Source organism: Pseudoclavibacter sp. VKM Ac-2888, assembly GCF_015351285.1.
GTDB lineage: Bacteria > Actinomycetota > Actinomycetes > Actinomycetales > Microbacteriaceae > Pseudoclavibacter.
Map to the genome: position 1 here is coordinate 704,498 of NZ_JADKSM010000001.1, position 900,986 is coordinate 1,605,483.

The following is a 900,986-nucleotide window of genomic DNA, read 5'->3' on the forward strand; positions in this document are numbered from 1 at the left end:
CAGGTCGCGGCGGTCGGCCGCGATGTGGGCGATGAGCAACCGCATCGTCTGCTCGTGCGGCGATCCGGCCCACGTTGCCTTGGCTGACTTGAATGCGCGCAGCCCCGCCTCCGAGGCCAGGAGGTGCGCGTTGAGATACCCCGCGTAGACGTCGTGGTCGAATCCTCGTGCCGTTGTCATGCCCTGCTCCTCTCGCTTGCCGTATCCCGATTGTCTCGTGGCTCGAGATTCGGGGCGCACAGGTCTTCCAGGTAGCCAGCGAAGCCGCCCGGCGTGCGTCCGCGTTGCCGTCCCGATGTCAGGACGGGTGAGCTAGCCGTCGAATGCACGGTGAAGCCGCACGCGCTGACCGCGGCGGCGAGGCCGGTGTCCTCGTGTTCCCGGATCGGAGGGAACCCACCGGCGGCGAGGTAGGCAGAGGCCCGGACGCCGAGGTTGGCACCGTGGATGTGCGGGTGCCCTTCGACGCTCGAGTAGTCCCGACGCCACCCGGCCTCGATGTGCGGAGCATCCGACTGGGGTTCGACGTTCACCGTCCCCAGCAGGAGGTCGATGCCTGCGTCGGCGAACTCGAGCTGTGTGAGCAGCCAGCCCCGCGGCACGGCGGAGTCGGCATCGGTGGAGGCGATCCACGTCGAGGTCGGGTCGACGGCTGTCGGGTCGCCCCCGGAGCTGAGGCTGAGGGCGGCCCTCACCCCCGCTCGTCTGGCTTCGCCGACAGAGCCGTGCAGGCCCTCGATCACGCGGATGCGCTCGTCCCGCTCGGAGGCTCGGGCCGCTATCCGCGCGCTCGCGTCGCGGCAGCTGTCGAGGACGAGGACAAGCTGCACCCGAACACCTGCGCTCGCGCAGCGGATCGAGTCCATCGCGACCGTCAACGCGGCGAGGCACTCGGCCAGCGTCTCCGCTTCGTCGCGGGCGGGCACCACGATCCGCAGATCGCGGATGGGGGTGCTCGAGCTCCCCGCACCGGTCGCCGGACCGCTCACCGGACTCGTCACCGTCATCCGGCCGCGCTCGCAGACTGCCCCGCACCAGAGGCTGCGGCCGAGGCGAAGCAGGAACCGCCACTCGGCGGCATCCCGTTCTCGTAGATGTCGATGAGGGTCTCGTCCTGCACGTAGGAGGCGAGGCTGCGCATGCCGAGTTGCGCTGCGAGGGCGTGCACTCGGTCGCCGTCGAGCGGCCAGCCGTCGATCGGACCACGCCAGTGGCAGAGGACGAGCACGCCGGTCGGCGAGAGGGCTCGGCGGGAGTTGGCGAGGAGCTCGCAGAGCTCGTCCTCCGCCAGGTAGTAGCCGGTCTCGGAGACGATGACGAGATCGAGCTGACCGGGTCCGAGACCGAGTCTGTCCCAGTCGTGCGGCAGGGTTGCCTTGGCCAGATCGACGCCCGTGAGATCGGCGAGTCTCGCCGCGGCGAGGCCGAGGGCGGTGGCACTCGCGTCGACGGCGAGCAGGTGATCGCACCGTTCAGCGAGCGCTGCGGTGCTCTCGCCGATGGAGCAGCCGATCTCGAGGGCGCGCCGGTACGTCTCGCCGGGCAGCATCCCGACCATGAGGGCGAGCTTGCGCCGCTCGTACCAGCTGGACCGAAGGTCCCAAGGGTCGTCCGCGTCTGCATGGACGCCATCGAACGTGTGACTCGCCGAGCCGGCGTCGCGCGTCGCGCTCGCCGTCACCCGGAAGACCTCGAAGCTCCTCGAGAAGTGCTCGACCTGGCTGGCCCCGAGCACCGTCTCATCGCCGATCTCGTCGGAGAGCGCGTGCAGCTGCGAGGCATGCGCGTCGAGGGCGGCCGCCTTGGCGTCGGTCTCACGCGGTGAGATCGGGAGCCGCATCCAGTGACGCCACTCGCTGTCGCGCGCGGGGTGTGCCCAGTGCCAGAACCAGATCGGGAACTCGAGGAGCAGCGCGCCGGACTCGGCGGCGGCCCGCGCGAGCGCGGCACCGACGGTGTCGTGGTCCGTGTGTCCGTCTCTCCGGTAGGGCGCGGCGATGACGACACGCTGTGCCGGCGAATCCCGGACCATCTTCGCTGCGGCGTCTGCGATGAGGTCGGTGGACTGCGAGAGCTGGCCGTCGCCGAGGCCGAGCTCGACCGACTCGATGGAGCCCGACTGGCCGCCGGTGGCCTCGGACCCCGCTGACGGACTCGTGCGAAGCCGTCTGAGTGCCTCGTGGAACTCTGCTCGTCGCAGCTCGGCGAGCGCCGGGGGCTCGACGCTCGGCGAAGCTGGGTGCGAGGCCTCGCCCCAGGTGCACAGCAGGACGCGCACGGCGGCTCCGGCCGCGAGTGCCCTGCGGATGAGGCCGGCGGCGCCGAGGCACTCGTCGTCGGGGTGCGCGGCTCCGACGATGAGCAGCGTCTCCGGGCCGAGGGCATCTTTCAGCGCGAGGGTCGGAAGGTGCTCGATACCGGCTTCCAGCCAGGCTGCCTCTGGTGTCCCCGTGTCCAGATGTGTGAACTCCACCGATGCGGCGCCGATCACGAGTCGTCCCCCGAGATCGATGGGGCTTCGGAGGAGCGGTGCAGCGCGGCCGCGAGCTGCTGCCCGTGCGCTGCGTCGTCGCGGGCTCCGTGATGCTGGCTGAGGTACATGGTGAGGTCGGCGACACGTCGTGCGTGCGTGGCGTCGAAGGCGAGGGGGCCAGGCCCCATGGCCTCTCCGCAGAGTGCCAGCAGGCGCCAGCAGGCGGAGGCGGTGTTCCCGCGCACCCGTTGGGCAAGAGCCCAGTCGGCGCTTCCCGCGTCGATGCGGTCGGCGGCGTCGTCGAGCTGGACCTGGACGCCGTGCAGCAGACGATCCGCCTCACCGAGCCAGGCGAGACCGAGCTGGTCCGGTTCCCTGCCGCCCACAGCGCGTTCGAGCGCACGCCCGAGGGCCACCGCTCCCCCGAACCACACGGCGGCGACCGCGATCCCACCCCAAGCGAACCCCGGACGCGAGGTGTACCAGTCGGCGACATCCCCCACGGCTCTCGCAGTCGCCGAGTGGAGATCGACCGGCCCGCTCGGCACTCCACGGAGGCCGGTCAAGGGTGCCCCGCCTTCACGCGGCACCACCGCCGCCTGCCGGAGGTCGACCACGAACATCCACTCCCCCGTCGAATCCGACGCGGTGACGAGTGCACGATCGAGTTTCGCTGCGAGCGAGCACCAGCGCTTGGTGCCGGTCAGCTCCGCGTCCGGAGCCTCGGCGACGCTGTGCGAGTCCGTTCCCGAAAGCCAGCGGACAGCCACCGGCGACGCAGAAGCGAAGACGCCCCAGGCTTCACCGCCTCCGGCTTCTGCCCCCGCCTGCGCGAGGATCGCAGCGGCGTCGAAGTGCGGCTCGACGACACGGGCGGCGGTGAGATCGATCGCAGCGATGCTCGACAGCAGATGCAGCAGCGAGCGAGTGCGACCGCGTCCAGGCACTGGGACAGGAGGGAGCTCGCGCAGGACGCCGAGCATCTGCGGGGCGTCCCCTGCGCACTCCTCGGCGGCCTCGAGGAGCCGGGCGCTGCCGTCCCAGAAGTCGGCGTCGACCCCGATCCTGCCAATGAACTCGAGCACCCTGTTCTCCCTCCAGCCATACCCAACGGCGGGACGCTGCACTCCCCGGTCCACAGCACGCTACGCACGCCGACCGTGAGGGCACAGGAGGGTTGACACCAGGTGAGCGACCCGATAATCATGCGCGCTCCCGAGTAGCGGCAGGCGCTCAGGCACGCGGAGGAAACTCCCACGGAGCGGACCGAGCCTTCCCGTAGCGTCGTGACCCTCATGACGCAGACTCCCCCCGGATTCCCCCTTCGCGACTACGCCGCCATCGGCGACGGGCGCACCATCGCCCTCGTCACGCCCGACGGGCGAGTCGACTGGCTGCCGCTGCCCAACCTCGACTCGCTCCCCGTCTTCGCGCGCCTCCTCGACGACAAGACCGGCGGGTACGTCGAGCTGACCCCCGCGGGCGACTTCACGTCCACGAGGCGCTACATCGAGCAGACCAACGTGCTCGAGACCACCTACACGAGCGCGAGCGGTGTGGCACTCGTCACCGACGCCATGGTCACGGGCGTCGCCGGGCGCCTGCCCTGGGCCGAGCTCGCCCGACGAATCGACGGCATCGAAGGCAGCGTCGAGTTCACCTGGCGCGTCGTACCCGGCACGATGCTCGGCACCAGATCCCCGTGGCTCGACCGCGTCGGTGAGCACACCATCATCCGCTGCGGTGAGCTCTCCCTCGCCGTCGTCGGCAGCGAGCACGGCCCCGAGAGCGCCGACCCACGCAGCGGAGCGGAGGAGGCCGAGCTCCGCGGCGGGTTCACGACCGCACCCGACTCGCGACACCTGCTGGTCCTGACCGCCACCGAGGGCGAGCCCCTCCGCGTTCCCGAGCCAGAGAACGTCGACAAGGGCATCGACCGAACCATCGAGAGCTGGCTGAGCTGGTCCGAGGAGTTCTCCTATGAAGGCCCATGGTCCAAGCAGGTGCAGCGCAGCGCGCTGGCGCTGAAGCTCCTCATCTACAGTCCCACGGGTGCTATCGCCGCGGCGGGGACGTCGTCGCTGCCCGAGAACCCGGCAGGCGGCAAGAATTGGGACTACCGGTTCGCCTGGATCCGCGACCTCGCCTACACCGCGCACGCCCTCGTCTGGTTCGGACTCAGAGAGGAGACGCACGCGGCCATCTCCTGGCTGCTGCGCACCATCCGCGAGCAGGGCCCGGACATCTACGTCATGTACTCGCTCAACGGCGAGACGTGCGCGGGCGTCGAGAAGTACGACGTCCCCGGGTGGCGCGGCAACGGCCCCGTCGTGACGGGAAACCCCGCGCAAGGGCAGCTGCAGCTCGGCATCTACGGCGACCTCATCGCCATCAGCCGCACCTACGTCGAAGACGGCAACCTCCTCGACGTCGAAACCGCACGACTCCTCGCCAAGGTGGCCGACAAGGCCTGCGACGACTGGCGCAAGCGAGACGCAGGAATGTGGGAACTCGGCGAAGAACAGCACTACACCTCCTCCAAGATGGGGTGCTGGCAAGCGCTCAACGACGCGATCGCGCTCGCGGAGGGCGCGCACATCGAAGGAGACGTCGACCGCTGGCGAGCGGAACGGGAGCGCATCCGAGCGTGGACGCTGGAGCACTGCTGGTCCGAGGAGCTCGCCAGCTACGTCATGCATCCCGGCTCGGATCGCCTCGACGCCTCCGTGCTGCTCCACGCGCCGAGCGGCTTCGATCGCGGTGAGCGCATGTCGTCCACCATCGACGCACTGAGCAGGGAACTCGGCCACGGCGCTCTCCTCTACCGGTACTCGGGAGTCGCCAGCGAAGAGCACACCTTCGTCGCCTGCGCCTTCTGGCGGGTCTCGGCGCTCGCCTGCGTCGGCCGTTCCTCGGAGGCGATCGCGGCAATGGACGAGCTCGTCGAGCAGACCAACGACGTCGGGCTGCTCGCCGAGATGATCGCCACAGGCGACGGTGCCTTCTGGGGCAACCTCCCGCAGGGACTCAGCCACCTCGCGCTCATCAACGCCGCCCTCCTGATCAGACAGCTCGCACCGGAAGAAGCCACAGATGACCAGTGAACCGACCGTCTTCCGCGAGCTGCGCTCGGTGCTCGTCGAGAGCATCTGGTGGGATGCTCGCACCTCCGAACTCGCCTGGGTCGACATCACGATGGGCACCTTCCATCGGGCGAGGCTCGACGGGGCTCGCGACGGCAGCGACGACCGAGTCTCCGCTCTCCCCGCCCCGGTCAGCGCCGTGCAGCCAGCCGCCGGGGGTGGCTTCGTGGCGTCGCTCCAGGACCGCATCGTCGTGCTCGGGCCGGACGGTGAGCTGCAGAAGACCATCGCCTCCGTCGTCCACTCCCACGGTGGCATCCGCTTCAACGAGGGCAAGGTCGACCCGTTCGGCCGCTTCGTCGTCGGGTCGATGAACACCACGTCGCCCGCGGCGGATGGAGCCCTGTACACCTTCGACGCCGACGGCACCGTCCGACTGCTTCTCGGTGGGTTCCACACGACGAACGGCCTCGAATGGAGCGACTCCGGCGACACGATCTTCGTGACCGACACGTCGACGCAGACCATCTACCGGGCGAGCTACGGCCCTGGCCCCGACGACCTCGGCGAGCTGGAGCCGTTCATCCACGGGCGCAACTCGGACGGGCTGGCCAGGGACGTCGACGGCTCGTTCTGGAACGGCATCTACGGGGCTGGACGCGTGGCGCACTGGGACGCCAGCGCATCGCCATTGGGTGACCTCACTCTTCCGGCGCCGAACGTCACGTCGGTCGCCTTCGGCGGCGACGGGCTCTCGACGCTGTTCGTCGGAACGGCGCGAGAGAACCTCACCGAGAGCGACCTCGTCGACGCACCCCTCAGCGGCTCGATCTTCGCCATCGAAGGCGTCGGTCACGGTCGCCCCGCCAACGTCTTCGGGGCATCCGCGAGCCCGCAGTGACCCCCTCATTCTTCTCTTCCCCACGCACGTCACTTCTCGAACCAAGACTGGAGACACGCACATGGATCTCGGCATCACCGGCAAGAAGGCACTCATCACCGGAGGGGACTCCGGCATCGGCTGGGAGACCGCCAGGCAGCTGCTCGACGAGGGCGCGATCGTCGTCCTGAGCGACAAGGACCCGGACGCACTCGCGGAGGCGGCCGCCAAGCTCGAGGCGCCGGACGGCAGGCTATTCGCGCACGCGGCCGATATCACCCGACTCGATGAGCTCGCCGAACTGCACGGCTTCGTGCAGGAGCACGTCGGCGACATCGACATCCTCGTGCAGTCCGCGGGGATCACCGGGGCGCAGGGGCTATTCCACGAGATCGACGACGAGGGATGGACGAAGACCGTCGAGATCGACCTGCTCGGTCCCGTCCGGCTCGTCCGGCAGTTCCTCCCCTCGCTCCGCAAGGGCGGTTGGGGCAGGATCGTGTTCCTCGCCTCCGAGGATGCGGTGCAGCCCTACGACGACGAGCTTCCCTACTGCGCGGCGAAGGCCGGCATCCTCGCGCTCTCCAAAGGACTCTCGCGCAGCTACGCGTCGGAGGGACTGCTCGTGAACGCGGTCTCCCCGGCCTTCATCTCGACGCCGATGACCGACGCGATGATGGAGAAGCGCGCCAAGGAGCTCGGCACGGACGTCGACGAGGCGATCGAGTCGTTCCTCGACGAGGAGCGACCGTACATGGAGCTGGGCCGCCGCGGCGAGCCGAGCGAGGTCGCCTCCGTCATCACCTTCCTCTGCTCAGACCGGGCCTCGTTCGTGAACGGCTCGAACTACCGGGTCGACTCGGGCTCGGTCGCGACGATCTAGCCGCCGCTCGGCGCCCGCACACCACGACAGACACCACGTACAGGAGACGAACATGGCAAATCAGTACACCTTCACCGACCCCACCAAGCTCTACAGCGAGATCACGCCGAACTCCGACGACCAGACCGAGCCGGGCCTCGACGCGAAGCTCCGTGACACGGCGGACCTGGGCGAGAGCACCTACGAGGGATCCGGGCGCCTCAAGGGGCGTCGCGCACTCGTGACCGGCGGTGACTCCGGCATCGGCGCCGCCACGGTCATCGCGTTCGCCCGCGAAGGCGCCGACGTAGCGCTCGCCTACCTGCCCGAGGAGCAGGAGGACGCCGACCGGATCACCGCCATCGCCCAGGACGCGGGCGTCAACGTGGTGCAGCTCCCCGGCGACCTGACCGACGACAAGTACGTGAAGGGCCTCGCGGATGCGGCGGTCGCGAAGCTCGGCGGACTCGACATCCTCGTCAACAACGCGGGCAAGCAGATCTTCAACGAAGACCTCACGACGCTCACGAGCGAGCAGTTCGACGAGACGTTCAAGGTCAACGTCTACGCGATGTTCGAGATCTCCAAGGCCGCGATCCCCCACCTCCCGCCGGGTTCGACGATCATCAACACGACGTCCATCCAGGCCTACTCGCCCGCGGCCATCCTCGTCGACTACGCGTCGACGAAGGCGACCATCAACGCCTTCACGAAGGCGCTCGCCCAGCAGCTCGCGCCCAAGGGCATCCGCGTGAACGCCGTCGCCCCCGGACCGATCTGGACGCCCCTGCAGGTCACAGACGGGCAGCCGCCGGAGAAGGTCGAGGAGTTCGGCGAGGACACGCCGCTCGGCCGCATGGGTCAGCCGGCTGAACTTGCACCCGCGTACGTCTTCCTCGCGTCGCCCGAGTCGAGCTATGTGCTCGGCGAGACACTGAACGTGAACGGCGGCATGCCGACACCGTAGGGCTCCCCTGTCCCACGGAAGCGGACGCCCGGGCCTCAGGCTCGGGCGTCCGCGCTCGTTTCCGGGGTCGCCTCCGGACCAGCCGTCGTCGGGCAGGTGATGGTCACGGTCGTTCCGGTCTCGTCCGTCTCGAAGCGGATACGGGCGTGCACCAGCGCTGCGCGCTGACGCATGGATGCAACCCCGAACGTGGTCGCCGCGAGCTGCTCGAGGGGCGCTGCGGCGCCGGTGCCGTCATCGGTGACCGTGAGCACCAGCGTGGAGGGCCGCCAGAGCACAACCACGTCGATGCGGCTCGCCCCTGCATGCCGCCGGGCGTTCCGGATCGCCTCGACGGCGATCGCGTGGAGCTCTTCGGCGGCTGGTGCCGATACCGCTCCCCTCGTCCCGATCTCCGTGACCTCGACGGGAGCCGCGCCCGCCAGCTCGTGCGCGGCGTAGTCCATGAGGGCATCCGGGAAGCCTGCGGGGGCGGGACGCTCCAGATCCCAGGCCATCGCCTCCACGAGGGCAGCGTCATCGCCGGCAAGCGAGGGCAGCACGGTCTCGCGAAGCTGGCGAGCCAGCCTGAGCTCGGCCACTCGCTGGACGCCGGAGAGCTGGGTGCGCAGCGTCTCGGCGTAGGCGAGCGCACCGGGGACGAACCTGCCGAAGACGCTCGCGTGCAGGACGAGCGCGACGGTCACGGTCGGCACAGGAAGGCGACCCGCGAAGACGGGGAGCGCGGTCTCGAACAGGAGGTTCGCCGAGACGAGGGGCTGCGCTGGGTGCAATCCCTGCGACAGGAGGACATCGGCGGTCGCCTGCATGAGGCCCAGATCCATCGCGGCGGGCGCTTGCAGGTGCCCGTAGTCGCGGAGACCGGCCAACCTCGTCCACGCCTCTGTGAGGATGCCGACGACGTGGGCTCGGAACACCGGATCAAGCTGCCCGTCCTCGACGGCGGCGTCGCCACGCTCGAGGAGCAGCGTCGTCGCGGTCTCGAGGACCTCATCGATGGCATCGGCCAACCCGGCTTCGGGCGAGTCGGGGGCTGCTTGGTCGCGAAGGAGGGAGTCGTCGGTCACGGTCCCGATCGTAGATGGGCCGGTCGCAGTCACGTGTCAGCCGCGCGGCCCTAGGCTGACGCAGGTGACGAGCACTCCGAAGACGACGACCGCGAGGGCGCCTGCCCCTGTCGCTGCGCTGCGGATCGCCGTCGGGCTCGGCATCATCGGGCTGCTCGGGTTCACCTACGCGGGCAGAATCGAGGTCGGCGACGACAACCCGTTCGACTTCTTCGGCTACTTCACAAATCAGACGAGCCTGTTCACGAGTCTGCTCCTCATCGCCGCTGGCGTCCTCGCTGTCCGCGGGCGCACGGCCCCAAATTGGCTCACCCTGCTGCGTGCGATCGCCACGAGCTGCATGATCATCGTCGGGGTGATCTACAACACCCTCGTCCCCGGAACTGGCTCCGCACCTCCCTGGGTCAGTGCCATCCTGCACGTGGTCTTCCCCGCCTACGTGGTCCTCGACTGGCTGCTCGTCGGAGATCGCCGCCCACTCCCGTGGCGTGGGCTCTGGCTCGTGCTCCCCTACCCGCTCCTGTGGATGCTCGTCGTGCTGCTGCGAGGCGCGACTGACGGGTGGGTGCCATACGGCTTCCTGCTGCCGGAGCGCGGCATTGCTCTCCTGGCGCTCCACGTCGTGGGCCTCCTCGTCGCCCTCATCGCGGCCGCGTCGCTCGTCTGGTGGGCCTCGCGATTCCGCGGCCTGCTCGGGGCGACAGTTCAGCAGCGAGTCACCTCCACGATCCGCCCACGGCTCTGAACTGCGGGCATCCGCTCGCTGACGTCAGCCGTTCGTCGAGGCCCCGCACGGTCGCACGAGCACGGTGGGCGAGCGGAAGACCGCGGTCGGTCAGAGCAGCCGAGCCACGGCGTCGGCCAACGCCTGGCCGAGACCCACAAGGCGCGTCCCGAACTGGATGCACTGCTCGAGGGTGCGCAGAGCGACGTCGGGGACGAACAGCCACAGGATTCCGAACGTGGCGGCGAGCGTGACGGCGGTGACAACCAGCAGGAAGCCGGCCGCCGCGAGGCGGGGATAGCGGAGCGATGAGGTCACGGTCGTCGGCTGCGTCCACCAGGGAGTCGCGCGGCGCGCGCTCGGCGAACGCTTCGCACGCGTCGCAGTCCGCGCGGAGGAGTTCTGCCGGCGGGGCGGCTGGCTCCGCTTCGCTGTCGTCGAGCCGACGCGCGGCGGGCGGGCATTCCCGCGACCTGCCCGCGTGGTCGTTCGGACGCGCTTCGCGCCGCTCGCTCCGGGGCTGCGACGCTTGTTCGACGACGGGCGGGCCACAGGCGCTCCTCCGTGTTGGGGAGCCATCAATCTATCCCCTCTGATCGGCCCGGACAGCTACGTTCAGGTCACGGTTCCCCGGTCGCGCAGGTGGCCCTGTCGTCGTCGTGCTGAGGCCCGGCGTGCACGGCTCTGCCAGTCCAGACCTGACCTGAGCCGCCACATGGGCAAGCGTTGCTCCCTTCCCAGATTGAGTTGTGCACAACTCACTTGTGTGCAATGCTTTATCCATGCCGGTAACCGACGAGATGATCTGCTTCTCCCTCTACGCCGCAAGCCGCGCCACGACGCAGGCCTACCGCAAGCTGCTCGAGCCAGTTGGCATCACGTATCCGCAGTACCTCGTGCTCGTGATCCTCTGGAACGACGGCGAGCAATCGGTGAGCTCCCTCGGGGAGCTCCTGCAGCTCGACTCCGGCACCCTCTCACCGCTCCTGAAGCGCATGGCGGATGCAGGACTCATCACCCGCGAACGACGTCGAGGTGACGAACGAGTCGTCGTGGTCGCACTCGCCGAGCGCGGCACCGCATTGCGCGGACAGCTCTCGCACATCCCGGCCCGCATCGCCGCGGGGACCGGCCTCGACAGCCAGGAATCGGCGGCGGCGCTCCTGCGCACGCTGCAGCACCTGACTGAGACCATGCAAACCACCGCCGCACAGGCGGAATCACAAGGAAAGAAGGACTAGCTGTGGACGTGCTCTACACCGCGGAAGCGCTCTCGACCGGCCAGGGACGAGACGGTCGCGTCGTCACGAGCGACGGCACCGTCGACCTCACGATGGCCATCCCCAAGGAGATGGGCGGGCCAGGCGGCGGCGCGAACCCCGAGCAGCTCTTCGCCGCGGGATACGCGGCCTGCTTCCACTCGGCGCTGCACGCCGTCGCCAGAGGCAAGAAGGTCGACGTTCGAGACTCAAGCGTTGGCGGCCGCGTGCACATCGGGCCGAACGGCGAAGGCGGATTCCAGCTCGCCGTGCTGCTGGAAGTCGTGATCCCGAACCTGGGACATGACGAAGCACAGGCACTCGCCGACGCCGCCCACCAGGTCTGCCCCTACTCGAACGCCACCCGCGGCAACATCGACGTCACGATCACAGTCTCGGAGGACTGAACATGCGCACCATCACCCACTCCACTTTCGGAGAACCCCAGGACGTCCTGACCGTCGAGGATCACGAGCTTCCGCAGCCCGGCCCCGGCGAGGTGCGCCTGCGCATCCTGCTCTCCCCCATCCACAACCACGACCTCTGGACCGTGCGTGGAACCTACGGCTTCAAGCCGGAGCTGCCGGCGCGGGCCGGAACCGAGGCCGTCGGCATCGTCGACGCGCTCGGCGCCGAGGTCGATTCGCTGGCTGTCGGTCAGCGGGTCGCCACTGGCGGGTCGTTCGGCGCTTGGGCCGAGTACGTGACCACCCCGGCTGCAGGCCTTGTCCCCGTGCCGGATTCCGTCCCGGACGAAGCGGCCGCGCAGCTCGTCGCGATGCCCTTCAGCGCCATCAGCCTGCTCGAGTCGCTTGGCCTCGAGCGCGGCGACTGGCTTGTGCAGAACGCCGCGAATGGCGCGGTCGGCCGCATGATCGCGCAGCTCGGAGCCGCGCGAGGCGTGAACGTCGTCGGCCTCGTGCGCCGCGATGAGGGCGTCGAGGAGCTGCGCGAGCAGGGCATCGAGCGCATCGTCGCGACCAGCTCCGAGGGCTGGCGGGACCGGGTCGCCGAGATCACGGGCGGCGCACCCATCAAGGTCGGCATCGAGTCGGTGGGCGGCAAGTCCGCCGGCGAGGTGCTCTCGCTCCTCGCCGAGAACGGCGAGCTCGTCGTCTTCGGCGCCATGGCGTCCCCCACGCTCGAGCTGTCCTCCGGTGACGTCATCTTCAAGCAGGCCACGGTGCGCGGATTCTGGGGCAGCAAGGTCAGCCAGTCCATCGACGCCGGCCTCAAGCAGCGCCTGTTCGGGGAGCTGCTCCAGCACCTCGGATCTGGTCAGCTGACGGTTCCTGTAGCCGAGGTGTTCCCATTCGAGCAGATCACGGATGCGGTCGAGGCGAGCCTCACCTCCGGCCGTGTCGGCAAGGTGCTGCTCCGCCCGTAGCTCCCGCCGAGCCCCTGCCCCGTCCCACGAAGTGTGGGGCGGGGGCTCTCGTCGTCCGGACGCAGCTTCACTCTCCGGACTCATTCAAACGACGCAGGCATGCTTGAGCCATGTCGAAACTCTCACAGCTCCTCGCACCGAAGCTCCCGCCGGGGATGAGCATCCCGGAGCCCCTCGAACGGGCCTGGACGTGGATGGAGGCTCAGGGGTGGGGGTTCGAGAACAAGCACGGCTACTTCCTGACTCCGTACGCCGGAACGGCAGAGCTCGGCATCACCTTCTCACCCACCGAGACGCTCACCGGCTGGTTCGAGCCAGGAGAGAACGGACACGACCGACTGTTCCCCCTCGGCCAGACCGACGGAACCGGAGGCTTCGCGGCGCTCTGGCGAGACCCTTCCGACGAGGTGCGCGTGGTCGTCCTCGGCTCCGAGGGCGAGCGACTCTTCGTCGCTGACGACGCCGTCGACTTCCTCCGCCTCCTGGCCATCGGCTACCTGGAGCTGAACAGCTACTCCATCGGCGAAGCACCCATCGACGAAGACGCCGAATCGGTGGCTGCCCTCGCAGAGTTCCGCGCCTGGGTCGAGCAGGAGTTCGATGTCTCCGTGCCACCGGAGTGGTCGGTCCGCGAGCCGGACCCCTTCGACGCCTGGGTCGGTGAGGTCAAGGGCGAGGAGCTGGAAGTCCCGGCCGGGGGTCCCGCACCGGAGCCGGACACCACCCCGTTCGTCCTGCCGTCCGTGGACATCGGTGCGGTCGTCTCGGCCTGCAGGAAGCTGCTCCACGAACCGCGTATCGACGGCATCCGCTTCCGTCGACTCGATGGACTGCGGCTGACGACCGCAGCCTGGGGGCACGAGCTGGAGATCATCACGGGGCGGGAGCCAACCGGGCTCGACGAAGAGACGACCCTCGCCAGCCTGATGAGTGACGTGCGGTCCGCGTTCATCGCGGCATGGGGCGCCCCGCGGGCTGAAGCGCCAGCGAAGGACTCCTGGGTGGCAAACAAGCTGGTGGTGACGTCGATCGAGCACGTCGACCTCTGGCCAGTGGGCGACGACCTGTTCGTGGCGTTGTTCACGAGCGCAACAGAGGGCATGCAGATCGCCGCGGTCGTCTCGGCGTCCGCGGTCGACGAGCCCGCGAACTACTGACGCCCGATGTCCGAGCTCACCTACGCGGAGGTCGGCGCAACCGCCGAGAAGAGGCTGCCGAGCGGCTACCACCACGTCCGCGAGTCGCTCGTCATCGGGCACGGGCGCGGCACGTTCGAGCGGGCAGCCGCCGAGCTGCTCGAAGGACAGGCGCAGCGCCGAGCAGGAGCCGAGGTTCAGCTCTCCGATGTCCCGCTTCGCGAGGGCACGCGCGTGGTCATGCGGTTGCGCATGGGGCCGCTACGGTTCCGAATCCCCTGCCTCGTCGTCTGGGCCGAGCGCACCTCGACTTCCTGTGGCTTCGCATATGGGACGCTGCCCGGGCATCCGGAACGAGGTGAGGAACGGTTCGAGGTCCGCTTGACCGAAACGGATGAGGTCGTGTTCAGCATCGTCGCGTTCTCGGCTCCGGGTCGCTGGTTCACGCGCATCGGCGGTCCGATCGCCCGGCGCGTGCAGACGGGGATGACTCGGCGGTACCTCGAGGCGCTGAGGAGTCGCCCGTGACAGCATGGGGAGATGTCACGCACTCCGAAGGCGCTCACCCTCGCTGGCGCTGCACTCCTGCTCGGAGCGACCTCCGCGTGTTCAGCCGCAGCATCCACCTACGCCGACCTCGACGAGGCCCCGCAAGCTGACAAGGTTGTACCCGCCGACCTCCCCGAGTACGCCCTGGATGAGTTCGACGCCGACAGCGTTCGATGGGTCGGAGACTACGCCGGTACCGACCTCTGGTTGAGCGCCGGATCCGACGACCTCGCGGTCTGCCTGCTCGCCTACGCGAACGCTGACGACTGGGTCGGCGGATGCGCTGGGCCCGGCGGCACGATGACGACAGGTACCGGAGGCGGACCCACGTTCTTCGTCGTCCCGGACGGGCACGATGCGCCGAGCCACGCGACCCAGGTCTCGAACAACGTCTACGCGGTCGGAGGCTGAGACGAGAAACGCGCATCTTGCCACCTGACGAAGCCCGGACTCCTGCGAGAACGGCTGGTCTCTCCGGTCGCGGCGTCAGCGGCCCTCACTGATCCTGCGGAATCCCCAAGCGCTCCCTCACCTCCGGAAGGTGCCACGGAGTGCTCGCGATCTCGTCACGCAGCGTCTTCCGTGGTCTCCCCTTGCGGTTGACGAGCACCTCGAGGTCGATCGTCGTCGACTCGGTGATCGCGTCGATGACAGCGCCCACCCCGGCAAGCGACGCCATCCCCGAGTCGATCATGACGAGCAGTGGCGGCCCCTGGCGTTTCGACACCGCATTCGGGTCGGCACCGCCCGCGATGAGTCGGCCGACGAGCACCGCTTCCCTGTCGAGGTCGTGCTCTCGGTTCGAGAAGAGCAGGTGCAAGGCGTTGAGCCCCGACCCGATCATGACCGCGGCATCCGCGCCGTCGTCGAGGAGCCGTTCCGCGATGCCGACACGGGCGAGCAGATCGGCATTCAGCATCGCTCGAAGGAGCGGAGTGTCGCCGGTAGACAACGCGAACTTCGCCTCGACGGGGGTGTAATCCGTGAGGAAGTCGGCGAGCGATTCCTCCTCGGCGCGGTGTGCTCGATTCGGCATGATCTTCTCCTGAGCTGTCGCTGCCCATACAGGTCCGTGCCACCTTAACGAAGGCCGGACGGCAAGGACTGAGGGTGAGCCGACGATTCTTGAGCGCAGACAGACCCCTCGCCATGATGTTCCAACTTCTCTAGGCTCAGAGCATGCGCCGAAGTCCAGGAGCGAGTTCTCGACGAAGCGCCGGAGCACGTCCTCAGCTCTTGATCGCGTTGCTCGCGGCAGCAGTTGTGCTGGCCGGATGCTCGTCGGTGGCGCCCCCTGAGAATCAGGAAACAGACTCCGCGCCTCCGCCACCGTCCTCGCTCGCTCCCGCGGCCGACTCCGCCGAGTGGGCTTCCGAGACCTTCGGAACATTCGATGAGTACACGTCGAGCGGCACCGGCGAGCTGCGCGTCGAGCTGCCCGCCGAGGTCTCCAAGGCCCGTTCCGGCATCATCGACGTCGCCTATGACGGCAGCGCACCCCTGACGCTGTGGTCCGAGGACTCCGAGGGTGCTCTCGGGATGATCCTGCTCGACACGAGCATCGAGGGCTATACAGCAGACCCGACTTCCTTCGCCGGCCAGACGATGTGGTGGGCAGCGAACGAGCCGCCCTCGGCACTGCTCGTCGACGCCGACGGAGCCTGGGAGGTCACCGTTCGCCCCATCGACTCTGCGCCCCAGCTCCCCGAATCCGGGACGGGGTACGGCGCGTATCTCTACGACGGTCCGGGCGGCGCGTTCACGGGCGTGAAGCCGGACACCGGGGTCGGCATGTCGATCACGGAGTACCGCTCGGGCGCAGACGGCACCGGCGGTGGAGAGACACCGTACGAGGCAGTCAGCGAGCAGCGCAGGGATGCCGACTTCCGAGGAGAGCTCGCGGCCGGTCCTTCACTGATCTTCGTCTCCCAGCGGGGCGAGTGGGAACTCGACCTGCCCTGATCAGGACCAGCGACGAGCCGTCGAGCGCCTTGCTGGGATACGCCGTAGATTCCGGGCCTGTGCGGACTTCGCTGCTCGGTGTCCATTTCTGGAGCGTGGACTGGTGGATCACAACGCCACTGCTGGCGCTTCGGGGTGTCTTGCTGGCGTCGCCCTCGAACTGGCGACCACAACCGTCGTCTGTGTCGTGCACAATCGTGGACTCCGACCTTCGTCGCGATGCCCGTGGCCATCGGACTGGGTGGTGTGCCGCTCTTCGTCATCACGAGGACCGGACTCACGCCGGCGCGACCGGCGACCTCGATGGAGGCAGCTACTGCCCTGTGCTCGCACTAATGGCGGACCTTGGAGGAGTTGCTAGCTCTCCTGCACCGCCGCTCGATCATCTGCGGTCAAGTGAGCGCTGGGATGAGCACGCCGGCGCTCAAACTCGCGGGGGCCACGTGGGCAGTATCGCCGATAGGTTTGGGACATGTTCGAGTTCGTGCTGTTTTGTCTCCCCGCGGCGATCTACTTATTCGTTCAGTCGCGCGGTGAGAATCGGACGCTCGCTGCCGCACGCCTGCAACTCGGACTAACGTGGGGGTCGGCGAACGGCTATGCGTGGGCAGGTCTCCTCCTCTTCCCGCTGCTCTTCGCGGGTTGGCTGGCGATTGTCTCGGTGCCAGCTGAGGTCGTTGATGCCCCTGGCGTGTCAGTTGCTCGTCTCACTTCCCTGGGAGTCGCGCTCAGCGTCGTACTGCGCGCTTTCGGCGAGGAGATTCTTTTCCGCGGTCTTCTCGGAGGCGTCCTCTCGCGTCGACTCGGCTTCCAGAAAGGAAACCTGTTGCAGTCCCTAGTGTTCGTCGTGCCGCACCTCGGGATCCTGCTGGTCGATATCCGCGCCTGGCCTGTTATCCCGGCCCAATTTGCGGCCGCTTGGATTCTTGGCTGGTTGCGTGAGAAGACGGGGACCTTCGTGCCCGGGGCACTTGTGCATGCAGCGGCAAACGTGTGCGCAGGATTGCTGTTGAGCTGACACCTGTGCGCAGTAGGCATAAGCCCTGAGAGCGGTGGTGTCGTCAAGTACGCACAGAAACATCCGTCCTCGCCCGAGGAAGAGCGAACTTCGCTGGCACAATCCTCCTCACGTGCTCGCCGCGGTCGACCTCGTGCTCTCTTTCCGCTCTCACGTTCCATCACATCGTCGTCCCCGACTCTGGGCCCCCTTGTTCCCTTCTGTGCGTTGGATGCTCCCCGGTTGAGGCAGAGGCCGTCCTCGTCGCTCATGCGTGTTCACTGCTCAACATCCACCAATCCGCGAAAAGGCCTGAGGATGCCGTAAGCGTGGGCTTTTCTTTCGTCCGCCAGACAAGCGCGAGTGACTTCTCAAGCAGGCCCAGTGTCTCGCTTGTTCTCGAGGCCGGCAGGACCAACGAATCTGACTCACCTTGCATTCGGAAAGCCCGTCTGGCCTGGACAGAGCTGCTGCACAAGGACGTCCGGATGCGCGCACAACGGCCCCACGCAGGCGCTCGAATGTGTTGCCGGAGGTCGGTCGGCGTCCGGCGGCACTACCCGAGGAACGCTTGGATGATGAGCGCGATCGCCGCGCCGAGGATGCACAGTCCGATGACCCCGCCAGCAGTCCAGAGCCCGATCAGGACAGACCTGCTCAGCCCCGGCTTCAGACCGAGCTCCTGCCCGATCACTCTGATGCGAGCCCGTTCCTCCTCGGGGCTGAACGCCACCTCGAACCCACCAGGCGCGACGCCGAGCTGGATCACGCGACCGTACTTGACCCGACCCGACTGGTACGACATCGAGAAGCCGAGTCGAGGGACCATTCCTGACACCCCGGCGCTCCAGCTGATCCGACGCAGGGTGTCGTTGATGCTGAACTTCCCCGCGCGCTCGTTCACTCGAACGTTGTACGTGATGCTGTCGCGAACGTCGTTGACCGCAAGGATGCTCACCCACCGGGCATCAGCGAGTGCGAAGCCGACGTCAAAGCCGCCTCGTACTCGGACGACCGCGAAGGGCTTGTCGGCAAGTTCGGCTTCGACGAGCCCCGCGAAACGTTCGGTGATGTGCACCGGCTCAGCATAGGCCTGACGGCGTCACCGCACGGGGCAGCGCTGGGGTCCGTCAGAGCGTGATGATGAGGACCGTGATGACGGTGACGAGCAGCACCGCGGCGATGCCGGCTCCGCATCCGATCGCTGCGATCGCCCCGTACCCGAGCCGCGAGACGCGCGCTCCGGACAGTCGTGCGGCATCGAGGAACTGCGGACCTCCGCCCACATTCCACGAGTTGGCAGCCGAGATCTGGTTCCGGAGGGCTCCGACGTCGGCTGCGGCTCCCGCAACCGGTCGGTCGAGGACGGCCGCGACGGCCCCGGCCGTGCTGTACCCGAGCGCGCGAATCACGGCATCGGGGTCAGCGAGGAGCAGGTACTGCCGTCCGCCGACGGAGAGGCGGATCTTCTGCGCGGTCGACCTGACGCTCACCTCTGGCGCTGGCGCACGAACCACGACCGTCCACCCGTCTGGCGTGAGTGCCCAGAGCGTCACCCAACCGTCGCTGACCTCCACGTTTCCTGGCACGTACCCGTTTCCTGCCGGGTTGACGAGGGCGCCGGAGAATGTGGCTCGAATGAACGGCATCTGAGAGGTCATGCCCACATGTTAGTTACTGGGCACTCACAGCTGACAGTGCCCCGCGGCGAGCGCACCACGGTTCTGCTCCCGTGAACACGGGCACACGATGAGGCGAGCGATGCCCGGTTGAGCCCCTCGTGGTGCTGTTCGACTGGAGGGAAGACCAGGACGCCAAGATGGTGGACCCAAACCTCAGCGTGTACTCCGTCGAGAGCATCGCCTCCCAGACAAGCACGTTCCGCGCGGAGCTGCAGCAGAGCATCGCCGATGCGCAGGCTCGCCAAGTGAATGCGAGCGGGTCTGTCAGCGAAGGCATCGTCGACGCGGCCGGGCGCAGCAAGATGACCACCGTGCATGAGCTCGCGCACGTGTTCCAGAAAGCAGACGACACGCGTTACACGGACGACAGCGGCGGCTATCAACCACTTCTCCTCCGGGGCCTGTTCCAGGGCAGCAAAGAAGTCATGGCCGACTGCTATGCCCTTACCTACTACAACGAATGGACCCTGAGCGATGGGGTTACTGAAAGCGCCTACGGGTACATCTGCGGCGACAGTGAGCGTCAGGCGATCCGCGACTGGGCAGCCAGCATGGACGCGCCCCTCGGGTAGCGGGTGTGCCGCCTGCTTGAGGCTTCACCTCACTCGGCGTGATCCGCTGGAGAGCCGAGCGCCACGAGTGCTCTCGAAACCAGCGCATTCTTCGCGCTCGCTGGCGAGCGCTCCGGTGCCGGTGAAGACTGCGGACCGCGAACGCCCCCGCGCTTCGCCTGGCAAGCGTGGGAGCTCACAAGCCTGCGCGGGGGCGTTCTGCTCGGGGAAGACGCTCCTCGAACCCCTGAAGGAACGCGGCTAGCGCACGTAGTACACGTCGCCCGCGCTGATGCGCACGTTGTTGCCTGTGTTCGTATCGACAGTTCCGGTTGGGGCTGTGATGCGGGCGCTGAGACCGCCCTGCTGCCGCTCGGCGCTAATGTCGGCGATATTGAACGCGATCTGGATCATGAACTCCGATCCCGATGGGATAGGGCGATTGATGGTGAAGACCCGATTCATTGACCCACCGCTGGATCCGGAAGGGCCAGAGAACGTCAATGCTCCACCCGTCATAGTGGAGCTGTTGATACCAAGTGCCGCGGTACCGGACTGGAATGCGGAAATGTCGATGTACGCGCCTGAGGCGGGGTACACGACAATCGAAATGGTGAGTGTCGACCCCGCTGGCATCGTTTCCGGACCGTTATTGCGAACGTAGATGCGCGTGTTATAGGCGCTGTTGTCCTGGTAGATAGCCGAATTTGCCGACGTGCCGGTCGCTTCATACCGCAAAGGAGACTGATCGTACGGTTGCGTCGTGCTGCCTCCCGAGCTCACACGCGTGACCGTCGGATCCACGCGAGGCTCACGGGATGCGGAGGCAAGCGGAGAGGAGATAGCCGAGACCAGGATCGGCACGGACCAAGCCCCTGCTGTCACGATGTTGCGCCGGGAGAGATGCGTGCCTGAAGGCTGGTGCGCGGTTTCACGTGGGTTCATGCGGGAAAAGTAACAACGCGGGGGGCGCAGAAGTGCTTTTCGGCGCTGAGATGCGGAATTTCGTCGGTTGCGTGCGTTTTTGTGTCGCCAGCGGTCCGCTCGGGTGCCTGTTCACGACACCGAACCGCACTGACATCAACTCACGCGCCTCTGTCTACAGCTCTTCGGTGACGCACTCGCTCGAAGTCCCCACGGAACGACAAAGAAGCGTGCGGGACATTTTGCGCAGAAAATCGTCGCTTATCCGCAGTCAGGAGATCACCCGTCGCATTCCCGCGCGGATCTCCCCAGGATGAGCAGCAGTTCCGAATGCGCACGTGCCGCTCTCACGCGAGCCGCGTCCCCCACGACTCGAGAAAAGCGAGAGAACACATGACAGGTGATGCAAAAGACCATGGCCGGCGCAGAATTCTGCGCGGGGCGGCATGGAGCCTCCCCGTGCTGGCAACAGCAACGGCAGTTCCAGTCGCGGCGGCATCGACGTGCACGACGGCCAGCCAGGTCTTCAGCACCGCCGGACAGCTGACCACCTTCACAGTGCCCGCTGGGGCGAGGTACGTCGATTTCGTTGTGCGGGGTGCCGGGGGCGGTGCGGGCTCCACCGTCGCTGGCGGCCAGGGGGCGAATTCCAGTGGGCGCATCACGCTGCCCACCAACGCCACTGTCGCGCAGCGTACCTTCGGGATCGTGGTCGGGCAGGGCGGCGAGGTGAAAACAGACGGCACCACGGCCGCCGGCGGAACTGGGTACGGCAGTGGGGGAAACTCGACGCCCGGCCCCCGCGACAACCCTGGTGGCCCTGCGGGTGCCGGTGGTGGCGGCAGCGCACTCCTGCTCGGAGCGCTCGGTGGAACTCCGCTCGTGGTCTCCGGCGGAGGAGGCGGTTCTGCCGTACGAGAGACCGTTCAAGGCTCGACGCAGCAGACGACCGTGTATCAGGCACCGGACGCGACGACTGGATTCAACTACGGGACAGCGAACGCCGGTAGCTCCGCCCCCAACGGACGTGTCGGCGCGGTCGGCAGCGTGAACTCCACCGCTCCGGGACTCGCGGTGAACCCTGCCACCGCCGCGGATGGCCCTGTCGGCGGCACGCGCGGTGGCACGGCCCAGTATCGGGTCGCCAATGGCAACTGGGGACCGCCGACCAGGGTCGAGGGGTCGAACGGTCAGAACTTCGGGCTTGGCTCCAACGGCGGCGGCAATGGCGGCAACGGTGCCGCCCGGTTGAACAACGGCGGGGGCTCCTTCGCCGCTTCCGCCGGTGGCGGGGGCGGCGGCTACGCAGGGGGCGGAGGCGGAGGAATGGTCGGGTCGCAGTTCACCGGCACCACCCGTCTCACCATCTCCACCGGCACTGGAGCCGCTGGCTCTTCGTACCGCGCGGCGACTGCCCTCGGCACTCCCATCAGCAACTACGTGCTTGCACCTTCCGGTCTCCTGTCGGGGGCCGCTCGTGGGCACGCGGGCTACATCTCACTGAGCTGGTGCGTCTGAGGAGGCAGGGCGAGCAACCGCACGCGACAGGGTCCGAAAACCTCCCGTCCAACATGGTGTGGTGCGCCCACGAGCCCGGTCTTGTGGGCAACCTCAGTCGGGGAGTTCGGCGAGTGCGCGTCGCAGGCCCCGAGCGGACGCGAACCCCGACCTCGAGGCGACGACCGATGCGGCGAGGGAGGGCTCCTGTTGCCAGATGCTGCGCGCGATGACCGCCCGGCTTCGTCTGATGGCGGAGACGACAGTGTCGCCTTCCTGGTTGTAGCGAACCTGCAGCTTGCGCGTCGAGACCTTGAACCGATCTGCGAGAGAGACGGGGGTGAGGCTGGCGTCAGCAGCATGCAGACGGATGTGCCTCAAGGAGGCCAGGTAGAGGTCGGGCTCCTGCAGGTGAGCCATGCGCGCCAGCAGGCCTCGGGCGAGGGTTGCGGCAGCGTGTTCAATCGTGTCCGCGGTCGCTTTGGACACTGGCGTGGGTGCCTGCGAGAGGCCGTAGCAGGCTGTGAAGACGAACGTGTTGAGCGTTGGGTCGACGAGCCGCGTGATGCCTTCCAAGGGAGAAGCAGAATCGCCGCGCCCGGCAACCGGCAAGTCGATGCTGAACAGGATGACCTCGGTCCGCTCACCCGCAGCGATGAGCTCGATGGTTGAGCTCCCCGGGGCGACGGCAGACACCTCCCCGCGGGCGAGCGGCACCGTCTGCCCGTCCAACCCGACGTGGACCTGACCGGCGTTCGCGAAGACGAACAATGTCCGCGACTCGATCGACGTTCCCATCCGGTGCACTTGGTAGCTCGATGCCGGGACGCTCGCCCACGCACAGATGAAGGATGGGCCTCGGAGCGCTGAGATGCTGTAGCTCTCGGCATGTTCCGTGTTGACCAGCGTGATGCCGGTGCTGTTGAGTAACGCGGCAAAGTGAACGCTGTCTTTGGATTCCCGAGCCTGGAGACGGGCATACCCGAGTGGGGATGATTGGGGCACGTGGAACTCGTTTCGCTCTCTTGTGCAGAGTCCAGCACGCGAGCAGATTCCTCAGGCCGCCCTGGCGCAGGATAGAACCTCGCTGTCGCGGGATCGACGGCCAAGGTCTCCACCCCAGACCGGCACTGGAAAGTGAATCACCAGGTGATGCGCGTTCCGTTGCTTCCCCCAGCTCGATCCGCAGGTGCTCCTCCATCCCCGAGCGCCACGGGTTACATCGGAAGCACGTTGAAAGCCTCGCGGTGTCGTGCACCCGGATGCGCGCGGCTTCCATCGATTCGCACCCCAGGACCTGTCTCTCAGCAACCTGCGAGGGCCCCGACTCTCACCGCCGAAGCGTGCGCGATCACCGGCAACCGACGTGCTCTTCTGCCAACCGCTCAGGGCTAGGTCTACTGCTCGTCCACCGGGTTCCTGGAGTCTCTGACGATCGCCCATCGGGTGATCCCGACTGCGAGGAAGAACGGCACGGCGCAGAGGGCGAAAACCAGGACCTTCATCCACCAGGCTTCGACGAGCGGCACGAGAAAGATGACTGCCAGCACGGAAACCAAAGCCACAGCACGGAATATCCCGGCGCGGCGCCCGTTCAAGAAGAGGCCCATTCCGTGGCGTTCCGGGACTCTCTCCCAGGCGTCGACTCCGGCCCTCCAGACGATGCCTGACGAGTCGGTACGCTCTGTCCCCACCGGCACTGAAGAGCGAAGTGGCAGGTCTGGGACCGCGTTCTCATCCCCCGCCTCGAGATCCATGCTTCGACGGTACAGGTCGGATGCCCGAAGCGAACGCGGGTGCGCCCATGAGTGTTCCCCCTCGGGGGCAATGGATATGTGTGCGCCGCTGTCACGGCCGGTCACGGGGTGTCCCAGAACTCGAGTCAGACTCCGGGCGAGTCCCCAGCGGAACGGGCAGAACTTCCCTGGCGACGGATCGCTGGGCGCCGATATGGTCGTGGCACCAAAACAGAGCGGAGTGAGGAGACACCATGGGTTCCACAACGAAGAAGATTGTCGGCGGGGTCGTTGGAGCGATCATGCTCGCCGCTGGCGCAGTCACCGCCGCGGCGCCCGCGCAGGCCGGAGTCGCATACGCCTACGTGACGGGCCCCTCGTTCCAGCTGTGCGAGCACTACGCCGACCGCTACATGGCCCGCCAGGGCGGCAACGGCTATGACGCCGCGTTCAGAACGACCTGCGCCAAGAGCGGCAATGTGTGGAAGTCCAAGGTCACGCTGTCCTATTAGTCGACAAGATCACGACCGCGCCGCTGCCTCTCATCTGTCGAGCCAGCGGCGCTCTCGTGTGGAGTACCCCGGGGCCCTGGTCGTCCGGGGCGCACTCTTCTGGGGCGTGAAGTCGATGTCAGGTTCCTTGACCGAAGACACGTTCCCGCTGGGAACCATCGCTGCGCTACGGAAGTCGACGGAAACGCAGATGGCCCTGACCAGGGATACGCAGTGGTGGGCCCTGCCGGGATCGAACCGACGACATCCACGGTGTAAACGTGGAAGCGACTGGTGAGCATCGGCAAGCGTCCGCTACTAAAGCGCTGGTCATGGCGACTTTCGCTGAGTCTGGGCGTGGTGGTTCACTCGCCCATTCTTGCCGATAATCACCCAGGGTTTCCGACCTCCACCGGAATCTCACCGGAACGTTCCGGCGCGGTGCTTCCCACGGTTCTCGCGATCAGTGGCCACAGTTTGCCGATGCTGTCTCTTCGCCGCACTCACCCGTCGACGGCTTGAGCGGCCCCGCATAGGGGTGCATGAGCACTCACGACCCGCACCCGTCCCTCATGGCCTGCATCGATCTGGAGACCACCGGTCTCGACGAACAGACCGGCCTCGTCCTCGAAGTCGCCGCCCGCGTCGTCACGAACGACCTCTCCCCCGTCGACGACGGGATCTCCCTCGTCATCGCCCAGCAGAGCCCCGGGGATTCGATCCTCCCCGTCTTCCCATGGCGGGACCGCATGAACGACTTCGTCGTGGACATGCACGCCAAGAGCGGCCTCATCGCCGACGTCGACCGAGCCAGCCTGCCCGTCGCAGACGTGGACGCGCGCATCGCCGCCTACCTCGAGTCGCACTCAGGCGAAGTTCCACTGCTCCTTGTCGGCAACTCAATCACCCTCGACCGCAACTTCCTGCGCGAGCACCTCCCGCTGACCTTCGCGAAGCTCCATCACCGCAGCGTCGACCTCACCAGCGTCGAGTTGTTCCTCGCCCGCTACAGCGGCCTCGACATCAAACGGGTCGCACCATCCACGGGCCACCGCGCGATGGACGACGTCAACGCGTGCCTGGCGACCGGTCGGAGCATCGGCGACACCATCCAGACCGTACTCACAGCGGCGGACCGCTCATGACACCGAGCGACACCCGTCCGAGCGAGGCCGCGACTCAAAGCTCCTCCACTCCCCCTGCCGCTGCTCCCCTGCCAGCGTCAGAGTCGAAGTACGTGGCCGTCCGCGTCGGCCCGCAGACCACATCCGACGGGTGCGTGCGCATCGACCGAGCGCCCCGTCCCGCGGCCCACCGGACGGGCACCGCAGACTGGAACCAGCCATGAACGACCCCTATCTCCTGAATGGTGAGCACCCCGCCGACCGCGTCCTCCAGCAGGTGCAGGGAGTGCCCGCGCAGCACGTTGCGAAGGTCCTCCACGTCCTCGCCGACCTCACGCACCAGAAGCACATGCTCAGCCCGGCAATTCTGACCCTCGGCTCGCCGGACGCGTTGAGCGAGGCGGACGTGTCGCGTCCGCACGCGCTCGGCCGGTACTTCCACGGCCTCGGCGACGAACTCGACCGGCACTCACCTCCGACCGAAAGGCGCTTCCGCATCCTCATCACGGGCTCCCGAGACTGGGCGGACCGAGAGCTCATCGCAGCCGCCATCGACCAGGCGTGCGCCCGTCTGAATGGCCGTGATCTACCCGTAGTCCTCGTCCACGGCGGATGCCCGACCGGAGCGGATCTCATCGCTGACGGGATTGCCTACGAGCGCGAGTGGGACGTGGAACGCCACGCCGCGCGATGGAAGCGCGACGGCGGCAAGCGAGCCGGTCCCGTCCGAAACCAGCGCATGGCTGCCCTCGGGGCGAACGTGTGCCTCGCATTCCCGCGTCCGGGATCCCGCGGCACCCAGTCCGCGATCGCGGCCGCGCAGAAGCACTGGATCCTCACCTACGTCACTACCGAAGCGGATGGCGTGAACTGGTGATCTAAGTCGATACGGCGTGTCGCTCTTGACTTACAGGCCCAGCGGGAGCCTGGACGTACAGTTGGACTGATCGAAGTTCCGTTCGATGGAGGGCTAGATGAAGTACTTCTTCTGTAATCTCTGTTCCAACTCCGCTGGCGTCACCGAAACTCGCAAGATCACCCCACACGACTTAGCACCGGACGTGCGCTGTCCAGCAACAGGCGGCTTCACGCCGGATCCGCTCTTCGACAGCGCGGAAGCAGCCATTGAAACCCAGGCGCGAGCCACTGCAACTCGCGCCGAGGCCACTGGATACGGTTCCGACGTGGACTTGTCCGAATTGGCCGAGACGCTCACACCCGAGCAGCGGGCACTCTTGGAGTTCCAGCCGTGGTCTCCCCCGGTGAAGCCAAGCGCAGACCTCCGGTTCGAGTACTTGCCACGACGACTCTTCCCCTCGAATCGTGAGTACCTCGCGCACTGCCGTGAAGTCATCGACTCGCGAAACTCACAACACGCTGCAGTCGTGGGTTCGGGGGCCCGAGTCGTCGTCAGCGGAACGAGCGTTCGGACCCTCTCAGGTGGTTTGCCGGGCCTAGGGCGTAGGCGGTAGATCTGAGCGTCTGGCGTTGACGCTTTCGACGTTTGAGGCGGGCAAGTCCGCCCGCCACACAGGCGGCCGAGGGCAACACCGCAACGGGAGGCAGCGCAGCATCGATCCTGCGCTGCCTCCCGTTGCGGTGCGGAGGTGGCTGGTCGAATTAGGCGTTCACCTCCGTCCCGGCCGGCGCGGTCAGGACGCCCGCGATCGCGGTGATGATGTTCTCGCGGTTGCCTTCCAGCCATGAGTCGACGACGTCTTCGCCGGCGGACTTGGACTTGGATGCGGACCAGGCCGTGTTCTCGGCGGTCGGGGTGGAGTACTTGATGAACTCGACCGTGGAGAGGACTGGTTCCTTGCCGACGGGCAGCTTGATCGTGCCGTCGTCGCTGCGCACGGCCGAGGCGAGGTGGGCGGTGGTCGCCTCGTCAGTGACGCGCTTGCGAGTCAGGACGAGCTCGGGCTTGTGCTCAAGGAGCAGCGCCATCGCCTCGTGGATGCGCTCGGCGTCGATCTCCTGATAGTCGTCGACGCTTTCGGCGTCGTTCTCCAGCGCCCAGCTCAGGTGGCCGGCAGCGTCGTCGATGGATGCCTTCGCGGTGCCCGGGGACTTGTACGAGAGGCCGCCGAGAGGCGTCTCGAGGGTGCTGGCTTCTTTGAGAGCCTTGTTGTACGCCGTCTTCGTCTTGTAGTCGGACTCGACGATGCGGGACCGGCGCAGGCGCATGGCCAGCAGCGCCTTGCTGCGGTCGGCCGCGATCGGGCCCTGGAGGAGCTTGACGAGCGTCTCCTGGACGGTGACGCGACGTGCCGCCTCCTGCCCCTCCTGAATGGCGATTTCGGTTGCGCGGGCGACCTCGATGGGGTTCGGTGCCGGCGCGGCGGTGACGGGAGTGGACTCTGTGGTGGCCGTAGCCTCTGCTGTGCTCATGGCAGGTCTATGCGGGGACCGCCAACCGAGCCACCCCGGAGACTCGCTGGATCGAGCCCTTGCCGAGCGGGTTCTCGAGAACGGGCGCGGACCAGTGCGGCGTGATGAGGTACTCGGCGCCGATCTTGCCGCGGTGCGCGGAGTGCGGAATCTCGAACCGGTCGATGCGATGGCCTCGGTAGAGCTCTGCGACATCTGGATGCTCGTCGTACGTCAGCGCCCACGGTGCCGGACACCGATCAAGCGCCGTCGCGAGCCGTCGGTGCAGGCCCGCGTCCATCCCCTCGGCATAGAGCCGGTTTCCAACGCCCACGTATGGCGGATCGGCGAACACGAACACCTCGTGCTCGATGCCGGACCCGGGCAACTCCTCGATCCGGGAGATGCCGTCGTGGCCCTGCAGGATGAGCCGGCGCGAGCGTCCGAGGCCCGCGATCACGCGCAGCCGGTCGGCGAGCCGGTCGGGGCGCGCAAACCGTGCGTTCCCGAGCCACTGCCCGGTCTGCGCTCTCCCGCCCATGGGGCCAACGTTGCCAAGCACCATGCCGGAACGAGAGCACCGGTTCAGCACGAACGCGGCATACCCGAGCTCGTCGACGGGAACGGACTCCCCTGCCAGCGATGCGGAGACGAGGTCGCGGCTGCGCCAGAACAGGTCGAGCGTCACCGTGGTCCGTTCGACGCGGTCGGCGAGGTCGTCGCTCTCGAGCGCGCACGTCCAGAACGCGTGCAGGGCGGGATTGAGCTCACACGCCCACACCTCAGGGACGCCGTGGTCGAGCAGCGCCGTTAGCGCAGCTCCTAGGCCCCCGCCGAACGGTTCGATCCAGACCTCGATGTCGAGCATGGACGGGCTCGAGAGCATCCGATCCGCGAGCCAGGACGTCATGCGGGCCTTGCCGCCGGGGTAGCGGAGCGGGCTGGCGTATCGGGTGGTCATGACCGTTCTATGCGGGGGTGAACAAGGTGACCGCGGGGCCCCGGCGCGTCCCCGCATAGGGAAGGAGTCAGCTCGTCCTAGCCTGGAAGGCACGCATGTCTCTCTCCTCCACTCTCCGCACAGCGACCGCCGGAGCGTTCCTCGCCCTCATCGCCTCTACCGCCGTCGCATCCCCCGCGTTGGCTGCACCCGTGGCGACGCAGGCTCCGATCACGCTGGACGTGGCGAAGAGCAACGTCGCGCCGCTGGTCGATGCTGGCTTCGCGTCCGAGGTGGACGGCGCCTGGTACGTGGACGGTGCCGCGGTTGCCGCGGCCGCTGAGGGGCTTCGGACGGTGAACTCGTCGCAGACGGGCTATGACCGCGACCTGTTCAAGCACTGGTCCGACCCGGACGGCAACGGATGCGACGCTCGCAACGACATGCTCCAGCGCGACCTCATCAACGTCGTCCTCCGCGACGGCAGCGACTGCATCGTCGAGCGCGGCACCCTCAACGACCCGTACACGGGCGAGGCGATCCCATTCACTCGCGGCGCCGCGACGTCGGGAGCTGTCCAGATTGACCACATCATCCCGCTCGCCGCCGCGTGGACCGGGGGTGCGAACGAGTGGGACGCAGCCAAGCGCGAGGCCTTCGCGAACGACCCGATGAACCTGCAGGCTGCCGAGGGCCGGGCCAACTCGGCCAAGGGCATGCGGCTCGCCTCTGAGTGGATGCCGACCAACACCGCCTTCCACTGCACGTACCTGGCCCAGATGACGAACGTCCTCAAGAAGTACGACCTCGCGATCACCCCCATCGACCAGGACGCGATCATCAATGGCGGCACCATCAACGGCGTCACGTTCGCCGGGGTGAGCTCGTGTGCCCTGCCGACGGGCGCGGTCGTGACTGCGCCATCGGCCACGCCCGTCGAGACGGTCGAGGTCACCGCGGCCCCGGAAGCCACGAACTCGACCGTGCCCGCCGGGACGGAGACGCCCGGGGCTGTGGCGCCCGCCGATGCGAGCGCCACCCAGGAGCCAGGAGCAGGCTCCCCCTCCCTTGCAACGACCGGTGCTTCCGCGCTGCCGTGGACGCTTGGGCTCGCCGGTGTCGCCCTCGCTGCTCTCGCCGCAGCTGTCCTCCAGCACCGCAGGAAGGCATAGACCGCCGGGCTCTCAGCCATCCCGAACCCCGCCATGCACCGAGCGTGGCGGGGTTCGTCGTCGTCCCCGCATAGGTGAGCACGCCCTCACCGATCGGAGCCCGCCATGACCGCAACCGCCCACACCATCCCCGCCGCAACGAGCATGATCCAGCTGGTCCCCGTCATCGAGCGCGGCCCCAGCCTCGACCGCGGGCACACCGAGTCGGTCCGAACGATGCGCGGCATCCTCGTCGGCCTCGCCATCGTGGTCCCGTTCTGGGGCGCCGTCATCGCAGGCGCGGCCCTTCTGCTGAGCTGACTCTCAGACGCACGACAAGCGGCCCCGGTGCACGTGCCTCGAGGCCGCTTCGTCGTGCGTGGACACTACTCGGTGGATGCGTCTTCCGTCGGCTGCGCGGCGACCGTGAACGAGCCGCCATCGGCGGGGTCGAAGACGAGGCCGTGCTCGGTGGCAAGGTCTTCCACCTCCTGCTGTGCCATGTGAGCTTCGACCGCGGCGCTCCCTCGAATTTCCCACACAGCTTCGACGGTCGACGCTCGGCGTTCCTGCGCCGACTGCCACTGGGCCACCTTGCCGTTCATCTCGTCACGGTCCTCTGGGTCGAGCTGGTCGAGAACGCGTCCGCGGTACTTGTCGAGGTGCTGGTGCGCGTAGCGCTGCTCTGACGGCAGGTCCTCGAACCCCGTGTCCCGGTGGATCGCGGCGGTCTTCACGGTCCAGTTGGACGGACTTGTGGATGCGGGGTTGAACACGTCGATCTTGGTCGACTCGAGCTCGTTCAGGTCGGCGTACCCGTACTCGCCGTCGCCTTGCCCGATGATGCGGGCGTAGCCGAACACCTGGCGGGTCTCGGGGTCGTATTCGCAGACCCAGTAGTCGTAGCCGGGGCCGGAGTAGTGGGCGACGAACTGCTTCCCGCCGAGCCCGGACCCCTGCCCTTCTGTGCCGTAGAGGCCGGGCCATTCGGCGGCGCTGGCCGGGACGAAGTCGTGATCGCGCACGTCCCGGTTCGTGCCAGGCCACGCGGCGGACGGGGCTGGGGCGGGTGGGGTGTGGTCCTGGAAGCCGAACTGGCCTCCCGCTGTGCCGTTGCCGCGGGCGGCTTCCCGGCGTGCTTCTGCTGCGGTCGTCATACCGAGCTACTCCTCTTATATGCGTGAAACTTCGGTCGGTTGTTCAGTGGGATCGGGCGGCGACGTTGTCGGGATGCCAGCGGTGCGCGCGCCATGCCTTCCGGTGCTCGGGCATCCTCGACAGCACCTGGTCGTGCCAGAGCTTCGGGAACAGCATCTGCAGTTCCGTCTTCTCGCCCATCTCGCACGTCGGCGCTCGGTCGCAGACCATGCATTCGCCGAGACCAAAGCCGCGGTTGGTGGCGAGGACAGAGACGTACATGCCAGTGAATCCGACAGCGAACAGCACGACGGGGACGCCCACGGCCGCGGTGACGCCGATCCAGAACGACGGCCAGTCCAGAGTTGCGATGAGCTCAGGCATCGAACAGGGTGACGCTGGTCGGGTCAGAGCTGGGACCCCACAGGGGCATCTTCCCGAACGTGCCGGTCGATGCCGGCAGGCCCTTCGAGGTGCGCTGCGGGTCGATCCCGTAGGTGGCGGCGTCGCGGGCGAGCTTCGACATCTGTCGCAGGTTCGCGTCGTTCGTCTTAGCGTTCAGGTCATGGAGCCCCTGCTCGGCGAACTCCACCAACTCATTGATCTCCTCGGTGTCGCCGCCGGTCGCGTAGTCGTAGATGACCTCGCCGTATCGGTCGAAGATGCGGTTGACAACGGTGTTCTCGTGCTCCTCCTCGAACGCGTCCACGTCGCGAGTGTGGATTTCCACGTGGCCCACCTGGTCGAGACGATAGTCGTCGGCGTAGGCGGCGAGGTCCTGCCGGAAGAGGTCGATGGTGGCGTGCGCTTGGGCGCGAGCTCCGTCCATCGCCTCGAAGTAGAGGTCCTTCGCCTTCTCGACGGAGAGGTCCGCCTGCGAGACGCCCAGCTGGTACTCGCGGTTGAAGTCCGCCGACATCGCCTGATGCTCCATTGCGGACAACGCGATCTCGGCGTGCTCACGCAGCCGGTCCCGGTCGGCCTCGAGGGTGGTGAGCCTGTTCAGCTCCGCCTTCGTGAGCTTCCGGCGCTTCTCGGCCGCGGCGTCTTTGATCTGCTCGATGTCGTCGTCGAGCTTCTCCACGAGGTCGACGTGGTCCTTGTCGAAGATCGCGTAGTCCTGGACTCGCACGACGTCCGGGTCTTCCACGAGCTCGTCGAACCGGCCGATGCGGTCGGCGAAGGTCACGTCCGCGCGGACGGCCGTCGGGAACAGCGCCAGGAGCTGCTTGCCGGCGTAGACCTTGCCGGTGGCGATGAGGTTGTCGCGAGCTTTCGTGTACGCCGCGATCTGCTCGTCCATCTGCTTCACCCGATCGACCGGCAGGAACGTGCCGGGTGTGGAGTGGGTCTGGTGGCCGAACTGGCCGGCGGATGCGACGCCGTTTCCTCGGGCGGCTTCGCGTCGAGCGGTTGCAGTCGTCATAGGTGTCGCCTCCGGAGTCGGGTGTTCGTCACCGGCACTGTGTGCGGCGACGACTCGATACCTCTTCTATGCGGGTGAAGGCGAATCGCGTCAGCCGCACGAATGTGGCCTTGACGAGGCGGCGACCTGGCCAAGACGATCCGGGGACGGCAGGCGCGAACCTCGCGGCTCGGGGTGTGCGTAAGCCGTTCGACTTATGCAACCGGCATCCGGGTCAACGGCGATCACGGGATTGCTCGACCCACGGTGTGCGTAAGACCTGTGCGTTGAGAGTCGCAGTCAAGGGGCTTCTTGAGTCACACTAGAGCGTGACTTCGCTCAAAATCGGGTACGCCCGCGTCTCAACCCTCGATCAAGACCTCACCGCGCAGACGGACGCACTCACTCGTCTCGGAGTCTCCGAGGACCGCATGTACCTCGATCACGGAATGACCGGAGCCAACCGATCGCGACCCGGCCTCGAGAAAGCTCTCGCCGTGTGTCGGTCGGGAGACGTGCTCGTGGTCACCAAGCTCGACCGCCTGGCAAGGTCTGTCAGAGATGCGAGCGACATCGTCGACGAGCTCATGGCCAAAGAGGTCACGCTGAGCATCGGCGGGGCCATCTACGATCCGACCGACCCGGTCGGCCGGCTCATGTTCAACGTGCTCTCCATGGTCGCCGAGTTCGAACGCGACCTGATCCGGCAGCGCACACGCGAGGGACTCGCCGTCGCGAAAGCGAAGGGCAGGCTCAAGGGAAAGCAGCCGAAGCTCTCCACGTCGAAACAGCGCCACCTGGTCGAACTCCACGGCGAGGGCCGCATGAGCATCGGCGAGATCGCTTCACTGTTTGACGTGTCGAGGGCTACGGTCTATCGCACCGTGAAGCGCGCGGACGCCGCATCAGTCACTACCGACGCCCAGGCCTAAGCCGCGCGCGGCACCACACCTGCGAGCGAACGGAGGGCGACGGCGCTGGCCTCGTTGACGTCGCGGATCCAGTTGGTGATGAACTGCAGGATGCTCGCGCGGTGCGCCGGGGTGAGGACACCACCGGGTCGGGACACGTCACCGTCGACGTGAATGCTGGAGTCGCTGCGGGAGGTGGCAGTGACGTGAAGGACGGGCGTGAAGCCCCACGCGGATTCCACGAACCGGGTGAGGTCGGTCGTGAGGAGCCTCGTGAGGGTGTCACCGGGGCTGGCGGTTGTTCGGGGTGTAGCGGCGGTGCGGGTCACGGGTGGCTCCTTCGGCCAGGGGTTGGTGTGTACCTCTTCTATGCGGGTGTGACGTCCGAACGTTCGGGTGCAGCCGTGAGGGAGGTGAGCGTCAACGCGTCCGGCCAGGTCAGGTCGGTCCCGGGGATGGGCTGGCCGGCGAGGTCCTCCGTCATCTCGCGGAACTCCTTGTCCTTGCGCCAGCGGCCCGCGAACTCGGCCACCACCTCGTCGGGGGTCTTGTCCTGCCTCGCGGCGATCGCGTCGACGAGTCGGCCGAAGTCGGCGCCGTGGCCTTCCGAGTGGGCGAGCATCTTCTGCCGGTGCTCGGTGCTGCAGTCGTCCTGGGCCGATATGTAGAGGACGGTACCGACGCTCCGCAGCTGCGACTTCGCTTCCGTCATCGCGGCCCGCTCGGTCTTGATCGTCTGCGGCCATCTCGATGCCCACGCGCCGACCTTGAGCGGCTCCCCGTCTGGGGTGGTGATGGCTTTCGCGGCGGCCGCGAGCTTCTTCTCGTCCCGCTCCTGCGTCTGCACCTGTCGGGCTTCACGGGCCTGGCGTTCCTCCGGGAGCTCCATCTTCGTCGGCCGGTCGACGGGCGCTGAGGGGAAGCAGACGGTGCAGGCACGGTCGCCGGCGTCCTCGACGAGCTCGGTTTCCGTCTTGTCGGAGTATTCCGGCAGCAGCTGGAACCGGGTCGTCGGGTAGCAGGTGGAGCAGCCGAGGGATGAGTGGACGTGCCCTTGCGGGACGACGAACGCGCGCGGCCACCGGCCTCGACGGGCGTGCTCCTCGTCGATCGCGTCGATCTGTGCGCGCATCGGTTCGATGATGGCGCGGGCGTCATTGACCTTGGCCTGGGCTCGCTCGAGCCGCTGGGCTCGGGTCATGCCATAGCGGAGGCGTTCGTCCGAGTGCTGGATGACGTCGACCTGGCGGAGGGCGAAGGCTCTGGCTTGCTCTGCAGTCGAGAGCTTGTCGAGCACATCGTTCAGCTCGGTGTCGACGTCGAATGGCGTCATGGCTTCGTAGGGGGACGCAGTCTCGAGATCCCCCGCCGGCGCAGAATGCTGCTGATGGCCGAACTGGCCGCCGATAGTGCCGTTGCCGCGGGCCTGCTCCCGTCGTGCTCGCGCGTCTGAGCTGAGCTGCGGCATCAGGCGCGTCCGTGCATTCGACGTGCGGCGGCAGTGCTCGTGGCGATGTCTTCGTCGAGGGCGAGCCGTTCGATGACGGCGGGAGGCGTGGACAGGTTGATGGCGACCGAGTGGCGCACGCGCGCGAGCGAGTGCTGACTCAGCGCGTCGGCATCGTCCTCGGTGAGCGTCACGTTGCTGGCCGCCGCGGCAAGCACGCGCGGGTCTTCATCGACGAGCAACCGCTCCCGCACCGCCTCCGGGAACGGCCGGTCGGCCCACGCGGCGACCTGGAATCGCTCGTCAGCGTCGGGGCTGGTGGCTCCCGCCTCGAGCACGTGGTCAGGGCAGGATCGGTGGGCGAGCACGTGCTTGCGGCGGAACGGGTCCTGGCTCGTCCACATGACCTCGGACGCGATCACGGGCAGGTCATCTCGGCGGGCAGCGGCGATGGTCATGGCCGCGGTCTCGTCGCTCTCGATGAGGTCGATGACGAGATCCTCGGGGGTGGCGGAGTTTTCGACGAGCGCCTGATTGATGTCGTCGTTGCCGAGCGCTGCGAGCTCGAGAATGCGCGCCCGCTCCTCAGTGGCGCCGGCCTCGTCACGGAGCTTGTCGATGACCTCGGCCGCGGTGTCGTAGCTGTCGACCTGGGTGGCGAACGCGGACTCGTTGAGCGCGGGCGCGGAGTGTCCCTGGAAGCCGAACTGTCCGGGCTGGGTGCCGTGGCCGCGGTGCTGCTCGCGGGCCTTGTCGGCGTCGAAGTTGGTCACGGAGGCTCCTGTCAACGGGTGTGGGGTGCTCTTCCCGCACTGTGTGCGGCGGAACTCGCAACCAGGCCGCCACCGCAGAAGTCGCGGTGACGGCCTGGTGATTGGGGTCGGCGGGTTAGGTGCCGGGAGCGATGTCGATGCCGAGATCCGCCGCGGTCTGCGTGAAGATCGGCGTCTGCCCACCAGCGGCGTCGGCCGTCTCGGACGCGGCGGCCTCGGCAACCACGGGCTCGGCCGCAGCTGTTTCGACGCTCGGCTCCGAGAACGACTCGACCTCGACCTCGACCTCAGCCACGTCTGCCGCCTCGACTTCCAGAGCGGGCGCCGTGGTGGCCTCGGTCTCGGCGGGTGCCGTCGCCTGCTCGGTGAGTGCGGGAGGCGCCCAGAAGCTCAGCTCCTCGTCGGGGTCGGTCGCGCCGGCGGGCGCGTACGCCGCGTCGTCCTGCGTGAGGTCCTCGGTCGGGGTCGCGGGGGCGTCGGTGGTCGTCATGCTGGCTCCTGTCGGCGTGGGGGTTGCGGTGGCCTGCGTGCGCTCGGTGACTCCGCTGGTGGGCGTCGTCTCCTGCAGCGAGGGGACCGCGGTCGGGGCGGGCACGAGCGGGATGACGACGCCATCGCCGGTCGTGTACGAGTCACCGCAGGGCACCCACGACGCGGAGCCTGCTCCCCCGGTGTTCACGACCGCGAAGTTGATCACGAGGCACGTGGACAGATCGAGCGGACCACCGTAGGGCTGGCCGGCGCCGGTCTGGTAGAGGATGTCGCGGTCGGCAGCGTTCTCCCACCACGTATTCGGGGCGGCCGTGCCAAGGCTCTCGAGCGGGCCCGCGTTCGTGCTCAGCCACGTCGCCTCGTTGGTAGGCACGACCTGGCCGGCGTGTGGGTCGGCGGGCATGGTGCCGAGGCTGAGCTCCACCGCCTGCTGGCCCCGCTTGAACGAGAAGTCGCCGGTGCCGACGAGGAAGCGGTCCGCGGGCAGCGCGGCCAGGCCGTTCTCCACGCGGATGGCGTTGTACTGCTCGATGAAGGCCGCGAGCATCTCCTGGGTCACGTCCGCCTCGTGCAGGCCCGGGATGACCGGGTTCTCCGGCGTCTCCGGGTCCGTCGGATCGGTCGGGTCAGTCGGATCGGTGGGAGTGGTACCGCCGCCACCGTCTCCCGAACCGGGGTTCGTGCCACCTCCTCCGCCAGGATTCGTGCCGCCACCGCCAGGGGTCTCTGGGGTGGTGCCACCGCCACCGGAGCCGCCGTCGCTCCCGCCGTCGCCATCCCCATCGCCACCACTGCCGCCGCCGCCGATGGGGTTCGTGATGACGCCGCCGACGGGCGGGGCGTAGTTGGGGAGCTCGGGCGAGGCGTCGACGCTCGTGTTGCCGTTCCCGTTCCCGCTGGGCGCGGGGGTGAGGGCGTTCGGGTTCACCACGACGTACGTGTCATCGTTGGTGCCGCTCGTGTTCGGCGAGGGAGAGGGCGAGGTGAGCGGTGGGGCGTCGCTGACCGCCTGGGGTGTGGTCGGTCGCGGGGTCGTCGGAGCCGTCGAGGAGGGCACGGACGAGTTCCCGGTCTTGGTCGGGTCGGGGGTGCCGTCGGCGACGTTGGACGTCGGCGAGCACGCGGCGAGCGCGATCAGCGCAACGGACCCGACACCGAGCGCGGTGACCGTCCGTCGCTGGCGGGTGAAGGTGGATGCGGACATGGGAGCCTTTCGCGAAGAGCGTGCGGGTGGTCGTCAACTCCTCCGGCGCAGAGTCGTTTCCCTTCCCTATGCGCGAGACGGCGTTCGACGCGGATCCTGGGTCCACTGAAGCCACGCGCTGAAGTCCGAGACCGGGATGCGCGCGACTTCCGTGTCCTGGTCGTTGAACGCGAGCACCCACTCGCCCGGAGCGGGAGTGACGCCCATCATCCAAGCGCGCACCGACATTTGCTCCCCGTCGAGGGTGACGATCAGCAGCTCCCGCTTGCCGGGCACCGTCGGGCCGATCTGCATGACCTGGCCGACGACACCGTTCGGGGCGTGCTCGTTCACGAACGCCGCCCACCTGCGAGCTGCCTCGTCGCGCCTCTCGATGCTGATGCGCGCGTGCCGGTACCCGAGGGCGTCCATGAGCCCGCCGACGGTGACGTTGCGCAGGAACAGCACCCCGTAGGTGGGCAGCGCGACGACGATCGGCATGAGCCACGGCTTCTCGGAGGACAGCGCGAAGAACTCCACGATCGGCGTCCACCCGAACCAGCTGAACAGCAGCATCAGCGCGAGCATCAGCACCGTCAGGACGGGAGTCGCGATCTGGAAGACCGACCAGCGCGGGGAGAACAGGGTCGGCAGTGCCAGGATCATCGCCCACACCGCCAGGAGCGTCGTCCGGCTCGAGACCACAGCGATGTCGGCCGGCCAGAACGCCCAGTGCCCGTGCAGTAGCGCGAACACTGGTGCCACGATCATCAGCACGTTGAGCACGATCGCTGCGACCCACCACCCGGATTTTCCTGGCCGCTGCTCTTTCGGGAGCCGCGTGGGCGAGTCCATCGGCCCCTCACAGCGCGTGAGATCGGGCCGCGGCGCAGCAGGGCGCGGCGGCATCGTGGTCGGCGCCGAAGGCTTGGACGACGTGCCTGGCTGAACCCGTTCGCGCGCCTGGCGCAGGTCCGCGTCGTAGAGGTAGCGAGAGTCGGGCCTCGAGAGCACGTCGAACGCTTCGGTGACCAGTGCCGCGCGGGCCGGGTCGTTGCCGCCAGTGTCCGGGTGGAGCTGACGGATGAGGCCTCGGAAGGCGCGCTTGATGTCGGCCTCGGACGCGTTCTCGTCGACGCCGAGCACCTCGTAGTGGGTGGCGGAGCCGGTCATGGTCGTATCTCGGCTCGTCGGACCTCGTCGGTGTCTTCATCGATCGGGAAGGACCAAGGGTCATTCACGAACTCGAGCGCTTGCGTGAAGCTGCCCGAGAAGAAGACATCGTCGTTGGACACGCGTCGATACGCGAACCGCATGTACTGGAGCGAGAGGGGCCCAGCGACCTGACCGCGCCGGGCCGCCTCGACTGGCAGGCTGGCGAACGACTCCGACAGCACCAGCTCGGTGTTCCCGCAGGTCTTGTAGGTGCAGCACTTCCGCGTCAGCTTCTTCGGGAGCATCTCCAGGTGCGGTTGCGGGATGATGACGCCCCAGTAGTCAGCCAGTTCCTCGTCGGTGCCGATGAGCTGGCGGACGCGGTTCTGGTGGGCAGGGTCGAATCGTGCAACAACGGCGTCGATCGCGCTCTCGGGCATCGCGGGGTCCTGTCTGGTCGGTGGGTGGTCGCCGGACTATGCGGGGATAAGCGTCCGGAACCGCTCCCGCGTCAGCTCGATGTGCTCCGCGCCCTGCTCGATCAGGAACGTCTCGTGACCCAGGCCCACTCGTTCCGCGGCTTCCGCGGTCGCGCCGGTGCCGGCGAACAGGTCGAGGATCTTCATGCCGGGGATCGGGCAGGCGAGCTTCACGAGCCACTCCATCACCGACACCGGCTTCACCGTGTGGTGCCGTACCCCATCCACCATCGGCCGTTCCCGCCCGGTCGCGCGTCCCGAGTAGTGGAACTGCGGGAAGTAGCGCGCGGAGCCGCGCTTCTGCGTCTCGAGCTCCGCGGCGGGGCATCCGTCCTCGCAGAGCACGCCTTCGATGCAGTCGGCCCCGTGGATGAGGAGCATGTTCGTTGGCCACCGGCCGCCCGGGTGGCTCAAGGAGGGCGCGGACCCGCGGGACATGTTCACGACGTCGCCGGCGACCGCTTTGCCCGGCGGACGGGAGCGGTCATCGTCGGTGGGGACGCGGCACGCGTCGATGCCGAGCCCGCCGACGCCGTGCTTGATGATGTTGTCGACCAGGTCTCCGTCGAGCGGTTTCCGGGCGACGAGGATCGGCTCGTAGGCCGGCTTCATGATGTTCTGCGCTCCCGCGAACGTCTCCGCGAGGTCCGGGCGTCCGCGCTTGGCGAGCAGCTCCTGCAGCTCCAGCCGCTTCGGGAACCCGTACGACTTCACCCACGCCACGATCCCGTCTCGCACTTCCCAGCCGGCGTCTTCGACCGCGGTGACCAGGCGATGGTGCGTGCGTGGGGCACCGAACGCGATGAGGTTCCCGCCCGGCTTCACCGTCCGCATCGCTTCCGCCCACAGGTCGACCGAGAACGCGATCCCTGTTGCATCCCACGACTGGTTCACCTGGCGGGCGAAGTCCACCTCGTACGGCGGGTCCGTGACGATCGCGTCGAACGTGTTGTCGGGTATAGCTCGAAGGGCGAGCTCCGAACGGGCGTGCAGGAGAGATGAATGGGCGGAGAGGCGCTCGGCGCTCGGAAAGGTCATGCCCTTTCTATGCGCGAGCGGGGTGGGTTCGGCTTCCGTCCGCTATGGTCAGTTCCCTGCGAGCACCAGTGGGAAGGATTGTGCCAGTGCCGATGTTCGACCCGTTGCGCGACGTTTGTGGGCTGTGCGAGACGCTTCCCTCAACGCCAACTGGCGAACATGTGTACCCAAAGTGGTTTCTCGGCGATCTCGACGCCAGCCATCGCCCACTCTTCCCATGGACCAACAACGGCGTGCCTCTCATACGGGAACGAGATCAGAAGCCTCTGCATCCACCTAAACGAGTGCGCGTGTTCTTCCCTGCCTGCCGCCCTTGCAACTCGGCTATGAACACGAACATCGAGGAGCCTGCAAAAGCAGCGATTCGTAGATTGCAGTCTCAGGGTTGGTCCGGATCGGCGACGGCCTCGGAGTGGCAGGCAATCGGAGTCTGGTTCGCCAAGACACTCCTACTCTCCCTCCACCCAAGCGCAAGATATTCCCTAGAACTCGTAGATCAGAAATGGGACCGACACTTGCCCTGGCAGCCGCCGGTGTCTTGGCTCTCGGCTGATCCGATCGCCATCCCCGACGACGTGTCCGTGTACCTGCACCGAGTGGACCTCGCGCAGAACCCAACCTTGGCCGCTCCGCGCCGATATTATGTTCCAGCCATTGCGGACCCCGATAACCCAGGTGAACGACAGATCGCCGCTCTCACCAAAAGTACCGACGGGATAGGCGTTTCCCTACTCGTTCATCCCGGGTGGGCAATGGACAACCCGATGGTCGGCGACAGCGAAGCAATCGATGCCCTTCGAGGTGGGGTCAGTCGTGACTTGGCTGCATTCCCACCTTTCGGCCCCGGATCCATTGGTTGGCTCGCAACATCCGCGCAACTGAAGCAGAGGAACAAGCTAGGAGCGCTCGAGCCTTGGAAACTCACGACGAACTTGTTCGCCCCGCTTCTCGAAAGAAATGACCTCGCGTCCTGGTGGCAGTTCCAGGTCTAGAGCGCGCAAGACGCAGCGGAATCGATGCCCGCATAGTGTCCCTGCGGCACCCTTCCTGCGGAGGCGAGGGTGCTGCCGCCCCTGCCCTCCTTACTCCGATTGCGAGCCCACCCCTTGACTCCCACCCCGTCCCGTCGCGCCTGGGTCACCGAACCCGGTGAATCACTCGTCGACGTCGCCTCTGCCCCCACGCACCCGTTCATCCTCATGACTCGCTTCGACGAGTTCCTCACCCAGAGCGGCCTCCCACCGGGCACGGTCGTCTCCCCCGACTCCATCGCGTTCACGCTCGCCCCTCGCTGGCCTGACGAGAAGGACTACGCCAAGATGCGCGGCGGCCTGCTCTGGCATCCGCTGTTCTGGCTCCCGCTCGAGGTCTCCCTCCCGTCCGTCTCCAAACACCCCGAAACGGGCGAGATGACGATGGAGTCCGTCGACGAGTTCGGCCTCCGCGTCGCGCTCGAGCTGGAAGCGTCCGGCCTCTACGACGCGGAGACCGGCACCTGGCTTGACGTCCTCAAGACCTTCACCGGCCTCGACGCGGACGACCCTGCCGTGCAGCAGCGCGTGCTCGCGTTCTTCGGCGGCGCCGAGGATGCGGAACTCGCCGGCATCGACCTCGACCCGATCCTCGCGACGGCAGAGGACGCGGCCGCGAACCCGAACTGGGCGTCCGATGTCGCGTCCGAACTCGCCGTCGACCACGCTCGCGTGCGCACCCTCCTGGGCCTTGTCGCGATCGAAGAGATCATCGAATCCGACGGCCGTGGGCTCGTCTCGCCCGGTGACGACTCTCCCGCCGAGCTGAAACTCCTCGCGAGGTCACTCGCGCCGGCCCTCGCCGCGATGCCGGTGCCGGACCCGATCACCGTCGAAGGTGGCGCCCAGGTGCCCGCCAACGACTACTTCCGCCAGACTGCCGACTACCTGGAGGAGCACGCCGACACAGGCGGCGTGGACTACCGCGGCGTCCTCGACGGCCTCCACCGGGTCATCGAGCTCGTCACCGCAGGTCTCGATGCCGAGCTCGAGCAGATCGCCGCCAAGCACCGGGAGGCCGACGCCGACAGCGAGTAGCCGTCCCGATCAACGGCCCCAGCGACGCTGTTTCGCTGGGGCCGTTGGCGTGCCCGCATAGACGGGGTGACCAGTCACCGCCGAACCAGAGGACGCACGACATGTGGCCTTTCCGCCGTCGCAGCACCACCACCGACGCATCTGACCCCGCCGAGACGTTCGCGCGCCCACCGGTGCCCGAGCCCGTCGATGATGACGTTGCCGAGGACTCGTTCTGGACTGAAAGCCCCGCGTCGCCACGCCACCCCGAGTACATCGACTTCGCGGACGCCGTCCCCGCGCGACACCCGGCCATGCCCCTCGCGACGATCCTCCTCGACCGGCCAGCACCGGCGTGTCGAGAGCTCCCGCCGACGGACCTCGACGCGGCCGTGCACGACATCCTCAACGACCTCGTGGGACCCGCCGGCCGGTATCGGTTGGTCCCCCGCACGCCCGGCGAGACCGACGGTGACGAGATCTTCACGAAGCTCATCGTGCAGAACGTCGCAGATCGCATCGGCGCCAGCATCGACGAAGCCTTCGAGCGGCAGGAGCTGGAAGCACCCACAGCACCGGTCATCGCGATCGAACCGCACCGAGCGAGGCGCGGATAGTCGGGCCGTTCAATCTAGACGCAGATTCAACAAAACTGAACGGACGTCTAGGTTGAACGCGCCCCGGGGCAGGACCTCCCCGTCATCGCCCGAGCTCAGCGGCGATCTGCGCGGACCGCAGCAGCGCGGCGGGGAAGTCCGACTGGCAGTGCAGGTGCCGCACGACCTAGCTGCCGCTGTGCCCCGCGAGGTGGCCGTCAGACGAAGTGCGCTTGAAGCACGCCGCCAGCTTCACCGTGGCGCCGCGGTGGGTTCGTGACGGGCGTCTGGCGAGACCACCGGGGAATCCGGGCCGACGCGAGTCATTCGCCGCCGGCTGCAGCGGTCGAAGCTGTGGGGCTGGCTTCACTCGGTGCGGGCTCGGGGGCTGCTGTTTCGGTTGGCTCGTCCGTTGCTGGTGGGGTGGGTTCAACGGTGGGTGGAGTGGGCGTGGACGGGCTGGGTGGCGTTGGGGCTTCGGGCGTCGTGGTTGTCGGCGAAGCGGGCGCGGCCGGAGCCGGTGCGCCGGGCGTGGGGGCTGCCGGAACGGGTGCCACTGGGGGCTGATATGTCGACGACCTCTCCGGTGTCCAGGAGTCGTCGATGGTGTTGTCGGTGGTGTCTGGAGCCCAGTCAGGGCTGTTGCCGAAGATGTCGACGGGTTTCCCGTCGGCGTACTTTTCCAAGAAGAGCTTGGGGTCCACGTGTGTTCCCGCGACCAGCACCTCCAGGTGCAGGTGTGGGCCAGTGGATGAGCCGGTGTTGCCGAGGAACCCAAGAAGTTGTCCGGGGGTGACGTTGTCGCCGATAGCGACCGAGGTTGAGTTTGCCGTCAGGTGCGCGTAGACGGACTGGACCTTCTGCCCGTCGATCTGGTGCTCGACCACGACGTGGGTGCCGAGCCCAGAGGCTGCGACCGGGACGACGTCGACCACCGTTCCGGCAGCGATGCTGCCGATGCGGGTGCCGGCGGGGCCTGCGAAGTCCAGGCCTCGGTGGTTCGTGGAGCATCCGTCGCACGGGGCTACTCGAGGGCCGAAACCGTCGGTGATCGTGACCGCCGTGAGATCGATCGGCCATTGAACTCCGGACGCCGTGGTGGACACGGCGATGGACGACGATGCGCGTTCCTCGAAGGCCCCGAGCGCTGCGGACGCGGGAACGGTGTACGTCTCCCCGGTGGTTGTCGAGGTGCCGTCGACGACGGGCGCGGCGAGATCGCTCTCCTGGAGTGTTCCTGAGATCGCGGCGCCGGCGACGGATGCTGCGAGAAGCACCCCGGCGGTGATCGAGAGCGCGGGGATGCTCATCATCCTGGAGCGCGCTCGTTCACGGCGACGCTGTTCGCGCCGACTGGACGGAACAGTGCCTTTGCTTCGAGCAATCCACAACGCCATGAAGATCTCCAGTGATCGAACGGTCTGCGCCGAGTGTAGAGAAGACAGGCGCGCGCGCATAGAGCGACTGGGTAATTGACGCGAAAGGGCGGATTTTTCGCTCACTTTCGGACCGATTTCCCCTGTCTGGTGCCGTTCTGCCCAAAAACGCTGTCGCTATCGCACTGCGCGCTTGCGTTCACGTCCGCGCGACCGTCGCGCTACGCCCGGCGCGGCCGTTGAGTACGGACGGCCGTATGTCGGCGTCAGTCCTCGGAGTGTTCGATGAGGTTTGCTCTGTCCAAAACCCAGCGGAGCATGTGCGAGCCGGCATCTTCTTGCCGGAGCTCCGTCGGCGTCCTCGTCACCGACAGCCAGAGGTCGTCTCCTTGGGCTCTGAGGCCGGAGTGGGGTTCGTCGAGCCTGGCCTCTATCGTGACGACCTCGTCGCCGCCGGTTCGGTACGTGCAGGATCCGGCGGAGGGAACAGCTTCTAGCTGACGCAGATTCAGTTCCTCGGCCACGTTGGCCGCGCTTCCGAACAGGCGTTCACACACCTTGACCGTGTCATCGGCCCCCGACTCGGTGAGTTCCTCGTAGGTCACGAGATTGCGTGCGACCTCGGCGGCCATGGTGGATGCTGGCCCTGTGGGCTTCTTTCGAGTGACCTGGTCAGAGCCCCCGCACGCAGTCAAGGACATCGTGACGAGGACGACGCCGCATGTGGCCACGACCACTTGCGGAGCGGACGCTCGACTCCACGGTGGCACGCCTCGCCACCGAGCACGCCTACTCGCTGCCTGCACGGGTGGCGCCCCCTCGGCCGGCGCGGAGGCCTTCCTCGTATCTCGCTTCTTCGCGGGCGCTGATGCCGCGAACCAGCATCAACCATTCTTCGTTCTCGACCTGTTCTCTCCACCATCGCCACCCGGCGTACCCCGTCGACATCACCAGAATGAAGACCGCGGCGAGGACCATCGAATTGGTGATGAAGCTCGAGGGAGCGTTAGCCCCAGCAACGGCGAATCCGAGGAGCAGCAGTACGATGCCGCACGCCGCCACCGTGGCGCCCGCAACTGCAGTTGTGAGCCAGGTTCCGACGAGTGAGATTGATCGAGGTTCCGCGGGGTAGCCCAGCGCAAGGTCTCGTCGTCGAGCTGCGCGCAGGTCGATGCTGTCGATGACCCGCGACGTCACCCAGATTCCGGTGAGCACCGGCGTCCCTGCGAGCAAGACCCACATCATGACCAAGGTTTGTCCGAGTAAGGCCAGCAGCGTTGTTGCGACGAACACGAGCGCTGCGCCGGCAAGCGTCCAGCTTCGCCATCGTTGTGTCCCACGCCGCCCGGGGAGTCGGGCGAGTCGTGCATGCGCGATGGATCCTGCGATGAAGATCCCGATGAAGATGGTGAGGCTGATGTATTCCATGCTCTGGCTTCTGTGCGGTCATAGCGGTTCAGGAGGCGGTGGGCTGGGCCGCGATGATGTTTCGGTGCAGACCGAGGAACCACAGGTCAGGTCCTCGCGTCTCGAGGACGTGCGCCTGACCTGTCTCCAACGTTCGATACACGCGCCCCGCGCTGCGGTGCCCGAGCAGGATGGCGTTCCCTACACGGAAGTCACCGCACTCTGCTGTCGTGACCGTTCGCAAGGTGACGTCTTCGACGCCCTCGCTCTCCCGTTTGCTGGTGATCGTGCGCGTCTTGGCTGGCGACGTCACCGCGAGCTGCAGCGTCAATGCAACCCCGAGCGCGGCTGCGGGTAGCGCGAGGCAGGCAGCGAGAGCCACTGTCGTTCGTGGTTGCCAGCGCGCACTCCCGCGACGAGTGCGCGTGTGTGGAGGCCGCGACTCACCGAGCGAAACGGATGCGTGATTCGGGGACCGGTGCAGGTCGGCTCGGGACGGCCCATTGGGCACGAAGGGTTTTCTGACGCTCGTCATATGCAGCAGCTCTCGATTGCGGATGCGCACGAACATCGGGGGCTGCTGCGCTCGGTTTAAGGGTGGGGTTGCGAAAGGTTCTCATCGTCCGCGCTGCCGCGCGCGCTGTGACACGCTGGACCTGGCCAAAATGGACGAAATGTGCACTTTTCCGAGAAATATCGGGAGGATGAGTTCACTTGCTGCTGCCACGAGCAACGAGGTCAACCGGACGCCTACCGGCCTGAGAAGGCTCGGAGCCCAAATTCGAGCCATCTCGGCGAGCGCCCCGCATATGCAGCGCATGACACGTCAAGCCCCTCGGAATCACTGCCCAGAGTCAAAGCGCGGTTGCATGCTCTCGTTTGAAGCGCACCTGCTCCGGACGCAAGCTTTCGCGTACCGCCACCACGGCCTGCCGCGTCAACGCCGGTGTCCGTCGTTCAGCCCCGAGGAGCAGCACCTCGGGCAGTGGTTGCGCACGGTCATTGCCAAGCGGCGCACCGGCTCATCCATACTGTCAGAATCGCAGTCGTGGCTCGTGCACGAGCTCATGACCGCACACCCGCAGCGGTGGGAACGCGTCCGACCGCCGGGTTGCGAAGGGCCTACGACCGATGATGGGCGGCTGTTGGTGATCCTGGGATTCGTCGCCCAGCACGGACGACTCCCGCGCCTCTTTGCCGATGCGCCTGACTGGTCGGAGCAGATCGCCGGCGACGCCCTGGCCGGACTCCGAACCCGAGCCCGCGGTAGCCGCCTGCGCGGCGAAGCGCCCGTGCCGACCCAGATCATCGCGACGTTGGACTACCTCTGCCCGGAGTGGCGAGGCCCGCGCGCACTGGAGCCGAAGCGGACGCTCGTGAAGCGCCCCCTTGCTGCTGCGTAGAGTGCAGACCGCGGCCTAGAGACGAGCAATAAGCTTCGAGTGACAGCGGGACGTCGGTCCCCCGAGGAGATGCGATGCGTTCGATACTGGGTTGGGTCCGCAGGGCAAAGAACTCTCAGTCCGCTTCCCCGGAGTTGCAGGGCACACCCGACTTGGCAGACCCTCGCCTGGCTGCCGCGATGATCGTGACGGTCCTGCGGTGGTCGGAGTGGTGCCACCGGCGTATTGACCGGTACGAGGCCGAAGGCGGCAATCGCGGGCGAACGAAGCACTCGATCGACATGACGCTGCCCCTCGACACGCGACTGGCCTACGACGTCAGCCAAAGAAGCGCAGTCCGGCCCAGTGACGTCAAGGGGTCCGTGATTGCGCCGCTGGCCCTCCTCGCCAAGGAACCGCTCCACGAGTTCGATGTGAGCCTGTCTGGCACCGGTTCCGTTCCCATGCTCACGCGATCCCAGAACGAGACGCTCGTGGTCGCGATGCTGGTTGAGGCCTATGGACGTGTGCTCGGAGACGAACCGCATCCGCTTCTTCGCGAGGCACTCGGGCACATTGTCGCCGGCACTGGCTCCGAGGCATGGCCTGTGGCCGTTGAACTCACTGAGCAAGGAACCTACAAGAATCACGCGCTCTTCGAGCCAAGCCGAATCGACACCAAGCTCCTCTACCTCACTCGTGATCTCGCTTCCGGTTTCCTCCTCTGCGTCCTTCTACCGAGCGACGCACTCGGCATCAGGTCGCTCGTGAAGCTCTCCCATCTCTGGCGTACGGACACACATCGTGCCGGCTGGTGGGCGAGGAATGTGGAATCGGTTCACGACTTCGAGCTGACCATGACAGCCGCAAGTGACGCTGAGTCCTACCACTTCGAGTTCATTGTCCCTAGAGGTGTCCACTGCCGCTATCTCGCGATCCCGGAGGGCGACGCCGCTGGCGATCGCCACCTCATGAAAGAAGCGCGCGACACCACCGTGCATCTGCACGCGAACTACGCGGAGCCACCAGGGCCCGCTCGAGTGGTGCTGACCAGCATTGGCAGCGCACCCCGGAGGATGGCATTTTGGTGGATCGTCGCCACAGCGATCCTCTGCTGGGTCCTCGTATCGTGGGCGAACTTCGAGCAGCTTGTGACCGGCGGCGGGAGCGGAGTCAGTCTCTTGCTCTCGCTCCCCGCGCTCCTCCTAGGCGTCGCTGCCGCGCGTTTCGGCCCAACTTTGGCAGACGCCCTGAACTGGCCATCTCGTCTAGCAGCGGGTGTGTGCGCTGGCCTCTTGTTCGCCGAAGCCGCGGGGCCCCTGATCATGCCCTCAGGACACGCGCTCTGGCTCTACTGGCTGAGCACAGCGGGGATCGCCACCGGTCTGCTCGGGGTGGCCGTGTTCCAAACGCTCTTCGCACGCCAACGCATGGCCTCGAAGTTGACGAATCTCGGACCGAAACGTAGATGATGCCAGCCTCGACGCATAGACTCCCCGCATAGGAGGTCTGCCATGGACAACGAACGAACCGTCAAGCACACCAACAACAACGTCAAGGGTTGGACCAAGAACCCCACGCGCGTGATCGGCATCGCCATCCAGCGCGAGGCACCAAAGCCCGACTCGAAAGTCGTCCGCTCAGAGGCGCTCTGGTCCAAGACCGGCAAGGCGTCGACCAAGCGCTACGTGTAGACAGATTGGCCACACCACTCCACCAACGGCCCAGCACATCGACGCTGAACGCGACGTGCTGGGCCGTTGGTGTCAGGGGTGGATAGCAGGACAGTGAGTGGGGTCTGAGAGAGATCAGGCACCCCGAGCGTCTCGACGAACCTCGTATTCTGCTGACCATGACGATCAGGATTCGCCAAGCGTTGCCGGGAGACATCAACGACGTGCGCTACGTCGGCACCATCGTCTGGCCATCCACCTACGGACCGGACAAGGGCGCCTCCTATGTGATGGCGGGGCTGGACAAGTTTTGGAGTTTTGAGGCAATCGCGTCCGCGATCCAAGCGGGCAACATCGACGTTGCGGAGTCGGAAGCCGGCGTCATCGGCATGGTTCACGTCGAGAACTTCGGCGACGATCTGGTGATGTGGAAGCTGTACGTCCTTCCGAACCAGCAGCGCAACGGAGTCGGGAGACATCTGGTTGGGATCGCGAAGGACCGCGCGCGCGTCCAGGGCAAGCGTCTCTTGACTGAATACGATTTGAGCAACGGACGCGTCCGCGACTTCTACCTGCGAGAGGGCTTCCGTGATGCTGACGCCCCGTGGCCCGGAGCTGGCACCGTCTGGCTTCGTTGGGATGCAGCTTCGAAGGCGCGGAACGACTGACCTTCTCCATGCCAACTCGCTGAAGCGGCCCAGGAGGGCCGCCTGATAGTCCCGCTGTGGAGCTGCGGCACCACGCCACCGGCCCCAGCACATCGACGCAGAACGCGACATGCTGGGGCCGGTGGTGAGAGGAGTGGTGGCCTGGGCGACGTTCTCGCGAGCGTCGAGCTGCTGGACTCGCTGTCGAGTCACTCCGAGGGTCTGCGCGGCCGCCTCGACGGGGCAACCAGCGTCGCGGAGACGGTGGACCGCATCGCGTCGAAGCGCCGAGGCACGATTGAGAATCGCCCGACTTTCCGCCTCAGCGTCGCCACCTTCACCGACAGCTTCGTGACCTCATCTGCGACCACGACGCGCACGTTGACGTCCCCCTCGGCGAGTTCGACACGAGCCACCCTGCAGCGAGCGCACGCGGACTTGGCGACGCCTTGGCGACGATCGCACGGCCGGCGGGGCCAGGTGAGGTGAGCATTCGGAATGCGGATTGTCCACCATCCACCGGTGTCGTGGGTCACAAAAACCTCCGCGCTTGGGATGGTGTGTGTGGTGGCCCGCATCCTGCACGGAGGTTTTCCTTTACGTCAGCCAGTCATAACATCCTGAGGCAATACACCTGGCGCGCTTGATTTCAGCGACACTGCGCCTCGGACGCTTCGCGGGGATCTTGCGCAGGATCCTCGCGCGCTGCGAGTCCCGGCTTGCGTTCATGTAGCCATCGATGCTCCAGCCGCAGTCCTCCGTGTTGAGGCAGCGGATCTGGGTGCGCTTCGTGCCGTGGCCGCTTGGGTTGAGCTGGCAGGCCGGGCACGCCTGCCCGTGAGCTCCATGGACTTCCTGTAGTTGCCCTCGGCCCCCGTGAAGTGGCCGGTGATCCAGCCCCGGATTTTCACGCGCTGCCCGAACTCGCCGAGAATGATGTTCCAGACGACGCTCACCATCTTGTTGGCGAGATCGTCGCTCTGGAGCACCTGCTCGTCGGCGAGGGCCTGCACGATGCGCGCGGCGACGTCGCCCCCGGAAGCGGGCCGGGCTGGGTACTGGGCCAGCGTCTCGTCGATCTTGCAATTGACCGATTCGTTGGCGGTCCAGGCGACCGCGACCGTAACGGCCAGGAGTCTGGTGGGCACAATGTGGGCGCTCCGCCTGGGCCTGATCGGGCGGGCGTCAGAACCGGGCTTGATCCTGGCAACGGTGGTGGTGGTCTGCTGTCGGCGGATCGAGATGAGAAGTGGAGTGGAGACCTCGAGACACAGGGCGCCCCGTATGGTTTCTCACCGGCAGGACGCGCAATAGCGGTTGTCCGTGCCGGCGGCTCGATGCGAGACGCTTCCTGGTCTAACCCGTGTGCTCGCTGACGCTCTTGATTCCTCCCCCAAAGCGGCTCCGTTGCTCGGTTGTCCCCGCTGTGCCACTGCCAGCGGCGCGCAACCCACCGTGACGTCCAATCATCGTGCCCAGATGCCTAACGTTGAAGTAACGATGCATTGCAAGACGTTTCAAACCGCGCTTACCCGAGTTTTTCCTGCGCGAGACCTCCGTCAGCGCTGAACAAATGTGCCACCGAGCACCCGGGACCGAACGGGTTGGATACGTTGAAATGAATGCAAGGTGACACCGAGAACGGAGATAGAGATGTTCGCTACACCGGAAAACGGATCCCTCAACACGAGTGAATTGGCCCAGTACCGACGACTTTCGACTCGACCTAAACTTGTCGTTCTATTCGCTGCTCTGCTGATTGCACTGTCGAGCGCCCTCTTCGCACCGCAACAGGCGCAAGCAGCTGAGACTGACTGGAACATTCGAACGACGTTTATTTCAGGCGGTGGTGACGATGTTCCCCTTCGCTGGGGACGCGCAGACACTCAGGGTCAGGTAGGCACCGGCTGGAATCACATGGTGTCTCGAGGCCATGCCAGCGAGGCGACGTACAACAGTTGGGTCGGGCACATCGAGTACGTTCTCGACACCTGCAACCCGAACTTCATCGCAGGCAAGGCCACCTGTGCCCGTCAGATGGAGGGCAACCCCGACTACCAGTACGTTGTGGTCTTCACTGACCGCGTCGACCCAGCAAGTGGAGACGGGCGACCTGTGGGCGTGGTGACCGCGTACCTGCAACAATTGAACTGTGGATGCTAACGACATGAACGACTTCAGAGAGCAAGTACGCCAGTTCGCCGAGAAGTTTGTCAGTGAAGGCGACAACGCCAGCCGCATGTCCGTCGAGCCCGACGGCAGGGTGGATGAATACGGGGCCTGGTTGAAACTGCGGGCTACACACAGGGGCGCTGAATACACCTTTGAACGTGTCGTTCGGTCAGCGGACGCAGGTCCTGATTCACCCAGTGCTGAATCAGAAGCAATCTTCCTGATTAGCGCATTCGAGGAAGAACTGGCAATGCTCCCGCCGCGTCCCAAGGACCCGACGGAGGGCGAAGCATCACCGAATACCGTCGCGCTGTGACGCACAGACGCCACTCCTCATGACTCTCGTGAGGGGTGGCTTCTGCGTTGACGGCGATCGCGAGAGCCTTTAGCGGTCAGAGGCTCACGTCAAGCCTCGGTCACTTCCGAGGACAGTGACAGCGGGCCCTTCGACCATGAGGGCTGGGAGTGCAGGGAAGACCTGAAGCGTCGCGTGGAACCCGTGACGACGACCACCTAGCAACGTATACCGATGTATAGCAAATTGCTATACATCGCTAGATTCATTTCCTTCCGGAACGCCTGGTACTCCTCAAGGGGCTTGGTGGGCATGTCGCGCTCCCAGTCGATGTGGCTCTGCGCGCGGCGTGCTACGTACCGGTCATAGTCAGCGCGTTTCTGGTCGGTGACCGCGTCGAGCCCGGACACTGGACGGGGATCACGTCGTCGGCAAGAACCAGGCTCCGCAATCCGCGCCCTCGTCGAACGCACCACCAGAACTATCCGTCTCCTCCACATCACCGTGGAGGATGGCAGTGTCACTCTCCACGCGGCGCCCAGGCAGAACATCTGCGATCTCGCTGCGACCGCGTTCCGGGCAATAAACTGGAACCAGGGCATCGAAATCTCCCGCACCGCACAATCGCGACAGGGGTCGACAGTGACGTGTTCTTCGCTGACGCGCACTCACCCGGTAGATGGGATCGAACGAGTAGACGAATAATCGCCTGCACCAGTACTTCACCCAAGGGAAGGGGCCTCAAAGCCCACCGTTGAGCGGCCTAGGACGAGCTCAATGAACTCTCACGACCCGTTTTCAACGGCTGCACACCAACCCAGCTCATCACCGAGCGACTAGCCTCGAACCAGAACCGAGCTTTGCAACGATGACGAGAACCTGCCACGGCCCCGGGGGGTGAATTTCGCTCACCCGGTGACAAGGGGTGCTGCGACGAAGTCACCAGGTCCGGGGACCCCACCGGCCCCTGCACGTCGACGCAGAACGCGACATGCTGGGGCCGGTGGTGGGAGGGGTGGCTAGCGGTCGAAGCAAGTGTCGACCTGAGGCCTCACGAGAGTGGGGCCTTCAGCGCATCTAGGCGTCCTAGGGTTAGGCGACCTCAGCCGCGGCTTCAGGGGCTTCCCACTGCCAGAGCACAGTCGCTCGGGTTCGAGGGTTCGCCGATTGCACGACATAGAAAGCCCGGACCGCGGGCAGTCCAGACCTGGATACTCTGCGTACATGGAGCATTCTGCAGGCGAAGTCGTGAAAAGAGTCTTTTCCTCTCTGGCGGACAGCCTCCTTGGCGCGCGGCCCGTGTTCATCGGATGGCTGATCCTGGCGGGCGTGGCTGCGGATTGTGTCGTGGCCGGCCTGTTGATGCAGCAGACCGGCCTGCAGGTGCTCGCAGGTGTCCTTGACTTTCTACACCTGCCGAGTTCCGCCGGGAACTTTGCCCGAGGCGTGGATGCTTGGGCGGCCTCCACGTTCGCCCATGAAGTTGGCCACATGTTCGCTTCGGTCGTCATCGTAATCTGCTGGGTCGTCATCTTAACCGGTCGCAGGTCCGGCAACCTGCCGCGGACGCCGAGTCCTGCGACGCTGTGGATCATGCTGTTCTTTCTGCAGAGCGCCGGCTTCTCATGGCCTGCAGGCTTCCTTGTCGTCGCTGCTGTCGCCTCCATCGCCGTCGTCTGCATTTGGCGCCGAAATGGGTACCCAATGGCGCTTCTGCTGCTCGAGCTGGTCGTCGTTCCGGTCTATCCCCTACTCATGACCGGGCCTCTGTTCCTGGACACCGAACGGAACGACATGAAGAAGCGTTCGCAGGCATGACGCATCCGATCGCCACGCAAGGCCTCAGGTCACCAAACGCGAGAGGTAGGCACCGGAGTAGTTGAAAACTCCTAGAGATCGCCGGGGACACGCCGAGGCTTCCGGATTCGAGGTTCGAACGCGACAGTTGCGTCTTGAGCATGCAGATACGGCCCCTTAGCCGAACGTTTCAAGGTACCGAACCCGATCACGTCGCGACCTGCAAGCTCGGCAACCGGAGGGTTCCCGAGCCGCCGCAGTGTCTTCGCGTCGATGAGCAGGCCGACCCCGTCCCTCGAACCGGCCAACGTCAGTCGAACGCCCTCGAACTCTGTAGTGTTCGCTCGCTGGATCGTTCCCCAGAGGATGTAGTCGCTCCCCCGCTTGTCCGGCTTGGGGTCTCCAGCGTGGTGGATGACACTCGCGGCCGTCACGATTCGCGAACCCAGTTCGAGCTCATCGTCCAGCCGGACTTCGCTTCCGCGCAGGTCACCCAAGAGCGTGCCGAACGACGTGGATCTCGGGGCCTCCGCTGCTCCTCCACCACCCTCAGCGCGGAGTCGAGCGGTCCTCGTGCCTGGATCCTTGTCGTGCGGGCGGCGACGCCCGTTCGGCCCAGATGACGGCGCCGAGAGTGTCATCCGCATCTTGCGAACTCGTCCGAGCGGCACCTGCCGCACCTGTCTGCCGGCATCACCCTCGCGATCGGTCGAGCGCTCAGACCCGTGGTCGCACCCAGGGCCATGGTGCGCTGCGAAGGCGGGGTGCTTCACCGTGCTGCTCATCGCGGTCACCCACGCCTTCGCCTCGCACGCCTCCCCATCCAGGAGATACCCAGGGCACCAGAGGTCGGGATAGGTGATGAGGCCTCGGAGCGCCTCGACGGAGACGCGCCGGCCGTCGGCGTTGATTGCTGAGTCCATGAAGCTGTTTAGATCAACGAGCGGACGCGCGGGTCCGGTCGTCAGGGCCATCAGATTCGACATCAGCGCCGAGCGGACGCCACCCGACGAACGCAAACTCGCTGCCGTGCATCTCCCCTCGGATCCGCCAACCATCCTCAGCGCTGCCGAAGAAGTCTTCGAACGAGAGAATTGATGTATCTGAGACATCTGCAGTGACTTCCACGGCGCCGAGCGCAGAAGCCTGTTCCCATGAGTGGATCGGGCTTCGAATCTCAGTCTCCTCAAAGCGCCTGAGCGAGCAGAAAAGCCGCGCTTCCGCGCGATCCCCGCTGGGCTTGCCACGAGGGTCGGCGATGAATGAGAACGTCTGACCGGCTGCAGCTGGCCGGACACACCACCAGACGTCGTCGGTCCCATACGCGTCGGGAATAGCCCTGAGAATCACAGCAATGGTGTCGAGGTCTTCGCGACTGGTGATCTCCCAGTCGAGGTCGAGTCCTCGAAGATCAATGTCGAACGTGTCCTCAGCGTCGTTCCGATAAGACGCAGACGCCGAAGCGCTGTCGAAGTACATCTGTACCTCGATCTTCCGTGGATCGCCGTCCAGGGTTCCATCGGCGCGAGCTTCGACGAGAGACCACAGAGCTTGTTCGTGGTCGATGTCGTCGAAAATCTCCTCGGCGATTCCACCATTAATCGCGACGCCCGATGCAGCTTCGGAGGATTCGTACGCGCGAGGGTGAGCAAAAGTTGGCTCGGTGTCTGCGGTGGCTTCTTCGAAAGGCTCATGGGGCTGCATGGCAGGAACCTATGCGCACCGCCACGCCGGCAGCAAGCGGGTTCCCTCAATTGTTTCTAGATGCTCCGTATTCGGGAGGAAAATCCGTGAAACTGCTCGCCAGTCAACAGCGATTAAGGCGACCGGGGCAGGAGACGTTTGCATCCATCGTGCGAGTTTGCAGACCCCTCCCGGTGTGTACGGCGCGAGCAGACGCTTACATTAGGAGGGCGACCACCGGCCCCAGCACATCGACGCAGGACACGACGCACCGGGGCCGTGGGCGGGAGCTATGGCTACTGGTCGAACGCAGCCTTAGACCACTCGCTGAGGCGATAGCGGCTTGCGAGCTCTCCGTAGTTGAGATGCTCTTTGTCCTGCGGCACTGGCATCGCCATCAGGTGATTCTTAAGACTGTCGTCTTCGAGGAGGCCTCGAAGACGAACCATCTGGAACACGCGCGCGTAGATGCGGGTCTTCAGAGGAGAGATAGACGCCCCTCCGGGCCAGCGTTCGGCCAGCTTCTTGGACGCGTACCGGTCGGCGTAGTCGTCCTTGCGAGTGTCAAGCTCGGCTTCGACCTCATCGGCAGACGCGGCGCGGAACCATGCAACCACATCGTCATCGTTCTCGAAGGCGAGAAGTCCCTCGCGGCGCAAACTCTGGTAGTCAAGGTTGCGCGCGGTCAAGTAGCAGGTGTTAACGCGGGCAAGCGTTTCGTCGTCGATCGGCTGCGTTGAAAAGAACGCGTGGAACTCGTCGAGCGACCCGTTGAATGCTTCGGGATCGGGGAAACGGAAGCTGCCGCGCGGGTCGCTTGGTGGGAATGACATCGGGATGACCTCCGCAGGTCGTTGGTGTGTTTGCTCACCAAACCTACCTAGGTCGTCGCGTGCGGACTCCCTCCGCGTCAGTGCCTCCCTGCCGCTTGCCGGCTGTGCCATCGACATGTCAGTCCTCACTCCTCGACGTTGAGCTCATTGGGCTGAGTCGTGCCCTGCTGATCGCCTGAGCCCGTCTTGTTCTTCTTGTTGTCCGTGTCCTGCTTCTGGGCGGCCGCGAACTTCGTCGCGACGCTTTCTGCGATGCGCTCCTCGGAGGCCTGAGTCTTCTCGGCCGCCTCGTCTCGGGCGGCGCGTTCAGCTTCCTTCGATTCCTTCCTTGCCGCCTCCTGCGCGTGCGCATCCCGGTACGCCTGGAGTCGGTCTGCCTGGTGCTCGCCCTTCCTGGTCCCGGCGAGGTAACCGCGGGACTTGCCGATGGCCTTGTGTGCGGCGAATGCGGCGATGGGTGCTGCGGCGAGTCCGCCGGTGAGGCCGATCGCTGCTGCTCCGGCTCCGACCTTCGCTGCGGTCTTCACGCGGCTCATCGTCTTCGGGTCGTTGTACGCCTTCACCGCTCCCGCTGCGATCTTGCGTGGTGCAGCCTTCGCTGCCGCGCGCATCCGGCCGGGGGCTGCGTTCCAGGCCGCTTTGGAGTCGGCGATCGCCTTCGTGCCTCGGGCTTTCGCGGCCGCGGTTGCCATGCGCGCTGGCGTGGAGTCGTTGCGGAGCTCCAGCAGTTGCGAGCGGGTGGCGGTGGCGAGGTTGATGCCTCGGCTAGCGGCAAGTGACTGGAACCGCTTCTCGCGTGCCGCCTCGAGTGCCGCTCCGACGCCCCTGCTGTGCTTGAGGACCATCTGGCCTTGCGCGTTCCGCGCGACACGCAACTGTTTCGCGTTGTGCTGCGCCGCCGCCAGGGTCCCCGTCTTCCCGCGCGCCAGCGCTGCGCCCGCCGCTGCTCGGTAGCCGCCGCCGTCTCGAATACCTCGGTGGCTGGAGAGGGCCTTGCGTCCGGCCGCGCCGATGCCTCGGCCGAGGAGGCCAGCGCCGGCGACGGCGGGGAGTACGGTTGCGCCGGCGAGGCCGCCCTTGCCGTCTGCCTTCGCGTGTCGGAGGGCCGCGACCTGCTCGGCAACGGTCCCCTGCGCTGCTGGCGCGCCGAGCGGTACGGTGACCGCCTCGCCGCCGACGCCTGCACCAGCACCAGCTGCCGCGCCACCCACTGCACCACCTGCGACTGCTCCTGCGCCGGCCGCGTCTCCTGCGGCCGCGTTGGCGAGCTTGGTGCGGCGCTTGCCGCCGCCCATCGCACCTTCGCGGGTGCTGGGTTCCTGTGGCGAGCCGAACTTCTGCAGCTGTTCTTTCGCTGCGCGGGTGAGTCGTCGTGAGCCGCCTTCGATGGGGTCGCCGTCGCCGCGGCCTATGCCGCCGAGCATGGATCCTGCGAGGCCGCCGCCTCCGGCTGCTGCGGCGTTGGCCCACAGCTGCCCGCCCTTGATGGACATGGGGCTGGGGAGGCGGAAGACCTTCTTGAAGATGAGGTTGAAGCCGATGAGCGCCATGGCGGGGGCGAGCCCCATCCACGCGAGTGCCCAGATGGAACCTCGGTCGAAGAGGCTCGCGCCGACCGACATGAGGAGGTTCGTGAAGATCACGATGAACGTGAGGATGAGGACGGCGCCGGCGGCAAATATCTGCGAGCCGATCATCTGGAACGTCGTTTGTTTGACCTTGTTCCAGCCGTTGGCGGTGAAGAGGCCAGCGATGAGGACGAGCATGAGCGCGAGAACGTAGAAGAGGCCGAGGAGCTTCGCGATGATCGTGCCGACGCAGACGATGCCGAGGGCGATGATCGTGGCGAGCGACCCGAGCAGGTAGATCAGCGCGGAGCCGGAGCCGCCGCCGCCGGTCCATCCGCCGTTGAGCGTGAGGAGGTAGTCGCGGATCGCTTGCACGTCCTCGGGGTTGCTTCCCTCGGCTGTTGCGGAGACGGCCTTTTCGATGCCTGCCGGGGTGCCGTCGACGTCGAAGATGTCGGGGATGTCTGCGGGGTCGCTGCCGTTGGTGCCGTTCCACCACTGCTCGCAGTCCGTCTGCTGAATCGCCTTGTCGTCCTTGGTGTACTCCTTCGCCCATGCCGGGTCGACGGTCCAGGTCGCGCCCCAGTCGGTGGTCTTGCACGCGGCCCAGGCGGTCATGCCGGCCATGCGGTTCGCGTTGTTGTCGAACGAGAGGAGGTTCATCGCTGCTGCGCCCTTGTCAGAGGTGCCGCCCTGCGGTCGGGTGACGCGGTTGAGCTCGGCGCCGTTGTACCCGTCCGCTCCCTTTTCGGCGACGGTGCGTCCGGCGTCCATGCGGGTGAGCTGGACCCCGATTGGGGTCGACGCGTTGGTTTCGAGCATGCGGCAGTAGACCTTGTCGGCATAGACGTTGGAGCCGAACTGGACGGTCTTGTATGACTCGAGCCCGGACGTCGACCAGAGGTCAGAGAGAAGGAAGCTGAGCTGGACGCGGCTCTGCGTCAGCTGGTTGGAGGAAGACCCGACCACTCGCGAGGCGTCTGCACGCATGCCCTGGACGTATTCCTCGCAGGTCATCTTGCCGAGGTCCACCGGTGCCTGGTTTCGCCATTCGAGGTCGGCGGAGTCGCGGACGAAGTCGCTCTGCACGATGCCGGCGAGCCCGGACGCGAGTGTGTTGATGCCGCTGTTGGTTGTTGAGATGACCCAGCCGGGCGAGAGCACCCCGGGCTTGTAGTCGTCGCCGGTGCCGGTGGATGCGGCGGCGCCGTTGCCTGCGATCCCGATGACGGCGAACAGGACGAGGACGCCGGCGACGCGTTTGATGCCGCCCTGGCCACCCATGCGGGTCGCGCGGACAGCGCTGAACACCGCGATGACGACCACGATGACGATGGCGATGATGCCGACCGGGCCGAGGGCGATCTTCGCGAGGCCTGCGGTGAAGCTGTCGAGCCCCGCGCCGAACCCGTTGATGGGCTCGAAAGCGAGCGCGAAGTCGTAGAGACCCTGGAGGAGCATCCACAGCACGGCGCCGCCTTGCATCATCCAGCTCGTGCCGGTCGAGCGGGACAGGTTCGTGATCATCGCGCCGATGTCGAAGGAGTTTGAGTTGTGCAGGGTTCCCGTCGCGTTGCCCCACTCACGCAGGAGCGAGTACGCGAAGTAGAAGTCGAGGTTGGGTTCAGCTTCGTCCGCCATCACCAGGATTCCGCCGTCTGGCCCGATCGCAACAGGGACGGACGCGATGGCGGCGGCCGCGGGGGTCGCGAAGAGCGCGAGGATGGCGACTGCGCCCGCCCAGGAGGCGAGGGTGCGGATGCGGGTGCGTGGCATGCGGGGTTCCTGGTTCTCAGTCGTCGAGGACGGCGGTCGCGGAGCGGCGTGGGGCAGTCGGGTCGGTCGGGGCCTTGTGCCCGCGCGGGGCCCGCCGCAGCGGGGCCTCGTCCGGTTCCGGCGTCTCCCCCGGCATGACGTAGCCCCCGCGCGGCTTCGTCGGGGCAGTTCGGTCGACGCCGATCACGGATGGGATGAAGTCGATGATTTCGGGGCGGACGAGCTCTTCCCCGTTGACGAGGATCCGGTTCGTACGCTTCGCCGCGCCTTGGCCGTTGCGCTGCAAGAGGATGTCGGTCAGGGTCCGGCCGCGCTTGGCACCGATCGACGCGTCGAGTGCCTTGAGTCGGGACACACGCAGCGCCTGCCGCTTGGTCGAGCGCATACCGATGAGGAAGAGCGTGACGGCAATGGCGAGGACGGGGATGATGAGGCCGGCGATGCCGAGGAACGCGATGCTGGGGAGCGCGACCGGGAGGGTCGCGCCGAGCACGATGAGCACCAGGTACGTGGTGCGTCGGTCGGTTTCGACGGTCATGAAGATCATGCGTCGCCCGCGGTTGCGTCTCTTCCCGGTGACCTCGGTGAGGTCGTACATCGCCGGCATCGTCGTCTAGCCGCCCATGTTCGCGGCGAACCAGGACAGTCCGCTCGAGATGAGGGTGAGCAGGCCTTGGACGATCGCGAGCACGAGCGGGACCAGGATCTGGAGGGCCGCGAAGAACAGGCCTGCGAGGAGCCCCATGACGGGGAACCCGCCTGCGCCTCCGGACCGACGCTTCCACAGCCAGGACACGATTACCCAGACAATGAGGCCGACGCCGAAGACGGTGGCGAACGTCAGGAGGCCCTGGCCGACGCCGCCGGAGAGGCTGATGAGGTTGTTCCAACCGCCGACGAGGCCGACGCCCATGAGCGGCGGGAGTGAGGCTCCGGCGAACGTCGACGGCGCGGTGCCGCCGGCGAGGACGAGGAGGGTGGATGCGAGCGCCATGTCTGGGCCTTTCGAATTCAGCGGGGTGGCGGTGCTGAGGTGTGAAGTTGGTTCCTCGCCCTATGCGCGAGCGAGCGAGGAACTCGAAGGAAGCGGTTACGAGGTCTCGGGAGTGGCTTCGGGTTCGGGCATGCGGGCGGTACCGAGCGCGGACGCGTAGAGGCGGTCGGCGTACTTCGGCTGGGCGATGAACGCGGACGCGATCGTGCGCAGCTCCCGCAGCGTCTTGGACTTGGTCCCACCGAAGGGGGCGTAGAACGCGTCCGTGGCGGCCTCCGACGCGGACCCGTCGTTGATGGCGAGCGCGAGTCCTGCCGCTCCCCCGTCGAACTGCTGGACGACGACGCCTGACGCCGTGGCCTCCTTGTGCGGCAGCGACTGCGCGGTCACCGTCGGCGCGCCCGTTTGCTCGGCGAGGGTGTTCCACGCGTTGTCGGGGGTGAGACCGAAGTCGGCGGCGACGGGCTTCTTGTGCCCAGCCTTGCGCTCGAGCAGCTCGTACCCGCCCTGTGCCGCTTCGAACTCCTCCACCTGGAGCAGCGGGTTCGTGTCCTGGGCAAAGGCCTGCGGCGCCGCGAACGCGCGCGCCTCCATGAGCTCGCCCATCTCGAACCCGACCCCGTCCGAGGAGGTGCCGACGAGCTGGTTCACGGACACGTTCGTCTGCCGCTTGTGGAACTCGAGCGTCGGCTTCTTGTCGCCGAACTCCTCCTCGCGGATGCGCATGGCTTCGCGGTTGCGTTCGCCGTTGTTCATCGACCGGCCGTGCAGCTCCTGGAACTTCACGTCCGACTGTTGGAGGAGCGCGGTCGCCTTGATGTCGCGGTGGTCGATCTTCTGCTCACCGAACATCACGTCCTGGCTGGAGCGCGGGATCATCTGCAGCAGCATCCCGCCGTGCTCGCGCAACGCCCGGTGCAGGTGCAGCGGCGTCCGGTTCTCCGGCTCACGCTTGAGCTGGTCCGTCCAGAGGCGGTTCGCGAAGTACACGAGTGCTTCCTGGGCGATGTCGTCGACGTCTTCCTTCGACCACTTCCGAGAGCCGGCACGCTTCATGACTGCGCCCTTGAACGTGTCCAGCACCTCCCGCATCTCCTCGGACGTGACCGACGGGTCGAACAGCGGGCCCGTGGGCGCCGAGTGCGGCTGATGCCCGAACTGGCCGGCCTGACTGACGCCGTTGCCCCGGTGCGCTTCACGCCTCGATGCGTGCGCGTCCTGTCGTACTGCTGCTGTTGCACCCATGGGTGGGGCCCTGCCTTCCCGCTCTGGTCCGTCTCGCAGGCACTGTGTGCGGCGAAAACGCGGACTCCGTCGGGACTTCTATGCGCGAACGGGGGCAGGACGGGGATCGGGGTGAGGAGCGGTGGCGGTGGGCATCCTCATTCAGGGCGGCCGCGAGCTCCTCCCCGCATAGATGGACCATGACAACCGCATCGCCGTCCACGCTCCGCCCCGCCCCGCACGTCCCCGCCTCGTACGTCCCGTCACCGATCGAGGACCTGGTGCGCGAGCACGGGTTCACGTCCGTCCCGACGCTCGCGTCCGCTGACGCCGACATCGGAGCGTTCGGGATACTCGCCGTCGAGCACGGCCCCGAGTCGACTCCTGGCCAGGTGGTGACGCTCGCTTCGGCTATCGCGCAGCACACGGGTATGGTCGCGAAGATCCGCATCCTCGACGGCGACCGCTCCCGCACCATCACGGCAACCCCGACGACCGTTCGGGAGCGCTGATGGCCGCGAAGAAGAAGGTTCTGCATCCCCGCCCGATCCTCGAACCGGGCGCCCGTGTCGTCGGCATCGACCTGTCGCTGAACAGCACTGGTGTCGCGGTGATCGGCCCAGACGGCACTTTCGAGCACGTCGGCACGGTCCTGGGGACAGCGCCGCACGCGGGCGACCTGGTGAAGCTCTACGCCCGTCTCGACGCGCTCTTGGACGGCATCGAAGCCCTCGTCGGCGGGTTCCGGACCAGCGACCTCGTCGTCATTGAAAAGGCCCTCAGCCACCACTCCGGCCCGTACGGGGAGATCCTCGCGAACTGGCACAACGTCGCTGGCAGTCTCACGCGCCGCGGCATCACTGTCATCCCCATCGCCCCCGGCACCCGCGCCGTGTACGGCTCCGGCGGGGGCAAGAGCGACAAGTCGCAGGTCGTGCTGCAGGTCGAGCGCCGCTTCCCCACCGCCCGGGTCGCGAACAACGACGAAGCTGACGCCGTGGTCCTCGCCGCCATCGGCCGCCACCTCGCCGGCTGCAGCATCGAACCGGCACCACTGCCGGCCACGCACCTGTCAGTGGACAAGCTGTTCGAGGCGCAATGAGAGCCAACCGCTCCGAGAATCGTGCCAGGTCATTGAATCCGTCCGATTGCATCTAGGCGGAAACGCTGGCTCTCAATAGCATCGGTTCGACATAGGCAATTCACAGACAAGGATGCTCGTGGGCAAAACAAAAATGCTGCTAGTTCCGACGGTCCTAGCGACTGTCCTGGTCGGAGGAATGCTGAGCGGTGCGTCGCTGGCGCCGACTCCGGCGGTCGCAGGTGAGCAAGAACTCGACATGACGAACCTGAAGATCGTCGAGAATCTGGACGAGCACGGGAGGTGCCTGTTCGATCACCAGGTGTACCCCGGTGGGGGTGTTGGATACAAGGACTCTTCCCTTCCCTACGACGACTTCGAAGAGGAGGGTGATCGCCTCCTCAACACGCTTCGAGCGGAAGTGCTGAGGAACAACTCCTCTTCAATCCTCGACGTGTTCTCGGATCCCGAAGCCGACGGACTGCGCGTCATCGTCGTCGGGGAGAGAAAAGCTGCGGCGGAGGGCAACACGGTCGACCAGCTACTGGCGAAATCTACGCCTGGGCAGCAAGCTCTTGACGGTCTGCGAAAAATGGGCGTTCGAGTTGACGTGGAACACACCGCTCAGCTCAGTCTCGAGTCCGCTTGCGAGGTTGAGGCGCGCGTGAAGTCCGCCGCCGAACAGCCCGAGACCCGATCAACGTTCTTCTACAGCGTGAACGCAGCAGAGGGACGATTGAAGGTTGTGGTTCCGAAGGGAAACACAGCATTCGCGGACACCATCACGAAGCAGGACGGCGACAAGGTTCTGCTCGAGTACGTCGATGGGGAGCTGGAACAAGCGTCACGCGGCAACGGAAATCCCCGCATGGCTGGGGCGTACATGAAGTCTTGGACCGGCAGCTGCAGCACAGCGTTCCGGGTGAACTCCAACAAGCTCATCACGAATCATCACTGTGACCGAGCGGGCGGCGCAAGTTGGGGTGCGTGGTACGGGTCCCAAGCAATGGGCTTCACGAGCCAGAACCTGTGGACCGCGAACGTCGACATCCAGCTCCTGCAGTCGGCGGGTTCGTATTCGGGACGGATGTATACCGGCCAAGGCGTTCTGTACGGCGATTCAAGCTCGTCCCTGCCCGCCTACGGAATCTACCCGACCTACCTACTCAAGCAGGGTGACAATCTCATCTTCTCAGGAGGCTTGACCGGACAAGCGAACGCGACCTACAACACGGACGTAGGATGCGCCTACCTCGCCGACAAAAACGGGAATCCCTGGTGGACATGTCAGATGTTCCGGACGGAACTGCCAGGGGGGATCGGCACCCAGGGCGACAGCGGAAGTCCATATGCCGCCTACGACCCGGCCAATGGGCGAGTCATTCCGGCAGGGATCCACACCGGCGGGCAGGGCGGGGATACCGCCTGGCACAATAACCACTCTGGCTTCGCCACGCATATGCTTGCAATTTCCTACCTCTACGGTGGCGCGAACATCGGTTGACCAAATCGGGTGGGCAGGGCGCTCCCTGCCCACCCGGCTGGGTTGTTGACAACCAGAAAGGAACGACAGTTGAGAACACCAGAGCTACCGCGTTCGCGCCGGATCCGCGCGGCTAGGTTCAGTATCGTCGCGATGACCACGGTTGCAGCGCTTGGCGGATGCGCTGCGACCTCCGGCGGCACTGCACTGCAACATGCGCCGGTCGAAGTGTCGGCGAAAGAGATCCAAGACAGCCCCGAGCTTCAGCAGATCTATGAGGCCATTCCGACCGACGGAACCCCCTACGCATATCGATCCCCAGATTCAGCGAGTTTCGAGATCGCACGCTATCCGACTGGTGGACAGTGTCCTTACGTCGTCGACACGGCAACGATCCAAGATGAACTCGTCCATGTTTCGTTCGCTGAACTTGACGCGGGCACACTCTGCACCTCGGACTTCAGCGTCGGAGTGGAAGGATTCGAGCTACCCACCGAAGTGATGCACCGGGCGATCACGGTCGAGATTCAGTACCCTAATCAGGAGGATTTCTACCTCTACGAGCTTCCTGCGACAAGCGAGTAGACAGTCCAACAGCCCGTCGCTGTAGCCGGTAGCCGCGCCGAGGGTCACTGTAGTCACGTCTTCAAGGGCGAAACTGTCCCCGTCGTCCGGGAAGAGATCTCAACGCAAGTTCGAACAGCAAGGCCAGGATCATGCCCTCTGCCGACATCACTTCGTCGAGGCGCGGTTCAGTGCAGGCAAGCAGCGCGTCGTCGTTTCTGAAAGACCTTCGCTGGTGCCCTTCCTCGCTGATCAGGAACCGCCAGAAACTCTGAACAGGTCCTGGCAGGCTGGCCAACGCCGATGCTTGAAGGGTGGTCCCAGCACATCCGATGGGGTGGCGGGAGGGGCCCTGGGGGCTTAGGAAACCGACTACACCGAGCAGGTTGGTGGAGACAGCCCTACGCTCCGGCCACCGGCTTGAGCCCGACGAACTGCATCCGGTTCTCGCCGTAGAAGCAGGACTGGAGCGCGAGCTCGCCCTGCAGGCCCACGAGCTCGTCGGTGGTGACCCAGTGCTTTTCGGTGTTGCGGACTTCCACGACTTCGTACGTGCCGGGGCGGCCGTCGATGGTGAGCTGCGTGCCGACGCTCCAGCCCAGGACGACGTCGCCGCCGCAGTTGTTGTGCGCGGCGTACACCGGCGGCACGTGCTCTGCGGACTGGTAGGAAACCATTTCGATGAAGGTGCCGTCGCACCAGTCGAGTTCGTCCTGCCCGCCCTGCACCCCGAGCGCCACGGACGGGAGCACTCCCTGGGCTTCCGAGACGGACGCGGACACGTCGTTGACGGCGCCGCGGACGTGCCCGTACCCCTGCTCGATCGTCTGCGGCGCGGTGAGCGCCAGGATGAGGATGCCGGCGCCGGCGACCATGGACGCGCCGCCGAGGACGTTGCCGATGATGCGGCGGACCTTGCGGCCGCTCGGAGCGGGCTTGCGGGCGTGACGGGGAAGCTGGTCGGTCTCGGCAGTGGTGGTCATCGGGGCCTCTCGGTGCGGGAGCCGACGGGAGTGTGGCCGGCTTCGGTCCTATGCGCGATCTGCTCTGAGCGCGCTTGTGAAGTGGTCGCGGATCTCGTCGAGCGGGATCAGTCCGGTGCCGTGCTCGCCTCGAGCTCGCACCCACGGTGGCCCACAGACCAGCGACAACGACTGCAGCTGCGCGCCGAACAGTGCCCCGTACTGGCGGACGACGCTGTCGACGATGACGGCTTCCTCGGCCGTGAGTCGTTCAGCGTTCCCGAACGGCCAGGCCGTCACGGAGTAGTCGCGGCGGTGGAGCTTGAACAGGTGGGAGCTGACAGGGCCCGTCGACCACGCGTGGTGCAGTTCCGGGAAGAGCGGCTCCCCGCGCAGGCCGAGGCTCCAGCCTTGCGCGAGGTAGACGAGCGCTTGCAGTTACGAGGTCGAGACTCGGCGTTCGAACCGGTCGATGGTCGCCGCTGCGACGTCGTGCACGCTGGCCATAGCCGCTCCTCTCGGGTTCGGCGGTCGCTCGTCCTATGCAGGGTCATCGACGGCGAACTTCGCCCGCGTGATCCTCGTGATGTGGTCGTCTCGGTAGATCTCGTGGTCGCTGACGGTCGCCCGCTCCATCTGGAACGTCGAGCCTGGTGTCGCGTCCATCAGCTCGACGGGCGGGTTCGACGCCTTCCAGGTGAGCAGGTGCCCGTCGTCGTCGATCATGCGGATGTACCAGTTCGGCTTCGGCCGGTAGCCGAACGAGCCCGGGACTTCGGTGACGCCGAGGACCTCCATGGTGCGTGGCGTGAGCTTGTCTTTCGGGTTGCCGACGAACTCCTGGCGGATGCGAGCTCTGGTGGCGTCCTTCGCGGCGCGCTGCGCGGCCCATTCGCGGTCGCGGCGGAAGCTGGCGATCGCGGAGGCGGCGAGGCCGACGTGCTTTGCGTTCACGTATCGGCGGCCGTCATCGCTGGTCTGGAACACGCTGCGGAGGTTCCGGAGGTACTCGTTGCCGGCATCCTCGGGGATGGTGCTCGCCCACGCGTAGACGTCGTCGACGAGCTGGCGTTCCTCGTCCGTGGCCGCGTCGTCGGCGCCGGTGCCGCGCTCGAGGGCATCTCGCACCGTGTCGGCGGTCGCGGGGACGCCCATCCATTTCGCGTCGGTGCGGGAGACGTAGTCGGCGCCGGAGTCGCTGGCGCGGATCGCGGCGAGCATCACGTCGCCGGCCGCGTGGAGCGACGCTGACGATGACTGCGCCCACTCCTCGTCGACGTCGATCTTCTCGAGCGGGTCCGCGTAGAGCGCGTTGAACCCAGCTGGCGAGTGGCCGAGGAACAGGTCCAGGCAGCTCGATCCGAGCTGCTGCTGCTCGCCCGTGGCCTCGTTCGTGACGGTGAACATCTTCGTGCGGTGCCGGTTGGAGCCGCAGTGCCCGCACGTGATCCCCTCGGGCGCGCGGCGGTCGCCGGACGCGTTGAACCGGGAGATGAACGCGCCAGACTCGGTCGCCTCGTGGGAGCCGTCGAAGCGCCACCCGTTCGCCGCGAAGTCCGGGCGTTCGAGCCTCACCTCGTGCATCTGGACCATGAAGCCGCGGTCGTCACGGACGAGCTTCGGCTCGCTCATGAGGGTGAACTCGCCGTCGATGCCGTGCCGATGCAGACGCCGGTTCGCGAGCTCAACCAGGTGGTGCGCTCGTTCCAGCGTCCCGTCGGTGAACAGGCCAACAGCCGTGTCGTCAGCGGCGTCGATGTCCTCCAGGTCCCGGTCGTCCGGGTCAGCCTCGAACGCGGCGGGCGCGGAGTGGGCCTGGTAGCCGAACTCCCCCGGCTGGGTGCCATGCCCGCGCGCTGCTTCGCGGCGCGGCACTGCGGCGGTCGTGATCATCGTCATGTCCGGCTCCTCTCGGTGTCGGTGGCTATGCGGGGACTGGGGCTACTCGAGGATGAACTCGCCGTCATCGCTGAGCGCGAGACCGAGCTCCCCGATCGTCGGGTTCAGCTCTCGGCTGAGGTGGTCGAGGCGAACAGCGATCTCCCGCGCGCGAGCGTCGGTGCCGATGCGCTGGCCGCCCACGAACCCGTCGCCGATCTGCCCGAGGTACCAGTCGCCGGCTGCGTCGCTGAGGTCGTAGTTGTACTTCGCCTCTGCTTCGCGCAGCAGCGGCTGTGCCTTGTCCCGAAACGCATCCCACTCCTCAGTGATCTTCTCCTTCGCCGCGTCGGAGAGCGTGTCCACGGTCGAGTCCTCTTAGATTGCGAAGTCGTTTGGGTCCATGTCACCCTCGTCGCGAGCGTGGGCGACACCATCGTCGATGAGCAGCTCCTGCACGTGGAACTCAGCGTCGTGGAGCTCATCCTCGTCGTACGAGTCCTGGCTGTGGTCCTCGTCCCAAGAAGCCGTCACCGCACCCGTGTCGTCACGGCGGAACTCGAACACCGGTTCGTCAGTGGTGCCGCCCAGCGCACTGACGCGGTCGGCGTAGAGCTGCCCGATCTCACCCTCGAAGTTGTCAAGGCCGAGACGCTCAGGGATGCTCGCGTCAGCGATGGCGGGGCTGTACCAGCGCGTGGCAACCGTCGTCTCCGTCACGCGCAGGCGGGGCGCGCCGTCCTCGCCCGTCTCGACGATGCCGCGCAGCGACTGGAACGTGGGTCCGTGCGCGCTCGTCATCGCCTCGTCGAGCCGGCCTGCGATTTCGTCCTGACGGGACTCGAGCTCGGCGGCGGGGTCTGCGAAGTCGGCGGGCGCGTTGTGCGCCTGGTGGCCGAATTGGCCGGCGTGGGCGACGCCGTTGCCGCGGGCGGACTCGCGGCGGGCATCAGTTGCTGCGTGGATGGTCATGGCGAAGGGCCCCTCTCGTTGGCTACCGGCACTGTGTGCGGGGGCGGCGAGGTGAAGCGACAGGGTCCGGCACTGCAGGTGGATTCTCTGATCATCGTGTGGACTGGGAGTCTCAACCCTGGTCTGTCGCTTGGGACAAGAAGAATGCTAGAAACGATGACATGCCGATCTATCCGGACGCACATGCCCTGGGGCGTATCGACGTCGTTGACCTCGCTGATACAGCGGCCCTGAGCCAAGACGTCACTCTCGACGTCGAGGCAGTGCAAGCCGCTTGGCCAGACTTTGAAAGAGGTTTCGACTCACTCCAGGGCCGCAGGATGATGGGCCTGGTATTCGGCGAAAGCGGCGTCTACCGCTTGGCGTCCGTCCGCCTAGAACGAGATAACGCCAACTCGTTCAAGCTTGACGAAACGACAATCCCAGGCGGCGCCTATCTTCGTCTCCGACTTCGTGGCCGTGCGCCGGGCATCTACGAGCAGATCTCGCCTGCTTTCGATGCACTCTTCGCTCTCGCAGACTACGACACCACCCGACCCCACATCGAGTACTACAAGCGAGAGGGTGAAGTGGACTGCCTCGTTCCGATTCTCCCCGTCTCAAGCGAGTAGACGAGAGCGCGGGCAAGGGAGGAGCCCCACCCGATCGACGACTGGGCCTCGTCGGGTCAGCTGTCCTGCCAGCTCGGCACGTCTGCATTACGTCAGCATCTGCCGTGACGCCGCCTCGACCTGTGCGAGGGCCTTTTCCGGCAGGTGGTAGCTCGTCAGCTCCCCGATGAGGCGCTGCGCGCGAGAGTACGCGTGGCGTCGTTCCAGGTCGGACGAGCCGGAGTTCTCGGCCATCGCGAGGAGCGTGCGGATCTCGGCGACCTTCTTGCGCTCCTCAGCCGGGATCCCCGCCTGGCCGAGTATCTTGGCGTGCCGGTAGGCGGCTTCCCAGGCGAGCGCGAAGTCGTCGACGGCTTGCGCGTATGGGTGCCATGCGGTGTTCGTGCGCTCGAGGTTCTCCTCGGGCATGCTCACCTCGGCGGAGGTGGCGGCGTTCATGGCGCGGAACATCGCCGCAGTCGTCGGCACGTTCACGTCGGTCAGGGCGGGGTAGCTGAACAGCATGTCCCAGTCCGTCTCGGCGTGCAGCACCTTCGCCTCGAGGGAGCGGTGGCGTTCCTTGAGCTTCGCCCACCTGCCTTCCGCTTCCGCACGGGCCTTCGCCAGGCGCCGCTGCTCCGCTCGGCGTTTCGCGAGCTCCCGACGCCCGAAACCGACCGCAAACCAGACGGCGGCGAGCACGAGGAGACCGAGCGGGATCAGCCACAACGTCTCGAGGTTCTCGACTCTCGGCAGCACGATCGGGTCGGACTCGACCGGTGGCGTCGGAGTGGCTGTCGGCGTCGCGGTGGCCGATGGCTTCGCGGTTGAGGTGGGCGCCGGTTCACCGCTGAGGGTTCGAAGCATCCGTGTGAGGGTGTTGAACAGGGTTGGAAGGAGCCACCCCATCAGCATCAGAACGATGCCGCAGATCGCCGAGAAACCACCACCGCCCCCGTACTCGCGGCGACTGACCCAGCGGAAGAGACCGACAGCCGTCACGAGCCCTCCCACGGCAACCATCAGGACGCTCGCGATCGTCAGTATCGGCGCCAGGGAGTCAGACATAGGAACGTCCTTTCATGGAGAAGACCGCAGGCCGGGTTCGGCCTGCGGTCTTCTATGCGGGGACGCTGATGCGGGCTAGAAGATCTCGTCCTCGTACGCCTGCCGTGCCGTCTGGAACTCGGGCGAGGCCACGTCGTACCGGGCGACGGCTGGGGCGGAACTGCCGAGTGCCTTGAACAGGGCTCCGTTCTCGTAGACGCGGCCGCACTTCGGGCACACGGCATGGTCGGCGTCCTCGGTCGACTGCTGGCGGTCCGGGTCGATCTTTCCGTCCGGGTCAGCATCCAGCCAGTAGCCGTCGCCGACGGCCGCGTTGCCGCACACGCACTCCTGGTCCTCGCCATCGTCGGAGATGGTGACTTCCCCGTCGAGGGGTTCCGAGGAGAGCGGGTACGCGTGGACCCCGGTCGTCGTCGTTCCCGGGTCGAAGTCGGCGGGCGGCGTGTGCGCCTGGTGGCCGAACTGGCCAGCGTGGGCGACCCCGTTGCCTCGTGCCTGCTCGCGCTGTGCGTCGCTGTGCTGCGTCATGCTCGGACCTCTCTCGGGGTGATGTCGATGGTGTACTCGCCAGGTTCGGACTCGTCGGCGGAGCGGAGGCCGCGGGGGTGGGAGTGGTGCGCGGAGAGGGTGGAAGCGAGGCCGTCGAGCGACTCCATCCTCCCGTACTCGTTCACGTCGATCACCTCGCCGTTCACGGTCACCGACTCGACGTCCATGAACGTGCCGTTGTCGTAGCTCGCTTCCCGCAGGTGGAACGCGGTCAATTCGGGGTCGACAGCTCGGGCGTAGCTGCGGAGGCTGTCGATGGTCGTGCGCTGCAGCTCCGCTTCCGCCTCGACCACGAGCTTGCCCCGGATCTCCACCCGCTGTCGCAGCAACGGCATCAGCTTCGACGGGTCGGTCGGGTCATCGAGCTTCGCGGGCACGTAGTCCGGGGCTGCCAGGAGCCCGCGTTCGCGAAGGTCCGCCGAGAAGTACCAGGTGGTGCCGCTGTCGAAGCTGAACTCGCGTCCGGTGTCGTCCACGTAGACGTCGGTGATGACCTGAGGGACGGCGAACTCGCCCCGCATGAGCTCGCGGTCCTCGTCATCCAGGTCCTCATCCGCACGCTCGATGTGGCCTTCGATGACCTGGCGCATGTCGACGCGGTCGCCCTCCCGGAGCGAGTCGATCGGGACGACCGTGCCGGTGGGCGTCGGCTCAGGCGCGGCATCGTCGGCGAACGCGCCCGGGGCGGTGTGTGCCTGGTGGCCGAACTGGCCGGCGTGGGCGACGCCGTTGCCGCGGGCGGACTCGCGGCGGGCATCAGAAATGTAAGTCATGGTCGGGTCTCCTCGTGGGTCACCTGGACTGTGTGCGGCTACTGCTCGTCGGAGTTCTTGACGAGGCGCTTGTAGTCCTGCTCCTGCTGCTCGCTGAACTTCGACCAGTCGATGACCGCGCGAGTGCCGCCGAGTCCGTCATCGACACGGGAGACAGCGCCTGGGACGCTGGCAATGCCGCTGCGCATCTTCGCGAGCTCGCGCGCGTGGACTTCGTGACGGTCCTCCCACCGGTCGTAGCGCGGCCACGCGTCGTAGACGAGGGCGGGCGGGCGTCGGTACTTCGTCTGGAACCCTGCGAGCGCCTCGCCCACTTCGAACGCGATCCCCTCGTCTGCGGTGCGGCTGCCGTCCTCGTAGGTGCGCCGCGATGCCTCGGCCGTGGCTTTCGCTTGGTCCCATTCGTCGAGGGTGAACACGGTGTCGCCGGTGATGAAACCGCGGTCGTCGACGGCGCGCGCGTACCTGGCCGATTCGAGCTGCACGCCCCAGGGTTGCGCGATCAGGACCGGCTCGTCGATGTGCCGGTGCACGATGCCGTCAACGATGATCCACCTGTCGGCTGCGTCCTGCTGCAGCGCCTCCAGGTGCTCTTCGTCGATCGAGGGAGGGTCGGACTCGTCCTGGCCCCAGCTGCGCTCTCGAACTCGGGAGTCGGCGAGCACGGCTTCCTCGAGGCTCTTCCCGGTGGATTCGATGAGGTTCCCGTCATGGATCAGGAGGGAGCGGGTCTTCCCGTGGCGGTCGGTGATCGTCGCCACCGCCGGCACGTCTGCCCGCTCGACGATCGGCACCTCCACGCTGAGGACACCGGGAGTCGAGTACGACTGCTCTTTCCGGTGCCTGGTACTGGGGAGGCCGAATCGACGCACCGACACGTCGATGGAGGTTGCGGCGATCGTGTCCGCGGGCGCCTCCTCCTGCCCCCACCAGTTGTTGTCGAACGCGCCTGGCGCCGAATGGGCTTGGTGCCCAAACTGGCCAGCCTGGGCGACGCCGTTACCGCGTGCCTGCTCGCGTCGTGCGTCGGTCTGGTTCGTCATGCTGGTCTGCTCCTGTGCTGGTCTGGTCGAAGTCGTGGTGCGGGTGCGCCCGGGTCAGCGCTTGCCCTCTGCGGAGTCCTGGACGAGGCGGTTGTAGTCGTCCTCCTGGTCGACGGAGAACAGGCTCCAGTCAACGCGGGCGCGGGTGCCGCCGAACCCGTCTGGAACGCGGGTGATGGCGCCGGGGATTTTCGCCATGCTCGCGCGCATCCGCTCGAGGTCCGCGGCGTACGCCTCCGGGGTTCGCTCCTCGGTGGGGCGGCGACGGCTTCGGTCGTAGTCGAGGGCCGGAGGCCTGCGGTACTCGGACTGGTACTCGTCCATCGCGGGTCCGAAGTCGAGGCGGATGCTGTGGTCGTACTCGTCCGGTTCGCGTTCGGCAGCTGCGACCGACACGGCCGTCTCGTATTCGTCGAGCCGGTACCGGTTCGGGTCGCGGAGGAACCCGCGAGCGTCGGAGCCTCTGCCGCTGATGCCGGAGTGGTCGTCGATGTTGACGACGCCGTTGAACACCCGCAGTGTCGGCTCGGGGATGGCTTCGTAGACGAGCCCGTCGATGACGACCCAGTCCCGGTCGATCTCGGCCTGGATCAGCGCGAAGTTGTCCTCGGGCAGCCATGGCCGCGGCTCCTGGGGCAGCCATGGCCTGGTGCGCACGCGGTCGTGCTTGGCGAGGGCTTCCGCGGGTGTGCGCCCGCGGGTCGTGAACAGGCGTCCGTTGTGGAGGACGATCTCTCGGCGCCCGTCGGGGTCGCCGGGGCGGGTGAGTGTCATCGCGCGGGGTGCATCCTCGGCGTCGATGACCGTGATGGTGACGTTGAGGATGCCCGGGACCTCGTAGCTCTGATCCTTCCGGTGCCGCGGAGTGGGACGCCCGTACATGCCCACGAGCACGTCGATCGACGCTTCCGCCGTGCGCGCCTCGGGGGCGTCTCCTGCACCTGCGTCAAACGCGGCAGGCGCGGAGCGGCTCTGGTGGCCGAACTGGCCGGCCTGGGCGACGCCGTTGCCGCGCGCTTGCTCGCGACGGGCGTCTGCGTGGTGGCTCATGGTGCTCCCTCGGGTGTCACAGGCACTGTGTGCGGCGGGGTCCGGAGCTACTGCCACCGGTTCATGCGGACGGTTGCCGTCTTGGGGGCGATCTCGGTCAGCCCGGAGTCGACGATCGTGATGGTGTGCGCGGGATCCGCGGAGAGCTCGTCGAGGTCGCCCATGCACACGGCCAGGTGCGGGTGCTCGCACCACGCGAGGAACGTGGCCTCGTCGATCGCACGGAGCTGGATGAGCCAGACCATGAGGGCGTGCGCGACCTGCGCCGCCGTCTTCCCGGTGGTCATGGCTACGTCGCGGCTGACGAGCATCTGCGGCTGACCGGTCTGCGCCGGCCCTCGCTCGGTTGGTCCATTGACGCGGAGCCCCTCCCCGTCTCGCTCGAGGTCCAGACCCGCCACGCGCAGCTGTCGGAGCCGCTTCGGGAAGTCGTCGTACGCCACCGGAGCGAACGCGTAGGCGGTCGCTCCCCCGACGGTGAAGGATCGGCTGGCAGGGTCGGCCGCGGAGAGCTCAGCAATGAACCGGGCGTCGGCGGGCTTCGAGATGCGCCGCACCGTCTTCGTGAAGGCGCGCGACAGCCACGTCCTCCACGGCTCGGCATCCAAATCAGCGTGCGCGGCTGCGAGGTTGGACGCGATTGCGACGGCGGCGATGGTCTCGAAGTGGGCGCCGGGCACGACGGCGATCGGCTGGACGAGGTTCGAGGCGGGAGCCTCGACAGGCTGAATGTCGGACATAGGCGAGCTCCTCAGATCGGTCGCTCTCCTATGCGGGGCTTTCCAGGTCAGTGCGCAGGTCGGTGCGACCATGGATGCGTGGCTCACACGACGAAGGCGATGATGTTGGCCGGTGCCGCGCTCCTCATCGGAGCTACGGCCGGGTGCTCCGAGCGCGTGTCCACGTACGCGGACCTCGAGAACGATGCGCCCGTCGACAAGCCCATCCCCCCTGATCTCGAGACCCAGGCCCTCGACGGGTTCGACACTGACTCCATCCGATGGGTCGGCGAATACAGCGGATCGCAGGTGTGGCTCGCTGCGGGCACTGGCGATTTTGAAGTGTGCCTCCTCCAGTACGCAGACGCTCAGGAGTGGAGTGGGTCCTGCAGCGGCGGCAACGGTATCTCGAGCTCGCGGATCGGCGACGGTCCCCAGTTCCAGGTCGTGCCAGACGGTCAGGAACCGCGCGAGGGGTCCGACAGAGTGTCCACCAACGTCTACGCGACCGGCGCCTGACCGGACCGTCACGACGACGCCCTCTCGCCGCAACAGTTGCGAGCGCGTACACGGGCACTCTTCTGGGCTCCCTTCGCGGCACAGGGTCCTCGACGCGAGTTGAGGCAACCGCCCTCGCCCGCGTACCGTCGAGGAGATGACGGCAGATCAGGCAACACTCACGGCGATCTGGTTCAGCATCGCCCTGCTCGGAGCGGGATACGCGCGCTCACGAAATCGCTCAGCGTGGACCTGGTTCCTGCTTACCCTCCTCACCGGGCCCATCGCGCTGTTCCTGCTGGTGGTGTGGCCCGCTCGCGAGCCCAAACCAGACGAGCGCCAGAATCAGCAACCGCGATCCCGCTAGACCACCGCCTCCCGCAGCCATTCGGTGACGTCGTCCCAGTCGCGGCCGACGAGCGCCATTGACGACTCGACGTCGCTCTTGTGGCGCGACGCGACGAGGCGTCGCCCTTCCCCGTACACGCGGTACTCGGCGCCGGATGGGGCGTGCACGGGTTTCTTCCGCCCCATGAATGAAGTCGTGCAGAGGCCTGCGGCGCGCGCGGACCGGTCGAGAATGGCGCCCATGTCGTACCGCTCGCCGGCGCCGCGGAGGATGGTCGCCCCTTCGTCGGTTGGGAGCTCCAGCATCGGCGCGAACACCTCGTTGAACTCCGCGATGATGTCGGCGGTCTTCCGCGGCGTCTGCTCTTCGACCGGCAGGAACCGCTCCCACTCCACCGTCGGGAGCCGCCAGCGTCCGCCGATGCCGCACACGACGACGTAGTTGCGCGGGATCAGGACGGCCTCGGCGTGCTTCGTGTTGGACCAGCGCAGCATTGACAGACGGGTCCCGTCGGGGCGGACGCCGGTGATGAGGCCGGGGTCGTTGACGAGCTCGTAGTCGTTGGCGACGAGGATCTGCTCGAGCAGGTTCATGGGCGGGGCCTTCCAGTCAGCGACAGGGGGCACAGCCGAGTGGCCGTACCCCCTGTTCTATGCGCTCGGCAGGCGCTATCTCTCTCGCCAGCCTTCCGGCAGCCGCACTGGCTTGTCTGAGTTCTCGGACTGGTAGACGAGCCCTTCGAACTCCGCCTCGCCGTCGTAGTCGAAACCGATGGACGGATCGTCGGGGTCGATCTCGACGTACTCGAAGCCGTCGAACGTTGTCCAGCGCTCCGCGATGTCGACGGCGCGGATCTCGCACTCTGCACCGGTGTAGGGGTCGATGAACGCCGCGTAGGACTCCTCGTCGTCCGGGTCGGCCGGGCGGAACCCCAACCGGGGGTACTCGGCGCTCTTGATGTCGTGCTCGAACCCTTGGTATGTCGCGTACCCCTCGGCAGGGTCGACCTCCAAGAGCTTCCTGAACGACTCCTGCGCCTTGTCGCCGGCGCCTTCCTTCGTGCCTTCGTGCGCGCGGGCCGCGTCGAGCTTCGCGAGCTCCTCCGACCAGTCGTTGGACTTGTCAGCTCGGAGCTTCTCGGCGAGCGCTTCCGCCCACGCGTTCACGCTCGTCGGCGCTTCGGCGGGTGCAGCGGTCGAGCCGGGGTCGAACGCGCCCGGTGCTGTGTGGGGCTGGTGGCCGAACTGGCCGGCCTGGCCGACGCCGTTGCCTCGTGCCTGTTCTCGGCGTGCGTCTGCAGCTGTGGTCATGCGTTGGGGTCCGTTTCGGTGTCGAGAGTGAGGGCGATGTCGAGCTGGTACGGGTGCTGCTCCAGGCCGTGGGCTGCGAAATCCACATACCCGGGCTTGCCTTCGTCAGGGACGCTGCGCCAGAGCCACTCGGGGTCATCACGGTCCATCTCCCCCAGGATCGCGTGCACCCCCGACGACATCTCCTCGAGGTCTGGACGGTCCTGCAGCTCGTCGAACTCGATGAAGCTGCCGTCGCGGAGCTCCAACGCTCCGAACCGGTATCGGGCGTCCTCGTCGTCGCGGTAGACGTGAACGGCTTTCGCGTCCGGCACCGTCATGCGCACGAGGCTCGCGGCGGTGACCGCGGCCTCACGTTCGAGGTCGTTGCGTCGCCGCCAGAACGCCTGGGATCGCTCGTACAGCTGCTGGCGGCGGTTCTCGATCGCGTCGTCGTCGGAACGGTCGAGCACTCGCGCTGGCGCGCGGTCCCGGTCGGTCGAGGCGTGGCCCGGGTGGAAGTCCCAACGCGCACTCTTGGACTCGTCCGTGTCGGCGAACGTCACGTATATCTCGCCGTCGTTGACTTCGACGGCGGAGACGGTGCGGGGGCCTCGTTGGAAGTTCCGCTCGAAGTCCTCGATCAGGTCGTCGTCTTCGGGGTTGCGTTCCAGGTACGCGGCCGCGAGCCGGGACATGTCGAGCTGGTCCCCGGCTTCGATGTCGAGCGGGTCGATGAGCTCGGTCATCACGGGCACTGGGATCGCGTGTGCGGGTTCCGCCTCGAACGTCCCGGGAGCTGTGTGGGCCTGGTGTCCAAACTGGCCGGCGTGGGCGACGCCGTTGCCTCGGGCGGCGTCCTGCTGGGCTTTCGCGGCTGCGCTGATCTGGGTGGTCATGGTCATGCTCCTTCGGGGAGGCCGTTGGTGCGGGCGGCGGTTTCGGCGGGTTCGTGGCGGATCCACTCGTACTTGCCGTCGGCTTCGGCTTGGTCGAACTCGCGGCCGCGCGCGTTGTTGAGCTCGATCGGGATGTGCGCTCGCCAGTGGTGTCCGTCGCGGTCGATCTTCACGAGGTGGTCGCCGCCCCGGAAGTACGCGGCTTTCTCGCGGTAGGTGACGCCGACGCCCGCGTGCCCGCGGTTGCTGGTCCATTCGTGGATGCCGGCGCGGACGTTCGGGTTCTCGGCGGTCTCGATGCGCCGGTCGATCTCCGCGCCGATGTACTCGGCCCCGAACGTGCCGGGGTCGGTCTCGTTCGCGAACCGGGCGTGTAGGTTCCACGCGGCCTGCCCGACGGTTTCGTCGGAGAGCTCCTCGTCGGGGATCCTCGCGGTCAGGGACAGGCTCAGGTTCGAGTCTCCGTCCTCCTGGTATTCGAAGTCGTCCACGTCCGCGTCGAACCAGTCGGAGTAGGCGTCGGCGATGAGCAGGTCGTGCTGTTGCAGCTGCTCGTGTGTGAACCGCTTGTCCCAGTTCGGGTTCTCGCTGTAGTCGAGGACGAGGGTGGAGTCCGTGTCGGCCGGGTCGTACTTCATGAGCGTCATCATCGATACGCGCTCGTCATCGAAGCCTCGCGCGTCATCGGTGAGGTCGATCTCCCGGTTCGCTCGAGCTTTCGAGAGGAGCCCGTCTCCGGGCTCGGCGATGGTGAGCGGGGCCGGGGCCGAGTGCTGCTGGTGCCCGAACTGGCCGCCGGTGGTGCCGTTGCCTCGGGATGCTTCGCGTCGCTGCGCGGCGTCGCTGCTGATGGTCATGCGTTGTCCAGTTCGTAGAGGCGGGCTTGGGCGCTGAGGGAGACGTCGTTGATGTTCAGGAGGTACGCGGCGCCGTGGTCCTCCTGCAGGTCTGCGTCGTCGCCGGTCTCGTCGATGTAGTCGATCCACTGCGGGCTCTCCCACGGCATCTCCCGCAGGCAGGACTCGAGCTGGTCGTCCCCGTCGACGCGGTCGGTGTCGACGGTGCCGTCCGTGCTCCGCACCCCGACGAGGGTGTACTCCCCCGTCATGTCGTTCGTGCCGACGAGGACTTCCTTCGCGTTCGGGTGGAGCTGGCGGGCCATGAACGCCGCCGTCGCGCCGACCTGGATCTGGTACCGGTCGGCCTGCTTCGCCAGCCGGAGGGATGCCTGGTCGACGGCCACCTTCGCCCGCTCCGCCCTGACCGTCTCCTCGCCGCGCTGGGCCTCATCGGCACGTCGGGCCGCGATGTAGGTGTTCAGTTCCGCACTGTCGGGAGTCGCCCCGACGGAGCACCGTTCGCCGATCGGCCACTTGGCGTAGCCGCACGCGACATACTCACCAGCGAAGGTCCCGGCTTCCTCGCCGTCCTCGTCATCGCGGAGCGCTTCGAGGGCCGAGATTGGCCAGGAGTCGAGGATGTCGCGGGTGTGCTCCGGAGCCATCTGCTCTTCGTCGCCATATCCCTGCACGGTGCCGCGTTCGTTGTAGTACGTCGCGCTTGCCCACACGCGTGGCGTCGGCGTCTCTGCCAGAGGCGCAGCCTCGGGGCTCGCGTCGAACGCGGCTGGCGCGGAGTGCTGCTGGTGGCCGAACTGGCCGGCCTGGCCGACGCCGTTGCCTCGCGCCTGCTCGCGGCGATCGTCTGCTGTGGACATGCGTGTCTACTCCTCTGGTCCGGGGTTCACCGGCACTGTGTGCGGCGATCGCGAGTACGGTTGTGGTCATGGCTGAGCTCACGTTCGACAACGCCCCCTGGTACGAGGTTGGCGGCGTGCGCTACATCGACGAGCGCGCCTTCGAGCAGCTCCTCGGCCCAGTGCTCGAGGACAACGCAGAGCTCCTAGCTCGCCTCGGCGATCGCTGACGGACTACTTCCGCTTCCGCCGCTGCTTCGCGATGAGCTCGTCGACCATCTGCTGGATGACGTCGGCGGCGCTCATGAGGTCGTCGTTGCTGTTGTCGAGCACGGCGATGTTGCTGTCCTGCTGGTAGACCGCGCCGAGGGTGTGGCCCTTCTTTTCGAGCGCCCGTTGGATGTGCTCGTCGAGGGTGCCGAGCGCGATGAGAGAGGTGGCGAGCACGTTCTCGGTCTGGCCGATCCGGTGTGCACGGTCCTCCGCCTGGCTCATGATCGCGGGCGTCCAGTCCTGCTCTGTGAAGAGCATGTCCTGGGCCCGCGTGAGCGTGATGCCGGCGTTCGCGACAGGAATGGATGCGAGCAGGATCGCAGTCGACCCCGCCTGGAAGTCGGCGACGACCTGGTCCTTGTCCTCGAACTTCGTGTCGGCGTCGATGACCGCGAACGGGCGTCCGTCTTTGGTAAAGCTCTCGCGGAGGGCGGCGCCGACGTCCTTGTGCCAGAACCAGACGATGAGCGGACGCGAGTGCAGGCCCTCCTCGTCGGGCGCGGTGTCGTGCAGTCGCACGTACTCGGCGGCGGCGTCGATCTTGGTGAGGCCCGCGGCGACACGGAGCTTTGAGACGAACCGGATCACGCCCTTCGAATACTCCGCCACCATGTCGTCCGTCGGGGCATCACCGGTCTCGGAGACGACCTTGTCGATCCACTCCTGGATCTTCTCGGCAATATCCTTGTGCGCCCGCCGGTACTCAGTGAGCGGCACCTCGAGAGCGACGGCGTTGCGGAACTTGCCGGGCAGCTGCTTGAGGACCTCCTCTTTCGCGCGGCGGACCCACACGTGAGCGCGCATCTGGTTGCCGAGGTCCTCGAGTGCCCCGCGGCGGGGTCGGAACCGGCCGAACGGGTCCTGCGTGCAGTAGCGTTTGAGGAACTCGTCCCGGCTCCCGAAGAGCGGGCCCAGCATGCCGACCATTTCCAGGAGCGCGGCGATCTCCGACGGCGAAGCGAACATGGGTGTTCCGGTCGACGGAATTGCGCGCTTGGAGGACGACGCGAGCTTGAGGGCGGCCGTACCGCGCTTCGAGCCGAGCGTCTTCGCCCGGTGCGCTTCGTCGTACACGAACAGGTCAGGCGACCATTCCCGGAGCTGCTCGACGAGCTCCGGTCTTGCGACAAGCGTGGAGTCCGGGACGATGACAATGCCCTTCTCAGGCAGGTCGAGGCGCTTGTCCCGCTTCATCTTCTTCGGGTTGACGACGAGCACCGTCCCGCCGTCCATCGCCCCGTTGACGAGGATCCCGACCTTGTCCGCCTCGGTCTTCCACGCACCAGTCACGACCGACGGGCAGGTGACGACCATTCGCTCAGCCCCGATCGCGGCGGCGACCGCGAGGCACTGGCTGGTCTTGCCCAAACCCGGCTGGTCCGCGAGGAGTCGGTGCCCGAGCGCGATGGAGAGCACGCCGAGCGCCTGGTACTCAAAGAGGTCCATGCCGAACCATTCGGGGATGAACGACAGCCACTCCTGCAGCGCTTCCTTGCCCCCGAGCGCGGCGTAGTCGGGTGCACTCCCCAGCGCGGCGGCGAACGCCTCGAACCCCGTGACCGGCAGCGGAGCCCGTGCTGCGAGGGATTTTTCGAGGGTGTCTGCTGGCCACACGACACCGGGCCGGAGGGTGCCGCGGACGGTCGCGTCCGTGTGCGGGAGCTCGTACCAGTCCTCGTCTTTGTTCCAGACGGCGCCCCAGCCGAGGAGGTCGCCGGCGAGGTCTTTGCCGAGGAGACGAGGACGCACCTGCAGGCCGAACCCGTCGGGTGCGTGGCGGGCCATGGGAGCGGTGAGGTCTTCGAGGGAGTAGCCGACGAGCGGCCCGTTCTGGGGGTAGTCGATCCAGAGGCCGAGCTTCGCGAGTTCCTCGCTGGGGCGTTCGGTGCCGAGCCCGGTGATCGTCCACGACCGGGTCGCGCGATCATATGCCCGCCCGGGCAGGCCTTTCACCCAGCCCTGGAAGGTGCGGCTGCCATCGAGCGGGAGGGGCGCGTCCAGGGGTGCGCGGAGGCGGAGTTCGGGCCGGGTGATCGACCCGGTCAGCTCGACCGTCCCGACTCGTGTGGACATCAGCGTCATGGTCACGCCGGGACTCCCGCGCCGATGCCGAGCTCAAGTTCGGGCTGGACGATCACCAGCGGGCCGGCCTCAGATGGCGCCTCTTCCCCCGCCGCAGCCTCCTCCCCCGCCGCAGCCTCCTCCCCCGCAGGCTCCGCGTCCGGTTCGGCCTTGGGCTTCGCTTTCGCGGTGAGCGGGGTCTTGATGGGCTTGCCTGTGCAGTCGCGGGTGAGGATGCACTTCGAGGGGGCCGCCTGCGCTTTCCCGTCTTGGGTGCGCCCGAGGAATGACACCTGGCCGCAGTCCGAGCACACCGCGACGATCCGCTGCGGGTCCACGGAGATGAGCGAGACGACGTTCAGGTTCCGGTCGAGGCACGCCTGCTGGTCGGGTGTGAGCCGCACCTTCGCGATCGCCTCAGCGTTGGAGACGAGGTGCTTCCAGGACCCGACCTTCGTGCCTTTGAGGATGAGGAACGCGATGTGGGTCGCGCGCACGACATCGGGAAGAGCGTCGTTGTCGCGGATCTCGATCGGCTTCGGGGGTTTTGCTGTTCTGGCCATGCCCTCCTATGCGGGAGGGTCAGCCTGCCGAGGATTCCTCTTCGTGCAGCGACACCTGGATACTGTCGCCATGCGGCTTGAGTGTGAAGAGAGCCCCGTTCTCGCTTGGCACCTTCTCAATTACTTCAGCGCCCAGGAACTCGTACCCGATGGTCCCCAACGCGATGCGCTGATCCCCAACCTCCGCGACCAGAGGGGACGTGAGAGTGAATGACCCAGTGGGTAGGACGACCGAGTGCGCCAATTCAATGTAGAAGCGCCCGTCCGGTGATACGGGCCTCGCATACGACTGACCGCTAAGTAAGCCGACCACAAACCTCCAGTGTGCAAGGTTGTCACCACTGATTGAAGAGAAATCTGGGGTCAGTACGCGGGCGTCCGTGCGCTTCTGAATCTCGACGAGCAGGTCCACCGCGTCCATCGTGACGTGCAGGGCCTGCGTCAAGTCCTCCGGCCAATCGACGCAAAGGTTCCGATCGAGGACGCCTCGGCCCTCGGGAGTGTGAGCGTGGCTGATCCTGCCTTCGTTGGGAGGGCGACAAACAGAGAGGAAACGAAGGCCGCGTTGGACGTCGAGCACGCCCTGTCCGGCGAAATCCCCTTGTCCGATGGCTCTGACTAGTGACCCCTCGGAGTGGTATCGATCCTCCAAGGTGAATGTCTTGTAACGCTCCTCCAAGAGAATCCTGACGCCCAAACCTCCCGACGACACGTCCCGACGTATCGCCTCGACCGAAGCAAGGACATCACCCTCAGGAGAAAGTACTTCGAGCCGAAGAGGGTCTCCGACCTCGCTCGTCGTTGGGGATAGTTGCAGACTGGCCCCTGTTAGCTCGGCCGATAGGCCGCCTGGCGCATCGAGTTTCCCCTGAAACGAACCGTGGGGGGATGTGAACGGTGCTCCGTAGCCTGCGAATGATTCAAGCGCCGCCTCGAGTTTTTCGTCTCCGGCTGGCACGACGATCTTTCCTTCGAGAGTCACCGGCCTGAGGTTCTGTGATTCTGCGCACCTCGCGATCACATGGACGGCGGTCCAGCTGGTGTTCGATGCATCGTCTGTCCGAGCTACCGTCATGATTAGGCCTGTTCTCGTCCCGAAGCGCTTCGGCAGAGGACCATGACCGGTTTCGTAGTCGTAGGCGTACAGGGGGTCGTCGTCCAAGACCCTACGAGCGTCTGCGAATCGCGTGGCGAGGTCCATCGGCGAAGGTGCATCCTCGAGATCCGAGTACTGAGATATCGTTCTGAATGCTCTGAGGATGGCGGTCTCCCCGTCGCCGAGGTAGTAGTCGATGACGGCGGGGTATTCCGCAGCGAGACCCTCGACGTAGTCGAGCCCGTGCCAGATGCGGGTGAGTCCAGGTTGCTCAGGCTCGAGGTCATCGAACCACGCGTACGTTTCGGGGGTGGGGTTCCAGGGGGTTACGAGCTTCCACTCCTCGACGTTGAGTCTGTCCCAGCGCGGCGTGCTTTTGAGAGTGGTGAACGAACTGTGAATTTCACTCTTCTGTTTACTCGTGAGCGGTTCGGCATACTTCTTCACTTGGTAGACCACGTCGCCCCCACCTGGAGCGGCACCTTTTTCGAGGATGTCGACACCGCCGTCACCGGTTGAAGGAGTGATCCGAATCGAGTTGGGCCGCTTTCGGTTTACGAGGAGCGCGACAACCGCTTCAACATCGCCACCCTCGAGCCTGGTCCAGGGGATTCGCTTCATGACAGCCAGTATGCGGGTTTGCCACCCTCAGGGTGTGAAGTCGATGTCTGGTTCCTCGACGGAAGTGGCTTTCCCGCTGAGGGCCATCGCTCCCCTGCTGAAGTCGACAGGGACGCAGATGGTCCAGTAGTTGTCACCGAAGCGGGTGGCGTCGTTGCTGGATCCGGTGGTCCAGTTGGCGGTGTAGTCGACGACGGTTTTGTAGCAGGCTTCGGTCATGAGGCCGGCTTCGTCTTCGGGTGGCGCGATCAGGGCGGGGTAGGTGACGTCGTGGACGGTGACGGTCGCCTTGTATCCGGAGTTGGAGATGCCGAGGTCGCTGCGCGCGAGGAGCGGGGCCACGGAGATCTGTTCAGGCGTGAAGTACGGCTCGAGGCGGGCTGCGCGGTCTTCGGTGGGTTCGGTGGAGTCGAACGTCACCCATTCGCGCAGCGCTGAGGTGAGCCACGCGTCGATGCTGGCTTGGTCGGTGCCGGAGAGAAGGTCGTTTTCGGCGGAGTGGTCGTGGTCGTGCCCGGCGTCTCCCCCGGCTTCGGGTTCGACGTGCTCGACGGGTTCCCGGTTCTCATCTACCGGGGCGGCAGTGTCGGTAACGGTCGCGACCGGGGTGGGTACGGCGGTGGGCGGGAGCTGGTTCGCGCTGATCGCCCAGGCGGCGACGGCGGAGATGGCGACGACGAGGACGATAGCGGCGCCGACGATGATGAGGCGGAGTCTGGTGGTGGTCATGGTCTGGTCCTATCCGCAGGTCTGTTTCGAGGAGATGCCGGAGATCTTGTACGCGCACAGGTCGAGCCCCATCCCTTTCAGCGTGGTCACGGGGTTCACCTTCTCTCCGGCTTGGTCGTAGGTTTCGAGGTGCAGATGTCCGCCGAAGCTGGACCCGGTGTCGCCGACGGTCCCGAGCTGCTGGCCGGCTTTGACCTTGTCGCCCACCTTCAGCGGGGACGGAGCGACCATGTGCCAGTAGGACGTGGAGACGCCGTTGTCGTGCTGCACGGTGACGTAGTTGCCGGCGCCTGAACCGTACGCGGATTCGGTGACGGTGCCCGCAGCGATTGCGAAGATCGAGGCGGACCCTTCGATGCCTTGGATGTCGACACCGCGGTGGAACGACGACCCGACGCAGCATCGGGGGCCGAAGAAGTCGGTGATCTGGTGGTACGGGTCGTCCAGCGACAGCGGGTACGCGACGCCGCCGGAGACCGCGCCGACGGACGTGCCAGACTCGGCGCACGCGACCCCGCCTTGGCTCTTGCCAGGGAGCGCGCCGTCGCCGCCAGCGCTGGGCGCCCCGGTGAGGTCGCCCGGGAGCGGGATGGCCGGTGAGGTCTTCTCGTACGCGTCCCAAAGCTTCTCGGCGAGCGGCTGCGCCTGGTTGTACTTGTCGTAATACTGGAGCGCGTACACCTGCACTTCGTGCGCGGCTTTCGCGAGCTCCATTCCTTGCCAGCCGGGCACCGCGCGGAGCACGGACAGGAACTTGCCCGTCGCCCAGGCGGGGGTCAGGCGCTGCTCGCGAGTGCCCCAGGAGTCCTGCTGCTGGTACAGGCCGATGGACGTGGTGGGGCTGCCGTCGGGGTTGAGCACTCCCCCGGTCTCGTAGTCGCCGTAGCCGATGTTGACGAGCGTCGACTCCTGGTAGGCGGTCGCGATCGCGACGATCCCGGCCCACCGGGTGTCGGCGGTCGGGAACATCGTCTTGGTCGCCCCGATGATCGCGCGCACGTTCGAGACCTGCTCGGAGGTGAGCCCGTTGACGTCGACCGTGCCGCTGCCGTCGCCGGATGCGGGCGCGGTGATGGACCCGGCTCCAGCGTCGCCGCAGGTGTTACCGATGGCGAGCGCCCACTCGCGAGCGGTCGTGAACGCCGTCTTGGCGGTCGCCTCGTCGAGGTGCCCGGGCGGTCCGGCACTGGGGGCGGCGGGCGGAGCTGTCGGCGCGGGTGCCTCGGTGGCTTCCGCGGTCGGCGTTGCCTCGGGCGACGTGGAATCAGCGGTCGGAGTCACATCAGGCGTGGCCTCGGCCGTCGGGGTCCCCAAGGGGGCTAGGGTTTCTGGCGCGTCCGCGGTTCCGTCTGGGCCATAGAGCGCGAGGAGGGCTGCGACGAATCCCTTCTCGGCGGTCTCCTGTCCGGCCTTGTCCACGTCGGAGTCGCCCAGCTTGAGGCGTCCGGTCTCGCCGTCGCGGACGGATCCGGCGATGAGTTCGCGGTCGTCGTCGTTGGGGATCTGCCGGATGAGCTCGGCGTCGAACGCGCGCGGGTCGAAGTCGACGTCGGGTTTCTCCCGCTCCATCCACAGCGTCAGCTGCCACGGCGTCGCTGACCCCTCCGAGGCGGCCCGGGCATCGCGGATCTCGGACGCTTCGGCGCCGGCGGCGGCCGCGGTGTCCTGGGACTGGCTGGACAGGGCCGCGGCGAAGGCGTTCACGGTCGCGGAGACGAGCGCTGCGGCGAGAAGCGTGATCGCGAGGGACATGATCGCGAGCATCGCGAGGATGCGCAGCATCGTGCGCTGCCCGGCCTTGTTGTCGACGAGCCCGACGGCAGCGCCTCCCGCGGCGCCGATGGCCGCTCCGACCCAGCCGCCCTTCGTCGCGCCTTGCAGCGCCCCGGACGCCGCGCCCTTGGCGAGGTTCTTGGTGGCGGCTTTCGCGTCGTCGCGAGCACCCGCCAGGCCGCTCCGAGTGGACGCGTTCGACTGGGGCCTCGTCGCGGCTTGCTTGAGGCGGTCCTTGCCTTTGGTGGCTGCGTCGGCGGCGAGCTTCTTCGCTCCCGTCGCGGCCGTCTTCTCTGCCCCAGCCTTTGCTGCCTGAGCACCTGCAGCCTTCCCTGCAGCCGCAGCGCCGCCCGCGGCTTTTCCGCCGACGGCTCCGGCGACGATGGAGGCCGCTTCCTTGCCGAGGCCTTTCGCGGTGGCCTTCGCGCGGTCGCCGGCGGACGGCTTGTCGGGGCCGGTGGGCGGGGTGTCTGGTGTGCTCATAATGGACCTCCAGATCGTCCTATGCGCGCGCGGTGGTTCAGCGGCCGAACCACTGGCCGGCGGAGACCAGCGACGGGTCGCTCATGTACTTGCGGCGGCGCATCTGGAGCCTCGCGGTCTGGAATCTCGACGGGATGCGCGCGGACTTGGAGCGGTTGTGAACACTGCACAGCGCGACGAAGTTGGCGGCGCTCGTCGCCCCGCCTTTGGAGTGCGGGAGCCAGTGGTCGCCGGCGTTCGCGGGCCGGGTGCAGCGCACGAACGGCAGCCACTCCCCTTCGCACCGGCCACCGGCCCGGTCGAATCCGGCACGGCGGTCGCGGTTGCCGTAAAGGCGCTGCGGGTCCCGAGCTTTGCTTCCACCGCCCTGTGGACCGGTGAGGGCCTTGACGACAAGCACGACGAGCACGAGCACGCCGATGACGAGCGCGGGCTGTTCGGTGGTGAGGATGGTCAGCTGATCGACGATGGACTGCACTAGCTGCATGAGGCACCTCCGGTGGAGTAGGACACGGATACGGACCCGTCTGCGCTGCCGGTCGCGGAGAACGACTGCCCGGGCTGGCCGAACGCGGTCACGGATGCGGACCCGGCGCCGGTCGCGGACTGCCCCGCAGCGCTCAGCTCGACCGTTCCGCCGCCGGACGCGGTGAACGTGATCGAGAACGCGGACGGCGCCTGGCAGGACACGGAGATCGACTGCGACGCTCGCTTGACGGTGGGTGCGGACGGGGCATTCACTGGTGCGGCGTCCGGGGTGGGCGCAGATTCAGGCGCTCCGGCCGGTGCGGGCGTTTGGACAACGTGGCCGTCTGCGGTGACGGCGCTGGCCTTGGTGAGCGCGTGCACGCGGAAGGCTTGATTGTGGCCGGAGAGCGTGGAGTTCGCCGTGATGAGCTTCGCTTCGCTCGAGCCCGAATCGTCGAGGAGCGCCTGGGCGGCGTCGCGGGCAGCCGAGAGCTCGTCGATCATCGCTTGGTCCGTGGCAGGGGCCGGGTACTGCGCGAGGAGCTGGTCGGCAAGGCGCACCTGTTCGGTGACGGCATCTCGTGCGGCTGAACTCGTCGGGGCCGGGTCCGAAGTCGTCGACGATGCCTGTGACGGTGATGCGTCGGTGACGCGGATCGTGGGCGCTGGTTCGACGGCCGTGGAGGTGGGCTCGGCGACCGGCGGGGAGGCCGGGGGTTGGGACAGGACGGTCGGGAGCGTGAGGCCGGCGACGACGATGCCGACCGTCACGGCGAGGGCACCGGCGATGGTGAGCATGCGGGTGCGGGGATGACGAAGGTGCCACGCCAACTCACCGGCTCGAGTTCGTTCGAGTCGGATCTTAGGTTGCTGGCGTGACACCGTCGGGGCCCTCTCACGGAGGTAGGGCTGAGAGCCACCAGGCGGGTGAACGTCTGGTGGCCCTCAGCGGTCAGGGGTTAGAACATGTCGCCGTCCGTAGCGCCGGGACCGAACGGGTTCGCGCCCGCTGCGGGGACGCCCGCGGGGACAGCCTGCTGCTGGGGAGCGGCCTGCTGCTGGACCGGCTGGCCCTGCTGCTGCGCGTACTGCTGGCCCTGGTCGTACGGCTGAGCCGGAGCCTGCTGCTGGACCGGCGGCTGCTGCATCTGCTGCGCGGGCGGGTTCTGGTACTGGCCGGGAGCCTGCTGCTGCGCCGGGGTGTACCCCTGTGCCTGGGCTGCCTGCGCCTGCTGCTGGACCCCGCCGCCCTGCTGGCCGTACTGCGCCTGGGCCTGCGCGTTCTGGTCCGGGCGAGCCGACTTGCGGAACTCGGTCGTGCCGAAACGGACGGAGGCCGCGAGGTGCTCGGCGGTGACTTCGAAGCTGGTGCGCTTGACGCCTTCCTTGTCGGTGTACTCGTTCTGCTCGAGCTTGCCGACGAGGATGACCTGCTGCCCCTTCTTGATGGACTGGGCGGCGTGCTCGCCGAGCTCGCGCCAGGCGGAGAAACGCACGAAGGTCGTCGGTCCGTCCTTGAATTCGTTGGTCTGCCTGTCGAAGACGCGGTCGTTGACGGCGACCGTGCCGTTCGCGACGGCGACGCCGTTCTGCGTGTATCGCAGCTCCAGGTCCGCGGTTGCGTTTCCGACGAATGTGACGAGGGGGTTCACCATGATGCTGTTCCTTTTGCTTGGTGCTGTGTGGGTTTCCGTGGCGGCGGAGGTGCTGCTGCGGACGGCGAGCCGAGGCTGCCTGGCTCCCTATGCGGGGAGTGGTTCTGGCGGTCGTGCGGTGGTGCCTGGTCTCCTATGCGGGGGCCGTTCTGGCGGGTGTTGCTTCGGTGCCTGGCGTCTCTATGCGGGCACTCGTGTTCGGCGCAGCTGCGACTGGAATGCGCGGGCGAGGGTGCGCACATCCAGGGCGCTGATCCCGAACGGCCGCTCGCTGGGACTGACCGTCGTGACACCGCTGACGGCGAGCGCGAGCGTGCGAGGCAACCAGGCGTACAACTGCGGGCGAGTGTCGCCGGTCCGGACGATCAGGTCGAGTCCGGGGGCGGCCCGTGTGGTGAGCTCTTCCGCGATGCCGAGGTCGATCGCGTCGAGGCCAGGGAAGATGCCGTCACCGAGCGGGTGATCGTTCACCGCGCCCGTCGGGCGGATGGACTGGGAGAACGACCAACGCTCGCGACCGTGCGCGTCCAACCCGACACCCGCCACCTCCCACGGATTCGGCGAGCCAGCGGCTTGCACGTCGAGGATGAGGTGGTGGATGCGGTCGGGCATGGGATGCGCTCCTGGGGGTGGAGGTGGAAGGGCGGTGTGCCCTCCCTATGCGCCCGCGTCCTCGTACCGGCCCTCGCGAGCTTTCGCGCGCGCCTTCTGCTCCCGCTGACGGGAGGAGAGCTTGCCGGTGACGGCCTCGAGGATCTGCGCGCGGTGGAACTTGATCGCGCGCGTGGGTGTCCGGTGCCCGCGGTGGCACTGGTGCAGGTCCGCGGTGTCCTCGTTCAGGAACCGGCGGCACTTCGGGCACTCGACCACATCGAAGCGGCGGCGTTTGCCCTTGATGAGGGTCATGTACGCGTGCCCTGGCGTGCTGGAGGTGAGCATCCGTTTCGCGACCTCCGCAGGCACCTTGTACCCGTACTGGCGGCCGGACAGGTTGAACGTCATCTCCGCCGAGTACTGGTTGTAGCCGACGCCTTCGATGAACGTCGACGCGTACTTCGGCGGGGACTGCTTCGTCCCGGCGGCGAAGAGTCGCTCCCGGCGCCGCTCGAGGAGGTCCTGCGTCTGCGCGAGCGCGAGCGACGGACGGCGGTCTTCGAGGATCGCCTGCACCGCCTCCGACACGTACTCGTTGCGGCCATCAGGCATGCGAACGCCCGACACGCTCCACGTGCCGTTGGGTCCAGGCGTGATCCGGACGTGCCCCATGACGGTGCCGGCGGGGGTGTTCGCTTCCACGGGCACGTCGAACGTGCGCCCGTTGAGCTCCTTCGCGTACTTTCGGATGCTCGTCGCGCTCGGCATCCGCAGCTGCACGCCCGCACCTTCGTACTTCATGCGGTGCGTGCGGCGGTTGCCGGAGAGCGCGCGGCCTTCGGTCATGCCGGGCGTGTAGTCGTCGGGCATGATGTCGTACCCGCCGCCCTTGACCTGCTCGGCGTGCGCGAACGAGTGCGCCCACCATTCCGGGCGGTGCTTCGTCGTCTCCGGGTCGAACGGGTCCGGCGTCGCCTGCGCTTCCGCGTACCCTTCCTCGCGGAGGAGGTCCGCGCGGCGCTGGATGGAGGCCTGGCTCTGCTCGCGCAGCTCCCGACGCTCATTCGCCTCGCGCTCCTCCTGCCGCAGCCGCTCCTCGAGCGCCGACTCCTGCTCAGGTGTGAGCGCGTCAGGGGCGGCCACGAACGCGTCAGGGCTGGGCGTGGAGTGCTGCTGGTAACCGAACTGGGAGGCGCCGGCGACGCCGTGGCCTCGCGCGGCCTCCCGTGCGAGGCGCTGCTGCTCGGAGAGCTTGTTCATGCGGTGGCTCCTTCCAGGAGCGTCGAATCGGCGGGTTCAGTGGCACTGTGTGCGGCGGGTTCGGCCTCAGGGGCATCGTCGGGGGTGGGCTCCTCGGGAGACGCGACGACGTACGCGACCACATCCCCCGTCCGGTCGTCCCGGATCGGGAACCCCTGCAGCTCGCTCACCCGCACCTCCCCCGCCGCGATCTGCGCGGCCAGGTCGAGGTCGATCGCGAACCCGGCGTTGCGCAGCCGCAACCGGACCATCGCCGAGCTGAGGTTCGCGTCGACCGCTACGACGGGGACGGCGGCGCCCGTGCGGACGTCGACGAGCGGGACGGTCGCATGCTCGGCGAGTTCAGCTTCGCGCGCGGCGACTTCGAGCTGCGCCTGCTGGAGCTGCTCCAACCGCGCGATCTCGGCCGCCTGGGCTGCGGCCTCGGATTCCGCGTCGGCGGCGGCCTCGGCGAGCACGTCCGGGTCTTCGGTGCTCGGGAACTGGATGCCCAGCTCCGGGGCGTCCGGGAGCGTGTAGGTGCCGTCGTCGGCGACCTGGATCTCCTCGAGGTAGGAGACGGTGAGCTCGCGCTGGATGGTCGTCGAGACTTCCCCGCTCTCGCGGTCTTCGATTTCTACCTCGCGGATAGACACTTTGCCGCGGGCGAGCACGAGCGCACCGGCCGGCGGCAGCCCCTGCGGGGATTCCAGGTGCTCTGCGAGCCGGTCGTTCCACATGACCCCGTTGATCCGCGCGGACGATCCTTCGAGCGTGAGCTGGGCGAGCTTCCCGCCGCGGTACGCCCGCGTCGACACTGATGCCAGGAGCGCGAGCGTGGAGATGCGGGCACCGTTCACGTCCGGCAGCGCCTGCACCGGCAGGAGCGACGCGCGGAACTGCTCCGGGTTCATCGTCCCCTCCGGCACCCACGAGCGGACCTCTGCCTGGTGGAGCACGAGGGGGTGCGTGCCGAAGCTGATGCCGATGCGGGCGCGCTGACGGATCGCGCGCTCCAGCGTCGACCACTCCAGGGCGGGGACCGGGAGGGCGGCGGTCGCGAGGGCACGGCTGACGACGTTGATGCCGAGCCGCGGCCCGTACTCGTCCATCGCGCCCGCTTCCACGAGCGCCTCCAGCATGCGCTTGCCGAGCGTCGCCCGGTTCGCGGTCGGATCGAACGCCCGGTAGATCGACGGTAGGTCCGGGAACGTGCCACCGTGCGCCTCCCGCGCCCGGATCAGCCCATACGCGTCCTCACCGGCATCTTTGACTTCCGCCAGCCCGAGGCGCACTGAGGGGCCCTCCGGCTGTGTGACGGCACCCGAGCGGTTCACGTCCGGCGGGAGCACTTCGATGCCCTCGTTCGCGAGGCCTTGCATGATGCGCACGCGCCGATCGACCTTGTCGACGGTCGCGAGCAGGGCGGCACCGTACGCGGCAGGCCAGTTCGCTTTCACGTACGCGGTGTCGAAGGTCGTCCGGGCGTACGCGTAGCTGTGGCTGGCGTTGAAGGCGTAGCTGGCGTTGACCTTGATGGCCTCCCAGAGGCGTTCTGCCGTTGCCACGCTGAACGCCGGTGAGATGATCTCGCCAGCCTCGTCGCGGTATTCCTGTGTGGCCCGCTGGACCCAGCTGAGACCGATCGCGTCCATCTCGGAAGCGATCTTCTTGCCGATTGCCTTGCGCAGTTTGGATCGCTCAGCCGCGTCGAACCCCGCGACGACGCGTCCCAGAGACATGATCTGTTCCTGCATGACCATCAAACCCTGTGTGGTGCCGAGAACCTCTCCAATCCACCGGGCCTCCTCGGGGTCGTCGGTGAGGTAGCCGTAGTCGATTGCCTCGAGTCCGTGCTTGCGCGCCCCGTAGTGCTGGTGCATGCCGACGCCCATAGGGCCGGGTCGGTAGAGAGCGAGGATGGCGGACAAGTCATCCCAGTTCTCTGGCTTGATGTCTTCGGACAGCGCGGTGATGCCGTCGGATTCGAGCTGGAAGACGCCGCTGGTCTTGCCTTCGCGCAGGAGTCGGTAGGTGGCGTCCACACGCGGGTCGCCCTTGGTATTCGGGTGCGGGATCTCGTCGTGCGCGAGTTCGATGCCCTCGAACTCGCGCAGGTACTCGAACGCTTTCGCGAGCCCGTCAAGGTTCGCGAGGCCGAGAATATCGATCTTGCACAGGCCCAGCGCTTCGACGTCGCGCCCGTCCCAAGCGGTGTAGCGCAGCCCGTCCTCGTTGACGCGCACCGGCACGAGCTCGGCCACTGGCACGTCGGAGACGAGGAACCCGCAGGCGTGGACGCCGAGGGTGGACACGAGGTCCTCGAACGCTTCGGCGAGCTCCACCACGCGAGCGGCGTCTTCCCCGCCGACAGCGACCGCGGAACGGAACGAATCGGCGTCGGCGCGTGCGGGGTCGCGGAGCTTCTCGAACGTGAGCGGCTTGCCGCCGTCGATCGGGACTTCCTTCGCGAGGGTGTCGCCGACTCGGGTGAGTTCCAACACGCGGGCAGCGTCCTTGATGGCCTTCTTGGTGCGGGCGAACCCGAACGTGCCGATGCGGGCGACGTACTCGTTGCCGTATTTCCTGCCGAGGTAGGCGAACACCTCGTCGCGTCGGGCCGCCTCGAAGTCGGAGTCGATGTCGGGCATGCCTTTGCGGCCAGGCTCGAGGAATCGCTCGAAGAGGAGGTTGTGCTCGAGCGGGTCGATGGTGACGATGCCGAGGCAGTACGAAATCAGCGAACCTGCCGCCGACCCCCGGCCTGGGCCGGTGAGGATGCCTTGCGAGCGGGCCCACGCCATCATGTCGGCGACGATGAGGAAGTAGTCGGTCATGCCCATCTGGGCGACGACGTTGAACTCCTCCTGGAGCCGCGCGCTCACTTCCGCTGGCCGGTCGGGGCCGTAGATGCGGGTGGCGCCCTCGTTGATGAGGCGCACAAAGTACGCGGTGGTGTCCGTTTCGCCGTCCGGGAGCGGGAACTTCGGGAGGCGGATCTTGGATTCGGGGAGCACGTCTCCCGAGGCGAGCGCTGCGATCTCGCCGGCGGTCGTGACGGCGTCCTGCCACCACTGCTCGGGGCGCTTGGCGCGCATCTCCTGCTCGGAGGCGAGGTGGAACCCGGCGCCGTGGAAGGCGTACTTGGGGTTCGCGAGGGTCGACTTCGATTGGTGCGCGAGCCACGCGGCGTGAGCAGTGTCTGCATCCGGGCGGACGTAGTGGGCGTCGTTGGTCGCGACCATGCGCACGCCGTACTCAGCGGCAAGTTCTGCAGCTTCCGGGAGCACGCGGGATTCAGCCTCGATGCCGTGCTCCATCACTTCGACGAACACGCGGTCGGTGCCGGCGATCTCAACGAGTCGGCGGAGGGTGTCGGATGCGCGGTCGCGGTCGCCGCGGGAGAGGGACCCGAGGAACGCGCCGCCGAGGCAGCCGGTGAGGATGACGAGGCCCTCGTGATGTGCGGCGAGCAGCTGCAGGTCGATGCGGGGCTTGCCCTGGTGCTTCGACAGCTCGGCGGCGTTGGAGAGCGCGAGGAGGTTCGACCAGCCGGTCTCGTTCGTCGCGATGAGGGTCAGGTGCTCGTGGAAGCGCTTCTTGAGCTTCCGGGGAGGCGCGAGGAAGGTGGCACGCAGGGAGGCGAGAGCAACCAGCGCGTCGTCCAGGGTGACTGGCTGGTCTTTGTTCTCCGCGTCTCGTGCTCCCTTTTGTGTCGAGGAGAGCTCCCGGAACGCTGCGCTGGTTTCGCTGAGCTGGGCGTAGCCAGCGAGGAGCTCGATCGAAATGTCTCCGTCGTCGGAGGCCAAGAGATCCTCGATCATGGCGACGAATTGGACCGCCTGGGCAAGCTCACCCTCGCTGAGCTGGTCGAGAGCGAGCGCATCGCACGTGCTCGCCTTCTCCCCCGTCCCGGACTTCCCGTCGCCTTCGTCCGCGGAGGAATCGTCGGCGGGGATCTCGATGTAGTCGCGGTCGAATCGGGACCCGACGGCCAAGTAACTCTCCAAGCCAGCGAGGACTTTGATGTTGTGCTTGCGTCCGGCCTCGGTCATCTTCCAGAGCCCCGCGAGGGTTCCGTGGTCGGTGACCGCGACAGCGTTCTGACCGATGGAAGCGAGGTAGTCGAACATGTCGTTGCTCGCCATCCCATCCAGGAGCGAGTACTCCGTGTGGACGTGCAGGTTCGCGAACGGGACCGGGGCGGCGGCGGTGCTGGTGTCGGTCATGCTCGTCCTATGCGGCCGAGCCGGTGTCGGCGCTGTCGGCGCCATCGCCGAAGAACGATTCCGCGTCGAGGATCGCGTCGAGCAGGACCGGGACGCCGGAGCCTCGGGAGCTCTTCGTCGTCTGGTCGGAGTTACCTGGCGATCGGAGGGTGGCCTGGACGGTCACCGTTCCTGGAGTCGCCCGCTTGACGAACAGGCTGGTTGCACCCTGGTCCCACATGTCTCGCCACCCGACGGCGGCTCCCATGCCTGGCTGGATGAGGGTTGGGTGGTGGCGCTTGGCCTCGCTGAACGCGTTGTCCCGATTGAGGAATGCCACGAGCTGAGACTGGCCATCCCTGTGGAGTTCGAGGAGGAACCCGATGCGCATGCCACGGGGAACCCAGGCACCGTCGGCGCCGCGGCTCGCGTCGAAGACCCAGCCGAGCCGTTCGTTGAGGCGGTTGTTCTCGACGCTGTTGGCAGGGAATGGCGGCATGCCCGCCTCGTCGGGGTTCGCGAGGTGGGCTTTGCCCGAGCCAAGCGTGTTGTCGAGCGCACGGAGGAGGAGCTTGCCTGGTGACGAGTTTCGACTGGCCTCAACAGCGTCCCCGAAGAGGGCGTAGATCTCTCTGGTGAGGGACGCGGGGCTGGTGGTGTTGAGCGCCTGCATGACGTCCTCGTCGGCACTGAGACCCGCCCAGTGTCCGAGGGTGTGCATGACGTCAAAGACCTGCGCGAACTCGGCCGCGTTCTCGCCCTGGCGAGTGGAGTCGGCGTGGGACATGCCGAGGCGAAGCATGTGCTCGGTCGCTGCTCTGCGCACGCTCTCGTAGACGTCGTCCGTCACGTGTTCGTGGATGCTGGGCCAGTCGAGCTTCGCGTAGTCCTCGTGCAGGTGCCAGAGACGGATCATGGCCGCAGACATGCGGGCCTGGGTGAGGTCGCTGGTGAAGAACGTCTTGAGCGCGCGCACCGCAGCCGGGTCGTCGCCGAATACGCCTCGGGCGCCGACTTCCAGCTGGAGGGTGCGCTGACGCACCGAGTCGATCTGGAACTCGTTCTCGCTGGTGATGATGAACTGCGCGCGCGGGTCGTTCGTCGCGCGCTGCACAAGCTCGGCGCTGCCGCGTCCCTTGCCTTGCCCGTTGAAGACGCTGCGGATGAAGTCGGAGAGTTTCTGCTCCTGGGCGACCGCGGTGCGGGCGTCGACGGCCGCGGCGAGGTCGTCGGCGACCCAGATTGGGGTCCGTGAGACGTTGAGCTCGGTCGCCACGAAGGTGTCGTTGGCACCGCCGGGGAGGGAAGCGCGCCACGCGTTCGCTACCTTCTGCCAGGCGCCCATGATGGCCATCGCGAGGTAGCTCTTGCCGGACTTGGGAGGTCCGAACAGGGACAGCGTGACGCTGGGGCGGGTGGGCAGGGTCGGGCGGAACATGGTCGCCCACGCGACGGCGCCGAACTTGCGGTGCGCGAAGGCTCCGGAGGCGAACCAGTGCGCGTACATGCTGCGCAGGTCGTCACGGACCTGCCGCTTGTAGTCCTCGATCGGCAGGTTCCGGTACGTGTCGACGACTCCGAACCGCGGGGCGGCGGCGAACGAGCCTGCTGTGACGCCCGGGAGAGTGGACTGCTCGTCAGTGGCACTGGGTCCGACTCTGACGTCTCCGGCGATGAAGACGGGGTGCCCGCTGGCGGTGGGGACGTACCCCATCGTCTCCCACGCGTCTTCGTGCACGATCTCGTCGCGGCGGTTGGATTTGATCGCTTTGAGGAACTTGCTGCCGAGGTCGCGGCGGAAGTCCGGATGGTTCGTGAGCTCCTGGGGGATGTCGACCTGCTTGCGGAAATGCCCGCTCGTCCAGTCGCCTGGGTTCGCGGCGAGCATCTCGCCGGGGCCTGTGGCCGTTGCGGTGAAGGTTTCCCCGTTCTCGACTCATTTGAACTCGACGGCCGCCTCCACTCGCACCGAGCGGCCATCCACGTCGGCGTCGATCGTGCCGGTCTGCTGCTCGGTCGAGGTCGGAACTCGAAGGGTCCGCACGGATTTGATGCGTCCGCCGATAGCGACGACCGGCTCCCAGTAGAACTCCTGCGTGATGGCGCTCTGCACGTACTCCTCGACGAAGGTGCCGTCTTCGGATACCCGGTAGTCGCCTTTCCGGTAGCCGGCATCTTCTGCGGCGACGGGGGAATCTGGAAGGATCTCGGCAACACAGGAGAGGGCGTCGTTCCAGCTGCCGACGCGGCTGAGGAAGTCGTCCATGCCGAGGCGCTCGCCGCCGACGTAGCCGACCGATTCCATGCGGAGCACCGCTTCTGGCCCGTCGAGGTCGATGAGTTTGGGGATGCCGTGCTTGCGTTCGATGAAGTCGTAGAGCTTCCGTGCCTGGTTCCACACGTTGCGGTTGCGGCGCACGTCGCCGTCGAAGGCGATGAGGCCGGTGCGGTTGTGGAAGACGATCTCCACGAGCCCTTCGACGTTGTTCCAGTTGCCGACGCCGATGAGGCCGATCACGAGGACCCGCTTCGCGCTCGGCACTCGGTCCAGGAGCGCGCGCAGCGCCAGCCGGTCCGTACGGCGGTCGCCGCTGGTCTGGGTCAGTTCCGCGTCGGTGACACCGGCACTGCGGAGGATCGCGGTGAGCGTGGAGTCGGCTTTCAGCGCTCCCTCGACGAAGAGGATCGTCGGCGCATCCATCAACCAGCTGTGCGGCACCGACGGCGACATGTCGAACGTCGATCGGCCGCTTTTCTCCAGCAGGTACTTGCGGGCTTTCCCGTTCTCGACCAGGGGCGTCAAGGGGCGGTACTGGAATTGGAGCGGCATGACGTCGACGCCCGCGGCGTTCACGTCCTGCAGGTCGTACCAGGGGATGACGAGCGTGTCCTCGCCTGTGGCTCCGCGCTCGAGCATGTCGGTCTGCTGCTTCGGTGGTCGCCCGCGTCCACTCTTGCGCATCTTCCGGACGCGCTTGAGGTCATCTTCGTCGACGACAGTGTCGTAGCCGCGGGCTGCCGCCACGAGCGGGGCGACGCCAGAGTCCGCGAGCTTGCGAGCACCGGAGCCTCGCGCGATGGCGTGGAAGTGCTCGGCCTCCCACGGAGTGAGGGGCTCGAGCTCGGAGAGGTTGGCGATGGGCGAGGGGTTCGTCATGGGGAACCTATGCGGGGGACGAGCGCGGTCGGTCCCTCGAGCAAGGGGTGCCCGCGACATTGCCCCGCCATCGCAGGCGACACGCCGTGCGTCGCTGGCAGGCGCGGCTCACGCCTCACCGCAGAATCGGCGACACGCCCGGCGATGCTCAGCTGCAGGCCCCATGGGCGTGTCGCGTGCTGGGATTTGCCTGTGAATCCAACAGTCGGCGCGGAACCCTGAAAACGGCGAAACATAGTTGGAACTTGGTCCCCGCGACGAGACCTAGGGCACGGATTCCTTTTTTGACCGGGACTTTCTCGGTCAAAACTTACCCTCCCGCCCAAACTAGCGATCCCGGAAATGTATACATAGAGGGATCAATAAAACAAAAAGGGAAATGAGACGAATTACCCTATAGATATATCTATCTATCTATAGATACCTTTTCCTTTAGCTAGTAGTAGTAGTAGTAAGGGTCTTCCTCTACTGCCGATTGGGCACTCGACCTAGGCGAGGTTCTAGGATCGCCTAGGAATCCCGGCTCTCACCTAGGTTTCGCCCAAAATCGGGCCTCAAAACCGGCACTTCGGCACCCGCAGCGGACCCCGCCAGCCCGACCCGACGACCACCCGAAATCGCCTCGGAAGCCCGGAACGGCGCGGATCGACGGAAAAATCACGACCGACCGCCGGGTTGCGCCGCCGGTCGGTCCGGGGTAACTTTTCGACAGCTGGGACCAGCCCACCGGTCTGTCGAGCCAGAGCCACGTCTCTGCCCGGACTCCGCCCCGCGCGCACCACCCACGCCCGCCGCGAGACACTCTCGCCGCGGGCGTTCGTCGTTTCCGTCCGGTCCCCGCATAGAGTGCGCATGACCGCCACTGCTCTTGCCCCTGTCTCCCACGCTCTCGGTGTCGTCGACGCCCCTCAGCTCGCCGACGCGCTCCGCGACCTGAACTTCGACGTCGTCGACGCAGCCGTGGAGACCCTCGAGCCGGAGCTCATGTCCGCCGCCACCTCTCGCGGCCCGTTCCGAGTCCTCGTCGCCGCCCCGCTCGGCGGCATCCCCGAACACCCTGCCGCGTTCCTCGCGCGCATCGTCAGCCAGGTCACGGTCGTCGTGCTCCACGCGACCGACGATGACCTCGCCGCGCACTCGCTCCCGGGCGCGCACAACCTCGTCCGCCCCGTCACCCTCGACCAGGTGCTGGCGATCCTCGGATACCAGCAGCTCGGCGATGCCCGCGGGGCCGTCCCGCTGGACGCGTATGTGCCGCCGGAGCCGGTCGCCATGCCGCTGCCGATGGCCCTGCCCCAGCCGCGGGCGCTGCCGACCCCAGCGCCCGCGGCGGCTCCAGGATTCGCGCTCCCCGCACCTGCGCCCGAGCTCGTCACTGCTCCTCCGGCGGCGCCGACCTTCGCTCCCCCTGCACCGGCCCCAACGCCATCTGCCCCCGTCTCGGCACATCCGTCCCCCGCTCCCGCCTCTGAGCCGCCTGCTGTACCTGCACCTGCACCTGCACCTGCCCCAGCGCCGGCGCCGGCTCCCGTGCGCGAGGACATCGGCGACGATCTCTTCACGTCCATCCCACCTGTCGTTACGCGGTCCCCGATGCACCCGGCTGGCGCGGAGGTGCCGCGGGAGACGCGGACGATCATCGTGTCCGCCGGCAAGGGCGGTGTGACGAAGACGACGCTGAGCCTGCTGCTCGCAGCTCTCGCATCCGAAGTGCTCGGCACGGATGCACGCGTGCTCTACATCGACGGGAACCGCGGCCAGGGCGACACGCAGGTCCTGCTCAAGGTGCCCGCCGGCGCGATCCCGACGGTGCACGACATGGCGCACACGCGTCCCGCCGATGTCGTCTCCACGCCGTCGCAGGTGAACGCCGCCCGCGGCATCCTCGGCAAGCACCGCCCGATCGGGTTCCACTACGTGCCCGCTCCCCCGCGCGGCTATGGCGGCGCGGACCGCACGCCCGCATCCTCGTATCGGGCGCTGCTGGACTGGGCGCAGGGGCGCTTCGACGTGGTCGTCATCGACACGCAGATGCTCGAAGACTCCCTCACGGACCTCGAACGCGACGTGTGGATCCCGGAGTACCAGCGCCGCGGCGCGTGGCTTGTGGCGCTCACCGACGAGTCCCGGATGGGCTTCAAGGGCCTGGAGCGCATCCTCGACGCGTACACGCACGGCTCCGACTCCAGCCGGGCCGTGTTCGTGAACGCGCTCCTCGCGCCAGAGACCGAGTTCACCGACGAGATCGAGCACCAGTGGCGAGCCGCTCTCGCGGGACGCGCGGACCACTTCGGCGGCACCACCGCGGAAGACCCGAGCTTCGAGGGCCTCCTGAACGCGGGCGCGTTCGACCCGCACCACCCCGCCGTCTACGCCACCGTCGCCAACCTGCTGCACCTCGCCACAGGCCGCGACGAGTTCGAGCTCCCCGACGACACCGAGACCGACGACGACTCCTCCGGCGCACGCGGCGGGCTGTTCCGGAAGCTGTTCGGCAGGCGGTAACCACACCGGGAACCGTGCGCTCGCGCATAGGTTCCCCATGCACCCCGCCGCCGCCACCGACGCTGACCCTGACGCCACCCCGGACGCCCGCACCCCCGTCGCGCATCTGCTCGCGCGCATGCGGATCGGCGCGGACCTCGCCCGACTGGGCCCGTCGGCGGGCTCGAGTGCAGCGGTCGCCATTCTCCCCAGCTTCGCGAGCATCGACGGCCATCCGTCCTGGGTGATCTGGGGCGGACCTGGAGAAGTGCGGTCCGTGGCCCCGGCTGGCACGCGCCTGACCTGGTCCGTGCGCGGCTCGTCGAGCTCACCCGTGCTGAGCGGTGCAGGCGAGCTCGACGAGCGCGGCGTGTGGACGCGAGAGCTGCCTCCGGGATGTGACCGTCCGCGGGCCTTTTCGCCGCACGCGCAGGCCCTCGCCTCGTTTGCGGCCGACGCGGCGGTGGCGCAGTGGGAGCTCGTCCAGCAGCTCGCACCGAACCTTGCCTCCCTTGCCCGCGCCTATACCGCCGCGCAGTTCGTCCTCCTCGACGCGGACCCGCTCGTGCGCCACCTGCGGTTCGGCATTTCCTGGCGCTCCGCCCCATCTCCGCTCGGGCGAGCTCTCGCCGAACTCGTCGCCACCGATGACCTTGCCCGCTCGGACGTCGACGCCGGAGTTCTGACCCTCGTCGGCGACCTCGTCCGGCGCCGCATCGACGAGGCCATTCACGACGTCGACTTGAGCTCGGTCCTCACCCGCGTCCGGGAGTCGCCGGCGCCGGCGCCGGCGCTGGCCGAGCTGATCCAGCTGTGGTCGATTGCGAACCCGACGCTGCAGGTGCGCCCCGAAGCGTTCGTCGCAGCCATCGGGCGTGCCACTGCGCTCCCGCCGTCCCTCGCCACCTCGCTTGCCGAAGACGCGGCGCGACACCCGCAGGTCGGGTGATCGCGCGTGGATGCCCTGCTCCTGAACGAGCGCAAGGACGAGATTCGTCAGCTCCGCGCCGCCGAGCTCACCCGTCTCGCCGACCGGACCTCCACCCTCGACGACCTCCTCGAGCGTGCCAGCACGCCAGAAGGTGAGCCGCTGCGTCGGTTGCGGATCCTTCAGGTGCTCGTCACCGCTGGGGTCGCGAACGCGGCCGCTGTTCGCGCGATCCGGCTGGCCGTCGATGAGGTCGAAGAGAGCGTCGATCGACCGACGTCGCTGACGCTCGCGTGGCTGATGGACGCCCGTTCCGGAGAACGCCGCCTCGACGCTCTCGGGGACGCCCTGAACGACCGCGAGGCTCCGCCCGAGCGCGGGTTCCCGTTCGCGGCTCCCTCTCGGGTGCGGCAATGACGGCGCGCACGAGGACGGTCCGGTCGCGTCCGGAGTTCGATGAACGCACCCTGTCTCGCCAGATCCTGCAGATCGCGCACACCACCACACCCGACGAACGGCGACGCCTCGCGGCCGCGGTTGCCGATCACGCGGTGCGCTCCGGGATCCTCAAGTCATGGACGGAAGTGTTCCTCGCGAAAGGCCAGGCGCTCGGAGCCAACGACGAGACGTCGGCGATCATGTCGAAACTAGATGTGCAGCAGATCGTCGCAGAGTCCCTCCTGACCCGCCTCATCGCAGTCACCCCTGCCGACTACGTGAAGGTGCAGAAGTGGTCCGGGTGGCTGTTCATGCGGGCCCGCGAGGCTGTCCGCGACAAGCGCGAGTCATCCGAGTACACGTACGCGTCCGGCATGGTGACGCTGCTGCGGCGCCGCAAGATCATCCAGACGATCACCGGTCAGCTCACGCGCGACCTCGGCCGGGAGCCGACCCCTGCGGAGGTGATCGCCGCGTGCGAACGGCGCGGCACCGACGCCTCCCGCCGACGCGCCGGGATCGCGCTCACCCTCGCCGACTTCGACGACGCCGCCGTCACACCGATGGCGGTCACCGCGGACGGTGGCGACCCCTTCGCCGAGCTCCCCTCTGCTGGCCAGACGCCGGAGGATGCCGCGCAGGAGTCCGAGAGCGACGCCAACGCTCGGAAGCTCGCAGGCAAGCTGCTGGAGCGTGCACTGGCGCTGGCAGGAGCCGCTGGTGCGCCCGTGCCAGCGGAGCTGGACACTGTCGGCGCCGCCTGGCTCGACCTAGTTCTCGAGGGGGTGCAGCAGCCGCGAACGGCGGACCTTGCCGAACGCACGGGGCTCGAGCGCCGACTGGTGGACCCGGCCTTGAAGCGGTGGCGGACGCTGCTCGTGCAGGCGCGGGCGCAGCTGACGCTCCCCGCGGCGTCGTAAACCCCTCTGCCGCCGCCACTGAGTGCCTTCCAGGTGCCCTGGTCGTCGTGCGTTCTAGACTCGTGGCAACTCGACAACGACGTGGGAGGCAGTCATGAAACTCAGGACCAAGCTCGGCGCCGCACTCTTCGCGGCCGCACTGGTGACCGGCGTCGGCGCCACCTCCGCTCAGGCCGCCTATCAGACGGGGCACCTCGTTCAAGGGCCGACCATGGCGGCATGCCAGACAAGCCTCAACAACGCGGTCAACACCTACACCAACGCCGGGAAGACGGTCACCCACATCTCAAAGTGCGTGCGGAATAGCGCGAATAAGTACACGGGCGCGGTCTTCGTACGGACGTACTGATCTCAGCCCACATCACAGCCCCGGTGTAGGAATGTACATTCGCACATTCCTACACCGGGGCTGTTGCTGTCCTGCCGGGCGCGCCCTAGAAGATCCGATCCTCGAACGGGTCGGGGAGGAAGAACCGGCCGTGGCGGTCCTCGGCGATGTCGTTCTCGTCGGTGCTGCGGGGTGAGAGGAATGTGTGTCCGTCGGCGACCCAGTAGATGGTGGTGCCGATGACGCCTTCGGTGAGGAGTTGCTGGCCGGCTTTGTCCCAGTCGATGAGGTTGAACGGCCAGTCGGTCATGTCGAGCACGGGCCGGTAGGTGCCGGGGATGTGGTCGAGGTTGTGGTGGACCTTGAACGCGATCGCGCGGGCGACGCCGGCGAGGGTGTCGTGCTTGCCGAGGTAGCGCAGCCACATCCCCGACAGCCATCCGCTGGTCGTGAGGTCGTTCGTCGCCGCTTCCACCTCGGGGAGCCGCTCGTACTTGAGGAGGTCATCGACGACCTGCTCGGTGATCGGCAGCGGCCCGTAGACCTTCTGCTGGTAGGCGAGGTGCTCGAGGAACGTCGATCCGGGACCTGGGATGGGCACGCCTCCGAGGTCCATCGTCGGCTCTGGCGGCAGGTGCGCGTCTTCGATGCCGTCGGGCGCGTAGTCGGGGGTGGGCGAGTGGAACGGTGCGTCGGTCATGGCTGGGCGGGGCTTTCGGTGTCGGCGACCGCGTTGGCGGCGGGCGGGTTGGCGGGTTCGAGGTTCCCGTCCGGGGTCATGAACGAGTAGCGCTGGCGGCCGGGCTTGTCCGAGTCTTCCACGACGGCGGGATCCTCGACAGAGATGGCCTGGGCTGTCGGCTCAGGAGCGTCGGCCTCTGCTGGCGTCGCCTCGACGATCGCCGCCTCGGCCTCCGGCGCCTGCTCCTCCGTCTCCTCGTCGCGGTGGCTGGCGGGCGTGAAGATGAGGCGGGTGATTTCTTCGGCGGAGAACAGCGCGGCGAGGGGTGCGCCGACGGCGATGAGCGCGCCGAACCAGGCCTCGCGCTGGGTGAAGTCCCACTCCCAGTAGCTCGCGGCGTGGGCGAAGTTGATGGCGACGCTGACGGCGGTGAACCCGCACAGCACGAGCATGGTGCGCACGACGCTTTCGCGACGCCAGCGGAGGATCGCGAGCGACAGCGTGTAGCCGAGGATCGCGCCGTCGATGAAGACCGGGGCGAGCCACTGCACGGCGCTGGGGATGCCCGTCCAGATCGCGGCTTCCGCGATCGCGGCGTAGGAGAACACGTAGGAGGCGCCCATGATCATGATGATGAGCAGGATCGCGAACGCGCCCACCCCGTACCGGTCGGGGCTGATGCGCGCGGCGCGCGGGACCTTCGGGGTCGTGACCGGTGCCGCCGTGGCGACGGGAGGCGTTTCGACCGTGGGGGTTGTCGTCTGTGGTGCAGGAGCTGCCTGCGGTTCGGGGGCGATGGTCTGCTGCTCGGACATGGCGATGGCCCTTTCCGGGGTCGGCTCGGCAATGCCTGGCGCGTATTGGGTGACGGCGTGGGGTGTGGCGATGGTGGTCATGAGGCGCTCCTGGTCGGGGCCTGCGCGCGCTGGCGGGCGGCGACTTCGGCGATCTTCGCGATGGTGGTGGGCAGCTCGTGCTGGACCCAGAGGGCAGCCATCGCGCGCAGGCCCGTCTCGGGCACGGCGGCGGCCGCGTCACTCAGCGGCACGGCCGCAGCACTGACGGGCGCGTTCACGACCTGGGCGATGAGCTCCTGCAGCACGATCTGGGATGCCGACGCCTGGGGCGCCGCGTTGTTCGGGACCGCCGCGGCGGCTGGTGCGGGGACGAACGCGTCCGGGGTGAGGGCGATGACCTCGCGCGGCGCGGGTGGTGCCGCGATCGGCCTCGGGACCTCGACGACGGGGCCGCTCGAGCTTTCGATGCCGCCTTGCCAGTCTTTCGCCCAGCCGAGCTCGGTCGCATCGAGGTGGTCCTTGGCGCGGGTGACGGCGACGTACGCGAGGCGCGCCTCTTCCCGGCGGATGGGCTTCGGGTTGCCATCGTCGTCGTGGCCGGGCTCGTAGAAGTCGTTGTGGATGCGCACGCGCGACCATTCCAGGCCCTTCGCGACGTGCGCGGTGGACACCGTCACGTCAGCGTCGTCAGGGTTCGCCGTGCAGGACTCGATGGCCTTGATGACGGTGCGCGCGGTGTACTGGTCGACGATCTTCACCAGCGGCTCAAGCTCTCGCAGTTCGCCGGACTCGACGAGGTTCTGCACCTCGCTCCAGCTCGCGAAGCTCGACAGGTCCCGGTGGTTCGTTTTGCCACGGTCCTGTAGTTGCTCGCACGCGGTGGCGAGCTCCAGCAGCGTCTTCGCTTGGTTCTGGCCGGCGACGTGGACCTTCTTACCTCGCTCCTGCTGCGTCATGATCGCGCGCAGGCTCCCACCGTTGGAACGGGCGAGGATCCCGTCGGGAGTGCCGCTCATGCGCCCGATCTGGCCGGACTTGCCGGGCAGTCCCGTCAGTCGCAGGCTCGCGTCGAGCCCGTCGAGCCACCAGTTGGCCTCGGTGGCGATGGTCTCCCCGAACCGGAACGACGTCGTCAGCTGGAGGATCTGCCCGCCGAACGCGTCCATGCTCATGGAGGCGCCACGCCAGCCATAGATCGCTTGCTCCCTGTCTCCCACCGCCACAATTTGCGTGTTCTGCTGGGCTTTCAGCGCCTGGATAATGACGGGGTTCGAGTCTTGCGCCTCGTCGAGGAAGATCGTGTCGTACGGCAGCTGCGGACTGGAGAGCGCCCACTGCTTGAGGTAGGTGTCGTGGGTGAAGGGGAGCTTGCCGTCGTTCCAGACGAGGTCTTCCCACGCGGCGATCGTGCACGTGTGCAGGTGAGCTTCGAGGAAGGCGCGGTCCTCTGTGACGATCAGGTCAGCCCACGCTGGCAGGGCCGGGGTGACCTCGATGATCTGGGTGACGCCGGAGTTGAGGAACTTGTTCAGCGTCTCGGTGACGAGCTTCGTCAGCTGCTCGCGCGAGAGGGTGCGGCTGGGCTTGTCGGCGCCGTCGACGAGGCGGACGGTCATGGCATCGTCGGTACCGTAGATCTTCGAGCGCTGCGCCCACGGCATCATGCGAGGTCCCGTGTTCATCCGCTCCTTGCGCGGCGCTCCATGGCTCGGGAAGGCGAGGGCGTGCATCGTCTTCGCGACCACGCGCGTGCCGGCAAACTTCTGCGCCGCGTCGGTGGCGATCGCACGGTTGTAGGCCAGGTAGAGGCTCCGGCGATGCTGGGTCGCGTCAGCGATGAAGGTGAGCGTCGCGGTCTTGCCGGTGCCCGCTCCCGCCTCGATGGTGAGGTTCTGGCCGGTAGCGGCGGCGGCGATGATGGCGGCCTGCTCTGGGGTGGGGGTTCGCGCGGACATGCGGCTCCTGAGATTCGACGGGTTCGGTCGCTCTCCCTATGCGGGCATGCTCCTGCGGGTCCGGCGCTTGAGGCTGCGCCGCTCCGACTCGTCGAGCCCGCCCCAGACGCCATCGTTGTGCCGTTCGGCAAGGGCGAGGGCCAGGCACTGCTCCCGCACGGGGCAGGGCCGGCACACGCGCTTCGCTTCGGCCCGCTGCGCCCTGCCTGCAGGGGTGGACGCCAGATCCTCGGGGAAGAACAGGTCCGGGTCAGCATCTCGGCAGGCGCGCAGATCACGCCAGTTCGACCCGTCCGCTCGGATGACTGGCGCGGACGGCGCTGGCAACCGAGCCGGGGCGGCAGCAGGTGCCGGAGATGCGCGGGTCGGCATCAGGATCGCCGTCATGCGCCGGTGGCAGGTACGAGGCGCAGGTCGGGGCGTCCGTGCTCGGCGGGTGACTGCTTCGCGCGTTCCGCGTCGGCCTGGCGTCGGTGCTCTTCTTCGTGGAGCCGGGCCCGGACCACCTGCACGTGCTCGTCGAGGGAAATGAGGAGGTGCGCGAGCTCCGTCGCGTCGTCGAGCTCCAGGCGCACCGGGTCGGCCCCGAACACGTCGATGACGGCGGACCCGCCGACGATCTTCGGGGTGCGGTCGATCTCGATGGTCACGGCCGCGCTCGAGCCGATGGCGGTCGTTCCGGCGAACTCGCGCAGGCTGCGGTCGGTTATCGCGCTCATGCGGCCGCTCCTGGGGTGAGGTCCTCGGATGCTCGGACCCACAGGACCAGTGTGGTGGCGACCATGAGTGCGTACCAGCTGAGGCTCGCGACGACGTCGCCGTGGACGAAGCCGGCACGGACGCCGAAGATCGCGGCACCGATCATGACCAGCGCGGCGAGTACAAATGTCGCTCGGTCCACGAGCCGGTCGAATGCTCGGCTGTTCGCGGCGGATGTCGTCAGGAGGCCCGTCAGGAGCGCGAAGGCGAGGATGGCGGTGAAGCCGATGTTGGCGCCGATCCATCCGTAGGCGAAGAGCGTCACCGCCTGGATGACGGCGGTTGCGAGGATCAGTGCTCGCACCGCTCCGGGAGCAATGCGGCGGAGGGCGTCCGGAGCGATCGGCGGGCGGAGAGCTGTGGGGAATCTCATGCCGACCCTATGCGCGGGATGCGCAGGTCCGCGCCCCGGTGACGGCACCGCCGGGAGCATCACCGGGGCGCGGACCTGCGACGAGCCAAGTGGTGGTGCGCCCCAGGACTGGCCCGTCCCGGCAGACGGTACACAGATCCGGCAAGGCTGTGGGGCAAATACGGCGAATCGCTGTCTTAGAGCGTCGGCGTCAGGTGCCGGGTCGAAGTCGGCGCAGGCCGCAGCGCGGCCGCGGGCGTGAGCGGGGCATCTTTGGCGTCGGCGATTTCCGTCAGGAGCCTATCGAGCGCATCTCGGAGATCCGTGACGTTGGAGAGGTCGATGACGAGCACGGGCGAGTCGGCGACGCGGATTTCCGCGATGCCCTCCTCACCGAAATGCGCATCCGTGGGAGTCGCGTCGACGCGGGCGTGAATGGACGCGTCGTCGGCGAACACCTGGATCGTGTGGGAAGGGACGGAAAGTGCGCGGACGTTCGACATGGGGCGGTGTTCTGAGGTTCTCCCCCTCGCGCCGGCGGCGCAGGTGGGCTCAGCGCACCTATGCGGGCGGGGAGAACGTGCGCCAGTCGTTCCAGCCGGGGAGGTGCTCATCCAGCCAGGCGCGCCTGGTGTCGTCGAGCGTGCCGTGCTGCGCGAGGACTCGGTTGCGTTGCATCCATTCCGCGTGCTGGCGTTCAGCAGCGTCGTCGCTGCGTCGCCGCGGAAGGCGTTCGTTCTGGCGCGTGAACGCGAGGTACTCGTTCGCGGAGGCCGTCCATTGCTGCGCACGCGTCGAGCTCCGCCCCTCTCGGGCACTCTCGGCTCGCCCGAGGCGTGCGTGTTCGACGCCGGCTGGAGAGATGCGCGGCTTCAGCTCCCCCGAGCGAAGCCGCTCATGGACGTCGATCAACGCCTGCTCCCCCGCTTCTTGGAACCTCGCCCATGCCTCTGTGCCCTGGGCCGCTTTCGCGGCGGCGGAACGGCGACGTTGCAGCTCCAGGCTCGAGAGCGGTTGCTTGCGGGCGAGGCCGTGCTTGTCCCGATATTCGTCGCTGGTCATGCCGTGGGTGTGCTTGAGGTGGTTGGGGAGCCATGCCAGGCGCTCTCCGCATTCGTGGCAGAGGATCGTGTGCTCATCTCGGTCCACTTCCCCGTAGATGCCGAAGCCGGATGGATCGATGCCCACTCTCGGTGTCATACGAACTCACCCTCGTCGTCGGTGCTTGCCCGCGCGTGTGCGCCGTCACGGTTGCGGACAACGGTAGACGCATCGGACGCTCGCGCATAGCCCCCGAATGGTGAGTTCTGCCCGGCATCAGACGGAGACGGTGGCGCCGAAGCTGTGGGAACGGACGAGCTGCTCCGCGGCGGTGAACGCGGCTTCTGCACTCTCGTACCAACGCGCTGTCGGAGCGATCTCGAGGTTGATGAAGTTGTCGTCAACGAAGGCCCCGTCCTCGTCGTACGCGGTCACGCCGAGACGCGCGTCGATCTCGTAGCGGCCGTCGCCGTTGTCGTACACATGGGCCGCGATGTCCTGCGAGAGCGCGCGAGTGCCCTCCAACGGCGCAAGCTCGCGCGACCTGGAGACGAATCCCAGCTGCCCTTCGGGACCTTCGGCGAGATGTCGGATCGGTTCGGTGACTTCGGCGAGCACGAACAGCCCGGTGATGGCATCGATGTGGGTTTCGAGGACGTGCGGGCGGTACTTGGGCGTGGTGAGCGTGGCCGACATGGTGGACTCCGATCGTGACGTGAGGGGCGATGCCTGGCTATGCGGGCTTCGCTTCTGCACTGTGTGCGGTGCCTGCCCGCATAGATCAGCCATGAACTTCCCACTGCTGTGCTGGGCCGCCCTCGTGGCCGGCGCCATCCTCCTCGTGTCCTCATCCATCGCGGGCGTCTTCAACGGCGCGAGTCTCATCGGCGTGCTGCTGGTCATCGGTCCCCTCCTGGTCCAGATTCCCTCCTCCGCCAACCAGGGCGGTGAGTGACGTGGAGCTTACGAACCACCACCGACGCGGAATGTCCGTTATCAGTGAATGGGGTTCCATCGTTGCCGAAACGCGACAAAACCTCGGATTTCATCTCGCGAGTGAGACAACCGCCGAGCCGTGCATGCGACATTCCGGTCACGACCGCCTCCGCCTCTACACGCGCGACGCGGTCCTGCAGCAGCTCCCCGACGAGGTTCCCGCCGGGTCTGTGCACACGCTCCGCGCGACGTTCACGAGGTCCCCAGTCACCCCGCCACTGTTCGGCGAACGAGGGCAGCTGCTCTGCGCGGGCCTCGACGTGCAGTTGCGCATCTTCGACCTCGACGGTGCGCCGGCTCGCGCGTCGTGGGAGGTGACCGAGCGCACGGTCCAGGGTCCGTCCGAGCATGAGACGGCAGCGATCGTCCTCGCCGGCGTCCTCGACGCCGCCCATGAGTTCCTGCGACGCAACCGCACGGCCCGCCTCGAGCTGCACCTGCCCGACCGGCTCCTGCGCATCTTCGGACCAGGCGACCTCGGCCGCCTCTCGCTGCTCGTCGCCGAAGACCTTGACCAGGTCACCGCGAATCTGCGCGCCGCCGCGGTCGCCCGCTGGCTGGATGAGCTGAAGACGCTCGGCTTCGAGCGACGCGCGGCCCTCCTCGCACAGGCGAAGACCAGCGCGGACCAGGTGCCCATCCCGCACCGCTCGGAAGTCACGTACGCCACGGACGCGTCCGTGCATCCGTGGCCGAGCCGGTACGGGAAGGCGCGAGCCGCGTGGGTGCGAGAGGACGGACGGTTCTTCGTCTCGCCGGCGCAGGGCACGATCAACGTCCTCGCCGTCGAGCTCCGCGCGATCCTCGCAGCGCTCACGCACGCCGCCACCCACGAACGCATCCGCGTGCTCACCGACAACCTCAACGCCGTGGAGCTGCTCACCCCCGGCAAACGCCAGAACACGGCCGAGCACCCGAAGGTCGTCACCACGGCGCTGGCCTCCATCCGGGAACGCCTCGACCAGTTCGAAGTGCGCCCGCTCATCGAGCATGTCCGAGGTCACTGCGGGCATCCGTTGAACGAAGCGGCCGACGGTCTCGCCCGCAACGCTCGCATGGCCGACAGCGCCGAGCTCCCCTTCGCGCTGGATCTCGTCTCCCGCGCCTGCACCGACTACGCGGACCTCCGCCGCGCCGCATCCCCGGATGCAGTCACCACGCCCGTTGTCGCGCGGGTGCCTCGTGCTCGGGTGCGGCAGCGCGTGGAGAAGGCGCTCGAGCTCCTCGAGAGCGCACGATAGCCGCACACGACAACGGCCCCCACGAAGTTCGTGGGGGCCGTTGCTCTGCGCAGGCTCAGTCCGGCTGGACGATCACCAGGCGCCGACCGGCGAACACTGGGGCAAGCACGTACGACGGCGTCCCGTTCGGGTGCTCACCCACCGGCGACTGTGCCCACAGTCCGTACCGGACCTTCTCGTGGCGGCGCTCGTGGTCATCGATCGGGTAGAAGACGGTGCCCACCTCGAGTGTCTCGAGGAACGCGTTCAGCCGGTCGGCGACGGAGAACTCCACCGTCTGGCACCGCTTCGCCTCGGCGAGCTCGTTCCCGTTGATGGGCGCCTCCGCACCTGTTGCGAGGACGTCGCCGACGGTGGACAGGTACGGGTTGATCCCAGTGGTCTGCACAAGCATGGTCATGCCGCCTTTCGATCTGCGGCGACCCGGATCGAGTGGCCGATGCTGAGGTGATTGGAGTGGAGCCGCTCGAATCCATCGAGCCGGTCCCCGAACGTCAGGAATGCCTCGCCGCCGACGTGCGCGTACTCGGTCACGACCGCATCGCCGCCGACCATGGCGTCATCGCCGCCGACCGCGGACCCGGTGAGATGTCCGTGCCCGAACCCTTGGAAGCGGTCGAACACGGATGCGCCGTCGTCGAGGCGGAAGTGCTCGGACAGGCGGACGTGGTTGTGGGTCTTCGCGTCTCCGGCCACGATCACGTCCCCGGAGAGGTCTCCCCCGGCGAGCTCCGCCTGGTCGGCCGCTCTGGCGCGGTCGCGGAGGCGCGTCGCGCCGTGCAGGTGCGCGCGGTCGAGGGCTCGGGAGTCGTCTTCCATGACGACGTTCCCGCGGACGGTGGCCGAGTGGCGGGCCTGGGCGCGGTGACGGAGGACGGCGTTGCCGTGCACTTCCGCGTCATCGAACACCCACGCGTCGTCTTGCAGCCGCAGGGTCCCGTCGGCAAGGTGGACGCTCTCCACCCACCCGCCGAAGTCGCCCGCGGAGACGTCGACTGCGGGGATGTCGCGCACGGCTCGGATGCGGCGCAGGCTCACGCGCCGCCCCTCGGGATTGCGGGAGGCGATCCGCGCCTCATCGGTCAGCTCGAACGAAGGCAGGTCGACGGGGCCTGCTGGGCTGTACCCGTCGAGCGTTCCGGCGCTGGCGGGGACGTATCTCAGGTTCCGGGATTCGACCGTCGCCATCACGCGACCGCCTTGAACAGCGACTCGTCAAGCATTTGCGCAGCGGTCGAGCTCCCGATCGCCGCGAACCCGCGAAGCAGGTCATCGCGGCTGGTGATCGTCGTCGGCACCTGGTCCGCACTGGCAGGAGGCCAGACAGACGGGGCGCGCAGGGAACGGCGTCGGTGGCGGGCGATGTCGGCGCCGGAGACAGGGCCGGCGACGGAGGTGGGCAGGGTGGCGGTGCTGGCCATAACGGCTCCTCGGAAGAGGGGTGAACAAGGTCACCGCCCCTATGCGGGGACCTTTCAGATCAAGGCTGGTCGAAGGCGGCCTGACTGTGCTCTTCCTGCAGGAGGCACAGGAGGCTGTTTATAGCGATCTCCACCGTGGTCGAGGAGAGCGACGCCGCGACTAGCAGTAGTGGTCGGGGAATCGACGCTCCTGCATTACGTCGCCGCTCTGAGGAGTGCTCCCGATCACGCTTTGCGTGGTCCGCGACGTCGTGTCGCAAATGGTCCGGGCTCGGCCGGTCAAGTACGGTCATTGCTAGATATTTGATGCAATCAGCGAGTGAGAGTGTTGCCATGGGGAACGAGCGAAGCACCGACCAGTTCGTACGCGACATGTTGCGTGAGATCGGCCACCCCAGACCATGGGAGCAGAGCTGCTCCGACGCCCCCGCGTACATCTACGAGGCCCTCGAAGGCGCATCTAAGTCCGATGGCTCCGGTCGAGGCAAGCCCGAGTTCGTCATTGAGGCCGGCGAATTCATCGTCGTGGTCGAGGACAAGGCGAGGTTCGAGGACTCTCTGATGCTCGATGACGAGGGCGGTGTCGCCCTCGACGCGCCGTCGAGGGTCAAGTTCGCGCTGAACGGTGCCGTGCACTATGCGAAGATCTTCGCTGAAAAGACCAACAAGAAGGTCTTCGCCGTGGGCGTCGCTGGCACAGAGAGCCACTACGACATGACCGTCGCGTACGTGGCGCCAAGGCTCGAGCCCAGGGTCTTGGATGGGCTGGAGACGCTCACACCGTTCGCGGCGGAGAACATCGACGAGTACTACCGCGTCGCCGTGCTCGGTGAGCTTCCTCGTGAGGAGCGTGAGGTCCGTGAGATCCGCAAGGTGGCGGCCAACCTCCACGAGGGCATGCGCAATTACGCCTCGCTGGAGAACGAGAACAAGGCGACGCTGGTCTCTGCGATCCTGCTGGCGCTCAAGTACCGACCCGAACTGCTCGACGACCTCTCCGGCGACCAGCGCAACGGATACCGGGACGGCGAGAAGGTCTACAACGCCGCGAAGGAGTTCTTGGAGAGCCCCGAGGCCGATCTCGGGCCGAAGCAGAAGATCGGGATCATGCTCGATCGTTTCTCCTTCATCAAGCGTCACGTGCTGCTGAATCAGCGGAACCGCGATCTTGGGAAGACACCGCTCCAGTACTTCACGGAGATCCTCGATCATGAGGTCTTCGAGGTCGTGTCGTCGCCCTCGCACTCAGCGTTTGACGTGCTGGGAAACTTCTACGGTGAGTTCGTGAAGTACGGCGGCTCCGACGGAAACTCGCTGGGCATCGTGCTCACGCCGCACCACGTCACGGACCTAATGGCCGAGCTGGTCGACGTGAACAGCGACGACGTGGTGCTCGATCCGACCGCAGGCTCTGGGGCATTCCTGATCGCTGCGATGCGCCGCATGTTCGCCGACGCGACTATGCGACACGGTGGTGACCCCATACGCCTCGCTGAACGCCTCGACGAGATTAAGAAGTTCCAGCTGCATGGCGTTGAGCTCCAAGACAAGCTCTTTGCAGTGGGGACGACGAACATGATCCTGCGCGGTGACGGTAAAGCGAACTTTCAGCGCAGGAGTTTCTTTGACTGCACGCGAGATGATTTCTTCCCGTACAACCCCGAGCGCCCCGGTCGCTTGGAGGGGTTCACCAAGGCGCTCATGAACCCTCCCTATTCGCAGTCGAAGGACAAGACGACCAGGCACCTGTCCGAGTTGTCCTTCATCGAGGGGGCGTTGTCCCAGCTGGAGACCCGAGGGCGTCTCGCGGCGATCGTCCCGCAATCGGCCATGGTCGGAAAGACCAAGGAGGACAAGGCGCTCAAAGCTAAGATCCTCAAGCACCACACGCTCGACGCCGTCCTAACGATGAACCCGGACACCTTCCACGGTGTGGGAACCCACGTCGTGGTCGTGCTTTTCACCGCGGGCGTTCCGCACCCTGACACTAAGAAGACGGCGTTCATCGATTTCAAGGACGATGGCTACAAGGTCCGTCAGCACGTCGGCCTGGTGGACGACGGGCGCGCCGCCGATCGGCGGAAACATCTGTTCGAGGTCATCCGGGACGGCGTGCCCGACGACACGTCGTTCGTGGTGCGCTCGGAGGTACTGGCCACCGACGAGTGGCAGCATAGCTACTTCTACTTCAACGACCAGCCGCCGGCCTACGAGGACTTCTACGCTACGGTGGCGGACTACGTCACCTGGCAGGTAGACATGCACACCCATGGACAGGGCGATCTCATCACGCCGGTGATGGAAAACATCGAGGCTGAGCATGAGGAAGGCATCGACGCATGAGTGCATACGACGACCTGACCTTTGCTCCGGTGCTGATCACTGATGTGTTCGACACGATGAGCGCGTCGTCCGCCTGGTTTGACAAGAATAAGCTCCGGAAGGGCCCCGGTTCGTATTCGTACGTGAGTAGGTCTGGCCTCTCGAACGGTTTCGAATCCGAGGTGGGGCGTCAAGACCTGGAGCCGAATGCTGGGAACGCTGTGACTATCGGTGTCGACACCCAGACCGTCTTCTACCAGCCTGCGCCGTTCTACACGTCCGTGAAGATCCAAGTTTTGCGACACGAGCTTCTCAACGAGGCGTCTGGGTTGGTACTGGTGTCATTGCTGCGGAGTCAGATGCGGAAGTTTGCATGGGGGAATGGTGCGTCCCTAGTGCGCCTGGCAGCGACGCGCATCATGGCTCCCGTGACAACTGATGACGACGGTGAGCAAGCTGTCGATTGGGTGGGCATGACGCGGCTAGGTGAAGAGCTGATGGCCCAGGCGATCACACGCACACACAGCGCTCGCACTTCTGGCGATGCCGACGCCAACGCGGGCCTCCCGAATCTGAGGTTTGCACCGATGTTCGTGATCGACGTGCCCGGTCGGCAGCGGGGCATCTTCCACGCCCACAAGGGGAAGCGCCTGATCACAGCACATCGCAAGCCTGGCCGAATGCCTTTCGTTGCTGGCTCACGGAAAAATAACAGTATCGCGGACCTCGCTGACATCCCCGCACTGTTTCCCGGTGGCTGGATTACGTTGATCTATAACGGCGACGGTGGCACCGGCCATGCCAAGTACCAGCCGATGTCGTTCAATGCATCCGACGATGTCACTGCGCTTGAGCCAGTTGCGGAGGGCGCCACTGAGGGAGCGCTCCTCATGCTGGTCACGATGCTTACGCAACAGTGTGTCCCGAAGTTCGGATTCGGATACAAGTTGACGCTCCATCGCCTTGGACGCCAGCGGATCATGGTTCCTGTCGTGACTGACGACTTTGGCGACGAGGTCATCGATTGGGAAAGCATGACCCTCTACGGGAAGGTTCTGCGGGCACGTGCAGAACGGCGGCTGTCCATGCCTACGACGGTGTCCGGGTGACTTATGAGTCGACCTCCAGGACAGGCCAAAGGTTTCGGGAAGAGTGTGCAGACGGCGCGACTTGAGCGCGGGTGGTCGCAGGAGGAACTGGCCGATAAAGCGGGAATGTCCCGTCCGACCGTGTCGCGGGTGGAACTCGGTCAAGAGCCGTCGATGCGCACGGCTCGCAAGCTTGCGACCGCGCTCGGTCTATCCGTCGAGATCGCCGGCGGAGATGAGGCATGACCAATTGCCGAGCGCAAACCCCCGGCTAAAGCCTGGGGTTTGCGCTCGGCAATTGGTCACCTGCGCCATGCGGGCACCGTCACGGGCGGCGCCGGGTCGGCACTCCGGGTCCCTCGCCAGTAGCTGGGGTTGGTGCGTCGCTGGAACCAGTCGTACCAATCGAGGAGCCCATCCGCGCGCCAGCGTTGGACGCCGCCGCCGTTGGGTTTGCTGCTGGTGAGGATGCCGGCGTCGACGAGGCGTTCGAGGTGGCGGTAGGTGCCGGAGCCGGTGCTTGTCTCGAAGAGCGCTTTGGCGCTGCGGCCGTCGAGGACGGGGCGGGTGAGGAGCGCGTCGAGGAGGGTGTGGACGCCGGAGTGGGCGCGGGTGCCGACGTGCTCGCCCCAGCTGGCGCGGAGGCTCGCGAACGCGTCGATGACCTCTTCGGCGCGCCAGATCGCTTCGGCGGTCGCTTCGGCGAGGACGGTGACGATCGGGTCGACGTCGCCTGCCCGGTAGGCGGTGAGCGCGTCGATGTAGGCCTGCTGGCGAGCGCGGAGGCCGACGCTGATGGGCACGATGACGTGCCTGGTCTGCCCGGCGCTGCGGAGGACAGTGTGGATGAGGGCGCGGCCGGTGCGCCCGTTGCCGTCGGTGAAGGGGTGGATGGTCTCGAACTGGGCGTGGGCGACGGCGGCTTTGGCGAGGGCGTCGTGGGTGCGGATGCTGGCAGTGTGCGCGGCGAGGTCGTCCATGAGCGCTGGCACTGACGTCCATGCTGGCGGCACGAATGCCGCGGTGCTCGGTCCGCCCCAGCCTGCGCCGATCCAGACCAGCTGCTGTCGAAGCTCGCCCGGCGTGTGGGCGATGTCGGAGGGGTCCATGAGCGCGCGGTGCACCTCGAGCGCGTGCACGGTCGCATCACTCCCCCGCGTCTGCTCGGCGACCTGGGCCGCGGCGAGGTTCCGTGCGATGGCCAGCGCGGCAGGGTCGGCGGTCCTCCCGATCAGCGCCTCGCCAAGGTGGACGGCCGGAGTCTGCAGCCCCTCCATCTGGGAGGACGCGCCCGCTTCGAGCACGCGCAGGACGTGGCCGGCGAACGGGTGCTCACGCATGCGCTCGTCGAAGCGGTGCATCGCGGCGGTCGCTTCGGCCACGACCTCGCGCGTCTCCGGCGTGAGCTCGAACGATCGGCCCTCGATGAACGGGACGACCGCCTGCTCGTAGGTGGCGGGCGTGCGGCCCGGACGAGGCTCCTCGTCCACGGTGGCCGTGGTGACGCTCGGCCATGAGGTCGGTGGAGTTCCGGCCAGAAGTCGCACTGCCGCTCGGGAACGCACCACTTCGGGGAGGTTGTGGGACGTTCCCGGCGATGGATTCTGAGTTGAAGTCACGACGACGCCCACTCAGACATCGCCTGCGCGCTCGAGAGCGACGGCTTGGCGGGGGCGAGCGTGGCGGTCATGGTTCAGCTATGCGGGCACGCGTCAGGCGCCGGGACCGGATGACCGCGCCTGCACGTGCAAGTGCAGCCGCTCGTCCCAGCGGGCACGGGAGTCGTCGCAGGAGTGGTCCCGCCATTCTGCATATGCGATCGCGTCGTCGGCGGTGACCGGCATCCCGTCGTCGCCGAACTCGATCACCGACTTCGGACGAGGCACGCGCCACAACACGTGAGCGGCGATGGCGACCAGCGCCAGCACAACCCCTTCCGGCACCTGAAAGACCGCGCGCAGTACCCCTGCCACCAGGGACGCGGCGAGTCCAGCCGCAATGAGCAGCAGCAGAGACGCGGGAGCCCCGCGTTCCGCGACGCCCCGGGCGCGGACAACGAAGATCGCGACCGTCAGCAGGATCCCGAACGTCAGCGTCCCACCCGACAGCGGCTCCCACCCGTCCTCGAGGATCGTTGTGATGGCCCGGAACGTCGTCGTCAGCGCAGCAACCTCCAGAGCGACTTCAGCGAAGTCGTGCACGGAGTACCGTCGCGTGCGAGGAAGGATGAGGCGCAGGTTCATTGCAGGCTCCGGATTCGGGAGTGTGGCTGGTCGCCGCTCCTATGCGGGAACGCTCGGCCCGGCCTCGCTACCATCCAGCCATGGCAGACACGAAGCAGACGAAATCGGTCGGTGAGCACTGGGTTGCGAGCGAGCTTGCGCGTCGGGGGTGGGCGCCGGCGTTCACCCGAGACGGGCTCGCACGAACGGACATCCTCGCGGTTCACGACTCCGAGGAGCGCCCGATGATCGAAGTGCAGGTCAAAGCCACGGTGAGTACCCCTGTCCGCGCGTCCTGGCCCCTCGGCGAGAAGGCGCAGCTCCCGCCGGCCAGCGAGCGAGAGTGGTTCGTCCTCTGCGTCATCAATCCGGACGTGACGGTGCCCGTTCGTGGCTTTGTGGTGCCGCGCGCCCACGTCGCAGCCGCGGCCTGGATCGCGCACATGTCCTGGCTCACGGACCCGGATGCGCCCGCAGGGAAGCGCAACGCGCCGGTTGAGCGTTCTCGGGTCTCGGCAACCACGTTTCAGGCCTACGAGGGGCGCTGGGATCTACTGGAGGAGACCGCTTACGAGGCGCCCGTGCTGCTGCCCACGAACTATAGAGATCTAGCGATCGAGCCTCGCGTTGGGTTACCTCCGAACCACCCATGGAAACGCGGCCTGCCGATCTGGTGACTAGCAAACAGCGCTGAGCCGCAGAGGGGAACTAGAGGGCTTCGCCGCCATTTACCCGGGGCGTTGGCGGGGCCCCAAACAGGCAAGTACCCTCCGAGTCTTAGGACAAGAAATCAGCCTAGAACCGTGAGTCTGTCCGACACCTGGTGCTCACGAATGGGTGCCCCGACGAACGCGGAGAGATTCAACTTGATACGCATGATCACTAGCGTCACCGAGATCGATATCTTTACCGCCGCGGACCTCCTGATCGCCGGGGTCGGGCTCATGGTGGCCCTAGCTGCCATCGTGCTGACTGTCGTGGAATTTCGAAACGCGCGACAGGAAGCTGCGCGGCACTCTGACCGTGCGATCCGGGCCGACTACCACGCGCTCCTTGAGCTCTACGGTCAGATGACGAGCAAGGACGCACTAGTCGCCCGGCAGACCCATGCATCTGGGTCGCCGTCAAAAACCCCCATGGAGTTTCAGTACTTGCGTGCGTTGCTGTACACGGTGAAGGCCAAGCACAACGCCTTCCTTCGGGCGCTGCGTGCGGATCTGACCGTAGTAGAACCTCAGGCTCAGTCGAAGGATGCCGAGCGGTTTGAGGCAAGCACCACAAGCGATCTGGACTGGCCACTCCTGGTGAGCAAAATCACCGAGGAAATCGAAGCGATTCGACGGCTACCCGGGCTGGAAGACGATGCAATATCCGCCCTTGACTCCATCAGCCGGTCCAGCGATCACTCGAAGTACCAGTGGCGGGACGAGCAAGCTCTGCTGGGCAAACATGGCGCAATCCAGAGAGTCGCACAGCACCTCGCTGCGGACAACCCCTCGATGGGGAGGAAGGAACTTGCGGAACTCCTCCGCAGGACTTTTCGGGTTCCGCTCCCTCTCGAGCGCTGGAAGGAAGCGAATATGTTCCTACGGGTAGATTCCGACGACGACGCGATCCGAGTCGTGAAGTCTCCTATTTGCAGCTTCGCTCTGGCGGGTGAACCCGGGCACTGGGTGGTTCGGCATACGCTCGGCTACTCCACGCCGCAAGGCAGCAACTACGCCGACGCCATTCAACTCCCCGCCATCGCCGCGTTGATGACGCAATACCCTCATCTGAAGCGTGTGCGCTAACTGACTTTCTGGGTTGAGAACAGCCTGCGCACGCACAACATCAAGGACGCGCGATATGCGGGTGGCGCGGTGGCTGTGCGTTTACGCACGACACCCCCGCGCGGTGGCGGGGGTGTCTGCAGGGCGGGGACAGTTGATGTGCTGTCTCGATCCGCACGGTAGCAACGATCGCGGCGCCTGTGGGACGAAAACGGCTAGCGCGTGCTTAGGGTGCGCCCGGATGCACAAAACCTCCGCGACCGTGCGGGGTCTCGCGGAGGTTTCGGCAAGGCGGGTAGCCGGGGCTGCCTGCAGGTTTGAGGATACGTGGTGGGTTAGCGGCGCGCTCGTGATGCCGCGCCGCGCAGCTCCCGATCGATGAGGACTGTGCCTTCCTCGCGGGTGTCGCCACGGATGCTGCTCATGCGACTGGCGAGCTTGTCGACGGCGGTATTCAACGGGTGCCGGTTGTCGCGAGCGTGCGCCTTCACCTTCCGCCAGAACACGGCGGCGGTGCGGGCCTGGAGGATGTCGATGATCTCGAAGATGAGGTCCACGTTCTTCTTCGTCGACCACACCGCCTCGCCCTGACGTCGCCAGTTGGGTCCCCACTCGGTCACGCACTTCTTCGCGTACTGCGAGTCGAACTCGATCGTGAGTGCGATGTCGGGGAACGCGAGCAGCACCTCCTTGATAGCGGTCAGCTCGGCGATGTTGTTCGTCGTCTTCCGGAATGAGCCGGCGCCGTAGCGGGCGGGCTCTCCCGGGGCTGGCTCTTCGGCGACCCATGCCCAGCCGCCGGGGCCGGGGTTCGGGTTGCATCCGCCGTCGGTGGCGACGGTGAGCACGGGCGGGATCCCGGTGGTCGTCGTGGTCATGCGGTGGGGTCCTGTTCGGTCGGAGTGGAGTTCGGGCGTGCGACGGCCTGCAGCCAGCGCTCGAACTTGGCTGTGTCGGCGACGATGATGCCGGTCTCCTCGTCGATGTAGAGGCGACGGTGGGTGTAGTTGTCGCGGTCCTCGTTGGCTTCGGGATCGTACTCGTAGATGAACGCTTCGACTTCCTCGTACCTTCGGGGCTCGTCCGCTGCCGTCGTCGAGCTCACGCTCCTGCCTCCTGTCCATTGAGTGCCGCTTCGGCACCGAGGCCGCTGTAGCCGGCGATGTCGACCCACGAGTCTCGGTGCGTGGGCGATCGGCCCAGGCGGACGAGCTTGAACGCGATCATGGCCTGTGCGACCTGCGCCGCGGAGACCGGGACACCGAGGATGATCTCCCAGTGCCGGCCGATAGCCGTGAACGAGTCGGTCGCGCTGCCGTACGCGGCCTGACGGGGCCCGGCGATGGTGGCGCGTGCTTCGTCCAGGATGCCGGCGCTGACGGGCTCGACTGGGTCGAAAAGGTTCGGTTCGACTGTGCCTGGCTCGAGCTGCAGTGATGGTGCGGTCGGGGCAGCATCGGCTCCGAACCATGCGGCTTCCATGGCGAGGTCCTGGCGGCGCGCGGTCACGTCCGCGTCATACCTGTCCCACCGCACGCTGAGCACTCCGTCGCTCCCCTCGCCGAGGACGCGTCCGGTGCTGTGGTACTGGTCGAGGTAGCCGCCTTGTTCGAGGGTCGATTCCCCGATGAACACGACGCGGCTGCCGGCGACGATGTGCTGCTGTCCGGCGAGGACGCCGATCTGATGGCGCAGGTCCTGGTTCTCGGCGACCCAGTCGGCGAGCGTGAACGGGGTGACCTCGGACGGGTCGACGCGGCAGTAGCCCGCTTCGGGGCGGTCCCATGCGACCGTGAAGCCGCGGTCGTCCGAGGACAACCCTGAGGGCCGATCGACCGTCCCGGCGTCGCCCGCGCGCATACGCGGGCGGTAGCCATAGAAGCGTTCGTTGGCTCGGACGCGTCCGCCCGGGACGAGCTCGGGCGTGGGCGCCGTCTCGGCGACGGGAGCGGATCTGGACGGTCTTGGCATGAGGTTCCTCCTGAGGGGTCAGTACTCCTATGCGGGGCTCTTCTGCTGCTCGGAGGGCCGACGTATGCTGACAGCATGGGGACACCGACTGCGGCCACGCTCGAGCGGCGAGCGCTGCTCAACGCGCGTCGTCCGGAGTTCTTACAGCTTCTGGCGCGGTATTCGGCGCGTGACCCGAAGCTGTTCGGGTCCACTGCACGGGGCACGGCCACCGCGGGGAGCGACATCGACATTCTGGTTCAGATGGAGCCCGCGGACGGCAATCTTCTCCTGCGCGCTTCCGGTCTGCTCGAGGAAGCGCGCGCCCTCTTCGGCCGGTCTGACATCGACATCCTCCCGGTGCAGCTGATGAAAGCCCCCGTCTCGGACGCCGCCCTGCGAGACGCGGTCGATCTGTGAGCAGGAGCACGGAAGATCGCGTCGCCGACATGCTCGCCGCGATCGACCGTTGCCAGCAGTACCTGCCGTGGTCGCACGACCAGGCTGACGCCCTCGAGCAGATGGCGTTTGACGCGATCTCGAGGAACCTGCAGATCCTCGGGGACGCCGCGAACGATCTGCCAGAAGAGTTCACGGCGTCGATCCCCGGCATTGCGTGGGCTGAGATTCGCGGGCTCCGGAACATCCTCGTGCACGAGTACTTCCGAGTTCAGCCGCAGGTCCTGTTCGACGTCGTTGAGCACCGGCTCCCAGACGTCGCCGCAGAACTTCGCCGCGCTACAGGCTCCTGAGTCGACGGCCGGTTACCGCCCCGGCGCCTCTCCGAGCGTGTCGCTGACGTGCATCCCGTCGCCGCGTCCGGAGATGAGCTCGAGGGTGCGGAGCTTGGAGAGCGCGTTCTTGAATCCGCCGGACGTCGGTGAGTAGTTGGTGGCCGCGGCGAGCTCGTCGTGGGTGAGGTTCTCCGGGAACACGTCGAGGAGAGCTTCGAGGATCGCGCGCTGCGCTTTGTCGGCCTTGCCGAGCCAGTAGTCGACGAGCGCTTGGCCGGCCGGGAGGGCGTCGTACTGGCCGGCGATCGCGTCGCGTCCGTCTGCGCTGATGACCATGGAGGTGCCGCCGCCGATGAGGAGCCCGGCGGTGCGGAGCTTGGAGAGCGCGTTCTTGTAACCGCCGGACTTGGACGAGTAGCCGCTGAGCATCGCGAGCTGGACGTGCGTAAGGGGACGGTCGTGGGTGGCGAGCACGCTAAGGATGGCTCGCTCCGCCTTGGACAGGCCCTCTGCAGCACCGTTGGGGTCTGGGTCGTGTTCGCGGACGCGCGGGGGCGGCTTCGGGCGGGAGGCGGGCTCCCGGCGGCTCGGCGGCACCGCTGCAGCTGCTCCCCCAGGGCCTCGGGCCGCGCTCACCGCCTGCGCGAGCGGTGCAACGGCTTCCTCGATCCGAGCGCGCACCTGATCAGCCTCCGCGAGCAGTCCAGCCAGCCGGTCGAGGTCACTCTCCGTCAGCGCCGGCACCGTCACGACTTCCGGGGCAACAGGCTCGGGCACGGCTGACTTGGCGGTCCGGAGTGCGGCTTCGAGGTCGCTGATGCGTTTCCGCATCCGGGTCGGGTCAGTCTCCTGGGCGCGTTCGACGGTCGCGGCGATCTGCGCGCCGAGCTTCGCGATGTCCACCTCGGCCATCGCAGCCGGGACGATGCGCCGCTCCCCCACCTTGGGCGTGGCGGAGGAGTCGAACGTAGTGCGGCGCCGGATGCGGACCCTTTCGAGCAATTCCAACCAGCCTGGCGACCACACCCAGGCGGTGCCGGTCGGGAGGGACGCGAGCGAGGCTTTCACTTCGCGGGCTTGCTCGTCGTCGGCGTTGAGGCGGATCCACTCGTCGATCGCGGCGACGTCGCGGGGCCCGGTCATGCCGAGCGCGATCAGGACTTCCGCCTGGGTGAGGACGTCTTTGTGGATGACGGCGGGGCGCTGCGTGACGAGCGTGCAGCCGAGGCCTCGCGCGCGTCCGCGACGCACGAAGTCCTCCATGGCGCCGAGGAGTCGTCGCCCTTCCGGTTGCGGCCGCTGCGGTGCGAACTCGTCCGCTTCGTCGAAGATCACGTGCAGCGGTTCCCGGTTCACGCGGTACAGCTGCTCTACGAAGTCGGCGGCGAACCGGCGCATGCCCGCTTTCGACAGGCGGGACAGGTCGAGGACCGCGGGCACGCGCAGCTGCATGAGCGCTTCGACGATGACCCTGCCGGCGGTGTCCTCGAGCGGCACGTCGGCATGGTCTCCGCCGAAGATCGTGACGGCGAGGCCGGGGCCCTTCCCGTCGGCGGAGGATCGCAGGCCCCACCAGACGCCGACGGTGTCGAGGACGATGACGGGCTGGCCCGCGCGGATGAGCTCTTCGGCGAGCACGACGGCAGTGGAAGTCTTGCCCTTGCCGCGCTTGCCGAGGATCGCGAACGTCTCGGTCACCGCGTCAAGCGGGAGCGTGGGGCCGCCGTCGGCGGAGATGGTGAGGTGCTGAGCGGTCATGCGGTGGCTCCGTTGGCTTCCGCCACGGCGTCGATGCAGCGCGGACGACAGGCTCGCGTGCATCTGCCCCGAAGCGGCGGGCGGACGCTCACGGACGCCACCCTTCGATGCCGGCTCGGATGACCGCCGCGGCGGCGAGCGGCTTGCCAGTTTGCACGTCGAAGTATCCGGCGCGCTCAAGGAAGTTCGCCAGCTGACGGGCGGTTGTGAGGTTGTGCTTGCCCACGGCCGTCGGGACCGGCGCGCGGAGCCCGGTGGCGACGTGGACGACGAAATAGGGATGCTCTGCAGGGCGAACGACGCTGGTACCCGCTTTGGCTAGCCGGTTGCTTGCGACGACAAACTGACCGTTGCCGGTGCGGTGAACCACGGGAAGTTCCACCTCGACGGTCGTGGCGAGGCGCACGGGAAAGGTTTCGAGGCCGATCTCCGGCTCCACGGCACGGTCAGAGGCGGTGTCTTTGGCGGTCATGATTCGTGTCCTCTCGGGAAGCTGGTGTGTCCCCGACCTATGCGGGCGGCACACCAGTCCCCCATCCACGGAGCACGCACATTCCGACGAGGCCGACGCCTCCGAGCCACAGCGTTTTTCCCGCGGAGACGGCCGCGCCCGTGGAAGGCAGCGAGAACGTTCCTCCGAAAGTCACGGGGCCATGATCATCGCGAGTACTCGATCAATGCCAAAGGCGCAGATGCTTGGTACGGCACGAGCCATTGCCGTGCGTTTACTGGCGAGGGTTGGGTCCGGGGCCCCCTGAAGCGAGGAGCGCCCGTCGCAACCTGCGAGTGCTACCGAAGCCTGAGCGTGCCGCGGCGTCAGCTCTACTCTCCCCCTGGGCAAGGCACTGCAGAGCGAGGCGGACTCGGGCTCGACGAAGGTTCGCGGAAGGCGTGTCCCCTGCCTCAGCAAACGCGCGGTTGAGTTGTGATCTCGAGACCCCTAGCGTCTGCGCGATCGTTGCGATCGTCGTCGTGGCGTCGCGTGCGGTCTCTTCGATCACGCGGATGGCGTCAGAGTGAAGTCGTCGGCAGGCTGGTTCGGGCGAGGTGACTTCGAGAAGATCAGTCTCGGAAGAGATGGCGACTATGAGTTCGCGCAGAGCGCGCTCGATTCGCACGAAGGTGGGAGCAGAAGGGTGGATCTTGGAGTTCAGCATTGCGTTGACTGTCGAGATCAGGATTGGTAGGTACCTGCTCGGTGAGGCTGCGTCGCTGACGAGGTTCGCACTGGTTCGCGCGAGTCGCGGAAAGAAGATCAGCAAGGTTGCGACCGCCTCGTCGCATCGCTTGCCGACGAGGTCCTCCGGGTTGACGATGAGGACGCGGCCGGGTTTGAGCTGTTCCTCGTGTCCAGCGATCGTGACCGTCATTTCCCCTTCGAGACATGCGAGGAAGATTTGCGAGCGCTCAGGCTCGAACCCCTCGGGCATGCGGTAAGTGAAGGCGGACTGCGTGTGCCAGTAGCGGGCGACCGCCAGCTCTCCGCTCTTGATGATGTCACCGAGCAGCGTGAATTCCTGCCGAGCCTCTGGGAGAGCGTCCCAACCCCACTGACGAGTCAACTCCATTGCCTCTGCACCCTTTGCCTGGATCGAGCGCACGACGACGTGGTCTGCCACGGCCCAGGGGGAAGGCGAGTCCCTGTCGGTGACATCGAGACACACCTGCCCTAAAGTGTGGGAGCGACGATGAGTGGATTCGAGTCGAGTGTGTTGCGCGGCCGTGATGTCCACCCCCGGCCTCTCACGCATTCGCGGATGAGGAGAATGCTCGCAGCATCCGTTTCTGACTCCCGAACCCAGACTGGACAGCGGCCTCATCACGGCTGAGACCACCCTCGAGAAGTTCCTGCGCGTGCCGGCACCGTATTCCCTGTATTACCAACCCTGGGCTCTCGCCGACGGCCGCGAAAGCACGGTGGAGCTGAGAGCGTGAGACGCCGAGACGGTGAGCAGCTGATGCCACATCGAAGCGAGGGTCTGGTGCCTCACACTCGAGCAGGTCGGTCGCCTGCTGGTAGAGACGAATCAAAGGGTCGGCGGAGAGGAGCGCTGGGTCGAGCGAGGCTGCTCGAGCCAGTTCCGCGATCGCGCGCTGCACGCGGAGAAACCCTGGGTCTGAGGGTCTGGCGACGGAGTTCAGCATGGAATGGGCTGCACTCGAGAGAACAGCGAAATATGGGCTTCGCGCCGGGCCACTCATCGGCTCCCGAAGCGCTCTGGCGTCGAATCCTTGGTGGATCACGAACATGCACGACACGTTCTGAGGACACGAGGCTCCCGTGAAGCTGTCGGGGGTCATCCGCAGGATGTGTCCGGGCGAGAGCAGGTCAGACCGATTCCCCGAGTGAAGGAGAAGTTCCCCTTCGACACCGGCGAGCAGCATGACTCGTTCTTTGCCCGCGAGCACAGTCGGGAGCTCAAAGGTGAATTCCGCCTGGTTGTGTGAGTAGCGGCAGACGACGAAGTCGTCGTTTTTGACGATGTCAGCGTGGAACTCGAACGCGTCGGGAGAAGAAGTTGCGTGCCAGCCGGAGGTTGCTAGGAAGTCGAAGGCTGACTGTCCGCGAAGGACCAAGCTGTGATGCGAGTAGACGCTCGCTGACTCGACGTGTTGTGTCATGCGGACATTCTGCACAACGGAAACTTGGCGTAGAACCAACAACTCCTATCCGTTGGCTAGCCAAAGACACAGCAAATCCGTCGAATCAGCAGAAACCTCGGAGAGCACGTGGACATTCGCCCGAGGAACCGGGTCAGGGATCACCCCGAGATTCACCCTGGCCTTGGCGTGTCCCGCGCGACGACACAAATCACCTCGGCGGATCAGCCGAAGGAAACGCTCACACGATACGTCGCGCGTTCGGATGCACGCGTCAGCGCCTGGACACAAGACGCTCCGTGCGGGGCCTCGTTGATGGCACTAAGCACAGCGCCTCTAGGACGCCCGGAACCGCCGCATACGAGTGTTCCCTGTCGGGATAGACCGCTGCCGAGTGGCGAACAACCAGCACAGTGGGGCGCCACGCTAACTCGGATTCGTGCGCCAGGCGCCGCTCTGACCCGGTCTGAGGCTGGGGGCTGCTGACACGACCTCGGAGCTTCAAGGGCACGCTCAGATTTGATCCAAGCGCTTCTGGAACTTGAGTTGCTGGAGCCGCTCAGCGACCACTTTGAGTCGGAGACTCTCCCAAAATGTCGCGAGCACCAAGGCGCCGTGGACCCCAGAAATAGCATCGCCTCGACCGCGCAGGCCCTCATGAGCCGGCGCAGTCCCCCGAGAAGCGCCCACGCAATCCCCCACAGAAGCAGCGCGCCCCATCTGCGTGCGCGTCCCACGGCGGCCCGCCCCTGACAGGAGTCCCTGATGTCACACCACCCCACTTCCCCGCAAGCCAAGAAACCCGTCTCGCGTCGCGCAGTTGTGACCGCAGCAGCCTGGACTGCCCCAGTCATCGCAACCGGAATCGCCGCGCCTTTCGCGGCGGCCTCCTGCGGATCCCCCGACTCGCGCGAGTTTGGACCGGGGACCTACGACCTCGCAATCCCGACCTGCGTCTCGTCGGTCACATTCGAAATCATCGGTGGCGGATCAGCCGCTGGCCAGGGATCGGCCGCACTCGCGGGAGCCCGCCTTACGGGCACGTTCGCACTTCCCAGCCGCGGGGTCACGTTGCGCTTGGTAGTCGGTGCAGCTGGAACCCGCAGCGCATCCGGGGGCGTGGGCGGTACCGGCTACGGCAACGGCGGTTCGACCCCCGCCCAAAGCCGAGGCGGCGTCGGCGGCGGAGGCGGCACCGCGATCCTCATCGGCACCACGCCCTACACCGTTGCGGGAGGGGCCGGCGGCGCCCACGTCGCGAACTGGCAGTCGAGCTCCACCGGAGACGGCTGGGGAGGAGAGGCGGTCCTCACGACCACCACCAATGGCGTGCCATTCGGCTCCGGCGCGGCAGGAGCGACACCTCAAAACGGCAACGGCCGGAGCCTCAACTACTTCGTGGCCTCGACCAACACCACGAACACACGTCCCGGTCTCGGCTCGCCCGGCCGAGCGGCGTCCGGCGCAACCGGCGGCGCAGGCGGAACCGGACAGGCCTACAACGCCAACGCCCCACAGATCGCCTTCTCATCACCGGTCAATGGCGGAAACGGCGGAAACCACGGCACGGGCAACGCCGGAGGCGGCAACGGCGGAGCGGGCAGTCTCGTAGCGGTGGCCGAGATCCAAGGCGTTTCCGGAGGCGGCGGAGGAGGCTACGCGGGAGGCGGCGGAGGTGGTGGCGTCGGCGCGACGGCGACCGCAACCAACCTGCGGGCAACACTGGTCACCGGAGGCGGCGCAGGATCCTCCTACTCAGGCGGCTCAAGGATCGCATTGACGTCGCAGGGAGCGGCCCCTTCCGGCGGGAACCAGGGGTTCATCCGCATCTCCTGGACCTAACCAGTCCCAATCTCTCGCCCTCATCCGAAGAGCAGGCAACCCGCCAGCCACGAGAACCTCAGGCGACCCTCCATGGGTGCCTGAAAACAAGCACGCGCTGCACCCTCCCAAGAAAGTTGGGGAACCTCTTGGTCGAAGGGTGCAGCGCGTTCTCACCTCGGACCGCAACACGTAGAGCCTCGACTGCGCCCCTCTTTCCCATCTGGCTGCCTTGACGTTGCACTCGCCGCGCGCGCATACGTGACTCGAACGCGTCGCTCCAGGAGCGCGGAGACCGGCTCCGAATCATGTGCACTCATCGATTTCGATCGCGGGGAAACTCCGCGGCCTTGCGGTTCCTGATGCCAAGCATCTGAGTTCGGTGACATTCGCGATTTGACGATGCAGCTGCCGAGTTCAGTGTCGTTGCACTGCAGGACGGTTTCCTGCATGTGGGGACGGCACTTGCTCCCAGCTAGAAGTGAGCCGAAGGATGTCAGCCTCGATTTCGACCTGGTTCAGCAGACTCACGTCGTCCGATTTGCTCGACACGATGCCATTCCTCAGCACCCTCATCGCCCACGGCGACCTGCCGACAAGCGTCGCCGTGGATTTCGCCCAGGTCTTCGCGAAGATTCAGGCGGCGGAGCTACGCGACTCCCCCGAAGCTGCTGATCCGATCAGGGGCGAGGAACGCGAGATCGTCGCGCACCTGCGCGAGTACCGGCACCTGCGCCGAGCCGTGGAGCGTGGCGAGGCTCCGGCGTCAGCGCTGGATGAAGCATGACTTCACACCGGTGCTCGGCCCCACCAAGCTTGTTGTGCCCCCTACTCGGCGGGTGTGGCCGCAACGATGCTCGGGACGAGGCTGAGGAACTCGATACGGTCGCCGCGGGTGTCGAATGTGTACGTCTGCCCGGTCTCGATGGAGCGGTAGAGGTCCCCGCGGGTCCCGGCTTCGACGAGGATCGGGTCGGCGATCCGGAAGCTCCCACACACGGCGGTGTCGATCCGCAGATGTTCGATCTGCTCGGGCCCATCAGTGGCGGACTTGGCGGTCACGGTGCAGGTCACGGCGTCGACGACAGGTAGCTGCTGACGGGCGCTGACAGTGAGCGCGGCAGCGGCCAGGAGTGAGACGGCAATCGCGGCTGCGGTGGTGATGGCGGTGGTTCGTTTCATGAGCAGGCCTTAACTTAGGGAAGCAATGGACCGGTACGGGGGGCGACACGATGAGTGGGACGGAATGAAACAAACTGGCGACAGTCATGCGCGATTCCCGTCACTTCCGCTCACAATTCCCCGGGGCATCTCGTGATGCACGGGGGAAGCTGGCTCACCAGGTCTCTAGCGACGACGTGGCCCAAGCCACGACCGCGCTGCAGGAGATCTGGCCCCCGGCTCGAGCCAGCACCAGGGCAGGCGAGAGTTCCGCCGACGTTGGCCACCGCTGCGGTCGCGGGCCAGTCGGATCGTTCTATGTCCATGCCGCATCTATGCGGGGCCCGATGCTTCCGGCCCCGCCCGCCTCGAGATCAGGCCGACGGGGCCGGAACAGGCCAGGCTGGTTCGGGCTACTTGATGGTGAAGTTCGTGCAGCCGAGGTTGGTCATGTTCGTGTCGGATTCGATCGCGACGGCGCACATGGAGTGCTTGCCCTTGGAGAATGCCGCGGCTGTCCAGAAGGCGTGCTTGCCGGGGACGCCGGAGAGATACGGCGACTCGCGGTTGGCGCTGGTCACGTGGTGCCATTTGCCGTCGACGAGGATCGCGACGGGGATCGACCGGCTGGGGGTGCTCGGCGCGTAGGACCATCCGGCGAACTGGTGCATGCCGTTGGCGGCTGGTGCGTCCATGACTCCACCGATGGGGGCTGCGGACTTCTTGACGGTGATGGTCTTGCACGGCGGGAGGCTGTCCTTGCCGGCGAGGATGTTCGCCCCGACGGTGCAGATCTGGTACTTGCCGGGGCTCAGCGTCTTGGACCAGGAGTAGCCGTGGTTGCCGGGGATTCCGTAGGCGTGCAGATTGGAGGAGCCCTGGTTCGCGAGGGTCGCGTTCCATCGGCCGTTGACGGTGATGCCCATGTAGATCGGGACGTACATGTCGCTCATGTCGAAGGCGTGGCCGGTGACGGTGAGCTGGTTGCCGGAGACCGAGATGTTGGCGGTCGCGTTGACATCAAAGCGCTGGACCGCCTGGGAGTGGGTGTAGCCGTCTCGGACGAACCGCTTGATGAGGTTGCCGACGACGGTGTTGCCGGACGCGTTCATGTGGGTGGTGTCGTTCGCGTCTTTCCAGAACGAGCGGGGCATGAGGCCGACGCTCATGGCGTCGCGGTCGGCCTGGCTGGGGGCGCGGCCTGCCTCGTAGATGGCGCCGTTGAACAGGTAGTCGGAGAGCGGCACGACCTTCTCGCCATAGGTCTTCGCGATCCAGGCATTGACGCTGTTGCGGTGGTTGTTGATGGGGTTCGAGTAGTCCCAGCGCGGCGAGAGCTGCATGACCACGTACTTCGCGCCGACGGCGTTGTTCTGGTTGACCATCTTCGAGATGACCTCCTTCACGCGCGCTTCATCTTCGACACCGTTCGCGCCGACCCAGATAACGCTCGTGGAACCGGGGGCGGGCTTGTCGAGAGAGTTGAGGTTCGTGCCCGCACCGACCCACTTGGCGGAGCCGGCCGAGTCGCGGGTGAACTTCCAATGCGTGCTCGTGTCAGCGAGGTCTGGGTAGTGGGTGAGCTCGCCCGTGATGCCGCCGATTTCGACGTCCATCTGCAGGCGGCCGAGGTACTTCGCTTCCATCGGAAGGCCCCAGACGCCGCCGATGTTGACGGAACCGGACGCGGGGATGAGGACGGTCTGCCCGAGCTGGGTCTGGTAGATGCCGGAGGTCACGCCGATGGAGACGGGGCCGACTGCGCCCATGGCGTGGTTCTTGACGGTCCAGCCGGGCATGTTGAGGAAGCCGCCGCCGCAGAGGTAGTCCGCCGAGGAGGAGCCGTAGCATTGCACCGTCTTGGGGCTGTACGGCAGCGCTGAGCGAGCTTCCGGGGCGGAGAACGTCTCGACGACGGGTTCGTCACTCGGGGCGGGCGCAGCGGACTCGCTCGGGGCCGTCGTCGCCTCCGGGGTCGGAGCAGCGGCAGTCGGCGCGGTGCTCACCTCGGCGGTGGTCGCGGGCGCGGCGACCTTGGAGGTGCTTTCCGGTGCCGCGGTCGGGGCCGAGTCGACCGTGGCGTTCGTGAGTGCGAGCGTGGAGGCGCAGTCCTCGGACGCTGTCGGGGTGGGCGTCGGAGCCGGGATTGCCGTAGCCGTCGCGGTGGCTGTCGGCGTAGGCGTAGGCGTAGGCGTAGGCGTCAGGGTAGCCGTCGCGGTCGGAGCGGCAGTGGGGGTGATCCTTGCCGTCCAGGTGGGCGTGGGCGTCGCGCAGGCATCGCCGCTCGGTGTTGGGGTGGGCGTCGGGGTGAGGGTGGCAGCGACGGCGGGGGTCATCGTCGTGCCGATCAGGGCTGTGCTCAGCACCAGGGCGGAGAGCAGGCGGCTTGCTGCGGTTCGCATCGGGGGTTCCGTTCGTTTCGTCTGGGGAGGCGGCACTGGGACTGTGTGCGGCTCGGTCGTCTCAGCTATGCGGGGGCGTGAAACGAGCAGTGGCCCGCACCTCGGAAGAGATGCGGGCCACTGGGTTCACCTGCTGGGACTAGTCCTGCGACTCAGCGCCCGTTGCCACGGATTCGCGGCGACGGTTGCGGCGGATGAAGAACGCAGCTCCGCCCAGGAGGGCGAGGATGCCAGCGCCGATCGCGGCGCCGAATCCAGCCTGCTCAGCGCCCGTGGTGGCGAGCGAGGAGCCGTTGGAAGCGGGCGCCGGCGGGACCGGGGCGGGCTTCGTGGGAACCTCGTCGTCGTCGTTGTCCTCGACAGGGCCGCGCGGGGTGTCGCCCGTGACCTTGCCGACGTTCACGAACTTGCCGGCGTCAACGTCCGCCTGCGTGATCGTGTACGGCTTCGACTGGGTCGAGGCGGATGCACCGACTTCGAGGGCTCCGACGTTGCCGCCGTCTACGAGCTCGACGCCCGCAGCTGCCAGCTTCTCGTCCGTGACGATGGCTTCCGTGATGGTCACGTTGCCGGTGTTCTTCACATCGAAGTCGAAGACGACCGTGTCGCCAGCATCCGTGACGCCGTTCTTGTTGGCGTCGACGACGGCCTCAGGCTTGTGCGACTTCTCGATGGAGATGCCGGGCGTGCCGTCGGTGGGAACCTCGTCGTCATCGTCGTCCGTAACCGGCCCCTTCGGGGTGTCACCGTCGACGACTGCGACGTTGTGGAACTGGCCTGCGTCCACGTCAGCCTGCGTGATCGTGTACGCCTCCGACTTGGTGGAGACCGTCTCGCCGACCTTGATGGTGCCGAGCTTGCCGCCGTCAACGAGCGCAACGTCGAAGCCGGCGAGGATCTCGTCGGTCACGACCGCGTCGGTGATGGTGACGGTGCCGGTGTTCTTCGCGTCGAAGTCGAACACGACCTGGTCGCCAGCATCGGTGACGCCGTTCTCGTTGACGTCGACGATTTCCTCAGGGACGTGCGACTTGACGAGCTCGATCGACGGCTTCTGGTCCGTGGGGACCTTGTCGTCGTCATCGTCATCGACAGGACCCTTGGGGGTGTCGCCCGTGACGATCGCGACGTTGGTGAAGCCACCGTTGTCGACGTCGGCCTGGGTGATCGTGTACGGCGCGGACTTGATCGTCGTGGACTGGCCTACGGCGATCGTGCCGAGCTTGCCGTCGCCCTCGAGGGTGACGCCCGCGTCAGCGAGCATCTTGTCGGTGATGACCGCGTTCTCGATCGTCAGGTGACCCGTGTTGGACGCCGTGAGGTCGAAGACGACCGTGTCACCCGCGTCGACGAGGCCATTCTTGTTGACATCGGTGATGTCCTCGGCGTCGTGCGACTTCTCGAGCTTGATGCCCGGGGTGCCGTTCGTGGGGACCTTGTCGTCGTCATCGTCATCGACTGGCCCCTTGGGGGTGTTGCCGGTGACGGTCGCGACGTTCAGGAACTGGCCCGCGTCGGTGTCGGCCTGCGTGATCGTGTACGGCTCCGACTTCGTCGATGCCGAAGCGCCCACAGCGAGCGTCTCGAGCTTGCCGCCGTTGACCAGCTTCACGCCTGCGGCCTCGAGCGTTGGGTCGGTGACGACGGGCTCCGTGATTGCGACGTTGCCGGTGTTCTTGGCGACGAAGTCGAACACGACGGTGTCGCCTGCGTCGGTGACGCCGTTGTTGTTGGCGTCGACGATGCTCGAGACCTTGTGGGACTTCACGAGGTTGATGCCGGGCTTGGCGTCGTTCGTGGGCACGCGGTCGTCGTCTTCGTCGGTGACGGGCCCCTTGGGGCTGGTTGCCTTGACGGTGGCGACGTTGTGGAAGAACCCGGCGTCGACGTCGGCCTGCGTGAGCGTGTACGGCTCGGACTTGACCGTGCCGGATGCGCCGACGGCGAGCGAGCCGAGCTTGCCCCCATTGACGAGGCCGACCCCTGCAGCGGACAGGTCCGCGTCGGTGACGACCGCGTTCGTGAGCGCCATGGTGCCGGTGTTCTGCGCCACGAACGTGAAGACAACCTGGTCGCCGGCGTTCGTGAAGCCGTCGCCGTTGACATCGATGATGTCAGCGTCGGTGTGGGACTTCACCAGCGAGATCGCCGGCGAGCAGTCCGCGAGCGTGCTCGCGAGGATGCGATCCGCGATGTCCTCGACCGAGATGACGTTCCCGATCGTGAAGCCAGGCTGCAGCTCCTGCATCGACTGCACGACGAGGTCAGGGTTCGCGGGGAACATCGTGTCGTCGAGTCCGCCACCGCCGACTGCGTTCGTGCGGACGAACGAGATCTGCAGCTCGATGCCCGCAGCGCGGATCTGGTCGGCGACGTCACCGGCGGCAGCAGCGGCCTGCGCCTTAATCGTGTCGTCGATCGAGTCCTTGATGTACTGACCGCTCGAGTTGGTGTACGCGTTCGCAACACCATCGGTGATGAACACGATCTTGTTCGCGCCCTGCGCCTGCGCGTTGGCGAACGCGTCCTGGAGACCCGCCTGCCAGTTCGTGGCGTTGGAGCCGCTGGCCGGCTCGCCCTTCTGATCGACCTGCCCAGTCGGGGTCGTCATGTAGTTGTAGGACGCCACCTGATCACGCAGCGCCTGAGCGCCCGCGGCAGAGTTCGCGTCCACACCGACGAGCGATGGCGCGGTCGGGAGCGGAGCCATGGACCCGAAGGAGCTCAGACCGATCGTGGTTGGGATGCCGGTGCCCTCGAACGTGTCGAAGACGTTGGAGATCTGCGCCTTCGTGTTATCGAAGTTCGCGGCGGAGAAGGACTGCGTGATGTCCTGCTCGATGACGGCGTTGATCGTGCACTGGTCGCCAGGTGCGGCGACTGCGGCAGGCGTCAGGAACGCAACGCTCGCCAGCGGCGCCGCGATCGCGAGTGCCGTGACGGCCGCGCCGATCTTGCGCTTACTCGGCCCCGAGCGGGCGCGAGGGGTGGACGTGATGGTCATGTGGTCCTTTCGGGACGGAACAGTGGAAGGCGGCGCAGCGCCGAAGCGAGTGCCAGTGCGACGTAGATCCCCGGCCTGAGCTGGGTGTCCTGCTCCCTATGCGCGAACTCGGCCGGAACCGTGAACTCGCTCTTGGGGGCTGCGTCGTGCTCCCTATGCGCGAACCCGGGATCGGACCGTGGCGTCGCGGCGTGGAAGCCGTGCACGTGCCCTATGCGTGAACTCGGCCGGAACCGTGAACTCGCCCTTGGGGCTAGGTGCACGTGCCCCTATGCGCGAACTCGGCCGGAACCGTGAACTCGCCGTGGAGCGCGTGCACATGCCCTATGCGCGAACTCGGCCGGAAACGACGAAACGCCCGCCGGGCTCTCTGTGCGAGAGAGCCCGGCGGGCGCTGAGCGTTCGACGTCAGTGCAGCGTTCGGTACTCGATCGGCACCTCGTGCGCCCAGCTGCGAGCCGCGGCGATGCCGGCTTCCATGCCGGGGCTGATGCCGAGGTCCGTGTAGACGACGAGCTTCGACGCGACGCCGGTCCAGGCGTGGCCTACGGCGATGCCCTTCGCTCGTTCGGCGGGGTCTGCGTCGTCGAGGATGCCCGGCTGCGTGTAGAGCAGATGGGAGGCGATCGGCGCTTCCCCGCGGTCGAGGCTGTCAGCGATGGCAGCTCTGGCGTAGGCGAGGTTCGAGTCGACATCGCCCGCGTGCGGGGACTCGAGGAGGATGACGAGGGTGGGGCGGGGTGCGGGGTCGGGCTCGGGCTCGGCGAGCTCAGCTCCACAGGTATGTGGATCTCGGCGTACTGGTTGGTCCGCTGGATCGGGGCGACTTCGAGAGCTTTGCGGTCACTGTCTGTCGATCCTCTCAACGCGACGAGGTCGTAACCGTCGGCGTGCAGCTCATGCCCGGGCATCGGTCGTCCGTTCGTCGGCGCGAGGAGAGTGGTGCCGGGCCGCGGCAGACGAACCGCGGGCCCGGCAACGAGCGCTGACGGTTCAGAAACCGGCCATCTCTGCCGGCTCGCCGCCATCCGTCCCAGCCCACGTACTTCTGCGTGCACGGCTTCCACAGGCACTAGTAGGGAGTTCCGGGGCGTCTCCGCCCGCTCGACAGCCGGTCTAAAAAAACGGCGCCACTGGATTCAGATTCACATCGTGACTAAGTTAGCCACCACAGACTGTGGAGGCCTGCATGCAAAATTATCTGCCTAACGACGCCGACGATGCCCTGGTCAGGGCGTGCCGAGACGTGTTCGAAAAAGGTGAGTCGCTGGGCCATGACACGACCCGAGGGTCGTCCAAGGAGCTCCTCGGCTATAGCACTGGAATGGCCAATCCGCTGGCGAGAATTGGCATCAAGGGACGTGCCCTCAACACGGTGGGCGCGATCGCGCGGTTCGTCTGGCTCATAGCCGGCTCCGACCGCCTAGAAGACATTGCGTACTACGAGAGTCGAGTCAGGAGCTTTTCGGACGACGAGCTGTCCGTGCCTGGCTCCTCCTACGGACGCCGCCTCTTCAACTCCTCGCCCGGGACGAATCAGATCGCCGGTGTGGTCGCAGAGCTCAGACGAGACCCAGACAGTAGGCGCGCTGCCGCTGTCGTGTGGCTCCCCGAAGACGCCGTCCGCGAATCTCGCGATATTCCTTGTACGTTCGGTTTGTTCTTCCATGTGCGGGGAGGCGGCCTCGTCATGACGACTGTGATGCGTTCAAACAACGCCGTCACTCTGTTGCCTTACAACTTTTTCGAGTTCTCGATGCTCGGCGAAATAGTTGCAACCGAGGTGGGGGTGCCGTTCCTGCGCTACGTTCACTGGGCAGCTTCGATGCATGTCTTCGACAAGATGGAGTCAGATCGCGCGAAAATTGCCGACACGGATGCGCCTGAATCAAAGACCATGCCCTCCATGCCGCCTGGGGACGCTATGGCAAGAGTCCAGAAACTCGCTGTCTTTGAGGCGAAGATCCGGAACGCTGCAATGGCTGAAGAATTGGCTCCGCTCGCGGCACAAGCTCGGGAGGAGCTCGGCGAATACTGGGTCGACCTCTTCGAAGTGCTGTACGCCTACGTTTTGGCTAAGCATGGCCTCCGTGACGAGGCGCGCGCCACCTGTCAGGGCCTCGCGCCTCACTTCCGATCCGGAGCTGAGGCGGTCATTGAGAAGGTACTAGGGCCAGACCCCGTAGCGGGCGATGACTTCGGCGACGCGCTTTTTGACCTCGAGGATCTCGATACTCTGAACCGGACTCCCACCGTCGCCGAGTCCGTCCAGCGCGCCGCGGACAGTTCTCGAGACTTCGATTGGTTGATCTCAATCCTGCGTGATGAACAGACAGCGGATGCGCCGGTGACCGTCGACGAGTTGCTCCAGGTACGTACGACCCTGGGGCATTTGGACTTCACACTCGCTGCTCGGGATGGTGCACAGTCTGAGATGACCCGCAACGCCGTGGTCGAAGTTCTGCGCGAATTGCGTCGGAGTAACTGATCCGTGTCGGACGCGCTCAGTGCATTCTCCGCATACTGGGGAGCCGAGACACCGGAACGCGCCGTCGCGCAGGCGGTGGAGGACACCATCAGCGCCTTTCGGCGCGTCACCCCCGTCGATCCTCGAGCTGTTGCTGACAAATTTGGAGCGACCGTCAAGATCATGCCCGGATCGCGAGACGCAGGAGGCAATCTGATCGACCACGGTTCCCTCGCTGTCAGGGAGAGCGCGTGGCATATCCGTGTCCCTAGCGAGTTGTCGAGTGAGCGGCGTCGGTTCTCCATCGCACACGAGATCGGTCACATCCTTCTCTTCTCGGCTGTAGCGGACAACCCGGAGCACGTGAGGGAGCTGCGCTCCGACGCACTCCATGCACGCGTAGAGCGACTGTGCAACACAGCTGCCGCACAGATCTTGATGCCGGCGCAGTCCTTCACCTTCGCCCTAGAGGAGCTGGGCGAGCTCTCACGAAGTTCCATAGACGAGCTCGCGAGGCGTTTCTGGGTCTCAAGGGAAGCAGCCATGCGACGAGTCACTGAGGTGCATCCGAACTGGGGAATCATGTTCTGGGAGCTGTCTCGTGACCATCCACGGGGGGTCGCTTGGCGGACATCAAAGACCCAGAACCGCGGCACCGCCACCTTCTTGCCTCCAGGACTCTCGTCGTCACGACTGCACCCAGACGTTGTCGAGATCGCCGCAACCGCAGGGGAAGCGTTCGCGGATGAGGTGCGTCCAGACATCCCGGGCATGACAGCGATGTACCATGTGTCAGCCTGGAAGGTCGAGGTTCGTCGAAACGAGCTCGTGGGCCTAGAACGGGCGACACCCACCCCGGATGAGGGGCGAATCTATGTTCTGTACCACACAAAGTCGCCGCGCGCATAGGAGCAACATGCGTATATACATTTCAGGCCCCCTACAAGGTTCGAACGATCTCCAGACAGCGCGCGGTTTCTACGAAGCACTCGCCGCTGTTGTCGAGGAGAGTGGCCACGAAGCCTACGTACCGCATCTCAGCACTGATCCGATCGCAGACGGAAACCTTTCTGCCGAGACAGTTTTCGCCACTGATGTGGCTGCGCTGAACGAGGCAGACGCGGTCATCGCTCATGTCGGGCTTCCGTCCACCGGAGTTGGCGCTGAGATCGTCTTGGCGTTGGCATCCAACCGTCGCGTACTCGGACTGAAGCGCGAAGGCGAGAGGGGTTCTCGTTTCGCAGAGGGCCTGATCACCGACGCGGGTGGTGTCGTTTGCACGTTCCATGGCGGCGCGGACTTGCGGTCGTCTCTCCGAAGCTGGCTCCAACGACCCACCGAGTGGTTTGGCGAACCAGATCAGATTCGATCTTTGCACAAGGCAGCAGTATGACCCCGAAGTACATCGTCGTTACTGGGAGTGTGGGGGCGGGCGCGACGACCCTTGCAGCACAGATCGCAGACACCTGGGAGGCTGAGACCCTCCTAGAGGGAGCCATAGAAGAGCTGAATCCCTTCTTTGGAGACGCCCAGTCGAACCCAAGCAGGTGGGTCTTTCAAAGCCAGGCGCATTTCTTAGCGGCATCAGCAAACAGGCATGATCTCCTTGGGGAGCTCATCGCGGCCACCACGGCACAAGTAGTGCTCGAGGATCGAACCCCTTTTGAACATCACGGCGCATACTCGAAGTCATATTTGGATCAAGGGGTTCTCAGCACCCGAGAGTTCGAACTGCTCCAGGAGATCGCCACTCGATTCGAGCGCGACTACCTCGTGCCGGACCTCCTGATCTATCGAGAGATGAGCCCGGCACAGATTGTTGGGAGAGTGGAGGAACGTAGCCGGCAGGGTGAGTCAACTGACGGCCAACGACTCCGGGCCATCCACGAGGCTTTCGAGCAGTTCGTCAGGGGGTGGACCCGATCCCCACTCCTTAGAGTGCCTCACCATGTAGATGTACTTTCCGGGGAAGGCTGTGAGTGGATCCGGGAACACGTTCGGCCTTATCTCGACCAGGCATGACTAGGGCCGGGACCCTTCTCGATGCGCTCCTCGAGATCCCACCGTCAATGTGCCTGGAGAACTTCTATCAGGACGAGAGCGACGCCCGCGGCGGGTTTTCTTCGACAGCTTCCAACCGCCGCGAAGCGCTGGCGCAACATCTCCAGGCCGCAGCCCATAGCGACTTCGTTCTCGTCGGAGAGGCGGCCGGTTGGCGAGGATGTCGTCAGTCAGGGATCCCCTTTACCTCTCCCTGCGATGTCGGACTTACCGGAACACGCGAAGCTTCCGCTTCAGTGGTGCAGTCAGCTCTGGCCTCGACCGGGCTGGCTCCTCGCGTCTTGCTCTGGAACGCACTCCCGCTGCACCCGCATCCAGCCCTTCAGTATCGGCAGAACCGGACCCCCACGGCAGCAGAAGTCCGGCTCGGACACAACGCGTTGCTGGCGGCTTTGACTCAACGTCGAGTGATATGCGTCGGCACCAAGGCGGCTCGGGCGGTCTCGGAAGTCACTCAATCCGTCGTCCCCGGAGTCTACGAAAAATTCGGCTCGGGTACGGTCGTTCAGCTTCGTCATCCAAGCTTTGGAGGAGCATCGCGCTTTCGCGCGGGGTTTGACCTCGTCGCCGAGGCTTGGGCGTAATCCCAATCGAAGTCAAGCACGAAATTGGAGCGCTACCCCCGGAACCGGCGAGATCTGGCGAGAGCTGGCCTTAGCCTCGGCGGCGACCCGGATGAGGTCGGTCGGACCGTTGCCAGACCCGGTCGTGCCGATGGTCTGAAGAATGGCCCCGGGCGCCCCGCGCTGGCCGAGAACCCTGCAATGGTCGCGTTCTTCGTCGCCGACCTTCTTGTGGTCGAGCAGGACTGCACCGCCGGCATGAGAACGGAAGGACACCGTCGGTCTCACAATATGCTTGGCGTCTGACTTTGCACGCCCGCGGCCGCTGCTGCTCCGGTGAGCGGCACCTCGCGGCTGGACGCGGCAGCAGGCAGGTCACCGGAGACTGTGTACGTCACTCCCCCACGACCGTCGGCAGCATCCGAGCTCGTGACGATCGGCACGCTCGACTGACCATCACCGCCCGCGGCCGCCCGAACACCGGCGGCCCCGAACGTCGCCCCGAGGACGAGCGCGACGGAGGTAACGGCGACCGCGACGGACGCGATCTTCTGCCGCTTCCAGCGTCGCTCATGCGCGCGGCGTCCGGCTCGGCTGGTCGGCGTCGGGGCGGGAGTGCTGGATGTGAGGGGTGTCACAGCGATAGTTCTCCAGTCAGGTGCGGTCGTACTGAGACGGACACCGCCCGACCTGGACCTCGCAGGGAACATCCGGTCGGGCGGGCGTATTCGTTCGTCCCGAGGTGCCTATGCGTGAAGCAGATGAGAGCGCTACAGAGACGAATCCGGTCTTCGGCAGCCTCAGGCGAGGGTCCGTATTGATGGCCGATTCCAGGGCCACTCAGACCTGCCATCCGTAGCCCGCACTAGAGCGAGGGCGACAACCCGCCCCCCCCCTGTCGCAAATCCAACGATCAAGACTCAGTAACGTCCCTTGTTCTGGAGCATGGTTTTGAGAATCTGACTGCCGCGAGATTCTGACACTCGCTCACTTGATCCGATGTCTCACGAGGGTCGTCGCGAAACCCTCGGATTTTGTATCCGGGTTCGCCTGTCAGATGGTCGTCGGTGTTCAGCGCGTGATCCGCGTGCTGAACCATGATCTAGCGGCTCCCGGCGGGATCGTTGCTGACCCTTGTCGCATGTACCCGTTTTGGGTATATTGCTGAACATGAAAGAGCTGAGCTTTTGGGTACTTACTTCACTCGCCGGTGGTCGGCAGCATGGGTACGGCATCTTGAGGGACGCGGAGCAGCTGAGTGGTGGGAGTGTAAAACTCAGCGTCACCTCCCTCTACGCATCGCTTGACCGTCTGGAACATACGGGGCAGATCCGGCGAGCTGGCGAGGAGACTGTCGACGGGCGAGCGCGCCGATACTTCGAGCTGACCGCGGAGGGGCGTGAATCCCTCCTGATTGAGACTCAGCGCCTTCAAGAGCGGGCGCGAACCGCGGAGCAGCGACTGGCGTCGTTGCAAAACATCAAGCTCAAACCAGGCCCGGTAGCGATGAGAGGTGCTGTCGCACTGTGAGTTACGAGAGCCTCCTCCGCTGGTACCCAAAAGCCTGGCGCGATGACAACGGTGCGGTGTACCTCGCAATACTCGAGGATGATGCGAAAGCTCGGGGGCGCTCTCGCCCCGGCTTTGGTGAGGCCTGGACGATCCGCCTGCACGGCCTCACCGAGCGCGCCACCTTCAAATTCGCATTCGTTTGCGCGGTTTTGGCCTTCCTGAGCTTCTCAGCCCCGATGGTGGCGACGATGCCGGAGCGACTGTCGGCAGGTGCTGTGTTCATTTCTGTCACCCCCGCACTGATCGCCGCCGTGCTCGTATCCCGCGTTTTGGCTACTGGGGCGTTTGCTCTTGCCGTGGTCGCCGCCCTGGTCCGTGCCCGGCGAATCTCGGCGTCGACGGCACTTCTCGCGGTGTCCGCGCTGCTGTTCTGTGCGGCGACCTACGGTGTCGATTTCGCTGTGGTGAACTTCATTGGCGATTCGCCAGGGCTGATCTTGGACGTGATTAGGGTCGGTGGGCCCGTCGCCGCTGCAATCGGCGTGGCGGTAGTCGTCAACGACATCCTCAACCGCTGGACTCCCTCTGCTCTCCGCTGGAGTATCTCGCTGGTTGCCGGGAGCCTCGTCGCCTTCCTCTGGTCAGTAGCTGTTTTGCAGCAATCGGCGGCACTCCCCCTGGCCGCCGTGGCTCTCTTGTGTGTGATGTTCACGCTCTTCGCCAACAGTCATGGTCGGTCCGCACAGAACCCCATAGCGATGTCTGGCGCTACCTCCAGTCATTCGCAACGTACCGCAATGCGTCGGTTCGCACGGGCGGCGACGTTCAGTGGCCTGGTTGGCGGGATTTGTCTCATCGCACACGACTTCAACCTCACCTGGGCGGACCCGTGGTCCGCGTCAGTGCTAGTCGTCGGGGCGTTGTCGCCCGTGCCGCTGGTCGTCACCGGCGGGATGCTCTGTCGGCCACTCGTTGGGGCAGTGATCCATGCGGCCAGCGTCCTGTGTTGGAGCGGCTTGGTGGTACTCAGTGCAGCGCTCGCTTCCGGACCAGGCATGACCACCGTTCAGCTCCTCCTGGCCTCGGTCTTGATGATGGCAGGAATTGCACTCCCGTTCGGTCGCCTCCTCCAGCGCGGTCGCTTCGTGAGTATCTGTGTTTCGCTCGGGCTCGGCGCTACGGCAGGCCTGTTGGTCGGCACGGGTGTTCAACAGGTGTTGCAGGTCGCCCCGTTCGTCTCTGCGGGGGCGGCGCTGTGGGCATTCGCATGGCTGCAACGCCAACGGGCCGAAACCAACGCGACACCGAGTAAGGCCGCGACCCTCGTCTAGTTCGGTGCGTGCACGAGTGCTGCCAACCTTTGCCCGGTGGCAGGCCGAGCGGGATCGCGCAAGAATGCCTTACGGAAGGGTCGAGGCGTTTCCCGCCCGAAGTATCATCTGTCGCAAGACCTCGCTGTCTTGAAACCTATGGGTTGTGAGACATCGACAGTGGTCCGCTCGCTCGCGAGGGTGTTTGCATCATGACGTCGCCCCTTCGCCTGACGAGCGAGTCTCGTCAGAGCTCGGTTCGACTTCGATTCATCCCATGAAGATCAGGACGGGAGTGTTCCCGTTACGACGAGGTCGCGGCCGCCGGCGACTCATCTGGACGCAGCAGCTCTCTGAGTCGGATGCGCGCGCGTTGGTAGCGACCGCGAGGGCGAGGGTCGCATGTATCTGCGCGCGTTGCATCTGGAACGGAGCCCGGGCTCGCGCACTCTCTTCATGGCTGTCGAAGTTGTCGTGGGCGAGCTTGCTGAGGCGGATCGCTTCGGCGTGGTGGTCGATGGTTTCGGACATGGTCACCTCCGGGATCGGTGGTGGTGGTCGTGTCAGTCAGCTATGCGGGCAGGCGCTCAGGCCTGCACGACTTCCCATGGATCGACGCGTCGGCAGACGACTTCACCGCCTCGGTACTCCGGGGCTTCCGCGCGGGCGGTCTCCTCCGTGTACGGCTCGTCTTCGAAGTCCTGGTTGATGAGTCGCCCGTCGTGCTGGCGGACGTTCCACTCGACCTCGCGGGGCTCGAGTGCGGGTGCGCCGGATCGGGCGGTAATGATGCCTTCGATCAGCAGGTCCCTCACGCGCGTCGCGACGGAGAACGACTGAGCCGCCGAAGCGATGGTGGAGCTGTGCTGCTCGTTGTCGCGGCGCAGGAGTGCGTCGGCGAGCTCTTCGGGGGGTCTGCGCTGCAGCTGTGTTGATGGTGGTCTCTTTCATGGTCGCCTCCGGCGTCGGGGGTGGTGTGATGCCCCAGCTATGCGGGGATCGGAACGGGGACCGGCAGGCAGGAGGTGTAGTGCGGCGACGTGTGCGCCGCGGTCAGTGGGCAGGCGCCGCACTGGAAGCCGCCACCGGGAACGATTGCGTGAACGGCGTGCCAGGAGGAGTCGCACGGGCGTCCGCAAACGGGCTCGTCCTCGTCGATGCGTTCGGCAGTGAGGTCGTGGCTGTCGAAGGTGAGCTTGCAGTCGGCGCACACGAACGAGTCGCCGTCGTGCTCGACGTCTCCGTGGCAGGCGCCGCAGCTCGGGTTCTGCCACTCAGCGCTCGGGAGCGCGCTCATGCGGTCAGCTCTGCGGTGCCTGGTGCCTGGTCGGATGGGGCGTCGAGGTCGCCGACGGGGCGTCTCCACTCGCCGGGGCCGTACCGTTCGACGAGGTGATGGTGCGCACTGTCATCGTCCCACTGCTGCGCTTCTTCTCGCGCCACCGGCCCGGAGATCCGGCCGTGGATGGTGCTGAGCACGCCGCACTCGACGGCTTCCGGGATGGCGGCTCGCGCGGCACGCACCTCGTCGATCAGGGACCGGGCGGTCCGGCCGGACAAGGCGACGGACCCGAACTGCCGCGCGAACGCGTCGAGTCGGTCAAGGTCGTCCGCGGGCGCCGGGCGGTCGAGGGTGGGCCGCTGCAGTCGTATTCGCAGCGCTTCGACAGGGTCGGCGTCATGGGCGATGCCGAACAGGTCCTGGATGTCGCGGATCACGGTGTCGGAGAACGGGGCGTGCCCTTCGGCGCGTTCGAGGCCTGCGTGGCTCGGGAGGGTGCTGGTGCCGGTCATCGGTGGGTCCAATCGGAGGCGGGCGTCGTCTGGGGCAACTCGGCGTGGGAGGCTTCGGTCGGTGCGGGGCTCAGAACGCCGTATCGCCGTCGTTTCCACAGCGGGTGCCGTCGAGCAGATTTTGCGCCCGCTCTCGAACTTCCAGTTCCTGCCGTTCGCGATCGGCACGTCGGGCGTCTCTAAAGCGCCGGGCGATGAGGTCGATTCCGGCACGCAGCACTTCGACTGGTTGCTCTTCCAAGGCGAACAGCTGGTCGCGGGACTCAGGGGTCAGGTCCCGCCAGACGAGGTAGATCTCGTCCCACGGAAGATCGATCCCGTCCAGCTTCGGCACCGGAAGAGTCAGATGCTCGCCCGCGAACGTGAACCCAACCGCGGCCCCAACGCCGATCCCGGCCACAAATCCGAGCACGCGGGCGGCTGCGCTGATCGGGTGTCCCCAGAGCCCTTCTGCGATGAAAGCGAACACGTCGGCGACGATGAAGGCTCCGGCGAGGAGGCAGGCAAGGCCGACAAGGACGCCCAGCCAGTAGCGGCGGCGTCTGATCGGGCGAACTCTCGCGAGTTCCACGGTGAGCTTGGCGAGCGCACTGCCGCGCACAACGACAACGGACTCGTCGGTGACCCGTTCGGGCTCGCCGCGACCAACCCGCTCTTGTCGTTCGGTTCGGATGCGGATGGCGGTGTCGGAGGCGTTGACGTCGTAGCGGTGGCGTCCGACAAACTCGGTGCGCGTTGGGGTGTGGTTCAGCATTCGTGGACTCCCGGTCGTGGGTCGTGGGACGGATGGTCAACACACCTATGCGGGGCCCGCGCGAGAAACCGCCCGCCTGGTCCAGGAGTCCTGGGCGCCGGGCGGGCGGTTTCGGTAGGGCTGAGGTCAGGCGGCGAGCTTGGCTTTCTCCTCGGCGGTGACGCGCGTGAGCTCGATCGGGTTGTTGCCGGTCCACAGCATGCCGGTGGCGTGGTCGATGACGATGGGCGCCTGCATGTGGCCGAGCGACTTGTAGTGCTCGCGCTCGTCGTCGGTGAGCATCCGGTACTCGAACGGGACGATGCCGTCGTTCTCGAGCTTGCGCTTGGTGGCGGTGCACTGAACGCACGATGCGGTGGCCAGGACGGTCAGGCGTGGCGCGGGGGCTGGGTCCAGGCCGGCGTCGGCTGGCACGTAGTCGGCGACGGACTGGACTTGCAGGTCACGCTCGAGGACGACGGGCGTGTACGCGCTGAGGTCGGCGGTGGCGGTTCCGGGGACGGTGATCATGGTCATGAGGTGCTGGCCTTTCGGTGGCGGTGGGGGTTGCTGAGATGTGGGGCGCGGCATCGGCAGTCGTCGGGGCCGTGGGTGCTCTATGCGCTGTGGCCGCTCGGGTGGGGATCCGCGTGCCCGCACTGTGTGCGGCACTCAATCACGGGCAAGCCTCAGTCGAGGTCGAGGAGGTGAAGCCCCGCGGTCTCGGGCGGCGGGGACTTTCGAGTGCCGGAGGTGCGGGCGACTCCCGGGGTACGGACGGTCCTCGCTGGCTGGCGTCCTCGGGAGGTCACGATCGCGATGAGGATGACGACGACGAGCGCGGCGACCGCGGCAACCCCGAGGGCGAGGACGACGTGGGTCATGACCGCCGTCATCATGCGATGGCTCCGATGATCGGCAGTTCCTGCTCGGGGGTGGAGTAGTGCACGTCGATGAGGCGGGGCGTGCCGTCCGCGTCGAAGCGCAGTTCGACGTCTCGGAGGTTCCAGCCCTTGCCGTCGTCGCGCTCGGACGGGACCCACGCGGTCGCGCGCCAGATGAGGCGCTCGTGCTTGGCCTTGCGGAACCGTCGGTGACGGCGGAGCGCCCCCAGCCCGCCGATGTCGCCGTAGCGCGCGGTTGCCCAGTCGGTGACTTCGAACGTGGTGCGCCGGCGTATGGGCGCGTCCATCCAGCGGTCATCCCCCATCTCGGCGGGGACCAGGGAGAGCCAGAGGTGGCACGCGGCGATGAACAGGGCTCCCGCGACGATCCCGGCGATGAGCTGCCAGAAGTTCAGGTCCCCCCGCTCCCCCGTCCATGGGAACAGGATGGCGGCGACGACGGTGGCGATGCTCGCGCGGACGATCGTGAAGCGGACCTCGTCGTACTCCAGCTCCTGCACGCTCGAAGGGGTGAAGGGCGCCGCGGCGACGTCGTCGGCGGGTGGTGAGGGCACGAGAACTCCTGCGGGGCCGATTGGTGGCGTCCTGGGCGGACGTCACTCGCGGTGCCCCTATGCGGCCCGGCTACGCGGACGCGCGCCCTTCTCTGGACCGCAGCGCCTCTCGGAGGGCCCGCATTGAGGAGAAACCGCTGGCGAGGGCAACGCTTCGGAGGTCGTCGGTGGAGGCGACGCTGTCCCCCAGCATCGCTTCGGCGAGGCGGAGGCGGGCGTCGCGCAGGTGCGCTGCGGGGGTCCGGTCGGTGCTCTCGAGGAGGCGGTGCACCTGGGAGCGGGAGAGCCCAACGAGCTCAGCGAGGTGCTGGACGGTGAAGGCAGGGTCGTGGGCGTGCTCGTCGATGAGGGCGAGGATCTCTTCCGCTCGGTTCGAGGGCGGCTGTGCGTCATCGTCGGCGCGGGCGAGGTCGGGGTCGGTGTCCACGTTGGAGATGGTCGCGGCGAGCAGCAGCTGTTCGATGCCGACCGACCAGTACCGGTACGGGGTAGTGCTTCGGCGCACGTGCCCGCGCAGCGCTGCGGTGACCGACGCGACGAGGGTGCGACGGTAGAACGGATCCGCTCGGTAGGAGTGCCCATGGATGAGCTGCGCCTCAGGGACGCCGTCGAACAGCGAGGACGGGACGCCGATGAGGAGCCGGGAGGAGGCTCGCTTTGTGCGCAGCTGCAGCCCGGTGTTGCCCGCGGAGTAGAAGTTTGCGCCGGCGGGTGCCGATCGGGTGTTCCCATCGGCGAGGAGGTCCATGGTCCCCTCCAGCACGAAGGACGCCACGGTGACGTTCTCGAACTCACTGCTGGGGATGATCTCCAACGTCGCGGGAGTGTGCCAGATGCGGCCGATGACGAAGGTGGGCGTCCACGCGAAGTCGGCGGTGAGACGGAGGTGCTGATGGCTGCGAGAGGTGAGCTTCCATCCGCGATCGGCGAGCCAGGTTTCGGCGTCGCGGCCGGTGAGGGACTGCTGCAGTTCGGTGCGCATGATGGGGGTTCCGGCGGGGTCAGAAAAGCAGTTGGCGGTGGAGGGGTGATGCGGCAGACCGGCCCGCATCCTTGGGGAAGCTAGACGAAGACCTTCTGAGAGATGGGCGTCGGCATCGGTTCGATCACGATGGGGCGAGCCGCGATCTCGGTGATGGATGGGACGGGCTGATGTTTCCGGCGGGCTCGGCGGAGGTGTGCGCCCGGGGTGAGCCCGGTGGATTGGAACGCGCGGTAGAGCTGAGCACGGGAGGTGCCCATGCGCTCCGCGAGGCGGCCGACCGACAGCTGCGGGTCGTGACCGTGGATCTCGATGAACAGGAGCGCGTCCGCGAGTAGCTCCCGTTGTGTTTCCGCTTCCTCCGCGGTGGGCACCTCGTCGCCGCCGTCGGTGTCGTTGATGGTGGCGGAGAACGCGGCAGCCAGAGCGAGCGATTCCATGCCGGCGGTCCAGTACCGGTACGAGTCGTCCGCGCGGCGAACGCGACCGCGGAGGGAAGCGAGGGCGGAGCTGATCATGGTCTCCCGGTAGAGGGCTTCGGCGCGGTACGGGCGGGCGGGGATCGTGAGCTCCTCCGGCATCCAGTGGTAGAGCGTCTCCGGGAGCCCGATCACAAGCCGGGAATGCGGTTCCGAGGAGGACATCTGCACCGGCAGGGTCCCGTCGACGAAGAAGTGCGACGGCGCTGACACACGGCGGGCATCGTTCGGTGTGACGAGCGTCACTGAACCTTCGAGGACGAAGGTGACGAACTTGAACTCGGCGCAGTCCTCCGGGAGCTCGATGGAGGTGACCGCGGCGGTGTGCCAGATGTGCTTGAGGATGAATTCAGGACTGCGAGCGGAGTCCGCCGTCATCCGGAAGTCGTCGCTGGAGCCGATCACTCGCCAGCCGTGGCCGCGCATCCATGCGACCGCGTCAGCACCGGTCAGCACCAGGTCCCGCTCGATCTGCACAGCCGCCTCCCTCGGTGGCCCCGGGTCTCAGGGGTTGATCAACGCTATGCCCGGACACAACGGGCAGAGCCCCGGGTCCACGACTTGAAACAGATTGGTGCGGGGTTGGGAACGATTCGTGCGCGTAATGGTCCTCCCGCGTCGTCCATGCCGCGTCGGGAAGGATTTTCGGCGTCAGCCCTGGTCGTGCTCGAGCAGGGCTCGGTCGGTCATGATCGCGAGGAACGAATGCTCGCGTGCGCAGTCGCAGCGCGCCTGGTCGTCGGGGTAGCCGATGGCGCCGTTGCAGGCCAGCGGGAACTCGTGGATACCGAGGCGGTGCCCGCAGGCGCAGACCCCTGAGACGGGGATGTGGACACCGAGCGCTCGCTCCACCGCGACCACGTCGGCGCTGGTTTCCACGCCCGCGTCGTCGTCGAGTCCAGTGACGACGAGTGTCCCCTGGATCATGTCGCCGCCGAGGATGCGTCCACCGATGAGAGTGAGCGCGCGATGGTTGATGGCGAGGCCCTCGTAGAAGCCTTCGGCGTGCACGTATCCCGAGGCTGAGTCACCGACAACGATGGCTTCGATGTCACCGCCGACGAGACGCTGGAACTGGCCGAGCGGGTCCCGCTGGGTGATGGTGACCGCGGCGATGTCACCCGTGGGCGGGATGACGACGACGGTGATCGGGTACGGCATGAGCGGGCCTTTCCTAAGAGCGTGTGTGCGGGAGACGCTCCGCTGAACCAGCTATGCGGGGCACACCCGGCACGGGCTCCTGATCCGGCTCCCTGACCCTTGCAATATCGCTGTCGTCAGCTCTGGATCGCGGCCGGTGGCACCAGCCTCGATGTCGCCTTTCTCGCCTGGGTAGGTCACGCGCTCACGCCCGTCGACTCCGCCCGGTCCGCGCTGAACCTGGCCGGTACGTGCGAGACGGACTTCGTCGCCGCAACCAACGGCGGGTCAGCGGAACGCATCCTGGCACTCTCGTGCGCACGCATCGGCTGACGCTCCGGGCGCGGTGGTTTTCCACAGATCCTTCCGCCTCGCCCCAGGCATCGACGCCGGCGCTTACGATCCGGGCATGGACGACGACGGAGAAGCGATCGGCTGGCCAGCATGCCCGGGCTGCCTCATCCTGCTCGCCATCAGCGAGCGACTGCACTGCACAGGATGCGGGCTCGTCGTCCTCTGAGCGGCCTACCGGCGAAGCGTCGTCCCCAGATGCTCCAGTTGCCTGGCATCACAGTCCCACGTGAAGATCGCCGAACCGTGCGACGCGGCCATCTGCCGCCCGTCCTGGCGAGGGATGCCGAATTTGAGCCGCCCCTGGACGAGCGTGACTGCATCAGCTGAGGCGAGCGCGGTGTGGAAGATGCGTGTGTCCGTGTGCGCAGGGATCAGCAGGGCGACGTGAGCCCCGGCGGTCGCCGCGCCAATGCACCGGTGGACCCAACGCTCCCGCGCCTTCGCGTACGGCGGGTTCACGAAGATGGCCTCAGCATCCCATGGCAGGGCCGCACCGTCGTCGGGAAGGCAGATGAAGCGTTCTGCACCGGTCGGGTTGTCGGGTTCCGTGCACGGGTCCAGTTCGATGGTGCCGCCGAGCGCGGCCCGGATCGGCTCGAGCGCGTACGCCGGCGTCAGGTGCACCTGGTTCGGGTGCGCATCCGGGCGGTAGCGGAGCGTGTTGCTGAAACGGGTCGATGCGGCCATCCGGCGGTTCCCCTCGAGCTCAGCGAGCGACGTGCGTCGTCGCCTGTTGGCTGAGCTATGCGGGAACCAGAGGAAGCACCGGACGAGACCTAGCTGTGGTGCATAGCATCCAGGTCGACAAAGACCAATTCGCGTCCCTGACCGCGGCGGCCTCGACCGCGCACCGGCTTGGGGGTCGATGATCTGGACTGCACCGTTCCTCGCGCTGGGGGTGCGACGTTCGCGAACGGACGACGACCGTACACGGCGACGAACGCATCGACGTGGTCGCCCTCCACGTCTTGCGAGTAGTCCCGGGGCGTCTCAACCCAGCAGACCTGCAGGGTGTCTGCCTCCGCGAGCTGCCAGATGGATCGGCCGCCGGAATGGTTCGCCCGGTTTGGCTTGAACCCGCCGAGACGGTCGCGCAGGCCACGCTCGGCTTTCCCGATGTAGAGCACCTCGGCGCCATCGATCCAGCGTCGCTCGAGGTCGCCGATGGCGTAGGCGCGCAGGAGACTCTCGTCCGAGAACAACGGCGGACGGACCGGGTCGGCGCGGAGCACGACGTAGATGCCCCGCCCCGGCGGCAGATCACGGCCATTGAGCCCGATCAGCGGAACGAACCCCTCGAACCCAGCGCGGACCAACGCATCGCGGGTCCAGGCATCCGGGAGAGGGAAATCCGTCCGGCGTTCGTCGGCCACCTCGACCTACTTGACCGTCTGGAACTGGATGAGTTCCCAACCTTCTGGCACCTGCGCTTCGAGCTCCGCGCGAACGTCCTCGTACTCGGCGGCTTCCGCCTCGAGCGTGCGTCGTTCAGTCGAGCGAATGATGCCAACCAGTTTCGTCATGATGCGGATCGTATGCGGGACAAGAGCACCGGCGGCAGAGGCATGCCGCTAAGCGCGCCTCCACCGCCGGTGCCTGCACTGGATTGACGTCTCGTTTCGGTACGACGCTCCACGCCGATCAGTTCAGCGCGAACCTCGCAGTCGCTCGAGCCATCGTCGCTAGGAACAGGTCGATCTCGTCGTCGGAGTGAGCACTGGTCACGCCGACACGCAGGCGCCCTTCGCCGAGGGGAACGTGCGGATACACAAACGTACCCGTGAAGACGCCCTCATCCATGAGCCAACGAGAGACTTCGACGGTCTGCTGCTCGTTCCCGAGCCTGATCGGAACGATGTGGCTCGTGGTTTCGATCAGGTCGAGCCCGAGGGAGCGGAGCCCCTGCGTGACTCTCGCGGTGTTCCGAGCCAGGTCGGAGCGCAGCCGCGGCCCGTCTTCCGCCAGGATGCGAAGCGATTCGAGAGAGGCGGCGGCAACGGCCGGAGCGACGCTTCTGGAGCTGGTGAATGACGGCGAGAGGTAGCGCATCCGCCGCTGCTGCTCCGCGCTGCAGAGGACGAAGCCGCCGACGCTACCGATCGCTTTGCTCATCGTGCCGACGACGACATCAACGTCTTCCAGAACACCGAACTCGTCGGCGACGCCGAGACCGTTGGGACCCATAGTTCCGAAGGAGTGAGCTTCATCAACGACCGTAATGGCGTCGTACGTTTTTGCGAGCTTGACGATCTCCGGAAGGGGTGCCACGTCACCGTCGGCGCTGTACAGGCCGTCTACGAGGATCACCCGGGAGGCCTTGTCCTGCGTCTTCTTGAGGATCGCTTCTAGCTTCGCGACGTTGTTGTGCGGGAACGTCCTGAGCTCCGCCTTCGACAGCCAGCTGCCCATGTACAGCGAGATGTGGGCGGTTCGGTCGCTGATGATGACGCTGTCCGGACCGGCAAGGGACGAGACCACAGCCTGGTTTGCCGCCATCCCCGACGGAAAGATGAGCGCAGCCTCAAAGGACCCCAGACTCTGGAGGTGCTCCTGGAGTTCGTTGTGCACCGCCGTCTTCCCGCAGAGCAGCTGCGCGCCGTAGGTGTTGGTTCCGAAGGCGGCGATGGCGTCGATTGACGCGCGCTTGAGACGGTCGTGCTGCGAGAGACCGAGGTAGTCGCAAGAGCCGAACATGAGCATGGTCCCGATGTTCGAGACGTCGACGGAGTTCCCGCGGTTTGCCTCGACGACCGGGAAGAACGGGGAGATGCCGCGGTCCTCCCACTCTGCGTACATCTCGAGCGGTTCCGTGGGTGCCTGTGTGGTCATGGTGTTCATTCGAGTTCCTTTCCGATGGCGTGCGCGAGGTGGGTGCGGTCGACCTTCCCGTTGGGCGTCCGCGGCAGTGTTTCCACGATGTGCAGCCGGTCGACGATCATGTAGGTGGGTAGGTGCGTTGCGGTGTGGCTTTTGAGTCCGAGAAGGGACACTCGGCGCCCGCCCTTAGGGACGACGACGGCCGTGAGACTTCGGTCAGTGCCTTCCCCGACGGCCAGGACCGCGACATCCTGGATCGCTTCGTGCAGGCCGAGGACCGCCTCGATGTCCCCGACTTCGACTCGATATCCGCGAATTTTCACGAGCCCATCGCTTCTTCCGACGTACTCGATTTCGCCCGCAACGCCGATTCGTCCGAAGTCGCCTGTCGCGTACGCGCCATCTTGCGGGGCCTGGCCCCAGTAGCCGACCATGACGCTTGGGCCGTTGACGACGATCTCCCCTTCGTCTGGTCCCGGCCGGAGCGTGACGTTGGCGCCGGAGGCCGGATACCCGATGGGGATCGGTGTGTTGCGCGTCAGGTCTGAGGCGGAGAGTTCGTAGCCAGTGCAGACGTTGGTTTCGGTTGGTCCGTACCAGTTCATCAGGCGCACACCGGCCCAAGTTTCGAGCAGCGCTTTCGCCCGTCCGAGCGGAAAAGGCTCCCCGGCAAAGATCATGACCCGAAGGTCGTCCGGAGCTCGCGCAATGAAGAGCCCGCCGTGATCGATCATCAGCATGAGGGCCGAGGGCACGGAGTACCAGACGGTGATCTGACGCTCGCGGATGAAGGCTGCCAACGCGGTCCCGTTGTTCGCTGCAGAAGACGGGATCAGGTCAACGGCGGCCCCAACTGCGAAGGCACCGTATAGGTCGAAGACGGAGAGGTCGAAGCTAAATTGAGCATGGCTCGACAGCCGATCATCAGAACCCACGCCGGCCTCGACGACGGCCCAGTCAACGAACGCTCGAGCATTCGTGTGGGAGATAGTCACGCCTTTGGGGACGCCCGTCGATCCCGAGGTAAACAGAATGTAGGCCGGGTCATCCGGTGAGATTGTCGGAGCCAGGGGCACCACATCTTGCTCGGAAGCCAGGAGCAAGTCGAGCGTCGAGCTGCCGAGTCGGGTGGCGAAACCGATCGGACCGTCAGTCACCACGAAGGAAGCCCTGGCAAGCTCGATGACCTGCTTCACCCGCGAGATCGGATTGCTCGGCGCCACGGGCACGTAGATAATCCCGAGGCGAAGCGCGGCCTGCATGAGTGCGACCGTGACCGCACTCTTCTCGGTCCACATGACCAGCCGGTCCTCGGCCTTGAGCCCGTGCCGAGTGAGTGCCGACATGAGGTGTTCCACAATCTCGTCAAGCTCTCCATAGGAGTAGGTCCGTGGGCCGTCGTGCACGGCTGGCGCCTTGGCGTCCTGCGAGAGACTGTCCAAGAAGTACTGCTGCAGGAGTGTGCTCATAATCCGAGCCCCGCGGCAACGAGGTCACGCTGGATGTTCGAGGTTCCGGAGAACACGGTGCTCGCGGATGCGTCTCGGAGTGCTCGCTCCACCTCAGCATCGCGCATGTACCCCAACCCACCGAACAGCTGCGACGCCATTCCGGCGGAAGCGACCGCTGACTCGGAGACCGCCAGCTTGGAGAGCGACGAGAAGAGTTCGGCGCCGTCCTCGTTGTCGATCCCCCACGAGGCTCGGTAGAGCAGCAGACGGGCGCTTTCGAGTCGAATCTTCATGTCGGCGATCTGGTGCTTCACGGCTTGGAATCCAGACAGGCGTTGTCCGAACTGGCGACGATTGCGCACGTGACCAACCGTGTGATTGAGGATCTTCTGCTGCAATCCGATGTAGATGCCGAAGAGGCAGGTCCGCTCCCACAACATCGACTGCTGGAAGATTCGTCCCCCCATGCCGGGGACACCTAGGACATGGGAGTCCGGCACGAACGAGTCGTCGAACTGCACCTCTGCTGCGGCGCAGCCTTCGAGGCCGCTCTTGACAAAGACCGGGCCCACGCTGGTCCCGAACGACTCTCTGGGTACGACGAAGGCTGTGCGTCCCAGTGACCCGGCGTTTGCGTCCGTCACGGCGTAGGTGACGAAAACGTCCGCGATTGGTGCGTTGGAGACGAACGACTTGACGCCGTTCAGCACGTATCCCCCATCGACGCGGGTTGCCGTCGTCTGCAAGGCGCCGACATCCGAACCGGCACCCGCTTCCGTGATCGCGTTTGCGCCGATGACGCGTCCTGCGGACATACCTGGGAGCAGCTCGGACCGGAGTTGCTCGCTGCCGTGATGCAAGACGGGCGTCACGCAAGCCAGGAGGTGCGCCGCACCGCCAAACACGAGTCCGAGGTTCGGGCTCGTCTCGCCTGCGGCTTCGTAGGCGCGAGCCGTTCCCTGCGCCGACCAGCCAGCGCCGCCGTACTCCTCCGGGATGCACCCACCAAGGAGCCCCATCTCCCCGAGTTGCCCCCAGCCGGCACGACTTGGGGAATCGTGCATCCCGTGCGTCGGGAGCTGGGATGCAGCTTCGCGGATTCCTTTGAGGAGGGTGAGTTCCTCGGTGCTCGTCGAGAAATCGACCATGCGTTTGCTCCGTTATTCCAGGTCCGAGGCCTACTTCGACGCCGGCACGGCGAGCAGGTTCTCGACCAGCGACGAGATGGCATTGATGTCGCGCATGTTTTCGGCGATGACGGCCTCGGCAGGGACGCGCACTCGGTACTCCGTCTCGATGAAGTTGACGAGCCTCGTCAGCTCGATGGACTTGAGCACACCCCACTCGAGCAGCGGCGTCTCGTGTGTCAACTCCTCATCTCCGTCCAAGAACTCGTCTTGGACGAGCTCGATGAGAGATGCCTGGATTGCGGACCGTGTTGCCTGTGTCATGACATTTCCTTTGTTCGGAGGGCTTGAATGGGTGTTGCTCGGGATGCGTCGTCTTCGGCCAGTCGGATGTCTAGGTCTTGGAGGGCCCGAACGGCGAGGTAGCAGACGTGTTCCGAAGTCAGATGCAGGCGGATGAGTTCGAGCGGTGGTCGTCCGCCCAAGCTCGCCTGCCGGTTTTCCTGCAGGATTGCGGGAGTGTTCAGTGCGATTCGAGACAGCGGCTCCGCCACGCCGATGCCCCAGGCCTTGGAAGCTGCTTCTCGCATGACCCACTCCTCAAGCGGATCTGCAGCGGAGTCGTCAAGGTCGAGGACTGCGGCGACACCGTCGGCCTGACGGCTGCATGACTCGACATCGATCCCGACGCTCGACGTTCGAGGACCCGCCGCGGCGACAGTGAGGTCACTGGCATGAGAAACCGATAGTGAAGCTTCCTGAGCCTCCAGGCGGCCATGCTCGTTCGAGCCGCACCCGGGGCATCGCCGTGTCACCGCCTCATGAGGTCGCCCGAGATCGCGCAAGCACGCACGAACGAGCTGCGCACCAGCTCCTCGTCGAGCCTGGACCCGCTCGGCGTACCCGGTCGGGTGCCCCTTGTTCTGGTCCCCCGCCGGCGGGCGGGTCTCAACTTCCCTGACTGCAAATCTCACGATGACGATCCCCCCGATCGAGCTCATGTGATGGGCCTACTCGCGTGTCTCGGTAACCGACGCGCTCCGCTGAGGCAGGGCTGCAAGTCCGGTCGCAAGAACGAGGGCAGTGGTGGCGATAATGCCCGTGAGCGTGATGCCGCCGAGATCGAACGTGAAGACCCCAAGCGCCGACCCAGTTGCTCCGCCCAGGAAAGTGATGGACATGTAGATGGTGTTTGTTCGCCCGGCCACGGTGGGAGCCCGGAGAATCCGAGTCTGGTTCGCAACCTGGGTGAGCTGATTCGCCAGAGTGACACCGAACATGGCCGCCAGAATGATGGGCACCTGGTTGGATCCAACAGCGATGGCGAGAGCGCTCACGCATCCGAGTAATGCGGCGGCCAGCAGGAATCGCGCCGGCCCCCACCGGTCGACGAAGCTGCCCGCCTGCTGCGTCAGCACAGCTGCGACGATCCCCACGAGCCCGACGAGTCCCGCCTGCGCAGTCGTCCATCCGACGACCTGCGTGAAGTGCAGAACTGTGACGACCCAGAGCGCGTTGAAGCCGCCGAAGACGAGGAACTGGATGCAGGCTGCGCGACGCAGTGCCGCGTCGGTCCGGATAATCGCCGGGAGGCTTGTGAGCAGCGCCCGATAGGACGCCTTCGTCGGCGGCCGAACGGAGTCGGGGACGCGCCAGCGAACCAAAAGGATGAGCACGAACATTAGGCCTGCAATCGCGAGGACGGCCGCACGCCACCCAAAGGCGTCACAGGTCCACGCAACCACGATGCGGCCGCCAAATACTCCGAACAGCAAAGCCCCAGTGAGGACCGCAGTGGTGCTTCCGGAGCGCCCCTCGGGACTGAGTCTGATCGCCAGCGGCAACAAAACTTGTGCGACGTTGCTGACCAGACCGGCGCAGAACAGCGCAATGGCGAGCTGCATCGGAGATTGCGCGAACGCGGCGATTCCGAGGAACGCCGCCGCGAGAAGGAGCTGAACCTGCGCCTGGCGCCGTGGACGGACGACGTCCGCCAGCGGCAGCAGCGCGACGATACCCACGGCGTAGCCAACCTGTGCCGAGGTGGCGATCCACCCGAGGCTTCCAGTGGACGTCGAGAACTCTTGAGCGACGACCGTCAGGATTGGCTGCGCGAGGTAACTGATTGTGACGGCGCCGGCAGATACGACCGCGAGCATCGCGAGGCTGAGCCCCCATGGCTGAGCAAGCGATGGCGTCGCTTCCTGGTGTAGCTCAGTCATCAGCGTCCCCCGCCTAGATTTGTTACTAACCGTTCAGTAACCCCGCCGCAAGACTAACCAGAGAAGATGGGTTCATGCAATACGACAAAGACGCGACTCGAGCTCGGATCTTCGCGGCCGCTGATGACGAGTTCGCACGCGACGGCATCAACGGCGCCAGAGTCGACAAAATCGCGGCACGAGCCGAGACGAGCAAGGCGCTCATCTACAACTACTTCGGCAACAAGGAGCAGCTGTTCGCGGAGGTCGTCACCGCACGACTCACCGATTTTGCCGAGTCGGTCGACATCGACCCACTCGATGTGCCTGCGTACTTCACCTCGGTCTTCGACTACCTCGTCGACCACCCGGACATCATCCGCTTCATGCAGCACGAAGCACTGCATTACCACCCGTCCGAAGCCCCGGGGTTCGAGATCCGACGCCAGCGCTACCACCTCCGCATCGAGGCGATTCGTGAAGCGCAACGCCTCGGCACCGTCGATCCCGAGATCGACCCCGAGGCCACGTATCTGCAGCTAATGGGCACCGTCAACTGGTACTTCGCCGCGCCACAGATCGCCGAGATGCTCGTGCCTAGCTCATCGGCGGAGAGTCTGCTCCGGTTCCGCACCTCGCTCGAACGAACAATACGTAAGGCCCTGGCCCCATAGCGCGCCGATCGCGCCTGCCAGCTTCGTCCAGACGCGGTCGGACGCAGACTGATGTGGGTGGAGGCGCAGGCGAGCCACTCCCTCGCAATGTCCAAGAATCCGCATACGAATTCGGACGGTCAGATTCGCTCCCCTGAGTAGCCTTGACGCGATAACGGACGGAGCTGCAACGCTGCCTCGACGTCGACAGTGACCGACCACGACCACGCCCCGTTCACCTCAGAAAGACCGCCGCCGTGGAACCCGACTTCATCGTCACCGTCATGATCCCGCTCTTCGCTCTCATCGGCGTCCTCGGGTGCATCACCGCCAACGCGCATGCCCGCACCAGACGGCATCTCGTGCGGACGTCATTCAACAGCGCGGGCAAGGCACGCGAGGTTCGGAAGCGAGCTCAAGCCCTGGCCGCCGAGCGCGCAGGAGTAATCCCCGACGACGAGCTCGATGAGCTCCATGACTCCGCCGAGCTCGAGGGGCTCTTCGACGACGCCGACCACCTCGACCGGGCGTCCGTCACCGCGGCCGACGTGTACGCCCATACTCCGAGCGCGAACATCACCACGCTGGTCTCCGCCGTGCTCTGGTTCGCCGCCGCGGCCTTCGCCGGCCGGCTCGCTTGGGACCAACACCAGGCCGCGACCGTCATCGACACGGGCGTCCTCAGCACAGGGGCGATCATCACTGCTGGCGGAGCTGTTGTGTACCTCGCTGTCGCGATCGCGTTCGCAGTCAGCTACCCGATGCTCTTGCACGATCGTGCGGTGCTCGCCGACCATTCGAGGTAGGCCTCGCTACGTCAGCGACCCGTCCGCATCAGGTGTGGGGCTACTCCTGCTTCCGCTCCGCTCGTCGATGTGACTAGCGACGATGAACTTCACCAACCAGATCGCCAAGATCATTGCCGCGAGCCACAACAGGCAAGGTCTGCCTGCGGCAATGAGCATGGCGAGCGCCAGCGGAGTAGCCGGGAGCGGGTCAGCAGCGGTGTCGCCCAGTTCGTAAGGCGACCGACTCCACCGATCTGCGCTCCCCAATGGACAGGACGGCCCAGTCTTGAGGATCCTCGTTCCTCGCATCCGATCGCAGGGCGAAAGGGACATGGAATCCGGATCGCCAGCGGTCTCGGCGGGGAGATAGCGATCACGTCGATTGCAGCGCCTCGGTTTTCGAGTGGGTCTAGTCGGCGATGGCTGGGAGTTCTTCGCCGGATTCGGTGTTGAGCAGGTGTGCTTTGTCGTCCACAAACACGAGCGTGACGTCGACCAACGAGACTCGTCCGTCCACGCTGAAGGTGACATCGTGGGCGGCGAAAACGGCACCAGCCGGACTGTCGGCCCGAGACACCGCACCAAATCCGTCCACGAGACCGTACGTTTCTGCCGCCCAGTCCGTCACCGTGGCAGTGACCTCCCCCGCTTTCGCGTTCTCAGCTCTCTCGTCCATGACGTTGATGTTGATGAAGAACAAGCTCGCACCTGCCACGATGCCGATGAGTCCAACGACGGCGGGTGCGAAGGAGTCCTCCGTCAGGGAGAAGGAGATGGTGAAGATCCCTGCCAAGATGAGCGCAACGCCGAGGATCGCGCCCATCGGGGTTCCAAACAGGATGTCACGGAACACCACGAAGAGATTCTCCGCTTCCAATCCCGACATCGAGGGAAAAACGGGCTCGGCTGGGACCAGTACATCGTCCCGGGTGAAGGTTGTCGCGAGGGTCGCGGTCGTGAACATGTGCTGCTCCAATGAGTACGTGGCCGGCTCGCTGAACACAGCGGGCCTCGGTGCTACGACACCTATGCGGGGACGCCAAGACGGGGGCATGAAAGTCGCGATCCGCGGTGTGCTCCGCGTCACTGCCAGCGTCTGGGCCGTCCACGTTCCGCCGCTCCATCTCGCAGTACCCGTCGACAGCAAGGACGCTGCTGTCACCGACGCGTTGCGAGCCTTCGCTGCTGCTGCTCCGAAACGGTCCCCGCGCAACATCGAATTGGACGTGCATCTCTCAGATGGGACGGCTGAAGTCGTCACCCGCCAGCGACACCGTAGTCTCCCCGACCAGCTGCGCAGACTGGACATGCTCGCCGACGAACTTGCCAAGCAGGAAGTCGAGATCCGCAGTCGCCTCGAGGCGCGGCGCGAGCAGGTCGACGAAGCGCTCCTCGCGTTCGGTGTAGCCCATGCTGGAGCCGGCACGGTACCCGAGGCGGACCTCATGCACCACATCTACTGGCAAGCGCCGCTCGTGCGCGCCGAGACGCTCGCTCGCGTCCTGCACGTGAACTCGGGGAGCCAGGCGCACGCTGAAGTCGACCCACGCACCTTGGCCCGCACATGCCCGAAGTGCCACACCGACCTGACAGGTCCAAGCGCGAACCCATCAGATCCAGCCCGACTCGATCAGCGCTTCCGCGATGGCTGCATGGCCCGAATCTGGAGCGAAGGCAAGGAACGCCCAGCAGAGTGATCAGCTCCGGAGCTCGCACGGGAAACGTACGAGCCAGAGCGATTCAACGCCGCGGTCCGAGACGGCATGGAAACCTCCGCGATCCACGTCGAATACCCGGGGCTGGGGGAACGTGGCAGGTCGACAACGCGCGAGTGGCTTCGGCGGAGAGTGACGGCGAGGCGACTGAGAGGCAGCCGCGGCTATGCGGAAGCACGAGCGTGCGCCAAGATCATGGGATGACCGAGCGCCTGCCCCTCTTCCGCGACCGCATCCGTGCGTTCGTCACGCCACCGCCGATCGTGAACGGCCCTCTCTGGAAGCGCGTCTGCATGCGGGTCTGGGTGCGCGCCTGGCGGATGATGGTGCTCGCTGTTCTTGCAATCGCAGCCATCGCACTGGGCTACCTCCTCCTCGCCGGGTTGCTAGTGGCAGCGCCCCAAGCCATCGTGACCGAGACCATCGGCGATAGATGCGCCAGGAACGGTCCGCTCGACTGCACCCGTGCCATCGCCGACGCACGGCAAGCTGTGCTCTTCTGCGTCGGTGGACTCATCGCAATCATCGGCCTCTACTTCACCTACCGACGTTGGATGCTTGAACATGAAAACACTCAAATTGCAGCTGACGAGGGTCGAGTGATCGAGCAGCGACACCGACGTGAGGGCGAGCAGCTAGAAATCGGGCGCATCACTGATGCCCTCAGTCTTCTCGACAGCGAGAATGAAGCCAAGCAAACGGCCGGCATCAGCCTTCTCACTGACTACGCGCTCCACACCCCGGAGACCCGACACGTGCAGGTCATCCTCGATGTCTTGAAGGCGTTCATCGAACGAGACCACCGTGTCGGGTGGAAAGAGTTGGCTGGAGAGCGAACAGACGAGCGCCTCGCCGTCTCACCAGAGGCAGCCGCCGCCCTGCGTGGACTGCTCCGCGCATCGTCGCAGCGACGCATGAACGTCGAGCTCAGAAACCTCACATTCCGTGAACTCGAGGCACCCAATACCGACTGGAGCTACGTGCAGTTGTACAGGGTCAATTTTTCCCGCTCGAACCTCAGCGAAGCGCGCTTCGGACCGGCAGCTGGAGGGCACTCACACGTTAAGTTCGAGACGACTGAGCTGGACCTGGCCGACTTCACTGACGCCCGTCTTCACCACGTTCAATTTTACCTGTCAGACCCGCTCAACGCCGGCTGGAAGCTAGGTCTGACTGGAGCAAAGTTCACTCGCGCGCGCATGCGAGTAGTGAGCTTTCACGGCGGATTCATCATGGAGCCCGATTTCGACGGTGCGAGCCTTCGCCAAGTCATTTTTACGGACAACTCCGGCGTCACGCCTAAGGCGTTCGTGGGGGCGGACCTGATGAACGTCACTTTCCCCGAGGACGGGCAAAACAGCCGACATGGTCTCGTTTCGAATCGCGGCACCTTCCCCATGCGTGGGCTCATCAGCCCGAAGCTCGTGACAGGCACCGTCGATCTCACCGAGGCAGCCGCCACCGACGGTGCCCAGCCGGTCCGCGATAGCGGCTCCCCCGCGGGCGATAGCCGCACTCCGGAACCAAACCCGACGGACGAGTCGCCTACTTAAGATCCCTCGGTCGCTGGCGCTCCCTCGGGGCGTTCTGCATCGTCCCGTTACGTTCTGTTTCTGTTCGCTGTCCGGGCTTCGCCCGTCCCGTCATGTTGCCTCCCGCATCGCCCTCTGTTGCTGCCGCGCGGGGCGCGGCCACCGTCTCTCCCCGGCCCGTCTCTGCACACTGTCACCCGTCTGCACTTCTGCCACCTATCCACATCTACATTCCTGCATCCCTACATGCCTGCGTTCCTGCATCCGCTGACCCCATGCAGGGTGTTCCGTCGTGCATCCCGGCTCGTGGCTGCGCCGCTCGTTCCTCGCGTCGCGGTCCTGTGGTTGCGCCGTTCTCACCAGTCGCCTTCTCGGGTCCCCCAGCGGCGTGACCTGCGGTCTCGCGCTTCGCCGTTTCCGTCGCCCATCCTGAACATCTCTCTGCTCTCCCCCGCCTGCAGTTTCACCCCCTCTGCCGCTGCGTCCTGGATCGTCTCGTCGCGGCTCGTTGCTGGATGCTTCGCGCTGCGTTGCAGCGGGCTCGTTCCTCGCCCGCGGTCCTGTGGCTGGGTGTTCGAGGCATGTGTCGTTTCGTAGGGTCCCGGGTGTCCACTTCGTGGCCACGCTTCGCCGCATGGTTCGGTGGTCTGGGAGGTGTCGTTGTCGGGGTGGTTGGCTTGGCTCCCGCGGGGTGGAGTCTGCGACGGAGGTGCCGGTTGTTCCCATCCCCGGCATGCACCCGCACTACCCGTCTGATTCGTCACACTTTCGACCCGATGCGGGACGTTTCGGGGTGGATGTCCGGATTGAGTCAGCGCCTGCGGCGCGATCCTGTGGTGGCGTCCCAGAAGCAGGCGAAAGAAGCGCGGACGGTGAAGCCAGGGACCGATGCCGAAGTGGCACTGATGAAGGTGGCTGGGACACCGACAGCATGCCGCACACAGTGCACGCAGGACGCCACGAAGCGCAGCAGCAGCGGAGAAGTGGCCGGGCTGTCGAAGCGCGGGACGTGGATGGTGGAGCAAGCGAGACCAAACACAACCACGCGCAGGGCCGAGGAACGAGGCCAAGACCCCGCGGCGACTGAGCGGACGAGGCACCGCCTCGGAAAGCCACGTGGCACCTGAACGCCCGAACGCCGCACTCGAAGACGCGCCAGCGGCTAAGACTGCAAGGCACCCGGAAAGACGCCCCAGCGGCTTACCGGCGCGAGAATCAGAACCCGAAAACTTGCAGGGTTGAGGAGACGAGCGGGGGCTGGAGCGGGATTCGGCACTTTTGACCGGGGATTCTCAGGGGAATATCCAGATCGATTTCTTGGCTGATTTGCCCGATATTTCTCGGCTGGGTTCGCTCCTCGCTCGGTCGTCGGGGGTTCGCGCATAGGACTCACTATGAGTGTGATTTCTGAGGTGTCCACGTACGAGTTGTTCAAGGCCGGCCCCCTGGAGCTGAACGCGCCGACGCTGCTGCAGAAGGCGAAGGCGTTCCAAACGCAGGCACCGGACGGCACGACGTTGATTCTGCTGCGCGATGAGGCTGGAGGCGCGCACTCGTACGTGTCGTTCCCAGCGTCGAAGCACGCGTCCGCGTCGATGGCGTTCAAGCTCGGGGACGCGGTCGCCGCTAAGGCGGTGTACGTCGAAGATGGGCTGTCGCTGGCGGACGTGGAGCAGGTGTCACAGCTGTCCGTGCAGAAGCTCCCGGATGTCGGTCAGTCGACGCAGGCGGGCGCGGAGTTCGGGACCGTCGTGCAGTCCATGGTCGGGTTCCTCGCTGCGGGCGAGTGGGTCGCGATTTCACTGCGTGCGCCGACGAAGTCCGAGCGCAAGAGCAACAAACTGTGGCTCGCGCATCGGGGCGTCGCCACGCATCACTCGTTCGAGACGGGCGCGGTCATTGCGTCGATCTACGCAGGGTCGTCAGATGCGATGCGAGCGGCTGATCTGGTGCGGCATCTCACGTCCACGCTGCCCGGGTTCGACGTCATCGCGGATGCACGGCGAGCGTCGAAGCTCGACGGGTCGATGCCGTTCGTGGTGACCGCGCTCGTAGGTGCTGCGACGGCGATCGGGATGCCGCTGCTGCTGCGTGAAGTACCGGCGCTCGGAACGGAAGTTCCGCAGCTGCTGGACGTGCCGTGGACGGTGCTCGGCGTGCTCGTCACGGTGGCCGCGATCGCGGCGTTGATCGGTCGTCTCCTCGGCCGGTTGCCGTCATCGTGGCGGACGTTGCAGCGCCTCCTCGGGCAAGGCTTGGCGCCGGAATCTCCGACGCTCATGGGGACGCCGAAGCGGCCAGCGAAAGAGTCGAGGACGCTGACGAAAGATAGCGAAGGGAACCCGGTGGAGAAAATCCGTCCGGAGTTCGCTGGCGAGTATCCCGTGCATCCGCACGCGGCGTTCCTGGGACCGCATCTGCCACTCGCGCTCGTCGCTCCGCACGCCGGTTCCGCCTTCTCCGGAGGCGCCACCGGCGACCGCATCGCGCCGGTCGAACTGCGTCGCAACATCGGCCCCGTGATCGGCTCTGACCGCGACGGCGCAGTGCATCTGAGCTCGGAAGATGCGTGGGCGGGAATGTTCGTCACCGGACTCGCCGGATCGGGCAAGTCACGACTGCTCGAAGCGCAATGGGGCTGGTTCCTCTCCAGCCGTCTGCAGTCGAAAGTCCGGCGCGCCATGATCGCATTCGACACCAAGGGCGACGGCGTCTCTGCGGCCGCGCACGCACGCTGGGCCACGAAGTTCGACGCCCCCGTGGAGGCTGTCAACATCGCCGACCGAAACGCGCTCGAGGGGATCGCGTTCTTCCCTGAACCGGGTGGGTTCGTCTCCGCGCACGACTACGCCCGCGACATCGTCGACACCCTCAAAGCGGTGTACGGCGTCGACTCCATCGGACCCCGCTCCTCGCCGTCGCTCATCGCAGTATTCGAGGCGGGATCGCTGCTGTCCCGTTCGGGAACCGGCACTGTTCCGGAGGTGTTCACAGAGGCACTCTCGCGCTACCGCGGACGCACCCCGTTCTGGTACGCGAACCTCCTCATCGGCAACGGCGACGACCAGGAAGCGAAAGAGATCGCCGGCCTCATCCAGGACGCAGCCGGGCGGCATCCGGAGCACGCCGAGCTCGTGTCCGCCGCCGACCATCTCGGGCCGACATACGGCGGTGGTGTGACGCCGTCGCAGCGCAAGAATCTGTTCGACGCTCCACGCTCGAAGGTGGAGCCGCTGATGACGCTCGAGCACTGGTGGGCACGCCCGAACCAACGCACTTGGGACGAGCTCCTGGAGGCCGACGCGAACGTCATCATCGACTTCGGACCGTCCGCATCCGGGCACTCGCTCGACGACCGCGCACGCGAGCAGATGGCGGCTCTTGCGATGCACACGATGTGGAAGGCGATCCGGCGCACGTGCATCGGCTGGGGCCTCGAAGACCGACGCGTCGCCGTATTCGAAGGCGAAGTCAAACACCTCGCCGCGCACTCCGGAGACGTCCTCTCCTGGTTCCGCAACGACGGCCGATCGTTCGGCGTCGAACCGTTCTTCGCGACCCAGTTCCCGGAGCAGCTCGAAGACACGGTCCGCAAGACGATGCTCGGCTACGGCACCCGCATCGTGCTCCGCCAGGAGGACGCGAGCGTGATCCGCGACCTCGTCGCCAGTCTCGTCATCGACGGGTCCTCATGGGAGCCGGAAGACGTCGCCAACCTCCCCAAATACACCGCCATCGTGAAGACCACCCTCGACAAGGAAGCCATGCGCGCGTTCACCCTCAAGATCCCCGACTTCGAAGCCATGAGCTTGGCCGAGTTCCGGAGCCTCCACCAGACCGACATGGGCCTCGCCGCATGAGCGCCATCCCCGTCGCCCACATCCCCTCGCGCACCCCCAACGCGAAGATGCGCGCGAGCGTCCGGCAAGACCCATTCACGAGCGGATTCTGGGACGTGGGAGCTGCCGCTGCGTGGTCCTCGATCGACCAGGCACGGCGCTCCGCCGCATCCGGGATCGGGCATGCCCCGAAGCGATTCCTCAGCGATCCCGCCGAAGCACTTGCTCGCGTCCACAAGTACGGCAAGCACTGGCAGAACACTCTCCGCGTCCTCGCAGCGCTGAACGCCTACCGGACTCTCACCACCCAGCAGCTCGCCTACCTCACCGGCATCGACAAGGTCCTCTCCAAAGAGGGCAATCTCATGCGCGACCTCTTCACCCTCGGACTCGTTGACATCGGCGCCTACCAGACGCCATTGCACGTACCGCAAGCGAGAGCCCGCATCGAGCTGTACCGGCCATCCCGGTCCTCCGCGTTCGAGGAACTCATCAAGCCGAAAATGACGTACCCCGAGTGGGCGACCACCACTGGCGCGCACCCGTGGTCCGCGTCATCGAGGTACGACCGGCACAACGTGCTCGTCGCCGAGATCATCGCCCGCGCGGCCGAGTTCCTCCCGATCGGCGCGGTCGTCGGAGAGCGGTTCGCGGACGTCGCCAACCTCGCCTACACGAGCATCGGCGACGAGCCGCCGCGAGGGCTGCAGCGCGCTGCAGATGCCGTCCTGCTCCGGGAAGACGGCGCGCGCCTCGCGATCGAGCTCACCGCCTCTACGGGCAAGAACCTCACCGAGAAGGTCGCGAAGTGGGTGCAACTCTTCGGCAACCGCAGATGGGACGACACAGGACTCCACGTCGTCTTCGTCGTCGCCGGCAACCCCGAGGCGGCCGAGAACCATCACTCCGCGGCAAGCGACCTCAGCCGAGTCCGCCGCGACATCAGTCGGGCGCTGCGTGATTGGCGAGCACCCGCGCATGATCCGGCGAAGTTCCGCATCTCCATCGTGCAGTGGCAGGACTGGTTCCCCGGTCCCGACCTCATCGACTCGTCGTTCCTGACCCTGCGGGCGCAGAGACCGACGGGGCAGAACGCGGACGACCCGTGGGAGAGCGTGGATCTGCTCGACCCACGCCAGGTGCCGACGCCTGCGAACGAGGACCTCCCTCGGAGTCTCGACATGCTCGCCGTCCAGCGCTTCCAGCCGTCGTGGCTCGCCGAGGGGCGCACGCCACCGAACCTTCACGAGATGCGGAAGGCCACGAGCCCGTTCCGGCGCCTCACGGTGAATAAGACGGTGACGAAGACCGGCCTGCCAGTCAAGCCGCGCTTCTACCCGGAAGGGATGGGCCCGCCTCAGCTGCCGATGCGGCTGCGCACGAAGCTGTCCGCGCCCTGATCGCGCATAGGAGGCTTACGCGTCCCCACCGATTGGAGCCTGTCCATGGCTGACCAGGATCGACAGCAAGAGATGGAAGAGCAGCTCGGCGCCATCCGCGACTTCTTCGCGTCCCCGCCCGGCTGGATCTTCGCCGGAGCTGTCGCGACCGCAGTGTTCATCGGCATCGTCCTAGCCGGCTTCCCGGGTGTGCTCGGCGTCGCGCTTGCCATCGGGATCGGCGTCACCGCGCTCGCTCTCGCGGTGACGATCACAGTCCTCTACCTGCGAAGGCGGGACTGAGCCGGCGCGAGCATCAGGCGCCACGAACGACGAAGCCCGCCACCGCAGAGATGCGAGTGGCGGGCTTTGTCGTTGAAGGAGCGCGCTACCGGTCCGCGGGCTTGCGACGCAGCAGAAGCATCGCAGCGCCAGCCAGCAGCACGAGCAATCCGACGCCGACCGCCAGCGCACCGCTGCTGTCTACGCCCGTCGTCGCGAGACCGCCCGAGGGTGCTGGGGTGTTCGAGGGTGCGGGAGCGATCGAAGCGGCGGATGCACTTGAGGCCGGAGGGACGGTCGCGGCTGATTCCGAAGAGGTCCTCGTCGGCTGAACCGTCGGTTCCATCGTGGGCTCCGCGGTCGGCTCAGTCGTGGGTTCCCTGGTCGGCTCGACCGTAGGTTCCGTTGTCGGCTCGACCGTAGGTTCCGTTGTCGGCTCGACCGTAGGTTCCGTTGTCGGCTCCGTCGTCGGCTCGACCGTCGGCTCCGTTGTCGGCTCCGTCGTCGGCTCGACCGTAGGTTCCGTTGTCGGCTCCGTCGTCGGCTCGACCGTCGGTTCCGTCGTCGGCTCGACCGTCGGTTCCGTCGTCGGCTCGACCGTCGGTTCCGTCGTCGGCTCGACCGTCGGTTCCGTCGTCGGCTCGACCGTCGGCTCCGTTGTCGGCTCGACCGTAGGTTCCACTCCCAGCACATAGATGTCAGGGAAGGTGGGTGTGCCACCCGTGATGAACTCGACTCGACCGTTATTCGACGCCTGGTCGTAGATGTTGACTGAGTACGGCTTGTAGACCCCACCTGGCCACGTACCACCATCAACCGTCGCTGTCGCAGTTCCGGACCAGCGGTCACCAGAACGGCTCGCGGGATCCCGGTTCGCGTCCCAACGAACCTGGAACAGCGATCCAGTCGGAGCCTGCAGATAGAAGATCGCGCTGCTGAGCTCATTCGCCTCACGCACCACCCAATCGAGACGAATCTCGTCGTCAGCACCCACACTCGCCGGAGACACCAGCTCCAGAGATTCCAGCACCGGAGCCGTCAAATCCGCGGCGTCGTTGTTGACTGTGATGTCAGGGAAGGTGGGTGTGCCACCCGTGATGAACTCGACTCGACCGTTATTCGACGCCTGGTCGTAGATGTTGACTGAGTACGGCTTGTAGACCCCACCTGGCCACGTACCACCATCAACCGTCGCTGTCGCAGTTCCGGACCAGCGGTCACCAGAACGGCTCGCGGGATCCCGGTTCGCGTCCCAACGAACCTGGAACAGCGATCCAGTCGGAGCCTGCAGATAGAAGATCGCGCTGCTGAGCTCATTCGCCTCACGCACCACCCAATCGAGACGAATCTCGTCGTCAGCACCCACACTCGCCGGAGACACCAGCTCCAGAGATTCCAGCACCGGAGCCGTCAAATCCGGATCGACTGGAATCGGTGCCGCGTTCGCGGTAGTGGCTACGACTCCTCCAAAGAGGAGCGCAACGATGAGCGCGCTGATGAGCGCGTAGAGCTTTTTCACTTGTTCTCCGGCGGTGGAGTGGACTGGGGTTCTCTCGACGTTATCGGCAAACGTTCAGGTTGACGAGGGTTTGCGGTCGAGTCGAATCCCCGGGGAAGCCACGGGAGAGCTCCCTTCTGCTTGGTTCCGCATAGGGAGGCCAGCGGGCACTCTGCCCGACTGGATCGGAGTGAGCCATGGGCAGCGTGTATGGCACCGCCGGCGGGAGCCTGGAGCAGGCCTCAACCGCGTCGTGGGCCGCGAACGAGCGCGTCGCGCAGATCGGCGCCGCCGGCGAACGGTCCCTTGCGCGCGTGTTGGAGGCGTGGGCGGTCCGCCCGGACGGGCCTGACGTGTTCCATGACGTGACGGTCCCGAACGGGCACGGCGCGAACATCGACCACGTCGTGGTCGGGTCGTCCGAGGTGCTGTTGATCGACGCGAAGGCGTGGCGGCCGGCGTTCTACTGGACGTACGGCGGTGTCACTCGTCGAGGGTTCGAGGCGTTCCCGTTCGGCGACAAGCGCACCCTCCCGAACGCGCTCGCCGCGCTCACGACCTTCCTGGAGCGTCGGGGCGCGCTGATGCCGTTCACGGTCCCGCTGATCGTGACCGTGCCGGCGAATACGCATCCGAAGTCAGCTCAGGTGTTCGCGTATCGGCCAATCGACGCTCGTGCTCGGACGCTCGAGTCGCTCGCTCGCTTCCCGCAGCTGGTGCTCCCGAACGGGCAGGCACCGCATCCGACGGCTGCCGCGTTCGCCGCCCTCACCCGCTGAGCCCAGCTTCCTCGCTTGACCCGTCCTCGAAAGGACTCCACCGCCTCATGCCTCCCGCCGCCAAGCGTCCACAGCAGTCGCCGCTCGCCGTCCCCATCGCCGTCGCCGCGGTGCCCGTCGGGATCGGGCTGACCTGGCTCGAGTACCCCGGGTTCCTCGCCGCCCTCGTGGTGGTGTTCATCGCGACGTTCAACACCGTCTCGCCGATGTACACGGGCCCGAAGCAGAACGGGGTGGAGACGCCCGCGAACGAGTACGAGAAACAGCTCGCCCGCCGCTACCGGGCCTGGCAGTCACTGCGCGGACATCTGCTCCTCTCCCCCGCGCTGTGGCCGGGCAAGCGCGTCGCGCTGCTCCCGATCGCAGCTCTCGCCTTGGCGGTCGCCGTCTGGTTCCTGCCGGTGCTCGGCTCCGGCCACGCGTTCGACCTCGGCGCTGGCGGCGCACCTCTCGTCGTGCCGGTCATCCCTGAGTCGTGGGAGGCGGGACTTCGCGCGGTGAACGCGTACGCGGTGATGGCGCTCGTCGTCGCGGGACTGGACACCCTGAATCGTGCCGCGGCGGAACGCGAGCCGCGCCCGTACGCCGGCGTGCTCGACCTCATCGACCGGGTGAAGACTTCCGTCCCCTCGCGGGTGGGCCTGATCGCCTGCCTGATCGTTCCGGCGTCGCTCGTGACCGTCGGCGTCCTCCAGCTCGAGGACGTGCCCGAGATCGCGCCGTGGCTTCCCTCGCCGACGGTCCAGGCGGTCGCGCTGGGCGTGGCCGCGAGTCTCGCGGTCGTCATCGGAGTCTTCTCGAAGCCGCTCATCGAAGCATGGCGCGAACGGTGCGAGGCGGCCGAGCGGTGGGCGGCGGTGTGGCCGGAGCTGAAAGAGTTCAAGCAGGCCGAGCCTCGCCTCGTCGACCATGCCGCGTACCCCGACATCGACCTGCAGGTGGACACCTTCGACGCGCCCTCCGCATACGGCACCGCAGGCATGTTCAAGCTCGGCGACGCCATCGGCCTGCAGCTCGCTGGTCACGGCCACTCCCGCGACCTCGCGATCCTCTCCACCCCGGAACTCGACCAGCAGGGGCAGCCGAAGCCGGGCACGCGTCACCCGCTGCGGTTCCGGGTCGCGTCGTGGCCGAAGGACCAGAAGCCGGACCTCGCCCGCCCCGACAGGTCCGCGGAGATCGCAGAGCTCGCCGTCGACTCGATCCTCTACTGGGCCGCGACCGCGAACAAGGCGACGCCGGACTTGTGGCCGCTCCTGTCCGGATTCGAGACCATCTCCACCGCCCCCGAAGGCGCCGAGCCCGTCGACGCCGACGCGAAGCCGGACCTGCTCATGGAGACCCCGGAAGCTGAGGAAGCGCCGGAGTACACCGTCGCCTACGCGTGCACGATCGCTGACGCGTCTGGGCTCGGGCACGCGGGAGCCGCCGCGAACCAGGTCTACAGCTCCGGGTTCGGCGAGCTCGTCGAAGCCCGCGCGGTCCCCGACCCATACGGCGCATCCACCCTCTACGTCGGCGCGCTCACCGCGGACTCGACGACGCTCCAGAACCCGGGCCTCTTGGATGACTTCGCCCGCATCGACGAGGAGGACCTGTGGTCTCGCCGTTGGGGTGACACAGTCCTCAGCGCCGGCATCGTCGGCGGCCAGAAGCCGCACACGGCGCTTGTCAAGCACAAGAAGGTCCACGAGTTCGTCAACCACAACCCGCACACCGGCTCCACGCGCCCGCCAAGGCCAATGTCGATCGAGGTGATGCCGTTCCAGGTGCTCCAAGGCGTCGACGTCGGCACGTTCCTGCGCACCAAGGTCGAGACGACGCTGACGACCGCGCTAGACTCGGCCCCGTTCGTGTACCTGATGGCGTGGAAGGCCGCAGGCTCCTCCCGGCAGGGTGAGCGCAACTCCGGGGCGTTCGCGGTCGCCTGGTCGAAAGACCCGATCGAGATGAACCCCGCCCGCCTCTACGCGAACCTCTCATCCAGCAAGAAGATCGCGACCGCGAAGGCCGAGACCAACCAGGTCGCGACGATCGTGCTCGGCGCGGGGCTCGCGAAGGCTTTCGAGGCGTCGAAGCTCGCCCGTCCCGAAGTAGTTCAGGTAGAAAACCTCACCGGCCCCGACACCGACTCCAGCATTTGGCGCGTGACGCTGCGCCTCTACGGAGGTGTGACCACCGATCAGGTGCGCAAGTCACTCGGCAGCATGAAGAGCCTGATCGGGTGCGACTGGATGCAGGTCACCGGCGCGCAGGACGGGTGCGTCATCGTCTACGGCGCCCGCCCGAACGCGCCCGATGTGCAGTTCTCCGGCCCTCGCGCCCGGTTGAACGAGGACTACTGCACCGCCATCGAGTGGGAGGCGGCGTTCGAGGCGACGAACCTCATCGGCACCGACGGGCTCGCCCCGAAGCTCCTGTCGCTGGAGCCGCTGCCCGGCAACGAGAAGGTGCAGCAGGCGACGTTCAAGATCCCGCTCGGCCGGTCCATCGACGACTTCCGCGAGCCGAAACGGCTCGGCACGCTCCGCTCCACCACCAGCAACAAGTTCATCGACGTCCAGCCGGCAGACACCCCCAGCGAGGTGCTGCTGCGCATCAGCCGGGAAGACCCGGTGCCGTTCCCCGCCCCCATCGACTGGGACGCCATGAACGACGGCGGCCTCGCAGTTCCTGTGGCATCCGGCGTCGACGGCGCCCCGGTTCGCTTCGACCTGGACCTGGACCCGCACCTGCTCGTGCTCGGCGGCACCGGTACCGGCAAATCGATCACCCTCGGCGTGCTCCTCACGGGGTTCCTGCTGCGCGGCTTCGACTGCTACCTCGCCGACCCCGTGAAGTTCGGCGCCGACTTCCAATTCGCCAAGTCCTGGATGAAGGCGGTCACCGGTGAGGTCCTCGAGACCAGCCGAATGCTCGACGAGCTCTACGCGGAAGTGCAGCGCCGGAAGCGGTTCAACGCGTCCCGCGGCGTCGGCTCCATCACCGACCTACCGGCAGCCGAGCGGCCGCGCCGCATCGTCATCTTCATCGACGAGTTCACCTCCCTCATGATGGCCGACCGCGTTCCCAAGGCGACGGACGGGATGACGCCGGAGATGCTGCAGGAGATCGCGGAACAGCAGGCGATCGCGAACGCGAAGCAGAACATCGGCGCCAAGGTCGGCCGCATCGCTCGTGAGGCCCGAAGCGCCGGCGTGCACCTGGTGCTCGCGACGCAGGAGCTCAAGAAGGACACCATGGACCAGATCCCGGGAGGCCGGGATCTGAAAGGCAACCTCGCCCGGCTCGTGCTCGGCAAGCTCTCCTTCGGCAGCCTCATGTCCGCGCTCAAGGACGCAACCGCCGCTCCCGACCTCGGGGAGGCCGCCGGCATGAAGGGGCGCGGCATGCTTGAGTCGAACCAGCAGGGGCCGACCAAGATCCTGCAGTCCTGGTACGGCACCGAAGGCTCCCACCTCTCCCACAACGCTGGCATGGTCGAGCAGCTCCGTGCACACGTCGACGAGATGACCGAGCAGATGGACCTCGCCGGGATGGTCGCGGCCGACGCCGCGACGACGAACACCGCCGGCGTCTTCGGACAGGTCCTCGACGACACCCCCGCCGACGTCATCGAACTCGTGGCTCCCGTCGAGGAGGTCGCCTTCGCCGGACCCGACCTCGCGTTCGACTTCGACGACGACAACGAGGACGAGGTGACCCCGGTGGACCCGCTGGCGCAGCAGGCTCCGGTCCTCACCCCTCCCGTCGGGTTCAACCCGTTCGACGTGCCCGAGGGGGATGCGGAGGACGACGAGCTCGAGGACGACGTTCTGCCGGAAGCAGTGCAGTCGGAGCCCGTGCAGGTGGCGCCGGTCCAGCGTCCGTTCGACCTGTTCTCGTCCGCCATCGACGCGATCGACGACGAGCCGGATGACACCGACTCGTACGATTCCGTCGAGCCCACCGCAGACGCCGCCTTCGAGGTGCACGCGCCGACGCTGTTCCTCGACGTCGACAACACCATCAGCCCGCTGTCGATCCCCGTCGGTGTATGGGATGACGCGGAGATTCTGCCGGACACTCCGCACGGCGCGGTCTGGGTCTCCCGGACGATGCTGCGCCGGCTCGGGCAGCTGCGGTGCGAGATCGTCTGGCTCACCGACTGGGACACCGACGCCGCGCCCACGTTCGACGCGCTGTTGGGCCGCGAGACGCGCACCCTCACCAAGCCCAACGCCGTCGACGGGTGGCGCAAGGCCGCCGCGCTCCTCACCGTCGAGATGACCGCGCAGGTGCCGCTCGCGTGGGCGGATGACCACCAGGAACGACATGACGAGGACGTGGAGCGAGTCCGTGACCGCTTCCCGGGCATCCATCTCGTCAGTCCGTCCCCGTGTCTCACTCCGGCCGATCTAGACGGTTTGGAGGCACTCTTCGGCACGGATGCGCCGGCAGCTGCTGCCGCCCCGGTGGCAGCGCCCTCCGCCGCGGCCTCAGAGCCTGCCGCGGACCTGTTCGCGCCGCCGGTGTACTCGAACGCGCCCGCGCCTGGTCACAATCCCCTGGTGACTGGTCTGTTCGACTGAGCGGCGATGATCGTCCGCTCGTGTCGCTCTGCGGCGCGAGCGGCGACGTCCGGGTACTCGGCCATGGCGTCCGGGTCCAGGAGCAGGCGGTCGATCTGCTGGTAGTGGCGTCCGATGCGCCAGCCGTGCGCGGTGAGCCATTCGAGCTTGGCAGCGCACATGTCGGGGTTCGCGCGCTCGTAGTCGAGCAGCGCCCGCGCCTTCGGTGACAGCATCCACGCAGATTAGACGATCGCCGAATCGAACGTCGTTGGGTTCGGCGTCATCGCGCGGACTTCGACACCGAGCGAGTCCAGGTGGACAACGCCTGTGCACAGCCGGTCGAGCAGTTCGGCCACCGTCTGGGCGGCGATAACCACTCGTGGCGGACGGAGGAGTTCGGGAAGCCCACCGATGCTCGTGGCTTCGTTGAGCTCGAGGAGGATCGCGCGGGCGGTGAGCATGTCCCGCAACGCGGCGATGGTGTCGGCGGACGCGTCGGCGTCGGTGCTGTCCCAAGTGAGATTGACAGGTTCAGGCGGGGCGAGCATGGTGGTGATGGTGGTTCCGGGTTCTGCTGGGCATGGTGAAGCCCCACCCGGCGAGCAGAGCGTGCCTGCGGAGGCCTCGTCGGGTGGGGCGGTCTGGGTGGACGGCGGTGCGGTAGGGTTACACCGGCTGTGCCTGCTGCACCATGTGGGCGGGGACGCCGTTGTTGGGGAGGTTCGCGAGCTGCGCCGCGTCGATGTCGGGTGCGTAGCCGTGCGGGTTGTGCAGGGGCGTGTTCCGCAGCTGCGCCCAGTTGCGGAGGTCGACCTGGTTGCCGCGATGCTCGGGCTTGACCTGGTACTCGGGGTTGCCGGCGTTGTACGCCGGATCGACGCCACGGTCCTCGAGGCCCGCGAGGACGCGGTACTTCATGTCACCGTCCTTGCTGGCAACCATGTTGACGGTGACGGCGACCTTGTGTCCGACGAGCGCGAGCGTCTGCTTCATGAGCTCGCTCACGGCTTCGCTCTTGGGCCCATCGAGGCGGTCGCTGCGCACGAGGTCCTGGCCGAGCTTGTTGTGCTTCGGGTGGACGCTCGTCTTGAGGATGACGATGCCGCGCTGGGACTTGAGGTCGCGGTCGACGTGGATGACGGTGCCGACGAACGTCTTCGTCTCGACGACCTTGGCCGCCTCGAAGTCGAGCGAGCGGACGATCCGGTCGATGTTGGAACCGGGCATGGTCGACTCGAGGATGCGCTTGATGGCGTCTCCCACGTGCTGGTCGGTGTAGTCGGCCCCGTGGCCCATGGCCGCGATGAGGTGCGCGGTGGGGAGCACGTCCATCTTGGTGCGCTCGTACAGTTCGATGATGGGTCCGGATTCGGACATGGCTGGTCTCCAAGGCTCAAGGGGTGTGGATCGGTGTTGGGTGACTATGCGGGCGTCGATGCCCGCGGCTCACAGCTCGGGCGTGCTCACGCGAACGGGCCACCCTTCTGCGCGGTTGCGGCGGTGCCGAGGGATTCCATGAGCAGCTCGACGCTGATTGCGTTGTCGTCCCAGACGGTCATCGCGGACTGCGCGAGGACCATCAGGTACGGGCCGTTGGTCTGGTACCAGACGTTCCACACCTCGGGGCCGGCGCCGACGGGCAAGGGGCGCTGTTCGAGGACGCTGCGCAGCAGGCCGCGGACGCGCGTGTTCGCGCCAGAGGACCAGCTCGTGGCGCTGGTGATGCCAGCCTCGGCCCGCTGGACCATGCGCGCGAACACGCGAGCCAGGGCGAGGATCTGCTCCTGCGTCGGGGCGGCCACACCGGCCTTGGTGAGCGACTCACCGGCAAGGCCCACGAGACCGAACACTCCGGTCGCGGCATACGAGTTGAGGTTGAGCAGAGGCACGCCCCCGGGGCCGTTCACGATCTCGTCGAACGGGCGACCTTCGGGTCGAGGCGTCATCTGCTGCTGAGGTGCCTGTGCCGGCATCTGCTGGGCGGCCTGCTGTGGGGCTGCGGTCATGGTCATGGCGTGGATCTCCTGGATCAGCGGTGCTGGTGGTGGTGAGGTCTCTATGCGGGCACGCTCCGCGGGTGCCGTCGCAGCCGCTTCTTCCGCTTCGTGGCGCTCTAGCGCGGCGAGCACCAGCGGCGGGACGACCGGGGCCGGCTTGAACTCCCGGGAGCCTGCGATGCCGAGCTGGTCGGGACTGAACTGCCCGCTAGCTGCAGCCACTGCCTTGCGTAGTGAGACCGCGTCTTTGAGCATCCAGGCGCGGCGTTTCTCCGTCAGCGCGACCCCGTTGCTGAGCTCGAGGGCGAACTTGTCGGCGTTCGTCCACTTCTTCGGCGACCCGATCTGCCCGACAGGGCAGGCGTTCACCAGTGGGCACCACGCGCACAGCGGGCCCGGGTTCGTCGTGAACTCGCGAGCCTCGACCGCGCGCTGCTGCGCTTGGTACTGATCGGTGAGCCACTGCACGGAGTCGTCAGTGGCTTCCACGCTCATGTCGACCTCGGTGCGCGCCCGAGCGCCCGTGTAGAGCAGCTGCCCACGTGTGGGGCGGATGCCGGTCTGCTTCTCGTAGCCGCGGCCGTAGATGCGGATCTGGTCGGCCTTCTCGTCGCGGTTCCCGAAGGCGGGGTTGAACTTCTCGTACTTGCCGGTCTTGTAGTCAGTGATCTCCACCTCTTCGCTCTCGCCCGTGACGAGCCGCTCGACTCGGTCGATGAAGCCGTTCAGGTTCAGGAACGTGTTCAGCGGGACCGCCTTGAACCGCCGCTCGACCTCGATGACGTTGACCTTGGTCGGGTCTTCAAGCTCGAGCACGCCGAGGGCGAAGTCCATGACTTTCAGCTCCTGCGTGATGCGCCCGTCCGGGTCGAGCTTCTCCTGGTCCGCTCGGAACTCGGGGCTGAGGAACACCTGACGCACGTGCGCTTCGAGCGCCTCCCGGGTGCGTTCAGCGGCGGGCACGTCCCGGTAGAAGGACTCGAGCGCGGCGTGCGCGTGGACGCCCAGCGGGGCCGCCTGGAGGGGGTCGTCCTCGCGGGGCACGACTTGAGAGGCGAGCCATTTCGCTTGGCACTGCGCGATCGCCTGACCTGCGGACACGGAAAACGCTCGACGGTTCAGCGACGCGGCAGTCTCATCCGAGGTGACGAGGAGACGCCCGTCAGTGGTCCATCGCAGCCCCGTCAGCGGGAGGGTCTTCTCCCGGTACGAGGAGGGGGCGGGCGGGGGCGTCTGGGCGAGTACGTGGGTGGTCACCCCAGCTCTATGCGGGTGCCTCTGTCAGGGCGTCGACGGGCGCCACGGCGGGGCCGTTTCGAGACCAGATTTGGGCTCGCGCGGGCACCTCAACTGGGAGTGCGACACGCCCGGGGAGGTTTTCCCGCAGGGGTTCGTTGGCGTGTCGGCTGCTGTGATTTGCCTGTGAATCCCGTCCTTGGCACGAAACCCCAAAAACGACGAAACATAGTTGGAACTAAATTCCCACCCCGCGGCCTAGTACACGGATATCACCTTTGACCTGGGTTTTCTCGGTCAAAACTTGCTCAGCCAGCCCAACTAGCGATCCCCGAAATATGTATATAGAGAGATCAATAAAAGAAAAAAGAGAAAAGAGGTAATTACCCTTTATATATATATATATATATTTCTTTAGCTAGTAGTAGTAGTAGTAAGGGGTTTCCCCTACTGCCGACTGGGAACTCGACCTAGGTGAGGCTCTAGGAGCGCCTAGGAATCCGGCCTCTCAACTATGTTTCGCCCAAAATCGAGCCTCGAAACCGGAATTTCGACGCCCGCAGCAGACCCCGTCAACCCGGCCCAACGACCACCCAAAATCGCCTCCGACGCCCGGAACGGCGCGGATCGGCAGAAAAATCACCACCGACCGCCGAGTTGTGCCGCCGGCCAGCCCGGGGTAACTTTTCGACAGCTGCGACCAGCCCACCGGTCTGTCGAGTCAGAGCCACGCCTCCGCCCGAACTCCGTCCGCGAGTCCCCGGGCCCGCACGCACCACCCACGCCCGCCGCGAGACACCCCTCGCCGCGGGCGTTCGTCGTTTCCGGGGACTTTGCGCATAGGCAGACCATGAGCTCCTGCCCCGCACCCTCCGCCCTCTCTTCGGCCCGTCGTGCTGTCTCCCGTTCGGGAGGTGGTGCCCGATGACCGACAACACCTCGTTTGGCTACAGCCCCGCCGTCGCCTTCGGCGCACCAGTCCCGTCCTCGGTTCAGCAGCTCCCGCCGCGCGAGCCGGACGCCACTAGGCCAGCCCCGCTGCCCGCGGCCCTGCCAGCGACGGAGACCGGCGACGAAACACCCACTCGCCGCTCTCGCCGCTCATCCACGCCTGCCGCGAAAGCTGCACGACCAGCCCCCGCGAAGCTGACCCGCGCGGTCGTCGGGAAGATCCTTGCGATCCACGCACAGGTGTCCACGCTGGACGACGGCGACCGGGAGCTGCTGGCGGGCCTGCTCGGTGGCGCCCGCTCCATCTCGAACGACGTCGCATCGCTGACCACGCAGCTGGCAGTGGAAGGCGGCGGCTCGAAGTCAACCGGGAAGATCGTCGAGACGCTGCAGGAGCTGCGCAGTATCGGCAGTGAGCTCGACCGGATCGAGCGCCTGTTCGGCCTCGACGATGCGCGCCGGCGACTGCTGTGGCGCGTGCTCGCCTCCCTCGGCCGCCTCGACGGCTCCCCCGCCGCCGGCGACGCGTTCGGGACTGCAAGGAAGATCGCGACCGCCGTTGCCGAACTCTCCGACTGGGACCTCGAGCGCATCGAGCGGCTCCGTCAGGCGACGAACGCGAAGTAGCCACCGCCATGCCCACCTGCACCCTCTGGCGGTACCTGCCCGGGAAACCGGGAGCGTCGACCCTACCCGGGAAGAGCGCCGAGTCGTGGCGCCCGTGCCGGGAGCCGGTATCCGCGGGCATCACCGGGTGCGCGGATTGCTTCGAGGCGCTCATCCAGCACCCGGACTCGCAGGTGCGCATCGCCGCCGCCACTCACCCCGACGTTCCCGCGGACGTGCTCGCGGTCCTCGCGCTCGACGGGGACCACAAGGTCGCGATCGCCGCGGCCGACGCCATCCACCAGCGCGCCATCACTTCCGACTCCACGTCCCCCTCCACCGCCGCACCCGCAGGAGCACTCCGCCCATGAGCCCCAAAGCCAAGCCCACCGCCGCGCCGACCCCGTTCGACGACGACTTCCCGATGGCCACGAACCGGCAAGCCCCGGCCGCCAAGAAGCGCGAGATGAGCCGCCGAGCCGCACGACGCTGGCTCATCGCGATCGGTGTCGGAGTCGTCGGGATCGCAGTTGTTGCCGGCGGGTCCCTGCTCCTGCAGCAGCGCGAGGAGCCCGCGCCCGTACTCTCCACCGACCTCGTCGATTCCGACGGCAAAGCCTTGGCGATGGCGAGCATCACGACGTGGCTCGGCCAGGACCCAGCTCCCGTGCCCGGTGGCGTGCTGCTGTCGTGGGACGGCGTCGACACCACGCCGGCGCCGACGGCGACTCCGGGCATGAGCGACCGCGAAGTGTCGGCGCTGCCCGGATACGCGGTCGAGCTTCACCACTTCACGATCCGCGACGGGCAGGGCTACCTGTACGAGGCGAGCGTGCAGGTGGAGTCCAACGAGCTGCTCGGCTCCCGCGTCGCCGGCCACCCGAGCCTGCTGCGTATCGCCCCCGACGCTCCCACCGGGGAAGCCTGGGGCCAGCACGTCGTCTGGCCCGGCTGGGAGACCGCCTCCGCGCCCGAACCGGTTGAGGAGGCGGTCCAGGCGTGGGCGGCCGCGTTCACCTCTGGCGATCCGAAGGCGCTGCGCCTCGTCGTCGGCGATCCCGACACCACCCACTCGTACATGCCCGTCGGCATCGCCCTCGGCGCGAGCGTCGAAATCGCCGAGTCCGCGCTCCCCATCCCGGCCGACGGCGAGGACGCACCGACCGACACGATGCTCGTCCGCGTCAACCTCAACGCCCTCCTCGGCGCGCAGGCCACCCCCGCACCTGGAGAGTCGAAGAAGTCCTCACTCATGACCTACGACCTGCTGGTCACGGGCGCGGACACCGGCAGCCCCCGCGTCGTGTCCTGGGGCGGCGCGGGCACCGGCACCTCCCTCGAGCCGTACTCCGTTGCCGTCACCGGCCGCGATGTCGGACCCGCGCAGGACGCCACGATCAGCGGCGAGACGCCCGCCCCGACGGCCGCTCCCGAAGCGACGACAGCGCCGGCCCCGACTCCCACGCCATAGCTCGTACCGACGCTTCCCGCACACTCTCGACAGACAGGACCCGATCGTGGCCTCCACCATCACCGGCAAAGACCCCCGCGACACCCCGACCGCGCCCCCGCTCAGCACCCGACACGGCAAACCCCTCCCGGACGGGCGCGTACCGGGCGTGGACGGGTCGGTGTGGCTGTGGCGGAAGGTGCCGCTCGGCGCGATGCGGGATGTGCGCACCGAGGAGGAGAAGGCGCGCCTCGGCGGCCGCGTCGACGCCGCCCTCCACGGCCTCGCCGGCCTTGCCCGGCAGCGCGGCGTGAACCGGCAGATGGTGAAGTCCAGCTACCGCCGGTTCAAGCTCCTCAGCCTCAACGTCCCCGCCTGGTTCGAGGCCCCCACAGGGCTGTCGACGAAAGCGCAGCTCGACGAGCAGTTCGAGAACGAGCTCGTCCCCCAGCGCCTCGTCATGTTCGGCGTGAAGCTCCTCGCCGACTCCGGCTTCCACGGCATCGGGTCCATCGTCGAAGACGTCACCACGTTCTTCACCACCATGGATGGGGCGCCGATGGCGGACTTCGAACGGGACGCGAAGCGCGTCGCCCGGGAACTCGCCCGCGCCGAGCTCGCTATCCCGGACGCGGAGGACTTCCTGTTCGCCGGCAACTGGTGGAACCACTCAATGGACCGCGCGTCCGCTCGCGCCGTGCCCACGCTCGCGCACGTCGACCACCAGCACTTCCTGCGCTCCCCGTCGCTGCGCCGAGCCGTTGACCGGCGCCTCGCGGAGACCGAGGAACGCGACTGCGACCAGTGGCCGCCGGAACTCGTGAACCACCCAGACATGGCCACCATCACCTTCGGCGCCGTCGAAGGGTACGACTACGACTTCGAGGGCACGAGCTCCCCATCGGCCGCGTGGGCGGTCGATCTGCTCGACGCCGGAACCCGCGCCATCACGGTGGAAGGGCTGGTGGAGCCCGCGAAGATCACGAAGCAGGAGATCCGCCGCCAGCGCCGCCAGATGTCCGGCGACCGCAAAGAGTTCGCGCACGCCGGCAAGGAAACCGGCGTCGAGATGCAGGACAAGGAAGACCTCACCGACGACCTCTACAAGCACTACAGCCGCGCCGGCGCTCCGCCCACCCTCGTCGACACGAGCGTCCTCGTCGCCCTCGACGGACGAGTCGACGACATCGACCTGCTCGCACCTCCATCGCTGCGCATCGACCCGATAACGAACCTGCAGGGCGCCGCCTGGCAGGAAATGATGATCTGCTCCTCCGTCCACGCGAACCCACACCTGCTCGACCTGCCCTCCTGGACGGTGTCCTACGCCGGCGCCTCCTCCATCCAGGCCGTCAGCGACTCGCCCCTCACCGCCGACGGGCGCAGCGTCGGCGCGCTCGCTGGGTTCACCGAGGACGACCACCAGCCCGCGTACCTCTCCAGCGACCCGCAGACCTCCGGCGACAACCTCCCCATCCGCCTCTTCGCCGCCTCCCCCGGCTCCGGGAAACTCCTTACCCTCGACACACTCCTGCCCACCCCCGACGGCGGCCGCGTCGCGCTGCGAGACGTGCGCGTCGGCACGCGCCTCCTCGGCCGCGACGGACACCCGTGCACCGTGACCGCCCACTCCGAAATTGAGAACGAGCCGGAGCTGTTCCGGATCACCCTTGACGACGGGCAGCACTTCGACGCCTGCGCCGACCACCAGTGGATCGTCACAGCCCCCGTCGAGGTGCTCCCCCGCTTCGCTGACCTCGAGTACGCCGTCGAGACAATCCGCGGCCTCTACGACTCGATCCCAACCACGTCCCCAATGACGCCGGAGGCGACGTTCTCGCTCTTCCAGCGCGTGTTCGGCGAGCGTTGCCCGTGGCCGACGCTCCAGATGATGCACCGCAGCGCTGCCCTGGTCCACCGGGACCTCTCCCAGCTGCACGACCGCGCGATCCTCGCCGTGCTCGCCACCCGCCTCCAGCACCTCCAGGACGCGATGAAGACGATCGACGCCGGCGAGCTCGTGCTCACCACCGGCGAGATGCTCGAGCTGGCACCGGCCGCCGACTGGCGCATCCGCGCGTCTGCTGCAACCCCGGACGCGCTCGCCCGCCTGAATGCGCTCGCCGGCCTGCACGTCTCCGCGCTCGACTCCGGCAGTGAGGCAAGCATCACCGTTCCGGCCGGAGCCGCCCCTGCACTCCTCGAGGCCGCCCGACGAGCAGGCCACGTTGCCGAGCTCGCATCCTCTGCGATGACGTCGACCGTCTCGTGGACGGTAGGCGCCTCCCACCACCGCATCGCGTCCATCGCCCCGATCGAGTCCCGCCCGGGGCGGTGCATCAGCGTCGACTCGCCTGACTCGAGCTACCTCATCGGCGACTACGTGCCCACCCACAACACGATGCTGCTGCTGTGGCTTGCCCAGCAGTGGCACCGCCAGGGCTCCCCGCAGCTGATCCTCGACCCGAAGCCCGAGAGCGACCACTCGGCGTTCATCCGCCGCGAAGGCGGCAAGAGCATCTCCTTCTCCGACCTCGAAGGCGCCGACGGCATCCTTGACCCGCTGCGGTTCTCCACGAACCTCGGCTCCGGCATCACCCTCGCCGCCGACATGATCACGCGCATGGCACCGTGGGGTGTGGGGCGCGGCGAGGAGTTTCAGACGGACGTGCTCGACGCGATCCGCCACGGCGTCGCCCAGGGCGCCCGCGCAACCGGGCAGGCGCTGCGCATCGCTGAACGCGACGGCGTCATCAGCGAGGCGATCACCGCGCCCATCCACAAGCTCGCCGCCTCGTCCCCGATGTTCCGCACCACGTTCGGGTACGGCAGCACGGAAGAGACGATCGACTTCGGCGCCGGCATGACGTACTTCTACGTCGGCAACGGCGCGTTCGAGCTCCCCGCGATGGCCGACACCGAACCCGCCGAACGCCACGCCTCACAGTCGGTACGCGCGTCCGCGAACGCCATCCGCATGCTCTCCCGCGCCGGCACCGTCGGACTCGCCCGCCGAGGCGCTGTGCTCCACTTCGACGAGGGCTGGGTGCTCGACAAGCTCGCCCCCGGAGAGCTGGAAGCCCAGGGCCGCCTCGCGCGCGAGCTCGGCGTGCTCATCCAGGTCTACACGCAGACCCCGTCAGGGCCGGTCGAGAACAAGACCGCGAAATACGTCGGCTCGGGCGCGATGGGCTACGTCGAAGACCCAGACGAGGCGATCGCCGCGATGAAAATGATGAAGTTCCGCGAGCCGCTCGATCAGCGCGTCCTCGACCGACTCGTCGCACCCCGCAACGACGCCGGCCAGTCCGACGGCATCAACCGGCAGTCGCTGCAGACGCTGTTCAAGAAGGATTCCCGCGAGGTCGTCCGCGGCAGCGTCTTCTACATCTCCGACGCGACCAGGCGCCTCGCCCCGGTCGAGGTGAAGCTCCCCGCCGCATTCCTCAAGCAGGTCTCCACCAACGCCAACGACCGTCGAGCCCGGGACGCCGCGGAAGCTGCGAGCAGCCCCTCCCCCGTGCCCGCATAGCGGTTGCGCCTCACCGAATGGTGTGCGCTAATTGGGTGCGGGCAAGGCATTCCCTGCCCGCACCACCGCCACCCTCGAAGGACGTCATGACTGTCACCGCCACCGCATCACCCTTGTCCGCACCTGAGAGCACCACTCGGGATGCTCACATCACTGCCTTGCCCGCACCTGAGAGTGCCACCCGACTCACAACCGTCAAGTCCTTGCCCGCACCTGTGCCAGTACCCACGATCGTGCACGCCTCCCCCGAAGTGCAGGAGTTCGCTGGTGAGCGCCTTGCCGACTTCCATGCCAACCCGGCCACCTTCGGTCGGATCGCGGCGTCTTGCTGCCCGGAAGCGGCTGCGTTCGCTCGTGCAGACCTCCTCGCCTCCGGCATCCCTCCGCTCGCGGATGCGGTGCTGCGCTCGACGTTCCAGCGGAAGTTTCCGGTGACGTGCGCGCGCATCCTCGCCGACCCGCAGGCGTTCACCGCAGGCCATCTCGTCGCCGCACTCCTGGACACCTGGCACGAAGTCGCCGTCGAGATGCTGCTGCGCTACGTGGTTCACGAGGGCGTGGAGACGCGCCACATCGACGCGGTCTGCCGGAATCTCGCGACCCACGCCCTCGACGCCTCCGGCGGTGTCGGGAGCGGCTACGTACCCGGGGAGCGCGAGACCGGCGACCTCGAAGCAGTCGAGCTGCCCGCGCACCCGGCGAGGTTCCACGCGACACTGCGCGTACGCCGCTACCTGGCGGAGATCCTCGCGAACCCTGTGCTCGGCATCCCGCACCGCATGACCGAGCTGGGCTTCCGGGACTACGCGGTCGCGTATCCCTCCATCGAGCATCTGTCGCACGACGAGGTGTTCCAGGAGACGAGCGTGGACCTGCGCCGCAAGGTGTTCTCCGACGCCATCGACGACGCCGAGCACCTGAGCTCCTACCTGCAGCTGCCGAAGATCGCGGCCGGCGCCAGCGCCGTCGGCTGGTTCAGGCAGACCGGCCGGGCCGTGGGGAAGTCGAAGACTCGAGACGCGATCAACCGACACGCGAAGCTCGTGTCTGCTGACTTCGCCCGTGACCTCGCAGCGAGCGAGGATCGCATCGGCGGCGTCTCCCGCGAGATCCTGCAGGACGAGTTCCTGCGCGAGCAGGCGATCGCGGACCGGGATGGCCTCGACACCGACTTCGAGCTCGACAGCCGGAACCCCGTCGGCGTACTCGTCGACGCGCTCGAATCCGCACGCGAGCTCGCCGGCGGCAACCGCCTGCGCAACAGCGCCATGCTCGTCCTCGCGGGTGCGAGCGTCTTTCGGAACACGTTCACCCTTCCTGAGCTGACGCTTCCCGCCGGCCAGGACGGGCTCGAGCGCGTCCGGGTCGCGATCGAGAACACCCCGGGAGAGGTGCACCGCTCTCTCAAGGCGTGGCACGACGCCCTCCGGGGTGCGAGCACTCGAGACCAGCGCGACATCGACCCGGCACTGGTGGAGCTGTGGCAGCACTACTCCGCGCTCGAGGCGGATGCACTCCTGGGCCGCGGCCCGCAGGTTGCGCTCATCCTCGCGCGCGCCGCCGTCGCGGTCCTCCCCACTCCGAAGACCGACTCCCGTCTCGCGTTCATCGCCAGCATCACCGCAGCCTCCACCGACCCAGCCTGGGCGAAAGTGGCCCCACGCATCGCGTCCGGGTTCACCGCTCGGTTCTGCAAGCGAACACCAGACGAGGAGTCCCAGGCTTGGCCCACGGCGCTGCGCCTCGCGCTCGACGCCGAAGACGCTCCCCTTGGCATCACCAGCGCCGACGTCGAGCGCAACCTGCGCGAACTCCACCTCCTCAGCCACCTGTCCACCCAGGAAGCCACGCAGCCGCTTCACGAGCTGCTTGCCCGCATCTGAGACTCGTACTCACCCCTCTCGAGAGCAGTTACCGCCACCCATGACCATGCAGCGCATGCCGATGACCGTCGGCCAGAAGTTCGACCCCACCAACCCGAAGCACGTCGACAAGGTCCTGTCCGCCATCGACCCTGCTCAGTACGGCACCGGGTGGAAGATCGAGCACTACGATCAGGCCGCCGGCAAGCTCTACGTCACCCGCCAGGACGCCGTCACCTCGGTCGAGGCCGGCACCAGGAAGGACGAGAAGGTCGCTCGCCTCGGCCCGGAGTACGGCCCTGGAGATGGGGAGAAGGCTGCGAAGCGCTTCGAGTCGATCCCTGACTTCGCCGGCTACGTGATGACGCACTACGACTCGTATCGAGCCATCGCGCACCTCACGAAGCTCTCCCCGGACGAGATCCGTTGCCGCGACGCGATCGCGATTGTGGTCGCTGCGAAGCCGTGGGAGGTGCAGGTCTCGAAGCGACGGGGCGGCGGCTTCCACGTTCGGCTCCCGAAGACGTACACCCCGTCGAAGCACGACGCGAAGTTGAACGAAGTCGTGACCACCGCGGTCGGCCTCCCGGGCTGGTACTCGAAGATCGACGTGCCGAACTTGTCGATGGAGATCATTCCGTCGAAGCCGCCGACCTTCCCCGGGATGGTGCCCTACCCGCTCGATCGAGTGCGGGAGCTCAACACCCAGGACCAGCTCCTCTACGGGTGGTCGCTCCCAGAGAACGGCGACGACCCCGGCGAGTACCTTTGGTTCGACTGGGGGGATGGCCCCCACGGACTCCTTCAAGGCACCACAAGCTCGGGCAAGACGGTCTCCATCAACGGGATCCTCACCGGTGCCCTCGCGGCAGGCATGGAGCTCGCGATTCTGGACACTCCAGCCAAGTCCGTGGACTTCATGTGGTGCCGGAAGTTCGTACGCCCAGGAGGCTGGGGTTGCGAGTCCTCGGGCCACGCGCTCGCCGTTCTCGACGGTATCTACCGGGAAGGCAACCGTCGAGCCGCGATCATCAAGGCCCACGGGGTGCAGAACATCACCCAGCTCCCGCCAGATGTTCGCCAGGGCATGCCCCGCATCCTCACGCTCGCCGACGAGGTCGCAGCTCTCATCCGCCCAGCCGAGGTCATCAAGGGTCTCGACAAGGAGGACCCGCGGTACCTCAAGCAGCAGGAAGAGGGCATGATCCGTGGTCTCACCAAGCTCCTTTTCCTCAAGCTCACCGCAGAGATGCGCTTCACCGGGCTCCACGTCCTCCTCAGCTCGCAGGTCATGTCGCAGAACACGGGCTTCCCGACCGAGCTGCGTGACAACTCCTCGAACCGGTGGCTCATGGGCCCAGGTGCCAACGACCGTCAGCGCAACATGGCGTTCAACAACCCGGACTCCGCCCCGAAGTTCTCCGACCACCCAACGCTCCTGCAGGACAAGAACGCCGTCCGCGGCACCGGCGTCGCCGAGCTCCCCGGCCAGCCGACCCGCATCTTCAAAGGCCTCTACGCGTCCACCGATGACCTGTCCCGGCGACTCGTCCAGCTCGGTGTTCCGACCTACCCGGAAGAGTTCTCCTCGCCGAGCTACCTCGAAGTGCAGCGAGCGATCCACGGAGACGACGTCGAGGTCAAGCGGAACCTGTCCGGGCCACCGCTCGCCAATGACCCCGACGCGGGTGCCCTGGACCAGAACGGGAACCGCCTCACGGGCGCCGCCGCCGCGGCCGCTGCGTCGAAGCGGCACGCGGGCGTCTGAGCTCGCGCGGATCGATGCGTTCCCCGCATAGGTCTCTAGACTGAGGGGTGCGCCCCGACTTCATCCACTCCTCGAGAGGTTCTTTCCCACCCATGACGACCCTGATTGTCGCGGCCAGCGCTACCCGCACCGAGTCTCCACGCAACGCCGATGGAGCTCTGTTCCGCTACGCGTACATCACCGAGCGGGAGACGGTCTATGCCGACACCGTGACGGAGCTGTGCTCCTACCTCATCCCCACCTACGACCAGCTGGTCGAAGCCGGCGATGACACGAGCATGCTCGACGCTCGCGTGGAGAACCTCGCCCACCGCATCGGCATCGCCCAGGCCATGAGCCTCGAGCAGGTGCTCCTGCAGCGCGAGGAAGCCCTCCCCGACGAGGTGATGACGGCCGTGCTGGAACCGAAGGACCGCACGCCCATCCACGTCGACGAGTGGCCACTCACCGACCTGCCGCTGCTCCTGCTCACAACCCAGTACGCGCCGTTCACGGCAGTCCCCCGCCCCCGCGGTGCCGCCGTGCACTTCTACGACCCCCGCACCGAGCGGACCTTCGTGCACGACACCGCGAAAATCTCCGGCTCACAGTTCCTGGTCCTCGACCGGGCATAGGCCCGCTCGAGACGTGCGGTCTGCCGCGGCGGGGCGGCTCTAGTCTGTTGCTCATGAACGATCGAGTGCACACGCGGGCGCCACGTCGCGCGATTCGCGGGGCTGCCGTCCTGATGCTGATCCAAGGCGTGCTCATGGAGGGCCTGCCGTTCCTCGCGCTCCCCGTGCTGCTGCTGGCGGGCGTGGACGCGAGTGTTCTCGCGCACGGATTGTCGTTCATCATCCCGGCCTTCAACGATCACCTCTTCCTGATGATGGCCATGAGCGGAGTCTTCGGCGCCATGCGCGTCGTTGGAGCGATTGGCTTGCTGCGGAACCGTCTATGGGGCTTCTGGTTCTCCGTGACGAGTTGCTCGGTGACGCTGATCCTCATGGTCTTCATGCTGCCCGCAGGCGTGGCCGATGGACTCCTCTCTGGATCAGCGCTCTTCCTGCTGTTCTTGGCCAAGTTCGGCGCAAAGCCCATCTACGCTCAGGACCAGTCCTAGTCCACGAGCACAGGAGTACCGCCATGGTCCAGAAGGCCATCACCACCATCGTCGATGACCTCGACGGCACCGAGCTCGCTGAAGACGCCGCCGAGACGGTTGCGTTCGCGCTCGATGGGAAGTCGTACGAGATTGACCTCTCGTACGCGAACGCCCGTGCCCTGCGCTCTGCGCTGCTGCCGTTTACGGACGCGGGCCGGAAGCTCGGTCGTGTGCCTGCCGCGAAGGCGGGTGCTTCGACGCGTCGCGGTGACCTGGCGGAGATCCGTGCGTGGGCCCGCTCGAACGGGCACAAGGTGTCCGACCGTGGCCGCATTCACGGGCACATCGTCGCTGCCTACGACGCCGCGCACGCCAGCTAACTCAGTCCCTCAGCTGGGTCCCCGCATAGAGGGGGCATGCCAGCTTCTGTCCTCCAGACCACCTCTTCCTCGCCTGCATCCGAGTCCGCGGAGCGCCCTCAGCTCTCGGAGCTCGAGTTCCTCGACACCTGCGTTGCGGAGGCGGTCGGTCCTGGAGCGACGGCTCGTCCCGGCCAGGCGCAGCTCGCCGCCGCGATCGCCGCGGCTCTCGCCGGCCGCGCGCACACCATCGGCAAAGCGCCAACGGGTGTCGGGAAGTCGATGCCGGGCCTCGGGATCCCCGCGTACCGGGCGGCGATGTTCGGGGAGCGTTCCGTCGTCTCCACCCAGTCGCTGACGCTCCAGGACCAGTACCTCAACAAGGACTGGCCCGCGATCCAGCGGGCCGCGTCCAAGCATCTCGGCGCTGAGCTCAAGGCGGCCTCGCTCAAGGGTGCGAACAACTACATCGATCCTCGCCGCATGGCCCACACGGCCGCGGTCATCCTCGACGACCCCGGCGTCTCGTTCGCGCACCTCAGCGCCCTCGCTGACACGATTCCGCGCCTCAAGAAGGCGAAGGCGGAGGACTACCGGGCACGTCTGGAGAAGGCGTTCGGCTCGCACGTCGATGCCGTCGCGGTGAAGAAGCTCCTCATCTGGGCGATCGGCAAGCAGTTGGATTTCGACGCTCCGGGCGACCGGCAGTCGTGCGACATCGTCCACTCCGATCGGGAGTGGTTCGCTGTCGCCGCCATGAGCGCGGAGGCGGTTGGCGATTCCGACAAGTGGGGGTTCGAGACGAAAGCCCAGGAAGCGAAGGTCCGAGCGTCCGAGGCGGACATCGTCATCGTCCACCACGTGCTCCTCGCGATCCAGGCGGCGAAGGGTTTGAACATCGTCATCGGCAACGCGACGATCGGCCGCATCGACCACCTCATCATCGACGAAGCCCACACGCTCCCCTCCGCGGTGCGCGACCAGGGCGCGTCCACATTCTCCGGCGCCAGCTTCCGCCGCGTCGAGAACGCCATCGCCGGCGTCATCGACCGCACCGACCGCGGGTTCCGCGCGTGGGCGAACGACGGCGAAGACCTCGCCCAGGCCACCGAACAGGCCCTGTCCCGCTTCACCGGCAAGCGCCTCACCGACCTCGACCACCCGCTGGGCGTGCTCGAGGAGTCCATCGAAGGGTGGATCGAGCAGGGCAAGAGCTTCCTCCCGTCCGGGCGTGGTGCGAAGAACCCGGCGACGATGATCGCGCAGGGCAGAGCTGACGCCGCGATCGCAGCTGTCCTCGACGCCCTCGCCAGCACCGGTGAGCACCGCGTCGGGCAGGCCCGGTGGGTCGAGTCCCCGGCCGCAGCGGAAGGTGAACGCAAGTCGTGGACGAGCATCGCCGCATCTCCCGTCTACGTGGGTGGGATGCTTCGCCGGCAGCTATGGTTGCGCGAGCTCGCCGAGATCGGCGATGAGTCGGTCAAGGAAGAGCATCTCACCGAGCTTCCTCCGCTGGATGCGGAGCTCGACCCGGAGCCGCGCCTCATGGTGCGCCTCGGCGTTGCCGCGATGTCGGCGACCATGAGCCCGCACTTCGGGTTCGAGGCGAAACTCGACTCCCCCGTCATCGCCTACGACTCGCCCTTCACGGAGCAGTACGCGGCGTCCTGCCTGCACGTGCCAGCAGCGTCCACGCCCGAGCTGATGGCCGAGCTCACCGACTCCCCCTACGGCAAGCCGCGCCTGTCACTGCTCAAGCACGTCTCCTGGGCCCGCGCGCACGCGCTGCGCATGGTCCAGGCCAACGGCGGTCGCGCGCTCCTGCTGACCGCGAAGTCGAAGGACGGGAAGGACCTCGCCGAGTTCCTCCGCGCACGCCTGAGCGTCGCCGTCTACTCGCAGTGGGACGGTGAGGCGGTCCCCGTCATCACCGCCAAGTGGAAGGCCGACGAGACGAGCGTGCTCGTCGGCACGAAGTCGCTCATGACGGGCGTCGACGCTCCCGGTGAGACGTGTTCGCTGGTGTGGATCGACCGCCCACCGCGCAAGCCCACAAACCCCGTGGACGACGCTCGCGTGGAGTCGCTGATCGAGCAGAACTTCTCCCGCTTCGACGCCATCCGCATGGTCTACGTCAGCGACGCCGCCCTCGAGTTGGAGCAGGCGGTTGGCCGCCTTATCCGAGGGATGCGGGATGGCGGGCTCGCGGTTATTTGCGACCCTCGATTGGCCAAGGGAACGCCCATCTCCTACTCGGAGCTGGATCGGCAGACGTACATGAACCCGTTCGCCAAGTTCGGTGTCCGCTTCGCTGGCATCGACCGCGCCGAGGCGTACCTGCACTACCGCCGCCAGCTCGTGCGAGCCGCCGCATGATGGGCGCGAACCACGCGATCACAGGCGCTGCCGCCTGGGTCGCCGTGACCAGCACTGCCACTGGAGCCCTCGGCCTGGTGCCGATGGAACCCGGAGAGATGCTCGTCGGAATGCTCGTCGCGGCAGGCGCCGCCCTCCTGCCCGACGCCGACCACCCGAACGCCACCATCGCCCACTCCGTCCCGCTCATCGGGTCCGCCGGTGCCAGCGCGGTCAGCGGCATGGTCGGAGGCCACAGACACGGCACCCACTCGCTCCTGTCCATCCCCGTCATCGCCCTCATCGCCTGGGTCCTGCAGTTCGGCACAGCTAGCGTCACCTGGTGGGAACGCCCGATCGCGTGGGCCCCGGCCATCGCCGTCACCGCCCTCGTCTGCTTCGCCTCGAAAGCGATGAAGCTCGTCGTCTCCTGGCCGAAAGCGTGGGTGGCGGGCGCGATGGTCGGCGCGCTCGTGCTCTTCTTCGCCCCCGAAGACCCGTTCTGGTTGCAGCTCGCGATCGTCCTCGGCTTCTGCATCCACCTCGCCGGCGACATGCTCACCGTCGGCGGGCTGCCCCTGCTGTGGCCATGGAACCCGAAGCCCCCGAAAGCGTGGCGGAAGACACCCATCCGGTACTTCTGGATGCCCAACGGCTACTTCGCACTCCCCGTGCTCGGCAAGACCGGCTCCATCCTCGAATGGATCCTCGGGGCCGCGGTGACGGCGTACCTCGCTTGGGTGCTGATCGGGTCGTTCAATGGATGAGGCTCGGGTCCCGATGTCAGTTGCTGGTGTTCGGGAGCTCAGCCAGCGCACGTCGCAAGACTTGAACGGAGGAGAATCCCGCCTTCGACGCGACCACGGAAGAGGAAAGCGACGGGTCCTGCTGCCAGAGCCCAACCGCCCTGCTCGCCGTCCGAGCAACCGAGTGCTCACATCCCTCGCCCACCGATCGCGCCGGTGGGGATGTTGTCAAGCATCCGAGCAAGATCCCCTTCGCTGAGGACGATGTCGGCTGCTGCGGCGTTTAGGCTAACTCGATCCGGGTGGCGGGCGCCTGGGATCGGGACGATGTACTCCTTTCGGGCGAGGATCCAAGCCAGAGAGAGTTCAGCGAGCGTGATCCCTTTGCTCTTGGCGAGCTCATTGAGCGCGACGACCATCCGCATGTTCGTCGCGAAGTTCTCCGGCGCCCACCACCCCACGGTTCGACGGAAATCGTCAAGCGCGTAGTCGTCTCGCTGACGGACAGCACCGCTCAGGAAACCCCTGGCCAACGGTGAGTAGGCGACGAGCCCGATGCCGGACGTGGGACGCGCGGCGATTGAGGCACTGTTGGAACCGTCCCGCAGCCGCGACGACTTCGCGGACCGCGTTGCCGCGCTCACCGAGCTTCGCGACATCCTCGGCGAGCAGTTCGGCTCCCGCGCGGTCGACCGCCTGAACAGTGCTAGGTGGCGACCCGACCTGGTGTACACCTCCTACGACGGCCGGCTGCGCCCCTCGCTGATGGACGAGTACCTTGCCCACCGCAACTAGCTAATTGACAGCGACGACGACACGTATTGGCTCGACGACAATACAGACGACCGTGCCGAGGAGACCGCGATGACCCTCGTCGGCGACGTGGACGAGTACCGCGACGCGATCGACAGTGGAGAAGCGTGGAGCGCGCTCACCACGTCCGAGTAGGACGGCCACCGCCTGTGGACGATCGACTGGGACGCCTCGGGCCCGGCCAGCCAGAGTGGAGTCACGCTCGTCCCACTCAACGCAGCAAACGCGTGCTCGTTGCTCGACCGCGAGCTCCCTGACCTACCACCGTCACCTCCTCTCGGGATTCTCTCGCTCATGAAGAGGGCCTGCTGGCGGAGGGATGAGACTCGTCGGGCGCCGGGCTACGTCACCGCGGTCGGAGTGGAAGTTCGATTGTGAAAACGGCACCTGGGCCGTCCGCGATAGCGAGAGTGCCCCCGTGGAGAGCCACGCTCGCGCTGGCGATGGAGAGCCCTAAGCCGCTCCCTTCGCTGCGGCCGCGAGCAGGATCTCCCTTGACGAAACGGTCGAAGATTCGGGCGCGCGTATCAGTTGGAATTCCCGGCCCGTCGTCCGCAACTGTCAGCCGCAGCCGGCTCCCGTCGACACGGCCGGTGACACTGATGGCGGCTCCCGGCGCATGACGAACCGCGTTGCCCACAAGATTCGCAAGCACCACGTCGAGCCGGCGCGGATCCACGACCACGCGGAGTCCTTCGGGCACATCCACGGCCACGCGCCCGGTCCAGTGCCGCAGAGCGAGGGTCCGGCCGACGAGCGCAGCGAGGTCAATCTCGTCGAGTCGCAGCTCGGCGGTACCGGCATCGAAGCGTGATACCTCGATGAGGTCCTCAACCAACCGCGCGAGATTGTTTGTTTCTTGAGCGACAAGCAGTGCTGCATCCGCAGTGTCGCCCTGAAGATTGGGGGCCTCAGCCTCCAGTACACCGACGACCGCGGTCATCGCGGCGAGCGGGGTACGGAGTTCGTGTGAAACATCCGCAGTGAAGCGACGTGAGCGTTCCTCGAGCAGCCGCAGCTGGTCGTGCTCGGCACGGAGGTCGCGCGACATGCCGTTGAAGGCTTTGGCCAGGTCACCCACTTCTCCGTGTTCTGCGGCGATCACCTGCGCGCCCAGCTCGCCCGTGGCAATCTGTTCGACCCCGGTACGCAAGCGCTCGATGGGGCGGACCAATCCGCCGGCGATGAGTAAGGCGACCGCGACCGCCGCGAGTACGGTCGGAACGGCTCCGGCGGCCGTTCCTCTGGCGATGCCGCCGATCACCGCCTCTTCTTCGGCGATCGGCGTCATGGAGTAGATGATGAGCCCGGAGGGGGTACCTTCGGCGAGGACCGGTAGGGCGACCGCAAGGTAGGGCTGTCCGTCAACGCGCACAAGTTGCGCGAGTGCTGTTGCGGCGGCGTTCGCCTCCTGTATCAGCTCAGCGGGCACGCGTTCAGTGTTGAGGCGCAGGTCGCCGAAGGAAGCGGACACTGGAGCGTTGATGCTCGGTGCCTGTTCCAGTCGGTCGATCAGCAGTCTGAGTTCACGCTCGTCCGGTGCGACCCGCAGATCGGGGACTAGGGCCTCCGTCTCTGTTCGCAGCGCCGACACGGCTGACTCCTCGGCCTGCTGCAGGACTGCGTCGCGCGAGCCGGCGATGGTTGTTCCTGCGGCGGTAGCGGCAGACGCCAGCGAGACGAGCACGAAAGCTAACACGAGTCGTGAACGGAGGGACGAGAGCAGTCGGGGTCTCACGAGGAGAACCGGTAGCCGAATCCGCGGACCGTGTGCAGATGTCGTGGAGTCCGCGGATCTGCCTCGATTTTGGCTCGCAGACGCGTCACGCACGCGTCCACGAGGCGCACCTCACCGTAGTAGCTCTGTTCCCACACCTGCTCGAGCAGCTCTTGTCTGCTGAAGGTGCGCTCCGGTCCGGCCGAGAGGAAAAGCAGCAGTCGCAGCTCGGACGGCGTGAGAGACAGCTCTTGTCCATCTCGCCGCACCCGAAGCGACGTGCGCTCGATCTCGAGGTCGCCATGCGTCTCAATTTCATGCAGGGTCCCGGGAGCGGGCATGGCACGGCGTAATACCGCGCGGATCCGCGCGTCGATTACCTCGGCCGAGGCGGGCTTAACGCAGTAGTCGTCGGCGCCAGCTTGGAAGCCGAGCACGATGTCGAGGTCGAGATCACGTGCTGAGAGGATCACCACCGGCAGAGTGCTCGTCACACGAATGCGTCGGCAAACCTCCAGACCGTTCAGGCCGGGGAGCATCAAGTCGAGCACCACAATGTCGGGCGGTGCCGCGGTGATTGATTCGAGCGCGTCCCAACCGTCACCGACGGCCTCAACATCGTGGCCGAGACGACCAAGTCCAATCGTGACCCCGCGGCGGACCGCGGGGTCGTCTTCGACGAGCAGCACACGACTCATAGTGAGCTCCTGTTCACGAAAAGGTAGCGAAGAGACATCAGCGCGAACCCGAAGACGCAATCACCACCGCGAAAGCATCGTCGCAGACAACCTCCAGCGGCTCGGCCAGGGGCGCGGAAGGTTCTATAAAAGCGACGATGACCTCATCCGCGGGACGTCCACCCGGAACTGCCGGGGAAGCCGCTGCCGTGCAAGCGATCTGCTGTGTGACCGCCGGATCGGTTTGTTCTAGATCGAGCGGCAGAACCACGTCAACGCGCCCCTCCGAACCGGTGAACAGGAGCGGGGAATAAGCGGGAGGTAGCGCCGACGTGATGCCTCGTGCTCGCTCTTCGTCGGTGGCTCCCTCGAGAAGCGCCTCCGCTGAGGCTTGGAGGAGGTCGTCGCTCGTCGGGGCGCGCCAAACTACCCAGGGACCGCCCGCTGTAGTGAGCACGACCGGGATCGTCGGGACTGTCTCTTCTGATCCGGGGAAGCCGGTAGCAGGCGCTCCTGCCGGAGAGATCTGCTCCCCCGCACATGCTGAAGCGATAACAACGATCAGTGTGGAAAGAACCAGGACCCCAACGGGGCTGCGGAGCGCTCTCACAGTGATTGAAGATCGACGGTGCCTGCCCCGAGGTCGGGGCGTGGGAGCGCCAACCAGATCAGCACGATCATCACTCCCGCGCCGACGAGTGCGATCGCGCCCGAGCGGCCTCGAGCCCATCGTGCCCCTGATTGAACCGGACGTTCGATGAACCGAGTTGACAGCCATCCCATCAGTATCGATCCCGCGATCACGACACTGGCGCGCAACCAGACTCCACTCTCCCCCGGCATCGCCGGCAGAAGGACGACCAGGGGCCAGTGCCATAAGTACACACTGTAGGACACTTTGCCTAGCCAGCGAGGCATGGCGCTCCCGATTGCGCGTGAGGCGCCGATGCGAGGATGAGCGGCGAGGATTGCGATCAGCGCGGAGGCCACAATCGAGTGCGCGAGGAATCCGCCGCGGTACAGCCAAAGCGCGTCCGTGCCATCGGCGACCAACCAGAGCACGAGCAGTGCGATCCCGAGTAACGTGCCGACCGCTGAGGCCCAGCCGCGATGCAACGACTCGGTGAGACGACGCACGGGATCCGTGGCTGCGAGAGCGCCGAGCAGGAGAGACGACGCGCGAGCGTCCGTGCCTTCGTAAGCCCGCGTCGTGTCGGTGACGGCGTACACCGCCATCAAGACCGCGGAAACGATCGTCGCCGCAACGATCAGGGCAATGAGGAGTCGATGCCCGCACGACAGGCGAGTCAGGAGCCCGAGGAGGATCGGCCAAACCAGATAGAACTGCCATTCAACCGCGATGCTCCACAGATGCGCGAAGACATGCACGTCCGTGATGTGCCCATAGCTGATCCCCGTCTCGATGAAGTGCCAATTCAGGAGTTGGACGAGCGCCCACGGGAGATCCTCGATCGCGTGGTGTCGGACAGCCGGAGTGGCCAACATCGCCACGACGATCGACACCACCCCTACGAGCGCGAGCAACGAGGGCAGCAGGCGCCGGCATCGCCGAGCGAGGAATGCCAGCACGTCGATTCGCCGAGTGGCGCGGGCCTCGCGCAGGAGCCCCGCGGTGATGACGAAGCCCGACAGCGTGAAGAACAGGTCCACTCCGAGGAATCCGCCTGGGAAGAGCGAGGTGTGAAACAGGAGCACAGCGAGTACAGCAACGCCGCGGAGGCCGTCCAGCTGGCCGAGGCGCGGCGCCAATGTTCTCGGGCTGACCAGGCTGCGTTCGCTCGTCAAGGTTTGTCCTGGCGTCAGAGGGATTGGGCCGAGTGAGGTCACGCTCCTGCCGCCGGGCAGTCCCAGTCGGCGAAGACGGGGTCACCGGTCCATGAGCCAGTTCCCCAGGACTCGACGGGGGCCGCGGGGACGCCGCCGGGTAGCGCTTCGTACTTGGTCGTCAGCCAGTTGGCGAATGCGAGCGCACCTTGCTGGCAATTGTGGGTCAAATCGCTCGAGCGGAGAGCCTTGGCGTCGGAGGGGTCGGTGCCCCACAGCTCGGCTGCGTCCAGGTAGACGACCTGTCCGTCGCTCGCACTGGCCACTGACTGGGCGGAGGCACCAAGTGTGGCAGTCGACGCGCTGTTCTCCAGGTACATCTCGTCTCCGATGGGAGGTGCCGAGATTATGACGAGGTCAGCACCGGCCTTCTCAACCTCGTTGGCCAACTTCTGCAAGCCCTGGACCTGTTGTTCGGGTGTGCCCCAGTCGTACATGGTGACCTGCCACATCACGGTGTCGGCTCCGGACTCCGCGATGCTCTTCTGCAGGTCCGGCCATATGCTCTGCACGAGTTCGCTCATCGGGGGCCCGGGATCGACGACCGCGCCGCCCCCGTCGGCAGCACCACTCTCGAAGCCCACGCCGGCTGCTTCGAAGGCGGCCTTGAGTGCGGGAGCTTCGGCGACGGCGGTCGAGTCACCGAGCCAAAGGACGGAATGGTCCGATGCGTCAGGGGACGCCTCGGGGGCACTGGTGGCGGTGCAACCGGAGAGGACGGCGACCGAGAGGACTGCGATACCAAGCAGGACCCCGCGGGCCCTGCCGCTGTGGGTCGTGCTGCGGAAGATGTTCTTTGTCATAACAATTACTTCACCAGCCGACCAGCGCCACCGAGCCTCCCGTCACACAACCGTCTCAGAACTAGAACGGAGCTGTGACGCTCGGACATGCGAGGCCGACCTGATCGCTCGAAACCTCTGGGCCCGTCTCGAGTCGACAGTCGAGGAGCGTGTCGGCTGCGAGTTCCATCTAGCAAGGTGCTCGGGAGGCGCAGCTGTGCTACTCAGGGGCGTTGGCTGGTTTGTCGCGACTCGCATTAGTCGAGGAAGTGGGCTGAGGAGCTCTCGGCAGACCACACTGCGCCCGGAGCCGCACCGCGACTCTCGGCAACCCCGCAACACGAATCATCAACCGAACATCGGGACCGCGTTCGTGCACACCACCATCAAGGATCACACCCGCATTGCGGACGCCGAGATCCACGAAGACGAGACAGCCGTCACCGGGATCGGAGTGCTGCGCCGGTCTACGTCAGGGTTTCGCGACCGAAGCGTGATCTATAAGCGGTCCTCTCCGACAATGGGTCCGCCTGTAGATCTCACGCCTGGCGAGACGTCTGCCGGGACCTCGAGATCAGGTCAAAAATGACGCGCCCCTGCCCGCCGCAGACGAACGGCAAGATCGAACGCCTCCACCGTCCCCTACACGGGGGGCAGCGCTCACGCCCGCCACTACCGAACGAGACCCCATGCCGCTCAGCGCTCCCTGCCTGACTCCACGCCTACAACCATCACCGGCTCCACACCAGCGTCGGGAAGAGCACACCCATTAGCAGACCAAGCAACCTGTTTGAGTAGTACAGCTCGGTAGCCGCCGAAACAACAGACTCCATTGAAGACGTCATGACGGCCTCTCTTAGGAATGCTCGTTACCTTCGGGCGCACTGACGGCGATCGAGGTCCACGCCCAGGTTGGGAGCCTGCACACGATCCCGGTGGAGGAGGCGGTCCCAACCCAGAGGGCGGTCTTTCTCTTTTCGAATGGGCCAGGCCCCACTGCAGCGTGCACGAGGTACGCACCGTTGAGCCGCGGCGCTGCCCGTGACCGGCCGTGAAACCAGGCTCGCTGGAATTTTCCATCGACATCGAGAACAACGCACCACGCGCCCCTGGGAAAGAGATGCGGTGTGGTCACGATTCGCACCACGATGGCGCCAACGTCGCGGGCATAGTCCGCCATCGCCATGCAGTAGGCCGCCCGAACGTCTTGACGAGCGAACCTTCCCCAGCGTGGAGCTCTTGGTGCGTGCTGCACGGGCGTCCTGTTCCTTCTGTCCCGGCTGTCTAGTAGTGGAGCTCTGGGCCGCCCCAGAGGTTGAGTGATGTGCGGAGGTCACGGACGATGTCGCTGAGGTCGCTCCCGCGTAACTCGGCGACCGCCGCAACCAAGCGTGATTGCAGGAGCACTGAGACTCCAATTGCGTCGGTGACGTCTACACGCTCGCCAGCGCTGTCGGGAATGTCAAGGTGCGCGATGACAAGCGCGAACGCTCGCGAGTTCTCTTCGGCGCTGACGGTGGCATCGAAGCAGACGAGCGCGTCGAGCATGGCGTGCCCGGCTCTGCAGGCCGGCGCAGGAATAGGCTCAAGACCTTCCGAGAACGCGACGTCTTTGTCGTTCATCCAGCTGTCCTTCGTCGGGGTGTTAGAGCCGTTGTCTTTCGGGTTCAGGTTGTGTCTCGTTGGGCCGAGGAGAGAGGAAGGTTGATGGCCCGCTGGTTTTCCAGCGGGCCATCGTGAACATTGGGAGTCCCCCGACTCCGCATGTTCAGTCTCTGTCGCCGATGTTTCCTGGATCTCCTTGCCGCGCTGTTGATGCGAAGCATGGGTGTGTCGAGGTGCTGGCCCAGCCCAGCGAACGGGCAGGACTGGGCCAGCCTTTGCATCGACCGACACTCCCCAGAGATCGGTCGGTGCTCAGTGCGCCAGTTCATTCCTGAGTTTCCCGAGGAGCGGACTGGCCACAACCCGGACACGTTGCGGCGTCTCGGGCGGCGTCTCACGAACCGCTTCCCCAGCGGGGATCGTGAGATCTTGCGGTGGGGCTGCGGTCTTCACCGACGGCCCACCAAGTGGGTACCCGCAACCCCGCACTGCTGAGGGGGGTGAGGTTGCGGGTACGTGAGAACAGCCAAGGACTCGTGGGCCTCAGCTGAAGATCGAAGTCCTGCGACGGACGACTACCTGACTAAACGTCGCTCGTCCGCAGGGAAGGCAGCAGGTGCGGTTGGCGAGGCTACGGCGTCGGCATGATGGGGACCACCGGCGACACGGCCGACAGCGCCGAACGACAATCGGATTCTCTCCGGGTCTGTTTGGAGAGGGCGTTCATAGGGGTGCTCGCATTCTGTAGATTCGCACAAGCCGCTCAACTCGCGTTTGTTCCACGCGCGATGAGTGGTGCCGTCGGGCTGTGATTTCCGCGTTGCGAGCCTGCCAGGTCGCGCTCGCCGATTCGATGGATCGGGCAAAAATGTCCGGAACTCGTCTACATTTCGTCCGAAAACTGCTGAGGAGTCGCGCGGGGAGGTGTGTTTGCGTGTTCGCCGCGTGACGTCCGATCACAGAACAACACTGCCTGTGCAACACGCGTTGCCTGGATCCGAGTCGGGCTGAACATTCGCGAGAGCAAGTGCAGCAGGCGGGCACCCCCTGTTCGGACTTCCCGGAGAGCGCCTGACTCGATGCGTGCACGTGCATATTAACCCCATAGGAGCCTCGAGCAGGTGTGGTCGCGCGAGCACGTGGACGTGGCTGTCCTCATGCCGGTGTCTTCCAAGGGATCTGAGGCCTCGCACTCCGCCAGTGGGTTACCACGAGGAACGGCCGGGTTGAAAGCGCGCCGCTTTCAGCAAGGCGCGTGGAAGGTGATGCCACTCAGCGCGAGTCCCGGTTGGCCGTCAAGCGTCGCTCCACCGTTCGGCGTCGGCCGGGAAAGGTTGATGTCGAATGTTGTGATCGGCCCAGTGAAGCTCACGCCAAGCGTGTATCGGCTGTCTTCGGTGTTCACGTTGGCTGTGGGGGGTCGCATGCGGTACCAGCCGAGTGTCGAGGGAGTGATACCGGTTCCCGAGGTGAGCACGGCGCCAACGGTAGGAATTCGGACATGCTCAACAGCGGACCCCGGGCCGTCGATGTCCCAGATCGTGAAACGGACATCGCTGACCGGCTCCGCGAAGCTCACCCTGTAGGTCGTGGTGTGTGCCGCGTCCGGAACGCTGGTGTTGCTTGAGCCTGTGCCAGTGTTCGCTGCGCCTAGATTGAGCTGTGTTCCGCCTACAGCAGCGAAAGTGGTGAAGTTCCCTACCGTGATTCGGTTCTGAGTTCCATCGAACGCACGAACCGCAAAGTTGACCATGCGTCCGCTCGCTGTGGGAGTGGACCCAGAGGCGTTGTACCGGTCGATCCGGGTAAAACTGGTGGCCCAGTCGATGCCACCCCTACCGCAAGGAGACGCTGCGGCGAGTGGCGAACTGGCCGCGAAGGCCACGATAGGCACAGACCACACTCCACCCACAAGCAGCTTCCGCCGGGCAGTGTTGATCACCGGCTCTGGACCAGGTGAGTGGCTGCCCGTTCCCGTGTTCATCTCGTGCAAGCGGTCTTTCCGATCGTGTCGTCTAAGTGTCTGTCGAGACTGGGTGGCTGCTTTCTCCGCTTTGACCACAGCAGAGTTGACCGAGCTGCGCATCACGCCGGCTCCCCCGGACCGGGGTGAAGTGCTCCGGAATACCGTGACAGCGCAAAGGGGCTGGGTCGCTTCTCCGGACGGGGAGAAGCGCCCCAGCCAGGCCGTCGACGGGTGATCCCCAGAACACCAGTCGACGGTTGGGCTCGGCTGCTTCACGACCCCCGTCGTGGGTCAGCCGAACGCCTAGTGGCGGCCCGCGTGTGCTGGGACTAGCAAGGGACAGTGAAGCTTGGGCCGGTGAGGCCGAGTCCCGTTGGGCCGTCTGTGTCGTACCCGCCCGTTGAAGTTGGGCGAGACATTTGAATGAGGAACGAACTGACTGGTCCGGTGATGACGTAGTCGATGGCGTAAGCGCGGCTCGTTGTCGCCCGGTTGGTTAGTGGCGTGTCCCCAGACCGGTAGTAGCCTGAACCGCTACTCACGAGGCCGCTTCCTGGCGTCGCGGTGGTCCCAGGAGTCTCGACGCGGACGTGTTCGACTTGGGCTGGGGCGCCGGTCGTGGAAACCGAAGCCCCATCGACATCCCACACCGTGAACCGGATGTTCGTGACGGGGCGGTCGAAACTCATGCGGTAGGTCGTGACGTAGGCGTTGTTCGGGACGAGTGGATTACTGGAACCGGTCCCGGTGTTCGAGCCCGACAGAGTGAGCATCGAACCGACGGACGTCGGCGCGACGGTGAAGTTCTGCGTCGTGACCACGTTTTGCGTGCCGTCCGTGCCTGTGAGGGTGTAGTTGACGGTTCCGCTGCCCACGACGGTCGATCCGGATGCGCTGTATCGGCTTTGCCGTGCGTAGTTATTGCTGAAGTCGACCTGCCCAGGTCCGCATGGCGTTCCGGAAGCCGCGGCCAAGGGAGCGGCCACACCCATGGCGACAACCGGGATTGTCCAGGCGGCGCCGGCAACGATGGTTCGGCGTGAGAGGCCTTCCTCGCCTGTGCGCGATGGGGGATTGTCGGTGTTGAGCTGATTCATGTGCGTCTCGTTTCGTAGAGATGTCTCCGGGACCATTCAGAGCCACCGCGTCGACTTGCCACGCTCGAGTCCGAATGAAGATCCGCGAAATACGGGCGGGCTCAATCTGCCGTAGTGAATGGCCAGTGCGCAGGTTTCCAAAGACAGTTTGCTGAAACTGGTCAATCTTCTGACCAGAAGTTTGCGCGACCTCCGGCATCACGTTGCCTAGCTCAGGATTGCTTCTCGCGAGACGCTCCATCCGTCTCAAACGGCGCAACGCGAGAGGTGAGGTCCCAGATGTCTATGGAAGATCAGGCTGCAGAGAGGTGTCGTAAATTCGGCTGGGCGGCCACGGAGGACGTGGATCGGTCGTTGGTCGCCGAGGCGGTGCAGGATGACCGCTACGGTGCGGGGCGAGCATGGTCTTCGCGCTCCAGCTACGAACTCACTCCAGCACCGGGGCGCATCTACCTCGTGTACATCGTCGAGGGAGGTTTCGATTTCACCATCGGTGGAGTCACGGCCGCAACGGAGCCGGGTCACCTCATCTTATTCGATGGCGCTGTCCCGACGCAGTCGCGGACGACGGCTGATACGGCGAGGTTCGTCTGGCATCTCAAACCCACCTTCCTCTCACCTCAGAGGGCCCGATTCGCCTTCCACGAGCCTCTGGTTTCGAACAACGCACCCATGAGGTCACTCACGTCCATGACGAACGCGATGCTGAACGCCCCGCTCTCCGGCAACTCGATGACACACTCGCATCTCGGGCTAGCGATCGAGCATTTGGTCGCCAGCGTGCTCAGCGAGACCGATGCTCACCGGATCGACAACGCGGCGCACCGAGATGGTCTGTTCGGGGCCGCGCAGCTCGTGATCGATGCCAATTTTCGAGATCCGGACTTCACTGTCGACCGGCTCATCAAGGATCTCGGGGTCAGCGCTCGCGGAGTCCATGTCGCGTTCGCAGACCTCGGGACGACCCCACGAAGGGAAATCGAGCGTCGTCGGTTGCAGGAGGTGGAACGGTTATCGGCGCAGGTCCTAACATCTGAGGAGGTTGTCGAGTTGGCTGGGTTCCCGAACATTCGGCGGTACAAGTACGCCCTGCGACAGGGAACCGTCTCCACACGGTCCCAGGTCGAAGAGACCGGCACGCACTGAAGCAGCTTTCTCGGGGCAGCCGCTCTCTTTGCTACCCACAGACATCACCGCCGCCGCTGCCATAGTCCGAGGCATCATCTTCCGGCTAGGAGGATGGCTAGACCTCGATCCAGCGACCGGAGTCTGAACCCCGAGAAGGTCCGGAGCAGCCTTAGGGTGCCAGGCAGTCGACCGCCACGAGACCAAGCGACCCTGCTGCGCGGACCGGGCGTCACTGTGCGTCTGACACGGGTCTGGTTCCTGGGCTTGCCGGTCTCGCCTCTGAGGAAACCACTCGATTGTGCAGAAACTCGTCGAAAAACGGACGAGAACGTGACAGTGGCACGGCGAGCAGGTTGGGGCAACTCAAGATGGCCTCGCGCCGGGGATGTTCGGTGTTTCAGCCTTGAGAGACGCGAAGGGTGCACCGTCCATGACCATGGGACCACAGGCCGGCGAGCACTGCGACGATTTCGGGTGGGCCCCGGTTGGAAATGTCGATCCTTCGCTCGTTGCGGAGGTCACACAGCACCTTCGTTACGGGATGGGACGAGCGTGGTCCACCTCAGCCAACTACGCTCTCACACGTGCGCCCCAGCGCATCTATCTCGTGCACACCGTCGAAGGTGGGTTCACCTTCACAGTTGACGGGGAGGCGCGAACAGCAGAAGCCGGGACGCTCATTCTCCTTCACGGAGAGGCCCCAACCACAGCCCAAACGACTGGGGAGACGGCGCGTTTCGTGTGGCACGTGACGCCTGCGTTCCTCCAACCAGCAAAGTCGAGATTTCGGTTCCACGAGCCCATCCCCGTGGCCAACGCTTCCATGCGCGCACTGATCTCAATGACGAACACGATCCTCAACACGGCGCCGCCTGAGGTGCCCACCGCACAAGCTCACTTGGGCATCGCACTTGAGCATCTGATCGCAGGCGCCCTAGACGAGTCTGGGACCCGAACCAGTGACGCCGACACCATGCACCGCGATGGTCTCTTTATGAACGCCCAACTCGTGATCGAGGCTCACTTCCGCGATGCTGGGTTCAGCATCGCTCGTCTCGCCCGCAGCCTCTCGGTGAGCGAACGAGCCGTGCACGCGGTATTCGCGGCTCTTGGCACAACGCCGCGTCGTGAGCTCGAGCGCCGACGGCTGAGCGAGGTCGAGCGTCTCTCAGCTCAAGCCTTGACGCGCAACCAAATTTTCGAACTCGCCGGTTTCAGCTCCCCTCGACAGTTCCGCGACGCCCACTCTCGCCATCGAACAAAACTCCCCCTCGACCAATAACCCACCGACATGCTGCATCCATCTCCTGCCAGCCCTCCCGATTTCGCCCCTCGAGTCAGAAGCCACCTTCTGCACGGAGGAGGCGGAAAAGCCTTTCAGGTCAGCGCGGATTGGATCCCCCAAGGCGCAATCGACCTCAAGTGCACTACTCAGCAAAGCACCTCCCGTCCTGGGTACGATTTATCGTTATGAGGGCCTCCCCCGAGCCAAATGAGCTGCATGAGCGGTTGCGAGCCTTCGGTTGGGTAGCCACGTCACCTGTGGACTCGCTCCGCATTGAAGGGGTGGGCAGCAGCGACTACCAGGTCGGCCGCGCATGGTCACCGGACGGCACTTACGAGTCACTTCCGACTCCAGAGAGCATGTACGTGTTGCTGACCATAGAGGGAGATGGCGTCGTAGCTCACGACGACCGCGTCGTGCCCTACGCTGAAAACCACATTGTCTTCCTTGACGGTGAGCTGCCAACCGATATTACACTCGCAAACTCGACGGCGCGATACCTCTGGCGCTTCGACAGCACGGTACTTCGGGTCCCCAAGGTGCGTGAACGAGTCGGAGAGCTCATCCCAGTGGGCCAGAGAATCTGGGGTCCTGCTGCCGCCCTCACGAATGGACTCATCGGGGCGGACCCACGATTGAGCGCTTCGATGCACGCGGGACGAGCGAGCGAGTACTTGCTTTCCGCGATCTTCGACAACCTGGCCCCAAGCACAGCGTCCCGGCGGGGCCCGAAATGGGTCTACCGCGACGCGATGGCCGTCATCGAGCTCAACAAGGACGACCCAGGGTTTACCTCCGGGCACATCCCCCGTGAGGTGGGCGTTCATGACCGAACAGTGCGCCGTGCCTTCACACTCATGGGCACGACCGCCCGCCGTGAACTTGAACGGCAACGGGTGCAGACCCTTCAGTCCAGGATGGGCAGCCGACACCTCACATCGCGTCAGTTCGCGCACCACGCGGAAGCGTCTGGCTTCGCGACCGTCCGGCAAGCCCGCGTAGCACTCCAGCGGAACCTCCAAGCCTGAAGCGCGCGGATCGGCAGGCACGTTCTGGGCCACCTTGGTAGCGGCGATGTGCGCTCAACGGAGCGCGGCGCGAGAACGGTCAGGACCGTAAGATCACGCCCGAGGGGAAGCATCCATGCGATCTGGCGGACTCTCGACGCTATACCCCCGTCGCCCGAGGGGGGCCGACTGGAACGAAGCGCAGAGCGCCCTCGCCTTTGCGAGGGGGGCCGTGGCGCGATAGGTGGCCACCGCCACGGCCCCGCGGGTCTCATCGCGCGGTTCCATGTCCCCCGACACTTTCCCGCCCGGAGGCCCTCAGCAAAACTAGACCCAAGCTCGAACACGCGCCAAGAAAGAAACTCAATCGTCAGAAACGAGCTCACGTCCACACCATTTTCCGCAGAATCACCTTCTATCCATGGATGGCAGGCCGTGGCGACGAGTCAATCCTGAGAATTGCCCCCCCCTAAGTGACCGTCCTCAACGCCGAGGATCGGTCCCTCAGCAGGAGGAGCGCACACCCCCTCTCTCGCTCGTGACATCTGTGCAGCTGGAACCCTGGAACCTCGCGAGGAGGTCAGGTTCGTTTGAACAGATCACATGGCAATGTGCAGAAATTCGTCCGAAAGTGTACGAATTCCGGACAGGAGGCAGTGACCACCCCTCCACCACCTCAACTCCATGTGAAGCTCTCGATCGTGGCCATGGGCCGCAACGGAGTAGCGCATCCGAGCGCTGATCCGGTCCGAGCACACCGGCTCGGTCAGTGCACGCCAACAGATTGAGACACGCATGAACGCCTCCCCTTTGAACCCCGCTGAAACAGCCGACGCGTCGCCATCGCGTCGCACCATCGTGGCCGGCGCTGCCTGGTCCATCCCCGTGGTCGCCATGGCCGCGGCAGCGCCCCTCGCCGCGGCATCCACGACTGTATGCCCCACACTGCCCGCGCTCAGCACCTGGACCCGCCAGTTCCCAGTCTCTGGAACCCCTGGACTCGGCTCCGCAGGCACTCGCAATGGTTCGCGTGGTGAGGAGCTCTTCGTCACCGCCGAGGCCGCCCCGGACACGGGCAACCTCGTCATTCGTTTTTCGACCACCATGAACGTCGTCGCGGGCCGGACGTACAACTTCAACTTCAGCTACGGGTCGAACTACGGAAACCTGCAGCAGGCCACCTCCACGCGAGCTGCCGTACGTCTGGACGTCGGTCCTGCCCCGACCACGCTATTCAACGGATCAAGCCGTGCGCTCGCCGGCAACACGACGATCCCGAACAACCCAAGCACGACGTACACGAACTACGGCAGTTCCAACCCGGCCTACACAGCAACAACAACCGGTTCGATCACTGTGGCATACGTGTTCGTGATGACAGCGACGAATACAACGACGGCTGCACGCACGGATGACATCGGCATCACCCGACCGATCATCACCTGCTCCTAGCAATCGGCGAGCAACCCGGCTCCTGGGCGCTCCCGTGGCTGTCACGGTGACCGTCGCTCACTAGGGGCCGTTACTCCACCGCGGACAATCGCGGTCCGCTCGCGAGAGCGGAACCGGGATACGAGACATGGGCAGCACGCACTTGTGGTGCACGGTCGTGTTGCCCATGGTTGTCCGGCTCGTTCCCTGACGGGGATTTCACGGGTACGAGCCGGATCTACCCCGTGGGCGGGGAACCTGGGGGTCCTTCGCCCACGGGCTGGCTGGGCCGTTGCTGCCGTCCGTGGCAGCGGCCCAGCCTCTTCACTTGGGCGGCCTCGAGCCGCCGCTCACGTTTTATGAAACGAGGCCCCACGTGGCGAACGCCCAACTCCTCAACGGAAACGACCAGTCGGTGCATTCCCCGGCTCGTCGAGACATATTGGCGGGCGCTGTGTGGGCGGTGCCGGTACTCGGGGCTGCCATAGCAGCTCCAGCCAGCGTCGCCTCCCCACTGTGCCCGACGCTGGCACCAGCCAGCGCCTGGGTGTGGCGGACTCCAGCGAGCGGAACACTCCGCACGAATAACAACGGCACGGCGACCGTGCGGACGGGCCCCAACGGAGCAGAGTTCTGGGTCACGCACGAAGCAGCCGCCGCCACGGGTGACGTGACAATCCGAGTCTCCACAACACTGAATGTCAGAGCCGGCCAGACGTACCGATTCCAGATCTCCTTTGGCTCGAACTACGGGAACCTGACCCAAGCGACCTCCACGAGGTCGACCGTGCGTCTCGATGTCGGACCGACGCCGAGCACGCTCTTTCGCGGATCCACGCGCCCCTTTACGGGCTTCACCACCATTCCGAACAACCCGGGCTACACGCACACCAACCGTGGCACCGCAGGCCCGACCTACACAGCGACCGCCACAGGAACAATCACAGTGGCCTACGTCTTCACCATGACCGCCACCACAGCTACGGCCCCGGCCGGCGACGACATTTCCATCACGCCTCCACAGATCATTTGCCTCTGACAGGCAACATCCTCGCGGCGCTGAAATCCACGTACCTGTTTCGTGTTCTGCCGGACCGCTGTGTTGCTTGCGGTCCACGTTCTGGAATCCGATCTCTTCCGCTGAACGGCGCTCTCTGACCATTCATGTCGACGGCGCCGGTACAGCATCGGTCGCTCCGGGCACCCGCTGAACGACTTGCTGCCGCTGATCTCAGCCAGCAGAATTCTCGGCTCGTGGTGAAGAACGGCGAGCATCCGGCTTGCGTGCTCGCGGGCCACTTACAGGAGATTGGAATCCTGCAGCCATTCGCTACCTGCTGCCGCTGACTACGCAAGCAGTAGACCAGTCATTCGCCACTGCCTGCGCCCAAGCCGCGAACGCCCGGTTGCGCGAGTGCAGTCCGCAGGACTGAGTTTCCCGGACCGCCAAGACGGTGAGTCCTCACCCCTGGGCGTGGGGTCAGCGCCATGGCGTCGGCGGCTACTTTCGTGAGGCGTTCGAGGGGTCCCGTCCCGAAGGCCGAGGACCAAATGGCAGCACCGACCATCAACACAAGCGTCAGGATCAGCCAGAATCTGTTCCCCTCCAGCAAATCCGTGTCGAGTCCGGAGGCGAGGACGATTGCGATCACGTGCAGCGCGTAGACGGTGAGCGGCATACTCCCGAGAGCAGCGACGGGAAGCAGAATGGGCCTTGCGAAGCGACCCAGGACGAGGCAGGCGCCGAGGACGGCCATCGCCAGCCCGCCTGAGCCCAGAATCTCGAGTGTCCCGCCCGAGTGTGGACCAGCTTTACCCATGGCGGCGAGTGCCTGACCCGGAATGTCCTGGCTGAGGAGTTGGTCGAGATAGGGAGCACCCGGGTTGGTATTCGCGCCGAATTCCATTGGGTTCGGAGTGCCTTCGGGGAAGCAGATCGAGATCTTGTCCGGGTAGACGTTGCAGGTGAGTGCCTGATTGGCGAGATCAGTGATCGGGACCGAAGCTCCTGTGCCACCACTCTCGGCAGTTGAGGTCTCACTTCTCGGCGCGTATGAGGACGAGTCTCCATTCTGGAGACTGATTGCGCTGGCAAGGCCGAAAGCTCCCGATGCCAAAGTGATGCCACCGATGAGTATCGTGCCAGCGGTTCTCAGCGAAGAGAGGTCGCAACGGCCTATCGCGAGTCCGGCCAGCATGAGTGCGAGCCAGACGGTGATTGGATAGGTACCGAACAATGCGAGGTCGAGCCCTGGCCCGGTGGCTTGGAGGCTCACGAGGCGCAGCGTTTCGAGCAGTGGCGGGCCGAGAATTGCCAGCCCACCAGCGAGCACAAAGAGCGAACGGGTCTGCAGCCGAAGGAACGGTATGACGGCGACAAACAAGAGGCCGTAGACGGCAAGGATCACGGCGATGCCGCTGTTCAAAAGCTCGAGGGCGACGCCGATGCTGAAGACGACAGCCGCGCGGCCGACGAGTTGGAGTCGGAACTTGGCGAGCTGGTTGGTGCTCGGTCGACTCGCGCCCCCGGTGAGCAGGGCGATTGAGACTCCTGCGATGAGCGCGAAGAGGATCGACGAATTGCCGTGCACGGCATCAGCCCACGTCTCGATTCTTGCCCAATCGAAGGTCTCCGTGACCCCAATGTGAGCACCAATCATGCCGACCACGGCGATGCCTCGGGCGACGTCGACGCCGACGATCCGCTTCTTCCGAGCCGAGCATGGTCTCGGGCGGTGACTGGCGTGTGAAGGTTCTCCAGCTGGTGCTCTGGCGATGCTGGTGTCGTGAGAAGTCATTGAGGCCGTTCAGTAGTGCGTCGGCAAGGAGCAGCGCAGGGATGTGGATTCGATGTGGTCGCCCCGAAGGGCTAACCCAGGCTTCGCTCGGGGCGTCGGAGGACACCTTGAAGCACGGGGCGGGTGGCCAGGAGTGCCGCACGAACGAGCAGAACACCGGCGACCAGGCAAATAGCGATCGCGATCAGCGACTCGGGAGCGAGCAAAAGAGAGAACCCCATGAGCGGGAGCGCGATGATCACCCCGAGGAGGGTTGAGCCGATGGTCACGAAGAGAAGAGGTGACACGACACCGTGAACGCGGGCACGATCCATGATGTTGATCGGTGTACCCAGACGGTCCAGGCTCACATAAAGATCCCGTCGGTCCAGTATTGCGGCCGCCTGCGCGACGCCGACGGCGCAAGCCACCATGATGAACGAGGCCGCAAGAGTCGTGATGATGCCGGTTCGAAAATCTGGGACGAAGGTCGGTCCGAGAACCCTGCCACTGAAGGTGCCAACGAGCGCGATACCGGATCCACCGATGACCGCGATGAAGCTGGTCATCGCCACTCCGCCGACGAGACGCCACGCGGTCCTGGGCGATTCTAGGATCGTGCGCGCAGCGAGCAACTGCGCTGCCGAACGCGCCCTCCTGAGTTGTCCACGCGCGAAGATGGAGATGCTCCACGGACCGACCACCCCGAGGACTGCGGTCGCACCCGAGAAGGCGATGACCAGGAATATGACCCCGGCTCCGTGACTACCAGCCAGAACAGCGAAGAATGCGACGAGGACCATGAAGCTCCCGAGAACCGGCCGCCAACGCGATGTTCGAGGCGCCGTTTGCTTTGTCCGAACCCCAAGCGGCGAGATGACGATCGGCCGCAGCCCGTTCAGGGCACTGCCTGCGGAGAGCGCGGCAACCCCGAGCAGGACAACAAGTATCCCCCAAGGCCCGGCCCAGAACACTTCCCCACCGAACGTTGCGCCGTGGAACGGGACCAACCCGAGAAGCGGGAGTGTGATCACGTGGAGGATGACGCCGAATGTCACGCCGATGAGTGCGAGCGTCGTCGCTTCGACCACGGTGATGGCCGTAATCGTCAGTGTCGTGGCTCCGAGGAGTCGCAGAGTTGCGAGGCGACTATCTCGACGCCGGGCGGAAAGACGCGCCGCAGCGCCACCCAGCGTGGCGAGCGGGATAGTGAGGAGCCCAACCATGATTGGGATAAAGTCGCGAAAGACGAGCGCGTATTCGTCGTCGGTGTTCCAGAAATGGCGCACAACGCCGGTGAGTGTCAGCAGGATGCCCGTCGTCACCGCAGAGGCAACAACCGGCAGGACCACAGTCGCCTTGCTGCCCGCCCCAGGGCGAGCGAGCATCCAGGCAATCGTGAAGATGGGAGCCTGTCGCCGCGCGCGTTGTTCCTCGCGTTTGGTACTCGTCCTCTTAGGTGGGAGTGTCTTCATCTCGCGTCCTCCTGGACTGTGGTCTGAGCTGAGTGGTTGTTGCTGCGTGGGCGGCGTCGCCGGCTTCGGTCCAGCGCTCACGAAGCCGAGACCTCGCTGATGAACGGTCCGACTCTCACCCGGATCGTTCTCGAGCCTTGAGCCGCGACTGACTCGTCCTGAGTGGCGACGCCAAGGAACCGTCACCTGCCTGCCGCACCTACGGCGCAAAAGGCCCAGGATTCTCTCTCTGTTCCTGCTCGGATCGTCTCCAAAGCCGCCGTCAAGTCCACAGTTGAGCCCGTCCGTGTGGTGCTAGTGCAGAGCTCATCCGAGCGGCCGATTTGGTAGACCTCTCCGAGTACGAGCCGTGGACCGAGATTCGCTCGAGAGACCGCGACCGATCGCCGCCAGTCTGCATCTCGCGGCGAGCTGAGTCTGGGCCCCCGCGGCATGACGCAGCTGGCTCTCTTGCCGTCGTTGCGCCTGCGCGAGGGCGTTTGCCCATTGACGACGAGAACTCGTCTGCCTCCGCCTCCGGCGAAGTGCACACTGGGTCACCGGTGAGCGCGAGCCCCGGCATCAGGCCACTGCGAGTGCCTCGGTTGGAGCGATTCTCGTCGCTCGCGCTGTCGGTGCCAGGGAGGCGATCACGGCCAGGACGACTGCGCCAAGGACGAGAAGGCCGAGTTGGGGCAGCGGGACGACGGGATAGATGGGTGACTCGACCTGGGAGCCGAAGAGAGAGACCACCCCTGCCCACCCAAAGAGTGTGCCGAAGACAACCCCAATCAGCAGACCGGCGGTCACCATCTGTGCAGCCTCCACCACGATCATGAGTCGCACTTGCGCTCCGGTGAAGCCGATCGCACGGAGGAGGCCGATCTCCCGGTGCCGTTGCACGGCCCCAAGGGCCAGGGCGTTGACCACCCCAATGGCTGCAATGACGGCGGAGAACGCGGACAGGCTGGTCGCGACGGTGCTGACGGTGCCTAGAATCTGCGCGGCTTGTTCCTCGGCTCCCGGCGGGAAAACGAACCCGGACTGCACCGGCCCCGTATAGGTAGCGAGCCCGACGGTGAACGTCATCAGCAGCGTTGCTCCGATTGCGAGCCCCATGGTGGCCCTGGAGGTGCGGCCCGGTGCGCGGAGGGCGTTGCGCCCAGAAAGCAAGACCGCGGGGTTGCGTGCCCCGACGTGCCCGAGGAGCGCCAGAATCGGCGGCACGTAGAGGGCCGCGCCGATCGTGACTCCGGTGAACGCGATGAATCCCCCGGCCATGGTGATGAGAACGGCGTAGGTCGACGTCTCTGAGATCATGACGCCCGTCGTGAGCACCGCGAGTCCAGCCACCAGGAGCAGCAGCGCGATGACGGTTCGAGCGAGACCGTCTCGAGCGTCCTCCTGGCGCTGCTCGACGCTTGAGGAGAGCGCTTCGAGTGGTTTGACATTCAGGATTGGCCGAGACCCGACGTGGAACGCAACCCAAGTTGTCAAAATGACCGCGGCTGCGGGGACCAGCAGCGTGACGGAAAGGATTGAGTAGGTTCCCTGCGGCAGCGTGCCATTGCTGCGGAGAATGGACACCGCGATGGAGCCGAGGCCGAGGGCGAGGGACATTCCGATGAGGGCGCCCACTCCCCCGACGAGCAGCCCGATACGCGCCATTTGGCGCCGCAGGGACTGCGAGGAGGCTCCGATGAGGCGTAGCAGGGCGATCTGCCGAGCACGCCCGGCGACGATGGTCGAGCAAGTATTAGCGGTCACGATGGCTGAGACGTAGAGCGCGAGCCCGAAGAACACGTAGCCGATCACGTTGAGGATCGCGCTAACGGTCGGAATATCACTCATCCCGATCGCTTCCAGGTAGCCCGTGAAGACAGAGGACGCGATCAGCATCATGGCACCGAAGAGAGCCCCGACGGCGGCGACGAGAATAGATGAGGTGTAGTCGCGAAAGGAATTCATGCGACTGGCTCCAAGGCCAGCATGGCGCGGCTGATCTCGTCCGAGCTGATATTCCCGCGGTCGGCGCGCACCTGCCCGTCACTGAGGAACACAATCCGGTCAGCGATTGCCGCGGCGGCGGGGTCGTGCGTGACCATGACCACGCTGTGCCCCAAATCGCGGGTGGTCTCCCGCAGGATCGCCAGAACGTCGTTGCTAGACCTGGTATCGAGGGCGCCAGTCGGTTCGTCCGCGAAAATCACGGCCGGTTTCCTTGCCAGCGCTCGTGCGATGGCGACGCGCTGCTGCTGGCCGCCAGAGAGCTGGCTGGGGCGATGACTCACCCGGGCACCGAGCCCAAGTCGATCGATGAGCGTTCTGATGCGATCGCGTTCTTCTCGGCTGGGCTTCCTCCCGTCCAAGATGATTGGGAGCTCGACGTTCTCAAGAATGTTGAGTGTCGGCACCAGATTGAAGGACTGAAACACAAACCCCACCCGCCGACGCCGAAGTTCCGTGAGCTGCTTGTCCCCGAGGCTCGTGATGTCGACGCCGTCGAGGATCACCGTTCCCTCCGTCGCGGAGTCGAGACCCGCTGCGACGTGCATGAGCGTCGATTTCCCGGAGCCGCTCGTACCCATGATCGCGGTGAACTCACCGGCTCCCACGTCGAGTGTGACCCCGCTCAAGGCGGTGACGTTCTGGCCGTATCGCTTCGACACGCCATCCAATCGGATGACGGCGTTCGGTGAGGTAGACATGTGGACTCCAAGGATTTTGGTTTTGAGCATGGCAAGGCCGCTCGTGCACGCATGGCAGCGGCCGTGGTGGATCGGTCGGAAGCGTCATCGGGGCGGGCCGACAGTCAGAGGCGGAGCAAACTCGGGAGACTGCTCCTTTGACGGCGGCCGCACCCTAAGAGATGCCGGGACGAGCCCAAGAGCGCACCCCATGGTCGTTGACTGCGCTGGCAGGTTGCGTGACGACGTCCATACAGAGCCTGTCGAAGAATGAAGCGACTGGAATCAGCCTGCGGATGTATGTGCGGAACGGATGTTTACTTCTCCGGGACGAATTCTCCACAAGAATGCAGTTCTAGGTCACGTACCAGACGGAAAACTGACGACTGCTGGCCGTGCGTTGTTACTCACGTCACCCGACTTCATTCCAAGCCGTACCCCGCCCGACACTCGGGATGAGAACTGCTGACCTAGTTGCCCTGTTCTGACGCGTTCACGGAGTCTCGGGCCAACGCCGTCAGGTACTCGAGGGCATCGAGGTGAGCGGCGAACGCCTGGCGTCCCTTGTCCGTCAGCGCGAGCCAGGTCCGTGAGCGTCGCCCGATGTGCCCCTTGCGGACCTTGGCGTAGGCCGCCTCCTCCAGCTGTGTTGCGGCTTTGGAGAGCGCAGAGAGGCTTGTGTCGGTTGCCTCTGCAATCACCTTGAACTCGGCCTCATCACATCCGGCCAGAAATGCGGCCACTTTCAAGCGCGGAAGACTGCTGAAGACCTCGTCCACGGACGGCAGGCGGGCACCGGTAGCGCCGTTCATCGCTTCATCCACACGAAAAGGCGATTGATGAGTTCGAAGGTGAAGGGGATAACGATCGCAGCCCATACCCAGATACCCGGATTAGGGCTGACCGTGAGGGCGAGCCCCCAGAGCGCCAGGGCCGATAGGAGGACAAAGGGTGTCACGAGCCAGTAGCGCACGGTCGCCCGTCGCCCGTCTTTCGGTACGACTCCATGCGCCCGCCACCGAGCGAGTACGAGCGGGAATGATGCTGCGTTGAGCGTCAGGACGACCACTCCGACGAATGGGACGAACCACCACACCACGACGCCGACAGTGACGATCGCGACCCCGAAAAGGTAGACGAGCGTGCTGAGTGTGGCATACCAGCGCGGGAGGCCGTGGATCCGTCGAGCCTGGTTGGTGATGTTCTCTGCAATCCGGAGGCTGTCGGCGTGGTCTGTTGGCGTTGTCATGATGTCAGTCTACCAACAACTTTCCATAAAGAAAGCTAGTGCGTACAAGAGACTGGACGACGGGCTGATCCAGCGACGCCGAGCTCCGTGGGCCCGTTGGTGCCGTAGGGCCGGTTCGGGTTGGACGCGACAGCTGAATCAGGTTTGAGCTGACTGGGCCAGCGATGACAAAGTCAATCGCGTGAGCGCGGTTCGTAGAGTCGCGGTCGGTGAGCGATGTGTTCGAAGAGTTGAGAGAGACTGGCTCGGGTCCGTCCCGCTCAGGCAGGAGTGATCGGCCAGTGCTTCTTCGTGGTGAAGTCCGGATCGGTGCGACGTCTATGAGCCTCGAACCCGGTCGACTGTTTCAGGTAGGCGGCGCGTTGGGCCTCATTCAGCGCTTCCCCGCGCAGGTCGCTGACGAGGGGGTGCCGCATCAGTAGGAGCGCGAGCTGTCCCGTGGCGACGGCGTCTGCGCGTGCGGTGTGCGCCTCGTCGAGGCGGACACCGTAGTGGCCGGTCACCGCCGAGAGCGTGCGCTTGCCTTTGCGGTACTTGTCCACGAACTTGTCGATGACGAACGGGTCGATCACGATCACCCCGTCCATGTTCAGGGGTGGCTTGCCGTGGCGGCGCAACTCACGGTCGAGGAGCGTGAAGTCGTAGGGCGCGTTGAACACAACCATGGGGATGCCTTGGCCAGCCGCTTCGGCGATGGACGCGGCGAGGAGTGTGACGGCGACGCCCGGATCGATGCCGTGTGCAGCGGCGTGCTCCGTGGTGATGCCGTGGACCTGGGTCGCACGTTCGGGGATCTCGATGCCGGGGTTGACGAGCAAGCCCATGTCGCCGTCGACGCTCACCCCACCCTCGCCATCATCGACGACGTCGCCGATAAACGCGGTAACGATACGTGCAGTCTCGGTGTCGATGCCGGTGGTCTCGAGGTCGAAAACGCGCACGCGGGTCAGTGGCGGGGTGGCGGTTGGAGTGGTGTCGGAAGTCATGGCAGTCCTATGCGGGTGAGGTAGTCGGTGAGGAAGTCGCCGACGAATGCCGCGGCCCCCGAGAGCATTCCGGAGGCCATCGACATTGCGGCGATCGCCACCACGACGACCACGGCAATCCAGAAGAGCAGGAAGCGGACGCGCGCCCGCTTGCGTCGCCGTGTCTCCCGGACTTCTCGGCTGCGGCGGTCCTCGTCGCCGTTCAAGAGCGTCTCGATCTGCGCGTCCCACCAGGCAGGGAACTCGGCGCCTCGGGCGGTGCCGGCGCGCATCAGGCGGCCACCAGTTCAGCTTCGGCAACCACCGCACGGTCGCTGGCCTGGGTTGCCTCTTCGAGCATGACCGCGTCGAGGTGCGCGAGGCGCTGGATGGCTTGCTCCAGCTGCGCGCGCTGTGGGAACCCGCTGGTCGAGGCGAGCGCCCGGCTCTTGGCCGCACGAGACCGCAACGCGTCCGCGTCGGCGCGCATGCGCGCACTCGTCTCTGGCGCTCCATCGGTGAGACGCTGGACCTGGTCGGTGAGCTCGGCGGCGACCGCCTTCATGCCCTGGCGGACGAGCTTGCGGGGCAGTTCGATCGTCGCGCCCAAGCGGATGCCGACCTCGAAGGTCACGTCGATGCGGGTCCGTTCGCGTTCGAGCTGGATGGTCGCGCGCGGCTCGGTGCCGATGCTGCTGCGGAAGTACGCGTCGCGGCGCTTGCGGTCGCAGACGCGGTCGGCGAGGTCGGCGATGATCGCTGTGGTGGCGTGCGCGGGCGATGATGCGATGGCGGCGCCTACCTGCTCCAGAGCGTCCGCGCGACGCTCCGCCTCGCCCGCATTCCGCTCGTCGGACTCGGCATCGCGGAGGAGCGTGTTGATGCTGCCGCGGTGGACGGACGCGAGCACGCGCAGGCGGGCGACTTCGGCGGAGACGTCGGCGTGCTCGACGAGGAGTGGGTTGCCGGTGGCGAGCGCCTTGACCTCGCTGTAGGACAGCACAGCGGGGCCGATGTCGACGGTCTCGTGCGTGTCGAACCCGGACGCGTAGAGGGGCGCGAACGCGCGGTGCTTGCGCTCGAGGGTCTGCCACATGAACGCGTCGAACGTGCCTTCCGTGACGTAGCGGTGCACGTTGACGGTGGAGTTTTGGTTGCCGGGGCGGATGCCGCGGCCGTCGCGCTGCTGGACCTCGGCGGCGAGCCAGGGCGCGTCGATGTGGTGGATGTCGGAGAGGCGCGTCTGGACGTTCGTGCCGATCCCGACCTTCGGGGTGGAGCCGAACAGGATGCGCACGCGTCCGTCGTTGCAGGCGGCGAACAGCGCGGCGCGGGCCTTGTCGTCGGTGGCCTCGTGCACGAACCGCATGTCGGCGGCCGGTACGCCTCGGTCGAGGAGCATGCGGCGCAGGCGTCCGTACGTCTGCGCGTCCTGAGGCTTCGGGGTGCCGAGGTCGCAGAGCACGAGCTGGAACGTGCCCGGGCGCTCACTCCCCGCGAACCGGATGCCGGCGCCGTCCGCGTGAGCCTTCGCGATCGTGTCGGCTGCCTCGCTCAGCTTGCCCGCTCCCCCGCTGATGCCGACCAGCGCCGGGTCGAGCGCGGCCTTGCGGCCCTCGTTGCAGATCACGAGCATGTTGTCGTCGCGGTCGCCGGTGCCGTTGCGGATCCCGTCAGCACGGTCGGCGAGCTCCGCCACGAAGGCGCGCATCTCGTCGCTGGGCTGGGAGACGTGCGTGTACTCGACTTTCTCGGGGCGAGGGAGCTCCAGCTGCTCGGAGGAAATGAGGTCGGCGACGCTGGAGAGCATGCGGCGCACGCCGGAGAGGTTCTTCGTGCCGACGGGGCGGTTCTGCAGGCGGAACCCGGACCCTTCCGGGGACACTTCGATGCCGGTCTCGAACCGGATGAACGTCATCGCCCACGCGACGAAGTCGAGGACGCCTGCCTGGGCGAGCACGTCGGGCTGCAGGTACCGCTGCCACACCCACGTCTCGGCGAGGGAGTTGGACCAGGGCGTGCCGGTGAGCAGCGACACGATCGGCTTGCCGGGGAAGCGGCTGGCAAGAACTTCGATCTTGAGGTGCAGGTCGGACGCGCGCTTGGACGAACCCAGGCTGACGCCGAAGCCGCGGGGCACGCTGGCCAGCCCGGCTCGTCGGTACATGTGCGCCTCGTCGATGAAGAAGTAGTCGACGCCGAGATGCTCGATGGTGAGCTGGTCCTCGTCGGCCACCTGGTGGCGCAGTTCCGCGAACCGGGCTCCAGCGGCCTTGAGCCGCTTGGCCGTGCGCTTCGCGGCCGCGCGCCCGGTGCCGGTGTCGCGGGCCTGGTCAGCGATCTCATACTTGCGGTCCTGCACCCAGCGGGCTTCCGCCTCCGGTGCAACGCCGATGCTCGTGAACGTCTGGTGCGTGACCATGACCGCGTCCCAGTCGCCGGTCGCGCAGCGCGCCACGAACGAGCGGCGACGGTCCTTGACCAGGTCGTCCTTGGACGCGATGAGGAAGCGGCCGGTTGGGAACGCCTGTCGAGCTTCGCGGGCGACCTGCTCGAGGAGGTGGTTGGGGACGACGATGAGCGGCTTCTGCGCGAGTCCGAACTGGCGGAGGGTACGTGCGGCCAGGATCATCGTCAGCGTCTTCCCGGCACCCATCGCATGCCCGATGAGGGTCCGCTCGGTCGACACGATCCGGTCGACGGCGTCGCGCTGGTGCGGCCACGGCGTGACCTCGGCGGCGAGCCCCGGGAAGGTGTAGCGGGAGCCGTCGAAGGTGCGCGGGACGATGGAGTTGAACCGGTCGTTGTAGGTGCGCAGCAGTCGCGTGGCGCGGGCTTCGTCTTCCCACACCCAGGTCGCGAAGCGCTCCTGGATGAGGCGCAGCTTCTCGGTCGCGGCGACCGTCTCGCGCACGTTCCGCATCTGGCGGATGTGCCCTTCGGCGTCGCGGACATCGTCGGTGATGACGGGGTTCGTGCCGGCGAGTCCGTGCATGAGCAGCTGGACGGGGTTGATGCGTCCCGTGCCGTAGGTGAGGCGCGTCTTCTGGTCGACCCACGCGGAGTGCGCGTTCGAGCCGAGCTCCCACATCGCCTCGTGCACGCTGTAGGTGAGCGACGCGACGGACGTGTTCAGCACCTCGCGGGCGAAGTCGTGGACGTCGGTGACCGCAAGCCAGGGGCTGCCGAGCTCGACGCGCACCTGCTCGGGGCCGAGGTCATCGGGGATGATCGCGGTGAGGGCGTCGATCTGCGGGCCGAAGGTGCCGGCATAGACCGTGTTCGCGGTGTTGGCGGCAATCGCGTCGGCGAGCTTCGTGCGCACGTTCCCGGAGAGGTAGTCGCGCGCGGCGACCGGTCGGTTCGTGGTGGGGTCGTCGAAGATCAGGTCGCCAAGCGCTTCCCGAGCCTCCGCAGCGTTACTCAGGCCCAGCAGATCCACGATGCGAATGAAGTCCACGCCTCGCCCTTCCCCGGCGCACACGGCGAGGGCTTCGGCGGCGTTCTCGACCCGCTCGACAGCGACCGGGCGGGTGTTCACGCGTCGGCTGAGGATCGGGGCGGGCGCATGCTCGCCGGTCTGCTGGTCGTAGTCTTCGACCGCCATCACGAGGTAGTAGTCGGGGTCGCGGCGGAACCCGCCGAGCGTCGGCCGACGCCACGACAGCGACGCCTCACCCGTCTCCGGGTCGGGCTTGCCTTCCACGAGCTGCCCGCGGTTCAGGGCGCCGTACTTCGCCACGTACGCGGCGTAGAGGGAGGCTGCAGTCGCCCGCAGCGGGGCCAGAACACTGTCCGGGGTGTCGAGGTCGGCTTCGGCGTCCACAAGAGCTCGGACGGCGTCGCGGAGGCGCACGAGCGCGATCAGTTCAGCGCCCTTCTTGGCGGGAATAAGCTCGCCGTCCTGCCACTGGTGGAGCACGTCGTCGACGAACTCGAACCGGCCGTCGGTGAGCGCATCCGCGGAGACCTGGAACAGGTCAGCGTCGTCCATGCCGGCGGCGATCTGCTGCGGCACGAGGGAGGTGGCCACTGCAGCAGATGCACGCTCGATGTCGGCGGCGTCGCCCGTGACGGTGATGGCGCTCTGTTGCCACCCGGTGAGGAAGTGTGTGCCGGCGAGGTGGTCGGGACGGTCGGTCCAGTACGCGGAGACCGTGTCTGGGCGCGCCCAGCGATCAGCGACCGTCTCGGTGACGGGGGTTCGCGGTGGTTCCGAAAAGACGCCGTTCCCGACTCGCTTAGGCGTCCACCCGAGCTCGTCCTCGCCGGCCGCGCGCTTGCGCAGGCAGAGGATGTCCGTGACGACGTCAGTTCCTGATTCCACGAACGCACCGGCGGGCAGGCGGAGGGCGGCGACAAGGTCGATCGTGCCGAACTCGGTGTCGCCGGTGAGTGCTTCGCGGGTCGCGTCGGAGTCGATCGTGTGGCGGCTGGTGACGACGATCGCGTATCCGCCGGGCCTGAGGGCCGCGAGGCCGCGCATGATCGCGTAGGAGTGGAGGTTCGGCATCGTCGGGTAGGCCGGGTCGAACGGGGCGGAGCGGGCGAAGGGGACGTTGCCGATCACGGCGTCGAACGCCTCGTCGGGCAGGAGTGTGTCCTGCAGGCCTGCAGCGCGAATGTCCGCGTCCGGGTGGAGCGCCTTCGCGATGGACGCGCTCAGCGGGTCGATCTCCACGCCCGTCCAGGCGATGTCGAGGTCGGCGGGCGCCCAGGACAGAAACCTTCCGGTGCCGCATCCGGGCTCAAGCACACGCCCACCGGTGAACCCGACGGCGCGCAGCAGGTCGAAGACGAGGTCTACGAGTGCGCGCGGTGTGTAGAAGCTGGTGTCCAGCTGCTCCGCGGCCTTGTCGAGAAGGGCGGCGTCGGGCACGAGCTCGTCGAGGTCGTCGCGCACCTGCCCCCACTGCTCGTCCGCACCTGCAGCGAACGCTGATGCGAGGCTCCCCCAGCCGGTCCAGGCCTCGAGTGCGTCGCGCTGCTCGGGAGTGCTCGCGGGTGCGCCGTCGAGGTCGCGGAGGGTGCGGAGGGCGGCAAGCGCGGTCTTGGCGGCAGCGGGAGTGGAGAGCGTCACGGTGTGTGTCCTTTCGTCTCCCGAGCTATGCGGGGACACCTCGGGGCGGTCGACATCCGGGGAATCAAGGCGACGCGACCACCGCATAGAATCCGCCAATGCCGAAGTCGAACGCCCCCCGCCGGAAAGCTGGCTGGTATCCGAATGCCGAGGGGCACACGCAGTGGTGGAACGGACGCGAATGGGGCCCCTTCGCACCCGGCTCTGAACGGGAGGCCGTCAGGTCCGCGCAAGCTGCATCAGGGCCGGTCCCGCAGAGCGGGGAGGGAGGGCGTGAACGGGACAATTTCCTCGTGGCCATCGGTGCGATTGTCGCGATCGCGATCCCGGTTGCCTTCGTCTGGTTCGTGTTCATCGACCCGCCGAAGTCAGAGCATGCTGCTCTGTGCCTGGATACTCTGCAGGCCGAGTTCGAGGGCAATTTCGAGAACGCGACCATCACCGAGGAGAGCGCTGGAGCCGTCGCTCGCGACGCCAGCGGCACCTTCGATGGCGGGACCTTCAAGTGCGGTATGGAAGAGACGCGGTCCGGAGTGCAGATGAACCAGTGGATCGTGTTCGGCAGCGATGGACTCCCCCTCCAGGCTGGGCCGAAAACAGCTAGCTGACACTCCTACCTACCCGGCGTCGACCGGTTCGTACTCGGTCACGAATCGACGCATGACCCTGGTCGGGATCGATCGGCTGAGGTTGCTCTGGCGTTCGGCTCGCGCGTGCGCTTCCGCTTCGGTGTAGCGACGACCTCGGCGGTTCGACCAGCCAGCTCCGGTGTCGAGGCGGTCGTATTCGCCGTCGAGGAACGTCTTCTCCTGGATCGCGAACTGCTCCGTAAAACGCCGGATGATGCCCGCGTCGAGGAGCGCGTCGGCGTACCGGGCGAGCACCTCCGCACAGTCGTCGCACTCGTCGATCGGGTCGGACGGCTCCCGCCCGCACTGCCCGCAGACAGCCCCTGCTCGGGCGAGCACGGCCATAGCTTCTGCGCGCGGCTCCGGCGTTGGCGTCACCTCGAAGAGCACCAGCGGCCCCCATTTGCGTTCGACGTACTCGCGAGGGAACGGCGCCGTTTCGGGCGTGTGCAGGAGCCCGTCGTCGCCGAGCGTCCACACATCCCCTTGCCGGTCGGTCCAGGACTCAGCCATGGTGCTCCTCCGCGCTGGTGTGCTCGCGAACCTTGTCGGCGATGATCCAGGCGTACGAGTCCGGGAACAGCCGCGTGGAGGCCTGCAGGGCAGTGATGATGCCGGCGACTATGTCGTCCAGCGGGTCGGGAGCGCGGTCGGGCGGCCGCGCGAGCGCGTCGCCGCGCTCGAGGTGTGCCCACTTGCCGGCGACGTACTCGGTCATGTCCGGGCGTTCGGGCGTCGCCTCAGCCACGGCGACCGCCGCGCGTGCGCACTCGATCCGCCACGACCCAGCCGAGCAACCGCGGCAGGTTCGCGGCAAGCACGAGCCCGAGGGAGAGAACCTCCCACCCGGGACGCTCAGCGATGGTCCACCGACGACGCGGGGACGATGGTTGCTCGTCAGCCACGACCGGCCTCCTCTCCCGTCTCAGGGCCGGCCTCCCCCTCCTCATTGGTATCGGCGGGCACGACGCGGACCCACGGGCCCACGGCGCGGGCGTAGACCTCGCCGCCGAGGGTATCCGCGACAAGCGCCGCAGTGCCGTAGTTCCAGTCCTCTTCGGTCGAGACGATCGTCTCGTTCGTCAGCGGGTCGACGCGGATCGCGGCGAAGTGGAGCTGCGGCTGCGGTTCGGTGTCGGTGGTTGCGTCAGGGGCTTTAGGGGTGCTCTCGTTGTCGCTCATGCCTTCACCTCTGCGCCGAGGCGGGCGGTGAGGTTCGCGCGGATGTCGCCGAGCATGTCTTCGAGTTGCTCGCTCGGCATCGTCGCGAAGGCGGGGACCGGGGAGAGCTCGGACGACTTGGACTCGCGAAGCTCCAGCTCCTGGACGAGCTCGGCTTCGGTGCGCTCGAGCGTCTCGTTGTCCATCAGTGTGTACGGGGTCGGTGCCATCATGGTGGTCCTCCAAGGTGTCGGGCCCGCGAGTGTCGTGCGGGGCGTCTGCACACCTATGCGGGCACCGATCCCGGCCCAGTCAGTCAGAGCGTCAGTCCGTCAGAGCGTCAGCATCTTCGGCCGCGGGGACTGCGCAACGGCAGCGCCCGCGGAGCCGTCGGCGAAAGACAGCGAGACTTCGACCTCCGGCGTCAGCTGGATCTCCGCCAGGTGCATGCCGTCCGCGAGGTGCTCGCAGAGGCCATAGAGGTCCCGGTGCAGCTCGGACTCGTCCAGGAGGACGTGCACGAAGATGCCGCTCTCACCCTGGTGGCCGAGGCTGTAGAGCTGTCGGAACTCGCCCGTCAGCAGGCGCCCTTCGCGGAGGAACTGGATGGTGCCGCCGAGGTGCTTCGGCATGAGCTCGTCCGCTCGAATCGCGGCGGGGCTGGACGTGCTGCGGAGGTCAAGTTTGCTCATGCCTGGCTATGCGGGAGCCCGCGCCGGCCGCGTGCAGAAATGTACAAAGGCAGGGACCTGTATTCGGACATTCCTAGCTCTGTACATCGCGCGAGCGGCCCCCGCATAGCCCGGCATGAACACCCCCTGCAGCATCAGCAACTGCCCTCAGGATTTCGCCTGGCACGCCCTCGCCTTCCGGGAGTTTCAGGACGAACACGGCAAGCCGCCAGTCCAGCGCCGCGCCGCCGGCGTCGGCCCACACGAGTTCCACATCGGGCAATGGTGGCGAGGCGTTCTCGACCTCATCCGCACGAGCGACCCGGACTCGCTCACCGACGAGTTCCTGACCACGGTCGCGGACCTGGCAGCGCACAAGCGCCCGCCGAGGCGTGTCCCTCGCCGACAGAAGATGTTCGCCAACGACCTCGAGCGCGCCCAGTTCATCATCGATTTCGCCGAGGAGTTCGGCAAGCTACCGCGCACCTTCGGCATCGAGCAGGACCCCGAGCGTCGCGCCGGTCAGACCCTCAACGTACTCCGCGTTCGCGCCCGCGGTTCCAGCGTCAAGAAGCTCCGCCCCATCGACGAAGAAGCGCTGGAGCTGTTCGCCGAGCACCTGCCCGAATGGCGCGGCCCCCTCGCCAACGCTCCCCGCCGGGACACCCGCGCGACCGTGCGGATGCTCGTCGCGGCGTAGCGCCGCACACAGTCCCGGTACGAGCACTCTGGAGGCCATCCGCATGTCCCACATCACCTCGGGCGCCGCCGCCCGCCGAGAGTCCGCGCGCGGGCACGGCACCAAGCCTGGCGAGTTCGGCTACCAAGCCCACTCCGCACCCGACGAGTCCGCGTTCGACGCTGGCCCGAACTGGGGCGAGGTGACGATCGCCGAGGGCGATGAAAGTCCCTGGGGCGAGGTACAGGACGTCGTGCACCATGACGTCGGCATCGCAGAGGTCGGCACCGCCAGCCACGGCGGCATCAAGCTCTCCCCTCAACGCAATCGGGCGATCCCGGAGCAGTGGCGACAGGACGGCGGCTGGTACGAGGAGGACGGGGATCACTACCTTGTGCGAGCGAGGTTCCCGGAGAGTTTCGTCCAAGGCGATGAGAGCCCGGACGACCTTCGCGAGCAGGCCGAGGAGCGAATCCGGAACTGGTTCCCCGACGAGTGGGAAGCCGTGACTGGCGAGACGCTCCAGCCCGGGCAGTCCACTGGGCGGGATGCGGAGCTCGAACGGAAGGCAAACGTCGACAACTTCGTGACGCACGGTGCCTGGGCAGCCGAAGACGGGATGGTGCGCGTCATCGCCCGCCGCGCCTCCACGGGTGAGGAGCGGCAGTTCCTGATGCCGAAGGCCGAGTACGACACCCGCACGGGCCTCTCCTACAACATCACCGACCCGTCCGCGTTCGAGGAATACTCCGTCGCGGATGCGCCACCCTCCCTCGCTCCCCCAGCCTCCGCCTGCACCTTCGACACCTGGAACTGCACCCCCGGCGCGAAGACGCGCGCAGAACGTGAGCTCGCGAAGCTCGTCCGCGACGAGGACGGCACGGTCTCGACGTTCGAGGAGTACCTCCGCCGCAGCGAGGTCCACGGCAAGACGGCCATGGTCGGCGACGACGGGCGGACGACCTACTACCTGACGCTTCCGAACTCCAGGGTGGCGCCGGTGTCGAAGGCCGTCTGGGACGCCAGCCTGGCACCAAGCGAGCTAACCCCCGAACGCGAGGCCGCGAACCGACTCCATGTGGCGCAGGCGAAGCTCGACAAGCTGGAGCGCGCACAGAACCGAGCACCGTTCGGGCGCACGACCACGGCAGAGCAGGAGCAGCTCCGCCAAGCCCGGCAGACCCGCGACGGCTACCAGGTCGCAGCCAGCGCAGCGCGCGAGGCCGCAAACGAGGTCCGCCGCAGCGAGCGGGAATCGATCAACGCTCACGTCACCCGATCCACGTACGCGGCCGAGCTCGCAGCGACCATGGCGCGCCTCGAGCGCACCGCTGACGGGCGGGTCTCCCCCGACAGCGACCCCGGCGCCCTGCACCGGTTCCAGCTCCTCACCGAGCACGGCGAGGCCAACGGCTACCTCCGCACCCCACCCACGACCGAAGGACGATGACCCATGACGATCAGCAACGACGCCCGCGACCGCCGAGAAGCCTCCCGAGGCAACGGCACCACCGGCGGCCAGTTCGGAAACCAGCAGCACACAGCCCCTAACCCGGGGCAGTTTGCCGTTGCTCCCCCGGCATCCACGCGAGCCGCAGAACATCGGTACGACGCTGCGATGGATCAGCTGCGCGCGCTCGACAACCTCGGGGAGATCGCGGATCCCGCCCGGAAGGCGGAGCTCACACGCGAGGCGATCGCCGCGGCCGCCGCCGTGCACTACCCGACCGCGGACCGGGTCGCGCTCACGTACGACAACGACGGAGGCAGCTACGCCCAGTTCGACCGGATCATGGACGCCAACGGCGACATCATCGCGCAAGGCCCCGAGTACGACATCGACGAGGACAGCCTCGAGTTCAACGCCAAGGTCGCCGACGCCACCAGCTACCACGGCATCCCGGTGGAAGGCACCTACGATCTGTCGTGGCCGGCCAGCGAGTACGACGACCGGAAGACGTTGCCGACGCGGGAGCAGGTCCAGCGCTTCGCCGCGAACCGCGCTCGAGCTGCGCGAGTCCGGGAGGCCGAGGACGCTGAGACCCGGGCCATGGCGGGCCGGGTCGTCAAGGATGCCCTGCCGACGGCCGCTCGAATCCACTTCTCCGAGGACGGGTTCATCCGCAGCGTCGAGGACTCCTCCGGCGCGGAGATCTGGGACGACCAGTCGGCGCAGCTGGAGAGCAACGTCGACCGACGGATGGTTGACGCCAACTCGCTCCTGCGCACATTCGAGTCCGATGGCCGCGAGGAGGAACGGGACCCCATGGAGCTCTGAGTACAAGCCAACGAAACGCCCACCGCGGGGACCTCGCGGTGGGCGCTTCGTTGTTCCCGGGCTAAGCGTTCCCGAGCATTTCAGGTGGAGTCTGGAGTGAAATCACCTCGGCCTCCTCGGCTCGCGCAGCGTTTGCGGCGGCGATCTTTGCGAGCGCCGCTTGATCGTTACTCGCGCTGAGGTAATGCGAGTAGATGCGGAGGGTGACGGCGGCGCTGCTGTGTCCGAGCCAAGCCGAGACCGTGGCAACATCAACGCCGTCGTTGAGCCAGTTTGTCGCGGCGGTGTGGCGAAGATCGTGGATTCGGTAACCGCGACCGGTCGTAGCCCAGATGGTCTCGCGCTTGAGGTTGCCCCCGTTGAGGTTGCCACCTCGTGGTGACGTGAAGGCTCGGTCCTCAGCAGACTTTCCCCGGGCGTTGCGATGGAACAGTTCGATCGCGCGCGGCACGAGGGGCACGAACCGGCGTTTGCGGCTTTTGGTGCTCTTGCGCTCGTATCCGTCGGATTCGCTGCTGACCACGCCGAGGCGGGGGTAAGGGAGGTCGCTGAGGGAACCAACGCGCAGATCCTTGAGCTCTCCCCAGCGGATGCCGGTGAGTGCGAGGAACTCGATCGCGTCGACGTAGTGAGACTCCATCGCTCTGAGGGCTTCGAGAATGCCCTTAAGCACCTCGGAGGGGATGGCTCGAGCGTCTTCGACCTCCGATCCGGAATCCGCCGGCAGTCGGCTCTCGAGCACAGGGTTCGTGCCGATGATGCCTTGCCGTTTGGCCCAGGTGAACGCGCTCGACAGGCTGTCGCGTAAGCGGCTCACGGTGCCACGTGCGAGGCCAGCTTTGATCTTGTCCGCGTAGAGGTTGTCGAGCTGTCCGGCGGTGACCGCGCTGATGGGCCACTTTCGGAGCTGCGCCGGCACGTGGTTGCGATAGTTCGCTTCGTCGGTGTCCCAGGTGTGCGGGTTGATGACTCCACGCATCTGCTCCACGTATCGGTCGAGAACCGTGCCGAGTGGTGCCTTGCCCGCTTGCGGGTCGACCCATTCGTTGGCCAGAAGTTTGCGCTGCTGTTCGTCTTCCCACGAGAGCGCGTCCTTCTTGAGGTCGAAGGTCTTCGATGCGACTTCCCTGCCCGCGTGGAACACGCGCGCCTGAAAGCGGCCGTTGGGTCGTTTCTTGATCATCGTGGGCCTCCGTGAATGGCCAAGCGCCGGCGTGGGCTGGTCACGCCGTCACGGCCAGCTGGTCAATCCACGCGTCCACTTCGGACACGCGGAACCGGTACTCCCGTCCGATCTTTCTCCGCGTCGGTCCTTCACCGCGCGCGAGGATCTTGTACATCGTGTTCTTCGGGGTGCTGGTGTAGACGCAGAGTTCGTCGAGCGAGATGAGGCGGTTCGCGAGGAGTGCCGGGTCGATCGTGACGGCAGTGGGCTGTCGGTGCATGTCAATGCTCATGGTGGCTCTATGCGCGAACTCACCCGAAGCGTGAAAATTCGTAGCCTGCGGTCGCGATCCACGCTTGAAATCGCTCGGCGTCGGTCGAGGTTCGCCGTTGCTGGTATGCAGCGTGGCGCGTCGGTGTTTCGCCGAAATTCGCTGACGGCAGATACCAGTGCCCGACCATCGCCGACATTTCCGATCTGCCGCGTCGAGTTCAGGTTGGCTCGAGGCCACCGGAATCTCACCGGAATTTGGCCGCTGTGTCGAGAGTCTGGGAGCGGGAGGCTCGGCACGAATGTGCCTCTGACCAGGGGTGGAGAGTGGTGGGCCCTGCCGGGATCGAACCGACGACATCCACGGTGTAAACGTGGCGCTCTACCAGCTGAGCTAAAGGCCCTCGGCGAGCAAGTGTAGCGCGGCCGCGTGGTCCGATCGAACGCGGGCCTCACCGGGGCGCGCGGATGCGGCAACCCGGTGGCTGCCGTCGGCCCTGACGAGGAATGAGCGTCGCATCGCGGTGCCAGCGGCCTCGTCGAACGCACCATACGCACGGGCAGCCGAACCGTGCGGCCAGAAGTCGCTGCAGCCGGTGAGGAGTGCATCTGCGCCGAGCTCAACGAGCCACGCTCGGAGCGCAGCTGAGCTGTCGGTCGAGACGACGAGCACCTCGGGAGCCTCGAGCGCGGAGCCCCACTCGGGCCGATTCCGGGCTTCACTCACCAGCTGGGCGAGGTCGGAGATCTCGTCGGCGCACACGGGCGTGAATGCCATGGGAACGAACACGACGAGCCGCGATGACGGTGCCGGCCCGGCCACCACGCCCATCCCACCCCGGTGGTCGACCAGAGAAATGGGCTCAAGCGGCGGCGCGAATTCGCTCACGATCAGGCCCTCTCCGACGGCGATGTTCGGTTGTGCGCGCTTCGACAAGGATTCACGCCAACCTGCGTGTGCATCGCACAAACCAAAGATAGGCTAGCCGGTGGACTGCGCGTCATAACCTGGCGCGCGCCATAGACGTGACGAACCCGGAACGAAATGAGGTCGACGGTGGCTGTTAACAACCAGGATCCGTACTCAGAGCATTACGTTGACAGCGACCCCGAGGAGACCGCCGAATGGCGCGAATCGCTCGATGCGGTCGTAGACGCGCAGGGACACCAGCGCGGACGAGACATCATGCTCAGCCTTCTTGAGCGGTCTCGGGAGCGCCACCTCGGCGTTCCCATGGTTCCAACCACCGATTACGTGAACTCGATTGCGCCCGAGGACGAGCCAGAGTTCCCAGGTGACGAGTCGCTGGAGCGCACCTACCGCTCATGGATCCGCTGGAACGCGGCCATGACGGTGCAGCGCGCCCAGCGCGAAGGGGTCGCCGTCGGCGGCCACATCTCCTCCTACGCCTCACAGGCGACCCTCTACGAAGTGGGTCTGAACCACTTCTTCAAGGGCTACGACCACGCGGATGGGCCCGACCAGGTCTTCTTCCAGGGGCACGCCTCCCCCGGCAACTACTCGCGCGCCTTCCTGCAGGGGCAGATCAGCGCCGAGCAGCTCGACGGCTTCCGCCAGGAGCAGTCCGCTGCCCCGCACGGCATGCCGTCGTACCCGCACCCCCGCCTCATGAAGGACTTCTGGCAGTTCCCGACTGTCTCGATGGGCATCGGGCCGCTCAACGCGATCTGGCAGGCACAGTTCAACAAGTACCTCACCAACCGCGGCATGAAGGACGCCTCCGGCTCGCACGTCTGGGCCTACCTCGGCGACGGCGAGATGGATGAGGTCGAGTCGCGCGGACAGCTGCAGGTCGCAGCCAACCAGAACCTCGACAACCTCACCTTCGTCGTCAACTGCAACCTGCAGCGCCTCGACGGCCCGGTTCGCGGCAATGGCAAGATCATCCAGGAGCTCGAGAGCTTCTTCCGCGGCGCCGGCTGGCACGTCATCAAGGTCGTCTGGGGTCGCGAGTGGGACTCGCTCCTCGAGCGCGACGACAAGGGCGCGCTGCGCACCCTGATGAACGAGACGCCCGATGGCGACTTCCAGACGTACAAGACCGAGTCGGGCGGATTCGTTCGCGAGAACTTCTTCGGACGCGACCCCGAGGCGCTCAAGCTCGTCGAGAACTACAGCGACGACGAGATCTGGGGCCTGAAGCGAGGCGGCCACGACTACCGCAAGGTCTACGCGGCGTACAAGGCGGCGACCGAGCACAAGGGACAGCCGACCGTCATCCTCGCGCACACCATCAAGGGCTACGGTCTCGGACCGCACTTCGAGGGCCGCAACGCGACGCACCAGATGAAGAAGCTCACGCTTCCCGACCTGAAGGCGTTCCGCGACCAGCTGCACATCCCGATCTCGGATGCAGCACTCGAGGCCGACGTCTACCAGCCCCCGTACTACAACCCGGGTCCCGACAACGAGGCGATCCAGTACATGCAGGAGCGTCGCCGTGAGCTCGGCGGGTTCGTGCCGGAGCGTCGCTCGAAGTTCACGCAGATCGCCGTGCCGGACGACAAGACCTACGCGTCTATCAAGAAGGGCTCCGGCACGCAGGAGATCGCTTCGACCATGGCGTTCGTCCGCCTCCTCAAGGACCTCATGCGGTCCAAGGACTTCGGGTCGCGCATCGTCCCGATCATCCCGGACGAGGCCCGCACCTTCGGCGTCGACGCGTTCTTCCCGACCGCGAAGATCTACAACCCGAACGGCCAGCACTACATGTCGGTCGACCGCGAGCTGCTCCTCGCCTACCGCGAGAGCGAGCAGGGGCAGATCAACCACGTCGGCATCAACGAGGCCGGCGCCATGGGCGCGTTCACGGCAGCCGGTTCGTCGTACTCGACGCACGGCGAGGCGATGATCCCGATCTACATGTACTACTCCATGTTCGGGTTCCAGCGCACCGCCGACGCCATGTGGGCGGCGGCAGACCAGCTCACGCGCGGCTTCCTCATCGGAGCCACGGCCGGGCGCACGACGCTCGCCGGCGAGGGCCTGCAGCACATGGACGGCCACTCGCCGATCATCGCAGCCACCAACCCGGCAGTCGTCACCTACGACCCCGCCTTCGCCTACGAGCTCGCACACATCATGCAAGCGGGTATCGAGCGGATGTACGGCCCGGATTCCCAGTCGGAGAACCCGAAGCAGGACCCGAACGTCATGTACTACCTCACGGTGTACAACGAGCCGATGGCTCAGCCAGCTGAGCCGGAGAACGTGGACGTCGAGGGCATCCTCAAGGGCATCTACTACCTCAAGGGAACCGAAGCGCAGGGACCGCGCGTCCAGCTGCTCGCCTCGGGTGTCGGTGTGCCGTGGATCCTCGAAGCGCAGGAGCTCCTGGAGAAGGACTGGGGTGTTGCGGCTGAAGTCTGGTCGGTCACGTCCTGGAACGAACTCCGTCGCGACGGCCTCCGTGCCGAGGAGTACAACTGGACGCACCCGAACGAGGAGCCCAAGGTTCCCTTCGTCACGGACAAGCTCCAGGCGTCGGAAGGCCCCGTCATCGCCGTGAGCGACTTCTCGCACGCGGTTCAGGACCAGATCCGTCCGTTCGTGAAGAACGACTTCACGACGCTCGGTGCCGACGACTTCGGCATCTCCGACACGCGTCCCGCCGCACGTCGGTACTACCTGATCGACAGCCACTCCGTCGTCGTTCGTGCTCTCGAGCGCCTCGCGACGCAGGGCAAGATCGACCGTTCGGTCGTGCAGGAGGCCATCGACAAGTACGACCTCCACAACCCGAAGGCCGGCACGAGCGGCAGCGCGGGCGGAGACGCCTAACAGCGCTCCTCCCCTGCTCGCCTCCTCACAGTTCGGAATCATGCCCGCTCCACGCACGAAGGAACAGACGCTCAACTGGCTGCGATCGATCTCGGGAGAGCTCTCGACCGCAACGGTGAAGCGCTTGGAAGACACCCTTCCCTGGTTCGGTGACATGCCCCCTGGGCGACGTAGTGCCGTAGGCCTCGTCGCCCAGTCGGGCATCTCATCCTTCATCGCCTGGTTCGAAGACCCGACTGCCACCCCATGGGTGGCGGCCGACGTGTTCGACTCGGCACCTCGAGAGCTCCTCCGCTCGGTGAGCCTGCAGCAGACGCTGCAGCTCATCCGGGTTGTCGTGGAGGTCGTTGAGGAGCGCACGAAGCTGACCGACGGCGACGTGCGTGAAGCGGTGCTGAAGTACTCGCGAGATATCGCGTTCGCCGCGGCCGACGTGTACGCACGCGCGGCCGAGGCCAGAGGCCTGTGGGATGCGCGCCTCGAGGCGCTCGTCGTCGACTCGATCCTCACCGGCGAGCACGACGACGAGCTCCCGAGCCGTATCGCCGCGCTCGGCTGGCACGGGCATGGCGAGGTCAGCGTGCTCGTCGGGACGACCCCGAGGATCCTCGAGGTCGACCAGATCCGCCGGACGGCGCGCCACAACAAGGTCGACCTCCTCGTCGGCGTGCAGGGAGGTCGGCTGGTGCTCGTCATCGGTCGAGCCCACCCCACCGGTGAAGGGGACGAAGGCGAGCAGGTGCCCTTCATGGAGATCGCCGAGCGGCTGGAGCCCAGCTTCGGCGACGGCCGCCTCGTCCTCGGCCCGCCCGTGCCGAGCGTGGTCGAGGCCTCTCGCAGCGCCCGCGCCGCGCTCGCCGGCTTCGCAGTGGCGGGTGCGTGGAGGAAGGCGCAGCGCCCCATGCTGGCCGACGAGCTCCTCCCAGAACGTGCCCTCGCGGGCGACCCGCTCGCACGGCAGACGCTCGTAGCGAGGGTCTTCAGGCCACTCGCCGATCACCAGAGCGACCTGCTGACGACGCTCTGGTGCTACCTCGACAACGGACGTTCGCTCGAGGCGACGGCCCGCGAGCTCTTCGTGCACCCCAACACGGTCCGCTACCGCCTCAAGCGCGTCAGCGAGGTCATCGGCTGGGACGCCACCGGACCGCGAGAGGCGCTCATCCTCCAGTGCGCGCTGATCCTCGGGAACATCGCCGAGCCGAAGCAGCCAGAACCCCGCCGCCAGTCGGGCGGAACCCCCGCAAGCAACGTGGCTCGACGCAGCCGCCGCACTTCGCACTAGAAAACCTCTAATGATCTTTCGAGTTCTTGGGACTGTTGCTACAGGGCTGAACGCTCAGGTGCTGTCATGATGGAATCCATGATTGTCGTCACCTGCCCAGGCCAGGGTTCCCAGACTCCAGGCTTCCTGCTCCCCTGGATCGAAGACACCAGGAACCGAGACACCCTCGAGCAGCTGTCTGCCTCGTCCGGCATCGACCTCGTGAAGCACGGCACGGAGTCTGACGCCGACACGATCCGCGACACCGCAGTCGCACAGCCCCTCATCGTCGCCGCCGGCATCCTCGCCTGGAACTCCCTCATGGAGATCCCCGGCGCGGCAGCGGCGATCGGTGGGGTCGCCGGCCACTCCGTCGGCGAGATCACGGCCGCCTACGCGGCGGGAATCTTCGACGCCGACACTGCGATGCGGTTCGTCGCGCGCCGTTCGCAGCTGATGGCACAGGACGCCGCCGCCACTCCCACCAGCATGAGCGCTGTTCTCGGCGGTGACGAGGACGTGGTTCTCGCACGCCTCGCGGAACTCGACCTCACCCCCGCCAACTTCAACGGCGGCGGACAGATCGTCGCGGCCGGCGCACCCGAGGCACTCGCGACACTCCGCAGCGAGCCCGCACCAGGAACACGCGTGATCCCGCTCAAGGTGGCAGGCGCCTTCCACACCCGCTACATGGAGCAGGCGCGCACGACGCTGGCCGCGGATGCTGAGCACTTCGAGGTCCGAGACCCCGTCCGCACGATCTGGTCGAACGAGACCGGCTCGGTCGTGACCGACGGAGTGGAGTTCCGTGCCGCCCTCATCCGGCAGCTCGCGCAGCCAGTGCGCTGGGACGCCTGCATGCGCTCCTTCGCCGACGCCGGAGTCACCTCGCTCATCGAGCTCGCCCCGGCCGGCACCCTGAGCGGACTCGCGAAGCGAGCACTCAAGGGAACCCCGACCCTCGCACTCTCCACTCCCGCAGACCTCGACGTGGCACGCGAACGCATCGCGGCCGACGCCTGAGCACACCGAACTGCCAAGAGCATCCTCGAGAGGACTCGCATGACCACAGCAACACCGACCCTTGTGCAGTCGACGGGCGCGCAGTACACGCGCATCCTCGCCATGGGCGCCGCCCGCGGCGAGCGCGTCGTCCCGAACTCGGAGATCATCGAGCCGATCAACTCGTCTGACGAGTGGATCCGCCAGCGCACGGGAGTCATCACCCGCGTCCGAGCGAACGAGGAGACGAGCGCGCTCGATCTCGCCGTCGACGCCTCACGCGAGGCCATCGAACGCTCGGGCATCGACCCGAGCCGCATCGGCGCCGTCATCGTCGCGACCATCAGCAACGAGATGCAGACCCCGTCGCTCGCTGCGCGCCTCGCCGACCTCGTCGGTGCGACGCCGGCTGCTGCCTACGACCTCAACGCCGCGTGCGCCGGCTACTGCTACGCCGTCGCGCAGGCGGATGCGCTGGTTCGCACTGGAGTCGCCGAGCATGTCCTGGTCGTCGGCACCGAGAAGCTGTCGGACCTCATCGACCCCACGGACCGCACGATCTCCTTCCTGCTCGGCGACGGCGCGGGGGCTGCGATCATCGGCCCGAGCGACGCTCCCGGCATCTCCAAGTCGATCCTCGGCTCCGATGGGTCCCGCTGGGAAGCCGTCTCCATGAACGCGAGCCTGCAGGACTACCGCCAGGGCGGCTCCGAGTGGCCGACACTCCGCCAAGACGGGCCGAGCGTCTTCCGCTGGGCCGTCTGGGACATGGCGAAGGTCGCGCGCCGCGCGCTGGAAGAGGCAGGCGTGACCGCCGATCAGCTCTCCGCGTTCATCCCGCACCAGGCGAACATGCGCATCGTCGACGAGTTCGCCAAGCAGCTCGCGCTGCCCGACCACGTCATCATCGCCCGTGACATCGCAACGACCGGCAACACATCGGCCGCTTCCGTGCCCCTCGCGACGCATCGCCTGCTCGAGGAGAACCCCGAGCTGTCGGGCGGACTCGCCCTCCAGATCGGCTTCGGCGCGGGCCTCGTGTACGGCGCCCAGGTCGTCGTCCTGCCCTAACGGGCCCCAGAAGTCACCGCACGCCTCCCCCACGCACCCCCGCCGACCAATACACTTGGCTCGGTCATTGACAATCAAGGAGAAACACCATGGCACTTACCAACGACGAAGTTCTCGCGGGACTCGCTGAGCTCGTAAACGACGAGACCGGAATCGCGGCTGACACGGTCACCGTTGAGAAGTCTTTCACCGACGACCTCGACATCGACTCGATCTCCATGATGACGATCGTCGTCAACGCTGAAGAGAAGTTCGACGTCAAGATCCCGGACGACGAGGTCGCAAACCTCAAGACCGTGGGCGACGCCGTCAACTTCATCGTCGCAGCGTCCTAAGGACGATCCCTCGCTTCGAGTGGGCGGCTTCTGCCGCCCACTCTTAGTGACTGTCTCACCTTCGCCCCAGTTCATTCAGGAGCAGTTGTCATGACCAAGAAAATCGTCGTCACCGGCATCGGTGCGACTTCCCCGCTGGGCGGCACCGCCCGCAGCACCTGGGAAGCGCTCCTCGCCGGTGAATCAGGAGCTCGCACACTCGAGGCCGAATGGGTCGCGAAGTACGAGATCCCCATCGAATTCGCCGCGACCGCAAAGGTCCCGGCAAGCGAGGTACTCCCCCGCCACGAGGCCAAGCGCCTCGACCCCTCAAGCCAGTTCGCGCTCATCGCGGGCCGTGAGGCCTTCGCCGATGCAGGCCTCACCGTCGGCGATATCCCCGCCGAACGCCTCCTCGTCGACTGGGCAACCGGCATCGGCGGAGTCTGGACGCTCCTCGACGCCTGGGACACGCTCCGCGAGAAGGGCCCGCGCCGGGTCATGCCGCTCACCGTTCCCATGCTCATGCCGAACGGCCCAGGAGCAGCGATCGGCATGGACATCAAGGCCCGCGCCGGTGTTCGCACGGTCGTCTCAGCATGCGCATCCAGCACGGAAGCCATTGCAGACGCCTACGAGCACCTCCAGCAGGGCCTCGCCGATGTCGTCGTCGCCGGTGGCTCCGAGGCGGCAATCCACCCGCTCCCTGTCGCCTCCTTCGCGGCGATGCAGGCCCTGTCGAAGCGCAACGACGACCCATCGCACGCGTCACGTCCCTACGACGTGAGCCGAGACGGCTTCGTCCTGGGCGAGGGTGCTGCGGCGCTCGTGCTCGAGACCGAGGAGCACGCGCTCGCGCGCGGTGCGCGCATCTACGCTGAGCTCATCGGCGGGGGCGTCACGGCGGATGCACACCACATCACGGCACCGGACCCAGAGGGCACCGGGGCGGCACGAGCGATCACCGCCGCACTGGGCCAGGCCGGTGTGTCCGTCGAGGACGTCACGCACATCAACGCACACGCCACCTCGACGCCCGTCGGCGACATCGCTGAGTTCAAGGCGCTGAAGTCGGTCTTCGGCGAGCACCTCGCCTCCATTCCCGTCTCCGCGACCAAGGCGTCCACAGGCCACCTGCTCGGCGGCGCGGGAGCCCTCGAGGCCATGTTCACCGTGCTTGCCCTCTCGGAGGGGACACTGCCCCCGACGATCAACCTCAACGAGCAGGACCCCGCGATCCACCTCGACGTCGTCACCGAGCCGCGTCCCTTCGACGCACCGGGCAAGGTCGCCATCTCGACCTCGTTCGGCTTCGGCGGGCACAACGCCGTCGTCGCGTTCCGCGGAGTGTAGATCCTCCCCCTCTGCCGGCCGCCTCGACGTCCGGCAGCAAGAACTGTGGCCCCTCAGGTGAGAACCTGAGGGGCCACAGTCTTGGAGTGTCGAGAACAGCTTCCGGTCCGCCTCTCAGCGGACCATCCGCTTGGCGGGCCTAGCCGACTCGGTGGTGCATCCACACGACGGGACTCTCGTCGCCGGCGATGCGGAAAGGCTCCAACTCGTCGTCCCAAGCCTGCCCAAGCGCGAGGCGCAGCTCGCGGTGGAGCTCGGAGGCGTTGCCGCCAGCGATCTCCATCGCGTACCGAACGCGATCTTCCGGAACCACGACGCCGCCAGAGGCATCCGTCTGGGCGTAGTAGATACCAAGCTCAGGCGTGTGCATCCAGCGACCGCCATCGACGCCAGGACGCGCGTCCTCGGTGACTTCGAAGCGAAGGTGGGCCCAGCCGCGCAGGTGCGACGCGATGGCCGCCCCAGCGCCAGGCTCGCCTTCCCAGGTGAACTCCGCACGCAACTGCCCTGGAATGACCGGTTGGTCGATCCAGGGAAGGTTGACGGCGTACCCGAGGGCGCGACCGACACCCCACTCGACGTGCTGGCAAAGCGCCTTAGGAGAGGAGTGCACGTAGAGCACCCCTCCTGCGTTCGGTGCAACCATGAGTTCTCCTCCATTCGTTTGGTGATTCGTCTTCCCCAACGATCACGTGATGAATGGATGCGAACTGCATCGTTTACCAGACGTCGACATTTCTGTCGTCACTTGAATTATGCCCGACGACGACGCCGAATGACAAGCCTGTCATTACTTTCGGCGCCGCCACCCAGGAGCGATCTCCTACACGGGGAGACGGACCAGTCCCAGCTCGGCCGAAGCCTGCAGGAACGCGTGCCTCGGCTGCACCCGGACGGTGTAGCCGAGCAGTCCAGGCTCGTCGATCGGAACGTCGACGACAAACGTCGATCCCCCCTCGTGGGCAGGCCGCATCTCGACGATCCGAGTACTCTGCAGCTCACCCTCGGCGTCGGGAGCACCCACGACGGCTTCGACGAGGACGTCGTCAGTACTCAGCCCGCCGAGTTCGACTCTTGCCGAGAGACGGACGCTCTCCCCCGCCTTCGGCTCGCGGTTCTCCGCGACCACGGACGCGACGCGGACGCCCGGCCAGGCCGCCCGCACGTCGCCGAGCCAAGTCGCGAACGAGCGTGTAGCGACGAGGTCGGAGGCAACGCGTGCCGAACCGCCCGCAGGCAGGTAGAGGTCGGTGACGTAGTCCCGCACCATGCGCTCGGCGGCGACCTTCGGGCCGACAACCGACACGGAACGGCGGACCTTCTCTACCCACTCGACAGGAAGGCCCCGCTCATCGCGCGCGTAGAACAGCGGCGCGATCTCGTGCTCGAGGATGTCGTAGAGCGCACCGGCCTCAAGAGCGTCACGCGTGCGCTCATCGACTCCGCTGGTGTCAGGAATCGTCCACCCGACAGCGTCGTCCGCCATCTCATCCCACCAGCCATCTGAGATCGAGAACGTCAGGCACCCGTTCATGACGGCCTTCATGCCCGAGGTGCCGGATGCCTCCTGTGGACGCACGGGGTTGTTCAGCCACACATCGCTGCCGGCCACGAGGTGCTTCGCGATCGTGACGTTGTAGTCGGGGAGGAACACGATGCGGTCGCGAACCCCCGCCTCATCGGCGAAGTTCACCAGCTCCTGCAAGAGCTGCTTGCCGCCCATATCGGCGGGATGCGCCTTGCCGGCGATGACGAACTGGACGGGACGATCGGGATTGTTGAGGATGCGGGCGAGCCGATCTCGGTCCTGCAGCATGAGGGTGAGGCGCTTGTAGGTCGAGACTCGACGAGCGAAGCCGATCGTGAGCCGCTCGGGATCCAGCACGTCTCGGATCCAGCCGAGTTCCGCGTCCTGTGCGCCTCGCGCCTGCCACGAGGCGCGAACTGATTCGCGGGCCCGTCTGACGAGCTCGGCCCGCAGCTCACCGCGGATGCGCCAGAGCTCCTCGGCGCCGACCGCCTCCGGGTGGTTCCACGTGCCGGACGTCGCGAGCTCGCGTCCGCCGTTCATGGCTTCGATGACCCGGAGCATCGACGGGCGGGTCCAGCTCGGGATGTGGACGCCGTTGGTGATCGAGCCGATCGGGACTTCCTCTGCGGCCACACCCGGGTACAGCTTGGCGAACATGCCTCGGGACACGACGCCATGCAGCTTCGCGACGCCGTTGGCGTACTGCGCGAGGCGAAGACCGAGGTGCGCCATGTTGTAGCGGCCAGGGTCGTCTTCGGCCCCGAGCTCCATGATGCGTGCCAGCGGAACGTCAGGCACCAGGGTCAGACCGCCGGACGAGCCGAGGTAGCGCTGCACGAGATGTGCGTCGAAGCGGTCGATGCCGGCGGGAACCGGCGTGTGCGTCGTGAAGACGGTGCTCGACCGCACTGCGGCGAGCGCGGTTTCGAACGTCTCGCCGCCAGCCATCAGCTGACCGATGCGCTCGACGCCCGAGAAGCCCGCGTGCCCCTCGTTGAGGTGGAAGACGGTCGGCTGCCGGCGTCCGTTGAGTTCCGCGTACGCCTGCACGGCTCGTACTCCGCCGACGCCGAGCACCAGCTCCTGCCGGATGCGGTGCTCGGCGTCTCCACCGTAGAGCCGATCCGTGATCGCGCGGAGATCCTCAGGGTTCTCCGGAAGGTTCGTGTCGAGGAGCAGTAGCGGCACAGTGCCGACCTGGGCCTCCCAGAGTGCGATCTCGAGGGTCCGCCCGTCCGGGAAGGCAAGAGAGACGCGGGACTGGGCACCCGACGCGTCCAACACGGGATCGACGGCGAGGTCCTTCGGCGGATGCTCCGCGTAAGCCTCCTGCTGCCATCCCTCGCGGGACAAGGTCTGCGAGAAGTACCCGTAGGTGTAGAGGAGGCCGACGCCGATGATCGGCGCCCCGAGGTCGCTTGCGCTCTTGAGATGGTCGCCCGCGAGCACACCGAGACCGCCGGAGTAGACGGGGAGCGACTCCGTGATCCCGAACTCCATCGAGAAGTAGGCAACGCTCGTCGCCTCGTCCGCGGTACCCCGCGTGTGCTTGTGGAACCAGCGGTCGCTGTCGAGGTAGGCCGAGAGATCCTCGGCTTCGTGACCGAGCCGCGCGACGAACTCGGGATCTGCCGCGAGCTCGGCGACGCGGGATGCCGGAAGTGAGCGAAGCATCACGATGGGATTGCGGCCGCACGCTCGCCACAGCTGCTCGTCGATGCCGGCGAAGAGCCGTTCGGCGCTCGAGCGCCAGGACCAGCGCAGATTCTTGGCGAGAGTGCGCAGCGGCGCGAGCTCAGGAGGGAGAACAGTGGATACGGACAGCGAGTCGTAGGCCTTCACGCGCTCCAGCGTAGCGCCGAAACACGGCGCCACCGCGTCGCCGAGATGAACGTCAGCGAACGGTGGAAGTTACCGACGCGATGAGCTCCCGCGCGGCGGCCGCACGGCCCTGGAGGTCCTGCCAGATCCAGGCTGCGGAGCGCGCATCAACCGGCACGAAGCTCGTGAGCGTTCCCGTCGGATTCGAAATGCGGACCTCGTATCCGCCGACGACGCGATCCTCCTTCACCAGCAGGAACAGGAGGCTGAAGATCGTCAGGACGAAGAACCCGGCGATCGCGACGATGATCGCCCACGTCGGGATGGCACGCTCGACGCGCGACATGTTCGTGACGAACACGGTCGAGCCCTCCGTCGGGAGGGAGCCGTACGGACCCGAGATGCGATCTCGGGACACCTCGAGCTCACCGAGGAAGACTCGGTCGAGGCCCTGGGGGCGTTCCGTGCTCGGCGCCTGGGCGAAGGCGTCGTGCTGGTCGAAGTTCGACGGCTGGTTCTCGATGGGCAGTGGGGTGCTGGTCATGATCGTCCCTTCAACGTCTCCGATCAGGCTACGCGGCGAGCCTGACGGAACGCGTCATCACCTGGACTGATCTTCGCGCGGGAGGTGCCGCAGCTCAGGCGCGAATCTGGCCGTCGCCCGTGACAACCCACTTCGTCGTCGTGAGCTCTTCGAGCCCCATCGGCCCGCGAGCGTGCAGCTTCTGGGTCGAGATGCCCAGCTCGGCGCCGAGCCCGAACTGGCCGCCATCCGTGAAGCGCGTCGACGCGTTCACGATGACGGCTGCGGCGTCGACCTCAGCGGTGAAGCGCTCTGCGGCCTGCAGCGAGCTCGTGACGATCGCCTCGGTGTGGCCGGTGCTGAACTCGCGGATGTGCACAAGCGCCTGATCGAAGTCGTCGACGACTCGCACTGCGATCTCGTAGTCGAGGTACTCCGTCGCCCAGTCATCGTGTGTCGCCTCGAGCACCTCGACGTCCCGAGGCGCCACGGCCCTCGTGCGGTCGTCGCCATGGATGCGGACCCCGCGCTCAGCAAGCGCCGCGAGGGCGCCGGGGAGAAACGCCTCTGCCGCATCCGAGTGCACCAGCAGGGTCTCTGCCGCGTTGCAGACGCCGACTCGGTGCGTCTTCGAGTTGATGAGGATCTCGAGCGCCATGTCGAGCTCGGCGGTGCTGTCGACGAAGACGTGGCAGTTGCCGACTCCCGTCTCGATGACGGGAACTCGAGACTCGCGGACGACGGTCTGGATGAGACCGGCACCGCCACGAGGGACGACGAGGTCGACGTGCCCGCGGGCTCGCATGAGTGCGCGGGCTCCGGGGCGGCCGTACTCGTCGATCGACTGCACGAGATCGGCGGGCAGCCCGTACGCATCCAGTGCCGACCGAAGCGTGCCGATGATGGCCGAGTTGGAGTGCTCGGCGGCGGATCCGCCGCGGAGGAGCACGGCGTTGCCGCTCTTCAGCGCGAGCCCGGCGACGTCGACGGTGACGTTGGGACGGGCCTCGTAGATGACACCGATGACCCCCATCGGAACACGCAGCTGTCGGAGTCGGAGCCCATTGGCCAGGGTCGATCCTCGGACGACTGCACCGACGGGGTCGGGCAGCGCCGCGACCTCGAGCAGGGAGTCGGCGATCGCTCGAATGCGGGACTCGTCCAGTGCGAGACGGTCGAGGAGACCTTCGGACATGCCCGAGACGCGCCCGCGCTCGAGGTCCTGCGCATTGCCGGCGAGGATCTCGGGCGTCGCACGCACGAGGGCCTCCGCGAGGGCGACGAGCGCCCCGTCCTTCTGCGCACGCGTCGATCGAGCCAGCACGCGCGATGCCGCCCGTGCCCGCCCGGCGAGCTCGATGATGGCGGTGCTCGCCAGCTCGTCCGCGTCGCCCTGGTCCGCCGTGTCCGCGCGCTCACCCTGCAAGATCGTCATGACAGAGCATTCTACGCCGCGAGCGGTCGCCCTCAGCCGACGCGGATCCCCTTCGGGCGCACGAGCACCAGGTCGTCGCGATGGATGACCTCGCGGTCGTACCCGGTCCCAAGCGACTCGCGCAGCGAACTCGACGACTGCCCGAGCATGTCGGGGATCTCGACGGCATCGAAGCCGCTGAGGCCTCGTGCGATGACGACGCCCTCCTTCGAGACCAGCTCGACCGGGTCGCCGGCGACGAACTCGCCCTCGACGCCCACGATTCCGGCAGCCAGCAGCGAGGCTCGCCCGCCGAGCACGGCGTCGACGGCGCCGTCGTCGAGCACGATCTTGCCCTGCACCCGCGCGGCGTGGGCGATCCAGAGGCGCTTGCGCGACGATCGCTTTCCGGTCGGGGCGAACCACGTGCCGACACGCTCCCCGTCAATGGCCGCGCGCGCGTTCTCCGCCTTCGTCAACACGACGGGCATGCCCGATCCCGTGGCGATGGAGACCGACTCGAGCTTGGTGAGCATGCCACCCGTTCCGACGTCGCTGCCCCTGCCGGAGACCTCGATGCCTTCAAGATCGCTCGGGCCAAGCACCTCGGAGATGCGCCGTGTGCCCTCGCGGCTGGGCGGGCCGTCGTACAGGCCGTCGACGTCCGTGAGCAGGACAAGCGCGTCGGCCCCGACGAGCTGGGCGACCAGCGCGGCGAGCCGGTCGTTGTCGCCGAAGCGGAGCTCATCGGTCACGACCGCGTCGTTCTCGTTCACGATCGGCACGACCGCGAGCCTGAACAGGCGCTCGAGCGATCGCTGCGCGTTCTTGTAGCGGGTGCGCCGCACGGTGTCCTCTGCCGTGAGCAGGATCTGCCCGACGGTGATGGCTCGATCCGCGAACGCCTCTGCGTACCGGGCCACGAGCATCCCCTGCCCGACGGAGGCGGCAGCCTGGGCAGTCGCCACGTCGCGCGGCCTCGATGGGAGACCGAGGGGCCCGATGCCGGCGGCGACCGCACCCGAGGTGACGAGGAGGGTCTGGAGTCCTTTGTCATGGCGATCCGCGATGACCTGCACGAGCGAGCGCAGGGCTTCGAGGTTCAGGTGCCCGTCGGCGCCCGTGAGCGATGAGGAGCCGATCTTGACCACGATGCGGTGGGCGGTCGCGAGCTGGGCACGGGCGGCTATCGGATGCATCCGTCTATTCTCTCCCGATCGCCGGAGCTTGCCGAATTCTGCCGCCGACTCGCGTCACATCGGCTCAGGGTGGCGCCGCGCTGCTGCGCGGCACCACCCTGCGTCAGCTTCCGGCGGGAGCCGCGGCGATTGCCGTCTTCTCGGCGGCCGCCTCGGCCTTGCGCTCCCTACGAGCCGCGCGCTTGGCAGCCCGTCGATCGTTCCGGCGCTCGACGCTGGAGTAGAGGACGGGGACCAGCACCAGCGTGAGCAGCGTCGAGCTGATCAGGCCGCCGATCACGACGATGGCGAGCGGCTTGGAGATGAACACGCCACCCCCGGTCAGGCCGAGCGACATCGGCACGAGCGCGAAGATCGTCGCCGCAGCGGTCATGAGGATCGGACGGAGGCGCAGCCTCGTCCCGTGCACGATCGCGTCGTGCACGCTCGAACCGCGCTCCCTGATGTGGTTGATGAGGTCGATGAGCACGATGGCGTTCGTGACCACGATCCCGATCAGCATGAGGAGTCCGATGAGCGACGGCAGGCCGAGCGGCGTATCCGTCAGCAGGAGCAGTGCCACCGCTCCCGTGGCGGCGAACGGCACCGAGACGAGCAGGATGAGCGGCTGCATCAGGCTGCGGAAGGTCGCGACCATGATGAGGAAGACGAGCACGATGGCGAGGAGCATCGCCATGCCGAGCTGCTGGAACGACTCGTCCTGGTCGGCGGACGCACCTCCGACGACGAACGTGACACCGGCGGGAAGCTCGAGACCGTCGGTCGCCGCGTAGACGGCCTGCGTGACGGTTCCCAACTGCCCCTCGGCCGGAGTGACCGAAACCGTGACCTGGCGCGCGCCGTCGTTGCGGGTGATCGCGCCAGGGGTCGCCTCCTCGCGGACCTCTGCGATGTCTCCGAGCCGGATGGGCGTCGCCTTCGTGTCGGCGAGCCCTTCCTGCCTGGCCTGCAGCTCCTTTGCCTCGAGCGACTGAGCCGCCATGTCCTCCTGAGCCTTGACGGCCGCGTCGACACCGGCGTTGGCCTGCTCGATGCCCGATTCTGCCTGCTCGATCGCTTCGGTCAGGGCGGCGATCTGCGCGTCCCGTTCCGCCTGCGCCGCCTGCTCCGGGGTCATGCTGGAGCCGGCGTCGGGAACCGCTGGGGTCAGCGGCGCCGTCTGCAGCGTCGCGAGCTGGGTCTGCAGCTCGCCGAGCTGCGCGGACACCGTGTCCCGAGCCTCGACGGCGTCGTCGACGGTCTCCTGCATCTGCTCGACCGCCTCAGCCTCCTGCTCCTCGGCCTTCGTCTCCTGTTCCTCCGTGAACGCGTCCGTCGCGTCCGTGATGGCGCGCTGCTGCTGCACCGCCGTCACGGGAAGCTGCATGAGGGCGAGCTGATCGAGGGCGACTGGCCCCTGCGTCGGCGCGATCACGATGTCGCGGTCGACGCCCTCGAGGCGCACCGTGCCCAGCGGGGTCCCGGTCAGCGCGGCGGAGACCGCCTGGCCGACGGTCGCCTGCGTGTAGCCGTAGCCTGCCGCCTTGCTGCGGTCGACGTCGACCATGACCACGTTGCCGCCCGTGCTGAGGTCGTTCGAGACCGCCGTCACGCCGGGGAGGTCCTTGACGGCATCGCCGAGCTGCGTGGCCGCCTGGCTCAGCGAGTCCGCGTCGTTGCCCTGGATTGCAAGTTGAACGTCCGATGCCAGAGCTGAGGAAGCCGCAGTGGTCACGGTCACCTCGCCGACATCGCTGAGCCCGCCGAAGTCCGAGCGCAGACTGTTGGCGACCGTCTCCGCATCCTGCCCCTCTGCGGGGATCACGGTGATCGAGGTGCTCTCTGCGTCACCGCCCCCGAATCCGCCAGCACCGCCGGCCCCGATGGAGCTCACGAACGTCTCGACGCTCCCCTTCGTGGCGAGGACGGCCTCGAGCTTCTCGGCGCCCGCCAAGCTCTCGTCGATGGTCGTGCCCTGCGGGAGCTTCTGCTCGACGAGGACCGTCTCATCACCCATGCTGCCGAGGAAGTCGCTACGGAGCGCGGTTGCGCCGATGCCGGTGAGCAGCAGCAGGGCGAGCGCGGCCGCGATCGTGCGGCGTGGGTGCCGCAGGGTCGCGTCGAGGATGGGCACGAAGGCTCGCTGCAGTCCGTCGTACGGCGATCCCTCCTCACCATCGCCCCGTGCCGCGACGACACCGGGGGCGGCGGTGGGGACCGGCAGCGCTGACTTCCCGCGCTGCTCCCGCTTCTCGTTCTTCGCCTCGAGCTTCGCCGACTGACGAGCCCAACGTCCCTCGGCTGCTTCCTCCTGGCGTGCGGTCCAGGCGGCCTGGGCTGCACGCACACGGACGAACCGCTCGCGCTTCATGGGCTTCGAGGGGCGACGCAGCATCCAGTACGCGAACACCGGGACGATCGTCAGCGCGACGACGAGGGACGCGACCAGCGCGATGGAGACCGTCACCGCGAACGGTCGGAAGAGCTGGCCGACGATGTCCCCGACGAACGCGATCGGGAGGAAGACCGCGACCGTCGTGAGCGTCGAGGCGGTGATGGCGCCAGCCACCTGACCGACGGAGCCCACGATCCCTTCGATCGTCAGGGCCCCGTCCCCCTGCCGACGCTTGATGTTCTCGATCACGACGATCGAGTCGTCCACGACTCGTCCGACCGCGATGGTGAGCGCTCCGAGGGTCAGGATGTTGAGCGAGTACTCCCCCACGTTCAGGCCCACCATCGTGATGAGCAGGGACATCGGGATCGAGATCGCCGCGACGATCGTCGACCGGAACGAGGCGAGGAACAGGAAGATGACGAGGACGGCGAAGATGAGGCCGAGCCCACCCTCGACCGAGAGGTCGTGGATCGACTGCTCGATGTACGGTGCCTGGTTCTCGATCTCCGTGAAGACGACGTTCGAGGGGAGTCCGGGTGTGACCTCTGCGAGCTTCTCCGTGACACCGTGCGCGACGGAGACTGTGCTCGCGTCGGACGCCTTCGTGACACTCAGCGTCAGGGTCTCCGCGCCGTTGACCCTGGAGATGGAGGTCGCGGGGATCTCCTTGATGTCGACATCCGCGAACTGCGAGAGCAGCACGGTCGAGTCCTCCGTCGTGAACGGGAGGGCGCGGATGGCATCCAGGGAGCTGAGCTGCGACCCGACCTGCACGGAGATCTCCCCGGTGCCGCTCGTGACGTCTCCAGCGGGGAGCACGATGCCAGCGGCAGTGAGCGTCGGCTCGATCGACGCGGTGTCGATCTTGAGCGCTTCGACGTCCGCCTGGCGGAGGCTGATCTCCACTCGCTCCTCGCGGGTGCCGGAGACTTCGACGTTCTGTACTCCGTCGACCTGCGAGAGAGCGGGCAGCACGGAGTCGGTGAGCGTCTTCGAGAGCGTCGCAGTGTCTGTGTCGGAGGATGCGCCGAGCGTCAGCACGGGGAGCGCGTCGAGCGAGAACGTGTTGAGCTCTGCCGTGGAGGACTCGGGGCGGAGCGACTTCGTCGACTCGACGGCGGATCGGAGCTCGGCCTCGACCTGCGTCTTGTCAGCGTCGAAGCTCCAGGAGACGACGATCTGGGCGAACCCCTCCGACGTCGTCGACGTCACGGACTGCACTTCCGAGACGCCACGGAGAGCGTTCTCGATGGGCTCGGTGACCTCGGTCACCATGACGTCGGGCGAGGCCCCGGTCAGTGTCGCCGTCACGAACCCCTGCGGGACCTCCACCGACGGCATGAGCTCCTGCTTGAGCTGCGCCGTCGAGATGATTCCGGCCGCCGCGATTGCAGCGGTCAGCAGTCCGATCAGAATTCGATACTTGAGACTCAGACGAGTGAGCACAGACACAGAGGGACCTTTCGACGCGACAGGGCGCCGGGTGACAACCCGACGCCCTCCCATACTGTCGACCGTGAAGATCCTCGGAATCACCCGAAAGGACTGGTTCCGGGAGTTTCATGCCCTACTCGAGACTGATCTTTGCCCGCAGAGCTGTCGTCTCGCGACGAGGTCGGCGCCCCGTCTCGATCACATGTTCACGACGACGCGACGTCGGCCGTTCGGCCCGGGTTCGCGAGTGTCACGCGGTGGACCGCCCACATCTCTCGAACGCGTTCGACGATGCTCCTGCCGTCGTTCAGATCCTGCATGAGCATCTGGATGCCGACCAGGTTCGCGAGCACCTGCCAGGCGGCCGCATCGACGTCGATGTCGTCGCGGAGCACCCCCGATTCCCGTGACGCCTGCAGCGCTTCCTTGGTCACTTCAAGCCAGGCGTCGAAGGGCCTCGGAAGCTCTTCCTCGATGAGCTCGCGCTCGCGCACCAGACGGATCGTGGCCCGCATGAGCGAATCGGACTGGAACCGCTCTGCGATCCGGATCATCAGTGACTCGAGCTCGTCGAGCGAGAGCCCGCGGTCGCGGGAGCGAGCGATCTCCGCATCCCACATCTCAGTCCAGGTCGCCGAGACGGCCTTGGCGAGGAGCGCCTTCGTCGGGAAGTGGAAGTAGACCGTTCCCTTGGTCATGCCGAGTCGGTCCGAGATATCACTGAGGACTGTGGCGGCATAGCCATTGGCCTCGAACTCGAGCGAAGCCGCTTCGAGCAGCGCCTGTCTCGTCTGCGCTCGCTGTTCAGCTCGCTTCATCATCCCCTGCTTTTCATGCATCCGAGGTCGGCTCCGACCCCGCTTCTGGGGCATCAGTCTAGACCTGCGCCCGTCGAGCCCGTCGCCCACCGCACGTGTGCGCGAATTCTGGATACAATCGACAGCGCTTGGGGCGGTAGCCAAGCTGGTTAAGGCATCCGGCTCATAACTGGACGATGCGTGGGTTCGAGTCCCACCCGCCCTACTCAGGTCTCGATTGCAGGCCACCTCGAGGCCCCCTCGTGGCACGATGGTCAGCATGATCGTTGCCTTCTCCGTCGCACCAAGCGGTACCCCGAGTCCAGACGCCCCTTCCCCGGAAGAGGGCGACGCGTCACTGCACAACGCGGTCGCCGCGGCGGTCGCCGTCGTGCGCGCCTCCGGCCTCCCGAATCGCACCGATTCGATGTTCACGACCATCGAGGGCGAGTGGGACGAGGTGTTCGCCGTCGTCAAGGCCGCAACAGAGGCAGTCGGGCAGTTCGGGAGCCGCGTCTCATTGGTCCTGAAGGCCGATATCCGCCCGGGCCACAGCGGCGAGCTCGACGGCAAGGTCGAGCGTCTGGAATCCGCGCTCGAAGCGCGTTCCGCACAGTCGAGCTAGGAGCCGTCAGCCGGCCGCGCGGATCTGCACCCCGGCGTCCGGTGCGTCGCCCGCGGCATCCGGCGCGCTGATCTGAGCCCAGACGTCGTCCAGCGAGACGCCGAGCACACCGGCTATCGCGGCGATCGTGGAGAACGCAGGCGTCGCGACTCGCCCTGACTCGATCTTCCTCAGCGTCTCGGGCGATACGCCCGCGTCGAGCGCCACGCGCAGCATGGCGCGGTCGCCTCGTGATCGTCGGAGGAGAAGACCGAGGCGTTCCCCTCGTTCGATCTCCTCGGGGCTGAGCGGGAGTCTGACCATGACCCGATACTAATCCGGTATATCTTTACCGGGATACTTATTGGCAGAGTCAGCACCTCCGGAAGGACGTCCCCCGATGATCGAGATCCTCAACGAGGCTGAAGTCGAGCGCGCCGCACGAACGGGCCGACTCGTCGGCACGATCCTGCAGGACCTGAAGGCTCGCGTCCGAGTCGGCACCGACCTGCTCGAGATCGACAGCTGGGCCAAGGCGATGATCCTCGACGCAGGCGCCACCTCCTGCTACGTCGACTATGAGCCGTCCTTCGGGCGTGGCCCATTCGGCCACTACATCTGCACCGCGGTGAACGATGCGGTCCTCCACGGCAAGCCGTACCACTACCGCCTCGCAGACGGCGACCTCCTGACGCTCGACCTCGCGATCATCACCGAGGGCATCGCCGCGGATGCCGCGATCAGCTTCATCGTCGGGTCCACCCGCGACCCTCGCGATGAAGCCCTCATCGAGACGACCGAGCGCGCACTCGAGGCCGCCATCGCCGTCGCGAGACCTGACGCCCGCATGGGCGACATCTCGCACGCGATCGGCTCGGTGCTCACGAGCGCGGGCTACGCGATCAACATGGAGTTCGGCGGGCACGGAATCGGCTCGACGATGCACCAGGACCCGCACGTCGCGAACGACGGCCGCCCCGGCCGCGGCGTTCGCCTCCGCGCAGGAATGCTGCTCGCGATCGAACCCTGGGTCATGGCCGACACTCGCACGCTCGTCACCGACGACGATGGCTGGACGCTTCGCAGCGCGACAGGATGCCGCACCGCGCACACCGAGCACACCATCGCGATCACGGCGAACGGGGCGCGCATCCTGACCCTGCCCGCGCAGCAAGAGGCCTCGGCGCCGGGAACGGCGTGAGGCAGGCGGGCGTCGAGGGAGAGCCTTCGCCCCGGGTCAGTCGAGCGAGTGGTCCTGCTCGTTGACGGAGTCGCGGGCGACGTCCTTGACCGAAGCTCCCCGGTAGAGGCGCTCGAAGAGTTCGAGCGTGCGGTCGATGTCGTGCATGCGCACGAGGTCGAGTCCGGCGCGACCCAGCTCTTCCCGCTCGGAGGAGGAGAGGGAGAGCACCTTCGAGAGCTTCTCCGCGAGGTCCCGCTTGTTGTTGGGCTCGAACAGGAAGCCGTTCTCGCCGTCGTGCACCAGGTGGGGCAGCGCCATCGCGTCGGCCGCGACGACCGGCAGCCCGGAGGCCATCGCCTCCATCGTCGCGATCGACTGCAGCTCGGCGATCGACGGCATGGCGAACACGGAGGCGCGCGTGTACATGCGGCGAAGCTCCTTGTCGCTCAGGTAGCCGTGGAAGGTCACCCGGTCGGCGAGCCCGAGCTGCTTCGCGAGCGACTGCAGGTTCTTCTTCTGGTCGCCGCCTCCCACGATGTCGAGGTGCACGTCGCCAGGGAGCAACGTGAGGGCACGCAGCAGCACATCGATCTTCTTCTCGCCGGTCACGCGACCGACGAAGAGGATGCGCTTCGCCTCACGCGGTGAGAAGTCGAAGGTGTAGTCGGAGGTTCGGATGCCGCACGAGATCGCGAGCACATCGGAGATGCCGCCGTTGGCCTCGAGGAAGTCCGCGGCGCGACGTGTTGGCGTCGTGATGGCCGTCGCACGTCCGAGGGTGGAACGCGCGTCCTTCCACCAGATGCTCGCGGCAAGCCCGCGCAGAGCCTGCGGCAGGAGCGAATGATCGACGAGGTTCTCGATCATGAGGTGATTCGTGCCGATGATCCGGATGCCGCGCTTCTCAGCCTCGATCGCGACACCGCGGCCGATGATCACAGCCGACTGGAAGTGCACGACGTCGGGGCGCACCTCGTCGACAACACGCTGCGACTCTGCGCGGATGTGCCACGGCGGCGCGTAACGCAGCCAGTCGTGTGCCCACCAGCGGTGCGAACGGAGACGGTGGGCGGTGATGTTCTGACCGTCGTACTGCTCGGTCCACGTTCCGTGACGCCTGCTGGCGGCAGGGACCATGACGTGCACGTCGTGCCCTCGCGCGGCCATCCCGGAGGCGAGGTGCTCCGTGAACTTGGCGGCACCGTTGACGTTGGGCGTGAAGGTGTCCCCCGCGATCAGGATCTTGAGCGGCCGCTCGCCATCTGCTGCGACGGCGGTGCTGCTTGGTGAACGACCTTCATTCGGCACGGGGTGGTGACCTCGATCTCATCTGGGCTCGCGACAGGTGGTGGTCGTCGCTCGCGGAATCTCACGTCATGGTACTGGCCGAGCGCTGAGGCGGAGCCGCAGCACACGCTGAAGCTCTGCTATTGGTCGATGGTGCGGGCGGGCCCGTGCTTCGAGGCGGCGCTGCGGCCCGGCGCCTCGATTCGCTGCTCGACTCGGTCCCCATCGTCGGACGGCGTGCCCGCAGCTCGGCCCTCGGCGTCGTGGCGGCGACCCTCGAGATCGAGTGCACCGCGCCCCTCCACTGCGCTCCGGCGCACCGCCTCGACCTCATCCTCGGTCTGCCCCCGCTCGAGCACGAAGACGCCCGTCACGGCGATGGCACCAGAGACGATGAACATCACGAAGGCGTACCACGGTGCAGCGCTCGCCTCGCCAAGCACGGCGATGGCGATGGCCACGGCGATGATCGGGTCGATGACCGTGAGTCCGGCGATGACCATGTCCGGCGGTCCCGAGGCGTAGGCGTTCTGGACGAAGTAGCCGCCGACGCCCGTCGCGACGAGCAGCGCGACGAGGCAGATGAGGGTGAGCCACTCGAAGTTGTCGTGCTGGATGCGGTTGATCGTGATCTTGGCCAGCGTCGCGACGAAGCCGTAGATGATGCCGGCGCCCAGCACGTAGATGAGGGCCTTGAAGCGCTTGCGGAGCAGGAAGAACGCCGTGCCGAAGACGACCACGACGATCGCGAGGAGGACGAGCACCGTCGAGACCTGCTCATCGGAGATCGCCCCCTCCTTCGCGAAGAGCGCCGCCACGGTGACAAACGCGCCGACGCCGATGATGCACAGCGCCACCGCGAAGATCTTCACGTTCGGGAGCCGCTGGCGGATCGCACGGGCGGTCAGGAGCGTCGTGAGCAGCAGGGAGACGACTCCGAGCGGCTGCACCACGATGATCGGCGAGAAGACGAACGAAGCGAGTTGCAAGACCACTGCGAGACCGAGCATCACGGTGCCGACGACCCAGGAGGGTCGACTCAGCAGCGCCAGGAGATGCTTCAGGTTGAGCCCGGCAGCACCACTCGTGCCGCTCGCCGCCTCGACCTTGCTGACACCGCGGTGCTGGTACATGGCGCCCAGCGACATGAAGACCGCGCCGACGAGCGCGAGGGGAATGCCGATCATCTGGACCGGGGAGAGCCCCGGAAGCACTGCCAGATCACTGAGGGGTGCGATGGTCATGATGGGCAATCCTATTGTGCGGCGCGCGTCGTGAAGGGATGTTGCCGCGAAGATACGCTGATGGGATGACAACTCTCCCAATTCGCATCTACGGCGAGCCAGTCCTCCACGAAGCCGCAGCCCCGGTCGACGAGATCACCGATGAGATCCGCCAGCTCGTCGCGGACATGTTCGAGACCATGGATGCGGCCCCCGGTGTCGGCCTCGCGGGCCCCCAGGTCGGCGTCGGCAAGCGCCTCTTCGTCTACTCCTACGAGGAGGCGGATGGCACGATGCGCCGTGGCGTGGCCATCAACCCCGAGTTGTACGTGACGCCGGCCGAGCCCGAGTCCCTGCTCGAGCTGGACGACGAGCTCGAATCGGAGGGGTGCCTCTCGTTCCCGGGCGAGCGCTACCCCCTCCGCAGGTCCGAGCGCGCGCTGCTGCGCGCCTCCGACCTGGACGGCTCGCAGTACGAGATCGAGGCAGAGGGCTGGTTCGCGCGCATCCTGCAGCACGAGTACGACCACCTCAACGGCATCATCTACGCCGACCGCCTCGAGCATCCCTGGTACAAGGATGCGTTCAAGGTCATGCGCAAGCGCAGCTGGGGCGGGCCGGGGAAGAGCTGGCTGCCAGGCGTGGACGACCTCGAGGGCTGAACCGCCCGGTCATTGTCGGTGGCTCCTGCGAGGGTTCCGACATGACCACAGCGCTTGACGACCCCATCGAGGTCGAACTCGTCGACGAGCTCCCATCCGTCTTCTGGTGGGAGCGCTTCGCCTACATCGTGCATGGCCTCCCACAGTCGTTCTACCGGCGGGTCCAGCAGCGTTGGTGGGCCGGCGAGGGCGACCCGTCGCGCCTCGACACCGAGTTCTGGCGGGTCAGCGCGAGTCGCGACGGGCACGGCGCAGACGCGTGCCTCTACGACCTGCGCAGAGACCCGGACGGCTGGCGGCTGGTGCTCCGATGGGAGTGAGCTCTGTGCCGCATGGTGCGGAGCCGCGCAGTTCAGGCGAGACGGACCCCCGCCTGCCAGACCGCCTGCGTCAGCTGCATCCCCGGTCTGTAGGCCAGGTGCGTGACCGAGGGGGCGTCGAGCACCTGGAGGTCTGCACGGAAGCCGGGCATGAGCCCTCCGATCGGCAGCTCCCCCTCGTGCCGACGCAGCGCGACGGCACCGCCCATCGTGGCCGACCAGACCGCCTCTTCGACGCTCAGATGCATCTGCAGCACCGCCGTGGCGACGCAGAAGGCCATGGACGTCGTGTACGAGGTTCCCGGGTTGCAGTTGCTCGCCAGCGCAACCGTCGCCCCGGCATCGATGAGGCTCCGAGCCGGCGGGAACGGCTGGCGAGTCGACAGGTCGCAGGCGGGAAGCAGCGTGGCCACGGTGCTCGACGCGGCGAGCCGATCGATGTCCTCGTTGTCCAGGAAATTGCAGTGGTCGACGCTCGCCGCCCCCAGCTCCACCGCCAGCCTCACCCCGGGGCCGGGACCGAGCTGATTGCCGTGGACCCGCAGTCCGAGACCGGAGTCGAGGCCGGCCTGCAGTACCGCCCTCGACTGCGCCTCGTCGAAAGCGCCTCGTTCGCAGAACACATCCATCCAGGCCACGTACGGACGAACCGCCTGCAGCATAGGGCCCGTCACGAGGGCCACGTAGTCGTCTGCGTCCCAGCCGTCCGGCACGACGTGCGCACCGAGGAACGTCACGTCCTGACCGAACTCCGCCGCAAGGCGCGCGGAGCGCTCCTCGGTCTCGACATCGAGGCCGTATCCCGTCTTGGTCTCGAGCCACGTGGTGCCATTGACGTTGGCGGTGCGGATGCGCTCGGCCATGAGCGAGCGCAGCTCGTCACCGCTCGCTGCGCGCGTGCGTTCGACGGACACCTTGATGCCACCCGCCGTGTACGTCTCCCCCGCCATCCGCGCCGCGAACTCCGTCGACCGGTCCCCCGCGAAGGCGAGGTGGGTGTGGGAATCGACCCACCCAGGCAGCACGGCTCGGCCACCCACGTCGAAGCTGCTGTCGGCCGCTGGCGCATCCACGTCCGCGCCGACCCACACCACCCGCTGGCCGTCGAGCACAAGCGCCGCGTCGTGCAGCACCCCGAGGTCCCCGTTGGTCGTGAGCTCGCCGATGTTCCTGAAGACCGTCGCGCTCATGTGCTGCTCCCTGCTGAGATTCCGTCGGCGCTGGATGATGGGTCCGCCGAGAGCACGGCGAGCTCGGCGGCCGCCTGCGCCATCCGCGCCGAGTCACTCTCGCGGTCATAGACGACCCGGCCCGCGACCACCGTGCGGAGCACGTCGCTCGACGTACCCGTGAGCACGAGCTGTGCGGGGTGCGAGCCCGCGGTCCGGACGGAGGCGGCGTCGACCTCGACGAGGTCGAACGGCCCGCCAAGCGTCGCGGGCGGGGCGAAGCCGAGCGACGCGTACCCGGCCGTCGTGCCGATCTCGGTGAGCTCACCGGGCGAGAACCGTCCCCTCGTCTGTGAGCGGAGCCGTTCGCCGGCCTCGAGGCCGCGCAGTTCGAGGAGGGGATCGACGACCGCGTTCTGGTCCGAGCCGACGGCCAGCCGGGCGCCGGCGGCGGCGAGCTCCGTGCCGGGGCCGATGCCGTCTCCGAGATCGGCTTCCGTGGTCGGGCAGAAGACAGCGTGCACCCTGGCTGCGCCGAGGAGCGCGATGTCGTGCTCGCTCAGGTGCGTCGCGTGGACGACGCTCAGGCGGCAGGTGAGCGCTCCGGCGTCGGCGAGCAGCTCGGTGGGCGTGCGCCCGTGGGCTGCCAGGCTCTGCTCGTTCTCCGCGACCTGCTCTGACAGGTGGACGTGCAGGGGAACGTCGTCCGGGAGAGCGCGGGTGATCTCTGCGATCGCGGCCGGCGGCACAGCCCGCACGGAGTGGAGGGCAGCGCCGAGCACAACCTGCGGATGATCGGCCCTGAGGCGTTCCCCGAGTGAGAACCACCGCGCGATCCACCGCGCTGCGTGGCCATCACCGAACCGACGCTGCTGCGCTGAGAGCCCCGTTCCTATCGAACCGGCAAGGTAGCACGTGTCGAGCAGGGTCAAGCGGATGCCAGCGGTCTCGGCGGCACGCGCGAGAGCCAGCTCCATGTCGTGGTCGGGGTAGGGCGTGCCGTCGGGCTGATGGTGGACATAGTGGAACTCGCCAACGGCTCCCCATCCGCTCGCCACCATCTCGGTGTAGCAGGCCGTGGCGACCCGCTCCAGCGATTCGGGCGTGAGCCGGCCCGCGATGGCGTACATCTTGTCCCGCCAGGACCAGAAGTTCCCGCCGTCTGCGTGCGTTCGCCCGCGGAGCAGGCGGTGGAAGACGTGCGAGTGCGCGTTGCCGAAGGCGGGGAAGACGGTGCCGAGGACCAGGTCGCCATCGGCGGCGGGCACCCCGAGCTGCTCTTCGACGACCTCCCCCGATTCGCAGCGGAGCCTGACAGCGCGCAGGACCTCATCACCGCGGACGAGGGTCTCGATCCAGACCCACTCCACGCTCATGGGCGGACCTCGCTGCGAGAGGACTCCTCGGTGATGGCGACCTCGAGGAGCGCGGTGCGCCGCTCGGTCATTCGCCCTCCCACATGGGCACCCGCAGCCCGCGTTCCCTCGCTACGTCGGCGGCGTGCTCGTAGCCAGCGTCCACGTGCCGCATGACGCCCGTGCCGGGGTCGTTGGTGAGCACGCGCTCGATCTTCTGCGCGGCGAGGTCGGTGCCGTCGGCCACGATGACCTGACCGGAGTGGATCGACCTGCCGATCCCGACGCCGCCGCCGTGGTGGAGGGAGACCCAGGTCGCTCCCGAGGCGGTGTTGAGGAGCGCGTTCAGGAGAGGCCAGTCCGCGATCGCGTCCGAACCGTCCTTCATCGACTCGGTCTCGCGGTACGGCGAGGCGACCGAGCCGGAATCGAGGTGGTCCCGGCCGATGACGATGGGCGCGGAGAGCTCGCCGGTGGCGACCATCTCGTTGAACTTGAGCCCGGCGAGGTGCCGCTCCTGGTAGCCGAGCCAGCAGATCCTGGCGGGAAGGCCCTCGAAGTGCACCTTCTGGCTCGCGGCCGTGACCCAGCGGTGCAGTCGCTCGTCGTCGGGGAACAGCTCGAGAATCGCTCGGTCGGTCGCGGCGATGTCAGCGGGGTCGCCGGAGAGCGCCACCCATCGGAAGGGTCCGCGCCCCTCCTCGAACTGCGGGCGGATGTGCGCTGGCACGAATCCCGGGAACTCGAAGGCTCGCTCGTTCCCGCCGAGCTTCGCCTCGGCCCGGATGGAGTTGCCGTAGTCGAAGACCTCGGCACCGGCATCCTGGAACCCGACCATGGCCTCGACCTGCTTGGCCATGGAGGCGCGGGCGCGCTCCGTAAAGCCGACCGGGTCGCGCTCTGCCTCGGCCTTCCACTCCTCGACGCTCACACCCTCGGGGAGGTAGGCGAGTGGGTCGTGCGCGCTCGTCTGGTCGGTGACCATGTCGATGGCGACGCCACGCTGAAGGAGCAGGGGGAAGATCGTCGCCGCGTTGCCGACCACACCGACGGAGCGAGGCTCGCGGGCCTCCTTCGCGGCAAGCACGCGCTCGATCGCGTCGTCGAGGTCGTGTGTCATCTCGTCGAGGTAGCCGTGCTCCACGCGGCGCTCGAGCCGGCTCGCGTCCACGTCGACGATGAGGACCACACCTTCGTTCATCGTGACGGCGAGCGGCTGCGCCCCGCCCATGCCACCCGCGCCACCCGTGAGCGTCAGGGTGCCCGCCAGCGTGCCGCCGAAGCGCTTCTCGGCGGCGGCCGCGAACGTCTCGTAGGTGCCCTGGAGGATGCCCTGCGTGCCGATGTAGATCCAGGAACCCGCCGTCATCTGGCCATACATCGTGAGGCCGGCAGCCTCGAGTCGTCGGAACTCGGGCCAGTTGGCCCAGTCCCCGACGAGGTTCGAGTTCGCGATGAGGACCCGAGGCGCCCACTCGTGGGTGCGGAAGACGCCGACCGGCTTGCCCGATTGGACGAGCAGCGTCTCGTCGTCCTCCAGAGTCGTGAGGGTGCGGACAATCGCGTCGTACGCCTCCCAGTTGCGCGCCGCCTTGCCCGTGCCGCCGTAGACGACCAGGCTCTCCGGGTGCTCGGCCACTTCCGGGTCGAGGTTGTTCATGAGCATGCGCAGCGGCGCCTCGGTCTGCCAGCTCTTCGCAGTGAGCTGCGACCCGCGTGGGGCCCTGATGTTCTCGTGTGCGTTCATGTGCGTGATCCCTTGGTGACCGGAAAGAGTTGAGGAAGGGGGACGAGTGCTGCCCGGGCCGGCTCAGGCAGGGCCGGGGCGCGCTGACGTGGTCGCGCTGAGTGAGTGCTCGATGCTGGCGGCCGCGCCGCTGAGGAGGGCGCCGTAGCGCTCGACCTTGCTCGGCGTGATGCGGTAGCTCGGAACCAGCACGCTGAGCGAGGCGATGACTCGCTCGTGGAGCACGACCGGGGCCGCAACCGCGGTGACGTCCTTCTCGACGCCGCTCTCGAGCGTGACGTAGCCGACGGCGGGCCTCTCACCACGAAGCACCCGTCCGGAAGCCGAGCCCTCGAGCGGAATAGTGCGTCCGACCCAGTTGGTGTGCCGCACCGACTGGGTGCCCTCATGGATGGCGATGTAGAGCGCCTGGTCCGCGTGACCGGGCACGCTGAGGTAGACCGACTCGCCGGTCGAATCGGCGATGTCGCGCATAGCCGGCGAGCAGAGCAGCACGAGGTTGTCGTTCGAGAGCGCTCGCGCCCCGAGCTGCACGATCCGGCTCCCGGCGTGGAAATCACCCGCTTCATCGCGGCTCACGAACCCCGAGGATTCGAGCGTGCGCAGCAGCCGGAGCGACGTACTGGGTGAGAGTTCCGCAAGGCGCGAGCTCTCGGCCAGGCTCAGGCTGCCGTGCTCGCAGACGATCGCGAGCAGGGAGAGTGCCCGTTCGACTGTTCGGGTCGAGGGTTCGGCCATCGTGCCTCCTTCATTGCAGGCAACCGTAGACGTGGATCGTTACTCGGATCGACCGCGCTTGTTTCCACCTAGTAAAACGGTTCTGCCACCAAATGGCAATGCACCCTTCAGTTCCGCGCGGCTGCTCGAACGACCGCGAACAGCCCGCGCACGCCGGAGATCGACGGTCTGACGCTTCCCTCGAGCACCACCGTGTCGAAGCGGGCGAGGACAAGCGGCCCGCAGATCAGCTCGCCGTCGAGAACGACGACTGCCACGGAATCGAGTGGCAGCTCACGAGCATCTCGGACCACGGCGACATCGAGAGCGGGAATCGCATCGGAGTACATGAGATTCAGCACCTGCGAGCTGCCAGCGACGGATGCCCCGACGACGTGCTGCGTGCCGGCGAACCGCGCCTGCTCCCCCGGGCCGAGCACCACCTCTCGGCCGTCGATCTCGAGACGCACCGCGTCGATCGCGAGCTGCACACGCTGAGCTTCCGGGATGAGCGAGAACTCGGCTCGCTGCTCGATCGTCGCGATACTCAGCGACCAGCCACCTCCGGCCGGCATGGCTCTGATGGTGCGAGTCACCCCCAGACAGTTCTGCCAGGGCGCGGGCTGGAGGTCGTCGTAGCGGATCACGTCGGCGGAGGTCATGCCCCCATTCTCCAGCCCCGCGACCGGGCCGAGAGAGGTCAGCCGCCCGTCGAGCTGCCGCTGCCGCCGCCGCCCTTCACCGTCGAGCCGAACCCGGACTTCCCCGTCGCCCCGAAACCGCTCTTCAATGGTGCCCTCGAGCCGACGGTCGCTCCCGCTGGGGCCTTCTGGGCGACGTCGGAGTGAGCGGAGGAGCCGGGGGCCGCAAACCCGCCGGAGGTGACGGGTGCCCACGAGCTCACGCGAGTGCTGTTCCAGCGGGAGGACGCGAAGAGCACCGGCCCCAGCCAGAGTGCGGAGCTGTAGTGGGTTCCGTAGCTACTGGACGACTCGCACAGCGACTCGGCGTCCCCCTCGACCTGCTCACCCTGCTGCTCGAGGAGCTGGATCTGCTCGTTCACATCGGCGAGGCAGTCCTCCTTCGACGTGTAGGTCGGGCGTTCCGCACCATCGGGCAGCACGTAGTTCTCGCCGTCGGCGCCTTCGACCACGACCCCATCATCTGGGACGGTGCTGCAGCCAGCGAGGAACATCATGGCGGCCGCGACTCCCATCGCTCCGACGGTCTTCGGCGTCGACGGGCGGGCGATTCCGGACAGGGTCACGCCACGGCTGCGGCGCAGCTTCGGTTCGTACGTCATGGTCGCTCCTCATGGTCGGTGATGTAGTGGGGCACGAACTCGGCGAGGTCGCCCGTGATGGGCCCACTGGTCTCCCGAACGTCGATACCGGCAGGCGTCTCACCCACGACCCAGGAACCCACGATGACCGTCTTGCCGTCGATGTTCGCGAGCGTGGCCCGCTCCTGGTACACGAAGCCCTCGGCGCCGTAGTCGCCGCCGTTCTCGGCCGTCTTGCGCCCCACGAGGTCGTACATCGTGACGTTGGCGCCCTCGCGTCCGAGCTTCGGCTTCTCGACGTACGCCCTGCCACGGAGTCGATCGGGAGTCGGGTAGGCCGCGAGCAGCAGCGGATGATCCGGGAAGAGTTCCCAGAGCACGACCAGGAGCTGCTTGTTGGAGAGCATCATCTTCCAGATCGGCTCGACCCAGGCGGTTGTCGCTCGCGTGGTCGGGAAGTACTGCGCGAACTCCTCACGCACCATCCACTCCCAGGGGTACAGCTTGAAGATGCGCTCGATGCGCTCCCCGTCGCCGTCGATGAAGCCGTGGGCGTCCTCATCGAACTGCACATCCTCCATGAAGATCTGCTTCACCTCGAAACCCGCGAGACGCGCGGTCTCCGCCATGTAGCCAACGGTGTCGGCGTCCTCGACGATGAGCTGCCCGTCGCCGCTATCGTGCAGCGACGCGAGATGGAGGCGCGCGCCCTGCGGGAGGAACCAGCGCTGCACTCGGAGATGCACCCACTGCTCCACGAGCAGCTCGTGCAGGAGGTTGAACTGGTCGGCGCCGTCGCCCCGTGTCTCGACGAGCCACTGCCATTGCGCGGCGGCGGACTCCACGAGCGACGTGGGCGTATCCGCGTTGAATTCGAGGAGCTTGATCGTGCCTGCAGCGTCGTACGCGAGGTCGAATCGTCCGTACACGGTGGGATCGTCCTCGTCCCAGGACTTCTCGACGAGGTCCCAGAGCTCGACCGGGATGCCGAACTCCGCGAAGCGACGATCGCGCACGATGCGCTCGCAGGCCTCCATGCAGAGCCGGAACAGCTCAGCCGTCGCCTCCTCGAACGCATCGATCTCGGCTCCTGAGAAGCCGTAGGCCGCTTCCTCCTGCCAGTACGGCCGCCCACCCTCGGACTCCATGTCGTAGAAGGTGAAGCCGATCGAGTCGAACCTCGCTCGCCAATCGGCGCGCGGAGCACTGTACGTGCGAATCACAGCTCGTCCATCCTCGGATCTCTCCACTCACCGGCTGAACTGCCGACGAGCATCCCCCAGCAACAGTAGGGCCAGGGGGTCGAGAATACCCGGAGAAATGGCGCTGAGAGGAGGCCGCGGCCTGGCCCTTCCAGGGCCGTGGCAGAGTTCCGTGCCTACGAACCCGTCGACGGGCCGGGTGCGGCCGACTCGGACTCCGCCGGCGGCGTCGGGGCCGCTGGCTCCTGCGACTGCGACGGAGCTGGGCTCGGAGACTCGGGCTCCTGGCTCGGCGACGTGGACGGCGGCGGCGTGGACGACTCGGTCTCCGTGGGAGACGGCGCCGGCGACGTCGTGTCCTTCGGGGGCGTCGAGGGCTGGGCGGGCTGCGCGGGCGTGTCAGGGACCTGGTCAGCCGGCGGCTTCGGCGTGTCCTCGCGCGGTTCCCAGTAGTCCTTCTCTGACGGATCGTTCGTCGGCGGGTTCCACGTCGGCGCCTCGCCGAAGATGTCCACGGCAGCCCCATCCGCGTACTTACTGAGGAACTTCTGCGGGTCGACGTGGGTTCCGTCGACGATGGTCTCGAGGTGCAGGTGCGGCCCGGTCGAGGCGCCGGTGTTGCCGAGCAGGCCCACGAGCTGTCCGGTCCTGACCTCGTCGCCGACCTTGACCGCTGGCGAACCTGCGACAAGGTGGGCGTACACGGAACGCACCTGCAGGCCGTCGATGCGGTGCTCGACGACGACGTGGGCTCCGAGGCCGCCGCTGTCGGTCGGAACGGACTCGATCACGATGCCGTTGGCGATGGTCCCGACCCGTGTGCCCTGGGGGCCGGCCATATCGAGGCCGCGGTGGTTCGAGGAGCATCCCGAGCACGGTGAGTTGCGTGGTCCGAAGCCGTCGCTGATTCGCACGAGGCTCATGTCGACGGGCCACTGGACGCCCGGTGCCACCGTGCCACCGGCGGATCCGGCACCGGTTCCCTGCACGACAGGAATGTCGCGGGTGCCGATGAGCTGCCCCGGAACGCTGCCGGAGACGGTGTAGGTGACTCCGTCGTGCTCCTTGGAGCTCACGACCGGCACCGTCGACTGGCCGTCGTCGACCGCACCCGTGACGGCAGCTGCGCCGATCGACGCGGCAGCGATGAGGCCGAGCGTCGCGGCGACGACGGGAACGGCGAGAAGCCTGGCGCGGCGGCGTTCTTTTGCTCTGCGCGCGCGCCGGCCCGGGACGTCGAGGTGGGTGTCTGACGTGGCGGTGGATGACTTCGGCAAGGAGTCTCCTGCAATTCTGCAATTGGTGCTTCACGGGCAACGTGTCCGAGTCTAAAGACCCTCGCGCGAATGCGGAAGTACTGATTCAGAGACTGGTGGCGTATCGCGCGCATTCCGGCACACTTTCGCGACAGTGCACGTTGCGATTCCCCTCAGATATCCAGAAGGCGCTCGCTGAACGGGGACACGAATTTCCGATCTGCATCCGCCTCGGAGACAAGGCGACGGAATGAGGGCAGGCGCGGATACAGTTCGTTGAATTCGTCGCGGCCGAGCGAGGTGAGCTTGCCCCAGTGGGGCCTCGCCTCGAACGGGCTGAGGCTGCGCTCGATGACGGACAGGAGCTCCAGGACGGGCGCCGCGAGCTTCTTCCACGTGAACGCCACGCAGAGCACGTCCTCACCCTGAGTCGGGCTGAGCCAGAGCTCATCCCCCGCCATCGTCCTGAGCTCGCAGACGTGCAGCAGCGGTTGCAGGCGAGCGGAATGCGCCCGGACCGCCTCGAGCGCGGCCGCCGCGTGCCGGAGCGGCACGAAGTGCTCACTCTGCAGCTCCGAGCCGACGCTCGGTGTGGAGGCGATCGGAAAGTGGGGAAGCCGATCCCACCAAGGTCCCACCGAGCCGTCCCGAGCGGTCACGCTTTCGGAGTCTGCCTCGCCCGGAAGGCGGGGCGATCCGAACAGATCATCCTCGACGTCGATGTCGTCCTCGTATTCTGGAATTCGGGACTTCACGAGCACCTCGCTGACGGCACCGTCGAAGGTCGTGAATGCGCTGACCGAATAGCCAGCCCGATGGACCTGATCAAGGTTCTCGAGATAGGTGCGCCAAGGCATTGGCCCGTAAGCGTCCTGTCGCATGCTGTAGCGCGGCTGGATATCCAAGGTGACCCGCGTGACTACCCCAAGCAGGCCGAGGTGGAGAACTGCGCCGAGGAATCCTTCGGAGCCCCGCTCGATGGTCCGGAGCGAACCGTCTGGACCGAGGATCTCGAGGGCGCGGACCGCCGTGCTGAGCGAGCCAAGGGCAGTCCCGGATCCGTGCGTCCCGGTGGCGACGGCTCCGCCGACGGAGATATGCGGCAGGGAACCGGCGTTGTGGAGCGCAGAGCCTGCCTCATCGAGCTGCGGCGCTACTCGTCCGTACGGGACTGCTGCGCTCATGACCGCCGTCCCCGCGAGCCCGTCGATGACAAGATCCGTGGGCACTTGCCGCAGGCTCACCAGCACACCACTGGTGTCCGCGACGTCGCTGAAGGAGTGTCTCGTACCGAGGGCATGCACACGACTGGCGCTCGCGATGATGCCCGCGGCCTCGCCGAACGAGGTCGGCTCCACGATCTCCCGAGCAGAGAAGCTCAGCGAGCGCGCCCAGTTCATCCGGTCCTGACTCGACCCGCCTCTGCTCATTCGCTGCACGCCCTCGTGTCGAGATGGTCTGACCCCACTAGAGGATCACGAGTTGCCCGGAAACGAAAGAACCCCAGCGCATGAAGCGCTGGGGTTCTGCTTGCTCCCTGAGATGGACTCGAACCATCAACCTGCCGGTTAACAGCCGGCTGCTCTGCCAATTGAGCTATCAGGGATTGGCAACTCGAAGAGACTAGCAACACCTTCGCCCGAATGCGAAATCGAGCCGCTGGCGTGTCGCGCGCACCCCGAGTCCGCCGTCTTCGAGCCCTCCTCAGTAGCCCCGAACCGGATCCGCGATGCCCACGAACCGGCCAGTGGACACGAACGCCTCCACGTTGCGGCGCACACGTTCCTGGAGCAGCGGCTGCACCATCTCGGGCGTATCCGCCGCGTGCGGCGTGATGATGAGACGCGGCGTGGTCCACAGCGGGTGCCCGTCCGGCAGCGGCTCGGGCGAGGTGACGTCGAGACCGGCCCCAGCGATCCAGGACTCCTCGAGCGCCACCTGGAGCGCGTCAGGGTCGACCAGAGGCCCCCTGGCGATGTTCACGAGCACCGCGGTCTCCTTCATGGCACGCAGGCGCTGCTCGTTGATGAGGCCGCGCGTCTCATCGGTCGCAGCCGCGGCCACGATGACGACGTCAGCGTCAGGCAGCACCTCATCGAGCCTGTCTGCAGTCACGGTGCGAGTGGAACCCTCAACCGGCAGGTCGCGAGCCCGGACGATCGTCGTCGTCACGCGGAATGGCTCGAGCAGGTCGAGGAGCTCGAGCGCGATGCCGCCAGCACCGATGATGACGACGTGCCTGCCGTACAGCGAGGTGCCCGTCTTCTTCTCCCACGTGCGCGCCGCAAGGCGCCGAGGGAACTCGCGCAGCAGGCCGAGCGTCAGCGCAAGCGCATGCTCCGCGACGGGCTCGGCGTACGCACCCTTCGCCGAGGTGAAGAGCACCCCACGCTCGGCGTGCGGCTTCAGCTTGGCCGCGAAATTGTCGATGCCGGCGAAGGGCAGCTGCACCCAGGTGACCTGCGGGTTCGCCTCGAGAGCGTCGATCAGCCCCTGCACCTTGGATGCGGACAGGTAGACGATCCCTCGCGTCTCCGGGCCGAGGTCCACGAGTCGTCCGCCGTTCGCGACGACCGCGTCAGCGAACGGGGCGGCATCGCCCTCGGGGAGCAGCGTCACTGCCCCGGATTCGGGGCGAGCATCCCCCTCGAGCAGGGTCGCCTCCTCAGCCAACCTCGCCGTGTGCTGAACCTGCGTGCTGCTCGCGCTCATCCGCTGCTACTCCTTCTCGGTGCCGTCTTCGTCAGTCTGAAAGCGGGCGAACTCCGCGCGCTGGGACACAAGCTGCTCGCGGGCGGTGCGCTGGGCATCCGCGCTTTGCTGCTCCACATCGGGGTCGCCGAACAGGCCATCCGCAACGAGATCCATCGCAGCGAGCGTCTCGCGCTCGACGAGCCCTGGCAGGGGCGTCAAGGCGTACTCGCGCGCCTCCCGCATGCGCTTCAGGTAGGCGTGATGCGGGTCGGCGAGGACCTCGTCGATGGTGCCGCGCGCAAGCACGAAGCCGCGGTCGAGCACCAGCACGTTCTTCGTCAGACGCTCGATCGCGCGGAGATCATGGCTGAGCAGGATCATCGTGCAGTTGCGGGCCACGTTGATGCGCTCGAGCAAGCTGAAGAGCGCCGGCCTCGCGATGATGTCGACGCCCTGCGCAGGCTCGTCGACGACAAGCACGCTCGGCTCCACGATGAGGGCCTGGGCGAACGCAACGCGCTGACGCTGGCCTCGCGACAGCTCGAACGGGAACTTGCCCAGCATGCCGAGCTCGAGGTCGACCGCGTCGATGAGCATGGCCGCAGCTCGCCCGAGACGCTTCCGGTCGAACGAGCGATCGCGCGAGAGGATGGGCTCCGCGATGTTCTCGGCCACCGTCAGGTCGTTGCGCAGCTGGTCGCCGGAGTCCTGCGCGAGGTAGCCGATGTCCAGATCGATGCGCCGGCGGTCGAGCCGCGACGGGTGGCGCAGGTCCATGCCGACGACCTCGAGCGTGCCGCCCGTGATGAACGGCCACTCCCCCTTGCCGGGGCGGCGACGGCCGGACAGGATGCGCCCCAGGGCCGACTTGCCGGACCCGGCCGTGCCCACGACGCCCAGGATCTCACCGGGCTCGAGCTCGAACGAGATGCCGCTGACGGCTTCATGCTTTCGATTCGACCCGTGCTCGATGTAGGAGATCGACAGGTCGTCGGCGACGACGGCCCGTTGATGATCTGCGCTCGTTGCCATGCCTGGTCTCCCCTTTTGTTCTCCGAACCCGCCGGAACACCCGTCGCTCGGCCTTCGAGCAACGAGCCCACCGTGCGAGCCTAGCCTTCGCGCAGCTCGCGCTTCTGATTCTCGATCGACATGAGCTGCTCGTTCAGCGACCGGAAGCGCTCCGGCTCCGCACGCCCATCCGTTCGCTGCAGCGCCCCCAGCAGCTCCGCCTTCCTCCGCAGGAGGTCGCGCTCCACCAGCGATGCGCTCAGCGACCGGACATACAGGTCGATCTGCTCGTCCTTGCTCCCCGCGGGAATCGACGCCATGGCAAGCTCGGTCACGAGCGTCGTGAACGCCTGCGGCACTTCCTCCCCGATCCGCGTGATCCACTCCATCGAGCCCAGGGAGTCTCGGGTCGCGACGATGCCATCGCGCACCGTCGAGAGCGACGCGTTCGTGAAGCCCGCCGCCATGACCTGCTGGAAGCGCTCGTCGGAGAGCCGCCTCGGATGCTGCAGCACCGCCATCAGAGTGTCGCGCTCGAGGCGAGTGACGGGATCGTTCGGCAGGTCGCTCATGCGCACCGCGCGCACTGCGCCGCCGCCGAAGTCGCTCGTGTCCGGCGGGAAGTCGTACCCCTCGCCGTCGGGGAACGGCGGCTCCTCCTCGAAGTGACCGGAGGACGGACCGCGTTGCCCGCCCGGTCGAGAGCGCTGGTCCGGCACACGAGCCGGAGCCCGAGTCGCCGCCTGCCCGCGCGGCGCGTTCTTGCTGGCGCCCCTCGCCGCACGCACGGCCTGCTCCACCTGCACGAGGTCGATCCCGAGCATTCCCGCGAGGCGCCTCGAGTAGCCGGGTCTCATCGCGGGGTCGCGGATGCCGGCGACCACGGGAGCCGCCTGCCGGAGGGCAGCGACCCTGCCCTCGACGGTGTCGAGATCGTGCCCGAGCAGCTGTTGCGAGATGACGAACTCGTACATCGGCATGGGATGGTCGATGAGCTCGCGAACGGCAGCATCACCCCGCGCGAGACGGAGATCGCAGGGGTCGAGCCCGTCGCGAGCCACGGCGACGAACGTCTGCGCCACGAAGCGCTGCTCCTCCGCGAACGCCCGCATCGCGGCCTTCTTGCCGGCCTCGTCTGGGTCGAAGGTGAAGATCACCTGTCCGCCGGCGGATTCATCGTCCATGATCCTGCGCAGCACTTTGATGTGGTCGACGCCGAACGAGGTTCCGCACGTGGCGACCGCCGTCTGGACACCCGCGAGATGAGCGGCCATGACGTCGGTGTACCCCTCGACCACGACAACCCGGCGCTGCTTGGCGATCTCGCGCTTCGCGACGTCGAGCCCGTAGAGGACCTGCGCCTTGTGGTAGATCGGGGACTCGGGGGTGTTGAGGTACTTGGGCCCCTTGTCGTCGTCATAGAGCTTTCGCGCCCCGAACCCCACGGTCTGACCAGAGGTGTCGCGGATGGGCCACATGACCCGGCCGCGGAAGCGGTCGTAGCTCGAGCCGCGTTCGTTGGTCGAGAGCAGCCCCGACTCCTTCAGCTCCGGCGTCGTGAAGCCGAGGCCCGCGAGGTGCTTCGACAGGGAGTCCCACCCCTGCGGCGCGTACCCGACACCGAACATGGCCGCGGCACTCGGATCGAACCCCCGCCCGCCCAGGAACTCTCGAGCCGCTTCCGCCCCGGGCGCCTGCAGCTGCTCGCGGTAGTAGGTCTCGGCGGCCGTGTGCGCCTGCAGCAGCCGGAGACGCTTCGAGTGGTCGGGTGCATGGCCGCCGTCCTCGTACGTGAGGGCGTACCCGAGGCGCCCCGCGAGGCGCTCGACGGCCTCGGAGAACGTGACGTGGTCCATCTTCTGCAGGAAGGTGAAGACGTCACCGGACTCCCCGCACCCGAAGCAGTGGTAGTAGCCGAGCTGCGGCCGCACGTGGAAGCTCGGCGTGCGCTCGTCGTGGAACGGGCAGAGCCCCTTCTTCGACCCGATCCCCGCGTTCTTGAGGGTGACATGGTCGCCGACGATCTCGGAGATGTCCGTGCGAGAGCGAACCTCCTCGATATCGCTCTTGCGGATCAGTGCCATGAAGCCACCCTAGACGGCACCTCCGACGCCGCAGCGAGCCGGTCGTGCCAGACGAGAGCGCCCTTGTCGGTGAGGTTCGCAACCTGGTCGACGACGACCCGCTTGCGTTCGGTGTCGTCACCGGCCGCCCGGAAATCGGCGGCGAACGCCGCGTCGAGGTGCTGGTCGCCGGTCTGCCAGAACATGTCCGACAGCTCGACCAAGATCTTCCGCTGGTGCTCGTAGATGGGCCGACGCGCATCCAGCGACATGACGAAGCCCGCGACGATGCCCTTGAGCAGCGCGATCTCGGCGCGGATCTCGCGTGGCACGACCAGCGAGGCGCGGTACCGGATGAGCGACTCCCCCGGCTGCGCGGCCCACGTGGCTGCCGTCGCGGCCTTCGCGAAGCGGCCGATGAGCTGCGACGTCAGGTTCTTGAGCCCCGCCTGCGCGACCCTCGACCCGTCGTACTCGCGCATCCAGTAGGGCTGCGCCTGCAGGCGAGTGAACGCCTCGTCGAGTTCCTCCTCGGAGAACTTTGACCCCGACCAGTCGGCGGCCGCGTACAGGATCGCCGGGCGGTTGGCGAGGTCGTCGAGTTCGGGGAGCGAGACGAACGACTCAACGATGGCGTCTTCGAGGTCGTGCACCGAGTAGGCGATGTCGTCGCTCAGGTCCATGACCTGGGCCTCGATGCTGGTTCGCCCCTCAGGCGCGCCCTGCCGCACCCAGTCGAAGACCGGGCGGTCGTCGGCGTACACACCGAACTTTCCCGTGCCGCGCTCCGCCCCAGCCTCCCGAGTCCACGGGTACTTGCAGCTCGCATCGAGGCTCGCCCGAGTGAGGTTTAGTCCGTAGTGCTGACCGTCGGGGCCGAACACCTTCGGCTCGAGGCGGGCGACGATGCGGAGGGTCTGGGCGTTGCCCTCGAACCCGCCGATGTCCTGTGCCCACTCGTTGAGCGCCTTCTCGCCGTTGTGCCCGAACGGCGGATGCCCGAGGTCGTGGGCCAGGCACGCCGTGTCCACGATGTCGGGATCGAGTTCGAGCGTGCCGGCGATCTCGCGTCCCACCTGCGCGACCTCGAGGGAGTGCGTCAGCCGGTTGCGTGCAGCGTCGATACCGGCCGTCGGCGAGAGCACCTGCGTCTTGGCCGCCAGCCTGCGCAGCGCGCTCGAGTGGACGAGCCGCGCCCGGTCCCTGGCGAACGTCGAACGTCGACGGTTCTCGTGGTGCTCGGGGAGGAAGCGCTCTCGATCGTGGTCGCCGTAAGGACTCCGGTCGATCGGCTCAGGGGGAAGCGTCACCCTCAGCCTCCCGAGTGGGACAGCTCGGCGGCGGAGATATTCGCCTTCTGGTCCTCGTTGAGCTCGCGAGACTCGAGCCAGCGGTCCGGCAGCGACGGCCGCTTGGGCGTTCCCGCTCGCCCGCGAGGGCCCTCGGCGTCCTGTCCAGGGTAGGCCTGGTCGCGATCGAGCTGAGCCAGAAGGCCGTCGAGCTCCTCGAGCGTCGACATGAGCGCGAGACCGGAGCGCACATCGGAACCCACCGGGTAGCCCTTCAGGTACCACGACATGTGCTTGCGCATCTCACGGCAGGCGCGGGCCTCTTCCTGGTGGAACTCCGCGAGGAGCTCGGTGTGTCGACGGATCGCGTCGCCCACCGCCCCGAGCGTCGGCTGGATGCGCGTCGAGTCGCCGCGGAAGGCAGCAGTGAGGTCGCCGAAGAGCCAGGGGCGCCCGAGGCAGCCGCGCCCGACCACGACGCCGTCGCATCCGGTCTGCTCCATCATCCGCAACGCGTCCTCGCCCGCCCAGATATCGCCGTTGCCCAGCACCGGGATGCTCGTGACGGTCTCCTTGAGCTTGCCGATGGCATCCCAGTCAGCCTGCCCCGAGTAGAACTGGGAGGCCGTGCGCCCGTGGAGTGCGACGGCTGCGACGCCAGCACCCTCCGCGATACGGCCGGCTTCCAGGTAGGTCAGGTGATCGTCGTCGATGCCCTTGCGCATCTTGATGGTGAGCGGGATGTCACCGGAGGCCTCCGCGGCCCCCTCGACGATGGCCCGGAAGAGGGAGGTCTTCCACGGCAGCGCGGCCCCGCCTCCACGCTTCGTGACCTTGGGAACCGGGCATCCGAAGTTGAGATCGATGTGGTCCGCTCGGTCCTCGGCCACGAGCATCGTGACGGCCTCGCGGACGGTCTTGGGGTCGACCCCGTAGAGCTGGATGCTCCTGACCTCTTCCGACTCGTGGTGCTCGATGAGGCGCATGGTCACCGGCGTCCGCTCGACGAGCGCGCGCGAGGTGATCATCTCCGAGACGTAGAGGCCCGCGCCGTACTCGCGACAGAGGCGCCGGAAGGCGGAATTCGTGATGCCAGCCATGGGCGCGAGCACAACTGGGACGTCGAGAACCAGGGGGCCGATGCGCAGCGGCTTCGAGTCGAGTGCAGTCAAGGTCATAACCGATCAATTCTCGCAGGTCGAGGCGACTTTCGCACGCCAGCCCCGACACGTTCGAACAGGAGCCCCTCGTCGCCTCAGAAGACGATCCTCAGCTCGGGAGCAGGCTCGAACTTCAGCTCCATCGGACCCGCCGCCGAGGTCGAGACATCGAAGACCAGATGGACGCGGGTGGAGGCGGATGGGAGGAGCTGCTTCTCCTCCGCGGGACCGGCAGGCAGGTCGGTGCCGTAGGCGGTGGTCTCGTGGTCTGCGATCGACGTCTGCCCCGCAGCGTCTTCGAGTTCGAAGACGTCCGGCGCGAGGGAGATCGACTCGCCGCTCCCATTGCGGAGATCGACGTCGACGACGCAGAACTGGCCGGCGGCGCTCGCGCTGCCGCCCCGCCAATCGTGCCGCGGCAGGCCGCACTGGATCTCGGTTGCCGACAGCTGCACACCACCGACGCTCACCGTGCCACGTGGGAGCAGCTCCGAGGCCTCGCCCCGCCACTCGGCGATCGCCGACGGTGCATCCAGCGTGGCGGCTCCCCGGTCGGTAGCCCGGGCCGAGATGAACACGTAGCTGAGCACGGCGAGCAGGACAAGCCCAGCCGCGATGGTCAGGAGCGCAGGCCGCAGCGAGCGACCCGCCCGCGTTCTCGCGGACGGGCGCTCGCTGGTTCCCACGACGTCCTGGTTCACTCGGGAGGCGCGATCAGGCTCCGAGCAGACGACCCGCGAGGTACGCCTCGAGCTGGTCCAGGGCGACTCGCTCCTGGGCCATCGAGTCGCGTTCGCGGACGGTCACGGCGTTGTCCTCGAGCGTGTCGAAGTCGACCGTCACGCAGAACGGCGTGCCGATCTCATCCTGGCGCCGGTACCGGCGGCCGATCTGGCCCGCGTCGTCGACGTCGATGTTCCAGTGCTTGCGGAGCTTGTCGCCCAGCTCGCGCGCGACGGGGCTGAGGCGTTCGTCACGGCTCAGCGGCAGCACCGCGACCTTGATGGGCGCGAGGCGAGGGTCGAGCCGCAGAACGGTGCGGATGTCGACGCCGCCCTTGGCGTTCGGCGCCTCCTCCTCGACGTAGGAGTCGACGAGGAACGCCATCATGGATCGCGTCAGGCCGAAGCTCGGCTCGATCACGAATGGCGTGTAGCGCTCTCCCGAGGCCTGATCGAAGTAGTTGAGGCCGGTGCCGGACGCGGTCGAGTGCGACGTGAGGTCGTAGTCCGTGCGGTTCGCCACCCCCATGAGCTCACCCCAGCCGGTTCCCTTGAAGCCGAACTGGTACTCGAAGTCGATCGTTCCGGCCGAGTAGTGCGCGCGCTCCTCCTTGGGAACGTCGAAGCGCCGCATGTTGTCGGGGTTCAGCCCGAGGTCCGTGAACCAGTTCCAGCAGGCCTCGACCCAGTCCTCGAACCACTTCTGCGCCTCATCCGGGTGCACGAAGAACTCGATCTCCATCTGCTCGAACTCACGCGTGCGGAAGATGAAGTTCCCTGGCGTGATCTCGTTGCGGAACGCCTTTCCGACCTGGCCGATGCCGAAGGGAGGCTTCTTCCTCGACGTGGTGAGCACGTTGTTGAAGTTCACGAAGATGCCCTGGGCGGTCTCGGGACGCATGTAGTGCAGTCCCGCCTCGTTGTCGACGGGACCGAGGTAGGTCTTCACGAGGCCGGAGAACAGCTGGGGTTCGGTCCACTGCCCCTTGGTCCCGCAGTCAGGGCAGACGATGTCGGACATGCCTTCCGGCGCGCGGTTCTTCTTCGCCTCGAACGCCTCGATGAGGTGGTCCTGGCGGTGGCGCTTGTGGCAGCTCAGGCACTCGACCAGCGGGTCGGTGAAGGTCGCGACGTGGCCGGATGCCTCCCAGACCGCCTTGGGCAGGATGATCGAGGAGTCGAGTCCCACCATGTCCGCGCGGCCGCGGACGAACGTCTGCCACCACTGCTTCTTGATGTTCTCCTTGAGTTCGACGCCAAGGGGGCCGTAGTCCCAAGAGGCGCGAGTGCCTCCGTAGATCTCGCCCGCTTGGAAGACGAAGCCCCGCCGCTTCGCGAGAGCGATGACCTTGTCGAGCGTGGTTTGCGCCATTGAGAGAAACTCCTGCTGAGGTGTCGAAGGCGAACCCAGGGTCGTGTCCGCCGCAAGTCGTCAGTCTAGTCAAGCGCCAGGCTCGTGAGCGGCTCCATGCCGGAAGGCCGTCCGCGAGGGGTTCTCCACAGATCCGCTTCTGCGGCACTGCGCCTGCTCGGAGGTCTGCAACGATGTCGCGAATCATCTGAACATTCGAATGGCGTTGTCCCCCAGGACGTCGCGCATCCGAAGGGCACCCTCTGTGACTCCCACATCAACGCTGACCAGCGCTGTCGACAAGAATCTGATCACCACGAGTGCTCTGCACGCCGGAGCCTGCGCTGTCGCCGCGCTCTTCAGCGGAGCCGGTCTGAGCTCCGCGCTGGCCCTCCTTCTCAGCGACCTCGCGCCGGGGAATCAGCCGAGCGCCTCGAACGCGGCGTCGGGATTCGAGCTGCTCTGGCAATTCGTCCTCCTGCTCACGGCGCTCCCTTTCTCAGGCCAGCTCAGACTGGGCGTGGAGTCAGTCGGCGGCTTCTCCCTGACCGGCGGCAGCGGCCTGACGCTCGGACTGTGGCCCCTCGCGTCGCTGGCGTTCGTCCTGGCAGTCAGCCTCGCGACTGCCTATGGCCTCGAGCGGCGCGGGGCGGATCGAGGCAGGCGCGGCAGGCTCGGAGCGGCCGCAGTCTCAAGCGGCACGTTCGCGGTCCTCCTCCTCTGCGTCGCAGCACCCGGCCTGCGTCTCGACACGCCGGGCGCGGCTGCCACCGTCACCGCGCTGAGCCCGGCACTCGCGCCTGTGGCGTTCACGTCGATCTTCCTGAGCGGATGGCTCGGTCGTTCTCTTGCCGCACGAGGCCGTCCTGGTCGAGCACCTCAGACGCCGCTGCCCGGCTCGCGGTCACGAGAGCTGCGGCTCCTCGGGGCGGAGCTCGGCATCTACACCGCGACGCTCGCAGTGGCCGGCTCGCTCCTCGGCATCATCGCGATGATCCTCGGCGTCGCACAGTCGGAGAGCCCGTTGACGTCGGTGCCGGTGCTCCTGGCCGCGGCACCGCACCTCGCCCTCACCACCCTGATCCTCGGGCACCTGGGGGCCATCGCCGTGAGCATCCCCTTCGGGCCGAGCACAGTCGCGTCGGTCTTCTCGCCTGAGCTCCCCTATGCGTGGCTCGCCCTCCTTCCGGTTGTCGCCGCGACGGTCGGGAGTGCCGTGCTCATCGGGGTCGGTCGGCCCGAGACACGCTTCCCGCAATGGTCGAGCCTCTGGCGCCTGCCTGCCGCAGCCCTGCTGGTCTGGACGATCCTCACGTCCATGCTCCTGCCGGTGGTGCTCACCGGATCGGCATCGGCACTCGGCTTCTCGCTCGGCGACCTCACGATCAGCGTCAGGCCCTCGTTCTGGACCCCCGCGCTCTTCGCGATCTGGGCGCTGGCAGTCGAGCTTCTCGCCTGGGCGCTGCCGCCTCGACTCAGGATCATCGCCCCGCGGCTCCATTCCCGTGCGGTCAGCCTGCTCGCGCGTCTCGACCGTGGGCGCGCGCCTGCTGCCGACGGATCGGAGACACGTCCGCCACTGATCGCCCAGCCCGCCGCATCCACCCCACCTGCGTGGACTGCTCGGCAGCTCGGGGCACCCGCGCGCCGGAGGCTGCGTCGCGCTGGCGCCGCCCTCGCCATCGCGGCGATCATCATCGCGGCAACCGCCACTGCGGTCACCGCAGTCAACGGCCACCGCGGCGCGATCGCGGAAGCCCGCCGCTACGTGCAGGCCATCGCCGACGGCAACGCGAGCCTGGCCGGCGAACTCGTCGACCCCAACATCGAGAGCGCTCAGCGACAGTATGTGAGCGACGAGATGCTCGCCGCCGCGACCGAGCGGATCACCGTCCTCGACATCGTCGAGCTCGAAGCCGCCACGACACCCGCCGCGGATGGCTGGCTGACTCCGTCGACGCCCGCAGCGGTGGGTTCAGGCCGCGAGACCAAGAACGTGCAGGTCACCTACAGGCTCGGCGGGACGACGGAGACGGCCGTGCTCGTCGCTGAACGCGTTGACAATGAGTTCCTGGTGCTCGAGCACTGGCGGATCCTCACACCCTTGGTCTTCGCCTCGGCCGTCGGCACGAGTCATGCCATGGACCTCACGATCGGCGCCGTCACGGTGACCCCCGACCCCGTCGACTCTCGAACCTGGGAAGGCAGTCAGCCGGTGAGCTGGGTGCAGTTCGACGCTTACCCGGCGATCTACCCCGTCACGGGAACGATCTCCGAGTTCTACTCCGCCTCGAACCAGCCGGTGCGTGTCGGCACCATCGCCGACGACCACGTCGCAAACCGCAACGTCGTCTACACGCCGACCGAGGCGTTGCAGTCCGCGGTGGAATCCGCGGTCACCGCCAAGATCGACGAGTGTGCCTCCTCGACGGCCGCGGCTCCCGTCGGATGCCCGTTCAGCACCTACGCCTCCGGCGCGAATCGAAGCGTGAACTGGAGCATCGCCACCTATCCGACCGTGACCGTCAGCGATACCTCCGACTCCTTCGAGATCGAGGGAGGTCTCGCCACGTACATCTCGGCAGGCGAGAGCGGGCGAACCACGAAAGGATCGGACACGATCTGGGAGCAGGGCACCTTCGCCATCGACGGGGAGAAGGTCACCGTCGAATTCCGCTGATCTCGCGGCGCGCCCGCCCCCGCCGTCTCAGCTGGCGTCGGTCGGGGCGGGGGCGTCGACGCGAGTCGGCGCATCCACGGCGCCACCGAACCTGCGCTCCCGGCCCGCGTAGCGCTCGATCGCCTCCCAGAGGTCGGTGCGAGAGAAATCCGGCCAGAGCGTGTTGAGGAAGCACATCTCCGCATAGGCAGCCTGCCAGAGCAGGAAGTTGCTCGTCCGCTGCTCACCGCTCGATCGCACGAAGAGGTCGACATCCGGCATCTCCGGGTCGTAGAGGTACTTGGCGATGGTCTGCTCCGTGACGCGCTCTGGTCGCAGCCTCCCCTCGCGAACCTCTTCGGCGATGCGCTTCACGGCGTCGGCGATCTCGAGGCGCCCTCCGTAGTTCACGCACATCGTGAGCGTCATCCGAGTGTTGTCCTTCGTCAGGTGCTCGGCAAGCTGCAGGTCCTTGATGACCGACTTCCACAGGCGCGGCTCCCGCCCAGCCCAGCGGATGCGCACCCCCCACTCGTTCAGCTGGTCGCGCTGCCGATGGAGGACATCGCGGTTGAAGCCCATGAGGAAGCGCACCTCCTCGGGTGAGCGCTTCCAGTTCTCCGTGGAGAACGCGTAGGCGCTGAGGTGCTTCACCCCGACCTGGAGGGCGCCCGCGACGACGTCGAGGAGGGCAGCTTCCCCGGCTCGGTGGCCCTCGATCCGCGGCAGACCGCGCTGGTTGGCCCAGCGGCCGTTGCCGTCCATGACAACCGCCACGTGCGAGGGGACCTCGGACGCCTCGAACGCCGGCGGATAGACACCCGTCCAGTCGACCGGCTTGAACGTCTGCGCCTGCCTGCTCCGGCTCATGCCGTCTCCTCCGTGCCGGGCTCCGCGCCCGGGTCGTTGTCTCCGTTGATTGCCCCGCCGCCCGCGCTGCTCAGAGCGACCGCGGTCGCCGGCTCCAGGCGTCCGAGCAGGCGGTCGTGTTCGAGGACCTGCATCGATCTGAGCTTCTTGTCGAGATAGTGCTGCGAGTAGGCCGAGACGATTCCACTGGCACGTGCCCTGGCCGAGACCTCGATGCCGTCGAGCATCGCCCAATCGCCGGACAGCAGCGCGCGCACCGCCTGCACCGTCGCCTCGTCCACTCGCACGATCCCCGCTGGAGTGCATCGTTGGCACACGACTCCCCCGAGCTGCACGCTGAATCGCTCGTGCGGCCCCGGGGCTCCGCACCTCGCGCAGTCATCGAGCGCGGGGGCCCAGCCGGCGAGCGAGAGCGAGCGGAGCAGGTACGAGTCGAGGATGTCCTGGGACGCCCTCGCGCCGAGGGTGAGCGCCCGCAGGGCCCCGATGACCAGCGTGTACTGCTGGGGCGACGGCTCAGCCTCCGCCACTCGCTCGGCGGCCTCCACGATGACGGAAGCGGCCGAATACCTGGAGTAGTCCTCGACCAGGTCCCGCCCGTACGCGGCGAGCGTCACAGCCTGCGTGACGGTGTCCAGGTTGCGACCCGCGTAGCACTGCACGTCCACGACCATGAACGGCTCGAGCCGAGCGCCGAACTTCGACGACGTCCGACGAACCCCGCGGGCCACAGCCCGCACCTTTCCGCGTTCCTTGCCGAGCAGTGTGACGATGCGGTCGGCTTCGCCGAGGCGCTGGGTTCGAAGGACAACCGCCTCGTCACGATAGGTGGGCATCAACCCAGTATGGCCCTCCGAGCAGCGAGAGCCGGGAACCACGCGTGACTCGGCTCAGCACGGCGCTGTGGGAGCATTGAGACCATGGATTCGCCCGCCACGACGCTCCCCCTCTGGCTGGACCTCACGGCCATCGCCATCGGCGCGATCACCGCGGCCATGGTCGCGGAGCAGTTCCGCGACAAGAAGCTCGACTGGCTCGGCGTCGTCATCATCGGCATCACCGTGGGTCTCGGCGGCGGCATCATCCGCGATCTCCTCCTCGGCATCCGTCCGGTGAGCATGGAGACGGAGTGGTTCCTCTTCACAGCTGGGGCGGCGGCACTCGGCGGGATGCTCCTGCAGCGACTGCTCAGACGCATGGACGGCCTGGTCTCGGTCCTCGACGCAGCGGCGCTCGGCTTCTTCTGCGCGGTCGGCACGCTCAAGGCCATGAACTTCGACCTCCCGATCCTGCCGACGCTGCTCGTGGGAACCGTGACCGCGGCCGGCGGAGGCGTGGTCCGCGACATGCTGCTCGGGATGCCGGTCGGCATCCTCTTCGTCGGCTCCCTCTACGCCGTGGCCGCGACGGCAGGCAGCGCAGCGTTCGTGCTGGCAGACGCGTTCGGCGTCTCCCAGATCATCGGCATCGTGATCTGCGTCGCGGTGACCTTCGCCGTGCGCATGGCCAGCGTCTGGTTCGGGCTCAGTCTGCCCGAGCAGATCGCGCTGAAGATGCCACGAATCCGGAGGTCGCCCCGGACGGGCAGGCCCGAGCGGGAGCTGCCCTTCACCGACCAGGAGATTCTCGAGGCGTCGGGCCTGCACGCCCCCGACACCCGACCGATCGACATCATCGAACAGAAACGGGCGAGCAACCCGAGCTCGGAGTGACCTCCGGCCGGGTGCCCGCCCGTTGAACGTGCCGGTTGCGCCTACGCGACCGTCGTCAGCTGAGCATCGAGCTCGGCTTCGGTCTCGCCGCGCAGCGCCCTGTTGACGCCGGACACGATGGCCTTGAGCGACGCCGTCGAGATGTCGCTGTCGATACCGACTCCCCAGAGGCGCACGCCCGCGACGTCCAGCTCGATGTAGGCCGCGGCGCGCGCGTCGCCACCCACGGACAGCGAGTGCTCGACGTAGTCGAGCAGCTCGACCTGCAGGCCCTGTTGCCCGAGCAGCTTCATGAAGGCGTCGAGCGGCCCGTTGCCCTGCGAGGCGTGCTCGGCCACTCCCGACCCGTCGCGCAGCGAGACGCTCAGGTCGACGGCTCCGTCGAGCGCTGAGCTCGTCGCCGTGCGGAACAGCTCGAAACGACCCCACTTGTGCTGCTCGCTCTCCGCGGGCAGGTACTCGTCGTTGAAGATTCGCCAGATGGCGTCGGTCGAGACCTCGCCGCCCTCTGAGTCGGTCTTGTTCTGCACGACCCCGGAGAACTCGATCTGCAGACGTCGCGGCAGGTCGAGGTTGTGGTGCTCCTTGAGCAGGTAGGCGACTCCGCCCTTGCCGGACTGGGAGTTCACGCGGATGACGGCTTCGTAGCTCCGGCCGAGGTCGCGAGGGTCGACGGGCAGGTACGGGACTTCCCACGTGAGCTCGTCGACGGACACGCCGAGCGCGTCGGCCTTCGCGGCCATGGCCTCGAAGCCCTTCTTGATCGCGTCCTGGTGCGAGCCCGAGAAGGCCGTGTAGACAAGGTCGCCACCCCAGGGGGCGCGCTCCCCGACGGGCAGCTGCGTGCAGTACTCGACCGTGCGGCGGATGCCGTCGATGTCGGAGAAGTCGATCTGCGGGTCGATGCCCTGGGTGAACATGTTCACGCCGAGCGTGACCAGGTCGACGTTGCCCGTGCGCTCGCCGTTTCCGAAGAGGCAGCCCTCGATGCGGTCGGCGCCGGCGAGGTAGCCGAGTTCGGCGGCGGCCACACCCGTGCCGCGGTCGTTGTGGGGATGCAGGGAGAGCACGACGCTCTCTCGCCGCGTCAGGTTGCGATGCATCCACTCGATCGAGTCCGCGTAGATGTTCGGTGTGGACATCTCGACGGTCGCCGGCAGGTTGATGATGACGGGACGTTCGGGGCTCGCGTCGAAGCCCTCGATGACCTGGTTGCAGATGTCGACCGCGAAGTCGAGCTCAGTGCCCGTGTAGCTCTCTGGCGAGTACTCGTAGTAGATCTTCGTGTCGGGAACGATCGCCTCGGCTTCACGGCACAGACGGACACCCTCGAGGGCGATGTCGATGATGCCCTGGCGGTCCTTGCGGAACACGACCTCGCGCTGCAGGACGCTCGTCGAGTTGTACAGGTGCACGATCGCCTGCTTCGCGCCCTTCAGCGACTCGAAGGTGCGGGTGATCAGGTGGCCACGCGCCTGCGTGAGCACCTGGATCGTCACGTCGTCAGGGATGACGTTCTCTTCGATCAGCGAGCGGACGAAGTCGAAGTCGGTCTGGCTGGCCGAGGGGAACCCGACCTCGATCTCCTTGTACCCCATGCGGACCAGGAGGTCGAAGAGCGCGCGCTTGCGCTCCGGGGACATCGGGTCGATGAGCGCCTGGTTCCCATCGCGCAGGTCGACGGCACACCAGCGCGGTGCGCGCTCGATGCGCTTGGAAGGCCAGGTACGGTCGGGCAGGTCGACGGCGATCTGCTCGTGGTGCGGGACGTAGCGGTGCGCTGGCATCGATGACGGCTGCTGCATGTTCTTCATTTTTAGCTCCGGATCACATCTTCTTGTCGTGCTAAGCCGACAGCAGACTCCGCGGCGAGGGGGCTTAGAGCGAAGCCTCGCCGCGGCAACGAAGAAGGAGGGTGCCGAACAGCATTGGCCCAGCGTAGCACCGAGGCACGGAGTTCACCCGCGCGGTCAGTTGAGGCCGTGCTCGTAGGCGAAGACGACCAGCTGCACCCGGTCGCGGAGCCCGAGCTTCGCGAGCACCCGCGAGATGTGCGTCTTCACAGTGGCCTCGCTCAAGAACTCCTGTCGGGCGATCTCCCCGTTCGACAAGCCGCGAGAGGCGAGCGCGAACATCTCGCGCTCGCGCTCGGTGAGCGTCGTGAACTGCTGCGGCACGGCGCGCGAAGCCGGAACGGCGGCCGAATAGCGCCTGATCAGGTCGGCGGTGGCCTGAGCGGCGAAGACCTCGGCACCTGTCGCCACGGTCCGGACCGCCGCGAGCAGGAACTCCGGATCGGCGTCCTTCAGCAGGAACCCGCTGGCGCCCGCCCCGACTGCCTTCGCGACCGCCTCGTCGAGGTCGAAGGTCGTGAGCACCAGGATGCGTGTTGACGACCCGCTCGCGACGATCTGCTTCGTCGACTCGAGGCCGTCCTGTCCCGGCATGCGCACATCCATGAGCATCACATCGGGCTTGAGCGCCTTCGCCAGCGAGACCGCCGCGACTCCGTCGCTCGCCTCGCCGATGAAGCGCATGTCCTCCTGGCTGTCGATGAGCATCCGGATTCCGCTGCGGAAGAGAGGCTGATCGTCGACGAGCGCGACGGTGATCTGGGAACTGGTCAAAATGTGTGCCTCTCGGTTGTGGAGCGAGTGCCGTCGCTGTCGAGCTCGGCCCCAGCGGCCCCCTGCGGCGAGGCTATGGGCAGCCAGGCGTGCACGCGAAACTGCGCACCAAGCCGTTCAGCCTGCACGTTACCGCCTGCGATGCCGACGCGCTCCGCCATGCCGACGAGTCCGTGCCCGCCCTCGCCTCTCGGGTGCGGGGGCTCCGCGACGGAGTTGAGGATCGTCGCCTCGAAGACCTGCCCCCAGCTCAGTCGCACGACGACGGGCCTCGCGGCATCGCCGTGCTTGAGCACGTTGGTCAACGACTCCTGCACCAAGCGGAACACAGCGCCCTGCGCCTGCGTCGTGAGGGTCCGAGGCTCGCCTCTCGTCTCCAGCTGCAGGTCGAGGCCGGCCGCGCGCATCCTGGAATACAGTGCGGGCAGTTCGTCGAGGCCAGGTTCCGGACCGGCCTCCTGGCTGTGCCGAAGCTGCCCGAGAAGGCCACGGACGTCGACGAGCGCGCTTCTGGCCGTCGAGGAGATCGTCCCGAGCGCCGCCTCCGCCGAGTCGGGGTTGCTCTTCATCGCGTACCGCGCGCCGTCGGCCTGGGCGACGACCACGGCCAGGGAGTGCGCGACCACGTCGTGCATGTCTCTCGCGATCTGCGTTCGCTCCTGTTCAGCGGCCAGCTGCTCCTGCGCTCGGATGCGCTCGAGCTCCACGATCGCCGCCCGGTTCTTGACCTCCTGGGCCCGCAGATGCGCGCGGCGAAGGAGCCCTGCCAGCCAGGCCACGACTCCAGCCCCGACGAAGAGCAGCCAGATCAACGCCGCAGCGAACAGGAACGCGTCGCGGCTGCCCTCGACGTTCGTGGCGATGGACTCCCAGGTGAAGCTCGTCGGATTCCAGTGCGGGATGAGCGCCACGATGATCGTCGGTGCCACGACGCCGTAGACGGCGGAGCTGATGACAAGGGCACGGCTGCCGTAGGCGACCGCGGCGTAGATGCTGAGGTAGATCGCGACATCCTGCGGATGCGGGCCGAACGCGAAGACCGACTTCAGCAGTGCCGCGAGCACGACGATCAGGAAGCTCGGCCATGGCGCGTAGCGCCGGATGATCATCGCGACCGTGAAGAGCACCCAGGACGGCAGGAGCAGCCAGGTCAGCGTCGTGCCGTCTCCGGCGTCGTAGTCGAGGGGCAGGCCGAACGTGAGCGCGAAGAGGAGGCCGAGGATGATGTCGGTCACCCACTGCAGCCAGGTCAGGCGGTAGGTGTGCGCCTTCCACAGCCCGCCGACTGCCGCGAAGAAGGACTCCCGCGGCTGTCCACCAGCCGCGAGAGCATCGACGGACCGCGGCTCAGAAGCCGAGGCGTCCGAGCTGCTTCGGGTCACGCTGCCACTCCTTCGCCACCTTCACGCGGATGGAGACGATGACACGCCCCTCGGTGATCTGCGAGATCTCACGCTGCGCCTGCTCGCGGATGCGCTTCAGCCGCTCGCCGCCGCGCCCGATGATGATGCCCTTCTGGCTGTCGCGCTCGACGACGATGTTGACGTACAGCTCGCGCGTGACGCCGTCGTCCCGCGTCACGATCTCCTCGACCGTGACCGCGATCGAGTGCGGGAGCTCGTCGTGCACACCCTCGAGCGCCGCCTCGCGAACGAGTTCCGCCGCACGCTGCTCGAACGACTCCTCGGTCTTCATGTCGCTCGGGTACAGGGGCTCGGACTCGGGGAGCAGCCCGAGGATGATGCCCGTGAGCGTGTCCAGCTGGATGTCCTCAGCTGCTGAGACGGGGATGATGTCATCCCATTCGCGGAGACCCTGGACGTCGACGAGGCGAGAGGCCAGGACGTCCCGGCTCACGGTCTCCGCCTTCGTCACGATGGCGATCTTGCGAGCCTTGGGGGCCTCATCCAGCTGCTCGTTGATGAAGCGATCGCCCGGGCCGACGGGCTCGTTGGCCGGCACGCAGAACCCGATGACATCCACTTCCGCGACCGTCGCGTGCACGACATCGTTGAGGCGCTCCCCCAGGAGCGTCCGCGGACGGTGCATGCCGGGGGTGTCGACGATGATGATCTGTCCGTCTTCGCGGTGGACGATGCCTCGCACGGCACGGCGAGTGGTCTGCGGCTTGTCGGAGATGATGGCGATCTTCTCGCCGACCAGCGCGTTCGTCAGAGTGGACTTGCCCACGTTCGGGCGACCGACGAAGGTCACGAATCCTGCTCGGTAGTTCGTCATGCTTCGATTCCTGACTCTTGAAGTGGTTCCAGGCGGCGCGCCAGGACAGTGAGAATGCGCTTGCGGGGTCCGACTCGCTCGGCGACGAGCTCGATGCCGTCGACCACCGCCCTGTCCCCTCGTTCGGGGATCTTGGACAGCGACTTCGCGAGCAGCCCGCCCACGGAGTCGACGTCGTCGAACTCGAGCTCGATGTCGAAGAGATCGCCGAGCTCCCCCGTCGCGAGGCGAGACGACACCCGGTATCGCCCATCGAGCAGCTTCCGCGGCTCGTCATTCGGTCGATCGTACTCGTCGCTGATCTCTCCCACGAGCTCCTCGATGAGATCCTCGAGGGTCACGAGGCCCGCTATGCCGCCGTACTCGTCGACAACCATGGCGAGGTGGGTCGCGGACGCCTGCATGCGGCGCAGCAGCAGGTCGGCGCGCAGCGACTCCGGGACGAAGTCGGCGGGCCGGGCGAGCTCGACCGCGGGGCTCGCCTCCGCCTCGTCCTGCAGCGAATGCCGCACCAGGTCCTTGAGGTAGAGGATCCCGAGGATGTCGTCGCTGTCCCGGCCGATGACCGGAGCACGGGAGATGCCGGTCTCGAGGAACTGCTCGAGCGCTTCCCGCACCCCGGCGTCGCCGTCGACCGTGACCATGTCCGTTCGAGCGACCATGACTTCCCGGACGAGCCGGTCGGAGAACTCGAAGACGGAGTGGATGAGCTCCCGGTCGCCGTGCTCGAGCACCTTGAGGTCTGCTGCCTCATCGACCATGTTGAGGAGCTCCTCCTCGCTCGAGACGGAGCCGAGGCGCTGCGGACGCCCAGGGGTCACGCGATCGCCGAGCACGACGAGCAGATCTGCGACCGGCCCGATCACGAGCCGGACTCCGCGCGCGATGGGGGCCGCGAAGGCCATCACCTGCTGGGGATGCGCCCGCGCGACGCTTCGCGGACTCGTGCCGGCGATGATGAACGAGACCAGGATCATGATGGCAACGGAGACGAGGAACGCCTGCCACCTGACGTCGAAGAGATCGGTCAGGATGAGCGTCACCAGGACCGCCGACATGCTCTCGAAGAGCACGCGTGCGAACGTCAGCGCGTTGCTGTGGGCACCGGGGTCGGCGGCGATCGCCTCGATCGAGCGCTTCGCGCGGCTCTCCGCGGCGAGGTGCTCGAGCTCCGGTTTGGAGAGACGCGCGATGACCGCTTCCGTCGCGGCGAGCAACCCGCTCATCGCTACCATCAGGACGATGGCGGCGACGAGCAGAGCCGCGGTCATCTGGCGCGCTTCCTCTCCTGAAGGTGGAAGCCGACGAGGAGATCGCGCTGGAGCCCGAACATCTGCTTCTCCTCCTCGGGCTCGGCATGGTCGAAGCCCAGCAGGTGCAGGACTCCGTGGGTCGTGAGCAGCAGGAGCTCGTCCATCATGCTGTGCCCGGCGGCCTTCGCCTGGTCGGTCGCGACCTGCGGGCAGAGCACGATGTCTCCGAGCAGTCCAGGAGGCGTCTGCCGATCGACGTTGCCTGGCCGAAGCTCGTCCATCGGGAAGCTGAGCACGTCGGTGGGGCCGGGTTCACCCATCCACTGCACGTGCAGCTCCTCCATGGGGCCGACCTCGACGAGCACGATCGCGAGCTCCGACTCGGCGTGCACGTGCAGCTGGTCGAGCGCGTACGCGGCGACGCGCTGCAGGGCGCCTTCGTCGACCTCGTAGCTGGCCTCGTTGTTGACCTCGATGCTCATCGGCTTGCGTTCCTGTCCTGGCGTCGGTGATCGTCCGCCTGCTTCTTCTGGTCGTACTCGGTGTAGGCGTCGACGATGCGGGCCACGAGGGTGTGCCTGACGACGTCGTCGCTCGTGAGGTGCGAGAAGTGCACCTCGTCGATGCCGCCGAGCACGTGGGTCACGAGCTTCAGTCCCGAGGCCCCCATGGGCAGGTCGAGCTGGGTGATGTCCCCCGTGACGACCATCTTCGATCCGAACCCGAGCCTCGTCAGGAACATCTTCATCTGCTCCGGCGTCGTGTTCTGCGCCTCGTCGAGCACCACGAAGGCGTCGTTGAGCGTGCGCCCGCGCATGTAGGCGAGCGGCGCGACCTCGATCGTCCCGCTCGCCATGAGCTTGACCACGACCTCCGGGTCGAGCATCTCGTTGAGCGCGTCGAAGAGCGGCCGCAGGTACGGGTCGATCTTGTCGTTGAGGGTCCCTGGCAGGTAGCCGAGGCGCTCGCCGGCTTCGACGGCCGGGCGAGTCAGGATGATCCGCGTGACCTCCTTGCGCTGCAGGGCCTGCACGGCCTTCGCCATCGCGAGGTAGGTCTTGCCCGTTCCGGCGGGCCCGATGCCGAAGACGATCGTGTTGTCGTCGATCGCATCCACGTACTGCTTCTGGCCGAGTGTCTTCGGGCGGATGACCTTGCCACGGGACTGCACGATGGACTGGCCGAGCACGTCCGTTGGGGTCTCCTCGCCACGGTCGATGAGCCGCTGGGAGCGCTCGACCTGAGCTGGCTCGAGGTCGACGCCGCTGCGCGCCATCTCAATGATCTCGCGCAGGAGCGCCTCGGCTGCGACGACGTCGTCTCGCTCGCCGCTGAAGGTGATCTCGTTCCCGCGCGCGAGCACGCGCACGCGGGGGTGCTCGCGCTCGACGGACTTGAGCAGCCGGTCGCCGGGCCCGAGGAGCCGCACCATGGCGACGCCTTCGACCGTGGTGGTCTGCTCCACGAAATCAGTCCAGGTGCCGGGCTCCCCGGGACCTTGGGACGGTGAACTGTCTTGACTAGGCAAGGGATCCTTCCGAGAGTCCTCCGCCGAGGACGTGGGCGTGTACGTGGAAGACGGTCTGACCTGCTGCCGCCCCCGAGTTGAAGATGAGCCGGAATTCGCTGTCGGTGTGCTGATCGGCGAGCCCCTGGGCGACCGCGATGACCTCGGCGAGCAGTGCCGGGTCGCCTGCCGCGAGCTGGGCGACGTTCGCGTACTCCTGGGTCTTGGGCACCACAAGAAGGTGCACGGGCGCCTTCGGGCTGATGTCCTTGAAGGCGATGATCCGCTCGGACTCGAACACGATGTCGGCTGGGATCTCGCGGTTGATGATGCGCGTGAAGATGGACGGCTCTGAACTCGACATGAGACCAGCCTACGACTCGGCACTCGCGCGGGACCGAGAGTCCCACGTGCCGCTCAGCGCCAGGATCGCCGCGATCGCGGCGGGAGCCGCACTCGAGGTTCGAAGAACGCCAGCGCCGAGGTGCACGCGCCTGGCGCCGGCAGCCTCGAAGGCCTCGAATTCGCTCTCGTCGATGCCGCCCTCTGGCCCGACGACGAGCGTCAGCCCGGAAGCGCCTGCCGGGACCTGCTCGACGAGGGCCTGGCGCAACGAGGTGTCGCCGAGCGGGTCGAGGACCAGCATCGGCGCGTGACCGGCGAGCGTTGCGACCTCACCCGTCGAGTGCAGCGGGGCCACATCCGGGACCCACGCGGCGAGGCTCTGCTTGCTGGCCTCCCTGGCGATGGATGCCCACCGCTCACGGCCCTTCTCGGCCTTCTGGTCCCAGCGGCTCACGCTGCGCTTCGCCTGCCACGGCACGAACGCCGCGGCTCCGAGCTCCGTCGCGACCTGCACGGCGAGGTCGTCTCGCCCGCCCTTCGCGAGTGCCTGGACAACCGTGACACGCGGAACCGACTGCGCCACTCGCCGCGCGGCGAGGACCGTGACGAGTGCGCGGTCGCGCTCAGTCAGAGCGAGCTCGCCGTCGACGACGAATCCGCGCCCGTCGCCGAGCTGCACACGTTCGCCCACTCGCATCCGCGCGACCGCCATGTGCTTGGCTTCCGCGCCGCGCACCTCGACGACGCCGCCGACGCGCAGCGCCTCGTCGAGGTCCTCAACGAGGTAGAGCCACGCCACGTCAGCGACCGAAACGGTCGCGGAGCTTCGAGAACATCCCCTGCTTCTCCCGCGCGAGGCGAGGGGCCTCGTGGCGATGACGGGCAGCGAACTCCTCGATCAGCTTGCGCGACCTGCCGTCGAGCTTCGCCGGGGTCACGACCTGGACGGCGATGTCGAGGTCGCCGCGATGCGTCGAGCGAAGCCGCGTGATGCCCCGACCTCGAACGGTCAGCACCTCACCCGACTGCACGCCCGCGGGGATCTGCAGGTCGACGTCGCCGTCGAGCGCACCGACCGTGGTCGAGGTACCCAGGATCGCGTCGGCCATCGACACCTCGACGACGCACTGGAGGTCATCGCCGTCTCGCGAGAAGACCTCGTGCGGGCGCACGCGGATCTCGAGGTAGAGGTCACCGTTCGCTCCCCCTGCTGGTCCGGCTTCGCCCCGACCGGGAAGGTGGATGCGCAGCCCGGAGTCCACACCGGACGGGATGTCGACCGGGATGCTCACGTTCGATCGGACGCGCCCCTGGCCGTGGCACGTGTCGCACGGGTGCTCGATGACCGTGCCGTAGCCGCGGCACTGCGCGCACGGCTGGTTCGTGACGACCATGCCGAGGATGGAGCGCACCTGTCGCTGCACGGACCCGGCCCCACCGCATGCCGAGCACGTCGTTGGCGAGGTCCCTGGCGCGCAGCAGGTGCCCTGGCAGTTCTCGCAGGCGATCGCCGTCGTGACCTCGAGGTCCCGGTGCGTGCCGAACATGACCTCGTCGAGGTCGAGTTCGACGCGCACGAGCGCGTCCTGGCCGCGTTCCGCGCGCGAGCGGGGTCCGCGGGAGCCCTGCTGGCCGAAGAAGGTCTCGAAGATGTCGCCGAAGCCACCGAAGGACTGCCCATCTGGGCCGCCCTGGTCGTACTGCCGGCGCCGCTCGGGGTCGATGAGCGTGTCGTAGGCGTGCGTGACGGACTTGAAGCGCTCCGCGGCATCTTCGGACGGGTTGACGTCCGGGTGCAGCTGGCGTGCCAGCTTGCGGTAGGCCTTCTTGATCTCGTCCTGGGACGCCTCACGGCTCACGCCGAGCACGTCGTAGTGGTCTGCCAAGAGTGGCGACTCCTTCTTTGCATCTGTGTGTGTCACGCCTGCGTTGTCAGGCGCCGGGTGCATCCGCCGAGTGATCTGGCGGTGTGGGTCAGTCGTCCGAGTGCTGCTCGTCGAGCACCCGTGACAGGTAACTCGCAACCACTCGAACGGCCTGGATATTCCTCGGGTAGTCCATTCTCGTCGGCCCGACGACGCCGAGACGCGCGTCGCTCCCGGAGCTGCGGTAGCCGCTCGTCAAGATAGCCGTCTCGCCGAGGCCCAGGTCGACGTTCTCCTGGCCGATGCTGACCGAGTAGGCCTCGGGGCTGGAGTGGAGCTCGTCGAGCAGCCGCAGGAGGACCACCTGCTCCTCGATGGCCTCGAGGACGGGCAGGATGCTCGAGGGGAAGTCACGTTCGGTCCGGGCGAGGTTCGCGGTGCCCGCCATGACGAGGCGCTCCTGGCGGTGCGCCAGGACGAGCTCGAGCAGGTTGGCGATGACGGGAGCGAAGAGCTCCGCGTCTCGCTCCCCCATGATGCCGCTGACATCCCTGAGCTCCGTGGAAGCGCGCGCGACCGTCTTCCCGACGAGGCGGCCGGCCAGCCGGTCCCGGAGCACATGCAGCTGCTCGACGCTCACCTCGGCACGCAGATGCCCGATGCGCTGCTCGACGCGGCCCGAGTCGGTGATGAGGACCGTGAGGACGCGCATGCTCGACAGCAGGACGAACTCGACGTGCTGGATGGCGGCGTTCGCGAGCGAGGGGTACTGTGCGATCGCGACGGAGTTGGTGAGCTGCGCCAGCAGTCGCACCGACCGTCCGAGCACCTCGTCGACGTCGTCGCTGCCCTCGATGAACGTCTCGATCGCCCGACGCTGCGCCCCGGAGAGCGGCCTGAACTCGGCGAGCCGGTCGACGAAGAGTCGGTAGCCCTTGTCGGTCGGGATGCGCCCGGAGGACGTGTGCGGGGCCACGATGAGCTCGGCGTCTTCGAGCTGTGCCATGTCGTTGCGGATGGTGGCCGCGGAGACGCCGAAATCGTGACGGTCTGCGATCGACTTGGAGCCCACCGGCTCACGACTCGTGACGTAGTCGGTGACGATGACGCGGAGCACCTGCATGCTTCTGTCTGAAACCACGATGCTCCTCCCTCGACGAGCTGCTGCGAGTCGGACTGGCACTCCGAACCTGAGACTGCCAATCCTACCGCTTTCCGCTCGCGCCACCAGCAGGATGCCAGGCCCTCGGAGGGCACGCGCAGTAGCGTGGGCGAAACCGACGAGAGGAACCCCGTGTCAGATCAGAACGCACCGACCCCGCCGCCAGGACACCAGGATCAGCCTCGGCAGCCGCCATACGACCGGCCGGGACCCTACGGGCAGGAGCCACCGTACGGGCAGCAGGCTCCCCACGGTCAGCAGGTCCCGTACGGACAGCAGGCTCCCTACGGGCACCCGCAGGGCGGGCAGTACCAGCAGTCGGGCCCGCAGAATGGGACAGAACCGCCCCTGACCCGAGACGGCGACCGCCTCGTCGGAACCTTCGATCACCTGCTCAACATCGTCGCCCCGGCAGTCGGGCCGCTCATCCTCTGGCTCGTCACACGGCGGAGAGGGCCTCTCGCCGACAGCGAGGGCCGCGAGGCGCTCAACTTCGGCATCACCGTTGCGATCGTGTACCTCGGCATCGGCGTCATCTCGCTGCTCTCGCTGATCGGCGGCCCACTGGCGCTGATCGTCCCGCTCCTCTACCCGCTGCTCTGGGTTGCCGTCGTCGTCTACGCCATTCTCGGTGCGGTCCAGGCGAACAAGGGTCTCCCCTACCGGTACCCGGTCACCTTCCGGTTCGTGAGCTGAGCCGGCTCAGGCGGCGATTCGGCGCACGATCGCGTCTGCCATGAGCCGCCCCCGGAGCGTCGGGACGAGCCTGCCCTTCAGCGCGGCCCTCCCGTCGACGAGCGACTCGGCGATGAGCTCGGCGACGACGCTGGAGTCGTCCAGCTCGGAGATCGCGAGGCCCTCCCGCAGACGCGAGCCGAGCATGATCCGCTCGAAGCGCTTCGTCTCCTCGTCGAGCACTTCGCGCCCCATGGCCGGGGTGATGCCCTCAGCAAGCCTCGATGCGTAGGCGCTCGGATGCTTGGCGTTCCACCAGCGCACACCACCCACGTGGCTGTGCGCGCCTGGCCCGAATCCCCACCAGTCCGCATCTCGCCAGTAGGAGAGGTTGTGGCGAGACGCGTGCTTGCCGTCGAGCGACCAGTTGCTGACCTCGTACCACTCGAACCCGGCCGCTGAGAGTCGCTCCTCTGCGAGCTCGTACATGTCGGCCTGCAGGTCGTCGTCCACAGCGGGCACCTCGCCGCGGCGGATCTGCCTGGCCAGCTTCGTGCCCTCCTCGATGATGAGCGCATACGCGCTCACGTGCAGCGGCTCCTGCGCCAGCGCCATGTCGAGCGATCGGCGCCAGTCGTCGATGGACTCGCCGGGAGTGCCGTAGATCAGGTCGAGGCTCGGCTCGAGCCCGACTCGCTTCGCTGCGGCGACCACGATAGGGATGCGTGCCGGATCGTGGGTGCGCTCGAGGACGCTGAGGACGTGCGGGACGGCGGACTGCATCCCGAAGCTGACTCGGGTCACTCCAGCAGCCCGGAGCTCGGCGAGCTCACGCTCGCCGACCGAGTCGGGGTTCGCCTCGACGGTGACCTCCGCGTCTGGGGCGAGGCCCCAGCGACTGCGCACTCCCTCGAGCATCGCCGCAAGGTCGCTGACGGGCAGGAGAGTCGGCGTTCCGCCACCGAAGAAGACGGTGGATACCTCGCGAGGGGCACCGCTCAGCACCCGCTCGGCGATCACCATCTCCTTCTCCACCTCGCCGGCATAGCTGGAACGCGAGACCCCTCCGAGTTCCTCCGCCGTGTAGGTGTTGAAGTCGCAGTAGCCGCATCGCACGCGGCAGAAGGGCACGTGGATGTAGACGCCGAAGTCTCGTGACTCGGCGCCGACCAGTGCCTGGCCGGGGAGCTCTCCGCTCGGCGGCACCGGCTCGCCGAGCGGCAGCGCGCTAGGCGCCAAGATGGCCGTTCGGCTGGGCCGTGTTCGGGGCGAGGTTCACGTGATGCACCCGCACAGCCTAGGCGCATTCAGGCGCGCGATCAGCCGAGCACGGCCCCGCGTTGCGCTCGCGCCCAACTGACACGACTACCTTCGAGGTCATGAGCACTCAGGCGACCTCCCCAAAGCACGTTCTCGTCTCCGGCGCATCCGGAATGATCGGCCACCGTCTCATCGAGGAACTGCACGCGCACGGCCACCGCGTCACGCGGCTCGTCAGGCGCGACCCGAAGGACGCCAGCGAGTTCCGGTGGAACCCCGCCCAGCGAACTCTGGACGCGAGGGTCCTCGACGGCGTGGATGCAGTCGTGAACCTCTCCGGGTCACCGCTCAGCAAGCTGCCGTGGACCTACAACGTGAAGAAGGAGATCCTTCGCTCCCGCGTCAACGCGACGCTCACGATCACCGGTGCTATGGCGGCCTCCTCCACGCCCCCGGCGCTCCTCATCAACGGTTCCGCGTCGGGCGCGTACGGCGACCGGCCGGGGCAGGTACTCGACGAGGACTCGGCACTGCCCGAGACCGACGAGTTCCTCCCGCGTGTCGTCGACCGCTGGGAGCGCGCGGCTCAGACAGCCCCGGAGGGCACCAGGGTCGTCCTCGCCCGCACCGGTCTCGTCCTGGGGCGCGGCGGTGTCCTGACCGTCCTGAAGACCCTGGCAAGCGTCGGGTTGCTCTCGCAGCTGGGTGACGGCACGCAGCACTGGCCGTGGGTGAGCCTGCGCGACGAAGTGCGCGCGCTCCGCTTCCTGCTCGAGTCCGACGACGCGCAGGGGCCCTACAACCTGGTCGGCCCCACACCCGCGACCGCCGACGAGATCCAGCAGCAGCTGGCCGACGAGCTCGGGCGCCCCTACAAGCTCAAGGCGCCATCGACGCTCATCGACCTCACCCTCCAGAAGGCGGGCCGTGAGCTGTTCCTCGCCGACCAGCAGATCCGCCCGAAGCGCCTGCTCGACGCGGGCTTCACCTTCAAGGATCGCACCGCGGGTCAGGCCGTCGAGCTGGCCCTCAAGTCGCCGGAGTTCGAGCCAGAGCCTGGCGCCGGGGTCTGACCCTTCGAGCCGGGCCGCTCACGCCCTGGCGCGAGCGGCCTTCTCGAGGCGGATGCCCTCGCGCAGAGAAGCCCTGGCTCGCTTTCGGTCCCCCGAGGCCGAGTACGCAAGACCGAGGCGCATCCACGTCCTCCAGTCTTCAGGAGCGGCCTCGACCTCGGACTTCCACCTCGGAAAGTCCTCGTCGGCCGCCTCACGGACGACGCGTCCGCTCGGTCGCTTGGGCAGGTCGTCCTCCGGCAGCTCGCCGGCGTCCGCCATACGTCCGAGCAGTCGTTCCGTCTGCATCCCGAAGAGCAGCTCACGGGCCACGAAGACGACCGCGAGGACCGGGAACACGATGAGTGCGGCACCCATCACCTTGGCGACGATATCGCCCGCGAACAGTGAGACCGCCATTCCCGAGACGAAGACGATGTAGAGCAGCAGGAGCAGGGTCACGGCGGCGACGCCGAGCTTCGTGGCCAGGTTGCTCTTCACGAGCGACCCGACAGTCCGTCGAGGCCGAGCACGCCGTCGAGCCCGACTGTCGTGCCCCGCGTCTCGACCGCATGCGTGATGGCGAGCTTGATGCCATGCACGTAGGCCTCCTGCGAGATCGTCTCGTGGCGAATCGTCAGCACTTCACCCTCTCCCCCGAAGATCACCTGCTGATCCGCCACGACTCCGCGCAACCGCAGACTGTGGATGGGCACGCCCGAGACGAGTTGCCCCCGAGCGTCCTGCTCGCTGCTCGGAGCGGAGAGTGGCCGTTCCCTCGAGGTCGCGATGCGCTCCGCGGTCCGTACAGCAGTCCCTGACGGCGAATCCACCTTCTTGTCATGGTGCGCTTCGACGATCTCGATCGATTCGAAGAAGCGCCCCGCGACGCTCGCAAGCGCGGTGCCGAGCACCGAGCCCAGAGAGAAGTTCGGGACGAAGACGACGGCACGCTCCGGAGGCACGAGGCCAGAGACGCCGGCGATCCGCTGCTCGTCCCAGCCGCTCGTGCCGACGACGACGTCGATGCCATGCTCGAGGGCGAAGGGAACCGCCGCCTCCGACGCCTCGAGCCGCGAGACGTCGATGAGCACGTCGGCGCCGAGCATCTCATCGAGTGAAGAAGAACTCGTCAGCCCCGCATGGAAGCGGAGCCCATCGGTCGTCTCGAGGATCCGTGTGATCAGTGTTCCCATGCGGCCAGAAGCGCCCAGCACGGCGACCTTTGTTTCCATGCCCACAAGCGTACGGCCATCGGCAGGCCGAGCAGACGACGCGGGAGGCTCCCGGCGGCAGGCCCGACAACCTCAGACGGCGATCGAGGTGCTGACTCCCGTGCGCAGTTCCGGCGTCAGGTGCGACAGGTCGTTGAAGAGCAGCAGCTCAGCCGGCTTCCTGGTCCGCACCCGGACCACCGTGAGACCGGTGTTCACCGAGTTGAGGCCGAGCCAGCGCCAGTCTGGGGCGTCGAGCACCCGGCGCACGAATTCGCCGATCACGAAGTTGTGGGTCACGAGCAGGGTGTGGCGGTCGTCGCGGCTCTTGCTGAAGAACGTGTCGTAGGCGTCGTTCATCTGCGCCATGCCGGCGTCGACGACCTCGTCACCGATGCCGCCGAAGAAGCTGTCGTACGTCGACGGCGCACCGTCCTGCCCCGTGGGGATGCAGTCGAACAGCAGCGTCGACTCGAGCGCGGCGGGACCGCTCGTGTACTGGTCGATCACCGCGCTCGTCTCGACAGCGCGATCCAGCGGCGACGTGTAGGACTCGCTGAGCGGGACGCCCGCGAGTCTGCGGCCGATCAGATGAGCCTGGGCCCGACCACGCTCCGACAGCGGGCCGTCGGTGATTCCGTGCTCGGCGTTCTCCTGCTCGCCATGCCTGACGAGGTAGAGGTAGTGCGACATCAGCGGCGCTCCAGTTCGGTCCTTGCTTCCGAGGAGAGCTTACCGACCGCAGACGCAACGAGCTCCCCACTGAACATGTCGGCCGCGACGGACTGCACCTCGTCGAGCGACACGGCTTCGACCCGCGAGAGCGCCGCCTCGAGGTCGTAGAAGCGACCCGTGTGGATCTCCGCGCGCCCGAGGCGAGACATGCGAGTGTCGGCGTCCTCGATCGCGAGAGCGGAGCCGCCGGCACTCGCGCTCTTCGCGTCGGCCAGCTCCGTCGCGGTGACCCCGTCCTGGACGAGCTTCTCCGCCTCCTGGCGCAGCACCCTGACCGTCTCCAGCACGTTGTCGGGAGCGCATCCCGCGTACATGCCCGTCACCCCCACATCGGAGTGGCTACCGCCGAACGAGTACACGGAGTAGGCGAGCCCGCGCTTCTCGCGGATCTCCTGGAAGAGGCGGGACGACATGCCACCACCGAAGATCCGATGCATGAGGCCGAATGCCTCCCTGCGCGGGTCGAGCTGCGTGATTCCCTGGCCACCGATGACCAGGGCCAGCTGCTCCAGCGGGCGCTCGATGGCCGAGAGCGGTCCTGTCGGCACCGCGGAGCCCGGCTCGAGCGTCGTGGCCCTGCGGGAGACGGGGACGGCGCGTGCGTCGAGGTCCCACCCGCCGGCTCGGAGGTTGCGCTCGAGCTGCTCGCGGACGACGTCGTGGTTGACGGCCCCCGCGATGGTCACGACGAGCTCCTCCGGACGGTAGTGCTGGCGGTACGAGCTCCACACGGCGTCGCGGTCAGCGGCCCTGATCGAGGCCGGCGTGCCGCCGATGGGCCTCGCGAGCGGATGCGCACCGAGGAGCGTCTCGTAGAACCGCTCCCAGACCACGTCGTTCGGGTCGTCGTCCGCCATCGCGAGCTCCTCGATGATGACGCCGCGCTCGATCTCGAACTCCGCGGCGTCGATCACACTCGAGGTGATCATGTCGCTCAGGACCTCGACGGCCATCGGGAGGTCGGCATCGCGGACCTTCGCGTGGTAGAGCGTGTGCTCCTTCGCGGTCTGCGCGTTCACCTCTCCACCGACGCGCTCGAAGGCCGCAGATACCTCGAAGGCGGACCGTGTCGGCGTGCCCTTGAAGAGCAGATGCTCGAGGAAGTGCGTGGAACCGTACTCATGCGGGAGCTCGTCCCGGGAGCCGACCGGCACCCACAGGCCGATGCTGGTGCTCGCCGCGCCGACGACTTCCTCGGTCAGGAGGCGCACCCCGCTCGGCAGCACCGAACGTCGGAAGAGACCGCCGTTCGACACTCGTGCTTCGATCTCGGGAAGGTCAAGTGGCAGTTCAATGGCATCGCGCATAACCAGTCAAGCCTAGAGCGTGTTGACCGTCCCGGCGTCAGCCGCGAGACAACTCCCAGCGGCTCGAGACCTCGCGAGACGCCAAAGGGCCCCGCGCACGGATGCGCGGGGCCCTTCAGAGCAGAGGTGGGCTGAGCTACTCAGCGCCTGCCTCGAGAGCGACGCCCTCTTCAGCAGCTGCCTCCTCGAGCACGGGTGCGAGCGACAGCTTGCCGCGGTCGTCGACCTTCGTGATCTCGACGAGGATCTTCTGGCCGACGCCGAGCACGTCTTCGACGTTCTCGACGCGCTTGCCACCGGCGAGCTTGCGCACCTCGGAGATGTGCAGCAGGCCGTCCTTGCCCGGGAGCAGGGAGACGAAGGCACCGAAGGATGCGATCTTGACGACCGTTCCCAGGTACTGCTCGCCGACCTCAGGGTTCGTCGGGTTCGCGATGGCGTTGACCGCTGCACGAGCGGCCTCGGCGGACGGACCGTCGACAGCGCCGATGTACACGGTGCCGTCGTCCTCGATGGAGATGTCGGCTCCGGTGTCGTCCTGGATCTGGTTGATGACCTTGCCCTTTGGCCCGATCACCTCGCCGATCTTGTCGATCGGAACGCGGACCGAGATGATGCGCGGTGCCGTGGCAGCGAGCTCGTCCGGCGTGTCGATGACGGCGTTGATGGCCTTGTCGAGGATCTGGATGCGAGCATCGCGAGCCTGCGTCAGGGCGCCATCGAGAACCGACGTCGGGATTCCGTCGAGCTTCGTGTCCAGCTGGATCGCCGTGACGAACTCCGCGGTACCGGCGACCTTGAAGTCCATGTCGCCGAGCGCGTCTTCTGCGCCGAGGATGTCGGTGAGCGCCGCGTAGCGCGTCTCGCCGTCGACCTCGTCGGACACGAGACCCATGGCGATGCCCGCGACAGGAGCGCGCAGCGGCACACCGGCGTTGAGCAGCGACAGGGTGGAGGCGCAGACGGAGCCCATCGACGTGGAGCCGTTGGAGCTGAGCGCTTCCGAGACCTGACGGATCGCGTAGGGGAACTCCTCGCGGCTCGGGAGAACCGGGACGATGGCGCGCTCGGCGAGGAAGCCGTGCCCGATCTCGCGACGCTTCGGCGAGCCGACTCGTCCGGTCTCACCCGTCGAGTACGGCGGGAAGTTGTAGTGGTGCAGGTAGCGCTTCGACGTGATCGGCGAGAGCGAGTCGATCTGCTGCTCGAGCTTGAGCATGTTCAGCGTGGTGACGCCGAGGATCTGCGTCTCGCCGCGCTGGAAGATCGCCGATCCGTGCACGCGTGGCACGACGTCGACCTCTGCATCGAGCTGACGGATGTCGGCGACGCCGCGACCGTCCATGCGCTTGCCCTCACGGAGGATGCGTCCGCGGACGACGTCCTTCGTGACGGTCTTGTAGGCGGCCGACACCTGACCGGCGACGGAGGCGTCGAGCTCTCCGCTTTCGATCTTCGCGGCAATCTGCTCCTTGACGCTGGCCTTGAGCGCGTCGTCAGCATCCTGGCGCTCGATCTTGCCGGCGATCTGGTACACGTCGACGAGTCCGTCGTGCGCGATGGCAGTGACCGCGTCGAGGGCCTCCTGCGTGTACGGGAGGAAGACCGGGTACTCGACGACGGGCTTCGCGGCCTGGTCTGCGAGCTCCTGCTGTGCCTTCACGAGCTGCGTGAGGAACGGCTTGGAAGCCTCGAGGCCCTGTGCGACAACAGCCTCGTCGGGCTTCTGCGCGCCGGCCTGGATGAGGCCCCACGCGTGCTCGGTGGCTTCGGCCTCGACCATCATGATGGCGATGTCCTCGGTGCCGTCGGCCTTCGTGACGAGACGGCCGGCGACCGTCAGGTCGAAGACGGCGTCGGCGAGCTGCTCGAACTTGGGGAACGCGACCCACTGGCCGTCGATGAGCGCGAGGCGGACACCGGCGATGGGGCCGGAGAACGGCACACCGCTGAGCTGCGAGGACAGCGAAGCCGCGTTGATCGCGAGGGCGTCGTAGAACTCACCAGGAGCGATCGAGAGCACCGTCACGACGACCTGGACCTCGTTGCGGAGGCCCTTGACGAACGAGGGGCGCAGCGGCCGGTCGATGAGGCGGCAGACCAGGATGGCCTCCGTCGACGGGCGTCCCTCACGACGGAAGAACGATCCGGGGATCTTGCCGGCGGCGTAGCTGCGCTCTTCGACATCGATCGTGAGCGGGAAGAAGTCGAAGTTCTCCTTCGGGTTCTTCGAGATGCTCGTTGCCGACAGCAGCATCGTCTCGTCGTCGAGGTAGGCGACGGCAGAGCCCTGCGCCTGCTGGGCGAGACGCCCTGCTTCGAAGCGGATCTTGCGCTGGCCGTGCTTGCCGTTGTCGAGAACGACTTCAGAGAACTTGATTTCGGGACCTTCCAAGAGGTCTCCTCCTTCTGCGTGTGTGCACGCGAAGGGCAAGCGCGACCGGGTCTTCCCGGGCTGATCGTCAGTAGAAGACCACTGCCGAATGAGCGCCTCTAGCGCATCGACAGGAACCCACCACCGAGGACCAGCTACTCGCCGCCCCGCGTGTCTTGAATGATTGCGCTGCTGACTCTACCAGCGGAGGGCGACGAGCAGCTGGAACCCGTGCGGCGAGTGCCGCACGGGCGCCCCTACTTCTTGCGAGACGGGCGAGGGAGCTCCTTCACGAGAGGGAACTCCCCCGTCGGCTTCTCCCCCTCGTCGTAGAGCTTGCTCGGCGACCCGACGATCTTCTTGTCAGCAGCGTGCGCGATGCTCTCGTCCTTCGAGGGGTAGTCGAACTGGGAGAGGACGTAGCGCATGGCCTCGAGCCTCGCCCGCTTCTTGTCGTTCGACTTGACCACCGTCCACGGCGATTCGGCGGTGTCCGTGTAGAAGAACATCGCCTCCTTGGCTTCGCTGTACTCGTCCCACTTGTCGAGAGACGCGAGGTCGGTCGGGCTCAGCTTCCACTGGCGCACCGGGTCGTCGCGACGGGCCGCGAAGCGCGCGAGCTGCTCCGCCCGACCGACCGAGAACCAGAATTTGATGATGGTCGTGCCGGAGTTGACGAGCATGCGCTCGAACTCGGGAGCGGAACGCGTGAATTCGAGGTACTCGGTCGGGGTGCAGTACCCCATGACGCGCTCGACGCCCGCACGGTTGTACCAGGAGCGATCCAGCAGGACGATCTCGCCTCCAGAGGGCAGATGCTCGACGTATCGCTGGAAGTACCACTGCGTCTGCTCCTTCTCCGTCGGCTTCTCGAGCGCGACGGTGCGAGCACCGCGAGGGTTCAGGTGCTCCATGAAGCGCTTGATCGCACCACCCTTGCCTGCCGCGTCCCGGCCCTCGAAGATGATGACGACCTTCTGTCCCGTCTCCTTGATCCAGGTCTGGAGCTTCAGGAGCTCGATCTGCAGCGCGCGCTTCTGCTTCTCGTACTCCTTGCGCGGCAGCTTGGCGTCGTAGGGGTAGCCGTGGCGCCAGGCCTCGCCAAGCGGGTCCTCGTCGCGCAGCTCGGCGAGTTCGTCCACCTCCGGGGTCATGTCCGGGATGCCCGCCCGGTTGAGGCGGTACGCGGCCTGAGAGCCTGCGCCCTGCTTCCGAGCGCGACTCGTCGAGGTGGAGTCCGATGCGCCGGCCTCCACGCGGGCGTCATTGCCCGATTCCGAGGCCTTCGTCTGACCCTTGGCGTCTGCGTGCGGCTTTGCTGGAGTTCGAGGGGCTGCCATGTCGCTCAGCCTAGCGCCGGGGCCTCCACGCCTGGGCCCCATGTGGACGACCAGGCGCCGCTGCACGCGAAAAGAGCCCCTGCCGACGGCAGGGGCTCTTCGCAGAAAGTGCTTAGCGGCGAAGGCCGAGTCGCTCGATGAGCGAACGGTAACGCGAGATGTCGACGTCGGCGAGGTAGCCGAGCAGACGACGACGCTGACCCACAAGCAGGAGGAGACCACGACGCGAGTGGTGGTCGTGCTTGTGCTCCTTGAGGTGCTCGGTGAGCTCCTTGATTCGCGTGGTGAGGATGGCAACCTGAACTTCAGGGGAACCAGTGTCACCCGGGTGCGTTGCGTACTCTTCGATGATGGCCTTCTTGCCCTCAGCGCTTAGTGCCATTGACAGACCCCCTTCTCTTTCGTTGCGCGGCGCTCGGCACACAATGTGCGAGCTCTCTTCATCCGCGGCCGTTTCACGGCAACCGAAAGAGCATAGCAGATCGCGAGGGGTCAGCTCACGCCCAGCAGGTCGATGATGAAGACCAGCGTCTTGCCGGAGAGCGGGTGCCCTCCGCCAGCGGCGCCGTAGGCGAGGTGCGGCGGGAGGACGAGCTTGCGGCGGCCGCCGACCTGCATGCCCGGGATGCCTTCCTGCCAGCCGCGCACAAGCGCCTTCAGCGGGAAGTTGACCGACTCGCCCCGGTTCCACGAGGAGTCGAACTCCTCGCCGGACTCGAACTCGACGCCGAGGTAGTGCACGTCGACCGTCGAGGACGGCTCCGCGACTGCCCCGTCGCCCACGATGATGTCCTCGATGACCAGCTCTGCTGGTGCCTCTCCACCCGGGAAGTCGACTTCTGGCTTGGTGCGATCAGTGTTTGTCATGCTCTACATCCAAGCGCCGGAGCCTGGACGAGTCCCGGATGACGCGCCGTGCGGCTGTGTCTGCGGCTGCATCTGCGGCTGTGCCTGTGCCTGGATCAGCTCGCCTCGGAGCTCTCCGAGATGCCGGAGCAGGAGCCGTTCGTCGAGCAGCTTGCTCGTGCGATTCGGGTCGAGGACGACCTGGTGCCGGACGCTCGCGAGACGCGTGGACTCGGTGATGAAGTCGCGCATGGCCTTGTCCGCGCGCTTCCCGGACCGGCGCGCCCAGGACCTCGCGCTCGATCGGCCGCGCATCGTGGAGAGCATCCTGATCTCGGCCTGCGAGTACCAGCCGACAGCGGCGTACTCGGACAGGCGCTCCACGATGATGCGGGCATCCTTCCGTCGCAGGAGGAGGATCGTCACGATCCAGGCGAGGAAGATCGGCACCATGATCAGCGCGAAGAACGCGATGAGCCCCAGGATGCCAGCAGACTGCTGCACGAGACCCGAGCCGACGTTCCAGAGCGCGTGAAGGGCCATCGCGGGGATGAGACCCAGTGCGAAGCCGCCGAGCGCCGAGCCCCAGCCACCGCGACGGGCGCCGATGCCCATTCCGATGCCGGTCAGCGAGACGCACATCGGGTGCAGCAGCGGCAGGGCAATGCCCCGGATGAAGTACTGGGCGACGAAGCCCCCGACCCCTGCTTCCTGCCACATCGAGGAGAAGTAGAGGATGTTCTCCGTGAACGCGAAGCCCGCGCCGAGCAGAGCTCCGTAGACGAGGCCGTCCGTCGGTCCGTTGAAGTGACGACGCGCGACTGCGTAGATGACGACGAGACCGAGGCCCTTCCAGATCTCCTCGCCGACGGGCGCCTCGACGGATGGGCCCCACCAGGCGGGCAGGGCTCCCGGAAGGAGGACCTCGCGGACCAGGCCCGTGAGCAGCGCGCCACCGACCGCGATGCCGCCTCCCCAGAACACGGCGCCGATGAGCAGGATGCGCGGCTCGGGCTCCCACCGGTCGATGAGCCACACGACCATCCACACGACGAAGAGCGGGACGAGCGCGGCGAGCACGCTGCCGAGGAGCACGACGTCGCTGCTGCCGAGATACGCGAGGAACAGGACGACGGCGATGATGAGCGCGGCCAGGCACATGACGACGATCGTCGTGATGCGCATCGCCAGCTCACCCTTCGTGGGGGCCTGCGGGAGGACGAACTGGGGGTCGATCTGGCGCTGACCGGCTGGTGCGCCCCAACGCCCGTCCGCGTGCATGGGTCCGGTCACGAGGTGGCCACCCTGGGTCCGGCCGCGCCGAAGGCCGCGAGCTGCGAACGGTGCTCCTTGACGCGGTCGAGCATGCGCTTCTCCACGACTCTCCGATTCGGGTCTCGCTTGTTGACCCTGGCGTGCTCGCGGGCGAAGGCGAGCCTCGACGCGTCCTGGACGAAGCCGCGCATCGCGCGGTCGGCCTCGGGGCTCACGGACTTGGCCCACGCGAACGCCTGCTCGCGCGCGCTCCAGTCCCCGATCATCGCGACCTCCGATGTCGTGAACCATCCGGCATCCGCGTACTCGCCCAGACGGTCGACGATGATGAGGCGGTCGCGGTCGTGCAGCTTGACGAGGAACCAGGCCAGCAGCAGGAAGATGGGCAGCTGCACGACGAGGTAGAAGATGAGCCAGCCGAACTGATTGCTCGGGTCGACTCCGAGCAGCGGGAGGATGAGCAGGCTTCCGCCGTTCCAGAAGGCATGAGCGAGGATCGCGATGACGAGCCCGCCGAGGCCCATGAGGATCGGCCGCCGCCAGCCGCCTCTGCGGGCTCCCCAGCCGATGGCCATGCCGGTGATGCCGGTGAAGAGTGCGTGCGCGAACGGCGAGAGGATGCCGCGCACGATGAACGTCGACGCGAAGCCCGAAGCCGATTCCGCGGCCTGGGAGAAGTAGATGATGTTCTCCGTGAAGGCGAAGCCTGCGCCGATGACGGCCGCGTAGCTGAAGCCGTCGAGCGGGCTGTCGAAGTGCCTCCGCGCGAAGATCAGGATGAGGAACAGGCCGACGGCCTTGATGGACTCCTCGGAGATCGGCGACTGGATCAGCACGGAGAACTTGCTCACGGCACCCTCGGTTGCCAGGTACGAGCGGGCGACATCGAGCATCATGCCGCCGGTGACGAGAGTCCCGACGACCGAGGCCCCTGCACCCCAGAACAGTCCGAAGGCGAGCAGGATCCGCGGCTCTGGCTCCCAGCGGTCGAGCCACCAGACAGCCGTGAGGACGAGCCCGAGGGGCACGAGAGCGGGTATCGCCATCGTGAGCGCGGCGAAGCGCAGCTCGCTGAAGAGCCAGGCGACGACCCCGACGGAGAGCAGCACCGCGAAGCCGAGCAGAAGCAGCCAGGTGAGCCTGCCCCGAGTCAGCCTTCTGCGCCGCTTCGGCGCGACTGACGTGGCACTGCTCATCGATGGTCCTCCGTGCATTGGGGTGGCTGCCCGAAGCAGAGACATTCGGGCCTCGCGGCGCGCACGGGTCTCCCCGCCTCGTCGGCTCGCTGCGGTCAGCATAGCCAAGCGGACGCGGGTCAGGCGAACGACCAGTCGTCCGGGCTCAGCGCACGGTAGATTAGGAGCATGATGCGTCTCGGATTTCTTCTCGGTGCCACTGTCGGCTTCATCGCTGGGATCAGCACGAGTCGAGTGCACGCGGAAGAGGTCGCGAAAGACATCGGCGGCAGGTCGAAGGCCTTCGCGGAGCGGATGACGGTGTCAGCTGAAGACCTGCGCCGCCGCAGCGATACCCAGCTGGAGGACATGCGTCGGCGCGTCGACGAGCAGCTCGACGAGATGCGCAAGCGCGTCGACGATGGTTTCGACGACGTCAAGCGTCGGGTCGAGGAAGAAGTCGAGAAGAGCATCGAGTCACAGGTGCAGACGCTGGTGCGAGCCGGTCAGGCCCGCGAAGATGTCCTCGAGACGTTCGAGGACGACGACGCAGACGCCATGTTCTCCCCCGGTGACACGAGCTCGCCACGCCATGCTGCCGTCGAGGGCGAGTCGACGCCGGAGCAGGACCCCGAAGGCAAGCGCCCCGAGTAGCTCGCTCTCGGTCGTGCGCTGCGGCTCACGCGGCCCCGACCGACAGCGCAGGGAACGAAACGGCCCCTCCGGTGCACTGCACCGGAGGGGCCGTTCTGCTGTGGTGACGCCCGCTACAGGCGGACGCCGGCAGCGTTAGGAGAAGTCACGCAGATCGGCTCGGTCGAGGCTGTCCTCGAGAGCCGTGGCCTGCGCCTGCGTGATGATCGGGATGGCGCTCGTGACGGCCTGGATGCCGGAGAGCCGCTCGGGCGAGAGGATGCTCGTGACTTCCTCCCGGCTCAGGAGCCCGCGTTCGACGACCAGGTCGGCGATGGTCGACTTGGTGGTGAGGGCCTCCTTGGCGAGCTTCGACGCCTCCGAGTAGCCGATGTAGGGCGTGAGGGCCGTGACCACGCCGACGGAGCTGGAGACGCGGGACGCGAGCAGCTCCTCGTTGGCGGTGATGCCGTCAATGCAGTTCACGCGCAGGGTACGCGCGGCGCGGCGGAGCCAGGCGGAGTTCTGCATGAGCGTGTGGAGCATGACGGGCTCGAACGCGTTGAGCTGCAGCTGCCCAGCCTCGGATGCCATGGAGACCGTGACATCCGCCCCCGCGATGACGAACGCGACCTGATTGACCGCCTCGGGGATGACCGGGTTGACCTTGCCGGGCATGATCGAGGAGCCAGCCTGGCGCGCCGGCAGATTGATCTCGCCGAGGCCAGCCTGTGGGCCGGAGGAGAGCAGCCGGAGGTCGTTGCAGATCTTCGACAGCTTCATCGCGGTGCGCTTGATGACGCTCGAGAGCGACATGAACACGCCGGTGTCGCTCGTGGCCTCGATGAGGTCGTGCGCCGTCTGCAGGTCGTTGTAGCCCGTGATCTTGCGGAGCTGGCGCATGACGGCGGACGCGTAGCTCGCCTCAGCCGTGATGCCGGTCCCGATCGCCGTCGCACCGAGGTTGAGCTCGAGCAGCAGCGGCAGCACGTCGCGGAGGCGCTGGATGTCCTCGCCGATGGTCGTGGAGAAGCCGCTGAACTCCTGGCCCAGCGTCATCGGCACGGCATCCTGGAGCTGCGTGCGGCCGATCTTCAGGATGTGCTTGAACTCGCTGCCCTTCACGCGGAACGCGTTCTGCAGCAGCGTGAACTCGTCGATGAGACGCTCGGTCGCGTGGACGAGCGCGACCTTGACCGCACTCGGGTACGTGTCGTTCGTGGACTGCGATCGGTTCACGTGGTCGTTCGGGGAGAGGAACTCGTAATCTCCGAACTCGCGACCGGCGAGCTCGAGCGCGCGGTTCGCGATGACCTCGTTGACATTCATGTTGGTGCTCGTCCCGGCACCGCCCTGGATCACGCCGACCACGAATTCCTCGTGCAGCTTGCCGTCGATGATGTCCTGGCACGCGCGATCGATGAGCCACGAGCGCTCCTGGTCGAGCACGCCGATCTCGAGGTTGGCGCGCGCTGCGGCCTGCTTGACCTGCGCGTAGGCGACGATGAAGTCCGGGTACACGCTGATCTGACGTCGACTGATCGAGAAGTTCTCCAGCGCGCGGGCGGTGTTCACACCCCAGTAGGCACCTGCGGGGATCCGCATCTCGCCGAGCGAGTCGCGTTCGACACGGAATTCCTGCGTTTCTGACATGACCTGATGGTCCTCCAACTTCGTCGTCTGAGTTTCCGCGCTGACCTCAGCCTACTGCCGACGCGCTCCTCGGATCGCCGCCTCGAGAAGACTCGCGAGCGCATCGACCTGGATGCTGTCAGCCGACAGCTCGCCAGCATCGATTCCCTCGAGGGCACGCAGGGCGAGGCCCTGCTTGTTGTCGATGAGCTCGGCGATGCGCGCGTCGATGGTCTGCGCCGCGACGATGCGCCACGCGGTGACCGGCTCTTCCTGGCCGATGCGGTGCACGCGGTCGATGGCCTGGGTCTGCTCCGCGGCAGTCCAGCTGAGCTCGGCGAGCACCACGTCGGACGCCGCCTGCAGGTTCAACCCGACTCCAGCGGCCAGGAGCGAGCAGACGACGACCTGCACGCTCGGGTCGTTCTGGAAGGCGTCGATCGCGGCCTGTCGCGCTGCCGGGGTCTGGTCGCCTCGGATGGAGACCGAGGAGATCTCGTTCTCCGCGAACGTCCGCTCCGCCGCATCCATGACCTCGATGTGCTTGGCGAAGAACACTACCTTGCCCGCAGAGCGAGCGATCTGGCCGGCGTACTCAGCCGCGAGCCGGGCCTTCGCCGCGCCGATGGTGCGGAGCATCGTGAAGATGCTGGCTCCCGTCGACGAGGCCTTCGACTCCTCGACCTCCTGGCGGGCGATCATGCGAACGCGATCCAGGTCGACGGCGCCGGGCTCGAGCCCGGCAGCGGCCGCCATCCGGCGGTACCGCTCGAGCAGACGCGAGACGAGCGCCGCCTCCGCTGCGCGAATGCTCCTGCCCTCATCCGAGTCGAGCTCGACGGGCATGTCCACGACGCGCTTCGCCGGAAGATCCGCGGCCACGTCGATCTTGCGCCTGCGGACGATCCCGAGATCGATGACCGCCTGCCGTGCCGCCGCCAGGAAGCCGGGATCGCTGGGCACGAGGCCCGTCTCGTCGAGACGGTCGAGCAGCAGCTGCGAGGGCCTGTCGCCTTCGAGCCAGCCGAGGAACTGCCAGATCGCCTTGAAGTCATCAACGTCGTTGATGAGCGGCGTTCCGGTGAGCGCCATGAGCAGCGGGTCGGCGCCGGGCACGCGAGCCCTGATGCTGTTCGCGAGCTGCATGACGAGCCGCGACCGCTGCGACTGCAGGTTCTTGATGAAGTGCGCCTCGTCGAGCACCATGCCCTTGAAGCCGAGCGACGTGAGCCAGCCGAGGTGGCGGTCGAGGATCTCGTAGTTGACCACGAAGACATCGGCGAAGGCGTCGATTCCCTGACCGTCTCCGGAGATGACCGTGACCCGACGGTTCGGGGTCCAGCGCTGGACCTCTCGCGCCCAGTTCGTCTTCACGACGTTCGGGACGACGCAGAGCAGCGGGTACGCCTCGGCGACCGACGCGGCGAGCAGCGCCTGCGCCGTCTTGCCGAGCCCGGGCTCGTCCGCGAGCAGGTAGGCCCGGTGCCCGTCGGCGACGCTCGCGAGCAGCCTCGCCTGGTGATCCATGAGCTCCTGGCCTGGAGGCGAGATGCGGTCCCAGCGGGGAGCAGGAGGCAGCTCCATCGAGGCCGCGTTCCCGCCTGCGCCCGTCTCGAACGCGCGGAGGAGCGGGCCGAGGAGCTCCCAGTTGGACAGTCTCGAGTAGTGCGGAGCTGTGGAGTTGACGCTCGTGAGCACTGGCGCCAGGAACGGGTTCGATCGGGTGCGCGCCTTGACGGAGCCGGGAAGGACCTGTCGCTGCGCGATCTCCGGCGGCAGCTTCTCGGCCTGGGCCTCGGGCTCTGGCTGCTCGTCGACCACCATCTCGATGCCACCGGCGAAGAGCATCTGCTTGCGCAGCGCCTTCGCTGCTTCGCTGACCGGAGCGCCGGGCTCGAGGAGGCTGATGAGCGAGGTGTCGCGCGCAGCGGTCTTGGCGAGGATCGAGGCGAGGCCGTCGAGGCGCTTGAGCGCCTCTGCACGGTCATGCTCGCTGAGCTCGCTGGTCTCCTTGGCCTTCGCGCGCTCCTCGCGCATCAGCAGCGCGATGACCTGGAACTTGGTGCGATTCGACGGCGAGACCTTGCCGCGCTGCGCCGAGGCCTCGACCTCCCGTGCCGCCTTCGCGAGCTGTGGGATGACGCCGGTGTTATCGACCGGCTTGCGGTTCCGCGGCGGCGTGTGAACGCCGGCGCGACCGCCGGCTTGGGCGCGTGTCCTACGAGACATGCCCCTCCTTATGCAACGTGGCAGGGATCGGGAAGTTGAGCCGGGCGGAGGTCGCAGCATCGGCGCCGAACGCGGCGACCGGCAGTGAGGCGGGCCTCGGCCCACTCGAGTGACGAGCTCCCGGATGTCATGCAGGTGACGAGGAGAGTTCAGATTCCCTCAGGCACCGGCGATCACAGTGTACGCCAGGCGACCCGCAGGTTTCGACTCGGGAACGACGTGTCGTTGCCCCGCACAGACTCCGCTCTGGTGCGATAATCGTCAGGTGCCTCAACGCCCCTTCCCAGATCCCGACCGGCCGTACTTCACGCCGTCGAAGCGGGTCGCAGGCGACTGGAGCGCTCACATCGCGACGACGCTCGACCGCACTGCAGCTCTCCTCGCCGGCCTGACCCCTGAGCAGTGGGACTCGCCGAGCAAGTGCGAGGGGTGGAGCGTCCGTGACGTCGCGGGGCACCTCACCTGGCGACTCGGCTCCCCCACCTCGACGCTCCTCCGCGACGCCTCCCGAGGCGTGCTGCGCAACGGGCTGCGCGTGGACTCCTACCTCGACGACGTCGCCAAGCGCGAGGGCTCGGCCCCGACCGACGAGCTCGTCGCTCGCATCCGTGCGATCGCCGCCGAGAAGGTGGTCTCGCCGAACCGTGCGGGAATCTCCGAGCTCACGGAAGCCGTCGTCCACACCTACGACATGACCGAGGCGCTTGGCCTGCGCATCCGTCTCAGCCCGCGGTCGACGAGCGCGGTCGCACTCGTCCGAACACGGGTTCCGCTGACCTCGGCGGCGTCGCTCGCCAAGCGCAACCGCCTCCGCGCCACGGACGCCCGCTGGCAGATCGGCGACAAGGGACCCGTGCTCGAGGCCACCGCCGCGCGCATCGTGCTGAGGCTCTTCGGTCGCGAGGTCACGCTCGACGAGCAGCCGAGTCAGACGACGTAGCTCCCGCCGAGCGTCTCGGCAGCTTCTTCGACGTCGAGGGCCATGCGGTCCTTCAGCGCTTCGATGCTGTCGAACTTCTCCATGCCTCGGATGCGTTCGACGAACTCGAGTTCTGCGACGAGTCCGTAGAGGTCGACGGTCTCGCCGATGAGGTGCGCCTCGACCTGCTTGCGAGGCACGCCGTCGAACGTGGGGTTGTTGCCGATGGAGATCGCGGCAGGGGCCTCGACGTCACCGCCGCGGAACCATCCCGCGTACACGCCGTCTGCGGGGATGAGCCCTTCGAGCTCCGGGGACAGGTTCGCCGTCGGGAACCCGAGCTCGCGGCCCCGCTTGGCGCCGTGCACGACCTCGCCGACAAGCGAGTGATGGTGGCCGAGCACCTCGGCGGCCCCACGGACGTCACCGAGGGCGAGCAGTTCCCGAACCCAGGTCGATGAGGCACGTCGCTCGAGGTGCGAGCGCTCGTCCTCGGCCATCTCGTCGTCGGCGATGACGATCTCGAATCCGCTCGTCGCGGCCAGCTCACGCAGGAGATCGACGTCTCCTGCGCCCTTGGCGCCGAAGCGGAAGTCCTTGCCCACGACGATGAGGCGCATGTGCAGGGCGCCGACGAGCAGCTCCCGCACGAACGCCTCGGGGCTCATCCCGGCCAGCTCGTCGTCGAACGGCAGCACGAGGGTCGCGCTGAGGCCCGTCTTCTCGAGGAGCTCGATCTTCTGCGAGAGCGACGTGATCGGCTCGGGCTCGACGCCGGGCTTGATGAGCGAGAGCGGATGCCGGTCGAAGGTGACCGCGACCGGCTCGATTCCGCGCGCGGAGGCCTCTTCGACGAGCCGCGAGAGCAGCCATCTGTGGCCCCGGTGGACGCCGTCGAACTTGCCGACCGTCACAGCGCTCGGCGTCGGCTCCGCTGGCAGCTCGGCCAGGTCAGTGAACAGCCGCACGTTCCCTCTTTCGTCTCGATCGTCCCGTCTCGAGCCATGCGATGCCGAGGATCGGGAGCACAAGAGGAATATACGCGTAGCCGACCCCGAAGGCCGACCAGACGGTATCGGAGGGGAACAGTTCCGGGTGGAACTCGGTGAGCGAGCCGACCACGAGCACGCCAACGAGCTCGAACACGATCGTGCACCACGCGACGAGGTTCCACGCCCGCCCGTGCCGCACGAGTGCGATGGTCGCGAGCAGGTAGACGAGGGCAGCCGCGGCTGACAGCGAGTAGGCGAGGGGCGCCTCGTCGAGCTTCGACAGCAGCTGGTAGGAGCTGCGTCCCATCGATGCGAGCGCCAGCACCGCGTAGACCACGACGAGCACACGACCGGCGCCGTGGGCGCCGCGATAGGCGTTCCCAGCAGCGTTCGATCCACGCCCGCGCATCACGACGCGAGTCCGATGAACGGGCTGGCGCCGATCCAGATCTGGTGCATGCGGAACACCATGACGCCGATCGTGAGCGCCGCGACGCCCAGGATGATGGTCGACCACTTCGTGCGCTCCACCAGCCCCCAGAAGACGGCGGCCGGGGGGATTATCACGGCCACGACCCAGTACATCCAGAATTCGAGCGCGTCGCCGACTGGCTCATTGCCGGCCGCAGGCGCGATGAGCGCCATCACGAACTGCACCACGAGCAGCAGCTCCACGAGTGCGACGGCGCCGACCGTGACGTCTCCCGGCTTGCGACCACTCGCACCGGCGATGAGGCACAGGATGCCGGCCCCCGCGCTCACGAGGCAGAGGACCCACGTGAACCACTCGATCACGAGCCGGTTCCCGTCGGCATGTTGAACTCCGTCTTGAGCACGCCGGCGGATGCCCTGGCGATGCCGATGAGGCTGCCCTCCGGGTCGATGGCCGCCAGCAGGCCGTCTCCGGTGCCGTCTGCCACCCGGAGCTTCTTGCCATTGCGAAGATCCGCGGCCTGCTGACCGGTCGCCTCGAGGGCCGGGAAGCGCCGGAGTGCGGCCGCCGCAGGACTCAGCAGTCGGAGCTCGAGGTCCTGGGCGTCCGGCGCGACCGCGTCGGAGATGCTGAAGTCACCCACGCGAGAGCGCCTGAGCGCGGTGAGGTGCGCCCCCGTGCCGAGTGCGTCGCCGAGATCCCGTGCGAGGGCGCGGATATAGGTGCCGGATGAGCAGGCGACCCGGACGTCGAGGTCGAGCACCGGCGTCTCTCCGGCAAGCCCACTCCGCGAGGCCAGCAGCTCGAGCTCGGAGATCGTCACAGCCCGCGCGGCCAGCTTGACCTCCTCGCCGTCGCGCACCCGCTTGTACGCGCGAACCCCGTCGACCTTGATGGCACTGACGGATGACGGGATCTGACTGATCGGGCCTCGCAGGGCGGCCATGGCCGCCTCGATGCGCTCCGGCGTCACCGCGGCAACCGCACCTCCCGGTGCCGTCGCGGTGAGCTCGCCTTCGGCATCCTCGGTATTCGTCGACACGCCGAGACGAACCGTGGCGAAGTACTCTTTGTCGTCGCCGACGAAGTAGGTGAGCAGGCGGGTCGCTCCCCCGACGCCGAGGATCATGAGTCCGGATGCCATGGGATCGAGCGTGCCCGCGTGGCCGACCTTCCGCGTGCCGAGCGCCCGCCTGGTCATCGCGACGAGCGTGTGGCTGGTCGGGCCCTGCGGCTTGTCGAGGAGGAGGATGCCGTTCGGGCCAGGAGGTGGAATCGTCATGTCCCCAACATTCTATGGTGCCCGTAGGCTCGTTCCCGGTCGTCGAGCGCGGTGACGACCGCAGGAAGCGACTGGTTCGGGACGGGCGAAGGAGAGAACGGGATGCGAGTGGCGGTCATCGGTGTCGGTGCTGTGGGCGGCACTCTGGCCCTCCTCCTGGACAGGGCGGGCCACGAGGTCGTCCTCACCTCGCGGCGGTCTCCGGTCGAGCCCGAGTCTGCCGAGCAGGCGCATGCACGCCGTCTCGTGCTCCGGGGCGCCTTCGGGAAGCTCAGCGCGACCTTCGAACAGGTCTCCGTTCTCCGCGGGGCATTCGACCTGGTGCTCGTCGCGGTCAAGGCGCAGGACACCAAGCACGCCGTCCAGCCCCACCTGTCGATGGTTGCGGCGACCACCACCGTGATCGTGCAGAACGGCCTCGACGGAGTGTCGACCCTCGAGCAGATGCTCTCCGTCGTGCCCGACGAACAGCGGTCGGGAATCGTCGTCGGGGGCCTCGCCACCTTCGCCGTCAACAGGCCGGCACCCGATGAGATCGAAGCCACCGCGACCGGAATGCTCATGCTCGGAGCGGCACCCCCCGAAGACACGCGAGAGCTGGCAGCGACCGCGCGATCACTCGAGACCGCGGTCCACTGCGTCGTCACCGGAGACCTGCGCTCGGCGCAGTGGAGCAAGCTGCTCATCAACCAGGTCAACGCGGTCCCGGCCGTGACCGGCGCCAGCGTGCAGGAGACCGGCCTGGACGGCGATCTGTCGGCGGTCCTCGCCGCGAGCATCGGCGAGCTGCTCGCCGTGGCCGCAGCCGAGGGTGCGCACCTCGAGGCCCTCGGGCCGCTCGACGAGACGCTGGCGACGCTCGCTGCTTCAGTGCCGAAGGATGCCGAGGCCACCATCGCGCGCAACACCCGGCTGGCCGTGGAGCTCACCGCTGCGTTCGGCGCGACCCCCAACTACGCGTCGACGCTGCAGAGCATCCGACGCGGCGAGGCCACGGAGATCGACGCGCTCAACGGTGCCGTCGTCTCCCACGGGGTCGCGCAGGGCGTCCCCACCCCGGTGAACGCAGCGCTCACCTCGCTGGTCCACGGGAGAGAGCAGGGCCAACCGAGCCTCTCCCCCGCCGAGCTGCGGAGGACTGTCCTGACGTCGACGGTCAACGACTGGTTCGCCCGAGAGCAGCGCGCCCTCGCGTGGCGGGCGCCGACGACCACCCCATGGGGAGTGCTCGTGAGCGAGACCATGCTGCAGCAGACGCAGGCCGCGCGCGTCGAACCCAAATGGCTCGACTTCATGGAGCGGTGGCCGACGCCGGGCGCGATGGCGGAAGCATCCGAGGCTGAGGTGCTGCGGTTCTGGGACCGTCTCGGCTACCCTCGGCGCGCGCTCTGGCTGCTCGCCTGCGCACGTGCCATCACGGCCGAGCACGCCGGCGTGGTGCCGAGCACACGGGACGCGCTCCTCGCCCTGCCGGGGGTTGGCCCGTACACGGCTTCCGCCGTCATGTCCTTCGCCCACGGCGTTCCAGAACCGGTCGTCGACACGAACGTCCGACGAGTGCTGTCCCGCGCCTTCCTCGGCGAAGAGACCCCGTGGGGTCCGTCGGCCGTCCGAGACGCGGCGGAGATGTTGGCAGTCTCCCCGAGCGAGACGCAGGCCGCGAACCTCTGGAACGCCGCATCGATGGAACTCGGCGCCCTCGTCTGCACGGCCAAGCGCCCCAACTGCGAGGTGTGCCCGATCGTCGCCACCTGCGCTTGGTTCGCGGCCGGGCGGCCACGCTCCAGCGCAGTCAAGAAGCGGCAGGCGAAGTTCGCTGGCTCGGACCGCGAGATGCGCGGCCTCGTCCTCAGAGAACTCAGGGCCATCCCCGGCGGCGTGGAGATCGAGTTCCTCCGCAGCCACCTCGCCCCGGGAGGGCTCGATGAAGCCCGCTTCGAACGCGCCATCTCCTCACTGCAGAACGACGGTCTGATCGTGCGCAGAGCTGAGGCGCAGATAGCGCTCGCCGGCGACTGATCGTCCAGTCGCCGGCGAGCGCCCAAGCTGCGGAGCCGAGGCTCAGGACTCCTCTGGCTCGTCCTTCTTCTCGTAGGGGTCGGCGTCGCCGGCGTAGCTCGCTGTCTTCGCCTGCTGCGCCGACGCCACATCACGCTCGTGTGCCTCGCGGAGCAACGCGGCGATGGCGTCGGCGTTCTCGGGGATCGCGTCTGGAACAAACTCCAGGCTCGGCGTCAGGCGAGAGGTGATGTTCTTGCCCACCTCCGTGCGCAGCATGCCCGTCGCGCTCCGGAGCGCCGCCGCGGTGTCGCGGCGTTCCTTCAGGTCGCCGTAGACGGTGTAGAAGATTGTTGCGTGCTGGAGGTCCCCAGTGACGCGGACGTCGGTGATCGTGACGAACCCGAGTCTCGGGTCCTTCACGCCGCGCTCGAGCGTCTTCGCGACGATGACCTTGATGCGGTCTGCGAGTCGCAGTGCCCGTGAATGATCGACCATGATGGCTACTTTCTCGTGTGCTGGTGCAGAGCGTCAAATGCGTCTGCGGTGTCGATACTGCTCAGCAGCTGAAGACGGGGCCCCGGCCAGTTGGCCAGGACCCCGCCCGCGAGTCCACGCTGAGACCAGCTCAGCGCAGCGACTCGGTCAAACAGCTAGACGCGAGGCTTCTCGACGAGCTCGGTCGTCTCGATCTCGTCACCGATCTGGATGTCGTTGTACTTGCCGAGGCCGATACCGCACTCGAAGTCCGTGCGGACCTCGGTGACGTCATCCTTGAATCGACGGAGCGAGTCGATCGCCAGGTTGTCCGCGATGACGATGCCGTCGCGGATGACGCGAGCCGTCGCGTTCCTGGTGATGGTTCCGCTGCGCACGATACATCCGGCGATGTTTCCGAACTTGGAGGAGCGGAACACCTCGCGGATCTCCGCGACACCCGACTGGACCTCTTCGAACTCGGGCTTGAGCATGCCCTTGAGCGAGTTCTCGATGTCCTCGAGTGCCCCGTAGATGACCGAGTAGAAGCGGACATCCACACCTTCACGAGCGGCGCGCTCGCGCGCCTTCGTGTCGGGGCGCACGTTGAAGCCGATGATAATGGCGTTGTCGACCGTGGCGAGGTTGACGTCGGACTCCGTGATGGCGCCGACACCGCGGTGGATGATGCGCAGCTGCACCGAGTCGTCCACATCGATCTTGAGCAGCGACTCCTCGAGTGCCTCGACGGCACCGGAGACGTCACCCTTGATGATGAGGTTGAGCGACTCGACCTTGCCCTCTTCGAGTGCACGGGTGAAGTCCTCGAGGCTGATGCGCTTGCGGGACTTCGCCAGGCTGGCGTTGCGCTCCACGGCTTCACGCTTCTCGGCGATCTGACGCGCGGTGCGGTCCTCTTCCGTGACGATGAAGGTGTCGCCTGCGCGAGGAACGCTCGAGAGGCCCTGCACCTGGACTGGGCGCGACGGCTCAGCTTCGGTGACGACCTGACCGTTCTCGTCGAGCATCGCCCGGACGCGACCGTAGGCCGTACCGGCCACGATCGGGTCTCCGACTCGGAGCGTTCCCGACTGGATGAGCACGGTCGCAACCGCACCGCGTCCCTTGTCGAGCTTCGCCTCGATCGCGATACCGCGCGCTTCCTTGTTGGGGTTTGCGCGCAGGTCGAGACCAGCATCTGCCGTCAGCAGGACTGCCTCGATGAGGCTGTCGATGTTGACGTTGTTGCGGGCCGAGACGTCGACGAACATCGTGTCGCCACCGAACTCCTCGGCGACGAGTCCGTACTCGGTCAGCTGTGCGCGGACCTTCGACGGGTTCGCGTCTTCCTTGTCGACCTTGTTCACTGCGACGACGATCGGCACGTTCGCGGCCTGGGCGTGGTTGAGCGCCTCGACCGTCTGCGGCATGATGCCGTCGTCCGCCGCGACCACGAGGATCGCGATGTCGGTGACCTGGGCACCACGGGCACGCATGGCCGTGAAGGCCTCGTGACCTGGCGTGTCGATGAACGTGATGGCGCGTTCGATGCCCTCATGCTCGTGCCAGACCTGGTAGGCACCGATGTGCTGCGTGATGCCGCCCGCTTCTCCGTCGACGACGTTCGCGTTGCGGATCGCGTCGAGGAGGCGCGTCTTTCCGTGGTCGACGTGACCCATGACGGTGACAACCGGCGGCCGGATCTCGAGGACGTCGTCGCCTTCGTCCTCGGCTTCCTGGTCGAGGTCGATCGAGAAGCCCTCGAGGAGCTCACGGTCTTCGTCTTCCGGGCTGACGATCTGGATGCGGTAGCCGAGTTCCTCACCGAGGACCTCGAACGTCGCCTCGTCGAGCGACTCCGTCGCCGTGGCCATCTCACCGAGGTGGAACAGCACGGTCACGAGGTCGCCGGGGCTGGCGTCGATCTTCTCAGCGAAGTCCGAGATGGAGGCGCCACGACGCAGACGGATCGGCGTGCTGCCGTCTCCGCGACGGACCTTGACGCCGCCGACGCTCGGGGCTTCCCGCATCTCGAATTCTGCGCGCTTCGTCCGCTTGGACTTGCGTGCCTTCGACTTTCCGCCACCGCGACCGAACGCACCAGCGGTCGAGCCGCGACCGCGGCCGCCACCTGGGCGACCGCCACCGCCACCTGGGCGTGGGGCGAAGCCGCCACCTGCACCGGGGGCGCCGCCTGGACGTCCACCGCCGGCGCCGCCGGCACCCGGACGGCCGCCTGGCCGACCTGCACCTGCTGGACGAGCTCCGGGGAGCACGCGGGGCTGGCCTGGGCGCGGAGCTGCCGGGCGGGGTCCGCCTGGGCTCGCCGGACGCGGTCCGCCTGCGCCACCGGGACGGGGTCCGCCGCCTGCTCCGCCACCTGGGCGCATGCCCTGGTTGGAAGCGAACGGGTTGTTGCCCGGACGCGATCGACCCATGCCCTGGCTCGACGCGAAGGGGTTGTTGCCCGGACGCGGTCCGGGACGGGGACCACGGGGACGCGGGATCGAGGGGCTTGCGCCACCATCTGCCTGCGCCGGCTTCGCATCGCCGGGGGCAGCGGGACGCTGCGCGCTCGGCTTCGCCTCACCAGCGTCAGCCGCGGGTGCGGCCGGAGCCGCAGGAGCAGGAGCAGCGGCCGGCGCGGCGGGAGCCGCCGGTGCCGGTGCGGGAGCTGGCTCAGGCTTGCGCTTGGGCCCGGGGGTCGGTGCCGACGAGCCTGCGGGAGCGGCCTTCTTGGCCGGCTCGGCGGGGGCTGCCGGTGCCGAGGGAGCGGACGGTCCTGGCTTGCTGCCCGGACGAACGCTTGACGGGGTCGCTCCGCCGGGACGCGGAGCGCCCGGCTTCGAAGCCGAGGGAGCAGCAGCCTGAGGCTGCGCGCCGCCGGCGGCGTTGGACTTCAGTGCCTCGCGAAGGCGACGGGCCACGGGGGGCTCGACGCTCGACGAAGCGCTCTTAACGAACTCGCCCATGTCCTGAAGAGTCTTGAGGGCGGTCTTGGAATCGACGCCCATCTCGCTGGCGATTTCGTGTACGCGTGGTTTTGCCACTTTTCTCCTGTCTGGGGCCCGCCCAGATAGGAGCGGACCATTAAAAAAGTCGGATGTGCCTCATCGTGAGTCACTCATGAGTTGTCCATGGTCCGATCAGCCTTTTCTCGTGGTCGGAGCAGTGCGTTCGCCCTGCTCCAATGTGCTCGCGTGCCTGCTGAGCGCCTCGGTGTCCACCTTGCCTGTCTTGAAGGCCCGCAGGAATGCGCGCCGCTCAATCGCCAGCTTGGTGCACTCCGCGGTCGGATGGATCCAGGCTCCGCGCCCGGGGAGACTCGCCGAGATATCGACTTCGAGACTTCCCTGACGAAGCACAACCCTGAGGAGCTGACTTCGTTCTGAGCGCGAACGGCATCCAACGCACGTTCGTACAGACGACATACTACCCCTCTGCGCGCGCTTCGTCTCCGTCTTCGAGGATCGAGTCGGGCTGGATATCGATTCTCGCCCCCGTGAGCTTGGCAGCGAGGCGCGCATTCTGCCCCTCCTTGCCGATCGCGAGCGACAGCTGGAAGTCGGGAACGAGGGCACGAACTGCCTTCGTGGCGCGGTCGATCACGAACGCGCTCGACACCTTGGCCGGGCTGAGGGCACTCGCCACGAACGTGGGCAGGTCCTCGGAGTAGTCGACGATGTCGATCTTCTCCTCGCCGAGCTCGTTGGTCACGGCACGGACGCGGGCACCGAGCTCGCCGATGCAGGCCCCCTTGGGGTTGATCCCCTCCTGGGTGGCGCGCACGGCGATCTTCGTGCGGTGTCCGGCCTCGCGCGCCAGCGAGACGATCTCGACGACGCCGCTCGCGATCTCGGGCACCTCGAGCGCGAACAGCTTGCGCACGAGTGACGGGTGGGTGCGAGAGACCGTGATCTGCGGCCCCTTGCTGCCGCGCTCGACCTTGGTCACGAAGACGCGGAGGCGACGCCCGTGGGAGTAGTCCTCACCGGGCACCTGCTCCTCAGGCGGCAGGATGGCCTCGACCGTTCCCAGGTCGACGTGGATCATGCGGGGGTTCGGACCCTGCTGGATCACGCCAGCGACGATGTCGCCCTCACGCCCCCGGAACTCGCCGAGGACCTTGTCGTCGCCGATGTCGCGGATGCGCTGGTTGATGACCTGCTTGGCAGCGAACGCGGCCACTCGACCGAAATCGTCGGCCGGAAGCTGCGCTTCTCCGATGATCTCGCCGTCGTCGTCCATCTCCGGCACGAAGACGTTGACCTCACCGCTCTTGCGGTCGAGGTGCACGCGGGTCGAGGCCGGCGGCACGTCCTGGCCGAGTTCCTGCGACACGTGCTTCTCGTACGCGGTCAGGATCGCCTGCTCGAGAATGCTGGCAAGCTCCTCGAATGGAATCTCACGCTCTCGCTCGAGAATCCTCAGGACAGCAAGGTCGATCTTCATGGCGCTCCCTCTATTCAGATGAAAGAACGAGTTTACCGCATGCTGGCGCACGGAGCTCCCCGTCGGGCACGCGGGATGGGGCGAGCGGAGGCCCCATCCCGCAGTGAGCTCAGTTGCCGCGCTTGGACAGCAGCAGTTCGAGCACGTCGTCCTTGGAGACCGCGTCGCGCTCGTTCGTCCGGCGGTTCCAGAGCTCGACCTGCCCGTCGACTGCGCCCTTGCCCGCGATGACGATCCACGGCACGCCGAGCAGCTCGGCGTCACCGAACTTCACGCCGGGCGAGACCTTCTTGCGATCGTCGTAGAGCACGTCGAGACCAGCGGCATCGAACGCGGCCGAGAGCTCCTCCGCCACGGCGAAGGGCTCCTCGTTGCGTCCCGTCGCGACGATCTGCACATCGAACGGAGCCACCTGCTCCGGCCAGATCAGGCCACGGTCGTCGTGGTTCGCCTCTGCGATGAGCGCGAGGTTGCGGGTCACTCCGATGCCATATGAGCCCATCGTCACGGTCGTGAGCTTGCCTTGCTCGTTGAGCACCTTGAGCCCGAGCGCCTCCGCGTACTTGCGGCCGAGCTGGAAGACGTGCCCGATCTCGGTGCCGCGTGCCGTCGTGATGGGGCCGCTGCCGTCGGGAGCCTGGTCGCCATCGCGCACCTCGGCTGCGCCGACCCGCGCGTCTGCCGTGAAGTCGCGCCCGACGACCAGCGAGTGCACGTGCTTGCCCGCGATGTTCGCGCCGGTGATCCAGGTCGATCCCTCGGCGACCGTCTCGTCGAGGAAGTAGGCGAGGCCCGTGCTCGACTCCTCGCCGAGCACCGGCCCCTGGGCAGCCCACGGGCCGATGTAGCCGCGAACGAGACCGGGGTGCTTCGCGAAGTCCTCGGCTGTCGCGGCTTCTACCTCGGCCGGCTGCAGTGCGGTCTCGAGGCGCTTGAGGTCGAGCTCTCGATCACCGGGGATGCCGACGACGACGACGTCTCGGGTGCCATCCGTGTTCAGGCGCGCGATGACGACGTTCTTGAGCGTGTCCGCGGCGGTCCAGTCGCGGCCGTCGACCTTCGGCACGGTCTCGTTCGCATGCGCGACGAGCGTCGCGATGGTCGGCGTATCCGGCGAGTCGAAGACCGTGGCAGGGCCGGCGGAGCCCGCATCGATCGGCGCAGGGGTCGGCGCCGTGTAGGCCTCGACGTTGGCCGCATACCCGCCAGGCGAGCGCACGAAGGTGTCCTCCCCGACGGGTGTCGGGTGCAGGAACTCCTCGCTGCGCGAGCCGCCCATGGCGCCAGCGTTGGCCGCGACGATGACGTACTCGAGGCCGAGGCGGTCGAAGATGCGCTCGTAGGCATCCCGCTGCGCCTGGTAGCTCACGTCCAGCCCGGCATCATCGATGTCGAACGAGTAGGCGTCCTTCATCGTGAACTCGCGGCCGCGCAGCAGGCCGGCGCGGGGCCGTGCCTCGTCGCGGTACTTGTCCTGGATCTGGTAGATCGCGAGGGGCAGATCCTTGTAGGACGAGTAGAGATCCTTGACCGCGAGGGTGAAGGCCTCCTCGTGGGTGGGCGCCAGCACGAGCGGTGCGCCCTTCCGGTCCTCGAGACGGAAGATGCCGTCGCCGAAGTCGTCGAGGCGCCCGGTGGCCTCGTAGAAGTCCGCGGGCAGGATCCCCGGGAAGTGGACCTCCTGGGCGCCGGCGGCTTCCATCTCCTCGCGGACGATCTGCTCGATGCGCCGCTTCACCTTCAGGCCGAGCGGCAGCCACGCGAAGACGCCAGGCGCCTGACGACGGATGTAGCCGGCGCGGACGAGGAGCCTGTGGCTTGCGACCTCGGCGTCGACGGGGTCTTCGCGGAGGGTGCGGACAAAGAGCTTGGAGAGGCGAGTAGTCACCCGGCCAATGCTAGTCGTGCACGAGGCAGTGCGCTGTCTCGTGGATCGGGGCCATGGCCACGCCGAAAGCGGCGCGGCCATGCCTCACCACGGCTTGTCGTACGACGAGTCGCCTTCGGTCTCGCCACGCTCCTGGTCGAGCTCATCCTGCCGATCCTGCTGGTTCTGCTCCAGCTTCTCCTCGAGCTCGGTCATCTCGGGCGACTGCGTCGACTCCGGGGGCTCCTCCCCCTCGTTCGGCTCCTGCGCCTCGGACTGCTCCTGCAGCTTCTGCTGGATGCGCTCGGTCGACTCGGTCGTCGGAGGCTCGAACTCGGTGGAGGCGCAGCTCGGGTCACGCGCATCGACGACGGCAAGCGCCTCCTGCCAGAGGGCGACGGCGCCGGCCTTGTCGTCTGCGGCAAGCCGCGCGTCGCCCAGGCGTTCGATCGTGATCGCGAGGTTGGCGCGGATCGGGCACTGCTGAGGCGGCTCGGCCATCGGGAGCGCTGTCTCGAGCTCGCTCCGAGCCTCATCGAGCAGCCCCAGTTGCAGCATCGAGGTGCCCGTGTTGTATGGGGCCTTCCAGCCCTCGAGGATGTTGACGAACTTCTGCTGCTGCGCCGAGTTCATGCTGCCCTCGTAGTCGCCCTCCGAGTAGAGGGATACCGTCCGATCAGCGATCACCGACATGCTGATGAGCTTCGTCGCGAACGCGGCCGCGAGGAGCGCGAACGGGATGCTGAACACGATGAAGCGTCGACGGCGCTTCACGGCTCTGGCCGCGTCCGGAACCGCAGATCGCGGTGTCCTGGTGCGTCGACTCATGCGGAACCTCCCCTTGCCCTGCTCAGTTCGATGAAGTGGCGAATGGACTCCCAGACGTCCCGAAGCAGCAGGAGGAACGCCGCTGCCGCGAGCATCCAGTAGACCTCGAACGCCGTCTCCGCGCTCCCGCCCGTCTGCGTCACCCGGCTGCTGTCGATATCGGCGGCCACGACCTCGGTACCCGGTTCGCGGATCTCGAGCGGCACCACGAGATCGTCGGCGATGGTCTGCAGAGCTGCCGGGTCGATGACCGAGAGCGCCTGCTGGCCCTGCGCATCCACGATGTAGCTCGGCTCGCCGGTGTCCAGCGTGCCTGCGGTCTCCTTCATCGGACCACCCGCCTCCGTCCCGTAGCCGAGGACCGCGCCCCCGGCGAGATACCCGGCAAGCCCTCGGAAGGACTCCGGCTCGGTGTCGGCGGTCTGCTCGCCGTCGCCCAGGTAGTAGACGATGCGTGCCCGCTCGGGTTCAGCCTCAGCCGCGGCCTTGAGGACGTCCTCGACCAGCGGCTCCGCGATCGAGATGGAGCTGCCACGCGAGTACTGCGTCACCTCAGGACGAAGCGTCTGCACAAGCGAGTCGAGGGCCGTCGTATCCGCGGTGAACGGCAGTCGCTGCACGGCGGCAGCATCGAAGGTGACCACCCCGAAGCGCGCGCCCTCGTGAGCCGCTGCGAGTGCCGAGATGTCCGCCTTCGCCCCGTCGAGCCTCGGCGCGCCGTCCCAGTCCTCAGCGACCATGCTCGCCGTCGTGTCGACGACGAACAGCACGTCCACGTCGCTCTCGAGGTTCGGCGCCGAGGCGCTCCCGATGCCCGGACGGAACGCCGCGAGCACGACGAGCGCGCACGCAGCGAGCCGGAGCGCCCAGTTGATTCGCCGACGTCGGTCTGCCGCCCGGACGAGCGCGAAGACGCAGAAGCCGAGCAGCGCCATGCCGAGCAGGACCAGGACAAACGCGGGGAGGATCGGATTCCAGGTCATAGTCGGAGCCTCCAGGCGAGCACGACGTAGATGGACGCGAACACCAGCATGAGCATGAGCCACACATTCGGCCGGTCAGTGATGAGCAGCTGGGGCTGACCGACCATGAGCGAGGTCTGCTCGCTCGTGATCTTGTCGACGATGCCGGACACGCTCGCAGGATCGGTGAGCTTGAAATAGCTCCCGTCCGCCTGCAGGACCGTCGTCCGGAACTGGTCCGCGAACGCGTCCTCGAACTGGTTCGCATCGAGCGCGTAGATCGTGATGCCACGCGCCTCGGTGTACTCCGCCGCCTCTGGGAACGAGACGAGCGGATCCCCGTTGACGGCGTTGTCCGTCGCGAAGATGATCGACCGCGACCTGCCGTCATCGGCCGCCGGATCGAACTCGCCGAAGGTCATGGCACAGGACGCGAGTCCGTCTCCCACGAGCGACGCGCCGGCCGCACTCTGCGTGCCCTGGGCGAACGAGTACTCGGCGTTGGACCCGCCCGAGGCGGACTCCATCTCATCGCGGACCTGCTGCAGCTGCGTCTCGACGAAGGCATAGTCATCGGTCAGGGGGAAGAGCTGGACCGCGGTTGCATCCCACAGCATGAGCGACATCCGCTCCCCGTCGAAGCCGGGGAGCATCTCGAGGTACCGGTCGAGGACCTCGACGTCGTACTCCACCATCGAGCCCGAGATGTCGAGGCAGAGCACGATGTCCCTGTTGAACTTCTCCGGGGACTCGACGCGCTGGTAGACCCAGCGGCCCGCTGCGACGCTCGTGACCGCCAGGAGGATCGCGAGCACGACACCGACCGCGGTCATGAGGCTCGAGTACCGAGCCACCGCGCGACGATAGGCGGGGAGCCTCGTGAGACGCCGGGAGTTCGCGACCGGGATCGCGTTGGCCTGCCCTTTCCTCCGCATCCTCCACCAGGCGAGACCCGCGACGATCGCCGCGGCGGCGATCAGGGAGAGACTCAGCCACCACATCGCTACCGCCATGTCGCGATCACCTCCCGTGCCGCCGCCACGCCGGCCTCAGCACCGCTCGGATCGTGCGCCCCGAAGACCATCGGGTAATACTGGCCGACGGTGTGGGAGACACCGCGCAGCTCCGTGCGCCTGAGGTCGGTGAGCGTCATCTTGTCTGCCGGCACGGTCGAGACAGCTGCGACGAAGCCGCGGACCAGCACGCTCAGCTCGGCGTGGGCTCGGCGGGGCGTGAGTTCCCCCGCTGCCGCCCTCGAAGCCACCTCGTCCACACGCTCCAGGTACTCCTGCTGCAGCGCGCGCACGGGAGGCCTGGCCGGCGGGAGCACTGGCGCGGCCTTGGGCGGCCGAGGACGCGTCAGGTACACGACGAGGAAGTAGTAGGCGACGATGGCCGCGAGGATCAGGAACCCGAGCACCAGCCAGAACTGGGCGTAGTCGATGACGGGGATGACGGTCCCCTCTGGCGGTTGCACATCAGCGGCGAACATTCGCCCTCGCTTTCAGGAGAGCCAGGAGAACCGGAGCGACCTGCTGCTCGCTCGCGACCTCGGCGTAGGAGACCGCGTTCGCCTCGAACGTCTGCTCCATCTCGATGGTGCGCTTCTGCTCCGCGTACTCGAATTCTCGCTCGAGCAGCCGGTCGCCGCCGAAGAGGCTCGGCATGGCCCAGTTGCCCTCGACGTCGAAGGCCAGCTCTCCGCGCCTCCCTCGGAGGTGCGGCTCGGCATCCGTGATCTGCAGCCAGACGATCTCGTGCTGCGCAGCAAGGCGACGGACGAGGGCCGCTCGCTCGTCGTCCCAGTCGAACTCGTCGGCGATGACGACGAGGAGCGCCCGATGACGAACCGTGAGGCGGACCCGCTCGAGGATGGCGTTCATATCGCTCGTGGCCGCCCCGAGGCCCACGCCGTCGTAGACCGCGTGCAGCATCCGCTCGAGGGCCGACGACGTGCTGCGGAACGGCAGCTGCCTGATGCCGTCAGAGCTGCCCGTGACGAGCCCCACCTCGTCGCCGTGCCGGATGGCGAGGTAGCCGAGGATGCCGAGGGCGGAGACGAGCACCTCGCGCTTCGGCTCGCCGCTCGCAGAGAGCGCGGCCATGTTGCGCCCGCCATCGACCGCGAAGAGCACCCGGTGCCGCCGCTCGGCGACGTAGCGCTTCACGAGCGGCTGACCGGTCCTCGCGCTCGCCTTCCAGTCGATGTCCTTGATCTCGTCACCCGGGACGTACTCCCGAAGGTCATCGAAGTCCATGCTCCGCCCACGCAGGTGCGACGAGTACTGACCATCGAGCATGTGCAGCACGCGCCGTCGCGCGTGCAGGAACATCTTCGACTTGACCTTCGAGAGGAGGGGTCGCTCGCTTGCCATGGTCACGGAGTGCGGACAGCCCCGAGCACGGCGTCGATGATCTGCTCGACGCGCACACCCGTGGCATCCGCCTCGAAGCCCAGGATGATGCGGTGGCGGAGGATGCGGTGCGCGAGCCTGCGCACGTCTTCTGGGACCACATGGTCGCGCCCCTGCAGCAGCGCGACGGCTCGCGCGCCCTTGGCGAAGTTGATCGAAGCCCGTGGCGAGGCGCCGACCTCGACGAGGCGTGCGAGCTCCGGTGCGATGTACTCGCCCGCGTGGCGCGTGACGTAGACGAGGCCGACGATGTACTCGGTGATCGCCTTGTCCACGTAGACGCGGGAGGTGAGGTCCTGCAGACGAGTGACGTCCTGCAGATCGACGGCGGCGGGCTCGCCGTGATCGAACACACCCTCGTCGATGCGCCTCAGGATCTCGGACTCCTCTGCCGGATTCGGGTACTCGAGCACGTCCTTGAGCATGAACCGGTCAAGCTGCGCCTCTGGCAGGACGTAGGTTCCCTCCTGCTCGATCGGGTTCTGCGTCGCGATCACGAGGAACGGGTCCGGCAGCGGGTAGAGCGTGCCGCCGATGGTCGTCTGTCGCTCCTGCATGGCCTCGAGCATGGCCGACTGGGTCTTGGCGCTCGAGCGATTGATCTCGTCGAGGAGCACGAAGTTCGCGTGGACGGGCCCGAGCTGCGTCGAGAAGCGGTGCTCCGCCGCGTCGTAGATCTGGGTGCCGACGATGTCGGACGGGAGCAGATCGGGGGTGCACTGGATGCGGCTGAAGGAACCGCGCACCGACTGCGCGAGCGTCTGCGCCGCCGTCGTCTTCGCGAGGCCGGGGACGGATTCCAGCAGGACGTGTCCGCCCGACATGAGCCCGACCAGCAGCGTCTCGCGGAGCTGCGTCTGCCCAACGACCTTGTGGGCGAAGGCCCGCGAGACGGCGCCGATGGACCTGCCCGCCTCCTGGAGCTCCTGCTGGCTGAGCTTGAGCTGCTGACCGCCGACAATCGTCACGGATCCTTCTTCCTGCGGCGGGGTCTGCCTGCCGACTCTTGTGATCTCGCCTCGTGCACTTCAGTGTTTTCCAAGGGAAAGCGTAATGATCTCGCCCGGCCCCCGCGTTCAGCTCTCCGGAGGCTACTCGAACAGCCGGATCGGATTGACGATGTCAACGTAGATGAACAGCGCGCTCATCGCCATGAGGCACCCCGCGATGACCAAGGTCACAGGCAGGAGCTTGGCGGTGTCGAATGGGCCGGGGTCTGGGCGTCCGAAGAGCTTCGCGAGGCGACGACGGATCCCGTCGATGAGCGCTGCGAGCACGTGGCCGCCGTCGAGCGGCGGCAACGGAACCAGGTTGATGACGCCGAGCGCGATGTTGACGGATGCGACCAGCTGCACGATCGTCGCGACCCTGTCCACGACCGGGATGCTCGTCTCGGCGGCCACCTCGCCCGTGATGCGGCCGACTCCGACGACGCTCATGGGCCCGTTCGGGTCTCGTTCGGCGCCGCCGAATCCGGCGTTCCACATCTCGACGATGCGCTCCGGCATGGTGATGAGGAAGTTCCCGACGGCGCGCACGTTCGCCTCTGCCATCGTGAACGCGTAGAGCGGCGACTGACGAGTGCGCTCCTGCGTTGGAGTGATGCCGACGAACCCGACCTCCTCGGTCACGTAGGAGCCATCCGCGGCTTCGACGCGCGCGCCCGTCAGCTCGTCCAGCTCGTAGACGGTGTTCACTCGGGGAGTGAGCTCGAGCTGCAGCTGCTCGCCGGCCCGCTCGACGCCCAGCGAGATCGACGCACCCGGACTCACTCGGATCGCGTCCTGCAGCACGTCCCAGCTGTCGGCAGGCACGCCGTCGACGCTCGTGATCGTGTCCCCGGGCATGAGCCCGGCCTCGAACGCTGGCGCGGGCGTCTCGCAGGGCTCGCCCTCGGCCGGCGCCACCGCACCGGCGGCGACGACGCACTCGTAGACCGAGCCGACCGTGGTCGACGGCTGGTAGAGACCGAACCCCGAGCACACGATCATGAACCCGAGGATCGCGATGACGAAGTTCATGGCGGGCCCGCCGACCATGATGACGATGCGCTTCCAGACGGGCAGAGACGCGTACGTGCGCCCCTCCTCCCCGGGTTCGACTCCCTCGGCGGAAGCCAGCCTGGCGTCGTCGATCATGCTCGACATGAACCCGGTGCCACCCGTGCGTGCGGCCTCGCCGGCCCTCGCTGGCGGGTACATGCCGATCATCGCGACGTAGCCGCCGAGCGGGATCGCCTTGACTCCATACTCCGTCTCGCCGCGTCGACGGGAGAACAGCGTCGGCCCGAAGCCGATCATGTACTGCGTGACCCGCACGCCGAAGCGCTTGGCTGGCACGAGATGGCCCACTTCGTGCAACGCGATCGACGCCGCGAGGCCGATGACTGCGGCCAGCACGCCGACGATGAAGAGCAAGACAGATTCCACGGAGGTCAAGCGTAGACCTGCTGAGCCGTCCTCTTGCTGTCGATCCGCCTTGGTCGCCGGGCCGGGGGCTGCCCTCGATGCGGGCCACGCACCCCGTAGGCTTGCCCGATCATGAGCCAAGCATCAACCCTGCCGGCTGAAGCCGCCGTCGAACTCGCCATCGTCACTCGATCAGGCTTCGTGGAATCCAGGCACATCGGAGCCGCGGTGGTCACGAATGCCGATGCGACGCTCCGGGCCGAGCTCGGCGACGGGCACCAGCCTGTGTTCCCTCGATCGACCCTCAAGCTGTTCCAGGCGCAGACTGCCCTGGCGCTCGGCGCGCAGCTGACGGATGAGCAGACGGCGATCGCATGCGGGAGCCACTCGGGCTCCCCGGCTCACGTCGCGCACGTGCGCGAGATCCTCCACGCCTCGGGCCTCGACGACCGCGCGCTCGCCTGTCCGGCTTCCTGGCCGAGAGACCGCGCCTCGAGGGACGCCCTCGTTCGAGCGGGCGAGGCATCGGCGGCCGTGTACATGGAGTGCAGCGGCAAGCACGCCGCCATGCTGGCTGCATGCGTGGCGCAGGGCTGGCCGGTCGAGGGCTACCTCGCCGCCGAGCATCCTCTGCAGCTCGCCATCAAGGACACGATCGAGCGGATGACCCGGGAACGCCCGAGCGCGGTGGGGATCGATGGCTGCGGCGCGCCGGTCTTCGCCGTGAGCCTCGTCGGGTTGGCGTCCGCCGCGAGCCGCCTCGCCACGTCGAGCGCAGCTTCTCCGTTCCCGCTGTTCAAGGCAGCCGCGTCGGTCTGGCGTTCGGTCCTCGCGAACGGCTGGCTCATCGAGGGCCACGAACGGCCGAACTCGATCGTCGTGTCGGAGTTGGGCGTCCTGGCGAAGTCCGGCGCCGAGGGTGTGCTCGTCATGGCCGCCCCCGACGGCACGGCAGTCGCCATGAAGATGCTCGACGGCTCAAACCGCGCCAGCACGCTCGTCGGCCTGCAGCTGCTCGTGGCGGCTGGGGCGGCCGATGTGACCCGTGTGCAGCAGCTGCTGCCGCGCCTCGGCCTCGAGGTCCTGGGTGGGGGCGTGCTCGTCGGCGAGATCATGGTGGGGTCGGCGGTCCCGACGAGTCTCTAGCCGGAGGGGCACTGGGCCCGTCCAGGCGTGCCTCTTCGTCAGTCCAGCGAATGCGGGTCATGTCACCGCTGCGACCTCGGAGGACGGCGCCCCGCCGGGCATCGAGGACCGGTGGCGGCAGCTGATCACCCCGCAGCAGCGTGCGATGCTCCCCCGTGCTCAGACCTGAGAGCAGGACCGGATGCTCCGCGGCCAGTCGCGACAGCAGCCCGAACTGCGCCTGCCACTCGTCGACGACCCCGAGCACGGCCCGCCTGTTCGCGGCATCCGCGTTCGGCGCCTGCATCGGTCCGGCGCCAGGTGCGCGGTCACCCAGCCAGGCGTCGAGAGTCGTGCAGGCGAAGCCCCGTGCCTCGAGGATGCGGCGAAGGGGCTCGATACGGCGCGCAGCAACCAGCAGGTTCTCCGTGTCGGACAGGGCAAGGGCATCTCGAGGGTCTCCTGCGTGGTCGGAGTGCCCTCGAAGTGCGCGGAGGGGTCGAGTCGAACGCGCGACCTGGCAGGGAAGACCGTGCCAGTTCGCTCGCCCCGGTCCGGCATGGCTGCGGTGATCTGAGGGCTCTCCCCCTGCCATGACGTAGGCGGCGCGATCGCCGCCGACCAGACGCAGCGTCTGAGCTGCGGCAGCCACCAGCGCCGAAGCGTGACCCGTTGCTCGGCTCGCGGTGAACACGACGGCGGGGTACCCGGTGGCTGAGCGGCGAAGGAGCAGCGTCAATCGCTCGGCGAAGGCGGAGCGATACGGCTCGTCGACCTGCGACAGGAACAGGTCGACGTCATCGGCGAGGAGCAGCCCGTGGCGAGACGTGAGCTCGGGGCTCCGGAGCTGGTCCCAAGCCGTCTCGGGATCAACGCTGAGCACGACGACAGCCGGGGATCCGGCGCCGAGCTCGGTCCGTGCTGTCTCGGCGAGCATCGCAAGGCATCCGGTCTTGCCCGTGCGCGGCCCGCCGATGACCAGCATCGCCCCGAGCTCCGGAGAGAAGACGGCGGTCGGCTGACGTCGGAGCTCCATGTCGTCCGCGATACCGAAAGCGAGACCCCGTCCGCTGGGTGCATCGAGGGTGCCGGACGCATCGAGGGTGCTGGGCTCTTCAAGTGCGCTGGCGGCGATCTCCGCCGGCAGGGCCGGGAGCCAGGGAGGCCGCGGGAGCGTCCCGCCGAGATGCGCCTCGCGCTCTGCGCAGGCTCGGATGCAGGCCGCGATCGTGTCCGGTGAGGATCGCTGCACCTGCACCCGTGCTGCCCCGTCTCCCGCCACGATGATCGCAACTCCAGGCGTCGATGCGGGGAGGTCGGCGGCGGCCCCGCTGCCGATGACGGCCGTGCTGTCGGCCTCGGCGATGACGCGCAGGCTGATGCGGATGCTGCAGTTCGCGAGCGTCGCGCCCCTGACCGCGGACGCTGGCTGCTGCGCGCAGAGGATGAGGTGGACGCCGAGGCTCCTCCCGCGCGCGGAGATGTCGGAGAACACCGCTTGGAGCTCGGCATCCGAGTCGACGAGCGCCTGGTACTCGTCGACGACGACGACGAGCCTGGCAAGGCTCGGCAGCTCGCCCACATGCTTCGCACCGGCAGCACGGAGAGCCCGCTCACGGAAGCGGATCTCGGCGCTCAGACTCGTTGCCGCCCGCCGCGCCTCGTGGTCGTCGAGGTCCGTGACCACGCCCACACAGTGCGGGAGGGCGGCGATCGGGTCGAAGGTCGCACCGCCCTTGAAGTCGAAGCAGAGCACCTGCACGTCACGAGTGGACCTCGTGGCCGTCATCGCGAGGACCCAGGTGACCAGCAGCTCGCTCTTGCCGGACCCGGTCGTCCCGCCGACAACGGCGTGGGGTCCGGCCGCGACGAGGTCGACCTGGAACGCCACACCGTTTCGGGTACCGATCTGCGCTGCCAGCGATGCGTGATGGGGCACCCTCCGGAGGCGAAGCGTCGAGGCTGCGGCGGCGGCATCACCGTCGGGGCCCTCGATCAGCTGGCCGGACTCGCACGGCGCTCTTCGCTGGGCGAAGGCGCGCAGCTCCTCGACGGTGACCAGCTCCGGTCGCACCGTCAGAGACTGACCGTCAGCGAGCTCCACGCTCGCCCGCGTCGGGCTCAGTATCCGGATGCGGACCTCGCGGCTCGGTGTGCGCGGACGCGGTGAGGGGCCAGAGGCACTGGCGCGGGGGTCGAAGTCGGTGCCGAAGTCGAGGAGCATCCCGGGGCCGTGATCCGCCGCGAGGACAGGGCGCCAGTCCCCTCGGAGCCCTCGGATCTCGCCGTTCAATGCCTCCCCAACCGCGCCGGCGCCGATGGCGACGCGGCCGGCGGCACGCTGGAGCAGCAGCGCGCGACTGACCGCGAGCATCAGGTGCGGGTTGCCGGTGAGCCTGACCCTCTCGCTGTCGGCTAGGACGGGAGCGTCCTCGAGGACGAGGAACGGCTCGAGGCGCGCGTGCGCCTCGTCGGGCAGCTCGCGGAGCTCTCCCTGGATCTTGAACCGGGCGCGCACACACCCGAAGCCCAGGTTCAGCTGGGACTCCCGGGCAGCTGATCCACCCGAGATGAGCGCCCGAGCCCCAGGCGCGGAACGATGGAGTTCTCGGAGGTCGTGCCGAGCGAGCACCCGGGCCTCCCGCACGCAGACATCGAGTTCGCTCTCGAAGACCGCCTGAGCTCGCCCGTGCTCTGCTCGCGACTGACGTCTCGACTCCGCATAGCTGGCCACCGCCATCACTGGCCCGAGAAAAGCGAAGGCCAGCATCACGGGCGAGGACAGCAGCGCCCAGAGGACAAGCGCGACGACAACCGGTGCAAGAGCCATGAGCGCTGGAAAGACAACCGTGCGTTCACCGGGGACGATGGTCGGCAGGTGGACGACTCCGTCTGCCGGGGCGGATCGGTCGGCTGGTGCAAATCGGTCGGCTGGCGTGGTGCCGACCAGTCCGCTAGCCCTCACGCCAGGCCGCAGACCCGCCTTCGGTCTCGGTCTCGGTCTCGGTCTCGGTCTCGGTGAGCCAATCATGGACATCCGAGAGCCATGGTGGCAGCACGCAGCGCTCGACAAGCCAGACGACGCTCGCGGCCACACGGTCATCAGGGCGTCGACCAAGAGCACGCCGAGCAAAGGCCGCCCCGGCGCTCGCACGGCCCGAAGCCCATTCGAGCCAGGCGATCCCAGCGAGCAGACCCGGTTCATCGTCGAGGTCCACGAGTGCGCCGAGCTCGCGGAGGCAGGCGACAGCGGTGCGAACTCGTTCGCGCGAGAACGAAGGCAGCTGTGGCCCTGTGCTCTCCCCCGGCAGCAGGCTGGCCCAGATCGGCGCCAGCGACAGGAGCTCGTCTCGATCACCGAAGGCGACCGTCGTCAGCAGGAGCTCCGACGTCCGACGCCCGCGCAGCATGCAGAGCAGCCCTGCGAGCTGCGCGTCGCTCAGTCCGGAACGGCCGACCGCGGGCGTGAGCGCCGCGAGCCATCCCTGGCGCATCCCGGAGAAGTCGTCCTCGCCCTCGTGCACCTGGGCGTGCCGTTCGTCGGCCTCAGCGAACGCCCTCCTCCGTGCGGCGGGGGCTGATGCGATATCGGCGTGGATCGCCGGCTCTGCCGCCTCACGCCACGCATCCTGAGCGCCGAGCGCCCTCGGCCCGACATCACAGCAATCAGGATCATCGCAGCCGTACACGCCCCAGGCGTCCAACGCTCTGCAAAGGCAGAGGACGACCTCGATGCCAGCCCGGTCCCCGAACTCGACAAGCGCCTCTGCCAGCTCCGAGTGCGGCGGCGTCGGACCGCTGCCGAACGGGAGGTTCGGGCTGAAGACGAAGACCACGCGCTCGATGTTGCTGAGATATGCCAGGTGCCCGATCACGGCACTCGCGTACGGTGCTGCGTTGACCGCACGCGAGTTCGACAGACTGGGCAGGTCGAATCGCAGAACCACACCCCCTCGTCGGCCGCTGAGCGGGATGGCGACGAGCGATCCGATGGGCGAGTATCCCAGGAGCTTGGGGACCGCGTCGAGGATCTGCTTGGGCGTGCTGAGTCGAATCCGTTCCATAGGCAGAAGCTAGGCGCACGCCAGTCTGCCGCGATCTCCGAGACATCAGGCTGTGGAGAACGTCCCGAGTCGAGGCGCGGGGACACCGGAGTGACAAGAGCACGCCACGTGGAACCGAATCCACGTGGCGTGCTCGCTCAGACGACTGCGTGCGTATCAGTGCTGGGGCGGGTTCTGCTGTCCGTACGGCTGCTGGTTGCCCGGGTTCTGGCCGAGGGGCGGCTGCTGGGTCGGGGCCTGACCGTAGGGCTGCTGCGCGGGCGGCTGACCGTACCCCTGCTGGGTCGGAGCCTGACCATATGGCTGCTGCGCGGGCGGCTGACCGTACCCCTGCTGGGTCGGAGCCTGACCATACGGCTGCTGGGCAGGAGCCTGACCATACCCCTGCTGAGCAGGAGCCTGACCGTATGGCTGCTGGACGGGAGCGCCCTGCTGCGGGTAGCCGACGGCACCCTGAGGCTGGCCGTAGGCCTGCGAGCCGAGGTTCATGAGCGCGGGGTTCCAGCGGGAGCTGTCGAACCCGACGATGGCGAACCAGACGATGGGCAGGAAGATGTAGAGGACGACCCACGCGCCGCCCTTGCCGAAGCCCTGTCCGATTCGGTACGCCGCGATGGCGAGCAGCACCACCAGGGCGATGTTCACACCGGGAATGAAACCGACGAGCACCCACCATCCGGGGAAGCCCGCTGCTTCGACGAAGGTCCACTGGTTGTAGACGGGGACCCAGGCCTTCCAAGCCTCGATGCCCATCTTCGTGAACACCTTCGACATCAGCCACGAGGAGAGGGCGTAGGCGCCGAGGAGAATGACGAAGTAGAGCAGGATTCCTAGCGCGCCGATTCCTGCTGCGGTCTGATCGCCGTAGGAGAAGATTTCCATGGAGGAGTCACTTTCTGATATTCAGTCGACGTCTGCGTCGCGTGCTCGATGTGCACGCGAGTCAGCGTAGGCAGACTTGGTACAAAGTAGCGGCGTTTCGAGCCCCTTGTCGATGGGGAGACCTCCCCGGGGCCCGCAACTGCTCGCTCTGGCGAGCGAGGCGTGTCACCGTCAGAGGCCCTCGGGCACGATCAGGCGAGCGCATCCGGGCTCGGTGGGTTCAAGATCCCAGCCGGCATCACGACAGAAGTCAGCGAGTTCGTGGGCATCCCGAATCGAGTCGGCTCGTTTCCCCTGATCGGCGGCGAGCATGATGAGACCGCGCGTGAAGAGGCCCTTGCCGCGTTTGTTGAAGTGGTTCAGCGAGCGAACCTCGCCGTCCGGAGTCCGGGAGACGACGTCGATGGTGACGTGTCGCTCGGCAGACTCCACCGGACCGAGCGCGGAGTAGGCCTTCGAGCGCAGATCGATCACGAGCCCCTCGTGCTCGGCGAGCGCCCGAGCTGTCACCTGGGCCCAACGATTCGCTGGGGCGACACCTCCGAGGCGCGACCCTGCGGACAGACGGTAGGCGGGGATGCCCTCTCCCCCGCCGACGAGCCCGAAGAGGGCCGAGTGAACGGCGACGTGGTGCGCGGCCCAGCCGAGCTGATGGTCACTCAGCGAGGAGGCGTCGAGGGCGTCGTACAGGACGCCCGTGTAGCGCAGCAGCGCGGTCATCCGGGGGCTGGAGCGCAGGCTGCGGTTGCGTTCCAGCTCCAGCGCGGCCTGCTTCTCCGAGATCTTCAACACCTTGCGGGCGGCATCCGCGTCGTGGGAGAGCTGCTGCAGCTCGCTGGCGGCGGCCTCTCGCACGTCCGAGAAGGTCGCGGCCCAGCTCAGTCCGCCTGCTTCCGGTGTCTGCACCAGATCGTCGCCGAACGCAGCGTTGCCGCCGTCCCGTTTGGTTTCGGACGGCGGCAACAGCAGCAGGAGACGTTCGGTCACTCCCCGGAGACGAGTTCAGCCTCGCCGGCGACGACCGTGACGACGTCGCTGTTCACCGAGAGGAACCCGCCCTCAGCGTCGGCGACGATCTTCGATCCGTCGGTGGTCGTGATGCGAACCTGGCCGGACCCCAGGGACGCGAGCATGGGCTCGTGGCCGGAGAGGATTCCGATCTCGCCTTCGGAGGTGCGAGCAACGACCATGGTCGCGCCGCCTTCCCAGACGAGCTTGGTTGCTTCGACGACCTTGACGGTCAGTTCGCCTTTGCCTGCCATGACTATGCGTTGTCCTTCTGCATCTGCGCCCACTTCTCCTCGACGTCGTTGATACCACCGACGTTGAAGAAGGCCTGCTCGGCGACGTGGTCGAAGTCACCCTTGGCGATGGCGTCGAACGACTCGATGGTCTCCTTGAGGGGAACCGTGGAGCCCTCGACACCGGTGAACTTCTTCGCCATGTAGGTGTTCTGCGAGAGGAACTGCTGGATGCGACGGGCGCGGGAGACGGTGATCTTGTCTTCCTCGGAGAGCTCGTCGACACCGAGGATCGCGATGATCTCCTGCAGTTCCTTGTTCTTCTGGAGGATCTGCTTGACCTCGGTCGCGACCCGGTAGTGGTCGGCGCCCAGGTAGCGCGGGTCGAGGATGCGGCTCGTCGAGGTGAGCGGGTCGATGGCCGGGTAGAGGCCCTTCGACGCGATCTCTCGCGAGAGCTCCGTCGTCGCGTCGAGGTGGGCGAACGTCGTCGCGGGAGCCGGGTCGGTGTAGTCGTCGGCAGGCACGTAGATCGCCTGCAGGGACGTGATCGAGTGGCCACGCGTCGACGTGATGCGCTCCTGGAGCACACCCATCTCGTCGGCGAGGTTCGGCTGGTAGCCGACGGCGGACGGCATGCGGCCGAGCAGCGTCGAGACCTCGGAACCCGCCTGCGTGAAGCGGAAGATGTTGTCGATGAAGAGGAGCACGTCCTGCTTCTGCACGTCACGGAAGTACTCAGCCATGGTGAGGGCCGAGAGGGCGACGCGGAGTCGCGTTCCCGGCGGCTCGTCCATCTGGCCGAACACAAGCGCGGTCTTGTCGAAGACGCCTGCTTCTTCCATCTCGTAGATGAGGTCGTTGCCCTCACGGGTGCGCTCGCCGACACCGGCGAAGACCGAGACGCCGCCGTGGTCCTGCGCGACTCGCTGGATCATCTCCTGGATGAGGACGGTCTTGCCGACGCCGGCTCCACCGAAGAGGCCGATCTTTCCACCCTGGACGTACGGGGTGAGGAGGTCGATGCTCTTGATGCCGGTCTCGAAGAGCTCGGTCTTGGACTCGAGCTGGTCGAAGGCCGGGGGCTCGCGGTGGATGGGCCAGCGCTCGGTGATCTCGTAGGGCTCTGAGAGCATCGTCTCGTTGAGCACTTCACCGGTGACGCTGAAGACCTTGCCCTTGGTGACGTCGCCGACGGGCACCGAGATCGGAGCTCCGGTGTCGCGAACTTCCTGGCCGCGGACGAGTCCGTCGGTGGGCTTGAGCGCGATGGCGCGGACGAGGTCGTCGCCCAGGTGCTGTGCGACCTCGAGCGTGAGCTTGAGCGACTGGTCGCCAAGGCTCACCTCGGTCTCGAGGGCGTGGTAGATGCCGGGGATGGCGTCATGCGGGAACTCGATGTCGACAACGGGACCCGTGACACGGGCGATCCGGCCGACACCGGCCGGAGCCGTCGTGTCTTCCCTGTCGGAGACGATGTGCGTCGTCATGTCTTGTCCTTTTCTTGCGTGTTCGCGCGGTTATGCGGTTGCGAGCGCGTCCGCGCCGCCCACGATCTCGGAAATCTGCTGCGTGATCTCTGCCTGGCGCGCGTTGTTCGCGAGCCTGGTGTAGTCGCGCACCAGGGTGTCTGCGTTGTCGGAAGCCGCGCTCATGGCGCGCTGGCGGGCAGCGTGCTCGGATGCGGCGGAGTGCAGCATGGCGTTGAAGAGGCGCGCCTGGATGTAGTCCGGAAGCAGTGCGTGAAGCACGGTCTCCGCATCCGGCTCGAACTCGTACAGCGGGAGCAGCGGGGCCTCGTCAGCTTCGGCGACGTCTTCGCTGTCGACGACCTCGAGCGGCAGGAGCCGGACGACGGTCGGCGTCTGCGTGACCATCGACTGGAACCGGTTGTAGACGTAGTGGATCTCCTCCACGCCACCCTCTTCGAACGGAATCGTGAACCGTTCGACGAGGGCTTCGCCCAGTTCCTTCGCGGTCTGGAAGACCGGAAGGTCGGTGGCACCCGTCCACTGCTTCTCGCTTGCACGCTTGCGGAAGGCGAAGTAGCCGACCGCCTTGCGCCCGACGAGGTAGTGGACAACTTCCTTGCCCTCGGCCTCGAGCGTGTTGGTGAGGCCCTCGGCCTCGCGCAGAACGCTCGAGGAGAAGGCTCCGTTGAGGCCTCGGTCGCTCGTGAAGACGACAACCGCGACGCGGCGGACCTCTTCGCGCTCGGTGACGAGGATGTGATCGATGTCCGTGTAGCTGGCGACTGCCGAGACTGCCTCGGTGATCGCCTGCGCGTACGGATTCGACTCGGCCATGCGTTTCCGCGCCTTGGTGATGCGCGAAGTGGCGATCAGCTCCATGGCGCGGGTGACCTTCTTCATCGTCTGGGCAGACTTGATCTTCTGCCGGTAGACCCGAAGTTGTGCTCCCATGCTTCTCCTGTGCTCGTCGTCGAAGTCGTCGAGGGCGCCTAGCGGCGCTTCTTGACGATCTTCTCCTGCTCGATCTCGTCAGCGGCGACCTGTTCGGCGCTAGCGACGAGCGGAGTTCCGTCGTTCTTGAGGTACGTCTTCGAGAAGCCGTCGACGCCTTCGGCCATGGCCTTCAGCGTGTCGTCCTCGAGCTTTCCGCTGTCGCGGAGGCGGGCGAGGACGTCGGTGTTGCGCTCGAGGTACTCGAGGAGCTCGTTCTCGAAGCGCAGGATCTCGTCGACCGGCACGAGATCGAGCTTGCCGTTCGTTCCAGCCCAGATCGCGACGACCTGCTGCTCGACGGGGTACGGCGAGTACTGCGGCTGCTTGAGGAGCTCAGTGAGGCGCGCTCCACGTTCGAGCTGACGGCGCGTCGTCGCGTCGAGGTCCGACGCGAACATCGCGAAGGCCTGCTGCGAGCGGTACTGCGCGAGCTCGAGCTTGAGCGTTCCCGAGACCTTCTTGATGTGCTTCTGCTGGGCGTCGCCACCGACTCGCGAGACCGAGATTCCGACGTCGACCGCTGGACGCTGGTTGGCGTTGAAGAGGTCGGACTGGAGGAAGATCTGGCCGTCCGTGATCGAGATCACGTTGGTCGGGATGTACGCCGAGACGTCGTTCGCCTTGGTCTCGATGATCGGAAGCCCGGTCATGGAGCCGGCACCCATCGCATCGGAGAGCTTGGCGCAACGCTCGAGGAGGCGGGAGTGCAGGTAGAACACGTCACCTGGGTAGGCCTCGCGTCCCGGCGGGCGGCGCAGGAGGAGCGACACGGCACGGTAGGCCTCAGCCTGCTTCGACAGGTCATCGAAGACGATCAGGACGTGCTTGCCCTCGTACATCCAGTGCTGGCCGATGGCCGAGCCCGTGTACGGGGCCAGGTACTTGAAGCCGGCGGGGTCCGAGGCGGGGGACGCCACGATCGTCGTGTACTCCATCGCGCCGGCGTCTTCCAGGGCGCCCTTGACGGAGGCGATGGTCGAGCCCTTCTGGCCGACGGCAACGTAGATGCAGCGAACCTGCTTGTTGACGTCTCCGGACTCCCAGTTGGCCTTCTGGTTGATGATCGCGTCGATCGCGATCGCCGTCTTGCCGGTCTGGCGGTCGCCGATGATGAGCTGACGCTGGCCACGGCCAACGGGGATCATCGCGTCGATGGCCTTGATGCCGGTCTCGAGCGGCTCGTGAACCGACTTGCGGTCCATGACGCCAGGCGCCTGGAGCTCCAGGGCGCGACGTCCGGACGTGGCGATCTCGCCGAGTCCGTCGATCGCGTTGCCGAGTGGGTCGACCACGCGGCCGAGGTAGCCCTCGCCGACGGGGACGGAGAGGACTTCGCCGGTGCGGCGGACTTCCATGCCTTCGACGATGCCCTGGAACTCGCCGAGGACGATGACGCCGATGCTGCTCTCGTCGAGGTTCTGTGCGAGACCGAGCGTTCCGTCTGCGAAGGTGATGAGCTCGTTGGCCATGACGCCAGGAAGACCCTCGACGTGCGCAATGCCGTCCGAGGCGTCAACCACGGTGCCGACCTCGGTCGCCGTGGCGCCTTCCGGACGGTATGAGGAAGCGAACTGCTGGAGAGCGTCGCGGATCTCATCCGGATTGATTGTGAGTTCTGACATGTTCTTCCCTTGTCGTCCGGGGCCTCGCCCCGAGAGTTTCAGTGCGTGAGGCTCAGGCGAGCTGCAGGCGGAGGTTGTTGAGTCGAGCGGCGACGCTGTCGTCGATCACGTCATCGCCAAGCTGCACGCGCAGGCCGCCGATGATCTTCGGGTCGATGATCGTCGTGACGGAGACGCGTCGGTTGAATCGACGTGTCAGACCGGCCTCGAGCTTCGCGAGCTGCTCGGGGGCGAGCGGACTTGCGACGGTGACCGTTGCGACGGAGCGACCTGCCTGGTCGGCGACCACTTCGCCTGCCCAGGTGAGGAGGCGACGAGTGCGGCGGCCGAGCGGGTTTCCCACGAGCTCTCGGAGGATCAGCAGGCTTGGCGCGCTGATCTTGCCCGCGAAGAGACGCTCGATGAGCTTCGCCTTCACGGCCGAGTCGCCGAGACGAGAGCCGAGGGTGAGCTCGAGCTCCGGGTTGGCGCTGATCGTGTCGGCGACCGTGGTGAGCTCGGCGGCGATAGCCGACTGCTCCCCTGCGGTCTGCGCCGTCGCACGGACTGCGAGTTCCTGCAGGCCGAGCGCGAACTCATGGTTGCTCGACCAGGTCTGGCTGACAGCATCCTGAAGGAGCTGCAGCGCGCGCGGGCTCAGGTGAGAGCCGAAGACCCTCACCGCGAGCTCGCGCCTGGCGCTGACGTCGGCGGCCGGGTTCGACAGTGCAACGAGGAGGTGCTGGTTGGCACCCGCAGCGTTGACCGCGGCGAACACCTGCTCAGCATCCTGCAGCTCTGCCTGGCCCCAGCCGTCGACGCTGTTCTTGAGGGCTGCCAGTGCGTGTCTGGTCGCGCTTCCCATCAGCTGTGCGTTCCTGCCTTCTGGTCGTTGTCGAGCTCGCTCAGGAACCGGTCGACGTAGGCCGTCGAGCGGTTGTCTTCGCGCAGGCTCTCCCCGACGACGCCGGAGGCGAGGTCGAGTGCAAGCGTGCCGACCTCGGCGCGGAGCGAGACGATCGCCGTCTGGCGCTCCGCCTCGATCTGAGCCTTGGCGGAGGCGGTCATGCGGTCGAGCTCAGCCTGCGTCTCGGCCTTCTTCTGGACCTTGATCTGATCTGCGTCGACTCGAGCCTGCTCGCGGATCTCCGCAGCTTCGGTTCGTGCCGCAGCGAGAAGCTTCTCGTTCTCGTCGCGCTTGGCAGCAGCCTCGGCCTGAGCGATCTCCGCCTTGCGGATGCCGCCCTCGATCTGCGCTTCGCGCTCGTCGAGCACCTTGCGGAGCGCCGGGATGGCGAACTTCCAGAAGAAGAATCCGAGCACAACGAAGACGACCGCCGACCAGACGATGTCATACGTAGCGGGAAGGAGGACGTTGCCCTCTTCCGCTGCGAGAGTCGACGTAACCGCCGACAGTGCGAAAGTGCTCATGTGCGGACCCGCTTACTGGAAGATGAAGAACGTTGCGACGCCGATGAAGGCGAGCAGCTCGGTGAAGGCGATACCGAGGAACATGGTGACCTGGAGGCGGCCAGCCATCTCGGGCTGACGTGCCATGGCCTCGACGGTCTTGCCGGCGACGATACCGATGCCGATGCCGGGGCCGATTGCAGAGAGGCCGTAGCCGACGGTAGCGATGTTGCCGGAGATCTCGGCGAGCGTGGTGGTTTCCACAGGGGTTTCCTTCCGTATGGGTGGTGAAGCAGGATGCTTCGCGTGAGTCAGGTGGGTCTTAGTGGCTCTTGGCAGCGGCCTGCTGGATGAAGACCGCGGTGAGGAGCGTGAACACGAAGGCCTGGAGGACCGCCGCGAGGATCTCGACGAGCGTCATCACGAAGCCGCCGAGGAGCGTGGGGATGCCGAACAGCATGTCGAGCGGGCCGCCTGGGCCCTGCATCGAGTAGGTGATGACGAAGAAGTTCGTCGCGCTGAACGTGAGGACGAGCAGCAGGTGGCCGACCATCATGTTGAGGAAGAGTCGCAGAGCGAGCGAGACCGGGCGCACGATGAAGATGTTGATGAACTCGATCGGCGTCAGCAGGATGTACATGGGCCACGGCACACCGCTCGGGAAGAGGGCGTTCTTGAAGAACGTGCCGGGGCCGGCTTCGCGGAAGCCCGCGTAGATGAAGGCGATGTACGAGACGACCGCCAGCACGAGCGGCATGCCGATGAGCGCGGTTCCGGCGATGTTCAGTCCGGGGATGATGCCCGTGATGTTCATCGCGAAGATGCCGAAGAACATCGCCGACAGCAGCGGCAGGTACTTGTGGCCGAGCTTCTCGCCGAGGATGCCGTCGGCGATCTGCGACTTCACGAAGCCGATGGCCATCTCGGCGAGGGACTGGCCCTTGCCCGGGATGACCTTCGGGCTGCGGAGGGCAAGCCAGAAGAGCAGCAGCAGGACGGCGATCGCGAGGAGTCGGACCAGGATGATGCGGTTCAGTTCGAACGGCGTGCCGGCGAACGCCACTGCCTCGAGGAAGAACTCGTGGTCAAGCGACGGCGGGTGGAAGATGCTGTTGTCCTCCGCGGCAGCGATGAAAACTGGCAGATTCAGGGCTGAGGCGAACAGAGCACTCTCCTGTCTCGGGGCGCAGCTGTCGTTGCTGCGCTTCGATGAGTTCGGGCGGGTGCACACACGGGAAGGACCCCTTCTCGGCGCACCTGGATCAGCCTATCAAGAAATCCCCAGGCAGAAGTGCAGTTCTGGCCTCCAGGCGGAACTTTTCTACTATTTGTCGTCGCCGGGCAGTCGAACGTCGCTGACGTTCCCCATGCGGCCGCGCACGACGCAGACGACATCGACGACCACGGTCGCGATCACGGCGACGACCAGGCACAGCCAGAGGGTGAAGAGGTGCACGATCGGCAGGTCCCTGATGAGGAACAGCGCGCCGAGGAAAACGATGAACTTGAGGATCCAGGCGCCGAGGATCGTCGCCATGAAGAAGATCTGATCGAGGTGCGAGGCGAGGATCACGGAGACGACCGTGATGCCGGTGAAGAGGAGCGTGATGGCAGCGGCGAAGAGCGCGCTCCAGAGTCCGTTGATGCCGACCGCGAGGAAGCCGATGGCGCCGCCGAGGACCGCGACGGCGATCGCGACGACGACGGACCACTTCAGGATGCTCTTGAAGATCGGCACAGAGGTGGGGGTCGTGGAGGAGTTCATGCGTCCATTCCGGATTCGGGTGCTGCTTTGAGCAGCGAGGCGTTTGCTTCAGCCAGCTCGTCGTGGGGGCTCTCTCCCGGCGCTTTCTGCGCCCGACGCTCGAGAGCCTTCCGTCGGCTGATCGGTGCCATGGTGGCGAGTGTGCAGGCGACGAAGCCGACGACGACGAAGCCGATGACGACGCCGATGGGGATCGAGATGAGATCGGCCGCGAATGCCATGAGCGCGCCAACGGACACGACCGCGGTCCAGGAGTAGAACACGACGACCGCCCATCGCTGGGAGTGGCCCATGTCGAGCAGCCTGTGGTGGAGATGCTTGCGGTCGGCCGTGAAGGGAGACTTGCCCGCCCTCATCCGCCGGAAGACGGCGAGAGAGAAGTCGAGCAGCGGGACGATCAGAACGGCGAACGGGATGATCATGGGCAGGAAGGCCGGCCAGAGCTCCGTCCGACTGATGGTCTGCGGGTCGACCTCGCCGGTCACGGCAACCGCGCTGGCAGCCATGAGGAGGCCGACGAGGAGCGCTCCCCCGTCCCCCATGAACATCTTGGAGGGGTACCAGTTCAGCACGAGGAAGCCGAGGCAGATGCCGATGACGATGGCGGAGAGCAGCGCCCCCATCGTGAAGCGGCCGGTCTGGCCCGCGAACTCGCTGAGCACGTAGCTGTAGACGAGGAAGACGCCGTTGGCGATGATCGCCACACCTGCCACGAGGCCATCGAGGCCATCGATGAAGTTCACCGCGTTCATGACGAGGACGACGGCGAGCACGGTGATGGCGATCGACATCCACTGCGAGCCGACCGTGATGCCGCCGATCGGCAGCGATGTGATGGCGACTCCCTGCCAGGCGAGGAGGATGGCTGCGAGGATCTGCCCCGCGAGCTTCGTCATCCAGTCCAGATCGATGAAGTCGTCGATGACCCCGATGAGGACGATGAGGGATGCGGCGCCGACGAGTGCCCAGATGCGCCCCGGCTGCTCGAAGACGAGGGAGAAGAAGGGGATCTGGGATGCCGCCGCCAGTGCGAGCAGCATGCCGACGAACATCGCGACACCGCCGAGGCGCGGCTTCGGGGTCGTGTGGACGTCGCGCTCGCGCACCGGCGGATACCACTCGAAGCGCATGGCGAGTCGCCAGACCACGTAGACGAGCACGAGCGTGACCAGCGCTGTGCCGACGACGAGGGCGAGATAGATCCGCACGCTAGGACTCGTGCCCCGCTGCCGGCTCTGCTCGCGAGCGGGTCTCCTCGGCAGGCTCGGCGTCCGGCGAGCTGAGCGCGACTGTCTCCCCGCTCGGGTCGCCCGCGGGTTCGACGGCGTCGACCGGCGCCAGCTTGTCGCCGAGCACCTCCTCGATGAGTGCCCGGGAGAGAGCCCCCTGCCGAACGATTCGCGCTGGCTCGCCCCGCGTGAGCGGCGTCGCATCCACGATCGTCGATGCCTCTCCCCCGGCAGGGCCGCCGTCGAGGAAGACTCCAACGGCATCCCCGAGCGCTGCCAGCGCTTCCTCTGCTGTCGTGGCCGCCGGCTCACCGTGCTTGTTCGCGCTCGAGACCGCGAGCGGCCCCGTCTCCTTCAGGAGTTCGCGAGCGAGCCTGCTGTCGGGGATGCGCAGGGCGACGGTGCCGTTCGTGTCGCCGAGGTCCCACTGCAGCGATCCACGGGCCTGCAGGATGACGGTCAACGGCCCTGGCGCGAAGCGCTCGAAGAGCTGACGGGCGAGGGGATGCACGTTCTCAGCGAGCGCGTCGAGCGTCTCGTGGTTCGCGACGAGCACCGGCGGCGGCGTCGCCCTGGTGCGCCCCTTGGCGTCGAGGAGACGCTGGACCGCTTGCGCCGAGAAGGCGTCTGCGGCTATGCCGTAGACCGTGTCGGTCGGCATGACGATGACCTCGCCGCTCGCGATGGCCGTGCGTGCCGCACGGACCGCTGCCAGGAGGTCGAGTGAGTCTGTGGTGGCGTAGATCTGTCCCATTCTTCGTCACATGATAGCCGGGCGGCCGGAGTCATCCTCGTTCGACGCGGAGCGGACGGCAGATGTGATGCGGTCACGGCCGGTGAGGTCTCTGGCGGTCGCTGCGCTGCGGAAGCCCGCGCTGCCGAAGATCTCGCGAATCTCTGCACCCTGAGTGTCCTCGTGCTCGACGACGAGGACGCCCTCTGGTCGGAGGGCACTGGCAGACCAGGTCGCGAGCTTCCGGATGAAGTCGAGGCCGTCCCGGCCCGAGTAGAGCGCCAGCTCGGGGTCGTGGTGCCAGACCTCCCTGCTCTCCGGGCGGTTCGCCGCCGGTACGTAGGGAGGGTTGGAGACCACGAGGTCGAGCGACCCCGACGGGAGCGCCGCGAACATGCGGGCGGCGTCCCCGAAGAACGTGGCCACCGCCCCCTCGCCATAGCTCGCGACGTTGGACCGCAGCCAGGGCCAGGCGGCACTGGATCGCTCGATCGCCGTCATCCTGATGCCTCCGTGGAGGCGAGCCACGCCGAGCGCGACGGCCCCGGTGCCGGAGCCGACGTCGACGCCCGTGAGCCCCGCCGGTGCCGGCCCTGCGCGGCCGAGGAGTTCGACCGCAGCCGTGACCAGCGATTCCGTCTCCGGGCGCGGGACAAACGCCCCGGGTCCCACCGCCAGCTCCATGTCGATGAACGGAGCCCGTCCGGTGACATGCTGGAGCGGTTCGCGACGCGCACGACGCGACGCCGCCTTCGTCACGGCCTGAGCGTCCCCCTCGGACACCTCGCGACCGAGAAGCGAACGCATCTGCACCTCGCCGCGGGGGACGCGCAGCACCGCTGCGAGGAGGATGTCCGTCTCGGTGCGTTCGTCCGCGATACCGGCCGCCTTCAGCTGTTCGCGAACCCGCTTCCGCAGCTCGTCCATGTGCAAGATCATGGGTAGAGTCTTCCGCACATCGACTCGCGGCGTCATCCACAGCATTCGCGAGGGAGATGATTGGGACGATTGCCGCGGGCGGACGCAGCCAGCGACTCCCACGAAGTTCACACAGCATCCCAGAAGGGCACGAAGTGACTGGAAAGATCTACAACGACATCACCGAGGTCGTCGGCCGCACCCCGCTCGTCAAGCTCGGCCGCATCAACGACACCGGCGCGAACATCCTCGCCAAGCTCGAGTTCTTCGGTCCTGGCTCCTCCGTCAAGGACCGCCTGGGCCTTGGCATCATCCGCGCAGCTGAGCAGAGTGGCGAGCTGCAGCCCGGTGGGACGATCGTCGAGGGCACGTCGGGCAACACGGGTATCGCGCTCGCCATGCTCGGCGCTTCCCGTGGCTACCGCGTCATCCTGGCGATGCCCGAGACCATGTCCATCGAGCGCCGCCAGCTCCTGAAGGCCTTCGGCGCGGAGCTCGTGCTCACGCCAGGCCCAGAGGGCATGCGCGGAGCCGTCGCACGCGCCAAGGAGATCGTCGCCGAGACGCCTGGCGCGATCCTCGCCCGACAGTTCGAGAACGAAGCCAACGTGCAGATCCACCGCGAGACGACGGCGGAGGAGATCTGGGCGGACACCGACGGCGAGGTCGACATCTTCGTCGCCGGTGTCGGCACGGGCGGCACCATCTCCGGTGTCGGGCAGGTGCTCAAGGAGCGCAAGCCCGACGTCAAGATCGTGGCCGTCGAGCCCAAGGACTCGCCGCTCCTCACGGAAGGCAAGGCCGGGCCGCACAAGATCCAGGGCCTCGGCGCGAACTTCGTTCCCGATGTGCTCGACCGTGACGTCATCGACGAGGTGCTCGACGCAACACTCGAGGACAGCATCCGCGTCTCCCGCGCACTGACCTCGACCGAGGGCATCTTCAGCGGCATCTCGAGCGGAGCGAACCTCTGGGCCGCTCTCGAGATCGGAAGGCGTCCGGAGAACGCAGGGAAGAACATCGTCGTCATCATCTGCGACACCGGCGAGCGCTACCTCTCGACGGTGCTCTTCGACGACCTGCGCGACTAGCGAGTGGCAACGGCAGCACCTCGTCGAACGCCGGCACCGCATGGTGTCGGCGTTTGGCGTCGGGTCAGGGAGGACATCGCGGCGACGCGGAAGAACGACCCGGCGGCCCGCTCGAAGCTCGAGATCGTCGTCAACTACTCGGGACTCCACGCCCTGTGGCTGCACCGCGCGGCCCACACGCTCTGGATGCGCCCTGGCACGAAACTGCTCGCGCGAACGCTGTCGCAGTTCAATCGCTTCGCGACCGGTGTCGAGATCCATCCCGGTGCCCGGATCGGCCGCAGAGTCGTGATCGACCACGGCATGGGCATCGTCATCGGCGAGACGGCGATCGTCGGGGACGATGTCCTCATCTACCACGGCGTCACGCTCGGAGGCACGTCGGGTCATCGCGTCAAGCGGCACCCCACGGTCGGAAGCCGCGTCCTGATCGGAGCCGGGGCGAAGCTCCTCGGCAACATCACGGTGGGCGACGACTCGCGAGTGGGTGCGAACGCGGTCGTCACGCGCGACGCACCGCCCAACTCCGTGCTGACGGGCGTTCCGGCGCGCATCCGCCAGCGGACCTCCGCCGAACAGGATCTGGTCGGATACTACGAGATCTAAAAGATCTCAAAGGTCTGACCCGAACCAGCGGGATGCATCGGCCTGTAGAGGTCTCAGCACTGCGGACGTCTCCGCGTTGCAGACAGAGAAACGGCGACCAGCAGATCTGCTGGTCGCCGTCTCGCGTTGCGGTGGTGCGTCTAGTCGTCGTTGCCGGAGAGCGCCGCGAGCCGGGCTTCCTCGTCGGCAGCGATGGCCGACTGGATGACCGGACCGAGGGCCCCGTTCATCACGTGGTCGAGGTTGTACGACTTGTACCCCGTCCGGTGATCCGCGATGCGGTTCTCCGGGAAGTTGTACGTGCGGATGCGCTCGGAGCGATCCATGGTGCGGATCTGGCCGGAGCGGGCTTCCGACTCAGCCGCGGCGATCTGCTCCTGCTGGTGAGCGAGCAGCCTCGCGAGCAGCACTCGCATGCCGGCGGCGCGGTTCTGGATCTGGCTCTTCTCGTTCTGCATCGACACGACGATGCCGGTCGGGATGTGCGTGATGCGCACCGCCGAGTCCGTCGTGTTCACCGACTGGCCGCCAGGGCCTGAGGAGCGGAAGACGTCGATCTTGAGGTCGTTCGGGCTGACCTCGATCTCCTCGGGCTCATCGACCTCGGGGAAGACGAGCACGCCCGTCGTCGAGGTGTGGATGCGGCCCTGCGACTCGGTCGCCGGCACCCGCTGGACGCGGTGCACGCCACCCTCGTACTTGAGGCTGGCCCACACACCGAGTGCCGGGTCGTTCGCATTGCCCTTGATGGCGACCTGGACGTCCTTGAAGCCGCCGAGGTCGCTCTCCGTCGAGGAGATGATCTCGGTCTTCCAGCCGCGCTGCTCCGCGTAGTGCGAGTACATGCGGAGGAGGTCGGCGGCGAAGAGCGCCGATTCCTCGCCGCCCTCACCGCCCTTGATCTCCATGATGACGTCGCGTCCATCGTCGGGGTCACGCGGGATGAGGAGGCGGCGGAGCTTCTCCTGCGCGACGCGCAGGTTCTCCTCCAGCACGGGAACCTCTTCCGCGAACGACTCGTCTTCCTTCGCGAGCTCTCGCGCCGCCTCGAGGTCGTCCTCGAGCTCGGCCCTCGAGGCGTCCGCCGCGAGGATCTGCGCGAGCTGCGCGTAGCGCCTGTTGACCTTCTTGGCGCGCGCCGGGTTGGCGTGCAGCTCGGGGTCGGCGAGCTGCTCCTGCAGGTCTTCGTGCTCGGCGCGAAGCTGCCGAACGGAGTCGGCCATCTCGTGTCTGGCCACGACTACGCCTTGGCTGCGCGGATGGGCTGCTTCGCGACGGAAGCGAGGAACTCTGCGTTGGTGGTCGTGCTGGCGACTCGTGCCAGGACGGCTTCGAGCGACAGGAGCGCGTTGCCTCCCGTGAGCCCACGGCGGATGCTCCAGGTCGCTTCGACTTCCTGCGGCGTGAGCAGCTGCTCCTCGCGGAGCGTCTGCGAGTGCGAGATGTCGATGGCCGGGAAGACGCGCTTGTCGGCGATGTCGCGCGAGAGGCGAAGCTCCATGTTCCCGGTTCCCGCGAACGACTCGAGGATGGTGTCCTCGGTCTTGGAGCCGGTGCCGATCATCGCCGTGGCGAGGATCGTGAGCGATCCGCCGTTCTCGACGTTCTTGGCGGAGCCGAAGAAGCGTCGAACGGGGGTGAGCGCGGATGCGTCGACGCCGCCGGGCAGGATGCGTCCGGATGCGGGTGCCGCGAGGTTGTAGGCGCGGCACAGCTGGGTGACGCCGTCGAGCAGCACGACGACGTCGTGGCCGAGCTCGACGAGGCGCTTGGCTCGCTCGATGGCGAGTTCCGCGACGGTCGTCTGGTCGTCGGCCGGGAGGTCGAAGGTGGCCGCGACGACCTCGCCCTGGATGGTGCGCTGCATGTGCGTCACCTCTTCGGGACGCTCGTCGATGAGGACGACCATAAGGTGCACGTCTGGGCTGTTCTTCGCGACGGCAGCTGCGACCTGCTCGAGGACGATCGACTTGCCCGACTTGGGCGGGGCGACGATGAGGCCGCGTGTGCCCTTGCCGATGGGCGCGAAGAGGTCCATGAGTCGAGTCGCGACGCGATCTTCGCTCGTCTCGAGACGGAGACGCTCCTGCGGGTAGAGCGCGGTCAGCGAGTCGAAGTCGGGACGCTGGCGCGGCTCCTCCGGCGACTGGCCGTTGATGGCGTCGAACCGGACGATCGCGTTGAACTTCTGGCGGCCGTGCTGGTTCTCGCCCTCGCGCGGCTGGCGGATGGCGCCGACGACGGCGTCGCCCTTGCGGAGCTGGTACTTCTTGACCTGCGCGAGCGACACGTAGACGTCGTTGGGTCCCGGGAGGTAGCCGCTGGTGCGGACGAAGGCGTAGTTGTCGAGGACGTCGAGGATGCCGGCGATGGGCAGGAGGACGTCGTCGGCTGCGATCTCCGGCTCGGTGTCCTCAGCGCCTCCGCGTCCGCGCTTGCGGTCGCGGTAGCGTCCGCCGCGGCTGCGGCGCTGCTCGTCGGTCTCGTCGTCGGACGGAGCGTCCTGGGCCTGCGGGGTCTCGGGACGGCCCTGCGCCTGCTCGCCGCCGCGTCCGCGAGAGCGTCCGCGCTGGCGGCGTCCGCCCTGCTGCTCGTCGTCCTGCGCGTCGCCGCTCTGCTCTGCTGGCGCCTCATCCTGCTTGGCGGCCGGCTCTGCATTGTCCGTGCCCTGCTCGTTGTCGGCTCCGCGACCACGGCGTCCGCGACCGCGGCCGCGCTTGCGCTGACCGGCGCGGCCCTGGTCCTCGTCGCGTGCGTCGTCCTGCTCTGAGGCTTCGCCGCGGGCGGGCGGGAGGACGAGGTCGTCGAGGGACAGCTCGGGGACGCTCGGGGCCGAGGACTGCTCGGCCTCGGAGACCTCGGATGCCGGCGCCTCGGTGCGGTCGTTCGCCGTGCGGTCGTCCTCGGTGACGGCCGGTGTCTCGTCGACGACGAAGGTCGGCGCTTCGGCCTCGGGGGCGGAAGGCTCGACGGGTGCCGAGTGCTCCTCAACCGCTTCGGCCGGAGCCTCTGCGGCGACCGCCTCGGGCTCGGCGCTCGAGCGTGCGGCCTCGATGGCCTCGATGAGTGCTCCCTTCCGCAGGCTGCGTGCGCCGCGGATCTGGAGTCCGGCGGCAAGCGCCTGGAGGTCGGCGACCTTCATCGAGGTGAGCGGGGCTTCCTGCCCCGCAGTTGGTGTTGTGTCAGTCATCTGCTGTGAGTCCTTACCTCTACCGCGTTCTGCGGTGTTCAGATCGAGCGAGCGGGACTTCTCACACACTCTGAACCACATCGACAGAAATCGAGGGGGGTGCGTACTCCGCTGCTCGGAGAGTTGAAGCTGTCGCGCTGTGCCTACACCGAGAGTGTGGCCGCGTCGCCCGACAGCACCTCAACTGTAGCACCGAGGAAATCAACGGCGGGCATGATGGCGTTCCACTTCGTCTGCGTGTTGGCCTCGGCGACGGCGGCCGCCTGCAGGCGCTGCTCGGGGCTGGAGCACAGCACGAGGACGCTCGGGCCCGCACCGGAGACCACGGCGGGCAGCCCCGCGGCGCGCAGCTCGGCGACGAGGCCGCTCGTGAAGGGCATGGCGGATGCGCGGTAGCTCTGGTGGAGCCGGTCCTCCGTCGCCTCGAAGAGCAGCTCCGGGCTCTGCACGAGTGCGGCGACGAGCAGCGCCGAGCGGGAGAGGTTGAAGATCGCGTCGGCATGGGGGACGCTCTCCGGCTGGAGGCTCCTGGCGAGCTTCGTCGACATCGTCTCCGTCGGGATGAGCACGATGGGCGATACGCCGCGGTGCACGAGCAGCTGCTTGGAGCGGGGGCCGTTCTCGCCCACCCAGGCGATCGTGAGGCTGCCGAAGAGGCAGGGCGCGACGTTGTCGGGGTGTCCCTCGAGCTCGGTGGCGAAGCGCAGCAGCGTGTCCGCGTCGACATCGACGTCGTTCGACACGAGCGCGGCAGCCGCCATGACGCCGGAGACGATGGCGGCGCCGGATGAGCCCATGCCTCGCCCGTGCGGGATCGTGTTGACGGCGCTGATGCGCAGCCCGGGCAGCTCGTAGCCCAGTCCGTTCAGCGTGTGCTCGATGGACTGCACCACGAGGTGCGAGGCGTCGCGGGGCACGCTGTCCGCTCCCACTCCCTGGACCTCGATCTCGAGCACGCCGCTCGGCGCGCTCTCGACGACAAGCGTGTCGTATACGGCAAGCGCGAGTCCGAGGGTGTCGAAGCCCGGACCGAGATTGGCGCTCGTCGCGGGGACCTTGACTTCGACGCGACGCGCCTGTTCGACCTGCTTCATGCTGCGACTCCTAGGCAGAGGACTGTTGCGATTGGATTGATATCGATGGGCATGACGGCCGACGGGGTGCCGTCGGCGGCGTCGAGCCGCCCTGCGTTAGAGCGCGCCCTCGACACGGAGCACCCCGGAGACCCGCCGTGATGCCTCGTGCTCGGCGAGCGCCTGCGCAAGCGCTGAGAGCGCTCGCTCGGTCGCCGAGTGCGTGCCGATGACGAGCGTGGCGCCCCGCTCGGCCTCGCCGGTCGATGGTGCGCCGGAACCAGCCGTCGCATCGCCCGAGTCGGCGCTGCGCTGCTCGAGCGTCGAGACGGAGACGCCGAAGTCACTGAAGACCTTCGCGATCTCGGCGAGCACGCCTGGACGGTCGTGCACCTCGAGGATGATCTGGTAGCGCGTGGTGATCTCGCCGACGTCGAGGACGGGCAGGTCGGCGTGCGTCGACTCGCCGAGGCCAGGGCCACCGTTGACGCGTCGACGGGCGGAGGAGACGAGGTCGCCGAGCACGGCGGACGCGGTCTCCACTCCCCCGGCGCCGGCGCCGTAGAACATGAGGTCGCCGGCTGCCTGCGCCTGCACGAAGACGGCGTTGTTGCCGCCGTGCACCGACGCGAGCGGGTGCTGCGCGTCGACGAGCGCGGGGTACACGCGCGCTGAGATGCCCTCGACTCCGTCGGCGGTCGTGACGCGCTCGCAGATCGCGAGGAGCTTCACGACGAAGCCCGCCGCCTTGGCGCGCTCGATCTGCTCGATCGTGATCTCGGTGATGCCCTCGCGGTGCACGAGCTCGACGGGGACCTCGGTGTGGAAGGCGATGGAGGCGAGGATCGCCGCCTTCTGCTGGGCGTCGTAGCCGCCGATGTCGGCCGTCGGGTCGGCTTCCGCGTAACCGAGGTCGGTGGCGATGCGCAGCGCTTCCTCGAGCGAGTCGCCGCGTGTGTGCATCCGGTCGAGGATGAAGTTGGTCGTGCCGTTCACGATGCCGAGGATGCGCTCGACCCGGTCGCCCGCGAGGCTGTCGCGCAGGGGGCGGATGATCGGGATGGCGCCGGCGACGGCGGCCTCGTAGGTGAGCTGAGCGCCGACGCGCCTTGCCTGGTCGAAGAGCTCGGGGCCATGCGCCGCGACGAGCGCCTTGTTCGCCGTCACGACGTCGGCACCCGTCGACAGCGCCAGGGAGATGAGGCCCTTCGCCGGGTCGATGCCGCCCATGAGCTCGATGACGATGTCGGAGCCGAGGATGAGCCGCTCCGCGTCGTCGGTGAAGAGCTCCTTCGGCAGATCCACGTCGCGCTTCGCATCGACGTTGCGGACGGCGATACCGGTCAGCAGCAGCGGAGCGCCGACACGAGCGGCGAGCTCGTCGGCGTTCTCGATCAGGATGCGGGCGACCTGCGACCCGACGGATCCCGCGCCGAGCAGGGCGACTCGGATGGGTCGGTTCTGGTTCATCGGTTCTCCTCGGTTACGGGCGCTCATCGGTCACGGCAGCTGGGAGTCCCGCGTCTCTGGCAAGCAGATCGGCCACGGACTCCGCACGGATCAGCGTGCGCGCCTCGCCGTCGCGAACCGCGACGACGGCCGGTCGGCCGATCATGTTGTAGTTGCTCGAGAGCGACCAGCAGTATGCGCCGGTCGCTGGCACGGCGACGAGGTCGCCAGGGGCGACATCGCTCGGAAGATAGTCTGCCAGAACGACGATGTCGCCGGACTCGCAGTGTTTTCCAACGACACGAACGAGCGCTGCGTCGGCCGCGGAGGCCCGCGAAGCCAGGCGAACGCTGTACTCGGCCTCGTAGAGGGCCGCCCTGACGTTGTCGCTCATGCCGCCGTCGACGGAGACGTAGAGTCGCTCGGCGCTGCCGCCCTCGTCGAGCGGGACTCGAACGGTCTTCGTCGTCCCGACCTCGTACAGGGCGGTCCCGGCGGGGCCGATGATGGTCCGCCCCGGTTCGAAGGCCATGTTCGGCACTGCGACGCCGAGCCTCGAGCAGGCCGCTGCCACGTGGGAAGCGATGTGGGAGGCCATCGTGCGAATGTCGGTGGGCGTCTCGCGCGGCAGGTAGGCGATGCCGTAGCCACCCCCGAGGTTCAGCTCCGGAACCGGTCCCCCTTCGAGGAGGCGAGCGTGGACTTCGACGAGGCGGTCGGCGGCCTCGCCGAACCCATCGGCGTCGAAGATCTGCGAGCCGATGTGCGAGTGCAGGCCGAGGAACTCCAGGGAATCGTGCTCGCGGATGCGCGCGACGAACGCATCCACCTCGTCGAGGGGGATGCCGAACTTCTGGTCCTCTCGGCTCGTGGCGAGGAACTCGTGTGTCGAGGCGTGCACACCGGAGTTGACGCGCAGCCTCACGGGCTGCCGAACGCCCGCGGCCAGGGCGGCCACCGCGACGCGGTCGAGCTCCTGGGAGCTGTCGAGCACGATCGCCCCGATACCGGCGGCGACGGCGATGCCGATCTCGCGCGTCGACTTGTTGTTGCCGTGGAAGCCGATGCGTGCGGGTGGTGCGCCCGCGGCGATCGCGAGGGCGAGCTCGCCTTCGCTGCAGACGTCGATGGCGCAGCCCGCCTCGAGCATCCAGCGGACGACGTCGGCGCTCAGGAACGCCTTGCCCGCGTAGTAGACCTTGGCGGTGACGCCGAGGGGCTCGAAGGCGTCGGCGAAGGCGGCGACGGTCTCCGCTGCACGCGCGCGGGCGTCGACCTCGTCGACGACGTAGAGCGGCGTCGCGAACCGCTCCGCAAGCGCTCGGACGTCCATGCCCGCGATCTCGATCGCGCCGTCAACTGCTCGGGCGGCGTTCATCGACCAGACGTGGGAGTCGAGCTCGTTGAGATCCGACGGAACATCGAGGTCGGCAGGCGCCAGGGGGCTGGCAGCCGTCTGGCGGGCGGCGTGGGGTTCGTGGAGAGCTTCAGGCACCAGAGCATGCTATCTGCTGGCCCCTCGCCGGAACAGGCGAGAGGCCCAAGCGCGCACGCGGCCGGACTACAGGCAGTCGGCCACCGCGGGCAGCTCGCTCAGCTGCGCGCCGTCGACCTTCCACGAGAACGAGATCGCGTCGCTGGAGACGGTCGCCTCGGTGACCTGCGCCTCGAGCTCCGAGTCCGCACAGGTCGGCACCTCGACCTTCTCGTTCGAGCCGAACGGGATGCTGGTCCCGAAGAGCGTCATGCTGCTGTCGCTCGTCACGAAGAGCTTGCCGTCCGTCGCCTCGTAGCCGAGCTCGGACTCGACCTTCACCTGCCACTCGCCGGTGCCGCTGATGGCCTCGATGTTGATCACGTTGTCGCCGTAGCTGATGGTCGTGTCGTAGGAGTCGGTGTTGATCTCGCTCTCCTCGCCCTGGAGCGCGGCAGGAACGCCGTCGAGGACGTCGGTCGAGACGACGAGATCGACCGTGGTCGAGTCCACGGGACCTTCGAGCGACGCGTCGATGCCCGTGAGGTCGATGCCCACGGTGATGTCGCCGTCGCCCTGCGACGTCATGGTGGCGTGCTCGATCTTGCCGGTGAGGAGCTGCGCGAGGACGCTGAAGCCATCCACCGTGACGGCGTACTCGCTCGGGGCCGCCGCCTCGCCGTAGTTGTCGATGACGATCTTCCCCGCCTGCTCCTCGAGTGCGCTCGTGACGTTCCCCCGGGCCACGGCCTCGCCCACGACGAGACCACCGGCGATCACGACGACACCGACGCCCGTCCAGAGCCACCATTGCGCGTACCAGGGCCGAGGCCTCTTGCCCTGCGGGGGCTGGCCGCCCTGCCACGGACCCGGCTGCTGACCGTGCGGCGGCTGACCGCCCGACTGCGCGTACTGCTGTGGGGCGCCGCCGTGCTGCGGCTGGCCGAACTGCTGCGGCCGCTGCTGCTGGCCGTAGCCCGGTCCTTGCGGCTGCTGCCCGTAGCCAGGTCCTTGCGGCTGCTGCCCGTAGCCAGGTCCTTGCGGCTGCTGCCCGTAGCCAGGCTGCTGCGAGGGCTGCGGGTACCCGGAGCCCTTGCCGTACGGGGGCTGCTGCTGGGGTGCTTGGCCGTGTCCGGGCTGCTGCGGCTGGCCGGGCTGCTGTCCGTACCCGGGCTGCGATGCCTGCTGACCGTATCCGGGATGCTGGCCCTGCCCCGGCTGCTGCCCGAAGCCCTGTCCGTTCGGCGGCATGCTCATCTCAGTTCTCCAGTTCTTCGGCGGCCGGCCGACGTCGCGCGGAGTGCGATCCGTCGAGCGCGTCGGGGCGGCCTCGTCGGCACGGACCCCATCGTCGCAGCTCGAAACTAGTCGCGACAGGTGGAGAACTCCCCGGAATCCGGGATCTCGGCAGAGAGTGCGATGTTCCTCGCCTCGACGCCGACCGTGAGCATCCCCTCCGCGATGCGCAGCTCGGACACGTGCAGACCGGCGGGGAGGTAGTCGGCGGTGCAGATCGGCACCGCGAACTCCGCGATGTCAGGGAGCGCCTGCGTGAGGGCCTGTCCAAAGGCCGTCCCTGACACCTCGACGTCCGTCGGATCGATGATCACCTCGCCATCGACGAGGCGCAGCTGCGCGTCGACGGTGAGCGTGCCCGTGAGGCCCAGGATGGAGACCGTCGACCGGTAGGACAGCTCGTCGTCGCCGAGTTCCAGCGACGCATCGGTTCCGGGGAGCGCGGCAACGCCCTCGAGGGTCGCTTCCGGCACGTTGAGCGTGCCCGTGAGCATCTCGGTCCGCATCCCGTCGAAGATGTGCACGCCGTACGCGTCCACGGTCGCCGCCAGGTTCAGGCCGTAGGCGGTGAGCTCATCCGCTGACACCGTGACGTGGCTCGCCCGACCGGTGGCGAGCTGCCACAGCGTCGAGAAGCCGTGCACGCGCGCGCTGACCTCACCGTCCACCCCGGGCGGGAGCGTGTCCTGCACCTGCTGGGCGATGCGATCCTGCGCGACGAGGCGAACCCCGACGTCGAGGCCGACGAGCAGCAGCAGGGCGCCGAGCAGCCAGAGCGAGGCCTTGACCCAGCTGCGTGCACGCGACGTCCGCAGGAGCTGGATGCGCTCCTCCGGCGGACCGAGCGCGGTCACGTCCGACTACATCCGCTCGGGAGCCGAGACGCCGAGCATGGTGAGTGCCGAGCGCAGGACCGTGCTCGTGGCGTCGTTCAGCCACAGGCGGGTGCGGTGGAGGTCGGTGATCTCGTCGTCCCCACGCGGGATGACACGGCAGCTGTCGTACCAGCGGTGGTAGAGGCCAGCGAGCTCCTCCGCGAAGCGCGCGACGCGATGCGGCTCACGCAGCTCGGCGGCGGCCGCGACGACGCGCGGGAAGTCCTGCAGCGCCCCGAGGAGCGCCGACTCGGACTCGTGGTCGAGCAGCGACGGCTCGAAGACCGAGCGGTCGATGCCGGACTCGGCGGCGTTGCGTCCGACCGCGCAGGTCCGGGCGTGCGCGTACTGCACGTAGTAGACGGGGTTGTCGTTGGTGCGCTGCGCGAGGACGTCGAGGTCGATGTCGAGCGTCGAGTTCGCCGAGGAGCGCACGAGCGCGTAGCGGCCCGCGTCGACGCCGACGGCGTCGACGAGGTCGTCGAGCGTCACGATCGTGCCGGCGCGCTTCGACATGCGCACGGGCTCGCCGTCCTTCACGAGATTCACCATCTGGCCGATGAGGATCTGCAGGTTGACGCCCGGCTGGTCGCCGAACGCCGCGACCATCGCCATCATGCGCGCGACGTAGCCGTGGTGGTCGGCGCCGAGCATGATGATGCACTGGTCGAAGCCACGCTCGCGCTTGTCGAGGTAGTAGCCGATATCGCCGGCCATGTAGGTCGGGCTGCCGTTGGATCGAACGACGACGCGGTCCTTGTCGTCGCCGAACTCGGTGGTGCGCAGCCACTGCGCACCGTCCTGCTCGAAGATCTGGCCCTGCTCGCGGAGGCGCTCGATGGCCCGCGAGACCGCACCGGACTCGTGCACCGAATCCTCGTGGAAGAACACGTCGAAGTCGACGCCGAAGTCGTGCAGCTTCTGCTTGATCTCGCCGAACATCTGCTCGACGCCCTTGGAGCGGAAGACCTCCTGCTGGGCCTCCCGGTCGAGCTCCGCGATGCCCTCACCGTAGGCCGCGGCAACCTGCCCGGCGATGTCGCTGATGTAGGCACCGCCGTAGCCGTCCTCCGGAGTGCCCTCGCCGAGGTACGCCGCGAGGAGCGACCGCGCGAAGCGGTCGATCTGCGCCCCGTGGTCGTTGAAGTAGTACTCGCGCGTCACGTCGGCACCTGCCGCCGTGAGGACGCGGGCGAGGGAGTCGCCGACGGCCGCCCAGCGGACACCGCCCATGTGGATGGGGCCCGTCGGGTTGGCGGAGACGAACTCGAGGTTGAGCTTCACCCCGGCGAGCGAGTCGCCATTGCCGTAGGCCGATCCGGCGTCGACGATCACCTTGGCGAGCGCGCCCGCCGTGGCCGTGTCGAGGGTGATGTTGATGAAGCCGGGTCCCGCGACATCTGCACTCGCCACCTGCGGGTCGAGGATCAGCTGCTCGACGATGCCGGTGGCCAGCTCACGCGGGTTGGTGCCGACGCGCTTCGCGAGGCGCATCGCGATGTTCGATGCCCAGTCGCCGTGGTCGCGGTTGCGCGGCCGTTCGAGAACGATGTCCGTCTCGGGGACGGTGATGCCCTCAGCGCCCTCGAGGGGCGCGAGCGCGGCGTTGACAGCGGTGGTGAGTGCCGTGACGAGAGCTGGAGAAGTCATAGGCCTCCCATCCTAGAGCCGCTCGAGGGCCGTCGGCGGCGCTTGCCCGCGCCACCGTCAACCCAGCTGCACCCGCTCGGTCCAGTCCTCGAGGATGACCTCGCTCGAGGTCGCGTCGACGTGCAGCTTGGACAGGCGGAGGTTCGCGATCGTGTTGCTCAGGAACGCCGTGTCCGCGGCATCCCGACCGCTCGCGATGCGCTGCATGAGGCGGCGCGGCGCGAGGTGCGTCGAGTCGACGACGTACCAGGCTCCGTCGACCAGCACCTCGACGACGGCGTGGAAGTCCATGGGCACGAGCCCCGGCGCGTACACGGAGACGAGGCGCGCCGGGAGGTCGTTGGCGCGCAGGAACGCGATCGTCAGGTGAGCGAAGTCGCGGCAGACGCCCTGGCGCTTCAGGAAGGTGTCGCGCGCACCGTCGGTCGGGGCGCTCGAGCCCGGCACGTAGCTGATGTTCCTGGAGACCCAGTCGACGACCGCGTCGACGAGCTCGAAGCCCTGCTTGCCGCGGAACATCGACCGCGCGGTCGGTCCGAGGAGGTCCGACTCCGCGTAGCGGGACGGACGGCGGAACTGGATGAGGTCCAGCTCCTCCGGCTCGTTCGGCTGCGCGCGGTCGAGCACCGTCGCGGAGTAGCGCATCTCGATGTGCTTCGCGGAGGTCGTCACGCGGTGCAGCCGGCACTCGGAGCGGTCGATGGATTCGATGACGTCGAGGGGCACGCCGTCACCCGTGATCGTGAACGACTCGCTCTCGAGGTTCGCCAGCGTGTGGGCAGCGATCGAGAACACGAGGTCGGCTTCCCCGTCGAGTTCGAGGTCAATGGCAGATTCGATCTTTCGCATCACCAGCGGATTGTGTCACGCTCCCGTGGCCATCCCCCACAGCCGCGCGTGGCGGCGAGCAGTGGCGTTCGGGCACCCTCGCGCCCTGTTAGTATTGGCTCCGCGTTGCTGAAAGCTCAGTTCCGCATCCGCCTCCGTAGCTCAGTGGATAGAGCACCGGTTTCCGGTACCGAAGGTCGCAGGTTCGACTCCTGTCGGGGGCACATCTCGATGTCTGGTGACATCGCAAGGGCCCGGCGCTGCTCAGCAGCGCCGGGCCCTTCCGCATCCGCAGCGCGCGGACGCTCCTGCTCACACGCTGGGATCCGCCCGCCGACGCGCAGCACGCGTGTCCGAGAGGACATTGACACTCTCGGCGCCCCACCGCTACGGTCGGCAGTACCTCGACGAGGGGAGGCAAGGATGCCCACCTACACGTATCGGTGCGAGAGCGCGCACCGCTTCGACGAGGTGCACACCATGCACTCGGTGCCGGAGAGATCCGTGTGTCCCGAGTGCGGGCAAGACGCGAGGCGCCGCCCGGCTGCCCCGCATCTCTCCGTCGCAGGCTCTTCCGCCTACGGCCTCATCGATGCCGCCTCGAGATCCGCGCATGAGCCGGACGTCGTGACCTCGCTCCCCGGAGCTCCTCGGAGACCCGGCGGCGGCATCACTCGCAACCCACTCCACGCGAAGCTGCCGCGACACTGACGTCGCGGGGCTCGCACCGACCGAGACTGCCGCCCCGCAAGGGACGGCGAATCGGTCACCGACGAAAAGGACCGAGCCATGCCCGACGTGCTGTTTCCACTCGACTCGACGAAGAAGTTCGAGGACCAGGAGAAGATCGGCCACAACAGGTGGCATCCGGAGATTCCGCCGGTCGCGACGGTGAAGCCCGGCGACGAGTTCCGTGTCGACTGCCGGGAGTGGTTCGACGGGGCGATCGTCAACGACGACTCCGCAGAGGACATCCTGAACGCGCCGCTGCTGACGGTGCACAAGCTGAGCGGGCCGTTCCGGATCGAGGGTGCGAAACCGGGCGACCTCCTCATCGTCGACATCCTCGACGTCGGCCCGATTCCCCAGGAGAAGGGGCCGCTCGCAGGCCAGGGGTGGGGCTACACGGGAATCTTCGCGAAGGAGAACGGCGGAGGGTTCCTCACCGATCAGTTCCCGGACGCCTACAAGGCGATCTGGGATTTCAGCGGCCAGACGGCGACGTCCCGTCACGTGCCAGGGGTGTCGTTCACCGGCCTCATCCACCCGGGCCTCATGGGGACGGCTCCGTCGGCGGAACTGCTGGCGAAGTGGAACGCGCGTGAGGGAAAGCTCATCGCGACCGACCCAGGCAGGGTGCCGCCGCTCGCGCTGCCGCCGGAGCCGCAGTTCGCCGTGCTCGGCTCGCTCCCGGATTCCGAGTTCGATCGTGTCGCCGGCGAGGCCGCCAGGACGGCTCCCCCGCGCGAGAACGGCGGCAACCAGGACATCAAGAACCTCTCGAAGGGCACCCGCATCTTCTACCCCGTCTTCGTCGACGGCGCGAACCTGTCGATGGGCGACCTGCACTTCTCTCAGGGCGATGGGGAGATCACCTTCTGCGGCGCCATCGAGATGGGCGGCTTCATGGATGTGCGCGTCGACCTGATCAAGGGAGGCATGGAGACGTACGGCGTCTCGGAGAACGCCATCTTCATGCCGGGCAATGTGGAGCCCAACTACAGCGAGTGGATCGCGTTCTCCGGCACGTCGGTCACGCTCGACGGGGAGCAGCGCTACCTCGACTCCCATCTGTCCTACCAGCGGGCGTGCCTGCACGCGATCGACTACCTCACGAAGTTCGGCTACGCACCGGAGCAGGCCTACCTGCTGCTCGGCTCGGCCCCCATCGAGGGTCGCCTCTCCGGCGTCGTCGACATCCCGAACTCGTGCTCCACCGTCTACCTCCCCACGGCGATCTTCGACTTCGACGTGCGCCCGTCGGCGAACGGCCCGCACCAGATCGACCCCGGCATGGGGGCGCCGAGGGCGGTCGCCTCCTAGTCGAGGGGTGAGGCCCGCGAGGCCGGCGGGTGGGCGCGTGTGGCGCGCCTGCCCGCTGGCCTCTACAATCTCGTGTGCCTTCCGAGACCCCAGACGAGACGCCCACGGCGACGCCAGAAGAGACCGACGGCGCGGAGTTCGCGCCAGAGCGCATCGCCGAGGCCGACCTCGCGACGACCCTGCGCGTGCTCGAGCAGCTCTCCGCCTACGACCGCGAGGACCCGGACTTCATCACGGTCCGTCGGGCGACGGCGCAGTTCTTCAAGGACGTGAAGCGCGTCGGGCGCGCCGCGAAGCGCCAGCGCATCGCCGACGCCGACAAGGCCGTCGTCGCCGCGACCGCCACGGGCGCACCGGACCGCATCGACGACGAGACCCGCGGCATCCCGATCTCAACGTCGACGACCGCCCCGACGGCCGGCGAGCTGCTCAAGCCACGCGCCTGCTATATCTGCAAGCAGCCGTACACGGTGGTCGACGCCTTCTACCACCAGCTCTGCCCAGAATGCGCCGCCTTCAGCCACTCGAAGCGCGATGCGCGCGCCGACCTGACCGGCAAGCGGGCCCTGCTCACGGGCGGTCGAGCGAAGATCGGGATGTACATCGCGCTGCGGCTGCTCCGCGACGGCGCCCACACGACGATCACGACGCGCTTCCCGCGCGACGCCGTCCGCCGGTTCTCGGCCCTGCCTGACTCGCCGGAGTGGATCGACCGGCTCAAGATCGTCGGCATCGACCTCCGTGATCCCGCACAGGTCATGGGCCTCGCCGACTCCGTCACGGCCGCTGGCCCGCTGGACATCCTCATCAACAATGCCGCCCAGACGGTGCGCCGCTCCCCCGGCTCCTACGCGCCGCTCGTCGAGGCGGAGCTCGCGCCGCTGCCGGACGGGCCGCTTCCCGAGCTCGTGACCTTCGGGCACACGAACGACGCGCACCCGCTCGCCCTGGCGGAGTCGGTCGCCGCGCACCCGATCCTGTCCTCGGCGGCGGGACGCACGGCCGAGGAGCTGACCGCAGACGCCATGGCTGCCGGCTCCTCGTCGCTCGAGCGGCTCGCGGCTGGCACCGCCATCGACGCGGGCGGCCTGCTCCCGGACGAGCTGCACATCAACTCGTGGACGCAGCACGTCGACGAGGTCGAGCCCCTCGAGATGCTCGAAGTGCAGCTCGCGAACATGACGGCACCGTTCCTGCTCGTGAGCAGGCTCCGTGGCGCGCTCAAGGCGTCATCGGCGCCCCGCACCTACATCGTCAACGTCTCCGCGATGGAGGGGGTCTTCGGACGCGGCTACAAGGGCCCGGGCCACCCCCACACGAACATGGCGAAGGCGGCCCTGAACATGCTCACGCGCACCAGCGCTCGGGAGATGTTCGAGAGCGACCGCATCCTCATGACCGCCGTCGACACCGGCTGGATCACGGACGAGCGGCCCCATTTCACGAAGATCCGCCTCGCCGAGGAGGGCTTCCACGCCCCCCTCGACCTCGTCGACGGTGCGGCCCGCGTCTACGACCCGATCGTGCGCGGCGAGTCGGGCGAGGATCTCTTCGGGGTCTTCCTCAAGGACTACAAGCCCGGCTCCTGGTAGCGGGAGGGCGAGCTCGCCGGATCAGAAGATCTGGCCGACGGGCTCGCGCTTCTCGCTCTGGAAGGCGTCTTCCGTGCGTCCTGCGGCCCAGTAGCCGGAGAGGGAGAGCTGCGAGCGCTCGACGCCACGGGCGGAGAAGATCTTCCTGAGTCGCTTCATCTGCTCGCGCTCGCCGTGTGCGAAGACCTGCACGAGCCCATCAGGGAAAGCCAGGTCCTCGACGGCTGCCGCGATCAGCTGCTGGTCGAACCCGCCATGCTCGCCTCGGTGGAGCCACTGGACGCTGACCCCCGTCGGGGCCGCGAGCTCGATGTGGTCCTCCTCCCCGGCTACCTCCACGAGGACCGCGCCCTTCGCGTCCTCGGGGAGCGCTTCGAGGGTTCGGGCGATCGCCGGGAGTGCGGACTCGTCACCGCAGATGAGATGCCAGTCGCTCTCGGGGAGCGGCGAGTAGGCACCGTGCGGTGTCGTGGCCACGATGACGTCGCCCGGCTTCGCGTCGCGAGCCCACGGGCCGGCGACACCTGCGTCGCCATGGACGACGAAGTCGACGGAGACCGTCCCGCTCGCGCGGTCGATCCCGCGAACCGTGTAGGTGCGCCGGACGGGGACCTGCTCGGTGGGAAGCGTCGCGCGGAGCTCTTGGAGATCGAACGGCAGCTCGAGCTCGCCGACGCCTCCGCCGAAGTGCAGCTTCAGGTAGGTGTCGGCGTGCTCGAGGTCGAAGTCGTCGAGGTCTGCCCCGAGGAAGTGGACCCGGACCAGCGAGCGACTGAGCCGCTCGGTGCGCTCCACACTCAGGCGGACGGTGGGTCCCCGCTTGCGGGGCTTCTGGGTAACGACGTCTGTCACGGTTATGGGCTCCTCGTTCGGGGTGAGTTAGGCCAGCCTAACAAGCCCTCCTGAGGCGCGCCTGTCGCTCAGCGCTGCGCGAGCCCCTCGGCGCCGGACTCTGTCTCGTAGCTGCCGAGCGCCTCCGCGAGCTGCTCGAGGAAGACATCCACCTCCTGGGCGGAGTAGCCGCGCTCGTAGACGCGGGACGTGAACTTGACGGCCTCGACCTCGTGGGACCTGACGATCTGCGCCTGCTCCCGCAGGCCCCTCTCGTACGCCTCGAGCGCGGCGGCGGCTTGGTCGAGGAACTGGTCGACCTCTCGGACGTCGTAGCATCCGTCGAACTTCAGCGCGTTGAAACGCTTGGTGCGTACATCTTCACTTCGCACGTTGAACCTCCGGTGTCTCATGTGAAAACCGGACAAGGAGTGCTTGTCCGGTGCGCGACAATTCTACGGAACTCCATGTGGAATCACACATCGACGCCGGATCGTCACCAAGCGCTCACCTGCGACAGGCGCTGTTCGCCGCCTGTTCACTCGTGGCGTCACCACGCGCACAACAATCACGTTCTTCACGGCTACACCCCGCTAGCGTTACGGAGAAGGCCGATGACCGGCCAGAAAGGGGTCTCCGTGCGTCGTGCGCTCGCTCTGCTCGGCATCGCTGCCGCAGCACTCCTCGGAACGAGTGCGCCAGCATCCGCCGAGGTCTCTCCGATCACTTCCTCCGGCTCCTCCACCGCCATAGCCCCGGCCGAGAGCCCCGGCTCGCCGCAGGGCCACATCTTCGACCCGAATGGGCTCGTCACCGGCGACACCTCCGATATCGAGCAGGCGATATCGACACTCGAGGCCGAGACCGACTACACGATGTACTTCGCGATCGTCGATCGCTTCTCCAACCCGAGCTCTGGGTTCGACTGGGCCAGCGAGTTCGCTTCGGCCAACGACCTCGGCTCCGAGGCCGTCATCCTGTACGTCGGTGTCGACCAGCTCGACTTCGGACTCAACACCGACAGCGCGTTCCCCCTGGGCGACGGTGCCCTGCGCGACATCGAGACGCAGTCGATCGCCCCGAACCTCGACTCCGGGCAGTACGGTCAGGCCGCTATCTCGGCGGCGGACTCGATCCGCCAGGAGCTCACCGGTACCGGCACGACCAGCGGCGGCGCGGGCGGCGGCGAACTCGTGACGGGTGCCGCCGTCGGCACGATCTTCCTCTTCGTTGGCGGGTTCATCGTCGTGGTCGCCCTGATCATCCTCTTCGTCGTGCTCAGCGCTCGGCGCAAGAAGAAGAAGGGCCAGCAGGCGACGGAGGCCGAGCAGAAGGCGCAACTCGAGCAGCTCGCGCAGCGCGCGGCCGGCGAGCTCGTCAGGGTCGACAACCTGGTGAACTCCGCCGACCAGGAGGTCAGCTTCGCCGAGGCGCAGTTCGGACCCGAGCCGGTTGCCGAGTACCGGGCAGCGGTGGCGGATGCCCGCGAGCAGCTGCGTCGTGCGTTCGGCGTCCAAGGCCAGTATCTCGACACCGAACCAGAGCCGCTGCCAGCCCAGATGCAGATGAACGAGGCCATCCTCGGTTTCGTGAACCTGGCAGAGCAGCGCGTCGCCGAACAGGCAGCGCGCTTCGAGAAGCTCCGGGACATGGAGCGCAACGCGCCAGAGCTGCTCAGGCAGGTCCGCGGCGAACTCGACCGACTCGAAGGACAGATGCAGGGCGCCGAGTCCCAGCTGACGGCGCTCCGCGCCCGCTACAGCCCGCAGGCGCTCTCCACGGTCGACGACTCGACCAGCCACGCTCGCGAGCTGCTTGCGCTCGCGCGCACCGAGACGCAGAACGCAGACAGCGGTCTCCGCGAAGGACGGACGGGGCCAGCCGCCGTCGATATCGGCGACGCGCAGCTCGCGCTCTCGCAGGTGACCTCGGTTCTGGGCTCCATCGGCGCCGCCGCCAGCGACCTCGAGAACGCGGAGCAGCTCATCCGCCAGGAGATCGGCGAGCTGGAGGCCGGTCTCGCGCGCAGCACCCAGCTCGTCCAACAGGCGTCGCTGCAGCCGGATGTCGCAGCAGCTGCCGCCGCGGCGCAGGCCACCGCCCAGGAGGCGATCGCCAGGGCCCGCTCCGGCAGCGCCTCGGCCGCAGATCCGCTCAGGACGCTCGGAGGCCTCAGGGAGGCGGACGAGGCCCTCGACGCAGCGATCGCGTCGCTCCTCCAGGAGCACGAGCGCCTGGCGGGGCTGCGCAGACAGCTCGACGTCGCCCTCGCCCAGGCTCGCTCCGCCGTCACGGGCGGACTCCAGTTCATCGACGCACGTCGAGGTGCCGTGGAGAGCGAGCCGCGTGCGCGAATCCAGCAGGCGGAGACCGAGCTCCGCACGGCGGAGCAGCTCGCGGCCACCCAGCCTGAAGAGGCGATGCAGCGCGCCAAGAGCGCCATCAGCCTCGCCGAGCGGGCCACAGAGCAGGCGAGAAGCCAGGTGCAGATGCAGCGCAGCGGCTACGAGCAGAGCTGGGGTGTGTCCTCGGGTTCGAACTCCAACAGCAGCTTCAACTCCGGACTCCTGGGCGGTATCCTCGGCGGTCTCATCAGCAACAGCGGCTCCTCCAGCCGAAGCTCCTGGGGCGGCGGCAGCTCGTGGGGCGGCGGCTCTGGCCGCCGATCGAGCGGCGGCTCGTCGGGCTTCCGCTCATCTGGCGGCTTCCGCTCCTCGGGAGGGGGCTTCCGCTCCTCGGGCGGCGGCAGAAGGCGCTGACGCGCACCCAGCGCGGAGACAGCGCTCCACGATCACTCCGACACATCACGGCCATTCATCACGGATCACCAGCGAAAAGGAAGCACTCGATGTCCAACAAGCAGTCCATCTTCGGACGAATCAGCCAGCTCGTCCGCGCGAACATCAACTCGCTCATCGACAACGCGGAAGACCCGCAGCTCATGATCGACCAGCTCATCCGCGACTTCAGCTCGAACATCAAGGAGGCGGAGGCGGCGATCGCGCAGACCATCGGCCAGCTCCGCATGCTCGAGGACGACTACCGGGAAGACGTCCAGGCCGCGTCCGAATGGGGCAACAAGGCCCTCGCCGCCAGCCGCAAGGCCGACGAGCTGCGCGCCGCCAACGACGAGGTCGACGCGCAGAAGTTCGACAACCTCGCGAAGGTGGCCCTGTCGCGCCAGATCGAGTCCGAGACGGAAGCTCGCACGGCCGAGCCGCAGATCCGCACCCAGACGCAGGTCGTCGAGCAGCTCAAGGGCGGCCTCGACGGCATGCGCGAGAAGCTCCGCCAGCTCGGCGCGAAGCGCGACCAGCTCGCCGCCCGCGCCAAGACGGCCGAGGCGCAGCAGAAGGTCAACGAGGCCCTCGGCAGCATCAACGTGATGGACCCGACCAGCGACCTGGGTCGCTTCGAGGAGAAGGTCCGCCGGCAGGAGGCGCTCGTGCGCGGCCAGCAGGAGCTGCAGACCTCGAGCCTCGACTCGCAGTTCAACCAGCTCGAGGACCTCGGCAAGCTGACCGAGGTCGAGGCCCGGCTTGCCGCACTCAAGCAGGGCCAGCGCGCACCTGCCGCCATCGACGCGCCGGAGCAGAGCTTCTAAGCCTCCGAGCGCACGCGTTCGCCGCTGGGACCCGTCTCACACGGTCGGGTCCCAGCGGCGTCCTCCTTTCCAGCCGCCAACGCACCAGCGAACGAAGGTCCTCACCCATGAACCTCTTGAAGAGCGTGTTCCTCGATTCGCCGCTGTCACGGCTCGGCTACCACGCGGCGACGGCGGTCGGGCTCGCGGTCGGCGTGCCGCTCTCCACGGGCCGAGTCGAGAACCATGACGGACTCATCGTCTGCAGTGGCCTGCCCAAGTGGGCGTTCCGCAGGGGCGGGACGTGCGTCGGCCGGGTCTACCTCACTCGCGACACCGTCGGCGAACGGGTGTTCCGCCACGAGCGCGTGCATGTCGAGCAGTGGAAGCGCTACGGCTTCCTGTTCCCGCCGCTCTACTGGCTCGCCGGCTTCGACCCGCTCAAGAACCGCTTCGAGATCGAGGCAGGACTCGAGGACGGCAACTACCTCCCGGCTCGCCGCCGCCCCGCATCGAAGAGCTGAGCGCCCTCAGGCCCGCGCCGCGCCATCCCAGGCGGGCGGGTACCTGCTCGGCCAATCGATCTCGCGCTCGAGCTGCAGAGACAGCCGGAGGAGCGTCGCCTCGTCGCCAGGCCGACCGATGGCCTGCACCCCCGCCGGCAGGCCGCTCGCGAAACCGACGGGCATGGTGATGGCAGGCAGACCGGTGACGTTCACGTAGGACGTGTACGGCGTGTACTGGCACTGCTGCTCGAAGTTCCGCTCCCCGTCGCCCGCGTCGAACCAGCCGAGCGGCCGAGGCGTCATCGCGAGCGTCGGTGTCAGGACGACGTCGACGTCCGAGTACTGGCTGATGATCGAGCGCTCGAACGCGGCGAGCGACGCGAGCGAGGCGGCCAGCTCCGCGGCGCCCTTCGTCCGTCCGACGCCGACGAGCCACCGGGTGAGGGGCTCCAGGGTCTCCAGCGCTGGCCCCTCCAGGGGGATCGTCGAGGCGCCGGCCTGCCACACCGTCCGGAACGCGTCGAAGTACTCGGGCGCGTCCGTCGGCGTGACGGGAACGAGCTCGTGTCCGAGTCGCGAGAGCTGCTCCTTGGCGGCCTCGAAGACCGCGGCGACGTCGTCGTCGAGCGCGATCTTGTACTCGGTGGACCACGGCGACCAGCGGTTGACGCCGATCCGCAGCTTCCGAAGAGGCACGTCAAGAGCGTCGAGGTAGGAACGCTCCCCCGCCGGTGCGGTGAGGGCGCTCCGGTTGGCCTGGCTGCCGTCCCCGCGCCGGGCGATCATCCCGTCGAGCAGGAGCGCGGCATCCGCCGTGCTCCTCGCGATGGGGCCCGAGACGGGCAGCCCCGCGAGGGAGCCGACGCCCGAGCCATCCGGTACCCGGCCCCGGCTCGGCTTGAGACCGACCAGACCGCAGGCCGAAGCCGGGATGCGGATGGACCCGCCACCGTCCGACCCCGGCGCGAACGGAAGCAGGCCAGCAGCGACAGCCGCCGCCGCGCCTCCCGAGGAGCCGCCGGCCCCGAGCCCGGCACCCCACGGGGTGACTGCTGGCGGGGCAACGGCGTTCTCGGTGTAGGCCGGGAGACCGAACTCGGGCGTGTTCGTCTTCCCCAGGCTGATGCCGCCGGCCGCGTCCATGGTCTCGACCAGCGGCGAGCTCTCCTGCGGCACGTAGCCGGCGAAGGCGCGCGAGCCGAAAGAGGTCGGCACGTCGGCGCGCGGTTCCAGATCCTTGTCAGCGAAGGGCATCCCCCAGAGCGGAGCCTCGTGCCGGTCTCCGCGGCGAGACGCGGACGAGGGTTCCCGCTCGAGCGCTCGAGCTCGCTCCAACGCGCGGTCCGCGGTCACGGTGATGAAGGCTCCGGATGCACCCCCATCCGCGTCCAGACGTGCCAGGTAGGCGCTCGTGAGCGCCACCGGCGAGAGCTCGCCGCTCGCGAGCAGCTGCCTCTGCCTGACGGCGCCGAGGGTGTGCAGCTCTTGACTCATGATGTGCCTCTCTGATGCTCGTGTCGGTGGCGCTCGGTCTGGCGCACCTAGAACAGGGGTGGCTGCGTGGCGCCCTGGGGCGTCTCGACGACCCGCCAGTCGACCGGATCGGCACCCTGCTGCCGCAGCAGTTCGTTGGCCCGCGAGAACGGACGGGAGCCGAAGAAGCCGCGGGAGGCGGAGAGCGGGCTGGGGTGCGCGCTCACGAGGGTCGGGGTCTCGCCGAGCAGCGGGGCGAGGGCCTGCGCGTCCTTGCCCCAGAGGATGGCGACGAGCGGACGCTGGCGGGCCACGAGGGCCTCGATCGCCAGATCCGTGACCGACTGCCAGCCGAACGCGCGGTGCGAGCCCGCCGCGCCGGCCCCGACCGTCAGGACACGGTTCAGGAGCAGGACTCCCTGCTCGCTCCACCGCGAGAGATCGCCGGTGGTGGCCGCTTCGATGCCCAGGTCGTCGTGCAGCTCCCGGTAGATGTTCGCGAGGCTTCGAGGGAGCGGCCGGACGTGGCGATCGGTCGCGAAGGACAGTCCGATGGGATGCCCGGGAGTCGGATACGGGTCCTGGCCCACGATCAGGACCCGGACGTCGTCGAGTGGGGCCTCGAATGCCCTGAGGATGTGCTCAGGAGCAGGCAGGAAGCCGCGGCCGGCATCCTCCTCCAGCTTCAGCCGCTCCGCGATCTCGTCCAGGCGGCCGGCAGCAGGCTCGAGCGCCCGAGCCCACCCCGGGTCGAGCCGATGCAGATCGCTGAGCCCGCGCAACTCCGTCATTCCGAGGCTCGGCTGGAGGAGACCGTGACGCCGCCCTCCCCCGCGGTCAGCTGCCAGACGCTCCCGGACCCGAGGATCTCCAGCGCGCCCTCTCCGACCTTGAGGACGGTGTCCTCGTCCACGGCGAGGATGCGCTCCGCGAGTCCCGCTTCGATGCTCGCCGCGCACAGCGCGACGAGACCCCACTGAGCGGCGTGCGCCTCGATGGTCAGATCGACCAGCCCGAGGCCAGCCTCGAACGTCACCTCGTCGAGTCCCTCGCCGGATTCCTCCGGGGCGACCGGCACGCCGCCGATGCGCCACCCGCCGATGATGGCCTCGTCCGCGGCGATGGCGGCGCCGGCCGAGTAGCCGAGGTAGGAGACGCCCTCTGCCACCAGGCGGCGGATGTCGGTCGCGAGCGGCGCCAGGGCGGCGAGGTACGCGGGGGTGTGGCCCCCGCAGACCAGGATGCCGTGGGCCGTCGAGAAGCTGGCGAGATCGATCTCGTCGAGCGGTTCACCGCTCGCCGTGCTCCGGGCGAGCACGGGAGTCGCCAGGACGCCAGGGTCGACCGATCGGAGTCGGTCCGCGAACCAGTCCGCGACGGGCTCGGGGTTCTCCCCGACCGCGATGACCGCGATGACGGGCGTCGCTCCGGCGGCGCGGCTTCGAGCCTCGTCCGCGAGCTGGGCGAGCGCGAGCTCGACCCCTGAACCGTCTCCGCCGCCTACCAGGAAGATGCTCACTCGCCGGCCTCCTTGCTGGCGCCCTTCATGACGAGGGGGCCGCGGTGCAGCTGGAACTGCTCCCGCTGCGCCACCGGACGCACGACGAGCTCGTCGACGTTGACGTGACCGGGAAGCTGGAGCGCCAGCTGGATCGTCGCCGCGATGTCCTCCGCGGTGAGCGGATGATCGACGCCCTCGTAGAGCTTGTCGGCCGAGGCCCCGTCGCCCCGCATCCGCTTGAGCGTGAACTCCTCCGTGTGCACCATCCCCGGCGCGATGTCGATGACCCGGATGGGCTCACCGCCGAGCTCGAGGCGCAGCACCCCGATCATCGCCGCCTCCGCGGCCTTCGTCGCGACGTAGCCGCCACCGCCCTGGTAGATGACGCGCCCGGCCGTGGAGGTGACCGTGACGATGTCCGCGTGTGGGAACTCGTCCGTGCTGCTCGCGGCGGATGCACGCAGCAGCGGCAGGAACGCCGTGATGACGCGCTTCGTGCCGAGGACGTTGAGCTCGAACATCAGCTGCCAGTCGGCGATGCTGCTCTCCTCGACGCTCTCGGTGCCGAACGCTCCCCCGGCGACGTTGACCAGGGCCTCGACCTCTCCGAGCCGGCTCGCGGTGTCTCGGAGCTCGGCCACGAAGGCGTCATCGGTGATGTCCCCCGCCAGCACCTCCGCGCCGGTCTCGGCGGCGAGCTCCTCGAGCCGGTCGGCACGGCGCGCAGTCGCGAGCACCACTCTGCCCTCTGCGCGCAACGACCTGACCGTCGACCGGCCGATCCCGCTGCTCGCTCCCGTCACTACGACAACACGCGTTCTCTGTTCTTCAGGCATGCCTCCATCGTGGCATGCGGCCGCGCGCCGCGCCTGGCACGCGTGACGATTTGTGTCCCGCTCCGTTGCCCGCGCCAGCGCCCACTGCCACACTCGGTGCCACCCGACTGTCCAGTCGGGTCGCGGCCGACACGGAGGCTACCCATGACCCAGAGCTTCGAGACCAGGCAGATCCACGCAGGCTCTGCCCCCGACCCCACGACCAACGCGGTCGTCACCCCGATCTACCAGACGACCTCGTACGTGTTCGATGACGCACAGCACGCGGCCGATCTCTTCTCGCTCTCGCGCGCCGGGAACATCTACACGCGCATCACGAACCCCACGACCGCGGTGCTCGAGGCGCGCATCGCCGACCTCGAAGGCGGCAGCGGGGCTCTCGCGCTCGCCTCCGGCCAGGCGGCAGAGACGTTCGCGATCCTGAACATCGCGGGGGCCGGCGACCACATCGTGTCCTCGACGTCCATCTACGGCGGCACGTTCAACCTCTTCAAGTACACGTTCGCGAAGCTCGGCATCGACGTCACCTTCGTCGAGGACCAGAACAACCCAGACGCCTGGCGGGCAGCGGCGAAGGACAACACGAAGCTGTTCTTCGGCGAGACGATCGGCAACCCGGCCGTCAACATCCTCGACATCGAGACGGTCGCCACGGTCGCCCACGAGGTCGGCGTGCCCCTCATCGTCGACAACACCATCGCCACCCCCTTCCTCATCCGGCCCTTCGAGCACGGGGCCGACATCGTCGTCCACTCCGCGACGAAGTTCCTCGGCGGCCACGGCGCCGTGATCGGCGGCGTCATCGTCGACGGCGGCACCTTCCCCTGGGATGAGCACAAGGACCGCTTCCCTGGCCTGTCCGAGCCCGACCCGAGCTACGACGGCCTCAGCTACACGGGTGCCCTCGGCAACGCCAACGCGTTCCACACCAAGGCCCGCGTGCAGCTGCTGCGCGACATCGGCGCATCCATCGCACCCGCTTCGTCCTGGCAGATCCTGCAGGGCGTCGAGACGCTGAGCCTCCGCATGGAGCGCCACGTCTCCAACGCGACCGCGATCGCGTCGTGGCTCCAGGGCCACGCCGAGGTGCAGAACGTCAACTACGCGGGCCTCGAGACGAGCCCCTGGAATGCCCTGGCGAAGCGCTACGCACCGAACGGCGCAGGTGCCATCCTGTCGTTCGAGCTCCGCGGCGGCGTCGAAGCTGGCCGCAAGCTCGTCGAGCGCGTGCAGCTCTTCAGCCACCTCGCAAACATCGGCGACGTGCGCAGCCTCATCGTCCACCCGCCGTCGACGACGCACTCGCAGCTCACCCCAGAGCAGCTCCTCGCATCCGGCATCAACCCCGGACTCGTGCGCCTCTCGGTCGGCCTCGAGAACGTCGACGACCTCATCGCGGACCTCTCGCAGGCCCTCGACTCGCTTCGCGCCTAGGCGCGGGGTAGCCGCTAGCCTGGCGCTGATGGACTGGACAGATCACGGCATCTCGCCGCCGAGCGGCAGAATTCCGAACGACGAATTGCGGGCGGTCTCGCTGAGGCCGCCCGCCTCGGGCGCGTGGCGCGACGGCGACGACGTCGGCCACCGCCAGTTCGCCTGGCTCGGGGCGTTCAGCCCCGAGCACGGCGGCGAGCTCCCGCTCATCCGGCTCGCCTACGAGACGTGGGGCACGCTCAACGCCGACCGCTCGAACGCGATCCTCGTGCTCCACGCGCTCACCGGCGACTCGCACGTGGAGGGGCCGCTCGGGCCCGGGCATCCGACCGCAGGCTGGTGGCCGGGCATCGTCGGTCCCGGGGCCCCTCTCGACACGGACCGCTACTTCGTGATCGCCCCCAACATGCTCGGCGGCTGCCAGGGCTCGACGGGACCCGCGAGCCTCGATGCTCGCGGGAACGCGTACGGATCCTCCTTCCCGGTGCTCACGATCCGCGACCAGGTGCGAGCGCAGGCGCTGCTCGCGGACGAACTCGGCATCGCCTCGTTCGCCGCCGTCATCGGCGGCTCCATGGGCGGCATGCACGCGCTCGAGTGGGGCATCATGTACCCCGACCGCACGCAGCGGCTCGTCGTGATGAGCGCACCTGCGGCGTCCGACGCGCAGACCATCGCGCAGAACACCCTGCAGATCGACGCCATCAGGCTCGATCCGAACTTCAACGGCGGCGACTACGCGGACGAGCCCGCCGGCTTCGGACCGCACCGCGGCCTCGCCCTCGCGCGGCGCCTCGCCATGCTCAACTACCGGTCGGGCACCGAGCTCGACGACCGCTTCGGACGCAGCTGGCAGTCCAACCTAAGCCCGGAGCAGGACGAAGGGCGCTACGCCGTCGAGTCCTACCTCGACTTCCACGGCAACCGCTTCACGCGTCGCTTCGACGCCAACAGCTACATCACGCTGCTGACGGCCATGAGCTCGCACAACGTCGGCCGCGACCGCGGAGGCCTCGATGCCGCGCTCGCGCGCGTCACCGCATCCACCATGGTCATCGGCATCTCGACGGACGTGCTCTTCCCGCCCGAGACGCAGCACCGCATCGCCGCGGGCGTGCAGAACAGCTACTCAGGCGACAGAGCCGTCACGATCAGGTCGAACTTCGGCCACGACGGGTTCCTGCTCGAGATCCACCACGTCGGCGACGCCATCCGCTCCATGCTCGCGAACGGCTGAGCTGGCGGGTGTGCGAGCCGCCGAGCTGCCGCTCGGAGCCGCGCGCACAGCTCGCCTGCTGCGCGGCCACATCGCCCAGAGCGCCCAGACGAGCAGCACGACCAGCAGCCCGTTGCGACCCGCGAGGAGCGCGACGCCGGCGGAGTGGGCATCGGTCACGAAGTTGTAGTTGCCTGGATAGATGATCTGCGTGAGCCAGGCGATGCAGAGGGCGATGCCGGCGGGCAGCGCGAAGCGCCTGACGTCGACGATGAGCCCGAACACGATGACCGGCGCGAGCCACGTGATGAACTGCGGCGAGCCGACCTTGTTGAAGACGATGAACGAGAGCACGAGCGCGAGCGACAAGGCCGGGAACAGGCGCGTGAACGGCATGCCACGACGCTTGGAGACAAGTGCGAGCAGCACCACGCCGAGCACGCCCACGCCAAGCACCGGCGTGAGCAGAGCGCTCACGAACTCCGTGCCGGGACCGTCGACCTGGAAGGTCAGGATCTCCATCGAGTAGTAGGCGTCGTAGCCAGGCACCTGCATCGACGCGAGCCACATCGGCACGGTCGCGGCGACCGCCTCGACCTGCAGCCCTCGCCCCGTCTGCTCGGTCACGAAGGAGAACACGTTCGACCCGCCACCGAGCGCGAGGGCCGGGATGAGCACGGCAGCGCACACGACGACGGCACCAGCAACGAGCCAGAGTCGGTGGCGCAGCACGATGAAGGCCGCCGCGAACACGGCAGCTGGCCAGATCTTGAGCCATGCGCCGAACGTGAGCAGGGCACCCGCGATCTCGGGACGACGCCGAAGCGCCAGCAGCGCGAGGATCGCGATCGGCACGCTCACCGCATCGATGCGGCCGAGCGCCACCGGTCCGAGCAGGGCCATGAGCACGAGCCACCACCAGGCGGCGATCTGCCGGAGCCTGGCGTCGCGAGACGAGGGGCGCCACAGCGTCAGCGCCGCGAACGCCACGGCGTTGCCGGCCGCGACCACCAGCAGCCAGCCCAGGCCGTAGTTCGCCTGCCCGCCGACCGCGTCCGCCACCAGCATCGGCAGGAGCGAGGGCAGCGGGTACACGAAGGTCGTATCGATGCCGGGCACCTGCCCCAGCTGGGCCTGGTCGACCCACCCGCGGTAGACCTGGAACACGTCTCCCATGGGGTTCGAGAGCGAGTAGAGGTTCACGAGGATCAGCACGTAATGGACGCCCGCGAAGGCAAGCCAGAGCGTCACGATCGAGAGAGGGCCCGGCCAGTGACGGGCGATCCACGACGAAGTCATGCGGGACAAGCTACCCCAGGTCAGGCGCGCAGCTTGGACGCCACGAGCGCTCCGACGAGGCGCGGCAACGCAGCGGTCGCGTCGCTCGCCCTGATCGGCGCACCAGGACCGAACCTCGTGAGCTCGTCGATCGGGGCAAGCAGCGCGGAAGCGGCCTCAGCGTTTCCCGCGTTCAGCTGCGACGCCAGCCAGCCGGCTCGCGCGTGCAGCCAGACAGCCGCTGCCGCGAGGTGCTGCGGCTCCGGCTGCTCGGCCACGTCTCGCTTCGAGGCGACGGCGCTCAGCGCACCCATGGCCCCGGCCAGCACATCACCGGTCCCCGCCGTGGCGAGCCAGGCTCCCGGCGCATCCACGACGATCGTCGGACCGTCCCCCGCGATGTAGGTGCGGTGCCCCTTGAGCACGAGCGTGCAGCCGAGACGATCCGTCACGAGGCGGACAGCCTGTTCCGGCTCCTTGATGACGTCTGTGGCATGCACCTCGGTGTCCTCGAGCTTCGTGATGAGGGCGGCGAGCTCGGCCGCATGGGGCGTCAGGATGCATCGGCGCACGTGGTGGCCTCCCAGCACGCGCTTGGCGATCTGCCCGAGCGCGCCGGAATCGGCGATGACCGTCGCGTCGAGCTCCCTAGCACGATCGAGCGCTTCCCGCGCCTCGCTGGTGCGCCGCACGTCCTTCGGATCCACTCCGGACCCGACGACGAGCGCATCGAACGACGCGAGATCGGCGACGACCTCCGGACTCTGCCATAGCACCGCCTTGGTCTCCGCCTCGCCCCCGGCGTAGCGCACCATCCCGATCCCGGTCGCGAGGGCGGCCCTCGTCCCCAGGACGGCGGCGCCCGGGTAGTGCGTGGAGCCCGTCACGAACGCCGTGACACCCCGGCGGTACTTGTGGTCGTCCTCGCGCGGCGCGAAGACGCTGGCCGCGGCATCCTGAGCATCGAATTCCCTCACCCGGCCATACTGGTCGCTCTTCGACGACACGCCAAGTCGCCACCGCGCTCCGGCGAGGAGACCGGCGATCAGTGGCGAGCAGTCGCGTCCCGGATCTCGCCGACGAGCTCCTCGATGATGTCCTCGAGGAAGAGCACGCCGAGCGTGTTGCCCTCTCGATCGAGGACCCTTGCCAGGTGGCTCCCAGTGCGCCGCATCGTGGCGAGCGCGTCCTCGAGGTCGGCCTCGTCGTGCATCGAGTCGAGCGAGCGGATGCGCTTGACCGGGATGGGCCGGTCGAACTCGTCCGGCTTGTCGAGGTCGAGCACGTCCTTCAGGTGCACGTAGCCGGAGAATTCACCTTCCTCGTCCAGGATGATGTAGCGCGAGTAGCCGTGCTCGGAGACCGCGCGCTGCAGCATCTCCGGCGTCGCCTCCGGCGGCAGCACCACGAGCTGCTCGCCCGCGATCGCGACCGCGGCGACCTTCTTCGCCGTGAACTCGAAGGTGTTCGAGAGCGTGCCGGCACGATCCATGAGTACACCCTCGCGCTTGGACTGCTCGACGATGCCCGCGACCTCGTCGAAGGTGAACGCACTCGTCGTCTCGGCCTTCGGCTCGACGCCGAACAGGCGCAGCGTCGTGTTCGCGATGCCGTTCAGCGCCCAGATGACCGGTGCGAACAGCCGCGAGAAGAACACGAGCGGCGGGGCGAGCAGGAGCGCCGCGCGGTCAGGCACCGAGAAGGAGATGTTCTTGGGGACCATCTCGCCGAGCACGACGTGCAGGTACGAGACGACGATGAGCGCGATGACGAACGCGATGGTCGAGATCATCTCCTCGCTGAGCCCCGTCGCGGAGAGCGGGATCTCGAGCAGGTGATGCAGCGCCGGCTCAGAGACGTTGAGGATCAGCAGCGAGCAGACGGTGATGCCGAGCTGGCTCGTCGCGAGCATGCCGGTCGCGTGCTCCATCGCGTAGAGCGTCTGCTGGGCGGCTTTGCTGCCGCGCTCGGCTCGGGGCTCGATCTGCGATCGCTTCGCGGAGATGACCGCGAACTCCGCGCCGACGAAGAAGGCGTTCGCGGCGAGGAGCACCACGAGCCAGGCGAGTCCAGACCAGTACTCAGCCACGGTTCTCCTTCTCGGCGTGCTTGTCGGCGAGGCGCTGCATGAGCGCCTCCCTCGACTCGTAGGACTCGTTCGGCGTGAACGCGACCCGATCGACCCGGCGACCCTCCATCCGCTCGACGCGGAACGTGCCGACGGGGACCTGCACCTCGTCGCCGACCGCGGGGATGCGCTCGAGCGCGTTCATCATGAAGCCAGCGACGGTCTCGAAGGGCCCGTCGTCGTCGAGCTCGATATTCAGGCGGTCCCGTACCTCATCCGGCCGGAGCATCCCGTCGAACGTCGTGCGGCCTTTGGCGCGCACGACGTCGAGATGCGCTCGGTCGTGCTCGTCGACGAGCTCGCCGACGATCTCCTCCACGAGATCCTCGAGAGTGACGACCCCGTTCGTGCCGCCGTACTCGTCGAGCACGACGGCGAGCTGGAAGCCGCCGGAGCGGAGCTCGGCGAGCAGAGCGTCGAGCCCCAGCGTCTCCGGCACGAGCAGCGCATCCGTCTTGATCGCGCCGACCGGCACGGAACGGCGGCGATCGAGCGGCAGCGAGACCGCATTCTTCAGGTGGGCGACGCCGACGATCTCGTCGATGTCCTCACCGGTCACCGGGAACCGGGAATGGCCCGTCGACTTCGCGAGGTCGATGAGGTCCTGGACCGGCGCGTCGACCGCGATGGACTGCACACGCGGCCTGGGCGTCATGACGTCCGCCGCGATGTGGTCGGAGAACCGCAGCGTGCGGCTCAAGAGCACCGCCCGCTCGCCCTCGAGCAGTCCGACGAGCGCGGAGCGGCGGACGAGGCTCGAGAGCTCCTCTGCCGTGCGGGCGCCGGAGAGCTCCTCCTTGGGCTCGATGCCGAGAGCCCGGATGAGGCCGTTGGCGCTTCCGTTGAGCACCGCGACGGCGGGGCGGAAGACGGTCGTGAACGCGACCTGCAGCGGGATGAGGAACTTCGCCGTCGCGCGCGGCACGGCCAGCGCGAAGTTCTTCGGGATCAGCTCCCCCATGACCATCGAGAGCCCCGTGGCGATCACGATCGCGAGCACGGCGCCGACGGGGCGCACGGCGTCCTCCGGCAGCCCAACGGCGCCGAGCGGCGACGAGAGCAGCGACGAGATGGCCGGCTCCATCGTGTAGCCCGTGAGGAGGGTCGTCAGCGTGATCCCGAGCTGCGCGCTCGAGAGGTGCGTCGACGTGTGCTTGAGCGCGTTGATGGTCGGGGTGAGGCGCTTCTCCCCGCGTTCCCGACGCTTCTCGAGGTCGTTGCGGTCGAGGTTGACGAGCGCGAACTCCGACCCGACGAAGACGCCGGTCCCCACCGTCAGGAGGACGCCGATGCCGAGCATGACCCACTCGTTCACGAACCCTCACCCCTCGATACGGGGATGGTTCGGGGATGCCGAGCCGGAGAGGAGGCGGCGCTCAACGCAGGCAGAGCTGCGGCGCGTGAGGGTGCGGATCGCGGAGGATGGTCATCGTCCATAGTTGCCACGAAGTATAGCGAAGACCACCCTCACGCGACCGCGACTACCAGGACACCGGGAGGGCCTTGCCCTCTTCGTAGCCGGCGGCAGACTGGATGCCGACCTTCGCGCGCTGGCGGAACTCGGGCAGCGAGTCGGCGCCCGCGTAGGTGAAGGACGAGCGAACGCCCGTCGTGATCATGTCGATCAGGTCATCGAGACCTGGACGCTTCGGGTCGAGCATGATCTTCGAGGACGAGATCCCTTCCGCGAAGAGCAGCTTGCGGGCGCGCTCGTAGGGCTCGAGGTCACCGAACCGAGCCTCGACGGCCTTGGTCGACGCCATGCCGAACGACTCCTTGAACCAGTTGCCCGACTCGTCCGTCCGCACCGTGCCAGGCGCTTCGACGGTGCCGGCGAACCACGAGCCGATCATGACGGCGGAGCCTCCCGCGGCGAGCGCGAGCGCGACGTCGCGCGGGTAGCGCACTCCCCCATCTGCCCATACGCGTGCCCCGAGCGCGTGCGCCGTCTCCGAGGTCTCCAGCACGGCCGAGAACTGCGGACGACCCACGGCCGTCATCATGCGGGTCGTGCACATCGCACCCGGTCCGACGCCGACCTTGATGATGCTCGCCCCGGCCGACACGAGGTCGTGGACTCCGCTTCCACTCACCACGTTCCCGGCGACGATGGGAACACCGAGCTCCGCGCCGCGGACCGCCTCGATCGCGCGCAGCATGCTCCCCTGGTGGCCGTGCGCCGTGTCGAGCACGAGGACGTCGGCACCGGCTTCCACGAGTGCCCGAGCGCGCTCGAGCGCGTTGCGCGACACGCCGACGGCGACCGCGACACGCAGGCGTCCCTGCGAATCGAGCGCAGGGCGGTAGATCGTGCTGCGGAGGGCACCGCCCGAGGTGACCGTCGCGACCTCGCCGGTCTCGGTCCGGACGGGGGCGAAGTTCGACCCGGTCTCGGCGAACGAGTTGAAGACCGCTCGCGAGTCGCGCGCGAGCGAGACGGGGATCTCGTCGACGAAGTGGTGACTGAGGTCGGCGAGCACGGCGTCGCTCGGGACACGCGCGAGGGTCGAGGCCTGCAGGACTCCCAGCACATCTCCGGTGGGCCCGAGCACCGAGACGCCGAAGCCGGCCACCGGCGGCACGAGCTCGAGCACGTCGCCGACCGTCGCCTCGCCCTTCGCCGTGAACGGAGTGTCCAGCACCGGATCCTGCGACTTCACCCAGCGGATGGCGGCTTGCAGCTCCTCCAGCGACATGTCCTGAGGAAGAACTCCGAGCCCGCCGCGGCGCGCTATGGCGGCTGCCATGCGGGGCCCGGTGACCGCGTTCATGTTCGAGGCGACCAGCGGAATCGTCATGCCGGTCCCGTCGTCCGGGGCGAGCGAGACGTTGAGTCTCGAACCCACGTCGGAACGACTCGGAATGAGGAACACATCGGAGTAGGTGAGCTCGTGGTGAGGGGCAGGACCAGAGAAGTGCATGGCCTCCAGATTACTTTGCGGAGCCCCCTCCTCACCCCACTTTCGCGCAGAGCGCTCGCCAAGGGCGTTAGGCTTGTCACTCGATGGGGTCGCCGCCCAGATTCGGCGCGTCCCGCATCACTAGACGAACGCGAGACGAACTCAGGTGGCGAGTCATTTGACCAGTGCGGGTACAGACGAAGCAAAGTCCGATTTCGGAGCCAATGACTGGCTCGTCGAGGAGATGTACGAAAAGTACGTCAAGGACCCGAAGAGCGTAGACGAGGCCTGGTGGCCGACGCTCGAGCAGTACGCGAAGCAGCAGGGCGCTGCTCCCGCGAAGACGGCGCCCGCGGCTCAGCCCGCCAAGGCGGCTCCGGCTCCCGCGGCTGAGGCGAAGAAGCCAGCGGCCGACGGTGAGGCTCGCAAGCAGGCGAAGACGACTGCCGCGGCCCCTCAGGAGAAGCTCATCCCAGCGGATGCACCCGCCGCTGACAAGGAGAAGGCCCCGTCGCGCGAGAACATCGTGTCGCCGCTCAAGGGCATGGCGAAGGCCATCGCCAAGAACATGGACATCTCCCTGCAGGTGCCGACGGCCACGAGCTACCGCGAGATCCCCGCGAAGCTCATGATCGACAACCGCATCGTGATCAACAACCACCTCCGGCGGACCCGCGGCGGCAAGGTCTCGTTCACGCACCTCATCGGCTGGGCGCTCGTGAAGGCGCTCATCAAGTTCCCCAGCATGAACGTCTACTACGACGAGATCGACGGCAAGCCATCCGCCATCGAGCCAGCGCACGTCAACCTCGGCATCGCGATCGACGTGCCGAAGCCGGACGGAACCCGCGCCCTGGTCGTGCCGAGCATCAAGCAGGCCGAGACCCTCAACTTCCGCGAGTTCCTCGGGGCGTACGAGGAGCTCATCAAGCGCGGACGCCAGAACAAGCTCAGCGGAGACGACTACGCGGGCACCACCATCTCGCTCACGAACCCGGGCGGCATGGGAACCCTCCAGTCCGTCCCGAGGCTCATGAAGGGGCAGGGCGCCATCATCGGTGCCGGCGCCCTCGACTACCCGGCCCCCTATCAGGGCATGGCGCAGCACGTCCTCGACGACCTCGCCATCTCGAAGCGCCTCACCATCTCGAGCACCTACGACCACCGGGTCATCCAGGGCGCCGGCTCCGGCGAGTTCCTCAAGATCGTGCACGAGCACCTCACGGGCAAGCACAACTTCTACGAGGAGATCTTCGCCTCGCTGCGCATCCCGTACAAGCCCGTCGTGTGGTCGCAGGACGTGCACGTCGACCTCGCCGCGTCCATCAACAAGACGGCGCGCGTGCAGCAGCTCATCAACATGTACCGCGTCCGCGGCCACATGATGGCGGACATCGACCCGCTGCAGTACGTGCAGCGCACGCACCCCGACCTCGAGATCGAGAATCACGGACTCACGTTCTGGGACCTCGAGCGCGAGTTCGTCGCGGACGGCTTCGGCGGCAGCCAGCGGATGCTCAAGCTCCGCGACATCCTCGGCATCCTGCGCGACTCCTACTGCCGCACGATCGGCATCGAGTACATGCACATCCAGGACCCGGAGCAGCGCGCCTGGTTCCAGGACGAGCTGGAGCACCCGTACACGAAGCCCACGCACGAAGAGCAGATGCGCATCCTCAACAAGCTCAACGAGGCTGAGGCGTTCGAGACCTTCCTGCAGACGAAGTACGTCGGCCAGAAGCGCTTCTCCCTCGAGGGATCCGAGTCGGTCATCTCGCTGCTCGACACGATCATCCAGGGTGCAGCGGAGGAGGACCTCGACGAGGTCGCCATCGGCATGGCCCACCGTGGTCGCCTCAACGTCCTCACGAACATCGCGGGGAAGACCTACGGGCAGATCTTCCGCGAGTTCGAGGGCGTGCAGTCCAGCTCCGGACGCGGCAACTCCGGCGACGTGAAGTACCACCTCGGCATCGAGGGAACCTTCACGGCGGCATCCGGCGCGACCATCCCCGTCTACCTCGCCGCCAACCCCTCGCACCTCGAGGCGGTGAACGGCGTGCTCGAGGGCATCGTGCGCGGCAAGATCGACCGCAAGTCCGACGGCCGCGACGCCGTGCTGCCGATCCTCATCCACGGTGACGCGGCGATGGCCGGCCAGGGTGTCGTCTACGAGACGATGCAGATGTCGCAGCTCCGCGCCTACCGCACGGGCGGCACGATCCACGTGAACATCAACAACCAGGTCGGCTTCACGACCACCCCGCGCGACGCCCGTTCGTCGATGTACTCGACCGACGTCGCGAAGGCCATCTCGGCTCCCGTCTTCCACGTGAACGGCGACGACCCCGAATCGGTTGCTCGCGTCGCCGAGCTCGCGTTCGCCTACCGCCAGCGCTTCAAGCGCGATGTCGTCATCGACCTCATCTCGTACCGTCGCCGTGGCCACAACGAGGGCGACGACCCGTCGATGACGCAGCCCCTCATGTACAACCTCATCGAGGCGAAGCGCTCCGTGCGCAAGCTCTACGCGGAAGCCCTCGTCGGCCGTGGCGACATCACGCAGGACGAGTTCGACGCGGCGCAGAAGGACTTCCACGACCGCCTCGAGCGCGCCTTCGCGGAGACCCACCAGGCGCAGACGCAGTCGACGCCCATCTCCGCGGCCGAGCTCTCGGCCGTCGGCTCTCGCGAGGAGAACCACCGCTCCGAGCCGGACTCGACCGCCGTCGCACGCGAGGTCGTCGAGATCATCGGCGACGCGCACGGGAACCCGCCAGAGGGTTTCTCGGTGCACACGAAGCTCAAGGCGGTGCTCTCCAAGCGTGAGCAGATGAGCCGAGACGGTGGCATCGACTGGGCATTCGGCGAGCTCCTCGCGCTCGGCTCGCTCCTCATGGAGGGCACGCCGGTGCGCATGTCGGGCCAGGACTCGCGCCGCGGCACGTTCGTGCAGCGCCACGCGCTCTTCCACGATCGCCTCAACGGCCAGAACTGGCTGCCGCTGTCGAACCTCAGCGACAACCAGGCACCGATCTCCATCTACGACTCGTTCCTCAGCGAGTACGCGGTGCTGGGCTTCGAGTACGGCTACTCGGTCGAGCGACCTGACGCGCTCGTGCTCTGGGAAGCGCAGTTCGGTGACTTCGTCAACGGCGCGCAGACCATCATCGACGAGTTCATCTCGGCGTCCGAGCAGAAGTGGAACCAGCGCTCGAGCGTCGTGCTGCTGCTCCCACACGGCTACGAGGGCCAGGGCCCCGACCACTCGTCGGCGCGCATCGAGCGCTTCCTGACGCTCGCCGCGGAAGAGAACATGACGGTCGCGATGCCGTCCACGCCGGCGTCGCACTTCCACCTGCTGCGCCGCCAGGCGTACGCGCGTCCCCGCAAGCCACTCGTGATCTTCACGCCGAAGTCGATGCTGCGTCTCCGCAGCGCCGTCTCGCCGGTCGAGGACTTCACGAACGGCTCGTTCCGCCCCGTCCTCGATGACGAGCGGATCACGGACAAGGCGGCTGTGCGCCGCGTCGTGCTGCACGCGGGCAAGCTGCACTACGACCTGCGTGCGGAGCTCGACAAGCGCGAGGACACGAGCGTCGCGCTCGTGCGTCTCGAGCAGTTCTACCCGATGCCAGGCGAAGAGATCAACCGCCTCCTCGCCGAGTACCCGAACGCGGAGATCGTCTACGCGCAGGACGAGCCGGAGAACCAGGGAGCGTGGCCGTTCATACGCACGCACCTCGCCCCCATGCTCGAAGGACGCACGATCCGAGCCGTCACACGACCGGAGTCCTCTGCACCTTCCGTGGGCACCATGAAGGCTCACCAGCGCCAGCAGGCCGAGCTCATCGAGGGCGTTCTCGCCGACTAGGCTTCGCGCCTCGTCTGCACGACGAAGACGCCCGCTCCGAGCAATCGGGCGGGCGTCTTCGTCGTGTGCGTGCGCGTGTGCGGCTAACGACCGGTCAGGAGCGCCACGGCGTCGTCGAGGTACGCGGCGAGCGCGCTCGAGCTGCCGGCGCCGAGACCCGCCTGGGCGCCGGGCACGGCACCCCAGTGCAGGACGACCTCGCCGCCGACGACCTCCAGCCCAGGGTGCGCGCCGGCCCCCAGGCCGTCGGAGAGCTGGATCGGCGTCGCCCCGTAGTTGACGGTCTCGCCCACCTCGAAACCCGAGCGCAGCGCGGCCAGCTGGACGCGTCGACGCTCGGCGGCGAGGGCTGACTGCTCGCTGTAGTGGTCGGGCTGCTTGGCGACGCGAATGACCGAACCGACCCGGTACAGCCCGCCTTGATCGTCGAGCAGCAGCTCGCGCAGCCGCCAGACGCTGGAGACACGTCGCATGACGGGCCCGCGACGGATCCCGAGCACCGGACGGCGCTCGACGAGCTCGCCGAGCGTCTCACGCCTGGCAGCCCGCGCGTCCAGTTCGGCTGCCACTTCGCCGACGCGCTCCGACAGAGCGCGCCAGGCGTGATCGTTCGGGTCTGCAGTCATCTGCCGCGCGGGCGTCTCGGTGCTGCTCGCCTCAGTTCGCGACGGGCGTGCCGTGCGAGCGCTGGATGCTGCGGAGCTGGTCGAGCACGTGCATCCGCAGTTCCTCCGGGGCGCGTTCCTTGCAGGCTCGCTGCACGACCTCCATGAGCGAACGATTCACGTGCAGCTCGCTCTCGCAGTCCTTGCAGTGCTCGAGGTGCTCGCGAATGTCGCTCGCATCCGTACTCGCGAGCTCGTTGCGCAGGTACTCCTCGAGGGCGTCCTTCGCTTTCTCGCAACCGCAATCGGTCATTTCTTGCTCCCTGTTTCCTGCTCGTCCCCGTCCAAGGGCGGAATGATGCCGTTCTCCCTCGCGTAGCCGGTGAGGCGATCGCGAAGCAGACGCCTGCCGCGGTGGAGCCGCGACATGACGGTGCCGACGGGGGTCTTCATGATGTCTGCGATCTCCTTGTAGGAGAAGCCCTCCACATCCGCGAGGAAGACCGCGAGGCGGAAGTCCTCCGGGATCGCCTGGAGGGCGTCCTTCACCGTCGAATCGGGAAGGTGGTCGATCGCCTCGGCCTCAGCCGACCGCGACGACGTCTGCGCGGTCGCCGACTCGGCGCCGCCCAGCTGCCAGTCCTCGAGGTCTTCCAACGCATTCGCGTACGGTTCCCGCTGCTTCTTGCGGTACGAGTTGATGAAGAGGTTCGTGAGGATGCGGTACAGCCACGCCTTGAGGTTCGTGCCCTGCTCGAAGCGAGCGAACGCGACGAAGGCCTTCACGAAGGTCTCCTGCACGAGATCCTGCGCATCCGCGGGGTTCCGAGTCATGCGCATGGCCGCCGCGTACAACTGGTCGATGTACTGCAGCGCCTGCTCCTCGAACAGCTGCCGGAGTTCGTCCTGGTCTGGGGTCGCCTGAGGCGACTTCTGCTCACTCATTACGCGTGAGTGTACTGCCGTGCGCCGCTCAGCGGCTTGACGCCTCGGCGGCGCGAGCGTTGTCGGCAAGGGCTGCCCTCCTCTTCGATGTCAGGTGGAAACGCATTTCCGGGTGGTGCGCGCGTGTGTGGCGGTATCGTTGTCAACCAATGGAGATCTTTGGCTATTCCGGACCACGCTTCGACCTGTACCGAGATGACGAGGGCAGCGAGCCGCTGACCCTCGGCGACGGTCCGTGGGCGGCTCCGACGGCGACTTCGCCGATCGACGCGCGCCTGCAGATCCCCGGGTCGAAGAGCCTCACGAATCGCGAGCTCGTGCTCTCGGCGCTTGCGGAGGGGCCCTCGAAGCTCCGGCACCCGCTCTGGGCCAGAGACACGGAGCTCATGATCGACGCGCTTCGGCAGCTCGGCACCCAGATCACCGAGGTGCCCGGCGACGGGCGGTTCGGGAACGATCTCGAGATCACGCCCGGTGAGCTCGAAGGCGGCGTCTCGATCGACTGCGGTCTCGCGGGCACGGTCATGCGGTTCGTTCCCCCGCTCGCATCCCTCGCGCTCGGCCCGGTGGCCTTCGACGGCGACGAGGCCGCACGCCGACGCCCGATGAAGGGCACGGTGGATGCGCTCAAGGCGCTCGGCGTGGAAGTGCGCGACGACGGCCGGGGCGGCCTGCCCTTCTCGCTGTACGGCACCGGCGAGGTCGCCGGCGGCGAGATCACGATCGACGCGGGAGCCTCCAGCCAGTTCGTCTCCGGGCTGCTCATGGCGGGCGCGCGCTTCACGGACGGACTCACGCTCATCCACTCCGGCGATCGGGTTCCGAGCCAGCCGCATATCGACATGACGCTGGCGGCGCTGCGCGAGCGCGGCGTCGACATCGACGACTCGACGCCAGGCGCCTGGCGGGCCGAGCCCGGCGCCATCGACGGACGCGAGCTGACGATCGAGCCGGACCTCTCCAACGCGGAGCCGTTCCTGATCGCCGCGATCGTCGCGGGCGGCAGCGTCTCGATCGAGGACTGGCCGGAGTCGACCACGCAGGTCGGTTCGCACCTCCAGCATCTCCTCCCCCTGTTCGGCGCGAACATCTCGGTCGAGGACGGCGTGCTCACCTGCACGGTCGAGCGCGGCATCGCCGAGGGAGCCGAGGTGCCCGGTGTCGACCTGGATCTCTCCGAGGCCGGTGAGCTCGCCCCGAACCTGGCAGCGCTGTGCGGGCTGTGCACGACCACGAGCCGCATCACGGGAATCGCGCACCTCCGCGGTCACGAGACCGACCGCGTCGCGGCCATCGCGGCGGAGCTGCGCGGCATCGGCTGCGAGGTCACAGAGCTCGAAGACGGACTCGAGATCGTTCCCGGAGCGCGCACGGCGCACGAATGGCGAAGCTACGAGGACCACCGCATGGCCACGTCGGGTGCCATCGTCGGTCTCGCCATCGCAGGGGTCACGGTCGACGATATCCACGCGACGAACAAGACGCTGCCCCAATTCGTGCAGCTCTGGCAGGACATGCTCGACCAGGGCACGCACAGCGACCCGGATGAGGGCGAGGACGACGGCAGCGTCGACCTCGCGGCCTTCGCCATCTGACCGTGTCCCGTTCACTCGGCGACGCGTTCGACGCCTACGGCGACTGGGACGAGGAGGACATCCGTGTCCGTCCGAACCCCAAGGCAAACAAGCCCAGGTCCAAGCAGCGCCCGAAGCACAGCGATGCGGTGACGGGGCGCGTCGTCACCGTCGACCGTGGCCGCTACACGGTGCTCCTCGACGAGGGGACGCCAGAGGAACGCACGGTCACCGCCGCGAAGGCGCGAGAGATCGGCCGCACGGCGATCGTGACGGGCGACCTCGTCGACCTCGTCGGCGACACGACCGGCGACACCGGCAGCCTCTCCCGCATCGTCCGCATCTGCGAGCGCAAGACGCTGCTCCGACGGAGCGCCGACGACACCGATCAGGTCGAGCGCGTCATCGTCGCGAACGCCGATCAGATGCTCATCGTGGCCGCGACGGCCCAGCCCGAGCCGCGGCCTCGACTCATCGACCGCTACCTCGTCGCTGCGCTCGACGCCGGCATCCAACCGCTCCTCGTGCTGACGAAGACCGACGTGGCGCCTGCGGACGAGCTCCGTGCGCTCGTCGAGCCCCTCGGCGTGAAGGTCTTCGAGTCGCGTCCCGGCGGTGAGCCCATCGAGGAGCTCCGCGCAGCCCTCACCGGGCACACGACCGTGGCCGTCGGCCACTCGGGCGTCGGCAAGTCGACCCTCGTCAACGCCCTGGTCCCCGGCACACTTCGCGAGACGGGTGTCGTGAACGCGGTCACCGGTCGTGGTCGGCACACGTCCTCCTCCACGCTCGCGGTCCGCGTCGAGGACTCGGACGGGCACACGGGCTGGATCATCGACACCCCGGGCGTCCGCTCCTTCGGCCTCGGACACGTGAACCGCGACAACGTGCTGGAGGGCTTCACCGAGCTCTCCGCGATCGCCGAGGAGTGCCCTCGAGGCTGCACGCACCGGGCCGACGCCCCGGACTGCGCGCTCGACGACGCCGTGCGTGACGGGGAGCTCGACGAGGCGGGAATCGCCAGGCTCGATTCCTTGCGACGCCTGTTCCTCTCCCTCGATCAGGCGGCGGACACCGCCTACTGATCACCGGGCTCGCCTAGGCTGAGCTGGTGGCCACCGAACTCCTGCATCCGCTCTCCTCCGATCTTCGCCTCGCGAGAGAGCTCGCCGACATCGCCGACGCGATCTCGATGAAGCACTTCAACTCTCGCTCGCTCGGGGTGTACGAGAAAGAGGACCGCACGCCGGTGACGGATGCGGACCGCGCTGTCGAGCAGGCGCTGCGCTCGCGTCTCGCGGAGACGCGTCCAAGCGACGCCATCCTGGGCGAGGAGTACGGCTCGCACGGCACCTCCCGCCGACAGTGGATCATCGATCCGATCGACGGCACGGCGAACTTCATGCGCGGCATCCCGATCTGGGCGACGCTCATCTCCCTCGTCATCGACGGCGTCCCCGAGGTGGGCGTCGTCTCGGCGCCTGGCCTCAACCGCCGGTGGTGGGGCGCGACAGGCCAGGGCGCGTATCTCGATGACGACCTCAGCGACAGCGACGTCGCGACGGACCGGCGCATCCAGGTGAGCGCCGTCGACGAGCTCGAACGCGCCTCCATCAGCTACAACAGCCTCAAGGGCTGGGACGAAGCGGGGCGTTCAGCGCAGCTGCTGGAGTTCAGCCGTGCCGTGTGGCGCACGCGCGCGGTCGGCGAGGTCTGGTCGTACATGCTGGTCGCCGAAGGCGCGATGGAGGTCGCCGGCGAGTTCGATCTCCAGCCGTACGACATGGCCGCGATCGTGCCGATCGTCGTGGAAGCCGGCGGCACGTTCACGAGCATGGATGGCGAGGAGGGGCCGTGGCACGGGAGCGCCCTCGCCACGAACGGGCTCCTGCACGAGCAGGCGCTCAAGGCGCTCGCCGCGCGCTGACCTCAGCCCGGGTCCCGGCCCGCGCGGGTCACTCCCCCGCTGGCTGGGCGCGCTGGCGTCTGCGGTGGCCGGCGAGGTCGATGATGGCGACCACGAGCGTGATGCAGGACAGCCCGATGACGACGATGAGCCCGCCCGCGACGGACGCCTTGTACGCCTCCTGGACCACGGGCGAGCTCGTGTCCGGGCCCGTTCCCGCGATTTGCAGTGCCGCGACGCCAGCGAAGAAGACGGAGCTGCCGATCGCGAGCCCCATCGCGTTCCCGAGGCGCTGACCGACCTGCGCGAACGAGCCTGCGATGCCGGCCTGCTCGACGGGAACGTGCAGCAGCATCCGCATCTGGTTCGCCCCCATGACGAGCCCCGCCCCCGCCCCGGAGATGATGAGGGCGGCGCTCACCAGGTACGGCGAGAGCTCCGGCTCAGCCAGTTGGGTGACGACGAGCACCACGGCGTAGCCCACCGCGAAGAGGGCGACGCCGACAGCGACGAGCGTCGCGCCGTGGTGGAACGTCCACTTGCCCGACACCGCGGCGACCACGGCGGACGTGAGGGCGTATGGCACCGAGACTGCTCCGACCAGCACGGCCGCATGTCCGAGTCCCTGCTGGAGGAACAGCGTCACGAGCAGGAAGCCGACCGGCATGGCCGCGAAGAAGAGCGTCGTGATGAGCACCCCGTACCGGTACGAGGGCGTACGGAAGAGCGCGAAGTCGACGACGGGGGTCTTGCCGAGACGGAGGTAGCGCCGTTCCCAGAGGATGAAGCCGACGAAGAGTGCGACCGCCGGTGCGATCAGCCACCACCGTGCGGGGTTGTCGGTGTCGCGTCCCGAGGTGAGGACGAAGGGCAGCATCGTCGTGAGCACGGCCAGGCCCAGGAGGGCGACGCCGAAGAGGTCGAGGGTCTGCCCCCGAGCCACCTCCTGCTTCGAGGGCAGGAGACGCCAGGCGAACGGGAGCACGATGAGAGCGAGCGGGACGTTCATCGCGAAGGTCCAGCGCCAGCCCGCCTCTTCCCCGAGGAGGCCGATGAGCAGCCCGCCGATGGTCGGCCCGAACGCCGTGCCGAGACCCACGATGGCGCCGAAGATGCCGAAGGCCCTGCCTCGCTCCTGCCCCGTGAAGAGCTGCTGGATGAGTCCGAGCACCTGGGGCATGAGGATGCCGGCCGCGAATCCCTGCAGGATGCGCCCGCCGATGAGCATCTCCGTCGTGACGCTCAGCGCGCACACGAGCGAGGCGAGTCCGAAGGCGACGAGGCCGATGAGGAACAGGCGCTTGCGGTTCCAGAGGTCGCCGAGCCTGCCCGAGGGGACGAGGAGGATGCCGAACGCGAGGACGTAGCCGGCCACGATGAGCTGCACGTCGGACGAGGCCGCCCCGAGGGTGTGCTCGATCGGCCCGAGGGTCACGTTGACCTTGGCGAGGTCCAGGATCGTGAGGACCGCGACCGCCGCGCACACGGCGAAGGCTGGCCAGCGCGATGCTTCCTGCGTGGATGGCGACGACGCGGACGACGGTGAGGTCGCATCGAGCTGTTCGTCTGACCGCTGCTTGGGGGAAGTCGCGTCTCGTGGCATATGGAGCACATGCTACGCCGCTCTCGGGAACCGCATGGGCCGCTTCGCCGGTCGGGGCCTCAGTGGTGATCTTCGGGAATGCGGCAATAGACTGGTCCAGTCGCGACTCCGGGAGCGGCATGGAGCTCTGGACCACGTACACCCCCACGAGGAGCAACGATGCGAACCGCCGCCGTACGAAGCGCCGCAGGCGCGTCCCTTGGGCTCAGCGCCCTCCTCCTGCTCAGCGGATGCACGCTGGTCACGACCCTCGCGGGTGGCGGCTCGGACCCGGTGGTGACGACGTCGTCCACCACAGAGGCGACGGAGTCGTCGACGACCACGCCGACGGAGAGCGAGACCGCCACACCAACGCCGACGGCGGTCGCAGGGACGATGACCGGCATCGAAGATCTTCAGGTGGGCGACTGCTTCGACCTCGAGTCCGGCGCCGACGACGCCGAGCTGTTCCCGAACTGCGACTCGCTGCACACCTTCGAGGCGTACCACACGGAAGACATGCAGGGTGGTGCTGACTTCCCGGGCGACGCCGCGGTGGATACGGCGCTCCAGGACATCTGTTCGGCCGCCTTCACCGGCTTCATCGGCGCCGAGCCCTTCCTGACGAGCTGGAACTACACGGGCATCGTGCCGAGCGCGGAGTCGTGGGGTGGCGGCGACCGCGAGGTCCTCTGCATCGTGACTCCCGTGGACGGCCAGCCGACGGCTGGCACTGCAGCGGGCTCAGCCAGCTAGCCTGGGAGCGTGGCTCACCGACTCCCCGCAACGCTCCTGACCGCGCTCCTCGCGGGAGCCGCGCTGACGGCCTGCACGGCTTCGCCAGATGCGCCCCGGATGGTGCCGATCACGGAGCTGTCTGCCGGTGACTGCTTCTCGTCGAATGCGGCGCAGACGGTCGCTACGATCGCTGGGTCCTGCGACACCCCGCATCTCTACCAGGTGCTGTCCATCACGCCCTCAGAGCTGGGCGAGGACTTCCCCGGCGAGGCGGCTCTGACGGCCGAGGCTGACGCACGGTGCGCCGCAGACTTCGCCGGGCTCGGCTCCGATGCCACGGCGGGGCTCACCGCCCTGCACCTCGTGCCGAGCGAGGCGAGCTGGGCCGAGGGAGACCGCGACCTCGCCTGCCTGGTCGCGAGCAGCGACGGCGAGGAGCTGACCGGCTCGCAGGTGCCAGCGGGGAGCTAGCTCCTCCGCTCGGTTGGTTGTGGACAAGCGCGGCTGGGTGTCGGAGGCTCCGGGTACCGTTCTCGACACAGCAGGTTCTCGATCAGTGCCGTTCGCGTCCGTCCCGGTTCGCGGAGATTGCAGGATTCCGCGTCCGGAGAGGAAAGACCCATGCCAGCATCCACCCAGCCGTCCGCAGTGCTCCCCTCGGCGAGTGCCTCGACAGAGCTCGTGATCGGCGAAGATGGGCTGGCCCGCCCGCCCTGGGCGAGCCAGGATCAGCTGCTGATGGACTACTACGACACGGAGTGGGGCATGCCGATCGCCGACGAGCGAGGCGTGTTCGAACGGCTCTGCATGGAGATCTTCCAATCCGGGCTCTCGTGGCGGCTCATCCTGCAGCGTCGTCCCCTTCTCCGCGCCGCGTTCAGCGGCTTCGACGTGGATGCCGTCGCCGAGTTCGGTGACGACGACCTCGAGCGGCTGATGCTCGACGCGGGTGTCATCCGCAACCGTCTGAAGATCTCGTCGATCATCAAGAACGCGCGCGCGACGATCGTCCTTCGCGAGAGCGAACCGTTGCACGAGCTGGTCTGGAGCGCGAAGCCGCAGGTGACGCCGAGGCCCACGACCGTTGCCGAGGTCCCGAGCAGCAGCGAGGAGTCGAGGTGGCTGACGAAGCAGCTCAAAGCGCGCGGCTTCAGCTTCGTCGGACCGACCAACCTCTTCGCGCTCATGGAAGCCATCGGCGTCGTGGACACGCACCTGGTCGGCAGCCACAGGCGAGGCAGCTCCGGGGTGTGGCCGGAGAGCTGAGCAGCGTCACCCGCAGAGACAACAGTGCCCCGGCTGCCGAGTCGATGACCTGGCAGTCGGGGCGTTGCTCATGACGTGGGTTTCGTGGAGATGGGGGGAATCGAACCCCCGTCCACAACTACGAAACCGCGGCTTCTCCGGGTGCAGTCTGTCTACTGTTCTACTTGGCTCCGATCATGGGGACAGACACCTTGATCGACGAGCCCAGTTCCAGTGCAAGTCCCGTGGTGCCCTGAAACACAACACCACAGCAAGTTCCCTTAATGACGCCAGCTACCGGAGCGGGAACTCCCCCGGGCTGACGGACTATCGGACTCGCTTAAGCAGCGAGGGCGAAGTCGGTGCGCTTAGCGTTAGCACCTATGTTTTGCGAGGGGCGTTTACGAGATAACCCCGCATCCTCGACCCGCTTCACGCCGATTCACCAGTCATGTCGAAACCGATCATCCCCGTGAGCCGAGTCTCCTCGGCGGCGTTCCACGTCATGAGCACTGTTGAGTTGCAGCTGCCAGAACAACTGGCAGCTCCTAAACATACGTCAAGTCGGCCGAGAAATCCACGTCCTGGGCTGCTCAGGGCAAGCCTGAAGGCGATTCCCGGGAGGACCAGTAACCTGAACCCCATGAGCGGCAATGACTTTGAAGGATTCGGGCGCCCGAATTGGCAGAAGCCCGAGAACGGCGACGAACACGCCCCGGAGTCTGGGGGCGAGTCTCAGGAGACGCAGGCGGGTGAACCACCGCAGCAGGACCTGCCAGAGGTGACCGAGCAGTCCGGGAACGCCGACGCGGCGTCCGGGCACGAAGGTTTCGGCGCGCACTTCGGCCGACCCGCTGAGCAGCAGCCCGACGCGCCTGCTCCGGATGCGACCGGGTACGAGGCCCCCGCGGCCCCCACTTGGTCGCAGTCCCCAGAGCAGGACGTGCCGTCTGCACCCGTGACCCCTGTCGCGGATTCCTCGCACGAAGAGACGGCCCCGCCCGAGCAGAACAGCACCGAGGTCCTCGGCTTCGGCGAAGGGAACCAGACGGCGGTTCTCGGACGCGGCGACAGCAACCAGACGGAGATCCTCGACTCGGGAGCGCCTGCCGCACCGAGCTGGGACCAGTCCCCCGCCCAGGATCAGGGGGCTTGGATCGACCAGGGCGCAGCGGCTCCCGGCGCAGCGTGGGACCAGCAGGCGTCAGCTCCCGCCTGGGGGCAGTCTGCCCCAGAGGCGCAGGACGCACCGACAACGCAGACACCAGCCTGGAACGCCCCCGCCGGCCAGGACGGCCAGGGGCAAGGCCCGGGTCAGGGCGGCTTCGACGCTCCAGCGTTCGGCGACCAGAACGTCCCGCCCGCCTACGGTGGCGCGAATGAGGCATCGACCTACGGCTCCACCGCGTCGGCCGCGGCAGCGCCCGCCTTCGGCGCGGCCTACGGCGCACAGCAGCAGGCCGGCGCGTGGAACGGCACGCCGGACAACCAGACCCCAGCCCCCTACGCGCCGGGTCAAGCACCCGGCCAGGCTGTCGGCGCGCCGGCGTTCGGCGACAACGGAGGCGGCGGCTTCCAGGGTGGCGGCCCCGGTGGCCCGAACGACTTCGGCAACGGCGCCCAGCGGAAGAAGCCCTGGTTCCGCAAGCCAGCCATCCTCATTCCGGCGATCATCGGAGTCGTTGTCCTCGTGGGCGCGGCCGTGGCGATCCCCGTGACCATCCACAACAACAACGTGAACCGCGGCGACGAGCTGGCGGCGGCGTTCCAGACCGATCTCGACGCGCACTACGCCGACTGGACGACCGAGAACCTCGACCTCGCCTCGAATGTCACGATCTCCGCATCGCTCGGCGAGAACACCGACTTCTTCTCGCAGTCCGCGGCACAGATGTCCGACTTCTCGACCCGCTGCGGAAACGTGGCGACAGCCGAGACGACCATCACCGACCTCGCGAGCTCGACCGTGCCCGCGCTTACGGTTGAAGAGGGCGCAGACGCCTCCGAGGCGTACAAGGAGGCGCAGACCGAGAGCGATGGGCTGAGTGAGCGACGCGACATCGTCGCGAACTTCGCCGACACGGCCAGTGCCGACGTCGCCGCCCTGCAGCAGTTCTGCGAGGCGTTCCCGAAGTACAACTCGATCTACAACACGTTCGGAACGCAGCTCGCGGCACTGTCCAGCACGGTCTTCACCATTCCGGACGGCCAGAACATCGACCTCGGGAACAACCTGTACTACCCGTGCAACGTGTCGACGGGCTGCCCCGACTACAGCGACCCGAACATCGGCACCAAGATCGCCGATTCCATCAAGTCGACCTACGTCGACTTCTACCGCGGGATCGCCGACCTAGCCGCGTCCGACTGCTTCCTCGACGAGCTCAGCGACGTGTGCACGAGCTACAGCACCGAATTCGGCAAGGCAGCGGATGCGGCGCAGGCGGCTTCCGACTCGTACCGCTCGGAGACGCTCAGCCTGACCGTCGGCGCAGTGCCCTTCGCGAACTCGGCCCCGCTGTTCACGGCGATGTTCGACTCGTTCGATGCGGCGGATGCGGCCGTGCAGACGGCTTGGTGGAGCGCTGATCCCTCCTCCAACGGGCAGAGCGATCGGGGCTGGCAGTCTCGCAGCCTGAAGACGCTCCTCTCGGCGCACGAGAGCTCGATCGCGACGCTCGTCGAGAGCGTGCGCTGACCTCCTGAAGCGCGGACAGCGATGCGGCCCCCGATCCAGTGGATCGGGGGCCGCATCGCTGTTGCCGCTCGTCGTTCGAGGAGCGCCGGGGGTCACTCCCCCATGTACTTGCGGGAGGCCACGGCCCTGTCGGCCTCCCGCTTGTCCTGACGCTCGCGGAGGGCGTGGCGCTTGTCGAACTCGCGCTTGCCCTTGGCGACGGCGAGTTCGACCTTGGCCCGGCCGTTCAGGAAGTACAGCGTGAGCGGGACGAGCGTGTACCCGCCCTCCTTGGTCTTCATCGCGAGCTTGCGGATCTGCTCCTTGTGCAGCAGGAGCTTGCGCTTGCGGCGCGGGGCGTGGTTGTTCCAGGTGCCCTCGAGGTACTCAGGGATGTGCACGGCGTCGAGCCACGCCTCACCGCGGTCGATGTACGCGTATCCATCGACGAGGGAAGCGCGCCCCTGACGCAGCGACTTCACCTCGGTCCCGTTGAGCACGATCCCCGCTTCGAGGGTGTCCTCGATCAGATAGTCGTGCCTGGCTCGACGGTTCGTCGCGACAGGCTTTGTCCCTTGCTCCTTTGGCATGGCCTCTTCCTCTCTCGACGGCAGACGATGGACAGCCCGCTATCTTACGACACGGGCTGTCCATCGGTCTACTCTGCGGGTTTCGTGCGGGTCAGACCTTGAGGTACTTGTTGATCGCGATGCGCGCCGATGCCCAGGCGAGCAGCACGCTCACCACGAGCAGCACGGGGAGCGCGAGCAGCGCCTCCGGGACTCCGATGAGGGAGACGAAGGGCAGCTGGCGTCCAAGGTAGCCCTGCACGAAGAAGTGGGCGATGGCGAGCGTCGCCCCCGACGCGAGGACTGCGCCGATGAGGGCGGCCACGATTCCCTCGAGGATGAACGGCGCCTGGATGTAGCGGTTCGAGGCGCCGACGAGACGCATGATGCCGATCTCGCGTCGGCGGCTGATGGCGGAGAGGCGGATCGTGGTTGCGATGAGCAGGGCGGCCGCGACGAGCATGACGACGGCGATGCCGATGGCGGAGAGGCTCGCGACGTTGAGCAGCTCGAAGATGCTCTCGAGGTACTGCCGCTGGTCGGTGACCGCTTCGACTCCGTCGTAACCCTCGAGCTGCTGGATGATGATGTCCGCCTGGTCGGGGTCGGTCAGCGTGATGAGGAAGCTCTCGGAGAGGTACTCGGGCTCGACGAAGGAGACGATCGGGTCGCCGGCGAACTGCTGCTGGAAGTTCGCGTAGGCCTGGTCCTGGTCCTCGAAGACGTACTCGTTGATGTACGGCGTGAGGACGGCACCCTGGAGGGCCGCTTCGACGGCCTCGCGCTGCGACTCGCTGGCCTGCCCACCGGCACAGTTTGGGGCGCTCGAGACGGAGGAGCAGAGGTCGACCGAGACCTGGGCGCGGTCGTACCAGAACGACTTCATGCTGCTGATCTGCTGCTGCATGAGGATTCCGGCGCCGACGAACGTCAGGGAGACGAAGGTGACGAGTACGACAGAGATGACCATGCTCGAGTTGCGGCGCAGTCCCTGCCACATCTCGGCGAATACGCGGCCGATCATTTGACGTCTCCAGTGTTCTTCGTGGTCGATTGGCCGGCGACGCGCGAGGCGATCGAGTCGGCGATGGATGTGGGTGCCTGAGATTCGACTGCGGCTTCGTCGTCCTGCTCGAGCTGGTTGGCGGCTGCCGTCTCGGCTTCGGTGAGGGGGACGATCCCGGGCTGGTAGACGCCGTCTGACTCGTCGCGCATGATGATGCCGCCGTCGAGCTCGATGACGCGTCGGCGTTCCTCGTCGACGATGGACACGTCGTGGGTGGCCATGACGACGGTCGTGCCGTTGGCGTTGATGCGCGCGAGGAGGCGCATGATGCCGCGGCTCGTGACGGGGTCGAGGTTTCCGGTCGGCTCGTCCGCGAGGAGGATGTCCGGCTTGTTGACGACGGCGCGCGCGATCGCGACTCGCTGCTGTTCACCGCCGGAGAGCTCGTGCGGGAACCGGTTGGCCTTGTCGCCGAGGCCGACGGTCTTGAGGACGTCGGGGACCGCCTTCGCGACGTGCCCACGCGACTTGCCGAGCGCTTCGAGCGCGTAGGCGACGTTCTCGAAGACGGTCTTCCCTGCGAGGAGGCGGAAGTCCTGGAACACCATGCCGATGCTGCGCCGGTAGTACGGCACCTTGCGGTTGGAGATGCGGCGCAGGTCCTGGCCGAGCACGTGCACCTGGCCTCGGCTGGGTGCGTCTTCTCGGAGGATGAGGCGGAGGACGCTGGACTTGCCGGAGCCCGAGGGGCCGACGAGGAACACGAACTCGCCGCGCAGCACCTCGAAGGTGATGTCGTCGAGTGCGGGGGCGGCGGTGCCAGGGTAGACCTTGGCGACGTTATCGAATCTGATCATGGCGCTAACAGGGTAGGCACCGGACTGGCGTCAGCCCGGCGCGACATGCAGAAGTGGTCAGACGCGATGGTCAGCGACCCGAGCTAGGCGGCGTCGGCCTCTCCGCGCTTGCGCCAGCGGATGCCGGCGGCGATGAAGGCGTCGATGTCGCCGTCGAAGACCTTGTCGGTGTTGCCGGTCTCGTGCTGGCTGCGGAGGTCCTTCACCATCTTGTAGGGGGCGAGGACGTAGGACCGCATCTGGTCTCCCCAGCTGGCGGTGATGTTGCCGGCGAGCTCCTTCTTCTGTGCGTTCTCCTCCTCGCGGCGGAGCAGGAGGAGGCGCGACTGGAGCACGCGGAGCGCGGCGGCGCGGTTCTGGATCTGGCTCTTCTCGTTCTGGCAGCTCACGACGATGCCGGTCGGCAGGTGCGTGATGCGCACGGCGGAGTCGGTCGTGTTGACGGACTGGCCACCGGGGCCGGACGAGCGGAACACATCCACGCGCATGTCGTTGTCCGGGATCTCGATCGACTCGGTCTGCTCGATGAGCGGCACCACCTCGACGGCGGCGAAGCTCGTCTCTCGGCTGCCTGCGGAGTTGAAGGGGCTCATGCGCACGAGGCGATGCGTGCCGGCCTCGACGGAGAGCGTGCCGAAGGCGTACGGGCTGTCGATCTCGATGGTGGCCGACTTGATGCCCGCCTGCTCTGCGTAGCTCGTGTCGAGGACGGAGACCTTGTAGCTGTGCTGCTCAGCCCAGCGGAGGTACATGCGAAGCAGCATCTCTGCGAAGTCGGAGGCGTCGACGCCGCCGGCGCCGGCGCGGATGGTGATGACGGCCGGGCGGGGGTCGAACTCGCCGTCGAGGAGGGTCTGCACTTCGAGGTTGCCGATGACCTTGGTGATCGACTTGAGCTCGGCTCGGGCTTCCTCAGCCGTGTCCTCGTCTTCCATCTCGACGGCCATCTGCGCGAGCACTTCGAGGTCGTCGAGGCGCTGCTCGATCTCGTCGAGACGCTTGAGGTCGGACTGGGCGTGGCTGAGGGCGGAGGTGACCTTCTGCGCGTTGTCCGTGTCGTTCCAGAGGTCGGGGACGGACGCTTCGGCCTCGAGCTCCACCACCTTCGCGCGGAGCTTGTCGGGGTTGAGCACGGCGCTGATGTCTCCGAAGGTGCTGCGCAGGGCAGTGATCTCCGAGGCGAGGTCAAGGTTGATCATGATCCCCCAAGACTAGCCGTCGGGGCTGGGCGGTGCTGGCCGGCGCGCATCGTGTCAGCTCAGCACGACTCTTGCGTCGCTGGAGACGGTGATCCGAAGTCCTGTCGGGAGGAGCGCGTGGGCGAGGGGTGGCGACCATGCGCCGGTGATGACGATGTGCGCGGTGACACCGTCGGGTGCAGTCGCGGAGTCCAGCGTGATGCTGTCGGCGCGCGCCGCGGAGAGGTCCTCGAGGGTCGCGAGGGCGCGGTCTTCCACGCGCGTCTGGCTGAGGACCGGTTGGAGTTCCCCGTCGCTGAAGACCACGTCGGCGGCGGAGAAGCTCTCGGAGGCGGAGAGCGCGACGGCGTCGGCGATCGTGAGGAGGCGCTTGCGCTCGATGGACAGCGAAGTGGCCGCGACGAGCACGTAGGCCGCGGTGAGCCCGATCATGAGGAAGACGAGGATGAGCGGGAGCACGCTGCCGCGCTCCCCGCGCGTCCATCGCAGGCCCGCTCGTGCTCGCGCGCGCATCCCGCTCACGTGGACAGGCCGAAGCGCGTGACGGCGAACGAGGAGGTCGCGCTCGTGGGGACCGAGATCGGCGTCGCCGAGTCGGTGAGGCTGGATGCGAACGGCAGCGGTACGGCGATCGTGACGGTGACCGCGAGCACCGAGCCGGGGGCGGTGCAGCTGGGGTCCGGGCCGCGGCACTCCACCGTCTGCTCGACGAGCTTCGCGTCGAATCCGTGGTCGGCGGTCGCAAGTGCGATCGTGGCCTCCGCAAGGGCCTGGGTGTCGGCTGCGGCGGGGTCCGCTGCGAGCAGTCTCGCCGCGTTGCGTGCCGCAGACTCGGCGGCGATGCTCGCACCCTGGAGCGAGGACAGCGTCAGCATGAGGTAGGCGAGCGGCACGATGAGCAGCGTGCCGAGCGTCAGGAATTCGAGGGAGGCCGAGCCCCGATCGTCACTCAGTCTCGAGCGTCTCGGTCGGCGCATGTCCGGTCACCTCCAGCGCGTCGGGGAGGCCGATCAGGCCGATCAGCGGCAGTGGTGAGCGCACGGTGACCGCGATGGTCGGTGATCCGTCGGTCTCGGTTGCCGTGGCCGTCACGTCCTGGGCGTAGCCGGCACCGATGGCGACCGTGATGAGGTCTGCCGCTCGGGTCTCCCCCGCTTCCAGGCCGCCTCCGAAGAGCCCGGCGTGCCTCGCGCCTTCCCCCGCGGCGTCCAGGAGCGTCGTGCGAACGTGCAGGGCGAAGCCCACCTGCAGGACGGTGAGCGTGAGGAGGAGGAGCATCGCCGACACCATGACCCATTCGGCGACTGCCGAACCGGTCTCGTCGCGCATCACGCCGCGTGGGTGGGGGCGGCTAGTTGAAGTCACTGACGCGGGTGATGGCGTTCTGGAAGACGTCGACGAGGAGGTCGCCGGCGACGGTCCAGAGGAGGATCACCAAACCGGCAGACATGATCGTCAGTGGTGCCTAAACCCTCCTACGAGGCGAGCTCGTTCCGCACCCGCTGCGAAGCGCTCTCCATGCGCTCGATGCGGCGCCGCTCCTTCGTGCCCGCCCTCGCATCGGCAGCGCGCTTGTGCCATGCAGCCAGACGCGGGAACTCCGCGATCGCCTCCGGCTTCGCGAGCACCACCGCGAGCGCTCGGTAGTACGAGGTTGGGGTGAGGCCGAGATCCAGCGCGCGGATACCGGCCTGCTTGTGGGCAGTGTGCCTGAGGTTCGCCGCCTCGAACTCGAGGACCCGGCGCTCTGTGTCGGTGAGCATGCCCCCACGCTACGACGAGCCACCGACATTGCGCGGGGAGGCGACTGTCGGTGGCCTGTGCGAGCATCCACGGCATGAACGAACCAGCCGTGCAGGTCACCGCCGAACTCGCCCTCGAGTCGCTGGCAATGCAGTGCGAGACGGTCCGCGAGCGGGTCGACTCGAAGTGGACGAAACGCATCGTCTGCTGGCGCCCTGTAGCCACGAGACCCGTCGACGGCATGTCCTGGCTCCTGTGGGGCGAGACGCCGCCACTGCAGGACGTCGACGGTGAGCTCGTACCGGCGCCAGCCACCGTCGACGGCGCCACGTACGAGCCGATCCTGCTCGAACCGCTCGAGGTGTTCGACGGCTGGCTCGAGATGCTGCAATGGGTGACCGAGGGCGGCGTGCGCGCCGAGGTGCGGCACGCCCTCGAGGTCGGAACCATGAGCGAGAAGGAATGGGCGATCTCCCACGGCAACGCGCAAATCCGCGGCACCATCACGCTTGAAGGCGACGCCCTCAGTGCGCAGCGCCTCACCTCCGAGCTCTCGGTCGCGCTGCTCCACATGGCCCAGCGAGCCACCCGCAAAAAAGGGTGGTGAACGCACGAAACCGCCCCCTCCCGCGAAGCGTCGTCCCGGGTGTCCGGGATCGCTTCAGCGAGAGGGGGCGTAGTCGTGCTCAAGGTCAGGCTGCGTGGCGACCCGTGCCAATGCGCTGCACAGCATCGCTGGTGCCGGTCGGCTTCCAGAAGCCGTAGTGCGTCGCGACCGCGATGACGAATGTGGGCAGGAAGAGGAACAGCCCCTGACCGACGTCGTACGCGGTGCCCGTCTGCGCGGCGTTCAGGATCTCCAGGAGCAGCGACGACACGAGGGCGAGGCCCGCGAGCAAGATCGACTTCGTGCCGGCGTGCGTCGCCTTCGTTGTGATGATGCCGACGACCACCGGAATGAGGACGCTCGTGGCGAGCTGCAGGAACAGTACCCACGAGAAGGTGAAGCTCAGCTGCGGAGCATCACCAGCAGCGACGACCGAGTCCGCGGCCGCGAGCGGCGCCAGCGCGATCGTCAGCAGGTAGAGCAGCGCGAAGGCCGCGAGCGCGAAGATGACGCGAGAGCGGCGGGTGGGGCGCGCTGCTGGTTCTGGGATGAGGCTCATGAGTTCTCCTTGGATGGGTTGAAGATGCCCCGGTTGCCGCGCATGAGCGCGTCTTCGAGGGCGGTGAGCGCGATGCTCTTGTCGCGGCCGGCGGGCACCAGGCGCTCGACGGCGGCGGCCGCGTGGACGACGGCCACGCGCAGCTCCTTCGACGCGGCCTTCTGCTCGTCGGTGGGAGGGCCTGCCGACACGGACGTCGGGAAGCGCTCTTCGATGGATGGGGATGCGTGGGACATGCGGTTACTCCTTCGAGAGTGGGCCCATATGCAGGGCCGAGGATGGGTAGGGCGGGATGTCTGAGGCAGGCACTCCGGCGTCGATCGCGATGCGCCGCACCTCCGACGCGTGCTCTTGAGAGATGCGGCGCGCGGTGCGCTCCTGGTCGCGGGCATGCTCGACACGGTCGAGAGCGGCCTCGGCGAGCGTGACCTTCGCTTCGGCGGCCTTGACCTGCTCGTGAGCTCGGTCGATCTCTCCCCGAAGAGCGGCATCCTTGCCGGTTAAGCGCGCCCAAATGCGCTTCCCGAACGCGAGGCCCGTGGAGGATGCGAGGAACGCGAAGATGCCCGCGACGATTGCCTTGGTGAGTTCAGTGTCCACTCGGCGCCTTCCGCCTGTGCCCGCGCGGGGCGTACGTGTGCTTGCGGATCGCGACCCAGCGGAACCAGTACGCAGACAGGGCAATGAAAATCACCGACAGCTGCGTGAGCCGAGACGCACCGGGCGGCGCTGAGGCGTGGAGACTACCGACGACGAACGCGTACACGAGGAGCCCGCCGACGGCAGCGATGGAGAGTGCGATCTTCTCGAGCCACATGTGCGGAGTGAACATCGTGCCGAGCCCAATGAGCCCGCCACCGATCATGCACGCCGCCCAGATCGTCGCGAGCGTCGACCCGATCGCCCCCTCGATAGTCGTCGGTGGGAAGGCGTACGTGACGACGCCCATGACGACCGTCGCCACGTACGCGAACAGCACGGGCTGCCATGTCGCGTCCGGGTCGGTGAGCACCTGCCAGACGCGGAGCACGTGGCGACGAGTCATCTCGGTCAGTCGATCTTCACGCCGAGCTTGGCGCCGATCTGGCGCAGGACTTCGACGATGCGATCCCGGACGATGTACGTACCGTTCGCCTTCCGCGCCGTCTCGGAAAGACGCGTGATCTGCGCCGACGGCATGGGCAGTGGCTCGGTGAATCCGGGGCCAGTGATGCCGCTGCGACGGTTGGCATCGGCGATGTCCTTGAGCTCGTCGGGGCCGATCCAGACGGCACCGCCGTCGAACGCGAAGACCTTGCCATCCTTGGTGTCGTTCTGCTGGTAGATACGCATTGTGTCCTCCCGGACGTGTAGGGGTGTTGATGGGGTTGCGGGCTTCGCCGGGGTGACGACGCCCTGGACGAACTTGATCCACGGGCCGAGATCCACCGAGGACGGGACAGTGCCGAGCGGCTCGCAATGCCAGCTCTCCGACGCGACGTTGAAGACGAGACCGACGAGCGCGCAGCCCTCAGCGCGAAGGCGCATGTCGCGGGCGGTCGGCGCGTTCGAGTCCCACGCGCGGCCTCGGTTGTGAGCGGAAGCGTTCGAGCCGTCCGGGCGCGGGATGATCGCCGACGGCGTCTCCCCGCGGTCCATGCGCCCGACCTGGAACCACTGGGTGGACATGCCGAGGGATGTCTTGCTGGCACTGGTCACGAACCGGTCGGGGCGTTCCGAGCCGGTTGGCCGGAAGCCCTCGCTGTGGCGCACGGACCCGCCTTGGCTGTCCACATACCAGACAGCCACCGCCACGCGGGCGGCCATGTCGAGTTCGAACAGTGCCGATGTGTCCTTCGCCTTGACGCCGTTCTCGACATGCTCGCCACAGCCCCAGACGCGGTACATGGGCTTGCCACCAACGAGTTCGAGGCCCATCAGATGATCCCCGCAGCGACGAGACGCTTAAGGTCTGGGCCGTCCACGGATTCCGGGGGCACGTTGTTGGACGCGCCCTCGAGGCGGCGGCGCCATCCGGCGACCATGTTCGCGAGGTCGACGCCGTACTGCCGCGCACCGTTGTAGGCACGGCCTGCCTCGACGATGTCGCCGGTGCCGCGCAGGTGTGAGGCGAAGATGCGAAGACCGAACCGGATATTGTCCTCCGCGAGCCAGAGCTTGAAGCCCTCGCGTTCGGCCTGGGGGAAGTAGCCGGGGTAGGTGATCTGCGCTGGGCCGACGCCGTTGCTGGTCTCGCCGTTCGCGACGCGCCTCGCGAAGTCGCGAAAGTTCTGCTCGGTCACTCGGTTGTCGGCGGGCTTGCCGAGGCCGATGCTCGAGAACACGCCACCTCGGTCGTGCCCGTAGATGTTCGCGCCATTCGATTCCTTCTGGATGATCGCGGCCGCGATCGCGACCTCGAGACCGACGGCCTTCGCCGCACGCACAATCGCCGCGGCGTTCTGCACCCCCTGGCCGGAGATGACTTCGACTGCTGTCGACATGGTGTGCCTCCTATGGGCATGAGAAAAGCCCCGCGCGGGTGCGCTAGGCGAGTGAGCGGTGCATAATGAGGCCACCCCGAAGTCAGGAGCTGCCGTGCTGCCGATCCACCGTCTGCTCCGATGGTTCATCGCGAGGCGCAACCGGCCCGAGGTGTGCGAGCACTGCGACAAGACGCTGGCCAGCAAGCGCGACCTGTGCACCCTCGAGTGTCAGCAAGCCTTCATGGACTCTCGCGCCTGGTAGGAGCGCCTACTTCAGGCTCGCCATCCAAGCAGCGACTGGTTGGGCCATGAGGATGTGCCCCTGATCATTCGGGTGGATACCGTCATCAGTGAGCGGCCCCTGGTCGACTCGGAACTTTCCACTGTTCCGAGCGGATTCGAGGTTATCGGCGATCTCGACGATGCCCTCCAGCGGGTGACCGGCCTGCCCCACACGGATCGAGCCTGAGCTCCCCGTCGATGCCGGGGTTCCACCGGAGATCGGGGCACCGTCTCGGAGCCAGTTGTTCCACGCGGGATGCACCACCGAGCGCGGGTCGAGGGTCTGACCAGCGAGCGTCGTCCACCCGTCCGTCGTCGACGTGTACGGCGTGGTCGTTGACTGCCACAGGCGAATGCCCCGGTTCACGGCCTTCACCTTGTTCCAGAACGCCAACGCATTGACGCGCGGCCCTCCCGGAACGGAAGCGTTCATCTCGTTCGTACCGATCTCGCAGAGCAGATGCACGAGCCCCGGGAAGCCGTTGTAGCGGGTGAAGACATCGTCGCTGACGTTGAAGCCCTCTCCCCCTCGACCGTAGAGGCGGCTCGGGACGTTCGCCGTCATGGCAGCACGCTCGAAGAACCCGCCGCTCATCGCGCCGATGCTCGCCCCCCAGAGGTGGTCACCAGTCGCCATCGCGATCGAGTCGCCGACCACGCCGAAGGAGACTTGCGTGGTCGGTGCGACGATCTCGAGCGGCAGAATCGGATACGTGCCGTACGACGGCGTCACCGTGCCGCCGTGCGCGAAGTTCACTCCCGCGGCGAACGCCTCGCCGCGTGGCTGCGAGAGCACCTCGTGCGCGGGGCCAGCGAACTGCCCCCCGGATGGGACCTGCATCGTCGTCCGCACGTAGAAGTCGCCCGCCGGGATGGTGAGATCCACGGCGTCACTGCGGACGTGCTTCTGGTATTGGATTGTCGCGTTCGTGAGGCCGCCGAAGAGCGCAGGCTTGAGCGTGCCGTCGAGCAGCTCGATGCCGGCCGTGACCGTCATGTCGTTCGAGACCGCCGCATTCGCGTAGCCGAGTCGCGCCCCGGTGATCTGCTGCGGCGCGGTGTGCCGAGTTCGGAAGGACACGAGCGTCGCGCCCCCGAAACCGCGAGGCTCGGTAGGAACCTTAGTTCTGATCGCCGCCTGCCTTAGCGGGGCCACGGGCGGACCGCTCGTCGGGCCGACCCATGCGCCGTTGATCGACACCTTCGGATTGGCCGGCACCCACGCTGATCCGTTGTGCACATTCCAGGTCACGCGAGCCCCGCAGCCTGCGCGTGGGCGAGCGCATCAGCTGGAGTCAACGCCTTGTCGTAGTACGCGGCGCCAGCGATCGTCACGTCGATGCCTGAGTTCGTGCCGTTGTAGCCGATGCCGAGCTCGTTGATGGAGACGTTCGTGGAGTTCACGACCGGCGCACCGACCTGCTGCCCGTTCGCAAACAGGCTGAGGTTTCCGCCGTTCTTGATCGCCATCATGTGCACGCGCTGTCCAACGACGGAGCCATCGGCGAGCACCGTTCCGCCGCCGTTGGCAATCGGGCGCGCGTTGAACAGTCCGACAGACAGTCCGGCTGCCGTGCTGCCGAACACTCGCCCCTGCCCCGACGTCACCGAGGGGACCGTCACGATGGCCTCGACGGTTGCCACGGTCCTTGCGGGCTTGGAGATGCCCGTGATGGTGACGCGCCCAGATGTTGAGGCCGTGATCTTCGCCGCTCGGACGCCGTCGCCGATGCCAGCAACGCCGAGTTGCACGCCCCCGGAGACGGCAACCGTCACCGCATCCGCGCCGAGATTGCGCGGAGCGGTCGTCCCCGCGACATCGTCGAGTGGGAGGTACACGGACGGGCCCGAAGCGAGGACAGCGTTCTTGTAGGCGTCCGAGGGGGCCGGCGTCGAACCCAGCCACGTGTAGGACCACTCGGAGGTGCCGTAGAGCACGAACGCCGATCCTGCGACGGCCCTGATCGTCACCGTGCGCGCATCGGAGACTGTGTAGGTGCCCGCCGCCTGAGTCGTGCCGTTCACCCGGTAGAAGACGCCCGACTGCGTCGGGATGGTGTAGCTCGTGATCGTGAACGTAGGGGCAGTCGGCGTGATGACGGTCTTCCCCTCAGAGGTGTCGATCCACACGACCGGCACGCCGTTGCGGGTGGTCTCCGTCGGTGCCACTGGCTGGGCAACAATCACAGCGCCGACCACGCCTGCAGCTCGCGCCGAGAACTGCGTGTCGAGCTGATTGACCTTCGTTACCTGGGCGTCGAATATGGTCTGCTGCTCGGCGTTGAGGCCACCCGTCAACCCCTGGATGCCGCGAACGTTGCCAACCACCTTGCCGACTTCGACGACGGCGCCGTTGACGACGCGGTCGATGACGAGGTTGTCGCCGACGATCCGATGGTTGATTGCCCCCGGGCCGAGGAGGTTCGCGAGGATGGGTCCGACAGTCATGCGAGCTCCTTAGTAGACAGGGCGAAGATCGCCCGTGATGGGGTGCAGCCACCAGCCTTTGAACCCGGCGGGCGGGGCGGTATCAGCTATCCACGTGGAAGACGGGGACATGTCCGCGTTGGGGAATGTGCCGAGTGACCCACCGGTGACCGGGACGCGAATCTCGACAGCGAGCACCTCCATCCACTGGAAGTTCCCGTCCGTATCGAAGATGCGGAAGCGAGGCGTGTAGTAGAGATCGTCGACCGCGTCGGTGGGATCGAGGTCGCCTGACCAGTTCTGGCCGAGGAGGACCATCTGGCGCGGCTTCCGCGACACGAGGCGAGCCCCGATGCGGTAGCTCCTAGAGGGCACCATCTCCAGCACGGGTCGCATGCTTGCAGGGAAGGCGCTGCCGCCGATGTCTGTGAGTGTGCCGTTGACTGCTACCACTGCGGTGGCCTCCTATGCTCCGTCGTTGAATGGGGGGCCACCGGGGCCACCGCCGTTGCGCGCCCACGATTCGAGTCTGCTGATCTTCAGCCCGATCATGTTGACGTCCGAGATGAGCGCGTTAATCGAGGCTTGGAAGTTGCTATTCGCGGTGCCCTGGCTCCCGACCGCCCCCTGAAGCGAAGAGATCGCTCCCTGAGCGCCCGACAACCCGGACTGGACGCCCGCCATCTGTGATTGCAGGGTGCCGATCTGCCCCGAGAATGCCGTCGCGTAGCCGCTCAGCACACCGATGCTGCCTGCCTGTGAGGAAAGTTCCGTACCGTGAGCGGACAACGTCGAACCGTGAGAGGCGAGCGTCGCCGCGTGCAGGTTCTTCTGCTCGTTCAGGTAGTTGATGCTGCCGAGCTGCGACGCGAGATCCGTCGTGTGCGTGGCCAGATTCGCCTTGTGGATCGCCGCGACCGCAGCAGCCGAGGTCACCGAACCGTCGTACTGGTAGCCAAGGCCGACCGTCTCACCGATCATCCCGACCGTGCCGACGAGGGCACCGTCCTTGATGATCTTGATGCCGCCCTCTTGGATTACGACGCTCCGGAGATCCTTGTTCCAGAGGGTCCAGAGCATCTCCCACGCTTTGTCCCACGTGTTCTGCGTGATGTACGCCTGAGCGGGCACAGAGCCTCCTAGCTGGGGAGCGGGGTCGCGTCGACGTCGACGAAGTCGGAGCCGGTTCGATACCTCACGCCGTTCACGTACCAGGTCGACAGCGGTGGCAGGCCCCGCGACTTCGCGGTGCGCAACACGAGGCGCGCCCCGGGGTCGAGGATCGGGTCGGTGCCGTCCCTGCGCAGCCGCACGCGGATCGGCAGGGACTGGGCCGGGTACTGGTGGGCGGTGAGGTAGGACAGGCCACGTTGGAACGCGAGAGGTTCGTTAGTCGCGTCGTCGGTGAGGACGTCGTCGAGGAAAAACCCGTCGTACCCTCCGCCGTTGTCGGCGAGGTCGCCCTCGACGATCTGCGCGATGAGTTTCCCCTCGCCGATCCCGTCCGCCTGCACGAGGACGCCCGTGGTCTGGTCCTCGCCGTCGCGTTCGAAGTCGCCAACCGATACGGGACAGTCGTGGGCGTCGAGGTCGAAGTCGAACGTCCCCTGATTAAGGAGCGGCGCTCCGATGCGGCGGTCGAAGAGGATCAGGCCCGGCTCGTCCCACGTCGGCTTGAGGTGCCAGTTTGGTCCCGCCGGCATTCGCTCGTAGCGCGTGAGCACGTGCTCGAGCTTCTGTGCCTTCGCGCGCTCGAGCACGTCCGAGAACCCGCCCCACTCGAACACGCCAGGAGTGAGGCGCAGGTCCCAACGCTCACGGCCGCGGTTCGCGCCGAGGTCGATCATGTGTGACACCGCGTGCCTGAGCGACACGTTGTTGAGCGTCACCGTCGACATCGGGGTGCCGTACTCGCCGATGTAGTGCGGGAGGCGCTTCGCGAAGTTGCTGCGCACCTCTTTGCACTGCACAACGTAGGACTCGATGTCTTCCACCCAGCGGGACTTCTTGATGAGCCCCACATACTCGATGCGCGACTCGGTGCCCTGCACCACGAAGCGTGAGTTCGGGGTGGTGAGGTCAAGGCCCTGCTCGTACGTGAAGTTCATGGCCGTGCGGCCGATGGGGAGCGTGAACGTGCCCGCGCCGACCTTCGAGAACGACTCCTCCGCGTTGCCCCCGTCGAGGGGGAACACTTCCTGCATGACCCGGTGCGTGGACGCGCGAGCGATCCAATGGCGTTCGTGGCCCACCCGTCACCCCCTGGCTAGTACGAGTCGGCGTACGTGATCGTCGCGGACGCGGAGCCCACGCCTGGATACTCGAGGCGCAGCTTCGACACCGTCGCTCGGGGAATCTGGAACGGGGAACCCGAGTGGACGGCGCCCCAGCGCACGGCCCCTCCCCAGCGCACCTGAGCGCGCTTGAAGTCGAGCGTGTGCGGAGAGGTGAGCGCCGCCCCGATGCGCCAATACCCGAGGGTCTCGTCGGTCGCGCTGAGTAACCGAATCGCATACCCGTTGGGCGTGGATGCGGCCGGAGTGACGACCATCGACGGCCACGCCGGCAGGGTTCCCGCGTTGTCGAGCTCCACCGTCTGACCGACAGGCACTGGCACGTTGCGGTGCTCGGCGCCGTAGCGGACCGCGTCAGAGACGAGGAACGACATGAGGACGTTCGCGCGCGGCTGGTAGTGCAACTGGTCGAACTCGACCTCGTCGAGCACCGCATCCACCCATCGCTGCTCGCCGGGCTTGTCGACGATGACGCGGCACTCCTCGCCAGAAGCGAGGAACGCTGTCACCCGCTCGTCGAGCCCATCGAGCTCGAACTGGGTCGCCATCGTCGCGGGGCCTTCGATGGTGATCTTCTGCCCCTCGCGGGAGCGACGCCCGAGGAAGTCGCCGTGCTGGAACGGGCGGGGCGTTGAATCCCCGCGCATTCGACGGCGGCTCCACCCGGTGAAGCCGCCGCTCTTGATACCGAGGCCATGCTTACTGCCCTCATACCGGTTGCCTGTGAAGAACGTAAGCACGGCGCCATCAGCGCGTGCGACGTGCACCGCGAAGTCGTTCATTTCCAAGGTGACGCCTCCGCTTCATCCCGCATCACTCGGCGCATCTCGTCGACCAGGTCACGCACGTCGAACTTCGTAGCCCCGTCGATCTGCCAGTTGTTGGTGAACTGGCGAGAGTCCGTCGCGTTCGTGCTCGCGTACGACGGCGACGAGTAGGACACGTTCGACTGCGACGCGACCTGCCCCCAACCGCCGTACGGGTCCCCGCCCAGCGCGAGGCCCTGGAAGGCTCCCCGCTGGATGAGCTCGCGCATCCGGTAGACCGCGTCCTGGCCGCCGAGCATGTCGACGTCGCGCGCCGTGAGGACGTGCTCGCCAGGGGCGAGCATGAACGGCATCGAGTCGACGCCTTTCGGTCCGGGCCCGTGGATGGCGCCACCAGCTGCCTTGCCCGTCATGGCGCCGTTGGAGCGGATCTCCTGCGTGCCCGACGCCGTGTTGGTGTAGATCGTGATGACACGGCCGTTGTTGTTGTTGATGAACGTGTCGATGGAGCCCTGCGCGCCGTCCGTGTTCGCACCGATCTGCGTGACGATGCTGCCCGGCACGGTGCCGAGCGCGAACACGTACTGGCCGATGCGGAGCCGAGCCTCGTCAGCGTTCTCGACGATCTCGGTCGCGACCTGGTCCGGGATGCCAACGAGCTGGTCCGCGTAGGCGCGAGCCTGCTCCTCGGAGAGCCCCATCTGCAGGCCGAGGTCGTAGACCTGATCCCACCCGGACTGCAGCGCGGCCTGCATCTGCTCCGCGCTGCCCGTGGTATTCCACAGGTCGGCGGCGTAGTCGCGAGTCGCCTGCCCGACGTCCATGAGCGACTGCATGGCGTTGCGCCCGCCCTCCGCTTGGAGGTTGAGCTTGCCCGTCATGCCGTCGACAAGGGTTTCCCCCTCGTCGAGCTGCTCGTTGAAGTCCTCGAGCCCTTCCCGCGCCTGGTCGACGGCGTCGAAGTAGTCCATCTCCGCACCGAGCGAGTCGTAGAGGATGCTGTTGTAGTTCGACAGCTCCTCAGCGAGGCCAGCTATCGCACCCGACGCGTCCTCGGCTTGTGATGCCTGCCCGGAGAGGGCTTCCGAGTAGTCGTCGACGACGGGCGTGCTCTGCTCAGTCGCGAATCGGGCCAGCTGCTGCTGCCCGGCGAGCGTCTCGAGGTCGCCGATCACGACGCCCTGCGCGTTCGCCTGCTCGAGCAGCGCGTCACGGTACGCGGGCATCTCACCCAGGAGGGTGGTCAGCTGCTCCGTGCTGCCGTCCGTCTCGTCCGCGAGGATCTTGAACTTCTCGGCCGCGACGAGCGGGTCGAGGTCGGCGAGCGCTTCGCCCATCTCCTTGAGTCGGCTCTTCGCGTCCCAGAACCCGGTGTCGAAGAACTCCCCGAACTTCCAGGGCTCGTCAGCCTGCGCGCGAATGTCGGTGAGTAGCTGCGGGAGGTCCGCGAGCTGCTTCATGCCCTGCTCGTCGAGGTAGCCCTCGAAGAGCTTCTGGTCGGCCTTCGCGACGGTCTGGAACAGCGTGGCCGCGTCGGTCGCGCCCTTGAGCTTGTTCTCTGCCTCTTCCGTGGAGAGCGACAGTGCCCGTGACGCGGCCTCCAGGCCCGCCACGGCGGCTGCTGCGGCCACGACGGCCACGGCTACCGGGCTGCTCAGCGCGGCGACGACAGCGGCGCGTGTGGCCGCTGCGGTGATGCCGAGCGAGACGAGCGCGGCCTGGGTGGCGGCGACCTGCGGGATGATGACCAGCGCGGACCCGCCGATGAGGAGGATGCCACCCGCCAGGGCCGTGGCCGTGAGGAATGCGCCCTGCATGGCCGGGTCCGCGTCACCGATCGCGTTAACCATCTCGGTAGCCGACTGCACGACCTGACGGAGTGGCCCCTGCGCGCTCGACCCGATACGGATCATGGCGGTTTCCCACGCGCCCGTCATCTCCTCGACGTCGCCGCCGAGGTTGTCGAGGCGCGCGGAGGCGACCTGGGCGGCGTAGCCGGAGTCGTCTACCTGGCTAATCCATCCGGCAATGCCCTCCTCGCCTTCGGCGTAGAGGACGTTCGCGGCGCGGATAGCGTCTTGGCCGAAGATGATCGCCATGGCCGCGTCACGAGCTGCCGGCGACAGGTCCTTCATCTTCGACTGCAGCTGACCGGCGAGGCCGGACATGCCGATGAACTCGCCGTTTGCGTTGCGTGTCTGGATGCCGAGCTCGGTGAGCATGTCGGCGGCCTCGCCCGATGGGTTCGTGAGGCGCATCAGCATGGTGCGGAAGCTCGTGCCGGCGTCGGAGCCGAGGAGGCCCGCGTTCGCGAAGGCGGTCAGCGAGCCGACCGTCTCCTCGACGGAGAGGCCCATCTGGGAGGCGACGAGGCCGGACTGGTTGAGGGCCTGGCCGAGGTCGCCCACGGAGCCCTGGGCCTTGCCAGCACCGGCTGCGAGGAGGTCGGCGACGTGCACTGCCTTGTCCCCGGCGAGCTTGAACTGCGACAGAGTCGTCGCGGTCTGCTCGGCTGCATCGGCCACGGACAGTTCACCGGCCGCGGCGAGGTCGAGGGCACCCGTGAGGGCTCCGCCGAGGATGTTCGACGTGGAGAGGCCCGCCTTGCCGAGCTCCTCGATGCCCGCTGCGGCTTCGGTGGCGGTGAAGACCGTCGACTGGCCCGCCTCGAGTGCGGCGTCCCGGAGGATGCCCATCTGCTCGGCGGGCGCCATCGTCGCGGACTGCACCGACGACATTGCCGACTCGAACTTCGAGGACGTCATGACCGCGGAGAGCGCGAACGCCGTCAGCGCAGCGCCGGCGACGGTCATCTGCGTGCCGACGTGCTGCATCGCCTGCTCTTGCGACATGAGGCGGTCGCCGAGCGCCGCCTGTGCCGCCTCGAGGTCTTCCGTGGCCTGCGCCGCCTGCTTCGCCTTCGCGAGGTAGTCGGCGTTGTTCATTCCGAGAGTGACGAGAACGCTCTTCACGGCACCCCCCTGTGTTGAGTTATCTGGGGACCTTGGTCACCTCGTAGATGAGGCCCGCGCGAGCGAACCGCTTGGCGTCCTCATCGAGGCTCTTGAGCGAGCCCGTGGTGAGTTCACGCTCGAACTCGGCTCTCGCGAGCTCGATCGCCTTCACGGCGTAGTTGGTGCGCGTGCTGACCTGCCACTCGAACGCGCCGTAGCCGTTCTGCGGGTCACCCTCTGGGTTGACCTCGTCAGCGAACAGGTGACCTCGTGGGGACGTCTGCGCCTGCTTGTCGCGGGCGGCGTGCATGAGGTCCAGATCCTCGCGCGAGAACTCCGGTTCGCCGGCTTCGGGTGCCCACCCCCAGAGGATGCGGGGTGAGCGGCCGAGGTCGATAGCAAGGAGAACGTCGCGGAACAGGCGAGGGTCTGCGTCTAGCCTTTTTTTGCCGCGGTGTATCCACCCGAGTAGACGACCTCGTTGACGCTGAACTGAGCGATGACGAGGGAGGTGAGGTCGCCGTAGCCGATGTTCGCGAACACGTTCTGCCACACCTTTGGGGTGGGCTTTTCCGCCTCCTCGCCGTCGACCTCGAGCGCAGAGATCTCGAGTGCGGCCTTCGTTGCCGCGTAGGCGTCGACGCCGTACCGGTGGTCCAGGACAGACCACTTGCTCTTGTCCTCTGGAAGCGGGTTGAGAGCCTTGACAGCCTGCCACTCGTGCGGCGGAAGCTCGACGACGCGGATGACCGCGAACTTGTCGCGGATCGACTCGATGAATTCCTCGAACTCGTGCTTTGCCGTGGTGTACGCCTGCAACGAGAAGCGGGGGTCGCCGTCGTACCCTTCCTGCGTGCTGAGCGCGTACTCTTCCTGCGCCTTGAGCATCTTGTTCGTGAGTCGCTTCTGCTCGCCGAGGAGTTCTCGGTCGAAGAGGACGTCAACGTCCTCGTATTCGCGGGTGGCTTCGTTGGCGTGGTCGTTGAGCTTGCTCATGAGTCTGATCTCCCATCAGTTCCCATCGGAGTGGTGCTCGGGGCGGGCGGATGGGATACGCCCGCCCCGAGGCTCTGGTGCCGCGCTACGCGGCCAGCGCGACCTGGTCCTTGAGGACCGGCTGCTGGTAGCCGTAGGTCACGACCTTCGTGCGCACGGAGTTCGTGTGCGGGGACTTGACCTTGCTCTTGACCTCGACGTTGTGGAAGTCCCACTTGTCGGTGGCGCTGATCGCCTGGTTGTGGGGCACGGCGTCTCGGACGGCGATGATGAACTCGGTGTCCTCGATGAGCAGCGGGTCCGCGACTGCCGCGGCGCTGCCGTAGACGATCGTCGACACGAGCGTGTCGGTGGCGAGGCCTCGCTCTTCGCGCTTCTGTGGGAACGTGAGGCGGTCGTCGGGGAGCATCTCGTAGCCGGGCGTGTAGACGAACCCGTCGGGCACGTGGCTGTAGGTGATGTCGACGGCGCCGGCGGCGTTCATCTCCGCGATCGTGGCCTTGCCGGTCGGCGAGAGGACAGCGCTGCGCGGGATGGCGAGGATGAGGAGGTTCCCGAGGCCCTTGACGGACTTTTCGGGAGGGGTGAGGGTGATCATGCGGCGCTACCTTTCGGTTTCGGGCCGCACGGGCGGCTCATCTTCGGACTCAGCGGGCGCTTCGTCCTCGGTCTGCGTGGGGGCGGGGAGTTCCGCGCCGAGCGTCGCGGCGCGCGCGAGCTCCTCGACGGTCGGGCCCTCGGTGATGGACTCACGTCGGGTGGACGGCGCGGCGTGCTTGCCCGCGTCGCCCTGGTAGGGCTTGAAGAATTGCGGGAGGTCGTCCAAGTACGAGGCCGGGACCTCGATCGGGCGGCCTCCCGGGCCTTCGGCGAGTGCGATGTCCTTGCTCATGGGAGCGTCTCCTAGCTGGGTTCTGAGGTGAATCGGTAGAGAGTGAGCACGACCCACACCGTGGGGCGCGCGTCGTCGTCGGGGAAGGTCTCGGTCGGCCCGCGTTCGATCTGCGAGCAGACGCGGCCCTCGAGTTCGAGTTCGATGCCGAACTTCATCGGCGGGGGCCGGAGGCGCGCGTCGACTTCCTCGGCATGCCACATGGCCTGCGCGAGATCGGTTCCGGTGCATCGCACGGCGAACAGCAGCTGCTCGGCCGAGTAGGGCCCCGTCATGCGTGTCTGCTCGTCCTCGGGTATGGCCGGGCTGATGAGCACGTGCGGGGCGGGTTTCTTGGTCCGTCCGATGTCGACACGGTCCGCGATCGCGCCGGTGGCGATGGCGGCCTTGAAGGCGGCGAGTTCGAGCTTCATCGGAGCAGGTCCTCGAGCGTTTGCGCAGCTGCGATCTCGATGCCGCGTACGAAGTCCTCTTCGTTCGCTTCGAGGGCGGTCTCGAGGTGCGCGAAGGGTGGGTTGTTGCGGGACCCATACTCGAAGAGGTTGCCGAGGGGGCCCTGCCGGCGTTCCTTGTCGGGGCCGATCTCCCAGGCGATGTCATTGACCCGGTCGATGGTTTCGTACCCGATCGCGTGCGGGTAGGCGCGCGCGGAGCCGCTCGTGAAGTCGCTCTGTGCGAGCGCCTTCGACTCGTCTTTAACGCGGCGGGCCGTGACGGTGCCGGCCTTCTTGAGGTTCACGCGTGACACCGCGTCGAAGTTCTCGAAGCTCGCGGCGAGCCGCTGCACCTGCGAGTTGTCGAAGGTGGACGTCACACGATCACCTCCGTGGTGCGGAACTTGCGAGCCGTGATCTGCGAGCCGCCATACGGCTCATTGATGCGGAACTTCCGACCGACGAGGCTGCCGTCGTAGACGGACGTCTCGACGGTGAACTCGTCGCCTGGTCGCACGTCGAGCACACTCGGCGGGAGATGCAGCACCGGGTCCGTGATGACCACGAGCCGGCCCTGACTGTCGCGAGCATCCGCCTCAGCCGTCGGCGCCTTCACACGAGCCGCACCGGCGTAGACCGTGACCAGGGCCTCCTCGTACAGGCCCGTCGCCTCGTTCCACACCTTGACGCCCTCGCGAGTGAGCGTCCCCGTCTCCGTGCGGAGCCGCTCCGCGTGCTTGCGTCCGCGACTCAGGAGACCTCGAACCGACATCGCCGCCCCCTACCAGCCCGGATACCACGGGATCGGCTGACCATCAGGCGTCGGCACCAAGCCCGACACCGTCGGCGCAGCACGACGCGTCGTCGACACCACGCCAAGGCCACCGTGCTTGCGCGCAGCGGTCAGCGCCTCGAGCGTGCGAACCTCCGTCGCCGTGAGATACGCGCCGGCCTCCTGGACCTTGAACGACTCCGAGTGGTCGTCGAGCGAGCCCTGAGTCAGCGCCTCACGGTTGTCGTAGATGCGCGACGCGCAGTAGATCGTGACCATCTCGACATCGTCGGGGCGGTTCGCGAGGAGCTTTCCGTCCTCATCGAGCCAGGTCTTGCCCGTCACGTTGCGGACGAGGACGGACGCCGCACGGAGACACCGAAGTGCCCGCTTGGCGTCCGCCTCCTCCGAGATTTCCTCCCCGATCCATTCGGCGAGGTCGGTGACCGTTGCGAGTGGAGTCGGGGAGGCCATTACTCCTCCACGCCGACGGAGACCGCGAACTTCGGCTCGAGCGTGGTCGCGCCAAAGAAGGTGTCGACGATCGACTGGTCCTCGAGCTGCAGGGGGTTGTAGTGCTGAATCCAGCGCAGCGCGAACCCACCGTCCGAGGCCGTGCCCGAGAACGCGGCACCCTTCGGCGGGGCCGAGGGGCGCGTCACGAAGGCGAACGCGTCCTTGTGGTAGGCGATGCCGAACGTCTCCGGGAGCGCCGGGTCTGCGACGATGTCGAAGCCGAACAGGCGACCGATGGTCGCGTTGCGCAGCGTCTCGGTCGTGCCCGACTCGTTCGCCTTCTGGAGCAGCTCGTCACTCAGCGCGGCGGCCTCACCCGCGGAGCCGACCGCGAACGTGCGACCCGTGGTCGGGACCTTGCGGTCGTTGAGGACGCGACGCATCTGGATGAGCACCTGACGGAAGTTGGAGCCATCCGGGAGGATGTCCGGGACGATCGCCTCTCCCACCGCAGCGTTGGCGATCGCCGTCATGCGGGCCACCAGGGGCACCGCGAGGCCATCGACGACCGACTCAGCCTGCGGCTTGAGGACCTGCTTCGTCATGTCCGTGAGACGGAACGTCGCGAAGTCGTCCGGCAGCCGAACCGCGTTGTAGATCTGGTCCTCGAGCGTGACCGGGACCCACTTCTGGTTCAGGTCGTTGAACTGGATGGCCTCGCGCGCATCGCGCTTGGCCTTGGTGTAGACCTTCGCCTCACCCGCCGTGATGGGGGCGAGAACGTTGACGGTCTGGCCACGGCCGGCGACGAACTCCGTGGAGAAGTCCTGACGCACCGTGCGGGGCAGGTTGCTGAGGTGGCGGATCCCGGCGATGGTCGCCTTCGCCGCCTCCTCAGGCTTGAACAGCAGATGTGCCATGCGGCACCTCCAAAGGATATGAAAGACGAAACGCGCCACCTCGTGGTGACGCGGGCGTGCGGTGGGAACTGGCTACTTGAAGACGTCCGCGGCGAACTTGTCGAGGTCGCCGACGACTGCATCGTCGGGGAGATCGTTGCCGCCGCCTCCCTTGAGCTTCACGTTGGGCTGGTTCGTCGGCGGCCGGCGACCCTGGGTGAGCTCGAGCAGCTGCTCGGCGTCCTCCAGGAGCGCTTCCTTCGTGTCGCCGACGAGGCGCTTGGCGAGGTTCGCGGGGAGCCCGGTGTCCAGAGCGACCTGCAGTCGAAGGTTCTCCGCCTCCAGGGCGGTGACCTTCTCGCTGCTGCCCTCGGAGTCCTTGGCCTTGGCCTCGGCTTCCTTGGCGCGCTTGCGGAGCGTGGCGGCTTCGGAGTTGAGCTTGCGGATCTTCTCCTGGACCTTGGACAGGTCGGCCGCTTCCGCGCCTTCCTGCTTGTCGCCCTTGGCGTCGTCGTTCTCGGTGCCGTCGGCCTGCTCCTGGCTGGCGTCCTGCTCCTCGATGTCGGCGTCGTCGTTGCCGGTGCTGTCGTTCTGGTTCTCGTTGCCTGTTTCCATGATGTGTTGCCCTCCCGGGGCGGTTCAGGGCGCCGCCAGGGCGCCGTTAGACCTCACCGTCGGTGATGAAGTCGAGATTCTTGTTGCGCACGACTGGGGAGTCCTTGAAGACCCCGTTCGCTCGCATCAGAGGCAGAATGTTCCTCTCCGTCCGCGGCAGGCCCAGCGCATCCACCTGAGCGGCGGCCCGCTGGTACTCGTCGATCGCGTACAGCTCGGACTCGTTCGGGATCCATGCCCCGTAGACGATCTCGGCGGTGCATCCGCAGTGCCCGTGGTAGCGCAGGCCTTCGCCTCCGCCGCGAGTCGGACGCATCACGTCCCCGGCCGTTGATGCCTGCGTCCCGTAGATCGGGCCCCGGGAGGCGAGCATCGCGCAGAACGTGCACGGGTTGCCGTCGGTGACTCGACGCCAGCCGACCGCACGCTGATCGGAGCGGGCAGTCTCATCGACCGTGCGGCGTCCTCCGGCCATCGTGGCGCGGCGGACGATGCCGCCGTACTTCGTGACGGCGGCCGCGTGCGCCTCGGGCCCGGTGAGGCCCTTGTTGATGAGTGCCTTCACCCGGTTCGGCCCGTTGATGAGGAGCATCGCTCGGACTTCCTCGGCGTCGAAGTCGGCGCCGGCCGGAATCACCGGCCGTCCGACCTCGGCGCGCTGGTACTCCTCGAGGTACGCCGCGGCCATCGCCACCGAGGCGTCGTGCTGACGCTCGGCGACGACGAGATTCGCGGCCATCCACATCGGGACGGATGCGTCGATGTCATCGACGTCGAGGCGAGGCCAGAGCGCCCGAGCGGCGACTTCCGCTTGGGCCCCGACTCGGATCTGCGCGAGGCGGTGCGCCTCGGTGAGTGCCCGCCCGTCAGCCGTTCGTGCCATTGGACTGCTCGATGAGCGTCCGCGCGAGCTGCTCGTCCGCGCTCGGGTGCTTCTCCCGATACTCGATCCAGGACTTCGCTTCCTCTGCGGTGACGGAGGGGATGCGATCCCAGAGCAGCTCGGGCGGGATCTTGAGCATCGTCGCGAGCTTGCCGAGCGCGTCTCCGGCCTGAGCCATGGACCGCGATTCGAGATCCGCCCAGGAGATGACGAGCGAGAAGTCGTTCGCGTCCCGCGAGCGCCCCTCGATGTGCGCGGCGAGGCGGAGCACCTGGGCGTGGGAGTCCCCGAAGCCAACCTTCCGCTCACCCGCCTTGAGGTCCAGCATGGAGCGGGCTTCGGCCAGGGTGTCAGCGCCCAAGTTCGCGAGGTTGCCGGTGAGGGCGTGCGCGGGCGTTTGGCTGATCGCGGCGAGGTCCATGATGTCGGATTCGTGGGCGGCGTTGAATCCCTCCATCGACGTTTCGTCGAGGGTGTCGAACTGGACGCCTTCACCGCCGGTGAGAATGTCCTCGTTGCTCAGCTTGAGCTTCTCCGCGGCGCGCTCTTCGTCGGTGAGGTCACCGAGGTCGAGCCCGGTGGCGGTGCGGACCTTCCACGAGTTGAAGTGCTGCACGGCGAGGCGGTCGTACACCGTCTTGTTGATGCGGCGGGCGTTCTTGATGAACGGTTCCACCTCGCCGACCGTGCGGGCCTCGAGGTCGATCGAGTTCGAGTAGCGGATGAGCGGGGCAACGCCGGCGCCGTGCTCCTCGCCCGTCACGTAGACGAGGCTCCCGTTCTGCTCTCGCACGAGGGTGTGCACGTAGACGTCGTCGGTGAGCGTGTACCCGTTGCTGCTGGTCTTCTTGAGGTAGTAGGCCGGGTAGTCGTCGACGATGGGGTCCGCGTAGACGGCGTAGACGTTGCGCGGCGAGTGGTTGCGGATGACCGCGCCCGTATCGCCGGGGAGCACCTCGGAGTACGCGTAGCCGAAGGTGAGCGCGGCGCGGTGTAGCGCGCGCTGCCGCGAGTGGCAGCGGTTGCGCTGCCACGGCAGCCAGATCTTCGAGATGTCCTCGACCTCGCTGGAACGGACGAGCTCCGCGACCAGCTGCTGCGCAACCGTCGTCACGACGAGACCCAGCCACGGCGAGTCCGCGATGTCCTTCAGCTCCCGGTGCTCCTTCGACGAGCGGACCGCGATGTCGTTCTCCGGCTTCCACCGCGACCACTCGTCGATCACATCGAGGCGGATCTTCTCCGTCTCGAAAGCCGGAAGCAGCACGTCCTGAGCGAGCTCCAACGTGCCGGAACCAGTCACCACAGCTGACCACCTCGCTTCTTCTTCGTGTTGAGGATGCGGCGACGCACCATGCGGGCGCCCACCATGCAGACAGCGAGGTCGATCTTGCGTTTCGATTCGCGGTGCTCTTTGCCGATGGACACGTACCCGGCGACCGGGTAGCGGCGAGCGTTGAGGATGTGCCGGCGCAAACGCGCGTCACCGTCGAAGGTGAACGCGCCGTCCTTCATCTCCTGCAGCGTCACGCCGACGGCCTCCGCGAACGCGACCGTGTTGGACCTGTCAGCCATGTCGAACATAACCGCGTGCCCAGTGCCGGTCTTGCGAGACCCAGACGCCCAGATGCGCAACCTCGTCTTGTAGAGGCGATGCCACTTGTCGAACAGCGGCATCCAGTAGGACGACGCCGACTCGTCCTCGAGCGAGTGCGACGGGTCCCCGAAGAACCCGACGACCCGGTAGGTCGAGAAGGTAGCTTCTACTGCTTCGTCGACCCGCTCGCGCGGCACGACCCAGCCGTCGCCGCGCTTCCCGGGAGGGCGCTGCCACATGTCGATCGTGAAGACGTGACCGTCCGACATGCGCACGCCCACGAGGCCGGTCGCGTCGTCCGACTTCGAGCAGTCGAGGAACATGACGATCTCTTCGCCCGGCTCCACGACCTTGTCGGGCGCCTTCAGCGGGTCGAGCTCGTCCGTGTCCGTCCACGCATCCTCGGCCGCGCGCACCTGGTTGTACCACTTGCGTCGCGACTCGGATGGCGTGTTCAGGGGGTTGGCGATCGACTTCGCGATTCGGCCGGCCGCGTCGAGCCAGATGGCGTCGCCGCGGACTGCTTTGACGACGTCGACGACGGAATCGACGGTAAGCGGAGCCTTCGGCGGGGCCTCGAGGGAGTCGTACATGAGGCCGTAGTCCACAAACTCGGGGCTCGAGCCCTGCGTGGATTCCCACGCCTCACGCGTGCGCTGGCCGACGGAGTCCTCGCCCGGCCGGTACGCGTTGCAGAGATCCAGCATGCGAGCAGGAGAGTCGACCTCGGCCTTCGCCGCGTTTCCCTCGATCGCGCCGGCCATGTCGTGCCCGGAGTTCGACGAGTTCCAGTTCTGCGTCTCGTTGCGCACGATCAGCGTCGGGCGGCCTCCCTCGATCGCCATCGGCGAGGAGGTGACCGCTTCGATCTGTCTGGTGTCGTTGAGACCCCACACGTTCCGCTTGCCGATCTGGATCCCATAGTGCGCCTGCGCTTCGCGCGACACCAGCGACGGGAACAGCTTCATCGTGTTCTGCGTCTGCGTGATCGACACCGCAACGATCTGCACCCACGCGGTCGGCTGCTCGCGCCCTACAGCGCGGTCACCGTCGAAGTGGTCGAAGACGACCTCGCCGAACATGGCCGCGATGGACAGGCACGCGGCGACGGGGTCCTTGCCCCAACCCTTCAGCCGCTGCAGCACGGCCGAGTGGTAGAGGAAGGTGCCCGTCTCGTCGACGGCGAAGTACCAGAGGATGAACCGGGTCTGCTCCGGGGTGAACTGCCACGGGTGACCCTTGCGGTCGCGGAGCCAGTGCCCACACCACGCGAGGATGCGCCAGCCCAGAGAGTGCTGCGGCAGCACCCATCCGTTCGACCACTGCCATGTCGGCCCGAGCTTGATGGGCTCCCACTGAAGATCGGCCGGCGGGAATGCCCGCTCGAGCTGACCCTCGTACCAGGTGATGATCTGCTGGAACTCGTCCTCGGCCGTCGTGAGCAGCGTCAGGCTGCTACGACGCCTGGCCATGTGCACCCCAGCGGGTCTGCGCTGCGTTGCGCTGCTGGTTGGCGGGCGAGGCGTCTGTGTCCGGGAGCTTCAGCCCGCGCAGGATGGTCGCGAGCGTCGCGCGGTGCTGGCGCAGCTCGCTGACGAGCGGGTGCGGGACGAGCTGGCCCATCGACCCCTTGACGGTGAGCGTCGCCGTCTTGAGTTCTTTCTCCATGCGGTCGATGAGGTCGACCTCGAAGCACGCGGCCTTGAGCACGACGAGCTCGTCCTGACGAAGCTCGTACGCCTCGAGGGTCTCTGTCCACAGTCGCTTGCCACCGACCTTGAGGCCGACAGGCTTGGGCGCGATCGTTCCCGCCATGGTGTGCCTCCTGGGCGCTCGAAGCGCCACCGGGGCGCGCCTACTTGCTCGGCACCACCAGAGGAGCCAGAGTCCGAGGCGCTGAACCATGCCGTTGCCCGGTCACCACGATGTAGCGACCGCGCGAGTACACCTCGACGTTGCGTCCGTCCCGGATCTTGCGGCCCGGTGCCTCCTCGAGGAGCCCGAAGACGTGCAAGCCAGTGCCCGAGACGCTGACCTCGACGTAGGTGCTTGGGTTCGCGTCGAGGATGCTCTGCGCCCAGGGGGCGACGACGTCGCCGTCGAGGCAGTGGTCGAGATCGATGCAGCCGATGCCGAGACCGAGGACGAATCCGACGCCAGATCCGGTCGTCGCGCTGGCCGCGGCAGCGTGCGACGACCACGTCGACGCGTCGGTGGAGGAGGCCGCGGAGCCATCGATACGCAGCGGCACCTTCGTCACCTTGCCGCGTCGCAGCACGGGTTTCCACCGCACCCAGCGGGGCTGCTCGGTGAGCTCGGCGGGGAGTTTTGCACGGTTTCTGTGGTGGTAGACGCGGCATTTCGTGGTGCAGAACTTGGCGTCGGCGCGGACGGTGACCATCGTGGTCCCGCATTCGGCGCAGCGCTTCGTCTCCATGCCCCGATTCTAGCACCTGTTACGGATAATCCCCGGAATCATGCGGAAGTTGCGGCACTCGTCGGGAACGTGCCCGCAGATGCGAGCACAGGATCTGCCAGCGACTTCGAGACCCGCGAGAGGGGTGAAACCGCCTCAGAATCGATCCTCGAGGCCCTCAGAAGGGGCCTGAAAAACACAGAGAAAGCGCATGCAGTTCGAGAATTGCTATCCGACGGTTGCCGGACTGTGGCCGGAGGGGGTACCCCCCTGGGTCCGGCGGAGCGAGTTCGGAGCGACCCTCGATCGGGTCGACGTCGACGAGCTCGAGCATCATCTTAGCCTGCCTGGATGCCCCTCAGCAGGCCTGCGACGCAGCGCTGCTGCCTCACGATTGCGGGCCGCAGTCTCACGCGCTGTCTTCGCCTTGTGGCAGGGCTCCGACAACCACTGCAGGTTCGCGAGTGAGTGGTCGTCGCCGGCCCTGACGTGATCCGCGTCCGACCCTCGACCGTCGCACTCGGCCACGTGCGCCGCAGCCTGGCACAGCCCGCGCGCCCTGGCCTTCACCTGGGCACGGACGACAGGCCAGTCTGCAGGCAGACGCGCACGCCTCGTACTGCCAGCCCAAGGCATGACTAGCCGAGGCCGAGGTACTTGTTCAGCTCAGCCGCCTGCTCCTTGTCCAGCGGCAGAGTGACAGTGAAGCTCAGGTGACTGGCGAAGGTGTTGGTGTACGCCAGGCCCTGCACGGCCACCTCGGGGTTCAGCCCGGTCACCTCGCGGGCGTACGCCTCGAGGCGCTCGGCGGTGTCGGCGCTCGCGGTGGTCTGGATGCTTGCAGTCACGGTGTGTCTCCTAGTTGTTGCCGGGGATGATGCACTCGTTGTCGTCTTCGTCCATGCCACACCGCCCAGCGTCGGGAAGCAATCGCGCTCTTATCGTGCCCGGGGCGCGTGACCGGATGCACACCCCATAGCTGTGGTTGCACGGTGAGGTGGAGGTGAGGCACCGGACATGCGAACGACCCCAGCCCTCGATGGGGTCCAGGGTCGTTCGACGAAATCCTCGATCAGGCCAGGTCGTGGCCCGTGCCTCGCTTGTAGATCTCTGCCGTCGACATGCTGCCGATGACTTCGCCGTTCTGTCGCTGCACGCGCACTTCGTCGATGCGCGGTCGCAGCCGGGCGCCGAGTTCGTCGTTGAAGGCAATCACAGTCCCGGGAAACGTGGCCAGGTTGTCGAACGGGGACAGATGTAACAGCACCTCGAGCGGCACGTTGTTGTGTGCCTCGTTGAGGTGGACCACCACGGCTCGCCCTTCGAGTGTGACCCGCTCGACGTGCTTGGCAAGCATGACGCCTGCCTCGGCCCGCTCAGTGAAATAGGTGGCGAACGCGTCTGTAACTTCGATGTCGCTGGCGATCTCGTCCATGACTTTCCTCGTTTCGATCAGGCGCTGGTAGAGGTCACCGTATATCGGACCGTGCTCTCTTTGCCTGCTCTAGCCCTCCGAGTCTGACAACGATTTGCGGTCGCTCACGGTGGTGATTCGGACCAGCTTTCTCATCAGCCAGATGCTGCGAACACCGTTTTCGATCAAGAGGAGAGCGCAGTACTGCATGAGGTACGTAGCGATCTTGGCGTCCCACACGGCATCAATAACCGCGGCAGCTCCTGCCACCAACATGGCCAGCATTCCCGCAGACACGACAGCTGTCCAGTTGCTACTGAGCGGAACACCCGCCTTCAAGCGGAAGCGAACGAATGTCAACGATCCAGCAGTGAGCCCAAACACAGAAACCACCCCGGCAAAGCCGGAGAGCAACGCAGCTGCTCCTAGCGCTCCCATTTGCACGGCCAGGCGGGTCTCGCTGAGTTCAGGAGCTATCCAGCCGTCGAAAGCCTCTGGAGCCAGTCGCGTGACCACCGCGTACTCGATGGCGATGGCGAAGGCGAAGATGAGATGGACAACCCACGGCTTCTCGGCCAGCACACGCACGGCGCAACCTCCTGAGTCACGAACTTGCTCTGAAACGACGGATGGCTTCGTCGAGGACCCTAAGGTACTCGGCATCACCGACATCGTCGGTCTTCACCTCAACCGCGTAGGCAACCTTGTCGCTGAAGAAGTTCACGACATCTCGGGTGATCTCGCCATCGTCGTCCATCTCGAGCAACGTGGCTTCCGCCTTGGCCTTCGTTCGCCCGTTCACGAAACCACTTGCGAGATCGAGCAACCGGCCGAATGCATTCGCGTCCTTGGCGTTCCCCATGCTCATGACGATGTCGATCCTCAGGGGGTAGCCCACTTCTTCCTGCAGCTCCGCTGCTGCCGCCTCGATCGTATTGCCGTCGGAGGCGGTGCCTTCGACGGAGACGACCACTCGACTTACGCCCACGGCTGCTTGCAGACGCTCGACCTGATCGGTCCTAGTATGCGGGCGGAGGACCGTCGTGATCCCTGGCTTTACCTTTGAGTAGGCATCGTTAAGCCACGCTTCTAGGGCGGTCGGATGCGCACCTGCGTACGACCGAACCACAGCCACAAAGTCCGTGCCTGAGATCGGCTTGAGACGAAGAGGCTCGAAAACGGCCTGGGTCTCTGCGTCGTCCGCCAACGGGGAGATTTCGACGGTGCCTCTTGTCCGGCGGTCGGGCCAGTCCAAACGATCCCGACCTCGCCCCAGGTAGACGTGACGATCCGAGACAGAGGCAGGCAAACGCAGTTGCCCCTCATACGTGATGCCCGCTGCATCGACGAAGATGTGGGTCCCGTACGCAAGCCCATCGCTGGGTGCGTGATGTTTGAAGATCCGGTCCCAGTAGGTCTTGGGCGGCGGTATCTCGATACCATGTTGGTCTATGAGCACGACGCGATAGATCCTGACAGTCTTTGAGGCCATTCTCATCCGTTCAACGCAAGGACTGACGGTCGTCAGCGACCGCACATTTCGGTCATCATTGCATTAAGAACAGTTCTCGAATTCCCCGGACATCTCGTCGAACGAGCGAGCCCCGGACCTGTCTTCAGGTCCGGGGCTTCAAGTTCGCGACTCTTCAGTCACGAATCGCACAGGTGCATCCTACCTGTTTTAGGCGGGCAAGGGTCCATTTCCGATGCCGAGTTTCATACGAGCCTCAGCAAGCCCCATCGCCTCACGAGCAGCACCGAGCTCCACCTGCCTGCCACGGCCCAGCGGACGCGACTCAAGCTCACCAGCAGCCACCCAACGACGCACCGTCGTCACGTCGACACCGAGCACCCTCGACACCTCCGCGAGCGCGAGCCATCGTTCAGGGGCGACGATCCCCTTGCAGCTGCGGCAGACGGCGGTGACCGCGTTGAGGTCTGCCCACACGTCCTGCTCGCCGCACACGGGACACTCACGAGGGCGCGCCGGCACGGGAGCCCGTTCGTCGAGAGGCCACATCGACAGAGGGCGCAGGAGATGCGCGTCAGCATGCTCCAGGAGCTCCCTCGCCTCATGCTGACCCCACGTCGCCGCCGACCCCGTCGACACCTCGATGACCGCCCACTGCGCCTCCACACGATGCACCAGCGTGTACGCCCACGCCTTCAGCACGTCGCCACCGTCCGGGGTGCCCTTCACTCCACGGGGACCCAACACCTTCCCGTCATCAGCACGACGCACCATGTGCTCCACCGACACCAACCCCGGACGCTGCCACTTCTCCGACAACACCCACAACCACGCGAACGTCGCATCGATCTGATCCATCGGAGCAATCCGACCAGGCGTCGACTGCACATCACGAGCCACCGGCTGACCATCCTCGAAGCGGCCCTTGATGACCAGGTGCGCGAGGTGCTGCATCAGGTCCGGAGCCTGCGGCAGGGCACGACGCACCGGGGCCAAGTCGACCCGCTCAGGAGCACCGAACGCACCCGCTACCTCAACCTCAGCCACGTGGCACCCCCGCTGCATGTGAGGCAACCGTCCTAGAAGCGAAGCCGACCCGATAACCCGATAGCCTGCGCAACGTGACGCCACCTGACCTCTCATCGATGAGCGCATCCGTCGCGGCGACGCTGGCACAGATTGTCCCCGTCCTGATGCTCACCCTCCTCTTCGAATCGAAGCTGCGCCCAGACCACGCCCGCGAGCTCTCACCACTCGCCGTGATCTTCGGCTTCATCGGCAACCTCGGGCTCGCTGCGCTCGCGATCATCACCGAGTTCTCCCTCCTCCTCAGTTCCAACAAGGGAGACACCGGCAGTGGCGCCGAGCCGCTCTGGCTAATGAGCGGGACCCTCTTCGTGCTAGTGGTGCTCCGCTGGGCCGCGACGAGCCTCGCGACGCGGGTCGTCATCAAGCCGATGACGGAGACCGCATTTCGTGGAGCACGCGGCGTGCTCCACGAAACCGCCGTCTTTGTCGTCGAAGGACTTATCAGTCCTGCGCAGATCCTCGCTAACTTAGTCGCGACGATTGTCGACACCGCCTGGGTCCTCCTCCTGGAGATGTCACGAGTCATGCGCTTGCTTGCGGTCACGCTCGCGCAGATATTTACGCAATTTCGCCGCCGATAGTAGCCTCGGTGCTCGATCTCAACCACGGGACACCTCCCGAACCTTGTCGACCTTGACCGTCCAGTAGCGACCTGGGCGCGCTGGACCCATCTGAGCGCACGCCTTGTTGACGGCGTCCTGCTTCGTGGCAGCGTTCGCCGTGACGGGCGTCGCCTGATCCCAGCGCGTGATGTAGTAGCCCTCGCGGTCAGCGGAGGCGACGCGCATCTCATACTCGAAGACGGGTCCGGAAGGTGTGGACTCCTGCTCAGCCACGACGGGCCTCCTCAGTGTCGCCCACGGCGAGCACGGGGCTGTCTGCTTCGTCGCCCTCTCCGAGCGGATGGGACGGCTCAGCGACACCGCTCGACTTGTCCGGGCGCAGAGCCTCGGCGACGCTCGCGACGTCGACCACCCCCTCCGCCAGCAGGCGCTCAGCGATGCGCACCGAGGTCGACGGCTCCATGCGCGGGTTGGCGCCCTTGACGATCCCGGCCACATGCGACCGCACCGACAGCCATTCGACGGCCGTCAGACGCTCCGCGGCACCCGTTGTTGACTTGCTCATGATTTTTCCCTTCGTAGAGCGGCCGAGCCGCTGACTTCCTCAGTAGTGCTCGACGCAGCGAGCAATGCCGCATACCGGACCGCAAACGACTCCGGCTTCGGCTCGACATGGCACTGACACCGACCCGCCTTCCCACAACCACCCACAGGCCCATGAGGCCCCAACCAGCAGCAGTTGCGATGACACGAACCCCGGATCCCCTCACGAGGCACCGGAGGCGGCGAATACGGACGAGAACGCATCAGCCGTTCGCCAACTCGAGGAGCACGTCCGCGTGGCACGGCTGATCGAGCGGACACCAGCACGCGAGGTCACGGCCAGCGAGCTCGGCACGAATCTTCGAGGGTGCGGGATATCCCTTCCAGCACTGCTCGAGTGCATGCCGGTAGCGTTCTACGGCGATGGTCCGTGCGGTCTCGATACCCGTCGACTGGGCGAGGAATACGCCGTCACCACGCACCACATCGAAGGGCCCCGACGCACGGACGAGGATCACTCGATAGGGGTTCCCCCACCCCGAGCCACGCCCGACGTACACCGCACCCGCCGGCATGCGCCAGCCCTTCGTGCGCTTCCGCTGGATGCGCTCAGGCACGATCGCCACCCACCAGCGAACGCCCGAAATGCCGAGCCACAGCACGACGCACAGGACGCCACCACAGCCCGCGAGCGCGGAGGAACGACCACACCTCGCCCAGTGCTTCGGCGCGGCCCGCAGCGTGCGCCGGAGCCACCTCAGCGCGGGCCTCAGCCAACGCGGCCAGCACGACCGACAGTTCCGTTTCAGCCCTCGCCGCGGCGTCCTGATAGTGGCGAGCGTGCATCTCCGCGAACGCGACCTGCGACGCCGGCACGTGATGCACCAGGGCCCCCATCTCCCGCACCTCAGCATCCGACAACGGCGTCCCCGCAACATTCGTCGACCGCCACACCTTCGACGACCTCTCGATCACCTCGTGATCCGGGTCCTCCGTCACGTAATAGCCAAGAGCATCCGGCAGCGCAGCATGCACCCGATACACCGAGTTCCCCTCGAACAGCGAGAACGGCCACCAATCACCCGACGCCGCCCGCAACACCATCTCGCCGCGACGACGAACCACCAGCAACGCGCACGCCTCCACGTCATGAGGCGGCTCACCAATGACCACCGACCACCCCTCGAACAGCTCCTCGAGGTCCACCCGCTCCAACACCGGACCGCTCACGGCTTCCTCACCGCCCGACGAGACGCACGCGACCCATGGATGACATCCAGAGCAGCACGAGACACCTTGTCGATCCCGGCGCCAAGCATCCCCGGCGCACGGTTCCCGTCCAAGGCAGCCGCCAACGCCAGAAGCTCGTCCTCCTCGAACGTCACCAACACCTGCGGAGCACGCAACGCATCTACCGGAACCTCGCCGCCCTCCGCGGGACTCTCCGTCTTGACCTTCACCATGTCTTCATTCCCTTCGTAGAGCGGCTAGGCCGCGGCAAGTTCTTGCGTGAGTGATTCGGCGACGGCCGCGAATAGATCGCGAGCCGCCGGCGGTGTGACAGCGTTGCCCGACTGCTTGACCTGCTCACGCTTGTTGCCCAGGAGCAAGTACTCGTCCGGGAACGCCATGCCGCGCTTGATCTCGTCCGGCTCGAGCATCCGGAACTCGCAGTCGTCGACATCGAGGGACGGGAGCTCGGCGTCGAGAAGCGCCGTCGTGGTGGCGGTCGTGGTCGTCGGTAGCGGCTCGGCAACGAGGCGTGCTCGATTCGAGTGGTTGTTCGTGACGACGAGCGCATGGTGGTTGCCTTCGGCACTCACCGTGTCGATGGTGCGGTCGATGGGCTTGGCGACGCCGTGATTCCGAAGCGGCACGAGCAGCCCGGTCTCGTTCCTCGTGGTCTGAGTGCGCAGCGCATCCGTTCCGATCGCCGCATCCTTCCCGGATCGCCCTTCGACGGGGATCAGAAGCGAGGCGTGCAGGCCACCCGCAACGAGCGTCGGCAACGCCTCATCAGCTCTGCTCGATCGCGTCGCGTCGGCGCCCGAGACGTGGTTGACGACAAGCGGCATGGCGACGAACTGCGACCCCGAGGCGGTGAACGCGCCGAACGTCTCGGTGGCGGGACGCGCCGGCGTCGTGTTGCCCTCGCCACGCACAAGCAGCGGCGGCACGGCGAGCCCGTGCTGAGCGGTCGTGGACTGCGTCTGCAACGGCTCGTCAGTCGGCCATGCGCGAAGGTAGGTGCCGGGCTTCCCTGATGCAGAGTCGTACGTGTTCCCCGCCGCAGCGACGACGATCGGCTTCCAGTGCTTCTCGATGCCCCGCTCGATACGGGCCCGCGTCTTCGCCGCGAGAGGCCGCTTGCGATCGCCAATGCGCTGACCCTTGATGGACCAGTCGATGATCGACGCAGCGGGAAGCCACGCCGGTTCGAGGACGACAGCACACCTCGGGCACCGGTACACGTACTGCGCGCGGTAACGGCCCCACGCTTCGGCCTTCTTGAACGCCTGCACAGCGCGCACCTCGCCGTGCTCCTGACAGACCGCGAGCGGGCGCGTCCACTTCGCGAGCTGCGGGGCACGGTTGCCGCGCTTCCAGAACACGCAGTACATGCGATCGCGGGACTGCGGGGCAGGGAGTCCAAGGCCCTGCGCATGCATGCTGTTCAGCCACACGATCTGATGCGTGTAGCCGAGGAGCTCCATCGCCTGCAGCCAGGCGGGAAACATGATCCACCGGAACGCGTCGACGACGTTCTCCACAATGATCGCCTCGTAGCGGTGGTGCTCGGCGAAGCGAGGCACGTCCCACATCGTGGCGCGGGAGCGGATCGCAGCCTCGTCGGGGAGCTTCTCGCCGAACACGTCGAGCTCCTCCTGAGCGCGCTGCCGCTTGATGCCCTTCGCCACGGAGTGGTTCGTGCACTCGGGCGACGCCCACAGGATGTCGGTGCGCGGGTAGCGGCGCGGGTCAACCTGCGAGATGTCGGCCGAGTCGTGATCGGTGGTGGGGTGGTTCGTCTGGTGCGTCTCGATCGCGAGGTTCCAGTGGTTCGCGGCCATGCGCACGGTGACGCCGGCGGCAACGGCTCCGGTGCTCGAGCCGCCAGCCCCGCAGAACAGGTCAGTGGTGGTGAGGGTCATGAGTCGATCGCTTTCGTCGAAATGCGCGGGTGTGGAGCGGCGGCAGTGCGGCTAGAAGGGCGGTTCATCGAAGTCGTTCCCCCCTGAGCCATCGGCCCACGTCTGCGGCTGCTGGCTGCCAGCCGGCGCCGAGCTCGGCGCCCCGAAGCCCCTCGACTGGCCACCTGAGTTGCCGCTGGTATATGAGCTGGCATCTTTTCCGCCACTTCCCCCGGTAGTCCTCGTGAGCTGTGCCGTGGCGTACCGGAGCGACGGGCCGATCTCCTCGATCTCCAGCTCGATCGACGTGCGCTTCTCGCCCTCCTTCGTCTCATACGAGCGCTGCTTGAGGCGACCCTGAGCGATGACCCGAGAGCCCTTCGACAGCGACGACGCCACGTGCTCAGCGAACTCACGCCACACCGACGCCCGGAGGAACAGCGCGGGACCGTCCTTCCACTCGTTCGACTGCCGATCGAAGACCTTCGGCGTCGACGCGATCGTGAAATTCGCCACCGCCAGCCCGTTCGCCGTGTACCGGAGTTCCGGATCCGCCGTCAGATTTCCGACGACGGTGATGATCGTTTCCCCAGCCATCAGCCGAGCTCCTTTCGAATGGCCTCAACCGCGAGCGCTGGGATCTTCACCCATGCGGCGATTTCGGCGGTCGTGAATTCGTTCGCCACCATGTGACGGACGTGGGTCATCTGGTCCGGGGACACGACGAACACCATCGGAGGGGCCGTACCCGCACCGATCAGCGTCCTCACGCCCGCCTCGACCGCCTCCGGGACCGTGATGCCCCTGTCGTGCGCCTCTGACGCGATACGCCCCCAGATGTCCTCCGGGAAGGCCACCGACCGAGTGCCCTTAGAACGGCGCGACGTCCGAGAAGTCATCATCGAAGTCATCAGGCGCCCCCTCCAGGTGAGAGTTGTCCCTGCCAGCGCGGCGCAGCTTCTCCCAGTGAGCGTTCGCCAGTCGAGCGGTGCCGCAATGCCTGCAGTCGTCTTTCGTTCCCGCGGGGTGAGCCGTGCAGAACGGTGGAGGAGGGAGCCTCACGCTCTCGCGCTCGCCACCCTCGAACTCGACCCGCCCCCGCTCCCGCTCTCCTAAGCCACGATTCGCGACACGATTCGCGAAGCCGCTCGCGAACGGAACCTCCGGGTACGACGACGGGTTCCGCCGATCCACCGTGCCCAGCAAGTCCGGGGCGATCTGAAACAACGACCGACCGTCCTCGTCCGCGTACAACAGCAGGAACCCGGACTCGTCGAGGTGCAACATCACCTCCTCGAGACGCTCCGCCGACACCGGATCGTTCGGCAACATCTCCCGAACCATCCGACGAGGCAACACCTCCCCGCGGCCGTGATCGTCCGCCCACGCCATCAGCGCCAACGCGAAGAACCGCATCCCCATCGGAACCGCCGTCACGCGCGGATCGCGGAAGAACGACGGCTTCACCGTCCTCTGCCTCCGCATCTGCATAAGGCTGCGTTCCCTTCAAAATCAAGTCGATAGCGCGGCCAATCTGGGCAGCGGACACGCGAACGCACTCCGACCAGCCATGACCGCGAGGCATGTACTCCCACGCGTCGACGTTGTCGACGAACGCGGGCTCGAAAACGCGACGCAGCTCAGCAAGCGCCGCACGCTCCCACACCGCCGGCGTCCGACGGAACGCGAAAAGGATGCGAGCACCGTGCTCGACGAGATCCGCGATCCGCGAACCCGAAGGCACCGCACGGCCCACCTTCAGCACGCCCGACTCCGGCCACCACGCGACGTACGTCGTCGCCAGGCCGGTCATGTCGACACCGCCACGAACCCGGTGCGCCGAGCTCCCGACACCTCGGAGGCCGTCAGGACCTCGTCGCCGTGCTCCATCCGCACCGTCACCGACTCGACCTGCCAGCGCACGACCGGATACCAGACCTCGTTCACCCGCCAGCGCACCTCATCGCACGCGCCAAATCGACCGATCAGGCCCGGGCCCGGCGCGACGACAGGCTCCGACTTCGAATCAGCCACAGTCCACTTCCTCTTCGTTCCGTCGGCGAAGAGCTCCCACTCCACGCCGTAGTTGTCTCTGAAGGTCACGGCCGCCGGGTCATCCCACGACGCGACCGAGAGGCCCTGGTCCTGGCCATCCCTCGAGTGCGCCAGACCGTGGCAGCCCGAGTGATTGCCGCCGAACATGCCACCTGCGCCACCGCACAGGTGCAGCAGGTTCTGGATGTCGTGCGTGCCACCGCGGCCCTTGTACTTGCGGTGATGCTTCTCCGTGGCCGGCGCCATGTGACAGGCCTCGCACTTCCCCCGCGAGCGCAGCCGGAGGAGCTTCACCGTCTTCGCCGGCACGTCGCCCGTCGCACGCTTCGGGGGCTTCGGGTACGCGTTCATGCGATGTCCCCGAGGTCGAAGCCCTGCGCGAGCGGCTTCGCGAAGCGGTGACGGATCAGCGGCAGATGCTCCGCGCCGAGCTCGATGCCGATCGTCTCGAACCCTTCGAGCACGGCAGCCTCGAGCGTCGTCCCGGAGCCCGCGAACGGGTCGAGCACGACGCCGCCCGGGGGCGTCACCAGACGGACAAGCCACCGCATGAGCGCCAGCGGCTTCACCGTGGCGTGCGCGACGCCATCGACCACCGGACGCTCTGAGCTCGGGGCCTTGGCCTCGTACTTGAACGTCGGGAAGAACCGCGACGCGCCGCCGCTGTCGCCGACTCGTGCGTTTTCGTCGCGGCTCGCGAAGTCGCCGAGGATGCCGTTCGTCTTCGGCGTGTTCCGCTTGCCGTTCCAGGAGCCCGACGTGAGCACACCCGTCTGCGCATCCAGCGCTTCGGCCTGCGACTCGTCGAGAACGACGTTCGTGGGCCAGCGTCCAGCGACGACGGACTCAGTACCAACCGAGGCCGTCACCGTCTCCCTGTACCCCTGGGCCACGCGCGAGACGCGCTGCAAGCTCGATGATCCGCCCGCCGTGTTCGTACGCTCCTCGGAGCCCACACGGCATGCAGCGACGTTCAACCCACCGGTTCCATGCGCCAGCACGTTCGCCGCGACGGTGCCGGCGAGCGGCTTACGAGCCACGACGACCGGCTCGAAGCCCGGTTTGAGCGCCGTGCCCCAACCTGACCATGTCGTTGCGGCATCGGATGCCGGGGCATCCCGGCGAATTTCGTTCCGGCTCGCGACACCTGGCGATCCAGCAGGCCGCCAGTTCGGGCTCGTCTGCACTCCCGTGGGTTCTCGCTCCGCCTCTTCCGCATACAGGTGCTGAAAGCGATCGCCGAGCTGCAGGAGCTCTCGCAGGATGACGTAGTCGCGGTACTTCGGCAGAGCCGGGGCAGCACCGTTGGTGAAGTACCGCGCCGACATCACATTCCCGAGCGCAGCATCCACATCCTTGACTCGAACTCCGAGCTCGCGCATCTGCCCACGGCACGCGTCGCGGAACTCTCCGTGATCCGGACGCGCAACGCCGCCAAGCTTGTCGATCGCCTTCGATACGTCGAGCGACTTCGGGAAGCCCGAGCCGTAGAGCCACGCGATCGAGTCCCGCAGCTCGAACCCTGAATCCTCGATCGCCACAGCCATGCGGTGCCAGGTGCGCGAGCCACCGAACGCGAGCAGATGCCCGCCCGGCTTGAGCACCCGCAGCGCCTCCGCCCACAGCTCCACGCTGTACGCGATGCCGGAAGAGTCCCACCCCTTGCCCATGAACCCGAGCTCATACGGCGGATCGGTCACGATCGCGTCGATCGAGGAGTCGGCGAAGCTCTTCATGACGACCTCGGATGCGCCGTGGTATAGCGTCACCGGACCGCTCTCGTAGTACGGCCTCATGACGCCACCCGCAGCTTCGGAGGCTCGATGTAGCGGTAGTCGAGCTCGACCCCCGCATCAAGCGCGGCCTGAATGCCAGCGCGCATCCCCGACGACATGCCCCGATCGAGGTACACCGCCACCAGCGACGAAGCCGGGATCCACGCATGCCCCGCCGCGATCCCCAGAGACCGTTCCTCGGGCACGTCGTCGCGCAGAATGCCGCGCTGAGTGTGCAACAGGTGCGACGCGATCGGCGCCTCACCCCGCATCAGCGAATCGCGCACCGCAGCACGCGCATAGTCGATGTTCGCCGCCACATCGCCAGCGAACGGCGACTCGACCACCACGAGCCGCGGCGCCTTGGTAGGCAAGAGAGAGTTCATGCTGTCGCCTCCAGGACGAGATGAGTATCGAGAACCGCGGCAGCGATCGCCTCCGCGAACGTCTCGAACGGAATAGGGAAGTCGTTCGACGGCCTGTAGTGCCATTTCTTCGGATGGTCGATGGCGGTGCAGAAGTCGCACTTGTAGACCCGCGGCCGCCTCACGACTCGCTCCACTTCGGCAACTCAGCCAGCTCGAGCGCCTGCTCAGGAGTCCGGCCGATGACCGCCTCATTCGGCGCGACACGAACCATCCACCTCGACGGAGCGATCTTCACCGGCTTACCCAGCGGCAGCTTCTGCCAGTACATCCCCGGCCGCTCACGCTCACGCTGCCGCCGCATCTCCCCACGAATCTGCGCCACCGCGAACACGAGGACAGCGACCACGAACAGCGCCAACAGGATCGAGAAACCATGCGCCAGAGAATCGACATACATCACGCCGCCACCCCCTCGCGCGCCGCCCGGAGATTCCGTTTGCGCTGATCCTCGTAATCCCGCTTCCACGACGAACACCGAGCACAACCGCAGCCCTCGCGATACGCCGTCTGCGCGGCCAAATCCGGGAACTCGCACGGGACGCCCTCGAGCGCCTCCGCAGCCCGAAAAATCCGGCACGACGAACACTCACGACTCTTCGCATACAGCGAGCCACGCCACTCCACACCGCACCGAGTGCACGTCTTCCACCCAGCAGACGCCGGCCGGTAATCACCCCGAGCACCACGAACCCGGACGGCGCCGATCGTCGCGGCGGTCATGCTGCGACCGCCAGAGCGTCGTGCTCGCCAAGCCACTGCAGGCACCCATCCCACAGTCGGCCGTAACCGCGAGGAGTGAGACGCGTCGAGACCTTCGTCTGCGGGCCCCGCGTCATCGTGTCGAACGTGTGCGCGTGCGGCTTCACCCACCCCGCCTCGATCGCGCGAGCCGTCGGCTGGTTGTTGCGGATCGAGTCGTTCCGGATGATGAGGCCCAGACGCGCTGCCTGGTCGAACACGTCCTGGTGCCGCACCTTGCGGCCGGGCATGTTCGCCGCGACGTGCACCTTCAAGTCGTTCGCGAGATCCCCGATCGTTCGAAGCCCTTCCGACTGCCGGAACGTGTCCGCCTGCGCCGCCCGTGGAGCGAGCACAGCGACCTCGGCGCGAGCAGCCCGCGCCTCCTCGACAGCCGCGGACGCCGCGGCAGCCAGCGCCGCGATCCCATCGAGTGACGCCACGTCGAACGCGGGAACCGAGTACGACCCCGTCCGACGAATGCTCGGCAGAACCTCCTCGAACACCCAACGCTCGAACAGCTGCGCGCTCGGCAGGCGGCTCGACACGATCAGACGCAGCACGTCCGCCTCAGTCAGCACACGCACGCCCTGTACGCCGCCTCCCGTCTGGAGGGGGTGGTAAACCGCCACCCCCTTGCAGTGCTGCTTCACCGAGTTCACCGTGTCGATGAATCCAAGCGCCGCCGCGACGTCGCGAGCCACGAACAGCACCTCGCCGTCCACGGTGACCGTGCGCACACGATGCGCGCCGAACTCGAACACCTCGAGGGCGCTCATGCCTGAGCCTCGAATGGGATCAGACCGAGCGCCTCGTTGACGCCGAAGCGCTCGATGCGCTCAGCGAGAGACAGCGGGGCATCCAGCGGGATGAGGCCGAGGGCTTCGTCGACACCGACCGAGTCGATGCGAAGCTGCAGCTCCTCAGGATGCGAGAGGACCGCGGCGCTCACGCTGCACGCTCCTGAGACTGCGTAGCCTCGGCGAGCTCGTCACGCTCTGCAAGGCGCGTGAGCGCCTCAGCCGCAAGCTGACCGAACCGCTTCCGCGCCGCTATGCCCGGCATGCCGTACTTCTCCACGCGCGACTCAGGCTTCGGCGCGGTAGTCTGTTGGGTGATGGACTGAGACATGGTTGGTGTCCTCTTCTGTCGCGGCCTCGCAGCTGGAACTGCGGGGCCTTTCCTATGCCGCGTCTTCTGCGCGCTGCGCAGGCTCTACCGGTCGCGCGATGTACGCACTGAGGGCGCCCATCGTGTTAGCCACGTACCGCGCCGTTACGTTGTCCGCCTTGCCGGTCTCGACCTGCGAGAGATAGCCAGGCGCACGCCCCGTCAACTGAGCGGCTTGCGCAAGCGTCAGACCGGCGAGTTCTCGGACAGCGCGAATGCTCTGCCCTGCTGCTCTAACCGCTTCGTTCTGCATGGGTAGGAATGTATCAGAGTTACCCACAGTTGTGGTCAACTTCCGGGGTGAAGTACCCAAGAACTAGTCAGGTATGGGTAACTCTGCTAGCCTGACACCCATGACAACGCGCCCCGATGGGAAAGAATCGCTTTCTGGTGTCCTGGACGTCGACACGATGACAGCGAAAGAGCGAGCGAACCTCGGCCCCGCCGTGAAAGAGCGCCGCATCGCGCAGAAGATGAGCCAAGAGACACTGGCCGAGATGGCCGGTATCAGCCGCAAGACACTCGGCACCTTTGAGCTCGGGAAGACAGCCCCTCAGACCGAGAAGCTGCGTGCCATCCTCGAAGCATTGGATGTTGCGCAGGTGAGCGACATCGAGCGCCAGTACGGCGAAGATGCGCGCGGCTTCATCGCAGCAGTCGTGCCGTTGTTCGAGCGACTTCCCCAGCACCTCAAGTCCGACGCGCAACAGGACATCGTCGTGCTCCTCGCCGGCAAGCTCCAACGTGCAGCGGGTGGCAACGTGACCCCGTTCCCCGTGGCAGCTGCTGACGACGTCGACGACTGGGAAGCCGAGGACGCAATGGGATACGCCGCCAAGAAGAAGTCCAGTGCGGACGAGCTCGACAACGACTCCGTGTAGCAATGTCGGTGGCCAGTGGGAGCATCCGGGCATGCTTCTCTTCCAGCTCGCCGAGCAGCTCGGCATCCTCGTCAGGTGGCGTCGCCATATGCCCGACGCCGGCCGCTGGTATCCGCACTCACGGAAGATCGCCCTCAACCTCAGCCTCGAGCAGAGAGAAGTCCCAAGCGTCCTCGGTCACGAACTCGGACACGCCGTGCACGGCCACGAGTGCCGTGACGATCCGACGCAAGAGGCACAAGCCGACGCTTGGGCAGCATCAGTGCTGCTCGACGCCGACGCCGTCGCCCGGTGCGCGCGGATCTGGCCCGAGAACCCCGAGTATTGGTGCGACGAACTCAACGTCACACCTGACGTCCTCCGCGCATGGATGCGCAACCCCGCGAACTACCGAGCTGCTGAACGCAAGCTCGCCGCATAGCAAGGAACACCGATGACCTCCCGCCACCTCAAGGCGGTCTCTTCTGCGACCGCGCAACCTCGTGCCGTCCTCTACCTGCGCCAATCCACGCACCGCGAAGAATCCATCAGCCTCGAGGTGCAAGAGTCCGCCGCGCGCGCTTACTGCAGCAAGCACGGATACGATGTCGTCGCCGTCGAAGCCGACCCCGGCATCTCAGGACGCACATGGAAACGCCCCGCCGTACAGCGCGTCATGAGCCTTATTGAGACACGCGAAGCGGACGTCATCGTGCTCTGGCGCTGGTCCCGACTCTCACGCTCTCGCCTCGACTGGGCCGTCGCCGCCGACCGATGCGACATGGCCGGCGGACGCATCGAGTCCGCCACCGAACCCAACGACCCATCCGCCGCCGGACGATTCGCCCGCGGGGTCATGACCGAACTCGCCGCCTTCGAATCCGAACGCATCGGCGAAGGATGGAAAGAGGCTCACGCCCGGCGAGTCGCCATGGGAGTACCCGCCAACGGCAAGCGTCGCTTCGGCTACGAATCCTCCCGCGAGACGGGGTTCACCCCACACCCGATCGAGGGGCCGATCCTCGCCGAGACCTACCGCCGCTACAACTCCGGCGAATCGCTCTACTCGCTCATCGAGTGGCTCCAAGCCGGACCAACCCGCACCCTCCGCGGCAATGCCTGGTCACAGACCACACTCCGACGAGTCCTCGACAGCGGCTTCGCCGCCGGATACTTCACCCGACACGAAGAGCTCCTGAAGGGTGCCCACGAGGCTCTCATCACGGAAGAGCAGTGGCAGCAGTACCTCGAAGCGCGCGAGCGCAGGAGAGGCCACGGCGGCGGTGAGCGATCCACCTACGCCCTGTCAGGGCTCGTGCGATGCGTCTGCGGCTCACGCATGCACGGCTCGCGAGAAACCAACAACAGGCCCCGCTACCGATGCGCCGCCGCGAAGGAACGACGCACCCATGAGGGCGGTTACGTCAGCGGCCCGCTCGTCGAGGCCGAAGTCCACGCATGGCTCATCGAACAAAATGACCAGTGGGTGCGACAAGCCACAGCCGCGAGCCTCAGCCAAGGCCCAGCAGTCCGCCCAGTCGCCGACCCAACATCACGAATCCGCGCAGATCTCGCGCGGCTTGACATCCGAATGGACACCCTCGTCGATCGCCTCCTCGACGGCATTCCGCAAGATGCCTTCGAGCGCGCCCGAGACCGCATAGAAAGTGAGCGAGCGGGACTCGAACGAGAACTCCGCACCGTGGGAGTCCGAGCACGGAAAGCGCCGGTGACGATCCTGCCTGCCCTCCTCGAACGGTGGGACGATCTCGGGCCCCGCGAGAAGCGCGAGCTCCTTGCGTCGGTCATCGACCACGTCCTCATCGGACCCGGCCGACCGCAGGCAAGCATTACGATCATCCCGCGCACTGATTCCTGACACGCAGAGGCTCAAGTTTCGCGAGATCCTCACAAGGACGCCGCGACGAGGGTTTAGACCACAATCACTATCGTGATGAGGACCCAACCGGGGACGTCGCCGCGTTCGGAGCTGGCTCGGTTTCGGAGTGCGTGCAGGAACTGCATGGTGTGCCTTTCGGGTGGCGGTCAGAAGCTCGTGCGGAGCACGAAGACGGCGGGGTAGAGGGCGAACAGGATGGTCGTGGGGAGGATGAGGAAGATGAGCGGAACGAGCATCTGCACTTCCTTCCGGCCAGCGGATTCCAGGAGGTCGCGTTTGCCGAGTTCCCGTGCGTCGCTCGCTTGCGCGCGGAGCACTTCGACGAGCGGCGCTCCACGTTCGAGTGCGGAGATCATGTGCTCGACGCAGCGGTCGAGCGGCAGGTAGCGGACGCCCCTGGTCATCTCGTGGAGCGCATCGGACAGCGAGACGCCGGTGTTGACGTGGTGGACGACTCGCGCGAACTCCTTCGCGAGCTCGCCGGTGCTCACGCTGGCGACGCGCTTCATGCTGTCGAAGATGCCCTCACCTGCCGAGAGGCTGAGGGAGAGGAACTCGACGACGGTGGGGAACTCGCTGGCGATGCGTCGGTGACGGCGCTGCGCGGCGCGGCCGAGGGCCCGGTCGCGGAGGAAGATGCCGACACAGCCGAGGAGGAGAGGCAGGAGGATCTGGGCGAGGACCGGGATTCCGCGGGTCGCGCCGAGCAAGAGGCCGACGCTCAGGCCCAGGCCAGCCGCAACGAGTCCCCAGGTGAGCTGTTCGGCTCGGAACCGTTCGAGCCTGGTCGTGGAGCCCGATTGGCGCAGCTGCGCGGTGATGCGGTCGCTGCCGCCGAGCACTTCATCGAGGAGGGCTCTGCCTCTCGCGGCGAATGGGGCGGCGAGCGTTCCGAGGATAGGGAGCGGGTCGCTCGCGGTCTTCTGCACGTCGGCTCGCGCCGCCGCCGAGATGTCCAAGAGGTGCGGGGCGAGACGCTCCGCGAGGTTCGGCTTGGAGAGGCGCGGGACGGCGGCGAGCAACGTCCAGAGGCCGATTCCGAGGCCAAGCCCGCAGAGCACGGCCCAGCCGAGTGTCTCGTTCATGCGAACCACCTGCGGTCGTCTTTGAGTTTCGCGATGCGGAGCATGAGCAGGTAGGCGGCCACGGTCACGCCCAGGCCGATGAGGATCACGATCGCGCCCTCGAGGCTGTTGAAGGCGCTCGCCGCCTCGGGCCTGGTTCCCAGCATGAGCAGGACGATCCAGGGTGCGGCCGAGCCGAGCTTGGCGGCGTTCATGACCCAGGACTGCTTGGCCTCGACTTCGTGGCGCACGGCCTGCTCTTCTCGCAGGTAGCTGCCGAGGCTCTTGAGCACCGTGGGGAGCTCCGATCCGCCGACGTCTCTGGACATGCGAAGCGTCTCGAGGATGCGGTCTGCGGTCGGGTCGGCGAGCCGCTCCTTCAGCTCGTCGAGAGCCACCCGGAAGCTGCCCGTCAGGCGGTACTGGCGGGTATAGGCGGCGAAGTCCTCCCGCAGCACCACCGGCCCCGATTCAGCCAGCCCCGCGACCCCCTCGGGCAGGGCCACCCCGGAACGGATGGACGCCACCAGGTGATCGACCACGTCCGGCCACACGAGCCGGTTCCGGTTTCGCCGCTGCACGGACCGCACCCGCACGATCGTGACCGGAGCCGCCGAGCCACCGACGAGAGCGATGAGGGCGACAGCGACCACCCCCGTGAGAGCGAGCGCCACGGCACCCAACGCGAGCCCGAGCGCGAAGGCAGCACCCGCGAACACGCCGATGGGCACCCGCTCGAACCCGGCCCGCCTGAGATCTGCCTCGAAGTCGGCAACCTTGGACAGGCGCCGGTCGCGTCGCTCGCTGCTCTGCGGCCACAGCCTCGCGCTCACGATGATGGAGACTCCCGCCCCCATCACCAGCGCCAGCAGAACGGTCACAGGGACCGCCGAAGGACACGCGCAGCATCCAAGCCGTGCGCCTCGAACTTCGCGGTTCGCGGCGGAGGGGATCCGGTCGATTCGAGTTGCGCGCGTCCACGGTTGAAGAGGGTGGCCGCCTCGATGACCTGACCGGTCACCGTTCCGGTCGGGGCGAGGATCTCCCCCACGTGTCGTGTTCCGGATGCGGTCATCTCGAGGTGCACGACGAGGTCGATGCAGCTGGCAACGGTGGGCACCACGAACGCGCTGTCGATGTTGCGTCCCGCGAGGAGCGGCAACGTGGAGAGCTTGACGAGCGCATCCCTCGCGGTGTTCGCGTGGATGCTGGAGATTCCGGGCATTCCGCTGTTGAGGGCGATCAGGAGGTCGAGGCTCTCCGCTTCCCGCACTTCGCCGACCACGAGCCAGTCGGGTCTCATGCGCAGGGCTTCCTTGATGAGGCGGCGCAACGTGATCTCACCGGTGCCCTCGAGGCTCGCCTGTCGGCATTGCAGCGCGACGACGTCGCGGGCGACGAGCTCGAGTTCGAAGGTCTCCTCGACGGTGACGATGCGTTCTTCGCTGCGCACCGAGGAGAGGAGCGCGTTGATCATGGTGGTCTTGCCGGTGTGGGTCGCGCCCGAGACGAGGATGTTGCAGCCAGCGAGGACCGCGAGCTGCAAGAACTCCGCCGCCTGCGCGGTCAGCGCCTCCCGCTCGACGAGGTGGGAGAGGTCTCGGATGCGGCGCGAGAACTTGCGGATATTCACGGACGGGTAGCGCCTGGTCACCTCGGGGACGGCCACGTGCAGCCGCTCGCCGTTCGGGAGCGAGGCATCCACGAACGGCGAGGACAGGTCGACTCGCCTGCCGCTCGACTGGAGCATCCGCTCGATGAGATCGCGCAGGTCAGTCTCCGGGACAATCGTGGACGTGAGCTCGGGCACGCCGCCGCGAGCAACGAAGACCCGGCTGGGTGCGTTGATCCAGATCTCCTCGATCTCCGGATCATCGAGGTAGGGCTGAAGCGCACCGAAGCCGGTCACCCGGGCCAGCACCTCACGCGTCGTGGACTCCTCATCGTGGACCAACGGCAGCGACGAGCCCAGCGCTTCCTCCGCGTACCCCCGCACCTCCTCGCGCGCGATGTCGGCGGCCCGCGCGCGATCGCCCCCGAGGTCGATGCCCTCCAACAGGACACGACGACGGATTCGGTCAGTGATAGTGCTTACCGCGATGCTCACGGCGACAGCATGCCCAAGACTCGAAAACGCCGCAGGAGTTATCCACAGGCCTTGCGCGTCGCGGCTTCTCGGCGCTGGAGCACCGCCATAGACTGGCCTCAGCACACGGGTTCGCTCGTGCTTGCGGGAGTGGTGAAATTGGCAGACACGCAGGATTTAGGTTCCTGTGCTTTCGAGCGTGCGGGTTCAAGTCCCGCCTTCCGCACTGTCCTTGTTCTTGGTTCCCTGCGTCCAGCTGCCCGCCTGCGTGCGAGAGCGACTCAGGCGCTTGAAGCTCCTCCGACTCGACAGTCTGTCTGTTCCGGCGCTCCCGACCAACGGGTACGGTTCCAGTATCAGCACTGAGAAGGAGCATCGACGATGACCGAATTCAACGAAGCAGACCTGCAGCAGAAAGCCAAAGATCACCTCTGGATGCACTTCTCGCGCCAGTCCGTGATGGAAGACGGCGCCGGGGTGCCGATCATCGTCAAGGGCGACGGGCACCACATCTGGGATTCGAAGGGCAACAAGTACTTCGACGGCCTCTCCGGCCTCTTCGTCGTCAACGCTGGCCACGGCCGCCAGCGCCTCGCCGAGACCGCCGCCAAGCAGGCCGCGGAGCTCGCGTTCTTCCCCATCTGGTCGTACGCCCACCCGAACGCCATCGAACTCGCCGACCGCCTCGCCGACTACGCGCCAGGCGACCTCAACCGCGTGTTCTTCTCCACGGGCGGCGGCGAAGCCGTCGAGACCGCCTTCAAGCTCGCCAAGTACTACTGGAAGCTGCAGGGACAGCCCACCAAGCACAAGGTCATCTCCCGCTCGGTGGCGTACCACGGCACGCCGCAGGGCGCCCTCGCCATCACGGGCATCCCCGCGATGAAGGCGATGTTCGAACCGCTCACCCCCGGCGGCTTCCGCGTGCCGAACACGAACTTCTACCGTGCGCCCGAGCACGGCGACAACCTCGTCGAGTTCGGCCAGTGGGCCGCGAACCGCGTCGAGGAGATGATCCTCTTCGAAGGACCAGAGACCGTCGCGGCGGTGTTCCTCGAGCCAGTCCAGAACTCCGGCGGCTGCTTCACGCCTCCCCCCGGCTACTTCCAGCGCGTGCGCGAGATCTGCACCAAGTACGACGTGCTGCTCGTCGCCGACGAGGTGATCACCGGATTCGGCCGCATCGGCGACATGTTCGCATCCACCACGTACGACATCCAGCCCGACATGATCACCTGCGCCAAGGGCATGACCAGCGGCTACTCCCCGATTGGCGCCACCATCGTGAGCGACCGCATCTACGAGCCGTTCAAGCACGGCCAGACGTCGTTCTCGCACGGCTACACCTTCGGCGGGCACCCCGTCTCCGCAGCCGTCGCCCTCGAGAACCTGAACATCTTCGAGGAAGAACGCCTGACGCAGAACGTCAAGGAGAACTCGCCGCACTTCCGCGCGGCTCTCGAGAAACTCCTCGACATCCCCATCGTCGGCGACGTCCGCGGCGACGGGTACTTCTTCGGCATCGAGCTCGTCAAGGACAAGGACACCCGAGAGACCTTCAACGACGAGGAATCCGAGCGCCTCCTGCGCGGCTTCCTCTCCAAGGCACTCTTCGACGCGGGCCTCTACTGCCGTGCCGACGACCGAGGCGACCCCGTCATCCAGCTCGCCCCGCCCCTCACCATCGGGCAGGCAGAATTCGACGAGATCGAGCAGACACTGCGCGGCGTGCTCACCGAGGCCAGCTCACTCCTCTAACGCGGTCGGCTCGGGGCTCCGCACGCGAAGTCTCGCGCCCGCTCCTCAGCCCCGGGATGGCTTTCACGCTTCCGGATGGGTTGCTTTCCATCCGGAAGCGAGGAACCCATCCCGAAGCCGTTCGCTGGGCGGAAAGACCACGGCCGTCGGCGGGGAGCTCAGCGCGTGATGCACGCGCGAGCCGGGCACGCGGACGCGGTCGCGTGATGGACCCGGGACGCGAAAAACTCAGCCCCGGGATGGCTTTCACGCTTCCGGATGGGTTGCTTTCCATCCGCAAGCGAGAAACCCATCCCGAAGCTGTTCGCGGGGCTACAGGCCGAGGGCCGCGCGCAGCTTCGGCGCGAGCGCGTCGAACGCGCGGCGGCGGTGGCTCGAGGCGTCCTTCTCGGCGTCCGTGAGGTCAGCGGCTGAGCCTTCGGCACCGTCGGGCTGGAAGATGGGGTCATAGCCGAAACCGTGGTCCCCGCTCCGCTGCTCGAGGATGCGGCCGGGCCACACGCCGAGCACGGCCTCGCCCAGCTCCTCGCCCGTCGCCGAGGCAGACGCCGGCACGACCAGCGCCGCCGCCGCGACGAACTGCGCCGCGCGGTTCGGATGCGACACGTCGCTCAGCTGCCACAGCAGCAGCTCGAGGTTCTCCTTCGCGTCCTTCGCGGGCCCCGACCAGCGGGCGGAGAAGATGCCGGGCGAGCCGCCGAGCACGTCCACCGAGATGCCCGAATCGTCGGCCAGCGCCGGGAGCCCCGTGTGCTCTGCCGCGGCGCGTGCCTTGAGGAGCGCGTTGCTCTCGAAGCTGAGACCGGTCTCGCGCGGCTCGGGGCCGTCGTAGGCGACGAGCTCGATGCCGTCGAGCTGCGCGCCCAGGATGCGTCGCAGCTCGATCAGCTTGTGCGCGTTGTGGGAGGCGAGGACAACCCGGACCGGCTCGCTCATGCCTTGAGCGCCTCGTTCTGCAGCTCCGTGAGCGTCGCCGTGCCCGCGAGGGCGATATCGAGGAGACGGTCGAGCTCCTCGCGGTCGAACGGCGCGCCCTCGGCGGTGCCCTGCACCTCGATGAGCTTGCCGTCGCCCGTCGCGACGACGTTCATGTCCGTGCCGGCGCGGACGTCCTCGACGTAGGCCAGGTCGAGCAGCGGGACGCCGTCGACGATGCCCACCGAGATCGCGGCAACCGAGCGCGTCAACACGTTCGCCTTCGCCGGCACGTGCTTGTTGGCCTTCGCCCACTCGATCGACTGGGCCAGCGCCACGTAGGCGCCCGTGATCGCGGCGGTGCGCGTGCCGCCGTCGGCCTGCAGCACGTCGCAGTCGATGACGATCGTGTTCTCGCCGAGCGCCGACATGTCGACGGCCGCGCGCAGCGAGCGGCCGACAAGGCGGGAGATCTCGTGCGTGCGCCCGCCGATCTTGCCCTTCACGGACTCACGGCTGTTGCGGTCGTTCGTGGCGCGCGGGAGCATCGCGTACTCGGCCGTGACCCAGCCCTTGCCCTGCCCCTTGAGCCAGCGTGGCACGCCGGGTGTGAACGAGGCGGTGCACAGCACCTTCGTCTTCCCGAACGAGATGAGGGCAGAGCCCTCGGCCTGCTCGCTCCAGCCCTTCTCGATCGTCACGGGGCGAAGCTGGTCGTGGGTGCGGCCGTCTGCGCGTGCTTCGGTCATTGGTCCCTCCAAGGGGTCGGATGCGGTGCTGGAAATCGGGGCGCGGCGCGTCAGGGGCGGCGCATCGACGGCGGCAGGTTGATGGCCTCCGTCATGAGTCGCTCCACGTGGCGCACGTCGGGGCCGAGGAAGCGACCGGCGAGGTTCACGAACGCCTCCGTGTTCTCGCCCGTCGCCCGGTAGGAGTACTGCGGGGCTCGCCCGCTGGCGTTGAGGAGGCCGTTCGAGGCGAGCACGCGGTACACGTCCTGCGCCGTCTCCACGTCGCTCGAGACGAGGCGGACGTCCGGGCCGAGCACGTAGCCGAGCACGCCCTTCAGGAACGGATAGTGCGTGCATCCGAGGACGACGGTGTCGACGCCGGCCGCCTTGATGGGCGCCAGATACTCCTCGGCGTGCTGCACCAGCTCTGGGCTCGTCGTGTCGCCTCGCTCCACGTACTCCACGAACAGCGGGCAGGCCTGCGAGAAGATCTCGAGGTGGGGGGCCGCCGCGAAAGCGTCGTCGTACGCACGTGACGAGAGGGTCGCCTCGGTGCAGAGCACCCCGATGCGGTTGTTGTGCGTCGCGCTCACGGCAGCTCGCACGGCCGGCGCGATGACCTCCACGACCGGCACGTCGTAGCGTTCACGCGCATCCCGCAGCACCGCGGCAGACGCGGTGTTGCAGGCGATGACGAGCATCTTGACGTCCTGCTCGACGAGCTCGTCGAGGACCGCGAGCGACAGACGCCTGACGTCGGCGATCGGCTTCGGGCCATACGGCGTGTGCTCGGTGTCTCCGACGTAGAGGAGCGACTCCCCCGGCAGCTGCGCCCGGATCTCCCTCGCGACCGTCAGCCCGCCGACACCAGAGTCAAATACGCCGATCGGTGCCTCGCTCATGAGTGCCGAGTCTACTCCCAGGCATCAGTTGGGGCGGATGCGCACGCCGAGCACCCTTGCGCGCCCCGCGGCTGCGCCTAGGCTGGGGCGGTGACTTCCGAACGGCCGTCTACCGGCTTCCTCACCGACCAGTACGAGTTCACGATGATCGATGCCGCGGTCAACGCCGGCACCGCCGATCGTGACAGCGTCTTCGAGCTCTTCGGGAGGCGCCTGCCGAGCGGGCGCCGCTACGGAGTCGTGGCGGGGGTCGGGCGCGCGCTCGAGCTGCTGCGCGACTTCCGCTTCGGGGACGCCGAGCTGGCGCACCTCCGCGAGCACTCGATCGTCTCCCCCAAGACCCTCGACTGGCTCGCGGACTACCGCTTCTCTGGCACCATCCGCGGCTACCGTGAGGGCGAGATCTACTTCCCCGGCTCCCCCATCCTCGAGGTTCGCTCGACCTTCGCCGAGGGCGTCATCCTCGAGACGCTCCTGCTGAGCATCTACAACTACGACTGCGCGGTCGCCTCCGCCGCCGCGCGCATGGTCTCCGTCGCCCGGGGCCGTCCGCTCGCCGAGATGGGCTCGCGCCGCACCGGTGAGCGCTCGGCGGTCGCGGCGGCCCGCGCCGCCTACATCGCCGGATTCAAGGCCACGAGCAACCTGGAGGCCGGACGCAGCTGGGGTGTGCCGACGATGGGAACCGCCGCGCACTCGTTCACCCTGCTGCACGACTCCGAGCGCGAGGCGTTCGCCTCGCAGGTCGCCACCCTCGGTGCCGGCACGACGCTGCTCGTCGACACGTACGACGTTCGCGAGGGCGTGCGCCTCGCGGTCGAGGTCGCCGGCCGAGAGCTGGGCGGCGTGCGCCTCGACTCCGGCGACCTGCCGACGCTCGTCGCGGAGGTGCGCGCGCAGCTCGACGAGCTCGGCAACACCGCGACCAGCATCACGGTCACGAACGACCTCGATGAGTTCGCCATCGCGGGACTCGGTGCGAGCCCCGTCGACTCGTTCGGCGTCGGCACGAGCGTCGTCACTGGCTCGGGCTCCGTCGCCTCCGGCATGGTCTACAAGCTCGTCGCCCGACGCGGCGAGGACGGCGAGTGGGTGTCGGTCGCCAAGCGTTCCACGGGCAAGGTCAGCGTGGGCGGCGAGAAGTTCCCCGTCCGCCGCCGCGACGAGCACGGGATCGCCGAGGCCGAGGTCGTCGGCATCGGCGCTCCCCCCGTCTCCGACAAGAGCGACCGCTCGCTGCTCGTCGACCTCGTCGTCGACGGTGTCATCAACGAGGAGTACACGGGCCAGGCTGGCGTGCAGAGCGCCCGAGAGCACCACCGCACCGCCATCGACGAGCTGCCGATCGGCGCGCTCCGCCTCCACGCGGGCGAGGCCGCCCTCCCGACGGTCTTCGTCGAGCAGGACGGCCGCGAGACCGTCTGGGTCTGACAGCCCCACCCGGCACCTCGACGCCGGACAGCACAACGGCCGCGAACCCATCTCGGGTTCGCGGCCGTCGCGCGTGCGGGTGAGCCTCGTGCATCCGGTGGATGCGCGGCTCAGCCCTTCATCTTGTCGTACACCGCCTTGCAGTTCGGGCAGACGGGGAAGCGGTCGGGGTTGCTGTTCGGCAGCCACTTCTTGCCGCACAGCGCGCGCACAGGCTTGCCCGTCACCGCCGACTCGAGGATCTTCTCCTTGCGCACGTAGTGCGAGAACTTGTCGTGATCGCCCGGGTCGTCGGTCTGCTCCTCGTTGAGGAGCTGCTCGAGCTCGCGATCCAGGATCGCCGTGCCGCCGCCGGTCTCGTCTGGCCCGCCGGGGCCCGTTGGGGTGCTGGAGAACGTCATGCCGATCATCTTAGAACGCAAACCGCGGGCCCTACCGGATGGCTACGCGCTCTGCGCGAACGCCATGATCTCGCTGGAGCGGCGCTCGAACTGCCTGGCGCCCGCGTTCAAGCCCACGACGAGGACGATGAGCCCCACCACGACCCCCCAGCCGAGGGCGATGAAGTTCCACCAGGACTCGCCGCCGTTGAGGGCGACGAGGCCCGCGTAGACGGAAGGGCCCATGAGGAGGATCGCGATGAAGCCGGTCGTGGGGTGCCAGAACACGCCGGATCCCCAAGACCGCACGGGCTGGCTGAACGGCGAGTCGCCCGGTCGCGCCACCGGATACGGGTGCAGCACGCTGCCGATGCTCGAGAAGCCCGTCGCCGCGAAGAGCAGGCCGAGCGACAGGCCGACGAGGGCGAGGATCGTGCCCCACTCGCCCACGATGAGCCAGGTCACGAGTGCGCCGAGAACGACGACCACCGTGCCGAAGACGAGCGTCGGGAGGGCGCGACCGAAGCGGTCGGAGAGCCCGGACATGCCGCTCGTCACGTGCATCCACACCGCAGAGCCGTCGAAGGCGAGGTCGTTGTGGAGGGTCCACCCGATGAAGAACGCCAGCAGCGGCAAGGGAAGCAGCGCCAGGTGCCGCGCCTCGACGCCGACGACCGCCAGCGGGATCAGGGCGAGCAGCGGGATGAGGATGATCGACACGTTGACGACGACGTACCGCGGATCGCGCATCCAGTACGTGACCGTCCGCGCCGCAACGACAAGCGCAGGCGAGCGGCCGAAGGCGCCGAACGCGCCGAGATCGACGAGCTCGGTCTCGTCGCCGCCGAGCGCAGCGGAGGCGACTCGGCCGGCGACGACCTGCCAGAGCACGAGCAGCACGACGAGCGTGACCGCACCGATGCCGAGCTGCCCGAAGGCGAGCTGCAGGTCTCCGCCTGTCGCACTCGCCGCTGCCGCCCACGGGGCCGCGATGGGAGAGAGCGAGAGCACCTCGAGCGCGGCGCTGACGGCTTCGTGCTCACCCAGCTGCCAGTCGACGGACACCGCGACGAACACGATGGGCGACGCGAGGAGCAGGAGCACGAGGACAAGCGCTGCGCGGGCGTCGCTCACGAGCCGCCTGGCCCGCAGGTCCTCACCGACGAGGCCAGCGAGGCGCGACAGCACGACGAGCGTCGCGAGGACCAGCGCGGCGCCGACGATGGCGACGAGCAGGCCTGTCGAGTCGCCGGTCCAGAGCAGGAGCCCTGCCAGCAGGACGATCGTGATCGCGAACGACGGCACGCTGACGAACGCCGTGCCGAGCGCCAGCCAGGCCGACCGCCGGGGCGAGAAGCCCATGACGGCGAGCGAGCGCGGATCGATCGCGGCGATCGGCGTCACGAAGACGCTCACGAGCCCGGTCGCGACGGTCACGAGCGAGCCAGCGATGATGGCCCCCTCGCGTTTCGCCTCGATGTCGGAGTCAAGCAGCGACAGGACCGCGAACAGGGCGAAGACGGCGGCGAGGATCGACAGCAGGAGCGTGCCGATCCATGCCCCCCGATGCTGCGAGTCGCGCCGAGCGCCGTTGCGGATCGACTGCAGCTTCAGTTGAAGGAGATGTCCAGCCAATCGAGCCCCTCCATCTGTGGCGTGCCGCGCACGAGGTCGCGGAAGCGTTCTTCGAGTGTGATGTTGCCGCGCACTTCGCTCACCGTGCCGGAAGCGAGGAGCTCGCCACGAACGATCACGGCGACGTGGTCGCAGACGCGCTGCACGAGGTCCATGCTGTGGCTCGAGAGCAGCACCGTTCCCCCGCGCTGCACGTACTCGAGCAGGATGTCGATGAGCTGCCCCGCCGACACCGGGTCGATCGTGTCGAACGGCTCGTCGAGCACCAGCAGCTCCGGCGAGTGGATGAGAGCGGCGGCGAGCGAGATCTTCTTCGTCATGCCCGCCGAGTAGTCGACGACGAGGCGGTTGGCGGCCGACTCGAGCTCGAAGGCGTGCACGAGCGACTCGGTTCGCGACCGCGAATCCGCGGGCGAGAGGCCGCGCAGGAGTCCCGAGTAGTAGAGGAGCTGTCCGCCCGTGAGCTGGTCGAAGAGACGCAGCCGGTCCGGGAGGATGCCGATGTGGGGATGCGCGGCCTTCGGGTTCTTCCACACGTCGAGGCCGAGCACCTCGACGGTGCCGCTCGTCGGCTTGAGCAGCCCCGTCGCCATCGACAGGGTCGTCGTCTTGCCGGCGCCGTTCGGTCCGACGATGCCCGTGAAGGAGCCACGACGGACCTCGAAGGTGACGTCGTTGACGGCGACGTCCGCGCCGAAGCGCTTCGTGAGGCCGGTGACGGACAGCACGGTGTCGCCGAGTTCACGCTCGGGCGCCTCGGTGACACGCGTGACGGGGGTCATCGTCGAGAGACCCTCTGCCGTCGCGGCACCCAGCACCGGGTTCCTGACGGCAGCGGGAAGGCCGGACTCCTGCGCCGCGGCCTCCTCCTCTGCGAGCGATGAAGCGGTCACGCTGTCGTCGACGACGATCGCCTCGACCATGATCGCCTGGGGTCGACTCGCGTCGCCCTCCGGTACGTCTGGGCTGGCAGCACTCTCGTTCACATCGTCGGCGGCGCCATCGCCGACGTCTGAGCTCTTCGAAGACATCGCTCAACCGTACCAACGATCCGGCGTGCCACGCCGCCCCTGCGACTCCAAGCTCCCCCCAGGCGTGTCCTCATACACTGCTCGCGTCGCCATGCGCTCCGCGCTCGGCCGTGCCATCACGAGGAGGTCCAGTGTCAGATTCCAGCACTCCGCGCGTCAACGAAGGTGCAGACGCGGCGAACTACGCCCCGTTGCCGCCGCGCGACGAGCAGCAGGCTGCGGCAGCCGGAGAGCAGGACAAGATCTGGCTCGACCGACTCATGGCCATCCAGCGCCCGATCGTGCTGCGGCAGATCCGCATCCTCCGCGGAAAGTACCCGGATGCGACCCCGAGCGAGCTCATCAAGAAGATCGAGCAGCAGTACCTCAACGCGACGACCGTGAGCGGGGGCGCAGCTGGCGCCGCCGCGATGGTGCCGGGCGTCGGCACGGCGGCATCCCTCGCCGTGACGGGTGTCGAGACCGCCGGCTTCCTCGAGATGACCTCCCTGTTCGGCCAGGCGGTCGCCGAGATCCACGGGCTCCCCATCTCCGACCCCGTGCGCGCGCGGACCCTCATCCAGTCCCTCATGCTCGGCAAGGCCAGCAAGAACCTCATCCAGCAGTTCGCGGGTCAGGCCTTCGGCAAGGGCCCGGCGAAGCAGGTGTTCTGGGGCGAGATCGTGACGAAGCGGCTCCCGCGGGCGATGGTCGGCGAGCTGTCCGGGCGCATCCAGTCGATGTTCCTCAAGCGCTTCGTCGTTCGCCAGTCGGCGAGCACGGTCGGGCGGCTCGTGCCGTTCGGTATCGGCGCCGTCATCGGGGGTGCCGGCAACCGGATACTCAGCAACGAGGTCGTGCGCACGTCCCGCGAGGCGTTCGGTGTGGCCCCCGCGAGCTTCCCCATCGAGCTGCACCCGCAGTTCGCCAGCTCCAAGCCGGACGACGGCGACGACCACAAGGCGCTGACGCGCGGGCCGTTCAGCTTCTTCCGGGTGCCCCTCGCGCTCACGCGGGGCAAGGGCAAGGAGACCGACGGGGTCTCCTAGGGAGTCCGCCTAGGCCGCTGCGTCGAGGGACACCTCGACCTCGATCACCTCGCCCTGGCGGACGACGGTGAGCGTGGCCACCTCCCCTGCCTCGTAGACGCGGACGTGCGCGATGAGGTCGTTGGCGTTCGACACGGGGACCGTGCCGATGTACGTGACGATGTCTCCCCTGCTGAGGCCCGCGATCGAGGCGGCGCCGTTCTCCACGACGCTGTCGACGTAGGCGCCCACGATGCTCTGGCTGCTCGTCGCGACGGTCGCCGCGTTGCGCACCGTCGCCCCCAGCGCGCCGTGCGACGGCGTCTGCCCGGCCGCGAGCTGCGCGGCGATCTGGACGGCGTAGTTCGCGGGCAGCGCGAAGCCGAGGCCGATGCTGCCGCTCGAGGCGGCCTGTCCCTGGCCACCGGACTTGGTGCCCGCGATCGCCACGTTGATGCCGATGACCTCGCCGTTCGCGTTCAGCATGGCACCGCCCGAGTTGCCCGGGTTGATGGCGGCGTCCGTCTGGATGACGGGAAGCTGGACGATGCTCTTGCCCGGATCGGTGGTGGAGCTGAGGGGCGAATCGGTGGCGGCGTTCTCGTCGACCGTCGGCGGGACCGCGGCCGACGCGATCTCGATGCTGCGGTTGACCGCGGACACCACACCCGTCGTCGCGGTGCCGGCGAGCCCGAGCGGAGCCCCGAGCACGATCGTGGACTGGCCGACCACGATCTGGTCGGAGTCGGCGAAGGAGGCGGGTTGGAGTCCGCTGGCGTCGGTCAGCCGCAGCACGGCGACGTCGGCGAGCACGTCCAAGCCGACCCGAGTGGTCGTGAAGACGCGGCCGTCGCTGGTGGTCGCCGTGATCTGCGCATCCGAGACCGTGCCGTCGAGCGTCACGACGTGGGCGTTGGTGATGACCAGGCCGTCGCCCGAGTAGATGACGCCAGACCCCGTCTCGGTGCGAGTCGGCGTCGAGACCGTGAGCGTGACCACGCTCGGGGCGGCCCCGACGATCGCCGCGCTGGCCTCTCCCGGCAGCGGGGCGGTCGGCTCGCTCGGGGAGCCGAGCGGCTGCGTGAGACGCTGGGCGTCCTGGTTGGGCTGGTTGAGCACATTCGCCGTGATGAGTGCCCCGCTCAGCCCGCCGACGACCGCCGCGACCACTGCGATGCCCGCGATGACGAGGAGGCCGGTGCGCCGGCTGACCACGGGCGCATCGTCGTGGATGGAGTGCAGGTGGGCCCCGGCTCGGTGGCGGCCGTGCTCCTCGGCCCGCGCAGCGCTCGACTGGGTCTGCGCGCTGTTCGCGTCGGCGCCCGCAGCGGGTGATGAGTCGAGCATGAGGATCCTGACGTTCTCTCGATGCGTCGGGGCGCATCCGTGGCGCAAGTCTAGGGAGCGAACGGAGCGATCGCTCTGGTTTCGGCGGCACGTCGCGGTTCGAGATTCGATCGTGACTCGGCCGGTGACAGACTGGATGCATGCGCAGAGACGGACCATGGCTCCGGGCGGCCCAGGGGGCCGGCCTCCTCTCCCCGAGCGGCGAACTGCAGGGCACGGTCTTCGGTGAGATGACCGAGCTCGCTCGCACCACCGGATCGGTGAATCTGGGGCAGGGCTTCCCGGACTACGCGGGACCACGGGAGCTGCTGGATGCGGCGATCGAGGCGATCGCGCGCGGCGAGAACCAGTACCCGCCGCCCCGGGGGACTGCAGATCTGCGCGCCGCGATCGCCGAGCACCAGCTGCGGTTCCGCGGCGTCGCGCTCGACCCCGACCGGGAAGTCCTCGTCACGGTCGGCGCCACCGAGGCACTCGCCGCGACGGTGCTCGGGCTCGTCGAGCCTGGCGAGGACATCGTGGTCCTCGAACCCCACTACGACGCGTATGGGGCGCTCGCTCGCCTCGCCGATGCCCGCCTCGTGACCGTCCCGCTCAGGTGGCCCGCGTTCCGGCCAGATCACGATGAGCTGCGGCGCGCGGTCTCCGACCGGACCCGCCTCATCATCGTCAACACGCCGCACAACCCGACGGGTGCCGTGCTCCCCCGCGAGACGCTCCAGCTCATCGTGGACCTCGCCGCGCGCCACGACGCGATCATCGTCACCGACGAGGTCTACGAGCACCTCGTCTTCGACGGAGCGCATGTCGCCATCGCCAGCCTCCCGGGGGCGGCGTCGCGCACGCTCAGCATCGGCTCGGCAGGCAAGACCTTCAGCGTGACCGGCTGGAAAGTCGGCTGGGTCACCGGGCCCGCCGCTCTCATCGAGGCGGTACTCGCGGTGAAGCAGTACCTCAGCTACGTCGGGAGCGGGCCGTTCCAGCCAGCCGTCGCTGTCGGGCTCAGACTCCCGGAGCGTCGTTTCGACGAGGAACGCCAGCGCCTCCGGGCCAAGCGCGACCTGCTCGTGACCGCGCTGCGCAGTCGCGGCCTGGAGACGGCGACTCCGGCATCCGGCTACTTCGCGATCGCCGACGCGGCGAGCATCGGGTACACGGATGCGACCGAGCTGTGCCGGCGGCTGCCGCGCGAGATCGGGGTGGTCGGCATCCCCGTCGCCGCGCTGTGCACCCCGGAGCGGCAGGGCGACTACCGCTCGCTGGTCCGCTTCGCGTTCTGCAAGAGCGACGAGGTGCTCGATGAGGGCATGCGCAGGCTCGACCGGCTGGGCGAGCTCAGCCGGTAGCGGCTCAGTCCGTCGGCGCTGCCTCGACCGGCACGACCCGGTACCTCCGGAGCTCGAGCGCCGGGTTCTGCTCGCGAACTGAGTCGAGCACCTCGAGCGACACCCAGCCGATGGAGAGCCCAGCCTCGATGCCCCCGCCCGCGATCGTCGCGCCCCTGGGGTCGATGACGGCGCTGTGACCGACGCCGATGGGGGCTGGATGGTCGGCCGCGGCGAAGTAGACCGTGTTCTCGATGGCGCGGGCCGCGAGCAGGGTCGTCCAGTGATGCTCCTTCAACGGTCCGCGCACCCATTCCGCGGGGATCGCGATGAGCTCGGCCCCCGCATCCACGAGGGTCCTCGAGACCTCGGGGAACCGAAGGTCGTAGCAGGTCTGCAACCCGACCCGGACGCCGCCGACCACGAACGTCTGCGGCGCGGCCGTATCGCCGGCCACGACCCAGTCGCTCTCCTTCGCCCCGAACGCGTCGTAGAGATGCACCTTGCGGTACTGGGCAACGACCTCGCCCGTGGCATCGACGGCGACCAGCGTGTTGGCGAAGCGCTGCGGGTCCTCCGACGTCGCCACGAGCCCCGCGACGATCGTCACGCCGTGCTCCGCAGCAAGCGAGCGCATGAGCGAGACGAAGGGCCCATCGAGGTCCTGCGCGTTCCGCACGAGCTCCGGCCCGAGCTCCGGCAGGAAGAAGCTCGCGTACTCGGGCACGACGACCAACTGGGCCCCGCGGTCCGCCGCGAGAGCGACGTTCTCGCGCAGCAGCCGCTCGTTCTCCGCGAGATCCGAGCCCGGGGCGTACTGGGCGACGGCGACGGCGAGCGGAGACCGCTTGGCCGAGGCGTCGTGTGCACTGGCGGTCGCATCGAGGGGGGCAGGCGCGTCGAGTGGCATGACGCGAGCCTACGTCGAGCGCCGGGACGCGGGAAACTCTTCACCAAGGTGTCATCCGCGACGCACCGGCCTCAGCTTGTCTGGGCGCTCGGTCACGAGTACCTTCATTCTGCGAGCGGTGCGCTCGCAGTCACGAGGAGTCGCCCCATGCCTACCTACGCCGTGCTCTTGAAATACGAGGTCGTCTCGGCGCTCGTCATCGAAGCCGAATCCGAAGACGAAGCGGCGAAGATCGCCAACGAGTTCGAGTCGGAGGCACACGACGCCGTCGAGGACACCGACGACGTCCGCGTCTCCTCCCGCCTGTGGGGCGACGGCACCCTCGAGGTGCAGTCCGCCTCCGACGACGAAGCCGCAGAAGACCTCCTCGACGAGTGGATCGACGAGATCGAGAGCGAGCTCGAGGACTCCGACGAGGACGACGACCTCGACGAGGTCGAAGCAGAGCTCGACCCGGCCGGCGATGACGAGGTCGACGACTTCGACATCACGTCCGACGACGAAGACAGCGCAGCCAAGAAGGCCTAGCCTCAGCTGCACATAAGAGGGGCCGGATGCATCGCATCCGGCCCCTCTTCTTCGCTTGAACGCGCGGTCCGCGGCCGGCCGCTGTCCAACTTCGGTGCGATATTCGGCCGATGGCGCCGGAACCGCGGCCTTCGACGCCGTTCTGCACTGATGTTGGACAGCCGAGCCCCGCTACACGCGGGCGATCGCCGAGATGTCCTCCTCGAACTCGCGCTCGACCTCACTCGACACGGTCGTTCGCGTCGAGGAGATGGCGGCGAGGAAGTCGTCGGTGGTGGGGCCGAGCGGCACCACGTCGCCGGAGTTACGCGCGGCGACGGCACGCTCGAGCGCGACCTGCGAGGCGCGGCGTGCCGCGAACTCGATGTCGGCGGGCGAGTATCCGCTCGTCTGCTCGACAAGCGCGGGGACGTCGACGGAGTCGCTCACCGACTCGGGCACGTACCGCTCCCAGATCGCGCGGCGCGCGGCGGCATCCGGCAGCCCGATGGGGATGACGTAGTCGAAGCGGCCGTGGCGAAGGAACGCCTGGTCGAGGGCGCGGATGAAGTTGGTGGCGCAGATGAGGAGTCGCCCTGGCTTCTCCCGGAAGGCTGGGATGATCTTCAGGAGCTCGTTGGTGACGCCCTGCGTGGGCGACGGCGGCTCCCCGCCTCGGTGCGACGCGATCTCCTCGACCTCGTCGATGAAGACGACGGCATGCTCGAGCGACTCGACCTGCTCGAACGTCTCGCGCAGCTCGCCGGCGAGGCCACGCGGCGACGCCGACAGGCGGGACGGGAAGACCTCGACGAACGGCCAGCCGAGACGGGAGGCGATGCCCTTCGCGAAGGTCGTCTTGCCCGTGCCCGGAGGGCCGAAGAGCACGATCGCGCGAGGCGGCACGACGCCGTACTCCTCGGCGAGGTCGGGGTCGCTGAGCGGCAGCACGAGTCGTCGCTCGAGCACGTCCTTCTCGTGCTGCATGCCGCCGATCGCGTCCCAGCGGTCGGAGGGCAGGATGCGGCCGCCGAGCTCGCGAAGGGCCACCATCTCCTGCTGCTTGACGCGGATCTCCCGTTCGAAGTAGCGCAGGTGGCGTTTGTCGGCGAACCCTGCCTTCGTGAGCGCCCCCACCTGCGTCTGCTCGTCAGGAACGAGGATCGTGAGCTTCTGCAGCCCGTGCTGCGCCATCCGCTGCTCGAGGGAGGCGAGCAGGGCCCCGCCGATTCCGCGGCGGCGCCATTCGTCGTCGGTCCCGAAGAACACGATCCAGCCCTGGTCGTGGGCCGCACGCGCAACCGCGACGCCGACGATCTTCTCGCCCGCGACCGCGACGACGGCGGTGTCCTTGCGGGTCGAGGCGATGACCTCGCTGAGGCCGTACACGGGCTCCGTGCCGGAGCGGCGGTGCTGCTCCCAGAGACGGAGCAGCGCGTCCATGTCCGTCGGCTGGAAATCGCGGATGCGCCAGGTGCTCATCGTGTCGCCTCCTGTCTGACTCCCGCGAGCGCGGCGAGTGCGCGGCGGTTGGCTTCCGGCGAGCCGATGGTGATGCGGATGCCTTCGCCGGGGAAGGCTCGGGCGAGCACGCCGGAGCGGGTGAGTGCGGCGTCGATGAGCTCGGTGTCGTCGCCGAGCCTGAGCCAGACGAAGTTCGCCTGGGATTCGCCCACGTTCCAGCCCTGGGCCCGGAGCTCCTCGGTGACGCGGGCGCGTTCGCTGACGATGTCGTCGATGCGCTCACCGAGCTCGGCTTCGGCGTCGAGGGAGGCGAGGGCGGCGGTCTGGGCGAGGGCGGAGACCGCGAAGGGCACGGAGACCTTGCGGAGGTTGGCTGCGACGTCTGCCTGGGCGACGGCGTAGCCGATGCGGAGTCCTGCGAGGCCGTAGGCCTTGGAGAAGGTGTGCAGGACGGCGACGTTGGGGAACTCCCGGTAGAGGTCGATGCCGATGGCGGTCTCCGCGTCGCGGTTGAAGTGCTCGTAGGCCTCGTCGATGACGACGAGCACGTCGCTGGGGACGCGCGTGATGAATGCACGGACCTCGGCGTGGGTGAGGGTCGCTCCCGTGGGGTTGTTGGGGTTGCAGACGAAGATGATCGCGGTGCGGTCGGTGATGGCGTCGACCATGGCGTCGAGGTCGTGGCGCTCGTCGGCGGTGAGGGGCACCTGCACCGGCGTCGCTCCTGCGCCGATCGCGATGATCGGGTACGCCTCGAAGCTGCGCCAGGCGAACATGACCTCGTCGCCTTGTCCCGCGCTGGCCTGGACGAGCTGTGTGGCCACCTCGACGGAGCCTGCTCCGAAGACGATGTTCTCGGGTTCGACGCCCTGGAGCGTCGCGACGCGCGAGGTGAGTTCCGGTGCCGCCATGGACGGGTAGAGGTGGATGCGCTCGAGCTCTTCGGCAACGGCGGCGCGCACGGAGGCGAGCGGCGGGAACGGGTTCTCGTTGGAGGAGAGCTTGACGACGTCGCTGGTGCTCGGCATGGCACCCTGCTTGTAGGCGGGGATGCTGTCGAGGGCGCTGCGCTGCTTGACCATGCACTGAGCGTACAGAGAATCCGAAGCTTGCAGCGCGCGCCGTGGGCGGCGCTGTCGTAGCGTTGGGCCATGTGCGGTCGCTATGTCACCCCAGCAGTCGAGCACGTCGAGGCGCTCTTCGATATCGAGGCCCTCGGCGCTGATCTGCCGGAGCCGTCGTTCAACACTCCCCCGACCGACCCGGTCCCCGTGGTGGTGGAGCCCGAGCCCAAGGGCGGTGGGGCCGCGGTTCGCCGCGTCGAGCGTGCGAGGTGGGGGCTGCTGCCGCCGTTCGCGAAGGATCCGAGCTTCTCGTCGAAGGCGTTCAATGCGCGCATCGAGACGGTGCTGGAGAAGCCGACGTTCCGTGGGCCGGTGAAGCAGCGGCGAGCGATCGTGCCCGCTGTCGGCTACTACGAGTGGCGCAAGAAGGCAGATGGCACGAAGTCCGGGTCGAAGACGCCGTTCTTCATCCACCCGGAGCACGACGACGAGCTCATCGCGTTCGCTGGCCTGTACTCCTGGTGGGCGGACCCCACGAAGCCCGGCGATGATCCGTCCAGGTGGCTGCTGACGACGACGATCCTGACGCGGGGGTCGACGGGTGAGCTGGCGAGCATCCACGACCGCATGCCGCTCATGCTGCCGCGCGCGCTCTGGGATGCGTGGCTCGACCAGTCGGTGGTGGGCACGCAGGGGCTGCTCGACGAGGCGAGCCAGGCGGGTGTCGAGCTGGCGTCGACGCTCGCCATGCACGAGGTCGGCCCCGAGGTGGGTCGGGTGTCGAGCACGGGGCCGCAGCTGATGGCCCCCGTCAGCACGCCGGGGTAGTCAGCGAGGAGTCAGGAGCCGGTGCCGCGGGCGGCTCGGCGCGCGGTGGACGCCGCGAGGTGGGTGCGCACTGCCGCTGCGGCAGCGACGGGGTCGGCGAGGCGGATGGCGTCGGCGACAGCCCGGTGCTCGGCGAGGACTGCGGCAGCCTCGGCCGCGTTGCGGTCCACGTCGGAGATGCGCGCGGGAGGCAGGATGATGGCGCGCGCGCCCATCCGGTCGAGGGCTGTCAGGAAGTAGCGGTTGCCGGACGCGGCCGCGATCGCACGGTGGAAGGCGAAGTCCGCGTCGACGGTCTCGCTCGGCAGGCTCGCCTTCGCGAGGGAGGCGAGGGCCGCGTCGATCTCGGCGATCTCCTGCGCTGACGGGGAGCGGGCCGCGAGCGCGGCGGCCTCGACCTCCACGGCGATTCGGAAGGCGTGGAGCTCTGCGCGCTCCGCTTCGGAGTGCGCGCCCAGCCAGTCGTCGCCCGTCGTCGCGACGGGAGGGGTGAGGGCGTAGCTTCCCGATCCCACACGCGTGCGCACGAGGCCGCGCGACTGCAGGCGGTGCAGCGCTTCGCGGACGACGCTCCGGCTCGCCCCGAACTCCTCGACGAGGCCGCCCTCGCTCGGCAGCCGGTCGCCGGGAGCGATGCTTCCCTCGACGATGCGGTCGGCCAGGACCTTGGCGATCTCCTCGGCGCGCGTCATGCTCATGCACACATCGTGCCATCCCTCGCCCGGGCATCGCGCGGGGCGGGCGGGGGCCTCGGGGAGGAAGCTCCTTGGGGCGCAGTCTGCGACGGTGCGCGTCCGACGCGCGTCAGTCAGCGCTGAGCCGCAGGGTCGGCACCCGGAGGATGCCGGAGCGCACCCCGTCCCGCCTTCGGCTCCCATCCTGCACTCGGAACCTGACGCCGTTCGCGGCTCGCGCCGCGGGGCTCGTCCCATCGATCGCCCGCGCCGCGGCCCCTCGCACCCCGAGCGAGGAGACCGTCACCGTGATCGTGTGGCGGCCCTCGGCGAGCCGCCCGAGCTGGACGGAGTATGGCGCCCGCCAGACGCTCCCCACGGGCAGACCGTCCACCTCGACGCTCGCAGCCGCGCCGACAGGCGGGTCAGCCGGGAGCGCGAAGGAGTTCTCCCGACGCTCGGCCCTGACCTCGGGCACGCTGGCGTCGCCGAAGTCGAGCGCAGCGGAGGCGGGGCGCTCGAGCTCCACCGTCGTCTCGTACGCCAGCTGCTCGTCGTCGTGGGGGACTTCCGGATCGTCCTCCCACGTGTGAGGCAGCGTGACGGGCCGACGTCCGCTGGATGTGCGCACGAACCAGTCGGCCGCGAGGGGCTCCTCGTGGCCGTGGCCCAGCACCGGGCCGGTCGTCTCCAGCTCGTCGACGCCCACCGGCCCCTCTCCCTGAGTCTGACCGACGAGCACGGCCTCATAGGAACCGAGGCGCACGGTGCGGTTGGCGTCGTCCCGCACCACCGCTCGTCTCCGCCCGGAGACGGCGTCCCACACGGTGAGCGTGCTGTCGTCGCAGGCTCTCAGCACGACGTTGGCCGAACGCTCCCCGGTGTTCACCAGCAGGGAGATGCGCGAGCCATCGAGCTGGCGGGTCGTGACCCCGACGGTGTCCGGTGCGCTCGTCGCGAGCGGCGGGACCATCCCGTGCACGGCGGCGCGGATCTCTGCCCGCCGCTCCTGGCCGCGGGACGCCGCGAGGTGGACCACGCGAACACCCGCCGACGACAGGAGCTGCGCCGCCGCGGCGGAGAGCGCGCAGCCCGCCGGCACGAGCAGCACCTCGAAGCGGTCGGCGCCGCCGACCTCGAGGAGCGCGTCGTCGACGAGGTCGTAGTCGAGGCCGGTGGTGCGCACCGCCGAGACGAACTCGTCGTCCACGTAGCGACGAGTCTGCCGCCACAGGTCGAACGGACGCTCCCCCTCGGCGCTCGCCAGCAGCTCGGCCACCGGATGGTATATGGCGACCTGCGCGGTCCGCTCGCCCAGCTGGAGGACGGCGCTCACGCGAGCGAGCCCAGAGAACAGCTCACGCGCGACCGGCCACCACGGGTTCCTCGAGTCGAGAGCACCGGACGCGTAGAACACCGGCTGTCCGTGACCGAGCGCTCCCCCGAGCGGCCAGCCGTGGCCGACGAGGAGGTTGACGCCACTCAGCAGATGCTCGTAGGCCTCTCCCAGCAGGTCGGCCGGCCCCGCCCGGAACGACGGTGAATGCACCCAGGTCCACGTCTCCGAGGACACGGGCGACCTGCCGTAGGCGCCGGCCGCGGAGACCGCCCACGCGTTCTTCGTCCATCGCCGCCATCCCCACCCCTCTCCCTCGATGAGATCCACGTCGCGATAGCTGCTCATGAGCATGGGCGGCTCCCCGTAGCACTGCGCGCGAAAGAGCAGGCCGTGTCCGTGCGCCCAGTCTCCGAACGCCTGCACGAAGTGCTCCTCGAACAGCTCCCTGAGCGTCGTCATGACGTCGGTGCGCACCCGAGCCGTGCCGTCGCCGTCGATCTCCAGCCGCCAGAGCTCCGGGAGCAGGTCGTAGCCCCGTCGAGCGAGGAACTCCCGGGGAAGCTCCGTCGTCCAATCGGACTCGTACACCTCGAAGCTGTCGCAGAACCCCGCGTGCACACGCGTGGCCCCCGCCGCGGCCAGGAGCGGCGTCGCGACCGCCTCCAGGTGCGCCTGCACGGCGACCGCCGAGTAGTGGTCGAGCACCAGCCCCTCAGCACCTCGGGGCGCGCGCTTCACGTTCTGGCCGGTGAGGCGAGAGACCGCGACCAGGAGAACTCTCGGCCCGCCGCCCAGGGCCGGGACGTGGATGCGCTCCCCGCATTCGGCGAGCACCCACTCGGCGGGCAGTTCCTGGATGGAGCCGGCGCCCACGTACGCGCTCACCAGCGCATCACCCTCGAACGAGGGCCGGAAGACGAGCTCGGTCGCGCCGGGTGCGAGCTCGATCCGCTCCCAGTGGAGCCCCCGAGCTGCCGTCGACGCGTCGACGTACGGCCCGCCGAACGGCCATCCCGCGCCGAGCGTGAGATCGAAGCGCAGCCCCCGCCGCCGCGCCCCTCGCGCGGCGAAGCCCACGAGCGAGAGGAACTCCGGATCGCCGAAACGCGGCCCGCCCTCGTCCACCGGGTACACGAACGCGAGCTCGACCCCGCCGATCCCAGCGGCCAGCATGGCGTCCAGGTCGGCGTCGATCGCCGCCTCGCTCACGTGCGTCGAGAACCACCACCAGCGCATGAGCGGTGCCGCGTCACCGGTCTCGCCCCGGAGCGCCTCCACGACCTCCTGCATCGTGCCGCTCATCCCCGCACCTGGAGGTGCGCGCGTTCGGCGGATGCGCTCTGCTCGGCGGCGGCCTCCGCCTCCTCCTGGTCGATGACGGTCGTGCGCTGGCGCGCGAACACCACGAAGGCGAGGACCACCGCGACGAGGCAGGAGCCCGCGAGGAACCCGAAGAGCGCCCCGGGCCCGGTCGCCAGGACGACCGGAGTGACGAGCACGAGCGCTGACGAGCCGAAGCGCGCGATGGCGATGATCGCGCCCTGCGCTGAGGAGCGCAGCAGCGTCGGGAACGACTCCTGGGTCCAGATCTTCATGATGCCCTCCCCAGCGAACACGGTGCCGATGAGCCACAGGAACATCATGATGTTCAGCGTCGACTCGGTCACGCCGAAGACGAGCGGAACGCACATGGCCGTGATCGTGCAGATCGCGCCTCCCACGAACCAGCTCATCCGCCACCGTGTCCCGACGACCCGCATGAACAGGAGGACGAGGATCGCGCCGAGGAACATGGTGATGAGCTTCACCGTCGAGTAGACCTGGACCGTGGAGTCGGCAACCTCCGTGTACATGTAGGCCCCGTACTGGCTCACCGTGTTCGAACCGAGGTTCATGAGCGTGTAGAAGACGGCGAGCACGATGAAGTACTTCGCGAAGGGCGCCCTGAGGAGCGTCTTCAGCGTGCTCCACCCGAGCGCCGCATCCGAGCGGCTCGTGGCACCCGCCTTCTCCGCCTCGCGCTGCTCGAGCCACAGCGTCGACTCCGGAACCGCGAACCTCGCGACGAGCGTCAGCAGGGTGACCACGAGGATGTGCCCGAACAGGATCTGCGCCCCGAGCTGGCCCATGCTGCCGACGATGGTCGCGAGCCCGAGCGCGACCATGCTGCCGATCTTCCAGAGGAAGTGGGTGAAGCCGATCATGCTGCTGCGCAGTCCGGACTTGGCCATCTCCGAGATCGTCGCGAGGGAGACCGGCAGGTCAGCGCCCGCGCCGAGCCCGACGAGGATCATGCCGGCGAGCAGCCCGGGGAACACCTCGACGAACACCAGCAGCGCCGAACCCGCGGCGATCATGACCATGGTCGCGATGAAGACCGCCTTGCGGCCGAGCAGATCGCCGAGGCGCCCGCCGAAGAGGGCGCCGATGGCAACCGAGAACGTGAGCGCCGAGGACAGCACCCCGATGGTCTCCGGGGTCAGGGCCAGGGTGTCCTTGAGGAGCACCAGGGCCGTCCCGCTCGAGGTCATCGCGGCGGCGTCGATATAGGACGCCATTCCCGAGATGAGTGCGATCCACCACATCTTGCGGGTGGACATTGGCTTCTTGGACATGTTCGAGGACCTCTCTGTCAGTATCGCCGACGACATCGTCGGCAAGCGCGCGGCTCAGGCCGCGCAGTCGAACTCATGGCCTCGACGACGCGCGCCGAGGAAGTGGTGGTGTCCGCTCAGGCGGTCAGGCGGTCAGACGGTCAGCGTGACGCTCTCGGTCGTCCAGGCGCGGGCCTGCTCGCTGAAGGTGAAGCCGAGCCCTGGGCGGTCGGGGACGAGCATCCGCCCGTCGCGCGTCTCGAGGCGCTCCTCGAAGAGGGGGTTGAGCCAGTCGAAGTGCTCGACCCACGGCTCACGCGGGTAGCACGCGGCGAGGTGCAGGTGGATCTCCATCGCGAAGTGCGGGGCGAGGTCGAGGCCCGCCTCGTCGGCGAGGGTCATGAGGCGCAGGAAGTTCGTGATCCCGCCGATGCGGGGCGCATCCGGCTGGATGATGTCGCAGGCCCTCGCGGCGATGAGCTGCCGGTGCTCGGCGACCGACGCGAGCATCTCCCCCGTCGCGATCGGGGTGTCGAGCGCGCGTGCGAGGTCGGCGTGCCCTTCGGCGTCGTAGGCGTCGAGTGGCTCCTCGATCCACGCGAGGTCGAGCTCCTCGAAGCGCCGCCCCATGCGCAGCGCGGTCGCGCGGTCCCACTGCTGGTTCGCGTCGACCATGAGCGGCACGCTCGCGCCGATGTGCTCGCGGACGGCGCGGACTCGGCGGAGGTCCTCGGCGGTGTCCGGCAGCCCGACCTTGACCTTGATCCCGCCGATGCCCTCCGCGATCGACTGCGTCGCACGCTCGCGGACCTCGTCGAGGGACGCGTTCAGGAACCCGCCTGACGTGTTGTACGTCCGGACCGAGTCCCGGTGCGCGCCGAGCAGCTTCGAGAGGGACAGGCCGGCCCGCTTCGCCTTGAGGTCGTAGAGCGCGATATCGAGTGCCGCGAGCGCCTGGGTCGCGACGCCGGAGCGGCCGACGGATGCTCCGGCCCAGAGCAGCTTCGAGTACAGCTTCTGGATGTCGTTCGGATCCTCGCCGAGCGCGGCCTCGGCGACCTCGCGGCCGTGGGCGTACTGGGCGGCGCCGCCGGCGCGCTTCGAGTAGCTGAAGCCGTGGCCGGAGAAGCCCTGCGCTGTCTGGATCTCGGCGATGAGGAAGACGACCTCCGTCATGGGCTTCTGCCTCCCCGTGAAGACCTTCGCGTCGGAGATCGGAGTGGCCAGCGGGAGGCGGAGCGTGGACAGCTCTATGGAGCGGATGGAGTCTGCCGAGCTGGTGGCGTCTGGGGTGTGAGTCATAGTCCTTCGTCCTTGAGGGTGACGTTCTTCCCGAAAGCTATCAGACAGATTTGGAATCTGTCTAGCTTGAACTCCCCACCTTCATCCTGTGACTGAGGCTTGCGGTTGCCACTGTCGGTGGTGCGATTTACGCTGGATACACGTTCGAATACAGATTCGAATAAGCGAAGGGGGAAACCATGCCGACCGTCATCGACGACACCATCGAGGTCGCCATCAGCGGCGACGGGCAGCCGACCTCCTTCGTGTGGCAGCGCTTCCTCTACACCGTCACCGGCCAGCCGCAGGCCTACTTCCGCAGACTCCCGCCGTGGTGGCACGGAGACTCCTCCCCCACTCGCATCGACCAGGAGCTGTGGCGCGTCACCGCCGTTCGAGACAGCCCCCGTGAACAGCACGGGGAACACCTGTACGACCTCTGTCGCGCCCCAGGCGGCTGGCGACTCGCCCTGAGCTGGGAGTGACGACGCGATGAGCTTCCCGCACCTGCACGTCTCGTCGGGCTTCAGCGCGCACTATGCGGTCTCCCCTCCCGAGGTGCTGGCCCAGGCAGCCGCCGAGCGAGACCTCGACACGCTCGCACTCACCGACCGCGACGGCATCTCCGGCGCGGTCAAGCACCTCCTCGCATGCCGGACCGCGAACCTTCGGGCTGTCCTCGGCAGCGAGCTCGCCGTGCACGACGAGCGAGGCGAGCCCCTCGGCCGGGTCGTCGTGCTCGCAGCCGGCGGTGACGGCGGTTCCGGGTACGCATCGCTCTGTCGGGCCGTCTCAGCCGCCCACGAGACCACCGCGAGCGCCGCCACGCGCATCCACGAGCCGAGCATCCCCCTCGCCCGCCTGGCCGAGCTCGCCTCCACCGACGAGGGGGCGACGAGACTCACCGTCCTGCTCGGCCCGACGAGCGACGTCGGCACGGCGGCCTCAGCTGCCCAGCTGGGTCTGGCCAGAGAGCGTCTGCGTGCTTGGCGACATGGGCTCCCCCGCGCCTCGCTCGTCGTCGAGATCGTCTGCCATCTCGCCGAGCCTGGCACCCCGGGGTCGGTCACGGTCGCGACGCGGATGCTGGGCCTCGCAACAGAATCCGGGCTGCGGGCAGTGCTCACCAACGCCGTGCGCTACGCCTCCCCCGAGGAGGCGGCGACGGTCGACATCGCCGATGCCGTGCGGGCGAGGCGTGCACTCGACGACATCGAGCTGGCCCCGACGGCCCAGGCCTGGCTCAAACCGGCGAACCTCATGCGGCAGGTCGCGCGCATGGTGGCAGATGCCGGCGGGCACGCAGCCTCGGCCGCCGATGACCTCCTCGCCCAGACGAGGCTGCTCGCCGAGAGCTGCGTCATCGACCCGGAGCGAGATGCGGGTGTCGGCACCCCGCGCATGCCGGAGGTCACCCGCTTCGGCATCCACGGCGACCCATTCGAGGTGCTCAGGGCGAAGGCGGAAGCCGCGATCCCCGCGCGCTACCCGGGTGCATCCGCCGCCCACGAGCGGGAGCTGCAGGACCGCCTCGCCCACGAGCTCAGGACGGTGCGGAAGCTGGGCTTCGCCCCCTACTTCCTCACCGTCTCGCACGTCGTCGAGCTCATCAAGGAGATGGGGGTCCGCGTGCAGGCCAGGGGTTCAGGTGTCGGATCGCTGCTCAACTACCTCCTGTACACGAGCCACGTCGAGCCCGTCTCCCTCGGGCTCATCTGGGAGCGCTTCCTCTCCGATGAGCGACGCACGCTCCCCGACATCGACCTCGATGTGGAGAGCGCAGAGCGCCACCGCGTCTACCACCGCATCTTCGACGAGTTCGGCGGGCAGCGGGTCACCCTCATGTCGATGGTCAACACCTACGGGTCGAGGGGCGCAGTCCGCGATGCGGGCCTCGCCCTCGGGCTCGCCGACGGCGAAGTCGACCGCATCGCCAAGGAGCTGTGGCGCTTCTCCGCGAAGCGCTTCAGGCAGGCCCTCGCCGAGAAGCCCGAGCTTCGCGAGTTCGCGGAGGAGGTGCGTCGCTCACGGCAGCTCGAGGTGCTCGTCGAGGCGACGGAGCGGCTCGACTCCCTGCCGAGGCACATCTCCGTGCACCCGTGCGGGGTCATCCTCTCCGACGTCTCGCTCCTCGACCGCACTCCCGTGCAGATGTCGGGGATCGGCCTGCCCATGAGCCAGTTCGACAAGCACGACATGGACCCGATGGGGCTCATCAAGCTCGACATCCTCGGGGTGCGCATGCAGAGCGCCATGGCCCACGCCGTGAAGGAGCTGAAGCGCACCCGCGGTGAGGAACTCGACCTCGATGCGCTTCCCCTCGACGACGAGGCGACCTACGAGACCATCCGCTCGACGAAGACCCTCGGCATCTTCCAGGTCGAGAGCCCGGGGCAGATGGAGCTCGTCGGCAAGCTGCAGCCAGAGGTGTTCAACGACCTCGTCATCGACATCTCCCTGTTCCGCCCTGGCCCCATGCAGAACAACATGCCCCTCCACTTCCTCAGGGCCCGCCACGGGGAGGTGATGCCCGACTACATCCATCCGAGGCTCAAGCCGATCCTGCTCGAGACGAAAGGCGTCGTCGTCTTCCACGAGCAGGTCATGCGCATCTTCGACGAGCTCACGGGGTGCGGCCTCGAGCTCGCCGACGTGTACCGACGCTGGCTCGCGAAGCCCGAGCTCGTGCCGCGCATCGAGGAGCTCGTGCGCGGCAGGGCCGCAGAGCGTGGGTTCCCGCCAGAGATCATCGATCGGTCATGGAAGGTGCTCGCCGGCTTCGGCAGCTTCGGCTTCGCGAAAGCCCACGGCGCTGCGTTCGCCCTGCCCACCTTCCAGAGCGCCTGGCTCAAGACCCATCGAGCCGCGCACTTCTGGGCGGGCCTCCTCACCCACGACCCCGGCATGTGGGGCAAGGACCTCATCATCGCCGAGGCGAGGCATCTGGGCATCCCGCTCCTCCCGATCGACGTGCAGCGTTCAGGGCTCGAGTACACGGTCGAGCCGCTCCCGGATGGACGCGACGGGGTTCGCATGTCCCTCGCGGATGTGCGCGGCATGTCATCGGCGGAACGCGACAGGGTCGCCGAGCACCAGCCGTTCGACTCGCTCGCCGACTTCCGCGCTCGTGTCCGACCACGCCGGAGCACGCTCGACTCCCTCGCCAGAGTGGGGGCGCTCGACGTGTTCATCGACTACGAGCCGCGCAGGCGGCACGAGCTGCTCGCGTTCATCCGCTCGCTCACGAGCACGCCGACGCGAGTACCGGAGCACCAGCAGGCGTTCGCGTTCCCCCTGCCCATCCCGGAGCTTCGCGGGGTGACCACCATGGACCTGCACGGGAAGACGCAGACCGACCTGGAGCTGCAGGAGCTCGGCCTCGGCGTGAGCCGGCACCAGATGGAGCGCTTCTTCCCGCTCTTCCGTCAGCTCGGAGTCACTCCAGCGAGCTCGCTCATGGACCTGCCAGGCGGCACCGACGTGCTCATCGCGGGGGTGCGGCGTGCCACGAACACCCCACCCATGCGTGGCGGACGGCGCACGGTGTTCGTCTCCCTCGACGACAGCACCGGACTCTCGCAGATCGTGTTCTTCCACGACGCGCAGGAGCGTGCAGGCAACCGGGTGTTCCGCACGCACTACATGCTGGCGCGGGGGAAGACTCGCCGGTCGGGCGCCAAGGGCATCTCCGTGACGGGCGACATGGCGTGGGACCTCCTCGAGGTCGCACAGCTCATGTCCGCATCCGGTGCCGCGGGAACCGCTCAGACGAGGTCGAGCGCCGTGGTCCTCGAGTCGTCCGAACGGGAGACCTCCGCCAGCCCGAGGCGCCTCGCGAGCGCGTAGGACGCCTCGTTCTCCAGGTCCATGACCGCGAGCACGCGCTTCACGCCGACATAGTCGCGCAGGTACTCGACCAGCGCATCCGCCGCCTCGGTGGCGAAGCCCTGTCCCGCGCATCCCGGGTGCATGATCCAGCCGAGCTCCGCAGAGCGGTGCTCGGGCTCGACGTCGCGCAGGTGCACCGACACGTCCCCGATGAGCTTGCCGTCGTGCTCGACGGCCAGGGCCATGAAGTCGCCCGTCTGCCAGAGACGCGTGTGCGTCGTGCGGCGGCTCAGGTGCTCGGTCGCCTCCGTCAGGTCGCGCTGCTTCCAGTGCAGGTAGCGGACGACCTCGGCGTCGGACACGATCTCGTGCCAGGCCTCCGCGTCACGCACGTCGTGGGGGCGGAGTACCAGGCGCTCCGTGAACAGCTGGGGCGCGTCGAACGGACGCTCGGTGCGGGGGCCGCGGAGGAAACGGGGACGGTGGAAGAGGCCACCCTGCAGGTCCTTCTTGACGCCCGGCGCACGGCTCCCGAGGTCGGGCTGCTGGATTCGCTGGAGTGTCATGCGTCGCAGATTACGAACTCCTCTCATGCCCCGCGTGAGAGAAGATTTGAGCTTCCTATGAGGAGCAGCGAACACCCCGCCACGACGCCGTTCCCATGACACGATGAAGGAATGCCCGATTCCGCCGCCGCTGACCCGATCATCGAGCCCGGTCGCCGTCGGGCGGTCCTCGCGCAGCTGCCCCGACTCCACCGCCCAGACGGCACCCCCATCCGCGTGCTGCTCGTCGACGACGAAGAGACCCTGACGAACCTCGTCAGCCTCGCCCTCTCCTACGAGGGGTGGCAGGTCGACGTCGCCAACAACGGCCGGGATGCGCTCGCGAAGTTCACCGCCGAGCGGCCGGACGTCGTCGTGCTCGACATCATGCTCCCGGACATCGACGGCCTCAGCATTCTCAGGAACCTCCGAGGTCAGGGACACGCCACACCGGTGCTCTTCCTCACCGCGAAGGACTCCATCGACGACCGCATCATCGGGCTCACCGCCGGCGGCGACGACTACATGACGAAGCCCTTCAGCCTCGAGGAGCTCGTCGCCCGACTGCGCGGCCTCATCCAGCGCGCCGGTGAGGCGGTCGCCGACGACGCCTCCCAGCTGCGGGTCGGCGACCTCTTCCTCGACGAGAGCAGCTACGAGGTGCGCCGCGGCAGCGACCCCGTCGCGCTCACCACCACCGAGTTCGAGCTGCTGCGCTACTTCATGCGCAACCCGAAGCGGGTCCTCAGCAGAGCCCAGATCCTCGACCGCGTCTGGAACTACGACTTCGCCGGCAAGGCGAGCATCGTCGACCTGTACGTGTCCTACCTGCGCAAGAAGATCGACGCCGGCCGCACCCCCATGATCCACACGGTGCGCGGCGTCGGCTACGTCATCAGGCCAGCAGAATGAGGCCGTGGACGCTGCGCGCGCGCATCATCGTCGGCGTCACCCTCGTCGTCGCCTTCGTGATGAGCGCGATCGGCATCATGAACGTCGTCACCCTCAACTCCGCCATCACGAGCGTCGTCAACACGCAGCTCGCCGCCTCCATGTCGGTGCTGGAGAACTCCGTCGACAAGTACCGCGTCGACGTCCCGGGCACGCATCCGCACCCCTCGAAGATGGGCGACTCGGCGGCGCCGAAGGTCAAGCCCCTCATCAACTTCGTCGGCCACGCGCCGGGCACCATCATCGCCCTCGCCCACGACGGCGAGATCATCGACTCCGCATCGTTCAGCGAGACCTCCGCGGTCGAATGCGACCAGACCATCAAGAACGAGCTCACGGCACTGGTCCAGTCGCCCGGCTTCGCGACCCAGCACTCGCTGCTCGAGACGATCAAGCTCGATGACGCCGCCGGCGACTTCCGCGTCATGATCCACGAGTGGGACGGCGACCCGAGCTACGCCCTCATCTCCGCCGTCTCCCTCGACACCGCCCGTGACGCGACCTTCAACCAGACCGTCCTCACGCTCGTGCTCTCCTCGCTCGGGATCGGCCTCATCGTCCTCCTCGTCGCGCTCGTCATGCGAGTCGCCATGCGTCCCCTGTCGCGCGTGGTCACGGCCGCCGAGAACGTCGCGCAGATGCCCCTCGCCTCTGGCGAGGTCGGCCTCCGCAGGGCCGTGAAGCTCGACGACATCGACCCCCGCACCGAGGTCGGCAAGGTGAGCGAGGCCCTCGACAAGCTCCTCGCGCACGTCGACGAGGCCTTCGCCGTGCGCACGGCGGCAGACCAGCGGATGCGTCGCTTCGTCACGGACGCGAGCCACGAGCTGCGGACGCCGCTCGCCGCGATCCAGGGGTACGCGGAGCTCACCCGGCAGGATTCGGCGTCGCTGCCCGACACCACCGAGCGGTCTCTCGCACGCATCGAGTCCGAGGCGACTCGCATGAGCTCGCTGGTCAACGACCTCCTCCTGCTCGCCCGCCTCGACGAGGGGCAGGACCTGCAGTTCGACACCGTCGACCTGTCCGAGCTCGTCATCAACGCCGTCAGCGACGCGCAGGCAAGCGACGCCGACCGCCACTGGAGTGCGACCGTGCCACCCAGCGAGGTCTCGGTGCTCGGCGACTGGGAGCGCCTCCACCAGATCGTCGTGAACCTGCTCTCCAACGCCAGCCTGCACACCCCGAAGGGCACGCACGTCAACGTCTCCGTGCGCTACGAGCTCGCGGCCGCGTCGGCGACGGGGCGCGAGGCGGTCCTCATCGTTCGCGACGACGGGCCGGGCATCCCCCAGACGCTCCGCGAGGATCTCTTCTCGCGGTTCGCCCGCGGCGACTCCGCCAGGACCCGCGCGTCCGGCAGCACTGGCCTCGGACTCGCGATCGTGAAGTCCATCGTCGAGGCGCACGGCGGACAGATCGCCGCCGAGTCCGAGGACGGAGCCGCCTTCATCGTGCGGATCCCCGCGGCCAAGGCCTGGGACTAGCCCGTAACCTCACGAGACACGGGAACTGCGCCCTCTCCGCTGCCTGGCGGCCTCGGCGGGTACGCGAGCGTGACCATCACCACGGAGATGATCATGAGCAGGAACCACGAGAGGAGCTTCGTGATCGACACGAGCTCCCAGCCGTGCTCCTGATTCGGGTACACCCACGCACCGACGAAGGTGCCGATGTTCTCGGCGAACCAGATGAACAGGGCGACGAGCAGGAACGCCACGAGCAACGGCATCCGGAGCGTCCTCCGGAACACGCGGAAGTGCATCCACGTGCGGCCCCACAGCACGGCCACGAACACCAGGAGCACGTACCGGAAGTCGTAGGCGTAGTGGTGCGTGAAGAAGTTCACGTAGATGGCCACGGCCGCGACCACGGTGAGCCAGATGCGCGGGTACCTGGAGAACCGCAGGTCGAAGAGCCGGTAGACGCGGCACATGTACGAGCCGACCGCCGCGTACATGAAGCCCGTGTAGAGCGGAACGGGGCCGATGTGCAGCACTCCCCCAGACGCGTAGCTCCACGAGCCGACGCTCGTCTTGAACAGCTCCATTCCCGTGCCGACGATGTGGAAGGCGAGGATGACCAGCAGCTCGCGGCCGGTCTCGAGCCTGGCCACGACCATGAAAATCTGGATTGCGACGGCGGCGATGACGAGGGCATCGTTGCGTGCCAGCAGCGCATCGTCCGGATACCAGAGTCTCGCGGCGATGATCACGACGAGCATGAGCGCCCCGAAGATGCACGCCCAGGCCTGCTTGAGCCCGAAGACCAGGAACTCGACGAGGCCGGCCCTGAGGCCGTGTGCGGGGGCACGCTCGAGGAGGCGCCCCGCGACGTCGTCGATGCGCTGCTCGAGGCTCGTGAATCTGGCCACCTGGAACCGCCGCTCTCCTCCAGCGCCAACGATCGGCGCACGTCGAATGGCCGACACTAGCGGCACCTGTCCGCGAGCCCGCTGAGGCTGGCCATGACGCCCGGGAACCGTCCGCGTCGACGGGGACAGGGAGAGGGGGAAGAGATCGATCCACAGAGACCGGGATTCCGGGCCGATCACTGGACGCCTCCTCGCGCGGTGGCGCGGAATGCGAAAGGCCCGCTTCCTCGAAAGGAAGCGGGCCTTGTGCCGCAGTTACATCTTGCTCTTTCGAGCAATCCCAACTTGTGCGAATCTGGTTGCGGGGGCAGGATTTGAACCTACGACCTCCGGGCTATGTGACGCCGCACCCGAGTTGCCCAGCATGACCGGTACTCATCCCAGGTCAGCCTGCAGTTTCGAACTGAATGAGCGGCAGTAGCGGGATCACTCAGGACCTACAAGGTTCGGAGCCTTTGCGTACTTTTGCGCGTCTTCTTGGGCTTGGAAATCCCTGCTTCAGCGTGGAGTTCTTGGGTTCGATTCCGAACGTCCGAAGGGTTCGTCGGGTCCGTGTAGTGCCTTGCTCGCACCTTTTCGGAGTTCCCGAACTGGGCGTCGGGGACTGACCCCAGGATGGTCGACATCGGATCGTTGCGGCGCTGATTGGCACGCTGCTCAGCAGCCTCTATGAACTTCGACTCTTCACGGCCGTAGGCGAAGCTCAGCCCGTGGTCGACGCTCAGTGGGCGGTTGATCGACCCGATCTTGATCTCGAGATCGATCGGAGGCCGTTCAGGCTGCCCGCCAGCCTGCGCACGGAGCACCAACGCTTGGATCTCCCCCATTTTGAGCGACTCGTGTCTCGGTCGATGTGCGGACATAGATCGCCCCGTTCGCGAGGCTGTGCTTCGTGTCCTGCTTGTCGCTGGGCTGGAACGCCTTGTGACACGGAAACATGGTCTGCCCTGGCTCAGGAGGCATCGCGACGACAACGAGCACTTCGCGGGTTGGATCCTCGCCAGCTGGCAACCGGAAGATCTCAGGCAAGGGGAATTGCTCGCCGACATACGGTCCCAGCGAGCGCAGCAGCTCGTGGTCCTCGATGCCCTTGGGTATCCCCGGAGCGCTGCCCTGCTGAGCGCCGATGACCATGACGGCATGTCCGTGGAAGAAGCGTGACGCAGACGTCGGTTCGCGATTCGCAGCACCGAGCAGGAACTTCGCTACTTTCGCTCGGCCCAACGGCTTGGTGAGGTCGACGTCGCTCTTGACTTCGAGATACCCCGTCTCTGCTTCATCGCCAAGCATCAAGATGCGCTCGAGGATCGCCATCCTCACGTCGCGGTGCAGGGGGTTCATGCTCGCGTTGAGCTCAGGAGGACCAGGCGCAGTCATGTGCTGATTCTGACAGCTAGACGAGCCCGACCGCGGCGCGCTGCAACGCAGAATCCTGCGGCGGCGGGGTGATGCTCTGAGAGAGTTGCTCTGCCGAACATCCGAGAGAAGAGAGCCCTCCCGGGCAGCAACGTGATCTGCGCCGAGAAGGCTTCGTCCACGATCGAGATGAACTACAAGTCGAGTCGCTCCGTCGGTACATCGTCCGGGTGCGCGAGCCGCTGTGTTGGTAGCTCACTCCAGTCCCCCGCGCCGCTCGGTGCAGCGAACGGGAGGCGTTCTGTCGCCTCGTCGAAGGGCAGCCGTTTTGTTGCTGCGTATGGTTCGCTGCAATCGGCAGATACGCCGCCGGCGAGCACCTTGTGACGAGAACATGCGAGAAAACCAGCCGTCCCGGCGCAGCAGAGATACTGCGCCGGGAGGGCTTTCCTGGGTATGTGTGCTCGGGGCACGGGGCGAAGCTAGCTCGCGGAGATGAAGGGCTTACCCCAGCAATCGACCAGCACCGCGACGGCACCAGCGGTGATCATGCCGGCGGCTGCAGCGGCTGCAGCGGCAGCAGGTCCGGCCGCGATCATGCCTCCCACAGCACCTGAGATGATGCCGGTCGTCATGGCCTTGCTGACGCACTGATCCCAGCTGCCTTCCCAACCCTCGACAGCGCGCTGATTGTCGGTGCGGCTACTGCTGCTTTCGGCGGATGACGCAGAAGGTTCTGGCGTGATGACGCGAACCTGGTTGTCCGACACGCGCTCAATCGTCAGGGCGTACGTACCGGCATCCGTGGTGACTTCGTTGGCAAGCGCTTGCAAGCCGCTGCCTGTCTGGAGCGTGAAGACGCCGTTCGACTCCGTGATGGAGCCGTCTGGGACGGTGATGAGCGCTGACGTCGACGACTCGTTCACGATCTCGAATCCATCCCCCTGGATGGTGTTCGTCGACTGGACCTGGGCTTGCTGCGTCGTTTGCGGACTTGCTGATGCGGCTGTCGCTCCGAAGATGGACACCGATGCGATGGCAAGACTTGCGAGGGCAGTCTTTGTGGTGGTCTTCAGCACGTCTATACCTCTTCTGTTTCCTCGATCACGTCCCTGGGCCGCAGTCGTTGCGTGACATATCGCACCAGTATTGCCAGCGGCAGAATAATGAAGACTGAGACCAGGACATTAAATGGTGGATCAAGCCGGTCGAAGATGAAGATAACGCTGACGATAAAGACAATCGCCACCAGGAGATAAGGCAACCAGCGCCGAATCATAGGCGTGCTCCAATCGTTGCGCCGTGCACCATTGCGGGGCACCTGGCTTCCGTGGCTGGTCTTCTCGACGTTATCGAGGATGGAACGGCGAGGTCAAATTCGCTCTCACGCGCCACTCGGGTTCTTTCTGAGCCTGACGCGGCCTGCGATCGCCATGTTGATGAACAGGAGAAGCCCCGACGCGGTGGACTTCTCCATCACACGTCGAGGTCGGGGCAAGCTTCCGCGAGTTGAGTCAGCGCACCTCACGTGCGTGGGATCGGAACCGAAGGCTGACGAGGTTGGCGCTGCCGTCAGCGTTGCTGGCCTCGACAGTGGCCGTCACGCCCGGCAGCAATCTGTAGTTGCAGTTCGGCTGCAGCTTGCCACGACCGAGACCACGGAGGAGCCGGCGCGAGCTCGCTACGACGGCGTATTCCTCGAGCAGCGATCCGCCCTCGCGAATCGCAGCCATGACAGCCCCGACAGCGGGGTATCCCCGACGCCACAGCTGAGGCGTCTTTGCGATGCGAGCAGCGCGGAGCCATTCTCGTCGAGATCCCGCGCTGATGAAGAGCTGAGTCTCATCGCTGTGGTGCGTGCGCGGCACGCTGTGCACGCGGCCCAGGACTGCGAACCCGATCTCGACCCGGACCGGGAGAGCCGCAGCCTCATGTGTCCCGGATGCCCCATTAGGTACAGTAGGCACAGCCAGCATCGACCCTCCGGCCGGTAGCTTCGTTCGATCAAAGACATCCGATGTACCCGTCATGGGCACCCCTCCTCGGTGTTGGTGTGCTTGCGCAGCGGTCCTTTTGTCCGGCGCGCACAGCGACGCGCGCCGCCCCCGACAGGCGCTGACCATGTTCTCGTCCACGCCGAACACGTTCTGATGTCGATACCGGACCGACGCGTGTCGTTTCAGCGTGTTGAAACAAATCTGTCGCGACAGTTTGGAGAGCAAGGCTCCTCGGTTGGCATTTCGCGATGCGCTGTTCTCTATCGGATCTTCGCGAAGACTGGTAGACACATTCCATGCGAAAGACTATTGCTATCTCCAGCGGTGCACTCCTTTTCGTCGTGCTCACTGCGTGCTCCGCGACGCCGACCGCGCCCCAACCCGCACCCACTTCCCCGGGTGACGCAGATAATGCAAGCTTGCTCTGGACAGCACCGGAAAAACTCGAAGCAATGGGAGCAGCTGAGGCAGCGGGCACGTTGGCCCAGGACGCAGCCGGTTGCTGGGGTCTGGACATTCCTGACTCCCCCGCGGGATTCTACGTGGCACAGTTTCCCTACGGAACGACGCTGAACTCTGCGGGCGATGGCATTGTCCTCTCCGACGGTCGTGACTTCTTGACTGGAGAGTTCATCAATGGCGGGGGTGGCTATCGTTCGGACCTTATCCCAGGGGATGTCCCCGGATTCCCGGAGAATTGCAGCCCAGAAGAAGTTGTCTTCATCGGTCAGATTGACGACTGATCTCAACTTTGCTCTTGTGGGCGCGCTTTCACGCCGATATCTTCCTGAGTATCAGCCGCACGTGCGGCTGATACTCGATTCGTTGACCGGGGGTTGACATTGGCTATTCATCGAAAAACATGGGTATCAAAGAGCATCTTGGCGGCCACGGGGTAGCGACGTTGCTACTCGCAGGGCTGCCATCGTTGCCAGCAAGCGCCGCGCCATCAGAAGCAGCGGATGAGAAGAACGTCGACATTGAGCCGATGGACACGACGAATCTCAAACTCGTTGAGGGCCTGGACACGCAGGGGGAATGCCTTTTCCGTTCGGGAGTTTATCCGGCAGGCGGCATCGGCTACAAGGACAGCTCGCTCCCCTACGACGAGTACGAGGCGAAGGACGCCGCGTTCCTGACGTTGCGTGCGCAAACTCTCCGTGCGCATCCAGATGACTTCATGGATCTGTACACGGAGCCTAACGGCGAGGGGCGCTTCGCTGGTGTTGTTGTTGCGACAGAGCGCTGGGCCGAGTCTCCGGATAACACACTCGCCGTGCTTGCCAAGGGTGATCCCAAGATCCAGGAAGCCCTCGACACATTGAGCGCCGAAGGTGTTCCTGTTCGTGTGGAGGCCAAGGCTGCGCCCAGCATGAACCAAGTCTGCACGATCCAAGATTCGTTCACCGACGTCCGTTCTGTGAGCGGCGAAACGGTCAACGTGGCCCTCATACCCGATCCCCTTGCCGGGCAGCTGCAGATCCTGGCGGGCGAAGACGACGCCGAGATCATCGGCCGCCACGCATCGCAGTTTGGGAAACTCGTCCGCATCGATATCGAGGGCCTCGGCGTCGAAGGAGCCGGTCGGTACAACGACTACCCCTCGTTCAATGGAGGCAACCGAACCAGCGGCTGCTCGAACGCGTTCCGGATCAACCAAACGGGATCTTTGACAGCAGACCACTGCCCACACGGCACGTATACGCACAACGGCTATTACATGGGAACGACGACGAGTTCACTTGTGTCGGCAAAGATCGACGCGATGGTGATCAAGGGCAGCTCGTACTCGCAGCGCGTCTGGGTCGGCGGTACAAACACCAGCAGCTCACTTCCCGCTTACGGCGTTTATCCCGCCAGTTCGCTCTCCACTGGTGCTCAGGTGCTTGTTTCTGGCCAGAAATCTGGCCAGGGCACCATCTCCTACCAGGGCATCCCATCAGCAGGCTGCTTGTACTACGACTCGGAGTGGTACTGACAGATCCAGCGCTTCTGGGCGCAGCCCGCGAACTTCATCAAGGGGGATAGCGGAGGACCTGTGGCCGCCTACGACCCCGCGAATGGTCGGCTCATACCTCTCGGCATCGTCGCTGCCGTTCCGGAAGGCCCTGACCTCATGAAAGTCGCGCACAGTGCGTACGTGACGAAGCTCGAATCTGCGACGTTCTTGTGGGGTGGCGCGAGCATCGGCTAGGACCTGACATTTCTGCACTTCGCACACGAAAAGAACCCCTCCCGAGACGCCGCGGCATGCTGTGACTCGGGAGGGGTTCTTGGTGGATATCTGAGCGGGGACAAGAAAAGAAGAAGCCCCGACATGCGGGTTATAGGACAGAACGTGTGTATGGGATCTCGATCTAGGCCCGCCGTTGCGGCGTGTCGAGGGGTGGCCTTAGTCCGAGACCCTTAGTCGTGGGAAACGACGCCAACTCCACGACTTGTTTGGTATGCGGGCAACGGCTCGTGAAGAACGGGAAGACTCCCGCGGGGACGCAGCGGTGGCGGTGCTTGAACTGCGGGTCGTCATCGGTCAGGAAGCGCGCTGACCTCGCTCGCCGCAACGAGCTTCGGGAGTTCCTGCAGTGGCTGCTCGGGAAGCACTCCCAAAACGAGCTCGGCGGGCCGAGCGCCGCCCGGCAACTGCGACGCCGGACCGCGTGGTGCTGGGAGATCGAGCCAACACTCGGCCCGGTCGAGACGACGCATCCGGTGGTGCTCGTTGATGGAATTTATGTCGGTTCGTGGTGTCCGCTGATCGCGGTCACCGAGGACTTGCAGGTGCTGGCATGGCAGTGGTGCGCCCGCGAGTCGGCGGCCGCTTGGACGGCGCTCTTGACGCGGATCCCCGCTCCTCTGGTGGTGGTCTGCGACGGCGGGGCCGGGTTCGCGTCGGCGGTTCGCGTCGGCTGGCCGGACACGAAGATCCAGCGCTGCATCTTTCACGTGCAGATGAATGTCCGTCGTCACCTCACGCTGCGCCCGAGAACCCATGCCGGCCGCGACTTGCTGAAGCTCCCCAGAGCGCTCTCCTGGGTCGTCGACGCGGACACCGCCGTCGCTTGGCAGCTGGGTTTGCAGGCCTGGTGGCAGCAGCACGGGCAACTCACGAAGCAACGCTCCACCGACGGGTGGAGCAAATGGTGGACCCACGACCGACTCCGCAAAGCGTGGCTGCTGCTGAGCCGCCTCTCCGGCAACGGGCATCTGTTCCCGTTCGTGTCCCACGGGAACGCGCGCACCACGAGCCCGCTCGAGGGCGGCATCAACAACGGCATCCGCACCACGTTGCGCAACCACCGCGGGATGAGCGAGGCCCACATGAAACGCGCCGCGGAATGGTTCCTCTACACGCGCGAGCTCACCACACGTTTTGTCCTATAAGCCTCAGTGGACGCCTCTTCGCGCGGTGGCGGGGAATGCGAAAGGCCCGCTTCCTCGAAAGGAAGCGGGCCTTGTGCCGCAGTTACATTTTGCTCTTTCGAGCAATCCCAGCTTGTGCGGATCTGGTTGCGGGGGCAGGATTTGAACCTACGACCTCCGGGTTATGAGCCCGGCGAGCTACCGAACTGCTCCACCCCGCGGCACAAGAGAAAACATTACCAGCGGTCCTAGCGTCGTGCAACTCAGACCCCCACTTCCCCGGAAAACCCGGCGTGTCGGGGGCATGAGGCCCCTGCCGCAGGCTCCTCCGCGGGCCGGCATCAGGGACAAATCTCCTCGATTTCGCGCGAATTCCCGCTGCGGAGTCCGCCATGAGACGCATCCCGGGCGCGTCGCGCCTCGAGCGAGGACCACGCGCTCGCGACGCAGCCCAACCCCGCATCCCAACCCGCCGCCGCCGCCCCGCGTCGTCTGCCCCACCACCGGGCAGAGAGTTGTGGCCTGAGGTCGTCAGGGGACTCCTGAACAGCTCTTGCCCACAACTTCAGCCTCGGGACGCCGGGGAGCGCGGGCACGCAGGCACGCAGGCACGCGGGCACGCGGGCACGTGAGCACGCGGGAGCACCAGCACGCGGGAGCGGGAGCGTGCGCAGGCGCGGACGTCCGGGCACGCAGACGCCAACGGGCGCCACCCTCGAGAGGGTGACGCCCGTCGGCGCGTGCAGCTCGGCGCCTACGTGGTCGGCGTCGGCTCCGGGGAATCGCTCGGCGTCACCGACGTGCCGGACACCTGGCTGTCCGCATCACGGGCACGGTTCAGCGCCTCGGTGAGCCGCTGGTCGGCCTCGGCGGCCGCAACGAGGTCGTTGTTCGCGTACGCGGCCGTCCGATCCTCGAGGGCCTTCTCAGCGTCCGCCAGCGCGGTCGAGAGCTGCTCCTGAGGAGTTCCCGTGCCGCCGCCCGAGGGCGGAGTCGTCGCGGTCGGTGCAGGCGTCGCGGTCGTGTCGTCAGGGACCGAGTCGACGGGCAGGTCGTCGGTAACCTCGACGCCGCCGTCACCGGCATCAGCACCGGCGTCGCCGCCGAAGAGCTCATCGAGCGCCTCGTCGAGCGTCGGCTGGAACGCGATCTTGTCGCCGAACGCGACGAGCACGCGCCTCAGCAGCGGGTAGCTGGTCTCACCGGTCGACTCGACGTAGACAGGCTGCACGTACAGGAACCCTTCGCCGACCGGCACCGTGAGGAGGTTTCCTCGCAGCACCTGCGTCTGACCGCCTCGCTCAAGCAGGTTCAGCTGGTTGGCGACCGTCTCGTTCGAGTTGAAGATGTTCTGCACCTGGCCAGGGCCATTGACGTTGTCGTTCTCGACTCGCAGCAGAGTTATCTTCCCGTATGTATCCGCGACGGTTCCGTCCGTGGATCCCGCGTTGGAGTTGGCGGCGAGATACCCCCTCAGCACGTTCCTCGACTGCGCGTTCGCGTTTGTCAACGGGATGTAGGTGGAGTAGATCGAGAACGCCGACTCCTGACCCGGGAGCTGCATCGTCAGGTAGTACGGAGGCTGTGACGCTTCTCCCCCGGTGGGGTTCTGCGGCAGCTGCCAGGCGTTCGTCTGGTTGTAGAACGTGCTCGCGTCGGTCACGTGGTACCTGGCGAACATCTCGCGCTGCACCTTGAACATGTCCGTGGGGTACCGGATGTGGCTGAGCAGCTCACCCGACATCTCCGACACGTTCTTGAGCGTCGACGGGAAGACCTTCTGCCACGTCTGCAGGATCGGGTCGGTCTCGTCGAACGCGTAGAGCGTGACGCTTCCGTCGTACGCGTCCACGGTCGCTTTCACCGAGTTGCGCATGTAGTTGATGACCTCTGGCGGCAGCGACGACGCTGGGGTGTCCGCGTCCTCGAGCAGGTTCTGCAGGCCGGCGAGCTCGGAGTATGGGTACTTGTTGCTCGTCGTGTAGCCGTCCACGATCCAGGTGAGGCGTCCGTCCACGACCGAGGGGTACGGATCGGAGTCGATCGTCAGGTACGGGGCAGCGGCCTGCACGCGCTCGGCAGGGTCGCGGTCGTAGAGGATCTGCGACTCGTCGTTGACGTACTCGGAGAGCAGGATCTGCTCGGACTGGAACTTGATCGCGTACACGAGGCGGTTGAAGAAGTTCCCGAGGTCGGGGCCGCCTTCACCGGTGAACGTGTTGTACGTCTGCGTTGCGCCGTCGGCGCCGGAGACGTGGTCGAACTCGGCGGGCTGGGAGCCTTCCGGGGCGCCGACGATGGAGTACTCGGGCGAGGACTGCCCGAAGTACACGCGCGGCTCGAAATCGCCGAGCGCGCCTTCGCTGGGCATGCCGCCCTCGATGAAGAGGGGCTGACCGTCGGGTCCACGCTGGTTGCCGTACGCCGTGACGAGGCCGTAGCCGTGCGTGTAGACGATGGTGTTGTTGACCCAGGACTGCGCGTCAGCGCCAAGACCGGCGATGTTGATGTCGCGGACGGAGCCGACGGCATCCTGAACCTGGCCGTCGATCTCGTAGCGGTCGACGTGGAGGCGGTCAGGGAACTGGTAGTACGCACGCTCCTGCTCGAACTGCGCGAAGGTCGGCGAGACGAGCGATGGGTCGAGGATGCGGATATTCGCCGTGGTGTCGGCGTCGTTCCGGAGCTGCCCCTGGCTGACCGTCGTCTCTGCGGCGTAGTTGATCTCCTCGATCTGATCGAGCCCATAGGCGCTTCGGGTCGCATCGATGTTGTTCTGGATATACGGGGTCTCGAGTGCCTGCTCGCTCGGTCCGACCTGGAACTGCTGGACGATCCACGGGTAGACCATGCCGACCACGAGGCCGACGATGACGAGCAGGGCCGTGCCGACGAGCGGCAGACGCCAGCGACCGATGGCCGCGGCGATGAAGAAGAGGACGGCCACGACGATCGCGGCTCCGGCCAGGATGCCCTGACCGGGGATGGTCGCGTTCGCCTCGGTGTAGAGCACACCCGTCCAGCGACCGGAGAGCGTGTTGAGCGCGGCGTATCGGTCGAGCCAGAAGCTGACCGCCTGCACGAGCATGTAGAGACCCGCGAGGATCGCGATGTGCGTGCGGGCGCTCTTGGAGATGACGACCTCGCGACCGGTCACGCGGATTCCGCCGTACAGGTACAGCGTTGCCGCGGTCAGGATCAGCGAGAGGAGCACGACGGCGCTCACGAACGCGACGACGCCTCGGAAGAACGGCAGCTGGAAGATGTAGAACGAGACGTCCAGGTTGAAGACCGGGTCGGTCTCGCCGAACGGAGTGGAGTTCATCCACATCAGCACGGTCTGCCAGGAGGCGATGAGCGCGACGCCGGCGAAGAGGCCGAAGATAGCGGGGACGAAGATCATCGCACCGCGACGGATCGGCTCGATGACCTGCTGGTAGCGGTCGAGCTGCTCGTTGAGCTTGGCGTAGACCGGACGCGCACGGTAGGCGATCTGCAGGTTCGCGTAGAGGGGAACGCCCATGCCGACGAGTCCGATGGCGAACATGATCGCCCCGGCACCCCACTCGGTGAGGAGGACCTCGAGGACGCCGAGCTGGTCGTACCAGAGCACGTCCGCGTATCGGCCAGCGAACCAGAAGAAGACGACGAGGAGCGCCACGACGATCAGCAGTGTGATCGTGAGCGGTCCCATCCGACGTCGGCTGGCGGGTTTCGGACTCTGGGGCTGTTGAGCTGCAGTGCTTGTCACGTCGTACCTGTCATTGCCTGGAGGGGCCGTTTGTTTTCCGAGAAAGGGGAACTAGAGGAGTTTATCTGGCAACTGCCTGGCAAAACTGAGACTGGCGTGGGTCATGAGCCGAGAACCGATTCGCAGGTGCGCAGCGCGCCGGTGTCTCCGCCGTCCCCAACCGTCTGGATGACCTGCTCCGCCTCGTTCAGCGAGGACACGGCGTAGACCGGGATGTCACCGGGGATGCCCCCGTCCAGGACGTCCTTGCAGTTGTCCGCTGGCGCGAGGAAGAGGTCGGCGCCGACCTCCACGGCGGCGTAGAGCTTCTGCGTGATGCCGCCGATGCTGCCGACCGTGCCATCGGGCGACATCGTGCCGGTGCCCGCGATGTGCAGGCCCTGTGTGAGGTCGCCGTCGACGAGCTTGTCGGACACGGCGAGCGCGAAGATGAGCCCCGCGCTCGGTCCGCCGACGTTGCCGAGTTCGATGTCGACATCGATCGGGAACTCGTGCTGGGTGGCGACCGTGACTCCGAGCAGCGGCCGCTCCTCCCCCTCGACGAGTCCCGGGCGTGGCGTGATCGAGAACGTCTTGCTCTCGCCGGCCCGATCCACGACGACGTCGACCGGTCCGAGACTGTCGAGGTCGCCCCCGGATGCCTCGGCCACGGCCGCTGGCAGGCCCTCCGTCGAGTCGACCGGGATCCCACTGACGGATTTGACGATGTCCCCGGGCTCGAGCATGCCCGCCGCAGCCCCGTCCTCCCCGACCGAGACGACCGCCAGCGCAGTTCCGACGTCGTACCCCTCGTTGATGAGCGCTGCGGCGATCGCATCGGCCTCAGAACCCTGCATGAGCGCGGCGTTCTGCGCATCGCGCTGCTCGCCGGTCTCCGCGTCGGCGTAGTACGCCTCGACGGGGAGGACGTCGTTGGATGGCGTGACAAGAGCGATGAAGACCTCGAACCAGTTGGGCAGGTTCTCCGGCCGGCCCCCGACATTCACGGTCATGACGTCGAGCTGCCCGTCAGACGGCTCGAACGTGTCGGCCCCGCCGATCGTGATGACCTCGACCTGCGTCGTGTCCTCCTGCGAGGCCTGCACCGTGCCGAGCGCGTCGAAGACGGGGCCGGGAGAGCGCACGACGTACGGCGCCGGACTGAAGCCGAGGGCGACGAGCAGGAGCATCCCGATGGAGAGGAAGACGAGTCCGACGCGCGCCCGCCTCGAGCCCTCCTCGCTGCGGCGGCGGTTCGCCTCGTGCGCCCTGGCAAACGCCTCTGACTGCTCGCGAACTCGGGCATCCCCCTCTGAGGAGGGTTCGGAGAAGAAGGTCACTGCGCTCGTTTCGATGTCCTGCGGCTATTGTTCGCCCGTGGCGCAAGGCACTCGGCGCATACGCAGTCACGGCGACCCTTCCTTGGAGGGGCCACGAGCTAGCGTAGATCCAAGCGCTGGGAGGTGCGGAATGAGTGATGCACAGGGACCGATTCCCGACGACGGATCCGAAGACGAGCTGCGCAAGCTGCTCCGCGAGCTGCTGAGCGGGCAGGGAGGCTTCGACCCCGCCAAGCTGGCGGGAGTCGCTGGGCTCCCGAACGACCCTGCCGCGGTGCAGGCGCTGCTGGCGCAGCTGCAGGCGGCCGTCGCGAACCCGGGCAACGGACTGGACTGGCAGGTCGCACGCGACCAGGCCCGTCGGGTCGCGCAGCCCAAGAACCGCGAGATCAGCTCCGAGGAGGCCGCCCGATTCGACCAGGCCTTCCGCGTCGCGCAGCTGTGGCTCAGCGAGGCGACCCAGCTCGGGGAGCTCAGCGAGTCGCCAGCGACGCTCACCCGACTCGAGTGGATCACCGGCTCCATCCAGTTCTGGACCTCGCTCTCCGAGCCCGTCGCGACGAGCATCGCCGACGCCCTCATGAACGTGCTCACCGAGCAGACCCCGCCGGAGATGGCGCAGCTGCTCGGCCAGTCGTCCTCGATGATGCGCGGCATAGGCGGCGCGATGTTCGCCGTGCAGCTCGGCCAGGTCGTCGGCAACCTCGCTGAGGAGGTCGTCGCCGGAGGCGACATCGGCGTGCCGGTGCTCGACCACAGCCGTCCCTCGCTCCTGCCGCAGAACATCGACGACTTCGCCGAGGGTCTCGACGTCGACCGCGAGCAGATCGAGCTCTACCTCGCCGTCCGCGAGACAGCCCACGCGAGGCTCTTCCAGCACGCCAAGTGGCTGCGCCTGCACCTCATCTCCTCGATCACGGAGTTCGCGAGAGGGGTGAGCATCGACGTCTCCCGTATGGAGGAGCTCGCGCAGACGCTCGACCCGAGCGACCCGGACGGGATCAGGGCTGCGCTCTCCGAGGGCGCCTTCATCCCGCCCCGCACGGAGCAGCAGGAGGCGGCACTCGCCCGCCTCGAGACCATGCTCGCCCTCATCGAGGGCTGGGTCGACGTCGTCACGGAAGACGCGACAGTGCGGCTGCCGAAGTCGGTCGCACTCGCGGAGACCGTGCGGCGCCGTCGCGCCGTCGGCGGCCCCGCCGAGCGCGCCTTCGCCTCGCTCGTCGGGCTCGAGCTCCGTCCACGCCGCCTCCGCGAGGCCGCCGCCATGTGGCGCGCAGTCTCGGAAGCGCACGGAGCGGCCGCCCGTGACGAGCTCTGGGCCCACTTCGACGCTCTCCCGACGAGCGAGGACATCGACCACCCCGAGGCACTCGTCACGAGGCTCGGATTCGGCGAGCTCCCCGCCGACGAGTACGACGAGGCGCTGACGAAGTTCCTCGACGACCCCTCGGCGTTCGGCGACGCACCGGAGGGTGGCGACACGCCAACGAGCTGATCTCGCGCCTCCGGCAGACCGCAGCCACCGGTCATGGCTGCGGTCCCGGTCCTGGCTCGGCCTCGGCCTCGTCCGACGTGGGCTGTGGAGAACTCCTGCGGGGCTTCGAGCGTTCCAGCAGGATCTCTGCATGGAACTGCGATTGCCACCTGGCGTGCCCCTCGTGTGGCGCTCCCCCACCGAGCTGCAACTGGGCGGCGTGAACGCTCGTGCGGTCATCCGCGACCCGAGCGCGGCCATCGAGCGGCTCATCGAGTCGCTGCGGAGCGGCGGCACGCTCGCGCAGTTCCATGAGCGGGGCGCACGACTCGGACTGAACGGCGACGAGATCGAGGCGTTGCTCGGGCGCGTGCGGGCGCTCCTCGAACCGGTACCCGTCTCGCCGCGCCGGAGGTCCGGGGCGGCCGCACCTCGCGGCAAGGCGCGACCACCCGTCATCCTCGTGCGCGGCACGATCGCCGGCGACGACCTCGCCGGGCACGTCGCGGCGCTCGGCTGCACGGTGCGAAGCGCGCGCGGCGATTACCAGCCCCCGAGACCCGCAGAGATCGGCCTCGTCGTCGACTGCGGAGACTACGTCCTCCCGCCTCGGCGGTACACGCCGCTCATGGCCTGGGATGTGCCGCACCTCGCCGTCGTCGCGGGCGACCTCGACGCGAGCATCGGTCCATTCGTCGTGCCCGGCCGCACCCCCTGCCAACGTTGCGAGGACCTGAACCGACTGGACGCCGATCGCGCCTGGGCTGCCATCGCCACCCAGCTCGCGCTAACGACGCGCGCCCAGCTCCCGCGCCTCACGAGGGAGGTCGTTCGCAGCCTGGTCGTCGACGCGGTGTCGTCGTGGCTTCGCGACGGAACCGCCTCGCGCTATTGCAGTCCGGAGGTCCTGACGATCGACTCGCTCACCGGCGAGGTCCGCCGAACGCCCCGTTCGTTCCACGACGAATGCGGGTGCCGAGCTCTGCCAGGAAGCGAGAAGCCGGCCGCTCCGCGTCGCGCCGACCGCCGTACTGCGCGTGCGTCAGACGCAGACGCTTCCGCGCGCGCGTGACGGCGACGTACAGGAGCCTGCGCTCCTCGTCGAGCTCATCCTGCGTCTCCGCGTACCAGATCGGCAGCAGCCCCTCGCTGACGCCGACGATGGTCACGCTGTCCCATTCGAGGCCCTTCGCGGCGTGGATGCTCGAGAGGGTCACCGCTCGCAGCTCCGGCTCGTACTGCATCTTCGCGCGCTGCTGCAGCTCCGCCGAGAACTCGGCGAGCTTCGTGCCGTGCGGCTGGGCGTCGGCGAGGCGGAGCAGCGCATCCCAGGAGTTCCAGCGGTCGCGCAGGGCGCCGGAATCGGCGGGAGGCTCGTGGGTCCAGCCAAGATCGCGGAGCACGTCGCTCACTACCTGGAACAACGGCCCCGTGGTCTCCTGCATGACGGCGGCACGCAGGGCGCTGAGCGCCTGGCGCACCTCGGGCTGGTCGAAGAAGCGCCGCTGGCCGATGGCCGAGTAGGCGATGCCCGAGTCCTGGAGAGCGCGCTCGATGGCCGCGGCCTGCACGTTCGTCCGGTACAGCACGGCGATGCTCTCGATGGGGATGCCGCCTCGCAGATCCTCGCCGATCCGGTGGACGACACCGCGAGCCTCGTCGTCGTCGTCGTGGAACTGCAGCACCTCGGGCAGGGGCTCGCGCCTGGGCGTCTCGGCCGCCGGCTCGAGCGTGAGCGCGTACGGCACATGCCTGGCGACCTCGTTCGCGACGCCGATGATGGCGGACGAGGAGCGGTAGTTGTCCTCGAGGCGCACGACCCGCGCATCCGGATACCGCTCAGGGAACCCCGTCAGGAAGGAACTCGAGGCGCCGGCGAACGAGTAGATCGTCTGGGCCGCGTCGCCGACGACGCACAGCTCACGACGCGCACCCAGCCACAGCTGCAGCAGCCGCTGCTGCAGCGGCGAGACGTCCTGGTACTCGTCCACGACGAAGAACCGGTACTGCTCGCGCACACGCTGCGTGACCCACGGTTCGAGCTCGAGCATGCCGACGGTGGCCAGCAGCACATCCTCGAAGTCCATCTGCCGACGCTCGTCCTTGATGTCCTCGTAGGCCTGCAGCAGGCCGAGAGCCGCGTCGTCGCTGACCCCCTTCGGCAGCGATCGCGACGACCGCAGCTGGATGGCGTACTCCTCGAGGGACAGCTCACGCACCTTGCGCCACTCGATCTCGGTCGCCATGTCGCGCACGCCGGCAGGATCGAGCCGCAGACCGATGCGCTCCGCGGACTCGGCGATGAGCCTGCCCTTGCCCTTGACGATGGCCGGGGCGGGGCCGCCGACCGTGTGCGGCCAGAAGAAGCCGAGCTGGCTGAGCGCCGCCGCATGGAAGGTGCGTGCCGCGACGCCGGACGCTCCCAGATCTCGGAGTCGCCCACGCAGCTCCCCCGCCGCCTTCGCCGTGAAGGTCAGGGCGAGCACCCGCGAGGGGTCGTACACCCCGGCGCGGATGCCGTACGCGATGCGGTGCGTGATCGTCCGCGTCTTGCCCGTCCCGGCCCCTGCCAGGATGCAGACGGGGCCGACAAGAGCGAGCGCCGCCTCCCGCTGGGCATCGTTGAGCGACGCCAGCAGGCTCACATCCGCCGTCGACGACTGCGCGAGGCTGTCCGCGTCAGTCGAGGTGACCACTGAGCCAGGCGTCGATGATCGCGCGAGCGATGGAGGTGGGACCGGGCAGGCGATCTTCGATGGCCCTGACCTCGTCCCGGGTGAACCACCCCAGCTCGACGATCTCGTCGTTGTCGGGCTCGACGGTGGCCGGATCCTGGTCCGGGTGGAGCTTCGCCGTGAAGCCGACCATGATGCTCGCGGGGAACGGCCAGGGCTGCGAGCCCAAGTACCTCGGCTCGACGACGTGCGCCCGCGCCTCCTCGTAGATCTCCCGCGCGACCGCGGCCTCGAACGACTCCCCCGGTTCGACGAAGCCCGCCAGGAGGGAGAAGCGGCGTGGGTTCCACCTGACGTTCGCGCCGAGCAGGATCCGATCTTCACGATCGAGCACCGCGGCGATGATGGCGGCATCCGTGCGGGGGAAGCTCACGTGCTTCTCACCCTCGGCCTGCCTGACCCAGCCGGCGAGCCCGGCGCTCGTGGCCGAGCCCGTGCGTGGCGAGAAGGCGTGCGAGTCGTGCCAGTTCGTAATGGCGAGAGCCTCGGTGAACAGTCCGCAGTGCACCGCCCCGAGATGAGCGGCGGTCTCCATGAGCCCGGCCCACAGTCGGGCATCCGGTTCGATCGCCGCCGCGAGTGCGTCGTCGACGCTGACCGAGACGACCGAGGTGCCGCGCGGCAGGTCTTCGTCGTCGGCGAGCGTCCTGCCCAGGTACACGGCGTCGGCGACAACCGGCGCGAGGAGCGTCGCGCGCTCGCTGGTCGCGGACAGCAGCTCGAGCTTGGGGCCGTCACCCGCCGACCGCATGAGCGCCTTGCCGCCGTTCAGGACGAGCACACGGGTGGCGCCGTCGGCGAAGAGCGACTGCACGAGGCCGGGTTCGCTGCGGCGCTCGTGGTCGCGATCGGTCTGCTGCTGGGCAAGAGGGAGACGAGACATGAAGTGATTCATAGGCGGATTCATCCTAGGTCGCCTCGAGGCCGTGCGGGCGTGGCACTCACTCAGGCTTCGCCGTGCCTCCTAACCTGGAGCCATGGCTGAGCTCTCGCTGGAACTCGCGGCACTTGCAGTGGCCGCTGTACCCGACCTCGATGTGGCTGCGGCCCTCGAGCACACGTTCGGGGCGCACGGTGACTTCGACGCCGCCCTGCTGACCCTCGCCGACGGCGAGACCGTCATCGCGCGCCGCCCGACCTCGTCGGCTGCGGCACAGGAGCAGCTCGCCGACGTCCGTGCGCTCGCCGTGCTGACGCCTGGGATGCGCAGCAGGCTCCCCTTCCAGGTCTCGGAAGTCCTCGGTCACCTCGCCGAGAAGCGCGAGCGCGTCGCGGTCTACACGTACCTTCGAGGCATTCCGGCCGACCGCGAGCCCCTCGAGCCCGGGACGCTGTTCCTCGTGAGCCTCGGGCGCGCCATCGCGTCCGTCCATTCCCTCCCCAAGGGGCCAGTCGAGGCTGCAGGGATGCCGACGCTCACCGCCTCGGAGGCCAGGCAGGCCGCCGCCCAGACGATCGCGCGAGCGAAGGAGACCGGGCGTCTGCCCGTCACTCTCGATCGCCGCTGGAGCGCGGCCATCGACGACGATTCGCTCTGGCAGTTCCAGCCGACGGTCATCCACGGGGCGCTCGGCCTGTCCTCGATCATCACCGACGGCAACCAGGTGAGGGGGGTGCTCGGCTGGAGCGACCTCCGCGTCGGTGACCCCGCTCGAGACCTGCACTGGATCTCGTCGCTGGACGGGGCGATCGCGAGGGGCATCCTCGACGAGTACACGGACGAGGCGCCGGGAACGGTGGACCGGCAGCTGCGGCAGCGGGCCCTCCTCTACGCGGAGCTGGAGCTCGCTCGCTGGCTGCTGCACGGGGTCGAGGCCGGTGACGCGGACATCATCTCGGACGCCGAGGGGATGCTCGACTCGCTCGTCGACCGCATCCACCGGGCCCCCGCGCAGCCGCTGGTGCACGAGACGCTGCCCGTGCTCGACATCGCCGAGGTGCAGGAGCTGCTCAAGGAAGCCGCCGGAAGGCGTCCGGCTCATCAGCCCGACGCGCACGACACCGGGAGCGGCGTGCTCCCCGGTCTGGTGCACGAGTCGCCGTCCGGTGCCCCGTCGGGAGTGCATCCCGATGACAGTCCGGACGTCGACGTGGATCACGCCGCCGAGGATGACCTCGACGACGACACCCCGCCGAACGACTTCATGCGGACGGACTCGCTGCGCTGAGGGCTGCCTCGGCTTCCGCCAGCAGCCGTTCGAGCTCTGCTCGCCCGGTGACCTCAGGGACTCGGATCTCCTCGCCCTCTCGGACGTAGACGAGCACGGCGTCGATGCGCTCGGGCGGCACCCCCGTGTGCTCGGAGTAGGCCAGCGTGTAGAGCGCGAGCTGCAGCTGGCGCTCCCAGCGTGCGCTGTCGCCGCTCGGAACCCTGCCCGTCTTCCAGTCGACGACCTCGATGCGTCCCTCGTGTTCGAAGACCGCGTCGATCTTGCAGACGACGGTCCGATCGCCGAGTCTGAACTCGATCGTCTGCTCCACGAGGACGGGGGTCCGGTGCGGCCATGGGGTCTCGAGGAACGCCTCCTGCAGGCGTTCGAGCTCAGCGAAGTCGGCGTTCGAGGCGTCGGCGAGGCTGTTCAGCGCGCCGTCTTCCGTGCCGAAGATCTCCGCCATGCCGAGGAGGTCCCCTCCCGCGTTGGGGGCCGCGTAGTGGGCCTCGACCCAGGCGTGGAACATGGTGCCGATGCGGGTCTGCCTGAAGGGCTTCTGCGGCATCGGCCGGCGCAGCTGAGCCGCGATCTCCGCCGGGTCGGTGACGAGATCCTTGAACTTCGATGCGGCGAAGCGCGCAGGGAGCTCGACGCTCATCACGGTGCTGCGCTCGGCGCGTTCGCGGAGCAGCAGCTCGATGCGCCTCGCGAGCGCTCCGCCTGGTGCGGCCTGGGTGTCCCGGGCGTGGGCGACGGCCTGTGCGAGCTCGGTCACCCGCTCGTGACGCTCCGGGCTGAAGGGGGCATGGGGCCAGGCCACGCTGTCGGCGGCGAGTGATGCCGGCGCCTCGTCGAGGGTGTTCTCCGGTGGGGTGTCGATGATGCCGGCTTCAGCCAGCTCGTCGACGAACACCGAGACCTTGCGGGCGGTCTTGTGGATGGCGCTCCAGTACGAGCCGGCGATGAGCAGCTCGTGCCGGGCGCGGGTGTAGGCGACGTAGGCGAGTCGGCGTTCCTCGTCGTCGTTGCGCTCCTTGATGCGCTCCTTGAGGTCGACCATCAGGTCGCCGAGTTCCTTCTGCGTCTCAGCGTCTCGCCACGGGAGCTCCGGACGGTCGTGCGCGTCGAGGAGGAGCTCGTAGGGGATGACGCCGCGTCGGATCCAGCCGAGCCCGTCTCTCGAGGTGCTCGGCATCTCCCCCTCCACGCTGCGGGGAACTGCGACGAAGTCCCATTCGAGCCCCTTGGAGCCGTGGATGCTCAGCAGCTGGACCACGCCGGGCTCGGCCTGCTCTTGCACCGGCGCGAGCGAGTCGTCGCCTGCGGCGATCTCCACCCAGTCGAGGAACGCGCCGAGGTCGGCATCCGGTTCGGCGGAGGAGAATGCGGCCGCCGCTTCGGCGAAGGCGTCGAGGTTGCCGACTCTTGCGATGTTGCCGGGGTTCGCGGTGACCTCGAGATCGAGGCCCATGAGCGCGATCGTGGCGTCGACGAAGCTCGTGATGGGGAGTCCTGAGTTCCGGCGGAGCTCGGCGATCAGCTCGCTGACGGCAGGGATGCGCTGTCGGGCGCCGGGGCTGAGACCGGCCAGCCAGGTGTCGGGCTCGGTTCGGCGAGCTTCCGAGGCGATCCGGGACGCGAGGAAGTCGAGGGCCTCCTGCAGGGGCACCTCGTCGTCGCCCGTCGCGAGCTCGCGTTTGCTTGCCCGCACCTCGTCAGCCAGAGACGCCATGGTGACGTCGCGGTTGGCGAGGCTGCGCGAGACGTCGTGGATCGCCTTGACGTCGGCGAGGCCGAACTGGAATCTCGCGCCGACGAGCAGGCGGATGAGCTCGTTGCCTGCGGTTGAGTCGTGCGCGACGCGCATGGCGCAGCGGAGGTCGACGACCTCCGGGGCCGAGAGCAGCCCGCCGAGGCCGATGACCCGGTTGGGCACGCCCGCGCGCGTCAGCGCGGCGGAGAAGAGCGGGAGGAGCTTCCGCGCGCGCAGGAGCACGGCGCCGGACGGCGGTCTGGCATCGACGTGGGTGTCGCCGTCGGCGTCGCCGTCGACGACGATCCGCTTTCGCATCCAGGTCGCGACGGCGGCCGCCTCGTCGTCGAGCGTCTCGGGGAAGGCAAGCGAGACCCGCCCCTCGCCTGCCCCTGGCCGGGTGCCGAGCTGCGTGACACCGGGGTCGCTGGCCTCCGGCAGCCGTGCGGCGACCTGGTTCGCCGAGTCGAGGATCCTGGCGTCGTTGCGCCAGGAGATCGAGAGCTGGAACGTGGGTTCCTCATCGGGCGGCACGATGCGAGACCTGAAGTCGCCATGGAATCGACGCATGTTGCCCGGGCTGGCTCCACGCCAGCCGTAGATGGACTGCTTGGGGTCGCCGACGGCGAGCACGGGGTGGTCGCCGAAGATCGTGCCGAGCAGACGCGTCTGGCCGACGCTCGTGTCCTGGTACTCGTCGAGGATGACGAAGCGGTGCCTGGCCCGCAGCTCCTCGACGACGGCCGGCGTGCTCGAGCAGATCTCTGCCGCGAAGGTGACCTGGTCGGAGAACTCGATGAGCCCCCGCTTGCGCTTCTCGAGCTGGTAGCGCTCAGCCAGCCCGACGAAGATCGGCAGCTCATCCAGGGTCGCCACGGCGTCGACCACCGGCTTCAACGGCGTGTTCGCCGTGCCCCGACCGGGGAGCTCGGCAACCCTCCGGAAGTCCTCGACGAAGGACTCGCAGGCCGCGGCAGAGAGTTGGTTGTCGCGCATCGCACGTGCGACGCCGAGAGCGAGCCTCGTGATGGCTCCGAGCTGCAGGTCGAGCGAGCTGAGCCTGGTGTCGTCGCTTGCCAGCACGACACTGCGCATGAGCGCGAAGGCGGTCATCTCGTCGACGATGCGGGCATCCGGCTCCTGCCCGATGAGCAGCGCGTTCTCGGAGAACACCCGGTTGGCGAACGAGTTGTAGGTCGAGACCTCCGGGGACGCGAACTCGTCTCCTCCGACGAGCCCCTCGCTGCGGAGCCGGGCGAGGGCGAGCTGCACGCGTTCGCGGAGTTCTCCTGCGGCCTTCCGAGTGAACGTGAGGCCGAGGATCTCGGTGGGATGCACGCCCTGCGCAGCGACGAGCCAGACGATGCGCTGCACCATGGTCTGCGTCTTGCCGCTTCCGGCACCTGCCATGACGAGGCTCGGAACCGGGGGCGCCTCGATGACGAGACGCTGCTCGGGCGTCGGCTCGAGCATGCGGGACGGATCGTTGTCGGCGAGCGCCAACGCGATGTCGCCGTGCGTGACGGCTCCCATGGGCCAGGTGTGCGTCATTCGGTGACCTCCGATGCGGCGTGCAGCGCGCACGCTCGTCCGCCACCGAACGAGCCGAGGCAGTGCGACTCGAGGTGGGCCTGGTAGTGGGCGTCTGCGAGCTCATCCGAGCTGGAGCCGGACCCGAGGGGCTCCGGGATGCCGATCATGCCGAGGGCGACCGAGCGGACTCGTTCGAAGAACTCGGCCGTGGCCTCGTCGTCGAACGGCTGCTGCGTGCGTTCGCTCCACTCGAGCTTCTTCGTGGGCTTCGCCAGGAAGACGAGCTTGGCCTCGTGCACCGGTGCCGCCGGAATCTGCGTTCCACGGTCGCTGCGCGGAGGGAGTTCGACGGCTTGGACAGGACGCTCGACGGGGTCGCTCACGGCGCCCGAGGTGAGCGCGATCTGGTACGCGGCGAGCTGCGCGTTGGACGACATGGAGTCGTTCGACGGCATGGATCTGCCGGTCTTGAAGTCGACGACGTCGACCGAGCCAGCCGCCGTGCTCTCGATGCGGTCGATCTTGCCGCGCAGGGTGATCTTGGCGGTGTCCTCGCCTTCGACCCGGACTTCGACGGAGAAGGCTCGCTCGGCGCCGAGGAGCGTCCCTCCCCCGAGCGAGACCCGGTGCAGGTAGGCGGAGAGGTTCCGCACGAGCTCGTCGACCTTGGCTCGAACGGCGGTCTCCTGCCAGGGGGCGTCGAAATCGCTCGACCGCAGCCTCGCCTGCGCGAATGCTGTGCGCGCTTCGAGGTCTGGGAACTCGAATTCGGCCGCAGCGTGCACGATGTTGCCGACGTTCATGCTCTCGCTTGTGCTCCCACCCCCGTGGGAGCTGACGAACCAGTTGACGCCGCAGTCCTCGAAGCTCTCGATATTGGATGGAGAGACGGGGATGTTCGCCTCTGGGTCGCTCGGGTCGTGCAGTGGCTTGCCCGTGGTGGACCCCGCGAGGCCGTACCACTCGGAGGGCGCCGCGCCGGGCACCCCCTCCTGCGCGAGCGTTGCGAGGCCAGCGGCCGCTGACCGGTCGACGCCTTCCAGCATCGCCGTGCGACGCAGCTCCCCCACGATCGCGCGGAGCGTCAGCGCGCCCTCGGCGGCGGTCTCGGCTGCCGCGGGGATTACTGGCCAGGTGCGGGGTGTGAGCAGGAAGAACGGGGAGGGCGCGCTGTCCTCGCTCTCCTCGGCCGTCAGGAGGAGCCACTCGGAGGACCTGGAGACGGCCTGCGCGAACATCCGTCGCTCGTCGTGCAGCACCTCGAGTCGACGGTCGACGAGGTCGCGGGTCGTGTCGATGCCCCGTTCGAGCTCCGCGAGCTGTCCGGCGCCGAGGAGTGAATCGCGAAGACGGAGGTTGGGCCAGACGCCGTCGGAGAGGCCTGCGACGACGACGACCCTGAACTCCCGCCCGAGCACAGCCGCCGGCGTGGTGACGGTCACCGTGCCACCGTGCGTGCGGCTCGCCAGCGAGTCCGCCGTGACCTCGCTTCCCGTCCACTGCTCGAGGAAGTCGCGGATGCTGGCGTCAGGCTGCCGCTCCACGAATCTCTTGCCGACGTCGAAGAGCGTGACGAGTGCGTCGAGGTGCGCGCTGAGCTGCTCGGCGCGGGGCCCGGAGCCGAGCGCCAGCTCGCGCCAGGACTTGGCGAGGCCGAGACGCTCCCACACGGCGAAGAGCACCTCGTCGGCTGCGATGCTGCGCTGCTGCCCGTTCGCGGCCGCGATCTCACCTGACACCGCACGCAGGAGGGCCCCCAGCTGCTGGAGGGCGCGCGTGGCGCTTCGGCCGGTTGCAGAACCGCCAGTCGCGAGTAGGCGCTCGAACGTCGCGGAGGCGGGGGCATCCGGGTCGGTCAGGAGGCGCAGCCCTGCGACGCGGGATACGGCTTCGACGAGGAGGTCGTCGGCCGGCCGGTTCCCACCGGCGGCGATCTCGTCGAGGCGCAGTGCGCGCCGGACCCGCCGCAGCTGCACGGGGTCGATCGCGAAGACCGGCGAGGCGGCGAGCTCCGAGATCGCCTCCGCCGTGAGCTCCTGAGCACCGCTGGCGATGGCGGCGAGTCGGACGACGGCCTGCACGGCGCGGTCGCTTGCCGCAGGGAGCGCCTGAGAGGAACTCGTGGGCACCTCGAGCTTCGCGAGCTGACGACGAAGCGACTCGATGCTCCCGCCTCGACGCGTGATGACGGCCATCTCGTCCCACGGCACGCCGTGCAGCAGGTGCAGTTCACGGAGGTAGTCGGCGATGCCCCGGCACTCGGCAGCGGACGATGGGGCCGAGAGACGAGCCACCGCCGGAGGGGCGGACTCCGGCGGCCCGCCGACTCGGGGTGTCTCGGCTGCCCGGTGCCGCAGCTCCCGCTGCACGCCGATGCCCTCGGTGACCCCCCGCACGAATGCACGGAGCTCGGCGCCGCCACGGTGGGCCGTGCCGAGCACGAGCCTCAGCGGCTCTTCGAGCGAGCCGCGTGTCTCTCCCCGCCAGTCGGCAGCCAGTTCGGGACGCGAACCGCGGAACCCTCCCGTGGTGATGTCGGGGTCGCCGAAGGCGACGACGCGCACCCCGCGCAGCGCGAAGGCGGCGAGCAGCCGCCTTCCCGACTCGGTGAACTCCTGGACGTCGTCGACGAGGAGCAGCTTGAGCTCAGAGAAGGCGTCGAGCCGCTCAGCCGCGTGGACGATGCTGACGGCCTCGAGCACGATGCCAGGCGTGTCGAACGCATTCGGCTTCGCCTGCGCGATGCTCTCGCGGAATTGGCGGGCCAAGGCCGATGCTCCCGACCACACGGGCCTCAGGTGCGCGAGTTCCTCGAGTCGCTCTGGGGTCACGTCGTACTCGGACATCGCCGCCAGGAGGTCGCGGACCTCTGCTCGGAAGCCGCGGAGGCCGATGGTCTCGACGCTGACGGGCGGCGCCCACTCGATGGGTGCCGCGTGCAGCTGCTCGTGGCCGGTCGCGGAACGCGCCTCGAGATCGCTCTGGATGAGCTCGGCGAGGATCGTGTCCTCATCGGCCCCCGTGAAGAGCTGCGGCGCCTGCAGGCCCTGCCTCGCGCGGTCCGCGCGCACGATCTCGAACGCGACGGACTCGGGCGTGCGCGCCATCGCCCCGGGAGTGCTGACCGAGAGCCGTTCGCCGATGACCTCCCGGAGCCGCGCGGCACTGCGGCGGTCTGGCGTCAGCGCGAGCACCTCCGCGGTGGAGAGCCCGTCCGAGAGAACTCGCTTCGCGAGCAGTTCGACGAGGGTCGTCGTCTTGCCGGAGCCCGGCGCGCCGACGACGCTGACATGCGAGCGCATCGAGGCCTCGAGCACAGCCCGCTGTGCGGCGTCAAGGGGCACGGCGTCGAATGCGGCGCTTGAAGTCATGCAGTCACGGTATCTCGGGCCACCGACATCGACGGTTGCGCACGGGATGTCACGGCGCGATGGGCGCGCTGTTGCGCCCACGGCGAAAGGCGCCGTCAATGTGCGCGCGCCAGGCAGGCTGCCGGTAGCCTTGCCAGACACCCGTTCGCATTCGAAAGGCGCCAAGTGGAAGTTCGCATCGGCATCAAGCACGCCCCACGAGAGCTCTCGTTCGAGACCGACCTCACCAAGGATGACTTCGAGCGCATCATCGAAGAGGCAGTCGCGAAGGACGCAGCGATCGTGAAGCTGCACGACTCGAAGTCACGCTCGTACCTCGTCTCCACCCAGAGCATCCTCTACGTGGAGCTCTCGGGCGACCAGGCCCGTCGCGTCGGCTTCATCGCCTAGCCTCGGCCATGGAACTCATGTTCGCGGGCCTCGCGGGGATCCTCCTCGGCATCGCCGTGCAGTTCGCGGCACCGCACCGATCGACGCGCGGCCCCGTGCTGCTCCCGGCGCTCGGCGGCATCGTCGCCCTCGTCGTCTGGCAGGCGCTGACGTGGCTCCAGGCCTCCGCCCCGTGGCTCGCCTACGACGGCGGCTGGATCTGGGTCATCACCCTCGCGGTCGCGGCGATCGCCACGGTGTCCGTCGGGTGGTCGCTCAGCAGCCGTCGCCAGCATGACGACGACGATCTCCTGCACCGGCTGAGCCACCTCGGCCGCGCGCAGAGCGCCTAGCCACGCGAGCGCACTCGACTCGAACACCCCGAAGGCCCCCGCCACTCGGAACGCTCATCGGAGCGGTCGAGGACGGGGGCCTTCGTCGTGGGCTGCGGGCGCGGCGATACCGCCGCGCGCTTCCTGGATCGCGGGCTCCTAGGCCGCGAGCCCGAGCGTGTTCATGCGGCGCGAGTGGCCGGCGTAGAGCACCGAGGCCAGCTTCTCGAGCTGCGCTTCCCCGTCGGGGATCAAGGCGTCTCCGCTCGAGCCGAGGGGAACGTCGAGCGCGAGCCGGATCGCGAGCACCGTGTCTCCGACGATGCGCCGTCCCCACATCGCCAGGCGGTCGCCGAGACCGTCCTCGAAGTGGATCGCTGCATCGATGACGGGAACCAGCTGGTCGCGCTCCTCGTCGGTGAGGAACACCGGCGCAAGCGCCGCCCGGTAGCTCTCGCCGCCGTACTCGGCGACCTCTCCGAAGAAGTCGCGGAAGAAGCCGGACGAGAGATGGCAGCTGAGGAGCCGCTGCGCCCAGTCGTGGCCGAGGACACGCTCTGGATAGCCGGCGAAGTGCGTGGCCGCATCGCCGATGCGCGCGATCGCGTCGGGAGCCGCGGCGGCTTCCGCCCCGCCCAGCAGGGCCCTGTGGCGTTCGAGCGCCGCGTTCGCCGCAGCGCCGATGTGCTGCTTGTTGGCAAGGGCGGGGGCTTCATTCACGATGGCAGAAAGCTCTTGGAAGAGGAGCAGCTCGAGGTAGGCTGCGCGCGCCACGAGCACGTCGGCGGGAACCAGCAGGTCGCCGAGCGACGTCGCTGGCCTCGGCGCGGATGCTGGGGCTGCGTCGTCCTGGGATCGGTCTCCGCCGCGCCTTCCGAATACTGGCTTCACACGCTCATCCTATGTGCCAGAGAAGTTCCCTTCGTCGCAGGTCCGTGCAGACCGTTTCCGGGCGAACAACGGATGCGCGGGCGTGCTGAGGACCGAATTCAAGGTATTCGCTAGACTGTGGCGATGCCGCGACCGCGGCCGTTCGGCGCCCTTCGACTTCCCGGGCGCATCCCACAATTGCAGACAGGGCGTTTCACTCGTGAAGTTCTCCGACCTTTCCATCGATGCCGACATCGTCTCGGCGCTCGAGGGACACGGCATCACCGAGCCGTTCCCCATTCAGGAGCAGACGATTCCTCTCGCGCTCAGCGGGCAGGACATCATCGGCCAGGCCAAGACGGGCACTGGCAAGACCTTCGGCTTCGGCCTCCCGCTCATCCAGCGACTCGGCCTCGACCCGGCTCACGGCGTCCAGGCGCTTGTCGTCGTGCCAACGCGCGAACTCGCCGTCCAGGTCTACGAAGACCTGCAGATCGCCGTCACCGGGCGCAGCACCACCGTCGTCCCGATCTACGGCGGCAAGGCCTACGAGGGCCAGATCGAGCAGCTCAAGGCCGGCGCTCAGATCGTCGTCGGCACGCCTGGCCGCCTCCTCGACCTCGCGCAGCAGCGCATGCTCAACCTCTCCAACGTGCGTGAGATGGTGCTCGACGAGGCCGACAAGATGCTCGACCTCGGCTTCCTCTCCGACATCGAGCGCCTCTTCGCGCAGACGCCGGCGACCCGCCACACCATGCTCTTCTCGGCGACGATGCCCGGCCCGATCGTCGCGCTGGCCCGTCGCTTCATGACGAAGCCGATCCACATCCGCGCGACTGACCCGGATGAGGGCATCACGCAGGCGAACATCGAGCACGTCATCTACCGCGCTCACCCGCTCGACAAGGACGAGATGATCGCCCGCATCCTGCAGGCCGAGGGTCGCGGCAAGACCGTCATCTTCACGCGCACCAAGCGCGCAGCTGCGAAGCTCATGGAGGAGCTCACCGACCGTGGGTTCAAGGCGGCAGCCGTGCACGGCGACCTCAACCAGGAGCAGCGCGAGCGTGCCATGGCCGCGTTCAAGGCCGGCAAGAAGGACGTGCTCATCGCGACCGACGTCGCAGCCCGCGGCATCGATGTCGACGATGTCTCGCACGTCATCAACCACACCATCCCGGAAGACGAGAAGGCCTACCTCCACCGAGTCGGTCGCACGGGGCGCGCCGGCAACACGGGCATCGCCGTGACCTTCATCGACTGGGACGACCTGCACAAGTGGGCGCTCATCTCGAAGGCACTAGAGCTCGGTGCAGAAGAGCCCGTCGAGACGTACTCGTCCTCGCCGCACTTCTACGCCGACATGCGCATCCCCGAGGGCACGAAGGGACGCATCGCTGCGCCGAAGCGCGAGGTGCAGTCGCCCGGCAGCCGTCACACCGGAGAACGCGGCGGAGAACGCAGCGGAGAACGCGGCGACCGTGGCTCCAGCTCACGAGGCTCCGCCGATCGTCCGGCGCGCTCGCGCTCGCGTCGCCGCAGCGACGACGCAGCTGCGGCTCCGGCCGAGACCGCACCGCGCACGGAGTCGACGGCCGCCGGCGAGCAGCCTGCTGGCGAGGCCGGGGCAGAGCGTCCGGCTCGGCGCCGTCGCCGCCGTCGTGGCGGGTCCGGCAGCGAGTCCGGCGCCCCGCGCCAGGAGTCGCAGGCCAGCGAGTAGCGTTCGAGGCACGAGACGCCAGACGGCGCCGAGCATCCGCTCGGCGCCGTCTGGCGTTTCGCGCGAAGGGTCGTCGGAGCCGGTCAGCGGGTGGCGGCCTCTACAGCCGCAGCCCCGCGCCGCGCACGGGTTCACTCCCCGTGGCCTGCTCGATGATGCGCCGCAGCTGCCCGAGCTCGGTCGTGTTCTCTCCGAGCCGGTTGGGCTTTCCGGTCCCGTGGTAGTCGCTGGAGCCGGTGACGATCAGATCGTGCCGAGCGGCGACCTCGAGGAGGATCGCTCTGCTCGCTGCGTCGTTCTCGCGGTGCCCGACCTCGAGGCCGCCGAGGCCCGCCTCGATCAGGCCCTCGAGGGTCTCCGTGTCCATGCCGCGCCTCCCCCTCGATCCCGGGTGCGCGAGGACGGGGACGCCGCCCGCTCGGCGAATGAGCTTGACCGCGTCGAAGGGGCTCGGGGCGTAGTGCGCCACGTAGTAGCCGCCGCGCCAGTGGAGGATCGTCTCGAAGGCGGCGACTCGGCTCTCGACGAGGCCCTTCGCGACCAGCGCGTCGGCGATGTGCGGCCGACCCACCGTCGCGCCAGGCTCCGTGACGGCGAGGACGTCGTCCCAGCTGAGGTCGTGGTCACCGCCGATCATCTGCACCATGCGCTCGGCTCGCGAGACACGCGACTCGCGGACCTGCTGCATCTCGGCGAGCATGACCTCGTCTGCGGGATCGATGAGGTAGCCGAGCACGTGCACGCTGGCGTGGTTGAGCTGCGAGGAGAATTCGATGCCCGGGATGAAGGTGATGCCCACGTCGAGCGCGGCGGCTCGGGCCTGCGCCCAGCCTGCCGTCGTGTCGTGGTCGGTGAGCGCGACGGCGTCGAGGCCGGCTCTCGCCGCCTGCCGGATGACCTCCCCTGGCGCCTCGGTCCCGTCGGAGACCACCGAGTGGGTGTGGAGGTCGATGCCTGGCTTGTCGAAGGTGGTCATGCTCCGATCAAAGCACAGGGCTCGGATGGGCAATCGCCATGCGCCTCCCAGCCTCCCCTGTCGACGCGGACTACGCTGGGGCGGTCATGCCGAGTACCTCACCACCACGCAGAAGATCCTCGATCGCCGGTTACCGGGCGGCGGGGCTCGTCCTCGGGCTCATCGCGCTCGCGGCGGCGGTCGTGCTCGGCTGGCCCCAGCTCCTGGACCTGCAGCGGTCGCCGCTCGTGGCCCAGGCGATCTCGTTCAGGCTTCCCGTGGCGATCGGCGCGACGGCGATCATGCTGCTGCTCCTCATCCCGGTCCTGGCTTCCCGCAAGGCACGTGCGGTGCTCGGGATGACGACCCTCGTCACCGCGATCTTCGTCGCGTCGACGGCGGCGGTGCTCGTCGACCGAGGTCTCGGCTCCCCCGTCGCGGGGAGCGATTCGCCGGAGAGCATCAACATCCTCAGCTGGAACACCCGCGGCGATGCGCCCGGATCCCCTTCGATCGCCGAGCTGGCCGTCGAGGTCGGCGCCGATGTCGTGGCGCTGCCCGAGACGACGGAGGAGCTCGGCGTGGAGATCGCGGCCCAGATGTCCGAGGCGGGTTCCCCGATGTGGGTGCACACGCACACGGTCGACGAGGACTACAAGGCGACCTCCACGACGCTGCTCATCTCCCCTGACCTCGGCGACTACGAGGTCGTGACCGATCGGGGCGACACGAGCACGCTGCCGACCGTCATCGCGGTGCCCGTGGATGGCGACGGGCCGACGATCATCGCGGCGCATCCGGTCTCCCCGACTCCCGGCAACATGAACGCGTGGAACGCCGACCTCGAGTGGCTCGCCCAGCAGTGCTCGAGCAACACGATCATGGCGGGCGACTTCAACTCGACCCTCGATCACCTCTCCGGCCTCGGGGTCGACGATTCGAGCCAGCTCAGTGCCTGCGCTGACGCAGCGCTCGCGACCGGCAATGGGTCCGTCGGCACGTGGACGGCAGGTGTGCCGCCGCTGCTGGGCGCGAACATCGACCGCGTCATGGCGACGAGCGAGTGGAGCGTCACGGGCTTCGAGGTCCTGCTCTCCCGTGACACGGCGGGCAGCGACCACCGTCCCGTCTTCGCGCAGCTGACACCGTCCTCCTCGGGCTGAGCCTGTCCGCTCTCGTGGTTCGGTCCTGCTGACCGCGCCACCCAGTTTTCCGCGCGAGAATGTGGGGGTGACTACTTCCGACCGCGCCAGCACACTGTCCGCCACAGCCTCCCCCGCCGTCGCTCCAGCGACCGATGAGGCTGCCGAGACCGCAGAAGGCGTCAAGCCCGGCGAAGCGCCAGCGAACGAGAACGAGAACCGCAGCACGACTCCGAAGAGCGACGCCTTCCGCGCGCAGATCATGCGCGGCTGGGCAGACCGAGACGAGCCCCTCCCGGAGGCTCGGGTCTCCGTCCCGACTGCTGCCGGCCACCGCGAGGCGATCTCGGCCCGGCACCGCGGGGCGCGACTCGTCGTGCCCGCCGGAAGCCTCAAGCAGCGCTCCAATGACACCGACTACCGCTTCCGCGCTCACTCGGCCTTCTCGCAGCTGACCGGATGGGGTTCCGACGCGGAGCCCGGGGCCGTCCTGGTCCTCGATCCGGTCGACGACGGGCACGAGGCCACGGTCTACTTCCGGGAGCGTGCCGGCCGCGACAGCGATGAGTTCTACGCGAACTCCGAGATCGGCGAGTTCTGGATCGGGCCGCGCCCGTCGCTCGCGCAGACCGCAGCCGACCTCGACGTCGCCGCCCGCGATCTCAGCGAGTTCTCTGAGCTCGGCCTCGTGACGGACGCCCGCACCCTGGTGCTTCGAGAGGCGGACCCGGACCTGACGGGGCGCGTCGACGAGGCTCGGCGCACCATGTCGCTGCCTGACGCCGAGTTCGACGCCCTGCTCGCAGAGGACGCGCTCCTCGCCCAGGACCTCAGCGAGCTGCGGCTCGTGAAGGACTCCTACGAGGTCGCTCAGATGCGCGAGGCCGTCGCCGCGACCGCGGCCGGGTTCGACGACATCGTCGGCTCCCTGGCGAGGGCAGCTCAGCACCCACGTGGTGAGCGCATCGTCGAAGGCGTCTTCCAGGCGAGAGCCCGCCTCGAGGGCAACGACGTGGGCTACGACACGATCGCCGCCTCGGGCAGCCACGCGTGCATCCTGCACTGGACGAAGAACTCGGGAGCCGTGAACGCGGGCGAGCTGATCCTGGTGGATGCAGGTGTCGAGGTCGACTCGCTCTTCACCGCGGACATCACCCGCACGATCCCCGTCGCTGGCCGCTTCTCCGAAGAGCAGCGCCTGGTCTACGAGATCGTGCTCGAGGCCGCTGACGCGGCGCTGGCGATCGTCCGCCCCGGCATCACCTTCCGCACCATCCACGACACCGCGATGGAGGTCATCGCGGCGCGCACGCAGGAACTGGGGATGCCGCTGGGCGTCGAGGGCAGCGACCCCGCAGAGCAGCTCTACCGCCGCTACATGGTGCACGGCACGAGCCACCACCTCGGCATCGACGTGCACGACTGCGCGAAGGCGCGGCGTGAGCTCTACCTGGACGGCGTGCTCGAGGCCGGCATGGTCTTCACGATCGAGCCGGGACTCTACCTGCAGCCAGACGACCTGACCGTGCCAGAGCAGCTCAGGGGCATCGGCGTGCGCATCGAGGACGACATCCTCGTGACCGCCGACGGAGCGGAGAACCTCTCGCGCGGCATCCCGCGCACCGTCGACGAGGTCGAGGCCTGGTTCGCGAGTCGCAACTCCGACTAGCTCAGGTCCGGGCCGCCCGGGTCAGGACTGCGCGCTCGGCCCGGAGCGGTCCTCCGCGGCCTGCTTGGCTCGCCGCTCGCGCTCGAGGCGTCGCATCTCCGCCTGCGCCTCCGAGTAGGTGCGACGGGGTGCCGCCGGCTCCTGCGCCTCGGGAGTCGGCGCCGCCTGACCGGCCGGTGCCGGCTCGGCACCGGGGGTGTGCGCGGCGGCGGGAGCCTGCTGAGGCACCTCAGGGGCGAGCGGTGCGGGACGTGCAGCGACGGCGGGCTCGCCTTGCGCCTGCTGGGCTGGCGTGACGCCGACGGCCCCCTGCGGCGTTCCGACGAGGCCACGCGCCTTCGCCGCGTGCTCAGGGGGAACGACGACGTCGAAGTGGGTCGCGACGACCTGCATGACCGACGTGAACTGCCTGCGCTGCGGGTTGAGCGCGTAGCCGATGACGCTCCAGATCACGGAGAAGCCGATCGCGACCGGGAGGATCGCGATGAGCGTCTCGAAGCCGACCCCCGGCGTGATGATGAGCACGAGGAGCCCGACGAAGAGGCCGAGCATCACGCCCGTGCCGACGGCGCCGAGCGCCGCCTTGCCGAACGACATTCGGCCCGTGACGCGCTCGACAGTGCGCAGGTGGCTGCCCAGGATGGAGACGGTCGAGACCGGGAAGTCCTGCTTCGCGAGGCCGTCCACGACGGCGCGAGCAGCCTCGTAGCTGTCGAGGCTGGCGATCACGTCTCCCTCGGGAACCTTCGGGAACCGGCTGCGGGCGCCACGTGTCGTCGTGCCTGGGGTTGTCATGCCGCCATTCTCTCAGCACGTGCCTTGGAATGGCGGCGGACCGGTCACATGTTCGCTGTTGGCTGGCGAGCCGCCCGCGGCGACTACCATTGGCCCGTGAGCGTCTCCAAGGTCTTTACAGCGCGTCTTTCCGCGTGCCCCGTCTTCGACGAAGACGGCGACCGGATCGGCAAGGTCCGCGATGTCATCGTCGAGTACCGCGCGGCACATTCTCCGCGCGTCAACGGGCTCGTCGTCGAGACGAAGAGCAAGCGCCTGATCTTCATCCCCATCCGCCAGGTGGAGTCGATCGGGTCAGGTCAGATCGTCGTGAGCGGCGAGATCGACTCGCGGCCCTTCGTGCAGCACGGGCAGGAGGTGCGTGTCCTCGCGGACCTCGCCGACCGCGCCGTCACGTTCAACGACGGCACGGCATCCGGGACCATCGAGGACGTGCAGATCGAGGAGGACGCGCAGGGGAACTGGAGCGTCGGCCAGCTCTTCGTGCGCCTGCCCCGCAAGAGCAAGCAGCTGTTCGGGACGGGGCCGACCCGTTTCGCGCCATGGGGAGAGGTCACTCCTGAGCTCACGATCGGCGAGCAGCAGGCGGCGACGCAGTTCCTGACCGCGCACTCGGACATGAAGCCGAGCGACTTCGCCACCGCGCTCCTCGACCTGCCGGATGCACGCCTCAAGGAGGTCGTCAGCATGCTGCCGGACGAGCGGCTGGCGGACGTGCTCGAGGAGATGCGCGAGTCCGACCAGGTCACGATCATCGAGTGGCTCGACGAGGAGCACGCGGCCGACGTGCTCGACCGCATGCAGCCAGACGACGCCGCCGACCTCGTCGCGAAGCTCGACGCGGTCAAGAGCGAGGCGCTCCTGCAGCGCATGGACCCGGAGGAGGCCGAAGAGGTTCGCATGCTCCTCGAGTTCGCCCCCGACACCGCCGGCGGCCTGATGACGACGGACCCGGTGATCCTGCCCGGCGACGCGACGGTCGCCGAGGCGCTGGTGCTCATCCGCCGCAAGGACCTCCCCGCGGCGCTCGCCACGAGCGTCTTCGTGACCCTCTCCCCCTACGAGCCGCCAACGGGGCGCTACCTGGGCCTCGTCCACTTCCAGCGGCTCCTCAGATATCCCCCGCACGAACGACTCGATACGATCCTGGACCGCGAGATGGAACCTGCGCCCACGACGATGCGTGACGCCGAGGTGGCGCGTGTCCTCGCGAGCTACGACCTCGTCGCACTTCCCGTCATCGACGACGCGCACCGCCTCGTCGGCGTCGTGACCATCGACGACGTCCTCGACCACCTCCTGCCGGAGGACTGGCGTCAGGTCGACGCCGAGGGCGAGGTCGTCCCCAGTCGCGTCTCCCAGCGCGTCGGCACCAAGCGTGTCGTCACCGCCCCAGCCAACTCTCCAGCCGCCCGGAGGACTCATGGCACGTCGTGAAGACGATCTCGAGCGCCCCAAGGTGAAGGGCCTGCATCTCCGACGCCCTCGGCCGAAGCCGCGGCGAGACTCCCGCGACCCGCGCGATTCGCGCGGGGATGACTCGGAGAACCGCGACCACGACCGGAGCGACGCATTCGGCCGGGGGATGGAGGCGTTCGCGCGTGCCATGGGCACGCCGGCCTTCCTCGTTGGCCTCTCGCTCTTCGTCGTGTTCTGGGTGGTGTGGAACTCGATGGCTCCCATCGAGCTGCGCTTCGACTCCGCTGACCTCGGCTTCATCGCCTTGACCCTCATGCTCTCGCTGCAGGCCTCGTACGCTGCCCCCATGCTGCTGCTCGCGCAGAACCGGCAGGACGACCGCGACCGGGTGCAGATCGCCCAGGACCGGCAGCGAGCGGAGCGCAACTCCGCCGACCTCGAGTACCTGGCGCGCGAGATCGTGGCCCTCCGAGTGCTCACGAAGGACCTGGCGTCGAAGGACTTCATCCGTGCCGAGCTGCGTGCCCTGCTGGAGGACATCGAGGACCTCGACGACCCAGACGAAGAGGGCTCCGAGACCATCTCGCGCGAGCAGCAGCGGGTGAGCGACTCGGCGAGGCGCCGCGCAGAGGCGATCCGAGACAGGAAGCGCGCAGCCAAGACGGCAGAAGAGTCGGTGTGAGCGACGTGACGACGGCCGACGGCATCTGGCGCGCGCTCGCTGCCGTCAACGACCCCGAGCTACGCCGACCGGTCACCGAGCTCGGGATGATCGAGCGCGTCGACGAGCGCCCAGACGGGTCCTTCGAGGTCGAGCTGCGGCTCACGATCGTCGGGTGCCCGGCGGCGCGTCAGATCGAGCGGGAGGTGCGCTCCGCGATCGAGTCGGTCGTCGACGACACCGGATACGATCTCGAGATCGGCGTCATGACGCGCGAGCAGCGGACGGCCCTCACGGAACGGCTGCGTGGCTCCCGCGCTGACCGCGTGCATCCCTTCGGTCGCGACTCGCTGACGCGCGTCATCGCCGTCACGAGCGGCAAGGGGGGCGTCGGCAAGTCCACGGTCACCGCGAACCTCGCCGCTGCCTTCGCACGGCGCGGCCTCAGCGTCGGCCTCATCGACGCCGACGTCCACGGCTACTCCATCCCCGGCCTCTTCGGACTGGGGCACGACGTGGCACCGACGCGCATCGGGGACATGATCGTGCCCCCTGAGTCGCACGGCGTGAAGCTCATCTCGATCGGCATGTTCCTCGGCGACGATGCTCAGGTCGTCGCGTGGCGCGGCCCGATGCTGCATCGCACGATCGAGCAGTTCCTCACCGACGTCTACTTCGGGGACCTCGACGTGCTGCTGCTCGACCTGCCCCCTGGCACCGGCGACATCGCGATCTCGCTCGGCCAGCTTCTCCCGAGCGCCGAGGTCGTCGTCGTCACGACTCCGCAGGCGGCTGCCGCCGACGTCGCCTGGCGCTCCGGGGCGCTGGCCAGGAAGACCGGGCAGCGGGTCGTCGGCGTCATCGAGACGATGTCGCCGTTCGCCTCGCCGGACGGGGGCCGGGTCGCGCTCTTCGGCGAAGGCGGAGGGCTGGCCGTCGCAGAGCGCCTCAGCGCGGAGGGCGACGCGGTCGCCTTGCTCGCCGAGGTGCCGGTGAGCCAGACGCTCCGCGAGTCTGGCGACGCCGGCACTCCCCTGCTGCGGGCCGAGCCGACGGAACCTGCAGGCGAGGCGCTCCAGCGCGCGGCGGACGCCCTGCTCGCTCAGCCTCGCGGACTCAGCGGTCGAAGGCTTCCGGTCTCGCTCGTCTAGGCTCCAGAGCTCGTCCGTCTCATGGTCGAGTGGCCGGTGCCTCGGCGTCTCGGATGGGACTCAGATCAGGTGGCTTCGGCGTCGAACGGCACGGGACCGACGATCGATGCGGACGGCTGTGCGCTCGAAGCCCAGCTCGGTCGCGAGGCGCTCCCGGGCGCGGCGGCGGCCGCGGCTGCGGCTGCTCCGGCTGCGAGAGTCGCGGCGCTCGCAGCGGCAGACGCAGAAGCGCCATTCACGGGGGCAGGCTGGGGCGCTGCGGGCTCATCCTCGGCGAGAAGCGCGTCGCGGATGATGCGGCGAGGGTCGTACTGGCGAGGATCGAGCTTGCGCCAGTCGACATCGGCGAAATCGTCGCCCATCTCCTCTTTCATGCGCGACTTCGCGTTCGTGGACGCGCCACGAAGCCACTTGACCGCATCAGCGAGACGCTCGGCAGCTTTCGGGAGCTTGTCGGGACCGATGATGAAGGCCGCGATAATGCCGATCAACAGCAACTTCTCAAACGTCAGCCCAAACACCGTCCCATCATAGGGTCTGCGATGCGCCGACACCTCACCCCGGGAGCCCAGAACCCGGATGCGGGAATCGGACTCCGGGACCTCGCCCGCCGCTAGTCTTGAAGAATGTCTGAACTGGAGCTCAGCTCGCGCTACATCAACGAGCGAATCGTGGACGATGCCCTCGTCCGGGATGCTCGTCAGCTGACGCTCGAGCTGGGACTGCCGCTCCCCTCTGCCGCAACCGCGGCTCACCTGACGTTCCTCGCGGCCGCGACGGGAGCCGCCACGATCATCGAGATCGGGACCGGCGCGGGGGTGCTCACGCACGCGGTCTGGCGCGGGGCGCCGAGCTCGACGATCACCTGCATCGACGCCGAGCCCGAGTACCTCGGGCACGCGCGGCGTCTGCTGATCTCGGCGGGGGCGCGTGGCGCGAGCCTCCGCTTCATCACGGGTCACCCACAGGACGTGCTGCCTCGGATGACCGAGGGCGGCTACGACCTGGTCGTCATCGGAGGCGACATCGCGCACATCGGCGCGCATCTGCAGCATGGGCTGCGCCTCATCCGCCCCGGCGGCACGATCGTCGCCCTCGGTGCGCTCAACGGCGGGAAGGTCGCTTCACCGGCCCGACGCGACGCGCTGACGAGTGGCCTGCGCGCCCTCTACTCCGAGTTCGATCTCCAGGAGGATCTGCGCCTGGCTCTGCTGCCGCTCGACGGTGGCATCCTCCAGCTCACGAAGCTGCGCTGAGCGCGGCACGCTGCACGCCAAGGCGCTGGATTCAGACACGAGGAACGAAGAAGAAGGGCGCCGACCATGGTGGTCGACGCCCTTCTCTCCGTGCGAATCGGCTATTCGCCGACGACTGCGCTCAGCGCGTCGCGAAGCTCGCGGGCCTCGTCGTCGTTGACGGACACCACGAGGCGCCCGCCACCCTCTAGGGGTACACGAACGATGATCAGCCGTGTTTCGCGGATGGCTTCCATAGGTCCGTCACCAGTACGCGGTTTCATCGCGGCCATAATTGCGCCTCCAAGATTTGTGCAGTGTCTCCCTAGTATCCCAAATTCGCGGACCGAGTGTGCATTCGGCCCTCCGGAATGCGCAAAGTCGTGGATCAAATTCGGTCCGACTTGCGAGGAAACGGCGAGGGGAACGGCCAGAACCGAGGTGTAGCGTCGAATTTCGTTGGCGTCGATGGCGCCTTCTGTCCTGGCCAGATGATCGAAAGGACCTCACGTGGCTGAATACACGCTTCCCGACCTCCCCTACGACTACGCGGCACTCGAGCCCCACATCTCGGCACGCATCATGGAGCTGCATCACGACAAGCACCACGCGACCTACGTGAAGGGCGCCAACACGGCACTCGAGCAGATCGCCGAGGCGCGCGACAGCGGCAACCTCGCGAACATCAACAAGCTCGAGAAGGATCTCGCCTTCAACCTGGGCGGACACGTCAACCACAGCGTCTTCTGGACCAACCTCTCGCCGGAAGGCGGGGAGCCCGCTGGTGGCATCAAGGATGCGATCGACGAGCAGTTCGGCGGTCTCGAGAAGTTCCAGGCGCAGTTCACCGCCGTGGCGCTCGGCGTGCAGGGCTCCGGCTGGGCCGTGCTCGGCTACGACCAGACGGGTGGCAACCTCACCACGTTCCAGCTCTTCGACCAGCAGGGCAACATCCCGTTCGGGGTCACCCCGCTGCTGCAGCTCGATGTGTGGGAGCACGCCTACTACCTCGACTACCAGAACGTTCGGGCCGACTACATCAAGGCCTTCTGGAACATCGTGAACTGGGAGAACGTGGGCCAGCGCCTCGACGCGGCACGCGGCTGACGCGACCCCAGCGCTCAGCACAGACGGCGATCGCCGCATCCGATGACGGATGCGGCGATCGCTGCGTGTGGGGGCCGGACCGGCTACGCGGGGGTCCAGTCGCCCTCCACGGTGTACCAGCAGACGTAGAGCCACAGGAGCTGCCCGACGAGCATGAGCACGACGACGCTCACCCGGTAGAGCGGCGACTTGGGGATCGCGACGGCGCCGAGGATCGGGAACATCGGCATGAGCAGCCGGAACGTGCTCGACTGCGGGAAGAACACGGCGAAGAGGTACGTGAAGTAGCTGAAGAGCCAGATGCGGATCTCGATGCCGAGCCTGCGCATGATCGGCAGCGCGATGGCGCCGACCACGACGATGACGAAGAGCACCACGATGATCGCCCCGATCGGCTGGCCGAACCAGAACGTCGAGCCGTGGAACCACCCCGTGAACGGCTCCAGCTCGATGGGCCCCGTGTAGTGGATGCGCCAGGCGAGCTCCGTGTCGATGTACGCGGATGGGACTCCGGTCACGGCCCAGGCGATGAGCAGCCAGCCGAAGCCCGCGACCGCGGAGAGCAGCCCGGCGGCAATGACCTTGATGACCTCAGGGCGTGGGAACGCCTCGCGACCCTTGGCGTGCATCCACCAGCGTGCGAGGAAGTAGAGCCCCAGCGTCATGGCCCACGCGAGCCCAGTCGGGCGTGTGAACGAGGCGAGCACGATGACGGGAAGCATGACCAGCCACTGGCGCTTGATGAGCAGGTACAGCAGCAGCGCGACGAAGAAGCTCTGCGCGCTCTCCGCATAGCCGAGCTGGAGCAGGGGGCTCGTCGGAGCGATGCAGAAGAGCAGCGTCGCGAACGCGGTGGTGCTCTTGTCGACCACAAGCGCGAGGGTCCGGTTGAAGACCCAGGCCGCCGCGAACCCGAACGCCGTCGCGACGAGCACGGACGCCACTTCCCACGGCAGCGTCGTCGCCACCATGAGCCCACGGACCAGGACCGGGTAGAGCGGCATGAAGGCCCACGCGTTCTCAGTGACCTGCCCCTCGTCGTTTCGGGGCAGCTCGCTCGAATAGCCGAACGGCCCACCGGTTCCGATGCGCTCGAACCAGGCCGAGTCCCACAGGTTGGAGAAGGTCCACAGGTCGGGTTTCGCCGGCGACTGCCAGGTCTCCTGCTGCTGGGATGCGAAGGCCAGCAGGAAGACGGTCGTCACGACCCGCGTTCCGAAGAAGATGATGGCGACCTGCGCCAGGGCCGGGAGGCGGCTCCAGTAGTACGAGAAGTACGTCGGCCTGGTGTCCGCGGCGATCGTGAACTCCTCGCGGCCCGTCCTCGCTAGCGTGAGGTCAGCCATGTCCGCAGCCCCTCCTCGACTCGCGTGATCTCGGAGAGGAGCACACGTTCGTCGTCGGCGTGCGCCTTGAGCGGGTCGCCAGGGCCGTAGTTCACCGCGGGGATGCCGAGCGCCGAGAACCTGGCCACGTCCGTCCACCCGTACTTGGGCTTCGCCTCTGCGCCGACCGCTTCGAGGAATCCGCGGGCCAGAGGGGCGTCGAGTCCCGGCCTGGCTGCGGGAGAGCGGTCGACGAAGTCGAGCTCGAAGTCACCGAACCACGCTCTCAGCTTCTCCTCGGCTTCATCGAGCGTCTTGTCCGGGGCGAAGCGGTAGTTGACGTGCACGACGCACTCGTCGGGGATCACGTTGCCGGCGACCCCGCCAGAGATGCGGACGGCATTGAGCCCTTCCCGGTACTCGAGGCCCTCGACGGGCACCGTAGCAGGCTCGAACGCCGCGAGCCGCTCGAGGATGGGCGCCGCCTTGTGGATGGCGTTCTCCCCCACCCACGCGCGTGCCGAGTGGGCGCGCTTCCCCCTGGTCCGGATGTCGACGCGGATGGTGCCGTTGCAGCCGCCCTCGACCTCGCCCTTCGTGGGTTCGCCCAGGATCGCGAAGTCGGCGGCCAGGAGCTCCGGCCGGGCATCCGCGAGCAGCCCCAGCCCGTTCAGCTCGGACGCGACCTCCTCGTTGTCGTACCAGATCCAGGTCACGTCGACGGCGGGCTCCACGAGCTCAGCTGCGAGCCTCAGCTGCACGGCAACGCCGGCCTTCATGTCGACCGTGCCGCGCCCCCAGAGGTACTCCCCAGACGGCGTATCCGGCACATCTGCCGCGGCCTGCTCGGGAGAGAGGACCTCGAGTCGCGTCGGGAGGTTCTCGTTGATCGGCACGGTGTCGATGTGCCCCGCGATCGCGACCCGCTGAGCGCGCCCGAGCGAGGTGCGCGCCACGATGGTGTTGCCGAGCCGCTGCACCTCGAGATGCGCGAACGGCGCCAGCGCGGCCTCGATGGCGTCGGCGATCGTCGCCTCGTCTCCGGAGACAGAGGGAATGTCACACAGCAGGCGCGTGAGCTCGGTGGAGGGTCGCGTCAGGTCGAGGGCGTCGCCACTCGCGAAGGAAGACATGGGTTCAAGCCTAAGTGCTCGGCAAGAGCACAGCGCGGTGCCCGCGCGGGCCCTTCCCTGGGTAGCCTGGAGCGCATGACCAACGATGCACCCACCTCCCACGACCAGCGGACAGCTTGGGGCGACGGCCTCGCCACGATCACGAACGACGGACAGGTGCTCGATGCCTGGTTCCCGACCCCCGCGCTCGGCCCGCTGCCAGAGGGCCGCGACCCGCACATCTCTCCCGCCAGCTTCGCGGCGCTCTCCTACGACGACGAGCGTCGCCAGGTGCAGGTCAGCCCGGTCACCGTAACGGTGCGGCTCGATGAGCCCGTCGAGAGCGTCGTCGACGCCTACCTCCGCCTGCACCTCCTGAGCCACCTCATCGTCGAGCCGAACAGCATCAACCTCGATGGCATCTTCGGCCACCTGCCGACCAACGCCTGGACCAACGTCGGCCCCATGCGACCCGACCTCGCCGCCTCGTCGCGCGCGATCCTCCAGCGCGAGGGCATCCAGGTCTACGCGATCGACAAGTTCCCACGCCTCCTCGACTACGTGATGCCGGCGGACGTGCGCATCGCCGACGGCGGACGGGTCCGTCTCGGCGCGCACCTGGCACCAGGCACGGTTGTCATGCACGAGGGCTTCGTGAACTTCAACGCTGGCACCCTCGGCCGCTCGATGGTGGAAGGGCGCGTCTCGCAGGGCGTGGTCCTCGGAGCAGGCAGCGACATCGGCGGCGGAGCGTCCATCATGGGCACGCTCTCCGGCGGCGGCAAGGAGCGCATCCGCATCGGCGAGCGCGCCCTGCTCGGCGCGAACTCCGGGATCGGCATCTCGCTGGGCGACGACTCGATCGTCGAGGCCGGCCTCTACGTGACCGCCGGAACCAAGGTCTCGCTCATCGGCCAGAGCGACCCCGATGGCCAGATCGGCGAGCCGCAGTCGGTCAAGGCGTCGGCGCTCTCCGGTGTGCCGAACCTGCTGTTCCGACGGAACTCGGTCAATGGCGCGGTCGAGGCCCTGGCGCGGACCGGGGCTGGCATCCAGCTCAACGACGCCCTGCACGCCTGACCCGAATGCCTTCGGACTGACCCTGTGGTCAGCAGCCCGGAGACAGAACAACACTCCCCGCTGGCCACCTGTCGTGCGGCTCGAGCGGGGAGTGTCTTGTTCGATCAGCGTAGAACCCGTGCCGTCGCAGCGGAACCCCTCACAGGGGATTCCAGGCTGCGGCGGCACGCGTCACCGGCGCGGGTCTGACGTCAGAGCAGCTGGAAGCCGCGGTTCTCCGGGTAGTGGCGCTCGGCCTCACCCGTGTAGAGCTGCTGCGGGCGCCCGATCTTGGTCTTGGCATCCGCGTTCGCCTCACGCCAGTGCGCGAGCCAGCCGGGGAGGCGCCCAATGGCGAACAGCACCGTGAACATTCGCGTCGGGAAGCCCATCGCCTTGTAGATGAGGCCCGTGTAGAAGTCGACGTTCGGATACAGGCTTCGCTCTTTGAAGTAGTCGTCGTTCAAGGCGACCTGCTCGAGCTGCGTCGCGAGCTCCAGAAGCGGGTCGTTGACGCCGAGCGCGGCGAGCACCTCGTCCGCGGACTCCTTGACGAGCTTCGCACGGGGGTCGTAGCTCTTGTACACCCGGTGGCCGAAGCCCATGAGGCGCACGCCGTCTTCCTTGTTCTTGACTCGCTCGACGAAGCGGTCGACGCCCTCGCCGGATTCCTGGATCTGCGCGAGCATCTTGAGGACGGCCTCGTTGGCGCCACCGTGCAGCGGGCCATTGAGGGCGCTGATGCCAGCGGAGATCGAGGAGTACATGTTCGCCTCGGTCGAGCCGACGAGACGCACGGTCGAGGTCGACGCGTTCTGCTCGTGGTCGGCGTGCAGGATGAGGAGGCGCTCGAGTGCCTTCGAGAGCACGGGGTTGACCTCGTAGGGCTCCGCGAGGTTGCCGAAGTTGAGCTTGAGGAAGTTGTCGACGAAGTCGAGCGAGTTGTCCGGGTACAGGAACGCCTGGCCGATGCTCTTCTTGTGCGCGTAGGCGGCGATGACCGGGATCTTCGCGAGGAGGCGGATGGTCGACTGCTCGACCATCTCGGGGTTGTGGACGTCGAGGGAATCCTCGTAGTACGTCGAAAGCGCGTTGACGGCGCTCGACAGCACGGACATCGGGTGCGCGTGCGGCGGCAGTGCCGTGAAGAAGCGCTTGAGGTCCTCGTGGAGGAGCGTGTGGTGGCGGATGCGGTCGGTGAAGTTCTCGTACTCCGACTCGGTCGGCAGCTGGCCGTAGAGCAGCAGGTACGCGACCTCGAGGAAGCTCGACTTGGAGGCGAGCTCCTCGATCGGATACCCGCGGTAGCGGAGGATGCCGTTGGCACCATCGATGTACGTGATCGCCGACTTGGTCGACGAGGTGTTGACGAAGCCCTGGTCGAGCGTGGTGTACCCGGTCTGCTTCATGAACGTCGAGATGTCGACCGCGTCAGCGCCTTCGGTAGCGCGCAGAACGGGGAACTCAGCTGTCCTGTCGCCGATCCTGAAGGTGGCTGAGTCCGCCTCATTCCGGTGGGCCTCAGCCTGCTTGTGCTGTTCAGTCACAGATCCTCCTCGAGCGGGTGGGGGATGCTCCCCGGCGAGCACGCAGAACGCGCAGTGTTCTCATAGCCTAATCGGTCGACCAGGTGACTATGCGAATCCACAATGAAACTCGCGATGTGCTGTTCGATACCTACTGAGCTTGCACGGAATGGTCAGGACTGGCCGCGATGAGGCGCCGCGCGGCCTCGTCGATGTGCGCATCCGTGGCCGTGAGGGAGACTCGGACGTGCCGCCCGCCGGCCTCGCCGTAGAAGACCCCGGGCCCCGCGATGATGCCGAGCCCTGCGAGCTCCTCGATCGTTGCCCAGGAGTCGTCGCCCTTGGTGCCCCACAGGTAGAGGCCCGCCTCGCTGTGCTCGATGCGCAGCCCCCACGCCTGGAGCGCGGGAAGGAGCACCTCTCGGCGACGGAGGTAGCGGTTGTACTGCTCGACGGCATGCTCGTCGTCGCCGAGCGCAGCCACGACGGCCGCCTGCACCGGGGCCGGGACGATGAGCCCCGCGTGCTTGCGTGCCGTGAGCAGGCGCGAGATGAGCTGCGCGTCACCCGCGACGTAGGCCGCCCGGTAGCCCGCCAGATTCGACCGCTTCGAGAGGGACGAGCACGCGAGGATGTTGCTGAGATCTCCACCCGTGACCCGCTCGTCGAGGATGCTCGGGATGCGCTCCCCCGACCAGTCCCCCCAGCCGAGTTCCGCGTAGCACTCGTCGTTGACGATGACGGCGCCCAGCTCGCGAGCACGGGCGACGGCTGCCGCGAGCTCCTCGACGCCGAGCACTCGGCCGTCGGGGTTGCCTGGGCTGTTGAGCCAGATGAGCTTCGTCGATTCCGGCCAGGCCGCGGGGTCGTCGCCCGCGAAGCCCTGGGCTCCGGCGAAGACCGCGCCGATCTCGTACGTCGGGTAGGCCCGGGCAGGGTAGACGACCGTGTCGCCCTCGCCGAGTCGCAGGAAGAAGGCCGTCGTCGCGACGAACTCCTTCGAGCCGACCGTGAGCATCGTGTTCGAGCGCAGCAGGCCGCTCACGCCACGGCACCGCGCGAACCAGGCGACGACGGCGTCCCTGGCTTCCGGTGTGCCGATCGTGGTCGGGTAGGAGTGCGCGTCGGCGTGCTGCCGCAGCGCCGCGCGAACGACCTCCGGCGTCGGGTCGACGGGAGAGCCGATCGAGAGGTCGAGGGCACCATCCGGGTGCGCGTTCGCCTGGTCGATGTAGGGCGCCAGCTGGTCCCAGGGGTAGTCAGGCAGCTCGCCGAGCGTCACGCGCCCTCTCCCTGCGGTTCGAGCGCCGCGATGACCGGGTGGTCATGGTGGATGACGCCGACCTTCGCCGCTCCCCCTGGCGAGCCGATCTCGGAGAAGAAGTCGACGTTCGCGGTGTAGTACTCGCTCCACTCCTCCGGCAGGTCGTCCTCGTAGTAGATGGCCTCGACGGGGCAGACGGGTTCGCAGGCACCGCAGTCGACGCACTCGTCGGGGTGGATGTAGAGCATCCGGTCGCCCTCGTAGATGCAGTCGACGGGGCACTCATCGATGCAGGCCCGGTCCTTCACGTCGACACAGGGAAGGGCGATGACGTAGGTCACTGAGGTGACTCCTCCTAGCTCGGTTGCGATCTCTCATCGTACTCGCCGCCGCCGGTCGCCGTTCGCGATCGGCGACTGGGCAGGGCCGGCCAGAACGCGCAGCCCGCCGCGACGAGGGACGCAAGCGCGAGCCACGCGAGGCCGACCACGTCGCCGACCACGACGACGCTCGAGCCCGGATTCCAGACGCCGAGGCCGACGACCGCGACGATGACCCCCACCGCGAACCCGGTGCTCATCCACCGGTCGACGAGGTACAGGCGCAGGCCGATGCCGAGGCAGAGGATGCAGGCGAGGCCGAGCACGATGCCCACCCAGAGCGTCGTCTCGAAGAGCTCGACGCGGCCACGGTGGAGGAACGTCGTCACGGTGCCGACGATGAGGCCGAAAAGCGCGTAGAGCAGCGCCCCGAGGATGCGTTCCCCGGTTCGCTGCTCTGCGGCAGGCTGTTCGATGACTTCCGTCATACGACCTTACTGTTCACGTGTTGCCGTGCGAGGGCGCACGCGCAACTACTGCTTCTTGGCGCGCGACGTGGCACGCGCACGCGCGTTGCCGTCGAGGAGCAGCTTGCGGATGCGGATCTTCTCGGGCGTGACCTCGACGCACTCGTCCTCGCGGGCGAACTCGAGGCACTCCTCGAGCGTGAGCTGACGAGAAGGCGTCATCGACTCGAACGTGTCCGCGTTGGCGGAACGCATGTTCGTGAGCTTCTTCTCCTTGGTCACGTTGACGTCCATGTCGTCGGCGCGCGAGTTCTCGCCGATGACCATGCCCTCGTAGACCTCTTCGGTCGGCTGCACGAAGAACGACATGCGCTCCTGCAGTGCCTGCATCGCGAACGGCGTCGCGACTCCGGCGCGGTCGGCGACGATCGAACCCGAGATGCGGGTCGTGATCTGGCCGGCCCACGGCTCGTAGCCGTGCGAGATGGCGTTCGCGATACCGGTTCCACGCGTGCTCGTCATGAACTCGCTGCGGAAGCCGATGAGGCCTCGCGACGGGATGATGAACTCCATGCGGACCCAGCCCGTGCCGTGGTTCGACATCGACTCCATGCGGCCCTTGCGCGCGGCGAGGAGCTGCGTGATGGCGCCGAGGTGCTCCTCCGGCGAGTCGATCGTGAGGTGCTCGAACGGCTCGTGGGTCTTGCCGTCGACGATCTTCGTGACCACCTGCGGCTTGCCGGCGGTGAGCTCGAAGCCCTCGCGGCGCATGTTCTCGATGAGGACAGAGAGCGCGAGCTCGCCACGGCCCTGGACTTCCCAGGCGTCCGGGCGTCCGATGTCGAGGACGCGGATCGAGACGTTGCCGATGAGCTCGCGGTCGAGGCGGTCCTTGACCATGCGCGAGGTGAGCTTGTGGCCCTTGACCTTGCCCATGATGGGCGAGGTGTTCGTGCCGATCGTCATCGAGATGGCGGGCTCGTCGACCGTGATGCCGGGAAGCGGACGGATGTCCTCCGGGTCGGCGATCGTCTCGCCGATCATGATCTCGGGGATGCCGGCGACGGCGACGATGTCACCGGGGCCAGCGGAGTCGGTGGGGACGCGGTCGAGCGCCTTCGTCTCGAGCAGCTCCGTGATGCGCACGTTGTGCACCGAGCCGTCGTTCTTCACCCAGGCCACGTTCTGGCCCTTCTTGAGCGTGCCGTTGAAGACGCGCAGCAGAGCGAGACGACCGAGGAACGGCGAGCTGTCCAGGTTCGTCACGTGCGCCTGCAGCGGCGCCTCCGGGTCGAAGGCCGGCGGCTGGATGTGCTTGAGGATCGTCTCGAAGAGCGGCTCGAGGTCGTCGTTGTCCGGCAGCTCGCCGTCGGCGGGCTGGTTGTGCGAAGCGGCACCAGCACGGCCCGAGGCGTAGAGGACGGGCAGGTCGAGGAGCGCGTCGATGTCGAGATCGGGCGCCTCATCGGCCATGTCGGAGGCGAGACCGAGGAGCAGGTCCTGGCTCTCGGCGACGACCTCGTCGATGCGCGCGTCCGGACGGTCGGTCTTGTTGACGCACAGGATGACCGGGAGGTTCGCGGCGAGCGCCTTGCGGAGCACGAAGCGGGTCTGCGGGAGGGGCCCCTCGGAGGCGTCGACGAGGAGGACGACACCGTCGACCATGGACAGTCCGCGCTCGACCTCGCCACCGAAGTCGGCGTGGCCAGGGGTGTCGATCACGTTGATCGTGATCGGGCCATCCGTGGCGTGCTTCCCCTTGTAGGAGATCGCCGTGTTCTTGGCGAGGATGGTGATGCCCTTTTCACGCTCGAGGTCGTTCGAGTCCATGACTCGGGCTTCGGTCGAGTTGCTGTCGTGCTCGCCAAACGAGCCCGTCTGCTTCAGCATGGCGTCGACGAGGGTCGTCTTGCCGTGGTCGACGTGCGCCACGATGGCGACGTTACGGAGTTCAGAACGGTGGGCGACAGGCACAGCAGTCATTCAAGGGTGCTTTCATTTGAGAAAAGGGCAGTTCATCCTACGTCACGGAGGACACGCCTCCCGACCAGCGTGAGATCGCCCCCACGCTGGCCGAAGTTTCTATCGAGTCACTGGCCGGATTCCCGCTCCTCCGCCTCGGCGCGCAGGATGTCCTCCTGCTGCGCCGAAGGAGCATCCGAGGCCACGATGTCGTCGCCGAGGACCTCGGCCGTGACCGCGCCCTCGGTTGCGCGCTTGAGCGCGGCCCGCTCGGCTCGGCGGATCGCCTGCTCGTCGGGGTCCGGCACCGGCACGGCGGCGACGAGGCGCTGCGTGTACGGGTCCTGCGGAGCACGGAGGATCTGGTCCGTCGGCCCCTGCTCCACGATCTTGCCGTGGTTCATGACGATGACCCGGTTCGCCAGCTGGTCGACGACGGCCAGGTCGTGCGTCACGAACAGCACGGCGAACTGCAGCCGCTGCTGGATCTCGACGAGCAGCTCGAGCACGCGCTTCTGCACCGACACGTCCAGGGCGGAGGTGGGCTCATCGGCGACGAGGAGCTTCGGCTCGAGCGCCAGGGCGCGGGCGATGCCGATGCGCTGACGCTGTCCGCCGGACAGCTCGTTCGGGTAGCGGTTGCGGAACGAGCGGGGAAGCTCGACCTGGTCGAGCAGCTCGCCGACTCGCGCCTCGATCTCCGCCTTCGTCAGCTTCTTCTCGAGGATGAGCGGCTCAGCGATCGACTGCCCGACGGGCCACCTCGGGTTGAGCGACGAGCCCGGGTCCTGGAAGACGATGCCGATATCGCGGCGCACCTTCGCGAGGTCGTGCCTCGAGACCCCGTTCAGCTCGACGCCGTTGAGCTTCATCGAGCCGGCGGCGACCGGCAGCAGCCCGACGACCGCGCGAGCGACCGTGGTCTTCCCCGATCCCGACTCTCCGACGACGCTCACGATCTCGCCCGGGTAGATCTCGAAGGTCGCGTCCTCGACGGCCTTGAACGCGGGGACGCGGCCCTGCTTCGGGTACTCGATATCGGCGTTCTGCACGACGAGCGCCGGCTCGCCCGTGAACTCGCGCGCATCCAGCCCGCTCGCCGCTCCGGTGCCCAGGTGCGGAACCGCGTCGAGCAGCGTCTTGGTGTAGGCGTGCTGCGGGTTCTTGAAGATCTCTCGCACGGTGCCGCGCTCGACGATCTCGCCGCCCTTCATCACGATGACGTTGTCGGCGATGTCGGCGACCACGCCCATGTCGTGCGTGATGATGACGATCGCCGAGTTGAGGCGCTCGTGCAGCGACCGCATGAGCTCGAGGATCTCGGCCTGGATCGTCACGTCGAGGGCCGTCGTCGGCTCATCCGCGATGAGGAGGTCAGGGTCGCAGCTGAGCGACTGCGCGATCATGGCGCGCTGCCGCTGCCCGCCGGACAGCTGGTGCGGGTACGAGTCGAACGCCTTCGCCGGGTTGGGCATCTCGACGAGACGCAGGAGCTCGAGCGCGCGCTCCCTGGCGGCGTTCGGCGTCATCGTTGGGTTGTGGATGCGCAGCGCCTCCGAGATCTGGAACCCGATCGTCAGCACCGGGTTGAGCGCCGTCATGGGCTCCTGGAAGATCACCGCGATGTCGTTGCCTCGAGCGCGGCGCAGCGTCGACTGCGGCGCCCCGATGAGCTCGGTGCCGTTGAGCTTCGCGCTGCCGGAGGTGCGCCCGTTCTTCGGGAGGAGGTCGAGGAGCGTCATGGACGACACGGACTTGCCGGAACCCGACTCGCCGACGATGGCGAGCACCTCGCCCGGCCGGACCACGTAGTTGATGTCCTTCGCGGCGGTGACCCAGTCGCCGCCGACCCAGAACTCGACACTCAGATCCTGGACCTCGAGGATCGGCGTCGCGTCGTCTTTGCGTGAAGTCGTGCTCATGAGCGTGCCTCCCGGTGGGCTGCGGTTGCAGCGCGTGCTGTCTGGGGTGTGGGCCGTGCGGCCTCTGCGAGAATGGGCGGGTGTCCGAGCGAACCGTTCTCCGCCCCCGTATGGGTCTTGTCGTCTACGGCGTCATCGCCGCGATGGCGCTCGTCGCCGTCATCTCCGTGATGATCACTCCGGGAGCCGAGCGGCACCTGCTCTCGGTGCTGCCGCTGCCCATCCTGGCCCTCGGCCTCGGATGGATCACCCTGGTGAGCCCGAGCGTCGTCTTCACGGACGATGCGCTCGAGGTGAACAACCCGCTCAAGAAGACGGTCGTGCCCTACGGGCAGATCGAGCTCGTCGAGACGACGCGCGGCTTCACCGTCACGACGCCGGAGGGCAAGGTCAGCGCGTGGGCTGCTCCCCCGCCCGACCGACTCAGCGCTGAGCGCATGGACCCGCGCGATCCGCTCCTGTGGAAGGACCCGCGCCGGCTCACGGACGAGTCCCAGAGCATCCGCACGAGCGCGGCCCCCGGAACCTACTCCGGCGACGCTGCCGTGAACCTCACGCATCGCCGGGCTCAGCAGCAGCGAGACGCTGGAACGCCGATCGGTCCGGTCGTGCGCACCCAGAACGTGCTGAACACGGTGGTGCTCATCACGACGGTGCTCGTGGTCGGCGCGATCATCGCCATCTAGCCCGGCGAGGACCAGGCGAGGGGCGCGCTCTGCGACGAGGCGCGTCACGCATCCGCCTTGCTCGCGTCACCCGTGCTCGTGTCGCCCTTGGTGGGGCGGCCGTCGCGCGAGGTGAGCGTGCGCCACATGCGCGACCAGGTGCCGTTGCCGGGGATCTTGCGCTGGCGCGGGTCGAACGCGTCGCGCAGTCCGTCGCCGATGAAGTTGATGCACAGCGCGATGGCGACGATGAAGGCGCCCGGAAACCAGAACAGCCACGGGCGAGTGGCGAACGCACCCTGGTATTCCTGCACGATCTGGCCGAGCGAGACGTCTGGCGGCTGGATGCCGAAGCCCAGGAACGACAGGTTGGCCTCGAGGATGATCGCCGCGCTCATGAGCAGGGTCGTGGAGACGATGACCACGCCGAGGGCGTTCGGCAGGATGTGGCGGAAGATGATGCGGCGCCCCGATGCACCGGCGACCCGAGCCGCGTCGACGAACTCGCGCTCTCGGAGCGTGAGGAACTCTCCGCGCACGAGGCGGGCGAGCGACATCCAGCCGACGAGACCCAGCACGACGGCGAGCGAGACGGCACCGTAGGCCCGGAGGACCTCGTTCTGGCCGGCGAGCTGGCCGAGGACGGCCGCGAAGACGAGCGTCGGGATGACGAGGAAGAGGTCGGTGACGCGCATGAGCACGTTGTCGACCCATCCGCGGTAGTAGCCCGCGATGCCGCCGACGATGATGCCGATGACCGCGGCGAGGATGCCGTAGATGAACATGACCGTGAGCGACTGCTGCGTTCCGCGCATGACGCGGGCGAAGATGTCGCGGCCGATCTCGTCCTGACCGAACGGGTGCGAGCCCCAGTCGAACAGGCTCACGAAGGTCGGGTTGCCGCCGTTCTCGATGGGGGCGATGGAGTTCCAGTCGTAGGCCCACCAGCCGGGGACCTGGATCTGCGTGAACTTGCCCTCGGAGAAGTCCCACCACGGCACGACGATGCCGACGGAGGTGAAGACGAGGAGCACGATGACCAGGAGGACGGCGGTCGAGACCATCGCACCCGTGTGGCGCACGAACCGGCGCCAGACGATCTGGCCCTGGCTCAGGCCGATGGTCTCTCGCTGCTCGATGGTCAGCTCGTCCCCGGGGCCGTGCGGCTGGGGTGAGGTGATCTCAGTGAAGTTCGGAGTCGTCATAGCTCAGCCCTCTCTCAGCTCAGGCGGATTCGCGGGTCGAGGACGGAGTACAGGATGTCGGCGATCAGGTTGAAGATCACCGTGAGGGCGGCGGTCACGAGGACGTAGCCCATGAGCGGGTTGAGGTCGACGTTGCGCAGCGACTCGGAGAAGATCGAGCCCATCGCCCTCCAGCCGAAGATCTGCTCGGTCACGATCGCGCCGGAGATGATGGCTCCGACGTCGGCCGCGACGATCGTGGTGATCGGGATGAGCGAGTTGCGCAGTGCGTGGCGCATGACCACCGTGCGCTCCGGCAGGCCCTTCGCGCGAGCAGTCCGCACGTAGTCCTGGTTCATGATCTCGAGCAGGCTCGAGCGGGAGTACCGGCTGTAGCTCGCGATGGAGATGACCATGATCGCGATGGTCGGCAGCAGGAGGTGCGTGAAGCCGTCGAGCATCTGCAGCCAGATGGACGGGTCGGAGCCGAGCTGCGGGCTGGATGCGCCGACCGTCGCGATCGGTCGCCCGCCGGTCTGGTCGTAGTAGCCGGACCAGGTCTGCATGACGCGGTCGATGACGAGCAGCAGCGAGACGACGAAGCCGACGATCGCCGCATTGCCTGCGACGTTGCGCTTGTCGAGGCCGCCGAAGAACTTGCCGGCGAAGTAGGCGATGGCGGTGAAGGCGACGATGAGGACGATCGGGAACCAGGCGCCGATCTCGTTCGTCATCGCGAACTGCAGCGGGTACCAGAGCGCTCCCCCGACGACCGCGACCGCACCGGTGACGATGAGGTTGCGGCGGTGCGAGAGGCCGACGGTCAGCGCCGCGGTGATGAGCACCGTCGCGAGCCCGAGGAAGATGATCAGCACCGTGCCGAGGCCCGGGTTCCGGAACCAGTCGAGCAGTTCCATCCCGAACAGGATCGCGATGCTGCCGGCGGTGCCGGCGCCGAACACGATGGCTCGCGTCTTTGCGGGCCCCCCGATGATCGACATGAAGATGAAGCCGATGACCACGCCGATGAGCAGCAGCATCGGTATCGGTATCTGCGGGGCCTGCAGGAAGTCGTTGAAGCCGATGGCCATGTACTGCTTCAGCAGCACGGCGACGAAGAAGATCGGCAGCGAGTACGTGAGGAACGACAGGAACGTCACCGTGTAGTCGTAGCCCGAGTACTGGCGCAGAGCGGTCGTCACGCCGACGGCGACGCCGATCACGACGGCGATGAGCGTCGCGGCGGTGACGAGCTGCAGGGTCTGACCGACCGCCGAGGCGATGAGCGGTCCAACGTCCTGGCCGACGATGTTGACGCCCATGGAGAAGTTGTTGCCGAGGAAGCCGAACAGTCCGTTCGGGTCATCGAAGGTCGGGATGAAGAACCCGAGGATGCCGCCGAGCCAGAGGAAGAAGCGGGCTGGGGCGGGCACATCCAGTTGCAGGAGCTCCACGCGCGCGGCGATGAGCTGCTCCTTGTTGGGAGCCGTGGACTCCAAGATGTCCGCGAGCGGGTCCTTCGAGATCGCGACGAGGTTGTACACGATGAAGAGCGCGCCAAGCAGGATGAAGATCGACACGAAGAGGCGTCGGAGGGTGAATCTCAGCACAGAGGTGTCCTGTTCTGGAGGAGGCATTCGGCCGGGGTGTGGCCGCGAACAGACGAGGCGGGAGTCCCGCAGTCGAGAAGACTACGGTACTCCCGCCGTCGCTTGGTCTGACCGCGCGGCGGTCAGCGCGTCGAGAGCTCGACGCTGGTGTGACTACTCAGCGGCTTCCACGGGTGCCCACTCCCAGGCGTTCCAGAAGTACTGCGGGGAGAGGAATCCGGGCTTGACGTTCGCAACCTGGTCGCTCCAGGCGACCACGCCGGGGAACTGGAAGATCGGCACGGACCAGGACTTGTCCATGATGATCTTCTCGGCGTCGACGAGCTTGCCCTGAGCCTCAGCCGGGTCGAGGGTGACCTCGACGTCCTTGAGGATCTGGTCCAGCTCGGGGTCGCTCCAGCCGTAGTAGTTGTTGATGCCGCCCGTGATGTAGTTCGGGGACGGCTCGCCGACACCGAGACCCTCGGACTGCCATCCGAAGAGGGCCGCGTCGTAGGCGTCGGTCTGCGTCGTGAGCACGGTGGACCAGTCCTCGGCGCTCGCGTCGACGATCGTGAAGCCGGCCTTCTCAGCCGAGGCCTTGATGAGCTGCAGCTCCTGCTGGCGGCGCGGGTTCGACGATGCCGTCATGAAGCGGACGGACGGGTTGGCAACGCCGGCCTGCGCGAGGAGGCCCTTGGCCTCTTCGATGGCCGCGTCGTCGCCCGAGTAGCGGTCGACGCCGCTGGCGGCGACGGAATCCTCGTAGCCGTCGGCTCCGGGGAGGAACACGAGCGAGTCGCGGGTGGTCGCATCCGGTGCGATCGGCGTGATGAGCTTCTCGACGATCTCCTGGCGCGGGATCGTGAGCAGGAAGGCCTCGCGGATCTGCTGGGCCTTGGCCTCGTCGCCGCCGTAGGTCGCGGGGTCGAAGACGCCGCCGTTGGCGACCTGGAGGTCGACGTGCTCGTAGGTTCCCTCGAGCGAGGACTCCCACTCGATGCCCTCGGTGGCCTCGAGCTGCTGCAGGAGGTCGGTCGTCGGCTGGCCGGAGACGATCTGGACTTCACCGTTCTGGAGCGCCTGCACCTGTGCCTGCGGGTCCGGGATGAAGCGGATCGTGATGGTCTCGTAGTGCGGCAGCGGGCCCCACGTGTAGTCCTCGCGGGCCGTGAGCGTCACGTACTGGTTCTCGACAAGATCCGTGATCGTGTACGGGCCGTTGGAGAGCGTCTTCTGCGGCTCCTCTGGCATCGAGGTGTAGTCGTAGCCCGTGCGGTACTCGGACGCGACCTTGCCGAGGAAGGCGGTGTCGTTGTCGTTGACGGCCGTGATGAAGGCATCCTTGGCGGCCTGCGCGTCGTCGTACTCGCCCGGGTAGGCGAGCTGGACGGTGCCGTGTGCCGAGATCGCCGTCGTGTCCGGCGCGAACATGGTCTTCCAGTCGGCGTACGGCTGGTCGTAGACGACCGTGAACGACTTGTTGTCGTCGGCCAGCGTCGGAACTGCCGATGCGAGATCGAGCTGGAGGCCGGGAGCCGGGTCGGTTCCCCAGTAGACGCCAGCGTCTGCGGCCGCGTCGATCGCGTCCTGGTTGGTGACGTTGCCCTCGTCGTCGTACTCGGCCTCTGGGACCTCGCCGGCGGAGCGGTGCGTCGTGTTGGCAGCCCAGGTGAGGAGCAGGTCGGCGCCGTCGAACGGCGTCCCGTCGCTCCAGGTCACCGCGTCGTTGACCGTGTACTTGATGGTGAGCGGGTCGCTCGAGACCTCTTCGACCGTGCCGAACTCGGTGTTCTCCACGAGCTCAGGGGTCGGGTCGTAGTCGATGAAGCCGTCCGACGTGACGTGGACGATGTTGGCGTTCGCCGCGGCGTTGTTGGCCGAGGTGTTGACGTTGAACGCGAAGAACGGATCGTTCCAGGCAACCGTGATGGCGGAGCCACCGACGATCTCCGGATCGCGGTTCGGGGCGGAGCAGCCAGCGAGCACCAACGCGCTTGTGGCGACAATTGCTCCCGTGGCGATAACTCGTGATGTCCTCATAGGACCTCCTTGGGGGAAACATGGGGGTGTGAGCGTCGAAGATCCACGGACTCTGTGAATTCTCGACAAATACCCGTTGAACCTACGCCCCCGCGCGCGCGCCCTCTTGCCAATTCAGAAGATTGTTACGCACACGAAACGGGTCTTGTTCATCTCACACAAGCCCGTCGGCGTTCGTAGACTGCCGACATGTCACATTCGCGCATTGACGTCACGGTCAGTGAAGGTCCCTCACTCCTGGACCGTTCCGCGCGCATCCGCACGCGGTGGGAGATCTGGATCGTCCTCGCGCTGGCGATCCTCCCGTCCAGCCTCTACGCCATCATCTCGCTCGCCGAGCGGGCCACCCGCGACACAGCCATCGCCGACCAGACCACCACGCTGAACGCCTCCCGCGACGCCAGGCCGCTCTTCGACGCGCTCCTGCAGCTCATGAGCGTCGCCACCGACCTCGTCCCCGTGGCGCTCGTTATCTGGCTGCTCTGGACACCCACGGTCTCCGGCTTCCGGAGGCTCGGTCTGGATGCGCGCCAGCCGGTCCGCGACGTGGGCCATGGTCTCCTGCTCGCCGCCTGCATCGGCGTCCCCGGAATCTTGTTCTACCTGGCGACGCGGGCCCTCGGCCTCACGCTCTCGGTCGAGGCGAGCGCCCAGGAGATCACCTGGTGGACCGTGATCCTGCTGCTGCTCGCCGCGCTGCGAGCGGCACTGCTCGAGGAGGTCGTCGTCGTCGGCTATCTCGTGACGAGACTGCGTGAACTCGGGTGGGCGACGTGGCAGATCATCGTCGCCTCTTCGCTGCTGCGCGGTTCCTACCACCTGTACCAGGGGCCGGGAATGGCCATCGGGAACGTGGCCATGGGCGCGCTGTTCTCGTGGTGGTTCCTGCGCAGGGGGCGCGTGGGCGGGCTCGTGGTCGCCCACTTCATCCTCGATGCCGTCTCGTTCCTCGGCTATCCCCTGGCGGCGGCACTCCTCCCCCAGCTCTTCACCTGAGCCCGCGGTTGAAGCGATTCGCAGGCATCCCCTGCGTCCCCTCGTCAGAGCACGAGGGGCATCACTGCATGAGGTTGACGTAGCGGAATGTCTGCTCGCCGTACTCCCAGACGACGTCGAACTTCTTCTTGGGCACGTCGAAGACGAGGTAGCCGGACTCCGTGCCGACCCCGTACTCGCGCTGCTCCACCGAGCCGTCCATGCAGTCCTCGGCGATGGAACCGCCGAGACGCGACTCGGAGTTCTGCTCGAGGAGCTGCAGGTCGTTCAACCCGAAGACGGGCCCGTAGCCCCCGCCGTCATGCTCTGCCCCCAACGCGCCGTAGCCTTCGACCTGCAGCTGGATGGCTACGTAGCTCCCCTTCGCCTTCGGCGCGTCCGCAGCGAGGCATTTCACGCCGAAGGAGACCCCCGTCACCGTGAAGCGGCCGACGGGCTCTCCGCTCGCGCCGAGGACGGTCGCCCACTGCCCACGGGTGAAGCGCAGCTCGCCGTCGACCGGCTTGGGGTTCTCGTTTTCGGCCACGCGCGGCGCCGCCACGACCTGCACGTTCACGGGGCTCGAAGTGGCCGTGGGAACCGGCGTCGCCCCCGGGGTGGCGATCACGTCGACCGCCTCAGCCGGGCCGGGAGAGGGCTCGGGCCACGCCGGCGAGCAGGCGGAGAGCAGCAGCAGGATGCCGAGCGCCCCGACCAGGAGGACGCCCCGACCCCGCCGGGACCGCCAGCGGTCGACGCGCCTCATGGACATCACTCAGATCTGGCCGAGGAGGCCGCGATCCTCGCCGCCAGCGGCGAGGCGAGCAGCTCCTCGAGCAGCACCAGACGACCACTCGCATCCGTCATCGGGACACGCCAGTTCGGGTACTCGTCGGCCGTGCCCGGCTGGTTCACGCCGCGGCGGTCACCGGCAAGATCGGAGACCCCGACCCCGAAGAGCTGCGCCGAGGAGGCCGCCAGGTACTCGTGGAGCGCGACGACGAGATCCTCGTTGGAGGGCTCCTCCCCCACCAGACCCGCCGACCGGAGGCGGTCCACGACCTTCGAGATCGTCTCGGTCTCCTCGGCCCTCGCCTCTTCGACGGAGCCCTCGAGGAGGCCGAGGCGCTCGCGAACGTCAAGGTGCTCGAGGGCCAGGAACCCGGCCGTCGGCGGTAGATCATGTGTCGTCACCGTCGCCAGGCAGGCGCGCCGGTAGTCCTCGGCGGCGAGTGGGACACCGTCCTCTTCCCATTCGAACCAGAGCACCGAGGCGCCGAGCATGCCCCGCTCGGCCAGTGCATCCCGAGCCTCGGGCGGCACCGTGCCGAGGTCCTCGCCGATCACGACGGCGCCGGCGCGCTCGGCCTCGAGCGCGAGGATGCCGAGCATGGCCTCCGCGTCGGTGCGCACGAAGCAGCCGTCCTTCGCGGTGTTCCCCTCCGGGATCCACCAGAGGCGGAAGAAGCCAAGGATGTGGTCGATGCGGACGGCGCCCGCGTTGCGGAAGACGGCGCGGAGCATGTCCCGGTACGGCGCGTAGCCGAGCTCGGCGAGCATGTCGGGGCGCCACGGCGGCTGGGACCAGTTCTGACCGAACTGGTTGTACTGGTCGGCAGGGACCCCGACCGTCACGCCACGGGCCATCGCCGCACCGAACGACCAGGCGTCAGCGCCACCGGCATGCACGCCGACGGGGAGGTCATGCACGACTCCCAGCGACATCCCGGCGGCTCTGGCCTCGGACTGCACCCTCCTCGCCTGCACCTCGAGGAGGCACTGGAGCCACACATGGAACTCGGTGTCCTCGGCGTGCGCGATGGCGAACGGGAGCACCTCGGCTCCGTTGGCCGTCGCCAGCTCGCGCGGCCACTCGCGGGAGTCGCGGCCGTGCACGCTCGAGATGGCGCAGAAGACGCCGAACCGCTCGAGTGGCTCACCCGAGGCTCGTCGGAAGTCCTCGAATTCGTCGTCGACCACGTTCGCCGACCGCCAGGCCTCGAAGAGCGCGCGCAGAGCGGGTTCCTTCAGCGCCCAGGCCTCGTCGCGGTCGATCGTGTCGATGCCGTTCCCGACGATGGCCGCGGCTGCGAGCCCCGAGAGGAGCTCGATCGTCGAGGCTGGGAGCGGCGTGCGCTCCGCGACGAAGACGGCAGCCCAGTCGATGTTGAGGATGAGGGGGTCGACGAACTGCCTCGAGGTCGGCAGGTACGGGGACGGCTCGAGTGGTGAGACCGGAGGGTTCGCGTTCAACGGGTTGACGAGCACGAAGTCGGCATCGCGCTCAGCTCCCCAGGCGGTCAGCACCGAGAGATCGCGGAGGTCGCCGATGCCCCAGGACGTGGAGGAGCGCAGCTGGTACAGCTGCGTGAACAGTCCCCAGGAGCGCTGCTCGGGCCATGGCGTGGTCGTCGGCACGACGATGAGCGTGCCCGAGTCCGCCTCCTCCACGGCGGCAGCTCCCTCGCCGACGCTGGCGGCGATCGAGTGCCAGCCCGTCGGCAGGTCGGTCGGCACGGCGAACGTGGCTCGCCCGACGAGCGCGCCGTCGATGCTGCGCGGGTCGACCCAGTTGTCGAGCTGCTCGAGCTGGCGGACGGTGCCATCCTCGAGCCGAACTTCTGCGGTGACGGCGCTGCCGTGCGGCACGTGGATGAAGACGCTCGCGGAACTCCCCGCGCGCACGGTCGTGCAGGCGGGCACCGTGCGCCGCCACGGACGCTCCTCGAAGGCGACGGTCGATGCGGCCACCTCGTCATCGGTGTCCGCCGACAGCCCGAGCGCATCGAGCACCGCCGCCAACGTCTCCGGCGACACCTGCTCCTTCTCGCCCCGCCAGCCCCAGTACTCGACTTCCAGGCCGGCGTTCGACGCGAGGTCGCGGATCGCCTCGATGTTGGTGATGCTCACGAGTATTCGACCTCAGTTTCGGTGACGGTGACGGTGCGCGGGGCGAGGGCCTGGTTGGCTGGTCCGGAGACGGGCTCGCCGGTCCTCGTGTCGTAGTGGCTCGAATGGCATGGACAGATGATGTGCTCCGCGGTGACCTGCGAGACCGGGCAGCCCTGATGCGTGCAGATCGAGCTGAAGGCGAAGAACTCGCCAGCCGCCGGCTGCGTGATGACGGTCTCGGTGGCTGCGACGATGGCCCCACCGCCCACGGGCACCTCGGTGAGCGGGATGGATCCGCTCGCCGCCGCAGCGGAACCGCCAGCGCCTTCGCTGTCTGGCCCTCCGCAGGCAGCGAGCAGCGCCGCCGTCGCGATTCCTCCGCCGACCGCCGCGCTTCCCCGTATGACCCCGCGTCGTGAAGGATCCTGTCGTTCGCTCACGGCTCCAGGCTAGTCGGCGACCGCCTCGGTCGAGCTGCGGCGCGCGCGGTCCGCGCACGGAGCACGGGCTTCGCGCAGCGCTACTCCTCGAGTTCGGTGCCCATGAGCTCGGGAAGGGTGAATGCCGCGGCGGCCGCGAGGAGGAAGGCCGCCGAGAACACGCTGAAGACGAGCACGCCTCCGCCGGCGGCCAGCATGACGGGGACAAGCAGCGGCGCGATGATCGACGCGATCCTGCCGAAGCCGGCCGCCGCCCCCGTTCCGGATGCCCGCAGTCTCGTCGGGTAGAGCTCGGGTCCGATCGCGTACAGGGCACCCCAGGCGCCGAGGTTGAAGAACGACAGGCACATTCCTGCGGCCAGGATGGTGCCTTCCGTGGTCGCGAAGCCGAACCAGAAGGCGGCCCCCGCCGAGCCGAGCAGGAAGATCGCGAGTGTCGCCCTCCTGCCGATCCGCTCGATGAGGAAGGCGGCTACGACGTAGCCAGGCAGCTGCGCGAGCGTGATGATCAACGTGAACTCGAACGACTTCACGAGCGTGAACCCCTGGCCGACCAGCAGGCTCGGGATCCAGATGAACGCGCCGTAGTAGCTGAGGTTGATGCAGAACCACACCGCCCAGAGCGCGGCCGTCCTGCGGCGCAGCGCGGGAGCCCACAGGTCACGCCACCGCGCCGGCCGCGCGCCGGACGCCGCACTCGCGCGCTCAGCGGCCTGCGCGCGGTCCGTGGCCTCGACGGCCGACGCTTCCGGCGCATCCACCCCCGCCGACTCCTCGAACTGCCGAACTGCGCGTTCGGCCTCCCCGTATCTGCCCTTGCTCTCCAGGAAGCGCACCGACTCCGGCAGCCCGAAGCGCACGACGACCGCGTAGATCGCGGGCAGCAGACCCGTCAGCAGCGCCCAGCGCCAGCCGTCGTCGGACAGCGGGATGATGAAGGCGCCGATGAGCGCGGCACCGATCCAGCCCACGGCCCAGAAGGCCTCGAGCAGCACGACGACTCGGCCGCGGATGCGCTTCGGCGCATACTCGCTCACGAGTGTGGACGCGACGGGGAGCTCGGCCCCGAGCCCGAGGCCGACGACGAAGCGGAGCACGATGAGCGCCGCCACCGACGCCGCGAGTGCCGAGGCTCCCGTCGCGAGGCCATAGATGAGCAGCGTGGCGGCGAAGACCTGACGCCGGCCGAGCTTGTCGGCCAGCAGACCGCCGAGGCTCGCCCCGATCGCCATCCCGACGAAACCGATGGACGCGATGAACGAGAGCGTCGTCGCGTCGAGACTCCACTGCACCGCGAGCGCGGCCATCACGAACGAGATGAGGCTCACGTCCATGGCGTCGAGCGCCCAGCCGATGCCGGAGCCGAAGAGCAGCTTCCGGTGCCTGCCCGTGAACGGGAGCCGGTCGAGGCGCTGGTTGCGCGTGAGGGGTACCTGCGGTGCTGCGGCGGCGGGGCTGTCTGCCGGGCGAGGCTCGGTCATGTGCGTATCCAAGGGTGCGGGAGTGGAGTGGACGCCTAACCGTGCCAGACGGGAAACGGCTCCACCAGTCCCCGTGCCGCAATCGGCAATGGAGCCAGGTGGAGCCGAGGTGCCGAGAGGTCACGCTCGGCGTTCCCCTGTGGGGGTTGGCGTCGGGTGGCTACGCCTCGGGCGCGGCCATGTGGAAGACCTCCCACAGGTGGCCGTCGAGGTCATCGAAGGCGGCGCCGTACATGCCGAACTCGTTGGCTTCCGCGGGACGGTGGATCTTCGCACCACCCGCCTCGGCCTTCGCCGCGATCTCGTCGACCTCCGCGTCGCTGCCGAGGAGCAGGGCTGTTGTGCTCTCGTGACGGTTGCCACCGAGGATCGCCTCTGCCCCCTCGGGGAGGAAGCCCTGGAAGCGCTCCGTCTGCAGCAGCATGATCGCCACCTGCTCGCTCACGACGATGCAGCTCGTGCTGTCATCGGAGAACATCGGATTCACGGTGAAGCCGAGGCCGACGTAGAAGTCGGTCGCCGCCTTGACATCGGCGACGGGGAAGTTCGGGAAGACCATGGACGCGCCCATGAGCGGCTCCTTTGCACGTGGATCATGTGATGACGGGATCTTGAGATGACGCGGTCCTCGTCGTCTCATGATCCTAGAAGGAAAATGCGGGATTCGGGCCTTGCGGTGGCCGGCTTCTCCGCTCAGCCGTCCGCGTCTGCCCCCGCTGCTGACGGACGCAGGATCTCGGCCGCGGTCGCCAGGTGCTCGGCCCGCTTCTCCGGCTCCATCCGGTCGAGGAGCGCGACGGTCATCTGGGTGCGAGGGTTCCTCGCGAACACCGCACGATGGTCGTCCACGAAGGCCCAGTAGAGGGCGTCCCACCGAGCAGTCCAGTCGCCAGCGGGCAGGTCGGACATCTTGCGCAGGTAGTTGCTGCCGGAGACGTACGGCTTGGTCGTGATGTCCGCGCCCGCCGCGAACTGGCTCATCGCGTAGACGTTCGGCACCATGACCCAGTCGTAGGCGTCGACGAACAGCTCCATGAACCAGCGGTAGACCTCGTCGGGGTGGATGCGCAGCAGCGACATGGCGTTGCCGAGCACCATGAGCCGCTCGATGTGGTGGGCGTAGCCGGTCTCGAGGACACGGGAGATGACGAGGTCGACCGGCTCGAGTCCTGTCGTGCCCTGCCACCAGCCGGGGGCCAGGCGCCCGTGATGCTCCAGGGCATTCGAGGTCCGCAGCTCTCGACCGCGAACCTGGTAGGTGGCCCGCATGTACTCGCGCCACCCGATGACCTGGCGGACGAAGCCCTCGAGGGAGGCGAGGGGTGTCTCCGTGTCGGCCGCATCGAGCGCGGCTTGGACGACTTGCCTCGGGTCCAGCAGGCCGATGTTCAGTGCCGGGGTCAGGAGCCCGTGGTTGAGGAAAGGATGCTCGCTCGAGATCGCATCCTCGTAGGGCCCGAAGTCGCGAAGCCGCTCCCGGACGAACTCCGCCAGGTGACGTTGGGCCTCGTCGGCGTCCGTCGGCCACACGAACGTCGTCGGGTCGCCAGGGGCATCGGGGAACTCGCTGCCGACCCACGCGATGGCCTCCTCGACGTCGGCGTTCCTAGGCTCGGCGCTGCCTGCCGCCAGCTCGTCCCCCAGGAGCGCGTCGAGGTCGAACGTCCCCTCCCGCTGCAGCACGGGATGCCCCTCGAAGCGCGCGACCTTCGGTGGCACATACCCGCGGGGCAGCTTCTTGCGGTTCTCGGCATCGAACGACCACCGCCCGCCGAGGGGCTCACCGTCCTCGTCGAGCAGGAGACCGAGTCGCCGTCGCTGCCAGGTGTAGAAGGCGTGCATGCGAGCATCGTTGCCCGAGAACCACGCGTCGATTTCGGCTCGCCCAGTGAGGAAGTTGGGCGACTCGAGCTCGTCGTCGCCGCTCCACGTGTAGCCACCAGCTTCGAGCGCGCCGAGGAGGTCGCGCTCGAGCCAGTCGTCGACCACGTCGAACCACGTGACCCGGCGAGGCGCCTCGCGGCGGATGAGCTCGGCCAGCTGCCGCTTGGAAGGCAGCTCCTTCCTGCTCTCGAGGTACTCGACGGCGAAGCCGTGCCCGGTGAGCCTCTTCGCGAACCGCGCAAGGGAGGCCCGGTGGAGGACCAGCTTGTGCGAGTGGAATCGGTACTGGCGGAAGAGGAGCTCGTGCTCGATCAGCACGAAGCGGGTGCCGACCGGCGCTGCGAGGTGCTCCTCGAAGAGCTGGTTCGGGAACACCAGGCGCAGACTGCCGCCCTTCCTGGCCGGCTCAGGCAAGGGACTCGGCGACTGCCGCTGCCGCTCGCTGGCCGGCGACGAGCGCCCCTTGGATCGACCCCGTCTCGCGGTGGTCCCCGGTCACGACGACCCGCTCCCCCAGGAGCTGTGGCCCGCGATCCCGCAGGGGTGGCAGCTGGACCGGGAGCGTGTGCGGGATGACGTGGTGCGTGATCACCTCCCAATCCGCGGTGGAGGTCTTGTACAGGCGTGCGAGATCACGGCGCACCTCCGCCTCGCTCGCCAGCCCGTCCAGGCGATCGAGCAGGGTCGTCGCCTGCACGAGGTGCGCTCCTGCTGGGGCGTAGGAGGGCGCGACCTCCGAGATGACGGCGGTGTTCCAGATGGGCCCAGCCGGTCCCCCGCCAGCACGCGAGGCGTCGAGCAGCAGGAAGGGCCCGGTTCGCGGCGTACCCGTCGCCCGGAACCACCAGGTCGTCAGCCCGTGGGTCTTCGGCGCCGTCTGGCCTGTCACCGCGGGCAGTTCGTCGGGCGCCACCGCGACGATCGCGGCGCGAGCCAGGATGGTGCCGCGGTCTGTGGTCACCCTCACCCCGCCAGACGTCTCCTCGACGTCGCGCGCAACGGTGCCGAGCCGCACGGGTTCGTGGAGCCCCGCGGCCATCTGTGCCGGCAGCGCGCGCATGCCGTCCTTGGGGAGTCCCGGCGCGCCAAGGGCGAAGTAGCGGACGAGCTGCTTGACGTAGGCGGCAGACGAGGTGCCGCTGCTGTCGGCGAGGACACCGGCGAGGAAGGTGTCGAGCAGGTCGGTGCGGAGGCGGCCGGTGAGCCCCGCATCGTCGAACGAGGCGCCGAGCTCCTGGTCGGTGCCCGCCTGCTCCGAGTCGGGTCTCAGCAGCGTCGGGCCGAGCCACCGGGCAAGCGCGAGGAGATCGGAGAGCGGGGTGTGCGCGCTCAGTAGGGTGGGCAGCGCGTGCTGAGGGTGGCGGATCGGATGCGCGAGCGTCGTCGCCTTCTCGCCCGATCGCACGATCGCCCCGACGCCGAAGCTCTGCAGGTCGAGCGCCCCCAGGTCGACGCACTCCCTGAGTGCCGGGTAGGCGGGGTTGAGCACCTGGAAGCCCCGGTCGCAGAGGAACCCGTCGATGGCCTCGGTGCGGACTCGTCCGCCGACCTCGTCGTGCGTCTCCAGGACGACCACGCTCTGTCCACGAGACTCGAGGCTCTGCGCTGCCCGAAGGCCGGCGAGTCCGGCTCCGATGATGACGACGTCCGTGTCCATAAAACTCCGTTCGATGGCGTAGTGCGTCATTGTCCGTGAGCAACCCGGGCCGCCCCTGAGCGCTTCAGGCACTTCAGGCGGTTCAGGCGCTTCGGGTTCCGTCAGGACTTCTGGCGCGTGCTGGACAAGAATGGCGGCATGGATGGAGCTGACACGCACGCGGAACGCCTGGAGGGCCTGCGGTTGCTCGCTGCAGGGCGTGTCGAGAGCAGCGCGGCCGCCCTCGAGACGCTGGTGCATGATCGTGCGTCGCTCAACGATGACGACGAGCACGACCCCGATGGGGCGCCCCTCTCGGCGGAGTGGTCGAGGCTCGCAGGCCAGTCCGACGCCGCGAAGTCGGAGCTCCGGCAGATCGAAGCAGCACTGCTGCGCATGGAAGCGGGCACCTACGGTGTCTGCGTGACGTGCGGCAGGCGGATCCCGGACCAGCGTCTGCGCGTGCGCCCGTTCGCCGAGCAGTGCGTCGCCTGCGCGGAGCGGTCGCTCCCGCGTCGCTGACCGAGGTCAGTAGGCGCTTCCGCGCTCTGTCCACCAGAGCCTGCAGGGCTGCGTCGACCCGCGACGAACGCCCAGGCAGGCTGGCAGGACCTGGGGCTCGCCCTCGCCGGCATCAGCGGCGTTCAGGAAGATCTCGCAGTCGCAGTAGGCGCCCATGCGGCCGAGTCGCTCGAGGAGCGCGGTTGCCCGCGGCGCCTGGCGCTCCTGGTACCACTTCGAGAACCGATGCGTTCCATCGCATCCGAACTCGTCGAGCTGGTCGGCGACGTAGCAGAGCACGCACTCCCCTGATCTCGGCGCAAGGAGCTCACCGGCGAGGCTCCGCACGAAGGACTCGGCTTCTCTATCAATTCGTTGATCTGTCATGCCGACAGTTTGGACCGGACCACCGACATTCTGACGGGCCACTCGCGGGGTGGTGTGCGGGACGGCGCTCAGGACTCCCGAGACGAGAGGACGCAGAATTCGTTGCCCTCTGGGTCGCGCAGCACGACCCACGTGGTGTCCTCCCCCTGCCCCACGTCAGCTCGGCTGGCCCCGCGGGCGAGCAGCGCGTCGACGTGCGCCACCTGGCTCTCGTGCAACGGGGCGGCGAGGTCGATGTGCAACCGGTTCTTCACCGTCCGCTCGTCCGCAACCGGCACGAAGACGAGTCCCGGCCCGACCTGCTCGAACGGCACCCCCGGGTTCTCCTCGTCGAGCCACTTGGGGATGACCGCGGCCTCGTTCTCGTCCTCGAAGCTCACCTGCCAGTCGAGCGTCTCCGCCCACCAGGCCGCGAGCGCACGGTGGTCGTGCGCGTCGACGACGGTCGAATACCAGCGAAGTCCCATGCGTGCCTCCTCAGACCGGCCCATCACGATCAGCCCATCCTGCTGGCCGGAGCTGGGTGCGAGCGGGATGCCGCGGGGCCTCGATGGCGGGTCCGAGCAGTTTCAGAGAAGCGCGCAGCCCCGATGGGTCGTACGTTGGTCCTGAACCACCGGTCAGGAACACGGAGAAGGAGCGCGCAATGGCGGAGAAGACGGCTGGACTGTCGAAGGACGAGCGGGACGCGGTCAAGCAGCGCGCCGCAGAGCTGCGCGCTGAGCAGAAGGCCGGGAAGAACCGCGCCGCGGGCGACGCCGCCATCCAGAAGGCCATCTCAGAGATGACGGACGAGGATCGAGTGCTCGCCGAGGGCGTCGATCGCATCGTGAAGGAGGTCGCCCCGCAGCTCATGCCGAAGACCTGGTACGGGTTTCCCGCCTACACCGACGCCGACGGCAAGGTCGTCGTGTTCTTCAAGGCGGCCTCGAAGTTCACGACGAGGTACGCGACGCTCGGGTTCGAGGAGGCAGCGCAGCTCGACGACGGCGACCTCTGGGTGACGTCGTTCGCGCTCATCAGCCTCACCCCCGAGACCGAGAAGACCATCGCGGACCACGTCCGCAAGGCCGCCGGCTGAGCTGAGCCCCTCGAGGAGAGATGACGGGCAGACCCCTGCCGGCCCGGTGCGGTCAGCGCTTGGCCGACCTCCGGTAGCGGATGTGCGTCGACAGGGGCGAGTGCAGCACCTCGACGGGTTCGTAGTCGAACACCTCGACGCCGTCGAACATCCGCTCGCCGGAGCCGAGCAGCACTGGCGCGACGTCGAGCGTGAGCTCGTCGACAACCCCCGCGTTGAGCGCCTGTCGAACGGTGGAAGCGCCGCCGGCGATGTCGACGCCCTTGCCTCCAGCGGCCTCGACGGCCCTGGCGTAGGCCGCGTCGAAGCCGCCCCTGACGAAGTGGAAGCTCGTGCCGCCCTGCATCTCGATGGGGTCGCGTGCGTGGTGCGTGAGCACGAAGACCGGCGCGTGGTACGGCGGCTCGTCACCCCACCACCCGCGCCAATCCTCATCCCACTCGCCGCGAACGGGACCGAACATGTTCCGCCCCATCACGTAGGCGCCGCGAGGTCGCATGAGCCAGCCGATCGCGAGCTCGTCGGCGTCCGTCGCCCGTGGGTCGCCGATGTGCCAGCCGTGCAGCTCGTGCCCTCTTCGGCCGAGCGGATGCTCCGCGCTCTGCTCGGGACCCGCGACGAAGCCGTCCAGGGAGATGGACATGTGGCAGGTGGTGTCGGACATCGAGAGTCCTTCCGTCGACGCGGGATCGGCCCGTGAACGCGACCCTACTCCCGGTCTCGTCGCCCTGTCACGCCCCGGAGCCCGCCGCGGCGATCAGCGTGTGCAGCGTGCTGCTGAGCAGCTCACCGTGCCGCTCGTCGAGCGTCTCGCCGGCTCGCAGCAGGCCGATGACGTACAGTCCGCTGATCGCTTCGGCACGCACGCGCTCGTCACGCACCTGCCCGAGCGAGCGCACCGCGTCGCTCGACACGTTCATGACGAGCCTCGGTCGCGTGGGCTGCGACGCCGGTGCGCTGAGAAGGTCCGCCCACGGGTCCGCTTCCGCGTCGGCATCGGTCGGTTGACCCCGGTACTGCTCGCTCGGTGCGGCGACGAACAGGGAAGGGGTGGATGCCGGGGCGAACTCCCGCAGGTCGAGATCGACCCCGAGCCGGTCGAGGACGATGCGCGCCTGCGGTTCGAATCCTCGAGCCGCAGCGTCGTCGTCACGCGGCTCCGGGAGCTCGTCGAGGAACGAGTGGGGGTCGAACGCCCGAACGCGCGCCGCGTGCCCACGACGCTCGCGCACCTTGCGCAGGATCTCGCTCCCGTACACGTAGGAGCCGTTCACCAGCAGCGCCTTCCTCGCGCGAAGCAGCGGCGCGAACGCCGTGAAGTCGGTCATCGAGGCGGTGTACTGCGCGTCGTCCGAGATGCGCAGGATCTGGGCGAGGGTCATCGTGCCCTCGCTGGTCTCCCATGGCACGTGGCCGATCACGAGGTCGAGCATGTCGTCGTCCCCCGCCGCCATCGCGAGGATGCCCTTCGCGTGCACGTCCATGAATCGGTCGAAGCCGACGGGATCGCGCAGCGCGAAGTGCTCGATGCCCTGCCGGAGCTGCGTGCCGATCTGCGCCTTCACCTCGCCGATCGCCGACGAGTCCTGGAGGGACTCGCGGGATGCGGTCAGGGGCAGGTCGCCGCCCTCGACGGCGAGCCGCACGAAGTAGGCCCAGTTCGGAGCGAGCTGCACGTTGTCATCGGCGACGAACATGCCGTGCGAGTAGACCGTGTCGCCGTGTCGGTTCCCGACCCGCCCCGGGCTGTCCGAGATGAAGGCGACGCCGACCACACCCGCGGTCGGGACGTCGACGGGGAGCACCGCGAGGGGCATGAACCCGAGCTCACGGCGACACCACTCGGCCGCCTCGAAGTCGGAGGTCCGCCACGGTGGCGTCCCGGTGCTAACGAGCTCTGGCGGCTGCCGGGGAGTCGTGCGCAGCGAGATCGGGAGCTCGAGCAGGCTGGCGAAGCGCTCGGCGAGCAGACGCACCCGCACCGGGTCGACCCATTCTCGGTCGTCGGCGCGAGCCTGAACGCGCACCTCGGTGCCCGCATCCGGCAACGGAGTCTCCGCGGGTGTGATCGTGAACGTGCCGTCCGAGCTCCCAACCCAGCTCATCGTCGGCGCGTCCGCCGAGCGCGCGCTGCGCGAGCGCACCTCGATGCGATCCGCGATCAGGAAGCAGGAGAGGAGGCCGATGCCGAACTGGCCGAGGTACTGTCGGCGCACTCGGGTGAAGTCGCTGCGCTTGCTCGACGCGCCGATGGTGGCGAGCACCGACCGCATCTCCTCCTCGGTCAGCCCGATGCCATGGTCGCGGACCAGCACGGCCCCACCGTCCTCGACCTCGACCGCGATCTCCTGGGGCGCGGTCGGATCGAGCTCGCTCCTGGCGACGACCGCGTCCCTGGCGTTCTGGATGAGCTCGCGGAGGTACACGCGCGGACTCGAGTACAGGTGATGGGACAGGATGTCGACGATGCCGCGCAGGTCGACGCGGAAGCTCTCCCCGCTCATGCGGACGCCCCGAGGGAAGCGTCGCCCGCGAACCATCTCTCGCGCACCCAGGTGCTCCAGCGGTCATCGCCGTTGCGGGCATCCAGCCGTCGGGTGATGTCGGCGGCGAGCGCACGGAGGTCCGGCCCTCGAGGGTCGTCGGGGGCCGTGGCGAGCAGGGCGCTGCCGCACGCGGCGAAGATCATCAGGTCGCTCGGCGACTCGTCGACGTCCGCCAGCAGCGCGTCGATGAGCGGCCCGAGCTCGACGCCGGGTGCGGCTATCCCCTCGAGCAGCACCCATCCGGGCAGCGGACCGAACGCGTCCACGTCGCCGTCGACACTCTCGAGGATGCGGGCCAGCTCGGCCGAGGCGGCGGCTCTGTTCCCTGACCGAGCATCCAGCCAGCACAGCCAGGCGGTCGCGGCGCGCACCTGCTCAGCGTCGCCGTCCGCGAGGATCCCTCTCGCGGTTGCCGCCGCGAACGCAGGCGCCGCGAACGCGGTGAGGCGCACGACTTCGAGGTCGACCGTGACCCGATCGAGCATTCGGCTCTCCGCTTCGAGCTGGGGTCCGAGTTGCTCGAGGGCGGCGCGCAGCGACGCTGTGTCGCCGCGGTGAGCGGCCACCTCCGCGCGTGCGAGGGTCAGGTGGGCGGTGGGTCCCCCGGTGACCGCTCGGAGGCGCACCTCTGCCTCGATGAGCTCCTCGATCTCCGGCCACGTGACGTCGGGCGCGGCGACCGCCTGGTCGACGGTCACGGCGAAGAAGCGCTCGCCGATGGCCGCGATGGAGTCCTCGATCGCGTCCGAGTCGTTCCGAAGCTCCACCTGGGCCGCGCGGAAGTCGCGCACGAGCGTGGCGATGTCGCCCTGCTGACCGGCGCGCAGGCCATGCAGCAGCGGCACGCAGTACCGAGTGGTGGCGCACTTCAGCTGCTCTGAGCGCGCGGAGAGCGAGGCCGCGAGGGCGTCGGCGTCCTCCGCGGTCTCGGCCGAGAGAAGGTCCATCGTGGCGCCGAGGTGCGCGACGTAGCGGTGCTTGATGGAGATGGGCGGCTCGTCCATGCTGACCGAGGCGGTGCGCGGCAGCCAGCCGGACGCGAGGATCGTCTCCGCGCGCTCTTCCACGTCACCCCAGACGTCCTCGTCATCGGCAGCCTCCGGTCGCGTCGGTGCGGGCAGGCCGGCCCACCAGAACTCGTCGAGCTCCCGCGAGTGCACGTCGGTTCCGCCGCGTCGGTCGAGCGAGGCGGCAGCCTCCTCGGCGAGCGCTCGCAGCAGCCCGCCCTCGTCCCCAGTCGGGTCGGCGAGGATGCGGTTGCGCGCCGTGGCGGCGGTGGCCTCCCAGTCGCTCCCGTCGAGGTGCAGGTTGCGGAGGGTGTGGTCCACGGCCTCGAGCGCGGCCTCCGGACGCTCCTCGAGGACTGGGATGAGGAACTCCGCGACCCCGTCCCGCGCGAGTCGGGTGGCCCCGATCCCGGCGAGGAGCTGGTCGGCGATGAGGTTCGCGTCGCTTCGACGGCCGGCGCGCACGTAGAAGAAGGCGAGCAGGATGAGGAGGGGCGTGGCGTTCTCCGCGTCGGAACGCGTGGCGTCGAGCTGGCCCGGGTCGATCTCGAGCATCCTCAGCCGCTGCTCGAGCGTCTCCGTCGCGCGCGGCAGATCGAAGCGCGCGACGAGCGGCAGCTCCATCTGGATGACGCCGGAGTCGTCCGGCCGCCACTCGACGCTGTTCTCGGATCGCCACCGTTGGATCCAGTCGAACGTCGCGTCGGCGTCTCCCCTGGCCGCGGAGACCACGGCGCGCGCCACGTAGACTCCCACGATGTCGGCACCGCGCTGTCGTATCTGCTGCTCGACGAGGTCGATGGCGCGGGCGATCTGCTCAAGCGACACCGCCGGGTCGTCGACGAGCGTCATGCTCGCGGTCGCGATGGAATTGAGCATGCGCCCGACGTTCTCGGGCGCGATGAGGTCGCCATGGCGGTGGATGACCTGCATGAGCCGCACGTACGCATCGAGCGCTCGGACCGCGAGTCCCGCCTTGACGAGGGTCGTGTACTGGCCGAAGCGGGCGCTCGCGATGAGGTGGGGGAACTCGGCGCGCTCGCAGTCCTCGATGAACTCGTCCCAGACCTCGAGCTTGCCCTCGTCCTCGGGAAGGTCCCAGATCGCGGAGCTGCGTTCGAACAGCGATTGGATGCGCTCGTGCTGCTCGGCGTCGAGCGTGGCGATCTCTGAGTACGCGATCATCTGGGCCTCCAGGCTGCGGTCTGCTTCCCGAGGTCACCGCACGCTTGGACGCTGGGGAAGGTGGCTGCCGGTCACCCTAGCGAATGCGCCTGCCCGAAATGGGCGTACTGTCAGGGCAGGAGCTGACTCTGGTTCCCCAATGATGGGATCCCATGTCGTCCGCCGTCGCCTCCACCCGTGCTCCGCTGCTCTCGCTCGGTGTCCTCGCCGACTCCTCGATGGAGAACGAACGCCGGCTCCCCCTCCACCCGCATCACCTCGATCGGATCGACGCGGACGTGCGGGCTCGCATGATCGTGGAGCGCGGCTACGGGGCCGACTTCCAGCTCGAGCGCGGCTACGTGGAATCGCGTGTCGGCAGGGTCGCCGAGCGAGCCGAGGTCCTCGCCTCCGCTGACGTGCTCCTGCTCCCCAAGCCGCAGGCTGCGGATGTCGCGGCGCTCGCACCAGGACGGGTGCTCTGGGGGTGGCCCCACTGCGTTCAGGACCCGGAGGTGACGCAGCTCGCCATCGACAGGAAGCTGACGCTGATCGCGTTCGAGGCGATGAACCACTGGACGCCGCAGGGTGACATGAGCCTGCATGTCTTCCACAAGAACAACGAGCTCGCCGGCTACTGCTCCGTCATCCACGCGCTCAGCCTCATCGGACTGACGGGCCTCTACGGCCCTCGCCTCAGGGCCGTGGTGATCGGCTTCGGTGCGACCGCTCGAGGCGCGGTGACGGCGCTCAACGCGCACGGCATCCACGACATCGAGGTGCTCACGCAGCGCGGCGCGGCGGCCGTGGGCTCCCCCATCCACAACGCACACATCACGCAGCTCAACACGGATGACGGGCCGACGCACCTGAGCACGGTCAGCACCGAGCAGGGCGATTGGCTGCTCCCCGACTTCCTGGCCACCTACGACATCGTCGTCAACTGCACCTTCCAGGATGTCGCCGCACCGTTGACCTACCTCCTCACGGAGAACCTCGCACGGTTCTCGACGGGGAGCCTCATCATCGACGTCTCCTGCGACGAGGGCATGGGGTTCGAGTGGGCACGGCCCACGACGTTCGAGCAGCCGATGTTCACGGTCGGGCAGGGCGTCAACTACTACGCCGTCGACCACAGCCCGTCCTACCTGTGGAACTCCGCCACCTGGGACATCAGCGAGGCCCTGCTCCCGTTCCTCCGCCCCGCTCTCGAAGGCCCGGAGGCGTGGGCTGAGAGTGCGACGCTCACCCGCGCGATCGAGATTCGGGACGGTGTGATCCAGAACCCGAGCATCCTGAGCTTCCAGGGGCGCGAGGCCGAGTACCCGCACCGCGTTGCCGCCGCCCAGGTGCCGCTCGCGTCCTGACGGAGCATGCCTGGAGTTTCCGTGACGTGCGAGCTGCGTCGTCACTCGGCAGGAAGCGAATCCCAGACTTCTCGCCATTTGGCGGCGAGGGTGTCGATCGTCTCGTGCGCGTTCAGCCCGCTGGGCTGCGGGACGACCCACAGGTCGACGTCCTCCGGCCAGCCCACGACGGTCCCCGTCTCCTGACGCCCGAGCTTCGACTTCGGCAGGCCGAACGCGGTGCGGAATGCGGTGATCCCGGCGACGGCGACGGCGTCGGGCCGCATCTCCTGCACGCGCTCGATGATTCGCTGCCCACCGTCGCGCAGCTCCGAGGGCGTCAGTTCGTCGGCACGCGCCGTGGCTCGGCCCACGAGGTTCGTGAGCGCGATGCCCCGCCGGAGCAGCTGCTGCTCGTCTGGCGCAGACAGGCCACGCGATGCGTGGACGGTGTGATCCGTGAAGCCGGCCCGGTGGAGCGATGGCCAGAATCGGTTGCCGGGTCGCGCGAAGGGGGCGTTGACCGCGGCCGTCCACAGTCCCGGGTTGACGCCCACGATGAGCAGACGAACCGTCGCGAGGTCGATGGGGAGGATGTCGTCCATGGCGTGCTCATCGGGCGTCTGGAACTGTGCCAGCTCGGCGGTCACGGGCTTGCGTCCGCCGAGTGGGGACGCGCGACGCTCCCTGGCCGGGACGTGCGAGGAATCCGGCGGTTCGATCTCGACTCCAGCTGCACGAGGCGGAGCTGGGAACGACCGCTTCACGCCATCCGAGGCATCCGGAGTCACTGGGACTGGCATCCAGCGTCGACTGCGTCACCGTGCGCAGAGACACCGATCGACAGATCCGTCATGCGACCTTCAACGGTGTGATCGCGGCGACCTTGTCGCGCAGAGCCCTGCGCTCGAGCCGCAACTCGTAGTTCGACTGCAGGTTCATCCAGAACTCCTCCGACGTCCCGAAGTACCGCGCCAGTCGGATCGCTGTGTCGGCGGTGATGCCGCGTTTGCCGTGCACGATCTCGTTGATCCGACGCGGAGGCACACCGATGGACACCGCGAGCTTGTTCTGCGTGATGCCGAACCCCTCGATGAAGTCCTCCATCAGGATCTCCCCTGGGTGGATCGGCTCGATCACACCCGCGTCAGTGGTAGTCGATGAGTTCGACATCTTCCGTCCCTCCCTCTCTCCAGACGAAGCAGATACGCCACTGGGAGTTCACACAGATACTGTGTTGACCGCGTCGATCGCCAGCCAGCTTCTCCAGGCGGTTCCCCGGAGGGATCCTCAGATCTTCCGCATCTTTCGCCGCATGGATCAGCTCGAGCTTCCTCAGGGTTGCTCGTTGGACCGCCCGATCGACGCCCTTGACATACTGCTCGCGCCAGATGCGCTCGGTCTCCTTGCTCCCGAACGATCTGATCACGAGGTCAGCGTATAACGCAGAGCGTCAATAACGCTAGACGTTAAAGCGGAACTCCACGACGTCGCCGTCCTGCATGACGTACTCCTTGCCCTCCATGCGGGCCTTGCCCTTGGCGCGAGCCTCGGCGGTGGAGCCGGTCTCGACAAGGTCGTCGAACGAGATGACCTCGGCCTTGATGAAGCCGCGCTCGAAGTCGGTGTGGATGACGCCGGCCGCCGCCGGTGCCTTCCAGCCCTTGCGGATCGTCCACGCGCGCGACTCCTTGGGGCCTGCGGTGAGGTAGGTCTGCAGCCCGAGCGTGTCGAAGCCGATGCGGGCGAGCTGGCTGAGGCCCGACTCGTCCTGACCGAGCGACGCGAGGAGCTCGGCGGCTTCCTCGGGGTCGAGGTCGATGAGCTCGGACTCGGTCTGCGCGTCGAGGAAGATCGCCTTCGCCGGAGCGACCAGCGCCGCGAGCTCAGCGAGCTTCTCCTCGCTGCTCAGCGCGGCCTCGTCGATGTTGAAGACGAAGATCATGGGCTTGGCCGTCAGCAGGCCGAGCTCCTTGATGGGCTCGAGGTCGATCTTGGTGGCCGAGAGGAGCGTGCCCTCGTCGAGCGCCGCCTTCGCCTCGCTCGCCGCCTCGAGCACAGAGGAGTCGAGGCGCTTCTGCTTGACCTCCTTCTCGAAGCGCGGGAGCGCCTTCTCGATGGTCTGCAGGTCGGCGAGGATCAGCTCGGTGTTGATCGTCTCCATGTCGCTCGCGGGCTCGACCTTGCCGTCGACGTGCACCACGTCGCCGTCCTCGAAGCCGCGCACGACCTGCACGATCGCGTCCGCCTCGCGAATGTTGGCGAGGAACTGGTTGCCGAGCCCCTCGCCCTCGCTCGCACCGCGCACGATGCCGGCGATGTCGACGAACGACACTGCGGCGGGCAGGATGCGCTCAGAGCCGAAGATCTCGGCGAGCACCTTCAGCCGTGCATCCGGCAGCTCGACGACCCCCACGTTGGGCTCGATCGTGGCGAACGGGTAGTTCGCCGCGAGAACCTGGTTCTTCGTGAGTGCGTTGAAAAGGGTCGATTTGCCGACGTTGGGCAGGCCGACGATGCCAAGAGTAAGAGCCACGAGCACCTATCGTACTTGCCCACCGGATGCGCCACACCCGATTCGACCGACGCCAGGTTCGTGCCACCATGAATGACGTGACCATCGACTTCACCGCGATCGACTTCGAGACCGCCAACGGCTCCCCGGCCTCAGCGTGCGCCGTCGGACTCGTCAAGGTGCGGGACGGTGCCGTCGTCGAGCGCGCCAGCTGGCTCATCCAGCCCCCGCAGCCCCACGACGCGTTCCTGCCCTTCAACGTCCAGCTGCACGGCATCAGCCGGGAGATGACCCGCAGTGCTCTGACCTGGGAGGAGCAGCTCCCCCGTCTCCTGGCCTTCGTCGGAGACGATGTGCTGGTCGCGCACAACGCGCGTTTCGACATCGGCGTGGCCGTCACGATCAGCCTTGCGACGAACACGACGCTTCCACCGCTCGCCTACTTCTGCTCGCTCCGACTCGCGAGACGCAGCTACGAGCTGCACTCCTACCGCCTCCCGGTGGCCGCGGAGGCGGCAGGCTTCACGACGCTCGTGCACCACGACCCCGTCTCCGATGCGGAGGCGAGCGCCGCCATCGTCGTCGACGTCTCACGAAGGCTGGGAGCTGTGGAACTCGCCGACGTGGGCGCGTCGACGGGCGTCGACATCGAGCGCATCGAGCTCAGCAGGGAGCGGGAACTCGCCGCGACACTCACCGCGGCGGCCACCTTCGCCTGAAATGTCGGAGGCACCTGCGAGGGTGGATGCATGGACCTTCTCCCGCTCGTCATCGGCCTCCTCCTCGGCCTCATCGTCGGTTTCGCGGTCGCCGCGTTGCGGGGAGCGAACCAGCGCCAACAGCTGGCGACCGAGCTCGCGGGTGCCAGCGCACGCGCCCTCGCTGCGAGCGAGGCACGCTCCACCGCCGAGCAGCATCTCGAGGAGGTGCTCGCACGGGAACGCTCGCAGCTCGAGGCGCGCCGCACGAAGGACGTCGGCGAACAGCAGGTGCTCACGGCGCTCGCCCCGGTGAACAAGCAGCTCGAACTCATGCGCCGCGCCGTCGCCGCCATCGAGGAGCAGCGCCTGCAGCAGCACGGCGAGCTCAGCGAGCAGCTCCGCAACCAGCACGAAGCAGACGAGCGCCTGCGGGCGACCACCGACTCGCTCGCCTCCGCGCTGCAGTCCAACCAAGCACGAGGCGTGTGGGGCGAGGCGCAGCTTCGCAACATCGTCGAGGCCTCCGGAATGATCGAGCGCGTCGACTTCGACACGCAGGTCACGCTCACCGGAGAGCAGGGCGCGGGGCGCCCGGACATGATCGTGCACCTGCCAGGGGGCAAGCACCTCGTCATCGACGCGAAGGCCCCGATGGCGAAGTATCTCGCCGCGAGCCAGCTCAGCGAACTCGGCGACCAAGAGGAAACCGCACGCCGGCGCAGCCTCATGGGCGACCACGCGAAGGCCCTCCGCTCACACGTCACCGCCCTCGCCGCGCGCGGCTACCCGAGCGCGGTGCCCGGATCCCCCGAACTGGTCATCGCATTCGTCCCCAGCGAGTCGGCGCTCTCGGCCGCGGTCGCCTCCGACCCGTCGCTCCTGGAAGACGCGATCCACCGCGGAGTCGCGGTCACGTCTCCCGTCTCCCTCTGGGCCACCCTCCGCGCCATCGCCTACGCCTGGCAGCAGGACGTGCTCGAAGACCAGGCCCACGAGATCTTCGAACTCAGCACCCAGCTCCACACGCGTCTCGGCACGCTGGCCACGCACATCGACAAGCTCGGCCGGTCGCTGGCTGGCGCCACCACCAGCTACAACGCGTTCCTGGGCTCCCTCGAGACGCGAGTCCTCCCCACCGCTCGAAAACTGGACGCCCTCAACATCGGCTCCCCCATCAGCACGCCGCGCCCCGTCGAGGAGCAGCTCCGCGGGCTCACCGCGCCCGAACTCACCGAGCATCGAGAAACACAGCCCGAGCTCACGGAGCGCTGACCCGACCCCTCGAACGGGCGAACTCCCGGAAGAACCGCACGCGAACGGCTCCTCTACGAGAAACGCTGCCAGCCCGATGCCGCGACGGTGAACGCCGGGAACATCAGACTGGCAGCGCTTTGGCGGCAGCTCCAGAAGACCTGCGTCAGCTGCCGACGGAGATCAGAGCCACTTGTCCGCGAGGTGCTCGGCCGTCACACGACGCACGGTGCCGGAGCGGGACCGGAGCACCACCGAGTCCGTGAAGATGCGGTTGCCGGACCGGCGAACCCCGGCGCACAGTCCACCGTCGGTCACACCCGTCGCCACGAAGTACGTGTTCTCCGTGCGGACCAGGTCGTCCTGCGTGAGCACGGCGTCCAGGTCGTGCCCGGCAGCGATCGCCCGCTCGCGCTCCTCGGCGTTGCGCGGGTACCAGCGGCCCTGCAGCACGCCGCCGAGCGCCTTGATGGCGCACGCCGTGATGATGCCCTCGGGAGTGCCGCCGATGCCGACGCACATGTCGATGCGACCAGTGCCTCGCGCAGCGTTGATGCCACCGGCGACGTCGCCGTCGAGCATGAGCTGCGTGCCAGCGCCCGCCGCGCGGATCTCGTTGATGAGCTCCTCGTGGCGCGGACGGTCGAGCACGGCGATGACCATGTCCTCGACCGGCTTGTTCTTCGCCTTGGAGAGGGCGCGGATGTTCTCGCCGATCGGGCGGGCCAGGTCGATGACGCCGACACCCTCGGGACCCGTGACGATCTTCTCCATGTAGAAGAGGTCCTTCGGGTTGTACATCGAGCCGCGGTCGGCCACGGCGATGACGCTCAGCGCGTTCTGCCGGCCAGCGGCCGTGAGGCTCGTGCCGTCGATCGGGTCGACGGCGATATCGCAGTCGGGGCCCTGCCCGTTGCCGACCTGCTCGCCGTTGAAGAGCATCGGGGCTTCGTCCTTCTCGCCCTCGCCGATGACGACGACGCCGGCGAAATCGACGGTCGAGAGGAACTTGCGCATGGCGTCGACCGCCGCACCGTCGGCGGCGTTCTTGTCACCTCGCCCGATGAACGGCGTCGCCCGGATGGCCGCAGCCTCGGTCGCACGCACCAACTCCATAGCGAGGTTGCGGTCGGGGTTCGCGAAGAGCTGCCCGTGCTCCGGAGTTGAAGTGGCGGAAGATGAGGTCACAAGGGTCCCTTTCGCTGGCGTTGTGGACGTTCTCGCCGAGCAATCACACGACACCATTGCTCCGCGCCATCCGGTTCTCAACCCTAGTACGAGCGCTCGGAGAAAGTCGGCGGCCCTGGCTAGACTTCAGTCGTAAGTTCCAAGCGCTGAAGGAGCACATATGCCCATCGCAACACCGGACCAGTACGCCGAGATGCTGAACCGAGCCAAGGAAGGCGGCTTCGCGTACCCAGCGATCAACGTCTCCAGCTCGTCGACGATCAACTCCGTCCTCCAGGGTCTCACCGAAGCCGGCTCAGACGGCATCCTCCAGGTCACCACGGGCGGTGCCGACTACTTCGCCGGCCAGTCCGTCAAGGCTCGCGCCTCCGGTGCGCTCGCCATGGCCGCATTCGCGCACGAGGTCGCGAAGAACTACCCGATCACGGTCGCGCTGCACACCGACCACTGCCCGAAGGACGCGCTCGACGGCTTCGTCTACCCGCTCCTCGAGGCATCCGCTGACCAGATCAAGCGCGGCGGCGAGCCGATCTTCCAGTCGCACATGTGGGACGGCTCGGCTGTGCCGCTCACGGAGAACCTCGAGATCGCGTCGAAGATCCTGAAGCTCACGCAGGCCAACAACCAGATCCTCGAAGTCGAGATCGGTGTCGTCGGCGGCGAAGAAGACGGCGTCGCGCACGAGATCAACGAGCACCTGTACACGACGCTCGACGACGCCATCGCGACCGTCGAGGCACTGGGCCTCGGCGACCGCGGCCGCTACATGGCCGCGCTCACCTTCGGCAATGTCCACGGCGTCTACAAGCCGGGCAACGTCAAGCTGCGCCCCGAGCTCCTCGCGGAGATCCAGGCAGGCCTCGCAGCCAAGTACGGCACCGGCGCCAAGCCGCTCGACCTCGTCTTCCACGGCGGCTCGGGATCGACCGACGAGGAGATCGCCGAGGCGGTCCGCAACGGCGTCATCAAGATGAACATCGACACCGACACGCAGTACGCGTTCAGCCGCTCCGTCGCCGACACCGTCCTGAAGAACTACGACGGCTTCCTCAAGATCGACGGCGAAGTGGGCAACAAGAAGGTCTACGACCCCCGCTCATGGGGCAAGAAGGCCGAGACCGCCATGGCGGCTCGCATCATCGAGGCCACCAAGCAGCTCGGCTCGTTCGGTCACTCGGCCGCGTGAGCGTGACGCCGGGATCCGAGCCGCAGGACTCGGTGCAGGAGGTAAAGCGGAAGAACGACCGCTTCCTCGGCATCGGGTTCCTCGTGCTCGGCCTCGTCGCCACAGTCCTGAACATGACGACGTTCACGGAGAACTCGTTGGCGGGCCAGATGGCCCTGCTCTACGAGGACTTCGGGATCAGCGGCTACGTGCGACCTGAGGGTCTCGGCTCCCTGTCCACCACCGCTGTCCTGGTACTGCCGGCGATCTACGCCCTCACGCTGTACCTGACGCTCGTCCGCTGGAAGGCCGGCAAGCGGGCGATGTGGATCCCGATCATCGGCGCCGTCGTCACCCTCATCACGATCTTCGGCTTCACGATCGCCGCGATCCTGATGCACGGTGAGCTGCTCGAGGCCATCTCGAGCGGCGCCCTGCCGACGCCGACGCCAACCTCCACGTAGGGCGTGGCGACAGCAGTCACGCTGACGTCACCACGTGCCTGCCCGGGCGAGCCACCTGGCCGCCCGGGCGGGCCGGGTTCTCCACAGCACTGAAGCATCGGCCGCCGCACGCGATATCCTCGATCTCGCATGCGGCGGCCGATGCTCTGTGCCAAGCAGCACGCTCCCTCCGCTACCGCAGCGGGAGACATCAGATTCGAGAAGAGGCACGTGGTCGTCATCCAGCCCCCGAAGTCAACGCCGGATGCGCCGTGGCCCGTCAGCGTCGTCTCAGAGCTCGTCCGCGACTGGATCGCACGCCTCGGGTCGGTCTGGATCGAGGGAGAGCTCACCGGCTGGAGCATCCGCGGTGGGCACGCCTACGGGAAGATCAAGGACCTCGACGCTGACGCAACCCTGTCGGTCACCGCTTGGCGCAGCGTCGTGCAGCGTCTCGACGGCGAGTTCAAGCAGGGTGACCGCGTCATCGCCAGCATCAAGCCCGACTTCTGGGTCAAGGGCGGCACGCTGTCGATGCAGGTCTCGGACCTCCGGCACGTCGGGCTCGGCGATCTTCTCGAGCGGCTCGAGCGACTCCGGAAGCAGCTGGCGGCAGAAGGCCTCTTCGCCGACGAGCGCAAGAAGCCCCTCCCCTTCCTGCCGGGCACCATCGGTCTCATCACGGGGCGCGAGTCCGACGCGGAGAAGGACGTGCGCCGCAACTCCGAGCTCCGCTGGCCAGCGGTGCAGTTCCGCACCATCCACACCCCCGTGCAGGGCGAGCGCACCGTTGCCGAGGTCTCGGCCGCGCTCCGCGAGCTCGACGCCGACCCCGAGGTCGACGTCATCATCGTCGCCCGAGGCGGCGGCGACTTCCAGCACCTGCTGCCGTTCAGCGACGAGAGCCTGGTGCGCCTCGTCGCGACGCTCTCCACGCCCGTCGTCAGCGCCATTGGCCACGAGGCCGACCGTCCGATCCTCGACGACATCGCCGACCTCCGCGCCTCCACTCCAACAGACGCCGCCAAGCGCGTCGTACCGGACGTCGCGGAGGAGCTCGCCGGCGTCCAGCAGGCCAGAGCCCGCATCCTGCAGCGCATCGTCGACCGTGTGCGCAGCGAGTCCAACGCCCTCGAGTCGCTCGTCTCACGGCCAGCGCTCGCCAACCCATCGTGGATCATCGACCAGCGCGGCGAGGAGCTCATGCGGGCCTCCCAGCGCGGCGAAGAGCTCATCACTCGGCGAATCGACCGCGAGCACGACCGGCTCGAGTCGCTGGCGAGGCACCTGCGGGGCCTCTCGCCGCAGGGCACGCTCGAGCGCGGCTACTCCATCGTCGAACGCGTCGACGGTGGTGCGAAGTCGCTCGTCACCGGATGGCAGGACGCCCCCGCGTCGACCGAGCTCCGCATCCGAACGGCCGATGGCCGCATCTCAGCCTCGTCGCTCGGCGGCGAGGCCATCATCACACCAGGCGCCCCGGACGGCGCAACGGAGGCGAACGTAGAATGACCACCATGCAGGAACAGACCGACATCGCCGAGCTCAGCTACGAGCAGGCACGCGACGAGCTCATCTCGGTCGTGAGCCAGCTCGAACAGGGCAGCGCCTCCCTCGAGGCGTCGCTCAAGCTCTGGGAGCGCGGCGAGCAGCTCGCCGCGCACTGCGAGTCCTGGCTCCTCGGTGCCAGGAAGCGCCTCGAGGCGGCACGTCGACGCGACGACGAAGCTCTGGACGAGGCCTGATGGCCAAGCAGAAGCAGCCACCGGTCGTCGCGGAACTCGGGCGGCCGGAGACCCCGGAGGAGACGTTCGCGCGCAAGGCCGAGTCTTCGCGGCTATACCGGAAGCGCAAGACGATCAACAACCTCGTCTACTCGCTCCTGGTGTCGCTTGGCCTCGTGCTGTTCATCGTGGCGATCGTGCCGCGCAACGACACTCCCGTGACCTTCGACGTCGATTTCGCGTCAGAGGCGCAGAGCGCGCAGGGCGACTTCGCCGCCCCGCTGGTCGTGCCTCAGGTTCCGGCGGACTGGACCGCGAACGAAGCCGAGATCCGCACAAGCGCCGACGGCGTCAGCGAGTGGTACATCGGCTTCCTGGTCGGCCCGAAGGGCGCACCCACCGAGTACGTCGGAGTCAGCCAGGGCATCGGCGTCAACCCCACCTGGCTGCTGGACGCGACGCGCGAGCGCACCCCGACGGGCACCGTGCAGGTCGGCGGCCTCGACTGGATCGAATACGACGCGACCGACCTCAGCCCGGAGGATGCAGGCAACCGGGCCTACATGCTCGTCCACGAGCAGGACGGCCAGGCCTACCTCGTCTACGGCAACAACTCCCCCGAGACGGTCACGAAGCTGGCAGAGCTGGTCGCGGCCGACCTCGACTGAGGCCAGGACTCGATAGGCTGGCTCGGACAGAGATCGGCTACCTGGAAAGGTCACACAACGTGGTGGAAAATCAAGACGAGTACCGCATCGAGCACGACACGATGGGCGAGGTCCGCGTTCCCAAGAACGCCCTCTACGCCGCGCAGACGCAGCGCGCAGTCGAGAACTTCCCCATCTCCGGTGCAGGTCTCGAGCCGGGCCAGATCGTCGCTCTCGCGCGCATCAAGCGCGCCGCCGCGATCGTCAACGCGAAGCTCGGAATCATCGAGCAGCCGGTGTCCGACGCGATCGTCGAGGCCGCTGAGCAGATCATCGACGGCAAGTACCTCGACCAGTTCCCGGTCGACGTCTACCAGACCGGGTCCGGCACCTCCTCGAACATGAACATCAACGAGGTCCTCGCGACACTCGCGACGCGCGGCCTCGGCGGCCCCGTCCACCCCAACGACCACGTCAACGCGTCGCAGTCGTCGAACGACGTCTTCCCGACCTCCGTGCACGTCGCCGTGACGGACGCGCTCCTCAACGACCTCATCCCGGGTCTCACGCACCTCGCCGAGGCCCTGGACCGCAAGGCGCAGCAGTGGGCATCCACCGTCAAGGCCGGGCGCACGCACCTCATGGACGCCACCCCGGTCACGCTGGGACAGGAGTTCGCGGGCTACGCCCGTCAGATCCGCCTCGGCATCGAGCGCGTGCAGTCGACCATCTCGCGCGTCGCTGAGGTCCCCCTCGGCGGCACCGCGACCGGCACCGGCATCAACACGCCTGCCGGCTTCTCTCAGCAGGTCATCGCCGAGCTCGCCGACAACGCGAAGCTCCCGCTCACCGAGGCCCTCGACCACTTCGAGGCTCAGGGCGCACGCGACGGCCTCGTCGAGGCCTCCGGCGCGCTGCGCACCATCGCGGTGAGCCTCATCAAGATCAACAACGACCTCCGCTGGATGGGCTCGGGCCCGAACACGGGACTCGGCGAGATCCAGATCCCCGACCTGCAGCCTGGCTCCTCGATCATGCCGGGCAAGGTGAACCCGGTCGTCCCGGAGGCCGTGCTCATGGTCGCCTCGCGCGTCATCGGCAACGACGCAGCCATCGTCTTCGGCGGAGCGTCCGGCTCGTTCGAGCTCAACGTGCAGATCCCGGTCATGGGAACCGCGCTCCTCGAGTCGATTCGCCTCCTCTCCAATGGCGTGCGTGTGCTCGCCGACAAGACCGTCGATGGCCTCGTCGCGAACGAGGAGCGTGCCCGCGCGCTCGCCGAGTCGTCGCCCTCGATCGTGACCCCGCTCAACCGCATCATCGGGTACGAGGCGGCAGCCAAGATCGCGAAGTACTCGGTTGCCAACAAGGTCACGGTGCGCCAGTCCGTCATCGACCTCGGCTACGTCGAGCGCGGCGACATCACGGAAGAGCAGCTCGACGAGAAGCTCGACGTGCTCAGCATGACCACGCCCAACCTGTAGGCGAAGAGCCGACAGCAGAAGGCCCGCCGGGAGAACCCGGCGGGCCTTCTGCGTCCCCAGAGGCCTGCGCCTCGACAGCACGAGCGCGAGCGCGAGCGCCGGCACTACCCGAACGGCACGGCGAGCCACAAGACGGGAAGCCAGTACCCGGCGAGCAGCGCCGGCCCGAACGCGATGCTGCGACGGCGATCCCGGGTCCGTGCCAGGACGACGACGCTCTGCACTCCCCCGATGAGGATCGCCAGCACGCCGAGGAGCACGGCGAGCGAGGGGTCGACGAGCGCCGCCGCCCAGCTGAGCACGGCCCCGAGCTTCACATCGCCCATGCCGAGGCCGCCGGTGAGCGCCAGGACGAGCAGGACGGCCCCTGCCGCGGCGCCGGTGGCGGCGGCGAGAAGATCCGGCGTTCCGTGCAGCGCCCAGTCGGCGACCCAGGCGATGAGGACCCCGAGCGCCCCGAGCGCGACGAGGCGATTCGGCAGCCGGTGCTCCCGGGCATCCACCGCCACGAGTCGTGGAGTAACCGCTGCGACGGCGAGCGCCGCCGGCAGGAGCTCCGGGTGCTGCGGGACCGCCGATGCCACGCCGATCACGAGCAGCGCCCCGACGCACAGCGCCGCTCCGGCGCGCGACCACCGTGACCGCGGGACCGGACCCTGCGCGTCCGAAGCACCGCGCAGGGGATCCGGCCCCGTCACAGTAAGGGGGTCGGCCTCCGCACGTTCTGCCATGCCCGGACACTAGTCAGATCTGGAGCCACCCGCAGAAGTTCCCCACAGGCCAGGTCGAGGCCCGACTCGGTGCAGCGCAACCGAGCCGGGCCCGCGTCCCCATCACACCTCGTAGTCGCCGAGCAGCTCCGTGACGAGCGCCGCGATGTCGCTGCGCTCGGACCGCGTGAGCGTCATGTGGGCGAAGAGCTTGTGTCCCTTCAAGGTCTCGATGACCGAGGCCACCCCATCGTGCCGGCCGACGCGCAGGTTGTCCCGCTGCGCCACATCATGGGTGAGCACCACGCGAGAGTTCTTGCCGATCCGAGAGAGCATCGTGAGCAGCACGTTCCGCTCGAGCGACTGCGCCTCGTCGACGATCACGAACGCGTCGTGCAGCGACCGGCCCCGGATGTGCGTCAGGGGCAGGATCTCGAGCATCCCCCGGTCCATGACCTCGTCGATGACGTTCTCCGACACGATCGCCGACAGGGCGTCGTAGACCGCCTGGCCCCACGGGTTCATCTTCTCGCCCTGATCGCCGGGCAGGAAGCCGAGCTCCTGCCCGCCGACGGCGAAGAGCGGTCGGAAGACCATGATCTTCCGGTGCAGCCCGCGCTCGAGCACCGACTCGAGCCCTGCGGCCAGGGCGAGGGCACTCTTCCCAGTGCCCGCGCGTCCGCCGAGGGAGACGATGCCGATCGAGGGGTCGAGCAGCAGGTCGATGGCGAGTCGCTGCTCCGCAGACCGCCCGTGCACGCCGAACACGTCCAAGTCGCCGCGGACGAGTCGGACGGCGCCCTTCCCCGACACGCGTCCGAGTGCTGATCCGCGGTCCGAGTGGATCACGAGGCTCGTGTTGATGGGCAGTTCGTCGACGGTGGCGGTCGCGACCGTCTCGTCCGTGTACAGCGTGTCGAGCTCGTCCGCGCCGAGGGATATCTCGGCGACCCCCGTGTAACCGGTGTCGCGGGCCAGCTCGGCTCGGTACTCCTCAGCTGCCAGGCCGATCGCCGAGGCTTTCACGCGCATCGGGAGGTCCTTGGACACCACCGTCACGGCGAGGCCCTCACTAGCGAGGTTCTGCGCGACGGCCAGGATGCGCGTGTCGTTGTCTCCCAGCTGCATTCCGCTGGGGAGGACGCTCATGTTCGAGTGGTTGAGCTCGACGCGCAGCGTGCCGCCTGCCTCCCCGATGGCGATGGGGAAATCGAGGCGCTCATGCTTGATGCGCAGCTCGTCGAGGAACCTGAGCGCCTGGCGGGCGAAGTACCCGATCTCCGGGTCGTGGCGCTTCTTCTCCAGCTCCGTGATCACGACCACGGGGATGACGACCGCGTGCTCCGCGAAGCGGAAGAGTGCCCTCGGATCGCTGAGCAGCACCGACGTGTCGAGCACGTAGGTGCGGGTCGAGATGGACGAGTCGGGAACCGCGACATGCACGGCGCCCCCTTCCTCGTTCTCGAGGTGGTCGGTGTTGCGCTGTGCGGGTATCACGGCAGTTCCGCTCCTTCGCCAAGCTCTCGCTCGTCGCTGGGTTACGTTCCGACCACAGGGGCACTCGGTAGGGGGAAACGAACTTCGGGAACCTGTGGCCGTTTCGATCAGGCACCGTACCTGATGGCATTAACGTACGACGGCGGAGACCACGCCACGCGCAGGCGAAAGTTAAATTTTGTGTCGTGTCTGGGAGCGTCGCGGCTACTGGCCGTAGCGTCGCTGGCGGGACGCGAAGTCGCGCAGCGCGCGGAGGAAATCGACCTCGCGCAGGTCGGGTCCCAGGGCCTCGACGAAGTAGAACTCGGAGTGCGCAGACTGCCACAGCATGAAGTCGCTGAGCCGCTGCTCACCGGAGGTGCGGATGACCAGGTCGGGGTCCGGCTGGCCGCCCGTGTAGAGGTGCTCGGCGATGAGGTCAGGCGTGAGGATGTCCGCGAGGGCCGCGACGTCGCCACCATCTGCCGCGTGTGCGCGCACGATCCTGCGCATCGCGTCGACGATCTCGCTGCGGCCTCCGTACCCGACCGCGAGGTTCACGTGCATGCCTCGACGCTGCGCCGTGTCGCGTTGCAGACGCTCGAGCGTCGCCCCGAGTCCGGAAGGGAGGTGCTCGGGAGATCCGGCGTGGTGCACCCGCCAGCGCGCGTTGTCGGCGATCTGCATCGCGAGCTTCTCGATGATGTCGATGAGCGCGTCGAGCTCTTCGCTGCTGCGGTTCTTGAGGTTGTCGTTCGACAGGAGGTAGAGGGTCACGACCTGGACGCCTTCCCGGTCGCACCAGGCGAGGAACTCCATCATCTTGGCGGCCCCCGCTGCATGCCCCTGGGCCGCATCCCGCAACCCGAGCTGCCTGGCCCAACGCCGGTTGCCGTCGATGATCATCGCGACGTGCTTCGGCTTGGGACGACCGTGCAGAGATCGGCGCAGTCGCCTCGTGTACAGCCCGTACAGGAAGCTCCGCAGGCTCGTGGGAATCATCGACATGGTTCGAACAACGTACCGGACCACGGGTCAGATGCACGTGCACGGGGCCGCGTAGAGTGCGAGGGTGGCTTCAGAACATCACGCGGATTCGGAACTCGACTCGGGCCAGGAGCCCGCCGTGCACTTGCCCCTGCTCGAAGCTCAATCAGGCGCGAGCGTCGCCGAGGCGAAGCCATCGTGGCGCGGCTGGGTGCACGCCGGCACGCTTCCCGTCTCGATCGCGGCGGGGATCGTGCTCATCGTGCTCGCCGAGGGCACGACCGCCAAGCTGGCCTGCGCGCTCTACGCGATCTGCTCCTGGCTGCTCTTCGGCATCTCCGCGCTCTACCACCGCTTCAACTGGAGCGAGAAGACGCGGGTCGCCCTCAAGCGGTTCGATCACGCGAACATCTTCCTGCTCATCTCTGGGACCTACGCACCCATAGCGCTGGTCGCGCTGCCGCCGGAGAAGGGGTGGCCGCTGTTCGCGATCGTCTGGGGCGCAGCGCTGCTTGGCATCTGCTTCCGCGTGTTCTGGATCGGCGCCCCGCGGTGGCTGTACGTCGCCCTGTACATCGCGCTCGGCTGGGCCGCCGTCGCCTACCTCGGCGACATCGCCGCGGTGAACGTGGCCACGGTGGTGCTCATCGTCGTCGGCGGCTTGTTCTACACGGCTGGCGCCGTCTTCTACGCGCTCAAACGCCCCAATTTCTGGCCGGGGCACTTCGGCTTCCACGAGCTGTTCCACGTGTTCACGGTGCTGGCGTTCCTCAGCCAGTGGACGGGCATCCTGCTGCTCTGCATCGACCCGCCGGTCTTCGCCTAGGGCTTGGCCGCCGGGGGTTCGTGGTCGGGCTCGCGATGCTCAGGCGCCACCTGCTCCTCGGGCTCCTGGCCGAGCTGAGGGCTCTCGGTGCCCTCGGCCACCGTGCCCTCCTTCGCTGCCATCTCGGCCTGCAGCTGTTCGCGGATACGAGCCCTCGCCTGCACCCGACTCGTGCGGCGGATGAGGTCCATCACCAGGAGGCCGGTCGCGACGGCCACGAAGATGAAGACGAAGAAGCCGAGCGGGCCCGGCGTCACGTCGTCTGGGTTGAAGGGCAGCTCCTCCCCAGGCGTCGGCGCCGTCGCCGCAAGCGACAGCACCCAGGACTGGGCGGAGGCGAGCAGCATCACTCGGAGGCCTCCGCAGCGCCCTGCTTGTCGTCGTTGCGTTCGTCGACGCCCGAGAACAGGTCGGTCTCTGGCGTCGGGGCATCCACTCGGGAGTCGACGAGCTCGAAGTCGTCGTACGGGTACGCCGCGGCCTCGATGTCGCGAGGAATCGCGAAGAACCCGCTGTCAGGCGCCACCTGGCTCGCGTGCGAGCGGAGCGCTGAGTCGCGGGCGTCGAAGAACTCGTCGATCTGGATCTGCGTCGTCACGTTGCTCGGCTTGTCTCGCATCCAGGCGAGCATCTGCTCGAGGCGCTCGAGCAGCGGCGACTCGGGGTCGAGCGCCTTGATGTGCTGCAGGAGGCTGTCTGCCCGCTTCCCGTTCATGGTGCGGTCGTAGTACAGCTTCGAGATGCGCCAAGGCGAGCCCAGCTCGGGGTGCGTTGCGAGGCCCGACTCCCGCCACACGCGCATCGAGATGTCGTGGGTGCGGATGTGGTCGGGGTGCGGGTAGCCGCCGTTCTCGTCGTACGTGACGAGCACGTGCGGGCGGAACTCCCTGACCAGGCGCAGCAGCGGACGCGCGGAGATGTCGAGGGGGATGCTCGCGAACGAGTTCAGCGGCAGCGATCCGTCCTCCGAGGCCATGCCGGAGTCGACGTACCCGAGCCAGCGGTGCTCGACGCCGAGGAACTCCTGGGCGGCAGCCATCTCGACGCGCCGGAGTCCCGCAAGGTCGCGCTGGGCGTGCGAGACGGACTCGAGACCCGGGTTGAGGATGTCGCCGGCCTCGCCTCCGGTGCAGCTCACCACCATGACCTCGGCGCCCTTGGCACGGTACGCGGCGTATGTCGCGGCGCCCTTGCTGGACTCGTCGTCGGGATGGGCGTGGACCGCCATCAGTCGAAGTGTCACTGGTCTCCTCGGGGAACGTTAACCTAGACAGAGAGCCTATCTCGCGCGGCCCGCACTTTCTGGCCGCGCCCGCCCTCAGTCGAGAGGAATCCACGTGTCAGCTGAACGCGAGACCCGCGCCGACACCGCCGCCACCTCAGCTGACCTCGTCGACCGCTACGGCGCCCGCGCGCCTCGCTCTGAGAAGAAGCCGGAGCGCTGGATCTGGATGGTCGTCGGCATCTTCGTCATCGCCGTCGTCGCTTTCTGGGCGACGACCACGGTCGGCCCCGTCTCCTCCTCGGCGATCCGAGCCGACACGGTGCGCTTCTCCATCGTCGACGACGCGAACGTGAGCTTCGACTACCGCATCACCGCCCCTGCCGGAACCGAGGCGACGTGCGCGATCGAGATCCGCGACGAGCAGCAGGCGGTCGTCGGCTGGGACATCGTCGACGTCCCCGCGACCGACGAGGCCTCGCAGGTCCTCAACGCGCAGGTGCGCACCACGAAGGCAGGAACCACGGCTTTGGTGAAGGAATGCTGGTTGCCGTAGAATGGCACCAGAGGCCCTGACTCGCGTCAGGGCTTTGGTCGTATCCGGCTGCACAAGGAGTTCCAGCATGGCTAACCCATCGGTGACCTGGCTCACCCAGGAGACGTATGACCGCCTCAAGGCGGAGCTCGACGAGCTCGCTGTGAACGGTCGTGAAGAGATCGCCAAGCGCATCGAAGAGGCGCGCGAAGACGGCGACCTCAAGGAGAACGCCGGCTACCACGCGGCGAAGGACGAGCAGGGCAAGATCGAAGCCCGCATCAACCAGCTCGAGACGATGCTGAAGAACTCCGAGGTCCGCGAAGCGCCAGAAGCGTCCGGCATCGTCGAGACGGGCACCGTCGTGACGGCGAAGATCGGCGGCAAGGAGCAGAAGTTCCTCCTCGGCAGCCGCGAGATGGCGTCTCAGACCCAGCTGCGCGTCTACTCGGGCGAGAGCCCACTCGGAGCCTCGATCCTCGGCCTCGCGATCGGCGCATCCACGAGCTACGAGGCGCCGAACGGCAACTCCATCGACGTCGAGATCACCGAGGTCGAGACCTTCCACCCGTAGCCGTTCGACGCGGCCACGCACTCTGACGCAGACGAAGAGGACCTCCCGCGGGAGGTCCTCTTCTCGTTCCTGCGAGGGTGCTCGCGATCAGGGAAGCGGGGACGCGTCCCTGCTCGTCCGCGGCTGGTAGCCGAGCGCACGCAGCGCATCCATCACCTGGTGGGAGTGCTCGGTGCCTCGAGTCTCGACCGACACCTCGAGCTCGACGTGGCTCACCTGCAGACCCTTGTTGTGGCGGGTGTGCAGCACCTCGACCACGTTCGCGTTCACCTCGCTGATGGTCTTCGCGATCAGCGCGAGCTGTCCGGGAACGTCCTGCAGCTCGATGACGAGCTTCAGGTAGCGGTCAGAGGCGGCGAGGCCGCGGCTCAGCACCTTCTCGAGCATGAGCGGGTCGATGTTGCCGCCGGACAGGATGGCGACCGTGGTGCCCGCGTCCTTGATCTTATCCGCGAGGATGGCAGCGACGGCAGTCGCACCTGCCGGCTCGGCCACGAGCTTGGCCCGCTCGACGAGGAGCAGGATGGCGCGCGAGATGTCGTCTTCCGAGACGGTGACGACCTCGTCGACGAGATTGCGGACCACCTCGAAGGTGATCTCGCCGGGCATGTCGACGGCGATGCCGTCGGCGATGGTCGGGCGAGCCTGGATCTTCACGGGGTAGCCGGCCTCGAGCGAGACGGGGAACGGCGCAGAGTTGGCCGCCTGCACGCCGATGATGCGGATGGGCCGCCCACGCTGCTCGCCGAGGAGCTTCGCCGCGACGCTGACGCCCGAGATGAGCCCGCCGCCGCCGATGGGCACGATGATCGTGTCGACGTCGGGCGCCTGCTCGAGGATGTCCAGCGCGAGGGTGGCCTGGCCCGTGATGATGTCGGCGTGGTCGTACGGGTGGATGAACTCGGCCCCGGTGTCGACGGCGAACTGCTTGGCCGCGACGAGCGCATCCGCCACGTTGACGCCGGTCAGGACGACCTCTGCACCGTAGCCGCGGGTCGCCTGCAGCTTCGGCAGCGGAACGCCGACCGGCATGAAGATCGTCGCCTTGATGCCGAGCTCGCGGGCCGCGAAAGCGACGCCCTGCGCGTGGTTGCCGGCCGAGGCGGCCACGACTCCACGCGAGCGCTGCTCCTCGCTCAGCCGCGAGAGGCGGTACGTCGCCCCGCGGATCTTGTACGAGCCCGTGCGCTGCATGTTCTCGCACTTGAGGAGCACAGGAGAGCCGAGCTTCTCGGACAGGAACCGGGCCGAGTCGATGGGGGTCTGGGAGATGACCTGCCGCACGATTTCACGTGCGGCGACGATCTGTTCCAGCGTGATGGTGGGAGCGGTCATACCGTGCTTGCCTTCTTCTCGCGCTTGGCCTTCTCGCGCTTGGATACGGGGGTTTGCGTGATCTTCGTCGGGTCGGGGTCATCGCGCCAAGTGCCACGCGAGATGAACTGGACCATGACCTTGCCTGCCGCGACGAGGGGGACGGCGAAGACGGCGCCGGCGATGCCGCCGAAGATGGTTCCTGCGCTCACCGACAACAGCACCGCGAGCGGGTGCAGTTTCACGGCGCTGCCCATGATGAGCGGCTGCAGGATGTGCGACTCGATCTGCATGACCGCGACGACGACGATGAGCATGATGAGCGCATTGAGGAAGCCGTTGTAGGCCAGCGCCACGGCGACGGCGATCGTGCCGGCCGAGATCGCGCCGATGTAGGGGACGAACGACGCGAGGAAGACGATCACGCCGATCGGCAACGCGAACGGCACCTGCAGGATGACGGCACCGAGGTAGATGCCGACGGCGTCGATGAGCGCGACGAGCACCTGGACGCGCACGTAGTGGCCGACCGAGATCCAGCCCCGCTGGCCAGCACCGTCGATGGCGGCGCGCGCCTTCTTGGGGAAGATCGACACGATGAAGAGCCAGATGCTGCGGCCGTCGAGGAGATAGAAGATCAGGGCGAAGGCGGTGACGAGCGTGCCGGCGAGGAAGGCGACGACATTGGAGCCGACCGAGACCGCCTGGGACGCGATGGAGTTCACGTTCGACTGCACCCAGCCGACGATCTCGCTGAGTCCCGCGTCGACTTGCTCCTCGGTGACATGCAGCGGGGAGTCTCTGAGGAACTGCAGCGCCAGCTGGTACTGAGCCTCGAGCTTGCCCAGGTCGAGGTTGAAGCCTTGCGCGAACTGGCTGACGACCAGGCTGATCAGCGTGCCGATCGCGACCAGCAGGACGATGAGCGACAGGATGAGCGCCGCCCACCTCGGGAGGCCGACACCCACGAGCCACTTCATGAGCGGTGCGAGCAGCGACGCCAGGAGCGCGGCCACGAGCAGCGGAATGACGAGGATCGAGGCCTGTGCGACGAGCCACCCGAGGGGAATCAGGGCCAGCAGGATGGCCACGGTGCGCCAGGCCCAGGCCGCGCCGATGCGCAGCCCCCGGGGCACGAGCTCGTCCTCGCTCTCGTTGCGGAGCGCTGGCGTGGGGTTCTGCGCCAGGGTGGAGCCGGTTCTCGGCGATGCCGCCTTGGCGGCAGTCTCGTCGAGGTCGCGTTCGGTCATAGGCTCAATACTAGGAGCGCCCGCGGACGCTGCGATGCCATTAGAACTGCACCCGAGGGGGCTGCGAGATGGCAGCCCGGTCGGCGACCTCGAAGAAGGTCCGCTGCTCGAAGTGGAGCGGGCCCGCGACGAGGTTGTTCGGGAACACCTTCACCTTGGTGTTGTACTCGCGCACTCCCCCGTTGTAGAAGCGACGCGACGCCTGGATGCGGTTCTCCACGTCGACGAGGTCGGACTGCAGCTGCAGGAACTCGCGGCTGGACTGGAGCTGCGGGTAGGCCTCTGCCGCGGCGAACACGCCGCGCAGCGAGCCCTGCACGAGGTTCTCGGCCGCGCTCACCTCTTCGGGCGTCGTCGCGCGCGAACTCGCGGCTCGAGCCTCCTCGAACGCCGCGAAGACCTTGTCCTCATGCGTCGCGAGGCCGCGCACACGCGTCTCGAGCTGCGGGAGTAGCTCCTCACGGGCCGCCAGTTGCGTCGTGATGTCGCTCCACGCTCCGTCGACGCGGGCGCTCAGGCGCTTGAGCGAGCGGTTGGTGGCGACGACGTAGACGACTACGGCGATGACGATGAGGAGCACGGCTCCGACGGCGATCCAGACTTCGAGCATGCCGGAATGGTAACCCGCCTCGACTGCGAGACGGCGGGGTCAGCCCACCGCTTGAGCGAATTCGCTGGATGCGGAGTCCGCGAGGTGCTGAAGATGCTGCGGGATGGGCATCCCGCGGCGTCGAGCAGCCTGTGCCCAGAGTCGACCGGCGCGGTAGGAGGAGCGGACGAGCGGGCCGGCGAGCACCCCGAGGAAGCCGATCTCCTCGGCCACGGCCTTGAGCGCGATGAACTCCTGCGGCTTGACCCACCGCGCCACGGGCAGGTGCCTTGGGCTCGGCCGGAGGTACTGCGTGAGCGTGATGATGTCGCAGCCCGCATCGTGAAGGTCGACGAGCGCCTGCTCGATCTCATCGCGCTCCTCCCCCATGCCGAGGATCAGGTTGGACTTCGTGACGAGCCCCGCGGCCCTGGCCTGCGTGAGGACGTCGAGCGAGCGCTCGTATCTGAAGGCGGGGCGGATGCGCTTGAAGATGCGAGGCACGGTCTCCACGTTGTGCGCGAACACCTCGGGCCTCGAGGAGAAGACCTCTCCGAGAAGCGCAGGGTTGCCGGAGAAGTCCGTCGCGAGGATCTCGACACCGGTCCCCGGGTTCTCGGCGTGGATGCGCCGGACCGTCTCCGCGTGCAGCCAGGCGCCCTCGTCCGGCAGGTCATCACGGGCGACTCCGGTCACGGTCGCGTAGCGCAGCCCCATGGTCGTGACGGACTCCGCCACCCTGCGCGGCTCGTCGGTGTCGTAGTCGGCAGGCTTGCCCGTATCGATCTGGCAGAAGTCGCAGCGACGGGTGCACTGCGAACCGCCGATGAGGAACGTGGCCTCCCTGTCCTCCCAGCATTCGTAGATGTTCGGGCAGCCTGCCTCCTGGCAGACGGTGTGCAGGCCGCCCGCCTTGACGAGCTCCGAGACCTGCCGGAACTCCGGCCCCATCTTCGCTCTCGTCTTGATCCACTCCGGCTTGCGCTCAATGGGTGTCTGGGCGTTCCGCGCCTCGACGCGGAGCAGCTTGCGGCCCTCGGGCTTGATCGTCACGCTGCGACTCCCGCGTCGACACCGAGGTGAGCGGTGAGTAGTTCGGCCGCTCTCGGAGCAACCTCCGCGGGGGTGATCGACCGCCCGAGCTCGGCACTCAGGGACGTGACTCCGGCGTCTGCGATGCCGCACGGCACGATGCGGCTGAAGGGCTCGAGGGAGTTGGAGCAGTTGAGCGCGAAGCCGTGCATCGTGCAGCCTTCGACGACACGGACCCCGATCGCGGCGATCTTGCGAGCACCGTGGTCGTCCTCGACCCACACGCCGGAACGGCCGTCGACCTGCACGCCCTCGACGCCGAACTCGGCGACGAGCTCGATGAGGGCCGCCTCGAGGCGACGGACGTGTGCGACGACGTCGATAGGCTCGGGCAGCTTGACGATCGGATAGCCGACGAGCTGGCCGGGCCCATGCCAGGTCAGCCGCCCTCCGCGGTCGACCTCGACGACGGGCGTGCCGTCGCTGGGCCGTTCGCTCCGCCTGGTGAGGCGCCCCGCCGTGTAGACGCTCGGGTGCTCGAGGAGGACAAGCGCGTCGCCCCGGTCTCCCCGAACGCGCTCGGCGTGCAGCCGCCGCTGGAGCGCGAGAGCCTCCGCGTAGTCGACCGTGGTGGGCTCGAATCCCGGCGTCAGCACATGCATCATGACGACAGTGTTGCATATTCTGTACGAAGTACAACAACTACTCGCCAACACGAGGGGCGCCGTCCTGGCCACCCCTCGCGCCGGCACGACCGACGCCGGTTACACCGCGATCTGCGCAGCAACCACCTTCAGCTTGTGGCGAGCCAGGGCCAGGTTGGCGCTCGTGCGATTGAGCACCAGATAGATGAACAGACCGCTCGACCCCTGCGAGTTGAGGACGTTGATGAGGTGGTACTGCGAACTCAGCGTGATCAGGATGTCGTCGATCTCATCGGCGATGCCGAGCTCGGACATCGTGCTGAGCTTCGCGCGCACGACGTTGGCGTTGCCCGCGGCGGCGATGCCGAGATCGAACGACGGATTGCCGCCCTGCGCCAGCGCCATGCCGCTTGCGTAGTCGACGATCGCGGCCCCCGTCGCGCCTTCGATGCTCAGCAGCTGGTTGATGGCCTCATCGAGTGAACTCATGTCTTGTCTCCCCCTTGTTTTTGTGTCGCCGCCTCATCGACCCCGGACCTGCAGGTCAGATGTCGTCCTGCACCATCGTCCCTGTCGAAGTGAATGAGGCATCCGACTCCCCCATGCCGACGAGACAACGATCTGCGAGCGGCGCACCGTACGCGAGCGGTCCTGCATGCTCACGGAGCGGCCGCCCCGTCACGTCGGCCGTCGTCCACACGGCAGGTAGATCCGGTTCCCTCATCCGATCGACCGGCGAGAAAGGTGTCTGCGCGTGAACATCAGGCCGACGTTGTACGTGTCGGCATCAGCTGCAGATAGCAGCCGAAACGACAGTAGCGCACACCCGAGCGGCGCTCTGGCCATGCAGAGCGCCGATCTCGTATAGATTCGAGTCGTCTGAGTTCGCGGATCTCCGCGAGGGGGCAGACACGCGGAGCTGTTTCGCTTTCGGAATCACGCTTCGCACATCTATCGAGGGGGAACGATGGAAACTCTTGTGCACCTGATCGGCGCAACGACTTCGTACGGCAACCGACAGGTGCTCCGGGCGGTCGACCTCACCCTGTATCGGGGGCAGATCGTCGGGCTCATCGGCGTCAACGGCGCAGGAAAGAGCACGCTCGTGAGCACACTCGTCGGACGCCAGCAGCTCGAGTCCGGAACCATGATTCTCGGCGAGGAGCCGTACGCGCCTGCCTCACTCGCGGAGGCGCAGGCCTGCGGCGTGGGAGTGATCACCCAGAACGCGGAGCCGCCGAGGGGCCTGACGGTCGCGCAGGCGCTCTTCCGCAACACCTATCGGGCCGATGAGTCGCACGAGGCGGTTCTCGAACGCGCACGGGAACTCGTCGAGCAGACCAGCACCGAACTCGATCTTCACGCGATGATCGATGAGCTCGACCGGGGTCGTCGCGCGCTCGTCGAGGTCGTTCGCATGCTCGCCGAGGAGGCGCAGCTCGTCGTGATCGACGAGGTGGCCGTCACGCTCGCGGACCACGAGATCGCGCTCCTGCACCGAGTGCTCCGGCAGCTCGCCTCGCAGGGCCGAAGCATCCTGTACATCACGCACCGCATGGACGAGGTGCAGTCGATCGTCGACCGCGTCCTCCTGCTCCGTGACGGCACGATCGCCATCGACACCCCCATCGGCGGGCTCAGCGCCGAGGAGCTCACGGTCATGCTCATCGGCGAGCTGCCGGACGCGGAAGCGAGCCTCGCGAGCTCCGGGGAGGATGCGCACCGTGCCGCGCTCGCCGCGTTCGGCGTCGGCGACGGGTGCCTCCTGCACGGCGTCGACCTCCACGTGCGGCCGGGCGAGGTCGTTGGCGTCACAGGGACGCACGACTCGGGCGTCCGTCAGCTCATCGAGATCCTCGGTGGCGCGACCCGCCCGCAGCAGGGCCACGTGGAACTGTTCGGGGAGCCTGTCGACCTGGCAGAGGCAGGCGTCGCCGAAGCTCACGGCGTGAGTTTCCTCGCGGACGCGGTTCCGGGGTTCGACGCCGACCGGAGCCTCATCCACGGCGTCGGCGCGACTGATGCGACCCTCGGCGCGGAGATCTCGCGGGCGAGGAAGATGATCGACCTCGTGCACCGACTGCGCATCAACACCGCGAGCATCCACACCGCGCTCGCTGAGCTCTCGGGCGGAGACCAGCAGAAAGCCGAGTTCATCCGTGCCGTCGAGCGCGGCGGCACGGTGCTCGTGCTCGCTCACCCGACGCAGGGCGTCGACGTCGGCGCACGTCGTGCCGTCTTCACCTTCCTCCACAGCCTCGCCGAGACCGGCACGGCGGTCGTGTTCCTGGGCACAGATCTCACCGAGCTGCTCAGGTGGAGCCACCGCGTCGTGGTGCTCGCCAACGGCAGGACCGCGCTCGAGGGACGCTCAGAGCTGCTCGACGAGGACATGATCGTGCATGCGATGCTCGGCGCCCAGCGCGTGGAACGTGTTGGGCGCCGAGCAGCCACGGCCACGTAGCAGGTTGGCTCGCCACCGAGACCGCGGCGCCCCGGTCCCGTCGAGCGGCCTAGAGCTCTCGAGAGAAGGCGGCCGCCCGCTCGACCTGCTCGGCGGTGATGCGCTCCCCCGTGTACTTCTCGAACTGCCGGGCCGCCTGCAGGGCGGCGACAGCGGCACCGGTGACCACGGGAACACCCTGCGCTCGTGCGAGCCTGATGAGTGGGGTCTCCGCCGGGAAGGCGACGACGTCGAACACGAGTGCTGCGGCGGCCACCTGCTCCTCGCTGAACGACAGCACGGCCTCGTCTGCCCCGGTCATGCCGAGGGGCGTGACATTGACCAGCACGAAGGCACCTGGCTCGGGGTCGGCGCTCTGCCACCGGTACCCGTACTTCTCTGCGAGGGCGGTGCCGGCGATCTCATTGCGCGCGACGACGGTCAGATCGCCGAAGCCGGCGTCCCGGAACGCCGCGACGACGGCCTTCGCCATGCCACCGGCACCGCGCACGACCACCGGCAGCGTCGAGCTGATGTCGTGCTCGGCGATGAGCTCGGCGATGGCCTCGTAGTCGGTGTTCGACGCGATGAGCCTGCCGCCGTCATTCACGATCGTGTTGACCGACTCGATAGCCAGGGCGGAAGGGTCGAGCTCGTCGACGAGCGCGATCACGGCTTCCTTGAAGGGCATCGAGACGGAGCATCCGCGGATGCCGAGCGCGGTGACACCGCGGATCGCGCCCTCGATGTCATCCGTCGTGAAGGCCTTGTAGATGAAGTTGAGACCGAGCTCCTCGTAGAGGTAGTTGTGGAACCGCGTCCCCAGGTTCGACGGCCGCGCGGCGAGCGAGATGCAGAGGGTCATGTCCTTGTTGAGAATCGGCATACGGCCAGTATCGCGGGTCGGCGCCGAGTGCGCCCCAGCAGCTGCCACACCACAGCGACCAGACGGGCAGGACGTCGAGGTGAGGGACGCGGCGGTTGCGAGCGAAGCTCGACGCGAGCCGGAGTCGTCTCTTGGTGCCCCACCAGGGACTCGAACCCTGACCTGGAAAGATTTTAAGTCTTCTGCCTCTGCCAATTGGGCTAGTGGGGCGTACACGTCGGGGCCGCCGCATCCGAAGATGTGACGGCCCCGACGAGGTCAGCTACTTGCTGTCGCCAGCAGGCGCCTTGGCCGCGCGCGCGGCGGGCTTCGGAGCAGCCGATCCCGCTTCAGCGGCGACCTTCTCGGTCACCGTCTTGCCGCTGGTGTCCGCCGCAGGCTTCTCGGTCGAGGCGGCAGCCTTGTCGCCGCCGTGCTCGCTCGAGGCGGGGAGCTTCTTCGGCGCATCCGCCTTGGCCTCGGGGGCTGCCGGGCGGGGACGCGAAGCGAACCGCTCGAAACCGGCGCGAGGCGTCTCGCGGGCGCTGAGCGAGACGAAGTCGCGGCCGAGCACGAAGTTGTTGATCCAGCCGGTGAGCACGCGGATCTTGCGCTCGACGGTCGGGATCGCCAGGTCGTGGTATCCGCGGTGGGCGAGCCAGGCGAGCACACCGGTCAGGGCGAAGGTGCCCGACTGGAATGCGCCGACGCCGATGCCGAGACCGGCAACCGCGCCCATGTTCTCGTGGTAGTAGTCCTTCGGCGTTCCGCCGCGGAGCGTCGCCACGAGGTTGGAGGCCATGAGCTTGCCCTGACGGACCGCGTGCTGGGCGTTCGGCACGCAGAAGCCGCCGACTCCACCACCGGAGAGGTCGGGGACCGCCGAGACGTCGCCGGCTGCCCAGGCGTCCTGGACGATGCCGTTGTCGCCCTCGACACGGAGGTCGGCGCGTGCCCGGAGGCGTCCGCGCTCGTCGACCGGGAGGTCGCTGTTGCTCTTGATGATCGGAGCTGCCATGACGCCGGCGGTCCAGACGATGACATCGGTGGGGAACTTGTCGCCAGCCGAGGTCTCGACGACGCCGTCGACCGCAGAGGTAACCTGCGTGTTGAGGTGCACGGTCGCGCCGCGCTCCGCGAGGTTCTTGATGACCCACAGTGCGGTGTCTTCCGACACCTCGGGCATGATGCGCCCGGCAGCCTCGATGAGGTGGAAGTGCACGTCGTCGAACTGCAGCGACGGGTAGTCCTCCAGCAGCGCGGTCGCGAGCGAGCGCATCTCGGCGAACGACTCGATGCCGGCGAAGCCACCGCCGACGACGACGAACGTGAGGAGGCGCGTGCGCTCCGGGCCCGGGGCCATGGTCGACGCCTTGTTGAAGTTGTCGATCATCGTGTCGCGGATCCACGTGGCCTCTTCGACCGTCTTCACGCCAATGGCGTTGTCGGCGATGCCGGGGATCGGGAAGGTGCGCGAGACGGCGCCGGCGGTGACCACGATGATGTCGTAGTTGACCGTGTACGGCTCGCCGATCTGGGGCGTGATGGTCGCCGTCTTCGTGGCGTGGTCGATGTTCGTGACCTCAGCCGTGATGACGCGCGAGCGCTTGAGGTGGCGACGCAGCGAGACGACTGCGTGACGCGGCTCGATGTTGCCGCTGATGACCTCTGGGAGGAATGGCTGGTACGTCATGTACGGCAGCGGATCGACGACTGTGACCTGGGCTTCGCCCGGGTTCAGCTGCTTCTCGAGCTGCCACGCCGTGTAGAAGCCGGCGTAGCCTCCGCCAACGATGAGAATCTTAGTCACGTACTTGTACTCCCTGCATGCGATGGTTGGGCGAGGAAAACCTTGTCAAGTCTACTCCTGCGCGTCACGGGCGAGTGCATCGCCCGGGTTCGCGCACACGCAGCGCTTCGGAGACCAGGTGGACAGCTCGAGCGCCCAGTCTCCGACGGGGTTCACGCCGGGCCCCGCGACCAGAGAATGGGCGGCCAGGGCGTGGAGGCACTTCACGCGCGTGGGCATGCCGCCAGCGGTGACACCGGCGATCTCCTCGACGACCTCGAGCGATTCGCGTTCGGCGAGGTAGCGCTCGTGCGCGGCCAGGTAGGCGGCACGGAACTCCTCGTCGTCGCTCAACCGCTGCTGCATCTCCGGCATGATCTGCTCCGCCTCGATCTGCGACATCGCGATGGTCGCGGCGGGATGAGACAGGTAGTAGAGCGTGGGGAACGGCGTGCCGTCGGGCAGCCGTGGGCGCGTGACGACGACCGTCGGGTTGCCGCAGACGCACCGGGCGCCGATCCCGACGACACCCCGCATGGGGCGGCCGAGCTGCTCCCCCATGACCTCGAGGTCGCGTTCGCTGGCTACTGAGTACTCGAGCATTGGTCGCTTTCGGTTCTGCGGGCGGATGCGCTGGAGTGACGATCCGCGGGGTTCGATGTGCTTCGTGGCGCTAGTCGCCCGGGGTGGGCGCGGGTGCCGGCGCGGTGCCGGCGGTCACCATCGACTCGACGAAGCTGTCGAGCCAGCTGGCCTGCGTCTCGTGGAGCTCGGTGCTGATGTTGCTCTGCTGCTGCTTGTTGGTGGCGGGCGGGTCGAGCACGAGGTAGCTCGTGTCGCCGGGCATGACGAACAAGAGGCGTCCGCGGGCCTGCGACTGGATGTAGGCGGGGTCGCTCCACCTGTCGCGTTCCGTGGCGATCTCATCCACGCTCTGCTGCGTCTCGGTCAGCTCGGCCTGCAGCTGCGCGACGTACTGCCGCTGCGCGATGTAGCGCTGCGCGGTGGGTGCCAGCACCGCGATGCCGAGGATCACGACGAGTGCCACGAGCACGGTCGCGCCGTTCGGGCGTACGGTCGGGATGCGACGCCGTTGTTTCGACGGCCCGCTCGACGACCCGCTGGACGACTGCTTGCGCGGCGACGACGACGACGGCTTGGAGCGGGACCTCGACTTCGAGGGCGAGGCCTTCGAGGGCGTGGACTTCGACGGGGTGGACTTCGACGAGCCCTTCGCCGCAGCCTTGGCTGGGGTGCCGCCCTTCGGAGTGGCGCTCCCGCTCGACTTCGCGTTCGCGTTCGGCCTCGACGGAGCGCGCGGCGTGGCCTTCGACTCGGCTCCCCCGCTCCGGCCCGAGCTCGACTTTCCCGTCGACTTCGCCATGCGCATCCCCCTCCCGTGTCGGCTTCCCATCATGCCGAACGGGCCGGGGACTTGCCCCGACCCGTTCGTGTGTCGCGCTGATCAGCGCGGCGGTGAGCCGCGTCGACCGACCCGAATCCCTATGCCTTGTGGCGGGGGAAGGCGCTGCGGCCTGCGTAGACGGCTGCGTCGCCGAGCTCTTCCTCGATGCGGAGGAGCTCGTTGTACTTCGCGACGCGGTCGGTGCGGGCAGGCGCACCCGTCTTGATCTGGCCGGAGTTCGTGGCGACCGCGAGGTGCGCGATCGTCGCATCCTCGGTCTCGCCCGAACGGTGCGACAGGATTGCCGTGTAGCCGGCGCGCTGCGCGAGCGAGACAGCGTCGAGCGTCTCGGTGAGCGTGCCGATCTGGTTGACCTTCACGAGGAGCGAGTTCGCTGCGCCCTCCGTGATGCCGCGCTGGAGGCGCTCCGGGTTGGTGACGAACAGGTCGTCGCCGACGATCTGCACCTTGGCGCCGATGGCGGCAGTGAGGGCCTGGTAGCCGGACCAGTCGTCCTCGTCCAGCGGGTCCTCGATCGTGACGATCGGGTAGTCGGCGACGAGCTTCTCGTAGAAGGACGTCATCTCCTCAGCCGAGACCTCAGCACCCTCGAAGTGGTACCTGCCGTCCTTGAAGAATTCGCTCGAGGCGACGTCCATGCCGAGCACGATGTCGGTGCCGAGCTCGTACTTCGTCGCGCCGATGGCCTCGACGATGAGGTCGAGTGCCGCACGCGTGTTGGGCAGGTCGGGGGCGAAGCCGCCCTCGTCGCCGAGACCCGTGGCGTAGCCCTTGGAGTGCAGGGTCTTCTTGAGCTGGTGGTACACCTCGGTGCCCCAGCGAAGCGCCTCGCTGAAGGTCTCTGCACCGATGGGGAGAATCATGAACTCCTGCACGTCGATGCCGTTGTCAGCGTGCGCGCCACCGTTGATGATGTTCATCATCGGCACGGGGAGCACGTGAGCGTTGGGGCCGCCGACGTAGCGGAAGAGCGGGAGGCCAGCCGAGTCGGCTGCTGCCTTCGCGACTGCGAGGCTCACGCCGAGGATGGCGTTCGCGCCGAGGCGCTTCTTGTTGGGGGTGCCGTCGAGCTCCTTGAGCTCCTCGTCGACGAGACGCTGGTCGCTGGCGTCGAAGAACTCGATGGCGGGGTCGATCTCGTCGATGACCGCCTCGACGGCCTTCTGGACGCCCTTGCCGAGGTAGCGGTCGGCGTCGCCGTCGCGCAGCTCGAAGGCTTCGAAGGCGCCGGTGGATGCGCCGGACGGCACAGCCGCGCGGCCGGTCGATCCGTCATCGAGCAGAACCTCGACCTCGACGGTTGGGTTGCCTCGGGAATCGAGGATCTCGCGGGCGTGGACGACGTCAATAAGGGCCACAGGATGCTCCTTGCGAATCAGTAGCGTACGGACCGCCAGAGACGCGGTCCTTCGTCAGTGTATCGGGGTCGGCGGAACGTGAGGAGGGCGCGGACGCGCTGACGTCACGAGGTGGGCGACGTGGGCTTGCGACCTCCGCCTCGCGGGGATCGTGCCGAGAAGCGCTCCCCCTCGTTCGGAGGTGCCAGGCTACGAGCCCTGGAGCGCCTCGAAGCTGAGCGTCTCGGGCGCGGCGACGTGCTCGTCGCGCACGTGGGCCACGTGCGTGAACCCCTGCTCGGCGAGCGAGGCAAGAAGGCCGCGCACGTTCTTGGGCTTCTTGGCGACGCGCACCCGCGACGCTCCGGAGCGCACGACCGCGCCCTTGACCTTCGCGATGTCAGCGACCGACGCTCGCTTGTCGAAGAGCAGCGCCACGGCACGCTCCTCGCCCGAGTCGGGCAGCTGCGCGAGGTCGACGATGCGCTCGAAGCCGATCGAGAACCCGCACGCCGGCACATCCTGACCGAGGAAACGGCCGATCATGCCGTCGTAGCGTCCGCCACCCCCGACCGAGGAGCCCGACTCCGGGTGCGCCGCCTCGAAGATCGTGCCCGTGTAGTAGCCCATGCCACGCACGAGGCTCGGGTCGAACACGAGCCGGATGGAGGCGCCCGCCGCGAAGGCCGCATCCGCGATCTCGACCATGCCCTCGACGACCTCGACGACGGCCGGGTCCTCCCGGAGCGCACCGGGCAGGCTCGTGAGCACGGTCGCGCGATCAAGACGGATGCCGGTCTCGAGCAGGGGCGCCCACGTGGCGAGCGCCGCCGCGAGCTGCAGCGCGGCCGTCGCGTTGAGCGTCGCGAGCTCAGCCGCCACTCCCTCTGGCCCGATCTTGTCGAGCTTGTCGATCGTGATGAGTGCGGCGCCGTGCTCGGATTCCGCGAATCCGCAGTGCACGAGCAGAGCGGTGAGCAGGCGCCGGTCGTTGACGCGGATCGTGCAGTTGTCGAGGCCGAGCTCGACAAGCGCGGCCGACGACGCCACCAGCAGCTCGACCTCGGCGAGCGCGCCCGGCTCGCCGATGATGTCGATGTCGCACTGCACGAACTGCCGGTAGCGACCCTTCTGCGGGCGCTCGGCGCGCCAGACCGGCGCCATCTGCAGGCTGCGGAACACCCCAGGCAGGGTTCCGCGGTGCGTGGCGACGAACCGCGCGAGCGGCACCGTCAGGTCGAAGCGCAGGCCCAGATCGCTCAGCGCGAGGGGGTCGCCGGCCTCGGCGGCAGCAGCAAGGGCCTCGCCGTCGAGCGCACGCTTCATGACGGCGAAGGACAGCTTCTCGTTATCGCCGCCGAGCCCCGAGTGCAGTCGCGCGGCGTCCTCGACGACCGGCGTCTCGATCTCATCGAAGCCGTGCCTCGTGTACACCTCGCGGATCGTCCCGAGGATGCGCTCGCGCCTGCGCTTGTCTGCCGGAAGGAAATCGCGCATGCCACGAGGCGGAGTGATCTGAGAAGCCATTGCACTATTCTCGCAGGATGATCGCATGCGACGGATTCGGGGGCGCCGCGTGACCGACCAGCTCCCCCTCATCGGTCCGGCTCAGGCCAGACGCATCGCGCTCGCGGCCCAGGGGTTCGGCGGGCGGAAGGCCGCGACCGAAGCCGGAACGCGGCAGCTGGGCTCGCTGCTCTCGCGCATCCACCTGCTGCAGATCGACTCCGTGAACGTGTGGGAGCGCAGCCACTACATGCCCGTCTTCTCTCGACTGGGCGGCTACGACAAGGCGGCGCTCGACCGTCTCGCGTCCGGTCGCCAACCGCGCCTCACGGAGTACTGGGCCCACGAGGCGGCGCTGCTCCCCGTCTCGTCACTGCCGCTCTTCGGGTGGCGGATGCGCGACAAAGAGGAACGAGACCGCCGCAAGAACGCAGAGTTCCTCGAGGGCCACGCGGCGACGATCGCGTGGCTGCGTGCCGAACTCCTCGAGCGAGGCCCGCTCGCCGCCAGCGAGTTCGAGCACGAGGCCAACAAGCGGCGCGGCTCCTGGTGGGAGTGGTCGGACGTCAAGATCGTGCTCGAGTACCTCTTCCGCTGGGGCGAGCTCGCATCAGCACCCCGGAAGGGCTTCGAGCGGCGCTACGCGCTACCGGAGCAGGTGCTGCCGCCCGAGGTGCTCGGCGCCGAGGTGAGCACGCGCGACGCGGTCCGTGCGCTCACCGGCATGGCCGCCGCCGCCCACGGCATCGGCACCACGGCCGACCTGGCCGACTACTTCCGCGTGCCGATGGCGCTCACGAAGACGGCGCTCGAAGAGCTCGCCGACTCCGGCGAGGTGCTGCCCGTGCGAGTCGCCGAGTGGGGCAAGGACGGTCAGTCGGGAACGGCGTGGCTGCATCGCGACGCGAGGCGGCCACGCGCGATGGACGCGGCAGCGCTCCTCTCGCCCTTCGACCCCGTCGTCTGGTTCCGACCGAGAGCCGAGCGGATGCACGACTTCCACTACCGCATCGAGATCTATACGCCCGCCGAGAAGCGCGTCTACGGCTACTACTCCCTGCCGATCCTGCTCGGCGACGCGGTGGTCGGCCGCGTCGACCTGAAGAACGACCGGCAGTCGCGCATCCTGCGCGTGCAATCGGCATGGAGCGAGGCGGATGCGCCCGCCGACATCGCCGAACGCACCGCCGTGCTGCTGCGCGATGCCGCCGCCTGGCAGCACCTCGACGACGTCGTCGTGGCCGACCGCGGCAATCTCGCCCGCGACCTGGGCGGCGCGCTCACGTCGACGAGCTGACGCAACGCCGCGGCCGGCCTTCCCGCCCGCCGGCCTGGTCGAACGCTGCCCGGCGATTCGCCCTCCAAGCCTTGCCCCAGAGGGGTATTCAACGGGCAGCGATCACGCAGTTCAGGCGTCTCGCGTTTCGGCTCCGGCTCCGGCTTCGGCTTCGGCTTCGGCTTCGGCTTCGGCTTCGGCTTCGGCCGAGCGGATGCGCGCCTCGAGTTCGCGGTTGGCGAGCCGCATCGCACGCTCGGCATCGAGCCCCCGTGCATCCGCGTCGCGCACGAGCGCCAGCAGCGTTCGCCCCAGCGCCAGTTCCTCGTCAGCCGCGCCCCCGGCGGCTGCGCCCTCCTCTCCCACCCCGGGTTTCGGGATGGCTTCCACGCTTCCGGATGGCTTGCTTTCCATCCCGAAGCGCTCAACCCATCCCGAATCGCTGGGCGAGGCGGCGGGCGAGACATCGGCCGCACCGAGCTGGCGCTCCTTGCCGAGCAGCTTCTGCGCGAGCGCAAGCGCCGACATCCCGCGGGGCACGCCGTCGAGCACGCTCGTGCGGTCGCGCTTCTCGATGGCCTTGGCCTCCTGCCAGAGGCGGATGATCTCGTCGATGTCGCGGGTGGGCGTCGGCCCGAAGACGTGCGGGTTCCGGCGCACGAGCTTGTCGGCCTGCTCACGAGCGACGTCCTCGAGCGTGAAGGCGCCCTGCGCCCGCTGGGCGGCGATGTCCGAGTGGAAGAGCACCTGGAAGAGCACGTCGCCGAGCTCCTCGCGGATGTCGGTGGGGTCGTCGCTCTCGAGCGCCTCGACGAGCTCCGCGGACTCCTCCGTGAGGTACTTCACGAGCGTTGCGTGGGTCTGCTCCTCGTACCAGGCGCATCCGGCGTCTCCGCGGAACGCCTCCACGACGCTGAGCAGCCGGAGCAGCTCGGGACGATCGCTCGCCTCCCCCACGGCTACTTGGCCTCCGTGTCACTGGGGACCTCGACGACCTCGTCCTCCACCTCGAAGATGGCCTTGAGGATGTTGCGCACCCAGATGAGCATCTCCTCGTCGCTCGGCGGGTTGCCGTCGCGCCCCTCGAGGATGGGGATCGCGAGCGAGCTCGTGGCCTCGACGATCTTCGAGCCCGGGTACATGCGGCGAAGGCGCATCTGCTTGGAGTCGCTCAGCTCGGCGGGTCCGATGCGCAGCGTCTTGCCGAACACGACGAGCTCGCCGAGGCCAGCCTTGACGGCGAGGCGGCGCAGCTTCGAGACCTCGATGAGGCGCTGCACCTCGATGGGCGGCTCGCCGTAGCGGTCCCGCAGCTCCTCGAGGACGAGCCCGATCTGGCCCGGCTTCGCGTTGGGGCTGGAGGCACTCGACAGCTTCTGGTAGGCCTCGAGGCGCAGTCGCTCACTCGCGACGTAGTCCTCGGGCACGCGGGCATCCACGGGGATCTCGAGCCGCAGCTCCGTCTGCCCCTCGGCGACCTCGCCGCGGAAGGTGTTGACGGCCTCGCCGATCATGCGCAGGTACAGATCGAAGCCGACGCCGGCGATGTGGCCGGACTGCTCGCCGCCGAGCAGGTTTCCCGCGCCGCGGATCTCGAGGTCCTTGAGGGCCACCTGCATGCCGGAGCCGAGCTCGTTGTTGGCCGCGATCGTCTCGAGGCGGTCGGTCGCGGTCTCCGTGAGCGGGCGCGTTCCGTCGTACAGCAGGTAGGCGTAGGCGCGCTCGCGTCCACGACCCACACGTCCGCGCAGCTGGTGCAGCTGGCTGAGCCCGTAGCGCTCGGCGTCGTCGATGATGAGCGTGTTCGCGTTGGCGATGTCGAGGCCGGTCTCGACGATCGTGGTCGAGACGAGCACGTCGAACTTGCGTTCCCAGAAGTCGACGATGATCTGCTCGAGCCGCGCTTCGCTGAGCTTGCCGTGCGCGACCGCGACCCGCGCTTCCGGCACCAGCTCGGCGATCTCCGCCGCCACCCGGTTGATGGATGCGGTGCGGTTGTGCACGTAGAACACCTGCCCCTCGCGCAGCAGCTCGCGGCGGATCGCGGCGGCGACCTGGCGCTCGGACTTGGCGCCCACGAACGTGAGGATCGGGTGCCGGTCTTCCGGTGGGGTCGCGAGGGTCGACATCTCGCGGATCCCCGTCACCGCCATCTCGAGCGTCCGAGGGATGGGCGTCGCGCTCATCGCGAGGATGTCGACGTTGGCCTTGAGCTTCTTGAGCGCGTCCTTGTGCTCGACGCCGAACCGCTGCTCCTCGTCGATGACGATGAGGCCGACGTCCTTGTACGCGATGGTGTCGGTGAGTAGGCGATGCGTTCCGATGACGATGTCGACGGAGCCGTCGGCGAGGCCGCGGATCGTCTCCTCCGACTCCTTCTTCGACTGGAACCGACTGAGGGGCTTGATGGTGACGGGGAAACCCGCCATCCGCTCCGAGAAGGTCTCGTGGTGCTGGCGGACGAGCAGCGTCGTCGGCACGAGGATGACGACCTGCTTGCCGTCCTGCACCGCCTTGAACGCGGCACGCACGGCGACCTCGGTCTTGCCGAAGCCCACGTCGCCCGAGACGAGGCGGTCCATGGGGATGGGTCGCTCCATGTCGCGCTTGATCTCGTCGACGGTCTGCAGCTGGTCGGGCGTCTCCACGAACGGGAACGCCTCCTCGAGCTCATGCTGCCAGGGTGTGTCGGGCCCGAACGCGTACCCCTTCGAGGCCATGCGGGTGCTGTAGAGCTTCACGAGCTCCACGGCGATGTCGCGCACGGCCTTGCGGGCCTTGCCCTTCGCGGCCGACCAGTCGGAGCCGCCCATCTTCGAGAGGGCGGGCGCCTCGCCGCCGACGTACTTCGTGAGCTGGTCGAGCTGCTCGGTCGGGATGAACAGCTTGTCACCCGGCTGGCCGCGTTTGGACGGCGCGTACTCGATGAGGAGGTACTCGCGCACGGTCTTGGGGGCGTTCCTGCCGCCCGCCTGGACCTCTCGCTGGCGCAGCTCGATGAACTTGCCGATGCCGTGCGTCTCGTGCACGACGAAGTCACCGGCTTTGAGCTGCAGCGGGTCGACGACCGAGTTGGCGCGTCGTCTGGCGAGCTTCTTCGGCTGGCGCGAGTCGTATCCGACGGCGCGTCCGAAGAAGTCGGTCTCGGTGACGAGCGCGAGCTTCTGGCCTGGCACCTGGACGCCCGTGGAGACGGGTGACTGGGTGAGGTAGGCGACGCCCGTCTCGAGCTCGTCGGGCAGCTCGTCGACGAGCCTCGCAGCATCGCCATGCTCGGAGAGCAGCTGGCTGGCACGCTCCACGAGGCCGGGCCCCTGGCTCGTGACGACGACGCGCCAGCCCTCCTTGAGGAGCGCCGAGACGTGCTCGATCGCGCCGTCGGCGTTGCCGGCGAAGCTGGGCACCGCGTCGCCCTCGATCTTCACGGCGAGGATCTCGCTCGCGTCGAGCTGCTCCTCCGGGATCTCCAGCGACTGGAACGGCGAGAGCGACCACCACGGCCGGGCACCGCGAGCGTCGCGGAGGCCGGAGACGCTGAGGAAGTCGCCGGAGCTGAGATCGATGGGGGCATCCGCACCGGCGGTCGCGGCACTCCAGGCGGCCTCGAGGAACTCGTGGTTCGTCTCGGAGAGGTGCACGGCGCGCGTTGCGACTCGTTCGGGTGAGAGCACCGCCATGGCGGCGTCCTCCGGCAGGTAGCTCGTGATCGGGACGAGCTCGCTCACGAGCGCAGGGGCGAGCGATTCCATGCCCTCGGAGGGGATGCCCTCGGCGATCTTCGCAAGCATCTGCTGCAGGTTCGGGAACTCGTGCTGCATCTCGCGTGCGCGCTGGCGCACGCTCTCGGTGAGCAGCAGCTCGCGCGCCGGGGTGATGAGCGCCTCGGTGACCTCGGACTCGAGCGAGCGCTGATCCGCGACCGAGAACACGCGGATCTCGTCGACCTCATCGCCGAAGAAGTCGATGCGGAGGGCGTGCGACGCATCCGGTGGGAACACGTCGAGGATCCCGCCGCGGACGGCGAACTCGCCTCGTCGCGTGACCATGTCGACCCGCGAGTAGGCGAGGTCGACGAGCTGCAGGGCGAGGCTCGAGAGGTCGTTGCCACGAGAGCCGCGCTCGAGGCGGATGGTCGTGGCCGCGTCGAGGCCGGGCAGGAGTGGCTGGAGGGCGGCGCGCACGGAGGCGAGCAGCACGAACGGCGCGGTGCGCTCCCCCGCCTTCCAGTCGGTGAGCTCGCGCATGGCGCGAAGTCGGCGGCCGGTGGTCTCGACGGAGGGGCTCAGCCGCTCATGCGGGAGCGTCTCCCACGCCGGGAACTCCGCGATGTGCGCATCCGGCACGAACGTCTGCAGGTCGGCACCGAACTGCTCGGTCTCACGGCTCGTCGCGGTGAGCACGAACAGCATCGGGGCGGCGCCGAGCTCGGTCTGGCGTGCGGCGAGGAGGTTCGCGATGAGCGGGGCCCTTGCCCCATCGACGAGCGAGAAGTCGGTGTCGCGACCGGCGCGCCCCATGGCGCGCTCGAAGGAAGGGGTGGACTGGATGGAGCGTACGAAGCCGTGCAGAGTCACTCGGGGAATTGTACGCGCCGAGGGGAAGATAGTTCCTACAGTCCCCAGGCTCTCTTCTGCGCTGAGAGCGAGCTACGCGAGTTCTGCCGATTCGAGCAGCACGGTGAACGGTCCGTCGTTGACGCTCGCGACCTTCATCATGGCGCCGAACTCACCTGTCTCCACGCGCACTCCACCGGCGCGGAGGTCCGAGACGAAGGCCTCGACCAGCGGCTCGGAATGCTCGCGACCGCTCGCGAGCGACCAGGACGGGCGCCGCCCCTTGCGCGCATCCCCGTACAGCGTGAACTGGCTGACGACGAGCAGCGGCGAGCCCGTATCGACGACGGACTTCTCGTCGTTCAGGATGCGCAGCCCGAGCAGCTTGCGGGCGAGCTTGGCCGCATCCACCGCGGTATCCGCGTGGGTCACGCCGACGAGGACGAGGAGCCCGGCCTCGTCGATGCGGCCGACCGTGCGATCGCCGACCGTGACGCTCGCCTCGGTGACGCGCTGGACGACGAGCTTCACGCGCCAGCTGCCGTGTGCACTCGAAGCTGCGCGGCTTGCATGCCCTCGAGCGCGATGAGCTCGACCGCGTCTGCCGCGTCGCCGACGAGGACGGGGAGCACGTCCCGCTCGCTGCCCGCGAAGTCCTTCAGCACGAAGTCCGCGGCGTCCTGACGTCCGGGCGGGCGCCCGATGCCGACGCGCACACGCAGGTACCCGGGATCGCCCAGCGCCGCGCTGATATCGCGCAGGCCGTTGTGACCGCCGTGGCCGCCGCCGACCTTGAGCTTCAACGTGTCGAAGGGCAGATCGAGCTCGTCGTGCACGACGACGACGTGGTCGACATCGACCCCGTAGTAGTCGACGAGCTGCGAGACGGGGCCACCCGAGGTGTTCATGTAGCCGTTCGACTTCGCCAGCACGAGCTTCGGGCCGCCGGGAGCCGTGCGCCCCTCCGCCACACGAGCGTTCGCCTTGGTGTGCCGCGAGAAGCTGGCCCCGATGCGCTTCGCGAGCTCATCCACGACGAACTGCCCGACGTTGTGACGGTTCTTCGCGTACTTCTCGCCGGGATTGCCGAGTCCGACGACGAGCCAGGTGTCTGCTGCCATGCTGCAAAGCCTTTCATGAGATGGGACGCGAAAGGCGGGCAGCCGAAGCCACCCGCCTTCCGACGATACGTCGAGTCAACGACGCCAGACGAGGAACTACTCGGCCGCGGCTGCTTCTTCCTCGGCGTCCTCGTCCTCGTCCTCGCCACGAGGCGTCTGGATCGAGACGAGAGCGACCTCTTCGGCGTCCTCAGCGAGGTCGACGAGAACGGTGCCCTCGGGGAGCTTGAGGTCTTCGCGGTGGATGAGCGTGCCATCCTCGAGGCCCTCGACCGAGACCTCGATGAAGCTCGGGATAGCCGTTGCGTCTGCAGCGACGAGGATCGTCGTCGCGTCCTGGACGGCGATCGTGCCCGGGAAGGGCTCGCCGATGAGGTGCAGCGGCACGTCGACCTCGACGCGCTCGCCCTTGCGGATGACCGCGAGGTCGAGGTGCTCGATGATCTGGCGCACCGGGTCGCGCTGGACGTCGCGGACGAGCGCGAGCTGCGTGTCACCCTCGATGTCGAGCTCGATGAGCGCGTTCGCCTTGCGGATGAGCAGCATCGTCTCGTGACCCGGGAGGGTCAGGTGGCGGGGCTCGGTGCCGTGGCCGTAGAGGACCGCGGGGATCTTGCCGGCGGCGCGGATCTTGCGCGCTGCACCCTTGCCGAACGATTCGCGCAGTTCGACACTGAGCTTGTTGGTCTCTGCCATGTTGTCTCCTTGATGGTGGTTCTCGACAGACTGAGGAAGCGTGTGGAGGCCCATTCAAGGACACATCACCGCGTCGATCACGGGCCTTACGGCCCCTCGCCGAAGTTCAGCCCCCCACTTTACGCCATGACGGGCGCCGCGTGGGGCCGTTCCTCGAAACCGCCGGAGCGAGCTGCTAAAAGCCAACCGCCTTGCGCCAGCCGTGGCGCCTGGCGCTGCTGACAGCAGCTCCTGCGCCCAGCATCGCGAACCCGAAGACGACGAGCTCGGCGGCGAGCAGCGAGACCGCCATGCCGGATGCCGGACCCGCGAACAGCTGGAACGTCGAGAGCTCCTCCTGCCAGAGGGGAGCCGCGACGAGCGCGGCCGTGATCTGCGCGTGCAGCAGGAAGCAGCCGAGCCCCGCGAGCACCGAAAGTGCCCCGGAGACGACCGAGCCCGTGCCGGACAGGCGCATCGTGAGGGCCATGAGGAAGAAGCCGACGGCCGCGAGCATCGTGACGAGCATCGTCCACACTGGCGAGACACCCACGCCGTCGCCGAGGAAGCTGCCCGCCGATGACGAGACGCCCGAGACGATGATCAGCACGGGGATGGCGCTGAACGCGACCACGCAGATCACGTAGAGCGGGACGGCGAGGAAGACCGAGCCGATGCGCGCCCACACGTTCGGGCTCGCCGACTCGCGGGCGCGGCCGCTTCGCGCCTCGCTGCCACGCGCATCCGCGAGACCGGACTGCTGACCGGCTCGCGGCGACCGAGCCGCTGCTGCCGGACGACCAGGTGCCGCGGGCGCGGACGCGGGAGCCGGCGGCGGAGCCTGCTGCGGGATGACGCGGGTCGACTCGTCGCTTCCCTCGTACAGGCTGGATGACGACGCCCGAGAGGTGGACGGCGTCGCGCGAGTCCGCGGCATCGCCGTCGTGGGCTGCTCATCGGTGATGGCGTCGCCGTCATCGTCTGGGCGCCCGAAATCATAGGCTCTCGTGCGGGCGTCATGGTCAGCCACTGGAGTATCTCCTGTCTTGGTGCTCGCGGTCACGCATGCAGCCAGCTATCGTCCTGGCTGTGTGCCGAATCCGGCGCCGTTTCGTCATGTTCTGAAATGGTTGCCTCGCTCGTGCCACAAGTCAGGGTACGACTGCCCGTCGTGCAATACCGTGGAGTGTCCCGTGCATCGCCCTGACGGGAGCTCGCATCCACTTTGAAAGAGACGCATCTATGACCACTGACGCTGCCCCCTCGATCTCCTCGGAAACCGGCTCGTCCCCAAGCGCGAACATCGGCGTCGTCGGCATGGCCGTCATGGGCTCCAACCTCGCACGCAACCTCGCGAGCCGCGAGGGCAACACCGTCGCCGTGTACAACCGCTCGCCCGAGCGCACCCGCACGCTCGTCGCGGAGCACCCCGAGGCCGGGTTCGTGCCCTCCGAGTCGGTCGCCGACTTCGCGGCTTCCCTCCAGAAGCCCCGCACGGCGATCATCATGGTGCAGGCGGGCGCCGGCACCGACGCGGTCATCAACCAGCTCGTCGAGGCGTTCGAGCCTGGCGACATCATCGTGGATGGCGGCAACGCCCTCTTCACCGACACCCGCCGCCGCGAGGCAGCCGTGCGCTCCACGGGCATCCACTTCGTGGGCTGCGGCATCTCCGGCGGCGAAGAGGGCGCCCTCAACGGCCCCTCCCTCATGCCGGGCGGCACCGTCGAGTCGTACGAGACCCTCGGCCCGATCCTGCGCACCATCGCCGCGGTCGCCGAGGGCGAGCCCTGCGTCACCCACGTCGGCACCGACGGCGCCGGCCACTTCGTGAAGATGATCCACAACGGCATCGAGTACGCCGACATGCAGCTCATCGCAGAGGCCTACGACCTCATCCGCCGCGGCACCGGAAAGTCTCCCGCCGAGATCGCCGAGATCTTCGCCGAGTGGAACAAGGGCGAGCTCGAGTCGTACCTCATCGAGATCACCGCAGAGGTGCTCCGCCAGGTCGACGCCGACACGCAGCTCCCGCTCGTGGACGTCATCCTCGACGCCGCCGGGGCCAAGGGCACCGGCGCCTGGACGGTGCAGACCGCGCTCGACCTCGGCGTGCCCGTCTCCGGCATCGCCGAAGCCGTGTTCGCCCGCTCCGTGTCCTCCAAGCTCGAGCAGCGCGCCGCATCCCGCACCCTCCCCGGCCCCGACGGCTTCCAGGTCGAAGACGCCGACGGCTTCGTCGAGGACGTGCGCCTCGCGCTCTACGCGTCGAAGATCATCGCCTACTCGCAGGGCTTCGACGCCATCATCGCCGGCGCCGAGCAGTACGGCTGGGACATCAAGAAGGGCGACATCGCCGCGATCTGGCGTGCAGGCTGCATCATCCGCGCCCGCTTCCTGAACCGCATCACCGAGGCCTACGCCGAGAACCCCGAGCTCGTCGCCCTCGTCACCGCACCGTTCTTCCGCGAGGCCGTCGACACCGCGCAGGCAGCATGGCGCCGCGTCGTCGTCCAGGCAGCGCAGGCCGGTATCCCCGCCCCCGCGTTCTCCTCGTCGCTGTCCTACTACGACGGACTGCGCGCCGAGCGCCTCCCCGCCGCCCTCATCCAGGGGCAGCGCGACTTCTTCGGCGCCCACACCTACAAGCGCGTCGACCGCGACGGCGTCTTCCACACCGACTGGTCCGGCGACCGCTCCGAGCACAACGCGTAGCGAGCTCGGCGAGCCGCGGAAGCAACGCGCGAGGCCCCGGTCTTCAGGCAACCGCCTGAGGGCCGGGGCCTCTCGCGTGCGCGGAGAGGCGCGGAGCTCCCCCGCTGGGCGGTGGCGGTGGCGGTGGGCTGAGAACAGCGCAGAAACCCGAGAAGAGTCAGCCAGAAGCAGGCTCCCGAACAAGGGAGGATGCATCTGGCTGACTCTCCCACCCGGGTGGGCGGGTCAGCCGGGTGAGCGGGTCAGCCGGGTGAGCGGGCAGCTCAGACCGCGGCGGGGGCCTTCGCCTCGGTCGCAGCGAGCTTGGCGGCCACCGCTCGAGGCGTACCGGTTCGTCCGTAGGTGAAGTACAGCGGCAGGCCGACGAAGAGCAGTCCGCCGACGAGGTTGCCGACGACCGTGGGGATCTCGTTCCAGATGAGGTAGTCCAGGAGCGTGAAGTCGGCGCCGAGGAGCAGGCCAGACGGGAACAGGAACATGTTCACGATGGAATGCTCGAAGCCCATGAAGAAGAACAGCATGATGGGCATCCACATGGCGATGACCTTGCCGGAGACGCTCTTGGAGATCATGGCGAGTGCAACTCCGGTCGCGACCATGGCGTTGCAGAGCACCGCACGGACGAACAGCGTGAGCATCCCGGAGGCACCGTGCTCGGCGTAGCCGACGGTTCGGCCTTCGCCGATGTGGCCGATGGCCTCGCCCACCGCGTTCGGGGGTGTCGCGAAGCCGTTCGTGACGACGATGGCCATGAGCACGGCGATCGTGAAGGCGCCGATGAAGTTGCCGACGAACACGAGGCCCCAGTTGCGGAGCACGCCCCGGAGGGTGACACCGGGCCGCTTGTCGAGCCAGGCGAGCGGGCCGAGCACGAAGACTCCCGTGAGGAGGTCGTAGCCCAGCAGGTACAGCATGATGAAGCCGACGGGGAAGAGCAGGGCGCCGAGGAGCGGGACGCCGGTCGTCACGCTGACGGTGACGGCGAAGGCCGCGGCGATGGTGAGGAAGGCGCCGCCCATCGTGGAGCGGATGATGGTGTCGCGGGTCGAGAGGAAGATCTTGCTCTCGCCGGCATCGATCATGGTGGTGACGAGGTCGTTCGGCTTGACGTAGGACACAGGTTCCCTTTCGCTCTGGCGGTGCTCTGTGGCCGTGTTCGGCCCGGTGTCCACACGCTATTCGCGTGCAGTTTCGGCCCCGTGGCTCGTGCGGTGCGTTCTGGTTTCCATTCCCTCTCGCCTCCGTCCGCGCGCTGTGAGAAGCGCCGTCAGACGAGCGCCGCCGTGGTGACGACGGCGTCGAACCGCTCGAGGATGATCTCCGCGATGCGGTCGTCCACGCCGAGGGGCGCCGCCACGATGTCGGCTCCCGCCTCCGACACCCGGTCGTGGAAAAAGCCAGGGGTGAGGAGGTAGCTGGCGATGCTGACGCTCGCGCCGGGTCGCTGGCGCCTGGCGATATCGACGGCGGCGGGCACGCGCGGGTCGAGGGCCGCGCCGTAGCCGAGGAGCGCATCCGCACCGCCGATGCCGTTGAACTGCTCGCGCAGCTCGTGGAAGCGGGGCACGGCGGCGGCGGCCGTGGAGCCCGCGACGGCAATGACGACTCCGTCTTCGGCACTGCCGCCAGCTTCGAGGAGACGCTCCCAGAGCAGCTGCGAGAGGCGCGCGTCGGGCCCGAGCGGGGCGGCCACGGAGGTGCCGGGGCGTGCGGCGACGGCTTCGGCGATGTCGACCTGCGTGTGGAATCCGACCGTGAGCAGCACGGGCACGACTACGACCTCGGCGTCCTCCGGCAGCCCCGCGAGCACCTCGACGAGGCTCGGCTGCTGGACGTCGACGAACGCTTCGACGACCTGCACGTCGGGCCGCAGCTGCTGGGCGCGCCGCAGCAGCTCACGGATGACGGCCTGCCCGTCGGTGTTGTCCGTCCCGTGGGATGCACCCACGAGGATCGTGGGACGCGGGGGCTGCTCGTTCATCTCCGTGCTCACTCTCTTGGCCTGGGATCAGCTCGTGCGGATGCGCAGTCGGTAGCCGCGCTTCACGACGGTCTGCACGATCGCTCGGTCGCCGAAGGATTCGCGGAGGCGGGCGACAGCGACGTCGGCCGCATGGGTGGTCGTCGGGCTGCCCGGCAGCCTGGCGAGGATCTGCTCCCTCGTGACGACACCGCCCGGGTTGCCGGCGAGGAGGCGCAGGACGCGCAGGGCACCCGGCGAGAGCTCGATGACGTCGTCGCCGATGACGGCGCAGCTGGAGCGGAGGAAGAGGCGTCCCGCTTCGGTCTCGATGCCTTCGGCAGCGCGCTGCGCGTAGTGCTCGATGAGCTCGCGGATGAGCGCGCCGAGCCGTCCGCGCTTCGGGACGACGGGTTCGATGCCGACCGAGCGGAGCGGGGCGGCAGTGATGGGGCCGACGGCGACGGTCACGAGCGACCCATCGCGGCAGCGCTGACGGATCCGGTCGAGCGCGCCGCCGCTCTTCTCGGCGTCGTCCGCGTCCGCGTCGCTGGAGAACGACTCGAGCCAGGCGGAGACGCCCGGCGCCGACGTGAACACGATCGCGTCGACCTCGCCGTCCGCCGCTTTGAAGGCCCACCGCGAGAGCAGCGCCGGGTCGGCGGGTGGCCCCCACCGGTACACGATGAGGCTCTCGACGTCGGCCCCCGCGGCGAAGAACTCCTCGTCGAGTCCGTCGGCTCCCGAGCCGTGGTGCTGCAGGGCGATGCGCGCGCCCTCGACGCCTTCTGCGAGCAGGAACTGGGCGAGCTCGGCGGAGGTCTCCGACTCGGCCACCCAGTCGGCGTTGAGCCCGGCCGCTTGGATCGCCCCGCGTGCCTTCGGCCCCCTCGCGACGATGCGCGCGTTTGAGAGCACTGCGACGAGGTCCTCCGCGAGCCCGTGCGCATCCGCTGCGTCGATCCACCCTCGGAAGCCGACGCCGGTGGTGGCGACGACGATGTCCGGAGGATTCGCGATGACGCGCTTCGTCGCGTCGAGCAGGTCGGCGTCGTCTTCGACGGCGGTCATGGTGAGCGAGGGCGAGTGGCGGATGATCGCCCCGCGTCGTTCAAGGGCGGTCGCGAGCTCACCGGAGCGGCGGTCGCTCGTCACGACGACGACGACGCCTGCCAGGTGCTGTTCCTGGGGAGGGCGGGTGCGTGCACCGCTCGCTGGTGGGAGGCTCATGCTGACAGTGCGTCCTGTTCCTGGAGCGAACGAGCGGCCTGCAGGAGGCCGAACTGGGCGACTTCGCCGATGACGATGATGGCGGGGTTGGCGACGCCGACGCTGCGCGCTGTGGCGTCGATCGTGCGGAGGCTGCCGCGCGTGACGCGCTGGCGGGGCGTGTGTCCGTTCTCGACGATGGCGACGGGCATGTCGTCTCGGACTCCGGCGTCGACGAGCTCGTCGCAGATGCGGCCGAGGGCGGAGACTCCCATGAGCACCACGAGGGTGCATGTGTCGCCCTTCACCGATCTGAGGAGTTCGGCTCCGAGTCGCTGGTGGCCGGTCACGACCTGGAATGAGTTGGCGACGCCGCGGTGCGTGACCGGGATGCCCGCGGCGGCCGGGACGGAGATGGCGCTGCTGATGCCGGGGACGACCTCGACGTCGATGCCCGCTTCGTTGCAGGCGAGCACCTCCTCGCCACCCCGCCCGTAGACGAAGGGGTCCCCGCCTTTGAGGCGCACGACGACGAGCCCCTGCTCGGCCTTCTCGACGAGGATGCGGTTGATCTCGTCCTGCGGCACGGGGTGGTGCTTGGGCTGCTTGCCCACGTCGATGATCTCGACGTCGGCGGGCAGCTCGGCGAGCACCGAGCGCGGCCCGAGGCGGTCGGTGACGACGACGTCGGCCTCCGCGAGGGCACGGCGGCCGCGGAGCGTCAAGAGGTCGGCGTCGCCGGGTCCCCCGCCGACGAGCACGACCCGCCCTGTGCCTGCACGGTGGCGGCGCAGGTCGATGTCCCCGGCGCGCAGGTTCTCGGCGAGCTGGTCGCAGATGAGGCGGCTGCGGCGCGGGTCGGCGCCCTGCTTCGAGACGACGCCGATCTCGACGGCCCCGGCGTCGGAGGTGGCGGGAGTCTTGGCGCTGCCGGCGGATGCGTCGCTCGCGTTCACGCACCAGACGCGTCGCTCGTTGGCCCATTCGGCGACGAGCAGGTCTGTGGTCTGGTCGCCGGTGGCGGTGTGGACGAACCAGGCACCGTCGAGGTGGTCTGCGCGGACGGGCTCGGCGAGCCAGGTGACGAGTCCGTCGGCGACGAGCCCGCCGATCGTGCCGCCGAGTTCGGGGGCGACGATCGTGACGGATGCGCCGGCCGTGACGAACTTCTGGGCGCGTCTCGCGGAGACGGCACCCGCGCCGACGATGACGACGTCGCGGCCGGTGAAGTCGAGTGCCATGAGCGTGCTCATCGTGTGCCTCCGAGGTCGACGAGCACGGTGCCGTGCTCGATGCGCACGGGGTAGGTGAGGAGGGTGCGCTCCTCTTTGCCGACGCTGTCGAGGCATTCGCCCGTGGCGAGGTCGAAGACCTGCTTGAACATGGGCGAGGCGACGGTGAGCCGTCCGCCGCGAGTGCCGACGAGGCCACGGCTCATGACCTGCGAGCCCGAGTACGGGTCGGATTGCTGCAGGGCGAACACCGACTCGTCGCCGAGGCGGAAGAGCGCGATCTGCGTTCCGTCGAGGATGGCGGCGACCCCACGTTCCGGGTGGAGGGCGCTCAGTGGGCAGACGGCGACCCACTGCGTCTGCGCGGCCGCGGCGTCGACCGTCTGCGTGTCGATGGCGATGCTCATCGTCGGACCTCCAAGGTCGTTCCTGCGATGACCGTGCCGGCGCTGCGGTCGGTGTCGTTTGCTGGGCGGAGCTGCCCTCGCTCTGGCACGTAGCCGAGCGAGGGGTCCGGCGTGGTGGGGGCGTTGACGAAGGAGACGAACCGCTCCATGACCTCGGGGTCGTTGAGCGCCTCCTGCCATTCGTCCTTGTAGTTGTCGACGTGGTTCGCGACCATGGCGTCGAGGTCCGCCGCGATGCCGAGGCTGTCCTCGAGGACGACGGCGCGGAGGGTGTCGATGCCGCCGTCGAGGTCCTCGATCCAGCGGGCCGTGCGCTGCATCCGGTCGGCGGTGCGGATGTAGTAGCCGATGAAGCGGTCGATGGCGGTGATGAGCTGCTCGTCGTCGAGGTCCTCGACGAGCAGCTCCGCGTGGCGTGGCGTGAAGCCGCCGTTGCCGCCGACGTACAGGTTCCAGCCCTTCTCCGTGGCGATGACACCCACGTCCTTCGCGCGCGCCTCGGCGCATTCGCGCGCGCATCCCGAGACGCCGAACTTCAGCTTGTGCGGCGAGCGGAGGCCGCGGAAGCGCAGTTCGAGGAAGATGGCCATGGCCACCGAGTCCTGCACGCCGTACCGGCACCAGGTGGAGCCGACGCACGACTTCACGTTGCGCAGCGCCTTGCCGTACGCCTGCCCTGACTCGAACCCGGCGTCGATGAGCTTCTTCCAGATCTCGGGCAGCTGCTCGATTCGTGCGCCGAAGAGGTCGATGCGCTGGCCGCCGGTGATCTTCGTGTAGAGGCCGTACTCCTTGGCGACGGCGCCGATCGCGATGAGCCCGTCCGGGGTGACCTCGCCGCCGGGGATGCGTGGGACGACCGAGTAGGTGCCGTCCTTCTGCATGTTCGCCATGACGTGGTCGTTGGTGTCCTGCAGGGCTGCCTGCTCGCCCTTGAGGATGTGCCCGTTGCCGAGGGACGCGAGGATCGAGGCGACGACCGGGCGGCAGATGTCGCACCCTCGGCCCCCGTTGCCGTGCCGCTCGAGGATGCCCGTGAAGGTGTGGAGGCCAGTGACGCGGACGGCATCGAAGAGCCCGGCGCGGGACATCGCGAAGTGCTCGCAGAGCGCGTTGCTCACCTCGACGCCGGTCTTCGCGAGCTCCGTGGAGAAGATCTTCTTCACGAGCGGCACGCAGGAGCCGCACGCGGTGCCCGCGTTGGTGCAGGCCTTGACGCCCGCGAGGTCGGTGCAGGCGTGGTCGGTGACGGCGCCGCGCACCGCGCCGACCGAGACGTTGTTGCAGGAGCAGACGGTGGCGTCGTCCGGCAGGTCGCCGCCGACCTCCGGCATGCCGTCGGCCGGCAGCAGGTACGCGGCCGGGTCGGTGCCGAGCTCGCGCCCGACCATCGGGCGCAGGGAGGTGTAGGCGGAGGCGTCGCCGACGAGCATGCCGCCGAGCAGCACCTTCCCGTCGTCGGACATGACGAGCTTCTTGTAGACGCCGCCGACCGGGTCGGCGTAGGTGACCTCGAGCGCGCCGGGCGACTCGGCGAAGGCGTCGCCGAAGCTCGCCACGTCGACACCCGTCAGCTTGAGCTTCGTCGAGAGATCGACTCCGGGGAAGGTCGCCGCTCCCCCGGTGAGGCGGTTCGCGACGACCTCGGCCATGGAGTATCCGGGGGCGACGAGCCCGAAGCACTCGCCGTCGATGGAGGCGACTTCGCCGATCGCGAAGATGTTGGCGACGGATGCTCGGCAGGCGTCGTCGACCTCGATGCCACCGCGAACGCCGAGCGCGAGCCCGGCGTCACGCGCGAGCTCGTCACGGGGCCGGATGCCGACGGCGAAGACGACGAGGTCGGCGAGCTCGGGTTCGCCGTTCGGGAAGTCGAGTCCCGCCGCGCGGCCCTCGGCGTCGAGGACGACGGCGCTGGCTCGTGAACCGGTGCGCACATCCACGCCGAGGTGCTCGATGAGGAGACGGAGGGCTTCGCCGCCACCCGCGTCGAGCTGGGCGGACATGAGGTGGCCGGACGATTGGACGACGGTGCACTCGGCGCCGAGGGCGACCATGGCGCCTGCGGCCTCGAGGCCGAGGAGTCCCCCGCCGACGACCGCGCCGCGGACGGTGCGGCCGAGTCGCTGTGACAACTCCGCAACCTCCGCCTTCAGCGCGACCACGTCGTGGACCGTGCGGTACACGTGCACGCCTGGCGCATCCACTCCCGCGATCGGGGGCTTCGCGGCGGCGGACCCGGTGGCGATGACGAGCTCGTCGTAGTCCTCGGTCGCGCCGAGGGAGGTGACGAGGGTGCGGGTCTCCGGGTGGATGCTCGTCACGGTCTCGGAGGTGCGGAGCGTCACGTTGGGGTGCGACCACATGAGCGGCCTGCCCAGCTCGAGGGCGGCTGGGGCGACGCCCGAGAAGGTGCTCGTGAGCTGCACCCGGTCGTAGGGTCGCCACGGCTCGTCGCCGATGACGGTGATCGCCCAGACCCCATCGGAGTCCTGCGATCGCAGCGACTCGATGAATCGGTGCGCGACCATGCCAGCGCCGATCACCACGACGTGGCGAGAGCGGGGCGCGGGGGCTGGCATGTCGTGAGCGTAGGTCTGCGATGTTTCGTCACCGTGCGGCGATTGTTTCGGGGTCATCACAGCTCGTCTCGGTGTGCTCGAGTGGGTGCGCGCATCGTGGCTCCTCCGTTGATGAACGGCGACGGGTGGTCGCTGACATGTCAGAGCGTAGAAACCGCATGTTTCACGAGGTGCGTGCTGCTGTTTCCCCGAGGCAACTTCCTTGGCACGTGCGCTCGCGGAGGGTGTGAGAAGTGAGAAACGGGAAACTGCGCTGGCGGTGCTGCTGGCGTCGGCGGCGCTGTTGGGCTTCAGCGCGCGTCGAAGCGGCGCCGGTAGCTCGACGGGGTGCTGCCGAACGCGGTCGCGAAGTTCTGGCGGAACGTGACCGGGCTCCCGAAGCCGCAGAGGGCGGCGATCTGGTCGATGGCGCGGTCGCTCGTCTCGAGCAGGCGGCGGGCTTCGTCGAGGCGACGCGACCTCACCCAAGCTGCGGGGGTCGCCCCCGTCGATTCTCGAAAGGCGCGCACGAACGACCGCTGGCTCAGGTGGGCGACGGTGGCGAGGCGGTCGACGCTGAGGTCATCCGCAAGGTGCTCGAGCACAAACGCGCACGTCGCAGCGATCGCTCCCCCTGAGGCCTCTGGCGGGACCGGGCGTTCGATGTACTGGGCTTGGTCGCCCTCGCGGTGGGGTGCCACGACCAGGTGACGGGCGACTCGGTTCGCGACCTCGGACCCCAGTCTGGTTCGCACGATATGAAGGCAGGCGTCGATGCCGGATGCGGTCCCCGCAGAGGTCATGACGTCGCCGTGGTCGAGGTACAGGGCGGCCGGTTGGACGTCGATGTCGGGGTGGCGCCCTGCGAGCTCTGCCGTGCTCGTCCAGTGGGTGACGGCACTGCGGCCGGCGAGGAGGCCCGCGTCGGCGAGGGCGTTCGCGCCGAGGCAGAGGCCGACGATGGGGATGCCGAGGTCGTGCTGGTCCCGCAGCATCCGGGTGAGGCCCGCTGCCGGGGGAACTCCGTCCTCGATCCAGGACGGGATGACGACGATGTCGGCGTCTGCGGCACTGCTGAGTCCTCGGATGCCGCCGATCGTGTACCCCTCGGCGGTTCGGATGGACCCTGGCTCGTCGGAGAAGAGGAACGTCTCCCAGGGCGCGGCGCCGCTGCGCGCGACCTCGTCGAAGACGAGGTGGGGCACCGAGAGGTGGAAGACCGTCGCGCCATTGAACGCGTACACGGCAATTCTCATGTCCCTGCCTCCTTTGGCGTGATTCCATCGTAGAGAGGTTTTTCTGCCAATAGCCTCCCTCGCAGCGAAGGCAGATGATGGATGCGGGCGACGCGCCGCCGCTCCAACCCACACCCCGCACCCCAAGAGGAGCGCAGATCATGACCTCCCCTCGCAGAGCACTTGTCCTCGTCGATGTCCAGCTGCAGTACTTCTCGGGGCCCCTCGAGATCCACCACCCGCCCCACGTTGATTCGCTTCCTCGCATCACGGCGACGATCGACGCCGCGGAGGCGGCGGGCATTCCGATCGCCGTCGTCCAGCACTCGTCCGGAGATCAGGCTCCCGTGTTCAACCCGACGATGCCGGAGTTCGCGCTGCACCCCGATGTCGAGGCACGACGGCGGCCCGCGTGGAAGGCGATCACGAAGCGCTTCAGCTCGGTCTTCGCCGAGACCGAGCTACTCGCCTGGCTGCGGGCGGCCGACATCGACACGGTGACGTTCGTCGGCTACATGACCAACAACTGCATCATCGCGTCTGCTGTGGCTGCTGAGGAACTCGGCATCGATGTTGAGGTGCTCTCCGACGCGACCGGCGCGATCAACCTCGCGAACAGCGCCGGCTTCGCGTCGGCGAAGACCGTGCACTCCACCCTGATGGCGCTCCTGCAGTCCAATCTCGCGGCGGTCGCGGCGAGCGGGGACTGGGCGGCGGCCGTCGAGGCGGGCCAGCCACTCCCGAAGGACGATCTGCCGACCTCGGCCGTGGCCGGTGTCGCGCGCTCGGCCCGTCAGGCTGGACAATAGTCAGGTGACGATCAGCACCACTTCTCGGCGGGCCGTGTTCCTCGACATCGACGGAACCCTGACGGACGGGCTCGGCAACGTGCCACCCTCAGCGGCGGCGGCCATCCACGCGGCCCAGTCCAGGGGTCACCTCGTCTTCCTCGCGACCGGCCGGAGCCCGCTCGAGATCGACCCCCGAGTGGAGGAGATCGGCTTCGACGGCATGGTCGCGGGCGCGGGCGCCTACGTGCAGCACGCGGGGACCTGGCTCGTGGACCTGCACCTGGACGAGGCGGACGCCCGCTCGCTGGCCGCGGAGCTGGATGATCTCGGCATCGACTACAGCCTGCAGGGGCGACACGGGATGCACACGACCGAGGGGCACCGTTCGCGCATGCGGCGCCTGCTCACGGGGTTCGGCTACACGGACATCGAGAACTCGGGCCTGCGGCACCACGTCGTCGACTCCGGCCCGATGAAGTTCGACCAGACCGCCAAGGTCGTGTTCAGCAGCGACGACGAGGCCTCCTTCGATCGAGTGCAGGCCCGACTCGGGAGCGCGTACGCGATCGTCGGCGGCACCATGCCGGGCCTCGGCAACGGCGGGGGCGAGATCTCGATGCGCGGCGTCCACAAGGCGGCGGCGATCGAGGCCCTGCTCCCCGTGCTCGGCCTCGGCATGGAGGACACGATCGCCGTCGGAGACAGCGGCAACGACCTCGAGATGCTGGTCGCGTGCGGCGTTGGCGTCGCGATGGGCAACGGGACCGCCGAGGCCAAGGCTGCCGCCGACCTCGTCACCGGGGCTGTGGACGAGGACGGACTCCACGCGGCGTTCGTGCGTCTCGGCCTCATCGAGGCGCACGCAGGCCGGTGAGCTCACCGGCGGTCGGCGACACCTCGTCGGACACGGCCTAGAGCCACTTCTTCCATTTGAAGACCGACCAGAGGACGACGCCGAGCGCTAGCATCCCGAAGAGCGCGAGCGGGTACCCCCATTCGGCCTCGAGCTCCGGCATGTTCGTGAAGTTCATGCCGTAGACCGTGCCGACGAGGCTCGGGGCGAAGAGGATCGCCGCCCAGCTGGTGATCTTCTTGATCTCCTCATTCTGGGCGATGCTCTGCTCGGAGAGCTTCTTCGTCTCCTCGCTCTGCGCGAGGCTAGCCTCCGAGAGTTCCCGCATGGCCTCGTTCTGCTGCTGCGTGACCAACGTGCTGTGCACGGTCAGGGCGTTCTCCAACAGCACGCGGAAGGAGTCGGCGCGCTCCGCGATGCGCAGCGAATGGTCGAGGACGTCTCGGTAGCGGGCGCGGAGCTCCTCGCTGGTGTTGTACTTCTCGGCGCCCCGCAGGAGCGCTTCGAGGATGGTTCGCAGCGGACTCGTCGCCCGCTGGAAGTTGATGACCTCGCCGAGGAGCTCGTAGATGCGGCGCGTGACGCGTTCGTCGCCCGCGAAGAGCTGATCCTCGATCTCGTCGATGTCGTTCTCGAGGCCGGCGGTCACGGGGGCGTATCCGTCGACGACCTGGTCGAGCACCGAGTAGAGGACAGCCTCGGGGCCGAGGCTCAGGAGGGCGGGACTCTGCTCCATCCGGTGCCGGACGTCTCCCAGCTCCGGGCGTGCCGCGTGCCTGACCGTGACGACGAACTCGGGGCCGACGAACAGGTGGATCTCGCCGAAGTGCACCGTCTCGGTGGCATCGACGTACCAGGCGGGTCGGAGCACCACGAAGAGGGTGCTGCCGTAGCGTTCGATCTTCGGCCGCTGGTGCCCGACCCGTGCATCCTCGACGGCGAGCGGATGCAGATCGAACTCCTTGGCGACCGCGTCGAGCTCCTCGTTGCTCGGCTGGAAGAGGCCGATCCAGGCCATGCCAGCGTGCTCACGCAGCTTCTCGAACGTCTCATCGAGCGTCACCGGGGTGAAGCAGCGACGCCCCTTCACGTAGATCCCATTGTCGATCAAGGCCATGGCTGCCCTCCTAGCACGTCGGATGTCGGTGGGGCTTCCACGGCAGCTGAGCGATCAGCCGCGGACCATGGTGCCGCCCCGCCGACTGACACTACTTCCTCGCACGTCGACAACCAGCCGCCGATGCATCCACCGGCAAGCGAGAACCCTCAGAGGGAACGCGCCAGCTGCCACTCCCGGAAGTCCTGCGCGATCTCGGCGGCGTGCGTGTGGTGGAGGTAGTGCTCCCCATCCACGGGAATGACCGTGCCGTCGCTGACCTCGGCGGCCTGCCGCTCGTGGAGGCCCATCCAGTCGCCGTTGTTCGCGTTGTCGGCCTCCACGAAGAGGAGGAGCGGCAGCTGCTCCGGGAAGCTCGTGCCGAGCGCGTTCCCGAAGTTGCTCCCGAAGTGGTCCATCTCGTCGAGGTAGGTCGGGCTGAGCGAGTTCCGGTTGCTGATGAGCGTGATCTGCTCGCGAGCTTCATCGGTGTAGACGGGCTCGTCGTAGCCGACTCCCCCGATGGCGGTGATGAGTCGCATGAGGCCGAGGTTCCTGACCGCTGCGAAGAGGCCCGTCGGGAACTCCTCGTCCATGCCCGGCTGACCGGGGACGCTGGTGTCGATCCCCACGAACGCCGTCACCTCGTCGGGGTAGCGCTCGGCGAACTCGAGCCCGTAGATGCCGGCGATGGAGTGGCCCATGAGGATGTAGCGATCGACGCCGAGCTCCTGCAGCGCCGCGTGCACCTCCGCGACGACGTTCTCCGTCGTGCGCTCACGATCCGTGCCATCGCTGAGCCCGTAGCCGAACGGCTCGACGACGATGACGCGGTGATCCCGCGCCAGGTCGTCGACCAGGGGCTGGAAGTCGAGGACCGGGGACGCCGTGCCGGAGCCGGGGAGCAGCACGATCGTGTCGGCGGCGTCGCCCGCGACGAGGACGTTCATCTGGCGACCGTCGACGTCGACCTTCTGCCCGTACTGCTCGATCCGGCCGCTCTCGATCCCAGACGCCACCGCGTGCACGAGCGTCGTCGACACCAACGCGAGCGCAACCACCGTGCATACCGCCGCAACCCCGAGCAGTGCCCTCTTCACGAACTTCTTCACGCACGCCTCTCCTGCGGCGCACCACGCGCCGACCAGATGAGTCTTCCGCTCGGACTGGCCGAGCGCATCGGCCGAAGGCCTGAGTTCTGGCCTTCAGCCGATGGCGTCCTCAGGCGTTGACCGACCGAGCGGCGACCGCGACGGCCTCTGCGACGGCGGCCGGGCTCGGCCACGGGAACGGGCGGGCTTTATGCACGGACGCAGGGTCAGCGTCGACGGCCGCGGCTGCTCGAGCTCCGCTTCGAGCGGGCACCGTGCTTGGACTTGCCGGACTTCTTGGACTTCGCGGTGTGCTTGGCGCGGGCGTCCGCCTGCTGCTGGCGCTTCTTCTTGGCGCTGCGCTTCTTGACGACGATTCCGAGCACGAAGGTGACGATTCGCAGGAACATGGGTGACTCGCTTTCGGGGTGTGTTAACTGGCGCGGCCTGGCCGCCGATCGGCGGCCAGGCCGGCTGAGGTGATGGGTTCCGAGGCCAGGCACCCGCTTGGAGGCGCGCTGGCTTGGTCCTGCGGGCTACTGCACGCGCGCTTCTGCGGGCTCTTCCTGGTTGTCGTCGCTCGGCAGGTGCACGTCGTTGATGGTGACGTTCACCTCGGTGACCTCGAGGCCGACGATCGACTCGACGGCGCGGATCACGTCGGCGCGGACGCCGTCTGCGACATCCTGCAGCGAGACCGGGTAATCGGCGACGATCGTGATGTCGACGGCGACCTGCTTCTCGCCGACCTCGACGCTCACGCCCTGGCTCTGGTCGCTCGCGTTGAGCGCATTGCGGATGGCGCCGATCGCGCGGGCCGCACCGCCACCGAGGTCGTAGACCCCACGGGCTTCGCGGGCAGCGATGCCGGCGACACGGGCGACGACGCTGTCGACGACGGTCGTCGTGCCGTGGGTGGAGGCGAGCTCCGTGCCCGCGTGGCCGGACGTCACGACGCTCTTCGAGGCCGCATCCGTCTTCGGCGTTGCCACGGTGCTGGGGGTGGCGGAAGCGTTGGGGGTGACGTTCGTCATGGGATGCTGTCCTTGGTTTCGAGCCCTGGTGCCGGTGCACCGCTGTGGGGCGTTACAAGGGAGACGTGGGCCACCGCCATTGCGTCACAAAGTTCTCGAGCCTCTCGGCGAACACTCAGGGAAAAGCTCAGCGCGCCCCGGCGTCCTCGCGGATGAAGTCGACGGCGCGCTCCGCAACCGTCATGACCGTGCCGACTGGGTTCAGCGCCGGGATCGTGGGGAAGACCGACGCGTCGGCGATGCGCAGGCCCTCGATGCCGTGCACGCGCAGCCTCGAGTCGACCACCGCGAGCGCATCCCCCGCCGCGCCCATCCGTGCCGTGCAGGACACGTGGTAGACGGTCTGGTGCGTCGCGCGGAGCACTTCGGAGAGCTCCTCGTCGGACACGACGTCGGGGCCGGGGAACACCTCCCGCACGAGGTGCGAGGCGAACGGCTCCTGCTGCGCGACTCGGCGCGCGAGCTTGGCGCCCTCGACGAGCATGGCCTCGTCGCGGCCGTCCGCATCGGTGAAGTACCCGTAGTCGATGGACGGGGCCTCGTCGGGCGACGGGGACGTAATCCACACGCGTCCGCGACTGCGCGGCTTCGCGACGTTCGGCGCGAGCGACACGTTGTTGGCCGGGATGTCCGCGCCGAACCGCTCGGCGTGCACCGTCCAGGAGTGGAGCGGGATGTGCGTCGAGATGTCGGGGACGGCGCTCTCTGGGTCGACGCGCACGACGTAGCCGGCATCCCAGCCCGTCGCGCACACCTCGGAGCGCTCGCCGCTCGCCTCCCAGACGACGAGGCCCTCCGCGTGATCCTGGAGGTTCTCGCCGACCCCGGCCAGGTCGAGGATGGGCTCAACGCCGGCAGCTCGCAGCACCTCGGCTGGGCCGATTCCGGATCGCTGCAGGAGCGCCGGGGTGTCGATGGCACCGCAGCTCAGGACGACCTCGCGCCGCGCCGTGATCTGGTGCGCTTCGCCGCGCTCGGGCCGCACGAGGACGCCCGTGACACGGCCGCCCTCGATGGTCAGTCGCTCGACGATGGAGCTCAGCACGACCGTCAGGTTCGGCCGGTCGAGGTTGTCGTGGAGGTAGGCGCGCGAGCTCGAGGCTCGGTCGTTGTTCTCCGGGTAGTAGCCGATCTCGAAGAAGCCAGCGCCCTCGACGAACTCCTCGGCATTCCACCGGCGTCGCTGCGGCAGGTCGAGCGCCGCGGCGGCGGAGGTCACCGCATCCTGGATGTACGGATTGCGGTCAGCATCCGCGACCGGAACCATCGGCGCAGCGATCCGGTCGAAGGCCCGGCTCACCTCCTCGTAGCCCCACCCCTCGACTCCCGCCGCCGCCCACTCCTCGAGGTCGCCGCGCAGGGGACGCCAGCTGATCATGGTGTTCGCGGTCGAGCAGCCTCCGAGGATGCGCAGCCTGGCCTGACGGATGAACGAGTTGCCGCGGGCCTGCGGCACGCTGCGGTAGTCGAGGTCGTATTCGCCCTCGAGCATCTCGGCCCAGCGACGGATGCTGCCGGCTCGCGGCTCGTCGACGTCGCTGGGCCCAGCCTCGATGAGCGCGACGGTGACGCTCGGGTCCTCGCTCAAGCGCGACGCGACGATGCTCCCCGCTGTTCCGCCGCCGACGACGACGTAGTCGAACAGCTGCTGGACTTCTGCGTTCACGTGCGACTCCGCTCGGTTGATGCCGGTCTGCGACTCGGGCTCGCTCCCAGCATCCGAGCTTCGACCGTGGCGACGCAAATACGAAAGCCTGAAGACGTGCATCGCTTTCCGTGATGCAAAGTCGCCTCAACATTCCTGAAACGAATGGGAAACGCCGGGGCTCCATCCTGGGCCCTCCAGTGGATGCCGCGCGATGAACGCCGCGATCCGCCACCGCGGCGCATCTCGCGAAGCGATGCGGCTGATCGCCAATCGCTATCCACCGAGGGCCGCCGCGCGGCTAGGTTCGAAGCACGCAACCGCACTCCTTCCGCCAGATCTGAGGCCAGGACTGCGACGCGGCAACGACGCCGACCCCTGGAGTTCGCCATGCCCGAAACACCCGCAACATCCGTGGTCCAATTCGAGACCAGACACATCCTTCCCATCCCCGAGAACGAGCGGACCGGATCCGTCTGGTCGCTCTTCGCGATCTGGGTCGGCATCAACATGCTGCCCCTCACCGTCGTCACCGGGGCACTCGCCAGCGGCGGATTCGGCCTCTCGATCGGCTGGAGCATCGTCGCCATCCTGACGGGCAACCTCATCGGCGCGTTCGGCGCGGCCCTCCACGCCTCCCAGGGCCCGCACCTCGGGATCCCGCAGATGCTCCAGGCCCGTGCGCAGTTCGGCTACCTGGGCGGCAGCCTCCTGGCGGCCATCGCGCTGCTCATGTTCCTCGGCTTCTTCGCGAGCATCCTCGTGGTCGCGAAGGACAGCCTCGTCGCCGTCTTCCCCTGGCTCCCCGGCTCGCTGACCATCCCCGTGCTGGCCGTCGTCGGCATCGTCATCGCGATCGTCGGCTACGACCTGCTGCAGAAGATCATGAAGGTGCTCTCGACCCTCATCGCGGTCGCCGTCATCGTCGCGATGGTCGGGCTGCTCATGAACCCGGCGGTCACCTCGCAGCGCGCCGAGGCCGGCTTCACGACGGAGGGCTTCTTCGGGATGCTCGCCATCGGCATCGTCTGGCAGCTGGCCTACGCTCCCTACGTCTCCGACTACTCCCGGTATCTCCCCAAGAAGACGGGCCCCGCGGCGGCCTTCTGGGCGACCTACCTCGGGCTCGTCCTGAGCAGCGTGTTCGTCATGGTCCTCGGCGTGCTGCTCGGCGCCGCCAACCCGGAGAACCCGCTCGGCGCGCTCGCCGAGCTGCTCGGTCCCGTCGGCATCGTCGTGCTGCTGATCTTCGGCCTGACCGCCGCCGTCATCAACGCCGCCGAGCTGTACTCGGGTGTGATGTGCGCGCTCACCGCTGCGCAGTCGAGCTTCAGCCGCATCACGATCACGAGCCGCACCCGAGTGACGGCGACGATCATCTGCGGCGTCATCGCCACGCTGGGCGCGATGGCCGGCGACTCCGACTTCATGGTCGTCTTCCAGGGCTTCGTCGCGCTCCTGCTCTACGTGCTCATCCCCTGGTCCGCCATCAACCTCGTCGACTACTTCATCGTCCGAAAGGGCGAGTACGCCGTCGATGAGCTCTTCCAGCGCGACGGCGGACGCTACGGTCGCTGGAACGCCGTCGGCCTCGGCACCTACGCGCTCGGCCTTCTCGCGCAGGCACCGTTCATGATCTCCGCGTTCTACACGGGCCCGCTCGCGGCTCCCCTCGGCAACGTGGATGTCGCGTGGATCGTCGGCTTCGTCGTCAGCGCGGTCGCCTACCTGGTGCTCGTCAAGGTGACGAAGCGGGACGATGGCGACCTCGTGAGCGTGCCCGTCGCGGTGGACTCCACCGCTCCAGGGGCCGTCGCCAAAAGCTAACCCCGCACGGAGAAGGACATCGGGCCCGGAGCGAGTGCACTCGCTCCTGGCCCGATTATCGGTGTCAGCGCCGCTTCTGGGTGTCAGCGCCGCTTCTCAGTGTTCGCCCCGACCCTCGGCGTCGGCCCCGGCTCTCGGCCCACACGCGAAGGTGCGCCACGCGGATCTCCGCGCGGCGCACCTTCGAGTCGTTCCTGGCCTACTCGGCGGGCATGCGGCCGTACCTGCGCTCCGCACTGTGCGAGCAGCAGGAGCCAGCCCCTCGTGTCGCCCAGTCGGGCACATCCAGCGCCGGGTTGCGGTCGAAGAAGCCGTACGGCTTCAGCTGGAGACGGTAGATGTCGACGGGCATGATCGGGAAGTCCTCCGGGCGCGGCAGGTGCGTGGGACCGAAGGAGTGCCAGACGACGATGTCTCCACCGTCGACGGACTCGGCATCGTCGACATATGCGGGAAGCCCCGCGCCGCCCGCGTGCTGGTTCGGGTACTTGCCGGCCGGCCAGCGCTCGTCCTCGTGGTACTTCGTGACCCACGTGTTGTGGGCGGCGAAGGTCGCTCGCTGGTAAACGCTCGAGTCGGGGTCGGCGAGCAGCGTCGGCCACCCTTCGCCGAGCAGCTCGTACTCGGTCGACTTGCCGATCGCGTTGCGGCGCGCGTTCGACCCGATGTGCCAGGTCCGTCGCACCGAGCGGTCGTCGTCGAAGCCGCCCTCGGTCTCGATCCGCTCGCGAGCCCACGTGAAGGCGTTGCCGTAGGGGTTCTGCTCCCCCATCGGGATGCGTCGCACCTCCGACCTGTCGACGTAGTTGTCCGGTCCGTCGACTTCCATGTCGAGTCGCGCGCAGAAGATGTGCTGGTGCACCGGCGCGAACAGCCCCGGCGCGATCTCCAGCCGGTGCGCCTCGGACGCCCCTGGCACTCCCGAGCCGTTGAACACGAGCCCGGTCGCCTTCGCCTCGACCTCGATGGTGCCGTCGAGGTACAGGTGCCAGTAGAAGCCGTAGTCGTAGTTGCCGACCGTGGCGATGTAGGAGATGACGAGGCGCCGCTGCCGACGCACATCCGTTCCGTAGCCGAACTCGGTGTGCTTGTAGAGGATCGACGCGTCCTCCTCGTGCATGCAGATCACCTGGGGCACGCGCATGGCGTGTCCGTGGTCGTCGTGGCTCATGCCGTCGAAGTAGTGGATGACGCCGAGGCAGTCGCAGCCGAGCGCAAGCGAGTTGGCGCTCTTGCCGAGGTAGTACTCGCCGGCGTCGAAGTAGCTGATCCAGTACCGGTTCCGGGAGGTGTCGCCGTAGGGCACGATCATCTCGGGAACGGAGCCGCGGTACATGATCGGCCGGCGCTCCTCGCCGTCGAGGAAGCTGAGCTGGTTGAGGACGAGCCCCTCCCGCGCGTTGAAGCCGACGCGGAACTGCCACCCCTCCCAGTCGACGAGGGAGCCGTCGACGGCGAAGCTCGGGCCTTCCGGCTGCGTGATCTCGATGGGCTTGAGCGTGGATCGCGCAGGCCCCACGTGCTCGTCGTCGTAGCGCCCTGAGGTCGCCGCGGTGACGACGTCGCCCTCGTCGAAGACGCTCACGACCTTCCCGGTCGTGAGGTCGATCGTCACGAGCAGGCCCTCGACGGGGTGCGCCCAGGCGACGTCGTCCGGGTGGTCGCGAAGGAAGGTGAGGGAGCGGATCATCCTTCGCCCGATCTCGTCCTCGTAGCCGAAGTAGCCGGGGGCCAGCGGGGAGCAGAACGCGTCTTCGATGCGATCCTCGAGGCCGCGGCGGCGCATCGCGGCCTGCCATTCCTCGCTCGACTTGGCGATCTCCATCGCGCGGTCGTACTCCTCGAAGAGGTAGGCGGGCTGCCCGTAGGGGAACTCCCCGCTTGCCACCACGTCACGGGATGCGATGACGCCGGCGTCCAGGTCGACGACGTATTCGGTGGAGACGCCCGTGTCCGTCTCGAGCACGACGTACTCGACGCGGCGGCGCAGCGGGCCGCCCTCGGTGAAGCCGCGGACGAACTCCTTGTCCGGCTCGACGGGCATGACGCTCGGGAACCGGCTCTGCTCGGTGAGGAGCCCTTCGGCCTCGAGGATGGAACGGCCGCGCTCGATCTCGGTGGCGGTGAGCGGGTCGAGCGGATGCCGGACCTCGTCGAGGTGCGACACCCGCTGACCCGTGGTGTGCAGGGGTTCTGTTGTGGTCATGAGCGCCTCCTCGCGCGGAACGACGGGGACTCTCCCCGTCGGAGATCGGAAGCACCACTCGACCGTTGCGCGGTCGGGGTGCGGCACGCGGTTCAGCCGTGCTGGAACCAGGTGGTCTTGAGGCCGACGTAGTTGTCGATCGCGTGGCGGGACAGGTCGCGCCCGAACCCGGACTCGCGGAAGCCGCCGAACGGCGTCGTGAGGCCGAGCGCGTCGACGGTGTTGACCGAGACGGTTCCTGCGACGAGCCGGTCGGCGACACGGTGCGCCCTGGCGAAGTTCGAGGTCCAGACCGAGGCCGCGAGGCCGTAGGCGGAGTCGTTCGCCTGGCGGACGGCGTCGTCCTCGTCGTCGAAGGCGATGATGGTGGCGACGGGCCCGAAGAGCTCGTCGACGACCAGCGGGTGCTTCGCGTCGAGGCCTGCCACCGCGGTGGGCGCGTAGAACGCCCGCGACGCTCCGCGCTCGATGCGCTCGCCGCCGAAGAGGATGTCGCCAGCGGAGCGTCCAGCATCCACGGCACGCTCGATGTCGTCCGTGTGGGACTCGTTCACGAGCGCGCCGCCGCCGGTCGACCAGTCGAGGGGATCCCCGGGAGCGTAGGAGCTGGCGGCGAGCTGGAAGGCGGAGATGAAGGCGTCGAGCACGGGGCGCTGCACGTAGATGCGGGAGTTCGCCGAGCACACCTCGCCCTGGTTGTAGAAGGCGCCGAAGGCCGCCTTCTCGGCGGCGAGCTCGACCGACTCGACGTCGGCGAACACGAGGTTCGCGCTCTTGCCGCCAGCTTCGAGCGAGAGGCGCTTCATGTTGCTCTCGCCGGACGCCACGAGCAGTCGCTTCGAGACCGCAGTGGATCCGGTGAAAGTCAGGGCGTCGACGCCACGGTGCCGTGCGAGGGCTTCGCCGACCACGCGGCCGGAGCCCGTGACGACGTTCAGGACACCGGCGGGCACCCCTGCCTCGACGGCGAGCTCCGCCAGCAGGAGCGCGGTCAGCGACGACTCGGAGGCCGGCTTCAGGACGACGCTGTTCCCGACCGCGAGCGCGGGCGCGATCTTCCAGCAGGCGATCTCCATGGGGTAGTTCCACGGCGTGATGGCGGCGACGACGCCGAGCGGCACGCGCGAGACGACGGCAGTCGAGCCAGGGGGCGTCGATGGCACCTCGTCGCCGAGCTTGTCGGCGAGTTCCGCGTACCAGCGGATGGTCGCGACGGACCCGGGAACATCCACGGTCATGGACTGCCCGATCGGCTTGCCCATGTCGAGGGTCTCGAGGAGGGCGAACTCCTCGGCGCGGAGCTCGACGAGGTCCGCCCAGCGCTGCATGATCAGGCCCCGGTCGGCGGCGGCGAGGCCGCTCCACGTGCCGGCCTCGAACGAGGCCCTGGCCGTCGCGACGGCTCGCTCGGTGTCCTGCGTGGTCCCGGCGGCGACTGCGGCGAACGCCTGGGCCGTCGCGGGGTTGATGCTGGAGACGACGGCGCCGTCCGACGCGTGGGCGCGGACGCCGTCGATGAAGAGGCGCCCATCTGGCGTGAGGGACTGGGCGCGGGCGTGCCAGTCGATCGAGGTGGGCTCTTCCATCTGCGTCTCCATTCGTCGGGGGCACTCGGGTCGTGCTCTGGAATGCTCAGCGGTGTCGTCGACCCGCGCGTGGCGGAGCGACATCGCTGTCGGTGGTGCATCCACACTGCGTCACGTCGGCACATCTACCAAGCACACGATTTCGATCTACTGCATCTGCATCTTCGATGCCGACGTTGTCGCAGGCAGGCTCACCCGGCGAGCGTCGCCACGAGCATCCAGGCCACCATCGTCGCGTTGACGGCGAACGACACCTGCCCGAGCCGCGGACCCATGGCGAGGTCTCGCCACAGCAGCCCGCGTGCCGTCAGCCAGGCGAACGCCGTCGCGGCGGCGATGAGGTGCGCGAGCTGCACGCTCCCCTGGCCCCCGTGGTGCGACGACGCCATGGTCGCCTCGCCGGCGTGGCCCGCGAGGAAGCCAGCCACGAGCAGCGCGAGCATGGCCAGCTCGTCCACGAGGGCCGGCAGGTGCTGGCCGTCCCTCCGGCATCGACGGGCGGTCGCCATGCAGAGCAGGTAGATCAGCACCGCTCCCCCGACGTGCAGCATCGGCTCGTGCGCACTCACGAGGCACGGGATCATCGCGACGAGCATGACCGCGTGGTGCACCCACCAGGAGGCTCCCGGTCGTTGCCCCTCGGTCCGCGGGAGGCCCCTCACCATGGTGCTCATGAGCGAGGCGGGGCGTCAGCCCTCGCCGAGGCCGTCCGAGCGGGACGCGGATGCTGCGGCGGACGCGACATCGATGACCGTCCAGGCGATCAGCACCGACGCATCCACCAGCGCACGCTCGGCGGCGGGCCCGACGCAGGCCGCTGCGAACTCCTTCTGGTGATTGGCGAAAGGCAGCGAGTCGACGCCGATGTACGGGTGGATCGCGGGGACGAGCTGCGAGACGTTGCCCATGTCGGTGGAGGCGCGGTTCATGCGACCTGCAGTCGACGGGTCGGCGAAGACCCGACCGCGGGCGATCGCGTTGGCCGTGTACGCCGCCAGCGCCTTCTCGTCGGTCCGGAACTCCGCGTATGGCTTGCTCTCCGGCTCGATGCGCAGCGTGCTGCCGCTCGCCAGCGCCCCCGCCTCGAAGCAGCGGTTCACGCGCTCCTCGAGCCGGTGCAGCTCCTCGAGCGTGTTGGCGCGCACGTACCAGCGCCCCTCCGTGTGCTCGGGGATCGCGTTCGGCGCGAACCCACCGACCGTCTGGATACCGTGCACGCGCGTGTCGGCGGGCAGCTGCTGTCGGAGCAGCCCGAGCGCGAGCTGCGCGATGAGGAACGCGTCGTTCGCGTTGACGCCCTCGTCCGGATACGCCGCGGCGTGCGCCGAAACCCCCTCGTAGGTGATGTGGCTGTGGGAGACCGCGAACGGCCTCGCCTCGGCGACGTCGACGGGGGCAGGATGCACCATGATCGCGAGGTCGAGGTCGGCGAACGCTCCGGCCTCGATGAGCTCGATCTTTCCTCCGCCGCCCTCTTCCGCGGGTGTCCCGTAGACGCGCACCGTCACGCCGAGCTCCTCGGCGAGCGGGAGGAGCGCGAGGCCCGCCCCGACTGCGGAGGCCGCGATCAGGTTGTGGCCGCACGCGTGCCCGAGCCCCGGGAGGGCGTCGTACTCGGCCATGATGCCGATCTTGAGCGGCCCCGTGCCGTACTCGGCGAGGATGGCCGTCGCGAAGCCGAGGTAGGCGCGCTGTACCGCGAAGCCCGCATCCTCCAGCGCCGTCGCGACCCACGCGGCAGCCTGGTGCTCCTGCCACGCGGTCTCCGGGTTGGCGTGCAGTCGCTCGGACAGCGCGATGAGCGACGGCGCCGCCTCCGAGACGCGCTCGTCTGCGCGGCGCTTGGCGTCCTCCACGGTGAGGTCACTCATCTCCGGGCACCCCATAGGAAGGAGCCGCAGTCGGGTCGATGCCGCGGGAGACGTAGTCGTCGCGCTGCGGCAGCCAGACCTCGAGGAGGTCGCCAAGCTCGGCGACGGGGTCGGCGTCCGTCCAGTCGATCCGAAGGTCGGTCACCCGCCAGCCGGCGGCCCGAACCACGGAGAGCCCCGCCGAGTGCACGGGCCCAGCTTCGCCGCCGGCCGCGATGGCCGCACGCAGCGCAGCGAGCAGCCGCTCCTCCAGCTCGCCCTCGGCACTGCTGAAGGCGGCCACCATGAGGTCTGGAATCGTGGCCGCTGCGAGCATGTTTCCGCCCGCGGCGACCCCCTGGCCCTGGCTGTCGCCGAAGATGCCGAGCGCCCGGCCGCCCGAGTAGACGGCAGACCTGCCAGCCGCATCCACGACCAGCAGCTGCCGGTACTCGATGTGCTCCGTCTGCGCGGTCACGGTGTCGATCGCCTCCGGAGCCGACGCGCCCGTGCGCAGCGCCTCGAGCAGGATCGGTCCGAGCCTCGGGTCGGTGACGTTCTGCGAGTTGACAGCACCGACGCCATCGGCGAGGTGCGCGCATCGCGCGGCCACAGCGGGCGACGACGAGCAGATCGCGGAGCCGAAGGCTCCCGTCTCGTCTCTGGCCACGATGGAGAAGGTCACTGGGCGTCCCCGTCCGCCGGCGTGCTGATGACAGCCGTCGCGTCGATCTCGACGAGCCACTCGGGGCGCGCGAGGGCGCTCACCACGATGCCGGTCGACACGGGATGCACACCCTTCAGCCACCGCCCCATGACGCGATAGACGGGTTCCCGGTAGCGCGGGTCGATGATGTAGACGGTCACCTTCACGATGTCGTCGAGCGACGAGCCTGCCTCGTCGAGCAGCATGGCGATGTTCGCCATCGCCTTCTCCGCCTGCGCCTCGACATCGCCGATCCCGACGGACTCGCGCGACTCCAGGTCCTGGCCGATCTGCCCGCGCAGGTAGACGACTCCGCCGGCCACGACCGCCTGACAGAGATCGTTGTCGAGGTTCTGCTCGGGATAGGTGACCTTCGTGTTGAAGGGGCGGATGCGGGTGTGCGTGGTCATCGCGAAGCTCCGATCGAGGCGGGGACGGGGGTGCTGCTGGTGCTCGGTTCCGCGCGGTAGTCGGCGTAGCCGCGCTGGATCATGATCTGGTCGGCGACGTAGCTCGCGTCGTGCCAGACGCCCCAGATGAAGCTCGAGCCGCGCCGGGACTGCCACGGCAGGCCGAGGAAGTAGATGCCGGGTTCCGTCGAGACGCCACGCTGCTGCTTGGGGCGACCGTGCTCGTCCACGGCCTCGACCGGCAGCCAGCTGTAGTCGACGGCGAAGCCGGTCGCCCAGATGATCGAGGTGATGCCTGCCTCAGCCAGGTCGAGCTGCGCGAGCGGATGCTCGACGCACTCCGGGATGGGACCGAAGACGCGCGCTTCCGGCTCCTCCGGGAGGTCCATCCCGTTGCGCTCGATGAACGCATCCGCCTCGTCGAGGACGGACAGGTAGTTGGCGTCGCCGTCGGCGATGTTCTTGGCCAGGTCCGGCCCGAAGCTGATGACCCCGCCCTCGCAGCTGTTCGTGCGACCGACGAGCGTGATGCCGCTCGCCGCGAGCGCACGGAAGTCGACCGTGTGCCCGCCTCTCGCGCCGCTGACGGCAATCGTCACGTGCTCCGCGCCGCGAGGCGGCGCCGAGGCCTCCCACTTGCCGAGCACGCCGAGCCACCAGACGAAGTCGCGATCCCGGTAGGCACGCGGCGGGCGGTCGTGGGGGCCGACGGAGAGGAAGACCTCCCGGCCGGAGCGGCGCAGCTCATCGGCGATCTGCACGCCGGAGGAGCCTGCGCCGACCACGAGGACCGCGCCGTCGGCCAGCTGCTCCGGGTTGCGGTACGCGCTCGAGTGGAGCTGCTCGATGCCGGTCTCGGCCGGCACGATCGCCGGGAACACGGGCCGCTGGAATGGTCCGGTGGCGGCCACGACGTAGCGCGCATCGATCTGGCCTTCGCTCGTCTGCACGTGGAAGCCGGGAACGCCTTCGCGCCTGCGCACCTCGGTGACCTCGACTCCGCAGCGGACCGGGGCGCCGAAGCGCTCCGCGTACTGCTCGAAGTAGTCGGCCATCTGGTCCTTGGTCGCGAACGCGTCAGGCGCGACGCCCTCGATCTCCATCGACGGGAACCGGTCGTGCCAGGCCGGCCCGTTGGCGACGAGCGAATCCCAGCGGCCCGTCCGCCACCGCTCGGCGACGCGCTCCCGCTCGATCACGAGGTGCGGCACCCCACGTCTCGTCAGGTGCTCGCTCATCGCGACTCCGGCCTGGCCGGCACCCACGACGAGCACTTCCGTCTCCTGGAACGACATACGAACCTCCATGCTGGCGAAGAAACTCGCTCGCGAGCCACACCCCGGCCGAAGCCGGAAGCACCTGATCGCTGGGCAGCCACGTCGTCCGCCCCGAGTGACTCCCACCAAACCCCACCGCGGAAGTGGCGGCAAATATGCGTTGCCGAGGCAGTCCATCGAATCTCTTGATGTGGGTCCGCCGTCGCCGGGAATGTCGGGGCACGAGGGCTTCTCGACCTTCCAGAACCGCATCAGAATTAGTGAACTTCAGCGTCGCTCACATCATCAGTCGAGATACCATCCGTGCATGGCAAGATCCAGCCGCTTCGACATGACCCTCACCCAGCTGCAGTACTTCGTCGCCGCCGCGACCAAGCAGTCGATGACCGAGGCATCCCTCGACCTGCACGTCGCGCAGTCGGCCGTCTCGACCGCCATCGCCCAGCTCGAGCGGTCGCTCGGCGTGCAGCTCTTCATCCGCCAGCGCAGCAAGGGACTTGCACTGACGGATGCGGGCACGCAGCTGCTCCGCGACGCGCAGCCGCTCCTCGCCCAGGTCGACGAGGTCGCCGACAACGTGCGCGGTCACCACACCTCCGTGCGCGGGACCCTGCGCCTCGCCTGCTTCGTCACGCTGGCCCCCTTCGTGCTCCCCAGGCTCATCTCCCGGGTCAAGGAGGAGCACCCCGAGCTGCAGATCGAGATCATCGAGGCCGATGTCGACGGCACGGTCGAGCTCCTCCTCAACGGCTCGGTGGAGGGGGCGATCGCCTACGACTTCGGGGCGGTGCACGACCTCACGTTCGACCACCTGTACGCGTCGCCGCCGCACATCATCCTGCCCGTCGACCATCACCTCGCGCAGCGGAAGCGGATCAAGCTGGCGGAGCTCGCCGAGGAGGACCTGATCCTCCTCGACATCGCCCACTCGCGCGACTACTTCCTCGGCATGCTGGCCGACGCGGGCGTGCACCCCGCCGTGCGCTACAGCTCGAGGAGCTACGAGACCGTTCGCTCGCTCGTCGCGCGCGGGCACGGGTTCTCGATCCTCAACCACCGCCCGGAGATGCCGCAGACCTACGACGGAGGCGAACTCGTCTCGGTGCCGATCGCCGAGAAGGTCGCGCCCCTCGACGTCTGCTTCGTGCGCCTCTCCGAAGTCAAGCCGAGCGCCAAGGTCCGTGTCATCGCGAAGCTCGCACGCGAGCTCTTCGGGACGACAGCCGACGCCAGCTGAAGCGAGCCCCGGCGTTCGGCCAGACGCTAGACGGAGCCATCCACGGCGAAGGGCTCGATCGCGGCGAGCTCGGCCTCGGTCAGCGCCGGCGCTTCCAGCGCGGCCACGTTCTGCTCGAGCTGCCCGACGCTCGACGCGCCGATGAGCGCGCTCGTCACCTGCGGGTGCCGGAGCACCCAGCTCAGCGCGAGCTGCGCCAGCGTCTGCCCGCGCCCCGCCGCGATGTCGTTCAGCGCGCGGGCCCGGGCGAGGTACTCGGCGTCGATTCCATCGGCAGACAGGAACCTGGACGTCGCGGCCCGCGAGGTCTCCGGCACGTCACCACCGAGGTAGCGGTCGGTGAGGAGCCCCTGCGCAAGCGGCGAGAACACGATCCCGCCGGCCCCGACCTCATCCAGCACGGGCAGCAGGCCCCGCTCGATGTGGCGGTCGAACATCGAGTACCTGGGCTGGTGGATGGTGAGCGGGATGCCGTGGCCCGCGAGGAGGCGCGCCGCCTCGCGCGTCTGGGCGGGGTCGTAGTTCGAGACGCCGACGTAGAGGGCCCGTCCGGAGTCGACCGCCGTGGCGAGTGCCCCCATCGTCTCCTCGAGCGGCGTCTCCGGGTCGAATCGGTGCGAGTAGAAGATGTCGACGTAGTCGAGGCCCAGGCGGCCGAGCGACTGGTCGAGCGAGGCGAGCACGCTCTTGCGTGACCCCCACTCTCCGTATGGCCCCGACCACATGGCGTAGCCCGCCTTCGAGGAGACGAGGATCTCGTCGCGGTGGGCGGCGAGGTCCTGCGCGAAGATCCGGCCGAAGTTCTCCTCGGCCGAGCCGGGCGGCGGGCCGTAGTTGTTCGCCAGGTCGAAATGGGTGATGCCGAGGTCGAACGCCCGGCGCAGGATCGCCCGCTGCGTCTCGAGGGGCCGCTCCCGCCCGAAGTTGTGCCAGAGGCCGAGGGAGAGCTCTGGGAGCTTCAGCCCGCTCCGTCCGGAACGGCTGTAGCGCATCCGCTCGTACCGGTCGGGGGCGGCCTCGTAGGCGGGGCGCGATTCGTCGGTCATGCACCGATTCAGCCACTTTCACTTTCGTAAGTCAATGGCGCGTCTGATTTACGATGACGTAAGCTCTCTCGGGTGAACACATCGACGTGGATGCCCGGCCCCCAGAAGATCCGCTTCGGCGGCGACTACAACCCCGAGCAGTGGCCTCGTGAAGTGTGGGACGAGGACATCCGCCTCATGCGCGACGCCGGCATCAACCTCGTCAGCATCGGCATCTTCTCGTGGGCCCTCATCGAGCCAGAGGAGGGCGTCTACGACTTCACGGTGCTCGACGAGATCATCGGGCTGCTCCACGCCGCCGGTATCGACGTCGACCTCGCGACGCCGACCGCCTCCCCGCCCGCCTGGTTCTACCGGAAGTATCCGCACACGAGGGCCGTCACTCGCGACGGCGTCCCCCTGGCCTTCGGCTCGCGCGGCATCGTCAGCCCAAGCTCCCCGGAATACCGCCTCGCGGCGACGGCCATCGCGGCGAAGCTCGCAGAACGCTACGCGCAGCACCCGGCAGTCGTGCTCTGGCACGTGCACAACGAGTACGGCGCCCCGATCACGGAGAGCTATGACGACGCCTCCGTCACCGCGTTCCGCGCCTGGCTGCAGGACCGCTACGCCACACTCGACACCCTCAACGCGGCCTGGGGCACGAACTTCTGGGGACAGCGCTACGGCTCCTGGGACGAGATCGACGCCCCTCGCACCTCGGGAACGGCGAGCAACCCCGCCCACCGCCTCGACTTCCATCGCTTCAGCTCGGCGGCGCTGCTCGAGTGCTTCAAGGCCGAACGCGACGTGATCCGCGAGCACGCCCCGCAGCCGATCACCACGAACTTCATGGCAGGCATCTGCCCGAGCGTCGACCTGTGGCAGTGGGCCGACGAGGTCGACATCGTCGCCAACGACCACTACCTCACCGCCGAGCAGGACGACAACCACATCCAGCTCTCACGCGCCGCCGACCTGACACGCTCACTCGCCCGAGGCAAGCCGTGGATCCTCATGGAGCACTCGACCTCCGCCGTGAACTGGCAGCCCCGCAACATCGCCAAGCGCCCGGGCGAGATGCGGCGCAACAGCCTCGCACACGCGGCCCGTGGCGCCGACGCGGTGCTGTTCTTCCAGGTGCGGGCAGGACAGAAGGGCGCAGAGAAGTTCCACTCCGCCCTCATCCCCCAGGCCGGCGAGGCATCGCGGAAGTGGCGCGAGTCCGTCGCGCTCGGAGCCGACCTGACCGCCCTCGCCCCGATCCTCGGGTCCCGAGTGCACGCTCGGGTCGCGATCGCCTGGGACTGGACCTCCTTCTGGGCGCAGGACCTCGACTGGCGGCCGTCCGTCGACCTCGACCACCGGGAACGGGTCGAAGCGTTCTACTCGGCACTCTGGCGCCGCGGCGTGACGGTCGACTTCGTCCACCCCGCCGCCGACGTCACCGGTTACGACGTCGTGTTCGCCCCCTCCCTGTACCTCATCGAGGACGACGCCGCCGCCAACCTCCGCGACTACGCCTCAGGAGGCGGCACGCTCGCCTTCTCCTACTTCTCCGGCATCGTCTCGAGCAACGACGACGTGCCGACCGGCCCATACCCGGGGCAGCTCCGCGACGTGCTCGGACTTGTCATCGAGGAGTTCCTCCCCCTGCGCGCCGGGGAGCGGACGACGCTCGCCGACGGATCGATAGGCCGTGTCTGGAGCGACGACATCGAGCTCCAGGGCGCACACAGCGTCACCGACTTCGCCGACGGGCCCGGCGCGGGCCGACCGGCGATCACCCGGAACAGCTTCGGAGAGGGCACCGCCTGGTACCTCTCCACCGCGCTCGACGGTGCAGACCTCGACGGGTTCGTCACGGCCGTACTCGACAGCGCCGACTCCCCATACTCACCGATCAGCGACCTCGAGACCGTCGTGCGCCACGGCGACGGCACCGACTACGTGTTCCAGATCAACCACGGGGCGCTGGATGCGGGCGCGGGCATCGCCGGGCACGACCTCCTCGCCGACAGGGCGGTGAGCTCCGACGACACCGTCCCGGGCGGGAGCGTCCGCGTCGTCGCCGTTCCGCGCGCCGACGACTGACGGGCGCACTCCGAAACGGTCAGGGTCTCGTCACGGCGCGCTGATAGGAACGAGTCATGACACCCCAGACGACGCCCGCGTTCGGCACGCCCCAGTTCGATGCGAGCTCGACGGCCCTCGACGTCGTCGAGGGTGTCGACCTCACCGGCAGGACCGCGCTCGTGACGGGCGCGAGCTCCGGCATCGGCGTCGAGACGGCCCGCGCGCTCGCCTCGGCGGGTGCGGCGGTGACGCTCGCCGTCCGCGACCTCGACGCCGGCGAGCGCACCGCGGCCGACATTCGCGCATCCACCGGCAACCCGGACGTGCGCGTCGAGCACCTGGACCTCGCCGACCTCGCGACCGTGCAGAGGCTCGCCCAGGCCTGGACCGGGCCCCTGCACCTGCTCGTGAACAACGCCGGCATCATGCACACCCCGGAGCTCAGAACCCCGGGCGGCTGGGAGCTGCAGTTCGCCGTCAACCACCTCGGGCACTTCGCGCTCGCCAATGCGCTGCTGCCCGCCCTCACCGAGGCGGGGAACGCGCGCGTCGTGGTCGTGAGCTCGAGCGGGCACGCCTCGAGCGGCATCCGCTTCGACGACCCCTTCTTCGTCGGGGACGACTACGACTCCGGGCTCGCCTACGGGCAGTCGAAGACCGCGAACGTGCTCTTCGCGCTCGAGGCGACGCGGCGCTGGGCCGACCGCGGCATCACGGCCGCGGCGCTCATGCCCGGAGGGATCTGGACGAACTTGCAGCGACACTGGGACCCCGAGGTGCTCGCCGACATGAAGCGACGCTTCCCGACCAAGACACCCGAGCAGGGCGCCGCGACGTCCGTGTACGTCGCAACCCGCGCCGAGCTCGGACCCGGCACGCCGGCCTACTACGAGGACTGCCACCCGGCGCAGCTGGTCGAGGAGGTCACCGACGGCGTGCACGGCGTCGTCCCGCACGCCGTCGACCCTGATGCCGCTCGCAGGCTCTGGGAGCTCTCGGAGTCACTCCTCGCGGACGAGGCCTCCAGGCCCCGCGAATGCTGACCGCGCTCCGAGAGCTGCTGGCTGAACCGGCACGGGAGTAGGCACGGAGGTGGGCGCGCGAGGTGGGCGCGCGCCCGTGATGGCACGGGTCGGGGCGTCGGCGGGTCGCGGGGCCTTCGTGAGCATTCCCATCGGGATCAGCTTCCGCCTCACTAAAATTTTGTGAACGCTATTTCACGTGCTCACAGGGCGGCTAATCGTACACAGCTACGAATATCAGCCAAGCTGAGTGCCTGCCGTTTCTGGAGATATCTCCCATGAGTGCCCGCATATGGCTTCGGGAGCCTGAAAAAGTTATGCACGACCCTCCCGACAATCGGACCGGTCCGGTAGACTAGGGTCCATGCAACAGCACCGCAGCAACGACGTGGCCGATCCGGGGTTCGACCCTTCGGACCCGGCTTCTGTCGCGGCTCGACGGTCCGAGATTCTCGCGATGGAGGAAGCAGCCGCGGCGATGCTCGCGGCCGGCGCCGCCCTGCAGCTGCGAGCCCACGTGGCCGCGTACGACTTCGGGCACGCCCTCGATGTCGCTGAGGGGTGCGCGGAATCGGCCATGCACGTGCGATCGATCGCGAACGAGGTCGGCCTGCTCGTGAAGCTCGCCGCCGGCACCGCCCAGGGACACCTCTCGTCAGCATCCGTGACGCTGCGCGAGTTCCCGGCCCTCGCCCTCGCGCTCGAGAGCAATCTCGTGACCCCCGCGCAGGTGCACAAGCTCGTCGAGACCGGCCTGAAGATCAACCACGACGACCCGGCCGAGCAGACCCACCGGCGGGGCGAGTTCGTCCAGCTCATGCTGGAACGCTGCCGCCGGGAGCCGCTCCCGCCGGCAGCGCTGCAGCACGCGGCCGAGCGCGTCGCGGAAGAGCTCACCGGGGAGTCCATCGACCAACGCCACGAACGCGCGAAGCAACGGCGCCGCGTGAGCGTCGAGGACCTCGGCGACGGCATGAGCATCCTGCGCGTGCTCATGAGCTCGTTCGTCGCGCACGCCATCCGCGACCGCGCACGCAAGCAGAGCAAAGCCATCATCAGAGCCCGCCCCAAGCCGGGCATGCAGACCCCCGAGAGCAGCGAGATCGGAGACGCGGCAGCGCTCGACGAGCGCACCCTCGACCAGGTCATGTCCGACGTCATCGCGGACCTGCTCCTCACCAGCGACCCCACCATCTCGAGCGCCGCGAAAGGCATTCAAGCCACCGTCCAGCTCAGCATCCCCATCACGACACTCCTCACCCACACCCACACCCACACCGACACCGGCGCGGACGGCAGCGGAGGCGGAGGCGGAGGCCCGACCGAAGCCGACAGAGATGGCCACCCTCGCCGCGCACCGGCGCTGCTCGAGGGCATGTCCCCCATGCCCATCGAAGACGCGAAACACCTCGCCGCGACCGCACCCGCCTTCATCCGCCTCCTCACCCACCCCATCACCGGAGCAATCCAAGCCGTCGACTCCTACACCCCCACCGCGGCCATGCGCGCCTTCCTAAAAGCCCGCGACATCCACTGCCGCTTCATCGGCTGCCGCCAACCCGCCACGAACTGCGAACTCGACCACACCATCGACCACCAATACGGCGGCGAAACCGCCATCTGGAACCTCAGCGACTTCTGCAAAAACCATCACATCGTCAAGCACCACACCGCCTGGACCGTCACCCAACTCGACGGCGGCACCCTCGAATGGACCACCCCAAGCGGAAAAACCTACACAGACCACCCCGAACCCCACGGCCCCACCTTCAGACCCACCGATCAACTCTTCAGACCAGCGGACGAGCACCCAGGGCCCAACTCGAGTGAGCGCTCGGCCCCTGAAGAAGACCCGCCGCCGCAGCTCGGCCCCGCCTCCAGCGCGCCACCGTTCTGACTCGGCGACGCGACCCCGGGCGACGCGACCCGCGGGCGACGCGCTGCCTCCACGAGGCGCGCTCGCAGAGGCGCGCTCGCAGAGGTGCGCCCTCGCTCGTGTGACGAGCGAGGGCGCACCCAAGTGGGAGTCGCGAGTCGCTCCGCGCTGCCCGCTCTCTCCTTCTTCCTACTTCACACTTCCCGCCGCCTACCGATGGTCGCCGATGGACTCCGGCTACCGAGCCCCGACTAGGCCGGACGACGCACCCACGCGGTCGTCTCGCCCGCCAAGTCTGTGCCGCTGTCGAGGTCGCTGCGCAGCAGCACCCCAGCGTCAGCGCCCAGGTCGAACGGCTCGGACCCGAAGTTCGTCACGATCTCCCAGCCGTTCGGGCGGGCGAAGCGAAGCACATCCGCTCTCCCGCTCGGCAGCCACTCGAGCTCCTCCCCGCTCTGCAGCTCGTGCCGCAGCGCGAGGGCCTTCCGGTAGAGCGCAAGCACCGAACCGGCGTCCTCTTCCTGGAGCTCGACGGCCGACGCGCCGAACCATCGGGGCTGGGGAAGGTGCGCATCCGCTTCCCCAAACCCGAACGATCGACCCTCGGCAACCCAAGGCAGAGGAACCCGGCACCCGTCGCGGCCGATGTCGACGCCGGGGTTGCGGAAGAAGGTGGGGTCCTGGCGGTCCGAGTCCGGGATGTCGGCGACCTCGTGGAGCCCGAGCTCCTCACCCTGGTACAGGTACGCAGAACCGGGCAGCCCGAGCGTGAACAGCGTCGCCGCGCGCGCCCGACGCAGCCCACCCTCCGCGTCGAGCACAGGGTGCTCGCCACCCGAGAGCAGCCACTCAGAGCCGTGCTTCACGACCGGGTGCCCCTTCTCGCTGCGCTCCGGATGCGGGAGTCCGTAGCGCGTCGCGTGACGCACCACGTCGTGGTTCGACAGCACCCACGTGGTCGACGACCCAGAGCGCTCGGCGAGCTCGAGGTTGTCGGTCACGATGCTCGAGAACTGGCGGGCATCGAAGTCGGCCTCGAGGAGATCGAAGTTGAAGGCCTGCCCGAGCCCCTCCGGGCTCGCGTAGCGCGGGCGGCGATCACGCTCGACCCAAGCCTCGGCGACGGCCGTCCGCGGTGGGTCGTACGAGTTGAAGACCTTGCGCCACTCGGCGTAGACCTCGTGCACGTCGTCGCGGTCGATGATGGGGTGATTGCCGTCGAAGGGCAACGCGTCGAGCACCGCCTTCGACGGCAGCTCGCCGCTGAGGTCCTTCGTCAGCATGTGGGCGACGTCGATGCGGAAGCCATCAACACCTCGGTCTGACCAGAACCGCAGGGTGTGCAGGAAATCGGCCCGCACCTCGGGGTTCGCCCAGTTGAAGTCGGGCTGCTCGACCGCGAAGTTGTGGAAGTACCACTGGCCGTCCTCGACACGATGCCAAGCCGGTCCGCCGAACACCGACTCCCAATCCGTGGGCGCCTCCGCCCCGTCCGGCCCATTGCCGTCACGGAAGATGTAGCGGTCGCGCTCCGGGGAGCCCGGCCCAGCGGCAAGAGCCGCCTGGAACCACTCGTGCTGGTCGGACGAGTGGTTCGGGACGATGTCCACGATCACGCGGATCCCGGCCCCGTGCAGGGCCGCGACCATGCGGTCGAAGTCCTCGAGCGTGCCCAGGCGGGGATCCACGTTGCGGTAGTCGGCAACGTCGTAGCCGCCGTCGGCGAGCTCAGACGGATAGAAGGGGCTGAGCCAGACGGCGTCGATGCCAAGCGCCTGCAGGTACGGCACCTTCGCGGTGATGCCCGGCAGGTCGCCGAGCCCGTCGCCGTTGGCGTCCGCGAAGCTGCGCGGATAGATCTGGTAGACCGCCGCCTGACGCCACCAGTTGGCGTCCTGCGGGCGGGCGCGGGTGAGGACGTCGGTCTCTGCGGAGAAGGTCGAGCTCATAGTTGGGTATTCCTCGGGTTGTTGGTGGTCTGTGGCTGAGAAAGGGTTCTGGGTTCAAGAGAGCTCGCGGTGGGCGCGAGATGCTCCTGTGGAAGCGCGTGCAGCGTCCGCGAAGCGGTCATCCCTTGACGGCGCCCTGCGTGACGCCCTCCATGACCCACCGCTGCGTGAACAGGTAGGCGATGAGCGCCGGCGCCATCGCCATCAGGTAGGAGGCGAAGGACACGCTGTAGTTGTTGCTGAACTGGGTCTGGAAGATCTTCTGCACCACGGGCAGGGTCTGCATCGCCGGGTCGGAGATGATGAGCGACGGCATCATGAAGTCGTTCCAGGAGGCGAGGAAGGCGAAGATGCCGACCGTCGCGCTCATCGGGGCGAGGAGCGGGAAGATGACCCGCCAGAACGTCTGCCACGTGCTGGCGCCGTCGATGCGGGCGCTCTCCTCGAGCTCGCCCGGGATCGACCTCAGGAACGCGGTGAAGAGCAGGATCGAGAAGCTGAGCTGGAACATGACGTGGAGGATGATGACGCCGACCGGGTTGTCGAGCCCGAAGAGTCCGCTCATCTGGATCTGCGGGAGGGCAACAGCCGGGAAGGGCAGGAACATCGCCGCCAGCAGGTAGTAGAAGGAGCCCCGGAAGAACCGGTTGTTCCAGTTGCGCGTGATGGCGTACGAGGCGAGAGCCGCGAGCAGGATGACGCCCGCGACGGTGCCCGCCGTGATGAACACGGAGACGCTGAACGCCTGCGGGAAGTTGGTGAGGTTCCAAGCCTCGACGAATCCGTCGAAGCTGAAGGGCGCAGGCAGCGCGAACACGTTGCCGCTGACGGCCTGAGAGGTGGTCTTGAAGGCGGTCACCACGGTCACGTAGAGCGGGATGAGCACGGTCACGGCGCAGAGGAGCAGGATGATCGTCGTCGACCATCGACCTCGTCCGCCACGGTTCCTGCTCGCCGGGGCCACTCGTGCGCGGCTGACGATGGGCTGTTGAAGTGCCATCAGAGTTGGTTCTTTCCCTGGGTGAGGCGGAGCTGGAGGAGGGAGATGACGACGACGAGGACGAAGAAGAACGTCGCGTTGGCCATCTGGTAGGCGTAGTCGCCGCCGCTGAAGCCGGTGAAGATCGTCATGGCGATGCTTCTGGTCGACGTGCCCGGGCCGCCGTCCGTGAGGCCGACGATGATGTCGTAGGCGTTGAGGAAGTTCTTGAAGCCGAGGATCACGTTGATGACGACGTAGCCGGCGACGAGCGGCAGCGTGATCTGCAGCATCTGCTGCCATTTCGAGGCCCCATCGAGGTCGGCCGCCTCGTAGACGTCGCCGGGAACCGCGAGGAGACCGGCGATGTAGATGAGCAGCGTGCCGGGGATCGCCTGCCAGGCCGTCACGATGACGATGCCGATCCACGCGAGGTTCGGGTTCGCGAGGATGCTCTCGGACAGCCACGGGATGTTCAAACTCTGCCCGAGCGCCGGCACCGCGTTGGAGAACAGGAAGTTGAACACGAACGCGATGACGATGCCCGAGATGACCATGGGGATCACGAACACGGTGCGCAGCGGAGCCTTGAGGCGGATGCGCGCGACGAGGCCGATCGCGAGGAGGAACGCGAGCACGTTGACGAGGATCACCGTGACGGCCGCGAAGCCCATCGTGAACCCGTAGCTCTGCCAGATGGCGGGGTCGCCGAACATGGCGATGTAGTTGGTGATGCCGACGAAGTTCCATTCGCCGAAGCCGATGGAGTTCGTGAAGCTGAAGAAGATGCCGATGACGGCGGGGATGGTGATGGCGATCGTGAAGAGCACGAGCGTCGGGACGAGGAAGAGGTAGTGGACGCGGTCGATGCGACGTGAGCTTCTCGGCCTGATCTTCTTGCCTTCGCGGGCGGCTTCCTCGGTGCGGATCGCCTCCGTGGTGGTTGCCTCGATGGTGGTCGACATTGGTGTCTCCGGTCCGGTTCTTGATCGAGTTGGGCTGGCCGTCATTGGCGCAGCGCGAGGCGGGCCCAGTCGGCGTCGAGCGTGCTGAGCGTCGAGTCGACGCTCGCTCCCCCGGTGACGAGTCCCTGCATGTAGTTCTCGGTGGGGATCGTCAGCGGGATCGCCTTCGACGGCCCCTGATAGAAGGCGGCGTTCTCGTAGTAGGGCTGGAGTTCGACGAGCCGCGGGTCGGTGACCGGGTCGGCGTCGACGGTCGTGCCGAAGCCGAGCTGGGCCGCGTTGTAGGCGTTGATGACCTCCGGCTGGAAGAGGTACTGGAGGAACTCGCGCGCTTCCTCCTTGTGCTTTGAGGCCTCCGGTATCCAGGCTGCGAGGTCGATGTTGACGCGCACCTCGCGGTCGTCGGCGTTCTCCGTCATCGGGAGGGGGAACATGCCGAGGTTCGCGTCCGGGTTGGTCTTGGCGATCTCGCCGAGCGCCCATGGACCCTGGAGGTACATGGCCGCCTTGCCCTCGGCGAAGGCCACGTTGCCGTCGCCGTAGCCCCGGCTGCCCGCATCCGCGTTCGTGTAGGTGCTGGCGAGCTCCGTCATCCGCGTGACCGGGTCGGTCATGGTCGACTCGAACGAGACGGGCGAGTCCGGTCCGACGTCGGTGCCGAGCTCGTTGAGCTCGTCGTAGAAGCCCGCGACGTCGATGGAGCCGCCCACCGTGTAGTCGAACCATCCCTGGCTCACCGTCCACGGGTCCTTGAAGGTGGCGTAGAACGGGTCGATGCCGGCCGACTTGAGCTGATCGCAGACCTCGATGAGCTCGCTGTAGGTGGTCGGCACCTCGAGGCCCTGCTCTTCGAAGATGTCCTTGTTGTAGATGACGGATGCGGCCATGACCGAGTAGGGCAGCACGCTCGTGCGCCCCGGGTAGCTGGCGTACTGGTCGACGAGGCCCTGGATCTCCGGGAGGATGCGGTCGGCCTCGGGCAGGTCGGACAGGTCTGAGAGCGCGCCGCGTTCCATGAAGCGGGCCATCTCCATGTTGTAGTTGAGGAGCCCCAGGTCCGGCGGGTTGCCGCGAAGGAACCCGGCCTGCAGGTTGGAGGAGGTGTCGAGGACGACTCGCACCTCGCTCTGCGAGGAGTTGTAGTCCTGGATGAGCTCTCGGAAGTACGGGATGGCTTCCGGCTTGCTCAGGAAGAAGCGCACCTCGGTGGGCCCAGTGCTGGTGCAGGCTGCGAGTCCTGAGCCGGCGAGCGCGATCACGAGCGCGGCGACAAGCGCACGCAGCAGGGCGCGGGGCCGGAAGCGTTTCGAAGGTGTTGGCACGTCGTTGTCCCTTGGGCTGAGCTGGCCGCTGCGGACGCTGACCAGACATTGAAACGAACACTAAATTTTGTGTCTAAATTTACTGCTGGAGGTAATGTAAACCCACGGCCAGCGAAAGGTCAACACCGTGTTCAGCCTTCCCAGCACCCCACCTCCCCTGAAGCGCGCCAACCTGCAGCTACTGCTCGAGTACGCCTGGAGCTGCGAGGCATTCACCGCGACGGATGCCATGAGCATCGGCCTCACGAGGTCGACCATCATCGACCTCCTTGACGAGCTCGCCGCGTGTGGGCTCGTCACCGAGCTCCCCAACTCGCGACAGGACGGCAGCTACCAGAAGGGGCGACCCGCGCGCCGCTTCGAGTTCGCGGCGGACGCAGGAGTCGTCGTCGGCGTCGACGCCGGACGCGAGCACCTGACGACGACGGTGTCGAACCTCCGTGGCTCGACGATCAGCACCGGCCAGGTCGAGGTCGACCCGGAGGCCGACTCCCCCGAGACGAGGCGGGACCTCCTGCGCCGGGTCGTCACCGACCAGCTCGGCGTGACCGGGCACTCCTTCGAGGAGGTCGCGGCGATCTGCATCGGCGTCCCAGCGCCCGTCGACGCGCGCGGCACCTCCCCCACGCACGTCGACAGGTTCTGGCAGCGCACCAACCCGGACTTCGTGACGGTCTTCGAGGAGCAGATCCCGATCATCCGCGTCGAGAACGACGCCCTGCTCGCCGCCGTCGCGGAGGGCAGCGTGGGTGGCGGCCTCGGGAGCAGCGACTTCGTGACCTTCCTGAGCGGCGAACGCTTCGGTGCGGGCATCGTCGTCGATGGGCGACTGCTCCGTGGCGCCCACGGCGGGGTCGGCGAGATGCTCGGCCTCGACCTCGTGGCCGGCGCGGGAGGCGTCGACGGCCTCGGGCTGCGCGCGGCGCGGCTCGCCAGGGCGGCCGTCGCCGACGGGAACGTGCTGCCCGGGAGCGCACTCCTGCGGGTGGGGCCGGAGCAGATCGACGGCAAGCTCGTGCTCGAAGCGGCCAGGGACGGAGACCCGGACGCTCGCCGGGTCGTCACGGAAGTCGGCGGAGTGCTGGCTCGCATCGTCGGCCTCGTCGCAAGCCTCTTCGACCCCGAGCGGGTCATCATCGCGGGAGGCGTCGCGCCGGGCGCCGACGGCATCATCGCGGCGGCCCGGGAGGAACTCCCCGCGCTCCTGCACCTGCCCGTGCCGCAACTCGTGCGCTCAGAGCTCGGCGCCGGTGTCGTGTCGATCGGCGCCGTGCAGCACGCCCTCAGCTCCGTGAGGGCCAGCATCCTGGACCTCTGAACGAGGAGCTCCCCGAACGAGGACTTCCTGAACACGGGCCGCCTGAGCGCGCAACACGCCCGCACGGAATGCGAGCGGGCGGTCCGCTGTTCGATCTGTGGGGCCGCGCATGAGCGGGTCCCGCGATCCGAAAGGCAGTCCCAGTGGACCTCTTCTCCCCCTTGACTCTCGGCGACATCGAGCTCGACAACCGCGTCGTCATGGCGCCCCTGACCCGCACCCGCGCAGACGCTGCAGGCGTGCCGGGTGAGCTCGTCGCGGAGCACTACGCGCAGCGCGCGAGCCTTGGCCTGATCATCACCGAGGGCACCTACCCGAGCGCCGAGTCGCGCGCCTACCCGGGCCAGCCCGGCATCGTCACCCCCGAACAGGCCGAGGGCTGGCGCCGTGTCGCCGAGGCCGTGCACGCCCGCGGCGGGCGCATCGTGATGCAGCTCATGAACGGCGGCCGCGTCTCGCACACCGAGATCACGGGCACCGACCGGATCGTCGCTCCGAGCGCCATCGCGATCGACGGCGAGGTGCGCACCCCGAACGGGAAGCTCCCCTACCCGGTTCCGCACGCACTCACGACGGCTGAGCTCGCCGAGGTCCGCGAGGAGTTCGTGGATGCCGCCAGGCGTGCAATCGAGGCCGGCCTCGACGGCGTCGAGATCCACGGCGCGAACGGCTACCTCCTGCACGAGTTCCTCTCGCCCGTATCGAACCAGCGCACCGACGAGTACGGCGGCTCGCCCGCGGCCCGCGCCCGGTTCGTCGTCGAGGTGACGGCAGCCGTCGCCGAGGCGATCGGCGCGGGACGCGTCGGCGTGCGTCTGTCACCCGCCCACAACATCCAGGACGTCGTCGAGACGGACGAAGCCGACGTGCGCGCGACCTACGACGCGGTAGCCGATGGCCTCGCCCCGCTCGGCCTCGCGTACCTGAGCGTGCTGCACGCCGACCCGGAAGGCGCGCTGGTGCAGGACCTGCGGGCCCGCTTCGGCGGCGCCTTCATCGCGAACAGCGGCTTCAGCAGCGTCACGACCCGCGAGGAGGCCCTCAACCTCGTCGGCCAGGGCAACGCGGATGCGGTGGCCGTCGGCCGCCTCGCGATCGCGAACCCCGACCTCGTCGAGCGCTGGCAGGGCGACCACCCCGAGAACGAGCCGAACCCGGCGACCTTCTACGGCGAAGGGGCGGTCGGCTACACCGACTACCCGCGGCTCTCCGCGTAACCCGCGCAGCCCAGCGAGGCGCGCGCCACCCTGCCAGAACGGCAGGACGGCAGGACGGCAGGACGGCAGCTCGCGCACGACGCCACCCGACTGATCTAGGGGTGGCGTCGTGCGCGGTTCGATCACGCACCGATGTCGTGCGTCGTTGCTCCACACCGCCATTGCGGATCTCCGCCCCCGTGCTAGCATGCGTTATACGATTAACTGATCCACGAGGAGGTGGGCAATGGCGAGACGCCCCAAGACGACGACGATGTCACAGGTGGCAGAGCACGCCGGTGTATCGCAGGCCACGGTGTCGCTGGTGCTCAACAACGTCGCGGGCTCCCGCGTCGCCGAAGCCACCAAGGAGCGCGTTCTGGAAGCGGTCCGCGAGCTCGACTACCGGACGAACGCCTTCGCGAAGACCCTGCGGAGCGGCGAGTCCGAGATGATCGGCTTCATCTCCGACGAAGTGGCCAGCTCCCCCTTCGCCGGCGGGCTCCTGAAAGGCGCACAGCGCCTCGCTTGGGAGAACGGCAACGTGATCCTGACCGTCGACACCTACAACGACGCTGGACTCGAGCAGGCCGCCGTCGAGATGATGCAGTCCTACCGAGTGCGCGGCGTCGTCTACGCCTCGATGTACCACCGGGTCCTCGATGTCCCCGAGGCACTCAGCGGAGTACCCACCGTCGTCGTCAACGCGCAGGACCGCGCCGGCCTCGTGCCGAGCGTGTTCCCCGACGAGGAGATGGGTGGCTACGCGGCAACGCGCCAGCTGCTCGACGCGGGCCACACGAAGCTGGCGATGATCAACATCCAGCCCCAGATCAGCGACCTGCCGGCCGGTATCGGACGCCTCGCCGGGTTCCGGCGAGCGCTCACCGAAGCTGGCCTCTCACCGAGGCCCGAGTGGATCCTCCCCGGCACCGGAATCGTCGAGGATGGCCTGCGACTCACGAAGGAGCTCATGGCGGGCGACGACCGACCGACGGCGATCTTCTGCGGCAACGACCGAACCGCCTGGGGCGCCTACCGCGCCCTCGAGGCCCTCGGCCTCAGCGTGCCAGACGACTGCTCCATCATCGGCTTCGACAACCACGAGATGCTCGCGCCCCACCTCGACCCCGGCCTGACCACGGTCGCCCTTCCCTACGAGCAGATGGCGCGGACCGCCATCGACCTGCTCCTCGAACCGACATCCTCCCCATCCCTTCACATCCCACTCGAGTGCACCGTCGTGACTCGCGGGTCTGTAGCAAAGGCCAAAGCATGACCACGAAGATCACCCTCCCGGCACGCAAACCACGGCAGTCCCGGCAGCCGCGCCGCCCGCGACGAGATTTCAGAACTGAAGTCCGCCGCGCCATGCGGAGCTGGCAGTTATACGTATTACTTCTCCCCGCACTCGCCTCGGTGCTGGTCTTCAAGTACTGGCCCATGTACGGCGCGCAGATCGCCTTCCGCAACTACAACCCGGCAGACGGATTCGCCGGGAGCCCCTGGGTGGGGCTCGAGCACTTCGAACGCTTCGTCACCTCGTTCCAGTTCGAGCGGCTCATCGCGAACACCCTGACGCTGAACGCACTCGGGCTGCTCATCGCGTTCCCCGTGCCGATCATCCTGGCGCTCATCGTCAACCAGCTGCAGAGCGAGCGCTTCAAGAAGTTCACGCAGACCGTCCTCTACTCGCCGTCGTTCATCTCGGTGGTGGTCGTCGTCGGCATGATCTACCTGCTCTTCTCGCCGAGATCCGGAATCGTCAACAACGCCATCACGGTGTTCGGCGGCGACCCCATCTTCTTCATGGGCTCGGCGGAGTGGTTCAGGCCCCTCTACATCGGCTCGGACATCTGGCAGAACGCGGGATTCTCGATGATCGTCTACCTCGCCGCCCTGACCGCCATCGACCCGTCGCTCCACGAAGCGGCGCGCGTCGACGGGGCCAACAAATGGCAGCGGATCCGGCACATCGACATCCCCGGGATCCTCCCCGTCATCACGATCCTCTTCATCCTCGCGATCGGGAACCTCTTCAACCTCGGCTTCGAGAAGGTCCTCCTCATGCAGACCGACCTCAACCTGCCGACCTCCGAGGTCATCCAGACCTACGTGTACCAAGCCGGCCTCAAGCAGGCCCAGTTCAGCTACTCGGCCGCCATCGGCCTCTTCAACTCCCTCATCAACATGGTGCTGCTCCTGACCTTCAACTGGGTCGCGAAGCGTGCAGGCCAGTCGACTCTCTGGTGATGAACATGACTTCAACGGCCTCACGCCCCCAATCCGATGCACCCGCGCCGCTCGACCACGGCGCGCGACCCCGGGTGGCTCCCCGCCCTGTGCCGCGCCGACGGGACCCCTGGCGCAAGCGCATGGCAGACCCGGTCTTCAACACCTTCGCGGTTGGGACCCTGCTGCTCGCCATCGCCGCCGTCCTGTACCCGCTGTACTTCATCGTGATCGCCTCCGTCAGCGAACCCGCCGAGATCCTCAACGGCAACGTTTGGCTGTGGCCCCAGGGGTTCACCCTCGAGGGCTACGCCAGGATCTTCGCGGACGCGGCCATCTGGCAGGGCTTTGGGAACTCCGTGCTCTACACGAGCGTCGGCACCCTCATCAGCGTCGTGTCGATCCTCTGCGGCGCGTACGCGCTCTCGCGGAAGGACCTGTACGGGCGCAAGGTCCTCATGCTCGTCTTCATCCTCACGATGTTCATCGACGGCGGGCTCATCGCCCGCTACCTCGTCGTGCGCGACCTCGGCATGCTGGACACGATCTGGGCTGTCGTGCTCCCCGGCGCGGTCGGCGTCTGGAACCTCATCATCGCGAGGGCCTTCTTCGAGAACAACGTCCCGAGCGAGCTCCGGGAAGCCGCTCAGATCGATGGAGCGAACGACTTCCGCTTCTTCTTCCAGATCGTGCTCCCGCTCTCGAAGCCCCTCATCTTCCTCATGATCATGATCCACCTCGTCGCGAACTGGAACGCCTTCTTCGACGCCCTCATCTACCTCGACGACGAGAGCAAGTACCCACTCCAGCTTGTCCTCCGAAACGTGCTCATCCAGTCGGAGGTCAACTCCGCAGGAGGCACGGGCGCAGTCGATTCCTACGCCGCCGCTCAGCGCCTGGGCGAGCTCATGAAGTACGGAATGATCGTCATCTCGAGCCTGCCGCTGCTCATCGTTCTGCCCTTCATGCAGAAGCACTTCACCAAGGGCGCCCTTCTCGGCGCCGTCAAGAGCTGAACAGCTCCTCATCCCACCATCGCTCGACAAGAAAGACAGAACGAACATGAAACAGCGACGTTTCGCGACCTCGATCGCCCTCGTGACCGTGAGCGGCCTCCTGCTGACCGGATGCACCGGCGGCAGCGGCGGCGGCGAGCTCACCGACCTCTCCTCCGACTACGGATTCAACGCCGAAGGGCTGCCCATCGTCACCGAGCCCCTGAGTCTCACGTTCGGCGGCACCAAGTCAGCGCTCGCCCCCGACTACGCCTCCATGGAACTCGTCCAGCAATGGGCAGCGGACACCAACATCACGATCGACTGGCGCAACCTGCCCGAGCAGGTCTACGCCGAGAAGAAGAACCTCATGCTGGCCGGAGACGAGCTCCCGGACGTGCTCTTCAACTCGGGCCTGAGCGACTCCGAGATCGTCCAGAACGGCTCGAACGGCACCCTCATCCCGCTCGAGGACCTCATCGCAGCGCACGCGCCCACCCTGTCCGGCATCCTCGACGCTCGACCTGACATCAGGGCCGCGCTCACCGCATCCGACGGGCACATCTACACGCTCCCCTCCGTCGAGGAGCTCGGCATCCTCCAGTACCCCAACTTCCTCTACATCAACAAGCAGTGGCTCGACACCCTGGGCCTCCCGATGCCGACCACGATCGACGAATACCAGGCTGCGCTCGAGGCGTTCAAGACACGCGACCCGAACGGCAACGGCAAGGCCGACGAGGTCCCACTTTCGTTCCGAACCGACTCCTTCGCCGCCAACCCCTCCGACCTCATCACCGCCCTCGGCGGCCAGCCGGAGAACAACGACCACCGCATCGTCCGCGACGGGACCGTGGAATTCACCGCCAACACGAGCGAGTACCGTGCCGGCGTCGAAGCGCTCGGCGAGTGGTACGCGGACGGGCTCATCGACCCCGAATCGTTCTCGCAGGACGACGTCGCCTACCTGTCCAAGGGCAAGGCGGAGACGCCGATCCTCGGGTCCTTCTTCTGGTGGGAGCTCGAAGAGATGGTCGGCGAGGACAAGAGCGGCGACTACGAGCTGGTCGGCGTCCTCGAGGGCACGAACGGCGAGCGCCTCGCGAGCGTCTCCAACAACCAGGAGATCAACCGCGGCGCCATGGCGCTCACCCGCGCCAACCAGTACCCGTCAGCGACCATCCGCTGGGCAGATCGCCTCTTCGACCCGGTCATGTCGGCCCAGACCAGCTGGGGACCCATCGGCGTGACGCTGGAAGAGGACGCAGCTGGCATCCTCGTGCAGATCCCCGCCCCGGAGGGCGAGTCCGAAGGCGAACGACGCCAGAAGGTCGCCCCGGGCGGCCCCAAGATCACGACAGCCGAGGACTTCGAGACGGTCGTCGCGCCAGAGCCCCGCGCGAAGCTGCGCCAGGACCTCGTGAACGAGAACTACGCGCCATACGCCGCCAACGAGGCGTACCCACCAGTGCTGCTGTCGAACGAGGAGCTCGACCAGACCGCCTTCGCGCTCACCGACATCAACAGCCTCGTGAAGGAGAAGTTCGCGAGCTGGGTCGTGAACGGGAACATCGACGCCGAATGGGAGAGCTACACGTCTCAGCTCGAGGGTCTCGGCGTCGCAGAGGTCACCGACATCTACCAGCAGGCCTACGACCGGTTCCAGCAAGGCGGCGAGTAGCCGAGGTGCGGCGGGACTCTCCCGGTCCCGCCGCCATCGCGCCTACCCCGTCCGAAGCGCAGAACCGCCCCGCACGAGCTGCCACCGGCAGAGATCAGCTGCCTGAGCTCACGTGCAAGAGATCTCCCGTGAGTGCTCACCCGTGAGTGCTCACCTTCAAGAACGGAACGCATCCATGACCATGACTCCCCCGACGACCACGGCCGTCACACCGCTGCGGCCATCCGCTCACTTCACGTCCCACACGTCCTGGCTGAACGACCCGAACGGACTCGTCTACCACCAGGGCGTCTACCACCTGTTCTTCCAGACGAACCCGTTCGGCAGCACCTGGGGCAACATCTCCTGGGGGCACGCCACGTCCACCGACCTCGTGTCCTGGACGGAGCAGGCCGTCGCGATTCCCGCAACCGACGAGGAGATGGCGTTCTCGGGAAGCGCCGTCGTCGACACCCGCAACACGGCCGGCTTCGCGAACGACGGCGAGACGGCCCTCGTCGCCATCTACACGAGCGCACGCCCACCCGTGGGAGAGAAGCCCGGCCTGCAGGCGCAGTCGCTCGCCTTCAGCACCGATGACGGCGCCACCTGGACGCGGTACGCGGGGAACCCGGTCCTCGACATCGGCTCGTCCGAGTTCCGAGACCCGAAGGTCTTCTGGCACGGCGGCGACGACGGCAACTGGGTCATGGTGGTGGTGGATGCGGTCGCCAGGAAGGTGCTGTTCTACACCTCGAACAACCTCATCGACTGGACGTTCGCGTCGGACTTCGGGCCCGCGCACGCGACGAGTGGGGTCTGGGAATGCCCCGACCTCTTCCCGCTCCGAGTCGAGGAGACCGGGGAGACGCGGTGGGTGCTGATCGTGAGCATGAACCCCGGAGCGCGGGCCGGCGGGTCCGGCACGCAGTACTTCGTCGGCGACTTCGACGGCACCACCTTCGTCGCCGAGCGCCTGACCGCCTCCGACGATCTTGAGGAGTACGACTGGCTCGACCACGGGCGGGACTACTACGCGGCCGTTTCCTTCGACAACGCCCCGGACAACCGCCGCCTCATGATCGGCTGGGCGAGCAACTGGGACTACGCCAACGAGACGCCGACCTCGCCGTGGCGCTCCGCGATGTCGCTCGTCCGCGAGATGAGGCTCGTCCGCTGTGCCGACGGCCGCCACCGGCTGGGCCAGGTTCCGGTCATCGGGGAAGGCCACGCGGGCATGACCATCTCGGAGCACACGATCGCCGTCGAGCCGGGTAGTCGGTCGACGATCGTGCTCGACAGCGATGGGGCTACCGACGAGCAGGTGCTGGTCCACTTCGATCGCGACGCGCACTCCGCCAGCCTCACCCTCGAGCGCGGGAGCAGCGGCATCGTGGACTTCCATCCCCGGTTCGCGGCCCCCAACCGAGTGCCGATCGGCGCGCACATCGCGTCACCCATCGACGTCAGGATCGTGGTGGACGCGACCGTCATCGAGATCTTCCTCGCCGACGGCACGCAGACGGTGACGGAGCAGATCTTCCCGAGTGTTCCGCTGAGCCGCGCACGAACACAGCAGTGAGCAGCGGCACGGATCTCGGATCACGTGGGACAGTTGGCCATGCGCATCGCCGACTTCCCCGTCCCTGATTCCGCCGCCGCCCGAGGCGCGCTCGAGCTGGCGCTCCAGTACCAGACGGCGTCGCTCACCGCCCACGCCGTCCGCTCGTGGCTGTGGGCGGAGGGCATCGCCGCGGTCGAGGGCCGAGCTTCCGTCGACCACGAGCTGCTCTACGTCGCAGCTCTCCTCCACGACATCGGGACGGTGACGGAGTACGACAACCACACCGTCTCCTACGAGCACGCGGGCGGGCACGTCGCCGTCGCCCTGACGGCCGGTGCGGGCTGGGCCGCGGAGCGTCGAGCGCGGGTCCTCGACGTGATTGTGCGCCACAACTGGACGAGCGTCGACCCACGATTGGATCTCGAGGGGTACCTGCTCGAACGCGCAACCGGCCTCGACATCACCGGGAGCAGGCCGGATGCCCTGCCGGAGGGATTCCTGCGGGAGGTCCTGGCAGCGCATCCGCGAGGCGCGATCGCCGCCGAGTTCGGTGCATGCGTGGCCGACCAGGCGGCGAGGAAGCCGACGACCTCCGCCCGCAGGCTCGTCGACGGCGGCCTCCTCCAGAAGCTCGCGGCGAACCCGCTCGAGCAGCTCGGGTAGTCGCTGAGTTCCGGCGGTTCCAGCGGCTCCACCGGGACTCATCCCCGTTCTCGTTCAGGTTCACTGCCACCGTCACTCGTAGCGCAGCGACTCCACCGGGTCGGCTCGTGCGGCTCGAGCCGCAGGCAGCGTCCCTGCCAGGAACGCGATGACCATGACGACGAGGATGACCACGCCGATCGAGACCGGGTCGAACGCGATGAGCGTCAGCCCCGGCAGGTCCGCCAGCAGCGTCGTCGCGAGCGAGGCACTGATGACCGTCCCGGCGACCACCGCGACGACCGCACCGATCGCGCTCCCCAGCAAGCCGATGAACGCCGCCTCGATGCTGAAGAGCGTGAACACGCGGCCGCTGCCCATCCCCATGGCCTTCATCAACCCGATCTCGCGAGTTCGCTCCTGCACGGACATCAGCAGCGTGTTGACGATGCCGAAGCTCGCAGCGAGGAGCGCGATCACCGCGAAGGCGTTCAGCACGAGCACGATCCCGTCGATCACCGTCTTGATCGTGCCGAGCTGATCGGCGACGGTGCTCCCGGTGTAGCCGGCATCCGAGAGCCGCTGCTTGAGGAGATCGATGTCGTCGCTGCTCGCATCCGGGCTGAACCAGACCGTGGCCTGTGCGTAGCGCTCCACCTGATCCGCAGGGATCCCGATGTTCTGCGTGGCGTAGAGCTGATCCGTGAGCGCGTCGTTCGGCACGAGCGCTGCCCCCGTCGGCGAGGCGATGCTCTCCTCGGCGACGCCGACGACAACCGCCTGGGTCTCGTGGGTGCCGCGGAGCGCATCCGTGCTGCCGATCGTCACGGTCTGGCCGACCGCCGCATCCGCGTCGGCGAAGCCGAGCGGTTCGACGTAGGACGTCGGCAGCAGCACCTGCAGCTCGCCGCTCGCATCATCGGGATCGGAGCCGGCCTGCAGCTGGACGGTCTGACCCTCCACGAGACTTCCCGCCCCCACCGCGAACCTCGTGCCAGCACCGGCCTGCACGAAGTCGACCGAGAGCGACTTCGTGGCCTGCACGTCGACGACACCCTCGATGCCCGCGAGCGACTCCAGGTCGGCGGGCAGGAGCGCGGTGACGGTCGACCCTGGAGGGCCTGCGCTCGCAACGGCGTCCGGGTTGTACTCGAGCGGGCCGGACTCGCCGCTGCCGAAGCCCGTCGCGTCGCTCGTCTTCGTCACCGTCAAGGTGTCCGCCGCCCCCACCCCGTTGACGGTGTCGTCGATGTAGGCGTTGATGCCCGTGCCGAGCCCATTCGTGAGCGTCAGCGTGAACGCTCCGACGAAGATCGCCAGGATCGTGAGGAGCAGGCGAGTCTTCGAGCGGAACGTGTTCGAGACGGCGGTGCCGATGAGGTCCATGGTTCTCATGCCGCCACCTGCGCAGAGTCTTCGACGATCAGGCCATCGCGGATCAGGATGCGGCGATCGCAGCGCGCCGCGAGGTCCTCATCGTGGGTGACGACGATCAAGGTGATGCCGTTCTCCCGGTTCAGACGGAACAGGATGTCCTCGACAACTCCGCCGGTGCCGGTGTCGAGATTGCCCGTCGGCTCATCCGCGAAGATGATCCTCGGATTGTTGACGAGCGCACGCGCGATCACGGTCCGCTGCTTCTGGCCGCCAGACAGGTTGAGGGCCTTGCTCCTCGCCTTGTCATCGAGCTCGAGCTGCTCGAGCGCCGCCAGCCCGCGCTTGCGCCGCTCGCCGCGCGGAACGCCGGCGATCTTCATGGGGAGCACCACGTTCTCGAGCACGGAGACGTTCGGGGTGAGGAAGAACTGCTGGAACACGAAGCCGAACGTCTTGTTCCTGGTTCGGTTGAGCCTCTTCCCCCGCAGCGTCCGGGTGTCGGTGCCCTCCAACTCCACGGTGCCCGAGGTCGGCACGTCCAAGAGCGCGAGCACGTGCATGAGGGTCGACTTCCCCGAGCCGCTCTTCCCGACGATGGCGAGGCTCTCCCCCTCGCGGATGTCGAAGCTCACGCCCTTCAGGGCTTCGAAGCGGTTCTGTCCCCGACCGTACGAGCGACGGACGTCGCGGACGGAGATGATCGGTGCTGGCATGCTGCCTCCTAGCTGGTGCCGAGGTCTCGACCCTCTGATGCTCGCGGCTCCCCGAGCGCCGCGCGTCCCCCGACCGCGGTCACCGAGTACTGCGGATGCGGTACAGCCGTGCTCTCGACGGGGAACGCGCGAGCAAGATGCGGCGGGCACACTTGGTCCATGCAGGAATCCCGCAGCACCGCGCCCGGCCAGGGCAGGCCGCACTCGCCGATGGCAGGCCGCCCCAGGACGCTCCCCCGAGCGCCATCCTGGGTCGTCGACGTGCTGGCTGCGCTCTTCATCGTCGGCGTCGCCGTCATGCCGTTCGGCGGGGATGAGTTTCGACCGAGCACACCCTTCGCGTTCGCGATGGTCCTGGCCCCGGCCGCCCTCCTGCCGTTCCGCCGCCGCTACCCGGTCACCGTGCTCGTCGCGACGCTCGTGATCTACGGAGCCACCGCACTGACCGGAACCCTCTCACCCGGCGTCGTCCTGGCCGCAGCGATGGCGATGTTCAGCGTCGCGACGCAGTCGACCCGCCGCAGGGCGGCCCTCACCGCGGCCCTCGCCGTCCTCGGCGTCGCCCTGCTCAGTCTGTTCGCAGCGCTCGGAAGCGTCTTCGATCCGCGTGCGATCCAGTTCGCGGTCACCATCGCCTTCGCCGCGGCCGCCGGAGACGCGACCCGCTCCCGGCGCGAGTACATCGTCGCGATCACCGAGCGAGCCGAACGCGCCGAGCAGACCCGCGAATCGGAGGCACGCCGTCGTGTCACCGAGGAGAGGCTTCGGATCGCGCGCGACCTGCACGACGCCGTCGCCCACCAGATCTCCGTCATCAGTCTGAACGCCGGGGTCGCCTCGAGCACCCTCCGGACCCGCCCCGAGCGAGCCGAGGACGCGCTCCTCACCATCCGAGGGGCTGCACGCTCAGTGCTCGCCGAGATCGGCGACCTGCTCACCGTGCTCCGCGCCGACGACACAGGCGACACATCCGCCGCCCCACAGCCTGGACTCGAACGGCTCGACGCCCTCGTCGAGTCGTTCGGCGAAGCAGGACTCCACGTCAAGGTGCGAGCTGAGGGCGAGCTGCAGCAGGTCACGGGCGCGACGAGCCTCGTCGCGTACCGCGTCATCCAGGAATCGCTGACGAACGCGCACAAGCACGGCGCCGAGAACCGCGCGCACGTTCTGCTTGCCCTCACGGAGACGGAGCTGCGCGTCATCGTCACGAACCCCGTGTCGGGCCCAGTCGCGGCGGCGGACTCGCCCCTTGCCACGGACGAGCCGGACGCCCGCGCGTCGGGCGGGCTTGGGCTCCTCGGCCTCCGCGAGCGGGTCGCCTCGGTGCGCGGCACCGTCACGACAGGCACAGCCGCGGGCGGCTACCGTGTGGCTGTGACCCTCCCCCGGCAGGACCGTCCGCACCTCGGCGCAGCCACCCACGGAGACCCCCGATGACCCGCGTGCTCGTCGTCGACGACCAGGCCCTCATCCGGCAGGCCGTCTCCGACATCCTGGGCCAGGAGCCCGGCATCGACGTCGTCGGCGAGGCACGAAACGGCAGGGAGGCCGTGGCGCTCGTCGCCACGCTGCGACCCGACGTCGTGCTGATGGACATCCGGATGCCGGAGCTCGACGGGATCGAGGCGACCGCCGCCATCTGCGGCGATCCGCGGAACACCGACGTGCGCGTGCTCATCCTGACCACCTTCGAAGAGGACGAGTACCTGCTGGCCGCCCTCCGCGCCGGAGCGAGCGGCTTCATCGGGAAAGGTGCAGAACCCGACGACATCGTCCGAGCCGTCCGCGCGGTCCACGCCGGCGACGCACTGCTCTCTCCGGCCGCGACCCGCAGCCTCATCACGAGATACGTGCTCCGCTCGCAGCCAACAGGCACCTCCGTCGTGCCGCAGCAACTCGAGCAGCTGACGGATCGCGAGCGCGAGGTGCTGCTCCTCGTCGCTCGCGGACACGCCAACGCCGAGATCGCCGAGCTGCTCTTCATCTCGCCGCACACGGCGAAGACGCACGTGAACCGCATCATGGCGAAGGTCCACGCCCACGACCGGGCGCAGCTGGTGATCATCGCCTACGAGAGCGGACTCTTATCGCCCGGAGGGCACTGAGACTCGTCTGGGGAGCACAGCGACTCACCGGAGAGCACGGAGAAGAGACGGTGCAGAGACCTGGCGGTGCCAGCACCGGGCGGGAGTCACAGCGCATCAGCAGAGAAAGCGCCGCACACGCAGACGCCCCGCCGGAACCGAGTGGTTCAGGCGGGGCGTGTGACGTGCGTGCGGCAACCCGTGGTGGCTAGGCGGCGCCGTCGAACATGGAGGTGACCGATCCGTCGGTGAAGACCTCGGTGATCGCGCGAGCGAGCGTCGGGGCGATCGGCAGGATCGTGAGCTTGTCGAAGCGCTTCTCGGGCGGCAACGGCAGCGTGTCGGTGACGACGACCTCGTCGATCGCATCCGAGCTCAGACGCTCGACGGCCGGGTGCGAGAACACGGCGTGCGTGGCCGCGACGACGACACCGATCGCACCGGCGGCCTTGAGCGCCTCGGCGGCCTTCACGATGGTTCCGCCCGTGTCGATCAGATCGTCGACGAGCAGGCAGACGCGACCCTTCACGTCACCCACGATCTCGTGCACGCTCACCTGGTTCGCGACCCTCGGGTCGCGGCGCTTGTGGATGATCGCCAGCGGCGCATCCAGCTGATCGCTCCACACGTCGGCGACGCGCACGCGCCCCATGTCCGGGGACACGACGGTGAGGGTCGCCGGGTCGAGCTTCTCGCGGAAGTGCTGCAGCAGCACCGGCATCGCGAAGAGGTGGTCGACGGGCCCGTCGAAGAAGCCCTGCACCTGCGGGGCGTGCAGGTCGACCGACATGATGCGGTCGGCGCCGGCCGCCTTGAAGAGGTCGGCGACGAGACGGGCCGAGATCGGCTCGCGACCGCGACCCTTCTTGTCCTGACGCGCGTACGGGTAGAACGGTGCGACGACCGTGATGCGCTTCGCCGACGCGCGCTTGAGCGCGTCCAGCATGATGAGCTGCTCCATGAGCCACTCGTTGATGGGCGGGCAGTGCGACTGGAGCACGAACACGTCGGCCCCTCGCATGCTCTCGCCGTAGCGAGCGTAGATCTCGCCGTTCGCGAAGGTGCGCGACTCGGTCTCTCCGAGCTCGATGCCCAGTTCTGCGGCGACTGCCTCGGCGAGCTCAGGATGAGCTCTGCCCGAGACGAGAACAAGTCGCTTCTCCGTGGAGGTGATGATGCCAGACACGCTGTACCGCCCGTTTCCTGTGCTTGCTCTGTTGTTACGCGTTCGGTGTGGAATCTGCAGCAGAGGCTGCCTCGGCGGCCTCTGCCGCGGCGGTGCCCGCTCGGTTCTTCAGCACCCACCCCTCAGCGTTGCGCTGAGGTGCGACGTTGATGGCGAGTGCACCAGCCGGAACGTCCTTGCGGACGACGGTCCCGGCCCCTGTGTAGGCTCCGTCGCCAATCCTAACCGGGGCGACGAAGACGTTGTGCGAGCCGGAGCGGACGTTGCTGCCCACCGTGGTGCGGTGCTTGTTCACCCCGTCGTAGTTGGCCGTGATCGTGCCAGCGCCGACGTTCGAGTCCCGACCCACCTCGGTGTCCCCGATGTAGGAGAGGTGCGGGACCTTCGAGCCGTCGCCGATCTGCGCGTTCTTCGTCTCCACGAACGTGCCGATCTTGCCTCCGACCCCCAGGATCGTGTTCGGCCGAAGGTACGCCCACGGGCCGACGGTCGCACCAGCGCCGATGACGCTGAGGGTCGCGTCGGTGCGCTTCACGACGGCGCCCTCGCCGACCTCGCAGTCGACGAGCGTCGTGTCCGGCCCGATGATGGCACCCTCGGCGACGGACGTCGCCCCGCGCAGCTGGGTTCCTGGGAGCAGCTCGACGTCTCGGCCGAGTGAGACGTTGCCCTCGATGACGGTCGTCGCCGGGTCGTGCACCGTGACACCCTCGAGCTGCCAGTGCCGGATCTGACGCGCGTTGTAGTAACGCTGCGCCTCCGCGAGCTGCACGCGGTCGTTGATGCCCTGCACGATCTCCGGGTCGGTGACGGCGATCGCCTCGATGCGCCCCGCATCCGCCTTGATGAGCTTCGCCGCGTCGGTGAGGTACTTCTCCCGCTGCGAGTTCGAGTCGTCGATTCGGCCGAGCACCTGACGCACCGTGCGGGCGTCGAACGCGTACACCCCTGCGTTGATCTCGGTGATGCGCAGCAGCTCCTCGCTCGCGTCCTTGTGCTCGACGATCTCGTCGAAGTCGCCGCCGGCGGAGCGCACGATGCGCCCGAAGCCCGCGGGCTCCTGCACGAAGGCGCTCAGCAGCGTGAGCTGGTTCTGCGCGCGACGGTGCTGCTCGATCATCCGCCCGATCGTGCCGGAGTCGAGCAGCGGCACGTCGCCGGAGAGCACGACGACGACGCCGTCGAAGTCAGCGGGAAGCGACTCGAGGCCGACCTCGAGGGCACGACCGGTGCCGGGGACCTCGTCCTGGTCGGCGAACTGCGTGTCGGGGGCCAGATCTTGGATCGCCGAGACGACACGGTCGCGATCGTGCCGGACCACCGTGACGGTGTGCGCGGGGCCAAGCTCGGCGGCCGTGTGCAGCACGTGCCCCACGAGCGGGATGCCACCGAGCCGGTGCAGCACCTTCGGGGTGCTCGAGCGCATCCGCGTGCCCTGGCCAGCCGCCAGGATGACGATTGCGAGTTCTCGATCGGTCACAGATCCTCCTCGTTGTGGGCGCCGTGATTCGAACGCCATCACGGTCCACGGTGGCATGCAGCACCCCCGCGCCGCTCCTCCCCCAGGATTCGAACCTGGACCTAACAGCTCCAAAGGCTGTCGTGCTGCCGTTACACCAAGGAGGAACGTGCCCGCTCACGCGCGCACTCGCCAATTGTGCCAGAACCCGAGAGACCGCGGGCAAGCGCCGCTGGTGCTGTGGAGGGGATTGGGCCAGACTGCGAAGCAGAAGACACAAGGAGGCGTCATGTCCGAAGCCCTGTCCATCGCGCGGCGATTCACCGACACCTACTCGGCAGCCGTCGCAGGTCGCGACAAAGCCGCCATCATGTCGCTCTACGCGCCCGACGTGCGCGTCTTCGACCTCTGGAGTACCTGGTCCCACGAGGGAGCTGACGCCTGGGGCACCTCACTCGACGCCTGGTTCGACTCCATCGAGTCGGGCACGCATGCGGCCACCTTCACCGATCTGCGGGCCTACGGAGACCACGACGTCGTGGTCGTCGAGAGCTTCGTCCGCTACTCCTGGCAGAGCCCCGAGGGCGAGCTCGAGTGGATGGACAACCGCCTCACCTGGGCGATCGTGCAGCACAGGGGCGACTGGGTGGTCGCGCACGAGCACACCTCAGCGCCCGTGGGCGCCGACGACGGCCTCGTCGTGACGAAGCGCGACGTGGACGCGCACCGCCCGAACTCCTAGGAACCGAGCGTTCCTCCGCGGCAGGGAGACCGCGCCGCGACGAGTCGGCGGACGCGCCGCGCCAGCGGAACGAAGGGCCCGCCCCTGGCTCGTCAACGTGCACTCGCGGGACTCGCCATAATGGGACGTATGGATGCCCCCAGACGTGCAGCTCACCAGCGTGACGTTCCGCGCGCGACGGTCGAGCTCAGCGGGGGCGGGCACGGCGAGGTCGGGCACGGCGGCCACGCCGCGCATCCGACCGACACGGTCGACACGATCGTGCGCGACTGGTCGCGGGAACGGCCCGACCTGGACGTCGACCCGCTGCGCATCTTCTCCCGCGTGAAGCGCATCGCGAAGCAGCTCGACGCGCTCCGCAAGGCCGCATTCGCTGAAACCGGACTTGAGCTGTGGGAGTTCGACGTCCTCTCGGCGCTGCGTCGCGCCGGGTCCCCGCACCGCCTCAGCCCCAAGCACCTGCTCGCGTCGAACCTCGTCTCGAGCGGCACCATGACGAACCGCATCGATCGCCTCGTCAGCCGGGGCCTCGTGACCCGCGAGGTCGACCCCAACGACGGCCGCGGCATCCTCGTCACCATGACCGCAAACGGGCGCGATCTCGTCGACCAGGCCCTCACTCGGCTCGTCGCCGCCGAGCGCGAACTGCTCGCCGAGCTCGACCTCGAGACGCGGGACGACCTCGCGACCGCCCTGCGCACCCTCTCGCTTCGGATGGACGACCCCGCTCACTGAGCGCCCACCGCCCTCGCTCGGAGGCCACCGGGCCTCCCCGGCCTTAAGCTGGTCTGATGGCCCATCTCCTCGGCGCGGAAGCGCTCCACCTCGAGTTCCCGACTCGAGTCGTCTTCGACAGCGTCTCCGTCGGCATCCAAGAGGGCGACCGCATCGGCATCGTCGGACGCAACGGCGACGGCAAGTCGACCCTGCTCAAGCTGCTCGCCGACCGCATCCAGCCCGATGGCGGCAAGGTCACACGGCGGCGGGGCGTGCGCGTCGGGATGCTCGATCAGGCCGACACCCTCGACCCGGAGCTCACCGTCAAGCAGGCCATCGTCGGCGACATGGACGACCACGACTGGGCTTCCGACGCGAAGATCCGCGATGTCGTGAACGGGCTCGCGGGCGACCTCGAATGGACCGACAAGATCGGCGACCTCTCCGGTGGCCAGCAGCGCCGCGTAGCCCTCGCGGCCCTGCTCATCGGCGACGACGACATCATCATGCTCGACGAGCCCACCAACCACCTCGACGTCGAGGGCATCGCCTGGCTCGCCAAGCACCTCAACGGCCGCTGGTCGAAGAACCAGGGCGGGCTCGTCGTCGTGACGCACGACCGGTGGTTCCTGGATGCTGTGTGCGAGACGACGTGGGAGGTGCACGACCGCGTTCTCGACCCGTTCGAGGGAGGCTACGCGGCGTACATCCTGCAGCGCGTCGAGCGCGACCGGCAGTCTGCCGCCATCGAGTCGAAGCGGCAGAACCTCATGCGGAAGGAGCTCGCGTGGTTGCGCCGCGGCGCCCCAGCCCGCACGGCGAAGCCGAAGTTCCGCATCGAGGCCGCGACGCAGCTCATCGAGGACGAACCTCCCGTGCGCAACCCCGTCGAGCTGTCGCAGCTCGCGACGGCGCGCCTCGGCAAGGACGTCGTCGACCTCCTCGACGTCGGCGTCACCTTCGGCGACAAGGAGGTGCTCCGCGACATCGAGTGGCGCATCGCACCTGGCGAGCGCACCGGCATCCTCGGCGTGAACGGGGCGGGCAAGTCGACGCTCCTCAACCTCGTCGCGGGCACCCTCGAGCCGACGAGCGGCAAGGTGAAGCGCGGCAAGACCGTCAAGATCGCGACCCTGTCGCAGCGTCTCGCCGAACTCGACGAGCACCAGAACGACCGCGTCCGCGAGGTCGTCGCGCGCCAGAAGTCGAGCTACGTGTCCGGCGGCAAGGAAATGACGCCGTCGCAGCTGCTCGAGCGCCTCGGCTTCACGACCACGCAGCTCCAGACCCCCGTGAAGGACCTCTCCGGTGGTCAGCGCAGGCGCCTCCAGCTGCTCCTCATCCTCCTCGACGAGCCGAACGTGCTCATCCTCGACGAGCCCACCAACGACCTCGACACCGACATGCTCGCCGCGATGGAAGACCTCCTCGACACGTGGCCGGGCACCCTCCTCGTCGTGTCGCACGACCGGTACCTGCTCGAACGCGTCACCGACCAGCAGTACGCCGTGTGGGACGGCGGCTTCCGCCACCTTCCCGGCGGCGTCGACCAGTACCTCGAGCTGCGCGCCAACAGCCTCAAAGGCTCAGCCCCCGCGACGCTCTCCAGCACGACGGATGCGACCGCCGGCGGTTCCTCGTCGGCTTCAGCCTCCAGCGCCTCCGGCCTCTCCATCGGCGGCGCCGACCGCCGCAGCGCCGAGAAAGAGGTGCAGGGCATCGCCCGCAAGATCCAGAAGATCGAGCAGTCCATGAAGAAGGTCGACGCCGAACTCGCCGCCCACGACCAGGGCGACTACGAGGGACTCGGCGCCATCACCGCCAAGCGGCAAGCTCTCGCGGCCGACATCGACGCGCTCGAGGAACGCTGGCTCGAGCTCTCCGAGATCCTCGAGGCGTAGCCTGAGCTCATGAAGGTCAGCGCGCCCCGCCTCCGTCTCACCTCGGCGGCGGCGCTGTGCGCCCTGGCGGTGGCATCGACCCTGGCGGCTTGCTCAACCGGGCCCGCCCAGAACGCCGGCGTGTTCATGGCACCGAGCCCCAACTTTGACCCGTACCCGAGCGACGGCAGCCCCGGGGTCGTGCCCTACTTCGAGTGGGTCGACGAGACGCACTTCACGATGAGCACCTGGAACAGTCGCGCGCAGTGCGGTTCGGGGGCGCCGACGGTCGTCGCAGCGTCGACGACCGAGCTGCACATCCACTACGCGATCACTGATCGGGATGCGGCGTGCGAAGCCTCGGAACGGACGCTTGCCTACGAGTTCGAGTTGCCGGAGGACGCGACCGGCCGCCCTCTGCAGATCACGGTCACGGCAGAGAACATGAAGCACGTCGACCACGGCACCCTCGAATGAGGGGACCGGACCTGGCAACGGGCGTCTCGGTCACGCCGCCCGCGGACTACGATCCTCTCGGCGCGGGCACCAACGAGGATGTGGCACCGAGCTTCGCCTGGGTCGCCGCGTCGAGGTTCCGACTCGACATGCTCAACAACCGGCCCCTGTGCGGCGCGGGAGACCCCGAACTGCTCGTCACCTCGGCGGGCGAGGTGCGCATCCACTTCCCCATCGTCGACCCGGACGCCATCTGCATCCTCATGCTCGCACCCGTCTCGTTCGAGTTCGAGCTGCCGGAGAGCGCGAGCAGTCGGCCGCTCACCATCACCGTCACCTACGAGGGCGGCCCGCAGGTCGACACGGCGACGCTGCACTGAGCACCCACCTCTGCGCACCCACCCATGCGCGACTCCCGCGTCAGGTCGCCTGCGCAAGAGTCACCCAGATGCACGTTGCGCTCGACGGGGAGATGCATCTCCCTGACGTTTGTGCGGACTCGGTCGGCTCGAGCTACGGAAGGGACTGCTAGTCGAGGGTGCGCTCGGCGTAGATGCGCATCGAGTCGCGCACGAACTCGGCGCCCGTGACATGGACGCGCGTGTAGTTCTTGGCGAAGCGCTCGTCGGCGACGTACATCTCGCCGAGGTTCGTGAACAGCTCGGCCGTTGGCGCCTTGCCCTGCCAGCTGTCGCTGATCCACGCGAATTGGCGGGCGGCGGCCGACTGCGCCTGATCGCTGTCCGGCCCGAGCCCCGCCGACTGGGCTGCGCTGAACGCATCCTGGATCCGCGTCTGCTCCTCCAGGAAGCCCTTCTTGCCGTCCTCGCCGAGGCCGCGCCACCACGCGTCGCTCTCGGCAGAGGCTTCGGCACCCCACCGCTCCTCGACCTCGCCTTTGTACTGCGTGTGGTCGAATCCGTCGAACATCTGCTCGGGCATGAGCTGTTCCTTTCCCTTGAGCGCGGCGAGCGTCGCACGCACCGATCCGATCTGCGTCGTGAGGCGGCCGCGCTCGTCGTGGAGCCAGCCGAGGTGCGTCTCGAGCGCAGCGACGTCGTCGGTGCGGCCGGCGAGGGCGTCTCCGATTGCGGTTAGGCCAACGCCCAGCTCGCGGAGGAGCAGGATGCGCTGCAACCGAACCAGCGCGCCCTCGTCGTAGTAGCGGTAGCCGTTGGCGCCCGTCCGGCTCGGCCGAAGCAGGCCGATGCTCTCGTAGTGCCGCAGCGTCCGCGAGGTCACCCCCGACCGCTTCGAGACCTCGCCGATCGACCATTCCATGGCGGGCGTCCTCTCGCTCAGATCGTGTGAGCGGCTCCCCCGTTCTCGGGAGATCCGAACCGCTCGAGAACGACTGTAGAAGTTGACGCTGCGTCAAGGTCAAGCGCGTGCACGAGATTGCCCGAGCCCCCGAACGGGTGCATCAAGCTCGTCAAGCCCGCCAAGCTCGCGTCAGGCGGACAGGAAGCCTCGGACGACGTGATCGAGGCCGCGCACCGTGAGGTCGATGGACTCGAGGTCGAGGCGCTCGTTCGCGGAGTGGAACCTGTTGCGGGCGACCGAGAAGGTCAGCTCGGAGCTGAGGATCCCGAACCCGAAGGCGTTCGCGCCGTGCAGCCGGTAGAAGCGCGCATCGGAGCCGCCGACACCGAGGATGGGGGCGGGCTTTGCTCCTGGCACGAACTCGGCGAGTGCCTCCTCGATCTGCCCGTAGAGGCGAGTCGTGGTGGGTGACTCGTTCGCCGCCGAGAACCACTCCCCCTCGACGTTCACGAGGCCCGGGAACTCGGCGGCCACCGCGGCGAGGTGTGCCTCGACGTCGTCCTCGGTCACGCCGGGCAGCACCCGGATGTCGAGCGAGATCGACCCGCTGTCCGGGATGACGTTGACCTTCGACCCGGCGTCGACGACGGTGACGGCGACGGTCGTGTGCGTCCAGGCGTGGACGAACGGGGCGAGCTCGCCGAGCTCGGGGTGCGCGCTGAGCTCGTCGATGGCCTCGTCGATGGTGTCCGGATGCGCGAGCCGCGTGCTCAGCTCGGCCGGCAGGTCGAGGGCTGCGAGCGTGTCGAGCCACTGCTCGCTGATGCGGGGCTTCGGCGCATTGGCCTGGAGGCGGTCGATGACCTTGGCGAGGGTGACGGCCGCGTTCGATCTGCCCCACGGGGCCGAGGCGTGCGCCGCGTCGCCGCGCACGACGATGCGCCGTGGGGCTGCCCCCTTCTCGCCGACGCCCACCGTGATGGCGGTGCTGCCGGTGCCGCCGAGGCGCGCGCCTCCCCACTCGGTGAGCACGTTGTCGGCGGCGATCGTGGCCCAGTCGTGCTCGGAGAACCAGCCGACCCCCGCCCGGCTGCCCTGCTCCTCGTCGGCGACGGCCGCGAACACGAGGTCGCCGGTGGGGGCGAAGCCGCTCGTCGCGAGGCGCTTGAAGATGACCGCGTAGGAGGCGGTGAGGAACAGCATGTCCACCGCACCGCGGCCCCAGACCTCGCCGTCGACGAGCTCGCCCGAATGCGGCGGATGCACCCAGTCGCTCGCCTTCACGGGAACGACGTCGGTGTGGCCGACGAGGGCCAGCGACTCCGCGGCAGGGTCACTGCCCGCGAGGCGTGCCACGACGGAGACACGACCGGGGAACGGCTCGACGCGCGCGAGCTCGACGCCGCTGCCGGCGAAGAACTCCTCGATGACCGCCGCGGCCCGCCACTCGTTGCCCGAGTCGAGAGCACCGTCGTTGACGGTCTCGGCGCGGATGAGCTGCTGCAGGAGGGTGACGGTCTCGTCGCGAAGCGAAGTCATTCCCCCATCCTCGGCGGAAGGGGGCCGAGGCGCGCGCCGGAGCGTTGCGCGGAGTAACGCGCCAGGCTGAACGAAGTCACGCGACCCCTCCTGTCACATCCCCCACCTTCACCGGGGCGCCCTGGCTCAGACGCTCGCGGGCGCCAGATCACCGACGACCGCGGGCAGACCGAGGTTCTCGCGCAGCGTCGTTCCCGGGTACTCGGTGCGGTAGGAGCCGCGCTCCTGGAGCGCCGGGATGAGCTGGTCGACGATGTCGTCGAGCCCCGAGGGCACGAGGTACGGGGTCAGGTTGATGCCCGTCACGGCTCCGCTTCGGGCCAGCTCGGTGAGCGTGTCGGCGACCTCGTCGACGCCGCCGACGAAGCCACGCTGTGAGGAGAGGTGGATGACGAATTCGCGGATCGACAGTCCGAGCGCCTCCGACTTCTCCCGCCACTGCTGCGCGAGCTCGAGCGCCTTCGCGTTCTGGAACGCGCTGCCGCGGGTGCCGTCGGTGACGGCCACCACCGGATCCTCCACCGGCAGCGGACCGTCCGGGTCCAGGTGGGAGAGGTCCTTGCCCCAGAACTGCTCGAGATAGCGAAGCGACGTCGAGGGCGAGATCTGATGCTCGCGCACCCAACGGGCCTTCTCCTCCGCCTCCTTGGGAGTTCCGGCGACGATGATCGTCGCGCCGGGGAAGAACGCGAGCTCGTCGCGTGCACGGCCGAACTTGGTGAGCCGCTCGCGCAGATCGGCGGCGAACACCGTCGCTCCCTCGAGCTCGGGGTGCGCGGAGAAGATGACGTCGGCGTGCTCGGCACCGAAATCGCGCCCCTGGCTGGAGTCGCCAGCCTGGAACAGCACGGGCCGCGACTGCGGGCTCTGCGGGAGGACCCGCTCGGAGACGAAGCGGATGAACTCACCATCGAAATCGACGCGGCCCCGGTTCGCCCACAGCTCCTTGGCTGCCCGCACGAACTCAGCCGCCCGGTCGTAGCGGTGCTCGTGCGCGAGGTGACCGCCGCGGCGGAAGTTCGCGCCGGTCCACGCGTTGTCGGTCGTGACGATGTTCCACGCCGCGCGCCCCTCGCTGAGGAGATCGAGGCTCGCGAGCCGGTAGGCCAGGTCGGCCGGCTCGTTGTAGGTCGTGTTCTGCGTGGCGACGAGGCCGATCTTCTCGGTGATGGGCGCGAGCGCGGCGAGCTGCGTGATGCCATCCGGTCGCCCGGCCACGTCGTTGTCGTGGATCTTGCCGAGATGCTCGCGCAGCCGCAGCCCCTCACCCAGGAAGAAGGCGGAGAAGAGTCCACGTTCGGCGGTCTGCGCGATGCGGCGGAACGACTCGAACTCGGTCTGCGATCCACTCTGCTCGCTCGACCAGATGGTCGTCGAGTTCACGCCCTGGAAGAAGACCCCGAACTGGATCTGGCCTGCGCCCGCCGCTCCCGAGGCAGGCCGCGTCGGACCTGTGCTGTGCTGTGTCATCGTCGTGATCCTTCGCGTTCAGAGGGCCTGGGCGGCGTAGCGGTTGGCGGGGTGCGCGAGCCCGAGAGCGTCGCGCAGATGCTCGCCGGCGCGCGGCGAGGTGAAGACGCCTGCGCGGCGAAGCGCTGGGAGCACGGCGCGGCCGAGCTCCTGCACATCCGCGCCGAAGTCGGCGGGCAGCAGGTGCACGCCGTTCGCGAACGACGCGACCTCGGTGATGAGCTCGACGAGACCGGCCGCGTCCCCGGAGTAGTGGATGCGACCCGCCGCGGGCGTGTCGGCCGCGGGCGCACCGGCCCGGTCGGCTGCGGGGCGTCCTGGCGCGTCGAGCGCGAACGAGACCTCGACGATCGTGCGGGCGATGCCCTGGGAGTCGGCCTGCCCGGCCGCGGCGCTCGCCTCGAGGACCGTACGCTCGCGGATGAGCGCGACGTCGACGAGCTCGGGCGCCGCCGAGCCGAACGGCGCGAAGGTCGGCAGCTGCCCCTGGTGCGGGCGCGGGATGATGGACGGGCCCTTCACGCTGAAGCGTGCGCCCTCGAAATCGGCGTAGTGGAGCTTGTCGCGGTCGAGGTAGCGGCCGGTCTCGACATCTCGGATGACGGCGTCGTCCTCCCAGGAGTCCCAGAGCCTGCCGAGCACTTCGATGGTGTCGTCGAGTTCGGTGCGGCGGGCCTCGGGCCCGTCGAGCGGAGGCCGGTCGAACGCGGCCGCTTCGATCTCGCTGCCGTCGACGTCGCCGATCCACCCTGCCCTGCCGTGCGACGCGTAGTCGAGCGTCGCGAGCTGCGTCGCAAGGTGGAACGGCTCGACCGCCGAGACCCGGATGAGCGGCACGAGGCCGGTCGCCCCGGAGAGCGGGGCGGCGAACGCGGCCTGCTCGATGGCGTCCAGCCGCGGAGCCGCCGCCCTGAGGTCGCGGAAGCCGATGTCCTCGAACGTGGCGATGGTCACGCCGAAGCGCTCGAGCGCGGCGATCGCCGCGCGGATTCGCTGTGGGCCGACGCCTTCGCTGCCCGCTTCGACGGCGATGGCAAACGGCGGGTTCTCGTGAGTCATGCCTCGAAGACTAGGAAGCGCACGTCGCCGGTTGGATGTCGACGCTTCACCTGCCGCCCCGGGAGGACTTCTGGCGCAACACTGGGTGCGGGCCTCGTGAAGTGAGGCGTACGGTACCCACCAACGAAGCAGCAGCCCGCCCCGCACTGGAGCGAACCGCACGACCCCGACCGTGGAAGGAGCATGAAGATGACACACACGACAACAGGCCTGAACTTCATGTGCCAGCAGCGCGTCGAGACTGGCAGGCCGGTCCTGCAATGAGCCTCGGGCTGCACACGTCGATCGGCAACGCCGTCCGTGTGACCACGACCCGAGCGGGCAGCGGCCGCGTCGAGTTCCACGCCATTCCCTTCGACGGCACACGAGTCGTCGCAAGCGCCGCGCTCTCCGGCCCCCTCGACGCCGTCGGCTCGGAGCTCGTGTTCGACGAGCTCTGGGTCGCCCCGGACGTGCGCGGAACCGGCATCGGGACCCGCGTGACGAGGGCCGCCATCACCTGGGCGGATCTGCACCTGGCTGCCGGAATCGACACCTACGTGCCGGAGGAGAACGTCGCCATGCAGCGCCTCCTGGAGCAGCTCGGCTTCGAGCGCCGGCCCGAGCTCGAGCACGGCGAGGAGAGCTGGACGCAGATCTTCGCGCTCACCCTCGAGCTCGCTGGCTAGCGGGCTCGTCAGCTGACCGGCTCGAGCGACGGCACCGGCCCGGCGCCCGACATCCCGATGACCACGAGCGCCGGTCGGCTGACCGCGTTCCCGGCCTCGTCCTCCCAGGTCAGGGCGAGGCGCGAGCGGTCGACGACACCGCCGGAACCCGCGAAGCTGGTCGTGCCGCCAGACGCGGCGATGTCGAACGAGGTGATCTCGCGGGTGCCAGCGACGACGAGCACGTCCACACCGGCATCTCGGACCCACCTGGCCGCGATCACGGGCAGCTGCGGTGCGCCGTTCACCGGTCTCGCGACGTCCCCCGCCCCGAGCACGACCGGGTCCTCGTCGCCGCGCACGGCGATGACCGCCGCCCAGAGGACCCCAGAGCCGCGGCCCTGGCTTTCCAGGTGGGAGACCGAGGCGAGCGCGAGCCGTTCACCGGATGGCAGCGGCTGATCGTCGAGGATGGATGCTCGCAGCCGGTACCCGCGCTGCTCGTCCCGGGCGGTGATGATGCCGCGCGAGAGCGCCGCGAAACGCGCGTTGCCGCGCTTGGGATCGGTGACCGCGCTCCAGTCCCGGTCGGCATCCTCGGTCTGCAGCATCGTCAGCCCCGAGCTGGGATGCACGTAGGCGAACCCCGCGTAGACGTCCGCCGCAGCCGTGCCTCCCGCGTCCGGGATGCGCAGCAGCGCCCTGGCAGACAGGAGGAGGAGCCCGTCGGAGGTCGGCGTCTCGCTCAGCGCGGGTGCCGTCTCCGTGGAGAAGGTCGCCGTCTCAAGCGACATGCCGCGCTGCATCCGCTCATGGAAGAGCAGCACGCCCCGCGCGACCGTGAACCCGCGCTCGTAGCGGCTCGTCGTGATGGAGGAGGCCCCGAGCATCGTGAACGCCGTTTCGTCGTCGCTGCCGGCACCGTCGAGCGGACGCGCAAGGGCCGCGACGGCGTTGTCGGAGCGGAGGATCACGAGGCGCGCCGAGAACGAGCTGCGGAGCCCCGGCACCGAACCGAGCGCAAGAGAGTCGACATCGCCGGCCCAGAGCAGCTCGATCACCTGTCCGTCCGGGATCTCGATGCCGTCACTCCCGCCCGTCACGTCGGCGCTGTCGGTCACGTCGTCCGCGCCTCCCTCCCGCCAGAGGTCGGCGGCGGCCACAAGCGCACGCTGGTCGTCGAGGTCGGCTCGGGGGCCCCGCGTGGGGTAGCCGGGCAGCGTCGACTCGCTCACGGCATCCGTCGGAGAGGTGTCCGACTCGTCCGTGAACGCGAGGACGACCCAGCCAGCGGCGAGGAGAAGAACGGTGACGATGGCGACGATCGTGATGGTGCGCGCACGACGCGGAGGCGCCCCAGGAACACGACGGGCTGCAGATGTGTCGCCCATGACCGCTCCCTCGACGCGCTGCGCGAGCACCGACCTCGTTGTGGTGCCCGAAGCTAGTCTGCCCCAGTCGGCTCGACGGTGCGCGCCGCATTCCCAGGCGTCCCCATCCGTTCCCAGGCGTTCCCTGATCCGATGGAGTCACGAGGGCCCGGGTGCCCCTCGCCGAGCTCAGTCTTCGGGAGTCCAGGCCTCCGCGAGCCGCACGTAGTCGTCGATGCCGACCGTCTCGCCGCGGGCGGTGGGGTCGATACCGGATGCCTCGAGCACAAGCGAGGTCGCAGCCGCGTTCTCGCCGAGCAACGGCGACAGCGCCTGGCGCAGCATCTTGCGGCGCTGACCGAACGCGGCATCCACGATGCGGAACACCTTGCGACGCAGCTCCTCCGAGCCGCGCGGCTCAGCACGTTCCGTGTACGAGATGAGGATGGAGTCGACGTTCGGCACCGGCCAGAACACCTTGCGGCCCACGAGGCCCGCACTCGACCACGTGCCGTACCAGGCGGCCTTCACGCTCGGCGAGCCGTACACCTTCGATCCGGGTCCGGCGACGATGCGCTCCCCCACCTCGGCCTGCACCATGACCACACCGCGCTGCAGCGACGGCAACCGCTCGAGGAGGTGCAGCAGCACGGGCACCGACACGTTGTACGGCAGGTTCGCGACGAGCGCGACCGGCTCGCCCGGCACCTCCTGAACCTGGAGGGCGTCGGAGACGATCACGTCGAGATGCGCGCCAGCCGCGTGCTCCTCCACCGTCTGCGGCAGGCGGGCGGCGAGGCGCTCGTCGATCTCGATAGCCGTGACACTCGCGCCCGTCTCGAGGAGACCGAGCGTGAGCGAGCCGAGGCCGGGCCCCACCTCGAGGATGTGCTCCCCCGAGCGGACCTTGGCGGTCTGCACGATGCGCCGCACCGTTCCCGGGTCGTGCACGAAGTTCTGTCCGAGCTTCTTCGTGGGCGTCACATCGAGCTCGGCGGCGAGCTCGCGGATCTCGTTGGCGCCGAGCAGGCTGACGCTCATGCGGTCTCTCTCTCGTCGGAGGTGAGGTCACCGGCGAGGGCGCCTTGGCCTGCTGCCTGGTGCCAGCTGCCGTAGACGGCCTCGGTGTTCGAGGCGACCTGGGCGCTCAGCGCATCCACCGCGACCCCCAGATGCTCGGCCATCGCCCGCAGGGTGACCGGGATGAGGTACGGCGCGTTGGGGCGGCCACGGAAGGGCACCGGCGTGAGGAACGGAGCATCCGTCTCCACGAGGATGCGCTCGATCGGCGTCACCGACAGCGCCTCCCGCAGGGACGCGGCGTTCTTGAACGTGACCGTGCCCGCGAACGAGAGGTACCAGCCCTCCGCCGCCGCGATGCGCGCCATGTCCGCGTCGCCGGAGAAGCAGTGGAAGACCGTGCGCTCCGGGGCACCGACCCGCTTGAGAGTCGAGATGACGTCGTCGTGCGCATCCCGGTCGTGGATCTGCATGGCGAGGCCGTGCTTCTTCGCGAGCCCGATGTGCCGCTCGAACGCCTCGACCTGCAGCAGCTGGTCGGCCTTCTCCGGCGTGCGGAAGTAGTCGAGCCCCGTCTCGCCGATGGCCCGCACCCGCGGCTCGGCCGCGAGGCGGTCGATCTCGGCGATCGCGTCCTCCAGGGTGCCAGCGGCGGCGAGCTCCGGCACGACGTTCGGATGCAGCGCGACCGCCGCCAGTACGCGCTCGTGCGTCGCCGCGACGCGCGCCGACCACCGGCTCGACGGCACGTCGTTGCCGACCTGCACGACCCCCTTGACACCCGCTGCGACTGCGGCGGCGAGGTGCTCGTCGAGCGTCAGGCGCTCGTCCTCCTCACCATCCTCGATCTCGAGGTGCGTGTGGTTGTCGTAGCAGGGCACGGCAAGCGCCTCGGGGTACGGCGGGTACGCCAGGATGCGCGTGTGCCCGGACTCGCTTGTCGCAGAGCGGCGGCGCAGCCTCTCGGCGTCACCCCGCGCCCCGGCGTCCTGGGCCCCGGCGTCGTGAGCTCCGGCGTCGTGCTGGGATTCGGTCACCGCTAGCGCTGGACTTCCTGCTCGATGCGCGGGAAGAGCGGCGGCAGCTCGCTCAACGGCCGCGAGCCAACAAGCGCGTAGGCGTTGTCGATGCGGGTCGAGGCGAGCTCGCCGTTGCCGCCGATCGCGAACCACAGCTTCTCGGCCGCGATCGGGACGAACGGGTTGAGCAGCACGGCCAGGTGGCCGAGGCAGCGGGTCGTGACCTCCAGCACCGCGGCGAGGCGCGCACGGCCCTCATCGCCCTGCTTGGAGAGCGCCCACGGCTCCTGCTCCGTGATGTACCCGTTGAGCGCATCCACCAGCCGCCAGATGTGCGCGAGAGCGCCATCGATGTCGAACGCCAGCATCGCCTCGTCGGCCTTCGCCGCGACCTCGGTCGCGAGGTCGATGATGACCTGCTCCGACTCCAGCATCGTGGACTGCTCCGGGACGACCCCGTCGAAGTACTTGTTCACCATCGCGATGACCCGCGACGCGAGGTTCCCGAACCCGTTCGCGAGCTCAGCCTGGTAGCGAGCCGACAGGTCCTCCCACGAGAACGAGCCGTCCTGCCCGAAGTGGATGGCGCGCAGGAAGTAGTAGCGGAACGCGTCGGAGCCGAAGACATCGGTGATCTCCGTCGGCGCGATGCCCGTCAGCTTCGACTTCGACATCTTCTCGCCGCCCACGAGCAGCCAGCCGTGCGCGAAGATGCCGGCCGGAACCTGCAGGCCGGCGGCCATGAGCATCGCCGGCCAGATGACGGCGTGGAAGCGCAGGATGTCCTTGCCGACGATGTGGTGCGCTGGCCAGAACTTCTCGAGCTCCGACTCGTCGTCGCCGTAGCCGATGGCCGTGATGTAGTTGAGGAGCGCATCGAACCACACGTAGACGACGTGCGACTCGTCCCACGGCACCTTCACGCCCCAGTCGAACGTGGTGCGCGAGATCGACAGGTCGCGGAGTCCCGAGCGCACGAACGAGATGACCTCGTTGCGCGCCGACGACGGCTGGATGAACTCCGGGTTCTCCTCGTAGAGCGCCAGCAGGCGGTCCTGGAACTCGCTGAGCTTGAAGAAGTAGTTCTGCTCCTGCAGCAGCTCGAGCGGCTTCGAGTGGATGGCGCAGACCTTCTCGCCCTCGTACTGGCCGGTGCCGGCGACGATCTCGGACTCCGGCTTGAACTCCTCGCAGCCCACGCAGTAGAGCGCCTCGAATTCGGCGTCGTAGATGAAGCCGGCGTCGTTGAGCTTCTGCAGGAAGCGCTGCACGCGAGTCTCGTGCCGCTCGTCCGTCGTGCGGATGAAGTCGTCGTTCGAGATGTTGAGCGTCTCGAGCATGGGCTTCCACGCCTCGTTGACGAGCTTGTCGGCCCACGCCTGCGGGGTGACGTTGTTCGCGAGCGCCGAGCGCATGATCTTCTGACCGTGCTCATCGGTGCCCGTGAGCAGCCACGTGGTGTCGCCACGCTGACGGTGCCACCTGGCGAGCGCGTCGACGGCGACCTCCGTGTACGCGTGACCGATGTGGGGGACGTCGTTGACGTAGAAGATCGGTGTCGTGATGTAGAACGATTCGCCGGAAGCCATGGGGATCATCCTATTGTCGGCCGAGCACTGTTACGACGCGAGGTGCCCAGGAGAGCCACCCCTGGCCCACTATTTCGCGAGCTGGCCCTGGTAGAGGTCTCGCTTGCTCATGCCCGTCTCGGAGGCGACCTGCGCGGCCGCGTCCTTCAGGCGCATCCCGCCCGCTACGAGCTCCGCGACCATCGCCTGGGCCCCAGCCTCGTCGACGACTGCGGGGGCCGCACCCTCCACGACGATCACGATCTCGCCGCGGACCCCTTGCTCCGCCCACGGCACCAGCTCAGCCGCGGTCCCCCGCCTGACCTCCTCGTAGAGCTTCGTGAGCTCACGGCAGACGGCGATGCGACGGTCGGCCGGCCAGATCGCGGCCATGTCGGCGAGCGTGCGCGCCAGGCGGTGCGGCGACTCGAACAGGACCACCGTGCGCGGCTCGCTCGAGAGCGAGCGCAGGAACGTCTCCCGCTCCCCGGCCTTGCGAGGCAGGAAGCCGTCGAACGTGAAGCGGTCGGTCGGCAGCCCCGAGATCGCGAGCGCCGTGATGACGGCGCTCGGCCCCGGCACGCTCGTCACCGTCACCCCCTCCTTCGCCGCGAGCGCCACGATCGGGTAGCCCGGGTCGGAGATTCCCGGCATACCGGCGTCGCTGACGAGCACCACATCGGCCTCGCGAGCCTGCTCGACGATGGTCTTCGCGAGCTCGTCCTCGTTGTGCTCGTGGAGGGCGACGAGCCGCGGGCGGTTCTCGACGCCCAGCATCCCGAGCAGCTTCGCCGTCGAACGGGTGTCCTCGCACGCCACGAGGGTGGCGTTCTTGAACGTGTCGATGAGGCGCGCCGAAGCGTCGCCGAGGTTCCCGATGGGGGTGCCGGCCAGGATGATCATGGCTGCGATCCTCCCACGCGCTCGCCCCGCGGCCCCCTACGATTGCTTGGGTGAGCGAGCAAGCAGACACGGGAACACCAGACGAGGCGGCCGAGTCGTCCCCGACGACGGCCCCCGCGACGGCGACGAGCGGCACGGTGACCGCATCCGCTGCCCCTGCCGCGCCGGCGGCGAAGGCCCCAGCGGCTCCGGTGGCGCGCGGCTCGGTGTTCGACGACCTCTGGGCGCGAGTCACGAGCACCCCCAGGCTGCGCGTGCGCACCGAGTGGATCCTCCTCGGCGTCGTCACCCTCCTCGCCGCCGTCCTCCGGTTCTGGAACCTCGGCGGCGCGCACTTCCTGATCTTCGACGAGACGTTCTACGTGAAAGACGCGTGGACCCTCCTCAACCTCGGCTACGAGGCGGAATGGCCCGAGAACCCGAACGACGCATTCAACGCAGGAGACCCGAACGGGTACACGACCGACCCGTCGTACGTCGTGCATCCGCCCCTCGGGAAGTACCTCATCGGGCTCGGGATGCTCGTGTTCGGTGCCGACAACCCCTTCGGATGGCGATTCGCCGTCGCCCTGCTCGGCACCCTGGCCGTGCCGCTCCTCTGGGTCATCGCCAAGAAGCTGTTCCGCTCGCCCGTGCTCGCCACGATCGGCGCCGGGATGCTCGCCATCGACGGGCACGCGATCGTCATGTCGCGCGTCGGGATCCTCGACGGCATCCTCATGTTCTTCGTGCTGCTCGCCTTCCTCTTCGTGCTCCTCGACCGCGAGGACCAGCAGCGCAAGCTGCGCACGAAGATCATGGCCTGGCGCGCGGAGGAGGGCCTCGACGGCGACCCGATTCCGACGAAGGCCACGACCACCTCGCGAGCGCCCGACGTGAAGCCCGTCGGACCCGACTGGGGGCCCCGCCTCTGGTGGCGGCCCTGGCTCATGGCGGCGGCCGTCACCCTCGGCGCCGCGTCGGCCGTGAAGTGGTCAGGCCTCTACTTCCTCGCCGCGTTCTGCGTCTACACGCTCGTCATCGACATGATCGAGCGGAAGCGGCTCGGCGTGACCTTCTGGGGCTCCGCCGCGATCCTCATGCAGGGCCCCGTGTCGTTCCTCCTGACCGTGCCGCTCGCAGCCCTCACCTACCTCGCGACCTGGACCCGCTGGCTCACCACCACGGGCGGCTTCTACCGCGGCTGGGCCGAGGAGGCGGGCAACGCGTGGACCGGACTGCTCTCGTGGGTGCCGCTGCCCCTGCAGAGCCTCTGGCACTACCAGGTCGAGGCGTACAACTTCCACCGCGGACTCAGCGCCGAGCATCCCTACCAGTCGGGGCCGCAGGAGTGGCCGTTCCTCATCCGCCCCACCGCGTTCAGCTACGTCTACTCGGAGGCGGGCGACGGCTCATCCTGCGACGTCGGACAGTGCGTCGAGGCGATCACGTCGATCTCGAACCCCATCATCTTCTGGTTCGGCACCGTGTCGATCCTGTTCCTCATCATCATGTGCTTCCTGCGCCCGAAATGGCAGTACTTCGCGATCCTCGTCGGCTACGGGGCCGGCTACTTCCCGTGGCTCGCCTACCTCGAGCGACAGGCCGTCTTCCACTTCTACGCGATCGCGTTCCTGCCGTTCATGATCCTCGCCTCCCTCGTGGTCATCCAGACCATCGCCGGCGACCGCGAGACCCCGCGCCCCTCCAGGACCATCGGCGTCTCCGCGGTCGGGGTGCTGCTCGTGATCATGGCGCTCGTCTCCGTGCTCTTCTGGCCCGTGTGGACCGGCCAGATGATCTCCACCTCCTACTGGTCGCTCACGCACTGGCTGCCCAGCTGGCGGTAGCCGCGCCGCGGCCGGCGCCCCGCGCGCGAATCCGCGCCCCCCGGAGCCCGCGCGCCCGAATCCGCGCCCCCGGAGCCCCGCGCGTACGCCCTAATACGCGTCCCCGCGCCGAATGGGTCACTTTGCCCCCATCGAACCGCGCAACACGGGCTCAAAGTGACCTCTTCACGAGGCGCGGCGACGCCGACCTGCGCAGGTTCCCGGCATGGCGCGCGTATCCCCCGCACGCGCCCCCGCGTCGAATGGGCCACTTTGCCCCCATCTGACCACGCAACACGGGCCCAAAATGACCTCCTCACGAGGCGCCGCGACGCCGCGACACGGCGACGCCGGGACGCCGGGACGCCGACGTGCATGGACTTCCCGCATGCTCGCGTGCATCCCCGCACACACGACCCCACGCCGAATGGGCCACTTTGCCCCCATCGAGCCGCGCAACATGGGCTCAAAGTGACCTCCTGAAGAGGCGCCGCGACGCCGGGACGCCGACGTGCATGGACTTCCCGCATGCGCGCGCGCATCCCCGCACACACGACCCCACGCCAAATGGGTCACTTTCCCCCCAACAGACCGCGCAACATGGGCTCAAAGTGACCTCTTCACGAGGGGCCCGACGCCAAAAACGGAAACGGAAGCGGCCGTCTGCGGAGGCGTCGGGCGGTGGGACGGTGGGCTGGGGGCGGCGGGCTGTGGAGAACTTCAGCGCGACGACGCCGACATACGTAGGTTTCCGGCATGGCCGCGCGCATCCCGATCCCCGAGGAGCTCAGAGACCGCGCGTTCAGCATCGCGGAGGGGAACGCCGCGGGTCTCACGAAGAAAGCCCTCGCCCGGCAGAGCCTCGCTCGGCCCTACCGCGGAGTGCGAGCGACGGAACCCGCACTGACCAGCAGGGAGCAGGTCCTCCGCTTCGGGCCGCGGCTCCGCGGTGGCCAGGCGCTGAGCGGGCCCTCCGCGCTGCGGGTCTACGGGCTGCCGGTACCGCGGCGCCACCGCTCGGAGACCGTCGACGTGCTTGCCAGGCAGTCGGCCTCGAGACCACGAGCGGCGGGCGTCCGTGCGCGGCGCATCCGGGATGACCTCTGGGAGGCCGACCTCATCGAGGGGGTCCGGGTGGTTCCCGTGCCGCTGCTCTTCACTCTTCTGGCGAGTTCGTTCAGCGAGACGGAGCTGGTCACGGTCGGCGACGCGATGATCAGCGACTTCGACCGCTACCCGGGGCGGGTTTCGTCCGGCTCGCTGACCCAGCTCACCTGCTTGGAGGACGCCGTAGAGCGTTGGGGCCGACTCCGTGGCTGCTCGGTGCTGCGCGGCGCCCTGCCGCGCCTTCGGGAGCACGTTGCCTCGCCACCGGAGAGCTGGCTTCGCTGCCTCATCGTGGACGCGGGCATCGAGGAACCCGCCGTCAACGCCGATATCCACGCGGGCGGACGCTTCCTGGCACGAGGCGACCTCGTCTTCCGAGCCCAGCGCGTCGTCGTGGAGTACGAGGGCGAAGTGCACCTGAGCCCCGCGCAGTTCCGGCGCGACATAACCCGCACGGAGGCGCTGATCGCGGCCGGATGGCGCGTCATCCGCGTCACCCACGCTGACCTGTTCCCCGACGCCGCCGCCTTCCTCGCGCGGTTGCGTGCGGCGCTGTCCCGGTAGCGCGGTAACCCGGTAGCGCGCAGCGCAGAGGCCCACTTGGGCCACTTTCACCCCGTTCGGAGCCGTCTGGAAGGGTGAAACTGACCCAAATGACCCAGGCGGAGCCGTCGGCAGGGCGAAAGTGACCTAACTAGCCCTGGCGGAGAAATCTGGAGGGGTGAAAGTGACCCAAACGGGCCAGGCGGAGCCGTCTGGAGGGGTGAAAGCGACCTACCTGGCCGCCGAGGGCGCTCAGCCGGAAGCGGCCAGCCGGGAGGCGGCCAGGGAATGCGCTCAGGGGATGAGGCGGTCGGCGCGGTAGCGCTCGAAGAGGTCGGCGAAGGCTTGGTCGGTCCGGCGGAAGCTGAGGAAGCCAGCGGAGCGGCTCTTGCCCATGTCGGTGACGACCTCCATCTCGCGTCCGAGGTCGGCGTCGGTGTGCCACCAGGATGCGAGCCGCGAGATGTCCGCCTCGACGAGTCCGTGCTCGGCCGCGATGGCCGGCCAGTGCTGCTCGAGCTGCGCCATCTGCTCCTCGAGGGGGCGCGCCTGCCCGTCGAACCCGACGACCTGCTCGGCGGGGACGCCGAGCATCTCGGCGAGGCGAGGCCACATCCACCGCCAACGGAAGATGTCCCCGTTGACGATGTTGAAGGCCTCGTTGCGGCCAGCTGGCTCCGTCGATGCCCACACCATCTGCTCGGCGAGGACCCCCGCGTCGGTCATGTCGGTGAGGCCGTTCCACTGCGCCGCACTGCCGGGGAACACGAAGGGCACGCCGAGGTGCTTCGCGATCGTGGCCTGCACGGCGATCGTCAGGCCCATGTTCATGGCGTTGCCGACGGCATGCCCGATGACGGTGTGAGATCGATGCACCGACCACGTGAACTGCTGGCGGGCTGCTGCTGCGAAGAGCTCGTCCTCCTGCGCGTAGTAGAAGTTCGGGGTGTCGAGCCGCTCGGACTCCTCACGGAACGGGGTGTCGGGCATCTCCCCCGCGGCGTAGGCCTCGAATGGGCCCAGGTAGTGCTTGAGTCCGGTGACCAGGGCGGCGTGCTCCACGGGGGCGTGGTCGAGCGCCGCGAGCAGGTCACGGACCATGGCGCCGTTCACTGCGATGTTCTCCGCCTCCGTCGCCTGTCGCTGCCACGCGGTGAAGAACACGTGCGTGGGGCGCTCCTCCGAGAGCGCAGCGCGCAGGCTCGCCGGGGCGCGCAGGTCGGCGGCGATGCCCCGCACGGCGCCGCTCGTCACGGCGCGGCGGGAGAGGGCGAGCACCTCCCAGCCGTCCTGGCTCAGGCGATCGACGAGGGCGGAGCCGGTGATCCCGGAGGCGCCCACAACAAGCGCGGTCCTCGGTGCGTTGGCGGTGCTGTTCGAGTTCGAGGTCATCAGGGGTGCAACGAGGCTCCCGCGATGGCTATTCCATGGCCGCGCGGTTCGGGATGCGCACCCCTGGCTGAGAATGGGGCGGTTCTACACTGGTTCGGTGAATGAACTCGCGTCTGCCCCTGACCCCAGCACGCTGCATCCGATCACGGGTCAGGAACGGGTCATCCTCCTGAAGCCGCTCATCACCAGCCCGCTCATCAGCGTCGGAAACTTCACGTACTACGACGACCCCGACGACCCCTCGGCGTTCGAGACGCGCAACGTGCTGCACCACTATGGGCCCGAGCGTCTGGTCATCGGGAAGTTCTGCGCCATCGCCTCCGGCGTGCGGTTCATCATGAACGGCGCCAACCATCGCATGTCTGGGCCATCCACGTATCCGTTCCCAATCATGGGCGGAGCCTGGGGGCAGCACGTCGACCTCGTCAGCGACCTGCCGAGCCGCGGCGACACGGTCGTCGGCAACGACGTCTGGATCGGCGGGGACGTCACCATCATGCCGGGGGTGCGCATCGGCGACGGAGCGATCATCTCCACTGGATCCGTCGTGACGAAGGATGTGCCCGACTACGGCATCGTGGGTGGCAACCCGGCGACGCTGATCCGTCGCCGCTTTGATGACGACGACGTCCGGACGCTCCTCGAGGTCGCCTGGTGGGACTGGCCCCTCGAGGCGGTCACGGAGCATGTCCGTGTCATCGCCGACGGTTCAGTGGCCGAACTCGCTTCGATCGCGGGCCGGTTGGCGTAGCCGCGGCGCGGCACGACCACGCCGTGCAGCGGCGGCGCTGCACGGCCCCGCTGCACAGCACAGCCGTGCCACAGTCCGCTTACGGGTAGGCGACGTAGAGGCGGTACATGCCTGCGAACGTGCCCGTCGTGTCCTGCGCGCAGGCGTTCGGCCCGATGTACACGTTCGATCCGGTACCGACGGAACCGCCGACGACGGCTCCCCACTTCGTCATGCACGCCGCCTGCGTCTCGAAGGCGTAGTAGGCCGAACCGGCGGCGCTGGCGGGGGTGGCGGCGAAGAGCGATCCCGCGAGCGCGCCGACCGCGGCGAGTCCGCTGAGCCCTGCGAATTTGCGAGTCTGTGAACGAGTCTTTGAGTTCGTCATCGTGCGAGGCTAGGACGCCTCCTTGAGCGAGCCATCCGAAGTCCCTCCGTATCCCGTGGGCGCAGGAGAAGCAGGAGGTCCAGCTCAACGCCCGTTGACGATCGCGACCACGATCCAGGAGACCGCGTGCAGTGCCAGTGCGGTCGCGACGACTCCCGGCGCAAGCCACGCGGGCACGCGGAATCCTCGACCCACGACGGCGGCAAGCCAGACGGACAGCACGATCAGCCCAGCCGCAACGGCTCCCATACCGAGCGCCATGGACAGCGCTTCCTGCCGGTACGGATTCGAAGGAAAAGACGGGTCTCGCTGAAGGAAATCCATCAGCTCCAACGAGGCGAGTCCCCCGATGTAGAAGAACAGGAAGTTGCTGACCACGACGATGGCCGCGACCGCGAACCACGCGCGCAGCGGGCCATCGGCCTCATCGAGAGGCTCTTGGCCCTCGCTGGAGGCACCGTCGCGCTGAGCGGTCTCGCTCACAGGAAGCCCCTCGGGAAGCGCATGCGACGAACCTAGCTCACGTCGGTCGGCTACGCGCTGACGTCCGCGACCTGGCGCAGCACGTTCGAGTCGAGTGCCGCGAGGGCGACGACCTTGTAGCCCTCCGACTCGAAGAAGATCGTCGCCCGGTCCTCTTCGACGCTGATGACCGTGCCTGCTCCCCACTCACGGTGCTCGACGGTTTCGTCGATGGCGAGCGGCGCATCCGCCGGCACGCTGTCTGCCTGCGCGTCCGACCTGTGCTCGCGCCGCTCGCAGCCGTCGCAGTTCCCGCACCATTCCGGCCCGTCGACCCCGAAGTAGTCGAGCAGCACGCGCCGGCGGCACTGCGTCTCCTCCGCGTAGGCGCGCATCATCGACAGTCGCGACTCGGCGATTCGCTCCCGCGCGGCGGATGCCTCCTTGACGGCATTCACCACGACATCGACTCGAGTCTTGCGCAGCGGATGCACGCCCCCGGCCGTCTCGACCAGTTCGGCATCCACGAGCTGGTTGACGAGCCTCGAGACCGTTCTTGCGGGCTGACCGACGGCCTCGGCAAGGTCCCGGATGCTCGCCCCTGGCGTGCGCGTGATGGCGCGCCACAGGGTGCGCAGTCCGGCCTTGTCCACCGAGCGCTTCGCAAAGAAGCGCCGCAGCGCGAGGTCCTCGACGCGGTAGTGCAGCACGGCCGTCGCGGGCTCGCCGTCCCGCCCCGCGCGGCCGACCTCCTGGTAGTAGGCGTCGAGCGACTCCGTCGTCGCCGCGTGCAGCACGAAGCGCACGTCACCCCGGTCGATGCCCATCCCGAACGCGGACGTCGCGACGACGACATCGAGCTCGCCGTGCCGCCACCGGTCCTGCACAGCTCGGCGTTCCGCGACCTTGAGGCCAGCGTGGTAGGCGGCGACCTCGCGCCCTTCCGCGGCGAGCTCGGCCGCATACGTCTCCGTCTCCCTGCGCGAGGCGACGTAGACGAGACCGGGGGCGGTCCAGCTGCGCGCTTCGTCGACGATCGCGGCCCGCTTGTCGTCCTCGCTCTCATGGCGCTGGACCGCGAGTCGGATCTCGGGTCGGTCGACGCCGTGCACCTGCACGTCCGGATCCCGCATCCGCAGCCGCTCGATGATGTCGGCCCGCACCGGCTTCGACGCCGTCGCGGTCATCGCGAGCAGCGGCGGGTCGCCGAGCGCTGATCGCACATCGCCGAGCCTCAGGTAGTCGGGCCGGAAATCGTGCCCCCACGAGGAGACGCAGTGCGCCTCATCAACGACGAGCAGAGACACGTCCTGCGCTGCGAGGCGGGCGACGTTGTCCTCGTTCGCCAGCTGCTCCGGTGCGAGGAGCACGTACAACGACCCGCCCGCGTCGATTCGATCCCAGGCTCGGGCCACCGCGGCAGCGCCCCGTGACGAGTTGATGGCGACGACGTCGGGGGCATCCGGGGCGGCCTCGATCGATGCGCGCTGGTCTGCCTGCAGGGCGATGAGCGGCGAGACGACGAGAACGAGGCCGCCGCGCGCAGCGCCCGCGACCTGGTAGACCGCTGACTTCCCGCCACCGGTCGCGAGCACGAGCAGCGTGTCGCGCCCAGCCGCCGCAGAGCGGATCCCGTCGCCTTGACCGGGGAGCAGCGACTCCCACCCGAACCGGTCCCGCGCGATGCGCTCGAGCGTGCGACGGGTTGGTGCGGAGGAACTCATGCACCGACGCTATCGCCGTCGAACTGGGTGAGGACTTCGCTTGACAGGCCTCTCAGCCCGTGGGCCGGGTACGAGGCGGTATGCCGTTCGCTGCCGCCTTGACCTTGCCCCTGGGGCATGGCCCAGGGTGGATGCATGACCACCTCACCTCACTCACGACTGACCGCCGGGGAGTTCCGTGCACTGACCGGCCTCTCCCCCAAAGCCCTCCGCATCTACGCGGAGCGGGGCCTTCTCACCCCGGACGATGTCGACCAGGCCACCGGCTACCGCACGTTCACGCACGACCAGCTGCGGGCCGGCCTCCGCCTGGACTTCCTCCGTCGATCTCACGTTCCACTCGCGGAGATCGGCGACGCCTCCTCGTTCTCCGTCGCCGACTGGCGCCTCAAGCTCTCCCTCCGCCGCAGCATGGAGGACTTCTACCTGGACCTCGCGGAGCACGTCGGCCAGCGCGATCTCGCGGTGTTCGTCCCAGAGCTCGTCGACGTTCCCGAGACGCATTGGGTCGCTGCCAGCGTGGAGCTCAGCGTTCCGAACGATCCAGAGGACACCCTCGAGACGTTCAGCGCACTCGCCGTCGACACCCCGGGGCTCGACCGCGTGCTCCTCGATATCCTCGACGAAGCCGGCGCAGAGGTCGAAGACGAGTCGTGGACCATGGCCGCCGCAGGCGAGAACGAATCGAGGATGCTCATCGCGCATCGCGTGGCCTCGCCCCTCGCGCCGCAGCAGCTGGGCCGCTGCCAGGACGAGCTCTCCTCGCGCACGAGCGGGAGCGCGCAACTCGTCACGGGAACCCTCCCCGAGCGTCAGGAGCTGACCTTCGCAGGGACGAGCGACGCGGACGACCCTGTCGCGGAAACCGGCGACGCCTACCTCCAGGTCGTCGCGTTCGCCCAACTCGCGAGTGAGCGCGACCTCACGCCGCTGCGGGCGCTCCCCCGCCGTCGCGTCGCGTCGCGCTCCATCTTCGATGGCCAGCCCCGTGATGTGTTCGACGTCGAGATCCCGCGGCGTGGCGGCCCCAGCACGCGGTGAAAGCGAGGGGATCGGCAGCCACCTGCGGTCTGCGGCTAGCCTCGAGCGATGGATGAAGAGCATGCCCTTCCCGGAGGCAATGCAGGCGGCGAAGTCGTGCGCATCGGCGACACCGTGCGCAAGCGATGGACCGCTGCCACACCCAGCGTCACCGCCTACGTGGATGCCCTGCGCCAGGCCGGCGTGGATGCACCGGCTCCGCTGGGGCGAGACTCGGCGGGTCGCCAGGTGCAGGAGTTCATCCCGGGGCACCTCGCGATGGCGGCTCAACCGCTGACGCACGCCGAGCTGCGCCGGGTTGGATCTCTGGTGCGTTCGATCCATGATGCAAGCGCGAGCCACGTGCCTGCCGCGGACGCGGTCTGGGAGTCGGCGATTCCAGCTCCGGGTCATGAACTCGTGTGCCACAACGACCTGGCGCCGTGGAACCTCGTCCTCGGCGAGAGGTGGGTCTTCATCGATTGGGACGCATCAGCTCCGAGCACGCGGCTCTGGGACCTGGCCTACGCGGCTCAGTCGTTCACCTTGAACGACCACCGTCAGCCACCCGACGTCGCGGCCCGCGCACTCGCCGCATTCGTCGACGGCTACGGCGCGGGTCCGGAAACGCGCGAACTCCTCCCGGCCGCGATGGGCGAGCGAGCCGAGGCCATGTGGGAGCTGCTCCACACGTCGAGCAGGACGGGGCACGAACCCTGGGCGTCCATGTTCCGCAACGGACACGGAGCACATTGGGATACCGCGACGCGCTACGTCAAGCAGCACCGCGACACGTGGGCGCGCGCGCTAACTCACTTGGGCTAGCAGTTCCAGCTCCGGGCCGACGGTGCACACGGAAGGCCCAGCGACATCTCATGGCAATTTCAATAAATTCATTCTTGCTTCCGCACTGCCTACCGAATTGAAACCCGCTCTTTGCCGGAGGGCGGACTCTGAGTTTTCTTTGCATCGCCCTGTGCATCCCAACCATCTACCCCAGGGAATACCTCACAGATCTAAGTCAGAAGCGAGTCACCCGGATCTCGATCGATGGCCCTAAGTAGCCGGAGCAGGCCCTCAAGGTCCTCCAGCGCGCTGTCCTCGATCGGGTCCTGCGAGAAGTGCATGAGATTGTTTCGAATTCCAGCAGTTATCTTCACGAGTTCCAGCACTCGACTGTGCTCAACACCACTCCACTGGAGCTTTAGCCAATCGGATTCATTCTCAAGCAAGTGTGGATATGCCCCCAGCGTGAGTTCTGATACCCGCTTGGCTCGTGCTGGTGAACTGGCAATCTCCTCATCCGTGAAGTGCGCCTGGACAGCTCGTCGAATGCGAAGCTCGATTTCTTCGACCAACATCAATGGCCGTCGGTCGCGGCCAAACTCAGCAGCAAGATCACTGAGGGTTACAATGCCCCCGATCTGGCCGTCCGCGCCCGACACGAAAACATATCCGTGTTGCTCAACGTACCGACGAATCTCAAGCACATTCTGCCGTGGGGAAACCATCGGCGGTGACACCACGCGAGCATCCCCTACCAACTCGGGCCTACGAGAGATACTCGCAACGGCTATTGACTCCCACGTGACCGCTCCGACTAGAGCTCCGTTATCAACGACGGCGAGTTGGGAATAGTTCTTCTCAAGCATATGAGTCTGCGCCACAGACAGAGGATCCGTGGGCGTGACAAATAGAGGAAGTAATGACGCAGAAGGAATCGCAGACACTCGATACCCGACGCGAATTTCACGAGGCGAAGCACCCCCTGAGCCACGAGCTTCTTCAACCAAGGCCCTCTTCCCGCCTGAAACGGGCAACACTGAGATGGTTATCTCGTCGTCAATAAGACCGTCATCGATCGGAATAGAGGTTTCTAACCCCATGGCGAGGAGCTTCGTCTCCAGAGCGTCAACAGTGCCCGCAGTCCGCCGCTGAAGCCCAGCCGCGTTCAGTAACTCCCGTATCGAAGTCGTCACCGGCACGATTGCAGGAAGTTCCTCGAGTGACGCAATTCGAGCGGATGCTTCGTGCGGCCCTGGATCCGGTTCTCCGTTTAGCATGCCATCCAACCTGTCAGCTGAATGGTTTCTCTCCAGTTCACAAATTGTGAGAAGCGCACCCATGGAGGCCAGGAGATCGTGATGTATCGAAGCTCTCTCGAGGTCTGGCATTACCCAGTCCACACGGCGAGTGTGTTGGAAGCCAGGATCGTTTTCGGCTAAAAACTCGTAACCGGACTCGATCCTCCCAAGGGCTATAACTTTGTCTTCACCCTTGCGTGGCATCGCTACGATGTCTCCAATCGCCATCTGGTTGATGAAGCGATCTAGCTGACCTGTCCAGTTGCCAACGAGAGCATTGCTTTCATCGGGATAAGTCGCTTCAATAGCCGCGCGTATGCCGCGCTTGGAATCTACGCCGGTCAGATCAGGCAGTTCTTCCCAACCCGCGATGGTACGACCGTCACCAAGGGCGTAGGCCTCGCGTTCCCCATCGCGACCTGCCCGGACCAACCATGCTCTCATGTGCAATTTCTAGCAGACTTCGCTCGTCTAAATATGCCCGGATACACACCCATCTCCCGCGCCCCGGGAGGAGAAAACACCACCCCGCCCCCATTGGCACTGGCCCGACTCAGTGACGACAAACGCTTGCGCGCCGCACCGCCCCCATGCGGCCCCGCACGACCGCGCCAACGAGGAGACGGCCGGCGCCCCTCTGGGGCACCGGCCGTCTCAAAACAGCTGCTGGAAGCTAGTTCACTTCGTTGGGGTGCGCCGCGACGCGTCCCTCTTCGCCGCGCTCGAGTGCCGTGATGGCGTCGTACTCGGCACCCGACAGCTCGAAGTCGAAGACCTGAGCGTTCTCGACCATGCGCTCACGCGACGTGGTCTTCGGGAAGACGATGTTGCCCTTCTGGAGGTGCCAGCGGATGACGACCTGCGCGGGCGTCTTGCCGTGTGCATCCGCTGCCGCCTTCACGGGCTCCAGCTCGAAGAGCGGGTACTTGGCCTGGCCAAGCGGTCCCCATGCTTCGGTCTTGATGTCTTCGGCCTGCAGGTAGGCGTCGAGCTCCGGCTGCTGGAAGATCGGGTGCTGCTCGATCTGGTTGACGACCGGCTTCACGCCGGTGGCCGAGATGATGTCGCGCAGGTGCGACTCGAAGAAGTTGCACACGCCGATCGACGTGGTCAGGCCGGCCTGCTGCAGCTCGACGAGCGCCTCCCAGCTCTCGACGAACTTGTTCTGCTTCGGCGTGGGCCAGTGGATGAGGTAGAGGTCGGCCTTCTCGAGGCCGAGGCGCTCGAGGCTGGCGTCGATCGCGGCGCGGGGCGTGTCCCGGCCCTGCTCGTCGTTCCAGAGCTTCGTGGTCACGTAGAGCTCGTCGCGCGGGATGCCGGACTTCGCGATGGCCCTGCCCACGCCCTCCTCGTTGCCGTAGATCTTGGCGGTGTCGATGTGGCGGTAGCCGACCTCGAGGGCGTCGGACACGATGCGCTCGGTCTCTGCCGGGTCGACCTTGAAGACGCCGAAGCCGAGCTGGGGAATGCTGGTGCCGTCGTTGAGGGAAACGTTGGGGATCTGCAATGCGGTCATCCCACTGTTCTAGCAAGCGGAACTGGTTCCGCGCTGACCGGACACGGCAATAGACTGTAATGCTCATGACTACGACTCCCCTCGAGATCTCCTACCCGCCGGAGCTGCCCGTCAGCCAGATGCGGGACGAGATCCGCGACGCCATCGCCGCCAACCAGGTGGTCATCGTCGCGGGCGAGACCGGGTCGGGCAAGACGACGCAGCTGCCGAAGATCTGCCTCGAGCTCGGCAGGCAGATGATCGGGCACACGCAGCCCCGACGCATCGCAGCGCGCACGATCGCGGAGCGGATCGCGGATGAGCTCGGCGGCGACATCGGCGGGCTCGTCGGCTACCAGGTGCGCTTCACCGACGAGGTGTCGGCCGAGACGCGCGTGAAGCTCATGACCGACGGCATCCTCCTCAACGAGATCCACCGCGACCGCCTGCTGCGCAAGTACGACACGATCATCATCGACGAGGCGCACGAGCGCAGCCTCAACATCGACTTCCTCCTCGGCTACCTGAAGACGCTCCTCCCGAAGCGGCCCGACCTGAAGGTCATCATCACGTCGGCGACGATCGACCCCGAGTCGTTCTCGAAGCACTTCAACGACGCCCCGATGATCGAGGTCTCCGGCCGCACGTTCCCCGTCGAAGTCCGCTACCGGCCGCTCGTCGCCGACGCTCCGCTCCCCGGAGAGGAGGACGAGGACGCGGCCCCGCAGACGCCGGAGCGCGACATGTTCGAGGGCATCGTGGATGCGCTCGACGAGCTCGATCGCGACCTGCCCGGCGACGTGCTCGTGTTCCTGTCCGGCGAGCAGGAGATCCGGGACGCGCAGGACGCGATCCGCGCCCACGTCGCGCGCGACGCTCGCCCGGAGTCGACCGAGGTCCTCCCGCTCTTCGGCCGCCTCTCCTCCGCGGAGCAGCACCGCGTGTTCGAGTCGAAGCGTCCGCCCGGGGTGCGCCGCCGCGTGGTGCTCGCGACGAACGTCGCAGAGACGAGCCTCACGGTGCCGGGCATCGTCGCCGTCATCGACACGGGGACGGCGCGCATCTCCCGCTACTCGACGCGAGCGAAGGTGCAGCGCCTCCCGATCGAGGCCATCTCGCAGGCGTCCGCGAAGCAGCGTTCGGGCCGCGCCGGCCGCACCTCCGCTGGCGTCGCCATCCGCCTCTACTCGGAGGCCGACTTCGATCGCCGCCCCGAGTTCACCGAACCCGAGATCCTCCGCACGAACCTCGCGAGCGTGCTCCTGCAGATGCTCGAGCTGGGCCTCGGGGCCCTCTCCGAGTTCCCGTTCCTGCAGCCGCCGGACGCGCGCGGCATCAAGGACGGCACCGATCTCCTCAGCGAGCTCGGGGCCGTGGAACCCGGCAAGGCCAGCCACGGGAAGGACAGCCAGCTGCGCCTCACGAAGACGGGCCGCAGCCTCGCCCGCCTCCCCATCGACCCCCGGTTCGGCCGCATGGTCATCGAGTCGAAGCAGCACGACGTGAGCCGCGAGATCCTCATCATCGTCGCCGGCATGACGGTGCAGGACATCCGTGAGCGTCCGCTCGAGAAACGACAGAAGGCCGACGAGCTGCACGCGCGGTTCCGCGACCCGTCCAGCGACTTCCTCACGCTCGTGAACCTGTGGAACTACCTCGAGGAGCAGAGCCACGAGCTCGGCTCGAGCGCGTTCCGTCGCAAGTGCCGCGACGAGTTCATCAACTTCGTCCGCTTCCGCGAGTGGCAGGACGTGTTCCGTCAGCTCCGCCAGCTCGCCGGCCCCATCGGCTTGAAGGTCCAGCGGCCAGCCGCCGGGCAGGTGCAGGAGCCCGGCGCCCTCGCCGACGCCATCCACCGCTCCATGCTCGCCGGGCTCCTCAGCCACATCGGCATCCGCGACGAGCTGAAGCGCGACTACGCGGGAGCGCGCGGCACCCGGTTCCAGATCTTCCCCGGTTCCGGGCTCGCGAAGGCGAAGAAGCAGCCGGATGTCGTCATGGCGGCCGAGCTCGTCGAAACGAGCCGCCTCTTCGCGCGCACCGTCGCGAAGATCGACCCAGCCTGGGCGGAGGTGCTCGCGGGCTCCCTCGCGAAGCGCAACCACTCCGACCCGCACTGGGAGAAGAAGCAGGGCTTCGCCGTCGCCATCGAGCGCGTGACCCTCTACGGTGTGCCCATCGTCCGCGGACGCACCGTGCAGTTCTCGAAGATCGACCCGGCCTGGTCGCGCGACCTGTTCATCCGCCATGCCCTCGTCGAGGGTGACTGGAACGGGCGCCACAGCTTCGACTCCAAGAACCGGGCGCTGCGCAAGAGCCTCGCCGACCTCGAGGAGCGCACCCGTTCGCGCGGCGCCTACACCGACGACGAGGACGCCGTCTTCGAGTTCTACGACGAACGCCTCCCCAGGGATGTCGTCTCGCAGTCCACGTTCGAGAAGTGGTGGCAGGGCGCGCAGCAGCAGACCCCGCAGCTGCTCACCATGACGAGGGCGGATGTGCTCGGCGAGGAGCACGCAGACCCCGACGAGCAGGGTGCTGGGTTCCCCACCGAGTGGAAGCAGGGCGACCAGCGCCTCCGCCTCCGGTACCGCTTCGACCCGGGTGCGCCCGACGACGGCGTGACGGTCAACATCCCGCTGCCCCTGCTGTCGCGCCTCGACGACCGCGGCTTCGACTGGCAGGTGCCCGGCATGCGCCGGGAGCTGGTCATCGCGCTCCTGAAGTCGTTGCCGAAGGCCACCCGACGCAACTTCGTGCCCTCCGCGGACTGGGCCGACAAGCTCCTCGGCGAACTCGGCGAGGCGAGGCCAGACCTCGGCCAGGAGGTTCCCGGGGACTTCGACGACGCGCTGCGGCAGATCATGCAGCGGCAGGCGGGCATCCGCTTCGACGTGAGCGAGTTCGACTGGAGCCGCGTCCCCTCGCACCTTCGGGTGCGTTTCCGAGTGCTCGACGACCGCGGCCGCGAGCTCGGCACGGGAGAGGACCTCAGGGCGCTGCAGGAGAAGCTCAAGAAGGCGTCGGAGGCGTCGGTGCTGCGCGCGACGCAGCAGGTCGCGGCGCCCGCCCGCCCCGGGAACGGGGTGCGCGAGGCCGGTTCGGTGCCCGCGCAGAGCGCGTCGACCGCGGAGCTCCGCTACGACCAGCACGGGCTCACCGAGTGGCCGCTCGACGAGATCCCCGAGCTCATCGACATCAAACGCAAGCACGGCGTCATCCGCGCCTACCCGTCGCTCGCCGTCGTCAAGGGGAGCATCGACCTGCGCCTCGTGACGACGCCAGAGGACCAGGCGCGCGAGCATCCCATCGGCGTCGCTGCCCTCCTCGTCGCGTCGGTGCCCTCCCCCGCGAGCTACGTGCAGGAGCACCTGACGGCGAAGGAGAAGCTGGCCCTCGCGACGAGCCCGTACCACTCGACGCCGGCGCTCTTCGGCGACATCGTCGCGGCCCTCGCCCAGGATGCGGTTGCCGCGTACAGCCAGGAGCACGGCGGGCCCGTGCGCACGCGGGCCGCGTTCGATGAGCTGCGCGAGACGTTCAACGCCACCCTGCTCGACCGCATGTTCGCGCAGACGAAGCTCGTCTCCGAGATCCTCGACCGCTTCCGCGAGGCCAACAAGGCGCTCAAGGCGGCGAATCACATCTCGGTGCTGCCGTCGCTCTCAGACGCCCGCTCGCAGCTGCAGGCGCTCGTCTACCCGGGCTTCGTGTCGAAGACCGGCGTCACGCGGCTTGCGCATCTCCCCCGCTACCTGCGGGCGCTCACCTACCGCCTGGAGCGGGTGCTCAGCCACTCCAGCATCGAGCGGGCCGGCCTCATGCAGGTGGAGCAGGCGACGGCCCTGTATACGGAGGCGGGCGGCACGTTCCCCGCGAACCGCTCCGCCCCGGCGTCCGTCGTCCAGGCGAGGTGGATGCTCGAGGAGTTCCGCGTGAGCCTCTTCGCGCAGCAGCTCGGCACGGCCGAGACGGTCTCGCTGAAGCGCATCCGCCAGGCCCTCGCGGAGAAGTAGCGCCGGGCGGGCGCGCCGCCTGGCACCTGGCAGCGCACCCCTGCGCTCTGCCGCATCGCCCCCGCCGCATCGCGCCCTGCTGAATCGCGCCCTGCTGCAATCCACCCCACCAAGCGCAAAAATCAGCCAGATGCGCGCTCCCGGTGGCGGGAGCGCGCATCTGGCTGATTCCTTGGACGCGAGCCGGGCTGCGCTGAGCCGGCCAGCCGTCGCTAGACGGCCGTGTAGCCGCCGTCGACGAGCACGTAGGAGCCCGTCATGAAGCTCGCCTTGTCGGAGAGCAGGTAGGTGGTGAGGTTCGCGACCTCTTCGGCCTTGCCGAGGCGCCCAAGCGGGTGCTTCGCGACGAGGGCTTCGAGCTGCTCCTCGCTGAGGTGCTTCTCGAGCAGCGGCGTGGAGATGTACCCGGGTCCGACGGCGTTGATCCGCAGCCCCTGGGGGCCGTACTCGGCAGCCGAGTTCTTCGTGATCCCGACAACCGCGTGCTTGGAGGCCGTGTAGGCGCCGCTGCCGATCGCCGCGACCGTTCCGTGGATGGAGGCCATGTTGACGATGGCTCCCTCCTCGGCGCCGGCCTCGAGGATCGCGGGGATCTGCGCGCGGAGCCCGTATAGCACTCCGTTGAGGTTGATGTTGATGACGCGGTCCCAGTCGTCGACCTCGACGTCAGCGGCGGGGGCCGCCTTGCCGCCGATTCCGGCGTTGTTCACGGCGTAGTTGAGCTTGCCGTAGGTGGCGACGGCGTGCTCGACCGTGCGGACGCTGTCCTCTGCGACGGCGGTGTTCGCCTCGAACGGCGAGGCGGTGCCGCCGGCTGCCTCGATCTCGGCGACCACTCGCTTCGCACCCTCGAGGTTGATGTCGGAGACGACCACCTGGACGCCGTTGGCGGCGAGCTCCTTCGAGATCGCTTCGCCGATTCCCGAACCGCCGCCGGTCACGATCGCGACTTTTCCTGCAAATGCCATGGTGCTGTTCCTCTCAGAGTGCGCGGCCGGTGGTCACCGGTTGCTCCTTCGAGTGTGCTCCCGCGCATCCACAATTGGCTGTGTTCTGGGTCAGCGAACAGGCGTAGCATTCACCTGTTCTGTATCCCTGACTGGCCCCACGGCCTCCCCCGCGTGCACGCCCGGCGGCTACTCGGCGTCGGCCAGCCAGACCGTCGTATCGGTCGTCAGGAGACCTGCGTCCTCGACGTGCGCCACCTCGCTGCGGGCGAGCACTCGGAGCCCCTCCGGCAGCGCAACCGGCTGAGCGCCGAAGTTGGTGATCACCGTGACGTCGCCGTTGCGGTACGCGAGCACCTCGTCGCCGAAGCCGTCGACCCACGCGAAGCGGGCATCCCCCATGCCGAGGTCGTGCTCGCGGCGCAGCGCCAGCAGGGAGCGGTACAGGTTCAGGGTCGAGGAGGGGTCGTGCACCTGCTCGCTGCGCGCGAGCTCCGCCCACAGCTCCGGCTGCGGAAGCCACGACTCTCCCGTCGCGCTGAAGCCGTAGCTGCCGCCATCGGCCTCCCACGGAATCGGCACCCGGCAGCCGTCGCGGCCGTACAGCTCACCCTCGGAGCGGATGAAGATCGGGTCCTGCCGGGCCTCGTCCGCGAGGTCGATGACGTCGGGCAGGCCGAGCTCCTCGCCCTGGTACAGGTAGCTGGAGCCCGGCAGCCCGAGCATGAGCGCCGTCGCGGCTCGTGCGCGCCGCTCGCCGACCACGGGGTCCGGCTGGCCGGGGGTCTTCGGGCCGACGCCGGCTCCGTGCGCGTTCGGCTCGGTCAGGGCGAGGCGGGTCGCGTGGCGCACCGTGTCGTGGTTCGAGAGCACCCAGGTGCTCGGCGCACCGGATGCGGCGAACGCGGCGAGCGACCGGGTCACGACCTCCTTCTGGCCGTCCGCATCCCACGGCGCGCGCAGGTAGGCGAAGTTGAAGGTCTGGTGCAGCTGGCCGGGGCGAACCCACTCGGCCATCTCCTCGACGCTCGGCAGCCACGCCTCGCCGCACAGCACGCGGTCGCCGTCGTACTCGGCAGCGAGGAGATGCCAGGCGCGGAAGATCTCGTGGACCGCCTCCTGGCCGAGGTACGGGGTGCGGGGGTCGCCGACGATGGGCAGGTCGCTCTCGACGGGGATGTAGTCCGGCAACCCGTCTTCCTTCGCGAGGCCGTGGGCCACGTCGATGCGGAAGCCGTCGACGCCGCGGTCGAGCCAGAAGCGCAGGATGTCCTCGAAATCCCGATGCACAACCGGGTTCGACCAGTCGAAGTCGGGCTGCGTGGAGTCGAACAGGTGCAGGTACCACTGGCCGGGCGTGCCGTCTGCTTCGGTGAGACGCGTCCATGCCGGCCCTCCGAAGAGCGACTGCCAGTTGTTCGGTGGCAGCTCGCCGTGCTCGCCCTTGCCCTCGCGGAACAGGTAGCGCGCACGCTCCGGGCTGCCGGGGCCGGCGGCGAGCGCGGCCTTGAACCAGGCGTGCTCCGACGAAGAGTGGTTGGGGACGATGTCGACGATGATGCGGATACCCCGCTCGTGGGCCGCCTCGAGCATCCGGTCGAACTCGTCGAGGGTGCCGAAGACGGGGTCGACGTCGCAGTAGTCGGCGACGTCGTAGCCGGCGTCGTTGAGGGGCGACGGGTAGAACGGGGAGAGCCAGATGGCGTCGATCCCGAGGTCGGCGAGGTCCGGGATGTGCGCCGTGACGCCAGCGAGGTCGCCGATGCCGTCGCCGCTCCCGTCTGCGAAGGAGCGCGGGTAGACCTGGTAGATGACGGCTGAGCGCCACCATTCGGATCCTGGGGTGGTGTCCTTGGCGAACTGGGCCTCTGTGGGTGCATCGTTGAGCGTCACCACGACAGGCTAGTGGATGCGGCGTGCCCCCTGTCCGCTGGACAGGGGGCACGTCGTCGTCGAGCGCCGGTGAGCGCGGTCGCTGTCAGATGTACAGCTAGAGGACCTTGCCGAGGAAGTCCTGCGTGCGCGGCTCCTTCGGGTTCCCGAAGAGCTCGTCGGGAGTGCCCGTCTCGACGATCTTGCCGTCGGCCATGAACACGACACGGTCGGCGACTTCGCGCGCGAAGCCCATCTCGTGGGTGACGAGGGCCATCGTCATGCCCGACTTGGCGAGGTCGCGGATGACCTGGAGCACTTCGCCCACCATCTCGGGGTCGAGGGCGCTCGTCGCCTCATCGAAGAGCATGATCTCCGGGTCCATGGCGAGCGCCCGGGCGATCGCCACGCGCTGCTTCTGGCCGCCGGACAGCTGCGAGGGGCGGCGGTCCATGAGGTGGTCGAGGCCCACTCGGCGCAGCAGCTCCTCGCCGCGCTTGTTGGCCGCATCCTTCGTGACGCCCTTGATCTCGCGGGGCGCCAGCGTCACGTTCTCGAGCACCGTCATGTGCGGGAAGAGGTTGAAGTGCTGGAACACCATGCCGATGCGCTGCCGAACCTTGTCGAGGTTCGTCTTCGGGGCGGTGATGTCGTCGTCGTCGACGAAGACATGCCCCTTCGTGACCTCTTCGAGGCGGTTCAGGCAGCGGAGCAGCGTCGACTTCCCGGAGCCGGACGGGCCGATGATCGCGATGACCTCGCCGTTCGCGATCTCGAGATCGATGCCCTTGAGCACCTCCACGGGTCCGAAGGACTTGTGCATCTCGACGACTCGCACGCGCGGCTGGCCGGAGTTGACCGCGTCGAAGCGACCGGTGAATGGCGTCTGCTCCACGGCTGATGCATCCGACGCTGAGTTGTTCACGTCACTCATTTGTTGAACCTCTTGTCGACGTAGTTGGAGAGGACCGTCAGCAGGTAGATGACGATGAAGTAGAGCACGCCGACGACGAGCCAGATCTCGAACGACCGGAAGGTCGAGGCGATGACGATGCGGCCCTGGTAGGTGAGCTCAGCGAAGCCGAGGACGGACAGCAGCGAGGTGTCCTTCAGCGTGATGATGAACTGGTTGATGAGCGACGGCGTCATGATCTTGAACGCCTGCGGCAGCACGACCCGGCGCATCGACTTGCCGCGGGTCAGGCCGAGCGAGCGCGCGGCTTCCATCTGGCCGGGGTCGACCGACTGGATGCCGGAGCGCACCGTCTCCGTGATGTACGCGCCGGCGTTGAGGCTCAGCGTGATCACACCGGCGGTGAGCGCGTCGAGCGAGATGCCCGTCACGGCTGGCACGCCGAAGTAGAAGAAGAACGCCTGCACCAGCACCGGGGTGCCTCGGAAGATGTTCACGTACGTGGAGGCGATGCCGCGAAGCAGCATGCTCTTCGAGATCTTCAGGAAGCCGAACGCGAGGCCCAGGATCATCGCGAAGACGAGCGACAGGGCGGTGGCGAGCAGCGTGTAGCCGAGGCCGACCATGAGCGACGGGAAGGCGGCGACGACGAGCTCGAAGAAGCCGAGCTGGCCCGACTCCTCCTCGCTGCCGAGGTAGCGGTCGCTGATCGTCGCGAGCACGCCCGTGTCCTCGGCGTTGGCGAGGCCAGCGTCGAAGAGCTCGAGGAGCTCGGGGTTCTGGCCCTTGAGGACCGCGAAGCCGTACTCGCCGCCCTCGATGGGGTCGGTCACGGTCATGAGGCCGTTGCCCTGCTGGATGCCGTACTGCAGCACCGGGAAGTCCTCGAAGAGCGCGACGGAGTTGCCCGTCTGCACCTCCGCGATCATGTCGGCGGTGTCGGAGAACGTGCGGATCGTGAAGCCGTACTCGGAGGACAGCTCCTCGGCGGTGGTTGCGCCGACCGTGCCGGTCTTGACGGCCACGTTCTTGCCGGCGAGGTCCTCGTAGCCGGTGATGCTGGTGTCGCCGTCCTTGACGGCCATCTGCACGCCCGAGGTGAAGTAGGGCTCCGAGAAGTCGAAGACCTGCTTGCGCTCGTCGGTGATGGTCATACCGGCGATGATGCCGTCCGCCTGGCCGGACTGCACGGCCTGGAGAGCGGCGTCGAAGCCCAGCGGCTTGATGTCGATCTCGAAGCCCTGGTTCGCGGCGATGGCGCGGATCAGGTCCATGTCGATGCCGAGGAGTTCGCCGTTCTGCTCGAACTCGAAGGGCGCGTAGGTGTTGTCCGTCGCGATGACGTACGAGCCCTTGTCCTTGGGGGTGTCGACGGCGAAGAGCGGGTTCTTGGGCAGCGTTCCGGGGCCGTCGTCCTCGATGACCTCGTTGCCGAGGGTGACGACGCCGCCGGAGATCTTGGTCGCATCCGGTGCGCCGTCTCCGAGGTACTCGTCGAGGATGCCCTGGTAGGTGCCGTTCTCGACGACGTTCTTGAGTCCGTCGTTGAAGGCCTCGCGGAGTTCCGCGTTCTGGCCCTTGTTGACGGCGAAGCCGTAGGAGGAGGCGCGCTCGGGCTCGGTGACCGTCTTGAGGTTGATCTCGCCGGTCTCGATGCCGTACTGGAGGATCGGGAAGTCGTCGAAGACTGCGACCGAGTTGCCGCTCGTGACGTCGTTGAACGCGTCGGACGCGTCCTGGAAGCCCGTGACGGTGAAGCCGATCTCCTTGCCGAGCGTCTCGGCGAAGGTGAAGCCCTCTGTGCCGTTCTTCGCGGCGACGGTCTTGCCCTCGAGGTCTTCGTAGCTGGTGACGTCGTTGTTGCTCTTGGCGACCGCCATCTGGATGCCGGAGTCGAAGTAGGGGTTCGAGAAGTCGAACGTGCCCTTCCGCTCATCGGTGATCGACATTCCGGCGATCATGCCGTCGACGGCGTTGGTCTGCACTGCCTGCAGCGCGCCGTCGAAGCCGAGCGACTTGATCTCGACGTTGAAGCCCTGATCTTCCGCGATGGCGTTGATCAGGTCCATGTCGATCCCGCGGAGCTCGCCGTCGATCTCGAACTCGAACGGCGCCCACGTGGTGTCGGTGGCGATCGTGTAGGTCTGTCCCTCGACCGCGCTCTTGCCGATCGTGGCCGCTTGCGCGGTTCCCGCGATGGCTCCACCGGTCAACAGCAGCAGCAGTGCGACCGCGATGACGGACAGGACTTGGTTTCGTGAGTCTGCGACTCGTTGCAGGAGTGAGGTGAGCGAAGTTCGCATCGTGCTCCTCGGCCAGGGCAGTTTCTGGAGGAGCGTTGGAACCTGGCGGTACCCGGCGCAGCCCCCGCTTCTGCCGGTCTGTCAGCAGCCGCAGATCGCAGCAACCGAATTGTGAGCGCAACGCTACCTGGCTGGGAGTCTGCTGTATGACACGATCCGCAGATCGTGTTCGCCTTGTGATGTTTTCGCGATGGCGTCTTGGGCCTCGAGGGCGCGGCGGGAAACGCCCTCGTGATTACGCTTGGCTGGGCCGGATCTGCGGCCGGGGACGGCGGAGGGCGGAACGATGCGGGACGAGAACGACGTCAGCTTGCTGTGCGAGCCGTATCTGGTGCTGCCCGACGCTTCGGGCGTGGAGGTCGCCTGGGTGACGGACGGGGAGGCTCGCGACTCCCGCCTCATCGTCGTGCCGATCGAGCTCGGCGAGCGTCTCGCGGAGCTGTCGGTCGAGGAGCTGAGGGACCCTGCGCTCGCGAGCTCGCTGCCGGGCGCTCAGGTGACGAGATCCGCTGGCGTCCGACTGTCCGCGATGGCGGAGGACCGCGAGAGCTTCCTCCCCGCCGGGCTCGAGGACCTCCGGAACGCACTCGAGACGGAGACGACGGTCATGCGTGAGGTGTGGCGCCAGTCGGCTCGAGCCTCGAGCCTCGGGCCTGGAGCCCGGAGTCGGCTGCGCGTATCGGGTCGTGAGCGGTGCCGCCGCTTCCCGGGTCGCACGCCTCTCCGCAGCTCCGCCCGCGGACGCCCCGCTCCTGCGTCTGCTGCTGACGAGCGACCACCAGCTCGGCGCTCCCGTCCCGGTAGCCATGCGGCATGCGAGCGAAGCCGCTGGCCCCTTCGACGCCGTGCTGTACGCGGGCGACTTCGTGAATGTCCCCGACCGCGCCTCGGAGTGGTTCGACGACGCTCGCGGCTCCGCGTTCTTCCCGTCCATGCGAGACATCCTGCCGAGCACGCCGATCTTCTCGGTGGTCGGCAACCACGAGGTCCAGGGCAGGCGAGAGCCTGGGCGGACGCTCTCGGAGTCCTTCGAGGGCGCATCGCCCGTGCGCGTGTCCGACGACGGTCTGAGCCTCTCGAACTACGAGACCCTGTTCCCCTCGCCGTCCGGCTCCCGCTTCTACGCGGTCACCTTCGGCGGGGTGCGCATCGTCGCCCTGAGCGCGACGCGGGTGTGGCGCTCCGACCGGGCCGACGACGACCCCGCCGCTCGCCTCGTGTCGAGCCGCTACCAGGAGGCCGCGCACGCGCTCGAGGATCCGCTGGCTCAGCGCTACGGGTCGCACATCGTCGACGACCTGCAGGCCGGGAGCCCGCAGTACGAGTGGCTGCGCCGCGAGCTCGCGAGCCCCGCCTTCACGGAGGCGAGGCTGCGCGTGGTCGTCATGCACGAGAGCCCGCACAGCATCGGCGTGAACGCGATGCCGCACTTCGCGCATCCCGTTCGCCTCGAGGAGCGCGACGGACTCGGTGAGCTGACCGGCGTGCGCTACGACTACCCGTCGGCCGAGAGCATCCTGCTGCGCGACATCGCACCGCTCTTCGAAGCTGCGCGCGTCGACCTCGTCATCGGCGGGCACTCGCACCTGTGGTCGAGGTTCGCCTCAGCGGCGGGCGTGCAGTACCTCGAGACGTCGCACGCTGGGAGCACACACGGGGCATTCGATCAGAGCAGCGGCCGCCGTCGAACGCGCCCGTCGTTCCGGTGGAACGCGCACGATGCAGTGGCGCAGGGTGACGCGGGCGGCCTCGACCCCATCGTTCCGACGCGTGCCCCTCGGCTCGGAGCGGCCGGCGAGCCACTCCCCTACGTCGCGGAGCCGGGGCTGAGCGTGTTCAGCGTGCTGACCGTGTCTGCAGGTGCAGGTGCAGGCGCAGGCGCAGGCGAGAAAGCGGATGCGGCTGCCGTCGTCGAGAGCTACCTGTACGACGCCCGGACCCCCGAGGTGCCGGCTCAGGTCTTCGATGCGTTCGGCGTCGGTGAGGCGTGAGCCGCTCGGTCGCGCGCGTTCCTGAGGAGCCTGGGGCCGACCGTCCAGAGGAGCACCACGAGCACGGCCACGGCTCCGCCTGCCCAGATTCCGGCGGTCGGCGAGACGACGAAGTCGAACACGAAGAGCACGATGCCCACGAAGAGCAGTGACGCTGCGATGAGGCAGAGGATGAGGATGACGCTGGCGGCGTGGACGAGCTGCGCTTTCGCCCCTTCGCCGAACAGGATGCGATGCAGCATGACGGGCGCGAGCGCGAGGAGCGTGACGAGGACGGCGAAGATGACGAGGCACAGGTAGAGCACGTGATCGAACGGCCCGAGCTCCGTGAAGCGCTGCTGGAACGGCAGCGTCAGCAGGAAACCGGCCATGATCTGCGTGCCGGTCTGCAGCACGCGGAACTCCTGCATAAGCTCGCTCCAGTTGCGGTCCGAGCGTTCGTTGGGGGTCTCGTCTCGTCCGTCATCGGACGTGGTGTCGACGTCGCTGTCGATCATGGCTTCTCCTGCGGTGTTGGGAGGCGTTCGCCCATCGCTCGTCCCGCCGGGTGCCCGGCACGCGACTCGTGGCGTGCCGGGCTCAGCGGTCAGGCGAGGTCGCTGATGCCGTCCTGGCGTCGGCGGTCCTGCGATCCCTCGTCGTCGACGGCGCCGTCGCCGGTCTCGAACTTCTCGTCGCGACGTTCCTGGCGGTGCTCTTCCTGATGCTCGTGCTCTTCGCGCAGCTCTTCGTTCTTGTCGTGTCCCATGGAGTCTCCTCGATCGTCTTCGGCGCATCGTTGCGCAGCCCGCGCGGCGGAGTGCCGCAGGCTGAGCGTAGCGCTCGGCGCTTGGATCGCGGCAGGAATTGGCTCCTACACACCAGGACGAGAATGCCCCTGACTCCGCACCGGGCAGGGCTGCCAAGGTCGAGGGCTGTGTTGTGGTCGTCACAACACAGCGGAAGCGACCAGAAGTCCGCTCCCGACCTTGCGGGCAGCGGTTTGCCCGCCGGGCGCGGAGCGCTGCTCGGCGGGGGGCGCCGGAGACGCCTCGAGGCGGTGCCCACCAGGAGTCCTGGTCGGCACCGCCTCGAGGGTGGCGCGTGGTGGAGAGAGCTGGGCTTAGAAGTCCCAGTCCTCGTCTTCGGTGTTGACGGCCTTGCCGATGACGTAGGAGGAGCCCGACCCGGAGAAGAAGTCGTGGTTCTCGTCGGCGTTCGGCGAGAGCGCCGACAGGATCGCCGGGTTCACGTCGGTGACGCTCGAGGGGAACATGGGCTCGTACCCGAGGTTCATGAGCGCCTTGTTGGCGTTGTAGTGCAGGAACTTCTTGACGTCCTCGGCGAGGCCGACTTCGTCGTACAGGTCGTGCGTGTACTGCACTTCGTTCTCGTAGAGCTCGAAGAGCAGCTCGAACGTGTAGTCCTTGAGCTCCTGGCGCTTGGCCTCGTCGACCAGCTCGAGGCCCTTCTGGTACTTGTAGCCGATGTAGTAGCCGTGCACTGCCTCGTCGCGGATGATGAGGCGGATGAGGTCGGCCGTGTTGGTGAGCTTGGCGTGGCTCGACCAGTACATGGGCAGGTAGAAGCCCGAGTAGAACAGGAACGACTCCAGCAGCGTCGACGCGATCTTCCGCTTGAGCGGGTCGTTGCCGTGGTAGTAGTTCATGACGATCTGCGCCTTGCGCTGCAGGTTCTCGTTCTCCGTCGACCAGCGGAACGCGTCGTCGATCTGCGGCGTGCTCGAGAGGGTCGAGAAGATCGACGAGTAGCTCTTGGCGTGCACCGACTCCATGAACGCGATGTTCGTGTAGACGGCCTCCTCGTGCGGCGTCAGCGAGTCGGGGATGAGGCTGACCGCGCCCACGGTTCCCTGGATCGTGTCGAGCAGGGTGAGCCCCGTGAAGACGCGCATGGTGAGCGTCTGCTCTGCAGGCGTGAGCGTGTTCCACGACTGCACGTCGTTCGACAGCGGCACCTTCTCGGGGAGCCAGAAGTTGTTGACGAGTCGGTTCCAGACCTCGACATCTTTCTCGTCTGGGATGCGGTTCCAGTTGATCGCCTGGACCTTCTCGAGAAGGTGGCTCGTCTCGGCCTGCGGGTTCATGTGCGTGGAGTTCTTTTCTGTCGCGTTCGTGCGGGAATGGTCGGGCAGCTCACCCGGAGGCAGGCCTCACTCGAAAGCAGGGCTGACTCGAAAGCAGGGAGGGGCCTACAGCATGCAGCTGACGCAGCCGTCGACCTCGGTGCCCTCGAGCGCGAGCTGGCGAAGACGAATGTAGTAGATCGTCTTGATGCCCTTCTTCCACGCGTAGATCTGCGCGCGGTTGATGTCGCGGGTCGTCGCCGTGTCCTTGAAGAAGAGCGTCAGCGACAGGCCCTGGTCGACGTGCTGCGTCGCCTCGGCGTAGGTGTCGATGATCTTCTCGTAGCCGATCTCGTAGGCGTCCTCGAAGTACTCGAGGTTGTCGTTCGAGAGGTAGGGCGCCGGGTAGTAGACGCGGCCGAGCTTGCCTTCCTTGCGGATCTCGATCTTGGACGCGATCGGGTGGATCGACGACGTCGAGTGGTTGATGTAGCTGATCGAACCGGTCGGCGGAACCGCCTGCAGGTTGCGGTTGTACATGCCGTGCTTCTGCACGAGCTCGCGCAGCTCGGCCCAGTCGGCCTGCGTCGGGATGTGCATGCCCTCGAAGAGCTCGCGGACGCGCTCCGTCTTGGGAGCCCACTCGACGTCGACGTACTTGTCGAAGAACTCGCCCGTCGCGTAGGTGGAGCGCTCGAAGCCCGCGAAGGACTTGCCACGCTCGGTCGCGATGAGGTTCGAGGCGCGGATCGCGTGGAACACGACCGTGTAGAAGTAGATGTTCGTGAAGTCGAGAGCCTCTTCGGAACCGTAGAAGATGCGCTCGCGGCCGAGGAAGCCGTGCAGGTTCATCTGGCCGAGGCCGATGGCGTGCGACTCGTCGTTGCCCTTCGCGATGGAGGGCACCGACGCGATGTGGCTCATGTCGCTGACGGCGGTGAGGCCGCGGATCGCGGTCTCGACGGCCGTCGCGAGGTTGCGCGAGTCCATGGCGGCGGCGATGTTCATCGACCCGAGGTTGCAGGAGATGTCGTTGCCGATGGTCTCGTAGCCGAGGTCGTCGGTGTACGTCGTCGGCGAGTTGACCTGGAGGATCTCCGAGCACAGGTTCGACATGTTGATGCGGCCCTCAATGGGGTTCGCACGGTTCACCGTGTCCTCGTACATGATGTACGGGTATCCGGACTCGAACTGGATCTCGGCAAGGGTCTGGAACAGCTGGCGTGCGCTGATCTTCGTCTTCTGGATGCGTGCGTCGTCGACCATCTCGTAGTACTTCTCCGTGACGGAGATGTCGCCGAACGGCTTGCCGTAGACGCGCTCGACGTCGTACGGGGAGAAGAGGTACATGTCTTCGCCGCGCTTGGCGAGGTCGAACGTGATGTCCGGGACGACGACGCCGAGCGACAGCGTCTTGATGCGGATCTTCTCGTCGGCGTTCTCGCGCTTGGTGTCGAGGAACCGCATGATGTCGGGGTGGTGCACGTTGAGGTACACGGCTCCAGCACCCTGACGCGCGCCGAGCTGGTTCGCGTAGGAGAAGGAGTCTTCCAGCAGCTTCATGATCGGGATGATTCCCGAGGACTGGTTCTGGATCTGCTTGATCGGCGCACCCGACTCGCGGATGTTCGACAGGTTGAAGGCGACGCCGCCTCCGCGCTTCGAGAGCTGCAGGGCGGAGTTGATGGAGCGGCCGATCGACTCCATGTTGTCCTCGATGCGGAGGAGGAAGCAGGAGACGAGCTCGCCTCGCTGCTTCTTGCCCGTGTTGAGGAACGTCGGGGTCGCGGGCTGGAAGCGCCCGGCGATCATCTCGTCGGCGAGCGACGTGGCGAGGGTCTCGTCGCCCTGCGCCAGGCCGAGCGCGACCATGAGCACGCGGTCCTCGAAGCGCTCGAGGTAGCGCTTGCCGTCGAACGTCTTGAGCGCGTACGAGGTGTAGAACTTGAAGGCGCCGAGGAAGGTCGGGAAGCGGAACTTCTTCGCGTAGAGGCGGTTGCGGAGCCCCTCGATGAAGGAGTGCGCGTACATCGCCAGGGTCTCGGGCTCGTAGTACTCGTTCTCGACGAGGTACTCGAGGCGCTCCTCCAGGTCGTGGAAGAACACCGTGTTCTGGTTGACGTGCTGGATGAAGTACTGGTGAGCGGCTTCGCGATCCTTGTCGAACTGGATCTGGCCGTTCTCGTCGTACAGGTTGAGCATCGCGTTGAGCGAGTGGTAGTCGAGCGTGTTCGCCGCGGTTGGTGCGTTCATCGTGATGACACTTGCGTCGTCGAGAGCGGTTGTTGCTGCCAAAACCTGTCCAATCCAGAGTTGACTGCGGCGACGTCGTCTGGCGTGCCGAAGAGTTCGAAGCGATACAGCGTTGGTACGCCGCACTTCGAGGAGATGATGTCGGCGGCGAGGCCGTAGCCTTTGCCGAAGTTCGTGTTTCCGCCGGCGATGACGCCGCGGAGGAGCTCGCGGTTGCGTGGCTCGTTGAGGAATCTGATGACCTGCTTGGGGACGGCCCCGCGCCCATCTCCCCCGCCGTAGGTGGGGAGGATGAGCACGTAGGGCTCGTCCGCGACAAGCTGGGGTTCGCTCGGGAAGAGCGGGATGCGGCTCGCTGGCCGGTCGAGCTTCTCGACGAAGCGGCGCGTGTTCTCGGAGACGCTCGAGAAGTAGATGAGCCCGGTCATGGGTGCAGTCCCTTCTTCATCCGCGTCATACCTTGATGCGCGTCATGAGTCGCGTTTCGAGATGCGAGCGCTCAGAGCGGTGAACGACGATCAGCGCAGTGAGCGTCGCCCGGTGCGACGGCTAGGCCGTTGCGAGAGCAGCCAGCTGGCTGATCTTGTCGGGGCGGAAGCCCGACCAGTGGTCGTCGCCCGCGATGACGACGGGAGCCTGCATGTAGCCGAGCTCCTTGACGGTCTGCAGCGCCTTCTCGTCTGCGGAGACGTCGAAGATCTCGTACTCGATGCCCTGCTTGTCGAGGGCACGGTAGGTGGCGGTGCACTGCACGCATGACGGCTTGCTGTAGACGGCGATTGCCATGGTTTTCTCCTGGTTCCTAAGTGCTTGGGGAGTGCTATTCGTGCAGTGTGTTGAAAGCGTCTCGCCCGGTCTCTCGCGGCCCTGCCGAAGCAGTCTCACGCGGTGCCAGGTGGATGAACCCCCGTTGTGTCGCAGTTTCCCGCGGCCACTACATCTTGTGCTCGATGAGGCTACCACCACTAGATAGGGTGTTACAACCGTGTAGTTCTCCACAAGTCCTCCACAGAAAATGCCCCAGTTTCCGGCGTTTCTCCACCGTTTTCCGGCGGTTGTGCACAGTCTGTCCCCAACCACCGACATTCCTCGTCCGAGGCGTACGATTGTCGGCGCTGTGACGAACTACGCGACTGTACTCAGAACCCCAGGCCTGACACGACTCCTGCTCTCGCAGCTCGTCGCCAGGTTCCCCGCCGGCATGCTCTCGCTCGCGATCCTCATGCACGTCGAGGACACCTACGACAACTTCACCTCCGCCGGCGTGGTCCTCGCCGCCCTGAGCATCGGCCAGGCGGTCTCGGGCCCGGTCGCCGGGCGCCTCATGACCGTCTGGGGCATGAGGCCCGTGCTGATCTTCACGATGATCGCGTGCTCGCTCTCGCTCACGGCGCTCGCGCTCTGGCCACCGGTGCTCTGGCAGGCGGCGATCCTCGCGGTGCTGGCTGGGCTCAGCATCCCTCCCGTCTCCCCCGCCGTCCGGACGATCTACCCCAAGGTCGTCACCGCATCGCAGCTGTCGCGCCTCTTCTCGCTCGACGCCTCCCTCCAGGAGGTCATCTGGGTGATCGGGCCCGTCGCCACGACCGCCGTCGCGTTCGCGATCTCGCCAGCAGCCGGCATCCTCGTCGGTGCCGGCATCACCCTCATCGGTGGCCTCTGGTTCGTGGCAGCCCCCGAGGTGGGCAAGGTGCGCATCCCGAAGTCGCGACGCAGAGCGGGGGCGGTGCTGCGCAACCCGGTCGTCGTCCTCATGTCCGTGACGGGCGCCCTCCTCGTCGGTGCCTGCGCCGCCATCGAGGCCGCCGTCGTGGCGGAGTTCGGCCACGAGCGCGCGGAGACCGGCATCCTGCTCGCCGTCTTCGCCGTGGGCTCCCTCGTCGGCGGCCTCGCCTTCGGGCACCTGCCGCTTGCGCCCCTCTCTCTCGCGCGCCGCATGGGGATCGTGTTCCTCGGCATCGGCCTCGCGCTGATCTCGACGAACCCGGTCTGGCTCGGCGCCGCATTCTTCGTGAGCGGCCTCGGCATCGCGCCCGTCTTCTCCGGCAGCTTCTCCGCGGTCTCCTCGAGCGTCCGCTTCAGCGAGAGCGCCGAGTCGTACGGCTGGATGGCGACGGGGCAGCTCATCGGCGCCGCGGCTGGGTCCGCGCTCGCCGGCATCGCGAACGACCTGGCTGGTTCCCTCGGCGGCTTCCTGGTGAGCGCCGCGTTCGCCCTCGCGGGCGCAGTCGTCGCCCTCCTCTGGCGCGGGCATATCCCGGACCTGCGTGGTGCCGACATCGCGCCGCGACCCGACACCGAGCCCATGAACGTCCTGAACGCCCCTTCCTGATGCCGCTCCCGGTGCTCAGAACGCCGACCGAAAGGCCCAGATGAACTCGCCGCTCACCCCCAGCTTGACCATGAACGACGGCATCCAGATCCCCCAACTCGGTCTCGGCGTCTACAAGGTCCCGGACCTCGAGGCGACCAGGGTCGTGGTGGATGCCATCGACCTGGGCTACCGACACCTCGACACGGCGGCGTTCTACGACAACGAGGCGGGCGTCGGCCGCGGCATCCGCGAGAGCGGGGCTCCCCGCGAGGAGCTCTTCGTGGCGACGAAGGTCTGGCACGACCGACACGGCTTCGAGGAGACGCTCACCTCCTTCGACGAGAGCCTCGAGAAGCTCGGCCTCGACTACGTCGACCTCTACCTCATCCACTGGCCTGCCCCGGCGCAGGGCAGGTACGTCGAGACTTGGCGAGCGCTCGAGCGGCTCCATGGCGAGGGGCGTGCCCGATCCATCGGCGTCTCGAACTTCAAAGGACACCACCTCGATCGCCTCGCGGCAGAGACCGAGACCGTGCCGGCCGTCAACCAGATCGAGCTGCATCCTCGCCTGCCGCAGGTCGAGACCCGCGCGTACAACCGAGCGCACGGCATCCTCACGGAGGCGTGGTCGCCGCTCGCACGGGGCACGCTGCTCGACGAGCCGGCGCTCCTCGCCCTGGCCGACAAGCACGGCAAGACGGTCGCCCAGGTCGTGCTGCGCTGGCAGCTGGACCTCGGCAACGTCGTCATCCCGAAGTCGGTGCACCGCGAGCGACTCGCCTCGAACCTCGAGGTCTTCGACTTCGCGCTCGACGCCGACGACCTCACCGTCATCGCCGCCCTCGAGTCCGGCGAACGCACCGGCAAGGACCCAGACCTGTTCTTCTGATCGCGCATCCGCAGTCGATCTCTGGGGGAACTCGGAGCACGCCGAGCGCCGCCAGGTGCTTGCATGACTCCTATGCGCACCACATTCCGGCGGCTCGGCGCCGCGACCGCCCTCGCCCTCAGTGCGCTCCTGCTCTCCGGATGCGCGAGCGGCATGTCCTCGACCGAGTCGCAGTCCGAATCGGCGCCGCAGGGCGTCGCGCAGGACTCCGCGGGTGCCCCGGAGGCGGCCGCTGGCGCCACGCAGGAGAATCGGGACGTGGTCACGACGGGCTACGTGGGGATCCAGACGGGCGACGTGCCCGGGGCCCGCACGCAGGTGGAGGCCCTCGTGGAAGCACGCGACGGGCGCATCGACGCCCGATCGGAGACGGGGGGCGACTCCATCTCAGCGCAGCTGACCGCGCGGGTGCCGGCAGCAGACTACGACGCGTTCATCACCGAGCTGCGCGAGGTCGGAGAGGTGGTCTCCGTCGAGACCTCCGCCGTCGACGTCACACTGCAGAAGACGGACATGTCCTCACGCGTCTCGACCCTCGAAGCGTCAGTGACCTCGCTGCGAGGGATGCTCTCCTCGGCCACGGAGGTCGACGACCTCCTCGCGATCGAGACGACGCTGACCGAGCGCACGAGCGAGCTGCAGAGCCTCCGCGCGCAGCTCGAGGTACTCGAGGAGAGCATCGCGTACTCGACCGTCTCCATCTCCATCTCGAGCGACGCCCCGTCTCCCGGGGAGGAGCCCGCTGGCTTCCTCGCGGGCCTGCAGGACGGCATGGCGGCACTGCTGCGCGGGTTCGCCTCATTCTGGACCGCGCTGGGCTTCGCGCTCCCCGGTCTCGCGCTCCTCGCCCTGCTCGGCGCCGCGGCCTGGGTCATCGTGCGCCTCAGCATGCGCTCCTCGGCTGCCCGAGCGGCCCGCCGGGCGGAGGCGTCGGCCGCTGCCGCCGCTGCCGCACAGCCGGCTTCCGCGGCACCGGACGCCGGAGGCCGCGTGCCCGCCGAGCCCGCCTCGTAGCGCCGATTCGGCCAGCGCACCGCTGCAATCGCTAGTCTTGTGCAGGTCGTTCGTGCGCACGTGGGCACGGATGGCCCGCCACATCCACGTTGACCGAGGAGCACAGCATGGCTGCCGACGACACGAACACCAAGTTCGACCCCGATTTCGAGCCGCGCGACGAGGACACCACGCGCATCGAGGCCGCGGGTGTCCCCGACGAGGACCTGGCTCCGGGCGACACGATCGGGGACCTCGCAGACGACCCCATCGAGCCGCCCCAGGACCCCGACGAAACCTCGGACTCACTCGCCGCCGGCACCGGCCACGTGAGCGGCGAGAGCAGCGCAGCCGCCCAGCTCAAGGCCCACGAGGCGAAGCTCACCCGCATCTTCCAGGCGACCGTCTTCGGACCGGGAGACGAGCGGATCGGCCGTGTCGGCCAGGTCTACCTCGACGACCAGACTCGCGACCCCAACTGGGTCACGGTGAAGACGGGCCTCTTCGGCACCAAGGAGTTCTTCATCCCGCTCGATGTCGCGGAACTGGACGAGAAGCGCATCCTCGTGCCCTACTCGAAGTCGCTCGTGACGAGCGCTCCCAGCACGGAGGTCGACCAGAACCTCAGCCCTGCCGAGGAGGACGCGCTGTACGTGCACTACGAGGTTCCGGGGCGCATGCCCGAGAACGGCACGGAAACGAGCCTCGTCGAGGATGGAAGCGAGCTCCGTCCTGGCAGCGCCCCCGTCATCATGGAGCAGAGCGGTGACGACTTCGGCGACGCCGACGAGGCGACGCGGACCGAGGACGCGCTGCTCGCCGAGACCGTCGCCGATTCCGCCTTCGACACCGAGGCCAGCATCGACGCCCACGAGACGGCGGCGCCCCTGCTCTCGGCCGACGACGACGACACTCGCCTCATCGCGACTGCGGAAGCCGCGGCGAGCGACGACGAGTTCGAGGCGCCGACGGTGACCGAGTGGGAGGAAGTCAGCTTCCAGCGGCCGAGCGACGAGCCGACCGACCCGACAAGCCCCGACCGGAACTAGGAGCCTCCGTGCCTCTCTTCGCCACGATCTACCACTACGCAGACGATTCAGCCGACACCCGCGACGAGCACCGCCCCGCGCACCGGGCCTGGCTCGGCGAGCAGAAGGACGCGGGCCTCCTGAAGGCCTCGGGCCCTTGGGCCGCTCCTCACTCGGGCGCGCTGCTCCTCTGGGAGAGCGACGACGAGGCGTCCCTGCGGGCGCTCCTCCCCGCCGACCCCTTCGCCGCAGTCGGCGTCATCCGCCAGACCGACGTCTACGAGTGGACACAGGTCTTCGGACCGTTCACCCCGTAGCTGACGAACTCCCCAGCACCTCGACGAAGCCGGTCGCCGCACTCGCGGCGGCCGGCTTCGTCACGAACTAGGCCTGCTCGTGGGTCTGCGCCGGCTCGGCGGAGCTGCTGGGTGCCGCTGCCCTTGGCTTCTCGAAGAACAGCACGACGACCGCTCCCACGAGGAAGGCGGCGATCGGCAGCAGCAGCGACTGCCCCAGGGCCGAGGAGAACCCCTCGGCGACCGCGGGCGGCAGCGCGCCGCTGCTCTGCTCTGCGGCATCCGCCGGCATGCCAGGCAGCTCGGCCGCGAGGCGCGAGCTGATGAGGGCGGCGATCGCGGCCGACCCGAGCACCGAGCCGACCTGGCGGGTCATGTTGTAGACGCCGGATCCCGCTCCCGCCAGTGCGGGAGGCAGGTTCCGCGTGGCGCTCGTCGCGAGCGGTGCCCAGAGGCCGGACATCCCGAGGCCGAGGAAGGCGGGTGGGATGAGCAGCTGCCAGAGCGGCGTGTCGGCCGTCATGAGCAGCGACATCCACCCGAGCGCGGCAGCCACGATGAGGAATCCCGCGAACGCGATCCAGCGGGGCTCGGTGCGGTCGGTGAGGCGGCCCACGAACGGCGCCATGACCCCGGACACGACGGCCATGGGAACCAGCATGAGCGCCGCCTGCGTCGGCTCGAGTGCGCGCGCCGTCTGGAAGTAGAACGCGATCGGGAGCGGCATGGAGACGATCGCGAGGCCCAGCACCGAGATGCCGAGGTTCGCGACCGTGAAGTTCCTGTCGCGGAAGAGCCCGAGCGGCAGGAGCGGCTCCTTGCGGTTGAAGCGCTGCCAGACGACGAAGCCGACGAGCACGACCACTCCGGAGACGATGAGTCCCCACACGGAGATGGGTCCGACGATCTGCCCCCAGTCGAACGTCTCGCCTTCCTGGATGCCGAACACGAGCAGGAAGAGGCCCACAGCGCTGAGCACCACGCCCAGCCAGTCGAACGAGTGCGCCTTGGTCTCGAGATCGGGCACGAGACGCCAGGCCAGGATGAACGCGACGACACCGACGGGCACGTTGACGAAGAAGATCCACTCCCAGCCGAGGCCGTCGACGAGGAACCCTCCGAGGATAGGGCCGACGAGGGTGGCGACTCCGGCGACCGCGCCCCAGAGCCCCATGGCGGCACCTCGCTTGTCCGGCGCGAAGATCCGAGTGATGACCGACATGGTCTGCGGGGTCATGAGGGCGGCGCCGAGGCCCTGCACGGCACGCGCCGCGATGAGCATCCCGATGTCACCCGAGAAGCCGCACCAGAGCGATGCGAGGGTGAAGACGACGAGGCCGATGAGGTAGATGCGCTTCGGGCCGAAGCGGTCGCCGAGGCGACCGGTGATGAGCAGCGGCACGGCGTAGCTGAGCAGGTACGCGCTGGTCACCCAGATGACGGCGGTGATGTCGGTCTGGAGATCCCTGAGGATGGCCGGGTTCGCGATGGAGACGATCGTCGAGTCGACCAGGATCATGAAGAAGCCGATGACGAGGGCCCAGAGGGCGGGCCAGGGGCGGGAGACTGTTTCCACGAGGGTGGATGCTACGCCCCTTGTCGGGCCGTTGCGCGCCACGCGAGGAATAGCCGGCGGGCGGGACGCGTTGTGCTCCCCGTACGCCCAGAGACAGGAGACGCATGCCAACCATCGACATCACCACCGAGACGTTCAAGGACACGGTTGCCTCCGAGGGCATCGTGCTCATCGACTTCTGGGCCGAATGGTGCGGCCCCTGCCGCCAGTTCGGTCCCATCTACTCCGCCGCTTCGGAGCGCCACGAGGACATCACGTTCGCGAAGGTCGACACAGAGAACAACCAGGAGCTGTCCGCCGGCCTGCAGATCACGTCGATCCCGACGCTGATGGCGTTCCGCGACGGCGTGCTGCTCTACCGCGAGGCCGGGGCCATGCCGCTCGCGGGGGTCGAGAAGCTCATCGAGGCCCTCGAGAACGTCGACATGGATCAGGTTCGCGCTGAGATCGCCGCGAAGTCGGGCGCTGCGCCCGCCAACGAGGCGCAGTAGGCCCAGAGCTTCTCCCCCAGCTCGGGGTCGTAGCTGCGCCAGTGCGAGGTGCCGATAACGGGCATTCCCCGCGTGAGGTGGGCGGGGACGATCGTCTCCCCGCCTGCCAGCTGCGGGTCGGTGACGGCCCTGAGCTGGCAGAGGGCACCCTCGTGCTTGCCTTGCGCCGCGAAGGCGAGGAGGCTGTCCAGGGTGCGCTTGCCGAGCGACGGTTCGTGGACGCCCGGGATCGTCAGGGTGAGACCGCCCGTCGAGTAGCCGGGATGCGCGACGAGGCTGCGCACGTGCCCGCCAGCGGCGCGCGCTCGACGGCCCCCCTCGATCGCGAGCACCTGCGTCGCGAGCTTCGACTGCGCGTAGGCGTTCCAGGACGTGTAGCCGCCGCGCAGCTGCACATCCTCGAGGTGTGCCCTCGTGAGCGCGGGCGCGATGCTGCCGAGCCACACGAGGGCGGCACCCTCACGGAGCGCGGCCCCCACTGAGAGGTGGCTCAGGAGGGCGAAGTGGCCGAGCGCGTTCGTGGCGAAGACCCGCTCGATGCCGTCGCTCGTCTCTTCCCGCTCGGTCGGCGGATGCACGACTCCGGCGTTGAGGACAAGACCGTCGAACCCGGACGCAGCTGACGACGGGTCGCCGATGAGTGTGGACGCCGCGCCGCGGATCGCCTCGAGCTCCGCGATATCGAAGGCGAGGGTCGTGACGAGCTCGGATCGTCCCATGGCTGCGGCCGCAGCCTCGAGCCTCGCGGCGCTTCGTCCCGTGATGACGACGTTCGCGCCCCGGGCAGCCAGGCTCTTCGCCGTGAAGAAGCCGAGCCCCGTCGACGCGCCCGTGATGAGGTAGCGCCTGCCGGAGAGGTCGTGGGGCCCGAACTCAGCTGCGGCGCTCACGCGTCGTCGCCTTCATCGAAGTGCTCGTACCGCGGCATGGTCCGCTCCTCTTGGCTGTGGCTGAGAGATCCTGCCTCAGCAGTCTAGGAGCGTCAGATCTCCAGAGCTGGGGAGGCCTGCAGGTCGTAGCCGAACGCGTAGAGATGTACGACGACTCCGGGGGCGACCTCCTTGGGCCCCTCCCGGTCGGTGAGGTGCACGAAGCCGAGCCGCTCGTACAGGCGGTGGGCGCCGAGCATCTCCGGGCCACTGTTCATGACGACCCGCGACGCTCCCCGATCCCGCCCGAGGGCGATGACGTGGCCCGCGAGCGTCTGTCCGATGCCGCGCCCGCGCGCCTCGGGGGCTACGGCGAGCATCCTGAAGTCGAGCTCGCCCTGCCTTGCGAGCTGCGAGATCCGCTGCCCTGGTCGTGGCGTCCAGACGGATCCGAGGATCGTTCCGGTCGCGATGTCCTCGGCAACCCAGACCTCGTCTTCGCTGGCTCGGCTCGCGGCGTCCCGCAGGTCCTCGGCGTAGCTCGCCGTGACCACGTAGTCGTTGCTGTACGCGCGCTCGGTGAGGCGCCCGACCAGCTCGACCTCGTCGTGCCGAACCAGGCGGAGGCGAACGCCTTCGGTCTGCGTGAGGTCGTAGCGGTAGGCGAGCTCGGCTCCGAACGTCTCATCGTCAGTGTCGCGCCCTTTGACCCGCGAGAAGCCGACTCGTTCCGCCAGCCGCCGCGCCTGCGAGTTCGAGACGCCGACATCGAGCACTGCCGCGCGGGCACCGCTCCGCCGGGCGAGGTCGAGAGCGGCGTGGACAAGCGCGTCTGCGACCCCCGCGCCGCGAGCTTCGGGGGCGACGGCGGTGAAGCGCAGCTCCGCCTCGTCACCGCGGGCGAGACGCGCCGGTTCGGTGCCGGCGCGCAGCAGCGTCGAGGTTCCAAGGATCTCGGGAGCGCCGTGCTCGGGTTCGTCCGTGACGGCGACGAGCACGGTCCCGGCTTCGCTGCGGGCGGCGACGCCGAGTTCGGCTGCCCGGCGGGACTCGCGCCAGCGCTCATTGCCGTGCCCGCCCGAGTCGAACGATCGAACCGTGAGTGCCCCGATGGCGGCGAATTCGTCCGCTCGGGCCTCTCGAACGGTGAAGGTGCCAGGGTTCGTGTTCGTGTGGGGATCGACGCTTGGTGCGACGCTCATAGACCATCCAATACTTCTCCGGGCAAGCCGCGCCCGCATGTGCAACTGTCCAGCATACGACGCCGGAGGCACACGCGCGGCGGCACGGGACCGCTCTGGAGTCAGCGCTCGTCGTCGTCAGGCGCGATGATGCGGTGCGAACCGGTCGCCGGATGCGCGGCCCTGGCCCGCACGGAGGCGAACTGGCTCTCGACGATGTCGGCGACGACGGCGATCGACTGCTCATCGAAGCGGTCGTGCTGCCCCTCGGCGACTTCCTGCGCGTCGACGTGGCGCAACCACGACGTGGTGGCGCTGACCGACGATGGTGTGTAGCCGTTCGTCTCGGCCACAGCACCGCCGAACAGGAACGCGACGGGAACACGGAGACCCGCGAGGGCGTCGCGTGAGGAGGAGCCATCGTCGTCGGCCAGCTGAGCGTCGCCGAGGCCGCCGTTGACGAGGACGAGGGCTCCGACACGTTCCGGGTGGGCGGCGGCGACCGCGACGGCGAGGTCCGCGCCCCTCTCCGTGCCGACGAGCACCGCTCGCTCGACGGAGAAGTGGTCCATCAGCTCGACGACCGCGTGCGCGGTCGTGTCTCTCGCCGCTCTCGAACGCTGCGGCCAGCCCAGATCGTCGATGGACGGCGCCAGGACGTGTGCATCCGGGAGGAGCCCGGCGAGCGTCTCGGCCGTGGCACCATGCGGCTCCCCGAGCAGCAGGAGATTGTCGTGCTTGCGTCCCTCTCTGGAGACGCGGACCAGCACTCCGACGCTGCCGCCGGTGAGGTCGACGCTGAGCCCTCTTGGCCGGATCGAATGCGGTTCCGCCTTGGCGGAGCCGAGTGGTCGCAGCGCGCGAACGGGAGCGTCTGCCTCGTCACCCGTCATGCGATCCACTCCTTCGCTGGCTCTCAATGCTACGCACCCTCGCTCCAGCGTAGACGCGGCACCGTGTGCACCGCGGACAGCGCACCTCTCGGATCCACCCACTGGCCCAGCTGCACCCCCGCGACTAAGGTAAACCTAACTTACGAAGGAGCGACCATGTCGAACATCACCACCACGCACGCCGCGAGCGGTCTCGTCAGGTCGCGCCTCGCGGCCAGAGAGCGCGTGAGCGAGCACGTCGTGCGCGTGACGCTGGAGGGCGATGACTTCGCCCGCTTCCAAGGCCTCGGCTTCGACCAGTGGTTCCGCCTGCTGCTCCCCCAGCAGGACGAGACCGTCTTCGATCGCGTGCACGACCGCATCGACTTCAAGGGCTACCTCAAATACCTGCTCATCTCGCAGTCCACGCGCCCCGCCATCCGCAACTACACCGTGCGCGAGTTCCGCCAAGCCCAACGACAGCTCGACATCGACGTGATCGTGCACGGCGACGCCGGCATCGCCGGCCCATGGGCTCGCGACGCACAGATCGGCGCACCCGTCGCGCTCATCGACCAGGGCTGCGGATTCGCGCCACCAGCATCCACCGACTGGCAGCTGCTGGTCGCCGACGAGACCGGGATGCCCGCGATCGTCGGCATCCTCCGCGACCTGCCGAGGACAGCCCGCGGGCACGCGATCGTGGAGATCCCATCTCAAGGGGACGCGCAGCCCGTGGAACTGCCTTCGGGATTCACGCTCGACTGGGTGACACGCCCGGACGGGGCTCGCCCTGGCCAGACGGCGCTGCAGGCAGCACGAGACACCCGACTCGAGGGCTCGACGCCCTACGCCTTCGCCGTCGGCGAGTCGCAGCTCGCGACCGGCGTCCGCCGACACCTGGTCAGAGACCTCGCCGTACCGAAGACCCAGGTGACCTTCGCCGGCTACTGGAAACTCGGCCGCAGCGAAGCCGCGCAGGCCTGACCGAACGGTGGAAATCGAGTGCGTGACCCCGCGTGACTTTTCCGCGAGAAAACACCTTCGATTGCGGGCGCGGAGCGTGATAGCGTTGGTTTCACGCGCTGAGCGTCGGGAAGCCGTCCAGTAGCACCGCAGTTAACACGGGTCGAGCGCGCGCCCCATCCGAATCGGAACTGCCCCCAGACAGCACCGAGCCCAAGAACTTATCCACCCCTAATCTTTGCTCTCCTACGGCGCCGTGGAAGAGCAGCCCGAATCGTCACAGATTCGGCAGCGCATTCCTGCGCGAAATAAACCGTGCCTAATAAGCACAGATCCGTTCGCGGATCACCCGCCCGAAGTACGGGCTGCATAACAATGAAGGAAGAAAAACATGGCAACTGGCATCGTGAAGTGGTTCAACGCAGACAAGGGCTACGGCTTCATCGCTCCGGACGACGGAACGCCCGACGTCTTCGCGCACCACTCCGCAATCGACGTCCAGGGTTTCCGCACGCTTGAAGAGAACCAGCGCGTGGAGTTCGATGTGACCCAGGGACCCAAGGGTCTCCAGGCCGAGAGCATCCGCCCGCTCTAAATACAGGCTCTCAGCGGTCCCCGTCCTCTGACGGGATGACCACGCACAACGAGTGCGACCTTCGGGTCGCACTCGTTTTGTCTGTCCCGGCGAGTGCATCCCGTTGACCACTCACCACGAATGACCCCGCGGTTCGCAAAGCAGAAGCCGACTTCACCTCGCCCGCAGCCTCCGATCTGTCAACGACGACGATCGCGGCGAACCCAGTGTGCCCCCTTGGTGAAGTGGGAGAGCAGAGCACTCGCCTCACCGACGCGGAATGGGCAGTTCCGTCTGCTCGCGCTGGCGGCTGGCGGCGCTTCTGGCTCCCGCCACCGAGGCCAGACACGATCCGCGTGAGGGCGGCATTCGTCGTTCACGGGGAGTCCTCCCCCGTGAGCCGAAGATCTGGTGTGTTCCAGGGTCGACTGGCAGGGAGGAAGGTATCCTTCTTGGGCGAGGCGCGGACCCCCGACCGCGAAATGCCTCGTTCACTACCAGCACCAGACCTCGAACGGAGCAACACTCCCTCCATGACCACTCCCCCCACGTGGCCTCATACCCCAGTCGTCCGCCCCAAGGACCGCAAGCAGCGCATCGAGTCCGCCGCCACTCAGGCATTCGCCCTGCGCGGCTACCACCAGGTGAGCATGAGCGACGTGGCAGCGTCGGTCGGCATCTCGGCCCCCGCCCTCTACCGTCACTTCGCGAACAAGTACGACCTCTTCAAGCACACGGCGTTCGGCATCGTCGACGCGGTCGAGACGGCCACCGACGACGCGGCAGAGAGCGCAGCGGTCATCGGCGCTCCCCCGGCCGAGCAGTCCTCTGCGCTGATCAGCGCGACGCTGGACAGCCTCATCAAGCGCCGCGGCACCGGAGAGATCATCCGCTGGGAGTCCCGCTACCTCGAGCCCGCCGACCGCGCGTCCGTCGACCAGCGCCTCGCCAAGGTCTACGGTCGCTTCTCGACAGTGCTCAAGGAACTGCGCCCGAACCTGCGTACCGAGGACGCCGCCTTGCAGAGTCGTGCGGCCTTCGCCGTGCTCGCGAGCGTCTCGATGCACCGCACCAGCATCTCGTCGGCCGCCGCCGACTACCTCCGTGCGGCTGCCCAGCGCGCCTTCGAGGCAGAGCTGCCCGAGATCGAGTCCTACGTCGCTCCCGCAGCGACCGGAATCCCTTCCACGGCGAAGCGCGAGCAGATCGTCGCCCGGTCCATCGAGCTCTTCTTCGCGCGCGGATACAACCTCGTGAGCATCGAGGAGATCGGCGGTGCCGTCGGTATCACCGCCTCCGGCGTGTACCGGCACTTCGAGAGCAAGAGCGGCATCCTCGCCGCTGCGTGCTCACGTGCCGCCGAGTACCTCGGCCAGGTGACCCGCGAGGTCTTCGCCGCCGTCGACAGCCACGAAGCCGCGCTCGATGGCCTGATCGACGCCTACGTGGAAGCCCAGCTCGCGCACCACCGGCTGCTGCAGGTCTACATCGCCGAGTCGACGAACCTCGGCGACGACGAGCGGGAGCGTCTCATCGCGCTCCAGCGCGACCACGTCGAGGAGTGGGCAGGACTCCTGCGCGCCGTGAAGCCGCAGTTCTCCGCCTCGGAAGCGCGCTGCGTCGCGCACGCCGGATTCCACGTCGTGGACTCCCTCGGGCGAGTGCTCGCCTGGCAGGACACGCCGAGCAACCGAGCGCGCGTCGCCCACATGCTCCGCGCGGTCCTCGACGTCTGACGTTCGAGCACACCACGAGCCGTGGCCCGCCCCGTCCAGGGTGCGGGCCACATTCGTCTCTCGACCCGGCACCTCAGACGACGGTGCGCCCCTCACCGGCCCCGGTCGCACCTGCAGACTCGGGACGGCCTGCCGCTCTGACCTGGTCCGCCAGCAGCTGTGCGCCGCTCGTGGTGAGAGCACGGCGCCACGGCAGCACACCCTCGATCTCGATCTGGATGGACATGCTCAGCACCGTTCGGATCACGACGATGAGTCCCAGGATGAGAGCGTCCTCAAGCGAGGGCTTCGACGTGATCGTGCGGACGAGGTCGGCGGCAACGAGCACCTCCAGTCCGAGCAGGATGCCAGCTCCGAGCGAGGTGCGGAGCGTCGCGAGGGCGACCTTGCCGCCCTTCCCTCGCACGAGCGCCACCACGGCGAGCACCACCGCGATGACGATGCCGATGACGATGGCCGACGCGCCTAGCGCCTCGACGACGACCGCGACGATCTCGAACACCTGGTCCATGGATTGCTGCATGCCTGCTCCTAGGAGGTCGGATCTGATCGGCGAGTGCGCCCCGCGAGAACGCCTGCGCATAGGAACGCCACGACTCCGGCGATCGGAACCACGATAAGCCCGACGCGGAGCGACGTCGCGTCGGCGAGCAGGCCGACGAGGGGCGGTGCGGCGAGGAAGCCGAGGCGCATGAGCCACGACACCAACGTGATGGCCGTGCCCGGCTTGAACCCTGGCAGCTCATCAGCCGCATGCAGGGCCGCGGGCACCAGCGTGGCAATTCCGAGACCAGCGGCCGCGAAGCCCGCGATCGTCCCCCCGACGCTCGGGAACAGCAGCGCGACGCCCATTCCGAGCGCGGTCACGAGGCCACCCGCCTGCGCGACCCGCCGCTCGCCGAAGCGATCGACGAGCCGGTCCCCGAGCATCCGCCCCACGAACTGCGCCCCGACGAGCGCGATGAAGCCGAAGGCCGCGAGCGCCTGCGGGGCCTCGAGCGAACCGGACAGGTAGAGCGCCGCCCAGGTGCTGCCCGAATCCTCGACGACCGAGCCCGCCACGGTGAGCAGCACGAGCGCGAGCAGCACCAGGTACTTCGCCGAACCGCCGCGAGCGGATGCCCCGGCCTTGACGACCCTGATCCCCGCCGTCGTGACCTCGACGTCGTCGTGCTCCGGGCCGGGGATCATCCACCGGTAGGCGAGGACCGCGACGAGCGTGAACAGGGCGCCGCTGACGCCGAGGTGCAGCGGGAGCGGCACCTGGAGCGCCACCGCGGCGGCTCCCATGAGGCCGCCGAGCACGGCCCCGATCGACCAGATCGCATGGAAGCCGTTGATGATGGAGCGCCCGAAGCGACGCTGGACCCGCAGCCCGTGCGAGTTCTGCGCCACGTCAGTGAGTGCATCCGCCGCCCCACCGAACGCGAAGGCGGCCGCCAGCAGCAGTCCGTTGGGGGCGAAGCTCGCGGCGAACAGTGCGACGCTCGTGATGGCCGTGCCGGCCACGGCGAGACGCGATGACCAGAAGCGACGGATGAGCGCTGCGGCCGCCAGCCCCGCGAGAAGGGCCCCGCTCGGGTAGGCGGCGACGACGAGCCCGAACTCGACGTTGCTCAGCGCGAGCTCGGCCTTCAGCCCCGGATAGCGTGGCAGCAGATTCGCGAAGAGCGCCCCGTTGGTGAGGAACATGGCCGCGACTGCGATGCGCGCGCGCCGGTCTACCCGGGAGGTCACTCCCCGACCGCGATGTCATGGTTCTTGCTGAGCATGCAGCAATCCAAGCACAGCGCGAGCAGTACTCGCGGCGCTGGCTCATTCCACCGTCTGCGAGGCGCGGGGCGCCGCGAGGGCCGCGAACCGCTGGCCGGTCCAGGTCACGGCCGCCTCCAGCGGGCCGCGCCGCTGCCACCAGAAGAAGACCGCACCGACAGCCAGGGCCCCCGCCACGTGGATCAGCCAGATCGGGGCGCTCGAGACGAGCCAGAACAGCTCGGGGGCCTCCGCGAGCCACCCTCCGCTGACGAGGGTCGTGTAGGTCACACCCGCGACGACCACATGCAGCGCGTAGATGGTGAGCGGTGTTGCCCCAGCGCCCAGCGCGGGTCCGAGCACGCGGATGGCCGTGTCGCCGAGTCGGAGGCAGACAGCCAGGCACAGGCCGATCGCGATGAGCGAGGTGCCGGCTGTGATAGCGAGATCGAACGTCGTTCCCGAGTGCGGCGCGGGTGAGGCGAGGAACCAGCTGCTCTCCGTCGGCGTGGTGCCGAACGCCGCCGAGTAGAAGAGCTCGGAGGCCTGCGCCCCCGTGCCTGTCGAGGCACCGATCGAGTTGAGGCCGCCGAAGGGGCCCGCCAGCAGCATGCTGATGCCGACTCCGACCAGCGCGAGGAGCGCGCCGACTGCCGTGAGTCCGAGGCTCAGCTGCAGGATCGTGCCTCGTTCTCGGGCCGCCAGCAGCATCCGCCCGACCACCATGCCGACGATCGCGTAGACCACCCAGGTGAGCACGGGGTAGGTACCCGTCACGAAGAGTCCGCGGAGCAGCTCGAGCGGATGTGCCAGGTCGAACCAGTTCGGCGTTCCGAGCTCAGAGCCCACGTTGAGCGGCGCCCGCAGCAGCATGGAGAGGAAGGGCCACAGGCCCGCCCACGCGGTCGCGACCATGAGCAGGGAGAGGTTCGAGAGCCGCAGCAGTGGGACGAGGAGCCAGAAGACGAGCCCGTAGTAGACGAGGATCACGGCGATCGGTGTGGGGACGAGACCCAGCGTCATGCCGATCAGCATGAGGGCGAGGCCGCGCCCGAAGACGTTGAGGGCCGCGGCGCCGAACGCTCGGCGCTCGCGCTGTCGCTGCGTCGTCAGCACGACCCCGATGCCTGCGAGCACGGCGAACAGGGCTGCGGCCTTGCCGCCGAGGAACGCGGCCAGCGCCGGCGTCGAACCGTCGGCGTTCGTGACCCAGACGTGGGTCGCCATCATGCCGATGAGCGCGAGGAACCTCGCAAGGTCCAGGCCGGAGATGCGTCCGCCGCGCCGAGAGCCCGCGCCGCCCCCGATCCGCCGGCGACCGAGAGAGGAGGTGGCCGGGTTGCCTGCGGGGTTCGGGGCGCTCACACCCTCACGCTACCGGCAGAGGGCACCGCGCCGCACACCGCAGACGGGTACGGGCCTCAGGCGCGGAGGATCTTCTCCATCGCCTTGCCCTTGGCCAGCTCGTCGACGAGCTTGTCGAGGTAGCGGATCTCCTGCATGAGGGGCTCCTCGATCTCCTCGACGCGGATGCCGCAGACGACCCCGGTGATGAGCGACCGCTTGGGCTGCATGAGCGGCGCATCGCGGAAGAACGCCTCGAAGTCGACGCGCGTCTCGATCGTGCCACCGAGCTGCTCTTCGCTGTAGCCGGTGAGCCAGCGGATGATCTCGTCGACCTCGGCCTTGGTGCGTCCTTTGCGCTCCGCCTTCGCCACGTAGTGGGGGTAGACGTCCGCGAACGCGGTTCCGTAGATGCGATGCCCGGCCATGTCAGCTCCTCCGTGTCGTCGCGATCCTACCGGCGTCACATGCCGTCACCCGGTGTCATCTCGGAAGAGCCGCCACCCTCCGCGAGTTGTCTCGAGCATGACAACTCTTGGAATCATCGGAGCAGGGAACATCGGCAGCCAGGTCGCGCGCAAGGCGATCGAGGCGGGCTACGACGTGGTCATCGGCAACTCGCGCGGACCGGAGACGCTCGCCGCGCTGGTGGCGGAGCTCGGACCGAATGCCCGCGCAGCGACCGCGCTCGACGTTGCGGAGGCCGCCGACGTCGCGGTCGTGACGGTGCCGCTGCACGCGTACCAGAGCATCCCCGTCGACGCCCTCGCCGGCAAGATCGTGCTCGACACCAACAACTACTACCCGCAGCGCGACGGCAGCATCGCCGAGCTCGACGATGAGTCGACCACAACTGCCGAGCTCCTCCAGGCGCACCTGCCCGGATCACGCGTCGTCAAGGCCTTCAACCACATCGCCGCGGCCGACATCACGGCCGACGCTCGCCCAGCGGGTTCCGATTCGCGTCGCGCGCTCGTCGCGGCGAGCGACAGCGACGAGGCGCTGGAGTTCGCGCGCGGTCTCTACGACCAGTTCGGGTTCGACACCGTTGCGCTCATCCCGCTCTCGGAGGGCTGGCGCATCCAGCGAGACACCCCGGGTTACGGAGCGAAGGCGTCCGAGGCGGAGCTGCGGGACCTGGTCGCGGCCGCCAAGCGGTATCGCGAGACCGCCTGAGCGCATCCGACCGGCGCTGGCCGTCCTGACTCGTGCACTCAGCCCGGCTCGCGCATCGCGCGTGCCGGAGCGGCCTCTGCTCCGCCTCGAGCCTGGGTGCCGACCTGGCGTGGTGCCGCGTAGCTGAGCCGCGCGATCTCCGCGCTGCCGTCCAGGTTGCAGGACTCGACGAGCACGGTCACCCCGGCGAGCACCCGAGTCGGCATCAGCGCCGGAATGCGCCCGTCCCCCAACGCGCGCAGGAGGCGGCGCGTCGCACGACGTACCGCATAGGTCTCCAGCAGCGAGCCGCCTTCCCTCAGGGCTGCCGCCACTGCCCGCACCGTCGGCGCCTCGATTCGATGCCCGACGAGTCCCTCACGGGTGGCACGCGCTGCGCCCTTCCATGCGCGCCGCGTCCCCGCGCCAAGAACCAACGTCCGAATGCCTCCCTGGTGACGAACGTCGAGCAGGGACAGCGGCGCAAGGACTCGCTGAAAACTGCAGCGCTGATCCACATCTTCCCCCTCGAACGATCAGAGACTAGCGAAGCGCAGCCGGGACGCAGCCGCGCTCCATCAGACCGGCGGTATTCGCGTCGAAAATGCACCAATTCGCAATGCTCTGGTCGTATTTGGGGTGGCATTCCCGGCAAGCGCGCCGTCGGCAGAGAGGACGATCCAAGAACCCCGACGGCTCGTGCTGGCCGCACGGGTCACCGCGGAGGTGGGTGCCCGAGGCACACCAACGCGGCAGCTCAAAGATCGGAACTCATGCCCACCCAGAACCACGTCCGCGGAGACCGGACAGCAGCAGACAAAGAAGCCCGCCGGAGACCGGCGGGCTTCTTGTGTCTGGTGGACCTAAGGAGATTCGAACTCCTGACCTCCTCGATGCGAACGAGGCGCGCTACCAACTGCGCCATAGGCCCTGACGAACGGAAACTCTACCACCAGGCGCCCGACACCGCCAATCTCGCGGGCGCCCGACGGTCGACCATGAGCACAGCGCCGACCAGCCATCACTCCTCGGCATCGCCAAAAGATGAGCTCGCAAGCGCAGAATTCCTGTACGCTTCTTGACTTCGCATGTAAGAGCGTTGGAACGGTCCGAGCATGTGTAGCATGTCAGATTATGCACACCGCCGGACCGCTGCCCACATGGCAACCTGACCCTCGCACCCTCGTGCTCAAACCAGATACCTCGCCTCCTGCGTCGCTGCTTCCCGCGGCGACAGCGGCGCCCCGGCAGGAATCCGGCCAGCCACTCGAGTGGGGACCTCACTCCCACCCCGTCAGCCAGCTCCTCTCCGTGCAACGTGGAGTCCTGAAGCTCATCGTCGAACGAAGCGCCTGGGTCGTGCCGCCGCACTTCGCCGTCTGGGTCCCGGCGGGCACACCCCACACGAGCCGCGCATCGGCGCAGTGCGAATTCCAGGCAACATTCTTCTCGGAGCGCGAATCGTACCTCCGACCGCGCGAAGCGTACGGGGTCACCGTCACACCCCTGCTCCACGAGCTCCTCACACGACTCGCGGCCGAGGGCATCTCGCAGGTGCAGCGTCGCAACATCGAACGAGTCCTGTTCGACAACCTCGACCCGGCCAGCCACGATCTCCGGGTCCGCATGCCTCGTGACCGGCGCATCGTCCCCATCGCGGATGCGCTCAGGGCACAACCGGGTGACCGCACGTCGCTCGAGGAGTGGGCCCTCTCCCTCGAGGTCAGCAGCAAAACGCTGGCGCGCATCTTCCAGAACGAGACGGGCGTCTCCTTCCACAGTTGGCGCCAGATGGTCCGAGTGCAGTCCGCGCTCGAGCAGCTCTCGAACGGGTCGAGCGTCGCCCTCGTGGCACGCTCGCTCGGCTACGCGCAGACGAGCACCTTCATCGATGCCTTCCGACGTGTCCTCGATGTCACGCCTGGCCACTACCGCGCGCGGGCCCTCACCGTCTGAGCGCCTTCCGGACGCGCGAAGCAGCGGAACCGCAGCGGCGGCTAGTCGCCGTTCGGGGCCGACGTGAAGTTGGGCCCACCGGTTGGCTTCGGCTCGGGCTTCGGATCCTTGGAGGGCTCAGGAGCGGACGTCTGCGAGGGTGCTGGCGCCTGAGTCAGCTGAGGCGCCTCCGTTGCGGGCGGCTGGGTCGCTGCGGAACTCGTCGGAGCTGGGGCGGCCGTCGTGGGCGCCGGTGGAACGTACGTCCTCCGGTTCCCGAAGTGCTCGGCGCGCGCGTCACCGACAACCTGGGGGATCTCGATGACGGCAGACACGAGCGCCGTGAGGTCCTGCCCGTCCGCATTCTCCCGAACGATCGCGATCAGCTCGGCCAGGCGCTCGTCGGTCTCGTACTCGGACTGGACGTATTCCTCGACCTGCGTCTCGGCGGCCGTCGCGACGCGCTGCGAGTATTCCGATACGAAGTACGGCACGGCCGCCTCCATCGTCGTGGCAGCACCGGCGGCATCATTCACGTTGATCTGCTCACGAGCTTCGGTCAGCATGTCGCCCATCTTCGTCTTCGACTCATCCGTGACGAGGCCGTTCGACATGACATAGGCGGGCTCGATGGCATCGACCTGCGCGCTGACCGCGAGCGTCTCGGCGCTCAGCACCACAACGGCTGGCTGGTCGGGAGCAGCGGTGGAGGCCGCGAGGGATTCCTTGCGGACCGTCGCGAAGGAGCCGATCGCAACGGGGATGACGACGACCACGACGAGGAGCGCGACCGCCGCGACGAACCAGCTCACGCGAGCAGCGGACGGCGCCGCCCGGAACCGTGCGAAGGGGCCGCCGAGCACCAGGCGCGCATTCGTCGCGCCAGTGCGGTCAAGCGTCTCGTCGCCCGCCGCGAAGATTCCGTTCGGCACATCGATCGATGCGTTGTCGGTCAGCGCGAAAGGATCGCCGTCTACTGGTGAAGCCATGATCCGACCACACTAGTGGATAGGGCGCGAAGCCCGGCGGCAACTAGCCGACGCGGCGGCGGCGCAGTGCTGCGTCGAGGTCGCCCATCCCGGGCTCGATCTCCTCGATGACTCCCATGCTCGCCCAGCGGCTCGGCCGCTTCTCGACGGGCGCGACGACGATCGGGTTCAGGACGACCTCGCTCAGCGCGGGCGACGACTGCGCGAGCCCCGCCCGGGTGGCAGCGGTCTGCGCAAGCGGCATGCCCTCCGTCGCAGCGGATGCGCGCGTCGAGAACGTCGCGATGCCCGGCTGCGCGTGTGCATCCCGGATCTTCTGCTCGGAGCGACGAGCAGCCTCGCGAAGCAGCTCGAGGTGGTTGACCTTCTCGACCTCGACGCCGCCACCGGGACCATCCGGCCCCGGACGACCGGAGGCGTCCCCCGTGTTCTCGACAGCTGTCAGCTCCTCGACTGGCTGGCGCTCGAGGTAGAGCGGCTTCGGCACGGGAACCGGAACCCAGCTCGCGAGCGGCTCAGCGTCATCCGCAGCCGCAATCGGCTGAATCTCGACGGTGGGCGCGTCGCTCACGGAGAAGTCGATCGTCGAGTCGGGGCGACGCTCAGCGCGCGGCACCCGTTGCGTGCCGCCCGCCGCGCGCACCGCGAGGCGCTGCGCGTTCGCGATGCGTGCCAGGCGCTGGAGGCCCGCGACTCCGGCGAGCACGGTCACGACGCCGGCGACGAGCACCCACCAGACGCCGATGCTCGAGCCGAGTGCGATTCCCACGCCGACAGCGATGAGACCGGCGAGCGTGAGCAGGGACGTGACGAGCCGGCCGCGACGCGTTGCGCGGGCGGCCCGCTGGCGGTCCTCGATGGAGCGTGGGACGGCGACCGTCGGAAGAGCACGCCGCGCGGCTTCGTCGCGTTCGCGTTCTGCGCGCTCTGCCTCAGCCTTCGCGCGCTTGATTCGTCGCTCCTGCTCGACGACGCTGCGACCGTCGGCGCGCACACGCGCCTGACCGAGCTCGCTCGTGTTCGCGAGCGAGTGGAGCGCCTGCTGCATCCGGATCGCGTTCTCCTCGGTTGCGAGGTAGTTGCGACGGCGCACCCACGTCGGCACGAAATAGGCGAGCCAGAGCGTCACCGCCAGGGCGAGGACGAGACTGCTGCCGAACTGCATGGCGTCAACATTAAGCGCGGACCGAGCCGCCGACCCCGATTGGTGCGGAGTGTCTGATTCGAGATTGTCGAAGTTCTTGCGACAACCGGCGAAGCAGGCGGATATCAACGCTCGCAGCGTCGCGGCGATTCAGACGAGGGGCTGCGCCGTCCGTTCCCAGTCAGCCTGAGGCACCTGCGCCTCGCGCTCGTCTGCGACACCCTCGCGCCAGCGCCGCAGCACGCCCTGAGGGACCTCCTCGCGGACGACGCCGAAGCAGAAATGGTCGCGCCAGTCGCCGTCGATATGGATGTAGCGGCGACGCAGGCCTTCGTACCTGAAGCCCAGCTTCTCGACGACCCGCAGGGACTTTGCGTTCTCCGGCCGGATGCACACCTCCATGCGGTGCAGGCCGAGGCCCTGCAGGCAGTGGTCGGTGGCCATCGCGGTGGCGATCGTCGCGAGCCCCTTGCCGGCGAACTCACGTGCGACCCAGTAGCCGAGAGTCGCGGATGACAGGGCCCCGTAGCTGATACCGGAGACCGTCAGCTGTCCGGCGAATCGACCCTCGTAGGTGATCACGAACGGCAGAGCCGTGTGCGCTGAGGCCTGGGACAGGAGCGAGCGGATACCACCCCGAACATCCCAGCGGCCACCGCCGCCCGGGCTCGTCGCCTCCCACGGCTGCAGCCACTCGCGGTTCGCGAGCAGCACGGACTCCAACTCCCGCGCGTCCCGGACCCTGATGGGACGCAGCGACACGGGGCCGTGCGTCAGCGTGGGGACGGATGCGCTCATAGAAAGCGGAGTCTACTCGCCGATCGAGGCGGCGAACTGCTTCAGCCACGGGCTGAGCGCGGGTCCGAGCTTCGGGTCGTCGACGGCGAGCTCGACGATCGCCTTGATGTAGTCGAGCTTGTTGCCCGTGTCGAAGCGCCGACCACGGTAGACGACACCGACCACTCCACCCAGCTCCTCGCGGTTCGCGGCGAGCACCTGCAGGGCGTCGGTCAGCTGGATCTCGCCCCCAGCGCCCGGCTTGGTCTGCTCGAGCACCCCGAAGACCTCAGGTCGCAGCAGGTAGCGGCCGATGACGGCGTAGTTCGACGGAGCGTCCTCGAGCGCGGGCTTCTCGACGAGCCCGGTGATCTGGATCGTGTCCGGCCCGGCCCCCGGGACGCCGTCTTCGACACTCGACGACGCGTCGTAGGCGGCGACGCCGTACGAGGAGATCATGGCCGGGTCGACTTCCTGGAGCGCGACGACGCTCGCGCCGGTCGCCTCGTGCACCTCGATCATGCGCGAGAGCAGCGATCCGCCCGCCATGATGTCGTCGCCGAGCAGCACGGCGAAGGGCTCGTGGCCGACGTGCTGGTGCGCACGCAGGACCGCGTGCCCCAGACCGAGCGGATCCCCCTGGCGCAGATAGTGGACATCGGCGAGATTCGTGGCCGCGCGGACGCGATCGAGCTTCTCCGTCTCCCCGCGCGCCTCGAGCAGCGCTTCGATCTCGGCGACACGATCGAAGTGGTTCTCGAGCGTCGTCTTGTTGCGCCCCGTGATCATGAGCACGTCCGACAGCCCCGCCTCGACGGCTTCCTCGACCACGTACTGGATGGCGGGACGGTCGACGACCGGGAGCATCTCCTTGGGAATGGCTTTCGTCGCGGGCAGGAACCTCGTCCCGAGGCCCGCAGCTGGAATAACGGCCTTAGTGATGCGCGAGGACATAGGCCGTATCGTATGGCCACCGAATGCCATCGCGAAACGCAGGTGCACGTGGCGCGTCATTGCGGCACGGGCTCCGGGTTCTCGGCCAAGCTCTCCCCAACCCGCGAGGGGTCGCTTCGCTAGGCTCGTTCCCATGTCGACCGATGCGAAGACCGAGAAACGAGCACTCCGCGCCGACACCAGACAGCGCCGCCGCAGCCACGGTGAACTGCTCCTGGCAGAGCATGGGGAGCAGATCTCCCTCCGCCTGCAGCAGCTCGTCGCCGAGCACGGCGCGACGCGCATCTCCTGCTACCTGTCGGGCGAATTCGAACCGAGCACGCGGCCCTTCCTCGCCTGGGCCGGTGCAGCTGACATCACCGTCCTGCTGCCCGTCACGCGGGAGGACGGACTCCTCGACTGGGTCGTCTCCGACGGGCAGTCTGAGCGCCCGCACGAGCTCGGATTCCCCGAGGCCACGGGCGATCTCCTCGGCCCCATCGCCCTCGGCGACGCCGACCTGCTCATCATCCCCGCCGCATCCGTCGACCGTGAAGGCTACCGGATGGGCTGGGGTCGCGGGTACTTCGACCGCACGCTCGGCTCCATGGCCGGCCGGCCGCCCGTCTACGCGGTGGTCTACGACGACGAGGTGCTCGAGGCTGTCCCTCGTGAGGTGCACGACGAGCGAGTGGATGGGGTCGTCACCCCGTCGGGAATCCGACGTTTCTGAAGCATCACCCCGCCGGCTCTCTCGCGCGATTATGCTGTTCTGGTCCCGAAAGCGAGATTATGCCTACCTACTCATACCGTTGCACCGAATGTGACAACGCCTTCGATATCCAGCAGGGGTTCGCTGACGCGAGCCTCACCGTCTGCGACAAGTGCGGAGGCAAGCTGCGCAAGGTCTTCGGTGCCGTCGGCGTCTCCTTCAAGGGATCCGGCTTCTACCGGACCGATTCCGCAGCCAGCGCGAAGAAGAGCTCGAGCTCTTCCTCCGCCTCGACTTCCGCGGAGGCGAAGCCCGCCGCGACCAAGAAGGAAGCGGCACCCGCCGCCGCCTCGAGCGGCAGCAGCTCCCCCGCCGCGTCCTGAACTGACACGACTCAGCACTCCAGCACCGAACGAAAGGGGGACCCCATGAAGGGATTCCGCGAATTCATCATGCGGGGCAATGTCATCGAGCTTGCCGTCGCCGTCATCATCGGCGCAGCGTTCACGAGCATCGTCAACGCCATCGTCGATGGCATCTTCAACCCGGTCATCGCCGCCCTGTTCAACGCGGACGACATCGCGGCCGCCACGGTCACGATCGGCACGGTGCCCATCGGCTTCGGCGCGGTCATCGCCGCGATCATCCAGTTCGTCCTGATCGCAGCGGTCGTGTACTTCGCGATCATCCTGCCGATCAACAAGCTCAACGACATGAGCTACCGCCTCATCCACGGCAAGCCGAAGCCTGCCGTCGAGGCCGCGGTCACCGAGAAGGACGTGCTCGAGGAGATCCGCGACCTTCTCAAGGCACAGCAGGAGGCACCCGCGAAGCTCCAGGGCGAGGGCCCCGAGACCCGCTCCTAGGTGAGACGCCGAGCTCGGCGCAGCAGCGCTGCCAGCTCGGACCACTCCGCAGGAACGCCGCCGGTCACCCGGCGGCGTTCCTGTCTCTGCATGCAGACGCTGCAAGTCGCATCCAGCCGTGATGCCGCCGCCAGCCCCCTGGCCACGTCGCCTCCTGCGCCGCTTCCAGCGCTGACGGTCGCTCGCTCAGGACGAGCGGAATGTCTCGCGGCCCCACACCCAGGAGAGACAGGCGATGGCGAGCATCATCGAGGAGATGATGATCGCCCAGGTGAAGCCGAACAGGTCGGCGATGACGCCGGCGACGATGGGGCCGAGGATGCTGCCGGCGTCCTGCGTCATCTGGTAGGTGGAGAGCACCTGGCCGCCGCTTCGGCCGTAGCCGATGATGTCGGAGATGACCGCCTGCTCGGCGGGCGCGGCCAATCCGGAACCGAGCCCGAGCACGAAGCTGAGGGCGAGCATCGTGACGATGTCGCCGGCGAACGCGGTGGCGAACATCGCGACCGCGGAGACGCCGAGTCCGACGAGAATGAAGGGCCTTCGCCCGATGCGGTCGGTCTTCCGGCCGGCGTACTGGAGCGAGATGACGTTCCCGACGGCGCCGACCGCGATGACGACGCCGATGACCCACGGTTCCTGGCTGATGCTCGTCGCGACGAACAGCGGGAGGATCGCGGTGCGGACCCCGAAGTTCGCCCATCCGTTGGCGAAGCCGAACACGAGGGACGCGCGATACGCGGAGTCCTGGAGCGCCTCGCGGAGCGACTTCGGCTCGAGCTTCTTGGCCGCGGGTGCACGGTCGTCGCCGGCGTCGTGCAGGCCGGCTTCCTCGGCGGTCTTCTTCGCCGTGATGCGGTGAGCGCGGCCCATCATGATGCCGACGATGGCCGCCGCGATCACGAGTGTTCCCGAGTAGACGAGGAACGGCACTCCGATGCCGAACTGCGCAAGCGCCCCGCCGACCGCCGGGCCCGCGATGTTCCCGACGAGGAAGATACCGCCCCAGAGGGCGGAGATTCGGCCGCGGATCTGCGGCGGGGAGTAGCGGGCGATCATGCCGGCCGCCGAGATCGTGAACATGACCGACCCGACGCCGCCGAGACCACGGAACACGAGCAGCTGCCAGTAGTCCTGCGCGAACGCGACGGCAGCGGTCGAGGCGGCCACGATCAGCAGGCCGGCGACGTAGATGCGCCGCTCCCCCAGCCGGTTGATGAGGGCTCCCGCTCCGGGCGCGAAGACGAGCCGCATGAAGGCGAACGCACTCACGACCACCGACACGAGGGTCGCGCCGACGCCGAAGCTCAACGCGTACTGCGGGAGGACGGGCACGATGAGCGCGAAGCCGATCGCGATGAAGAAGGTCGCGACGAGCAGGACCCAGATCTCCGCGGGGATGGGCGGTCGCGCGTCGTCGGCGCTCGAGACGATGGGGACCTGGCCGGTTGTCGGATGCTCGGGGTCGGAGCCGGGGACGGTCGGGTCGTTCGGCTCTATCGCCCGCTCAGCCATAGTGCGGCGGCTTGTCGGCGCGCAGTCGGTCGTCGTTGGGCCCGCGGGGGCTCTCCACGCGGTCGTCGGCGTAGCGGACGGGCGCGTCGCCCCACGCGGCGGGGGAATCCTCGCCGGCGAGCACGGCGGGCCCGCTCGAGCCGTCGGCCGATTGGGGGTTCGGGTCGCTGCCGGGTGGTGGTTCCGTGGTGACTCGGCGTCGCGGTTTCCGTGGTGCGGGCGTGCCGGGGTTCACGCTCAGCTCGCACCGCCTGGCTCGCCAGGGCGGCCGATCGCGATCTGCTGGTTCCCGTCCGGCAGCGTGACCGATTCGAGGTTCGCGCTGGATGCCGCACCGCTCGGCGCGGCACCGGAGGTGAGCTGACCGAGCTCTCCTTGCAGGGAACCGGCAGTGATAACCGCGGTCTCCGCCGGCAGCGGCACCTTGAGCGCCTTCGCGATGCGTCGTGCCACCGCTTCCGGATGCGCGAAGAGCTCGAACGAGTGCACTCGAAGGTAGTACCAGCCGAGGCGCTTGAGGAGCTCAGGGCGCAGACGCAGCGTCTCCCGCAGCGTCGCATCGGCCGAACCCGCGATCCTCAGGTCGAGGCCGTCGGTATCGATCGCGATGGCGCGGCCCTTGTAGGCCGCGGCGAGCGGGATGCGGCCGCGGTGGAACAGCTCGACCGTCATTCCGAACGACTCGAGGCGGTTCGCGAGGTCGAGCAGCATGGGCGGCGCCTCGACCTCGCGGTCGTCGACCTCGGTGCCGTCGTCGTCGGAAGCGGGCGTCTGCTCTGCTGCGCCCCGCTCAACGCCTGGGCCAGTGCCCGTGCCCGTGCCCGGTGCATCGCCGTTGGTCTCTGCCTCGCCGAGGATCTGCGCGAGTCCGAGCACTCCGCGGGACATGCGCGAAGGGTCGAGCTCGCCGGGGCGGATGCACGAGACGATGACCAGCGAGCGACGCGCCCTCGTCATGGCGACGGCAAGCGCGCGCTCGCCGAGCTCGGTGCCGAGCACTCCGAAGTTCGCGAGGACGCGCCCGTGGGGTGTGCGGCCGAAGCCGATGGAGAAGATCACGCGGTCCCGTGACTGCGCTGTGGCCAGCTCGATCGTGGTGACCGTGAACGGTTCCCCACGTGCTGCCGTGAAGAAGTCGGCGATGTCGCTCCGGCGCGAGGCGGCCGAGTAGACCGCCTGCTCGACCCGGCGGGCGTGCAGCGCGGAAGCCGTGACGACCATGAGCGATTCGCGGGGCCGGTGCACGGCGTGGTCGACGACGAGCTCCACGACGCGGCTGACCTCGCCGTCGGTGGATTCCACCCCTCCCGTGATCGGGTCAGGCAGGCCCGTGCCGTTCTCGACGAAGGAGAAGCTGAGGCTCGAGTGCCCGAGCAGGGTCCCCGCCCACGGCATGGAGCGGATGCGCCCCTTGTAGAAGCGCCTGTTGATGAGCTCCGCGAGGTCTTCTCCGCCGGCCCGATAGCTGCGCGTGAGCGCGTGCTCCGGCAGGAACTCCGCGAGCCGCGAGTACACGGACTCGCCGACGGCGTCCTCGTGGCGCAGTCCCCACGCGTCGGTGCTGTCCGCCGCCGGGCGGGTCACGGCGACCGTGAACGGCGTCGGGTACTGGGTGACGGGGTCGCCGAATGCGACGACCTGGTCGCCTCTGCGGATCGCGCCGATGCTCTCGGCGATCGACATGGTTCCAGCATCCACGAGCACAACCGTGTCGAAGTGGATGCGCTCGCTCACGAGCGGCACGTCGTACGGGGTGGTCAGCCACAGCTGGGCGATGCTCTTGGAGACGTCGCCGGCCTCGACGGCCAGCTTCGTGGAGGGAACGCCGGGACGGCGCAGGAGCTGGCGGAGCGCATCCGCCTGCTCGCTGTAGTCGACGATGGCGACCTTCCACGCTTCGGCGAGCTGCCAGGCGAGCTGGGCAGCCGAGTGGTCGGTGTGGGCCTGGTCGACGACTCGGAAGTCGCTCTCGAGGCGAGTCACGACTCGCGTGTTGGCGTTCAGGAGCGCCTTGTCGCGGTCGAGGAGATCTTCGAGCACCGACTGCCACCAAGCGAGCTCGAGCTCGTCGCCGAGCGCCTCAGCCTCGACGTGGCGTTCGGAGAGGTCCTCGAGCAGCGGCGTCAGGCCGAGGTTCTCGAGGCGCTCGATGATGGTGAGGCGCTCGACGAGGTTGTGCAGCACCTCGCTGTCGGCCGCGAGCTCCGTGATGCGGGCCGGGAGCTCGGCCAGCGGCAGCTCGCTGAGCGAGACGGCTCCGGCGTCGACGAGCGGCTCGTCGAGGAGGCGCAGCTTCTCCGCGACCTCGCGGTGGAACTTGCGCACGTCGGAGATGCCCGTCGGGACGGTCGGCGTAGAGCCGTCCGTGACGTAGCGGTGCCAGAGGATGCGCTGGCGCTGGGCGAGCTTGAGCGACTCGTGGAGGTCGTCCACGACGACGCCGGGCCGCACGTAGTCCTTCGCGAGCTGGCGCAGCTGGCGGCGGCGGGCCGACGTCAGGTCGCTGCCGTCGCGCTTCGGGTTCGTGGCGTGGATGACGTCCGTCAGCGAGTGGTCGAAGACCGCGGGGCGGAACCGGTCGAGGGTCTCGCGCAGGTCGAGCAGGAGGCGCAGGTAGATGCCGAGCTCGCCGTAGGTCTCTGCCGGGCGCATCCTGGTGCGTCCGACGAGTTCCTGGGCACGGTCGATGACCTCGACGAGGGTGCCGGCGTCGAGCTCGATGGCGGCTTCCTGCGCGCGGTTCGCCTCGTCGGTCGACTCGAAGGACACGCCGTACCAGGGCGAGTCGTCCGGGCCGTACTTGAACTGGCCGAGCTCGCCGGCGGCGCGCAGCTGGCGGGCGATGGCGTCGCGGCCAGTCGCGATCGCCTCGATGGCGTCACGGTCGAGTCGAGCGGTCGTCGTCGGCGGCTGCTCGCGCAGCTCGAGGCGGGAGAGCTCCTCCAGCGCGTCGAGGGCCGAGACGCCGAGGGCGGGGTCGGGGTGCACCAGCGCGTCGCGGTAGTCGGCGAGCACGTGGCGGAGGCGGACGAGGGCGTCGTCGAGCTCGTGCATCGCGGGCTTGCGGGCCTTCTCGTTGCGCGAGATCGAGGCGATCGCGTCGCGGCGCAGGGTGCGCGGCGTGACGGCGAGCCCCTCGAGCCCGACGCTCTTGAGGCGCGCCCGAATGGCGCGGATGCTCGCGGAACGGGGCGTGACGACGAGCACGCGCTTGCCGTCGGCGACGAGCAGACCGAGCGCGTTGATGACGGTCTGCGTGAGGCCTGTGCCCGGCATGGTGTTGATGACGGCCGAATTGCCGGCAGCGATGGCGTCGACGACGCGCTCCTGCTCGGTGTCCGCGTCGAGGAGGAACCGGTCCCCCACCGGGTCGCGGCGGTCAGGGCTCGGTCGCTGCTCAGCCGGCTGCACGGCGGCCACCTTCTGGCGCGCCTCCTCGTCTCCGGCGAGTGCCCGCAGAACGGGGTGCGTGAGCTCGTTCGTGTCGCGGAGCATGGCGCTCGCGACTTCCCCGAAGCTCGAGATGACAGCGCGCGCCGAGACCGTGAACTGCGGGATGGATGCGCCGAGCGCGCGAGTGCGGTCGAAGACGTGCTGCGGGAGGAAGGCGTCGTTCGACTTCGCCAGCTCGAGCAGCTCGGCAACCGGGAGTCGCACTCCGAAGTGCTGCGCAAGGTGCCTCGCAAGGGACGCGTTCACTCGGCTGGGGCCCTTGAGGGTGAACTCGTAGTCGCGGCCCGCGCGGCGCAGGTCGACCGTGCGGGTCAGGATGGGGGCGCGGAAGTGGGTGCCGTCCTGCGTCCACTCGGCGAAGCCCGTGGCCAGCTGGATCGTGCTCATGCCGCGGCCAGCGAGCAGCTCGGTGCCCTTCTGCGCGATGAGGTCGGCCGCGTCGCGCGCCCCGCGGAACGAGGAGTGCTCGCGGACGAGGGCAGACAGCAGCACGGTCTTGCCCGCCGCGAAGGGGGCGATGCCGCCCGGGTGCGCGCTGGTCAGCTCGACGTACGTGCCGGGTTCGTCGGCGAAGTCGAGCAGAGGGGATGGTCCGCCGAGCTGCGCGAGCTCGTGCAGCCATGAATCCTGCGCCGCGTCGACTGCGGCTTCGAGCGCCCTCGCCTGCTCGGCGCGTTCGAGGTCGAGCGCAGTGAGCGCCTCCTCGTCGGCGGAGGGAACCGGGTGGGTCCTGCGCTCGTGCGCAACCGCATCCGCGACCCAGGAACGGCCTCGCGTGAGGCTCGGGCCGTCGCCACCTCGTGCCCTGACGCCGTCCTCGTGGTCGCGTCCGAGATCGAGGTCGTCGTCCGTCTCGCGGGCCTCGCTGTCGCGCGCCTCACGCTCACGTTCGAGGCGTTCGCGCACTGGACTGAGGTCGGGTATCGGCTCCGTCTCATTGTTTGTGGGCGCACCCTTGCCGGAGCCGTGACCGTCGCTCTTCGCGTCGCCCGGCTCTGAACCTCGTTTACGAAACAGACCCCACACGCGTGACACTGTAGGTGTCTGGGCCCTTCGGCGGGTGGAGGCGCGCGTGCGTCGCCCGCACCTCGACCAACTTTTCGTCCCGAAATCAGGCGCCACTGCACACGGGAGGCCGCCAGCACCGGTAGCATTGTCGCGCCAGCCTCTGTAGCTCAATGGAAGAGCAGTTGCGTCCTAAGCAAACGGTTGGGGGTTCGAGTCCCTCCAGGGGCACTGTTCATTCCGTGCGGCAGTCTGCGCACGTGCCAGACTCACGGCTCGCCAGGTGGCGGTGCCTAGACTCGCACGATGACGACGATCTTCGACGCGCAGGACCGCCCAGAGCCGCCCCTCGGTGAGGACGAGTGGTCGACGCTCAACGGCTTCCTCGATTTCCACCGGGCGACGCTCGCCTGGAAGCTCTCGGGCCTCGGCTCGGCCGAACTGTCGAGGACGCTGCCGCCGAGCAGCATGACGCTCGGGGGCCTCGTCAAGCACCTCACGTACGTGGAGGACGACTGGTTCGGGGTTGTCCTCTTCGGCGAGGAGCAACGCGAGCCGTGGGCGTCCGTCGACTGGACGAAGACGCCCGACTGGGAGTGGGACGCCGCGAGCGCGCAGGAGCCAGCCGAGCTGCTCGCCGAGTGGGAGGCGTCGGTTGCACGCGCGCGGGCCGCCGCGGAGCGCGCGTTCCGCGCCGGGGGCCTCGCCTACCCCGCCGCGAAGGGGTTCTCGGACGGCCGGATTCCTCGCCTGCGGTGGATCCTCATCCACATGGTCGAGGAGTACTCCAGGCACAACGGCCACGCCGACCTGCTGCGCGAGGCGATCGACGGGAGCGTCGGCGAGTAGGGGGTCCCGCGCCTCGGCTCGGCTCGGCTCGGCTCGGCTCGGCTGCGTCGATACACCGTGCGGGGAGGATCATCGCCTAGCGTCGAGCTATGAGCACAGCGCAGACCTGGCTGATCACTGGCGCGAACCGCGGACTCGGACGCGCCCTGACCCTCGCCGCACTGGGCGCGTCGCACAACGTCGTCGCGACGGTGCGCGGCGAGCACTCACTCCCGGAGCACGACCGACTGCTGGTCCTCCCCCTCGACGTGCGGAACCGAGCGGCGGCCTTCGACGTCGTCGAGCGGGCCTCCTCGCATTTCGGGGCCGTCGACGTTCTCGTCAACAACGCCGGGTACGGCCTTATCGCCGCGGCGGAGGAGGTCACTGAGCCGGAAGCTCGCAGCATCATCGACACCGATCTCCTCGGACCGCTCTGGCTCAGCCAGGCGGTGCTGCCCGGGATGCGGGCACGCGGCGCCGGCCACATCGTGCAGATCTCGACGGTCGGCGCGGTCGGCACCGTGCCGACGCTCGGCCTCTACAACGCGGCCAAGTGGGGACTCGAGGGCTTCAGCGAAGCGCTGGCCGCCGAAGTCGCCGGCTTCGGCATCCGAGTGACGATCGTGCAGCCGGGCGAGCTCGGCACCGACTGGGCCGGAGGCAGCATGCAGTTCAGCACGCCCATCGGCGCCTACGACGACCTGCGCACGCAGCTCTTCGGAACGCCGAGCGTCCCCTGGCCTGCGCCGCCGGCCGGTGTGGAACCGAGCGGCACCTCCCCCGCGTCTGCGGCGGAGGCGATCCTCTCGCACGTCGGCGACCCCGGCGACACTCGACTGCGTGTGCTCATCGGCGACGACGCACCACCCCAGGTGCACGCCGCCCTGACCGCCCGACTCTACGACTACGGCCAGGACCCTCGCTTCCCCCAGTGAGATTCGGCCCCACCGCGGCGAAAGCTGGGATGGGGCCGACGCGCTGCTCACACGGCCCTCGCGCCCGACCTCAGCGCGGGGCCTCCTCGTCATCGACGCTCGACCCGGTCACGATGAGCAGCGCGGCCGCGAGCACCGCCGCGTTCGCCCACAGGATGACGCTCACGCCGAGCGGCCCGGCGACCGCACCGATACCGAGCGGCAGCACGATCTGCGCGAAGCGGTTCGCCGTCATGCGCAGGCCGAGCGCCTGCCCGTTCACCTCCTTCGGCGTGATGCGCACCACCCACGACATCGTGAGCGGCTGCGGGATGCCGAGGGCGACGCCCAGCGCGATCATGACGGGAATCGCGCCGAGCGCGGCGACAAACGGCAACGCGACGAGCGCACCCACGCCGCAGCCGATGGAGACGAGCAGCAGCGCCTTGCGTCCGAAGCGGGACACGAGCCGGCTGAGACCGACCCTCGAGACGACGGACACGAGGGCCCTGACGGCGAGCAGCGCACCCACGGCGACGCTCGACACGCCCTTCTCCGAAGCCCACAGAGGAACGAACGTGTACAGGAGATCGACCGTCACGAGGACGGCGGCGCTCACTACGACCGACCGCCACAGGCCGTTGCCCCTGCCGAGATCGACAAGACGGGGGCGCCGCTTCGGCACCCCGCCACTCGCATCCGTCGCGGATTCGGCCTCGGCATGCTTCGCCGCTGCGGACTGCCGGTCGGCGCGCAGGAGCGCCGGCGTGCCGAGAAGTCCGAGCACCACCAGCACGATGCAGGCGATCGCCCCGAGCACAGTGTCCGGGGCACTCGCCTCGACGGCCCCGACCGAGGCGGTCAGGGTGACGATGGGCGGACCGACGAGCTGCCCGAGGGATGCGGCGGTGGTGAGCACCGCGAACGTGCCGTCGCTGGTGCCGTCGCGTCCGCGATGGGCCGTGAATGTCTGCTGCCCGATCATGACGAAGAGGCTGCCGATCCCCGTCGTCGCCGCCGCGACCACGAGGATCCAGAGCTCGTTCGCCCAGCAGAGCAGGACTGGGCCGCTCACGAAGACGGCCACGCCGAGCAGCGCGACCCTCGCTCCCCCGATCAGGTCAGACAGCCGTCCGACCGGAAGCGCCGCCACCAGTGCAGGCGCCGCGAACGAGGCCGCGACGAGCCCGAGCGCGAACCCCGTCGCACCGAGCTCGACCGCCTTGTAGCCGATCATGAGACGCGCGCCCACCCACGCTGACTGCAGCAGCGCCGCTTGGACGCTCAGCGCGAAGCGCCACGGCTGCTCACCGCCTGCTGGGGGTCGGCGTCGCCGCCCCGTCATGGACGCCGGGGAGCTTCCTCGGAGCCACCGAAGTGCCTGGTCAGGTCCTCGATCTGGCTGCGCACTGCGGCGTAGCGACTGCGGTCGAGGTGGAATACGGCGAGCTGGAGCGAATAGGTGAGAGCGATGGGCACCAGCGGCGTGCGGTAGCTGCTGTCGTCGCCGCGAGGAGCCGCGATGAGGTGGTCCGGGTTCGGCCGGAAATGGAACCCGGGCACGTCGCTGATGAGCACGACCTTCCCGCCTCGGCGCTGGCACTCCGACATGAGCGGGGCGAGACGGATCGACGCCTCCCTGAGGGCGTACGCGATGAGCGTCGAATCACCATCGAATCCGACCATGTTCTCGGCGAGGTCCTTCGCGCTGTTCTCGAGCGTGACGACCGTGAACCCGAGCCGACGCATACGCCTCGCCGCGAGATCACGGAGGGGTCGTTCGTCGTCGGCGTCCGAGAAGACGTAGATCGTCGTCGACGCGTCGATCGCTCGAGCCGCGGCCTCCATGACGTCCTGCGGCACGTACTTCGCGAGCCGTTCGAGCGCCTCCGCTTCATCGCTCGCGAACGAGTAGAGGTCGTGGCCCGACTCTGCCCGCATGTAGCTCTCCTGCTCGGCAGCCTCAGAGCCCTCATCCCGCTGCAGATCGGCTCGCAGGTCGGGGTAGCCGCGGTAGCCGAGCTTCTGCGCCAGACGGACGACAGTCGACTCGTGGGTGCCCGCGCGCTGCGCGATCTCGGCTGCCGGCGCCTCCGAGACGCGCTCGCCTGACAGCAGCACGGCCATGACCTTGCGCTCTGAGCTGCTCAGCTGCTTGGTGCTGCTGGCGATGACCGATCTGAAACTCACCTGGACTCCTCATTGAGTGGATGCTGTTGCCCGTGCAACTGCCGCTGCTCACAGCAACACAGTGCCAGCTTTTCTTGCTCTGCTTGACACTCTCCCACAATCCTGCAACCATGTGCAAGGTTGCAAGTTCACTCGAAGGGGCGAACGCTCCGGGAGCAGGGCTTTCCCGAAACGCACCAGGATTCGAACCGCAGAGAGGCGGAGGACAACGATGTCATCGAACAGGATCAGAGCAGAATGGGGCATCGCAGCCGCCTGCGTCGTGGCGGCAATCGCCTTCGGCGGCGCCGCGGTGAGCTACGGCCTCACCGCGGATACCGGGGTCGGAGCCGGCCTCATGCCGCTCGTCGCCGCGGTCTTCGTCGGCGGTGCCGGCCTCCTCTGGGCCCTCCGCCTCGCCGCAGAGCGAGTCCGCGGCGCGCCCCCAGCGCACCTCCCGGATCTCCCGACTGCGACCGGCTCGATCGGGACGGACGCACCCTTCGAGGCGCTCCTCGAAGGAGAAGAGAGCGACGAGATGGACGACGAGTCGCTGCCGGACAAGGCGGCGTGGCTCCGGATCGGCACGATCGTCGGAAGCGTCGCCCTCGGCGCCGCACTCCTCCCCCTCCTCGGCTACTCGGTCGTCATGGTGCTCATGCTCACGACCGTCCTCATCTTCGTCGGTGGGCGCCGCTGGTGGATCTCCCTCCTCGTCGCGCTCGTCGTGACGGGCCTCTCGCGCCTCGTCTTCGAGGTGTGGCTCAACACCGCGCTGCCGCACGCGAGCATCGCTCCCCTCAGCTGGATTGGACTCTGACATGGGCTTCGAGAACCTCATCGGCGGCCTCATCACCGTCCTCACCCCCGAGCACCTGCTCTTCGCCCTCCTCGGCTGCGTCATCGGCATGCTCGTGGGTGTGCTCCCCGGCTTCGGCCCAGCCGCCGCCGTCTCGCTGCTGATCCCGGTCACCTTCGGCCTGGACGCGACAACAGCCATCATCATGCTCGCCGCCATCCTCTACGGAGCGGCCTACGGCGGGACGATCACGGCCGTCCTCCTTCGCATACCCGGCGAGGCCTCGTCCATCGCGACGACGCTCGACGGCTACGAGATGGCCAAGAGGGGGCGAGGAGGGCCCGCGCTCGTGATCGCAGCCCTCGCCTCGTTCGTCGGCGGCCTCATCGGGGTCATCGGATTCGTGCTCGTCGCCCCCTTCAGCAGACTCGCCCTCGAATTCGGCGCCCCCGAGCTCTTCCTCGTCTCGGTGCTGGGCATGGCGCTCGTCGCGAGCTTCGCCGGCCGCGACCCGGCCAAGGCGCTCCTCAGCGTCGGCGTCGGACTTGCCATCGCGAGCGTCGGCATCGACCAGGGCCAGGGAGTGCAGCGCTTCACCTTCGAGATGCCCGAGCTCTTCGACGGCCTCGGCCTCGTCGCGATCGTCATGGGCGTGTTCGGCATGAGCGAGGTGCTCGCCCAGGCGCGCGGCGGCAAGGACGGCATCCGCAAGCCCATCAAGGTCGGCAAGCTCCTCCCGACGGGTACCGACCTGCGGCGCTCCGCCGGACCCTTCATGCGCGGATCCTTCATCGGGTTCGTCATGGGCCTCCTGCCCGGCTCACCCGGCGCCGCGACCTCGCTCGCCTCCTACGCCCTCGAGAAGCGCATCTCGCGCCGGGGCGGGGAGTTCGGAAAGGGCGCCGTCGAGGGCGTCGCGGGGCCGGAGGCGGCGAACAACGCACTCGCCGTCTCCTCCATGATCCCGCTCTTCACGCTCGGCATCCCGACGAGCGCCACCGTGGCCATCATGGCCGGCGCCTTCACGATCAACGGCCTCATCCCCGGCCCGCTCCTGTTCCGCGACAACCCTGAGGTCGCCTGGGCGATCATCGCGAGCCTGCTCGTCGGCAACGTGATCCTCCTCATCCTCAACGTGCCGCTCGCGCGAGTGTGGATCGCGGTGCTCAAGGTGCCGTTCCACTACCTGATGGCCGTCATCATCGCGTTCATGTTCCTCGGCACCTACAGCATCAACGGCTCAGCATTCGACATCTTCGTGATGCTCGGGGCAGGCATCGTCGGCTACCTCTTCCACCTGTTCGCCGTGCCCCTCACCCCGCTGGTGCTCGCCGTGATCCTCGGGCCGATGCTCGAGGAGAACTTCCAGCGCTCCCTCGCCCTCTCACGCGGCGACTACTCCGTGTTCCTCAGCAGCGGCATCAGCGTGACGCTGCTCATCGTGATCGTCGTCGCGGTGCTGTTCGGTGCCGCCCGCCCGCTCCTCAGCTCGCTGCTCGCGAAGCGCGTCGCGCGGATGAACGCGAAGCGGCTCGCCCTGGAGCTCGAGGAGCAGACCCCCGAGATGCAGACCACCTCATCCACCAACCGCTAGCACCCCTGGACCGACGAAGGAGTCAGTCAATGTTCACCACACCCAGAATCGAGAACACCCCCGCGTCGCCGAAGCGCCGTGGCTGGGCGAGCAGGAGCACGCGCCTGACGGCGGTCGTCGCAGCCGCAGCTATCGCGTCCCTGCTGAGCGCCTGCGCGACGGGAACCGCTGGGGCCGCCGACGACGGTGCCGAGTTCCCGGAAGCCGGATCCACGATCGAGTGGATCGTGCCTTCTGCGGCCGGAGCCGGCAACGACATCCTCGCCCGCATCATGGCCCCCGCCATGGGCGAAGACCTCGGCGTCAACATCAAGGTCGTCAACAAGGAGGGCGGCAACCAGGTCATCGGCCTCAACGCCCTGGCCTCCGCCAAGCCGGACGGGCTCACGCTGGGCTTCACGAACATCCCCTCGATCTTCGGCCGCTACCTCGACCCGAGCAAGCAGGCCGGTTTCGACCGGGAGAGCTTCGCACCCGTCGGCTCGTTCGCGCTCAACGACATCGTCATCGGCGTCAACAAGGACAGCCCGTACACGAGCACGCAGGAGCTCTTCGATGCCGTCAAGGCGAGTCCCGGCACCATCACCGTCGGCACCGACTCGCGTGCGGGAGACGACCACGTCAACCTCCGCACCCTCGAGAAGGAGCTCGGCCTCGAATTCAACATCGTGCATTACAACAGCGGGGCCGACAAGATCGCAGCTCTCGTCTCCGGCGAGGTCGATTTCGCCCTCGGGGGCGTCTCCTCGTTCATCGGGCAGGCCAAGTCAGGTGAGATCAACGTGCTCTCGGTCCTCAGCGACGTCCCGAGCCCCTTCTTCCCCGACGTCACGACGTTGAACGAGCAGGGCTTCGAAGTGGCGCCGATGTCGAACAACTTCGCCGTCTCGGTCCCGGCCGGAACGCCAGCTGCAACGGTCGCCGCGCTCGAGGCAGCCCTCCAAGCCGCAACCGAGGATCCCGACGTCGTCGCCGCGCTCGAGAATGCGGGAACGGTACCCAACTGGATGCCAGCCGCAGACGTGGCCACGCTCTGGGAGGAGCGAGAAGCGACGACGAAGCCGATCATCGCGGAGCTGATCGCCGGTGAGTAGCACCGCCTCCACTCGACCGACCGCCCCATCAGCCGCTCGACCAGCAGGAGATCGACGCATGAACAGCGAGCACGCAAGCAGCACCGCGACGACCAGCGACCGCCTCATCGACCGCGCGCGGGGCATCCCGAGCGCCAACATCGGGGATGCGCAGGACCGGCTCGGCACGGCCTCAGGGATACGGCCGGTCTGGGATGGCGCGAAGCTCGCGGGCCGCGCGCTTCCCGTCTGGACCCGCCCGGGCGACAACCTCATCATCCACAAGGCCCTCGACGTCGCGCAGCCGGGTGACGTGCTGGTCGTCAACGGCGGCGGCGACGTGAGCCGAGCGCTCATCGGCGACCTCATCGGGCTCCGAGCCCTGCGCCTCGGTGTCGCCGGGTTCGTCATCGACGGGGCGATCCGCGATGCCGTGGGCCTCGGCGAGATCGGACTCCCGGTCTTCGCCCGCGCGGTGACGCCAGCCGGCCCCTACAAGTTCGGCCCGGGTCGCATCGGCATCCCGGTCGCGATCAGCGGTGTGGTCGTCGAAGCTGGGGACCTCATCGTGGCCGACGACGACGGGGTTGTCGTTGTTCGCAGCGAAGAGGCCGACGAGGTCATCACCCGCGCCGAGGAGATCGAGGCGGGCGAGCGCCGCAAGCGGATCGCGATCGAGGAGGCGGCTCGGGTTCGGGTCTAGCCGCCAGAGCCAGGACGAAGGACACACGCCGGCCGCAGCCCCGCAGAGGAGCTGCGGCCGACGTCACTGTGAGCGCTGAGATCAGGCCTTCTCGTCCGCGACGCGGATGAGCACCTTCCCCACGGCTCCACCCTCGACCGCGTCGTGCGCCTGGGCCGTCTCCTCGAGCGGGAACCACGTGATGGGCAGGCCAGCCGGCTCCCCCACGGGAAGCGCGCCGTCGACGAGCGCCGCCGTCACGTCCTCGGCCGCCGCGTGCAGCGCATCCGGACCCACCGTGTAGAGCAGCAGCCCCTGCCAGCGGACGTTCTTCGCGAAGCTCGCGATGATGGGCACGGTGAAGTCGTCGCCGTTGTTGTTCGCGTAGTAGGCGATGCTGCCGTGGTTGGCGATGACCTCGACGTCGAGCGCCGCGTTCTGCGTGGGCGACACCTCGACGATGTGGTCGACGCCGTTCGGAGCCAGTTCCCGGATGCGCTCGGCGAGCGAGGCGTCCGGGTAGCGGACCACGTGGTGCGCCCCGGCTGCGAGGGCCAGGGCTTCCTTCTCGTCGCTGCTCACCGACGTGATCACCGTCGCACCTGCCCACACCGAGAGCTGGATGGCCGCGTGGCCCACCGCTCCTGCGCCGCCGTGCACCAGCACCGTGCGGCCCGCGAGCGCCTCGGGCGAGAGACGGGCGGGGCCGTGCTCGTGCACCGTGAGTGCCCGGTGCGCCGTCATGGCGGGCACGCCGAGGCTCGCGGCGACGTCGAAGTCGATGCCGTCCGGCAACGCGACGACACGGTCGGCGGGCAGCACCGTGAACTCCTGCGCCGTGCCCGTCGGCCGGTTGTGCGCCGCGAGGTACACCCAGACACGGTCGCCGACGGCGAGCGTGTCCACGCCGTCGCCGAGAGCATCGACGACGCCCGCACCGTCCTGGTTCGGGACCACCTCCGGGAAGCCGAGCAGACTGCCCGCGCCACCGCCGTCGCGCGCCTTCCAATCGGTGGGGTTCACGCCAGAGGCGACGACCCTCACGCGGACTTCGCCCGGGCCAGGCTGCGCGACCTCGCGCTCGACCTGGGAGAGGACGCTGGACGGACCGGTGGCTGAGTAGACGATTGCCTTCATACCCGAGTTCAGCGAGCCGGCGCCCCGCGCTATTCCCTCCGTGGCGCGTCCACGGCGATGGCGGCATCCTGGGCCACCGCTCACAGCACGGTCCGCTCTCCCGGACGAAGACGCCGTCTCGTTCCGACAACAACCGGGCACGGGACGGCCGGACGGTGGCACGATGGCGTCATGAGCAGCGACGACGATGTGCGACGGCTGGCGCTCCGCCTGCCGGAGACCTCGGAGCGCACCGCCTACGGCACCCCGGCGTTCTACGTCGGGACGAAGATGTTCGCGCGCATCCACGACGAGCCCGGGGTGCTCGTGTGCTGGCGCGCCGACCTCGGCGAGCGCGAGGCTCTGCTCCAGGGCGAGCCGTCGGCGTTCTTCACGACACCCCACTACGACGGCCACCCGAGCGTGCTGGTGCGGCTCGCGAACGTCCCCCCGCCGAGGCTCGGCGAACTGCTCCAGGAGGCGTGGGAGGCCAGGGCGACCAAGCGCATCCTGCGCGATGCGCAGTCCTCTCCCGAGCGGGACTGACCCACCTCGGGCACGCACCGCTGGCCGATGCCCGCAGGCGCCCGACGGGCCGCGTCGTACCACCCTGGGCCGCGCGTCCGCTCTATGATCAGCGGATGGTCAAGGTCATTGCAGTCATCCGTCCAGTAGCCAGCGAGACGATCGAGGCGGAAGCCGACTCCTACGAGGCGGCGAAGGCGAAGATCGAGGCGATGGTCCCTGAGGGCTACGAGCTGCTCTCCGTGCGCTCCGCGAAGTAGCGAGCGACGCGGCGACCGACGACGGCCGGCGGGCGCCGCAGCAGCGAGGGCCCGACCGGGGTGCCGGAGCCGCTAGTCGAACATCCCGTCAAGCAGCCCGCCGATCATGAGACCACCGAGCACGCCGCCAACGACGTCGCCCATGTCTCCGCCACGTCGGCCGCCGCGACCGCCGTAGCCGCCCTGGTAGCCGCCGCCACGCGGCTGGCCCCACTCGTCGTATCCCTGCTGCTGCTGCGGACGCGACTGGTCGATGTCGCGCTGCGCGAGCTGCAGCGCCTCGCTCGCGAGCGAACCCGCCCGGCGTGCCAGCGCAAGCGCCTGCTCGCGTTCGTCCTCACCGCCCCGGAAGCTCACGAGCTCGTTGCGGATGCGCTCCGCCTCGGCCAGCCGGGTGCGCGGCGCCGAGCCGATCCAGCCACGGTGGCCGGAGATGACGTCGTTGGCGACGGCGATCTGCCGATCCGCGTCGTCGATGGCGGTCACGACCTGAGTCTGCGACGGGATGGGCCGCGCGGCCCTGTCCCTGGCCTTGGCGATTGCCTCGTCGAGTCCCGTGTTCGCGGCGCGGAGCCTCGAGAGCGACGCGAACGGGTCGGTGCGCTCGCCCGCGGGAGGGAGCGCGGCGAGCGCATCGGTGAGCCGCTTCGCCGCTTCCTCGACCTCCTGGCTGCGTGGCACGTCTCTCGCCGCGACGAGATCGCCCCTCGAGTCCGCGATCACGGCAGCGAGCGTCGACTCGGCGCGGAGGGCCTCGATCTCGTAGTTCTCGACGGCGTCGAGCAGCGTATGCACGCGGCGCACGGCCTCCGTGGACGCCTCGAGGGCAAGCCGCGACTGCTCGTTCTGCCCGGCCTCACGGCGGCGCAGCGACACGTCGGCGCTGTGCTCCGCGAAGGTCAGGAGCTGGGCCGCCTCGGCGGGGTTGTCGCCCACCTGGTGCAGCGCGGCGTCCGAGTAGCGCAGCGCGAGACGATCGATGCTGGCCTGCGCGTCCGGGATGCGCGCGCGCAGCCGCTCCGAGTCCCGCTTGACGCCCTCGAGCACGGCGGGCGTCTGCCTCACCACCGCGACGGCCTCCTCGAGCACCGAGGACTTCTCTTCGAGCAGCCCCATCGCCCACTCGCAGATCTGCACGATCCGCGCGTTCCTGGTGCGCAGCTCGTCTGGCGTGTCCGGGATGTCATCGACGTTCAGCTGGTTCAAGTGGAACGCCTCGCCCATGTACTTGCGCACGTTGACGAGCGTGTCCTTCAGGTCCTGTGTCGCGCCGGAGCCCAGTTCGGCCTCCGCGAACGAGAGCTCGTCGTTCATGAGCCGGATGCGCTCATCGGCGTCGACGAGCGCAACACCCGCCTTCATCGCCAGGTCCTTGTCGTGGGCGTCGATCTCGGCCTGCTGCGCTTGCTTCGCGCGGCGAGCGCGCCCCCAGAATCCAGATGCCATGTCGCAGATTCTAGTTGCGCGCCGCCCCGCCAAGCTGGCGATGTTCACCGTCGGCGGAGCGGCGCCCCGCGGAGCTCAGTACCAGATGCCCGGCGCGGGCTCCGGCGAGACCCGCAGCAGCCGTCCAGCGAGCTCCGCCGCCCCGGCGCTCAGCTCGTGCAGGGTGCCTGCTGCGCGGAGCGCGGCGGGCGATACGCCGCCGAGGAAGAGCGACCCGAGCGCGTCCACGCCTAGGCGCACGGCTGCCGAACCCTCGGGCAGGGCATCGACCGGCTTCGCCGTCCCAACGCCATCCGCGCCGACCGTGAGCACGAACGAGCCGCCCGCGAAGCCGAGCGCATCCTCGATCTCGAGTCCGAGCACGCCGGGCGACGAATACCGTCGCGCGTCCAGCACGGCCTTCGTGTCCAGGATGCGCAGCCACTGGTGGTCGGAGGTCGTGACGGTCGCGGCCCGCTGGTCGCCGAGCATCCACCTGATGGGCTCGTCGATGGCGAGCTGCTCCGCCTTGACGGTCGCGACGAGATCGGCCTCGAGGAAGAAGCGCCACAGCGCGGCGTAGGCGTCGTCGCTGACGGCGCGGAGGAACTCGACGTTCAGCGTGTGGCTCGCGTAGTCGTGGTCGCCGCCCTCGAGCTTGAACAGCGCTGCCCCCTCGAGGTCGCCGGCCTCCGAGGTGTAGGTGATGGCGCGGAGCTTCTTGCCATCGCCGTCCTCGTCGTGCACCGTTCCCGCGAGGCGGGGCCACATTCCGTCCCAGCCCTCGATCTCCCCGACCCGCGCCACCCTGACGCGGTCGAAGAGGCCGCCGATCTGCTCGGCCCACTGCTCCCGCCCCACGTAGTCGACGCGACCGCCCGGGGTCGGGCCGGCCCAGCGGACGCGGCGCGTGTCGATGCTGAAGCTCGCGGCGAAGGTCGCGGGCCCGAAGCCGAACCGGCCGTAGATCGTCGACTCCGACACCGTGAGGGCCGCGAGCGGGAGGCCAAGGGCCGCGGCCGTGCGCAGCTCCCCCTCGAGCAGGTTCCTGGCGATCCCGCGGCGGCGGCGAGCCTGGGAGACGGTCACCGAGCTGATCGCCCAGCTGGTCAGCTGGCTGCCGCCCGGCAGCGTGAGGTCGGCGGGCCACGAGCTCACCGTGGCGATGGGCTCGTCGACGAGGGGCGCCGAGTCGTCCCAGACGCCCGTCGTGCGGCGGTAGCCCAGGGATGCGCGCATCCCCTCGAGCTGCTTCTCGCTCGGCTCGGCGGCGAGGAATCCGCGGAGGTCTGCTCGCGCCCATGCGTTGAAGGTGGCCGCGTCATCGGTATCGAACGTCTCGTAGCGCAGGCCGGACTCGGCGAGCTTCGCCGCGGAGGTCGGGTCGATGGGATGGCGCGCGAAGTCGTCGGCTGCAGTCATGCATCCAGGGTAGGGGCCAGGACAGCGCCGCGCTGGGCGCGTCCTCGACACAGCTCCCGCAACTGTGCCAGTATCTGCGTATGCATGCAGATACGCAGGAAGACGGCGCGGGTTCACTCGGGCACATCGAGCTCGACAACCCGACCGTCGAACTCGCCGCCGAGGTCTTCGGCATGCTCGCCGACGCGACGCGCGTGCGCATCGTGCTCGTCCTCGACGACGGGGAGCACTCCGTGAACGACATCGCCGAGGCCGTCGGCAAGACGCCGGCGAGCGTCTCGCAGCACCTCGCCAAGCTGCGCCTCGCCCGCATCGTCGCGACCAGGCAGGAAGGCACGCGCGTCTACTACCGGCTCATCAACGGGCACGCGAAGCGGCTCGTCGCCGACGCGCTGTTCCAGGCCGAGCACTCCGTCGCCGGGGTCGGAGGCGCCGACGCCATCCCGCCCCACCACCGGCGAGACCCGCAGCCGAGTCGCGAGCTGCGCGGAGACGTCGATGCGTGAGATCCTCGCCAACCGGGCGTTCCGGCGGCTCTTCTCCGCCCAGGTCATCGCGCTCGTCGGCACGGGGCTGCTCACGGTCGCGCTCGGCCTCCTCGCGTTCGACCTCGCGGGCGGCGACGCTGGCATCGTGCTCGGCACCGCGCTGACGATCAAGATGATCGCCTATGTCGTGGTGTCGCCCGTCATGGCGGCGGTCACGAGCCGGTGGTCACGACGCCGTGTCCTCATCTCTGCTGACCTCATCCGCGCCCTCATCGCACTCGGCCTCCCCTTCGTCGGCGAGGTCTGGCAGGTCTACGTGCTCGTCTTCGTCCTGCAGGCAGCGTCCGCGACCTTCACGCCCACCTTCCAGGCCGTCATCCCCGACGTGCTCCCGGATGAGCGCCTCTACACGCGGGCGCTCTCGCTCTCGCGCCTCGCCTACGACCTCGAGGCACTCGTGAGCCCGCTGCTCGCAGCCCTGCTGCTCACCGTCGTCAGCTCCAACTCGCTGTTCGTCGGGACCGTCCTCGGCTTCGTCATCTCGGCGACGCTCGTCGGCACGACGACGTTCCCCACCCGCACGCTCGCAGCCCCGAGCCCCTTCATCTCCCGGCTGACCTCCGGGCTGCGGGTCTTCTGGCGCACGCGCGACCTCCGGGCCCTTCTAGCACTGAACCTGGCGGTCGCCGCGGGCACGGCCATGGTGATCGTGAACTCCGTCGTCTTCGTGCAGGCCCAGCTCGGGCGGGCGCAGTCGGACCTCGCGATCCTGCTCGCCTCCTACGGTGCCGGCTCCCTGCTCGTGGCGCTCGCGCTGCCGCGGGTGCTCGATCGCGTCTCCGACCGCCGAGTCATGCTCGCCGGCGCTGCCCTCATCCCGATCGGCCTCCTCGCGATGGCGGGTGTGCTCTCGACCGATGCAGCGTGGGCCTGGCCTCTCGCCCTCCCCGTGTGGGGGCTGCTCGGCGCCGCGACCTCGCTGATCCTGACGCCTTCCTCGCGGCTCCTCCGGAGGGCGGCATCTGGCGAGCAGCGACCCGCGGTCTTCGCGGCCCAGTTCTCGCTCTCACACGCCTGCTTCATGCTCTGCTACCCGATCGCTGGCCTCGCGGGCGCGCAGCTCGGTCTCGCGCCGGCGGGCCTGATCCTCGGCATCGTGGCCCTCCTTGCCGTCCTCGTGGCCGGGCTGACGTGGGTGCCTCGGGGCGCTCGCGAGCCAGCCCCGCACCGCGTTCAGCTCTGACGCTGCTGGCTCGCGAGCCGGACGATCTGCCTCGCGGCGACGTCGGCACCGGCGAGCAGCGGTGAGGGCTTGCGCGGCGTCGCCCCGATCGCGCTGCCCGGCTGCGTGCTGAGGGCCGGGATGCCGAGCACAACCACTCGATCGTCGACGGAGCCGTCGCGCCGCACGAGATTGAGGCCGGGCTCCCCCTCCTCCAGGCTCGCGCCCGTCGCCTCCATGCTGTCCGTCTCGACGGCCGCTCCGTCTCGCGCTCGTCGCGCGTGCACTCGAGCGCGTCCGGAGTCCAGGAGCGCGCGCAGCAGCGGGTCGTCGGTCGCCGGCACCTTCCCCTTCGACATGCGGGGTTCGATGAGCGCGCGGGCGCGCACCTCGATGCCCGTGATCGCGGAGCGGGCGACGAACTCGCCGGCCTCGACATCAAGCGATACCGAGGTCTCGGGGCCGGTCAGGCGGAGCAAGCCGGCGTCGATGAGCGCGAGCACCTCACGAGTCCGCCCGGACGGTGGGCCGGATGCGAGGAACAGCCCGTCCGCGTTGAACCAGCCTTCGAAGTCGGTGACAGCCGAGCGGCCCTCGAGCACGCCGCTCACGGCGAGTCGTGCCGCCTGGCCCCGCAGAGCCCCCATCGCGCGGTTGACCGCGGCGCGAGGATGCTCGTCTGGCGAGGACATCGACCCGAGCTCGCTCTCGACGAGCTGCTCGACCTGACGCCGCCACCGCTCGGGGCTCACCTGCTGACCCCGCGTCGGGCGTCGCAGTGAGTCGATCGTGAACGCGTGGGCACCGTCGTCGGCACGCTGGTCGATGGACGCCGTGAGGACGTCGTCGATGGCGCTGACGTTCCCGGCATCGTCGAGGGCGGCGAGGGCCTCCGGAAGCGAGACGGTGAGGGCGTGGGGTGCCCAACCCGAGAGGGCGGCGAGGTACGCAACAGCGAACTCGCGCGCGATGGACGGCCAGACGTCGCCTCGGAAGTCCAGCGACTCCGGCTCTGCCGCGGCGAGCGCCCTGAACCACTCCGGGTTCGCGGTGCGTGCCACGAACGGCGACGCTTCCGCCCAGCCGTCCGCCTTCGCGCGGTACGGCACGCCCCGGCGCGAACCTGCGTGGAGGATGGGCTCGTCTCCCGACGGCAGGTAGCGAAGTCGCCCTCGTACATCGCCGGCGACGGGCTCGAACCGTCCGCCGCGCCCCGCCGTGAGCACGGCGACGACGTCGAAGAAGTTCGCGCCGAGGCCGCGGACGATGACGTCCTCGCCCGCTGGCACCTTGCCCCAGTCTTGCTCGGCCGGCATTCCAGGGGCGATGTAGACCAGGCCGAGCTCTCGCTCTGCCCGCTCGAAGCGCTGTGTCTCGTCGGTCGGCAGCGTCTGCACCATGCCCTGGGCGAGTACGACGATCGGCGCCCGCAGCTCGGTGCCGTCGGCGAGCACGACGGTGCGTGCGTCGGGGCCGTCGTCGCGCACGTCCACCGCGGTTCCCCGGATTCGGGCGAGCTCCACGTGCCCGCTCGCCTCGGCCGCTGCGAGCTGCTCGCGGAAGTAGACCCCCTGCAGCCGCCGAGAGGGGAAGCTGCCGGGGCGCACCGCGCGCGCCTCCTCGAGCACCCACGGCGTGGGGTGCTCGCCACGGTCGACGATCGCGGCCGCCCAGTCGACGAGGTCCGGGCCCGGCACGATCGGCCCGGTCATCCTGGTCGACTCGTCGGCGTGGATGGTCGTCGAGCCGGAGGTCGTGTTGTTGAGGAACTCGGCTGGCTGGTCGATGCGCCAGGTCGCTCCGGCCCCCACGTCGATCGCGTCGACGATGGCTACGCGGATGCACGCGTCTGGTCGGCGCGCCACCACCCTGAGGACCGTGGCGACGGCGCGCGGACCGCCCCCGACGATGACGGCGTCGAACATCAGATGCGGTACTCCAGGTCGTCCTCGACGACTGGCCGAACCTCGACGAAGCCCTCGCGCTCCTCGACGGTCACGCGCAGCCCGTAGACCTGCTTGAGGGTGTCCTCCTGCAGCGCCTCAGCCGGTGTTCCGCTCTTGATGATCGTGCCCTGGTCGAGCATGACGATCTGGTCGCAGAAGCGGCCGGCGTGGTTGAGGTCGTGGATCGCGATGAGGGCCGTGATGCCCTTCGTGCGTGTGATGCGGCGCACGATCTGCAGCGTCTCGATCTGGTAGCGCAGGTCGAGCGCGCTCGTCGGCTCGTCGAGCAGGAGCACCTTCGGGTCCTGCGCGAGGGCCCTGGCCACGAGCACACGCTGCGCCTGGCCCCCGGAGAGCTCGGACATGTTCCTGTCCACGAGAGAGTCGAGGTTCAGGAGCGTGATCGCGTCCTGGACGTGCCGCCAGTCCTCGGCGCCTGGCGCCATCCCGTAGTGGGGCGTGCGACCGAGCAGCACCGCCTCCCGCACCGTGAGGTCGAAGGGGGCCTCTCCGGACTGCGGCACGTAGGCCACCGTTCGCGCGTGCTCGCGCCTGCCGAGGCCGAGCACGTCGGTGCCGTCGAACGTGACGGTCCCCACGCTCGGCTTGTGCACGCGGGCGATGATCTTCGTGAGCGTCGACTTGCCGGAGCCGTTCGGTCCGAGCAGCGCGCAGAAGGTGCCGTCCTGCACTTCGAGGCTCACGCCCTTCAGCACCTTGTGCTTGCCGTAGGCGAACTCGATGCCGTCGATCGTCAGGCTCATTTGAGGGCCGTCTTCCTCGTGAGGATGAGCTGGATGAAGATGGGCGCGCCGATGAAGGCGACCACGATGCCGACGGGGATGACGGCGGGTGCCAGGATCGTGCGCCCGACGGTGTCCGCGACGAGCAGCAGCAGCCCTCCTGTGAGCACCGAGAACGGGATGAGGTAGCGGTGGTCTGCGCCGATGATGAGGCGCGCGATGTGCGGGCCGACGAGTCCCACGAAGCCGATCACGCCGCAGAAGCTGACGATGACAGCGGCGAGCACAACCGCGACGACGATGAGCCCGACGCGGAGCGCCTGCACGTTGACGCCGAGGCTCTTGGCCGCGTCGTCGCCCGCGAAGGCGACGGCGTTGAGGTCCTTGGCGAACCACAGCACGAACGGGATCGTCGCGAGGACGAGGATGCCGACCGTCTGCACGTCACCCCACGTCGCGTCGTTCACGGAGCCGAACGTCCAGCGCACGATGGCCTGCAGCGTGTTCTCGTTGGCCGTGAACTGGAGTGCGGCGGTGAGCGCCTCGAACAGCTGCGTGATGGCGATGCCGAGGAGCAGGAGCGTGGCGATGGCCATGCCCTTGGCGGAGGCGAGCCCGAGTACGAGCGCCGAGACGGCGAGCGAGACGACCAGCGCGCTCGCGATGATCGCCCACGAGGGCAGCGTCGTGCCACCCGCGATGGTGATCGCGAGGGCAGCGCCGAACGCGGCCGCCGGCGAGACGCCGAGCGTGAAGGGGCTCACGAGCGGGTTCCTGAGGAGCCCCTGCATGAGGACACCCGACAGCGAGAGTCCTGCGCCGGCGGCGAAGGCCAGCAGCACGCGTGGGAGGCGCAGCTCGGTGACGATGGAGAACTTCTGCGCGAAGTCGTTCTCGAGCGTCCCGCCGAAGATCGACAGGGTGACGGCCTTCCAGACGTCGCCGAAGGTCACTCCGGCCGTGCCGATGGTGACGGCGGCGACGACGGCGAGGGTGCTCACGACCACGCCGCCGATGATGGCGAGCCGCTTGACGTTCGCGCGCTTGCGCTCGCTCGAGGCGACCGCGTTCTGCTCGCCCGGGGTATCCGTGCCGGTCTTCGGCGTGGTGATGGCCACTACGCGGCCGCCTGGTACTGCTGGATGTACTCGCTGGCGCCGGGGAAGTCGGTCTGCTGGAAGTCGACGACCCAGCGCTCGAGGAACTCGTCGGGGTTCACGTCGGCGAACTCCTCCGGGTGCAGCCACTTGGCGAGGTAGAGGGCGCCGATGGACTTCGCGACGGCGCTGGTCGCCCAGCCGTTGGCGAGGTAGACCTCGCCGTCCTGGATGGCGGTGATGTTCGACCAGCCCGGTCGGGACGTGATCTCTGCGCCGAGCGTGTCGAAGCGCTCCTGGCCGGTCGGCGTCGCGCTCGGCTCGAACTCGTGGACGATGACGGCCGGGTTGCGGGTGACGACCTCGGCGGGGTCGACCGTGATCTCCTCCTGCTCGTCGCCGCCGCCTGCGGCGTTCTCGAAGACGTTCGTGCCGCCTGCCGCCTCGATGATGGCGTGGAAGCCGGATCCGGGCAGCACCGTCAGGTACGGGTCGACCGTCTCCCAGTAGACGGGCACGGGCTCGACACCCTCGGTGCGCTCGGCGACGACGTCGAGGATCTCGTTCGAGAAGTCGGTGACGGCGCTTGCTCCCTCTTCCTTCTGGAAGACCTGGCCGAGGAGGGTGACGGTCTCGTCGAACACCGCGTAGTCCCAGGCGGTCGCGACGACGACGGGGATGCCGAACGACTCGAGCTGCTCGGCGGCCTCCTGCCAGACGGCGTTGCGGGGCATGATGACGACGTCGGGGTCGAGCTCCGCGACCGCCTCGTAGTTGATCTGGTCGAGGCCCTCGGCGATGACGTCGCTCTCGTCGACCGGCAGGTACGGGAGGCGGTTGATGGATGCGCGGTCGACGCCCACGACCGTGTCGCCGGCTCCGATCGCCCGCACGAACTCGTTGCCGTAGCTGTTGAGCACCACGGCCCGTTCGACGGGTCCGTTGATCGTGACCTCGCGGTCCTGATCGTCGACGACGGTGATGGTCTCGGCGTCGGCTCCGCCCTCGGGGGTCACCGTGCCGCAGCCGGCGAGGAGCAGGGAGCTGGCGACGAGGGCCGCGATGGCGGCGGGCAGTCGGCGTGAGATGGGCATATCGGTACCTCTCGGTGGCAGGTCGTGCAGAACGTTCAGGGGCGGCGCAGTGGCGCGGATGCTCAGCTGCCGGCGGCTGCGGCGGGCCAGTTCGGCTCGCCGAGGCTCAGCATGAGCCGGTTCGCCCAGGCGAAGAAAGCCGTCGACCCAACGAGGTCGAACAGCTCGGCGTCGTCGAGGCCGAGCGCGCGCAGCTCGTCGATCTGCGCGGGCGTCGCACTCGGGCGCAGCGTCGACAGGCTCGCGGCGAAGCGGATGATGGCGCTCCAGCGTTCGTCCTGACCGTCGCTGAGCGCGTCGAGCGAGGTCGGCTGCCAGTCGGCGTCGCGAGCGAGGCCCGCGTCCAGCACCCGCTGCACGTCGTCGTGGCGCTTCGACTGGAAGGTCGCCTTCCTGGAGTGCACCGAGGCGCAGTAGATGCAGTCGTTGACCTTGCTAGCGACGGCCGCGGCGAGCTCCCGCTCGGCGCGAGGCAGTCCGCCCTTGCCGAGGAACACGGCGTTGTCGATGGCGCTGCGGGCCTTCAGCACCGCAGGAACCCTGGACAGGAGTCGGAAGTAGACGCTGTTGGTGGTCGCCTTCGCGGCGAACGAGTCGACCTGCTCGGCCGTCAGCTCCGCCTCGTCGGGGGCGGCCACCCACGGCGACCACTCGAGCTGCTCCTGCGTGTACTCGGTCGGCTTCGCCAGTCCGGCGATGGTGCGACCCGAGAGGTCCTTCGACCGACCGGCGGCAACCGTGGCGCGGGCGGGCGCATCCACTCGCTCCGGCGCGGTTCCGGCGAGCAGCGCGTCGCCGTCCAGCATGCGTGCCAGGTAGCTCTCGAAGGCCACGAGCTGGCTCAGCAGGACGATCTCGTCCGGGGTGACCCCGGCGACCGGCAGCACGTGCTGGTCTTCGTGGGTGGCCAGCGCAGGCGACACCGTGATGAGGTCCACGTGCTCCACGAGCGCGCGCAGCTTCGCATCTGCGGGCAGCTCGTCGCCGAGCAGACGAGCATCGGCGCCCTGCGCCAGATGCCAGTCGGCGAGCTGCGCGTTGCCCTGCCAGCGCGCGACCGTCCTGGCGAAGCCGTGGAGCAGGCCGCGCTCGATCACCTGCGGGCTCTCGTAGAGCGCCGTGTAGGCGGCGAGCGTCTGCTCGACCACCTCGGGCTTCGCGGCCCTCAGTGAGGCGATCGACTCGGGAACGGTCGGGGAGATGCGCACGTGGGAGTCCTCAGCAGTCGAGATCGGGGAAATCAGATACCAACCTGCCATCCCGTGCGACGCCCCGCGGAATCGCGTTACCCCGCGTGAACTCCCCCGCCGAGGCGCATCCTCACCGAGTAGGTCCCGACCTCGGCCACCCGCCTGGCCTCAGGCGAGGCCGAGGTCCGGCCGCGTGAGGTCCGGCTGCCGCGGCCCCGCCAGGGAGGCGGTGCGCGGGATGAGCTCGATGTCGGGGACCGGGTCGAGCGTCAGTCGCGCGTGCGTCTCGACGTCGAACCGCTGCTTCCCGTACCGGAGCTTCTGCCGCTCGATGCCCTCGGGCCTGAACCCGGCACGACTCGCGACACGGCAGGACGCCGCGTTCCCGGTCCGGTGGCCGAGCTCGAGGCGGAAGAGGCCGAGCTCCGTGAACGCCAGGTCCGCGATCGTCGCGAGGCCACGCGTCGCGAGGCCCCTGCCGCGAGCACCCTTCGCCAGCCAGTAGTAGGCCCACCCGGTCTGGTGCACGTGCTCGATGTTGCTCAGCCCGACGTTTCCGACCGCGATGCCGTCGACGATGATCGCCAGGTCGTGTTTCGCGGTGCCGGAGACCAGATGCTGCGCCATGTAGGAGACGAAGTCGAGCTCTGTCGAGGGCACACCTCCCGGGAACTGCGCGGCGAGGTCGGGCGACGTTCGCATGGCATTCGCAAGTGCAGGGGCATCGTCGGCCACCCATGGTCGGAGGTGTGCATCCACCCCTGCAGTGTCGCACTCGCAGATGTATCGGGACCGGGGCGACGCGCAGAAGCGTCGAGTGCGACGGAACATATACACGCTTCTGAGCCGGTGGGGGAACATCAGCGTCGGTCTGCGAGACCTCCGGAGCACACTCACTTTCGCCAGATCGGACATACTCGTGACCTCAGAGACGCACCAGCCCGCGTCGAGAAGGCTGCCCCCTCGGCCCACCCGGTCTGACGCCGCACATCCGAACCATCCCCTCAACAGGTTTCGGGATGGGTTCCGCGCTTCCCGATGGGTTGCAACCCATCGGGAAGCGCGGAAGCCATCCCGAGACGGCCAGAGGGTGAGGCGGTGCGGGGGCAGGAGCGTCCGCACATCCAGGAGCGCCCGCACTTCGAGAAACGCCGCTACTTCACGCGGCGGCGCCAGCCTCCGGTCGAGTACAGCGACCACGCGACGAGCACGGGCTGGAAGAAGAGGCGCAGGAAGCGCTTCCTGTCGGTGTCGAGCCCGAACGCGTCGCGGCGACGCGCGAACTGCGCGAGGTTGCCCGGGAAGACGGCCGTGAAGAATCCGGCTGCGATCCAGCCCACGGTCGGACGGGCCGAGCGGCGCGCGAACAGGAGCGACAGGCCGAGCGCGATCTCGGCGACGCCGGAGGCGAGCACGACCTGATCGGTCGAGAGCGGCGTGTGCTTGGTCACCGACTTCGGCACCTGCGCCGTGAACTCCTCGCGGGCGACCGTGAGGTGCGTGACCCCGGCAAAGACGAGGAAGCCGCCGAGCAGGATGCGCGTGAAGGTGCGCGGCCGCGAGGAGGGTGCGTCGTCGACGAGACGGATCTTGGAGGTGATGGTTGCCATGTCGGGTCAGGCCTTCTTCGCGTGCTTGCCGAAGCGGTACGCCATGACGAGCTGCGTGATCCCGCCGATGACGAGGATGATCGCCACGATCCACAGGGCGACGACGACGACGCCGGCAGGCCAGAGGAGGATGAGGAGGCCGGCGACGATGCTGAGCACGCCGGAGAGGATCGCGAAGCCGCGGGACTGGCCGGGAGATCCATCCGCGAGCGCCGCGATGCCCTCGATGATCCAGGTGATCGCGATGAGGATGCCGAGCGCGTCGATGAGGGCAACGGGCTGGACGAGGGCGATGACGCCACCCGCGATGAGCAGCAGCCCGACGACGCCGTTGAAGACCCGCCAGCCGGTGGGGATGCCCTTGGAGACGACGGCGCGGATGAGGCGCAGGGCGCCCGAGAAGATGAAGAACAGCCCGAAGATCCAGGCGATGGCGGTGAGGGCCTTGATCGGAAAGGCGAGCGCGACGATGCCGAGGATGATCGCCACGGCTCCGCCGATGCCGAAGATCCAGCGCAGCGTGCTCACCTGCCTCTGGCTCAGGAGGCTCGGATCGAGGTTGAAACGAACGATCGGGGTTGATTGGCTCATTGCGGGCTCCTTCGACGGGGGTGCGCCGTGCACGGCGCCGACGCTCCTCGTCCGTGGAGCGAGGGGTAGTCGTCATCCTAGTGATGCAGCGCTTCGCGCAGTCATCCGCGATTCCCCGGGGATCACGTGTCCGTCGCGCAGCGCGACGACGGCGTCCGCCGCTGCGATCTCTCCGGCATCGTGGCTGGCGACGACAACGGTCCTGCCCTGTTCGGCGAGCGCGGCGAGGCACGCCGCGATGCGTGCACTGGATTCCGCGTCGACCCCTGCGGTCGGCTCGTCGAAGAGAAGCACCTCCGTGTCCTGCGCGATGCCCTGGGCGACGAGGGCTCGCTGCCGCTGGCCGCCGGAGAGCTGGCTGAGGAGACGTCCGCGAAGCTCGCCGAGGCCGAGCTGCTGGATGGCGGCGTCGACGAGCTCGGCGTCGCGGGTGCGGGCCTGCGCGCCTCGCCCCCAGCGCCAGCTCGAGGCGCTCGGCCGGTTTCCCGCTCTGCCCCAGCGGCCCATCGCGACGGCGGCACCGACCGTCAGGGGGAAGGCCTCGGGCAGCCGGGCGTGCTGGGGCACGTAGGCGATGCTGCCGGGCCTGGCGTCGAAATCGTGCCAGTCGAGGGTCCCCGAGGTGAGCGGGGTGGTCCCGGCGAGCACGCCGAGGAGCGTGCTCTTGCCTGAGCCGTTGTGCCCGACGATGACGGTGATCGCGGAGCGTCGCACTTCAAGCGAGACGTCGGACAGCGCGGCGTGTGCGTCGTAGCGGACAGTGGCGTTCGCGAGCGTGATGAGGGCAGCCATGCGCGCCACCCTATCGGTAATGAGAAGCGTTTTCATTATGCTACGGTCCTTCCTCGTGCCCTTCCTCACCGATCCCCTCGAGGCGAGCTTCTTCGCCAGAGCCCTCCTCGGCGGCTCCCTCGCCGCCGTGCTGTGCGCCTGCGTCGGCACCTGGGTGGTCCTGCGCGGCATGGCCTTCCTCGGCGAGGCGCTCGCCCACGGCATCCTCCCCGGCGTCGCCGTCTCAGTCCTCCTCGGCCTCCCGCCGGTCGCCGGCGCATCCGTCTCGGCGGCCGTCATGGCCGTCGGCGTGCGCACCCTCACGAAGCGGACACGGCTCTCCAACGACACGGCCATCGGCATCCTCTTCGTCGGGATGCTCGCGCTCGGCATCGCGATCGTGTCCAGGTCGGGGAGCTTCGCCGTCGACGTCACGGCGATGCTGTTCGGCGACGTGCTCGCGATCGGGCCAGGCGAGCTCTGGCTCATCGGCGCAGCGCTCGCGCTCGCCGCCGCCGGACTCGCCCTCTGCCACCGGCCCTTCACCGCGCTCGCCTTCGACGAGCGCAAGGCGTTCACGCTCGGACTGCGGCCGGAGCGCGCGAGCCTCGCCCTCATCGCCCTCGTGGCGATCGCGGTCATCGCCTCCTACCAGACCATCGGAACGCTCCTCGTGACCGCGCTCCTCCTCGCTCCCCCGGCCGCCGCATCCCTCAGCAGGAAGAGCGTCGTCGGCATCATGGCGCTCGGCAGCGCGATCGGCATCGCCTCCGTCGTCGTCGGCCTCTACGCCTCGTGGCATCTCGCCATCGCGGCTGGTCCTGCCATCGCGCTGACCGCCGTCATCTCCGTCGGCGTCGCCTCGGTGCTGCGTGCACCGCGCTCCAGCCGCCCCATCCCCCGAACCACCGCTCCAGCAGAAAGCGACCAGTCTTGCCCCGCACACGCCTGATCTCCCCGCTCCCCCGAGTCCCCGCCCGAGGACTCGCACCTCGCGCATCCCTCGCCCTCGTCGGCATGCTCGCCCTCGCCGGATGCACGTCGCCGGGCTCCGAGACCGAACCGACCGCGAGCGCGCCGACCACCGAAGAGCAGGCGCACGGCTTCGTGGCGGGGGCCGAGGAGCTCGCCGAAGCCCAGACGAGCATCGGCAGCATCGGCGCGGACGGCTCCGTGAGCGTCCTCAACCTGCTCACCGGCGAGAGCACCGCACTCGATGCCGTGGCGCCCGCGTCGTGGGCCGTCAGCGACGGCCGGTTCATCTTCTCGGGCTCCGACGCCGCCGATGGGAAGACGGAGATCATCGACACCGGGGTGTGGACGGTGCCCCACGGGGATCACGTCCACTACTACCGTGCGACTCCTGGCCTCGTCGGCGAGCTCACCGAGACGGGAGCTGCGCGGGTCTCCTCGAACGAGGGCATCGCCGCCCTGAGCTTCGAGACGTCCGGCACGACGGTGGTGCTGGACCGGCACGCCCTCGGCCAGGGCGAGACCGTCGAGCTCACCCGCATCGAGTCCGCGGCCCACTCCGCCGCGGCCGCGCCGGTGGGCGACGCCGTGGTCGCGAGCAGCGTCGCATCGGCGGGCGCCTCCCCCGTCCTCGCCGCCTACTCGTCTGACGGCACGAAGCTCGGCGAGGGAGTCGACTGCCCTGGGCTGAGCGATGTGCAGCAGACGAGCCTCGGCGCGACGTTCGCCTGCGCGGATGGGCTCGTGTTCGCCGCGCCCGCCGAGGGCGAGGACACGGCCGCTGCACCATCGATCACGAAGGTCGCCTACCCGGACGCCGCGTCCGCAGACGCGGCTGGAACTACCGCACCCGGCCAGGCGACCTCGCTCGACAGCCGACCCCACCGCCCGGCCGTGGCCGGTCCCGCTGGAGACTCCGGCATCTGGCTCGCCTCCTCCCGCTCGCAGGAGGTCACCCTCCTGCCGACGACACGCCCCATCCTGACGGCCGTCGCCGTCGGCGACGACAGCGACCGTGTCGTCGCCGTGGACGACGAGGGAACCCTGCTGGTCATCGACGGCGAGAGCGGCGAGGTGACCGGGTCGCAGGCTGGGCTGATCGGCACTCCGGAGTCCGCCTCGAGCATCCACCTCTCCGTCGACACGAGCCGCGCCTACCTGAGCACGCCGGCCTCCGCCGAGCTGCACGAGATCGACTACAAGGACGGCGCGCGCGTCGCCCGCACCCTCGAGCTGCCGACCGCCCCGGCCTTCGCCTTCGAGACGGGAAACTGAGCATGCGCGCATCGACCGCCTCACGGTTCACCCGCAACGGACTCGGCATCGTCGCCTCGCTCGCGATCGCGGCAGGCCTCGTGTCCTGCAGCGCGACCGCAGCAGATGACCGTCCCGAGATCGTCGTCACCACCAACATCCTCGGCGACGTGGTCACCGAGCTCGTCGGCGACCAGGCGCGCGTCGTGACCCTCATGAAGCCCGGCGCCGACCCGCACTCCTTCAGCCTCACGGCCCAGGAGGCCGCCTCGATCGAGAACGCGGACTTCGTCGTCTCCAATGGGCTCGGGCTGGAAGAGGGCGTCGCGCAGCATCTCGAGCAGGTCGATGCGGCCGGCATCCCGCACTTCGTGGCAAGCGACGCCTTCGAGCCCCTCTCCTACACGGAAGGCGACGCGGAAGGCATGGACGATCCGCACTTCTGGACCGACCCCGCGCGGATGTCCGCGGTCGTCGACGCGCTCGGCACCCGACTCGCGACCGACCTCGACGGGTTCGACGCGGCGGCCCTCGACGCCTCCGTCGCCGCCTACGAGAGCGAGCTCGACGAACTCGACGAGTGGATGCAGGGCGAGTTCGACACCATCCCGAGCGAGTCGAAGAGCCTCGTCACCAACCACCACGTGTTCGGCTACCTCGCCGAGCGCTTCGGCTTCACGGTCGTCGGCACCGTGATCCCTGGCGGGACCACGCTCGCGGCACCCAGCGCCGCCGACTTCGCCGAGCTCAGCGCCGACATCACCGCCGCCCGCGTGCCCACGATCTTCGCCGACTCCTCCAGCCCCGACGACCTCGCCCGCGCCCTCGCGGAGGAGGCCGGCATCGACGTCCGCGTCGAGCAGCTCTTCACCGAGTCGCTCACCCCCGCGGGCGGCGGCGCAGAGACCTACCTCGAGATGATGCGCGCCAACACGGAGCGCATCACCACCGGCCTCACCTCGTAGCCCGCTCGACCGCGAGCGCCAATACCCCAAGTAGCAAGCCCGAACACAGAAAGAGTCTCCATGACCCTCCCCTCCCCCACCAGGACCCGCGGCGCCATCGCCGTGACGGCCCTCGGCATCCTCGCCCTCACCGGCTGCACCCAGACCGCTCCCGCCGCGACCGGAGAAGCTGCGGCGACCTCCGGCGCAGCGGCCACCGCCGAACGCGTAACGCTCACGTACGACGGCGGACTCGTCGTCCTCGACGCGACGACCCTCGAGGTCGTCGGCGACGTCCCCATCGACGGGTTCACCCGCGTCAACCCCGTCGGCGATGGTCGCAACGTGCTCGTCACGACCGACGCCGGCTTCCAGGTGCTCGACACTCAGGAGCCGGCGCTCACGGGCGTCACCTTCGAAGGCTCGAAGGCGGGCCACGCGGTCGCGCACGCCGGCAAGACGGTGCTGTTCTTCGACGGCAGCGGCGACTCCGTGATCTTCGACACGGATGCGCTCCTCGACGACGGCACGAAGCTGCCCGAGACCGAGACGGTTGCGAGCGACGCCGCCCACCACGGCGTCTCGATCGAGCTCTCGGACGGCACCTTCGTCACGACGCTGAGCGACCGCACCGGCATCGTCGCGACCGACGCCAACGGCACCGAGCTCGCTCGCTCCACCGACTGCCCCGGCGTGCACGGCGAAGGCACGGTGAAAGACGAGGTCGTGGTCGTCGGCTGCGAGAACGGCGCGCTCGCCTACTCGGACGGCACGATCACGAAGCTCTCCTCCCCGGACGAGTTCGGGCGCATCGGCAACATGCTCACGACCGAGGACTCGGCCATCGCCCTCGGCGACTACAAGACCGACCCGGATGCCGAGGGCTACCTCCTGCAGGCCTTCGCGCTCGTCGACACGGCGAGCGGCAAGATCTCGGTCACCGAGCTGCCCGACGGCGTCGGCTACACGTTCCGCGACCTCGCACGCGGCTCCGACAACGAGGCGATCATCCTCGGCTCCGACGGCTCGCTGCACCTCTTCTCAGAGGAAGACGGCTCACCCATCACCTCGATCCCCGTGATCGACGCGTGGGAGGGCCCCGCCGAATGGCAGGACGCGCACCCCGCGCTCAAGGTGCAGGACGGCGTCGCCTACGTCACCGACCCGGCGACGAGCACGGTCCACGCCGTCAACCTGGAGACCGAGGAGATCACGAGCTCCGCGACGCTCCCCGGCGTTCCCAACGAGATCGCGCTGAGCTAGCCGGCCGAGCACGCCGGGAGGCCCCCGGCGATACAGCACGAGCCTGAACGGCTCCAGTGGCGCATGGGGAGCACTCCCCATGCGCCACGCCAGCGAACGGCAATAGGATGCCGAACAGCGGGGCCACGGGCCCTGCGAATACAGCCATCGGACGTCCGAGAAACCACAGATGAGGGAGACTCAGCATGCGCAGCGAGCTATTCGCGGAAGCGAACCGGGAGAGCCAGAGCACCGAGCGTTGGGTGCTGCAATCGAAGAAGATGCTTCGCGTCGGATTCGGACCTGAGGTTCTGGCAGCCAAGGGCGCGATGGTCGCCTACCAGGGTCAGTTCGAGTTCAAGCACGAGGGCTCAGGCGGCCTCGGCAAGTTCATGAAGAAGATGGTCTCCGGCGAGGGCGGCTCGCTCATGCGCGTCGGGGGTCAGGGTGAGGTGTTCTTCGCCCGCCAGGCTGCTGACGTCTTCACGCTGGTCCTCGAGGGCGAGGGCATCACCATCAACACCGCCAACCTGCTCGCCTTCGACGCGAACCTGCAGTGGGACATCAAGATGCTCGCGAACGCGGGCATGATGACGGGCGGCCTCTTCAACCTCGAGGTCGGTGGCCACGGCACCGTCGCCGTCTCGAGCGACGGCCCGCCCATGGTCCTCGACTGCTCCGTGCAGCCGACCTTCGTCGACCCCCAGGCGGCGATCTGCTGGTCGCAGAACCTGCAGCCCACCATCAAGAACGACTTCAAGATGGGCTCGCTCATCGGCCGCGGGTCCGGCGAGTCGTTCCAGCTCGCGTTCCACGGGCCAGGCTTCGTCGTCGTGCAGCCGAGCGAGGGCGTCCCCATCGTCACCACGGCCTGAGGGCGTCGCGCCGGTTCCGCGCTCAAGGGCGGCACCGAGTTCGCTGTGGATGTCGGCTCGAGTGCGCTCAGCTAGCGACCAGACCACAGCGTGAGGCGGGTGGCGGATCGAAGAGATCCGTCACCCGCCTTCTCCGTGCTGCGCCGGGGTCTCATGCGCCGAGCTAGCGGCGCTTCTTGAAGAGCGTGCCGAACACGCCGCGCACCACCTCGCGGACGATCGTCTGGCCGGTCCGGGACCCGAGCATGTCGCTCACGACGTTGCCGCTGCCCGCATCCGGCCGTGACCTGGTGGTCGTGCGCGTCTGCGTGCGCGAGCGGGCCGCCTTCTCCGCCCGCTCCCGCTCCTTCGCGTCCTTCGCCGCCTGCTTCTCCGCTTCGATCGCCGCGGCCTCGGCCCGTTCGCGCTCCGCCGCTGCGTTCATCTTGGCCGTCAGCACCTCGTGCGCCGACTGCGGGTCGAGCACCTGCGAATAGCGCGGGTACAGCGACGACGAGGCGACGAGCTGGCGGAGGCCGTCCTCGGGCGTCGGCGACATCGAGGCCTGCGGGGCGCGGAGGCGAGTCCACGCAACCGGCGACGGGGCGCCCTTCTCGTTCATGACGGTGACGATCGCCTCGCCCGTCGCGAGCTGCGTGAGCACTTCCTCGAGGTCGTACCCGCTCTTCGGGTAGGTGCGCACGGTCTGGCGCAGCGCGGTCGCGTCGTCGGGGGTATGCGCGCGCAGCTGGTGCTGGATGCGCGAGCCAAGCTGCGCGAGCACATCGTCCGGGACATCCTTCGGGGTCTGCGTGACGAAGAAGATCCCGACGCCCTTGGAGCGGATGAGCCGCACCGTCTGCGTGATCTGCTCGACGAACGCCTTGGAGGCGCCAGAGAACAGGAGGTGCGCCTCGTCGAAGAAGAAGACGAGCTTCGGCTTGTCGAGGTCCCCGACCTCGGGCAGCTCGTTGAACAGGTCGGCGAGCAGCCACATGAGGAACGTCGAGAAGAGCGCGGGGTTGCTGGCGACGCCGGGTAGCTCGAGGAGGCTGACGACGCCGCGCCCCTCGTTCGTGACCCGCAGGAACTCACGGGTGTCGATCTCGGTCTCCCCGAAGAAGATGTCGGCCCCCTGCTCGGAGAAGTTCACGAGCTCGCGAAGGATGACGCCTGCCGTCTGCTTCGAGAGCCCGCCGATCCCCTCCAGCTCGAGCTTGCCCTCGGTGCTCGTGAGGTACTGCAGCACGGTCCGCAGGTCGGAGAGGTCGACGAGCGCAAGCCCCTGCTCGTCGGCGAAATGGAAGACGAGGCCGAGGCTCGACTCCTGCGTCTTGTTGAGCCCAAGCACCTTCGAGAGCATGAGCGACCCGAAGCTCGAGACGGTCGCTCGAATGGGGACGCCGATGCCTCGCCCGCCGAGCGAGAACACCTCGGTGGGTGCGGCCGCCGGGGCCCAGTCCTGCCCGATGCCCTTCGTGCGCGCCAGGAGCTTGTCGCTCGGCTCGCCCGGCGTCGCGATCCCGGAGAGGTCGCCCTTGATATCGGCCGCGAACACGGGCACGCCGGCGGCGGAGAGCTGCTCGGCGAGCACCTGCAGGGTTTTCGTCTTGCCAGTGCCCGTTGCGCCGGCGACGAGGCCGTGACGGTTGGTCATGGCGAGCGGGATGCGCACGGGAACGCCTGCGACCGCCTCGCCGTTGACGATCGCTCCGATCTCGAGCGCGGCACCCTCGAACGCGTAGCCGGCGCGAACCGCCTCGAGCTGCTGCGCATCCAACGGGCCGGAGGGCGCCGTGGGAGCCGCAGGAGCCGCAGGAGCCGCAGGTGCCGCAGGCGCTGGCGGCTCGGCCTGCGCCGCCGGTGCTGCCGGCTCGGGCACCACGCCCGGGCCCGCCTGAGCGGCAGTCTCGCTCTCGGTCTTCGCTCCGGCCTCGGCGGCCGCGAGCGCAGCGGTGGCCTCCTCGAGGGCTCTGCGTGCGGCTTCGATACGGGCGTCGGCATCAGTCATGGCACCAGGCTAGTCACTCCTAGACTTGGTGCCATGCCTCAGTTGGAAGCGTCCGTCGTCGTGCCCCTCTCCGTCGAAGCGGCCTTCGCGCTCGCGCACACCGTCGGCGAGGCCCGGAGCTGGGATCCGGGCGTCATCCGCAGCGAGTTCATCCGCGGGGCCACGGCGCCCGTCTCCGGAGCGCACTTCTTCACGAAGACTCCGGGAGGGCGGCGCATGATCCTCGAGCTTCGAGTCGTGCACGCCCCGCTCGTGAGCTCCGCCGAGATGGTGAAGGGGCCGGCCTGGCTGACCTCGTTCGGCGAGGGCTGGCGATTCGAGGCCGTCGAGGGCGGCACGAAGGCGACGTGGAAGTTCACGTACAAGCTCGCCTCGCCTGTCTTCGCGTCCACGCTCGGGGCGGCGACCAAGCCAGCGTTCGACCGCGAGCTGCACCAGCGCGCGGCCGCGTTCAAGGAGAGGGCAGTGGCGCTCTCGGAAGCCGGCGAGACGCTGTCAGCAACGAGCTAGGCGGCGGGGAGGTACGCCGCCCACTCGGGCAGCTCTCGTTCGACGCTTCGCGGCGACCAGCCGGTGGCCCGCGGGGGTCTCGGTGTGAGGCGAAGCCGCCACCCCATCTCCCCCGGCGTCTTGTCACCCTTGACGTTGTTGCACCTGAGGCAGCAGGCGACGAGGTTCTCCCAGCTGTCGCGCCCGCCCCTCGACCGCGGCAGGATGTGGTCGATCGTGTTCGCGAAGCCATCGCAGTAGCCGCATCGGTTCGCGTCCCTCCGCAGCACGCCCTTGCGACTCACCGGCTGCATGCGGGCCATGGGAACGCGCACGTACCTGGTCAGCAGGATGACGCGCGGCCGCTCCCAGACGCCGCTTGAGGCCAGCACCGGGTGGTCCTCATCGACGTCGATGACGCTGGCCTTGCCGTGCAGCACGAGCACGAGTGCCCGCCTGTCGGAGACCACCCCGAGCGGTTCGTAGCCTGCGTTCAGGACGAGGGTTCGCATGCTGGACCTGCTTTCGCATCCGTACGAAAAAAGGGCACCGCCCGGATCGGCGGCACCCTTGAATCGAGTAGGTAGATGGACGGACGAGACTCGTCGGCCTGTATTCGAACGGTCTGACAGGCTTCACCGCTCTGGTAGACGTCGAGGGCTGAGCACGCGCGCGCATCCTTGGCGTGGATGCCGCTGCGTGCCCTCATTGACGCTCCCGAGTGTCGTCGATCTGGCAACAGCGTAGACCACGGATGCAGAATGCGGGAGGGGCAGCTTTCCCTGTTCACCGGCCGGAAAGACCGAAGACAGGGAGCTGCCCCTCCCGCATGTGGGAGACGCGTCGCTCAGAGGCGGACGAAGTAGTAGCTTCCGCCCGCGTCGAGGCCACCGAGCTCGACCATGCGGCCCTCGGTGGGAGCGTCGATCATCTGGCCGTTGCCGGCGTAGATGCCGACGTGGAAGTTCGGGAAGATGACGAGGTCGCCCGGCTGCGGGTCGGAGACGCGTGTGCCCGCCGCCGCCTGCGCGCTGACGCCGTGTGCCACGTCGATGCCGTGGAGGCCGAACACGTACTTCACGAGCCCCGAGCAGTCGAAGCCGTCCGGGGTTGCCCCGCCGAAGACGTACGGCGAGACGCCGATGAACTGCGATGCGGTCTCGACGACGCTTGAGCCGGCGACGCTCTGGCCTGCGGAGCTGCTGCCCGCGCCGCTCGTATCTGCGGCGGCGGCGTCGGCGGTGGGCTCTGGGGTCGCGACTGCGGCGACCTGGTCAGCGCTCATGCTCACGACCGCGGTCTCCGTGCGATCGGTCACGGTCTCCGGTGCTGCGACGGCGGGGGTGGCATCGGCGACGGCGTCGGCGATGGCCGCTTCGACGCTCGCCTGCTCGGTCTGCGCGTCCGCGTTGGTGTCATCTGATGCGGCCACCGCGTTCGAGAGGCTGGCTTCGCTGGCGGGCGCGGGCGCTGCCATGGTGCTCGGCACGACGGCTCCGACCGCGGTGACCGCGGCGAGAGACGCGGCGGCGGCCAGGGTTCCTGCGACGCGGCGGCGGACGACGAGCTGCCTGGGGCGTGGAGCGCGAACCGTCATGGCACGCTCGCCGGCGAAGGCCGCGGGCACGCTGGGCGCCTCGGCTTCGGTCGCCGCGGTTGCGACGCGGTCTGCGGGGACGACCGAGAGGAGCGAGGTCATCGCGTTGCGCTCGATGCGGCCCGTCTCTTCGGGCTGCAGGGCGACGGGTGCTCGGGTGCCGGCGACGGAGGCGAGCGCGGCGGCGCTCAACGACTGCGTGGCGTCCGCGACTGGGCGCACACCGGTCTGGCGTTCGATGGCGCGGGCCTCGCGACGAGTCAGCGTGGTGCTCATGGATTTCCTTCGGGTGGAGCTGAGCACCCGTTGGTGCCCTGGACTTCCACGAGCGTAACCGTTTATAACGAAAATGTCACGCTCAGGTCACAGTCAGGTCGCAAATCATCACATTTTGATCACGACGACAGAACGCCGCGCGCAGCAGAAGCTGCGCGCGGCGTTGCCCACCGGAGTGAGCCGAAGCTCGAGATGTCTAGTTGAAGGTGTAGTACACCGGGTTGCCCCACCAGATGGAGCGGTACTGGACGACCTTGCCGCCGTACCCGGGAGAGTCGATGACCATGCCGTCACCGGCGTAGATGCCGATGTGCGCGCCTGGCTGCACGACGAGGTCACCCGGCTGCGGGTTCGACGTCTGGCGTGCGCCCGAGATCTGGTTGCTGACGGACCCCGAAAGCGAGATGCCCTGCGTCGCGTAGACGGCCTTGGTCAGGTCGGTGCAGGCCGGGAAGTAGGAGCCGACGTAGCTGTGCGCCGCCGCGATGAGGCTCGAGGTGTCGACGTTGCCGGACCCACCACTCGGCGCGGCGGACCCCGAGGACGAGGACGTCTGGTTGCTCGAGCTGCCACCCGAGGACGTGTTTCCCGAGGTCGACGAGCTCGACTCTGCAGGAGCCTCGGTTTCCTCTGGCGTCGGAGTCGGTGTCGGCGTCTCAGCGACGGCAGCGAGATCGTCGCTGGAGATCGAGACGACCGTGGAGTCCGTGCGGTCGACGGCAACCTCTGGCGCAGCGACGAGGGCGACCTCCTCCACGGCGGCTTCCTCGGCAGCTGGGACTGGGTCCGATGTGGGTGCCGTCGCGGCTGCGTCTGGCGACGTGGCCGCAACCAGGTTGGCCTGGGACTGCACCTCGCTCTGCCCGTCTGCGACGGCGGCTGGGACGACCATCCCGGCAGTGGCTGCAGCTGCGACGGTTGCAGCGGCGGCGAAGCTGGCGGCGGTGCGCCGGCGGGTCCGTGCGACGAGGGCGGCCGGCTTCGCGGCGCGGATGCTCACGGAGCGCCCGGTGAAGGCCTCGGAGATGTCGGTGACGGGGGCGGGTTCCGAGTGCTCGATGAGGCCCTGGGATTCCGAGGTCGCATCTGCGGCGAGCTGCGAGAACGGCAGGACGGAAACGAGGGCACCTTGGCCGTTGCGCTCGATGCGAGCCGTGTCGTGCACCGAGGGCGCAGAGGCGACGGCAGGAGTGGAGGCGGCGGAGGCGATCTCGGCGACGGAGGCCTCGATGACGGGGGCAGAGACCCCGGCCACGGCCGACGTGACGACGGGACGGACTCCGGTCTGCCGCTCGATCGCGCGGGCTTCGCGGCGGGTCAGCACGGTGGTGCTGTCCGTGCGCGGCGTGCTCGATGTGCTCAAGACTTCTCCTCGGTGCTTTCGAACACCGTTGGAACCGGCATCCTCGACGCGTCCGAGCCTACACAAAGGTCACGGAATTGTCACGGTCAGATCACAAATGGATGCATGATCGGTCACGCGGGAGTAACGACGAAACGCGCCCAGCCGAAGCTGAGCGCGTTTGCCGAGGTGGTTCGTTCCTTAGCGGAGCGTCACGTAGTAGGGGCTGCCCCACGAGATCGAGCGGTGCTGCACCGAGCGTCCGCCGTAGCCGGGGTCGTCGATGACCATGCCGTTGCCGGCGTAGATGCCGATGTGCTCGCCAGGCCAGACGACGAGGTCGCCGGGCTGCGGGTTGGAGGTGGGCGTGCCCATTGCCGCCTGAGCGGAGACGCCACGCGGCAGCGAGATGCCGACTGCTGCGTAGGCGGCCTGGGTGAGCAGGTCGCACGAGCCGAAGTAGCCGCCGACGTAGCTCATGGCCGCAGCGGAGACGCTCGACGAGTCGACGCTCTGTCCGCCGGTCGATGCGGTGTTGGTCTTGCCCGAGGTGCTGCCGCCCGTCGACGTCGTGCCGCCCGTGGAGGCGCTCGAGTCTGCCGTTGCGGTGGGCTCAGGCGTTGCGACGACCTCGGCGACCTGGTCGCTCGAGAGGGTCACGACGCTGGTCTCGGTGCGGTCGACCGCAACCTCTGGAGCGGCGACGAGGTCGACGGAGGCCTGCTCGACAACTTCTTCTGCCGGAGCCTCAGCGGTTGCGTCGGCCTCAGCCGTCGGTGCCTCGGTCTCGACCGTGGTGGCGGCGAGGAGGTTGGCCTGCGCCTGGCTGGCGTTGTTGCCATCGGCGACTGCCGCTGGCACGACGACGCCTGCCGTGGCGATGGCCGCGACGGTTGCTGCAGCGGCGAAGCCACCAGCCGTGCGGCGACGCTGACGAGCGACGAGCGACGCCGGCTTCGCAGCGCGGATGCTCACGGAGCGGCCCGTGAACGCCTCGGGGATGTCGATGACCTCTGCGAGCTGCTCGACGGCTTCGTCGCCGGCGACCTGCGGGAGCGCAGTGGTCGTGGGGAGCACCGACACGAGTGCGCCGAGCTCGTTGCGCTGGATGTGCGCAGTGTCGTGCACGAAGGATGCTGAAGCAGAGGGCGTCGGCACGGATGCCGAGTTGATCTCTGCGACCGAAGCCTCGATCACCGGCGCGGACACACCCGCGACACCGACAGTCGCCACTGGGCGCTGGCCCGTGCGGCGCTCGATCTCACGAGCCTGGCGTCGCGTCAGCGGTGCCGTGGCGTTCGTCAAGTTTTCCAAGTCGTTCCTCCAGCGCCTGACTCCTGGGAGCCGATCCCGCTCTTGCCTGTTACCAGGGGGAGCTAGGTCGAGGAGCGGGATACGGCGCCTCGGCCTGCCAGCTATGCAGACTGCATAGCTCATGACTCGGACAACACTAGTGGAAAAGCTGTGAATTGTCACGCTTCGGTGTCAGAACCCTAACGCCGAGGTAACGAACCCTGAGTTTCCGGGGATGTCAGGCACGTGAAGGCCCGCAGAACGCGGAGGAGATCTTCAGCTGGCCGTGACCAGATCTCAGCCTAGCGCACCTTCGGGGCTCAGGATCGCATCCACGTACACGTGCTCGGCGGTTTCGAGCGAGACCTCGACGCCGATGCCGCCAGAAGCAGGCAGCAGGCCGATCCACGCACCACGGCGCTGCAGGGTGACCTCGGTGCCGGGAAGCACGCCAGCCTCGCGCAGAAGCGTGAGCGTCTGGAGGTCGGACTGGACGGGCTCGCCGAGGCGACGCACCTTCGCGAGCACGGGCTCCGTGGAGGTGGCTCCGCGCGCAGACTCCTCGAGGAGCGCCGAGACGCTCACGACGCCGGCGAGGAACTCCTCGGCAGGCTCGGCACCGAACTCGACGAGTCCCGGAATCGGGGTGCCGTACGGCGATTCGCTGGGGCGGCCGAGCATCTCGAAGATCCGCTGCTCGGCCTCGTCGCTCATGACGTGCTCCCAGCGGCAGGCCTCTTCGTGCACCTGGGCGAGGTCGAGTCCGATGACGTTGGCGAGGAGGCCCTCGGCGATGCGGTGCTTGCGCAGCACGCGCGTCGCCTTGGCACGACCGTCGGTCGTCAGCACGAGCCTGCGGTCACCGGCGACCGAGACGAGCCCGTCGCGCTCCATGCGCGCGATCGTCTGCGACACCGTGGGACCCGAGTGCCCGAGCCGCTCGGAGATGCGAGCCCGAAGCGGGGTGATGCCCTCTTCCTCGAGGTCGAGAATGGTGCGGAGATACATCTCCGTGGTGTCCACCAGATTGGTCACGCCCCGCCACCCTCCGTTGCATTGGTCCGCCAAGCCTAGCGGCGAGCGAGCCCGCTTGCGCGCATAGGCTTGCAGCATGCCTGACATTCGCATCCCGACAGAGTTCATTCCGCTCGACGGCCGATTCGGCTGCGGCCCGTCGGTTGTCCGGCCCGCGCAGATCGATCATCTCGTCGCAGGGGCCACCAGCATCCTCGGCACCTCCCACCGCCAAGCACCCGTCAAGGACCTCGTGGGCCGCGTGCGCGCAGGCCTCTCCTCGCTCTACCGTCTCCCCGACGGCTACGAGGTACTGCTCGGCAACGGCGGGTCCACCGCATTCTGGGATTCCGCGGCCTTCGGCCTCATCTCCGAGCGCGCGCAGAACCTGACCTTCGGCGAGTTCGGCGGGAAGTTTGCCAAGGCTGCAGCCGCCCCGTGGCTCACGGCCCCGGACGTGCGCTCCGCCGAGCCGGGCACGATCGCCTCGCCGGAGGCAGTCGCCGGCGTCGATGTCTACGCGTGGCCGCACAACGAGACCTCGACGGGAGCAATGGCCCCCATCCGTCGCGTCCACGGCGACGACGGCGCCCTGACGGTCATCGACGCGACCAGCGCCGCGGGCGGCGTCGACATCGACATCAGCGAGACCGACGTGTACTACTTCGCGCCGCAGAAGAACTTCGGTGCCGACGGTGGCCTCTGGCTCGCGATCGCGTCCCCGGCTGCGATCGAGCGCATCGAGCGCATCGCCGCCTCCGAGCGGTACATCCCCGACTTCCTGAAGCTCAGCCACGTCGTCGAGAACTCGCGCAAGAACCAGACGCTCAACACGCCGGCCATCTCGACGCTGCTCCTCCTCGAGGCCCAGCTCGACTGGATCAACGGCAACGGCGGAATCGCCTGGGCCGACAACCGCACCCGTACCTCCTCCGGCATCATCTACGACTGGGCGGAGGCCTCCGAGTACGCGACTCCGTTCGTCGCGAACCCTGCAGAGCGCTCGCAGGTGGTCACGACGATCGACTTCGACGAGCGGGTGGATGCGGCTGCCGTCGCGGCGGCGCTCCGCGCCAACGCCATCGTCGACACCGAGCCGTACCGGAAGCTCGGCCGCAACCAGCTGCGGGTCGCGACGTTCACGTCGGTCGACCCAGATGACGTGCGCCGTCTCACGGGCGCAATCGACTACGTCGTCGAGCACCTGGGCTGATTCCACCGGGTCCAACCCCGATCGAAGCGCAGACGAGAGGAGCGTCACCAGCAGCTGCTGGTGACGCTCCTCTCGTCTGTCCTGCGTGTCTTGTCTGTCCTGCGCGTCTCGTCTGTCCTGCGTGTCTTGCTCCGCGATCCAGCGTGGCGCGTTTCCGCGCGAGCCGGGAGCTGACTTGTGGTCGCTTCGGGTGAGTTGTGACGACCACAACTCGGCCCTCGGCCACCGAGCATCCGCCGGGCTAGCTCTTGGCGTCGCCTTCGGGCGCTGACACCTCGGAGTCGGGCTCGAAGTCGACCCCGTCGAAGACGTCGTCCATGTCGTCGGCGAACTCCCGGATATCGGCGGCCTCACCGAACTCGGCGGCCTCCTGCGCTGGCAGCTCGTCCTCGCTGCGAGGGACCACGACGACCCGACGCCGCTTGCCCCGTGAGCTGCTCTTCTCGGGCTGCACCTCGTCTGCGAGCGCGGCGGGCGCCTTGGCGGCCCGCTTCGTCTTCGGCACGCTCGGCTCCTGAGCAACGTCGTCGCTCTCGATCGCGCCTGCCTTGGGCTCCTGGCCCGAGGTGTCGTCGGCACCGGACTCGCCGGCACCGGATTCGCCGTCGACGGCCTTGCCCGCCTTCTTGCGCTTCCGACGCTCAGGCTTGTTCTGGGCCGCCTCGCCATCGGCGTCGCCGTGTGCGTCCGGAGTCGTCTCCTCCGCCACGGCGTCAGGCTTCGCCTGGTCGACGCGCTTGCGACGCGACCGCTTGGGCTTCTCGGCGGGCGGCGTCTCCGCATCGGTCACCTCGACAGCAGCCTCACCGGCAGCCGTGTCGCTCGGAGCGCCGTCGGTGTCGACGTCGGACTTCGCCTTCTTCGCCGACTTCTCCTTCTTGCGCTTCTTCTTCTTGGGCTTCTCGGCTTCTGGAGATTCGCCGACGGCAGGCTCGGAGCCAGCACCACCTGCTGCGACGTCCTCACTCGCGGGCACCTGAGCCGACTCGTCGTCCACGGAGCCGTCTGCGGACGAATCGGCCTCGGTCACACCGTCTGCGCCGATGCGACGGCGGGTCCGCGTGCGCCGGATACGCTTGCTCGACCTGGGCGCAGCCTCAGCGCCCGCGGCCTCTGCGTTCTCGCCGTCGACGTCAACGACCTCGCCGGCCTCGAGCAGCTGCGCAGCTTCGTAATCGGCGAGCCGATCGGACCACGGCACCCACGAAGGTGCCAGCAGGGCCCCGTCGCCGGGCAGCAGCTCGGCCTCGAGGACCGTCGGCTCCGCCTGGTCGACGAGGCGCACGAGGGAGACATTCCATCGCCAGTCCGGGTAGCCGGGCAGGCGTGTCGTGTACTGGAGCGTGTAGACGCCCTCGTCCTCCTCGGGGACGACGGCGACGAGCTCGCCGAGCTCGGAGGCCGGCGTCACGTCCAGCAGAGCCGACCAGGCGAGCCTCCGCGAAGACTCGAGCTCGACGGCGTCAAGGGCGACCCCGAGCGGGGCTGCAAGCACGGCCTCGTTCGTCATCAGGCGTCCAGGTCGTCCGCGACGCGACGGAGCATCGCTGCGATCTTCGCGCCCTGCGGCTTCTCAGGGTAGCGACCGCGACGCATCGCGCCGCCGACGGAGTCGAGCAGCTTCACGAGGTCCTCGATGATGACTGCCATGTCATCAGGCGACTTGCGCTGGATGCGCGCGACGCTCGGCGGAGCCTCGAGGACGCGGACGGACAGCGCCTGCGCACCGCGTCGTCCGTCGGCGATGCCGAACTCGAGCTTCGTTCCCGGGCGCACCGACGAGGTTCCTGCTGGCAGCGCTGTCGCGTGCAGGAAGATCTCCTGACCGTCGTCGGCCGCAATGAAGCCGAATCCCTTGTCCTCGTCGTAGAACTTCACCTTGCCGGTGGGCATGGCCATCTCCTTGTTCGGCGCACGAAGCACCAGATCGAACTTTCACAGGCGGGGCGGCGAACTTCGCTTCCCCTGGTCGGCCGCGGCGTGCGGCTGATCCGAACCAGTCTACGGTGGCGCGCATGTCGATTAGTCTGGTTCGGTGACCTCTTCCAACGGCGCCCCCATCGCGAAGGGCGAACGCATCCTCGCTTTCATGTCCCTCGGCATCGCGGCGATCTCCTTCATCGCGCTGCTCGTCCTGCTCGCGACGCCACTCCTCGGCATCGAGGTCGACGCGAGCAACCCGATCTGGCCGACGCTGCTGTTCGTCACCTACATCGGCTTCCCCGTCGCTTTCCTTCTCATCCTGTCGCTCATCATCTGGCGCGTCGTCGCGAACCGACGCTCGCGGGGCAGGTCCGAGAGCTGATAGACGCCTCCCCGAGCGCGCTGCGGATCCTCCAACTCCTTCGCAGCCTGGATCGCACCGACCTCGCCAGCCTCGCCGCCTGGCGCAGGCTGTCGATGCGCGGCTCGAGCGGTGCAATGGACATCGCCGAGGCACTCGCAGAAGAGACCGCCCTGAACGAAGCCGTCGCGCGGCTCGGCTGGCGAGACGCCTCGCGACTCGCCTCAGGCGAACCGGAGGCGCTGCAGACGGCTCGACTGCGCGGCCTCGCTGTCGGAACGCCGGAGGCACCCGAGCTCCTCTCGACCACCGCGTCCGCATTGTCCGAGCTCCTCGCGGCATCACCCGACGCCGCCGAGTTCGATGCGTCGAACCTCGCGCCACTCCCCCAGGCCACCGAGCGCGCCCACAGTGCCGCACAGCTCGCGGCCGACGCGATCGCCTCCCTCGACCTCGCGCCGCGCGCCTACCGCGACGGACGAGGCGGACTCCAGCTGGGCGCGACGACGGTCCGTCGCATCGCAGCAGAGCTGCACACCGAACAGGCCGTACTGTCCCCCCTCTTCGAATGGATGCTGGACCTCGGCCTCTGCAGCCCGGTCTCCGACGCCATGCGCCCCACCTCGCTCGGGCGCGTGTTCCGCCTCAGCGCCCCGCTGTCGCGGTGGCGCCAGCTCGCCGACTGCTGGCTCGCAGAGCTCCGCGTCGCAGACAGGACCGGCCTGCTCGTCGACGCGAAGTCGCACGCGACGCCGCAGACAGAGCTCCTCGGCATCACCGTCGAGGGCCAGCTCAGCCAGCTCGGCGTCCTGCTCGCACAGGACGACCTCGACGGCGCGGCCGACCTCCTCGAAGCCTCCCTGCCGGACGAGGTTCCCGGCGTCTACCTGCAGCCGGATCTCTCGATCATCGCGCCTGGCCCGCTCGCCCCCGCCGACGAGCAGGAGCTGCAGTCCGTCGCATCCCTCGAGCGACGCGGCCTGGCCTCGAGCTACCGGCTCTCCGAGGCCTCGGTCACGCACGCGCTCGGCACCGGGCTCTCGATCGGCGAGATCAAGGCCACGCTCACTCGGCTTTCGCTCACCGGCATCCCCCAGCCCGTCGAGTACCTGCTCCGCGAGGCCTCGAACCGGCACGGCCGGGTGCGAGTTCGCGAGCACCCCGTCCGCCCCGGCACCATCGTGACGAGTCAGGACCCGGCACTCATGGATGCGCTGAGGGTCGACGCGGCCGTCGCGCCGCTCGGTCTCCGCCAGTCCGGAGAGGGCGCGCTCGTCTCCTCGGCATCCCGCGACACGGTCGTGCTCATGCTGCTCGACGCCCGCTACCCGGCAAGTGCCGAGAACGCCACGGGCCAGCTCGTGCCGCTCCGCCCCCGGGAGACCGCCCCGGCGCGAGAACGGCGTCCGAGCGAGGCCGCGCTGAGGTTCGCGGACGCCCTCCACGACGAGGCGACACGCCTGGACGCGGGAGACGATGCGCAGACGTGGGTGCAGCGTCAGCTCGAGGTGGCGCGACGAGCGAAGAGCGAGGTCACGGTGCGGGTCGACCTGGGAGGCGGCAAGGAGACCACCCTGCGCCTCGTGCCGATGAGCGTCGCGGCAGGCCGCCTCCGGGCGAGGGACCTCGCGGCCGACGTCGAGCGGACCCTCCCGATCCGCGCGATCCTCGAGGTGCAGCTCTCAGAGGTGCCCGAAGACCAGTAGCGCTGCGAGAAGTCGCCGACACCGCTGACGCGCAGGACCCGGCGGGTATGATTGACCGCTATGGCACTTGGACCGTTGATCGTACAGAGCGACAGAACTGTCCTGCTCGAAGTGGCGCATCCCGACGCCGAAGCCGCGCGCCACGCGTTGGCGGTCTTCGCCGAACTCGAGCGAGCGCCTGAGCACATCCACACGTATCGCATCACGCGGCTCGGTCTCTGGAATGCCCGCGCGGCCGGCCACGAGGCCGACGAGATGCTCGACGTCCTCGAGCGCTTCGCGAAGTTCCCCGTCCCAGCGTCCGTCTCGGGCGAGATCCGCGAGACCGTGGCCCGCTACGGGAAGCTCGTCATCTCCCGCGACGAGGAGGGCGAGCTGGTCGTCTCGAGCGACGACCCTGCAGTGCTCCTCCAGATCTCCAGGGCCAAGCACGTCGCACCGCTGCTCGAGGGACCGACCGGCGAGTCCGGATTCCGCGTGCAGGCCTGGGCCAGAGGTGAGCTCAAGCAGCAGCTCGTGAAGCTCGGTTGGCCCGCGGAGGACCTTGCGGGCTACACGCCTGGCACGCCGCACGCCATCGCGCTCGACGAGTCCGAATGGCAGCTGCGCGACTACCAGCGGTCGGCCGTCGACCACTTCTTCGAGGGCGGGTCCGGGGTCGTCGTGCTCCCCTGCGGCGCTGGCAAGACGCTCGTGGGCGCCGGTGCCATGGCGACCGCATCGACGAGCACGCTCATCCTCGTGACCAACACCGTCTCCGCGCGGCAGTGGCGCGACGAGCTGCTCCGCCGCACCACGCTCACGGAAGACGAGATCGGCGAGTACTCGGGCGAGGTCAAGGAGATCAAGCCCGTCACGATCGCGACCTACCAGATCCTCACCGCGCGCCGGAAGGGCGTCTACACGCACCTCTCGCTGCTCGACGCCCTCGACTGGGGCCTCATCGTCTACGACGAGGTGCACCTGCTGCCGGCCCCCGTCTTCAAGCTGACGGCTGAGCTGCAGGCGCGACGGCGGCTGGGCCTCACGGCGACCCTCGTGCGAGAAGATGGCCGCGAGGGCGACGTCTTCAGCCTCATCGGCCCCAAGCGCTTCGACGCTCCCTGGAAGGACATCGAAGCCCAGGGGTACATCTCGCCTGCCAAGTGCTACGAGGTCCGGGTGGACCTGCCGTACGAGACGCGCATGGAGTACGCGGCCGCGAGCGACGACGAGCGCTACCGCATCGCCGCGACGGCGCCCGCGAAGCACGAGCTCGTCAAGGCCCTCATCCGCAAGCATCGAGGCGAGAACATCCTCGTCATCGCCCAGTACCTCGATCAGATCGACAGCATCGCCGAGGAGCTCGGAGTGCCGAAGCTCACGGGCCAGACGCCCGTCGCGGAGCGCGAGGAGCTCTTCCAGGCCTTCAGGGAGGGGCGGGAGAAGGTGCTCGTCGTCTCGAAGGTCGCCAACTTCTCGGTCGATCTGCCGGATGCGTCCGTCGCCGTGCAGATCTCCGGCTCGTACGGTTCGCGGCAGGAAGAGGCGCAGCGCCTCGGCCGGCTGCTTCGCCCGAGCTCGAGCGGCGTGACCGCGTCGTTCTACACGCTCGTCTCGCGCGAGACCGTCGACCAGGACTTCGCGCAGAACCGGCAGCGCTTCCTCGCGGAGCAGGGGTACTCGTACGAGATCCTCGACGCCGACGCCATCCTCGAACCGGCCTAGCTCGACTCCGGCAATTCTCCGGCTTGACTCTGCACCACGGTGCAGGGTCCACGCTGGCGTCATGCCACACATGAAGCACAGCCGACTCGCCAAGGCGCACGGCCTGATCCGCCTGTCCGCCATCTATGACCTCGTCGTCACCCTCGGGTTCGCCTTCCTGCCGACCGCGTCCCTGATCTTCATCGGGCTGAAGGCCCTGCACGCCGAGCTCGGACTCAGCGGCGAACTCCCCGACGCGAGCTCTCCTTCGACCATGATGTTCGTGAACCTGATGGGCAGCGTCGTGACGGCGTGGGCGCTCTTCCGGATCTTCCGTCCGTCCCTCGCGGCGGGAGCTGCGGACACGCTCGCACGAGCGCTGTTCTCGCTCGCGATGATCACGGCGCTGACCCAAGGCGCGAGCCCGCTGATCGTGGTCATGCTGGCTCTCGAAGTCGCGTGGGGGGTCGCACAGGCGGCCGTGCTCGTCCGAGTGCGACGACCCCGGGCTCCGGCAGATGCGACCCAGGCCGTAGTCTCCTCAGATGCGCATCGCTGAGCTCGCCGAGCGGGCAGACGTCAAGGTCTCCACCGTCCGCTTCTACGAGCGGCGCGGGGTGCTCGACAGCCCGCCCCGCACGACGGGCGGCTACCGCGACTACGACGATCGGGCGCTCACTCGTCTGCGCTTCCTCCGTCGTGGCCAGGAGCTCGGGTTCACGCTGCGGGAGCTCACCGACTTCGTGGAGCTCTCGGCGGATGCGCGGGCGGGAGCTGCCCAGCCCGAGGCCGTGCAGCGGGCCGCGAACGACAAGCTCCTCGAGATCGACGACCGCATCCGCGACCTTGACCGGACGCGGGCCGCCATCCTCGGGCTCCTCGCCGCCCCGTGCCTCGATCCGACGGCCGAATGCCCGATCGTGGACGCGCTCGGCCGCGAAGCGCGACCGGAGGTCACACGCGGGCGAGGAGCTCCACGTGCGTCATGACGAACTCGGCGTCCTCGTCGTCCGCCCACTCCGACCAGGCATCGGCGATGCGCTGAAGGTCGCCTGACGACGCGATCCCCCGCGCCCTCGCGTCCTCGGCGAACCGCGACCTGGTGGCGCGCTCCGCCCACGTCGACCCCCACCAGGCGCGCTCCTCCGGTGTCGTGAAGATCCAAGCGCTCGCCGAGAGACGCACATCCTCCAGTCCCGCAGAGTGTGCCCATCGCCGCAGGACCCTGCCGGCGTTCGGCTCCCCGTCGTTCGAGCGCGCGACCTTGTCGTAGACGGCAAGCCAATGGTCGAGTTCCGGAAGCTGCGGCGACCACACGCACGTTCCGTAGTCGACATCTCGCACCGCGACCAGTCCCCCAGGCTTCGTCACTCGGCGCATCTCCCGCAGCGCCGCGACCGGGTAGGAGAGGTGCTGCAGCACCTGATGTGCGTGCACCACGTCGAACTCGCCGTCGGCGAAGTCGAGCGAGTAGACATCGGCGAGCAGGAACTCCGTCTGCGTGTCCCCGGCTTCGAGTGCGGCGGCACGCGACGCCTCGAGGGGCTCATCCACGACCTCGATGCCGACGACACGGCCGGCGGTGCCGACCCGCCGCGCGAGATCCAGGGTGATCGAGCCCGGCCCGCAGCCGACGTCGAGCACGTGCATGCCCTCTCGCAGCTCCGGGAGGAGGTAGCCGGCGGAGTTCTCGGCCGTACGCCGCCCATGCGAGCGGAGCACGCTCGCGTGGTGGCCATGGGTGTACCTCGGGGCTGCGGAGTCGTCCATGTCGGCACAGTAGCGCACCGCGCGCCCGGACCCGCGTGAGCACGACCCAGAAGATTAGCGCATCCGCACTGCCGCGACACCGCGCGCCGTCAGACTTCACTCAGACGGCGTCAAGATACTTAGTCCATGACTGATGGCCCCAAGATTCTCGTTGTTGACGACGAGCCAAACATCCGCGAACTCCTGTCGACCAGCCTGCGCTTCGCAGGGTTCATGGTGCGTGCCGTCGGCAACGGCGCCGCCGCGATCTCCGCTGTCATCGAGGAGGAGCCCGACCTCATCGTCCTGGACGTCATGCTCCCCGACATGAACGGCTTCGGCGTCACCAAGCGCCTGCGTGCGTCTGGCTACACGAGCCCCATCCTGTTCCTGACCGCCAAGGACGACACCGACGACAAGATCGAGGGCCTCAACGCGGGTGGCGACGACTACGTCACCAAGCCGTTCAGCCTCGACGAGATCGTCGCCCGCATCAAGGCCATCCTCCGCCGCACCATGCAGGCCGAGGAAGAGGCGGTCATCCGCACTGGCGAGCTCACGATGGACCAGGACACCCACGAGGTGTTCATCGGCGACGAGCCGATCGAGCTCTCCCCCACCGAGTTCAAGCTCTTGCGCTACCTCATGCTCAACCCGAACCGCGTGCTCTCGAAGGCGCAGATCCTCGACCACGTCTGGGAGTACGACTTCAACGGCGACGCCGGCATCGTCGAGTCCTACATCTCCTACCTGCGCCGCAAGCTCGACCAGTTCACCGAGGAGCCGCTCATCCAGACCAAGCGCGGTTTCGGCTACATGCTGAAGGTCTCCGGGGCCAAGGCATAGCAGAGGTGACCAAGCCTGACGACGAGGGGAAGTAGGCGGTGCCGTTCAAGGCATGGCGCTGGGATCGGCTCTCACTCCGCAACAAGCTGACGATCGTCAACATCACGCTGCTGACGTTCGGTATCGTCGTCGCCGGAATCGGCACGACGCTGCTGCTGCGGCCGACGCTCGTCTCGCAGACCGACTCACAGCTGAGCGTGTACGCGAGTGATCCCACCCAGTTCCTCGCCGCCGACCCCTCGTCGAGGCTCATCACCTACGACGCCATCCGCATCGCCCCGTCCACGATCTACGTGGCCGTCCTCGATGCTGACGGCCAGGTCGTCGTCGACAACTGGGGGCAGTGGCAGCGGCCGCAGGCGATCGCGCCCGAGGTGCCAGCAGACGCCGCGGTCCGCGGCAGCCAGAGCCTCTTCGACATGGAGGACCCGCTCGGGGCGACCTGGCGGACCATCACCGTGCCGGAGGGAGAGTACGCCGCCGATCAGGTGCGCGGCACGCTGCTCATCGCGGCCCCGCTGACGAGCGTCAACGCGACGATGGTGAACTTCCTGGCCATCTTCTTCGGCTTCGGGCTGACGGTCGTGATCTTCGGCGCGGCCCTCACGAGAGTCCTCGTCTCCGCGACGCTGCTCCCCCTGAGGCAGGTCGAGGCCACAGCCATGCAGTTCGCCTCTGGCGACTACTCCCAGCGCCTTCCCGCCGGCACCCCGAACACTGAGGTCGGGCGCCTCTCCCGGTCGCTCAACACCATGCTCGTCCGCATCGATCACGCCTTCGACGAGCGCACGCGCACCATCGCGCAGATGCGTCGTTTCGTCGGCGACGCGAGCCACGAGCTGCGCACGCCGCTCGTCACGGTCCGCGGATACGCCGAGCTCTACCGCATGGGTGCCCTCAACGACCCCGAGAAGGTCGGCCAGGCGATGGAGCGGATCGAGAAGGAGGCGCTCCGCATGGGGGGCCTCGTCGAGGACCTCCTGCAGCTCGCTCGACTCGACGAGACGCGCGAGCTCGTCAAGGACGTCATCGACCTCGAGCCGATTGCGGAGGACGCGGCGATGGATGCGCACGCGACCGCCAAGGATCGCGTCGTGCGGGCTCTCCCCGTGAACATCATCCAGGAGACCCGCGACGAGGCGGAGCCCCTCGGGTCCGAGACGACCGGCGAGCTGCCTGCTGCCGTCGAGGCGGACATCGTCCCGGCCGAAGAGTCCGCCAGCGCTCCGGAAGGTGCGGCCGCGAAGCGCGCGCTGTGGCGACGGCGTTCGCTGCCGCGCCCGGCGCTGCGAGGCTTCCCCATCAGGCGCAAGGGGGCCGAACCGAGTGGGATCGAGACCGCCGACTCCGACGAGGACCTCGGAGATGTGCCCGCCATGGTGCACGCGAACGAGGACAAGGTCCGGCAGGCCATCTCGAACCTGCTCGGCAACGCCATGCGGTACACGCCGGAGGGGTCGCCCCTCGAGGTGGGCGTGACGGTGGATCTGCAGAACCAGCTCGCCATCGTCGATATCATCGACCACGGTGAGGGCATCCCCCCGCAGATCAGGCAGAAGATCTTCGAGCGGTTCTGGCGCGCAGACACCTCCCGTGCACGTGAGACCGGCGGTTCCGGGCTCGGCCTCTCGATTGTCTCGGCGATCATGAAGGCGCACGATGGCGAGGTCGACGTGCTCGAGACCCCCGGCGGCGGGGCGACGTTCCGCCTCAAGTTTCCGCTGCTCATGTCCGCGCCTGTGGACAGCGCTCTCTCCACAGCCCCGAACAGCTGATCCCCGCTCCCCCGCAGCTGCTCCTAGCCTTCTCGCGAGGTGCCGCCGGAACCACCCGGTGGCCGAAGAAGGGGGAACACTCATATGGCCGTCTACATGGTCGACAGCGAGCAGCTGCAGCTCGCCGTCACGAACACGCAGTCGTCGATCGGGCGAGTGCAGGCAGAGGTCGCCGCGCTGCTCGGCAACCTGACCGCACTCGAGGGGTCGTGGAGCGGGGAGGCGGCGGCAGCCTTCCAGGGCCTGGTGCAGCAGTGGCGCTCGACCCAGGCTCAGGTGGAGTCGAGCATCTCCGCCATCAATAGCGCTCTGGGCAGCGCGAGCGCCAGCTACGGCACCGTGGAAGGCGATGTTCGGCGGCTCTTCAGCGTCTGACCGGCTCTGCACTCGCCGGCTTGGCCTGGCCGGCACCTCGACCCATCGCGTCGAGCCGCGAGGCGGGAACGACGAAGCGGGCGGCTCCGTGAGGAGCCGCCCGCCTGTTGTCGTGCGCGTGGTGCTTAGAAGTCCATTCCAGCGCCCGGGTCCATCGCCGGTGCGCCAGCCTTCTCGGGCTTGTCAGCGACGACGACCTCGGTCGTGAGGAAGAGACCAGCGATCGAAGCTGCGTTGAGCAGCGCGGAGCGCGTGACCTTCACCGGGTCGAGCACTCCAGCCTCGATGAGGTTGACGTACTCGCCGGTTGCGGCGTTGAGGCCCCAGCCGTCTTCGAGTCCGGCGACCTTCTCGGCCACGACGCCAGGCTCGAGGCCAGCGTTCGTCGCGATCTGCTTGAGCGGTGCGAGGATGCCGACCTTGACGATGTTGACGCCGGTCGCTTCGTCGCCCTTGAGCTCGAGCTTGTCGAGAACGCGTGCGCCAGCCTGGATGAGGGCGACGCCACCACCGGCGACGATGCCCTCTTCGACGGCAGCCTTCGCGTTGCGGACTGCGTCCTCGATGCGGTGCTTGCGCTCCTTGAGCTCGACCTCGGTCGCTGCTCCGGCCTTGATGACGGCGACGCCACCGGCGAGCTTCGCGAGGCGCTCCTGGAGCTTCTCGCGGTCGTAGTCGCTGTCGCTGTTCTCGATCTCGGCGCGGATCTGGGCGACGCGGCCGGCGATCTGCTCGGGCGAGCCAGCGCCCTCGACGATCGTCGTCTCGTCCTTCGTCACGACGACCTTGCGGGCCGTGCCGAGGAGGTCGAGCGTCGTGTTCTCGAGCTTGAGGCCGACTTCCTCGCTGATGACCTGTCCACCCGTGAGGATGGCGATGTCCTGCAGCTGGGCCTTGCGGCGGTCGCCGAAGCCGGGAGCCTTGACGGCAACCGACTTGAAGATGCCGCGGACCTTGTTGACGATGAGCGTCGCGAGAGCTTCGCCCTCGACGTCCTCGGCGATGATGAGGAGCTGCTTGCCGGCCTGGATGACCTTGTCGACAACAGGAAGGAGGTCCTTGATGTTGGAGATCTTGCCGTTGACGATCAGGATGTAGGCGTCTTCGAAGACGGCTTCCTGGCGCTCGGGGTCGGTGACGAAGTACTGCGAGAGGTAGCCCTTGTCGAAGCGCATGCCCTCGGTCAGCTCGAGCGTGGTGCCGAACGTGTTCGACTCCTCGACGGTGACGACGCCTTCCTTGCCGACCTTGTCGATCGCCTCGGCGATGATCTCGCCGATCTGCGCGTCAGCAGCCGAGATCGATGCGGTGGCAGCGATCTGCTCCTTGGTCTCGACCTCCTTGGCGGATGCGAGCAGCTCGGCGACGACGGCCTCGACGGCCTTCTCGATGCCGCGCTTGAGCGAGATCGGGTCTGCGCCTGCTGCGACGTTGCGGAGGCCCTCGCGGACGAGCGCCTGAGCGAGGACGGTAGCCGTCGTCGTGCCGTCACCGGCGACGTCGTCGGTCTTCTTCGCGACCTCCTTGACGAGCTCGGCACCGATCTTCTCGAACGGGTCGTCCAGCTCGATCTCCTTGGCGATGGACACGCCGTCGTTCGTGATCGTGGGCGCGCCCCACTTCTTCTCGAGCACGACATTGCGGCCGCGTGGGCCGAGCGTGACCTTCACCGCGTCGGCGAGCGTGTTCAGTCCACGCTCAAGCCCGCGACGGGCCTCTTCGTCAAAAGCAATGATCTTCGACATATGTGTACTGCGTCCTTTCCGGACGTGGTTCGTGAGGTTCGTGGTTGGCACTCGAACGAGGCGAGTGCAAGTCCATATTGGCACTCGACCCTGTCGAGTGCAAGCCGCCCCGACGCCTTCTCGCTGCGGGCGAACGAGGACGGGAGATCCCGCGCCCTGCACCGAAAACGGCGCCGACCCCCACAGAGGGTCGACGCCGCTTGTCGTCGGGGATCAGAGTGCGCGGACGGACTCCGCCTGGGGGCCCTTGTCGCCGGCCCCGATCTCGAATTCGACCTTCTGTCCCTCTTCGAGAACGCGGTAGCCCTGCATCTCGATGGCCTTGTAGTGCACGAACACATCCTGCGCAGCAGCGCCGTCGAGCGCATCCACAGTGATGAAGCCGTAGCCCTTGTCAGCGTTGAACCACTTCACGGTTCCGTTCGCCATGTTTGTCTCCATTGCTCAGTAGTACTCGCCAGCGCCAGCCGACGGAGCCCTGCATGCGTGCGAGGGGGACGAACGATGGTGCCCAGGACTCGAGCAAGATACTAGGTCGCGACCTGTTGAGCGTGGAAGCCGAAAACCGCGATCACGTCACCTGGCGACGTTTTGTCTCCAGATGTTCACATTCGTGGAACACAAGGCGCGCATTCCCCGGTGAACCCCCGGGGCTTTCGCCCCTATCCGGCGAGGTCGAGGCCGACGATGACGACGATCGTCCCAGCGGCAGCGACGTTCGGATCCAGCACCGCGGTGCCCCCGCCGAGCGACTGCACGAGCGCCAGGGCAGCAGCCTCCTGAGCGGGGTCGTTGTAGGAGACGGTGGTCGTCGCGTAGTCGGAGGTCGGTGCATCCGCCGTCTCCGTCACGTTCCAGCCGGCGTCAGCGAGCTCGGTGGTCGTTCCGCCGGCGACGCCAGCCAGCTCGGTGCCGTTGAGCACGCGGACGGCGACGTTCGGGTCGAGCTGCGGCACGACCTCGGCAGGCGCCTCCTCGACAGGGGCGGCCTCGGCCGGCGTCTCGCTGGTCTCGGGCTCGGCGGACGGGCTGAACGAGACGGCGCCGTTGATGATCTGCATGGCAACCGCCGCGACGGCGACGATGACGACGACGGCCAGCAGGCCCCAGAGCCACGAGGCGAGCTTGGCGAGACGGGTTCGGGGCGCGCGATGCGCGCCGCGCCTGTCGAGGCCGGGTGGGATGTCGTCGAAGCGATCCTTGGGGTAGTCCACGTTTTTACCGAATCCGTCCTGAGGTGGGAGAGGCGCTGGACATGCGCTGCTCGCGCCGCAGCTGGCGCTCATCCGCCCGCCGCTCGCGCGCACGCCGTAGGCGGCCGACGAGCATCGGCTGGTGAGCGAGCGCAGCTGGTGTCTCGATGAGCGTAGCGAGATTTCGGTAGTACTGCGTCGTCGACCAGCCGAAGCGATCCCTGATCGCTGCCGTCTTCGCTGCGTTCTGCCGCGGATTCAGGTCTTCGAAATCCAGCAGGGCGCGCTCGAGGTCGCTGAGCTCCACGTCCCGTTCCATGCAGGAAGTGTACGAGCACGGCTCACGGACTGGACTCACGCAACGCGCGTATGCTCGTTCCTCCCTGACCGCTCCCAGCGGTCTCGTCGATCTCCAGGAGGCACGGTGTCCTACGCCGTCAACAAGCCCGATTCCGAGTGGCGCGCTGAGCTCACGCCGCAGGAGTACCACGTGCTGCGCGAGGCAGGCACTGAGCGGGCCTACACGGGAGAGCTCCTCGAAGAGGGGCGCGCCGGACTGTACACCTGCCGCGCATGCGGCTCCGAGCTCTTCAAGGCCGGAACGAAGTTCGACTCCGGATGCGGGTGGCCGAGCTTCTACGAGTCGGTCCGCCCCGACGCAGTCCAGCTGCTCGAGGACCGCTCGCTCGGCATGGTGCGCACCGAGGTGCGCTGCGCGAACTGCGGGTCCCACCTCGGGCACGTGTTCCCCGACGGCTTCGGCACCCCGACGGGCGACCGCTACTGCATGAACTCGCTCTCGCTCTCCTTCACCCCGGACGACGAGACGCCCCCCGAGTAAGGAGCGCAGCACCCGAGTGGCCATGCGGTGCGCGCCTCGCGCACCGCATGGCTATGATGGTGCCGCTGCGATTGCAGCAGGCCGACTTAGCTCAGCTGGTAGAGCACCGCTCTTGTAAAGCGGATGTCGCGAGTTCGAACCTCGCAGTCGGCTCCAGAATCCTCACCGCCCCGCGCGAGTCCCTCGTTGCCTCCGTGTTCCGAAAGCGGCCCGAACTATACTCGGCTGGATGCACGAGCACACGACTGCGCAGCGCGCACCGCGCCCTCAGCGCACGACCGCAAGTCGCGGTGTGCTCGGACTGACCATCGGCGCGGGCCTGATCCTCACGCTCATTGCGATCAGGACGTTCACGGCTTCGCTCGACGACGCACCGGCCCTCGGCCCGATCAGCGACTTCGTGACGCTCTCCTTGAGCGTCGTCATCGAGTCCATGCCGTTCATCGTGCTCGGCATCCTGCTCTCGATCGTCGTCCAGCATTGGCTCCCGCCGGGCTTCCTGATGCGCATCCTGCCGCAGAGCCCCTGGCTCCGACGCGCCGTGATCTCCCTGTTCGGCATCGCCCTGCCCGTCTGCGAGTGCGGCAACGTGCCCCTCGCCCGCGGCCTCGTGCTCCGCGGCTTCACGCCTGCCGAGTCGATCACGTTCCTGCTCGCAGCGCCCATCCTGAACCCCATCACGATCGTCACGACGTACCAGGCGTTCGGCTGGGACCACGGGATCCTGGCCGCCCGCATCATCGGCGGCTTCGTCATCGCCAACGTCATCGGCTTCCTGTTCAGCCGCCACCCGAGACCACAGGAGCTGCTCACGCCGAGCTTCGCCGCAACCTGCGAGCTGGAGGCGAAGCACGGACACGGGGGCCGCTCCGGCGTCCGCGACCGCTTGCGGGCGAGCGCGTCGATGTTCGGCGCCGAGACCTCCACGATGCTCCCCGCGCTCTTCATCGGGTCGGCCATCGCGGGGGCCATCCAGGTCGGCGTCTCACGCGATCTCCTCACGACGCTCGGCGAGCATCCCGTGCTCTCGGTGCTCGTGCTCATGACGCTCGGCTTCGTCATCTCGATCTGCGCGAACGTCGACGCGTTCTTCGCCCTGTCCTTCGTCGGCACGTTCATGCCCGGCGGGATCGTGGCCTTCCTCGTGATGGGGCCGATGATCGACGTCAAGATGCTCGCGCTCATGCGCACGACCTACACGAGCGCGGTCCTCGCGCGCATCACCCTCATCGTCGCGCTGTCGGCCTTCACCCTCGGACTCGGAGTGAACCTCATTGCTTGAACGACTGCTCTCCAGATGGCGCGGGGTCGCGCTCACGCTCTTCACCGTCGTCGCCACGGTGTGGCTCTCCATGACGGGCGGGCTCTCGCTCTACATCCACCCCCGCTACTTCGTGTTCACCTCGATCATGGCTGTCATCGGCGGCGTCCTCGCGATCGCGGCCATCGCCGTCACCCCGGGTCGCGACGACCACGACCACGGACATGACCACGACCACTCGCATGAGTCGGATGCGCTCGGCACATCGACCACACGGCGGAGCAACCGCCGCCCGCGGCTCGGCGCACGTCAGCGCATCGCCGTGATCGCCTCGACGACCGTCACGCTCGTCGTCGTCGCCACGGCGTTCGTGGCGCTCATCATCGCGCCGCCGGTGACGCTCAGCTCCGCGGCGGTGGAGAACCGCTCCCTCAACGCCAACGCGCAGACCGTGGACTCCCCGATCTCGGAGGGCGAGACGCTCCGGGGCCGCGACACCAGCTCCTTCACCGTCAAGGACTGGGCCGCGATGCTCCGCCAGGGCGACGGGGAGCAGCAGGTGCTCGGCGAACGCGCGAAGCTCGTCGGGTTCGTGACCGAGGACCCGGACTCGCCGGACGCCTTCATCCTGGCGCGCTTCGTCGTGAACTGCTGCGCGATCGACGCCGCCCCGGTCGGCGTCGCCGTGCACCAGCCCGGTTGGCAGGGCAGCTACCCCGTCGATTCCTGGGTCGAGGTCGACGGCGCGTTCGTCACGAACCCGAGCGCCTCCAGCGCCGAGCGCGTCGCACTCATGCCGACGACCATCACCGCGATCGACCAGCCGAACGACCCCTATGTCTACTGATCTCGCCTCGGGCGGACGCCGCTTCCGCAGGACGTTCATCCTGGCGGTCATCGTGCTCGCACTGCTCGCCGCGGGGCTCGCCGTCGGCAACATCCTGCAGGGCCCGCGAGTCGCGTCGACGGCGGTCAACGCCATCGGCACGGTCGAGCAGCAGGGCACGCGCCTCGTGCTGACACCGAACCAGCGCCTCCGCGAGATCGACCCCGCGCAGGTCGTCCTCGAGCCAGCCGCCGACTACAGCCTCACGGAGGAGAACGGCACGATCACGGTGACGTTCGAGCAGCTGCTCGCCTACGACACGAGCTACACCCTCACAGTGACGGACGCCGTGAGCTCCTCGACGGGCGTCTCATCGACCCTCGAGACCGAGTTCACGACTCCGCCCCTCGAGGTGTCGACACTCGTCCGCGGGGCGATCTCGACCGGCGGGACGCTCGAGGACCGGGTCATCGAGACGAACGTCTCCGGCGGGGGTGAGCCGAGCATCCTGTTCACCGCCCCGCGCATCCAGGAGTATGCCCTCACGGACGCGTTCGTCGCCGTCATCGAACAGGACTCCGCAGGCCTCGGCACGGTCGGCGTCGCGCCCCGCGCTGAGCCCGGACCGGCTGTCCCGCTGAACGTGGACGCGACCGGGAGCTTCTCGAGCCTCGCCGCCGACGCGGCGAGCGGCCTCATCGGCTTCGTCGTCGACGGCGTGCACGCCGACGGGCAGACCGAGCTGGTGCGCTCGCTGTTCGTCTTCGACACGAGCGACACGTCGTTCCGCCCCAAGCAGGTGGCAGGCCCCGACGGCACACCGCTCATGGTCTCGACGTGGGCGTTCGCGCCCCGCACAGGGGCGCTCATCGCGCAGACCCTCGACGAGCAGCTGTACCTCGTGAACGTGCTCGCCGGCACCCCCGCCGAGCCGATCGGCCAGGCGCAGCACTTCCATGGCTTCGTTCCCGGCACGGCCACCGCCGTGACCTCCGGTGTCGGCGGCTACACCCTCTTCGATCTGAGCTCGGGGACCGCGGAGCAGCTCACCCCGGCTCCGATGACGCTCAGCGAGACGCAGTACCTCACCCAGACGAGCGTGCTCGACCCGGAGGGAACCCAGATCTCCGCGGTCGCGGATGCGGCGGCCGGGCTCGCCGACGTCACGGTGGAGTTCGCCGACGCCGACGGCCAGCGCACGCTCTTCGACCCGGGCGACAGCGGCGAGTGGCTGCGCGACATCTGCGTCTCCCCCAACGGCCAGTACCTCGCCGTCGAGACGGGCCTCGGCGCGCAGGGGCCGGACGGCTACGCCGTCCTTCCCGGTATGAAGCAGTCGACGACCACCGTCATCGACATCGCCACGGGCGCGGAGCTCCGCCGCCTCACCGGCTTCCTGACCTCGTGGTGCCGCTGACCCGTCTCCACGACATGGGACCAGATACGACGATGGGCCCCACCCGCAGGTGAGGCCCATCTGATCGCAGTTGCTGCGCCTACTTGGCGGCGCGCTTGGCGGCCCGCAGCTTCGAGACCTCGTACATCGTGATGCTCGTCGCGATGCCCGCGTTGAGGGATTCCGTCGCCCCGTCGATCGGGATGGAGACGATCGCGTCGCAGTGCTCGGTGACGAGCCTCGAGAGGCCCTTGCCCTCGCTGCCGACGACGACGAGGAGCGGAGAGGTCGCGAGCTCGAGCGACGGCAGCGAGACGTCGCCGTCGCCGTCGAGGCCGATGACGAAGACGCCGGCCTTCTTGTACGCCTTGATGGTGGCCGTGAGGTTCGAGGCCATGGAGACGGGCAGACGCGCTGCGGCGCCGGCGGAGGTCTTCCACGCGGAGGCCGTCATGCCGACCGAGCGTCGCTGCGGCACGATGATGCCATCGCCGCCGAACGCCGCCACGGAACGCACGATGGCGCCGAGGTTGCGAGGGTCCGTGATGCCGTCGAGCGCGACGAACAGCGGGTTCCGGCGACGCTGGATGGCGCGGTCGAGCTCCTCCATCGGGTCGGCGTACGTGTACGCCGGCACCTTGATGATGACGCCCTGGTGGACCGCATCGCGGCCCGCCATGCGGTCGAGCTCGGGACGCATGACCTCGAGGATCGGGATCTTGCGCTCGGTGGCGATCTTGAAGATCTCCTTGACGCGCTCATCCATCTCACCGCGCGCGGCGACATAGAGCGTCGTCGCGGGGATGCCGGCGCGCAGCGCTTCGACCACCGAGTTGCGGCCCGTCACGAGCTCCGTGCTGTCGTCGGTCCGCGCGCGGCGCGGGGCGCCGCCCTCACGCTGCGCCGGACGCGGCTTGGAGCCACCGCGAGCGGCTTCCAGGCGTTCCTTCGCGGCCTTGCGCTTGCCGGCCACGTGCCAGGAACGGTCCTCGGCGCGCGGCGTGTTGCCCCGACCTTCGAGGGACTTGCGGCCGTTGCCGCCGGTGCCCTTCGTGGGGCCCTTCTTGCTGCGGTTGCCGCGCGAATTCGTGCTCATGCCTTCTCCAACGTCCAGAAGCTGCCGTTCGGCGAGTCTTCAATCTGCACGCCGGCTGCTGCCAGCGTGTCTCGAATCTGATCTGCGCGGGCGAAGTCCTTCGCACCGCGGGCCTGCTTGCGCTCCACGAGCAGCGAGTCGACGAGCGCCGCGAGGGCCGTGTCGCCGGCCGCATCCGCTCCCCCGCTCCACTGCTCGGCGCGTGGGTTGATGCCGAGGATGTCGAGCATCGAGGTGACCTCGCGTGCTGCTCGGGCCGCCGCATCCGCCGCGCCCGTGTCGAACGCCTGGTTGCCGGCGGTCACCGTCTCGTGCAGCGACGCTATGGCCTGCGGGACCGCGAAGTCGTCGTTCATCGCGGCGACGAACGCAGCGGGGAGGCCGTCGAGTCGCACCGTGCCCGCCGGCTCGGCTGGAACCGGGAGGCCGGCCCGCTCCGCGCGCTCGAGGAACGACTCGATGCGCGCGAACGACGCGGCTGCCTCCTCGAGCGAGGTGTCGCCGATCTCGATGGTCGAGCGGTAGTGCGCCGACCCGAGGAAGTAGCGGACCACGACGGGGCGAGCGGAGGACAGGAGGTCGAGCGCCGAGACCGTGTTGCCGATCGACTTCGACATCTTCTGTCCTGCCACCGAGACGAGGCCGTTGTGCACCCACGTGCGAGCGAACTCGAGGCCCGCGGCGCGCGACTGCGCCAGCTCGTTCTCATGGTGGGGGAAGCGGAGGTCGCGCCCACCGCCGTGGATGTCGAAGGTCGGCCCGAGGTACTTGGTCGACATCGCCGAGCACTCGATGTGCCAGCCCGGCCGACCTGAGCCCCAGGGCGAGGCCCAGGCGGCCGACTCCGGCTCGCCGGGCTTGCGGCCCTTCCAGAGCGCGAAGTCGGCGGCGCTGCGCTTGCCGCGGCTCGGCGCCTCGCCCTCTGCCATGTCCTCGGGGCGCTGGCGCGTGAGCTCTCCGTAGCTCGGCCAGCTGCCGGTGTCGAACCACACGTCGCCGCTCTCGTCGGCAGCCGGATACGCGTGGCCGCGCTCGATGAGCAGCGAGATGAGCTCCTGCATCTCCGGGATGGACCCCGTCGCGCGAGGCTCGTACGTGGGTGGGCGGATGCCGAGCGCCGCGTAGGCGGCGTTGAACTCGCGTTCCACGCGGTACGCGAGTGCCCACCACGGTTCGCCAGCGGTGGCTCCGGCAAGAGTCTTGTCGTCGATGTCGGTGACGTTGCGCACGAGCGTCACCCGGAGGCCGCTCGCCTCGAACCATGACCGGAACTGGTCGTAGACGAGCGCCGAACGGAGGTGACCAGCGTGGGGCGCTGACTGCACCGTCGGCCCGCAGACGTACATCGAGACCTCGCCTGGCACCATCGGCGTGAAGTCGCCGAGTGCTTGCGTCTGCGTGTCGTAGATGCGCTGATTCACTGCACCAGCATACGCGTCAGGGCCGCGCGGACGAATGGACGTCCGCGCGGCCCTGACGGCAAAGCGCATGGTGTGCGTTGAACGACCCTCACGAGCCGCAGAACCACCCGGAGTGCTGACTAGGAAGCGAGAACCTTGTCGAGGACGTCGCCGGCCTTCTCCTCGTCGGTCTTCTCGGCGAGCGCGAGCTCCGAGACGAGGATCTGCCTGGCCTTCGCGAGCATTCGCTTCTCACCCGCAGAGAGGCCCCGATCCTGATCGCGTCGCCAGAGGTCGCGCACGACCTCCGACACCTTGATGACATCGCCGGAGGCGAGCTTCTCAAGATTCGACTTGTACCTGCGGGACCAGTTCGTCGGCTCCTCGGTGATGGGGGCGCGCAGCACCTCGAACACACGGTCGAGACCGTCCTGTCCGATGACGTCGCGTACTCCTACCAGGTCGACGTTGTCAGCAGGAACCTCGATGACGAGGTCTCCCTGTGCAACGTTCAACTTGAGGAACATCTTCTCTTCGCCCTTGATGACTCGGATCTTCACCTCTGAAATGGTGGCCGCGCCGTGATGGGGATAGACGACTGTCTCCCCGACCTCAAACTGCATAAATACAAGCCCCTTTCGGCACCTAAGAGTACCATGTCAAAACGGCTCATTCGAGGACTGGGGTGGTAGAGTCCGCCGCCGCTTCGTCCAGGAGGGGCACCTGGATCAGATAGGCTTCCTGCATCCTGTGAATTCGTGCGGCGACAGCCGCACGGTCCGAACCTGGAGGCTCCAGACGTGAAGATCCGCGCCGTCGCGTCCGTCACCCTTGCCGCCGCAGTCGCGGTTGGGCTTGCCGGCTGCAACTACATCTCCCCCCAGCGAACCACGACGCAGTACTCGGCGAGCGACGGCACGAACGCCAACGTCGGCGACCTCGAGGTCCGCAACGCCATCCTCATCACCGACACGCTGGTCGGCACCGACGTGACTGACCGGGCGAACCTCATCTTCTCGGTCGTCAACCACACGGGCAGCGCCGGCTCGCTCGACATCACGTACACGGGACTCATCAACGGCGTCGAGCAGGAGGTCGTCGTGACCGTTCCCGTCGACGCATCCGCGGGCGTCACGCAGGTGGGCTTCGGCGAGGGCGCGACTGTGCTCCTCGAAGGCATGGATTTCACCCCGGGCTCCACCCACGACGTCGACTTCACGGCGACCCTCGACGGCGTCCAGACCATGCAGGCAGTGACCGTCCCCGTGCTCGACGGCACGCTGCCGGAGTACTCGACGCTCGTTCCCGGCCCTGCCCAGACCGAGCCGCCCGCGGCACCGCCGAGCATCGCCCCCACGCCGGCACCCACCGAGGTACCGGAAGAAGGCGGCACGGCCTAGCCGACGCACGCAGACTGCCGAGAAGGGCGCATCCACGTGAGTGGATGCGCCCTTCTCGTGTTGCGCCGTCTGTGAGTCGCTCAGCCCTCGTAGCGGTAGCCGAGCCCGCGCACCGTCACGAGGCGCACGGGAGTCGACGGCTTCTCCTCGATGCGGCTGCGGATGCGCTTGATGTGCACGTCGAGCGTCTTGGTGTCGCCGTAGTAGTCCGGCCCCCAGACGCGGTCGATGAGCTGCCCACGCGTGAGCACGCGCCCCGAGTTCCGCATCAGGTACTCGAGCAGCTCGTACTCCTTCAACGGCATGGGGGTCACCTTGCCCGAGACCTGCAGAGTGTGCCGGTCGAGGTCCATGCGAACCTCGCCGACCTCGATGATGCTGTCATCCTCGCCCTCGTCCTCCTGCTCGTTGCGGCGGAGCACGGCGCGCACGCGGGCCAGCAGCTCGCGCGTGGAGTACGGCTTCGTGACGTAGTCGTCGGCACCCAGCTCGAGACCGACGACGATGTCGACCTCGCTGTCCTTGGCCGTGAGCATGATGATGGGCACCTTCGACGTGAGGCGGATCTGCTTGCAGACCTCGGTCCCGGGGACGCCAGGGAGCATGAGGTCGAGGAGCACCAGGTCGGCACCATCACGGTCGAACAGGTCGAGGGCGTCGAGGCCCGTCTCGGCGACAGCGACCTCGTACCCCTCCCGTCCGAGGAGGAAGGAGAGCGGCTCATGCAGTGCGGATTCGTCTTCGACGAGGAGGATGCGGGTCACGGAGGCCATTGTGCATATCTTTCGTGAACATTGAGTGACGTGCCAAGGGCCGCGCCCGTTCGACGGCGTGCCGTCGGTCGGGGCCGCCCGACGCGTCTCAGGCTGAGCGGCGCTCGGTGAAGCGCTGCAGGTCGATCTCCGCGACGACGGAATCGGCGGAGGGGAGGCGAACCGTGAACGTCGATCCCTTCCCGGGCTGCGACCAGACGCGCACGTCGCCGCCGTGGTTCTCGGCCACGTGCCGCACGATGCTCAGGCCGAGGCCCGTGCCGCCGGTGCGTCGGGAACGGGCCTGGTCGACGCGGAAGAAGCGCTCGAAGATGCGCCCCTGATCCTCCGGGGCGATGCCGATGCCCTGGTCTGAGATGGCGACCTCGACGGTGTCGTCGACGAGTCGCGTGCCGATCCCCACCCGCGAGTTCGGCGACGAGTACTGGACCGCGTTGGACACGAGGTTCGTGAAGCACATGAGGAGGTGAGCCCGCTCGCCGTAGACGAACGCATCCACGTCGTCGCCGAGCACGATGTCGACGCCGGCCACCTCGGCGGGCACGCGCGACTGGTCGACGGCGAGCGAGAGGATCTCGTGGATCGAGAGGAGCTCCGGGTCTGCGAGGGAGTCGCTCGACTGCAGCCTGGACAGCTCGATGAGCTCGTTGGTGATCGAGGCGAGGCGCAGGCTCTCCTTGCTGAGCCGCCCCGTGAAGTACTTGACCTGCTCCACGTCACCCGCAGACTCTGCGATGGCCTCTGCGAGCAGCGTGACCGCGCCGATGGGGGTCTTGAGCTCGTGACTCACATTGGCCACGAAGTCTCGGCGCACGCTCTCGACGCGAAGCGCCTCCGTGCGATCCTCCGCGAGCACCAGGAAGAACCGCGTCGAGAGGGGCGCCGCACGCACCCTCACGTGGATCTCCGAGCGCCCGAAGGGGCCACGGGCGATCTCGAGGTCCTTGGTGACCGCCTCGCCCTGACGCCTCGCCTCATCCACGACGGCCCCGACACGCTCGTCGAGGCGCCCGCCGGCACGGACGAGCCCTTTCGACGTAGCCCCCGGGGAGGACTGGTAGACGTTCCTGGACGGGTCGGTGACGATCACGATCGAGTCGAGGGCGCCGAGCAGATGCTCGATGCCCTCGGGGAGGCGGGGGGAGAATGCAGCTCTTGCCTTTGCCTGACGTACCGAGGCGACGTGGAGCAGCCAGACAAAACCTGCACCCAAGAGGAAGCCGAGTACGATCGCAAGGACCACTGCGACGGACGAGTCCATGTGCCCAGCATATGGGCCAGCGGACTCGACACCCGTCGTACACGAGTCGGTTACCTTGGCTCCGTAGAATCGCCCGTGAGAGCAGAGTCACTCCCAGAGGGACTGGGCGACCGGTCTGCCCAGAAACGCGGGCAGCGGCACATCGCCCGTTGCCACGAAACAAGAGGATAAACATGCGCGAAGTTTTCCAGCAGGAACTCGCTGAGGTCAGCAACGGCCTCGTGGAGATCGCCCGCCACGTCGAGTCCGCCATGCAGCGCGCCGCCGTTGCGTTCACCACCTCCGATGTCGCCCTCGCCGAGCAGGTCATCTCCGACGATGCCCGCATCGACGAGCTCGCCATCGCCCTCGATGAGCACACCATCGAGATCATCGCCCGCCAGTCACCCGTCGCGCGCGATCTGCGCCTCGTCGTGAGCGCGCTGCGCATCAGCTCCTCGCTCGAGCGCATGGGCGACCTCGCGGCGCACATCGCGGCGCTCGCTCGCTACCGCTTCCCCGGCGGTGTCGGCCCGAACACGCTTCGTCCCGTGTTCGCCGAGATGAGCCGCCTCGACGTGGCCGTCGCCCGTCAGCTCGTCGCCCTGCTCGACGCGGGCAACGACGAGGAGACGAACCGCATCGCCGACGAGATCAAGGCGAGCGACACGCAGATCGACGACCTGCACCGCAGCACGTTCGACGCGCTCCTGTCCGACGACATCCAGGCGCAGAGCGTCGAGGTCGTCGACGCGACGCTCGCGAGCCGCTACTTCGAGCGCTTCGCCGACCACGCGGTCTCGATCGCACAGAAGGTGCAGTACCTGACCAGCGGCGAGTGGATGCAGGAGAAGGAGCCCTCCACTCCGGTCGCCCCGGTCACCCCCGGCGCCTAGGCGTCTCGGGTCCTCAGGTCCGGGCGTGACAGCCCGAGGGTGAAAAACGGCCCGGCTCTGAGCAGCAGCAGAACGGCGGATGCTCCAGGAGATACTCCTGGAGCATCCGCCGTTCTGCTGTTCAGCGAGGCCCGGTGCTACTTGCCCTGCGACGCGACCGCGGCAGCTCCTGCGGCTGCTGCCTCCGGGTCGAGGTACTCGCCCTTGCCGAGGACTTCGTGCGTCTCGGGGTCGAAACGGTAGACCAGGGGCATGCCGGTCGGGATGTTCACGGCGGCGATGTCGTCGTCGCTGATGCCCTCGAGGTGCTTCACGAGCGCACGCAGGCTGTTGCCGTGGGCGGCCACCATGACGGTGCCGCGCTTCACGAGCGTCGGCAGCACCTCCTCTTCCCAGTACGGGAGGAAGCGAACGAGGACGTCCTTCAGGCACTCCGTGCGGGGCAGCTCATCGCCGAGGTCCGCGTAGCGCTCGTCGTGCGCCTGCGAGAACTCGCTGCTGTCGTCGAGGGCGGGCGGCGGCGTGTCGTACGAGCGGCGCCACTCCATGAACTGCTCCTCGCCGTACTGGTCGCGGACCTGAGCCTTGTCCTTGCCCTGCAGGTCGCCGTAGTGGCGCTCGTTGAGGCGCCACGTGCGCTCGACGTCGATCCAGCCGCGGCCGGCTTCCTTCAGCGCGAGGTTCGCGGTGTCGATCGCGCGCGTGAGCAGCGACGTGTAGAGCACGTTGGGCTTGAGGCCGGACTCGCGGATGAGGCGGCCCGCGCGGGCACCCTCTTCGCGGCCCTGCTCGGTGAGCTCAACATCCACCCAGCCGGTAAAGAGGTTCTTCTCGTTCCATTCGCTCTGTCCGTGACGGACCAGGATGAGGGTCAGCGCTTCAGTCATGGTCCAAGCGTACCGAGTGGGGGTGACCCGCGTGCGACGGTGAGGAGACCGAAGCTGAAATAGTCTCGTCGCATGCCATTGGGTCGACTCACACGCGGAACGACGGGAACGAACCGCCTGCGGAGAGTCGACCGCTGGATCGCGGAGCACCCCGCGCTGCAGTCCGCCCCGCGCCCGCTTGTCGTCGACCTGGGCTACGGGGCGAGCGGCGCGACGGCATTCGAGCTGGCGGATCGCCTCCGACGGGCCTCTCCCGAGGTGCGAGTGCACGGCCTCGAGATCGACCCGGGGCGCGTGGCGCTCGCCAGAGCGCAGCTCGCCGATCGGCCAGAGCTCGCGGGCCGAGTGAGCTTCGCCGTCGGTGGCTTCGAGGTGCCGACCCCCGGCGGCGAGCAGCCGAGTGTCATCCGAGCCATGAACGTGCTGCGGCAGTACGACGAGTCGGAAGTCGCCGAGGCCTGGGCCCGGATGACCGGTCGACTCGCGCCAGGCGGTCTGCTCGTCGAGGGAACGTGCAACGAGGTCGGCCGCGTATCGTCCTGGATCGGCGTCGACGCGGCCGGGCCTCGGACGTTCACGGTCTCGCTGCACACCGCCAGCCTTGAGTCTCCGCTCGTGGTTGCCGAACGACTGCCGAAGGCCCTCATCCACCGCAACGTGCCTGGCGAAGGCGTGCACGAGTACCTGAAGGCACTCGACGACGCCTGGCAGCGGGAGGCCCCACGACAGACGTTCGGCGCGAGGCAGCGCTTCATCGCCGTGTGCGAGCGGATGCGCGCGGCCGGCTGGCCGCTCGCCGACTCGCGGAAGCGCTGGCGCCTCGGCGAGATCACGGTCTCGTGGGACGCCGTTGCCCCCGCCTCCGGCGCGCTCGCACCCTCGTAGTCCGCGCGTCGGGGCCACGGCGCGGCGGCTAGTGGACCTCGGGGAGGGCCGTGCGAGCGGCCTCCGCCTCCATGCCGCTCGCGATGAGCAGGTCGACGACGAGGGGCCTGCACTGCATGAGCAGCACCGAGTCGCCGAGCTGCGCTCCATGCAGGTGCTCCGGCTCCAGCCTGGCCGCCGCGATGAGCAGCGTCTGGCGCGACTGGTGGAGCATCGCGTCGTCGTCGAGACCGAGCTGCAGCTCGAGCATCCCCGACTGGATGTCGCCGAGGAGGTCGGCGAGCTCCTCGCGGTGGCGACCATCCCACGACAGCGACCAGGCACGCCGCGCGACCACCCGGAGATTGCGCGTGGCGAGGTCGATGCTCGTGCGCAGTTCCGCCATCCGCTCGACCCTCCCGCGATGGTGGCGCATGAACGGCGAGATCCGGGCGATGGATGCGGCGCTCTCGAGCTCGGTCGACCAGGCGTCGAGCGTGGCCTGCGTCATGCGCAGCTCCTCGAGCGCGGCGAGGCCTGCGTCGCTGTCTCCCCTGCGCAGGGCCTGCGAGATATCGCCGAGCGCCTGGGCGAGCGCGCCGATGAGCCCCTTGGCCTCGTTCTTCGCGAGCGCCGACGCGTTGCGCGGGATGAGCGCGGTCGCCGCGATGGCCACCGCTCCCCCGATGACCGCGTCGAGGAGGCGCGAGTACTCGCCGACGCCCTGGACGGGGATGAGCTGCACCAGCGACGCCTGCACGGCGGCGCCGATCGCGAACCCGGGGCTCGGGTGCACGAGCTGCGCGAGCAGGAGCACGACCGCGAGGACGACGGTCACCTGCCACACGCCGCGCCCGAAGAGCAGGAGCGAGAGGTTGGAGAGCAGCACCCCGAAGGTGATGCCGAGCGCCGTGTCGAAGACCCGACGCGGGCGCGCGTCGCGCTGCAGGCCGAGGCTCGTGATCGCGACCGTCACGGCGAGGAACGGGATGGGATGCCCAAGCCCCCAGTGCGCGATCGCGTAGGCGGCGAAGGCCGCCGCCGTGATCTGCAGCACCGCCGGAAGCGAGGCCCGCAGACGGGCGAACGCGGCCCCGACGCCAGCCGCCGGAGCCGACATGTCTACTGCCCGCGACGCTCGAGGCGCGGCAGGCGCGGCACGTCTGCCGCGCGGCCAGCCGTCGGCGACACGATCGTCGTCGCGCTCGCCGAGACCTGCTGCCCGTCGGCGAGCTCCACGACAAGCGAGGCGTCTTCCGCGAGCGAGCGCTTCACGAGCGCCAACGCGATGGGGCCGTCCTCGTGATGGATCGCGACCGAGCTGATGCGTCCGACCGTCTGCGCCTTGGCATCGCCCTCGACCGAAAGCGTGCTGCCGGCCACGGGAAGCTCGCCGAGCGAGCCGTCCAGGTCGAGGAGGACGATCCTGCGCGGCGGACGACCGAGGAAGTGGACCTTCGCGACCGTCTCCTGCCCGCGGTAGCAGCCCTTCTCGAGGTGGACGGCGCTGCGGAGCCAGTCGAACTCGTGCGGGATCGCCCTCGAGTCGACCTCAGCCCCGAGGCGGGGACGGAGCGCCGCGATGCGGAGCGCCTCGAACGCGTGCATGCCTGCGACGGGCAGCTCGCCCGCCAGTGCGCGGTCGACGAGCCCCTGCAGGCTCGCGCGCTCGAGGACATGCAGCTTCACCGGGAAGTCGGCTCCGGGGTGCGCGTCGACCGCGCCGTCGGCGGGGATGACCGGGAACTGCGAGTAGCTCCAGCCGTGTGCGGGAGGAGTGGCCCACGGGTCGTTCCAGACGAGGGGCGTGCCGTTGGGGGCCGCCGCACCGAGGTCGAGCTGGCCGAGCGTCGCGACGACCGCGAACTGGTCCGTGACCTCGGCGACCTGCACGTCGAGGAGGAACCGCATCCGGTTCAGCCAGGCCGCGAACACGGGAGCCGACTCGCGCTCGGTGATGAGCCAGGTCGCCGTACCGTCGTCGAGCACGGCAGCACCGTGCTCGATGTGCCCCTGGATGTCGAGGAGCAGCGTCTCAGCACTCTGCCCGGGCTCGAGGGTCGTGAGCCGCTGCGAGGTGAGCGAGTCGAGCCAGGTGAGCCGGTCGGCGCCCGTGAGGCGGATGACACCGAGGTGCGAGGCATCCACGATGGAGCGGCCCGCTGCGAGCTCACGCTGGTCGGCCGTCACCTGCCCGTAGTGCCAGGCGACACCCGCGTCGATGCCGACACCATCCACCGCGCCGGGGAGCGCGAGGAAGGGCGAACGGTCCGGCTGAGGCTCGTCGGCGACAGACGAGGGCTCGTTCGAGACGGGGTGCTCAGTCAAGCTTGGCCAGCTTCGCCGACGCGTGGGTCGCGAGCTCCTGGCCGAGGGCGGCGATGTCCCAGGCCCACAGCAGCTCCCCCGCCACGTAGCCGTACATGCGGGTGGACGCCGTGAACTCCTTCGCGCCGGGCGCGAGCAGGACTTCCTCGGTCTTCAAGTCGACTCGCGGCCCGCGCGCGCTGCCGCTGTAGCGCTCGAGGAGTCCGGTCGGGTGCACGATGGAGACCTCGAGCGGGAACGCCTGCTCGTCGTCGCGGAGCCCCTCGACGCCGTCCGCATCGGTGATGGTGGCGGGGGCCGTCGGGGGAAGGTAGCCGGGACCGACGTCGCCGTCGTCCCTCGTGCGCGCCAGCCGCCAGAAGCCGGTCTCGCCCGTGAGCGGCACCTGCACGGGCTCGTCGCCCGTGCCCTCCTCGAGCCACAGCTGCGCGGAGTAGTTGAGGTAGGGAAGGCCGTCGTGGCTGAAGCTCACACGCTGGCGGAAGGCCTGCTCGCGCACTTCCTCGCCCACCTTGTACTCGACGTGGCCAGTGCCCTCCCACACGCCGAGCAGCCAGGAGAGCGGCACGATCTCGGGAGGGAGGTCAGTTGGGATGTCGTACACCATCGGGGGTTTCCTCTCGATCCAGCAGCTGCGGCGCCCTACGGGGCTGGCTAGTTCTGACCCTTGAAGAGGTTCTTCAGCACAACCACGGAGACGAAGCTGATGGCGATGAGCGCGAGCACCAGCAAGCCGGTGAAGATGATTTCGATAACAAGCACGGTGTCCATGCCGTCCATCCTAGCCATTGCGGCCGCGCGCGAAGGGCGGCGCGGTTCAGCTGTGACTCGGTGTTCCGACGACCGCGTCGCCGCCGAGCATCGCGAAGCCGAGCGAGGCGACGCCAAGCACGACCAGGGCTCCGACCAGGCTGAGACTCATCCGCATGATGAACCCGTCGCTCTCCTGCAGGCGCAGCTGCAGGAGGCAGGTCAGGCAGATGAGCGTGAGCATGAGGATGCTCACCCAGACCAGGTGCCGCGAGGGATCCGCGAGGATCGCAACGCCGAACACTCCGACCACTGCAGCCAGCCAGACGATGCCGATGCTCACTCGTTCGCGGGTCATTGCCCCATTGTGCACGCTGGAGCTGTCCCGAGGGTGCGTAGACTAGCCAGCGAGTCCGACCAAACATCGAGGAGGCCACATTTGGCAGACGTCCTCTTGTTCAGCGCCGGCGGCGTCGAGCACGCTCTCCCTTCCCTCACACTTCTGGCGCACCGCGTCCGGGTGCTCCCACCGACCGCGTCAGCCCTCGCATCCGCTCCCCAGGCGGACGCGAACATCATCGATGGCACGAGCGACCTCCCGAGCGCGAAGCGCCTGTGCGGCGTGCTCAACACGATCGAGTCGTCCGTTCCTGTGCTGCTCGCCATCACGGAAGGCGGCCTCCCCGCCATCTCCTCCGACTGGGGCATCGGCGACGTCATCCTGCGAACGGCCGGGCCGGCCGAGGTGGATGCGCGCATCCGTCTCCTCCGCCCCCAGGCGGCGGTCGAGGAGCCGAGCGGCACGATCGCCATCGGTCCGTTGACGATCGACGAGCACAGCTACACGGCCAGGTATCGAGGGCGCACCCTCGACCTGACGTTCAAGGAGTTCGAGCTGCTGCGGTATCTCGCCTCGCACCCCGACCACGTGTTCACGCGTGAGCGGCTGCTGAGCGAGGTGTGGGGCTACGACTACTTCGGCGGCACGCGCACGGTCGACGTGCACGTGCGACGACTGCGCGCCAAGCTCGGCGATCAGGAGAGCGTCATCGGCACGGTGCGCAACGTCGGCTACCGGCTCCTGCGCAACGGCGAAGCGGCACGGGACGAGCCGGTCCCCACCGGCGGCTCATCGCTCGACGACGCCACCACCCCCTAGGAGCACCGATGCCCGATCTCTCCACTGCCGCATCGGCTGCGCCTCGAAGTGCGGAGGTCCGCGAACTCGCAGACGCCGCAACTGCGGCTGACGGTGTCGCCCCGTTCAACGAGGACACGCTCCTGTCGCTCGGCGAGCGGCGACTGACGGCCATCGACGATGCCGGCAGGCTCATCGCCGCGGCCCTCACGCGGGACCTCGACGACGGAACCGTCGAGGGAGAGCTCGTCGTGCATCCGGAGCACCGGCGGCGAGGCCTTGGCGGCGAGCTCTTCGACGCCGTCGCCGCTGAGGGCGAGGCCGCGCCGGTCCTCTGGGCCCACGGCAACCTGGCGGGCGCCTCCGCGCTCGCCTCCTCCCGTGGCCTCGACGCCGTGCGCACGCTCCTGAAGCTCGGTCGCCCCCTCACCGCGGCGGACGCCGAGGCGGCGCCATCCCCCGAGGGATACTCGATCTCACCCTTCACCCCCGCCGACGCCGACGACTTCCTGGCCCTGAACGCCATCGTCTTCCGCAGCCACCCAGAGCAGGGCGCGCTCGACGCCCCCGGCCTCCAAGCGCGGCAGTCGACCGACTGGTTCGACGCCGACGACTTCCTCCTGCTGCGCGACGCCGACGGCACGCTGCTCGGCTACAACTGGCTCAAGCGCGAAGGCGATGAGGTCGAGATCTACGTCGTCGGCGTCGCCCCCCAGGCCGCCGGCCGCGGGCTCGGCCGAGCGCTCATGCAGGCAGGCCTCGAGCGAATGCACGCGACAGGTGCCGAGCGCACCTCCCTCTACGTCGAAGGCGACAACGACGCCGCACTCTCGCTCTACCGCTCTCTCGGCTACGAGCAGCTCTCGATCGACGTGCAGTACCGACGCACCCGTTCATGATCCGTTCGCGTGACTCTGCTGATCTTCACCGGCAGGAACCCCCGATTCCTGCAGGACAGGGACCAACTCCCGCGAGACTCGGACGACAAGACGCCGTTCCTCTCCGCACACCTGGAAGGATGACCGCATGACTATCGAACTCCGCGCCCCCGAGGCCGGTGCAGACTCGCAGGAGATGCCGCGCAGCCGCTTCGTCGACCGCGAGCTGAGCTGGCTCGCGTTCAACCAGCGTGTGCTCGAACTCGGCGAGGACCCCTCGACGCCCCTCCTTGAGCGCGCGAACTTCCTCGCCATCTTCTCGTCGAACCTCGACGAGTTCTTCATGGTGCGAGTCGCGGGCCTCAAGCGCCGCATCGCGACCGGCCTCGCCGTCCCGACCCCCGCGGGAGTTCCGCCGCAGGAGGCGCTCGACACGATCCGCTCGAAGGCCTACGAGCTGCAGAAGCGGCACGCCGCGATCTTCAACGGCAGCGTGCGCCCGGAGCTCGCCGACCAGGGTATCCACATCGTCAGCTGGGACGAGCTCTCCGACGCCGAGCGCGTCGAGCTCGGCGACCTCTTCGACGAGCAGATCTTCCCCGTGCTGATGCCGCTCGCCGTCGACCCCGTGCATCCGTTCCCCTACATCTCGGGCCTCTCCCTCAACATCTCCGTGCGGGTCTACAACCCCCGCAGCGAGAAGGAGGAGTTCGCCCGCCTCAAGGTGCCCCCCGTGCTGCCGCGCTTCTACCCGCTGCAGTCCGACCACGGCAAGGCCCGCTTCATCCTCCTCGAGGACCTCATCGCCCAGCACCTCGGGCACGTCTTCCCCGGCATGAAGATCCTCGACCACCACGCGTTCCGCCTCACCCGCAACGAGGACATGACGATCGAGGAGGACGAGACCGAGAACCTCCTGCAGGCCCTCGAGAAGGAGCTCCTGCGCCGCCGCTTCGGCCCGCCCATCCGCCTCGAGGTCTCCAACGACATGGACGACGAGACCCTCGAGCTGCTCATGACGGAGCTCGACATCACCCACAACGAGGTGTACGTCCTCCCCGGCCCCCTCGACCTCGGCGGCCTCTTCGCGCTCGGGGCGATCAACCGGCCCGACCTCAAGTACCGGACGCACGTGCCCGTCACCGCAGCCGCCTTCCGGACGTCCGAGAGCGACGAGAAGGCCGACATGTTCGGCGCCATCGCCCGCCGCGACGTGCTCGTGCAGCACCCGTACGAGGCGTTCTCGACGAGCGTGCAGGCCTTCCTCGAGGTCGCCGCGGCCGACCCGAACGTGCTCGCCATCAAGCAGACCCTGTACCGCACCTCCGGCGACAGCCCCATCGTCAACGCCCTCATCAAGGCCGCGGAATCGGGCAAGCAGGTGCTGGTCCTCGTCGAGATCAAGGCACGCTTCGACGAGCAGAACAACATCGTCTGGGCTCGCAAGCTCGAGAAGGCCGGCGTGCACGTCGTCTACGGCACCGTCGGGCTCAAGACCCACTGCAAGCTGCTGCAGGTCATCCGCAAGGAAGACAACGAGCTCAAGATGTACAACCACATCGGCACCGGCAACTACAACCCGAAGACGAGCCGCATCTACGAGGACCTCGGGCTCTTCACGTGCAACGAGAAGATCTCCCGCGACATCACGCGCCTCTTCAACCAGCTCTCTGGCTACGCCATCGAGCGCAAGTTCACGCGCCTCCTCGTCGCCCCCATGCACCTCCGCCCCGGCCTCCTCAACCTCATCGACAAGGAGCGCAAGAACGCGCTCGACGGCAAGCCGAGCCGCATCCGCATCAAGGTCAACTCCATGGTCGACGAGGAGATCATCGACGCGCTCTACCGCGCCAGCCAGGCTGGCGTTCCCGTCGACATCTGGGTGCGCGGCATCTGCGGCCTCCGCCCCGGCGTCCCCGGCCTCAGCGAGACCATCCGAGTGCGCTCCGTCGTCGGGCGCTACCTCGAGCACTCCCGCATCTTCTGCTTCGCGAACGACGGCGACGAGCGCGTGTTCATCGGCTCAGCCGACATGATGCACCGCAACCTCGACCGCCGCATCGAGGCGCTCGTGCGCATCACCGACGAGAACCACGCGGCGGACATCGGCGGCATGTTCGACCTCGCGATGGCCGACACCACCGCGACCTGGCACCTCGGCTCCGACGCCGAGTGGATCCGCCACGCCAGGGACGAGAACGGCGACCGGCTCACCGACCTGCACGACGAGATGATGCGACGCATCAGCAAGCGTCGCAGGCCGACGACGCTGGCCTAGCCGCATGACGATCGACATCCCTGCCGCCTCGCGCACCGTCTACGCGGCAGGCGCTGTGCTGTGGCACGAAGACATCGCCGACGACAAGCTCAAGGTGCTCATCATCCACCGCGGGCGGCACGGCGACTACTCCCTCCCCAAGGGCAAGGTCGACCCCGGAGAGACGCTCCCGGAGACGGCCGCCCGAGAGGTGGAAGAGGAGACCGGCTACCGGGCGACCCTCGGCGCACCCCTCGGGTACGTCGAGTACGTCATGCCGAATGGCAGGCCCAAGGAGGTGCACTACTGGACCGCCGAGGTCGACGACGCCGCGTACGAGGGGCACGTGTTCGAGCCGAACGACGAGGTCGACGGCATCGACTGGGTATCGCTCAAGAAGGCCAAGAAGCTCCTCAGCTACGACCGAGACCGCGAGGTGCTCGAGATCTTCGCCGACCGGTACCGGCGCGGGCTGCACCGCACCTTCGCGATCCTCGTGCTCCGCCACGCGACGGCCGTGCCCCCGCAGTCGTGGCCGGGCGACGACGACTCGCGCCCCATCACGGCCCGAGGATTGGAGCAGGCAGAGACGGTCGTCCCCATCCTCCGCTCGTTCGGCCCGGAAGCGGTCATCACCTCGAATGCCGTCCGCTGCCGCTCGACCGTGGCCCCCATCAGCTCACTGCTCGACCTGACCCCCCAGGTCGAGCGCAGCATCGCCCAGGGTTCGTACACGAAAGACGAGGAAGAGCTCGACGAGGTGGTGCGCAAGCTCATCTCGAGACGGCGCAGCACGGTCATCTGCAGCCACTCCCCCGTCATGCCCGCCATCATCCGCTCCATCGCCCTGCACACGGCGACGCGCCCGAGCTCCCTCGCGCGCCACGCCATGCTGTCGACCGGCGAGTGCTCCGTCATCCACGTCCCCGTCAACCACCCGCGAGCGGGCGTCGTGGCGGCGGAGACGCACGGGCCGATCACCTGAGCCGCGGCCGCGGTTGCGAGCCCTCGCGCCCGCCGCCGTTCACCTGCACGTCACGTCGCGTCCACTTCTCGTCCATACTGATTCAGGCCCTAGTTCGATCCCGGTCGACCCGGGCTCGCCTGACCCCTGATGGCAGAAGGATCTCGATGCACCACTCCCGAGCACTCGCCGCCCTGGCGCTCCTCGCAACCACCGCCCTCGTGACCAGCGGATGCGCGCTCAACGAGATCTCGGTCAGCAAGGATCCGCGGTCGCAGCACCTCGACGGCGTGCTGAGCGCATCCGGTGCGTCATCGCAGGGCGTCGCGCAGACGGCCTGGATCGCAGGCTTCTACCCCATCGAGCCGGATGTGCGCGTCAACTACGCGGGCGGCGGCTCAGGCGCGGGCCGCTCCGACTTCCAGAACGGCACCTCCGCCTTCATCGGCTCGGACCGCGCGTTCGACATCGACGAGATCGGGGAAGGCCCGTTCCGCGCCTGCGCAGACGGCAGCAACCTCGTCGAGATCCCCGCCTACATCTCGCCCATCGCCGTCGCGTTCGCGCTGGAGGGAGTCGACGAGCTGCGACTCGACGCAGCCGCCATCGCCGGCATCTTCTCCGGCGACATCGACTCGTGGGATGCGCCGGAGATCGCGGCCCTCAACCCGGACACGGCCCTCCCCGCGCTCGCCATCACGCCAGTGCACCGTTCCGACAAGTCGGGCACGACCGGCAACTTCACGGCGTACCTCGATGAGGCAGCTGGCGACGCCTGGAGCTACGGCGAGGTCGACGAGTGGCCCGTGAACAGCGGCGAGGCTGCTCAGGAGAGCGCAGGCATGCAGCAGGCCCTGCGCGCCAACGGCACGATCGGCTACATGGATGCGTCCGCCGCCGACGGCCTCACGACCGCCTCCGTCGAGACGGGCGGCGAGTTCGTGCCGTTCTCGCCAGAAGCGGCCGCCGCGGTCGTCGACAACTCCACCATCGAAACGGGACGCGCTCCGACCGACCTCGCGTTCGAGCTGAACCGAACGACGCCTGGCGTCTACCCGATCGTGCTCGTCTCCTACCTCATCGGCTGCGCCGAGTACGCCGACAGCTCAGTCGGCACCAACGCCAAGGCCTACTTCAGCTTCGTCGTGAGCGAGGAAGGCCAGTCAGCCTCGGCAGAGGCCGCCGGCTCCGCTCCCATCTCGGATGCGCTCCGGACGCAGATCGAGCCCGTCCTGGAGCAGATGAAGTAAGCGGGAGCGGCAAGAAATCTGCGCGCATTCCCAGCCCGTTCACCCCCCGTTCACTTTCCCCGCCCCTCCTCGTCACCCTTCGCGCATAGCGTCACCGACGGATCGCAACTGATCCCAAGGAATGTCACCTGTCCCCGAAGGGAAACTCCATGAAGTTCACGCGAGTAGGCGCATCGGTCGCCATGGCCGCAATCGCCGCACTCACGCTTGCGGCTTGCGCCAGCAACGAGCCAACCGCAGCAGAGCCGGGAACCGCAGTTGAAGGTGAAGCGCAGCTCACGGGCACCCTCGCCGCGTCCGGCGCATCGTCGCAGGGCACCGCACAGACCTCCTGGATCGCCGGCTTCGCCGCCGTCCAGCCGAACATCCAGATCAACTACGCCGGCGGCGGCTCCGGCGCCGGCCGCACCGACTTCACGAACGGCACCTCGGCCTTCATCGGCTCCGACCGCGCCTTCAAGATGGAAGAGATCGAGGCAGGCGGCTTCGGCAACTGCGTCGACGGCACCGACCTCGTCGAGATCCCCGCCTACATCTCCCCCATCGCCGTCGCGTTCAACGTCGAGGGCGTCGACTCGCTCAACCTCGACCCCGCGACCCTCGCCAAGATCTTCAAGGGCGAGATCACCAACTGGAACGCCCCCGAGATCGCCGCGCTCAACGCCGGCGTCACGTTCCCCGACCTCGCCATCACGCCGGTCCACCGCTCCGACACGTCCGGCACGACGGGCAACTTCACGTCGTACCTCGTCGAAGCTGCTCCCGACGTGTGGACCTTCGAGGACAGCGACGACTGGCCCATCTCGGGCGGTGAAGGCGCCCAGGAGACCCCCGGTGTCCAGCAGGCACTGACCTCCGGCAACGGCACCATCGGCTACCTCGACGCATCCGCCGCCGGTGACCTCAGCACGGCAGCGATCCAGACGGGCTCCGAGTTCGTCGAGCTCTCCCCCGAGGCGGCAGCCGCCGTCGTCGACAACTCCACGCTCGAGGAAGGCCGCGCCGCGACCGACCTCTCGTTCGAGCTCGACCGCTCAGCCGAAGGCGTCTACCCGATCGTCCTCGTCTCGTACCTCATCGGCTGCGCCGAGTACACCGACCCCACCGTCGGTGCCAACGTCAAGGCCTACTTCGACTACGTGATCAGCCCTGAGGCACAGGATGCGGCCGCCGAGAACGCGGGCTCCGCGCCCATCTCGGACGACCTCCGCACCCAGGCCCAGGCCGCGGTCGACGCCATCAAGTAGTCCGCGAGCACCGAAGATCCGTTTCAGCCCGGTGCCGTGCTGTGAAAGCATGGCACCGGGCGATTCGGCTCTCATCCGCCGCTCGCCTCGTTCCACCCAATTGACTTAGGGAAACCCTCAGCAGATGACTGCAGAACTCGCCCCAGACGCGGGCACATCGGTGAAGGCGAAGTCGCGCCCGGGCGACCGCGTCTTCAGCTTCCTCTCGACGTTCTCCGGATCGCTCATCCTCGCGATCCTCGCCGCCGTGTTCTTCTTCCTGCTCTTCCAGGGGCTCCCAGCTTTCTTCCCTGACGCGGCCGAGAACAGCCACTTCGTCGCCGGAGCGACCAACCTCGCCGAGCCGGAAGCCGAAGGCAACTTCTTCTGGTACGTGCTGCCGCTCATCTTCGGAACGCTCTGGGCCTCGCTGCTCGCGCTCCTCATGGCAGTGCCAGTCGCCATCGGCGTCGCGCTCTTCATCACGCACTACGCGTCGCGCAAGCTCGCCGCCCCCCTCGGCTACGTCATCGACCTCCTCGCCGCCGTCCCCTCGGTCGTCTTCGGCCTCTGGGGTGCAACCGTGCTCGGCCCGTTCGTGCAGCCGTTCTACGTGTGGCTCAACGAGAATCTCTCCTGGCTCCCCTTCTTCCAGGGCCAGGTGTCGGCCACGGGCCGCACCATCCTGACGGCCGCCATCGTGCTCGCCGTCATGGTGCTCCCCATCGTCACCGCCCTCACCCGCGAGGTCTTCCTCCAGACGCCGCGACTCCACGAAGAGGCATCGCTCGCCCTCGGCGCAACGCGCTGGGAGATGGTCAAGATGGCCGTCCTGCCCTTCGCACGCGGCGGAATGGTCTCCTCCATCATGCTCGGCCTCGGCCGCGCCCTCGGCGAGACGATGGCCGTCGCCATGGTCCTCTCCGCGACCGGCGTGATCACCTTCCAGCTGACGTCGAACACCAACCCGTCGACGATCGCCGCCAACATCGCCCTCTCCTTCCCGGAAGCGTCGAACCTCGACATCAACGTGCTCATCGCATCCGGTCTCGTGCTCTTCGCCATCACCCTCCTCGTGAACTCCCTCGCACGATGGATCGTGAGCCGCCGCAAGGAATTCTCAGGAGCCAACTGATGACGTCAACATTGCAGAAACCAGCCCAGAACCAGACGTCTCCCGAGATGATCAACCCGCTCACGCACGGCCGCCTCCCCAAATGGGGCCCGTACGCGATCCTCGTCGGCGGCTTCGCGCTCTCCGCAGTGATCACCCTGCTCCTCGCGGCAGGCGGCGGCGAGTTCAACTGGACCGGCTTCGCCGTCCTCGGCGCGATCTTCTACATCGCCGGCCAGTGGATCATCGCCCGCATCATCGAGGGCCCCCGCCAGGCCACGAACCGCTTCGTCACCTCGCTCGTCACCGCCGCGTTCGTGCTCGCCCTCGTGCCGCTGCTCTCCCTGCTCTTCACCCTCGTCGCGAACGGCCTCGCCCGCTTCGACATGACGTTCTTCACCTCCTCGATGGTCGGCGTCGTGACGGAAGGCGGCGGAGGCATCCACGCCATCGTCGGAACCCTCCTCATCACGCTCGTCGCGACCCTCATCTCCGTGCCGATCGGGCTCTTCACCTCGATCTACCTCGTCGAATACGGCAAGGGGCGCCTCTCCAAGGCCATCAACTTCTTCGTGGATGTCATGACCGGCGTCCCGTCGATCGTCGCCGGCCTGTTCGCCTACACGATGATCATGCTCATCCTGCAGACGCTCGGCATCCCGCTCACCAACGTGCGCACCGGACTCGCGGGCTCCATCGCCCTCACCGTGCTCATGATCCCCACCGTCGTGCGCTCCTCGGAGGAGATGATCCGCCTCGTCCCGAACGAGCTCCGCGAAGCCTCATACGCGCTCGGCGTGCCGAAGTGGCTCACGATCTCCAAGGTCGTGCTCCCCACCGCACTCGCCGGCATCACGACAGGCGTCATGCTCGCCATCTCCCGCGTCATCGGAGAGAGCGCGCCGCTGCTCATCGCCGCCGGCTTCAACATCTACATGAACTACAACATGACGCAGGGCGCCATGATGAGCCTCCCCGTCTTCGTCTACCGCTCCTACACGCAGCAGGTCGGAGCCGGTGCCGAGAACATGCTCAACCTCGCCTGGACAGGCGCACTCGTCCTCCTCATCATCGTCATGCTGCTCAACCTCGTCGCACGCATGATCACCAAGCTCTTCGCCCCCAAGGGCTAACCGGTCAGACTGACCAGGCCGACCAGCCAGGAAGTTAGGGAAACACAGTGTCCAAGCGCATCGAAGTCAACGACCTCAACGTCTACTACGACAAGTTCAAGGCCGTCGAAGACGTCTCCATGGTCATCGAGCCCCGCAGCGTCACCGCCTTCATCGGCCCATCCGGCTGCGGCAAGTCGACGTTCCTCCGCACGCTCAACCGCATGCACGAGGTCATCCCGAAGGCGTGGGTCGACGGTGAGGTCCTCATCGACGGCAACAACCTCTACGGCCCCGGCGTCGACCCCGTCCTCGTTCGTCGCCAGGTCGGCATGGTCTTCCAGCGCCCGAACCCGTTCCCGACGATGTCGATCCGCGAGAACGTGCTCGCCGGCGTGAAGCTCAACAACACGAAGATCTCCAAGAGCGACGCCGACGCCCTCGTCGAGAAGTCGCTGCAGGGAGCCAACCTGTGGAAGGAGGTCAAGGACCGCCTCGACCTCCCCGGCTCCGGCCTCTCCGGCGGACAGCAGCAGCGTCTCTGCATCGCCCGCGCCATCGCCGTCTCCCCCGACGTGCTGCTCATGGACGAGCCCTGCTCGGCCCTCGACCCGATCTCGACGCTCGCGATCGAGGACCTCATCGAGGACCTCAAGACCGAGTACACGATCGTCATCGTGACCCACAACATGCAGCAGGCATCGCGTGTCTCCGACAAGACGGCGTTCTTCAACATCGCCGGCACCGGCATGCCGGGAAAGCTCATCGAGTACGACACGACGAAGACGATCTTCGAGAACCCGTCCGTCCAGGCGACGGAGGACTACGTGTCGGGCCGCTTCGGCTAGACCCGCACTCTCCCGATCCACGACTGCGGCCCCGGCGTTCATCGCGGGGGCCGCCGCCGTCGTGCTCGGCATCCGCGCGGGCGCGCGGGCGCGCGGGCGCGCGGGCGCGCGGGCGCGCGGGCGCGCGGGCGCGGCGTGCGGGCAGCGCGAGCAGCGCGAGCAGCGCGAGCAGCTGCGCCTGCGCCTGCACCTGCACCGGCACCGGCACCGGCACCGGCATCGGCGTGCATCCTTCGGGCTCGACGCACCCTCGTCGCGCGTCTCTCGCCACGTCTCGAGATGGCTTTCGCGCATCCGGATGGGTTGCTTCCCATCCCGAAGCGTGAAAGCCATCTCGAGACCGCCGACGCGTGCGCGCGCGTGCGCGAGCGCGACCCGGGCGCGGGCACGAAAGAGCTCCCGAGTGGAGGTGCGTCACCTCGGCGATCAACCCTGCCTGCCGCCTCGTGGAGCGTCACCGGCAGCGCTTCGGGATGGCTTCGCCGCTCCGGGATGGATCCCGTCCCATCCGGAAGCGCTTCGGGATGGCTTTCGCGCTTCCGGATGAGTTGCTTCCCATCCCGAAGCGTGAAAGCCATCCCGAGACCGCCGACGCGAGGGCGCGAGGGTGCGGGGGTGCGGGGGCGCGGGGCGCGGGCCAGAGCGAGGCGAGGCCGGGCGAGGCCGGGCGAGGGCGGGCGAGGGCGGCCGGGCGAGGGCCAGGTGAGGCCGCCGACCTGCGCCGGGGCGCGGAGGCAGAAGAAAAGCCAGGCCGCAGGAACGCCTCTCGGCGGAAGGCCGCTCGCAGCGGCGAATATTGGAGCCCGGGGTTACTGCGGCCCGGCGTCGTCGAGTTTACTGGGATCGACGGCCGCTGTGCACCGTGTTGGCTGACGGCGAACAGGCGGCGTGGCGGCTCAGCCCTCTGGCCAGACTGCGACGATGACCTTGCCCGACTCCTCCGAGTTCCGAGCGAGGCCGAAGGCTGTGACGGTGTCGTCGGCGTGCACCTCGTGCGTGATGACCTGCTCGATCTCGGGATGCGCGTCGAGGATGACGATCGCCTCGTCGATCTCGTCCTTGAAGCGGAACGTGCCGAAGACGCGCAGCTCCTTGGAGATGAACGGAGCGAGGTTGATGGGTCGTGGCTCGTTCGGGACCATGCCCACCTGCACGACGGTTCCCGCGGGCTTGGCCGCCGCGAACGCGCTCGACACGGAGACGGCGACGCCCGAGCATTCGAAGACCACGTCGAAGCTGTCGGCGGGCACCTGCTCGCGGCTCACGTCGATCACCTCGGCGGCTCCCATGGCGGAGGCGCGAGCGAGCGGGCCGGCGAGCACGTCGGTCGCGCTGATGTGCGCTGCGCCCTTGACGCGGGCTGCGGCGATGGTGAGGAGGCCGATGGGGCCGGCCCCCGTGACGAGCACTCGCTTGCCGGTCAGGTCTCCCGCCTTGGTGAGGGCGTGGAGGGCGACGGCGAGGGGCTCGGCGAGCACGGCGCGTCGGACCGGCAGTGTGGCTGGGAGCCTGCGGAGCATGCCGCGGTCGACGAGCAGGTACTCGCTCAGCGCGCCCTGCGTGTGCGGGGTCGTGGATGCGCTGCCCAGGTAGGCGCCGCCTGGCCAGAGGTGCGGCGAGTCCTCGAGTTCGCGGCTCGGGGTGCCGAACGTGGCGGGATGCACGGTGACGGGGGCACCGGTCGCGAACTCGTCGAGGGGATCGAGGTCGACCCTGCCGGAGAGCTCGTGACCTGGGACCAGCGGCTCCCGCACCACGAACGCGCCGTTGACGCCTTCGAAGTAGTAGTGGAGGTCGGAGCCGCAGATGCCGACGTAGTCGACGCGGATCCGGACCTGCCCCTCCCCCGGCTCCGGGGTGTCGACCTCGGCGAGGTCGAGTGCTTCCTTGCTTTCGATGAACGCTGCGCGCATGGTGTCTCCTGCGTGTCCTGGTGCGAGGTGGTCGGCGGTGACCGGGTCAGACGACCGCGGTCATGCCGCCGTCGACGAAGATGTTCTGCCCCGACACGAAGCTCGAGGCGTCGGAGCTGAGGTAGATCAGGGTGCCCGCGAGCTCCTCGAACGCGCCCCAGCGCTGCGCCGGGGTGCGGTTGATGAGCCAGCTGTTGAACTGCTCGTCCTCGACGAGGGCTCGGTTCATCTCGGTCGCGAAGTAGCCGGGCGAGATGGCGTTGACCTGCACGTTGTGTCTGGCGAGGTCGGCCGCCATGCCCTTCGTCAGCTGGGCGACGCCGCCCTTCGTGGCCGAGTACGGGGCGATCGTCTGCCTGGCGAGGAGCGACTGCACCGAGCCGATGTTGACGATCTTGCCGGAGCCGCGCTCGATCATGGCGGGGGCCAGGAACCTGGAGACGTAGAAGACGCCGCTCAGGTTCGCGGCGACGAGCGCATCCCAATCCTCGACCTTGAACTCCGCGAACGGCGCTCGCCGCTGGAGCCCGGCGTTGTTGACGAGGATGTCCGGCACCCCGTGCTCGGCGATGAGGGCCGCGATTCCGGCCTCGACGGAAGCCGCGTCGGTGACGTCGAAGGAGACGATGTGCGCGGGGCGTCCCGTGCGCTCCTCGAGCTCGGCGGCTGCCGTCGCGAGCGCCTCGGTGTCCCGACCGTGGAGGATGATCGTGCTGCCAGCGTCGGCGAGCGCCGTGGCGAGCGAACGGCCGAGGCCGCGCGATGACCCGGTGATGAGGGCGAGCTTGCCCGTGAGGGTGAAGAGATCCATGCTGTTCCTGCTCTGTGAGGTGGTGTCACGCAGACGGGGCGTTCCGGGTCAGGCTCAGAAGAGCGACGCGACCAAGAAGATGACGAGCACGAACGCGAACGCCGTGACCGACTCGATGGTCTGCTGCACCGTCCAGGTCTTGAGCGTCGTCTTCACATCCATGCCCATGAGGCGACCGACGAGCCAGAAGCCGGAGTCGTTGACGTGGCCGGCGAAGACCGAGCCCGCGGCGGTGGCGAGCACGATCGTGGCGACCTGGAAGTCGTTGAGGTCGGCCGCGACGACTGCGGGGGCGATGAGGCCCGCCGCGGTGACGAGGGCGACGGTCGCCGAGCCCTGGGCGACGCGGATGACGACGGCGATGACGTAGGCCGCGACGATGAGCGGGAGGCCGAGGTCGCTGAGCGTGTCGGCGAGCGCGTCGCCGATGCCGGAGGCGCGCAGGACGCCGCCGAACATTCCACCGGCGCCGGTGATGAGGATGACGGAGCAGATCGGCCCGAGGGAGGAGTCGAGGATCTTCTCGAGCGCGGTGCCGTTCTCGCCGCGGCGCGTGCCGAGGACGATGCTGGCCGTGACGACTGCGATGAGGAGCGCGATGGGCGAGTTGCCGAGGAGGACCGCGGCCTGGGCCCAGATCGCGTCGCCGTCGACGACTCCGGCGCTGGCGAGGGCCGAGATGCCCGTGTTGAGGAAGATGAGGACCATCGGCAGCAGGAGCAGCAGGATGATCGTGGAGACCTTCGGCGGGTTCTTCGGCTGGTCCTCGTCGAGGTCGCCGAAGAGCGCGGGGACGGGGAGCTGGATGCGCTTGGCGACGAACTTGCCCCACAGGTAACCGGAGACGTACCAGAGCGGGAACACGATGATGAGGCCGAGCAGGAGGACGACGCCGAGGTTGGCTTCGTAGAGCTCGGTGGCGGCGACGGGGCCGGGGTGCGGCGGGAGGAACACGTGCATGACCGAGAAGGCGGCCGCCGCGGGGATACCGAAGAGGAGGACGTTGTTGCCCGAGACCCGGCGTGCGACGGCGAAGACGATGGGCAGCATCATGATGAGGCCGGCGTCGAAGAACATCGGGAAGCCGAGGATAAGCGAGGCGATGCCGAGCGCGAAGGGGGCTCGCTTCTCGCCGAAGACGTCGACGAGCTTGTCAGCGAGGGCTTTGGCGCCGCCGGAGTGCTCGATGAGGCGGCCGAGCATCGCGCCGAAGCCGATGAGGAGCGCGACGGTCGCGAGGGTGCTGCCGAAGCCGCCGGTGAGGGTGCTCGCGACGGCCGAGACGGGGACGCCCGCGACGAGCGCCGTGAGGAGCGACACGATCACCAGGGTCAGGAACGCGTGGAGCCTGAAGCGGATGATGAGGATCAGGATGAGCGCGATGGCTCCTGCTGCGATGCCGAGCAGCGGTGCGGTGCCCAGTGTCTGGGTCCATTCTTCTTCCATGGTGATCTCCGTCGATTTCTGGAATTCGGACCGTGCGACCGTGCAGCGGTGCCGTGAGGGTGAGGCCGTTCGCGATCTGCGATGATTCGGAACGCGGGTTCTGGCGACACTCAGTGTGGTTCGAGCCTCGCATAATGATCATACTTATTTCAAGTTGTGATCATATCTATATCGTTGCGGTGAGCGAGGAGAGGTGCGCATGGCGCAGGCAGTGCACGGGTCGGTGCTCGACGACCTCGGCGTCCGCATCGCGGGAGGCGAGCTCGAGGCTGGCCAGGTCCTCACCCTCGCGGCTCTCGAGGACCACTACGCGGTGTCCCGCACCGTCGTGCGCGAAGCCGTCCGAGTCCTGGAATCCATGGGGCTCCTCGTCTCGCGGAGACGAGTCGGCATCACCGTCCAGCCCACGCGCGAATGGAACGCCCTCGACACGACGCTCATCCGCTGGCGGCTGCGAGGGAACAGCCGCAGCCAGCAGCTCGTCGCGCTCACCGAGCTCCGATCGGCGATCGAGCCGGTCGCCGCGAAGCTCGCCGCCTCGCGGGCCTCGCAGCGCGAGCGGACTCGCCTGCTCGAGCTCGCCGCGCAGCTGCAGGCCCTCGGTGCCAGCGAGCGCGGCGACTCCCCTGAGTACCTGCAGGCAGACATCGAGTTCCACGACCTGATCCTGGATGCGAGCGGCAACGCGCTGCTCGCGGCCGTCAAGGAGCCGATCTCCCAGGTGCTCGCCGGCCGCGCGAACCTGGGCCTCACGCCGGCGAGGCCGCTGCACGACGCCCTGCACAACCACGTGCTCACCGCGCAGGCGATCGCGGACGGCGACCCCCTCGCCGCCGAGAGGCACTCGAAGGGCTACCTCGACACGATCCTGGGCGAGGTGCTCATCATCCACGACGCAGCCATCGGCGAGGCCCCCGAGCTCGAATCGGAGACGCCCAACACACCCTAGACGCGATGCACGCTGGGCCGTCCGGAGAGCTCCTCGACGAGGTTCTGGATGGCCCCGCTCGCCATTCTGGCGACCGCCTCGGCCGTGTGCGCCCCGCTGTGCGGCGTCGCGACGACCCTCGGGTGGCCGAGCAGCGGCGAGTCCTGCGGCGGCTCCGTCTCGTAGGCGTCGAGGCCGACCCCGAAGAGGTGCCCGGCATCGAGCGCCTCGCGGGCAGCCGCCTCGTCGATGAGGCCACCGCGCGAGGTGTTGAGCAGGATGGCCCCTGGCTTCATGGCCGCGATGCGTGCGGCGTCGGCGACGTGGCGGGTGCTCTCGAGGAGCGGCACGTGCAGGCTGACGACGTCGGCTGCTCGGAAGAGCTCGTCGAGGCTGGCTGGCGCAGCTCCGGTCTCTGCGATGGCGGCGGCCGGCACGAATGGGTCGTAGGCGAGCACGTGCATCCCGATGCCGCGGGCTCGTTCGGCGACGATCCGGCCGATCGCGCCGAAGCCGACGACCCCGAAGGTGCGCCCGCCGAGCTCGATGCCGCTGCCTCGCGGCCAGCCGCCGTCTGCGACCTCCGCGTGCAGCCTGGGGATCTCTCTGGCGACGGCGAAGGCGAGGCCGATCGCGAGCTCGGCGACCGCGGAGGCGTTGGCCCCGGGCGTCCTGGTGACGTGGATGCCCTTCCCCGCTGCGGCTGCCAGGTCGACGTTGTTGACGCCGACACCGTACCTGGAGATCACCCGGAGGCGGTCGGCTCCCGCGAGCGCCGCCGCATCGTAGGTGTCGAGGCCGGCGATGACGCCGTCGATCCCGGGCAGGGCTTCAGCGAGCTCGGCGGAGGTGAGCGGGCGCCCGAGCGTGTTGAAGATCAGCTCGTCGGCCATGTCCCGCAGCGGGGCGAGCACTTCGGCGTCCGGAGTTCGGCTCAGCGAGGTGGGGGTGATCAGGATGCGCATCAGGCGTTGCCTCCGGTGAGGGACTCAGCACGCGCATCCGGTGCGGTGCTCGTGCGGTCGTAGGCGTCGAGGTACTTGGCGAAGGCGCGGTCGTAGTAGTCCCGCATGGCGGGGTTCGGGATGACTCGCTGCGTCTCCGTGTTCCGGAACGCCGGCTGGTCCTCGCTGAGTCCGGCGGCGCGGAGCCCGAGGCGAACGGCGCCGACCACCGAGCTGTGCTGCAGCGACGACACCTCCATCTCGACCCCGAAGGCGTCTGCCGTCATCTGGGTCCAGAACGGCGAGGAGAGGACTCCGCCGGAGAGGAGGACGCGGGTCGGCATGCCGTTGATCGCGGTGAGCTCGCGGAAGCAGTGGTAGAGCGAGAGCACAACTCCCTGCAGCACGGCCTGGTACATGTCGACGCGCCCGTGCCGGGGCTCGAGGCCGACGAACCCGCCGAGCCGCTGGTCCTGCCAGCCTGGGCACCGTTCGCCGTAGAGGAAGGGCAGGAAGGTCGGCAGCTCGTCCCGTCCCTGAACGAGCTGGGGTTCGATCTCGGAGAACTGGGCGTCCGAGCCGAAGAACCTGTCCTTCGCCCAGTCGACGCAGTTCGTGCATCCGCTCGTGGCGGCGCCGCTGAGCCAGCCGAGCGGGGAGCGGTAGGCCCAGGTGCTGAGCCGCGGGGAGAGGGACGGCTCGAGGGTCGCGAACCGCATGGCGCCGCTGGTTCCCATGGAGAACGTCATGTCGCCGGGGAGCCCGGCGAGGTCGCCGACCTGGCTGAGGCCGCCATCCGGTCCGGGGACGAGGACGGGAATTCCGGGGCGGATGCCGAGGTAGGTCGCGACGTCGGCGAGCAGCGGGGCGGATTCCTCGCTGTCGTGCAGTTCGGGGAAGTCGACGCCGGCGACGCCGAGGGTCTCGAGGATCTCGAGGTCCCAGTCGGAGGTGCGGACGTTGAGCAGGCCGGTTCCCGAGGCGAGGGAGTAGCTCGTCCACGGGAGGCCGGTGAGCCTCAGGAAGTTGAAGCTCCCCTGGTCCATGACCTTGCGCCCGGCGATCTCCACGCCCTGGCGGGCCAGGTAGGCGAGCTTGAAGGCGGGGTAGCTGGCGTTCACCATGCACCCCGTGCGCTCGTAGAACCAGGTGGTGAGCTCGGCATCGCCGCGCAGTTCGGCGCAGAGCCCCTGGGCTCCCGTGAAGGGCCACTCGTAGACGGGCGTGGCCGCTTGGAGGTCCTGGGTCACGAGCCCGAGGCCGTGGTACGTGTTCGACAGCACCAGGGCGTCGACGTCGTGCCCGCGGACGGATTCACGGGCGAGGGCGATGAGCTGGGTGAAGATGCCCTCCGCGTCGCGGACGGCAGGGTCGGGCCCGGCGACTTCGAATCGCCGAGTCCGCACCTGCACCTCCTGGGTGTCGGAGTCGAAGATCAGCGTCTTCGCTGACGTGGTGCTGGACTCGAGGGCGAGGATCTTCATGGTTCTGCTCCACTCGTGGGCGTCGTTGCCGATCGGGGCCGTGCGCGGTGGCGACTCTCGGTAGGATCTCCAATAATATGATCATTGGGTTCCACTTGGGAACACAAGGCAGCCAACGGAGGTTCTCTTGCACGAAATCCTTGCTCGTCTCGCCGAGCACTCGATCGTTCCCGTGGTCTCCGCGAAGACCACCGCCGAGGGCCTCGGCATCGCGGAGGCACTCGCCGACGGTGGGCTCCCGGTCGCCGAGGTGACCTTCCGGACGAGCGCCGCCGCCTCGACGATCGCCGCTCTCGCCGCCCGCGGCGGAGTGCTCGTCGGCGCCGGAACGGTGCTCACCCCAGCACAGGTCGACATCGCCGTGGATGCGGGAGCCTCGTTCATCGTCTCCCCCGGCCTGAGCCGTGCCGTCGTCGAGCGGTGCAGGGCCCACGACATCCCGGTCCTCCCTGGCGCAACCTCCGCGACCGAGGTGCAGGCCGCCCTGGAGCTGGGCATCGAGACGGTGAAGTTCTTCCCCGCAGAGACGAATGGGGGCGCCAAGGCGATCGCCGCCCTCTCCGCGCCGTTCGGCGACGTGAGATTCGTGCCCACCGGCGGAGTGAACGCCGCGAACCTCGGCGACTACCTCGCCATCGCGGCGGTGCTCGCCGTGGGCGGCTCGTGGATGCTCCCACCGTCTGCCGTCGACCAGCAGGACTGGGCCGAGGTGACGAGACTCACCGCTGCCGCCGTCGAGCTCGCGCGCGGACTCCGCTCGGGCAACCGCGCAGGACGTCAGGCGGTCACGCTGAGCCGAGAGTCCTAGCCGCGACGAGGCGCCTCGGCCGATCGTTCAGTCGAGCGCGTCGATGCGCCAGAGACCCGCGGAGGCGTGCAGGTCGTCGCCCATCTCCAGGTACCGGATGGCACGTCGCGTCGACTGGCGCGCCCTGGCTGGCACGACGCTCTCCTCGTCCTTCGCGAGGCTCGTCGCCCCCTGCGACATGACGCGGCAGAACGCGGCGGCTCGCTCGAGGGCGATGGCGAAGTCACCGGAGAAGGCGCCATGCAGGATGACGTCGGCGAGGGCGACGACCTCCTCCGGCCCGGTGGGGGTCGCGGCACCTGCGACCACGGAGCTGATGGAGCGGTCGACCTCGTAGCCTCGGCGGAAGAGGTAGCTCGCTTCGGCCGGATTGGCGCGCACGGCCTGCCGCAGCAGGTAGAGGCGCCAGAGCGCGCCTGGCAGGGAACGCGAGGTGGCACCGGCCCAGAGCTCGGCGATCTCGTCGATGCCGTTCTCGTCGGCGTAGGCCACGAGGCGCGCGACGACCGCCTGGTCGCCCTCGCCACGGGCTCGCTGCAGGAGCGCCCGGGCCGTGTCGTGCGCGACGCGGCTCACCGCTGCTGGGTCGTCGGCGCCGACGAGCGCCTCGAATGCCTGCGATGGCACGCGGACGGGCCTGTGGTGTCGTTGCGTCATGCTGCCCCTCTCGCCGACTGCGCCTTGCTGGCCCGTGCGGACCGCATCCAGTCTGCGCGTTCGGAGCCACGATTGCGAACCTGCCTCGTAGGCTGGGGGCATGGCTACTGCGCACGAGGACGATTCGCTGGTCGAGGACACGGCGGCGATGTCGTCGTACCCGGCCTACCGCCCGAAGCAGATCGCCTTCGGCGTACTGGCGGTCCTGCTGGTCGTGACGATGTTCTTCCCCTGGTGGAACTCCGAGATCCCCCTCAACCGCATCGCGCCGACCCTGAACGGCTGGCAGCTCCTGGTCGCCGGCACGGGACTGAGCCAGATGGATGAGGCGCTCGGCTACAACTGGTTCGGCACGTTCCTCTTCGGCCTCGTGCCGACGCTGCCGCTGATCGGGCTCGTCGTCGTCCTGATCCTCCGCATCTCCGGGGTCGCGGTCATCTCCGCGAAAATCCTCCAGCTCTACGCCGCCTTCGCGACACTCGGGATCCTGTTCCTCTTCGCCTTCGCGACCCTCCGCGTGGATGCTGCGAACGGCCAGTACCCGATCGCCTACGGCGCGTGGCTTGCGCTCCTGCCGAGCGTCGCGACGCTGGTGCTCGCGACGCTGTGGTGGCGGCGCGAGAAGCTCCACTACCCGACACGCAAGTGGCTCGGATTCGGACCCCAGCGCGAGAAGAAGCACGACCTGGCGGCGAACGCGGCGAGTGCTGCGATGTTCGACGACCTCGTCGACCCGGACGACGACGAAGAGATCTCGCTCGGCTCCGACACCGCCGTCGACGAGAACACAAGCCCAGGCAAGCGGCCGCGCCAGTGAGCGCCGCTGATTTCTTCGCCTCCCTGACCCTCGGGGGCGACACATCGAGCCCTCCAGGACGGCAGCTGCGGGAGGCCATCATCGACGCCGTCGAGCGAGGCGACCTGCTCGCCGGCGAGCGGCTGCCGCCGGTGCGTGCACTGGCGGAGACGCTCGGCGTCGCGCCTGGAACCGTGGCGAAGTGCTACACGGCCCTCGAGGAGCAGGGCGTCGTCGTCGGCCGCGGCCGCGCTGGCACGTTCGTGACCGCGGACGGCAGGAACGGCGATGTGCGACTGACGGCGGCCGCGAGGGCCTTCGCCGTCGAGGCGCGTGAGCTGGGGGTGAGCGACGACGAGGCGGTCGCCGCCGTGTTCGAGGCCCTGTCGATCACCGCGGATCGGCACGCGCAGCCTTGAGCCCCACTCCGCCACAGGCGGCGTCCAAGTTCGCCTGAGAGCATCCCCTCATGGGAATCGACGATCGTATTCAGAACAAGTCAGAAGACCTCGGCGGACGCGCGAAGGAGGCCGCTGGCGCGGTCACCGGAGACGAGTCGCTGAAGGCTGAGGGCCGCTCCGACCAGACGAAGGCGGGCTTCAAGGAGAAGATCGAGGACGTCAAGGACGCCGCCAAGGAGGGTCTCGACAACCTCAAGCGCAAGATCGACTAGCAGTACCCCTCGAGACGCCACGTTCCGGCGTCTCGAGCATGCAGCAAAGGGCCCCGTTCGCGGGGCCCTTTCTGGTAGTTGACGACGGTCAACCATCTGAGTATGGTTGACCGTTGTCAACTACCAGGAGGCCCCGCGTCGATGTCGTCCAGCAAGAACCCCAGATCCAGCTCCAAGCCAGCCGCTGAGCTCACCGAATCCGGAATGAGCCACCGTCAGGTACTGCAGGCCCTCTCCGGCCTCATGCTCGGCATGTTCGTGTCGATGCTCGCGTCGACCGTCGTGAGCACCTCGCTGCCGCTCATCATCAGCGACCTCAAGGGCGACCAGAGCGCGTTCACCTGGGTCGTCACGGCAACCCTGCTCGCGACCACCGTCTCCACCCCGATCTGGGGCAAGCTCGCCGACCTCACGAACCGCAAGCTCCTCCTGCAGATCGCGCTCGTCATCTTCGTCGTGAGCTCGGCGATCGCCGGCTTCGCGCAGGATCCCGCGATGCTCATCACCATGCGCGTCTTCCAGGGCCTCGGCGCCGGCGGACTCGGCGCGCTCAGCCAGATCGTCATGGCGGATATCCTCAGCCCGCGCGAGCGCGGCCGCTACGCCGGCTTCTTCGGCGCCGTCATGGCGCTGGCCACCGTCGGCGGCCCCCTCCTCGGCGGCGTCATCACCGACGCCTTCGGGTGGCGCTGGAACTTCTTCGTCGGCCTCCCCTTCGCAGTGATCGCGCTCATCCTGCTGCAGGTCACCCTGCACCTGCCGAAGCCGAAGAAGCGCAAGGTGAGCATCGACTACTACGGCATCGTGCTCATCTCGAGCGGTGTGTCCCTGCTCCTCATCTGGGTGACCCTCGCGGGCACGCAGTTCGAGTGGAACTCCCTGCCCTCGTACCTCATGGTCGGCGGCGGCGTCCTCCTCCTGGTCATCGCGATCCTCGTCGAGCTCCGCGTCAAGGAGCCGCTCATCCCGCTCACGCTCTTCCGCGACCGCACGTTCACGCTCGCCGTCATCGCGAGCGTCTCCGTCGGCGTCGCCATGTTCGGCACGAGCGTCTTCCTGAGCCAGTACATGCAGCTCGCTCGCGGTGCGACCCCGACCGAGTCCGGCATCCTCACGATCCCGATGATGGCGGGTCTCCTCGTCGCGTCCACCATCGTGGGCAACCTCATCAGCCGCCGCGGCAAGTGGAAGGCGTTCGTCGTCACGGGCAGCGCGCTCATGGTCGTCGGGCTCTTCCTGCTGAGCCGCCTCCACTACGACACGCCATACCTGTACGTGGGCGTCTCGATGTTCGCGCTCGGCGCCGGCGTCGGCATGGTCATGCAGAACCTGGTCCTCGTCGTCCAGAACAAGGCAGAGGTCAAGAACATGGGCGTCGCGACGAGCGCCGTCACCTTCTTCCGCAGCCTGGGCGGCACGATCGGCGTCTCCGTCATGGGCTCGATCCTGGGAACCGTCGTGGCAGACACGATCTCCACCAGCGTCCGCGCTCTGCCGCCGGAGCAGCAGGCCGCAGCCGCGCAGTCGCTCGCGGGTGGCAGCATCCCGCAGCTCGCGACGCTGCCCGACTGGCTGCGGGTCCTCGTCGAGGACGCCTACGGGACCTCGGTCGGCGCGATCTTCCTGGCAGCCCTGCCGCTCGCGATCGTCACGCTCATCGCCGTCTCCTTCCTGCCGAACGCCCAGCTCGGCACGCAGAACGCCGTGCAGCGAGCCAAGGGCGAGGAGACCTCCCCTTCCGGCAGCGAGGCGGACGCGTCGCCGCAGACCCGCGAGAAGGCCGCGGAGTCGACCTCCGAGGATCTCGTCGAGGTCGCTGAGGCGATGGTCGGCATCCCGCGCACCGGCGCCATCCCGATCCTCGGGGACTCGGGACGGCAGGCAGACCGCACCTAGGATGGCCATCATGCCTGAGTCACCCGACGACGCCGACTTCGCCGAGGCGATCGCCTCGGTGGAGTCGGAGCTCGGCACGTTCTACCGGCGCGTTCGCACCACGTGGAGCGAGTCCGCGGTCGCCGTGCATCCTTCGCTGCAGCCCATCGGCTACAAGATCCTCTCGGCGCTCGTGCAGCACGAGACCGCGCACGTCGGCACCCTCGGCGAGCAGCTCGCGATCGACAAGAGCGTCATGAGCCGCCAGGTTCGGATGCTCGAGGAGTTCGAGCTGCTCACCGTCGGGGCGGACCCGAACGACGGGCGCGCGCGCATCCTCACCCCAACCGCCTTCGCGGTCGAGCGGGTCACCGAGGTGCGGGCCCGCAACCGGCACCGGCTGCACGCCGTGCTGCGCGACTGGACGCCGGACGAGCTGCGCGTGTTCTCCGGGCTGCTCGGCCGGTTCGGCGCCGTGGCCGAGGCCGTGAACCCCGAACGCTGATCTGGCGCCTCCCGCCCCGAACGACGAAATCGCCGCCCTCGAATGAGGGCGGCGATTTCGTGTCTGTGCGGAGCGGGAGGCTACTGGGTGTCGAACCGTGCGCCCTCTGGACGCGAGTCGCCGATCAGGAACACGAGCATGATGATCGGACCGGCCAGCGGCACGAGCAGGATCAGCCACCACCAGCCGGAGCGGTTCGTGTCGTGCAGGCGGCGGAAGAGCAGGGCGAGGCCAGGGATGAGGATCGCGAGACCCCAGATCGACTGGATGACCGTGACAACGGGGTTGCCGAGGGTCGCCGCCGAGAATCCCTCTGTGGTGTCGACCGAGGTCGTGCCGGTGAGCGAGCCGATGAGGAAGAACACGGCGTTGACGATGACGCCGAAGAGCCACCACCACCAGTACTCGCTGCGGCTCGCGCGGCCAGAGAAGACGGCGTACTTCTTGAAGAAGCGCTTCACCGCCTGCCCGAAGCTGGCTCCGTAGAGCGGTGGGTAGAGCGGGGCGTCGAGCTGAGGGGTAGACATCACGGACTCCAATCAGGCACTGCCGATACATAGGAACTTCACTGAGCGTAGCGGCGGAGCGATGAACGCCAGGTTTCGATTTGGCAAAGCCCGGAATCAGCTTCATACAACGAATCAGAATGCAATACTCCGAGCACACCCAAGTGGGGCTGGGAGACTCAGAAAATCACGCACGCCCGCGACCGTCTGGGGGAACGATGGATCAGCTTCACTACGCAGGTGGTGTCTACTTCACGAGCACGAAGATCGCGCGAGAGCTCGTGGGATATGCGGCGGCACTCGCCGAGGTGCACCAGGCCGGCATCGTCGAGATCCCCGTGCGGCACGCGGACGGCACCTCGAACATGCTCTCCGTGCTCGTCGGTCCGTCGAGCCAGATCGCCACCGAGACGGTCGACACCGAGGTCCCGGAGTTCGACGACAGCCAGGCCCTCGCCACCTTCACGAAGCTGCGGGCCGAGCTCGAGAACAAGAGCTACGCGCCAGAGGGGCTCGTCGAGGAAGGCTCCTCGAACGACCCGCGCGTGCCCCATCCGGATTGGCTCGACGAACTCTGATCGGGCGCCCTGGCCACAGGTCGGCGCTCTGCGAGTGATAATGGACGGCGCACACCATGTGCCAGTGACAAGAAAGCAGGATCCAGCGTGGGGAAGTTCATCTACAACTCCGAGGTCACCGTCGACTTCGAGGACCGCCTGCTGGCACACCTCCAGCTCGCGATCGGCACGAAGCTGCGCCGCGGAGAGTCGTTCTTCTTCAGCTGGAAGGACAACAACGCCGGCGGGGACGGTCGAAGCACCGTATGGATGCACCCGGCCGTGCCCATCCGCTTCAAGTTCCTTGGCAGCAGGCAGGTGCACATCAACCGCTCGTGGGTCGAGGCGCTCGTGCAGGGCGCCAACTCGCAGGCGGGCCTCGCCGTCATCGCCGAACCCGCAGAGAGGACCTCATGAACATGAGCACGTCAACCAGGATCGAGCTGCTCTACCAGGGTGAGACGTTCTCGAAGCTCGTCGCCGACGTCGACGCCTTCCGCGAGGACATCCTCGCCCGAGTGGCCGCCGGCGAGTGGTTCTGGGTGCGCGGCGACCGCGGCGAGGGACGCCTCGAGCCCGCGAATCTGCTGGTCGGACCCGGGGTCGGCATCGTGGTCGTGGAGCCGTACCCGGGCGACTGACCCGTCAGCGGCACGAAGCCGCCGACGCATGCACGGAGGCCGAGGACTGTCAAGAGTCGCACGCTCCTCCACTTGTCCTGGTTATGTGGATAAGTGGCATCCCTCAGCACTTCAGAACTCCTCGGCGACACGAGCCGAGCCATCCGGGTTGCGAGCGTCCCCTCGGGACACGTCTACGTCAGGCACCTCGCTCCCGTCTCCTCCGCGCCCTCCTCACATCGGGTGGTCCGCCTTGCAGACCCGCACCCTGATGGGTCCGGCCGAGCCGCCACGGATCGCTGGTGGCCACCGGTCATGCTCGACTCGAACTGGATCGACGAGCACGCCGCGGAGTTCGACGTGTTCCACGTGCACTTCGGCTTCGACGCCCTCTCCGCCGCCTCCCTCCGGTCGATCGTGGAGGCCCTGCTCAGGCACGGCAAGCCGCTCGTCTACACGGTGCACGACCTCACGAACCCGCACCACGACACCCCGGACGCGCACACCGCCCACCTGGACATCCTGATCCCGGCCGCGGATGGGCTCATCACGCTCACGGCAGGCGCCGCCGATGAGATCGAGCGCCGCTGGGGGCGCCGCCCGATCGTCGTACCGCACCCGCACATCGTGGGGCCGGACGAAGCGAAGGCCGCCATCGACGGGCGCGCCGCATCCGCCGGACGGTTCCGCGTCGGCGTGCACGCGAAGAGCCTGCGCGCGAGCCTGGATCCGCTGCCCGTCATCGAGGCGCTCGTCGACCTCAGCGCTCGGGAGGAGACCCTCGACGTGCTCGTCAACGGGCACCGCGAGCTCCTCGACCCCACCGGCGCGAAGTTCGAGCCGGAGCTCTCGGCCCGGCTCCGCGAGCTCGCCGACGCTGGGCGCATCCAGCTGCGCATCCACGACTACCTGAGCGACACGGAGCTGTGGCACTACCTGGCGTCGCTCGACGCCTCGGTGCTCCCCTACCGATTCGGCACGCATTCCGGCTGGATGGAGGCGTGCCGAGACCTCGGCACGGCCGTCATCGCGCCCGACGTGGGCTACTTCGCCGATCAGGGTCCCGTCTTCGAGTACCACCGGGACCCCACCGGCACCCTCGACGTCGGCTCGCTACAGGCCGCGGTGCTCGCAGCAGCCCGCGCGCAGACTCGACGCCCCGACCCCGAGGCGCGTGCCGCCGAACGCAGCCGGATCGCGGCCGCGCACCACGACGTGTACACGTCCGTCCTGAGCCTGGAGCGTGTGGCGAGTTGAGAATCTGTGTCATCGGCCCCTCCCGCTTCCCCATCAGCGAGCCCTTCGCCGGCGGGCTCGAGTCGCACACCCATGCCCTGATCCTGGCGCTCAAGCGTCGCGGCCACCAGGTGACGCTCTTCGCGGCCCCCGGCTCGGACCCCGCCCTGGGCGTCGAGCACCTCGCCGTCGAGAGCTTCACGATGAGCGAGACGGCACGCCAGGACGTGGGCGCGATGCCCGTGGAGTGGATGCACGAGCACCACGCATACCTGGCGCTCATGCTCGACCTCGCCCAGACCGCGACGGCGCGCTTCGACGCGGTGCTCAACGTCAGCATCCACCACCTTCCCGTCGCCATGTCCGGACTGCTCGGGGTGCCCTTCTTCACGACGCTGCACACGCCGCCCGTCGGGTGGATCGAGTCGGCCGTCCGCATCAGCGGGTCCACCGGGACGTTTATCGCCGTCAGCTCGCACATGCGGGACGCCTGGGCCGGGAGCGTCGAGAGCACCGTGATCCTCAACGGCGTCGACACCGACCGTCTCCTGCCTGGGCCGGGCGGCGGTGCCGCGTTCTGGTCCGGTCGCATCGTGCCGGAGAAGGGACTGGATCTGGCGATCGCGGCCGCCGAGCTCGCGCAGGTCGACCTCGACATCGCCGGGCCGATCTTCGACCCCGAGTACTTCGAGCGCAGCATCCGCCCCCGACTCGGTGGGCGCATCCGGTACCTCGGGCACCTCGAGCAGGCCACCCTCTTCGAGCATCTCGGGCGGGCGAGCGTGACGCTCGTGACGCCGAGGTGGGACGAGCCGTACGGCCTCGTCGCGGCCGAGTCGCTCGCCGCCGGCACGCCCGTCGCCGCCTTCGATCGGGGCGCGCTGCCGCAGATCATCGACGAGCGCAGCGGCAGGCTCGCGGCCCGCGACGACGTGCCGGCTCTCGCCGCCGCGCTGCTCGAGGCCGCGAGGCTGCCCCGCGAGGGTGCGCGGGAGCGCGCGGTCGCCTTCTGCTCCCTCGAGCGGATGGTCGACGAGTACGAGGCGCTGCTCGGCGGCGCACAGAGTGAGAGGCAGGAAGCGGCATGAGCGACACAGGCTCGTCCGAGACGGGAAGCATCGGCTACTACGTGCACCACCGAGGCGGCGGGCACGCGCGACGTGCGCTCGCCATCGCACGCGAGTGCACGACCCCGGTGACGGGGCTCTCGACGCTGCCGAAACCCGAGGCCTGGCTCGGCCCCTGGATCCGGCTCGAGCGCGACGATCTCGCTGTCTCGCCGCTCGAGCCCACGGCGAACGGCGCACTGCACTGGGCCCCCGTCGATGACGAGGGCATGCGGCGGCGCATGGCTCGCATCTCCGCCTGGATCGCCGACGCCGCGCCCACCCTCTTCGTCTCCGACGTGTCGGTGGAGGTCGCGGCACTCGCCCGCCTGCACGGCGTCCCCGTGGTCTCGGTCGCGCTGCCCGGCGTGCGCACCGACGCGCCGCACACCCTCGGATTCGGGCTGTCGGATGCCGTCCTCGCCGCCTGGCCCGCGAGCGCGGAGGGCATGCTGCCCGGCGCATCCGCTCGGGTGCTGGCTCGCCTGCACGCGGTCGGCGCGATCTCCGCAGCCGAGCGCTCGACGGGCCGCGGGCCCGGCCCCATCACGCGAGTCCTGGTGCTCGCGGGAAGCGGCGGCGGCGGCATGAGCTCCGCGCAGATCCGTGAGGCCAAGCGGCAGACGCCCGGCGTCGAATGGGACGAGATCGGCACGACTCCCGGGAACCGGGTCGCCGACCCCGGCCCGCGCATCCGCGAAGCCTCGCTTGTCCTCACGCACGCGGGGCAGGGCGCGATCGCCGACGTCGCCGCCGCCCAGGTTCCCGCCGTCGTCGTCCCGCAGGATCGACCGCACGACGAGCAGGCGGCCGCAGCCAGGGTCCTCGCTGCCACCCCCGGCCTGCCCGTCATCGTCACGAACAGCTTCGAGCGCGACGACTGGGCCGCACTGCTCGACGAGGCGGCACGTCTCGACGGACGCAACTGGGCGAGCTGGAACGACGGGGCCGGCGCGCTGCGCGCCGCGGCCCTGCTCGACCGGATGGCGAGCAGATGAGAACCGCGGTGATCACGATCGCGCACGGGAGGCACTCGCACCTCAGGGCGCTGCGGGCCGGCCTGCTCCGCCAGTCCCACCCCGCGGACGACACGGTCGTGGTGGCCATGGACGATCCCGAGCTGGGACGGCTCGCCGCCGCCGATCGCCTCGCCGGCATCGTCGTGGATGTCGCCGCGGACACGAGCGCCCTCCCGCTCGCCGCCGCCCGCAACGAGGGCGCTCGAGTCGCCCTCGCGCGCGGCGCCGAGCTGCTGATCTTCCTCGACGTCGACTGCATCCCCGGCCGTGGTCTCGTCGCCTCGTATCACGCTGCTGCGGCTGATGCGCGCTGGTCTGGGGCACTGCTGAGCGGGCCGGTCACCTACCTCGAGCAGCCGGGACCTGTCGGCTACGACGGCGAGCGCATCGAGCTGCTCGATGCCCCGCACCCGGCCCGGCCCGCCCCGTCTCCAGGAGCGGTGGTCGGTGGCGAGGACAGGAACCTGTTCTGGTCGCTGTCGTTCGCAACGACCGCAGCGACCTGGCAGCGGATCGGCGGGTTCTTCGAGGGGTACGACGGGTACGGCGGGGAGGACACCGACTTCGCGCGACTCGCGGAAGACGCCGGGGTTGGGCTCGCCTGGGTGGGTGGCGCCCGCGCCTACCACCAGTGGCATCCGACGTCCTCGCCTCCCGTGCAGCACGTCGCCGACATCGCGCGCAACGCGAACGTGTTCCGCGAGCGCTGGGGCGAGTGGCCCATGGTCGGCTGGCTGCAGGCGTTCCGCGAGCGCGGCCTCATCGTGGGCGGCGTCGGCGATGAGGTCTGCGCGGTGGCCGCGGGCTCTTAGGCTGGAAGCCTCGTCCTCTCCCCCGAAACCTCTGGAGCACGCGTGAGCTACTTCGCCTTCCTCGCCATCGGCCTTCTCCTGGGGGTGCTGGCCAAGCGCTTCCTGCCCACCCGCAGGCGCGACGACTGGATCGCGCCGCTCTTCGTGGGCGCGCTCGGCGCGCTCTTCGGCGGCTGGCTCAGCAGCGTCCTGTTCTGGAGCAGCACAAGCGACCCGTTCTCGCTGCCGAACTGGACCTCGGCGATCGTGGGCGCCGTCGTCTCCCTCGCGGTCTACCTCGTGATCGTTCGGATCACGGCGCCCCGCAACGATTGAGCGCGGGCCGCGCCTCGGGTCGCGCATCCACCGAGAGCTGAGTTGTGGTCGTCATTCGTCGCCGGAAACGACCACAACTCAGCTCTCGGTGGATGGGCGGCGCGGTCGGACGACGAAGCGCACGACGAGGCCCGCGAGCAGTGCCCAGAAGGCGGCGCTGACCCCGCCGATCGCGATGCCGGATGCGGCGGTCGCGAAGGTCACGACGGCTGGCACGAGCTCGCCCGTCTCGGCGAGCGCCGCCTTGAGCGAGCCGGCGAGCGTGCCGATGAGCGCGAGCCCCGCCACTGCGGTGATGACGCCGGCCGGGGCGAGCAGCACCAGCGTCCCGAATGCGGCCGATGCCACGCCGAGGACGATGACGACGACTCCGTTGGTGACGCTCGCCACCCAGCGCCGTGAACGGTCCTCGCCCGCTTCCGGCCCCGCGGCGAGGGCCGCGCTGATGGCGGCGAGGTTGATAGCGTGGCCTCCGGCGGGGGCGCCGACGACGGTGCCGATGCCGGTCGCGATGAGCGACCGCCGCCACGGCACCTCGAAGCCGAGGCCCTTCATGACGGCGACCCCCGGCACGTTCTGAGATGCCATGGTGACGAGGTAGAGGGGCAGTGCGATGCCGATCATGCCGGCGATCGAGAACTCCGGAGCGGTGAACTCCAGGCGCGGGGCGAGGTCGGCGGCCTGGATCGAGGCGCCGGAGGCGACGATGTGCACGCCGATGACGATCGCCGCGACGAGGAACGCGATCGGCGCGGCCCATCGAGGCAGGAAGCGCAGCGCGAGCAGCCAGGCGATGACGACGGGCGCGACGGCGAGCGGGTTCTCCGCCATGCCGGTGATCGGGCCGAGGCAGAGCTGGAAGAGCACGCCCGCGAGCATCGCCTGGGCGACGGAGACGGGAATGCGAGCGACGAGCGCTCCGAGCTGCGGGATGAGCCCCGTGACGATGATGAGGAGTCCCGTGATGAGGAACGCGCCGACCGCGACCGGCCAGCCGCCATCGATGGTGCCCGTCGCCGCGAGCAGGGCCGCGCCCGGTGTCGACCAGGCGACGGTGATGGGCAGGCGAGTCCACCCTGCCAGCAGGATGCACCCGAGGCCCATGGTGACGCTCACGGCGAGGAGGCCGCTCGACGCCTGATCTGCGCTCGCCCCCACGGCGGTCAGGCCCGTCAGCACGACGATGAACGAGCTCGTGAACGCCACGAGCGCCGAGACCACGCCCGCCGAGATGGGGCGCAGGATGCCCTCGCGCGGCTCGAGAGTGCTGCTCATCGTCGGGGTCCTCGTCTCGTCCGCTCGCGCATCCCGCGATCTGCAGTTCAGCGTAGAGGCAGGGTACCGGGCAGACGAAACCAGGGGGCGGGATCGTCAGAAGAGCGTCGGCTGCACCATCTCGACCGGAACCAGCCCGGTGAGCGTCACGCTCGCGGACTCGAGCTCCGAGGTGCTCGAGTCGACGAGCAGCTTCTTCGCGACGGGCATCCACACGTCGAAGGACGCGCTCGAGTCGATGCCCTGGTACTTCTCCCTGACCGGGCCGAGCCCGACGGGGCGCAGCTCGAGCTTGATGCCCGTGGCGCTGAGCCCCGCTCGAGTCGCCCGGTGGCAGACGCGCTCGACGCAGCCCTCGACGACCTCCTCAGGCGTGCGGTCGGCCCGCGCGTACCCCGAGGTCGACGATTCCGAGGTGAGGCTCGTGCGGTGCCGGATGGGCGAGATCATCGCATCGTCGGTTCCGGCGCGGATGCGCCACAGCCGCCTGGCCATCCCCGTGCCGCAGACCCGCAGCAGCTCGTCGCGCGGGATGACGTCGACATCGCCGATGCGGGCGACGCCGAGCTTGATGAGCCGCGCCTCGGTGCGTGCCCCGATGCCCCACACCTCGCCGATGGGCAGCTCGGTGCGCAGCTCCAGCTCGCGCGCCTCGTCGATGACGTGCACGCCGTCGGGCTTCGCTGCTCTCGAGGCGAGCTTCGCCATGAGCTTCGTGCGGCCGATGCCGACGCTGACGGGGATGCGCAGCTCGGTCGCCGCGCGGCGACGGAGCTCACGGGCGACACTCTGCGCCTCCTCCGGCGTGCGCGCCCCGACGTCGAGGAACGCCTCCTCGATCGAGCCGGGCTCGATTCCCCGCGCGACCGAGTCGAAGAGCGCGTAGAGCGCATCCCCGACCGCTTCGATCTCCTGGCGGTAGGCCTCGACGAGCAGGATGCGTGGGCACAGCTCACGCGCCTCGGTGACGAGCATGCCGGCGTGGATGCCGAACTCCCGAGCCGGGTAGTTGGCGCTGGCGATGAACAGGTGCGCCACGGCGGCGACGGGCTTGGCTGCGAGCTCCGGCCGGTCACGCAGGGCGACCGATGCGAAGAAGGAGTCGGCGTCGGCATGGAGCAGGTACGAGTTCATGACCCCGCCATCGTACCTATGTTCTAGGCAGGGTTCGAGTGGCGCGCGAGTCGCGTGTCTCACCCCCACCCTGTCGGTCGCGCGCGCCGTGCCCTAGTGTGATTGCAATTGCAATCTCTCTGGAGGCTTCATGCGCGAGCGCTACGCGACGATCGACTACCACACGGCCGGCGAGCCGTTCCGCATCGTGCCGGAGCTCGGGATCCCGATCGAGGGCGCAGACGTGGCCAGCAAGCGCGTCTTCGCCATGGCCTCCCCCGCCATCGACCGAGTCCGCCAACTGCTCTGCTTCGAGCCGCGCGGGCACGCCGACATGTACGGCGGCTTCATCGTGGAGCCGAACGACGACGGCGCCCACCTCGGGGTGCTCTTCTGGCACAAGGACGGGTTCTCGACGGCGTGCGGGCACGGCACGATCGCGCTCGGCGTGTGGGCCATCGAGAGCGGCCTCGTCGCCCCCGAGACCAGCGGCACGACGGACGTCATCATCGACGTCCCCTCAGGGCGCGTGACCGCGAGGGTCCACACCGACCCAGATGGCACCGTCACGGGGGCCGACTTCATCAACGTTCCGGGCTACGTGCTCGCGCGGCAGGTCCCCGTCTCGACATCCAGGGGCACGGTGCTCGCCGACCTCACCTTCGCCGGGGCCATCTACGCGCAGGTCGACGCGAGCGCCGTCGGGCTGTCGATCGAGCCGGAGGACGTGAGCGAGATCATCGCGTTCGGGCGGGAGGTGAAGTGGCTCCTGAACGATTCGCCGCACGCCCAGCATCCGAACGACGAACGACTGAGCGGGGTCTACGGCACGATCCTCTTCTCCGACCACAGCGCCGACGGCGTCGTCCGCCAGCGCAACGCCACGGTGTTCGCCGATGGTGAGCTCGACCGCTCCCCCTGCGGGTCCGGCACGTGCGCCCGCGTCGCGACGCTGACCGAGCAGGGCGCGCTGCCCGTCGGGTCCGAGCTCGTGCACGACTCCATCGTCGGCTCCCGCTTCCTCGCCCGCGTCGTCGCGGAGGGCGTCGAGGCCGGGCGCCGCGCGACGACGACGCAGGTCTCGGGCATGGCATACAAAACCGGCGAGCACGTCTTCGAGGTCGACCCTCGTGACGAGATGACGCCCGGGTTCGTGCTGCGATGAGCGCGCGCATCCCCTACCTCGGCGCCGATGACGTCGCGGCGCTCCTCTCCCCGACGGCGGCTGTCGATGCGCTCCGGCGCGCCCTCGCCGACGGGTTCCGTCCCGAGACCGACCACGCGCGCATCTTCGAGTCGCTCGAGCACGGCGAGTTCCTCCTCATGCCGGCCGAGACCGCGGACAGCGCCGGCATCAAGCTGCTGACGATCGCACCGGACAACCCAGCGCGGGGACTCGCCCGCATCCAGGGCCTCTACGTGCTGTTCGACGCGGACACGCTCACGCCTCGCGCCCTCATCGACGGGCCGACCCTCACCGATATTCGTACCTCGGCTGTCTCCGTGGCGGCGGTCAAGGATGCGCTCGAGCGAGACTCCGGCCCGCTGGAGGTCGTCGCCTATGGCGCCGGCCCGCAGGCGAGAGCACACGTGCGCACGGTCAGGGCCGTGCTCGAGGGCACACGGCAGATCGGCCGCGTCACGTCGGTGGTCCGCTCCCCCGAGCGCGTCCCCGCGAGCGAGGATTTCGACGCCGTGGTCGCGGCGGGCAGCCATGAGGCCGAGGCTGCAACCCGCGCGGCTGGGCTCATCCTGTGCACGACGACAGCCTCGGCCCCGCTCTTCCCCGACGAGCTCGTGCGCGACGACGCCGTGGTCGTGGCGGTCGGCTCGCATTCGCCGGATGCACGCGAGCTGCCGGGTGGGCTGCTCGGCCGAGCCGACGTGATCGTCGAGGACGTCGCGGCGGCGCTTCGCGAGTGCGGCGACGTCATCATGGCCATCAACGAGGACGCCCTCGACGCGCGGGAGCTGATCCCGATGGCCGATCTCGTGCAGGGCACCCGCCGGCCGCTCGGCAGGCGCCCCGTGGTGTTCAAGAGCGCCGGAATGTCGTGGGAGGACCTCGTGCTGGCTCGGGCGATCGCCGACGCAGACGAGCGTCGCCGATGAGCACCCCCGCCGGCGCGCAGCCCAGCCCGGGCCGTCGCGACTCCGTGCGCCAGCGCGTGGCCGCGGAACTGCGAGCCGCGCTCATCGGCGGCGAGCTCACCCCTGGGCAGGTCTACTCGGCGCCTGCGCTCGCCACCCGCTTCGCCTCCTCGGCGACCCCGGTCCGGGAGGCGATGCTCGAGCTGTCGCGTGATGGGATGGTCGAGGTGCTGCCGAACACGGGGTTCCGCGTGACGGAGGTCACGCGCGCCGAGCTCGACAACCTCGCCGAGGTGCGCCGGCTGCTCGAGGTGCCCGTCATGGGCGACATCGCCGAGCAGCACAGCGACGAGGACGTGGCGCGCATCCGCTCGCTGAGCCCCCTCGTCGAGGCGATGCAGCGAGCTGAGGCGGCGAACGACATGGTCGCCTACCTGACGGCCGACACCGAGTTCCACACCTCGTTCCTGTCTCTCCACGGCAACCCGGAGCTCGTCCAGATCGTGCGGCGTGCCCGCGAGCGCAGCCGCCTCCACAACCTGCTGCCGCTCGCCGAAGCCGGCCAGCTCACCGCGTCCACGCTCGAGCACGACCAGATGATCGAGGCGGCGCTCGACCGCGACCGAGCGCGGATGCAGCAGCTGGTGGCACAGCACATCGGGCACGTGCGCGGCGAGTGGGCCGGTCGCTGACTGCTGCTGGCGCTGAGGCCGTCGACCTCGGACATTCAGGCTCGTGGCGGGGAGGTCGACGGTGGCGCCAACCGCACCATGCCGCTTCACCTCTGTTACCGTCTAATCAGACTAGACAGTAACAACAAAGGGAGACAAATGAGCGATTGGGCGCTTCCCGAGCGGTTCGAGGTCGGCGACGGCACGGTGCGATGGGGTTCGTTCGGCGACGGGCCCCCGCTCGTCCTGCTGCACGGCACGCCATTCTCGTCATTCATCTGGCGCGACGTCGTTCCGGTGCTGGCTCGCGATCACCGGGTCCACGTCTGGGACATGCTCGGATTCGGGCAGTCGACCCGCACCGCACCCGACGTGAGCCTTCGGCAGCAAGCGGTGATCTTCGTCGACCTTCTCGAACACTGGGGCGTCTCCGCACCTCAGGTTGTGGCACACGATGTCGGCGGCGCGGTCGCACTGCGCGCCGCACTTCTCCACAACGTGACCTTCGAGTCACTCACACTCATCGATGCCGCCACGGTGAGCGGCTGGGGCTCCGGGGGATTCTTCCAGACCATCCACCAGCACCCCGCGGCCTTCGAGGCGCTTCCAGCCTGGGCCAGTGCTGCCCTCATCGACGCCAAGATCCGGTCCGGCAGCCACACGGGTCTCCGCGCGGAGGCGCTGGCTTCGTACACGGACCAGTGGGCAGGGACAGAAGGTGCACGGGCGTTCTACCAGCAGTACGCGCAGGGTGGCGAGGACAACACCGACGAGCTCCAGGGGCTACTCCACCTGCTGGACATCCCGGTCCACGTGATCTGGGGCGCGGACGACTCGTGGCTCGGTGTCGACTACGCCCAGCGACTCATGACGGCACTTCCGGATCACGCGCGGTTCTCTCTCATCGACGGAGCCGGACACATGGTCCCGGAGGACCAGCCGGGCGAACTCCTCAGACTGTTGAGCACGTGAGCACCGTGCAGTCAGTCGTGCCTGAGGAGCTGCGCGTCGTTGAAGAGTTCTGCAACAGCGCGACGCTGCTGCACGGCACAGATGCCCTGGCGACCCTGCGTGGCGGGCGGGAGTGGATGGTCCAGCACGGATGGGACGGGGACTGCACGCTCGAGCACCTCGCCTCATTGCGCGGCGCGCGCGAGGTCATCCGCGCGTTCCTCGCCGACCGGAGCGACGCGTCAGCGCGATCGGCCTTGAACCGGCTCGCTCAGGAGCACTGGGCAAGCCCTCACGTCGACGATGACGGTCGACTTTCGCTGACCCCGTCGAGCGCACGGACGACGTCGCCAGCAGGCGCGGCGGTCCGAGCACTGCTGCTCTCCGGCTTGACCGGCTCGGGGCTGCGGCTCAGGACTTGCGCGTCGGACACGTGCCGGTGGGTGTTCTTCGACAGTTCCCGATCCAGGACGCGCACCTGGTGCGACATGAACACGTGCGGTGCGCGGAGCAAGATGCGCCAGTACCGCGGTCGGCTCGCCTGAACCTCCAGGGCGCCGGCTCGATACTCGTGGACCTGGCGTTCGGGACATGTGAAACAGGTCACTCTTCGCTGTATAGTCACTCCATGCTGACTCTTGCTTCGAGGCTCGACGTGATGAACAGGCTCGGTCGGGCGATGGCGGATCCCACCCGATCGAGGATCCTGCTTGCGCTCCTCTCCGGCCCCGGGTACCCCGCGCGTCTCTCCGAGTCGCTGGGGCTCACTCGCACGAACGTCTCGAACCACCTCGCCTGCCTGCGGGGGTGCGGCATCGTCGCCGCGAGCCCCGAGGGCAGGCAGACGCGGTACGAGATCGCCGACTCGCACATCACCCGCGCGCTCGGCATGCTGATCGAGACCGTCCTGGCCGTCGATGAGGGCGTCCCGTGCGCGTCCGACTGCGACAGCTGCGCGGCGTGCGCCTCGGAAGCGGCTGGTCCCGCGTGAGCGAAGAATGCTGCGGCCCGGCCGAACCCCCGCGAGGAGGCGCCCCGCGTCGGCCGCTGCTGCTCCGCTCGGGGCCGTCACCCGCCTCCGACAACCTTCCTCCGTCGCCGGTCGTCGCTGCGGGATGCGGAGACGACGACGGAGATGCCTGCTGCGGACCTCGGCTGGCTTCGGCGGCCTCACTGGCCTCGGCGACCTCACCGGCCTCCGCAGCCGAGCCGACGGGCGGACCGCCCGTCGCCGCGCCCTGGTGGCGGGATCGGGCGCTCCTGCCGTCCGCGGTGTCGGGCGTCGCCCTGATCGTCGGCTACGGATTCGAATGGGGCGGGACGCCCGCCGCCGCGGTCGTCTTCCATGCCATCGCCCTGCTGGCCGGGGCCTCGACCTTCGTCCCCGACACGCTCCGTCGTCTCGCGCGAGGCCGGCTCGGGGTCGGGCTGCTGATGACGATCGCCGCGATCGGGGCCGTGCTCCTCGGGCATGTGGGCGAGGCCGCAGCACTGGCGTTCCTCTTCTCCCTCGCGGAGACACTCGAGGGCCGCGCGATGTCGCGGGCCAAGGATGGGCTGCGCGCGCTCCTCGCGCTGCTCCCGGAGACGGCGATCGTGGTTCGCGCCGGCGGCACCGCGACCGTTCCGGCCAGCGAGGTGCGTCGCGGAGATGTGCTGCAGCTCGGCGCCGGTGACCGCGCCGCCACGGATGGCATCGTACGGGAGGGCCGATCGAACGTCGACACGTCGGCGGTCACGGGCGAGTCCATCCCCGTGCAGCTCGAACCGGGAGACGCGATCGCGGCCGGGACCATCACCATCTCCGGCGCTCTGCGCATCGAGGCCACGGCCGATGGCCGAGACAACTCGCTGACCCAGATCGTCGAGCTGGTCCGGCAAGCCCACGCCAAGAAGGGGAACCGCGCGCGGTTGGCGGACCGCATCGCCCGCCCGCTCGTGCCGACGGTGCTCGTGCTGGCGCTGCTCATCGTGGCGTTCGGGTTCCTCGTCGGAGATCCGGCGCTCTGGACCGAGCGTGCCCTGGTCGTGCTCGTCGCCGCCTCTCCCTGCGCCCTCGCGATCGCCGTCCCGGTGACCGTGATCAGCGCGATCGGCTCCGCCTCGAAGCTCGGTGTGGTCATCACATCCGGTGCTGCGTTCGAGCAGTTCGGAACGATCCGGACGATCGCGTTCGACAAGACGGGCACGCTGACCATGAACGACCCGCGCGTGGTCGAGGTCGTTCCGGCTGCCGCGTGGACCCGGCAGAGTGTCGTCGACCTCGCGGCTGCCCTCGAGGCCGTCAGCGGGCACCCGCTCGCCAGCGCGATCACTGCGGCGGGTGAGACCCCCTTGACCGCCACCGACGTCGAGGAGTTCGCGGGGCTCGGCATAGTCGGCCAGGTGGATGGCGCGGCCGTGCGAGTGGGCAACACGAGGTGGCTCCCGCCGCTCGGCGTGGAGGTCGCGGCCGAGACGCTGGCGGGTCAGGGCATGACGGTCGTCGTGGTGGAGGTCGATGGCAGCATCGCGGGCCTGATCGGCGTCCGCGACGAGCTGCGCCCGGATGCTGCGGACGCCATCGATCAGCTCTCCCGGCTCGGCATCCGCTCCCTCATGCTGACCGGCGACAACACGCAGACCGCGCAGGCGCTCGCATCTCAGGCGGGTATCGCAGAGGTGCACGCCGAGCAGCTTCCGGCGGACAAGGCCCGCGTCATCGAACGGCTGGCGTCCAAGACGCCGACCGCGATGGTCGGCGACGGCATCAACGACGCCCCGGCGCTCGCCACGGCAAGGGTCGGGATCGCCATGGGGACCCATGGGTCCGCCGCGGCGATCGAGTCCGCGGACATCGCCTTCACGGGAAGCGACCTCAGGCTGCTTCCGAGCGCGTTCGCACACGCCAGACGCGGACGCCGCATCATGACCGTCAACATCGCGCTTGCGCTCGCCATCATCGTGGTCCTGTTCCCGCTCGCGCTGTTCGGCGTGCTCGGCCTCGCCGGGGTCGTGCTCGTCCACGAAGCCGCGGAGCTGCTCGTCATCCTCAACGGCATCCGAGCCGCGCGCCGACGCTGACCCGCGGCGCCCGAGGCCTCCACAGAACGATTCGGGCCACCGCCTTCGGGGAGGAAGTGGCCCGGGACCGCACACCGCTCAGGCGCCTAGTGAGCCGCCGTGTCGTCGCCTTCGTCGCCCGTCTTGGGCAGCAGCCATCCGCGTTCCGGGGCGATGCCAACGCGAACGCAGTCCATGGGGCGCAGGATGTCCTCGACGGATGGGTCCGAGACCTGCGCCACGATCGTCCCCGTGTCGGTCTCGATCTCGTACTCGACGCTGTCGCCGTGGAAGATGGTCGTGAGGACCCGTCCGACGTCTCCGTGGACCTCCGCGGCCTCCACTCGACCGGAGAGTCGCACCGACTCCGGCCTGATCATGAGGAGCACCTCCGTGTCGATCGTGACGCCGTCCTGGCAGTCCGTCTCGAACTCCCGGCCGAGCGCCACGACCCGGGCCCGTCCATTCGCCGGCTCGGCGAGGAGGGTGGCGTCGAGGAACGTCGCGCGGCCGATGAAGTCGGCGACGAACACCGACTCCGGGCGCCGGTACACGGTGTCCGGGACATCGACCTGCTCGATCCGGCCGCGGTTCATGACGACGATGCGGTCGGAGAGCGTCATCGCCTCGTCCTGGTCGTGGGTGACGAAGATGCTCGTGATGCCGAGTCGACGCTGCAGGCGGCGGATCTCGTTGCGCATCAGGACGCGCAGCTTCGCGTCGAGGTTCGAGAGGGGCTCGTCGAAGAGCAGCACCTTCGGTCGCATGACCAGCGCACGGGCGAGGGCGACGCGCTGCTGCTGACCTCCGGACAGCTGGTGGGGCGCCCGGTCGGCGAAGTTCATGAGGTTCATGATCGTCAGGACCGTGTCGACCTCCTCGCGCATCCGCGCCGCCGGCATCTTCTTGAGCTTCAACCCGTACGAGACGTTCTCGCGGACGGACAGGTGCGGGAAGAGCGCATACGACTGGAAGACCATCGACATGGGCCGCTGGTTCGGGGCGACGCGGATCATGTCGGCCCCGTCGAGTTCGAGCTCCCCCGAGGTCGGCTCCTCGAACCCGGCGATCATCCGCAGCGTCGAGGTCTTGCCGCAGCCGGAGGGGCCGAGGAGGGTGATGAACTCGCCAGGTTCGATCTCGAGATCGACGGAGTCGACGGCCAACGGGTCGTCGGCCTTGGCTCCGTATCGCTTCGTCAGCTTGCGGAGGGTGATGCGGCCGAGTGCGGCCTCAGGGTCGATGCCGACAGCCTCGGCGAGGCCTTCGACGGAGTCAACGACGGTGTGTGCGACCACGGAAGATCACCTTTCGAACGAGGAAGTTGATGATGAGGATGAGCGTCAGCACGATGAGGATGAGCACCGTGCAGTACGCGAACGCGTTCCCGAAGCGCCCCGAGTCGACCTCGGCGAGGATCTGCGAGGTCATGATCTTGATGCCTGGGGTGGTGAGGAACACGATGGGCGACAGCGTCGTCATGGACCTGGCGAACGCGAAGGTCAGGCCGGTGAGGAGGGCCGACTGGATGAGCGGCAGCGTCACCTTGCGGAACGTCGTCCCCGACCCGGCCCCGAGCGACGTGGAGGCTTCCTCGATGGCGGGATGGATCTGGTTGAGCGCCGCGATGCCCGAGCGCTGGCCGGATGGCAGCGAGCGGGTGATGTAGACCATCACGATCGCGATGCCGCCGGAGAACGCCGCGCTTCCACCGGCGAGGGCCGGCAGGATCTGCACGCCGAAGATCGTGGTCGGCGTGATGTAGCTGAGCGCGTAGCCGATGCCGAGGACGGTGCCGGGCACGGCCAGCCCCAGCATCCCGACGAAGTCGAGCAGTCCGGAGGTGCGACGCAGCTTCCGGACGACGAGCCAGGCGATGAGCATCCCGAGCACGCCGGCGATCGGGGCCGCGATGAGGGCCAGGGTGGCCGTGTCGATCATGGCCTTCGAGCCGATGCCCGTGAGGACGAAGGTGAAGTGGTCGAGCGTGAACTCGTTGTTGACCCCTGGCACCTTCATGAAGCCACCGGTCAGGACGGTCACGTAGATCGTGACGATGAGCGCGCTGATCGAGCCGACGAGCAGGAGGATGGGCACCCGGATGCTCGGTGCGGTGATCTGCTCGGATCGTCCCGTCGGCTTGCCCGTCACGGTCACGACGCTGCGCTTCGAGACCCAGTAGCGCTGCACGAGGAACACGAGGAGGGCTGGCACGAGGATCGTGAGCGAGTAGGCCGCGCCCGCGCTCGTGTTGTAGTCGCCGGTGACGGCGAGGTAGGCCCGGCTCGCGAGGACCGTGTAGTCGCCGCCGAGCACCAGCGGGTTCGCGAGGTCGGCGATGGACTCCACGAACAGCAGGAGGAAGGACCCGGCGAAGCCGGGGACGAGCATGGGGATGGTGACGGAGAAGAACACCTTGAGCTTGCTCGCCCCGAGGCCAGCTGCGGCCTCGTCGAGGCTCGGGTCGAGCGACTCGAGCATGCCCTTGAAGTTCATGTAGGCGACGGGGAAGAAGGACAGGGCGAGGACGAGCACCAGGCCGGAGAGCCCGTAGATGTCGCCCTTGATGCCGAAGATGCCGTTGCTGATGGCGCCGTTGCGGCCGAAGAGCGTGATGACGGCGGTGGCGACCGCGAACGGGGGCGCCACGATCGGGACCATCGCGAGCAGGTGCAGCGCTCGTTTGCCGCGGAACGCGATGCGGACCTGGGCGAAGGCGAACAGGAAGCCGATGATGGTGCCCAGGACCCCGACGATGAGCCCGAGGACCAGCGTGTTGAGCACGATCCGATGGTTGACGGGGTCGGTCACGATGCTCGCGAGCACCGCGAGCCCATCCGGGGCGAACGCTGCGGAGAGGAGGCTCATCACCGGGTAGCCGATGAGGAGCAGGAGGATGACGGCGACGGCCGTGCCGAGGATCACGACGCTGCGGTCGGCGCGGGCTCGTGACCGCGGCGCCGAGCGCGAGCCGCGTCCTCGTGCGGGGGCGGGGGCCGCTGGCGGCGTGGCGCCGCCAGCGACTGCTTCGAGTGTTGAGGTCATTGTTCGTCCGCGCTTCTACTCCTTGGGAGCAGGCGCCACCTCCGAGTCGAACCGTCCGGTGAGCTCGTTGCGCGCCTGACCCGCGGCGTCGATGTCGGCGTGCACGAGCTTCACGGTGTCGAAGTCGACCATGTCCTCCGTGATGACCGCGTCCGGGTTCGTCGGCACGCTGTAGCTGCCGACGGTCGCGGCGAGATCCTGCGCCTCTGCCGTGAGGGTCCAGTCGATGAACGCCTTGGCGCCCTCTGGGTTCTTCGCGTTCTTGATGAGCGAGACGGCCCCGACCTCGTAGCCGGTTCCCTCGGAGGGGAAGGTCGTCTCGAGGTTCGTGAAGCCCTCGTTCACGAACTTCTGGCAGTCCTGGGCGAAGATCACGCCGGTGGCGACCTCACCGCGGCCTGCCATCTGGCCTGGCGCGCTGCCGCTCTTCGAGTACTGGAGGATGTTGGAGTGCAGCTTGCCGAAGAAGCCGATGGCCGCATCCTGGTCGCCGTCGTTGAGCTCGACCTCGGTCCAGAGCGCCTGGTAGGCCGTGCCGGAGGTGCCGGGGTGCGCCATGGCGATGTTCCCCTTGAACTTCGGGTCGAGCAGGTCCGCCCAGGAGGTCGGCGCCTCGGCGCCGATCTCCTCGAGCACGTCGGTGTTCGAGCAGAAGCTCAGCGCGCCGACGTAGACGCCGGTCCAGCGCCCATCCGCGTCCTTGTATTCCGACGGGATCTGCTCGGCGTTCGGTGAGGTGTACGGCTCGAGGAAGCCGGACTCGTCGGCCGCGAGATGCCCCTCGGCGCCGCCGCCGAACCAGGCGTCGAACTCCGGGGTGTCTCCTGTCGCGCTGAGGCGTGCGACGGCCTCGCCGCCGCTCAGCCGCACGTAGTTCGCCGGGATGCCGGAGGCCGCCGTGAACTCGGCGGCGATGACCTGGCACCAGTCCTCCTGCGGGGTGCAGATGAACGTGACCGGTTCGCTCGAGGCGCCCGCCTCGGTGCCCGCACCCGCCGAGCAGCCGGCGAGGAGAGCGGTGGCGGCTGTTGCCGCGACCGCGAAGGGAAGCAGTGTGCGTTGCATGCGGGAGAACTCCTTTGTCCTGGTCTTCGAACTGCCGAGCATCAGTGAGCTGTGCTCGACGTTGCCAACGCTACGAGCGGGATGCGGGCACGCCCGTGACAGCTCGGTGATGCTCGGTGACAGCTCTGTCACCGAGTTGGGCGGGAACCCTGGTGACGGACGAGGCTCAGGTGCGGTCGGCGCGGAGCAGGTAGCCGGTGCCCCGCACGCTCTCGATCGCCGCCGCGCTTCCCGTGACGGCCGCCTCGAGCTTGTGCCGCATCCGATAGACCGCGGCCTTGATCATCTCCCGGTCCCCGTGGCGGTCGTACTCGCCCCAGCACATGAGGAGGAGCTGCGAGAAGTCGAGCGGTGAGTTCGGATGCGCCATGAGGGCGGCGAGGAGCTTGTACTCGGTGTTGGTGAGCGAGACCCGCTCCGCGGCGACGATGACATCGTGGCTCGCGGGGTCGAGCTCGAGGCGGACCCCCGAGGTCACGACGGCACGCGACGACTCCGGCCGCCGCACGAGCCGCTGCGCCCTGAGTGCCAGCTCGCGCGGGTGGAACGGCTTCGCGACGTAGTCGTCGGCCTCCGCCTCCAGCCCCGCGATCCGGTCGGAGACCTCGCCCTTCGCGGTCACGAGGATCACCGGCAGGTCCCAGCGGGACTTGATGCGCTGGCACAGCGAGATACCCGAGATGCCCGGCAGCATGATGTCGAGCACCACGAGGTCCGGGCGTGAGCGTTCGAGGGCCGTCCACGCGGTCTCCGCCGAGCGGAACGACTCCGTCGTGAACCCCTGCGTCTCCAGCGCGAACGTGACGATGTCGAGCATCGCCGGTTCGTCGTCGACGACGAACGCGAGACTGTGGGGCGCCGTCATCGTCGACGCCTCGCGACGGCTGGGTCGGCAAGCGGCAGCGTGAACATCATCGTCGTTCCTTTTCCCGAGATCGTGTCGACGTGGATGCGGCCACCCTGCAGCTCCACGAACTGCTGTGAGATGAAGAGCCCGATGCCGGTGCCGTTGCCGAGCGGGCGGCCGCTCGAGAACCGGCTGAACAGGCGTTCCCGCTGCGTCTCCGTCATCCCCGTCCCTCCGTCGCTGACCGAGATCATGACCTCGTCGTCCCCAGGAACGATACGCACTTCCACGCGACCGCCCGCCGACTCGCTCCTCGCCGCGTTGTTCACGAGGTTCGTGATGACCTGCCTCGTGAGCTGCGGGTCGACGAATGCGCTGACCGGGGCGCCAGGGGCATCCAGCACGACCGTGACATCGGAGATCTCCGACAGCTCCTCGACGACGCCCCTGAACAGCACTCTCAGGTCGACCCGAGAGCGCTCGATCGACACGAGGCCGGCCTCGAGGCGGGCCCTCGTGAGCAGTTGCTCCGAGAAGTTGTGCATCCGAACGGCGTTGTCGACGATGCGATGCACGAACACGGCCTGCTTCTCCGTGAGCGGGCCAGCCTTCTCCTCCGCGAGGAGCTCCCCGGCCCCCTGGATGACTGCGAGCGGCGTGCGGAGCTCGTGGCTCAGCACCGATGCCTGGTCAGCCCGCCTCGTGCTGAGCTCGGTGACCTCCTCGAGCCGCGCACGGTCGCGCGCATGCTCGCGCAGCACCAGCCAGATCGAGGCCCATGCGGCCGCGAGCGCGATGAGCGCTGCGAGCCCAGTCGCCCAGTCGGACCGCATGGCGGCGAACACTGCCGCGAGGATCCCCGCGAGAACCGACACGAGGAGCACACTCGCTGCCCACCTCGACATCATCATCATCCGGATAAACCTAGACGATCAGGCGAGAGGGACACGTCGATCCTGTCTCACCAGGGCAGCGAGCCCTGCCGTCATCCGACGGCAGGGCTCGCTCTGCTCACCGCACCAGCGTGGTGTCGACGGGGTCCATGTCGTTGTAGGTGGTGTTCTCGCCCGCGGTCGCCCACACGAACGTGTACGGGCCGGTACCCGCACCGAAGTGCACCGACCAGCTCGGCGAGACCACGAGCTGACGGTTCGACACGACGAGGTGCCTGGTCTCCTGCGGCTCCCCCATGACGTGGAAGACCCGGTGCTCCGGCGCGAGATCGAAGTACAGGTAGCACTCCGTTCGTCGGTCGTGCGTGTGCGCTGGGAGGGTGTTCCAGGCGCTGCCCGAGTGAACCTGCGTGAACCCGAACGCGATCTGCGAGCTGCGGGTCCCGCCCTCGTAGATGCACTGGTTCAGTGTGCGGCGGTTGGCGTTCTCGGGGTCGCCGAGCTCGACGACGTTGGTCATGTCCGGCGTGATCTTGGTCGTCGGGAGGTCCTGGTGCGAGGTCGCGGTGAACACGTAGAACGCGGCCGGGTTCGCTGGGTCGGCCGAGGAGAACCGCACTTCGCGTTCCCCGCGTCCGAGATACATCGTGCCGACGTGCGCGAGCTCGTGGGCCTCGCCGCCGACGTGCACGGTGCCCGGTCCGCCGACGTTGATGACACCGGCCTCGCGGCGCTGCAGGACGAACTCGGCACGCACCTGGTCGGGCGTGGGCAGCTCGAGTGGTTCGTCGAGCGGCACGACGCCGAACGCGAGGATCCGATCGTGGTGCAGGTAGACGCTTCGCGCCTCACCCGCGGCGAACAGCTCCTCCATGAGGAACGAGGAACGCAGCTCGTCGGTCTTCATCGCTGCGACGGCGTTGGGGCTGTGGGCGTACTTGGTGATGGTCATGAGTGCTCCTCTGGTTCGGGGGCTGATGATGATGGTGCTGTCGTCTCGTTCCAGGCGGCGATCGCCTCCAGGGCGAGGCCCTGTCCCCACGGCTGGACGCGGTCGTCTCGGATCACGGAGTAGCCGAAGGGGATGAGCTGGAGCACGGTTCCAGCGCTCACTCGGGTGAGTCGACCGTCGTCGACGTAGGCCAGCGAACCGAGGACAGCGCGCTCGCCGGCTCGCCGCAGGGGCCGGTCGGCGACTGGCAGCTGTTGCTCGAGGAGCGCGCTTCCACGGAGCAGCGCGGCCCCGATCCCGGCCGCCGCGGACGTCTCGAGGATTCCTCTGGTCTCGATGGGGCCGTCCACGAGGACGTCCCAGACGCCATGGTCCGGTTGGAGCGCAGCGAGGGTCTGGAGCTGCACGGCGAGTCGTTCCCGGACCTCGCCGATGGCCGGATCGTCGCCTGCGAGGTGCAGCAGGTCCGCACCCGCGAGCGCGATCCACGCGTTGGCGCGCCCCCAGAAGCAGTCGATCCGTGTTCCCTGGTTGGTGCCGTGGGCGAAGAGGCCCGTGCTCGTGTCCTGCAGCTGCTCGGCATGGGCGAGCCACTGCTGAACCGCCTCCCGCGTGAGCTCGGGGCGTTCGAGCGCGCGCCCGGCTCGCAGGAGGAACTCGCCAGCCATGTACACGGTGTCAGCCCAGACTCCGCCCGGCCAGTGCTCGAGCGCGCCGTTCGAGGCCCTGGTCGCTTCCGGTGCGTCCTGGTACCAGGCCAGGCAGGCATCGACGAGGCGTCGAGCACCTGGATCACCGGATGCGCGCAGCAGTTCGGCTGCCGTGGCGGCCGGTGCCATGTTGTTGACGTGCTCGAGCACGGGGAGACGCGTCGCGTGGCGTCCCATGTAGTCGAGCACGAGCTGCGGGGGTGTCGACCCGCGAGCTTCGGCGGCGCGCCACGTCGCGAGGAGGCAGACCCCCTCGCCCCAGAACCATCTGTCGACGCCCATGGCGAGGGTGCCGCGCAGGAGATCGCCCTCGAGCTCGGCGAATCCGGTTCCGGCCGCGGCCTTCGCCAATGGCGGCAGCGGCGGCGGAGCGAGGTCCGCCGAGGAGGTGTCCTCACCGGCCATGTGCGTCACCGCCGATCTGCGCGAGTCCCTGACGGACGCGCTCGACGGGCAGCTGGAGCCTCTCGCCGTCCCATTCTGCGATGATCTCGGCGTCACCGAACGCGCTGCTCGTCGCCGGGTTCTGGAGGTGCTGTTCCTCGACGATGGTGCCGTCGCTGAAGCCCTCTGGCACGTCGTCGACGAGCAGCGCGCTCGAGAAGGTCACGTCCAGTTTCGGTCCGGATCCCAGCTGGAACCGGACGCCGGGGTCGTCGGCGCCGCTCGGGTTCCAGTCGAGGGTCGCGGATCGCAGGCCGGCGGCCCACGTCTGGAAGTCGCCGTCCGACTCCTTCCGTCCGGCGACGGCGACCCAGACCGCGCCGTGTTCGGCCGGTATCCACTCCTGCTGAGCGGTTTCACCGGTCGCGATGGGGCGCACGCCGCCGGGAGTCGCGATGGCGACGTATCCGTCCCCGCGCCGGACGGCGATCCACTCGCCGCCGACGACGAGCTCGTCCGCCTGCTCGGACGGCAGCCAGAGGTGCGTTCTCGTGATGGGGTCGCTGCTCGTGAATCGCTGGAGATGGACGACCACGTTCCGGTGCTGATGCACGCGCGGGAGGACTCGGTGGCCGGCCCACGCGTTGGGCCTCGCCGACGACCCCGTATCCGCGTTCGCGGGATGCGTGACGAAGATCTGGAACTCGCGGGCGAGCGTGGCTCCCCAGATGTGCTCCTGGAGGCCGGGCAGCCCGGCTCGGTAGTCCTGCACGCTCGAGAGCATCACGTCCGGGGTCTTCCAGACGCGGAGGTCTGAGCGGTACGGCCTGCTGAGGAGGTCCCGTTCGAACGCCAGCTTCCCGCGGTAGACCTGGGTGCCCCACCAATCGCGGGGCGGCTCCCCGGCGAGCTTGCGGATGATGGCCGGCACGGCGTACTTCCGCGAGATCGCGAGCGTGGTCACCGGCAGCACGGCGTCGTTGAGGCTGCCGACTCCGGCGAGCAGGCGCAGGATGGGCGAGGTCTCCTCGAAGCGCGAGCTGCGCAGCGTGTGCACGTACGAGCGCCCGTGCGCCGCTCCGTGCGTGCCGCGCCACGAGTTGCAGGCGAGTGTGAAGAGCACCTTGTCGAGGAGCACCCGCGAGGCCTCGGTGAGACGGTCGTCGACCCCGAGCTCGATCAGCATGCAGAGGGCGTAGCTGTCGATGGCGAGGTACGCGTTCGAGTCGAACTCGCTGAACCCGCCGGACAGCTTGCGGTCGAGCCATCCGGCGGCGCGGATGCGCGCCTCGTCCGCATGCTCGGCACCCGTTCGCCCGTCGACGGAGAAGACCTCGTCCGGGAAGGTCTCCCCGGCGAGCAGCTCTGCGACGTGCCAGACGAACTGGTGGTTCTCCGTGAAGTAGCACATGGCGTCGAGGCCGGGTTGGGTGATCCAGTACTTCATGCCCGTCACGGCGCCCTGCACTCGGTCGCGCAGCCCGACGGACCAGGCATCGCTCGGCACCCGGTGCCAGGCGAGCAGCATCGAGAGCACCTCGAAGTCGGCGCAGTCGCCGCGCGTCTCGACCCGGTGCAGCGCAGACGCGAGGTCAGAAGGCTCGACGCGCACGTCGCCGAGCAGCTCGTGGCGAGCGAGGAGGCCGGCGAGCCCGGCCTCGGTGGGGGTGTCGTCCTCGAGGCCAGCTACGAAGCGGAGCACCTCGTCACGCCACAGCGCAGGATCGCCGTGGGGTTGTTCCCTGCTGTCCGGCGGAACGACGGCGACTCGGATGCGACGAAGCTGCGGGCACCGGGGGTCATCGAGGCCGATCTGCACGATGCTCTCCCCCGTGCTCAGCATGGAGGCGCCTGCTGAGGCTGCGTCGCCTTCCGCGAAGGCGTCTTCCTCGGCGACCCCGCCGACGCGGAAGCGGACCTTGCCCTGCTCGTCCGCTTCCACGAGCTGCCAGTCCTCGTGGTCGCTCGTTCGGACGCGGAACCGCACACCGCGCGGCGCGGAGAAGGCGGCGACCGGCCCCTCCAGTGCCCAGCTCGTGGACGCGACCCGATTCAGCACCTGCTCTGCGAGACGGCCGGCGTGCTCGTCGGCACCGGGCGAGGGGATGACCACGCGAACCGGCAGCCCCTCGACCCGGACGCGCACGATGTGCCTGCACTCCCGGAATGCGACCTGCCAGGTCGCCAGGTGCAGCGGCGTGACCCCCGATGGCAGACGCACCCGTACCGAGGAGGTGAGCGGCTCCATGTAGGAGACCTGATCGCCCCGCAGGACGACTTCGCCTCCCACCCAGAGGACGAACGGGCCCGTCGTGTGCACCTCGATCGTCCGCCACTCGCTCTGGTCGACCTCCACCGCCGTGGCCGCGAGGGACGCCCGGTACTCCGGGGTGAAGCAGAACGCCGACCAGTCGACGAAGCCGTCGGCCGGGGTGTGCACGCGCGCCCACTCGGCGCTCGAGCTCTGCCCGTTGGCGGCCCAGCTGACCGGGCCGCCCTCGATGACCTCCGGGAGGTCCTGTGCATCGTCGAGCTGGTGCGCGGCGTACAGCCGCTGCTTCAGCTCGCCGACGTCTGGTCCGTTCGTCAGCACCCATCTGCCATCTCCCCACGGTTCCCCGTCTTCGGAGAGAAACGCGTCGAGGTCGTCGCAGCTGCTTGCCCAGGCCGGTGAGACCAGCCAATCCCTGATCGTGCCGTCTGCGTCGGCGAGGTGAACGGTCCGGTTGGTGACTGTGAGTGAAGAACTCATGCTCCGTGTGTTTCCTTGTCCAAGATCGATGGTGAGTGACGGGCTACTTGAGGCCCGTGTTCGCGATACCCGTCGTGACCTGCTTCTGGAAGAACAGGAAGAGGATGATGACGGGGACGATGCTGACCACGCTCATCGCGATGATGAGGTTGAACGGGACCGTCTCCTCTGCCGTGAATCGGGCGAGTGCCACCGGCAGCGTGTAGACCGATTCGCTCTGCGCCACGACGAGCGGCCACAGGAAGTCGTTCCACCTCCACATGACCGACAGGATCGCGACGACCGCGAGCGCGGGCCGGCACATCGGCAGCACGATGGTGGCGAAGATGCGGAACTCGCCCGCGCCGTCCATCCGCGCCGCCTCGATGAGCTCGTCGGGGATCGACAGCATGTACTGGCGGAGGATGAACACCCCCGTCGGCGTCGCTGCTGCCGGGATGATGAGGCCCCAGAGCGTGTTCACGAGCCCCATGGATGCGACGACCTGGTAGACGGGGATCAGGATCACCTGCAGCGGGATCATGATGGTCGCCAGGGTGAGGATGAACAGGAAGTTCTTCCCCCGGAAGTTGTACTTCGCGAGTGCGTACGCCGCCATCGAGTTGACCGAAAGCGTGAGCACGGTCGCCCCGATCGTGACCACGACGCTGTTCAGGAAGTACCCGGCGAAGTTGAACCGCGAGAGGGCTTCCGTGTAGTTGCCGAACCCCCAGGTCTCTGGCAGCAGCGCGGGTGGCCGCATCGCCAGTTCGGCGGGCGACTTGAACGAGCCGAGGACGAGCCAGACGATCGGGATGAGCGCCACGAGCGTCGCCGTGACCAGGATGACGACGCGCAGTGCGTCCGTCGAGGTGACTTTCTTCGACCCAGTGGAGGTCCAGCTCCGGCGCGGTTCCTGCGTGGCGATGAAATTGCTTGCCGTCTCGGTGGTCATACCGCGTCCCGCTTTCGTCCGATCAGGTAATTCACGATGGTGATCGTGAAGATGACGATAAAGAGCAGCACGCTCCCCGCAGAGGCGAGCCCGTAGCGGATCGGCGACACGAAGCCGTTCTCGTAGATGTACTGGACGATGAGGGTGGTCGCGCCGACCGGTCCACCGCCCGTGAGGGTGTAGATGAAGTCGAACGCCTGGAAGCCGTGGATCGTGGCGAGCACGACGACGACCAGGATGCTCGGCTGCAGCAGGGGCAGCGTGACGTTCGTGAACTGCTTCCATCTGGAGGCGCCATCGAGCTGCGCCGCCTCGTACAGCGACGGGTCGATGCTCTGGAGGCCTGCGAGCAGGATGAGCATGTAGAAGCCCACCTGCATCCAGGTCCCCACGACGATCACCGAGAGCATGGCAAGCGGGCCCTCGACGAGCCACGGGACCGGGGCGACGCCGAAGAGGCCGAGGAACGCGTTGACGATTCCCCCCTGACGCTCCAGCATCCAGTTCCACACGAGGCCCGCGACCACAGGTGAGATGAGGACCGGGATGAAGAAGACCGCCCGGAAGAAGGAGCGCCCCCTCCGCTGCTGCTCGACGAGGACGGCGAGCAGCGTGCCGAGGACGACGGAGAGGAGCACGAAGGCCACCGCGTAGACCACGGTCTGCCAGACGATCCCCCAGAACTCCGTGTCGGAGAGGATCGTCTGGTAGTTGCCGAGCCCCTCCCACGCGAAGGTGCGTCCGTTCGACGACGAGTACATCGAGATGTTGAAGCCGTTGATGGCGGGCCAGATCGTGAACAGCCCGAAGATCGCCATGTTGGGCAGGAGGAACAGGTACGGCGCCGAGCGGAGGCTGAAGGGCTTCCGAGACTTGCCCCCGATCACCTTCCGCCGAGCGACCGTGCGCTCTGACGTCATTTGTGCAGCTCCTCCACGAGCGACTGCGCGTTGGACTTGACGTCTGCGACCGCGGTCTTGAGATCCTTCTCGCCGGCGACGACTCGGGAGAGCTGGTCGACGAGCTCGAGGGCGCTGCCGTTGAAGGCGACGTCGCCGTTCGCGGCGTAGCCGAGGTCCGGAGTGCGGGCGAGGTCAGCCTGGAACGTGTCCATGTCGGCCTGACGGTCCGGGTAGGTGACGCCCTGCTCCGTGAGGTCCGCGCGGGTGGGGAGGAACCCGCCTGCTGCGACGAACTTCTCCTGCGACTCCGCGGTGTTCATGTACTGGACGAAGAACGCGGCGAGCGCGGGGTTGGGGCCTTCCTTCAGCGCAGCCATGTACTTGCCGCCGGGGAATCCGCCGCACTCTTCAGCGCAGGGATTGGGGGCTGCTGCCCAGTTGAAGTCCGCGTTGGCGGCGAACTGGCCGACCTGCCAGTTGCCGGACAGGTAGACGGGGGTGTCCTGCGCGAGGAAGATCTCGTTCGCACCCTCATATCGAGTGCCTGAGCCGAGCCAGAAGTCGCGGGGCATGCGGCCGTCGGCCATCATGTCGACGAGCGGCTGCAAGGCGGCTTCGGCCTTCGCCTCGTCGAGGACGACCTCGCCGTCGCCGACGAGTGCGGTGCCGTACTGGCTGAGCACAGTGGAGAGTCGGTGCCCCGACTTGTCCATGGCGAACGCGTACTCGGTGCCCGTCGCCGTCTGGACCTTCGTGGCCGCGTCGATCATCTCGTCCCAGGTCCATGGATCGTTCGAATCAGGGAGCGGGACGCCGGCCTGCTCGAAGAGGTCGGTGTTGATGAACGGACCGTTGAGGGTGAGGTCGGATGGGACCGCGATGAGCTGCCCGTCGTCGGTCGTGGCACCGGAGACCGGGCCGTCGACGAACTCGGAGGCGTAGTCCTCACCGAGGTACGTGCGCAGATCGAGGAGGTCGTTCTGGAAGTCGCCGAGGCCCGTGAGGCGCACGACGTCGGGCGCGTTGCCTCCCGAGAGCCGCGCCTGCACGGACGTGACGAGGTCCGCGTACGGGAGGATCTCGAGGTTCACGGTGACGTCGTACTCTTCCTCGAACGATGCGATGAGGTCGCGTGTTGCCGCCTCGTCGGGACCGTCGGTGAAGTAGACGTAGCTCAGCGACTCGCCGGCGAAGTCCGCCGGGTTGATCTCCTGGACTTCCAACGGCCCGCTTGCACCGCCGTCGCCGCTGACGACCTCTCCGGGGGCGCACCCCGTGAGGCCAACGGTGACGCCGACGGCCAGCGCGAGCGCCACCTTTGCGTTGTGCCTTCTCGTAGTCATTACATCCTCCTTGATGTCAATCCCCCGACCCGGGGAGCCGACGCCTCTCTGCGTCGATGGTGGCGATACTACAAGTTTTCGGCTCTATGGAAAGCACTTTCTGTAGAGCGGAAACTAGGCTAGGGTGCGAACTACTGACCTGACTCAAGGAAGAGTCGAATCGACAGCGCGTCCCGGCCGCCGTCGCCCACTCGATGGAGTGCGGAATCTCAAGCGGCCGCGATTGGATGAGGACATGACACCATCGCCCGAGAACTCGGAGCCCCCGCTCTCTGCCCTGATGAAGGGCCTCACGCTCATGGAGGCCGTCTCCGAGCACCATCGCATCTCCGACCTCGCGACCGCGACAGGTCTCTCCGTCAGCACCGTGCACCGAGTGCTCAGCGACCTCGTCGAGCATGACTGGATCGAGCACGGCGCAGACCGCACCTACCGCCCGGGAGCCCGCACGCACCTCTTCGCTGCGAGCGTGCAGCGCGACGAACGCGCGACGCAGAAAGCCCTCCCGCTGCTCCAGCGACTTCGCGACGAGGTGGGCTGCACGGTGCACATGGCGCGGTTCCGGCAGACGACGCTCATGTACGTCGCCAAGATCGACGGACCGGCTGCTTACCAGATGCGCTCACGCGTCGGAGACACCATCCCGCTGTGGTCCACAGCCATCGGCAAATCGATCCTCGCCGCCCTCTCCCCCGAGCTGAGTTCCGAACTGCTGATGTCAGCTGAGCTCACGAGACGGACGGTCCACTCCATCGTGTCGAAGCGGGAGCTCCAGGCGCAGCTTCGCGTCGTCTCCGAGCGCGGATGGGCGATCGACGACCAGGAGAACGAGCTCGGGATCCGATGCGTCGGCGCAGCCCTCCGATCCGCGGATGGCTCCGTCATCGGAGGCGTCAGCACCTCGGGCCTCGAGCACGAGATGACGCCGGAGAAGATCCAGGACATCGTGCCGCATCTGCTGCGGACGGTCACCGAGATCAGGAAGCTGGTCTGAGCAACCGACGTCGGGCCTTTGGCCCGTCGTCCGCCTTTCTGGAATCAGGCGTCACCAGACGAGCGCTCCGCATCTTCCTCTCTCAGGAGTCGACGCATGGTTCGCACGGATCGGAATCCACTTTCCTGTGCGATTCCGAGAAGTTCGGATTTCGAGTTCGCACTCATACCGAGAAGAGTGCGGGCCCGATGCACCCGCCTGGCTCGAAGAGTTGCCCCTGCCGTTTTCCCCTCGGCCGCGAATATGCGGTGCAACTGCGAGATGGAGATATTCAGAGCGCGCGCGAGCTCTTGGGTCGAGAAGCCCGCATCCCGGTAGTTTTCCTCGATCAGCAGGTGAGCACGCGCAAGATGCTGGTCTCGCGGTGAACTGACTTTCACATCCTCATGAACTCTGGTCTCCGTGAGCGCAGCGAGCAGCAGCTCTTCGACTCCACGCCTCCAGTAGCTGAAGCCATGCTGCCGCTCTTGAATCTTCGCGTCCAGCGAAGCGTTTGCCGCCGCGATGAAGACTCTCCGGAAAGCATTTTCCGTCACGAACGGGCCTGGCGCCTGACTCTCGACCCATGGAAGTTCCGCGAGGCGCTCCCTGGGAATCGCGATGAACAGGCACGAATGAGGCTCCGTCGACGAGACGCTCGCCGGCCGACGTGCTGAATGCGTGTAGAAGTGCGGTGCAGCGACCTTCCTCATCGGCCCGCCAGCGCTCTGAACCATGAGATGACCCGTCAGGACGAAATTCACATAAACAAGATCCGGATTGTAGGAGCCAGATCCCGGGTCAACTCCCGTCGCGGTTTGCCAGATGCGTCCCAGAGTGAAGGCTGGGGTCCCGATGATGTCCGCGTGGACACGGACCTTCGTGCCGACAACTCGAACTTCCCACCCCTGCTCTTGCAGCCACTGCAGTGCCTCATCGTTCTCGAGACCCACAACATGTGCGGAATCCAATGCTGCTCCGATCGTTCGAGTCGGGCCAATCGGCCGAATCCGCTAAGAGAAATCAGACGCCGGTGAGCACCGTGGGCTGCCGCTCCTCCGATGGAATGGGCGCGTGACCGGGATACGGAGCGTCGCGAAAACTACTCGTGACGCGCAGTCATCTCGACCGCGGGTTTGACGCGCGCACCTCGGTGGCAGATATCCCCGGGGGCTCAATGGGGCTGAAGACGGGCAAGTGTACCCACACTCCGCGACGGATGACGAGTTGATCTTGGTGGTGACCATCATGACCGACTGGACCAAGCGGCCCGACGAGGATCCGTGGAGTCTCCGGCACCCCAGTACCTTCACGTCTCGAAATGCGACAGTTTCGCTCTAGATTCCGTCAGGGCCTTCGGTCGGCGAATTGTGCTCTTACAGTGAGCGATGTGGGTGCTGATGACTGAGCTATCGGGGGATGGCGTGCACGGCACCCCACCGTGCGGCGCGGTGATCTGGGGTCACCGCGCCGCACATTTCCGAAGCGGGCTCTCATTCCTGCTGGCGTCCCTCGCGCTCCATCCCTCGGTCGGCTCAGTTGCGATGCTCTTCCATCTCGGAACGCGCTCTGCTGCTCCGAAAAAATGATCGATGTCCGACCTTGAGCCATATCACGACAATGCTGTTCCATGTGGCGACAGCCAGGGCGTGATTACTGGGCAGGACCTAGCTTGATGTCGACATGCGACGACTGGTGACCCCTTTTCAGCAGACGACGCATGACGCCGAAACCACGCGTTCCGGAACCGCGCGACGTGAACTCGCGCTCTTTGACCCCGACAAACCAGATGACCCCCGAAAAGCCAGAAGTTTCTGGTCACGACCTTGTGATCGCCCTCGAGTGATTCGTCACGGAATCTAACGATCATCAGCGCACCCCTGGAGGATTGAAGAAATGGACAACGAGAAGGATGCGGAGAAAGCGGGGCTTGATCGCCGCGGGCTCCTGGCAGGGGCCGCATGGTCGGCACCCGTGATCCTGGGCGCAGTCGCTGCCCCAATCAGCGCAGCGTCCGGAAACCCTGGAACGGCGACTGTCAACGCAACGGCAGCGTCTGCAGGCCGCCTCACGGTCAACATTCCTGCGGGTGCCCGCAACGTCACGTACACCATTCGAGGCGGTGCTGGCGGGCCTACCTCGAAGTCCGGCGGTGGAGGCGCAGTCATCACCGGGACACTGAACCTCGGTGGTGTCGCCACAACGCTCACCCTTGTCGCCGGAGGCGGGGGCGCAGGGCGGGGCACCCTCAGGGGCAACCGGACTGACGGCTGGAGCGTCGGATCCTACGGCGGAGCCCGCACAGGAGACCCGAACAACGATGGCGGAAACGGTGGCGGGAGCTCGGCGATCGTGCTGAGTGGGCGCCCCGTGGTCGTCGCCGGCGGTGGTGGTGGAGCCGGCTCCGAAATAGCCTCGGGTGCGCAGACGGCAGTTGCTGGCGCTGGCGGCAGTGGCGGAAATCCACCTGCAGCCGGCACACGCGGAACGCGTGGAGGCGGGGCCGCGGCGGAAGGCGGCGGTGCGGGCACTGCCACCGCCGGTGGCGCGGGAGGGACACCCTCTGGCGGAAGCCCCACCCGATTCGGCACAGGGAACCCCGGCAACGGCTCCGCTGGCGGCGACGCCTACGGCACCGGAGACGGGGCCTCCGGCGGAGGGGGTGGTGGCGGTTACTTCGGCGGCGGCGGCGGAGCCATCTATTACGGCTCCAGTTCCCCGCAGGGGCCGGCCGGAACCGGCGGCGGCGGCGGCGCAGGCTCGAACTACGTTGGCGGCACCACTGGCGCGGCCGTGCTCACCTCAACCATCAGTTCCGGATCAGCAACCGCAAGCGGCGGTTACGGCCTCCCGGGTGTCGTCACGATCAGCTGGGAGTAGCCTCTTCCGCCGGCTCCCTGCTCCGTCACCACGCGGAGCAGGGAGCCGGCGGCCTCACGCCGCCCCGCGGTCAGAGCACGAAGTCAGCAGGCGGGTCCGAAGGCGGATCAGCTGAAGGTGCGCTGACATCAGGCGCTCGCACATCCTTCGGAGTCATCCCGTGGGTGCTGAGCAGGGCACGACGCATCGATCCGACGGAGTTGAACCCGCTCATCTTGCTGACCACATCGAGGTTGAGTTGCGGTCGAGTGAGGAGCAGATGCCGAGCCCGGTCTGCTCGCGCTGACCTCAGCATCTTGGCGACGCTCGCTCCGTGCCTTTCCGCGGCTCGCTGAAGCGACCTCGTCGAGACGCCAAGCTCCCTCGCGATTTCCGGGGGTCCGAAGTCGAGGTTGGAGGACCGAGAGCTTACCAGCTCCTTGACGCGCTCGAAGAGATCATCCGGTTCCTCGATGTTCTCTCGGGTCGACTCCACAACAAGTGCGCGGGCGAAGGAGCGAAGCAGCTCGCGAATGGAGTTCGCTGTCATCTGGTCGGCGTCGGGAGACTGGCTGAGGAGCCTGCTCAGGAAGTGATAGGTCGCCGTGAAGAGTGGTGAACTGGAAACGTCCGTCACATTGGGAACCCGATTCGCCTGCAACGGCGAGATCTCGTCCTGGTCGAACGTGAAGAGGATCATCTCCGTGACGCCGACCACCTCAATGGTGAGTGGCTCGTGCCCCGGGAGCGCCATGCCAACACCTGTGGCGCTTGGGGTGCCCTTCAGGCTGTCACCAGCGAACGCGACTTCGCCTTGGTTGACGAGGACGAATGCGAATCGCCGTCTTGCGGGCAGACGTGTGCGAGGCCATTCCAGAACGACGGGACGCGTTCGGAGCCTCGTCACGAGGAAATTGTTGAACCGGAGAAGCTGCACCTCCGAGTGGGCCGGTTCGTAGTATTCGCGGACAAAAACTCCGGAAGATTCAAATGCATCTTCGGGCAGTGTTCCCACGAACGTATTCTCGTACCCACGTAGCCCTGGCAAGGCTTGCCAGCCGTGAATCTCTGAAAAATATGAGCGCTCACTCATATCAGCGTCACCCCTATCGCTTCTCCTGCAGATCACGTTCAGCGACGAGAACTGCGGTCATGCCTGAGGGAGCACAGAACCAGCTGCCGGGTTCGGTACTCTGACTGCGGCACGACGTGAAATGGCCCGCCCCGCTCATCGACGTGCGAGAGTCGAGCCCTTGTCGTGTGGTTATCCGACCGAGTTGTGCGGCCACGTGAGCATGACGATGAGCCTGCTCAGATCGCTGGGGACCAGTCACGTGCGTGAGCGTTCCGCGCGGGCCGCTCCGAACAACCGTGGGGCACACGAGCGAGAGCTCGACACCACGCTGGTCGCGGTGAGTGGCTTGGCGAGGTGCGGGCCTCAGCCAAGAAGTCTCGAGCCGCACACCCCTCGTCGCCCGCTGGGACAGGGGCGATCATCGCGTCGGTCCGCCAGCTTCTCCAGTCTTCCTATGCGGCGCCCGGGATGTCGAAGGTGAGTCCCGTTGCGATGCCGCTCGCGGTACTCGCGTGGTCGTCCGCGAGGGCACATGTTCGTCCCGACTCAGCCGAATTGGTCTCATCAGGCGCTCCGAGTGGCCCGTTGCTGGACGCAGACGCACCGTCGACGACTCTCATCGACGCGGCTGAGAGCGGTTCGGCGACGGGTCTGGCAAAGACGGGCGACGTCCTCGCGGCTCCCGTCTGCAAAGTCCTGCGTTCGACTGGCGACATCGGTTTCATGTTCCTTTGGTTCACGTTGCACTTCCCGGGGAAGTTACTGATAGCTCACAAACGTAATGACGGCGCACGGCCCGGACTCAGGGTTGCGACTTTTTGGCCACAGCCTGCTTCGTTCACGTCGCGGTGGGGGTGTGCGAGGCCGGAGAACGAGACAAAGGCGAGCGAGCCTCGAGGAGCATCAGCAATGCTCCTCGAGGCTCGCTCGCCTTCGCAGGTCGTGGTCAGACTGATCTCAACACGAAGACATGATCACACGATGCCCTCGAGTCGACGGCAACAAACTCCACGGCACTCCGCGGTGCTCAGGCATGCGGGTAGAAGACCCCCCACTTGTCCGAGAGCACTTCCTCGCTGGAGACGTTCACAGGGCTCGACGACCCATCTCGGCAGGTGAAGTAGCTCCCGCCCGCACCGAAGACCTGACCGTAGTTTGCGCCGATCGCTGGGGGCGAATCCGTCCAGTTGGAGCCGTAATCCTCGCGCTTGGGCCGCGGCGAAGACGGGATCGCCCAGGCTTGGATGCCCGAGGTCGTAGCGCCGGGGGCCAGGGGCTTCTTGTATCGGTACTGCTTGACGTCGAATCGACTGAGGTATCCCCCCATCTCCGATGGGCCGTCACTGATCGTGGTGTCCATGTACTCCCAGTCGTCGCTCACGAAGGGGGAACTCTCGAATCCTGAGAAGGGCGTAGCATCCGCATTCCGAGTCCCCGGGTTTGAGGTAAGCCCCACGAAGACGACAAGTCCACCCGCTGGAACGGCATCGACGCCAGTATTCGAGAAGTTAACCGATGTATACACGGTGCCGTACGTCTGGGAATCGTTGGTCCGCGTGCCCCACGGTGCTCCTGAGAGCGTTTCCGTGAAGAATGGCACCTCGGGCTGCAGCTGCGCCCACGTCGCGGTGAGCGTTGCATCGATCGGATCGCAGGGTGAAGCCACCGCCTGTGGGGCAGTGACCGCGAAGGCCACGACTGGCGCCGCCCACGCCGCCCCCTGCACGACGTTTCGACGGCCGATGAGCCTGTCACCGGTTTTTTGAGACGAGTTCTGCATGTGTATTCTTCCTAACCCCTCCAGCGAAATCTCTACCCCCGTGTCTCGGGAAACCCGCTGTCTTCTCGAGCGAACCTAACGGCGGTGCCAGCGATCGCGGCCAACTGAGATCCCGGATTCGACCTGCGTGACCGAAACGTGCGCAAATGGTCCGAAAACGCAAGAAGTGATCCGAGATTACCGAGTTGAGCAAGCACGAACTGGCGGCCTGAGGTTGGTCGTCGACGTCGATCCGCGCGACCAGAGATTCTCGGGAAACCGATGTTGCGAGCTCTGACGCCGCCTCTCCCCGCTGCCAGGCGCGCTCAGTCGCTTCACCTGTACTGCCGCCGCCAGACAGGCGCACGGCTTTCGGGGCGCAGATCGCTGCGTCCAGGTGCAGCACTCATGACCCGCGGACTCAGCAGGCGCGCCTAGGCTGTAGGGGCGAGCAACGGTTCAGCCGCCCAGCTGTGCCACGGCGATTCCCCGCGGTGAGCACGGAAATCGAACGGCGTTCAAGCCAGCCGCAGAGCTATCTTCGCCAGCAACGAAGCGGCCGGAGTGCCAATGTCCTCCTCCTGGTCGAACGTGCCTGGTGTTGGTCGTAGCTCGCGGCTCGCCGGCAACCGACTTCGCTCGACCCACACCTTGCGTGCGGCCCCACACCGGGTCACCGCCCGCCCAGACTCTGTAGAAAGTACCCATGAAGAACACTTCGAAGCACAACCTCGAACTCTCAGCACCGAAGCGCCTCCCCGGTGATGCGATGCGTATCACTCCACTCGGAGGCCTCGGGGAGATCGGCCGGAACATGACGGTCTTCGAATACCGCGGCAAGCTCCTCATCATCGACTGCGGTGTGCTGTTCCCCGAGGAGAATCAGCCGGGCATCGACGTCATCCTCCCTGACTTCGCCGCGATCCGAGATCGCCTGAGCGATGTTGTGGCGATCGTGCTCACGCACGGCCACGAGGACCACATCGGCGGTGTCCCGTATCTGCTGAAGGAGCGCGCGGACATCCCGATCGTGGGATCGCAGCTCACGTTGGCGCTCATCACCGCAAAGCTGGCCGAGCACGGCATCAAGCCCCCGACGTCCCAGGTCGAGGCCAACGACCGGGTCAAGATGGGGCCATTCGATCTGGAGTTCTTCGCCGTGAACCACTCCATTCCGGATGGTCTCGCCGTCGCGGTCCGCACGGAAGCGGGCCTCGTCCTCCACACTGGTGACTTCAAGATGGACCAGTTCCCGCTCGACAACCGGCTCACTGACCTCGGTGGATTCGCCCGCCTCGCTGATGAGGGGGTCGACCTGTTCCTCGTCGACTCCACGAACGCTGACGTTCCGGGCTTCACGACGTCCGAGAGGGACCTCGCGCCCGCCATCGACGAGGTGTTCCGGAACGCGCCGAAGCGCATCGTCGTCTCGAGTTTCGCGAGCCACATCCATCGCATTCAGCAGATTCTGGATGCCGCGGAACGGCACGGCCGCAAGGTCGCGTTCGTTGGGCGTTCCATGGTGCGCAACATGGAGATCGCGGGGCGTCTCGGGTACCTCAAGGTGCCGGCGGGCATCATCGTGGACCTCAAGCGCCTGGAGAAGCTACCCGCCCAGCAAGCCGTCCTCGTGTGCACTGGTTCGCAGGGTGAGCCCATGGCGGCGCTCTCGCGCATGGCGCGCCGCGAGCACATCATCACGGTCGGTGAAGGCGACACGATTCTGCTCGCGAGCTCGCTGATCCCGGGCAACGAGAACGCCATCTACGGCGTCATCAACGCGCTCATCCGGTGGGGCGCGACGGTCGTGCACAAAGGCAATGCGAAGGTGCACGTCTCCGGACACGCCAGCGCCGGCGAGCTCGCCTACTGCTACAACATCCTCTCGCCAACCGCGGTCCTGCCCGTGCACGGCGAGTGGCGTCACCTCACGGCCAACGCTGAGATCGCCGTTCGGACCGGGATCCCGCGGGACCGCGTCCACATCATCGAGGATGGGGTTTCCGTCGATCTCCGACGCGGCGTGACGAGCGTCAGCGGCCGGATCCCGGCACCCCACATCTTCGTCGACGGCACCACTATGGGCGTCGCGACCGACGCCGCTCTCGATGATCGACGGGTACTCGCGGAAGAAGGCGCGCTCACGATTCTCGCGATCTACGACGAGCGCACGCAGGAACTCGTCGAAGAGCTCGAGTTCTTCGCCAAGGGCTTCGTGGAAGAGCCCGGCTGGCAGAGCAACGCCCGGAACACCATCTCCGCGGCGATCACGAAGGCCCGCTCCAACGGCGCTCGCTTGACCCCGGAAGGGCTCGAGAAGCTGATCACGCGGGCGGTCTCCCAGTGGCTCCTGCGCCGCCATCGCCGAGAGCCGATCGTCACGGCCATCGTCGTCGACGCCTGATCCGTTCCCTGGCGGCTGCACCCGACCGACCCCGAGAAGGGTCGAATCGAGCTTCCCCGCCCCCTGGCCGATGAGATGAGGGTTCCCCATCTCATCGGTCGCTTTTCTAACCCCTGCTCGCGTGGGGCAATGGCTCTCTCGCCTCGTAGGGTCAGACCATGGCCGCACCGACATGGACCTCCCAGCTTCGCCCACTCGCGCGGGAAGACTGGCCTGCGTTCCTTGAGGAAAACTCCGGGCTTCCGGGGCCTCGGGCCAACCTCTCACTCGCCTCTGCGGTCGCCAGCACGGCTGACGCCCTCACCATCGAGCTCCTGTTGAGGGATGGGAGTGAATACACGGCGATGTGTGCGGCGGCCGCCCTCTCCTACGGCTCCAGCGAACCGGAATTCGAAGCTCGCGCCCGGACACTGGCGACGGACGAACGGTGGAGGGTGAGAGAAGGCGTGGCGATCGGACTCCAACTGCTTGGAGACGAGCATCCGGAAACCCTCGTGCGCATCGTGCAGGACTGGGCCGACGACCCCCACCCACTCAGGCAGCGAGCCGCCATCGCCGCTATCTGCGAGCCCCGCCTCCTCAAGAATCCGCAGGTCGCCGATGCGGCGCTCACGGCCTGCGAACACGTCACCGAGCAGTACGCGGCGTTGTCAGGGGCTCGGAGGAGGAACGCAGACGCGCGAACCTTGCGTCAGGCACTCGGATACTGCTGGAGCATCGCCGTCGCAGCGAGCCCCACCACGGGATTGACGGCGTTCCTCGCACTCGACCCCGCGGATCGAGATATCGCTTGGATCGTCAGTCAGAACCGCCGCAAGAAGCGCCTCTCCGCGCTCCTCTGACCGAGCAGTGGACCGGACCCGAACGGCGCGAACGGGGAGCAAGAGCACTGCTACCGGCCAGCAACGGCATTCTCGTGTGCGTACATACGCCTCGCGTACTGGAGCATGCGCAGGCTTCTGAAGCCAGCCTGAAGTGCGATCGCCTTCAGATCCTGAGGGGTTGCTTGAGCAGTCATGAGGTCGCGAGCAAGGCTGAGGCGTCTTTCGCGGAGGGCCGTCGCCGGAGTCGTGTCGATGGTGCGAAAGACGCGGTGCAGGTGCGAAGTGGAGATTCCCACCCGGCTGGCGAGCTCGGCGACCGAGAAATCGGGTTCGCTCGCGTGGTCCAGAATGAGCTGCTGTGCACGCTGCAGGAGCGCCCCCGATGGGCCGGCAGCTTGCATCGTCGACCGAAGAGCGGCGATAACCAGCGTCTCGATCGCGTTTCGCCAGGCCAGGAAGGGAAGCGTGTCTTCCTCGAGCTGGCCATCGAAGGAAGCTGCAGCGGCGGCGAGAGCAACGCGTCGCAGGCTCGCGTCCGGGATACGCGGGCGGCCGTCGGAGATATCCGCCCCCAGAACAGCCTCGATCTTTGATCGCCGGATACCGAAGACGAACCTGCTCGATTCCTCTTCGGTGCGGATCCCGGCGGGAAGCGCCGTGTCGTGGACGAAGATCGGAGGTGTTCCAGTCTGCGGCGACTCTGCTGCTTCTTCTTCGATGACGCTGAGGGTTCCGCGCATCATGAAGCTCAGATAGACGCGATCAAGGCCGGTCTCGTGCGTCGGGCGGACCCGGACTTCCATGGGCGTGTGCCAGATGCGGGTGACGCTGATGCTGGGACTGGAGATGAGATCCGCGAAGAGCCGGAAGTCCTCGCCGAGTGCTATCGGCTGCACGCCATGAGCTTCCAGCCACTCGCCCGCACGATCGCCAGACAGAGCAATGTCGAGTTCCGCATTCATTCTGAGAAGCCTCCGTGCCCACGACGCCGTGAAGATCCCGCGCCGGTAGTCGGGACTTGCTGGGCCAAACCATATATTTCCGCGGCATGGAAACAGCTCGACGTCCGTACTCACCCCGAATGTGGCCGGTGTGTCATCGCGAAGAACGGCTGTGTCGTCACGGTCTCGGGCGAGCGCCGCCTCGCGTTTGTGGGTGGTTCCTGAGCACTCTTGTTTCGAGCTGCTGCTGGATGTCAGAAGAATGCAGCGATAGCAACGGCGATACCGATGCTCATGGTGATGCCTACTGCACCGAGAGCCAAGAGCTCACGCGGCATCACACGGCGCTCGTACGACGCCCAGTAGTCCTCAGAAGCAGGAGGGGTCGGTGCCACCGCTGCCGTGCGATCGATTGTCTCCGAAGTCATATAGCTAGTTTAGCTAGCTATATATATCCACCCAACCCCTTGACAACCACGCGAAACGCAGTCTGCGAGGGCCATGTCCGTGAGGCTGAGGATCAGCCCGAGCGTCCTGAAGGTGGCGGCAACAGTTCCCTACTTCAGGAAGGTCCATTCGATGGGTGAGGTCTCCAGTGCAGCGGTGTCGATCGACTCGTCATTCCGAGTCCTCACGACTCGTCGAATGGCTCTGCAGGTGCGCCATGCCTCTTGCTCCGACGCCTGCCTACCGAGATGCCTCCGCTTGTCCCGCCGATCCACATCGGGACGTCGCTCGCCCAGCCGGCGACGAAATACAGCGCGCCGCCGACGACCAACCCGCCGATCCCCGTCGCCTGCCATGCCAGCTCCCGATAGATCAGCGACCCAACAGCCTGACCGTCGGAGAGCAGATGGAACGAATCGTTCGTGATGTGGATCAGCAGCGCCAGCCACCCGACGCCGAAGATCGTGCCAGGGACCCAACCCCAGGGCGAAATCGCCAGACCCCCGAAAATCGCTGCGGCGGCAACGGGGAGACCGAACGCCGCCACGAGTGCGACCACGCCCCACATCTCGCCGGTGCTCGACCCGGACCCGTCACTTGCCAGGAGGCTCGCGACCGCGGCCAGGAGCAGAAGGACCATCAGCGCCACCAAGGAGCCGGTGATGCCCACCATGCGCCGGGCGCTCATGCGGTAGGTCGGCTGGTCGGCCGGTGCCTGGACCGTGCGCCTCTTGGGCCTGCGCTTGCGCTTCGTCGACATTCACCCATTGTGGTGCGTGACAGCCAGACCCGCTTCCAACGGCGACGTATCGCCGATGCGACATCGGATGTGATCCGGCCCCGCGCTGCAGTCGCCTCCACGCCACAATGGCCACGCACCTGCGACACGCGACAGCGTTGCGGTGACCTCTCGGGCGCTTTGGGGAGTAGGCCCGAGTTCGAGCAGCATCACGTTGGGGCGAGATGATGCTCGACGCTGGTTCGTTCCCGTCCGTTCGCGGGGACGAACCAGCCGCCCCGCGCACCTGCGCCGAACCGAACCCCGCCGTCTTCAGATCACGCGACGACGCTGGCGATCTCCGCATCCTCGAGGGCACCATCGACCGATGCAGGAGCCACCTCGGCCTGCGAGAGACGCGTCTGTCGCGTCCCTGAGTAGGGCGCCGTGGCGAGCACGTCACCGTTGCCGCCAACCTGGCGCCGGAAGGACTGCGCAGTGCCATCGATGGTGACGAACCGGTCGATGTAGGGACGGGCTCCACTCCAGGCCACGTTCCTGGTGGATCGGAAGGAGAAGTCGTTGGGGATGAGCGTTCGGCCGGGCGAGAGCGGGAGCTTCGCGGTGTAGTCGGAGCGGTAGCTGTTGTATCGGACGCCGTCGATGGCAATCGTCCCGACCTTCACGAGCGGCGACCAGGCTGAGGTTCCTTCCTCCGCGAACGACAGGTCGCCGGCGGCGCTCGGGAAGTGGAAGGCAAGGTGCATGTCCGTGACCTTCGTCGCCGCGGTGGTGTCGTTGATCCAGAGGCCGCGCTCCGGGTACCGACCTCGGGCGTCCAGCGTGACCCGCGCGGTCCCCCTGCTCGAGGTGGGGTAGCCGAACTGGATCCATCCGTTGATGCCCGGGACGGGAGCGAGCGTCGACGCTGCACGAGCTGGGGCGGCGACTGCGAGGGCGATGACGGGAACGCTCCACGCGGCGGCACTGAGGACGGTGCGGCGGCTGGTCGAAGCGGAAGATGTGGGCTCGGGGGTGCGGGATGACATGGGTGCTCCGGATTCAGGCTGCGGTGACGGCCACAGGGCGCTGCAGCAGGGTTCTGGAGTGGGTGCTCTACGACGTGGCAGAGACAGAATCCGCACTCACCCGCGCTGCGCAGGGTGGGGGTCTATGACCTGTTGAAGCTACAACCGCGTTGAATGCGTATGCATGCACTTCACATCGCAGGTCGCATGGCCGGTCGGCGACGCTGCACGGCGATCGACCGCGTCAGCTCGAACCAGGATGCACTTCGAGAGCTTCTTTCCCATCCTCGCAGTGCTGGCCGGTGCCGCTGATGAGCCGTCGCCCCTCTTCGTTGGCCTGCAGCGCTCTTCTCAGTGATCGGCTCGTTCCGAAGCCCACACCCGGCGCGACCATGCGCAGCATCGACTCGGTAATCGGGGAGCCCTGTCTGGTGAGCACATCGACAGCGAGCCCTGTCCGAACGTTTCGGAGATACACACCTGGGCTCATCTCAACGTTCTTGAACGCCCGGTGCAGACTGGTGGACGAGACGTGCAGGACCTCGCAGAGGGCGGCAACGCCGAAGGCAGGATCGTGCGCTCGGTCGTCGATAGCTCGCAAGGCGCGCTCGAGGATGCTCGTGGTGGGTTGATCGAGGGGGTTGCTGCGCTCATCGAGCGTGGAGTCGATGACAGCGGTGAGCATGTACTCGAGGCTGCGTCGCCAGGGTGCGAATGCGTTGCTTTCTGTCTCCTGGGGCGCTCTGAGCGTGGCGTTCACGGCAGAGACCAGGACGGACACGAGGCCAGAATCTGCCGTCAGCGTGGTGTCCATGAGCGCGTCGATGCCCCTGAGCCCCGGCAGACGCGCAGCATCCGTGGCCAGCGTGATCATTGAGGAGGGCGCGCTGGTCTCCAACGAGAGCATCTGCCTCCGCCGACTGAGCACGACTTGGCCGGGCGCGATCTCGAAGCGGCCCTTCTGCGTCGTCAGCACTCGCACTCCGCTTACCGGGACGATCACGGTCAATCGGTCATCGGGCACCGGGTCCGCGACCAGGTCGAGACGGACCGGTGTGTGCCAGATACGAGTGATCAGGAACCCGTGCACATGCGAGTAGTCGGCGTGCAGGCGCAGCGGCAGAGTTTGTGGGAAGGCGTCGCACTGCCCGCGAGCGAACCAGGCCAGGGCTGCATCGCCAGCCAGGCTGACACCTCGGGCGCCGCGCTGATCATAGGTATCCATGCCTCAGGTGCTCCCCTGCTCCCCGCGTGGGTTGACTGTCGTGCCGTGAAGCCCCAGCGCGGAGATGATCATGCTATGCCCGGACTCACGCGGTCGCCGTCCTCGGCAAGAGCTGGGCCACAACGGGCACCGAGTCGCTCGACTGATCCGGGCCTGGTCAAATCAGCCCGATGTGCGCCAGAACATTCCGTCCGGAGTGCCTTCCGACAGCCTGATGCCTACCGTCGTGGTGCCGGTCGAAAATGCGCAGCAACTCTCCCCCAGAACCCGGCGGAAACCAGTGCATATGTTTCATCAGTCAGGCCTCCGACCCACGCGTCCCCTCGCTCGAGACGGCACGCGGCAAGCCGGGCCGACCCGAGCTGGACTCGCCCGCGTCCGCCCGAGGGCGGCCTGCGTGCATCAGCCGCGGCGTCGGAGACCGAAGACCTGGTCAGCAGCCGAGGCTGAGGAGATCCCAGTCGAGTGTCGCGGAGTTGTCCGTGGTGATGAGACCCCCAGAACCAGGGTTGGCGGTGAGTACGTTCCGGACAGACGCTCCTGGAAGCGTGACGCCGGCGCTGATCAGGTAGCCGATACCGGCAGATCCACCTGCACCCAGATTCGTGACGGTGATGGTGCGGCTCCGGGTCATCGTGAAGTCCACTCGGGTTCCGCCGAGACCATTGGAACCTCGACCGGTCTCCTGGTAGGTGGAGCTCGCCAAGCTTCCGCTGAAAGCGGTCGCGGTTGCATTGCTGCTAAGAGAACTCACGATTCCGGCGACGAAGTACAGGCCGAGGTTTGTCGTCCCGATCGCTTGCGCTGCAGTGCGCTGGACACCCTCGCCGGCCGAAAAGACGAAGTTGTAAGAACCGGAGTAGACAATTGACTGCGTGAACGTCAGGGTTGCGGGCGGCAGTGTATTGGTGGTCTCCGTAATGCGGAATCCAGGAAGCAAATCGAGGCCGACGATTCCGATGAGGCACCCTTGACCGACCGCCACATTCCAGCGCTCAGACGCGGCCGCCAATGGTGCGGCCACGGCAGTCGCGATGATTGGTGCCGACCACGCCACACCTTGAATCACCTTTCGCCGAGATGGTGATGTTGGACCCTGATTCTCAGACATGGGCTTCCTTCGCTAGGTGAACCTTCTCACCTGAAGAAAACCACCTGCACCTACGTCAGATCGCGCATTACCCCACTCCTACTAGTAGACCTAGGGTAATGGTCGATCAAGCCAGCATCGATAAGTGCGAAACGAAGTGATGTGAGATTGCTTGTCGGGGTGCCAGTGAGCTTCCCTCGTATGTTCGTCAAGTGATTGCGCACGGTTTGCACGCTGAGACCCAGCGTGAGCGCAGTGGACGCGGTGTTTGCGCCAGGGGTGAAGAGCGTGTCGACGACGCGCTGCTCAGCGACGGTGAGTGCAAGGCTCCGCGCCGGGACCGAGCCACCCCACGTGGAGCCGATCGGCTCCGGACTCGGGCTGGGATTCGCCAACGTGGACCTGACTGCATCGAGGAACTCACCTACTCCCCCGTTGGTGTCATAGATGGCGGCGGCACCTGCGAGAGCCGCGGCATCTGCGGCACTTGAAGTGCTGTTTTTCGTAGAGAGAAGAACCCTGGTCCCGCGGGACGAGAGTTCACGGATGAATCGAGGGAGAGCATTCTGGGTCGTGAAACTCGAACTCACAACTGCAAACTGGACAGGAGGCCCTTCAAGGGCGACAGCTGGCATGGTTGCGACCAGTGGATCACGCAAGAAAGGCATGCGCCGTTTCAGCACCTGCCCGAGGCACTCACCTTCGAGTCGCTGGTCAGTGCAGACAAGCCAGCGCGGAGTGACCTCGATTTCCACTCGACCCTCTCGCCGCATCTTCGCAAACCCCCGGGTATCTCAATGGATGAATGAACCGATGCTGAAGTGTATTGCGAATGACCCTGATTGAGGTCATTGATGAGACTATTTTTATTTGGGATGCGTTGCGCCACTCGCCTGAGGCATCCGACAGCAGCTGGGAGGTGGGTGTCCGAACAAAGACATGGGTGAATTTCTCGGCGGCTCGCGCCGAGGTCGCGGATCTGGTCGTGCTCTCCGCCGAGTTAGTCGATCACGTTCCTGCCGTTCTGAAAGTTCGAGCGATTACCCGCCTGGGAACCCGAGTAGGAGTGTTGGTGAACTCCGAAGACACCACTATCGAGTCGCGGCTGCGTCTCGAGGGCGCATCCTTCGTGGCTCGACGAACGACCACGACTTGGGAGCAATTCCTGGGGACACTCCGGGCCGCACTCGCAAGCCCGCCGAGTTCTTCCAACGACTTCCCTCGCCCAGGGCTCACAGATCGCGAGCTGCAGATCGCCGCGCTCTTCGCAAGCCGTGCGGCACCAACAACACAACAGATCGCTGAGCTCCTCGCCTTGGGGCCCGGCACTGTTCGAACCCATCTCAAGCGAGCACGCCACCGCCTCGGTGCCGACGGGCTGGTGGTTTCCAGCAGAGAGGAGCTGCGCTCTGGACTCCTCGCCGCGGGCTACCTGGTGGAAGAGGTCTGACTTGGGGCATCCGGAACTGCTCCAGGAGCTTGCGCCCGGTGTCCACACGCAGCGCGGCCGAAGATGTGACCCCCGGACGGTGCGGTCCAGGGTCACGTTTTCAGAGGCTCGTCACCTCAAACGGCATCCAAGTGAAGAACGATCGGGTCCGCACCAACACACCAATCTCCACCGCTTCCCCGCCCAGCCTGCCTCGGTGAGGTTGAAGATGAAGTCGCCAACCGGATTCAGAACGTCATCGTCGCCGATAGTCGTTCGCCACTCGAGGCGATCACTGACGTGAGGGTTCGCGGAGAGCCTTGTGTCATGGGGACGAACTTCGTTGTTGAGTCCGAGATTTTTGCAGCGGACCCCTTGTAGACAGTTGTCCCCGCAGTCCATTGCGTCCCCTTCACCGGACCGAACACCGCCGTTGAAGTTGCGTTGGAGGCGCCCCCGAGACCCGCAGCTCATCCAGCTGCCGCTTGGAACCATCTTGTAGGTGCACGACAAGGAATGACCCCCGCTGGGCAATCCAGCATTGGATCCGCTGATCCACATGTGGCCCGGGTTCCCTGTGGTGTACGCCTTCTCATAGCCGTAGTTTGCGGCTCAGACCGGGAACCCATCGATTACCGGGAGCGCACGACCAATTTGTCTTATTATCGCACGAAGTTGTGAAGCGCTGTTAGCATCGTCCCGTGACTCCGACACTGCGCGATGCGCTCTCCACGCGCGAGAACGCGCTCAACTTCGTTCGCCTCGTTCTCGCGGCCGTGGTGATTTTCGAGCACACCTGGATCATCGGCGGGTACGAAAACGCGCCCGATATTCCCCTCGCCTCCTGGGCAGTGAATGGCTTCTTCGCCATCTCCGGGTATCTCATCGCGGGGTCGAAGATGCGTCTTGGCTTCCGCGAGTACATGGTGCACCGAGCCTTCCGCATCTTCCCCGCGTACTGGGCCGTACTCATCCTCACCGCATTCGTTGTCGCGCCACTCGCGTCCTTCGTAGGTGGCGGGCAGTGGCAGCTCGGGAGCGCGCTCAGTTACGTCGGCAACAACTTCCTGCTCTCGGTGTCGCAGTTCGGAGTCGGTGAGACGCTCGCGACCGCGCCGTATCCGGATGTGTGGAACGGATCGATCTGGACCCTCTTCTTCGAGTTCGTGGCATACATCGCAGCCGGGGTGCTCCTCACGTTCGCGTGGGTGCGACGACACGCGCTCCCCATCGTCGCGATCGGCTTCGTCGGCATCGTTGCCGCGCAGATCCTCGCGCACGGACCCCTTGAGGTCACAACCAACCTCTTCCTGAACCTGCTGCGGTTCGGCGCGTTCTTCGCAGCCGGCATGCTGCTCTACTTCCTCGGGCCGAAGCTGCGACTGCGCAATTCCTTCGCCGCAATCGCCGCCGTCCTCATGGTGCTGCTGTTCGCATCCGATCTCGCCATCTGGGTCGGACAGCTCCCCTTCGCGTTCCTCATGCTCTGGGCGGGTGGACGCCTCCCGGTCAGGATCGGTGTCAAGAACGACGTCTCCTACGGCCTCTACATCTGGGCGTTCCCCGTCCAACAGTTCGTCATCCTGCTCGGACTCGGAGGCCTGGGACCGTGGGGCACCGCCGTGCTTTCACTGCTGATAACACTGGCCCTGGCATGGGGATCGTGGAAACTCATCGAAGAACCCACGAATGAGCTGCGCCGCAAGATTCCGAAATCCTGGCTGGGACCGCGGCCAAACAATCAGGATCTCGCTTTGCCCCGCTCCCGAGGGATCACGCCGCAATCTTGAGCCGAACCAAGGCGCTTGGGCGTTACCCGTCCTGGCCGCAAATCACGGAATCCCACTCAGTAAACCTCCCGCGAATGTCGTTCACATCTGACGCGCCGCATCTCTTCCAGATATCACTGGCTACCCACCCAGATATTGCCCCGCGAGTGTGTGTCTCATCGACTGGCGGTTCGACCTTGAAGCGTCAACCAGTTCTTGGCCGGCCCATGAACCGGCGGCACAGAACAAGCGCACTGGACGCGACGCAGTCGAACATTAGTGGCAAATTGCGAACGTCGGCGCTGCTAGAACAACCGGGCAGTCCAGGTCGCACGAGTCGTGGAGCTACCTGTGGCGTACCTCGACGGCGAGGTCGACGACGACGACGCGCCACTGCATCTGACTGCTGACCAGCAGGGAGAAGGGTGGGCCCGGTGGGGCTCGAACCCACGACCCGCGGATTAAAAGTCCGATGCTCTGCCAACTGAGCTACAGGCCCCACAGTCGCCTGGCGTGCGGCGACCGTGGGGAATCCTATCGCGAATCGAGACCTCGCCTCTGCTCAGGCGGCCCCCATTTGTCGGCGGCCGGGGTCATACTCTCGTCATGGCAGATACGAAGACGAAGCCGTCCGACGTCTCACCCGATCTCCTCATCGATCAGGCAGAGCCCGCGGGGCGACGCGAGGACGCGCGCATCCTGAAGGAGATCATGGATCGGGTCACGGGCGAGGAGGCCGTCGTGTGGGGTCCCACGATGATCGGCTACGGCCGCTATCGCTACACGTACGAGAGCGGCCATTCCGGCGAGGCGATGATCCTCGGATTCGCCCCGCGCAAAGCCTCGATGTCGATCTACGGGCTCCAGATGTGGGCCCCAGAGGGACTCCTCGAGCAGCTCGGCAAGGCGAGGCTCGGCAAGGACTGCATCTGGGTGGGGCGGTTCTCGTCGCTCAATCTTGAGGTGCTCGAAGAGCTGGTTCGACTCGCCTGGTCGCGGCGGGAGGACCTGCAAGCAATGTTCCCGGGGGATGCCTGAGCGAGAGCACTCCGATGGCCCGCTCGAGCGGGCCGACCCCGAGGTACCGGCGCCAGAGGGTCGCGAACAGCAGGCACACGACCATGATGGCGACCATCGTGAGCAGGCCCTGCGGCTGCCGGTAGACGAGACCGGGGCCCGCGAGCCAGTTCTCTTCCCCGAGGAGCAGCTGCGACCAGATCGCCGTGAGGATGAGCACATGCAGGCAGTAGACGGTGAACGCCATGGTGCCCATGTCGGCCAGCGGCCTTGTCAGCCGGGCGAACCAGGTGCGCATCCGCTCGCCAGAGAAGTCCCCGAGCAGCTGGATGCCCGCGTACGCGAGCAGCGCGAGCCCGAGATCCCGCGCCTCGTCGCCGTAGGACCCCGACTGGGTGACACCGGTCGCCATCTCCTCCCACCGCCGCGCGAACAGCGACACCCCGAGGAGCACCGCTCCCCCGCCGAACGCCCACGCCGTTCGGCTCCGGTTGCCGAGCTGCCAGCGGGCCAGGAGGAACCCGATCAGCAGCAAAGGCAGCAGGTTCGTCAGGCGGTACGCGGATCCGAGGACCGTCCAGTCGAGCAGGAGGGCGGTTGGGTCGAACATCGACGACGGCGAGAACGCGGACGTCAGCGCCCAGGCCCGGGCTGCCTCGTTCACGATGGGCGCCAGCGCGAGGAAGAGCAGCGCCGCCCCGGCCGACCAGGCCGCCGGCAGGAAAAGGAACGGCGTGGCCACGAGCATCATGATGCCCAGGAAATCCAAGACGATGAGCACGCCAGAGAAGTTGATGCTCAGCAGCAGTCCCACGAAGATGAGCACGATCGCCTTGATGACCCACGAGAGCGCGAAGAAGCTCTTCCGTCGGGAATCCCACCGCGCCGCATCCCGCAGCTGATAGCCGGCCGTCACGCCGATGACCAGCGCGAACAGGGGTGACGCGGCGTCGTTCAGGAACTGGAAGAGCACCTGCAGCGCGCGCGGTTCGCGGTCGTCCAGGAACACGACCGTGTGGGCGATGATCATGGCGAAGATCGCGAAGCCGCGCACCACATCGAGGGAATTCAGGCGCATGCGTCGATCTTCGACGGCCCCGCGCCACCGGTCAAGCTCAGCGAGACGACGCGCCGCCCAAGGGCGATAATGAACGAGTGCTTCCCACCTTCGTGATCTTTCCCGCGCTGATCGCCTGCGTCCTCATCGCCAGCGGCGCGCTGAAGCTCCCCCAGCGCTCCCGCACCCTGCAGTCGTTGGCCGCGTTCGGCGTCCCCGCCCCGCTCCGGAAGCCGTGGGCCGCAGTCGCACTGCCGGTGGGCGAGATCATCCTGGGAGCCGCGCTGCTGCTCCTGAGCGGACCGGCCTACCTGATCGCGGCCACCCTCGCCGCCGCCCTCATGGCGACCTACCTGGTCGTGGTGGCACGCAGCGTCTCCAAGCGACAGGCAGTCGACTGCAACTGCTTCGGGGCGCTCAGCACCGAGCCGGTCAGCCAGATCACCATCTGGCGGAACGCGGGTCTCACGCTCGCAGCGCTCCTCGCGATATTCCTCCCGGGCATGGCGCTCGGAGTCCCGACCCAGCTTGCGCTCTTCTCGGTCGACGACTGGCTGTGGCTCGCCGCGACCACGACCGTCGCACTCGTCGGCATCGTCGCCGGCATCGTGAAGCCTCCCGTCTCCGCGCCGACGACGACTCACGACGCGACGGCTGGTCAGGACTTCGAACTCGTCGAGGGTCCCGACCTCATCTCCGACCCAGCCGCTCGGGATGCCATCCCCCACACCCTTGAACTCGTCTCCGGGGACGGGGCGCCGGAACTGCTCTACAACCTCGTCGTCGTTCCCCAGAAGACGACGATCCTCATCTTCGCCCGCGTCGGCTGCGGTTCCTGCGGACCCGTGCTCAGCCAAGTCGGCGACTGGTCGCGGCGGCTGGGCGACGACGCGCAGATCATCGTCGCCACCTCGTCGAGCCGCGCATCCGTCAAGAAGAGCTACCCGAGCGCGCTGCCCCACACCTACTTCGGCGCGAAGGCCGCCACGGAGTTCTTCGAAGCTCACGCGACCCCCGCGGCGATCCTGCTCGCGGCCGACGGCACCATCGCATCGCCCCCCGAGTTCGGTGGCGACATCATTGCGGATCGCGTCGAGCAGCTGGTCGCCTCGTTCGCTGCGCAGCGCCAGTCTCAGCCGCACGGCTGAGCCTCAGGTCGCGACTGACTTGGTCCAGTTGGCGCACACGCTCGCCTGCTGGTGGCTCGTGGCGGCGGACTGCGGGTTGCGGAGAAGCTGATACGCAAAAGGGTGCGGGCAGTTCGATGAACTGCCCGCACCCTTGGCACGAACCCGGTTGTTAGACCGCCGGGTTCAGGCGCTCGGCCTGCTCGACGACGTTCTCGAGGAGCAGCGCCCGCGTCATGGGGCCGACACCGCCGGGGTTCGGCGATACCCAGGCGGCCACGTCCCAGACTCCCGGGTCGACGTCGCCCGCGACTCTGGACTTGCCCGTCTCCGGGTCTTCGATGCGGCTGACGCCGACGTCGAGGACAGCGGCGCCCGGCTTGACCCACTCGGGGCGCACGATGCCGGCGACACCGGCAGCCGACACGATGACGTCAGCCTCACGTGCCAGCACGCCGATGTCGGGCGTGCCCGTGTGGGTGAGCGTGACCGTCGCGTTGTTCTCGCGTCGTGTGAGGAGCGGACCGATCGAGCGGCCGACCGTCACGCCACGGCCGATGACGAGCACGTGCTTGCCGTTGAGCGAGATGTCGTTGCGGCGGAGCAGCTCGATCACGCCGCGAGGCGTGCAGGGCAGCGGCGTCGTGATCGGGTCGTTGGCGTTCAGCACCAGACGTCCCAGGTTGGTGGGATGCAGCCCGTCCGCGTCCTTCGACGGGTCGATGCGCTCGATGACGCGGTCCTGATCGATGTGCTTCGGCAGCGGCAGCTGCACGATGTAGCCCGTGCACGCGGGATCGGCGTTGAGGCGGTCGATCTCCGCTTCGAGCTCCTCCTGCGTGGTCTCGGTCGGGAGGTCGACGCGAATCGACTCGATGCCGACCTCAGCGCAGTCGCGGTGCTTGCCCGCGACGTACCACTTCGACCCGGGGTCTTCTCCGACGAGGATCGTGCCGAGTCCGGGGACGACGCCTCGCCCCGCGAGCGCGGCTACGCGCTCCCGCAGCTCGGCCTTGATCTCGGCCGCGGCCTTCTTGCCGTCGAGGGAGGCAGCCGTCATGCTTCGCCGAGGCCCGGGTAGAGCGGGAACGCGTCGGCGAGCGCCTTGGTGCGGGCGCGGAGAGCCGGCACGTCGGCGTCGGGGAGGAGCGCCAGGGCGATGACGTCGGCGACCTCGGTGAACTCGGCGTCGCCGAAGCCGCGCGTCGCGAGAGCGGGCGTGCCGATCCGCAGACCCGACGTGACCAGCGGCGGGCGCGGGTCGTTGGGGACCGCGTTGCGGTTGACGGTGACGCCGACCTCGTGCAGGAGGTCCTCGGCCTGCTTGCCATCGATCTCAGCGTTGCGGAGGTCGACGAGGATGAGGTGCACGTCGGTTCCACCCGAGCGGACCGAGATGCCGGCCTCGGCCACGTCTGCCTGCTGGAGGCGGTCGGCGACGATCTTCGCGCCGCGCAGCGTGCGCTCCTGGCGGTCCTTGAAGTCGTCGCTCGCGGCGAGCTTGAACGCGGTCGCCTTGCCGGCGATGACGTGCATGAGCGGGCCACCCTGCTGGCCGGGGAAGACGGCGGTGTTGATCTTCTTGGCCAGGTCGGCGTCGTTCGTCAGGATGAAGCCGGAGCGCGGCCCGCCGATGGTCTTGTGCACCGTGCTGGACGTGACGTGCGCGTGGGGCACCGGGTTCGGGTGCAGGCCAGCGGCGACGAGTCCGGCGAAGTGCGCCATGTCGACCCACAGGTAGGCGCCGACCTCGTCGGCGATCGCGCGGAACTTCGCGAAGTCGAGCTGACGGGGGTACGCCGACCAACCGGCGACGATGACCTTGGGCTTGTGCTCGAGTGCGAGCTCGCGCACCTGCTCCATGTCGATCTGCGAGGTCTCGGCGTCGACGCCGTACGCGACGATGTTGTAGAGGCGGCCGGAGAAGTTGATCTTCATGCCGTGCGTGAGGTGTCCGCCGTGGTCGAGCGACAGGCCGAGCAGCGTGTCGCCGGGACGGGCGAGGGCGTGCATGACGGCGGCGTTGGCCGTCGCGCCGGAGTGCGGCTGCACGTTCGCGAAAGCCGCGCCGAACAGCGACTTCGCGCGCTCGATGGCGAGGTTCTCAGCCACGTCGACGACTTCGCAGCCGCCGTAGTAGCGACGGCCGGGGTAGCCCTCGGCGTACTTGTTGGTGAGAACGCTGCCCGTTGCCTCGAGGACAGCGCGCGGAACGAAGTTCTCGCTGGCGATCATCTCGAGCGTGGAGCGCTGGCGGTCGAGCTCCTGCTCGAGAACCGCAGCGATCTCAGGGTCTACTTCACTCAGCGGCGCGTTGAATGCATCAAGAGGGGCGTTGAACGTATCGGTCACGAAGACTCCTTCAGGAAACCGGATGGCACGGCGAACATGTGGTCGTGAACCGGCGAGCCCAGGCGAACGGCTCGAGAACCCGAAGAGCCGCTCCCTGGTGGTGACCCACCTGAACGCCAGTCGCGGCCGCGATAAGTCTACCGCGACTTGGCTGGCCTCCGCGAGAGCAGTGTCACGAGCCAGGTCAACGCCAGGCCGAGTGCGACGAGGCCGATGATGGTCAGCACGACGGGCGCGTAGCCCTGGTTCGTCGGGTTCAGGAACGGGTAGGGGTACCAACCGGTGAGGTTGCCGCGGATGAGGGAGAAGGCCGCATATCCGGCGGGGAAGATGAGCCAGATGAGCGCGGGCGCGAAGCGGATGCGCTTGGTCGGCCGGTCGATGAGGAGATCGATCAGCATGACGACGGGCATGACGTAATGCAGCACGGTGTTGTTCCACGGCACGGCCGTGAAGTCGACGTCGCTCAGGCCGGAGAGCAGCAGGGAGAACCCGATGCCGACGATGAGGATGTAGACCGCCACTGCCGCACGGAAGGCGTTGATCCGCGCGCCCTGCGCATTCGCGGCGGTCGCGACTCCGCTGATCAGCAGCGAGAGGACAACGAGGATGTTCGTCTCGATCGTGAAGTACGCGAAGAACTGATCCGGCACCCAGGTTCCGCGTTCCACGATCGTCGCTATCTCCGACACGATGGAGGAGAAGGCGAGCAGACCGAGCCCGATCTTGGCGGTGACCAGCGCGGGGCGGTGAATCGACGAAGCCACGAGGCGTCCTTTGATCGGCGGCGGGGAATCCTTGATCGCGGTTCTCCGCATTCGACGAAGAGCCGCCGTGCGTGCGGGAGTCGCAGGGATGAGGCTACGCGGTCAGACGTTCTCTCTGCGGTAGTCGGCGGGTGTCACGCCGAGTTTGGAGAGAAAATGCCGCCGCATCGTTGTCGCGTCCCCGAATCCCGCCGCAGCCGACACCTCGCTGAGTGGCATGGCCGGCTGCTCGAGGAGGATCGCGGCGGCAGATCTCACTCTGCGCGCGGCGATGAGCCCGGCGACACCCTCGCCGTGCTCCGCGAGGTCGCGGTACAGCTTGCGGCGGCTGATGTGCAGCGCTCGCGCGATGCTGTCCGCATCGAAGCCCTGCAGCACGTGGTACTTCTCGATGAGGTCGTGCACGGCGACCTGCAGGCGCAGCGACTGCTGGGCCGGAGTCATCGTCGCCGGCACGACCTGCAAGAGGGCGGAACGGAGCAGGTCGTAGAGCACCGGCTCGGCGAGCCCCGACGACACCTGCCCGCTGCCCTCCGCGGTGGCGTCCTCGACGAGGTAGCGACCGACGAACGCCAGGAAGGCGGACGTGAGCGCACTCTCGGGCAGACGCACCGGCCACTGGCCGCCCGTGACCCGCGAGTCCTTCGAGATGTCGTCGATGGGAACTGCCATGCCGAGCGTCTCGACCACGCCGATGCTCGCGGTGACGAGCGGATGCGTCGAGTTGACGACAAGCACGTCCCCCGGCCCCAGCACGCCCGTGTGCTTCCCATTCCGGTACTTCAGCGAACCCCGCAGCATGCCGATCGCGATGAGCTTCTCGTGCGCATCCCGAGTGAAGTCCTCCCCGCCGCGCTCGACGCCGGAGCTCGTGCGCAGCGTTCCGTAGAGATGCACCGAACCAACGAAGGCTTCGAGAGTGTATGCGTGGAACGCTGCGGCAGCGGACGAATTCACCGGCTTGGAGAGGCCGAAGAATTCGGCAATCCCGGATTCCCCGTGGAATTCTCGGAATGCGCCGGAAACGAGATCATCCGTCGAGAAATGCGCGAACGGCTCCCCCGTGTGCGCGATCCTCGCGATCCAAGCACTGAGATCCTGCCTCGAACTCTCAAGCACCGAATACCCCCGAAAACAACCGCCCGAACTTCACGCCAGGATACCGAGAATTACCCGACGGTCGAACTGGAGGCGAATTCAGCGACGTCAGTTCAGCGCGAGAGAAGCCCCTCCGTGAGCCCATTCGGCGTTCCGAAACGGTGCGCGGTAATCGAGACAGCCTGCTCTCGCAGGAACGGCAGCAGCTCCACGCGGCCGGCCTCGGTCACCTCTCCCGAATAGATGGCGAGGTCGACACGGCCATCCACGGCTCGTGCAAGCGCCACGGGATCGCCGCCGATCATGCGCATGCGCCCGGCATGCAGCGAGCCAGCCGAGCCGAGGAACTCAGCATCGCTCTCGGTTCGCATCGGCACGCCGGCGCCGGCGAGGGCGGCCTTCGCCGAGGACGGCAGGGCAACACCCGTCGACACGCGCAGACGAGCACTCGCGACGAGACCCGCCGAGATCACCCGAAGGAGATCCGCGACCCGGGCATCCTCGGAGAGCCGGACGACGATCTCGCCGGGGAACGTCAGGTAGCGGAACACGTTTCGCTCCGCATACAGCGCCTGCACGTCGCGGTCACGTCCGAACTCCTCAGCCCAGGCGCGGGCGTCGCTGCCGAGCGCACGCTCGAGCATCACCGTGTCGGCGTCGGAGAGCGCAGAGGGGTGCGCCTTCGCGACCGCCTTCGCCGCGTCGAGCAGCGACTGCGCGCCGGCGTCGACGATGGGAGCCGAGAGGGCGGAGGCCGACCGCTGCCACGTGCCGAGACCGACGAGGTAGTTCGGTCCGCCCGCCTTGGTCGTGCATCCCACGACCGACTTCTTCCAGCCGCCGAACGGCTGACGCTGCACGATGGCGCCCGTGATGCCGCGGTTGACGTAGAGGTTGCCCGCCTGGATGGTGTCGAGCCACTGCGAGACCTCGCCGCGGTCGAGCGAGTGGATGCCCGAGGTCAGTCCGTAGTCGACCTCGTTGACGATCTCGATGGCCTCCTCGAGCGTGTCGGCCGTCATGATGCCGAGGATCGGGCCGAAGTACTCGACGAGGTGGAACTCGGAACCGCGCTCCACGCCCACCCGCACTCCAGGGCTCCAGAGCTTGCCGTTGTCGTCGAGCTGCTTCGGCTCCACCGCCCACCGTTCCCCCGCCCCGAGATTCGTGAGTCCGTCGAGCAGCTTCCCGGAGGCTGGCGTGATGATCGGCCCCATCTGCGATGCGGCATCCCACGGATAGCCGACCGTGAGGGAGCGCACCGCGTCGAGGAGCTGCTCGCGGAAGCGGCGCGAACGCTGCGCCTGCCCGACGAGCACCACGAGCGACGATGCGGAGCACTTCTGGCCGGCGTGACCGAATGCCGAGGCGACGACGTCCTTCGCAGCCAGGTCGTAATCGGCACTCGGCGTGACGATGATGGCGTTCTTGCCACTCGTCTCCGCGAGCAGCGGCAGCTCGGGGCGGAACGAACGGAACAGCTCAGCGGTCTCGATGCCGCCCGTCAGGATGACGCGATCGACCGAGGGGTTCTTGATGAGCTCACTGCCGAGCTCACGGTCCGAGAACTGCACGTACTGCAGCACCTCACGCGGCACCCCCGCCTCCCAGAGCGCCTCGACCATGACGGCGCCGCAGCGCGCAGCTGGCCGCGCGGGCTTGATGATGACGGACGCGCCGGCCGCGAGCGCGGCGAGCGTCGACCCCGCTGGAATCGCGATGGGGAAGTTCCAGGGCGGCGTCACGACGATGACCTTCGACGGCACGAACGACGCACCGTCGACGGCGTCGAGACCGCGCGCGAGTTCCGCGTAGTAATGGGCGAAGTCGATCGCCTCCGAGATCTCCGGGTCCGACTGGTCGAGCGTCTTCCCGGCCTCCGACGCAGCCACCTCCATGAGGTCCGCGCGTCGACGCTCCAGCGCGTCACCAGCCCGGTGCAGCACCTCCGCGCGTTCCGCGCCGGACAGCGCACCCCACGACTGGCTGCCCGCGACGGCACGCGTGACCCGTGCATCCAGTTCGCCGAGCGTGCCGACCGTGTTGGCGTCGATCGTCTCCGCGCCGAGGGTCGAAGCCTGCGCACGCTCGCGGATGCCGCGCGCCCAGGCCTGGTTCACGGGGAGCGACGGATCCGTGTCCGGCGTCTCCTCGAAGCGGTCGGCTGGCAGCGCCACCGGCTCGGCAGTGCGGTCCTGCACTCGGTTGCTGGGAGGGACGACGCGGTCGAGCGCATCGAGGGAGGCGACGAACCGCTGCGACTCGCGCTCGAACAGCTCCTCGTTGTCGGCCAGCTCGAATACCGCCGACATGAAGTTGTCCTGGCTCGCCCCCTCCTCGAGACGACGGATGAGATACGCGATAGCCACGTCGAACTCCTGCGGGTGCACGACCGGCACGTAGAGGAGGAGCCCGCCGACCTCGCGCTTGACGACCTCAGCCTGGCTCTGCGCCATGCCGAGGAGCATCTCGTACTCGATGCCGTCCGTCGCTCCCCGGCGCTTCGCGAGCAACCAGGAGAAGGCGACGTCGAAGAGGTTGTGGCCCGCGACGCCGACGCGCACGTTCTTCACCCGCTCCGGGGTGAGGGCGTAGTCGATCACGCGCTTGTAGCTCGTGTCGGAGTCCTGCTTCGTCCCCCAGGTCGCGAGGGGCCAGCCGTGCAGGGACGCCTCGACACGCTCCATCGGCAGGTTCGCGCCCTTCACGAGGCGCACCTTGATGGGGGCGCCGCCGCGGGCGACGCGCTCCGCCGACCATTCCTGCAGGCGCATCATCGCCGACAGCGCGTCTGGCAGGTAGGCCTGCAGCACGATGCCGGCCTCGAGGCTCAGGAACTCGGGGGCGTCCAGGATGCGCGTGAAGACCGCCATGGTCATCTCGAGATCCTTGTACTCCTCCATGTCGAGGTTGATGAACTTGCGGTTCGGGCTCTCGACCGCGAGGCGGTACAGGGGCGTGAGCTCCTCGACGACGTCGGTGACGGCTTCCTCGAACGCCCACGGCTGGTGCGGTGCCGTCGTCGAGGAGACCTTGATCGAGACGTAGTCGACGTCGTCGCGCGCGAGGAGCTTCGTGGTGCCCTCGAGGCGGCGGGCGGCCTCCTTCTTGCCCAGCACGGCCTCGCCGAGCAGGTTCAGGTTGAGCCGCACGCCCTTGCCCCGGATCTGCTCGATGGCCGGCCCCAGCTTCGCGTCCGTCGCGTCGATGATGAGGTGGCCGACCATGTCGCGGAGCACCTTGCGGGCCACCGGCACGACGACCCCGGGGAGGATCGGCGCCACGGCGCCTCCGACGCGCACGGCGCTCTTCATGTACCAGGGCAGGAAGCCGGGCACCTCGTCGGCGATCGAGCCGAGCTTGCGCGCGGCGACCTTGAGATCCTCGGGGCGTACGACGCCGTCGACGAAGCCGACCGTGAAGTCGAGCCCCCGCGGGTCCTTGAGCACTCCGGCGAGCTGAGCGGCGGATGCATCCACCGGGATCTCGGCGGCCTCCGTGAGCCAGCGACGCACGAGTGCGACTGCCTCCGGCGCGAGGTCGGTGAGGGAATCTGCGGGGAAGACAGGCGTCACGGTGGCGGTCATGTGACCCAGTATCAGCACCGGACTTCCGTTAGGTAAAGTGAAGGAAATTGACGCGTTTCCATCAGCACGTGTGATGATTGATCATGCTCGACGTACGCAAGCTCCGACTCCTCCGCGAAGTGCAGCTGCGCGGCACCCTGGCCGAAGTCGCCAAGGCCCTCAACTTCTCTCCGTCGGCCGTCTCCCAGCAGCTCTCAGCACTCGAGGCCGAGCTCGGCGTCGAACTCCTCCGCAAGCACGGACGCCGCGTGCAGCTCACCCAGCAGGCCGAGATCCTCGCCGGACACACCGCTGAGATCCTCGAACGCCTCGAGATCGCCGAGCAGGAAGTGCTCGCCTCCTTCACCAGCGCCGTCGGCACCGTCCGCCTCGCCGTCTTCCAATCCGCGGCGCTCACCCTCATCCCACCGCTGCTTCGCGTGCTCGCCGAAGAGCACCCAGGGCTCCGCATCGAGATGGTGCAGCACGAACCGGAGTCGGCGCTGTTCGACACCTTCGCCGGCGACTTCGACGTCGTCGTCGCGGAGCAGTACCCGGGCCACGCCGCCCCGCACCACCCCGGCCTCGACAAGCGCCTCCTCACCGACGACGCCCTCCGTCTCGCCGTGCCCGTCGACTCCCCGGTGACCACGCTCGCCGACACCAGAGACCTCGCCTGGGTCATGGAACCGCAGGGCTCCGCGTCGCGCCACTGGGGCGAGCAGCAGTGCCGCGTCGCCGGCTTCGAGCCGGACGTCCGCTACGAGACCGCCGACCTGCAGGCGCAGATGCGCTTCATCGAGACCGGGCACGCAGTTGGCATCCTCAACGACCTCACCTGGGCGCACGCCGCCCCCAACGTGCGCTTCCTGCCGCTGACGGGCGTCCCACGACGCGAGATCTTCACGTCCATCCGCACCGCGAGCGCCGCATCGCCGACCATCGCCGCCGTCCGCGACGGACTGCAGAGGGTCGCCGACGACCTCAGCTCGACCGAGCTCAGCTCGACTGCTGGAGCGGGCGCCGAGCCAGCACCGCGTCGAGCACCAGGGCGCTCACAAGCCCCAAGCCGACCATCGCGATGAAGAACACGGGCAGCGCCACGAGCCCCGCCGCATCCAGCAGCAGACCGCCGACCAGCGCACCCGAGCCGATGCCGAAGTTGAAGCCAGACGTGTACAGGGCGCTCGACAGGTCGCGGTGGCGAGACGGGGCTGCGTTCAGGATGCGGGACTGCAGCAGCGGCGGCAGCACGCCCATCCCGAGACCCCAGATGACCAACGCGATGAGCGCGACCGTCGTGTCGTGCGCGAAGAGCAACAGGGTCACCGCGATGAGCATCAAGAGGTAGCCCGTCGCCAGCCCCACCCGCGGCCGCGCCGTGAACACCACGCCGGCCAGCGCAGTGCCACCCGCAGACGCGATGCCGTACGCGAAGAGCACGAGGCTCAGCGTCTCGACCGGGAAGCCGATCACGTCGAGCGAGTACGGCGAGATGTACGAGTAGAACGCGTACTGGGCGGTCATCGTGATCAGCGTGATGACGCACAGCAGGATCACCGTCAGCAGGGAACGCTGCGCGAAGCGGATGCGCTTCACCGGCACCGCAGGCCCGTCGGAGTCATCCGGAAGCGCGATGGGCCGCGTGGAGAACGAGTCGTCGAGGTGATTCACCCGAGGCAGCAGGAACCAGAGGAGCACCGCGACGAGCAGCGTGATGACCGCAAGCGAGCCGAACGCGAAGCGCCAGCCGAACGCCTGACCCAGCGCCGTGCCGATCGGAACGCCGAGGACGTAGGCAATCGCCCCGCCGCCCAGCGTGATCGAGACAGCGCGCGTGAGCAGCTCCCTCGGTGCGATGAGCGAGATGTACGAGGCGACGACCGCCCAGAACACGCCGTGCGCGAGGCCCGTGATGACACGCGTCACGACGAGCCACTCATAGGTGGGCGCGAACGCCGACGCGATCGAGCCGATCGCGAACACCGCGAGCACGACGACCAGCAGGGCATGACGCGGAACACGCTTCGTGAGTGCCGTCAGCGGCGTGCTCGTCAACACGACCGTGAACGCGAAGATCGTCATCAGCCAGCCGATCTCCGCGCGAGTCGCGCCCAGATCGACCGTCATGAGCTCGAGCAGCCCGGTCGGGAGCATCTCGATCGTGACGCTGATGAACGTCGAGAACGCGAGCGCGATGAGAGGGACGAGCGGCAGCTTGGGGGCAGACGTCAGCGGAGAAGAAGTGAGAGAAGTCATTCGCAGGATCCGAACGGCGCACTCCGGACGAGCGGGAAACCTCGTCAGGGAGTCGACTGCGTGCATACCGGCACGCCGGGGGCCGAGCGATCCGCTCGACCACGTCCGATTCTATACGGTGGCGTCAAGACGGCTACCCTGAACTCGTGATTCCAGAAGCGACTCGATGGGTGCTCACCCTCAACTGCCCAGACCAGCCAGGCATCGTCCACGCCGTCACGGGAGCCATCGTCGACTCCGCCGGCAACATCGAGGAGCTCCAGCAGTTCTCGTCGATCGACACTGGTCGCTTCTTCATGCGCGTGGACGTGCGCACCGATGCCAGCCGCGAGGAGCTCCTCGCGCGACTCGAGCCCGTCGCCGAGCGGTTCAGCGCGGAGGTCTCCCTCGACAACGCCGGCCGCCCCGTCCGCACCCTGGTCCTCGCGACCAAGGCCGGTCACTGCGTCAACGACCTCCTCTTCCGCCAGCGCTCCGGCCACCTGCAGATCGACGTGCCGCTTGTGCTCGCCAACAACGAAGCCCTCAAGGGCCTCGCCGAGTTCTACGAGGTGCCGTTCGAGTACCTGCCCGTCACCGGACCCGACGAGAAGGCGGCATTCGAAGCGCGCATCCTGCAGGTCGTGGAGGAGCAGCAGATCGAGCTGGTCGTGCTCGCTCGCTACATGCAGATCCTCTCCCCCGAGCTGTGCGCGGAGCTCGCCGGCCGAGCCATCAACATCCACCACTCGTTCCTCCCCGGCTTCAAGGGCGCGAACCCCTACCGGCAGGCGCACGCGCGCGGCGTGAAGCTCATCGGAGCCACCGCCCACTTCGTGACCAGCGACCTCGACGAGGGGCCGATCATCGAACAGAACGTCGTGCGCGTCGACCACACGCGGGCGCCCCAGGAGCTCATGGCCATCGGCCAGGACGAGGAATCTCGCACCCTCACGCAGGCCGTGAAGTGGTTCTCGGAGCACCGCGTTCTCCTCGACGGGCAGCGCACGATCATCTTCCACTGATCGGAGCGGATCGCTCCGGTCACGCCGAATCGCGCGCTGCGGGCGGCCGGCGCTGAAACCGAGGCGGCGGCACGCGCCTGCGACACCGCCACCGCCACCGCCACCGCCACTGCCACTGCCGCTGCCGCTGCCGCTGCCGCTGTCCAACATCAGTGCACCACGGCCGCATTCCCTGACCTGAGCGCCAGATGGCGTCGAAATCGCACTGATGTTGGTCAATCGACTTCTGCGCTGCTGGTCTGAGGAGAGGCCGCTGTCCACAAGCACTGCATCCGTCACCTCAACGATGCGCCCGGTGTCGTTCAGTGGGGTCATGCCGAAGAAGCTGCCACCCCAGCCGTTCACTCCGCCACCCGGAGGCGTGTTCTCGAGGCGGGAGTGGAATGAGAGCGGCAATACGCGTCGCTCCCTCGAGTCACTTGTCCGAGACGGCTCAGTGCAGCGCCCGGCACCCGGCTGGTACGCGATCACCGGAGCCTCTCAGCCGGCGATCCAAGCTGTGCGACTCGGCGCTCGCCTCACCTGCCTGAGTGCACTCAGCGTCTCCGGAGTCTGGACACCGCCAGATGAGAATCTCCACGCCAGAATCGCCACGGGAGCCCGCGGTGTGACGAGCTCACGCAACGGACATGGCGAACCGACGATCCTCTGGCACCGAAGCGTCCGCGGGCGCGGCGAAGCCCTCGCCCTGCGCGCTGTCGACGGCGTCAGCGTCTCCCTGAGCTGCGCGCTCACGTGCCTGCCGACCCGAGACCTCGTCATCGTCGCGGACTCGGCGATCCAACTCGGCAAGATCGACCACAGTTCACTGATGGCACTCGCGGATGGCCAGCCAGCGCACGCCAGGAAGAAGCTCGATTTCGTGGACGGGAGCAGCCAGTCCGGCACTGAGAGCATCGTGCGTCTCTGGTGCCAGCTCCGGGGCTTCACACCGAGACCGCAGATGTGGATCTCTGGGGTCGGGTTCGTCGACCTCGTCGTCGGGGAGCGCCTGGTCATCGAGTGCGATTCCCGCGCGTTCCACGCCGATGAAGACCGGTATCGGGCAGACCGGGAACGCGACCTGGTGCTGAAGTCCCTCGGCTATCGGGTGCTGCGACTCACCTACGAGCAGATCATGCACCGATGGCCAGAGGTCGAGGGAGCACTGCTCGCGCTCCTCGCGACTGGTGCGCACCTGGCTTCCGGTTCCCGGCGGCGTCGCGCGTGACCATCTTGAGTGCGATATCCGGTGCCAGAGCGCGTGAGACACCGAGAACACCGAGATCTGCACTGATGTTGGACAGACCGGAGCCTCTGGGTCCCAGAAAACACGTCGGCGGCAGGGGCGAGCGCGAAACGTCGCCGCTCACGCCACCGCGCGGCGGCGGCGAGACGGCGGCGGCGGCGAGACGGCGGCGAGACGGCGGCGGCGGCGAGACGGGAGGTCGCCACCGCCCCCGAATCCGCCTCAGGCGGCGGGGACTCGGGCCGGGATGCGCTCCATGACGGCTTCGATGATGCGCTTCCCGGCAGAATCGCGCAGGGTCATGAGCGATTCCGGGTGGAACTGCACGGCGAAGATCGGCAGCTCACGGTGCTGGATGGCCATCGGGATGCCGTCGTCATCGGAGGCGACGAGCACGAGGCTCTCGGGCATCGTCGCGGGGTCGATGTGCAGCGAGTGGTACCGGCCCGTGACGAACCGTTCGGGGAGTGCGTCCAGGAAGCCCGGGTTGGTGACGACGACCTCGCGTTCCTGGCCGTGCAGCGGGTACCCGAGCTGCCCAAGGGACGCGCCGAAGTACTCCCCGATGGCCTGCTGGCCGAGGCACACGCCGAAGACCGGCAGCGAGCGGTCGACGATCTCGTCGAGCAGCTCGGCGGACCTGAAGTCGCTCGGAGCGCCGGGCCCTGGCGACATGACGACCAGCGACGGCTGCTGCTCGTCGAGGATGCGCGCCATCTCCGCGCGCTCGATGCCCCCCTTCGGGATGCGGACCGTGCGCACCTCGGCGCCCGTCTCCCGCATGTACCCGGCGAGCATCTGCACGAACGAGTCCTCGTGGTCGAGGAAGAGGATGCGGTGCCCGACTCCGGAGCGCACTGACTCGACCTCTGCGACGGGCTCGGGGGCGGCGCTCTCGGCGGAGGCGTCGAGCGCCTCGAGGAGCGCGGACGCCTTCATCTCCGTCTCGAGCTCTTCGGCTGCCGGGGTGGAGTCCATGAGGAGGGTGCCTCCCGCGCGAACCTCGGCGATGCCGTCGCGGATCATCGCGGTGCGGATCGTGAGGCCCGTGTTGACGTCGCCGTTGGCGAGGAGCACGCCGATGGCGCCGCCGTACCAGGTGCGGGGGCTGCGTTCGTGCTCGTCGATGAAGCGCATGGCCCAGATCTTCGGGGCCCCGGTGACGGTGACCGCCCACATGTGCGTGGCGAACGCGTCCAGTCCGTCGAACTCGGGCCGCAGCCTGCCCTCGACGTGGTCGACCGTGTGGATGACCTTCGAGTACAGCTCGACCTGCCGCCTGCCGATGATCTTGATCGATCCTGGCTCGCAGACGCGCGACTTGTCGTTGCGGTCGACGTCGGTGCACATCGTGAGCTCGGAGCGGTCCTTGTCGCTGTTGAGCAGTTCGAGGATGCGGTCGGCGTCTTCGATCGCGTCGGCCCCGCGGGCGATGGTGCCCGAGATCGGCACGGTCTCGACGCGGCTGCCGGCGACCCGGACGAACATCTCCGGGCTGGCGCTCACGAGGAACTCCTGGCCGCCGAGGTTCATGAGGGCTCCGTAGGGGGCCGGGTTGTTGCGCTTCAGGTAGGCGAAGACATCGGCGGGGCTTGTGCGCACGGGACGGCGGAAGGCCTGGCCTGGCACGACCTCGAAGAGGTCGCCGCGTGCGAACGAGGCCTTGGCAGATTCGACGAGGGCCGCGTACTCCCCCGGCTCGTGATCGCGGGACGACTGGGCGGATGCTGCGGGCGAGACGAAGGGGCTGAGCACCTCGGTGCGGGGCATCCCTTCGGTCGAGGTCGTGCCGTCAGAGAACTCGAAGTCGTGCCTGGTGGCATCGCCGCGCTGTCTGTCGACGGCGAGCACGGAGTCGGGCAGGAAGACGACGAGGTCGCGCTGGTCTCCGCCGTTCGGCGCCTCGAGGGCCTCGATCTGCCGGACGAGGTCGTAGCCGAACGAGCCGTAGAGCCCGAGGTGCGGGATGTCGTCCGGCATGGTCTCGATGATGGCGCGCAGCACGCTGAAGCTCGACCGCCTGCGGGTGCGCTGCTCCTCAGGGATGATCTCGTCACGCTGCGAGGTGACGTCGATCTCGACGTCGCCGTCGGCGAGCATTCGCACGCTGACGCCGTCGAGGCGCTCGAAGGCGTCGGTGAATGCGCGCAGCGGGATGTTCCCGCGCTCGTTCAGCGAGCGCATGCGCAGCGCGAACCCGCGCCCCTCGATCATGAGCGGCGGATCGATGAACCCGATGTCCCATCGCGTGTACCTGCCCGGGTACTCGACGCCGGACGAGAGAACGACGCCGTAGCGGTCATTGAGACCGGTCTGGATGTCATCCATCTCTTCCGGGCTGGCAGCACGGGAGGTGTGGGAGATCGTGAGCACTGGGTTCCTAGGTCTGGAGTTCGGTCAGAGGCGTTCCGCGATGGCGGCGGTCGCGGTGCGCCACGCATCTCGCGTGGCCGGCTTGAGGCTCGAGACGCTGAGCTCGCCGCCGCCGACGAAGGCGTGGTCGTACGGTACCTCAACGACGGCCCGCGTGAGGCGCTCGAAGTGGTGGTGCAGGCGCTCCTTGAGCGCCTGGTCTTCCTTCGCGGAGGGGCTGGAGAGGATCGTGACGGCGTTCTCGAGCTTCTCCCCGAAGCCCCGCTCGCGGAGCCCGTCCGCGAGCCAGGCTGCGGACGCGGCGGTGTCCTCTCTGGCCGTGGAGACGATGACGAGCTGGTCGGCGACGTCGAGGGCCGCCTCCCAGTTGCTGGCGCGCATGTTGTTGCCGGTGTCGACGACGAGGACGCGGTAGAAGCGGCTCAGAGTGAGGTGCATGCGCGAGAAGGCCTCTGCGTCGATGATCGCCGCGGAGGCCGCGTCGTCGTCGGATGCGAGCACGTCGAACTGCGCGTCACCCTGCGGTCGCACGAATCGGTCGACATCGGCGATGGTCGCGCCTCCCGACACCTCGAACCTCGGCAGCTGCCGCAGGAAGTCGACCGCCGTGTTGCGGTGGCTGCCGGCGTGCGAGCGCCACCCGAGGGTGCCGCGGGTCTCGTTGTTGTCCCAGGCGAGCGTGTAGCCGCCGCGGATCTCACCGAACGTGGCGGCGATCATGAGGGTCGCGGTGGTCTTGTGCGCGCCGCCCTTCGGGTTCATGACGACCACGGTGCGCGAGCCGTCGAACTGCCGCTGCACTCGTCGGATCTCGTCGCGCTTGACTCGCTCTGCCTCGCCTGGGCCGAGCTTGATGAGTCCGCCCGTTCCGAGGCGCAGGGCGCTGCGCCATCCCTGCTGCGCCGGTGCCTCCGGTGCCGCCTGCTTGTCGGCGAGCAGGTCGGCGAGCGTCGGGGCGGAGGTGTCGCTCTTCCGGCGTTCCGGCGCGGTCGCGGATGCTGCCCTGGCGACCGCTCCTGCGGTGGCGGATGCTGCGACCGGGGCCGGGTTCGCCGGCTCTGGCGCCGTGCTCGGACGAGCCAGCTCACGCGCTGCCGACTCGGCGCGTTCGAGCTCCTCGAGTTCGCGCATCTGACGCGCGTCCCGCGGGAATCTCGGCTGCCACGGCTGCGTGTCCTCGAGGCCGTCCTCGTCGATCCGGTCCTCGAACCAGACTGGGGGTGTCTCCGCGTTGGTCAGGGAGCCTGCCTCGTCCTCATGCTGGTCGGGGCTCTCGGGCGCGCGTCTGGTCTCGGGAAGCCCCGCTTCGAGCACTGGCGCTGGCTGCGCGACCTCCGCTTCCTGGTCGAGGGCGTGGTGCATCATCTCGACCCTCGGGATGCGCACGGTCTCGTGCACGTTGCCCTGCGGAAGGAACCCGTCGCTGTTCGCTGCGGACGTCTCGTCGTGGCGGTCCTGGGTGGCGGGGTCGCCCGAAGGCTCGGGCGCTGTCGCGCCAGGGGCGAGTCGGTCGGTGAGCTCGTCCTCGCCGGGCGCCAGCTCTGCGACGTCCCCCGTTTCGACGAGGCCCCCGTCCGGGGAGACGCGGAGCGGGAAGACACCGTCGATGTCGATCGTGCGCAAGTCGATCACGATCTCGTCGCGCGTCGCACGGTCGACGACGCGCGTCATGATCGCCGAGCGGAGCTCGTCCGCGTCGGCCGCGATGATGCGCTCGACCGAGTCGCCTTCCCGAATCTCGCCGACGCCGTCGCGGCGGATCAGCACCTCGAGCGCGAGGATGTCCGGTTCGGCATTGGTCATTGCAGCTCTTCTCACTTCAGGACGTCGACGGAACGAATCCGAGACTGACAACGGTATCGCGTTCGGCTTCGAGGTCTTCGACCGTCGCCGCGAGGCGCGTTCGCGTCAGCTCGCCGAGCTCGAGCCCCTGGACGACCTGCCAGTCGCCGCCGCTGGACGTGACCGGGACACCCGCGACGAGCCCTTCGGGAATGCCGTAATCGCCCTTCGAGGGGAGCGCGGCCGTCGTCCAGTCGCCTTCGGGGGTCCCGAGCACCCAGTCACGGACGTGGTCGATCGCGGCGGATGCCGCCGAGGCGGCAGAGGAAGCACCTCGCGCCGCGATGATCGCGGCTCCCCTCGTGGCAACCGTCGTGACGAACTCGCCATCGACCCAGGCGTCGTCGGCGATGCGCTCACGGATCGGGACACCTGCGATCGTGCCGTGATCGACGTCGGGGACCTGCGTGTTCGAGTGGTTTCCCCAGACGTGGATCCGAGAGACCTCGCCGGCGCCGACGCCGGCCTTCGCGGCGAGCTGAGCGATCGCGCGGTTGTGGTCGAGACGCATCATGGCCGTGAAGCGGTCGCCCGGGACGTCCGGCGCTGCGGCTCGCGCGATCGCGGCGTTCGTGTTCGCGGGGTTGCCGACGACGAGCACGCGGACGTCATCGGCGGCGTGTTTCCCGATCGCGCGGCCCTGGGGCGCGAAGATGCCGCCGTTCGCTTCGAGCAGGTCGGCGCGGTCCATGCCCTCGCGCCTCGGCATCGACCCGACGAGGAGGGCGATGTTCGTCCCTTCGAAGGCCGCGTCCGCATCGTCGAAGACATCCACTGATCGGAGCAGCGGGAAGGCGCCGTCGGCGAGCTCCAGAGCCGTTCCCTCCGCCGCCTTGACCGCCTGCGGGATCTCCAGGAGCCGGAGCTCGACCGGAGTATCGCCGAGCATGGCGCCCGATGCGATGCGGAAGAGGAGCGAGTAGCCGATGTTCCCGGCTGCTCCCGTGACGGTGATGCGGACTGGCGTGGTGCTCATGTCTCCACCCTATTCGGACAACGCAGAAGCCCCGCATGCTGCCGAGGCAGGATGCGGGGCTTCCGAGGCAGGAGCCTCGTGTGCGGTCGGGTGTCGCTTACGCGGACACTCGTGCTGCGAGGTTCTCGGCGATCGAGTTCATGAAGTCGTCGGTCGTCTGGAAGGGCGTGCCCTCGCCGACGAGCGCGGCGAGGTCCTTCGTCATCTTGCCCGACTCGACGGTCTCGATGACAACCTCTTCGAGGGCCTGCGTGAAGTCGATGAGCTCCTGGTTGCCGTCGAGCTTGCCGCGGTGCGCGAGGCCGCGCGTCCAGGCGTAGATCGAGGCGATCGGGTTCGTCGACGTGGGCTTGCCCTGCTGGTGCTGGCGGTAGTGGCGCGTGACCGTGCCGTGCGCCGCCTCGGCCTCGACGACCTTGCCGTCGGGAGTCGTGAGGACGCTCGTCATGAGGCCGAGCGAGCCGAAGCCCTGCGCGACGGTGTCGGACTGGACGTCGCCGTCGTAGTTCTTGCAGGCCCAGACGTAGCCGCCCTCCCACTTGAGCGACGCCGCGACCATGTCGTCGATGAGGCGGTGCTCGTAGGTGATGCCTGCTGCGTCGAACTTCTCCTTGAACTCGGCCTCGAAGATCTCCTGGAAGATGTCCTTGAAGCGACCGTCGTACTTCTTGAGGATGGTGTTCTTCGTCGACAGGTACACGGGGTAGCCGCGCGTGAGGCCGTAGTTGAGCGAGGCGCGGGCGAAGTCGGTGATGGATGCGTCGAGGTTGTACTGCACCTGCGCGATTCCATCGCCCGGGGAGTGGAACACCTCGAACTTCTGCGGCTCCGAGCCGTCGTCCGGCGTGAACTCGACCGTGAGCTTGCCCTCTCCCGCGAAGCGGAAGTCGGTGGCACGGTACTGGTCGCCGAACGCGTGGCGGCCGACGATGATCGGCTTGTTCCAGCCCGGCACGAGGCGCGGGATGTTCGAGATGATGATGGGCTCGCGGAAGATGACGCCGCCCAGGATGTTGCGGATCGTGCCGTTCGGGGAGCGCCACATCTGCTTGAGGCCGAACTCCTCGACGCGTGCCTCGTCAGGGGTGATCGTCGCGCACTTGATGCCGACGCCGTGCTTCTGGATCGCGTGCGCCGCGTCGACCGTGATCTGGTCGTCCGTCTCGTCGCGCTTCTCGATGCCCAGGTCGTAGTACTCGAGGTTCACGTCGAGGTACGGGTGGATGAGCGTGTCCTTGATCTTCTGCCAGATGATGCGGGTCATCTCGTCGCCGTCGAGCTCGACAACCGTTCCTTCGACCTTGATCTTCGCCATAGAGTTCTCCTTCTGAGCGCGGTTTGCCTCCAGCTTACCGGGGCCGCATTCGGAGGATTACTCAGACGGAGCGCTACTCTGCATCCATGAGCGAGCTGTATATCGAAGAGCTGTCCGCCGACAACATCGTCGCCGCCAACACGCTCACACTGAAACCAGGCCAGGAGGCGTTCGTCGCGCCTGTCTCGCACTCCATCTCGGAGGCCTACGTCAGCCAGTCGACGTCGTGGCCGAGGGTCGTCGTGCTCGATGGTCGAGTCGTGGGCTTCATCATGGCCAACTTCGACGAGGACGCTCCCGACGAGCTGTTCCGGGCAACGATCATGCGCATGAACGTCGATGCCGATTACCAGCGCCGTGGGGTCGGGTCGTTCGCGGTGACGGCGATCCTCGATGAGGCTGCACGCCGCGGTTTCGACAAGGTGACCACCATCTGGGAAGAGGGCGACCTCGGGCCGGGCGACTTCTTCCGAAGCCTCGGGTTCGTCGTCACCGGCGAGACCCAGTACGGGGAGACGATCGGCGAGCGGGAGCTCAGCCAGCACGGAACCGGCTCGCTGTAAAGCAGTTCGATAGAGCCGTTCGACCGAAATCGCTGCCCGGCGTCTCACCCTCTTGCGGGACCGCGAGAGGGTGAAACGCCGGGCAGCGATCGTGGTGTGGTCGGGGATGCGGTCGCGTCTAGTAGGCGCGAGCCGACAGGCAGGTGACCCCGCCCTCGAGCTTCTCGAACTCCGAGATGTCGAGGGTGACGACGTTGTAGCCGAGGCGCTTCACGAGCTTCGCGGTCGCCAGCGCGGCAGCGGAGACGAGCACGGTGTCCGCATCCAGCGGCAGGATGCTCGCACCGAGCAGCTCGGGTGCCTCGATGTAGCCGCCGAACAGCGAGGGCTGCTCGAGCGCGGGAGTCCAGGCGAGGACGGTCCCATCGGGCAGGGCGGTCGCGACCGTCTTCAGGTGCAGCGCCCCGGTGATGGGCACCGCGACGACGCGGTAGCCGAGATCGAGCGCGATCTCGCGCAGCGCGCGGATGCCCTCGGCGTTCGTGCGGGTGGACGCGCCGACGTAGACGGTGTCGCCCGCGAGGAGCACGTCGCCCCCGTCGAGGGTTGCCGGGGCCTCGATCTCCATCGTGACGAACTCGGTCTCGGCGAGCGCCGCCCGGACGCCAGGCAGCTCGGCGCGACGGGACGCCGCCCCGCTGCGAGCCAGGATCGCGACCTGGCCGAGCACGATGACCTGGTCCTCGGTGAAGACCGAGTCCGGCATGGTCTCAGCCGCTGGCACCTCGCGGGTCTCCCACCCGTGCTCGTCCAGCAGCGCTACGTAGGACTCCCACTGCTCGTTGGCGCGATCGCGGTCGACCGCCGCGCGCTCCTGGAAGGTGACCTGGGCATCCTGCGGGTTCGCGGCGGGGATGCGCACGAGCGCCAGTTTGCTGTTCGACTCCGCGAACCGGCGGAGCTCCCCCGCGTGCGCGACGCGAGAGGACACCTCACGGAGCATCTCGGCGACCTGCCGGCGGAACAGCGTCGGCCCGATGAGCGCTGTGAACACGGTGCCGGAGACGAGGAACACGAAGTTGAGCCCGAAGAACTCCGTGAAGATCGCCGACCACGTCTCGCTGGTGAACTCAGCGCCACCCGTCGCGAGCCGGACGACGTAGCCGACCGTGCCCGCGATGAGCGCGAGCACGAATCCGGCGATCGCGGCGATCCACCAGTTGCGGAGCCACCCGAGCCAGCCGACGAGCGTGACGAGGATCAGCAGGAGGAGCACCGGCAGCGAGTAGAAGTCGAACGTGTCGGTGAGCGTCGTGAGCGGCGAGATGACCCCGGTGAGGTCTCGCTCGTTCATGACGACGAGCGAGGTGAGGAGTGTCGCCAACGCGACGCCCATCGCCGCGACGAGTGCCGCGTTGAAGCGCGTTCCGCCGTCGAGCTCGCTGACGCGGGTGACGGGTTGGGAGTTCTTGGTGCTCAATTGCTGCTCTCGTGGGTCTCGATTGCGGGCACGCTCAGATCGCGCGAGTCGCGCGGATCAGCGCGGATCAGTGGAAGAAGTGGCGCTCGCCCGTGAAGTACATCGTCACGCCCGCCTTCTCGGCGGCCGCGATGACCTCCTCGTCGCGGATGGATCCGCCCGGCTGCACGACGGCGCTCACGCCGGCCTCGAGCAGCACTTCGAGGCCATCCGCGAACGGGAAGAACGCGTCGGACGCGGCGACGGACCCTGCGGCCCGCTCCCCCGCCCGCGAGACGGCGAGGTGGCAGGAGTCGACGCGGTTGACCTGCCCCATGCCGACTCCGACGGAGGCTCCGTCTGCGGCGAGGAGGATCGCGTTGGACTTCACGGCGCGGCAGGCTCGCCACGCGAACTCGAGGTCCTCGACGGTCTGCCCAGCGGCGGGGGCCCCGGCTACGAGCGTCCAGCTCTCGATGAGCGACACGCTCGGCTCGAAGCGGTCTGCGCTCTGGACGAGGAAGCCGCCGGAGATCTGACGCACCTCTCGCTCCTCTGGAGCCGGGTCTGCGGGAAGCTGGAGGAGGCGGACGTTCTTCTTCGCGCGCAGCGCCTCGAGCGCCTCCGGCGCAAAGCTCGGCGCGATGACGACCTCGGTGAAGATCTTGGCGAGCGTCTGCGCCATCTCGAGCGAGACCTCGCGGTTGGCGGCGACGACGCCGCCGTAGGCGCTGACCGGGTCGCAGGCGTGCGCACGACGGTGGGCCTCGGCGATGGCCTCGGCCGGCGCGAGGCCTTCAGGCGCGATCGCGATGCCGCACGGGTTGGCGTGCTTGATGATGGCGACAGCCGGCGAGGTGTGGTCGAACGCCGCGCGGAGGGCCGCGTCGGCGTCGACGTAGTTGTTGTACGACATCTCCTTGCCGTGGAGCTGCTCGGCCTGGGCGATGCCCCGGCCGTCGGCGCGCCCGTACACGGCCGCGACCTGGTGCGAGTTCTCGCCGTAGCGGAGGACGGCGAGCTGGTCGCCCTCGATCGTGAAGGAGCTCGGGAGCGCGTCGGACGCCGAGCCGGCGGCGGGCTCCGCGGCTCCAGCGGCCTCGACCTCCAGGATGTGCGACGCGAACCACGCGCCGACGGCCTGGTCGTAGCTCGACGTGTGCTGGAACGCGGCGGCGGCGAGCGCGCGACGCGTCGACAGCGTCACACCTCCGCCCGAGATCTCGTCGAGAACCCTGGTGTAGTCGCTCGGTGACGTGACGATCGTGGCGTTCGCGAAGTTCTTTGCGGAGGCGCGCACGAGGGCGGGGCCGCCGATGTCGATCTGCTCGATGATCGCCGGAGCATCCGCCCCGGAGGCGACCGTCTCGACGAAGGGGTAAAGGTTCACGACGATGAGCTCGAACGGCTCGATGCCGAGCTCCTCGAGCTGGCGGAGGTGGTCGGCGATCCGCCGGTCGGCGAGGATCCCGGCGTGCACGCCGGGGTGCAGCGTCTTGACGCGACCGTCAAGCGACTCGGGGAACCCGGTCACCTGCTGCACGTCGGTGACGTCGAAGCCCGCCTCGCGGATGGTCTTCGCGGTCGAGCCGGTGGAGACGATCTCGACCCCGGCTGCCTGCAGTCCTGAGGCCAGCTCGAGCAGGCCGCTCTTGTCGCTCACGGACACGAGCGCGCGCTTGGGCTCGATCCGCTCGAGGGTGGTCAGCGATTCGTGTGAAGCGGGGCTGCTCATGCGTTGGCTCTTTCCTCGAGTGCGATTTCGCCGGAGGCCACGCCTCTGACGGTGTCTTCCAGCAGACGGCGCTCCGCGACCTTGATGCGGCCGTGGAGCAGCTCCTCGGTGTCACCGGGGAGTACGGGGATGCGGACGCGATCGACGATCGGACCGGTGTCGACGCCGTTGTCGACGATGATGATGGAGGCGCCCGTCTCGGCCACGCCGGCTTCGAGCGCGTCGCGCACGGCGTGGGCGCCAGGGAACTCGGGCAGGTACGCGGGGTGGGTGTTCAGGAGACGCGGGGCCAGCGCATCCACCATGGCGGGTGGCACGAGCCGCATGAATCCGGAGAGCAGCGTGAGGTCTGGCTCGAAGCTCTGGATCTGCGCGAGCAGCTCCGCTCCCCAGGCCTCACGGTCGGCGAAGTCCTTCGGCCGCACCACGAACGACGGGATGCCGAATTCCTGCGCGAGGGCGAGGCCTGCGGCAGGCCGATCGGCGCCGATCGCCACGATCTCGGCGCCCATGGGCGACGCGGAATCGGCGGAGGTCCGGAGTGTCTCGAGCAGCGCCTGCAGGTTCGAACCCGCGCCGGAGATGAGGACGACTACCTTGAGCACCGGGTCAGTCTAATCGCTGCGCACGGTCGGGGCTCCCGGGTCAGACCCGCTCAGTCGTCGAGGTCGATGTCGGCGTAGATGTCCGGCTCGTCGTCGTAGCGCGGGTTCTCGACCTTGAGCCGCTTCGCCCGGCGGATCTCGGACGTCTGCCGCTCGGCCGGCTGATCGTCGGTGCGCACCTCGAGTGCGGTGCCGGGCTTCTTCTCGACCTCACCCGGGTCCTCGAAGCGCTTCGAGACGGCGTCGGCGACCCAGGTGCGTTCGTCGGTGCCATCCCGTCGTGAGCGTCGCTTGGAGGAAGCAGCACTTGCGCGTGCCGGTGACGTGCTCTCCTTCTCGCGTGGCTGCGGTCTGCTCGCCTGGTCACGTCCCGTCGGCGTCGAAGTCGGCGTGCCGGCGGATGTGCGGCTGTGCTTCTTTCGTCCGTCACGGTCGCCCCTGCCGGCTTCCTCGGCGTCGTCTTCGTCGGTCTCGTCGTCGTTCTCGAGCTGCTCGGCAGAGAGCGGCACCAGCGCCCCGACGAGGGCGCCGAGGAGAAGCGTGCCGAACGCGCTCGCGCCGGTGAGCAGGGGGAAGGGGCCGATCTCCGCGAGGCGACCAGGGCCGGCCGAGCCGCCAGCTGCAAGGGCGAGGATCCCGATCGCGATGGCTGCGAGCGCCGCCGCCATCACCGCGACGGAGACGCGAGCCCACACGCCACGGGCTGCACCAGCCGGGGCGTGCATCCGCACCCCCACCATCGCGGCAAGCCCGACCAGGACAGGAACGGCGATGATCGAGACCGCGAGCACCGGCGGCGAGGCCGGGATGGCGCCGAGAAGCGGGAGAACCGGCATGGGACCGACCAGCGTCTCCACGGGCGTGACCTGCGAACCGGTGCCGATCGCGAATCCCGAGCCGAGCATCCACGCCGCAGACCAGACGATGCCGTTCACGGCGATCACGAGCTGGCTGAGACCCACCACGATCGCGCTCGTCACATCGAGCGGGAGCGACTGGAAGAGCGCCAGGATGCTCGCGAGCCCCAGAAGGACCGCGATGAGCAGCAGTACCGCCCCAGCACCGAGGATGCCGGTGACCATGAGGCCGGCCGCCCTCAGTCCCTGAGACACGGACGCCCGTGTGCGCTCCTCGAGGTTCGAGAGGATCGAGCCGAACGGTGCGACCTGCCATCCGCGCGCCCCGACGAACGCGGCGCCAAGGAAGACGACCGCACCCACGATGGCGGTCTGCCAGACGCCGACGTCCAGGCCACGGGCGCTCGCCGCGAGCGAGACCCCGGCGGCGGCGGCGCCGAACACCGCTGCGGTGAGGAGGAGGCCGGGCCAGATGAGATCGGAGGCCGCACGCACGCGGACCCCGGTCACGTGTGCCAGCCACACCGTGATGAGCGTGAGGCCCAGCGGCATGACCCGCAGCGTGAAGCTCACCGCCTCGCTCCCGGCAGGCAGGAGACCCGAGCTCGGGTCGAGCACCGCCCCCACGGAACCCCCGAGCGAGAGAGCCCAGATGGCCGCCGCATACTCGAAGCCAGCGGCGAAGTCGCTGCCGAAGCCCGTCGTCGCCAGCTGCACCGCGACGACCGCGATCAGCGGGACGCCGAGGCCGACCGCAGCCGCGACGAGCGCGTCGACGGCCGAGTACAGGTACGTGATCGGGCGAGGCATAGCACCCCGACGATAGCCGCTAACCTGCCGGAATGACTGAATCAACAGGCCCGCACGAGATGACGGACATCCGACGCGCCATCGATGCGCTCGATGCCCGAATCGTGGAGCTCATCGGCGAGCGGCAGCGCTGGGTGGAGCGCGCGGCGGTCGCCAAGCGCGGTCAGGACACTGGCGCGGTGCGTGCTCCAGCGCGCGTCGAGCAGGTAGTCGCGAAGGTGCGGGCGCTGGCGGAACAGGGTGGGAGCTCCCCTGCGGTCGTCGAAGCGAGCTATCGCGCCATGATCGGCGCGTTCATCGAGCTCGAGCTGCGGCAGCACGGCGACAACGACACGGGTCGAACGGACACGGGCCGGTCCGACTGACCTCCGAGATCAGACGGCCCGCATCCTCGCGCTGACAGCAGTCAGGTGCTTTCTGCCGCGCGCTTCGGCGGCGCGGAGGTCAGCGCTCGAGGAGCTGCTGGAACGGGCCTCCCGCGGCACGGAGACCGTCGGGCGCCCCCTCCTCCACGACCCGACCTGCGTCGAGCACGATGACCCGATCGGTGTCGTCGAGCGTGTCGAGCCGGTGGCTGATCTCGAGGATGCTGCGCTGCCCTGCCCACTCAGCGAGGCGCGCGCGGACGGTGCGCTCGGTGGCACCGTCGAGCGCGCTCGTCGCCTCGTCGAGCACAAGCACTTCAGGGTTCGCCAGCACGGCGCGTGCGATCGCGACGCGCTGCCGCTGCCCGCCAGACAGTCCGCCGCCGCGCTCCCGCACCGGGGTGTCGAGCCCCTTCGGCTGCTCGCGCACCCACTCGTCGAGGGCCGCGACGCGCAGAGCCTTGAGTATCTCGTCGTCACTCGCGTCAGGTCGGGCGAGCGCCACGTTCTCCCCTACCGTGCCGTCGCTCAGGTACGGACGCTGTGGCACGAGTGCGATCCGGGTGCGCAGCTCGTCGAGCGGGATGCGCTGCAGGGGTCGCGGAGCACCGTAACGACTGCCGGCCAGCGACACCGACCCGAGATCCGGGTCCCAGAAGCGGAGGGCGAGCGACGCGATCGTGGACTTGCCGCTGCCGGACGGCCCCACCACGGTGAGGTGCTCGCCCGCGCGCAGCTCGAAGGAGACCCGATCGAGCACCGTCCTCGGTGCAGCGGAGGTCGAGCCGCCATTGACCGGGTACGCGAACGTCACGCCCTCGAAGGCGAGCGCCACCGGATTCGGCTGGGGTTCATCGACGTCGGTTCGAGCGGGCTGGACTTTCGACGCATTGTCGGCGAGCGCCTCCGTCACCAAGGGCGGCCGCTCGATGACCTCGTAGAGGCGAGCGGCGCTCGCGAACGACGCGTTGAGGTCGGTCACGAAGCTCTCGACGGCGCGGGTCGGCACGAAGAGCCCGACGGCGACCGCGAGCGCGACGAGCAGCTGCTCGTAGCCGAGGCTCCCGGTCACGACGCCAGTGCCCCCGACGAGCAGCACCGCGAGCACTGAGGCCCATTGGAGCAGCACGACGAGTCCACCGCGGAGCGCGGCGACGCGGGAGGCGAACGCGGAGGCGCGAGCCCCCGACTCGCCGCGCGCATCCATGTCCGCGAGGCGAGCCTCGGCGTGCTCGAAGGCGAGCACCTCGCGCACGCCCTGGACGGAGTCGCTGACGTGCTGGGCGACGACGCCCTTCGCGGCGACGGTCTCCTGCGAGGCGCGCCAGCCTGCTCGCCCCCCGATCAGTGGGATGACCAGCACGACCAGGGCGACGAACGGCGCGACGGCGAGGGCCAGCGCCGCGCCCTGAGTGGTGCCGAGCCAGATGAGCGCGGTGACGGGGACAGCAACGGCCGAGATCGCCGGCGGTGCCGTGTGCGCGAAGAACACCTCGACTCGGTCGATATCGCGCGTGCCGCGTTCGCTCAGCTCGCCGCTACCCGCGCCCTCGGTCGCGGCGGGAGCCTGCGGCGCGAGCCTGGCGTAGAACAGGTTCCGGAGCCGAGCGAGGGCGGCGAAGGCCACGAAGTGGCCGCTGAACTGCTCGAGGTAGCGCAGGACGGCCTTGCCGAGCGCGAGCGCGACCATCGTCCAGATCGTGCCGGCAAGCGACAGCACCCCCGAGACGCCGAGCATCGCGACGACCAGGATGGCGATGCCAGCGAGCTGGCCGACGATCCGCAGCACGGTGGCGAGGGCCAGCGGCCAGAGCAGCGGCGCCGTCTGGCGCAGCAGCCAGGTGACGAGCTGGGGCCTGGTGGGCTGGCGAGAGTCGAGCGCAGTGGATGCGGCGGTCATCGTCGCGCTCCCCTTCCGTGTGGGTGGCCAGGGTGCTGCGGTGGCCCCGAGCGGGAACCGTCGGCGGCCGCAGAATGGCTCGATGCGGTCGCTGTCGCCTCGAGCGTGACGACCCTGTCGGCTGCCAGGATGCTGGTCGGCCGGTGCGAGACCATGACCACCGTTCGCCCCTCCGCCAGCTTCGCGAGCGCACGCGTGATGAGGCGCTCCGAGCGCAGGTCGACCTGGGCGGTCGGCTCATCGAGGAGCAGCACGCTCGCATCGCGCAGGAACGCCCGGGCGATGGCGACGCGCTGCGCCTGCCCGCCCGAGATCGAGAGACCGCTCTCGCCGACCTGCGTCGCGAGGCCGTCCGGGGACCGCTCGAGGTCTTCGCCGAGTTCCGCCGCGGCGAGGGCAACCCACAGCTCGTCGTCGCTGGCATCGGGCTTCGCGACTCGGAGGTTGTCGGCGACGGTGCCGGTGAAGAGGAACGTGGTCTGCTCGACGACGGCGAGCGCGGCCCGCGCCGGTGAGCTGCCTGCCGGCTCTCCCCCGACGAGCACGATGCCCTCGCGAGGTGCGAGGAGCCCTTGGGCCAGGGTCAGGAGCGTCGACTTGCCCGAACCGCTCGGGCCGGTGACGACGACCCGCTCCCCGGGCTCGATGCGCAGCGAGTACTCCGAGAGCACCGTCTGCCCTCGCTCGTAGCCTGCGGTGACGCCGCGCAGCTCGAGCGCGGCCGCCCCGCCTGATCCGGCGGGAGCCGGTGCCGCGCTGTCGGACACGGGCCGAGCGGCGACCGCGGCGCTCAGCTCCCGCTCGGCGTTGCGACCCGTCATGCCGATGTAGAAGAACTGGCCGACGATATCGACGGGCCCCGTCAGCAGGGTCGAGAGCAGCACCAGGGCCGCGGCCTGACCCGGCGTGATGGCGCCGTCCCCGAGTCGCCAGACGGCAAGACCCGCCGCGCCCGTGATCATGGCGAGCGAGAAGACGGCGTCGACCGCCAGGATGAGCACCTGGTTACCGGCGAGCAGCCGCATGACCCGGCGCCTGTTCTGCTCACCTCGCTCGCGCAGGTCCTCACCCGTCCGCGCGGCGGCTCGGTTGAGGGTCAGGGTCGTGAGGCCTTGGATGGCGCTGAGGAAAGCCGCCGAGAGCTGACCCGCGCTGCGCCGGTACGCGCCAGTCGATGAACGGAACGCGCGCTGGACCCCGATGATGATGAGCGGGATGAGCGGCACGAGCAGCAGCAGGAGGCCAGCGGTGAGCGGGTCGATGGCGACGGCGATGACCGCCAGCACGAGGAGCGGCGTCGTGAGCGACGCGATGATCGGCCCGAGGAATCCAGCCCGGTAGGCGGATGCCCGGTCGATCGAGGCGGTGGCCGTGCTGACGAGGGAGCCAGTGCGTTCCCGGCCGAGGGCCAGCGGCCCGACGGCGAAGAGCTGGCCGACAAGAAGCCGGCGCAGGGCACGTTCGGTCGAGTTCTTGCTGCGCTGGACCAGGACCGTCGAGACCGCGGCGGCAGCGGCGGTCGCCACGACCAGAGCGCCCATGAGGATGACGCTGCTCGCGTTCGGCACCTCCCCCGCGAGGATGCCGTCGAGTGCTCCTCCGACGAGCAGCAGGACTCCGGCCAGGGCCAGGGCCTGCAGCCAGCCGAGTGCCAGGGGCACTGCGATCCTCGCCCTCGGGGTCGCACCGACGACGCGCGCGTCGAGCGGAACCGCGGCAGCCGGATGGCCGCCAGGGCGGCCGCCCGGGTGTCCACCGGAGTGGGCCGCGGGACGCCCTCCGGGCTTCGAGCCCGGCTGCGCGCCGGGGTGAGAGTTCTGTCGTGCTGGGGCCGACTCGGGTCGAGTCACGGGCATCCTGTCTCAGATCTCGGTACGGCGACCGCTCGGCGGTGCCAGGTTCACGTGCCGCCGCGAGAGGGGGATCATCGCGTCGGTGAGACGAATGGGCTGCAGCCCGTGTCTCCACGGGGCTGCAGCCCACTTCGTCGTGTGCAGAGCCGTGCTCTGCGGCTGCTCGCTAGAGCGCTGCGTAGACCTCGCGGAGGAGGTTGGCGGTCTCGGTGGGCGTCGTGCCGACGCGGACGCCTGCAGCCTCGAGGGCCTCCTTCTTGGCCTGCGCGGTACCAGCGGACCCGGTGACGATCGCGCCCGCGTGTCCCATGGTCTTGCCCTCAGGGGCGGTGAAGCCGGCGACGTAGCCCACGACGGGCTTCGTCACGTGCGCCTTGATGTACTCGGCGGCACGCTCTTCGGCGTCTCCGCCGATCTCGCCGATCATGACGATCGCCTTCGTGTCGGGGTCGGCCTCGAACGCCTCGAGGGCGTCGATGTGCGTCGTGCCGATGACGGGGTCGCCGCCGATGCCGATCGCGGTCGAGATGCCGAGGTCGCGGAGCTCGTACATCATCTGGTACGTGAGCGTGCCCGACTTGGAGACGAGGCCGATGGGGCCGGCGCCCGTGATGTTCGCGGGCGTGATGCCGGCGAGCGACTTCTCCGGGGAGATGATGCCTGGGCAGTTCGGGCCGATGAGGCGCGTCTTGCCGACGCTCTGCGCGTGCGACCAGGCTTCGGAGGAGTCCTTGACCGGGATGCCCTCGGTGATCGCGACGGCAAGCGGGATCTCGGCGTCGATGGCTTCGATGATGGCGTCCTTGGCGAAGGCCGGCGGCACGAAGATGACGGTGACGTTCGCGCCGGTGGCCTCGATGGCCTCCTTCACGGTGCCGAAGATCGGGAGTTCCTTGCCCGCGAGCTCGAGCGTCTGCCCGGCCTTGCGGGGGTTGGTGCCTCCGACGATGTTGGAGCCGGCCTCGAGCATGCGCGTGGCGTGCTTCGAGCCCTCAGAGCCGGTGATGCCCTGAACGATGATCTTGGAGTTCTCGTCGAGGAAGATCGACATTGTTGTTCCTTCTCTGCTTTTCTTCGGGCGACTCAGGCGCGGGCGGCGAGTTCGGCGGCCTTGTCGGCTGCCTCGTCCATGGTGGCGACGACGGTCACGAGGGGGTGGTTCGCCTCAGCGAGGATGCGACGACCCTCTTCGACGTTGTTGCCGTCGATGCGGACGACGATCTGCTTCGTGGCCGAGTCGCCGAGCGTGTTGAGCGCGCCCACGATGCCGTTGGCGACGGCGTCGCAGGAGGTGATGCCGCCGAAGACGTTCACGAAGACCGACTTGACCTGCTCGTCGCCGAGGATGACGTCGAGACCAGCGGCCATGACCTCAGCGGATGCTCCGCCTCCGATGTCGAGGAAGTTGGCGGGCTTCTGTCCGCCGTGCTTCTCGCCTGCGCCGGCGACGACGTCGAGCGTCGACATGACGAGGCCAGCGCCGTTTCCGATGATGCCGACGGAGCCGTCGAGCTTCACGTAGTTGAGGTCGTGGGCCTTCGCCTTGACCTCGAGCGGGTCGAGTCCGCCTGCTGCCTCGGCGAGCGCGACGTGGTCGGCGTGACGGAACTCGGCGTTCTCGTCGATCGTGACCTTGCCGTCGAGAGCGACGATGTCGCCGCCCTTGGTGAGGACAAGCGGGTTGACCTCGACGAGCGTCGCGTCTTCCTGGTTGTACACCTCGTAGAGTTTGACGAAGACGTCAGCGACCTTGGCGACGAGCTCTTCCGGGAAGTTCGCGGCGCGCGCGATCTCCTCGGCCTTGGCTGCGTCGATGCCGCGGATCGGGTCGACGGCCACGCGAGCGAGCGCCTCTGGCTTCTCGACGGCGAGCTGCTCGATCTCCATGCCACCCTCGACGCTCGCCATGGCGAGGTACGAGCGGTTGGCGCGATCGAGGAGCACGGAGAAGTAGAACTCCTGGTCGATGTCCGCGCCCTGCGCGATCATGACCTTCTCGACGATGTGGCCCTTGATGTCGAGGCCCAGGATGGCCTCGGCTGCGGTGAACGCCTCGTCGGGGGTCTTGGCGAGCTTGACGCCGCCAGCCTTGCCGCGGCCTCCGACCTTGACCTGTGCCTTGACGACGGTGACGCCGCCGATCTTCTCGGCTGCGGCCTTCGCCTCCTCGGGCGTGTAGGCCACGAGTCCCTGGAGAACTGGAACACCGTGGGCGTCGAATACATCTCGCGCCTGGTACTCAAAGAGATCCACGTTTCATCCCATCCGCGACGCGTCGTCGCGTTCGTTCGCCCGAGCCTTCGGATTCTCGCGCTCGAGCCTTCAGAATTTGCAGAGCGGACCGCATCGCCGGCAGGCAGTGTGTGCCCGCCGCCCGGCAAAACACGTCCGTCGTCCAGCCTAGTGCCAGCGGGGGCCTCAGTTGCCCAGCTTCTCGATCGGAGCGAGTTTCACGAGCAGCTTCTTGCGGCCGGCGCTGTCGAAGTCGACTTCAGCGATTCGCTTCGCCTCGCTGCCGAGGATCGCGCGCACGGTGCCCTCACCGAAGTCGACGTGCGTGATGCGGTCGCCGGCGACGAGCTCCATGCCGCTGTTGTCGCGCATCTGTCCGGTGACCTCGTTGATCCACTTCTGCTTCGGCTTGGCCTTCGGGGCGGTCTCGCGACCCGCGTCGGAGTCGCGGAAGCGCACGGCGCTGGAGAAGCCCGCACTGCCGGCGTCGGCGGCGCTGCGCCCGTAGCCGCCCGCGGTCCCGTACCCCTCGCTGCCGAGCGGCTTGCGAGCGGAGGCCACCGATCGCTGCTCGAAGCCGCCTCTGCCTGCGGCGGATCCCGGCGAGACCCTCCATTCGATGAGCTCGGACGGGATCTCCTGGAGGTAGCGGCTCGGCAGCGCGGCTGCCGTCTCACCGAACTGCGAGCGCATCATGGCGAGGGAGAGGTGCAGGCGCTTGCGTGCACGCGTGATGCCGACGTAGAAAAGGCGTCGCTCCTCAGCTGGACCGCCTGGCTCGTCTGCGGCGATGCGGTGGGGCAGCAGCTCCTCCTCGACTCCCGTGATGAAGACCGAGTCGTACTCGAGCCCCTTCGCGGTGTGGAGCGTCATGAGCACGACGGCCCCGGACTCGTCGATGAGGTCGTCGGCGGCTGCGACGAGGGCGACGTCGGTGAGGAAGTCGATGACGGAGCCGCCCGCGTTGTTCTTGTCGAACTCGGCGGCCACCGAGATGAGCTCCTCGACGTTCTCGGCGCGGGCCTCGTCTTGGGGGTTGCCGGTCTGCAGGAGCTTCTCGAGGTAGCCGGTGCCCTTGACGATGGTCTTCAGCGTCTGGCTCACCGTCTTGCGTCCGGTCGGCGCGTCGATGTCGAGGCCGGCGGTCGCGTCGTCGAGCAGCTTGGCGAGCTGCGCGATGGCACCCGTGACCTTCGGCCCGAGCCCGAGCTCGCCCGCGCGGCGCATGGCGTCGCGGAACGTGATGTCGTACCGGTTCGCGAAGTCCCAGATCGCGGTCTCCGTCGCCGGTCCGATCGACCGCTTCGGGGAGTTCAGGATGCGCCTCGTCGACATCTCGTCGGCCGGGTTGACGAGGGCTGTGAGGTACGCGATGAGGTCCTTGATCTCGGCGCGCTCGTAGAACTTCGTGCCGCCGACGAGGCGGTAGGGCACGGCGGAGCGGATGAAGATCTCCTCGAGCGCGCGCGTCTGCGCGTTGGTGCGGTAGAAGACGGCCATGTCGTTGTAGCTCTGGCCGGCGTCGCGGAGCTTGTGGATCTCATCCGCGACGAACTGCGCCTCGTCGTGGGCGGAGAAGCCAGTGAAGCCGACGATCTTCGCCCCCTCGCCTCCGTCGGACCACAGCTTCTTGTCGACGCGGTCGAAGTTGTTGCGGATGACCGCGTTGGCGGCCGAGAGGATGTTCTGCGTGGAGCGGTAGTTCTGCTCGAGGAGCACCACCTTCGCGTCGGAGAAGTCGCGCTCGAACTCGCTGATGTTGCGGATGTCCGCGCCGCGGAAGGCGTAGATCGACTGGTCGGAGTCGCCGACGACCGTGAGCGAGGCCCCAGGGATGCCGCCGTTCGCGTCGAGTTCCATCCGGGTGTCGTGCGGCACGTGCTGCGGCTCCACCGAGCGCGTGAGCTCACGGATGAGCGAGTACTGGGCGTGGTTCGTGTCCTGGTACTCGTCGACCAGCACGTGGCGGAACCGGCGCTGGTACTGGGCCGCGACGTCGGGGAAGGCGCGGAGCATCCACACCGTCTGCGAGATGAGGTCGTCGAAGTCGAAGGCGTTGGCGCGACGCAGCGACTGGGTGTACTGCCGGTAGATGTCGAGGAACATCGCGTCGCGCGGGTCGCTCATGTTGGCCTGGCGGGCGAAGCCGTCGACATCGGTGAGCTCGTTCTTCAGCTTCGAGATGCGCGACTGCACGCTTGACACGGTGAAGCCGAGCACGTCGGCCTCGAGGGCCTTCACGATGCGCTTGATGAGGGCCTTCGAGTCGGCCGAGTCGTAGATCGTGAAGCTCGTCGTGAAGCCGAACTTGTCGGCCTCCCGGCGCAGGATGCGCACGCAGGCCGAGTGGAACGTGGAGATCCACATGCCATCCGCTGCACCTCCCACGATGTGCTGGATGCGCTCGCGCATCTCGGCGGCGGCCTTGTTGGTGAAGGTGATCGCGAGGATCTGGCTCGGCCAGGCCTCACGGGAGGCGATGAGACCGGCGATGCGGTGGGTGAGCACCCGCGTCTTGCCGGAGCCCGCGCCCGCCACGATGAGCAGCGCGGGGCCGCGATAGGTGACGGCTTCCTTCTGTTGCGGATTGAGTCCGTCGAGGAGGTCGTTTTCAGAGGGATCGAAGACAGGTGGCAGTAGCGTCATGACTCGTTGATTGTAGGTGCGGCCACCGACATCGCGGAGGCCGCGGAAGGGAATCACCTTGACCACGCAGCTCTCCCCCGCCCGACGCGCGCTCGGCGGGACGCTCTCCGTCTCTCCCGTCGCCCTCGGCGGCAACGTCTTCGGCTGGACGGCCGACCGCGACGAGTCGTTCGCGATCCTGGACGCCTACGTCGAGGCCGGCGGCAACTTCATCGACACCGCTGATGTCTACTCTGCCTGGGTTCCTGGCAACTCGGGCGCGGAATCCGAGACCATCATCGGCGAGTGGCTCCGCTCGCGCGGTCGCCCGGAGGATCTTGTCATCGCGACCAAGGTCGCGCAGTTCGCGAAGCGGCCGGGTCTCAGCGCCGACAACGTTCGCGCTGCCGTGGACGACAGCCTCGAGCGCCTCGGTGTCGAGCGGATCGACCTCTACTACGCGCACCGCGACGACCCGGAGACGCCCATCGCCGAGACCGCCGCCGTGTTCTCCGAGCTTGTCGACGCCGGCAAGATCACGGCCATCGGCGTCTCGAACTACTCGCCGCCTCGGCTGCGCGAGTGGCTCGCGGCGGTCGAGAACGGTCGCCTGCACCAGCCGACGGCCCTGCAGCCCGAGTACAACCTCCTCGAGCGCGACATCGAAGGCGAGCTGCTGCCGCTGGCCCGCGAGGCCGGCATCGGCGTCGTCCCGTACTTCGCGCTGGCGCACGGCTTCCTGACCGGCAAGTACCGCAGGGACGTCGAGGTCGAGTCGGCCCGCGCGAGCTCGGTCGAGCAGTACCGGAACGACCACGGCTACGCGATCGCGGATGCGGTCGCCACCATCGCGAAGAGCCACGACACCCAGCCGGGCACCGTGGCGCTCGCGTGGCTCGCCGCTCAGCCCGGCGTCGTGGCGCCGATCGCAAGCGCGCGCACGGCCGCGCAGCTGCCGCTCATCACGGACGCCTTCACGCTCAAGCTCAGCGACGACGAGCTGAAGACGCTCGACAGGGTCTCCGCGAAGGCCTGACTCCCGACCCGAGCGCCAGAGAGGTGCGAGAGATGCAGGCTCCCCGCACCGGGAGCCTGCATCTCTCGCACCTCTGTCGTCTGGCACCTCTGTCGCCTGGCGCTTCTCTCGTCTGGGCTGCCTCACCGAGTCGGGTGGAGTTCGTCGATCAGCGCTCGGACACGACCGGGCGCATCCGCGAAGACCCCGTCGACGCCGGTCCGCAGGATGCCGCGCCAGTAGGCCTCCGGTCTGCCCGCGAGCGCGGGAGGCAGGAAGTGGTCCTCTGGCCGCAGCGTCCACGTGAACACCCGCAGGTCCCTCGCGTGGGCGCGGCCGACCAGGCTCAGCCCCGCTTCCGGATGCACCGCGCCTGCCTCATCCGCGATCCCGAGCAGCAAGTGGCTTGGGCTGATGCCGTCCGCCCACTCCGCGACCGCGTCCAGCCCCCGGTCGGTGAGATCGCTCGCGTAGTCGAGAGCCACAGCGCCGTCTCGGACCCGCCGGTCGTCGGGAACGCCCTCGCTGTCGATGAGATAGACGAGGGATGCCCCCTCGGCCACGCCGCGTCGCCGCACCTCGCGCAGCACCTCCCCTTCGAAGCTCTCGAGCACGAGGGCGTCGAGCACGGGCGAGCCCCAGAGACCGGCGAGCTCCCTGTCGAGGAGCTCGACGAGGTCGAAGCCGAGCGCACGGAACCAGCTCGCGTGCTTGAGCTCGATCACGAGGCGAGGCCGCTGGCCCGCGTTCGTCCGCCGCTTGGCGAGGAGCTCGACGAGCTCGCGGAGCCGGAGCATCGGCAGCTGCCCGTCGAACGCGGTGTTCGCAGGGCGGAGGCCCGGGATTCGCTCCACAGCGTTCAGCGTGCGCAGCTGCTCCCACGTGTAGTCGTGGGCGAACCAGTCGGTGACCGTGCCGTCCGGCGTCCACGCTCGCCGAGCGGGGCCGAACTCGGCGGCTCTCGCCCCGATGTCGGTGCTCTCGCCGAGCAGGGGCTCATGCCGCACGAGGAGCACCCCGTCGCGGGTCGGGACCACATCCGGCTCCAGCGCGTCGGCCCCCTGCCGCAGGGCCAGGAGGTAGCCGTCGATGGTGTGCTCAGGGAGATGGGCTGGAGCCCCTCTGTGGCCGATGAGGAGAGGCGAGGTCTGGTGAATGGGCGCGTTCACGCGCGCAGTATGTCGTACCCCGGCGTACCGTTGGTGTCATGCGGCGTACACGTTCGATCTATCGCGCTGGCGGCGGCTACGCGCTCCCACTCATCGTGGATCTCCTGCTCGTCGTGGTCTTCGCGGTCATCGGGCGCATGAGTCACTCCGAGGGGCTGTCCCTGGCCGGCATCGTGACCACGGGCTGGCCGTTTGTGCTCGCGCTCCTGGTCGGCTGGGTGCTCGTGACGCTGTTCAGGTGGAGGCCGTGGCGTCCGCTCCCGTCTGGAGCGTTCATCTGGGTCGTCACCGTCGGTGGCGGCATGCTGCTTCGCCTCCTCGTCGGAGACACGGCGGAGACGGCGTTCGTCGTGGTCGCATCGATCGTGCTCGGCGCGTTCCTGCTGCTCCCGCGCATCCTCCTCGGCACGGGTCGGGATGCAGGTGCGAGCGCACCTCGCTCGCCGAGTGTCCGCTGACGGCGCACAGCTCCAGGCTGGATTCACGAACTCTTTCGCTAGAATCCCGGCAACCCCGTCTACGGCGGGCATCTTGACCTTCGAGACAGAACGGACTCACGGACAGCCATGGCGAATTCCGCGCTAGAACGCAACCCTTACTTCAACGGGGAGGCACGCAGGCAGCACGGCCAACAGTTCGGCCAGGCGCCCACCGCTCCCCAATTCGGGAGGGCGCAGTCCGCGCCGACACACGGTCAGCAGCCTCCCGCGCCCCTCACGGCCGAGCAGCTGAACGCGCAGTTCCAGGCACCCCCTGCGAGCCCCGACCAGATGGACCGGATGTCCTACGAGGACACCATCGCCAAGACCGCGGGCCTCTTCGGCATCGTGCTCGTCGCGGCAGCGGTCGCGTGGTTCGTCCCCCTGCTGATGATCATCGGCGCCATCGGCGCCCTGGTGCTCTCGCTGGTGCTGGCGTTCCAGCGCGAGCCGAAGACCGGCCTCATCTTCGCCTTCGCGGCGGCTGAGGGCCTCCTGGTCGGCGGGCTCTCCTCGATCCTCGAGCAGCTGTACCCGGGCATCGCCATGCAGGCCGTCCTCGCGACGTTCTCCGTGGTCGCCGTGACGCTCGTGCTGTTCCGCTTCGGCAAGGTCCGCACCTCGCCCCGTATGACGAAGATCGTGCTCGTCGCCATGCTCGGCTACGCGCTCTTCTCGCTCATCAACTTCGGCATGATAATGTTCGGCTTCCAGAGCGCTGCCGGCCCCTGGGGCATGCGCTCCATGGAGGTCTTCGGCATCCCGCTCGGCGTCATCCTCGGCATCTTCGCTGTCCTCATGGGCGCGTACATGCTGGTCATGGACTTCGAGCTCATCAAGAACGGCGTCGAAGGCGGAGCTCCCCGCAAGTACGGCTGGATCGGTGCCTACAGCCTCGTCTCGACCGTCGTCTTCATCTACGTCGAGATCATCCGCGTCCTCGCGATCCTGCGCGGCAACAACTAGCGCAGCACGTCGTCGAAACACAGAATGGCCGCTCCTTCCGGAGCGGCCATTCTGTCGTTCGGGCGGGCTTGCGGCTACCGCCGCGCAGGCAGCGTCCGGTCGTCGATCCCCGCTTCCGGGTCGATGTCGAGGAGGTAGAGCTCGTCCTCGGAGACGAGACGATTGCGCACGGCGTAGTCGACGAGGCGAGCGCGCCGGTTGGTCGCGTACGAGCGTGCCCCTCCCCGGAGCCCCTCGACGCCGACGCGGTCGAGCTTCTCGCAGACATTGTCGAGCTTGCGGTTGAAGGCGGTGACGGTCCAGCCGAGCCGCTCAGCTGCTCGGGCGCTCGTGGGGATGTCGCCGAGCCCCTTCTCACCTCGAAGCAGCACCGATTCGCAGAGGGCGAGGAGCAGGAGCCGCTGCGCGGGCGTCAGCGCGATGTGGCTGGCCTCGCGTCCTGGAGCCTCCACCGTGGAGCCGGAGCCTGCGGGAAGGTCCATGTAGACAGGTGAGACCGCGTGGATCTTCACCTCGTAGTGGCGCTCGCCCGCCGAGAAGTGGATGCTCGTGCGCTCGAAGACGACCGGGATCCGCCCGCCAGGGAGGAGCCTGGCCTGCACTCGCCCAGAGCCGTCGACGACGCTGAGCGTCATCCTCGTGCCGATGTTGGCCACGAACCAGAGCCCGTCCTTCGCGGCGATGCGCAGGAGCTTGCGGTGCAGGAACGGGTTGGCGTCGAGCCGGATGTCGGCGTCGCGACCGATCTCGATGTGCTCCCCGGGCATGACGGAGACCCACTGACCCTGGTACTCGACGGAGACACCGTGATCGGGATTCACCTCTGCGAGCTGATTCGCGGCGTCCTGGAGGAGCGCGTGGTCCACGAGGTGGCCGGACGGCAGCTCCTCTCGTGGCAGGGATGGGAGCACGCCCGTCTCTGCCGGTACCTGGGGGTGCGGATCGGTGGGGAATCGTGGCGCCATGTCGCGAACTCTCTGAACTGAAGGGGAACTTGCCAGTCGTGAATTACCCCAACCATGCCACTACCCAACGACCTTGGCCAGCAACATCTTTCGCCGTGGAGTGTGCCTTTTCACGAGCGTGGAGCCAAAAAATCCCGATTCGAAAATCCGGAATCGACCACCGAAAAACCGAAAACCTTTCGTCTACTCCGTTTTTGACCTCTACTACCAGGCATTTATGTCCGGGCACAATTGCCCGGAGGTTTTTCACCCCGCGTATCGCCCTCGGAGGGTCACCATCGTGGGCTCGACGAACGCCGCCACAAAAGTGCGCAGATCTCTCACCAGATGGCACAAAATGAACGAACGGGGATGCACATGGTGCATCCCCGTCCGCCTCAGCCCTCGTCGAGAGCTACTCCCACTCGATGGTCCCCGGCGGCTTCGACGTCACGTCGAGCACAACCCGGTTCACGTCGTCGACCTCGTTCGTGATGCGGTTCGAGATGCGGGCCAGCAGGTCGTACGGCAGGCGGGTCCAGTCGGCCGTCATGGCGTCCTCGCTCGACACGGGACGCAGCACGATCGGGTGACCGTAGGTGCGCCCATCACCCTGCACGCCCACCGAGCGGACATCGGCGAGCAGGACGACCGGGCACTGCCAGATCTCCGTGTCGAGGCCCGCGGCCGTCAGCTCCTGACGTACGATCGCGTCGGCTTCGCGGAGCAGGTCGAGCCGCTCCTGGGTGACCTCGCCGATGATCCTGATGCCGAGGCCAGGGCCAGGGAATGGCTGACGTGCGACGATCGGCTCGGGAACACCGAGCTCGCGGCCGACCGCACGCACCTCGTCCTTGAACAGCGTGCGCAGCGGCTCGACGAGCTCGAACTGCATGTCCTCGGGGAGGCCGCCGACGTTGTGGTGGCTCTTGATGTTCGCGGTTCCGGTGCCGCCGCCCGACTCGACCACGTCGGGGTACAGGGTTCCCTGGACGAGGAAGCGGATGCGCTCCCCCGATTCCTGGGCCTCCTTGATGAGGTCGACCTCTGCCTGCTCGAAGCTGCGGATGAACTCACGCCCGATGGCCTTGCGCTTCGCCTCGGGATCCGTGATGCCCGCGAGCGCCGTGAGGAACTGCTCTCGCGCATCCACGGTCACGAGGCGCACGCCGATCGCATCGACGAAGTCCTCCTCGACCTGGCGGCGCTCGTCCTGACGGAGAAGGCCGTGGTCGACGAAGACGCACGTGAGCTGGCTGCCGACGGCCTTGTACACGAGGGCGGCTGCGACCGCCGAGTCGACACCGCCGGACAGTCCGCAGATGACCTTGGCGTCGCCGACCTGCTCGCGGATGCGCGCGACCTGCTCGTCGATGACCGAGGCGGGCGTCCAGTCGCTCGGGATGCCAGCCGCACGGTGCAGGAATCCCTCGATGAGTGCCTGGCCGTGCTCAGAGTGCAGCACCTCGGGGTGCCACTGCACGCCGTAGAGCCCTCGCTCGGTGTTCTGGAAGGCCGCGACAGGCGTGTCCTCGGTCGTCGCGAGCACCGTGAAGCCCTCGGGGGCGCGCGCCACCGAGTCACCGTGGCTCATCCAGACGGTCTGGTCGCCCGGCTGGCCGTCGAGGAGCGTCGAAGCTCCGGCCTCGAGCTTGACCGCCGTCGAGCCGTACTCGCGACGGCCAGTCTTCGCGACCTCGCCGCCGAGCTGCGTCGCCATGACCTGGAATCCGTAGCAGATGCCCAGCGTCGGAACGCCGAGCTCGAGGATGCCGGAGTCGAGGGAGGGTGCCTCCTCCGCGTACACGCTGGAGGGGCCGCCGGAGAGGATGATGCCGACGGGGTTCTTCTCGGCGACCTCTTCTGCCGAGATCGTGTGCGGCACGATCTCCGAGTAGACGCTCGCCTCGCGGACGCGCCGCGCGATGAGCTGCGCGTACTGCGCGCCGAAATCGACGACGAGCACTGGGCGCTGGTCTGTGGCCTGCTGGTCGGTGGTTGCCATGGACACCTTTCGGGTGGTGCGGAGAGAACTCGGTGCGACTGCGGTGGTGTGGGGGCTACTTCGTGCGGCGCTGGTGCTCGGAGAGCGACTGCTGCACATCGGCGTCGAGCTGTTCGCGTTCTGCCTCGCTCAGGCTGGCCTCGAACGCACGCAGCTGCTGCTCCTCGCCGGCTTCGGCGAGTCGCTGCTCTTCGCGGAGCACGAGGTCGCGCTTCGCCCGGCGCGACATGAACCACTCCGTGATGAACGACAGGAACGGGACGATGCCGCCGGCAGCCATGGCGATCAGCCACACGATGGGCCAGCGCATCTGCTGCCACAGCACATACGAGGCGATGAGGTACACGACGTAGAACCAGCCGTGGACGATGAGCACCCAGAGGCTCAGGTTGAGCGCCGTCGTCGTGTCCTCCTGGACCAGCGCGATGACCCCGAACGGGCCGAACGCCTCGACCTCGAGGTGGAAGACGTACTTGAGGAACATCTCGACGCACAGCAGCAGGAGGAGAATGCCGGTCACGTAGGCCGTCACCTGATAGAAGCGGAGCGCCCGTCGGAAACCGGGGTTGGCAGTCAGGAGGGCGTCGTGAGGCATGACCTCTAGTCTAGGCGAACGGCCTCGCGCTTCGTTCGCTCGTCCAGCATGGCCTTCAGCCGGTCGCGCCTGAGCTGCTCGGCCAGCACACTGGGAGCCTCGGCGGCCTCACGTCGCTCCTTCTCGTATTCGTCCCGAGCGAGGCGCCACCACATGAAGATCGCGAACCCCGCGAAGAGCACCCACTCGATGGCGTAGAAGATGTTCAGCCAGTTCAGCTGCGGGGCCTCGAGCGCCTGCGGCGTGATCGCGTCGAGCGGGGCGGCACTCGCGGACTCCCCGAGGACAGCCTGCATCGACGCCTCATCGAGGCTCACGTAGATGCCGTAGTTCTGGGCCGCCGGTTCCACCCAGCGGTTGATGAGGTGCGTCGGGGCCATGGAGATGAGCGCCTGCGCGTCTTCGCCGCGATTCACCTGCGGCGCCTGGCCGTACTCGAGTCTGCCGGAGAGCGGAAGCTCTGCGCCTCGCCCCGAGCCCTGCAGCGCCGTGACGAGCTCCCGAGCGGAGGCCTCGTCCTCGGTCCACCCGAGCGCGACGGCGAGACCCGGTGCGACAGCGGCATCCGAGGATGCGCCGGCCTCGTCGTCGGTGACGGCGACGTGCCCGATTACCCAGTAGCCGAGCAGTTCGCCCTGGAGACGATCGGCGACGACATCGAAGTCGCGCGCGTCCACAGTGCCCTCGAACGTCACCTGACGCCCGACGGCGGCATCGGCCACCCGCTCCTGGGGCTGAGCCAGCTCACCGAGGCCGACGGGAGGCTGCGTGGCCTCCTCGGCGACGGTGCGACCGTGCTCCAGCGACAGGAACGCGGACTCCAGCTGCCAGCGCCCGAGCCACGCGAAGATCGACGCGACGACGAGGGCGAGCGCAAGGACACCCAGCCACTTGGGGCGTACAAGCACTCGACCCATCGACGGCGGCGCGGCCTGGGCGCGGACAGCTGCGGACATTACGACTTCTGAGCGTCCTTCGACTCCGCCTTGACGGTTGCCGCCTCGACGTCGACGGTCTCGTCGACCTCGATCATCGGCAGCGACGGGGCCGTGCCGAACGGCGTGTTGTCGCCGGCGTGACCCAGCACGGAGTCGATGTCAGGCGCCTCGAGGCGGATGCGGTCCGCCGACTCGTCGTCGGGCTGCTCCTGGCTCGCGAGCTCCGCTGCGACGCGCTCGACGTAGGTGTCGATCTCGCGCTGCGTGCGCTCCTCGTCCCAGCCGAGAGCTTCCGCCATGAGCCGCGCGGCGACGGGCGCGGCCGAGATGCCGCGGTCCCACGCCTCGATCGAGATGCGCGTGCGTCGCGCGAGCACGTCGTCGAGGTGCAGGGCACCCTCGTGCGTCGCGGCGTACGTGATCTCCGCCTGCAGGTAGTCGTCGGCACCCGGCATCGGCTCGGCCAGCTGCGGGTTCTGGCGGATGAGGTCGAGGATCTCGTCCGTCAGGGTTCCGTAGCGGTTGAGGAGGTGCTCGATGCGCACGCGGTGGAGGCCGAAGGCGCGGGCGATCTTGCCGCGGCGGTTCCAGGCGGCCTTGTAGCCGACGGCGCCGAGCAGCGGGATGTCCTTCGTCGTGGAGGCGGGGATCTTGCCGTCGAGGGCGTCGGCCGCGGCGTCGATGGCGTCCTGCGCCATGATGCGGTAGGTCGTGTACTTGCCGCCGGCGATGAGCACGAGGCCCGGCACCGAGTGCGCCACCATGTGCTCGCGCGAGAGCTTCGACGTCTCCTCCGACTCGCCGGAGAGCAGCGGGCGGAGCCCGGCGTACACGCCCTCGACATCGGCACGCGTGAGCTTCACCGCGAGGACCTCGTTGACGTGCTCGAGGATGTAGTCGATATCGGCGGCCGTCGCTGCCGGGTGCGCCTTGTCGAGCTTCCAGTCGGTGTCGGTCGTGCCGATGATCCAGTGACGGCCGTTCGGGATGACGAAGAGCACGCTCTTCTCCGTGCGCAGCAGGAGGCCTGACGCGGACTGGAACCGGTCGCGTGGGACGACGAGGTGCACGCCCTTGGACGCGCGGACGCGGAACGACGCGCGCTCGCCGACCATCTTGTTCGTGTCATCGGTCCACACGCCGGTC

At 67.8% G+C, this 900,986-nt stretch carries 855 protein-coding genes, 12 tRNA genes, 1 other RNA gene and 1 riboswitch (2 of these 869 running past the window's edge); of the genes, 305 read left to right on the forward strand and 563 right to left on the reverse strand.

What is annotated here, in order from left to right; genetic code table 11:
• The 4 genes in view from ITJ61_RS03350 to ITJ61_RS03365 are tightly spaced (each overlapping or abutting the next) and all read right to left on the reverse strand, a layout consistent with a single transcriptional unit that may run on beyond the window.
• Positions 1 to 180, reverse strand: the beginning of a protein-coding gene (locus ITJ61_RS03350; RefSeq protein ID WP_104241378.1) for a hypothetical protein. Its footprint begins 348 nt before the window's first position; only the first 180 of its 528 coding nucleotides appear in the window; its start codon is at positions 178 to 180; its stop codon lies off the left edge, out of view.
• Positions 177 to 1,007: a glycosyltransferase gene (locus ITJ61_RS03355; protein WP_194685428.1), complete on the reverse strand. Its 831-nt coding sequence runs from the start codon at positions 1,005 to 1,007 to the stop codon at positions 177 to 179. Before ITJ61_RS03355 ends, ITJ61_RS03350 begins: the two co-directional genes overlap by 4 nt.
• Positions 1,004 to 2,491, reverse strand: a complete 1,488-nt coding sequence (locus ITJ61_RS03360; protein WP_194685429.1) for a PIG-L family deacetylase — start codon at positions 2,489 to 2,491, stop codon at positions 1,004 to 1,006. Before ITJ61_RS03360 ends, ITJ61_RS03355 begins: the two co-directional genes overlap by 4 nt.
• Positions 2,488 to 3,558: an acyl-CoA/acyl-ACP dehydrogenase gene (locus ITJ61_RS03365; protein ID WP_194685430.1), complete on the reverse strand. Its 1,071-nt coding sequence runs from the start codon at positions 3,556 to 3,558 to the stop codon at positions 2,488 to 2,490. The genes ITJ61_RS03360 and ITJ61_RS03365 overlap by 4 nt, the downstream gene beginning before the upstream one ends.
• Before the next feature lie 210 nt (positions 3,559 to 3,768).
• Between ITJ61_RS03365 and ITJ61_RS03370 the strand changes: the two genes are divergently transcribed.
• The 4 genes from ITJ61_RS03370 to ITJ61_RS03385 all read left to right on the forward strand — a co-directional run bounded on the left by ITJ61_RS03370 (position 3,769) and on the right by ITJ61_RS03385 (position 8,265).
• Complete coding sequence (locus tag ITJ61_RS03370) at positions 3,769 to 5,577, forward strand: glycoside hydrolase family 15 protein (protein ID WP_194685431.1); 1,809 nt, start codon at positions 3,769 to 3,771, stop codon at positions 5,575 to 5,577.
• Positions 5,567 to 6,457: an SMP-30/gluconolactonase/LRE family protein gene (locus ITJ61_RS03375; RefSeq protein WP_194685432.1), complete on the forward strand. Its 891-nt coding sequence runs from the start codon at positions 5,567 to 5,569 to the stop codon at positions 6,455 to 6,457. Before ITJ61_RS03370 ends, ITJ61_RS03375 begins: the two co-directional genes overlap by 11 nt.
• Before the next feature lie 61 nt (positions 6,458 to 6,518).
• Positions 6,519 to 7,319: an SDR family NAD(P)-dependent oxidoreductase gene (locus ITJ61_RS03380; protein ID WP_104306841.1), complete on the forward strand. Its 801-nt coding sequence runs from the start codon at positions 6,519 to 6,521 to the stop codon at positions 7,317 to 7,319.
• Between the two features lie 52 nt (positions 7,320 to 7,371).
• On the forward strand, positions 7,372 to 8,265 hold the full coding sequence (locus ITJ61_RS03385) for an SDR family oxidoreductase (RefSeq protein WP_104298704.1): 894 nt from the start codon (positions 7,372 to 7,374) through the stop codon (positions 8,263 to 8,265).
• A 35-nt stretch (positions 8,266 to 8,300) separates the two neighbouring features.
• Here the strand turns inward: ITJ61_RS03385 and ITJ61_RS03390 are convergent, their stop codons facing one another.
• Positions 8,301 to 9,332, reverse strand: coding sequence for a sensor histidine kinase (locus ITJ61_RS03390; protein WP_194685433.1), 1,032 nt, complete (start codon positions 9,330 to 9,332; stop codon positions 8,301 to 8,303).
• A gap of 64 nt (positions 9,333 to 9,396) precedes the next feature.
• Here ITJ61_RS03390 and ITJ61_RS03395 point away from each other — a divergent pair, with 64 nt between their 5' ends.
• The gene (locus ITJ61_RS03395) at positions 9,397 to 10,077 is read left to right on the forward strand and encodes a Pr6Pr family membrane protein (protein WP_323744293.1); all 681 of its coding nucleotides are present in this window, start codon (positions 9,397 to 9,399) and stop codon (positions 10,075 to 10,077) included.
• A 90-nt stretch (positions 10,078 to 10,167) separates the two neighbouring features.
• On the opposite strand, the gene ITJ61_RS03400 is transcribed toward ITJ61_RS03395, so the two are convergent.
• On the reverse strand, positions 10,168 to 10,374 hold the full coding sequence (locus ITJ61_RS03400) for a hypothetical protein (RefSeq protein ID WP_194685435.1): 207 nt from the start codon (positions 10,372 to 10,374) through the stop codon (positions 10,168 to 10,170).
• A gap of 464 nt (positions 10,375 to 10,838) precedes the next feature.
• On the opposite strand from ITJ61_RS03400, the gene ITJ61_RS03405 reads away from it, so the two are divergent.
• From ITJ61_RS03405 to ITJ61_RS03430, 6 genes are all read left to right on the forward strand, one after another.
• A complete protein-coding gene (locus tag ITJ61_RS03405) occupies positions 10,839 to 11,297 on the forward strand; it encodes a MarR family winged helix-turn-helix transcriptional regulator (RefSeq protein WP_181059309.1) in 459 nt (152 codons plus the stop codon).
• 2 nt (positions 11,298 to 11,299) lie between these two features.
• Entirely contained in the window at positions 11,300 to 11,722 is a 423-nt protein-coding gene (locus ITJ61_RS03410; RefSeq protein WP_104241389.1) for an organic hydroperoxide resistance protein, read from the forward strand.
• A 2-nt stretch (positions 11,723 to 11,724) separates the two neighbouring features.
• Positions 11,725 to 12,702 (forward strand): zinc-binding dehydrogenase, encoded by a 978-nt coding sequence (locus tag ITJ61_RS03415; RefSeq protein WP_104306846.1) that lies wholly within the window; start codon positions 11,725 to 11,727, stop codon positions 12,700 to 12,702.
• Between the two features lie 110 nt (positions 12,703 to 12,812).
• The gene (locus tag ITJ61_RS03420; protein WP_194685436.1) at positions 12,813 to 13,859 is read left to right on the forward strand and encodes a hypothetical protein; all 1,047 of its coding nucleotides are present in this window, start codon (positions 12,813 to 12,815) and stop codon (positions 13,857 to 13,859) included.
• Positions 13,860 to 13,865: 6 nt separating this feature from the next.
• Positions 13,866 to 14,366, forward strand: a complete 501-nt coding sequence (locus ITJ61_RS03425; protein WP_194685437.1) for a DUF1990 family protein — start codon at positions 13,866 to 13,868, stop codon at positions 14,364 to 14,366.
• A gap of 12 nt (positions 14,367 to 14,378) precedes the next feature.
• Positions 14,379 to 14,798 (forward strand): hypothetical protein, encoded by a 420-nt coding sequence (locus tag ITJ61_RS03430; RefSeq protein WP_194685438.1) that lies wholly within the window; start codon positions 14,379 to 14,381, stop codon positions 14,796 to 14,798.
• An 85-nt stretch (positions 14,799 to 14,883) separates the two neighbouring features.
• On the opposite strand, the gene ITJ61_RS03435 is transcribed toward ITJ61_RS03430, so the two are convergent.
• Positions 14,884 to 15,423: a hypothetical protein gene (locus tag ITJ61_RS03435; protein ID WP_194685439.1), complete on the reverse strand. Its 540-nt coding sequence runs from the start codon at positions 15,421 to 15,423 to the stop codon at positions 14,884 to 14,886.
• Between the two features lie 200 nt (positions 15,424 to 15,623).
• Between ITJ61_RS03435 and ITJ61_RS03440 the strand changes: the two genes are divergently transcribed.
• Positions 15,624 to 16,349, forward strand: a complete 726-nt coding sequence (locus ITJ61_RS03440) for a hypothetical protein (RefSeq protein WP_104340982.1) — start codon at positions 15,624 to 15,626, stop codon at positions 16,347 to 16,349.
• 472 nt (positions 16,350 to 16,821) lie between these two features.
• Positions 16,822 to 17,367, forward strand: a complete 546-nt coding sequence (locus ITJ61_RS03445; protein WP_194685440.1) for a CPBP family intramembrane glutamic endopeptidase — start codon at positions 16,822 to 16,824, stop codon at positions 17,365 to 17,367.
• A 535-nt stretch (positions 17,368 to 17,902) separates the two neighbouring features.
• Here ITJ61_RS03445 and ITJ61_RS03450 read toward each other — a convergent pair.
• Together ITJ61_RS03450 and ITJ61_RS03455 are read right to left on the reverse strand one after the other, a co-directional pair.
• Positions 17,903 to 18,424 carry a hypothetical protein gene (locus tag ITJ61_RS03450; RefSeq protein ID WP_194685441.1) on the reverse strand — a complete coding sequence of 174 codons (522 nt, stop codon included), beginning with the start codon at positions 18,422 to 18,424 and terminating at the stop codon, positions 17,903 to 17,905.
• 52 nt (positions 18,425 to 18,476) lie between these two features.
• Positions 18,477 to 19,007, reverse strand: coding sequence for a hypothetical protein (locus ITJ61_RS03455; protein WP_194685442.1), 531 nt, complete (start codon positions 19,005 to 19,007; stop codon positions 18,477 to 18,479).
• 119 nt (positions 19,008 to 19,126) lie between these two features.
• Between ITJ61_RS03455 and ITJ61_RS03460 the strand changes: the two genes are divergently transcribed.
• Entirely contained in the window at positions 19,127 to 19,600 is a 474-nt protein-coding gene (locus ITJ61_RS03460; protein ID WP_194685443.1) for a hypothetical protein, read from the forward strand.
• 240 nt (positions 19,601 to 19,840) lie between these two features.
• Here ITJ61_RS03460 and ITJ61_RS03465 read toward each other — a convergent pair whose 3' ends face one another.
• On the reverse strand, positions 19,841 to 20,524 hold the full coding sequence (locus tag ITJ61_RS03465; protein WP_146081001.1) for a hypothetical protein: 684 nt from the start codon (positions 20,522 to 20,524) through the stop codon (positions 19,841 to 19,843).
• Between the two features lie 438 nt (positions 20,525 to 20,962).
• Here ITJ61_RS03465 and ITJ61_RS03470 point away from each other — a divergent pair, with 438 nt between their 5' ends.
• On the forward strand, positions 20,963 to 22,021 hold the full coding sequence (locus ITJ61_RS03470; RefSeq protein ID WP_104241400.1) for a hypothetical protein: 1,059 nt from the start codon (positions 20,963 to 20,965) through the stop codon (positions 22,019 to 22,021).
• 93 nt (positions 22,022 to 22,114) lie between these two features.
• Here the strand turns inward: ITJ61_RS03470 and ITJ61_RS03475 are convergent, their stop codons facing one another.
• Together ITJ61_RS03475 and ITJ61_RS03480 are read right to left on the reverse strand one after the other, a co-directional pair.
• Positions 22,115 to 22,798: a hypothetical protein gene (locus ITJ61_RS03475; RefSeq protein WP_104241401.1), complete on the reverse strand. Its 684-nt coding sequence runs from the start codon at positions 22,796 to 22,798 to the stop codon at positions 22,115 to 22,117.
• Between the two features lie 599 nt (positions 22,799 to 23,397).
• Positions 23,398 to 23,757 (reverse strand): hypothetical protein, encoded by a 360-nt coding sequence (locus ITJ61_RS03480; protein WP_194685444.1) that lies wholly within the window; start codon positions 23,755 to 23,757, stop codon positions 23,398 to 23,400.
• A 233-nt stretch (positions 23,758 to 23,990) separates the two neighbouring features.
• On the opposite strand from ITJ61_RS03480, the gene ITJ61_RS03485 reads away from it, so the two are divergent.
• The 3 genes from ITJ61_RS03485 (at position 23,991) to ITJ61_RS03495 (ending at position 26,228) form a co-directional block, all read left to right on the forward strand.
• Entirely contained in the window at positions 23,991 to 24,248 is a 258-nt protein-coding gene (locus ITJ61_RS03485) for a hypothetical protein (protein WP_104306854.1), read from the forward strand.
• Positions 24,249 to 24,769: 521 nt separating this feature from the next.
• Complete coding sequence (locus ITJ61_RS03490) at positions 24,770 to 25,372, forward strand: exonuclease domain-containing protein (protein ID WP_194685445.1); 603 nt, start codon at positions 24,770 to 24,772, stop codon at positions 25,370 to 25,372.
• A gap of 199 nt (positions 25,373 to 25,571) precedes the next feature.
• On the forward strand, positions 25,572 to 26,228 hold the full coding sequence (locus tag ITJ61_RS03495; protein ID WP_228496595.1) for a DUF2493 domain-containing protein: 657 nt from the start codon (positions 25,572 to 25,574) through the stop codon (positions 26,226 to 26,228).
• Between the two features lie 743 nt (positions 26,229 to 26,971).
• On the opposite strand, the gene ITJ61_RS03500 is transcribed toward ITJ61_RS03495, so the two are convergent.
• Both ITJ61_RS03500 and ITJ61_RS03505 read right to left on the reverse strand, forming a co-directional pair.
• Positions 26,972 to 27,742, reverse strand: coding sequence for a hypothetical protein (locus tag ITJ61_RS03500; protein ID WP_194685446.1), 771 nt, complete (start codon positions 27,740 to 27,742; stop codon positions 26,972 to 26,974).
• Positions 27,743 to 27,749: 7 nt separating this feature from the next.
• Positions 27,750 to 28,682, reverse strand: a complete 933-nt coding sequence (locus ITJ61_RS03505) for a DNA adenine methylase (RefSeq protein WP_194685447.1) — start codon at positions 28,680 to 28,682, stop codon at positions 27,750 to 27,752.
• Between the two features lie 95 nt (positions 28,683 to 28,777).
• Between ITJ61_RS03505 and ITJ61_RS03510 the strand changes: the two genes are divergently transcribed.
• Positions 28,778 to 29,833 carry an HNH endonuclease family protein gene (locus ITJ61_RS03510; RefSeq protein WP_194685448.1) on the forward strand — a complete coding sequence of 352 codons (1,056 nt, stop codon included), beginning with the start codon at positions 28,778 to 28,780 and terminating at the stop codon, positions 29,831 to 29,833.
• 105 nt (positions 29,834 to 29,938) lie between these two features.
• Positions 29,939 to 30,133, forward strand: a complete 195-nt coding sequence (locus ITJ61_RS03515; protein ID WP_194685449.1) for a hypothetical protein — start codon at positions 29,939 to 29,941, stop codon at positions 30,131 to 30,133.
• A 65-nt stretch (positions 30,134 to 30,198) separates the two neighbouring features.
• Here ITJ61_RS03515 and ITJ61_RS03520 read toward each other — a convergent pair whose 3' ends face one another.
• From ITJ61_RS03520 to ITJ61_RS03530, 3 genes are read right to left on the reverse strand one after another with little or no spacing between them, the layout of a single operon-like run.
• Positions 30,199 to 30,969, reverse strand: coding sequence for a hypothetical protein (locus tag ITJ61_RS03520; protein WP_194685450.1), 771 nt, complete (start codon positions 30,967 to 30,969; stop codon positions 30,199 to 30,201).
• A gap of 43 nt (positions 30,970 to 31,012) precedes the next feature.
• Positions 31,013 to 31,333 carry a hypothetical protein gene (locus ITJ61_RS03525; protein WP_194685451.1) on the reverse strand — a complete coding sequence of 107 codons (321 nt, stop codon included), beginning with the start codon at positions 31,331 to 31,333 and terminating at the stop codon, positions 31,013 to 31,015.
• On the reverse strand, positions 31,326 to 32,375 hold the full coding sequence (locus tag ITJ61_RS03530; protein ID WP_194685452.1) for a hypothetical protein: 1,050 nt from the start codon (positions 32,373 to 32,375) through the stop codon (positions 31,326 to 31,328). Before ITJ61_RS03530 ends, ITJ61_RS03525 begins: the two co-directional genes overlap by 8 nt.
• A gap of 308 nt (positions 32,376 to 32,683) precedes the next feature.
• Between ITJ61_RS03530 and ITJ61_RS03535 the strand changes: the two genes are divergently transcribed.
• The gene (locus ITJ61_RS03535) at positions 32,684 to 33,286 is read left to right on the forward strand and encodes a recombinase family protein (RefSeq protein ID WP_194685453.1); all 603 of its coding nucleotides are present in this window, start codon (positions 32,684 to 32,686) and stop codon (positions 33,284 to 33,286) included.
• On the opposite strand, the gene ITJ61_RS03540 is transcribed toward ITJ61_RS03535, so the two are convergent.
• The 7 genes from ITJ61_RS03540 to ITJ61_RS03570 form a co-directional block, all read right to left on the reverse strand.
• On the reverse strand, positions 33,283 to 33,594 hold the full coding sequence (locus ITJ61_RS03540; protein ID WP_194685454.1) for a hypothetical protein: 312 nt from the start codon (positions 33,592 to 33,594) through the stop codon (positions 33,283 to 33,285). The two genes, ITJ61_RS03535 and ITJ61_RS03540, sit on opposite strands and share 4 nt — an antisense overlap.
• A gap of 38 nt (positions 33,595 to 33,632) precedes the next feature.
• Positions 33,633 to 34,733 carry a hypothetical protein gene (locus tag ITJ61_RS03545; protein ID WP_194685455.1) on the reverse strand — a complete coding sequence of 367 codons (1,101 nt, stop codon included), beginning with the start codon at positions 34,731 to 34,733 and terminating at the stop codon, positions 33,633 to 33,635.
• Positions 34,733 to 35,485, reverse strand: coding sequence for a hypothetical protein (locus ITJ61_RS03550; RefSeq protein ID WP_194685456.1), 753 nt, complete (start codon positions 35,483 to 35,485; stop codon positions 34,733 to 34,735). The genes ITJ61_RS03545 and ITJ61_RS03550 overlap by 1 nt, the downstream gene beginning before the upstream one ends.
• Positions 35,486 to 35,600: 115 nt before the next feature.
• Positions 35,601 to 37,181 carry a hypothetical protein gene (locus ITJ61_RS03555; RefSeq protein WP_194685457.1) on the reverse strand — a complete coding sequence of 527 codons (1,581 nt, stop codon included), beginning with the start codon at positions 37,179 to 37,181 and terminating at the stop codon, positions 35,601 to 35,603.
• A 66-nt stretch (positions 37,182 to 37,247) separates the two neighbouring features.
• Positions 37,248 to 38,333 carry a J domain-containing protein gene (locus ITJ61_RS03560; protein ID WP_194685458.1) on the reverse strand — a complete coding sequence of 362 codons (1,086 nt, stop codon included), beginning with the start codon at positions 38,331 to 38,333 and terminating at the stop codon, positions 37,248 to 37,250.
• On the reverse strand, positions 38,330 to 38,755 hold the full coding sequence (locus ITJ61_RS03565; RefSeq protein ID WP_194685459.1) for a hypothetical protein: 426 nt from the start codon (positions 38,753 to 38,755) through the stop codon (positions 38,330 to 38,332). Before ITJ61_RS03565 ends, ITJ61_RS03560 begins: the two co-directional genes overlap by 4 nt.
• A 36-nt stretch (positions 38,756 to 38,791) precedes the next feature.
• Positions 38,792 to 39,832 carry a DNA methyltransferase gene (locus ITJ61_RS03570; protein ID WP_194685460.1) on the reverse strand — a complete coding sequence of 347 codons (1,041 nt, stop codon included), beginning with the start codon at positions 39,830 to 39,832 and terminating at the stop codon, positions 38,792 to 38,794.
• 326 nt (positions 39,833 to 40,158) lie between these two features.
• Here ITJ61_RS03570 and ITJ61_RS03575 point away from each other — a divergent pair, with 326 nt between their 5' ends.
• The 3 genes from ITJ61_RS03575 to ITJ61_RS03585 all read left to right on the forward strand — a co-directional run bounded on the left by ITJ61_RS03575 (position 40,159) and on the right by ITJ61_RS03585 (position 42,497).
• Positions 40,159 to 40,824 (forward strand): hypothetical protein, encoded by a 666-nt coding sequence (locus ITJ61_RS03575; RefSeq protein ID WP_194685461.1) that lies wholly within the window; start codon positions 40,159 to 40,161, stop codon positions 40,822 to 40,824.
• A gap of 114 nt (positions 40,825 to 40,938) precedes the next feature.
• Entirely contained in the window at positions 40,939 to 41,901 is a 963-nt protein-coding gene (locus ITJ61_RS03580) for a hypothetical protein (protein ID WP_194685462.1), read from the forward strand.
• Between the two features lie 101 nt (positions 41,902 to 42,002).
• Positions 42,003 to 42,497 (forward strand): hypothetical protein, encoded by a 495-nt coding sequence (locus ITJ61_RS03585; RefSeq protein ID WP_194685463.1) that lies wholly within the window; start codon positions 42,003 to 42,005, stop codon positions 42,495 to 42,497.
• A 302-nt stretch (positions 42,498 to 42,799) separates the two neighbouring features.
• Here the strand turns inward: ITJ61_RS03585 and ITJ61_RS03590 are convergent, their stop codons facing one another.
• From ITJ61_RS03590 to ITJ61_RS03605, 4 genes are all read right to left on the reverse strand, one after another.
• Positions 42,800 to 43,789 carry a M23 family metallopeptidase gene (locus ITJ61_RS03590; protein ID WP_194685464.1) on the reverse strand — a complete coding sequence of 330 codons (990 nt, stop codon included), beginning with the start codon at positions 43,787 to 43,789 and terminating at the stop codon, positions 42,800 to 42,802.
• A gap of 329 nt (positions 43,790 to 44,118) precedes the next feature.
• A complete protein-coding gene (locus tag ITJ61_RS03595) occupies positions 44,119 to 44,484 on the reverse strand; it encodes a hypothetical protein (RefSeq protein ID WP_194685465.1) in 366 nt (121 codons plus the stop codon).
• A 157-nt stretch (positions 44,485 to 44,641) separates the two neighbouring features.
• The gene (locus ITJ61_RS03600) at positions 44,642 to 45,280 is read right to left on the reverse strand and encodes a hypothetical protein (RefSeq protein ID WP_194685466.1); all 639 of its coding nucleotides are present in this window, start codon (positions 45,278 to 45,280) and stop codon (positions 44,642 to 44,644) included.
• 28 nt (positions 45,281 to 45,308) lie between these two features.
• Positions 45,309 to 45,830, reverse strand: a complete 522-nt coding sequence (locus ITJ61_RS03605) for a hypothetical protein (protein ID WP_194685467.1) — start codon at positions 45,828 to 45,830, stop codon at positions 45,309 to 45,311.
• 298 nt (positions 45,831 to 46,128) lie between these two features.
• Between ITJ61_RS03605 and ITJ61_RS03610 the strand changes: the two genes are divergently transcribed.
• The 4 genes from ITJ61_RS03610 (at position 46,129) to ITJ61_RS03625 (ending at position 48,982) form a co-directional block, all read left to right on the forward strand.
• Positions 46,129 to 46,662 (forward strand): hypothetical protein, encoded by a 534-nt coding sequence (locus ITJ61_RS03610; RefSeq protein ID WP_194685468.1) that lies wholly within the window; start codon positions 46,129 to 46,131, stop codon positions 46,660 to 46,662.
• Positions 46,663 to 46,736: 74 nt separating this feature from the next.
• Positions 46,737 to 48,113: a hypothetical protein gene (locus tag ITJ61_RS03615; protein ID WP_194685469.1), complete on the forward strand. Its 1,377-nt coding sequence runs from the start codon at positions 46,737 to 46,739 to the stop codon at positions 48,111 to 48,113.
• 42 nt (positions 48,114 to 48,155) lie between these two features.
• Entirely contained in the window at positions 48,156 to 48,335 is a 180-nt protein-coding gene (locus ITJ61_RS03620; RefSeq protein WP_194685470.1) for a hypothetical protein, read from the forward strand.
• Between the two features lie 158 nt (positions 48,336 to 48,493).
• A complete protein-coding gene (locus tag ITJ61_RS03625) occupies positions 48,494 to 48,982 on the forward strand; it encodes a GNAT family N-acetyltransferase (protein WP_194685471.1) in 489 nt (162 codons plus the stop codon).
• Between the two features lie 704 nt (positions 48,983 to 49,686).
• Here the strand turns inward: ITJ61_RS03625 and ITJ61_RS03630 are convergent.
• Entirely contained in the window at positions 49,687 to 50,109 is a 423-nt protein-coding gene (locus ITJ61_RS03630; RefSeq protein ID WP_194685472.1) for a hypothetical protein, read from the reverse strand.
• 505 nt (positions 50,110 to 50,614) lie between these two features.
• Between ITJ61_RS03630 and ITJ61_RS03635 the strand changes: the two genes are divergently transcribed.
• From ITJ61_RS03635 to ITJ61_RS03645, 3 genes are all read left to right on the forward strand, one after another.
• Entirely contained in the window at positions 50,615 to 51,124 is a 510-nt protein-coding gene (locus ITJ61_RS03635) for a hypothetical protein (RefSeq protein ID WP_194685473.1), read from the forward strand.
• 4 nt (positions 51,125 to 51,128) lie between these two features.
• Entirely contained in the window at positions 51,129 to 51,449 is a 321-nt protein-coding gene (locus tag ITJ61_RS03640; protein WP_194685474.1) for a hypothetical protein, read from the forward strand.
• A 1,203-nt stretch (positions 51,450 to 52,652) separates the two neighbouring features.
• Positions 52,653 to 53,246: a hypothetical protein gene (locus tag ITJ61_RS03645; protein ID WP_194685475.1), complete on the forward strand. Its 594-nt coding sequence runs from the start codon at positions 52,653 to 52,655 to the stop codon at positions 53,244 to 53,246.
• Positions 53,247 to 53,317: 71 nt separating this feature from the next.
• Here the strand turns inward: ITJ61_RS03645 and ITJ61_RS03650 are convergent, their stop codons facing one another.
• The 7 genes from ITJ61_RS03650 to ITJ61_RS03680 form a co-directional block, all read right to left on the reverse strand.
• Positions 53,318 to 54,148 (reverse strand): hypothetical protein, encoded by an 831-nt coding sequence (locus ITJ61_RS03650; protein ID WP_194685476.1) that lies wholly within the window; start codon positions 54,146 to 54,148, stop codon positions 53,318 to 53,320.
• A gap of 13 nt (positions 54,149 to 54,161) precedes the next feature.
• The gene (locus ITJ61_RS03655; RefSeq protein WP_194685477.1) at positions 54,162 to 54,929 is read right to left on the reverse strand and encodes a hypothetical protein; all 768 of its coding nucleotides are present in this window, start codon (positions 54,927 to 54,929) and stop codon (positions 54,162 to 54,164) included.
• A gap of 275 nt (positions 54,930 to 55,204) precedes the next feature.
• Positions 55,205 to 55,741, reverse strand: coding sequence for a hypothetical protein (locus ITJ61_RS03660; RefSeq protein ID WP_194685478.1), 537 nt, complete (start codon positions 55,739 to 55,741; stop codon positions 55,205 to 55,207).
• 125 nt (positions 55,742 to 55,866) lie between these two features.
• The gene (locus ITJ61_RS03665; protein WP_194685479.1) at positions 55,867 to 59,085 is read right to left on the reverse strand and encodes a hypothetical protein; all 3,219 of its coding nucleotides are present in this window, start codon (positions 59,083 to 59,085) and stop codon (positions 55,867 to 55,869) included.
• A 16-nt stretch (positions 59,086 to 59,101) separates the two neighbouring features.
• A complete protein-coding gene (locus ITJ61_RS03670) occupies positions 59,102 to 59,683 on the reverse strand; it encodes a hypothetical protein (RefSeq protein ID WP_194685480.1) in 582 nt (193 codons plus the stop codon).
• Between the two features lie 15 nt (positions 59,684 to 59,698).
• Positions 59,699 to 60,079 carry a hypothetical protein gene (locus ITJ61_RS03675; RefSeq protein ID WP_194685481.1) on the reverse strand — a complete coding sequence of 127 codons (381 nt, stop codon included), beginning with the start codon at positions 60,077 to 60,079 and terminating at the stop codon, positions 59,699 to 59,701.
• Positions 60,080 to 60,175: 96 nt separating this feature from the next.
• Positions 60,176 to 61,324 (reverse strand): hypothetical protein, encoded by a 1,149-nt coding sequence (locus tag ITJ61_RS03680; RefSeq protein WP_194685482.1) that lies wholly within the window; start codon positions 61,322 to 61,324, stop codon positions 60,176 to 60,178.
• A gap of 179 nt (positions 61,325 to 61,503) precedes the next feature.
• Between ITJ61_RS03680 and ITJ61_RS03685 the strand changes: the two genes are divergently transcribed.
• From ITJ61_RS03685 to ITJ61_RS03700, 4 genes are all read left to right on the forward strand, one after another.
• The gene (locus tag ITJ61_RS03685; RefSeq protein ID WP_194685483.1) at positions 61,504 to 61,815 is read left to right on the forward strand and encodes a hypothetical protein; all 312 of its coding nucleotides are present in this window, start codon (positions 61,504 to 61,506) and stop codon (positions 61,813 to 61,815) included.
• Complete coding sequence (locus tag ITJ61_RS03690) at positions 61,815 to 62,405, forward strand: hypothetical protein (protein ID WP_194685484.1); 591 nt, start codon at positions 61,815 to 61,817, stop codon at positions 62,403 to 62,405. The genes ITJ61_RS03685 and ITJ61_RS03690 overlap by 1 nt, the downstream gene beginning before the upstream one ends.
• A gap of 238 nt (positions 62,406 to 62,643) precedes the next feature.
• Complete coding sequence (locus ITJ61_RS03695) at positions 62,644 to 63,888, forward strand: hypothetical protein (RefSeq protein ID WP_194685485.1); 1,245 nt, start codon at positions 62,644 to 62,646, stop codon at positions 63,886 to 63,888.
• A gap of 132 nt (positions 63,889 to 64,020) precedes the next feature.
• On the forward strand, positions 64,021 to 64,452 hold the full coding sequence (locus ITJ61_RS03700) for a hypothetical protein (RefSeq protein WP_194685486.1): 432 nt from the start codon (positions 64,021 to 64,023) through the stop codon (positions 64,450 to 64,452).
• A 380-nt stretch (positions 64,453 to 64,832) separates the two neighbouring features.
• Here the strand turns inward: ITJ61_RS03700 and ITJ61_RS03705 are convergent, their stop codons facing one another.
• The 5 genes from ITJ61_RS03705 to ITJ61_RS03725 all read right to left on the reverse strand — a co-directional run bounded on the left by ITJ61_RS03705 (position 64,833) and on the right by ITJ61_RS03725 (position 68,243).
• Complete coding sequence (locus ITJ61_RS03705; RefSeq protein WP_194685487.1) at positions 64,833 to 65,414, reverse strand: hypothetical protein; 582 nt, start codon at positions 65,412 to 65,414, stop codon at positions 64,833 to 64,835.
• Positions 65,415 to 65,462: 48 nt separating this feature from the next.
• Positions 65,463 to 65,831, reverse strand: a complete 369-nt coding sequence (locus ITJ61_RS03710; RefSeq protein WP_194686679.1) for a Panacea domain-containing protein — start codon at positions 65,829 to 65,831, stop codon at positions 65,463 to 65,465.
• A 102-nt stretch (positions 65,832 to 65,933) separates the two neighbouring features.
• Positions 65,934 to 67,292, reverse strand: coding sequence for a hypothetical protein (locus ITJ61_RS03715; protein WP_194685488.1), 1,359 nt, complete (start codon positions 67,290 to 67,292; stop codon positions 65,934 to 65,936).
• Between the two features lie 42 nt (positions 67,293 to 67,334).
• Complete coding sequence (locus tag ITJ61_RS03720; RefSeq protein WP_194685489.1) at positions 67,335 to 67,637, reverse strand: hypothetical protein; 303 nt, start codon at positions 67,635 to 67,637, stop codon at positions 67,335 to 67,337.
• A gap of 12 nt (positions 67,638 to 67,649) precedes the next feature.
• Positions 67,650 to 68,243 (reverse strand): hypothetical protein, encoded by a 594-nt coding sequence (locus ITJ61_RS03725; RefSeq protein WP_194685490.1) that lies wholly within the window; start codon positions 68,241 to 68,243, stop codon positions 67,650 to 67,652.
• Positions 68,244 to 68,404: 161 nt separating this feature from the next.
• On the opposite strand from ITJ61_RS03725, the gene ITJ61_RS03730 reads away from it, so the two are divergent.
• A complete protein-coding gene (locus ITJ61_RS03730) occupies positions 68,405 to 68,854 on the forward strand; it encodes an AraC family transcriptional regulator (protein WP_194685491.1) in 450 nt (149 codons plus the stop codon).
• A gap of 87 nt (positions 68,855 to 68,941) precedes the next feature.
• On the opposite strand, the gene ITJ61_RS03735 is transcribed toward ITJ61_RS03730, so the two are convergent.
• The 6 genes from ITJ61_RS03735 to ITJ61_RS03760 form a co-directional block, all read right to left on the reverse strand.
• Positions 68,942 to 69,901 carry a hypothetical protein gene (locus ITJ61_RS03735; protein WP_194685492.1) on the reverse strand — a complete coding sequence of 320 codons (960 nt, stop codon included), beginning with the start codon at positions 69,899 to 69,901 and terminating at the stop codon, positions 68,942 to 68,944.
• A gap of 75 nt (positions 69,902 to 69,976) precedes the next feature.
• Positions 69,977 to 70,429, reverse strand: coding sequence for a hypothetical protein (locus tag ITJ61_RS03740; RefSeq protein ID WP_194685493.1), 453 nt, complete (start codon positions 70,427 to 70,429; stop codon positions 69,977 to 69,979).
• On the reverse strand, positions 70,426 to 71,223 hold the full coding sequence (locus tag ITJ61_RS03745) for a hypothetical protein (RefSeq protein ID WP_194685494.1): 798 nt from the start codon (positions 71,221 to 71,223) through the stop codon (positions 70,426 to 70,428). The genes ITJ61_RS03740 and ITJ61_RS03745 overlap by 4 nt, the downstream gene beginning before the upstream one ends.
• A gap of 38 nt (positions 71,224 to 71,261) precedes the next feature.
• A complete protein-coding gene (locus ITJ61_RS03750; RefSeq protein WP_194685495.1) occupies positions 71,262 to 72,266 on the reverse strand; it encodes a hypothetical protein in 1,005 nt (334 codons plus the stop codon).
• Positions 72,267 to 72,320: 54 nt separating this feature from the next.
• Positions 72,321 to 73,316: a hypothetical protein gene (locus ITJ61_RS03755; RefSeq protein ID WP_194685496.1), complete on the reverse strand. Its 996-nt coding sequence runs from the start codon at positions 73,314 to 73,316 to the stop codon at positions 72,321 to 72,323.
• A gap of 47 nt (positions 73,317 to 73,363) precedes the next feature.
• The gene (locus ITJ61_RS03760; protein ID WP_194685497.1) at positions 73,364 to 74,056 is read right to left on the reverse strand and encodes a peptidyl-tRNA hydrolase; all 693 of its coding nucleotides are present in this window, start codon (positions 74,054 to 74,056) and stop codon (positions 73,364 to 73,366) included.
• A 78-nt stretch (positions 74,057 to 74,134) separates the two neighbouring features.
• On the opposite strand from ITJ61_RS03760, the gene ITJ61_RS03765 reads away from it, so the two are divergent.
• Both ITJ61_RS03765 and ITJ61_RS03770 read left to right on the forward strand, forming a co-directional pair.
• The gene (locus tag ITJ61_RS03765; protein ID WP_194685498.1) at positions 74,135 to 74,554 is read left to right on the forward strand and encodes a hypothetical protein; all 420 of its coding nucleotides are present in this window, start codon (positions 74,135 to 74,137) and stop codon (positions 74,552 to 74,554) included.
• Positions 74,555 to 74,690: 136 nt separating this feature from the next.
• Positions 74,691 to 74,900, forward strand: a complete 210-nt coding sequence (locus ITJ61_RS03770) for a hypothetical protein (RefSeq protein ID WP_194685499.1) — start codon at positions 74,691 to 74,693, stop codon at positions 74,898 to 74,900.
• On the opposite strand, the gene ITJ61_RS03775 is transcribed toward ITJ61_RS03770, so the two are convergent.
• From ITJ61_RS03775 to ITJ61_RS03795, 5 genes are all read right to left on the reverse strand, one after another.
• Positions 74,897 to 75,475 carry a hypothetical protein gene (locus tag ITJ61_RS03775; protein ID WP_194685500.1) on the reverse strand — a complete coding sequence of 193 codons (579 nt, stop codon included), beginning with the start codon at positions 75,473 to 75,475 and terminating at the stop codon, positions 74,897 to 74,899. The two genes, ITJ61_RS03770 and ITJ61_RS03775, sit on opposite strands and share 4 nt — an antisense overlap.
• A gap of 75 nt (positions 75,476 to 75,550) precedes the next feature.
• Complete coding sequence (locus ITJ61_RS03780; protein ID WP_194685501.1) at positions 75,551 to 76,192, reverse strand: hypothetical protein; 642 nt, start codon at positions 76,190 to 76,192, stop codon at positions 75,551 to 75,553.
• Entirely contained in the window at positions 76,189 to 77,070 is an 882-nt protein-coding gene (locus ITJ61_RS03785; RefSeq protein WP_194685502.1) for a hypothetical protein, read from the reverse strand. Before ITJ61_RS03785 ends, ITJ61_RS03780 begins: the two co-directional genes overlap by 4 nt.
• Positions 77,071 to 77,072: 2 nt before the next feature.
• Positions 77,073 to 77,927 carry a hypothetical protein gene (locus ITJ61_RS03790; protein ID WP_194685503.1) on the reverse strand — a complete coding sequence of 285 codons (855 nt, stop codon included), beginning with the start codon at positions 77,925 to 77,927 and terminating at the stop codon, positions 77,073 to 77,075.
• On the reverse strand, positions 77,924 to 78,787 hold the full coding sequence (locus ITJ61_RS03795) for a hypothetical protein (RefSeq protein ID WP_194685504.1): 864 nt from the start codon (positions 78,785 to 78,787) through the stop codon (positions 77,924 to 77,926). The genes ITJ61_RS03790 and ITJ61_RS03795 overlap by 4 nt, the downstream gene beginning before the upstream one ends.
• Before the next feature lie 68 nt (positions 78,788 to 78,855).
• On the opposite strand from ITJ61_RS03795, the gene ITJ61_RS03800 reads away from it, so the two are divergent.
• Positions 78,856 to 78,996, forward strand: coding sequence for a hypothetical protein (locus ITJ61_RS03800; protein ID WP_194685505.1), 141 nt, complete (start codon positions 78,856 to 78,858; stop codon positions 78,994 to 78,996).
• A 4-nt stretch (positions 78,997 to 79,000) separates the two neighbouring features.
• Here the strand turns inward: ITJ61_RS03800 and ITJ61_RS03805 are convergent, their stop codons facing one another.
• From ITJ61_RS03805 to ITJ61_RS03865, 13 genes are all read right to left on the reverse strand, one after another.
• A complete protein-coding gene (locus ITJ61_RS03805) occupies positions 79,001 to 81,112 on the reverse strand; it encodes a DEAD/DEAH box helicase (RefSeq protein ID WP_194685506.1) in 2,112 nt (703 codons plus the stop codon).
• A gap of 11 nt (positions 81,113 to 81,123) precedes the next feature.
• A complete protein-coding gene (locus ITJ61_RS03810) occupies positions 81,124 to 81,663 on the reverse strand; it encodes a hypothetical protein (RefSeq protein WP_194685507.1) in 540 nt (179 codons plus the stop codon).
• Positions 81,664 to 81,682: 19 nt separating this feature from the next.
• The gene (locus ITJ61_RS03815; protein ID WP_194685508.1) at positions 81,683 to 83,380 is read right to left on the reverse strand and encodes a restriction endonuclease; all 1,698 of its coding nucleotides are present in this window, start codon (positions 83,378 to 83,380) and stop codon (positions 81,683 to 81,685) included.
• Between the two features lie 27 nt (positions 83,381 to 83,407).
• The gene (locus ITJ61_RS03820) at positions 83,408 to 84,109 is read right to left on the reverse strand and encodes a hypothetical protein (protein ID WP_194685509.1); all 702 of its coding nucleotides are present in this window, start codon (positions 84,107 to 84,109) and stop codon (positions 83,408 to 83,410) included.
• Positions 84,110 to 84,118: 9 nt separating this feature from the next.
• On the reverse strand, positions 84,119 to 86,365 hold the full coding sequence (locus tag ITJ61_RS03825) for a M23 family metallopeptidase (protein ID WP_194685510.1): 2,247 nt from the start codon (positions 86,363 to 86,365) through the stop codon (positions 84,119 to 84,121).
• A 37-nt stretch (positions 86,366 to 86,402) separates the two neighbouring features.
• Positions 86,403 to 86,852, reverse strand: coding sequence for an HNH endonuclease (locus ITJ61_RS03830; RefSeq protein ID WP_194685511.1), 450 nt, complete (start codon positions 86,850 to 86,852; stop codon positions 86,403 to 86,405).
• Positions 86,843 to 87,631 (reverse strand): hypothetical protein, encoded by a 789-nt coding sequence (locus ITJ61_RS03835; RefSeq protein WP_194685512.1) that lies wholly within the window; start codon positions 87,629 to 87,631, stop codon positions 86,843 to 86,845. Before ITJ61_RS03835 ends, ITJ61_RS03830 begins: the two co-directional genes overlap by 10 nt.
• Before the next feature lie 161 nt (positions 87,632 to 87,792).
• Positions 87,793 to 88,488, reverse strand: a complete 696-nt coding sequence (gene ssb / locus ITJ61_RS03840) for a single-stranded DNA-binding protein (RefSeq protein WP_194685513.1) — start codon at positions 88,486 to 88,488, stop codon at positions 87,793 to 87,795.
• A 180-nt stretch (positions 88,489 to 88,668) separates the two neighbouring features.
• A complete protein-coding gene (locus ITJ61_RS03845) occupies positions 88,669 to 89,100 on the reverse strand; it encodes a hypothetical protein (RefSeq protein WP_194685514.1) in 432 nt (143 codons plus the stop codon).
• Between the two features lie 45 nt (positions 89,101 to 89,145).
• The gene (locus tag ITJ61_RS03850; RefSeq protein WP_194685515.1) at positions 89,146 to 90,342 is read right to left on the reverse strand and encodes a hypothetical protein; all 1,197 of its coding nucleotides are present in this window, start codon (positions 90,340 to 90,342) and stop codon (positions 89,146 to 89,148) included.
• Entirely contained in the window at positions 90,339 to 94,550 is a 4,212-nt protein-coding gene (gene dnaE, locus ITJ61_RS03855; RefSeq protein ID WP_194685516.1) for a DNA polymerase III subunit alpha, read from the reverse strand. Before dnaE (ITJ61_RS03855) ends, ITJ61_RS03850 begins: the two co-directional genes overlap by 4 nt.
• A 7-nt stretch (positions 94,551 to 94,557) precedes the next feature.
• Positions 94,558 to 96,417 carry a hypothetical protein gene (locus tag ITJ61_RS03860; RefSeq protein ID WP_194685517.1) on the reverse strand — a complete coding sequence of 620 codons (1,860 nt, stop codon included), beginning with the start codon at positions 96,415 to 96,417 and terminating at the stop codon, positions 94,558 to 94,560.
• 48 nt (positions 96,418 to 96,465) lie between these two features.
• The gene (locus tag ITJ61_RS03865; RefSeq protein WP_194685518.1) at positions 96,466 to 97,686 is read right to left on the reverse strand and encodes a hypothetical protein; all 1,221 of its coding nucleotides are present in this window, start codon (positions 97,684 to 97,686) and stop codon (positions 96,466 to 96,468) included.
• Between the two features lie 852 nt (positions 97,687 to 98,538).
• Here ITJ61_RS03865 and ITJ61_RS03870 point away from each other — a divergent pair.
• The 5 genes from ITJ61_RS03870 (at position 98,539) to ITJ61_RS03890 (ending at position 102,805) form a co-directional block, all read left to right on the forward strand.
• The gene (locus ITJ61_RS03870; RefSeq protein ID WP_194685519.1) at positions 98,539 to 100,191 is read left to right on the forward strand and encodes a hypothetical protein; all 1,653 of its coding nucleotides are present in this window, start codon (positions 98,539 to 98,541) and stop codon (positions 100,189 to 100,191) included.
• 37 nt (positions 100,192 to 100,228) lie between these two features.
• Positions 100,229 to 101,119 (forward strand): hypothetical protein, encoded by an 891-nt coding sequence (locus tag ITJ61_RS03875; RefSeq protein ID WP_194685520.1) that lies wholly within the window; start codon positions 100,229 to 100,231, stop codon positions 101,117 to 101,119.
• A gap of 6 nt (positions 101,120 to 101,125) precedes the next feature.
• On the forward strand, positions 101,126 to 101,515 hold the full coding sequence (locus tag ITJ61_RS03880) for a hypothetical protein (protein WP_194685521.1): 390 nt from the start codon (positions 101,126 to 101,128) through the stop codon (positions 101,513 to 101,515).
• Positions 101,512 to 102,456: a hypothetical protein gene (locus ITJ61_RS03885; protein WP_194685522.1), complete on the forward strand. Its 945-nt coding sequence runs from the start codon at positions 101,512 to 101,514 to the stop codon at positions 102,454 to 102,456. The genes ITJ61_RS03880 and ITJ61_RS03885 overlap by 4 nt, the downstream gene beginning before the upstream one ends.
• 94 nt (positions 102,457 to 102,550) lie before the next feature.
• Positions 102,551 to 102,805 (forward strand): hypothetical protein, encoded by a 255-nt coding sequence (locus ITJ61_RS03890; RefSeq protein WP_104306726.1) that lies wholly within the window; start codon positions 102,551 to 102,553, stop codon positions 102,803 to 102,805.
• Positions 102,806 to 102,890: 85 nt separating this feature from the next.
• On the opposite strand, the gene ITJ61_RS03895 is transcribed toward ITJ61_RS03890, so the two are convergent.
• The 9 genes from ITJ61_RS03895 to ITJ61_RS03935 all read right to left on the reverse strand — a co-directional run bounded on the left by ITJ61_RS03895 (position 102,891) and on the right by ITJ61_RS03935 (position 109,066).
• The gene (locus ITJ61_RS03895; RefSeq protein ID WP_194685523.1) at positions 102,891 to 103,484 is read right to left on the reverse strand and encodes a hypothetical protein; all 594 of its coding nucleotides are present in this window, start codon (positions 103,482 to 103,484) and stop codon (positions 102,891 to 102,893) included.
• Positions 103,481 to 104,362: a DUF2637 domain-containing protein gene (locus tag ITJ61_RS03900; protein ID WP_194685524.1), complete on the reverse strand. Its 882-nt coding sequence runs from the start codon at positions 104,360 to 104,362 to the stop codon at positions 103,481 to 103,483. The genes ITJ61_RS03895 and ITJ61_RS03900 overlap by 4 nt, the downstream gene beginning before the upstream one ends.
• The gene (locus ITJ61_RS03905; RefSeq protein WP_194685525.1) at positions 104,359 to 106,218 is read right to left on the reverse strand and encodes a UvrD-helicase domain-containing protein; all 1,860 of its coding nucleotides are present in this window, start codon (positions 106,216 to 106,218) and stop codon (positions 104,359 to 104,361) included. The genes ITJ61_RS03900 and ITJ61_RS03905 overlap by 4 nt, the downstream gene beginning before the upstream one ends.
• Before the next feature lie 36 nt (positions 106,219 to 106,254).
• Entirely contained in the window at positions 106,255 to 106,605 is a 351-nt protein-coding gene (locus ITJ61_RS03910; RefSeq protein ID WP_416366843.1) for a WhiB family transcriptional regulator, read from the reverse strand.
• Entirely contained in the window at positions 106,602 to 106,937 is a 336-nt protein-coding gene (locus tag ITJ61_RS03915) for a hypothetical protein (protein ID WP_194685526.1), read from the reverse strand. Before ITJ61_RS03915 ends, ITJ61_RS03910 begins: the two co-directional genes overlap by 4 nt.
• Positions 106,934 to 107,350 carry a hypothetical protein gene (locus ITJ61_RS03920; protein ID WP_194685527.1) on the reverse strand — a complete coding sequence of 139 codons (417 nt, stop codon included), beginning with the start codon at positions 107,348 to 107,350 and terminating at the stop codon, positions 106,934 to 106,936. The genes ITJ61_RS03915 and ITJ61_RS03920 overlap by 4 nt, the downstream gene beginning before the upstream one ends.
• A 176-nt stretch (positions 107,351 to 107,526) precedes the next feature.
• Positions 107,527 to 107,832 (reverse strand): hypothetical protein, encoded by a 306-nt coding sequence (locus tag ITJ61_RS03925; RefSeq protein ID WP_194685528.1) that lies wholly within the window; start codon positions 107,830 to 107,832, stop codon positions 107,527 to 107,529.
• A gap of 58 nt (positions 107,833 to 107,890) precedes the next feature.
• The gene (locus ITJ61_RS03930; RefSeq protein ID WP_194677786.1) at positions 107,891 to 108,529 is read right to left on the reverse strand and encodes a MucR family transcriptional regulator; all 639 of its coding nucleotides are present in this window, start codon (positions 108,527 to 108,529) and stop codon (positions 107,891 to 107,893) included.
• 117 nt (positions 108,530 to 108,646) lie between these two features.
• A complete protein-coding gene (locus tag ITJ61_RS03935) occupies positions 108,647 to 109,066 on the reverse strand; it encodes a hypothetical protein (RefSeq protein ID WP_194685529.1) in 420 nt (139 codons plus the stop codon).
• 91 nt (positions 109,067 to 109,157) lie between these two features.
• Between ITJ61_RS03935 and ITJ61_RS03940 the strand changes: the two genes are divergently transcribed.
• Both ITJ61_RS03940 and ITJ61_RS03945 read left to right on the forward strand, forming a co-directional pair.
• Positions 109,158 to 109,325 carry a hypothetical protein gene (locus ITJ61_RS03940; protein ID WP_181062928.1) on the forward strand — a complete coding sequence of 56 codons (168 nt, stop codon included), beginning with the start codon at positions 109,158 to 109,160 and terminating at the stop codon, positions 109,323 to 109,325.
• A 124-nt stretch (positions 109,326 to 109,449) separates the two neighbouring features.
• On the forward strand, positions 109,450 to 110,607 hold the full coding sequence (locus ITJ61_RS03945) for an RNase H family protein (RefSeq protein WP_194685530.1): 1,158 nt from the start codon (positions 109,450 to 109,452) through the stop codon (positions 110,605 to 110,607).
• A gap of 55 nt (positions 110,608 to 110,662) precedes the next feature.
• On the opposite strand, the gene ITJ61_RS03950 is transcribed toward ITJ61_RS03945, so the two are convergent.
• The 3 genes from ITJ61_RS03950 to ITJ61_RS03960 are packed head-to-tail and all read right to left on the reverse strand — an operon-like array spanning position 110,663 to position 112,028.
• On the reverse strand, positions 110,663 to 111,007 hold the full coding sequence (locus ITJ61_RS03950) for a hypothetical protein (protein WP_194685531.1): 345 nt from the start codon (positions 111,005 to 111,007) through the stop codon (positions 110,663 to 110,665).
• A complete protein-coding gene (locus ITJ61_RS03955; protein WP_194685532.1) occupies positions 111,004 to 111,795 on the reverse strand; it encodes a hypothetical protein in 792 nt (263 codons plus the stop codon). Before ITJ61_RS03955 ends, ITJ61_RS03950 begins: the two co-directional genes overlap by 4 nt.
• Entirely contained in the window at positions 111,795 to 112,028 is a 234-nt protein-coding gene (locus tag ITJ61_RS03960) for a hypothetical protein (protein ID WP_194685533.1), read from the reverse strand. Before ITJ61_RS03960 ends, ITJ61_RS03955 begins: the two co-directional genes overlap by 1 nt.
• Before the next feature lie 333 nt (positions 112,029 to 112,361).
• Between ITJ61_RS03960 and ITJ61_RS03965 the strand changes: the two genes are divergently transcribed.
• Genes ITJ61_RS03965 through ITJ61_RS03975 form a run of 3 tightly spaced genes read left to right on the forward strand, consistent with a single transcriptional unit; the run spans position 112,362 to position 115,684 of the window.
• A complete protein-coding gene (locus ITJ61_RS03965) occupies positions 112,362 to 114,371 on the forward strand; it encodes an HsdM family class I SAM-dependent methyltransferase (RefSeq protein ID WP_194685534.1) in 2,010 nt (669 codons plus the stop codon).
• Complete coding sequence (locus tag ITJ61_RS03970) at positions 114,368 to 115,459, forward strand: restriction endonuclease subunit S (RefSeq protein WP_194685535.1); 1,092 nt, start codon at positions 114,368 to 114,370, stop codon at positions 115,457 to 115,459. The genes ITJ61_RS03965 and ITJ61_RS03970 overlap by 4 nt, the downstream gene beginning before the upstream one ends.
• 3 nt (positions 115,460 to 115,462) lie before the next feature.
• Positions 115,463 to 115,684 (forward strand): helix-turn-helix transcriptional regulator, encoded by a 222-nt coding sequence (locus ITJ61_RS03975; protein WP_194685536.1) that lies wholly within the window; start codon positions 115,463 to 115,465, stop codon positions 115,682 to 115,684.
• A 56-nt stretch (positions 115,685 to 115,740) separates the two neighbouring features.
• Here the strand turns inward: ITJ61_RS03975 and ITJ61_RS03980 are convergent, their stop codons facing one another.
• Positions 115,741 to 116,928 carry a Fic family protein gene (locus tag ITJ61_RS03980; protein WP_194685537.1) on the reverse strand — a complete coding sequence of 396 codons (1,188 nt, stop codon included), beginning with the start codon at positions 116,926 to 116,928 and terminating at the stop codon, positions 115,741 to 115,743.
• Positions 116,929 to 117,150: 222 nt separating this feature from the next.
• Complete coding sequence (locus ITJ61_RS03985; RefSeq protein WP_194685538.1) at positions 117,151 to 117,681, reverse strand: hypothetical protein; 531 nt, start codon at positions 117,679 to 117,681, stop codon at positions 117,151 to 117,153.
• Between the two features lie 224 nt (positions 117,682 to 117,905).
• On the opposite strand from ITJ61_RS03985, the gene ITJ61_RS03990 reads away from it, so the two are divergent.
• Positions 117,906 to 118,337 carry a hypothetical protein gene (locus ITJ61_RS03990; RefSeq protein WP_228496596.1) on the forward strand — a complete coding sequence of 144 codons (432 nt, stop codon included), beginning with the start codon at positions 117,906 to 117,908 and terminating at the stop codon, positions 118,335 to 118,337.
• Between the two features lie 198 nt (positions 118,338 to 118,535).
• Complete coding sequence (locus tag ITJ61_RS03995; RefSeq protein ID WP_194685540.1) at positions 118,536 to 119,453, forward strand: hypothetical protein; 918 nt, start codon at positions 118,536 to 118,538, stop codon at positions 119,451 to 119,453.
• 314 nt (positions 119,454 to 119,767) lie between these two features.
• Here ITJ61_RS03995 and ITJ61_RS04000 read toward each other — a convergent pair whose 3' ends face one another.
• From ITJ61_RS04000 to ITJ61_RS04010, 3 genes are read right to left on the reverse strand one after another with little or no spacing between them, the layout of a single operon-like run.
• Positions 119,768 to 120,310 (reverse strand): ribonuclease HI, encoded by a 543-nt coding sequence (locus ITJ61_RS04000; RefSeq protein ID WP_194685541.1) that lies wholly within the window; start codon positions 120,308 to 120,310, stop codon positions 119,768 to 119,770.
• A complete protein-coding gene (locus tag ITJ61_RS04005) occupies positions 120,307 to 120,537 on the reverse strand; it encodes a hypothetical protein (RefSeq protein ID WP_194685542.1) in 231 nt (76 codons plus the stop codon). Before ITJ61_RS04005 ends, ITJ61_RS04000 begins: the two co-directional genes overlap by 4 nt.
• Positions 120,534 to 121,403, reverse strand: a complete 870-nt coding sequence (locus tag ITJ61_RS04010; RefSeq protein ID WP_194685543.1) for a DUF6378 domain-containing protein — start codon at positions 121,401 to 121,403, stop codon at positions 120,534 to 120,536. Before ITJ61_RS04010 ends, ITJ61_RS04005 begins: the two co-directional genes overlap by 4 nt.
• A 75-nt stretch (positions 121,404 to 121,478) precedes the next feature.
• Between ITJ61_RS04010 and ITJ61_RS04015 the strand changes: the two genes are divergently transcribed.
• Positions 121,479 to 121,802, forward strand: coding sequence for a nucleotidyltransferase family protein (locus tag ITJ61_RS04015; RefSeq protein WP_194685544.1), 324 nt, complete (start codon positions 121,479 to 121,481; stop codon positions 121,800 to 121,802).
• Positions 121,799 to 122,134 carry a DUF86 domain-containing protein gene (locus tag ITJ61_RS04020; RefSeq protein WP_323744294.1) on the forward strand — a complete coding sequence of 112 codons (336 nt, stop codon included), beginning with the start codon at positions 121,799 to 121,801 and terminating at the stop codon, positions 122,132 to 122,134. The genes ITJ61_RS04015 and ITJ61_RS04020 overlap by 4 nt, the downstream gene beginning before the upstream one ends.
• Positions 122,135 to 122,146: 12 nt before the next feature.
• Here the strand turns inward: ITJ61_RS04020 and ITJ61_RS04025 are convergent, their stop codons facing one another.
• From ITJ61_RS04025 to ITJ61_RS04040, 4 genes are all read right to left on the reverse strand, one after another.
• Positions 122,147 to 123,874 carry an ATP-binding protein gene (locus ITJ61_RS04025; protein ID WP_194685545.1) on the reverse strand — a complete coding sequence of 576 codons (1,728 nt, stop codon included), beginning with the start codon at positions 123,872 to 123,874 and terminating at the stop codon, positions 122,147 to 122,149.
• 88 nt (positions 123,875 to 123,962) lie between these two features.
• Entirely contained in the window at positions 123,963 to 124,346 is a 384-nt protein-coding gene (locus ITJ61_RS04030) for a hypothetical protein (protein ID WP_194685546.1), read from the reverse strand.
• Between the two features lie 253 nt (positions 124,347 to 124,599).
• Positions 124,600 to 125,493, reverse strand: a complete 894-nt coding sequence (locus ITJ61_RS20200) for a helix-turn-helix domain-containing protein (protein WP_194685547.1) — start codon at positions 125,491 to 125,493, stop codon at positions 124,600 to 124,602.
• A 124-nt stretch (positions 125,494 to 125,617) separates the two neighbouring features.
• Positions 125,618 to 126,496: a helix-turn-helix domain-containing protein gene (locus ITJ61_RS04040; RefSeq protein WP_194685548.1), complete on the reverse strand. Its 879-nt coding sequence runs from the start codon at positions 126,494 to 126,496 to the stop codon at positions 125,618 to 125,620.
• A gap of 1,098 nt (positions 126,497 to 127,594) precedes the next feature.
• Here ITJ61_RS04040 and ITJ61_RS04045 point away from each other — a divergent pair.
• Together ITJ61_RS04045 and ITJ61_RS04050 are read left to right on the forward strand one after the other, a co-directional pair.
• Positions 127,595 to 128,317 (forward strand): hypothetical protein, encoded by a 723-nt coding sequence (locus tag ITJ61_RS04045; protein WP_194685549.1) that lies wholly within the window; start codon positions 127,595 to 127,597, stop codon positions 128,315 to 128,317.
• Between the two features lie 532 nt (positions 128,318 to 128,849).
• Positions 128,850 to 129,083, forward strand: coding sequence for a hypothetical protein (locus ITJ61_RS04050; protein WP_194685550.1), 234 nt, complete (start codon positions 128,850 to 128,852; stop codon positions 129,081 to 129,083).
• Between the two features lie 41 nt (positions 129,084 to 129,124).
• On the opposite strand, the gene ITJ61_RS04055 is transcribed toward ITJ61_RS04050, so the two are convergent.
• From ITJ61_RS04055 to ITJ61_RS04065, 3 genes are all read right to left on the reverse strand, one after another.
• Positions 129,125 to 129,478, reverse strand: coding sequence for a hypothetical protein (locus ITJ61_RS04055; RefSeq protein WP_194685551.1), 354 nt, complete (start codon positions 129,476 to 129,478; stop codon positions 129,125 to 129,127).
• A 392-nt stretch (positions 129,479 to 129,870) separates the two neighbouring features.
• The gene (locus tag ITJ61_RS20035; RefSeq protein WP_267238077.1) at positions 129,871 to 131,859 is read right to left on the reverse strand and encodes a hypothetical protein; all 1,989 of its coding nucleotides are present in this window, start codon (positions 131,857 to 131,859) and stop codon (positions 129,871 to 129,873) included.
• 139 nt (positions 131,860 to 131,998) lie between these two features.
• Positions 131,999 to 134,863, reverse strand: a complete 2,865-nt coding sequence (locus ITJ61_RS04065) for an LPXTG cell wall anchor domain-containing protein (RefSeq protein ID WP_194685552.1) — start codon at positions 134,861 to 134,863, stop codon at positions 131,999 to 132,001.
• Between the two features lie 1,189 nt (positions 134,864 to 136,052).
• Between ITJ61_RS04065 and ITJ61_RS04070 the strand changes: the two genes are divergently transcribed.
• Genes ITJ61_RS04070 through ITJ61_RS20465 form a run of 5 tightly spaced genes read left to right on the forward strand, consistent with a single transcriptional unit; the run spans position 136,053 to position 139,975 of the window.
• Entirely contained in the window at positions 136,053 to 137,351 is a 1,299-nt protein-coding gene (locus ITJ61_RS04070; RefSeq protein ID WP_194685553.1) for a thymidylate synthase, read from the forward strand.
• 3 nt (positions 137,352 to 137,354) lie between these two features.
• The gene (locus ITJ61_RS04075) at positions 137,355 to 138,239 is read left to right on the forward strand and encodes an ImmA/IrrE family metallo-endopeptidase (protein WP_194685554.1); all 885 of its coding nucleotides are present in this window, start codon (positions 137,355 to 137,357) and stop codon (positions 138,237 to 138,239) included.
• A 7-nt stretch (positions 138,240 to 138,246) separates the two neighbouring features.
• Positions 138,247 to 138,723 carry a nucleoside 2-deoxyribosyltransferase gene (locus ITJ61_RS04080; protein WP_194685555.1) on the forward strand — a complete coding sequence of 159 codons (477 nt, stop codon included), beginning with the start codon at positions 138,247 to 138,249 and terminating at the stop codon, positions 138,721 to 138,723.
• Positions 138,720 to 139,352, forward strand: a complete 633-nt coding sequence (locus ITJ61_RS04085; protein WP_194685556.1) for a deoxynucleoside kinase — start codon at positions 138,720 to 138,722, stop codon at positions 139,350 to 139,352. The genes ITJ61_RS04080 and ITJ61_RS04085 overlap by 4 nt, the downstream gene beginning before the upstream one ends.
• Before the next feature lie 47 nt (positions 139,353 to 139,399).
• Positions 139,400 to 139,975 carry a uracil-DNA glycosylase gene (locus tag ITJ61_RS20465; RefSeq protein ID WP_194685557.1) on the forward strand — a complete coding sequence of 192 codons (576 nt, stop codon included), beginning with the start codon at positions 139,400 to 139,402 and terminating at the stop codon, positions 139,973 to 139,975.
• A gap of 263 nt (positions 139,976 to 140,238) precedes the next feature.
• On the opposite strand, the gene ITJ61_RS04095 is transcribed toward ITJ61_RS20465, so the two are convergent.
• The gene (locus tag ITJ61_RS04095) at positions 140,239 to 140,592 is read right to left on the reverse strand and encodes a hypothetical protein (RefSeq protein WP_194685558.1); all 354 of its coding nucleotides are present in this window, start codon (positions 140,590 to 140,592) and stop codon (positions 140,239 to 140,241) included.
• 532 nt (positions 140,593 to 141,124) lie between these two features.
• Here ITJ61_RS04095 and ITJ61_RS04100 point away from each other — a divergent pair.
• Together ITJ61_RS04100 and ITJ61_RS04105 are read left to right on the forward strand one after the other, a co-directional pair.
• Complete coding sequence (locus ITJ61_RS04100; RefSeq protein ID WP_228496597.1) at positions 141,125 to 141,484, forward strand: PadR family transcriptional regulator; 360 nt, start codon at positions 141,125 to 141,127, stop codon at positions 141,482 to 141,484.
• Positions 141,481 to 142,797, forward strand: a complete 1,317-nt coding sequence (locus ITJ61_RS04105) for a hypothetical protein (protein ID WP_194685559.1) — start codon at positions 141,481 to 141,483, stop codon at positions 142,795 to 142,797. The genes ITJ61_RS04100 and ITJ61_RS04105 overlap by 4 nt, the downstream gene beginning before the upstream one ends.
• 249 nt (positions 142,798 to 143,046) lie before the next feature.
• Here ITJ61_RS04105 and ITJ61_RS04110 read toward each other — a convergent pair whose 3' ends face one another.
• The 20 genes from ITJ61_RS04110 to ITJ61_RS04205 form a co-directional block, all read right to left on the reverse strand.
• Entirely contained in the window at positions 143,047 to 143,307 is a 261-nt protein-coding gene (locus tag ITJ61_RS04110) for a hypothetical protein (protein WP_194685560.1), read from the reverse strand.
• Positions 143,308 to 143,363: 56 nt separating this feature from the next.
• Positions 143,364 to 143,591: a hypothetical protein gene (locus ITJ61_RS04115; RefSeq protein ID WP_194685561.1), complete on the reverse strand. Its 228-nt coding sequence runs from the start codon at positions 143,589 to 143,591 to the stop codon at positions 143,364 to 143,366.
• A gap of 173 nt (positions 143,592 to 143,764) precedes the next feature.
• Positions 143,765 to 144,073, reverse strand: coding sequence for a hypothetical protein (locus ITJ61_RS04120; protein WP_194685562.1), 309 nt, complete (start codon positions 144,071 to 144,073; stop codon positions 143,765 to 143,767).
• Positions 144,070 to 144,570 carry a hypothetical protein gene (locus ITJ61_RS04125; RefSeq protein WP_194685563.1) on the reverse strand — a complete coding sequence of 167 codons (501 nt, stop codon included), beginning with the start codon at positions 144,568 to 144,570 and terminating at the stop codon, positions 144,070 to 144,072. Before ITJ61_RS04125 ends, ITJ61_RS04120 begins: the two co-directional genes overlap by 4 nt.
• Positions 144,571 to 144,640: 70 nt before the next feature.
• The gene (locus tag ITJ61_RS04130) at positions 144,641 to 145,324 is read right to left on the reverse strand and encodes a hypothetical protein (protein WP_194685564.1); all 684 of its coding nucleotides are present in this window, start codon (positions 145,322 to 145,324) and stop codon (positions 144,641 to 144,643) included.
• A gap of 126 nt (positions 145,325 to 145,450) precedes the next feature.
• Complete coding sequence (locus ITJ61_RS19695; RefSeq protein WP_228496598.1) at positions 145,451 to 145,840, reverse strand: hypothetical protein; 390 nt, start codon at positions 145,838 to 145,840, stop codon at positions 145,451 to 145,453.
• Between the two features lie 152 nt (positions 145,841 to 145,992).
• On the reverse strand, positions 145,993 to 146,202 hold the full coding sequence (locus ITJ61_RS04140; protein WP_194685565.1) for a hypothetical protein: 210 nt from the start codon (positions 146,200 to 146,202) through the stop codon (positions 145,993 to 145,995).
• A complete protein-coding gene (locus ITJ61_RS04145) occupies positions 146,199 to 146,762 on the reverse strand; it encodes a hypothetical protein (protein ID WP_194685566.1) in 564 nt (187 codons plus the stop codon). The genes ITJ61_RS04140 and ITJ61_RS04145 overlap by 4 nt, the downstream gene beginning before the upstream one ends.
• A gap of 70 nt (positions 146,763 to 146,832) precedes the next feature.
• Positions 146,833 to 147,744, reverse strand: a complete 912-nt coding sequence (locus tag ITJ61_RS04150) for a helix-turn-helix domain-containing protein (RefSeq protein ID WP_194685567.1) — start codon at positions 147,742 to 147,744, stop codon at positions 146,833 to 146,835.
• Between the two features lie 80 nt (positions 147,745 to 147,824).
• Complete coding sequence (locus ITJ61_RS04155) at positions 147,825 to 148,700, reverse strand: helix-turn-helix transcriptional regulator (RefSeq protein WP_194685568.1); 876 nt, start codon at positions 148,698 to 148,700, stop codon at positions 147,825 to 147,827.
• 174 nt (positions 148,701 to 148,874) lie between these two features.
• Positions 148,875 to 149,384: a DUF3846 domain-containing protein gene (locus ITJ61_RS04160; protein WP_194685569.1), complete on the reverse strand. Its 510-nt coding sequence runs from the start codon at positions 149,382 to 149,384 to the stop codon at positions 148,875 to 148,877.
• 504 nt (positions 149,385 to 149,888) lie between these two features.
• A complete protein-coding gene (locus ITJ61_RS04165) occupies positions 149,889 to 150,404 on the reverse strand; it encodes a DNA N-6-adenine-methyltransferase (protein WP_194685570.1) in 516 nt (171 codons plus the stop codon).
• An 89-nt stretch (positions 150,405 to 150,493) separates the two neighbouring features.
• Positions 150,494 to 151,090 carry a hypothetical protein gene (locus tag ITJ61_RS04170; RefSeq protein WP_194685571.1) on the reverse strand — a complete coding sequence of 199 codons (597 nt, stop codon included), beginning with the start codon at positions 151,088 to 151,090 and terminating at the stop codon, positions 150,494 to 150,496.
• A gap of 6 nt (positions 151,091 to 151,096) precedes the next feature.
• On the reverse strand, positions 151,097 to 151,240 hold the full coding sequence (locus ITJ61_RS04175) for a hypothetical protein (protein WP_194685572.1): 144 nt from the start codon (positions 151,238 to 151,240) through the stop codon (positions 151,097 to 151,099).
• Positions 151,241 to 151,358: 118 nt separating this feature from the next.
• The gene (locus ITJ61_RS04180) at positions 151,359 to 152,546 is read right to left on the reverse strand and encodes an aminotransferase class I/II-fold pyridoxal phosphate-dependent enzyme (RefSeq protein WP_194685573.1); all 1,188 of its coding nucleotides are present in this window, start codon (positions 152,544 to 152,546) and stop codon (positions 151,359 to 151,361) included.
• A gap of 5 nt (positions 152,547 to 152,551) precedes the next feature.
• Positions 152,552 to 154,003 carry an AMP-binding protein gene (locus tag ITJ61_RS04185; RefSeq protein WP_194685574.1) on the reverse strand — a complete coding sequence of 484 codons (1,452 nt, stop codon included), beginning with the start codon at positions 154,001 to 154,003 and terminating at the stop codon, positions 152,552 to 152,554.
• A complete protein-coding gene (locus ITJ61_RS04190; RefSeq protein ID WP_194685575.1) occupies positions 154,000 to 155,133 on the reverse strand; it encodes an acyl-CoA dehydrogenase family protein in 1,134 nt (377 codons plus the stop codon). The genes ITJ61_RS04185 and ITJ61_RS04190 overlap by 4 nt, the downstream gene beginning before the upstream one ends.
• 30 nt (positions 155,134 to 155,163) lie before the next feature.
• Positions 155,164 to 155,436: an acyl carrier protein gene (locus ITJ61_RS04195; RefSeq protein WP_194685576.1), complete on the reverse strand. Its 273-nt coding sequence runs from the start codon at positions 155,434 to 155,436 to the stop codon at positions 155,164 to 155,166.
• A complete protein-coding gene (locus ITJ61_RS04200) occupies positions 155,433 to 155,702 on the reverse strand; it encodes a hypothetical protein (protein WP_194685577.1) in 270 nt (89 codons plus the stop codon). The genes ITJ61_RS04195 and ITJ61_RS04200 overlap by 4 nt, the downstream gene beginning before the upstream one ends.
• Before the next feature lie 420 nt (positions 155,703 to 156,122).
• The gene (locus ITJ61_RS04205) at positions 156,123 to 157,334 is read right to left on the reverse strand and encodes an MFS transporter (protein WP_194685578.1); all 1,212 of its coding nucleotides are present in this window, start codon (positions 157,332 to 157,334) and stop codon (positions 156,123 to 156,125) included.
• A 74-nt stretch (positions 157,335 to 157,408) separates the two neighbouring features.
• On the opposite strand from ITJ61_RS04205, the gene ITJ61_RS04210 reads away from it, so the two are divergent.
• Positions 157,409 to 157,987 (forward strand): TetR/AcrR family transcriptional regulator, encoded by a 579-nt coding sequence (locus ITJ61_RS04210; protein WP_194685579.1) that lies wholly within the window; start codon positions 157,409 to 157,411, stop codon positions 157,985 to 157,987.
• Between the two features lie 236 nt (positions 157,988 to 158,223).
• On the forward strand, positions 158,224 to 158,772 hold the full coding sequence (locus ITJ61_RS04215) for a hypothetical protein (protein ID WP_194685580.1): 549 nt from the start codon (positions 158,224 to 158,226) through the stop codon (positions 158,770 to 158,772).
• A 391-nt stretch (positions 158,773 to 159,163) separates the two neighbouring features.
• Here ITJ61_RS04215 and ITJ61_RS04220 read toward each other — a convergent pair whose 3' ends face one another.
• Both ITJ61_RS04220 and ITJ61_RS04225 read right to left on the reverse strand, forming a co-directional pair.
• The gene (locus ITJ61_RS04220) at positions 159,164 to 159,718 is read right to left on the reverse strand and encodes a hypothetical protein (RefSeq protein ID WP_194677843.1); all 555 of its coding nucleotides are present in this window, start codon (positions 159,716 to 159,718) and stop codon (positions 159,164 to 159,166) included.
• A 271-nt stretch (positions 159,719 to 159,989) separates the two neighbouring features.
• Positions 159,990 to 160,262, reverse strand: coding sequence for a hypothetical protein (locus ITJ61_RS04225; RefSeq protein ID WP_194685581.1), 273 nt, complete (start codon positions 160,260 to 160,262; stop codon positions 159,990 to 159,992).
• 407 nt (positions 160,263 to 160,669) lie between these two features.
• Here ITJ61_RS04225 and ITJ61_RS04230 point away from each other — a divergent pair, with 407 nt between their 5' ends.
• From ITJ61_RS04230 to ITJ61_RS04245, 4 genes are all read left to right on the forward strand, one after another.
• Positions 160,670 to 162,022 carry a pentapeptide repeat-containing protein gene (locus ITJ61_RS04230; protein WP_194685582.1) on the forward strand — a complete coding sequence of 451 codons (1,353 nt, stop codon included), beginning with the start codon at positions 160,670 to 160,672 and terminating at the stop codon, positions 162,020 to 162,022.
• Between the two features lie 1,373 nt (positions 162,023 to 163,395).
• Positions 163,396 to 165,861 (forward strand): ATP-binding protein, encoded by a 2,466-nt coding sequence (locus ITJ61_RS04235; protein WP_194685583.1) that lies wholly within the window; start codon positions 163,396 to 163,398, stop codon positions 165,859 to 165,861.
• Entirely contained in the window at positions 165,858 to 167,240 is a 1,383-nt protein-coding gene (locus ITJ61_RS04240; RefSeq protein WP_194685584.1) for a hypothetical protein, read from the forward strand. Before ITJ61_RS04235 ends, ITJ61_RS04240 begins: the two co-directional genes overlap by 4 nt.
• Positions 167,241 to 167,285: 45 nt before the next feature.
• On the forward strand, positions 167,286 to 167,522 hold the full coding sequence (locus ITJ61_RS04245) for a hypothetical protein (RefSeq protein WP_194685585.1): 237 nt from the start codon (positions 167,286 to 167,288) through the stop codon (positions 167,520 to 167,522).
• A gap of 85 nt (positions 167,523 to 167,607) precedes the next feature.
• Here ITJ61_RS04245 and ITJ61_RS04250 read toward each other — a convergent pair whose 3' ends face one another.
• Entirely contained in the window at positions 167,608 to 169,020 is a 1,413-nt protein-coding gene (locus ITJ61_RS04250) for an LPXTG cell wall anchor domain-containing protein (protein WP_194685586.1), read from the reverse strand.
• Positions 169,021 to 169,196: 176 nt separating this feature from the next.
• Between ITJ61_RS04250 and ITJ61_RS04255 the strand changes: the two genes are divergently transcribed.
• Positions 169,197 to 169,778, forward strand: a complete 582-nt coding sequence (locus tag ITJ61_RS04255; RefSeq protein ID WP_194685587.1) for a nuclease-related domain-containing protein — start codon at positions 169,197 to 169,199, stop codon at positions 169,776 to 169,778.
• Between the two features lie 47 nt (positions 169,779 to 169,825).
• Positions 169,826 to 174,349, forward strand: coding sequence for an FtsK/SpoIIIE domain-containing protein (locus ITJ61_RS04260; protein WP_194685588.1), 4,524 nt, complete (start codon positions 169,826 to 169,828; stop codon positions 174,347 to 174,349).
• On the opposite strand, the gene ITJ61_RS04265 is transcribed toward ITJ61_RS04260, so the two are convergent.
• From ITJ61_RS04265 to ITJ61_RS04280, 4 genes are all read right to left on the reverse strand, one after another.
• Positions 174,316 to 174,564: a hypothetical protein gene (locus tag ITJ61_RS04265; protein ID WP_194685589.1), complete on the reverse strand. Its 249-nt coding sequence runs from the start codon at positions 174,562 to 174,564 to the stop codon at positions 174,316 to 174,318. The genes ITJ61_RS04260 and ITJ61_RS04265 overlap by 34 nt on opposite strands.
• A gap of 9 nt (positions 174,565 to 174,573) precedes the next feature.
• Positions 174,574 to 174,879: a hypothetical protein gene (locus ITJ61_RS04270; protein WP_194685590.1), complete on the reverse strand. Its 306-nt coding sequence runs from the start codon at positions 174,877 to 174,879 to the stop codon at positions 174,574 to 174,576.
• 118 nt (positions 174,880 to 174,997) lie between these two features.
• The gene (locus ITJ61_RS04275) at positions 174,998 to 175,708 is read right to left on the reverse strand and encodes a hypothetical protein (RefSeq protein WP_194685591.1); all 711 of its coding nucleotides are present in this window, start codon (positions 175,706 to 175,708) and stop codon (positions 174,998 to 175,000) included.
• An 86-nt stretch (positions 175,709 to 175,794) separates the two neighbouring features.
• Entirely contained in the window at positions 175,795 to 177,585 is a 1,791-nt protein-coding gene (locus ITJ61_RS04280; RefSeq protein WP_194685592.1) for a PD-(D/E)XK nuclease family protein, read from the reverse strand.
• Positions 177,586 to 178,488: 903 nt separating this feature from the next.
• On the opposite strand from ITJ61_RS04280, the gene ITJ61_RS04285 reads away from it, so the two are divergent.
• The 11 genes from ITJ61_RS04285 (at position 178,489) to ITJ61_RS04335 (ending at position 192,298) form a co-directional block, all read left to right on the forward strand.
• Positions 178,489 to 179,142: a hypothetical protein gene (locus tag ITJ61_RS04285; RefSeq protein ID WP_194685593.1), complete on the forward strand. Its 654-nt coding sequence runs from the start codon at positions 178,489 to 178,491 to the stop codon at positions 179,140 to 179,142.
• Positions 179,143 to 179,150: 8 nt separating this feature from the next.
• Entirely contained in the window at positions 179,151 to 179,492 is a 342-nt protein-coding gene (locus tag ITJ61_RS04290) for a hypothetical protein (RefSeq protein ID WP_194685594.1), read from the forward strand.
• Positions 179,489 to 180,592: a hypothetical protein gene (locus ITJ61_RS04295; RefSeq protein WP_194685595.1), complete on the forward strand. Its 1,104-nt coding sequence runs from the start codon at positions 179,489 to 179,491 to the stop codon at positions 180,590 to 180,592. Before ITJ61_RS04290 ends, ITJ61_RS04295 begins: the two co-directional genes overlap by 4 nt.
• Positions 180,593 to 180,638: 46 nt before the next feature.
• Positions 180,639 to 184,103, forward strand: coding sequence for a hypothetical protein (locus ITJ61_RS04300; RefSeq protein ID WP_194685596.1), 3,465 nt, complete (start codon positions 180,639 to 180,641; stop codon positions 184,101 to 184,103).
• Positions 184,104 to 184,318: 215 nt separating this feature from the next.
• Positions 184,319 to 185,986, forward strand: coding sequence for a hypothetical protein (locus tag ITJ61_RS04305; RefSeq protein ID WP_194685597.1), 1,668 nt, complete (start codon positions 184,319 to 184,321; stop codon positions 185,984 to 185,986).
• Positions 185,987 to 186,026: 40 nt separating this feature from the next.
• Positions 186,027 to 187,733 (forward strand): FtsK/SpoIIIE domain-containing protein, encoded by a 1,707-nt coding sequence (locus ITJ61_RS04310; RefSeq protein WP_194685598.1) that lies wholly within the window; start codon positions 186,027 to 186,029, stop codon positions 187,731 to 187,733.
• 92 nt (positions 187,734 to 187,825) lie between these two features.
• Positions 187,826 to 188,347, forward strand: a complete 522-nt coding sequence (locus tag ITJ61_RS04315) for a hypothetical protein (RefSeq protein WP_194685599.1) — start codon at positions 187,826 to 187,828, stop codon at positions 188,345 to 188,347.
• A gap of 53 nt (positions 188,348 to 188,400) precedes the next feature.
• Complete coding sequence (locus ITJ61_RS04320) at positions 188,401 to 188,835, forward strand: DUF2127 domain-containing protein (protein WP_194685600.1); 435 nt, start codon at positions 188,401 to 188,403, stop codon at positions 188,833 to 188,835.
• Positions 188,836 to 188,858: 23 nt separating this feature from the next.
• Positions 188,859 to 189,197 (forward strand): histone-like nucleoid-structuring protein Lsr2, encoded by a 339-nt coding sequence (locus ITJ61_RS04325; protein ID WP_194685601.1) that lies wholly within the window; start codon positions 188,859 to 188,861, stop codon positions 189,195 to 189,197.
• Positions 189,198 to 189,233: 36 nt separating this feature from the next.
• Positions 189,234 to 191,552: an ATP-dependent DNA helicase gene (locus tag ITJ61_RS04330; protein WP_194685602.1), complete on the forward strand. Its 2,319-nt coding sequence runs from the start codon at positions 189,234 to 189,236 to the stop codon at positions 191,550 to 191,552.
• Entirely contained in the window at positions 191,549 to 192,298 is a 750-nt protein-coding gene (locus tag ITJ61_RS04335; RefSeq protein ID WP_194685603.1) for a metal-dependent hydrolase, read from the forward strand. The genes ITJ61_RS04330 and ITJ61_RS04335 overlap by 4 nt, the downstream gene beginning before the upstream one ends.
• Before the next feature lie 167 nt (positions 192,299 to 192,465).
• On the opposite strand, the gene ITJ61_RS04340 is transcribed toward ITJ61_RS04335, so the two are convergent.
• Complete coding sequence (locus tag ITJ61_RS04340) at positions 192,466 to 192,936, reverse strand: aldo/keto reductase (protein WP_194685604.1); 471 nt, start codon at positions 192,934 to 192,936, stop codon at positions 192,466 to 192,468.
• On the opposite strand from ITJ61_RS04340, the gene ITJ61_RS04345 reads away from it, so the two are divergent.
• Complete coding sequence (locus ITJ61_RS04345; protein WP_194686781.1) at positions 192,833 to 193,072, forward strand: hypothetical protein; 240 nt, start codon at positions 192,833 to 192,835, stop codon at positions 193,070 to 193,072. The two genes, ITJ61_RS04340 and ITJ61_RS04345, sit on opposite strands and share 104 nt — an antisense overlap.
• Before the next feature lie 364 nt (positions 193,073 to 193,436).
• Here ITJ61_RS04345 and ITJ61_RS04350 read toward each other — a convergent pair whose 3' ends face one another.
• The 7 genes from ITJ61_RS04350 to ITJ61_RS04385 all read right to left on the reverse strand — a co-directional run bounded on the left by ITJ61_RS04350 (position 193,437) and on the right by ITJ61_RS04385 (position 202,779).
• A complete protein-coding gene (locus tag ITJ61_RS04350; protein ID WP_323744295.1) occupies positions 193,437 to 194,777 on the reverse strand; it encodes a HAMP domain-containing sensor histidine kinase in 1,341 nt (446 codons plus the stop codon).
• A gap of 47 nt (positions 194,778 to 194,824) precedes the next feature.
• On the reverse strand, positions 194,825 to 195,505 hold the full coding sequence (locus ITJ61_RS04355; protein WP_194685606.1) for a response regulator transcription factor: 681 nt from the start codon (positions 195,503 to 195,505) through the stop codon (positions 194,825 to 194,827).
• Positions 195,506 to 196,090: 585 nt separating this feature from the next.
• Positions 196,091 to 197,290: an acyltransferase family protein gene (locus tag ITJ61_RS04360; RefSeq protein ID WP_228496599.1), complete on the reverse strand. Its 1,200-nt coding sequence runs from the start codon at positions 197,288 to 197,290 to the stop codon at positions 196,091 to 196,093.
• A 38-nt stretch (positions 197,291 to 197,328) separates the two neighbouring features.
• Complete coding sequence (locus ITJ61_RS04365) at positions 197,329 to 198,132, reverse strand: SGNH/GDSL hydrolase family protein (protein WP_194685608.1); 804 nt, start codon at positions 198,130 to 198,132, stop codon at positions 197,329 to 197,331.
• Positions 198,133 to 199,395: 1,263 nt separating this feature from the next.
• Positions 199,396 to 199,734 (reverse strand): hypothetical protein, encoded by a 339-nt coding sequence (locus ITJ61_RS04375; protein ID WP_194685609.1) that lies wholly within the window; start codon positions 199,732 to 199,734, stop codon positions 199,396 to 199,398.
• Between the two features lie 1,225 nt (positions 199,735 to 200,959).
• On the reverse strand, positions 200,960 to 201,469 hold the full coding sequence (locus ITJ61_RS04380) for a hypothetical protein (RefSeq protein ID WP_194685610.1): 510 nt from the start codon (positions 201,467 to 201,469) through the stop codon (positions 200,960 to 200,962).
• A 542-nt stretch (positions 201,470 to 202,011) separates the two neighbouring features.
• Positions 202,012 to 202,779 (reverse strand): hypothetical protein, encoded by a 768-nt coding sequence (locus ITJ61_RS04385; RefSeq protein ID WP_194685611.1) that lies wholly within the window; start codon positions 202,777 to 202,779, stop codon positions 202,012 to 202,014.
• Between the two features lie 279 nt (positions 202,780 to 203,058).
• Between ITJ61_RS04385 and ITJ61_RS04390 the strand changes: the two genes are divergently transcribed.
• From ITJ61_RS04390 to ITJ61_RS04410, 5 genes are all read left to right on the forward strand, one after another.
• On the forward strand, positions 203,059 to 203,925 hold the full coding sequence (locus ITJ61_RS04390; RefSeq protein WP_194685612.1) for a helix-turn-helix transcriptional regulator: 867 nt from the start codon (positions 203,059 to 203,061) through the stop codon (positions 203,923 to 203,925).
• 823 nt (positions 203,926 to 204,748) lie between these two features.
• The gene (locus ITJ61_RS04395; RefSeq protein WP_194685613.1) at positions 204,749 to 205,189 is read left to right on the forward strand and encodes a helix-turn-helix domain-containing protein; all 441 of its coding nucleotides are present in this window, start codon (positions 204,749 to 204,751) and stop codon (positions 205,187 to 205,189) included.
• A 260-nt stretch (positions 205,190 to 205,449) separates the two neighbouring features.
• Positions 205,450 to 206,220: a hypothetical protein gene (locus ITJ61_RS04400; RefSeq protein ID WP_194685614.1), complete on the forward strand. Its 771-nt coding sequence runs from the start codon at positions 205,450 to 205,452 to the stop codon at positions 206,218 to 206,220.
• Positions 206,221 to 206,994: 774 nt separating this feature from the next.
• Positions 206,995 to 207,651 (forward strand): hypothetical protein, encoded by a 657-nt coding sequence (locus ITJ61_RS04405; protein ID WP_194685615.1) that lies wholly within the window; start codon positions 206,995 to 206,997, stop codon positions 207,649 to 207,651.
• A 766-nt stretch (positions 207,652 to 208,417) separates the two neighbouring features.
• Positions 208,418 to 208,669 (forward strand): hypothetical protein, encoded by a 252-nt coding sequence (locus ITJ61_RS04410; protein ID WP_194685616.1) that lies wholly within the window; start codon positions 208,418 to 208,420, stop codon positions 208,667 to 208,669.
• Between the two features lie 328 nt (positions 208,670 to 208,997).
• Here ITJ61_RS04410 and ITJ61_RS04415 read toward each other — a convergent pair whose 3' ends face one another.
• The 9 genes from ITJ61_RS04415 to ITJ61_RS20205 all read right to left on the reverse strand — a co-directional run bounded on the left by ITJ61_RS04415 (position 208,998) and on the right by ITJ61_RS20205 (position 221,842).
• Positions 208,998 to 210,428, reverse strand: coding sequence for a heparan-alpha-glucosaminide N-acetyltransferase domain-containing protein (locus ITJ61_RS04415; RefSeq protein ID WP_228496600.1), 1,431 nt, complete (start codon positions 210,426 to 210,428; stop codon positions 208,998 to 209,000).
• Between the two features lie 71 nt (positions 210,429 to 210,499).
• A complete protein-coding gene (locus ITJ61_RS04420) occupies positions 210,500 to 211,882 on the reverse strand; it encodes an FtsX-like permease family protein (protein WP_228496601.1) in 1,383 nt (460 codons plus the stop codon).
• A gap of 561 nt (positions 211,883 to 212,443) precedes the next feature.
• Positions 212,444 to 213,829 carry an ABC transporter permease gene (locus tag ITJ61_RS04425; protein ID WP_194685618.1) on the reverse strand — a complete coding sequence of 462 codons (1,386 nt, stop codon included), beginning with the start codon at positions 213,827 to 213,829 and terminating at the stop codon, positions 212,444 to 212,446.
• On the reverse strand, positions 213,826 to 214,569 hold the full coding sequence (locus tag ITJ61_RS04430; protein ID WP_194685619.1) for an ABC transporter ATP-binding protein: 744 nt from the start codon (positions 214,567 to 214,569) through the stop codon (positions 213,826 to 213,828). Before ITJ61_RS04430 ends, ITJ61_RS04425 begins: the two co-directional genes overlap by 4 nt.
• A gap of 449 nt (positions 214,570 to 215,018) precedes the next feature.
• Entirely contained in the window at positions 215,019 to 215,360 is a 342-nt protein-coding gene (locus ITJ61_RS04435) for a transcriptional regulator (protein WP_194685620.1), read from the reverse strand.
• Positions 215,357 to 215,797: a hypothetical protein gene (locus ITJ61_RS04440; RefSeq protein ID WP_194685621.1), complete on the reverse strand. Its 441-nt coding sequence runs from the start codon at positions 215,795 to 215,797 to the stop codon at positions 215,357 to 215,359. Before ITJ61_RS04440 ends, ITJ61_RS04435 begins: the two co-directional genes overlap by 4 nt.
• 260 nt (positions 215,798 to 216,057) lie before the next feature.
• A complete protein-coding gene (locus tag ITJ61_RS04445; protein WP_194685622.1) occupies positions 216,058 to 216,783 on the reverse strand; it encodes an exonuclease domain-containing protein in 726 nt (241 codons plus the stop codon).
• Entirely contained in the window at positions 216,780 to 217,055 is a 276-nt protein-coding gene (locus tag ITJ61_RS04450; protein ID WP_194685623.1) for a hypothetical protein, read from the reverse strand. The genes ITJ61_RS04445 and ITJ61_RS04450 overlap by 4 nt, the downstream gene beginning before the upstream one ends.
• Positions 217,055 to 221,842 carry a DEAD/DEAH box helicase family protein gene (locus ITJ61_RS20205; protein ID WP_194685624.1) on the reverse strand — a complete coding sequence of 1,596 codons (4,788 nt, stop codon included), beginning with the start codon at positions 221,840 to 221,842 and terminating at the stop codon, positions 217,055 to 217,057. Before ITJ61_RS20205 ends, ITJ61_RS04450 begins: the two co-directional genes overlap by 1 nt.
• A gap of 293 nt (positions 221,843 to 222,135) precedes the next feature.
• Here ITJ61_RS20205 and ITJ61_RS04460 point away from each other — a divergent pair, with 293 nt between their 5' ends.
• Positions 222,136 to 222,450, forward strand: coding sequence for a hypothetical protein (locus ITJ61_RS04460; RefSeq protein WP_194685625.1), 315 nt, complete (start codon positions 222,136 to 222,138; stop codon positions 222,448 to 222,450).
• 9 nt (positions 222,451 to 222,459) lie between these two features.
• Here ITJ61_RS04460 and ITJ61_RS04465 read toward each other — a convergent pair whose 3' ends face one another.
• From ITJ61_RS04465 to ITJ61_RS04490, 6 genes are all read right to left on the reverse strand, one after another.
• A complete protein-coding gene (locus ITJ61_RS04465) occupies positions 222,460 to 222,984 on the reverse strand; it encodes a hypothetical protein (protein WP_194685626.1) in 525 nt (174 codons plus the stop codon).
• Complete coding sequence (locus tag ITJ61_RS04470; protein ID WP_194685627.1) at positions 222,977 to 223,219, reverse strand: hypothetical protein; 243 nt, start codon at positions 223,217 to 223,219, stop codon at positions 222,977 to 222,979. The genes ITJ61_RS04465 and ITJ61_RS04470 overlap by 8 nt, the downstream gene beginning before the upstream one ends.
• Positions 223,212 to 223,376 (reverse strand): hypothetical protein, encoded by a 165-nt coding sequence (locus ITJ61_RS04475; protein WP_194685628.1) that lies wholly within the window; start codon positions 223,374 to 223,376, stop codon positions 223,212 to 223,214. Before ITJ61_RS04475 ends, ITJ61_RS04470 begins: the two co-directional genes overlap by 8 nt.
• On the reverse strand, positions 223,369 to 223,653 hold the full coding sequence (locus ITJ61_RS04480; protein WP_194685629.1) for a hypothetical protein: 285 nt from the start codon (positions 223,651 to 223,653) through the stop codon (positions 223,369 to 223,371). The genes ITJ61_RS04475 and ITJ61_RS04480 overlap by 8 nt, the downstream gene beginning before the upstream one ends.
• Entirely contained in the window at positions 223,650 to 223,865 is a 216-nt protein-coding gene (locus ITJ61_RS04485; RefSeq protein ID WP_194685630.1) for a hypothetical protein, read from the reverse strand. Before ITJ61_RS04485 ends, ITJ61_RS04480 begins: the two co-directional genes overlap by 4 nt.
• 99 nt (positions 223,866 to 223,964) lie before the next feature.
• The gene (locus ITJ61_RS04490) at positions 223,965 to 224,324 is read right to left on the reverse strand and encodes a hypothetical protein (protein ID WP_194685631.1); all 360 of its coding nucleotides are present in this window, start codon (positions 224,322 to 224,324) and stop codon (positions 223,965 to 223,967) included.
• A 115-nt stretch (positions 224,325 to 224,439) separates the two neighbouring features.
• Between ITJ61_RS04490 and ITJ61_RS04495 the strand changes: the two genes are divergently transcribed.
• The 3 genes from ITJ61_RS04495 to ITJ61_RS04505 are packed head-to-tail and all read left to right on the forward strand — an operon-like array spanning position 224,440 to position 227,260.
• Entirely contained in the window at positions 224,440 to 225,003 is a 564-nt protein-coding gene (locus ITJ61_RS04495; RefSeq protein WP_194685632.1) for a hypothetical protein, read from the forward strand.
• A 43-nt stretch (positions 225,004 to 225,046) separates the two neighbouring features.
• Complete coding sequence (locus tag ITJ61_RS04500) at positions 225,047 to 226,432, forward strand: DUF7007 domain-containing protein (RefSeq protein ID WP_194685633.1); 1,386 nt, start codon at positions 225,047 to 225,049, stop codon at positions 226,430 to 226,432.
• A 3-nt stretch (positions 226,433 to 226,435) separates the two neighbouring features.
• Entirely contained in the window at positions 226,436 to 227,260 is an 825-nt protein-coding gene (locus ITJ61_RS04505) for a hypothetical protein (protein ID WP_194685634.1), read from the forward strand.
• A gap of 61 nt (positions 227,261 to 227,321) precedes the next feature.
• Here ITJ61_RS04505 and ITJ61_RS04510 read toward each other — a convergent pair whose 3' ends face one another.
• From ITJ61_RS04510 to ITJ61_RS04525, 4 genes are all read right to left on the reverse strand, one after another.
• On the reverse strand, positions 227,322 to 228,443 hold the full coding sequence (locus tag ITJ61_RS04510) for a site-specific integrase (RefSeq protein ID WP_194685635.1): 1,122 nt from the start codon (positions 228,441 to 228,443) through the stop codon (positions 227,322 to 227,324).
• A 40-nt stretch (positions 228,444 to 228,483) separates the two neighbouring features.
• Complete coding sequence (locus ITJ61_RS04515) at positions 228,484 to 228,717, reverse strand: helix-turn-helix transcriptional regulator (RefSeq protein ID WP_194685636.1); 234 nt, start codon at positions 228,715 to 228,717, stop codon at positions 228,484 to 228,486.
• 306 nt (positions 228,718 to 229,023) lie between these two features.
• Positions 229,024 to 229,099: transfer RNA gene (locus ITJ61_RS04520), tRNA-Val, on the reverse strand.
• On the reverse strand, positions 229,090 to 229,632 hold the full coding sequence (locus tag ITJ61_RS04525) for a redoxin domain-containing protein (protein WP_146081368.1): 543 nt from the start codon (positions 229,630 to 229,632) through the stop codon (positions 229,090 to 229,092). The genes ITJ61_RS04520 and ITJ61_RS04525 overlap by 10 nt, the downstream gene beginning before the upstream one ends.
• A gap of 120 nt (positions 229,633 to 229,752) precedes the next feature.
• Here ITJ61_RS04525 and aceE point away from each other — a divergent pair, with 120 nt between their 5' ends.
• The 6 genes from aceE (at position 229,753) to ITJ61_RS04555 (ending at position 237,501) form a co-directional block, all read left to right on the forward strand.
• Positions 229,753 to 232,497 carry a pyruvate dehydrogenase (acetyl-transferring), homodimeric type gene (gene aceE / locus ITJ61_RS04530; RefSeq protein ID WP_104242081.1) on the forward strand — a complete coding sequence of 915 codons (2,745 nt, stop codon included), beginning with the start codon at positions 229,753 to 229,755 and terminating at the stop codon, positions 232,495 to 232,497.
• A 40-nt stretch (positions 232,498 to 232,537) separates the two neighbouring features.
• Positions 232,538 to 233,782 (forward strand): PucR family transcriptional regulator, encoded by a 1,245-nt coding sequence (locus ITJ61_RS04535; protein ID WP_104241405.1) that lies wholly within the window; start codon positions 232,538 to 232,540, stop codon positions 233,780 to 233,782.
• Between the two features lie 78 nt (positions 233,783 to 233,860).
• Positions 233,861 to 234,784 carry an ACP S-malonyltransferase gene (locus tag ITJ61_RS04540; protein ID WP_104298684.1) on the forward strand — a complete coding sequence of 308 codons (924 nt, stop codon included), beginning with the start codon at positions 233,861 to 233,863 and terminating at the stop codon, positions 234,782 to 234,784.
• A 39-nt stretch (positions 234,785 to 234,823) separates the two neighbouring features.
• Positions 234,824 to 235,834 (forward strand): beta-ketoacyl-ACP synthase III, encoded by a 1,011-nt coding sequence (locus ITJ61_RS04545; RefSeq protein ID WP_104241407.1) that lies wholly within the window; start codon positions 234,824 to 234,826, stop codon positions 235,832 to 235,834.
• An 89-nt stretch (positions 235,835 to 235,923) separates the two neighbouring features.
• A complete protein-coding gene (locus ITJ61_RS04550; RefSeq protein ID WP_068479114.1) occupies positions 235,924 to 236,169 on the forward strand; it encodes an acyl carrier protein in 246 nt (81 codons plus the stop codon).
• A gap of 90 nt (positions 236,170 to 236,259) precedes the next feature.
• Entirely contained in the window at positions 236,260 to 237,501 is a 1,242-nt protein-coding gene (locus ITJ61_RS04555; protein ID WP_194685637.1) for a beta-ketoacyl-[acyl-carrier-protein] synthase family protein, read from the forward strand.
• Positions 237,502 to 237,640: 139 nt separating this feature from the next.
• Here the strand turns inward: ITJ61_RS04555 and ITJ61_RS04560 are convergent, their stop codons facing one another.
• From ITJ61_RS04560 to ITJ61_RS04590, 7 genes are all read right to left on the reverse strand, one after another.
• Positions 237,641 to 238,147, reverse strand: a complete 507-nt coding sequence (locus tag ITJ61_RS04560; protein WP_104241409.1) for a DUF3145 domain-containing protein — start codon at positions 238,145 to 238,147, stop codon at positions 237,641 to 237,643.
• A 177-nt stretch (positions 238,148 to 238,324) separates the two neighbouring features.
• A complete protein-coding gene (gene glgP / locus ITJ61_RS04565; RefSeq protein WP_194685638.1) occupies positions 238,325 to 240,874 on the reverse strand; it encodes an alpha-glucan family phosphorylase in 2,550 nt (849 codons plus the stop codon).
• Between the two features lie 52 nt (positions 240,875 to 240,926).
• The gene (locus ITJ61_RS04570) at positions 240,927 to 241,397 is read right to left on the reverse strand and encodes a hypothetical protein (RefSeq protein WP_104241411.1); all 471 of its coding nucleotides are present in this window, start codon (positions 241,395 to 241,397) and stop codon (positions 240,927 to 240,929) included.
• A 94-nt stretch (positions 241,398 to 241,491) separates the two neighbouring features.
• Positions 241,492 to 242,811, reverse strand: coding sequence for a glutamate-5-semialdehyde dehydrogenase (locus ITJ61_RS04575; RefSeq protein ID WP_194685639.1), 1,320 nt, complete (start codon positions 242,809 to 242,811; stop codon positions 241,492 to 241,494).
• A gap of 32 nt (positions 242,812 to 242,843) precedes the next feature.
• Complete coding sequence (gene proB, locus ITJ61_RS04580; RefSeq protein ID WP_104241413.1) at positions 242,844 to 243,989, reverse strand: glutamate 5-kinase; 1,146 nt, start codon at positions 243,987 to 243,989, stop codon at positions 242,844 to 242,846.
• Between the two features lie 103 nt (positions 243,990 to 244,092).
• Positions 244,093 to 247,818: an efflux RND transporter permease subunit gene (locus ITJ61_RS04585; RefSeq protein WP_323744296.1), complete on the reverse strand. Its 3,726-nt coding sequence runs from the start codon at positions 247,816 to 247,818 to the stop codon at positions 244,093 to 244,095.
• A 188-nt stretch (positions 247,819 to 248,006) separates the two neighbouring features.
• Positions 248,007 to 248,618, reverse strand: coding sequence for a ScbR family autoregulator-binding transcription factor (locus ITJ61_RS04590; RefSeq protein WP_181059305.1), 612 nt, complete (start codon positions 248,616 to 248,618; stop codon positions 248,007 to 248,009).
• A gap of 130 nt (positions 248,619 to 248,748) precedes the next feature.
• On the opposite strand from ITJ61_RS04590, the gene ITJ61_RS04595 reads away from it, so the two are divergent.
• Together ITJ61_RS04595 and ITJ61_RS04600 are read left to right on the forward strand one after the other, a co-directional pair.
• A tRNA-Ile gene (locus ITJ61_RS04595) sits at positions 248,749 to 248,823 on the forward strand.
• Between the two features lie 54 nt (positions 248,824 to 248,877).
• Positions 248,878 to 249,222, forward strand: coding sequence for a thiamine-binding protein (locus ITJ61_RS04600; RefSeq protein WP_194685641.1), 345 nt, complete (start codon positions 248,878 to 248,880; stop codon positions 249,220 to 249,222).
• Between the two features lie 6 nt (positions 249,223 to 249,228).
• On the opposite strand, the gene ITJ61_RS04605 is transcribed toward ITJ61_RS04600, so the two are convergent.
• Positions 249,229 to 249,525: a helix-turn-helix transcriptional regulator gene (locus ITJ61_RS04605; protein ID WP_104241421.1), complete on the reverse strand. Its 297-nt coding sequence runs from the start codon at positions 249,523 to 249,525 to the stop codon at positions 249,229 to 249,231.
• A 76-nt stretch (positions 249,526 to 249,601) separates the two neighbouring features.
• Between ITJ61_RS04605 and map the strand changes: the two genes are divergently transcribed.
• Positions 249,602 to 250,402, forward strand: a complete 801-nt coding sequence (map, locus tag ITJ61_RS04610; RefSeq protein ID WP_194685642.1) for a type I methionyl aminopeptidase — start codon at positions 249,602 to 249,604, stop codon at positions 250,400 to 250,402.
• A 36-nt stretch (positions 250,403 to 250,438) separates the two neighbouring features.
• On the opposite strand, the gene ITJ61_RS04615 is transcribed toward map, so the two are convergent.
• Both ITJ61_RS04615 and ITJ61_RS04620 read right to left on the reverse strand, forming a co-directional pair.
• Positions 250,439 to 251,692 carry a glycosyltransferase gene (locus ITJ61_RS04615; RefSeq protein WP_323744297.1) on the reverse strand — a complete coding sequence of 418 codons (1,254 nt, stop codon included), beginning with the start codon at positions 251,690 to 251,692 and terminating at the stop codon, positions 250,439 to 250,441.
• 119 nt (positions 251,693 to 251,811) lie between these two features.
• Entirely contained in the window at positions 251,812 to 252,915 is a 1,104-nt protein-coding gene (locus ITJ61_RS04620; RefSeq protein ID WP_104241423.1) for a DMT family transporter, read from the reverse strand.
• A gap of 65 nt (positions 252,916 to 252,980) precedes the next feature.
• Between ITJ61_RS04620 and def the strand changes: the two genes are divergently transcribed.
• Both def and ITJ61_RS04630 read left to right on the forward strand, forming a co-directional pair.
• The gene (def, locus tag ITJ61_RS04625) at positions 252,981 to 253,556 is read left to right on the forward strand and encodes a peptide deformylase (RefSeq protein ID WP_104241424.1); all 576 of its coding nucleotides are present in this window, start codon (positions 252,981 to 252,983) and stop codon (positions 253,554 to 253,556) included.
• A gap of 41 nt (positions 253,557 to 253,597) precedes the next feature.
• Positions 253,598 to 253,876: a hypothetical protein gene (locus ITJ61_RS04630; RefSeq protein ID WP_194685643.1), complete on the forward strand. Its 279-nt coding sequence runs from the start codon at positions 253,598 to 253,600 to the stop codon at positions 253,874 to 253,876.
• Positions 253,877 to 253,908: 32 nt separating this feature from the next.
• Here ITJ61_RS04630 and hutI read toward each other — a convergent pair whose 3' ends face one another.
• The 17 genes from hutI to ITJ61_RS04715 all read right to left on the reverse strand — a co-directional run bounded on the left by hutI (position 253,909) and on the right by ITJ61_RS04715 (position 272,915).
• Positions 253,909 to 255,066: an imidazolonepropionase gene (gene hutI / locus ITJ61_RS04635; RefSeq protein WP_194685644.1), complete on the reverse strand. Its 1,158-nt coding sequence runs from the start codon at positions 255,064 to 255,066 to the stop codon at positions 253,909 to 253,911.
• A complete protein-coding gene (locus tag ITJ61_RS04640; protein WP_194685645.1) occupies positions 255,063 to 256,421 on the reverse strand; it encodes a formimidoylglutamate deiminase in 1,359 nt (452 codons plus the stop codon). Before ITJ61_RS04640 ends, hutI begins: the two co-directional genes overlap by 4 nt.
• A gap of 67 nt (positions 256,422 to 256,488) precedes the next feature.
• Positions 256,489 to 258,147, reverse strand: a complete 1,659-nt coding sequence (hutU, locus tag ITJ61_RS04645; protein ID WP_194685646.1) for a urocanate hydratase — start codon at positions 258,145 to 258,147, stop codon at positions 256,489 to 256,491.
• A 63-nt stretch (positions 258,148 to 258,210) separates the two neighbouring features.
• Entirely contained in the window at positions 258,211 to 258,885 is a 675-nt protein-coding gene (locus tag ITJ61_RS04650) for an IclR family transcriptional regulator (protein ID WP_104241429.1), read from the reverse strand.
• Between the two features lie 107 nt (positions 258,886 to 258,992).
• A complete protein-coding gene (locus ITJ61_RS04655) occupies positions 258,993 to 259,526 on the reverse strand; it encodes a HutD family protein (protein ID WP_194685647.1) in 534 nt (177 codons plus the stop codon).
• Positions 259,527 to 259,564: 38 nt separating this feature from the next.
• Positions 259,565 to 260,167, reverse strand: coding sequence for a hypothetical protein (locus ITJ61_RS04660; protein ID WP_104298670.1), 603 nt, complete (start codon positions 260,165 to 260,167; stop codon positions 259,565 to 259,567).
• Positions 260,164 to 261,369 (reverse strand): glutathionylspermidine synthase family protein, encoded by a 1,206-nt coding sequence (locus tag ITJ61_RS04665; RefSeq protein ID WP_323744298.1) that lies wholly within the window; start codon positions 261,367 to 261,369, stop codon positions 260,164 to 260,166. Before ITJ61_RS04665 ends, ITJ61_RS04660 begins: the two co-directional genes overlap by 4 nt.
• 155 nt (positions 261,370 to 261,524) lie before the next feature.
• Positions 261,525 to 262,625 (reverse strand): M23 family metallopeptidase, encoded by a 1,101-nt coding sequence (locus tag ITJ61_RS04670; protein WP_194685648.1) that lies wholly within the window; start codon positions 262,623 to 262,625, stop codon positions 261,525 to 261,527.
• 152 nt (positions 262,626 to 262,777) lie between these two features.
• Positions 262,778 to 264,004 (reverse strand): D-arabinono-1,4-lactone oxidase, encoded by a 1,227-nt coding sequence (locus ITJ61_RS04675; RefSeq protein ID WP_181059293.1) that lies wholly within the window; start codon positions 264,002 to 264,004, stop codon positions 262,778 to 262,780.
• A 133-nt stretch (positions 264,005 to 264,137) separates the two neighbouring features.
• A tRNA-Asn gene (locus ITJ61_RS04680) sits at positions 264,138 to 264,210 on the reverse strand.
• A gap of 98 nt (positions 264,211 to 264,308) precedes the next feature.
• On the reverse strand, positions 264,309 to 265,316 hold the full coding sequence (locus ITJ61_RS04685) for an NAD(P)-dependent oxidoreductase (RefSeq protein ID WP_181064975.1): 1,008 nt from the start codon (positions 265,314 to 265,316) through the stop codon (positions 264,309 to 264,311).
• A 6-nt stretch (positions 265,317 to 265,322) separates the two neighbouring features.
• Entirely contained in the window at positions 265,323 to 266,330 is a 1,008-nt protein-coding gene (locus ITJ61_RS04690) for an ATP-binding cassette domain-containing protein (protein WP_104298661.1), read from the reverse strand.
• 80 nt (positions 266,331 to 266,410) lie between these two features.
• A complete protein-coding gene (gene dnaG, locus ITJ61_RS04695; protein ID WP_104298660.1) occupies positions 266,411 to 268,393 on the reverse strand; it encodes a DNA primase in 1,983 nt (660 codons plus the stop codon).
• Positions 268,384 to 269,682, reverse strand: a complete 1,299-nt coding sequence (locus ITJ61_RS04700) for a deoxyguanosinetriphosphate triphosphohydrolase (RefSeq protein WP_236558441.1) — start codon at positions 269,680 to 269,682, stop codon at positions 268,384 to 268,386. Before ITJ61_RS04700 ends, dnaG begins: the two co-directional genes overlap by 10 nt.
• Before the next feature lie 2 nt (positions 269,683 to 269,684).
• Entirely contained in the window at positions 269,685 to 270,839 is a 1,155-nt protein-coding gene (dusB, locus tag ITJ61_RS04705; protein ID WP_104241436.1) for a tRNA dihydrouridine synthase DusB, read from the reverse strand.
• Positions 270,840 to 270,916: 77 nt separating this feature from the next.
• Entirely contained in the window at positions 270,917 to 271,507 is a 591-nt protein-coding gene (locus ITJ61_RS04710) for a DUF4352 domain-containing protein (RefSeq protein ID WP_194685649.1), read from the reverse strand.
• A 28-nt stretch (positions 271,508 to 271,535) separates the two neighbouring features.
• A complete protein-coding gene (locus tag ITJ61_RS04715; RefSeq protein ID WP_104298658.1) occupies positions 271,536 to 272,915 on the reverse strand; it encodes a glycine--tRNA ligase in 1,380 nt (459 codons plus the stop codon).
• Positions 272,916 to 273,159: 244 nt separating this feature from the next.
• Between ITJ61_RS04715 and ITJ61_RS04720 the strand changes: the two genes are divergently transcribed.
• A complete protein-coding gene (locus tag ITJ61_RS04720; RefSeq protein ID WP_194685650.1) occupies positions 273,160 to 275,574 on the forward strand; it encodes a hypothetical protein in 2,415 nt (804 codons plus the stop codon).
• Positions 275,575 to 275,601: 27 nt separating this feature from the next.
• Here ITJ61_RS04720 and ITJ61_RS04725 read toward each other — a convergent pair whose 3' ends face one another.
• Together ITJ61_RS04725 and recO are read right to left on the reverse strand one after the other, a co-directional pair.
• Positions 275,602 to 276,423 carry an isoprenyl transferase gene (locus ITJ61_RS04725; protein WP_194685651.1) on the reverse strand — a complete coding sequence of 274 codons (822 nt, stop codon included), beginning with the start codon at positions 276,421 to 276,423 and terminating at the stop codon, positions 275,602 to 275,604.
• Complete coding sequence (gene recO / locus ITJ61_RS04730; protein WP_104241441.1) at positions 276,420 to 277,259, reverse strand: DNA repair protein RecO; 840 nt, start codon at positions 277,257 to 277,259, stop codon at positions 276,420 to 276,422. Before recO ends, ITJ61_RS04725 begins: the two co-directional genes overlap by 4 nt.
• 84 nt (positions 277,260 to 277,343) lie before the next feature.
• Between recO and ITJ61_RS04735 the strand changes: the two genes are divergently transcribed.
• Entirely contained in the window at positions 277,344 to 278,135 is a 792-nt protein-coding gene (locus ITJ61_RS04735) for a trimeric intracellular cation channel family protein (RefSeq protein WP_104241442.1), read from the forward strand.
• Between the two features lie 41 nt (positions 278,136 to 278,176).
• On the opposite strand, the gene leuA is transcribed toward ITJ61_RS04735, so the two are convergent.
• The 11 genes from leuA to hrcA form a co-directional block, all read right to left on the reverse strand.
• Positions 278,177 to 279,949 carry a 2-isopropylmalate synthase gene (leuA, locus tag ITJ61_RS04740; RefSeq protein WP_104298654.1) on the reverse strand — a complete coding sequence of 591 codons (1,773 nt, stop codon included), beginning with the start codon at positions 279,947 to 279,949 and terminating at the stop codon, positions 278,177 to 278,179.
• 156 nt (positions 279,950 to 280,105) lie between these two features.
• Positions 280,106 to 280,762, reverse strand: a complete 657-nt coding sequence (locus tag ITJ61_RS04745) for a response regulator (RefSeq protein WP_104241444.1) — start codon at positions 280,760 to 280,762, stop codon at positions 280,106 to 280,108.
• Positions 280,759 to 282,144, reverse strand: coding sequence for a sensor histidine kinase (locus ITJ61_RS04750; RefSeq protein ID WP_104241445.1), 1,386 nt, complete (start codon positions 282,142 to 282,144; stop codon positions 280,759 to 280,761). Before ITJ61_RS04750 ends, ITJ61_RS04745 begins: the two co-directional genes overlap by 4 nt.
• Positions 282,110 to 283,000, reverse strand: coding sequence for a GTPase Era (gene era / locus ITJ61_RS04755; protein WP_104241446.1), 891 nt, complete (start codon positions 282,998 to 283,000; stop codon positions 282,110 to 282,112). The genes ITJ61_RS04750 and era overlap by 35 nt, the downstream gene beginning before the upstream one ends.
• Positions 282,997 to 284,271, reverse strand: coding sequence for a hemolysin family protein (locus tag ITJ61_RS04760; protein ID WP_104340895.1), 1,275 nt, complete (start codon positions 284,269 to 284,271; stop codon positions 282,997 to 282,999). Before ITJ61_RS04760 ends, era begins: the two co-directional genes overlap by 4 nt.
• The gene (ybeY, locus tag ITJ61_RS04765) at positions 284,268 to 284,735 is read right to left on the reverse strand and encodes an rRNA maturation RNase YbeY (RefSeq protein ID WP_104241448.1); all 468 of its coding nucleotides are present in this window, start codon (positions 284,733 to 284,735) and stop codon (positions 284,268 to 284,270) included. The genes ITJ61_RS04760 and ybeY overlap by 4 nt, the downstream gene beginning before the upstream one ends.
• Complete coding sequence (locus ITJ61_RS04770) at positions 284,732 to 285,685, reverse strand: PhoH family protein (RefSeq protein ID WP_104341189.1); 954 nt, start codon at positions 285,683 to 285,685, stop codon at positions 284,732 to 284,734. Before ITJ61_RS04770 ends, ybeY begins: the two co-directional genes overlap by 4 nt.
• Positions 285,686 to 285,773: 88 nt before the next feature.
• On the reverse strand, positions 285,774 to 286,124 hold the full coding sequence (locus ITJ61_RS04775) for an HIT domain-containing protein (protein ID WP_104340894.1): 351 nt from the start codon (positions 286,122 to 286,124) through the stop codon (positions 285,774 to 285,776).
• Positions 286,125 to 286,133: 9 nt separating this feature from the next.
• Complete coding sequence (locus tag ITJ61_RS04780) at positions 286,134 to 286,904, reverse strand: 16S rRNA (uracil(1498)-N(3))-methyltransferase (RefSeq protein WP_194685652.1); 771 nt, start codon at positions 286,902 to 286,904, stop codon at positions 286,134 to 286,136.
• A 1-nt stretch (position 286,905) separates the two neighbouring features.
• The gene (gene dnaJ / locus ITJ61_RS04785) at positions 286,906 to 287,991 is read right to left on the reverse strand and encodes a molecular chaperone DnaJ (RefSeq protein ID WP_104241451.1); all 1,086 of its coding nucleotides are present in this window, start codon (positions 287,989 to 287,991) and stop codon (positions 286,906 to 286,908) included.
• A gap of 88 nt (positions 287,992 to 288,079) precedes the next feature.
• The gene (gene hrcA, locus ITJ61_RS04790) at positions 288,080 to 289,111 is read right to left on the reverse strand and encodes a heat-inducible transcriptional repressor HrcA (protein WP_104241452.1); all 1,032 of its coding nucleotides are present in this window, start codon (positions 289,109 to 289,111) and stop codon (positions 288,080 to 288,082) included.
• Between the two features lie 153 nt (positions 289,112 to 289,264).
• Here hrcA and ITJ61_RS20210 point away from each other — a divergent pair, with 153 nt between their 5' ends.
• Positions 289,265 to 289,828 carry a DUF4870 domain-containing protein gene (locus tag ITJ61_RS20210; protein WP_194685654.1) on the forward strand — a complete coding sequence of 188 codons (564 nt, stop codon included), beginning with the start codon at positions 289,265 to 289,267 and terminating at the stop codon, positions 289,826 to 289,828.
• Positions 289,829 to 289,834: 6 nt separating this feature from the next.
• Here the strand turns inward: ITJ61_RS20210 and hemW are convergent, their stop codons facing one another.
• Positions 289,835 to 291,046, reverse strand: coding sequence for a radical SAM family heme chaperone HemW (hemW, locus tag ITJ61_RS04800; protein ID WP_104340892.1), 1,212 nt, complete (start codon positions 291,044 to 291,046; stop codon positions 289,835 to 289,837).
• A 140-nt stretch (positions 291,047 to 291,186) separates the two neighbouring features.
• Between hemW and ITJ61_RS04805 the strand changes: the two genes are divergently transcribed.
• Positions 291,187 to 292,140: a TIGR01777 family oxidoreductase gene (locus tag ITJ61_RS04805; protein WP_104241455.1), complete on the forward strand. Its 954-nt coding sequence runs from the start codon at positions 291,187 to 291,189 to the stop codon at positions 292,138 to 292,140.
• A gap of 18 nt (positions 292,141 to 292,158) precedes the next feature.
• Here ITJ61_RS04805 and ITJ61_RS04810 read toward each other — a convergent pair whose 3' ends face one another.
• The 10 genes from ITJ61_RS04810 to ITJ61_RS04855 form a co-directional block, all read right to left on the reverse strand.
• Positions 292,159 to 292,620: a hypothetical protein gene (locus ITJ61_RS04810; protein WP_258063132.1), complete on the reverse strand. Its 462-nt coding sequence runs from the start codon at positions 292,618 to 292,620 to the stop codon at positions 292,159 to 292,161.
• Positions 292,617 to 293,354 carry a 4-hydroxy-tetrahydrodipicolinate reductase gene (dapB, locus tag ITJ61_RS04815; RefSeq protein ID WP_194685655.1) on the reverse strand — a complete coding sequence of 246 codons (738 nt, stop codon included), beginning with the start codon at positions 293,352 to 293,354 and terminating at the stop codon, positions 292,617 to 292,619. The genes ITJ61_RS04810 and dapB overlap by 4 nt, the downstream gene beginning before the upstream one ends.
• 72 nt (positions 293,355 to 293,426) lie before the next feature.
• On the reverse strand, positions 293,427 to 294,026 hold the full coding sequence (locus ITJ61_RS04820; RefSeq protein WP_104306878.1) for a histidine phosphatase family protein: 600 nt from the start codon (positions 294,024 to 294,026) through the stop codon (positions 293,427 to 293,429).
• Positions 294,026 to 295,375: a M16 family metallopeptidase gene (locus ITJ61_RS04825; protein WP_104241458.1), complete on the reverse strand. Its 1,350-nt coding sequence runs from the start codon at positions 295,373 to 295,375 to the stop codon at positions 294,026 to 294,028. Before ITJ61_RS04825 ends, ITJ61_RS04820 begins: the two co-directional genes overlap by 1 nt.
• A 136-nt stretch (positions 295,376 to 295,511) precedes the next feature.
• Positions 295,512 to 297,770 carry a polyribonucleotide nucleotidyltransferase gene (locus tag ITJ61_RS04830; protein WP_104241459.1) on the reverse strand — a complete coding sequence of 753 codons (2,259 nt, stop codon included), beginning with the start codon at positions 297,768 to 297,770 and terminating at the stop codon, positions 295,512 to 295,514.
• Positions 297,771 to 298,006: 236 nt separating this feature from the next.
• Positions 298,007 to 299,089, reverse strand: a complete 1,083-nt coding sequence (ppk2, locus tag ITJ61_RS04835) for a polyphosphate kinase 2 (protein ID WP_104306879.1) — start codon at positions 299,087 to 299,089, stop codon at positions 298,007 to 298,009.
• A gap of 112 nt (positions 299,090 to 299,201) precedes the next feature.
• Entirely contained in the window at positions 299,202 to 299,471 is a 270-nt protein-coding gene (rpsO, locus tag ITJ61_RS04840) for a 30S ribosomal protein S15 (RefSeq protein ID WP_104241461.1), read from the reverse strand.
• Between the two features lie 110 nt (positions 299,472 to 299,581).
• Positions 299,582 to 299,956, reverse strand: coding sequence for an FKBP-type peptidyl-prolyl cis-trans isomerase (locus ITJ61_RS04845; RefSeq protein ID WP_068480291.1), 375 nt, complete (start codon positions 299,954 to 299,956; stop codon positions 299,582 to 299,584).
• Positions 299,957 to 299,959: 3 nt separating this feature from the next.
• The gene (locus tag ITJ61_RS04850) at positions 299,960 to 301,228 is read right to left on the reverse strand and encodes a PrsW family intramembrane metalloprotease (RefSeq protein ID WP_194685656.1); all 1,269 of its coding nucleotides are present in this window, start codon (positions 301,226 to 301,228) and stop codon (positions 299,960 to 299,962) included.
• Positions 301,225 to 302,406: a PrsW family intramembrane metalloprotease gene (locus ITJ61_RS04855; protein ID WP_181059287.1), complete on the reverse strand. Its 1,182-nt coding sequence runs from the start codon at positions 302,404 to 302,406 to the stop codon at positions 301,225 to 301,227. Before ITJ61_RS04855 ends, ITJ61_RS04850 begins: the two co-directional genes overlap by 4 nt.
• A 168-nt stretch (positions 302,407 to 302,574) precedes the next feature.
• Here ITJ61_RS04855 and ITJ61_RS04860 point away from each other — a divergent pair, with 168 nt between their 5' ends.
• Positions 302,575 to 303,039, forward strand: a complete 465-nt coding sequence (locus ITJ61_RS04860; protein ID WP_104241464.1) for a hypothetical protein — start codon at positions 302,575 to 302,577, stop codon at positions 303,037 to 303,039.
• A gap of 135 nt (positions 303,040 to 303,174) precedes the next feature.
• On the opposite strand, the gene ITJ61_RS04865 is transcribed toward ITJ61_RS04860, so the two are convergent.
• A complete protein-coding gene (locus tag ITJ61_RS04865) occupies positions 303,175 to 304,671 on the reverse strand; it encodes an aspartate ammonia-lyase (RefSeq protein ID WP_104241465.1) in 1,497 nt (498 codons plus the stop codon).
• A 51-nt stretch (positions 304,672 to 304,722) separates the two neighbouring features.
• Entirely contained in the window at positions 304,723 to 306,879 is a 2,157-nt protein-coding gene (locus ITJ61_RS04870; RefSeq protein ID WP_104298642.1) for a DEAD/DEAH box helicase, read from the reverse strand.
• Between the two features lie 265 nt (positions 306,880 to 307,144).
• On the opposite strand from ITJ61_RS04870, the gene ITJ61_RS04875 reads away from it, so the two are divergent.
• Entirely contained in the window at positions 307,145 to 307,819 is a 675-nt protein-coding gene (locus ITJ61_RS04875; RefSeq protein WP_194685657.1) for a maleylpyruvate isomerase family mycothiol-dependent enzyme, read from the forward strand.
• On the opposite strand, the gene ITJ61_RS04880 is transcribed toward ITJ61_RS04875, so the two are convergent.
• From ITJ61_RS04880 to truB, 4 genes are read right to left on the reverse strand one after another with little or no spacing between them, the layout of a single operon-like run.
• Complete coding sequence (locus ITJ61_RS04880) at positions 307,807 to 308,766, reverse strand: bifunctional riboflavin kinase/FAD synthetase (RefSeq protein WP_104241468.1); 960 nt, start codon at positions 308,764 to 308,766, stop codon at positions 307,807 to 307,809. The genes ITJ61_RS04875 and ITJ61_RS04880 overlap by 13 nt on opposite strands.
• A complete protein-coding gene (locus ITJ61_RS04885) occupies positions 308,750 to 309,199 on the reverse strand; it encodes a hypothetical protein (RefSeq protein WP_194686687.1) in 450 nt (149 codons plus the stop codon). The genes ITJ61_RS04880 and ITJ61_RS04885 overlap by 17 nt, the downstream gene beginning before the upstream one ends.
• Positions 309,199 to 309,585, reverse strand: a complete 387-nt coding sequence (locus tag ITJ61_RS04890) for a hypothetical protein (protein WP_194685658.1) — start codon at positions 309,583 to 309,585, stop codon at positions 309,199 to 309,201. Before ITJ61_RS04890 ends, ITJ61_RS04885 begins: the two co-directional genes overlap by 1 nt.
• A complete protein-coding gene (gene truB, locus ITJ61_RS04895) occupies positions 309,582 to 310,505 on the reverse strand; it encodes a tRNA pseudouridine(55) synthase TruB (protein WP_194685659.1) in 924 nt (307 codons plus the stop codon). The genes ITJ61_RS04890 and truB overlap by 4 nt, the downstream gene beginning before the upstream one ends.
• Before the next feature lie 51 nt (positions 310,506 to 310,556).
• Between truB and ITJ61_RS04900 the strand changes: the two genes are divergently transcribed.
• Entirely contained in the window at positions 310,557 to 312,524 is a 1,968-nt protein-coding gene (locus ITJ61_RS04900) for a 2-dehydropantoate 2-reductase (RefSeq protein WP_194685660.1), read from the forward strand.
• A gap of 42 nt (positions 312,525 to 312,566) precedes the next feature.
• Here the strand turns inward: ITJ61_RS04900 and rbfA are convergent, their stop codons facing one another.
• From rbfA to ITJ61_RS04960, 12 genes are all read right to left on the reverse strand, one after another.
• Positions 312,567 to 313,001: a 30S ribosome-binding factor RbfA gene (rbfA, locus tag ITJ61_RS04905; RefSeq protein WP_104241473.1), complete on the reverse strand. Its 435-nt coding sequence runs from the start codon at positions 312,999 to 313,001 to the stop codon at positions 312,567 to 312,569.
• Positions 313,002 to 313,156: 155 nt separating this feature from the next.
• Positions 313,157 to 316,030 carry a translation initiation factor IF-2 gene (gene infB / locus ITJ61_RS04910; protein ID WP_104306887.1) on the reverse strand — a complete coding sequence of 958 codons (2,874 nt, stop codon included), beginning with the start codon at positions 316,028 to 316,030 and terminating at the stop codon, positions 313,157 to 313,159.
• 96 nt (positions 316,031 to 316,126) lie between these two features.
• Positions 316,127 to 316,507, reverse strand: coding sequence for a YlxR family protein (locus ITJ61_RS04915; RefSeq protein WP_308471422.1), 381 nt, complete (start codon positions 316,505 to 316,507; stop codon positions 316,127 to 316,129).
• Positions 316,413 to 317,432, reverse strand: coding sequence for a transcription termination factor NusA (gene nusA, locus ITJ61_RS04920; protein WP_104241476.1), 1,020 nt, complete (start codon positions 317,430 to 317,432; stop codon positions 316,413 to 316,415). Before nusA ends, ITJ61_RS04915 begins: the two co-directional genes overlap by 95 nt.
• Before the next feature lie 109 nt (positions 317,433 to 317,541).
• Complete coding sequence (locus tag ITJ61_RS04925; RefSeq protein WP_194685661.1) at positions 317,542 to 319,320, reverse strand: proline--tRNA ligase; 1,779 nt, start codon at positions 319,318 to 319,320, stop codon at positions 317,542 to 317,544.
• Between the two features lie 84 nt (positions 319,321 to 319,404).
• A complete protein-coding gene (locus ITJ61_RS04930; protein ID WP_146080509.1) occupies positions 319,405 to 320,127 on the reverse strand; it encodes a tetratricopeptide repeat protein in 723 nt (240 codons plus the stop codon).
• Positions 320,124 to 321,110: a VWA domain-containing protein gene (locus ITJ61_RS04935; RefSeq protein WP_104241479.1), complete on the reverse strand. Its 987-nt coding sequence runs from the start codon at positions 321,108 to 321,110 to the stop codon at positions 320,124 to 320,126. Before ITJ61_RS04935 ends, ITJ61_RS04930 begins: the two co-directional genes overlap by 4 nt.
• Complete coding sequence (locus tag ITJ61_RS04940) at positions 321,107 to 322,102, reverse strand: vWA domain-containing protein (RefSeq protein WP_194685662.1); 996 nt, start codon at positions 322,100 to 322,102, stop codon at positions 321,107 to 321,109. The genes ITJ61_RS04935 and ITJ61_RS04940 overlap by 4 nt, the downstream gene beginning before the upstream one ends.
• Positions 322,093 to 322,581: a hypothetical protein gene (locus tag ITJ61_RS04945; protein WP_104241481.1), complete on the reverse strand. Its 489-nt coding sequence runs from the start codon at positions 322,579 to 322,581 to the stop codon at positions 322,093 to 322,095. Before ITJ61_RS04945 ends, ITJ61_RS04940 begins: the two co-directional genes overlap by 10 nt.
• Complete coding sequence (locus ITJ61_RS04950) at positions 322,568 to 323,464, reverse strand: DUF58 domain-containing protein (protein ID WP_104306889.1); 897 nt, start codon at positions 323,462 to 323,464, stop codon at positions 322,568 to 322,570. Before ITJ61_RS04950 ends, ITJ61_RS04945 begins: the two co-directional genes overlap by 14 nt.
• A 2-nt stretch (positions 323,465 to 323,466) precedes the next feature.
• On the reverse strand, positions 323,467 to 324,471 hold the full coding sequence (locus tag ITJ61_RS04955) for an AAA family ATPase (RefSeq protein WP_374953233.1): 1,005 nt from the start codon (positions 324,469 to 324,471) through the stop codon (positions 323,467 to 323,469).
• Positions 324,472 to 324,594: 123 nt separating this feature from the next.
• Entirely contained in the window at positions 324,595 to 325,932 is a 1,338-nt protein-coding gene (locus ITJ61_RS04960; RefSeq protein ID WP_104241483.1) for a M50 family metallopeptidase, read from the reverse strand.
• 111 nt (positions 325,933 to 326,043) lie between these two features.
• On the opposite strand from ITJ61_RS04960, the gene ITJ61_RS04965 reads away from it, so the two are divergent.
• Positions 326,044 to 327,057 carry an asparaginase gene (locus ITJ61_RS04965; protein ID WP_104241484.1) on the forward strand — a complete coding sequence of 338 codons (1,014 nt, stop codon included), beginning with the start codon at positions 326,044 to 326,046 and terminating at the stop codon, positions 327,055 to 327,057.
• On the opposite strand, the gene ITJ61_RS04970 is transcribed toward ITJ61_RS04965, so the two are convergent.
• The 16 genes from ITJ61_RS04970 to prmC form a co-directional block, all read right to left on the reverse strand.
• Positions 327,023 to 329,866 (reverse strand): FtsK/SpoIIIE domain-containing protein, encoded by a 2,844-nt coding sequence (locus tag ITJ61_RS04970; RefSeq protein ID WP_194685663.1) that lies wholly within the window; start codon positions 329,864 to 329,866, stop codon positions 327,023 to 327,025. The two genes, ITJ61_RS04965 and ITJ61_RS04970, sit on opposite strands and share 35 nt — an antisense overlap.
• A gap of 124 nt (positions 329,867 to 329,990) precedes the next feature.
• Entirely contained in the window at positions 329,991 to 331,100 is a 1,110-nt protein-coding gene (locus ITJ61_RS04975; RefSeq protein ID WP_194685664.1) for a DUF4192 family protein, read from the reverse strand.
• A gap of 156 nt (positions 331,101 to 331,256) precedes the next feature.
• Positions 331,257 to 331,982 carry a DUF5684 domain-containing protein gene (locus tag ITJ61_RS04980; protein ID WP_181057798.1) on the reverse strand — a complete coding sequence of 242 codons (726 nt, stop codon included), beginning with the start codon at positions 331,980 to 331,982 and terminating at the stop codon, positions 331,257 to 331,259.
• A 171-nt stretch (positions 331,983 to 332,153) separates the two neighbouring features.
• Positions 332,154 to 332,969 carry a YaaA family protein gene (locus ITJ61_RS04985; RefSeq protein WP_194685665.1) on the reverse strand — a complete coding sequence of 272 codons (816 nt, stop codon included), beginning with the start codon at positions 332,967 to 332,969 and terminating at the stop codon, positions 332,154 to 332,156.
• The gene (locus ITJ61_RS04990; protein ID WP_194685666.1) at positions 332,966 to 333,244 is read right to left on the reverse strand and encodes a F0F1 ATP synthase subunit epsilon; all 279 of its coding nucleotides are present in this window, start codon (positions 333,242 to 333,244) and stop codon (positions 332,966 to 332,968) included. Before ITJ61_RS04990 ends, ITJ61_RS04985 begins: the two co-directional genes overlap by 4 nt.
• Positions 333,245 to 333,246: 2 nt before the next feature.
• Positions 333,247 to 334,713: a F0F1 ATP synthase subunit beta gene (gene atpD, locus ITJ61_RS04995; protein WP_104241489.1), complete on the reverse strand. Its 1,467-nt coding sequence runs from the start codon at positions 334,711 to 334,713 to the stop codon at positions 333,247 to 333,249.
• Between the two features lie 30 nt (positions 334,714 to 334,743).
• Positions 334,744 to 335,646, reverse strand: coding sequence for a F0F1 ATP synthase subunit gamma (locus ITJ61_RS05000; RefSeq protein ID WP_104241490.1), 903 nt, complete (start codon positions 335,644 to 335,646; stop codon positions 334,744 to 334,746).
• Positions 335,647 to 335,684: 38 nt separating this feature from the next.
• On the reverse strand, positions 335,685 to 337,310 hold the full coding sequence (atpA, locus tag ITJ61_RS05005; RefSeq protein WP_104241491.1) for a F0F1 ATP synthase subunit alpha: 1,626 nt from the start codon (positions 337,308 to 337,310) through the stop codon (positions 335,685 to 335,687).
• Positions 337,311 to 337,362: 52 nt separating this feature from the next.
• Positions 337,363 to 338,154 (reverse strand): F0F1 ATP synthase subunit delta, encoded by a 792-nt coding sequence (locus tag ITJ61_RS05010; protein WP_104241492.1) that lies wholly within the window; start codon positions 338,152 to 338,154, stop codon positions 337,363 to 337,365.
• On the reverse strand, positions 338,154 to 338,720 hold the full coding sequence (locus ITJ61_RS05015) for a F0F1 ATP synthase subunit B (RefSeq protein WP_104241493.1): 567 nt from the start codon (positions 338,718 to 338,720) through the stop codon (positions 338,154 to 338,156). Before ITJ61_RS05015 ends, ITJ61_RS05010 begins: the two co-directional genes overlap by 1 nt.
• A gap of 12 nt (positions 338,721 to 338,732) precedes the next feature.
• The gene (atpE, locus tag ITJ61_RS05020) at positions 338,733 to 338,963 is read right to left on the reverse strand and encodes an ATP synthase F0 subunit C (protein WP_104241494.1); all 231 of its coding nucleotides are present in this window, start codon (positions 338,961 to 338,963) and stop codon (positions 338,733 to 338,735) included.
• Between the two features lie 58 nt (positions 338,964 to 339,021).
• On the reverse strand, positions 339,022 to 339,849 hold the full coding sequence (gene atpB / locus ITJ61_RS05025; RefSeq protein WP_104242099.1) for a F0F1 ATP synthase subunit A: 828 nt from the start codon (positions 339,847 to 339,849) through the stop codon (positions 339,022 to 339,024).
• A gap of 174 nt (positions 339,850 to 340,023) precedes the next feature.
• The gene (locus ITJ61_RS05030) at positions 340,024 to 340,464 is read right to left on the reverse strand and encodes a hypothetical protein (RefSeq protein ID WP_104241495.1); all 441 of its coding nucleotides are present in this window, start codon (positions 340,462 to 340,464) and stop codon (positions 340,024 to 340,026) included.
• Complete coding sequence (locus tag ITJ61_RS05035; RefSeq protein ID WP_104298628.1) at positions 340,461 to 341,672, reverse strand: MraY family glycosyltransferase; 1,212 nt, start codon at positions 341,670 to 341,672, stop codon at positions 340,461 to 340,463. Before ITJ61_RS05035 ends, ITJ61_RS05030 begins: the two co-directional genes overlap by 4 nt.
• A 1-nt stretch (position 341,673) precedes the next feature.
• The gene (locus ITJ61_RS05040; protein WP_104306895.1) at positions 341,674 to 342,447 is read right to left on the reverse strand and encodes an L-threonylcarbamoyladenylate synthase; all 774 of its coding nucleotides are present in this window, start codon (positions 342,445 to 342,447) and stop codon (positions 341,674 to 341,676) included.
• A 6-nt stretch (positions 342,448 to 342,453) separates the two neighbouring features.
• Positions 342,454 to 343,365, reverse strand: a complete 912-nt coding sequence (prmC, locus tag ITJ61_RS05045) for a peptide chain release factor N(5)-glutamine methyltransferase (RefSeq protein ID WP_181062956.1) — start codon at positions 343,363 to 343,365, stop codon at positions 342,454 to 342,456.
• 134 nt (positions 343,366 to 343,499) lie between these two features.
• On the opposite strand from prmC, the gene cysK reads away from it, so the two are divergent.
• Both cysK and cysE read left to right on the forward strand, forming a co-directional pair.
• On the forward strand, positions 343,500 to 344,435 hold the full coding sequence (cysK, locus tag ITJ61_RS05050; RefSeq protein ID WP_258063133.1) for a cysteine synthase A: 936 nt from the start codon (positions 343,500 to 343,502) through the stop codon (positions 344,433 to 344,435).
• Positions 344,436 to 344,438: 3 nt separating this feature from the next.
• Positions 344,439 to 345,041 carry a serine O-acetyltransferase gene (gene cysE / locus ITJ61_RS05055; RefSeq protein WP_104241500.1) on the forward strand — a complete coding sequence of 201 codons (603 nt, stop codon included), beginning with the start codon at positions 344,439 to 344,441 and terminating at the stop codon, positions 345,039 to 345,041.
• 140 nt (positions 345,042 to 345,181) lie between these two features.
• On the opposite strand, the gene prfA is transcribed toward cysE, so the two are convergent.
• From prfA to ITJ61_RS05100, 9 genes are all read right to left on the reverse strand, one after another.
• Entirely contained in the window at positions 345,182 to 346,264 is a 1,083-nt protein-coding gene (gene prfA / locus ITJ61_RS05060; protein ID WP_104241501.1) for a peptide chain release factor 1, read from the reverse strand.
• Positions 346,265 to 346,281: 17 nt separating this feature from the next.
• Entirely contained in the window at positions 346,282 to 348,231 is a 1,950-nt protein-coding gene (gene rho / locus ITJ61_RS05065) for a transcription termination factor Rho (protein WP_194685667.1), read from the reverse strand.
• A gap of 143 nt (positions 348,232 to 348,374) precedes the next feature.
• On the reverse strand, positions 348,375 to 349,325 hold the full coding sequence (gene thrB, locus ITJ61_RS05070; protein WP_104241503.1) for a homoserine kinase: 951 nt from the start codon (positions 349,323 to 349,325) through the stop codon (positions 348,375 to 348,377).
• A gap of 96 nt (positions 349,326 to 349,421) precedes the next feature.
• Positions 349,422 to 350,774, reverse strand: coding sequence for a homoserine dehydrogenase (locus ITJ61_RS05075; RefSeq protein WP_104241504.1), 1,353 nt, complete (start codon positions 350,772 to 350,774; stop codon positions 349,422 to 349,424).
• A gap of 13 nt (positions 350,775 to 350,787) precedes the next feature.
• On the reverse strand, positions 350,788 to 352,248 hold the full coding sequence (lysA, locus tag ITJ61_RS05080; RefSeq protein ID WP_323744299.1) for a diaminopimelate decarboxylase: 1,461 nt from the start codon (positions 352,246 to 352,248) through the stop codon (positions 350,788 to 350,790).
• A 66-nt stretch (positions 352,249 to 352,314) separates the two neighbouring features.
• Positions 352,315 to 353,484, reverse strand: coding sequence for an LmeA family phospholipid-binding protein (locus tag ITJ61_RS05085; protein WP_194685668.1), 1,170 nt, complete (start codon positions 353,482 to 353,484; stop codon positions 352,315 to 352,317).
• Between the two features lie 107 nt (positions 353,485 to 353,591).
• On the reverse strand, positions 353,592 to 354,377 hold the full coding sequence (locus ITJ61_RS05090; protein WP_104241507.1) for a DUF2993 domain-containing protein: 786 nt from the start codon (positions 354,375 to 354,377) through the stop codon (positions 353,592 to 353,594).
• Positions 354,378 to 354,383: 6 nt separating this feature from the next.
• Positions 354,384 to 356,048 (reverse strand): arginine--tRNA ligase, encoded by a 1,665-nt coding sequence (gene argS / locus ITJ61_RS05095; protein WP_194685669.1) that lies wholly within the window; start codon positions 356,046 to 356,048, stop codon positions 354,384 to 354,386.
• Positions 356,049 to 356,105: 57 nt separating this feature from the next.
• Positions 356,106 to 356,897 (reverse strand): transglutaminase-like domain-containing protein, encoded by a 792-nt coding sequence (locus ITJ61_RS05100; protein ID WP_181057844.1) that lies wholly within the window; start codon positions 356,895 to 356,897, stop codon positions 356,106 to 356,108.
• Between the two features lie 130 nt (positions 356,898 to 357,027).
• Here ITJ61_RS05100 and ITJ61_RS05105 point away from each other — a divergent pair.
• From ITJ61_RS05105 to ITJ61_RS05120, 4 genes are all read left to right on the forward strand, one after another.
• Positions 357,028 to 357,100, forward strand: a tRNA-Arg gene (locus ITJ61_RS05105).
• A gap of 199 nt (positions 357,101 to 357,299) precedes the next feature.
• Positions 357,300 to 357,587: an FmdB family zinc ribbon protein gene (locus ITJ61_RS20470; RefSeq protein ID WP_181057795.1), complete on the forward strand. Its 288-nt coding sequence runs from the start codon at positions 357,300 to 357,302 to the stop codon at positions 357,585 to 357,587.
• A 78-nt stretch (positions 357,588 to 357,665) separates the two neighbouring features.
• Positions 357,666 to 358,919: a formamidase gene (gene fmdA, locus ITJ61_RS05115; RefSeq protein ID WP_104298620.1), complete on the forward strand. Its 1,254-nt coding sequence runs from the start codon at positions 357,666 to 357,668 to the stop codon at positions 358,917 to 358,919.
• 152 nt (positions 358,920 to 359,071) lie between these two features.
• Positions 359,072 to 360,511 (forward strand): SDR family NAD(P)-dependent oxidoreductase, encoded by a 1,440-nt coding sequence (locus ITJ61_RS05120; RefSeq protein ID WP_194686689.1) that lies wholly within the window; start codon positions 359,072 to 359,074, stop codon positions 360,509 to 360,511.
• A gap of 21 nt (positions 360,512 to 360,532) precedes the next feature.
• On the opposite strand, the gene ITJ61_RS05125 is transcribed toward ITJ61_RS05120, so the two are convergent.
• Together ITJ61_RS05125 and ITJ61_RS05130 are read right to left on the reverse strand one after the other, a co-directional pair.
• Entirely contained in the window at positions 360,533 to 361,363 is an 831-nt protein-coding gene (locus tag ITJ61_RS05125) for a siderophore-interacting protein (RefSeq protein ID WP_104241512.1), read from the reverse strand.
• Positions 361,364 to 361,431: 68 nt separating this feature from the next.
• Positions 361,432 to 361,734, reverse strand: a complete 303-nt coding sequence (locus ITJ61_RS05130) for a DivIVA domain-containing protein (RefSeq protein WP_181057794.1) — start codon at positions 361,732 to 361,734, stop codon at positions 361,432 to 361,434.
• 222 nt (positions 361,735 to 361,956) lie between these two features.
• Here ITJ61_RS05130 and ITJ61_RS05135 point away from each other — a divergent pair, with 222 nt between their 5' ends.
• The 3 genes from ITJ61_RS05135 to ITJ61_RS05145 all read left to right on the forward strand — a co-directional run bounded on the left by ITJ61_RS05135 (position 361,957) and on the right by ITJ61_RS05145 (position 365,449).
• Complete coding sequence (locus tag ITJ61_RS05135) at positions 361,957 to 364,101, forward strand: TPM domain-containing protein (RefSeq protein WP_194685670.1); 2,145 nt, start codon at positions 361,957 to 361,959, stop codon at positions 364,099 to 364,101.
• 89 nt (positions 364,102 to 364,190) lie between these two features.
• Positions 364,191 to 364,946 carry a PspA/IM30 family protein gene (locus tag ITJ61_RS05140; protein WP_104241515.1) on the forward strand — a complete coding sequence of 252 codons (756 nt, stop codon included), beginning with the start codon at positions 364,191 to 364,193 and terminating at the stop codon, positions 364,944 to 364,946.
• A 107-nt stretch (positions 364,947 to 365,053) separates the two neighbouring features.
• Positions 365,054 to 365,449 carry a Fe-S oxidoreductase gene (locus ITJ61_RS05145; protein WP_104340881.1) on the forward strand — a complete coding sequence of 132 codons (396 nt, stop codon included), beginning with the start codon at positions 365,054 to 365,056 and terminating at the stop codon, positions 365,447 to 365,449.
• 6 nt (positions 365,450 to 365,455) lie between these two features.
• Here ITJ61_RS05145 and ITJ61_RS05150 read toward each other — a convergent pair whose 3' ends face one another.
• The 4 genes from ITJ61_RS05150 to ITJ61_RS05165 are packed head-to-tail and all read right to left on the reverse strand — an operon-like array spanning position 365,456 to position 369,241.
• The gene (locus ITJ61_RS05150) at positions 365,456 to 366,925 is read right to left on the reverse strand and encodes an amidase (protein ID WP_194685671.1); all 1,470 of its coding nucleotides are present in this window, start codon (positions 366,923 to 366,925) and stop codon (positions 365,456 to 365,458) included.
• Positions 366,926 to 366,972: 47 nt separating this feature from the next.
• Complete coding sequence (locus tag ITJ61_RS05155) at positions 366,973 to 367,695, reverse strand: uracil-DNA glycosylase (RefSeq protein ID WP_194685672.1); 723 nt, start codon at positions 367,693 to 367,695, stop codon at positions 366,973 to 366,975.
• The gene (locus ITJ61_RS20215; protein ID WP_104306905.1) at positions 367,692 to 368,423 is read right to left on the reverse strand and encodes a Type 1 glutamine amidotransferase-like domain-containing protein; all 732 of its coding nucleotides are present in this window, start codon (positions 368,421 to 368,423) and stop codon (positions 367,692 to 367,694) included. The genes ITJ61_RS05155 and ITJ61_RS20215 overlap by 4 nt, the downstream gene beginning before the upstream one ends.
• The gene (locus ITJ61_RS05165) at positions 368,420 to 369,241 is read right to left on the reverse strand and encodes an SDR family oxidoreductase (RefSeq protein WP_194685673.1); all 822 of its coding nucleotides are present in this window, start codon (positions 369,239 to 369,241) and stop codon (positions 368,420 to 368,422) included. The genes ITJ61_RS20215 and ITJ61_RS05165 overlap by 4 nt, the downstream gene beginning before the upstream one ends.
• A gap of 144 nt (positions 369,242 to 369,385) precedes the next feature.
• On the opposite strand from ITJ61_RS05165, the gene ITJ61_RS05170 reads away from it, so the two are divergent.
• Entirely contained in the window at positions 369,386 to 370,675 is a 1,290-nt protein-coding gene (locus tag ITJ61_RS05170) for a bifunctional o-acetylhomoserine/o-acetylserine sulfhydrylase (RefSeq protein WP_104241521.1), read from the forward strand.
• Positions 370,676 to 370,703: 28 nt separating this feature from the next.
• The gene (gene metX, locus ITJ61_RS05175) at positions 370,704 to 371,912 is read left to right on the forward strand and encodes a homoserine O-acetyltransferase MetX (RefSeq protein ID WP_104241522.1); all 1,209 of its coding nucleotides are present in this window, start codon (positions 370,704 to 370,706) and stop codon (positions 371,910 to 371,912) included.
• Here metX and ITJ61_RS05180 read toward each other — a convergent pair.
• From ITJ61_RS05180 to ITJ61_RS05200, 5 genes are all read right to left on the reverse strand, one after another.
• Entirely contained in the window at positions 371,805 to 373,190 is a 1,386-nt protein-coding gene (locus ITJ61_RS05180; protein ID WP_194685674.1) for a glycosyltransferase 87 family protein, read from the reverse strand. The two genes, metX and ITJ61_RS05180, sit on opposite strands and share 108 nt — an antisense overlap.
• A 20-nt stretch (positions 373,191 to 373,210) precedes the next feature.
• Positions 373,211 to 374,146: an ADP-dependent NAD(P)H-hydrate dehydratase gene (locus tag ITJ61_RS05185; RefSeq protein WP_181059277.1), complete on the reverse strand. Its 936-nt coding sequence runs from the start codon at positions 374,144 to 374,146 to the stop codon at positions 373,211 to 373,213.
• 68 nt (positions 374,147 to 374,214) lie between these two features.
• Complete coding sequence (locus tag ITJ61_RS05190; protein ID WP_194685675.1) at positions 374,215 to 375,258, reverse strand: hemolysin family protein; 1,044 nt, start codon at positions 375,256 to 375,258, stop codon at positions 374,215 to 374,217.
• Positions 375,251 to 376,597: a hemolysin family protein gene (locus ITJ61_RS05195; protein WP_104242103.1), complete on the reverse strand. Its 1,347-nt coding sequence runs from the start codon at positions 376,595 to 376,597 to the stop codon at positions 375,251 to 375,253. Before ITJ61_RS05195 ends, ITJ61_RS05190 begins: the two co-directional genes overlap by 8 nt.
• Positions 376,598 to 376,778: 181 nt before the next feature.
• Complete coding sequence (locus ITJ61_RS05200; protein ID WP_194685676.1) at positions 376,779 to 378,218, reverse strand: GuaB1 family IMP dehydrogenase-related protein; 1,440 nt, start codon at positions 378,216 to 378,218, stop codon at positions 376,779 to 376,781.
• Positions 378,219 to 378,363: 145 nt separating this feature from the next.
• Between ITJ61_RS05200 and ITJ61_RS05205 the strand changes: the two genes are divergently transcribed.
• A complete protein-coding gene (locus ITJ61_RS05205; RefSeq protein WP_104241527.1) occupies positions 378,364 to 382,071 on the forward strand; it encodes a multifunctional oxoglutarate decarboxylase/oxoglutarate dehydrogenase thiamine pyrophosphate-binding subunit/dihydrolipoyllysine-residue succinyltransferase subunit in 3,708 nt (1,235 codons plus the stop codon).
• A gap of 83 nt (positions 382,072 to 382,154) precedes the next feature.
• On the opposite strand, the gene ITJ61_RS05210 is transcribed toward ITJ61_RS05205, so the two are convergent.
• Genes ITJ61_RS05210 through ITJ61_RS05220 form a run of 3 tightly spaced genes read right to left on the reverse strand, consistent with a single transcriptional unit; the run spans position 382,155 to position 383,621 of the window.
• Positions 382,155 to 382,697: a hypothetical protein gene (locus tag ITJ61_RS05210; RefSeq protein WP_194685677.1), complete on the reverse strand. Its 543-nt coding sequence runs from the start codon at positions 382,695 to 382,697 to the stop codon at positions 382,155 to 382,157.
• Between the two features lie 31 nt (positions 382,698 to 382,728).
• Entirely contained in the window at positions 382,729 to 382,989 is a 261-nt protein-coding gene (locus ITJ61_RS05215; protein ID WP_104241529.1) for a zf-HC2 domain-containing protein, read from the reverse strand.
• Positions 382,986 to 383,621 carry a sigma-70 family RNA polymerase sigma factor gene (locus ITJ61_RS05220; RefSeq protein ID WP_104241530.1) on the reverse strand — a complete coding sequence of 212 codons (636 nt, stop codon included), beginning with the start codon at positions 383,619 to 383,621 and terminating at the stop codon, positions 382,986 to 382,988. Before ITJ61_RS05220 ends, ITJ61_RS05215 begins: the two co-directional genes overlap by 4 nt.
• 149 nt (positions 383,622 to 383,770) lie before the next feature.
• Between ITJ61_RS05220 and aroA the strand changes: the two genes are divergently transcribed.
• The 3 genes from aroA to ITJ61_RS05235 are packed head-to-tail and all read left to right on the forward strand — an operon-like array spanning position 383,771 to position 387,122.
• Complete coding sequence (gene aroA / locus ITJ61_RS05225; protein WP_194685678.1) at positions 383,771 to 385,216, forward strand: 3-phosphoshikimate 1-carboxyvinyltransferase; 1,446 nt, start codon at positions 383,771 to 383,773, stop codon at positions 385,214 to 385,216.
• Between the two features lie 2 nt (positions 385,217 to 385,218).
• Positions 385,219 to 386,280, forward strand: coding sequence for a ribosome small subunit-dependent GTPase A (gene rsgA / locus ITJ61_RS05230; RefSeq protein ID WP_104340872.1), 1,062 nt, complete (start codon positions 385,219 to 385,221; stop codon positions 386,278 to 386,280).
• A gap of 26 nt (positions 386,281 to 386,306) precedes the next feature.
• On the forward strand, positions 386,307 to 387,122 hold the full coding sequence (locus ITJ61_RS05235) for an inositol monophosphatase family protein (protein WP_104298600.1): 816 nt from the start codon (positions 386,307 to 386,309) through the stop codon (positions 387,120 to 387,122).
• Between the two features lie 28 nt (positions 387,123 to 387,150).
• Here ITJ61_RS05235 and ITJ61_RS05240 read toward each other — a convergent pair whose 3' ends face one another.
• Positions 387,151 to 388,704, reverse strand: coding sequence for an MFS transporter (locus ITJ61_RS05240; protein ID WP_194685679.1), 1,554 nt, complete (start codon positions 388,702 to 388,704; stop codon positions 387,151 to 387,153).
• A gap of 159 nt (positions 388,705 to 388,863) precedes the next feature.
• On the opposite strand from ITJ61_RS05240, the gene ITJ61_RS05245 reads away from it, so the two are divergent.
• From ITJ61_RS05245 to ITJ61_RS05255, 3 genes are all read left to right on the forward strand, one after another.
• A complete protein-coding gene (locus ITJ61_RS05245) occupies positions 388,864 to 389,439 on the forward strand; it encodes a septum formation family protein (protein ID WP_104306914.1) in 576 nt (191 codons plus the stop codon).
• Between the two features lie 9 nt (positions 389,440 to 389,448).
• Entirely contained in the window at positions 389,449 to 389,892 is a 444-nt protein-coding gene (locus tag ITJ61_RS05250) for a septum formation family protein (RefSeq protein WP_194685680.1), read from the forward strand.
• Positions 389,893 to 390,042: 150 nt separating this feature from the next.
• Positions 390,043 to 390,687 carry a DNA-3-methyladenine glycosylase I gene (locus tag ITJ61_RS05255; RefSeq protein WP_194685681.1) on the forward strand — a complete coding sequence of 215 codons (645 nt, stop codon included), beginning with the start codon at positions 390,043 to 390,045 and terminating at the stop codon, positions 390,685 to 390,687.
• An 82-nt stretch (positions 390,688 to 390,769) separates the two neighbouring features.
• Here the strand turns inward: ITJ61_RS05255 and ssrA are convergent.
• Positions 390,770 to 391,138: a transfer-messenger RNA gene (gene ssrA, locus ITJ61_RS05260) on the reverse strand.
• Positions 391,139 to 391,309: 171 nt separating this feature from the next.
• On the opposite strand from ssrA, the gene ITJ61_RS05265 reads away from it, so the two are divergent.
• Complete coding sequence (locus ITJ61_RS05265; protein ID WP_194685682.1) at positions 391,310 to 393,364, forward strand: hypothetical protein; 2,055 nt, start codon at positions 391,310 to 391,312, stop codon at positions 393,362 to 393,364.
• Positions 393,365 to 393,456: 92 nt separating this feature from the next.
• On the opposite strand, the gene smpB is transcribed toward ITJ61_RS05265, so the two are convergent.
• From smpB to ITJ61_RS05305, 8 genes are all read right to left on the reverse strand, one after another.
• Positions 393,457 to 393,933, reverse strand: coding sequence for an SsrA-binding protein SmpB (smpB, locus tag ITJ61_RS05270; RefSeq protein ID WP_104241539.1), 477 nt, complete (start codon positions 393,931 to 393,933; stop codon positions 393,457 to 393,459).
• A 91-nt stretch (positions 393,934 to 394,024) separates the two neighbouring features.
• Positions 394,025 to 394,936 carry a permease-like cell division protein FtsX gene (gene ftsX, locus ITJ61_RS05275; protein ID WP_104241540.1) on the reverse strand — a complete coding sequence of 304 codons (912 nt, stop codon included), beginning with the start codon at positions 394,934 to 394,936 and terminating at the stop codon, positions 394,025 to 394,027.
• Complete coding sequence (ftsE, locus tag ITJ61_RS05280; protein ID WP_104298594.1) at positions 394,933 to 395,775, reverse strand: cell division ATP-binding protein FtsE; 843 nt, start codon at positions 395,773 to 395,775, stop codon at positions 394,933 to 394,935. The genes ftsX and ftsE overlap by 4 nt, the downstream gene beginning before the upstream one ends.
• Before the next feature lie 83 nt (positions 395,776 to 395,858).
• Positions 395,859 to 396,974: a peptide chain release factor 2 gene (prfB, locus tag ITJ61_RS05285; RefSeq protein WP_104241542.1), complete on the reverse strand. Its 1,116-nt coding sequence runs from the start codon at positions 396,972 to 396,974 to the stop codon at positions 395,859 to 395,861.
• A 54-nt stretch (positions 396,975 to 397,028) separates the two neighbouring features.
• Positions 397,029 to 397,487, reverse strand: a complete 459-nt coding sequence (locus ITJ61_RS05290) for a hypothetical protein (RefSeq protein WP_104298593.1) — start codon at positions 397,485 to 397,487, stop codon at positions 397,029 to 397,031.
• Between the two features lie 5 nt (positions 397,488 to 397,492).
• A complete protein-coding gene (locus tag ITJ61_RS05295; RefSeq protein WP_104241544.1) occupies positions 397,493 to 397,951 on the reverse strand; it encodes a pilus assembly protein TadE in 459 nt (152 codons plus the stop codon).
• Entirely contained in the window at positions 397,920 to 398,303 is a 384-nt protein-coding gene (locus tag ITJ61_RS05300; RefSeq protein ID WP_104298591.1) for a TadE/TadG family type IV pilus assembly protein, read from the reverse strand. The genes ITJ61_RS05295 and ITJ61_RS05300 overlap by 32 nt, the downstream gene beginning before the upstream one ends.
• A gap of 146 nt (positions 398,304 to 398,449) precedes the next feature.
• Positions 398,450 to 398,737, reverse strand: a complete 288-nt coding sequence (locus ITJ61_RS05305) for a DUF3263 domain-containing protein (protein ID WP_194685683.1) — start codon at positions 398,735 to 398,737, stop codon at positions 398,450 to 398,452.
• A 74-nt stretch (positions 398,738 to 398,811) separates the two neighbouring features.
• Here ITJ61_RS05305 and ITJ61_RS05310 point away from each other — a divergent pair, with 74 nt between their 5' ends.
• On the forward strand, positions 398,812 to 399,324 hold the full coding sequence (locus ITJ61_RS05310) for a hypothetical protein (protein WP_194685684.1): 513 nt from the start codon (positions 398,812 to 398,814) through the stop codon (positions 399,322 to 399,324).
• 85 nt (positions 399,325 to 399,409) lie between these two features.
• On the opposite strand, the gene ITJ61_RS05315 is transcribed toward ITJ61_RS05310, so the two are convergent.
• The 33 genes from ITJ61_RS05315 to ITJ61_RS05475 all read right to left on the reverse strand — a co-directional run bounded on the left by ITJ61_RS05315 (position 399,410) and on the right by ITJ61_RS05475 (position 424,964).
• The gene (locus ITJ61_RS05315) at positions 399,410 to 399,883 is read right to left on the reverse strand and encodes a hypothetical protein (protein ID WP_194685685.1); all 474 of its coding nucleotides are present in this window, start codon (positions 399,881 to 399,883) and stop codon (positions 399,410 to 399,412) included.
• On the reverse strand, positions 399,880 to 400,119 hold the full coding sequence (locus ITJ61_RS05320; protein ID WP_194685686.1) for a hypothetical protein: 240 nt from the start codon (positions 400,117 to 400,119) through the stop codon (positions 399,880 to 399,882). Before ITJ61_RS05320 ends, ITJ61_RS05315 begins: the two co-directional genes overlap by 4 nt.
• Positions 400,120 to 400,123: 4 nt before the next feature.
• Positions 400,124 to 400,483: a hypothetical protein gene (locus tag ITJ61_RS05325; RefSeq protein WP_194685687.1), complete on the reverse strand. Its 360-nt coding sequence runs from the start codon at positions 400,481 to 400,483 to the stop codon at positions 400,124 to 400,126.
• The gene (locus ITJ61_RS05330) at positions 400,473 to 400,928 is read right to left on the reverse strand and encodes a hypothetical protein (protein ID WP_194685688.1); all 456 of its coding nucleotides are present in this window, start codon (positions 400,926 to 400,928) and stop codon (positions 400,473 to 400,475) included. The genes ITJ61_RS05325 and ITJ61_RS05330 overlap by 11 nt, the downstream gene beginning before the upstream one ends.
• Before the next feature lie 5 nt (positions 400,929 to 400,933).
• A complete protein-coding gene (locus tag ITJ61_RS05335; protein ID WP_194685689.1) occupies positions 400,934 to 401,800 on the reverse strand; it encodes a hypothetical protein in 867 nt (288 codons plus the stop codon).
• Complete coding sequence (locus tag ITJ61_RS05340) at positions 401,800 to 402,366, reverse strand: hypothetical protein (protein WP_194685690.1); 567 nt, start codon at positions 402,364 to 402,366, stop codon at positions 401,800 to 401,802. The genes ITJ61_RS05335 and ITJ61_RS05340 overlap by 1 nt, the downstream gene beginning before the upstream one ends.
• 250 nt (positions 402,367 to 402,616) lie before the next feature.
• Complete coding sequence (locus tag ITJ61_RS05345; RefSeq protein ID WP_194685691.1) at positions 402,617 to 403,711, reverse strand: hypothetical protein; 1,095 nt, start codon at positions 403,709 to 403,711, stop codon at positions 402,617 to 402,619.
• 167 nt (positions 403,712 to 403,878) lie between these two features.
• Entirely contained in the window at positions 403,879 to 405,078 is a 1,200-nt protein-coding gene (locus tag ITJ61_RS05350) for a hypothetical protein (RefSeq protein WP_194685692.1), read from the reverse strand.
• Between the two features lie 9 nt (positions 405,079 to 405,087).
• Positions 405,088 to 405,453 carry a hypothetical protein gene (locus tag ITJ61_RS05355; protein ID WP_194685693.1) on the reverse strand — a complete coding sequence of 122 codons (366 nt, stop codon included), beginning with the start codon at positions 405,451 to 405,453 and terminating at the stop codon, positions 405,088 to 405,090.
• 69 nt (positions 405,454 to 405,522) lie between these two features.
• Positions 405,523 to 406,137, reverse strand: a complete 615-nt coding sequence (locus ITJ61_RS05360) for a hypothetical protein (RefSeq protein ID WP_194685694.1) — start codon at positions 406,135 to 406,137, stop codon at positions 405,523 to 405,525.
• A 59-nt stretch (positions 406,138 to 406,196) separates the two neighbouring features.
• Complete coding sequence (locus ITJ61_RS05365; RefSeq protein ID WP_194685695.1) at positions 406,197 to 407,261, reverse strand: hypothetical protein; 1,065 nt, start codon at positions 407,259 to 407,261, stop codon at positions 406,197 to 406,199.
• A gap of 62 nt (positions 407,262 to 407,323) precedes the next feature.
• Positions 407,324 to 407,998 (reverse strand): hypothetical protein, encoded by a 675-nt coding sequence (locus ITJ61_RS05370; protein ID WP_194685696.1) that lies wholly within the window; start codon positions 407,996 to 407,998, stop codon positions 407,324 to 407,326.
• Positions 407,999 to 408,129: 131 nt separating this feature from the next.
• Positions 408,130 to 411,090, reverse strand: coding sequence for a phage tail tape measure protein (locus tag ITJ61_RS05375; RefSeq protein ID WP_194685697.1), 2,961 nt, complete (start codon positions 411,088 to 411,090; stop codon positions 408,130 to 408,132).
• Between the two features lie 19 nt (positions 411,091 to 411,109).
• A complete protein-coding gene (locus ITJ61_RS05380) occupies positions 411,110 to 411,382 on the reverse strand; it encodes a hypothetical protein (RefSeq protein ID WP_194685698.1) in 273 nt (90 codons plus the stop codon).
• Positions 411,383 to 411,507: 125 nt separating this feature from the next.
• A complete protein-coding gene (locus ITJ61_RS05385; protein WP_194685699.1) occupies positions 411,508 to 412,068 on the reverse strand; it encodes a hypothetical protein in 561 nt (186 codons plus the stop codon).
• Positions 412,069 to 412,153: 85 nt separating this feature from the next.
• Positions 412,154 to 412,666, reverse strand: a complete 513-nt coding sequence (locus tag ITJ61_RS05390; protein ID WP_194685700.1) for a hypothetical protein — start codon at positions 412,664 to 412,666, stop codon at positions 412,154 to 412,156.
• Positions 412,667 to 412,672: 6 nt separating this feature from the next.
• Positions 412,673 to 412,960, reverse strand: a complete 288-nt coding sequence (locus ITJ61_RS05395; protein WP_194685701.1) for a hypothetical protein — start codon at positions 412,958 to 412,960, stop codon at positions 412,673 to 412,675.
• A gap of 11 nt (positions 412,961 to 412,971) precedes the next feature.
• Positions 412,972 to 413,373 (reverse strand): hypothetical protein, encoded by a 402-nt coding sequence (locus tag ITJ61_RS05400; RefSeq protein ID WP_194685702.1) that lies wholly within the window; start codon positions 413,371 to 413,373, stop codon positions 412,972 to 412,974.
• Complete coding sequence (locus ITJ61_RS05405) at positions 413,370 to 413,774, reverse strand: hypothetical protein (RefSeq protein WP_194685703.1); 405 nt, start codon at positions 413,772 to 413,774, stop codon at positions 413,370 to 413,372. Before ITJ61_RS05405 ends, ITJ61_RS05400 begins: the two co-directional genes overlap by 4 nt.
• Positions 413,771 to 414,166, reverse strand: coding sequence for a DUF6093 family protein (locus tag ITJ61_RS05410; protein WP_194685704.1), 396 nt, complete (start codon positions 414,164 to 414,166; stop codon positions 413,771 to 413,773). Before ITJ61_RS05410 ends, ITJ61_RS05405 begins: the two co-directional genes overlap by 4 nt.
• A 9-nt stretch (positions 414,167 to 414,175) precedes the next feature.
• Positions 414,176 to 414,640 carry a hypothetical protein gene (locus ITJ61_RS05415; protein WP_194685705.1) on the reverse strand — a complete coding sequence of 155 codons (465 nt, stop codon included), beginning with the start codon at positions 414,638 to 414,640 and terminating at the stop codon, positions 414,176 to 414,178.
• Positions 414,640 to 415,542: a P22 phage major capsid protein family protein gene (locus tag ITJ61_RS05420; protein WP_194685706.1), complete on the reverse strand. Its 903-nt coding sequence runs from the start codon at positions 415,540 to 415,542 to the stop codon at positions 414,640 to 414,642. Before ITJ61_RS05420 ends, ITJ61_RS05415 begins: the two co-directional genes overlap by 1 nt.
• A 72-nt stretch (positions 415,543 to 415,614) precedes the next feature.
• Positions 415,615 to 416,136: a hypothetical protein gene (locus tag ITJ61_RS05425; protein ID WP_194685707.1), complete on the reverse strand. Its 522-nt coding sequence runs from the start codon at positions 416,134 to 416,136 to the stop codon at positions 415,615 to 415,617.
• Positions 416,137 to 416,182: 46 nt separating this feature from the next.
• Entirely contained in the window at positions 416,183 to 417,019 is an 837-nt protein-coding gene (locus ITJ61_RS05430; protein ID WP_194685708.1) for a hypothetical protein, read from the reverse strand.
• On the reverse strand, positions 417,003 to 418,325 hold the full coding sequence (locus ITJ61_RS05435; protein ID WP_194685709.1) for a phage portal protein: 1,323 nt from the start codon (positions 418,323 to 418,325) through the stop codon (positions 417,003 to 417,005). Before ITJ61_RS05435 ends, ITJ61_RS05430 begins: the two co-directional genes overlap by 17 nt.
• On the reverse strand, positions 418,319 to 420,088 hold the full coding sequence (locus ITJ61_RS05440; protein ID WP_194685710.1) for a terminase: 1,770 nt from the start codon (positions 420,086 to 420,088) through the stop codon (positions 418,319 to 418,321). The genes ITJ61_RS05435 and ITJ61_RS05440 overlap by 7 nt, the downstream gene beginning before the upstream one ends.
• Positions 420,072 to 420,431, reverse strand: coding sequence for a hypothetical protein (locus ITJ61_RS05445; protein WP_194685711.1), 360 nt, complete (start codon positions 420,429 to 420,431; stop codon positions 420,072 to 420,074). The genes ITJ61_RS05440 and ITJ61_RS05445 overlap by 17 nt, the downstream gene beginning before the upstream one ends.
• A 40-nt stretch (positions 420,432 to 420,471) precedes the next feature.
• Positions 420,472 to 421,053: a bifunctional DNA primase/polymerase gene (locus tag ITJ61_RS05450; protein WP_194685712.1), complete on the reverse strand. Its 582-nt coding sequence runs from the start codon at positions 421,051 to 421,053 to the stop codon at positions 420,472 to 420,474.
• A 617-nt stretch (positions 421,054 to 421,670) separates the two neighbouring features.
• The gene (locus ITJ61_RS05455) at positions 421,671 to 421,880 is read right to left on the reverse strand and encodes a hypothetical protein (protein ID WP_194685713.1); all 210 of its coding nucleotides are present in this window, start codon (positions 421,878 to 421,880) and stop codon (positions 421,671 to 421,673) included.
• Between the two features lie 224 nt (positions 421,881 to 422,104).
• Positions 422,105 to 422,467, reverse strand: a complete 363-nt coding sequence (locus tag ITJ61_RS05460) for a hypothetical protein (RefSeq protein WP_194685714.1) — start codon at positions 422,465 to 422,467, stop codon at positions 422,105 to 422,107.
• A 69-nt stretch (positions 422,468 to 422,536) separates the two neighbouring features.
• Positions 422,537 to 423,034 carry a hypothetical protein gene (locus ITJ61_RS05465; RefSeq protein WP_194685715.1) on the reverse strand — a complete coding sequence of 166 codons (498 nt, stop codon included), beginning with the start codon at positions 423,032 to 423,034 and terminating at the stop codon, positions 422,537 to 422,539.
• A 16-nt stretch (positions 423,035 to 423,050) separates the two neighbouring features.
• Positions 423,051 to 423,938, reverse strand: a complete 888-nt coding sequence (locus ITJ61_RS05470; RefSeq protein ID WP_194685716.1) for a hypothetical protein — start codon at positions 423,936 to 423,938, stop codon at positions 423,051 to 423,053.
• Positions 423,939 to 424,127: 189 nt separating this feature from the next.
• Complete coding sequence (locus ITJ61_RS05475) at positions 424,128 to 424,964, reverse strand: helix-turn-helix domain-containing protein (RefSeq protein ID WP_194685717.1); 837 nt, start codon at positions 424,962 to 424,964, stop codon at positions 424,128 to 424,130.
• Between the two features lie 74 nt (positions 424,965 to 425,038).
• Here ITJ61_RS05475 and ITJ61_RS05480 point away from each other — a divergent pair, with 74 nt between their 5' ends.
• On the forward strand, positions 425,039 to 425,587 hold the full coding sequence (locus ITJ61_RS05480; protein WP_194685718.1) for a hypothetical protein: 549 nt from the start codon (positions 425,039 to 425,041) through the stop codon (positions 425,585 to 425,587).
• A gap of 18 nt (positions 425,588 to 425,605) precedes the next feature.
• Here ITJ61_RS05480 and ITJ61_RS05485 read toward each other — a convergent pair whose 3' ends face one another.
• From ITJ61_RS05485 to ITJ61_RS20475, 17 genes are all read right to left on the reverse strand, one after another.
• A complete protein-coding gene (locus ITJ61_RS05485; protein WP_194685719.1) occupies positions 425,606 to 425,842 on the reverse strand; it encodes a hypothetical protein in 237 nt (78 codons plus the stop codon).
• Positions 425,835 to 426,134 (reverse strand): hypothetical protein, encoded by a 300-nt coding sequence (locus ITJ61_RS05490; protein ID WP_194685720.1) that lies wholly within the window; start codon positions 426,132 to 426,134, stop codon positions 425,835 to 425,837. The genes ITJ61_RS05485 and ITJ61_RS05490 overlap by 8 nt, the downstream gene beginning before the upstream one ends.
• A 241-nt stretch (positions 426,135 to 426,375) precedes the next feature.
• Positions 426,376 to 426,729: a DUF4326 domain-containing protein gene (locus tag ITJ61_RS20220; protein ID WP_323744300.1), complete on the reverse strand. Its 354-nt coding sequence runs from the start codon at positions 426,727 to 426,729 to the stop codon at positions 426,376 to 426,378.
• A complete protein-coding gene (locus ITJ61_RS20225) occupies positions 426,722 to 427,342 on the reverse strand; it encodes a hypothetical protein (protein ID WP_228496605.1) in 621 nt (206 codons plus the stop codon). The genes ITJ61_RS20220 and ITJ61_RS20225 overlap by 8 nt, the downstream gene beginning before the upstream one ends.
• Positions 427,339 to 427,575 (reverse strand): hypothetical protein, encoded by a 237-nt coding sequence (locus ITJ61_RS05500; RefSeq protein ID WP_194685721.1) that lies wholly within the window; start codon positions 427,573 to 427,575, stop codon positions 427,339 to 427,341. Before ITJ61_RS05500 ends, ITJ61_RS20225 begins: the two co-directional genes overlap by 4 nt.
• A gap of 24 nt (positions 427,576 to 427,599) precedes the next feature.
• The gene (locus ITJ61_RS05505; RefSeq protein ID WP_194685722.1) at positions 427,600 to 429,264 is read right to left on the reverse strand and encodes a DNA cytosine methyltransferase; all 1,665 of its coding nucleotides are present in this window, start codon (positions 429,262 to 429,264) and stop codon (positions 427,600 to 427,602) included.
• A gap of 51 nt (positions 429,265 to 429,315) precedes the next feature.
• Positions 429,316 to 429,840 carry a single-stranded DNA-binding protein gene (locus tag ITJ61_RS05510; protein WP_194685723.1) on the reverse strand — a complete coding sequence of 175 codons (525 nt, stop codon included), beginning with the start codon at positions 429,838 to 429,840 and terminating at the stop codon, positions 429,316 to 429,318.
• Positions 429,840 to 430,100 (reverse strand): hypothetical protein, encoded by a 261-nt coding sequence (locus ITJ61_RS05515; RefSeq protein ID WP_194685724.1) that lies wholly within the window; start codon positions 430,098 to 430,100, stop codon positions 429,840 to 429,842. Before ITJ61_RS05515 ends, ITJ61_RS05510 begins: the two co-directional genes overlap by 1 nt.
• A 13-nt stretch (positions 430,101 to 430,113) precedes the next feature.
• Positions 430,114 to 430,710 carry a hypothetical protein gene (locus ITJ61_RS05520; protein WP_194685725.1) on the reverse strand — a complete coding sequence of 199 codons (597 nt, stop codon included), beginning with the start codon at positions 430,708 to 430,710 and terminating at the stop codon, positions 430,114 to 430,116.
• Between the two features lie 342 nt (positions 430,711 to 431,052).
• Positions 431,053 to 431,649: a hypothetical protein gene (locus ITJ61_RS05525; RefSeq protein WP_194685726.1), complete on the reverse strand. Its 597-nt coding sequence runs from the start codon at positions 431,647 to 431,649 to the stop codon at positions 431,053 to 431,055.
• Entirely contained in the window at positions 431,646 to 433,067 is a 1,422-nt protein-coding gene (locus ITJ61_RS05530) for a DNA methyltransferase (protein WP_323744301.1), read from the reverse strand. Before ITJ61_RS05530 ends, ITJ61_RS05525 begins: the two co-directional genes overlap by 4 nt.
• A 23-nt stretch (positions 433,068 to 433,090) precedes the next feature.
• Positions 433,091 to 433,459: a hypothetical protein gene (locus ITJ61_RS05535; RefSeq protein ID WP_194685728.1), complete on the reverse strand. Its 369-nt coding sequence runs from the start codon at positions 433,457 to 433,459 to the stop codon at positions 433,091 to 433,093.
• Between the two features lie 160 nt (positions 433,460 to 433,619).
• Complete coding sequence (locus tag ITJ61_RS05540; RefSeq protein WP_194685729.1) at positions 433,620 to 433,901, reverse strand: hypothetical protein; 282 nt, start codon at positions 433,899 to 433,901, stop codon at positions 433,620 to 433,622.
• A 316-nt stretch (positions 433,902 to 434,217) separates the two neighbouring features.
• Positions 434,218 to 435,018, reverse strand: a complete 801-nt coding sequence (locus tag ITJ61_RS05545; RefSeq protein ID WP_194685730.1) for a BRO family protein — start codon at positions 435,016 to 435,018, stop codon at positions 434,218 to 434,220.
• Positions 435,015 to 435,191, reverse strand: a complete 177-nt coding sequence (locus tag ITJ61_RS05550; RefSeq protein WP_194685731.1) for a hypothetical protein — start codon at positions 435,189 to 435,191, stop codon at positions 435,015 to 435,017. The genes ITJ61_RS05545 and ITJ61_RS05550 overlap by 4 nt, the downstream gene beginning before the upstream one ends.
• The gene (locus tag ITJ61_RS05555) at positions 435,188 to 435,370 is read right to left on the reverse strand and encodes a hypothetical protein (protein WP_194685732.1); all 183 of its coding nucleotides are present in this window, start codon (positions 435,368 to 435,370) and stop codon (positions 435,188 to 435,190) included. Before ITJ61_RS05555 ends, ITJ61_RS05550 begins: the two co-directional genes overlap by 4 nt.
• Before the next feature lie 52 nt (positions 435,371 to 435,422).
• Entirely contained in the window at positions 435,423 to 435,662 is a 240-nt protein-coding gene (locus tag ITJ61_RS20475; RefSeq protein WP_194685733.1) for a helix-turn-helix domain-containing protein, read from the reverse strand.
• 100 nt (positions 435,663 to 435,762) lie between these two features.
• On the opposite strand from ITJ61_RS20475, the gene ITJ61_RS05565 reads away from it, so the two are divergent.
• From ITJ61_RS05565 to ITJ61_RS05575, 3 genes are read left to right on the forward strand one after another with little or no spacing between them, the layout of a single operon-like run.
• Positions 435,763 to 436,290 carry a helix-turn-helix domain-containing protein gene (locus tag ITJ61_RS05565; RefSeq protein ID WP_194685734.1) on the forward strand — a complete coding sequence of 176 codons (528 nt, stop codon included), beginning with the start codon at positions 435,763 to 435,765 and terminating at the stop codon, positions 436,288 to 436,290.
• Between the two features lie 31 nt (positions 436,291 to 436,321).
• Positions 436,322 to 436,711 carry an ImmA/IrrE family metallo-endopeptidase gene (locus tag ITJ61_RS05570; RefSeq protein ID WP_194685735.1) on the forward strand — a complete coding sequence of 130 codons (390 nt, stop codon included), beginning with the start codon at positions 436,322 to 436,324 and terminating at the stop codon, positions 436,709 to 436,711.
• Between the two features lie 12 nt (positions 436,712 to 436,723).
• Positions 436,724 to 438,148 carry a recombinase family protein gene (locus ITJ61_RS05575; RefSeq protein WP_194685736.1) on the forward strand — a complete coding sequence of 475 codons (1,425 nt, stop codon included), beginning with the start codon at positions 436,724 to 436,726 and terminating at the stop codon, positions 438,146 to 438,148.
• A gap of 167 nt (positions 438,149 to 438,315) precedes the next feature.
• On the opposite strand, the gene ITJ61_RS05580 is transcribed toward ITJ61_RS05575, so the two are convergent.
• From ITJ61_RS05580 to ITJ61_RS05590, 3 genes are read right to left on the reverse strand one after another with little or no spacing between them, the layout of a single operon-like run.
• On the reverse strand, positions 438,316 to 439,254 hold the full coding sequence (locus tag ITJ61_RS05580) for a type II secretion system F family protein (RefSeq protein WP_194685737.1): 939 nt from the start codon (positions 439,252 to 439,254) through the stop codon (positions 438,316 to 438,318).
• Entirely contained in the window at positions 439,251 to 440,114 is an 864-nt protein-coding gene (locus tag ITJ61_RS05585) for a type II secretion system F family protein (RefSeq protein ID WP_104306922.1), read from the reverse strand. Before ITJ61_RS05585 ends, ITJ61_RS05580 begins: the two co-directional genes overlap by 4 nt.
• Complete coding sequence (locus ITJ61_RS05590) at positions 440,111 to 441,340, reverse strand: CpaF family protein (protein ID WP_194685738.1); 1,230 nt, start codon at positions 441,338 to 441,340, stop codon at positions 440,111 to 440,113. Before ITJ61_RS05590 ends, ITJ61_RS05585 begins: the two co-directional genes overlap by 4 nt.
• Positions 441,341 to 441,463: 123 nt before the next feature.
• On the opposite strand from ITJ61_RS05590, the gene ITJ61_RS05595 reads away from it, so the two are divergent.
• Both ITJ61_RS05595 and ITJ61_RS05600 read left to right on the forward strand, forming a co-directional pair.
• Positions 441,464 to 441,545 (forward strand) — tRNA-Leu (locus ITJ61_RS05595).
• A 155-nt stretch (positions 441,546 to 441,700) separates the two neighbouring features.
• The gene (locus ITJ61_RS05600) at positions 441,701 to 443,077 is read left to right on the forward strand and encodes an aspartate aminotransferase family protein (RefSeq protein ID WP_194685739.1); all 1,377 of its coding nucleotides are present in this window, start codon (positions 441,701 to 441,703) and stop codon (positions 443,075 to 443,077) included.
• Between the two features lie 312 nt (positions 443,078 to 443,389).
• Here ITJ61_RS05600 and rdgB read toward each other — a convergent pair whose 3' ends face one another.
• The 3 genes from rdgB to murI are packed head-to-tail and all read right to left on the reverse strand — an operon-like array spanning position 443,390 to position 445,625.
• Positions 443,390 to 444,013 carry an RdgB/HAM1 family non-canonical purine NTP pyrophosphatase gene (rdgB, locus tag ITJ61_RS05605; RefSeq protein ID WP_194685740.1) on the reverse strand — a complete coding sequence of 208 codons (624 nt, stop codon included), beginning with the start codon at positions 444,011 to 444,013 and terminating at the stop codon, positions 443,390 to 443,392.
• Complete coding sequence (gene rph, locus ITJ61_RS05610) at positions 444,010 to 444,741, reverse strand: ribonuclease PH (protein ID WP_104241552.1); 732 nt, start codon at positions 444,739 to 444,741, stop codon at positions 444,010 to 444,012. The genes rdgB and rph overlap by 4 nt, the downstream gene beginning before the upstream one ends.
• Before the next feature lie 50 nt (positions 444,742 to 444,791).
• Entirely contained in the window at positions 444,792 to 445,625 is an 834-nt protein-coding gene (murI, locus tag ITJ61_RS05615; RefSeq protein WP_104241553.1) for a glutamate racemase, read from the reverse strand.
• Between the two features lie 90 nt (positions 445,626 to 445,715).
• Here murI and ITJ61_RS05620 point away from each other — a divergent pair, with 90 nt between their 5' ends.
• Positions 445,716 to 447,056 (forward strand): nicotinate phosphoribosyltransferase, encoded by a 1,341-nt coding sequence (locus ITJ61_RS05620; RefSeq protein ID WP_104241554.1) that lies wholly within the window; start codon positions 445,716 to 445,718, stop codon positions 447,054 to 447,056.
• A 110-nt stretch (positions 447,057 to 447,166) separates the two neighbouring features.
• On the opposite strand, the gene ITJ61_RS05625 is transcribed toward ITJ61_RS05620, so the two are convergent.
• Genes ITJ61_RS05625 through ITJ61_RS05635 form a run of 3 tightly spaced genes read right to left on the reverse strand, consistent with a single transcriptional unit; the run spans position 447,167 to position 450,102 of the window.
• Entirely contained in the window at positions 447,167 to 447,457 is a 291-nt protein-coding gene (locus ITJ61_RS05625) for a DUF3039 domain-containing protein (RefSeq protein WP_104242105.1), read from the reverse strand.
• A 42-nt stretch (positions 447,458 to 447,499) separates the two neighbouring features.
• Positions 447,500 to 449,071: a hypothetical protein gene (locus ITJ61_RS05630; RefSeq protein WP_194685741.1), complete on the reverse strand. Its 1,572-nt coding sequence runs from the start codon at positions 449,069 to 449,071 to the stop codon at positions 447,500 to 447,502.
• A complete protein-coding gene (locus ITJ61_RS05635) occupies positions 449,047 to 450,102 on the reverse strand; it encodes an ABC transporter ATP-binding protein (RefSeq protein WP_416366846.1) in 1,056 nt (351 codons plus the stop codon). The genes ITJ61_RS05630 and ITJ61_RS05635 overlap by 25 nt, the downstream gene beginning before the upstream one ends.
• Positions 450,103 to 450,233: 131 nt before the next feature.
• Between ITJ61_RS05635 and ITJ61_RS05640 the strand changes: the two genes are divergently transcribed.
• A complete protein-coding gene (locus ITJ61_RS05640; protein ID WP_104306927.1) occupies positions 450,234 to 451,130 on the forward strand; it encodes a hypothetical protein in 897 nt (298 codons plus the stop codon).
• Positions 451,131 to 451,139: 9 nt separating this feature from the next.
• Here ITJ61_RS05640 and ITJ61_RS05645 read toward each other — a convergent pair whose 3' ends face one another.
• Positions 451,140 to 452,456, reverse strand: a complete 1,317-nt coding sequence (locus tag ITJ61_RS05645) for a S1C family serine protease (RefSeq protein WP_194685742.1) — start codon at positions 452,454 to 452,456, stop codon at positions 451,140 to 451,142.
• Between the two features lie 140 nt (positions 452,457 to 452,596).
• Here ITJ61_RS05645 and ITJ61_RS05650 point away from each other — a divergent pair, with 140 nt between their 5' ends.
• Positions 452,597 to 453,802: an aminotransferase class I/II-fold pyridoxal phosphate-dependent enzyme gene (locus tag ITJ61_RS05650; protein WP_194685743.1), complete on the forward strand. Its 1,206-nt coding sequence runs from the start codon at positions 452,597 to 452,599 to the stop codon at positions 453,800 to 453,802.
• 4 nt (positions 453,803 to 453,806) lie between these two features.
• Here ITJ61_RS05650 and ITJ61_RS05655 read toward each other — a convergent pair whose 3' ends face one another.
• Complete coding sequence (locus tag ITJ61_RS05655) at positions 453,807 to 454,691, reverse strand: carbon-nitrogen hydrolase family protein (RefSeq protein WP_194685744.1); 885 nt, start codon at positions 454,689 to 454,691, stop codon at positions 453,807 to 453,809.
• A 147-nt stretch (positions 454,692 to 454,838) separates the two neighbouring features.
• Between ITJ61_RS05655 and ITJ61_RS05660 the strand changes: the two genes are divergently transcribed.
• The gene (locus ITJ61_RS05660) at positions 454,839 to 455,219 is read left to right on the forward strand and encodes a hypothetical protein (protein ID WP_104298579.1); all 381 of its coding nucleotides are present in this window, start codon (positions 454,839 to 454,841) and stop codon (positions 455,217 to 455,219) included.
• A gap of 171 nt (positions 455,220 to 455,390) precedes the next feature.
• Here ITJ61_RS05660 and ITJ61_RS05665 read toward each other — a convergent pair whose 3' ends face one another.
• Both ITJ61_RS05665 and hisC read right to left on the reverse strand, forming a co-directional pair.
• Positions 455,391 to 456,680 carry an ATP-binding protein gene (locus tag ITJ61_RS05665; RefSeq protein WP_104298578.1) on the reverse strand — a complete coding sequence of 430 codons (1,290 nt, stop codon included), beginning with the start codon at positions 456,678 to 456,680 and terminating at the stop codon, positions 455,391 to 455,393.
• A complete protein-coding gene (gene hisC / locus ITJ61_RS05670) occupies positions 456,677 to 457,744 on the reverse strand; it encodes a histidinol-phosphate transaminase (RefSeq protein ID WP_104340837.1) in 1,068 nt (355 codons plus the stop codon). The genes ITJ61_RS05665 and hisC overlap by 4 nt, the downstream gene beginning before the upstream one ends.
• 69 nt (positions 457,745 to 457,813) lie before the next feature.
• Between hisC and ITJ61_RS05675 the strand changes: the two genes are divergently transcribed.
• Positions 457,814 to 458,554 carry an SOS response-associated peptidase gene (locus tag ITJ61_RS05675; protein ID WP_104241563.1) on the forward strand — a complete coding sequence of 247 codons (741 nt, stop codon included), beginning with the start codon at positions 457,814 to 457,816 and terminating at the stop codon, positions 458,552 to 458,554.
• A gap of 11 nt (positions 458,555 to 458,565) precedes the next feature.
• On the opposite strand, the gene ITJ61_RS05680 is transcribed toward ITJ61_RS05675, so the two are convergent.
• The 4 genes from ITJ61_RS05680 to ITJ61_RS05695 form a co-directional block, all read right to left on the reverse strand.
• Positions 458,566 to 459,252 carry a FadR/GntR family transcriptional regulator gene (locus ITJ61_RS05680; RefSeq protein WP_104241564.1) on the reverse strand — a complete coding sequence of 229 codons (687 nt, stop codon included), beginning with the start codon at positions 459,250 to 459,252 and terminating at the stop codon, positions 458,566 to 458,568.
• Between the two features lie 106 nt (positions 459,253 to 459,358).
• Complete coding sequence (locus ITJ61_RS05685; RefSeq protein WP_194685745.1) at positions 459,359 to 461,869, reverse strand: glycosyl hydrolase; 2,511 nt, start codon at positions 461,867 to 461,869, stop codon at positions 459,359 to 459,361.
• On the reverse strand, positions 461,866 to 463,182 hold the full coding sequence (locus ITJ61_RS05690; RefSeq protein WP_181062960.1) for an MFS transporter: 1,317 nt from the start codon (positions 463,180 to 463,182) through the stop codon (positions 461,866 to 461,868). Before ITJ61_RS05690 ends, ITJ61_RS05685 begins: the two co-directional genes overlap by 4 nt.
• Before the next feature lie 132 nt (positions 463,183 to 463,314).
• The gene (locus tag ITJ61_RS05695) at positions 463,315 to 464,463 is read right to left on the reverse strand and encodes an L-talarate/galactarate dehydratase (RefSeq protein WP_194685746.1); all 1,149 of its coding nucleotides are present in this window, start codon (positions 464,461 to 464,463) and stop codon (positions 463,315 to 463,317) included.
• 179 nt (positions 464,464 to 464,642) lie between these two features.
• On the opposite strand from ITJ61_RS05695, the gene ITJ61_RS05700 reads away from it, so the two are divergent.
• Together ITJ61_RS05700 and dnaE (ITJ61_RS05705) are read left to right on the forward strand one after the other, a co-directional pair.
• Positions 464,643 to 464,927 (forward strand): hypothetical protein, encoded by a 285-nt coding sequence (locus tag ITJ61_RS05700; RefSeq protein WP_104298572.1) that lies wholly within the window; start codon positions 464,643 to 464,645, stop codon positions 464,925 to 464,927.
• 7 nt (positions 464,928 to 464,934) lie between these two features.
• Positions 464,935 to 468,288 (forward strand): DNA polymerase III subunit alpha, encoded by a 3,354-nt coding sequence (gene dnaE, locus ITJ61_RS05705; protein ID WP_194685747.1) that lies wholly within the window; start codon positions 464,935 to 464,937, stop codon positions 468,286 to 468,288.
• On the opposite strand, the gene ITJ61_RS05710 is transcribed toward dnaE (ITJ61_RS05705), so the two are convergent.
• Positions 468,207 to 468,836 carry a GNAT family N-acetyltransferase gene (locus tag ITJ61_RS05710; RefSeq protein WP_181062961.1) on the reverse strand — a complete coding sequence of 210 codons (630 nt, stop codon included), beginning with the start codon at positions 468,834 to 468,836 and terminating at the stop codon, positions 468,207 to 468,209. The genes dnaE (ITJ61_RS05705) and ITJ61_RS05710 overlap by 82 nt on opposite strands.
• 111 nt (positions 468,837 to 468,947) lie before the next feature.
• Between ITJ61_RS05710 and ITJ61_RS05715 the strand changes: the two genes are divergently transcribed.
• Positions 468,948 to 469,727, forward strand: coding sequence for a response regulator transcription factor (locus ITJ61_RS05715; protein WP_104298569.1), 780 nt, complete (start codon positions 468,948 to 468,950; stop codon positions 469,725 to 469,727).
• Positions 469,724 to 471,253 carry a sensor histidine kinase gene (locus ITJ61_RS05720; protein WP_104241572.1) on the forward strand — a complete coding sequence of 510 codons (1,530 nt, stop codon included), beginning with the start codon at positions 469,724 to 469,726 and terminating at the stop codon, positions 471,251 to 471,253. Before ITJ61_RS05715 ends, ITJ61_RS05720 begins: the two co-directional genes overlap by 4 nt.
• Here ITJ61_RS05720 and ITJ61_RS05725 read toward each other — a convergent pair.
• The 5 genes from ITJ61_RS05725 to ITJ61_RS05745 form a co-directional block, all read right to left on the reverse strand.
• The gene (locus ITJ61_RS05725; protein ID WP_194685748.1) at positions 471,250 to 472,140 is read right to left on the reverse strand and encodes a DUF817 domain-containing protein; all 891 of its coding nucleotides are present in this window, start codon (positions 472,138 to 472,140) and stop codon (positions 471,250 to 471,252) included. The genes ITJ61_RS05720 and ITJ61_RS05725 overlap by 4 nt on opposite strands.
• A 774-nt stretch (positions 472,141 to 472,914) precedes the next feature.
• Complete coding sequence (locus tag ITJ61_RS05730; protein ID WP_194685749.1) at positions 472,915 to 473,481, reverse strand: hypothetical protein; 567 nt, start codon at positions 473,479 to 473,481, stop codon at positions 472,915 to 472,917.
• Between the two features lie 497 nt (positions 473,482 to 473,978).
• The gene (locus tag ITJ61_RS05735; protein ID WP_194685750.1) at positions 473,979 to 474,575 is read right to left on the reverse strand and encodes a hypothetical protein; all 597 of its coding nucleotides are present in this window, start codon (positions 474,573 to 474,575) and stop codon (positions 473,979 to 473,981) included.
• A 2-nt stretch (positions 474,576 to 474,577) separates the two neighbouring features.
• Complete coding sequence (locus tag ITJ61_RS05740) at positions 474,578 to 474,775, reverse strand: hypothetical protein (protein ID WP_104241576.1); 198 nt, start codon at positions 474,773 to 474,775, stop codon at positions 474,578 to 474,580.
• A 235-nt stretch (positions 474,776 to 475,010) separates the two neighbouring features.
• Entirely contained in the window at positions 475,011 to 475,229 is a 219-nt protein-coding gene (locus ITJ61_RS05745; RefSeq protein WP_146080981.1) for a hypothetical protein, read from the reverse strand.
• Between the two features lie 683 nt (positions 475,230 to 475,912).
• Between ITJ61_RS05745 and ITJ61_RS05750 the strand changes: the two genes are divergently transcribed.
• From ITJ61_RS05750 to ITJ61_RS05760, 3 genes are all read left to right on the forward strand, one after another.
• Entirely contained in the window at positions 475,913 to 476,236 is a 324-nt protein-coding gene (locus tag ITJ61_RS05750) for a hypothetical protein (protein ID WP_146080980.1), read from the forward strand.
• Between the two features lie 119 nt (positions 476,237 to 476,355).
• On the forward strand, positions 476,356 to 477,471 hold the full coding sequence (locus ITJ61_RS05755; RefSeq protein WP_194685751.1) for a hypothetical protein: 1,116 nt from the start codon (positions 476,356 to 476,358) through the stop codon (positions 477,469 to 477,471).
• A gap of 434 nt (positions 477,472 to 477,905) precedes the next feature.
• Positions 477,906 to 478,874, forward strand: a complete 969-nt coding sequence (locus tag ITJ61_RS05760) for an IS1249 family transposase (protein WP_194685752.1) — start codon at positions 477,906 to 477,908, stop codon at positions 478,872 to 478,874.
• 123 nt (positions 478,875 to 478,997) lie between these two features.
• On the opposite strand, the gene ITJ61_RS05765 is transcribed toward ITJ61_RS05760, so the two are convergent.
• From ITJ61_RS05765 to ITJ61_RS20230, 3 genes are all read right to left on the reverse strand, one after another.
• Positions 478,998 to 479,074 (reverse strand) — tRNA-Met (locus ITJ61_RS05765).
• 533 nt (positions 479,075 to 479,607) lie between these two features.
• On the reverse strand, positions 479,608 to 482,547 hold the full coding sequence (locus ITJ61_RS05770; protein WP_181057785.1) for a UPF0182 family protein: 2,940 nt from the start codon (positions 482,545 to 482,547) through the stop codon (positions 479,608 to 479,610).
• Positions 482,548 to 482,705: 158 nt separating this feature from the next.
• Positions 482,706 to 483,923: a PDZ domain-containing protein gene (locus tag ITJ61_RS20230; RefSeq protein WP_104241582.1), complete on the reverse strand. Its 1,218-nt coding sequence runs from the start codon at positions 483,921 to 483,923 to the stop codon at positions 482,706 to 482,708.
• A 130-nt stretch (positions 483,924 to 484,053) separates the two neighbouring features.
• Here ITJ61_RS20230 and ITJ61_RS05780 point away from each other — a divergent pair, with 130 nt between their 5' ends.
• Complete coding sequence (locus ITJ61_RS05780; protein ID WP_194685753.1) at positions 484,054 to 485,421, forward strand: zinc-dependent metalloprotease; 1,368 nt, start codon at positions 484,054 to 484,056, stop codon at positions 485,419 to 485,421.
• Positions 485,422 to 486,323: 902 nt separating this feature from the next.
• Here the strand turns inward: ITJ61_RS05780 and ITJ61_RS05785 are convergent.
• Positions 486,324 to 488,096: an ATP-dependent helicase gene (locus tag ITJ61_RS05785; RefSeq protein ID WP_323744302.1), complete on the reverse strand. Its 1,773-nt coding sequence runs from the start codon at positions 488,094 to 488,096 to the stop codon at positions 486,324 to 486,326.
• The gene (gene nudC / locus ITJ61_RS05790) at positions 488,080 to 489,018 is read right to left on the reverse strand and encodes an NAD(+) diphosphatase (protein ID WP_228496606.1); all 939 of its coding nucleotides are present in this window, start codon (positions 489,016 to 489,018) and stop codon (positions 488,080 to 488,082) included. Before nudC ends, ITJ61_RS05785 begins: the two co-directional genes overlap by 17 nt.
• 94 nt (positions 489,019 to 489,112) lie before the next feature.
• Here nudC and ITJ61_RS05795 point away from each other — a divergent pair, with 94 nt between their 5' ends.
• Positions 489,113 to 490,303 carry a phosphotransferase gene (locus ITJ61_RS05795; RefSeq protein ID WP_104298563.1) on the forward strand — a complete coding sequence of 397 codons (1,191 nt, stop codon included), beginning with the start codon at positions 489,113 to 489,115 and terminating at the stop codon, positions 490,301 to 490,303.
• On the opposite strand, the gene ITJ61_RS05800 is transcribed toward ITJ61_RS05795, so the two are convergent.
• Positions 490,278 to 493,592, reverse strand: a complete 3,315-nt coding sequence (locus tag ITJ61_RS05800; RefSeq protein ID WP_194685754.1) for an ATP-dependent helicase — start codon at positions 493,590 to 493,592, stop codon at positions 490,278 to 490,280. The genes ITJ61_RS05795 and ITJ61_RS05800 overlap by 26 nt on opposite strands.
• A complete protein-coding gene (locus ITJ61_RS05805; protein ID WP_194685755.1) occupies positions 493,589 to 496,945 on the reverse strand; it encodes a UrvD/REP family ATP-dependent DNA helicase in 3,357 nt (1,118 codons plus the stop codon). The genes ITJ61_RS05800 and ITJ61_RS05805 overlap by 4 nt, the downstream gene beginning before the upstream one ends.
• A 165-nt stretch (positions 496,946 to 497,110) precedes the next feature.
• Between ITJ61_RS05805 and ITJ61_RS05810 the strand changes: the two genes are divergently transcribed.
• Positions 497,111 to 497,335 (forward strand): DUF3107 domain-containing protein, encoded by a 225-nt coding sequence (locus tag ITJ61_RS05810; RefSeq protein WP_104241588.1) that lies wholly within the window; start codon positions 497,111 to 497,113, stop codon positions 497,333 to 497,335.
• A gap of 8 nt (positions 497,336 to 497,343) precedes the next feature.
• Positions 497,344 to 497,667: a hypothetical protein gene (locus ITJ61_RS05815; protein WP_146080979.1), complete on the forward strand. Its 324-nt coding sequence runs from the start codon at positions 497,344 to 497,346 to the stop codon at positions 497,665 to 497,667.
• Between the two features lie 138 nt (positions 497,668 to 497,805).
• Here the strand turns inward: ITJ61_RS05815 and ITJ61_RS05820 are convergent, their stop codons facing one another.
• The gene (locus tag ITJ61_RS05820; RefSeq protein WP_104241590.1) at positions 497,806 to 498,537 is read right to left on the reverse strand and encodes a ferritin-like fold-containing protein; all 732 of its coding nucleotides are present in this window, start codon (positions 498,535 to 498,537) and stop codon (positions 497,806 to 497,808) included.
• Positions 498,538 to 498,736: 199 nt separating this feature from the next.
• On the opposite strand from ITJ61_RS05820, the gene ITJ61_RS05825 reads away from it, so the two are divergent.
• A complete protein-coding gene (locus tag ITJ61_RS05825) occupies positions 498,737 to 500,236 on the forward strand; it encodes a DEAD/DEAH box helicase (RefSeq protein WP_194685756.1) in 1,500 nt (499 codons plus the stop codon).
• Positions 500,237 to 500,336: 100 nt separating this feature from the next.
• Here ITJ61_RS05825 and ITJ61_RS05830 read toward each other — a convergent pair whose 3' ends face one another.
• Entirely contained in the window at positions 500,337 to 501,212 is an 876-nt protein-coding gene (locus ITJ61_RS05830; protein WP_194685757.1) for a PHP domain-containing protein, read from the reverse strand.
• 86 nt (positions 501,213 to 501,298) lie between these two features.
• Here ITJ61_RS05830 and ITJ61_RS05835 point away from each other — a divergent pair, with 86 nt between their 5' ends.
• Together ITJ61_RS05835 and ITJ61_RS05840 are read left to right on the forward strand one after the other, a co-directional pair.
• Positions 501,299 to 502,354, forward strand: coding sequence for an endonuclease/exonuclease/phosphatase family protein (locus ITJ61_RS05835; protein ID WP_194685758.1), 1,056 nt, complete (start codon positions 501,299 to 501,301; stop codon positions 502,352 to 502,354).
• Between the two features lie 67 nt (positions 502,355 to 502,421).
• Positions 502,422 to 504,002: an aminopeptidase P family protein gene (locus ITJ61_RS05840; protein ID WP_416366847.1), complete on the forward strand. Its 1,581-nt coding sequence runs from the start codon at positions 502,422 to 502,424 to the stop codon at positions 504,000 to 504,002.
• A 21-nt stretch (positions 504,003 to 504,023) separates the two neighbouring features.
• Here the strand turns inward: ITJ61_RS05840 and ITJ61_RS05845 are convergent, their stop codons facing one another.
• The gene (locus ITJ61_RS05845; RefSeq protein WP_194685759.1) at positions 504,024 to 504,797 is read right to left on the reverse strand and encodes a general stress protein; all 774 of its coding nucleotides are present in this window, start codon (positions 504,795 to 504,797) and stop codon (positions 504,024 to 504,026) included.
• Positions 504,798 to 504,893: 96 nt separating this feature from the next.
• Here ITJ61_RS05845 and ITJ61_RS05850 point away from each other — a divergent pair, with 96 nt between their 5' ends.
• From ITJ61_RS05850 to ITJ61_RS05860, 3 genes are read left to right on the forward strand one after another with little or no spacing between them, the layout of a single operon-like run.
• Positions 504,894 to 506,234, forward strand: a complete 1,341-nt coding sequence (locus tag ITJ61_RS05850; protein WP_104242117.1) for a magnesium transporter MgtE N-terminal domain-containing protein — start codon at positions 504,894 to 504,896, stop codon at positions 506,232 to 506,234.
• Positions 506,221 to 506,898, forward strand: coding sequence for a DUF1003 domain-containing protein (locus ITJ61_RS05855; RefSeq protein WP_194685760.1), 678 nt, complete (start codon positions 506,221 to 506,223; stop codon positions 506,896 to 506,898). The genes ITJ61_RS05850 and ITJ61_RS05855 overlap by 14 nt, the downstream gene beginning before the upstream one ends.
• Positions 506,899 to 506,903: 5 nt before the next feature.
• Positions 506,904 to 508,028 (forward strand): Mrp/NBP35 family ATP-binding protein, encoded by a 1,125-nt coding sequence (locus tag ITJ61_RS05860; protein ID WP_194686694.1) that lies wholly within the window; start codon positions 506,904 to 506,906, stop codon positions 508,026 to 508,028.
• Positions 508,029 to 508,093: 65 nt separating this feature from the next.
• Here the strand turns inward: ITJ61_RS05860 and ITJ61_RS05865 are convergent, their stop codons facing one another.
• Complete coding sequence (locus ITJ61_RS05865) at positions 508,094 to 508,519, reverse strand: Sec-independent protein translocase TatB (protein WP_416366848.1); 426 nt, start codon at positions 508,517 to 508,519, stop codon at positions 508,094 to 508,096.
• 135 nt (positions 508,520 to 508,654) lie between these two features.
• Here ITJ61_RS05865 and ITJ61_RS05870 point away from each other — a divergent pair, with 135 nt between their 5' ends.
• Positions 508,655 to 509,284, forward strand: a complete 630-nt coding sequence (locus ITJ61_RS05870; protein ID WP_104298557.1) for an O-methyltransferase — start codon at positions 508,655 to 508,657, stop codon at positions 509,282 to 509,284.
• Between the two features lie 101 nt (positions 509,285 to 509,385).
• Here ITJ61_RS05870 and ITJ61_RS05875 read toward each other — a convergent pair whose 3' ends face one another.
• Entirely contained in the window at positions 509,386 to 509,556 is a 171-nt protein-coding gene (locus tag ITJ61_RS05875; RefSeq protein WP_082775374.1) for a DUF3117 domain-containing protein, read from the reverse strand.
• Between the two features lie 217 nt (positions 509,557 to 509,773).
• On the opposite strand from ITJ61_RS05875, the gene ITJ61_RS05880 reads away from it, so the two are divergent.
• A complete protein-coding gene (locus tag ITJ61_RS05880; RefSeq protein WP_104298556.1) occupies positions 509,774 to 510,370 on the forward strand; it encodes a superoxide dismutase in 597 nt (198 codons plus the stop codon).
• A gap of 83 nt (positions 510,371 to 510,453) precedes the next feature.
• Here the strand turns inward: ITJ61_RS05880 and ITJ61_RS05885 are convergent, their stop codons facing one another.
• Positions 510,454 to 511,716, reverse strand: a complete 1,263-nt coding sequence (locus tag ITJ61_RS05885; RefSeq protein ID WP_194685762.1) for a hypothetical protein — start codon at positions 511,714 to 511,716, stop codon at positions 510,454 to 510,456.
• Positions 511,698 to 512,828, reverse strand: coding sequence for a succinyl-diaminopimelate desuccinylase (dapE, locus tag ITJ61_RS05890; RefSeq protein ID WP_104241599.1), 1,131 nt, complete (start codon positions 512,826 to 512,828; stop codon positions 511,698 to 511,700). The genes ITJ61_RS05885 and dapE overlap by 19 nt, the downstream gene beginning before the upstream one ends.
• A gap of 75 nt (positions 512,829 to 512,903) precedes the next feature.
• On the opposite strand from dapE, the gene dapD reads away from it, so the two are divergent.
• Complete coding sequence (gene dapD / locus ITJ61_RS05895) at positions 512,904 to 513,887, forward strand: 2,3,4,5-tetrahydropyridine-2,6-dicarboxylate N-succinyltransferase (RefSeq protein WP_104241600.1); 984 nt, start codon at positions 512,904 to 512,906, stop codon at positions 513,885 to 513,887.
• Between the two features lie 191 nt (positions 513,888 to 514,078).
• On the opposite strand, the gene ITJ61_RS05900 is transcribed toward dapD, so the two are convergent.
• From ITJ61_RS05900 to ITJ61_RS05925, 6 genes are all read right to left on the reverse strand, one after another.
• Positions 514,079 to 515,413 carry a citrate synthase gene (locus ITJ61_RS05900; protein ID WP_104241601.1) on the reverse strand — a complete coding sequence of 445 codons (1,335 nt, stop codon included), beginning with the start codon at positions 515,411 to 515,413 and terminating at the stop codon, positions 514,079 to 514,081.
• A gap of 130 nt (positions 515,414 to 515,543) precedes the next feature.
• The gene (gene dapC / locus ITJ61_RS05905) at positions 515,544 to 516,674 is read right to left on the reverse strand and encodes a succinyldiaminopimelate transaminase (RefSeq protein WP_194685763.1); all 1,131 of its coding nucleotides are present in this window, start codon (positions 516,672 to 516,674) and stop codon (positions 515,544 to 515,546) included.
• Positions 516,671 to 516,997 carry a ferredoxin gene (fdxA, locus tag ITJ61_RS05910; RefSeq protein ID WP_104241603.1) on the reverse strand — a complete coding sequence of 109 codons (327 nt, stop codon included), beginning with the start codon at positions 516,995 to 516,997 and terminating at the stop codon, positions 516,671 to 516,673. Before fdxA ends, dapC begins: the two co-directional genes overlap by 4 nt.
• A 14-nt stretch (positions 516,998 to 517,011) precedes the next feature.
• Complete coding sequence (locus ITJ61_RS05915; protein WP_104306957.1) at positions 517,012 to 517,464, reverse strand: hypothetical protein; 453 nt, start codon at positions 517,462 to 517,464, stop codon at positions 517,012 to 517,014.
• A 45-nt stretch (positions 517,465 to 517,509) separates the two neighbouring features.
• Positions 517,510 to 519,426 (reverse strand): translational GTPase TypA, encoded by a 1,917-nt coding sequence (gene typA / locus ITJ61_RS05920; RefSeq protein ID WP_104241605.1) that lies wholly within the window; start codon positions 519,424 to 519,426, stop codon positions 517,510 to 517,512.
• 107 nt (positions 519,427 to 519,533) lie between these two features.
• Positions 519,534 to 521,327: an ABC transporter ATP-binding protein gene (locus tag ITJ61_RS05925; protein WP_194685764.1), complete on the reverse strand. Its 1,794-nt coding sequence runs from the start codon at positions 521,325 to 521,327 to the stop codon at positions 519,534 to 519,536.
• A gap of 80 nt (positions 521,328 to 521,407) precedes the next feature.
• Between ITJ61_RS05925 and ITJ61_RS05930 the strand changes: the two genes are divergently transcribed.
• Positions 521,408 to 522,013, forward strand: coding sequence for a hypothetical protein (locus ITJ61_RS05930; protein ID WP_194685765.1), 606 nt, complete (start codon positions 521,408 to 521,410; stop codon positions 522,011 to 522,013).
• Positions 522,014 to 522,057: 44 nt separating this feature from the next.
• Here ITJ61_RS05930 and ITJ61_RS05935 read toward each other — a convergent pair whose 3' ends face one another.
• The 3 genes from ITJ61_RS05935 to ITJ61_RS05945 all read right to left on the reverse strand — a co-directional run bounded on the left by ITJ61_RS05935 (position 522,058) and on the right by ITJ61_RS05945 (position 526,808).
• Positions 522,058 to 523,197, reverse strand: a complete 1,140-nt coding sequence (locus tag ITJ61_RS05935) for an ABC transporter permease (RefSeq protein ID WP_194685766.1) — start codon at positions 523,195 to 523,197, stop codon at positions 522,058 to 522,060.
• Positions 523,198 to 523,211: 14 nt separating this feature from the next.
• Positions 523,212 to 524,786, reverse strand: a complete 1,575-nt coding sequence (locus tag ITJ61_RS05940; RefSeq protein ID WP_104241609.1) for an ABC transporter permease — start codon at positions 524,784 to 524,786, stop codon at positions 523,212 to 523,214.
• 153 nt (positions 524,787 to 524,939) lie between these two features.
• Positions 524,940 to 526,808: an ABC transporter family substrate-binding protein gene (locus ITJ61_RS05945; protein ID WP_104241610.1), complete on the reverse strand. Its 1,869-nt coding sequence runs from the start codon at positions 526,806 to 526,808 to the stop codon at positions 524,940 to 524,942.
• Between the two features lie 189 nt (positions 526,809 to 526,997).
• On the opposite strand from ITJ61_RS05945, the gene ITJ61_RS05950 reads away from it, so the two are divergent.
• A complete protein-coding gene (locus ITJ61_RS05950; RefSeq protein WP_194685767.1) occupies positions 526,998 to 527,804 on the forward strand; it encodes a CPBP family intramembrane glutamic endopeptidase in 807 nt (268 codons plus the stop codon).
• 61 nt (positions 527,805 to 527,865) lie between these two features.
• On the opposite strand, the gene ITJ61_RS05955 is transcribed toward ITJ61_RS05950, so the two are convergent.
• The 7 genes from ITJ61_RS05955 to ITJ61_RS05985 form a co-directional block, all read right to left on the reverse strand.
• Positions 527,866 to 528,549, reverse strand: a complete 684-nt coding sequence (locus ITJ61_RS05955; protein WP_194685768.1) for a hypothetical protein — start codon at positions 528,547 to 528,549, stop codon at positions 527,866 to 527,868.
• A 5-nt stretch (positions 528,550 to 528,554) separates the two neighbouring features.
• Entirely contained in the window at positions 528,555 to 530,693 is a 2,139-nt protein-coding gene (malQ, locus tag ITJ61_RS05960; protein ID WP_194685769.1) for a 4-alpha-glucanotransferase, read from the reverse strand.
• Complete coding sequence (locus ITJ61_RS05965; RefSeq protein WP_104306964.1) at positions 530,690 to 531,115, reverse strand: Rieske (2Fe-2S) protein; 426 nt, start codon at positions 531,113 to 531,115, stop codon at positions 530,690 to 530,692. The genes malQ and ITJ61_RS05965 overlap by 4 nt, the downstream gene beginning before the upstream one ends.
• 80 nt (positions 531,116 to 531,195) lie before the next feature.
• A complete protein-coding gene (locus ITJ61_RS05970; protein WP_104306965.1) occupies positions 531,196 to 532,596 on the reverse strand; it encodes an MFS transporter in 1,401 nt (466 codons plus the stop codon).
• Positions 532,597 to 532,756: 160 nt separating this feature from the next.
• Complete coding sequence (locus ITJ61_RS05975) at positions 532,757 to 533,167, reverse strand: VOC family protein (RefSeq protein WP_104241616.1); 411 nt, start codon at positions 533,165 to 533,167, stop codon at positions 532,757 to 532,759.
• Positions 533,168 to 533,289: 122 nt separating this feature from the next.
• The gene (locus ITJ61_RS05980) at positions 533,290 to 534,855 is read right to left on the reverse strand and encodes a cryptochrome/photolyase family protein (RefSeq protein ID WP_323744303.1); all 1,566 of its coding nucleotides are present in this window, start codon (positions 534,853 to 534,855) and stop codon (positions 533,290 to 533,292) included.
• A gap of 31 nt (positions 534,856 to 534,886) precedes the next feature.
• On the reverse strand, positions 534,887 to 536,137 hold the full coding sequence (locus ITJ61_RS05985) for an NAD(P)/FAD-dependent oxidoreductase (RefSeq protein WP_104340810.1): 1,251 nt from the start codon (positions 536,135 to 536,137) through the stop codon (positions 534,887 to 534,889).
• Between the two features lie 138 nt (positions 536,138 to 536,275).
• Between ITJ61_RS05985 and ITJ61_RS05990 the strand changes: the two genes are divergently transcribed.
• Positions 536,276 to 536,638: a TraR/DksA family transcriptional regulator gene (locus ITJ61_RS05990; RefSeq protein WP_104306968.1), complete on the forward strand. Its 363-nt coding sequence runs from the start codon at positions 536,276 to 536,278 to the stop codon at positions 536,636 to 536,638.
• 6 nt (positions 536,639 to 536,644) lie between these two features.
• Here ITJ61_RS05990 and ITJ61_RS05995 read toward each other — a convergent pair whose 3' ends face one another.
• Both ITJ61_RS05995 and ITJ61_RS06000 read right to left on the reverse strand, forming a co-directional pair.
• Entirely contained in the window at positions 536,645 to 537,004 is a 360-nt protein-coding gene (locus ITJ61_RS05995; protein ID WP_104241620.1) for a DUF2695 domain-containing protein, read from the reverse strand.
• A gap of 68 nt (positions 537,005 to 537,072) precedes the next feature.
• Positions 537,073 to 537,471: a VOC family protein gene (locus ITJ61_RS06000; RefSeq protein ID WP_104241621.1), complete on the reverse strand. Its 399-nt coding sequence runs from the start codon at positions 537,469 to 537,471 to the stop codon at positions 537,073 to 537,075.
• 179 nt (positions 537,472 to 537,650) lie between these two features.
• Between ITJ61_RS06000 and ITJ61_RS06005 the strand changes: the two genes are divergently transcribed.
• Positions 537,651 to 538,085, forward strand: coding sequence for a hypothetical protein (locus ITJ61_RS06005; protein WP_194685771.1), 435 nt, complete (start codon positions 537,651 to 537,653; stop codon positions 538,083 to 538,085).
• A gap of 52 nt (positions 538,086 to 538,137) precedes the next feature.
• Here ITJ61_RS06005 and ITJ61_RS06010 read toward each other — a convergent pair whose 3' ends face one another.
• The 3 genes from ITJ61_RS06010 to ITJ61_RS06020 form a co-directional block, all read right to left on the reverse strand.
• On the reverse strand, positions 538,138 to 538,749 hold the full coding sequence (locus ITJ61_RS06010) for a dihydrofolate reductase family protein (protein WP_194685772.1): 612 nt from the start codon (positions 538,747 to 538,749) through the stop codon (positions 538,138 to 538,140).
• Positions 538,750 to 538,816: 67 nt separating this feature from the next.
• A complete protein-coding gene (locus ITJ61_RS06015; RefSeq protein WP_194685773.1) occupies positions 538,817 to 540,589 on the reverse strand; it encodes an HSP90 family protein in 1,773 nt (590 codons plus the stop codon).
• Complete coding sequence (locus ITJ61_RS06020) at positions 540,586 to 542,823, reverse strand: hypothetical protein (protein WP_194685774.1); 2,238 nt, start codon at positions 542,821 to 542,823, stop codon at positions 540,586 to 540,588. The genes ITJ61_RS06015 and ITJ61_RS06020 overlap by 4 nt, the downstream gene beginning before the upstream one ends.
• 152 nt (positions 542,824 to 542,975) lie before the next feature.
• On the opposite strand from ITJ61_RS06020, the gene ITJ61_RS06025 reads away from it, so the two are divergent.
• Entirely contained in the window at positions 542,976 to 544,169 is a 1,194-nt protein-coding gene (locus tag ITJ61_RS06025; protein WP_194685775.1) for a N(5)-(carboxyethyl)ornithine synthase, read from the forward strand.
• Positions 544,170 to 544,210: 41 nt separating this feature from the next.
• Here the strand turns inward: ITJ61_RS06025 and ITJ61_RS06030 are convergent, their stop codons facing one another.
• From ITJ61_RS06030 to ychF, 4 genes are read right to left on the reverse strand one after another with little or no spacing between them, the layout of a single operon-like run.
• On the reverse strand, positions 544,211 to 544,951 hold the full coding sequence (locus ITJ61_RS06030; protein WP_194685776.1) for a mismatch-specific DNA-glycosylase: 741 nt from the start codon (positions 544,949 to 544,951) through the stop codon (positions 544,211 to 544,213).
• A 49-nt stretch (positions 544,952 to 545,000) separates the two neighbouring features.
• Positions 545,001 to 545,321: a HigA family addiction module antitoxin gene (locus ITJ61_RS06035; RefSeq protein ID WP_104298535.1), complete on the reverse strand. Its 321-nt coding sequence runs from the start codon at positions 545,319 to 545,321 to the stop codon at positions 545,001 to 545,003.
• Entirely contained in the window at positions 545,296 to 545,577 is a 282-nt protein-coding gene (locus ITJ61_RS06040) for a type II toxin-antitoxin system RelE/ParE family toxin (protein WP_194685777.1), read from the reverse strand. Before ITJ61_RS06040 ends, ITJ61_RS06035 begins: the two co-directional genes overlap by 26 nt.
• A gap of 33 nt (positions 545,578 to 545,610) precedes the next feature.
• Positions 545,611 to 546,684 (reverse strand): redox-regulated ATPase YchF, encoded by a 1,074-nt coding sequence (ychF, locus tag ITJ61_RS06045; protein ID WP_194685778.1) that lies wholly within the window; start codon positions 546,682 to 546,684, stop codon positions 545,611 to 545,613.
• Between the two features lie 68 nt (positions 546,685 to 546,752).
• On the opposite strand from ychF, the gene ITJ61_RS06050 reads away from it, so the two are divergent.
• Both ITJ61_RS06050 and ITJ61_RS06055 read left to right on the forward strand, forming a co-directional pair.
• Positions 546,753 to 547,382, forward strand: a complete 630-nt coding sequence (locus ITJ61_RS06050) for a 3'-5' exonuclease (protein ID WP_228496608.1) — start codon at positions 546,753 to 546,755, stop codon at positions 547,380 to 547,382.
• A 30-nt stretch (positions 547,383 to 547,412) separates the two neighbouring features.
• Positions 547,413 to 548,636: a DNA recombination protein RmuC gene (locus ITJ61_RS06055; protein WP_194685779.1), complete on the forward strand. Its 1,224-nt coding sequence runs from the start codon at positions 547,413 to 547,415 to the stop codon at positions 548,634 to 548,636.
• Positions 548,637 to 548,798: 162 nt separating this feature from the next.
• On the opposite strand, the gene glpX is transcribed toward ITJ61_RS06055, so the two are convergent.
• Positions 548,799 to 549,731 carry a class II fructose-bisphosphatase gene (glpX, locus tag ITJ61_RS06060; protein WP_228496858.1) on the reverse strand — a complete coding sequence of 311 codons (933 nt, stop codon included), beginning with the start codon at positions 549,729 to 549,731 and terminating at the stop codon, positions 548,799 to 548,801.
• A 232-nt stretch (positions 549,732 to 549,963) separates the two neighbouring features.
• On the opposite strand from glpX, the gene fbaA reads away from it, so the two are divergent.
• The 6 genes from fbaA (at position 549,964) to ITJ61_RS06090 (ending at position 555,266) form a co-directional block, all read left to right on the forward strand.
• Complete coding sequence (gene fbaA, locus ITJ61_RS06065; protein ID WP_104241631.1) at positions 549,964 to 550,989, forward strand: class II fructose-bisphosphate aldolase; 1,026 nt, start codon at positions 549,964 to 549,966, stop codon at positions 550,987 to 550,989.
• Positions 550,986 to 551,432: a DUF6264 family protein gene (locus ITJ61_RS06070; RefSeq protein ID WP_146080500.1), complete on the forward strand. Its 447-nt coding sequence runs from the start codon at positions 550,986 to 550,988 to the stop codon at positions 551,430 to 551,432. Before fbaA ends, ITJ61_RS06070 begins: the two co-directional genes overlap by 4 nt.
• A 210-nt stretch (positions 551,433 to 551,642) precedes the next feature.
• Positions 551,643 to 552,923: an exodeoxyribonuclease VII large subunit gene (xseA, locus tag ITJ61_RS06075; RefSeq protein ID WP_323744304.1), complete on the forward strand. Its 1,281-nt coding sequence runs from the start codon at positions 551,643 to 551,645 to the stop codon at positions 552,921 to 552,923.
• Positions 552,920 to 553,156: an exodeoxyribonuclease VII small subunit gene (locus ITJ61_RS06080; RefSeq protein ID WP_104241634.1), complete on the forward strand. Its 237-nt coding sequence runs from the start codon at positions 552,920 to 552,922 to the stop codon at positions 553,154 to 553,156. The genes xseA and ITJ61_RS06080 overlap by 4 nt, the downstream gene beginning before the upstream one ends.
• On the forward strand, positions 553,156 to 553,803 hold the full coding sequence (locus tag ITJ61_RS06085; protein WP_104241635.1) for a DUF4245 family protein: 648 nt from the start codon (positions 553,156 to 553,158) through the stop codon (positions 553,801 to 553,803). The genes ITJ61_RS06080 and ITJ61_RS06085 overlap by 1 nt, the downstream gene beginning before the upstream one ends.
• Before the next feature lie 62 nt (positions 553,804 to 553,865).
• Complete coding sequence (locus tag ITJ61_RS06090) at positions 553,866 to 555,266, forward strand: class II fumarate hydratase (RefSeq protein WP_104306979.1); 1,401 nt, start codon at positions 553,866 to 553,868, stop codon at positions 555,264 to 555,266.
• 104 nt (positions 555,267 to 555,370) lie between these two features.
• Here ITJ61_RS06090 and ITJ61_RS06095 read toward each other — a convergent pair whose 3' ends face one another.
• The 3 genes from ITJ61_RS06095 to ITJ61_RS06105 form a co-directional block, all read right to left on the reverse strand.
• On the reverse strand, positions 555,371 to 555,997 hold the full coding sequence (locus ITJ61_RS06095; protein ID WP_104241637.1) for a prepilin peptidase: 627 nt from the start codon (positions 555,995 to 555,997) through the stop codon (positions 555,371 to 555,373).
• Positions 555,998 to 556,099: 102 nt separating this feature from the next.
• A complete protein-coding gene (locus ITJ61_RS06100; protein WP_323744385.1) occupies positions 556,100 to 557,419 on the reverse strand; it encodes a PhoH family protein in 1,320 nt (439 codons plus the stop codon).
• 258 nt (positions 557,420 to 557,677) lie between these two features.
• The gene (locus tag ITJ61_RS06105) at positions 557,678 to 558,454 is read right to left on the reverse strand and encodes an isoprenyl transferase (RefSeq protein WP_374953192.1); all 777 of its coding nucleotides are present in this window, start codon (positions 558,452 to 558,454) and stop codon (positions 557,678 to 557,680) included.
• A gap of 70 nt (positions 558,455 to 558,524) precedes the next feature.
• Here ITJ61_RS06105 and trhA point away from each other — a divergent pair, with 70 nt between their 5' ends.
• Complete coding sequence (gene trhA / locus ITJ61_RS06110; RefSeq protein ID WP_194685781.1) at positions 558,525 to 559,265, forward strand: PAQR family membrane homeostasis protein TrhA; 741 nt, start codon at positions 558,525 to 558,527, stop codon at positions 559,263 to 559,265.
• Here the strand turns inward: trhA and ITJ61_RS06115 are convergent.
• The gene (locus ITJ61_RS06115) at positions 559,262 to 559,615 is read right to left on the reverse strand and encodes a hypothetical protein (protein ID WP_194685782.1); all 354 of its coding nucleotides are present in this window, start codon (positions 559,613 to 559,615) and stop codon (positions 559,262 to 559,264) included. The genes trhA and ITJ61_RS06115 overlap by 4 nt on opposite strands.
• A complete protein-coding gene (gene mca / locus ITJ61_RS06120; RefSeq protein WP_104241640.1) occupies positions 559,612 to 560,493 on the reverse strand; it encodes a mycothiol conjugate amidase Mca in 882 nt (293 codons plus the stop codon). Before mca ends, ITJ61_RS06115 begins: the two co-directional genes overlap by 4 nt.
• A 109-nt stretch (positions 560,494 to 560,602) precedes the next feature.
• On the opposite strand from mca, the gene ITJ61_RS06125 reads away from it, so the two are divergent.
• A complete protein-coding gene (locus ITJ61_RS06125; RefSeq protein WP_104241641.1) occupies positions 560,603 to 561,043 on the forward strand; it encodes a DUF4307 domain-containing protein in 441 nt (146 codons plus the stop codon).
• A 67-nt stretch (positions 561,044 to 561,110) separates the two neighbouring features.
• Entirely contained in the window at positions 561,111 to 561,596 is a 486-nt protein-coding gene (gene greA / locus ITJ61_RS06130; protein WP_104241642.1) for a transcription elongation factor GreA, read from the forward strand.
• A gap of 87 nt (positions 561,597 to 561,683) precedes the next feature.
• Here the strand turns inward: greA and ilvA are convergent, their stop codons facing one another.
• The 6 genes from ilvA to ITJ61_RS06160 all read right to left on the reverse strand — a co-directional run bounded on the left by ilvA (position 561,684) and on the right by ITJ61_RS06160 (position 566,914).
• Positions 561,684 to 562,931, reverse strand: coding sequence for a threonine ammonia-lyase (ilvA, locus tag ITJ61_RS06135; protein ID WP_104241643.1), 1,248 nt, complete (start codon positions 562,929 to 562,931; stop codon positions 561,684 to 561,686).
• Positions 562,928 to 564,160 carry an AI-2E family transporter gene (locus ITJ61_RS06140; RefSeq protein WP_104241644.1) on the reverse strand — a complete coding sequence of 411 codons (1,233 nt, stop codon included), beginning with the start codon at positions 564,158 to 564,160 and terminating at the stop codon, positions 562,928 to 562,930. Before ITJ61_RS06140 ends, ilvA begins: the two co-directional genes overlap by 4 nt.
• Before the next feature lie 40 nt (positions 564,161 to 564,200).
• Complete coding sequence (locus ITJ61_RS06145) at positions 564,201 to 564,770, reverse strand: LemA family protein (RefSeq protein WP_104241645.1); 570 nt, start codon at positions 564,768 to 564,770, stop codon at positions 564,201 to 564,203.
• 39 nt (positions 564,771 to 564,809) lie between these two features.
• Positions 564,810 to 565,802, reverse strand: a complete 993-nt coding sequence (gene lipA / locus ITJ61_RS06150) for a lipoyl synthase (RefSeq protein WP_104298527.1) — start codon at positions 565,800 to 565,802, stop codon at positions 564,810 to 564,812.
• Entirely contained in the window at positions 565,799 to 566,446 is a 648-nt protein-coding gene (lipB, locus tag ITJ61_RS06155) for a lipoyl(octanoyl) transferase LipB (protein ID WP_104298526.1), read from the reverse strand. The genes lipA and lipB overlap by 4 nt, the downstream gene beginning before the upstream one ends.
• A 99-nt stretch (positions 566,447 to 566,545) precedes the next feature.
• A complete protein-coding gene (locus tag ITJ61_RS06160) occupies positions 566,546 to 566,914 on the reverse strand; it encodes a hypothetical protein (RefSeq protein WP_104241648.1) in 369 nt (122 codons plus the stop codon).
• 478 nt (positions 566,915 to 567,392) lie between these two features.
• On the opposite strand from ITJ61_RS06160, the gene ITJ61_RS06165 reads away from it, so the two are divergent.
• Complete coding sequence (locus tag ITJ61_RS06165; protein WP_194685783.1) at positions 567,393 to 568,889, forward strand: ATP-binding cassette domain-containing protein; 1,497 nt, start codon at positions 567,393 to 567,395, stop codon at positions 568,887 to 568,889.
• Between the two features lie 49 nt (positions 568,890 to 568,938).
• Here ITJ61_RS06165 and ITJ61_RS06170 read toward each other — a convergent pair whose 3' ends face one another.
• From ITJ61_RS06170 to hisS, 7 genes are all read right to left on the reverse strand, one after another.
• Positions 568,939 to 569,754, reverse strand: coding sequence for a shikimate 5-dehydrogenase (locus tag ITJ61_RS06170; protein ID WP_104241650.1), 816 nt, complete (start codon positions 569,752 to 569,754; stop codon positions 568,939 to 568,941).
• Positions 569,755 to 569,886: 132 nt separating this feature from the next.
• A tRNA-Leu gene (locus ITJ61_RS06175) sits at positions 569,887 to 569,964 on the reverse strand.
• 52 nt (positions 569,965 to 570,016) lie between these two features.
• Complete coding sequence (locus ITJ61_RS06180; protein ID WP_104241651.1) at positions 570,017 to 571,543, reverse strand: NAD(P)/FAD-dependent oxidoreductase; 1,527 nt, start codon at positions 571,541 to 571,543, stop codon at positions 570,017 to 570,019.
• A 51-nt stretch (positions 571,544 to 571,594) separates the two neighbouring features.
• Positions 571,595 to 572,125, reverse strand: a complete 531-nt coding sequence (locus ITJ61_RS06185; protein ID WP_228496610.1) for a DUF501 domain-containing protein — start codon at positions 572,123 to 572,125, stop codon at positions 571,595 to 571,597.
• 70 nt (positions 572,126 to 572,195) lie between these two features.
• Complete coding sequence (locus ITJ61_RS06190; protein WP_194685784.1) at positions 572,196 to 572,906, reverse strand: FtsB family cell division protein; 711 nt, start codon at positions 572,904 to 572,906, stop codon at positions 572,196 to 572,198.
• Between the two features lie 119 nt (positions 572,907 to 573,025).
• Entirely contained in the window at positions 573,026 to 574,306 is a 1,281-nt protein-coding gene (gene eno / locus ITJ61_RS06195) for a phosphopyruvate hydratase (RefSeq protein WP_194685785.1), read from the reverse strand.
• A 189-nt stretch (positions 574,307 to 574,495) separates the two neighbouring features.
• Complete coding sequence (hisS, locus tag ITJ61_RS06200) at positions 574,496 to 575,812, reverse strand: histidine--tRNA ligase (protein ID WP_194685786.1); 1,317 nt, start codon at positions 575,810 to 575,812, stop codon at positions 574,496 to 574,498.
• A 25-nt stretch (positions 575,813 to 575,837) separates the two neighbouring features.
• Here hisS and ITJ61_RS06205 point away from each other — a divergent pair, with 25 nt between their 5' ends.
• Positions 575,838 to 577,088, forward strand: coding sequence for a winged helix-turn-helix domain-containing protein (locus ITJ61_RS06205; protein ID WP_194685787.1), 1,251 nt, complete (start codon positions 575,838 to 575,840; stop codon positions 577,086 to 577,088).
• Positions 577,089 to 577,199: 111 nt separating this feature from the next.
• On the opposite strand, the gene ITJ61_RS06210 is transcribed toward ITJ61_RS06205, so the two are convergent.
• The 6 genes from ITJ61_RS06210 to ITJ61_RS06235 form a co-directional block, all read right to left on the reverse strand.
• A complete protein-coding gene (locus tag ITJ61_RS06210) occupies positions 577,200 to 578,024 on the reverse strand; it encodes a MazG nucleotide pyrophosphohydrolase domain-containing protein (protein WP_194685788.1) in 825 nt (274 codons plus the stop codon).
• Positions 578,025 to 578,026: 2 nt separating this feature from the next.
• Positions 578,027 to 581,641 (reverse strand): transcription-repair coupling factor, encoded by a 3,615-nt coding sequence (gene mfd / locus ITJ61_RS06215; RefSeq protein WP_416366849.1) that lies wholly within the window; start codon positions 581,639 to 581,641, stop codon positions 578,027 to 578,029.
• Between the two features lie 72 nt (positions 581,642 to 581,713).
• Positions 581,714 to 582,151: a D-aminoacyl-tRNA deacylase gene (gene dtd / locus ITJ61_RS06220; protein WP_194685789.1), complete on the reverse strand. Its 438-nt coding sequence runs from the start codon at positions 582,149 to 582,151 to the stop codon at positions 581,714 to 581,716.
• The gene (gene pth / locus ITJ61_RS06225) at positions 582,148 to 582,741 is read right to left on the reverse strand and encodes an aminoacyl-tRNA hydrolase (protein WP_104306986.1); all 594 of its coding nucleotides are present in this window, start codon (positions 582,739 to 582,741) and stop codon (positions 582,148 to 582,150) included. Before pth ends, dtd begins: the two co-directional genes overlap by 4 nt.
• A 96-nt stretch (positions 582,742 to 582,837) precedes the next feature.
• Positions 582,838 to 583,437 carry a 50S ribosomal protein L25/general stress protein Ctc gene (locus ITJ61_RS06230; protein ID WP_104241659.1) on the reverse strand — a complete coding sequence of 200 codons (600 nt, stop codon included), beginning with the start codon at positions 583,435 to 583,437 and terminating at the stop codon, positions 582,838 to 582,840.
• A gap of 175 nt (positions 583,438 to 583,612) precedes the next feature.
• Positions 583,613 to 584,446 carry a hypothetical protein gene (locus ITJ61_RS06235; RefSeq protein WP_104241660.1) on the reverse strand — a complete coding sequence of 278 codons (834 nt, stop codon included), beginning with the start codon at positions 584,444 to 584,446 and terminating at the stop codon, positions 583,613 to 583,615.
• Between the two features lie 212 nt (positions 584,447 to 584,658).
• Between ITJ61_RS06235 and gndA the strand changes: the two genes are divergently transcribed.
• Entirely contained in the window at positions 584,659 to 586,131 is a 1,473-nt protein-coding gene (gene gndA, locus ITJ61_RS06240) for an NADP-dependent phosphogluconate dehydrogenase (RefSeq protein ID WP_104306987.1), read from the forward strand.
• A 263-nt stretch (positions 586,132 to 586,394) separates the two neighbouring features.
• Here gndA and ITJ61_RS06245 read toward each other — a convergent pair whose 3' ends face one another.
• From ITJ61_RS06245 to ITJ61_RS06275, 7 genes are all read right to left on the reverse strand, one after another.
• Positions 586,395 to 587,249 carry a formate/nitrite transporter family protein gene (locus ITJ61_RS06245; RefSeq protein ID WP_104241662.1) on the reverse strand — a complete coding sequence of 285 codons (855 nt, stop codon included), beginning with the start codon at positions 587,247 to 587,249 and terminating at the stop codon, positions 586,395 to 586,397.
• Positions 587,250 to 587,398: 149 nt separating this feature from the next.
• Positions 587,399 to 588,112 (reverse strand): sirohydrochlorin chelatase, encoded by a 714-nt coding sequence (locus ITJ61_RS06250; protein ID WP_104301074.1) that lies wholly within the window; start codon positions 588,110 to 588,112, stop codon positions 587,399 to 587,401.
• 27 nt (positions 588,113 to 588,139) lie between these two features.
• On the reverse strand, positions 588,140 to 589,321 hold the full coding sequence (locus ITJ61_RS06255) for a uroporphyrinogen-III synthase (RefSeq protein WP_194685790.1): 1,182 nt from the start codon (positions 589,319 to 589,321) through the stop codon (positions 588,140 to 588,142).
• Positions 589,318 to 590,553, reverse strand: a complete 1,236-nt coding sequence (gene cobA, locus ITJ61_RS06260; protein ID WP_194685791.1) for a uroporphyrinogen-III C-methyltransferase — start codon at positions 590,551 to 590,553, stop codon at positions 589,318 to 589,320. The genes ITJ61_RS06255 and cobA overlap by 4 nt, the downstream gene beginning before the upstream one ends.
• Positions 590,550 to 590,939 (reverse strand): nitrite reductase small subunit NirD, encoded by a 390-nt coding sequence (gene nirD, locus ITJ61_RS06265; RefSeq protein ID WP_194685792.1) that lies wholly within the window; start codon positions 590,937 to 590,939, stop codon positions 590,550 to 590,552. Before nirD ends, cobA begins: the two co-directional genes overlap by 4 nt.
• Positions 590,936 to 593,521, reverse strand: a complete 2,586-nt coding sequence (nirB, locus tag ITJ61_RS06270; protein WP_194685793.1) for a nitrite reductase large subunit NirB — start codon at positions 593,519 to 593,521, stop codon at positions 590,936 to 590,938. Before nirB ends, nirD begins: the two co-directional genes overlap by 4 nt.
• A gap of 290 nt (positions 593,522 to 593,811) precedes the next feature.
• On the reverse strand, positions 593,812 to 594,756 hold the full coding sequence (locus ITJ61_RS06275; RefSeq protein ID WP_104241667.1) for a GlxA family transcriptional regulator: 945 nt from the start codon (positions 594,754 to 594,756) through the stop codon (positions 593,812 to 593,814).
• 140 nt (positions 594,757 to 594,896) lie between these two features.
• On the opposite strand from ITJ61_RS06275, the gene ITJ61_RS06280 reads away from it, so the two are divergent.
• The gene (locus ITJ61_RS06280) at positions 594,897 to 595,544 is read left to right on the forward strand and encodes an isochorismatase family protein (RefSeq protein WP_194685794.1); all 648 of its coding nucleotides are present in this window, start codon (positions 594,897 to 594,899) and stop codon (positions 595,542 to 595,544) included.
• Positions 595,545 to 595,548: 4 nt separating this feature from the next.
• On the forward strand, positions 595,549 to 596,400 hold the full coding sequence (locus tag ITJ61_RS06285) for a Cof-type HAD-IIB family hydrolase (RefSeq protein WP_181062966.1): 852 nt from the start codon (positions 595,549 to 595,551) through the stop codon (positions 596,398 to 596,400).
• Between the two features lie 37 nt (positions 596,401 to 596,437).
• Here ITJ61_RS06285 and ITJ61_RS06290 read toward each other — a convergent pair whose 3' ends face one another.
• The 5 genes from ITJ61_RS06290 to ITJ61_RS06310 form a co-directional block, all read right to left on the reverse strand.
• A complete protein-coding gene (locus ITJ61_RS06290) occupies positions 596,438 to 597,496 on the reverse strand; it encodes a magnesium and cobalt transport protein CorA (protein ID WP_104241670.1) in 1,059 nt (352 codons plus the stop codon).
• Between the two features lie 149 nt (positions 597,497 to 597,645).
• On the reverse strand, positions 597,646 to 598,587 hold the full coding sequence (locus tag ITJ61_RS06295; RefSeq protein WP_194685795.1) for an alpha/beta hydrolase: 942 nt from the start codon (positions 598,585 to 598,587) through the stop codon (positions 597,646 to 597,648).
• 206 nt (positions 598,588 to 598,793) lie between these two features.
• A complete protein-coding gene (locus ITJ61_RS06300; RefSeq protein ID WP_104241672.1) occupies positions 598,794 to 598,976 on the reverse strand; it encodes a hypothetical protein in 183 nt (60 codons plus the stop codon).
• Positions 598,977 to 599,102: 126 nt separating this feature from the next.
• Entirely contained in the window at positions 599,103 to 599,600 is a 498-nt protein-coding gene (locus ITJ61_RS06305) for an Asp23/Gls24 family envelope stress response protein (protein ID WP_194685796.1), read from the reverse strand.
• A 127-nt stretch (positions 599,601 to 599,727) separates the two neighbouring features.
• On the reverse strand, positions 599,728 to 601,266 hold the full coding sequence (locus ITJ61_RS06310) for a GMC family oxidoreductase (RefSeq protein ID WP_323744305.1): 1,539 nt from the start codon (positions 601,264 to 601,266) through the stop codon (positions 599,728 to 599,730).
• Between the two features lie 369 nt (positions 601,267 to 601,635).
• Here ITJ61_RS06310 and ITJ61_RS06315 point away from each other — a divergent pair, with 369 nt between their 5' ends.
• On the forward strand, positions 601,636 to 603,072 hold the full coding sequence (locus ITJ61_RS06315; RefSeq protein WP_104241675.1) for a purine-cytosine permease family protein: 1,437 nt from the start codon (positions 601,636 to 601,638) through the stop codon (positions 603,070 to 603,072).
• A 199-nt stretch (positions 603,073 to 603,271) separates the two neighbouring features.
• Here ITJ61_RS06315 and ITJ61_RS06320 read toward each other — a convergent pair whose 3' ends face one another.
• The 7 genes from ITJ61_RS06320 to ITJ61_RS06350 all read right to left on the reverse strand — a co-directional run bounded on the left by ITJ61_RS06320 (position 603,272) and on the right by ITJ61_RS06350 (position 611,125).
• On the reverse strand, positions 603,272 to 605,278 hold the full coding sequence (locus ITJ61_RS06320; protein WP_194685798.1) for a primary-amine oxidase: 2,007 nt from the start codon (positions 605,276 to 605,278) through the stop codon (positions 603,272 to 603,274).
• 92 nt (positions 605,279 to 605,370) lie between these two features.
• Positions 605,371 to 606,864 (reverse strand): aldehyde dehydrogenase family protein, encoded by a 1,494-nt coding sequence (locus ITJ61_RS06325; protein ID WP_104241677.1) that lies wholly within the window; start codon positions 606,862 to 606,864, stop codon positions 605,371 to 605,373.
• Between the two features lie 191 nt (positions 606,865 to 607,055).
• Positions 607,056 to 607,538: a hypothetical protein gene (locus ITJ61_RS06330; RefSeq protein WP_146081982.1), complete on the reverse strand. Its 483-nt coding sequence runs from the start codon at positions 607,536 to 607,538 to the stop codon at positions 607,056 to 607,058.
• Between the two features lie 15 nt (positions 607,539 to 607,553).
• A complete protein-coding gene (locus tag ITJ61_RS06335) occupies positions 607,554 to 608,735 on the reverse strand; it encodes a M20 family metallopeptidase (protein WP_194685799.1) in 1,182 nt (393 codons plus the stop codon).
• A complete protein-coding gene (locus tag ITJ61_RS06340; RefSeq protein ID WP_194685800.1) occupies positions 608,728 to 609,399 on the reverse strand; it encodes a DUF1028 domain-containing protein in 672 nt (223 codons plus the stop codon). Before ITJ61_RS06340 ends, ITJ61_RS06335 begins: the two co-directional genes overlap by 8 nt.
• Positions 609,396 to 609,830, reverse strand: coding sequence for a RidA family protein (locus ITJ61_RS06345; protein WP_104241681.1), 435 nt, complete (start codon positions 609,828 to 609,830; stop codon positions 609,396 to 609,398). Before ITJ61_RS06345 ends, ITJ61_RS06340 begins: the two co-directional genes overlap by 4 nt.
• On the reverse strand, positions 609,827 to 611,125 hold the full coding sequence (locus ITJ61_RS06350; protein WP_194685801.1) for a flavin-containing monooxygenase: 1,299 nt from the start codon (positions 611,123 to 611,125) through the stop codon (positions 609,827 to 609,829). The genes ITJ61_RS06345 and ITJ61_RS06350 overlap by 4 nt, the downstream gene beginning before the upstream one ends.
• 289 nt (positions 611,126 to 611,414) lie before the next feature.
• Here ITJ61_RS06350 and ITJ61_RS06355 point away from each other — a divergent pair, with 289 nt between their 5' ends.
• Positions 611,415 to 612,344 carry a LysR substrate-binding domain-containing protein gene (locus tag ITJ61_RS06355; RefSeq protein WP_228496611.1) on the forward strand — a complete coding sequence of 310 codons (930 nt, stop codon included), beginning with the start codon at positions 611,415 to 611,417 and terminating at the stop codon, positions 612,342 to 612,344.
• A 26-nt stretch (positions 612,345 to 612,370) separates the two neighbouring features.
• Here the strand turns inward: ITJ61_RS06355 and ITJ61_RS06360 are convergent, their stop codons facing one another.
• Positions 612,371 to 613,390, reverse strand: a complete 1,020-nt coding sequence (locus ITJ61_RS06360; RefSeq protein ID WP_104241683.1) for an aldo/keto reductase — start codon at positions 613,388 to 613,390, stop codon at positions 612,371 to 612,373.
• 90 nt (positions 613,391 to 613,480) lie between these two features.
• On the opposite strand from ITJ61_RS06360, the gene ITJ61_RS06365 reads away from it, so the two are divergent.
• The 3 genes from ITJ61_RS06365 to ITJ61_RS06375 all read left to right on the forward strand — a co-directional run bounded on the left by ITJ61_RS06365 (position 613,481) and on the right by ITJ61_RS06375 (position 618,364).
• Positions 613,481 to 615,463: a beta-galactosidase gene (locus tag ITJ61_RS06365; protein ID WP_194686697.1), complete on the forward strand. Its 1,983-nt coding sequence runs from the start codon at positions 613,481 to 613,483 to the stop codon at positions 615,461 to 615,463.
• A gap of 56 nt (positions 615,464 to 615,519) precedes the next feature.
• Positions 615,520 to 616,488: an SDR family NAD(P)-dependent oxidoreductase gene (locus ITJ61_RS06370; protein ID WP_194685802.1), complete on the forward strand. Its 969-nt coding sequence runs from the start codon at positions 615,520 to 615,522 to the stop codon at positions 616,486 to 616,488.
• 343 nt (positions 616,489 to 616,831) lie between these two features.
• Positions 616,832 to 618,364 (forward strand): HNH endonuclease signature motif containing protein, encoded by a 1,533-nt coding sequence (locus ITJ61_RS06375; RefSeq protein WP_194685803.1) that lies wholly within the window; start codon positions 616,832 to 616,834, stop codon positions 618,362 to 618,364.
• Positions 618,365 to 618,594: 230 nt separating this feature from the next.
• On the opposite strand, the gene ITJ61_RS06380 is transcribed toward ITJ61_RS06375, so the two are convergent.
• The 4 genes from ITJ61_RS06380 to ITJ61_RS06395 all read right to left on the reverse strand — a co-directional run bounded on the left by ITJ61_RS06380 (position 618,595) and on the right by ITJ61_RS06395 (position 623,558).
• Complete coding sequence (locus ITJ61_RS06380; RefSeq protein ID WP_194685804.1) at positions 618,595 to 620,292, reverse strand: glycoside hydrolase family 13 protein; 1,698 nt, start codon at positions 620,290 to 620,292, stop codon at positions 618,595 to 618,597.
• A 118-nt stretch (positions 620,293 to 620,410) separates the two neighbouring features.
• Positions 620,411 to 621,292, reverse strand: coding sequence for a carbohydrate ABC transporter permease (locus ITJ61_RS06385; protein ID WP_194685805.1), 882 nt, complete (start codon positions 621,290 to 621,292; stop codon positions 620,411 to 620,413).
• Positions 621,292 to 622,236: a carbohydrate ABC transporter permease gene (locus tag ITJ61_RS06390; protein ID WP_104241689.1), complete on the reverse strand. Its 945-nt coding sequence runs from the start codon at positions 622,234 to 622,236 to the stop codon at positions 621,292 to 621,294. Before ITJ61_RS06390 ends, ITJ61_RS06385 begins: the two co-directional genes overlap by 1 nt.
• A gap of 41 nt (positions 622,237 to 622,277) precedes the next feature.
• On the reverse strand, positions 622,278 to 623,558 hold the full coding sequence (locus ITJ61_RS06395) for an ABC transporter substrate-binding protein (RefSeq protein ID WP_258063143.1): 1,281 nt from the start codon (positions 623,556 to 623,558) through the stop codon (positions 622,278 to 622,280).
• Positions 623,559 to 623,685: 127 nt separating this feature from the next.
• Here ITJ61_RS06395 and ITJ61_RS06400 point away from each other — a divergent pair, with 127 nt between their 5' ends.
• The 8 genes from ITJ61_RS06400 to ITJ61_RS06435 all read left to right on the forward strand — a co-directional run bounded on the left by ITJ61_RS06400 (position 623,686) and on the right by ITJ61_RS06435 (position 633,186).
• Entirely contained in the window at positions 623,686 to 624,876 is a 1,191-nt protein-coding gene (locus tag ITJ61_RS06400; RefSeq protein WP_323744306.1) for an ROK family protein, read from the forward strand.
• 143 nt (positions 624,877 to 625,019) lie between these two features.
• Positions 625,020 to 626,093 carry an alkene reductase gene (locus tag ITJ61_RS06405; RefSeq protein WP_194685806.1) on the forward strand — a complete coding sequence of 358 codons (1,074 nt, stop codon included), beginning with the start codon at positions 625,020 to 625,022 and terminating at the stop codon, positions 626,091 to 626,093.
• A gap of 226 nt (positions 626,094 to 626,319) precedes the next feature.
• Complete coding sequence (locus ITJ61_RS06410; protein WP_194685807.1) at positions 626,320 to 627,351, forward strand: LacI family DNA-binding transcriptional regulator; 1,032 nt, start codon at positions 626,320 to 626,322, stop codon at positions 627,349 to 627,351.
• A complete protein-coding gene (locus tag ITJ61_RS06415; RefSeq protein ID WP_104241696.1) occupies positions 627,348 to 628,325 on the forward strand; it encodes an ABC transporter permease in 978 nt (325 codons plus the stop codon). Before ITJ61_RS06410 ends, ITJ61_RS06415 begins: the two co-directional genes overlap by 4 nt.
• A gap of 122 nt (positions 628,326 to 628,447) precedes the next feature.
• Positions 628,448 to 629,320, forward strand: coding sequence for a carbohydrate ABC transporter permease (locus ITJ61_RS06420; protein WP_228496612.1), 873 nt, complete (start codon positions 628,448 to 628,450; stop codon positions 629,318 to 629,320).
• A 46-nt stretch (positions 629,321 to 629,366) separates the two neighbouring features.
• Complete coding sequence (locus ITJ61_RS06425; protein ID WP_104307009.1) at positions 629,367 to 630,980, forward strand: extracellular solute-binding protein; 1,614 nt, start codon at positions 629,367 to 629,369, stop codon at positions 630,978 to 630,980.
• 175 nt (positions 630,981 to 631,155) lie between these two features.
• The gene (locus ITJ61_RS06430) at positions 631,156 to 632,541 is read left to right on the forward strand and encodes a glycoside hydrolase family 32 protein (protein ID WP_194685808.1); all 1,386 of its coding nucleotides are present in this window, start codon (positions 631,156 to 631,158) and stop codon (positions 632,539 to 632,541) included.
• Positions 632,542 to 632,580: 39 nt separating this feature from the next.
• Positions 632,581 to 633,186: an HD domain-containing protein gene (locus tag ITJ61_RS06435; protein ID WP_194685809.1), complete on the forward strand. Its 606-nt coding sequence runs from the start codon at positions 632,581 to 632,583 to the stop codon at positions 633,184 to 633,186.
• A gap of 72 nt (positions 633,187 to 633,258) precedes the next feature.
• Here ITJ61_RS06435 and ITJ61_RS06440 read toward each other — a convergent pair whose 3' ends face one another.
• Positions 633,259 to 634,560: an ABC transporter permease gene (locus ITJ61_RS06440; RefSeq protein ID WP_194685810.1), complete on the reverse strand. Its 1,302-nt coding sequence runs from the start codon at positions 634,558 to 634,560 to the stop codon at positions 633,259 to 633,261.
• Positions 634,557 to 635,255 (reverse strand): ABC transporter ATP-binding protein, encoded by a 699-nt coding sequence (locus ITJ61_RS06445; protein ID WP_104241706.1) that lies wholly within the window; start codon positions 635,253 to 635,255, stop codon positions 634,557 to 634,559. Before ITJ61_RS06445 ends, ITJ61_RS06440 begins: the two co-directional genes overlap by 4 nt.
• 159 nt (positions 635,256 to 635,414) lie before the next feature.
• On the opposite strand from ITJ61_RS06445, the gene ITJ61_RS06450 reads away from it, so the two are divergent.
• Together ITJ61_RS06450 and ITJ61_RS06455 are read left to right on the forward strand one after the other, a co-directional pair.
• Positions 635,415 to 636,692 carry a sensor histidine kinase gene (locus ITJ61_RS06450; protein WP_228496613.1) on the forward strand — a complete coding sequence of 426 codons (1,278 nt, stop codon included), beginning with the start codon at positions 635,415 to 635,417 and terminating at the stop codon, positions 636,690 to 636,692.
• Positions 636,689 to 637,360: a response regulator transcription factor gene (locus ITJ61_RS06455; RefSeq protein ID WP_104307013.1), complete on the forward strand. Its 672-nt coding sequence runs from the start codon at positions 636,689 to 636,691 to the stop codon at positions 637,358 to 637,360. The genes ITJ61_RS06450 and ITJ61_RS06455 overlap by 4 nt, the downstream gene beginning before the upstream one ends.
• 187 nt (positions 637,361 to 637,547) lie before the next feature.
• Here ITJ61_RS06455 and ITJ61_RS06460 read toward each other — a convergent pair whose 3' ends face one another.
• From ITJ61_RS06460 to ITJ61_RS06470, 3 genes are all read right to left on the reverse strand, one after another.
• The gene (locus ITJ61_RS06460; RefSeq protein ID WP_104241709.1) at positions 637,548 to 638,525 is read right to left on the reverse strand and encodes a ribose-phosphate diphosphokinase; all 978 of its coding nucleotides are present in this window, start codon (positions 638,523 to 638,525) and stop codon (positions 637,548 to 637,550) included.
• A 34-nt stretch (positions 638,526 to 638,559) separates the two neighbouring features.
• Positions 638,560 to 640,005, reverse strand: a complete 1,446-nt coding sequence (gene glmU / locus ITJ61_RS06465) for a bifunctional UDP-N-acetylglucosamine diphosphorylase/glucosamine-1-phosphate N-acetyltransferase GlmU (RefSeq protein WP_194685811.1) — start codon at positions 640,003 to 640,005, stop codon at positions 638,560 to 638,562.
• Between the two features lie 74 nt (positions 640,006 to 640,079).
• A tRNA-Gln gene (locus ITJ61_RS06470) sits at positions 640,080 to 640,151 on the reverse strand.
• A gap of 122 nt (positions 640,152 to 640,273) precedes the next feature.
• On the opposite strand from ITJ61_RS06470, the gene ITJ61_RS06475 reads away from it, so the two are divergent.
• The 5 genes from ITJ61_RS06475 (at position 640,274) to ITJ61_RS06495 (ending at position 644,159) form a co-directional block, all read left to right on the forward strand.
• Entirely contained in the window at positions 640,274 to 640,726 is a 453-nt protein-coding gene (locus tag ITJ61_RS06475; RefSeq protein WP_194685812.1) for a YybH family protein, read from the forward strand.
• Positions 640,727 to 640,855: 129 nt separating this feature from the next.
• Complete coding sequence (locus ITJ61_RS06480) at positions 640,856 to 641,461, forward strand: MarR family winged helix-turn-helix transcriptional regulator (RefSeq protein WP_104307016.1); 606 nt, start codon at positions 640,856 to 640,858, stop codon at positions 641,459 to 641,461.
• A gap of 56 nt (positions 641,462 to 641,517) precedes the next feature.
• On the forward strand, positions 641,518 to 643,344 hold the full coding sequence (locus ITJ61_RS06485) for an ABC-F family ATP-binding cassette domain-containing protein (RefSeq protein WP_104341229.1): 1,827 nt from the start codon (positions 641,518 to 641,520) through the stop codon (positions 643,342 to 643,344).
• A 9-nt stretch (positions 643,345 to 643,353) separates the two neighbouring features.
• Complete coding sequence (locus ITJ61_RS06490; protein WP_194685813.1) at positions 643,354 to 643,800, forward strand: hypothetical protein; 447 nt, start codon at positions 643,354 to 643,356, stop codon at positions 643,798 to 643,800.
• A complete protein-coding gene (locus ITJ61_RS06495) occupies positions 643,797 to 644,159 on the forward strand; it encodes a hypothetical protein (protein WP_194685814.1) in 363 nt (120 codons plus the stop codon). The genes ITJ61_RS06490 and ITJ61_RS06495 overlap by 4 nt, the downstream gene beginning before the upstream one ends.
• A 148-nt stretch (positions 644,160 to 644,307) precedes the next feature.
• Here ITJ61_RS06495 and ITJ61_RS06500 read toward each other — a convergent pair whose 3' ends face one another.
• From ITJ61_RS06500 to ITJ61_RS06515, 4 genes are all read right to left on the reverse strand, one after another.
• Entirely contained in the window at positions 644,308 to 645,060 is a 753-nt protein-coding gene (locus ITJ61_RS06500; protein WP_194685815.1) for a MerR family transcriptional regulator, read from the reverse strand.
• Positions 645,061 to 645,231: 171 nt separating this feature from the next.
• Positions 645,232 to 646,581, reverse strand: a complete 1,350-nt coding sequence (locus ITJ61_RS06505) for a M20/M25/M40 family metallo-hydrolase (RefSeq protein WP_194685816.1) — start codon at positions 646,579 to 646,581, stop codon at positions 645,232 to 645,234.
• 126 nt (positions 646,582 to 646,707) lie between these two features.
• Positions 646,708 to 648,051: an LLM class flavin-dependent oxidoreductase gene (locus ITJ61_RS06510; RefSeq protein ID WP_194685817.1), complete on the reverse strand. Its 1,344-nt coding sequence runs from the start codon at positions 648,049 to 648,051 to the stop codon at positions 646,708 to 646,710.
• A gap of 18 nt (positions 648,052 to 648,069) precedes the next feature.
• Positions 648,070 to 649,110: an LLM class flavin-dependent oxidoreductase gene (locus ITJ61_RS06515; RefSeq protein WP_194685818.1), complete on the reverse strand. Its 1,041-nt coding sequence runs from the start codon at positions 649,108 to 649,110 to the stop codon at positions 648,070 to 648,072.
• Between the two features lie 260 nt (positions 649,111 to 649,370).
• Between ITJ61_RS06515 and ITJ61_RS06520 the strand changes: the two genes are divergently transcribed.
• On the forward strand, positions 649,371 to 649,778 hold the full coding sequence (locus tag ITJ61_RS06520) for a GNAT family N-acetyltransferase (RefSeq protein ID WP_181064987.1): 408 nt from the start codon (positions 649,371 to 649,373) through the stop codon (positions 649,776 to 649,778).
• An 8-nt stretch (positions 649,779 to 649,786) separates the two neighbouring features.
• On the opposite strand, the gene ITJ61_RS06525 is transcribed toward ITJ61_RS06520, so the two are convergent.
• The 5 genes from ITJ61_RS06525 to rsmI all read right to left on the reverse strand — a co-directional run bounded on the left by ITJ61_RS06525 (position 649,787) and on the right by rsmI (position 655,637).
• Complete coding sequence (locus tag ITJ61_RS06525; RefSeq protein WP_194685819.1) at positions 649,787 to 651,148, reverse strand: hypothetical protein; 1,362 nt, start codon at positions 651,146 to 651,148, stop codon at positions 649,787 to 649,789.
• 168 nt (positions 651,149 to 651,316) lie between these two features.
• The gene (gene rsmA, locus ITJ61_RS06530; RefSeq protein ID WP_104241735.1) at positions 651,317 to 652,168 is read right to left on the reverse strand and encodes a 16S rRNA (adenine(1518)-N(6)/adenine(1519)-N(6))-dimethyltransferase RsmA; all 852 of its coding nucleotides are present in this window, start codon (positions 652,166 to 652,168) and stop codon (positions 651,317 to 651,319) included.
• On the reverse strand, positions 652,165 to 653,106 hold the full coding sequence (locus ITJ61_RS06535; protein ID WP_194686700.1) for a TatD family hydrolase: 942 nt from the start codon (positions 653,104 to 653,106) through the stop codon (positions 652,165 to 652,167). Before ITJ61_RS06535 ends, rsmA begins: the two co-directional genes overlap by 4 nt.
• A gap of 80 nt (positions 653,107 to 653,186) precedes the next feature.
• Positions 653,187 to 654,755, reverse strand: coding sequence for a methionine--tRNA ligase (gene metG / locus ITJ61_RS06540; protein ID WP_104241737.1), 1,569 nt, complete (start codon positions 654,753 to 654,755; stop codon positions 653,187 to 653,189).
• Between the two features lie 69 nt (positions 654,756 to 654,824).
• Positions 654,825 to 655,637 (reverse strand): 16S rRNA (cytidine(1402)-2'-O)-methyltransferase, encoded by an 813-nt coding sequence (rsmI, locus tag ITJ61_RS06545; RefSeq protein ID WP_194685820.1) that lies wholly within the window; start codon positions 655,635 to 655,637, stop codon positions 654,825 to 654,827.
• Between the two features lie 50 nt (positions 655,638 to 655,687).
• Between rsmI and ITJ61_RS06550 the strand changes: the two genes are divergently transcribed.
• Both ITJ61_RS06550 and ITJ61_RS06555 read left to right on the forward strand, forming a co-directional pair.
• A complete protein-coding gene (locus tag ITJ61_RS06550) occupies positions 655,688 to 657,466 on the forward strand; it encodes a dolichyl-phosphate-mannose--protein mannosyltransferase (protein WP_323744307.1) in 1,779 nt (592 codons plus the stop codon).
• A gap of 735 nt (positions 657,467 to 658,201) precedes the next feature.
• On the forward strand, positions 658,202 to 659,116 hold the full coding sequence (locus ITJ61_RS06555) for an endonuclease domain-containing protein (RefSeq protein ID WP_194685821.1): 915 nt from the start codon (positions 658,202 to 658,204) through the stop codon (positions 659,114 to 659,116).
• A gap of 273 nt (positions 659,117 to 659,389) precedes the next feature.
• On the opposite strand, the gene ITJ61_RS06560 is transcribed toward ITJ61_RS06555, so the two are convergent.
• Positions 659,390 to 660,487 (reverse strand): SDR family oxidoreductase, encoded by a 1,098-nt coding sequence (locus ITJ61_RS06560; protein WP_194685822.1) that lies wholly within the window; start codon positions 660,485 to 660,487, stop codon positions 659,390 to 659,392.
• Between the two features lie 97 nt (positions 660,488 to 660,584).
• Here ITJ61_RS06560 and ITJ61_RS06565 point away from each other — a divergent pair, with 97 nt between their 5' ends.
• A complete protein-coding gene (locus ITJ61_RS06565) occupies positions 660,585 to 661,238 on the forward strand; it encodes a CatB-related O-acetyltransferase (protein ID WP_323744308.1) in 654 nt (217 codons plus the stop codon).
• A 79-nt stretch (positions 661,239 to 661,317) separates the two neighbouring features.
• Here the strand turns inward: ITJ61_RS06565 and ITJ61_RS06570 are convergent, their stop codons facing one another.
• From ITJ61_RS06570 to ITJ61_RS06580, 3 genes are all read right to left on the reverse strand, one after another.
• Positions 661,318 to 661,605, reverse strand: a complete 288-nt coding sequence (locus ITJ61_RS06570) for a hypothetical protein (protein ID WP_194685824.1) — start codon at positions 661,603 to 661,605, stop codon at positions 661,318 to 661,320.
• A gap of 84 nt (positions 661,606 to 661,689) precedes the next feature.
• Entirely contained in the window at positions 661,690 to 662,088 is a 399-nt protein-coding gene (locus tag ITJ61_RS06575) for a hypothetical protein (RefSeq protein WP_104299273.1), read from the reverse strand.
• Positions 662,089 to 662,138: 50 nt separating this feature from the next.
• Complete coding sequence (locus tag ITJ61_RS06580; RefSeq protein ID WP_194685825.1) at positions 662,139 to 663,791, reverse strand: RecQ family ATP-dependent DNA helicase; 1,653 nt, start codon at positions 663,789 to 663,791, stop codon at positions 662,139 to 662,141.
• 135 nt (positions 663,792 to 663,926) lie between these two features.
• Here ITJ61_RS06580 and ITJ61_RS06585 point away from each other — a divergent pair, with 135 nt between their 5' ends.
• Together ITJ61_RS06585 and ITJ61_RS06590 are read left to right on the forward strand one after the other, a co-directional pair.
• Complete coding sequence (locus ITJ61_RS06585) at positions 663,927 to 664,832, forward strand: MerR family transcriptional regulator (RefSeq protein ID WP_194685826.1); 906 nt, start codon at positions 663,927 to 663,929, stop codon at positions 664,830 to 664,832.
• Between the two features lie 48 nt (positions 664,833 to 664,880).
• Positions 664,881 to 665,636 (forward strand): phosphotransferase, encoded by a 756-nt coding sequence (locus ITJ61_RS06590; RefSeq protein WP_194685827.1) that lies wholly within the window; start codon positions 664,881 to 664,883, stop codon positions 665,634 to 665,636.
• Between the two features lie 191 nt (positions 665,637 to 665,827).
• Here the strand turns inward: ITJ61_RS06590 and ITJ61_RS06595 are convergent, their stop codons facing one another.
• Positions 665,828 to 667,339: a CBS domain-containing protein gene (locus ITJ61_RS06595; protein ID WP_194685828.1), complete on the reverse strand. Its 1,512-nt coding sequence runs from the start codon at positions 667,337 to 667,339 to the stop codon at positions 665,828 to 665,830.
• Positions 667,340 to 667,568: 229 nt separating this feature from the next.
• Positions 667,569 to 668,411: an aldo/keto reductase gene (locus ITJ61_RS06600; RefSeq protein WP_104307033.1), complete on the reverse strand. Its 843-nt coding sequence runs from the start codon at positions 668,409 to 668,411 to the stop codon at positions 667,569 to 667,571.
• A gap of 59 nt (positions 668,412 to 668,470) precedes the next feature.
• Here ITJ61_RS06600 and hrpA point away from each other — a divergent pair, with 59 nt between their 5' ends.
• The gene (gene hrpA / locus ITJ61_RS06605; RefSeq protein WP_416366850.1) at positions 668,471 to 672,406 is read left to right on the forward strand and encodes an ATP-dependent RNA helicase HrpA; all 3,936 of its coding nucleotides are present in this window, start codon (positions 668,471 to 668,473) and stop codon (positions 672,404 to 672,406) included.
• A 212-nt stretch (positions 672,407 to 672,618) separates the two neighbouring features.
• Here the strand turns inward: hrpA and ITJ61_RS06610 are convergent, their stop codons facing one another.
• The 4 genes from ITJ61_RS06610 to ITJ61_RS06625 form a co-directional block, all read right to left on the reverse strand.
• On the reverse strand, positions 672,619 to 673,374 hold the full coding sequence (locus ITJ61_RS06610; protein WP_104241755.1) for an SDR family NAD(P)-dependent oxidoreductase: 756 nt from the start codon (positions 673,372 to 673,374) through the stop codon (positions 672,619 to 672,621).
• Between the two features lie 168 nt (positions 673,375 to 673,542).
• Complete coding sequence (locus ITJ61_RS06615) at positions 673,543 to 675,246, reverse strand: glycoside hydrolase family 13 protein (RefSeq protein ID WP_323744309.1); 1,704 nt, start codon at positions 675,244 to 675,246, stop codon at positions 673,543 to 673,545.
• 97 nt (positions 675,247 to 675,343) lie between these two features.
• Entirely contained in the window at positions 675,344 to 676,048 is a 705-nt protein-coding gene (locus ITJ61_RS06620; protein WP_181057946.1) for an amino acid ABC transporter ATP-binding protein, read from the reverse strand.
• A 107-nt stretch (positions 676,049 to 676,155) separates the two neighbouring features.
• Positions 676,156 to 678,441, reverse strand: coding sequence for an amino acid ABC transporter substrate-binding protein/permease (locus tag ITJ61_RS06625; RefSeq protein ID WP_194685831.1), 2,286 nt, complete (start codon positions 678,439 to 678,441; stop codon positions 676,156 to 676,158).
• A gap of 686 nt (positions 678,442 to 679,127) precedes the next feature.
• Between ITJ61_RS06625 and ITJ61_RS06630 the strand changes: the two genes are divergently transcribed.
• On the forward strand, positions 679,128 to 680,432 hold the full coding sequence (locus tag ITJ61_RS06630) for a metallophosphoesterase family protein (protein WP_194685832.1): 1,305 nt from the start codon (positions 679,128 to 679,130) through the stop codon (positions 680,430 to 680,432).
• On the opposite strand, the gene ITJ61_RS06635 is transcribed toward ITJ61_RS06630, so the two are convergent.
• From ITJ61_RS06635 to nrdH, 6 genes are all read right to left on the reverse strand, one after another.
• A complete protein-coding gene (locus tag ITJ61_RS06635; RefSeq protein ID WP_104241765.1) occupies positions 680,396 to 680,929 on the reverse strand; it encodes a DUF6328 family protein in 534 nt (177 codons plus the stop codon). The two genes, ITJ61_RS06630 and ITJ61_RS06635, sit on opposite strands and share 37 nt — an antisense overlap.
• Positions 680,930 to 681,018: 89 nt before the next feature.
• Complete coding sequence (locus ITJ61_RS06640; protein WP_160073323.1) at positions 681,019 to 681,180, reverse strand: hypothetical protein; 162 nt, start codon at positions 681,178 to 681,180, stop codon at positions 681,019 to 681,021.
• Between the two features lie 354 nt (positions 681,181 to 681,534).
• On the reverse strand, positions 681,535 to 682,518 hold the full coding sequence (gene nrdF / locus ITJ61_RS06645) for a class 1b ribonucleoside-diphosphate reductase subunit beta (protein ID WP_104241767.1): 984 nt from the start codon (positions 682,516 to 682,518) through the stop codon (positions 681,535 to 681,537).
• 105 nt (positions 682,519 to 682,623) lie between these two features.
• Positions 682,624 to 684,750 carry a class 1b ribonucleoside-diphosphate reductase subunit alpha gene (nrdE, locus tag ITJ61_RS06650; protein ID WP_104241769.1) on the reverse strand — a complete coding sequence of 709 codons (2,127 nt, stop codon included), beginning with the start codon at positions 684,748 to 684,750 and terminating at the stop codon, positions 682,624 to 682,626.
• On the reverse strand, positions 684,747 to 685,178 hold the full coding sequence (gene nrdI, locus ITJ61_RS06655; protein ID WP_104241771.1) for a class Ib ribonucleoside-diphosphate reductase assembly flavoprotein NrdI: 432 nt from the start codon (positions 685,176 to 685,178) through the stop codon (positions 684,747 to 684,749). The genes nrdE and nrdI overlap by 4 nt, the downstream gene beginning before the upstream one ends.
• A gap of 121 nt (positions 685,179 to 685,299) precedes the next feature.
• Entirely contained in the window at positions 685,300 to 685,536 is a 237-nt protein-coding gene (gene nrdH / locus ITJ61_RS06660; RefSeq protein ID WP_068478736.1) for a glutaredoxin-like protein NrdH, read from the reverse strand.
• Between the two features lie 331 nt (positions 685,537 to 685,867).
• On the opposite strand from nrdH, the gene ITJ61_RS06665 reads away from it, so the two are divergent.
• From ITJ61_RS06665 to ITJ61_RS06685, 5 genes are all read left to right on the forward strand, one after another.
• Positions 685,868 to 687,082 carry an MFS transporter gene (locus tag ITJ61_RS06665; protein WP_104241773.1) on the forward strand — a complete coding sequence of 405 codons (1,215 nt, stop codon included), beginning with the start codon at positions 685,868 to 685,870 and terminating at the stop codon, positions 687,080 to 687,082.
• 40 nt (positions 687,083 to 687,122) lie between these two features.
• A complete protein-coding gene (locus tag ITJ61_RS06670) occupies positions 687,123 to 687,953 on the forward strand; it encodes an aldo/keto reductase (RefSeq protein WP_194685833.1) in 831 nt (276 codons plus the stop codon).
• A gap of 72 nt (positions 687,954 to 688,025) precedes the next feature.
• Entirely contained in the window at positions 688,026 to 688,967 is a 942-nt protein-coding gene (locus tag ITJ61_RS06675) for a DUF4349 domain-containing protein (protein WP_181064988.1), read from the forward strand.
• A 107-nt stretch (positions 688,968 to 689,074) separates the two neighbouring features.
• Complete coding sequence (locus tag ITJ61_RS06680) at positions 689,075 to 689,995, forward strand: PRC-barrel domain-containing protein (RefSeq protein ID WP_194685834.1); 921 nt, start codon at positions 689,075 to 689,077, stop codon at positions 689,993 to 689,995.
• 8 nt (positions 689,996 to 690,003) lie between these two features.
• Positions 690,004 to 690,291: a YciI family protein gene (locus tag ITJ61_RS06685; RefSeq protein WP_194685835.1), complete on the forward strand. Its 288-nt coding sequence runs from the start codon at positions 690,004 to 690,006 to the stop codon at positions 690,289 to 690,291.
• A 67-nt stretch (positions 690,292 to 690,358) separates the two neighbouring features.
• On the opposite strand, the gene ITJ61_RS06690 is transcribed toward ITJ61_RS06685, so the two are convergent.
• Positions 690,359 to 691,846 (reverse strand): MFS transporter, encoded by a 1,488-nt coding sequence (locus ITJ61_RS06690; protein ID WP_194685836.1) that lies wholly within the window; start codon positions 691,844 to 691,846, stop codon positions 690,359 to 690,361.
• A 104-nt stretch (positions 691,847 to 691,950) separates the two neighbouring features.
• Between ITJ61_RS06690 and trxA the strand changes: the two genes are divergently transcribed.
• The gene (gene trxA, locus ITJ61_RS06695) at positions 691,951 to 692,337 is read left to right on the forward strand and encodes a thioredoxin (protein ID WP_194685837.1); all 387 of its coding nucleotides are present in this window, start codon (positions 691,951 to 691,953) and stop codon (positions 692,335 to 692,337) included.
• Here trxA and ITJ61_RS06700 read toward each other — a convergent pair.
• The 3 genes from ITJ61_RS06700 to ITJ61_RS06710 all read right to left on the reverse strand — a co-directional run bounded on the left by ITJ61_RS06700 (position 692,277) and on the right by ITJ61_RS06710 (position 695,280).
• A complete protein-coding gene (locus ITJ61_RS06700; protein ID WP_194685838.1) occupies positions 692,277 to 693,227 on the reverse strand; it encodes an SDR family NAD(P)-dependent oxidoreductase in 951 nt (316 codons plus the stop codon). The two genes, trxA and ITJ61_RS06700, sit on opposite strands and share 61 nt — an antisense overlap.
• A 92-nt stretch (positions 693,228 to 693,319) precedes the next feature.
• Positions 693,320 to 694,408: a GNAT family N-acetyltransferase gene (locus ITJ61_RS06705; RefSeq protein WP_194685839.1), complete on the reverse strand. Its 1,089-nt coding sequence runs from the start codon at positions 694,406 to 694,408 to the stop codon at positions 693,320 to 693,322.
• Between the two features lie 101 nt (positions 694,409 to 694,509).
• Positions 694,510 to 695,280 (reverse strand): alpha/beta fold hydrolase, encoded by a 771-nt coding sequence (locus tag ITJ61_RS06710; RefSeq protein ID WP_194685840.1) that lies wholly within the window; start codon positions 695,278 to 695,280, stop codon positions 694,510 to 694,512.
• A 156-nt stretch (positions 695,281 to 695,436) separates the two neighbouring features.
• On the opposite strand from ITJ61_RS06710, the gene ITJ61_RS06715 reads away from it, so the two are divergent.
• The 3 genes from ITJ61_RS06715 (at position 695,437) to ITJ61_RS06725 (ending at position 698,535) form a co-directional block, all read left to right on the forward strand.
• The gene (locus tag ITJ61_RS06715; protein ID WP_194685841.1) at positions 695,437 to 696,246 is read left to right on the forward strand and encodes a siderophore-interacting protein; all 810 of its coding nucleotides are present in this window, start codon (positions 695,437 to 695,439) and stop codon (positions 696,244 to 696,246) included.
• 370 nt (positions 696,247 to 696,616) lie between these two features.
• Positions 696,617 to 696,820, forward strand: a complete 204-nt coding sequence (locus tag ITJ61_RS06720; RefSeq protein WP_068478769.1) for a cold-shock protein — start codon at positions 696,617 to 696,619, stop codon at positions 696,818 to 696,820.
• Between the two features lie 512 nt (positions 696,821 to 697,332).
• Positions 697,333 to 698,535: a TetR/AcrR family transcriptional regulator gene (locus tag ITJ61_RS06725; RefSeq protein WP_194685842.1), complete on the forward strand. Its 1,203-nt coding sequence runs from the start codon at positions 697,333 to 697,335 to the stop codon at positions 698,533 to 698,535.
• A gap of 73 nt (positions 698,536 to 698,608) precedes the next feature.
• Here ITJ61_RS06725 and ITJ61_RS06730 read toward each other — a convergent pair whose 3' ends face one another.
• The 4 genes from ITJ61_RS06730 to ITJ61_RS06745 form a co-directional block, all read right to left on the reverse strand.
• The gene (locus ITJ61_RS06730; protein WP_194685843.1) at positions 698,609 to 699,058 is read right to left on the reverse strand and encodes a DUF1622 domain-containing protein; all 450 of its coding nucleotides are present in this window, start codon (positions 699,056 to 699,058) and stop codon (positions 698,609 to 698,611) included.
• Positions 699,059 to 699,066: 8 nt separating this feature from the next.
• Positions 699,067 to 700,272: an MFS transporter gene (locus tag ITJ61_RS06735; RefSeq protein ID WP_323744310.1), complete on the reverse strand. Its 1,206-nt coding sequence runs from the start codon at positions 700,270 to 700,272 to the stop codon at positions 699,067 to 699,069.
• Between the two features lie 78 nt (positions 700,273 to 700,350).
• Positions 700,351 to 701,652 (reverse strand): heparan-alpha-glucosaminide N-acetyltransferase domain-containing protein, encoded by a 1,302-nt coding sequence (locus tag ITJ61_RS06740; RefSeq protein ID WP_104299293.1) that lies wholly within the window; start codon positions 701,650 to 701,652, stop codon positions 700,351 to 700,353.
• 56 nt (positions 701,653 to 701,708) lie between these two features.
• On the reverse strand, positions 701,709 to 702,059 hold the full coding sequence (locus tag ITJ61_RS06745) for a DUF2200 domain-containing protein (RefSeq protein ID WP_104241802.1): 351 nt from the start codon (positions 702,057 to 702,059) through the stop codon (positions 701,709 to 701,711).
• A 97-nt stretch (positions 702,060 to 702,156) separates the two neighbouring features.
• Between ITJ61_RS06745 and ITJ61_RS06750 the strand changes: the two genes are divergently transcribed.
• A complete protein-coding gene (locus tag ITJ61_RS06750; protein ID WP_194685844.1) occupies positions 702,157 to 702,807 on the forward strand; it encodes an NADPH-dependent F420 reductase in 651 nt (216 codons plus the stop codon).
• Positions 702,808 to 702,845: 38 nt separating this feature from the next.
• On the opposite strand, the gene ITJ61_RS06755 is transcribed toward ITJ61_RS06750, so the two are convergent.
• Together ITJ61_RS06755 and ITJ61_RS06760 are read right to left on the reverse strand one after the other, a co-directional pair.
• On the reverse strand, positions 702,846 to 703,121 hold the full coding sequence (locus ITJ61_RS06755; RefSeq protein WP_194685845.1) for a hypothetical protein: 276 nt from the start codon (positions 703,119 to 703,121) through the stop codon (positions 702,846 to 702,848).
• Between the two features lie 520 nt (positions 703,122 to 703,641).
• Positions 703,642 to 703,717, reverse strand: a tRNA-Ala gene (locus ITJ61_RS06760).
• A 254-nt stretch (positions 703,718 to 703,971) separates the two neighbouring features.
• Here ITJ61_RS06760 and ITJ61_RS20235 point away from each other — a divergent pair.
• Positions 703,972 to 704,742 (forward strand): helix-turn-helix transcriptional regulator, encoded by a 771-nt coding sequence (locus ITJ61_RS20235; RefSeq protein ID WP_194685846.1) that lies wholly within the window; start codon positions 703,972 to 703,974, stop codon positions 704,740 to 704,742.
• Between the two features lie 41 nt (positions 704,743 to 704,783).
• On the opposite strand, the gene ITJ61_RS06770 is transcribed toward ITJ61_RS20235, so the two are convergent.
• The 4 genes from ITJ61_RS06770 to ITJ61_RS06785 form a co-directional block, all read right to left on the reverse strand.
• Positions 704,784 to 705,710: a hypothetical protein gene (locus tag ITJ61_RS06770; RefSeq protein WP_104241810.1), complete on the reverse strand. Its 927-nt coding sequence runs from the start codon at positions 705,708 to 705,710 to the stop codon at positions 704,784 to 704,786.
• A 43-nt stretch (positions 705,711 to 705,753) separates the two neighbouring features.
• Complete coding sequence (locus ITJ61_RS06775) at positions 705,754 to 706,875, reverse strand: hypothetical protein (RefSeq protein WP_104241812.1); 1,122 nt, start codon at positions 706,873 to 706,875, stop codon at positions 705,754 to 705,756.
• A gap of 129 nt (positions 706,876 to 707,004) precedes the next feature.
• Positions 707,005 to 707,652 carry a GNAT family N-acetyltransferase gene (locus ITJ61_RS06780; RefSeq protein WP_104241814.1) on the reverse strand — a complete coding sequence of 216 codons (648 nt, stop codon included), beginning with the start codon at positions 707,650 to 707,652 and terminating at the stop codon, positions 707,005 to 707,007.
• Positions 707,653 to 707,664: 12 nt separating this feature from the next.
• Entirely contained in the window at positions 707,665 to 708,585 is a 921-nt protein-coding gene (locus ITJ61_RS06785; RefSeq protein ID WP_104299298.1) for a UTP--glucose-1-phosphate uridylyltransferase, read from the reverse strand.
• 133 nt (positions 708,586 to 708,718) lie between these two features.
• On the opposite strand from ITJ61_RS06785, the gene ITJ61_RS06790 reads away from it, so the two are divergent.
• The 3 genes from ITJ61_RS06790 to mscL are packed head-to-tail and all read left to right on the forward strand — an operon-like array spanning position 708,719 to position 710,142.
• Positions 708,719 to 709,297, forward strand: a complete 579-nt coding sequence (locus tag ITJ61_RS06790) for a 5-formyltetrahydrofolate cyclo-ligase (RefSeq protein ID WP_194685847.1) — start codon at positions 708,719 to 708,721, stop codon at positions 709,295 to 709,297.
• Positions 709,298 to 709,356: 59 nt separating this feature from the next.
• On the forward strand, positions 709,357 to 709,659 hold the full coding sequence (locus ITJ61_RS06795) for an FmdB family zinc ribbon protein (protein ID WP_194685848.1): 303 nt from the start codon (positions 709,357 to 709,359) through the stop codon (positions 709,657 to 709,659).
• Between the two features lie 45 nt (positions 709,660 to 709,704).
• Positions 709,705 to 710,142, forward strand: a complete 438-nt coding sequence (gene mscL / locus ITJ61_RS06800; protein WP_104241822.1) for a large conductance mechanosensitive channel protein MscL — start codon at positions 709,705 to 709,707, stop codon at positions 710,140 to 710,142.
• Positions 710,143 to 710,328: 186 nt separating this feature from the next.
• Here mscL and ITJ61_RS06805 read toward each other — a convergent pair whose 3' ends face one another.
• From ITJ61_RS06805 to ITJ61_RS06815, 3 genes are read right to left on the reverse strand one after another with little or no spacing between them, the layout of a single operon-like run.
• On the reverse strand, positions 710,329 to 711,657 hold the full coding sequence (locus ITJ61_RS06805; RefSeq protein WP_194685849.1) for an MFS transporter: 1,329 nt from the start codon (positions 711,655 to 711,657) through the stop codon (positions 710,329 to 710,331).
• A complete protein-coding gene (locus ITJ61_RS06810; RefSeq protein ID WP_194685850.1) occupies positions 711,650 to 711,892 on the reverse strand; it encodes a hypothetical protein in 243 nt (80 codons plus the stop codon). The genes ITJ61_RS06805 and ITJ61_RS06810 overlap by 8 nt, the downstream gene beginning before the upstream one ends.
• 2 nt (positions 711,893 to 711,894) lie before the next feature.
• Positions 711,895 to 716,016 (reverse strand): AAA family ATPase, encoded by a 4,122-nt coding sequence (locus ITJ61_RS06815; RefSeq protein WP_194685851.1) that lies wholly within the window; start codon positions 716,014 to 716,016, stop codon positions 711,895 to 711,897.
• Between the two features lie 258 nt (positions 716,017 to 716,274).
• On the opposite strand from ITJ61_RS06815, the gene ITJ61_RS06820 reads away from it, so the two are divergent.
• From ITJ61_RS06820 to ITJ61_RS06830, 3 genes are all read left to right on the forward strand, one after another.
• A tRNA-Arg gene (locus ITJ61_RS06820) sits at positions 716,275 to 716,346 on the forward strand.
• A gap of 75 nt (positions 716,347 to 716,421) precedes the next feature.
• The gene (locus ITJ61_RS06825) at positions 716,422 to 716,964 is read left to right on the forward strand and encodes a DinB family protein (protein ID WP_104299317.1); all 543 of its coding nucleotides are present in this window, start codon (positions 716,422 to 716,424) and stop codon (positions 716,962 to 716,964) included.
• Between the two features lie 89 nt (positions 716,965 to 717,053).
• On the forward strand, positions 717,054 to 717,881 hold the full coding sequence (locus tag ITJ61_RS06830; protein WP_194685852.1) for an SDR family NAD(P)-dependent oxidoreductase: 828 nt from the start codon (positions 717,054 to 717,056) through the stop codon (positions 717,879 to 717,881).
• A gap of 70 nt (positions 717,882 to 717,951) precedes the next feature.
• Here the strand turns inward: ITJ61_RS06830 and ITJ61_RS06835 are convergent, their stop codons facing one another.
• On the reverse strand, positions 717,952 to 719,205 hold the full coding sequence (locus ITJ61_RS06835; protein WP_194685853.1) for an MFS transporter: 1,254 nt from the start codon (positions 719,203 to 719,205) through the stop codon (positions 717,952 to 717,954).
• Positions 719,202 to 720,050 (reverse strand): MurR/RpiR family transcriptional regulator, encoded by an 849-nt coding sequence (locus ITJ61_RS06840; protein ID WP_104241832.1) that lies wholly within the window; start codon positions 720,048 to 720,050, stop codon positions 719,202 to 719,204. Before ITJ61_RS06840 ends, ITJ61_RS06835 begins: the two co-directional genes overlap by 4 nt.
• 211 nt (positions 720,051 to 720,261) lie before the next feature.
• On the opposite strand from ITJ61_RS06840, the gene ITJ61_RS06845 reads away from it, so the two are divergent.
• The 4 genes from ITJ61_RS06845 to ITJ61_RS06860 are packed head-to-tail and all read left to right on the forward strand — an operon-like array spanning position 720,262 to position 724,198.
• Positions 720,262 to 720,849 carry a tripartite tricarboxylate transporter TctB family protein gene (locus tag ITJ61_RS06845; RefSeq protein WP_104241834.1) on the forward strand — a complete coding sequence of 196 codons (588 nt, stop codon included), beginning with the start codon at positions 720,262 to 720,264 and terminating at the stop codon, positions 720,847 to 720,849.
• Between the two features lies 1 nt (position 720,850).
• Positions 720,851 to 722,422 (forward strand): tripartite tricarboxylate transporter permease, encoded by a 1,572-nt coding sequence (locus ITJ61_RS06850; protein WP_104307059.1) that lies wholly within the window; start codon positions 720,851 to 720,853, stop codon positions 722,420 to 722,422.
• 29 nt (positions 722,423 to 722,451) lie between these two features.
• Positions 722,452 to 723,516 carry a tripartite tricarboxylate transporter substrate binding protein gene (locus tag ITJ61_RS06855; protein ID WP_104241838.1) on the forward strand — a complete coding sequence of 355 codons (1,065 nt, stop codon included), beginning with the start codon at positions 722,452 to 722,454 and terminating at the stop codon, positions 723,514 to 723,516.
• Between the two features lie 58 nt (positions 723,517 to 723,574).
• Positions 723,575 to 724,198, forward strand: a complete 624-nt coding sequence (locus tag ITJ61_RS06860; RefSeq protein WP_104307060.1) for a methyltransferase — start codon at positions 723,575 to 723,577, stop codon at positions 724,196 to 724,198.
• Positions 724,199 to 724,279: 81 nt separating this feature from the next.
• On the opposite strand, the gene ITJ61_RS06865 is transcribed toward ITJ61_RS06860, so the two are convergent.
• On the reverse strand, positions 724,280 to 725,314 hold the full coding sequence (locus ITJ61_RS06865; protein ID WP_104299322.1) for an NADPH:quinone reductase: 1,035 nt from the start codon (positions 725,312 to 725,314) through the stop codon (positions 724,280 to 724,282).
• Between the two features lie 171 nt (positions 725,315 to 725,485).
• Between ITJ61_RS06865 and ITJ61_RS06870 the strand changes: the two genes are divergently transcribed.
• Both ITJ61_RS06870 and ITJ61_RS06875 read left to right on the forward strand, forming a co-directional pair.
• Positions 725,486 to 725,839: an MmcQ/YjbR family DNA-binding protein gene (locus ITJ61_RS06870; RefSeq protein ID WP_104299323.1), complete on the forward strand. Its 354-nt coding sequence runs from the start codon at positions 725,486 to 725,488 to the stop codon at positions 725,837 to 725,839.
• Positions 725,840 to 725,934: 95 nt separating this feature from the next.
• The gene (locus ITJ61_RS06875; RefSeq protein ID WP_160073511.1) at positions 725,935 to 726,078 is read left to right on the forward strand and encodes a hypothetical protein; all 144 of its coding nucleotides are present in this window, start codon (positions 725,935 to 725,937) and stop codon (positions 726,076 to 726,078) included.
• Positions 726,079 to 726,150: 72 nt separating this feature from the next.
• Here ITJ61_RS06875 and ITJ61_RS06880 read toward each other — a convergent pair whose 3' ends face one another.
• Entirely contained in the window at positions 726,151 to 727,524 is a 1,374-nt protein-coding gene (locus tag ITJ61_RS06880; RefSeq protein ID WP_104241846.1) for a hypothetical protein, read from the reverse strand.
• A 75-nt stretch (positions 727,525 to 727,599) separates the two neighbouring features.
• Positions 727,600 to 728,925, reverse strand: coding sequence for a GNAT family N-acetyltransferase (locus ITJ61_RS06885; protein WP_194685854.1), 1,326 nt, complete (start codon positions 728,923 to 728,925; stop codon positions 727,600 to 727,602).
• Between the two features lie 80 nt (positions 728,926 to 729,005).
• Between ITJ61_RS06885 and ITJ61_RS06890 the strand changes: the two genes are divergently transcribed.
• Complete coding sequence (locus ITJ61_RS06890) at positions 729,006 to 729,431, forward strand: ArsR/SmtB family transcription factor (protein ID WP_104307064.1); 426 nt, start codon at positions 729,006 to 729,008, stop codon at positions 729,429 to 729,431.
• Positions 729,424 to 730,656 carry an MFS transporter gene (locus ITJ61_RS06895; RefSeq protein WP_194685855.1) on the forward strand — a complete coding sequence of 411 codons (1,233 nt, stop codon included), beginning with the start codon at positions 729,424 to 729,426 and terminating at the stop codon, positions 730,654 to 730,656. The genes ITJ61_RS06890 and ITJ61_RS06895 overlap by 8 nt, the downstream gene beginning before the upstream one ends.
• Here the strand turns inward: ITJ61_RS06895 and ITJ61_RS06900 are convergent.
• The 9 genes from ITJ61_RS06900 to ITJ61_RS06940 form a co-directional block, all read right to left on the reverse strand.
• On the reverse strand, positions 730,647 to 732,560 hold the full coding sequence (locus ITJ61_RS06900) for an FAD/NAD(P)-binding protein (protein WP_194685856.1): 1,914 nt from the start codon (positions 732,558 to 732,560) through the stop codon (positions 730,647 to 730,649). The two genes, ITJ61_RS06895 and ITJ61_RS06900, sit on opposite strands and share 10 nt — an antisense overlap.
• On the reverse strand, positions 732,560 to 733,345 hold the full coding sequence (locus ITJ61_RS06905) for an ABC transporter ATP-binding protein (protein WP_104241856.1): 786 nt from the start codon (positions 733,343 to 733,345) through the stop codon (positions 732,560 to 732,562). The genes ITJ61_RS06900 and ITJ61_RS06905 overlap by 1 nt, the downstream gene beginning before the upstream one ends.
• Positions 733,342 to 734,442, reverse strand: a complete 1,101-nt coding sequence (locus tag ITJ61_RS06910) for a FecCD family ABC transporter permease (protein ID WP_104307067.1) — start codon at positions 734,440 to 734,442, stop codon at positions 733,342 to 733,344. Before ITJ61_RS06910 ends, ITJ61_RS06905 begins: the two co-directional genes overlap by 4 nt.
• Positions 734,442 to 735,515, reverse strand: coding sequence for an ABC transporter substrate-binding protein (locus ITJ61_RS06915; RefSeq protein WP_104299328.1), 1,074 nt, complete (start codon positions 735,513 to 735,515; stop codon positions 734,442 to 734,444). The genes ITJ61_RS06910 and ITJ61_RS06915 overlap by 1 nt, the downstream gene beginning before the upstream one ends.
• Before the next feature lie 62 nt (positions 735,516 to 735,577).
• Positions 735,578 to 736,723 (reverse strand): peroxidase-related enzyme, encoded by a 1,146-nt coding sequence (locus ITJ61_RS20240; protein ID WP_323744311.1) that lies wholly within the window; start codon positions 736,721 to 736,723, stop codon positions 735,578 to 735,580.
• A gap of 150 nt (positions 736,724 to 736,873) precedes the next feature.
• Positions 736,874 to 737,464 (reverse strand): GNAT family N-acetyltransferase, encoded by a 591-nt coding sequence (locus ITJ61_RS06925; protein ID WP_104241864.1) that lies wholly within the window; start codon positions 737,462 to 737,464, stop codon positions 736,874 to 736,876.
• A gap of 395 nt (positions 737,465 to 737,859) precedes the next feature.
• On the reverse strand, positions 737,860 to 738,315 hold the full coding sequence (locus tag ITJ61_RS06930) for a hypothetical protein (RefSeq protein ID WP_194685858.1): 456 nt from the start codon (positions 738,313 to 738,315) through the stop codon (positions 737,860 to 737,862).
• A gap of 6 nt (positions 738,316 to 738,321) precedes the next feature.
• A complete protein-coding gene (locus tag ITJ61_RS06935) occupies positions 738,322 to 738,906 on the reverse strand; it encodes an HdeD family acid-resistance protein (RefSeq protein ID WP_104307070.1) in 585 nt (194 codons plus the stop codon).
• A gap of 72 nt (positions 738,907 to 738,978) precedes the next feature.
• Positions 738,979 to 739,698 carry a metal ABC transporter ATP-binding protein gene (locus ITJ61_RS06940; protein ID WP_194685859.1) on the reverse strand — a complete coding sequence of 240 codons (720 nt, stop codon included), beginning with the start codon at positions 739,696 to 739,698 and terminating at the stop codon, positions 738,979 to 738,981.
• A gap of 37 nt (positions 739,699 to 739,735) precedes the next feature.
• Between ITJ61_RS06940 and aztB the strand changes: the two genes are divergently transcribed.
• From aztB to ITJ61_RS06965, 5 genes are all read left to right on the forward strand, one after another.
• Positions 739,736 to 740,629, forward strand: coding sequence for a zinc ABC transporter permease AztB (gene aztB, locus ITJ61_RS06945; RefSeq protein WP_104241873.1), 894 nt, complete (start codon positions 739,736 to 739,738; stop codon positions 740,627 to 740,629).
• Positions 740,611 to 741,924 (forward strand): hypothetical protein, encoded by a 1,314-nt coding sequence (locus ITJ61_RS06950; protein ID WP_194685860.1) that lies wholly within the window; start codon positions 740,611 to 740,613, stop codon positions 741,922 to 741,924. Before aztB ends, ITJ61_RS06950 begins: the two co-directional genes overlap by 19 nt.
• A 2-nt stretch (positions 741,925 to 741,926) precedes the next feature.
• Positions 741,927 to 742,868 (forward strand): zinc ABC transporter substrate-binding protein AztC, encoded by a 942-nt coding sequence (aztC, locus tag ITJ61_RS06955; protein ID WP_104341328.1) that lies wholly within the window; start codon positions 741,927 to 741,929, stop codon positions 742,866 to 742,868.
• A 60-nt stretch (positions 742,869 to 742,928) separates the two neighbouring features.
• A complete protein-coding gene (locus ITJ61_RS06960) occupies positions 742,929 to 744,110 on the forward strand; it encodes a hypothetical protein (RefSeq protein ID WP_194685861.1) in 1,182 nt (393 codons plus the stop codon).
• Between the two features lie 185 nt (positions 744,111 to 744,295).
• On the forward strand, positions 744,296 to 744,964 hold the full coding sequence (locus ITJ61_RS06965) for an AIM24 family protein (RefSeq protein ID WP_104241881.1): 669 nt from the start codon (positions 744,296 to 744,298) through the stop codon (positions 744,962 to 744,964).
• A 163-nt stretch (positions 744,965 to 745,127) separates the two neighbouring features.
• Here ITJ61_RS06965 and ITJ61_RS06970 read toward each other — a convergent pair whose 3' ends face one another.
• Positions 745,128 to 746,954, reverse strand: a complete 1,827-nt coding sequence (locus ITJ61_RS06970; RefSeq protein WP_194685862.1) for a helicase HerA-like domain-containing protein — start codon at positions 746,952 to 746,954, stop codon at positions 745,128 to 745,130.
• 33 nt (positions 746,955 to 746,987) lie between these two features.
• On the opposite strand from ITJ61_RS06970, the gene ITJ61_RS06975 reads away from it, so the two are divergent.
• Entirely contained in the window at positions 746,988 to 747,464 is a 477-nt protein-coding gene (locus ITJ61_RS06975; RefSeq protein WP_104241885.1) for a type II toxin-antitoxin system RatA family toxin, read from the forward strand.
• On the opposite strand, the gene ITJ61_RS06980 is transcribed toward ITJ61_RS06975, so the two are convergent.
• From ITJ61_RS06980 to ITJ61_RS07000, 5 genes are all read right to left on the reverse strand, one after another.
• A complete protein-coding gene (locus ITJ61_RS06980; protein ID WP_104241887.1) occupies positions 747,461 to 747,955 on the reverse strand; it encodes an HNH endonuclease in 495 nt (164 codons plus the stop codon). The genes ITJ61_RS06975 and ITJ61_RS06980 overlap by 4 nt on opposite strands.
• A 335-nt stretch (positions 747,956 to 748,290) precedes the next feature.
• A complete protein-coding gene (locus ITJ61_RS06985) occupies positions 748,291 to 749,316 on the reverse strand; it encodes a C40 family peptidase (protein ID WP_194685863.1) in 1,026 nt (341 codons plus the stop codon).
• Positions 749,317 to 749,512: 196 nt separating this feature from the next.
• The gene (locus ITJ61_RS06990) at positions 749,513 to 750,679 is read right to left on the reverse strand and encodes an NlpC/P60 family protein (RefSeq protein ID WP_104241891.1); all 1,167 of its coding nucleotides are present in this window, start codon (positions 750,677 to 750,679) and stop codon (positions 749,513 to 749,515) included.
• 180 nt (positions 750,680 to 750,859) lie between these two features.
• A complete protein-coding gene (locus ITJ61_RS19735; RefSeq protein ID WP_228496615.1) occupies positions 750,860 to 751,963 on the reverse strand; it encodes a C40 family peptidase in 1,104 nt (367 codons plus the stop codon).
• A gap of 285 nt (positions 751,964 to 752,248) precedes the next feature.
• Complete coding sequence (locus ITJ61_RS07000) at positions 752,249 to 752,986, reverse strand: metal-dependent transcriptional regulator (RefSeq protein ID WP_104241893.1); 738 nt, start codon at positions 752,984 to 752,986, stop codon at positions 752,249 to 752,251.
• Positions 752,987 to 753,062: 76 nt separating this feature from the next.
• Between ITJ61_RS07000 and serC the strand changes: the two genes are divergently transcribed.
• On the forward strand, positions 753,063 to 754,178 hold the full coding sequence (gene serC, locus ITJ61_RS07005; protein WP_104307077.1) for a phosphoserine transaminase: 1,116 nt from the start codon (positions 753,063 to 753,065) through the stop codon (positions 754,176 to 754,178).
• 241 nt (positions 754,179 to 754,419) lie between these two features.
• On the opposite strand, the gene ITJ61_RS07010 is transcribed toward serC, so the two are convergent.
• Together ITJ61_RS07010 and ITJ61_RS07015 are read right to left on the reverse strand one after the other, a co-directional pair.
• Complete coding sequence (locus tag ITJ61_RS07010) at positions 754,420 to 755,688, reverse strand: DUF3027 domain-containing protein (RefSeq protein ID WP_194685864.1); 1,269 nt, start codon at positions 755,686 to 755,688, stop codon at positions 754,420 to 754,422.
• The gene (locus ITJ61_RS07015; protein WP_104241897.1) at positions 755,688 to 756,071 is read right to left on the reverse strand and encodes a cold-shock protein; all 384 of its coding nucleotides are present in this window, start codon (positions 756,069 to 756,071) and stop codon (positions 755,688 to 755,690) included. The genes ITJ61_RS07010 and ITJ61_RS07015 overlap by 1 nt, the downstream gene beginning before the upstream one ends.
• Positions 756,072 to 756,213: 142 nt before the next feature.
• On the opposite strand from ITJ61_RS07015, the gene ITJ61_RS07020 reads away from it, so the two are divergent.
• The 5 genes from ITJ61_RS07020 (at position 756,214) to ITJ61_RS07040 (ending at position 760,843) form a co-directional block, all read left to right on the forward strand.
• Positions 756,214 to 756,483 (forward strand): hypothetical protein, encoded by a 270-nt coding sequence (locus tag ITJ61_RS07020; protein ID WP_104241898.1) that lies wholly within the window; start codon positions 756,214 to 756,216, stop codon positions 756,481 to 756,483.
• A 95-nt stretch (positions 756,484 to 756,578) separates the two neighbouring features.
• A complete protein-coding gene (locus ITJ61_RS07025) occupies positions 756,579 to 758,168 on the forward strand; it encodes a helicase-associated domain-containing protein (protein WP_104299342.1) in 1,590 nt (529 codons plus the stop codon).
• A 60-nt stretch (positions 758,169 to 758,228) separates the two neighbouring features.
• Positions 758,229 to 759,875: a DNA repair helicase XPB gene (locus ITJ61_RS07030; protein WP_104241902.1), complete on the forward strand. Its 1,647-nt coding sequence runs from the start codon at positions 758,229 to 758,231 to the stop codon at positions 759,873 to 759,875.
• Between the two features lie 61 nt (positions 759,876 to 759,936).
• Positions 759,937 to 760,413: a hypothetical protein gene (locus tag ITJ61_RS07035; protein ID WP_194685865.1), complete on the forward strand. Its 477-nt coding sequence runs from the start codon at positions 759,937 to 759,939 to the stop codon at positions 760,411 to 760,413.
• Entirely contained in the window at positions 760,400 to 760,843 is a 444-nt protein-coding gene (locus tag ITJ61_RS07040; RefSeq protein WP_104241904.1) for a MerR family transcriptional regulator, read from the forward strand. Before ITJ61_RS07035 ends, ITJ61_RS07040 begins: the two co-directional genes overlap by 14 nt.
• Here ITJ61_RS07040 and ITJ61_RS07045 read toward each other — a convergent pair.
• Positions 760,809 to 761,624, reverse strand: a complete 816-nt coding sequence (locus ITJ61_RS07045) for a methyltransferase domain-containing protein (RefSeq protein WP_194685866.1) — start codon at positions 761,622 to 761,624, stop codon at positions 760,809 to 760,811. The genes ITJ61_RS07040 and ITJ61_RS07045 overlap by 35 nt on opposite strands.
• Positions 761,625 to 761,750: 126 nt before the next feature.
• Between ITJ61_RS07045 and ITJ61_RS07050 the strand changes: the two genes are divergently transcribed.
• From ITJ61_RS07050 to ITJ61_RS07060, 3 genes are all read left to right on the forward strand, one after another.
• Complete coding sequence (locus ITJ61_RS07050; protein WP_068479813.1) at positions 761,751 to 762,449, forward strand: response regulator transcription factor; 699 nt, start codon at positions 761,751 to 761,753, stop codon at positions 762,447 to 762,449.
• A gap of 38 nt (positions 762,450 to 762,487) precedes the next feature.
• On the forward strand, positions 762,488 to 764,224 hold the full coding sequence (locus ITJ61_RS07055) for a sensor histidine kinase (protein WP_104307080.1): 1,737 nt from the start codon (positions 762,488 to 762,490) through the stop codon (positions 764,222 to 764,224).
• Between the two features lie 84 nt (positions 764,225 to 764,308).
• The gene (locus ITJ61_RS07060) at positions 764,309 to 764,599 is read left to right on the forward strand and encodes a WXG100 family type VII secretion target (RefSeq protein ID WP_104299345.1); all 291 of its coding nucleotides are present in this window, start codon (positions 764,309 to 764,311) and stop codon (positions 764,597 to 764,599) included.
• Positions 764,600 to 764,724: 125 nt separating this feature from the next.
• On the opposite strand, the gene groL is transcribed toward ITJ61_RS07060, so the two are convergent.
• The 4 genes from groL to ITJ61_RS07080 all read right to left on the reverse strand — a co-directional run bounded on the left by groL (position 764,725) and on the right by ITJ61_RS07080 (position 767,856).
• A complete protein-coding gene (groL, locus tag ITJ61_RS07065) occupies positions 764,725 to 766,344 on the reverse strand; it encodes a chaperonin GroEL (RefSeq protein ID WP_068479821.1) in 1,620 nt (539 codons plus the stop codon).
• A 213-nt stretch (positions 766,345 to 766,557) separates the two neighbouring features.
• The gene (locus ITJ61_RS07070; RefSeq protein WP_068479823.1) at positions 766,558 to 766,773 is read right to left on the reverse strand and encodes a cold-shock protein; all 216 of its coding nucleotides are present in this window, start codon (positions 766,771 to 766,773) and stop codon (positions 766,558 to 766,560) included.
• Between the two features lie 233 nt (positions 766,774 to 767,006).
• Positions 767,007 to 767,558: a LytR C-terminal domain-containing protein gene (locus ITJ61_RS07075; RefSeq protein ID WP_104307082.1), complete on the reverse strand. Its 552-nt coding sequence runs from the start codon at positions 767,556 to 767,558 to the stop codon at positions 767,007 to 767,009.
• A gap of 4 nt (positions 767,559 to 767,562) precedes the next feature.
• The gene (locus ITJ61_RS07080) at positions 767,563 to 767,856 is read right to left on the reverse strand and encodes a DUF3263 domain-containing protein (RefSeq protein WP_104241914.1); all 294 of its coding nucleotides are present in this window, start codon (positions 767,854 to 767,856) and stop codon (positions 767,563 to 767,565) included.
• Between the two features lie 105 nt (positions 767,857 to 767,961).
• Between ITJ61_RS07080 and msrB the strand changes: the two genes are divergently transcribed.
• The 5 genes from msrB to ITJ61_RS07105 all read left to right on the forward strand — a co-directional run bounded on the left by msrB (position 767,962) and on the right by ITJ61_RS07105 (position 771,882).
• On the forward strand, positions 767,962 to 768,378 hold the full coding sequence (gene msrB / locus ITJ61_RS07085; protein WP_194685867.1) for a peptide-methionine (R)-S-oxide reductase MsrB: 417 nt from the start codon (positions 767,962 to 767,964) through the stop codon (positions 768,376 to 768,378).
• A gap of 80 nt (positions 768,379 to 768,458) precedes the next feature.
• A tRNA-Thr gene (locus ITJ61_RS07090) sits at positions 768,459 to 768,534 on the forward strand.
• Between the two features lie 73 nt (positions 768,535 to 768,607).
• Positions 768,608 to 769,660 (forward strand): permease, encoded by a 1,053-nt coding sequence (locus tag ITJ61_RS07095; protein ID WP_104241918.1) that lies wholly within the window; start codon positions 768,608 to 768,610, stop codon positions 769,658 to 769,660.
• Positions 769,653 to 770,486 (forward strand): TIGR03943 family putative permease subunit, encoded by an 834-nt coding sequence (locus ITJ61_RS07100; RefSeq protein ID WP_104299346.1) that lies wholly within the window; start codon positions 769,653 to 769,655, stop codon positions 770,484 to 770,486. The genes ITJ61_RS07095 and ITJ61_RS07100 overlap by 8 nt, the downstream gene beginning before the upstream one ends.
• Positions 770,476 to 771,882 (forward strand): hypothetical protein, encoded by a 1,407-nt coding sequence (locus ITJ61_RS07105; RefSeq protein ID WP_194685868.1) that lies wholly within the window; start codon positions 770,476 to 770,478, stop codon positions 771,880 to 771,882. The genes ITJ61_RS07100 and ITJ61_RS07105 overlap by 11 nt, the downstream gene beginning before the upstream one ends.
• Positions 771,883 to 771,961: 79 nt before the next feature.
• Here ITJ61_RS07105 and rlmB read toward each other — a convergent pair whose 3' ends face one another.
• The 3 genes from rlmB to ITJ61_RS07120 form a co-directional block, all read right to left on the reverse strand.
• Positions 771,962 to 772,957: a 23S rRNA (guanosine(2251)-2'-O)-methyltransferase RlmB gene (gene rlmB, locus ITJ61_RS07110; RefSeq protein ID WP_104241924.1), complete on the reverse strand. Its 996-nt coding sequence runs from the start codon at positions 772,955 to 772,957 to the stop codon at positions 771,962 to 771,964.
• The gene (gene cysS, locus ITJ61_RS07115; protein ID WP_194685869.1) at positions 772,954 to 774,378 is read right to left on the reverse strand and encodes a cysteine--tRNA ligase; all 1,425 of its coding nucleotides are present in this window, start codon (positions 774,376 to 774,378) and stop codon (positions 772,954 to 772,956) included. Before cysS ends, rlmB begins: the two co-directional genes overlap by 4 nt.
• A gap of 119 nt (positions 774,379 to 774,497) precedes the next feature.
• Positions 774,498 to 774,980 carry a CarD family transcriptional regulator gene (locus ITJ61_RS07120; protein WP_104241928.1) on the reverse strand — a complete coding sequence of 161 codons (483 nt, stop codon included), beginning with the start codon at positions 774,978 to 774,980 and terminating at the stop codon, positions 774,498 to 774,500.
• A 177-nt stretch (positions 774,981 to 775,157) separates the two neighbouring features.
• On the opposite strand from ITJ61_RS07120, the gene ITJ61_RS07125 reads away from it, so the two are divergent.
• On the forward strand, positions 775,158 to 775,757 hold the full coding sequence (locus tag ITJ61_RS07125; RefSeq protein ID WP_104241930.1) for a DNA modification methylase: 600 nt from the start codon (positions 775,158 to 775,160) through the stop codon (positions 775,755 to 775,757).
• A gap of 80 nt (positions 775,758 to 775,837) precedes the next feature.
• Here ITJ61_RS07125 and ITJ61_RS07130 read toward each other — a convergent pair whose 3' ends face one another.
• Together ITJ61_RS07130 and ITJ61_RS07135 are read right to left on the reverse strand one after the other, a co-directional pair.
• Entirely contained in the window at positions 775,838 to 776,521 is a 684-nt protein-coding gene (locus tag ITJ61_RS07130; RefSeq protein WP_068479999.1) for a response regulator transcription factor, read from the reverse strand.
• Positions 776,522 to 776,618: 97 nt separating this feature from the next.
• Positions 776,619 to 777,791, reverse strand: coding sequence for a sensor histidine kinase (locus tag ITJ61_RS07135; protein WP_104241932.1), 1,173 nt, complete (start codon positions 777,789 to 777,791; stop codon positions 776,619 to 776,621).
• 173 nt (positions 777,792 to 777,964) lie between these two features.
• On the opposite strand from ITJ61_RS07135, the gene phoU reads away from it, so the two are divergent.
• A complete protein-coding gene (phoU, locus tag ITJ61_RS07140) occupies positions 777,965 to 778,666 on the forward strand; it encodes a phosphate signaling complex protein PhoU (RefSeq protein WP_104241934.1) in 702 nt (233 codons plus the stop codon).
• Between the two features lie 137 nt (positions 778,667 to 778,803).
• On the opposite strand, the gene ITJ61_RS07145 is transcribed toward phoU, so the two are convergent.
• Positions 778,804 to 779,553 carry a phosphoglyceromutase gene (locus ITJ61_RS07145; RefSeq protein WP_104241936.1) on the reverse strand — a complete coding sequence of 250 codons (750 nt, stop codon included), beginning with the start codon at positions 779,551 to 779,553 and terminating at the stop codon, positions 778,804 to 778,806.
• A gap of 72 nt (positions 779,554 to 779,625) precedes the next feature.
• Between ITJ61_RS07145 and ITJ61_RS07150 the strand changes: the two genes are divergently transcribed.
• The gene (locus ITJ61_RS07150) at positions 779,626 to 780,438 is read left to right on the forward strand and encodes a class I SAM-dependent methyltransferase (protein ID WP_104307086.1); all 813 of its coding nucleotides are present in this window, start codon (positions 779,626 to 779,628) and stop codon (positions 780,436 to 780,438) included.
• Between the two features lie 28 nt (positions 780,439 to 780,466).
• Here ITJ61_RS07150 and ITJ61_RS07155 read toward each other — a convergent pair whose 3' ends face one another.
• The 4 genes from ITJ61_RS07155 to ITJ61_RS19740 form a co-directional block, all read right to left on the reverse strand.
• Complete coding sequence (locus ITJ61_RS07155) at positions 780,467 to 781,537, reverse strand: FUSC family protein (RefSeq protein WP_194685870.1); 1,071 nt, start codon at positions 781,535 to 781,537, stop codon at positions 780,467 to 780,469.
• A gap of 2 nt (positions 781,538 to 781,539) precedes the next feature.
• Positions 781,540 to 782,745: a YgfZ/GcvT domain-containing protein gene (locus ITJ61_RS07160; protein ID WP_104241941.1), complete on the reverse strand. Its 1,206-nt coding sequence runs from the start codon at positions 782,743 to 782,745 to the stop codon at positions 781,540 to 781,542.
• Positions 782,738 to 783,349 carry an FABP family protein gene (locus tag ITJ61_RS07165; RefSeq protein WP_194686703.1) on the reverse strand — a complete coding sequence of 204 codons (612 nt, stop codon included), beginning with the start codon at positions 783,347 to 783,349 and terminating at the stop codon, positions 782,738 to 782,740. Before ITJ61_RS07165 ends, ITJ61_RS07160 begins: the two co-directional genes overlap by 8 nt.
• A gap of 213 nt (positions 783,350 to 783,562) precedes the next feature.
• A complete protein-coding gene (locus ITJ61_RS19740) occupies positions 783,563 to 783,853 on the reverse strand; it encodes a hypothetical protein (protein ID WP_228496617.1) in 291 nt (96 codons plus the stop codon).
• Between the two features lie 81 nt (positions 783,854 to 783,934).
• On the opposite strand from ITJ61_RS19740, the gene ITJ61_RS19745 reads away from it, so the two are divergent.
• From ITJ61_RS19745 to pstB, 9 genes are all read left to right on the forward strand, one after another.
• Positions 783,935 to 784,654, forward strand: coding sequence for a winged helix family transcriptional regulator (locus ITJ61_RS19745; RefSeq protein ID WP_228496618.1), 720 nt, complete (start codon positions 783,935 to 783,937; stop codon positions 784,652 to 784,654).
• 8 nt (positions 784,655 to 784,662) lie between these two features.
• Positions 784,663 to 785,532, forward strand: a complete 870-nt coding sequence (gene mshD / locus ITJ61_RS07175; protein WP_194685871.1) for a mycothiol synthase — start codon at positions 784,663 to 784,665, stop codon at positions 785,530 to 785,532.
• Positions 785,533 to 785,659: 127 nt separating this feature from the next.
• Positions 785,660 to 787,789: an RNA degradosome polyphosphate kinase gene (locus tag ITJ61_RS07180; protein WP_228496619.1), complete on the forward strand. Its 2,130-nt coding sequence runs from the start codon at positions 785,660 to 785,662 to the stop codon at positions 787,787 to 787,789.
• Positions 787,790 to 787,793: 4 nt separating this feature from the next.
• On the forward strand, positions 787,794 to 788,753 hold the full coding sequence (locus ITJ61_RS07185; RefSeq protein ID WP_104241947.1) for an NUDIX hydrolase: 960 nt from the start codon (positions 787,794 to 787,796) through the stop codon (positions 788,751 to 788,753).
• Positions 788,754 to 788,899: 146 nt separating this feature from the next.
• Positions 788,900 to 789,982 (forward strand): phosphate ABC transporter substrate-binding protein PstS, encoded by a 1,083-nt coding sequence (locus ITJ61_RS07190; protein ID WP_104241949.1) that lies wholly within the window; start codon positions 788,900 to 788,902, stop codon positions 789,980 to 789,982.
• Positions 789,983 to 790,131: 149 nt separating this feature from the next.
• Positions 790,132 to 791,229, forward strand: a complete 1,098-nt coding sequence (locus ITJ61_RS07195) for a phosphate ABC transporter substrate-binding protein PstS (RefSeq protein WP_104241951.1) — start codon at positions 790,132 to 790,134, stop codon at positions 791,227 to 791,229.
• Between the two features lie 124 nt (positions 791,230 to 791,353).
• Positions 791,354 to 792,343: a phosphate ABC transporter permease subunit PstC gene (pstC, locus tag ITJ61_RS07200; RefSeq protein WP_104241953.1), complete on the forward strand. Its 990-nt coding sequence runs from the start codon at positions 791,354 to 791,356 to the stop codon at positions 792,341 to 792,343.
• Complete coding sequence (pstA, locus tag ITJ61_RS07205) at positions 792,343 to 793,455, forward strand: phosphate ABC transporter permease PstA (RefSeq protein ID WP_104241955.1); 1,113 nt, start codon at positions 792,343 to 792,345, stop codon at positions 793,453 to 793,455. Before pstC ends, pstA begins: the two co-directional genes overlap by 1 nt.
• A gap of 47 nt (positions 793,456 to 793,502) precedes the next feature.
• Positions 793,503 to 794,282, forward strand: a complete 780-nt coding sequence (pstB, locus tag ITJ61_RS07210) for a phosphate ABC transporter ATP-binding protein PstB (protein WP_104241957.1) — start codon at positions 793,503 to 793,505, stop codon at positions 794,280 to 794,282.
• An 896-nt stretch (positions 794,283 to 795,178) separates the two neighbouring features.
• Here pstB and ITJ61_RS07215 read toward each other — a convergent pair.
• From ITJ61_RS07215 to ITJ61_RS07225, 3 genes are read right to left on the reverse strand one after another with little or no spacing between them, the layout of a single operon-like run.
• Positions 795,179 to 796,195 (reverse strand): L-idonate 5-dehydrogenase, encoded by a 1,017-nt coding sequence (locus ITJ61_RS07215; RefSeq protein ID WP_194685872.1) that lies wholly within the window; start codon positions 796,193 to 796,195, stop codon positions 795,179 to 795,181.
• A gap of 46 nt (positions 796,196 to 796,241) precedes the next feature.
• Positions 796,242 to 797,006, reverse strand: a complete 765-nt coding sequence (locus ITJ61_RS07220; RefSeq protein ID WP_194676663.1) for an SDR family oxidoreductase — start codon at positions 797,004 to 797,006, stop codon at positions 796,242 to 796,244.
• Positions 797,007 to 797,060: 54 nt separating this feature from the next.
• Positions 797,061 to 798,452 (reverse strand): GntP family permease, encoded by a 1,392-nt coding sequence (locus ITJ61_RS07225; RefSeq protein ID WP_194685873.1) that lies wholly within the window; start codon positions 798,450 to 798,452, stop codon positions 797,061 to 797,063.
• Positions 798,453 to 798,651: 199 nt separating this feature from the next.
• Here ITJ61_RS07225 and ITJ61_RS07230 point away from each other — a divergent pair, with 199 nt between their 5' ends.
• Positions 798,652 to 799,401: a FadR/GntR family transcriptional regulator gene (locus ITJ61_RS07230; RefSeq protein WP_194685874.1), complete on the forward strand. Its 750-nt coding sequence runs from the start codon at positions 798,652 to 798,654 to the stop codon at positions 799,399 to 799,401.
• Here ITJ61_RS07230 and ITJ61_RS07235 read toward each other — a convergent pair.
• Together ITJ61_RS07235 and ITJ61_RS07240 are read right to left on the reverse strand one after the other, a co-directional pair.
• Complete coding sequence (locus ITJ61_RS07235) at positions 799,398 to 800,345, reverse strand: phosphoglycerate dehydrogenase (protein ID WP_194685875.1); 948 nt, start codon at positions 800,343 to 800,345, stop codon at positions 799,398 to 799,400. The genes ITJ61_RS07230 and ITJ61_RS07235 overlap by 4 nt on opposite strands.
• The gene (locus ITJ61_RS07240; RefSeq protein WP_104341344.1) at positions 800,345 to 801,808 is read right to left on the reverse strand and encodes a gluconokinase; all 1,464 of its coding nucleotides are present in this window, start codon (positions 801,806 to 801,808) and stop codon (positions 800,345 to 800,347) included. Before ITJ61_RS07240 ends, ITJ61_RS07235 begins: the two co-directional genes overlap by 1 nt.
• A gap of 127 nt (positions 801,809 to 801,935) precedes the next feature.
• On the opposite strand from ITJ61_RS07240, the gene eda reads away from it, so the two are divergent.
• The gene (eda, locus tag ITJ61_RS07245) at positions 801,936 to 802,616 is read left to right on the forward strand and encodes a bifunctional 4-hydroxy-2-oxoglutarate aldolase/2-dehydro-3-deoxy-phosphogluconate aldolase (RefSeq protein WP_194685876.1); all 681 of its coding nucleotides are present in this window, start codon (positions 801,936 to 801,938) and stop codon (positions 802,614 to 802,616) included.
• Positions 802,617 to 802,643: 27 nt separating this feature from the next.
• Here the strand turns inward: eda and ITJ61_RS07250 are convergent, their stop codons facing one another.
• A complete protein-coding gene (locus ITJ61_RS07250; protein ID WP_068495464.1) occupies positions 802,644 to 803,273 on the reverse strand; it encodes a DNA-directed RNA polymerase subunit beta in 630 nt (209 codons plus the stop codon).
• Between the two features lie 100 nt (positions 803,274 to 803,373).
• Between ITJ61_RS07250 and ITJ61_RS07255 the strand changes: the two genes are divergently transcribed.
• The 5 genes from ITJ61_RS07255 to ITJ61_RS07275 all read left to right on the forward strand — a co-directional run bounded on the left by ITJ61_RS07255 (position 803,374) and on the right by ITJ61_RS07275 (position 807,122).
• Complete coding sequence (locus ITJ61_RS07255; RefSeq protein ID WP_104242332.1) at positions 803,374 to 804,090, forward strand: hypothetical protein; 717 nt, start codon at positions 803,374 to 803,376, stop codon at positions 804,088 to 804,090.
• Positions 804,087 to 804,488 carry a GntR family transcriptional regulator gene (locus ITJ61_RS07260; RefSeq protein ID WP_181059389.1) on the forward strand — a complete coding sequence of 134 codons (402 nt, stop codon included), beginning with the start codon at positions 804,087 to 804,089 and terminating at the stop codon, positions 804,486 to 804,488. Before ITJ61_RS07255 ends, ITJ61_RS07260 begins: the two co-directional genes overlap by 4 nt.
• Positions 804,489 to 804,538: 50 nt before the next feature.
• A complete protein-coding gene (locus tag ITJ61_RS07265) occupies positions 804,539 to 804,742 on the forward strand; it encodes a CsbD family protein (protein WP_104242336.1) in 204 nt (67 codons plus the stop codon).
• A 204-nt stretch (positions 804,743 to 804,946) separates the two neighbouring features.
• Positions 804,947 to 806,638: an MDR family MFS transporter gene (locus ITJ61_RS07270; protein WP_104242782.1), complete on the forward strand. Its 1,692-nt coding sequence runs from the start codon at positions 804,947 to 804,949 to the stop codon at positions 806,636 to 806,638.
• Positions 806,639 to 806,648: 10 nt separating this feature from the next.
• Positions 806,649 to 807,122, forward strand: a complete 474-nt coding sequence (locus tag ITJ61_RS07275; protein WP_181057920.1) for a MarR family winged helix-turn-helix transcriptional regulator — start codon at positions 806,649 to 806,651, stop codon at positions 807,120 to 807,122.
• A gap of 80 nt (positions 807,123 to 807,202) precedes the next feature.
• Here ITJ61_RS07275 and ITJ61_RS07280 read toward each other — a convergent pair whose 3' ends face one another.
• Positions 807,203 to 807,649, reverse strand: a complete 447-nt coding sequence (locus ITJ61_RS07280) for a DUF805 domain-containing protein (RefSeq protein ID WP_104242340.1) — start codon at positions 807,647 to 807,649, stop codon at positions 807,203 to 807,205.
• 197 nt (positions 807,650 to 807,846) lie between these two features.
• Here ITJ61_RS07280 and ITJ61_RS07285 point away from each other — a divergent pair, with 197 nt between their 5' ends.
• The 8 genes from ITJ61_RS07285 to ITJ61_RS07320 all read left to right on the forward strand — a co-directional run bounded on the left by ITJ61_RS07285 (position 807,847) and on the right by ITJ61_RS07320 (position 813,293).
• Positions 807,847 to 808,206 (forward strand): hypothetical protein, encoded by a 360-nt coding sequence (locus tag ITJ61_RS07285; protein ID WP_104242342.1) that lies wholly within the window; start codon positions 807,847 to 807,849, stop codon positions 808,204 to 808,206.
• Positions 808,207 to 808,293: 87 nt separating this feature from the next.
• Positions 808,294 to 808,602, forward strand: coding sequence for an ATP-dependent DNA ligase (locus ITJ61_RS07290; RefSeq protein WP_104242344.1), 309 nt, complete (start codon positions 808,294 to 808,296; stop codon positions 808,600 to 808,602).
• 2 nt (positions 808,603 to 808,604) lie between these two features.
• On the forward strand, positions 808,605 to 808,826 hold the full coding sequence (locus ITJ61_RS07295) for a hypothetical protein (protein WP_104242346.1): 222 nt from the start codon (positions 808,605 to 808,607) through the stop codon (positions 808,824 to 808,826).
• Between the two features lie 93 nt (positions 808,827 to 808,919).
• Positions 808,920 to 810,062 carry a glycosyltransferase gene (locus ITJ61_RS07300; RefSeq protein WP_416366851.1) on the forward strand — a complete coding sequence of 381 codons (1,143 nt, stop codon included), beginning with the start codon at positions 808,920 to 808,922 and terminating at the stop codon, positions 810,060 to 810,062.
• Complete coding sequence (locus tag ITJ61_RS07305; protein WP_104242350.1) at positions 810,059 to 811,129, forward strand: glycosyltransferase; 1,071 nt, start codon at positions 810,059 to 810,061, stop codon at positions 811,127 to 811,129. The genes ITJ61_RS07300 and ITJ61_RS07305 overlap by 4 nt, the downstream gene beginning before the upstream one ends.
• A complete protein-coding gene (locus tag ITJ61_RS07310) occupies positions 811,126 to 812,145 on the forward strand; it encodes a glycosyltransferase (RefSeq protein ID WP_104242352.1) in 1,020 nt (339 codons plus the stop codon). Before ITJ61_RS07305 ends, ITJ61_RS07310 begins: the two co-directional genes overlap by 4 nt.
• A complete protein-coding gene (locus tag ITJ61_RS07315; RefSeq protein WP_104242354.1) occupies positions 812,142 to 812,978 on the forward strand; it encodes a glycosyltransferase family 2 protein in 837 nt (278 codons plus the stop codon). The genes ITJ61_RS07310 and ITJ61_RS07315 overlap by 4 nt, the downstream gene beginning before the upstream one ends.
• Before the next feature lie 42 nt (positions 812,979 to 813,020).
• Complete coding sequence (locus ITJ61_RS07320; protein WP_104242356.1) at positions 813,021 to 813,293, forward strand: GlsB/YeaQ/YmgE family stress response membrane protein; 273 nt, start codon at positions 813,021 to 813,023, stop codon at positions 813,291 to 813,293.
• A gap of 78 nt (positions 813,294 to 813,371) precedes the next feature.
• Here ITJ61_RS07320 and ITJ61_RS07325 read toward each other — a convergent pair whose 3' ends face one another.
• Positions 813,372 to 814,568: a benzoate/H(+) symporter BenE family transporter gene (locus ITJ61_RS07325; protein ID WP_194685877.1), complete on the reverse strand. Its 1,197-nt coding sequence runs from the start codon at positions 814,566 to 814,568 to the stop codon at positions 813,372 to 813,374.
• A gap of 96 nt (positions 814,569 to 814,664) precedes the next feature.
• Positions 814,665 to 815,702 (reverse strand): DNA polymerase IV, encoded by a 1,038-nt coding sequence (locus tag ITJ61_RS07330; RefSeq protein WP_104307100.1) that lies wholly within the window; start codon positions 815,700 to 815,702, stop codon positions 814,665 to 814,667.
• 130 nt (positions 815,703 to 815,832) lie between these two features.
• On the opposite strand from ITJ61_RS07330, the gene ITJ61_RS07335 reads away from it, so the two are divergent.
• The 7 genes from ITJ61_RS07335 (at position 815,833) to ITJ61_RS07365 (ending at position 822,457) form a co-directional block, all read left to right on the forward strand.
• On the forward strand, positions 815,833 to 816,846 hold the full coding sequence (locus ITJ61_RS07335; protein ID WP_194685878.1) for a proline racemase family protein: 1,014 nt from the start codon (positions 815,833 to 815,835) through the stop codon (positions 816,844 to 816,846).
• Positions 816,843 to 817,793, forward strand: coding sequence for an ornithine cyclodeaminase family protein (locus ITJ61_RS07340; protein WP_194685879.1), 951 nt, complete (start codon positions 816,843 to 816,845; stop codon positions 817,791 to 817,793). The genes ITJ61_RS07335 and ITJ61_RS07340 overlap by 4 nt, the downstream gene beginning before the upstream one ends.
• On the forward strand, positions 817,790 to 818,464 hold the full coding sequence (locus ITJ61_RS07345; RefSeq protein ID WP_194685880.1) for a GntR family transcriptional regulator: 675 nt from the start codon (positions 817,790 to 817,792) through the stop codon (positions 818,462 to 818,464). The genes ITJ61_RS07340 and ITJ61_RS07345 overlap by 4 nt, the downstream gene beginning before the upstream one ends.
• Positions 818,465 to 818,602: 138 nt before the next feature.
• Positions 818,603 to 819,415, forward strand: a complete 813-nt coding sequence (locus tag ITJ61_RS07350) for an alpha/beta fold hydrolase (RefSeq protein ID WP_194685881.1) — start codon at positions 818,603 to 818,605, stop codon at positions 819,413 to 819,415.
• Entirely contained in the window at positions 819,412 to 819,939 is a 528-nt protein-coding gene (locus tag ITJ61_RS07355; RefSeq protein ID WP_104307105.1) for a CGNR zinc finger domain-containing protein, read from the forward strand. The genes ITJ61_RS07350 and ITJ61_RS07355 overlap by 4 nt, the downstream gene beginning before the upstream one ends.
• Positions 819,940 to 820,022: 83 nt before the next feature.
• Positions 820,023 to 820,385 (forward strand): Cd(II)/Pb(II)-sensing metalloregulatory transcriptional regulator CmtR, encoded by a 363-nt coding sequence (gene cmtR, locus ITJ61_RS07360; protein WP_194685882.1) that lies wholly within the window; start codon positions 820,023 to 820,025, stop codon positions 820,383 to 820,385.
• A gap of 281 nt (positions 820,386 to 820,666) precedes the next feature.
• Positions 820,667 to 822,457: a cation-translocating P-type ATPase gene (locus ITJ61_RS07365; RefSeq protein WP_323744312.1), complete on the forward strand. Its 1,791-nt coding sequence runs from the start codon at positions 820,667 to 820,669 to the stop codon at positions 822,455 to 822,457.
• Positions 822,458 to 822,543: 86 nt separating this feature from the next.
• Here ITJ61_RS07365 and ITJ61_RS07370 read toward each other — a convergent pair whose 3' ends face one another.
• The 11 genes from ITJ61_RS07370 to ITJ61_RS07420 all read right to left on the reverse strand — a co-directional run bounded on the left by ITJ61_RS07370 (position 822,544) and on the right by ITJ61_RS07420 (position 836,263).
• Positions 822,544 to 823,734 (reverse strand): ABC transporter ATP-binding protein, encoded by a 1,191-nt coding sequence (locus tag ITJ61_RS07370; protein ID WP_323744313.1) that lies wholly within the window; start codon positions 823,732 to 823,734, stop codon positions 822,544 to 822,546.
• Entirely contained in the window at positions 823,712 to 825,481 is a 1,770-nt protein-coding gene (locus tag ITJ61_RS07375; protein WP_194685883.1) for an ABC transporter permease, read from the reverse strand. Before ITJ61_RS07375 ends, ITJ61_RS07370 begins: the two co-directional genes overlap by 23 nt.
• Positions 825,482 to 825,496: 15 nt before the next feature.
• On the reverse strand, positions 825,497 to 826,546 hold the full coding sequence (locus ITJ61_RS07380) for an ABC transporter substrate-binding protein (RefSeq protein ID WP_194676643.1): 1,050 nt from the start codon (positions 826,544 to 826,546) through the stop codon (positions 825,497 to 825,499).
• A gap of 166 nt (positions 826,547 to 826,712) precedes the next feature.
• Complete coding sequence (locus tag ITJ61_RS07385; RefSeq protein ID WP_104242393.1) at positions 826,713 to 827,411, reverse strand: response regulator transcription factor; 699 nt, start codon at positions 827,409 to 827,411, stop codon at positions 826,713 to 826,715.
• Positions 827,408 to 828,307, reverse strand: coding sequence for a sensor histidine kinase (locus tag ITJ61_RS07390; RefSeq protein ID WP_104242395.1), 900 nt, complete (start codon positions 828,305 to 828,307; stop codon positions 827,408 to 827,410). Before ITJ61_RS07390 ends, ITJ61_RS07385 begins: the two co-directional genes overlap by 4 nt.
• Positions 828,308 to 828,404: 97 nt before the next feature.
• Positions 828,405 to 829,238 (reverse strand): 5-dehydro-4-deoxy-D-glucuronate isomerase, encoded by an 834-nt coding sequence (gene kduI / locus ITJ61_RS07395; protein WP_104242397.1) that lies wholly within the window; start codon positions 829,236 to 829,238, stop codon positions 828,405 to 828,407.
• The gene (locus ITJ61_RS07400) at positions 829,235 to 830,353 is read right to left on the reverse strand and encodes a glycoside hydrolase family 88 protein (protein ID WP_194685884.1); all 1,119 of its coding nucleotides are present in this window, start codon (positions 830,351 to 830,353) and stop codon (positions 829,235 to 829,237) included. Before ITJ61_RS07400 ends, kduI begins: the two co-directional genes overlap by 4 nt.
• Positions 830,343 to 833,084 (reverse strand): hypothetical protein, encoded by a 2,742-nt coding sequence (locus ITJ61_RS07405; RefSeq protein WP_194685885.1) that lies wholly within the window; start codon positions 833,082 to 833,084, stop codon positions 830,343 to 830,345. The genes ITJ61_RS07400 and ITJ61_RS07405 overlap by 11 nt, the downstream gene beginning before the upstream one ends.
• Before the next feature lie 43 nt (positions 833,085 to 833,127).
• Positions 833,128 to 834,018 carry a carbohydrate ABC transporter permease gene (locus ITJ61_RS07410; protein WP_104242401.1) on the reverse strand — a complete coding sequence of 297 codons (891 nt, stop codon included), beginning with the start codon at positions 834,016 to 834,018 and terminating at the stop codon, positions 833,128 to 833,130.
• Complete coding sequence (locus ITJ61_RS07415) at positions 834,015 to 834,938, reverse strand: carbohydrate ABC transporter permease (protein WP_104242403.1); 924 nt, start codon at positions 834,936 to 834,938, stop codon at positions 834,015 to 834,017. The genes ITJ61_RS07410 and ITJ61_RS07415 overlap by 4 nt, the downstream gene beginning before the upstream one ends.
• Positions 834,935 to 836,263, reverse strand: coding sequence for an ABC transporter substrate-binding protein (locus ITJ61_RS07420; RefSeq protein ID WP_104242405.1), 1,329 nt, complete (start codon positions 836,261 to 836,263; stop codon positions 834,935 to 834,937). The genes ITJ61_RS07415 and ITJ61_RS07420 overlap by 4 nt, the downstream gene beginning before the upstream one ends.
• 235 nt (positions 836,264 to 836,498) lie before the next feature.
• Here ITJ61_RS07420 and ITJ61_RS07425 point away from each other — a divergent pair, with 235 nt between their 5' ends.
• Positions 836,499 to 837,257, forward strand: a complete 759-nt coding sequence (locus ITJ61_RS07425) for an IclR family transcriptional regulator (RefSeq protein ID WP_104307113.1) — start codon at positions 836,499 to 836,501, stop codon at positions 837,255 to 837,257.
• 44 nt (positions 837,258 to 837,301) lie between these two features.
• On the opposite strand, the gene ITJ61_RS07430 is transcribed toward ITJ61_RS07425, so the two are convergent.
• Positions 837,302 to 838,207, reverse strand: a complete 906-nt coding sequence (locus tag ITJ61_RS07430; RefSeq protein ID WP_146081039.1) for an AraC family transcriptional regulator — start codon at positions 838,205 to 838,207, stop codon at positions 837,302 to 837,304.
• 925 nt (positions 838,208 to 839,132) lie between these two features.
• On the opposite strand from ITJ61_RS07430, the gene ITJ61_RS20045 reads away from it, so the two are divergent.
• Positions 839,133 to 840,116 (forward strand): hypothetical protein, encoded by a 984-nt coding sequence (locus tag ITJ61_RS20045; protein ID WP_194685886.1) that lies wholly within the window; start codon positions 839,133 to 839,135, stop codon positions 840,114 to 840,116.
• A 70-nt stretch (positions 840,117 to 840,186) separates the two neighbouring features.
• Here the strand turns inward: ITJ61_RS20045 and ITJ61_RS07440 are convergent, their stop codons facing one another.
• Together ITJ61_RS07440 and ITJ61_RS07445 are read right to left on the reverse strand one after the other, a co-directional pair.
• A complete protein-coding gene (locus ITJ61_RS07440; RefSeq protein ID WP_104242412.1) occupies positions 840,187 to 841,188 on the reverse strand; it encodes a helix-turn-helix domain-containing protein in 1,002 nt (333 codons plus the stop codon).
• A gap of 1,009 nt (positions 841,189 to 842,197) precedes the next feature.
• Complete coding sequence (locus ITJ61_RS07445; protein WP_104242414.1) at positions 842,198 to 842,950, reverse strand: hypothetical protein; 753 nt, start codon at positions 842,948 to 842,950, stop codon at positions 842,198 to 842,200.
• A 685-nt stretch (positions 842,951 to 843,635) separates the two neighbouring features.
• Here ITJ61_RS07445 and ITJ61_RS07450 point away from each other — a divergent pair.
• Together ITJ61_RS07450 and ITJ61_RS20245 are read left to right on the forward strand one after the other, a co-directional pair.
• Positions 843,636 to 845,333: a ribonuclease J gene (locus tag ITJ61_RS07450; RefSeq protein ID WP_104299384.1), complete on the forward strand. Its 1,698-nt coding sequence runs from the start codon at positions 843,636 to 843,638 to the stop codon at positions 845,331 to 845,333.
• A 158-nt stretch (positions 845,334 to 845,491) separates the two neighbouring features.
• Positions 845,492 to 846,175, forward strand: coding sequence for a HEAT repeat domain-containing protein (locus ITJ61_RS20245; RefSeq protein ID WP_104242418.1), 684 nt, complete (start codon positions 845,492 to 845,494; stop codon positions 846,173 to 846,175).
• 50 nt (positions 846,176 to 846,225) lie between these two features.
• Here ITJ61_RS20245 and ITJ61_RS07460 read toward each other — a convergent pair whose 3' ends face one another.
• From ITJ61_RS07460 to ITJ61_RS07485, 6 genes are all read right to left on the reverse strand, one after another.
• Positions 846,226 to 847,119: an AraC family transcriptional regulator gene (locus ITJ61_RS07460; protein ID WP_194685887.1), complete on the reverse strand. Its 894-nt coding sequence runs from the start codon at positions 847,117 to 847,119 to the stop codon at positions 846,226 to 846,228.
• Between the two features lie 233 nt (positions 847,120 to 847,352).
• Entirely contained in the window at positions 847,353 to 847,526 is a 174-nt protein-coding gene (locus ITJ61_RS07465; protein ID WP_181059396.1) for a hypothetical protein, read from the reverse strand.
• A gap of 203 nt (positions 847,527 to 847,729) precedes the next feature.
• Positions 847,730 to 848,305, reverse strand: coding sequence for a hypothetical protein (locus ITJ61_RS07470; RefSeq protein WP_194685888.1), 576 nt, complete (start codon positions 848,303 to 848,305; stop codon positions 847,730 to 847,732).
• 296 nt (positions 848,306 to 848,601) lie between these two features.
• Positions 848,602 to 849,312 carry a hypothetical protein gene (locus ITJ61_RS07475; protein ID WP_194685889.1) on the reverse strand — a complete coding sequence of 237 codons (711 nt, stop codon included), beginning with the start codon at positions 849,310 to 849,312 and terminating at the stop codon, positions 848,602 to 848,604.
• A 223-nt stretch (positions 849,313 to 849,535) separates the two neighbouring features.
• The gene (locus ITJ61_RS07480) at positions 849,536 to 850,516 is read right to left on the reverse strand and encodes an AraC family transcriptional regulator (protein ID WP_194685890.1); all 981 of its coding nucleotides are present in this window, start codon (positions 850,514 to 850,516) and stop codon (positions 849,536 to 849,538) included.
• Between the two features lie 433 nt (positions 850,517 to 850,949).
• Positions 850,950 to 851,627, reverse strand: a complete 678-nt coding sequence (locus ITJ61_RS07485) for a hypothetical protein (protein WP_104341362.1) — start codon at positions 851,625 to 851,627, stop codon at positions 850,950 to 850,952.
• A gap of 811 nt (positions 851,628 to 852,438) precedes the next feature.
• Between ITJ61_RS07485 and ITJ61_RS07490 the strand changes: the two genes are divergently transcribed.
• On the forward strand, positions 852,439 to 853,056 hold the full coding sequence (locus ITJ61_RS07490; protein ID WP_104341363.1) for a helix-turn-helix transcriptional regulator: 618 nt from the start codon (positions 852,439 to 852,441) through the stop codon (positions 853,054 to 853,056).
• 680 nt (positions 853,057 to 853,736) lie between these two features.
• A complete protein-coding gene (locus ITJ61_RS07495; RefSeq protein ID WP_104341364.1) occupies positions 853,737 to 854,825 on the forward strand; it encodes an acyltransferase family protein in 1,089 nt (362 codons plus the stop codon).
• Between the two features lie 405 nt (positions 854,826 to 855,230).
• On the opposite strand, the gene ITJ61_RS07500 is transcribed toward ITJ61_RS07495, so the two are convergent.
• A tRNA-Lys gene (locus tag ITJ61_RS07500) sits at positions 855,231 to 855,303 on the reverse strand.
• A gap of 107 nt (positions 855,304 to 855,410) precedes the next feature.
• On the opposite strand from ITJ61_RS07500, the gene ITJ61_RS07505 reads away from it, so the two are divergent.
• Entirely contained in the window at positions 855,411 to 855,842 is a 432-nt protein-coding gene (locus tag ITJ61_RS07505) for a DUF1801 domain-containing protein (protein ID WP_194685891.1), read from the forward strand.
• Here ITJ61_RS07505 and ITJ61_RS07510 read toward each other — a convergent pair.
• Positions 855,757 to 856,899, reverse strand: a complete 1,143-nt coding sequence (locus ITJ61_RS07510) for an acyltransferase family protein (protein ID WP_194685892.1) — start codon at positions 856,897 to 856,899, stop codon at positions 855,757 to 855,759. The genes ITJ61_RS07505 and ITJ61_RS07510 overlap by 86 nt on opposite strands.
• Positions 856,900 to 856,976: 77 nt before the next feature.
• Here ITJ61_RS07510 and ITJ61_RS07515 point away from each other — a divergent pair, with 77 nt between their 5' ends.
• On the forward strand, positions 856,977 to 858,026 hold the full coding sequence (locus ITJ61_RS07515; RefSeq protein WP_194685893.1) for a MauE/DoxX family redox-associated membrane protein: 1,050 nt from the start codon (positions 856,977 to 856,979) through the stop codon (positions 858,024 to 858,026).
• 151 nt (positions 858,027 to 858,177) lie between these two features.
• Here ITJ61_RS07515 and ITJ61_RS07520 read toward each other — a convergent pair whose 3' ends face one another.
• From ITJ61_RS07520 to ITJ61_RS07540, 5 genes are all read right to left on the reverse strand, one after another.
• Entirely contained in the window at positions 858,178 to 859,065 is an 888-nt protein-coding gene (locus ITJ61_RS07520) for a bifunctional methylenetetrahydrofolate dehydrogenase/methenyltetrahydrofolate cyclohydrolase (RefSeq protein WP_104242554.1), read from the reverse strand.
• Entirely contained in the window at positions 859,062 to 860,357 is a 1,296-nt protein-coding gene (gene glyA / locus ITJ61_RS07525; RefSeq protein ID WP_104242556.1) for a serine hydroxymethyltransferase, read from the reverse strand. The genes ITJ61_RS07520 and glyA overlap by 4 nt, the downstream gene beginning before the upstream one ends.
• A gap of 49 nt (positions 860,358 to 860,406) precedes the next feature.
• A riboswitch (ZMP/ZTP riboswitch) is annotated at positions 860,407 to 860,491 on the reverse strand.
• Between the two features lie 3 nt (positions 860,492 to 860,494).
• Positions 860,495 to 861,124 carry a Pr6Pr family membrane protein gene (locus ITJ61_RS07530; protein WP_104242558.1) on the reverse strand — a complete coding sequence of 210 codons (630 nt, stop codon included), beginning with the start codon at positions 861,122 to 861,124 and terminating at the stop codon, positions 860,495 to 860,497.
• A gap of 102 nt (positions 861,125 to 861,226) precedes the next feature.
• Positions 861,227 to 862,021 carry an AraC family transcriptional regulator gene (locus ITJ61_RS20250; RefSeq protein ID WP_146081055.1) on the reverse strand — a complete coding sequence of 265 codons (795 nt, stop codon included), beginning with the start codon at positions 862,019 to 862,021 and terminating at the stop codon, positions 861,227 to 861,229.
• Positions 862,022 to 862,335: 314 nt separating this feature from the next.
• Entirely contained in the window at positions 862,336 to 865,809 is a 3,474-nt protein-coding gene (locus ITJ61_RS07540; RefSeq protein WP_194685894.1) for a proline dehydrogenase family protein, read from the reverse strand.
• 83 nt (positions 865,810 to 865,892) lie between these two features.
• On the opposite strand from ITJ61_RS07540, the gene ITJ61_RS07545 reads away from it, so the two are divergent.
• Entirely contained in the window at positions 865,893 to 866,873 is a 981-nt protein-coding gene (locus tag ITJ61_RS07545; RefSeq protein ID WP_104307303.1) for a LysR family transcriptional regulator, read from the forward strand.
• Here the strand turns inward: ITJ61_RS07545 and ITJ61_RS07550 are convergent.
• Positions 866,788 to 868,047 (reverse strand): MFS transporter, encoded by a 1,260-nt coding sequence (locus ITJ61_RS07550; protein WP_194685895.1) that lies wholly within the window; start codon positions 868,045 to 868,047, stop codon positions 866,788 to 866,790. The genes ITJ61_RS07545 and ITJ61_RS07550 overlap by 86 nt on opposite strands.
• A gap of 146 nt (positions 868,048 to 868,193) precedes the next feature.
• Between ITJ61_RS07550 and purU the strand changes: the two genes are divergently transcribed.
• Together purU and ITJ61_RS07560 are read left to right on the forward strand one after the other, a co-directional pair.
• Positions 868,194 to 869,051 (forward strand): formyltetrahydrofolate deformylase, encoded by an 858-nt coding sequence (gene purU / locus ITJ61_RS07555; protein WP_374953203.1) that lies wholly within the window; start codon positions 868,194 to 868,196, stop codon positions 869,049 to 869,051.
• Between the two features lie 313 nt (positions 869,052 to 869,364).
• Positions 869,365 to 870,261 carry a DUF559 domain-containing protein gene (locus ITJ61_RS07560; RefSeq protein ID WP_181065011.1) on the forward strand — a complete coding sequence of 299 codons (897 nt, stop codon included), beginning with the start codon at positions 869,365 to 869,367 and terminating at the stop codon, positions 870,259 to 870,261.
• Positions 870,262 to 870,501: 240 nt separating this feature from the next.
• On the opposite strand, the gene ITJ61_RS07565 is transcribed toward ITJ61_RS07560, so the two are convergent.
• From ITJ61_RS07565 to ITJ61_RS07580, 4 genes are all read right to left on the reverse strand, one after another.
• Positions 870,502 to 872,652: an anthranilate synthase component I gene (locus tag ITJ61_RS07565; protein WP_323744314.1), complete on the reverse strand. Its 2,151-nt coding sequence runs from the start codon at positions 872,650 to 872,652 to the stop codon at positions 870,502 to 870,504.
• A gap of 24 nt (positions 872,653 to 872,676) precedes the next feature.
• Positions 872,677 to 874,455 carry a MinD/ParA family ATP-binding protein gene (locus ITJ61_RS07570; protein WP_194685896.1) on the reverse strand — a complete coding sequence of 593 codons (1,779 nt, stop codon included), beginning with the start codon at positions 874,453 to 874,455 and terminating at the stop codon, positions 872,677 to 872,679.
• Positions 874,456 to 874,471: 16 nt separating this feature from the next.
• The gene (locus ITJ61_RS07575) at positions 874,472 to 875,470 is read right to left on the reverse strand and encodes a malate dehydrogenase (protein WP_194685897.1); all 999 of its coding nucleotides are present in this window, start codon (positions 875,468 to 875,470) and stop codon (positions 874,472 to 874,474) included.
• Positions 875,471 to 875,567: 97 nt separating this feature from the next.
• Positions 875,568 to 876,785 carry an NADP-dependent isocitrate dehydrogenase gene (locus ITJ61_RS07580; protein ID WP_104242572.1) on the reverse strand — a complete coding sequence of 406 codons (1,218 nt, stop codon included), beginning with the start codon at positions 876,783 to 876,785 and terminating at the stop codon, positions 875,568 to 875,570.
• 86 nt (positions 876,786 to 876,871) lie between these two features.
• Between ITJ61_RS07580 and ITJ61_RS07585 the strand changes: the two genes are divergently transcribed.
• On the forward strand, positions 876,872 to 877,348 hold the full coding sequence (locus tag ITJ61_RS07585; RefSeq protein ID WP_104242574.1) for a GNAT family N-acetyltransferase: 477 nt from the start codon (positions 876,872 to 876,874) through the stop codon (positions 877,346 to 877,348).
• Positions 877,349 to 877,466: 118 nt separating this feature from the next.
• Here the strand turns inward: ITJ61_RS07585 and ITJ61_RS19765 are convergent, their stop codons facing one another.
• The 4 genes from ITJ61_RS19765 to ITJ61_RS07605 form a co-directional block, all read right to left on the reverse strand.
• On the reverse strand, positions 877,467 to 878,768 hold the full coding sequence (locus ITJ61_RS19765; protein WP_228496623.1) for a dimethylarginine dimethylaminohydrolase family protein: 1,302 nt from the start codon (positions 878,766 to 878,768) through the stop codon (positions 877,467 to 877,469).
• 67 nt (positions 878,769 to 878,835) lie between these two features.
• Positions 878,836 to 880,482, reverse strand: coding sequence for a bifunctional phosphoribosylaminoimidazolecarboxamide formyltransferase/IMP cyclohydrolase (gene purH / locus ITJ61_RS07595; protein WP_194685898.1), 1,647 nt, complete (start codon positions 880,480 to 880,482; stop codon positions 878,836 to 878,838).
• Positions 880,479 to 881,087: a phosphoribosylglycinamide formyltransferase gene (gene purN / locus ITJ61_RS07600; protein ID WP_104299407.1), complete on the reverse strand. Its 609-nt coding sequence runs from the start codon at positions 881,085 to 881,087 to the stop codon at positions 880,479 to 880,481. Before purN ends, purH begins: the two co-directional genes overlap by 4 nt.
• Before the next feature lie 50 nt (positions 881,088 to 881,137).
• Positions 881,138 to 882,754, reverse strand: a complete 1,617-nt coding sequence (locus ITJ61_RS07605; RefSeq protein ID WP_194685899.1) for a DUF6350 family protein — start codon at positions 882,752 to 882,754, stop codon at positions 881,138 to 881,140.
• A gap of 32 nt (positions 882,755 to 882,786) precedes the next feature.
• On the opposite strand from ITJ61_RS07605, the gene ITJ61_RS07610 reads away from it, so the two are divergent.
• Positions 882,787 to 883,119, forward strand: coding sequence for a chorismate mutase (locus ITJ61_RS07610; RefSeq protein ID WP_104341427.1), 333 nt, complete (start codon positions 882,787 to 882,789; stop codon positions 883,117 to 883,119).
• A gap of 79 nt (positions 883,120 to 883,198) precedes the next feature.
• On the opposite strand, the gene ITJ61_RS07615 is transcribed toward ITJ61_RS07610, so the two are convergent.
• The 5 genes from ITJ61_RS07615 to ITJ61_RS07635 form a co-directional block, all read right to left on the reverse strand.
• Positions 883,199 to 885,019: an ABC transporter ATP-binding protein gene (locus tag ITJ61_RS07615; protein WP_194685900.1), complete on the reverse strand. Its 1,821-nt coding sequence runs from the start codon at positions 885,017 to 885,019 to the stop codon at positions 883,199 to 883,201.
• Positions 885,016 to 886,680 (reverse strand): ATP-binding cassette domain-containing protein, encoded by a 1,665-nt coding sequence (locus tag ITJ61_RS07620; protein WP_194685901.1) that lies wholly within the window; start codon positions 886,678 to 886,680, stop codon positions 885,016 to 885,018. Before ITJ61_RS07620 ends, ITJ61_RS07615 begins: the two co-directional genes overlap by 4 nt.
• Positions 886,681 to 887,038: 358 nt before the next feature.
• On the reverse strand, positions 887,039 to 887,923 hold the full coding sequence (gene sucD, locus ITJ61_RS07625; RefSeq protein WP_068479974.1) for a succinate--CoA ligase subunit alpha: 885 nt from the start codon (positions 887,921 to 887,923) through the stop codon (positions 887,039 to 887,041).
• Positions 887,924 to 887,955: 32 nt separating this feature from the next.
• Positions 887,956 to 889,125 (reverse strand): ADP-forming succinate--CoA ligase subunit beta, encoded by a 1,170-nt coding sequence (sucC, locus tag ITJ61_RS07630; RefSeq protein WP_104242588.1) that lies wholly within the window; start codon positions 889,123 to 889,125, stop codon positions 887,956 to 887,958.
• A gap of 165 nt (positions 889,126 to 889,290) precedes the next feature.
• On the reverse strand, positions 889,291 to 891,750 hold the full coding sequence (locus ITJ61_RS07635) for an ATP-dependent helicase (RefSeq protein WP_104242799.1): 2,460 nt from the start codon (positions 891,748 to 891,750) through the stop codon (positions 889,291 to 889,293).
• Positions 891,751 to 891,808: 58 nt separating this feature from the next.
• Between ITJ61_RS07635 and ITJ61_RS07640 the strand changes: the two genes are divergently transcribed.
• Positions 891,809 to 892,765 carry an aldo/keto reductase gene (locus ITJ61_RS07640; RefSeq protein WP_104299413.1) on the forward strand — a complete coding sequence of 319 codons (957 nt, stop codon included), beginning with the start codon at positions 891,809 to 891,811 and terminating at the stop codon, positions 892,763 to 892,765.
• 122 nt (positions 892,766 to 892,887) lie between these two features.
• Here ITJ61_RS07640 and ITJ61_RS07645 read toward each other — a convergent pair whose 3' ends face one another.
• Positions 892,888 to 893,913 (reverse strand): glycerophosphodiester phosphodiesterase family protein, encoded by a 1,026-nt coding sequence (locus ITJ61_RS07645; protein WP_194685902.1) that lies wholly within the window; start codon positions 893,911 to 893,913, stop codon positions 892,888 to 892,890.
• A gap of 38 nt (positions 893,914 to 893,951) precedes the next feature.
• Here ITJ61_RS07645 and ITJ61_RS07650 point away from each other — a divergent pair, with 38 nt between their 5' ends.
• Together ITJ61_RS07650 and ITJ61_RS07655 are read left to right on the forward strand one after the other, a co-directional pair.
• Positions 893,952 to 894,371, forward strand: coding sequence for a DUF3054 domain-containing protein (locus ITJ61_RS07650; RefSeq protein WP_104307153.1), 420 nt, complete (start codon positions 893,952 to 893,954; stop codon positions 894,369 to 894,371).
• A 108-nt stretch (positions 894,372 to 894,479) separates the two neighbouring features.
• Positions 894,480 to 895,358, forward strand: a complete 879-nt coding sequence (locus ITJ61_RS07655) for a Bax inhibitor-1/YccA family membrane protein (RefSeq protein ID WP_194685903.1) — start codon at positions 894,480 to 894,482, stop codon at positions 895,356 to 895,358.
• 74 nt (positions 895,359 to 895,432) lie between these two features.
• Here ITJ61_RS07655 and ITJ61_RS07660 read toward each other — a convergent pair whose 3' ends face one another.
• The 5 genes from ITJ61_RS07660 to ITJ61_RS07680 all read right to left on the reverse strand — a co-directional run.
• Positions 895,433 to 896,323 carry a hypothetical protein gene (locus tag ITJ61_RS07660; protein WP_228496624.1) on the reverse strand — a complete coding sequence of 297 codons (891 nt, stop codon included), beginning with the start codon at positions 896,321 to 896,323 and terminating at the stop codon, positions 895,433 to 895,435.
• Between the two features lie 394 nt (positions 896,324 to 896,717).
• Positions 896,718 to 898,307 carry a glutamine-hydrolyzing GMP synthase gene (gene guaA, locus ITJ61_RS07665; RefSeq protein ID WP_104242598.1) on the reverse strand — a complete coding sequence of 530 codons (1,590 nt, stop codon included), beginning with the start codon at positions 898,305 to 898,307 and terminating at the stop codon, positions 896,718 to 896,720.
• Positions 898,308 to 898,362: 55 nt separating this feature from the next.
• On the reverse strand, positions 898,363 to 898,902 hold the full coding sequence (locus tag ITJ61_RS07670; protein WP_104242600.1) for a DUF3817 domain-containing protein: 540 nt from the start codon (positions 898,900 to 898,902) through the stop codon (positions 898,363 to 898,365).
• A 5-nt stretch (positions 898,903 to 898,907) separates the two neighbouring features.
• A complete protein-coding gene (locus tag ITJ61_RS07675) occupies positions 898,908 to 899,858 on the reverse strand; it encodes an SURF1 family protein (protein ID WP_104341430.1) in 951 nt (316 codons plus the stop codon).
• Positions 899,858 to 900,986: the 3' portion of a glycerol-3-phosphate dehydrogenase/oxidase gene (locus ITJ61_RS07680; protein WP_104242604.1), read on the reverse strand. It continues 716 nt past the right edge of the window; 1,129 of the gene's 1,845 nt are visible here — the last part of the coding sequence; its start codon lies beyond the right edge, outside the window; its stop codon occupies positions 899,858 to 899,860. The genes ITJ61_RS07675 and ITJ61_RS07680 overlap by 1 nt, the downstream gene beginning before the upstream one ends.

Bases quoted from the DNA above. Each gene is read 5' to 3' on its own strand.
- ITJ61_RS03355 (WP_194685428.1), bottom strand. From the start codon at position 1,007: ATGACGGTGACGAGTCCGGTGAGCGGTCCGGCGACCGGTGCGGGGAGC.
- ITJ61_RS03370 (WP_194685431.1), top strand. From the start codon at position 3,769: ATGACGCAGACTCCCCCCGGATTCCCCCTTCGCGACTACGCCGCCATC.
- ITJ61_RS03375 (WP_194685432.1), top strand. From the start codon at position 5,567: ATGACCAGTGAACCGACCGTCTTCCGCGAGCTGCGCTCGGTGCTCGTC.
- ITJ61_RS03380 (WP_104306841.1), top strand. From the start codon at position 6,519: ATGGATCTCGGCATCACCGGCAAGAAGGCACTCATCACCGGAGGGGAC.
- ITJ61_RS03385 (WP_104298704.1), top strand. From the start codon at position 7,372: ATGGCAAATCAGTACACCTTCACCGACCCCACCAAGCTCTACAGCGAG.
- ITJ61_RS03405 (WP_181059309.1), top strand. From the start codon at position 10,839: ATGCCGGTAACCGACGAGATGATCTGCTTCTCCCTCTACGCCGCAAGC.
- ITJ61_RS03415 (WP_104306846.1), top strand. From the start codon at position 11,725: ATGCGCACCATCACCCACTCCACTTTCGGAGAACCCCAGGACGTCCTG.
- ITJ61_RS03420 (WP_194685436.1), top strand. From the start codon at position 12,813: ATGTCGAAACTCTCACAGCTCCTCGCACCGAAGCTCCCGCCGGGGATG.
- ITJ61_RS03425 (WP_194685437.1), top strand. From the start codon at position 13,866: ATGTCCGAGCTCACCTACGCGGAGGTCGGCGCAACCGCCGAGAAGAGG.
- ITJ61_RS03430 (WP_194685438.1), top strand. From the start codon at position 14,379: ATGTCACGCACTCCGAAGGCGCTCACCCTCGCTGGCGCTGCACTCCTG.
- ITJ61_RS03435 (WP_194685439.1), bottom strand. From the start codon at position 15,423: ATGCCGAATCGAGCACACCGCGCCGAGGAGGAATCGCTCGCCGACTTC.
- ITJ61_RS03445 (WP_194685440.1), top strand. From the start codon at position 16,822: ATGTTCGAGTTCGTGCTGTTTTGTCTCCCCGCGGCGATCTACTTATTC.
- ITJ61_RS03455 (WP_194685442.1), bottom strand. From the start codon at position 19,007: ATGACCTCTCAGATGCCGTTCATTCGAGCCACATTCTCCGGCGCCCTC.
- ITJ61_RS03465 (WP_146081001.1), bottom strand. From the start codon at position 20,524: ATGAACCCACGTGAAACCGCGCACCAGCCTTCAGGCACGCATCTCTCC.
- ITJ61_RS03475 (WP_104241401.1), bottom strand. From the start codon at position 22,798: ATGGGAACGTCGATCGAGTCGCGGACATTGTTCGTCTTCGCGAACGCC.
- ITJ61_RS03480 (WP_194685444.1), bottom strand. From the start codon at position 23,757: ATGGATCTCGAGGCGGGGGATGAGAACGCGGTCCCAGACCTGCCACTT.
- ITJ61_RS03485 (WP_104306854.1), top strand. From the start codon at position 23,991: ATGGGTTCCACAACGAAGAAGATTGTCGGCGGGGTCGTTGGAGCGATC.
- ITJ61_RS03490 (WP_194685445.1), top strand. From the start codon at position 24,770: ATGAGCACTCACGACCCGCACCCGTCCCTCATGGCCTGCATCGATCTG.
- ITJ61_RS03495 (WP_228496595.1), top strand. From the start codon at position 25,572: ATGAACGACCCCTATCTCCTGAATGGTGAGCACCCCGCCGACCGCGTC.
- ITJ61_RS03500 (WP_194685446.1), bottom strand. From the start codon at position 27,742: ATGAGCACAGCAGAGGCTACGGCCACCACAGAGTCCACTCCCGTCACC.
- ITJ61_RS03505 (WP_194685447.1), bottom strand. From the start codon at position 28,682: ATGACCACCCGATACGCCAGCCCGCTCCGCTACCCCGGCGGCAAGGCC.
- ITJ61_RS03510 (WP_194685448.1), top strand. From the start codon at position 28,778: ATGTCTCTCTCCTCCACTCTCCGCACAGCGACCGCCGGAGCGTTCCTC.
- ITJ61_RS03515 (WP_194685449.1), top strand. From the start codon at position 29,939: ATGACCGCAACCGCCCACACCATCCCCGCCGCAACGAGCATGATCCAG.
- ITJ61_RS03520 (WP_194685450.1), bottom strand. From the start codon at position 30,969: ATGACGACCGCAGCAGAAGCACGCCGGGAAGCCGCCCGCGGCAACGGC.
- ITJ61_RS03525 (WP_194685451.1), bottom strand. From the start codon at position 31,333: ATGCCTGAGCTCATCGCAACTCTGGACTGGCCGTCGTTCTGGATCGGC.
- ITJ61_RS03530 (WP_194685452.1), bottom strand. From the start codon at position 32,375: ATGACGACTGCAACCGCTCGACGCGAAGCCGCCCGAGGAAACGGCGTC.
- ITJ61_RS03545 (WP_194685455.1), bottom strand. From the start codon at position 34,733: ATGCCGCAGCTCAGCTCAGACGCGCGAGCACGACGGGAGCAGGCCCGC.
- ITJ61_RS03555 (WP_194685457.1), bottom strand. From the start codon at position 37,181: ATGTCCGCATCCACCTTCACCCGCCAGCGACGGACGGTCACCGCGCTC.
- ITJ61_RS03560 (WP_194685458.1), bottom strand. From the start codon at position 38,333: ATGACCGGCTCCGCCACCCACTACGAGGTGCTCGGCGTCGACGAGAAC.
- ITJ61_RS03565 (WP_194685459.1), bottom strand. From the start codon at position 38,755: ATGCCCGAGAGCGCGATCGACGCCGTTGTTGCACGATTCGACCCTGCC.
- ITJ61_RS03570 (WP_194685460.1), bottom strand. From the start codon at position 39,832: ATGACCTTTCCGAGCGCCGAGCGCCTCTCCGCCCATTCATCTCTCCTG.
- ITJ61_RS03575 (WP_194685461.1), top strand. From the start codon at position 40,159: ATGAACACGAACATCGAGGAGCCTGCAAAAGCAGCGATTCGTAGATTG.
- ITJ61_RS03585 (WP_194685463.1), top strand. From the start codon at position 42,003: ATGTGGCCTTTCCGCCGTCGCAGCACCACCACCGACGCATCTGACCCC.
- ITJ61_RS03590 (WP_194685464.1), bottom strand. From the start codon at position 43,789: ATGATGAGCATCCCCGCGCTCTCGATCACCGCCGGGGTGCTTCTCGCA.
- ITJ61_RS03595 (WP_194685465.1), bottom strand. From the start codon at position 44,484: ATGGCCGCCGAGGTCGCACGCAATCTCGTGACCTACGAGGAACTCACC.
- ITJ61_RS03600 (WP_194685466.1), bottom strand. From the start codon at position 45,280: ATGGAATACATCAGCCTCACCATCTTCATCGGGATCTTCATCGCAGGA.
- ITJ61_RS03605 (WP_194685467.1), bottom strand. From the start codon at position 45,830: ATGTTCGTGCGCATCCGCAATCGAGAGCTGCTGCATATGACGAGCGTC.
- ITJ61_RS03610 (WP_194685468.1), top strand. From the start codon at position 46,129: ATGCTCTCGTTTGAAGCGCACCTGCTCCGGACGCAAGCTTTCGCGTAC.
- ITJ61_RS03615 (WP_194685469.1), top strand. From the start codon at position 46,737: ATGCGTTCGATACTGGGTTGGGTCCGCAGGGCAAAGAACTCTCAGTCC.
- ITJ61_RS03620 (WP_194685470.1), top strand. From the start codon at position 48,156: ATGGACAACGAACGAACCGTCAAGCACACCAACAACAACGTCAAGGGT.
- ITJ61_RS03625 (WP_194685471.1), top strand. From the start codon at position 48,494: ATGACGATCAGGATTCGCCAAGCGTTGCCGGGAGACATCAACGACGTG.
- ITJ61_RS03635 (WP_194685473.1), top strand. From the start codon at position 50,615: ATGTTCGCTACACCGGAAAACGGATCCCTCAACACGAGTGAATTGGCC.
- ITJ61_RS03640 (WP_194685474.1), top strand. From the start codon at position 51,129: ATGAACGACTTCAGAGAGCAAGTACGCCAGTTCGCCGAGAAGTTTGTC.
- ITJ61_RS03645 (WP_194685475.1), top strand. From the start codon at position 52,653: ATGGAGCATTCTGCAGGCGAAGTCGTGAAAAGAGTCTTTTCCTCTCTG.
- ITJ61_RS03650 (WP_194685476.1), bottom strand. From the start codon at position 54,148: ATGGACTCAGCAATCAACGCCGACGGCCGGCGCGTCTCCGTCGAGGCG.
- ITJ61_RS03655 (WP_194685477.1), bottom strand. From the start codon at position 54,929: ATGCAGCCCCATGAGCCTTTCGAAGAAGCCACCGCAGACACCGAGCCA.
- ITJ61_RS03660 (WP_194685478.1), bottom strand. From the start codon at position 55,741: ATGTCATTCCCACCAAGCGACCCGCGCGGCAGCTTCCGTTTCCCCGAT.
- ITJ61_RS03665 (WP_194685479.1), bottom strand. From the start codon at position 59,085: ATGCCACGCACCCGCATCCGCACCCTCGCCTCCTGGGCGGGCGCAGTC.
- ITJ61_RS03670 (WP_194685480.1), bottom strand. From the start codon at position 59,683: ATGTACGACCTCACCGAGGTCACCGGGAAGAGACGCAACCGCGGGCGA.
- ITJ61_RS03675 (WP_194685481.1), bottom strand. From the start codon at position 60,079: ATGGCGCTCGCATCCACCCTCCTCGTCCTCGCCGGCGGCACCGCGCCG.
- ITJ61_RS03680 (WP_194685482.1), bottom strand. From the start codon at position 61,324: ATGGGTGCAACAGCAGCAGTACGACAGGACGCGCACGCATCGAGGCGT.
- ITJ61_RS03685 (WP_194685483.1), top strand. From the start codon at position 61,504: ATGACAACCGCATCGCCGTCCACGCTCCGCCCCGCCCCGCACGTCCCC.
- ITJ61_RS03690 (WP_194685484.1), top strand. From the start codon at position 61,815: ATGGCCGCGAAGAAGAAGGTTCTGCATCCCCGCCCGATCCTCGAACCG.
- ITJ61_RS03695 (WP_194685485.1), top strand. From the start codon at position 62,644: ATGACGAACCTGAAGATCGTCGAGAATCTGGACGAGCACGGGAGGTGC.
- ITJ61_RS03700 (WP_194685486.1), top strand. From the start codon at position 64,021: ATGACCACGGTTGCAGCGCTTGGCGGATGCGCTGCGACCTCCGGCGGC.
- ITJ61_RS03705 (WP_194685487.1), bottom strand. From the start codon at position 65,414: ATGACCACCACTGCCGAGACCGACCAGCTTCCCCGTCACGCCCGCAAG.
- ITJ61_RS03715 (WP_194685488.1), bottom strand. From the start codon at position 67,292: ATGACGATGATCACGACCGCCGCAGTGCCGCGCCGCGAAGCAGCGCGC.
- ITJ61_RS03725 (WP_194685490.1), bottom strand. From the start codon at position 68,243: ATGACCATCCACGCAGCAACTGATGCCCGCCGCGAGTCCGCCCGCGGC.
- ITJ61_RS03730 (WP_194685491.1), top strand. From the start codon at position 68,405: ATGCCGATCTATCCGGACGCACATGCCCTGGGGCGTATCGACGTCGTT.
- ITJ61_RS03735 (WP_194685492.1), bottom strand. From the start codon at position 69,901: ATGTCTGACTCCCTGGCGCCGATACTGACGATCGCGAGCGTCCTGATG.
- ITJ61_RS03740 (WP_194685493.1), bottom strand. From the start codon at position 70,429: ATGACGCAGCACAGCGACGCACAGCGCGAGCAGGCACGAGGCAACGGG.
- ITJ61_RS03745 (WP_194685494.1), bottom strand. From the start codon at position 71,223: ATGACTTACATTTCTGATGCCCGCCGCGAGTCCGCCCGCGGCAACGGC.
- ITJ61_RS03750 (WP_194685495.1), bottom strand. From the start codon at position 72,266: ATGACGAACCAGACCGACGCACGACGCGAGCAGGCACGCGGTAACGGC.
- ITJ61_RS03755 (WP_194685496.1), bottom strand. From the start codon at position 73,316: ATGAGCCACCACGCAGACGCCCGTCGCGAGCAAGCGCGCGGCAACGGC.
- ITJ61_RS03760 (WP_194685497.1), bottom strand. From the start codon at position 74,056: ATGTCCGACATTCAGCCTGTCGAGGCTCCCGCCTCGAACCTCGTCCAG.
- ITJ61_RS03770 (WP_194685499.1), top strand. From the start codon at position 74,691: ATGACGGCAGATCAGGCAACACTCACGGCGATCTGGTTCAGCATCGCC.
- ITJ61_RS03775 (WP_194685500.1), bottom strand. From the start codon at position 75,475: ATGAACCTGCTCGAGCAGATCCTCGTCGCCAACGACTACGAGCTCGTC.
- ITJ61_RS03780 (WP_194685501.1), bottom strand. From the start codon at position 76,192: ATGACCACAGCTGCAGACGCACGCCGAGAACAGGCACGAGGCAACGGC.
- ITJ61_RS03785 (WP_194685502.1), bottom strand. From the start codon at position 77,070: ATGACCACCCAGATCAGCGCAGCCGCGAAAGCCCAGCAGGACGCCGCC.
- ITJ61_RS03790 (WP_194685503.1), bottom strand. From the start codon at position 77,927: ATGACCATCAGCAGCGACGCCGCGCAGCGACGCGAAGCATCCCGAGGC.
- ITJ61_RS03795 (WP_194685504.1), bottom strand. From the start codon at position 78,787: ATGTCCACAGCAGACGATCGCCGCGAGCAGGCGCGAGGCAACGGCGTC.
- ITJ61_RS03800 (WP_194685505.1), top strand. From the start codon at position 78,856: ATGGCTGAGCTCACGTTCGACAACGCCCCCTGGTACGAGGTTGGCGGC.
- ITJ61_RS03805 (WP_194685506.1), bottom strand. From the start codon at position 81,112: ATGTCCACACGAGTCGGGACGGTCGAGCTGACCGGGTCGATCACCCGG.
- ITJ61_RS03810 (WP_194685507.1), bottom strand. From the start codon at position 81,663: ATGGCCAGAACAGCAAAACCCCCGAAGCCGATCGAGATCCGCGACAAC.
- ITJ61_RS03815 (WP_194685508.1), bottom strand. From the start codon at position 83,380: ATGAAGCGAATCCCCTGGACCAGGCTCGAGGGTGGCGATGTTGAAGCG.
- ITJ61_RS03820 (WP_194685509.1), bottom strand. From the start codon at position 84,109: ATGACCACCACCAGACTCCGCCTCATCATCGTCGGCGCCGCTATCGTC.
- ITJ61_RS03825 (WP_194685510.1), bottom strand. From the start codon at position 86,365: ATGAGCACACCAGACACCCCGCCCACCGGCCCCGACAAGCCGTCCGCC.
- ITJ61_RS03830 (WP_194685511.1), bottom strand. From the start codon at position 86,852: ATGCAGCTAGTGCAGTCCATCGTCGATCAGCTGACCATCCTCACCACC.
- ITJ61_RS03835 (WP_194685512.1), bottom strand. From the start codon at position 87,631: ATGCTCACCATCGCCGGTGCCCTCGCCGTGACGGTCGGCATCGTCGTC.
- ssb (WP_194685513.1), bottom strand. From the start codon at position 88,488: ATGGTGAACCCCCTCGTCACATTCGTCGGAAACGCAACCGCGGACCTG.
- ITJ61_RS03845 (WP_194685514.1), bottom strand. From the start codon at position 89,100: ATGCCCGACCGCATCCACCACCTCATCCTCGACGTGCAAGCCGCTGGC.
- ITJ61_RS03850 (WP_194685515.1), bottom strand. From the start codon at position 90,342: ATGAACAAGCTCTCCGAGCAGCAGCGCCTCGCACGGGAGGCCGCGCGA.
- dnaE (WP_194685516.1), bottom strand. From the start codon at position 94,550: ATGACCGACACCAGCACCGCCGCCGCCCCGGTCCCGTTCGCGAACCTG.
- ITJ61_RS03860 (WP_194685517.1), bottom strand. From the start codon at position 96,417: ATGCTCGCCGCGAACCCAGGCGACTGGACGAGCGGGCATTTCCGCAAG.
- ITJ61_RS03865 (WP_194685518.1), bottom strand. From the start codon at position 97,686: ATGACGAACCCCTCGCCCATCGCCAACCTCTCCGAGCTCGAGCCCCTC.
- ITJ61_RS03870 (WP_194685519.1), top strand. From the start codon at position 98,539: ATGACCGCCACTGCTCTTGCCCCTGTCTCCCACGCTCTCGGTGTCGTC.
- ITJ61_RS03875 (WP_194685520.1), top strand. From the start codon at position 100,229: ATGCACCCCGCCGCCGCCACCGACGCTGACCCTGACGCCACCCCGGAC.
- ITJ61_RS03885 (WP_194685522.1), top strand. From the start codon at position 101,512: ATGACGGCGCGCACGAGGACGGTCCGGTCGCGTCCGGAGTTCGATGAA.
- ITJ61_RS03890 (WP_104306726.1), top strand. From the start codon at position 102,551: ATGAAACTCAGGACCAAGCTCGGCGCCGCACTCTTCGCGGCCGCACTG.
- ITJ61_RS03895 (WP_194685523.1), bottom strand. From the start codon at position 103,484: ATGACCGACGCACCGTTCCACTCGCCCACCCCCGACTACGCGCCCGAC.
- ITJ61_RS03900 (WP_194685524.1), bottom strand. From the start codon at position 104,362: ATGACCACCATCGCCACACCCCACGCCGTCACCCAATACGCGCCAGGC.
- ITJ61_RS03905 (WP_194685525.1), bottom strand. From the start codon at position 106,218: ATGTCCGCGCGAACCCCCACCCCAGAGCAGGCCGCCATCATCGCCGCC.
- ITJ61_RS03910 (WP_416366843.1), bottom strand. From the start codon at position 106,605: ATGACGGCGATCCTGATGCCGACCCGCGCATCTCCGGCACCTGCTGCC.
- ITJ61_RS03915 (WP_194685526.1), bottom strand. From the start codon at position 106,937: ATGAGCGCGATAACCGACCGCAGCCTGCGCGAGTTCGCCGGAACGACC.
- ITJ61_RS03920 (WP_194685527.1), bottom strand. From the start codon at position 107,350: ATGAGATTCCCCACAGCTCTCCGCCCGCCGATCGCTCCGGACGCCCTC.
- ITJ61_RS03925 (WP_194685528.1), bottom strand. From the start codon at position 107,832: ATGTCGAACGTCCGCGCACTTTCCGTCCCTTCCCACACGATCCAGGTG.
- ITJ61_RS03930 (WP_194677786.1), bottom strand. From the start codon at position 108,529: ATGACACCGAGAGTGGGCATCGATCCATCCGGCTTCGGCATCTACGGG.
- ITJ61_RS03935 (WP_194685529.1), bottom strand. From the start codon at position 109,066: ATGTCGGCCACGCTCACCACGCCCAAGTACCGCCCGCACGTCCTCGAA.
- ITJ61_RS03940 (WP_181062928.1), top strand. From the start codon at position 109,158: ATGAACTTCCCACTGCTGTGCTGGGCCGCCCTCGTGGCCGGCGCCATC.
- ITJ61_RS03945 (WP_194685530.1), top strand. From the start codon at position 109,450: ATGCGACATTCCGGTCACGACCGCCTCCGCCTCTACACGCGCGACGCG.
- ITJ61_RS03950 (WP_194685531.1), bottom strand. From the start codon at position 111,007: ATGACCATGCTTGTGCAGACCACTGGGATCAACCCGTACCTGTCCACC.
- ITJ61_RS03955 (WP_194685532.1), bottom strand. From the start codon at position 111,795: ATGGCGACGGTCGAATCCCGGAACCTGAGATACGTCCCCGCCAGCGCC.
- ITJ61_RS03960 (WP_194685533.1), bottom strand. From the start codon at position 112,028: ATGGCCAGCACCGCCACCCTGCCCACCTCCGTCGCCGGCCCTGTCTCC.
- ITJ61_RS03965 (WP_194685534.1), top strand. From the start codon at position 112,362: ATGGGGAACGAGCGAAGCACCGACCAGTTCGTACGCGACATGTTGCGT.
- ITJ61_RS03970 (WP_194685535.1), top strand. From the start codon at position 114,368: ATGAGTGCATACGACGACCTGACCTTTGCTCCGGTGCTGATCACTGAT.
- ITJ61_RS03975 (WP_194685536.1), top strand. From the start codon at position 115,463: ATGAGTCGACCTCCAGGACAGGCCAAAGGTTTCGGGAAGAGTGTGCAG.
- ITJ61_RS03985 (WP_194685538.1), bottom strand. From the start codon at position 117,681: ATGAACCTGCGCCTCATCCTTCCTCGCACGCGACGGTACTCCGTGCAC.
- ITJ61_RS03990 (WP_228496596.1), top strand. From the start codon at position 117,906: ATGATCGAAGTGCAGGTCAAAGCCACGGTGAGTACCCCTGTCCGCGCG.
- ITJ61_RS03995 (WP_194685540.1), top strand. From the start codon at position 118,536: ATGATCACTAGCGTCACCGAGATCGATATCTTTACCGCCGCGGACCTC.
- ITJ61_RS04000 (WP_194685541.1), bottom strand. From the start codon at position 120,310: ATGACCACGACGACCACCGGGATCCCGCCCGTGCTCACCGTCGCCACC.
- ITJ61_RS04010 (WP_194685543.1), bottom strand. From the start codon at position 121,403: ATGCCAAGACCGTCCAGATCCGCTCCCGTCGCCGAGACGGCGCCCACG.
- ITJ61_RS04015 (WP_194685544.1), top strand. From the start codon at position 121,479: ATGGGGACACCGACTGCGGCCACGCTCGAGCGGCGAGCGCTGCTCAAC.
- ITJ61_RS04025 (WP_194685545.1), bottom strand. From the start codon at position 123,874: ATGACCGCTCAGCACCTCACCATCTCCGCCGACGGCGGCCCCACGCTC.
- ITJ61_RS04030 (WP_194685546.1), bottom strand. From the start codon at position 124,346: ATGACCGCCAAAGACACCGCCTCTGACCGTGCCGTGGAGCCGGAGATC.
- ITJ61_RS04040 (WP_194685548.1), bottom strand. From the start codon at position 126,496: ATGACACAACACGTCGAGTCAGCGAGCGTCTACTCGCATCACAGCTTG.
- ITJ61_RS04050 (WP_194685550.1), top strand. From the start codon at position 128,850: ATGCCATTCCTCAGCACCCTCATCGCCCACGGCGACCTGCCGACAAGC.
- ITJ61_RS04055 (WP_194685551.1), bottom strand. From the start codon at position 129,478: ATGAAACGAACCACCGCCATCACCACCGCAGCCGCGATTGCCGTCTCA.
- ITJ61_RS20035 (WP_267238077.1), bottom strand. From the start codon at position 131,859: ATGCGAACCGCAGCAAGCCGCCTGCTCTCCGCCCTGGTGCTGAGCACA.
- ITJ61_RS04065 (WP_194685552.1), bottom strand. From the start codon at position 134,863: ATGACCATCACGTCCACCCCTCGCGCCCGCTCGGGGCCGAGTAAGCGC.
- ITJ61_RS04070 (WP_194685553.1), top strand. From the start codon at position 136,053: ATGCAAAATTATCTGCCTAACGACGCCGACGATGCCCTGGTCAGGGCG.
- ITJ61_RS04080 (WP_194685555.1), top strand. From the start codon at position 138,247: ATGCGTATATACATTTCAGGCCCCCTACAAGGTTCGAACGATCTCCAG.
- ITJ61_RS04085 (WP_194685556.1), top strand. From the start codon at position 138,720: ATGACCCCGAAGTACATCGTCGTTACTGGGAGTGTGGGGGCGGGCGCG.
- ITJ61_RS20465 (WP_194685557.1), top strand. From the start codon at position 139,400: ATGTGCCTGGAGAACTTCTATCAGGACGAGAGCGACGCCCGCGGCGGG.
- ITJ61_RS04100 (WP_228496597.1), top strand. From the start codon at position 141,125: ATGAAAGAGCTGAGCTTTTGGGTACTTACTTCACTCGCCGGTGGTCGG.
- ITJ61_RS04110 (WP_194685560.1), bottom strand. From the start codon at position 143,307: ATGTCCGAAACCATCGACCACCACGCCGAAGCGATCCGCCTCAGCAAG.
- ITJ61_RS04120 (WP_194685562.1), bottom strand. From the start codon at position 144,073: ATGAGCGCGCTCCCGAGCGCTGAGTGGCAGAACCCGAGCTGCGGCGCC.
- ITJ61_RS04125 (WP_194685563.1), bottom strand. From the start codon at position 144,570: ATGACCGGCACCAGCACCCTCCCGAGCCACGCAGGCCTCGAACGCGCC.
- ITJ61_RS04130 (WP_194685564.1), bottom strand. From the start codon at position 145,324: ATGCTGAACCACACCCCAACGCGCACCGAGTTTGTCGGACGCCACCGC.
- ITJ61_RS19695 (WP_228496598.1), bottom strand. From the start codon at position 145,840: ATGACCATGATCACCGTCCCCGGAACCGCCACCGCCGACCTCAGCGCG.
- ITJ61_RS04140 (WP_194685565.1), bottom strand. From the start codon at position 146,202: ATGATGACGGCGGTCATGACCCACGTCGTCCTCGCCCTCGGGGTTGCC.
- ITJ61_RS04150 (WP_194685567.1), bottom strand. From the start codon at position 147,744: ATGCGCACCGAACTGCAGCAGTCCCTCACCGGCCGCGACGCCGAAACC.
- ITJ61_RS04160 (WP_194685569.1), bottom strand. From the start codon at position 149,384: ATGCCGTACCCGATCACCGTCGTCGTCATCCCGCCCACGGGTGACATC.
- ITJ61_RS04165 (WP_194685570.1), bottom strand. From the start codon at position 150,404: ATGGCCGCATCGACCCGTTTCAGCAACACGCTCCGCTACCGCCCGGAT.
- ITJ61_RS04175 (WP_194685572.1), bottom strand. From the start codon at position 151,240: ATGACGAAACTGGTTGGCATCATTCGCTCGACTGAACGACGCACGCTC.
- ITJ61_RS04180 (WP_194685573.1), bottom strand. From the start codon at position 152,546: ATGACCACACAGGCACCCACGGAACCGCTCGAGATGTACGCAGAGTGG.
- ITJ61_RS04185 (WP_194685574.1), bottom strand. From the start codon at position 154,003: ATGAGCACACTCCTGCAGCAGTACTTCTTGGACAGTCTCTCGCAGGAC.
- ITJ61_RS04190 (WP_194685575.1), bottom strand. From the start codon at position 155,133: ATGGTCGATTTCTCGACGAGCACCGAGGAACTCACCCTCCTCAAAGGA.
- ITJ61_RS04195 (WP_194685576.1), bottom strand. From the start codon at position 155,436: ATGACACAGGCAACACGGTCCGCAATCCAGGCATCTCTCATCGAGCTC.
- ITJ61_RS04200 (WP_194685577.1), bottom strand. From the start codon at position 155,702: ATGCGAGAAGCAGCTTCCAAGGCCTGGGGCATCGGCGTGGCGGAGCCG.
- ITJ61_RS04205 (WP_194685578.1), bottom strand. From the start codon at position 157,334: ATGACTGAGCTACACCAGGAAGCGACGCCATCGCTTGCTCAGCCATGG.
- ITJ61_RS04210 (WP_194685579.1), top strand. From the start codon at position 157,409: ATGCAATACGACAAAGACGCGACTCGAGCTCGGATCTTCGCGGCCGCT.
- ITJ61_RS04220 (WP_194677843.1), bottom strand. From the start codon at position 159,718: ATGTTCACGACCGCGACCCTCGCGACAACCTTCACCCGGGACGATGTA.
- ITJ61_RS04230 (WP_194685582.1), top strand. From the start codon at position 160,670: ATGACCGAGCGCCTGCCCCTCTTCCGCGACCGCATCCGTGCGTTCGTC.
- ITJ61_RS04235 (WP_194685583.1), top strand. From the start codon at position 163,396: ATGAGTGTGATTTCTGAGGTGTCCACGTACGAGTTGTTCAAGGCCGGC.
- ITJ61_RS04240 (WP_194685584.1), top strand. From the start codon at position 165,858: ATGAGCGCCATCCCCGTCGCCCACATCCCCTCGCGCACCCCCAACGCG.
- ITJ61_RS04245 (WP_194685585.1), top strand. From the start codon at position 167,286: ATGGCTGACCAGGATCGACAGCAAGAGATGGAAGAGCAGCTCGGCGCC.
- ITJ61_RS04255 (WP_194685587.1), top strand. From the start codon at position 169,197: ATGGGCAGCGTGTATGGCACCGCCGGCGGGAGCCTGGAGCAGGCCTCA.
- ITJ61_RS04260 (WP_194685588.1), top strand. From the start codon at position 169,826: ATGCCTCCCGCCGCCAAGCGTCCACAGCAGTCGCCGCTCGCCGTCCCC.
- ITJ61_RS04265 (WP_194685589.1), bottom strand. From the start codon at position 174,564: ATGCTGTCACCGAAGGCGCGGGCGCTGCTCGACTACGAGCGCGCGAAC.
- ITJ61_RS04270 (WP_194685590.1), bottom strand. From the start codon at position 174,879: ATGCTCGCCCCGCCTGAACCTGTCAATCTCACTTGGGACAGCACCGAC.
- ITJ61_RS04275 (WP_194685591.1), bottom strand. From the start codon at position 175,708: ATGTCCGAATCCGGACCCATCATCGAACTGTACGAGCGCACCAAGATG.
- ITJ61_RS04285 (WP_194685593.1), top strand. From the start codon at position 178,489: ATGACCGACAACACCTCGTTTGGCTACAGCCCCGCCGTCGCCTTCGGC.
- ITJ61_RS04290 (WP_194685594.1), top strand. From the start codon at position 179,151: ATGCCCACCTGCACCCTCTGGCGGTACCTGCCCGGGAAACCGGGAGCG.
- ITJ61_RS04295 (WP_194685595.1), top strand. From the start codon at position 179,489: ATGAGCCCCAAAGCCAAGCCCACCGCCGCGCCGACCCCGTTCGACGAC.
- ITJ61_RS04310 (WP_194685598.1), top strand. From the start codon at position 186,027: ATGACCATGCAGCGCATGCCGATGACCGTCGGCCAGAAGTTCGACCCC.
- ITJ61_RS04315 (WP_194685599.1), top strand. From the start codon at position 187,826: ATGACGACCCTGATTGTCGCGGCCAGCGCTACCCGCACCGAGTCTCCA.
- ITJ61_RS04320 (WP_194685600.1), top strand. From the start codon at position 188,401: ATGAACGATCGAGTGCACACGCGGGCGCCACGTCGCGCGATTCGCGGG.
- ITJ61_RS04325 (WP_194685601.1), top strand. From the start codon at position 188,859: ATGGTCCAGAAGGCCATCACCACCATCGTCGATGACCTCGACGGCACC.
- ITJ61_RS04330 (WP_194685602.1), top strand. From the start codon at position 189,234: ATGCCAGCTTCTGTCCTCCAGACCACCTCTTCCTCGCCTGCATCCGAG.
- ITJ61_RS04335 (WP_194685603.1), top strand. From the start codon at position 191,549: ATGATGGGCGCGAACCACGCGATCACAGGCGCTGCCGCCTGGGTCGCC.
- ITJ61_RS04345 (WP_194686781.1), top strand. From the start codon at position 192,833: ATGCCGGACGTGGGACGCGCGGCGATTGAGGCACTGTTGGAACCGTCC.
- ITJ61_RS04340 (WP_194685604.1), bottom strand. From the start codon at position 192,936: ATGTCGCGAAGCTCGGTGAGCGCGGCAACGCGGTCCGCGAAGTCGTCG.
- ITJ61_RS04355 (WP_194685606.1), bottom strand. From the start codon at position 195,505: ATGAGTCGTGTGCTGCTCGTCGAAGACGACCCCGCGGTCCGCCGCGGG.
- ITJ61_RS04365 (WP_194685608.1), bottom strand. From the start codon at position 198,132: ATGACAAAGAACATCTTCCGCAGCACGACCCACAGCGGCAGGGCCCGC.
- ITJ61_RS04375 (WP_194685609.1), bottom strand. From the start codon at position 199,734: ATGAACGACAAAGACGTCGCGTTCTCGGAAGGTCTTGAGCCTATTCCT.
- ITJ61_RS04380 (WP_194685610.1), bottom strand. From the start codon at position 201,469: ATGGTCAACTTTGCGGTTCGTGCGTTCGATGGAACTCAGAACCGAATC.
- ITJ61_RS04385 (WP_194685611.1), bottom strand. From the start codon at position 202,779: ATGAATCAGCTCAACACCGACAATCCCCCATCGCGCACAGGCGAGGAA.
- ITJ61_RS04390 (WP_194685612.1), top strand. From the start codon at position 203,059: ATGTCTATGGAAGATCAGGCTGCAGAGAGGTGTCGTAAATTCGGCTGG.
- ITJ61_RS04395 (WP_194685613.1), top strand. From the start codon at position 204,749: ATGACGAACACGATCCTCAACACGGCGCCGCCTGAGGTGCCCACCGCA.
- ITJ61_RS04405 (WP_194685615.1), top strand. From the start codon at position 206,995: ATGAACGCCTCCCCTTTGAACCCCGCTGAAACAGCCGACGCGTCGCCA.
- ITJ61_RS04415 (WP_228496600.1), bottom strand. From the start codon at position 210,428: ATGACTTCTCACGACACCAGCATCGCCAGAGCACCAGCTGGAGAACCT.
- ITJ61_RS04420 (WP_228496601.1), bottom strand. From the start codon at position 211,882: ATGAAGACACTCCCACCTAAGAGGACGAGTACCAAACGCGAGGAACAA.
- ITJ61_RS04425 (WP_194685618.1), bottom strand. From the start codon at position 213,829: ATGAATTCCTTTCGCGACTACACCTCATCTATTCTCGTCGCCGCCGTC.
- ITJ61_RS04430 (WP_194685619.1), bottom strand. From the start codon at position 214,569: ATGTCTACCTCACCGAACGCCGTCATCCGATTGGATGGCGTGTCGAAG.
- ITJ61_RS04435 (WP_194685620.1), bottom strand. From the start codon at position 215,360: ATGAACGGCGCTACCGGTGCCCGCCTGCCGTCCGTGGACGAGGTCTTC.
- ITJ61_RS04440 (WP_194685621.1), bottom strand. From the start codon at position 215,797: ATGACAACGCCAACAGACCACGCCGACAGCCTCCGGATTGCAGAGAAC.
- ITJ61_RS04445 (WP_194685622.1), bottom strand. From the start codon at position 216,783: ATGACTTCCGACACCACTCCAACCGCCACCCCGCCACTGACCCGCGTG.
- ITJ61_RS04450 (WP_194685623.1), bottom strand. From the start codon at position 217,055: ATGCGCGCCGGCACCGCCCGAGGCGCCGAGTTCCCTGCCTGGTGGGAC.
- ITJ61_RS04465 (WP_194685626.1), bottom strand. From the start codon at position 222,984: ATGGCTGAGTCCTGGACCGACCGGCAAGGGGATGTGTGGACGCTCGGC.
- ITJ61_RS04480 (WP_194685629.1), bottom strand. From the start codon at position 223,653: ATGAGCGACAACGAGAGCACCCCTAAAGCCCCTGACGCAACCACCGAC.
- ITJ61_RS04485 (WP_194685630.1), bottom strand. From the start codon at position 223,865: ATGATGGCACCGACCCCGTACACACTGATGGACAACGAGACGCTCGAG.
- ITJ61_RS04490 (WP_194685631.1), bottom strand. From the start codon at position 224,324: ATGAGCAAACTTGACCTCCGCAGCACGTCCAGCCCCGCCGCGATTCGA.
- ITJ61_RS04495 (WP_194685632.1), top strand. From the start codon at position 224,440: ATGAACACCCCCTGCAGCATCAGCAACTGCCCTCAGGATTTCGCCTGG.
- ITJ61_RS04500 (WP_194685633.1), top strand. From the start codon at position 225,047: ATGTCCCACATCACCTCGGGCGCCGCCGCCCGCCGAGAGTCCGCGCGC.
- ITJ61_RS04505 (WP_194685634.1), top strand. From the start codon at position 226,436: ATGACGATCAGCAACGACGCCCGCGACCGCCGAGAAGCCTCCCGAGGC.
- ITJ61_RS04510 (WP_194685635.1), bottom strand. From the start codon at position 228,443: ATGATCAAGAAACGACCCAACGGCCGCTTTCAGGCGCGCGTGTTCCAC.
- ITJ61_RS04515 (WP_194685636.1), bottom strand. From the start codon at position 228,717: ATGAGCATTGACATGCACCGACAGCCCACTGCCGTCACGATCGACCCG.
- ITJ61_RS04535 (WP_104241405.1), top strand. From the start codon at position 232,538: ATGCCCGCTCCACGCACGAAGGAACAGACGCTCAACTGGCTGCGATCG.
- ITJ61_RS04540 (WP_104298684.1), top strand. From the start codon at position 233,861: ATGATTGTCGTCACCTGCCCAGGCCAGGGTTCCCAGACTCCAGGCTTC.
- ITJ61_RS04545 (WP_104241407.1), top strand. From the start codon at position 234,824: ATGACCACAGCAACACCGACCCTTGTGCAGTCGACGGGCGCGCAGTAC.
- ITJ61_RS04550 (WP_068479114.1), top strand. From the start codon at position 235,924: ATGGCACTTACCAACGACGAAGTTCTCGCGGGACTCGCTGAGCTCGTA.
- ITJ61_RS04555 (WP_194685637.1), top strand. From the start codon at position 236,260: ATGACCAAGAAAATCGTCGTCACCGGCATCGGTGCGACTTCCCCGCTG.
- ITJ61_RS04560 (WP_104241409.1), bottom strand. From the start codon at position 238,147: ATGGTTGCACCGAACGCAGGAGGGGTGCTCTACGTGCACTCCTCTCCT.
- ITJ61_RS04570 (WP_104241411.1), bottom strand. From the start codon at position 241,397: ATGACCAGCACCCCACTGCCCATCGAGAACCAGCCGTCGAACTTCGAC.
- ITJ61_RS04575 (WP_194685639.1), bottom strand. From the start codon at position 242,811: ATGACGATCTTGCAGGGTGAGCGCGCGGACACGGCGGACCAGGGCGAC.
- proB (WP_104241413.1), bottom strand. From the start codon at position 243,989: ATGCATCCGATAGCCGCCCGTGCCCAGCTCGCGACCGCCCACCGCATC.
- ITJ61_RS04590 (WP_181059305.1), bottom strand. From the start codon at position 248,618: ATGAAGCGAGCTGAACAGCGAGCGCAGACGAGACAGGCGCTGCTCGAA.
- ITJ61_RS04600 (WP_194685641.1), top strand. From the start codon at position 248,878: ATGATCGTTGCCTTCTCCGTCGCACCAAGCGGTACCCCGAGTCCAGAC.
- ITJ61_RS04605 (WP_104241421.1), bottom strand. From the start codon at position 249,525: ATGGTCAGACTCCCGCTCAGCCCCGAGGAGATCGAACGAGGGGAACGC.
- map (WP_194685642.1), top strand. From the start codon at position 249,602: ATGATCGAGATCCTCAACGAGGCTGAAGTCGAGCGCGCCGCACGAACG.
- ITJ61_RS04620 (WP_104241423.1), bottom strand. From the start codon at position 252,915: ATGACCATCGCACCCCTCAGTGATCTGGCAGTGCTTCCGGGGCTCTCC.
- def (WP_104241424.1), top strand. From the start codon at position 252,981: ATGACAACTCTCCCAATTCGCATCTACGGCGAGCCAGTCCTCCACGAA.
- ITJ61_RS04630 (WP_194685643.1), top strand. From the start codon at position 253,598: ATGACCACAGCGCTTGACGACCCCATCGAGGTCGAACTCGTCGACGAG.
- hutI (WP_194685644.1), bottom strand. From the start codon at position 255,066: ATGAGCGCGACGGTCTTCAGGAACATCGGCGAGCTCACGACCAACGGG.
- ITJ61_RS04640 (WP_194685645.1), bottom strand. From the start codon at position 256,421: ATGAGCGTGGAGTGGGTCTGGATCGAGACCCTCGTCCGCGGTGATGAG.
- hutU (WP_194685646.1), bottom strand. From the start codon at position 258,147: ATGAACGCACACGAGAACATCAGGGCCCCACGCGGGTCGCAGCTCACT.
- ITJ61_RS04650 (WP_104241429.1), bottom strand. From the start codon at position 258,885: ATGGCCGAACCCTCGACCCGAACAGTCGAACGGGCACTCTCCCTGCTC.
- ITJ61_RS04655 (WP_194685647.1), bottom strand. From the start codon at position 259,526: ATGACCTCCGCCGACGTGATCCGCTACGACGACCTCCAGCCCGCGCCC.
- ITJ61_RS04660 (WP_104298670.1), bottom strand. From the start codon at position 260,167: ATGACGTACGAACCGAAGCTGCGCCGCAGCCGTGGCGTGACCCTGTCC.
- ITJ61_RS04675 (WP_181059293.1), bottom strand. From the start codon at position 264,004: ATGAACTGGGCGCGCTCGCTGAGCTTCTCTGCTCGGGAGATCGTGGAG.
- ITJ61_RS04685 (WP_181064975.1), bottom strand. From the start codon at position 265,316: ATGAGCGCGAGCAGCACGCAGGTTCAGCACACGGCGAGGTTGGCTGAG.
- ITJ61_RS04690 (WP_104298661.1), bottom strand. From the start codon at position 266,330: ATGGCAACGAGCGCAGATCATCAACGGGCCGTCGTCGCCGACGACCTG.
- dnaG (WP_104298660.1), bottom strand. From the start codon at position 268,393: ATGGCACTGATCCGCAAGAGCGATATCGAGGAGGTTCGCTCTCGCACG.
- dusB (WP_104241436.1), bottom strand. From the start codon at position 270,839: ATGACCTTGACTGCACTCGACTCGAAGCCGCTGCGCATCGGCCCCCTG.
- ITJ61_RS04715 (WP_104298658.1), bottom strand. From the start codon at position 272,915: ATGGCGCAAACCACGCTCGACAAGGTCATCGCTCTCGCGAAGCGGCGG.
- ITJ61_RS04725 (WP_194685651.1), bottom strand. From the start codon at position 276,423: ATGAGCCGGAGCAGGCAGGCGCAGACGTTCAAGCCGGTCGACTGGACG.
- recO (WP_104241441.1), bottom strand. From the start codon at position 277,259: ATGCCCACCTATCGTGACGAGGCGGTTGTCCTTCGAACCCAGCGCCTC.
- ITJ61_RS04735 (WP_104241442.1), top strand. From the start codon at position 277,344: ATGGATTCGCCCGCCACGACGCTCCCCCTCTGGCTGGACCTCACGGCC.
- leuA (WP_104298654.1), bottom strand. From the start codon at position 279,949: ATGAAGAACATGCAGCAGCCGTCATCGATGCCAGCGCACCGCTACGTC.
- era (WP_104241446.1), bottom strand. From the start codon at position 283,000: ATGACGAACTACCGAGCAGGATTCGTGACCTTCGTCGGTCGCCCGAAC.
- ITJ61_RS04760 (WP_104340895.1), bottom strand. From the start codon at position 284,271: ATGACCGCGGCTCTGCTCGTCGCCGCCATCGTCCTGATGGTAGCGATG.
- ybeY (WP_104241448.1), bottom strand. From the start codon at position 284,735: ATGAGCATCGAGGTCAACAACGAGGCCAGCTACGAGGTCGACGAAGGC.
- ITJ61_RS04770 (WP_104341189.1), bottom strand. From the start codon at position 285,685: ATGGTGCGGCTCCTCGGGCCCGGCGACCGGCTGCTCAAGTCCGTCGAG.
- ITJ61_RS04775 (WP_104340894.1), bottom strand. From the start codon at position 286,124: ATGTCGAGTTCAGAGCCGTCCATCTTCACGCGCATCATCAACCGCGAG.
- ITJ61_RS04805 (WP_104241455.1), top strand. From the start codon at position 291,187: ATGAGCACTCAGGCGACCTCCCCAAAGCACGTTCTCGTCTCCGGCGCA.
- dapB (WP_194685655.1), bottom strand. From the start codon at position 293,354: ATGGAAACAAAGGTCGCCGTGCTGGGCGCTTCTGGCCGCATGGGAACA.
- ITJ61_RS04820 (WP_104306878.1), bottom strand. From the start codon at position 294,026: ATGTCGCACTACCTCTACCTCGTCAGGCATGGCGAGCAGGAGAACGCC.
- ITJ61_RS04825 (WP_104241458.1), bottom strand. From the start codon at position 295,375: ATGCGCGATGCCATTGAACTGCCACTTGACCTTCCCGAGATCGAAGCA.
- ppk2 (WP_104306879.1), bottom strand. From the start codon at position 299,089: ATGGCAGCCCCTCGAACTCCAGCAAAGCCGCACGCAGACGCCAAGGGT.
- rpsO (WP_104241461.1), bottom strand. From the start codon at position 299,471: ATGGCACTAAGCGCTGAGGGCAAGAAGGCCATCATCGAAGAGTACGCA.
- ITJ61_RS04845 (WP_068480291.1), bottom strand. From the start codon at position 299,956: ATGACAAACACTGATCGCACCAAGCCAGAAGTCGACTTCCCGGGTGGA.
- ITJ61_RS04855 (WP_181059287.1), bottom strand. From the start codon at position 302,406: ATGAGCAGTGCCACGTCAGTCGCGCCGAAGCGGCGCAGAAGGCTGACT.
- ITJ61_RS04860 (WP_104241464.1), top strand. From the start codon at position 302,575: ATGATGCGTCTCGGATTTCTTCTCGGTGCCACTGTCGGCTTCATCGCT.
- ITJ61_RS04865 (WP_104241465.1), bottom strand. From the start codon at position 304,671: ATGTCAGAAACGCAGGAATTCCGTGTCGAACGCGACTCGCTCGGCGAG.
- ITJ61_RS04870 (WP_104298642.1), bottom strand. From the start codon at position 306,879: ATGTCTCGTAGGACACGCGCCCAAGCCGGCGGTCGCGCCGGCGTTCAC.
- ITJ61_RS04885 (WP_194686687.1), bottom strand. From the start codon at position 309,199: ATGCGCGGGCGTGGATCGAACGCTGCTGGGAACGCCTATCGCGGCGCC.
- truB (WP_194685659.1), bottom strand. From the start codon at position 310,505: ATGACGATTCCACCTCCTGGCCCGAACGGCATCCTCCTCCTCGACAAG.
- rbfA (WP_104241473.1), bottom strand. From the start codon at position 313,001: ATGGTCGATCATTCACGGGCACTGCGACTCGCAGACCGCATCAAGGTC.
- ITJ61_RS04915 (WP_308471422.1), bottom strand. From the start codon at position 316,507: ATGCGCGCCTCGCTGCCAAGCTCACGGGGGCGAGAATCGATATCCAGC.
- nusA (WP_104241476.1), bottom strand. From the start codon at position 317,432: ATGAAGATCGACCTTGCTGTCCTGAGGATTCTCGAGCGAGAGCGTGAG.
- ITJ61_RS04930 (WP_146080509.1), bottom strand. From the start codon at position 320,127: ATGAGTCGACGCACCAGGACACCGCGATCTGCGGTTCCGGACGCGGCC.
- ITJ61_RS04935 (WP_104241479.1), bottom strand. From the start codon at position 321,110: ATGACCTGGAATCCGATCCTCCCCGCGTTTGTCCTGGTCCTGCTCGGC.
- ITJ61_RS04940 (WP_194685662.1), bottom strand. From the start codon at position 322,102: ATGGCGGTAGCGATGTGGTGGCTGAGTCTCTCCCTGATCGCCGCCGCG.
- ITJ61_RS04945 (WP_104241481.1), bottom strand. From the start codon at position 322,581: ATGTTCGCCGCTGATGTGCAACCGCCAGAGGGGACCGTCATCCCCGTC.
- ITJ61_RS04950 (WP_104306889.1), bottom strand. From the start codon at position 323,464: ATGGCAAGCGAGCGACCCCTCCTCTCGAAGGTCAAGTCGAAGATGTTC.
- ITJ61_RS04965 (WP_104241484.1), top strand. From the start codon at position 326,044: ATGAGCCAAGCATCAACCCTGCCGGCTGAAGCCGCCGTCGAACTCGCC.
- ITJ61_RS04970 (WP_194685663.1), bottom strand. From the start codon at position 329,866: ATGGCTCTTGCACCGGTTGTCGTCGCGCTTGTCCTCTGGGCGCTGCTG.
- ITJ61_RS04975 (WP_194685664.1), bottom strand. From the start codon at position 331,100: ATGGAACGGATTCGACTCAGCACGCCCAAGCAGATCCTCGACGCGGTC.
- ITJ61_RS04980 (WP_181057798.1), bottom strand. From the start codon at position 331,982: ATGGAAATCTTCTCCTACGGCGATCAGACCGCAGCAGGAATCGGCGCG.
- ITJ61_RS04990 (WP_194685666.1), bottom strand. From the start codon at position 333,244: ATGGCAGGCAAAGGCGAACTGACCGTCAAGGTCGTCGAAGCAACCAAG.
- atpD (WP_104241489.1), bottom strand. From the start codon at position 334,713: ATGACGACGCACATCGTCTCCGACAGGGAAGACACGACGGCTCCGGCC.
- ITJ61_RS05000 (WP_104241490.1), bottom strand. From the start codon at position 335,646: ATGGGAGCACAACTTCGGGTCTACCGGCAGAAGATCAAGTCTGCCCAG.
- atpA (WP_104241491.1), bottom strand. From the start codon at position 337,310: ATGTCAGAACTCACAATCAATCCGGATGAGATCCGCGACGCTCTCCAG.
- ITJ61_RS05010 (WP_104241492.1), bottom strand. From the start codon at position 338,154: ATGGGAAGCGCGACCAGACACGCACTGGCAGCCCTCAAGAACAGCGTC.
- ITJ61_RS05015 (WP_104241493.1), bottom strand. From the start codon at position 338,720: ATGAGCACTTTCGCACTGTCGGCGGTTACGTCGACTCTCGCAGCGGAA.
- ITJ61_RS05030 (WP_104241495.1), bottom strand. From the start codon at position 340,464: ATGAACTCCTCCACGACCCCCACCTCTGTGCCGATCTTCAAGAGCATC.
- ITJ61_RS05040 (WP_104306895.1), bottom strand. From the start codon at position 342,447: ATGGGACAGATCTACGCCACCACAGACTCACTCGACCTCCTGGCAGCG.
- prmC (WP_181062956.1), bottom strand. From the start codon at position 343,365: ATGATCTTGCACATGGACGAGCTGCGGAAGCGGGTTCGCGAACAGCTG.
- prfA (WP_104241501.1), bottom strand. From the start codon at position 346,264: ATGGCCGACTCCGTTCGGCAGCTTCGCGCCGAGCACGAAGACCTGCAG.
- rho (WP_194685667.1), bottom strand. From the start codon at position 348,231: ATGACTGACACAACACCAACTGCGGGGCAGGAAGCCCCGCTCACCTCG.
- thrB (WP_104241503.1), bottom strand. From the start codon at position 349,325: ATGAAGCAGGTCGAACAGGCGCGTCGCGTCGAAGTCAAGGTCCCCGCG.
- ITJ61_RS05075 (WP_104241504.1), bottom strand. From the start codon at position 350,774: ATGAACCAGAACCGACCCATCCGAGTCGCCCTGCTCGGCGCGGGATCC.
- ITJ61_RS05085 (WP_194685668.1), bottom strand. From the start codon at position 353,484: ATGAGCATGCCGCCGAACGGACAGGGCTTCGGGCAGCAGCCGGGGCAG.
- argS (WP_194685669.1), bottom strand. From the start codon at position 356,048: ATGACTTCTCCAGCTCTCGTCACGGCACTCACCACCGCTGTCAACGCC.
- ITJ61_RS05100 (WP_181057844.1), bottom strand. From the start codon at position 356,897: ATGCGAAAGATCGAATCTGCCATTGACCTCGAACTCGACGGGGAAGCC.
- ITJ61_RS20470 (WP_181057795.1), top strand. From the start codon at position 357,300: ATGCCCACCTACACGTATCGGTGCGAGAGCGCGCACCGCTTCGACGAG.
- fmdA (WP_104298620.1), top strand. From the start codon at position 357,666: ATGCCCGACGTGCTGTTTCCACTCGACTCGACGAAGAAGTTCGAGGAC.
- ITJ61_RS05135 (WP_194685670.1), top strand. From the start codon at position 361,957: ATGACCGGCCAGAAAGGGGTCTCCGTGCGTCGTGCGCTCGCTCTGCTC.
- ITJ61_RS05140 (WP_104241515.1), top strand. From the start codon at position 364,191: ATGTCCAACAAGCAGTCCATCTTCGGACGAATCAGCCAGCTCGTCCGC.
- ITJ61_RS05145 (WP_104340881.1), top strand. From the start codon at position 365,054: ATGAACCTCTTGAAGAGCGTGTTCCTCGATTCGCCGCTGTCACGGCTC.
- ITJ61_RS05150 (WP_194685671.1), bottom strand. From the start codon at position 366,925: ATGAGTCAAGAGCTGCACACCCTCGGCGCCGTCAGGCAGAGGCAGCTG.
- ITJ61_RS05155 (WP_194685672.1), bottom strand. From the start codon at position 367,695: ATGACGGAGTTGCGCGGGCTCAGCGATCTGCATCGGCTCGACCCGGGG.
- ITJ61_RS05165 (WP_194685673.1), bottom strand. From the start codon at position 369,241: ATGCCTGAAGAACAGAGAACGCGTGTTGTCGTAGTGACGGGAGCGAGC.
- ITJ61_RS05170 (WP_104241521.1), top strand. From the start codon at position 369,386: ATGACCCAGAGCTTCGAGACCAGGCAGATCCACGCAGGCTCTGCCCCC.
- metX (WP_104241522.1), top strand. From the start codon at position 370,704: ATGGACTGGACAGATCACGGCATCTCGCCGCCGAGCGGCAGAATTCCG.
- ITJ61_RS05180 (WP_194685674.1), bottom strand. From the start codon at position 373,190: ATGACTTCGTCGTGGATCGCCCGTCACTGGCCGGGCCCTCTCTCGATC.
- ITJ61_RS05195 (WP_104242103.1), bottom strand. From the start codon at position 376,597: ATGCTCGGCATCGGCGTCCTCCTGACGGTGGGGACCGGCGTCTTCGTC.
- ITJ61_RS05200 (WP_194685676.1), bottom strand. From the start codon at position 378,218: ATGCACTTCTCTGGTCCTGCCCCTCACCACGAGCTCACCTACTCCGAT.
- ITJ61_RS05210 (WP_194685677.1), bottom strand. From the start codon at position 382,697: ATGACTGCAGACCCGAACGATCACGCCTGGCGCGCTCTGTCGGAGCGC.
- ITJ61_RS05215 (WP_104241529.1), bottom strand. From the start codon at position 382,989: ATGACCGATTGCGGTTGCGAGAAAGCGAAGGACGCCCTCGAGGAGTAC.
- ITJ61_RS05220 (WP_104241530.1), bottom strand. From the start codon at position 383,621: ATGAGTGAGCAGAAGTCGCCTCAGGCGACCCCAGACCAGGACGAACTC.
- aroA (WP_194685678.1), top strand. From the start codon at position 383,771: ATGGAGATCTTTGGCTATTCCGGACCACGCTTCGACCTGTACCGAGAT.
- ITJ61_RS05240 (WP_194685679.1), bottom strand. From the start codon at position 388,704: ATGCCACGAGACGCGACTTCCCCCAAGCAGCGGTCAGACGAACAGCTC.
- ITJ61_RS05245 (WP_104306914.1), top strand. From the start codon at position 388,864: ATGCGAACCGCCGCCGTACGAAGCGCCGCAGGCGCGTCCCTTGGGCTC.
- ITJ61_RS05255 (WP_194685681.1), top strand. From the start codon at position 390,043: ATGCCAGCATCCACCCAGCCGTCCGCAGTGCTCCCCTCGGCGAGTGCC.
- ITJ61_RS05265 (WP_194685682.1), top strand. From the start codon at position 391,310: ATGAGCGGCAATGACTTTGAAGGATTCGGGCGCCCGAATTGGCAGAAG.
- smpB (WP_104241539.1), bottom strand. From the start codon at position 393,933: ATGCCAAAGGAGCAAGGGACAAAGCCTGTCGCGACGAACCGTCGAGCC.
- ftsX (WP_104241540.1), bottom strand. From the start codon at position 394,936: ATGATCGGCCGCGTATTCGCCGAGATGTGGCAGGGACTGCGCCGCAAC.
- ftsE (WP_104298594.1), bottom strand. From the start codon at position 395,775: ATGATCAGATTCGATAACGTCGCCAAGGTCTACCCTGGCACCGCCGCC.
- prfB (WP_104241542.1), bottom strand. From the start codon at position 396,974: ATGATCAACCTTGACCTCGCCTCGGAGATCACTGCCCTGCGCAGCACC.
- ITJ61_RS05290 (WP_104298593.1), bottom strand. From the start codon at position 397,487: ATGCGCGCGCGAGCACGAGCGGGCCTGCGATGGACGCGCGGGGAGCGC.
- ITJ61_RS05295 (WP_104241544.1), bottom strand. From the start codon at position 397,951: ATGCGCCGACCGAGACGCTCGAGACTGAGTGACGATCGGGGCTCGGCC.
- ITJ61_RS05300 (WP_104298591.1), bottom strand. From the start codon at position 398,303: ATGCGCGACGAGACCGGTTCGGCAGTCGCCGAATGGGTCATGGTGTCG.
- ITJ61_RS05305 (WP_194685683.1), bottom strand. From the start codon at position 398,737: ATGCTCACCGACACAGAGCGCCGGGTCCTCGAGTTCGAGGCGGCGAAC.
- ITJ61_RS05310 (WP_194685684.1), top strand. From the start codon at position 398,812: ATGAACGAACCAGCCGTGCAGGTCACCGCCGAACTCGCCCTCGAGTCG.
- ITJ61_RS05315 (WP_194685685.1), bottom strand. From the start codon at position 399,883: ATGAGCCTCATCCCAGAACCAGCAGCGCGCCCCACCCGCCGCTCTCGC.
- ITJ61_RS05320 (WP_194685686.1), bottom strand. From the start codon at position 400,119: ATGTCCCACGCATCCCCATCCATCGAAGAGCGCTTCCCGACGTCCGTG.
- ITJ61_RS05330 (WP_194685688.1), bottom strand. From the start codon at position 400,928: ATGACTCGTCGCCACGTGCTCCGCGTCTGGCAGGTGCTCACCGACCCG.
- ITJ61_RS05335 (WP_194685689.1), bottom strand. From the start codon at position 401,800: ATGGGCCTCGAACTCGTTGGTGGCAAGCCCATGTACCGCGTCTGGGGC.
- ITJ61_RS05340 (WP_194685690.1), bottom strand. From the start codon at position 402,366: ATGTCGACAGCAGTCGAAGTCATCTCCGGCCAGGGGGTGCAGAACGCC.
- ITJ61_RS05350 (WP_194685692.1), bottom strand. From the start codon at position 405,078: ATGACTGTCGGACCCATCCTCGCGAACCTCCTCGGCCCGGGGGCAATC.
- ITJ61_RS05355 (WP_194685693.1), bottom strand. From the start codon at position 405,453: ATGCGACCCGTGCTGGAGATGGTGCCCTCTAGGAGCTACCGCATCGGG.
- ITJ61_RS05360 (WP_194685694.1), bottom strand. From the start codon at position 406,137: ATGCTCTGGACCCTCTGGAACAAGGATCTCCGGAGCGTCGTAATCCAA.
- ITJ61_RS05365 (WP_194685695.1), bottom strand. From the start codon at position 407,261: ATGCAGGAAGTGTTCCCCCTCGACGGGGGCAACGCGGAGGAGTCGTTC.
- ITJ61_RS05370 (WP_194685696.1), bottom strand. From the start codon at position 407,998: ATGCGCGGGGATTCAACGCCCCGCCCGTTCCAGCACGGCGACTTCCTC.
- ITJ61_RS05380 (WP_194685698.1), bottom strand. From the start codon at position 411,382: ATGCACGCCGCCCGCGACAAGCAGGCGCAGACGTCCCCACGAGGTCAC.
- ITJ61_RS05385 (WP_194685699.1), bottom strand. From the start codon at position 412,068: ATGAGCAAGCTCAACGACCACGCCAACGAAGCCACCCGCGAATACGAG.
- ITJ61_RS05390 (WP_194685700.1), bottom strand. From the start codon at position 412,666: ATGATCACCCTCACCCCTCCCGAAAAGTCCGTCAAGGGCCTCGGGAAC.
- ITJ61_RS05395 (WP_194685701.1), bottom strand. From the start codon at position 412,960: ATGAGCAAGGACATCGCACTCGCCGAAGGCCCGGGAGGCCGCCCGATC.
- ITJ61_RS05400 (WP_194685702.1), bottom strand. From the start codon at position 413,373: ATGAAGCTCGAACTCGCCGCCTTCAAGGCCGCCATCGCCACCGGCGCG.
- ITJ61_RS05410 (WP_194685704.1), bottom strand. From the start codon at position 414,166: ATGTCGGTTCGAGGTCTCCTGAGTCGCGGACGCAAGCACGCGGAGCGG.
- ITJ61_RS05415 (WP_194685705.1), bottom strand. From the start codon at position 414,640: ATGGCCTCCCCGACTCCACTCGCAACGGTCACCGACCTCGCCGAATGG.
- ITJ61_RS05420 (WP_194685706.1), bottom strand. From the start codon at position 415,542: ATGGCACATCTGCTGTTCAAGCCTGAGGAGGCGGCGAAGGCGACCATC.
- ITJ61_RS05425 (WP_194685707.1), bottom strand. From the start codon at position 416,136: ATGGAAACAGGCAACGAGAACCAGAACGACAGCACCGGCAACGACGAC.
- ITJ61_RS05430 (WP_194685708.1), bottom strand. From the start codon at position 417,019: ATGGCACGAACGGCTGACGGGCGGGCACTCACCGAGGCGCACCGCCTC.
- ITJ61_RS05440 (WP_194685710.1), bottom strand. From the start codon at position 420,088: ATGGCCAGGCGTCGTAGCAGCCTGACGCTGCTCACGACGGCCGAGGAC.
- ITJ61_RS05445 (WP_194685711.1), bottom strand. From the start codon at position 420,431: ATGGCGGGAACGATCGCGCCCAAGCCTGTCGGCCTCAAGGTCGGTGGC.
- ITJ61_RS05450 (WP_194685712.1), bottom strand. From the start codon at position 421,053: ATGGAGACGAAGCGCTGCGCCGAATGCGGGACCACGATGGTCACCGTC.
- ITJ61_RS05460 (WP_194685714.1), bottom strand. From the start codon at position 422,467: ATGGACGAGATCGCCAGCGACATCGAAGTTACAGACGCGTTCGCCACC.
- ITJ61_RS05470 (WP_194685716.1), bottom strand. From the start codon at position 423,938: ATGGCCTCAAAGACTGTCAGGATCTATCGCGTCGTGCTCATAGACCAA.
- ITJ61_RS05490 (WP_194685720.1), bottom strand. From the start codon at position 426,134: ATGAGCAAGTCAACAACGGGTGCCGCGGAGCGTCTGACGGCCGTCGAA.
- ITJ61_RS05500 (WP_194685721.1), bottom strand. From the start codon at position 427,575: ATGGTGAAGGTCAAGACGGAGAGTCCCGCGGAGGGCGGCGAGGTTCCG.
- ITJ61_RS05505 (WP_194685722.1), bottom strand. From the start codon at position 429,264: ATGACCCTCACCACCACTGACCTGTTCTGCGGGGCTGGCGGCTCGAGC.
- ITJ61_RS05510 (WP_194685723.1), bottom strand. From the start codon at position 429,840: ATGGCTGGGGAAACGATCATCACCGTCGTCGGAAATCTGACGGCGGAT.
- ITJ61_RS05525 (WP_194685726.1), bottom strand. From the start codon at position 431,649: ATGAACGCGTACCCGAAGCCCCCGAAGCGTGCGACGGGCGACGTGCCG.
- ITJ61_RS05535 (WP_194685728.1), bottom strand. From the start codon at position 433,459: ATGAACTCTCTCTTGCCTACCAAGGCGCCGCGGCTCGTGGTGGTCGAG.
- ITJ61_RS05545 (WP_194685730.1), bottom strand. From the start codon at position 435,018: ATGAGCGCCCTCGAGGTGTTCGAGTTCGGCGCGCATCGTGTGCGCACG.
- ITJ61_RS05555 (WP_194685732.1), bottom strand. From the start codon at position 435,370: ATGTCTCAGTCCATCACCCAACAGACTACCGCGCCGAAGCCTGAGTCG.
- ITJ61_RS20475 (WP_194685733.1), bottom strand. From the start codon at position 435,662: ATGCAGAACGAAGCGGTTAGAGCAGCAGGGCAGAGCATTCGCGCTGTC.
- ITJ61_RS05565 (WP_194685734.1), top strand. From the start codon at position 435,763: ATGACAACGCGCCCCGATGGGAAAGAATCGCTTTCTGGTGTCCTGGAC.
- ITJ61_RS05570 (WP_194685735.1), top strand. From the start codon at position 436,322: ATGCTTCTCTTCCAGCTCGCCGAGCAGCTCGGCATCCTCGTCAGGTGG.
- ITJ61_RS05575 (WP_194685736.1), top strand. From the start codon at position 436,724: ATGACCTCCCGCCACCTCAAGGCGGTCTCTTCTGCGACCGCGCAACCT.
- ITJ61_RS05580 (WP_194685737.1), bottom strand. From the start codon at position 439,254: ATGAACGAGACACTCGGCTGGGCCGTGCTCTGCGGGCTTGGCCTCGGA.
- ITJ61_RS05600 (WP_194685739.1), top strand. From the start codon at position 441,701: ATGACCGAATTCAACGAAGCAGACCTGCAGCAGAAAGCCAAAGATCAC.
- rdgB (WP_194685740.1), bottom strand. From the start codon at position 444,013: ATGAGCGAGCCGGTCCGGGTTGTCCTCGCCTCCCACAACGCGCACAAG.
- rph (WP_104241552.1), bottom strand. From the start codon at position 444,741: ATGACCGAAGCACGCGCAGACGGCCGCACCCACGACCAGCTTCGCCCC.
- murI (WP_104241553.1), bottom strand. From the start codon at position 445,625: ATGAGCGAGGCACCGATCGGCGTATTTGACTCTGGTGTCGGCGGGCTG.
- ITJ61_RS05625 (WP_104242105.1), bottom strand. From the start codon at position 447,457: ATGACGTTCTCCAGCACCCCAACGGGCCCCGGCGGGCCAGACGAGACC.
- ITJ61_RS05635 (WP_416366846.1), bottom strand. From the start codon at position 450,102: ATGTCTTCGAAGAGCTCAGACGTCGGCGATGGCGCCGCCGACGATGTG.
- ITJ61_RS05645 (WP_194685742.1), bottom strand. From the start codon at position 452,456: ATGCTCGACTCATCACCCGCTGCGGGCGCCGACGCGAACAGCGCGCAG.
- ITJ61_RS05650 (WP_194685743.1), top strand. From the start codon at position 452,597: ATGCGCAGAGACGGACCATGGCTCCGGGCGGCCCAGGGGGCCGGCCTC.
- ITJ61_RS05655 (WP_194685744.1), bottom strand. From the start codon at position 454,691: ATGCCACTCGACGCGCCTGCCCCCCTCGATGCGACCGCCAGTGCACAC.
- ITJ61_RS05660 (WP_104298579.1), top strand. From the start codon at position 454,839: ATGCCTACCTACGCCGTGCTCTTGAAATACGAGGTCGTCTCGGCGCTC.
- ITJ61_RS05665 (WP_104298578.1), bottom strand. From the start codon at position 456,680: ATGAGCACCTGGCGCATCCGCGATTTCCAGCCGACGGACATGGACGCG.
- hisC (WP_104340837.1), bottom strand. From the start codon at position 457,744: ATGGTCAAGCAGCGCAGCGCCCTCGACAGCATCCCCGCCTACAAGCAG.
- ITJ61_RS05675 (WP_104241563.1), top strand. From the start codon at position 457,814: ATGTGCGGTCGCTATGTCACCCCAGCAGTCGAGCACGTCGAGGCGCTC.
- ITJ61_RS05680 (WP_104241564.1), bottom strand. From the start codon at position 459,252: ATGAGCATGACGCGCGCCGAGGAGATCGCCAAGGTCCTGGCCGACCGC.
- ITJ61_RS05685 (WP_194685745.1), bottom strand. From the start codon at position 461,869: ATGAGCGGCACGATGCAGGAGGTCGTGGAGGCGCTCCGGGGCGAGACC.
- ITJ61_RS05690 (WP_181062960.1), bottom strand. From the start codon at position 463,182: ATGTCCAAGAAGCCAATGTCCACCCGCAAGATGTGGTGGATCGCACTC.
- ITJ61_RS05695 (WP_194685746.1), bottom strand. From the start codon at position 464,463: ATGACTCACACCCCAGACGCCACCAGCTCGGCAGACTCCATCCGCTCC.
- ITJ61_RS05700 (WP_104298572.1), top strand. From the start codon at position 464,643: ATGCCGACCGTCATCGACGACACCATCGAGGTCGCCATCAGCGGCGAC.
- dnaE (WP_194685747.1), top strand. From the start codon at position 464,935: ATGAGCTTCCCGCACCTGCACGTCTCGTCGGGCTTCAGCGCGCACTAT.
- ITJ61_RS05710 (WP_181062961.1), bottom strand. From the start codon at position 468,836: ATGACACTCCAGCGAATCCAGCAGCCCGACCTCGGGAGCCGTGCGCCG.
- ITJ61_RS05715 (WP_104298569.1), top strand. From the start codon at position 468,948: ATGCCCGATTCCGCCGCCGCTGACCCGATCATCGAGCCCGGTCGCCGT.
- ITJ61_RS05720 (WP_104241572.1), top strand. From the start codon at position 469,724: ATGAGGCCGTGGACGCTGCGCGCGCGCATCATCGTCGGCGTCACCCTC.
- ITJ61_RS05730 (WP_194685749.1), bottom strand. From the start codon at position 473,481: ATGAACCCCCTGCACCGCGACGTGAGGATGGCGATCCTCGAGCGCATC.
- ITJ61_RS05740 (WP_104241576.1), bottom strand. From the start codon at position 474,775: ATGATTCGGCGCTGGTTGCCTTATCTCCTGGTGGCGATTGTCTTTATC.
- ITJ61_RS05745 (WP_146080981.1), bottom strand. From the start codon at position 475,229: ATGGCTGCGATTCGCGAGGGCGGATCGCTGCTCGAGGAATACGCCGTC.
- ITJ61_RS05755 (WP_194685751.1), top strand. From the start codon at position 476,356: ATGGGTATCAAAGAGCATCTTGGCGGCCACGGGGTAGCGACGTTGCTA.
- ITJ61_RS05770 (WP_181057785.1), bottom strand. From the start codon at position 482,547: ATGGGACCGCTCACGATCACACTGCTGATCGTCGTGGCGCTCCTCGTC.
- ITJ61_RS05780 (WP_194685753.1), top strand. From the start codon at position 484,054: ATGAGTGATGCACAGGGACCGATTCCCGACGACGGATCCGAAGACGAG.
- nudC (WP_228496606.1), bottom strand. From the start codon at position 489,018: ATGTCTCGTCTCCCTCTTGCCCAGCAGCAGACCGATCGCGACCACGAG.
- ITJ61_RS05795 (WP_104298563.1), top strand. From the start codon at position 489,113: ATGGCTGAGCTCTCGCTGGAACTCGCGGCACTTGCAGTGGCCGCTGTA.
- ITJ61_RS05800 (WP_194685754.1), bottom strand. From the start codon at position 493,592: ATGACGCACACCTGGCCCATGGGAGCCGTCACGCACGGCGACATCGCG.
- ITJ61_RS05805 (WP_194685755.1), bottom strand. From the start codon at position 496,945: ATGACTTCAAGCGCCGCATTCGACGCCGTGCCCCTTGACGCCGCACAG.
- ITJ61_RS05815 (WP_146080979.1), top strand. From the start codon at position 497,344: ATGGAACTCATGTTCGCGGGCCTCGCGGGGATCCTCCTCGGCATCGCC.
- ITJ61_RS05830 (WP_194685757.1), bottom strand. From the start codon at position 501,212: ATGACCACCTTCGACAAGCCAGGCATCGACCTCCACACCCACTCGGTG.
- ITJ61_RS05835 (WP_194685758.1), top strand. From the start codon at position 501,299: ATGCCGAGTACCTCACCACCACGCAGAAGATCCTCGATCGCCGGTTAC.
- ITJ61_RS05845 (WP_194685759.1), bottom strand. From the start codon at position 504,797: ATGACAACCCCAGGCACGACGACACGTGGCGCCCGCAGCCGGTTCCCG.
- ITJ61_RS05855 (WP_194685760.1), top strand. From the start codon at position 506,221: ATGGCACGTCGTGAAGACGATCTCGAGCGCCCCAAGGTGAAGGGCCTG.
- ITJ61_RS05870 (WP_104298557.1), top strand. From the start codon at position 508,655: ATGTCTGAACTGGAGCTCAGCTCGCGCTACATCAACGAGCGAATCGTG.
- ITJ61_RS05875 (WP_082775374.1), bottom strand. From the start codon at position 509,556: ATGGCCGCGATGAAACCGCGTACTGGTGACGGACCTATGGAAGCCATC.
- ITJ61_RS05885 (WP_194685762.1), bottom strand. From the start codon at position 511,716: ATGGCTGACCTCACGCTAGCGAGGACGGGCCGCGAGGAGTTCACGATC.
- dapE (WP_104241599.1), bottom strand. From the start codon at position 512,828: ATGTCTTCCTTCGCGAGTGGCGACGCCCTCGACCTGACGCGACCCTCC.
- dapD (WP_104241600.1), top strand. From the start codon at position 512,904: ATGACCAACGATGCACCCACCTCCCACGACCAGCGGACAGCTTGGGGC.
- ITJ61_RS05915 (WP_104306957.1), bottom strand. From the start codon at position 517,464: ATGACGGAAGTCATCGAACAGCCTGCCGCAGAGCAGCGAACCGGGGAA.
- typA (WP_104241605.1), bottom strand. From the start codon at position 519,426: ATGACTGCTGTGCCTGTCGCCCACCGTTCTGAACTCCGTAACGTCGCC.
- ITJ61_RS05925 (WP_194685764.1), bottom strand. From the start codon at position 521,327: ATGAGCACGACTTCACGCAAAGACGACGCGACGCCGATCCTCGAGGTC.
- ITJ61_RS05935 (WP_194685766.1), bottom strand. From the start codon at position 523,197: ATGACGACTCCGAACTTCACTGAGATCACCTCACCCCAGCCGCACGGC.
- ITJ61_RS05945 (WP_104241610.1), bottom strand. From the start codon at position 526,808: ATGAGGACATCACGAGTTATCGCCACGGGAGCAATTGTCGCCACAAGC.
- ITJ61_RS05950 (WP_194685767.1), top strand. From the start codon at position 526,998: ATGTCACATTCGCGCATTGACGTCACGGTCAGTGAAGGTCCCTCACTC.
- ITJ61_RS05955 (WP_194685768.1), bottom strand. From the start codon at position 528,549: ATGAGGCGCGTCGACCGCTGGCGGTCCCGGCGGGGTCGGGGCGTCCTC.
- ITJ61_RS05970 (WP_104306965.1), bottom strand. From the start codon at position 532,596: ATGACCGAGCCTCGCCCGGCAGACAGCCCCGCCGCCGCAGCACCGCAG.
- ITJ61_RS05975 (WP_104241616.1), bottom strand. From the start codon at position 533,167: ATGGGCGCGTCCATGGTCTTCCCGAACTTCCCCGTCGCCGATGTCAAG.
- ITJ61_RS05985 (WP_104340810.1), bottom strand. From the start codon at position 536,137: ATGGACACGGACGTCGTCATCATCGGAGCCGGACTCGCCGGCCTTCGG.
- ITJ61_RS05990 (WP_104306968.1), top strand. From the start codon at position 536,276: ATGGATGGAGCTGACACGCACGCGGAACGCCTGGAGGGCCTGCGGTTG.
- ITJ61_RS05995 (WP_104241620.1), bottom strand. From the start codon at position 537,004: ATGACAGATCAACGAATTGATAGAGAAGCCGAGTCCTTCGTGCGGAGC.
- ITJ61_RS06000 (WP_104241621.1), bottom strand. From the start codon at position 537,471: ATGGGACTTCGCTGGTATTCGACCGTCGTCGACGCGCACGACCACCGT.
- ITJ61_RS06005 (WP_194685771.1), top strand. From the start codon at position 537,651: ATGGCGGAGAAGACGGCTGGACTGTCGAAGGACGAGCGGGACGCGGTC.
- ITJ61_RS06010 (WP_194685772.1), bottom strand. From the start codon at position 538,749: ATGTCCGACACCACCTGCCACATGTCCATCTCCCTGGACGGCTTCGTC.
- ITJ61_RS06015 (WP_194685773.1), bottom strand. From the start codon at position 540,589: ATGAGCGGGGAGAGCTTCCGCGTCGACCTGCGCGGCATCGTCGACATC.
- ITJ61_RS06020 (WP_194685774.1), bottom strand. From the start codon at position 542,823: ATGATCGCGTACTCAGAGATCGCCACGCTCGACGCCGAGCAGCACGAG.
- ITJ61_RS06025 (WP_194685775.1), top strand. From the start codon at position 542,976: ATGTCGTCCGCCGTCGCCTCCACCCGTGCTCCGCTGCTCTCGCTCGGT.
- ITJ61_RS06030 (WP_194685776.1), bottom strand. From the start codon at position 544,951: ATGCCAGTCCCAGTGACTCCGGATGCCTCGGATGGCGTGAAGCGGTCG.
- ITJ61_RS06035 (WP_104298535.1), bottom strand. From the start codon at position 545,321: ATGTCGAACTCATCGACTACCACTGACGCGGGTGTGATCGAGCCGATC.
- ITJ61_RS06050 (WP_228496608.1), top strand. From the start codon at position 546,753: ATGAATGACGTGACCATCGACTTCACCGCGATCGACTTCGAGACCGCC.
- ITJ61_RS06055 (WP_194685779.1), top strand. From the start codon at position 547,413: ATGGACCTTCTCCCGCTCGTCATCGGCCTCCTCCTCGGCCTCATCGTC.
- glpX (WP_228496858.1), bottom strand. From the start codon at position 549,731: ATGGAGTTGGTGCGTGCGACCGAGGCTGCGGCCATCCGGGCGACGCCG.
- fbaA (WP_104241631.1), top strand. From the start codon at position 549,964: ATGCCCATCGCAACACCGGACCAGTACGCCGAGATGCTGAACCGAGCC.
- ITJ61_RS06080 (WP_104241634.1), top strand. From the start codon at position 552,920: ATGACCACCATGCAGGAACAGACCGACATCGCCGAGCTCAGCTACGAG.
- ITJ61_RS06085 (WP_104241635.1), top strand. From the start codon at position 553,156: ATGGCCAAGCAGAAGCAGCCACCGGTCGTCGCGGAACTCGGGCGGCCG.
- ITJ61_RS06095 (WP_104241637.1), bottom strand. From the start codon at position 555,997: ATGGCAGAACGTGCGGAGGCCGACCCCCTTACTGTGACGGGGCCGGAT.
- ITJ61_RS06105 (WP_374953192.1), bottom strand. From the start codon at position 558,454: ATGATTCCCACGAGCCTGCGGAGCTTCCTGTACGGGCTGTACACGAGG.
- mca (WP_104241640.1), bottom strand. From the start codon at position 560,493: ATGGCGGTCCACGCCCATCCCGACGACGAGTCCAGCAAGGGCGCCGCG.
- greA (WP_104241642.1), top strand. From the start codon at position 561,111: ATGGCTAACCCATCGGTGACCTGGCTCACCCAGGAGACGTATGACCGC.
- ilvA (WP_104241643.1), bottom strand. From the start codon at position 562,931: ATGACCGCTCCCACCATCACGCTGGAACAGATCGTCGCCGCACGTGAA.
- ITJ61_RS06140 (WP_104241644.1), bottom strand. From the start codon at position 564,160: ATGACCGAACGCGACCTCGACGAGACTGCCGCCAAGGCGGCATCGCCG.
- ITJ61_RS06145 (WP_104241645.1), bottom strand. From the start codon at position 564,770: ATGCTCGAAGTCTGGATCGCCGTCGGAGCCGTGCTCCTCATCGTCATC.
- lipB (WP_104298526.1), bottom strand. From the start codon at position 566,446: ATGATGCATGTGCTGACGCCGGGATTCGAGCCCACCACGGTCGACTAC.
- ITJ61_RS06160 (WP_104241648.1), bottom strand. From the start codon at position 566,914: ATGAGTTCACTCGATGAGGCCATCAACCAGCTGCTGAGCATCGAAGGC.
- ITJ61_RS06165 (WP_194685783.1), top strand. From the start codon at position 567,393: ATGGAAACTCTTGTGCACCTGATCGGCGCAACGACTTCGTACGGCAAC.
- ITJ61_RS06170 (WP_104241650.1), bottom strand. From the start codon at position 569,754: ATGCCGATTCTCAACAAGGACATGACCCTCTGCATCTCGCTCGCCGCG.
- ITJ61_RS06185 (WP_228496610.1), bottom strand. From the start codon at position 572,125: ATGCTCGAGTACTCAGTAGCCAGCGAACGCGACCTCGAGGTCATGGGG.
- ITJ61_RS06190 (WP_194685784.1), bottom strand. From the start codon at position 572,906: ATGGCGAAGTCGACGGGAAAGTCGAGCTCGGGCCGGAGCGGGGGAGCC.
- hisS (WP_194685786.1), bottom strand. From the start codon at position 575,812: ATGGCTTCTCAGATCACTCCGCCTCGTGGCATGCGCGATTTCCTTCCG.
- ITJ61_RS06205 (WP_194685787.1), top strand. From the start codon at position 575,838: ATGCGACGGATTCGGGGGCGCCGCGTGACCGACCAGCTCCCCCTCATC.
- pth (WP_104306986.1), bottom strand. From the start codon at position 582,741: ATGGCAGCAGACACCTGGCTCGTCGTCGGACTCGGCAATCCCGGCGAG.
- ITJ61_RS06230 (WP_104241659.1), bottom strand. From the start codon at position 583,437: ATGGCAGAGACCAACAAGCTCAGTGTCGAACTGCGCGAATCGTTCGGC.
- gndA (WP_104306987.1), top strand. From the start codon at position 584,659: ATGACCACTGACGCTGCCCCCTCGATCTCCTCGGAAACCGGCTCGTCC.
- ITJ61_RS06250 (WP_104301074.1), bottom strand. From the start codon at position 588,112: ATGAACGAGCAGCCCCCGCGTCCCACGATCCTCGTGGGTGCATCCCAC.
- ITJ61_RS06255 (WP_194685790.1), bottom strand. From the start codon at position 589,321: ATGAGCCTCCCACCAGCGAGCGGTGCACGCACCCGCCCTCCCCAGGAA.
- cobA (WP_194685791.1), bottom strand. From the start codon at position 590,553: ATGAGCACGCTCATGGCACTCGACTTCACCGGCCGCGACGTCGTCATC.
- nirD (WP_194685792.1), bottom strand. From the start codon at position 590,939: ATGAGCATCGCCATCGACACGCAGACGGTCGACGCCGCGGCCGCGCAG.
- nirB (WP_194685793.1), bottom strand. From the start codon at position 593,521: ATGCCAGCCCCCGCGCCCCGCTCTCGCCACGTCGTGGTGATCGGCGCT.
- ITJ61_RS06275 (WP_104241667.1), bottom strand. From the start codon at position 594,756: ATGAGAATTGCCGTGTACGCGTTCAATGGCGCGACGGTCTTCCACCTC.
- ITJ61_RS06280 (WP_194685794.1), top strand. From the start codon at position 594,897: ATGACCTCCCCTCGCAGAGCACTTGTCCTCGTCGATGTCCAGCTGCAG.
- ITJ61_RS06290 (WP_104241670.1), bottom strand. From the start codon at position 597,496: ATGGCCTTGATCGACAATGGGATCTACGTGAAGGGGCGTCGCTGCTTC.
- ITJ61_RS06300 (WP_104241672.1), bottom strand. From the start codon at position 598,976: ATGTTCCTGCGAATCGTCACCTTCGTGCTCGGAATCGTCGTCAAGAAG.
- ITJ61_RS06305 (WP_194685796.1), bottom strand. From the start codon at position 599,600: ATGACGAACGTCACCCCCAACGCTTCCGCCACCCCCAGCACCGTGGCA.
- ITJ61_RS06315 (WP_104241675.1), top strand. From the start codon at position 601,636: ATGCCCGAAACACCCGCAACATCCGTGGTCCAATTCGAGACCAGACAC.
- ITJ61_RS06320 (WP_194685798.1), bottom strand. From the start codon at position 605,278: ATGACCACAACAGAACCCCTGCACACCACGGGTCAGCGGGTGTCGCAC.
- ITJ61_RS06325 (WP_104241677.1), bottom strand. From the start codon at position 606,864: ATGGAAGAGCCCACCTCGATCGACTGGCACGCCCGCGCCCAGTCCCTC.
- ITJ61_RS06330 (WP_146081982.1), bottom strand. From the start codon at position 607,538: ATGAGCACCATGGTGAGGGGCCTCCCGCGGACCGAGGGGCAACGACCG.
- ITJ61_RS06335 (WP_194685799.1), bottom strand. From the start codon at position 608,735: ATGAGTGACCTCACCGTGGAGGACGCCAAGCGCCGCGCAGACGAGCGC.
- ITJ61_RS06345 (WP_104241681.1), bottom strand. From the start codon at position 609,830: ATGACCACGCACACCCGCATCCGCCCCTTCAACACGAAGGTCACCTAT.
- ITJ61_RS06350 (WP_194685801.1), bottom strand. From the start codon at position 611,125: ATGTCGTTCCAGGAGACGGAAGTGCTCGTCGTGGGTGCCGGCCAGGCC.
- ITJ61_RS06355 (WP_228496611.1), top strand. From the start codon at position 611,415: ATGGCAAGATCCAGCCGCTTCGACATGACCCTCACCCAGCTGCAGTAC.
- ITJ61_RS06360 (WP_104241683.1), bottom strand. From the start codon at position 613,390: ATGACCGACGAATCGCGCCCCGCCTACGAGGCCGCCCCCGACCGGTAC.
- ITJ61_RS06365 (WP_194686697.1), top strand. From the start codon at position 613,481: ATGCCCGGCCCCCAGAAGATCCGCTTCGGCGGCGACTACAACCCCGAG.
- ITJ61_RS06370 (WP_194685802.1), top strand. From the start codon at position 615,520: ATGACACCCCAGACGACGCCCGCGTTCGGCACGCCCCAGTTCGATGCG.
- ITJ61_RS06375 (WP_194685803.1), top strand. From the start codon at position 616,832: ATGCAACAGCACCGCAGCAACGACGTGGCCGATCCGGGGTTCGACCCT.
- ITJ61_RS06380 (WP_194685804.1), bottom strand. From the start codon at position 620,292: ATGAGCTCGACCTTCTCCGCAGAGACCGACGTCCTCACCCGCGCCCGC.
- ITJ61_RS06385 (WP_194685805.1), bottom strand. From the start codon at position 621,292: ATGGCACTTCAACAGCCCATCGTCAGCCGCGCACGAGTGGCCCCGGCG.
- ITJ61_RS06390 (WP_104241689.1), bottom strand. From the start codon at position 622,236: ATGTCGACCACCATCGAGGCAACCACCACGGAGGCGATCCGCACCGAG.
- ITJ61_RS06410 (WP_194685807.1), top strand. From the start codon at position 626,320: ATGGCGAGACGCCCCAAGACGACGACGATGTCACAGGTGGCAGAGCAC.
- ITJ61_RS06415 (WP_104241696.1), top strand. From the start codon at position 627,348: ATGACCACGAAGATCACCCTCCCGGCACGCAAACCACGGCAGTCCCGG.
- ITJ61_RS06420 (WP_228496612.1), top strand. From the start codon at position 628,448: ATGGCAGACCCGGTCTTCAACACCTTCGCGGTTGGGACCCTGCTGCTC.
- ITJ61_RS06425 (WP_104307009.1), top strand. From the start codon at position 629,367: ATGAAACAGCGACGTTTCGCGACCTCGATCGCCCTCGTGACCGTGAGC.
- ITJ61_RS06430 (WP_194685808.1), top strand. From the start codon at position 631,156: ATGACCATGACTCCCCCGACGACCACGGCCGTCACACCGCTGCGGCCA.
- ITJ61_RS06435 (WP_194685809.1), top strand. From the start codon at position 632,581: ATGCGCATCGCCGACTTCCCCGTCCCTGATTCCGCCGCCGCCCGAGGC.
- ITJ61_RS06440 (WP_194685810.1), bottom strand. From the start codon at position 634,560: ATGAGAACCATGGACCTCATCGGCACCGCCGTCTCGAACACGTTCCGC.
- ITJ61_RS06445 (WP_104241706.1), bottom strand. From the start codon at position 635,255: ATGCCAGCACCGATCATCTCCGTCCGCGACGTCCGTCGCTCGTACGGT.
- ITJ61_RS06450 (WP_228496613.1), top strand. From the start codon at position 635,415: ATGCAGGAATCCCGCAGCACCGCGCCCGGCCAGGGCAGGCCGCACTCG.
- ITJ61_RS06455 (WP_104307013.1), top strand. From the start codon at position 636,689: ATGACCCGCGTGCTCGTCGTCGACGACCAGGCCCTCATCCGGCAGGCC.
- ITJ61_RS06475 (WP_194685812.1), top strand. From the start codon at position 640,274: ATGTCCGAAGCCCTGTCCATCGCGCGGCGATTCACCGACACCTACTCG.
- ITJ61_RS06480 (WP_104307016.1), top strand. From the start codon at position 640,856: ATGGATGCCCCCAGACGTGCAGCTCACCAGCGTGACGTTCCGCGCGCG.
- ITJ61_RS06485 (WP_104341229.1), top strand. From the start codon at position 641,518: ATGGCCCATCTCCTCGGCGCGGAAGCGCTCCACCTCGAGTTCCCGACT.
- ITJ61_RS06490 (WP_194685813.1), top strand. From the start codon at position 643,354: ATGAAGGTCAGCGCGCCCCGCCTCCGTCTCACCTCGGCGGCGGCGCTG.
- ITJ61_RS06495 (WP_194685814.1), top strand. From the start codon at position 643,797: ATGAGGGGACCGGACCTGGCAACGGGCGTCTCGGTCACGCCGCCCGCG.
- ITJ61_RS06500 (WP_194685815.1), bottom strand. From the start codon at position 645,060: ATGGAATGGTCGATCGGCGAGGTCTCGAAGCGGTCGGGGGTGACCTCG.
- ITJ61_RS06505 (WP_194685816.1), bottom strand. From the start codon at position 646,581: ATGACTTCGCTTCGCGACGAGACCGTCACCCTCCTGCAGCAGCTCATC.
- ITJ61_RS06510 (WP_194685817.1), bottom strand. From the start codon at position 648,051: ATGACACAGCACAGCACAGGTCCGACGCGGCCTGCCTCGGGAGCGGCG.
- ITJ61_RS06515 (WP_194685818.1), bottom strand. From the start codon at position 649,110: ATGACTCACGAGAACCCGCCGTTTGCCATCGCCGTCGAAGCGGGCAGC.
- ITJ61_RS06520 (WP_181064987.1), top strand. From the start codon at position 649,371: ATGAGCCTCGGGCTGCACACGTCGATCGGCAACGCCGTCCGTGTGACC.
- ITJ61_RS06525 (WP_194685819.1), bottom strand. From the start codon at position 651,148: ATGGGCGACACATCTGCAGCCCGTCGTGTTCCTGGGGCGCCTCCGCGT.
- rsmA (WP_104241735.1), bottom strand. From the start codon at position 652,168: ATGAGCGTCAGCCTGCTCGGCGCCAACGAGATCCGCGAGCTCGCCGCC.
- metG (WP_104241737.1), bottom strand. From the start codon at position 654,755: ATGGCTTCCGGCGAATCGTTCTACATCACGACACCGATCTTCTACGTC.
- rsmI (WP_194685820.1), bottom strand. From the start codon at position 655,637: ATGATCATCCTGGCCGGCACCCCCATCGGGAACCTCGGCGACGCTTCG.
- ITJ61_RS06555 (WP_194685821.1), top strand. From the start codon at position 658,202: ATGGCCGCGCGCATCCCGATCCCCGAGGAGCTCAGAGACCGCGCGTTC.
- ITJ61_RS06560 (WP_194685822.1), bottom strand. From the start codon at position 660,487: ATGACCTCGAACTCGAACAGCACCGCCAACGCACCGAGGACCGCGCTT.
- ITJ61_RS06570 (WP_194685824.1), bottom strand. From the start codon at position 661,605: ATGACGAACTCAAAGACTCGTTCACAGACTCGCAAATTCGCAGGGCTC.
- ITJ61_RS06580 (WP_194685825.1), bottom strand. From the start codon at position 663,791: ATGAGTTCCTCCGCACCAACCCGTCGCACGCTCGAGCGCATCGCGCGG.
- ITJ61_RS06585 (WP_194685826.1), top strand. From the start codon at position 663,927: ATGACCACCTCACCTCACTCACGACTGACCGCCGGGGAGTTCCGTGCA.
- ITJ61_RS06590 (WP_194685827.1), top strand. From the start codon at position 664,881: ATGGATGAAGAGCATGCCCTTCCCGGAGGCAATGCAGGCGGCGAAGTC.
- ITJ61_RS06595 (WP_194685828.1), bottom strand. From the start codon at position 667,339: ATGAGAGCATGGTTGGTCCGGGCAGGTCGCGATGGGGAACGCGAGGCC.
- ITJ61_RS06600 (WP_104307033.1), bottom strand. From the start codon at position 668,411: ATGACCGCATTGCAGATCCCCAACGTTTCCCTCAACGACGGCACCAGC.
- hrpA (WP_416366850.1), top strand. From the start codon at position 668,471: ATGCTCATGACTACGACTCCCCTCGAGATCTCCTACCCGCCGGAGCTG.
- ITJ61_RS06610 (WP_104241755.1), bottom strand. From the start codon at position 673,374: ATGGCATTTGCAGGAAAAGTCGCGATCGTGACCGGCGGCGGTTCGGGA.
- ITJ61_RS06620 (WP_181057946.1), bottom strand. From the start codon at position 676,048: ATGCACAAGTCCTTCGGACCCGTGGAGGTGCTCAAGGGCATCGATCTC.
- ITJ61_RS06625 (WP_194685831.1), bottom strand. From the start codon at position 678,441: ATGCGAACTTCGCTCACCTCACTCCTGCAACGAGTCGCAGACTCACGA.
- ITJ61_RS06635 (WP_104241765.1), bottom strand. From the start codon at position 680,929: ATGATCGACAGCGACGTCGACACCACGTCCGATGACGGACGAGACGAG.
- ITJ61_RS06640 (WP_160073323.1), bottom strand. From the start codon at position 681,180: ATGGGACACGACAAGAACGAAGAGCTGCGCGAAGAGCACGAGCATCAG.
- nrdF (WP_104241767.1), bottom strand. From the start codon at position 682,518: ATGAACCCGCAGGCCGAGACGAGCCACCTTCTCGAGAAGGTCCAGGCG.
- nrdE (WP_104241769.1), bottom strand. From the start codon at position 684,750: ATGAACGCACCAACCGCGGCGAACACGCTCGACTACCACTCGCTCAAC.
- nrdI (WP_104241771.1), bottom strand. From the start codon at position 685,178: ATGACCGGGCTCATCTACTTCTCGAGCGTCTCCGAGAACACGCGCCGC.
- nrdH (WP_068478736.1), bottom strand. From the start codon at position 685,536: ATGGCAATCGCCGTCTACAGCAAGCCGTCATGCGTGCAGTGCACCGCC.
- ITJ61_RS06670 (WP_194685833.1), top strand. From the start codon at position 687,123: ATGAACTCGCCGCTCACCCCCAGCTTGACCATGAACGACGGCATCCAG.
- ITJ61_RS06675 (WP_181064988.1), top strand. From the start codon at position 688,026: ATGCGCACCACATTCCGGCGGCTCGGCGCCGCGACCGCCCTCGCCCTC.
- ITJ61_RS06680 (WP_194685834.1), top strand. From the start codon at position 689,075: ATGGCTGCCGACGACACGAACACCAAGTTCGACCCCGATTTCGAGCCG.
- trxA (WP_194685837.1), top strand. From the start codon at position 691,951: ATGCCAACCATCGACATCACCACCGAGACGTTCAAGGACACGGTTGCC.
- ITJ61_RS06705 (WP_194685839.1), bottom strand. From the start codon at position 694,408: ATGAGCGTCGCACCAAGCGTCGATCCCCACACGAACACGAACCCTGGC.
- ITJ61_RS06710 (WP_194685840.1), bottom strand. From the start codon at position 695,280: ATGACGGGTGACGAGGCAGACGCTCCCGTTCGCGCGCTGCGACCACTC.
- ITJ61_RS06715 (WP_194685841.1), top strand. From the start codon at position 695,437: ATGTCGAACATCACCACCACGCACGCCGCGAGCGGTCTCGTCAGGTCG.
- ITJ61_RS06720 (WP_068478769.1), top strand. From the start codon at position 696,617: ATGGCAACTGGCATCGTGAAGTGGTTCAACGCAGACAAGGGCTACGGC.
- ITJ61_RS06725 (WP_194685842.1), top strand. From the start codon at position 697,333: ATGACCACTCCCCCCACGTGGCCTCATACCCCAGTCGTCCGCCCCAAG.
- ITJ61_RS06730 (WP_194685843.1), bottom strand. From the start codon at position 699,058: ATGCAGCAATCCATGGACCAGGTGTTCGAGATCGTCGCGGTCGTCGTC.
- ITJ61_RS06745 (WP_104241802.1), bottom strand. From the start codon at position 702,059: ATGGCCGGGCATCGCATCTACGGAACCGCGTTCGCGGACGTCTACCCC.
- ITJ61_RS06750 (WP_194685844.1), top strand. From the start codon at position 702,157: ATGACAACTCTTGGAATCATCGGAGCAGGGAACATCGGCAGCCAGGTC.
- ITJ61_RS06770 (WP_104241810.1), bottom strand. From the start codon at position 705,710: ATGGCTTCACCAGTAGACGGCGATCCTTTCGCGCTGACCGACAACGCA.
- ITJ61_RS06775 (WP_104241812.1), bottom strand. From the start codon at position 706,875: ATGCAGTTCGGCAGCAGTCTCGTCCTCGCCCTGGCGGTGACGCTCTGG.
- ITJ61_RS06780 (WP_104241814.1), bottom strand. From the start codon at position 707,652: ATGAGCGCATCCGTCCCCACGCTGACGCACGGCCCCGTGTCGCTGCGT.
- ITJ61_RS06785 (WP_104299298.1), bottom strand. From the start codon at position 708,585: ATGTCCTCGCGCATCACTAAGGCCGTTATTCCAGCTGCGGGCCTCGGG.
- ITJ61_RS06790 (WP_194685847.1), top strand. From the start codon at position 708,719: ATGTCGACCGATGCGAAGACCGAGAAACGAGCACTCCGCGCCGACACC.
- ITJ61_RS06795 (WP_194685848.1), top strand. From the start codon at position 709,357: ATGCCTACCTACTCATACCGTTGCACCGAATGTGACAACGCCTTCGAT.
- mscL (WP_104241822.1), top strand. From the start codon at position 709,705: ATGAAGGGATTCCGCGAATTCATCATGCGGGGCAATGTCATCGAGCTT.
- ITJ61_RS06805 (WP_194685849.1), bottom strand. From the start codon at position 711,657: ATGGCTGAGCGGGCGATAGAGCCGAACGACCCGACCGTCCCCGGCTCC.
- ITJ61_RS06825 (WP_104299317.1), top strand. From the start codon at position 716,422: ATGACGACGATCTTCGACGCGCAGGACCGCCCAGAGCCGCCCCTCGGT.
- ITJ61_RS06830 (WP_194685852.1), top strand. From the start codon at position 717,054: ATGAGCACAGCGCAGACCTGGCTGATCACTGGCGCGAACCGCGGACTC.
- ITJ61_RS06835 (WP_194685853.1), bottom strand. From the start codon at position 719,205: ATGACGGGGCGGCGACGCCGACCCCCAGCAGGCGGTGAGCAGCCGTGG.
- ITJ61_RS06845 (WP_104241834.1), top strand. From the start codon at position 720,262: ATGTCATCGAACAGGATCAGAGCAGAATGGGGCATCGCAGCCGCCTGC.
- ITJ61_RS06850 (WP_104307059.1), top strand. From the start codon at position 720,851: ATGGGCTTCGAGAACCTCATCGGCGGCCTCATCACCGTCCTCACCCCC.
- ITJ61_RS06855 (WP_104241838.1), top strand. From the start codon at position 722,452: ATGTTCACCACACCCAGAATCGAGAACACCCCCGCGTCGCCGAAGCGC.
- ITJ61_RS06860 (WP_104307060.1), top strand. From the start codon at position 723,575: ATGAACAGCGAGCACGCAAGCAGCACCGCGACGACCAGCGACCGCCTC.
- ITJ61_RS06865 (WP_104299322.1), bottom strand. From the start codon at position 725,314: ATGAAGGCAATCGTCTACTCAGCCACCGGTCCGTCCAGCGTCCTCTCC.
- ITJ61_RS06870 (WP_104299323.1), top strand. From the start codon at position 725,486: ATGAGCAGCGACGACGATGTGCGACGGCTGGCGCTCCGCCTGCCGGAG.
- ITJ61_RS06875 (WP_160073511.1), top strand. From the start codon at position 725,935: ATGGTCAAGGTCATTGCAGTCATCCGTCCAGTAGCCAGCGAGACGATC.
- ITJ61_RS06880 (WP_104241846.1), bottom strand. From the start codon at position 727,524: ATGGCATCTGGATTCTGGGGGCGCGCTCGCCGCGCGAAGCAAGCGCAG.
- ITJ61_RS06885 (WP_194685854.1), bottom strand. From the start codon at position 728,925: ATGACTGCAGCCGACGACTTCGCGCGCCATCCCATCGACCCGACCTCC.
- ITJ61_RS06890 (WP_104307064.1), top strand. From the start codon at position 729,006: ATGCATGCAGATACGCAGGAAGACGGCGCGGGTTCACTCGGGCACATC.
- ITJ61_RS06895 (WP_194685855.1), top strand. From the start codon at position 729,424: ATGCGTGAGATCCTCGCCAACCGGGCGTTCCGGCGGCTCTTCTCCGCC.
- ITJ61_RS06900 (WP_194685856.1), bottom strand. From the start codon at position 732,560: ATGTTCGACGCCGTCATCGTCGGGGGCGGTCCGCGCGCCGTCGCCACG.
- ITJ61_RS06905 (WP_104241856.1), bottom strand. From the start codon at position 733,345: ATGAGCCTGACGATCGACGGCATCGAGTTCGCCTACGGCAAGCACAAG.
- ITJ61_RS06915 (WP_104299328.1), bottom strand. From the start codon at position 735,515: ATGCCCATCTCACGCCGACTGCCCGCCGCCATCGCGGCCCTCGTCGCC.
- ITJ61_RS06930 (WP_194685858.1), bottom strand. From the start codon at position 738,315: ATGGCAACCATCACCTCCAAGATCCGTCTCGTCGACGACGCACCCTCC.
- ITJ61_RS06935 (WP_104307070.1), bottom strand. From the start codon at position 738,906: ATGAGCCAATCAACCCCGATCGTTCGTTTCAACCTCGATCCGAGCCTC.
- ITJ61_RS06940 (WP_194685859.1), bottom strand. From the start codon at position 739,698: ATGGCTGCCCTCATCACGCTCGCGAACGCCACTGTCCGCTACGACGCA.
- aztB (WP_104241873.1), top strand. From the start codon at position 739,736: ATGCTACGGTCCTTCCTCGTGCCCTTCCTCACCGATCCCCTCGAGGCG.
- aztC (WP_104341328.1), top strand. From the start codon at position 741,927: ATGCGCGCATCGACCGCCTCACGGTTCACCCGCAACGGACTCGGCATC.
- ITJ61_RS06960 (WP_194685861.1), top strand. From the start codon at position 742,929: ATGACCCTCCCCTCCCCCACCAGGACCCGCGGCGCCATCGCCGTGACG.
- ITJ61_RS06965 (WP_104241881.1), top strand. From the start codon at position 744,296: ATGCGCAGCGAGCTATTCGCGGAAGCGAACCGGGAGAGCCAGAGCACC.
- ITJ61_RS06970 (WP_194685862.1), bottom strand. From the start codon at position 746,954: ATGACTGATGCCGACGCCCGTATCGAAGCCGCACGCAGAGCCCTCGAG.
- ITJ61_RS06975 (WP_104241885.1), top strand. From the start codon at position 746,988: ATGCCTCAGTTGGAAGCGTCCGTCGTCGTGCCCCTCTCCGTCGAAGCG.
- ITJ61_RS06980 (WP_104241887.1), bottom strand. From the start codon at position 747,955: ATGCGAACCCTCGTCCTGAACGCAGGCTACGAACCGCTCGGGGTGGTC.
- ITJ61_RS06985 (WP_194685863.1), bottom strand. From the start codon at position 749,316: ATGAGCACCACGCTGACTCGTCGCGAGGCCCGCGCCATCGAACGCCAG.
- serC (WP_104307077.1), top strand. From the start codon at position 753,063: ATGCCTGACATTCGCATCCCGACAGAGTTCATTCCGCTCGACGGCCGA.
- ITJ61_RS07010 (WP_194685864.1), bottom strand. From the start codon at position 755,688: ATGACGAACGAGGCCGTGCTTGCAGCCCCGCTCGGGGTCGCCCTTGAC.
- ITJ61_RS07015 (WP_104241897.1), bottom strand. From the start codon at position 756,071: ATGCCCACCGGCAAGGTGAAGTTCTACGACGAGGACAAGGGATTCGGC.
- ITJ61_RS07025 (WP_104299342.1), top strand. From the start codon at position 756,579: ATGCGCGGCTCGAGCGGTGCAATGGACATCGCCGAGGCACTCGCAGAA.
- ITJ61_RS07030 (WP_104241902.1), top strand. From the start codon at position 758,229: ATGGCACTTGGACCGTTGATCGTACAGAGCGACAGAACTGTCCTGCTC.
- ITJ61_RS07035 (WP_194685865.1), top strand. From the start codon at position 759,937: ATGCCACACATGAAGCACAGCCGACTCGCCAAGGCGCACGGCCTGATC.
- ITJ61_RS07040 (WP_104241904.1), top strand. From the start codon at position 760,400: ATGCGCATCGCTGAGCTCGCCGAGCGGGCAGACGTCAAGGTCTCCACC.
- ITJ61_RS07045 (WP_194685866.1), bottom strand. From the start codon at position 761,624: ATGGACGACTCCGCAGCCCCGAGGTACACCCATGGCCACCACGCGAGC.
- ITJ61_RS07050 (WP_068479813.1), top strand. From the start codon at position 761,751: ATGACTGATGGCCCCAAGATTCTCGTTGTTGACGACGAGCCAAACATC.
- ITJ61_RS07060 (WP_104299345.1), top strand. From the start codon at position 764,309: ATGGCCGTCTACATGGTCGACAGCGAGCAGCTGCAGCTCGCCGTCACG.
- groL (WP_068479821.1), bottom strand. From the start codon at position 766,344: ATGTCGAAGATCATTGCTTTTGACGAAGAGGCCCGTCGCGGGCTTGAG.
- ITJ61_RS07070 (WP_068479823.1), bottom strand. From the start codon at position 766,773: ATGGCGAACGGAACCGTGAAGTGGTTCAACGCTGACAAGGGCTACGGC.
- ITJ61_RS07080 (WP_104241914.1), bottom strand. From the start codon at position 767,856: ATGGAACGGGACGTGGAGCTCAGCGACCTCGAGCGCGCCCTGCTGGAT.
- ITJ61_RS07095 (WP_104241918.1), top strand. From the start codon at position 768,608: ATGCACGAGCACACGACTGCGCAGCGCGCACCGCGCCCTCAGCGCACG.
- ITJ61_RS07105 (WP_194685868.1), top strand. From the start codon at position 770,476: ATGTCTACTGATCTCGCCTCGGGCGGACGCCGCTTCCGCAGGACGTTC.
- rlmB (WP_104241924.1), bottom strand. From the start codon at position 772,957: ATGAGCACGAATTCGCGCGGCAACCGCAGCAAGAAGGGCCCCACGAAG.
- ITJ61_RS07120 (WP_104241928.1), bottom strand. From the start codon at position 774,980: ATGCAGTTTGAGGTCGGGGAGACAGTCGTCTATCCCCATCACGGCGCG.
- ITJ61_RS07135 (WP_104241932.1), bottom strand. From the start codon at position 777,791: ATGGACTCGTCCGTCGCAGTGGTCCTTGCGATCGTACTCGGCTTCCTC.
- phoU (WP_104241934.1), top strand. From the start codon at position 777,965: ATGCGCGAAGTTTTCCAGCAGGAACTCGCTGAGGTCAGCAACGGCCTC.
- ITJ61_RS07145 (WP_104241936.1), bottom strand. From the start codon at position 779,553: ATGACTGAAGCGCTGACCCTCATCCTGGTCCGTCACGGACAGAGCGAA.
- ITJ61_RS07150 (WP_104307086.1), top strand. From the start codon at position 779,626: ATGCCATTGGGTCGACTCACACGCGGAACGACGGGAACGAACCGCCTG.
- ITJ61_RS07155 (WP_194685870.1), bottom strand. From the start codon at position 781,537: ATGTCGGCTCCGGCGGCTGGCGTCGGGGCCGCGTTCGCCCGTCTGCGG.
- ITJ61_RS19740 (WP_228496617.1), bottom strand. From the start codon at position 783,853: ATGACCCGCGAACGAGTGAGCATCGGCATCGTCTGGCTGGCTGCAGTG.
- mshD (WP_194685871.1), top strand. From the start codon at position 784,663: ATGCCCGATCTCTCCACTGCCGCATCGGCTGCGCCTCGAAGTGCGGAG.
- ITJ61_RS07180 (WP_228496619.1), top strand. From the start codon at position 785,660: ATGACTATCGAACTCCGCGCCCCCGAGGCCGGTGCAGACTCGCAGGAG.
- ITJ61_RS07185 (WP_104241947.1), top strand. From the start codon at position 787,794: ATGACGATCGACATCCCTGCCGCCTCGCGCACCGTCTACGCGGCAGGC.
- ITJ61_RS07190 (WP_104241949.1), top strand. From the start codon at position 788,900: ATGCACCACTCCCGAGCACTCGCCGCCCTGGCGCTCCTCGCAACCACC.
- ITJ61_RS07195 (WP_104241951.1), top strand. From the start codon at position 790,132: ATGAAGTTCACGCGAGTAGGCGCATCGGTCGCCATGGCCGCAATCGCC.
- pstC (WP_104241953.1), top strand. From the start codon at position 791,354: ATGACTGCAGAACTCGCCCCAGACGCGGGCACATCGGTGAAGGCGAAG.
- pstA (WP_104241955.1), top strand. From the start codon at position 792,343: ATGACGTCAACATTGCAGAAACCAGCCCAGAACCAGACGTCTCCCGAG.
- ITJ61_RS07215 (WP_194685872.1), bottom strand. From the start codon at position 796,195: ATGCGCGCAGCGTTCATCGAAAGCAAGGAAGCACTCGACCTCGCCGAG.
- ITJ61_RS07220 (WP_194676663.1), bottom strand. From the start codon at position 797,006: ATGGATCTCTTCACCCTCACGGGCAAGCTCGCCCTCATCACCGGGTCA.
- ITJ61_RS07225 (WP_194685873.1), bottom strand. From the start codon at position 798,452: ATGGAAGAAGAATGGACCCAGACACTGGGCACCGCACCGCTGCTCGGC.
- ITJ61_RS07230 (WP_194685874.1), top strand. From the start codon at position 798,652: ATGGCGCAGGCAGTGCACGGGTCGGTGCTCGACGACCTCGGCGTCCGC.
- ITJ61_RS07235 (WP_194685875.1), bottom strand. From the start codon at position 800,345: ATGCGCATCCTGATCACCCCCACCTCGCTGAGCCGAACTCCGGACGCC.
- ITJ61_RS07240 (WP_104341344.1), bottom strand. From the start codon at position 801,808: ATGAAGATCCTCGCCCTCGAGTCCAGCACCACGTCAGCGAAGACGCTG.
- ITJ61_RS07250 (WP_068495464.1), bottom strand. From the start codon at position 803,273: ATGACGCAACGACACCACAGGCCCGTCCGCGTGCCATCGCAGGCATTC.
- ITJ61_RS07255 (WP_104242332.1), top strand. From the start codon at position 803,374: ATGGCTACTGCGCACGAGGACGATTCGCTGGTCGAGGACACGGCGGCG.
- ITJ61_RS07265 (WP_104242336.1), top strand. From the start codon at position 804,539: ATGGGAATCGACGATCGTATTCAGAACAAGTCAGAAGACCTCGGCGGA.
- ITJ61_RS07270 (WP_104242782.1), top strand. From the start codon at position 804,947: ATGAGCCACCGTCAGGTACTGCAGGCCCTCTCCGGCCTCATGCTCGGC.
- ITJ61_RS07275 (WP_181057920.1), top strand. From the start codon at position 806,649: ATGCCTGAGTCACCCGACGACGCCGACTTCGCCGAGGCGATCGCCTCG.
- ITJ61_RS07280 (WP_104242340.1), bottom strand. From the start codon at position 807,649: ATGTCTACCCCTCAGCTCGACGCCCCGCTCTACCCACCGCTCTACGGA.
- ITJ61_RS07285 (WP_104242342.1), top strand. From the start codon at position 807,847: ATGGATCAGCTTCACTACGCAGGTGGTGTCTACTTCACGAGCACGAAG.
- ITJ61_RS07295 (WP_104242346.1), top strand. From the start codon at position 808,605: ATGAGCACGTCAACCAGGATCGAGCTGCTCTACCAGGGTGAGACGTTC.
- ITJ61_RS07310 (WP_104242352.1), top strand. From the start codon at position 811,126: ATGAGCGACACAGGCTCGTCCGAGACGGGAAGCATCGGCTACTACGTG.
- ITJ61_RS07315 (WP_104242354.1), top strand. From the start codon at position 812,142: ATGAGAACCGCGGTGATCACGATCGCGCACGGGAGGCACTCGCACCTC.
- ITJ61_RS07325 (WP_194685877.1), bottom strand. From the start codon at position 814,568: ATGAGCAGCACTCTCGAGCCGCGCGAGGGCATCCTGCGCCCCATCTCG.
- ITJ61_RS07330 (WP_104307100.1), bottom strand. From the start codon at position 815,702: ATGAACTCGTACCTGCTCCATGCCGACGCCGACTCCTTCTTCGCATCG.
- ITJ61_RS07335 (WP_194685878.1), top strand. From the start codon at position 815,833: ATGCGCGAGCGCTACGCGACGATCGACTACCACACGGCCGGCGAGCCG.
- ITJ61_RS07340 (WP_194685879.1), top strand. From the start codon at position 816,843: ATGAGCGCGCGCATCCCCTACCTCGGCGCCGATGACGTCGCGGCGCTC.
- ITJ61_RS07345 (WP_194685880.1), top strand. From the start codon at position 817,790: ATGAGCACCCCCGCCGGCGCGCAGCCCAGCCCGGGCCGTCGCGACTCC.
- ITJ61_RS07350 (WP_194685881.1), top strand. From the start codon at position 818,603: ATGAGCGATTGGGCGCTTCCCGAGCGGTTCGAGGTCGGCGACGGCACG.
- cmtR (WP_194685882.1), top strand. From the start codon at position 820,023: ATGCTGACTCTTGCTTCGAGGCTCGACGTGATGAACAGGCTCGGTCGG.
- ITJ61_RS07375 (WP_194685883.1), bottom strand. From the start codon at position 825,481: ATGACCTCAACACTCGAAGCAGTCGCTGGCGGCGCCACGCCGCCAGCG.
- ITJ61_RS07380 (WP_194676643.1), bottom strand. From the start codon at position 826,546: ATGCAACGCACACTGCTTCCCTTCGCGGTCGCGGCAACAGCCGCCACC.
- ITJ61_RS07385 (WP_104242393.1), bottom strand. From the start codon at position 827,411: ATGACGGCGCCCCACAGTCTCGCGTTCGTCGTCGACGACGAACCGGCG.
- ITJ61_RS07390 (WP_104242395.1), bottom strand. From the start codon at position 828,307: ATGATGATGATGTCGAGGTGGGCAGCGAGTGTGCTCCTCGTGTCGGTT.
- kduI (WP_104242397.1), bottom strand. From the start codon at position 829,238: ATGACCATCACCAAGTACGCCCACAGCCCCAACGCCGTCGCAGCGATG.
- ITJ61_RS07400 (WP_194685884.1), bottom strand. From the start codon at position 830,353: ATGGCCGGTGAGGACACCTCCTCGGCGGACCTCGCTCCGCCGCCGCTG.
- ITJ61_RS07405 (WP_194685885.1), bottom strand. From the start codon at position 833,084: ATGAGTTCTTCACTCACAGTCACCAACCGGACCGTTCACCTCGCCGAC.
- ITJ61_RS07410 (WP_104242401.1), bottom strand. From the start codon at position 834,018: ATGACCACCGAGACGGCAAGCAATTTCATCGCCACGCAGGAACCGCGC.
- ITJ61_RS07415 (WP_104242403.1), bottom strand. From the start codon at position 834,938: ATGACGTCAGAGCGCACGGTCGCTCGGCGGAAGGTGATCGGGGGCAAG.
- ITJ61_RS07420 (WP_104242405.1), bottom strand. From the start codon at position 836,263: ATGACTACGAGAAGGCACAACGCAAAGGTGGCGCTCGCGCTGGCCGTC.
- ITJ61_RS07425 (WP_104307113.1), top strand. From the start codon at position 836,499: ATGACACCATCGCCCGAGAACTCGGAGCCCCCGCTCTCTGCCCTGATG.
- ITJ61_RS20045 (WP_194685886.1), top strand. From the start codon at position 839,133: ATGGACAACGAGAAGGATGCGGAGAAAGCGGGGCTTGATCGCCGCGGG.
- ITJ61_RS07440 (WP_104242412.1), bottom strand. From the start codon at position 841,188: ATGAGTGAGCGCTCATATTTTTCAGAGATTCACGGCTGGCAAGCCTTG.
- ITJ61_RS07445 (WP_104242414.1), bottom strand. From the start codon at position 842,950: ATGCAGAACTCGTCTCAAAAAACCGGTGACAGGCTCATCGGCCGTCGA.
- ITJ61_RS07450 (WP_104299384.1), top strand. From the start codon at position 843,636: ATGAAGAACACTTCGAAGCACAACCTCGAACTCTCAGCACCGAAGCGC.
- ITJ61_RS20245 (WP_104242418.1), top strand. From the start codon at position 845,492: ATGGCCGCACCGACATGGACCTCCCAGCTTCGCCCACTCGCGCGGGAA.
- ITJ61_RS07460 (WP_194685887.1), bottom strand. From the start codon at position 847,119: ATGAATGCGGAACTCGACATTGCTCTGTCTGGCGATCGTGCGGGCGAG.
- ITJ61_RS07465 (WP_181059396.1), bottom strand. From the start codon at position 847,526: ATGACTTCGGAGACAATCGATCGCACGGCAGCGGTGGCACCGACCCCT.
- ITJ61_RS07470 (WP_194685888.1), bottom strand. From the start codon at position 848,305: ATGTCGACGAAGCGCAAGCGCAGGCCCAAGAGGCGCACGGTCCAGGCA.
- ITJ61_RS07475 (WP_194685889.1), bottom strand. From the start codon at position 849,312: ATGTCATCCCGCACCCCCGAGCCCACATCTTCCGCTTCGACCAGCCGC.
- ITJ61_RS07480 (WP_194685890.1), bottom strand. From the start codon at position 850,516: ATGGATACCTATGATCAGCGCGGCGCCCGAGGTGTCAGCCTGGCTGGC.
- ITJ61_RS07485 (WP_104341362.1), bottom strand. From the start codon at position 851,627: ATGTCTGAGAATCAGGGTCCAACATCACCATCTCGGCGAAAGGTGATT.
- ITJ61_RS07490 (WP_104341363.1), top strand. From the start codon at position 852,439: ATGACCCTGATTGAGGTCATTGATGAGACTATTTTTATTTGGGATGCG.
- ITJ61_RS07505 (WP_194685891.1), top strand. From the start codon at position 855,411: ATGGCAGATACGAAGACGAAGCCGTCCGACGTCTCACCCGATCTCCTC.
- ITJ61_RS07510 (WP_194685892.1), bottom strand. From the start codon at position 856,899: ATGCGCCTGAATTCCCTCGATGTGGTGCGCGGCTTCGCGATCTTCGCC.
- ITJ61_RS07520 (WP_104242554.1), bottom strand. From the start codon at position 859,065: ATGACGGCTGCCTCCCTCGACGGCAAGAAGGCCGCGGCCGAGATCAAG.
- ITJ61_RS07540 (WP_194685894.1), bottom strand. From the start codon at position 865,809: ATGACCGCCACCGTGACGCCTGTCTTCCCCGCAGATTCCCTCACCGAC.
- ITJ61_RS07545 (WP_104307303.1), top strand. From the start codon at position 865,893: ATGCTCGACGTACGCAAGCTCCGACTCCTCCGCGAAGTGCAGCTGCGC.
- ITJ61_RS07550 (WP_194685895.1), bottom strand. From the start codon at position 868,047: ATGACTTCTCTCACTTCTTCTCCGCTGACGTCTGCCCCCAAGCTGCCG.
- ITJ61_RS07560 (WP_181065011.1), top strand. From the start codon at position 869,365: ATGCCGAAGAAGCTGCCACCCCAGCCGTTCACTCCGCCACCCGGAGGC.
- ITJ61_RS07570 (WP_194685896.1), bottom strand. From the start codon at position 874,455: ATGACCAATGCCGAACCGGACATCCTCGCGCTCGAGGTGCTGATCCGC.
- ITJ61_RS07575 (WP_194685897.1), bottom strand. From the start codon at position 875,470: ATGAGCACCACGCCAGTCCGCATCACCGTCACGGGAGCAGCCGGGAAC.
- ITJ61_RS07580 (WP_104242572.1), bottom strand. From the start codon at position 876,785: ATGGCGAAGATCAAGGTCGAAGGAACGGTTGTCGAGCTCGACGGCGAC.
- ITJ61_RS07585 (WP_104242574.1), top strand. From the start codon at position 876,872: ATGAGCGAGCTGTATATCGAAGAGCTGTCCGCCGACAACATCGTCGCC.
- purH (WP_194685898.1), bottom strand. From the start codon at position 880,482: ATGAGCAGCCCCGCTTCACACGAATCGCTGACCACCCTCGAGCGGATC.
- ITJ61_RS07605 (WP_194685899.1), bottom strand. From the start codon at position 882,754: ATGCCTCGCCCGATCACGTACCTGTACTCGGCCGTCGACGCGCTCGTC.
- ITJ61_RS07610 (WP_104341427.1), top strand. From the start codon at position 882,787: ATGACTGAATCAACAGGCCCGCACGAGATGACGGACATCCGACGCGCC.
- ITJ61_RS07615 (WP_194685900.1), bottom strand. From the start codon at position 885,019: ATGACCGCCGCATCCACTGCGCTCGACTCTCGCCAGCCCACCAGGCCC.
- sucD (WP_068479974.1), bottom strand. From the start codon at position 887,923: ATGTCGATCTTCCTCGACGAGAACTCCAAGATCATCGTTCAGGGCATC.
- ITJ61_RS07635 (WP_104242799.1), bottom strand. From the start codon at position 891,750: ATGACGCTACTGCCACCTGTCTTCGATCCCTCTGAAAACGACCTCCTC.
- ITJ61_RS07650 (WP_104307153.1), top strand. From the start codon at position 893,952: ATGCGGCGTACACGTTCGATCTATCGCGCTGGCGGCGGCTACGCGCTC.
- ITJ61_RS07655 (WP_194685903.1), top strand. From the start codon at position 894,480: ATGGCGAATTCCGCGCTAGAACGCAACCCTTACTTCAACGGGGAGGCA.
- ITJ61_RS07660 (WP_228496624.1), bottom strand. From the start codon at position 896,323: ATGGCGCCACGATTCCCCACCGATCCGCACCCCCAGGTACCGGCAGAG.
- guaA (WP_104242598.1), bottom strand. From the start codon at position 898,307: ATGGCAACCACCGACCAGCAGGCCACAGACCAGCGCCCAGTGCTCGTC.
- ITJ61_RS07670 (WP_104242600.1), bottom strand. From the start codon at position 898,902: ATGCCTCACGACGCCCTCCTGACTGCCAACCCCGGTTTCCGACGGGCG.
- ITJ61_RS07675 (WP_104341430.1), bottom strand. From the start codon at position 899,858: ATGTCCGCAGCTGTCCGCGCCCAGGCCGCGCCGCCGTCGATGGGTCGA.